This is a genomic window from Hymenobacter monticola, assembly GCF_022811645.1.
In the GTDB taxonomy this organism is placed as follows: domain Bacteria; phylum Bacteroidota; class Bacteroidia; order Cytophagales; family Hymenobacteraceae; genus Hymenobacter; species Hymenobacter monticola.
The window spans coordinates 3,444,058-4,366,803 of sequence record NZ_CP094534.1; the positions used below are offsets into that span (position 1 = coordinate 3,444,058).

The 922,746-nt window shown below is 61.7% G+C and carries 748 protein-coding genes, 7 tRNA genes, 1 other RNA gene, 7 pseudogenes and 1 riboswitch (2 of these 764 cut by a window edge); of the genes and pseudogenes, 352 read left to right on the forward strand and 411 right to left on the reverse strand.

Translation table 11 applies throughout. From position 1 onward, the window contains the following. The 7 genes from MTP16_RS14335 to MTP16_RS14365 all read right to left on the reverse strand — a co-directional run. On the reverse strand, window positions 1-1,227 hold the 5' portion of the coding sequence (locus MTP16_RS14335; RefSeq protein ID WP_243510566.1) for a TolC family protein. 207 nt of this gene lie to the left of the window's left edge; the window shows 1,227 of its 1,434 coding nt (coding positions 1-1,227); its start codon is at window positions 1,225-1,227; the stop codon falls past the left edge of the window. Between the two features lie 204 nt (window positions 1,228-1,431). Further along, entirely contained in the window at window positions 1,432-4,602 is a 3,171-nt protein-coding gene (locus MTP16_RS14340) for an efflux RND transporter permease subunit (protein ID WP_243510571.1), read from the reverse strand. A gap of 111 nt (window positions 4,603-4,713) precedes the next feature. After that, on the reverse strand, window positions 4,714-5,862 hold the full coding sequence (locus tag MTP16_RS14345; RefSeq protein WP_243510574.1) for an efflux RND transporter periplasmic adaptor subunit: 1,149 nt from the start codon (window positions 5,860-5,862) through the stop codon (window positions 4,714-4,716). A gap of 47 nt (window positions 5,863-5,909) precedes the next feature. Then, entirely contained in the window at window positions 5,910-6,194 is a 285-nt protein-coding gene (locus tag MTP16_RS14350; RefSeq protein ID WP_243510577.1) for a hypothetical protein, read from the reverse strand. Between the two features lie 266 nt (window positions 6,195-6,460). Next, window positions 6,461-7,837, reverse strand: a complete 1,377-nt coding sequence (locus MTP16_RS14355) for a HAMP domain-containing sensor histidine kinase (RefSeq protein WP_243510579.1) — start codon at window positions 7,835-7,837, stop codon at window positions 6,461-6,463. A gap of 12 nt (window positions 7,838-7,849) precedes the next feature. Next, a complete protein-coding gene (locus tag MTP16_RS14360) occupies window positions 7,850-8,524 on the reverse strand; it encodes a response regulator transcription factor (RefSeq protein WP_243510583.1) in 675 nt (224 codons plus the stop codon). Window positions 8,525-8,805: 281 nt separating this feature from the next. Beyond that, on the reverse strand, window positions 8,806-9,591 hold the full coding sequence (locus MTP16_RS14365) for a hypothetical protein (RefSeq protein ID WP_243510585.1): 786 nt from the start codon (window positions 9,589-9,591) through the stop codon (window positions 8,806-8,808). 580 nt (window positions 9,592-10,171) lie between these two features. On the opposite strand from MTP16_RS14365, the gene MTP16_RS14370 reads away from it, so the two are divergent. Further along, entirely contained in the window at window positions 10,172-11,041 is an 870-nt protein-coding gene (locus tag MTP16_RS14370; protein WP_243510588.1) for a hypothetical protein, read from the forward strand. A 177-nt stretch (window positions 11,042-11,218) separates the two neighbouring features. On the opposite strand, the gene MTP16_RS14375 is transcribed toward MTP16_RS14370, so the two are convergent. Continuing rightward, window positions 11,219-11,878 (reverse strand): ABC transporter ATP-binding protein, encoded by a 660-nt coding sequence (locus MTP16_RS14375; RefSeq protein WP_243510598.1) that lies wholly within the window; start codon window positions 11,876-11,878, stop codon window positions 11,219-11,221. Window positions 11,879-12,017: 139 nt separating this feature from the next. Between MTP16_RS14375 and MTP16_RS14380 the strand changes: the two genes are divergently transcribed. Then, entirely contained in the window at window positions 12,018-13,181 is a 1,164-nt protein-coding gene (locus MTP16_RS14380; RefSeq protein ID WP_243510601.1) for a glycoside hydrolase family 113, read from the forward strand. 172 nt (window positions 13,182-13,353) lie between these two features. Continuing rightward, complete coding sequence (sucC, locus tag MTP16_RS14385; protein WP_243510604.1) at window positions 13,354-14,550, forward strand: ADP-forming succinate--CoA ligase subunit beta; 1,197 nt, start codon at window positions 13,354-13,356, stop codon at window positions 14,548-14,550. 163 nt (window positions 14,551-14,713) lie between these two features. On the opposite strand, the gene MTP16_RS14390 is transcribed toward sucC, so the two are convergent. Further along, window positions 14,714-15,181, reverse strand: coding sequence for an organic hydroperoxide resistance protein (locus MTP16_RS14390; RefSeq protein WP_243510614.1), 468 nt, complete (start codon window positions 15,179-15,181; stop codon window positions 14,714-14,716). A 165-nt stretch (window positions 15,182-15,346) separates the two neighbouring features. Between MTP16_RS14390 and MTP16_RS14395 the strand changes: the two genes are divergently transcribed. Together MTP16_RS14395 and MTP16_RS14400 are read left to right on the forward strand one after the other, a co-directional pair. Next, window positions 15,347-15,418: transfer RNA gene (locus tag MTP16_RS14395), tRNA-Arg, on the forward strand. 377 nt (window positions 15,419-15,795) lie between these two features. Next, window positions 15,796-16,320, forward strand: a complete 525-nt coding sequence (locus MTP16_RS14400; protein WP_380286638.1) for a fasciclin domain-containing protein — start codon at window positions 15,796-15,798, stop codon at window positions 16,318-16,320. Between the two features lie 71 nt (window positions 16,321-16,391). On the opposite strand, the gene MTP16_RS14405 is transcribed toward MTP16_RS14400, so the two are convergent. The 5 genes from MTP16_RS14405 to MTP16_RS14425 form a co-directional block, all read right to left on the reverse strand. Then, the gene (locus tag MTP16_RS14405; RefSeq protein ID WP_243510617.1) at window positions 16,392-18,335 is read right to left on the reverse strand and encodes a T9SS type A sorting domain-containing protein; all 1,944 of its coding nucleotides are present in this window, start codon (window positions 18,333-18,335) and stop codon (window positions 16,392-16,394) included. A gap of 70 nt (window positions 18,336-18,405) precedes the next feature. Then, entirely contained in the window at window positions 18,406-19,167 is a 762-nt protein-coding gene (locus MTP16_RS14410) for a PASTA domain-containing protein (protein WP_243510621.1), read from the reverse strand. 142 nt (window positions 19,168-19,309) lie between these two features. Further along, the gene (locus MTP16_RS14415) at window positions 19,310-22,009 is read right to left on the reverse strand and encodes a D-alanine--D-alanine ligase family protein (protein ID WP_243510624.1); all 2,700 of its coding nucleotides are present in this window, start codon (window positions 22,007-22,009) and stop codon (window positions 19,310-19,312) included. A 113-nt stretch (window positions 22,010-22,122) separates the two neighbouring features. Then, window positions 22,123-22,842 carry a copper homeostasis protein CutC gene (locus MTP16_RS14420; protein WP_243510627.1) on the reverse strand — a complete coding sequence of 240 codons (720 nt, stop codon included), beginning with the start codon at window positions 22,840-22,842 and terminating at the stop codon, window positions 22,123-22,125. A gap of 109 nt (window positions 22,843-22,951) precedes the next feature. Continuing rightward, a complete protein-coding gene (locus MTP16_RS14425) occupies window positions 22,952-23,968 on the reverse strand; it encodes a N(4)-(beta-N-acetylglucosaminyl)-L-asparaginase (protein ID WP_243510630.1) in 1,017 nt (338 codons plus the stop codon). 140 nt (window positions 23,969-24,108) lie between these two features. Here MTP16_RS14425 and MTP16_RS14430 point away from each other — a divergent pair, with 140 nt between their 5' ends. From MTP16_RS14430 to MTP16_RS14460, 7 genes are all read left to right on the forward strand, one after another. Next, entirely contained in the window at window positions 24,109-24,963 is an 855-nt protein-coding gene (locus MTP16_RS14430) for an N-acetylglucosamine kinase (protein WP_243510633.1), read from the forward strand. A 152-nt stretch (window positions 24,964-25,115) separates the two neighbouring features. Continuing rightward, the gene (locus MTP16_RS14435; RefSeq protein WP_243510635.1) at window positions 25,116-26,306 is read left to right on the forward strand and encodes a phosphoglycerate kinase; all 1,191 of its coding nucleotides are present in this window, start codon (window positions 25,116-25,118) and stop codon (window positions 26,304-26,306) included. Between the two features lie 298 nt (window positions 26,307-26,604). Further along, window positions 26,605-27,330, forward strand: coding sequence for a phage tail protein (locus MTP16_RS14440; protein ID WP_243510637.1), 726 nt, complete (start codon window positions 26,605-26,607; stop codon window positions 27,328-27,330). A gap of 49 nt (window positions 27,331-27,379) precedes the next feature. Further along, window positions 27,380-28,081 (forward strand): phage tail protein, encoded by a 702-nt coding sequence (locus MTP16_RS14445; RefSeq protein ID WP_243510639.1) that lies wholly within the window; start codon window positions 27,380-27,382, stop codon window positions 28,079-28,081. A 42-nt stretch (window positions 28,082-28,123) separates the two neighbouring features. Next, window positions 28,124-28,825 carry a phage tail protein gene (locus MTP16_RS14450; RefSeq protein WP_243510649.1) on the forward strand — a complete coding sequence of 234 codons (702 nt, stop codon included), beginning with the start codon at window positions 28,124-28,126 and terminating at the stop codon, window positions 28,823-28,825. Between the two features lie 70 nt (window positions 28,826-28,895). Beyond that, window positions 28,896-35,171, forward strand: a complete 6,276-nt coding sequence (locus tag MTP16_RS14455; protein WP_243510650.1) for an Ig-like domain-containing protein — start codon at window positions 28,896-28,898, stop codon at window positions 35,169-35,171. A 125-nt stretch (window positions 35,172-35,296) separates the two neighbouring features. After that, window positions 35,297-35,761, forward strand: coding sequence for a hypothetical protein (locus MTP16_RS14460; RefSeq protein WP_243510653.1), 465 nt, complete (start codon window positions 35,297-35,299; stop codon window positions 35,759-35,761). 93 nt (window positions 35,762-35,854) lie between these two features. Here the strand turns inward: MTP16_RS14460 and MTP16_RS14465 are convergent, their stop codons facing one another. From MTP16_RS14465 to MTP16_RS14485, 5 genes are all read right to left on the reverse strand, one after another. Continuing rightward, the gene (locus MTP16_RS14465) at window positions 35,855-36,205 is read right to left on the reverse strand and encodes a hypothetical protein (RefSeq protein ID WP_243510655.1); all 351 of its coding nucleotides are present in this window, start codon (window positions 36,203-36,205) and stop codon (window positions 35,855-35,857) included. A gap of 62 nt (window positions 36,206-36,267) precedes the next feature. Beyond that, a complete protein-coding gene (locus tag MTP16_RS14470) occupies window positions 36,268-37,275 on the reverse strand; it encodes a hypothetical protein (protein WP_243510657.1) in 1,008 nt (335 codons plus the stop codon). Window positions 37,276-37,317: 42 nt separating this feature from the next. Next, window positions 37,318-38,373 carry a cytochrome-c peroxidase gene (locus tag MTP16_RS14475; protein WP_243510658.1) on the reverse strand — a complete coding sequence of 352 codons (1,056 nt, stop codon included), beginning with the start codon at window positions 38,371-38,373 and terminating at the stop codon, window positions 37,318-37,320. 13 nt (window positions 38,374-38,386) lie between these two features. Beyond that, complete coding sequence (locus tag MTP16_RS14480) at window positions 38,387-39,157, reverse strand: MbnP family protein (RefSeq protein ID WP_243510665.1); 771 nt, start codon at window positions 39,155-39,157, stop codon at window positions 38,387-38,389. Between the two features lie 136 nt (window positions 39,158-39,293). Next, window positions 39,294-39,674, reverse strand: coding sequence for a hypothetical protein (locus MTP16_RS14485; RefSeq protein WP_243510673.1), 381 nt, complete (start codon window positions 39,672-39,674; stop codon window positions 39,294-39,296). A gap of 279 nt (window positions 39,675-39,953) precedes the next feature. Here MTP16_RS14485 and MTP16_RS14490 point away from each other — a divergent pair, with 279 nt between their 5' ends. Beyond that, the gene (locus tag MTP16_RS14490) at window positions 39,954-44,660 is read left to right on the forward strand and encodes a M4 family metallopeptidase (protein ID WP_243510676.1); all 4,707 of its coding nucleotides are present in this window, start codon (window positions 39,954-39,956) and stop codon (window positions 44,658-44,660) included. A 207-nt stretch (window positions 44,661-44,867) separates the two neighbouring features. Here MTP16_RS14490 and MTP16_RS14495 read toward each other — a convergent pair whose 3' ends face one another. The 3 genes from MTP16_RS14495 to MTP16_RS14505 all read right to left on the reverse strand — a co-directional run bounded on the left by MTP16_RS14495 (window position 44,868) and on the right by MTP16_RS14505 (window position 47,502). Continuing rightward, window positions 44,868-45,506 carry a hypothetical protein gene (locus MTP16_RS14495; RefSeq protein ID WP_243510686.1) on the reverse strand — a complete coding sequence of 213 codons (639 nt, stop codon included), beginning with the start codon at window positions 45,504-45,506 and terminating at the stop codon, window positions 44,868-44,870. A gap of 99 nt (window positions 45,507-45,605) precedes the next feature. After that, entirely contained in the window at window positions 45,606-46,880 is a 1,275-nt protein-coding gene (locus tag MTP16_RS14500) for a site-2 protease family protein (protein ID WP_243510698.1), read from the reverse strand. Beyond that, on the reverse strand, window positions 46,843-47,502 hold the full coding sequence (locus MTP16_RS14505; protein WP_243510700.1) for an HAD family hydrolase: 660 nt from the start codon (window positions 47,500-47,502) through the stop codon (window positions 46,843-46,845). The genes MTP16_RS14500 and MTP16_RS14505 overlap by 38 nt, the downstream gene beginning before the upstream one ends. Before the next feature lie 100 nt (window positions 47,503-47,602). On the opposite strand from MTP16_RS14505, the gene MTP16_RS14510 reads away from it, so the two are divergent. Further along, window positions 47,603-47,676: transfer RNA gene (locus MTP16_RS14510), tRNA-Ile, on the forward strand. A gap of 78 nt (window positions 47,677-47,754) precedes the next feature. Here MTP16_RS14510 and MTP16_RS14515 read toward each other — a convergent pair. The 3 genes and pseudogenes from MTP16_RS14515 to MTP16_RS14525 form a co-directional block, all read right to left on the reverse strand. Continuing rightward, window positions 47,755-48,147: an IS5 family transposase gene (locus MTP16_RS14515; protein ID WP_243510702.1), complete on the reverse strand. Its 393-nt coding sequence runs from the start codon at window positions 48,145-48,147 to the stop codon at window positions 47,755-47,757. After that, entirely contained in the window at window positions 48,144-48,500 is a 357-nt protein-coding gene (locus MTP16_RS14520) for an IS5 family transposase (protein WP_243510707.1), read from the reverse strand. Before MTP16_RS14520 ends, MTP16_RS14515 begins: the two co-directional genes overlap by 4 nt. 44 nt (window positions 48,501-48,544) lie before the next feature. Then, a pseudogene (locus tag MTP16_RS14525) lies at window positions 48,545-49,294 on the reverse strand (IS5 family transposase). A gap of 263 nt (window positions 49,295-49,557) precedes the next feature. Here MTP16_RS14525 and MTP16_RS14530 point away from each other — a divergent pair. Continuing rightward, window positions 49,558-50,370, forward strand: a pseudogene (locus MTP16_RS14530) (IS5 family transposase). A 744-nt stretch (window positions 50,371-51,114) separates the two neighbouring features. On the opposite strand, the gene MTP16_RS14535 reads toward MTP16_RS14530, so the two are convergent. Continuing rightward, window positions 51,115-52,650: an IS1182 family transposase gene (locus tag MTP16_RS14535; RefSeq protein ID WP_243510710.1), complete on the reverse strand. Its 1,536-nt coding sequence runs from the start codon at window positions 52,648-52,650 to the stop codon at window positions 51,115-51,117. A 647-nt stretch (window positions 52,651-53,297) separates the two neighbouring features. Between MTP16_RS14535 and MTP16_RS14540 the strand changes: the two genes are divergently transcribed. From MTP16_RS14540 to MTP16_RS14570, 7 genes are all read left to right on the forward strand, one after another. Continuing rightward, on the forward strand, window positions 53,298-56,417 hold the full coding sequence (locus MTP16_RS14540; RefSeq protein ID WP_243510720.1) for a SusC/RagA family TonB-linked outer membrane protein: 3,120 nt from the start codon (window positions 53,298-53,300) through the stop codon (window positions 56,415-56,417). A gap of 63 nt (window positions 56,418-56,480) precedes the next feature. Then, complete coding sequence (locus MTP16_RS14545; RefSeq protein WP_243510722.1) at window positions 56,481-57,995, forward strand: RagB/SusD family nutrient uptake outer membrane protein; 1,515 nt, start codon at window positions 56,481-56,483, stop codon at window positions 57,993-57,995. 95 nt (window positions 57,996-58,090) lie between these two features. Beyond that, window positions 58,091-59,161, forward strand: coding sequence for a glycoside hydrolase family 43 protein (locus MTP16_RS14550; RefSeq protein WP_243510724.1), 1,071 nt, complete (start codon window positions 58,091-58,093; stop codon window positions 59,159-59,161). 51 nt (window positions 59,162-59,212) lie between these two features. Further along, complete coding sequence (locus MTP16_RS14555) at window positions 59,213-60,931, forward strand: family 43 glycosylhydrolase (RefSeq protein WP_243510726.1); 1,719 nt, start codon at window positions 59,213-59,215, stop codon at window positions 60,929-60,931. Window positions 60,932-61,216: 285 nt separating this feature from the next. Then, window positions 61,217-62,917: a sodium:solute symporter family transporter gene (locus MTP16_RS14560; protein WP_243510728.1), complete on the forward strand. Its 1,701-nt coding sequence runs from the start codon at window positions 61,217-61,219 to the stop codon at window positions 62,915-62,917. 227 nt (window positions 62,918-63,144) lie between these two features. Then, a complete protein-coding gene (locus MTP16_RS14565; protein ID WP_243510741.1) occupies window positions 63,145-64,926 on the forward strand; it encodes an RICIN domain-containing protein in 1,782 nt (593 codons plus the stop codon). Between the two features lie 111 nt (window positions 64,927-65,037). After that, window positions 65,038-66,018, forward strand: coding sequence for a glycoside hydrolase family 43 protein (locus MTP16_RS14570; RefSeq protein ID WP_243510744.1), 981 nt, complete (start codon window positions 65,038-65,040; stop codon window positions 66,016-66,018). 198 nt (window positions 66,019-66,216) lie between these two features. On the opposite strand, the gene tkt is transcribed toward MTP16_RS14570, so the two are convergent. Both tkt and MTP16_RS14580 read right to left on the reverse strand, forming a co-directional pair. Beyond that, complete coding sequence (tkt, locus tag MTP16_RS14575; protein WP_243510748.1) at window positions 66,217-68,268, reverse strand: transketolase; 2,052 nt, start codon at window positions 68,266-68,268, stop codon at window positions 66,217-66,219. 68 nt (window positions 68,269-68,336) lie between these two features. After that, window positions 68,337-69,317 (reverse strand): arabinan endo-1,5-alpha-L-arabinosidase, encoded by a 981-nt coding sequence (locus MTP16_RS14580; protein ID WP_243510751.1) that lies wholly within the window; start codon window positions 69,315-69,317, stop codon window positions 68,337-68,339. Between the two features lie 493 nt (window positions 69,318-69,810). On the opposite strand from MTP16_RS14580, the gene MTP16_RS14585 reads away from it, so the two are divergent. Further along, window positions 69,811-70,683, forward strand: a complete 873-nt coding sequence (locus MTP16_RS14585; protein WP_243510754.1) for an RICIN domain-containing protein — start codon at window positions 69,811-69,813, stop codon at window positions 70,681-70,683. Between the two features lie 301 nt (window positions 70,684-70,984). Here MTP16_RS14585 and MTP16_RS14590 read toward each other — a convergent pair whose 3' ends face one another. Then, window positions 70,985-71,911, reverse strand: a complete 927-nt coding sequence (locus MTP16_RS14590; protein WP_243510759.1) for a glycoside hydrolase family 43 protein — start codon at window positions 71,909-71,911, stop codon at window positions 70,985-70,987. Window positions 71,912-72,035: 124 nt separating this feature from the next. Next, window positions 72,036-74,123, reverse strand: coding sequence for an alpha-L-arabinofuranosidase C-terminal domain-containing protein (locus MTP16_RS14595; RefSeq protein ID WP_243510765.1), 2,088 nt, complete (start codon window positions 74,121-74,123; stop codon window positions 72,036-72,038). A 386-nt stretch (window positions 74,124-74,509) separates the two neighbouring features. Between MTP16_RS14595 and MTP16_RS14600 the strand changes: the two genes are divergently transcribed. Next, window positions 74,510-75,562: a LacI family DNA-binding transcriptional regulator gene (locus MTP16_RS14600; protein WP_243510768.1), complete on the forward strand. Its 1,053-nt coding sequence runs from the start codon at window positions 74,510-74,512 to the stop codon at window positions 75,560-75,562. A 31-nt stretch (window positions 75,563-75,593) separates the two neighbouring features. Continuing rightward, window positions 75,594-76,691 carry a glycoside hydrolase 5 family protein gene (locus MTP16_RS14605; protein WP_243510773.1) on the forward strand — a complete coding sequence of 366 codons (1,098 nt, stop codon included), beginning with the start codon at window positions 75,594-75,596 and terminating at the stop codon, window positions 76,689-76,691. Between the two features lie 342 nt (window positions 76,692-77,033). On the opposite strand, the gene MTP16_RS14610 is transcribed toward MTP16_RS14605, so the two are convergent. The 6 genes and pseudogenes from MTP16_RS14610 to MTP16_RS14630 form a co-directional block, all read right to left on the reverse strand. Further along, complete coding sequence (locus tag MTP16_RS14610; protein ID WP_243510775.1) at window positions 77,034-77,219, reverse strand: hypothetical protein; 186 nt, start codon at window positions 77,217-77,219, stop codon at window positions 77,034-77,036. Window positions 77,220-77,457: 238 nt separating this feature from the next. Beyond that, on the reverse strand, window positions 77,458-77,796 hold the full coding sequence (locus MTP16_RS14615) for an integrase core domain-containing protein (RefSeq protein WP_380286625.1): 339 nt from the start codon (window positions 77,794-77,796) through the stop codon (window positions 77,458-77,460). After that, window positions 77,688-78,338 (reverse strand): DDE-type integrase/transposase/recombinase, encoded by a 651-nt coding sequence (locus MTP16_RS14620; protein WP_243510789.1) that lies wholly within the window; start codon window positions 78,336-78,338, stop codon window positions 77,688-77,690. Before MTP16_RS14620 ends, MTP16_RS14615 begins: the two co-directional genes overlap by 109 nt. Beyond that, complete coding sequence (locus tag MTP16_RS14625; RefSeq protein WP_243510801.1) at window positions 78,335-78,637, reverse strand: transposase; 303 nt, start codon at window positions 78,635-78,637, stop codon at window positions 78,335-78,337. The genes MTP16_RS14620 and MTP16_RS14625 overlap by 4 nt, the downstream gene beginning before the upstream one ends. Before the next feature lie 120 nt (window positions 78,638-78,757). Further along, window positions 78,758-79,026 (reverse strand): annotated as a pseudogene (locus tag MTP16_RS26100) (DUF6756 family protein). Window positions 79,027-79,298: 272 nt separating this feature from the next. After that, the gene (locus tag MTP16_RS14630) at window positions 79,299-79,673 is read right to left on the reverse strand and encodes a hypothetical protein (protein WP_243510803.1); all 375 of its coding nucleotides are present in this window, start codon (window positions 79,671-79,673) and stop codon (window positions 79,299-79,301) included. Between the two features lie 487 nt (window positions 79,674-80,160). Here MTP16_RS14630 and MTP16_RS14635 point away from each other — a divergent pair, with 487 nt between their 5' ends. Next, the gene (locus MTP16_RS14635) at window positions 80,161-80,664 is read left to right on the forward strand and encodes a hypothetical protein (RefSeq protein ID WP_243510806.1); all 504 of its coding nucleotides are present in this window, start codon (window positions 80,161-80,163) and stop codon (window positions 80,662-80,664) included. A gap of 93 nt (window positions 80,665-80,757) precedes the next feature. On the opposite strand, the gene MTP16_RS14640 is transcribed toward MTP16_RS14635, so the two are convergent. The 4 genes from MTP16_RS14640 to MTP16_RS14655 form a co-directional block, all read right to left on the reverse strand. Next, window positions 80,758-81,690 carry a leucine-rich repeat domain-containing protein gene (locus MTP16_RS14640; protein ID WP_243510808.1) on the reverse strand — a complete coding sequence of 311 codons (933 nt, stop codon included), beginning with the start codon at window positions 81,688-81,690 and terminating at the stop codon, window positions 80,758-80,760. 248 nt (window positions 81,691-81,938) lie between these two features. Then, window positions 81,939-82,121: a hypothetical protein gene (locus MTP16_RS14645; protein WP_243510810.1), complete on the reverse strand. Its 183-nt coding sequence runs from the start codon at window positions 82,119-82,121 to the stop codon at window positions 81,939-81,941. Window positions 82,122-82,167: 46 nt separating this feature from the next. After that, the gene (locus MTP16_RS14650; protein ID WP_243510812.1) at window positions 82,168-86,118 is read right to left on the reverse strand and encodes an alkaline phosphatase PhoX; all 3,951 of its coding nucleotides are present in this window, start codon (window positions 86,116-86,118) and stop codon (window positions 82,168-82,170) included. Between the two features lie 78 nt (window positions 86,119-86,196). Continuing rightward, window positions 86,197-87,942, reverse strand: coding sequence for a hypothetical protein (locus tag MTP16_RS14655; protein ID WP_243510814.1), 1,746 nt, complete (start codon window positions 87,940-87,942; stop codon window positions 86,197-86,199). Between the two features lie 299 nt (window positions 87,943-88,241). On the opposite strand from MTP16_RS14655, the gene MTP16_RS14660 reads away from it, so the two are divergent. Then, window positions 88,242-90,176: a cytochrome-c peroxidase gene (locus tag MTP16_RS14660; RefSeq protein ID WP_243510826.1), complete on the forward strand. Its 1,935-nt coding sequence runs from the start codon at window positions 88,242-88,244 to the stop codon at window positions 90,174-90,176. 504 nt (window positions 90,177-90,680) lie between these two features. On the opposite strand, the gene MTP16_RS14665 is transcribed toward MTP16_RS14660, so the two are convergent. The 7 genes from MTP16_RS14665 to MTP16_RS14695 form a co-directional block, all read right to left on the reverse strand. After that, window positions 90,681-91,172 carry a TlpA family protein disulfide reductase gene (locus MTP16_RS14665; RefSeq protein ID WP_243510828.1) on the reverse strand — a complete coding sequence of 164 codons (492 nt, stop codon included), beginning with the start codon at window positions 91,170-91,172 and terminating at the stop codon, window positions 90,681-90,683. Window positions 91,173-91,559: 387 nt separating this feature from the next. Continuing rightward, the gene (locus MTP16_RS14670; protein ID WP_243510839.1) at window positions 91,560-92,027 is read right to left on the reverse strand and encodes an MBL fold metallo-hydrolase; all 468 of its coding nucleotides are present in this window, start codon (window positions 92,025-92,027) and stop codon (window positions 91,560-91,562) included. Window positions 92,028-92,188: 161 nt separating this feature from the next. Beyond that, window positions 92,189-92,743 (reverse strand): cupin domain-containing protein, encoded by a 555-nt coding sequence (locus tag MTP16_RS14675; RefSeq protein ID WP_243510844.1) that lies wholly within the window; start codon window positions 92,741-92,743, stop codon window positions 92,189-92,191. A 184-nt stretch (window positions 92,744-92,927) separates the two neighbouring features. Further along, on the reverse strand, window positions 92,928-93,311 hold the full coding sequence (locus MTP16_RS14680) for a cytochrome P460 family protein (RefSeq protein ID WP_243510847.1): 384 nt from the start codon (window positions 93,309-93,311) through the stop codon (window positions 92,928-92,930). 4 nt (window positions 93,312-93,315) lie between these two features. Beyond that, window positions 93,316-94,272 carry a heme-binding domain-containing protein gene (locus tag MTP16_RS14685; RefSeq protein WP_243510850.1) on the reverse strand — a complete coding sequence of 319 codons (957 nt, stop codon included), beginning with the start codon at window positions 94,270-94,272 and terminating at the stop codon, window positions 93,316-93,318. A 168-nt stretch (window positions 94,273-94,440) separates the two neighbouring features. Then, complete coding sequence (locus tag MTP16_RS14690; protein WP_243510853.1) at window positions 94,441-95,244, reverse strand: LytR/AlgR family response regulator transcription factor; 804 nt, start codon at window positions 95,242-95,244, stop codon at window positions 94,441-94,443. Beyond that, window positions 95,241-96,347 (reverse strand): sensor histidine kinase, encoded by a 1,107-nt coding sequence (locus MTP16_RS14695; protein ID WP_243510855.1) that lies wholly within the window; start codon window positions 96,345-96,347, stop codon window positions 95,241-95,243. The genes MTP16_RS14690 and MTP16_RS14695 overlap by 4 nt, the downstream gene beginning before the upstream one ends. A 1,190-nt stretch (window positions 96,348-97,537) precedes the next feature. On the opposite strand from MTP16_RS14695, the gene MTP16_RS14700 reads away from it, so the two are divergent. Beyond that, complete coding sequence (locus MTP16_RS14700; protein ID WP_243510857.1) at window positions 97,538-98,008, forward strand: DUF6252 family protein; 471 nt, start codon at window positions 97,538-97,540, stop codon at window positions 98,006-98,008. A gap of 239 nt (window positions 98,009-98,247) precedes the next feature. After that, window positions 98,248-98,631, forward strand: a complete 384-nt coding sequence (locus MTP16_RS14705; protein ID WP_243510859.1) for a hypothetical protein — start codon at window positions 98,248-98,250, stop codon at window positions 98,629-98,631. A gap of 39 nt (window positions 98,632-98,670) precedes the next feature. On the opposite strand, the gene MTP16_RS14710 is transcribed toward MTP16_RS14705, so the two are convergent. After that, entirely contained in the window at window positions 98,671-99,003 is a 333-nt protein-coding gene (locus tag MTP16_RS14710; protein ID WP_243510861.1) for a hypothetical protein, read from the reverse strand. A 146-nt stretch (window positions 99,004-99,149) separates the two neighbouring features. On the opposite strand from MTP16_RS14710, the gene MTP16_RS14715 reads away from it, so the two are divergent. Both MTP16_RS14715 and MTP16_RS14720 read left to right on the forward strand, forming a co-directional pair. Beyond that, window positions 99,150-100,265: a DUF4919 domain-containing protein gene (locus MTP16_RS14715; protein ID WP_243510863.1), complete on the forward strand. Its 1,116-nt coding sequence runs from the start codon at window positions 99,150-99,152 to the stop codon at window positions 100,263-100,265. A 197-nt stretch (window positions 100,266-100,462) separates the two neighbouring features. Further along, window positions 100,463-100,810: a hypothetical protein gene (locus MTP16_RS14720; RefSeq protein WP_243510867.1), complete on the forward strand. Its 348-nt coding sequence runs from the start codon at window positions 100,463-100,465 to the stop codon at window positions 100,808-100,810. A gap of 24 nt (window positions 100,811-100,834) precedes the next feature. On the opposite strand, the gene MTP16_RS14725 is transcribed toward MTP16_RS14720, so the two are convergent. After that, the gene (locus MTP16_RS14725; RefSeq protein WP_243510872.1) at window positions 100,835-100,972 is read right to left on the reverse strand and encodes a hypothetical protein; all 138 of its coding nucleotides are present in this window, start codon (window positions 100,970-100,972) and stop codon (window positions 100,835-100,837) included. Between the two features lie 218 nt (window positions 100,973-101,190). Here MTP16_RS14725 and MTP16_RS14730 point away from each other — a divergent pair, with 218 nt between their 5' ends. The 7 genes from MTP16_RS14730 to MTP16_RS14760 all read left to right on the forward strand — a co-directional run bounded on the left by MTP16_RS14730 (window position 101,191) and on the right by MTP16_RS14760 (window position 107,094). Continuing rightward, on the forward strand, window positions 101,191-101,451 hold the full coding sequence (locus MTP16_RS14730; RefSeq protein WP_243510874.1) for a hypothetical protein: 261 nt from the start codon (window positions 101,191-101,193) through the stop codon (window positions 101,449-101,451). 95 nt (window positions 101,452-101,546) lie between these two features. Beyond that, window positions 101,547-101,750, forward strand: coding sequence for a hypothetical protein (locus tag MTP16_RS14735; RefSeq protein WP_243510876.1), 204 nt, complete (start codon window positions 101,547-101,549; stop codon window positions 101,748-101,750). 36 nt (window positions 101,751-101,786) lie between these two features. Next, on the forward strand, window positions 101,787-102,206 hold the full coding sequence (locus MTP16_RS14740; RefSeq protein ID WP_243510879.1) for a hypothetical protein: 420 nt from the start codon (window positions 101,787-101,789) through the stop codon (window positions 102,204-102,206). Window positions 102,207-102,329: 123 nt separating this feature from the next. Beyond that, the gene (locus tag MTP16_RS14745; RefSeq protein WP_243510882.1) at window positions 102,330-103,841 is read left to right on the forward strand and encodes an SGNH/GDSL hydrolase family protein; all 1,512 of its coding nucleotides are present in this window, start codon (window positions 102,330-102,332) and stop codon (window positions 103,839-103,841) included. A 117-nt stretch (window positions 103,842-103,958) separates the two neighbouring features. Beyond that, complete coding sequence (locus tag MTP16_RS14750) at window positions 103,959-105,212, forward strand: GDSL-type esterase/lipase family protein (RefSeq protein ID WP_243510884.1); 1,254 nt, start codon at window positions 103,959-103,961, stop codon at window positions 105,210-105,212. Beyond that, window positions 105,184-106,680 carry an MBOAT family O-acyltransferase gene (locus MTP16_RS14755; RefSeq protein WP_243510887.1) on the forward strand — a complete coding sequence of 499 codons (1,497 nt, stop codon included), beginning with the start codon at window positions 105,184-105,186 and terminating at the stop codon, window positions 106,678-106,680. Before MTP16_RS14750 ends, MTP16_RS14755 begins: the two co-directional genes overlap by 29 nt. 189 nt (window positions 106,681-106,869) lie before the next feature. Then, window positions 106,870-107,094: a hypothetical protein gene (locus MTP16_RS14760; RefSeq protein WP_243510890.1), complete on the forward strand. Its 225-nt coding sequence runs from the start codon at window positions 106,870-106,872 to the stop codon at window positions 107,092-107,094. Window positions 107,095-107,190: 96 nt separating this feature from the next. Here the strand turns inward: MTP16_RS14760 and MTP16_RS14765 are convergent, their stop codons facing one another. The 9 genes from MTP16_RS14765 to MTP16_RS14805 all read right to left on the reverse strand — a co-directional run bounded on the left by MTP16_RS14765 (window position 107,191) and on the right by MTP16_RS14805 (window position 115,918). Beyond that, window positions 107,191-107,562: a DMT family transporter gene (locus MTP16_RS14765; RefSeq protein ID WP_243510893.1), complete on the reverse strand. Its 372-nt coding sequence runs from the start codon at window positions 107,560-107,562 to the stop codon at window positions 107,191-107,193. Further along, on the reverse strand, window positions 107,559-108,554 hold the full coding sequence (locus tag MTP16_RS14770; protein ID WP_243510894.1) for a sterol desaturase family protein: 996 nt from the start codon (window positions 108,552-108,554) through the stop codon (window positions 107,559-107,561). The genes MTP16_RS14765 and MTP16_RS14770 overlap by 4 nt, the downstream gene beginning before the upstream one ends. Window positions 108,555-108,696: 142 nt before the next feature. Further along, window positions 108,697-109,587 (reverse strand): N-acetylneuraminate synthase family protein, encoded by an 891-nt coding sequence (locus tag MTP16_RS14775; RefSeq protein ID WP_243510895.1) that lies wholly within the window; start codon window positions 109,585-109,587, stop codon window positions 108,697-108,699. A 75-nt stretch (window positions 109,588-109,662) separates the two neighbouring features. Next, on the reverse strand, window positions 109,663-110,469 hold the full coding sequence (locus MTP16_RS14780; protein ID WP_243510899.1) for an SDR family oxidoreductase: 807 nt from the start codon (window positions 110,467-110,469) through the stop codon (window positions 109,663-109,665). Between the two features lie 5 nt (window positions 110,470-110,474). Continuing rightward, window positions 110,475-111,809 (reverse strand): aminotransferase class III-fold pyridoxal phosphate-dependent enzyme, encoded by a 1,335-nt coding sequence (locus MTP16_RS14785; RefSeq protein ID WP_243510903.1) that lies wholly within the window; start codon window positions 111,807-111,809, stop codon window positions 110,475-110,477. A gap of 113 nt (window positions 111,810-111,922) precedes the next feature. After that, entirely contained in the window at window positions 111,923-112,876 is a 954-nt protein-coding gene (locus MTP16_RS14790; protein WP_243510907.1) for a transketolase family protein, read from the reverse strand. A gap of 93 nt (window positions 112,877-112,969) precedes the next feature. After that, a complete protein-coding gene (locus tag MTP16_RS14795; protein ID WP_243510910.1) occupies window positions 112,970-113,827 on the reverse strand; it encodes a transketolase in 858 nt (285 codons plus the stop codon). Window positions 113,828-113,917: 90 nt separating this feature from the next. Continuing rightward, entirely contained in the window at window positions 113,918-114,724 is an 807-nt protein-coding gene (locus MTP16_RS14800; protein ID WP_243510914.1) for a cytidylyltransferase domain-containing protein, read from the reverse strand. Between the two features lie 114 nt (window positions 114,725-114,838). Next, on the reverse strand, window positions 114,839-115,918 hold the full coding sequence (locus MTP16_RS14805; RefSeq protein ID WP_243510917.1) for a hypothetical protein: 1,080 nt from the start codon (window positions 115,916-115,918) through the stop codon (window positions 114,839-114,841). A gap of 478 nt (window positions 115,919-116,396) precedes the next feature. On the opposite strand from MTP16_RS14805, the gene MTP16_RS14810 reads away from it, so the two are divergent. Continuing rightward, on the forward strand, window positions 116,397-116,822 hold the full coding sequence (locus tag MTP16_RS14810) for a hypothetical protein (RefSeq protein WP_243510920.1): 426 nt from the start codon (window positions 116,397-116,399) through the stop codon (window positions 116,820-116,822). Between the two features lie 31 nt (window positions 116,823-116,853). Next, entirely contained in the window at window positions 116,854-117,498 is a 645-nt protein-coding gene (locus MTP16_RS14815; protein ID WP_243510939.1) for a sce7726 family protein, read from the forward strand. Window positions 117,499-117,533: 35 nt separating this feature from the next. On the opposite strand, the gene MTP16_RS14820 is transcribed toward MTP16_RS14815, so the two are convergent. The 14 genes from MTP16_RS14820 to MTP16_RS14885 all read right to left on the reverse strand — a co-directional run bounded on the left by MTP16_RS14820 (window position 117,534) and on the right by MTP16_RS14885 (window position 141,534). After that, window positions 117,534-118,325: a GDSL-type esterase/lipase family protein gene (locus tag MTP16_RS14820; protein WP_243510942.1), complete on the reverse strand. Its 792-nt coding sequence runs from the start codon at window positions 118,323-118,325 to the stop codon at window positions 117,534-117,536. Between the two features lie 28 nt (window positions 118,326-118,353). Continuing rightward, a complete protein-coding gene (locus tag MTP16_RS14825) occupies window positions 118,354-119,412 on the reverse strand; it encodes an alpha/beta hydrolase (protein ID WP_243510952.1) in 1,059 nt (352 codons plus the stop codon). 139 nt (window positions 119,413-119,551) lie between these two features. Further along, window positions 119,552-121,066, reverse strand: a complete 1,515-nt coding sequence (locus tag MTP16_RS14830; RefSeq protein WP_243510956.1) for a glycoside hydrolase family 30 protein — start codon at window positions 121,064-121,066, stop codon at window positions 119,552-119,554. A gap of 251 nt (window positions 121,067-121,317) precedes the next feature. Further along, complete coding sequence (locus tag MTP16_RS14835) at window positions 121,318-122,769, reverse strand: glycoside hydrolase family 30 protein (protein WP_243510958.1); 1,452 nt, start codon at window positions 122,767-122,769, stop codon at window positions 121,318-121,320. 126 nt (window positions 122,770-122,895) lie between these two features. Further along, window positions 122,896-123,987 (reverse strand): T9SS type A sorting domain-containing protein, encoded by a 1,092-nt coding sequence (locus MTP16_RS14840; protein ID WP_243510960.1) that lies wholly within the window; start codon window positions 123,985-123,987, stop codon window positions 122,896-122,898. 70 nt (window positions 123,988-124,057) lie between these two features. Continuing rightward, the gene (locus MTP16_RS14845) at window positions 124,058-125,500 is read right to left on the reverse strand and encodes a glycoside hydrolase family 30 protein (protein ID WP_243510963.1); all 1,443 of its coding nucleotides are present in this window, start codon (window positions 125,498-125,500) and stop codon (window positions 124,058-124,060) included. Between the two features lie 33 nt (window positions 125,501-125,533). After that, window positions 125,534-126,805: a sugar MFS transporter gene (locus MTP16_RS14850; protein ID WP_243510967.1), complete on the reverse strand. Its 1,272-nt coding sequence runs from the start codon at window positions 126,803-126,805 to the stop codon at window positions 125,534-125,536. Between the two features lie 242 nt (window positions 126,806-127,047). Next, entirely contained in the window at window positions 127,048-128,538 is a 1,491-nt protein-coding gene (locus tag MTP16_RS14855; RefSeq protein ID WP_243510970.1) for a RagB/SusD family nutrient uptake outer membrane protein, read from the reverse strand. A 35-nt stretch (window positions 128,539-128,573) separates the two neighbouring features. Next, window positions 128,574-132,023 (reverse strand): SusC/RagA family TonB-linked outer membrane protein, encoded by a 3,450-nt coding sequence (locus MTP16_RS14860; RefSeq protein ID WP_243510972.1) that lies wholly within the window; start codon window positions 132,021-132,023, stop codon window positions 128,574-128,576. A gap of 79 nt (window positions 132,024-132,102) precedes the next feature. Beyond that, the gene (locus MTP16_RS14865) at window positions 132,103-133,089 is read right to left on the reverse strand and encodes a FecR family protein (RefSeq protein ID WP_243510974.1); all 987 of its coding nucleotides are present in this window, start codon (window positions 133,087-133,089) and stop codon (window positions 132,103-132,105) included. 281 nt (window positions 133,090-133,370) lie between these two features. Next, window positions 133,371-133,961, reverse strand: coding sequence for an RNA polymerase sigma-70 factor (locus MTP16_RS14870; RefSeq protein WP_243510976.1), 591 nt, complete (start codon window positions 133,959-133,961; stop codon window positions 133,371-133,373). Between the two features lie 163 nt (window positions 133,962-134,124). Continuing rightward, window positions 134,125-136,770, reverse strand: coding sequence for a GDSL-type esterase/lipase family protein (locus tag MTP16_RS14875; RefSeq protein ID WP_243510978.1), 2,646 nt, complete (start codon window positions 136,768-136,770; stop codon window positions 134,125-134,127). A gap of 94 nt (window positions 136,771-136,864) precedes the next feature. Then, window positions 136,865-140,929, reverse strand: a complete 4,065-nt coding sequence (locus MTP16_RS14880; RefSeq protein ID WP_243510980.1) for a T9SS type A sorting domain-containing protein — start codon at window positions 140,927-140,929, stop codon at window positions 136,865-136,867. Between the two features lie 529 nt (window positions 140,930-141,458). Further along, a tRNA-Asp gene (locus MTP16_RS14885) sits at window positions 141,459-141,534 on the reverse strand. A 210-nt stretch (window positions 141,535-141,744) separates the two neighbouring features. Between MTP16_RS14885 and dinB the strand changes: the two genes are divergently transcribed. Together dinB and MTP16_RS14895 are read left to right on the forward strand one after the other, a co-directional pair. Beyond that, window positions 141,745-142,824, forward strand: coding sequence for a DNA polymerase IV (gene dinB / locus MTP16_RS14890; RefSeq protein ID WP_243510984.1), 1,080 nt, complete (start codon window positions 141,745-141,747; stop codon window positions 142,822-142,824). A gap of 362 nt (window positions 142,825-143,186) precedes the next feature. Further along, entirely contained in the window at window positions 143,187-145,319 is a 2,133-nt protein-coding gene (locus MTP16_RS14895) for a carboxy terminal-processing peptidase (RefSeq protein ID WP_243510988.1), read from the forward strand. A gap of 165 nt (window positions 145,320-145,484) precedes the next feature. On the opposite strand, the gene MTP16_RS14900 is transcribed toward MTP16_RS14895, so the two are convergent. Next, a complete protein-coding gene (locus tag MTP16_RS14900) occupies window positions 145,485-145,856 on the reverse strand; it encodes a hypothetical protein (RefSeq protein ID WP_243510991.1) in 372 nt (123 codons plus the stop codon). A gap of 526 nt (window positions 145,857-146,382) precedes the next feature. On the opposite strand from MTP16_RS14900, the gene MTP16_RS14905 reads away from it, so the two are divergent. Both MTP16_RS14905 and MTP16_RS14910 read left to right on the forward strand, forming a co-directional pair. Then, window positions 146,383-147,090, forward strand: a complete 708-nt coding sequence (locus MTP16_RS14905) for a hypothetical protein (RefSeq protein ID WP_243510995.1) — start codon at window positions 146,383-146,385, stop codon at window positions 147,088-147,090. 92 nt (window positions 147,091-147,182) lie between these two features. Continuing rightward, complete coding sequence (locus MTP16_RS14910; protein WP_243510998.1) at window positions 147,183-147,839, forward strand: HAD family hydrolase; 657 nt, start codon at window positions 147,183-147,185, stop codon at window positions 147,837-147,839. A 159-nt stretch (window positions 147,840-147,998) separates the two neighbouring features. Here MTP16_RS14910 and MTP16_RS14915 read toward each other — a convergent pair whose 3' ends face one another. From MTP16_RS14915 to MTP16_RS14930, 4 genes are all read right to left on the reverse strand, one after another. Then, window positions 147,999-148,283: a hypothetical protein gene (locus MTP16_RS14915; protein ID WP_243511001.1), complete on the reverse strand. Its 285-nt coding sequence runs from the start codon at window positions 148,281-148,283 to the stop codon at window positions 147,999-148,001. 73 nt (window positions 148,284-148,356) lie between these two features. Next, a complete protein-coding gene (locus MTP16_RS14920; protein WP_243511004.1) occupies window positions 148,357-150,264 on the reverse strand; it encodes a CocE/NonD family hydrolase in 1,908 nt (635 codons plus the stop codon). A gap of 143 nt (window positions 150,265-150,407) precedes the next feature. Next, window positions 150,408-153,716 (reverse strand): AsmA family protein, encoded by a 3,309-nt coding sequence (locus MTP16_RS14925; protein ID WP_243511012.1) that lies wholly within the window; start codon window positions 153,714-153,716, stop codon window positions 150,408-150,410. A 395-nt stretch (window positions 153,717-154,111) separates the two neighbouring features. Then, on the reverse strand, window positions 154,112-155,569 hold the full coding sequence (locus MTP16_RS14930) for a HAMP domain-containing sensor histidine kinase (protein ID WP_243511017.1): 1,458 nt from the start codon (window positions 155,567-155,569) through the stop codon (window positions 154,112-154,114). Between the two features lie 351 nt (window positions 155,570-155,920). Here MTP16_RS14930 and MTP16_RS14935 point away from each other — a divergent pair, with 351 nt between their 5' ends. Further along, window positions 155,921-159,466: a PAS domain S-box protein gene (locus MTP16_RS14935; RefSeq protein ID WP_243511018.1), complete on the forward strand. Its 3,546-nt coding sequence runs from the start codon at window positions 155,921-155,923 to the stop codon at window positions 159,464-159,466. A 57-nt stretch (window positions 159,467-159,523) separates the two neighbouring features. Here the strand turns inward: MTP16_RS14935 and MTP16_RS14940 are convergent, their stop codons facing one another. The 4 genes from MTP16_RS14940 to MTP16_RS14955 all read right to left on the reverse strand — a co-directional run bounded on the left by MTP16_RS14940 (window position 159,524) and on the right by MTP16_RS14955 (window position 163,102). After that, window positions 159,524-160,885 carry a sigma-54-dependent transcriptional regulator gene (locus MTP16_RS14940; RefSeq protein WP_243511022.1) on the reverse strand — a complete coding sequence of 454 codons (1,362 nt, stop codon included), beginning with the start codon at window positions 160,883-160,885 and terminating at the stop codon, window positions 159,524-159,526. A gap of 79 nt (window positions 160,886-160,964) precedes the next feature. Continuing rightward, window positions 160,965-161,897, reverse strand: coding sequence for a hypothetical protein (locus tag MTP16_RS14945; protein WP_243511025.1), 933 nt, complete (start codon window positions 161,895-161,897; stop codon window positions 160,965-160,967). 1 nt (window position 161,898) lies between these two features. Continuing rightward, complete coding sequence (locus tag MTP16_RS14950; RefSeq protein ID WP_243511034.1) at window positions 161,899-162,213, reverse strand: hypothetical protein; 315 nt, start codon at window positions 162,211-162,213, stop codon at window positions 161,899-161,901. A 58-nt stretch (window positions 162,214-162,271) separates the two neighbouring features. Next, window positions 162,272-163,102, reverse strand: coding sequence for an ATP-binding cassette domain-containing protein (locus tag MTP16_RS14955; protein ID WP_243511039.1), 831 nt, complete (start codon window positions 163,100-163,102; stop codon window positions 162,272-162,274). A gap of 105 nt (window positions 163,103-163,207) precedes the next feature. On the opposite strand from MTP16_RS14955, the gene MTP16_RS14960 reads away from it, so the two are divergent. Next, the gene (locus tag MTP16_RS14960) at window positions 163,208-163,804 is read left to right on the forward strand and encodes a transposase (protein WP_243511042.1); all 597 of its coding nucleotides are present in this window, start codon (window positions 163,208-163,210) and stop codon (window positions 163,802-163,804) included. 65 nt (window positions 163,805-163,869) lie between these two features. On the opposite strand, the gene MTP16_RS14965 is transcribed toward MTP16_RS14960, so the two are convergent. From MTP16_RS14965 to MTP16_RS14990, 6 genes are all read right to left on the reverse strand, one after another. Continuing rightward, window positions 163,870-164,649 (reverse strand): ABC transporter permease, encoded by a 780-nt coding sequence (locus MTP16_RS14965; RefSeq protein ID WP_243511045.1) that lies wholly within the window; start codon window positions 164,647-164,649, stop codon window positions 163,870-163,872. Window positions 164,650-164,795: 146 nt separating this feature from the next. Then, window positions 164,796-166,574 carry an OmpA family protein gene (locus MTP16_RS14970; RefSeq protein ID WP_243511048.1) on the reverse strand — a complete coding sequence of 593 codons (1,779 nt, stop codon included), beginning with the start codon at window positions 166,572-166,574 and terminating at the stop codon, window positions 164,796-164,798. A gap of 73 nt (window positions 166,575-166,647) precedes the next feature. After that, window positions 166,648-166,842, reverse strand: a complete 195-nt coding sequence (locus tag MTP16_RS14975; RefSeq protein WP_243511050.1) for a hypothetical protein — start codon at window positions 166,840-166,842, stop codon at window positions 166,648-166,650. Then, window positions 166,835-167,830 (reverse strand): PspA/IM30 family protein, encoded by a 996-nt coding sequence (locus MTP16_RS14980; protein ID WP_243511052.1) that lies wholly within the window; start codon window positions 167,828-167,830, stop codon window positions 166,835-166,837. The genes MTP16_RS14975 and MTP16_RS14980 overlap by 8 nt, the downstream gene beginning before the upstream one ends. Window positions 167,831-167,834: 4 nt before the next feature. Continuing rightward, on the reverse strand, window positions 167,835-168,530 hold the full coding sequence (locus MTP16_RS14985) for a hypothetical protein (protein WP_243511054.1): 696 nt from the start codon (window positions 168,528-168,530) through the stop codon (window positions 167,835-167,837). A 406-nt stretch (window positions 168,531-168,936) separates the two neighbouring features. Further along, complete coding sequence (locus MTP16_RS14990) at window positions 168,937-170,115, reverse strand: LacI family DNA-binding transcriptional regulator (RefSeq protein ID WP_380286623.1); 1,179 nt, start codon at window positions 170,113-170,115, stop codon at window positions 168,937-168,939. Window positions 170,116-170,440: 325 nt separating this feature from the next. On the opposite strand from MTP16_RS14990, the gene uxuA reads away from it, so the two are divergent. The 24 genes from uxuA (at window position 170,441) to MTP16_RS15110 (ending at window position 215,350) form a co-directional block, all read left to right on the forward strand. Beyond that, the gene (gene uxuA / locus MTP16_RS14995) at window positions 170,441-171,685 is read left to right on the forward strand and encodes a mannonate dehydratase (RefSeq protein ID WP_243511058.1); all 1,245 of its coding nucleotides are present in this window, start codon (window positions 170,441-170,443) and stop codon (window positions 171,683-171,685) included. A gap of 21 nt (window positions 171,686-171,706) precedes the next feature. Further along, window positions 171,707-173,824: an alpha-glucuronidase family glycosyl hydrolase gene (locus MTP16_RS15000; protein ID WP_243511061.1), complete on the forward strand. Its 2,118-nt coding sequence runs from the start codon at window positions 171,707-171,709 to the stop codon at window positions 173,822-173,824. Window positions 173,825-173,851: 27 nt separating this feature from the next. Continuing rightward, on the forward strand, window positions 173,852-174,682 hold the full coding sequence (locus MTP16_RS15005; RefSeq protein ID WP_243511062.1) for an SDR family NAD(P)-dependent oxidoreductase: 831 nt from the start codon (window positions 173,852-173,854) through the stop codon (window positions 174,680-174,682). A 63-nt stretch (window positions 174,683-174,745) separates the two neighbouring features. Then, window positions 174,746-177,850 carry a SusC/RagA family TonB-linked outer membrane protein gene (locus MTP16_RS15010; RefSeq protein ID WP_243511064.1) on the forward strand — a complete coding sequence of 1,035 codons (3,105 nt, stop codon included), beginning with the start codon at window positions 174,746-174,748 and terminating at the stop codon, window positions 177,848-177,850. Window positions 177,851-177,862: 12 nt separating this feature from the next. Beyond that, on the forward strand, window positions 177,863-179,812 hold the full coding sequence (locus MTP16_RS15015; protein ID WP_243511066.1) for a RagB/SusD family nutrient uptake outer membrane protein: 1,950 nt from the start codon (window positions 177,863-177,865) through the stop codon (window positions 179,810-179,812). A 162-nt stretch (window positions 179,813-179,974) separates the two neighbouring features. Then, window positions 179,975-181,942 carry a sialate O-acetylesterase gene (locus tag MTP16_RS15020; protein ID WP_317244065.1) on the forward strand — a complete coding sequence of 656 codons (1,968 nt, stop codon included), beginning with the start codon at window positions 179,975-179,977 and terminating at the stop codon, window positions 181,940-181,942. Between the two features lie 42 nt (window positions 181,943-181,984). Continuing rightward, window positions 181,985-183,496, forward strand: coding sequence for a xylulokinase (locus MTP16_RS15025; protein WP_243511076.1), 1,512 nt, complete (start codon window positions 181,985-181,987; stop codon window positions 183,494-183,496). After that, complete coding sequence (xylA, locus tag MTP16_RS15030; RefSeq protein WP_243511079.1) at window positions 183,489-184,820, forward strand: xylose isomerase; 1,332 nt, start codon at window positions 183,489-183,491, stop codon at window positions 184,818-184,820. Before MTP16_RS15025 ends, xylA begins: the two co-directional genes overlap by 8 nt. A gap of 654 nt (window positions 184,821-185,474) precedes the next feature. Continuing rightward, complete coding sequence (locus MTP16_RS15035; RefSeq protein WP_243511092.1) at window positions 185,475-186,590, forward strand: endo-1,4-beta-xylanase; 1,116 nt, start codon at window positions 185,475-185,477, stop codon at window positions 186,588-186,590. A 98-nt stretch (window positions 186,591-186,688) separates the two neighbouring features. Then, entirely contained in the window at window positions 186,689-189,280 is a 2,592-nt protein-coding gene (locus MTP16_RS15040) for a glycosyl hydrolase 115 family protein (protein WP_243511095.1), read from the forward strand. 69 nt (window positions 189,281-189,349) lie between these two features. Beyond that, window positions 189,350-191,683 (forward strand): glycoside hydrolase family 127 protein, encoded by a 2,334-nt coding sequence (locus MTP16_RS15045; protein ID WP_243511097.1) that lies wholly within the window; start codon window positions 189,350-189,352, stop codon window positions 191,681-191,683. 81 nt (window positions 191,684-191,764) lie between these two features. Continuing rightward, window positions 191,765-193,447 carry a glycoside hydrolase family 43 protein gene (locus tag MTP16_RS15050; RefSeq protein ID WP_243511099.1) on the forward strand — a complete coding sequence of 561 codons (1,683 nt, stop codon included), beginning with the start codon at window positions 191,765-191,767 and terminating at the stop codon, window positions 193,445-193,447. A gap of 182 nt (window positions 193,448-193,629) precedes the next feature. Continuing rightward, a complete protein-coding gene (locus MTP16_RS15055; protein WP_243511101.1) occupies window positions 193,630-195,558 on the forward strand; it encodes a glycoside hydrolase family 97 protein in 1,929 nt (642 codons plus the stop codon). A gap of 80 nt (window positions 195,559-195,638) precedes the next feature. Continuing rightward, window positions 195,639-197,579, forward strand: coding sequence for an alpha/beta hydrolase-fold protein (locus MTP16_RS15060; RefSeq protein ID WP_380286621.1), 1,941 nt, complete (start codon window positions 195,639-195,641; stop codon window positions 197,577-197,579). Window positions 197,580-197,617: 38 nt separating this feature from the next. After that, the gene (locus tag MTP16_RS15065; RefSeq protein ID WP_243511103.1) at window positions 197,618-198,586 is read left to right on the forward strand and encodes a glycoside hydrolase family 43 protein; all 969 of its coding nucleotides are present in this window, start codon (window positions 197,618-197,620) and stop codon (window positions 198,584-198,586) included. Window positions 198,587-198,652: 66 nt separating this feature from the next. Then, complete coding sequence (locus tag MTP16_RS15070; RefSeq protein ID WP_243511105.1) at window positions 198,653-199,807, forward strand: glycoside hydrolase family 43 protein; 1,155 nt, start codon at window positions 198,653-198,655, stop codon at window positions 199,805-199,807. 78 nt (window positions 199,808-199,885) lie between these two features. Beyond that, on the forward strand, window positions 199,886-202,723 hold the full coding sequence (locus tag MTP16_RS15075) for a glycosyl hydrolase 115 family protein (RefSeq protein WP_243511107.1): 2,838 nt from the start codon (window positions 199,886-199,888) through the stop codon (window positions 202,721-202,723). A gap of 136 nt (window positions 202,724-202,859) precedes the next feature. Further along, a complete protein-coding gene (locus MTP16_RS15080) occupies window positions 202,860-204,173 on the forward strand; it encodes a glycoside hydrolase family 43 protein (protein WP_243511110.1) in 1,314 nt (437 codons plus the stop codon). A 105-nt stretch (window positions 204,174-204,278) separates the two neighbouring features. Beyond that, window positions 204,279-206,363 (forward strand): alpha-glucuronidase, encoded by a 2,085-nt coding sequence (locus tag MTP16_RS15085; protein WP_243511113.1) that lies wholly within the window; start codon window positions 204,279-204,281, stop codon window positions 206,361-206,363. Between the two features lie 66 nt (window positions 206,364-206,429). Then, window positions 206,430-208,094 (forward strand): glycoside hydrolase family 43 protein, encoded by a 1,665-nt coding sequence (locus MTP16_RS15090; RefSeq protein WP_243511116.1) that lies wholly within the window; start codon window positions 206,430-206,432, stop codon window positions 208,092-208,094. A 27-nt stretch (window positions 208,095-208,121) separates the two neighbouring features. Then, window positions 208,122-209,429, forward strand: a complete 1,308-nt coding sequence (locus MTP16_RS15095) for a glycosyl hydrolase family 8 (RefSeq protein WP_243511121.1) — start codon at window positions 208,122-208,124, stop codon at window positions 209,427-209,429. 15 nt (window positions 209,430-209,444) lie between these two features. After that, complete coding sequence (locus MTP16_RS15100) at window positions 209,445-211,013, forward strand: glycoside hydrolase family 43 protein (RefSeq protein ID WP_243511124.1); 1,569 nt, start codon at window positions 209,445-209,447, stop codon at window positions 211,011-211,013. Window positions 211,014-211,183: 170 nt separating this feature from the next. Beyond that, window positions 211,184-212,530 (forward strand): family 43 glycosylhydrolase, encoded by a 1,347-nt coding sequence (locus tag MTP16_RS15105; protein ID WP_243511127.1) that lies wholly within the window; start codon window positions 211,184-211,186, stop codon window positions 212,528-212,530. 150 nt (window positions 212,531-212,680) lie between these two features. Continuing rightward, a complete protein-coding gene (locus MTP16_RS15110) occupies window positions 212,681-215,350 on the forward strand; it encodes a glycoside hydrolase family 3 C-terminal domain-containing protein (protein ID WP_243511132.1) in 2,670 nt (889 codons plus the stop codon). Window positions 215,351-215,474: 124 nt separating this feature from the next. Here MTP16_RS15110 and pulA read toward each other — a convergent pair whose 3' ends face one another. Beyond that, entirely contained in the window at window positions 215,475-217,469 is a 1,995-nt protein-coding gene (gene pulA, locus MTP16_RS15115; RefSeq protein ID WP_243511146.1) for a type I pullulanase, read from the reverse strand. A 369-nt stretch (window positions 217,470-217,838) separates the two neighbouring features. Here pulA and MTP16_RS15120 point away from each other — a divergent pair, with 369 nt between their 5' ends. The 5 genes from MTP16_RS15120 (at window position 217,839) to MTP16_RS15140 (ending at window position 230,472) form a co-directional block, all read left to right on the forward strand. Further along, the gene (locus tag MTP16_RS15120) at window positions 217,839-218,975 is read left to right on the forward strand and encodes a sensor histidine kinase (protein WP_243511148.1); all 1,137 of its coding nucleotides are present in this window, start codon (window positions 217,839-217,841) and stop codon (window positions 218,973-218,975) included. Window positions 218,976-219,027: 52 nt separating this feature from the next. Next, a complete protein-coding gene (locus MTP16_RS15125) occupies window positions 219,028-219,762 on the forward strand; it encodes a LytR/AlgR family response regulator transcription factor (RefSeq protein ID WP_243511150.1) in 735 nt (244 codons plus the stop codon). A gap of 219 nt (window positions 219,763-219,981) precedes the next feature. Further along, entirely contained in the window at window positions 219,982-221,256 is a 1,275-nt protein-coding gene (locus MTP16_RS15130; RefSeq protein ID WP_243511153.1) for a glycosyltransferase family 4 protein, read from the forward strand. 616 nt (window positions 221,257-221,872) lie between these two features. Next, window positions 221,873-225,454 carry a T9SS type A sorting domain-containing protein gene (locus MTP16_RS15135; RefSeq protein ID WP_243511154.1) on the forward strand — a complete coding sequence of 1,194 codons (3,582 nt, stop codon included), beginning with the start codon at window positions 221,873-221,875 and terminating at the stop codon, window positions 225,452-225,454. A gap of 1,157 nt (window positions 225,455-226,611) precedes the next feature. Continuing rightward, entirely contained in the window at window positions 226,612-230,472 is a 3,861-nt protein-coding gene (locus MTP16_RS15140; protein ID WP_243511156.1) for a beta strand repeat-containing protein, read from the forward strand. Window positions 230,473-230,801: 329 nt separating this feature from the next. Here the strand turns inward: MTP16_RS15140 and MTP16_RS15145 are convergent, their stop codons facing one another. The 4 genes from MTP16_RS15145 to MTP16_RS15160 form a co-directional block, all read right to left on the reverse strand. Next, window positions 230,802-231,128 carry a HesB/IscA family protein gene (locus MTP16_RS15145; protein WP_243511158.1) on the reverse strand — a complete coding sequence of 109 codons (327 nt, stop codon included), beginning with the start codon at window positions 231,126-231,128 and terminating at the stop codon, window positions 230,802-230,804. 199 nt (window positions 231,129-231,327) lie between these two features. Beyond that, window positions 231,328-231,720 (reverse strand): hypothetical protein, encoded by a 393-nt coding sequence (locus tag MTP16_RS15150; protein ID WP_243511162.1) that lies wholly within the window; start codon window positions 231,718-231,720, stop codon window positions 231,328-231,330. 121 nt (window positions 231,721-231,841) lie between these two features. Continuing rightward, complete coding sequence (gene iscU / locus MTP16_RS15155) at window positions 231,842-232,252, reverse strand: Fe-S cluster assembly scaffold IscU (RefSeq protein WP_190923982.1); 411 nt, start codon at window positions 232,250-232,252, stop codon at window positions 231,842-231,844. A gap of 114 nt (window positions 232,253-232,366) precedes the next feature. Beyond that, the gene (locus tag MTP16_RS15160) at window positions 232,367-233,581 is read right to left on the reverse strand and encodes an IscS subfamily cysteine desulfurase (protein WP_243511164.1); all 1,215 of its coding nucleotides are present in this window, start codon (window positions 233,579-233,581) and stop codon (window positions 232,367-232,369) included. A gap of 214 nt (window positions 233,582-233,795) precedes the next feature. On the opposite strand from MTP16_RS15160, the gene mce reads away from it, so the two are divergent. From mce to MTP16_RS15175, 3 genes are all read left to right on the forward strand, one after another. Continuing rightward, window positions 233,796-234,200, forward strand: a complete 405-nt coding sequence (gene mce, locus MTP16_RS15165; RefSeq protein ID WP_243511165.1) for a methylmalonyl-CoA epimerase — start codon at window positions 233,796-233,798, stop codon at window positions 234,198-234,200. 95 nt (window positions 234,201-234,295) lie between these two features. Beyond that, complete coding sequence (locus MTP16_RS15170) at window positions 234,296-234,868, forward strand: L-threonylcarbamoyladenylate synthase (RefSeq protein WP_243511167.1); 573 nt, start codon at window positions 234,296-234,298, stop codon at window positions 234,866-234,868. 99 nt (window positions 234,869-234,967) lie between these two features. Continuing rightward, complete coding sequence (locus MTP16_RS15175) at window positions 234,968-236,407, forward strand: CCA tRNA nucleotidyltransferase (protein WP_243511169.1); 1,440 nt, start codon at window positions 234,968-234,970, stop codon at window positions 236,405-236,407. A 207-nt stretch (window positions 236,408-236,614) separates the two neighbouring features. On the opposite strand, the gene MTP16_RS15180 is transcribed toward MTP16_RS15175, so the two are convergent. Together MTP16_RS15180 and MTP16_RS15185 are read right to left on the reverse strand one after the other, a co-directional pair. Beyond that, on the reverse strand, window positions 236,615-239,356 hold the full coding sequence (locus tag MTP16_RS15180; protein WP_243511171.1) for a PspC domain-containing protein: 2,742 nt from the start codon (window positions 239,354-239,356) through the stop codon (window positions 236,615-236,617). A gap of 62 nt (window positions 239,357-239,418) precedes the next feature. Next, window positions 239,419-239,766: a PadR family transcriptional regulator gene (locus MTP16_RS15185; protein WP_243511173.1), complete on the reverse strand. Its 348-nt coding sequence runs from the start codon at window positions 239,764-239,766 to the stop codon at window positions 239,419-239,421. Between the two features lie 376 nt (window positions 239,767-240,142). On the opposite strand from MTP16_RS15185, the gene MTP16_RS15190 reads away from it, so the two are divergent. Together MTP16_RS15190 and porU2 are read left to right on the forward strand one after the other, a co-directional pair. Then, entirely contained in the window at window positions 240,143-241,273 is a 1,131-nt protein-coding gene (locus tag MTP16_RS15190; protein ID WP_243511175.1) for a putative type IX sorting system protein PorV2, read from the forward strand. A 78-nt stretch (window positions 241,274-241,351) separates the two neighbouring features. Beyond that, window positions 241,352-246,589, forward strand: a complete 5,238-nt coding sequence (gene porU2, locus MTP16_RS15195; protein WP_243511176.1) for a putative type IX secretion system sortase PorU2 — start codon at window positions 241,352-241,354, stop codon at window positions 246,587-246,589. Window positions 246,590-246,676: 87 nt separating this feature from the next. Here porU2 and MTP16_RS15200 read toward each other — a convergent pair whose 3' ends face one another. From MTP16_RS15200 to MTP16_RS15210, 3 genes are all read right to left on the reverse strand, one after another. After that, window positions 246,677-247,165 (reverse strand): dihydrofolate reductase, encoded by a 489-nt coding sequence (locus MTP16_RS15200; RefSeq protein ID WP_243511178.1) that lies wholly within the window; start codon window positions 247,163-247,165, stop codon window positions 246,677-246,679. 161 nt (window positions 247,166-247,326) lie between these two features. Beyond that, on the reverse strand, window positions 247,327-248,262 hold the full coding sequence (gene fmt, locus MTP16_RS15205; RefSeq protein WP_243511181.1) for a methionyl-tRNA formyltransferase: 936 nt from the start codon (window positions 248,260-248,262) through the stop codon (window positions 247,327-247,329). A 92-nt stretch (window positions 248,263-248,354) separates the two neighbouring features. Further along, a complete protein-coding gene (locus MTP16_RS15210) occupies window positions 248,355-249,581 on the reverse strand; it encodes an exo-beta-N-acetylmuramidase NamZ family protein (RefSeq protein ID WP_243511183.1) in 1,227 nt (408 codons plus the stop codon). 109 nt (window positions 249,582-249,690) lie between these two features. Between MTP16_RS15210 and MTP16_RS15215 the strand changes: the two genes are divergently transcribed. Further along, window positions 249,691-250,914, forward strand: a complete 1,224-nt coding sequence (locus tag MTP16_RS15215; protein ID WP_243511185.1) for an ABC transporter permease — start codon at window positions 249,691-249,693, stop codon at window positions 250,912-250,914. A gap of 186 nt (window positions 250,915-251,100) precedes the next feature. Here MTP16_RS15215 and MTP16_RS15220 read toward each other — a convergent pair whose 3' ends face one another. Then, window positions 251,101-251,787 carry a peptidoglycan DD-metalloendopeptidase family protein gene (locus MTP16_RS15220; protein ID WP_243511187.1) on the reverse strand — a complete coding sequence of 229 codons (687 nt, stop codon included), beginning with the start codon at window positions 251,785-251,787 and terminating at the stop codon, window positions 251,101-251,103. A 176-nt stretch (window positions 251,788-251,963) separates the two neighbouring features. Here MTP16_RS15220 and MTP16_RS15225 point away from each other — a divergent pair, with 176 nt between their 5' ends. Both MTP16_RS15225 and MTP16_RS15230 read left to right on the forward strand, forming a co-directional pair. Further along, window positions 251,964-253,064 carry a ferredoxin--NADP reductase gene (locus MTP16_RS15225; protein WP_243511191.1) on the forward strand — a complete coding sequence of 367 codons (1,101 nt, stop codon included), beginning with the start codon at window positions 251,964-251,966 and terminating at the stop codon, window positions 253,062-253,064. Between the two features lie 164 nt (window positions 253,065-253,228). Beyond that, window positions 253,229-254,968, forward strand: coding sequence for a M3 family oligoendopeptidase (locus MTP16_RS15230; protein WP_243511192.1), 1,740 nt, complete (start codon window positions 253,229-253,231; stop codon window positions 254,966-254,968). A gap of 73 nt (window positions 254,969-255,041) precedes the next feature. On the opposite strand, the gene MTP16_RS15235 is transcribed toward MTP16_RS15230, so the two are convergent. From MTP16_RS15235 to MTP16_RS15245, 3 genes are all read right to left on the reverse strand, one after another. Further along, window positions 255,042-255,215 (reverse strand): hypothetical protein, encoded by a 174-nt coding sequence (locus MTP16_RS15235; protein ID WP_243511194.1) that lies wholly within the window; start codon window positions 255,213-255,215, stop codon window positions 255,042-255,044. 89 nt (window positions 255,216-255,304) lie between these two features. After that, window positions 255,305-255,925: a hypothetical protein gene (locus MTP16_RS15240; RefSeq protein WP_243511197.1), complete on the reverse strand. Its 621-nt coding sequence runs from the start codon at window positions 255,923-255,925 to the stop codon at window positions 255,305-255,307. Between the two features lie 131 nt (window positions 255,926-256,056). After that, window positions 256,057-256,668, reverse strand: coding sequence for a TetR/AcrR family transcriptional regulator (locus MTP16_RS15245; RefSeq protein WP_243511200.1), 612 nt, complete (start codon window positions 256,666-256,668; stop codon window positions 256,057-256,059). Between the two features lie 192 nt (window positions 256,669-256,860). Here MTP16_RS15245 and MTP16_RS15250 point away from each other — a divergent pair, with 192 nt between their 5' ends. The 4 genes from MTP16_RS15250 (at window position 256,861) to MTP16_RS15265 (ending at window position 260,380) form a co-directional block, all read left to right on the forward strand. Next, the gene (locus MTP16_RS15250; protein ID WP_243511202.1) at window positions 256,861-257,973 is read left to right on the forward strand and encodes a T9SS type A sorting domain-containing protein; all 1,113 of its coding nucleotides are present in this window, start codon (window positions 256,861-256,863) and stop codon (window positions 257,971-257,973) included. 141 nt (window positions 257,974-258,114) lie between these two features. After that, entirely contained in the window at window positions 258,115-259,146 is a 1,032-nt protein-coding gene (thiL, locus tag MTP16_RS15255) for a thiamine-phosphate kinase (protein WP_243511205.1), read from the forward strand. A 152-nt stretch (window positions 259,147-259,298) separates the two neighbouring features. Continuing rightward, on the forward strand, window positions 259,299-259,814 hold the full coding sequence (locus MTP16_RS15260) for a hypothetical protein (RefSeq protein ID WP_243511208.1): 516 nt from the start codon (window positions 259,299-259,301) through the stop codon (window positions 259,812-259,814). Between the two features lie 110 nt (window positions 259,815-259,924). Continuing rightward, window positions 259,925-260,380, forward strand: a complete 456-nt coding sequence (locus MTP16_RS15265; protein WP_243511211.1) for a YybH family protein — start codon at window positions 259,925-259,927, stop codon at window positions 260,378-260,380. A 154-nt stretch (window positions 260,381-260,534) separates the two neighbouring features. Here MTP16_RS15265 and MTP16_RS15270 read toward each other — a convergent pair whose 3' ends face one another. The 5 genes from MTP16_RS15270 to MTP16_RS25905 form a co-directional block, all read right to left on the reverse strand. After that, the gene (locus MTP16_RS15270; protein ID WP_243511213.1) at window positions 260,535-260,909 is read right to left on the reverse strand and encodes a hypothetical protein; all 375 of its coding nucleotides are present in this window, start codon (window positions 260,907-260,909) and stop codon (window positions 260,535-260,537) included. A 12-nt stretch (window positions 260,910-260,921) separates the two neighbouring features. Then, window positions 260,922-261,407 (reverse strand): hypothetical protein, encoded by a 486-nt coding sequence (locus tag MTP16_RS15275; RefSeq protein ID WP_243511215.1) that lies wholly within the window; start codon window positions 261,405-261,407, stop codon window positions 260,922-260,924. 51 nt (window positions 261,408-261,458) lie between these two features. Beyond that, the gene (gene rlmD / locus MTP16_RS15280) at window positions 261,459-262,862 is read right to left on the reverse strand and encodes a 23S rRNA (uracil(1939)-C(5))-methyltransferase RlmD (protein ID WP_380286618.1); all 1,404 of its coding nucleotides are present in this window, start codon (window positions 262,860-262,862) and stop codon (window positions 261,459-261,461) included. Window positions 262,863-263,097: 235 nt separating this feature from the next. After that, the gene (locus tag MTP16_RS15285) at window positions 263,098-269,142 is read right to left on the reverse strand and encodes a T9SS type B sorting domain-containing protein (protein ID WP_243511219.1); all 6,045 of its coding nucleotides are present in this window, start codon (window positions 269,140-269,142) and stop codon (window positions 263,098-263,100) included. 98 nt (window positions 269,143-269,240) lie between these two features. Continuing rightward, entirely contained in the window at window positions 269,241-271,502 is a 2,262-nt protein-coding gene (locus MTP16_RS25905; protein ID WP_262922623.1) for a GEVED domain-containing protein, read from the reverse strand. Between the two features lie 288 nt (window positions 271,503-271,790). Between MTP16_RS25905 and MTP16_RS15310 the strand changes: the two genes are divergently transcribed. Continuing rightward, a complete protein-coding gene (locus tag MTP16_RS15310; protein ID WP_243511221.1) occupies window positions 271,791-272,600 on the forward strand; it encodes an SDR family oxidoreductase in 810 nt (269 codons plus the stop codon). A gap of 227 nt (window positions 272,601-272,827) precedes the next feature. Here MTP16_RS15310 and MTP16_RS15315 read toward each other — a convergent pair whose 3' ends face one another. Together MTP16_RS15315 and MTP16_RS15320 are read right to left on the reverse strand one after the other, a co-directional pair. Then, entirely contained in the window at window positions 272,828-274,555 is a 1,728-nt protein-coding gene (locus MTP16_RS15315) for a S8 family peptidase (RefSeq protein ID WP_243511223.1), read from the reverse strand. Window positions 274,556-274,673: 118 nt separating this feature from the next. Further along, window positions 274,674-275,066, reverse strand: coding sequence for a hypothetical protein (locus MTP16_RS15320; RefSeq protein ID WP_243511224.1), 393 nt, complete (start codon window positions 275,064-275,066; stop codon window positions 274,674-274,676). A 415-nt stretch (window positions 275,067-275,481) separates the two neighbouring features. Between MTP16_RS15320 and MTP16_RS15325 the strand changes: the two genes are divergently transcribed. From MTP16_RS15325 to MTP16_RS15350, 6 genes are all read left to right on the forward strand, one after another. Next, complete coding sequence (locus tag MTP16_RS15325; protein WP_243511227.1) at window positions 275,482-278,166, forward strand: PIG-L family deacetylase; 2,685 nt, start codon at window positions 275,482-275,484, stop codon at window positions 278,164-278,166. Between the two features lie 91 nt (window positions 278,167-278,257). Then, a complete protein-coding gene (locus tag MTP16_RS15330) occupies window positions 278,258-278,869 on the forward strand; it encodes a Uma2 family endonuclease (RefSeq protein ID WP_243511229.1) in 612 nt (203 codons plus the stop codon). Between the two features lie 154 nt (window positions 278,870-279,023). Beyond that, on the forward strand, window positions 279,024-280,400 hold the full coding sequence (locus MTP16_RS15335; RefSeq protein WP_243511231.1) for an aspartate kinase: 1,377 nt from the start codon (window positions 279,024-279,026) through the stop codon (window positions 280,398-280,400). 91 nt (window positions 280,401-280,491) lie between these two features. After that, window positions 280,492-281,142 (forward strand): phosphatase PAP2 family protein, encoded by a 651-nt coding sequence (locus tag MTP16_RS15340; RefSeq protein WP_243511233.1) that lies wholly within the window; start codon window positions 280,492-280,494, stop codon window positions 281,140-281,142. 154 nt (window positions 281,143-281,296) lie between these two features. Then, complete coding sequence (locus MTP16_RS15345; protein WP_243511236.1) at window positions 281,297-282,190, forward strand: glycerophosphodiester phosphodiesterase; 894 nt, start codon at window positions 281,297-281,299, stop codon at window positions 282,188-282,190. Between the two features lie 130 nt (window positions 282,191-282,320). After that, on the forward strand, window positions 282,321-284,291 hold the full coding sequence (locus tag MTP16_RS15350; RefSeq protein WP_243511238.1) for a CocE/NonD family hydrolase: 1,971 nt from the start codon (window positions 282,321-282,323) through the stop codon (window positions 284,289-284,291). A 76-nt stretch (window positions 284,292-284,367) separates the two neighbouring features. Here MTP16_RS15350 and MTP16_RS15355 read toward each other — a convergent pair whose 3' ends face one another. The 8 genes from MTP16_RS15355 to MTP16_RS15390 all read right to left on the reverse strand — a co-directional run bounded on the left by MTP16_RS15355 (window position 284,368) and on the right by MTP16_RS15390 (window position 293,917). Continuing rightward, complete coding sequence (locus tag MTP16_RS15355) at window positions 284,368-285,264, reverse strand: DUF2911 domain-containing protein (protein ID WP_243511240.1); 897 nt, start codon at window positions 285,262-285,264, stop codon at window positions 284,368-284,370. A gap of 85 nt (window positions 285,265-285,349) precedes the next feature. Continuing rightward, a complete protein-coding gene (locus MTP16_RS15360) occupies window positions 285,350-285,874 on the reverse strand; it encodes a hypothetical protein (protein ID WP_243511243.1) in 525 nt (174 codons plus the stop codon). Between the two features lie 23 nt (window positions 285,875-285,897). Beyond that, on the reverse strand, window positions 285,898-287,748 hold the full coding sequence (locus MTP16_RS15365; protein WP_243511245.1) for an ABC transporter ATP-binding protein: 1,851 nt from the start codon (window positions 287,746-287,748) through the stop codon (window positions 285,898-285,900). 195 nt (window positions 287,749-287,943) lie between these two features. Continuing rightward, entirely contained in the window at window positions 287,944-288,459 is a 516-nt protein-coding gene (locus MTP16_RS15370) for an energy transducer TonB (RefSeq protein ID WP_243511246.1), read from the reverse strand. Window positions 288,460-288,465: 6 nt separating this feature from the next. After that, on the reverse strand, window positions 288,466-289,968 hold the full coding sequence (locus MTP16_RS15375; protein WP_243511248.1) for a sodium:solute symporter: 1,503 nt from the start codon (window positions 289,966-289,968) through the stop codon (window positions 288,466-288,468). 119 nt (window positions 289,969-290,087) lie between these two features. After that, window positions 290,088-291,107 carry an MBL fold metallo-hydrolase gene (locus MTP16_RS15380; protein WP_243511250.1) on the reverse strand — a complete coding sequence of 340 codons (1,020 nt, stop codon included), beginning with the start codon at window positions 291,105-291,107 and terminating at the stop codon, window positions 290,088-290,090. 81 nt (window positions 291,108-291,188) lie between these two features. Continuing rightward, window positions 291,189-293,054 (reverse strand): M61 family metallopeptidase, encoded by a 1,866-nt coding sequence (locus MTP16_RS15385; RefSeq protein WP_243511252.1) that lies wholly within the window; start codon window positions 293,052-293,054, stop codon window positions 291,189-291,191. A gap of 155 nt (window positions 293,055-293,209) precedes the next feature. Then, complete coding sequence (locus tag MTP16_RS15390; protein WP_243511254.1) at window positions 293,210-293,917, reverse strand: class I SAM-dependent methyltransferase; 708 nt, start codon at window positions 293,915-293,917, stop codon at window positions 293,210-293,212. Between the two features lie 190 nt (window positions 293,918-294,107). Between MTP16_RS15390 and MTP16_RS15395 the strand changes: the two genes are divergently transcribed. Together MTP16_RS15395 and MTP16_RS15400 are read left to right on the forward strand one after the other, a co-directional pair. Then, a tRNA-Leu gene (locus tag MTP16_RS15395) sits at window positions 294,108-294,189 on the forward strand. An 84-nt stretch (window positions 294,190-294,273) separates the two neighbouring features. Continuing rightward, entirely contained in the window at window positions 294,274-294,948 is a 675-nt protein-coding gene (locus MTP16_RS15400) for a phosphatase PAP2 family protein (RefSeq protein WP_243511258.1), read from the forward strand. A gap of 99 nt (window positions 294,949-295,047) precedes the next feature. Here the strand turns inward: MTP16_RS15400 and MTP16_RS15405 are convergent, their stop codons facing one another. The 4 genes from MTP16_RS15405 to MTP16_RS15420 form a co-directional block, all read right to left on the reverse strand. Next, complete coding sequence (locus MTP16_RS15405; protein ID WP_243511261.1) at window positions 295,048-297,414, reverse strand: GAF domain-containing protein; 2,367 nt, start codon at window positions 297,412-297,414, stop codon at window positions 295,048-295,050. A 78-nt stretch (window positions 297,415-297,492) separates the two neighbouring features. Continuing rightward, entirely contained in the window at window positions 297,493-298,026 is a 534-nt protein-coding gene (locus MTP16_RS15410; RefSeq protein WP_243511265.1) for a hypothetical protein, read from the reverse strand. A 102-nt stretch (window positions 298,027-298,128) separates the two neighbouring features. Beyond that, window positions 298,129-298,788 (reverse strand): hypothetical protein, encoded by a 660-nt coding sequence (locus tag MTP16_RS15415; protein ID WP_243511268.1) that lies wholly within the window; start codon window positions 298,786-298,788, stop codon window positions 298,129-298,131. 202 nt (window positions 298,789-298,990) lie between these two features. Continuing rightward, a complete protein-coding gene (locus MTP16_RS15420; RefSeq protein ID WP_243511271.1) occupies window positions 298,991-300,385 on the reverse strand; it encodes a dicarboxylate/amino acid:cation symporter in 1,395 nt (464 codons plus the stop codon). A gap of 310 nt (window positions 300,386-300,695) precedes the next feature. Here MTP16_RS15420 and MTP16_RS15425 point away from each other — a divergent pair, with 310 nt between their 5' ends. After that, the gene (locus MTP16_RS15425; RefSeq protein WP_243511273.1) at window positions 300,696-301,703 is read left to right on the forward strand and encodes an enolase C-terminal domain-like protein; all 1,008 of its coding nucleotides are present in this window, start codon (window positions 300,696-300,698) and stop codon (window positions 301,701-301,703) included. 84 nt (window positions 301,704-301,787) lie between these two features. Here the strand turns inward: MTP16_RS15425 and MTP16_RS15430 are convergent, their stop codons facing one another. Then, on the reverse strand, window positions 301,788-302,366 hold the full coding sequence (locus tag MTP16_RS15430; RefSeq protein ID WP_243511276.1) for a DUF6799 domain-containing protein: 579 nt from the start codon (window positions 302,364-302,366) through the stop codon (window positions 301,788-301,790). 156 nt (window positions 302,367-302,522) lie between these two features. Here MTP16_RS15430 and MTP16_RS15435 point away from each other — a divergent pair, with 156 nt between their 5' ends. The 3 genes from MTP16_RS15435 (at window position 302,523) to MTP16_RS15445 (ending at window position 304,624) form a co-directional block, all read left to right on the forward strand. Beyond that, the gene (locus tag MTP16_RS15435) at window positions 302,523-303,017 is read left to right on the forward strand and encodes a MarR family winged helix-turn-helix transcriptional regulator (RefSeq protein ID WP_243511278.1); all 495 of its coding nucleotides are present in this window, start codon (window positions 302,523-302,525) and stop codon (window positions 303,015-303,017) included. Window positions 303,018-303,098: 81 nt separating this feature from the next. After that, complete coding sequence (locus MTP16_RS15440; RefSeq protein ID WP_243511281.1) at window positions 303,099-303,746, forward strand: YceI family protein; 648 nt, start codon at window positions 303,099-303,101, stop codon at window positions 303,744-303,746. Between the two features lie 401 nt (window positions 303,747-304,147). Beyond that, window positions 304,148-304,624 carry a YceI family protein gene (locus MTP16_RS15445; protein WP_262922680.1) on the forward strand — a complete coding sequence of 159 codons (477 nt, stop codon included), beginning with the start codon at window positions 304,148-304,150 and terminating at the stop codon, window positions 304,622-304,624. A 5-nt stretch (window positions 304,625-304,629) separates the two neighbouring features. Here the strand turns inward: MTP16_RS15445 and MTP16_RS15450 are convergent, their stop codons facing one another. Further along, complete coding sequence (locus MTP16_RS15450; protein ID WP_243511285.1) at window positions 304,630-305,187, reverse strand: hypothetical protein; 558 nt, start codon at window positions 305,185-305,187, stop codon at window positions 304,630-304,632. Window positions 305,188-305,318: 131 nt separating this feature from the next. On the opposite strand from MTP16_RS15450, the gene MTP16_RS15455 reads away from it, so the two are divergent. From MTP16_RS15455 to MTP16_RS15485, 7 genes are all read left to right on the forward strand, one after another. Next, window positions 305,319-305,600, forward strand: a complete 282-nt coding sequence (locus MTP16_RS15455) for an ATP-dependent Clp protease adaptor ClpS (protein WP_243511287.1) — start codon at window positions 305,319-305,321, stop codon at window positions 305,598-305,600. 102 nt (window positions 305,601-305,702) lie between these two features. Then, a complete protein-coding gene (gene recR / locus MTP16_RS15460) occupies window positions 305,703-306,317 on the forward strand; it encodes a recombination mediator RecR (protein ID WP_243511289.1) in 615 nt (204 codons plus the stop codon). Between the two features lie 192 nt (window positions 306,318-306,509). After that, the gene (locus tag MTP16_RS15465; RefSeq protein ID WP_243511291.1) at window positions 306,510-307,454 is read left to right on the forward strand and encodes a helix-turn-helix domain-containing protein; all 945 of its coding nucleotides are present in this window, start codon (window positions 306,510-306,512) and stop codon (window positions 307,452-307,454) included. Window positions 307,455-307,548: 94 nt separating this feature from the next. Beyond that, entirely contained in the window at window positions 307,549-308,301 is a 753-nt protein-coding gene (locus MTP16_RS15470; RefSeq protein WP_243511293.1) for an SDR family oxidoreductase, read from the forward strand. A gap of 216 nt (window positions 308,302-308,517) precedes the next feature. After that, window positions 308,518-310,530, forward strand: a complete 2,013-nt coding sequence (locus tag MTP16_RS15475; RefSeq protein WP_243511296.1) for a glycosyltransferase family 2 protein — start codon at window positions 308,518-308,520, stop codon at window positions 310,528-310,530. A 123-nt stretch (window positions 310,531-310,653) separates the two neighbouring features. After that, window positions 310,654-311,874 carry a pyridoxal phosphate-dependent aminotransferase gene (locus tag MTP16_RS15480; protein WP_243511299.1) on the forward strand — a complete coding sequence of 407 codons (1,221 nt, stop codon included), beginning with the start codon at window positions 310,654-310,656 and terminating at the stop codon, window positions 311,872-311,874. A gap of 129 nt (window positions 311,875-312,003) precedes the next feature. Next, entirely contained in the window at window positions 312,004-313,008 is a 1,005-nt protein-coding gene (locus MTP16_RS15485; RefSeq protein WP_243511301.1) for a bifunctional heptose 7-phosphate kinase/heptose 1-phosphate adenyltransferase, read from the forward strand. Between the two features lie 96 nt (window positions 313,009-313,104). On the opposite strand, the gene MTP16_RS15490 is transcribed toward MTP16_RS15485, so the two are convergent. The 12 genes from MTP16_RS15490 to MTP16_RS15545 form a co-directional block, all read right to left on the reverse strand. Beyond that, window positions 313,105-313,887 (reverse strand): carboxypeptidase-like regulatory domain-containing protein, encoded by a 783-nt coding sequence (locus MTP16_RS15490; protein WP_243511303.1) that lies wholly within the window; start codon window positions 313,885-313,887, stop codon window positions 313,105-313,107. 278 nt (window positions 313,888-314,165) lie between these two features. Next, on the reverse strand, window positions 314,166-314,372 hold the full coding sequence (locus MTP16_RS15495; protein WP_243511305.1) for a hypothetical protein: 207 nt from the start codon (window positions 314,370-314,372) through the stop codon (window positions 314,166-314,168). Between the two features lie 59 nt (window positions 314,373-314,431). After that, entirely contained in the window at window positions 314,432-314,995 is a 564-nt protein-coding gene (locus tag MTP16_RS15500) for a sugar O-acetyltransferase (RefSeq protein WP_243511307.1), read from the reverse strand. 45 nt (window positions 314,996-315,040) lie between these two features. After that, window positions 315,041-316,294, reverse strand: a complete 1,254-nt coding sequence (locus MTP16_RS15505) for a M1 family aminopeptidase (RefSeq protein ID WP_243511309.1) — start codon at window positions 316,292-316,294, stop codon at window positions 315,041-315,043. Beyond that, window positions 316,294-316,503: a zinc ribbon domain-containing protein YjdM gene (locus MTP16_RS15510; protein WP_243511311.1), complete on the reverse strand. Its 210-nt coding sequence runs from the start codon at window positions 316,501-316,503 to the stop codon at window positions 316,294-316,296. Before MTP16_RS15510 ends, MTP16_RS15505 begins: the two co-directional genes overlap by 1 nt. Before the next feature lie 142 nt (window positions 316,504-316,645). Next, window positions 316,646-316,837: a hypothetical protein gene (locus tag MTP16_RS15515; protein WP_243511314.1), complete on the reverse strand. Its 192-nt coding sequence runs from the start codon at window positions 316,835-316,837 to the stop codon at window positions 316,646-316,648. 4 nt (window positions 316,838-316,841) lie between these two features. Next, on the reverse strand, window positions 316,842-317,123 hold the full coding sequence (locus MTP16_RS15520; protein WP_243511317.1) for a hypothetical protein: 282 nt from the start codon (window positions 317,121-317,123) through the stop codon (window positions 316,842-316,844). Continuing rightward, the gene (gene hemE / locus MTP16_RS15525) at window positions 317,123-318,148 is read right to left on the reverse strand and encodes a uroporphyrinogen decarboxylase (RefSeq protein WP_243511320.1); all 1,026 of its coding nucleotides are present in this window, start codon (window positions 318,146-318,148) and stop codon (window positions 317,123-317,125) included. Before hemE ends, MTP16_RS15520 begins: the two co-directional genes overlap by 1 nt. 639 nt (window positions 318,149-318,787) lie before the next feature. After that, window positions 318,788-321,226, reverse strand: a complete 2,439-nt coding sequence (locus tag MTP16_RS15530) for a TonB-dependent receptor (protein WP_243511323.1) — start codon at window positions 321,224-321,226, stop codon at window positions 318,788-318,790. A 302-nt stretch (window positions 321,227-321,528) separates the two neighbouring features. After that, window positions 321,529-321,963, reverse strand: a complete 435-nt coding sequence (locus MTP16_RS15535; protein WP_243511326.1) for a MarR family winged helix-turn-helix transcriptional regulator — start codon at window positions 321,961-321,963, stop codon at window positions 321,529-321,531. Window positions 321,964-322,140: 177 nt separating this feature from the next. Next, window positions 322,141-324,954: an outer membrane beta-barrel family protein gene (locus MTP16_RS15540; RefSeq protein ID WP_243511328.1), complete on the reverse strand. Its 2,814-nt coding sequence runs from the start codon at window positions 324,952-324,954 to the stop codon at window positions 322,141-322,143. 7 nt (window positions 324,955-324,961) lie between these two features. Next, window positions 324,962-325,783: a GLPGLI family protein gene (locus MTP16_RS15545; RefSeq protein ID WP_243511331.1), complete on the reverse strand. Its 822-nt coding sequence runs from the start codon at window positions 325,781-325,783 to the stop codon at window positions 324,962-324,964. A 151-nt stretch (window positions 325,784-325,934) separates the two neighbouring features. On the opposite strand from MTP16_RS15545, the gene MTP16_RS15550 reads away from it, so the two are divergent. Both MTP16_RS15550 and MTP16_RS15555 read left to right on the forward strand, forming a co-directional pair. Further along, window positions 325,935-327,452: a sensor histidine kinase gene (locus tag MTP16_RS15550; protein ID WP_243511333.1), complete on the forward strand. Its 1,518-nt coding sequence runs from the start codon at window positions 325,935-325,937 to the stop codon at window positions 327,450-327,452. 150 nt (window positions 327,453-327,602) lie between these two features. After that, entirely contained in the window at window positions 327,603-328,280 is a 678-nt protein-coding gene (locus MTP16_RS15555) for a response regulator transcription factor (RefSeq protein WP_243511336.1), read from the forward strand. A 132-nt stretch (window positions 328,281-328,412) separates the two neighbouring features. Here MTP16_RS15555 and MTP16_RS15560 read toward each other — a convergent pair whose 3' ends face one another. Next, window positions 328,413-329,033 carry a MarC family protein gene (locus MTP16_RS15560; RefSeq protein ID WP_243511339.1) on the reverse strand — a complete coding sequence of 207 codons (621 nt, stop codon included), beginning with the start codon at window positions 329,031-329,033 and terminating at the stop codon, window positions 328,413-328,415. Window positions 329,034-329,230: 197 nt separating this feature from the next. On the opposite strand from MTP16_RS15560, the gene purE reads away from it, so the two are divergent. Together purE and MTP16_RS15570 are read left to right on the forward strand one after the other, a co-directional pair. Beyond that, on the forward strand, window positions 329,231-329,716 hold the full coding sequence (gene purE, locus MTP16_RS15565) for a 5-(carboxyamino)imidazole ribonucleotide mutase (RefSeq protein WP_243520066.1): 486 nt from the start codon (window positions 329,231-329,233) through the stop codon (window positions 329,714-329,716). A 162-nt stretch (window positions 329,717-329,878) separates the two neighbouring features. Continuing rightward, window positions 329,879-330,997 carry an endonuclease/exonuclease/phosphatase family protein gene (locus MTP16_RS15570; RefSeq protein ID WP_243511342.1) on the forward strand — a complete coding sequence of 373 codons (1,119 nt, stop codon included), beginning with the start codon at window positions 329,879-329,881 and terminating at the stop codon, window positions 330,995-330,997. Window positions 330,998-331,138: 141 nt separating this feature from the next. Here MTP16_RS15570 and MTP16_RS15575 read toward each other — a convergent pair whose 3' ends face one another. After that, on the reverse strand, window positions 331,139-331,420 hold the full coding sequence (locus MTP16_RS15575; protein ID WP_243511345.1) for a DUF427 domain-containing protein: 282 nt from the start codon (window positions 331,418-331,420) through the stop codon (window positions 331,139-331,141). Window positions 331,421-331,573: 153 nt separating this feature from the next. On the opposite strand from MTP16_RS15575, the gene MTP16_RS15580 reads away from it, so the two are divergent. Next, on the forward strand, window positions 331,574-332,680 hold the full coding sequence (locus tag MTP16_RS15580) for a vWA domain-containing protein (protein ID WP_243511348.1): 1,107 nt from the start codon (window positions 331,574-331,576) through the stop codon (window positions 332,678-332,680). An 88-nt stretch (window positions 332,681-332,768) separates the two neighbouring features. On the opposite strand, the gene MTP16_RS15585 is transcribed toward MTP16_RS15580, so the two are convergent. Then, window positions 332,769-334,418 (reverse strand): S8 family serine peptidase, encoded by a 1,650-nt coding sequence (locus tag MTP16_RS15585; protein ID WP_243511352.1) that lies wholly within the window; start codon window positions 334,416-334,418, stop codon window positions 332,769-332,771. 296 nt (window positions 334,419-334,714) lie between these two features. Between MTP16_RS15585 and MTP16_RS15590 the strand changes: the two genes are divergently transcribed. Beyond that, window positions 334,715-336,238 carry a sigma 54-interacting transcriptional regulator gene (locus MTP16_RS15590; protein WP_243511353.1) on the forward strand — a complete coding sequence of 508 codons (1,524 nt, stop codon included), beginning with the start codon at window positions 334,715-334,717 and terminating at the stop codon, window positions 336,236-336,238. A 100-nt stretch (window positions 336,239-336,338) separates the two neighbouring features. Here MTP16_RS15590 and MTP16_RS15595 read toward each other — a convergent pair whose 3' ends face one another. The 3 genes from MTP16_RS15595 to MTP16_RS15605 form a co-directional block, all read right to left on the reverse strand. Continuing rightward, window positions 336,339-337,865 carry an FAD-dependent monooxygenase gene (locus MTP16_RS15595; RefSeq protein WP_243511356.1) on the reverse strand — a complete coding sequence of 509 codons (1,527 nt, stop codon included), beginning with the start codon at window positions 337,863-337,865 and terminating at the stop codon, window positions 336,339-336,341. A 62-nt stretch (window positions 337,866-337,927) separates the two neighbouring features. After that, window positions 337,928-338,752 carry a helix-turn-helix domain-containing protein gene (locus tag MTP16_RS15600; RefSeq protein WP_243511359.1) on the reverse strand — a complete coding sequence of 275 codons (825 nt, stop codon included), beginning with the start codon at window positions 338,750-338,752 and terminating at the stop codon, window positions 337,928-337,930. Window positions 338,753-338,924: 172 nt separating this feature from the next. After that, window positions 338,925-340,658 carry a tail fiber domain-containing protein gene (locus MTP16_RS15605; RefSeq protein ID WP_243511361.1) on the reverse strand — a complete coding sequence of 578 codons (1,734 nt, stop codon included), beginning with the start codon at window positions 340,656-340,658 and terminating at the stop codon, window positions 338,925-338,927. Between the two features lie 660 nt (window positions 340,659-341,318). Here MTP16_RS15605 and MTP16_RS15610 point away from each other — a divergent pair. Further along, complete coding sequence (locus MTP16_RS15610) at window positions 341,319-341,813, forward strand: DUF4112 domain-containing protein (protein ID WP_243511363.1); 495 nt, start codon at window positions 341,319-341,321, stop codon at window positions 341,811-341,813. Window positions 341,814-341,953: 140 nt separating this feature from the next. Here MTP16_RS15610 and MTP16_RS15615 read toward each other — a convergent pair whose 3' ends face one another. Beyond that, window positions 341,954-343,711 carry a M14 family metallopeptidase gene (locus tag MTP16_RS15615; protein WP_243511365.1) on the reverse strand — a complete coding sequence of 586 codons (1,758 nt, stop codon included), beginning with the start codon at window positions 343,709-343,711 and terminating at the stop codon, window positions 341,954-341,956. A gap of 156 nt (window positions 343,712-343,867) precedes the next feature. Further along, entirely contained in the window at window positions 343,868-344,293 is a 426-nt protein-coding gene (locus tag MTP16_RS15620) for a DoxX family protein (RefSeq protein ID WP_243511367.1), read from the reverse strand. Window positions 344,294-344,414: 121 nt separating this feature from the next. Between MTP16_RS15620 and surE the strand changes: the two genes are divergently transcribed. After that, window positions 344,415-345,275: a 5'/3'-nucleotidase SurE gene (gene surE, locus MTP16_RS15625; protein ID WP_243511369.1), complete on the forward strand. Its 861-nt coding sequence runs from the start codon at window positions 344,415-344,417 to the stop codon at window positions 345,273-345,275. 178 nt (window positions 345,276-345,453) lie between these two features. Here the strand turns inward: surE and MTP16_RS15630 are convergent, their stop codons facing one another. The 3 genes from MTP16_RS15630 to MTP16_RS15640 all read right to left on the reverse strand — a co-directional run bounded on the left by MTP16_RS15630 (window position 345,454) and on the right by MTP16_RS15640 (window position 347,940). Further along, on the reverse strand, window positions 345,454-345,663 hold the full coding sequence (locus MTP16_RS15630; RefSeq protein WP_243511371.1) for a hypothetical protein: 210 nt from the start codon (window positions 345,661-345,663) through the stop codon (window positions 345,454-345,456). Window positions 345,664-345,699: 36 nt separating this feature from the next. Then, a complete protein-coding gene (locus MTP16_RS15635; RefSeq protein WP_243511374.1) occupies window positions 345,700-347,091 on the reverse strand; it encodes a sensor histidine kinase in 1,392 nt (463 codons plus the stop codon). A gap of 168 nt (window positions 347,092-347,259) precedes the next feature. Beyond that, window positions 347,260-347,940 carry a response regulator transcription factor gene (locus MTP16_RS15640; protein ID WP_243511376.1) on the reverse strand — a complete coding sequence of 227 codons (681 nt, stop codon included), beginning with the start codon at window positions 347,938-347,940 and terminating at the stop codon, window positions 347,260-347,262. A 148-nt stretch (window positions 347,941-348,088) separates the two neighbouring features. Here MTP16_RS15640 and MTP16_RS15645 point away from each other — a divergent pair, with 148 nt between their 5' ends. From MTP16_RS15645 to MTP16_RS15685, 9 genes are all read left to right on the forward strand, one after another. Continuing rightward, entirely contained in the window at window positions 348,089-348,718 is a 630-nt protein-coding gene (locus MTP16_RS15645; RefSeq protein WP_243511378.1) for a phosphoglycerate mutase family protein, read from the forward strand. Window positions 348,719-348,723: 5 nt separating this feature from the next. Next, on the forward strand, window positions 348,724-349,971 hold the full coding sequence (locus tag MTP16_RS15650) for an RsiV family protein (protein ID WP_243511381.1): 1,248 nt from the start codon (window positions 348,724-348,726) through the stop codon (window positions 349,969-349,971). A 45-nt stretch (window positions 349,972-350,016) separates the two neighbouring features. After that, window positions 350,017-351,462, forward strand: coding sequence for a M28 family peptidase (locus MTP16_RS15655; protein ID WP_243511385.1), 1,446 nt, complete (start codon window positions 350,017-350,019; stop codon window positions 351,460-351,462). A gap of 6 nt (window positions 351,463-351,468) precedes the next feature. Then, a complete protein-coding gene (locus tag MTP16_RS15660) occupies window positions 351,469-353,301 on the forward strand; it encodes a S8 family serine peptidase (RefSeq protein WP_243511388.1) in 1,833 nt (610 codons plus the stop codon). A 137-nt stretch (window positions 353,302-353,438) separates the two neighbouring features. Then, window positions 353,439-354,179: a hypothetical protein gene (locus MTP16_RS15665; protein WP_243511390.1), complete on the forward strand. Its 741-nt coding sequence runs from the start codon at window positions 353,439-353,441 to the stop codon at window positions 354,177-354,179. Between the two features lie 151 nt (window positions 354,180-354,330). Then, the gene (locus MTP16_RS15670) at window positions 354,331-354,951 is read left to right on the forward strand and encodes a hypothetical protein (RefSeq protein ID WP_243511391.1); all 621 of its coding nucleotides are present in this window, start codon (window positions 354,331-354,333) and stop codon (window positions 354,949-354,951) included. Between the two features lie 73 nt (window positions 354,952-355,024). After that, window positions 355,025-355,633 (forward strand): DUF4920 domain-containing protein, encoded by a 609-nt coding sequence (locus tag MTP16_RS15675; RefSeq protein ID WP_243511393.1) that lies wholly within the window; start codon window positions 355,025-355,027, stop codon window positions 355,631-355,633. Window positions 355,634-355,769: 136 nt separating this feature from the next. Next, complete coding sequence (gene ligA / locus MTP16_RS15680) at window positions 355,770-357,872, forward strand: NAD-dependent DNA ligase LigA (RefSeq protein WP_243511395.1); 2,103 nt, start codon at window positions 355,770-355,772, stop codon at window positions 357,870-357,872. Window positions 357,873-358,149: 277 nt separating this feature from the next. Continuing rightward, window positions 358,150-360,708, forward strand: a complete 2,559-nt coding sequence (locus MTP16_RS15685; RefSeq protein WP_243511397.1) for a T9SS type A sorting domain-containing protein — start codon at window positions 358,150-358,152, stop codon at window positions 360,706-360,708. 170 nt (window positions 360,709-360,878) lie between these two features. Here the strand turns inward: MTP16_RS15685 and MTP16_RS15690 are convergent, their stop codons facing one another. Then, window positions 360,879-361,811, reverse strand: coding sequence for a polysaccharide deacetylase family protein (locus MTP16_RS15690; RefSeq protein ID WP_243511399.1), 933 nt, complete (start codon window positions 361,809-361,811; stop codon window positions 360,879-360,881). A gap of 131 nt (window positions 361,812-361,942) precedes the next feature. Between MTP16_RS15690 and dapA the strand changes: the two genes are divergently transcribed. After that, complete coding sequence (gene dapA / locus MTP16_RS15695) at window positions 361,943-362,827, forward strand: 4-hydroxy-tetrahydrodipicolinate synthase (protein ID WP_243511402.1); 885 nt, start codon at window positions 361,943-361,945, stop codon at window positions 362,825-362,827. Between the two features lie 32 nt (window positions 362,828-362,859). Here dapA and MTP16_RS15700 read toward each other — a convergent pair whose 3' ends face one another. The 3 genes from MTP16_RS15700 to MTP16_RS15710 all read right to left on the reverse strand — a co-directional run bounded on the left by MTP16_RS15700 (window position 362,860) and on the right by MTP16_RS15710 (window position 365,831). Continuing rightward, the gene (locus MTP16_RS15700; protein ID WP_243511404.1) at window positions 362,860-364,131 is read right to left on the reverse strand and encodes an O-antigen ligase family protein; all 1,272 of its coding nucleotides are present in this window, start codon (window positions 364,129-364,131) and stop codon (window positions 362,860-362,862) included. Window positions 364,132-364,206: 75 nt separating this feature from the next. Then, window positions 364,207-364,950: a (Fe-S)-binding protein gene (locus MTP16_RS15705; RefSeq protein WP_243511405.1), complete on the reverse strand. Its 744-nt coding sequence runs from the start codon at window positions 364,948-364,950 to the stop codon at window positions 364,207-364,209. 29 nt (window positions 364,951-364,979) lie between these two features. After that, entirely contained in the window at window positions 364,980-365,831 is an 852-nt protein-coding gene (locus MTP16_RS15710) for a hydroxymethylglutaryl-CoA lyase (protein WP_243511407.1), read from the reverse strand. 181 nt (window positions 365,832-366,012) lie between these two features. On the opposite strand from MTP16_RS15710, the gene MTP16_RS15715 reads away from it, so the two are divergent. The 4 genes from MTP16_RS15715 (at window position 366,013) to MTP16_RS15730 (ending at window position 368,734) form a co-directional block, all read left to right on the forward strand. Continuing rightward, window positions 366,013-367,317: a M23 family metallopeptidase gene (locus tag MTP16_RS15715; protein WP_243511409.1), complete on the forward strand. Its 1,305-nt coding sequence runs from the start codon at window positions 366,013-366,015 to the stop codon at window positions 367,315-367,317. A 108-nt stretch (window positions 367,318-367,425) separates the two neighbouring features. Next, a complete protein-coding gene (locus MTP16_RS15720) occupies window positions 367,426-367,662 on the forward strand; it encodes a hypothetical protein (protein WP_243511410.1) in 237 nt (78 codons plus the stop codon). Continuing rightward, a complete protein-coding gene (locus MTP16_RS15725; RefSeq protein WP_243511412.1) occupies window positions 367,655-367,993 on the forward strand; it encodes a hypothetical protein in 339 nt (112 codons plus the stop codon). Before MTP16_RS15720 ends, MTP16_RS15725 begins: the two co-directional genes overlap by 8 nt. An 87-nt stretch (window positions 367,994-368,080) precedes the next feature. Further along, entirely contained in the window at window positions 368,081-368,734 is a 654-nt protein-coding gene (locus MTP16_RS15730) for a cytochrome c oxidase subunit 3 (protein WP_243511415.1), read from the forward strand. Between the two features lie 107 nt (window positions 368,735-368,841). On the opposite strand, the gene MTP16_RS15735 is transcribed toward MTP16_RS15730, so the two are convergent. Continuing rightward, a complete protein-coding gene (locus MTP16_RS15735; protein ID WP_243511416.1) occupies window positions 368,842-371,106 on the reverse strand; it encodes a gliding motility-associated C-terminal domain-containing protein in 2,265 nt (754 codons plus the stop codon). A gap of 172 nt (window positions 371,107-371,278) precedes the next feature. On the opposite strand from MTP16_RS15735, the gene MTP16_RS15740 reads away from it, so the two are divergent. Further along, a complete protein-coding gene (locus tag MTP16_RS15740; RefSeq protein WP_243511419.1) occupies window positions 371,279-373,348 on the forward strand; it encodes a M1 family metallopeptidase in 2,070 nt (689 codons plus the stop codon). A 73-nt stretch (window positions 373,349-373,421) separates the two neighbouring features. On the opposite strand, the gene MTP16_RS15745 is transcribed toward MTP16_RS15740, so the two are convergent. The 3 genes from MTP16_RS15745 to MTP16_RS15755 all read right to left on the reverse strand — a co-directional run bounded on the left by MTP16_RS15745 (window position 373,422) and on the right by MTP16_RS15755 (window position 376,253). Next, window positions 373,422-374,060, reverse strand: a complete 639-nt coding sequence (locus MTP16_RS15745; protein WP_243511421.1) for a hypothetical protein — start codon at window positions 374,058-374,060, stop codon at window positions 373,422-373,424. A 177-nt stretch (window positions 374,061-374,237) separates the two neighbouring features. Then, a complete protein-coding gene (locus MTP16_RS15750) occupies window positions 374,238-374,675 on the reverse strand; it encodes a DUF2147 domain-containing protein (RefSeq protein ID WP_243511423.1) in 438 nt (145 codons plus the stop codon). 624 nt (window positions 374,676-375,299) lie between these two features. Continuing rightward, a complete protein-coding gene (locus MTP16_RS15755) occupies window positions 375,300-376,253 on the reverse strand; it encodes a C40 family peptidase (RefSeq protein WP_243511426.1) in 954 nt (317 codons plus the stop codon). Between the two features lie 131 nt (window positions 376,254-376,384). Here MTP16_RS15755 and MTP16_RS15760 point away from each other — a divergent pair, with 131 nt between their 5' ends. After that, complete coding sequence (locus tag MTP16_RS15760; RefSeq protein WP_243511428.1) at window positions 376,385-378,202, forward strand: M61 family metallopeptidase; 1,818 nt, start codon at window positions 376,385-376,387, stop codon at window positions 378,200-378,202. Window positions 378,203-378,278: 76 nt separating this feature from the next. On the opposite strand, the gene MTP16_RS15765 is transcribed toward MTP16_RS15760, so the two are convergent. The 4 genes from MTP16_RS15765 to MTP16_RS15780 form a co-directional block, all read right to left on the reverse strand. Beyond that, window positions 378,279-380,237 carry a KUP/HAK/KT family potassium transporter gene (locus MTP16_RS15765; protein ID WP_243511430.1) on the reverse strand — a complete coding sequence of 653 codons (1,959 nt, stop codon included), beginning with the start codon at window positions 380,235-380,237 and terminating at the stop codon, window positions 378,279-378,281. Between the two features lie 110 nt (window positions 380,238-380,347). Continuing rightward, complete coding sequence (locus MTP16_RS15770; protein ID WP_243511432.1) at window positions 380,348-381,106, reverse strand: hypothetical protein; 759 nt, start codon at window positions 381,104-381,106, stop codon at window positions 380,348-380,350. Between the two features lie 9 nt (window positions 381,107-381,115). Then, the gene (locus MTP16_RS15775) at window positions 381,116-381,751 is read right to left on the reverse strand and encodes an FKBP-type peptidyl-prolyl cis-trans isomerase (RefSeq protein ID WP_243511434.1); all 636 of its coding nucleotides are present in this window, start codon (window positions 381,749-381,751) and stop codon (window positions 381,116-381,118) included. A gap of 225 nt (window positions 381,752-381,976) precedes the next feature. Then, entirely contained in the window at window positions 381,977-382,114 is a 138-nt protein-coding gene (locus MTP16_RS15780) for a hypothetical protein (protein WP_243511435.1), read from the reverse strand. A gap of 186 nt (window positions 382,115-382,300) precedes the next feature. On the opposite strand from MTP16_RS15780, the gene MTP16_RS15785 reads away from it, so the two are divergent. Both MTP16_RS15785 and MTP16_RS15790 read left to right on the forward strand, forming a co-directional pair. Further along, the gene (locus tag MTP16_RS15785; RefSeq protein WP_243511437.1) at window positions 382,301-383,191 is read left to right on the forward strand and encodes an ABC transporter ATP-binding protein; all 891 of its coding nucleotides are present in this window, start codon (window positions 382,301-382,303) and stop codon (window positions 383,189-383,191) included. An 18-nt stretch (window positions 383,192-383,209) separates the two neighbouring features. Then, complete coding sequence (locus MTP16_RS15790; RefSeq protein ID WP_243511439.1) at window positions 383,210-386,884, forward strand: M1 family aminopeptidase; 3,675 nt, start codon at window positions 383,210-383,212, stop codon at window positions 386,882-386,884. Window positions 386,885-386,964: 80 nt separating this feature from the next. Here MTP16_RS15790 and MTP16_RS15795 read toward each other — a convergent pair whose 3' ends face one another. The 4 genes from MTP16_RS15795 to MTP16_RS15810 form a co-directional block, all read right to left on the reverse strand. Next, window positions 386,965-387,528 (reverse strand): pseudouridine synthase, encoded by a 564-nt coding sequence (locus tag MTP16_RS15795; protein ID WP_243511441.1) that lies wholly within the window; start codon window positions 387,526-387,528, stop codon window positions 386,965-386,967. Window positions 387,529-387,542: 14 nt separating this feature from the next. After that, a complete protein-coding gene (locus MTP16_RS15800; RefSeq protein WP_243511444.1) occupies window positions 387,543-388,244 on the reverse strand; it encodes a class I SAM-dependent methyltransferase in 702 nt (233 codons plus the stop codon). Window positions 388,245-388,353: 109 nt separating this feature from the next. Next, window positions 388,354-389,172 carry a polysaccharide deacetylase family protein gene (locus MTP16_RS15805; protein ID WP_243511447.1) on the reverse strand — a complete coding sequence of 273 codons (819 nt, stop codon included), beginning with the start codon at window positions 389,170-389,172 and terminating at the stop codon, window positions 388,354-388,356. A 43-nt stretch (window positions 389,173-389,215) separates the two neighbouring features. Continuing rightward, window positions 389,216-390,301 (reverse strand): OmpA family protein, encoded by a 1,086-nt coding sequence (locus MTP16_RS15810; RefSeq protein ID WP_243511450.1) that lies wholly within the window; start codon window positions 390,299-390,301, stop codon window positions 389,216-389,218. A gap of 279 nt (window positions 390,302-390,580) precedes the next feature. Here MTP16_RS15810 and MTP16_RS15815 point away from each other — a divergent pair, with 279 nt between their 5' ends. Further along, a complete protein-coding gene (locus MTP16_RS15815) occupies window positions 390,581-391,669 on the forward strand; it encodes an adenylate/guanylate cyclase domain-containing protein (protein WP_243511452.1) in 1,089 nt (362 codons plus the stop codon). A 73-nt stretch (window positions 391,670-391,742) separates the two neighbouring features. Continuing rightward, complete coding sequence (locus tag MTP16_RS15820) at window positions 391,743-392,168, forward strand: hypothetical protein (RefSeq protein ID WP_243511455.1); 426 nt, start codon at window positions 391,743-391,745, stop codon at window positions 392,166-392,168. A gap of 101 nt (window positions 392,169-392,269) precedes the next feature. Here MTP16_RS15820 and MTP16_RS15825 read toward each other — a convergent pair whose 3' ends face one another. Beyond that, complete coding sequence (locus MTP16_RS15825; protein ID WP_243511459.1) at window positions 392,270-394,204, reverse strand: acyl-CoA synthetase; 1,935 nt, start codon at window positions 394,202-394,204, stop codon at window positions 392,270-392,272. Window positions 394,205-394,569: 365 nt separating this feature from the next. Between MTP16_RS15825 and MTP16_RS15830 the strand changes: the two genes are divergently transcribed. Together MTP16_RS15830 and MTP16_RS15835 are read left to right on the forward strand one after the other, a co-directional pair. Then, complete coding sequence (locus tag MTP16_RS15830; protein WP_243511463.1) at window positions 394,570-395,850, forward strand: MFS transporter; 1,281 nt, start codon at window positions 394,570-394,572, stop codon at window positions 395,848-395,850. A gap of 216 nt (window positions 395,851-396,066) precedes the next feature. Further along, on the forward strand, window positions 396,067-396,966 hold the full coding sequence (locus MTP16_RS15835; RefSeq protein ID WP_243511465.1) for an outer membrane beta-barrel protein: 900 nt from the start codon (window positions 396,067-396,069) through the stop codon (window positions 396,964-396,966). A 120-nt stretch (window positions 396,967-397,086) separates the two neighbouring features. Here MTP16_RS15835 and MTP16_RS15840 read toward each other — a convergent pair whose 3' ends face one another. The 5 genes from MTP16_RS15840 to MTP16_RS15860 form a co-directional block, all read right to left on the reverse strand. After that, entirely contained in the window at window positions 397,087-397,794 is a 708-nt protein-coding gene (locus MTP16_RS15840) for a phosphodiester glycosidase family protein (RefSeq protein ID WP_243511467.1), read from the reverse strand. A gap of 100 nt (window positions 397,795-397,894) precedes the next feature. Continuing rightward, complete coding sequence (locus MTP16_RS15845; RefSeq protein WP_243511469.1) at window positions 397,895-398,497, reverse strand: histidine phosphatase family protein; 603 nt, start codon at window positions 398,495-398,497, stop codon at window positions 397,895-397,897. Between the two features lie 133 nt (window positions 398,498-398,630). Continuing rightward, a complete protein-coding gene (locus MTP16_RS15850) occupies window positions 398,631-399,056 on the reverse strand; it encodes a hypothetical protein (protein WP_243511471.1) in 426 nt (141 codons plus the stop codon). Further along, window positions 399,053-399,217, reverse strand: a complete 165-nt coding sequence (locus MTP16_RS15855; protein WP_243511473.1) for a hypothetical protein — start codon at window positions 399,215-399,217, stop codon at window positions 399,053-399,055. Before MTP16_RS15855 ends, MTP16_RS15850 begins: the two co-directional genes overlap by 4 nt. 207 nt (window positions 399,218-399,424) lie before the next feature. Continuing rightward, the gene (locus tag MTP16_RS15860) at window positions 399,425-400,465 is read right to left on the reverse strand and encodes a Fic family protein (RefSeq protein ID WP_243511475.1); all 1,041 of its coding nucleotides are present in this window, start codon (window positions 400,463-400,465) and stop codon (window positions 399,425-399,427) included. A gap of 372 nt (window positions 400,466-400,837) precedes the next feature. Between MTP16_RS15860 and MTP16_RS25910 the strand changes: the two genes are divergently transcribed. Then, window positions 400,838-400,966 carry a hypothetical protein gene (locus tag MTP16_RS25910; RefSeq protein WP_262895992.1) on the forward strand — a complete coding sequence of 43 codons (129 nt, stop codon included), beginning with the start codon at window positions 400,838-400,840 and terminating at the stop codon, window positions 400,964-400,966. A gap of 229 nt (window positions 400,967-401,195) precedes the next feature. Here the strand turns inward: MTP16_RS25910 and MTP16_RS15865 are convergent, their stop codons facing one another. The 5 genes from MTP16_RS15865 to MTP16_RS15885 all read right to left on the reverse strand — a co-directional run bounded on the left by MTP16_RS15865 (window position 401,196) and on the right by MTP16_RS15885 (window position 407,762). Further along, window positions 401,196-402,374 (reverse strand): hypothetical protein, encoded by a 1,179-nt coding sequence (locus MTP16_RS15865; RefSeq protein ID WP_243511477.1) that lies wholly within the window; start codon window positions 402,372-402,374, stop codon window positions 401,196-401,198. Window positions 402,375-402,459: 85 nt separating this feature from the next. Further along, window positions 402,460-405,879, reverse strand: a complete 3,420-nt coding sequence (locus tag MTP16_RS15870) for a methylmalonyl-CoA mutase family protein (protein ID WP_243511479.1) — start codon at window positions 405,877-405,879, stop codon at window positions 402,460-402,462. Between the two features lie 109 nt (window positions 405,880-405,988). Continuing rightward, window positions 405,989-406,333 (reverse strand): hypothetical protein, encoded by a 345-nt coding sequence (locus MTP16_RS15875; protein WP_243511482.1) that lies wholly within the window; start codon window positions 406,331-406,333, stop codon window positions 405,989-405,991. An 84-nt stretch (window positions 406,334-406,417) separates the two neighbouring features. Further along, the gene (locus MTP16_RS15880; protein WP_243511485.1) at window positions 406,418-406,825 is read right to left on the reverse strand and encodes a GlcG/HbpS family heme-binding protein; all 408 of its coding nucleotides are present in this window, start codon (window positions 406,823-406,825) and stop codon (window positions 406,418-406,420) included. Window positions 406,826-406,904: 79 nt separating this feature from the next. After that, complete coding sequence (locus tag MTP16_RS15885; protein ID WP_243511488.1) at window positions 406,905-407,762, reverse strand: hypothetical protein; 858 nt, start codon at window positions 407,760-407,762, stop codon at window positions 406,905-406,907. Window positions 407,763-407,916: 154 nt separating this feature from the next. On the opposite strand from MTP16_RS15885, the gene lepA reads away from it, so the two are divergent. Continuing rightward, window positions 407,917-409,704, forward strand: a complete 1,788-nt coding sequence (gene lepA / locus MTP16_RS15890) for a translation elongation factor 4 (protein WP_243511491.1) — start codon at window positions 407,917-407,919, stop codon at window positions 409,702-409,704. A gap of 52 nt (window positions 409,705-409,756) precedes the next feature. Here lepA and MTP16_RS15895 read toward each other — a convergent pair whose 3' ends face one another. Continuing rightward, entirely contained in the window at window positions 409,757-410,161 is a 405-nt protein-coding gene (locus MTP16_RS15895; RefSeq protein WP_243511493.1) for a DUF5684 domain-containing protein, read from the reverse strand. 96 nt (window positions 410,162-410,257) lie between these two features. Here MTP16_RS15895 and MTP16_RS15900 point away from each other — a divergent pair, with 96 nt between their 5' ends. The 5 genes from MTP16_RS15900 (at window position 410,258) to MTP16_RS15920 (ending at window position 414,920) form a co-directional block, all read left to right on the forward strand. Next, the gene (locus MTP16_RS15900) at window positions 410,258-411,181 is read left to right on the forward strand and encodes a bifunctional 5,10-methylenetetrahydrofolate dehydrogenase/5,10-methenyltetrahydrofolate cyclohydrolase (RefSeq protein ID WP_243511496.1); all 924 of its coding nucleotides are present in this window, start codon (window positions 410,258-410,260) and stop codon (window positions 411,179-411,181) included. 204 nt (window positions 411,182-411,385) lie between these two features. Next, window positions 411,386-411,967: a 7-carboxy-7-deazaguanine synthase QueE gene (locus MTP16_RS15905; RefSeq protein WP_243520068.1), complete on the forward strand. Its 582-nt coding sequence runs from the start codon at window positions 411,386-411,388 to the stop codon at window positions 411,965-411,967. An 8-nt stretch (window positions 411,968-411,975) separates the two neighbouring features. Further along, window positions 411,976-413,952, forward strand: a complete 1,977-nt coding sequence (locus MTP16_RS15910; protein ID WP_243511499.1) for an OmpA family protein — start codon at window positions 411,976-411,978, stop codon at window positions 413,950-413,952. A gap of 349 nt (window positions 413,953-414,301) precedes the next feature. After that, window positions 414,302-414,676 carry a hypothetical protein gene (locus MTP16_RS15915; protein WP_243511501.1) on the forward strand — a complete coding sequence of 125 codons (375 nt, stop codon included), beginning with the start codon at window positions 414,302-414,304 and terminating at the stop codon, window positions 414,674-414,676. Window positions 414,677-414,731: 55 nt separating this feature from the next. Further along, window positions 414,732-414,920 carry a DUF4177 domain-containing protein gene (locus MTP16_RS15920; protein ID WP_243511503.1) on the forward strand — a complete coding sequence of 63 codons (189 nt, stop codon included), beginning with the start codon at window positions 414,732-414,734 and terminating at the stop codon, window positions 414,918-414,920. A 95-nt stretch (window positions 414,921-415,015) separates the two neighbouring features. Here MTP16_RS15920 and MTP16_RS15925 read toward each other — a convergent pair whose 3' ends face one another. The 7 genes from MTP16_RS15925 to MTP16_RS15955 all read right to left on the reverse strand — a co-directional run bounded on the left by MTP16_RS15925 (window position 415,016) and on the right by MTP16_RS15955 (window position 424,458). Then, complete coding sequence (locus MTP16_RS15925) at window positions 415,016-416,308, reverse strand: citrate synthase (RefSeq protein WP_243511505.1); 1,293 nt, start codon at window positions 416,306-416,308, stop codon at window positions 415,016-415,018. 206 nt (window positions 416,309-416,514) lie between these two features. Then, on the reverse strand, window positions 416,515-417,921 hold the full coding sequence (mnmE, locus tag MTP16_RS15930; RefSeq protein WP_243511507.1) for a tRNA uridine-5-carboxymethylaminomethyl(34) synthesis GTPase MnmE: 1,407 nt from the start codon (window positions 417,919-417,921) through the stop codon (window positions 416,515-416,517). Window positions 417,922-417,979: 58 nt separating this feature from the next. Then, window positions 417,980-418,642: a metal-dependent transcriptional regulator gene (locus tag MTP16_RS15935; protein ID WP_243520070.1), complete on the reverse strand. Its 663-nt coding sequence runs from the start codon at window positions 418,640-418,642 to the stop codon at window positions 417,980-417,982. A gap of 121 nt (window positions 418,643-418,763) precedes the next feature. After that, the gene (locus tag MTP16_RS15940; RefSeq protein WP_243511509.1) at window positions 418,764-419,774 is read right to left on the reverse strand and encodes a 3-oxoacyl-ACP synthase III family protein; all 1,011 of its coding nucleotides are present in this window, start codon (window positions 419,772-419,774) and stop codon (window positions 418,764-418,766) included. 100 nt (window positions 419,775-419,874) lie between these two features. Further along, the gene (locus MTP16_RS15945) at window positions 419,875-421,047 is read right to left on the reverse strand and encodes a glycosyltransferase (protein WP_243511511.1); all 1,173 of its coding nucleotides are present in this window, start codon (window positions 421,045-421,047) and stop codon (window positions 419,875-419,877) included. 120 nt (window positions 421,048-421,167) lie between these two features. Further along, entirely contained in the window at window positions 421,168-422,082 is a 915-nt protein-coding gene (locus tag MTP16_RS15950) for a DUF4249 domain-containing protein (RefSeq protein WP_243511514.1), read from the reverse strand. 3 nt (window positions 422,083-422,085) lie between these two features. After that, window positions 422,086-424,458: a TonB-dependent receptor gene (locus tag MTP16_RS15955; protein ID WP_243511517.1), complete on the reverse strand. Its 2,373-nt coding sequence runs from the start codon at window positions 424,456-424,458 to the stop codon at window positions 422,086-422,088. A gap of 388 nt (window positions 424,459-424,846) precedes the next feature. Between MTP16_RS15955 and MTP16_RS15960 the strand changes: the two genes are divergently transcribed. Next, a complete protein-coding gene (locus MTP16_RS15960) occupies window positions 424,847-425,671 on the forward strand; it encodes a 2,3,4,5-tetrahydropyridine-2,6-dicarboxylate N-succinyltransferase (RefSeq protein WP_243511519.1) in 825 nt (274 codons plus the stop codon). Window positions 425,672-425,726: 55 nt separating this feature from the next. Continuing rightward, on the forward strand, window positions 425,727-426,173 hold the full coding sequence (locus MTP16_RS15965) for a hypothetical protein (RefSeq protein ID WP_243511528.1): 447 nt from the start codon (window positions 425,727-425,729) through the stop codon (window positions 426,171-426,173). A gap of 46 nt (window positions 426,174-426,219) precedes the next feature. Here the strand turns inward: MTP16_RS15965 and msrA are convergent, their stop codons facing one another. Continuing rightward, window positions 426,220-426,756: a peptide-methionine (S)-S-oxide reductase MsrA gene (msrA, locus tag MTP16_RS15970; protein ID WP_243511530.1), complete on the reverse strand. Its 537-nt coding sequence runs from the start codon at window positions 426,754-426,756 to the stop codon at window positions 426,220-426,222. A gap of 169 nt (window positions 426,757-426,925) precedes the next feature. On the opposite strand from msrA, the gene MTP16_RS15975 reads away from it, so the two are divergent. Both MTP16_RS15975 and MTP16_RS15980 read left to right on the forward strand, forming a co-directional pair. Beyond that, the gene (locus MTP16_RS15975) at window positions 426,926-427,789 is read left to right on the forward strand and encodes a helix-turn-helix transcriptional regulator (protein ID WP_243511532.1); all 864 of its coding nucleotides are present in this window, start codon (window positions 426,926-426,928) and stop codon (window positions 427,787-427,789) included. A gap of 156 nt (window positions 427,790-427,945) precedes the next feature. Further along, on the forward strand, window positions 427,946-429,760 hold the full coding sequence (locus MTP16_RS15980) for an alpha/beta fold hydrolase (protein WP_243511534.1): 1,815 nt from the start codon (window positions 427,946-427,948) through the stop codon (window positions 429,758-429,760). Window positions 429,761-429,861: 101 nt separating this feature from the next. Here MTP16_RS15980 and MTP16_RS15985 read toward each other — a convergent pair whose 3' ends face one another. Continuing rightward, window positions 429,862-430,749 carry a 3-hydroxybutyryl-CoA dehydrogenase gene (locus MTP16_RS15985; protein ID WP_243511536.1) on the reverse strand — a complete coding sequence of 296 codons (888 nt, stop codon included), beginning with the start codon at window positions 430,747-430,749 and terminating at the stop codon, window positions 429,862-429,864. A 196-nt stretch (window positions 430,750-430,945) separates the two neighbouring features. On the opposite strand from MTP16_RS15985, the gene MTP16_RS15990 reads away from it, so the two are divergent. After that, on the forward strand, window positions 430,946-431,104 hold the full coding sequence (locus MTP16_RS15990) for a lmo0937 family membrane protein (RefSeq protein WP_243511538.1): 159 nt from the start codon (window positions 430,946-430,948) through the stop codon (window positions 431,102-431,104). Between the two features lie 83 nt (window positions 431,105-431,187). Here the strand turns inward: MTP16_RS15990 and MTP16_RS15995 are convergent, their stop codons facing one another. Next, entirely contained in the window at window positions 431,188-431,979 is a 792-nt protein-coding gene (locus MTP16_RS15995) for a hypothetical protein (protein WP_243511541.1), read from the reverse strand. A 103-nt stretch (window positions 431,980-432,082) separates the two neighbouring features. Continuing rightward, entirely contained in the window at window positions 432,083-433,714 is a 1,632-nt protein-coding gene (locus tag MTP16_RS16000) for an ABC-F family ATP-binding cassette domain-containing protein (RefSeq protein WP_243511544.1), read from the reverse strand. Window positions 433,715-433,962: 248 nt separating this feature from the next. Here MTP16_RS16000 and MTP16_RS16005 point away from each other — a divergent pair, with 248 nt between their 5' ends. Together MTP16_RS16005 and MTP16_RS16010 are read left to right on the forward strand one after the other, a co-directional pair. After that, window positions 433,963-434,475, forward strand: a complete 513-nt coding sequence (locus MTP16_RS16005) for a hypothetical protein (protein ID WP_243511548.1) — start codon at window positions 433,963-433,965, stop codon at window positions 434,473-434,475. Between the two features lie 180 nt (window positions 434,476-434,655). After that, complete coding sequence (locus MTP16_RS16010) at window positions 434,656-435,060, forward strand: hypothetical protein (RefSeq protein ID WP_243511550.1); 405 nt, start codon at window positions 434,656-434,658, stop codon at window positions 435,058-435,060. Between the two features lie 53 nt (window positions 435,061-435,113). Here the strand turns inward: MTP16_RS16010 and MTP16_RS16015 are convergent, their stop codons facing one another. After that, window positions 435,114-435,539 (reverse strand): hypothetical protein, encoded by a 426-nt coding sequence (locus tag MTP16_RS16015; protein ID WP_243511553.1) that lies wholly within the window; start codon window positions 435,537-435,539, stop codon window positions 435,114-435,116. Window positions 435,540-435,663: 124 nt separating this feature from the next. On the opposite strand from MTP16_RS16015, the gene MTP16_RS16020 reads away from it, so the two are divergent. Further along, window positions 435,664-436,452 (forward strand): murein L,D-transpeptidase catalytic domain family protein, encoded by a 789-nt coding sequence (locus MTP16_RS16020; protein ID WP_243511556.1) that lies wholly within the window; start codon window positions 435,664-435,666, stop codon window positions 436,450-436,452. A 97-nt stretch (window positions 436,453-436,549) separates the two neighbouring features. Then, window positions 436,550-437,362 carry a M48 family metalloprotease gene (locus MTP16_RS16025; RefSeq protein ID WP_243511558.1) on the forward strand — a complete coding sequence of 271 codons (813 nt, stop codon included), beginning with the start codon at window positions 436,550-436,552 and terminating at the stop codon, window positions 437,360-437,362. 223 nt (window positions 437,363-437,585) lie between these two features. Here the strand turns inward: MTP16_RS16025 and MTP16_RS16030 are convergent, their stop codons facing one another. Continuing rightward, a complete protein-coding gene (locus tag MTP16_RS16030) occupies window positions 437,586-438,221 on the reverse strand; it encodes an LON peptidase substrate-binding domain-containing protein (protein ID WP_243511560.1) in 636 nt (211 codons plus the stop codon). Between the two features lie 160 nt (window positions 438,222-438,381). Here MTP16_RS16030 and mtgA point away from each other — a divergent pair, with 160 nt between their 5' ends. From mtgA to MTP16_RS16045, 3 genes are all read left to right on the forward strand, one after another. Then, a complete protein-coding gene (gene mtgA, locus MTP16_RS16035; protein ID WP_243511561.1) occupies window positions 438,382-439,155 on the forward strand; it encodes a monofunctional biosynthetic peptidoglycan transglycosylase in 774 nt (257 codons plus the stop codon). Window positions 439,156-439,292: 137 nt separating this feature from the next. After that, window positions 439,293-439,811, forward strand: coding sequence for a YybH family protein (locus tag MTP16_RS16040; RefSeq protein ID WP_243511563.1), 519 nt, complete (start codon window positions 439,293-439,295; stop codon window positions 439,809-439,811). Between the two features lie 122 nt (window positions 439,812-439,933). Then, a complete protein-coding gene (locus MTP16_RS16045) occupies window positions 439,934-441,397 on the forward strand; it encodes an alpha/beta hydrolase (RefSeq protein WP_243511565.1) in 1,464 nt (487 codons plus the stop codon). Window positions 441,398-441,477: 80 nt separating this feature from the next. Here the strand turns inward: MTP16_RS16045 and MTP16_RS25915 are convergent, their stop codons facing one another. Beyond that, on the reverse strand, window positions 441,478-441,600 hold the full coding sequence (locus tag MTP16_RS25915) for a hypothetical protein (RefSeq protein WP_262922626.1): 123 nt from the start codon (window positions 441,598-441,600) through the stop codon (window positions 441,478-441,480). A 709-nt stretch (window positions 441,601-442,309) separates the two neighbouring features. Continuing rightward, the gene (locus tag MTP16_RS16050; RefSeq protein ID WP_243511567.1) at window positions 442,310-442,696 is read right to left on the reverse strand and encodes a hypothetical protein; all 387 of its coding nucleotides are present in this window, start codon (window positions 442,694-442,696) and stop codon (window positions 442,310-442,312) included. Window positions 442,697-442,893: 197 nt separating this feature from the next. Here MTP16_RS16050 and MTP16_RS16055 point away from each other — a divergent pair, with 197 nt between their 5' ends. Both MTP16_RS16055 and MTP16_RS16060 read left to right on the forward strand, forming a co-directional pair. Next, a complete protein-coding gene (locus MTP16_RS16055; RefSeq protein ID WP_243511570.1) occupies window positions 442,894-443,868 on the forward strand; it encodes a helix-turn-helix transcriptional regulator in 975 nt (324 codons plus the stop codon). A 68-nt stretch (window positions 443,869-443,936) separates the two neighbouring features. Further along, window positions 443,937-444,329, forward strand: a complete 393-nt coding sequence (locus tag MTP16_RS16060) for a RidA family protein (protein ID WP_243511573.1) — start codon at window positions 443,937-443,939, stop codon at window positions 444,327-444,329. Between the two features lie 70 nt (window positions 444,330-444,399). Here the strand turns inward: MTP16_RS16060 and MTP16_RS16065 are convergent, their stop codons facing one another. Next, on the reverse strand, window positions 444,400-445,530 hold the full coding sequence (locus tag MTP16_RS16065) for an App1 family protein (protein ID WP_243511576.1): 1,131 nt from the start codon (window positions 445,528-445,530) through the stop codon (window positions 444,400-444,402). A 252-nt stretch (window positions 445,531-445,782) separates the two neighbouring features. Here MTP16_RS16065 and MTP16_RS16070 point away from each other — a divergent pair, with 252 nt between their 5' ends. Beyond that, a complete protein-coding gene (locus MTP16_RS16070) occupies window positions 445,783-446,904 on the forward strand; it encodes a DNA topoisomerase IB (RefSeq protein ID WP_243511579.1) in 1,122 nt (373 codons plus the stop codon). Between the two features lie 104 nt (window positions 446,905-447,008). Here the strand turns inward: MTP16_RS16070 and MTP16_RS16075 are convergent, their stop codons facing one another. Both MTP16_RS16075 and MTP16_RS16080 read right to left on the reverse strand, forming a co-directional pair. Beyond that, entirely contained in the window at window positions 447,009-448,550 is a 1,542-nt protein-coding gene (locus tag MTP16_RS16075) for a hypothetical protein (protein WP_243511582.1), read from the reverse strand. Between the two features lie 73 nt (window positions 448,551-448,623). After that, window positions 448,624-450,252: a hypothetical protein gene (locus MTP16_RS16080; protein ID WP_243511585.1), complete on the reverse strand. Its 1,629-nt coding sequence runs from the start codon at window positions 450,250-450,252 to the stop codon at window positions 448,624-448,626. Window positions 450,253-450,540: 288 nt separating this feature from the next. Between MTP16_RS16080 and MTP16_RS16085 the strand changes: the two genes are divergently transcribed. Beyond that, window positions 450,541-452,166, forward strand: a complete 1,626-nt coding sequence (locus MTP16_RS16085; RefSeq protein WP_243511587.1) for a hypothetical protein — start codon at window positions 450,541-450,543, stop codon at window positions 452,164-452,166. Here the strand turns inward: MTP16_RS16085 and MTP16_RS16090 are convergent. Both MTP16_RS16090 and MTP16_RS16095 read right to left on the reverse strand, forming a co-directional pair. Beyond that, window positions 452,148-452,876 carry a spheroidene monooxygenase gene (locus MTP16_RS16090; RefSeq protein ID WP_243511589.1) on the reverse strand — a complete coding sequence of 243 codons (729 nt, stop codon included), beginning with the start codon at window positions 452,874-452,876 and terminating at the stop codon, window positions 452,148-452,150. The genes MTP16_RS16085 and MTP16_RS16090 overlap by 19 nt on opposite strands. Before the next feature lie 72 nt (window positions 452,877-452,948). Beyond that, window positions 452,949-453,458 (reverse strand): pyridoxamine 5'-phosphate oxidase family protein, encoded by a 510-nt coding sequence (locus tag MTP16_RS16095; RefSeq protein WP_243511591.1) that lies wholly within the window; start codon window positions 453,456-453,458, stop codon window positions 452,949-452,951. A gap of 113 nt (window positions 453,459-453,571) precedes the next feature. On the opposite strand from MTP16_RS16095, the gene MTP16_RS16100 reads away from it, so the two are divergent. Beyond that, window positions 453,572-454,168 (forward strand): acyl carrier protein phosphodiesterase, encoded by a 597-nt coding sequence (locus MTP16_RS16100; RefSeq protein WP_243511593.1) that lies wholly within the window; start codon window positions 453,572-453,574, stop codon window positions 454,166-454,168. On the opposite strand, the gene MTP16_RS16105 is transcribed toward MTP16_RS16100, so the two are convergent. After that, window positions 454,160-454,876: a hypothetical protein gene (locus MTP16_RS16105; protein ID WP_243511595.1), complete on the reverse strand. Its 717-nt coding sequence runs from the start codon at window positions 454,874-454,876 to the stop codon at window positions 454,160-454,162. The genes MTP16_RS16100 and MTP16_RS16105 overlap by 9 nt on opposite strands. A gap of 84 nt (window positions 454,877-454,960) precedes the next feature. Next, complete coding sequence (locus MTP16_RS16110) at window positions 454,961-455,476, reverse strand: FKBP-type peptidyl-prolyl cis-trans isomerase (protein ID WP_243511597.1); 516 nt, start codon at window positions 455,474-455,476, stop codon at window positions 454,961-454,963. A 206-nt stretch (window positions 455,477-455,682) separates the two neighbouring features. Here MTP16_RS16110 and MTP16_RS16115 point away from each other — a divergent pair, with 206 nt between their 5' ends. Together MTP16_RS16115 and MTP16_RS16120 are read left to right on the forward strand one after the other, a co-directional pair. Beyond that, window positions 455,683-456,876 (forward strand): SMP-30/gluconolactonase/LRE family protein, encoded by a 1,194-nt coding sequence (locus MTP16_RS16115; protein ID WP_243511599.1) that lies wholly within the window; start codon window positions 455,683-455,685, stop codon window positions 456,874-456,876. A gap of 275 nt (window positions 456,877-457,151) precedes the next feature. Beyond that, the gene (locus tag MTP16_RS16120; RefSeq protein WP_243511602.1) at window positions 457,152-459,320 is read left to right on the forward strand and encodes a S9 family peptidase; all 2,169 of its coding nucleotides are present in this window, start codon (window positions 457,152-457,154) and stop codon (window positions 459,318-459,320) included. A gap of 187 nt (window positions 459,321-459,507) precedes the next feature. On the opposite strand, the gene MTP16_RS16125 is transcribed toward MTP16_RS16120, so the two are convergent. The 3 genes from MTP16_RS16125 to MTP16_RS16135 form a co-directional block, all read right to left on the reverse strand. Further along, a complete protein-coding gene (locus MTP16_RS16125) occupies window positions 459,508-461,499 on the reverse strand; it encodes an AAA domain-containing protein (RefSeq protein WP_243511605.1) in 1,992 nt (663 codons plus the stop codon). A 63-nt stretch (window positions 461,500-461,562) separates the two neighbouring features. Further along, a complete protein-coding gene (locus MTP16_RS16130; RefSeq protein WP_243511609.1) occupies window positions 461,563-461,934 on the reverse strand; it encodes a hypothetical protein in 372 nt (123 codons plus the stop codon). A 6-nt stretch (window positions 461,935-461,940) separates the two neighbouring features. Next, window positions 461,941-462,402: a helix-turn-helix domain-containing protein gene (locus MTP16_RS16135; RefSeq protein WP_243511611.1), complete on the reverse strand. Its 462-nt coding sequence runs from the start codon at window positions 462,400-462,402 to the stop codon at window positions 461,941-461,943. A 310-nt stretch (window positions 462,403-462,712) separates the two neighbouring features. On the opposite strand from MTP16_RS16135, the gene MTP16_RS16140 reads away from it, so the two are divergent. Then, window positions 462,713-463,960, forward strand: coding sequence for a GNAT family N-acetyltransferase (locus MTP16_RS16140; RefSeq protein ID WP_317244066.1), 1,248 nt, complete (start codon window positions 462,713-462,715; stop codon window positions 463,958-463,960). Window positions 463,961-463,972: 12 nt separating this feature from the next. Next, window positions 463,973-464,245, forward strand: a complete 273-nt coding sequence (locus MTP16_RS26020; protein ID WP_317244067.1) for a carbon-nitrogen hydrolase family protein — start codon at window positions 463,973-463,975, stop codon at window positions 464,243-464,245. A 315-nt stretch (window positions 464,246-464,560) separates the two neighbouring features. On the opposite strand, the gene MTP16_RS16145 is transcribed toward MTP16_RS26020, so the two are convergent. Both MTP16_RS16145 and MTP16_RS16150 read right to left on the reverse strand, forming a co-directional pair. Then, on the reverse strand, window positions 464,561-465,670 hold the full coding sequence (locus tag MTP16_RS16145) for a VWA domain-containing protein (protein WP_243511613.1): 1,110 nt from the start codon (window positions 465,668-465,670) through the stop codon (window positions 464,561-464,563). 152 nt (window positions 465,671-465,822) lie between these two features. Further along, on the reverse strand, window positions 465,823-466,419 hold the full coding sequence (locus tag MTP16_RS16150) for an FMN-dependent NADH-azoreductase (protein ID WP_243511615.1): 597 nt from the start codon (window positions 466,417-466,419) through the stop codon (window positions 465,823-465,825). A 211-nt stretch (window positions 466,420-466,630) separates the two neighbouring features. On the opposite strand from MTP16_RS16150, the gene MTP16_RS16155 reads away from it, so the two are divergent. Both MTP16_RS16155 and nhaA read left to right on the forward strand, forming a co-directional pair. Beyond that, window positions 466,631-467,014 (forward strand): winged helix-turn-helix transcriptional regulator, encoded by a 384-nt coding sequence (locus tag MTP16_RS16155; RefSeq protein WP_243511617.1) that lies wholly within the window; start codon window positions 466,631-466,633, stop codon window positions 467,012-467,014. A 95-nt stretch (window positions 467,015-467,109) separates the two neighbouring features. Beyond that, entirely contained in the window at window positions 467,110-468,450 is a 1,341-nt protein-coding gene (gene nhaA, locus MTP16_RS16160) for a Na+/H+ antiporter NhaA (RefSeq protein ID WP_243511619.1), read from the forward strand. Between the two features lie 140 nt (window positions 468,451-468,590). Here nhaA and MTP16_RS16165 read toward each other — a convergent pair whose 3' ends face one another. The 7 genes from MTP16_RS16165 to MTP16_RS16195 form a co-directional block, all read right to left on the reverse strand. After that, entirely contained in the window at window positions 468,591-470,939 is a 2,349-nt protein-coding gene (locus MTP16_RS16165) for a DUF5682 family protein (RefSeq protein WP_243511621.1), read from the reverse strand. A 63-nt stretch (window positions 470,940-471,002) separates the two neighbouring features. Then, a complete protein-coding gene (locus MTP16_RS16170; protein ID WP_243511623.1) occupies window positions 471,003-471,905 on the reverse strand; it encodes an NAD(P)/FAD-dependent oxidoreductase in 903 nt (300 codons plus the stop codon). A gap of 644 nt (window positions 471,906-472,549) precedes the next feature. Further along, window positions 472,550-473,161 (reverse strand): AlbA family DNA-binding domain-containing protein, encoded by a 612-nt coding sequence (locus MTP16_RS16175; RefSeq protein WP_243511626.1) that lies wholly within the window; start codon window positions 473,159-473,161, stop codon window positions 472,550-472,552. 45 nt (window positions 473,162-473,206) lie between these two features. Then, complete coding sequence (locus MTP16_RS16180; protein ID WP_243511629.1) at window positions 473,207-474,298, reverse strand: ATP-binding protein; 1,092 nt, start codon at window positions 474,296-474,298, stop codon at window positions 473,207-473,209. Window positions 474,299-474,380: 82 nt separating this feature from the next. Then, the gene (locus MTP16_RS16185) at window positions 474,381-477,545 is read right to left on the reverse strand and encodes a DUF5691 domain-containing protein (protein ID WP_243511632.1); all 3,165 of its coding nucleotides are present in this window, start codon (window positions 477,543-477,545) and stop codon (window positions 474,381-474,383) included. A 70-nt stretch (window positions 477,546-477,615) separates the two neighbouring features. Beyond that, complete coding sequence (locus tag MTP16_RS16190; protein ID WP_243511635.1) at window positions 477,616-477,975, reverse strand: hypothetical protein; 360 nt, start codon at window positions 477,973-477,975, stop codon at window positions 477,616-477,618. 17 nt (window positions 477,976-477,992) lie between these two features. Next, window positions 477,993-478,505, reverse strand: a complete 513-nt coding sequence (locus tag MTP16_RS16195) for a hypothetical protein (RefSeq protein WP_243511637.1) — start codon at window positions 478,503-478,505, stop codon at window positions 477,993-477,995. A gap of 106 nt (window positions 478,506-478,611) precedes the next feature. Between MTP16_RS16195 and MTP16_RS16200 the strand changes: the two genes are divergently transcribed. The 3 genes from MTP16_RS16200 (at window position 478,612) to MTP16_RS16210 (ending at window position 483,575) form a co-directional block, all read left to right on the forward strand. Beyond that, on the forward strand, window positions 478,612-479,076 hold the full coding sequence (locus MTP16_RS16200; RefSeq protein ID WP_243511640.1) for a hypothetical protein: 465 nt from the start codon (window positions 478,612-478,614) through the stop codon (window positions 479,074-479,076). A gap of 81 nt (window positions 479,077-479,157) precedes the next feature. Next, entirely contained in the window at window positions 479,158-479,742 is a 585-nt protein-coding gene (locus MTP16_RS16205) for a hypothetical protein (protein ID WP_243511643.1), read from the forward strand. A 173-nt stretch (window positions 479,743-479,915) separates the two neighbouring features. Further along, window positions 479,916-483,575, forward strand: a complete 3,660-nt coding sequence (locus MTP16_RS16210) for an AAA domain-containing protein (protein WP_243511645.1) — start codon at window positions 479,916-479,918, stop codon at window positions 483,573-483,575. A gap of 17 nt (window positions 483,576-483,592) precedes the next feature. Here MTP16_RS16210 and MTP16_RS16215 read toward each other — a convergent pair whose 3' ends face one another. The 4 genes from MTP16_RS16215 to MTP16_RS16230 form a co-directional block, all read right to left on the reverse strand. Beyond that, on the reverse strand, window positions 483,593-484,096 hold the full coding sequence (locus MTP16_RS16215; protein WP_243511647.1) for an FKBP-type peptidyl-prolyl cis-trans isomerase: 504 nt from the start codon (window positions 484,094-484,096) through the stop codon (window positions 483,593-483,595). Between the two features lie 127 nt (window positions 484,097-484,223). Continuing rightward, window positions 484,224-485,141, reverse strand: coding sequence for an FKBP-type peptidyl-prolyl cis-trans isomerase (locus tag MTP16_RS16220; RefSeq protein ID WP_243511649.1), 918 nt, complete (start codon window positions 485,139-485,141; stop codon window positions 484,224-484,226). A gap of 75 nt (window positions 485,142-485,216) precedes the next feature. After that, entirely contained in the window at window positions 485,217-485,582 is a 366-nt protein-coding gene (locus tag MTP16_RS16225) for a ribosomal maturation YjgA family protein (RefSeq protein ID WP_243511651.1), read from the reverse strand. A 52-nt stretch (window positions 485,583-485,634) separates the two neighbouring features. Next, entirely contained in the window at window positions 485,635-486,462 is an 828-nt protein-coding gene (locus MTP16_RS16230; RefSeq protein WP_243511653.1) for an oxygenase MpaB family protein, read from the reverse strand. Between the two features lie 117 nt (window positions 486,463-486,579). On the opposite strand from MTP16_RS16230, the gene MTP16_RS16235 reads away from it, so the two are divergent. From MTP16_RS16235 to MTP16_RS16250, 4 genes are all read left to right on the forward strand, one after another. Beyond that, window positions 486,580-487,482, forward strand: coding sequence for a helix-turn-helix domain-containing protein (locus MTP16_RS16235; protein WP_243511655.1), 903 nt, complete (start codon window positions 486,580-486,582; stop codon window positions 487,480-487,482). Between the two features lie 75 nt (window positions 487,483-487,557). After that, window positions 487,558-488,295 (forward strand): SDR family oxidoreductase, encoded by a 738-nt coding sequence (locus MTP16_RS16240; RefSeq protein ID WP_243511657.1) that lies wholly within the window; start codon window positions 487,558-487,560, stop codon window positions 488,293-488,295. Between the two features lie 63 nt (window positions 488,296-488,358). Beyond that, on the forward strand, window positions 488,359-488,916 hold the full coding sequence (locus MTP16_RS16245) for a prolyl hydroxylase family protein (protein ID WP_243511660.1): 558 nt from the start codon (window positions 488,359-488,361) through the stop codon (window positions 488,914-488,916). Between the two features lie 30 nt (window positions 488,917-488,946). Beyond that, window positions 488,947-489,567, forward strand: coding sequence for a DUF5071 domain-containing protein (locus MTP16_RS16250; protein ID WP_243511662.1), 621 nt, complete (start codon window positions 488,947-488,949; stop codon window positions 489,565-489,567). On the opposite strand, the gene MTP16_RS16255 is transcribed toward MTP16_RS16250, so the two are convergent. Beyond that, window positions 489,521-491,827: an efflux RND transporter permease subunit gene (locus MTP16_RS16255; protein ID WP_243511664.1), complete on the reverse strand. Its 2,307-nt coding sequence runs from the start codon at window positions 491,825-491,827 to the stop codon at window positions 489,521-489,523. The genes MTP16_RS16250 and MTP16_RS16255 overlap by 47 nt on opposite strands. Window positions 491,828-491,940: 113 nt before the next feature. Between MTP16_RS16255 and MTP16_RS16260 the strand changes: the two genes are divergently transcribed. Continuing rightward, window positions 491,941-492,183 carry a hypothetical protein gene (locus tag MTP16_RS16260; protein WP_243511666.1) on the forward strand — a complete coding sequence of 81 codons (243 nt, stop codon included), beginning with the start codon at window positions 491,941-491,943 and terminating at the stop codon, window positions 492,181-492,183. Window positions 492,184-492,442: 259 nt separating this feature from the next. On the opposite strand, the gene MTP16_RS16265 is transcribed toward MTP16_RS16260, so the two are convergent. The 3 genes from MTP16_RS16265 to MTP16_RS16275 form a co-directional block, all read right to left on the reverse strand. Further along, a complete protein-coding gene (locus MTP16_RS16265) occupies window positions 492,443-492,829 on the reverse strand; it encodes a heavy-metal-associated domain-containing protein (protein ID WP_243511668.1) in 387 nt (128 codons plus the stop codon). Window positions 492,830-492,909: 80 nt separating this feature from the next. Continuing rightward, window positions 492,910-495,300, reverse strand: a complete 2,391-nt coding sequence (locus MTP16_RS16270) for a TonB-dependent receptor (RefSeq protein WP_243511670.1) — start codon at window positions 495,298-495,300, stop codon at window positions 492,910-492,912. A gap of 96 nt (window positions 495,301-495,396) precedes the next feature. Then, the gene (locus tag MTP16_RS16275; RefSeq protein WP_243511672.1) at window positions 495,397-495,840 is read right to left on the reverse strand and encodes a hypothetical protein; all 444 of its coding nucleotides are present in this window, start codon (window positions 495,838-495,840) and stop codon (window positions 495,397-495,399) included. Window positions 495,841-496,359: 519 nt separating this feature from the next. On the opposite strand from MTP16_RS16275, the gene mraZ reads away from it, so the two are divergent. The 14 genes from mraZ (at window position 496,360) to MTP16_RS16345 (ending at window position 514,774) form a co-directional block, all read left to right on the forward strand. After that, complete coding sequence (gene mraZ, locus MTP16_RS16280) at window positions 496,360-496,833, forward strand: division/cell wall cluster transcriptional repressor MraZ (protein ID WP_243511677.1); 474 nt, start codon at window positions 496,360-496,362, stop codon at window positions 496,831-496,833. Next, entirely contained in the window at window positions 496,830-497,753 is a 924-nt protein-coding gene (gene rsmH / locus MTP16_RS16285) for a 16S rRNA (cytosine(1402)-N(4))-methyltransferase RsmH (RefSeq protein WP_243511679.1), read from the forward strand. The genes mraZ and rsmH overlap by 4 nt, the downstream gene beginning before the upstream one ends. 9 nt (window positions 497,754-497,762) lie before the next feature. Continuing rightward, a complete protein-coding gene (locus MTP16_RS16290) occupies window positions 497,763-498,680 on the forward strand; it encodes an FtsL-like putative cell division protein (protein WP_243511682.1) in 918 nt (305 codons plus the stop codon). Further along, window positions 498,677-501,130: a penicillin-binding protein gene (locus MTP16_RS16295; RefSeq protein ID WP_317244068.1), complete on the forward strand. Its 2,454-nt coding sequence runs from the start codon at window positions 498,677-498,679 to the stop codon at window positions 501,128-501,130. Before MTP16_RS16290 ends, MTP16_RS16295 begins: the two co-directional genes overlap by 4 nt. An 84-nt stretch (window positions 501,131-501,214) precedes the next feature. Next, a complete protein-coding gene (locus MTP16_RS16300; RefSeq protein ID WP_243511685.1) occupies window positions 501,215-502,687 on the forward strand; it encodes a UDP-N-acetylmuramoyl-L-alanyl-D-glutamate--2,6-diaminopimelate ligase in 1,473 nt (490 codons plus the stop codon). Window positions 502,688-502,812: 125 nt separating this feature from the next. Next, window positions 502,813-504,033, forward strand: coding sequence for a phospho-N-acetylmuramoyl-pentapeptide-transferase (gene mraY, locus MTP16_RS16305; RefSeq protein ID WP_243511688.1), 1,221 nt, complete (start codon window positions 502,813-502,815; stop codon window positions 504,031-504,033). Window positions 504,034-504,131: 98 nt separating this feature from the next. Next, window positions 504,132-505,523: a UDP-N-acetylmuramoyl-L-alanine--D-glutamate ligase gene (murD, locus tag MTP16_RS16310; RefSeq protein WP_243511691.1), complete on the forward strand. Its 1,392-nt coding sequence runs from the start codon at window positions 504,132-504,134 to the stop codon at window positions 505,521-505,523. Between the two features lie 68 nt (window positions 505,524-505,591). Then, entirely contained in the window at window positions 505,592-506,788 is a 1,197-nt protein-coding gene (locus tag MTP16_RS16315) for an FtsW/RodA/SpoVE family cell cycle protein (protein WP_243511694.1), read from the forward strand. An 81-nt stretch (window positions 506,789-506,869) separates the two neighbouring features. Continuing rightward, entirely contained in the window at window positions 506,870-507,967 is a 1,098-nt protein-coding gene (murG, locus tag MTP16_RS16320; RefSeq protein ID WP_243511697.1) for an undecaprenyldiphospho-muramoylpentapeptide beta-N-acetylglucosaminyltransferase, read from the forward strand. Between the two features lie 59 nt (window positions 507,968-508,026). After that, window positions 508,027-509,424, forward strand: a complete 1,398-nt coding sequence (murC, locus tag MTP16_RS16325) for a UDP-N-acetylmuramate--L-alanine ligase (protein WP_262922632.1) — start codon at window positions 508,027-508,029, stop codon at window positions 509,422-509,424. Window positions 509,425-509,485: 61 nt separating this feature from the next. Next, window positions 509,486-510,244, forward strand: a complete 759-nt coding sequence (locus MTP16_RS16330; RefSeq protein ID WP_243511700.1) for a cell division protein FtsQ/DivIB — start codon at window positions 509,486-509,488, stop codon at window positions 510,242-510,244. Between the two features lie 84 nt (window positions 510,245-510,328). Beyond that, window positions 510,329-511,753, forward strand: a complete 1,425-nt coding sequence (ftsA, locus tag MTP16_RS16335) for a cell division protein FtsA (protein ID WP_243511702.1) — start codon at window positions 510,329-510,331, stop codon at window positions 511,751-511,753. A gap of 110 nt (window positions 511,754-511,863) precedes the next feature. Beyond that, window positions 511,864-513,372: a cell division protein FtsZ gene (gene ftsZ / locus MTP16_RS16340; protein WP_243511706.1), complete on the forward strand. Its 1,509-nt coding sequence runs from the start codon at window positions 511,864-511,866 to the stop codon at window positions 513,370-513,372. Window positions 513,373-513,550: 178 nt separating this feature from the next. Further along, a complete protein-coding gene (locus MTP16_RS16345) occupies window positions 513,551-514,774 on the forward strand; it encodes a hypothetical protein (RefSeq protein WP_243511709.1) in 1,224 nt (407 codons plus the stop codon). A gap of 21 nt (window positions 514,775-514,795) precedes the next feature. Here MTP16_RS16345 and MTP16_RS16350 read toward each other — a convergent pair whose 3' ends face one another. The 3 genes from MTP16_RS16350 to MTP16_RS16360 form a co-directional block, all read right to left on the reverse strand. Next, the gene (locus MTP16_RS16350) at window positions 514,796-515,911 is read right to left on the reverse strand and encodes an acyltransferase family protein (RefSeq protein WP_243511712.1); all 1,116 of its coding nucleotides are present in this window, start codon (window positions 515,909-515,911) and stop codon (window positions 514,796-514,798) included. A gap of 127 nt (window positions 515,912-516,038) precedes the next feature. Continuing rightward, a complete protein-coding gene (locus MTP16_RS16355; RefSeq protein ID WP_243511714.1) occupies window positions 516,039-516,773 on the reverse strand; it encodes a YebC/PmpR family DNA-binding transcriptional regulator in 735 nt (244 codons plus the stop codon). Window positions 516,774-516,905: 132 nt separating this feature from the next. Beyond that, window positions 516,906-517,394 (reverse strand): hypothetical protein, encoded by a 489-nt coding sequence (locus MTP16_RS16360; RefSeq protein WP_243511716.1) that lies wholly within the window; start codon window positions 517,392-517,394, stop codon window positions 516,906-516,908. Window positions 517,395-517,749: 355 nt separating this feature from the next. On the opposite strand from MTP16_RS16360, the gene MTP16_RS16365 reads away from it, so the two are divergent. Further along, on the forward strand, window positions 517,750-518,751 hold the full coding sequence (locus tag MTP16_RS16365; RefSeq protein ID WP_243511717.1) for a hypothetical protein: 1,002 nt from the start codon (window positions 517,750-517,752) through the stop codon (window positions 518,749-518,751). A gap of 205 nt (window positions 518,752-518,956) precedes the next feature. Here MTP16_RS16365 and MTP16_RS16370 read toward each other — a convergent pair whose 3' ends face one another. After that, a complete protein-coding gene (locus tag MTP16_RS16370; RefSeq protein WP_243511719.1) occupies window positions 518,957-519,979 on the reverse strand; it encodes an MBL fold metallo-hydrolase in 1,023 nt (340 codons plus the stop codon). 225 nt (window positions 519,980-520,204) lie between these two features. On the opposite strand from MTP16_RS16370, the gene MTP16_RS16375 reads away from it, so the two are divergent. Then, window positions 520,205-521,023 carry a DUF4097 family beta strand repeat-containing protein gene (locus MTP16_RS16375; protein ID WP_243511721.1) on the forward strand — a complete coding sequence of 273 codons (819 nt, stop codon included), beginning with the start codon at window positions 520,205-520,207 and terminating at the stop codon, window positions 521,021-521,023. A 141-nt stretch (window positions 521,024-521,164) separates the two neighbouring features. On the opposite strand, the gene MTP16_RS16380 is transcribed toward MTP16_RS16375, so the two are convergent. After that, window positions 521,165-521,437, reverse strand: coding sequence for a Rho-binding antiterminator (locus tag MTP16_RS16380; protein ID WP_243511723.1), 273 nt, complete (start codon window positions 521,435-521,437; stop codon window positions 521,165-521,167). Window positions 521,438-521,595: 158 nt separating this feature from the next. Here MTP16_RS16380 and hutU point away from each other — a divergent pair, with 158 nt between their 5' ends. The 4 genes from hutU (at window position 521,596) to MTP16_RS16400 (ending at window position 525,664) form a co-directional block, all read left to right on the forward strand. After that, window positions 521,596-523,365: a urocanate hydratase gene (gene hutU, locus MTP16_RS16385; RefSeq protein ID WP_243511725.1), complete on the forward strand. Its 1,770-nt coding sequence runs from the start codon at window positions 521,596-521,598 to the stop codon at window positions 523,363-523,365. 273 nt (window positions 523,366-523,638) lie between these two features. Further along, entirely contained in the window at window positions 523,639-524,115 is a 477-nt protein-coding gene (locus tag MTP16_RS16390; protein WP_243511729.1) for a hypothetical protein, read from the forward strand. 70 nt (window positions 524,116-524,185) lie between these two features. Further along, window positions 524,186-524,776 (forward strand): hypothetical protein, encoded by a 591-nt coding sequence (locus tag MTP16_RS16395; protein ID WP_243511731.1) that lies wholly within the window; start codon window positions 524,186-524,188, stop codon window positions 524,774-524,776. A 162-nt stretch (window positions 524,777-524,938) separates the two neighbouring features. After that, window positions 524,939-525,664, forward strand: a complete 726-nt coding sequence (locus tag MTP16_RS16400) for an NADPH-dependent F420 reductase (RefSeq protein ID WP_243511732.1) — start codon at window positions 524,939-524,941, stop codon at window positions 525,662-525,664. Between the two features lie 258 nt (window positions 525,665-525,922). Here the strand turns inward: MTP16_RS16400 and MTP16_RS16405 are convergent, their stop codons facing one another. Then, window positions 525,923-526,762, reverse strand: a complete 840-nt coding sequence (locus MTP16_RS16405; protein ID WP_243511734.1) for an ion transporter — start codon at window positions 526,760-526,762, stop codon at window positions 525,923-525,925. A 172-nt stretch (window positions 526,763-526,934) separates the two neighbouring features. Further along, entirely contained in the window at window positions 526,935-528,416 is a 1,482-nt protein-coding gene (locus MTP16_RS16410; RefSeq protein ID WP_243511736.1) for a pectate lyase, read from the reverse strand. A 257-nt stretch (window positions 528,417-528,673) separates the two neighbouring features. On the opposite strand from MTP16_RS16410, the gene MTP16_RS16415 reads away from it, so the two are divergent. Next, entirely contained in the window at window positions 528,674-531,307 is a 2,634-nt protein-coding gene (locus MTP16_RS16415) for an MGH1-like glycoside hydrolase domain-containing protein (protein WP_243511738.1), read from the forward strand. Window positions 531,308-531,476: 169 nt separating this feature from the next. On the opposite strand, the gene MTP16_RS16420 is transcribed toward MTP16_RS16415, so the two are convergent. After that, complete coding sequence (locus MTP16_RS16420) at window positions 531,477-532,544, reverse strand: mechanosensitive ion channel family protein (RefSeq protein ID WP_243511739.1); 1,068 nt, start codon at window positions 532,542-532,544, stop codon at window positions 531,477-531,479. Window positions 532,545-532,662: 118 nt separating this feature from the next. Between MTP16_RS16420 and MTP16_RS16425 the strand changes: the two genes are divergently transcribed. Both MTP16_RS16425 and MTP16_RS16430 read left to right on the forward strand, forming a co-directional pair. Continuing rightward, window positions 532,663-533,424: an alpha/beta hydrolase family protein gene (locus tag MTP16_RS16425; RefSeq protein ID WP_243511742.1), complete on the forward strand. Its 762-nt coding sequence runs from the start codon at window positions 532,663-532,665 to the stop codon at window positions 533,422-533,424. A gap of 241 nt (window positions 533,425-533,665) precedes the next feature. Then, window positions 533,666-534,229, forward strand: a complete 564-nt coding sequence (locus tag MTP16_RS16430) for a GrpB family protein (protein ID WP_243511744.1) — start codon at window positions 533,666-533,668, stop codon at window positions 534,227-534,229. A 12-nt stretch (window positions 534,230-534,241) separates the two neighbouring features. On the opposite strand, the gene MTP16_RS16435 is transcribed toward MTP16_RS16430, so the two are convergent. Continuing rightward, window positions 534,242-534,919, reverse strand: a complete 678-nt coding sequence (locus MTP16_RS16435; protein WP_243511746.1) for a TlpA family protein disulfide reductase — start codon at window positions 534,917-534,919, stop codon at window positions 534,242-534,244. A gap of 99 nt (window positions 534,920-535,018) precedes the next feature. Continuing rightward, window positions 535,019-536,296: a zinc dependent phospholipase C family protein gene (locus tag MTP16_RS16440; protein ID WP_243511748.1), complete on the reverse strand. Its 1,278-nt coding sequence runs from the start codon at window positions 536,294-536,296 to the stop codon at window positions 535,019-535,021. A 178-nt stretch (window positions 536,297-536,474) separates the two neighbouring features. Between MTP16_RS16440 and MTP16_RS16445 the strand changes: the two genes are divergently transcribed. The 3 genes from MTP16_RS16445 (at window position 536,475) to MTP16_RS16450 (ending at window position 538,593) form a co-directional block, all read left to right on the forward strand. Next, the gene (locus MTP16_RS16445) at window positions 536,475-537,239 is read left to right on the forward strand and encodes a hypothetical protein (protein WP_243511750.1); all 765 of its coding nucleotides are present in this window, start codon (window positions 536,475-536,477) and stop codon (window positions 537,237-537,239) included. Between the two features lie 157 nt (window positions 537,240-537,396). Beyond that, on the forward strand, window positions 537,397-537,528 hold the full coding sequence (locus MTP16_RS25920) for a hypothetical protein (RefSeq protein ID WP_262922633.1): 132 nt from the start codon (window positions 537,397-537,399) through the stop codon (window positions 537,526-537,528). Window positions 537,529-537,540: 12 nt separating this feature from the next. Then, window positions 537,541-538,593, forward strand: coding sequence for a DUF1624 domain-containing protein (locus MTP16_RS16450; RefSeq protein WP_243511752.1), 1,053 nt, complete (start codon window positions 537,541-537,543; stop codon window positions 538,591-538,593). A gap of 80 nt (window positions 538,594-538,673) precedes the next feature. On the opposite strand, the gene MTP16_RS16455 is transcribed toward MTP16_RS16450, so the two are convergent. Next, window positions 538,674-539,018, reverse strand: coding sequence for a hypothetical protein (locus MTP16_RS16455; RefSeq protein WP_243511754.1), 345 nt, complete (start codon window positions 539,016-539,018; stop codon window positions 538,674-538,676). 193 nt (window positions 539,019-539,211) lie between these two features. On the opposite strand from MTP16_RS16455, the gene MTP16_RS16460 reads away from it, so the two are divergent. Next, window positions 539,212-540,045, forward strand: a complete 834-nt coding sequence (locus MTP16_RS16460) for a phosphatase PAP2 family protein (protein WP_243511756.1) — start codon at window positions 539,212-539,214, stop codon at window positions 540,043-540,045. A 216-nt stretch (window positions 540,046-540,261) separates the two neighbouring features. Here MTP16_RS16460 and MTP16_RS16465 read toward each other — a convergent pair whose 3' ends face one another. Beyond that, window positions 540,262-540,594 (reverse strand): hypothetical protein, encoded by a 333-nt coding sequence (locus tag MTP16_RS16465; protein ID WP_243511758.1) that lies wholly within the window; start codon window positions 540,592-540,594, stop codon window positions 540,262-540,264. A 146-nt stretch (window positions 540,595-540,740) separates the two neighbouring features. Between MTP16_RS16465 and MTP16_RS16470 the strand changes: the two genes are divergently transcribed. Both MTP16_RS16470 and MTP16_RS16475 read left to right on the forward strand, forming a co-directional pair. After that, on the forward strand, window positions 540,741-543,662 hold the full coding sequence (locus MTP16_RS16470; RefSeq protein ID WP_243511762.1) for an endo-beta-N-acetylglucosaminidase: 2,922 nt from the start codon (window positions 540,741-540,743) through the stop codon (window positions 543,660-543,662). A gap of 244 nt (window positions 543,663-543,906) precedes the next feature. Next, complete coding sequence (locus MTP16_RS16475; protein WP_243511764.1) at window positions 543,907-544,935, forward strand: LamG-like jellyroll fold domain-containing protein; 1,029 nt, start codon at window positions 543,907-543,909, stop codon at window positions 544,933-544,935. A gap of 105 nt (window positions 544,936-545,040) precedes the next feature. Here MTP16_RS16475 and MTP16_RS16480 read toward each other — a convergent pair whose 3' ends face one another. Together MTP16_RS16480 and pncA are read right to left on the reverse strand one after the other, a co-directional pair. Continuing rightward, entirely contained in the window at window positions 545,041-545,814 is a 774-nt protein-coding gene (locus tag MTP16_RS16480) for a hypothetical protein (RefSeq protein ID WP_243511768.1), read from the reverse strand. Window positions 545,815-545,844: 30 nt separating this feature from the next. Continuing rightward, the gene (pncA, locus tag MTP16_RS16485; RefSeq protein WP_243511770.1) at window positions 545,845-546,465 is read right to left on the reverse strand and encodes a bifunctional nicotinamidase/pyrazinamidase; all 621 of its coding nucleotides are present in this window, start codon (window positions 546,463-546,465) and stop codon (window positions 545,845-545,847) included. 93 nt (window positions 546,466-546,558) lie between these two features. On the opposite strand from pncA, the gene MTP16_RS16490 reads away from it, so the two are divergent. Further along, complete coding sequence (locus MTP16_RS16490) at window positions 546,559-547,428, forward strand: SDR family oxidoreductase (RefSeq protein ID WP_243511782.1); 870 nt, start codon at window positions 546,559-546,561, stop codon at window positions 547,426-547,428. Window positions 547,429-547,514: 86 nt separating this feature from the next. Here MTP16_RS16490 and MTP16_RS16495 read toward each other — a convergent pair whose 3' ends face one another. Together MTP16_RS16495 and MTP16_RS16500 are read right to left on the reverse strand one after the other, a co-directional pair. Next, window positions 547,515-548,300: a hypothetical protein gene (locus tag MTP16_RS16495; protein WP_243511784.1), complete on the reverse strand. Its 786-nt coding sequence runs from the start codon at window positions 548,298-548,300 to the stop codon at window positions 547,515-547,517. 278 nt (window positions 548,301-548,578) lie between these two features. Further along, on the reverse strand, window positions 548,579-549,133 hold the full coding sequence (locus tag MTP16_RS16500) for a GNAT family N-acetyltransferase (protein WP_243511786.1): 555 nt from the start codon (window positions 549,131-549,133) through the stop codon (window positions 548,579-548,581). A 116-nt stretch (window positions 549,134-549,249) separates the two neighbouring features. Between MTP16_RS16500 and MTP16_RS16505 the strand changes: the two genes are divergently transcribed. After that, window positions 549,250-549,987, forward strand: a complete 738-nt coding sequence (locus tag MTP16_RS16505) for an SDR family oxidoreductase (RefSeq protein WP_243511788.1) — start codon at window positions 549,250-549,252, stop codon at window positions 549,985-549,987. A gap of 141 nt (window positions 549,988-550,128) precedes the next feature. Here the strand turns inward: MTP16_RS16505 and MTP16_RS16510 are convergent, their stop codons facing one another. From MTP16_RS16510 to MTP16_RS16520, 3 genes are all read right to left on the reverse strand, one after another. Next, window positions 550,129-550,560 carry an organic hydroperoxide resistance protein gene (locus tag MTP16_RS16510; RefSeq protein ID WP_243511790.1) on the reverse strand — a complete coding sequence of 144 codons (432 nt, stop codon included), beginning with the start codon at window positions 550,558-550,560 and terminating at the stop codon, window positions 550,129-550,131. Window positions 550,561-550,610: 50 nt separating this feature from the next. Continuing rightward, on the reverse strand, window positions 550,611-551,060 hold the full coding sequence (locus MTP16_RS16515; RefSeq protein WP_317244069.1) for a MarR family winged helix-turn-helix transcriptional regulator: 450 nt from the start codon (window positions 551,058-551,060) through the stop codon (window positions 550,611-550,613). Between the two features lie 225 nt (window positions 551,061-551,285). Next, a complete protein-coding gene (locus tag MTP16_RS16520) occupies window positions 551,286-552,791 on the reverse strand; it encodes a malate:quinone oxidoreductase (protein WP_243511792.1) in 1,506 nt (501 codons plus the stop codon). A gap of 332 nt (window positions 552,792-553,123) precedes the next feature. Between MTP16_RS16520 and MTP16_RS16525 the strand changes: the two genes are divergently transcribed. Next, window positions 553,124-554,212 (forward strand): asparaginase, encoded by a 1,089-nt coding sequence (locus MTP16_RS16525; RefSeq protein ID WP_243511794.1) that lies wholly within the window; start codon window positions 553,124-553,126, stop codon window positions 554,210-554,212. A 116-nt stretch (window positions 554,213-554,328) separates the two neighbouring features. Then, window positions 554,329-554,416: transfer RNA gene (locus MTP16_RS16530), tRNA-Ser, on the forward strand. A 64-nt stretch (window positions 554,417-554,480) separates the two neighbouring features. Here the strand turns inward: MTP16_RS16530 and MTP16_RS16535 are convergent. Beyond that, window positions 554,481-558,020 carry a DUF7948 domain-containing protein gene (locus MTP16_RS16535; RefSeq protein WP_243511796.1) on the reverse strand — a complete coding sequence of 1,180 codons (3,540 nt, stop codon included), beginning with the start codon at window positions 558,018-558,020 and terminating at the stop codon, window positions 554,481-554,483. Between the two features lie 395 nt (window positions 558,021-558,415). On the opposite strand from MTP16_RS16535, the gene MTP16_RS16540 reads away from it, so the two are divergent. Continuing rightward, entirely contained in the window at window positions 558,416-559,855 is a 1,440-nt protein-coding gene (locus tag MTP16_RS16540) for an MFS transporter (RefSeq protein ID WP_243511798.1), read from the forward strand. Between the two features lie 89 nt (window positions 559,856-559,944). Then, complete coding sequence (locus tag MTP16_RS16545) at window positions 559,945-560,454, forward strand: DinB family protein (protein WP_243511800.1); 510 nt, start codon at window positions 559,945-559,947, stop codon at window positions 560,452-560,454. Between the two features lie 189 nt (window positions 560,455-560,643). Here MTP16_RS16545 and MTP16_RS16550 read toward each other — a convergent pair whose 3' ends face one another. Further along, window positions 560,644-562,311, reverse strand: a complete 1,668-nt coding sequence (locus MTP16_RS16550; protein ID WP_243511802.1) for an amidohydrolase — start codon at window positions 562,309-562,311, stop codon at window positions 560,644-560,646. 211 nt (window positions 562,312-562,522) lie between these two features. Continuing rightward, the gene (locus tag MTP16_RS16555) at window positions 562,523-563,293 is read right to left on the reverse strand and encodes an AMP nucleosidase (protein ID WP_243511804.1); all 771 of its coding nucleotides are present in this window, start codon (window positions 563,291-563,293) and stop codon (window positions 562,523-562,525) included. Window positions 563,294-563,459: 166 nt separating this feature from the next. Between MTP16_RS16555 and MTP16_RS16560 the strand changes: the two genes are divergently transcribed. Beyond that, entirely contained in the window at window positions 563,460-563,921 is a 462-nt protein-coding gene (locus MTP16_RS16560) for a type I restriction enzyme HsdR N-terminal domain-containing protein (RefSeq protein ID WP_243511806.1), read from the forward strand. A gap of 148 nt (window positions 563,922-564,069) precedes the next feature. On the opposite strand, the gene MTP16_RS16565 is transcribed toward MTP16_RS16560, so the two are convergent. The 5 genes from MTP16_RS16565 to MTP16_RS16585 form a co-directional block, all read right to left on the reverse strand. Further along, window positions 564,070-564,567: a hypothetical protein gene (locus tag MTP16_RS16565; protein WP_243511808.1), complete on the reverse strand. Its 498-nt coding sequence runs from the start codon at window positions 564,565-564,567 to the stop codon at window positions 564,070-564,072. Window positions 564,568-564,602: 35 nt separating this feature from the next. Next, window positions 564,603-566,564, reverse strand: a complete 1,962-nt coding sequence (locus tag MTP16_RS16570; protein WP_243511811.1) for an LTA synthase family protein — start codon at window positions 566,562-566,564, stop codon at window positions 564,603-564,605. A gap of 90 nt (window positions 566,565-566,654) precedes the next feature. Then, window positions 566,655-567,782, reverse strand: a complete 1,128-nt coding sequence (ald, locus tag MTP16_RS16575; RefSeq protein WP_243511813.1) for an alanine dehydrogenase — start codon at window positions 567,780-567,782, stop codon at window positions 566,655-566,657. 93 nt (window positions 567,783-567,875) lie between these two features. After that, on the reverse strand, window positions 567,876-568,403 hold the full coding sequence (locus tag MTP16_RS16580; RefSeq protein WP_243511815.1) for a VOC family protein: 528 nt from the start codon (window positions 568,401-568,403) through the stop codon (window positions 567,876-567,878). Between the two features lie 143 nt (window positions 568,404-568,546). Then, a complete protein-coding gene (locus MTP16_RS16585; RefSeq protein WP_243511817.1) occupies window positions 568,547-569,317 on the reverse strand; it encodes a DUF1573 domain-containing protein in 771 nt (256 codons plus the stop codon). A 253-nt stretch (window positions 569,318-569,570) separates the two neighbouring features. On the opposite strand from MTP16_RS16585, the gene MTP16_RS16590 reads away from it, so the two are divergent. Then, entirely contained in the window at window positions 569,571-571,991 is a 2,421-nt protein-coding gene (locus MTP16_RS16590; RefSeq protein ID WP_243511819.1) for an alpha-ketoacid dehydrogenase subunit alpha/beta, read from the forward strand. Window positions 571,992-572,087: 96 nt separating this feature from the next. Here MTP16_RS16590 and MTP16_RS16595 read toward each other — a convergent pair whose 3' ends face one another. Further along, window positions 572,088-572,663 (reverse strand): hypothetical protein, encoded by a 576-nt coding sequence (locus tag MTP16_RS16595; RefSeq protein WP_243511821.1) that lies wholly within the window; start codon window positions 572,661-572,663, stop codon window positions 572,088-572,090. Between the two features lie 118 nt (window positions 572,664-572,781). Between MTP16_RS16595 and MTP16_RS16600 the strand changes: the two genes are divergently transcribed. Further along, on the forward strand, window positions 572,782-573,780 hold the full coding sequence (locus tag MTP16_RS16600; protein ID WP_243511824.1) for an acyl-CoA synthetase family protein: 999 nt from the start codon (window positions 572,782-572,784) through the stop codon (window positions 573,778-573,780). A 73-nt stretch (window positions 573,781-573,853) separates the two neighbouring features. Further along, window positions 573,854-574,381: a hypothetical protein gene (locus tag MTP16_RS16605; RefSeq protein ID WP_243511829.1), complete on the forward strand. Its 528-nt coding sequence runs from the start codon at window positions 573,854-573,856 to the stop codon at window positions 574,379-574,381. 79 nt (window positions 574,382-574,460) lie between these two features. Here the strand turns inward: MTP16_RS16605 and MTP16_RS16610 are convergent, their stop codons facing one another. Beyond that, complete coding sequence (locus tag MTP16_RS16610) at window positions 574,461-575,627, reverse strand: sigma-54-dependent transcriptional regulator (protein ID WP_243511832.1); 1,167 nt, start codon at window positions 575,625-575,627, stop codon at window positions 574,461-574,463. 217 nt (window positions 575,628-575,844) lie between these two features. Here MTP16_RS16610 and MTP16_RS16615 point away from each other — a divergent pair, with 217 nt between their 5' ends. Then, window positions 575,845-577,128 (forward strand): PQQ-dependent sugar dehydrogenase, encoded by a 1,284-nt coding sequence (locus tag MTP16_RS16615; RefSeq protein ID WP_243511836.1) that lies wholly within the window; start codon window positions 575,845-575,847, stop codon window positions 577,126-577,128. 9 nt (window positions 577,129-577,137) lie between these two features. After that, the gene (locus MTP16_RS16620; protein WP_243511838.1) at window positions 577,138-577,584 is read left to right on the forward strand and encodes a c-type cytochrome; all 447 of its coding nucleotides are present in this window, start codon (window positions 577,138-577,140) and stop codon (window positions 577,582-577,584) included. Window positions 577,585-577,824: 240 nt separating this feature from the next. Here MTP16_RS16620 and rnpB read toward each other — a convergent pair. The 13 genes from rnpB to MTP16_RS16685 form a co-directional block, all read right to left on the reverse strand. Then, an RNA gene (gene rnpB, locus MTP16_RS16625) (RNase P RNA component class A) lies at window positions 577,825-578,228 on the reverse strand. A 357-nt stretch (window positions 578,229-578,585) separates the two neighbouring features. Then, window positions 578,586-580,448: a M1 family metallopeptidase gene (locus tag MTP16_RS16630; RefSeq protein WP_243511840.1), complete on the reverse strand. Its 1,863-nt coding sequence runs from the start codon at window positions 580,446-580,448 to the stop codon at window positions 578,586-578,588. Between the two features lie 181 nt (window positions 580,449-580,629). Then, on the reverse strand, window positions 580,630-581,550 hold the full coding sequence (locus MTP16_RS16635; RefSeq protein WP_243511843.1) for a metallophosphoesterase: 921 nt from the start codon (window positions 581,548-581,550) through the stop codon (window positions 580,630-580,632). Window positions 581,551-581,753: 203 nt separating this feature from the next. Continuing rightward, on the reverse strand, window positions 581,754-583,727 hold the full coding sequence (locus MTP16_RS16640; RefSeq protein WP_243511845.1) for an ATP-binding protein: 1,974 nt from the start codon (window positions 583,725-583,727) through the stop codon (window positions 581,754-581,756). A gap of 222 nt (window positions 583,728-583,949) precedes the next feature. After that, window positions 583,950-584,582: a hypothetical protein gene (locus MTP16_RS16645; protein ID WP_243511847.1), complete on the reverse strand. Its 633-nt coding sequence runs from the start codon at window positions 584,580-584,582 to the stop codon at window positions 583,950-583,952. Between the two features lie 697 nt (window positions 584,583-585,279). Next, on the reverse strand, window positions 585,280-587,910 hold the full coding sequence (locus tag MTP16_RS16650) for a T9SS type A sorting domain-containing protein (protein WP_243511849.1): 2,631 nt from the start codon (window positions 587,908-587,910) through the stop codon (window positions 585,280-585,282). Continuing rightward, window positions 587,877-588,401 carry a hypothetical protein gene (locus tag MTP16_RS16655; RefSeq protein ID WP_243511852.1) on the reverse strand — a complete coding sequence of 175 codons (525 nt, stop codon included), beginning with the start codon at window positions 588,399-588,401 and terminating at the stop codon, window positions 587,877-587,879. The genes MTP16_RS16650 and MTP16_RS16655 overlap by 34 nt, the downstream gene beginning before the upstream one ends. Further along, window positions 588,301-588,792: a hypothetical protein gene (locus MTP16_RS16660; protein WP_243511854.1), complete on the reverse strand. Its 492-nt coding sequence runs from the start codon at window positions 588,790-588,792 to the stop codon at window positions 588,301-588,303. The genes MTP16_RS16655 and MTP16_RS16660 overlap by 101 nt, the downstream gene beginning before the upstream one ends. 254 nt (window positions 588,793-589,046) lie before the next feature. After that, on the reverse strand, window positions 589,047-589,718 hold the full coding sequence (locus MTP16_RS16665) for a response regulator (RefSeq protein ID WP_243511856.1): 672 nt from the start codon (window positions 589,716-589,718) through the stop codon (window positions 589,047-589,049). Window positions 589,719-589,807: 89 nt separating this feature from the next. Continuing rightward, window positions 589,808-590,227 carry a response regulator gene (locus MTP16_RS16670; RefSeq protein ID WP_243511858.1) on the reverse strand — a complete coding sequence of 140 codons (420 nt, stop codon included), beginning with the start codon at window positions 590,225-590,227 and terminating at the stop codon, window positions 589,808-589,810. Between the two features lie 193 nt (window positions 590,228-590,420). Then, on the reverse strand, window positions 590,421-591,056 hold the full coding sequence (locus tag MTP16_RS16675; protein ID WP_243511860.1) for a hypothetical protein: 636 nt from the start codon (window positions 591,054-591,056) through the stop codon (window positions 590,421-590,423). A 152-nt stretch (window positions 591,057-591,208) separates the two neighbouring features. Next, complete coding sequence (locus MTP16_RS16680) at window positions 591,209-592,435, reverse strand: Smr/MutS family protein (RefSeq protein ID WP_243511862.1); 1,227 nt, start codon at window positions 592,433-592,435, stop codon at window positions 591,209-591,211. Window positions 592,436-592,614: 179 nt separating this feature from the next. Beyond that, window positions 592,615-593,601, reverse strand: coding sequence for a DUF2279 domain-containing protein (locus tag MTP16_RS16685; protein WP_243511864.1), 987 nt, complete (start codon window positions 593,599-593,601; stop codon window positions 592,615-592,617). 126 nt (window positions 593,602-593,727) lie between these two features. On the opposite strand from MTP16_RS16685, the gene MTP16_RS16690 reads away from it, so the two are divergent. Then, on the forward strand, window positions 593,728-596,595 hold the full coding sequence (locus MTP16_RS16690; RefSeq protein WP_243511867.1) for a DUF4961 domain-containing protein: 2,868 nt from the start codon (window positions 593,728-593,730) through the stop codon (window positions 596,593-596,595). Between the two features lie 208 nt (window positions 596,596-596,803). Here MTP16_RS16690 and MTP16_RS16695 read toward each other — a convergent pair whose 3' ends face one another. The 4 genes from MTP16_RS16695 to MTP16_RS16710 all read right to left on the reverse strand — a co-directional run bounded on the left by MTP16_RS16695 (window position 596,804) and on the right by MTP16_RS16710 (window position 603,464). Next, window positions 596,804-597,652, reverse strand: coding sequence for an N-acetylglucosamine kinase (locus MTP16_RS16695; RefSeq protein ID WP_243511869.1), 849 nt, complete (start codon window positions 597,650-597,652; stop codon window positions 596,804-596,806). Window positions 597,653-597,827: 175 nt separating this feature from the next. Next, the gene (locus tag MTP16_RS16700; protein ID WP_243511871.1) at window positions 597,828-598,640 is read right to left on the reverse strand and encodes a SusE domain-containing protein; all 813 of its coding nucleotides are present in this window, start codon (window positions 598,638-598,640) and stop codon (window positions 597,828-597,830) included. Window positions 598,641-598,787: 147 nt separating this feature from the next. Next, on the reverse strand, window positions 598,788-600,443 hold the full coding sequence (locus tag MTP16_RS16705) for a RagB/SusD family nutrient uptake outer membrane protein (protein WP_243511873.1): 1,656 nt from the start codon (window positions 600,441-600,443) through the stop codon (window positions 598,788-598,790). Between the two features lie 12 nt (window positions 600,444-600,455). Beyond that, a complete protein-coding gene (locus MTP16_RS16710; protein ID WP_243511875.1) occupies window positions 600,456-603,464 on the reverse strand; it encodes a SusC/RagA family TonB-linked outer membrane protein in 3,009 nt (1,002 codons plus the stop codon). 681 nt (window positions 603,465-604,145) lie between these two features. Between MTP16_RS16710 and MTP16_RS16715 the strand changes: the two genes are divergently transcribed. The 11 genes from MTP16_RS16715 (at window position 604,146) to MTP16_RS16765 (ending at window position 615,276) form a co-directional block, all read left to right on the forward strand. Continuing rightward, window positions 604,146-604,841: a hypothetical protein gene (locus MTP16_RS16715; protein WP_243511877.1), complete on the forward strand. Its 696-nt coding sequence runs from the start codon at window positions 604,146-604,148 to the stop codon at window positions 604,839-604,841. Further along, window positions 604,838-606,070: an alpha/beta hydrolase-fold protein gene (locus tag MTP16_RS16720; RefSeq protein WP_243511879.1), complete on the forward strand. Its 1,233-nt coding sequence runs from the start codon at window positions 604,838-604,840 to the stop codon at window positions 606,068-606,070. Before MTP16_RS16715 ends, MTP16_RS16720 begins: the two co-directional genes overlap by 4 nt. A 327-nt stretch (window positions 606,071-606,397) precedes the next feature. Beyond that, window positions 606,398-607,822 (forward strand): anthranilate synthase component I family protein, encoded by a 1,425-nt coding sequence (locus MTP16_RS16725; RefSeq protein WP_243511881.1) that lies wholly within the window; start codon window positions 606,398-606,400, stop codon window positions 607,820-607,822. Window positions 607,823-607,831: 9 nt separating this feature from the next. Then, window positions 607,832-608,401 carry an anthranilate synthase component II gene (locus MTP16_RS16730; protein WP_243511883.1) on the forward strand — a complete coding sequence of 190 codons (570 nt, stop codon included), beginning with the start codon at window positions 607,832-607,834 and terminating at the stop codon, window positions 608,399-608,401. 85 nt (window positions 608,402-608,486) lie between these two features. Continuing rightward, a complete protein-coding gene (gene trpD / locus MTP16_RS16735; protein WP_243511886.1) occupies window positions 608,487-609,482 on the forward strand; it encodes an anthranilate phosphoribosyltransferase in 996 nt (331 codons plus the stop codon). Between the two features lie 48 nt (window positions 609,483-609,530). Next, the gene (gene trpC / locus MTP16_RS16740) at window positions 609,531-610,352 is read left to right on the forward strand and encodes an indole-3-glycerol phosphate synthase TrpC (RefSeq protein ID WP_243511888.1); all 822 of its coding nucleotides are present in this window, start codon (window positions 609,531-609,533) and stop codon (window positions 610,350-610,352) included. Between the two features lie 18 nt (window positions 610,353-610,370). Further along, window positions 610,371-611,042 carry a phosphoribosylanthranilate isomerase gene (locus MTP16_RS16745; RefSeq protein WP_243511890.1) on the forward strand — a complete coding sequence of 224 codons (672 nt, stop codon included), beginning with the start codon at window positions 610,371-610,373 and terminating at the stop codon, window positions 611,040-611,042. A 27-nt stretch (window positions 611,043-611,069) separates the two neighbouring features. Then, window positions 611,070-612,263, forward strand: a complete 1,194-nt coding sequence (gene trpB, locus MTP16_RS16750) for a tryptophan synthase subunit beta (protein WP_243511892.1) — start codon at window positions 611,070-611,072, stop codon at window positions 612,261-612,263. Window positions 612,264-612,371: 108 nt separating this feature from the next. Beyond that, window positions 612,372-613,169: a tryptophan synthase subunit alpha gene (gene trpA / locus MTP16_RS16755; protein ID WP_243511895.1), complete on the forward strand. Its 798-nt coding sequence runs from the start codon at window positions 612,372-612,374 to the stop codon at window positions 613,167-613,169. A gap of 121 nt (window positions 613,170-613,290) precedes the next feature. After that, complete coding sequence (aroF, locus tag MTP16_RS16760; protein WP_243511898.1) at window positions 613,291-614,295, forward strand: 3-deoxy-7-phosphoheptulonate synthase; 1,005 nt, start codon at window positions 613,291-613,293, stop codon at window positions 614,293-614,295. A 270-nt stretch (window positions 614,296-614,565) separates the two neighbouring features. Continuing rightward, window positions 614,566-615,276: a phenylalanine-4-hydroxylase gene (locus tag MTP16_RS16765; RefSeq protein ID WP_243511901.1), complete on the forward strand. Its 711-nt coding sequence runs from the start codon at window positions 614,566-614,568 to the stop codon at window positions 615,274-615,276. A 138-nt stretch (window positions 615,277-615,414) separates the two neighbouring features. Here the strand turns inward: MTP16_RS16765 and MTP16_RS16770 are convergent, their stop codons facing one another. The 7 genes from MTP16_RS16770 to MTP16_RS16800 all read right to left on the reverse strand — a co-directional run bounded on the left by MTP16_RS16770 (window position 615,415) and on the right by MTP16_RS16800 (window position 621,727). Continuing rightward, window positions 615,415-615,885 carry an Mpo1 family 2-hydroxy fatty acid dioxygenase gene (locus tag MTP16_RS16770; RefSeq protein ID WP_243511904.1) on the reverse strand — a complete coding sequence of 157 codons (471 nt, stop codon included), beginning with the start codon at window positions 615,883-615,885 and terminating at the stop codon, window positions 615,415-615,417. A gap of 103 nt (window positions 615,886-615,988) precedes the next feature. After that, a complete protein-coding gene (locus MTP16_RS16775) occupies window positions 615,989-616,861 on the reverse strand; it encodes a dienelactone hydrolase family protein (protein ID WP_243511906.1) in 873 nt (290 codons plus the stop codon). A gap of 40 nt (window positions 616,862-616,901) precedes the next feature. Then, window positions 616,902-617,450: a hypothetical protein gene (locus MTP16_RS16780; RefSeq protein ID WP_243511908.1), complete on the reverse strand. Its 549-nt coding sequence runs from the start codon at window positions 617,448-617,450 to the stop codon at window positions 616,902-616,904. A gap of 75 nt (window positions 617,451-617,525) precedes the next feature. Continuing rightward, the gene (locus tag MTP16_RS16785) at window positions 617,526-618,842 is read right to left on the reverse strand and encodes an ABC1 kinase family protein (protein WP_243511910.1); all 1,317 of its coding nucleotides are present in this window, start codon (window positions 618,840-618,842) and stop codon (window positions 617,526-617,528) included. Window positions 618,843-618,941: 99 nt separating this feature from the next. Beyond that, the gene (locus MTP16_RS16790; protein WP_243511912.1) at window positions 618,942-619,571 is read right to left on the reverse strand and encodes a TetR/AcrR family transcriptional regulator; all 630 of its coding nucleotides are present in this window, start codon (window positions 619,569-619,571) and stop codon (window positions 618,942-618,944) included. A 107-nt stretch (window positions 619,572-619,678) separates the two neighbouring features. Beyond that, a complete protein-coding gene (locus tag MTP16_RS16795) occupies window positions 619,679-621,004 on the reverse strand; it encodes a cryptochrome/photolyase family protein (RefSeq protein WP_243511914.1) in 1,326 nt (441 codons plus the stop codon). Window positions 621,005-621,010: 6 nt separating this feature from the next. Then, a complete protein-coding gene (locus MTP16_RS16800; RefSeq protein ID WP_243511916.1) occupies window positions 621,011-621,727 on the reverse strand; it encodes an SDR family NAD(P)-dependent oxidoreductase in 717 nt (238 codons plus the stop codon). Between the two features lie 274 nt (window positions 621,728-622,001). Here MTP16_RS16800 and MTP16_RS16805 point away from each other — a divergent pair, with 274 nt between their 5' ends. Next, the gene (locus MTP16_RS16805) at window positions 622,002-625,442 is read left to right on the forward strand and encodes a pyruvate carboxylase (protein WP_243511918.1); all 3,441 of its coding nucleotides are present in this window, start codon (window positions 622,002-622,004) and stop codon (window positions 625,440-625,442) included. A 110-nt stretch (window positions 625,443-625,552) separates the two neighbouring features. Then, complete coding sequence (locus MTP16_RS16810; protein WP_243511921.1) at window positions 625,553-626,887, forward strand: M20/M25/M40 family metallo-hydrolase; 1,335 nt, start codon at window positions 625,553-625,555, stop codon at window positions 626,885-626,887. 213 nt (window positions 626,888-627,100) lie between these two features. Here MTP16_RS16810 and MTP16_RS16815 read toward each other — a convergent pair whose 3' ends face one another. After that, window positions 627,101-627,556 (reverse strand): META domain-containing protein, encoded by a 456-nt coding sequence (locus MTP16_RS16815; protein ID WP_243511924.1) that lies wholly within the window; start codon window positions 627,554-627,556, stop codon window positions 627,101-627,103. Between the two features lie 84 nt (window positions 627,557-627,640). Further along, on the reverse strand, window positions 627,641-628,462 hold the full coding sequence (locus MTP16_RS16820) for a transporter (protein ID WP_243511928.1): 822 nt from the start codon (window positions 628,460-628,462) through the stop codon (window positions 627,641-627,643). A 135-nt stretch (window positions 628,463-628,597) separates the two neighbouring features. On the opposite strand from MTP16_RS16820, the gene MTP16_RS16825 reads away from it, so the two are divergent. Then, window positions 628,598-629,527 (forward strand): alpha/beta hydrolase, encoded by a 930-nt coding sequence (locus MTP16_RS16825; protein WP_243511933.1) that lies wholly within the window; start codon window positions 628,598-628,600, stop codon window positions 629,525-629,527. 90 nt (window positions 629,528-629,617) lie between these two features. On the opposite strand, the gene MTP16_RS16830 is transcribed toward MTP16_RS16825, so the two are convergent. The 4 genes from MTP16_RS16830 to MTP16_RS16845 all read right to left on the reverse strand — a co-directional run bounded on the left by MTP16_RS16830 (window position 629,618) and on the right by MTP16_RS16845 (window position 636,533). After that, window positions 629,618-630,958, reverse strand: coding sequence for a protein kinase (locus tag MTP16_RS16830; RefSeq protein ID WP_243511940.1), 1,341 nt, complete (start codon window positions 630,956-630,958; stop codon window positions 629,618-629,620). 174 nt (window positions 630,959-631,132) lie between these two features. Beyond that, window positions 631,133-631,864 (reverse strand): hypothetical protein, encoded by a 732-nt coding sequence (locus MTP16_RS16835; RefSeq protein WP_243511947.1) that lies wholly within the window; start codon window positions 631,862-631,864, stop codon window positions 631,133-631,135. Between the two features lie 458 nt (window positions 631,865-632,322). Further along, window positions 632,323-633,081 (reverse strand): hypothetical protein, encoded by a 759-nt coding sequence (locus tag MTP16_RS16840; RefSeq protein WP_243511952.1) that lies wholly within the window; start codon window positions 633,079-633,081, stop codon window positions 632,323-632,325. Window positions 633,082-633,131: 50 nt separating this feature from the next. Then, a complete protein-coding gene (locus MTP16_RS16845; protein WP_243511955.1) occupies window positions 633,132-636,533 on the reverse strand; it encodes a UvrD-helicase domain-containing protein in 3,402 nt (1,133 codons plus the stop codon). A gap of 31 nt (window positions 636,534-636,564) precedes the next feature. Between MTP16_RS16845 and MTP16_RS16850 the strand changes: the two genes are divergently transcribed. After that, window positions 636,565-637,068, forward strand: coding sequence for a YfbM family protein (locus MTP16_RS16850; protein WP_243511959.1), 504 nt, complete (start codon window positions 636,565-636,567; stop codon window positions 637,066-637,068). Here MTP16_RS16850 and MTP16_RS16855 read toward each other — a convergent pair. Further along, on the reverse strand, window positions 637,052-637,474 hold the full coding sequence (locus MTP16_RS16855) for an acyl-CoA thioesterase (protein WP_243511965.1): 423 nt from the start codon (window positions 637,472-637,474) through the stop codon (window positions 637,052-637,054). The genes MTP16_RS16850 and MTP16_RS16855 overlap by 17 nt on opposite strands. Window positions 637,475-637,790: 316 nt before the next feature. Between MTP16_RS16855 and MTP16_RS16860 the strand changes: the two genes are divergently transcribed. Together MTP16_RS16860 and MTP16_RS16865 are read left to right on the forward strand one after the other, a co-directional pair. Next, window positions 637,791-637,985, forward strand: coding sequence for a cold-shock protein (locus MTP16_RS16860; RefSeq protein WP_196284764.1), 195 nt, complete (start codon window positions 637,791-637,793; stop codon window positions 637,983-637,985). 407 nt (window positions 637,986-638,392) lie between these two features. Further along, entirely contained in the window at window positions 638,393-640,399 is a 2,007-nt protein-coding gene (locus MTP16_RS16865; RefSeq protein WP_243511973.1) for a DEAD/DEAH box helicase, read from the forward strand. Window positions 640,400-640,531: 132 nt separating this feature from the next. On the opposite strand, the gene MTP16_RS16870 is transcribed toward MTP16_RS16865, so the two are convergent. The 3 genes from MTP16_RS16870 to MTP16_RS16880 all read right to left on the reverse strand — a co-directional run bounded on the left by MTP16_RS16870 (window position 640,532) and on the right by MTP16_RS16880 (window position 643,103). After that, on the reverse strand, window positions 640,532-640,990 hold the full coding sequence (locus tag MTP16_RS16870; protein WP_243511977.1) for a PA2169 family four-helix-bundle protein: 459 nt from the start codon (window positions 640,988-640,990) through the stop codon (window positions 640,532-640,534). Window positions 640,991-641,051: 61 nt separating this feature from the next. Continuing rightward, on the reverse strand, window positions 641,052-642,320 hold the full coding sequence (locus MTP16_RS16875; protein ID WP_243511981.1) for a BaiN/RdsA family NAD(P)/FAD-dependent oxidoreductase: 1,269 nt from the start codon (window positions 642,318-642,320) through the stop codon (window positions 641,052-641,054). Window positions 642,321-642,353: 33 nt separating this feature from the next. Then, a complete protein-coding gene (locus MTP16_RS16880; protein ID WP_243511988.1) occupies window positions 642,354-643,103 on the reverse strand; it encodes a Rossmann-fold NAD(P)-binding domain-containing protein in 750 nt (249 codons plus the stop codon). 299 nt (window positions 643,104-643,402) lie between these two features. On the opposite strand from MTP16_RS16880, the gene MTP16_RS16885 reads away from it, so the two are divergent. Beyond that, window positions 643,403-644,275: an SDR family oxidoreductase gene (locus MTP16_RS16885; protein ID WP_243511993.1), complete on the forward strand. Its 873-nt coding sequence runs from the start codon at window positions 643,403-643,405 to the stop codon at window positions 644,273-644,275. A 97-nt stretch (window positions 644,276-644,372) separates the two neighbouring features. On the opposite strand, the gene MTP16_RS16890 is transcribed toward MTP16_RS16885, so the two are convergent. From MTP16_RS16890 to MTP16_RS16950, 13 genes and pseudogenes are all read right to left on the reverse strand, one after another. Continuing rightward, window positions 644,373-645,116, reverse strand: coding sequence for a DUF1571 domain-containing protein (locus MTP16_RS16890; RefSeq protein WP_243511997.1), 744 nt, complete (start codon window positions 645,114-645,116; stop codon window positions 644,373-644,375). 167 nt (window positions 645,117-645,283) lie between these two features. Next, window positions 645,284-645,583: a hypothetical protein gene (locus MTP16_RS16895; RefSeq protein WP_243512001.1), complete on the reverse strand. Its 300-nt coding sequence runs from the start codon at window positions 645,581-645,583 to the stop codon at window positions 645,284-645,286. Window positions 645,584-645,777: 194 nt separating this feature from the next. Continuing rightward, window positions 645,778-645,900: pseudogene (locus tag MTP16_RS16900) on the reverse strand (YkvA family protein); the annotation flags it as partial. Between the two features lie 318 nt (window positions 645,901-646,218). Further along, window positions 646,219-647,409, reverse strand: a complete 1,191-nt coding sequence (locus MTP16_RS16905) for an ATP-grasp domain-containing protein (RefSeq protein WP_243512004.1) — start codon at window positions 647,407-647,409, stop codon at window positions 646,219-646,221. 21 nt (window positions 647,410-647,430) lie between these two features. Continuing rightward, window positions 647,431-648,255 carry a type 1 glutamine amidotransferase gene (locus tag MTP16_RS16910; RefSeq protein ID WP_243512007.1) on the reverse strand — a complete coding sequence of 275 codons (825 nt, stop codon included), beginning with the start codon at window positions 648,253-648,255 and terminating at the stop codon, window positions 647,431-647,433. A gap of 120 nt (window positions 648,256-648,375) precedes the next feature. After that, window positions 648,376-649,473 (reverse strand): carboxylate-amine ligase, encoded by a 1,098-nt coding sequence (locus tag MTP16_RS16915; protein ID WP_243512010.1) that lies wholly within the window; start codon window positions 649,471-649,473, stop codon window positions 648,376-648,378. A gap of 96 nt (window positions 649,474-649,569) precedes the next feature. Beyond that, window positions 649,570-650,814: an ATP-grasp domain-containing protein gene (locus MTP16_RS16920; protein ID WP_243512013.1), complete on the reverse strand. Its 1,245-nt coding sequence runs from the start codon at window positions 650,812-650,814 to the stop codon at window positions 649,570-649,572. Between the two features lie 635 nt (window positions 650,815-651,449). After that, complete coding sequence (locus MTP16_RS16925; RefSeq protein ID WP_243512019.1) at window positions 651,450-652,778, reverse strand: hypothetical protein; 1,329 nt, start codon at window positions 652,776-652,778, stop codon at window positions 651,450-651,452. A gap of 25 nt (window positions 652,779-652,803) precedes the next feature. Continuing rightward, window positions 652,804-652,974, reverse strand: coding sequence for a hypothetical protein (locus tag MTP16_RS16930; RefSeq protein WP_243512022.1), 171 nt, complete (start codon window positions 652,972-652,974; stop codon window positions 652,804-652,806). A 23-nt stretch (window positions 652,975-652,997) separates the two neighbouring features. Beyond that, window positions 652,998-653,162, reverse strand: a complete 165-nt coding sequence (locus MTP16_RS16935) for a hypothetical protein (RefSeq protein WP_243512026.1) — start codon at window positions 653,160-653,162, stop codon at window positions 652,998-653,000. A 199-nt stretch (window positions 653,163-653,361) separates the two neighbouring features. Then, a complete protein-coding gene (locus MTP16_RS16940) occupies window positions 653,362-653,604 on the reverse strand; it encodes a hypothetical protein (RefSeq protein WP_243512029.1) in 243 nt (80 codons plus the stop codon). 63 nt (window positions 653,605-653,667) lie between these two features. Beyond that, window positions 653,668-655,059 (reverse strand): tyrosine-type recombinase/integrase, encoded by a 1,392-nt coding sequence (locus MTP16_RS16945; RefSeq protein ID WP_243512033.1) that lies wholly within the window; start codon window positions 655,057-655,059, stop codon window positions 653,668-653,670. A gap of 242 nt (window positions 655,060-655,301) precedes the next feature. Beyond that, window positions 655,302-656,009: an alpha/beta hydrolase-fold protein gene (locus MTP16_RS16950; RefSeq protein WP_243512037.1), complete on the reverse strand. Its 708-nt coding sequence runs from the start codon at window positions 656,007-656,009 to the stop codon at window positions 655,302-655,304. 137 nt (window positions 656,010-656,146) lie between these two features. Between MTP16_RS16950 and MTP16_RS16955 the strand changes: the two genes are divergently transcribed. Together MTP16_RS16955 and MTP16_RS16960 are read left to right on the forward strand one after the other, a co-directional pair. Beyond that, window positions 656,147-657,700, forward strand: coding sequence for an alpha/beta hydrolase-fold protein (locus tag MTP16_RS16955; protein ID WP_243512042.1), 1,554 nt, complete (start codon window positions 656,147-656,149; stop codon window positions 657,698-657,700). Between the two features lie 304 nt (window positions 657,701-658,004). Next, on the forward strand, window positions 658,005-658,250 hold the full coding sequence (locus tag MTP16_RS16960) for a hypothetical protein (RefSeq protein WP_243512045.1): 246 nt from the start codon (window positions 658,005-658,007) through the stop codon (window positions 658,248-658,250). 2 nt (window positions 658,251-658,252) lie between these two features. Here the strand turns inward: MTP16_RS16960 and MTP16_RS16965 are convergent, their stop codons facing one another. Both MTP16_RS16965 and MTP16_RS16970 read right to left on the reverse strand, forming a co-directional pair. After that, window positions 658,253-658,879 carry an AlbA family DNA-binding domain-containing protein gene (locus MTP16_RS16965; protein ID WP_243512048.1) on the reverse strand — a complete coding sequence of 209 codons (627 nt, stop codon included), beginning with the start codon at window positions 658,877-658,879 and terminating at the stop codon, window positions 658,253-658,255. Between the two features lie 81 nt (window positions 658,880-658,960). Beyond that, window positions 658,961-659,377, reverse strand: a complete 417-nt coding sequence (locus MTP16_RS16970) for a DUF3127 domain-containing protein (RefSeq protein ID WP_243512051.1) — start codon at window positions 659,375-659,377, stop codon at window positions 658,961-658,963. A gap of 126 nt (window positions 659,378-659,503) precedes the next feature. Between MTP16_RS16970 and MTP16_RS16975 the strand changes: the two genes are divergently transcribed. Next, window positions 659,504-660,493, forward strand: a complete 990-nt coding sequence (locus tag MTP16_RS16975) for an isoaspartyl peptidase/L-asparaginase family protein (protein WP_243512053.1) — start codon at window positions 659,504-659,506, stop codon at window positions 660,491-660,493. An 84-nt stretch (window positions 660,494-660,577) separates the two neighbouring features. On the opposite strand, the gene MTP16_RS16980 is transcribed toward MTP16_RS16975, so the two are convergent. From MTP16_RS16980 to MTP16_RS16990, 3 genes are all read right to left on the reverse strand, one after another. Continuing rightward, complete coding sequence (locus MTP16_RS16980; protein ID WP_243512056.1) at window positions 660,578-661,564, reverse strand: aldo/keto reductase; 987 nt, start codon at window positions 661,562-661,564, stop codon at window positions 660,578-660,580. A gap of 174 nt (window positions 661,565-661,738) precedes the next feature. Further along, the gene (locus MTP16_RS16985) at window positions 661,739-662,683 is read right to left on the reverse strand and encodes a cyanophycinase (protein ID WP_243512057.1); all 945 of its coding nucleotides are present in this window, start codon (window positions 662,681-662,683) and stop codon (window positions 661,739-661,741) included. A 106-nt stretch (window positions 662,684-662,789) separates the two neighbouring features. Then, on the reverse strand, window positions 662,790-664,616 hold the full coding sequence (locus MTP16_RS16990) for a M1 family metallopeptidase (RefSeq protein ID WP_243512060.1): 1,827 nt from the start codon (window positions 664,614-664,616) through the stop codon (window positions 662,790-662,792). Between the two features lie 276 nt (window positions 664,617-664,892). Here MTP16_RS16990 and MTP16_RS16995 point away from each other — a divergent pair, with 276 nt between their 5' ends. Together MTP16_RS16995 and MTP16_RS17000 are read left to right on the forward strand one after the other, a co-directional pair. Next, on the forward strand, window positions 664,893-666,635 hold the full coding sequence (locus MTP16_RS16995) for a L,D-transpeptidase family protein (protein WP_243512062.1): 1,743 nt from the start codon (window positions 664,893-664,895) through the stop codon (window positions 666,633-666,635). 346 nt (window positions 666,636-666,981) lie between these two features. Continuing rightward, window positions 666,982-667,689, forward strand: coding sequence for a helix-turn-helix domain-containing protein (locus MTP16_RS17000; RefSeq protein ID WP_243512064.1), 708 nt, complete (start codon window positions 666,982-666,984; stop codon window positions 667,687-667,689). A 1,154-nt stretch (window positions 667,690-668,843) separates the two neighbouring features. Here MTP16_RS17000 and MTP16_RS17005 read toward each other — a convergent pair. Beyond that, window positions 668,844-669,386 (reverse strand): HNH endonuclease signature motif containing protein, encoded by a 543-nt coding sequence (locus MTP16_RS17005; RefSeq protein ID WP_243512066.1) that lies wholly within the window; start codon window positions 669,384-669,386, stop codon window positions 668,844-668,846. A gap of 226 nt (window positions 669,387-669,612) precedes the next feature. Between MTP16_RS17005 and MTP16_RS17010 the strand changes: the two genes are divergently transcribed. Continuing rightward, entirely contained in the window at window positions 669,613-669,954 is a 342-nt protein-coding gene (locus MTP16_RS17010) for a hypothetical protein (protein WP_243512068.1), read from the forward strand. A 313-nt stretch (window positions 669,955-670,267) separates the two neighbouring features. Here the strand turns inward: MTP16_RS17010 and MTP16_RS17015 are convergent, their stop codons facing one another. The 3 genes from MTP16_RS17015 to MTP16_RS17025 form a co-directional block, all read right to left on the reverse strand. Next, window positions 670,268-671,056: an HNH endonuclease gene (locus MTP16_RS17015; protein WP_243512070.1), complete on the reverse strand. Its 789-nt coding sequence runs from the start codon at window positions 671,054-671,056 to the stop codon at window positions 670,268-670,270. A 68-nt stretch (window positions 671,057-671,124) separates the two neighbouring features. Next, a complete protein-coding gene (locus MTP16_RS17020; protein ID WP_243512072.1) occupies window positions 671,125-672,555 on the reverse strand; it encodes a hypothetical protein in 1,431 nt (476 codons plus the stop codon). Window positions 672,556-673,014: 459 nt separating this feature from the next. Beyond that, window positions 673,015-673,590 carry a hypothetical protein gene (locus tag MTP16_RS17025; protein ID WP_243512075.1) on the reverse strand — a complete coding sequence of 192 codons (576 nt, stop codon included), beginning with the start codon at window positions 673,588-673,590 and terminating at the stop codon, window positions 673,015-673,017. Window positions 673,591-673,870: 280 nt separating this feature from the next. Here MTP16_RS17025 and MTP16_RS17030 point away from each other — a divergent pair. The 4 genes from MTP16_RS17030 to MTP16_RS17045 all read left to right on the forward strand — a co-directional run bounded on the left by MTP16_RS17030 (window position 673,871) and on the right by MTP16_RS17045 (window position 676,242). Next, window positions 673,871-674,625, forward strand: a protein-coding gene (locus MTP16_RS17030) for an IS5 family transposase (RefSeq protein ID WP_243508759.1) whose coding sequence is annotated in 2 segments (ribosomal slippage) — window positions 673,871-674,204 and window positions 674,204-674,625 — 756 coding nt in all. Because the reading frame shifts where the segments join, the coding sequence is not laid out codon by codon here. A 407-nt stretch (window positions 674,626-675,032) separates the two neighbouring features. Next, window positions 675,033-675,521 carry a hypothetical protein gene (locus MTP16_RS17035; protein ID WP_243512077.1) on the forward strand — a complete coding sequence of 163 codons (489 nt, stop codon included), beginning with the start codon at window positions 675,033-675,035 and terminating at the stop codon, window positions 675,519-675,521. Next, window positions 675,518-675,994 carry a hypothetical protein gene (locus MTP16_RS17040; RefSeq protein WP_243512079.1) on the forward strand — a complete coding sequence of 159 codons (477 nt, stop codon included), beginning with the start codon at window positions 675,518-675,520 and terminating at the stop codon, window positions 675,992-675,994. The genes MTP16_RS17035 and MTP16_RS17040 overlap by 4 nt, the downstream gene beginning before the upstream one ends. A 2-nt stretch (window positions 675,995-675,996) precedes the next feature. Further along, window positions 675,997-676,242, forward strand: a complete 246-nt coding sequence (locus MTP16_RS17045) for a hypothetical protein (protein ID WP_243512082.1) — start codon at window positions 675,997-675,999, stop codon at window positions 676,240-676,242. 459 nt (window positions 676,243-676,701) lie between these two features. Here MTP16_RS17045 and MTP16_RS17050 read toward each other — a convergent pair whose 3' ends face one another. The 9 genes from MTP16_RS17050 to MTP16_RS17090 all read right to left on the reverse strand — a co-directional run bounded on the left by MTP16_RS17050 (window position 676,702) and on the right by MTP16_RS17090 (window position 685,077). Continuing rightward, window positions 676,702-678,024, reverse strand: a complete 1,323-nt coding sequence (locus MTP16_RS17050) for a tyrosine-type recombinase/integrase (RefSeq protein ID WP_243512085.1) — start codon at window positions 678,022-678,024, stop codon at window positions 676,702-676,704. A gap of 178 nt (window positions 678,025-678,202) precedes the next feature. Then, on the reverse strand, window positions 678,203-678,673 hold the full coding sequence (locus MTP16_RS17055; protein WP_243512087.1) for a hypothetical protein: 471 nt from the start codon (window positions 678,671-678,673) through the stop codon (window positions 678,203-678,205). A gap of 24 nt (window positions 678,674-678,697) precedes the next feature. Further along, window positions 678,698-680,896 (reverse strand): hypothetical protein, encoded by a 2,199-nt coding sequence (locus tag MTP16_RS17060; RefSeq protein ID WP_243512089.1) that lies wholly within the window; start codon window positions 680,894-680,896, stop codon window positions 678,698-678,700. Window positions 680,897-681,083: 187 nt separating this feature from the next. Further along, window positions 681,084-681,350 carry a hypothetical protein gene (locus MTP16_RS17065; RefSeq protein ID WP_243512091.1) on the reverse strand — a complete coding sequence of 89 codons (267 nt, stop codon included), beginning with the start codon at window positions 681,348-681,350 and terminating at the stop codon, window positions 681,084-681,086. Then, on the reverse strand, window positions 681,350-681,862 hold the full coding sequence (locus MTP16_RS17070) for a DUF6712 family protein (RefSeq protein ID WP_243512092.1): 513 nt from the start codon (window positions 681,860-681,862) through the stop codon (window positions 681,350-681,352). Before MTP16_RS17070 ends, MTP16_RS17065 begins: the two co-directional genes overlap by 1 nt. Before the next feature lie 216 nt (window positions 681,863-682,078). Further along, window positions 682,079-682,555: a hypothetical protein gene (locus MTP16_RS17075; RefSeq protein WP_243512094.1), complete on the reverse strand. Its 477-nt coding sequence runs from the start codon at window positions 682,553-682,555 to the stop codon at window positions 682,079-682,081. Window positions 682,556-682,607: 52 nt separating this feature from the next. Continuing rightward, a complete protein-coding gene (locus MTP16_RS17080) occupies window positions 682,608-683,864 on the reverse strand; it encodes a phage portal family protein (RefSeq protein ID WP_243512096.1) in 1,257 nt (418 codons plus the stop codon). A gap of 30 nt (window positions 683,865-683,894) precedes the next feature. Then, a complete protein-coding gene (locus MTP16_RS17085; RefSeq protein WP_243512098.1) occupies window positions 683,895-684,809 on the reverse strand; it encodes a hypothetical protein in 915 nt (304 codons plus the stop codon). Then, window positions 684,799-685,077 carry a hypothetical protein gene (locus tag MTP16_RS17090; RefSeq protein ID WP_243512100.1) on the reverse strand — a complete coding sequence of 93 codons (279 nt, stop codon included), beginning with the start codon at window positions 685,075-685,077 and terminating at the stop codon, window positions 684,799-684,801. The genes MTP16_RS17085 and MTP16_RS17090 overlap by 11 nt, the downstream gene beginning before the upstream one ends. A gap of 106 nt (window positions 685,078-685,183) precedes the next feature. On the opposite strand from MTP16_RS17090, the gene MTP16_RS17095 reads away from it, so the two are divergent. Then, entirely contained in the window at window positions 685,184-686,089 is a 906-nt protein-coding gene (locus MTP16_RS17095; protein ID WP_243512103.1) for a hypothetical protein, read from the forward strand. 60 nt (window positions 686,090-686,149) lie between these two features. Here MTP16_RS17095 and MTP16_RS17100 read toward each other — a convergent pair whose 3' ends face one another. From MTP16_RS17100 to MTP16_RS17110, 3 genes are all read right to left on the reverse strand, one after another. Then, the gene (locus MTP16_RS17100) at window positions 686,150-686,695 is read right to left on the reverse strand and encodes a hypothetical protein (protein ID WP_243512105.1); all 546 of its coding nucleotides are present in this window, start codon (window positions 686,693-686,695) and stop codon (window positions 686,150-686,152) included. A 64-nt stretch (window positions 686,696-686,759) separates the two neighbouring features. Further along, window positions 686,760-687,614, reverse strand: coding sequence for a hypothetical protein (locus MTP16_RS17105; RefSeq protein WP_243512108.1), 855 nt, complete (start codon window positions 687,612-687,614; stop codon window positions 686,760-686,762). A 63-nt stretch (window positions 687,615-687,677) separates the two neighbouring features. Further along, on the reverse strand, window positions 687,678-688,187 hold the full coding sequence (locus tag MTP16_RS17110; protein ID WP_243512110.1) for a hypothetical protein: 510 nt from the start codon (window positions 688,185-688,187) through the stop codon (window positions 687,678-687,680). Window positions 688,188-688,260: 73 nt separating this feature from the next. On the opposite strand from MTP16_RS17110, the gene MTP16_RS17115 reads away from it, so the two are divergent. Beyond that, window positions 688,261-688,467 carry a hypothetical protein gene (locus MTP16_RS17115; protein WP_243512114.1) on the forward strand — a complete coding sequence of 69 codons (207 nt, stop codon included), beginning with the start codon at window positions 688,261-688,263 and terminating at the stop codon, window positions 688,465-688,467. 7 nt (window positions 688,468-688,474) lie between these two features. On the opposite strand, the gene MTP16_RS17120 is transcribed toward MTP16_RS17115, so the two are convergent. The 7 genes from MTP16_RS17120 to MTP16_RS17150 form a co-directional block, all read right to left on the reverse strand. After that, entirely contained in the window at window positions 688,475-689,095 is a 621-nt protein-coding gene (locus MTP16_RS17120; RefSeq protein WP_243512117.1) for an XkdF-like putative serine protease domain-containing protein, read from the reverse strand. 13 nt (window positions 689,096-689,108) lie between these two features. Beyond that, complete coding sequence (locus MTP16_RS17125) at window positions 689,109-691,874, reverse strand: coiled-coil domain-containing protein (RefSeq protein WP_243512120.1); 2,766 nt, start codon at window positions 691,872-691,874, stop codon at window positions 689,109-689,111. 67 nt (window positions 691,875-691,941) lie between these two features. After that, a complete protein-coding gene (locus tag MTP16_RS17130) occupies window positions 691,942-694,740 on the reverse strand; it encodes a DUF5977 domain-containing protein (RefSeq protein ID WP_243512123.1) in 2,799 nt (932 codons plus the stop codon). Beyond that, a complete protein-coding gene (locus MTP16_RS17135; protein ID WP_243512125.1) occupies window positions 694,740-695,945 on the reverse strand; it encodes a hypothetical protein in 1,206 nt (401 codons plus the stop codon). Before MTP16_RS17135 ends, MTP16_RS17130 begins: the two co-directional genes overlap by 1 nt. 8 nt (window positions 695,946-695,953) lie before the next feature. Further along, window positions 695,954-696,478: a hypothetical protein gene (locus tag MTP16_RS17140; RefSeq protein ID WP_243512127.1), complete on the reverse strand. Its 525-nt coding sequence runs from the start codon at window positions 696,476-696,478 to the stop codon at window positions 695,954-695,956. After that, a complete protein-coding gene (locus MTP16_RS17145; RefSeq protein ID WP_243512129.1) occupies window positions 696,478-696,954 on the reverse strand; it encodes a hypothetical protein in 477 nt (158 codons plus the stop codon). Before MTP16_RS17145 ends, MTP16_RS17140 begins: the two co-directional genes overlap by 1 nt. A gap of 52 nt (window positions 696,955-697,006) precedes the next feature. Beyond that, complete coding sequence (locus tag MTP16_RS17150; RefSeq protein WP_243512131.1) at window positions 697,007-697,705, reverse strand: hypothetical protein; 699 nt, start codon at window positions 697,703-697,705, stop codon at window positions 697,007-697,009. A 39-nt stretch (window positions 697,706-697,744) separates the two neighbouring features. Between MTP16_RS17150 and MTP16_RS17155 the strand changes: the two genes are divergently transcribed. The 7 genes from MTP16_RS17155 (at window position 697,745) to MTP16_RS17185 (ending at window position 703,218) form a co-directional block, all read left to right on the forward strand. Further along, window positions 697,745-697,915, forward strand: coding sequence for a hypothetical protein (locus MTP16_RS17155; protein ID WP_243512133.1), 171 nt, complete (start codon window positions 697,745-697,747; stop codon window positions 697,913-697,915). A gap of 95 nt (window positions 697,916-698,010) precedes the next feature. Then, a complete protein-coding gene (locus MTP16_RS17160) occupies window positions 698,011-698,313 on the forward strand; it encodes a hypothetical protein (RefSeq protein ID WP_243512136.1) in 303 nt (100 codons plus the stop codon). Window positions 698,314-698,412: 99 nt separating this feature from the next. Beyond that, a complete protein-coding gene (locus MTP16_RS17165; RefSeq protein ID WP_243512140.1) occupies window positions 698,413-699,015 on the forward strand; it encodes a sigma-70 RNA polymerase sigma factor region 4 domain-containing protein in 603 nt (200 codons plus the stop codon). 115 nt (window positions 699,016-699,130) lie between these two features. Next, on the forward strand, window positions 699,131-700,366 hold the full coding sequence (locus MTP16_RS17170; RefSeq protein WP_243512142.1) for a hypothetical protein: 1,236 nt from the start codon (window positions 699,131-699,133) through the stop codon (window positions 700,364-700,366). Window positions 700,367-700,373: 7 nt separating this feature from the next. After that, a complete protein-coding gene (locus MTP16_RS17175; protein ID WP_243512144.1) occupies window positions 700,374-700,811 on the forward strand; it encodes a three component ABC system middle component in 438 nt (145 codons plus the stop codon). Then, window positions 700,808-702,724 carry a DUF3732 domain-containing protein gene (locus tag MTP16_RS17180; RefSeq protein ID WP_243512146.1) on the forward strand — a complete coding sequence of 639 codons (1,917 nt, stop codon included), beginning with the start codon at window positions 700,808-700,810 and terminating at the stop codon, window positions 702,722-702,724. Before MTP16_RS17175 ends, MTP16_RS17180 begins: the two co-directional genes overlap by 4 nt. 44 nt (window positions 702,725-702,768) lie before the next feature. Next, window positions 702,769-703,218 (forward strand): DUF5675 family protein, encoded by a 450-nt coding sequence (locus tag MTP16_RS17185; protein WP_243512148.1) that lies wholly within the window; start codon window positions 702,769-702,771, stop codon window positions 703,216-703,218. Window positions 703,219-703,261: 43 nt separating this feature from the next. Here the strand turns inward: MTP16_RS17185 and MTP16_RS17190 are convergent, their stop codons facing one another. Together MTP16_RS17190 and MTP16_RS17195 are read right to left on the reverse strand one after the other, a co-directional pair. After that, entirely contained in the window at window positions 703,262-703,732 is a 471-nt protein-coding gene (locus MTP16_RS17190; protein ID WP_243512151.1) for a hypothetical protein, read from the reverse strand. A 150-nt stretch (window positions 703,733-703,882) separates the two neighbouring features. Continuing rightward, the gene (locus tag MTP16_RS17195) at window positions 703,883-704,689 is read right to left on the reverse strand and encodes a hypothetical protein (protein WP_243512153.1); all 807 of its coding nucleotides are present in this window, start codon (window positions 704,687-704,689) and stop codon (window positions 703,883-703,885) included. 127 nt (window positions 704,690-704,816) lie between these two features. Here MTP16_RS17195 and MTP16_RS17200 point away from each other — a divergent pair, with 127 nt between their 5' ends. Next, the gene (locus MTP16_RS17200; RefSeq protein ID WP_243512156.1) at window positions 704,817-705,383 is read left to right on the forward strand and encodes a hypothetical protein; all 567 of its coding nucleotides are present in this window, start codon (window positions 704,817-704,819) and stop codon (window positions 705,381-705,383) included. Between the two features lie 7 nt (window positions 705,384-705,390). Here MTP16_RS17200 and terL read toward each other — a convergent pair whose 3' ends face one another. Beyond that, window positions 705,391-706,863, reverse strand: a complete 1,473-nt coding sequence (terL, locus tag MTP16_RS17205) for a phage terminase large subunit (RefSeq protein ID WP_243512157.1) — start codon at window positions 706,861-706,863, stop codon at window positions 705,391-705,393. Window positions 706,864-706,865: 2 nt separating this feature from the next. Beyond that, on the reverse strand, window positions 706,866-707,474 hold the full coding sequence (locus tag MTP16_RS17210; RefSeq protein WP_243512159.1) for a hypothetical protein: 609 nt from the start codon (window positions 707,472-707,474) through the stop codon (window positions 706,866-706,868). A gap of 895 nt (window positions 707,475-708,369) precedes the next feature. On the opposite strand from MTP16_RS17210, the gene MTP16_RS17215 reads away from it, so the two are divergent. Continuing rightward, on the forward strand, window positions 708,370-708,555 hold the full coding sequence (locus tag MTP16_RS17215) for a hypothetical protein (RefSeq protein WP_196284743.1): 186 nt from the start codon (window positions 708,370-708,372) through the stop codon (window positions 708,553-708,555). A 118-nt stretch (window positions 708,556-708,673) separates the two neighbouring features. On the opposite strand, the gene MTP16_RS17220 is transcribed toward MTP16_RS17215, so the two are convergent. Continuing rightward, a complete protein-coding gene (locus MTP16_RS17220) occupies window positions 708,674-709,165 on the reverse strand; it encodes a hypothetical protein (protein WP_243512161.1) in 492 nt (163 codons plus the stop codon). A 158-nt stretch (window positions 709,166-709,323) separates the two neighbouring features. After that, the gene (locus MTP16_RS17225; RefSeq protein WP_243512166.1) at window positions 709,324-710,844 is read right to left on the reverse strand and encodes a DEAD/DEAH box helicase; all 1,521 of its coding nucleotides are present in this window, start codon (window positions 710,842-710,844) and stop codon (window positions 709,324-709,326) included. Window positions 710,845-711,285: 441 nt separating this feature from the next. Between MTP16_RS17225 and MTP16_RS17230 the strand changes: the two genes are divergently transcribed. Next, complete coding sequence (locus MTP16_RS17230; RefSeq protein WP_243512169.1) at window positions 711,286-712,002, forward strand: HAD family hydrolase; 717 nt, start codon at window positions 711,286-711,288, stop codon at window positions 712,000-712,002. Window positions 712,003-712,079: 77 nt separating this feature from the next. Beyond that, window positions 712,080-712,592: an NUDIX domain-containing protein gene (locus tag MTP16_RS17235; RefSeq protein WP_243512172.1), complete on the forward strand. Its 513-nt coding sequence runs from the start codon at window positions 712,080-712,082 to the stop codon at window positions 712,590-712,592. On the opposite strand, the gene MTP16_RS17240 is transcribed toward MTP16_RS17235, so the two are convergent. Both MTP16_RS17240 and MTP16_RS17245 read right to left on the reverse strand, forming a co-directional pair. Continuing rightward, on the reverse strand, window positions 712,510-713,706 hold the full coding sequence (locus tag MTP16_RS17240; RefSeq protein WP_243512174.1) for a hypothetical protein: 1,197 nt from the start codon (window positions 713,704-713,706) through the stop codon (window positions 712,510-712,512). The genes MTP16_RS17235 and MTP16_RS17240 overlap by 83 nt on opposite strands. 106 nt (window positions 713,707-713,812) lie before the next feature. Further along, window positions 713,813-714,403: a hypothetical protein gene (locus MTP16_RS17245; RefSeq protein WP_243512176.1), complete on the reverse strand. Its 591-nt coding sequence runs from the start codon at window positions 714,401-714,403 to the stop codon at window positions 713,813-713,815. Between the two features lie 229 nt (window positions 714,404-714,632). Between MTP16_RS17245 and MTP16_RS17250 the strand changes: the two genes are divergently transcribed. From MTP16_RS17250 to MTP16_RS17265, 4 genes are all read left to right on the forward strand, one after another. Then, window positions 714,633-714,866: a hypothetical protein gene (locus MTP16_RS17250; RefSeq protein ID WP_243512179.1), complete on the forward strand. Its 234-nt coding sequence runs from the start codon at window positions 714,633-714,635 to the stop codon at window positions 714,864-714,866. Further along, entirely contained in the window at window positions 714,863-715,774 is a 912-nt protein-coding gene (locus tag MTP16_RS17255) for a UDP-2,3-diacylglucosamine diphosphatase (protein ID WP_243512181.1), read from the forward strand. Before MTP16_RS17250 ends, MTP16_RS17255 begins: the two co-directional genes overlap by 4 nt. 178 nt (window positions 715,775-715,952) lie before the next feature. Then, window positions 715,953-717,023, forward strand: a complete 1,071-nt coding sequence (locus MTP16_RS17260) for a glycosyltransferase family protein (RefSeq protein ID WP_243512184.1) — start codon at window positions 715,953-715,955, stop codon at window positions 717,021-717,023. 101 nt (window positions 717,024-717,124) lie between these two features. Then, window positions 717,125-718,594 (forward strand): GH1 family beta-glucosidase, encoded by a 1,470-nt coding sequence (locus MTP16_RS17265; protein WP_243512187.1) that lies wholly within the window; start codon window positions 717,125-717,127, stop codon window positions 718,592-718,594. Between the two features lie 70 nt (window positions 718,595-718,664). Here MTP16_RS17265 and MTP16_RS17270 read toward each other — a convergent pair whose 3' ends face one another. Then, window positions 718,665-719,291 carry a hypothetical protein gene (locus MTP16_RS17270; protein WP_243512189.1) on the reverse strand — a complete coding sequence of 209 codons (627 nt, stop codon included), beginning with the start codon at window positions 719,289-719,291 and terminating at the stop codon, window positions 718,665-718,667. 139 nt (window positions 719,292-719,430) lie between these two features. Here MTP16_RS17270 and MTP16_RS17275 point away from each other — a divergent pair, with 139 nt between their 5' ends. Continuing rightward, entirely contained in the window at window positions 719,431-720,918 is a 1,488-nt protein-coding gene (locus MTP16_RS17275; RefSeq protein ID WP_243512192.1) for a 3' terminal RNA ribose 2'-O-methyltransferase Hen1, read from the forward strand. On the opposite strand, the gene MTP16_RS17280 is transcribed toward MTP16_RS17275, so the two are convergent. Beyond that, window positions 720,919-721,242, reverse strand: a complete 324-nt coding sequence (locus MTP16_RS17280; RefSeq protein WP_243512193.1) for a DUF4844 domain-containing protein — start codon at window positions 721,240-721,242, stop codon at window positions 720,919-720,921. 144 nt (window positions 721,243-721,386) lie between these two features. After that, a complete protein-coding gene (locus MTP16_RS17285; RefSeq protein WP_243512195.1) occupies window positions 721,387-721,944 on the reverse strand; it encodes a hypothetical protein in 558 nt (185 codons plus the stop codon). A gap of 69 nt (window positions 721,945-722,013) precedes the next feature. Here MTP16_RS17285 and MTP16_RS17290 point away from each other — a divergent pair, with 69 nt between their 5' ends. Next, window positions 722,014-724,812, forward strand: coding sequence for a polynucleotide kinase-phosphatase (locus tag MTP16_RS17290; protein WP_243512197.1), 2,799 nt, complete (start codon window positions 722,014-722,016; stop codon window positions 724,810-724,812). A 39-nt stretch (window positions 724,813-724,851) separates the two neighbouring features. On the opposite strand, the gene MTP16_RS17295 is transcribed toward MTP16_RS17290, so the two are convergent. Beyond that, a complete protein-coding gene (locus MTP16_RS17295) occupies window positions 724,852-725,346 on the reverse strand; it encodes a hypothetical protein (protein WP_243512200.1) in 495 nt (164 codons plus the stop codon). Between the two features lie 66 nt (window positions 725,347-725,412). Then, entirely contained in the window at window positions 725,413-726,747 is a 1,335-nt protein-coding gene (locus tag MTP16_RS17300) for a hypothetical protein (RefSeq protein WP_243512202.1), read from the reverse strand. A 223-nt stretch (window positions 726,748-726,970) separates the two neighbouring features. Here MTP16_RS17300 and MTP16_RS17305 point away from each other — a divergent pair, with 223 nt between their 5' ends. The 5 genes from MTP16_RS17305 to MTP16_RS17325 all read left to right on the forward strand — a co-directional run bounded on the left by MTP16_RS17305 (window position 726,971) and on the right by MTP16_RS17325 (window position 731,458). Beyond that, window positions 726,971-727,744, forward strand: a complete 774-nt coding sequence (locus tag MTP16_RS17305; protein WP_243512205.1) for a nucleotidyltransferase domain-containing protein — start codon at window positions 726,971-726,973, stop codon at window positions 727,742-727,744. 14 nt (window positions 727,745-727,758) lie between these two features. Continuing rightward, window positions 727,759-728,838: a nucleotidyltransferase domain-containing protein gene (locus MTP16_RS17310; protein WP_243512207.1), complete on the forward strand. Its 1,080-nt coding sequence runs from the start codon at window positions 727,759-727,761 to the stop codon at window positions 728,836-728,838. 154 nt (window positions 728,839-728,992) lie between these two features. Continuing rightward, window positions 728,993-729,916, forward strand: a complete 924-nt coding sequence (locus MTP16_RS17315; protein WP_243512211.1) for a TIGR01777 family oxidoreductase — start codon at window positions 728,993-728,995, stop codon at window positions 729,914-729,916. 6 nt (window positions 729,917-729,922) lie between these two features. Beyond that, window positions 729,923-730,456, forward strand: a complete 534-nt coding sequence (locus tag MTP16_RS17320; protein WP_243512213.1) for a GbsR/MarR family transcriptional regulator — start codon at window positions 729,923-729,925, stop codon at window positions 730,454-730,456. Between the two features lie 21 nt (window positions 730,457-730,477). Then, complete coding sequence (locus tag MTP16_RS17325) at window positions 730,478-731,458, forward strand: ADP-ribosylglycohydrolase family protein (RefSeq protein WP_243512215.1); 981 nt, start codon at window positions 730,478-730,480, stop codon at window positions 731,456-731,458. Window positions 731,459-731,497: 39 nt separating this feature from the next. Here the strand turns inward: MTP16_RS17325 and MTP16_RS17330 are convergent, their stop codons facing one another. From MTP16_RS17330 to MTP16_RS17350, 5 genes are all read right to left on the reverse strand, one after another. Further along, complete coding sequence (locus MTP16_RS17330; protein WP_243512217.1) at window positions 731,498-732,121, reverse strand: ABC transporter ATP-binding protein; 624 nt, start codon at window positions 732,119-732,121, stop codon at window positions 731,498-731,500. A gap of 80 nt (window positions 732,122-732,201) precedes the next feature. Continuing rightward, window positions 732,202-733,008, reverse strand: a complete 807-nt coding sequence (lpxA, locus tag MTP16_RS17335) for an acyl-ACP--UDP-N-acetylglucosamine O-acyltransferase (RefSeq protein WP_243512219.1) — start codon at window positions 733,006-733,008, stop codon at window positions 732,202-732,204. Window positions 733,009-733,107: 99 nt separating this feature from the next. Further along, the gene (locus tag MTP16_RS17340) at window positions 733,108-734,502 is read right to left on the reverse strand and encodes a bifunctional UDP-3-O-[3-hydroxymyristoyl] N-acetylglucosamine deacetylase/3-hydroxyacyl-ACP dehydratase (RefSeq protein ID WP_243512222.1); all 1,395 of its coding nucleotides are present in this window, start codon (window positions 734,500-734,502) and stop codon (window positions 733,108-733,110) included. 116 nt (window positions 734,503-734,618) lie between these two features. Then, window positions 734,619-735,659: a UDP-3-O-(3-hydroxymyristoyl)glucosamine N-acyltransferase gene (lpxD, locus tag MTP16_RS17345; RefSeq protein WP_243512224.1), complete on the reverse strand. Its 1,041-nt coding sequence runs from the start codon at window positions 735,657-735,659 to the stop codon at window positions 734,619-734,621. A 120-nt stretch (window positions 735,660-735,779) separates the two neighbouring features. Continuing rightward, entirely contained in the window at window positions 735,780-737,006 is a 1,227-nt protein-coding gene (locus MTP16_RS17350) for an HD domain-containing protein (protein ID WP_243512226.1), read from the reverse strand. A gap of 243 nt (window positions 737,007-737,249) precedes the next feature. On the opposite strand from MTP16_RS17350, the gene porX reads away from it, so the two are divergent. Beyond that, window positions 737,250-738,818 (forward strand): T9SS response regulator signal transducer PorX, encoded by a 1,569-nt coding sequence (porX, locus tag MTP16_RS17355; protein ID WP_243512227.1) that lies wholly within the window; start codon window positions 737,250-737,252, stop codon window positions 738,816-738,818. Window positions 738,819-738,898: 80 nt separating this feature from the next. Continuing rightward, window positions 738,899-739,468, forward strand: coding sequence for a hypothetical protein (locus tag MTP16_RS17360; RefSeq protein ID WP_243512229.1), 570 nt, complete (start codon window positions 738,899-738,901; stop codon window positions 739,466-739,468). Between the two features lie 15 nt (window positions 739,469-739,483). Here MTP16_RS17360 and MTP16_RS17365 read toward each other — a convergent pair whose 3' ends face one another. The 4 genes from MTP16_RS17365 to MTP16_RS17380 all read right to left on the reverse strand — a co-directional run bounded on the left by MTP16_RS17365 (window position 739,484) and on the right by MTP16_RS17380 (window position 746,608). Continuing rightward, a complete protein-coding gene (locus tag MTP16_RS17365; protein ID WP_243512232.1) occupies window positions 739,484-740,284 on the reverse strand; it encodes a DUF4249 domain-containing protein in 801 nt (266 codons plus the stop codon). A gap of 24 nt (window positions 740,285-740,308) precedes the next feature. Further along, entirely contained in the window at window positions 740,309-742,654 is a 2,346-nt protein-coding gene (locus MTP16_RS17370) for a TonB-dependent receptor (protein WP_243512234.1), read from the reverse strand. A gap of 182 nt (window positions 742,655-742,836) precedes the next feature. Continuing rightward, window positions 742,837-744,093 carry a pyridoxal phosphate-dependent aminotransferase gene (locus MTP16_RS17375; RefSeq protein WP_243512237.1) on the reverse strand — a complete coding sequence of 419 codons (1,257 nt, stop codon included), beginning with the start codon at window positions 744,091-744,093 and terminating at the stop codon, window positions 742,837-742,839. A gap of 142 nt (window positions 744,094-744,235) precedes the next feature. Then, window positions 744,236-746,608, reverse strand: coding sequence for a TonB-dependent receptor (locus tag MTP16_RS17380; protein WP_243512241.1), 2,373 nt, complete (start codon window positions 746,606-746,608; stop codon window positions 744,236-744,238). 270 nt (window positions 746,609-746,878) lie between these two features. Between MTP16_RS17380 and tsaE the strand changes: the two genes are divergently transcribed. Together tsaE and MTP16_RS17390 are read left to right on the forward strand one after the other, a co-directional pair. Continuing rightward, window positions 746,879-747,316: a tRNA (adenosine(37)-N6)-threonylcarbamoyltransferase complex ATPase subunit type 1 TsaE gene (tsaE, locus tag MTP16_RS17385; RefSeq protein ID WP_243512243.1), complete on the forward strand. Its 438-nt coding sequence runs from the start codon at window positions 746,879-746,881 to the stop codon at window positions 747,314-747,316. A gap of 91 nt (window positions 747,317-747,407) precedes the next feature. After that, a complete protein-coding gene (locus MTP16_RS17390) occupies window positions 747,408-748,634 on the forward strand; it encodes an alanine dehydrogenase (RefSeq protein WP_196284706.1) in 1,227 nt (408 codons plus the stop codon). A 93-nt stretch (window positions 748,635-748,727) separates the two neighbouring features. Here MTP16_RS17390 and MTP16_RS17395 read toward each other — a convergent pair whose 3' ends face one another. Together MTP16_RS17395 and MTP16_RS17400 are read right to left on the reverse strand one after the other, a co-directional pair. Next, window positions 748,728-749,306 (reverse strand): hypothetical protein, encoded by a 579-nt coding sequence (locus tag MTP16_RS17395; protein ID WP_243512245.1) that lies wholly within the window; start codon window positions 749,304-749,306, stop codon window positions 748,728-748,730. A gap of 80 nt (window positions 749,307-749,386) precedes the next feature. Further along, a complete protein-coding gene (locus MTP16_RS17400; RefSeq protein ID WP_243512248.1) occupies window positions 749,387-750,307 on the reverse strand; it encodes a flavin reductase family protein in 921 nt (306 codons plus the stop codon). Between the two features lie 56 nt (window positions 750,308-750,363). Here MTP16_RS17400 and MTP16_RS17405 point away from each other — a divergent pair, with 56 nt between their 5' ends. The 3 genes from MTP16_RS17405 (at window position 750,364) to acs (ending at window position 754,982) form a co-directional block, all read left to right on the forward strand. Next, window positions 750,364-751,293 carry a M28 family peptidase gene (locus MTP16_RS17405; protein ID WP_243512250.1) on the forward strand — a complete coding sequence of 310 codons (930 nt, stop codon included), beginning with the start codon at window positions 750,364-750,366 and terminating at the stop codon, window positions 751,291-751,293. A gap of 152 nt (window positions 751,294-751,445) precedes the next feature. Then, window positions 751,446-752,906 (forward strand): MFS transporter, encoded by a 1,461-nt coding sequence (locus MTP16_RS17410; protein WP_243512253.1) that lies wholly within the window; start codon window positions 751,446-751,448, stop codon window positions 752,904-752,906. Between the two features lie 162 nt (window positions 752,907-753,068). Next, window positions 753,069-754,982 (forward strand): acetate--CoA ligase, encoded by a 1,914-nt coding sequence (gene acs, locus MTP16_RS17415; RefSeq protein WP_243512256.1) that lies wholly within the window; start codon window positions 753,069-753,071, stop codon window positions 754,980-754,982. A 70-nt stretch (window positions 754,983-755,052) separates the two neighbouring features. On the opposite strand, the gene MTP16_RS17420 is transcribed toward acs, so the two are convergent. The 6 genes from MTP16_RS17420 to MTP16_RS17445 form a co-directional block, all read right to left on the reverse strand. Beyond that, window positions 755,053-755,589, reverse strand: a complete 537-nt coding sequence (locus MTP16_RS17420) for a hypothetical protein (RefSeq protein ID WP_243512258.1) — start codon at window positions 755,587-755,589, stop codon at window positions 755,053-755,055. An 11-nt stretch (window positions 755,590-755,600) separates the two neighbouring features. After that, on the reverse strand, window positions 755,601-756,758 hold the full coding sequence (locus MTP16_RS17425) for a zinc-dependent alcohol dehydrogenase (RefSeq protein WP_243512260.1): 1,158 nt from the start codon (window positions 756,756-756,758) through the stop codon (window positions 755,601-755,603). Between the two features lie 154 nt (window positions 756,759-756,912). Continuing rightward, a complete protein-coding gene (locus MTP16_RS17430; protein WP_243512263.1) occupies window positions 756,913-758,871 on the reverse strand; it encodes a right-handed parallel beta-helix repeat-containing protein in 1,959 nt (652 codons plus the stop codon). A gap of 68 nt (window positions 758,872-758,939) precedes the next feature. Continuing rightward, window positions 758,940-760,424, reverse strand: coding sequence for an exonuclease domain-containing protein (locus tag MTP16_RS17435; protein ID WP_243512265.1), 1,485 nt, complete (start codon window positions 760,422-760,424; stop codon window positions 758,940-758,942). A gap of 175 nt (window positions 760,425-760,599) precedes the next feature. Then, window positions 760,600-761,064: a PA2169 family four-helix-bundle protein gene (locus MTP16_RS17440; protein WP_243512268.1), complete on the reverse strand. Its 465-nt coding sequence runs from the start codon at window positions 761,062-761,064 to the stop codon at window positions 760,600-760,602. Window positions 761,065-761,156: 92 nt separating this feature from the next. Beyond that, window positions 761,157-762,380, reverse strand: coding sequence for an AI-2E family transporter (locus tag MTP16_RS17445; RefSeq protein WP_243512270.1), 1,224 nt, complete (start codon window positions 762,378-762,380; stop codon window positions 761,157-761,159). A 169-nt stretch (window positions 762,381-762,549) separates the two neighbouring features. On the opposite strand from MTP16_RS17445, the gene MTP16_RS17450 reads away from it, so the two are divergent. From MTP16_RS17450 to thrS, 5 genes are all read left to right on the forward strand, one after another. Beyond that, on the forward strand, window positions 762,550-764,493 hold the full coding sequence (locus MTP16_RS17450) for a DNA topoisomerase IV subunit B (protein ID WP_243512272.1): 1,944 nt from the start codon (window positions 762,550-762,552) through the stop codon (window positions 764,491-764,493). Between the two features lie 749 nt (window positions 764,494-765,242). Further along, the gene (locus tag MTP16_RS17455; protein WP_243520073.1) at window positions 765,243-768,005 is read left to right on the forward strand and encodes a DNA gyrase/topoisomerase IV subunit A; all 2,763 of its coding nucleotides are present in this window, start codon (window positions 765,243-765,245) and stop codon (window positions 768,003-768,005) included. Window positions 768,006-768,298: 293 nt separating this feature from the next. After that, window positions 768,299-769,201, forward strand: coding sequence for a tetratricopeptide repeat protein (locus MTP16_RS17460; RefSeq protein ID WP_243512274.1), 903 nt, complete (start codon window positions 768,299-768,301; stop codon window positions 769,199-769,201). 62 nt (window positions 769,202-769,263) lie between these two features. Then, window positions 769,264-770,421 (forward strand): tetratricopeptide repeat protein, encoded by a 1,158-nt coding sequence (locus MTP16_RS17465; RefSeq protein ID WP_243512276.1) that lies wholly within the window; start codon window positions 769,264-769,266, stop codon window positions 770,419-770,421. 98 nt (window positions 770,422-770,519) lie between these two features. Then, window positions 770,520-772,454 carry a threonine--tRNA ligase gene (gene thrS / locus MTP16_RS17470; protein ID WP_243512280.1) on the forward strand — a complete coding sequence of 645 codons (1,935 nt, stop codon included), beginning with the start codon at window positions 770,520-770,522 and terminating at the stop codon, window positions 772,452-772,454. Between the two features lie 14 nt (window positions 772,455-772,468). Here the strand turns inward: thrS and MTP16_RS17475 are convergent, their stop codons facing one another. Continuing rightward, complete coding sequence (locus tag MTP16_RS17475) at window positions 772,469-772,732, reverse strand: hypothetical protein (protein WP_243520128.1); 264 nt, start codon at window positions 772,730-772,732, stop codon at window positions 772,469-772,471. On the opposite strand from MTP16_RS17475, the pseudogene infC reads away from it, so the two are divergent. From infC to rplT, 3 genes and pseudogenes are all read left to right on the forward strand, one after another. After that, window positions 772,667-773,224 (forward strand): annotated as a pseudogene (gene infC / locus MTP16_RS17480) (translation initiation factor IF-3); the annotation flags it as partial. The gene MTP16_RS17475 and the pseudogene infC sit on opposite strands and share 66 nt — an antisense overlap. Window positions 773,225-773,428: 204 nt before the next feature. Next, window positions 773,429-773,623: a 50S ribosomal protein L35 gene (gene rpmI / locus MTP16_RS17485; RefSeq protein WP_196284689.1), complete on the forward strand. Its 195-nt coding sequence runs from the start codon at window positions 773,429-773,431 to the stop codon at window positions 773,621-773,623. Between the two features lie 164 nt (window positions 773,624-773,787). After that, window positions 773,788-774,132: a 50S ribosomal protein L20 gene (gene rplT, locus MTP16_RS17490; RefSeq protein ID WP_243512281.1), complete on the forward strand. Its 345-nt coding sequence runs from the start codon at window positions 773,788-773,790 to the stop codon at window positions 774,130-774,132. A 200-nt stretch (window positions 774,133-774,332) separates the two neighbouring features. On the opposite strand, the gene MTP16_RS17495 is transcribed toward rplT, so the two are convergent. Next, window positions 774,333-774,406 (reverse strand) — tRNA-Met (locus tag MTP16_RS17495). Between the two features lie 130 nt (window positions 774,407-774,536). Here MTP16_RS17495 and MTP16_RS17500 point away from each other — a divergent pair. The 7 genes from MTP16_RS17500 (at window position 774,537) to MTP16_RS26025 (ending at window position 782,671) form a co-directional block, all read left to right on the forward strand. Beyond that, window positions 774,537-774,950: an START-like domain-containing protein gene (locus MTP16_RS17500; protein ID WP_243512282.1), complete on the forward strand. Its 414-nt coding sequence runs from the start codon at window positions 774,537-774,539 to the stop codon at window positions 774,948-774,950. Window positions 774,951-775,053: 103 nt separating this feature from the next. Next, a complete protein-coding gene (locus MTP16_RS17505) occupies window positions 775,054-776,508 on the forward strand; it encodes an LptF/LptG family permease (protein ID WP_243512283.1) in 1,455 nt (484 codons plus the stop codon). A 139-nt stretch (window positions 776,509-776,647) separates the two neighbouring features. Further along, window positions 776,648-776,923, forward strand: a complete 276-nt coding sequence (rpsO, locus tag MTP16_RS17510) for a 30S ribosomal protein S15 (RefSeq protein WP_243512284.1) — start codon at window positions 776,648-776,650, stop codon at window positions 776,921-776,923. Between the two features lie 201 nt (window positions 776,924-777,124). Next, complete coding sequence (gene pnp, locus MTP16_RS17515) at window positions 777,125-779,296, forward strand: polyribonucleotide nucleotidyltransferase (RefSeq protein WP_243512285.1); 2,172 nt, start codon at window positions 777,125-777,127, stop codon at window positions 779,294-779,296. Window positions 779,297-779,418: 122 nt separating this feature from the next. Next, window positions 779,419-780,282, forward strand: coding sequence for a sigma-70 family RNA polymerase sigma factor (locus MTP16_RS17520; RefSeq protein ID WP_035566352.1), 864 nt, complete (start codon window positions 779,419-779,421; stop codon window positions 780,280-780,282). A gap of 183 nt (window positions 780,283-780,465) precedes the next feature. Continuing rightward, window positions 780,466-781,401 (forward strand): thioredoxin-disulfide reductase, encoded by a 936-nt coding sequence (gene trxB / locus MTP16_RS17525; protein WP_243512286.1) that lies wholly within the window; start codon window positions 780,466-780,468, stop codon window positions 781,399-781,401. A 142-nt stretch (window positions 781,402-781,543) separates the two neighbouring features. Beyond that, on the forward strand, window positions 781,544-782,671 hold the full coding sequence (locus MTP16_RS26025) for a M23 family metallopeptidase (RefSeq protein ID WP_317244070.1): 1,128 nt from the start codon (window positions 781,544-781,546) through the stop codon (window positions 782,669-782,671). A gap of 62 nt (window positions 782,672-782,733) precedes the next feature. Here the strand turns inward: MTP16_RS26025 and MTP16_RS17535 are convergent, their stop codons facing one another. Continuing rightward, a complete protein-coding gene (locus MTP16_RS17535; protein ID WP_243512287.1) occupies window positions 782,734-783,081 on the reverse strand; it encodes a winged helix-turn-helix transcriptional regulator in 348 nt (115 codons plus the stop codon). A gap of 122 nt (window positions 783,082-783,203) precedes the next feature. Between MTP16_RS17535 and MTP16_RS17540 the strand changes: the two genes are divergently transcribed. Together MTP16_RS17540 and bshB1 are read left to right on the forward strand one after the other, a co-directional pair. Continuing rightward, window positions 783,204-784,214, forward strand: a complete 1,011-nt coding sequence (locus MTP16_RS17540; protein WP_243512289.1) for a zinc-dependent alcohol dehydrogenase family protein — start codon at window positions 783,204-783,206, stop codon at window positions 784,212-784,214. 167 nt (window positions 784,215-784,381) lie between these two features. After that, entirely contained in the window at window positions 784,382-785,101 is a 720-nt protein-coding gene (gene bshB1 / locus MTP16_RS17545; RefSeq protein ID WP_243512292.1) for a bacillithiol biosynthesis deacetylase BshB1, read from the forward strand. A 46-nt stretch (window positions 785,102-785,147) separates the two neighbouring features. Here the strand turns inward: bshB1 and MTP16_RS17550 are convergent, their stop codons facing one another. Together MTP16_RS17550 and MTP16_RS17555 are read right to left on the reverse strand one after the other, a co-directional pair. After that, window positions 785,148-785,816, reverse strand: a complete 669-nt coding sequence (locus MTP16_RS17550) for a class I SAM-dependent methyltransferase (RefSeq protein WP_317244110.1) — start codon at window positions 785,814-785,816, stop codon at window positions 785,148-785,150. Window positions 785,817-785,819: 3 nt separating this feature from the next. Next, on the reverse strand, window positions 785,820-786,017 hold the full coding sequence (locus MTP16_RS17555) for a hypothetical protein (RefSeq protein ID WP_243512294.1): 198 nt from the start codon (window positions 786,015-786,017) through the stop codon (window positions 785,820-785,822). A 211-nt stretch (window positions 786,018-786,228) separates the two neighbouring features. Here MTP16_RS17555 and MTP16_RS17560 point away from each other — a divergent pair, with 211 nt between their 5' ends. Together MTP16_RS17560 and MTP16_RS17565 are read left to right on the forward strand one after the other, a co-directional pair. Then, on the forward strand, window positions 786,229-787,050 hold the full coding sequence (locus tag MTP16_RS17560) for a helix-turn-helix domain-containing protein (protein WP_317244071.1): 822 nt from the start codon (window positions 786,229-786,231) through the stop codon (window positions 787,048-787,050). An 89-nt stretch (window positions 787,051-787,139) separates the two neighbouring features. Then, a complete protein-coding gene (locus tag MTP16_RS17565; RefSeq protein WP_243512300.1) occupies window positions 787,140-787,601 on the forward strand; it encodes a nuclear transport factor 2 family protein in 462 nt (153 codons plus the stop codon). 21 nt (window positions 787,602-787,622) lie between these two features. Here MTP16_RS17565 and MTP16_RS17570 read toward each other — a convergent pair whose 3' ends face one another. The 3 genes from MTP16_RS17570 to MTP16_RS17580 form a co-directional block, all read right to left on the reverse strand. Next, a complete protein-coding gene (locus MTP16_RS17570) occupies window positions 787,623-787,976 on the reverse strand; it encodes a DUF4260 domain-containing protein (RefSeq protein WP_243512303.1) in 354 nt (117 codons plus the stop codon). A 234-nt stretch (window positions 787,977-788,210) separates the two neighbouring features. Further along, a complete protein-coding gene (locus MTP16_RS17575) occupies window positions 788,211-788,807 on the reverse strand; it encodes a Crp/Fnr family transcriptional regulator (protein WP_243512306.1) in 597 nt (198 codons plus the stop codon). Between the two features lie 74 nt (window positions 788,808-788,881). After that, the gene (locus MTP16_RS17580; RefSeq protein WP_243512309.1) at window positions 788,882-789,334 is read right to left on the reverse strand and encodes a hypothetical protein; all 453 of its coding nucleotides are present in this window, start codon (window positions 789,332-789,334) and stop codon (window positions 788,882-788,884) included. A 27-nt stretch (window positions 789,335-789,361) separates the two neighbouring features. Between MTP16_RS17580 and parS the strand changes: the two genes are divergently transcribed. From parS to MTP16_RS17595, 3 genes are all read left to right on the forward strand, one after another. Beyond that, window positions 789,362-789,805 carry a type II RES/Xre toxin-antitoxin system antitoxin gene (gene parS / locus MTP16_RS17585; protein WP_243512312.1) on the forward strand — a complete coding sequence of 148 codons (444 nt, stop codon included), beginning with the start codon at window positions 789,362-789,364 and terminating at the stop codon, window positions 789,803-789,805. A gap of 1 nt (window position 789,806) precedes the next feature. Continuing rightward, on the forward strand, window positions 789,807-790,259 hold the full coding sequence (locus tag MTP16_RS17590; protein ID WP_243512315.1) for an RES family NAD+ phosphorylase: 453 nt from the start codon (window positions 789,807-789,809) through the stop codon (window positions 790,257-790,259). A 217-nt stretch (window positions 790,260-790,476) separates the two neighbouring features. Beyond that, a complete protein-coding gene (locus MTP16_RS17595; RefSeq protein WP_243512318.1) occupies window positions 790,477-791,286 on the forward strand; it encodes a DUF6252 family protein in 810 nt (269 codons plus the stop codon). Window positions 791,287-791,369: 83 nt separating this feature from the next. Here MTP16_RS17595 and accC read toward each other — a convergent pair whose 3' ends face one another. After that, window positions 791,370-792,881, reverse strand: coding sequence for an acetyl-CoA carboxylase biotin carboxylase subunit (gene accC, locus MTP16_RS17600; protein ID WP_243512320.1), 1,512 nt, complete (start codon window positions 792,879-792,881; stop codon window positions 791,370-791,372). Window positions 792,882-793,146: 265 nt separating this feature from the next. On the opposite strand from accC, the gene MTP16_RS17605 reads away from it, so the two are divergent. Then, window positions 793,147-794,394, forward strand: coding sequence for an aminotransferase class I/II-fold pyridoxal phosphate-dependent enzyme (locus MTP16_RS17605; protein ID WP_243512322.1), 1,248 nt, complete (start codon window positions 793,147-793,149; stop codon window positions 794,392-794,394). 253 nt (window positions 794,395-794,647) lie between these two features. Further along, a pseudogene (locus tag MTP16_RS26030) lies at window positions 794,648-794,818 on the forward strand (histone H1); the annotation flags it as partial. 225 nt (window positions 794,819-795,043) lie between these two features. Here MTP16_RS26030 and tyrS read toward each other — a convergent pair. Continuing rightward, complete coding sequence (tyrS, locus tag MTP16_RS17615) at window positions 795,044-796,357, reverse strand: tyrosine--tRNA ligase (RefSeq protein ID WP_243512327.1); 1,314 nt, start codon at window positions 796,355-796,357, stop codon at window positions 795,044-795,046. Between the two features lie 160 nt (window positions 796,358-796,517). Here tyrS and holA point away from each other — a divergent pair, with 160 nt between their 5' ends. Both holA and MTP16_RS17625 read left to right on the forward strand, forming a co-directional pair. After that, a complete protein-coding gene (gene holA / locus MTP16_RS17620; protein ID WP_243512329.1) occupies window positions 796,518-797,579 on the forward strand; it encodes a DNA polymerase III subunit delta in 1,062 nt (353 codons plus the stop codon). A gap of 57 nt (window positions 797,580-797,636) precedes the next feature. Then, a complete protein-coding gene (locus MTP16_RS17625) occupies window positions 797,637-797,840 on the forward strand; it encodes a hypothetical protein (RefSeq protein WP_243512331.1) in 204 nt (67 codons plus the stop codon). Window positions 797,841-797,929: 89 nt separating this feature from the next. On the opposite strand, the gene MTP16_RS17630 is transcribed toward MTP16_RS17625, so the two are convergent. Then, window positions 797,930-798,475 (reverse strand): 2'-5' RNA ligase family protein, encoded by a 546-nt coding sequence (locus MTP16_RS17630; protein ID WP_243512333.1) that lies wholly within the window; start codon window positions 798,473-798,475, stop codon window positions 797,930-797,932. Between the two features lie 9 nt (window positions 798,476-798,484). Continuing rightward, a complete protein-coding gene (locus MTP16_RS17635) occupies window positions 798,485-799,024 on the reverse strand; it encodes a DUF4136 domain-containing protein (protein WP_243512335.1) in 540 nt (179 codons plus the stop codon). 240 nt (window positions 799,025-799,264) lie between these two features. Here MTP16_RS17635 and MTP16_RS17640 point away from each other — a divergent pair, with 240 nt between their 5' ends. From MTP16_RS17640 to trmB, 8 genes are all read left to right on the forward strand, one after another. Further along, window positions 799,265-802,507, forward strand: coding sequence for a tetratricopeptide repeat protein (locus MTP16_RS17640; protein ID WP_243512338.1), 3,243 nt, complete (start codon window positions 799,265-799,267; stop codon window positions 802,505-802,507). 36 nt (window positions 802,508-802,543) lie between these two features. Then, window positions 802,544-804,343: a TonB-dependent receptor gene (locus MTP16_RS17645; protein WP_243512340.1), complete on the forward strand. Its 1,800-nt coding sequence runs from the start codon at window positions 802,544-802,546 to the stop codon at window positions 804,341-804,343. 104 nt (window positions 804,344-804,447) lie between these two features. Next, a complete protein-coding gene (locus MTP16_RS17650; protein ID WP_243512342.1) occupies window positions 804,448-805,686 on the forward strand; it encodes an HU domain-containing protein in 1,239 nt (412 codons plus the stop codon). Window positions 805,687-805,694: 8 nt separating this feature from the next. Next, window positions 805,695-806,387 carry a MotA/TolQ/ExbB proton channel family protein gene (locus MTP16_RS17655; RefSeq protein WP_243512344.1) on the forward strand — a complete coding sequence of 231 codons (693 nt, stop codon included), beginning with the start codon at window positions 805,695-805,697 and terminating at the stop codon, window positions 806,385-806,387. A 96-nt stretch (window positions 806,388-806,483) separates the two neighbouring features. After that, the gene (locus MTP16_RS17660; RefSeq protein ID WP_243512346.1) at window positions 806,484-806,903 is read left to right on the forward strand and encodes an ExbD/TolR family protein; all 420 of its coding nucleotides are present in this window, start codon (window positions 806,484-806,486) and stop codon (window positions 806,901-806,903) included. Window positions 806,904-807,032: 129 nt separating this feature from the next. Beyond that, window positions 807,033-807,911 (forward strand): hypothetical protein, encoded by an 879-nt coding sequence (locus tag MTP16_RS17665; protein WP_243512348.1) that lies wholly within the window; start codon window positions 807,033-807,035, stop codon window positions 807,909-807,911. A 125-nt stretch (window positions 807,912-808,036) separates the two neighbouring features. After that, window positions 808,037-809,347 (forward strand): bifunctional folylpolyglutamate synthase/dihydrofolate synthase, encoded by a 1,311-nt coding sequence (locus MTP16_RS17670; RefSeq protein ID WP_243512350.1) that lies wholly within the window; start codon window positions 808,037-808,039, stop codon window positions 809,345-809,347. A gap of 89 nt (window positions 809,348-809,436) precedes the next feature. Further along, entirely contained in the window at window positions 809,437-810,102 is a 666-nt protein-coding gene (trmB, locus tag MTP16_RS17675) for a tRNA (guanosine(46)-N7)-methyltransferase TrmB (RefSeq protein ID WP_243512353.1), read from the forward strand. 67 nt (window positions 810,103-810,169) lie between these two features. Here the strand turns inward: trmB and MTP16_RS17680 are convergent, their stop codons facing one another. Then, window positions 810,170-810,754 (reverse strand): beta/alpha barrel domain-containing protein, encoded by a 585-nt coding sequence (locus tag MTP16_RS17680; RefSeq protein ID WP_243512356.1) that lies wholly within the window; start codon window positions 810,752-810,754, stop codon window positions 810,170-810,172. A gap of 134 nt (window positions 810,755-810,888) precedes the next feature. On the opposite strand from MTP16_RS17680, the gene rpe reads away from it, so the two are divergent. The 9 genes from rpe (at window position 810,889) to hisIE (ending at window position 822,024) form a co-directional block, all read left to right on the forward strand. Continuing rightward, window positions 810,889-811,608, forward strand: coding sequence for a ribulose-phosphate 3-epimerase (rpe, locus tag MTP16_RS17685; protein ID WP_243512358.1), 720 nt, complete (start codon window positions 810,889-810,891; stop codon window positions 811,606-811,608). Window positions 811,609-811,666: 58 nt separating this feature from the next. Beyond that, a complete protein-coding gene (locus MTP16_RS17690; protein WP_243512361.1) occupies window positions 811,667-814,225 on the forward strand; it encodes a TonB-dependent receptor in 2,559 nt (852 codons plus the stop codon). A gap of 494 nt (window positions 814,226-814,719) precedes the next feature. Further along, on the forward strand, window positions 814,720-815,571 hold the full coding sequence (hisG, locus tag MTP16_RS17695) for an ATP phosphoribosyltransferase (RefSeq protein WP_243512365.1): 852 nt from the start codon (window positions 814,720-814,722) through the stop codon (window positions 815,569-815,571). A gap of 7 nt (window positions 815,572-815,578) precedes the next feature. Next, window positions 815,579-817,975, forward strand: coding sequence for a histidinol dehydrogenase (gene hisD / locus MTP16_RS26035; RefSeq protein ID WP_317244072.1), 2,397 nt, complete (start codon window positions 815,579-815,581; stop codon window positions 817,973-817,975). Between the two features lie 41 nt (window positions 817,976-818,016). Then, window positions 818,017-819,117 carry a bifunctional histidinol-phosphatase/imidazoleglycerol-phosphate dehydratase HisB gene (gene hisB, locus MTP16_RS17710; RefSeq protein ID WP_243512369.1) on the forward strand — a complete coding sequence of 367 codons (1,101 nt, stop codon included), beginning with the start codon at window positions 818,017-818,019 and terminating at the stop codon, window positions 819,115-819,117. A gap of 69 nt (window positions 819,118-819,186) precedes the next feature. Next, complete coding sequence (hisH, locus tag MTP16_RS17715) at window positions 819,187-819,774, forward strand: imidazole glycerol phosphate synthase subunit HisH (RefSeq protein ID WP_243512372.1); 588 nt, start codon at window positions 819,187-819,189, stop codon at window positions 819,772-819,774. A gap of 23 nt (window positions 819,775-819,797) precedes the next feature. Further along, window positions 819,798-820,514, forward strand: coding sequence for a 1-(5-phosphoribosyl)-5-[(5-phosphoribosylamino)methylideneamino]imidazole-4-carboxamide isomerase (locus MTP16_RS17720; protein WP_243512375.1), 717 nt, complete (start codon window positions 819,798-819,800; stop codon window positions 820,512-820,514). A 44-nt stretch (window positions 820,515-820,558) separates the two neighbouring features. Beyond that, window positions 820,559-821,314, forward strand: coding sequence for an imidazole glycerol phosphate synthase subunit HisF (gene hisF, locus MTP16_RS17725; protein ID WP_243512379.1), 756 nt, complete (start codon window positions 820,559-820,561; stop codon window positions 821,312-821,314). A gap of 41 nt (window positions 821,315-821,355) precedes the next feature. Further along, window positions 821,356-822,024, forward strand: a complete 669-nt coding sequence (gene hisIE / locus MTP16_RS17730) for a bifunctional phosphoribosyl-AMP cyclohydrolase/phosphoribosyl-ATP diphosphatase HisIE (protein WP_243512381.1) — start codon at window positions 821,356-821,358, stop codon at window positions 822,022-822,024. Window positions 822,025-822,063: 39 nt separating this feature from the next. On the opposite strand, the gene MTP16_RS17735 is transcribed toward hisIE, so the two are convergent. The 5 genes from MTP16_RS17735 to MTP16_RS17755 all read right to left on the reverse strand — a co-directional run bounded on the left by MTP16_RS17735 (window position 822,064) and on the right by MTP16_RS17755 (window position 828,831). Further along, entirely contained in the window at window positions 822,064-823,056 is a 993-nt protein-coding gene (locus tag MTP16_RS17735; RefSeq protein WP_243512383.1) for a hypothetical protein, read from the reverse strand. 691 nt (window positions 823,057-823,747) lie between these two features. Then, window positions 823,748-824,908: a tetratricopeptide repeat protein gene (locus MTP16_RS17740; RefSeq protein ID WP_243512386.1), complete on the reverse strand. Its 1,161-nt coding sequence runs from the start codon at window positions 824,906-824,908 to the stop codon at window positions 823,748-823,750. Between the two features lie 196 nt (window positions 824,909-825,104). Continuing rightward, complete coding sequence (gene gyrA / locus MTP16_RS17745) at window positions 825,105-827,750, reverse strand: DNA gyrase subunit A (protein WP_243512389.1); 2,646 nt, start codon at window positions 827,748-827,750, stop codon at window positions 825,105-825,107. Window positions 827,751-827,896: 146 nt separating this feature from the next. Then, complete coding sequence (locus MTP16_RS17750; RefSeq protein ID WP_243512392.1) at window positions 827,897-828,127, reverse strand: hypothetical protein; 231 nt, start codon at window positions 828,125-828,127, stop codon at window positions 827,897-827,899. Between the two features lie 56 nt (window positions 828,128-828,183). After that, window positions 828,184-828,831: an HD domain-containing protein gene (locus MTP16_RS17755; RefSeq protein ID WP_243512394.1), complete on the reverse strand. Its 648-nt coding sequence runs from the start codon at window positions 828,829-828,831 to the stop codon at window positions 828,184-828,186. A 143-nt stretch (window positions 828,832-828,974) separates the two neighbouring features. Between MTP16_RS17755 and MTP16_RS17760 the strand changes: the two genes are divergently transcribed. After that, window positions 828,975-829,793: a phosphatase PAP2 family protein gene (locus MTP16_RS17760; protein ID WP_243512397.1), complete on the forward strand. Its 819-nt coding sequence runs from the start codon at window positions 828,975-828,977 to the stop codon at window positions 829,791-829,793. Window positions 829,794-830,162: 369 nt separating this feature from the next. Further along, window positions 830,163-830,429, forward strand: coding sequence for a hypothetical protein (locus tag MTP16_RS17765; protein WP_243512400.1), 267 nt, complete (start codon window positions 830,163-830,165; stop codon window positions 830,427-830,429). Window positions 830,430-830,583: 154 nt separating this feature from the next. On the opposite strand, the gene MTP16_RS17770 is transcribed toward MTP16_RS17765, so the two are convergent. The 3 genes from MTP16_RS17770 to MTP16_RS17780 form a co-directional block, all read right to left on the reverse strand. Further along, a tRNA-Thr gene (locus MTP16_RS17770) sits at window positions 830,584-830,656 on the reverse strand. Window positions 830,657-830,785: 129 nt separating this feature from the next. Further along, window positions 830,786-833,233, reverse strand: a complete 2,448-nt coding sequence (locus MTP16_RS17775; RefSeq protein ID WP_243512404.1) for a DUF349 domain-containing protein — start codon at window positions 833,231-833,233, stop codon at window positions 830,786-830,788. Between the two features lie 92 nt (window positions 833,234-833,325). Continuing rightward, window positions 833,326-833,883, reverse strand: a complete 558-nt coding sequence (locus MTP16_RS17780; protein ID WP_243512407.1) for a YqgE/AlgH family protein — start codon at window positions 833,881-833,883, stop codon at window positions 833,326-833,328. A 222-nt stretch (window positions 833,884-834,105) separates the two neighbouring features. On the opposite strand from MTP16_RS17780, the gene pdxH reads away from it, so the two are divergent. The 4 genes from pdxH (at window position 834,106) to MTP16_RS17800 (ending at window position 838,567) form a co-directional block, all read left to right on the forward strand. Beyond that, window positions 834,106-834,756, forward strand: coding sequence for a pyridoxamine 5'-phosphate oxidase (pdxH, locus tag MTP16_RS17785; RefSeq protein WP_243512410.1), 651 nt, complete (start codon window positions 834,106-834,108; stop codon window positions 834,754-834,756). An 84-nt stretch (window positions 834,757-834,840) separates the two neighbouring features. Then, on the forward strand, window positions 834,841-836,175 hold the full coding sequence (locus MTP16_RS17790; RefSeq protein WP_243512413.1) for a DUF1015 domain-containing protein: 1,335 nt from the start codon (window positions 834,841-834,843) through the stop codon (window positions 836,173-836,175). Then, entirely contained in the window at window positions 836,172-836,792 is a 621-nt protein-coding gene (locus tag MTP16_RS17795; RefSeq protein WP_243512416.1) for a Maf family nucleotide pyrophosphatase, read from the forward strand. Before MTP16_RS17790 ends, MTP16_RS17795 begins: the two co-directional genes overlap by 4 nt. Before the next feature lie 203 nt (window positions 836,793-836,995). Next, window positions 836,996-838,567 (forward strand): hypothetical protein, encoded by a 1,572-nt coding sequence (locus tag MTP16_RS17800; RefSeq protein ID WP_243512419.1) that lies wholly within the window; start codon window positions 836,996-836,998, stop codon window positions 838,565-838,567. Window positions 838,568-838,577: 10 nt separating this feature from the next. Here the strand turns inward: MTP16_RS17800 and MTP16_RS17805 are convergent, their stop codons facing one another. The 6 genes from MTP16_RS17805 to sdaAB form a co-directional block, all read right to left on the reverse strand. Beyond that, a complete protein-coding gene (locus tag MTP16_RS17805; RefSeq protein ID WP_243512423.1) occupies window positions 838,578-839,003 on the reverse strand; it encodes an EamA family transporter in 426 nt (141 codons plus the stop codon). Window positions 839,004-839,015: 12 nt separating this feature from the next. Beyond that, complete coding sequence (locus MTP16_RS17810) at window positions 839,016-839,888, reverse strand: glycosyltransferase family protein (protein ID WP_243512425.1); 873 nt, start codon at window positions 839,886-839,888, stop codon at window positions 839,016-839,018. A 334-nt stretch (window positions 839,889-840,222) separates the two neighbouring features. Next, on the reverse strand, window positions 840,223-841,212 hold the full coding sequence (locus MTP16_RS17815; RefSeq protein WP_243512427.1) for an NAD(P)H-dependent glycerol-3-phosphate dehydrogenase: 990 nt from the start codon (window positions 841,210-841,212) through the stop codon (window positions 840,223-840,225). A 104-nt stretch (window positions 841,213-841,316) separates the two neighbouring features. Next, complete coding sequence (locus tag MTP16_RS17820) at window positions 841,317-842,714, reverse strand: efflux RND transporter periplasmic adaptor subunit (RefSeq protein ID WP_243512429.1); 1,398 nt, start codon at window positions 842,712-842,714, stop codon at window positions 841,317-841,319. A gap of 123 nt (window positions 842,715-842,837) precedes the next feature. Next, complete coding sequence (locus tag MTP16_RS17825; protein ID WP_243512431.1) at window positions 842,838-844,379, reverse strand: TolC family protein; 1,542 nt, start codon at window positions 844,377-844,379, stop codon at window positions 842,838-842,840. A gap of 85 nt (window positions 844,380-844,464) precedes the next feature. Beyond that, window positions 844,465-845,145: an L-serine ammonia-lyase, iron-sulfur-dependent subunit beta gene (sdaAB, locus tag MTP16_RS17830; protein ID WP_243512432.1), complete on the reverse strand. Its 681-nt coding sequence runs from the start codon at window positions 845,143-845,145 to the stop codon at window positions 844,465-844,467. 247 nt (window positions 845,146-845,392) lie between these two features. Here sdaAB and MTP16_RS17835 point away from each other — a divergent pair, with 247 nt between their 5' ends. From MTP16_RS17835 to MTP16_RS17845, 3 genes are all read left to right on the forward strand, one after another. Then, complete coding sequence (locus tag MTP16_RS17835) at window positions 845,393-846,385, forward strand: tryptophan 2,3-dioxygenase family protein (RefSeq protein WP_243512435.1); 993 nt, start codon at window positions 845,393-845,395, stop codon at window positions 846,383-846,385. A gap of 76 nt (window positions 846,386-846,461) precedes the next feature. After that, the gene (locus tag MTP16_RS17840; RefSeq protein ID WP_243512439.1) at window positions 846,462-847,172 is read left to right on the forward strand and encodes a DUF2071 domain-containing protein; all 711 of its coding nucleotides are present in this window, start codon (window positions 846,462-846,464) and stop codon (window positions 847,170-847,172) included. 98 nt (window positions 847,173-847,270) lie between these two features. Continuing rightward, complete coding sequence (locus tag MTP16_RS17845; RefSeq protein ID WP_243512440.1) at window positions 847,271-847,561, forward strand: hypothetical protein; 291 nt, start codon at window positions 847,271-847,273, stop codon at window positions 847,559-847,561. Between the two features lie 5 nt (window positions 847,562-847,566). Here MTP16_RS17845 and MTP16_RS17850 read toward each other — a convergent pair whose 3' ends face one another. Further along, entirely contained in the window at window positions 847,567-848,874 is a 1,308-nt protein-coding gene (locus MTP16_RS17850; protein WP_243512442.1) for an MFS transporter, read from the reverse strand. Between the two features lie 199 nt (window positions 848,875-849,073). On the opposite strand from MTP16_RS17850, the gene MTP16_RS17855 reads away from it, so the two are divergent. After that, window positions 849,074-850,642, forward strand: coding sequence for an NAD(P)/FAD-dependent oxidoreductase (locus MTP16_RS17855; RefSeq protein ID WP_243512444.1), 1,569 nt, complete (start codon window positions 849,074-849,076; stop codon window positions 850,640-850,642). 116 nt (window positions 850,643-850,758) lie between these two features. Beyond that, a complete protein-coding gene (locus MTP16_RS17860; RefSeq protein ID WP_243512446.1) occupies window positions 850,759-851,118 on the forward strand; it encodes a CoA-binding protein in 360 nt (119 codons plus the stop codon). A gap of 70 nt (window positions 851,119-851,188) precedes the next feature. Here the strand turns inward: MTP16_RS17860 and MTP16_RS26140 are convergent, their stop codons facing one another. Together MTP16_RS26140 and MTP16_RS26145 are read right to left on the reverse strand one after the other, a co-directional pair. Next, the gene (locus tag MTP16_RS26140) at window positions 851,189-851,560 is read right to left on the reverse strand and encodes a TOBE domain-containing protein (RefSeq protein ID WP_407932740.1); all 372 of its coding nucleotides are present in this window, start codon (window positions 851,558-851,560) and stop codon (window positions 851,189-851,191) included. A 144-nt stretch (window positions 851,561-851,704) separates the two neighbouring features. Next, window positions 851,705-852,166, reverse strand: a pseudogene (locus MTP16_RS26145) (ATP-binding cassette domain-containing protein); the annotation flags it as partial. Window positions 852,167-852,381: 215 nt separating this feature from the next. Between MTP16_RS26145 and MTP16_RS17870 the strand changes: the two are divergent. From MTP16_RS17870 to MTP16_RS17890, 5 genes are all read left to right on the forward strand, one after another. Then, entirely contained in the window at window positions 852,382-854,649 is a 2,268-nt protein-coding gene (locus MTP16_RS17870; RefSeq protein WP_243512450.1) for a heavy metal translocating P-type ATPase, read from the forward strand. A gap of 106 nt (window positions 854,650-854,755) precedes the next feature. After that, window positions 854,756-854,830, forward strand: a riboswitch (Fluoride riboswitch). A 45-nt stretch (window positions 854,831-854,875) separates the two neighbouring features. Next, window positions 854,876-856,171, forward strand: coding sequence for a chloride channel protein (locus MTP16_RS17875; RefSeq protein ID WP_243512453.1), 1,296 nt, complete (start codon window positions 854,876-854,878; stop codon window positions 856,169-856,171). A gap of 147 nt (window positions 856,172-856,318) precedes the next feature. Beyond that, window positions 856,319-856,876, forward strand: a complete 558-nt coding sequence (locus MTP16_RS17880; protein ID WP_243512456.1) for an RNA polymerase sigma factor — start codon at window positions 856,319-856,321, stop codon at window positions 856,874-856,876. A gap of 47 nt (window positions 856,877-856,923) precedes the next feature. Then, a complete protein-coding gene (locus MTP16_RS17885) occupies window positions 856,924-857,991 on the forward strand; it encodes a hypothetical protein (protein WP_243512458.1) in 1,068 nt (355 codons plus the stop codon). Window positions 857,992-858,015: 24 nt separating this feature from the next. Then, window positions 858,016-859,185, forward strand: a complete 1,170-nt coding sequence (locus MTP16_RS17890; protein ID WP_243512464.1) for a PorT family protein — start codon at window positions 858,016-858,018, stop codon at window positions 859,183-859,185. Window positions 859,186-859,259: 74 nt separating this feature from the next. Here the strand turns inward: MTP16_RS17890 and MTP16_RS17895 are convergent, their stop codons facing one another. After that, window positions 859,260-860,018 (reverse strand): RNA methyltransferase, encoded by a 759-nt coding sequence (locus tag MTP16_RS17895; protein ID WP_243512470.1) that lies wholly within the window; start codon window positions 860,016-860,018, stop codon window positions 859,260-859,262. Here MTP16_RS17895 and tamL point away from each other — a divergent pair. The 3 genes from tamL (at window position 860,009) to MTP16_RS17910 (ending at window position 864,262) form a co-directional block, all read left to right on the forward strand. Then, on the forward strand, window positions 860,009-862,666 hold the full coding sequence (tamL, locus tag MTP16_RS17900) for a translocation and assembly module lipoprotein TamL (RefSeq protein WP_243512473.1): 2,658 nt from the start codon (window positions 860,009-860,011) through the stop codon (window positions 862,664-862,666). The genes MTP16_RS17895 and tamL overlap by 10 nt on opposite strands. Before the next feature lie 130 nt (window positions 862,667-862,796). Continuing rightward, complete coding sequence (locus tag MTP16_RS17905) at window positions 862,797-863,642, forward strand: metallophosphoesterase family protein (RefSeq protein WP_243512475.1); 846 nt, start codon at window positions 862,797-862,799, stop codon at window positions 863,640-863,642. A gap of 8 nt (window positions 863,643-863,650) precedes the next feature. Continuing rightward, on the forward strand, window positions 863,651-864,262 hold the full coding sequence (locus tag MTP16_RS17910; RefSeq protein ID WP_243512488.1) for a hypothetical protein: 612 nt from the start codon (window positions 863,651-863,653) through the stop codon (window positions 864,260-864,262). Window positions 864,263-864,352: 90 nt separating this feature from the next. Here the strand turns inward: MTP16_RS17910 and MTP16_RS17915 are convergent, their stop codons facing one another. After that, on the reverse strand, window positions 864,353-866,407 hold the full coding sequence (locus MTP16_RS17915; RefSeq protein WP_380286062.1) for an alpha-ketoacid dehydrogenase subunit alpha/beta: 2,055 nt from the start codon (window positions 866,405-866,407) through the stop codon (window positions 864,353-864,355). Between the two features lie 285 nt (window positions 866,408-866,692). Here MTP16_RS17915 and hemF point away from each other — a divergent pair, with 285 nt between their 5' ends. The 3 genes from hemF to MTP16_RS17930 are packed head-to-tail and all read left to right on the forward strand — an operon-like array spanning window position 866,693 to window position 868,839. Continuing rightward, on the forward strand, window positions 866,693-867,643 hold the full coding sequence (hemF, locus tag MTP16_RS17920; RefSeq protein ID WP_243512494.1) for an oxygen-dependent coproporphyrinogen oxidase: 951 nt from the start codon (window positions 866,693-866,695) through the stop codon (window positions 867,641-867,643). Beyond that, the gene (locus MTP16_RS17925; protein ID WP_243512496.1) at window positions 867,636-868,214 is read left to right on the forward strand and encodes a phosphatase PAP2 family protein; all 579 of its coding nucleotides are present in this window, start codon (window positions 867,636-867,638) and stop codon (window positions 868,212-868,214) included. The genes hemF and MTP16_RS17925 overlap by 8 nt, the downstream gene beginning before the upstream one ends. Before the next feature lie 10 nt (window positions 868,215-868,224). Continuing rightward, complete coding sequence (locus tag MTP16_RS17930; RefSeq protein WP_243512498.1) at window positions 868,225-868,839, forward strand: flavodoxin family protein; 615 nt, start codon at window positions 868,225-868,227, stop codon at window positions 868,837-868,839. 26 nt (window positions 868,840-868,865) lie between these two features. Here the strand turns inward: MTP16_RS17930 and MTP16_RS17935 are convergent, their stop codons facing one another. The 8 genes from MTP16_RS17935 to MTP16_RS17970 all read right to left on the reverse strand — a co-directional run bounded on the left by MTP16_RS17935 (window position 868,866) and on the right by MTP16_RS17970 (window position 877,313). Beyond that, the gene (locus MTP16_RS17935) at window positions 868,866-869,066 is read right to left on the reverse strand and encodes a hypothetical protein (RefSeq protein ID WP_243512500.1); all 201 of its coding nucleotides are present in this window, start codon (window positions 869,064-869,066) and stop codon (window positions 868,866-868,868) included. 58 nt (window positions 869,067-869,124) lie between these two features. Then, window positions 869,125-869,721: a riboflavin synthase gene (locus MTP16_RS17940; RefSeq protein ID WP_243512502.1), complete on the reverse strand. Its 597-nt coding sequence runs from the start codon at window positions 869,719-869,721 to the stop codon at window positions 869,125-869,127. Window positions 869,722-869,874: 153 nt separating this feature from the next. Next, on the reverse strand, window positions 869,875-870,189 hold the full coding sequence (locus MTP16_RS17945) for a hypothetical protein (RefSeq protein WP_243512504.1): 315 nt from the start codon (window positions 870,187-870,189) through the stop codon (window positions 869,875-869,877). Between the two features lie 142 nt (window positions 870,190-870,331). After that, entirely contained in the window at window positions 870,332-872,011 is a 1,680-nt protein-coding gene (locus tag MTP16_RS17950) for a S8 family serine peptidase (protein ID WP_243512506.1), read from the reverse strand. Window positions 872,012-872,066: 55 nt separating this feature from the next. Next, complete coding sequence (locus MTP16_RS17955; RefSeq protein WP_243512508.1) at window positions 872,067-872,891, reverse strand: hypothetical protein; 825 nt, start codon at window positions 872,889-872,891, stop codon at window positions 872,067-872,069. Between the two features lie 33 nt (window positions 872,892-872,924). Next, on the reverse strand, window positions 872,925-874,076 hold the full coding sequence (gene mnmA, locus MTP16_RS17960) for a tRNA 2-thiouridine(34) synthase MnmA (RefSeq protein ID WP_243512509.1): 1,152 nt from the start codon (window positions 874,074-874,076) through the stop codon (window positions 872,925-872,927). 84 nt (window positions 874,077-874,160) lie between these two features. Further along, entirely contained in the window at window positions 874,161-875,804 is a 1,644-nt protein-coding gene (locus MTP16_RS17965) for a S8 family serine peptidase (RefSeq protein ID WP_243512513.1), read from the reverse strand. An 87-nt stretch (window positions 875,805-875,891) separates the two neighbouring features. Continuing rightward, window positions 875,892-877,313 carry a sugar transferase gene (locus MTP16_RS17970; protein WP_243512515.1) on the reverse strand — a complete coding sequence of 474 codons (1,422 nt, stop codon included), beginning with the start codon at window positions 877,311-877,313 and terminating at the stop codon, window positions 875,892-875,894. A gap of 204 nt (window positions 877,314-877,517) precedes the next feature. Between MTP16_RS17970 and MTP16_RS17975 the strand changes: the two genes are divergently transcribed. From MTP16_RS17975 to MTP16_RS18000, 6 genes are all read left to right on the forward strand, one after another. Then, on the forward strand, window positions 877,518-878,132 hold the full coding sequence (locus MTP16_RS17975) for a protein-L-isoaspartate(D-aspartate) O-methyltransferase (RefSeq protein WP_243512518.1): 615 nt from the start codon (window positions 877,518-877,520) through the stop codon (window positions 878,130-878,132). A gap of 134 nt (window positions 878,133-878,266) precedes the next feature. Further along, window positions 878,267-880,480 carry a M43 family zinc metalloprotease gene (locus MTP16_RS17980; protein WP_243512525.1) on the forward strand — a complete coding sequence of 738 codons (2,214 nt, stop codon included), beginning with the start codon at window positions 878,267-878,269 and terminating at the stop codon, window positions 880,478-880,480. A 143-nt stretch (window positions 880,481-880,623) separates the two neighbouring features. After that, on the forward strand, window positions 880,624-882,777 hold the full coding sequence (locus MTP16_RS17985) for a M43 family zinc metalloprotease (RefSeq protein ID WP_243512528.1): 2,154 nt from the start codon (window positions 880,624-880,626) through the stop codon (window positions 882,775-882,777). Between the two features lie 174 nt (window positions 882,778-882,951). Next, on the forward strand, window positions 882,952-885,129 hold the full coding sequence (locus MTP16_RS17990) for a M43 family zinc metalloprotease (RefSeq protein WP_243512531.1): 2,178 nt from the start codon (window positions 882,952-882,954) through the stop codon (window positions 885,127-885,129). Window positions 885,130-885,293: 164 nt separating this feature from the next. Continuing rightward, window positions 885,294-885,812, forward strand: a complete 519-nt coding sequence (locus MTP16_RS17995; RefSeq protein WP_243512535.1) for an acyl-CoA thioesterase — start codon at window positions 885,294-885,296, stop codon at window positions 885,810-885,812. A gap of 53 nt (window positions 885,813-885,865) precedes the next feature. After that, window positions 885,866-886,612, forward strand: coding sequence for a hypothetical protein (locus MTP16_RS18000; protein WP_243512538.1), 747 nt, complete (start codon window positions 885,866-885,868; stop codon window positions 886,610-886,612). A gap of 105 nt (window positions 886,613-886,717) precedes the next feature. On the opposite strand, the gene MTP16_RS18005 is transcribed toward MTP16_RS18000, so the two are convergent. From MTP16_RS18005 to MTP16_RS18070, 14 genes are all read right to left on the reverse strand, one after another. Continuing rightward, window positions 886,718-888,133 carry a phage tail protein gene (locus MTP16_RS18005; RefSeq protein ID WP_243512540.1) on the reverse strand — a complete coding sequence of 472 codons (1,416 nt, stop codon included), beginning with the start codon at window positions 888,131-888,133 and terminating at the stop codon, window positions 886,718-886,720. A 68-nt stretch (window positions 888,134-888,201) separates the two neighbouring features. Beyond that, window positions 888,202-892,698, reverse strand: a complete 4,497-nt coding sequence (locus MTP16_RS18010) for a glycine-rich protein (protein WP_243512544.1) — start codon at window positions 892,696-892,698, stop codon at window positions 888,202-888,204. A 291-nt stretch (window positions 892,699-892,989) separates the two neighbouring features. Further along, entirely contained in the window at window positions 892,990-894,861 is a 1,872-nt protein-coding gene (locus MTP16_RS18015; protein ID WP_243512546.1) for a 7TM diverse intracellular signaling domain-containing protein, read from the reverse strand. A 127-nt stretch (window positions 894,862-894,988) separates the two neighbouring features. Beyond that, on the reverse strand, window positions 894,989-896,119 hold the full coding sequence (locus tag MTP16_RS18020) for a TlpA disulfide reductase family protein (RefSeq protein ID WP_243512548.1): 1,131 nt from the start codon (window positions 896,117-896,119) through the stop codon (window positions 894,989-894,991). A gap of 125 nt (window positions 896,120-896,244) precedes the next feature. Further along, window positions 896,245-897,702 carry an Asp-tRNA(Asn)/Glu-tRNA(Gln) amidotransferase subunit GatB gene (gatB, locus tag MTP16_RS18025; protein WP_243512551.1) on the reverse strand — a complete coding sequence of 486 codons (1,458 nt, stop codon included), beginning with the start codon at window positions 897,700-897,702 and terminating at the stop codon, window positions 896,245-896,247. 139 nt (window positions 897,703-897,841) lie between these two features. Next, window positions 897,842-898,693: an energy transducer TonB gene (locus MTP16_RS18030; RefSeq protein WP_243512553.1), complete on the reverse strand. Its 852-nt coding sequence runs from the start codon at window positions 898,691-898,693 to the stop codon at window positions 897,842-897,844. Window positions 898,694-899,009: 316 nt separating this feature from the next. Then, window positions 899,010-899,825 (reverse strand): energy transducer TonB, encoded by an 816-nt coding sequence (locus tag MTP16_RS18035; protein WP_243512555.1) that lies wholly within the window; start codon window positions 899,823-899,825, stop codon window positions 899,010-899,012. Between the two features lie 9 nt (window positions 899,826-899,834). Next, window positions 899,835-900,611, reverse strand: a complete 777-nt coding sequence (locus tag MTP16_RS18040) for an energy transducer TonB (RefSeq protein ID WP_243512558.1) — start codon at window positions 900,609-900,611, stop codon at window positions 899,835-899,837. Between the two features lie 57 nt (window positions 900,612-900,668). Then, window positions 900,669-901,625 (reverse strand): hypothetical protein, encoded by a 957-nt coding sequence (locus MTP16_RS18045; protein WP_243512561.1) that lies wholly within the window; start codon window positions 901,623-901,625, stop codon window positions 900,669-900,671. A 27-nt stretch (window positions 901,626-901,652) separates the two neighbouring features. Continuing rightward, window positions 901,653-904,328 carry an alanine--tRNA ligase gene (gene alaS / locus MTP16_RS18050; protein ID WP_243512563.1) on the reverse strand — a complete coding sequence of 892 codons (2,676 nt, stop codon included), beginning with the start codon at window positions 904,326-904,328 and terminating at the stop codon, window positions 901,653-901,655. Window positions 904,329-904,498: 170 nt separating this feature from the next. Continuing rightward, window positions 904,499-907,759: an FG-GAP-like repeat-containing protein gene (locus MTP16_RS18055; RefSeq protein WP_243512567.1), complete on the reverse strand. Its 3,261-nt coding sequence runs from the start codon at window positions 907,757-907,759 to the stop codon at window positions 904,499-904,501. Window positions 907,760-908,072: 313 nt separating this feature from the next. After that, the gene (locus MTP16_RS18060) at window positions 908,073-909,908 is read right to left on the reverse strand and encodes a sensor histidine kinase (protein WP_243512570.1); all 1,836 of its coding nucleotides are present in this window, start codon (window positions 909,906-909,908) and stop codon (window positions 908,073-908,075) included. A 72-nt stretch (window positions 909,909-909,980) separates the two neighbouring features. Continuing rightward, on the reverse strand, window positions 909,981-910,493 hold the full coding sequence (locus MTP16_RS18065) for a hypothetical protein (protein ID WP_243512572.1): 513 nt from the start codon (window positions 910,491-910,493) through the stop codon (window positions 909,981-909,983). A 147-nt stretch (window positions 910,494-910,640) separates the two neighbouring features. Continuing rightward, a complete protein-coding gene (locus tag MTP16_RS18070) occupies window positions 910,641-911,444 on the reverse strand; it encodes a LytR/AlgR family response regulator transcription factor (RefSeq protein WP_243512574.1) in 804 nt (267 codons plus the stop codon). Window positions 911,445-911,822: 378 nt separating this feature from the next. Between MTP16_RS18070 and MTP16_RS18075 the strand changes: the two genes are divergently transcribed. The 5 genes from MTP16_RS18075 to MTP16_RS18095 are packed head-to-tail and all read left to right on the forward strand — an operon-like array spanning window position 911,823 to window position 916,004. Next, on the forward strand, window positions 911,823-912,188 hold the full coding sequence (locus MTP16_RS18075; RefSeq protein WP_243520080.1) for a MerR family transcriptional regulator: 366 nt from the start codon (window positions 911,823-911,825) through the stop codon (window positions 912,186-912,188). A gap of 6 nt (window positions 912,189-912,194) precedes the next feature. After that, complete coding sequence (gene dprA, locus MTP16_RS18080; protein ID WP_243512576.1) at window positions 912,195-913,331, forward strand: DNA-processing protein DprA; 1,137 nt, start codon at window positions 912,195-912,197, stop codon at window positions 913,329-913,331. Between the two features lie 31 nt (window positions 913,332-913,362). Further along, on the forward strand, window positions 913,363-914,298 hold the full coding sequence (locus tag MTP16_RS18085) for a hypothetical protein (RefSeq protein ID WP_243512579.1): 936 nt from the start codon (window positions 913,363-913,365) through the stop codon (window positions 914,296-914,298). Then, complete coding sequence (locus tag MTP16_RS18090; RefSeq protein WP_243512581.1) at window positions 914,295-915,197, forward strand: hypothetical protein; 903 nt, start codon at window positions 914,295-914,297, stop codon at window positions 915,195-915,197. The genes MTP16_RS18085 and MTP16_RS18090 overlap by 4 nt, the downstream gene beginning before the upstream one ends. Before the next feature lie 9 nt (window positions 915,198-915,206). Beyond that, complete coding sequence (locus MTP16_RS18095) at window positions 915,207-916,004, forward strand: aminotransferase class IV (RefSeq protein ID WP_243512584.1); 798 nt, start codon at window positions 915,207-915,209, stop codon at window positions 916,002-916,004. Window positions 916,005-916,107: 103 nt separating this feature from the next. On the opposite strand, the gene MTP16_RS18100 is transcribed toward MTP16_RS18095, so the two are convergent. From MTP16_RS18100 to MTP16_RS18135, 8 genes are all read right to left on the reverse strand, one after another. Beyond that, the gene (locus MTP16_RS18100; RefSeq protein WP_243512588.1) at window positions 916,108-916,713 is read right to left on the reverse strand and encodes an energy transducer TonB; all 606 of its coding nucleotides are present in this window, start codon (window positions 916,711-916,713) and stop codon (window positions 916,108-916,110) included. Window positions 916,714-916,949: 236 nt separating this feature from the next. Beyond that, window positions 916,950-917,441 carry an energy transducer TonB gene (locus MTP16_RS18105; protein WP_243512590.1) on the reverse strand — a complete coding sequence of 164 codons (492 nt, stop codon included), beginning with the start codon at window positions 917,439-917,441 and terminating at the stop codon, window positions 916,950-916,952. 28 nt (window positions 917,442-917,469) lie between these two features. Beyond that, on the reverse strand, window positions 917,470-918,264 hold the full coding sequence (locus MTP16_RS18110) for a thymidylate synthase (RefSeq protein WP_243512592.1): 795 nt from the start codon (window positions 918,262-918,264) through the stop codon (window positions 917,470-917,472). Between the two features lie 86 nt (window positions 918,265-918,350). Beyond that, window positions 918,351-919,454, reverse strand: coding sequence for a type I restriction endonuclease (locus tag MTP16_RS18115; RefSeq protein WP_243512594.1), 1,104 nt, complete (start codon window positions 919,452-919,454; stop codon window positions 918,351-918,353). A 123-nt stretch (window positions 919,455-919,577) separates the two neighbouring features. Then, on the reverse strand, window positions 919,578-920,297 hold the full coding sequence (locus MTP16_RS18120; protein ID WP_243520082.1) for a fatty acid desaturase: 720 nt from the start codon (window positions 920,295-920,297) through the stop codon (window positions 919,578-919,580). 16 nt (window positions 920,298-920,313) lie between these two features. Then, complete coding sequence (locus MTP16_RS18125) at window positions 920,314-921,165, reverse strand: 4-hydroxy-3-methylbut-2-enyl diphosphate reductase (RefSeq protein WP_243512596.1); 852 nt, start codon at window positions 921,163-921,165, stop codon at window positions 920,314-920,316. A 103-nt stretch (window positions 921,166-921,268) separates the two neighbouring features. Further along, complete coding sequence (locus tag MTP16_RS18130; protein WP_243512598.1) at window positions 921,269-921,742, reverse strand: hypothetical protein; 474 nt, start codon at window positions 921,740-921,742, stop codon at window positions 921,269-921,271. A gap of 234 nt (window positions 921,743-921,976) precedes the next feature. Continuing rightward, a protein-coding gene (locus MTP16_RS18135) for a phytoene/squalene synthase family protein (RefSeq protein WP_243512600.1) crosses the window boundary here: on the reverse strand, window positions 921,977-922,746 show its 3' portion. Its footprint extends 73 nt past the window's final position; 770 of the gene's 843 nt are visible here — the last part of the coding sequence; the start codon falls outside the window, past its right edge — the gene reads right to left on this strand; the stop codon is at window positions 921,977-921,979.

Consider the following 922,746-nt stretch of genomic DNA (forward strand, 5'->3'; position numbering starts at 1 on the left):
CGCGGCAGCGCGGTAGTTTTCCAGGCCCTGTAAGCCATTCACCACCTCGCGAAAACCGGTTTGCAGGCTTTGTTGGTAGCGGTAGTAGGCCTCGTAGCTGCCGGCTGTGGCCAGGCGGAAGTCGGCCCGGAACTGGGCGCGGTTGAGCAGCGGGCCGGTGAGGCCGGCCAGCGCGCCGTAGGCCAGCGAGGAGGGGTCGAAGAGCGTGCCGGTGCGGTAGGAATTGAAGCCCACGTAGGGCGTGAGGGTGAGCGAGGGCAGGAAGGCGGCGCGGGCGGCGGCCACGTCGGCGCGGGTGGCCTGCAGCTCCAGCTCGGCCTGGCGCACGTCGGGGCGGCGCAGCAGCGCGGAGGCCGGCACGCCGGCACTCAGACGTTCGGGCAGCACCTGCCCGGGCAGCGGCTGGCCGCGGGTGATGGGCTGCTGGTAGCGCCCCAGCAACTGGTTGAGGCCGGTTTCGGCTTCGGTCACGCGCTGGCGGGCTTCGTGCAAGAGGCTTTCGGTGCGGGCCACCTGGGCGGCAAACTGCTGCACGGCCAGCTCGTTGGCCCGGCCGGCCTGCTTCTGGATGCGCATCAGCTTCAGGGCCTCGCGCTGCAGGCTGATGTTGCGGTCGAGCACGGCCAGCTGGTTGTCGGCCGTTAGCAGCTCGTAGTAGAGGCGGGCCACCTCGGCCACCACGTTGGTCGTGACGAGGTGGCGGCCCTGCTCCGAAGCCAGCACGCGCAGGTAGGCGGCCTGCCGGCGCAGCTTCAGCTTGCCCCAGATGTCAATTTCCCAGGAGCTGCGCAGCCCCACGAAAAACTCCGGCGTGACGGGCCCCGGGATGCGCTGCTGCCCGTCGATGTTGGGCGAGAGGTTGGTGTCGAAGTTGCCCACGCCGTTGAGGGTGTAGCGGCCGTAGCGGTCGGCGCCGGCCGAGGCGGCGGCAGCCACGGTGGGCAGCAGGGCGCCGCGCCGGGCCAGGTAGTTGGCGCGGGCGCTTTCCACGCGTTGCAAGGCCACCTGCAAATCCAGGTTCTGGCGCAGGGCCGTGTCGATGAGGGCCGTGAGGGCGGGGTCCTGGAAGAACTGCCGCCAGGGCTGGCGGCCGGTACTGGTAGTGTCGGCCGTGGGCTGGGCGAAGGTGGCGGGCACCGCCGGGGCGCCGGTGGGGTCAGCCGGGGCGGCCACGCGGCATCCGGCGGCGAGGAGAAGGACGGAGAGAAGGGCAGGGAGTAGGCGCATGGGATGGTCGTTCGGGCGTGGGGCCTCACCCCTCGGCCCCCTCTCCCAAAGGAGAGGGGGAGCCGAGGCGGCGCGGTGGGTGTAGCGTGGACTCTGCGAGTCCGCGCATGGGCCGGGTTGTTGGTCAGTCAATGCGCGGACTCGCAGAGTCCACGCTACAAGTCGTCAGGCTCCCCTCTCTTTTGGAGAGGGGCAGGGGTGATGTCAATGCGCCACCAGCTCCCGCTTTTCCTCTTCTATCTCTTCGGCGTCCAGGTTCTTCACTTTTTCAAACGAGGCAAACAGCACGTACAGCCCCGGAATCAGCACCATGCCGAACAGCGTGCCGATGAGCATGCCGCCCGCCGCGGCCGTGCCGATGGAGCGGTTGCCCAAGGCACCGGCGCCGCTGGCCATCACCAGCGGAATCAGGCCGGCGATGAAGGCGAAGGAGGTCATCAAGATGGGGCGCAGGCGCGAGCCGGCCCCTTCCACGGCCGCCGCCAGCACGCTGGCCCCGGCCCGGCGCCGCTGCTCAGCAAACTCGATGATGAGGATGGCGTTTTTGCCCAAGAGGCCCACCAGCATTACCAGCGCCACCTGGGCGTAGATGTTATTTTCGAGGCCCAGGAGCTTGAGGCTGAGAAAGGCGCCGAATATGCCGGTGGGCAAGCTCAGCAGCACGGGCAGCGGCAGCAGCAGGCTTTCGTACTGCGCCGCCAGCAGCAGGTACACGAAAATGAGCACCACACCGAACACGTACAGGGCCTGGTCGCCGCTCAGAATTTGCTCGCGCGTCATGCCGCTCCATTCGTAGGCGTAGCCGCGCGGCAGCTCCTTGGCGGCCACCTTTTCGATGGCCGTGATGGCGTCGCCCGAGGAGAAGCCGGGGGCCGAGTCGCCGTTGAGCATGGCCGAGGTGTACATGTTGTAGCGCGTGAGCTGGTCGGGGCCGAACACGCGCTCCAGCTTGATGAAGGTGGAGAAAGGCACCATCTCGCCCCGGTTGTTTTTCACGTGCAGGGCCAGCAGGTCGTCGGGGCGGCTGCGGTACTCGGGGCCGGCCTGCACCATCACCTTGTACATCTGCCCGAAGCGGATGAAGTTGGAGGCGTAGTAGCTGCCCATCAGCGTTTGCAGCGTGCTCATGGCCGCATCCACGGTCACGCCTTTCTTGGCCGCCATGTCCTGGTCGACGTGGATGAGGTACTGCGGGAAGTTGGGGTCGAAGGAGGTGAAGGCCCCGCCGATGGCCGGGTCCTTCCGCAAGGCGGTGAGAAACGTCTGCGACACGGCCGCCGTTTTCTGCAAGTCGCCGGTGCCCGACTTATCCAGCAGCCGCAGCTCAAAGCCGCTGCTGTTGCCGAAGCCCGGCACCGTGGGCGGCGGCAGAAACTGAATGTCGGCGTCGGCAATGTTTTTGGTTTTCTCCTCCAATTCAGCAATGAACTGGGCCACCGACTGCTCACGCTGGTCCCAGGCCTTGAGGTTAATCATGCCCATGCCGTAGCTGGAGCCGGCCACCTCGTTCACCAAGCTGTAGCCGGCCAGGGTCGATACCGATTCCACCGGCCCGAGCCGACTGGCAATGCGCTGCACCTCATCCAACACGGCCTCGGTGCGCTCCACGGTGGCGCCGGCCGGCGTGGTCACGTTCACATACACCATGCCCTGGTCCTCGGTTGGGATGAAGCCCGAAGGCAAAATCCGGTTCACGCCCCAGGTGGCCGCGCAGAAGCCCGCCAGTACCAGCAGCGTCACCAGGCGCCGGCCGGCCACAGCCCGCAGCAGGCCCTGGTAGCGCCCCGCCAGCGCGTCGTAGCGCCGGTTGAAGCCCGCAAAAAAGCGGTTCATCAGCCCCTTGGGCTGTTCGCCTTCCGCCATCGGCGTGTGCTTGAGCATGAGCGCGCACAGGGCCGGCGTCAAAGTCACGGCGTTCACGCCCGAAATCACAATGGCAATGGCCAGGGTGAGCGAAAACTGCCGGTAGAATACGCCCACCGGCCCGTCCATGAAGGAAACCGGGATGAACACGGCCGACATCACCAGCGTGATGGCAATGAGCGAGGAGCTGATTTCGCCCATGGCCTCGAAGGTGGCGGCGCGGGCGGGTAGGTGCTTTTCCTGCATCTTGGCGTGCACCGCTTCCACCACCACTATGGCGTTATCGACCACAATGCCAATGGCCAGCACCAGCGCAAACAGCGTGAGCAGGTTAATCGAAAAGCCCAGCATCTGCATAAAGGCCAGCGTGCCCACCAGTGCCACCGGCACCGCCAGCGCCGGAATCAGCGTCGAGCGCCAGTCCTGCAAAAACAGGTACACAATCACGAAAACGAGTAAAAAAGCTTCCACCAGCGTCCGCAGCACCTCGTGAATGGATGCGTCGAGGAAGCGCGACACGTCGTAGGCGATGCTGTACTTCATGCCGGGCGGAAAGCTCGTTTCCTGCAGCTCCGCCATGCGATTTTTCACGCCGGCAATCACGTCGGAGGCGTTGGAGCCGGGGCGCTGCTTGAGCATGATGGCCGCCGAAGGCCGGCCGTCGGTCTTGGAAGCCATGCTGTAAGTGAGCGAGCCGAATTCCACGTTGGCCACCTCGCGCAGGCGCAGCACCGAGCCGTCGGCGTTGGCCCGCACCACGATGTTGCGGTACTCCTCGGGCTCGAAAAACTTGCCCGTGTAGCGCAGCACATACTGCATCGACTGCGCCTTGTCGGCCCCCGAGCTTTCGCCCGATTTGCCCGGCGCCGCCTCCACGTTCTGCGCCCGAATGGCCGCCACCACCTCGTCCGTACCCACGTCGTAGGCCGCCATCCGGTCGGGCTTGAGCCACACCCGCATCGAGTACTCGCGCGAGCCCATGATTTCGGCAAAGCCCACGCCGTCAATGCGCTTAAGTTCCTGCAACACGTTGATGTCGGCGAAGTTGTAGATGAACTTCTCGCCCACCGCCTTGTCGTCGCTCGTCACGTTGAGGTAGAGCAGCATGGAGTTTACCTCCTTCTCGGTTGTCACGCCGGCCTTGATAACTTCCTCCGGCAATTCGTCCAGAATGGTCGTCACGCGGTTTTGCACGCCCACGGCGGCCAGGTCCGGGTCGGTGCCCACCTTGAAAAACACGGTGATGAGCGTCACGCCGTTGTTGGAGCTCACCGAGTTCATATAGGTCATGCCCGGCACACCGTTGATGGCGCGCTCCAGCGGCGTGGCCACGGCCTTGGCGCACACCTCGGCGTTGGCGCCGGTGTACTTGGCCGTCACCGTTACCGAAGGCGGCACGATGTCCGGAAACTGCGTGATGGGCAGCGTGAACAGCGCCAAAGCCCCCAGCAACACCAGAAACACTGAGATAACCAGCGAGAGTATCGGCCGGCGAATGAAGATATTGAACATAAGCAAATAGTTGTTTATGAAGCACGTATGCTGTAGCGTGGACTCTGCGAGTCCGCGTCTGAGCGAACGTTCCGGCGATGCGCGGACTCGCAGAGTCCACGCTACAGCGGCCTACCGCGCCGCCAGCAGCGAATCCAGCGTTACCGGGCGGGGGCTGATGCGCTGCCCGTCCTTCAGGCTGGCCGCGCCCTCATACACCACCCGCTCGCCGGGCTTCAGGCCCTGCTTCACCACGTAGAAATCGCCGGTGCGGGCCTGGGGCTGAAAGTTGCGCATGTGCACCATGCCCTGCCCGTCCACCACGTACACGTAGTTTTTGTCCTGAATCTCGAACACCGACTTCTGCGGCAACAGCAGCGCCGCCGGCAGCGTGGTCGTCAGCCGCACGCGGCCCGAAGCGCCGTGTTTGAGCATGCGCTGCGGGTTGGCAAAGCGCGCCCGGAACGCCAGCGAGCCCGTGTTGGGGTTGAACTCGCTCTCGGTGGTTTCGATGCGGCCCGCTAGCGGGTAGGCCGAGCCGTCGGCCAGCGTGAGGCGCACTGAGTCGGAGTGGCGGTCGGGGTGGCGCTCCCGAGCCTTCACGTATTGCAAGTACTCGCCCTCGCCCACGTTGAAATAAGCGTACACCTCGTGCAAATCCGAAACCGTGGTGAGCAGCGTGCCCTCCTCCACCACGCTGCCCCGCTTGAGCGGAATCCGGTCGATGATGCCATCGAACGGCGCCCGCACCAGCGTGTAGCCCAGGCTGAGGCGGGCGGCGGCCGCGCCGGCCCGGGCCTCGGCCACGCGGGCCTCGGCGTCTTTCACCTTGCTGTTGGTCAGGGCCAATTCGGTTTTCGCAATGATGTTTTCCTGCACCAGCAGGCGCACCCGCTCGCGCTCCAGCCGCGCGGCGCTGGCTTGCGCCTGGGCGCCGGCCAGCGCCGCCTGGGCCTGGCTCAGCCGGTTCTGGTGGGCGCTGGCGTTGAGGCGGAACAGGGGCTGGCCCTTTTTCACCGGCCGCCCCTCGTCCACGAAAATCTCCTCCAGAAACCCGGCCACCTGGGCCCGCACCTCCACGTTGCGCACGGCCTGCACATCAGCCACGTAGTCCTGAAATAGCTCCTGCTCCGTGGTTTTGAGCGCCACCACAGGCAGCACTTCCGGGGCGGCGGCCTTGTCCTGGCTTTTGCCATCGGCCTCGCCCGAGCAGGCGCTGAGGCCAGCCGCCAGCAGCACGGCCAACGCGCCGCCCCAGATGCCACATTGGCGCAAAGGCACTGATTTTCGGGGAGTTGAGAACAAGGGCGTTTTCAAAAAGGGGGAGCTCATTGGGCGGAAGAAAAGTCGGGTTGGTGGTCAGCCAGCTCTCCGCTGGCGGTGTGGGTGCGCAGGCTGTCCTGCCGCAGCTGGTGCTGCTGACACTGGGCCAGCAGGCGCTGGGTGAGGTGCAGGTCGGCGGTGGTGGCGGCCAGCGCGTCGTCGTCGTCGGGCCAGGCCTCGGGGCCGGCCGTCAGCAGTACCCCGTTCAAACCCAACGACAGCACCAAAGCCCCGCCGAGTAGCAGGGCCAACAGGTTGGTCGGTGGCGATTTGAAGGGAGTCGTTGGCATAGGCTAAGCCCCAGGTGGAACGTCACAAAGGACCCGCCGCGACATTAGAACGAGATGAGAACGGTATTAGAAAACATGAAAACGGCCCTGCCGGTAGGGCAGGGCCGTTGTTCTGGCGGAGGCCTCATCCCCTCTCCCCTCTCCGGTGGAGAGGGGGAGCCAGATGAGATTTAGCTAAAAGCAATTTATGAATTTAAAGGGGCCCTTCAGTGCTGCCGTGGCTCCCCCTCTCCACCGGAGAGGGGGCCGGGGGGTGAGGCCCCACTTCAGGCAGCCGGCAGTAACACCGTGGCCGTGGTGCCCTCCCCAGGCGCCGAGGTAATCTCCAGCCGGCCGCCGTGGCGTTGCACAACGCGTTGCGTGAGGGGCAGGCCCAGGCCGTAGCCGGGGCGGCCCAGCGCGCCCGAGGCCCGGTACAGCGGCTCGTATATCTGGTGCAGCTCGTCGGGCGAGAGGCCGGGACCGGCATCGGTCACGCGCACGCGTAGGGTGGCAGCGTCGGCATAAGCCAGCTCGGTGCGCACCGGGCCGCTGGAGTACTTGCCGGCATTGTCGAGCAGGTTGAACAGGGCCGTCGCGAGCAGCTCGGCGTTGCCGGGCACCATAAAGGGGTCGGCGTCCGTCTCGGTCGGAAACTCGCCGAAGCTGAGGCGCCACTCGCGGCCGGGGTACTTGGCGCGGGCAAATTGCAGGGCCTGGTTCAGGCACTCGTCCAGCCGCACGGGCACGAAGGCGGGCAGGGCGCCGTCGGCTTTGGCCAGGTTCAGCAGGCCGTTGGTGAGGGCACTCAGGTGGCGGGCCGCGTCGAGGCTCTGGGCCAGGCTTTGGCGGGCATCGGGCAGGGTGGCGTCGTAGGCCAAAGCGGTTTCAAGGGTGCCAGTGAGGGTGGTGAGCGGCGTGCGCAGCTCGTGCGAGGCGTGCGCCAGAAAGCTTTTCTGGCTTTCAAACGCCTGCTCCAGCCCCGCCAGCATGCCGTTGAAGGCCTGCGCCAGCTGGGCCAGCTCGTCGCGCCCGTTGCCTTCCGACAGGCGGCGGCCCAGGTTGGTGGCCGAGATGCGGCCCGCCTGCCGCGTGATGCGCGCCACCGGCCGCAGGGCCGCACCGGCAAAAAACCAACCCGCCAAAATGGTGAGCACCAGCGCGCCTACGTTGCCGAGCACCAGCAGCAGCCGCAACTGCCGCAGCTGTGCCCAGCCCACCCGGTCTTCGGCCGACACAAAAATGCGATAAGGCTCGGCCTCGGTCTCGTGCAGGAACACCAGCCCTATGGTTTCGCGGTGCCCCACCGCCGGGTACGTCACCGTTTTGCCCGGTCGCAGGCCCGCCAGCCGCGCCCGGTTCACCGCTTGGTCGATATTATCGGCGCTGCTGTAGCGCAGCGAGTTATCGGGCCCGTAGATGCTGACTTCCTCGGCGGGCAGCGTCAGCAAATCGCCGCGGCGCAGGCTGCCCAGGATGCCGGTTTCCAGCTTGTGCGTCCGCACCAGCAGGCGGCCCGCCAGCAGGGCGCTGTTGGTGAGGCGGTGCTCGAAGCGCTGCGCCCGCATACCAGCATTGAAGTAGAAGATGAACGCCGAAAAGCCGACCTGGATGCCCAGCACCAGCAGCGTAAAGCGCAGCATCAGCTTGTTGCGAATCAGCATAGGGCCAGCCGGTTATTGCTCGCGCATCACGTAGCCCATGCCCACCACCGTGTGGATGAGCTTGGGCGTAAAGTCGCGGTCAATTTTCTTTCGCAAATAGCTAACGTACACGTCAATAACGTTGGTCGTGGTGTCGAAATCCAGCTCCCACACCCGCTCGGCAATGTCAACCCGCGACACAATGCGCCCCTGGTTCAGCAGCAAATGCTCCAGCAGCGAATATTCCCGCGTCGTCAGGTCGATGCGCTGGCCAGCACGGGTCACGATTTTCGATTCCAGGTTCAGCTCCAAATCGGCCATGCGCAGCACCTGGGCCGCGCCCGTTTCGGAGTAGCGCTTGGTGAGGGCGCGGGCCCGTAGCAGCAGCTCGCGGAAGGCAAAAGGCTTGGCCAGGTAGTCATCGGCGCCGGCTTCGAAACCGGCTTCCTTGTCGGCCAGACTGTCGAGGGCGGTGAGCATGAGCACCGGGACGCGGTTCTGCCCAGCCCGGATGCGGCTGCAAATTTCCACCCCGTTGAGGTAGGGCAGGTTCACGTCCAGAATCACCAAATCGAACGGCTGCTGCTGGTAGAGCGACCAGCCCGAGCGCCCATCATAAGCCACAGTCAGCTCGTAGCCTTCGTGCTCGAAACCTTTCTTGACAAAGGAAGCCAGTTGGGGCTCGTCTTCAACCAGCAAAACTTTCATATCAGTAGCATATCGCAGAGGCTCAAAAGTACGCACCGGCGCGGGGCGCCAACCCTTACGTTAACCTCACCCCCTGACCCCCTCTCCAAAAAAGAGGGGCACCAGACTTGCTCCTAAAGAACTCAACGTCGCAAGAGTCGTCCTCACGCGCCGGTGCCCCCTCTTTTTTGGAGAGGGGGTCAGGGGGCGAGGTTCCGCCGCCCGAACGACGCGGCTCAGCAGACCCACAAAAAAAGCCCGGCACCTTGCGGCGCCGGGCTGGTAGAGATAGAGCGTGATGATTAAGCCGCAGCTTTCTCGCCGTTCTCGCGGTCGTCGATGGCTTTGCGCAGCTTGGCGATGGCCTGCACGGCGCGCTCCTCGTCGAGGCGGTTGATGTTGAGCAGCATCTTGGTCTTCTCCGGACGGGTGATGACCGGATGATTGAGCAAGCGGATGATTTCTTCTTTCTGCGCAGCCGTGGCGTACTGCACGGGGGCAGCGGCTTCAGCGGCGGGGGCCGGGGCTTCGGCGGGCACTACCTGCATGGCCGGCACGGCCTGGGCTACTGCCACAGCAGGAGCAGGAGCCGCAGTGGCCGTGTTGGTGTTGTAGTCCATTTCCTCGGCGGGCGTGGGCTCGTAGCCGGCGGCGCGGATAATCCAGGCCAGGCAGTTGCGGTAGGCTTTGCCAATGGCACGGGTCTGCGCCATGCTCATGATGGCAAACTCCTGGTAGAATTTCTTGCCGCTCTCCTTGTTCGAGCACACGGCGAAGCCAGCGCCCACGGTGGCGTTATGACGCAGGTCAAACAGCGTCACTTTGGCCTGGTACTTCATTTCTTCGGGCGAGCTTACGTTGATAACGTGCTCCACGATGGGCACAATGCCCAGGCGCGAACCCGCGTACTGCCAGCCCTCAACGTTGACAAACTCCTTGCCCTGCACGTTGGTGGTCAGCTTATTGTCCTTGATGAACTTGGCGAGGTCCTTCGCCAAGTCCAGCGTTTCGTCGGAGCGGCTGATGTCAAAGCTCTCGACTTTTACTTTTTTGGTAATGTCCTTGGTGGTTTTGGTGGCCTCGTTCATGGCGGTGTGTTTTAATGTGTCCAACTGATGTTCTTGAGTATAACCCAAAGGTAGAAAGAAACGTGCCAGAAAAGCCAAAAATATTGGTAAATTTTATTGCTGTAAATCAGTTGTTTATCAGCAATAAGAAAAATTATTGTGGCTAATCAGTTTGGGAGAGCGTCGTTAGGGAGTGAAACACCATCCGGTTTGCTAAAATTCCGGCTCATTCGAATATTATCTGCTGATTCAGATGGCCCATAGCGTTGCCGTGCTAACTATTTTGCACTGCCCAGCCAACCCTTTTCCGACTGCTTCCGAGTAGCAGGTAAAGCCCCCGACCCCGGCGCGACTGCCCTCACCCAAGTCCGCGCATGGGGCGCTGGCTGGCCCGTGAACGGGCGGCCGGAAGTCGGCGCCGACTTCCAGTTGTCCGCTCACTTGCCAGCTGGCTGTATGCCTCCTTGTCCTATTGCCCGGCGCTCAGCCCGGCTGCCCATCCCCGCCATGCTTTTGGCCGGGCCCGGCCTCGCTGTGCCCAAGTTTTCAGCCCACCAAATTCTCTGCGCACCGCATTCCAGCTTCTTAACCAACTACTTTCATGGCACACTCGGTAACTTCTATTCTGACCCGTTTCCGCTCCCTCGGGCTGGGCCTGGCCCTTGCAGCCGCCTTGGGCGCCGGCACCACTAGCTGCAAAAAAGACTCCGCGCCCGAAGTCGACCAGGACGCCGTGGCCAACGTGAAGCTGGCCACCTCGGCCACCCTTGGCACCTACATGACCGACGCCAGCGGCAACACGCTCTACATCTTCGCCCGCGACGTGGACGGCACCAACAACTGCACCAGCGCCACCTGCATGCCCCTGTGGCCCGTGTATTATGAGGCCAACATCAAAGTGCCCAAGGCGCTGAAGGCGGAAGACTTTGGCACGAAAACCACCACCGATGGCCGCCAGCAAACTACCTACAGAGGCTGGCCACTCTACTACTACGCCCCGGCCACGGCTGGCGTGTATACCCGTGAGGCGCCCGGCACCACCGGTGGCAACGGCATCGGCGGCATCTGGCACGTGCTCAACCCCGACTACGGCGTGGTGCTGGCCAGCAAAACAGTGGTCGATAAAACTGCTGGCACGTCGTCCACCAAAACCTTTCTGACCGATATCAACGGCCGCACGCTCTACTATTTCGCCAAAGACAACACCAGCCCTGGCACGCTGCCCACTAACTGCACGGGCGGCTGCGCGGCCATCTGGCCGGCACTGTACATGGGCAAGCCGGCCATGCCCTCCACGCTGGTAGCTACTAAGTTCACCACCCTCACCCGCGACGGCAACCGCGAACAGCTCGTCTACAACGGCCACCCGCTTTACTACTACGCCGGCGATGCCGCCACCCGCGGCAGAGTCGAAGGCCACAACCTCAACGATTCCGGCGACTTCTGGTTCGTGGCCGACCCGGCCCGGTAGGAGCCAGGGTACTTGTCTGTCATCCTGAACGCAGTGAAGGGCCTTATCGCGCTTGAATGACTTGTTCAAGCGCGATAAGGTCCTTCACTGCGTTCAGGATGACAGCCGAAGCACGCGAGATGCCTCGGCTGCGCTCGGCATGACGTTCTTTTTATTCCTAAAACTTTTCCTTCAGCCTTACCCGCCTTCCAGAATATGCCCGTCGCGCATTACAATCTTGCGGTCGGCCATTTCGGCGAGCTGGTCGTTGTGCGTCACGATGACGAAGGTTTGGCCTAATTCTTTGCGCAGCAGGAAGAAAATCTGGTGCAGCTCCTGGGCGTTTTTGGTGTCGAGGTTGCCGCTGGGCTCGTCGGCGAAGATGATTTCGGGCGAGTTGATGAGGGCGCGGGCCACGGACACGCGCTGCTGCTCGCCGCCGCTCATTTCGCTGGGCTTGTGCTCGGCGCGGCCTTCGAGGTTGAGCATGCCGAGGAGCTCGCGGGCCCGCACACGCACTTCTTTTTCGGAGCGGCCGGCCAGGTAGGCGGGCAGGCACACGTTTTCGAGGGCCGTGAACTCGGGCAGCAGGTTGTGAAACTGGAAAATGAAGCCGATGTGCCGGTTGCGAAACCGCGCCAAGTCGTTGCGCCCCAGCGAGCTAACCGACTCGCCATCAAACAGCACCTCGCCCGAATCAGGATTATCCAAAGTGCCCAGAATGTGCAGCAGCGTGCTCTTGCCCGCGCCCGAAGAGCCGACGATGCTCACGATTTCCGACTTCTCAATCGTTAAATCGATGCCCTTGAGGACGTTCAGAGCGTTGTAGCTCTTGTGAATGTTGATAGCTTGCAGCAACGGAGCCGGCGATAGACGTGAACGGAATGCGGTAGTGGCAAAGCTACGCACAATCCGGTGGGAGCTAAGCCGGGCTGTATACGTGGTTCGCCGTTTGGCGTCGCTAATCCTTTTCTGAGGTCAGAAAATTTCGCTCAAGATGCCTTTGCAATTTTCGCTGCGCCGCCTCTTGCCCTGGGCCCTGACTGGGCTGGCGTCCTTTTGGATATTGTGGTGGCTATTCAGCCAATGGTTGGCTTACCACAGCGAGAACGGCCCGGCCGCGCGGGAGATGGAGGCCGAATACGCTCCCATTACAACAATAGAAACCCGCCGCTCCGCCACTTTTGCCGATAGCACCCGCCTGCGCGGCGTGAGCTGGGTGGCCGGCGACTCCGTAACCGCTGCCGACCTGGCACCCCTGCTGTGGGACCACATCATCTGGATTGCCCAGATGCCCTTCGGCTGGCAGGCCGGTGCAGCCGAGCCGGGCATCCGCGCCAACACGGGCCGGCCGGTGGGGCGCCGGGGCTTGTGGGGCGAGAGCGACGCGGGCCTTATCTATACCGCGCAACTAGCCCGGCAACACGGCATCCGCACGCTGCTTAAGCCGCACCTGTGGGTGCGGGGCCGCGGCGCCTGGCCCGGCGACATTAATATGCGCAGCAAAGCTGATTGGGACGCCTGGTTTGCCAGCTACTCGGCCTTCATCCTGCACTACGCGGCGCTGGCTGAAAGCGCGCATTTCGACGGCCTCTGCATCGGCACCGAGCTGCTGCACGCCACCGAGCCGGCTCACGAAAAGGCCTGGCGCGGGCTCATCAAGCAGATTCGAAAAGTCTACCACGGCCCGCTCACCTACGCGGCCAACTGGGCCGTGGAGTACCAGCAAATCCGCTTCTGGGACGCGCTCGACTACGTGGGCATTCAGGCCTACTTCCCGCTGAGCACGGCCGCCAATCCGCCGCTCGACACGCTGCTGCGCGGTTGGCAACCACATTTGCGTGCGCTGGCTGCCTGGCAGAAAAAAGTCAAAAAGCCCATTGTCTTCACCGAAGTGGGCTACAAAACCACGCCCGACGCGGCGGCCCGGCCCTGGGAATGGCCCGAGCGCCTGGCCACTACCCCGCCCGACGAGGCCACTCAGGCCCGCTGCTACGAGGCGCTGTTCCGGGCCACCTGGGGCCAGTTGTGGCTGAAAGGCATGTTTATCTGGAAGTGGTACCCGGGGCTGGCGGCCGACGGCCCGACCCGCCGCCATGCCGATTTTACGCCCCAGCACAAGCCGGCGGAAGCGGTTTTGGCGCGTTGGTATGGACAGTGACAGGTAGCGTGGACGCTGCGAGTCCGCGCATTTGCCGGAGGGGGAATGCGCGGACTCGCAGCGTCCACGCTACAATGCTTTCCATCGGGTTGCGACAATCAAATCCGGGCGCCGTACTTTCGCGTCTGCAACCGCAGGGCTGCAAGGCACAACCCACCCCTTTACTGTTTTTATGAACATTCACGAATACCAGGGTAAGGAAATCCTGAAAAAGTACGGCGTTCGCGTGCAAGAAGGCTACACCGCCGACACTCCCGAGGAGGCCGTAGCCGCCGCCGAGAAACTGACCGCCGAAACCGGCACCAGCTGGTACGTCATCAAGGCGCAAATCCACGCCGGTGGCCGGGGCAAAGGGGGCGGGGTGAAGCTCGCCAAAGGCATCGACAAGGTGAGCGGCATTGCCAGCGAAATCATCGGCATGCAGCTCGTGACCAAGCAGACCGGCGCCGAAGGCCGCAAGGTGCACAAGGTGCTGGTGGCCCAGGACGTGTACTACCCCGGTCCCTCGGAAACCAAGGAATTCTACATGAGCGTGCTGCTGGACCGTACCAGCGGCAAGAACGTCATCATCTACACCACCGAGGGTGGCATGGACATCGAGGAAGTGGCCGAGTCGCACCCCGAGAAAATTCAAAAGGAGTTGATTGACCCCGCCGTGGGCCTGCAGGGCTTCCAGGCCCGCAAAATTGCCTTCAATCTCGGCCTCGAAGGCGAGGCACAAAAGGAGATGGTGAAGTTCGTGACGGCCCTCTACAAGGCCTACGACGAGACGGACTCCAGCATGTTCGAAATCAACCCCGTGCTGAAAACCTCGGACAACAAAATCCTGGCCGTGGACGCCAAGGTGACGCTGGACGAAAACGCCCTCTACCGCCACAAGGATTTCGTGGCCCTGCGCGACCTCAACGAGGAAGACCCGCTGGAAGTAGAAGCTTCGAACAACAACCTGAACTACGTGAAGCTCGACGGCAACGTGGGCTGCATGGTGAACGGCGCCGGCCTGGCCATGGCCACCATGGACATCATCAAGCTTTCGGGTGGCGAGCCCGCCAACTTCCTCGACGTAGGCGGTGGAGCCAACGCCCAGACGGTGGAAGCCGGCTTCCGCATCATCCTGAAGGACCCGAACGTGAAGGCCATCCTGATTAACATCTTCGGCGGCATCGTGCGCTGCGACCGGGTGGCCAACGGCGTGGTAGAGGCTTACAAAGCCATCGGCGACATCCGCGTGCCCATCATCGTGCGCCTGCAAGGCACCAACGCCGAAGAAGGCGCCCGCATCATCGACGAAAGCGGCCTGAAAGTGTCGTCGGCCGTGCTGCTGAAAGACGCCGCCGCCCGCGTGAAAGAAGTGCTGGCTAACGCTTAGTTGCTAGTTGCCCATTGCTAGTTGTTAGCAGCAAAAAGGCCCGCCTGATAATTCAGGCGGGCCTTTTCGTTGGAACGAGTACCCCGAAGCTCTGCTTCGGCCTGCGTTTAACGACTTCGTTCGCACGGACCGAAGCAGAGCTTCAGGGTACTCGTTCTCTCAGCTACTCATTGGCGACGCCGGCGTTTTCTTCGGCTTGCACCGGAATGGCTTGGCCCTGTACTTTGAGCTCCACTTCCATGTTGCCACGGGTGCCTACCGAGTAAGGGCAGATTTTGTGGGCCTGACGCACCATGTCGATGGTTTTGTCGCGGTCGAAGGCTTTGAGGTCCACGTCGAGCACGGCGCTCAGGCCGTAGCCTTCGCCCTCCTGAAACAGCGTGACGGAGCACTGCACGGTGGTTTCGGGGTCGAGCTTGTCGCCGCCGCGCTGGGCGATGACGAGCAGCGCCTGCTGGAAGCACGAAGCGTAGCCAGCAGCAAACAGCTCTTCGGGGTTGGTGGCGTTTTTCTTGCCGCCGAGGCCTTCGGGCACCGACATGTCGAGGTCGATGATGCCGGTGGACGAGCGGACGTGGCCGCTGCGGCCACCAACGGCCGAAGCGTCGGCCGTGTACAGGTTCTTTTTCATGGTGTGGGTTGGAAGGTGAAAGCAGATGAATGCGTGAGACGCTTAGGCTTAACTGCATTTACGGCGCTGAGGTTGTGGCAAAGCGCCACGCCGCCAGCAGGAATTTGCTATCATATTTGGTAAGCTTCGCTTTTGCGGCTACTTTTGCAGTCCTATCTAGGACCTGGCCACGTCGTACAACGGATAGTATGAGAGTTTCCGAAGCTCTTGATTTAGGTTCGATTCCTAACGTGGCCACGAAAGCCCCATTTCCAACTGGAAATGGGGCTTTTTGCTTTTCAGACCTTTCAGAATAATGGGGTTCAGCATGGGCATGTAATGGAGCGGGTGAAACCCAAGGCTTTTTACTTATCGTATGGATGAGCATTCTCTCACCCTTATTCCCACAACCCATGAACACGAAACCATTCTTTGCCGCTGCCGCCCTGCTGGCCGCCCTTGCTACTCCGGCTTTTGCGCAGGACATGAAAACCAAGTCGGACGACGAAAAGACCAAAACCAAGGCCGACGGCATGACCACCAAAACCAAGATGGCCGACGATGGCAAGATGAAGGTGAAAGGCAAGTCGGACGCCGGCGATAAAATGAAGGCCAAAACCAAGCCCCGTGAGGGCATGGGTATGGGCACCGGCACCACAACGACCACCACCAGCATGAGCTCCATGAGCACCGAAGGAGGCGTGATGGTGGGCGGCGCCATGATGACGCCCGACAAAGACATCGTGGACAACGCCGTGGGCAGCGCCGACCACACCACCCTGGTAGCCGCCGTGAAAGCCGCCGGCCTGGCCGAAACCCTGAAAAGCGCCGGGCCCTTCACCGTATTTGCGCCCACCAACGCCGCTTTCGACAAGCTGCCCGCCGGCACCGTCAATTCGCTGGTGCAGCCGGATATGAAGCCCAAGCTCACCACCATTCTTACCTACCACGTGGTGCCCGGCCGCTACACCGCCGGCAACCTGACCGCCGGCCAGGTCCTGACCACTGTAGAAGGCGAACAGCTGACCGTGATGAAAAACGGCAACGGCGTTATGATTAAAGATGCCAAGGGCGGCATGGCCCGCGTCACCATCCCCGACGTCATTTCCAGCAACGGCGTCACCCACGTCATCGACACTGTGCTGATGCCCACGAAGTAAGGGGCCCTATCTTAGCCAAAAGGCCCGCCGGAATCGTCCGGCGGGCCTTTTGCATTCAGGAGTACTTCCTGCTACTCCAGCATCAGCCGGCGGCCCACGGTGCGCCCATCGGCCAGCAGCAGGCGCACAGTGTACACGCCGGGCGGCAGGGTGGGCAGCGGCAGCGTGGCCTGGCCGGCTTGGCCGGCGGGCTGCTCCCACACGGTGCGGCCCAGGGCGTCGAGCAAGGTAGCACGGGCAAAGGCCGGGCCTTCGACGCGCACGGTGCCGCGGGTGGGGTTGGGATAGAGGCTGTAGGCAGCGGCTTCGCGGGCCGAGGCGGTGGCCGTGGTCACGTTATTGGTCATCACCGGGCGCATCATGAAGGCGCCGCGCCGCAAGGGCAGAAGCACCAAGCTCCAGACGCCGGTGTTGCTGCGGCCCCATAAATAGCCGGGAGGGAAGGAGTTGTTCAGGTCGCGGCCGTAGCTCAGGCTGCGGCTGGTGGATGGCTGCGAGAAGCCCACGTAAAAGATGCCCGATACAGGCACCGGCTGGTCGAAAGAGATTTCGAAGTAGGGCCGGCCGCCGGCCGTGGCGGCGGTGCCGGGCAGCGTGCCGGTTTTGCTGGCGATGGGCGTGTCGCTGGGGCGGCCCCCGTTGTCGCTCCACACGCTGATGGTGACCGGGCGTGGGTTCGTGTCGGCGGCCGTGTATACCGGATATAGGCGCAATCCCCCCACGTGGTCGGGCTGGTTCAAGTTGAAGCGGTACGCCAGGGCCGCGGGCTGGCCGGTGCTGTACACGGTCATCTCGGTGTAGCCCTCGGCCGTGCCGTCGTCGTAGGCGTAGTAGTTGCTCAGTTCGACATCGCGCGAAATGGTGTCGTTGGGCGTGGCGCGCGGTTGGTCCAGGCCATTGGTGTTGATGACCAGGCTGTAGCGCAAGCGTTTGGGCGTGGGCGTGGCAGGAATGGGCACCGAAGCGGCCGACCCGGTTTGCGGGGAGTTGCGCACGTTCGGGTCGATGAGGCGCGAAACCTGTAGCCAGGTGCCCAGGGTGGTGCCGTCGGTGAGGTTGCGCACCGTGCCGGTCACGTCGATGGGACGGGGCAGGGGCGGGGTGGGCAACTCCAGGTTGGTCAGGTTCACGCCCAGTGCGGGGTTCAGCTCGCTGGTGGTGGCGGCGTTGAACTGCCAGACCGGCATGGCCGTGAAGCGGCGCAGGGGGCTGCGCAGGCCCCCTGAGGGGTTGTCGCCCAGCAGCCCGGCGCCGGTGGCCACGTCTACAAACGTGGTATCGGCCAGGCCGCGCGTCCGGCCGCGGTCCAGCAGCACGTAGTCGATGTTCCAGTTATCCGGGTTTTCGGAGGCGTTGCCGGTGGCCACGAACCTGAACTGGAACGTGCCGTGCAGGTACTGGCTTTGGTCGAGGCGAATGACCTGCTGGCGAAAGCCGGTGGTGGCGCGCTGGCTGTTGTAGCTCCAAACCCGCGTCCAGAGGCTGGAGCTGTTTTTCAGGAACAGTTCCAACCGCACCGGCGTGGCGCCGGAGTTGAGGTTGGGCGTGCCCACAATGCTGCCGGCCTGCCAGGCGAAGCTCAGGTACACGTCGTTGCTGGCGGTGAGGCCGCTCAGGTCGATGGGCTGCGAGGTGAGCGAGTCGAGGGTGCTGTAAAACGACTGGATAATACCGCTGTAGCTCTGTCCGTTGGCCTTGAGGCCGTCGAGGGTGGCGGCGCCGCGGGTGAGGGGCGCCAGGGCCAGGCGGTTGCTCACGAAGGCACCCCCGTTTGGCTCCCACCGCCGCACGTCGGGCGCGCCTTCGAGCGGCGTGGTGAAATCATCAAAAAAAGGCAGCGAAAGCGCTGCGGTGCGCTGCTGCACGGCCCGGTCGACTTTCGGGATATAGGCCGCCCGGCTGGGGTCGGCCGAAAGCGGGCCGGAGCGCAACTCTATCTGGGCCTGGGCGGCACCGGCGCTCAGAAGCAGGGCCGGCAACAGCAGGCGGCAATACGTGCGGAAGCGTGTCATCATACCAATGCGGGAAAGGAGATTCAAGACCCTGGCAACGCCTGGAAGCGGCAAAAAATTGCGGGTCAGTCAGTTATTTCGCTACCCAGATGTCCACCAGCTGGCCCGTGCGAATGGTGGCATCGGGGCCGGCCACGGGGCGCTGGCGCACCACGGTGCCGGGCGTCTGGCCGTCCTCGGCGGGCTGCTCAAACACCTCGCCCTTTTGCAGGCCCTGGCCCGAGAGCAACAGCAGGGCCTCGTCCTGGGGCATGTTGATGAGGTTGGGCACGGCAAACGTCTGGTTGCCCTGGCCGTCGCCCACCACCAAATCGACGGTGGCGCCCTTGGTGATGGGCGCGCCGGCCGCGATTTCCTTGCCGTTCACCAGCTGCTTCAGCACCTGCCCGGGAGCCAGGTCGGGCACCAGCTGAATCTGGCCCACCACCAAGTCGTAGCTTTTGAGAATGAGCGCGGCGGCTTTCGAGGAGTTGCCCACCAGCTTGGGCATCTTGATGACGGGCGGGTTTTTCATGCTCACCTGCACGTAGATTTTGCGCCCTTCCTTCACCTTTTCGCCCGGGGCGGGGTCCTGCACCAGCACCGTGAAGGGCCGCACGTTGGGGTTGTAGCTGGAGTCGTCCACGAAGTAGGCCAGGTTGCGCTCGTCGAGGTAGTTTTCCAGGTCGGCCACGTTCATGCCTGTCACCTTCGGCACGGTGATGGTTTCGCCGTGGTGCGTGCTCATGGGCAGGTACACGTAGAAAAAGCCCAGCACGAGCAACAAGCCCGCGAGGGCAATGAGCACAAAGTGCTTCACAACGTCGAGCGGGGAATTAGCAGAAAAAAACGACATGCGGTAACGGTAACGAAGCTATTTGAAAGAATAAAGAACGTCATGCCGAGCGTAGCCGAGGCATCTCGCGTGCCGAAGTAAACCCTAACGTCTGGATTTACTACCGCAAGCGAGACGCCTCGGCTCCGCTCGGCATGACGTGCTAGCTGGCGGGAACCGCCTTAGCCGTGCGCGCCTTGCCAAACTCCAGAATCCGGTCGATGAACTGGTAGGGCGTGTAGCCGGCCAGCGCCGTTTGGTGGAAGATGCAGGTGGCGGGCGTCATGCCGGGCAGGGAGTTCACTTCGATGATGAGCACCTCCACTTCGCCGCCCGCGCGCACCCGCACGAAGGCATCGATGCGCGCGTAGCCCTGAATGTCGAGCACTTCGGCCACGCGGCGCAGCACGGCCTTTACCTCGTTGGAGATGCGCTGACGCTCGGCCGGGTCCGGGGCGTAGCGGGCGGGCGTGATGTTCTGGCCTTCGCCAGCCAGGAATTTCTCTTCCAGACTCAGGACCTCGCCGGTAGCCAGGGCCTCGCTGGCCTCGAATACCTCGATTTCAAGCTGCCCGTTCTCATCGTAAGAAGTGAGCAGGCCGCCGGTGATTTCGAGGAAGTGCGCGGCCCCGTCGCGGCTGATGAGGGTTTCGACCAGGAAGGCATCCTTGCGCGGAAATTCCTCTTTAAAGCCCAGGTTCAGGACTTCGGCCGGGCCGGCCAGCAGGTCTTCTTCGGTGCGGAAGATGAGCCGGCAGAAGGCTTCAAGCTCCGCACGATTCTTGATTTTCTTCACCGCTGATGAGCAGCCGTCGTCGGCGGGCTTGGCGATGAAGGGGTAGGGGAACTGCGTTTCGAGGCTGCGGTAGAAGCTTTCGGCGTCGGCCCGCCACTCCAGCTTGTTGGCCATGCGGTGCTCGGCGACCCGCAGGCCGGCCTCGCGCAGGCGCTTGTTGGTTTCGAACTTGTTGATGGTGATGCTGCTGCTGGCCACGCCCGAGCCGTTGTAGGGCAGGCCGTATTGCTCCAGCTGCTGCTGCAGAGCGCCGTCCTCGCCGGGGCGGCCGTGCAGGGCAATGAACACCTCATCAGCCAGCTGGGCCAGCTCCTCGAACGAGATGCGGCGCGGCTGGGCCAGCGCCTGCCCGGCGTAGGTGCGGGTGATGTCGCCGGCCTCGCGCCGGATGCGCTCCAGAATGGGGTGCGCGGCCTCGCCGGCCTCGGCGTGCTCAATCTTCTCGCGGATGTCGTCGGCGTTGTCCTTCAGCATCACGTTCACGGGCAGCACGTACAGCTTGTGCTCGTCGCTGGAGCCCGTGAGGAACACCGGAACCGGCGCGTACTTGGCCGAGGAGCTGAGCTTCTCGTAGATGTTGCGCCCGCTTTCCACCGAAATGTGGCGCTCCGAGGAGTAGCCGCCCATTATCACGGCCACCCGAATGCGCTCGGTGGCCTCGTGCTGCCGGCCGGCCACGGCCGTGTCGAGGGTATCTAGTAGTTGCGCCAGCTTCACGGGGCGAAGGCCGGCGCGGCGCCGGGCCGCCAGCGAGGTGCGAATGAGGTAGGTGAGAAACTGGCTGGGGTTGAGCCCGATTTCAGCCGCCTGATGGAAGAAGAACGAAGCCGGTAGCATGCCCGAGGTAGTGTTCGGGTCGTTGAGAAACAGCCGCCCGTCGTGCGCCACAAAGCCATCGAGGCGTGCATAGACCTGGAAGCCAAACGTGCGGAACATCTCCTCGCAAGCCTCCCGGATTTCCTGGATTTTCGCCTCGGGCAAGTCGATGGGCGTGATTTTGCGGGCCAGGCCGGGCAGGTATTTCGAGCGGTAGTCAAACATCTCCTCACCCTTCACAATCTCGGTAGGCGGGAGGGCCAGCGGCAAGCCGTTGGGGTCTTCCACCACAATGCACGAGAACTCGCGGCCGGCCACGAAGCTTTCCACCAGCACCTGGGTCTCGCCGTCCACGTTGGTCAGGAGCACGGCCTCGGCGGTTTCCAGGGCCTCGGTCAGGGCCGTCAGCAGGGCTTCGGGGTGGTAGATGGGCGCTGTTTCATCATTGATGACAACCGGCAGGCCTATGCCTTCGCGGATGTCTGTCAGATGTTGCACCCAGGCAATGCGGTCCTGCTCGCCGAGGCGCTGCCAGTCGGCGCGCGTCACGGTTTTGCGGAACAGGCTCTTGTCGATGGCCGCCTCGAATTTGGCCAAGTCGTCGGTTTTCAGAATGCTCACGCCGATGCTGGAGCCCTGGCGCGGCGCCTTCAGCACCAGCGGCAAACCCAGCTCGCGTACCAGGTAGGCAAGGGTGGCGGCGTGGTCGGTGCTGTCCCATTCCTCGGCCTTGATGACGCGAAAACCGGGCGTGGGACGGCCCAGGGCGTGCAGCAGGTTTTTCTGCGCAATTTTATCAATGCCAAAGGCCGACGGCAGAATGCCCGAGCCCGAGTACGGGATGCCCAACCATTCCAGCAGGCCCTGAATGGCGCCATCCTCGCCCCCAGGCCCGTGCAGGGCCAGGAAGGCGAAATCCATCAATAGCGGCAGCTGCTCGGCCTCAACCTTGCGGCCCACCTGGGCGATGGCCTCGGCGCGCTCCTCGGCGCTGAGCTCACCCAGGCTTTCGATGTAGACCTGCAGGTGGTGCACCGAAGGCGGCAGCGCGCTCACCGGCGGGTAGAAATCCCGGATGGTGCCTTTATAGATGTACTGCCAGTCGAGCAGAATGAACTGCCCGAGGCTATCCACGAAGATGGGCACGGGCTGAAACAGCGCCTTGTCCAGATTATCAAATACGGTGCGGCCGCCCGCGAACGAAATTTCCCGCTCGCGCGAAGTGCCCCCGAAAAAAATGCCGATTTTCATAAGTGTCGCAAAGGTAAGAAGGCCGTACTGCGTCGTAGCGCGAACTTTGTAGTTCGCATGCCTCGCGCCGCTGCAACGTTTATCGTTCAGGTACGCGAACAACAAAGTTCGCGCTACAGCCGGCTCACTAGTTCGGCCACCAAAGCGGCATCCGTTTCAAATTGTTCCGTTTGAAACAAGCCATCGGCCGGGTTGGCCGGCACTCGGCGCTTGGCGCTGCTGTGAAACTCGTGCGCGCCCGTCTGCCGGGCCAGCGTCTGGAGGTTGGCCGCCGAAACGCCCGCACCGGGCATGATGCTGATACGCCCGCCCGCTTGCTGTACCAACGCCGCCAGTCGGTCTTGACCTGCCTCGGCCGTGGCCTGGCCGCCCGAAGTGAGCACCCGCTGGCAGCCCAGCGCAATAACATCTTCCAGCGCCTGCGCTTGGTTAGGGCACACATCGAAGGCCCGGTGGAAGGTGATTTGCATGGCCCCAGCCCGCTCAATAAGGCCTCGGCAAGCTGGTATGGCCACGCGCCCAGCCGTATCGAGCGCGCCCAGCACCACGCCGGCGGCCCCCAATTGGCGACACGCCTCGATGTCAGTCCGCATGATGGCCAGCTCATCGGCCGAGTACACGAAGCCGCAGGGCCGGGGCCGAACGAGCACAAACACCGGGATGCTCAATTGCGCCAGCGTCTCCCGAATCAGGCCGTAGGAGGGCGTGATGCCGCCCTGTTCCAGGTTCTGGCACAACTCGATGCGGTGCGCGCCGCCCGCCTGTGCCGCCAGGGCTGATGGGAGGGAGGCCGCGCAGATTTCGAGGGTGAGGGGCATAGAATTGAACGTCATGCAGAGCGCCGCGAAGCATCTTTATCGCAGCAGTAAACCAATCGATTAAATTGCATTGCGCGGTAAGGATGCTTCGCGGCGCTCTGCACGACCTTGATAGCCTCCAACCCTATTTCAACAGAAACTCGCTGTCGCGCAGCACCGGCGTGTCGGTGGTGCTGACGGTAAAATTGAAGCCTTTTTGCAGAGCGTAGGCTCCGGTCTGACCGGTTTTGCTGAGGGCAATGAAGGCCACTTGAATGTCCTTCGCCTTGGCGCCTTTGATGGCGGCAATGCGCCCAATGGCCTCCTGGCAGGCCTGCTGCGGCGTGCGGCCCTGGCGCATCAGCTCCACAATGAGGTGGGCGCCGGCAATGCGCACCACGTCCTCGCCCTGGCCGGTGGCCGCGGCGGCGCCCACGGCCGGGTCCACGAACAGGCCCGAGCCGATGAGGGGCGAGTCGCCCACGCGGCCGCGCATCTTGAAGGCCATGCCGCTGGTGGTGCAGCTGCCGCTCAGGCGACCCTGGGCATCCAGCGCCAGCATGGCAATTGTGTCGTGGTTTTGGGGGCCGCCCACGGGGCCGGTGGGCTTGCGCCCGCTGTTCTCGACGTTGACGACGGGCTTGTACTGACTGGTTTTCAGCCACTCCTGGTAGGCTTTCTTGGCATCGGCGCTCAGCTGCTGGGGCTCTAGCGGGAAGCCTTGGGCCACGGCAAACTGCTGGGCGCCTTCGCCCACCAGCAGCACGTGCGGGGTGCGCTCCATCACGCGGCGGGCCACGCTGATGGGGTGCTTGATGCGCTCGAGGCCGGCCACGCCGCCGCAGTTGAATTTCTCGTCCATGATGCAGGCGTCCAGCGTCACGATGCCGTCGCGGTCGGGATTGCCGCCCAGGCCCACGCAGCAGCCCTGCTCCGATTCGGTTACCATCACGCCCGCTTCCACGGCGTCGAGGGCGTAGCCCCCGGGACCGATGACCTTCCAGGCGCCCTTGTTGGCGTTCACGCCCGCATCCCAGGTAGAAATGACGACGGGCTTGCCGGCCACCGGAGCGGCGGGCAGCGCCACGGCCGCCAGGGGAGAGGCGGCCAGGCCGGCCAAGCCAGCGGCGGAGTTTTGCAGGAATTTGCGGCGGGAGGCCATAGCAAGGGAAGTGGGAAGACGGTGAAAGCAACCAGCAAGCGCTGCCTGGCACGAGTACCGCAAAAATTTTAGTTCGCGGTGCTCGTGCCAGGTGGCGAAAGATAAGGCCAGCCGCCAACTCCCGCGTATTTTCGCCCCGTATGATACTTATTGCCGACGGTGGCTCGACCACCTGCAGCTGGGCCTTGCTGGCCGGCGGCCCACCCCAATACTTTAATACGGAAGGCTACAACCCCTATTTCTGGGACACGCCGGGCATCGCGGCCTCGCTGGCGCGCCAAGTGCCGGCCGATGTACGGCAGGCGCCCATTCGCTCCATTCATTACTACGGCTCGGGCGTGCTCTCGCCGGCCAAGGCCGAGGTGGTGGCCGGGGCGCTGCGGCTGGTGTGGCCCCAGGCCGGGGAGGTGTACGTGGACGAAGACTTGCTGGCGGCGGCCCGCGCCCTGCTGGGGCGGCAGACGGGTTTCGCGGCCATCCTGGGCACGGGCACCAACTCCTGTTTGTATGACGGCCAGCGCATTACGCAGGTATTTGAGTCGTTGGGTTACTCGCTGGGCGACGAGGGCTCGGGCACGTCCATCGGCCGGCAGGTGCTGCGCGACTACCTGCGCGGCCGGCTGCCCGCCGAACTGGCCGCGCAGCTTCGGGTCGAGTACCAACTGGGCGAAGTGAGTGAGGTGCTCGACCGGCTCTACAATCAGCCCTCGCCCAACCGGTTTCTGGCCAGCTTCGCCCGCTTTGCCGGCCAGCACTACGATGAGCCTTATTGCCAGGAAGTAGTAACGCGGGCGTTTGAAGCCTTTTTCGAGCAAATCGTGACCCACTACCCCGATTACCAGCGCCACGCCTTCAATTGCGTGGGCTCGGTGGGCTACCACTTCCGCGAGGCGCTGGCCGCCGTGGCCCAGCGCCACGGCATGGCCGTGGGCCAGATTTTGCGCGAACCCATCGACGCCCTGGTGCGCTACCACGAAGCAGCATGGACTTTGTAGCCCACTTTTTAGTTGAATTGCCGAACGACATTCACAGCGTGGCTGACGCGGAGTAAAACTCCGCGCTACCGGGCAGCCCGGCCGCCGCGAATGTTGGAAAAGCGCCGCACTTTTGCACCACTGACCAACCACACCCTGTTTCACTTTCCTTCATGAACACCCTCGATTCCTACAACTTCGCCGGCAAGCACGCCGTGATGCGCGTCGATTTCAACGTGCCGCTCGACAAAGACCTGCAAATCACCGACGACACCCGCATCCGCATGGCCACCCGCTCGGTGATGAAAATCCTGAACGACGGCGGCTCGGTGGTGCTGCTCTCGCACCTGGGCCGGCCCAAGGGCGGCTACGAAAAGAAGTTTTCGCTCGAAAACCTGGTGGCGCGCCTCTCGCAGGAGTACGGCCGCGAAGTGCAGTTCGGCGGCGACGTGCTAGGGGAGGAGGCCGCCCAAAAGGCGGCGGCCCTGCAGCCCGGCCAGGTGCTGCTGCTCGACAACGTGCGCTTTCACAAGGAAGAAGAAGGCGGCGACAAGGATTTTGCCGCCAAGCTGGCCAAGCTGGGCGATGTGTACGTGAACGATGCCTTCGGCACGGCCCACCGCGCCCACGCCTCCACGGCCGTGATGGCCGACTCCTTTGCGCCCCAGGACCGGGTGGGCGGCTACCTGCTGCAGTCCGAAATCGACAACGCCAAAAAGGTGCTGGAAGAGGCCGAGCGGCCCTTCACGGCCATCATGGGCGGGGCCAAGATTTCGGACAAGATTCTCATCATCGAGAAGCTGCTCGACAAGGTGGACAACCTGCTCATCGGCGGCGGCATGGCCTACACCTTCGCGGTGGCCGAGGGCGGCCAGGTGGGCAGCTCCCTGCTCGAAGCCGACAAGGTGGACCTGGCCCGCGAGCTGATTCAGCGCGCCAAGGACAAGGGCGTGAAGCTGCTGCTGCCCACCGATTCGCTCATCGCCGACAAGTTTGCCAACGACGCGCAGGTGAAAGTGGCCATCAACCACGACATCCCCGCCGGCTGGATGGGCCTCGACCTGGGCCCGGAAAGCCGCCAGGCCTTCGCCGACGTCATCCGCCAAAGCAAAACCATCCTCTGGAACGGCCCCATGGGCGTGTTCGAGATGCCCAACTTCGCCAAAGGCACCGAGGACGTGGCCCGCGCCATTGCCGAGGCCACCAGCCAGGGTGCCTACTCGCTCATTGGTGGCGGCGACTCGGCGGCGGCCGTGCAGCAGCTGGGCTTCGGCGAGCAGGTGAGCTACATCAGCACCGGCGGCGGCGCCCTGCTCGAATACATGGAAGGGAAGGAGCTGCCCGGCGTGGCGGCGTTGGGTTAAGTTTTGGTGAAGCTCCCGGGCCGCTCGGTTTAGGACGCTTTGCAATGGATGGGGGCCAGTGGCCGCGCAGATGGGGCGTGGCTGCTGGCCCCCTTGGTTTATTGCATAGACACTTTGCTTTGTCTGATGAACATACCAGGGGGCGCCGACTTGCAGCGGGCGGAGTACCCAGCGGCCGAACCCGATGGATAAATTAAAAGTGTATAAATCAGATAAAAAATGATAAGTTTGGGGATTGAAATAGCTGTTCCTTCCGCGCGCACCTGGCGGGGGCAGCCTTTAGTTTATTCCTGCTACTATGGAAATACCTTTTACTCCCGCTAGCTCCGAATTGATGCCCGTGGCCGAAGCGGCCGGGCAGCCAGCCGCACCGGCCCGGCGGGGCTGGCTCAAGGGCTTCGGCGCCCTGCTGAGCGGCCTGTTTTTGAGCCGGGCAGCCAAGGCCGCCCCGGCTTCTGCCAAGCAGGTGATGGGCGGCTCGCCCTACCTGGGCGAAATTCAAATCTTCCCTTTTGATTTTGCGCCCCGGGGCTGGGCCCAGTGCAACGGGCAGCTGCTGCCCATCAACCAGAACGGCGCCCTCTTCTCCCTGCTGGGCACGATGTACGGTGGCGATGGCCGCACTACTTTTGCTCTGCCCGATATGCGCGGCCGGGTGCCCGTGGGCTCCGGCACCAGCCCTACTTCGGGCAGCGGCTACAACGTGGGCCTGCCCGGCGGCAGGGAAGCCGCTACGTTAGTTGTTAACAATCTTCCCGCGCACAACCACGGCTACCAGGTGAGCAACGCCACGGCCACTTCCAATGCTCCCAACGGCACGCTGGCGGCCGTGGTGCCCGCCAGCGTGGACCTGAACGGCGCCCCCGTCAACATTCTGGCCTATGCGCCCAGTCCTTCGGGCCTCGCCGAAGACGGGCGGGCCATACAACCCGCCGGCGGCTCGCAGCCGTTTTCGGTGCTGGCCCCCTACCAGACGCTTAATTTCTGCATAGCCCTGACGGGCGTCTTCCCCTCGCGCAGCTAGCGGGTGGGCAGAGCTGGTTAGGCTCATTTCGGTTTTTTCAACTTTCGCTATGGCTCAAATTCTTACTCCCGGCAGCCCCGAGGCTGCCCCCGCCGCCGCGGCCGAGCCGGCCCGGCGCAGCTGGCTCAAGCGCCTGACGGCCGCCCTGGGCGGGGCGGCCCTGGCCGCGCCCGCCGCCGCCCGTCCCGCCAGCCCCGCACAAGTGCTGGGTGACGATGTGTACGTGGGCGAAATCATGATGTTTGCGGGCAATTATGCGCCGGTGGGCTTTGCGCTCTGCAACGGCCAGTTGCTGTCCATTGCCCAGAACACGGCCTTGTTTTCGTTGCTGGGTACCATGTACGGCGGCGATGGCCGCTCTACTTTTGCCCTGCCCAACCTGCAGGGCTACACGCCCATTGGCCAGGGCAACGGGCCTGGCCTCACGCCCCGCGTCATGGGCAGCCGAATTGGCAGCGAGTCCGTGGCCCTGACAACGGCGATGGCCGGCCACGTGCACAGCACGCTGGTAAGCACCGTTTCCGGTACCAGCAACACGCCCTTGGCCAACCTGCCGGCCGTGCCCGTGGCCACCAACGCCAGTGGCGAGAATGTGCCCGTGCTGAACCGCGCCGACGCGCTCAACACCGGCCTGGCTGCCGCCGCGACCGTGACCCCTACGGGCGGCAGCCAGCCCACCAGCTTGCTGTCGCCCTACCTCACCATCAGCTATTGCATTGCCCTGCAGGGCGTGTTCCCGGCCCGGTCATAGGTCTGGGACTCGGATTTTTCTTGGACTTTACATTTTGAAGCTATGCGATTGAGAGCAACTGCTACCGGAGTGGTGCCCCTGCTGGATTCCCAAGCGGCCCCCGCTGAGCCGGCCCGCCGCAACTGGCTGAAGCGCCTGGGCGCGGTGCTGACGGGCGCCGCCGTGACCGCCCCGGCTCTGGCCGCCCCCCGCAAAGTAGCGGGTTACGAACCCCTGATAGGCGAAATCATGCTGTTTGGGGGTAATTTTGCGCCGCAGGGCTGGGCACTGTGCGATGGCAGGCTGGTAGCCATTTCCGATTATACAGCCCTGTACTCGTTGATTGGCACCACCTACGGCGGTGACGGGCAGAGCACCTTTGGCCTGCCCGACCTGCGCGGCCGGGCCCCGCGGCACCAAGGGCAGGGCCCCGGCTTGTCGATTTACACAGTAGGGCAGGCCGGCGGAAGCGAAACCCGAACGCTAATCAGTACCCAACTGCCCAGCCACGCACACTCCGTGACGGCCAACGCCACGGCCACCACCAACTCGCCCGTGGGCGCGGTGCCCGCAGTGCCGGTGGCCACCGACGTGAACGGCGAAGCGGTGAACGTGCTGGCGTACGGCACCGACGCGCCGCTGCAGGCCGCCCATCCCACTACAATAGTGCCGACGGGCGGCAGCCAGCCGTTCGATGCCATGACGCCGTCGTTGGTGATGTCTTACTGCATTGCCCTGGATGGGATTTACCCCAGCCGCTCGTAGGCGGGCTTGCCTCGGCCGACGGCCGGGGGCCCGGTTCTGCTTTTGAATTCGCTTTTCTATGCTTGTTGCCATGAAACAACGCTACACTTTTGCCCAACGCGGTCGGATGGCAGCCGGGCTTCTTTTACTGTTGCTGCTGCTGGCCGCGCCCGGCGCCTGGGCCCAGAGCCGGCTCTATTACACCCAGGGCAGCGGCACCGCCACCCTGGACGCGGCCAAGGCCGTGAACCCCGACGGCACGGCCGGGGCCACGCTGGCCTCCAATGCCACCAGCTTTGCGCAGCCCACTGATGTGGCCGTGGACCCGGTGGGGGGCTTTCTGTACGTGGCCGACCAGTACGTGGGCACGGGCGGCATCCTGCGTTTTACCACGGCTGGGGGCAGCCGCACCCAGATAGTGGCCCCTATCCCCGGCGCTACCTACAACGGCTTGGCCCTGGACGTGGCCGGCAACCTCTTGTATTTCACCCAGGGCAGCGCCACCGACCCCACGCTGGACGCCCTCAAAGTGGTGAACCTGACGACGCGGGCCGTGACCACGCTGGCCTCGGGCGCCGCCAACTTCGCGCAGCCCGCCGACCTGGCGCTGGATGCGGCCGGAGGCTTTCTGTACGTGGCCGACCAGTACATCAGCACCGGGCGCATTCTCCGCTTCACCACGGCTGGCGCCAACCGCACCAGCATCGTGGCGCCCACCGCCGGGGCCGATTATACGGGGCTGGCGCTGGATGCGGCGGGCAACCGCCTCTACTTCGCCCAGGGTAGCGCCGACCCCACGCTGGACGCGTTGAAGGTGGTGAACTTGACCACGAACGCCGTGAGCGTCCTGGCTTCGGGCGCGACTAATTTCACCCAACCCACCGACTTGGCCGTGGACGCGGCCGGGGGCTTCGTGTACGTGGCCGACCAGTATACGGGCACGGGCGGCATCCTGCGCTTTACCACGGCTGGCGGCAGCCGCACGCAAATTGTGGCCCCCACCGCCAACGCCACCTATAATGGCCTGGCTTTGGCCGGGGCGCCCCCCACGGTGACCACGGCCACACCCACCACCATTACGACAAACAGCGCTGTATTGGGCGGTAACGTAACGGCCGATGGCGGTGCAACCGTAACCGAGCGCGGAGTGGTTTACAGCGTCACCGGCACCAACGGCACCCCTGCCGTCGGCGGGACGGGAGTGACGCAGGTTGCTAATGGCACGGGCACAGGTCCATTTTCAGCTACTATCTCGGGCCTGACGCCGGGCACTAGCTACTCGGTGCGTGCCTACGCTACCAACGCGGCGGGCACCAGCTACGGCAGCATGCAAACCTTCACAACACAGCCAATTGCCGTGGCCACGGCGCAGAACGTGACGGTGCAACTGGCGGCCAACGGCACGGCCACGCTCAACGCCAGTAGCGTCAACAACGGCAGCACAGGCTCGGGCACGCTTACCTACACCATTCAGAAAATCGTGTTTGGCAGGGTGAGTGAGAACCAAGCCCTGCCGCTGACCACGCCCAGCGGCGCCAACTTCACGGCCATCCGCTTCGCCAGCTACGGCACGCCCGTCGACAACGGCAATGGCAACTACAGCCTTGGCAGCTGCAACGCAGCCAACAGCGTGGCCGCGGCCAACGCCGCGTACGTGGGCCGCAGCACCGGCACGATGTACGCCAGCAACACCGACAGCCGCAACAACCCCATCCTGGGCGACCCCTGCGGCGGTACGCCCAAGTTCTTGGCCGTGCAGGCCGCCTACTCGGCCGATGCCGCCAGCTTGGCCTACACTTGCGCCGAAGCCAACCAAACCCAGTACGTGCTGCTGACCGTGACCGACGCCAACGGCAGCACCAGCACGTCGGTAGCCCAGGTGACGGTGAACCCGCCCCCCACGGCCACCCTCACCAACGCGGCCCCCAACCCGGCCACGCCCGGCACCACCGTGACGGTGAGCGGCACCAACCTGAGCGGGGTGAGCGGCGCAACGCTGAACGGCGCTGCCCTCACGCTGAGTAATATCACCGCTACCGGCTTCCAGTTTACGGTATCGGCCACCGCCACTTCGGGCAACCTAGTGGTGAGTCTGCCCTGCAGCCAGACCCTGACCCGCGCCTTCACGGTGCGGACGAGTGCCCCGGTAGTGACGGTACCGGCCAACAACGACCTGTTGAACACGACGACCCCGACTTACTCGGGCACGGCCCCGGCCGGTAGCACGGTGACGGTGTACGCGGACGTGACGGCCCGTGGCACGACCACCGCCACCGGTGCCGGCACCTGGAGCCTGACCCAGCCCACGCCTCTTACCCAGGGCGGCCATACAGTGTACGCCACGGCCCAGCTCAGCGGCCAGTCCGTAAGCGCCAACTCGAACACCAACAACTTCGTCATCGATTCGGTGCCGCCCGCAGTAACCATCAGCTCAACGGCCAGCAATCCGACCTCGACTTCGCCTATTCCCTTCACGGTAACCTTCTCGGAAAGCGTAACGGGCTTCGTGCAGGGCGACGTGAACGTGGGTAATGGCACGCTTACGGGCTTCACCCCCGTGTCGGGCACGACCTACACCTTCAACGTGACGCCGTCCGCCGGTGGCGCGGTGACGGTGGACGTACCGGCCAACGTGGCCCAAGATGCAGCCCTCAACGGCAATACCGCCGCCACCCAGTTCAGCATTACGTACACGGCACCCACCGCGGCGGTGGTTTCGGTGACGGGTCTGACGCCCACGCCCGCGGCCACGGCTCAGGTAAGCTACCAAGTGGTGTTCTCAAGCTCAGTTTCGGGCTTGACCACTGGCAACTTCAACGTGACGACTACAGCGGGCATTAACGGGGCCGCGGTGGCCAGCGTGAGCGGCTCGGGCACGACCTACACGGTGGTGGTGAATACCGGCACCGGCGACGGCACGCTGCGCCTAAACGTGAACAACGGTGCGGGCGTGACGCCTGCCCTCATCAACGTGCCTTACACCAATGGCACCACTTACACCATCACCAAGAGCTTCCCGGCCGCGCCCACGCTGCGCATTCAGGCGGCGGGCAGCGCCTCGGGCAACGGCGACGTGACGGCCTTCGTGGACGTGGTGCAGGTGCTGCAAAGCGGCACCAGCAACGTGGTGGCCAACGGCTTGCAAAACAGCAGCTTTGAAACCAACAACGTGCCGGCCAACGGCTTCAGGAAGGCGTCCGACGCGGTGCCCGTAGTAGCCGCGCCCTGGAGCTTCACCGGCACGGCCGGCGTGGCGCGCTACGGCAGCGCCTTCGACTCCCAAGTCGCGGGCCGGCCCCAGCCCCTGCCGCCCAACGGCGACGCGGTGGCCCTGGTGCAGAGCGCCGGCAACAACAACGCCAGCCTCGCGCAAAACCTGGCCGTGCCCACGGGCAGCTACCAGGTGAACTTCCGGACGGCCCAGCGCTACTACACCGCGGTCGACCAGCGGCTGAACGTGTTCGTCAACGACGTGTTCGTGGGCAGCATCCAGCCCAATCAGACCCCGACGTACGAGACCTTCACCTCGGCTACCTTCAGCGTGACGGCCCCGGACCTGACGGCCACGGTGAGCACCACCTCGGCCAGCCCCACCAGCACCGCGCCCATTCCCTTCGCGGTGAGCTTCTCGCAGAACGTGGGCACCACCTTTGATGCTTCGGACGTGACGGTGACGGGCGGCACGCTGACCAGCGGCAGCTTCTCCGGCAGCGGCAGCGGGCCCTACACCTTCACGGTGACGCCCGCCGGGACGGGCACTGTGGCGGTGAGCGTGGCCGCGGGCGTGGCTCAGGACGCCAACAACACCACCAACTCGGGCAGCAACACGGTGAGCGTGCAGTACAACCAGCCCGTGACGGCGGCCCCGGTGGTGTTGGTGCCCGCCAACGGCGCCTTGCTGAACACGAGCACGCCGACCTACAGCGGCACGGCCCCGGCCAACAGCACGGTGCGGGTGTACGTGGACGGCAACGTCGCGCCCGTCGGCACGACCACGGCCGACGCTGCGGGCAACTGGACCTTCACCCAGCCCACGGCCCTGGCTCAGGGCGCGCACACGGTCTTCGCCACGGCTCAAAGCCCCGGCTCGGTGATGAGTGCCAACTCGAATACGAATAGCTTCACCGTCGACTCGGTGCGGCCCACGGTGGCCATCAGTTCGACGGCCGGCGCGGCGGGGGGCAATACGACCATCACGCCGATTCCCTTCACGGTGACCTTCTCCGAGAACGTGTCGGGCTTCGTGGCCGGCGACGTGACCGTGACCAACGGCACCATCACGGGCGGCGTCGTGACCGGCACCAGCCCCGGCACGGTCTATACCTTCACCGTGACACCCACCACGGCCGGCACCGCCACCACGGTGAGCGTGCCCGCCAACGTGGCCCAGGACGCGGCCGGCAACGGCAACACCGCCGCCCCGGCGCCTTACTCGCTCACGTACATCGCCCCGGTGACGGCCGTGATTTGGAACGGCAGCCTCAGCACCGACTGGTACACGGCCGGCAACTGGACGCCCAACGTAGTGCCCACCATTAGCCTCGACGCCACCGTGCCCAACAACGCCCCGAACCAGCCCGCCATTGGCGCCAGCACGGCCTTTGCCCGCAACCTGACCCTCAACTCCGGGGCCACGCTCACGCAAACCGGCGGCACGCTCGACCTGCGCGCCAACCTGACCAACAACGGCAGCTTCAACGCGACGGGGGGCACGGTGGTGTTGGGCACTACGGCCCAAACCAATGGTCCGAACCTGCTCGGCAGCAGCCGCGTGCGGTTCTGGAACCTGACCGTGAACAGCAACGGGGTGCTGCTGAGCACCTCAGTGGGCGCGGCGGTGCAACGCCTGCTCACCCTCAACGGTGCCTTCGTAACTCAGGGCAACGACTTCGTGCTCGAATCCAATGCAGCGGGCACGGCCTTGGTGGTGAACAACGGCAGCGCCGGCTTCGTCTTCGGCACGGCCACGGTGCAGCGCTACATCGCGCCCGACCTGAACCCGGGCCTGGGCTACCGCCACTACTCGGCCCCGGTGGGCCTGGCCACGGTGGCCAGCTTGGCCACGGCCAGCTTCACGCCGGTAGTGAATCCGGCGTACAACACCTCGGCTACGCCGACGCTGCTGACCACGGCCTTCCCCACGGTGTACGGCTACGACCAAAGCCGCCTGGCTTCGACCAACAACAACCTGAATGCCTTCGACAAAGGCTGGTACTCGCCCAATTCGCTGAGCGACCCGCTGAACGTGGGCCAGGGCTACACCGTGAACCTGGCCGCCAACCAGACGCTGAGTGTGAACGGCCCGCTCAACAACGGCGACCTGACGGTAAACCTGGCCCGCAACAGCGGCGCCACGGCGGCCGATGCAGGCTGGGCCCTGGTGGGCAACCCCTACCCGGCGCCGCTGGACTACACCCAGGTAGCTCCGGCCGACCGGGTGGGCCTCGACGCGGCTATCTACGTGTTCGAGAGCACCAGCCAGTACGGCGGCACCTACCGGGCCAGTGTGAACGGCGTGGGCGGCAACGCCAACAGCCCGAACTCGCTGCTGGCCCAGGGCCAAGGCTTCTTCGTGCGGGTGAGCAACGGCCAGACCAGTGGCTCGCTCACCTTCCGCAACAGCCAACGCCTGAACACCTACGCCAGCCCCGTGTACCACCGCACCACCGAAACCCGCCCGCTGGTGCAGCTCGACCTCGTGTCTACTACGGGCTCCGACCCGGTGTATGTGTACTTTGAGAACGGCGCCACCCCGGGCGTCGACCGCGAACTGGACGCCGTGAAGCTGCCCAACAGCACGGGCCTGAACGTGTCGGCCGAAACCGGCGCCCAGCGCCTGGCCATCGATGCCCTGCCTGCGTTGGGCACAGCCACGGTGGTAGTGCCGCTGACGGTGGGCGTGCCCGCAGTGGGCTCGTTCAGCTTCAGCGCCACGCAACTGCTGAACCTGGGCACCACGCCCGTGTACCTGCGCGACCTGCAGACCGGCGCCGTGGTAGACCTGCGCGCCCAACCCCGTTACCAGTTCACGGTGAGCAACGCCGCGGCGCTCATCACGGGCCGCTTCGAGCTGGTATTCTCGCCGCAGGCCCCGCTGGCTACGGCTTCGGCTGCCCTCACTGCCCAAGTAGTGGTTTACCCCAACCCGGCCAGCAAGGCCGTGTTTGTGGAGCTGCCCACAGCGCTAGGCCGCAAGGCCGTGACGGCCGCGCTGCTCGACGCCGTGGGCCGCACGGTGGTGCAGCGCGTGTTGCCGGCTGGCTTGGCCACCCACACTTTGCCGCTTACCGGCCTGGCCACGGGCGTGTACTCGCTACGCCTGCAAACCGAAGCTGGCGTAGTGGTGAAAAAGCTGGTGGTGGAATAAGCCGCCGAAAATTGCCTTTTGGAAAAAGCCCCGGCTGTCTGCAGCCGGGGCTTTTTTTATACACCATGCAACCGGCAAGGGAAGGGGCCGGTCAAGCGCATATCCATCCTCAAAAGCTCCCGATTATGTATTCAGTACTACGTTCCGCCACGCTGCTTGCCGTGGCCCTGAGCAGCCTCAGCGCCTGCCAGCGTACCACCGACGTGGCCCCCATTACGGTGGAGGGCGAATGGCGCCTCACCGTGGCAGGCGGCGGCATCACGGGCAAAATGGATGCGCTGCCGCCCACCCAGGACCACCGGTTGGTGCTTGGGGCCGACCACCACTATGCCCAGTACTACAATGGCCAGCTGCAGGAAAGCAACACCTACGAGGTGCGCACCGTGAAGCACAGCTACGACAGCGCCGAAGACAAGGTGCTGTTCCTGAAATCGACCAACTCGCCGGACGGGCAGCCCTATGAAAGGCAGGAAATCATCCTTTCGCTCACGGAGAACAAACTGGAACTGAGCACCGGCGGCGGCTGTGCAATCAACAGCGTGTACGAACGGAGCGCAGCATCGGGCCCATTTGTCTGCGGGGTGAGATAGTACTGTGGAGTGCCAGTTGGTTTACGCCTTTTGGCAAATGCAAAAAGCCCCGGCTGCGTGTGCAGTCGGGGCTTTTTGCTTGCGAGCGAAACATTATTTTGCCTCCTTCTCCAGCAGTTCCAGCAGCTCGGCGGCCGCGTTTTCAACGTCGGAGTAGCCCTGCTGGGCGGCGCGTTCCTTGGCGGCAATCAGGCCGTCGCGGTGCACAGTTTTGAAGTCGCCGTAGGGGAAGTGGTAGCGGCCTTTGGTGTCGGCACCCTTGCTCATGTCGAGGCCGAGGTGCCAGTTGGCGTATTCTTCCATCTCGTGCTTTTCGAGGAAGGCATTTTCTTTGGCCGAGTCGGGGTTGTGCTGGCCCCAGTGGCCCTGGTCGTTCTTGAGTTTGCCGTCCTGAATGAGGCGGCGGGCGTAGGCCACGGCCTGGGGATTGAGGGTGATGCTCATAGCTGAAAAAAGGAAAGGTTGAATAACTTCCTACGCGCCCCAACAGCACGGGTTCCCAGCGTTCAGCTTTTGCGGTGGAGCAGGTACTTGGTTTGGTTGAAGCTATAGCCCACGGCCAGCACCAGACGGCCGGCGCTCACGGGGTGGTCGGTGTCGGCATTGTACACGGGCAGCTGGAAGCTGGTGTTCAACGACAGATTTTTGTAGTACACGCCCAGGCCCGGGCCCAGCAGGGCGTTGTTCATGGCGTGCTCGCCGGTGAGGTTGCCGTCGAGCATTTCGCCCGCTGTCTTCTCATAAAAAAACTCAGCCGAGGGGTACACCTGCCAGTTTTCGCCCAGCGGCAGCCGGTAGAACAGGCTGGCAAACGTGGCCGTGCTCGGGGCCAGGCTGTTCTGAAACCGGTTTTCCGTCGAGCGCCGGTAGCTGCTGTTCACGCTCAGCCCGAAGCTGTGGTAGCTGCCGATGTAGTTGGCGTAGATAAACCCATCAGTGGTGCCCGTGCCCAACTGGTTGAGCAGGGGGTAGCGCCGTCCCTGCGCGTTCTGGCGGGTGTATTCACCGGTGGGCAGCTTCAGGCCGCCGCCCACGATGAGGCGGCTCTGCACCCCGGCCGTTTCGATGGCCCGAATGAGGTGGTAGCCGGCAAACAGCGTCACGTCGCCCAGGCCTGAGGAGTTGAGCTGCCGGCCGTTTATCTGCGAGGTGTTCATCACGTAAGGCACAAAAGCATTCAACTCGACGCGTTGCGAGAGAAAGTACTTGCCGCGCAACTCGATGACGCGGAAGGCCTCGAAGTCGTCGGGGTTGCCGTTGTGGCTATGGGCGTAGCCGTTGTCGCCATTCAGGGGCGACGGGAAAAACGGGCGCGCCCCAGTCGGAAAAAACTGCGGCGACTGCCCGTAGGCGCGGTAGCCGTTGAACACGCGGTAGCGGTGCATCAGGCTGAAGCTGCTTTGATTGTCGTAAGGCGTGATGCCCATGAAGCAGCCGCAGATGTCGCAGGCCCGGCCGGGCAAGGCCAGGCCACTCAGCAGCAAGCCGAGCAACAGTATATTTTTCAAGTTCATAGCAGCAAGCAAGAGGAGTGATGGCCCAAGCCCAAACCAGGCTCAGGGCTGCTCGGCCAGCCGGGAGTCGTGGAGGAACTCCTCGTCGGTGAGCGTCTTCAGAAAGGCAATGATGCTGGCCTGCTCGACGGCCGTGAGCGGAATGCCCACCGGGCCGCCCGCCGGCCGCAGCGCAGCATCGAGCGTGGGCGAGGCAATGACGCCGTGGTCGTAGTGCGCCAGCACTTCTTCGAGGGTGTTGAAGCGGCCGTCATGCATGTAGGGCGGCGTGAGGGCCACGTTGCGCAGGCTGGGCACCTTGAAGCGGCCTACGTCGGAAGTACGCCCGGTGATGTGCGCCCGGCCCGAGTCGGCTCCGAACGTGGCATTCAGCCCGTTGTTGCGAAACGACTCGTCGGTAAACAAATCCGTGGCGTGGCAGCTGGCGCACTTCTGCACCACCAGCTGCCGCCCCTGCAGTTCGGCCGGGCTGAGCGTGGCCGTGCCTTCGCCGCGCACGTAGTGGTCGTAGCGCGAATTGGCCGACGTGAGCGCCGCCGTGAACTGCGCCAGCGCCCGCAGAAACTGGTACGAGTCGATGGGTCCGGGGCCGTACACCTGCGCAAAGCGCCGGGTGTAGCCGGCATTGGCGTTCAGCTTGCGCAGCACGTTGGCCAGCGTCTCGTCCATTTCCACCGGGTTGGTGATGGGGGCCAAGGGCATGGTTTCGAGGTGGCTGGCGCCGCCGTCCCAGAGCAGGTTGGGCTTCCAGCGCAGGTTTTGCAGGGCCGGCGCGTTGCGGGTGCCCAGGCGGCTGTCGACGCCGTGGCTCAGGCGGTGGCCCGCGTGGGCAAAGGCCACGAACTGCTGGTGGCAGCTGCCGCACGAAATGGTGCCGTCGCGCGAGAGCAGCGGGTCGTAGAACAGGGAACGGCCCAGGGCAAACGTGGCCGCGTCGGGCGGGTTGTCGGCGGCGGCATACCGCGGGACAGGGAAGTTGGCGGGCACCTCGGTGCCCGGCACCGTGGCATCCGGCGCCGCCGCCACATCGGGCAGTTGGCACCCGGCCAGCAGCCCCGCCAGCCCCAGGGCCAGCGAGGCGCTGAAAAAGCGAGCCATGCGCACAGCGGATTTAATTGGCGTGGATGTGCTCTACCGAGAACATGCCGGCCGTGTAGTTGTTGGCTACCCGCACCGCGTTAGGACCGCCCATAGTGTTCGAGAGCGTGGCAAAACGCACGATGTTGGGGCCCGTGAACATCTTCATCACGTCCACGTTGTAGTGGATTTCGGGATTGTGGTCGTTGCGCACCAGCAGCTTGGTGCCCGAAGGGAAGGCCGGCGATACCGTGCGAATCGTGTTGTTGGGCGACTTGAAGCCCCCGATGTGAAACACCAGCCCGCCGGTGGACGACTGCGGCGAGTACCCCTCCAGCTTGGTGAAGACGTAACCCGAGTTCCAGTCCCAGAACATGTTGTTATTAGGGTCGAGCGCGCCTTTCTGGACCCCCGACACGTTGCGGGCGCTGTCCACGCCAATGGTGAATGTTACCCCGGTGTAGTCGCCCACGGGCACGTCTTTGATGGTCACCTCCTGCGAGCTGCTCACGGCCGCATCCACCAGGTAATAGCTCTCTGGCACGGCATAGGTGGTGCCGTCGGCCTTGTTGAACTTCACGTTGGAGATGTACTGCCGGAACATGCTGACCCTGAACTGGTCGCCAGACGGCGTAGTATAAGTCTGCGTGCTCAGGGTGAGCGGCGCCGTGCCCACGGTTTGCTCAAAAGCGAGGGCTACCGTGCCGGTTTGGCTGGGGGCGGGCTCGTCTTTTTTGCAGCCTGTCAGGGCAAGGGCGGCGAAAACGAGCGGGCAGGCAAAAGCAGAAATGAAAAAACGTTTCATCGGAAAATTCAAGGAGAAATAAGGGGGTACTGATTGCGGGGTGCGGCGACAACGCGCACGCACCTGCCCGAGGCAGAAACCTTCGGGCGAAGGATGAACCACGCTTTCGACCTAGCCGAAAGCAGCGGGCCCAAAATCAGACCAGTAGGAGGGGGGGATGAAACACGCCCAAAGCCGTGCCTGAGGCGCAATGAGCCACCGGCAACGACGCAAAGCGCCGGGCAGGCAGTGGCCAGCGCTGGGGCGCGGCCAGCTCGAAGCCTGCCATCGGCAATACCTCGTATTTCACCTTGGCCTGCGCCTCAGTAGGGGCCTTCTTGTCGCTGCCCTCGGTCTTGCACAGCTGCTTGGCCAGGTGGCATTTACCGTTGCAGTGCAGCTGCGGCCGGGCTTTGTTGACGCAGAACTGGGCGGTGATTTTTGCTTTGTTTAACTGGTAATCCAGCACCAGCACCTCTTGCCCCAGGGTCTGGAGCAGCATGAGGGCGGTGAGGAAAAAAGCCAGAAAGCGCGTCACGGCGGGAAAGGAGTTAGTAGGGCAAAGGTAGGCGGGCGCGTTAAAGTTCGGCTTTGGCTGTACTCGGCAGCAACGAAAAAACGGTTGCCTTCAGCAGGAACAAGTAGAAGATAGCGCGCAAAAACAGTGCCGCGATACGCCAATAAGCAGGCGTCATAAACGAAAGCTTGCCCGGTGATTTGTCTTGAATGTCATTTGGATATAGAATACACAAATCAAAAATTAACGCTGGAAAGCGGTGTATCTTTAGCAATCCCTTAACACCAGTTCATCTTTCGCATGATACAACCTCTACGCGCCGGGCTCCTGGGCGCGCTGCCGCTGCTGGCTGCCGCGGCGGTGTCGGCCCAAACCCTGTCCACCGACGGCACCCCGCAGCTGCGGGTTTTGTCGGATAAATCGGCCGCGGCCCTGCGCCAGCTGCCCACCGACAGCCGCCAGCTGCTGCGCCAAGAGCTGGGCCTGCGCCCCGCCGATGACGTACGCGCCCTGCGCGTGGAAACCGACGAGCTGGGCCAGCGCCACGAGCGGTTTCAGCAATACTTCAACGGGGTGAAGGTGGAGCACGGCGTGTACACCGTGCACCGTGAAGCCGGGGTGCTCAGCGGTGAGCTTAAGCCCGTGCCCGCCGCCCTCAGCACCAAGCCCGTCCTGAGTGCCGCCGTCGCCCTGCAGCGCGGCCTGGCCAGCGTGGGCGCCCGCCGCTACATGTGGGACGATGCCGCCGAGGAGGCCAATATCAAGCGCGAAACTGGCAACTCCGCTGCCACTTACCGCCCCGCCGGCGAGCTGGTGCTGGTGGAAGACTACCGCGTGGCCGACGCCGCCCGGCGCCCGCTGGTGCTGGCCTGGAAATTCAACATCTACGCCCAGCAGCCCGAAAGCCGCGCCTGGGTGTACGTGGATGCTCGCACCGGCGACGTGGTGTTGAAGGACGATATCATCAAGCATGCCAAGGGCTTGGTGCCGGCCGGCACGGCCGTGGCCCACGCTGCCCCGGCGGCCCGGCCCGCCGGGGTGCGCGGCGCCAAGAGCACGGCCACGGGCACGTTTGCCACGCGCTACATTGGCTCGCGGCAGGTGGCCACCGACTTGTTTAACGGCAGCTACCGGCTGCGCGACTACACCCGCGCCGCCGGCATCGAAACCTTCAACCTGCGCAATGGCACCAACCTGGCTGCCGGCACCGATTTCACCGACCTCGACAACAACTGGACGGCGGCCGAATTCAACAACGCGGCCAAGGACAACGCGGCCCTTGATGCCCATTTTGGCTCGACGCAGGTGTACGACTACTGGATGACCGTGCACGGCCGCAATTCCTGGGACGGGGCCGGTGGCAAGCTGACCAACTACGTGCACTTTTCCAGCAACTACGACAACGCCAACTGGAACGGTTCGGCCATGCGCTACGGCGACGGGGCCACCACCTTCTTCCCGCTGACGGCCCTGGACGTGTGCGCCCACGAAACCGGCCACGGCGTGTGCCAGGCCACGGCCGGCCTGGTGTACATGAACGAGTCGGGCGCCTTGAACGAAGGCTTCTCCGACATCTGGGGCGCCACCATTGAAAACTACGTCGACCCCACCAAGCAAACCTGGATTGTGGGCGAGGACATCTGCCGTACGGCCGCCGGCCTGCGCTCGATGATTAACCCGCTGAGCACCGCCGTGCTCTCGCCCTGCCCGGCCAACTACAAGGGCCAGCGCTGGGGCTTCGGCACGGCCGACAACGGCGGCGTGCACACCAACTCGGGCGTGCTCAACCACTGGTACTACATCCTGACCGTGGGCAAAACCGGCGTGAACGAGCAGCAGCAGGCGTATAACGTGACGGGCCTCGGCTTCCTCAAGGCCGCCCGCATTGCCTACCGCGCCGAGCGCCTCTACCTCACGCCGAACTCCGACTACCGCTCGGCCCGCATGTTCACCATTCAGGCGGCGGCCGATTTGTACGGGGCCGGCTCGGCCGAAGTACAGGCCGTGACCGACGCCTGGTTTGCCGTGGGCCTGGGCAACAGTAGCGCGGCCCCGGCCGGCGCACAGGCCCAGTGCCCCACCGATGACGCCGCCGTGCTCACGGCCACCGCCTCGGCCAGCAGCGTGTGCGCCGGCAGCGCCGTGCGCCTCACGGCCACCGCTACCTATCCCAACACCCGCCGCATGCGCAACCCGGCGGTGGTATCCGTGCCTGACGGCAGCACGGCCTACACGTCCATCATCGCCTACAGCACCGTGATAACCAGCGGCGCTACCTACCAGCACGGCCTCGAAAACATCTACCGCAACTACAGCGACCTGAAAGGGGTGCGCGTGCGCCTCAACCACGCCCAGCCCAGCCAGGTAGCGCTGCGCCTGGCCGTGCGCACCAGCGCCGGCACCACCACCTACGTGAACCTGGCGTCGGCCCTCCCCACGGCACCGGCCGGCTCGGCACCCGTGGCCCTCGACCTGACGTTCTCGGATGCGGCCACCGCGGCCCTGCCGGTCACGGTGAGCGGCACCACGCTCACGGGCACGTATACGCCCGCCGCTTCGTTTGCCAGCCTGGCCCCGTCGGGCACCCTCACCACCATCAACCTGGAGGTGATGGACAACCAGGTGGGCAGCGCCGGCACCGTGGAGCTGGTGGAGCTGCTCTTCAACCGCCTGAGCACCGACGTGCCCGCCGTGCGCTGGACCGGTCCCGGCCTGGATGCAACGGGCCTGACGGCCACCGTGCTGCCGACCGTTCCGGCCACGGGCGGCTCGGCCACCTACCGCTACACCGTGCTGGCCTCCGACCCCTACTATGGCTGCACCAGCGCGCAGGATGTGAGCGTGACCGTGAGCCAGCCCGTGCTGCAGGCCGCCGCTACCCAAGCCGACGTGTGCGCCGACCGTGGCCAGGCCTTTGGCGCCGTGGGCCTGCGCGTGACGGCCGACGACAGCGTGGCCAACCAGCTTTACACCTGGACCGGCCCCGCAGGGTACAACGCGGCGGGCAAGCGCGTGAGCGCGACGCCGGCTACAGCCGGTCGCCTGCGCTACACCGTGACCACGGCCACGCCCGGCACGAACTGCGCCAACCAGCAAACCGTGTCGGTGGTGGCCCGCCGCCAAACGGCAGCTGCGCCCGCCGGCATCGACTCGGTGGCCTGCGTGGGGGGCGCCGCCCGGCTGCGCAGCCGCTTGTTTGAAAACCAGCTGGCGGGCCCGTACCAGTTCACGGGAAGCGTGCAGATTCCGGATAACAACCCCACCGGGGTGCGCATTCCGCTGGTGGTGGCCGGCTCGGCCGAAAGCTTTTTCGACCTGCGCGGCATCCGCGTGAGCATTACCCACACCTACACCGGCGACCTGACCCTGTACGTGGAGGCGCCCGACGGCACCCGCGTGCTGCTGAGCAACATGCGCGGTGCCGCCGGCCAGAACTACCAGAACACGCTATTCATCGACTCGGTGGGGGCCCGCAGCCTGGGCGCCGGCGCTGCGCCCTTCACCGGCACCTGGCAGGTAGACGAGCCCACGGGCTTCGCCAAGCTGCGCAACGCGCCGCAGGCCGGCACCTGGAATTTGTTTGTGGTAGATGCCGGGCCGACGGACGTGGGCCCGGTGACGGCCTGGAGCCTTGTCACGCGCGACAACAACGTGACCTGGACCGGCCCCAACGGCATCACCGCCGTTGGCTCCGACGTGCGGGCCGCTGTGCCCGCCACGCCCGGCCGCTACCGCTACATCGGCATCACCACGGCCGGCGGCTGCACCTTCCGCGACACCGTGAGCGTGCGCGTGGCCCCCGGCCCGCAATGGCAGCGCCGCCAGAGCACCGACCTGGCCCTGGCCGCCAACTGGACCTGCCTGCCCACGCCCACCACCGACGCCGAAGTGCGCGGCGCCACCGGCGCCCAGCCCGTGCTCACCACGGGCATGGTGCAGGTGCGCAACCTCACGCTACGTGCCGGCACGGCCCTGGCCCTGAACGGCGGCACGCTGGAAGTGTACGGCACCCTGACCCTGGAAGCCGGTGCCACCATCGGCGGCATCGACGGCACGCTCAGCCTGCGCGGCGCCGCCGTGACCATCAGCGCGCCTAATGCCTCTTCCCTCAACGTGCCGAACCTACTGGTGAACCTGCCTGCCGCTACCGATACCGCGCGATTGGCGCAGTTTCTGACGGTGAACGCAGCGGCTGTGATGCAGCGAGGCATCCTGAAAACCACCCAACTCGCCCTGCTTAGCTTGTCTGGGACTGGGACCGGAATCACGGAAACGGCCGATTCCTACGTGTCCGGCTACGTCGCCACCGCCAGACAGCTGCAGCCAAATTCCAGCCAGAATTTTGGCGGAATAGGAATAACGGCAACGGTTGCGGGAGCTGTGACTCCTGGCACGGTAAACGTGTTGCGCGTTACCGACCGCGCCATTGGCCGCGCCCCGGCCCGCACCAGCATTCGGCGCTACTACTCGCTGTCGTACCCGCAAACCACGCTGGCCAGCGCCACCATGCGCCTGAGCTACCGCGACGCCGAGCTAAATGGCTTGAACGAGGCCGATTTGCAGCCTTTCGCTGCTGCCGCAATTACTTCTGCTCCCATCCAGGCGCCCACTTCCGGCTGGACGCCTTACGCGCGCACTGGTCAAAGCAGCGCCCTGAATTATGTCGATTTTGGTGGACCAGTACAGGCAACCTGGACGCTGAGCACGCCCGCCGCTATGCTGCCTACCCGCAGCGCCGTGGCTACCAATTTCGGCGTGCAGGCCCTGCCGGTGCCCTTCGGCGCCGACGGCTTCTCGCTGGCGCTGCAAGTGACGAAAGCACCGCGGGTGGCCTCGGTGGCCCTATACGACCTCACCGGTCGCCTGCTGGTGCAGCGCCCGCTGGCGGTGGCTTCCGGCCTCAGCGCCGTGGCCCTACCCGAGGCCGGCCGCCTGGCCGCCGGCGTGTACGTGGTGCGCGTGGTGCTCGATGGCGAAATCCAGACCCTGCGCGTGACGCGGGAATAAGCGCCTGTCATTGCGAGCGTAAGCGAATCAATCCGTCCTGTCAAGACCAGACGTGCTCTTTTACCAGAAAGCCCCGGTACCGCAATGGTGCCGGGGCTTTTTGCTGGGATAATATGGTTTAAAGGCTGCTCTGACTTGAGAAGGTCCTTCGCTGCGCTCAGGATGACAGACGTTTTCGTGGTCAAATCCGACTCCACCCAGCCCTGTCTAGTTTAAATAAGGCGCCTCCAGCTCCTGGCCCATGCTTTTGAGCGGGGCGGTGCTGCGGCGGCCGGTGAGGCGGGTGCTCAGCGCCTGGGCTTCCCGGGCGCTGAGCACGTTGAGCTCGTGCAGCCAGGCCACGCGGCGCAGCTGCGGCTCGATGAAGCCAAGGGGATTCACCTGGCCGTATTCGCTACGCAGGTAGGTTTTGGTGCGGCGCTCCAGTTCGGCCACCAGCTGGCGAAACTGCTTGCGCTGCCAGGGCCGGCCCGCCAGCGTCACCACCAAGTGGGCCGTTTGCAGCCGGAAGGTGCACCATTGCTGCTCGAAGCGCACCCAACTGGCCAGGGCGTTTAAACCTAGTATGCCCCACCACAGGTAGAGCGACAGGCTGGCCTGGCCTGTGGCCAGCCATTGGCGCCAGGGCTGGTAGCCCAGAAACGCCAGTAGCAAGCCCGTCAGCAGCAATTGATTGACGGGAATGTGCCGGTGCTCCACGGCCTTCACCGGCAGGATTTCTTCGTAGGGAACCTCGGTTTCGAGGGTCGCAACGCCTTGCGGGTTGCGCTTGCATACGTACAGGCTTTCGGCGCGCAGCACAATGCGCGTAGAGCCTTGGAACAGTTGCTTTTGGTTAAAAATCATGCGAAAAAGCCAGCGAGTACCGGCCAAAAATCAATCAAAAAATACCCGTTTTAAAGAGTTGTGGGATGGTTCGACGGCCTCGTGGCTGAACCCGCCGCGCTACCTGAACGGGCTGGGCGTGAAGCACAGCACAAAAATAGCCACCATCGCCCAGCCCAGCACCTGCCGGCCGGCGCTCAGGGGCCGCTCGTCGGGCGCGGGCGGATGGCCCACCCCCGTGAAGCGCCCCAGCAGCAGCCCGAACACCAGCCAGCCGGGGTTGCCCACTGCGCTTGGCACCGCCGTGGCGAGCGCCACCTGCGCCCCCCAGATGCCGGCCGCCAGCAGCAACCCCAGCCCGGGCCGGGGCAGCACCCGCCAGAAAATAAGCGCCAGGTAGCCCGCATACACCGGCCCGCCATAAAGCCAAGTTTGCCAGTCATCGCGCAGCGAAAAAAGGCCCAGCCCGGCGTAGAAGATGAAGCCGATGAACAGCACCGGCGCCAGCCGGTTGAAAATGCGGCGGCCCAGCAGCCCATACAGGATGTGGCCGCCGTCGAGCTGGCCCATAGGCAGCAGGTTGAGCGCCGTGAAAAACAAGCTCAGCGCCCCCGCCAGCAGCACCGGGTAATGCAGCAGCTCGTTGGGGTGGGGCAGGCGGGCGGGGTCGGCAAAGGCCGTTTCCAGCCACTGGTAGAGCAGCGGCTTGGCCAGGGTGAAGGCCTGCGTGCCGGCCGGGTACACGTGCTGGGCATAGTCGGCGCCAAATCGCGCGTACTCGGGGTGAATGCTGTACAGATAATCGAGCGGCGGCAGGTGCGTGAACCCATAGATGAGCAGCGGCACCGCCGCCAAAAACCCCGCCAGCGGCCCCGCCAGCCCAATATCAAAAAACTCGCGGCGTGAAAAGATGCGCTCCTTGATGCGAATGACGGCCCCGAACGTGCCCAGCCCCATCGGAAACGGCACATAATAGGGCAGCGAAGCCCGCACCCGGTTGTAGCGCGCCGTGAAGTAATGCCCGAACTCGTGCACCGTGAGCACTCCCAAAAACGGCAGCGCAAACGCCAGGCCGCGCGCCCACTCGCCCGGCTGCGGCACCGGCGGAAACTCCCAGAAGCCCAAAGGCAGCAGGCCAATGGTGCCTCGCGTGAGCACCACCCCCGCCAGCGTGGTGGTGAGCAGGGTGATTACAAACAGCCCCAGGTGCAGCGCCACCGTGCGCCACGGTGAGGGCGCCCGCCGCTCAAACCGCCGAAACAGACGGCGCGCTGCCCGCAGCCGGGCCTGAGGCTCGGGGGCATCAAGGGTATTGAAAGAGGAACTTGCGTCGGCGGGCCAGCCAGTCGGGTCGGGTTCAGCGTGGGTTGGGGGCGTATTCTCGGGGAAAGGCACGGAGGGCTTCGGGCAGGGCGGACGTAAGGGTGAGGGGCGGGGCCAAGTGCAGCACCTGGAGCCCCAGCCGCCGGGCCGTGGCCACGTGCTGCGGGCTGTCCTCAATGAACAACACGTCTTCGGGGCGCCAGTTCATTTCCTGCAGCGCGTGCCCGAATATTTCCTCGCCGGGCTTGCGCAGGCCCACTTCCTGCGAGTAAAACACGCGGTCGAGCACGTCGGCAATGCCGTTTTTGAAACCATACTTGGTGGCCAGCCGCTGGTTGATTTCGGCAATGTGCAGCGCGTTGGTGTTCGAGAGCAGGGCCGTTTGGTGGCCCTGCGCCCGCAGCTCGCCAATGAGGGCCAGGCGCTCGGCGGGCACGTCGAGCAGCATGGCGTGCCAGGCGGCATCCAACTCTGCATCGGTGGCGTCGAGGTCGTAGGCGGCGCGCAGGCCGGCCCGGAATTCGGCAGGGGAGAGGTGGCCGGTTTCGAACTTATCGAAGAGCTCGGCCTGCTGGGCCTGCGAGAAGGCAATGGTGCTGCCGGCCCGGCTCAGGCGGCGCATGGCGGCGGGGGTGGCGTCGTAGTCGATGTCGATAATAACACCGCCAAAATCGAAGAGCAGATGAGGTAACATGAAGGCCGCTTGGTTTTCCGTCCGCGAAGGTCGTACTTTTGCAGCGTTGGAGGGCCGGCAACGGCACGGGTTGAGGTGAAAGATGACTGCCTCCGGCACCGGGCCTATAGCTCAATCGGTTAGAGCAACTGACTCATAATCAGTAGGTCCTTGGTTCGATTCCAAGTGGGCCCACGAAAAACCGCTTCTATTCAACGTAGAGGCGGTTTTTTGCTTTTTAGCACCGAGTATAGTACTAAAGTGTGTGGACATCTAGCGTATCCAATCGAGTGCAGCGAGTAGGTGAGCCACGGCTAAAAAAGAGGCAGCAGTCTTTTCGTAACGGGTAGCGAAGGCCCGCGCTTCTTTCAATCGGCCGAAGAAGCGTTCCACTTTGTTGCGGTCAGCGTAGAGATTTATGTCGTAGGCACGTTGCTGCTTGCGCGAAGTTTTGGGTGGAATCACCGGCTCGGCATCGGCCAGGGCTACGGCCGCCAGCACCGCGTTGGTGTCGTAGGCTCTGTCAGCCACGACCGCGCCCGGCGCGGTGGGCAAGGCGGCTAATAAGCCCGGCAATTGCGGGCTGTCCGCATGTTGTCCGGGCGTGAGTGCCAAGCGCAGACCGTTGCCCAACGCATCGACGATGGCGTGCACCTTGGTTGTCAAGACGCCGCGTGAGCGGCCGATGGCTTCGGCGGGGGCAGTGCTTTTTTTTGCCCAGCGGCGGCTTTGTGTGCTTTGACGGCGGTCGAGTCAACGAGCACCCAGGCGTAGTCCGGTTCCTGTACTGCCTCAAACAGGGCCTCCCACACACCCGCCAGTGCCCAGCGGCGGAAGCGCCGCGCCACGGTATTCCATAGCCCCAATCGTTCAGGCAGGTCGCGCCACGCGCAGCCGGTGCGTACCCGGTAGAGTACCGCGTTGATAAACTGCCGGTTGTCGCGACCGCCCCCCAGCCGGCCGCGCGCGTGCGGCTCCACCAGTTGCCATTCTGGTTCGCTTAATTCATGACGACGCATTCAGCAAAACTATTTCCCTTGCTGTCCACAGACTTTAGTAGGTTTTAACAATCGCGCAACCAGAGCACGGTTACTGCCAAGTGAATAAAAGCCAGAAAATGCCTGTCCAATTTGTCGTAACGCGTGGCCACGCGGCGAAACTGCTTGAGGCGGCTGAACAGCCGTTCGATGGGGTGGCACTGGGCGTAGCGGGCCTGGTCGTAAGCCCGCGGGTGGCGGCGCTTGCGCCGGGGCGAAATCACGGCGCAGGTGCCGCGGGCGGCGAGCGCGGCCACCAACGGGTCGGAATCGTAGCCCCGGTCGGCCACCAGATAAGCCGGGGCCAGGCCCTTAAGCAACGGCAAGGCCTGCGGGGCGTGGTGGCGGTGGCCCGCTGTCAGGCGGCAGCGTACCGGCCGGCCGCGGGCATCGGCGGCCATGTGCAGCTTACACGTCAGCCTGCCGCGGCTGCGCCCAAGGGCTTGGGGGCCGATTTTTTTGCGCGCCCCGGAAGCGTGCTGGTGCGCCCGCACGGCGGTGGAGTCGACCAAAAGCGTGTGCAGGGCCTCGTCCTGCTGCACGGCTTCGAACACGCGTTGCCACACGCTCGAGGCGGCCTAGCGCTGGAAGCGGGTGTACGTGGTGTGCCAATTGCCGCGTTCCGGTGGCAGGGCCCGCCACCGGGCCCCGTTGCGGGCCAGCCAGAGCACGGCTTCTACAAACTGGCGGTTGCCGCGGCCGCCGCTCGTGCCTTCCCGGCCCGGCAACAGCGGCGCTAACCGCGCCCATTGCGCGTCGGTAAGCATTGTTTCCATGCCCCAAAGTAGTAATCACTGTTAACACTTCCTAGATTGAAGAAGGAGAGGGCTATAGTACGCCATTAACCCTTGTTTTCGGAAGTGCTGGAAGGAGTTGGTTCTCTATTACTCTGTAATGAGTCGGTACGGGCGGGGGAAATTTTGGCGTAAAGGGGATAAATAACCAGTTCCTCATGTAAGTTACCCTCACCCTGCTGCCAGATTTTATCGCTACACTCATTTCCTAGAGCGTGTTAATGACTAATTGAGGAAATTGGGGGATGAAAAAGCCCCACCCCGGTTATCCGAGCGATGTCAGCGACGAAGAATGGGCCTTTGCTGCACCTTATCTGAGGTTGATGAACGAAGCGGCCCCGCAGCGCGAATATCCCCTGCGGCGCTTATCCGATGCCGTGCGCTACCTGGCCCGCACGGGGGTGCCCTGGCGCTACCTGCCGGGCAACTTTCCCGCTTGGCCGGCCGTGTATCAGCAGTTGCGCCGTTGGCTCGATGCCCGGTGTTTCGAAACGATGGCCGATGATTTGCGCCAGTTGCTACGCACCGCCTAGGGCCGCCCGGCCGAGCCCTCGGCCGTCCTGCTCGACAGCCGCACACTGCAAAGCACACCCGAAAGCGGGCCCCGGGCCGGCTACGACGGGGCCAAGCGGCGCAAAGGCAGCAAGGTGCACGTGACCGTGGATACGCTCGGGCACTTGCTGGCCGCGCTGGTCACGCCGGCCAACGAGCAGGACCGAGCCCAGGTAGCGGCGCTGGCCGAAGAAGTACAGGCTATTACGGGGCAATCGCTCACCCTGGCATACGTCGACCAGGGCTACACGGGACAGGAACCGGCGCAGGCCGCCGCCGAGCAGGGCATCGAATTGCACGTGGTCAAATTGCCCCAAGCCAAAAGAGGCTTTGTGCTGCTGCCCAAGCGCTGGGTCGTGGAACGCTCCTTTGCCTGGGCCGCCCGGTTCCGACGATTGGCCAGAGACTAGGAGCGCCTCACCACGACCCTGGAAGGCATTCACTACCTTGTGTTTGCCTGCCTAATGCTCGTCAAAGCAAATCACATCAACCTCCTAAGTCATTAACACGCTCTAGTTGACGGAGAGCATACGGCGGGAGTTGGCCGCAACGGCATCACCACAGGCCCCACAACGTACGAACGCACTGCTCACGGTGAAGGCCGCTGCTGGCCGGCTCATACTGCATGATAAAACGCTTACTTGTTATGTCAGTGGAGGCCGCATCAATGCCTCAAATCATGGTACTTTGGCTCGACCTCGTTACCGGGTAGCTGAATGGAATTGCGAAGCGTTCTACAAAGCAAAGCGCGCGGTAGCTTTTTAATTGCTTCGCATGTGCATCCTTGTCGACCACTCTGCGCTTTCTCCTGGCAAGCTCATCGTCCACTGGACTCTGTGGGTCGTGGTCTACACGCAGCACCAACCGACCTCCTTTTTACATAGTGTGGTAGTATCCCACTAGCGGGGTATCATACCGACCGGAATACATGTCGGCAAATCCAGGCAAATATTACGCGTGTAAGGAATCAACCCTTGGGGACTCCAGCTACTGTCCTATTAGCCCGGATTTGTCGACACTCGATAATCTAATAATCATCCTGGTAATGTGCAACAGTTGTGAAATGCCGACCACACCAGCTGAAAGGAGGTAAACGAAGCGTATAGGCGCAACCACGCAGTGGTGAGCGCAGAAAGCGAAGAGCAGCTCCGCAAGCACGGGGCCAAACGTGCAGCGGATTTGGAAATCAAGTGAACGTGCCTGCTTTCAGTCAAGTGACCGTGGCTGTTGCAGAAGTCGGGTTAGGTGGTTCACTTTCTCATTAGCGGCTTGGCGAGTGCCCGGGTTGTCGCCTCGATGCGTCGGCTTTGCCGCCCAGCGCGCCGATTGGCCGCTAACAGGGGCTGTGGCAAGGCCACGGCCAGGCTCACTTGCCGGTTGAGGCGGTGCTCGAGCAGCTTTTTGAGATTGAAGGCGATGGCGGCAAGCAGCATGGTTTTGTGGGCGCCCGCATGGCCCCGCACGTTGAGTCGGCGCAAGCCGTAGTGGTGAATTAAGTTGCCGAACACGGGCTCGACGGTACCTTGGCGGACCCGGCGTTTGCGTTGCCCCCGCCGGCTTTGATGCCGCTGCCACGCCCGGCGGTAGGCCGCGTCGTAAATCGTGCGGTTGATTTGCTTGCGCTTGGCGCGTGGGGCGCACAGCGGCTTGCGCGGGCACTGCTGGCACGTGCGGCAGGGCGCCCAGTAAATCTTGTGCCAGGACCCGTCCTGGTTCGTGTCGTACTTCTGAAAGGGCCGCGCCTGGCCTTCGGGGCAAGTAAAGGCGTCGGTGGCGCGGTCGTAGGCAAAGCCATCGATTTCGGGCTTGTACTGGCCGAAGACGGGAATCCAGGCCGTTATTTGCTGGGCTTCGAGCAAGGCGTAGTTCGGGCCGTTTGCGTAGCCGGCGTCGGCCAGCAGTTCGCGCAGGGGCAGCTCGTTGGCGCGCAAGCGCCGCTGCAAGCCGGTGAGCAAGCGGGGCAGGTGCAGGCTGTCGCGCGTATCGGCGAAATCGGCCTGCACGTGGCTAATGACGCCTTTTGCCGTGTCGACGGCCAGACTGCAGAGGTAGTTCAGCGTCCGCGCTTTGCCGGGCTTGACGGAGATGCGCGCGTCGGGGTCGGTCAGACTGTAGTGCGTCTTGTTGCTGAGCAGCCGCGCCTGTTCGTGCCGCGCGCCCAGCGCGTCGATCTGCGCGCCCTGCCGCCGCGCCTGGGACGTGGCCAAGTTGCGCAGCTGGTGGGACGTGGCGCTGAGCAGGGAGGCAGCGGGCGCTGCCGGCGGGGCCTCGCGGCCGGCCACGTGCGGGCCCGGCGCCTCGGCGGCCTGCTTTTCGCGCACGGCTTCCAGCGCCGCGTTGGCCTTGACCGGGGCCGAGTCGACGGCCTGCGTGTCGCCGGCCACTAAGCCCCGGGCCACGCACTGGGCGAAGACGTGGTCAAACAGGTGCTCAAACACCGCGGCCGGCAAGAGCTGGCGGGTGCGGCCAATGGTCGAGTGCCAGGGCAATTCCTCGTCCACTTCGTAGCCCAGGAAGTAGAGAATGTCGAGGCGCAGGGCGCAGTGCTCGACCAGGCGGCGGTCGCTGACCAGGTTTTCCAGCCGGCCTACCAGCACGAGCTTGAAGAACACCACGGGGTTGAGCGAGGACTGGCCCGTGTGGCTATAGAGCGCCTGGGTCTCGTCGTAGAGAAACGTCCAATCGACCAATTCGGCCAGCCGCCGGTACAGGTTATGGGGCGGCACCCGCTCACTTAGCCGAAAGCGGGTCACCTCTTTGTCGAGAAACTCCTTCTTGCCTTGCATCTTCCTGCTACGAACACGACTTCTGCAACATCCACCACCGTTTTTGTGAACGTCTTTCAGGGTTACAGTGTGGCGACTTTGCTACCTGTCCGGGGATGCGAGCGCTGCGCATGACCGGAGCCACAGCTAGACTTACGACAGAGTGGTCAGCCAACGCTGCACCTCTTGTGGGGCCAGGCAGGTGCGTAGCCAGTGTTAACCGTGCTGCTCAAAGAACGCCTTCCAGTCGTCCCAAATCGCGGACGTGACGACCGCACCCGTGATGCAAACAACGGTGGAACCGATAGTGGCTGCACTCATGGAATAAAATTACCCGCGGTTTGCTAATCCACTCGCATACCGCCGAAAGAGGTCTAACCGGCCGCTGCCGCACTGGCGGAGTAGAAGCCGTGGTAGAAAACATAGGCCGGCCGCTCAAAAGAAAGCTCTCAAATTAGCCAAACAGTAAGGGCGCCCGGTGAGGGGACAAGAGCAAAACGGGTGCTATCTTTTATTCTGCAATGAATTTGGCACAAACGATTGTGTGTTGTTTTGGGAAGTTGAGGATTTGCCTTAATAATATTCCCTGATAGGTTTGCTGAATAAAAATTTTTTTTACCATCTTTACACAAACGATTGTGCGATTCCCACCTAAACCCTTACTCCTTATGAAAAAGTCAGTACCCAAAACGCCGGGGCTTGCGCTACCCGCTTTGCTTGGCGGCTTGCTGTTGCTGCCCGGCACGGGCCAGGCCACGATTGCGACTGCGGCGCCCGTCCTTTCGCCGGCGTGGCAAGTAGTCGACGGGCCGGTAACCGGCCGCATCACCGATGAAAAAGGCGCCGGCATCCCGGGCGTGACCGTGCTGGTGAAAGGCACCAGCAACGGCACCCAAACCGACGTCGACGGGCGCTACAGTCTTGTAGCACCCGCCAATGCCACGCTGGTGTTTTCCTTCGTCGGCTATACCTCCCAGGAAATAGCGGTGGGCGGCCGCAGCACCATCGACACCCAGCTAGCCGTGAGTGCGCAGGGCCTGTCGGAGGTGGTGGTGGTGGGCTACCTGGCACAAGACCGCCAGAACGTGACCAGCGCCGTGAGCAGCCTCAACGTGCAGGAGGCCAACAAAGCACCCGTGCCCACGCTGGCCCAATCCATTCAGGGGCGCACACCGGGCGTGCAGGTAGAAGGCTCGGGCGCCCCCGGCGCCGTGCCCAACATTGTGATTCGCGGCATCGGCAGCTTTTCCAACGGCAGCAACCCGCTGTACGTTATCGACGGGCTATGGACCGACAACATTCGCGACGTTAGCCCGAACGACATCGAGTCGGTGACGGTGCTGAAAGACGCGTCGTCGACGGCGGTGTACGGCTCGCGCGGGGCCAACGGCGTTATCGTGGTGACGACCAAGCGCGGGGCCTCTGGAGCGCCCAAGGTGAGCTTCAACGGCTACACCGGTGTGGAAAGCATTTATAAGCAGTACGACCTGACCAACCACAGCGAGTGGGCCGACCGCAGCGCCGTAGCTTACGCCAACGCGGGCCTGCCGCCGCTGGCCGGGGCCAATAAGGCCGGTGGCACGTTTACCAACGCCGTCGACACGGACTGGCAAAAAGAGTTTTTCCAGACCGGCAAAATTGAGGACTACAACCTGACCTTCTCGGGCGGCAGCCGCGAAGGTAAAAATGCCGGCAACTTCCTGATTTCGGGCGGCTACTTCAACCAGCAGGGCGTAGTGAAGGGCCCCTCTTTTGAGCGCTACAGCGTGCGCCTGAACTCGGGCCTGACGCGGGGCCGCCTGAAAGTGGGCCAGAGCGCCCTACTCACGCACATCAACACGCGCTTACTGAACGACATTGCCTTCGTGGATGTGCTGACCATGCTGCCGGGCATTCCGGTGCGCAACCCGGCCACCACCAGCGGCTACGGCTACGGCACCGCGGCCCTGTTCAACTACTCGGTGAACCCGGTGGCGGCGCAGGAAATCCGCAACAACACCCAAACCAACGAGCGGCTGCAGGCCAGCGCCAACGGCGAGTTTTCCTTCACCGACTACCTGTCGTACCGCCTGAACCTGGGCCTGGAGATGCACCTGTTTGCGGACAAGGACTTCCGCAAAGAAGGCCGCATTCGCCTGGGCAATCCCGACACCGGCGAAACTTACCTGTTTGAAGGGCGGGGCACCCAGCGCACGCTGCTGGTGGAAAACACCCTGAATTTCAACAAGCGTTTCGGCGACCACAGCGTGAATGCCCTGGTGGGCTACTCGGAGCAGACCTACAACTTCAACAACGCCACGGCCCGTACCACGGGCTTCAACGCCCTGCCCCAGTACTACCCCATCCTGAACGCGGGCACCAGCACGGCGCCCACCGTGGGCGGCTTCATCGACGAATGGGCCAAACGCTCGTACTTCAGCCAGTTGAACTACGACTACAAAAACCGCTACCTGGTGACGGCCAGCTTCCGGCGCGACGGTTCGTCGCGCTTCGACCCCAGCCGGCAGTACGGCAACTTCGGCGCGGCCTCGGTGGGCTGGCGCGTGAGCGAGGAAGAGTTTTTCAAGAGCGCGGTGCCCTTTGTGAGCAACCTGAAGCTGCGCGCCAGCTACGGCGTGAACGGCAACGACAACGTGCCGGGCTCCTACCTCTACCAAACCTCTGTGAACCAAAACGTGAACTACGTGCTGGGTAGCGGCCAGGTCATCACCAACGGCGCCATCCAGATTGGCTTGGAAAGCAAGAACCTGCACTGGGAGTCGCGCTACACCTCCGACGCGGGCCTCGACCTGGGCTTGCTGGATAACCGCCTGACGCTGTCGGCCGACTACTACGTGTCGACCACGGAAGATGCGCTGGTGAACCCGCCGCTGCCCACATACATCGGCTCGTTCAACGCCGCGCCGTTCACCAATCTGGGCAAAATCCGGAACCAGGGCTTTGAGTTGGGCCTGGGCTACCACGACAACCGCAAGGCCTTCACCTACGGCGCCGACCTCGCGCTGACGACCATCAAGAACGAGGTGCTGGCGCTGTCGGAGCTGCAGCCCAACATTCCCGGGGCCATCAACCTGACGCGTACCACCGTGGGCCAGCCCATCAGCCGCCTCTACCTGATGCAGATGGTGGGCATCTTCCAGACGCAGGACGAAATCAACAACTACAAGAGCGCCAACGGCACGGTCATTCAGCCCAACGCCAAGCCCGGCGACGTGAAGTACGAAGACGTGGACGGCGACGGCACCATCAATACCGACAAGGACCGCAAGTTTGTGGGCAACCCCTTCCCCAAGCTGCAGTTTGGCCTGAACCTGAATGCTGGCTACAAGGGCTTCGACCTCAGCGTGTTCTTCCAGGGCGTGACCGGCAACGACGTGTTCAACTCCACCCGCGCCTCGCTCGACCAGCTCGACGGCCAAACCAACTTCCGCCGCGACGTGGAGCCCTGGACCGAGCAGAACCGCTCGACCACCACGCCCCGCCTCGTGAACGGCGGCAGCAACGGCATGAATACCCTGCGCCAAACCACCCGCTGGGTGGAAGACGGCAGCTACCTGCGCCTGCGCAACATTCAGCTGGGCTACACCCTGCCGGCTTCGCTGAGCAACCGCGTACCCGGCCTGGGCAGCGTGCGCGTGTACGTCACCGGCCGCAACGTCTTCACCCTGACGAAATACACGGGCTACGACCCCGAAACGCCGGGCATTGGCGTGTTTGGTCGCGGCGTCGACGATGGCAGCTACCCGAACATCCGGTCTTACACCGCGGGCCTGCAAGTCAATTTCTAATAGCAAATGACGCCGTGGCCCCCAGGGCCGGCGGCCTCTTTCCCATCCTTTTGCTTTCTTCCCATGAAACGCTATAAAATTTCCACCTTCCTGCTGGCCGGGGCGATGCTGCTGAGCACCGCCGGCTGCAAGAACGACCTGCTGGACAAAGTGAACCCCAACGAGCCCAGCACCGGCCAGTTCTGGAAAACCCAGGACGACGCCGTGCGCTCGGTCACGGCCATGTACTCGGGCCTGCAGTACATCGGCACCTACAGCCAGCGCTGGCACTTCGCCACCGTGCCCCGCTCCGACGAAGCCTTCAGCCAAAGCCCCTACGTGGAGCTGGCCCAGTACACCCGCTTCATCCAGGCCAACACCACGTTCGAGTATTCGCTCTTCATGTGGATTGACTTCTACCGGACCATCTTCCGGTGCAATCAAATTATTGACCGGGTGCCTGGCATCCCGATGGACGACAACCTGAAGAAGCGCCTGGTGGCCGAAGCGCGCTTTGTGCGCGGTCTGTGCTACTACGATATGTCGATGACCTTCGGCAACGTGCCGCTGAACCTGGTGAACGCCGACGCCTCAACCCGCGTGCCCCAGGGCACGGTGCAATCAGTGCAGGAGCAGGTAATCAAGGACCTGCTGGCCGCCAAGCCCGACCTGCCCCTGACCTACGACGCCGCCAACAAGGGCCGCGCCACGCGCGGCGCCGCCGCCGGCCTGCTGGGCCGCGTGTACATGCAGCAGCGCCTCTGGGCTGAGGCCTCGGCCCAGTTTACCGAAGTCATCAGCTCGGGCCAGTACTCACTGGTGCCGAACTACGTCGATAACTTCACCATGGCCAACGAGAACAACAGCGAGTCGCTGTTCGAAGTCCAGTTTTCGGATGCCTCCATCGTGGGCGGGCAGGACTTTGCCGGGGCCGGTGAAGGCAACGAGCGGGCCCAGTTTTTTGCGCCTCCCGGCATTGGCTACACCGACGTGGAAGCCCGCCGCTGGATATTCGACGAGTTCACGGACCGCACCGCCACCAACCAGGTGGACCCGCGCCGGGATGTGACCCTGTTCAGCGCCGTGGGCACGCCCACGGTGTACGGCCAGGCCTTTGGGGTGGGCGGCCTCAACCTGAACCCCTCGCGCTACTTCTGGCGCAAGTACCAGAACGACCGCACCAAACCCACCGAAAACTTCTTCTCCGGCATCAACATCCGCCTGCTGCGCTACGCCGACGTGCTGCTGATGCAAGCCGAGGCGCTGAACGAGCAAAACCGCCCCGCCGATGCCGCCGCCCTGGTGAACCAGGTGCGCCAGCGCCCCTCCGTGAACCTGACGCCCATTTCCACATCCCTCTCGCAGACGGCCATGCGCACCCAGATTCGCCACGAGCGGGTCACCGAACTGTCGGGCGAAGGCATGCGTTGGTACGACATCAACCGCTACGGCCTGCTCGACAACCAGGCCGGCATCGACGAGTTGAAACTCCGCGACTCCGACTTCAACAACTTCACGCTGGGCAAGTCCAAGCTGCTGCCCATTCCGCAGACCGACATCGACATCGACCGCAGCATCGTGCAAAACCCCGGTTACTAAGCTACAAAGCCGCACAACCGCTGTTCCGGAGCAATACCGGAGCGGCGGTTGTTTGGGCTGTGGACCTTTCCGCTTCACCTTTCCTTCCTTTGCCGATGCGTTATTTCCTACCCCTGGCCCGCGCGTTTGCGGTGTCGCTGCTGATGCTGCCGGGCGCGGCCTGCCAGAAAACCAAGCCGGCGCCGTTTGTGCCGGTGGTGCCCACCGTCAACTCGGGCCCCACATTCGTGAACCCGCTGCTGCCCTCCGGCCCCGACCCGTGGGTGTACCAGAAGGACGGGTTTTACTACTACATGCACACGCTGAACGACCGGCTGGCCATCTGGAAAACCCCCAAAATGTCGGACCTAGGCACCACGCCCAGCCAGGTGGTCTGGACGCCGCCGGCCAACAGCCCGGCCGCCGGCAACCTGTGGGCGCCGGAGCTCTACTTCCTCGACGGCAAGTGGTACATCTACTACACGGCCGGGCCCGCCGGCACCAACCTGGGCCTGCAGCGCACCTGGGTGCTCGAAAACTCCTCGGCCGACCCCACCACCGGGAGTTGGGTTGACAAGGGCCGTATCTTCAATGCCGGTGAGGACTACTGGGCCATCGACGGCACGGTGCTGGAGCAAAACGGCAACCGCTACCTTATCTGGTCGGGCCACAACGGCATCGACGGCGTGCAGCGCCTCTACATCTCGCAAATGAGCAACCCCTGGACCCTGACCGGGCCGCGGGTGGAGCTGTCGCGGCCGCAATACGCCTGGGAACTCAACGGCTTCGGCGTGAACGAAGGCCCCGAAATCCTGAAGCGCGGCAACAAAACCCATTTGGTGTACTCGGCCAGCTTTTGCGGCACCGACCAGTACGTGCTGGGCATGATGACGGCCAGCAGCACTGCCGACCCCATGTTGCCGGCCTCGTGGGTGAAGGCGGCCACGCCGGTATTCTCCCAAAACCCCGCCAACCGGGCCTACGCCACCGGCCACAACGCCTTCTTCAAATCCAAGGATGGCAGCGAAGACTGGATTATCTACCACGCCAACTCCAATCCCAATGAGGGCTGCGTGGAAAAGCGCAACCCGCGCATGCAAAAGTTTACCTGGAATGCCGACGACACGCCCAACTTCGGCACGCCCGTGGCCGTTGGCACGGCCGTCACCAAGCCCAGCGGCGAGTAGCCGGCCCGCCTTGTTCTTTCTTCGTTGACCTATTTTAACCCACCCGTTTCTATGTTCTTCCTGCTATCCTCCGCCCTGCCGGCGCTTACGCCGGCCCGGGGCCACCGCTCATGGCTGCGCTGGGTGGCCCTGCTTTTTTTAATGGTTGTCTTGGCGCGCCCGGCCTCGGCGCTGCAGGGCGCCCAGGGTGTGCACGACCCCTCCACCATCGTGAAAGAGGGCAACAAATACTGGATTTTCGCCACCGGCCAGGGCGTCTACAGCATGTATTCCACCGACTTGGTGAACTGGACGGCCGGGCCGCGCCCGGTTTTCGTCAACAACAACTACCCGAGCTGGATTAACACCAAGGTGCCGGGCTTCCAGGGCAACTTCTGGGCGCCGGAGTGCATTTTCATGAACGGCAAGTACTACCTGTACTACTCCTGCTCCACGTTCGGCTCGAAGATTTCGGCCATTGGCCTGGCCACCAACGTGACCCTGGACCCCGCCAACCCCAGCTACAATTGGGTCGACGAAGGCGAAGTGGTGTCGTCCAACGCCGGCAGCAGCGCCAATGCCATCGACCCGGCCATCTTCAAAGACACCAACGGCGATGTGTGGCTCAGCTACGGCTCCTTTTTCGGCGGCCTGCGGGTGCAGCAGTTGAACGCAACCACCGGCAAGCCCCTGGCCGGCAGCACGGCCGTGGCGGTGGGCGCCGGCAATACCGAAGCCGCCTACCTCACCAAGCGCGGCAACTTCTACTACCTGTTCATGAACCGCGGCGCCTGCTGCAACGGCCTTAACAGCACCTACTACATTGTGGTGGGCCGCTCCACGTCGCCCACCGGCCCTTTCCTGGACCAGAACGGCGTGAACCTGAACACCAACACCGGCGGCTCGGTGGTGCTCAACGTGTCGGGCCGCTACGTGGGCCCCGGCCACGCCGGCATCTTTGAAGAAGGCGGCGTCAGCTATTTCTCGCACCACTACTACGACGGCGACGACAACGGCGCACCCAAGCTGGGCCTGGCCAAGCTGACCTGGGACGCGGCCAACTGGCCCGTGGTGAGCCGCGACTGGGTGACCCCGGGCCGGTACGAAATTGCCAGCCAAAACAGCTCCCTGGTGTGGCAGGCGCAGGGCTGCACCGGCGCCGCGGGCGAGGCCATCACGCAAGGCACGCGCACCGGCCAACCCTGCCAGCAGTGGGACGTGGTATCGGCCGGCGACGGCGAATACCGCATCGAAAACGCCGTTAGCAGCATGGCGGCCGGCGTGGTCGGCTGCTCGTCGGCCAACGGCGCCGCGCTGGAACTGGCTACTTCCATCAACAACCCGTGCCGCCTGTTCCGCATCGACCGGGCCAACGACGGCACCCTAGTGTTTGCCTCGGCCAACGGCAACCGGGTGGTGGAAGTTCCCTCGGCCTCCACGGCGCCGGGCACCCGGCTGGCTTTGTTCAACTACAACGGCTGCCTCTGCCAGCGCTGGCGCCTCACCGTGAACGGGGTGCTGGGCACGGCGGCTGCCCAGCCATTGCGCGACGTGAGCATCTACCCGGTACCGGCCGTGCAAGGCCATTTCACGGTTGACCTCGGGGCTGGCAAGGCGGCTGAAGCAACAACTGTGGCGGTGTCCAACCTGACAGGCCAAGTGGTTTTCCGTCAGGTGTTCGGTGCTCAGCAAGCCAGGCTCAGCGTGGAAGCCGGCCTGAAGCCCGGCATCTACTTGGTGCAAGTGGAGCGGGGCGGCCGCTGGCATTCGCAGAAGCTCAGCGTGCAGTAGCGCACCGGCAGGCAACTCAGCGGCACCGTGACGGACCAGCAAGTGCCCAATAAGAACGGCCAGCCGGACGAAGTGGCGTTTGGCGGCCGCTAGCAGGAAACAACCATAGGGCTGGTTAGAAATAAGAACGTCATGCTGAGCGCAGTCGAAGCATCTCTACCGCTTCGTTGCAAAGGCTCAGACAAAGCAGTGGAGATGCTTCGACTGCGCTCAGCATGACGTTCGGGTCTAAAATATACCTCCCGCATCAAGCCGATTTCTCTATCAAATTCCCACTCCCACCCAATGCGGAATAACCTTACTACGCTGGACCTGCTGGTCTTTTTCGTTTACCTGATTGGGGTGTCGGCCTACGGCTTCTACATCTACCAAAGTAAAAAGAAGGCCGAGCAGAGCACCAAAGACTACTTCCTGGCCGAAGGTTCGCTCACGTGGTGGGCCATTGGCGCCAGCATGATTGCGTCGAACATCTCGGCCGAGCAGTTCATTGGCATGTCGGGGTCCGGCTTCAAAGTGGGGGTGGCCGTGGCTGCCTACGAATGGGTGGCGGCCGTGGTGCTCATCATCGTGGCCGTGTTCTTTATGCCGGTGTACCTGAAGAATAAAATCTTCACGATGCCGCAGTTTCTGGAGCAGCGCTACAACTCCACGCTTAGCCTGATAATGAGCATTTTCTGGCTGTTTCTGTACGTACTGGTCAACCTGACTTCCATCCTGTACCTCGGCGCGCTGGCCTTGAGCAACCTAGTGGGCGGCGACTCCTTCCACGTCATCATTGTGCTGCTGGCCCTGTTCTCGCTGCTCATCTCCATTGGGGGTATGAAGGTGGTTGGCTACACCGACGTGGTGCAGGTGGTGGTGCTAGTAGTGGGCGGCCTGGTGACCACCTACATTGCCCTCACGCTGGTCAGCACCAAGTTTGGCCTGGGCGGCGGCGCCCTCTCTGGTTTCAACGCCCTGATGGAAAAGGCCCCCGACCACTTCCATATGATATTCTCCAAGCCTACGGGCGCTACGCCGCAGGTGGAAGTCGATAAGTACCTGGCCCTGCCCGGCATTGCCATGTACCTGGCCGGCCAGTGGATTGTGAACCTGAACTACTGGGGCTGCAACCAATACATCACCCAGCGCGCCCTGGGCGCCGACCTGCACACGGCCCGCACGGGCATCCTGTTCGCCGGCATCCTCAAGCTGATGATGCCCGTGATTGTGATGCTGCCCGGTATTGCCGCCTACGTGCTCTACCGCAACGGCAGCCTGCAGGCCGAGATGGCCTCCACCGGCGCTTTCAACTCCGACAACGCCTACTCGGCCATTCTCACCTTCCTGCCCAACGGCCTGAAGGGCCTGAGCATGGCCGCGCTCACGGCGGCTATTGTGGCTTCGCTGGCCGGCAAGGTCAACTCGATTTCGACCATCTTCACCCTCGACATCTACAAGCGCTACCTCAACCAGGACGCTTCGGAGAAGAAGCAGGTTTGGGTGGGCCGCCTCACCATTCTGGCGGCCGTGGTGCTCAGCGTGGCCATGACGTGGAAAGACCTGCTCGGCATCGGCGGCGAGGGCGGTTTCCAGTTCATTCAGAAGTACACGGGCTTCATTTCGCCCGGCATCCTGGCGGTGTTCCTGCTGGGCATGTTCTGGAAGCGCACCACCGCTACGGCGGGCATCGTGGGCATCTTGGCGGGCTTTGCCATGTCGGTGTTTTTCAACAACTATGCGCCCGCGGTGCTGGGGCCCGAAACCCTTTTGTACACCGCCTTCCGCAACTCGGCCGGCGTATACGAAATCCCCTTCCTGATTTGCATGGGCCTGTCGTTCGTCTTCACCATGGTGCTGATGATAGTGGTAAGCCTGGCCGGCCCGGTACTCAACCCCAAAGCCATTCAGCTTGACTCCAGCATGTTCAAGGTGAGCCGGCAAACCTTGTCGCTCATTGTCATCACCATGCTGTTGCTGACGGCGCTGTACGCCAAGTTCTGGTAGCCAAATAAGCGAGCCCTGCACACGCAGGGCTCACTTATTCGCATTCAACACAAACGATTGTGTTGAATATAGTCGCTGATTTACTTATGGTTAAAACCCCTGCACTCCGAATGAAAGGGTTAACGCTTTCCGCTTAGCATAGCTGCTGAGTGGCTTGCCTGGCGCTCAACGGCGGTAGGTTTTTTTTCTGGTTACAATTTCTCTTTTCACCACCAATTCCCACTTCTATGAAAAGCAGTTTTACGTCCGCCCACCAGCCCCTTGCGGGCTCTTCTATTCATGCCGCGCTCAAGCGCTTGCTGCCCGCTCGGCTGGGCGGCGCGTGGCGACTGGCCGCATTAGTGCTGTTACTTGGCACCTTGAGCCGGCCTGCCCTGGCCCTGCAGGGCAACGACAATTGCCATGACCCGTCGTCCATTGTGAAGGATGGCAACAAGTACTGGATTTTTACTACCGGCACCGACATCTACGCCATGTATTCCTACGACCTAGTGAAGTGGGAATCGGGCCCGCAGTCGGTGTTCAATGGTTTCCGGCCGGCCTGGATAGCGAACCGCGTGCCCGGCTTTACCGGCGAGTACTGGGCCCCCGAGTGCGTGTACCGCAACGGCAAGTACTACCTGTACTACTCCTGCTCCACGTTCGGCTCCAACGTGTCGGCCATTGGCGTGGCCACCAACGTTACCCTGGACCCCGCCAATCCCAACTACCAATGGATTGACCAGGGCGAAGTGGTGGCGAGCGGCAGCAATGGCGCCTGCAACGCCATCGACCCTGCCATCATCACCGACGCCGCCGGCGGCGTCTGGATGACCTACGGCTCGTTCTTCAAAGGGCTGGGCTTAATAAAGCTCGACGCCACCACCGGCAAACGCTCGGGCACCAGCTTCTACTGGCTGGCCGGCAACGTGGCCGCCGACGGCGTGACGCGCAACAGCAGCGGGAGCGAAGCGCCCTACATTGTGCGCAACGGCAGCTACTACTACCTTTTCCTCAACAAAGGCGCCTGCTGCAAAGGCTCCAACAGCACCTACTACATCCAAGTAGGGCGGTCGACGAGCGTTACGGGCCCGTACCTCGATAAAAACGGCGTCGACCTGAACCAGAACGGCGGCACCACGCTCATTGCCACCAGCGGCAAATACGTGGGGCCGGGCCACGTGGGCTTGTTTATCGAAAACGGCGCTAATTACCTTTCCCACCACTACTACGACAACACCCAGAACGGCCGCGCCCGCCTCAGCGTGGGCAACATGGGCTACGACGGCGCCGGCTGGCCCTTCATCACCCGCGACTGGCTGGCCGCGGGCCAGTACACGCTCACCAACCTCAGCAGCGGCAAGCGCTGGGACGATTGGGGCTGCACCGGCGCCCTCTACGAAAGCGTGGCGCAAGGCACCGCCGCCAACCTGACCTGCCAGAAGTGGAACCTGACGCCCGACGGCAACGGCGAGTACCGCATCACCACGGCCATGAGCAGCGGCCTGGCCGCCGAGGTAGTAGGCGGCAGCCCCAACAATGGCGCCCGCCTGCAACTGAACACCTACACCGGCGCCGCCAGCCAGCGCTTCAAAATAGAGCGGGCCAGCAACGGCACCTACGTGCTGGCCTCGGTGAACGGCAACCGCGTGGTGGAAGTACCGGCCTGCTCGGCCACCGCCGGCGTGCAGCTGGCCCTCTACGACTACCTGGCCAACGCCTGCCAGCAATGGACCATTGCCCCAGGCGCCGCCGGCCGCGCATTAGCCGTGCAAGATTCCAAAGGTGCCGCCTTCAGCGTGCTTCCCAACCCGGCGGTGCAGGGCCGCTTCGTGGTGAAGCTGGCGGAGGAGCTGGCCACCGGGCCGGTCACCATGACGCTGGCCGACGTGCAGGGCCGGGTGGTGTACCGCGGCAGCAGCGCGGGGCAGGCCGAGGTGCTGGTGGTGGCCGATGTACCGGCCGGACTGTACCTGCTGCGGGTGACCGGCGCGCAGCGCAGCTACTCAGCGAAAGTTGTCATTCAATAGAGCCGGCCGCGGCGGGGTAGAAACCTAAGAAAAAGCCCTTAATAGCCGAATAAGAACCGTAGCAGGGCGGGCAGCATGAAGCGGCCTGCCAGATACATAATCCCCAGTGCAATGAAAGTTTACCTACCCGCTTTAGTAGCCACCCTGGTCCTGGCCACTGCCTGTACGAAAGACAAACCGGCCCCTTTTGACCCCGGCCCAACGCAGGTATTTCGCAACCCCATTGTGAGCAGCAAATTCACGGCCGACCCCGCCGCGCTGGTGCACAACGGCACGGTGTACGTGTACGCCGGGCACGACGAGGCCGACACGGGGCAAAACCAGTACGTTATGAACGAGTGGCTCTGCTACTCCTCCACCGACATGGTGAACTGGACCGAGCACCCGGTGCCGCTGCGGGTGGGCGCCTTTGCCTGGGCCCGCGCCGATGCCTGGGCCTCGCAGGTGATAGCGCGCAACGGCAAGTTTTACTGGTACGCCACCGTGGACCACCGCACCGTGCCCGGCAAAGCCATCGGCGTGGCGGTGTCCAACAGCCCCACCGGCCCGTTTACGGATGCCTTGGGCACGGCCCTCATCACCAACAACATGACCACGGCCGTGAACAGCTTCTTCGACGACATCGACCCCACGGTGTTCATTGCCAGCAGCGGCCAGGCCTACCTCTACTGGGGCAACACGGCCTGCTACTACGCCAAGCTCAAGCCCAACATGGTGGAGCTGGACGGGCCCATTCGCACCATTCCGCTACCGGCCTACACCGAGGCGCCCTGGATACACCAGCGCGGCAGCTGGTACTACCTGAGCTACGCCAGCGGCTTTCCCGAAAAAATAGCCTACGCCCGGAGCCGCAGCCCCGAAGGCCCCTGGGTGTACCAGGGCGTGCTCAACGAGCTGGCCACCAATTCCGAAACCAACCACCAGGCCATCATCGACTTCAAGGGCAAGTCTTACTTCATCTACCACAACGGCGCCCTGCCCACCGGGGGCAATTTCCGCCGTTCGGTGTGCGTGGACTACCTGCGCTACAACGCCGACAGCACCATGCAAAAAGTGGTGATGACCAACCTCGGCGTAGAGCCGGCCCTCTGAGCTTGCCCCTGCCGTTATTAAAGCCGGCTTGGGAGTCACCCCGCGGGGTGCTATATGCCAATGCGCCGCCTTCGGCGCGGCAAAGCCAGGGTTCGGGTTGCAAAAAAGGCTGGCCATCGGCCAGCCTTTTTTCTTGGAATAGCGGGATGGATGCCGCGGCATAAGGCCAGGGCCGCACGGCCGGGCATTGAGCCTCGGCTACGAGAGTACCTCTTTGGCTTCTTCCTCGGCGGGCTGGCCGGCCAGCACCCATTGGGCCTGCTTCACCACATTCTCCACCGAGAAGCCGAACAGCTCCATCACGGCTTCGCCGGGGCCCGACTCGCCGAAGCGATTCATGGCAATGACGGTGCCTTCGTCGGTGGCGTACTTGTGCCAGCCCATTGGCGAGCCGGCCTCAATGGCCACGCGCTTGCGCACCGCCGGCGGCAGCACCTGCTGGCGGTAGGCCAGCGGCTGCTTTTCGAATAACTCCCACGAAGGCATGCTGACCACGCAGGTAGGCACGCCCTGCGCTTCCAGTTCGGCTTGCGCCTGCATGGCCAGCGCCACCTCCGAGCCCGTGGCCAGCAACAGCAGCTCCGGTGTGCCGCCGGCTGCTTCGCTCAGCACGTAGGCCCCGCGGGCCACGCCCTCGCGCGCCGAGCCGTACCGCTGCTGGTCGAGCACAGGCAGCTTCTGGCGCGACAGGATGAGCACCACCGGCGACTTGGGCAGGGTCAGGGCCACGCGCCAGGCTTCCACGGTTTCGTTGGCATCGGCGGGGCGCAGCACCACCACGTTGGGGATGGTGCGCAGGGCCGCCACGTGCTCCACCGGTTGGTGCGTGGGGCCGTCCTCGCCCAGCCCGATGCTGTCGTGCGTGAACACAAACGTCACCGCCGACTCGGCCAGCGCCGACAGCCGAATGGCGCCGCGCATGTAGTCCGAAAACGTGAGAAACGTGCCGCCGTAAGCCCGCACGCCGCCGTGATGGGCCATGCCGTTGAGGGCCGCGCCCATGGCATGCTCGCGCACCCCAAACCACACGTTGCTGTGCTGGTAGCTGCCGGGCTGGAAGCTCACGGCGCCGCTGGTGGGCATCTCGTTCGAGCTGGCCAAATCGGCCGAGCCGCCAAACAGGTAGGGCACGGTTTGCTTGAGTGCATTCAGCGCTTTGCCCGATGCCTGACGGGTAGCCAGGGCGCCGTCGGCGGGCGTGAAAAGTGGCAGCGAGGCGTCCCAGCCTGCGGGGAGCACCCCCGCAAACGAATCCCGTAGCAAGTCCCACCTTTCTGGGTATTTCTGCTGGAATGCCTCGGTTTTGTGCTGCCATTCGTGTTGAAGGCGCGCGCCGCGCTGCCCGGCCTCGGCCAGGTGCGTGCGCACGTCTTCGGGTACTATGAAACTGGCTTCGGGGTCGAAGCCAAAAAAGGTCTTGGCGGCTTTCAGGTTGGCTTCGCCCAGCGGCGAACCATGCACCTTGCTGGTGCCTTCCTGCGGGCTGCCGTAACCAATAATGGTCTTGATGGAAATCAGCGACGGCCGCTCGGTTTCGGCCTGGGCCGCCCGGATGGCGGCCTCAATGGCGTCAAGGTCGTTGCCATCGGTCACGCGCTGGGTGTGCCAGCCGTAGGCGTCGAAGCGGGCCAAGGCGTCCTCGGTGTAGGAGAGGTTGGTGGGCCCGTCGAGGCAGATGTCGTTGTCGTCGTAGAGGTAAATGAGCTTGCCCAGCTTGAGGTGGCCCGCCAGCGAAGCCGCCTCCGCCGCAATGCCCTCCATTAGGTCGCCGTCGCTCACAATGGCGTAGGTGAAGTGGTCCATCAGCTCGTGGCCGGGCTCGTTGTACACGGCCGCAAGGTGCGCCTCGGCCATGGCCATGCCCACGCCGTTGGCGAAGCCCTGGCCCAGCGGGCCGGTGGTTACCTCCACGCCCGGCGTGATGTTCGACTCGGGGTGGCCGGGCGTGCGCGAGTGCAGCTGCCGAAAGGCCTTGAGGTCATCGAGCGACAAATCGTAGCCATAGAGGTGCAGCAGGCTGTAGAGCAGCGCCGAGCCGTGGCCCGCCGACAGCACAAACCGGTCGCGGTTGGGCCACTTGGGGTCTTGCGGGTTGAAGCGCAGAAACCGCGAAAACAGCACGTACGCCATGGGCGCGGCGCCCAGCGGCAGGCCGGGGTGGCCCGAGTTGGCCGCCTGCACCATGTCGACGGATAGCAGTCGGATAGTGTTGACGCTGTGCTGAGGCAAAGAAGGAAAATGGTCGGACATCGAAAAGGAAATTAAGGCATTTTACACAATCGTTTGTGTGTAGATGCAAATAAAAAAATGGTGAAGCGTTAATTGACCGCGGGCCAGCCTTCGGCGTCCCAGCGCAGGGGCTCGATGCGCAGCTTGGAGCGGCCCTTGTCGGCGGCATCGTAGCCGTGGAACACCAGGTAATCGGCGTTGTCGAAGGTGTAAACCGAATTGTGGCCCACCCCAAACCAGTTCTTATCGCCTTGCAGCACCAGCGTGCCACCGCCCTGGTCCAGGGGCTTGCCGGTGCGGTCGAGGTAGGGGCCGGTAATGCTTTTGGCGCGCCCCACCACCATCTTGTAGGTGCTTTGCGGCCCGCGGCAGCAGTAGTCCCACGACGTGAAGAGGTAGTAGTAATCGCCCTTGCGGAAGAGAAACGGGGCTTCAATGGCGTCGTCACCGGGTTGCGCGTCGTCGTACTTGGGGTCGTGCGGGCGGCGGGCCAGCGTGCGCCACTGCTCGGGTTGGGCCGGGGCGGTGAGGTCGGGCCGGAGCTGCACCAGCTTGATGCCTCCCCAAAACGAACCAAAGGTGAGCCAGGGTTGGCCGGCTTCGTCGCGCATCAGGTTGGGGTCGATGGCGTTCCACTGGTCGCGGCCGGGCACCGATTGCACCACCCGCCCGCGGTCGGTCCAGTTAAAGTCGGGCGAGGCCGGGTTCAGGGTTTTGTTCGTGGCCAGGCCGATGCAGGAGGTGTTTTTGCCGAATGCCGAAATCGAATAAAACAGGTAGTACGTGCCGTTGTGATACGAAATGTCCGGGGCCCAAATGTGGTTGTCGCGGAACCCAGGCACGGCCTGTGTGGCCCACGCGGGCGCCGTGGCAAACACGGGCTTTTCGCGCGTCCAATGCTGCCGGTCGCGCGACGACCACACCGCAATGCCCGGGCCCGTGCAGAACATGTAGTACGCCCCGTCCTGTCGCGCCAGCACCGGGTCGTGAGCCGGGATGAGGGGGACCACCGGCTGTGCCACAGCGGTGAGGCAACACAGAAGCATTCCCAGCAAAAGCAATGGTTTCATAAACGAAGGAGTGCACATAAACGATTGTGCAATTTGGTTACAATATTTCGTATTCCGCTGCAGTGTTGCGCTGGAAATTTTCAAGGGCTTTTGAAATCCCATCCCTAGCCGGCGGTGAAGCAGCCAGTATTGTGTTGGCCTCGCCAGGGGGAGTTTACGGCTCTGTACATGGCCGGCAGAACAACGGCGATTCATCTATTATCTACTGATATGCAGTATATTAATTGCATGAACACGATACTAGTGTTAAACATTCGCATTCGTCCCTGCCTCACTTTGGGCTAAGATGTTACAGACAACATTTCCGACCAAAGCAGCGGCGCTCTTGGCTATCAACCACCCGTACATATAAAATTAGACACACAATCGTTTGTGAAAATAAAGCCAGGCAGCTACATTTGTCGAGCCCACCTTCAGCCACATTCCTGGGGGGCAGCGAGCAGCTCGCCGGCTGGTGTCTGAACCTTTTTATAACCCATTCCCACCAACAACCATGATAAAATCATTACTCTTCGGCGCGCTCATTACCGGTTCGGTACTTGCTGCCGGTTCGGCGCAGGCGCAGGGCGCCATCACCAACGGCGGCGTATACAAGCTCACCCACTACGGGGTGGTGGCCGACGGTTCGGCCGCCCAATTCGGCGTGCCGGCCGGCACCCCCCTGTGCCTGGACGTGGACAACAACCTGTCGACCGCCGGCACCAGCATCGGGCAGTGGGGCGACAACGGCATCGATGCCCAGCGCTTCGTGTTCGTTCTGCAGACCGATGGCTCGTATAAGCTGCGGCACCTGGGCACGGTGATGTACGTGCAAAGCGTGGCCCTGAACAAGGCCCAGGGCACCCAAATCGAGCAAAACGTATTGGCCACGACCAACGACGACGCCCAGCGCTGGCTCATAACCGACCCCAACAACAACGGCCGCTACAAATTCACGCTCAAGAACTCCGCCAATGCCGCGGGAATATCGCAGGTGCTGGAGGTCGGCTTTGGCAGCCCGGTCCCCGGCGCCCGCGTCAACCTGTGGGAAGACAACGGCTTCGAGCCCGCCCAGCGCTGGCAGCTGACCCGCACGGCCGTATCGTCTACCAAGAACGCGGCCGATGTCCTGCTCTGGCTACAAGCCTACCCCAATCCCCTGTCGCAGGGCCAAACCCTCTCGCTGCTAATTGAAGCCCAGCACAGCGGCAAAGCCGAGATTAACGTGCTGGACGTAATGGGCCGCCTGGTGCACCAGGAAGCGGCCGATTTACGGGCCGGTGGCAACCCGCTCACCCTGCACAACAACCCGTTGTCCCCAGGCCTGTACCTCGTGCGCCTCCAGCAAAGCGGCCGCGTGCAGCAAACCCAAGTACTGGTGCGCTAGCCTTCCTGATTCCGCACCCACGCAAAAAGAGCGGGCCCAATCGGGCCCGCTCTTTTTGTTTGTCATTTCGATGCAGTGGGAAAGTACTCAACGCGCTTGTATCAGCTTAGAAACTGCTTGAGTTAGTAAAAAGCATTTGGAACGTCATGCTGAGCGCAGTCGAAGCATCTCGCGTGTTGCAGTAATTCATTTACTACTGCAGTAGAGATGTTTCGACTGCGCTCAGCATGACGTTCAGTTTTACAGGAAAAATAATTTTCAAGCAGGCTTTCGGGCTGGGTTTGGATTTACTCCAGCAACACTATTTCACTGCTTTCACGCCTTCGCTGGTCATGGCCACGCGCTTCATGGTGCCGTCTTTATTGTAATACAGGTAGTCGATGCACACCGAGCGGCGGAAGCTGCCGCCGTCGGTGTTGATGGCGCCGTTGTGGTACACAAAGTAGGTCTGGCCCTTGAAGTCGATGATGGACTGATGGTTGGTGTTGGAGTTGCCGGCCACCTCGTTCAGGAGGCCCTTATACTCCCAGGGGCCCTCGATGCTGCGGCTCATGGCGTAGGCTATTTTTTCGGGGAAGCCGGTGGCGTAGCTCAGGTAGTACCAACCGTTGGCGCGGTGCACCCAGGGCGCTTCGGTGTAGGCCGGCAGGTTGGTCACCTTGTTGATGGGGCCGTCTAGCTCGGTCATGTTGGGCTTGAGCTTGGCCCAGTAGCAGTTCGTATTGCCCCAGTACAGGTAGGCCTGGCCCTTGCCGTCGATGAATACCGTGGGGTCGATGTCGTCCCACGAGATTTTGCTTTCGGTCATGGCGTTGGTAATCAGGGCCGAGCCCCGCGCGTCCTTGAACGGTCCGGTGGGACTGTCCGATACGGCCACGCCAAGGGCCTTGCCCGGTACGCTGCCGTGCTCCACGGCGGCATACCAGTAGAACTTGCCGTTGCGCGCTATCACCTGCGAGGCCCACGCGTCGTCCTTGGCCCAGGCAAAGGCCTTCACGTTGAGCGGCGACGGATGCTCTTTCCAGGTCACCATGTCGGTGGAGGAGTAGCAGAGCCACTCGTGCATTACGTAGCGCTGCTCCGGGGCCGGGGCCTCGTCGTGCCCGGCGTAGAGGTACACCGTGCCGTTGTGCACCAGCGCGGCGGGGTCGGCCGTGTACTTGGCTTTGATAATGGGGTTGCCGCCAGTGGGGGCCGGGGCTGTCTGGGCCGCGGCGGCAGCAGGCAAGAGGGAAGCCACCGTGAGCAAGCCAACGCTCGTAGCCCACCGCCCGAAGCCGGCCCGCCCAGCCGCAATAATCGCCTCCAACGCAAAAGGGAAAGTCCGCATGTTCATACCAGCCAAGAGCTTATTAGCGTTTGCCGGGAATGCGCAGCACCGTGAATGAACGCGGCGCCAGGGTATAGGTCACGTTGGGCGACGACACCTTGAACGTCGTTTCGGCGGGGGCCAGGTTCTGGGGTTGGTCCAGGCTATTCACGGCGTTTAGGTCGTTGCTGGCCAGCGTGATGGCCTTGGCAGTTTTGCCCAGCTTTTTCACCCCCTGCAGGTTCACGGCCACGGGCCGGGCCTCGGCCGAGTAGTTCACCAGCTTCACCACGATGTCGCCGCTGGCGTCGTCGGCCACGGCGCTGGTGAAGAGGTTATCAGCGCCGTTTTTGGCGCCCGCGGCGCGTTGCACCGGCAGCATGGTGGTGCCTTTGTTGGTGGCGTACATTTTCTGCACGTAGTAGTTGGCGGTGCCAAAGGCGCGCAGGTTGTCGAACCAAATCATGTTCGGCGTCCACTGCCAGGCGTCCACGTGGGCCAGCATGGGGGCGTAGGAGGCCATGGCCACTTTGTCGGCGTTGCGCTCCAGGCCGGTCATGAACGCGGCCTCCGAAATGGCGGCGTCCCAACTGTTCTTGTTGTCGGGGCTGCCAATGGCTACGGTTTGGGCCGCGTATTCGCCCGCGAAAATTTTGGGACCCGTGGTGGGGTAGTTGTCGTAGCGGTCGGCGTGCTGGCGGAACCACTCGGGGCTGGCGTAATAGTGCTCGTCGATATACTCGGCGTTCCACTCGCGCAGCTTGGCCGTGGCTTTGTCGAATAAGTCGCCGTCGGGGCTGGGGCCGGCGCTGCTCACCAACTGCATCTGCGGGTACTTCGCCTTCACGGCTTTGGCAAACGGCTCGTAGCGCTCCAGGTACTGCGGGCCCCACTGCTCGTTGCCGATGCCTATCATCTTCAGGTTGAAAGGCGCCGGGTGCCCCATGGCCACGCGCTTGGCGCCCCAGGGGCTGCTGGCGGGGCCGTTGGCAAACTCAATCAAATCCAGCGCGTCCTGAATGAAGGTGTCCAGCGTGGGCTCATCGGCCGCGCCGGCGGCGTTGGGCCCCTTGGCCGCGCTGATGGGGGCCAGCTCGGCCGAGTTGAACTGGCAGGCCATGCCCACGTTCAGAATCGGCAGGGGCTCGGCGCCAATGTCCTCCGAGAGCTGGAAGTACTCAAAAAAGCCCAGGCCGAACGATTGGTAGTAGTCGGGCGTGTAGCGGTGCTTAAACTCCTTGTTCCAGCGGTTTATCATGGGCTTGCGGCTGGCCACGTCGCCGATGGTTTCCTTCCACTGGTAGCGGTTGTCGAGGGTGGTGCCCTCCACGATGCAGCCGCCGGGAAAGCGCAGGAAGCCGGGTTTCATGTCCTTGAGCAGCTGCACGAGGTCGGGCCGCAGGCCGTTTTCGCGCTTGCCCCAGGTGTCTTTCGGAAACAGCGACGCCACATCCAGGTCCACCGTGCCGGTGCCCTCCACCGTCAGCTTGAGGCGGGCCTTGGCGGAAGTGGCTGAGGGCTTGAGCACTACGGAGTACTTCTTCCACTCGCCGGTGAGGCCCGTGAGCTGAGCCTGGGCCAGCGTGTGGCCCGCACCCGGGGCCTCGGGGCCAGCCCCGGCTCCGGGTTCTTCCAGCGTTACGTTTAGCGCGCCGATGCTGCCGGGGCCGCGGCGGGCATAGATGGAAAAGGTGTATTCGGCGCCTTGCTTCACGCCCATGCCCCGAAAGCCCTCGTTCACGAAGCCCGCGTCGGGGCCGGCGGTTTTCACGCTCAGGCGCAGGAAGTGGTTGTTGGCGTTGCTGATGGGCCGGTCCGACGACACGCGGTAGTCGGCCAGGCCGGCCGCGCCCCGGATGGCTTTCCAGCCGATAAGGTGGTCGTCGGTTTCAAACGACTTGTTTTTGACCAGCTCGGGGTACAAGCCGCCGTCGGCCGCAAAGTTGATGTCTTCGAAAAACAGTCCGTACATCTTTTGGCTGACCGGGGCCCCCGGTTTGTTGACTTGTACGGTGAGGGTGTTGGCGGCGGTGGCTTTGGTTTGGGCCAGCGCCGGCGCCAGGCCCAGCAGGTTGCTCAGGGCCAGGCCAGCGGCCATCGTTCCGAAGCAGGTGGGATGGAGTCGGGACATATGAAAAAGGAAAGTGGTAATGCGCAAAAGCGGGGAGAAAAAGCAGGACTCGAAAGCGCCGGACCGGCCACGTTGGACCCAGCCAAGCCGGCTGTTTGTTGCACGTTACAGCATGAAATACACAATCGATTGTGTAAAGTAAGTGGAATAGATTCACATCTTGTGTACCTTTCGCAAAAACAACCGAAAAAAACCTGTTCGTACCCAGGCGCGCAACAGCTCTTTCTCCGCCAATCAGGCCCGATAGCCGGCCAGCACCCACTGCCGCCGGGCCGGACGATTCCTCCACCCTCGCTTCCGCACACGTCGTTGTGCTCCCCATCCTAGCCATGGCTTCTCGCAAAAAAAAAGAACCCGAAGTAGTTCCCCCCTCCAACTCCGTTTCCATGGCGGACCTCGCCCGGGAGCTCGGCGTGTCCACTACCACCATCTCGCGGGCGCTGAGCGACCATTTCAGCATCGGGCCCGCCATGAAGCAGAAGGTGCAGAAACTGGCCCGCAAGTACAACTACCAGCCCAACCGCATGGCGTCGGCGCTGCGCAAAGGCAAAAGCAAGCTGCTCGGCATTGTGGTGCCCTACCTCGAAGGGCGCTTTTTTCCGACGGTGGTGTACGGCATGGAAAAAGCGGCCAGCAAGGCCGGCTACAACGTCATCATCTGCCAGTCGCACGAGGACGTGGTGCTGGAGCGGCGCAACCTCGACACCCTGCTCAGCGCCCAGGTAGCGGGGGTACTGGTATCGATGTCGCGCACCACGCTCGACTACAAGCACTTCGATAAGCTGCGCAGCCGCGGCATGCCGCTGGTGTTTTTCGACCGCGTGGAAGAAGGCGACAACGTGAACGCCGTGGTGCTCGACGACCGCGAAGGCGGCTACATTTCCACGCGCCACCTCATCGGCCAGGGCTGCCGCCGCATTGCCCACCTGGCCGGGCCGCAGCACCTCAACATCTACCGAAACCGCCGCCAGGGCTACCTCGATGCCCTGCGCGAAGCCGGCTTACCAGAAGACGAAAACCTGGTGGTGTACTCCGACATGCTGCACGCGCAGGGCGTGGACAGTTTGCGCCAGCTCATGCTGCTGCCCAACCCGCCCGATGCCGTGTTTTCGGCCGGCGACGACAGCGCGCTGGGGGCCCTGCAGGAAGCCCGCCGCCAGGGCTTGCGCGTGCCCGAAGACGTGGCCATCACCGGTTTCAGCAACGAGACCTTCACGCTGGTCACCGAGCCCAACCTGACCAGCGTAGACCAGCGCTCGGAAGAAATGGGCCAGGCGGCCGTGCGCCTGCTCCTGGAGCTGATAGATGCTGAAGGCGGCCCGTTTTCGCCGCGGAAGGTATCGTTGCGCCCGGAACTGCTGGTGCGGCAGTCGTCGCTGCGGGAGCCCGAACTCTACGCCGAGGCGGCCGAGCCTGCCCTCATCGTGCGGCGGCGCTAATAAAAATCAGACTTCGCTTTCGTCAGTTACCATGAAAAAACTCCTCCTATTGCTGTGGTTGGCATTGCCGGCTGCGGGGGCCCTGGCCCAGCCAGCGAAACCCAAAACGGCCGCCCGTCCGGTAGCGCCCGCCGCCTCCGCCAAGGTGTGGCCCGTAGCCAAGGCTCAGGCCTGGTACCGTGCCCACCCCTGGATGAGCGGCGCCAACTTCATCCCGAGCACGGCCATCAACCAGCTGGAGATGTGGCAGGCCGGCACCTTCGACCCCGCCACCATCGACCGGGAGCTGGGCTGGGCCGAAGGCATTGGCTTCAACACCATGCGCGTGTTTTTGCACAGCCTGGCCTGGCAGCAGGACCCGGTGGGCTTCAAAAAGCGCGTAAACCAATACCTGGCCGTGGCCGATAAGCACCACATCCAGACCATTTTCGTGTTTTTCGACGACTGCTGGAACCCCACGCCGCAGCCCGGCCTGCAGCCCGCGCCCAAAACCGGCGTGCACAACTCGGGCTGGGTACAGGACCCCGGCGAGCCCAACTCGCGCGATTCCCTCACCTTCAGCAAGCTCAAGCCCTACGTGCAGGACGTGCTAAGGACGTTTCGCGCCGACCAGCGCGTGCTGCTGTGGGACCTATACAACGAGCCGGGCAACTCCAAGAAGCTTACGGCCTCGCTGCCGTTGGTGCGCAATGTCTTTGCCTGGGCCCGTGAGGTCAAACCCGAGCAACCGCTCACCTCGGGCATCTGGGCCTGGGATTTCACGGCCCTGAACGCGCTGCAGGTGGGCAATTCTGACATCGTGACCTACCACGACTACGAGGAAGAGCCCTGGCACCTGCGCGTGATTCAGATGCTGAAAACCAGCGGCCGCCCGCTTATCTGCACCGAGTACATGGCCCGCACCCGCAACAGCCGGTTTGCCAACATTATGCCCCTGCTCAAGCGCGAAAACGTGGGCGCCATCAACTGGGGCTTGGTCGACGGCAAAACCAACACCAAGTACGCCTGGGACACGCCCCTGGCCGATGGCAGCGAGCCCAAGGAATGGTTTCACGAAGTATTTCGGCGCGACGGCACCCCCTACAAGCCCGAAGAAGTGGAGTTGATTCGCAAGCTCAACGACCGGTAGTAGGCGCGGCCGCCTACCCTTAATGAGGGTAGCTGCTAACACTCCTGCTTTTGGTATTAGGACCGTTTCCGTGAACTCCAGCGTGGGTGTCATATTCTGGTGTCCTTGGAGTTTTTGTGGGGCGGTACGAGCTGGTTGTGGTGGTAGGTGAAGACCCGAATGACTTGCCCGCATTCATTGTAGTGGACCGTCTGTTTCAGGTCGCCGAACGACCAGCGGCTCATCTGGTAGATGCTGCCCGTGGGATACTAAACACAGTACAACCCGTAGGGTACCAGCCGGCCGTTCCGGCCGCGGGGGAAATGCGCCGCACCACGCCGCGCGCGGAGTACGTCGTCTCCCCTAGGCTTGGTTCCGGTTGTAAACCACCACTTCGGTCACGGTGCTGCCCGCCACGCCGACGCAGGTGACCGTGCTGTAAAAGCGCACGCCGAAGCCGGCGTGAAAGCTGGCATCGGTCGTAAAAGAGAGGGTGCTGTCCCCTGAGCTAATTTCAACGGAAAGACAGCGGCTGTTGTGCGTGCGCAAGCCCACCGCCGCGCAGCAGAATCAACGGTGGTCAGCCGGACAATGCGTCATTTAGGGAACCGGCAGTGGGTACGACATATCTGCCTTTGTTATGACGTACGATGCTGGCAGGTGGCGTAGCAGGGAAGCAACCGGCTGCCCGCGCTGGACACTGGCGCGCCCCTAACGGCACCCGGTACCAGTGCCACGAGCAGCTTCACTTGCAGAAGCCGGCCCTTTGTGGTGTGAGGTGGTCTAGCTAAGCCGGACAGAGTTGGGACGTTGTTTGAAGATGGGTTTCGAAGTAGTTGGGTGCTTGATGGCCAAGCGCCGAATGCCGCCGCTCGGCGTTGTAGTAGGCGATGTGGTGGCTGATTTCGAGTTGGGCTTCGGCCAGCCTGGGGAAGCTGCCGCCGTCGAGTAGTTCGGCTTTGAAGCGGCTCCAAAACGATTCGGCGTGGGCGTTGTCGTAGCAGTTGCCCCGCCGGCTCATGCTTTGCAGCGCGCCGTGTTTAGCGACCAGGTCTTTGAAGCGGGGGGCCGTGTACTGGCTGCCCTGGTCGGAGTGGACGACGAGCCCGGCCGGAGGCCGGCGCACGGCCAGGGCGCGCTGCAGCGCCTCGCTGCCAGGTCTTCGGGCATGGTGTCGCGCACGTCCCAGCCGACGACTTTGCGCGAGCAGCGGTCGAGCCACACGGCCAGGTAGAGCCAGCCGCCGCCTTGGCGAGGCAGACACGTGATGTCGCCGACCCACACCCGGTTGGGGGCGGTGGGGGCCGGCTGGCCGAGCAAGCGGTTGGGCGCGGCGCGCACGGCCGGGTCGGAATCGGTGGTTCGGGGCACAAACGAGCGGGGCTGCTGGGCGAGCAGGCCGTGCGCCTGGAGCACGCGGCGAATGCGCCAGCGGCCCACGGCGTGGCCTTGCGCCTGCACTTCGGCCCGCAGCCGACGCGTACCGTAGCGTTGGCTGTGATGCATAAACGCCTCGCGTACGGCTGCTTGCCAAGTCGGCTCGACTACCGGCTGCTGCCGACGGTGCCGCCAGGCGTAATACGCGGCCGGGGCCACGCGCAGCACCTGGCAGGGCTGACGCACCGGCACCTGGCTGGCCCGCTGGGCGATGTGCTGGTAGGTGCTCACCGGGTCGATTGGCCGAAGATGACCAAGGCTTTTTTTAAAATATCGAGCTCCTGCTCGGCCCGTTTCAGACGGGCCCGCAGGGCGCGCACCCCCGGGTCGCGGGCCACTCCCTCACTGCCGACTTCGGCCACGAGCCGGGCCTGCTGCCAGCGGTAGAGCAACTTGGGACTGATGCCCAGTTGCCGCGCCGCCGCTTGCGTACTGCGGCTCTCACTGGCTAGGCGCAGGGCCTCGGCCTTAAATGCCTCGTCGTATTTACGCCGTTTGTCGGGCGACGACCCGCTGGTTTTTACTGTCATAACAGAAGAAATACACGGCCTGCTTCTGTCCGCCTTGTCTAGAACACTTCATTTGAATGGCCCAAAGCTTGCCATGCCCAAGCTTCAGGTAACGGGTTGCGCTCCGCGAGCCAAGAGTCTTTACTGCATGGGGGACCCAATCCCGTACAGCTCGTCGTGGTTGTTCAGGGACAGCAGCCATGCGTACTTTTTCGACAGCAGGTAAATTTCGTCCAAGTAGAGCACTCGTCCAGCACCCGGCCGATGGCGCGGGGCGTTCCCAGGTTAAACCAGAATTTGTCCCCGCCGTGCACCGTTTCGGTGAGCATTAACCAGACGGCCTCGGCCGGGTCTGCCAAGGAGGTCAAACTGAACGTGGGGCACGTCTTCGCAGGCCAGCCCCACGGCACCCGGCCGGAAGCGTTTCTATAACCACACAGGGCGAGCGATGGGGTGGTCTAAGCGGCAAAACGCGTGGTAGATGCGCTTTTCCAATCCGGCCCAGTCGGTGGGAAAGGGCAAGGGCACAAAGTCCTACACGGAAAGGGGCAGGTATAAGCGGGCCTGTTCAATTGCAGCGCGTAGTTCACTCCACATCGAACGAATGTAATCTGTAGACCGAAAGTATCCGCTTGGCATTCACGAAGAAGGTCCGAATAGCACCTGGAATTGCAAGGAGGCTTTATCGAGCAAGGTGGTTGAATTTCAGGATGAGTTCCTGAGCGTCTTCGGGCGTTACCTCGTAGCCCGTGGCATACCGCTTTTTCACGTCGAGTCGGCTGTCGTAAAAGGCCGTGGCCCGCGCCCACTTCGCTTCAAATACTTCGGGCAGCACCCGGTCCTCTTCGTATTGAAGTTCCAAGGCCAAGGAGGATTCGGTTAAGTAACAGGTGCCTTGCTCCTTCGGAGTCATAACGTCGGGCTGGCTGTAGAACAGAATATTGCCGTAGTCGTCGACTTGGCGAAGCGGTTCGCCGGAGGCCATGTCGTACTCGAGGTAGGTAAGCCCAACGCCCCACAGGGAGTCCTCAGCGCTGTATTTGCAGTAGTATTTCATGGGGCGATTGAAGCTGGAAGAGCAAGTAATGAGCAAGGACGAGGAGAGAAAGTTGCCTTGAGGCTTTATGTCCTCCCTCGTGCTATATTATTAATCGCTGTGCCCTACAAGTTGAGTCTATGTTTGTTGCAGCTCTTAATTAACGATGGCTAGAGCGGGCTGTGGCTGGATGAAATCAACTGGCCACTGGCGGACGCCAAAGTCACCTGTAAAAACTTAACATTGAAAAAGGCCGGTTTAGGGGGCATGCGCGGGCATGCCCTTTCCAAACTTTGTAATCTTGTCGCCTCTTGCCGGCCAGCTCTACTTCCCTAAGGCCTAATACTACCAGACTTTCCAGGGCCAGTGTGGTTTTGTTGGTTGATGTGCGTTCGGCACTGCGTTACCTTCTTCAACTGTCGCGCCGCCCAGCGGCCTGCATTTTCCCATGAGCACTCCCAAAAACCCTCTCCTTTAGCAGCTGACCACGGCCCTTGTGCCCCATCTGGTGGACACTTCCGGTAGCCAGCCTCCCAAAGGCGTTACCAAAACCCTGCGGCAGCTGGCCAAGCAGCTCACCAAAAAGCAAGGCAAGCAAGCCAAGGCCGCTGCCCCCACGCCGCTGACCGCTAAGCGGGCCCGCAAAGCGCTGGCCGGCGAAATGGCCACGGTCTTGCAGCCCTTCCTGAGCACCAGTGAAACACCCGACGCTAAGGCCGCTAAAGGCATCGCGAAAACGGTCAAGCGTCTCGCCGCACAAGTGCTGAAGCAGCGCCGCAAGGAAGCCAAGCAAAATGCCAAACAGGCCAAACAAGAGGCAAAACACGCCAGCAAAGCCGACGGCGCACTTGCTGCTCCGGTAGCACCGGCCTCAGCCGCCAAGAAGGGGCGCCCCAGCGTTGCGCGCGCCGCCACAACTGCTAGCCGCCGGCCAGCTTCGGCGACCAAGCCGACTGCTACCGAGGCAAATGCGCCGGCGCTGTCAGCTGCCGAGCCGGCACCGGCCAAGTAAGAGGGCTCTCTGCCATTCGCATAACATGCCCCGCCAAGCAAGGCGGGGCTGTTTTGCGTTGCCCGCCCGGCACAACGTTTCGGTTCGAGCCGCTCAGAATATCACCGTGGCCCGGGGAAAAGCGGCAGTAATGCGGGCTTTTTCGTCAGCCGGGAAGTGGTTGCCCGTCAGAATCAAGGTGCGCAGGTTAGAGAGTTGAGCCAGGGCAGTAGGCAGGGCGGTTAGTTGGTTGTGGCCCAGGTTCAGCAGTTCCAGCTTCTTTAGCCGGGCCAGCTGGGCAGGCACTGCCACCAGTTGGTTGTGGCCAAGCAGGAGGCTCCGCAACTCGCCGAGCTGGCCCAGCTCAGCGGGCAGTGTGGTAAGTTGGTTGTAGTCGAGCGACAAGATTTGGAGGTTATGCAGCTTGGAAAGGGCCGCTGGAAGCTCGCGCAATTGGTTCTGGCTGAGGGCCAAGTCACGCAGGCGGCGTAGGCGGCCCAGCTCAGAGGGCAGCATTTCCAGCTGGTTGTAGCTCAGGTTGAGCGAGTGCAGGGCTTGCAGGCGACCGATTTCGGGGGAGATGTCCCGAATGAGGTTTTCGCCCAGCTGCAGCACCTGCAGGCGGCGCAGCCGGCCAAAGCCAGCGCTCAGTTCCGCAAATTGGTTGTGCCCGAAATCAATGGACTTCAGGTTTCGCAGGGTGAAGAAAGCAGATGGCAGGGTACGGAGCTTGTTTTCCCGGAAGTTGATTACCTGCAGGTGTTGCAAGCGGCCAATTTCCGGGGCGAGTTCGGCCATATTGTTCATCATGGCGTTGATGAACTGCACGTTGACCAGCGCCCCCAACTCCGGCAGAAAGGTGTAGTAGTTCTGCTGCCGCAGGTTGAGCCGGTACACCCGGGCCGAGTGGGCCAGGGCCTCGCGGGCATCGTAGTAAATCTTGGCCGTATCGAGTTGCGCAGGCGTCAGCAGGTGCCCCTGGCCCCAGACGGGAGCGGCCAGGGCCAGCAGAAGGACAAGGCTCCCCCAGGCTTTATGCTTGCTCATGGTTGTTCAAATAGAGAAGCAGATGCGTAAGCCCGCAAAATTACCGGCGGCATGTTTTGCCAAGATGGTGAGCACATTACCGCTGTGTTTCTTCGGCTGAATGAACCCGGCATTTCCCGACGCATAAGCTTGGCCTCAACGTATGAATGTCAGCGCCTGTACAGCAAGTAAAACCATCAATAAAGGCCCAAAAAAAGCTCCTGCCGAGATTCAGCAGGAGCTTTTTTTGGGCCTTGGCCCGGCGCGATTTAGCGGGTGCGGCGCTGGCGGAGCCTTCGCAGGCCGTAGGCCACGCCACCGTCGAGGGGCACGTCGGTAGGGGTAACGGGCGTGGTGGGCGTGCCCGGGCCGGGACCGCCCGAACCGGGCTGGGCCTGAGACAGTGTAGCGGCCGCAGTCACCAGGGCCGCCGTGAGAAGGAACAATTTCATACGCTTGAAAGAAAAAATGGGCCAGGGCGAACCCTGGCCCAATGAGCTATTGAATAACGACGCGCTTGGCGAGGGTGGTGGCCGCTACCCGCAGGCGCAGGGTGTACACGCCCTTGGCCAAATCCGCCGTTGCTACCGTGAACCGGGCACCGGCAGCAGGCAAGGCCGCCAACTGCGTGCGCACCACTTGGCCCAAGGCGTTGAGCAGGTCGGCCTGCACGGCGGTGGCCCCGGGCACGGCCGGCACCAGCACGGTGAAGGCATCGTGGGCCGGGTTGGGGTATAGCGCCACTTGCGTGGCCGATAGGGCCGCCGCGGTAGCCGTGACCGTGCGCTGAGCGAAATGCAGCGTGAAGCGCCCCGTGATGAGCGCAGCAGCCTGGACCGAAGTCACGGCAAAGGAGTAAGCCACCTGCTGGCGCAGATTCACGGTCTGGCCCGTGGCGGCGTCAGTCAGAAAGACATCGAGCGACGCTGGCAGATTGAGCAACGCGGCGGCCGTGAGGGTGTAGGTGCCGGCGGCGGGCACGCCCACGCGCAGCGGCAGCACAGTGGCGGCGGTGAAGGCCGGGCGGCCATCGATGGCCAGCGCTTCGCCGGAAGCGGCTTCCGAAGCCAGGTTCAGGCCGGTGGAGTTGGCCATTTTTACGGCGTCAAACTGGCTGTCGAGGGCCGGGGTGCTGCCGGTTTCGGCGTAAGCTACCAAGGCATCGGTGGGGCCAGCGTTGCCGCGCAGGTCCAGCTGCACCCGGGGGCGGGTGTCGGCGGCCGTGCGGCGGAAGGGCCCCTGCACGGTGGGGTCGGTTACGCGCTGGCTGTTGCGGAAGGTGAGCGTGCCGTTGGGCTGGCCGTCGCTCACCCGCACGAAGAAGCCCTGGCTGCTGCCAATGAGCGGCGAGCCGGAGTTGGCGTTGCCGCCCACCCCGTTCACGTTGGCCCGGTAGGTGCCCGCGTAGGGGCCGGTGCTTTCGAAAACGTACATAGCCGCGTCGAGGCCAGCGCGGTCCGTCAGGCTCACCAGGCTCCAGTCGAGGGGCGCGGGGTACGGGTTGCCCACGAGGGCCCAGCCGGCATTGGCATTGCCTGCGATGCGGCTCAAGGCCACCGGTATCGTGCCGTTGTTGAGGCTGCCCACAAAATCCACGAGCTGGGTGCCGGCAATGTTCACGGCGTAGCCGCGGCCCACGGCCAGGGGCGTGCTCAGGCTGGCGGGTACCACAAAGCCGCGGTCAAAGGGCAAGGAGCTGTTGGTCAAGCTCACGCGGCTTTGGTCGTAGGCGTACACGGTGGGGAAGGGCGTCACCAAGTTGGGCGTAGCCGAGGTGTTGTAAGTAGCCGCCCGGCTGATTTCGGGCGTGAAGCCACTGGTGGCCAGGTCCGCCACAGTGCTGCCCGTTACCGGCGCGCTATAGTGGCGGTAGCCCAAGCCGGGATTGAGGTTGGGGTCGATGTAACGCTGCACCGTCACGTCGCCCGTCACCACGCCGCCGTTGTTCGTTACCAAGGCCGTGCCCGTAGCATTCGACAACAGCGTGAACGGCTGCCCGGCCGTGTTCAGGTTGCCATTGAGCATCAGGCTGCGCTGCACGGCCACGCGGCCGGCCAGCAGGGCGCCGGGGCTGCCCACGCTCAGGTCGAAGAAGGTGCTGGCGGCGCTGCCGCCGATGGTTTGCTCCGCGGTGCCGCTCAGGCGGAGCATGCCCGCGGTGTTGGTCAGGGTGCCGTTGTTGGCGAAGTTACCTTTCAAATCGAGCATGCCGCCGCTCGCGCCAGACGCCAGCGTCAGGCTGCGGGCAGTGGCCGTGCCGGTGTTTAGAGCCGGGTAGCGCGGGGCACCGGCGCCCACGTAGGCATCGAGCGTGGCAGTGGGCTCGCCGCCAGTCCAGTTGCCGGCCGTAAACCAGTCGGTCGATACCTGACCGGTCCAGACGGTGTTCGGGGCCACGAGGCGGATGGTGTCGGTAGCCGAGCAGCCGCTGGCGTTGGTCACGGTCACGAAGTAAGTGCCGGGGGCGGTGGCCGTGAGGCTGCTGCCCGTCGTGCCATCCGACCACAAGTACGAGGCGAAGCCCGTGCCCGGCGTGAGCGAGAGGCTGCACGCGGCGCACAGGCTCTGGTCAGGGCCGAGGCTGGCCACCAGCGGAGCAGCTATGGTCACGCGCACGCTGTCGGTGTAGGTGCGGCCGGCGTTGGTGGTGGCGGTGGCGTAGTACGTGCCCGAGGTGCGCACGGTCAGCACCGAATCGGTGGCCGAAATGGCGCCGGGGCCGCTGAAGCGAACCACCGCGTCGCGGCCGGTGTAGGCACGCAGGCGCACTGAGTCGCCGGCGCAGAGCGTGCGGTCGGCGCCCAACTCGAAGGCGGGCAGCACGGCCGTGGCGCCCAGGTATTCTTTGCGGGCAAACACCAGGGTGGTGTTGGCGTTGAAGCGCACGGGGTTGCCGGCGGCGTCGGTCTGGGTCAGGGCGTTGGTGCTGTTGGCGTGCTGGAAGGAGAGGAAGCCGTAGCGGAAATCGGGCGAGAAGGTGAGGCCCGTGGGCTCGGAGCCGGCCGGCGTGGTCATGAACAGCTCCACGTGCGGGTTGGCGGGCGTGTGGTCGGGGCGCACCACCCAAAGGTGGTTGCGGCCGCCGTCCTGCAGCGACCACAGGTTGCCCTCGCCGTCGAAGGTCAGGTTGTCGATGCCGGTGCCCCAGCTTTCGTTCTGGGTGCCGCCGTCGTAGGTGATGGGGTAGTTGCGGTTGGTCACCCAAGCTTCAATGTCCGACACGGTGCTGCCGTTGTCCTTGAATCGCCAGATGGTGCCGCTGCCCTTCGAGGTGAAGTACATCTTGCCGTCGGGGCCAAACTCAATGTCTTCGAGCTGGTTCCAGTTGGTGCCGCCCAGGGCGGTGGCCAGGTCTTTGGCGTTGTTGCGGTCGGCCTGCGTGGCGTTGGGCACCCGAATCCAGGTGCCGGTGGTGGCAGTGGCGTTGTCGCGGCGCAGCACGTAGAGCGCACCGGTGTAGAGCTTGGTTTTCTGGTCGGCCACGAACTTGTAGACGCAGCTCGAACCGCCGTCTTCGCACTCGTAGATGGTCACGCTGTCGCGGCTGATGGCAATGTTTTCGTGGCTCATGCGGCCCATGGCCCAGAGCTTGTCGGGGCGGCCGTCGCCGGTGTTCACGGTTTCCTCGGAGGTGATGATGGTGCCCCAGGGCGTGAGGCCGCCCGAGCAGTTGCGGGTCGTTTTCACCAGCGGACCAAAGTCCACCCGGCGCACCGAGTCCACGGCCCAGGTCATGGTCGTTTCGTTGAGGCGCAGGTTGAGCATCGATACCCCGCCGGGGTCGTTTTCGTGGTTGATGCTCAGGTAGCCCAGCTTGCTGCTGCCGCCGCGGGCAATGTAGCCGGTGAAGTCGTGGTTGCCGGGCAACGTCTGGTTGGTGCCGGTGTAGCGCGTCACGCCCGACTTGGCCAGTTCCTGAAACGCGTGCGTGGCGCTCGGAAACACTATGCCCGGCGTCTGGGCCGTGGGCCGCACCGAAGTGAAGCAGCCGATGGTGGTCGACGTGCGCGGGTCGCAGTTCACGATGGCCGTCACGGGCGTGGTCACCTGCGGGGCCACCAGCAGGCGCAGCGCCGCATCAAAGCGCAAGTCGGAGTCCGAGGCGCTGAACTTGTGCACTTCCACCGCCAGGGTATTGCTGCCCTGCGCCAGCAAGCGCTTGTTGATGTAGGCGATAATGGGCGTGGTTTCGTCGGCACCTTCCACCGCCGTCAGGGCCGTCGACTGGTAGCTGAGTGCGCCGGGCGCGAGGTTGGAGCGCAGCACTTCGGTGCCGTTGAGGTACACCACGGCCGCGTCGTCGCGGGTGAGCGACAGCTCCAGGCCTTTAAAACCAGTCGTGTCGGCTACGGCGAAGGTCTTGCGGAAGTAGGTGGTGAGGTGCTTGTTGGCGGCATCGGGCCCGAAGCTCACGCGGGTAGCTTCGTCGCCGTTGCCGTAGCCCAGCACGGCGTTGCCGCTGGCCCAAGCGGCATCGTTGAAAGCGGGAGCTTTCCAGGCCGCGCCCTGGTTGCTGCCGTTGTCGAGTTACTTCCAGGCGCTGCCGGCCGTCAGCACCGGCGTGTCGTTTTTCACCGGAATCAGGCGGCCGCTCACCTCCATATCAAAGGTCACGTCCGACGAGCTGGCGCGGTCCTGGTGCAGCTCCACGGCCAGCACGTTGGCCCCGGTGAGGAGCTGGCGGCTGGGCACTTTGAAGGTGAAATAGGCTGTTTCGTTGGCCCCGTCCACCGTGCCGCTGGCGTAGGTGCTGTAGCCGATGGTGCCGTTGGGCATGTTGGTGCGGAACTGCTCCACGCCGTTCAGGTACACCACGGCGCCATCGTCGCGCCGCACCTGGAAGGTAAGCGAATCATACAGCGCCGCATTGGCCACTTCGAAGTTGTGGCGCAGGTAATAGGTCGGGTACTTGGCCGAGCTGTTGGGGCCAAAGTTGAGCGTGGTCGTCACCGGGTCGCCGTAGCCGAGCACGGCGGGGCCGTAGCTCCAGCTGGCGTCGTTGTAGGCTGGGGCGGTCCAGGCGGTGCCCAGGTTCTGGCCTTGGTCGTTGAATTTCCAGGTGGCGCCGCGGGGCACCGGGAAGGCGCCCACCGCCGGGCCGGGCGTGAAGTATTCAACCACTAGCTGCGGGGCCAGGGCGGCCTGGCCGTTGTAGGCGTGGGCGTTGCGGCGGCCGGTGCCCGTCACCAGCAGCGCCAGCGCGTTGCCGCTCTGCCAGCCCGTGCGGCCGACGATTTCCTGCACAATGCGCTTCAAATCGGGCGTGGCTTGGTCGGGCCCGGCGGCGTTCAGCGTCGGCCACACCACCGGGGCCCAGCTTACGCCGGCCGTCGTCAGTGGACGGCTGCTGATGTTGCGGCTGGTCGAGGTAAACGTAGCCGCGTTGTCGGCGGCTTGGCCCTTGATGAGCAGGCTGGTTGCCCCAACGTGCTGGTTTTCATCCACCGCAAACTGCACGTAGGCGCGGGTGATGGTGGCCGTGGCCGGAATATTCAGGCCTGGAAAGCGCATGCCCACCACTTGGTTGTTGCCGAGGCCGCTGGGGTCGTCCACCAGTTCCAGGTCGGAGCTGGTCAGGTCGATGCTGCCGCTGGTGGCTTCCTCGGCGTCGTCGCTGCTGGCGCCAATGCGCACGCTGGCCGTGCGGATGGTGGGCACGAAGTACTCCACCACCAGCTGCGGGGCCTGAGCGGCCGAGCCCTCGTAGGCTTCGGCGGTGCGCCCGCCCGTGCCGGTGATGACGAAGGCCAGCGCGTTGCCGCTCTGCCAGCCCGCCCGGCCGATGATTTCCTGCACCACGTCCTTCAGGTTGGGCGTGGCTTCGTCGGTCCCGGCGCGGCCTTCGGTAGTCCAGCCCGTCGGGGCCCAGCTCACCGCCGCGGCCGTGCCCGTGCGGCCCGATACGTTGTTGGCCGTCGTGGTAAAGGCCGGCGCGTTGTCGTGGGCCTGGCCCTTGATGGTCAGGTTGATGGTGCCAAACGTTTGCTCATCGCAGGTGAACTGGATGTAGGCGTTGGTGACGTAGGCCCCGGCCGGCAGCGTCACGTTGGGGAAGCGCAGGCCTACCGTCTGAACGTTGCCGCCGTCGTCCACCAGCTCTATGTCCGAGCTGTTGGTGTAGATGCTACCGTCGGCGGCCTGCTCCACGTCGTCGAGGCCGGTGGCAATGCGTCGGGTGAATGTTTGGGGCGCGGTCTGGGCCTGCGCCGCCCCGGCCGACGCCAAACCCGCGGCTACTGCCACCAGCAGGAGTTTTCGATAAAGTTTGCTCATTGAATTAGGGTATTGGTTTTCAACACCCAAAGCAAGCGGCAGCCTTTTGCCGGATTAATAGCTGGAAATTATGAGAATATTACCGTCTTCATCTAAGCTTCATAAATTTGACAGCTTATCCAAGGCTTTGTGAGCCAAAGACTACCTATCTATAATCAGGCGATAATCTGGGAATAACATGCCAAGAGTTGATTTGCAGGGGAGCCGTTGACATGGCTTCGCTGCCTTCAATTTTCGCCTTGCTAATGTTTGTCCGCCTTCCTCTTAGCCTTAAGCAGCCGGCCTTTTTTCTTGCCACGGTGGCCGCAGCCGTCGGCCTGCTGCTGGGGCTGGGTTCCTTCAAACCCGAGGCCTCCGCCCAGCAGCCCACTACGGCCGCTGTGCGCCAGCTCCTGTTGCGCGACGTGGGTGCCCTGCAAGCGCAAAGCACCCGGCTCGTGGCCGTGTTGCAGTTGCTGGAAAAGCGGCAGGCCACGCTGGCCCAGGCCCAGGCCGCATTCCGGGCCACCAAAAGCGCCTACAAGCGCACCGAGTACCTCACCGAATACCTCGACCCGGAGCTGGCCAAGCGCATCAACGGCGCGCCCTTGCCCAAGGTCGTCGTCACGGAAGCCGACTATTTGGCGCTGGGCCGCCGCGACCCACAGTTTGTGACCATGCCGCCTGAGGGCCTGCAGGTGCTGGAGGAAATGCTCTTCGCCCCCGAAGCGCCCAATGCCGCCGAGGCCCTTATCCTCGCCCAAAGAGTGGAGGAAGGGTTCAACCGCTTTGCCGCCAACGTGCAACACCAGCCCTTTACCAACCAGCAGGTGCTGGGCAGCCTGCGAGAGGAAATGCTGCGCGTGATGACCATGGGCATCACCGGTTTCGACGCCCCCGCCGCCGGCTCCGAAATGGCATTCGCGGCGGAGGCACTGGCCCCCGTGCTGGCTGTGACCGAAACCTTCGCCCAGGCCGGTCCCGCGCCGGAAGCTGGGGCGGCCACCGTAGCCGCGCTGCAAAAAACCGTGACCTACCTGCGCCAGCACCCCGATTTTGACTCCTTTGACCGCGTGTATTTCCTGCGCGAGGTGGCCAACCCGGCCTACGGCCGCCTGGTGGCGCTGGCGGCCGCCGTGCTGCCCCCGGCCGATGCCGAAGACTTGCTGGCCAGGCCCGTGAACGAGCAAGCCACCAATCTTTTCGACCCCAATTTTCTGCGACCGGCCTACTACGCCAAGCAGGACCGCCGCGAGCCCTCGCCTGCCCAGATTGAGCTGGGCCGCCTGCTGTTTTTCGACCCGGTGCTGTCGTCCAACAACCAGCGGGCCTGCGCCAGCTGCCACCACCCCGCCAAGGCCTTCAGCGATGGCGTGGCCAAAAGCCCGGCTTTCGCGCCCAACGCCACCGTGGCCCGCAACGCGCCCACGCTGCTCAACGCCATTTTTAGCACCGCTTACTTCTGGGATGGCCGCGCTGGCTTCCTTGAAAACCAGATTCCGGAAGTGGTGAACCGGCCCGAGGAACTGCACTCGTCCTACGCCGAGATTGTGCAGAAGCTGCAAGGCAGCCGCGCCTACCAGCAGCTGTTCCAGCAAGCTTTCGGCACAAAGGGCACGCCAGCCCTCAGCGCCTCCACCCTGAACCGGGCGTTGGCCGCCTACCTGCGCAGCCTGGTGGCCCTCAATTCGCCGTTCGATAAGTACATGCGCCATGAGACCGATGCCCTTAGCGCGTCGGCGGTGCGTGGGGCCAACCTGTTTATGGGCAAAGCCGCGTGCGCTACCTGCCACTTCGCGCCGCTGTTCAACGGCACCGTGCCGCCTCGCTTTACCGATAGCGAAACCGAAGTCATCGGGGTGCCTGCCGGCGCCGACCTGGCGCACGCCCACTCCGACCCTGACGCTGGCCGGGGCGGTATTATTGCCGCCGAGGCCTGGCACGGCGCCTTCAAAACGCCCACCGTGCGCAACGCCGCCCTCACGGCACCCTATATGCACAACGGCGTTTTCGGTACCTTGGCAGAGGTAGTGGAGTTTTACAGCCGGGGCGGAGGTGCCGGCCTGGGCCTGCCCGTGCCTAATCAAACGCTGCCCTTCGACAACCTCGACCTAACGGTTCAGGAAAAAGCGGACCTCGTCGCATTCATGGAAACGCTGACCGATACCACAACTAGCCTTGCTGCCCCGCGCCACCTGCCGGCCTTCCCGGCAAGTGCTCATTTGAATGACCGCCAGATAGGCGGCAAATATTAGGTTCATTGAAGGCTGGAAGAGTGTGCGCCGATGCGTAAACAACGTTGATTAATCGTGAAAGGTCGGGCAGTTCGTAGACCTGACACATTTGCTCTTCAGTCCGCAAAGCTTCCACCGGCAGAAAGGAGCAGTAATTCGCATCTACTTTGTTGTGGCAAAGCCCGGGCGTTCCGTTCGCGACGCGGTACAATTTGACAAAATCAGACCGCAGCAACACGCCGTTGGCCATGGCTACTTGGCGGACGTTCTCCTCCGCTGGTGGACACGCAGCGCCTTACAGCTGCCACGAAGCAATGCGCAAGGGAAGAACTTACGAAAAGGGATTAGCAAGTACTCATTGCAATGCCCTTAAGACGTAACCATCTTCGGGTACTGCTCGCCCCACCGGATTGAATGGGATGTATGAACCAGATTGTCCTAGCCTGTCCAATTAGCGTTTAGCGCATTGGCCAGGCTTTAAGCGAAAGGGGGAGGTTGGTGCTTATGCGCAATCAACGCTTGGCGCTACTTGCCTAGCAATTGCGCCAAGCGTTGTTCTAGGGCCGGCCCGCGCAGGTTTTGCCCCACCACGTGCCCGGATGGGTCAAGCAGGTAGTTCTGGGGTAATGCCTCGATGTGGTAGCTCGCCGCGGCGGCATTGTCCCATCCTTTCAGGTCGGAGACCTGTCGCCAGGTAAGGCCGTCCGACTGCACGGCTTTCAGCCAGGCCGCCCGGTTATGGTCGAGCGACACGCTCAGGATAGTGAATTTCTTGTGTTTATAGCGCTGGTAAGCCTGCACGAGCACGGGATTCTCCTTCCGACAAGGTGGACACCAAGAAGCCCAGAAATCAAGCAGCACGTACTGGCCCCGTAAGGCCGAGAGCTGCACCATGTTGCCTTGCGGGTCAGCTTGGCGAAAGTCGGGGGCCAGGGCTAGCCCAACCCGATTAGCCGTATGGGGCGTGGGGCGAGGGCTAGGGGCGGCGTGGCTGACTGGGCTAACTAGCAACAGCATTACAGCCGCCCGGAGGAAGAAAGAATTTGGCATGGATTATCTAACAGGGGTGGGGCAATTGAAGAAAAGAACTAACAACAAGGTTGTTACCTTCGTTTTTTGTCTCATCTTTAAACCATGAGCTTGTAGTCAATGCCGCGCACGTTCACAATTTACACGTAGGTACCGTCGCGAAAGTAGCAGCATAGGCGCGTGCTGTACACATCGAGGCTACGGGCGTTGAAAAAGTATCATGAAAGTAGGTGCTAGGAACCCAGGCCGGAACCCGGCGTTCGTCTGCTCGGGCCAGCCTATTCTTTCGGCATTTTAGGCGGCGCCCAGGGCTTGGCAGAAAGCACGGCTGTTTAGCACGTTCTCCCCCGTGTTGGCGCTCCCTAAAAATAGCTTCTACCAACGCATCTGCTCGGGCACAAGCCGGAATCCTTCTCCCTGTTTCGCTAGGTGACCTAAACCTGGCCAGGGAAAATGATACCCCAGCCCGCGCGTTCGCGCGTCGGCTAAGGTTGAAAAAACCTTAGTTTGCGGTTCCGCGGCCGTGAAGGGGGCAATGTCGGCCGCAAAATTCAGGAGCGGATTTTCGAGCGACAGCACGGCATGGTGCACTAAGTCCCCCAGCAAGAACAACGATTCAGTGCCCGCGCTAATCTCAAAGCAGATATGTTCGGCTGTGTGCCCCGGCGTGAAGTGCGCCGTCACGCCGGGCAGAAATTCCTCTCCATTCCGGATGAAAATTCGGCGTTCTCGCAGGGGCAACAGCTTGGCGCGCGACGCGAATGGCGGCAGCGGCCCAACTGTCGGGCAGGGCTTCGTCGGTCCAATAGGCAACGTCGTTTTCTGCGAGATAGGTAGACGCATTGGGGAAGGTAGGTTGGCCGTCCGCCTGGCACAATCCGCCACGTGGTCTGGATGCGGACCGTCCGAGATGATACAGCATGGAACATCTCCCACGAAAAAGGAATAAACGGACGTCTGGCGGTGCTTGCTTAAATCTAGCATATTCAAGCACGCTAAGGCGCTTAGTCGGCGCTGAGGTCGTTAGTCGCAATAGTAGACTCGCTGGCGGGGGGAGGAGCGAAGAACATGTTGTACTTCGGCGCCAGCCCGAGGGCACGCTGCAGCTCGGCCATATCGGGCGGGCTGACGGGCAGCCGGTCGGTGGCCAGTGCCGGGCGCGAGGCCTCGTCGAAGAAGGCTTGATGCAGCAGGTTGGCCGTGCTCAGGAGCCGGGCGGGGGCGCCGCTGCGGTTGGCAAAGCCGTGGAAGGCATTGGGCGGTACGATGAGCGTTTCGCCGCGCTCGCAGCCTACCCAGTCCTGCTGGCCATCGGTGAGGCGCATGAAATCGACGCGCCCGTCGAGGATGTAAAATACCTCCGCATAAGGGTGGCTGTGCAGCGGCACGCCCTTGCCCGGGTCGAGCGGCAGCTCGTAAATGGCAAAGGCGTAGCCGGTGTCGGCCGCCCTGGCTTTCCAGGTGAAGCGCGAGTCAGCGACATCGAAATGCTCGCCTTCGCCCACGCCTATTTTGCGAACGCCCTCGGTGGGCGGAATCTGCAATGCCGTATTAGTCATGAGAAGGGGTAAATGAAAAATGAGGGAATCAGGTTGTATAGGCCAAGATATTCTTCACCATAAGGGTGAAGGCTTTGCGGGGAAGCCTCTACGGCATCACGGCCGGTTTTTGCGCCAGCAGGTAGGCAATCCGTTCCTGTTGGTGCAGGGTATCGGCCCGCAGAGTTAGGGTTTTGCCTGTGAATCATTGGTAGGTAACGGCCAGGCGGCCGGCGCTCCCCGGCGCGGTGCGCAGCAGTTCGAGCGATTGCAGCGCACCGGGAATGCGGGCGCCAAACCAGTTGGGGTCGGCTTGCTGCCGCCAGGTAACCAGGGCTAGGACTTCGCCGGGCTGAGCGGCGCTGATGCCCCCTAGAGCCGCCTGGCGGGCCAGGTCGTTGCCGTACAAAGTACCCATGGTGGCCTGCTGACGATTGACCGACGAGGTAAGTACCCGCAAGCCTAGCTTGCTAAAATCAAACGAAGTAGGTAACGAGGCGGCTTCGTTGAGCTGGCCGGTGGGCACCTTGTTTTGGCTACAGGTGCTCAGCGCCAGCAGGGCCCCTAAGGCGATGGTGGTGGCTTTCATGGGGCTATGGGCGCAGGGGCTGCGTGAAGACGAAGTCGTTGTGTTGCTGGGGTTGGTGGCAGCGGATGCACTCAGTGGTGAAGAGTGCGTCCTTGCCGTAGGGCACCAGTTTATCCGTTTTGAAGCGGGCCCAGCCCCAGCCTTTAGTAGCGGCGTATTTCCGGTCGTCCTTCAGCATGTATTCGACCTGCTTGAAGGCGCCGGGGCGCACGTTACCCTGGGCATCAGCCAGTTGGTCCCAGGCTACTTTGGCGAAGGCCGTGCCGCTGGGCCAGGGTTTGATACGCTTTTCTCGAATGGCTTGCATGGCCACGTTATTGCCAAATACCACGCGCATGGTGCCATTGTCGAAGCGCTCGGTGGTGCTGATGGCCTGCCAGTTTTTGTAATCGGGCAGATAGGCGATGCCGTTTGGTGCAACCGGTACGGCGGTGGATGCAGTCTTATTGGACTGCCAGTGCCGGTACTGCCGGTCAGCGGCATTGAGCTTGGCCGTGTCGGCGGGCGGGCTCTTCGCCAGGCTCGCCACGTACTGCTTGAGCACAGCCACGTCCTGGGCCGATACTTTGGCTTCGGGGTGAGCCAGGGTATACTCACTGAGCGGCATGGCGCCCGCCAGTATTTGATTGACTGACTCCCAGAGCTTCGCTTTTTGGTCGGCGGGGGGGAGGCTCTGCCAGGTGGAGAAGTTCAGGCCCGTCCGGCCTTCCTTCACGTGGCCGGCTACCTGCCAGTACACCGGCGCGACTTTGTCGAACCAGCGCAGGTCGGTTTGGTTGGAGTGGCAGTCGTAGCACGCACGCTGCACGATGTTTTTCACGGCCACCGGCGCCTGAAAATCACCCGTCACGGGCGGATTCTCCAGCGGTGGCCGAATAAATTGGATGCCCACGAACGCCGCTCCCAACAGAGCACCAGCGGGCAACAATAATCGACGGAAGGGGGTGGCGGCTGCGCTCATAACAAGGCGTTTTGAGTTGCTCGTACCCGTCGCCCGCCGCTGAGCGGGACGAGACTGACTTCGCAACTGATTGATAGCCAAACTTACGGGCGGCTCTAAGCCGCTGCTAAGGCACTGCGGCCAGTTGGCCTAATCCGGCCCTGAGTTGGCTTTTTTGGCCCGCGGCAGCTAGGCAAAACGCTTCAAGAACTGCTGGATAACCGTGTTGTAGCTGCGCGATGAGGTGACGTGCTGCCCATTGGCCATGCGAAACAGGTACTCGCCGTGGGCCCACGACTTAAACTCCACAATGTGGTCGGTATTGATGACGACCGAGCGGTGGATGCGCAGAAAGTGAGCCGGGTCGAGCCGCTCGGCCAGCTGCGCCAGCGCCGCCCGCACCGGGTGCGCCGCGCTGGCCGTGTGCAGCCGCACACCGCTGCCCGTGGCTTCGAGGTAACACACCTCGGCGGCCGGCACAAAAAACTGCCGCTCGGGCTGCTTCACCACAAACCGGTCTTGGTACTCGGCTGGGAGAGTCGGGGCTAGGCCGGCCGCGGCGGGCCAGGCGCGGAGTAAGGCGGCCAGGTCGGCGCCGAGGGCTTGGCTCTGGTGCTGAGACGCCTGCTGCTGCACCCGGCGCACGCACTCCGCAAACCGGTCGGGGTCGAGCGGCTTTAGTAAATAATCCACTGCGTGCAGGGCGAAGGCAGCTACCGCGTACTGGTCGTAGGCCGTCACGAACACCACTAGCGGCAGCGGCTGGCCGGCAGCTTGCAGGCGTTGCAGCACCTGCACGCCGTCGAGGTCGGGCATTTGCACATCCAAGAACACCACGTCGTAGGCGCCCGTTTGCAGGGCGGCGAGGGCCTCGGTGCCGTTCGGGCACTCGCCCGCGATGGCCAGGTCGGGGAAGTCGGCGAGCAACTCCCGCACCAGGCTGCGGGCCAGCGGCTCATCGTCTACGAGTAGGGTGCGCAGGTTGGGGTTCATGCGGCTAAGGGGGCTGAGCCAGCGGCCTGGAAGGGCAGCGACACCTGCAAGCAGTAGCCTTGGCCGGGCGCGGTTTCGACGTGCACAGCGTAGTCGGTGCCGTAGCGGGTGGCCAGGCGGCTTTCGAGGTTGCGCAGCCCGATGCCCCGCACGGCGGTGTCGGTGGTGCCGCGGCCGTTGTCTTGCACCTGCACAATGAGGCGGTCGGCCTGCTGCCGGGCACTGATGGCCAGCTGGCCTACCCCTGCCTGCGGGGCCAAGCCGTGGCGCACGGCGTTTTCTACCACCGGCTGCAAGAGCAAGCCGGGCAAGATGGCGGCCTCCGTGCCGGGGGCGATGTGATAGGCCACGGCCAGGCGGTCGGGAAAGCGCGTTTGCTCAATTTCGAGGTAGAGGCGGGTTAGGTGCAGCTCCTGGGCCAGCGTGACCTCCTGGGTGTCGCTGCCCTCGAGCACGAGGCGCAAAAACTGGCTGAGCTGGGCCAGCATGCGCCGGGCGGCCTTCACATCGGTGCCCATTAGGGCCGACGCGGCATTCAGCGAATTAAACAAGAAGTGCGGCTGCAACTGCATTTTCAGGGCTTGTAGCTGCGCCTGTACGAGTTGCGTTTCCAACTGCGCCGCCTGCACCTGGCCCTGGCGAAACCGCTCGCGGTATTGCACGGCGTAGGCCATGCACAGCAGCATCCAGTAAATAGGTACCCAGGTATTGGCGTTTACAATGACCGTACCCAGCGAAAAACCGCCGGGCAACGCCCCGAACAGCGCCATCAGCCCGGCGTAGGCCAAGCGGTAAACGAGCGTGAGGCCGTAGCTAGCGGCCGCGTGCACCAGCAGGTTGGCTAGCCGACGGCGGTGCTCCGTGAGGTCGAAGCGCGTGGCCAAGGCAAACACCACCGGCGTGAGCAGCCCCCAGAGCATTCCGTGCAACAGCCGTCCACCCAGGGTTTCGCCCCAGTGCGTAGGCGTGCCCGCCGAGAGGTTCTGGGCAAAAACCAGCAGCACCATAAACCCGCTGAACAGCAGCCAGGCCAGCGCAATAACCGGCCCCGGAACCAGTGGCCGCCGGGGCATCGAAGTTGCAGTGGGATGTGGGGTGTGCATAGCGCCAAAGGTAGCAAATGCGCCCACGGAGTTAAGCAACCAAGCCGGGAGTTGGCCTTTTAAGGCGCTTACCTGGCTTTTTCAGAAATTCGTTTTAGCTGAGCTGGCCAGGCGAGCACCTCTGAGTAGCCGTTAAAAAGGTTTCGTTGAACGAGAACCTGTTGGCGGCGTTCGGCTATTCGCCTACGTAGTTTTTAAAGCATCGCCTGCTAAAGTAACAGGCGGTTCACTTTAACGGTCAGGGTCTTAGGCTGACTAGATTATAAACTTGTGGCGTGCCTCAATAAACCTGGCCAGACTACTCAGCAATAGGTGCTAAACTAAGCAGAGGCAACGCCCTAGATGGTTCATTTAGTGCTGCTCCAGCAGTACCGGTTTCGGCTGGAAAGAAGGCACGCACCATCGCTACCAGCGCCGCCGCAGATGCTGGCCGCCGAGCCGGCACCGGCTGAGTAAGCGGGCTCTTTTCCATTCGTACAGAATGCTCCTCCGCCAAGTAAGGCGCGTCAGCAGAGCTAATTCAGCTCCGCCGCTTGCAGCGCTGCCAGGAGCGCACCACCGACCTGCCCTTGCTCGAAGCGGCCGCGGCTTTGCTGCGGGGGCGACTGAAGGCGTGAGCAGGCAACGGAACGGTGCTAGTGGAGCTGTCGCCTGCGCCGAGTGCTGGGCGGGCGAAGCTTTCAATCGGGCAATGGCCTTGTTGGAATAGAAGAAAAAGCAGTTGCATTGGGACGCCTCTAACAGGTGGATTCTTCGCCTTCAATGGCATCATGCTTGGCGGCGAAACGCGCTACCTGCTGCGCCGGGCGAAGCGCTAACGTATACATTCTTCGGTGCCTTCTCCACAGCCGCCTTTGACAGCGGAACCACCAACGGCTCCGGTATGCCCGGTGCGCGGCCTGCCGCTTCGACGGGAGCGAATTCTTCCAGCGGCTGCGTGCGCGTGTCAGCCACGGGCTCAACGAGGGTGCGATGATGGTTTTCTGCTCGCGGCGCGAGCCAGACTACCCGCGCTTCAAGCCCGCGGCAGCGAGCCCTGTCATGGCCCTGGTATTACGCGTTGGCACAGAGGCGCGAACCGGAAATCCTGCAGAACGTTGGCCCTCGTTGCACAAGTGTTGCCGGGCGGCTTATCTTTGTAGAACTTGGCCCGGTGAGTGCCGGCCGTATTTATTTCCTTTCCCTTTTTTATGATGTTTTCTCTACGTTCCCTGCGGACCGCCACGGCGGCCATGGCGCTGGTTTCCCTGGCGGCTTGCTCGAAAAAAAGCGACGCTACCCCAACTCCTGACCCCAACCCCATGGGGATGAGCTGGACGGTGGACGGCAGCAACGTAACGGCCTCTTCCGCCGTTTCGCAAGCCTCCTCGGGCAACTTGGTCACCTTGGCTGGTGCGACCGGCAGCACGGGTGGGGTTTTCCTGGACGTGCCCAAAACGGTGGGCTCCTACACCATCACCAGCACGAGCGACGCTTCCGCCAGCTACGTGGTAACGCCGGCCTCGGGCGGCAGCCAGTTCTACGACGGCACGACGGGCACCATTGTGGTCAGTGCGGTGTCGGCCACCAACATCACCGGTACCTTCACCTTTACGGGCACGGGCTCGAGTGCCGCTTCCACCAAAACGATAACGAACGGCAAGTTCAACGTGAAGCTGTAAAACGATTGCCCGCTCCAGCCGCGTTTCCTAAATAGCGGTTGTTTGGTAATCCGCAGAAAGCCCCGGCCCATTGGTCGGGGCTTTTTTGCATTAGCAGGGAGTATTCCTTTCTGCCGCCGTCGGCTGTCCGTCTCATCCCTCGCACTTCCGCAGCGACCGCACCCGCGGGCAGGTGGCTGCCTCGCGCCGCCGCGCCCCCGACGCAGGCGCTGGCCACCCGGCGGCGCTATCTTGCGGCCATGTCCACCAATCGCATTCTTGCCTTCGGCGCCGTGGCCCTGCTGCTTTACCTGGGCTTCGCCTACGGGCTGCGGGCCGCCTTTCCCTGCACCGAAGTTGGGTACAACGTGGCCCTCACGGGCCGCATAACCGGGGTCGTTGAAATAAAAGGGCAACGTACTTTTTTCTTAAACGGGCAGCGCGCCCGCCGCTACGACTTCGACGCTTTCGGGCCTGCCGCCGGGCTCCACCGGGCCAACCCTACGCCGGAAGACGGCTCGCTCAGCCGGTACCTGCGCAAAGGCGACCTTATCCGCAAACCAGGCCGGGCCGTCGAACTCACGGTGCAGCGCGGCGACAGCCTCACCCGGTGGGGCTGCGCCCCGGCGCGGGCTTCCCGCTAGCCAATGCGCCCAACCGGGGGCCGCGGCCGGCGGGCTGCGCTAGCGCCGCTTGCGGCCCCCCAAAATGCTGCGGGTGGGCCGGGTCCCGGGCTGGGCCTGATTGGCGCGGGGCTGGTCGGCGCGGCTGGTGCCGTGGTCGAGGCTGCGCTCGGGCAGGCCGTTGGGGAAAGTGGGGCTGGTGGTGCCGCCCAGGTGCTTGTCGGTGTAACCCCTGGGGTAGGCGGGCACGGCCGCCGCGGGCGCGGCGCCGGATTGGGCCGGCAGGCCGGTGGTTTGCGGCACGGGCGGCGGGGTGGTCCGGCGGGGCACCTGGGCCCCGGCGGGAGTGGCGGCCAGGGCAAAGAGGGAAGCGAGCAGCAGAAGGGGGCGCATACAAGGAGCAGATAAGAGCATAAGTGCTTGGACTTGTACGGCGAAAGCGCGAACAAGGCCACGCGTTGTTGCCGCCAGGCCCTTCCTGAGCGGGCCCTGCGCTCATCTTCCCCCTTCTTGCCTACATTGCCTTTTTACGCCATCTTATGCTTTCCCTTTTCAACGTTTCGACCACGCTGCGTTCGCTGGCGCTCGTTTTGCAAATGCTTGTTCTGGCTCCGGGCGCTCTTTTTGCGCAAGTTGATAACCGGGCGAAGAACGGCAAGGTGCTGGATGCGCTGGAAGCCCAGTACCAACAGGCGCTTAAGGCTGACCCCAACGGTGCCGCCCCGCATTGGCACCACGCCAATGCCTTGGCCAAAGTGACCTTTCGGGCTTCACAAACGGCGTGGCAATACTACGAGCTGGCCCTGCGCAAAGACAGCCTAAACGCGAATATTTACCAGGATTACGCAGCTTACTTAGCAGCCAATCAGGCCTACAAACAGGCCTTGGCTCAATACGACAAAGGCCTTGCCTTAGCGCCCACGCAACCGGACCTGCTGGCCGGGCAAGCGCGGGTACAGCAATTGATTCGCCAGCAGGAAGAGTACGCGGCGTTGCACCGGCTGCCGGTGCGGGCCGGTGCCGCAGCGAAGGTGAGCAACTTTGCCGAACTGACCGATTTTGCCAAGCTGCTGCCCCTTACCCAGCAGGCAGAGGGGGCCTACGCCTACCCGGCCCTGGCGGCGAAATTCCGGCAAGACCCCGCGGCGCCTACGCCGCACGAAATGTTGCTCTTGCTCGGCGCCACCGCCCGGCCCGACTACAAGCCCTACAACTACGACGCCGAGCAGGCCCTGCAGCAGCTAGCGGCCGACGGCAAAACGGAGGAGTTGATTCGGCAAGGCGAAGCGCTGCTGGCGCAGGAGCCGGTGAACGTGCTGGCACTGCAGGAACTGCTTTACGGGTATCGAAAGCAAGGCAATAATCTCCAGGTTGCCCGGGTGGAGCAGCGGCTGAGAAGCATTTTTGAAGGGGTGCTCTACGGTGGCGATGGCAGCTGCGAGCAGCCTTACCTCAGCATCAGCCCGCAGGAAGAGTACGTGTTTGTGCAGTACCTGGGGTTGCAGCCCACCCGCAACGTTTCCCAGACGAGCTGTGCGGGTTTTTTCACCGATAAGCTGCTGGTGGTAGACAAGAGCGCCGAAACCTCGGGCCAGCAAAAGCCTGTGTACTTCAACTATACCCCCATCATGCTGAGCATGCGGGGGCGGAAATGAGCCCAGGCTGCAATGGCCCGGCGTAGTGGCTTATCTATCAGCCGCAAACGTATGGTCGGCAAGCACGAATAGTACCCGTTAAAAGGGGACTTGCTGGGGGTGCCCCACCAACCGCTGGGGCCGGCAAGGTGCAGGCTGAGTTGCTATTCTGGTTAGCCGACGATTAATTTAGCTAAAAATTTTACAGCGCTGCCGCCATGCCCACCGCCCCCAAGGTCTATTACGAAGCCGAAGAGCCGGCCACTGATTTCACCCCCGAAGCCCTGCCCGAGCCCGAAGAATCGCAGCCGGAATACGGCGAGGTATTCAGCCAGGACGAAGAAACGGCCCCCGTCATTTTGGTGGCTGCCCCAGCCAGCACGTTTGCCTACGCCGTGGGGCACCGGGTGCAGCCCACGCCCGAGGCCCCGGCGCGCGAAGTCATTTGGCGCGGCCAGCTACGCGAGCGCCGGCCCGAAACCGGCCTCATCCACCGCACCAACGTGTACCGGCTGAACGACGGCTTCTGGGACTGCTACCGCGAAGACGAGCTGCGGGCCGCGTAGCGAAACGATAGGGTAGCGGCGGCCTTACCTGCCCAGCAGGTGGTGCTGCCACAGCGCCCACACCAAGCCCGCGGCGGCGGCCAATCCCATCAGCACGTACACCACCCGCGCCTGCCGGGAGCGGAAGTATTCGATGCGGGGGCGGATGGTGGAGAATCGCATAGCAGGAGGGGGCGTAATGGGAGTACTCCGATGAACCCTAAGAAGTTGTAGTCGTGGCATTACCAAATTGTTGCGGCCGTTGGCAAGCCTGGAGCCCTGTGCGTTTGCGCGCTGGGCTATTAGGGGGCAGCAGCTTGAAAAAGCCGCAATTGCCTGGCTGGGCGCATCAATACATGCGCGTTAGCCTATCTTTGGCCGTACTTCATAATTTGCTGCCCATGGCCTTAAACTTTGATGAATTCCAGAAAGTCGTAGAAACGGCACAACAAGCTGACGCGGTGAAAGCCGATTTGAAACGCGCCCTGCGCAAGGTGACCACCACCCTGGGCGCCCTGCAAGCGGCTCTGGGCGAGATGGAAGCCGTGCTGGCCGAGGACTACGTATCGGCCCCCCGCACACGCAAGCCCCGCACGCCCCGCGCCGAAAACGAAGGCGGTGCCCCGGCCAAAAAGCCCGGCCGCCCCAAGAAGAACGCCTAACGGCATTGCTTTTTGCACCACGCTCAAAGGGCGCTTACCCACCGGTAGGCGCCCTTTGCTGGTGTGGGGCGCCTTTATTGCCGTAATTTTGCCCCATGGAATTTCAGAAGAGAAAATACGTGTTTCGGGGCATGGACGGCTTCGCCGGCTTTCGCAACGGGCAGGAATACGAACTGGAAATTCGGGCCACCGAAGCCACCGACGAGCAACCGAGTGAAATCGTGATTATTAACCCGGTTTCCCGCCTGCACACCTACTGCAGCAAGCAGGAATTCAGCCAGCGCTGGGAAAAACCCTAACCGACCGGCCCTCGCCGGGCTACCTTTGCGGCCGCTATGACGCTTGGTAAACTTCGCGTACACTTTCGAAATGCCGCCGGGCAGGTGCTGGAACAGCCCACCGGCCGCTACATCATCATCCGCTACAGCAGCGGCCCGCGCCGCTTTGCCGACCTGCAAACGCTGCTCGGACACAGCAAGCAACTCTTGGCGCTGCGCCAGTGGCACAAAGTCGTGGGCGACCACCGGCGCATGACGCCTTTCGCCCCCGCTGAATCGGCCTGGGTCACCGACTGCTGGCTGAGCATGCCCCGCACCCGCATGCGCGACTTCTACGGCGCGGTGCTGCTGCCCGCCGAGGTGCTAGCCCGCATTCCGGTCGAGCGGGCCTTGGAAGAAGCCACCGCCAATGCTCTGACCTACCGCCTCTTTGCCGAAGAGCCCGAAGCTGCCGCGTGGCTGGCGCAGCTGCCGTAGCGGGCCGCCGCGGTGGTGGCTCCCGGCGGCGCTGCGGGCCGGGCAGCGGTGGCGTTTATTGGATGCCCCAGGAGCCGGGGCCACAGCCAGCCGCGTTAGCTTTGCAGCGACTTGCGGTATGGTATGAATTCTTTGCGCTCGCAAAATCCGTTTTGGCTGGTTTTGCTCACGGTGGGCTTCCTGGGCTTGCTTTCCTTCTTAAAACCGGGCCTGGAAGTGGGGGGCGTGAAGCTGCGCCCGGTGCGCTTGCTGGCCGACGTGCTGCGCCCCAACCCCGGCGCGGTGGCCGCCCTGGCGCCCCCGCCGCCCAACGGCCCGGTTGCTCCCGCTACCACCGGGGCCGCAGCACCCGGCCCAGCTCCGCTGGCTGCCCCGGGAGCTGCGGCCCCTACGGCCCCCGCCCCGGGTGCGCCCGCCGCGCCTCAGCCGCCGGCCCTGGCCAACCTGCCGGGCCTCGACCAATTTGTGGCCGCCCTGCGCCAAACCAAAGCCACCGGCCGCAAAACCCGCATTGCCTACTTTGGCGATTCCATGATTGAGGGCGACTTGCTCACCGGCGACCTGCGCAACCTGCTGCAAACGCAGTTTGGGGGCTCCGGCGTCGGTTTTGTGCCCATCAACTCGGTGTCGGCCGACTTCCGCGAAACCATTCACCAGACGTTTTCGCCCGACTGGTATGAGTCGAACATGGTGTCGGACCGCCGGCCGGGCACCAGCCCGCTGGGCATTGCAGGCCAGGTGTTTCTGCCCCGCATCGTATCGAACTACGACAGCACGCACATCGTGTCCGATACCAGCTGGGTCGAGTTTCGGGCCGGGCAGCGCTTCGCGCCGCTGCGCCGGTTTGCCCAGGCCCGGCTGTTCTACGGCCCCGGCTCGGCGCGCGACCAAGTGCTGGTGACCACCGACGGGCGCCGCGTGCTCCACGCCTTGCCTGGCACGGCGGCCCTCAACGAACTGGTGCTCACGCCGGCCCGGCCAGCCCGGCAAATGCGGCTGGCCTTTGCCCCGCGCGGCCCGCGTCCGGTGTACGGTGTCAGCTTCGAAAGCCCGCAGGGTGTGACGCTGGACAACTTTTCCTTTCGCGGCAACGGCGGCATGTCGCTCAACCGCATTCCGTTCGAGCAGCTGGCAGCCTTCGGCAAGGCGCTCGATTACCGGCTCATCATCCTGCACTACGGCGTGAACGTGGCCGAAACCGGCCTCACCGACTACCGCTTCTATGAGCAGGCCATGACCCGCGTGGTCGACCGCATGCAACGGGCGTTTCCGCGGGCCAGCATCCTCATCGTAGGCATGAGCGACAAAAGCGCGCGCATCGACGGCGAGTTCGTGACCGACCCCACTGTGCCGGTGCTGCTGGCCGCGCAGCAGCGCTTGGCCCGCCGCAACCACGTGGCCTTCTGGAATCTGTTTGCGGCCATGGGCGGCCAAAACTCGATGACGAGCTGGGTGGAGCAAAGCCCGCCGCTGGCCCGCAACGACTACACCCACATCAACTCGCTGGGCGGGCAGCGCATGGCCCGCCTGCTCTACACCTACCTGATGGGTGAATACGCCCACCCGAGTGCCGCCCCGGCCGCTTCAAACCCCGCCCCGCGCGCCGACAGCACTTTCCGTGCCGAGGCGCGCTAGCGTGGTGATTTGCTTATTACTAAGTAATTGGTAAAAAATGCTGATAACCAGCGAAAAATGTGTCTGCCAAACTCGAAAGTCTTACTACTCGCTACTAAATTCTAGCTACTAATTAACGTGCTTATTCGCCTTTGCCTGCTCGTGGTTTGCTTGACGCTGGGATGCGGGGGGCTGGCGCGCGCACAGGCGTTGGGGCGGCTCGACAGCCTGCAGGCGGCTTATCCCTTTCTAAACACAGCGGCCAACCGTATTGAGAATGCTCAATTAGGCTTGCAGCATTTCTACCAACAGCTGGCCCGGCTGCCGGTTTACCCGCAGGAACTGCCGGGCGCGCGGGTGAGCGTGGTGCACCTCGGCGACTCGCACCTGCAGGCCGACGAGTTTTCGGGGCGGGTGCGGCGCGAACTGCAGCGCACCTACGGCAACGCGGGGCGCGGCTTGGCTTTTCCGTTTGGGGTGGCGAAGATGGACGGCTCGCCCACGTTCCGTTCAAGGGCCACGGCCGGGCGCTGGCGCGCCCGCCGCGTGCTGGCTGCGCCCGATAGCACCCTGCCCATCGGCCTGAGCGGCATCAGCCTGGCCACTTCCGACACTGGCGCCGCCTTCACGCTGCGCATCCCCGCACGAGGCCGGCCCGACTACCGTTTCAGCAAGCTCACACTCCTGCGCGAGCCAGACCCCACGGCGTTTGATTGGCAGGTGCGTAATGCGCAGGGCCGCGTGCTGGCTACGGTGGCCAGCGGTGGGGGCCTGGCGGCCACGGTTGTTTTTGATTCGCTGCGCGATTTCGTGGAGCTGCGCACCGTGCGCCGCCAACCGGACCAAACCGGGGCTCGGCTCTACGGCCTGCTGCTGGATAATGGCCGGGCCGGGGTGGTGTACCACGTCATTGGGGTAAACGGGGCGGCCGTGCGACACTACAACCGCGCCCCGCATTTTTTTGCGCAGCTGCCCGTGCTGCAGCCCGATTTGCTTATTGTCTCGCTCGGCACCAACGATGCCTACGATGCCGGCTTCGACCCCAGGCGCTTCGCCCAGCAGCTCGACACGTTGGTGAGCCGCCTGCGCCGCCGCTGCCCGCAGGCCGACGTGCTGCTCACCGCCCCGGCCGACTCCTACCGCGCCCGCCGCTACCGCAACCCCGACCTGACCCGCCTGCGCGAGGCGCTGCGGGCCTACTGCGCGGCGCACGATTTGGCCTACTGGGACTTGGCCGCCGTGCAGGGCGGCTACGGCTCCATGCGCACCTGGCTGGCCCACGGCCTGGCCCAGCCCGACCTTGTTCACTTCACCACCAAAGGCTACGAACTGCAGGGCCTTTTGCTTTACCTCGCGCTCCAGGATGGATTTTCGCAACCTCCGCCCCGATAACCTCGGCCTTGATGTTAACCGGCTGGTCGACCAGTTCCGGTACCATCCCAAAAGCCCGCTGATTTTCAACACGGGCTTCTTTCTGCTGCTGTTTCTGGCGTTTCTGGGCGGCTATCAGCTACTGCGCGACCGGCACCGGGCGCGGCTGCTCTACGTCACGGCCTTCTCGCTGTTCTTCTACTACAAGTCGAGCGGGATTTACTTCCTGCTGCTCGTCTTTTCGACGATAGTGGAATACAACTTCGCCCGCTGGATTGCCGACTCCGGCAGCCCCGGCCGGCGCAAGCTGCTGCTCACGCTCAGCCTGTTGGTAAATCTGGGCATGCTGTTCTACTTCAAGTACACCAACTTTTTTCTGAGCGGCTACCAGGCGCTCACCGGGCAGCCGGTGCCGGTGCTGCACGTGCTGCTGCCGGTGGGCATCTCGTTCTACACCTTCCAGACCCTGAGCTACACCATCGACGTGTACCGCGGGCAAATCAAGGCCCTGCGCAACATCTGGGACTTCGCGTTTTTCGTCACGTTTTTCCCGCAACTGGTGGCCGGGCCCATCGTGCGGGCCTCCGATTTTATTCCGCAAATTGCCAAAAAGCCCTTCATCTCGCGCGAAGACATGGGCCGGGCCGTGCTGCTCATCGCGGCGGGCCTGTTCAAGAAAGCCGTCATTTCCGACTACATCAGCCTCAACTACGTGGAGCGCATTTTCGGCAACCCCACGCTGTTCAGCGGCATCGAAAACCTGCTGGGCGTGTATGGCTACGCGCTGCAGATTTACTGCGACTTTTCGGGCTATTCCGACATTGCCATCGGCATCGCGCTGCTGCTGGGCTACCGGCTGCCGCCCAACTTCCTCTCGCCCTACCAAAGCACGAGCATCACCGAATTCTGGCGGCGCTGGCACATCTCGCTCTCGTCGTGGCTGCGCGACTACCTCTACATCCCGCTGGGCGGCAACCGCAAAGGCATGGTGCGGCAATACGTGAACCTGTTTCTCACCATGCTGCTCGGCGGCCTCTGGCACGGCGCCTCGCTCACGTTTGTGGCCTGGGGGGCGCTGCACGGCGCCGCGCTGGCCGCCGACAAGCTGTTTCAAAAGGTGTTTCGGCCGGGCGATAATTGGCTTACCAAGTTGTTGGGCTGGTTCATTACCTTCCATTTCGCGTGCTTCTGCTGGATATTTTTCCGGGCCGGCAGCTTCGAGGTGGCCCTGCAGGTTATCCACCAGATTACGCACAGCCTGCGGCCCGACTTGCTGGGCCAGGTGCTGGGCGCCTTCCGGCCGGTATTTGCGCTGGTGGCGCTGGGCTACCTGCTCCATTTTATCCCCGACGGCCTCACCCTGCGCCTCGAAACGGCGCTGGCCCGCCGCTCGGTGGTGGAGCAGGCTTTGCTCCTCACGGTGGTTATTTGGCTGGTAATTCAAATTAAATCGGCCGAAATTCAGCCATTCATTTATTTCCAGTTTTAGAGCCGTTGGGCCGGAAAGCAGTGGGCGCAGCAGAATGGTATTAGCATTAATACTCAGTGCTAATTCAACTGCTGAGCCGGAAAAGTGGATACTGAAACGCCGCGTTGCAAGCCTGCTGGCAGCCAGTACCGGGCATTAAAATCAACTTTTTTCATCGACCAAACATGCGCCTTTGCGTAGTTTGGCGGTATGAACACGCAACTACTGACCAAATACCGCATCTTCAAGCTGCAACACGAAGCCCCGGCGCCGGGCCACAGCACCACCTGGACGTTCAAGTCCCTGGCCGGCGAGGAAAGCCACGAGTTCGACTCCGAAGCCCAGGCCCACGAATGGGTGGCCGAAAACCCGGAAATCATGATTCGGTGCCGGGAGTTCGTCATCGTGCCCGTGTACCACCTGGTGCTGGCCTAAGAACTGGCGGAGCATCAGGTTGTAGCGTGGACTCTGCGAGTCCGCGCCCGGGCGAACGTTCCGGCAACGCGCGGACTCGCAGAGTCCACGCTACACTTATTCTGTCCGCCGCAAGCCCAGTACCCCAATGATAATCAAGCTGGTGAAGAACACGCTTTGCCAGGACAGGGGCTGCTTGAGGTATACCGTATCGACCAGTTTGATGCCCACCACGGCCAGCGCCATCCAGGCCGAGTAGGCGGTGGCGGTGGGAATGTCCTTCATCGCCAGCGACAGAAAGTACACGTTGGCCAGCCCGAAGCCCACGTAGGCCAGCAGCGGCAGCACCGGCAGCAGCAGCGCCGGCTGGCCCAGGCTGTGCGCCCAGGCTATTTCCTTGATGCGCTGCATGCTCAGCGCCTTGAGGCTATACGTCCAGCAAACCTCCATGAAGGAGGCCAAAAACAGCGAAAACCAGGGATTAATCAACGGGACGGAACGGCAGTGGGCGTTTGAGATGAAGCGGCCGGGGCCGGGCTGTGGCCAAAATTACCGCCCGGGCGCTGCGCCGGAATGGTTTCGGCGTAAGGTTCGGGCACGGGCCAGCCGTGCAGCGGTTTCAGGGCCGGCAGCCGGTCCGTTAGCTGGGTGAGAAGGCGCCCGCGGATGCCGTGGTAGGCGCGGAACAGGCGCGAGCGTTGGGCCAGCTCTTCTTCGCTGAACCGGGCCACGGAGAATACGTGCTGGCTGAAATAGTCCTTCGGGAAAACGTAGGGCAGGCCCCATTTCTGCGGCTTGCGGCCGTTGGGCAGGTAGGCCGTGCCGAACATCCAGTCCCAAAAGGCGAATTTGGTGGAGAAGTTGGCGTAGAATACTTCTTCGTGGTCGGCGTGGTGCCAGAGGTGCATCTCGGGGCCGTTGATGAAGTATTGCAGGCGGCCCGAGCGCACGTCGATGTTGCAGTGAATCCAGATGCCCCACACGGCATCAATGCAGGCCTTGATGGGCACCACCATGGGGTCGGCCCCGAGCAGGATGATGGGCGCAAACTCGATGGTTTGATTAATCAGAATCTCGACGGCGTGGGAGCGGGAGCCCGCCAGCCAGTCCACCTGCTTGCCCGAATGGTGCGCCTCATGGGTGCGCCAGAAAAACGGGCTGCTGTGCTGAAACCGGTGAAACCAGTAGATGTAAAAGTCGTGCGTCACCACAAAAAACAGCACCTGCACCCAGATGGGCCAGCCCGTCACAAAATGCAGCTTCGAGAACCCAAAATGCTGGTCGAGTGGCTGAATGATGTAATCGAAGATGATGATTTTCAGCGCGAAGCTCTGCACGAAGGTGTATAGCACCAAATCCGTCCAGAAGCCCTCGCGGAAAAACGGCAGCCCCTTGCGGTAGGGGATGATGCGCTCCAGCGTAATCACAATGGCCACCCAAGCGAGCAGAATGGCCGTGGTGATGAGTTCGACTTTGTGCATGGGGTGAATGGGTTTTGTTGGTCATCCTGAGCGCAGCAAAGGACCTTATCACGTTCGAACAGCAATTGTTCAGCCGTGATAAGGTCCTTTGCTGCGCTCAGGATGACCAACGATTCAACAGCAGCAGTTCAACCCGAACCGCTTACGCGTTGTTCGGCGTCAGCTCGCGGCGCAGGCGGGCGCGGGGCTCCAGCTCGGAGTCGTACACGCGCTTCACGCCGTCGCCAAGGCCCTCTTCCACGTCGCGGATATCGCGCACGAGCTTGGCCATGCCACCGGGCTCAACGGAGGCGGCGTGGTCGGAGCCCCACATGGCGCGGTCCAGCGTGAAGTGGCGCTCCACGAAGGAGGCGCCCAGCGTCACGGCGGCCACGGTGGTGGCCAGGCCCGTTTCGTGGCCTGAGTAGCCGATGGGCGTGTTCGGGAACATGCCTTGCAGCACGGGCACCATGCGCAGGTTCAGCTCGGCCGGCGGGCAGGGATAGGAGGAGGTGGAGTGCGCAATCATGAGCTTATCCAAACCCACCCATTTCACGGCCTGATGAATCTCATCGAGCGTGCTCATGCCGGTGCTCAGCATCAGCGGGCGGCCGGTGGCGCGCACGCGGTCGAGCAGGGGCTTGTCGGTGAGGGAGGCGGAGGCCATCTTGTAGAGCACGGGCGCAAACTGCTCCATAAAATCAACCGACGGCTCGTCCCAGCAGGAGGCAAACCAGTCGATGCCCAGGGCGCGGCAGTAGTCGTCGATGGCTGTGTATTCGGCCTGGCCGAATTCGGTTTTGCGCTTGTAGTCGATGTAGCTCATGCGGCCCCAGGGGGTGTCGCGCTGCTTTTCCCACTGGTCCTTGGGCACGCACAACTCCGGCGTGCGTTTCTGGAACTTCACGGCGTCGCAGCCGGCCTTGGCGGCTTCCGAAATGAGCTGCTTGGCCAGGTCGAGCGAGCCGTTGTGGTTGATGCCGATTTCGGCAATGATGTAGGCCGGGTGGCCCGCGCCAATGAATCGGTTTTTGCGAATTTCAACAGCTTGCATAGGATGAAGCGTTAAGGGATAATCAGTGAAAGAAAACACAAGCAGCTGACTGATTGACAGCTGAAAAGTGTTGGATTAGATAGCCGTCCAACCGCCGTCCACCACCAGGTTGGCCCCGGTCATGTAGGCTGATGCATCAGAAGCCAGGAACACCACCGCGCCCTGATAATCGGTGGGCGTAGCCATGCGGCCCAGCGGCGTTTTGGCGCTGTATTGCTTGATGAAAAACTCGTCCTGGCTGTTTTCCACACCGCCGGGTGAGAGCGTGTTCACGCGCACGCCGTCCTTGCCCCAATAGGCGGCCAGGTAGCGCGTGAAGTTTACCACCGCGCCCTTGGTCATGGGGTAGGAGGGGGATTTGTAGAAGGTTTGCTCGCCGGCCTCGTTGCGGTAGATGCTTTGGTCGGGCCCGACAAGGCCGTAGGTGCTGGCCACGTTGATGATGGAGCCGTGGCCCTGCCGCGCCATGGGCGTGCCGAATACCTGCGCCGCCAGAAACACACCCGTCACGTTCACTTCCAGCACCTGCTGAAAAGTGGCCAGCGGGAAATTCTCAAACTTGCTGAGGTCGGCCGCCAGGGCCGGGTTCTCAAACATGTCGTTGATAGCGGCGTTGTTCACCAGCACGTCGATGTGGCCAAACTGGGCCAGAATCTGGTCGCGTGCGGCGGCCAGCGAGGCGGGGTCGGTCACGTTCACCGCCAGCGGCAGGTGAATACCGCCGGGCAGCTCCGCCGCTACCGCCGCGCAGGCTTCGGCGTTGAGGTCGGCCACCACCACGTTGGCGCCCGCGTTGGCCAGCGCCTCGCAGTGCTTGCGGCCGATGAGCCCGCACGCGCCAGTGACGATGGCCGTCTTACCGGTTAAGTCAAATAAGCTCATGTAATCTACTTGGCTTTAACCGGCGCAGCGTTGGTCACCTTGCGGAACACGGCTTCCACCGGCTCGCCCAGCAGGCGCGAGGCCACGTCGCCGGCCTCAATGGTTTCCTTGAGCAGCGGCAGCACTTCACGGTAGGCGGCCAGGGTGTGGGCAACGTCGGCATCGGTGTGCGAGAAGCACATGTTGTGGAAGCCGCCCCACATGATGCCGCGCTTGAACAGTTCCTGCTGCATGAAAGCCTTAATCTCCATGCCGTTGCCGGCCAAAGGGTCGAAGGTCACGATGGTGCGGCAGTCGTAGCCGTAGCACTTGGTGTATTGGCTGATGCCCAGTTCGGCGGCGATTCCGTTGTAGCCATCCTTCAGCTTTTTGCCCTGCTCGGCCAGGCGAGCGGGTACGTTTTTCTCACGCATCTCCGTGATGGTGGCTACGGCCGCAGCCAGGCTCAGCGCTTCGCCCCCGAAGGTGGTGAAGAAGAATACGTCCTGCTCAAACAGCTGCATCACGTCGCGGCGGCCGGTGAGCAGGGCGATGGGCATACCGTTGGCAAACGCCTTGGAATACACCGCCAAATCGGGGGTGATGCCGAAGTACTCCTGCGCGCCGCCCACGGCCACGCGGAAGCCGGTCCACATCTCGTCGAAGATGAGCAGCGTGCCATTTTCCTGACATAGGCGGGCTACTTCGTGCAGGAAGTTGTCCTTGGGCGCGTCGAAGATAAAGGGCTCCAGAATCACGCAGGCTACATCGTCATCAAGCAGCGCTTTGAGCGAGTCGATGTTGTTGTATTCGAAAGCGGCCACCAAATCCTTGCTTTCCTGCGGGATGCCTTTGTCGCGGCTGGTGGTGCCGATGTACCAGTCGTGCCAGCCGTGGTAGCCGCAGCATAGCACCTTGTTGCGCCCCGTGAAAGCCCGCGACACGCGCACGGCCGCCGAGCACACGTCGGCGCCCGTCTTGCTGATGCGGATGCTTTCGGCATTGGGAATAATCTCGTGAATCAGCTCCGACAGCTCCACTTCCAGCTCGTGCATCATCGAGAAGGTGATGCCGTCTTCGAGCTGGGCGCGAATAGCATCGTCCACTTTCGGGTAAGCGTAGCCAAGGGAGATGGGGCCAATACCCATCTGGAAATCAATGTACTCGTTGCCGTCCACGTCCCAGATGTGGGAGCCTTTGGCGCGCTTCACATATTTCGGGCTCACGCCTTTGGTGTACTGGCCCGGGCCCTTGGCCAGGGTCTGCGTCACGGGCGTCATGATGCGCTGGGCGCGGGCGTACAGCTCGTCCGACTTCGTGATGTCGGGGTAATTCTCGTTAAAGGAAACGGTGTTGGGCATATGTCGGGGAATGTGAAAAGGTGATGGCAGCACGAGTACCCCGAAGCTCCTGCTTCGGCTTGCGTGAGAAGTCGTTCAACGCGAGCCGAAGCAGGAGCTTCGGGGTACTCGTGCTATTCGGCAAACTCGTTTTCAAGCACGGTCGGGCCTTCGGCAATGGCCGCGCCCGACTCGCCCAAATGCTCCGTAATGCGGCGGGCAATGTGGTGGCCAGTGAAGCCCTCGTACTCCAGCACCGCGCTCAGGCGGCCGGGGCGATACCACCGCTCCTCCAGCGCCAGCGGCAACACGCGGGCCGTGAGTTGGTTGCGCAGCAGAATCTCGGCCAGAATGGAATAGAGGCCGCCGGTGATAAAATGGTCTTCCACCGTCACGATGAGGGAGCCACGGCGCACCACGTCCAGCAGGGCCGCTTCGTCTATTGGCTTGAGGCTGCGCAGGTTGATGAGGCCCACCGACTTGCCCTGGGCCTGCAGCAGCTCGCGGGCCACCAACGTTTGCTCGAAGAGCATGCCGTAGGTGAGGATGGTAACGTCAGTGCCCTCGGCCACGATTTCAGCTTTGCCAATTTCGAACGGGGCGTGCTCGTAGGTGCCCGGTCGGGTGTTTACGCGCAGGTAAGCCGGCTGGGGCGAGGCCCAGATGGCGGGCAGCATGGCCACCATATCGGCCTCGTCGGCGGGTGCGAAAACTGTCATGCCGGGGATGCCGCGCATGAGGCTCACGTCCTCGATGGCCTGGTGCGTAGGCCCGTTGCCATCGGAAAGGAAGCCGGGCACGAAGCCGCTGAGCTTCACCGGCAGCTGGCCGATGCCCACGTCGGTGCGGATAAACTCGAACGCCCGCAGCGTGAGGAAGGTGGCCAGCGCGTGCACCACCGGCACCCGGCCGCGCAGGGCCAGGCCAGCAGCGGCCCCGATGAGCGTTTGCTCGGTAATGCCGGTGTCGATGAAGCGCGGGCCGAGCACGGCGGGCAGGTTGCGGATGAGGGCGCGGTTTTCGGCCGTCATCACCACGATGCGCTCATCGGCGAGGGCGGTTTCCTTGATAAGTTCTTCGTAGTTCATAATGTAGCGCGGACTCTGCGAGTCCGCGTATTGATTGGCGGATTAGTTGACCGGTGCGGGGGCGCGGACTCGCAGAGTCCACGCTACAGTTTATTACCGTACCGTCAGCGTTTCACTGGTCAAATTCGTGGCTACTTGGCTGTGCAGCTCGCGCAACAGTTCCTCCACCTCCTCCGAAGAGAAGTTGCAGAACCAACGGTCGGCGCGGGCCTCGATGCTGGGCAGGCCGCGGCCGCGCACCGTGTCGCAGATGATGACCGAAGGCTTGGTGTCGGAGAAGGGGAGGGCCGAGAAGGCGTCTTCCAGTTGCGCGAAATCGTGGCCGTCGATGCGGCGCACTTCACAGCCAAAGGCTTCGAACTTGGGCGCCATGGGCTCCAGCGGAATCAGGTCTTCGGTGGCCACGTTGGCCTGGAAGTGGTTGCGGTCGACCACCAGCGTGAGGTTGTTGACCTTGTGGGCGCTGGCCACCAGCAGGCTTTCCCACACCGTGCCCTCGTTCAGCTCGCCGTCGCCGGTGATGACGATGACCTTGTTGTCCTGGCCGCGCATTTTGCAATCCATCGCCACGCCCAAGGCCACGCTGGGCAGGTGGCCCAGCGAGCCCGAGTGGAATTCCACGCCCGGCACGTTGCGGTTGGGGTGCCAGTAAATGTGGTCGTCGGTGGTGAGGTGCTGGTCGAGGCGGGCTTTGTCGATGAAGCCGAGCTCCACGAAGGTGCCGTAGAGGGCGGGCACGTCGTGGCCTTTGCTCAGGAACAGGTAGTCGCGGTTGGGGTCCTGCAGGTTGTCGGGCCGCACGTTCAGCAGCTCGCTGTATAGGTACACCAGCAAATCGGCGCAGCTCAGCGAAGCACCGGTGAAGCAGCCGCCGTCGGTGCTGAGGCGCACGATGTGCTCGCGCACCTTGAGGGCCATTTTCTCTAGTTTCTGGCGTTTAGGGTCGGTCATAAGTAGGGTGCGGGGCTGGTCCCCGCCCGTCGTGGAACGATATTTAATAAGAATGTTGTGCGGTGAAGCGGGCGGGAGCAGGCCCCGCCCCTACAAGTTTCGGGTTTGCGCCGAATCCACGGTTTTGAGTTCGTCGAGGTGGTTGCGGTACCAGTTCACGCCGGCCAGGTGGGCATTGAGCCGGGCAATGTCGGGCCGCTCGGTGGTCAGGCGGAGTATGTCGTTGATGCCGAAAGCGGGGTTTTGGTGGTACAGCGCGTCATAAACGGCGCTGATGAAATCGTAGTCTTCCCGGTAGTCAATAGTCCAGCGGTGGCTCATCGAAAAATCCTGACCGGCGTCCCAGGCCACGTTGCCGATGGCAAACCGGTCGGGGTTTTCCCAAAAGAAAGGCGTGGTGTGCTCGCGCTCCAGCGGCCGTTTTGCTTCGCGCCAGGCCTTTTCCAACATGGTGAAAGGCATCACCTCCACGTCATTACCATCGGGGAAGGTGGCGGGGTGCAGGTTGCTCACAAAGTCGTAGCGCTCGGCAAAATCGAGGTAAAACCGTACCACTTCATCAATTATAGCCGGGTCGATGAGCGGGCAGTCGGACGGGATTTTCAGCACCACGTCGGCGCCGTAATGGCGGGCGGCCTGGTAGTGGCGGTCCAGCAGGTCTAATGCGTCCCCGCGGAAGCAGTTGAGGCCGTGGGCGGTGCACAATTCAGCAATGGCGTCGTCGGCCGGGTCGGTGGTGGTGGCCACTACCACGGTGCCGGCCAGCGGCGCGCGCTGCACCCGCTCCACCATGCGCACCAGCAGCGGCTGGCCGGCCAGCGGCATGAGCACCTTGCCCGGCAGGCGCGACGACCCCATGCGGGCCTGCACAACGGTCAATATCTTGGGAACGGCCATAGGTTGCGGTTGGCAATATCCGGTAGTCGCTAAACGATGCGGAATACTCTTAAATATTAAGAAAATGCCCTGGGATAAGCGGTATCTCCTTTATAGCGAACAACAAAAAATGCGCTAGTGGACGGCCATCGAACTGCCTGCCGGCTCGGTTTCGGCAAAAGATTCCGGGTCGTACTGCTTCAGGAACGCCGGCCCGCTGCTGCTCGCAAACCGGCTGAAGCCGCGGCACACCGCCGCAATGCGCCGGGCCGAGGTGCCGCCGTTTTGCCAGGGCAGCTTGCGCTTGAGGTCATCTACGTCGAAATAGGAGTGCACCGGCTTGCCCAGCGCCAGGCCCACGTACACCACCGTGGAGTACTGGGTGATGAGCTCCACGCAGTTGGCAATCATGTGGTCGGTGTTGCCTTCGGTGAAAATCAGGGTGTCGGCCGGGGCGTTGGCCTTGATTTCATCGACGGCCCGGGGCAGGGTTTCGTTGGGGTGCAGCTTGAAAGCCAGCGGGCGGCCGTTGGCGATGCGCACACATTCCCGAATGAACTTGGGCCGGTTTTCGGGCGTGAAGGTTTCGCGCAGGTCGGAGGTGGCCACCAATACATAGCCGCGGTGCGGGAAGTCGTTGTGCCGCACCTGCTCGATGTTGTCGAAGTTGGGAATGCCCGTCACCAGCAGCTTGTCGGCATCCACGCCCACGCGGGCGAAGTGCCCGGCGTAGCCCTGGGAGGCCACGCAGTAGATGTCGCAGCAGTTGTTCATACCATTGAGCGCCGTGCCGATGGCCAGGATGGGGTAGCGGGTGAAGCGCTTCACCAGCCGGGCCCAGAAGTTGAGCGGGTCGGTCATGCCCTCCTGCACAAACACGGTTTTGGTGCGGCGCACCAGCGGCCAGGGCACAATCACGTCGGAACAGCACACGATGAGGTCGTAGGTGTTGCCGTACACGCGGGCCTCGAAGTCGTTTTTCAGGTTGTGCTCGGCCAGGTACTTATCCGCTTTTGCCTTGATTTTGCCGGTGACGATGGTTTTGTCGAGCCCGCCGGTCCAGACCAGAAACTCGTAAAATTTGCGCTGCCAGCCGTCGTAGTACAGCTGGCTGAAATACGGCTCGAACTCGTCTTCCAGCAGCTGCGCAATCTGGTGCATCTGCGTGGTTTGGTTGGGCGAGCCGATGAGAAACAAGGCCTTTTTTCGGGACATGCAAAAGCAAAAATGGAAGCAACTGAACCGGGGCGCGTGCCCACCGGTGCCCCACAACCGCGCCGAGGCGCTACTGGTTTTGAGGCGTTGCCCACCGTTGGCGGGCCGGGATGGGAACGGGGCAAGGTACAGCACATCGGGCAAAGTAAGGCGGCTGCGATGACGTGCCGGAGATGCGGCCATTAAGCAATTGCAAAGGTTTTACGGGATTTAGCGCACCTGAGAAAAACCCGGGAAAGCGTCTGTAAGCGCACTTGAAAATGAATCAAGCCGGATGCCATAGGCCCCGACTTGCCCCATATTTGCTGCCCAAATAGGCAACTGCCGGGGCAACTACGTAGTAGCGGTGAGCCAAAATTCAGTATAAAGCAGGAGCTCACGATTAACTCACAAAGTGAGGTATTTCTACTTTTGTTTTGTCTCTGAAAAGGCAACGAAGCGGAGAACATTATTTCCTGCTATAACCTACGGTATTGTTATGTTACTCAGCTCTCTACCCGACGTCGACGGCAGCCGCTGCACCCTCACCTACGAGTCTGAAGGCTGGCTGCGCGCCACCTGGCGCGGCTTTGTCGACATGGCCAAAGCCCTGCGCGGTGCCGATAACTACCTGAAAACACTAGCCGATTTGCGTTGCCCCTACCTGCTGAACGACAACGTGGAACTGCGCGGGCCCTGGTTCGATTCTATTGAGTGGCTGGAGCGCATTTGGGTGCCGCAGGCCGTGGGCATGGGGCTGCACTACGTGGCCCACGTGGTGCAGGCCGATTCTCTGTCCGACACCATCACCACGCACTTTCAGGGGCCGAAAGTGGGCGGGTTGGAGCTGCAAATCTTTCAGCAGGTGGCCGATGCCGAAGCCTGGCTGCGGCACTGCCAGCTGGTGGAGGCGGGGGTAGAATAACCCAGCCGCCGGCCCTACATTTGGGGTTGCCATGAACGACCCGGAAATCCGCGCCCTGCTTTACCCGCTCCTCGCAGGCGGGGTGCACATCAATGAGCTGCCCACCGGCACCACCCGGGCCGACGTGGTGCACATCACCGAGCACTTCATGCACGGCTACGAGGTGAAGGGCGACGGCGACACCCTGCAGCGCGTGGCCAACCAGCTGCGCTGCTACGGCGAGGTGTACGACTTCGTCACTTTCATCGTGACGGAAAAGCACCTGGCCAAACTGCTGCCGCTGCTGCCCGAGTGGGTGGGCGTGCAAGTGGCTTCGGCCGAGGGCCTGCGCCTGCACCGGGCCGCGGCTTACAACGCCACCGTGGCCCTGGCGCCGCTGTCCAGGCTGATTTTGCTGGAAGAAGTGAAGCAGTTTCTGCTGGCGCGGGGCTTGGCAGGGGCCAGCACGCTGCGCAGCGCCGAAATCGGCCGCTTCCTGCGCACCACCAACGTGGTGCCGCTGTCGGCGCTGGCCCAGTACGTGCGCGAGCGCCTCATGGCCCGCCTGCCCGAGCGCCTGCTCCTGCGCGCCGAGCGCAAGGCCGAGCGCGAGCGCCTGCCCCCGCGCCGCAAAAAGGCCCGGCCCAAAGCCAAAAAGAAAAAGCCGGAACCCCGCAAAAAAGCCCGTGCCGTGTAGCGGCGCGGGCTTTTTGCGGGGTTGAACGAGGTTGATTATTTCTGCTTGAGCGCGGCGGCCACGGCCTGGTTCAGCAGGGGCTCCATCACGCGGTAGCCGGCGAGGTTGGGGTGCACGCCGTCTTCGCCGTAAGCTTTGCGCAGGCCGTTTTGCTCGTCTTTCAGGGCCGAGTGCATGTCGTAATAGGCGAAGTGCTGCCGGTTGGCGTAGGCGCGCAGCTGCTGGTTGAGGGCCAGAATTTTGGGGGCTGGATTCAGGCCCTTGCGCCACCAGAAATCGACGGATGGGGCCACCGAGCCCAGCACCACGCGCACGCCGTGCGCCTGCGCCAGCTCGCACATGCTCATGATGTTGTTCAAAGTGGTTTGCGGGTTGTATGGCCCGCTGTTTTCGGCGATGTCGTTGGTGCCGGCCAGGATGACCACTACGGCCGGGTGCAGGTCCAGCACATCGGCGCGGAAGCGCACCAGCGTCTTGCCCGTGGTTTGCCCGCTGATGCCGCGGCCCACGTACTCGTAGGTCTTGCCCCGGAAAAAGGCCGAGTCGGCCTTCACCCAGCCCTCGGTGATGGAATTGCCGATGATGACCACGCGGGGCCGGCCAGGCTGGGGCGCGGGCAGGCGCTGGTTGGCGGCGGTGTAGCGCTCCAAGTAGGCCCAGTCGTTGTGCAGCAGGTACTCGCGTTGCTTATCAGCGGCGGCATCGGCGGCTTTTTTAGCGGCTTCGGCGGGCGTGGGCTGCTGGGCATGGGCCGCCGGGGCTAGCAGCAGCAGAGCCACTGCCAGCAGGGCAGCACGTCGGAAATGGGTGGAGGCAGAGAAAAGCATGGCAAAGCGGGCTATTCAAAAAAGCGGGCTATTCAAATTGGAGGTGCTGGTTGAAGAAAGGTAGCAGCTTCTGGTACATCCGGCCCGTGCGGCCCATGATGCCGTTGCCGTGGTTGCCCTCGTAGCCTTCGGCCGAATGCGGAATACGGTACGCCGCCAGTTCGGTGCTGAAGGTGCGGCACGAAGGCGGAATGTGCCGGAACTGGTCCTGCTCGCCCCAATCGAAGGCCAGGCCGCGCAGCCGGCGAAGGCTGGCCAGGTGGCCCGGCAGCAGCGCCAGCGGCGAAGCCGCGGCCCACTGCGCCAGCACGGCATCGCGGTGGGCCAGGCTGTCGGGGCCGAAGGACTGCGGCAAGTCGGCCCCGAAGGCGCCCCGACCCGGAACGGGCGAGAAAGCCCGCGCGCACGCCACCAGGCGCACCGCGTCGAAGTTTTGCCTGAGTTCAGCGCGTGATTTGGCCCGGCTGGCTACGGCCTGGCCGGGGCGGGCGGCCATCCACTCGGGGTGCGGCGCCACGAAGCCGGGGCTCAGAGCGTAGGCAGCGGCATAGTTTCCGGGGTAGAGCATGGCCAGGCGCAAGGTGCCGTTGCCGCCCATGGAGTGCCCGGCCAGGCCCCGGCTGGCGGGCCGGGCCAGGGTGCGGTAGTTTTTGTCGATGAAGCTGACCAGCTCGCGGGCCGTAAAATCGGCCCAGGGGCCGTTGGTGGCGGAGTTGGTGTAGAAGCTGCCCTGGTAGAGCGTTTGCTCGTTGGGTGCCACCACGATGAGCGGCCGAATCTGGCCATCGGCAATGGCCTGGTCCAGCAGCTCGCCCAGGCCGTCGGCGTGGAAGAGCAGGCTGTCGCTCCAGGTGAAGCCGTGCAGGTAGTACAGCACCGGGTAGCGCCGGGCGGGGTTGGCCTCGTAGCCGGCGGGCAGGTACACGCTCACGCGGCGGCGCGGGCTTTCGCCGCCGGGGTTGCCGCGCAGCAGCTTGGAATCGAGGTAGGTAACCACGACGCGGCCTTTAGCAGTTGGCGCCTGTGCCGCGGTTGGGAAACGGCAGAACAGGCCGATAAGCAATAGAAAAGAGAGGAAAAACCGCATCAACAAAGAGGAATAAAAGAACGTCATGCTGAGCGCGGCCGAAGCATCTCTACGGCGTAAGTAATTTGATTTACTACTTGCGGCGGAGATGCTTCGGCTTCGCTCAGCATGACGTTCCGTTTTTACACAGGATTCAATCTCAGTTCATCACCAGCGTCATGATGGAGTGCGGGGCCGCCGTGGTTTTGGCGCCCTGGCCGGCCAGCCAGAGTTGGAAATCCTGGGGCTTGTCGCCGCTGTTGAGCACCACCACGGCCAGGCTGCCGTCGGGGTTGCGGAAGGCGGTGGTTTGCAGCCAGTCGCGGGTCGAGGCGGTGGCCACGCGCTTGGCACCGGGGCGGATGAACTTCGAGAAGTGGCCGATGTAGTAGTAGGCGTTGGTGTAAATCAGCTTGCCGGCCTTGGTGTCGGCAATGACGGGGGCGAAGCAGAAGTTGCCCACGTGGTTGGGGCCGCCGGTTTCGTCGAGCAGCACGTTCCAGTCGGTCCAGCCCACGGTGCCGGCGTTGAAGTCGCCTATCATCGACATGCCGTATTTCTCGCCCAGGGCCCAGTCGTCCACCTTGGCCAGGTCGAATTTCTCCTTGCAGCCCTCGGTGAAAATCAGGTTGGTGTTGGGGTAAGCCTCGTGCACGCGGCGCACGTTGTCGGTGAGCATGCCGCTGCCGGTCCACGTCTCGTACCAGTGGTAGCCGATGCCCCACACGTACTTAGCGGCGGCGGGGTCGTCGAGCACGGTGCTGGCGCGCTGGTACACCAGGTCGCGGTTGTGGTCCCAGGCAATGAGCTTTTTGGTGCCCAGGCCGCCCTTGGCCAGCGTGGGCCCGAGGAAGCCCTTGATGAAGTCCCGCTCTTCCTCGCCGGTATAGATGCACGACTCCCATTTCTGCGTGGCCATCGGCTCGTTCTGCACCGAGAGGCCCCAGATGGGAACGCCCATCTGCTCGTAGGCCTTGATGAACTTCACGTAGTAATCGGCCCAGGTTTGGCGGTACTTGGGCAGCAGCTTGCCGCCGTGCAGCAGGTCGTTGTTGTCCTTCATCCAGGCCGGCGGGCTCCAGGGAGCCACGTACAGCGTGAGCTTGCCGCCGGCCGCCGCCATCACCTGCTTGATGAACGGAACGCGGAACTGCTCGTCGTGCTTCACGCTGAAGGTTTTCAACGTTTCATCCTTATCGGACACGTAAGTATAGCTGCCGCTCGAAAAGTCGGAACTGTGAATGCTGGTGCGGCCCAGCGTGTAGCCAATGCCCGCTGTGGGGCTGTAGTAAGCCTTCAAAAACTCCTGCTGCTGCGGCTTGGGCAGCTTGGCAAAGGTTTCGGCCGAGGCATCGGTCAGCGCCCCGCCGATGCCCAGCAGGGTCTGGAACGAATGGCCGGGGTCCACAAACACGCAAACCTGGGTTTCGAGTGGCTGCGGGGCCGGCTCAAACTTCAGGGCCTCACCGGCCGCCAGGCGCAAGCTGGTGTTGGCCGCCGTGGTGAAGACGCGCGCGGTTTTGCCGGCGGCCGAATACGGCGCGCCTTTCGGGGCCGACTGAGCCGCTGCCGGCCCGGCCGCCACCAGGTGTAGCCCCAAGCCGGCGAGGAGCAGCAGGCGGGTGCGGTTTTGGGAAACGGCCGTGGGCAACTGGAAGGAAAATGGAAGACGCATGAGCAAAATGGGTGGGAAGGAGAGAAGCCGGAGGCGGTCAAAAGTAGCCGCTGGTCTCATGAAAAAACAGTGCGGAATGCCCCGCCAGGGCTTCTCTAGCGGAATCTGGTACGCCTACAGCACAAGCAACGCCGGGCAAAAACCGGCCGGGCGCCGCCCGCTCCCCGCCCGGTTTGCCCGGCGTCCGCTCGTTTAAAAAACACGCAAAAAAGAACTTTCAGCCCGCCACCAAACGGCGGCGAAAAGCCCGATTACCACACGTAGGTACCGACCGAGCCAGCGGCCAGCGCCGAGGCCACGGTTTTGCCCTTGAACTGGATGTTGAACTGCTGCGGCGACGTGCTGGTGTTCAGCACCACGAGCACCTTTTTGCCGCTGGGGGTGCGGTAGGCCACGTTGGGCAGGTTGTTGGGGGCGTCGGTGTCGATGCGCACCGAGCCGGGGCGCACGAACTTGCTGCTGTGGGCCACCGTGTAGTAGGCCGGGTTGCGGGTCACGCTGTTGCCCGAGATGGTGACGGCGCCCAGGCAGTCGGTGCAGCCGCCAGCGGTGTGCGGGCCGTAGTTCTGGTCGCTGGCCAGGTTCCACTCCAGCACGTTCTTGGCCCAGTTGCGCGGCGCTCCGATTTCCAGCTCCCGCACGTGGTTCGGGAAGTCGGTGAGCAGGTTGCCCGGCGCCTGCGTCCAGAACTCGGTGAAGTACACGCCCTTGTTAGGGTAGGCGTTGTGCACCTGCGCGAGGGCGTTGGCCAGCGAGCCGCCGTAGTTGTGAAAAGCCGAGCCTTCCACGTAGGGCCGGGCCGCCGCGTCGCCCAGCACGGCCAGCGGGTAGCCGGGCTGGTCGGGGTTGTGGTCGTAGGCAATGATTTTGGTGCTGATGCCCGCCGCCGCGAAGGCCGGCCCGATGTTGTTCTTGATGAAGTTGGCCTGCTCGGCGGCGCTCATCAGCATGCTGGGCTCGTTGTAGGGGTTCAGCGGCTCGTTCTGCAGCGTCACGGCGTCGATGGTGATGCCCTCGGCGGCCATTTGCTGCACGTATTTCACGAAGTAGCGGGCGTAGGCGTCGTAGTATTGCGTTTGCAGGCTGCCGCCCTTGGCGTTGTTATTCGTTTTCATCCACAGCGGGGCCGACCACGGCGAGCCCATGATTTTGATGCTGGGGTTGATGGCCAGAATCTGCTTCAGCACCGGAATCAGGGCCGTGCGGTCGGGGGCCAGGCTGAACTGCGCCAGGCCCACATCGCCGGCCGCGTCGTCGTAGCTGAACACCCGGTCGTCGAGGTCGGAGGCGCCAATGCTCACGCGCAGGTAGCTCACGCCCAGCCAGGTGCTGTCGGTGGCAAAGAGCTCGCGCAGCAAATCGGCCCGGCTCGTGGCGCTCATCCGGCTGATGACCGTGGCGCTGCCCCCCGTCAGGGTGTAGCCGAAGCCGTCCATGGTTTGGTAGGTACGCGTGGTATCGACGTTGATGGTCGGGTAGGAATTGGTGGCGGTGCCGAAGTTCAGCACGTTGGTTTGCTTGCGAAACAGCGCCGTGCGGTCGGTATTCGTCAGCCAGAAAGCCACCTGCGAGGGGCTGGTGGGTTGCGGATTCACCACGGGCGGCTGGGGGTCGGGCGTGTCTTCCTTCTTTTTGGAGCAGCTGGCCGCCGCCAGCGTCATTGCCGATAAGCTCACGGCCATCAAGAACTTGCGATTCAGCATAATAATTTACGGTAATAGTAGGGGCGGGGCTTGCCCCCGCCCGGGCGTTGAACAAAATCGTTGAGGCAGCGCGAACGGCGGGCGGGGGCAAGCCCCGCCCCTACGTCAATACCTGTTCGAACCGTCTTACTCCACCACCACGTGGCGGCTGGTGAGCTGGCTGCCCACCTGCAGCTTCACCAGGTAGTGGCCGGGGGCCAGGGCCTTCACGGGGGCCAGAGCGGTTTGGTAGGTGCCGGCTTTTTGCTCGGCATTCAGCAGGCTCAGCACGCGCTGACCCAGGGCGTTGTACACGTCCACGCTCACCGGCTGAGTGCTGCCGGCCACGGTGTAGCGCAGCTGGCTGTCGTGGCTGAGGGGGTTGGGGTAGGCGGTAACGCCGAGGGCGTTGGCCACTTCGGTGCGGCTGGCCAGCGGCCCGCTGCCCACCTGGTAGGTGTAAAACTGCGAGCGCGGGATGAGCGTGAAGTTGGGGTCGGTGCCTAGGTCGGTGGTTTGGCCGGCCACCTGCGGCAGCACGTCGGAGTAGAAGTCGCCGTTGTCGGCCACGTAGGCAGCCATCACGCGGAAAAGGTCGCCGTTGGCGGCCCCTCCCAGGGCGCTCAGCGGAATCTCAAACTCCCAGCCCGTGGCGTTGTTGGCCGCTACGCTGGCGGAGGTGGCAAACGCCGTCCGGGCCATGGCCGGGTCGGCCGCATCGGTCACGGCCACGCCGTTTTTGGGGCCGGTGCCCATGCCCACCTCGGGGTAGGTGGTCCCGGCCACGGTGTAGTTCACGCGGCTCAGGTACATGGCGTTGTTGGAGTTGTTCAGGGGCGACACCGTGATGCGGAAGCCAAAGTCGGCCTGCATGTCGAGCGTGGGCCGGTGGCGCAGCTGCGAAGAAGTATTGCTGCTGCCCGGCAGGCGGGTGCCGGCCGCAATGCCCGTGCGGTTGGGCGCGTCGAGGTAGAGCACCATCGCGCTGTAGGCCGTTTGCTCGGGCGTGGCCACCACCATCACGTTCAGGGTGGTGGCCGTGGTGCCCAGGTAAATGGCTTTCAAACCTCGGTCATTCACGGAGTGGGTGCCGGCGTAGCTGCCCAGCAGCTGGTATTTGCCCGTGCCGGTGCCCACTTCGGCCGCCCCCAGGGTGCCGTCGACGGTGAACTGAGCCTGCGCGCTGAGGGCCCGGAGGGCAAGCGCGGCGAAAACGAGAAGCGTAGAGTGCTTTTTCATGGGAATTTTTAACTTAAGTGATGGGAATGTGACAGATGCGTAAAAGTTGAGACTGGTTTTTTTCAGTGGGCTACCACGCGTAGGTGCCCACGGCGCCCACGGGCAGGGTGGCCGCAACCTGGCGCCCCCCCTGGCGGATGTTGAAGGTTTGGGTTGCCTGGCCGTCGTTCAGCACCACCAGCACGCGCTGGCCGGTGGGCGTGCGGAAGGCCACGTTGGGCAGCCCCTGGGGCAGGGTGGAGGCGATGCGCACCGAGCCGGGGCGGGCAAACTTGCTGGCGTGGGCAATGATGTAATAAGCCTCGTTGCGCGTCACGGCGTTGCCGGCCAGCGTGAGGGCGCCCAGGCACTCGGTGCAGCCGCCGGGCGTGTGCGGGTTCTGCTGCGGGTCGGCGGCCAGGTTCCACTCCAGCACGGTGCGGGCCCAGTTGCGCGTGGCCCCGATTATCAGGGTTTTGACGTGCCAGCGCAGGTTGTCTTCGAATTTGCTTTTCGAGCCCACCCACTGCTCGGTGAAGTACACGTTCTTGGCCGGGTAAGCATCGTGCACCTGGCTCAGCGCCTCAATGGGGCCGGCGTAGAGGTGGAAGGCGGAGCCGTCCACATATTGCGCGGCGTCTTTGTCGGCCAGCACCGTGAGCGGGTAGTCGGGGCGGTCGGCGTTGTGGTCGTAGCAAATGATTTTCGTGTCCAGCCGGGCCGTGCGAAAAGCCGGGCCGAGGTGCTTGCCGATGAATTCGGCCTGCTGCCCGGCCAGCATCAGCAGACTGGGGTTGTTGCCGGGGTGCAGCGGCTCGTTCTGCACCGTGACGGCGTCGATGCGGATGCCGGCCGCCTTCATGCCCTGGATGTACTTCACGAAGTAGCGGGCGTAGGCGTCGTAGAACTCCGGCTTGAGGCTGCCGCCCTTGGAGGCGTCGTTGGTTTTCATCCACGGCGGCGGGCTCCAGGGCGAGCCCAGGATTTTGATGCCGGGATTAATAGCCAGAATCTCTTTCAGCACCGGTATCAGGTGCGGCTGGTCGGCCGCGAGGCTGAACTTGCTCAGCTCCGGGTCGGTCTGCCCGGCGGGCAGGTCGTCGTAGCTGAACACCCGGTTGTCGAGGTCTGACGCGCCGATGCTCAGCCGCAGGTAGCTCACGCCAATGTTGTTGCCATCGGTGGCAAACAGCTCGCGGAGCAGCTTGGCGCGCCCGGCCGGGCTCATTTGGTGTAGCAGTTGGGCGCTGCCGCCCGTCAGGCAATAGCCAAAGCCGTCGATGGTCTGAAAAGTCTTGGACTCGTCAATTTCAATGGTTGGGTTGGCATTGGTGCCGGTGCTAAATGCCAGCCGGCCTTGCTGCGCCTGAAAAAGCACAGACTTGTCCGGTGTCGTCAGCCAGGCCGCTACGCCGGTGTTCTTGGTAGCAATTTGGGCTTTGGATTGCGCCTGAACACCGTGCGGCGCGGCGGCAAGCAGCAACGCCAGCAAAGCGCCGGAAGCAACGGAAAAGCGGCGGGATTTTGGAAGCATAATTGGAAGAAAGGAAGAGTGAAGGCCAGACGCCTAGCTGGCGCGGCGCAGGTGGCCGCGCAGCCCGTACCACACGATGTAGGCGTAGCACAGCACCGGCAGCAGCAGGGCCAGGCGCAGCGAGCTGGCATCGGCCACCAGGCCGAACAGCGGCGGCACCACCGCGCCTCCCACAATGGCCACGTTCAGCAGCCCCGAAGCTTCCTCGGTGTGGCGGCCCAGGCCGGCCACGGCCAGCGTGAAAATGGTGGCGAACATGATGGAGTTCATCAAGCCCACCGCCAGCAGGCTCCACATGGCCACCTCGCCCGAGGTGCTGGCCGAAACCAGTACCAGCGCGATGGCCCCAACAGCGTTGAAGGCCAGCAGCTGGCCGGGCCGGAACTTGTTGAGCAGGTAAGCCCCCAGAAACCGGCCCACCATGGCGCCGCCCCAGTAAAAGGCCACTTTGTCGCCGGCCACTTTGGGGGCCAGGTTCAGCACATCGGGCTGGCCCAGGTAGCTCACGATGTGCGAGCCAATGGCTACTTCGGCGCCCACGTAGGCGAAGATGCCCACCATGCCCAGCACCAGGTGGCGGTAGTGCCAGGCGCGGCGGTTGGCGTCGTCGGCCGGGTCGGGCGCGTGGGTGATGACGGGCAGCTTGAAGAAGCTCAGCAGCCCGCTGATGCCGATGAGCACGGCCCCGATGCAGAGGTAGGGCACCTGCACGGCGCGCACGTCGATGGCATCGGCGGCGCGGGCGGCGTCGAGGTCGGGCAGGTGCGAGAGGATGAGGGCGGCGCCCAGCAGCGGGGCCACCGTGGTGCCCAGCGAGTTAAACGCCTGCGTGAGCGTGAGCCGGGCCGGGGCTGACTTCGCCGGGCCCAGCACCGCCACGTAGGGGTTGCCGGCCACTTGCAGCAGCACCACGCCCGTGGCCAGCACAAACAGCGCCCCCAGAAACAGGCCGTACGAATGGCTATCGGCCGCCGGGTAAAAGAGAAAGCAGCCGGCCGCCGCCACCAAAAAGCCCAGCAGCATGCCGCCCTTGTAGCCCAGGCGGCCCACCACCTTGCCCGCCGGAATGCCCATCACGAAGTAGGCCCCAAAAAAGCACAGGTTGATGAGGTTGGCCTGGGCGTAGCTGAGCTGGAAAATAGCCTTGAGATAGGGAATCAGAATGTCGTTCAGGCAGGTGATGAAGCCGAACGAGAAGAACAGCACCGTGAGGGCCGAAAGGGCCGGGGTGTAGCGCGGGGCTGCACCCGCGCCCGTTGCAGGCGGGGCCACTGGTGGGGCAATAACGGAAACAGGAACAGCCATTGTTTGCGGATAGCAGGAAAGAGGCGGATGGGAGAAGGCAGGAGAAGCCGTAGCCTGTCATGCCGAGCATAGCCAAGCATCTTCACCGCTTCGTTGCAGCGATTGGATGACTCCGGCGGCAGAAACGCTTCGACTACGCTCGGCGTGACGGGCTTTTTAGCTTCAAAAAATCAAAATGTCGCCCCAGGGCAGGTACTCTTTGTCCCACCACTTTTCCCTGCCCCGGAAGCGACGCTGACTAGCTAGTAGCCAGGATTTTGTTGGGCCTGTGGGTTGGTGTTCAGCTCGCTCAGCGGAATGGGGAACAGCAGGTAGTTCACGTCGCGCGAGCCGCGCTTCTGCTGAATCAGGTCGAGGGCCGTGACGGCGTGGCGCGCGGTGCCATCGGCCTGCTCGTGGCGGGTGTAGCGCAGCAGGTCGAACCACCGCTCGCCCTCGAAGGCCAGCTCCAGGCGGCGCTGCTTGTCGATTTCGGCGCGCAGCGTGGCCTTGCTGGCGGCCTCGGGGCTGCCGGGCGTGAGCGGTGCCAGGCCGGCGCGCTGCCGGATGGGGTTCAGGAAGCCAATGACGGTAGCGGCGGGGTCGCCCACTTCGTTGCTGGCTTCGGCGGCGGTCAGGTACACCTCGCCGAAGCGCAGCACGTAGTAGTTGTCGGGCGAGTTGAAATTGCCGCCGTCGCTGCGCCACTTCCACACAAAGGGGCCCCGGTCGTTGGCGCCGCCGCGGCCGTCCACGTAGCTGGCGTGGTTGCGGCCGGCGTTCACGGTGCCCTGGTAGCTCCAGCGCTGGTCGTTGAGGGTGTCCACCACCGAGGTCAGGTCGGTGGCGCGGGCGGCGCTGCCGGTCACAAACAGCGTCGGGATGTTGAACTTGGGAAACGAGTACGTGGCCGGCGGCGTGGGCATCACGATGTCGGGCAGGGTGAAGAACGTGCCCCCGTCGGTGCTGCCCGAAAACTGTACTTCGAACACCGACTCGCCCCGGTTGTTGTTGGCCGGGTAGAGGCTGTTGAAACCCTGCAGCGAGTAGCCGCCGGCGCCGGTCAGCACCCGGTTGGCGGCGTCTTTGGCGGCGGCCCAGTTGCGCTGGGTGAGCTGCACGCGGCCCAGCAGGGCATTGGCCGCACCCTTGGTGGCGCGGGCCACCTGCACCTCGGGCAGCGCCGCAGCGGCCAAGTTCAGGTCGTCCACAATGCGGGCATACACTTGGTCGGCCGGCGTGCGGGGCAGGTTCAGCTGGGCCGGGTCGCCGCTTTCGGTGGGCTCCAGGCGCAGGGGCACGGCCCCGTAGAGGCGCACCAGGTTGAAGTAGCACAGCGCCCGAACGAAGCGCGCCTCGCCCACAATCTGGTCGCGCCGGTTGGCGCTCATGCCGGCCACGCCGGGCACGTACTTAATCACCGCATTGGCCCGGTTGATGGCGCGGTAGTTGTCGTGGTACACGTCGTACACCTGGCCCGAGGCCGAGTTCCAGTTGATGTCGTCGAGCACGCGCACGTCGTTGTTGCTGCTGGTGCAGTCGTCGGAGGGCATGTTGCCCACCAGGTTCAGCACCTCGGCGTAGCAGCCCTTGCTTTGCAGGCCGTCGTACACGGCCGTGAGGGCGGCCTCGGCATCGACGGCCGATTTAAAGAAGTTGGAAGGGGCAATGGAGGTCAGCGGCTCTTTGTCCAGCACGTTGCAGCCGGCCAGCAGCAGCATGGCCGAAGCCACCGGGAGGAAATACTTTTTCATGGGAATTTTTAGGCTAGGCGAGGCAAACAAGCGGCTTAGAAAGAGGCATTCAAGCCCACGGTGTAGGTGCGCGACTGCGGGTACACGCCAAAGTCGCGGCCCTGGCCGGTGGTGGAGAAGGGGTCGGAGCTCACCTCCGGGTCGTAGCCCGAGTAGCGGGTCCAGGTCACCAGGTTCTGGCCGGTCACGTACAGGCGCAGGCTGCTCAGGGCGGCGTGCTTGATGAGGCCGGTGGGCAGGTTGTAGGCCAGCGTCAGGTTTTTGAGGCGCACGTAGGAGCCGTCCTCGATGAAACGGTCCGAGTAGCGGGCGTTGCCGTTGGGGTCGCCGGCAATGGCGCGCGGCACGTCGGTGTTGCGGTTGGTGGGCGTCCAGCGGTTGAGCACGCGGGTGGTCTGGTTCAGCGGGCTCGACATGCTTTCCAGCGTTTCGCGGTTCTGGTTGTAGATGTCGTTGCCGAAGCTGCCCTGAAAGAACACGCTCAGCTCCAGGCCTTTGAAGGTGAACGTGTTGGTCACGCCGGCAATCGATTTCGGGTTGGGGTTGCCGATGATGGTGCGGTCGTCGGGGTTGATGATGCCGTCGCCGTTGAGGTCGCGGAAGCGGATGTCGCCGGGGGCGGTGTTGCCGGGGCTCTGCTTGGCGGCGGCGTCCACTTCGGCCTGGCTCTGGAAGATGCCCTGCACCTGGTAGCCGTAGAACACGCCCAGCGGCTGGCCCGTGAGCACGAAGCCGTTGCCGGACTCGATGCGGCGGTCAGCGACCTTGCCCTTGTCGTCCACGGTCTGGCCCAGGTCCAGCACCTTGTTGCGGTTCATGGTGAAGTTGAAGTTCGTGGTCCAGCCAAAACCATTTAGCGGCTGCACATTATTGGTGGTCAGGCCCAGCTCGATGCCCTGGTTCTGGATGCTGCCCACGTTCTGCAGAATCTGCCGGTTTTCGGCCCCGGTGCTCAGCGGAATGTCCACTTTCAGCAGCAGGTCCTTGGTGTGCTTGCGGTACACATCGGCCGTGAAGGTGAGGCGGTTGTCCAGCAGGCCCAGGTCTAGGCCCGCGTTGTACTGGTAGGTGGTTTCCCACTTCAGGTCGTTGTTGCCGATGTCGCTCTGCGTGGTGCCCGCGGCCACCACGCTCGTGCCGGGGTAGGTGTAGCCCACGCCGTAGCGCGAAAACCGCTCATAGGTGTAGAACTCCTGGTTGCCGTTGGCCCCGAAGCTGCCGCGCAGCTTCAGGTCCGACACCACCTTGTTCTGCGGGAAGAACGACTCCCGCGACACGCGCCAGCCCGCGCTGGCGGCCGGGAAGTAGCCGAACTTGCGGCCGTCGCGGAAGCGGCTCGACCCGTCGGCCCGCAAGCTCAGCGAGAGCAGGTAGCGCTGGTCGTAGTCGTAGGTGGCGCGGCCGAAGAAGCTGAGCAGGCCCCATTGGTCCTGGTAGCTGCTGGGCTTGAAGAACACCGAGGCAGCGTTCAGATAAGGCACGGCGTTGGAGGCGTAGCCCTTGCCGCCGGCGCTCGACGTGAACCGGTCCGATACCTGCATCGACTCGCCGGCCAGCAGCGTCAGGTTGTGCTGCTCGCCCAGGCTGGGGCGGTAGGTGAGGGTGTTTTCCTGCAGCCAGATTACCTGCTGGTTGGTGCCGGTGCGGGCCGAGCCTTTGTCGGCCTCGGCCGTGGTGGGGGCCGACGTGCCGGGGTAGTCGCGGCTGATGAACTCGTTCTCCAGCTGCGTGCGGAAGTCGATGCCGGCCGTCGAGCGCAAAGTCAGGTTTTTCAGCACGTCCAGCTCGCCGTACACGTTGCCGATGACCTGGTAGATAACGGCCTTGTTGCTGCTTTCCAGTAGGTTGCCAATGGGGTTGTCGAAGTTGCGCCCGAAGGGGTTCACCGAATAAGAGCCGTCGGCGGCGCGCACCGGCATGGTCGGAATCGAGGCCAGCGCGCCCAACACCGTGCCCGAGCTGCCCGCGCCGTTTTCGCTGCGCGTGCTGTTGTTGTTGTTGGTGCGGCTCAGGTTGAGGCTGGTGCCGGCCCGGAAGCGGCTGCTCAGCTGCTGGTCGAGGTTGAGCTTGAAGGTGTAGCGGTCGAAGCCCGAGTTCAGGCTGATGCCGTCCTGCTTGAAGTAGCCGCCGGCCAGGTAGTAGCGGGTTTTGTCGGTGCCGCCGCTCACGTTCAGCTGGTAGTTCTGAATGTTGGCCGGGCGGTACACCTCGTCCTGCCAGTCGGTGTTGGTGCGCACCGTGTCCGGGTTGAAGGCCGGCGACAGGCCCCTGTTCACCTGCTGGTCGTTGTAGAGGGCGGCAAATTGCTTGCCGTTCAGCAAATTCAGCTTTTTGCGAATAATCTGGCGGCCGAAGTAGGTGTTAAAGCCCACCGTGGCTTTGCCCACCTTGCCGCGCTTGGTCGTTATCACCACCACGCCGTTGGAAGCGCGCAGGCCGTAGATGGCCGCCGCCGCGCCGTCCTTCAGCACGTCGATGCTTTCGATGTCGTTGGGGTTGATGGCGTTGAGTGGGTTGGGCCGCTGGCCGCCCACCGACAGCTCCTGGTCGTACGTCGGCAGCACCGGAATGCCGTCAATCACGTACAGCGGCGAGGCGTTCAGGCCAATGGTGGCGTTGCCGCGAATGCGCACGTTGATGCCCGCGCCGGGCGCCCCGCTCGGGGCCGTTACCTGCACGCCGGGCGCCTGGCCCTGCAGGGCCTGGTCGAAGCCCGCCACCGGCTGGCGCTCGATGGCCGCCGCGTTCACCGACGTAATGGCCGTGGTCACCGTCTGGCGGCTCTGGGTGCCGTAGCCCACCACCACCACTTCGTTCAGGGCCTGCTGGTCGTCTTTGAGCACAATGGCCAGGTTGCTGGCCGCGCCCGTCACGGCCACTTCCTGCCGCCCGAAGCCCACCGAGCTGAACACCAGCACGCTGCCCTCGGGCACGTTCAGCGAGAAGCTGCCGTCGGGGCCGGTGCTGGTGCCAATGCTGGTGCCCTTCACGAGCACCGTCACGCCGGGCAGGCCTTCGCCGTTGGCCTGCGTCACGCGGCCCGATACGGGCACGTCCTGCACGTTGGTGCCGTTGGCATCCGTGGCGGTCGTCAAATTGGTGGAGCTGCCGGCCGGGGCCGGCTTGCTCACAATCAGGTAGTAGTCCTCGCGCAGCTTTTTGAAGCGCAGGTCGGCCTGGGGCAGCACGGCGGCCAGCTTGCTTTCCAGCGTGGCCACGCCCGGCTGGGGCACCACCCGCTTGCTGCCCACCAGGTTGCTTTCATAGAAAATGGTGACGTGGTGGTCTTTTTCCCACTGGCTGAGCAGGGTTTTCAGGGCCACGGTTTCGCCCGTGGGCGTGGGGGCCGTGGCCTGGGGCTCTTGGTGAAACGCCAGCAGTTGGGCCGCCGCCGGCATGGCATTGGCTTGAAACACCAGCATGCCGGCCGTGAGGCAAGCCGGCAGCGCGTAGTGCCGGCGCAAGTACGTACGAGGTGAATTCATAGGATTGGGGGAATTTTGCAATCGATTGGTGGGGAAATCAGAAGGTTGCCAGGCCGTTGGCCCGGTTTGAAGAATCCGGTTATTTGGTGGGCACAGTATTGTCTGCCAGCACGATGCGGCCCGCCTCGCGCGTGGCGCGGAGGTGGAAGGTTTCCTGCAGGGCTTGCAGCAGCACGTCGAGGTCGCCCACGGGCACGGTGCCGGTCATGCGGCGCTGGGCCAGTTCCGGGTTGCTCACCACCACTTCCACGCCATAGGTGTCTTGCAAGCGGGTGGCCAGCTCGGCCATGGAGGTTTCGTCGAGCACCAGCTGGGCGTCCTTCCAGGCGGCGTAGGGGGCGGTGCGCACGGCCTTGTGCACGGCGGCCAGCGGCTGGGCGTCGCGGGTTTCGAGCAGCTCGCCGGGCTTCAAAATCACGTCGGGCCGCTGCTGGTCGTCGAAATCCACCCGCACCTTGCCCGAGAGCAGCACCACGCGGGCCTGGTCGCGGCGGCGATACACGGTGAACTTGGTGCCCAGCACCTCCACCGCGAAGCCGGCGCGGGTGTGTACCACAAAGCGCTGGTTGTTGGGCTGGTGCTTCACCGAGAAGTAGCCTTCCCCATCCAGCCACACCTCGCGCGGCTGGTTGGCGGCCCAGGCGTTGGCGTAGCGCAGCGTGGAGTGGCCGTTCAGGGTGGCCTCCGAGCCGTCGGGCAGTTTAATGGTATTGACCTGCCCGTAGGCCGTGGCCACCTCCCGTGGGGCCACCGGGCGCTGCGAATACAGCAGCCAGCCGCCCCCGGCCACGGTGCCGGCCAGGGCCGCCGCGGCCGCCCACTGCCGCCAGCGCGGCGCGGCCGGGGCCACGTAGCGCGCCGGCTCGCCTAGGCCCAGCTTCAGGTGCAGGGTGTTCAGCAGGGCGTCGTAGTCGGGCTCTTCCACGGCGGGCTGCTGGGCCTCGGGGGTGGCGGCCAGGCGGTCCCAGTGCCGGCGCATCCAGGCCTGTGCCTGGGCCTGGTTGGCGGGGTCGGCCAGCCAGGCTTGCACGGCGGCCGTTTCGGCCGGCGTGGTGAGCCCGGACACGTGGCGTTGAAAAAGTTCTTCGTTTATCGGGGAGAGCATGCGCGGCTGCGGGGAACGGTGGTGGAAATACTGGGATGGGGTAAAGCCAGTATTTTCAGGGTGATAGGTCACTCACCCGGTGCTTTTTGCCAAACGGAGAGGGTCGCAATGCCCCAATCGTTTGCAGTAATACACCGCTAGCGCGCAACACCCCTACTGGCTTTAGAAAAAAATTTTAGACGTAAACTAGGAGAAGGACAAGGTGTAGCCCCATCCGGCTATTAAACGATTTAGCAATCGTGCTAAGCGCTGGCCAAGGCCAGCCACAGCGCCACGACGAAAATGCTCTCGCCGTGCGACTGAAAGTAGCCGCGTAGGAATTTCAGGGCGTGACCCATCTGCGCTTCCACGGTTTTCACCGAGAGGTTGAGCTGGGCGGCAATCTCGGGGTAGGAGAGGCCCTGCTGCCGGCTGAGCACGAAAATCTCGCGCCGCTTGGGCGGCAGCTGCTCCAGGGCCGCCTGGTAGAGGGTTTCGAGGGCCGCGTAGTCGGCCTCGTTGCCCACCTGGCCGGGCTCCAGGCCCGCCGTGTAGGTCTGGAAGCGCAGGTGCTGCTGGCGGCGGCGCAGCAGGTTGAGGATGGCGTGGTGCGCCGTGGTGAACAAGTAGGCCTTCAGGGGCATGTCGTCGCGCAGCTGCTGGCGGCGCTCCCAGATTTTCAGGAAGCACTCCTGCACAATCTCTTCGGCATCGGGGCGGGCCTTGAGGTAGCCGTAGGCGAAGCGGTACACCAACGCGCTGTAGTGGCCGAACAGGGCATCAAACGCCCGCTCATCGTCTTGTTTGAGTCGATGCAGGCAGTCCAGCTCGGAAAAGTCGCGTGCTATTTTCACCCAAGAGTTAAATTAAGCGGGCATTAAAATTAAGCAGCGGAAGGCAAGAAGAAAGCGGATGCCCGTCTTCTTACCCGTTCAGCTTGCCGTGGCAATAACAAAAAGCAGCGGCTGCCCGGGGAGGGCAGCCGCTGCTTTTTGACGTGGTCAGAAAGGTACTGTGCTATTCCTGTGCACGTACAATGCGCTTGTGGACCAGTCCTTCGCGGGTGTCAAGCACCAGCGAATATACGCCGGGCGCCAGCGCCGCCAGGTTGAGCTGTCCGCCCCGGAGCCGGGCGGTGAGGACGGCCTTGCCCAGCACGTCGTACACCACGGCCGGGCGGCCCTCCAGCGCCGCGGGGCCGGCAATGGTGATGAGGCCGGCCGTGGGGTTGGGGTAGAGGCTGATTTGGGCGGCCGTGGCACTTTCGCGCGCGGCCAGGGGTGTGGCCACGCGGGCCAGGGTGTTCAGGCTCTGGGCCAGGTTGGCGAGGGAGTCTGTAGTCGCCACGCGGCGGCCGTCGAGCGGAGCGTAGATTTCCAGGCTCGATTTCAGCAGCGAGTCGGCGGCCAGGGCCCACACTTCGTCCTGGTTCATGCCCGAGCGGTAGAACAGCCAGTCGCGGAACTGCACGCGGCCGGGCGCGGCCGCCCCGCCGATGTCGAGGCGGGTGGGGCGCAGGCGCTCCTGCACCGTGCCTTCGCGCACGCTGTCTACATAAAGCATGGTGGCGCCGCGGGCGTAGTAGTGCGTGAGCACCAGCTTGTGCCAGCGGTTGTTATTCACGGGCACCGAGCCCGTAATGGTCTGGCCCTTGGCCGATTGGTAGGTCACTACGCCATTGGCGTCGACGCGGATGTTGCCCGCGGCAATGCCCGCGCTGTCGCGGATTTCCACGAGGCGGCCGGCGCCGGTGGTTTTGAACCGGATGGCCGTGGTGAAGGGATGCACCACGGCTTCGGGCACGAAGCGGATGACGTTGGCGGTGGTGCCGGTGGTGGGGCGCACGAAGGTGACGCCGTTGCTGGCGCGGCGGGTGGGCAGGGCCTTGTTGGCGTTCAGGGCATCGAGCAGCGAAGGCACGATGGTGCGGGCCATTTCGGCGTGGCCGAGGTCGTTGGGGTGCAGCGCATCAAACCAGTAGCCGGTGGCCCAGCGGCCGTTGCCGTCGTCCACGGCGCCCAGCAGGTTTACGCTGGGCACGTTCCAGCCGTGAATCAGGGCGTTCATCTGGCGGGTGAAGGTGTATTGCGTGGCCGTGTAGTCGTTGCGGGTGTAGCCGTTGTTGACGATGGGCACCAGCCCGTTGGCCCGGGCGTGGCGGATGAGTTGGACCAGGTTGGTGCGGAACTGGTCGAAGATGGGCTGCCCGCCGGTGAGGATGCCTTCGTTGCCCAGGGCCAGGCCAATCATCACGTACTTGCCGTTCTGGGGCAGCACGTCGTTGTCGAAGCGGTTGGTCACGTCGATGGTGTTGTTGCCGGGCACGCTCACGTTGGCCGTGGCCCAGGGCCCGCCCAGGCCGGCGGTGCTGCGCTGCGTCAGCAGCTCCGAGTACAGCGTGGTGTAGCCCCGGTTGTTGGTAGCGCCCACCCCAAACGGCACCGACGAGCCAATAAACGTGAGCTTAAAGGGATTGATGGCCACGTAAGGCTCCAGCGCCAAATCATCAAAATACACGCTGCCGGCGGCGGTGCCCGCGGCATTGCGCCACACGGCCGCCGCCTTCACGAAGGCCGTGCCCGTCGGCACTGCCCCCACGGCCGACAGCCGAATCCAGGTGCCGGAAGTGGAATTTACCGTCACCGAATCGGATTTGAAGCGGCCCAGCAGCGCCTGGTTCTGGTCATAATAAAGCAATTGTATGTGCGCCGATTGCGCGCCGCGCAGCGCGTCGGCCGCCGCGTGGTAGAAGAAGCCGTTGAGGCGGTAGGTGCTCACGCCCGCCTGGGCGCGGTAGCTGATTTGCTGCTCCAGGCCCAGGCTGCCGCCGGCCAGCCTGGCGGCGTAGGTGCCGCCGTGCTTCTGGGCGGTGGCCACGGTAGCAGTGGCGCCGGCGCCGCGCGCCACGGTGGTCCAGAAGTTCAGGTTGCCCAGCTCGAAGCCGGGGTTCTGGAACGTGTAGTTCGGCGCGGGTACGGCGCGGCCGGGCACAATGTCCATCCGCATCAAATTGAGGTAGGCGTACATGCCCACGGTCTTGCTCAATTCCAGCGTGATGGCCCCGCTGGCATCGGCCGAGAGCGTGTCGGAATGGGCCAGGGTGTTGTTGTTGCCGGCGTAATTGATGGCACCCACGTTGGCGCCGGTGGTGGTCAGGGTCACCGTGCTTTGGTTGGCGCCGGTGAGGCGGTACTGGCTCACCCGCGTTTCGGCCGTGGAGCTACGGCTGCCGAACAGGTGGAACACGTAGCGCTTGCTGGGGTCGAGGCCGCTCAGGCGGAGGGTGCCGAGGCTGGTGCTGCCCGTGCCCTGCACAAAGAAGTAGTCCTGGGTGGCCGTGGCAATGGCGTATTCGCCCAGCAGCGCCGCGCTGGGGGCCAGCAGCCCGCCGGTCACGATGCCGTTGGTGAGGAAGTTGGCCCCCACCTTCAGCTTGATGCCGGTGGGCTGGTTCACCTTGTCCACCAGCCGGAAGGTATCGGTCACGCCGGTGTTGTTCAGGATGTTGTTCCAGTAGTTGCCGTTCACGTCGGGGCTGGGCGTGATGTTGCCGTTGGTACCGTCGTTGGTCCCGAAATCGGCCAGCACCGAGCGCACCGTCTGCGCCCGCGCCGAGCCCAGCGCCAGCCCGCAAAGGGCCAGAAGGATTAGTGGTTTTTTCATGGTATAGGGTGGGTTATTGATTCTGTTTTAGCTGTTAGCTACTCGTTGTTAGTCAGTAGTCAATTAAAATGGCCTGCTAACCAGCAGCTGACAACTAGTTTTTCATGATTCTCAGTTGCTGAGTCTGGCCGGGCAGCGCCACGCGCAGCAGGTACACGCCCGCCGGCAGCGCCGCCAGCTCGCCCAGGTCGAGGCGGTTGGTGTCGGCCGTGGGTGCCACCAGTCGCGTTAGCACCGTGCGGCCCATGGCATCGGTCAGCGTCACCGGCACGGGGCCGTCGAGCGGGGCACTTACTGCCACACTCAGCACCGCACCAAAGGGGTTGGGGTACGCCAGCAGGCCAGCGGTAGTGGCATCACCAAAGCTCACCGCTTGCATCGGTGAATAGCTGGCGGCGCCATCCAAATCGAGCTGGCGCAGGCGGTAGTAGCGCAGGCCGGTTTTGCCCGGCTCCGCGTCTGTAAACTGGTAGAACTGCGGCGTGCTGCTGTTTGGCAGGCTGGCCCGCACAAAGCCCAGCTTGCGGAAATTGTGGCCATCGGTGGCTACCTGAATCTCGTAGCCGGCGCAGTTTTTCTCAGTAGCCGTGGTCCAGTCCACCACCACGTTGGCCTCGCGGCGCACAGCGGCGAAGCGGCTCAGCATCACGGGCAGCGGTGCAGCCTGGTCGCTGATGGCCAGCAGGCCCAGGCGCGTGAGCGAGGCCGGCCCCGTGAGGGTGCGGGCGGCCGCGTCCACCGTCGTGGCCGCGTAGGTTTGGTAGGCGCTGTTGTCGGCCAGGCGCTGGCTGAGGCGCTGCGCTGCTTCGCTGGCCACGGTGCCCAGCAGGGCCGGGTCGTAGGTGAGCGTGGGCTGGTAAGCGTAGCCGCTGCCGTCATTGTTGGCGTCGGCGAAGGTGAAATACGCGTTGGCATAGCGCGCGCCAGCCGCAAACGGCGGGGGCGGGTTGGTGCCCGAGTAGTAGCGGGCCACCACCAGGCTGGGCACTGTGCCGGTGCTGCCATAGGTGAGAGAAGCCAGCGCGCGGCCACCCAGCGAAAACACCTGCGTGCCGCCCAGCACCGGCGCGCCCGAAGCCGTCAGGGCCGGCGGGGTAGCGGTGGGCGTCACCTCGTCGGCGCCAATGTCGGTGCCGCCGGCCGCCACCGTGGTAGCGCGGGCGGCGCCGCCGAAGTCGCCGGCCTGACCGGGCAGCTGCACGCCGTTGCCGTTCACGTACCAGGCCTCCGGGTTGGCGGCGTTGATGTCGAGGTTGCCGGTGGCGAGGTCCACAAACAGGCTGGCGGCCGGCGCATCGGCGGGGCCCACGCGCAGGCTGCTGGCGTCGCCGCCCGAGCCGCCGGGCTGGGCGGCCTTCCAGCCGTCAAAATTTAGCACCACGCCGCCCCAGTTACCCACCGCGGCAGCGTTGGGGCTGACAAATAGGTTGTAGTTGGAAGCCGTGGCGGCCCAGCCGGTGGTGCTGGCCGTGCCAATGGCAAGGGCCGGGGTGCCGGGTGCGGGCGTGCGGCCATTGTAGAGCAGGTTGTTGCGCAACTCCACGGAGGGCGGCGCGCTGGTGGCGCTGCGCCAGAAACCGTAGCTAATGCCCGTGGCCGCGCCGCTGGCCGGGGCCAGGTACACCGAGTTGTAGTAGAAGCTGTTGGCGCCGCCGCTCGACAAGTCCTGGATGCCGTAGGTCTGTTGTGCAATGGACCCGGCCGCCAGGCTAATCTGGTTGTTGGCAAAAGTGCCCGAGTAGACACCCTGCACGGCCAGGCCACGTACCTGGTCGGCATTGGGCCCGGTGCCGGTGCTGCTGCCGTACACGTTCCATACGCGGTTGCGCTCCACCACCGAGCCCGCGGCCGAGGCGCCGCACAGCAGGCCCGTTACCACAAAAGCATTGCTGCGGGTGGGCGGCGTGGTGGCCGAGGTGCCCACGTTGCTGATGCGGTTGTCGCTCACTGTCACGGCCCCCATCACGCCCGAGGTCGGCCCCACAAAAATGCCCGCCGTGTTGGTGCCCGCGCCGCTGGTGGCATTCAGCACGTTCGTCACCGTGTTGCCGCTCACCGTGGCCGCCGCGCCGCTGCCGCCCACGTAGATGCCCCGCGCGTTGGCATTAACTGCCGCCGTGGCCTGCACCGTGATAATGGTGTTGGAACTGATGCTGTGCGAGCCCGTGGCGAAGATGCCGTACACCGTCAGGCCCGCCGAAGTGCCGCTGTAGGTAACGTTGGTAATGGTGTTGCCGGTCACGTTCGAGCCCGCCGCGCTGGTGCACTGGATGCCGTTGAGGTTGGCCGTGGCGCCGCTCTGGCTGAGGTTGGCAATGGTATTGTTGCCAATGACCACCACGCCGCTGCCGGTCGAGTTGATGCCGGCCAGCTGCGCCGGCGTGGCCAGGTTGCTGCTCAGCCCGCTCAGCTGGTTGCCGCTAATGCTGCCACTGCCGCTCCCGCTGCTGTAGATGCCGAACACCGGCGCCCCGCCCGCCGGGGCCGACAAGCCAGAAATCGTGTTGCTCGTCACCGCCACGGCGCCGCTGCCGCTCAGCCACACGCCCGCCAGCGTGATGTTGAGGGCCGTGCCGCCGCCGGCAAAGGTGGAGGTGCTGCTCAGCCCGCTCACGGTGTTGCCCGTGATGGTGGCGGCGCCGCTGCCGCTCACGTACACCCCGGCCACCGGCGAGGCATTGGTGGCGTTCACGGTACTGCTGGCTACGGCGTTGGTGATGGTGCCGCTCAAGTTGCTGAAGGTGTTGCCGCTGATGGTGCTGGCCGAGCTGCTGCTCATGTTCACGCCCGCCAGCGTGCCGGTCTGCGAGGCCACGCCGTTGGCTACGGTGGTGGTAATGCCTGCCACGGTGTTGTTCTGCACCGTGGCGCCCACCGCGTTGCCCAAGTCGATGCCGTAGAAATTGCCCGCGTGCGTGATGCCCTGCCCGCTGCCCGTGCCCCCGATGCTGTTGCCCTGTATTGTTACGATGCCGGCCGTGCCGTTGCGGGCGTGCACCCCGTACATAATGCCCGTCGAGGCCGAGGCGAAGTTGCGTATCACGTTGCCCTGCACCGTGGTAGCGACGGCGCCGGCCGTCGTGCTCAAATCCAGGTAAATGGGGTATTCGTAGCCCGTCGTCGACCCGATGGCAAAGGCCGCGCCGCCCGCGCCCGCCTGCGAGCCGCCGATGCTGTTGCTGCTCACTGCATGCCCGGTGCCGCCCACCATCACCACGCCGTAAAAGGCCGCGCTGAGCGTGCCGCTGGCGTAGTACAGCTGGTTGTTGCTGACCACGTGGTTGTTGCCGCTGCTCAACCGCAGGAAGCGCAGGTCGCCGCTGCGGCTCACGGTTTCGTACACGGCGTTGCCTTCGGCGGCCGTGGCGCCACCCACCGTCCAGTTGTCGCCGCTGTTGGTGGTCACGTTCAGTCCCGCGGCCGTGAAGTTGTAGATGGTGCAGCCGCGCACGGTGTTGTCGCTGTTGGTGGCCCCGGCCGTGCCCTGCGAGTAGATGCCGTTGGCCGGCAGCACGGTGGTGCTGTTGTTGGCCGGCCGCAGGTCGCAGCTGGCCAGCAGGTTGAAGTCGTTGCCGGTGGTGCCGGTGCTGGTGCTAAAAAACACGGTGCCGCTGCTGGTGCCGGTGTTGGCGCTTTCCAGCACCAAGTTGCGCAGGGTGTTGTTGGTAGCATCGTTGCGCAGCAGCACGGCCGGGGCGCTGGCCGTGTTGCGCAGCGTGAGGGTGCGGGCGCTGGTGCTGCCATCGTACCCGCTGATGGTCAGAAAATCCGTCCCGTTCAGGTCAATCAAAGCCGTGGTGCTGCTGCCGGATATCACCGGGCTGACGCCGGCGGCGGGCACGATGCTCACGCCCTGCCCGGCGCCAATTACTACCGCAGGCACTACCAGTGCGTTGGTGCCCAGCGAATAAGAAGCGTCTAGCAGCGTGAAGGTTACGCTGGCACCCGTGCTCACCCCGGCGCCCAGGGCCGTCATGGCGGCGGGCAGGGTGGGGTAGGTGCGGGTGGGGTCGGGCGAGGCGCCGCTGCCCACGTAATAGGTGCCGCTGAGTTGCTGGGCACTCGCCGCGCCAGCCAGCAAGAGCAACGCGGTGAGAAGAAGGCCGCGCTGCCGAGTGGGAGGGCCGGCGTGGCGCATCGTAGCGTAGAGTTTGGGCATAAGGGATTCTTAGAAAATGGTCAGTTTGGGTGGGTTTTCTCAAACGTTTGCGGAAGTTTCTTGCAAACGTTTGGGGTAATACACCAAAGCCCAGCAACACCCTTATTGCTTCAACTGATAAAATCCCGAAATGTGCCCTCAGGCGCTGCAATCCGCGAAAATGCTTGGTTTTTGCCTTTTCGCTTCAGTGACTGGAACAGCATAGGGCCACGCATTAAGTTGGCTTTACAGCAGAGGTATACTTTTGTAATTATTCCTTGTTATTTCAAATAAAATATATTTGTCATAGTATATTAAATATTGAGCGCTGTTTTGAATCCGAGCTAGTGCCGTACGAGGCCTTAAAGGCTGTGAAAAGTGTTTTAAAAAGCCACAAACGATTCCAGAAAAAACTATTGTCAAACCCGTGCCTAATGTCCGGGATGTGGCCAGACCTCTTTATCAGTCAGGTGGTAAATCGCGAGAACGCCCGCGCCTTAGCAGGGCCAAAAGCAAAAAATCCCGGCCGCACGCGCGGCCGGGATTCATGCTGTAGAGAGAGGACTCGAACCTCTAATTTTACTAGCGAGATAGGCTAGCGCGTCTGCCAGTTCCGCCACCCCACATCGTTTGATGAGTCAAATATATGTAAAAGAACTATGAATAAAAAGAGAAATTTTGAAATTTAATTTTTGATGTTTTTTCAAAATCGGTATAAGCTGGCCGTCAGAATTAATCTGCCGGCAATGCCTTGCCTACTTTGGGCACTATTAACTAAGATTTAACACGCCTGGGGAGCCCCGATTTATCTTTGTTGTAATAATTAAGCAAGCTTGGTGGTGCCCGATTCTATCCGCAAAATCATCCATTTGGACATGGATGCATTTTATGCATCCGTCGAGCAGCGCGACAACCCCGAGCTGCGCGGCCGGCCCGTGGCGGTAGGCGGCGCCCGCGAGCGGGGCGTGGTGGCGGCGGCCAGCTACGAGGCCCGCCAGTTTGGGGTGCGGTCGGCTATGCCGTCGGTCACGGCCCTGCGCAAGTGCCCGGAACTGGTGTTCGTACCGCCGCGCTTTGCCGTGTACAAGGAAATATCGCGGCAGATTCGGGCCATTTTTGCTGAGTATACGCCGCTCATTGAGCCGCTGTCGCTCGACGAGGCCTACCTCGACGTGACGCACAACCTGAAGGACATCGTTTCGGCCACCCAGATAGCGCGGGAAATCCGGGCCAAAATCCTGGCTGAAACTGGTCTCACGGCCTCGGCGGGCATTTCCTACAATAAGTTTCTGGCCAAGCTGGCCTCCGACTACCGCAAGCCCAACGGGCAGTTTGTGGTGCGCCCCGAGCAGGGGCTGGCCTTTGTGGAAGGGCTGGCGGTGGGGCAGTTTCACGGCATCGGGCCCGTGACGGCGGCACGCATGAACCAGCTGGGCATCTTCACCGGGGCCGACTTGCGGGCCCAGCCGGTGGAGCTGCTGCACCAGCATTTCGGCAAGGCCGGGCGCTACTACCACGCCATTGCCCGGGCCGAGGACCACCGGCCCGTGGAGGCCGACCGCCTGCGCAAGTCGGTGGGCTCGGAAACCACCTTTGCGCAGGACTTAACGGCCTTTACCGACTTGCTCGACGGCTTGCGGCCGTCCATTGAGGAGGTGTGGGAGTATTGCCAGCGCTCCGGCATCCTGGGCCGCACCGTGACGGTGAAGGTGAAGTATGCCGACTTCCAGCAAATCACGCGCAGCCGCAGCAGCGTGGGGCCCATCCCGAGCCAAGCAGTGCTGGAGCGCCTTTGCCGGGAACTGGTGGAGGGGCTATTTCCGCTGCCCAAGGGCGTGCGCCTGCTGGGCGTTTCGCTTTCCAGCTTAAACAACGAGCAGCCCGCGGCGGGACGACAGCTGACGCTGAGCTTTTGAGTTGCTTTTGTTCTGGCGGGGCGCCTCACCCCCTGGCCCCCTCTCCCAAAGGGAATGCGACCAAGCATTCTTCGGGGGTACCGGTTTTGCTTCTGCTGGAATCGTCAGGCTCCCCCTCTCCTTTGGGAGAGGGGGCCGGGGGGTGAGGCGCCTGCCAGAACCCCCCGGCCCCGGACCTAAAACCTCCGCAAAATTGTAGTATTGAATATCCCACCGCTGGCCCTGCGGATTTCCGCAACCCAACCCGTTACCTTGCCGACTTTAACTTACTTTTTGGCAAGGTTCTGGCCAACCTTCCCACCCGGGGCCGGTATAAATGCCGGTCCGGGCAACCTTTCCTGACTCCTAATCATCTTCTTCGCATGAAATTTTCCCGCTTAAAGCTGGGGGTGACGTCTGCCTCCGTGCTGGCCCTGCTGGGGCTGGCGTCGTTTTCGGTGTACCAGGGCACGCCCCCGCGCGACCAAGTGGTGCTGGGCGTGATGCTGCAAGGCTTGTCGCAGCTGCACTACCAGCCCGAGAAAATCGACGACCAGTTTTCGCAGCGTGTGTACGACCTGTACCTCAAACGCATCGACGTGAACAAGCAGCTGCTGCTGGCGCCCGAAGTGGCTGCCCTGCAGCCGTTCCGTACCAAGATTGACGACGAGCTGCGCGGCGGCACCCACGAGTTTCTGGACGCGACGAACCAGCTGCTGAGCAAGCGCATGCTCGAAATCCAGACCCTCTACCGCCAGATTCTGGCCCAGCCCTTCGACTTCTCGGTGCAGGAAAGCTGGGAAACCGACCCCACCAAGGCCACCTACGCCGCTACGCCGGCCGAGCAGCGCGAGCAGTGGCGCAAGATGTTGAAGTACCAGACGCTGGCCCGCATGTCGGAAATGATGGACGACGAGGCCAAGAAGAAAGACAAGCCGCTGGCCGCGACCAAAGTGGGCGCCTCGCCCGCCACCACGTCGGACGCGTTGCGCACGCCCGCTCAGATTGAGGCCGAGGCCCGCAAGCGCGTGCTCAAGTACTACGACGAGGCTTTTGCTGACCGTCTGAAAATCGACGACAACGACCGGCTGGCCGACTTCGCCAACGCCATTGCCAACAGCTACGACCCGCACACCGACTATTTCGCGCCCATCGTGCGCGAGAATTTCGACATCACCATGTCGGGCCGGCTGGAGGGCACGGGCGCGCAGTTGGTTGAGGACGAAGGCAAGCTGAAAGTGACCGACATCGTGCCCGGCTCGGCTTCCGCCCGGCAGGGCGAGCTGAAAGTGGGCGACGTCATCCTGCGCGTGGCCCAGGGCGCCGGCGAGCCCGTGAGCGTGGAAGGCATGAAGTTCGACAAGGCGGTGAAGCTCATTCGCGGCCCCAAGGGCACGGAGGTGCGCCTGACCGTGCGCAAGCCCGACGGCGCCACGCTGGTGATTCCCATCATCCGCGACGTGGTGGTAATTGAGGAAACCTACGCCCAGTCGGCCGTCATCAAGCAAAACGGCAAGAACTACGGCTACATCCACCTGCCCAGCTTCTACGCCGACTTCAGCGGCAAGGGCGGCCGCAACAGCGGCGCCGACGTGAAAGCCGAGCTGGCCAAGCTAGCCAAGGAAAACGTGGCTGGCGTAGTGCTCGACCTGCGCTACAACGGCGGCGGCTCCCTGCGCGACGCCGTGGACATGGGCGGCTTGTTTGTGCCCAGCGGCCCCATGGTGCAGGTGAAAACCAACCGCGGCAAGCCCCAGCCCGTGGCCGATGAGGACCCCAAGGTGCAGTACGGCGGCCCGCTGGTGGTGCTGGTGAACCGCTACAGCGCCTCGGCCTCCGAGATTCTGGCCGCCGCCATGCAGGACTACGGCCGCGCCGTGGTGATGGGCAGCACCACCTACGGCAAGGGCACGGTGCAGCAGGTATTTGACCTAGACAACGCCGTGTCGCCGGAAGTGGCGGCGCTCAAGCCGCTGGGCTCGGTGAAGCTCACCATCCAGAAGTTTTACCGCGTGAACGGCGGCTCGACGCAGTTCAAAGGCGTAACGCCCGACATAACGCTGCCCGACGCGCTGACCTCCTACGCCAAGGGTGAAAAGGACGCCGACTACCCGCTGCAGTGGGATGAAATTGCGCCCGCTACCTACCAGCCCACCAATTCGGTGCCGGCGCTGCAGCAGCTGCGCGCGGCCAGTGCTGCCCGCGTGGCCGCCAGCCCCGGCTTCCGCCTCATCACCGACGCCGCCCAGCGCGCCACCGAGCAGCGCAAGAAGACCAACCTCTCGCTGAACCTGGCCGCCTACCGCGCCCAGCAACAGCAGGCCCGCGACGTGAACAAGCAGCAAACCACCGCTCAGAACGCGCTGCCCTCGCTCGACGTGGCCACCCTGGCCGCCGACGCCCGCCCGGCCAGCGACTCGACCGCCGCCAAGCGCGTGGCCCGTTTCCTGAAGCCCCTGCGTAAAGACGCCGCCCTGGCCGAAGCCGTGGCCGTGCTCGGCGACGAGGCGAAGTAGAGTTTGGGTTGTTTATAATTGGAAACGCCCCCGTTGCTTGCGCAGCGGGGGCGTTTTCAGTAGCGCGAACTTTGTAGTTCGCGTGGCAGAACGATGCCCGAACGGCGCGAGGCACGCGAACTACACAGTTCGCGCTACAGCAGGCAGCGGGCCAAGTGCTCTTGATTATACCGCTTTAGGGATTGGTTTAAGATTTACTATCATCCAAAAGAACCCCGCAAACGGCATGCTTGCTAGTAAGCCAATCTTACTGGCGGTATTTAAAATGATAGCGCCTTGGGAATTCATAAAAATCCAAAACAATATTATTGGCAGATGTAAAACTATGCCGAGCAATAAAAACGCTGGGACATTGCTCTTGCTATTTTTTGTGAGGGTTTTTTGAATCCATGAAACAAGGCAGAAGTCTATCAATAGTGGAAAAAAAGTAATGTACAGCGACGCCCCTAGCATGTCCATAACTGTCATTCTGGGCGCTGCGGGAAAGCTGCTCATCATGTCACTGGTATAGGTTTCGTTCGTCAGGTTGTATTTCAACAGAATGAAATAGAAAACGAATATGGATAAGTCTTTCGCGACGACAAAGACCAGCGTTGCAAAAAAAGAAGGGTCTCTTAAAACGCATCTTCTACATAGGGGATAGGCCGGGAGCATACGCGCTAAAGAATTAAGACTGGTGCAACGACGGAAAGCACGGCAGGAGGGGTGCTGCGCTTATGCAAGGTATGTTCACCGCCCTGTTTTTCTGCCCAGTCACCTCGTGCTTTTTTCAAAGTCAAAGTTCCGCCCCCAGCAGGGCTTCCCGCCGCCCCCGTCCGACTCCGACCAGCCCAGCAGGGACCCCTGCTGCCCCCGTCCGACTCCGACCAGCCCGGCAGGGAGCCCTGCCGCCTCCGTCCGACTCCCACCGCCCCGGCAGGGCTCCCTGCTGCCCAAAGGCAAGCCGGCGGAGCCCGGCAGGGAGCCCTGCTGCCCAAGCCACCGTAGCAGCGCTAAGAAGCTGAGGAAAAAGCAATACCTTGCCGGGGTACTCATCCATTCAGCTTCCCAAACCCCACCGCGCATGCCCCCATCTGCTACCGGAGCCACGGGCTCTACCCAACCCGAAAAGCCCAAAAAGGGCCAAACCAAGGACGTGCTGCCCGCCGGCGAGTTCGAGCTGGCCACCCTGGGCCTGAAAGCCGCCGACGCCTGGGACGCCTCCCCGCTGCCGGCGCTGCTCTGGTGCAGCAAAACCCAACTGCGGGCCGCCGCCGTGGCCTTCCGGGCCGGTGTGGGCACCGCCGACGCGGCCGACGACGACCTGAGCCCCGCCGCCCAGCGCCTGGCCGAACTGGACAAGCAGGCCGACACCAGCCTCAAATTCGTGAAAAACTACCTCACCGAGCAGCACGGCTCCCGCAAAAAGGGCGAGGCCTACTACGAAACCTTCGGGCTGGTGCGCGAAGGCGGCGACTGGGGCCTGCCCCGCGCCCGCCCCGCCCGCGCCAAAGCCCTCGACAAGCTGGCCAGCGCCCTCAAGGAATCGGACTACGACCAGAGCAAGTACGGCACCGCCTTCTGGCGGAAAGTCGAGCAGGAATACGCCCCGCTGGCCGCCACCTCCAGCACCACCCGCGGCGACAGCGCCCGGGCCGCCGGCACCAAAAACGCCCAGGAAGACAAGCTGCGCCCCATGCTGCGCGCCCTGCGCCAGCACATCAAAACCAACTTTCCCGACACCTACCGGGCCGAATGGCGCGGCTTCGGCTTTCTGAAAGAGAGCTATTAGGGCCGTAGCGCGAACTTTGTGGTTCGCGTGCCCCGCGCCGTTCGCATCGTTCGGCTGTCGTGCAGGCACGCGAACCACAACCTTCGCGCTACATGAAAGCCTTTATTTTCGACCTGAACGGGACCATGATTCACGACATGGACTTCCACACCCGCGCCTGGCGCCACCTGTTCAACCACGACCTGGGCGGCAGCTTTACCCACGAAGAAGTGAAGCCGCAGATGTACGGCAAAAACCAGGAGGTGCTGGTGAGCATGTTCGGCCCCGACCGGTTTACGAGTGAGGAAATGGACCGCCTCTCGCTGGAAAAAGAGCGGCGCTACCAGCAGGAATACCGGCCCAGCCTGGCGCTGCTGCCCGGGCTGCCCGCGTTTTTGGAAGCCGCCCACCGGGCGGGCATTCCCATGGCCATCGGCTCGGCGGCCATTCCGTTCAACATCGATTTCGTGCTCGATAACCTGCACATCCGGCACTATTTCCGCGCCATCGTGAGCGCCGACGACGTGACGCTGAGCAAGCCCCACCCCGAAACCTTCCTCAAAGCCGCCGCCCAGCTCGGCGCGGCCCCGGCCGACTGCCTCGTGTTCGAGGACGTGCCCAAGGGCGCCGAAGCCGCTCTGAATGCCGGCATGAAGGCCGTGGTGCTCACCACCACGCACGAAGCAGTGGAGTTTGCCCACCTGCCCAACGTGCTGCACTTCGCGCCGGACTACACCGATGCGTTTGTGCGCGGGCTGGCGGAGGCGTAGGGGCTGGAAGGATAGCCAGGAATAAAACAGAACGTCATGCAGAGCGCCAGCGAAGCATCTTTACCGCAGTAGTAAAATCAATTACTTGCGCGGTAAAGATGCTTCGCTGGCGCTCTGCATGACGTTATAAGGCAGGTCCGTTGTTCACGGAAGGTCACCTTACATCTTCGATTTCGACTTGCCTTTGGCGGCGCGCTTGGCCTCGCGGTGGGCGCGCTTTTCGGCATCGGAACGGCCCATGACCGGGGTGCCGGTGCCGGGCGAGAGCTTGTCGCGGTTGTTGGCGATGTTGGAGCCGTCCATGGCCGTGCCCACGCGGGGCTGGTTGTTGGAGGGCGCGGTGGGGTTGGTGTTGTTGTCGGCCGGGGCGTTGCTGGCGGGCGTGGTTTGGGCGAAGGCGGCGGTGCTCAGGCCCAGCGCAAGCATCAGGGGAAGGAGTTTCATAAAACGGTGGAAAGGGGGTGGATGATGCCCTTCCTACGTGCTACGGTCGGGCTGGGGTTGCGCGGCCGGCCTGCTACGGCAGCACCGGCACCCGCAGCGCCGAGGGGTGCGCGGCGTCGTGGTAGAGGCGGATGGTGGCCTTCTGGAAGTCCTTGGCATCAGCCGTGGCAATGGGCACGAACGTCTGCGGGTTGCGGTCTACGAGCGGAAACCAGGTGCTTTGCACCTGCACCATGAGGCGGTGGCCTTTCCGGAAGGTGTGCAGCACGTCGGGCAGCTCGTATTTCACCTCGGCGGGCTGGTTGGGCTTGAAGGCTTCAGGCTTGGAAAAGCTGTTGCGGAAGCGGCCGCGCATCACCTCGGCGCGCACCAGGCGCTGGGTGCCGTCGGGCAGCTCGTCGATGACTTTCACGATAAAATCGGCGTCGGTGCCGGAGGTGCTCACCCACAAATCGGCGTTGATGGGGCCGGCCACGGTGAGGTCGTTGGCCAGCGTCTCGGTGCGGAAGCTGAGCACGTCGGGCCGCTTGGCGGCGAAGCGCTGGTCCTCTGTCATGTACTCGTTGTTGCGCCCGCCGTGCACGCCATCGGTGTAGGGCACGGGGTTGGCCGGGTCGCTGAGGTATTGGCTTGGAGGAATCAGTTTATTGACGGTTGGCAACCGGGTGATGTGTGGATTATTTGATTCCTTGAGGGCCTTAGATACTTTGGTTTCAACTGCTGGACCAACCACGGCCAAGTGGCCGTTTTCCTGAATAACTATAGTGCGCGTATCCATCTCCTTCGGTGGCCAAGCGGCATACGTCTTCCACTCGTTCGTGCCGGTGTTGAACACCGTCGCTTCGGCCGGGTTGAAGCTGCCTTTGTCTTTTAGGTAGAAGTTGAAAAACGGTGTTTCCAGCGTCTGGCGGAAGGTTTCGGCGGTATTCGAGCCGAAATTGAGGGGGCCAAACTTGCTCCAGTCGGGGCGGCTCCAGGCGCCGTGGGTCCAGGGGCCCATCACGAGGCGGTTGGTGGCGCCGGGGTTTTGCTTTTCGATGGCCTTGTAGGTGTTCAGGGCCCCGTACAAGTCTTCGGCATCGTACCAGCCGCCCACCACCAGCACGGCCGGCTTCACGCCCGTGAGCGCGGGGCGGATGTTGCGCTGCTGCCAGTAAGCGTCGTAGGTTTCGTGCTGCAGGTACTCGTTCCAGATACGGGCGCGGTTGTTGAAATACTGCGGCTTGTTGGCGTTTTTAATCGGGCCCAGGTCCAGGAAAAACTTATAGGCGTCCTTGGTTTCGAACTTAAAAAGCGACTGGTAGTTGGCCACCGGCCCGGTGCGAGGCACGTCGAAATAATTGGTGAAGCCAAAGTTGTCGAGCAGGAAAAATGCGCCCTTGTGCCGCGCGTCGTCGCCCATGAACTCATCCGTCACCGGCGCCTGGGGCGACACTGCTTTTAGGGCCGGGTGAGCATTGGGCAGCGCCGCCGAGGCGTAGAAACCCGGGTAGCTGATGCCCGACATCCCCACGCGGCCGTTGTTGCCAGGCACGTTTTTCAGCAGCCACTCAATGGTGTCGTAGGTGTCGGTGCTCTCGTCGTGGGCGGTTGCCGTGGCCTTGCCGGCGGGCAATGACGGCGTCATTTCCTCGAACTGGCCCTCGCTCATGTAGCGCCCGCGCACGTCTTGGTGCACAAAAATGTACTTCTCCCGCGACAGCTCCCGGCTGGGCCCGGGCCCGCGCGTCGGGTATTTGTCCTCCCCATACGGCCCGGCCGAGTAGGGCGTGCGCATCATAAAGAAAGGGTAGGGCGTGGCCGCCGAGGCATCTTTGGGTACGTAGATGGTGGTGTAGAGCTTTACCCCGTCGCGCATGGTTATCTGGCGGTCGAGCTTGGTGTAATTCTGCCGCACGAAGGTGGAATCCTGGGCGCGGGTTTGGGCCTGGGCAGCGCCGGTGGCGAACAGGAGGGCGGCGGTGAGGTAGGGGCGCGTCATGTGAAGGATTGGTGTAAACAATAGCCAAAGGAACGGCAGACGGAGCGAGTGGGGAGCCCGACGGTTGTCGCGTGGACGCTGCGAGTCCGCGCATGCGAGGGTGTTCGCCCAGGCGCGGACTCGCAGCGTCCACGCGACAGCCCTCAGCGCAGCAGACGCACCGTGGTATCGAGCCGCTGCGTGGTGAGGTAGTCGCGGTACTGCTGGCGCAGGCGGGCCATGGCTTCGCGCTGCTCGTCGCGCTGGAAAAGGCGGACTTTATACTTCTCCTTCGGCGCAGTGCGGCGCAGGTTCACGTAGGTGAGCTTGCCGTTGTCGGAGTGGCTCACCTGCTCGCCGCGCTGAATGCGCTCGATGCGCTTTTCGTTGTTGCCAAAAAGCGCCTGGAAGGGCTTGAGGCCGATAAAGAGATTGGTGGCGCCCTCCAACCCGTAGTGCCCGCTGATTTCAAGGTTGCTCAGGTTGCTGTCCAGGCGCAGGCCGGGGATGATGAGCTGGCCCTGGGTGAGCAGAAATTCGCCCGTCACGGGCTCGAAGTAAAGGTGGCCGGTGCGCTCGGCTTTCATGAACTTCAGCGCCTCCATCAGGGCATCCACGTTGATGAGCTCCAGGTTGCGGAAGTCTACCTTCAGGTAGCCGTCCGTTTTCATGAAATTGGGCAGATACTTCGGGCCCAGGTCGGTGCGGATGTCGGCCACGCCGCGCAGGCTGCCCCGGATGTTGTCGCTGCCGAGCACGTTCAGGCCCATGCCGCTGGCCCCGGCGAAGAGGGCGGGCAGCTCCACGTCCTGCAGGCGCATTTGCAGCTGGGTGGGGTGGTGGGCGCGGTTGGCCGTGCTGTGCATGGAGCCGCTCAGGCGGACGCTGCCCTGCAGCACGTCCACTGAGCAGTTGTCGAGCTTGGCCTCGCCCTCCAGCAGGTGCGACACCAGCCGGAAGCGGCTGCCCCGCAAGGGTCCGTAGTGCACCTCGTCGGCCTCCACGCGCAGCACGGCGCTCAGCAGGCCGTTCGAGAGCAGTGAGTGGTTGCCGCCGGCTTGCTGGCGCTGGACGCGGCGCGTGGCCTTGCGCTCGATGCGGGCCAGGCTGCGGGCCGTGGGCACGGTGTCGGTGGGGGTGGTGAGGCTCGAAATGAGGCCCAGTAGGCGCGTCACGTCCAGCGTGGCGTAGCGGAGGGTCAGGTCGGCGTCGGCCGCCGTCAGGCGGAAATTTTCTACCTCGGCCGTGGCCTGGGCCTCGCCAAAGCCGCCCTCGGGCGTGCGGAAGCGCAGGTAGGGCAGGCGCAACAGCGAGCCGGTTTTTAGCAGCTGCAACTTCACCTGGCCCATGCTCTCGTCTTCGGGCAGCTGCGCGCGGTCGATGCTGAGCGTGAGGCGGCCGTTGGCGGCCAGCAGCAGGTCGCGCAGGGCGGGCGCGGGCTCGCCGGCGGGGCGTTCCTTCGCCCCGGGTTTTGCTGGGCGCGCGGCCCCGGGCGTGGGCCGGGTGAAGCGCTCCACAAACTGCCGGTAGTTGAGGCTGGCAAAGTGCACGCCCAGGTCGTAGGCCACGGGTGCCACGCGGTTGTCGGGGTCGGTGGGCCAGTGCACGCTGCCGCGCACGTCGCCGCCCCACACGCGGCCGGCCAGGTTCAGCAGCTGCACCTGCCGCCCGTCGTGGCGCACGGTCACGGCCAGGTTTTCGAGCGTGTCGTGGGCCAGCAGCAGGCGCTGGCAGCGCAGGCTGGTGTTCAGCAGCAGGCCGGGCGGAATCAGCTCGCTGCCCAGCGTGGTGGCCAACTGGGCCTTGTCGCGGGCGTTGCGCGCGCGCTTGGGCAGGCTGGTGGGCGAGAAGCCAGGCCCGGCCTCGCGGGGCAGGGGCCGCAGCAGGTGGCGCAGGCTGGCCACCCGCAGCTCGTCCACCGCAAAGTTGCCGCTGATGCGTGCGGTAGGGTGCTGGCCCGTCAGGTAATCGAGCAGGTGCACCGTGGTGGCCGAGGCCCGGAAGTGCATGCCATTGAGCACGCCCGCGGCGTTGGAAAGCCGCCACAGGCTGTCCTGCAGGCCCACTTTCACATCGAGTTCCGAGAGGTCGGCTCCGCGTAGGGGGAGCAGAAAAGAGGCCTGGTGCAGGTTCACGGTGCCATTGAGCGCCAGGTTTTTGCGCGGGCCCAGGTCAGGTCGGTTGGGCGGGGGCGGCAGCAGGCCCCGCACCCGCACGTCGAGGTCGGCCACGCCGCCGCGGGCCCGCCACCGGCCCGGCGACACCACGGCCGCCAGTTCCGCCAGCTCGGCACGGCCCCGCAGCCGGCCGTCCACGAAGGGCCGCTTGAAGTCGCGCAGCGTGAGGGCCGCGTCGAGCCGGCCCGCGGCCGAGTAGATGCGGCAGCGCTTCAGGGTGAGCACGGTGGAGCGGATGTTGTGGCGGGGGCCGTTGTCGTAGGTGCCGGCCAGGTCCCAGCGGGTGATGTGGCGGCCCTGGCCGGGCCATTTCAGGCTGGCCGCGCGCAGGCTAAAGCTCAGCACGTTGTGCGGCGTCACCTTGGGCCCGCTTAGCCCCGTGATGGCGTAGTGAATGTGGGCCTTGCTGGGGCTGGTGGCCCCTTCCAAGTAGGGCTCCAGGCGCGGGGGCAGGGCGGCGTGCAGCACGTCGGTGAGGGGCTGGTTGCCCACGAAGCGCAGGTTCAGCAGCGTGCCGGCGGGCTGGTCAGGGGCCACGGTGTGGGTGCCGCTCACCCGGATGGTGTCGCCGTTGAGGGTGGCGCGGGTGCGGTAGAGCAGCCCCTGGCGGTTGCGGAAGGTGTATTGGTAATGCACCCAGGCCTGCACCGGCTCGTGCTCGAACAAAGTGCCAGCGCGGGTGCGCAGGTAGCTCAGCTGCCCGTTGAGGGTGCCGGCCACCTGCATCACGCCGCCTTTCAGGCGCACCGACAGGCGGGCCGCGTCGGCGTGGGCGCCGAAAGCCGTGCGCAGGTAGCCGTTGTGCGAGCTGAAATTGAAATTGCTCACCAGCAGCTCATCCAGCTTGAGGTTGAGGACGGGGGCGCGGCCGGTGCCGCGCTTGCGCTTGCCCCGCAGCCCCCAGGAGCGGCCCAGCGAGTCGACCCGCTCCCGAAAGTCCACGTCGGTCAGGGCCAGCCGTTTCACCAGCACCTGGCCGCGCAGCAGCGGCAGCATTTCCAGGCGCAGGTCGGCGCGGCGCAGGCTGAGCACCGGCATGCGCCGCCGAAACGAGGTATCGGTGAGGGCAATGTGCTGGATGGACGCCGTGAGGTGCGGAAAATCACTCCACGGCGAAAACTCCACCTCAAACGGCTCCAGCACCAGCTCCGAGTCGTGGGTGAGGGCGCGGCGCACCTTCTGCGCCACCAGGTGCCGCCCGTACTCGCTGCCCACCAGCCACACCACCGCCACGCCCCCCAACACCACCAGCAGAAGCACTGCCGCTAGTATGCGCCGGAAGGAGAATGATTTCATAGGAGCCGTCATTACCGGTTGAGCGGCGGCTTGCCGCGCACAGTTCAGCCAAAGTAGCCCAAATACGTGAAAAAAGGCCTTGTGTCTGGTTGCGCACCGCCTGGCCGCCTCAGAATTAATACTGGGCGGGGAGCAGCCGCACAACTGCTGCGCCCGAAGGGCAGAGGCACCGCCGGCTTTCCATCAGCCACCTGGCTTCCGGAAATAGGCCCCAAGACCCAAAGCCCGCCATGCCGAACGCTAGGTTTCAAGCCAGAAAACGCCTAGCTTTCGGCCCCTAATTGCCCGTCGCTAAGTGCACCCAAACCCGGGCACTTGCCAAGAGTGAAAGCTGCTGCAAAAGCCAGTGCGTTTTTGTGCTTGTTGGTGTGCGGTTAAACTTTTTTTGTGCGGATTTAAGCCGGTATTGGGAGCGTGAAAAGGAAGCGGCTGCCCTTTTCGGGCTGACTCTCAACCCATAGCTGCCCACCCTGCGCGTGGATGAATTCCCGCGAGATGCTGAGTCCTAAACCCGAACTGTTGCCTTTGGCCGTATGGCCCGGCACCCCGGCAAAGCGCTGAAAGATGCGCTTGTGGTACTCGGCCGGAATGCCGGGGCCGCAGTCTTCCACGCTCACGCGCACCATTTCGCCCCAGGGCAGCACGCGCACCACCAGCGGGGCTCCCGCGGGTGAATACCGGATGGCATTGGACAAGAGGTTGATGAGCACCCAGGTGGTTTTTTCCACGTCGCCTTGTACCTCGGGCAGCGTCTCGGGCAACTGAATATCGAGCTGCAGCTGCTTGTCGGCTAGCTGGGGATGCACGGTTCGGGTGGCGTAGCCGATGACCTCGGCCAGGCGCATGCGCTGCACGTCGAGCTTGATGCCGGCGCCCGCGTCGAGGCGGGCCACGTCGATGAGCTGGCCCACCATGCTGAGCAGGCGCTGGGTTTCCTCGCCAATGCCGGCGGCCAGGCGCTGGCGCTCGGCGGCGTCGGTGCGGTCGTTTTGCAGCAGCATGAGGCTGAGCTTGATGCTGGCCAGCGGCGTCTTCAGCTCGTGCGAGATGGTGGCCAGAAAGGTCGATTTTACCTCGTCCAGCTTTTTGAAATCGGACACGTTGCGCAGGCAAAAGATGTGGCCACCGGACGTGGTTTTGCCGGCCGGGCCGCCGCTGTTCATTTCGATGGGGCTGATGCTGAGCTGGTAGTGTGGCGCATCGCCCTTGTGCGGGAAGGTGAACACGGGGTCGGGCACGTCGTCGCCGGCCAGGTTGTGGGCGGCCAGCGGGGCCAGCAAGTCGCGCAGCAGCTCGTTGGTTTCGGCCACGGCGGCGGCGGGCTTGCCTTCCAGCTCGTGCTGACGCAGGCCCAGCAGGTCGCAGGCCACGGGATTGGCCAGCACGATGGTGTTGTGCTCATCAAGCAGCAGCAGGCCCTCGTCCAGACTTCTCACCAGGCTGTCCATGCGGTTGCGCTCGGTGAATAGCTCGGCCAGGGTGGTGCGCAGCTCGGTTTGGGCCTGGCTGAGCACGCGGTTCACGGCGGTGGCCACCGAGCCCACTTCGTCGCGCCGGCCCACGCCCACGCGGGTGGCGGGGCCGGGGCCGGCCACCTTTTCCACGTCCACGGTGAGGCGGCGCAGCGGGCGCACCACCACGCGCGGCAGCCGCACCATCATGGTGACGCCCACGGCCGTGCCCGCCACCAGAAACAGCAGCACCGTGGAACGGGCCAGGTTGAAATCGTGCTGCTCGATGCCGTGGGCGCCGTTTTCGAGGTAGCGGATGGTGAAGAAGGCGTAGCCGCCCAGCCCCAGCAGCAGCAAAAGCAGCAGGAACACACTCAGGCGGATTTTAAGTTTGAGGGACATAATGCGAAGTAAAAGCAACCGCGCGCGGCGGCCTGCGACCCGGCGGGCGCGGCAGGCAAACATGAAAATACAAAGCAACCCACCTGGCAGCGCTGAATCCCGCGCCGCCGAAACGCTGCCCTGCGGGCACGCATAGATGGCTTAAGTAGTAGCAGATTGCGAGGGAGAACGGCTAGGCTAATTCCTAAGAAGTAATGGGTTGAGAAGTCGCTGACTAAACGATTTCTGGCATAAGAAACAGCCCTTGTGCCGTACTTTGTATGGCGGTTAAGCTTTGCATTATTCGCCAGCGGATAAATACCATTACTGTTTGCGGCTGACCAAGTAGGCACTTTCTGCTATCTACCGGCTATGAAAACCGTCTCTGCCTTCTCTGATGCCGACTGGGCCGCGCAGCTGCGCGTGGAGCAGGCCCGCCGCGCGCAAGCCGAAGCGGCACTGGCCGAGGCGCAGGCCCGCCTGGCGGCCCTCGAAAACCAGCTGGCCAGCACCGCCAGCACCGCCCAGCACCAGCACACCCAGCTCACGGCCTTGGTCCAGAACCTGCAGGCCGGCCTGGTGCTGGTCGACCAGGCCGGGCAGATTCAGTTCGTGAGCCAGGGCTTCTGGGAGCTGTTTGGGCTGCCGCCCGTGGCGGGGCCGGCCGAGGGCGGCCCGCCCATCCCGTACGCCGCCGTGCGCATCGACGAGGCCTTTGCCGACCCCGCCGCTTTCACGGCCCGCGCCCGCGCCCTGAACATGGCCGGGCAAACCGTGCTGCAGGAAGCATTTGCCCTGGCCGACGGCCGCGTGGTAGAGCTGGACTACCTGGTGCTGGACACGGCGGGGGCGGGGCGCCTGATTTGCTACCGCGACGTGACCGAGCGCCACCGCCGCGACGAAGAGCTGCGCACCCTGTCGTACATCCCGGCCCAAAGCCCCAACCCCATCCTGCGCCTCACAGCCACCGGGGAGGTGGATTACGCCAACCCGGCGGCCCGGCCGCTGCTCGATGCGCTGGCCGCCGAAGCGCCCGGCACCGTGCCGCAACGCCTGCTGGCGCTGGTGCAGGAGGCACTGCTCGCGCCCCAGGTGCCCCAGCAGGCGCTGGCCGTGGCGGGGCAGCACTACCAGTTTTCGGCGGTGGCCGTGCCCGGCCAGCCCTACGTGTCGCTCTACCTCACCAACGTGACCGAGCGCCACCTGGCCGAACAGCGCCTGGCCGAGCAGCGGGCGTTTTATGAGGGCGTGCTGGAGCAGGTGCCCTCGGCGGTGGCCGTGTTCGACGCCGAGCACCGCTACCTGTTTCTCAACCCGGCCGTGGAGCCCGACCCCGCCGTGCGCGCCTGGATGCTGGGCAAAACCAGCGCCGAAACCGGCCCTCTCCGGCAGAGGCCCGAAGCCATTATGCAGACGCGTAGCGCCGCCTTTGCCGAGGCGGTGCAAACCGAGGAAGAGGTGGTGTGGGAAGAAATGCGCCCTAGTCCCGATGGGCCCATCTACCATTTGCTGCGGTACCGCTCGGCGCGCGATGCCGACGGCGCCCTGCGGGTCATCAGCTCGGGCATCGACATCACGGCGCGCAAGCGGGCCGAAGAAAAGCTCGCCCGGCAGCGCGAGTTCTACGAGTCCATCCTCAACCTGCTGCCCGTCGACGTGGCCGTGTTCGATGCCGAGCACCGGTTTTTGTTTGTGAACCCGTCCTCGATTTCCGACCCGGAAATCCGGCAACAAATCATTGGGCTGACCAGTGCGGAGTACTTCGCCCTGCGCCAGGGCCGGCAGCCGGCCGACATGGCCGCGCAGCGGGAGCAGTACTTCGACCTGGCCGTGCGCACCCGCGCCGACGTGACCTGGGAAGAAATGCGCACCGACCATAAGCAGCGCCCCCAACTCATCATGCGGCACCTGCGGCCCGTGTTCGACGCCGACGACACACTGCGCATGGTGGTGGGTGCCGGCCTCGACATCACGGCGCGCTACACGGCCGAAAAGCTGCAGCACGAAGTGCAGCAGATGCTGCAGGTGCAGCAAAACTTTGTGCGCCAGATTCTCGACGCTCTGCCCAACGTGCTCTACTTGGTGGACCCCAGCGGCGCCGTTTCGTTTGCTAACCCCGCCTACGAGGCCATGATTGGCCACGGCAGCCACTGGCACCTGGAGGGCGCCCCGGAGCCGGTGCGCGAGGAAATGCGGCAGATGCAGGCCCTCAACCAGCTGGTGCGCACCACCCGGCAGCCGCAGGTGCAGGAAATGCCTTTCACGCTGAAATCGGGCGAGGTGCGCTATTTTGAGGTGCACAAGCGGCCGCTGCGGCGCCTCGACGGGCAGTTTGACATCCTGACAATCAGCACCGACGTGACGGCCGTGAAGCAGGCCCGCCTGGCCCTGGAGCGCCGCGAAAAGCAGTACCACGACCTGGTGTACTACTCGCAGGCCCTCATCTGCACCCACGACGAAGCCGGCAACATCCTGTCGGTAAACCCCGCCATTGAGCGCCTCATGGGCCTGCCCGCCGCGCAGCTGGTGGGCAAGCGGCTGCAGCAGGCCATTCCGTCTGAGCACCACGCCGCCGTGCAAGCCTACCTGGACGGCACCCAGCAGGCCCAGGCCGGCGTGGTGCAGGTGCGGGCCGGAGGCGGCGAGCGGCGCTACCTGCAGTACTATTCCTACGAGGTGCGCGAGGAAGGCTACTCCACCTACGTGGTGGCCTCGGGCTACGACGTGACGGAGGGCATCCTGGCTCAGAAAGCCCTGCAACAAGCCAAATGGGAGGCCGATGAAAACGCGCAAGCCAAAGTAGACTTCCTAGCCCGCATGAGCCACGAAATCCGCACGCCCCTCAACGGCGTGCTGGGCATGGCCACGCTGCTGCAAAAAACGCCCCTCACGGCCGACCAGCGCGACTACCTGGCCACCATGCAGCACGCCGGCCAGCACCTGCTGGCCCTGCTCAACGACGTGCTTGACATGACCAAAATCACCACCCAGCACCTGCAGCTCAGCCACGCGCCCTTCGACCTGCGCGTGGCCCTGCAAGGCGCCGGCCAGACCGTGTCGGCCCTGGCCGCCGAGAAAGGCCTGTCGCTGGTAGTGGAGCCGCTGGCCGCCGCCGTGCCCCGCGTGGTGGGCGACGCCTACCGCCTGCACCAAGTGCTGCTCAACCTACTCTCGAACGCCATCAAGTTCACGGAAAAGGGCCACGTCCGGCTCGGGGCCGACGTGATAGACGAAACCGCCGAGGCGCTGACGGTGCATTTCCGCGTCGACGACACCGGCATTGGCATCCCGCTCAAAGAGCAGGCCCACATCTTCGAGGCCTTTGCCCAGGCCACGGCCGAAACCAGCGGCCGCTACGGCGGCACCGGCCTGGGGCTGGCCATCAGCCAGCAACTGGTGGAGCAAATGGGCGGCACCCTGCGCCTGCGCAGCCGGCCCGGCCACGGCACGCTGTTCATGTTTCTGCTCACGCTGCCGCGCGCCGTGGAAGGCATGACGGCTCAGGCGCCTGCGCCGCCCGTGGTGCCCACCGAGCGCCTGCGCGGCCTGCGCGTGCTGCTGGCCGAAGACAATCTTGTGAACCAGCGCATTGCCGTGGCTGTCCTCGAACACTGGGGCGTGCAGGTGACGGCCGTAGGCAATGGCCTCGATGCGCTGGCCGAATTGCTCAAGCAGCGGTTCGACGTGGCCTTGCTCGACATCCGCATGCCTGGCCTGACCGGGGTGCAGGTGACGGAGGCCATTCGCCGCCATCCCGACGCGGCCTGCGCCCAGTTGCCCATTGTGGCCCTCACCGCCAACGCCTTTGCCGCCGACCGCGCCGCCTACCTGGCCGCCGGCATGAACGCCTGCCTCACCAAGCCCTACGAGGAAGCCGCCCTCAGCCAGCTCCTGCTGGAGCTGACGGCGGCCAAGTAGATGGACAAGTGGGCTTTACTGACCGTTATGCTTCACTACGCTCTGCATGACGGTCTTTTATGAAGTGTGAACCAACCCGTATTCTTCCAGCTTGCGGTACAGCGTTGTCAGCCCAATGCCCAGCCTCTTCGCGACTTCCGGCTTGTTGCCGTCCAGCTCGCGCATCAGCCTGGCAATGTGCTGGGCTTCCAGCGCCCGCAGGCTCTCGTCGCCCGCCACGGCCCTGGGCCGGCCCAGGGCGTGAAACTCATCGGGCAGAAAATCGGCCGACAGCAGCTCGCCGGTGGGGGCGAGGATGGCGGCGCGCTCCAGCACGTTTTTCAGTTCGCGCACATTGCCGGGCCAGGGGTATCGCTGCAGCAGGGCCAGGGCCTCGGGCGTGAGGCCGGGCAGGCGCTTGCTGAGCTTGGCAGCGAAATCGCGCAGGAAGTGCTGGGCCAGCGGGGCCACGTCGGCGGGCCGGTCTTTGAGGGGTGGCACCTGGATGGTGAACACCGAGAGGCGGTAGTACAAATCGGGCCGGAAACGGCCTTCGGCGGCTTCCTGCTTGAGGTTGCGGTTGGTGGCAGCCACCATGCGCAGGTTCACGTTGGTGGGCTTGGTGTCGCCGAGCTTCACGAATTGCTGCAGCTCGAGCACCCGTAGAAACTTGGCCTGCACGTTGAGCTCCAGCTCGCCGATTTCGTCCAGGAACAGGGTGCCGCCGTTGGCTTCTTCCAGCAGGCCCTTCTTGTCGGTGAGGGCGCCGGTGAAGGCGCCTTTCCGGTAGCCAAACAGCTCCGATTCGAGCAAGTCTTTGGGGAAGGCGCTGCAGTTCACGGCCACGAAATTCTTAGCCTTGCGGGGGCTGGCCTGGTGAATAGCCTGGGCAAACAGCTCCTTGCCGCTGCCCGTGGGGCCTTCGAGCAGCACGGTGCTGTCGGTGGGGGCTACCTGGCGGGCCAGCTGCTGCACGCGCTGCAGCTCGGGCGAGGCGCCTATCATGGCCTCGAAGGTGTGGCGCTGGCCCATGCGGCGCTCCAGCTCCGTGACGCGCTGGCGGAGGCGGGCTTTTTCGGCGGCGCGGTCGACGACGACCACCAGCTGCTGCTCAAAATCGCCCTTGGTGAGGTAGTCGAAGGCGCCGAGCTTCATGGCCTTCACGCCGTCGGGGATGGTGCCGTAGGCGGTGAGCAGCACTACTTCGGCATCGGGGGCGGCGGCTTTGTAGCGGGGCAGCAGGTCCACGCCGTGGCCGTCGGGTAGCTTCACGTCGGAGAGCACCAGCAGCACCTCGTCGGCGTGTTGCTGGAGCAGCTCCAGGCCGCGGCGGGCGTCGGGGGCTTGCAACACGGTGTAGCCTTCCAGCTCCAGCACCTGGGCCAGCAGCTGGCGCAAGCGCGCTTCGTCGTCGATGATGAGGAGGGTACCGGTGGGCATAAATTTCGAGATTAAAATCAAATGCTGTAAAAAAAGCAAGTGAGACTAATACCCATTTGGTGTGTGAAGCTCGTTTTACTTATTTCTTTGGATTGCGTCCTCTACCAATTGCGCGCTTAATTGTTTTATTTCTTCCTGTCGAGCGCTTGTTAGTGTATTTCAAAGTTATCTCATCGGATAATTGGGTTAGGATGTTAATTTGAGACTTCAGGCTATTTCGCTGCTCATTAAACGATTTAACAATGCGCGTTTTGCTTCGTTTTCTAGTATTTGAAACAGAGGCAGTTTTGTTTTTATTCTCTAAAACGAAACGATTGTCAACTATCTTGATGGATGGGTCAAGATTCACAATAATCTTGTCTATTGACTTTCCGATAAGGCTAGCAACTTTGTGAGCCTCATTATATGAAATTCTCTCAATTTCTCTCGTGAATTTATTACGTTCATTATAAAGCTCCTCTATGTACAAAGGGGTCTTTTCATCTAATACATGTAAGCTTATATTTGAAATTTTTTCAGCAAGAACAGCTAGGCTTTTATTGCGAATAAGTCTGGTGACTTGAGCTTTTTTAAAAGCTAAGTTGTAAGTATTGTTGAAGTTTCTGAGTAGGAGTGCGAAACCCGAATTTTCAACAAAACTTTTAGAAAGTATTATTGTGTCACGTAAAGTAGCTGTGGACAGCTTAAGTGCAATAACAAGTTCAGAAATTTTAGTATCTCTACTATTAGATTCAATGCCTTTGTCCTCAAAGGTATTAGTCCATGCTACGAAGGATGAACGTCTGCGCGTGCTAGATAGCTGTATAATCCGAATTGCTTGCTTAGTGTCTGGAAGGAAAACTGAAAAAATAGGGTTTCCATCCATCATATCATCGCCATTGGCGAAGATATTTGAAACCCATGTTTCTGATTTGCCTTCCACAATACTTTTAAATTCGTTAGCCCATAATTCTTGGACCTCGATATAAGTCTGTGGATTAGTTAGAAAATCTTGGTATTCTCTGGAGTTCATCTTATATAAGGGCTATGCCGGCATGAATTTCTAGGTCTACGCGCTCATGTTCTGTATCATCTACTGGAAAAGACTTTAAAAGTGGTTTTCCTGCATGAGTTACGTTGTAACCGCCATTTTTCTGTATTCGCACAATAGTTTTCATACAGTCGATAAATGACTCTTTTCTAATTCTTCTGTCTTTAGGCTTAAGCTTGCTCTCTAGTGTTTTTAATAGTGTTTGTCCATCTTTTAAGATTAATGGTGTTCCTTGTTCCCAAGGCTCAGATTCTTCAAGTTTCTTTCCTTGGGCTTGAAACCTTCCTCTATGACTCATAATCAATCTTTTTCGTGCAATGTAATACCTTCGTGTACAAACTAAAATATTTTGCTCTCTAACTACCCCGAATCTCCTGCTTGATGTGCTCCACGAACTGGGCGAACTCGGGTTCGGCTTCCACGTTTTCGTGCCAGGCGAGGCCCATTTCGGCCAGGTTGTATTGGTGCTGGGGGCTGATGGTGGCGCCCGGCACGAGGGCCCCGGCCGCGTCGTGCTCGTAGCCGAGCAGCCAGAGGCGGTCGGCCAGGGCGGTGGTGGTCACGATGTCGTGCGAGACGATGATGACGGTGTTCAGCTCGTCCATGGTGGTCACTTCCACGATGATGCTTTTCAGCTCGTCAATCATGGCCACGTCGAGGCCGGAGAAGGGCTCATCGAGCAGGATGAGGTGGTCGGAGCAGAGCAGCTGCTGGGCAATGGCCGCCCGCTGCCGCTGCCCGCCCGAGAGATGGGCCGGGTACTTGCGGGCGTGCGGCGCCAGGCAAAACCGCTCCAGATAGGCGGCCACGTGCTGGCGGGCGGCCTCGGGGGCGTGCTTGCGCTGGGCGGCCACCAGCAGGTTGTCGTGCAGGGTGCGGTGGTCGAACAGCGGGTAGCGCTGCTGCACGAAGCCCACCATGCCGGGCTGCACGGGCTGCTGGGCCTGGCCTACCTCCACAGTGCCGCTGCCGGGCCGGATGAGCCCCGCCATGATGCGGCACAGCACCGACTTGCCGATGCCTGAGCGGCCGTAGAAGCCTACGACCTGGCCCTGCTTCATGTTGGGCCGCGTCACGTCGAGCACCTGGGCGTTGATGTCGCGCAGAATGGGTTCGCCGCGGAAGGCGATGGAGACGTTTTCCAGGGTGAGGATGGGGTCTTTGTAGGCGAAGGTGTGGGCAGTCATGGCGGGTTGTAGCGTGGACTCTGCGAGTCCGCGCGTGTGGGGGTTAAATGGAATAGCTTGTCCGGACGGGGCGCGGACTCTCAGAGTCCACGCTACATTGCGGCCGTGTTGGAATTGATAAATTATGAGCGCAATCTGCCGCACCGGCTGCCGCCGGGCGGGGTGGTGTTTGTGACGTTTCGGCTTGCGGGCTCGTTGCCGCGCATGGTCGTGGAACAGCTTCAGGCGGAGCTTGACCTGGCTTGGCAACGCTTTGAGTCAGAGCCGGCGCAGCTTTACGCAGCGCAAAAGCGTTATTTTGGACGCTTCGATGACCAGCTAAATAAAGGCGGGCATGGTCCGATGTATTTGCGCGAGCCAGCCATTGCGACTTTGGTGGCGGAATCGTTGCGATACTTTGACGGCGCGAACTATGACCTGCGGCGCTATTGCATCATGCCAAACCACGTGCACATGGTCGTGCGGATATTGGAAGAAGCTCCGCCGCTGGTGAAAACCTTGCAGCGATTGAAAAGCTACACCGCCACGCAAGCCAATAAGCTTTTAGGTCGAACGGGCGCTTTTTGGCAAGCCGAGAGCTACGACCATGTGGTGCGCAAAGGAGAGTTGGAACGAGTAATAACGTATGTGTTGGAGAATCCGGTGAAAGCGGGGTTGGTAGATGATTGGGAACTGTGTCCTTACACGTACTGGGCGCTGTAGCGTGGACTCTGCGAGTCCGCGCATTCGTAGTATGTTCGCCCAGGCGCGGACTCGCAGAGTCCACGCTACACTGCGCTACTGCCCAACTGCGAGTAAGGAAAGAACACCCGTCGCAGCAGCACAAACACGTAGTCCTGCGCCGCCCCGGTGGCCAGAATCACCAGTTGAATGGCCAGCACGCCATCGAGGTGCAGGTAGCGGTTCTGCTTGTAGAGCAGCAGGCCGATGCCGCCCTCGGACTGGTAGAGCGTTTCCACCAGCGTAATCATGGTCCAGATAATGGCGAAGTTTTGGCGCACCACTTCCAGCATGTCGTCCAATTTGCCCAGCACCACCACTTCGTAGAAGCTGCGCCACTCGCTCATGCCCAGGGTTCGGGCGTGGTCCATTTCTTCCTGCGTGGTGGTTAGAATCAAGCTCGTCATGCCCGTCACCAGGTACACCGTGGCGCCGAAAATGAGTACCGAAAGCTTCACCTGGTGGCCGGAGCTCACCATCAGGGCCATGAAGAAGGTGAGGCCGGTGAGGGTGAGGTAGCGCATCTTGCTGGCTGCGAAGGCAATGGGCCGGAAGAAGGGCAGCGCCGTGAGGTAGGAAATGGCCAGCGCCAGCACCGTGGCTACGGCCAGGGCTTGCAGGGCCGTGGTCATGCTGGCCCACAGCTCCTGGATGAGGCCCTGCGAGATAACAAGGTCGCCGAGCGCACGAACGACCTCGCCCAGGCTGGGGAAAAGCTGCATGGGATAAAATAGCCACAGCAGCAGCAGAACGGCGGCCTGGCCGATGACCATCGTGGTGAACACAAGGCGGGCCGGCTGGGCGTTGGGGGCGAAAAGGGATTTCATAACTTGTAGCGTGGACTCTGCGAGTCCGCGTCACGAGCGCAGCGAGTATCGTCGGCTGCGCTCGTGGTTGGGAAAGTTTGTGGATATTCAGGCGACGATACTCGCTGGCGCTCGTGGCGCGGACTCGCAGAGTCCACGCTACATTTCTAATTGCCCAGTACCACTTCCACGCGGCGGTTTTTGGCTTTGCCGTCGGGGGTGCTGTTGCTGGCTACCGGCTCGGTGGCACCGTGGGCGTACACCTGCACGCGGCCGTCGGGGAAGGCGCTGTGGCTCTTGGCTTCGAGCCAGTGCTCCACGGCCATGGCGCGGTCTTCGCTGAGCTGCTGGTTGCGGCCGGGGTCGCCGGAGTTGTCGGTGTGGCCGTGCACGGCCACTTTCAGGCGGCCGGCCACCACCAGGTCGTCGAAGAGCTGGTTCAGCTCGCGGGTGGCCTGAGGCGTGAAGCTGCTCTGGCCGCTGTTGAACTCGATGTTCCAGGCGCGCTTGCTCACGCTCTGGCGGATTTCGTCGCCGGCGGCAAACTGCTGGGTTTCTGCCGGGGCCACGGCTTTGCCTTTGTACTGCGCCTGCAGCTGTTGCAGAGGCTTCAGGTCCAGCATCTGGTCGAGGGGCACGTAGTTGGGCAGTTCCTTGGGGTAGAGCTTTTTCTGCACGTCCCCGAAGGTTTTATACACCGAGGCGTAAATGTTAGTGCCGCCTTCGTCGAGGCCGAACAAGGTCAGGTTGTCGCTGAAATTGAAGGCTTTGCTACCGCCCAGCTCCACCACGTCGCCGTTGCGGTCGGTTTCGCTCACGCCCTTGTAGTATTTCAGCCAGTAGGCGCCGGGCTTGTCCTGGTCGCCGTACACGGTGGCCGAAATGTCGGCGGCGCGGGTCAGGGCTTCGGGGTGGGCTTTCACCTGGTCGCCGGCCACGGCGAAGGCCTTCATCAGGCCCAGCACCTCCTTGGGGTGGGCGTCGTACCAGCGCTTGGTCGTCACCATGATGTTGGGCATCTGGTTAGAGTAGTCTTTGGTGCTCACAATGTTGACGAGGCCGCCGCGCTGCTTGGCGATGTTCACGTCGCCGGGCGTCCAGGTGGCCACGGCGTCGGCCACCACGTCCACCTTCACGCCGGTGTTCTTGCCGTTCACCACTTTGGTGCGGCTTTCGGGCTTGCCGAGGATGTATTTCTCGGCAGCCACTAGGAAGTCGCTGGCAGCCATGAAGTTCACGGCTTCGGGGTCGTAGGTGGTTTCGTCGGGGTTCACTTTCAGGCCGTTGTCGGCGCACCACTTCAGGGCAATGTTCTGGTCGCCGTCGCGCAGGTAGCAGGCAATGGTTTTGCCCAGGGCCGTTTTGGGGTTATCGAGCCATTCTTTCGGGCCCATCAGCTTGTCTTCGCCAAAACTTTTGCCCACCGAGTAAGGGATGATTTGCAACTGGGTGCCGGCCTTCTGCAGCTCACCCTGCACAGCCGAGAAGCCCGGCAGGCCGTCACCCATAATGCTAACAATCAGGCCCGGCGTTTCGGGCTTGCTTTGCAGGTCGAGGGCGTTTTTCACCAGGTCCGCCTGCATCTTGCTCACGTCGTCCTGGCGCACAATCTGCATGTCGAGCCCGTTGGCCGCCGCGGCCGAGCCCGTGGTGGTGCGGGGGCCGCCGTTGGCCAGCATGCCGGCCATCTGGCTGTTCCAGGCCATCACCTCCCACACCACGGGCGTGCCCTTGTCGGCGGGCGTGGTGCCGGGCAGCGGGGCCAGCGGCACCACAATGGTAGCCCGGTTGCCGCCCGTGGCCGCGGGCAGCTCGATGGAGTTGAGCAGCACCGATTCGGTATCCGCTTTCTTGAAGACGGCACCGCTGGCTATCAGCTTGTTGATGCCGAAGTAAAGGGCCGCTACGATGAGCAGACCAATTACGAATTTACCACGTGTTGTCATTTTAGTAAAGGCAAAAGAGGGGTGGGGCGCCCGTGTGGGGCGCACTGATATTGAGTTATTTGAAAGGGGGTGATTAGCGGCTGGCCGTAATGCTGTCGGCTACTTTGGCCGTGATGCGGAGCGTGGCGGCGGCCGCGCTTCCTTTGCGTTGGGCCGACTGCATCACGCGGGTGGCCGAAATGCTTGGGCTATGCGCCGCCACATGTTCAGTCGGGGCAACGTGGCCCAGCAGGCTCACCAGGCCGCAGGCCAGCAAAAAGCTAATCAAGCAGGCTAGCGTAGGCATCATCGGAGGCTTTTTTGGTGGCGGAAAAAGATTGGGGGGCTTGCGGCTTTTCGTTGAGCACAGCGTTGAAATCGCCCTTCTGGTACTTGGTGAGCAGGGCCTGGCCCTTCTCGCTCATCACGCCGTTCTGGATATCCATCTCCTTGACGAACTCCTGCGAGTAGCGCATGGCCTGCTTAATCTGGCCGAGCTGCTGGGCCATGTCCTGGGCCACGCGGTCGGTGGCCAGGTCGAAGAAGTACTTCTTGTCGGGGTCGCCGCGCAGGATGTTCATGGCCGCGCGCATGCCGGAACTGGTGCGTTTCACCAGCGCATATTCGTCTTTCAAGAGGTTGACTTTGAACTTGCTGCCGTCAATCTGGCGCAGGGCGGCTTTGAGTATCTGGCGCATCACCACGCTCACGTTGGCCGTGGTGGTGGCCATCGGCTGCAGGCGCTGATTGTAGTCCTGAATCTGGGCTGCGCGGCTGGCGTAGCTCTCAGCCATGTCCTTTTCGCCTTGGCGCGAAGCGGAGTTGGCCAGGGCCAGGTACTCCTTCATCTGGGCATCGTTGGCGGCCAGCTTACGCTTCACCAGCTCGTGGGCGCCCTCGATGTTGGTCACCTCGGCGTCCATCTTGCGGGCCTCCTTCTCAGTGTTGCGGATGTAATCTTCCATCACGCCGATGGGGTCGGTGTTCACAAAAATTCCGGCGGCAGTGCGCAGAATTCGCTGCCCGGCGTACCACAGCCCGGCCTGAATGCGCTTGTTCGTCACCAGCAAAAACAGCACGAACAGCGAACCAAGCCCGATGCCCAGCTTCACGGTGTCAAACACCATATCCACGAGGAAGGGCAGAATTACGCCCCAGTAGTACACGGCCGTCCCGGTCAGGCCCAGGAGCACCACGCGCCCGGCCATTTTCTCCGGCTTTTGCCACTTGGGCAGGCCCGTGTCGGTGTCAGTAGTAGTGTTGAGCAAAGTGTTCATGGCGTTAGTTGGTTGAAGAAGGGGTGGAAGGGGAGGAGTTGAGGAAATTCTGGGCGGCCTGGCGATGGGCCTGTAAGTCGGCCGCGGCAGCCGCGTGGGCCAGCTCGTAGGACGCAAGGGCAGCCTGCGTTTTCTGCTTTTCAGCCTGCGCCTGCTGCTGGATTTCGCGCAGTTGCTGGCTCTTTTGGGCCAGCTGCTCGGTGAGGGACGCCACCTCGGTTTGCAGCTGGGTTTCGCGTTGGTGCAGTAGCGCTAGCGGGCCGGGCGGAGCTTTGGCGTCGGCGGTTTCACCCATCTTTTCGCGGTGGCGTTGCAGCACCCGGGCGCGGTCGTCGGCCAGCTTGGTGACCAACTGCTCGGCCGAGGCCAGCAGCGCCGTCTGGTTGGTGCCGGTGAGGGCGGCGAAGGCGTTGAAAGCCGTTTGGTAGAGCAGCGGGCCGGTGAGGCCGCTGCCGGCCATGCTTTTCACCATCTTGGTGTATGCCCCAAAGTCCTTGCCGTCGCCGGCCAGCAAGCTGGCAATGTGGTCGAGGTGGCGCTGCTCCGCCTGAGTAACAGCGGGCGCCGGGCCGACCGGCAGTGGAGCCGTCTGGCTAGGCTGCGCGGCGATTGGGGCCGGAGCGGAGGCTTCGCGGGCCGCGCCATCGTCTTCGATGAAGAAGTCCTTGGCGGCTTTGGTGAGGTTATTAAGAATGGCCATGGCGGCAGGTGTGGTTGGTGACCTCCACCTAATGCCAAGACCAGTGCCGAATCCGGAAATAATTTTTGCTATTACCGATTAAGTGTTAATAATCAATGTTTTAAATAAAAATGCCCCACCGAACACGAGGCTCGACGGGGCAATATTTTTTCAAAATGGAAAGACTGTTTTTTCAATTCAATAATGAAAAAGCAGTGGTTTCTTGAAATGCAGACCGTCATACCGCGCCCAGCCGAGGCATCTCACTCGGGACAGCAATTAATGGCATTGTAACAAAGCGGCAGAGATGCTTCGACTTTGCTCAGCATGACCGTTCTGGGTCGTCCGAGCGAGATGCCTCGGCTGCGCGTGGCACGATAGCCTTTTTGTTCGTTGCGCTGCCCATCTTGTGCGCTTCACGCATTCATTATATACTCAATCTGAATAATTCCCCCTCTCCCTTCAGCGACGACTGCCGGATTCTTAAATCGCCGGAAATCACGAACGTGCGCGGCTGAAAATGCTCCTTCTGCTGCACCTGCTCCAGAAACAGCCGGGCGGCCTGCTGCCCGATGCGGTAGGGGTGGAGGTCGACGGTGGTGAGGCCGGGCTCAATCATGGCGGCCATGAATTCATCGCCGAAACCCACCACGGCCATTTGCTGGGGCACGCGCACGCCGCGCTTTTTCAGGGCCACCAGCAGGTCGAAGGCATTAACGTAGTTGATGGCGAAAATGGCATCGGGCGGCTCGGGCAGGGCCAGCCAGGCATCAAGGGTCGCTTCGGCCTCTTCCGTTCGAAAATCGATGTGCACTTCGTACTCCGGACGCAGGGGCAGGTGGTTGCGCTTGAGGGCGTGCTGGTAGCCGGCCAAGCGGTTGCGGCTGATGAGCAGCGACTCGGGCCCGGCCAGGATGGCAATGCGCCGCGCGCCCTGCTGAATAAGGTGCTCGGTCACATTATAAGCCCCGTTCCAGTCGTCGAGAATGACCTTGGCGCTGTCCACCTCGTTGCTCACGCGGTCGAAGTGCACCACCGGAATGCCCCGGCAGGCACTGGGCTTTACGTGGTCGAAGTTCTCGGTTTCGCGCGAGTGGCAGATGAGCAGGCCGTCGACCTGGCTGGCCACCAGGGCCTGCACGTTGCTCACCTCGGTGCGGTAAGATTCCTTTGACTGACAAATCATTACCCGGTAGCCCGCCTCCGTGGCCACCTCCTGAATGCCGCTCACGGCGGTGGCAAAAAACGGCCGCTCAAGGTCCGGAATCAGCACGCCCAAGGTGTGGGTTTCGCGGCTTTTGAGGCTCTGGGCCAGCAGGTTGGGCTGGTAGTCGAGCTGGCGGGCGGCGTCGAGGATGGCTTGGCGCGTGACGGGGCTGATGTCGGTGTGTCCGTTCAGCGCCCTCGACACCGTGGAAGACGCCACCCCCACGGCTTTGGCCACGTCGCCGATGGTGGTTTGGGTGCGCCGCCGGTCGGGCACGGCCCCCTTCTTCTCTTCGGTGAAATGGTAGTCGCAAATCTTGCAGAGGTAACGCTGCCGCCCCCGAACGAAGCCTGCCTTCAACACCGAATCCGAAAGCTTACATTTTACGCAGGTTATCATTGCTAATTGGACTGATTTTAGAATTATGCCGTTGCAAGCTGAATCGTGGGCTCGTCATGTGAGTACTCACTCAAATATACCCCACAAAAATATTTTTTCAGCACCGTGCCACGAAGTTAACTATCGGCATCGTTTCCGGAAACGATGCCGATAGTTTTGATTCGATTTCTTTTAAATTTGGGCGTTTTTGCGGGAATCAAAATGGTGAGTGTATCCATACATTCGGTAAATAATCAGCCGAGCTACCTATCTGCCGCTATTACGGTGCTCTTCTGGTCAAAAAGGTCAGGATATAACACAAATTGAATTTTTCCTAACTGCTGCCATGCTTCACACAATGCGCTGGTTTGGGCCCCACGACCCGGTTTCGCTCTTCGACATCCGCCAGGCCGGGTGTGCGGGCGTGGTCACGGCCCTGCACCAGCTGCCCGTGGGGGCGGTGTGGCCGGTAGCCGAAATTCAAGCCCGCCAGCAGCTCATCGCCGCCAACAATGCCACCCATGCGCCCCTGCACTGGGCCGTGGTGGAAAGCCTGCCGGTGCACGAGGCCATTAAGAAAGGCTTGCCCGCGCGCGAGCAATACATAGCCAACTACAAGGTGTCGCTGCGCAACCTGGCGGCCTGCGGCATCCGCACGGTGTGCTACAACTTCATGCCGGTGCTGGACTGGTCGCGCACCAACCTGAGCTACGAGATGCCCGACGGCTCGCGGGCGCTTCGCTTCGTGTGGCAGGACTTCGCCGTGTTCGACCTCTGCATTCTGAAGCGCCCCGGCGCCGCAGCCGACTACGAAGTGGCAGTGGCCGCGGCCGCCCGGCAGCAGTTCGCGGCCATGAGCGCCGAGGAGGTAGCTGCTCTTACTAATACCGTGCTGTTGGGCTTGCCCGGCTCGGAAGAGGCCTTTGAGCTGGCCAATTTCCAAAGCCTGCTGAACGAGTACGCCGAAATCGATGCGGCCACGCTGCGCGCCAACCTGCACTACTTCATTCAGCAAGTGGCGCCGGTGGCCCAGGAACTGGGCATTGGGCTCTGCATTCACCCCGACGACCCGCCCTACCCGCTGCTGGGCCTGCCCCGCGTGGTGAGCACGGCCAACGACCTAGCGGCGCTGTTTGCCGCCTGCGACGTGCCGGCCAACGGCCTCACGTTCTGCACGGGCTCGCTGGGCGTGCGGGCTGATAACGACCTGCCGGCCATTGCCCGGCAGTTTGCTTCCCGCATTCATTTCATCCATCTGCGGGCCACCAAGCGCGAGGACAACCCGCGCAACTTCCACGAGGCCGACCACCTCGAAGGCGACGTGGACATGTACGCCGTGGTGCGCGAGCTGGTACTGGAAGAGCAACGCCGGGCCGCTAGCGGCGAAGGCGTGAGGGCTATTCCCATGCGCCCCGACCACGGCCACCAGATGCTCGACGACCTCAACAAAAAAACCTACCCCGGCTATTCCGCCATTGGCCGCCTGCGCGGGCTGGCCGAACTGAGGGGCCTGGAATACGGCATCCGGCGCGGCCTTGAAGCCGAAGCTCCATCCGCGGCGCACCTCACCGAAACCGCTGCCTACGCTTAACCCTCCCTCCCAATCCCACCCATGCTGCTCCGGTCACTATTGCTTCTGTTGGTACTCGTTGGCGCCGCGCCCCTCTGCCGGGCCGACGACGGCTACCGGCTGTGGCTGAAGTACGACCTGGTGGCCGATGCCGGGCAGCGGGCGCAGTACCGCGCCGCCGCGCAGTTCATCAGCAGCAATGGCGCGGATGCAGTGCTGAAGACAGCGGCCTCAGAGCTGCAGCGTGGTTTGCAGGGCCTTTTGGGCCAGCCGGTGCCGCTGGTGGCAAAAGGGGAGAGCACCAAGCGCGGTATTTTGCTGGCAATTGACCCCTCCGCAAACGTTTTAGGAAATCCTGCCAGCAAGGAAGGCTACCGCATTTCGACGCAGGGGCGCAACCTCGTGGTGACGGGTGGGAGCGGGGCGGGCGTGCTGTACGGCGTATATGCCCTGCTGCGGCAGGTGCAAACCGGGCAGTCGCTGTCCAACCTGAACGTGAGCAGCAGCCCGCGCATTCAGTACCGCCTGCTCAACCATTGGGACAACCCCAACGGCACCGTGGAGCGCGGCTACGCGGGCAGCAGCATCTGGAAATGGTATGAGCTGCCCCAGCTGCTCGACCCGCGCTACACCGACTACGCCCGCGCCAACGCCTCCATCGGCATCAACGGCGTGGCCATCAACAACGTGAACGCCAGCGCCCGCTACCTCACAGCCGAATACATTCAGAAGGTAAAAGCGCTGGCGGGCGTGATGCGTCCCTACGGCATCCGGGTGTACTTGTCGGTATTCTGGGCGGCGCCCAAGGTAATTGGCGGCCTGAAAACCTCCGACCCGCTCGACGCGCAGGTGAAGCAGTGGTGGACGGCCAAGGCCGAGGAAGTGTACAAGGAGATTCCCGATTTCGGCGGCTTCCTGGTGAAGGCCAACTCGGAGGGCGAGCCCGGTCCGCAGGACTACGGCCGCACCCACGCCGACGGCGCCAACATGCTGGCCGCCGCGCTGGGCCAGCACGACGGCATTGTGATGTGGCGCGCTTTCGTGTACAAGGCCGGCAGCGGCGACCGGTTCAAGCAGGCCTACGAGGACTTCAAGCCGCTCGACGGCACGTTTGCCCCCAAGGTGCTGGTGCAGGTGAAAAACGGTCCGATTGACTTTCAGGCCCGCGAGCCCTTCCACCCGCTGTTCGGGGCCATGCCCAAAACGCCGCTGGTGCTCGAAGTGCAGATTACCCAGGAGTACCTCGGATTTGCCTCGCACCTGGTATACCTGGCACCGATGTTCAAGGAGTGCCTCGACGCTGATACGCAAACCAAAGGCCCCGGCTCGACGGTGGCCAAGGTAGTGGACGGCAGCCTCGACCAGCACCGCATCAGCGGCATCGCGGGTGTGGCCAACATCGGCTCCGACCGCAACTGGACCGGCCACCCCATGGGCCAGGCCAACTGGTATGCCTTCGGCCGCTTGGCCTGGGATTATAATCTGACTTCTAAGGCTATTGCCACGGAGTGGACCAAGATGAGCCTGACCCGCGAGCCCCAGGCCGTGGCCACCATCGTGGACGTGATGAACAAGTCGCGCGACATTTACGTGCGCTACACCACGCCGCTGGGCCTGCACCACATCATGGGCCAGAACATTCACTACGGCCCCGAGCCCTGGCTGGCCGACGCCGGCCGCCCCGACTGGACCGCCGTGTACTACCACAAAGCCGACGCCGCGGGCCTGGGTTTCGACCGCACAGCGGCGGGCTCCAATGCCCTGAGCTTGTACTCGCCTGGTGTGCAAAAGCAATGGGGCGACGCCAAGACCTGCCCGCTCAACTACCTGCTCTGGTTCCACCATGTGAGCTGGATGCAGCCGCTGCCCACCGGCCGCACCCTCTGGAACGAGCTGGCCACCCGCTACTACACCGGCGCCGACTCGGTGACGTGGATGCAGCAGCGCTGGGCCAGCGTGAAGCCCCAGGTGGACCCCGCTCTGCACGCCGACGTGACGGCCCGGCTCGAAATTCAGCGGCGCGAGGCGCTATGGTGGCGCGATGCCTGCGTGCTCTACTTCCAAAGCTTCTCTAAGCAACCCATTCCCGCACCCTTCACGCCGCCCACGCGCACCCTGGCCGACATCAAAACGCTGGTCGACCTCTACCAGCTGAAGTAAGCAAGCGCTAACAACCTTTCCTTCGATATGAAAAATATACTTTCCTCCACCGGTCAGCATGGCCACTCCGAAGCAGTCGTCACCGAGGCGCAGCAGCGGCACGCCGACGTGTTTTCGCTGGAGGGCAAGCTGGCCCTGATTACGGGCGGCGGCACGGGCATCGGGCTGGCCATAGCCCAGTGCATGGCCGAAGCCGGGGCCACGGTGGTCATCACGGGGCGGCGCGAGGCGGTGCTGCAGGAGGCGGTGGCGACCATCGGCGAATCGGCTGAGTACGTGGTGAACGACGTGACCGATTTGTCGGCCATCGACGCCCTAGTGGCTGAGGTGGAGGCCTCCTATGGTCCGCTCGACATCCTGGTGAACAATGCCGGCATCAACCTGAAGAAGCCCGCGCTGGAAGTGACAGACGAGGATTTTAGCCGCATTCTGCACACGAACCTGCACTCGGTGTTCGCCCTCACGCGGGCCTGCGCCAGCCGCATGATGGCCCGCCAGCAGGGCGTGATTCTCATGATTTCCTCGATGGCCGCCTACTACGGCATCGACCGGGTGGTGGCCTACGCGGCCTCCAAGTCGGCGGTGGAGGGCATGGTGAAGGTGCTGGCCTCGGAGTTTTCGGGCCAGGGCGTGCGGGTGAATGCCATTGCGCCGGGCTTCATCGAAACGGCCATGAGCCGCACGGCCATGAACTCGGACCCCGACCGCCGCGACCGCGCCATGCGCCGCACGCCCATGGGCAAGTTTGGCCAGCCCAACGACATCGGCCATGCCGCGGTGTTCCTGTCCTCTGATGCGGCCCGCTACATCACCGGCGCCTCGCTGCCCGTGGACGGCGGCAACTCCATTGGTTTTTAATCCCGCCTGAATCTTTCACTCACAAAAACCTTTAAACCAATCATAAACAAAATTCCCACCAACATGAAATCACCCATACAAAAATCGGCCTTGCGACTGAGCTGGCCCTTTCTGCTTGCTACGGGGTTCCCGGTGGCAAGCAGCTTGCTAACGCCGGTGGTGGCCCAGGCCCAGGCCACCCAAACCGTGTCGGGCCGCGTGCTGGGCACCGACGGCACGGGCATTCCCGGCGTCAACGTGGTGGTGAAAGGCACCAACGTGGGCACCGTGACCGACGTGGAAGGCAAGTACTCGCTGCCGGCCGCGCAGGGCACCACGCTGGTGTTCTCCTTCGTGGGCTTCACGGCGCAGGAAGTGCCGGTGGGGCGCGATGCCACCATCAATACAGTGACGCTGACCACCGACACCAAAGCCCTGGATGAAGTGGTGGTGGTGGGCTACGGCACCCAGCGGGCCGAAGCCGTGACGGGTTCGGTGGCGTCCATCAGCGGCGAAGCGCTGCGCGAAGTGCCCGCGGCCAACATCACGCAGGCCCTGCAGGGCCGACTGCCCGGCGTGCAGCTGTCGCAAACCTCCTCCCAGCCCGGCGCGGCCACGCAAATCCGCATCCGCGGCACCCGCTCCCTCACGGCCAGCAACGACCCGCTGATTGTGCTGGACGGCATTCCGTTTCCGGGTTCTATCGGCGACATCAACCCCAACGACATTGCCTCGGTTGACATTCTGAAGGATGCCTCGGCCACGGCCATCTACGGCTCGCGCGGCGCCAACGGCGTGGTGCTCGTGACCACCAAAGGCGGCAAAAAAGGGCAGAAAGCCCAGGTGACCTACGACGGCTTTGTGGGCGCCAAGACGCTGTTCTCGCGCTTCCCCATGATGAACGGGCAGCAATTTGCGCAGCTGCGCAAGGACGCCGGCATCTACAAAAACACCCTCGACGAGTCCGACGACGTCAACACCGATTGGCAGAAGCTGCTGTACCGCACCGGCTTCCAAACCAACCAGAACGTGGGCCTGAACGGCGGCACCGAAAACGGCCGCTACAACTTCAACGCGGGCTACTACCAGGAGCAAGGCGTTATCCCGACCCAGCAGTACACCCGCTACTCGGTGCGGGGCACGCTCGACCAGGGCGTGGGCAAATACGTTCGGTTGGGCTTCACCACCAACAACACCTACAGCCTGACGGAGGGCTCCAACGTGGGCGTGTACAGCTCCCTGACTTCGTCGCCCATCGCCAATCCGTACAACGCGGACGGGTCGCTGAAGCGGGTCATCAAAATGCCGCTGGACGACCAGTGGGTGACCACCAAGGACGTCATCGAGGCCAACAAAGACAAGTGGCTGAGCCAGACGCGGGCCTTTGCCAGCTACAACGCCCTCTTCGGCGAATTCAAGATGCCGGGCGTGGAAGGCCTGAAGTACCGCGTGAACCTGGGCGTGAACTACCGCCAGAGCCAGGGCGGCGGCTTTACGGGGGCGGGCATCAACAGCGCGGTGGCGACCACGCCTTCCTCGGCCTCGGTGAGCTACGGCCTGACCACCGACTACACCGTTGAGAACATCCTGTCTTACGACCGCACCTTCGCCGGGAAGCACAACATCAACGCGTTGGCCTTGTATTCGGCCTCGAGCAACGTCTTCAACCAGACGCGGATTACGGGCCGGGACATTCCTTCCGACGCGTTCCAGTTCTACAACATCGGGCTGGCGGCCACCGACATTGTGGTGAACCCCGGGGAACAGATTTACTCGAAATTCGGGTTGCTGTCCTACATGGGCCGTGTGATGTATTCCTACGACGACCGGTACCTGCTGTCGGCCACGCTGCGTTCGGACGGCTCCTCGCGCCTGGCCCCCGGCCACAAGTGGAACACCTACCCGGCCGTGTCGGTTGGCTGGAACGTGGCCAAAGAAGGCTTCATGCAGGACGTGACGGCCGTGAACATGCTGAAGCTGCGCGCCGGCTACGGCGTCACGTCGAACCAGGCGGTGAACCCTTACTCCACCCTGGGCCGCCTCTCCACCCGCCCCTACAACTTTGGCCCCACCGGCTATCAGACGGGCCTGTTCGTGACCGAACTGCCTAACCCTACGCTGGGCTGGGAGTACTCGAAGACCTGGAACTACGCCCTGGACTTCGCCTTGCTGAAAAACCGTCTGTCGGGTACGGTGGAGTACTACATCACCAACACCGAAAACCTGCTGCTTGGCTTGCCGCTGCCGGCCACTTCGGGCGTGAACAGCTACACGGCCAACATCGGTGCCACCCAGAACAAAGGCATCGAGCTGTCGCTGAACGGCGTGATTCTGGAAAACCTGAACGGCTGGACCTGGGAAGCGGGCGTCAACCTGTACGCCAACCGCAACAAGATTACCTCGCTGGCCGGTGAGCAGCAGCGCGACGAAGGCAACTGGTGGTTTGTGGGCAAGCCCATCAACGTGGTGTACGACTACGAGAAAGTGGGCCTGTGGCAGCAGGAAGACCCCTACCTGAACGTGCTGGAGCCCGGCGGAAACGTGGGCATGATTAAGGTGAAATACACCGGCGGCTACAAGCCCGACGGTACTCCTGAGCGTCCCATTGGCGTGCTCGACCGCCAGATTCTGGACGTGAACCCCAACTTCCTGGGTGGCTTCAACACCCGCGTGGCCTACAAAGGCTTCGACTTGTCGGTAGTGGGTGCCTTCCAAAACGGCGGCCTGCTCAACAGCACCCTCTACGGCTCGTCGGGCTACCTGAACCTGCTGAACGGCCGTCGCGGCAACGTGCAAGTGGACTACTGGACGCCCACCAACACCGGCGCCAAGTACCCCAAGCCGGGCGGCATCACCAGCGGCGACAACCCCAAATACGGCTCGACGCTCGGCTACTTCGATGCTTCCTACCTGAAAGTGCGCACCATTTCGCTGGGCTATAACTTCGACAACATGACGTGGCTGAAGAATGCCGGCGTGAGCCGCCTGCGCCTCTACGCCACGGCCCAGAACCCCTTCGTGTTCTTCTCGCCCTACAAGAAAGAGTCGGGCATGGACCCCGAAACCAATTCCTTCGGCGACGAAAACGCGGCCGTGCCCCTGGCCCAGAACCTGCGCCGCATCCTGACGCTGGGCACCAACGCCCCGGCCACCCGCACCTACATCGTGGGCCTCAACCTCACTTTCTAAGCAACTCAACCGATGAAATCCCTGAATATAAAATTCTTAGCGGGTGCTGCCGTCCTCGCCATGGCTTCCACCAGCTGCTCGAAACTGCTGGATGAAGAGCCCCGCAGCATTTACGAGCCCGGCTTCTTCTCCACCGAACGGGGCGTGAACGGCGGCCTGACCTCGATGTACGCGCACTTGCGCTACATCTACGGCAACGCCTACTACTACAACGCCACCCTGACCGGCACCGACGAAGCCACCTGGGGCCGCGACGCCGACGAGAACTTCCTGGCCATGGACCTCTCGGGCCGTGCCGCGCTGAACGCCAACAACAGCCGGGCGGATGTGCTGTGGGTGAATGCTTTCCCCAACATCAACACGGCCAGCGGCATCATCAAGAACGCCACCGCCGTGGGCATTTCGCCGGCCCTGGTGGCCGAGGCCCGGTTCTTCCGCGCCTTCGACTACTTCATGCTGGTGCAGACCTTTGGCGGTGTGCCCCTGGACCTGGGGGCGGGCGACCTGCAATTCAACACCAACCCCATTCGCACCTCGACGCGCAACACGGTGCCCGAGGTGTACACCAAGGGCGTTTTCCCGGATTTGCTGCAGGCCGTGAATGACCTGCCGGCAACGCCGCGGGTTATCGGCGGCGCCACCAAAACGGCGGCCCGCCTCTACCTGGCCAAGGCCTACCTGACCTACGCCTGGTGGCTCGAAAACCCCAACAACATCCCCACTTACCCGGCGGCGCCGCGCACCGACCCGGCCGGTAAAACCGCTCAGTACTACTACCAGCAGGCCTACGACGTGGCCACGGCCGCCATCAACGACCCGGGCCCGTTCCGCTTGCAGCCCACCTACTACGACGTGAACGTGGCCACCAACGACCGCAACACGGAAATGCTGCTGTTTGCGGACCACACCGAAAGCAGCGAGCTCTACAACGGCGGTAGCCTGACCTTCGGCAGCGGCGGGTCGCCCGACAACTTCGCCGGCTGGATGATGACCTGGAACTACACCAACCTGCGCAGCGCCGCGAACCCCGACGGCACGGGCCCGGTATCGTCCGTGCAGCGGGAAGCTGCCCAGGCGCTGGGCCGCCCCTGGAACCGCATGGCGCCCACCATCGACGTGCTGGAGAACACCTTTGCCGACAAGACGAACGACTCGCGCTACGACGGCACCTTCACGACGACGTACCGCGGCAACTGGCCCAAGGCCGGCGTAGCAAACGCGACGCTGTACAATGCCAACAACCAGGCCGTTACCCCCGGTAGTGCCATCCTGACCTTCCTGGACTCGGAGCCCGCTACTCCCATTACCTACCCCAGCGGCACCGGCGCGAACAACGTAGGCGCCGGCGTACTGCCCGGCCGCCCCGATTACGTGATTTCGCCGCGCGGCATCAGCCGCATCGTGTACCCCGGCCTGTGGAAGCTCGGCCCCTACCGCACCGACAACGGCACGGGCCTCGGCCAGCCCAACGCGGGCAGCACCCGTCCGTTCAACATCGCCAAGTTCTCGGAGCTCTACTTCGTAGCGGCCGAGGCCGCCGTGAAAGGCGCCACGACCAGACCCAACCAAAGCGCCCGCGAGTTGATTAACGTGATTCGCGCCCGCGCCGGCAAGTGGCGTTTCGACAACAACGGCAACGTGGCCAAAGTGCAGGACAACAGCGCGGCCATGATGGCGGCCACCCCGGCCACCATCACCGTCAACTACATCCTGGCCGAGCGTTCGCGCGAGTACTACGCCGAAGGCTACCGCTGGTTCGACCTGGTGCGCACGCAGAAGTGGAACGAACTGGCCTCGACCTACCGCATTGCGGGCACGGCCTACGGCGACCACACGCCTGCTACCGTGACGCGTACCATCCAGCCCTTCCACTACCTGCGCCCCATTCCGCAGGTTCAGCTCGACCGGATGGATGTGTCGCCGGACGTGAAAGCGACCTACCAAAACCCCAGCTATAACTAGCCGGGAAGGAATGAAAAGACTGGCTAGCGCCGTACGATTAGCCAGTCTTTTCAACCTTTTTGCCCTCTCATAAATAAGCCCCGGTTTCGTCCTGAAACCGGGGCTTATTTATGAGAGGGTACTGGTTTTGGCCCTTTTGGCTACCCTTCTGTTGCTATGTCAATGAAATTCAATACGTTTGCTGTCGCACTGCTGCTGAGCGTGCCCCTCGTCCACAAAGCCGCCGGCCAGGTGCGCCTGCCGCGCCTCGTGAGCGACGGCATGGTGCTGCAGCGCGAGGCCGACGTGCGCATCTGGGGCTGGGCCAAGCCCGGCGAGGCCGTGGCGGTAAGCTTCCTAGGCAAAACCCATAAGGCCACTACCGGCGCCGATGGCAAGTGGACCGTGCAGCTGCCGCGCCTGAAAGCGGGTGGGCCGTACGAGATGAATATCAAGGCCAGCAACCAGGTGGCGGTGAAGGACATTCTGGTGGGCGACGTGTGGCTGTGCTCGGGCCAGTCGAACATGGAAACGCCCATGAGCCGCCTGCGCGACAAGTACCCCGACGTGGTGGCCCAGGCCGCCAACCCCAAGATTCGCCAGTACGAAGTGCCCCTGACCTACAACTTCCAGCGCCCCCAACAGGATGTGACCGGGGGCAAATGGATTGCGGCCGACCCGCAAACGGTGCTCAAGTTTTCGGCCGTGGCCTACTTCTTCGCCAAGGAAATCAACGCCAAGTACCAAGTGCCGGTTGGCATCATCAAAGACGCCGTGGGCGGCTCGCCGGCCGAGGCCTGGCTGAGCGCCGAGGGCCTGAAGCAGTTCCCGACCTACGAGCAGCAGCTGGCCAAGTATAAGGACAGCACCGTGGTGCTCGGCATCCGGCAGCGCGAAGGCGCCGCGGTGGCCAACTGGTACCAAACCCTCTACAAAACCGACCAGGGCGAGGCCCGCGGCCAGCAAAAATGGTCGGCACCCGACTACGACGCCAGCAGCTGGCCCACCATGCCGGTGCCCGGCTTCTGGGCCAACCAAACCCCGCTGGGCCCCGTGAACGGCGTGGTGTGGTTCCGCAAGGACGTGGACGTGCCGGCCGCCATGGTGGGCCAGCCTGCCCGCCTGGAGCTCGGCACGCTTGTCGACGCCGACTCCACCTACATCAACGGCCAGCTGGTGGGCGGCACCGGCTACCAGTACCCGCCCCGTAAATACGACGTGAAGCCCGGCGTGCTGAAAGCCGGCAAAAACGTGGTGGTCGTGCGCCTCATCAGCAACGGCGGGCGCGGCGGCTTCACGATGGATAAGAAGTACGAGCTGACCGCCGGCGGCCAGACCATCGACCTGCGCGGGCCCTGGCAGTACAAGCTGGGCGCCACCATGCCGCCCACGCCCGGCACCACCACGTTTCAGTACACACCGGGCGGCTTGTTTAACGGCATGATTGCGCCCGTGCTTCCCTACGCCATCAAGGGCGTGCTGTGGTACCAAGGTGAGAGCAACGCCGGCCGCACCGGCGACTACCAGGCCCTGTTCAACGGCATGATTGCCGACTGGCGCCGGCAGTTCAAGCAGCCCAACCTGCCGTTCCTCTACGCGCAGCTGCCCAACTTCATGGCCGCGAAGAAAGAGCCGTCGGAAAGCGGCTGGGCCCAGGTGCGCGACGTGCAGCGCCGCGGCTTGGCCCTGCCCCACACCGGCATGGCCGTGATTCTGGACGCCGGCGAGTGGAACGACATTCACCCCCTGGACAAGCAGACGCCCGGCCACCGTCTGGCCCTGGCCGCCCAGAAAGTGGCCTACGGCGAAAGCAAGGTGGTTTCTTCGGGCCCCCTCTACCAGTCCATGCAAACCAACGGCAACAAGGTGACGCTGAGCTTCAGCAGCACCGGTAGCGGCCTGGTGGCGAAGGGCGGGGGCGAGCTGAAAGGTTTCGCCATTGCCGGCCCGGACAAGAAATTCGTGTGGGCTCAGGCCAAAATTGAAGGCAGCAAGGTAGTGGTGTGGAGCGACCAGGTGCCCAACCCCGCCGCGGTGCGCTACGCCTGGGCCGACAACCCCGAAGGCGTAAACCTGTACAACAAAGAGGGCCTGCCAGCTTCCACCTTCACTACTGAGCCGGAGGTGCCGGGCGCCACCAGCCGGCTCTAGCGCTGGTTTGAGCCCCGCAACAAGTATTACTTAATTATCCCCATGAAATACCTCCTCGGCTACGACATCGGTAGCTCTTCTATCAAAGTTTCATTGCTCGACATTGCCACCGGGCAAGCCGTGGCGGCCGTCACCTCGCCCAAACAGGAGATGGAAATCAGCGTGCCCCAGGCCGACTGGGCCGAGCAGCGCCCCGAGCGCTGGTGGCAGGAATGCGTGAACGCCACCACCGAGCTCAAAGCGAAATATGGCTTCGATACCTCGCTGGTGGCCGGCATCGGCATCACCTACCAGATGCACGGCCTCGTGCTGGTGGACCAGGCCGGCAAGGTGCTGCGCCCGGCCATCATCTGGTGTGACAGCCGCGCCGTGGACCTCGGCAACCAGGCTTTCGCCGAAATGGGCGAGGAGTATTGCTTGGAAAACTTTCTGAACTCGCCCGGCAACTTCACCGCCTCCAAGCTGAAATGGGTGCGCGAAAACGAGCCGGAGGTGTACGCCCAAATCCATAAGATTCAGCTGCCCGGCGACTACATCGCCTTCAAGATGAGCGGCCAGCTGCAAACCACCGTATCGGGCTTGTCGGAGGGTGTGTTCTGGAATTTCAAGCAGCAAGCCATTGCGCAGGAGCTGCTCGACTACTACGGCATCAGCGCCGACCTGCTGCCTGAGGTGGTGGACACCTTCTCGGTGCAGGGCCAGCTGAGCGCCGGGGCCGCGCAGGAGCTGGGCCTCACGGCCGGCACAGGTATTTGCTACCGGGCCGGCGACCAGCCCAACAACGCCTTCTCCCTCAACGTGCTGAACCCCGGCGAAATCGCGGCCACGGCTGGTACCTCGGGCGTGGTGTACGGCATCACCGATGCCCCGGCCTCCGACCCGGCCTCGCGCGTGAATGCCTTCGTGCACGTCAACCACACGGCCGAGCAGCCCCGCAACGGCGTGCTGATGTGCATGAACGGCACGGGCATCCTGAACAGCTGGCTGCGCAAAATGGTGGGCGAGCTGCCCTACGACGAGATGAACCGCCGCGCCGCCCAGGCGCCGGTAGGAGCGGAGGGCCTGGTGTTCCTGCCCTTCGGCAACGGCGCCGAGCGCATCCTCGAAAACCGCCCCACCGACGCCGAGCTGCGCGGCCTCAACTTCAACGTGCACAGCCAAAACCACCTGCTGCGCGCCGCCCAGGAGGGCATCGTGTTCGCCCTGATTTACGGCATGAACATCATGCGCCAGATGGGGGTGCAGGTGCGCACCGTGCGCGCTGGCAACGCCAACATGTTCCTGAGCCCGGTGTTCCGCGAGGCCTTCGTGAACGCCGGCGACGTGACGCTGGAGCTCTATAACACCGACGCGGCCCAGGGCGCGGCGCGCGGCGCGGGCATCGGCGCCGGCGTGTACGCCAGCGCGGCCGAAGCTTTTGGCGGCCTCGAACGCATCCTCACCGTGGAGCCCACCGACGGGCTTCGCGACCAGTACCAGGCGGCGTACGGCCGCTGGCAAGACGCTTTATCCACTATCATTCCCCAACCAATTTCTTCCCTAGCTCATGTCTAGCATCACCCTCTCGAAAACGGAATTTTTCACGGGCATCGACACCATCCGGTTCGAAGGCCGCGAGTCGGACAACCCGCTGTCCTTTAAGTGGTACGACGAAAACCGCGTGGTGGCCGGCAAGACCATGAAGGAGCACCTGCGCTTCGCCACGGCCTACTGGCACACCTTCACCGGCACGGGCGGCGACCCGTTCGGCCCTGGCACCAAGAACTTTGCCTGGGACTCGCACCACGAAATCATCGGCCGCGCCAAGGACAAGGCTGATGCCGCGTTTGAGTTCTTCACCAAGCTCGGCACGCCCTACTACTGCTTCCACGACATCGACCTGGTGGACGAAGGCAACTCGCTGGCCGAGTACGAGCGCAACCTCGCCACCATCGTGGACTACGTGAAGCAGCACCAGCAGGAAAGCGGCGTGAAGCTGCTGTGGGGTACGGCCAACGTGTTTTCGAACCCGCGTTACATGAACGGCGCCAGCACCAACCCCGACTTCCAGGTGGTGGCCCACGCCGGCACGCAAGTGAAAAACGCCATTGACGCGACCATCGCGCTGGGCGGCGAGAACTACGTGTTCTGGGGCGGCCGCGAGGGCTACATGACCCTGCTGAACACCGACATGAAGCGCGAACAGGCCCACATGGCCCGCTTCCTCACCATGGCCCGCGACTACGCCCGCCAGCAGGGCTTCACCGGCAAGTTTTTCATCGAGCCCAAGCCGGCCGAGCCCACCAAGCACCAGTACGACTTTGATGCCGCCACCGTCATCGGCTTCCTGCGCGAGCACGGCCTGCAGGACGACTTCCAGCTGAACCTGGAGGTGAACCACGCCACGCTGGCCGGCCACACCTTCCAGCACGAGCTGCAGGTGGCCGCCGACGCCGGGATGCTCGGCAGCATGGACGCCAACCGCGGCGACTACCAGAACGGCTGGGACACCGACCAGTTTCCGAACAACCTCAACGAGCTGACCGAGAGCATGCTCATTATTCTGGAAGCCGGTGGCATCACCCAGGGCGGCATCAACTTCGACGCCAAAACCCGCCGCAACTCAACCGACCTCGAAGATATCTTCATCGCCCACATCGCGGGCATGGATGCCTTCGCCCGCTCGCTCGTCATCGCCAACGACATCTTGGAGAAGTCGCCCTACCGCAAGTTCCGGAAGGACCGTTACGCCTCGTTCGATTCGGGCGAAGGCAAAGCTTTCGCCGCCGGCCAACTGACGCTGGAAGACCTGCGCACCATTGCCCACAAACTGGGCGAGCCCACGCCCCGCAGCGGCAAGCAGGAGTGGCTGGAAGCCATTATCAACCAGTACATCTAGTCGATTGACCCCCTCTCCCGCGGAGAGGGGGCACCGGTCATGCCTCATGCGAAAATCGTTCGGCTCCCCCTCTCCGCGGGAGAGGGGGCCGGGGGGTGAGGCGCCCATTAGAACAAAAAACGGAACCGGCCAGCCGCTGAAATGGTGGGAACAGTGAGGCGGCTGGCCGGGGAAGTTTTTGGTTTTGAGTAAGCGGAGGCTTGCAGCCTGCTGCAACAGGCACGCAAGTTTAAGAGGCGTTTTGGTAAGCATGTCGGCCTGAGGTGAGCGGGCCGCCAGTGCGAAATGGATAAGTTATCCGGCTGCCGAAACGCCTCTCCGTTTGCTTGGGTGGCTTTTCATAGGTCGCCTTTGGGTTCTCACGTTGAAATTTTGGTGGGGTTCATTCCCACAAATTCTTGCGGGCTCGATAGAGTTGCTATCAGCCCGCATCGGGCGCAGTGCGCCCGTCGCACAAACACATTTAATGGCCGCTGGCATGGCCCGATGCTTCTTTTTCGGAGCAAAGGACCGTGGGCTGCAGCGGAAAAATATGCCGCTACCTGGCGCCAATGCTGGCGTTGGAAACTACGCAAGTCGGTAGTTGGGCTGGCAATCAATTTAGAAAAAGCGGGGCAGCGCCGGACGCTCGACCCTTTTGCGATACATCCTACTATGAAAGCTCATAAGTTTTTTATTTACAGCGCGCTGGCGGGCATTGGCCTTGGCTTTGTGCAAAAGTCAGAAGTGCCCTTGAAGGACGCCTTCAAGAAAGACTTCTACGTGGGGGCCGCCCTCAGCTACCGCGTGACGAGCGGGCGAGATACCAAGACTGCGGCCCTGGTCAAGGAGCAGTTCAACACCATCAGCCCCGAAAACCTGCTGAAGTGGGAAGCCGTGCACCCGCAGCCCGACCAGTACAACTTCAAGCCCGCCGACGACTACGTGGCCTTCGGGCAGGCAAACAAGATGTTCACCATCGGCCACACGCTGATGTGGCACCAGCAAACCCCGAAATGGGTGTTTGAGGACGGCGCCGGCAAGCCCGCCAGCCGCGAGCTGCTGCTCAAGCGCCTGGAAGAGCACATCAATACCGTGGTGGGCCGCTACAAGGGCAAAATTGCCGGCTGGGACGTGGTGAATGAAGCCATCGACGACCAGCAGGGCGACCTGCGCAAAACCAAATGGCTGGAAATTCTCGGCGAGGACTTCGCCGCCAAAGCCTTTGAGTACGCCCACAAAGCCGACCCGAAAGCCGAACTCTACTACAACGACTACAGCCTATACCGCCCCGAAAAGCGGGAGGGCGTCATCAAGTTGGTGAAGAGCCTGCAGGCCAAGGGCATCAAGGTAACCGCCATCGGGATGCAGGGCCACTACGGCCTCACCAAGCCCAGCCTGGAGCAGGTGGAGGCCAGCATCGTGGCTTTCTCGAAGCTGGGCGTGCACGTCAACTTCACGGAGCTCGACATCGACGTGCTGCCGAACCCGAGCCGCCGCCAGGGCGCCGACATCGCCGAGACCTTCGGGGCCGACCCTAAATACAACGTGTACACCACCGGCCTGCCCGATTCGGTGCAGCAAAAGCTGACCAAGCGCTACGCCGACCTGTTTGCCCTGTTCCACAAGCACCGCGACGTCATCGACCGCATTACCCTCTGGGGCGTGACCGACGCGGATTCCTGGCTGAACGACTGGCCTATCCGGGGCCGCACGAGCTACCCCTTGCTGTTTGACCGCAATTTCCAGCCGAAACCGGCGCTGCAGGCTGTGTTGCAAGCCGCAAAATAGGGGGAGAAGTAGCGTGGACTCTGCGAGTCCGCGCCTAGTCGAACGTCCCGGCCTGCGCGGACTCGCAGAGTCCACGCTACATCATTACGGCATTCTCTATGAAAACCACATCCTTCCGCCTGTTCCTTCTGCCTATAGTAGTACTGTTCGCCACCGTTAGTGCGCAGGCCCAAACTATAGGTAAGGCCACCGCACCGGCCATCAAAAGCAAGGGCGATTTCACGCTGGCCGCGGCTGGCAAAACGGCGCCCATCTATGCCAGTGCGGCCGAGTGGCCGGGCGTGCTCCGGGCTGCCAAAGACCTGCAGGCCGACGTGCAGCGCGTAACCAAAACGGAGCCACGCTTCAGCACCGAAAAGCCGGCCGGGGCGGAAGTCGTCCTCATTGGCACCATCGGCAAAAGCCCGCTGATTGACGGGCTGGTGAAGGCCGGCAAGCTCAGCACGGCCGGCGTGGCGGGCAAGTGGGAAACCTTTGTGCGGCAGGTGGTGATGGACCCGCTGCCCGGCGTGAAGCAAGCGCTGGTGATTGCCGGCAGCGACAAGCGCGGCACGATTTACGGCATCTACGACCTTTCGCAGCAGATTGGAGTGTCGCCCTGGTACTGGTGGGCCGACGTGCCGGTGAAGCCGCAAACGACGCTGCGCATCCCGGCCGCGCGGCACACGCTGGGCGAGCCAGCGGTGAAGTACCGCGGCATCTTTCTGAACGATGAGGCGCCCGCGCTCACGGGCTGGTCCAAGGAGAAATTCGGCGGCATCAACTCCAAGATGTACGTGCACGTGTTTGAGCTGATTCTGCGGCTGAAGGGCAACTACCTGTGGCCCGCCATGTGGGGCAACGCCTTCAACGACGACGACAAGCTGAGCCCGGTGCTGGCCGACGAGTACGGCATCGTGATGGGCACCTCGCACCACGAGCCCATGCAGCGCGCCCAGCAGGAGTGGAAGCGCTACGGCCACGGCCCCTGGAACTACCAAACCAACGACACCACCCTGCGCCGCTTCTGGCGGCAGGGCATCCGCAACATGGGCACCAAGGAGAGCATCGTGACCATGGCCATGCGCGGCGACGGCGACGAGCCCATGAGCGAAGACAGCAATATTGCCCTGCTCGAAAAAATTGTGGCCGACCAGCGGAAAATTCTGGCCGAAGAAACCCACAAGCCCGCCAACCAAACCCCCCAGCTCTGGGCCCTCTACAAGGAGGTGCAGGACTACTACGACAAGGGCATGCGCGTGCCCGACGATATGACCCTGCTGCTCTGCGACGACAACTGGGGCAACCTGCGCAAGCTGCCCAAGCCCGGGGACGCGCCCCGCAAGGGCGGCTACGGCATCTACTACCACTTCGACTACGTGGGCGGCCCGCGCAGCTACCGCTGGCTGAATACCAACCCATTGCCGCGCGTGCGGGAGCAAATGCATCTGGCCTACGAACACGGCGTGAAGCAGATTTGGATTGTGAACGTGGGCGACCTCAAGCCCATGGAACTGCCCATTTCGTTCTTCCTCGACTACGCCTGGAACCCCGATAAAATCAAGGCCGACCAGGTGGCGGCTTACACGCAGCGCTGGGCCAGCCAGCAGTTCGGTCCGAAGTACGCGGCCGACATTGCCGACATCCTGGCCAAGTATGCCAAGTACAACGGCCGCCGCAAGCCTGAGCTAATTGATGCCAACACCTACAGCCTGGCTACCGGTGAGTGGGCCAAAGTAGTAGCCGACTACAACCAGCTGCTGACCCGCGCCGAGGCCATCAACCAGCAGCTGCCCGCCGCCGACCGCGACGCCTTCTACGAGTTGGTGCTGCACCCGGTGCAGGCCTGCGCCAACCTTAATGAAATGTACTACACTGTGGCGCTGAACCGCGAGGCCGCCAAAACAAACCAGCCGAACACCAACGCGCTGGCGGAGAAAGCGAAGGCGCTGTTTGCTAAAGATGCCGAAATCAAAAACCGCTACCACGCCGTGGCCAGTGGTAAATGGAACCACATGATGGACCAGATGCACATCGGCTACACCTCCTGGCACGATGAAAAGGCCGACATCATGCCGCAGGTGGTGACGCTGCCCGCCGGCGCCACGCCCACGCCTGCTGCCACTCCGGCGGAGCCCGCTACCGGCGCTTACGTGTCGCTGGAGGCGGAGCAGTACACCAAGGCCGTGAACGCCGGCCCCGTGAGCTGGCAGCGCCTGCCCGACCTGGGCCGCACGCTGGGAGCCGTGAGCACCTACCCCACCACGGTGGCGCCCACCGAGGCTCCGGGCGGCAACAGCCCGCACCTGGAGTACCGCATCAACCTAACCCAGGCCGGCCCCGTGACGGTGAGCGCCTATCTGGCCCCGACCCTCGACTTCACCAACACCACCGGCCTGCGCTACGCCGTGTCGCTCGATGATGAGGCGCCGCAAATCATTAATCTGCATACGGGCATCAAGCCCGGCGAAAGCAACCTGCCCTGGGAGCGCATTGTGGCCAAAAGTATTAATCTGAAAACCTCGCAGCACAACGTGGCCGCGGCCGGTTGGCACACCCTCAAGTTCTGGCGTGTGGACCCCGGCGTGGTGCTCGAAAAGCTGGTGGTGAGTGCAGGCGAGCTGCCCGCCACCTACCTGGGCCCGCCGGCCAATGCCACAAGCGCTGCCGCTGAGCCTAAAAACGGGAAAGGCAGCCTGGGCCAGCGCTAGGTTTTGGGTAAGCATTTCATGCAAAAGATGTTGACGAACAAAGGGAAATTCCTGCTTTTGACGGTATCAATGCTGCCTGCATTGGCTTCAGGGCAGGCAGTGAAGCTGCAAAGCTTCCCCGTGGCGGATGTGCGCCTGCTGGACAGCCCGTTCCAGCAGGCTCAGCAGACAGATATGGCCTACCTGCTGGCACTCAACCCCGACCGGCTGCTGGCGCCCTACCTGGCCTCGGCGGGCCTGCCGCCCAAGGCCGAGTGCTACGGCAACTGGGAAAACACGGGCCTCGATGGGCACATGGGCGGCCACTACCTCTCGGCGCTGGCCTACATGTACGCCGCCACCGGCGACGCGCAGGTGCAGCAGCACCTCAACTACTTCGTTGACCAGCTGGACGCCTGCCAGCTGAAAAGCGGCAACGGCTACCTGGGCGGTGTGCCCGGCGGCCCGGCCATGTGGGCAGAGGTGAAGGCCGGTAACATCAAAGCCAACAGCTTCGGGCTGAACCAGAAATGGGTGCCGCTCTACAACCTGCACAAAACCTACGCCGGCCTGCGCGACGCCTACGCTGTAGCCGGCAATGCTAAAGCCCGCGGCATGCTCATTAAGCTGACGGACTGGTTTCTGGACCTGACAGCCAACCTCAGCGACGCACAGTTGCAGGAGATGATGCGCAGCGAACACGGCGGCCTGAACGAGATTTTCGCCGACGTGGCCGACCTGACGCACGACCGCAAGTACCTGGCGCTGGCCCAGCGCTTTTCGCACCAGGCCGTGCTACAGCCCCTGCTGGCTGGCAAAGATGTGCTCAACGGCATGCACGCTAACACGCAGATTCCGAAAGTCATTGGTTTCGAGCGGGTGGCGGAAGTAGGCGGCGACCCGGCCTGGGGCGGGGCCGCGGCCTTTTTCTGGAAAACGGTGGTGGAAAACCGGACGGTTTCCATTGGCGGCAACAGCGTGAGCGAGCACTTCAACCCGGCCACCAACTTCACCTCTATGCTGGAAAGCACCGAGGGACCGGAGACGTGCAACACCTACAACATGCTCAAGCTTAGTAAGGAGCTGTACCTGGCCGGCGGCGATACCAAGTACCTGGACTACTACGAGCGGTCAACTTACAACCACATTCTGTCGTCGCAGCACCCGGGGCAGGGGGGCTTTGTGTACTTCACGCCCATGCGGCCCCGCCACTACCGGGTGTATTCGCAGCCGCAGGATGGCTTCTGGTGCTGCGTGGGCTCGGGCCTGGAAAACCACGGCAAATACGGCGAGCTGGTGTACGCGCACCGCGGGCCGCAGGAGCTGCTGGTCAACCTGTTCATCCCATCTCGCCTCAACTGGGCCGAGCAGGGGCTGACCCTGACGCAGGAAACGACTTTTCCCAACGAGGAACGCACGCAGTTGAAGCTCAGCCTGAAAAAGCCGCGCACCTTCGCGCTCAGCATCCGGCAGCCGAAATGGGTACCGGCGGGCCAACTGCAAGTACAGGTGAATGGCCGGCCGGTGGCCACCAGCGCGGGCGCGCCCGGCTACGTGAAGCTGAGCCGCAAGTGGCGCTCGGGCGACGTGGTGAGCGTGGCCCTGCCCATGACTACCACGGCTGAATACATGCCGGACAAGTCCTCTTGGGTGTCGTTTGTGCACGGCCCGGTGGTACTGGCCGCCGTCACGGATACCACCGATTTAAAGGGCTTGCGGGCCGACGGCGCGCGCATGTCGCACGTGCCCAGCGGCAAGCTTTACCCCATTGAGGAAGCGCCGGTGCTGGTTTCGGCCGGCCTCAACGTGGCCGAGGGCATCAAGCCCGTGGCGGGCCAGCCGCTCACCTTCACCGCCGCCGGGCTGATTGATTCGGAGAAATACCGCAACGTGCAACTGGTGCCGTTTTACCAGATTCACGACGCCCGCTACATGGTGTACTGGCCAGTGACGACGCCCGCCGGCCTGCTGGCCCGGAAGGAGGAGTTGCGGCGCAAAGACGAAGAAAAGCGGGCCCTCGAAGCCCGCACCGTGGACCAGGTGACCCCCGGCGAGCAACAGCCCGAGTCCGACCACGGCTTCCAGGGCGAGCAAACCGAAACCGGCACCCACCGCGACCGGCACTGGCGCCACGCCAAAGGCTGGTTCAGCTACAGCCTGCGCAACCCGCAGCGCAACGCCCGCACCCTCCGCGTGACCTACGCGGGCGGCGACAAGAACCGCCAGTTTACTATTCTGGTGAATGGGCAGCTGTTGGCAAAAGTGCAGATGGAAGGCAATCAGACTGGCGATTTTTACGACGTGGAATACGCCCTGCCCGAAGCCCTTCGGCAGCCCAACGCCCCAACGGCGCTCACCGTGAAGTTTCAGGCGGCCGCAGAGTCTACGGCCGGCGGCGTTTACGACGTGCGGCTGCTGAAATAGCGCTGTCCTTGTTGGCTTGGGCGAGTTCGCACTGATTTAAAAACCTAAAAAACACTTACGAAAAGCATTTTTCGCATCAGCATGAAATCCAAACTACTTCAAGCAATTCTGCCTACTGCACTTGCGTTGCTGCCTTTTTCGGGCGCGTTTGCACAATCGATTGAGTTGGTGAATCCCATCCTCAGTGGCTTTTATCCCGACCCCAGCATTGTGAAGGTGGGGGCCGATTATTACCTGGTCAATTCCACGTTTTCCTACTACCCGGGCATTCCGGTGATGCACAGCCGCGACCTCAAAAACTGGAAGCAGGTGGGCAACGTCATCAGCCGGCCGTCGCAGATGAACTTCCTGGGCGACCGCATGACACGGGGCCTGTTTGCGCCCGCCATTGAGTACCACAATGGCACGTACTACGTCACGTGCACGCTCATCGACCACAAGGGCAACTTCGTGGTGACGGCCAAGAACCCCGCCGGGCCGTGGAGCGACCCCACCTTCCTGCCCCAGGTGCGCGGCATCGACCCGTCGTTGTATTTCGAGGGCGACAAGGCCTATGTCATTTACAACAGCGACCCGCCCGACAACAAGCCGCTCTACGACGGGCACCGCTCCATCAAAATCATCGAGATGAACCCGCAGACGCTGCAAACTGTGGGCGAGGCGAAAATCGTGGTGAACGGCGGCGTGGACCTGAGCAAAAAGCCGGTCTGGATAGAGGGCCCGCATCTGATGAAGCGCAATGGCTGGTACTACCTCTACGCGGCCGAGGGCGGCACCTCGGTGAACCACACGGAGGTGGTGTTCCGCAGCAAGGAGCCGCTGGGCCCGTTTGTGCCCTACGAGAAGAATCCCATCCTCTCGCAGCGCGAGCTGCCGAAGGACCGCAAAGACCCCATCACCTCGGCCGGGCACGCGCAATTTGTGGAGGGGCCGGATGGCAAAACTTACGCCATTTTCTTGGCCGTGCGGCCCTACGAGGGCAATTTCTACAACACCGGGCGCGAAACCTTCATCGTGCCCGTGGAGTGGAAAGACGAGTGGCCGGTGATGAACCCAGGCCCCAATGGCGTGCAGTACAGCTACAAGGCCAATTTCCCGGAGGTGAAACAGCCCGGCGCCCGGCCGCAGAGCGGCAACTTCGGCTACACCCTCACCTTTGAAAAGCAACTGGACCCGGCGTTGCTGTTCCTGCGCACCGTGGACAGCACCAGCTTTTCGCTAAGCAAAGCCAAGGGCCTCACCCTGAAACTGAAGCCCGAAACTGTGGCCGAAACCGGTAACCCGGCCTTCATTGGCAAGCGGCAGCAGCACCTGTACTGCACTGCCGAAACCGAGCTGACGTTCGCGCCGAAAGCGGCCAACGAAAAGGCTGGCCTGGCCATCTTCCAGGACGAAAAGCACTTCTACTACCTCTGCAAGTCGGGGGACGGCGGCAAGCCCATGCTGCAACTCTTCAAAAGCACCGCCGATGCGAAGCAGCCGGAGCTGCTGGCCCAGGCGCCGCTGAAGTCAGCCACGGGCAGCGTGCAGTTGCGCATTCAGGCCCAGGCCGATAAGTACAGCTTCCAGTTCTCGGAAAATGGCAAGGCGTGGACCACGCTCAAGGACCAGGTGGATGGCAAGTTCCTGAGCACGCAGGTGGCGGGCGGCTTCATCGGCTGCACGTTTGGGATGTATGCCACGTCCTCTGGCCAGCCCACCACCAACACGGCCTCCTTCAAGTGGCTCAAATACGAGGGCAACGACCCCATGTACAAGAAATAATGCCCGAGTTGATAGCGGCAGCGCGTGTTGCAGCCGGCACTTCCAAGCTGTTTGAGAAGTGGAAAAGTCTGTCATCCTGAGCGGAGCGAAGGACCTTATCACGGTTGAACAATGGCTACGCAGCCGTGAAAAGGTCCTTCGCTCCGCTCAGGATGACAATCAAGCAAAAACCTATAATTCCCATGCGCTTCTCTTTCCTTTTTTGCTCGCTGATGCTGGCCGCTACCTTTTCTCACGCCGCCGGGCCCGTTGTGGTCGGCAGCCCCGACGGGGCCGTGCAGGTGAGCGTGGACGTGGACGGCCAGGGCCGGCCCACCTACGCCGTGCGCTACCGCGCCGCCGAGCTGCTGCGCCCCTCGCGCCTGGGCCTGCAGCTGGCCAGCGCCGACCTCTCGCAGGGCCTCAAGCTGGCCAGCGCCGATAAGGTGACCACCGTGGCCGACGACTACCAGCTGGCCACCGACAAGCGTGCGAACTGCCACTACCGAGCCAACCGCCGCGTGGTGCACTTTGCGGGTAGGGCAGGGGCCCCCACACTGAGCGTGGTGTTTCAGGTGTCGAACGACGGGGTGGCGTTTCAGTACCTCATCGAAGGCAAAAGTGCCGAGGTGCAGCGCATCACGGCGGAGCAAACCAGTTTCCACCTGCCGGCCGACGCCAAGGGCTGGCTGCACCCGCACGCCAAAGCCCAGACTGGCTTTGCCAACACCCAGCCTTCGTACGAGGAAAATTACCAGCGCGGCATCGCGGCGGGCACGCCGTCCACCATCGGGCAGGGGTGGTCGTTTCCAGCCTTGTTTGAGGCTGGGGGCCGTTGGGTGCTGCTGACGGAGGCGGGCATGGGCCGCAGCTACTGCGGCAGCCACCTGGCCCACGAGTCGCCCGATGCCAACTACACGGTGGCCTTTCCGCAGGCGCCGGAGCGGACCATGCCGGACGCGCCCCTGCTGCCCGAAAGCCGCCTGCCCTGGCGCTCGCCCTGGCGCGTGGTGGTGGTGGGCAACTCGCTGGCCCCCATCGTGGAATCGACGCTGACTACTGACTTGAGCGCGCCCGCCACCACGCCCGTGAACCTGGACGCGCCTGGCAAGTCGTCGTGGTCGTGGGTGCTGATGGGCGACAAGAACACGACTTATGACGTGCAGCGCCGCTTCATCGACTACTCGGCCGCCATGGGCTGGCGCTACTGCCTGGTGGATGCGCTCTGGGACACACAAATCGGCTACGAGAAGACGGCCGAGCTGGCGCAGTACGCCCGCACCAAAAACGTGGGCCTGCTGGTGTGGTACAACTCCAACGGCAGCTGGAACCAGGCCCCCCAGACGCCCACCAAGGTGCTGTTCGACGCCGACAGCCGGCGCAAGGAATTTGCCCGCATCAAGCAGATGGGCGTGGCCGGCGTGAAAATCGACTTTTTCGGCGGCGACGGGCAGTCGTTCATGAACTACTACCAGGACCTCATGACCGACGCCGCCCAGGCCGGCCTGCTGGTGAATTTCCACGGCGCCACCCTGCCGCGCGGCTGGAACCGCACCTACCCCAACCTGATGACCATGGAAGCGGTGAAGGGCTTCGAGTTCCTGACCTTCGACCAGCGCAACACCGACCAGGAAGCCACCCACTGCGCCACGCTGCCCTTCACCCGCAACGCCGTGGGCCCCATGGACTTCACCCCCATGGCGTTTTCGGAGATTCGCGGCAAGGAACGCCGCACGTCCAACGCTTTTGAGTTGGCGCTGGCGGTGCTGTTTCAGTCGGGCATTCAGCACTACGCCGAAGTGCCTGAGGGCATGGCTGCGCAGCCCGCCTACGTGCAGGACTTCGTGAAAAAGCTGCCGCCGCGCTGGGCCGATGTCCGGTTTGTGGCGGGCTTTCCGGGCGATTACGCGGTGCTGGCCCGACAGGCGCCCAGCGGCAAGTGGTATCTGGCCGGCATCAACGCTACCGACGCACCCAAAACCCTACAGCTCGACCTCAGCAAGCTCAATCTGGCCGGCGGTACTCTCATCACCGACGGCGCCACCAACCGCAGCTTCAGCACCCGGGCGGCGGGCGGCAAAACACTGAGCCTGAAGCTGCCGGCCCGCGGCGGCTTCGTGGTGCAGCCCTAGTGCCGGACGCCTTCACTACCCAACACTTCATCATTCGCCGCCGCGCATGAGGCCGGCAGTCACATTCTGCTAATCAGCCGATGAACATACCCGTCACCATTCGAAACGCATCCACGCTTTTGCTGACCTTCGCCTTGGCAAGCAGCGCCTTCGCCCAAAAACCGATGATGGAAGCGCCGAAGGGCTTCGACCAGCCCGTTGCGGGCATCGCGGCCGGCCGGATTGACAGCATCAGCTACACCTCAAAAACGGTGGGCACGGTGCGCAAGGCGCTGGTGTACACGCCGCCGGGCTACTCCAAAAAGAAAAAGTACCCGGTGCTCTACCTGCTGCACGGCATCGGCGGCGATGAAAAGGAGTGGCTGAAAGGTGGTCGGCCGCAGGTGATTCTGGATAATCTGTATGCCGCCGGCAAGCTGAAGCCCATGCTGGTGGTGATGCCCAACGGCCGGGCTATGACAGACGAACGCGCCGTAGGCAATATCTACGGCCCGGACAAAGTGGCCGCGTTTGCTAACTTCGAAAAAGACCTGCTTACCGACCTCATTCCTTACATCGAAAAGCACTACCCGGCCCTCACCACCCGTGAGAATCGGGCCCTGGCCGGGCTGTCGATGGGCGGGGGGCAGTCGCTGAACTTTGGGCTGGGCAACCTGGACAAGTTTGCCTGGGTGGGTGGCTTCTCTTCGGCCCCGAACACCAGGCAGCCCGAGCAACTGGTGCCCGACCCGGCCAAAGCCAAAAAGCTGCTGAAGCTGCTCTGGATTTCGTGCGGCGACCAGGACGGCCTGCTGCCCGTCAGCCAGCGCACCCACGACTACCTCTACCAAAACAACGTGCCGCACGTGTACTACCTGGAGCCGGGCGGGCACGACTTCAAGGTCTGGAAAAACGGCCTGTACATGTTTTCGCAGCAGCTATTTAAGCCCGTGGACGTGGCAGCACTGCCCACCTACACCGTGCTGGGCGCGCCGGCCGCCACCAACGTGCGTAACGCCAAGTACCCGCAGATTTTGCCCGACAACCGGGCCGTGTTTCGCCTGAAGGCGCCCGGTCTGCAGAAGGCCCAGCTGGACCTGGGCCGGAAATACGATATGGTGAAGGACAGCGCCGGCACCTGGACCGTGACCACCGACACCCTGAGCCGCGGCCTGCACTACTACTCGCTCATTCTCGATGGCCTGCCCATCGCCGACCCCGCGAGCGACACCTTCTACGGCATGGGGCGCATGGCCAGCGGCATCGAGATTCCCGGCCGTGGCACCAGCTTCTACGCCCTGCGCGACGTGCCCCACGGCGAGGTGCGCGAGCGGCGGTTCTACTCCAAAGTCACGAATTCGTGGCGGCGGTTTTTTGTGTACACCCCGCCGGGCTACGACGCCGACCCCGCCGCCAAGTACCCGGTGCTGTACCTGCTGCACGGCGGCGGCGAAGACGAAACCGGCTGGGCCAAGCAGGGCAAAACCGACCTGATTCTGGACAACCTCCTTGCCGACAAAAAGGCCAAGCCCATGCTCGTGGTGATGCTCGACGGCAACATGGGCGGGCCCGGCGGCCTGGCCGGCTTCGGCGAGCCGACGCTGAAACGCTTCGAAGACGAGTTGAAGCAAACCGTGCTGCCGATGGTGGAAACCAACTACCGCGTAGCCCCCGGCGCCTCGAACCGGGCCTTGGCGGGCCTCTCGATGGGCGGCCTGCAAACGCTCTATGCGGGCATGAAGAACACCGATATGTTCCAGTACCTGGGGGTGTTCAGCTCCGGCTTTTTTGCCAATAACACGGCCTTGTCGGACCCGCAGTATGCCTTTATGAAAGCCAACGCCGGCACCATCAACACCAACCTCAAGCAGCTGTGGCTCTCGATGGGCGGGCCCGAAGACATTGCCTACGCCAACAACAAGACGATGCGGGCCAAAATGGACGAGCTGGGCATCAAATACGTGTACAGCGAATACCCCGGCGGCCACACCTGGCCCGTGTGGCGGCACGATTTGTACCTGTTTGCCCAGAGGCTGTTTTAGGTCGCCCGCACTGACTCTTCCTAACCCTATCCCACCTGATGAAAAACATCTTACTCGTCGCCCTGCTGGCCCTGGGTTCCTTGCTGCCTGCGCAAGCGCAAAACCCCATCATCCGCGACGTATTTACGGCCGACCCGGCGCCGCTGGTGTACCACGACACGCTGTTTCTGTACACCGGCCACGACACGGCCTCGGTGAGCGAAACCAACTACAAGATGCCCGACTGGCGCGTGTACTCCACCACCGATATGAAGCACTGGAAGGACTACGGCACGCGCCTTTCGGTGAAAAGCTTCGCCTGGGCTACCGGCGATGCCTACGCGGCGCAGTGCGTGTACCGCAATGGCAAGTTTTACTGGTTTGTGGCCACGTTTCAGCGCAACGCTGACCCGAATAACAAGGTCGGCAACCGGGGCGCGGCCATTGGCGTGGCGGTGTCGGACCGGCCCACCGGGCCCTTCAAGGATGCCATCGGCAAGCCGCTGATTTCAAATGACATGACCCTGGACCAGAAGCACGGCTGGGACGACATCGACCCGACGGTGTTCATCGACGACGACAAGCAGGCCTACCTGTACTGGGGCAACGGCAGCTGCCGCTGGGTGAAGCTCAAGGACAACATGACCGAGCTGGCCAGCCCCATCACCGTCTTCAAACCCAAAAACTACATCGAAGGTCCTTGGGTGTACAAGCGCAAGAAGCTCTACTACCTGGTGTACGCCAGCGCCGGCACCAAGCCCGAAATGATTGAGTACTGCACGGCCCCCACCGCCACCGGGCCGTGGACCTACCAGGGCATCATCCAGGGCAACGTGCCCAACAGCGGCACCACGCACCCCGGCATCGTCGACTACAAGGGCAAAAGCTACTTCTTCTACCACAACGGCAGCTTGCCTAACGGCGGCAATTTCCGCCGCTCCGTGTGCGTGGACTACATGTACTACAACCCGGACGGCACCATCAAGCCCATCGTGCAAACGACGCAGGGCGTCGCGCCGGTGAAGTAAGCCCATCATCTCCAGCGCTAATCCTTTATAGGAATACTAGCAAGCTCATCCATCCTCATGCTGTTGTTGCGTTTCCTGCTTCTCAAGCCATACGTGGCGCTGGCGGCCCTTTGGGTGAGCCTAGCGGCTTGCTCGCAAGCCAAAAAAACGGCCGCTTCGGTCGATGCGGCGGGGGGGAGGCACACGTTCCGCTATACCAACCCCATCACGCGCGATACGGCCATTTCCATGCGCGACCATTTCATCATCAAGGTGGGGCGGCAGTGGTTTGCCACGGGCACTTCGATGCCGGTGTGGTCGGGACCCAACCCCGGGGTGCGCCTGCTGGTGTCGGATGACCTGATTCACTGGCGGCAGCATTCGTGGCTGATTGACGGCAAGAAGCTGCCCGCCAGCTGCCCTTACAACGGCCGGTTCTGGGCCCCGGAAATTCACTACATCCAGAAGAAGTACTGGCTCACCGTCAACAGCGGCCAGGTAACGGCCGAGGACCCCAAGGGCATGAAGACCCACAGCGTCTGGCTGTTTTCCAGCGACAAGGTCACCGGTCCCTACAAGCTGGTGAACGGGCCGCTGACGCCGCACTACAACAACGACGCGACCCTGTTTGAAGACGAGGATGGCCAGACCTACCTGTATTGCAGCGGCAACGGGCTGTGGCAAGCCAAAATCGACCTGCCCACGGGCAAGCTGGTGGGCGAGATAAAGCAATTTCGCGGCGCCAAGGACGCCAACAACCCCGGCTGGATGGTGGGCGGCATCGAAGGGCCTTTCGTGTTGAAGCGCGACGGTACCTACTTCATGTTCTTCTCAACCTGGACGCGGGGCTACGAGGTGGGGCTGCTGCGCTCGAAAAGCCCCCTAGGCCCCTGGGAATTGGCTGCCCCCGAGCCCATCTTCGGCACCCGCAAGCGGGAGTACCGCGCCGAAATGGCCCGCAACGGGGGGCTACAGCCACCTGCAGTTCACCGATACTCCCGACCCCTACCAGGAAACCGGCCACAACGCCATTTTCGAAGGGCCCGACGGGCAATTGTGGAGCTCCTGCCACTACTTCTTCGACCAGCGCCTTCCGTCGCTGGCCGACTGGCAGAAAGTACCCCAGTTGGGCATCGAGCCCCTGCACTTCCGCAACGGCATTTTCGCAATCGACGGCCCCACCTCGACCGAACAAACCGTGCGCCACTAAGGCAGGTCAGCATGTCCGCCGGCCTGGCCTAGCCGGCGCTTACTCCTTTAACACCCTCCAACCCCGTTATGCTGCGTTTCAGAAAATTGCTACCAAGCCTTTTGCTGCTTGTGCTGTGGAGCGGAACGGCGTGGGCGCAGTCCTACCTCGCGTTTGACGACAAGCCCGCCGGGCTGGTGCTGGCCGCCGATGGCAACGCCATTCCGCTGCTGGTGAGCCCGGAAGACCATAAAGGCGTGCTGCGGGCCGCTACCGACTTGCAGCATGATTTCCAGCTGGCCACGGGCACCCAGCCGAAGCTACTGCAGCAGCGCAAGCAACTGAAGGCTAAGGAAATACTCATCATCGGCACCATCGGCAAGAGTCAACTCATCGACCAGTTGGCGCGCCGCAAGAAGCTGGACGTGAGCCAGGTGCAGGGCAAATGGGAGGCCTCGGTGACGCAGACCATCGACAAGCCGTTTCCGGGCGTGGCGCGGGCGCTGGTGATTGCCGGCAGCGACAAGCGCGGCACCATCTACGGCATTTATGAGCTGTCGAAGCAGTTGGGCGTGTCGCCCTGGTACTGGTGGGCCGACGTGCCGGTGGTACGCCACGCCACGGTGGCCGTGCGGCCGGGCACCTATCTCATCCACGAGCCGGCGGTGAAGTATCGCGGCATCTTCATCAACGACGAGGCGCCCGCTTTTTCGGGCTGGGCCAAGGCCAAGTTTGGCGGGGCCAACCACCAGACCTACGAGCACATGTTCGAGCTGATTTTGCGCCTGCGCGGCAATTACCTGTGGCCGGCCATGTGGGGCAACGCCTTCAACGACGACGACAAGCTCAACCCCGTGAAGGCCGATGAGTACGGTGTGGTGATGGGCACCTCGCACCACGAGCCCATGGTCCGCTCGCAAAAAGAGTGGGAGCGGTACGGCAAAGGCCCCTGGAACTACGAAACCAACCCGGTCGAACTGCAGAAATTCTGGCGGCAGGGCATCGAAAACATGGGCGCCAAGGAAAGCATTATAACCATGGGCATGCGCGGCGACGGTGACGTGCCTATGTCGGCCGGTACCAACATCAAGCTGCTGGAGAGTATCGTGCGCGACCAGCGCACCATCCTGGCTGACGTAACCAAGCGGCCCGTCGAGACCATTCCGCAGCTCTGGGCCCTCTACACCGAGGTGCAGCAGTACTACGACCAGGGTATGCGCGTGCCCGATGATGTGACCCTGCTACTCTGCGATGACAACTACGGCAACATCCGGCGCCTGCCCAAGCCCACCGCCCCCAAGCGCAGCGGCGGCTACGGTCTCTACTACCACTTCGATTTCAACGGCGGCCCTTGGAGCTACAAGTGGATTAATTCCAGTCAATTAACTAAGGTGTGGGAGCAGCTGCACCAGGCCTACGCGCACGGCGTAGACCGCATCTGGATTATGAACGTGGGCGACCTCAAGCCGCTGGAAGTACCCATCAGCTTCTACTTCGAGTATGCCTGGGACCCTAGCCGGTTGCCTGCCGAGCAGCTGCCCGCGTATACCCGGCAATGGGCTGGCCAGCAGTTTGGCCCGGCGCTCGCCCAGCCGATTGGCGACCTACTCACCACCTACAGCAACTACAGCGGCATCCGCAAGCCCGACCTGCTGTCGACCAACACTTTCAGCCTCATCAATTACCAGGAGTTTGAGCAGCTGACCGCCCGCTACCACGCCCTGCGCGACCGGGCGCTGCAAGTGCAAGCTCAGGTGCCCGCGCCCAGCCAGGATGCCTACTTTGAGGTAGTGCAGCACCCCATTCAGGCCCTCACCAACCTGCTCGACCTGCATCTGGCCCTGGCCAAAAACAAATGGTACGCCGCCCAGGGCCGTGCCGCCGCCAACAGCCAGGCCGCCGAGGTAAGACGGTTTTACGTGCAGGATTCGCTGCTCTCGTACTACTATAACCACACGCTGGCTGGCGGCAAATGGGAGCATATGATGGACCAGCCCCACGTGTTTTACCGCGGTTGGCGCGGCCCCGACCGCGAGATGATGCCAGCTACCCTAGGCGTGACCCCGGCCCCCGCCCCCGAAATGGCCGTGTCAGTGGAAGGCAGCACCGTCTGGTGGCCCCAAGCCAAGGAAGCCGCCGTGCTGCCGGAGCTGAACGCCTGGCAGCGCCAGCCGCACTACCTGGAGGTGTTTAACCGCGGCCAGGGCTCCTTCGCCTACACCGCCACCAGCACGGTGCCGTGGCTGAAAATCGACCAGCCGAGCGGCACCGTCGCGGAGCAGGAGCGCCTGTGGCTGAGCGTAGACTGGGCCGTCGCGCCGGCCGGCCAGCGCCGGGTGCCCGTCACGCTCAGCGGGCCCGGCGGCCAGCGCGTGGTGGTGCAGGTGCCCATCGACAACCGCCAGCCGCAGGCGGCGCTGCCGGGCAAGGGCCATGTGGAAGGTAATGGCTACGTGTCCATCAGCGGCCCGCACTACAGCCGGGCCGTGCAGGCGGGCGCCACGTCGTGGCAGGTGCTGGAGAATTACGGACGCACCTCCACGGGCATCACCTTGGTACCGGGCACCGCGCCCCGGCAGGAAGCCACGGCCAGCGCGCCCCATCTCGAATACCAGGTGCAACTGCACCAGGCGGGCCCGGTGAAGCTGCGCGCTTACCTCACGCCCACCATCGACTTCAACAACGCCGGTGGGTTGGTGTACGCCGTGGCTTTTGATGATGAAGCTCCGCAGCTGGTCAACATCAGCGAGCATCGGCCCGGCGAGGCCTGGGTCAACGACAACGCCGAAAAGGCCATGATGGATAATATCCGCACCGGCGAATCTGCCCATCAGTTGGCGGCGCCCGGCGTGCACACCCTGAAGTTTTGGGTTATCACGCCCGGCATCGTGCTGCAAAAATTGGTGCTGGATACGGGCGGACTCAAGGACAGCTACCTGGGCCCGCCAGAGAGCTTCCGCAAGGAATAAGGCGCGGCCTTTTTCGTCTTATGAACAGCAGTCAAACTCTTGACAACCTGTGCATTGAAAAGAATTAGGCCAGCAGATAAGTAGTAATAGACTAAGTAGAAAAGCGCATGACTCCCTCTTTGCTACATCGGACAATATGAAAACAGCCTTCTATTTCTTACTTCTCTCCTTCCTGGTCTCGGCCGCCTTGGTCGGCCAGGCCCAGAATCCCATCATCCAAACCAAGTTCACGGCCGACCCGGCGCCGATGGTGTACCGGGACACTGTGTTTCTGTACACCAGCCACGACGAGGACGATGCCACTGGTTTTAAGATGTACAACTGGCTGCTGTATACCTCCACCGATATGGTGAATTGGACCGACCACGGCCAGGTCGCCTCCACCAAAAGCTTTAGCTGGTCGCCGCAGAATGGTGCGTGGGCGCCGCAGTGCATCGCGCGCAACGGCAAGTTTTACCTGTATTGCCCCATCCACGTCAAGGGCATCGGCGTGCTGGTATCGGATAGCCCCTACGGCCCTTTTACCGACCCGCTAGGGAAGCCACTGATTCAGAATAGTATGGACGATATTGACCCGACCGTCTACATCGACGACGATGGCCAGGCTTACCTGTATTGGGGCAATCCGAACCTGTACTACGTCAAGCTGAACGAGGATATGATTTCCTATTCAGGCAACATTGTCAAATCGCCTACCAAGCCGAAGGATTACCAGGAGGGCCCGTGGTTTTACAAGCGCAAAGACAAGTACTACGTGGCGTATGCCTCGACCTGCTGCCCCGAGGGCATCGGCTACAGCATGAGCAGCAGCCCCACGGGCCCCTGGAACTACACCGGCACGCTCATGGACCACAATCCTAAGTCCAACGGCAATCACCCGGGCATCATCGACTACAAGGGCAATTCCTACCTGTTTGGCTTCAACTACGCCATTTCCAAAGCCCTGTCGCCGACGCACACCGAGCGGCGCTCCGTGTGCGTGGCCAAGCTGACCTACAATCCTGATGGTACCATTCAGCAGCTGCCGTTTTGGTCGGAAGAGGGCGTAGAGCGCGTGGCAACCTTGAACCCCTATAAGCGCACTGAGGCGGAAACCATTGCCTTGAGCCAGGGCCTGAAAACCAGCAAAGGCCCTAACGGCGTGTACGTAACGAGCATAGACAACGGCGATTACATCAAAGTCAAAGGCGTTGATTTTGAGAAGGGAACCAAGGAGTTCACGGCTTCGGTAGCCAGTGCTTCTGCCAATTCAGCCATTGAAATACACCTGGACAGCCCCACGGGAGATTTGCTGGGGACCTTGAAAGTGAAGAACACCGGTACGCTGGGAAGCTGGATGGTGCAGTCGTGCAAAGTCAGCCGGAAGAGTGGTATCCACGACGTGTACTTTGTCTTCAAAGGGGCCGGTAACAACACGCTCCGATTCGACTGGTGGCAGTTTACTCAATAGATAAGCTAGTTACTACGTCAGCAAAGTAGGGTAGTATCTAAAATCGAGGTCATGCTGAGCCTATCAGCAAGTCCTAATACACGCCTGCCTATACAATCCCACCCGATGAAAAAATTACTTCTTAGCATCTGCTTGCTCGGCACCGTGGCGAGGCTGCGCGCCGAAGATGGCCACCAGCTCTGGCTGCGTCCGCACGCCACGACGCCCGTGACGGTGGTGGCGCCCATTACCCCCTCTGCCGTGCTCGCCACGGCCAAGCGCGAGCTACAGCAAAATTGGCAAGGCAAGGCCGGGGCCACCGTGACGCTGACGCTCAAAAAGGATAAAGCCATTAAGTACGATGGGTTTCGGCTGAGTGCGCAGGGCGTGCAGGCCAGTACCGAGCGGGGCCTGCTGTACGGGGCGTTTGAGCTGCTACGGCGGCAGCAAACCGGCCAGCCGGTAGCCGATGAGGTTTCCAACCCTTCGTATGAGCTGCGCCTGCTCAACCACTGGGACAACCCCGACGGGTCGGTGGAGCGCGGCTACGCCGGCAATTCCATCTTCTGGCGCAAAGACAGTGCCCTGGTAGTGACGAAGCGTGACCAGAAACTGTGGCAGGAATACGCTCGCGCCAACGCTTCTATTGGCATTAATAGCAGCGTGCTCAACAACGTGAATGCCTCGCCCATGATACTCTCGCCCGAGTATTTGGGCCGCGTGAAAGCCATTGCCGATGTGCTGCGGCCGTACGGCGTAAAGACGTATCTCTCCATCAAGTTTTCCTCGCCGGTGCTGCTGGGCGGCCTCAAAACCGCTGACCCGCTCGACCCGGCCGTGGCAAAGTGGTGGCGCGGCAAGGTGAAGGAAATCTACCAGCAGGTGCCCGATTTTGGCGGCTTTCTGGTGAAGGCCAGCAGCGAAGGACAGCCCGGCCCCCAGGACTACGGCCGCACCCACGCCGATGGTGCCAACCTGCTGGCCGACATCCTCAAGCCATACGGTGGGCTGGTGATGTGGCGCGCCTTCGTGTACAGTCCCAACGACAAGGACCGCGCCAAGCAGGCCTACAACGAGTTCGTGCCGCTGGACGGCAAATTCCACGACAACGTTATTATTCAAGTGAAGAACGGGCCGGTGGATTTTCAGCCGCGCGAGCCGTTCAGCCCGCTGTTCGGGGCTTTGAAAAAGACGGCTGTGATGCCCGAGTTTCAAATCACGCAGGAATACCTCGGCCACGAAATTGACCTGGCCTACCTAGCGCCCATGTGGGAGGAGTGTTTGCAAAGCGACACCTACCAGACCGGGCCCGGCAGCACGGTGGCCCGTTGCACCAACGGCAGCGTGTACCGCCAGGCGCACTCGGCCATGGCCGGCGTGTCCAACGTGGGCCTCGACACCAACTGGACCGGCCACGACTTCGCCCAGGCCAATTGGTACGCCTTTGGCCGCCTGGCCTGGAACAGCAGCGCCAAAAGCGCCCAAATAGCCGAAGAGTGGCTGAAGCTCACTTTCCATGACGCGGCTGGCACGGCTACCCAGCCGGCCGCTGCCGACTGGAATACCGGATTTTTGGCTCCCGTGGCGCAGCTGATGCTGGCCAGCCGCGAGGCCATCGTGAACTACTCGATGCCGCTGGGCTTGCACCACATTATGTCGGCTACCCACGGGCACTACGGCCCTGGCCCGTGGTGGGCACCGCCCGGCATGCGCGCCGACTGGACGCCGCCCTATTACCACCAAGCTGCTGCCAACGGCGTGGGCTTCGACCGCACTAAAACCGGCAGCGACGCCGTGAGCCAGTACCACGAGCCACTGGCTTCGCAGCTCAACGACCCCACCACCTGCCCCGACGAGTACCTGCTGTGGTTCCACCACCTGCCCTGGGATTTTAAGATGAAAAGCGGCCGCACCCTGTGGGATGAGCTGGCCCTGCACTACGACCACGGCGTGCAGCAAGTGCAGCAGTTTCAGCGCACCTGGGACCAGGCCCGGCCCTACGTGGATGCCGAGCGGTTTGCCGTGGTGCAAAACAAGCTGCGCGCCCAGAGCGGCAACGCCGTGATGTGGAAGGACGCCTGCCTGCTATACTTCCAGCAGTTCAGCCGCCTGCCCATTCCGGCCGCCGTGGAGCCGCCCATGCACACCCTGGAGGCCCTCATTACCTACGACACGCCGCCCCGGCCGCCGCGCCCAGCCCGTCAGCCCTAGCCGCTTCGCTTGCTTCAATGGCCACACTGGCAGGTCGCCTGTTTCCCCTTTCTCCTCTTCGGACTTATGCCTAAATTTCTTTTCGGTGCAGCCCTGCTTGCGGCAGTTGCGCTAGCCGCTCCGGCCCTGCGTAGCTACGGCCAGACCAACCCCAAGCCGGGCGAAAACCCCATCCTGCGCGACGTTTTCACGGCCGACCCGGCCCCGCTGGTGTACAAGGATAGGGTGTACTTGTACGTGGGCCACGACGAGGCCAAGGAAGGGCAGATGTTCAACATGAATGACTGGCGCTGCTATTCGTCTTCCGATATGAAGACCTGGACCGCGCACGGCTCCATCATGAACGTGCGCGACTTCAAGTGGGCCACGAAGGATGCCTGGGCCTCGCAGGTGGTGGCTCGCAACGGCAAATTCTATTTCTACGCAGCGGTGCAGGAGGGCGCGCCGGCCAATGCCAAGGCCATCGGGGTAGCCGTATCCGACAGCCCTACCGGCCCGTTCGTGGATGCCCGCGGCTCGGCCCTGGTTTCGGATAAAACCACGCCCGGCCCCAACGGCTGGGACGACATCGACCCGACAGTCTTCGTGGATGATGACGGCACGGCTTGGCTGGCCTGGGGCAACCCCAACTGCTACCTGGCCAAGCTCAAGCCCAACATGACTGAGCTGGACGGCCCCGTCCAGCGCATCGAGGTGCCCAACTACACCGAAGGCCCGTGGCTGCACAAGCGCGGCAACACCTACTACCTCACCTACGCGGCCTTTGCGCATCAGGGCATGTGGGAGAAGCTCTGCTACGCCACCGCTCCGCGCGTGACGGGCCCCTGGACTTATCAGGGCATTCTCACCGAGCAGGCTAAAAACAGCTACACCATTCACCCCGGCATCGTCGAGTTCCGGAAGCAGTGGTACCTGTTCTACCACAACGCCACGCTCACGCTGCCCACCGGCGAAAGCGGCGCGCTGGGCCGGCGTAGCGTGTGCGCCGAGTACCTCTACTACAACCCGGACGGCACCATTCAACCCATTGCCCACACGGTGGCCGGCCTGAGTGTGCCGCCCCGCCAGGGCGCCCAGCCGGCTCCGCCCAAACGCCCGCCAAGCGCCCCGAAACCGGCCCCGTTGTTGCCGGCCAGCCTGGGCGTCACCCTCACCGAAAACACCCAGCCCCGGCCCGGGCAGTGGCCCGGTAGCCCCGTTTTCAGCACTATGCCCAACCCGGCCACGCTGGCGCTGGATAATCTGAGCTTCAACCACAAGCAGGGAGTTTCCAGCCTTGGCCAGACGTTTGAAGTGCCAACCGATTGCCGCCTGACGCGCCTCGACTTGTTCGGCGGCGACGGTTTCGGTACTGATGCCAGGCAGCCCGTAGCCCTGGCCCTCTACGACCTGGGCCCGGCCGCTGGCCTTGCCGCCGATGCGCCTACCTATTCGACCAGCAACAACTTGCTAGGTTCGGCCAATGGATTGAACATCAGCTACACACCCCAGGCGGCCGGGATTCTGCAGTTTGACTTTGCCACTGCCAACCAAGTAGTGCTGAAGGCCGGGCACCGCTACGCGCTGGAGCTGCAGGGCGTGGCGAAGTCGGCGCCGCTGTTTTGGCGGGTGAGCCGGCAGGACACCTACGCCGGCGGCAGCGCCTACCAAAACCGCCAGCCCGTGCTGCTGAACGACAAGCGTGGCTACGACTTTGCCCTGGCCGTGTACGGGGCACCGCTCAAGAAATAAGCCCATTCCTGCAACGAAAACAGTTTTATGAACAACCGTTCTGCTTTTGTGCGCCGCAGCAAACGGGCTGGCCTGTTGGCCGTTGGCCTGCTCTGCTTGGGGCTGGGTCCCTGCTTCGGGCAGCGCCGGGCCGCGCCCCAGAAGCCTGCACCTAAAGCGGCCTTTTACACCAATGCCTACCCGAACCTGCTGCGGGAGGCGGGCTACGGCCAGGCCGACATCGACCGTAAAGTCGCCCAGGCCTACCACGACGTGTTTGAGGGGCCGAACAAGGTGTACTTCGCGGTGGGCGACTCCCTGGCCTACGTGTCGGACGTGAAGAACGAGGATGCCCGCACCGAAGGTCTTTCCTACGGCATGATGGTGGCCGTGCAACTCAACAAAAAGGAGGTGTTTGACCGGCTGTGGCGCTGGTCGAAGAGGTACCTGCAGCACCAGAGTGGCCCCCTGGAGGGCTACTTTGCCTGGAGCTTCAACCCGGCCACCATGAAGCGCAACGCGGAAGGGCCAGCCTCGGACGGCGAGCTATACTTCGTGACCAGCCTGCTGTTTGCCGCCAACCGCTGGGGCAACGCCACGGGCATTAACTACTACCAAGAAGCCCGCCGCATCCTGGATGCTTCCTGGAAAAAGAACGGCACGGGAGGCGTGTACAACCTCCTCAACACCAAGGCCAAGCAGATAAGCTTCGTGCCGGTGGGCGACATGTACAACTGGACCGACCCCTCGTACCACGTGCCGGCTTTTCTGGAGGTGTGGGCCGAATACGCCCGCGACGGCCACGAACCGTTTTACCGGGCCTGCGCCGACACGGCACGCGCATTTTTGCACCGCGCCTGCGCGGCGCCCACCGGCCTCAACTACGACTACACCGAATTCAGCGGGCAGCCCCGGGCCACCAAGTGGGCCCCGCCGGCCTTTCGCTACGACTCCTGGCGCGTGCCCATGAACCTTGCCATGGATTACGTGTGGTTTGGCAAAGACCGGCGCTGGCAGCAGCAGTACGCGCAACGCTTCCAGGGCTTTCTGCGCAGCAAGGGCGTCAACACGTTTGAAGACCAGTTCAACGTGGACGGCTCGCGGCCCGATTTCATCCTGCCGGCCGGCAAAGTGAAGAAGCTGCGCCACTCGCTGGGTTTGGTGGCCACGTCGGCCACGGCTACCCTCATGCAGCCCACCCCGCCGCAGCTGGATTTCGTGCACGCCCTCTGGAATGCCAAGCTGACGCCCTACGACGACGGCTACTTCGACCCCTACTACGATGGGCTGCTCTACCTCTTCAGCCTCATGCACCTGAGCGGCAAGTACCAGGTGATTAAGCCCCAAACGCATTAAACGCGCAGACCTTTAATGAAAAACTACTTATTGCTGCTAGTCGGGCTCACGCTGTGGGGGCCAGCGGCACACGCCCAGGCCCCGCTTGCCCACAACCCCGTGGTGTATGCCGACGTGCCGGATTTGTCCATCATTCGGGTGGGCAAAACCTACTACATGAGCAGCACCACCATGCATATGAGCCCCGGCGTGCCCATCATGAAATCGACTGATTTGGTGAACTGGAAGCTGGTGAGCTACGCCTACGACACCTTGACCAACGTCGACGCCATGACGCTGGCCAACGGCAAGAGCACCTACGGGCGGGGCTCCTGGGCCAGCAGCCTGCGCTACCACCAGGGCACCTACTACGTGAGCACATTCGCCCAAACCTCGGGCCGTACGCACGTCTATTCCACCAAAAACATCGAAAAAGGCCCCTGGAAAGCCGTTTCCTTCCGGCCCAGCATGCACGACCACTCGCTGTTTTTCGACGATGATGGCCGCGTATACATGCTTTTCGGCGCGGGCAAAATCCAACTGGCCGAGCTCACGGCCGATGTATCGGCGCTGAAGCCGGGCACCAGTTCGCAGGTTATCATCGAGAATGCCAGCGCCCCCGCCGGCCCCAACCTCGGCCTGCCGGCGGAAGGCTCGCAGCTGTTCAAAGTCAACGGCAAGTACTACCTCTTCAACATCACGTGGCCAAAGGGCGGCATGCGCACCGTGGTGGTGCACCGGGCCGATAAGATTACCGGCCCCTACGAAGGCCGCGTGGCCCTGCAGGACCTGGGTGTGGCCCAGGGCGGCCTCATCGACACGCCCGACGGCCGGTGGTATTCCTACTTATTCCGCGATTACGGCGCCGTGGGCCGCATCCCGTACCTGGTGCCGGTGCAGTGGGAGGGGGGCTGGCCGGTGCTGGGCAGCCCCGCCGGCAAAGTCCCCGAAATGCTGCCGCTGCCCGCCAACAAAAGCCTGATTCCGGGCGTCGTGGCTTCCGACGAATTCACGCGCCGCAAGGGCGAGCCGGCCCTGCCGCTGGTGTGGCAGTGGAACCACAACCCCGACAATCAGCGGTGGTCCGTGACCAAGCGCCCCGGCTATTTGCGCCTCACCACCGGCCGGGTCGATACGTCCTTCGTAATGGCCCGCAACACCCTCACGCAGCGCACCATCGGGCCGGTGTGCGCCGGCACCACGGCCCTAGACGTGGCACACCTGCAAGCCGGCGATTTTGCTGGACTGGGGGTGTTGCAGCGGCGTTACGGCCTAGTGGGCGTGCAGGCCAGCAAAGGCGGCAAAGCCATTGTGATGGTCAGCGCCGAGTCGGAGAAGCCAGTGGAGCTGCAGCGCCTGCCGCTAACGCAGGACAAGGTGTATTTCAAAATCGAGTGCGATTTCCGGGACCGTAAGGACGTGGCCACCTTCTTCTACAGCCTCGATGGCAAAGCCTGGCAGCCCGTGGGCAAACCGCTCAAAATGGCCTACACGCTGCCGCACTTCATGGGCTATCGGTTTGCCCTCTTCAACTATGCCACCCAGGCGGCGGGCGGCTACGCCGATTTCGACTACTTCCGCATCACTGATAAGCTGACCAAGTAACCGTTGAGGCGGGGCGCTTCACGGAACTCCTTTGGGGCCGGCCGTTCTCCCCAAAGGAGAGGGGTGCCAGTTGACAAATTGCCCCTAAAGCTACTCGTCTCCCCCTCTCCTTTGGGAGAGGGGGCCGGGGGGTGAGGCCCCATGCCAGAACGAATATATGTGCCCAACCTATGATAAAGAACCTTAAACCTTGGCTACTAGCAGCACTTATCCTCGCTAGTCTTCACCAGGCACACGCCCAAAACCCCTTCATCACCAACCAGTTCACCGCCGACCCCACGGCCCGCGTGTTCGGCGACCGGATATACGTGTACCCCTCGCACGATATCCGGGCCACGCCCGGTCATGGGCGGGCCGGCTGGTTTGTGATGGAGGACTACCACGTGTTTTCCTCGGCCAACCTCACCGACTGGACCGACCACGGCGTGATTGTAACCCAAAACAAGGTGCCCTGGGTGAAGCCCGACAGCTACAGCATGTGGGCGCCCGATTGCATCCAGCGCAACGGCAAGTACTACTTCTACTTCCCCTCCGCGCCCCGCGATACGGCCATCAGCAAGGGCTTCACCATTGGCGTGGCCGTGGCCGACAAACCCACGGGCCCATTCGTGCCGCAGCCGCTGCCTATCAAGGGCGTGCGCGGCATCGACCCCAACGTCTTCATCGACAAGAACGGCCAGGCCTACCTCTACTGGTCGCAAGGCAACATCTACGGGGCCAAGCTGAAGGAGAACATGCTTGAGCTGGCCGAAGAGCCCAAAACCCTGGGCGAGTTGCCCACCAAAGGTCTAAAGGAGGGGCCGTATTTGTTTGAGCGCAAGGGGATTTACTACCTCACGTATCCGCACGTCGCAAACAAGACCGAGCGCCTCGAATATGCCACCAGCACCAGCCCGCTGGGGCCGTTCACGGTGAAGGGCGTCATTATGGACGAGTCGCCAACGGGCTGTTGGACCAACCACCACTCCCTGCTGCAGCTCAAAAACCAGTGGTACTTGTTCTACCACCACAACGACCTGTCGCCGAAATTCGACAAGAACCGTTCGGTTCGCATCGATAGCCTGTCCTTCGCCGCCGATGGCTCCATTCGGAAGGTGACGCCCACCCTGCGCGGCGTGGGCCTGACCGATGCCCGCCAGAAAATCCAGCTCGACCGCTACAGCCGCCTGAGCCAGCAGGGTGCCGCCATCGCCTTTCTCGACACGGCCAACACCTTCCAGGGCTGGAAAACCGTCTTCACCGATGCCAAGGGCTGGGTGCAGTACAATGGCGTCGCGTTTGGCTCGCAAAAGGTGAAAGCCGTGACGCTCCGGGGCGCATCGGCCGCCGGCGCCACCCTGCAAATCCGGTTGGACAACGCGGCAGGGCCCGTGGTGGCCGAAGTGTCCGTGCCCAAAGGCAGCGCCTGGCAGGAAGTGAAAGCGCCGGTCGGCGCTATCCGGCCCGGCCCGCACACGCTATTCGTGGCGCCCAAGTCCGGAGCGGCTGTGGAAGTGGACTGGGTACGCTTCGAGTAGGGGCGGGGCTTGCCCCCGCCCGGACGCTCGCACCGCCACGACGATTTCGTTCAACGACGGGCGGGGGCAAGCCCCGCCCCTACATCGTTCATACTGTCACAAAACCGCAGCAAAAGCCGACTGAATCTTAAATTCCCTTCCTCCTTATATATGAAACTCGCCACTGCCTTACTCGGCCTGGTCCTGCTCACCAGCGGGGCCCAGCCGGCTACTAATCCCACCCATAAGCCGGCCGCCGAATTCCCTTTTCAGAACCCTGACCTGCCCATTGACCAGCGGGTGGACGACCTAGTGGGCCGCCTGACTTTGCCCGAAAAGGTGTCGCAGATGCTGAACGCCTCGCCGGCCATCGACCGGCTGGGCATCCCGGCCTACAACTGGTGGAACGAGGCCCTGCACGGCGTGGCCCGTACCAGCATGAAAACCACGGTTTTTCCGCAGGCCATCGGCATGGCGGCCACGTTCGACAAGGACGCCATGCTCACCATGGCCACCATGACCTCCGACGAGGCCCGGGCCGTGCACCAGGAGTACGTGCGGCGCGGCGAGCGCGGCATCTACCAGGGCCTCACGTTCTGGACGCCCAACATCAACATCTTCCGCGACCCGCGCTGGGGCCGCGGCCAGGAAACCTACGGCGAAGACCCCTACCTGACCGGCCAACTGGGCTCGGCGCTGGTGAAGGGCTTCCAGGGCGACGACCCGAAATATCTGAAAATCACGGCCTGTGCCAAGCACTTCGCGGTGCACAGCGGCCCCGAGCCCTCGCGCCACGAGTTCAATGCCCAAATCAGCGACTATGACCTCTGGGACACCTACCTGCCGGCCTTCCGCGACCTGATAGTGGACGCCAAGGTGGCCGGCGTGATGTGCGCCTACAACGCCTACGCCGGCCAGCCCTGCTGCGGCTCCGACAAGCTGATGAACGACATTCTTTACGGCCAGTGGAAGTTCAAGGGCTACGTAACGTCGGACTGCGACGGCCTGAACGACTTCTGGCAGCACCACAAAACCGACCCCGATGCCGCCACCGCCGCCGCCAACGCCGTGCTGCACGGCACCGACCTGGAGTGCGCCACCGGCAAGCTGTTCACCTACAACTCACTGCTGGAATCGGTGCAGAAAAACCTCATCACCGAGCAGCAGCTCAACACCTCGGTGAAGCGCCTCTACAAAATCCGTTTCCAGCTGGGCATGTTCGACCCGGTGGAGCGCGTGAAGTACGCCCAGATTCCGATGAGCGTGGTGGAAAGTGCCCCGCACCAGGCCCACGCCCTGCGCATGGCCCGCGAATCGGTGGTGTTGCTCAAGAATGAGAAAAACACCCTGCCGCTGCGCAAAAACCTGAAGAAGATTGCCGTGCTCGGCCCCAACGCCGACCGCGAGGACGTGCAGCTCGGCAACTACAACGGCTTCGCCACCAACATTGTGACGCCGCTGGAAGGCATTCGGGCCAAGGCGGGTAAGGGCACCGAAGTGGTGTATGTGCAAGGCGTGGACTACGCCAGCAACACGGTGTACGAGCCGCTCGACCTCAACAAAAACCTGACCTACAACGGGCAGCCGGGCTTCAAAGCCGAATACTTCAAGGGTACCAACCTGGAGGGCGCGGCCGTGGTCACGCGCCAGGAAGCCGGCCTCGACCGCTACCTGGCCAACGTGAAGATGGAAGTGGCACCGGGCCTGCCCGCCGAGAACTTCTCGGCCCGCTACCAGGCCACCTTAACCCCGGCCGCCACCGAGGAGTTGGCCCTGCAAATCAGCGGCGACGACGCCTACCGCCTGTTTGTCGACGACAAGCTGGTGATTGACGCCTGGAAGGGCCGCGGCTTCTCCACCAACCAGCACATCATCAACGTGACCGCCGGCCAGAAGCTGAACCTGCGCCTGGAGTACTACCAGGTTGACCGCCGCACCATCCTCAAGTTCACGGGGGCCAAGGTGGTGCCCATGAATGCGGCCAACATCCTCGCTAAAGTGGGCGATGCCGACGCCATCGTATTTGTGGGCGGCATCTCGCCCAAGCTGGAAGGGGAGGAGATGAACGTGAAGGTGCCCGGCTTCAGCGGCGGCGACCGCACCACCATCGGCCTGCCCCAGGTGCAAACCGACCTGCTGAAGGTGCTGCATGGCTCCGGCAAACCGGTAGTGTTGGCCCTGATGACGGGCAGCGCCCTGGCCACGCCCTGGGAAGCCCAGAACCTGCCGGCCATCCTCAACCTCTGGTACGGCGGCCAGGCCGCTGGCACCGCCTTGGCCGACGTGCTATTTGGCGACTACAACCCCGCCGGCCGCCTGCCCGTGACGTTCTACAAGTCGGAAACCCAGCTACCGGCCTTCGAAAACTACGACATGAAAGGCCGCACCTACCGCTACTTCACCGGCGAGCCGCTGTTCCCCTTCGGCCACGGCCTGAGTTACACAACCTTCAAATACAGCAACCTGAAAGTGCTGAGCAAGCCCGTGACCGGCCAAGCCATCCGGCTGAGCGTGGACGTGCAGAACACCGGTGCCCGCGCCGGCGACGAAGTGGTGCAGCTCTACGTGCGGCATGCCGGGGGCAACACCGGCCGCGTGGCACGCCACGCGCTCGAAGGCTTCCGCCGCATCAACCTGGCGCCGGGCGCCAAGCAAACGGTGGCTTTCACGCTCACGCCGCGCCAGCTTTCGCGCCTCAATGCCCAGGCCAAGCGGGTAGAAATGCCCGGTACGGTACAGGTATTCGTGGGGGGCGGCCAGCCCCTGGCGCCCGCCGTGGCCGCCGGCCGCGTGCAGAAAGCCAACCTGGCCCTGACTGGCGCGCAGGTGGTGATTAATTGACCGGGGTAGAGACGCATATTTGCGTCTCATCGTTGAACGATGGTTAAAATGATTGTCGAACGGCGCGGACGACGAGACGCAAGTATGCGTCTCTACCCCGGTTGGCGCCGCCAGGCTCTGCGGGCTACTGCCGAATCAGAATCATAGCCGAACTACCCGGTACTTGCACGCCGCTCATCACTTCGAGCACGTCGAATCCTTCCTGGTTGATTTGGTCGCCGCGTAGCACCACCGTGTAAGTGCCGCGGGGCAGGGCTACGCTGTCGGCCGAGGTGTTGCCGTTGAAAATGACGACGATATTACCCCAGGCATCGCCACCAGCGTGGTCTTTCAGCTGGTAGGCGATGACGTTGGGGTGCGTGTTGGGGATGAATTCCAGGTGCCGCTGCACCAGCTCGGCGGTGGGCAGGCGGAAGGCGGGGTGGCCGCGGCGCAGGGCAATGAGCTGGCGGTAGAACTCGTACACCGGCCGGTACTTGGCCTTGCGGGCCCAGTCGAGCTGGTTCACGCTGTCGGGCAGGTTGTAGGAGTTGTGGGCGCGGCCCTTGGTGCGCAGAAACTCATCGCCCACCGGCAAAAATGGAATGCCCTGCGAGGTGAACACGATGGTGTTGCTGAGCAAATCCATCTTCAGGCGCTGGGCTTCCGGGGCGTTGGGGTTCGACACGGCCAGCTTGTCCCATAGCACCATATCGTCGTGGCAGGCCACGTAGTTGATGGCTTGCGCGGGCGAATTGGCCCAGGGCGCTTTCGAGTAGTTGACCCTGTTGTAATCGAGCTGCGGGTGCTGGGTGGCGCCCACGATGCCAAATTTCACGCTCTCATCCAGGCCGGGCTGGCCGCTGGCAAAGCCGGGCTCGGTCTGGCGGGCGTAGTGGCCTTTCACGCCGTCGCGCAGCTCGTCGCCGAAGGCCGCAATGCGGTCGAGCTTGGGCATGTTGGCTTTCACGGCGCGGCGGGCTTCGGGCAGGGGCGAGGGGCCGGCGGTCCAGCCCTCGCCGTATAGCAGGATGCTGTGGTCCTGCTGGTCGAGGGCCACCCGTACGGCGCGCATCGTCTCAATATCGAGCACGCCCATGAGGTCGAAGCGGAAGCCGTCGGCGTGGTATTCGCGGGCCCAGTAGGCCACCGATTCCACGATGAGCTTGCGCACCATGGGCCGCTCCGAGGCCACTTCGTTGCCGCAGGCGGTGGCGTTGCTCAGGGTGCCGTCGGGGTTGTGGCGGTAGTAGTAGCCGGGCACCAGCTGCTCGAAGTTGCTGCGCTTGGCGTCGGCGGTGTGGTTGTACACTACGTCGAGCACCACGCGCAGGCCCTGGCCGTGCAGGTTTTCCACCATCTGCTTAAATTCGCTGATACGCGTGCTGGGGTTGGCGGCGTTGGTCGAGTACGAGCCTTCGGGCACGGAGTAGTGCAGCGGGTCGTAGCCCCAGTTGTAGCGGTTGGCGCGGGCGGGTGCAGCTTCGTCGATGCTGGCGAAGTCGTTGGTGGGCAGCAGGTGCACATGGGTCAGGCCCAGTTCTACCAAATGCTCCAGACCGGTGGTCACGTTTTCAGGCCCGCGGGTGCCGAGCTGGGCCATTCCGAGGTACTTGCCCTTGCGGGTGATGCCCGACTGCGGGTGCATGCTGAGGTCGCGTACGTGTACTTCGCCGATAACGGCGTCGGTGGTTTGCTTCAGGGCCGGGCGCAGGTCGTCGGCCCAGCCGGGCGGGCTCACGGCGGCGGGGTTGAGCACGGCCCCGCGCTGGCCGTTGATACCCACGGCGTGGGCGTAGGGGTCGGCCACTTCGGCCATTTTCGTGCCGTCAATGGTGGCCTGCACGGTGTAGAAGCCGGCGGTGCCGGCGGGCAGGGCGTAGGTCCAGGTGCCGTTTTCGGCCTTGGTCATGGCGTAGTCGGCGGTGGGCTGCCCGCCGGTGCCTTCCTTATAAAGCCGCAGGTGCAGGGCCTCGGCGGTGGGGGCCCACACGCGCAGGGTGGCCTGCGTACCACGCCAGGTCAGGCCCAGGTCGGGGCCGTGGTATACGGGGTAGCTGCCGAAATCGGGCAGGGGCGGGGCTGCGGGGGCGTTGAAGGTAGAAAGCAGCACGAGGGATAGGAGCAGCGGGCGAATCATGGGCGCAAAGGTCGGAAGTATGGCCGTCATTACGCGGCACAGCGTGGTTGTCATTGCGAGGGCGAAGCCCGTGGCAATCCGTCCTCTCGATGCGACCAACCCTGAGTTGTGAAAAAGCTTCTTTACAATTGGAAAGCTGCGGTCCTATGAAGTAGCAGGGCTTTTTTGATAAAAGAACGGGTCTGGTTCTGAGAGGACGGATTGCCACGGGCTGCGCCCTCGCAATGACAAAGCATACCTTTCCGTCGCAACGGCCTCCTTCCCGGCCGATGAAACGCCCCCCGCCGTCGATACAATTCCGGTTACGGTCGGTTTGGCCGGGTTTTGGAAATCGGGCCGGGTATGTTTGTTTCGCTTTCCTCCTGTGCTATGGCCGTTCTCACCCCCCGGCGCTACCTCACCCCGCTGATTCATGTGCTGGTGTGGGGTTTGTTCGGGCTCACCTTCCTGTTGTTTCAGCCGCTCACCGGCCGGCTCACCATGCCGCCGCAGTTCTGGCTGAAACAGGGGCTGATGTTTTGCGTGTGGGTGAGCACCTTCTACTTCACGGGCAAGGTGCTGGTGCCGCGGCTGCTGTTTCCGGGGCGCACGGGCTGGTTTATTCTGGCGCTTTTTGGCCTCACGGTGGCTATTCTGGGCTTCAGCAAGTTCCTCGAATCGGCCCTGAACCTGCCCGCGCTCATGGATAAAGCCTTCATTGCCGTGGCGGGCCGGCCGCGCCTCACCCCGCGCGGCCTGCGTTTCGACTCCATGGGCCTGCTCACCACCATGTTTGTGCTGGGCATCAGCACCTGCATTACGGTGGTGCAGAAGTGGCAGAAAGACGCCCAGCTGCGCCAGACGCTGGAGCAGCAGCGCGTGAGTTCGGAGCTCTCCATGCTCAAGGCCCAGATTAACCCGCACTTCTTCTTCAACACCCTCAACAACATCTACGCCCTCACCCTGCTCGACGGCGAGCAGGCCCGCACGGCCATTCACCGCCTCTCGCGCATGATGCGCTACGTGCTGTATGACACGGCCGGCGGCATGACCCTGCTGAGCCAGGAAATCGCCTTCGTGCAGGACTACATCACCCTCATGCAGCTGCGGCTCGACGACCGGGTGACGGTGACATTTGAGCGGCCCGAGCCGGTGCGCGACGTGCCCGTGGCGCCCATGCTGCTGCTGCCCTTCCTCGAAAACGCCTTCAAGCACGGCGTAGCCGCCACCGAGGCCAGCCGCATCTACGTGGCCATCCGCCAGCCGCAGCCCGACGTGGTGGAGCTGGAAGTGCGCAACAGCCGCCTCGCCCTTCCTTCCACCGACCTGGCCGGCAGCAACGGCATTGGCCTGGCCAACACCCGGCGCCGCCTCGATTTGCTTTACCCCGGCCGCTTCCAGTTGGTGGTCGACGACCACACGCCGGCCAACGAGTTCCTGGTTCATCTCACCCTGCAGGTAGGGGAGGAGGGTCTGAGGGTAGGAGGGCAGGAGTTAAATCATGCCGCTTCGCCTCAATTGGCCTGAATCCCTTAATAACCCATGCCCTCCTGCCCCCACACCCCCACACCCTAAACCGATGACCCTGCGCACCATTGCCGTCGACGACGAGCCCCTGGCCCTGGGCCTGGTGGCGTCTTTTATTCAGAAAACGCCTTTTCTGGAGCTGGTGGGCAAGTTCGGCAGTGCCGTGGAGGCCCTTAAGTACCTCCATGAGCACCCCGGCGCCGTCGATTTGGCCTTCCTCGACATCCAGATGCAGGAGCTCAACGGCCTGGAGCTGGCCCGGGTGCTGGGGCCCACCGGCCCGCGCGTCATCTTCACCACCGCTTTCAGCCAATACGCGTTGGAAGGCTACCGCGTCGATGCCCTCGACTACCTCGTGAAGCCCTTCAACTACGAAGAGTTTCTGCGCGCCGCCGGCAAGGCCCGCGCCTACGCCGAGCTCACCTCCCAGCACGCCACCGCCCCCGCCGCCACGGGCCCTGAAGAGGAAGAATACCTTTTTCTGAAAGCCGAGTACCAGCTGGTGCGCGTGGCCCTGAACGACATCCTCTACGTGGAAGGCCTGAAGGACTACGTGAAAGTGCACCTCAAAAGCACGCCCCGCGCCCTGTTGAGCCTCATGAGCCTCAAGGCGATGGAGGAAAAGCTGCCCACCCGCCGCTTCATGCGCATCCACCGCTCATTCATCGTGGCGCTCGACAAGATTGAGGCCGTGCGCCGCCTCACCGTTCAGATTGGCGCCATCACCATCCCGGTGGGCGACCAGTACAAAGACGCCTTCCTGCAGTTCCTCAGCCGCTGGACTTAAACCTCACTCATTTCATCCGCATTACGTGGCGCCTCACCCCCGGCCCCTCTCCAAAGGGGAATGCGACAAAGCATTCTTCGGGGAGCCAGCCGTCTTCTAACAAGAGCATACTCGGCACCCCCTCTCAGGGAGAGGGGGCCGGGGGGTGAGGCGCCACGCTTGAACACTCCGCCGCCCTTCCGCTTTCTACCACCCACACCCTCCCTGTCTTTCTGAGCAATGAAACCTCGTTACACCACCGGGAGCCCCGTTCCCGAACGGGACTCCCGTGCCCGGGAGGTGCAGCCGCAGCTTGCGGTGTTGTGCCTCTCGGGCAGCCTGGGCGGCCTGGAGCTGAACAGCCTGAAATTTGCGGGCTGGATGCAGGAGCGGGGCTGGCGGGTCACGTTTTTTGCCCCGCCGGCCACGCCGCTGGCGCACTGGGCTGAAGAGTGGTTTGTGCCCCTCGAAACCCTGGCCGTGCGCCGCGGCCTGGCCATGCCGCTGGCCGCCTGGGAGCTGAAGCAGCAGCTCGAGCGCCTGCGGGTGGAGGTGCTGGTGGTGACGCAAAATAAGGACCTGGCCCTCGCCACCCTGGCCAAAACCCTCATGGGCGGGCACTTGCGAATCATCTACCAGCAGCACATGCAGCTGGGGCGGCCCAAGCGCAGCCCGGTGCACACCCTGCGCTTTGGGCTGGTGGATGCCTGGCTGACGCCCCTGCCCGGCCTGGCCCGCGAGGTGGCCCGCCACACCCATTTCAATACCCAGAAGCTGCACGTGGTGCCGCTCGGCCTGCCGCTGGAGCAGTTTGCCCCGCCCACCCGCACCCGCACCCAGGCCCGCCAGGAGCTGGACCTGCCGCGCGAAGGCACCTTGCTGGGCATCCTGGGCCGGTTTGATGCGGGCAAAGGGCAGGACTTCGTCATTCAGGCCCTGCACCACCTGCGCCGGGAGTTCGGCCGCGACGCCGGGCTGGTCATCATGGGCGAGCCCACCCGCAACGAAGGCGACGCCTACCTGCGCCAGCTGCAGGCGCTGGTGCAGGAGCTGGGGCTAGAGCAGCAGGTGCATTTCCGGGGCTTCCGGGCCAACCCGGCCGTGTTCTACCAGGCCATCGACGTGTTTGTGCTGGCTTCCGAAAACGAAACCTACGGCATGGTGACCCTCGAAGCCATGGCGGCCGGCGTGCCCGTAGTGGCTGCCGCCACCGGTGGCACCGTGGAGCTGGTGCAGCACAGCCGCACCGGCCTGCTCTACCTGCACCGCGACGTGGCCGCCTGCGCCCGCTCCATCCGCCGCACCCTCGACGACCCCGCCGCCACCCAGCTGCGCGTGGAGCGGGCCCAGCTGGAACGCTGGCATTACTCGCACCACCGCCAGTGCGCCCTCACCGAAGACGTGATTTGGGGCCTGTGCTCCGCACCGGCCGCCCAGGCCCTGGCCATGCGCCCCGGGCGGGTGCTGGCCATCAATTCGGCGTTTGCAGCTGGGATGATGCCCCTGGCCAATTGAAGGGGAATGCCGGCACTTTATCGATACAGTTGGGGTATCGGTCGATGGGAGCGAGGCGGTAGCGGTAAGACCAATACCTTTGCGTATCGCTCAGCTTATAAAAAAGCGGGCTGCTACAGCAACCGCGCGCCTTCGGCTGAGCCACGATTTTAAGTCCTGTCATTCTTACCCGGAGAAGCGGCCTGCGCGTGGCCACCCACCCAGTAGTTTGCCGCTGCTGGCAGCAGCGCCCAGCCCCGCTTCCCGGCCCGGAATGGCAGGCACCATTCGCCCGAGAGGCCCGCTTGCTCAACAAGCGGGCCTTTTTGTGGACTGGGAAATAAAAGTTTCGCTGGGTAGCAACCTATCGGCGCAAAGCCCGGTCTGGCCGCGTAGGCGCGGCCTGCCAAAGCAGGAAGAACCCCTGGTTGGAACACAAAACGTCAGAATACGGCAACCACAACGGGGGAGTTGTGGACACATGCTGGTATAGTTTTTGCGAAAGAGAACTTTTTTTATATTTAATAATCTATAATAAAGCTGAGGTTACGTCGTTGCCATGGCTTGATGTAGTACTTTTGTCATTAATTTTATTGAAAACGTTTCAGAAATCATAAATCTACCTCATTAACATGCTATGAAACACCTTTTTACTGCACCCGCTGGCTTTGGCCACAATTTTCGGAACTGCGTTCTGCCCCTACTAACATTGCTGGCGCCTGCTCTGGCTTACGCGCAAGCCCCTACGCCCGTCATCAGTGAAATTTACGGTGGTGGGGGAGCCACTGGCGCACCCTATCTCAACGATTTTGTTGAGCTGTACAACCCCGGCAATGTCGATATCAACCTGGGCAGCTACTCGCTGCAATACGCTGCTGCAGCCGGAACTTCGCCTTATTCCGTCATCCCGCTGGGCAACCTGAGCATTCCGGCGCACGGTTACTTTCTTATTCAATTAGGCTCGACGACTTCGCCGGGGGCCGGCGCCACTCTGACCGCGCCCGATGTCACGAACTCGCAGAATATTTCCGCCACGGCGGGCCGGCTGGCTTTGGTGAGCAACACCACGGCACTGGTCGCCACTGCGGCCGCCAACGCTCCAGGGGTTGTTGACTTTGTGGGCTATGGCTCCGGCGTTGCCACCTTCGAGGGCGCGAGCCGGGCCACTGCGCCCAGCAACACCACCAGCATCGAGCGCAAAGCCCGCGCCAGCTCAACCAGCACCGACATGGCGGCCGGCAACGTGGACGCCGACCAGGGCAACGGCTACGACAGCGACAACAACAACCTGGATTTCGTGACGCGCAGCGCCCCGGGCCCGCAGAATTCTGCTTCGCCGACGGAGGTGCTCACGCCCATCGTGTATTACAGCACCAAAGTCCCCGGTGGCTTCCTCAACGACCCGAACACGTTCAGCTCGACGCTGGACGGCACGGGCCCGGCCCCGACCAGCTTCAGCAGCAACTTCTTGACCTTCGTGGTGGTGGGCGCCAACCGCACCATTGATGGCGACTGGACGGTGAGCGGCACCAACGCCAAGGTGCTGGTGCAGTCCAACGCCACCTTCGTGGTGCCGGCTTCCTTCAACTACAGCGGCCCGCTCGACCTGAGCAGCGACGCCACCCTGGTGCAGCAGAACGCGGCCCCGGCCGTGACGTTCGGCACCGTGGACGTGGCCAGCACCGTGACCTACGCCCAGGCGTCGGGTTTCACAGTGCCCATTCTGGGCGGTGCGGGCTACGGCAACCTGACCCTGCGCAATGCCAGCAAGTCGCTGAGCACGGGCACCACCGTGGTGCGCGGCAACCTGTTGGTCGACAACGTGAGCACGGCCTTCGGCGGGGCGGCGGCTTCGGCCTCCGTGCTGAACCTGGGCGGCAACCTCACGCTGGCGGGCACGGTGGCTTTCGGCCCAGCCGCCGACAACCTCATCCAACTGAGCCTCACCAACACCACTACGGCCCAGGTGCTCGACGGCGGCGGCAGCCTCATCAAGCTGTTTAAGCTGAGCACGGCGGCCAACCAGGCCGGCTCGCGCCTGGCCGACGGCACCAGCAACTTGGAGCTAGGCAACGATGTAACGGCCGGTGGCGGCTACAACCTGGCCTCGGGCACCGTCCTGGCCGTGGGCAACAACACCCTGAGCTTCGCGAGCGGGGGCAAAGCCGTCATTGGCGGCAGTGTCGGCGTGCTGGCCCTGAGCCCCGGTTCCAACCTGATATTTAGCAAAAACAGCACGACGTCGCTGGGCACGTTGCGCCTGCTGGCCGGCAGCACCCAGCTCAACAACTTCACCCTCGACGCAGTGGGCAACAGCAATACCCTCGCGCTGGGAAACAACCTGACGGTGAACGGCACGCTGGCCGTGAGCAGCACCAGCACGCTCAGCATTGGCGCGGCCCACGTGCTCACGCTGAACGGGCCCGTGAGCATCGCCGGTATCCTGCGCGGCGCGGCCGATGCCGACCTGGTGATTGGCGGCGCGGGCGCCCTCGACCCGCTCGAGATTAGTACCGGGCTCGGCAATTTCACCCTCAACCGAGCCGGCGCGACGGCCCTGCTACTGGAGGACCTGACCGTAAACAGTGCCCTCACTCTGACGGACGGCGTGCTGAGCATTGGTGCTAACGTACTGACGCTGAACGGTGCCGTCACGTCGTCGGCTACGGGCTTGCTCAACGGGACGGTGAGCCCTGCCAACTCGCCCAATTCCAGCCTCACCATTGGCGGGAGCGGCGCTTTGGGCAATGTGAGCTTCACCTCGACGGGCGGCGTGCTCAATAACTTCAATCTCAATCGGCCCGGGGGCACGCTCACCATCACCGGCAACCCCCTGCAAATCGCGAAGCCGACCCTGACCAGCGGCATCCTGGGCCTGGGCGCGGGCGCGGCCCTCACCATCACGGGCGCGCTCGCGGTGGCCGACCCCACCGTGGCCCTGTTTGCGGGCACGCCTACTTCGGTGCTCAACTTCACGGGCAGCGGCGCCATTGGCTCGCTGGCCTTCGTGCCCGGCCAGGACCAGCTGCGGACCCTGAGCCTGGTGCGCCCTACGGGCACCATTCCCACGGTGCAGCTGCTCAGCAACCTCACGGTGAACACCCTGGCGCTGTCGGGCGGGCGCATCTTTGTGCAGGGCACGGCCAAGCTGCAGGTGCTGCCCGGCGGCAGCCTGGTGGGCGGCAGCGCCACCAGCTACACCAACACGCTCACGCTGGGGGCCGTCACCAACAGCACCACGCCCACCGTGTCGCTCTCCTTCCCGCTGGGCGTGAACGGCCAATACCGGCCCCTCGCCTTCACCGTGACCGACCAGGCCATTGGCACCACCAGCTACACGGCCCACCAGTACGAAGCCCCCTCGCCGACTCGCACCCTGCCGGCCACCCTGGCCCGCGTGTCGCAAATTCGCTACTACAACGTGGTGCAGGAAGCCGGCGGCACCAGCACGCTGGGCAGCGCCACCATCCGCCTGAACTACGCGCCCACCAACGACCTGGTGACGCCCGCCAACGTGAGCTTCCTGCGCGTGGCCATGACCGACCCTGCCGATGACACCAAATGGAAGGACATCGGCGGCGCGGGCACGGGCAACGACATCACCTCGGCCTCGTTTGCGCCCGGCCCGCTGGGCGATTTCACGCTGGCCACCGACATCACGACGCCTCCCAACACCAACCCGCTGCCCGTGGAGCTGACCCGCTTTGAGGCCACGCGCCAAACGGCCGGGGTGGCGCTGGCCTGGGCCACGGCCACTGAGCGCAACAGTGCCCGCTTTGAGGTGGAGCGCAGCCTCGACGGCAACACCTTTGCCGCGGTGCTGAGCCAGCCCGCCCAGGGCAACAGCACGCAGGCGCACGAGTACGCCGCCCTCGACGCCAAGGCCCCCGCCGGCCGCCTCTACTACCGCCTGCGCCAGGTAGACCAGGACGGCACCGTGGCCTACTCGAAAGTGGTGACCGTGGCCGGCCCCGAGGGCACCGCCCCGGAGTGGACCGTGTACCCCAACCCGACCACCGACCGCCTCACGGCCTCGCTGGCCCCGGCTGAGGGCCGCACCTACCGCATCCTGAACACGCTGGGCCAAGTGGTGGGCCAGGGCAACGCTGCTACGGCCGACCCCACCGTGGAAGTGCGCCAGCTGCCGGCCGGCACCTATTTCCTGGAACTGCGCGGCGCCAGCGGCCCGCAAACGCGCCGCTTCGTGAAGAACGACTAGGCGTGGCAATAGCCGCCTCTAGCCACCAAAAAAGCCCCCGCCAACGCGGGGGCTTTTTTGTGCGCTTCATTTTTCCTTCACTTTAAACTGGATTATGCCCTTATGATAGTTTGCTGCCAACGGCCAGCACGCAGGTGGGTTTGTACTGGGGGCTTTTATAACGTTTTAGTAACTCCAGACATGAAGTAAGTCCTATAAGGTCGTACTAATTTTACAATCCGTGCGCCTTACCACAGGCATTTTATTAACCCGCTTAACACTCGTTACTTATGCACCCAACCCGTACAGTTTTACCCTCTTCATTGAGCCGCGCCGTGGCGCTGCTGATGATGCTCATGTTACCACTGGTAGGGTGGGGGCAGACTAATCCGACACCTTTTGATTTGAGTACAGCGAATTATTCGTTTACTGGATTTCCTACTGGTACAGTTACTACCTATCAGGCAAGCATGCAAGGTCACCTGTTAAGTGCACTTGCAACAGCTACTACGGTTGCTCCACCAACGGCTGATGCTGTCATTACCGTCAGTACGTCTACTGTTACATCGGGAAGCTTCCGCAACGAAGTTGCCTCTGGACTAAGCATGCTCTACTCAGGTAGCCTAAACGCTGGAGATATAACAGTTGGTTTGAATACTTCAAACCGTACCAATATTACATTGAGTTGGACAGCTCTGGTTGTTGGCTCAGTTGGACGCAATAACGGTTTGCAACTGCAATACCGCGTGGGAACTTCGGGCAATTTTACTACTGTTCCATCCACTGCTTTTACTACTCCCACCGGTGCAACAAGCCAATCTTTTAGTAATGTAATATTGCCGGTAGCCGCTGAAAACGTTGCAAATCTGCAAGTGCGTTGGATTTATTATGAGGTTGGTGGTTCAGGCGGTCGGACACGCATTAGCTTGGATGATGTTACAGTTAGCAGTACTGCCGGCACAGCTACCCCAGCAGTAGTTCCCACCCTAAACACCGATGCTGTAACGGCCATCACCCCTTCCACGGCAACAGCTGGCGGCAACGTAACCTCTGATGGCGGCGCAACACTCTCGGCTCGTGGCGTAGCGTATGCCACCACCGCCACGCCAACTACGTCCAACTCTACTGCAGTGGCTACTGGTACCAGCACGGGGGCCTTCACTGTTTCCCTCACTGGCTTGGCCCCTGCCACTACGTACTACGTGCGGGCCTATGCTACTAACAGCGCAGGTACCGGCTACGGCTCCCAAGAAACGTTTACTACCGCCCCCAACCCTGCCCCGGCCATCAGCAGCATCTCGCCCAGTTCGGTAACGGCTGGCGCGGCTTCGCAAACCCTCACGGTAAACGGCAGCGACTTCCTCAGCAGCTCGGTGGTGAACTTCAACGGCACCCCCCGCACGACTGCTTTCGTTTCAGCCTCCCGGCTGACCATTTTGCTGACGGCAGCCGACCAGGCCACTGCCGGCACCTACGACGTGACCGTTACGAACCCCGCGCCCGGTGGAGGCACTAGCGCTGCTACCACGTTCACGGTAAATGCCCCGGCTCCCAACCCCGTTCCCACCATCAGCAGCCTAACGCCCAGCTCGGTATTTGTCGGCACGGCTTCGCAAACCCTGACGGTAGCGGGCACTAATTTTCTCAGCAGCTCGGTGGTAAGCCTCAACGGCATCACCCGGACCACCGCCTACGTTTCGCCCTCCCAGCTTACCATTACCTTGACGGCTGCCGACCAAGCCACCGTAGGCACCTACGACGTGACGGTAACCAACCCGGCACCGGGTGGGGGCACCTCGGGCACGGCCACGTTCACGGTAGCGCCCAACCCCGTTCCCACCATCAGCGGCTTAGCCCCAAGCACTGCCGTAGCCGGTAGCGCCGGTTTCTCCCTCGTCGTAACGGGGAACAACTTCGTGACGGGCTCGACGGCTACCTTCAACGGCACCACCCGCGCCGTCACCTACAATTCGCCCACGCAACTGACGGTGGCCGTGCTGGCCGGCGATATTGCCACAGCCGGCAGCTACAACCTTGCCATTACCAACCCCGCACCCGGCGGCGGCACCACCACTTCGACGTTCACTGTAACGTCCGCTCCAGCCAATAGCACCCTGTTGCTGTATTCTTTTCCCAACCGTACAGTTGCCGCCGATGCACCGCCCGCTAGCAGCGCGAACGTCTCGGGAAGTAATTTCAGCGGCACCAATGGGAGAACCACTGCCACTAACGTCTACGCCACAAGCAATTACAATAACAATGGCTCATCCACTCGAATATCAACTAATTATGTGAGCTTCAGCGTGACACCCAACGCTAATTACCAAATGTCATTGAGCGAGCTAAGCTTCAAAGACCAGTCTGCTTTGACGTCTGGTGGCGGTTTGCCTCCTACCTCGGTGGACGTGCTATACAGTTCATCGAGCAGTTTTAGTAATCCTCAAGTCGTTGGCACTTATAGCACCAGCACTACGCTCACCCCCCGAAGCTTTTCTTTTAGCAACGTCACTGCTTTGCAAAATGTGACCGGAACCGTCTATTTCCGCATTTTCCCCTACGGAGGTACAAACGGTTCTGCAGTCTATACGGTAGACGATGTTAAACTTGATGGAAATGTGGCGCCCATCCCCGCTCTCGTATTCTACTCTAAGGCCACTGGTAACCTAAACACACTAGCCACTTTCGGTACCAATACTGATGGCACTGGCACCGCGCCTACCAGCTTCACGGCTGCTAACAGCACCTACAATATCACGGGCACTAACCGCACCATTGCCACCAACTGGGTGGTGTCGGGCACGAACTCGAAGGCAGTTCTGACGGCCGGCGCTTCGTTCATCGTGCCAGCGGGCTTCACTTACACTGGCAGACTCGACCAGGCAGCTAATAGCACACTCATCATCGCCAACCCCGCGGCGGCGGCTTACACCAACATCACGCAAACCATCGTGCAGGATGTTACCAGCACCATCGAGTTTGCCCAAGCTAGCGGCACTTACACTGTGCCTGCTTCACTCGCCTACCAGAACCTAAAGCTTACTGGCGGCACAAAGTTGTTTGCGGCCGGCGAAACCGACGTGTTTGGTACCCTAACGCTGGACAACATATCCAACGTGGCCGGGGCCGACAACAACATAGACGGCTCGCTGGTAGTAGTAGATGGCAACGTGACGCTGCTGAATACCGTTACGTTCGACCTCACTTCAGCCACTCGCATCAACCTGTCGCTATCGGGCGGCACTACGCAAACCATTAGCGGCAACGGAAACACGCTACGCCTGCGTCAATTACGCACCATTAGCAGCGGCACTAACGCTGTGCTGGCCGATGCCAATGGCGGCACACCGGTGGAAACCGGCACGGCCGGCCTGAGCGACAACGGCGGGGTAGAACTGACGGCGGGCAGCACGCTGGCCCTGAACAGTAACACACTCAGCTTTATGCCCGGCGGCGCGGCTATTATGAATAACCTCTTGGGGTCTGATGGTACGCTAACCCTGACGCCGGCCTCGTCGCTGAACCTGGAAACTACCGGCGACCCGGGCTACCTGCAATTGACCAACGGCGCCAGCACCCTCAACGACCTGCGCCTGATGAATGGCAGCAGCTACCTGCTCTTTGTCTCGCCGACGGGGGCGGCCACCACGCTTACCGTCAATGGCACGCTTACGCTGGGCAGCAACACCAGCCAGTTCGGCCTGGGGGCCAGCCATACGCTGGTACTCAACGGCACCATTGCGGGCCCGGGTGCCCTGCGCGGGTCTTCTAACAGCAGCCTCAGCATTGGCGGTACAGGTGCACTGGGCACCGTAGCTTTTGCCTCGGGCGCCCAGATGCTACAAAGCTTCATCCTCAACCGTACTGGAAATGGCTCGGTTACGCTGGGTAGCCCGCTCACCTTGAGCACGGCTCTGACGCTGACCAACGGCGTGCTGCAAACCGCGGCCACCAACCTGCCACTATTGGGTAATTCCGTGGCCGTAACGGCTAGCGAAACCGGCTACGTCAACGGGCCGTTGCGGCGGGCCATTGCTGCGGTTAACAGCAGCCGTTCGGTGCTATTCCCCATTGGTAAGGACGGAGCCTATCGCCCTGCTAAGCTCAATATTGCCACCCAATCAGGCAACGCTATTTACCAAGCCGAGCTAATCAACCAGAGCGGCGGTATTAATGTGACGGCTCCAGTGCAGCGCGTCAGCAATTTCCGCTACGTAACTCTGACGTCCTACGATGCGACGGGTGCAGCAGTAATGCAGCCCGGCGGTTTTAGTGGCACTATCACGTTGCGCTTCGGAACCGACGACCAAGTGACCGACTCGACTGCGGCCAGCATAGTGGTAGCCAAGCGTAGTGACAGCGCACAGCCATGGGTTTCCATCGGCCGCTTCACGACCGGTACTGCTACCCCTGCCAGTGGTTCTTTCCAAGCCGGTACACTCACCTCGGGCAACTTCACTAGCTTTTCCGACTTCGCCCTAGCTAGCACCGACGCAGACCGCACTATTAACCCGCTACCGGTGCAGCTGAGCAGCTTCGGCGCCCAGCGCCAGGCCGCCCAGGGCGTGGCCGTGAAGTGGACCACCGCCACCGAGAAAAACGCCGCTTACTTCGAAGTGCAACGCAGCCTCAACACCCGCGACTTCGTGACGGTGGCCACCGCCCAGGCCCAGGGCACCAGCAGCCGCGCCACCGCCTACGCCGTGCTCGATAAAGCGGCCCCCGCAGCCGCCCTCTACTACCGCCTGCGTCAAGTCGACGCCGACGGCACGGTGGCCTTCTCGCCCGTGGTAGCCGTGGCCGGCTCCGGCGAAGCGGCCAAGGTGCTCCTGTACCCCAACCCGACCAGCAGTGCCCTGCACTTCATCGCCGAGACTGCCACGCCCTACCGCGTGCTCAACCAGTTGGGCCAAGCCGTGCTGCAAGGCACCACCGAAATCGGCACCGCCACGGTAGAAATGGGCACGCTGCCCGCCGGCCTCTACTTCCTGGAGCTGCAAACGCCGAACGGCCGCAACGTCCAGAAGTTCGAGAAGCAGTAGCCAGAACCGCAGATTATGCAGATTTAGCGGATTTCACAGATTCTGCAACCTGTAATGTAGCAAAAAGGCCACCTGATTGGGTGGCTTTTTTGTTTGGAATGGTTTGAGCTACTCAGGCTAAATAGCTGCTAAAGGATTAACGCTATTGCGCCCTGATGTGCTACCGGTGTGAGTGTAACCAACGCTGTGCATTAAGCAGGACAAGCCAGCGCCAGCCGTCGGCCAGACAACAAAAGAGGGCCGCCCACTTGGGCGGCCCTCTTTTGTTGTCTGGCCGACGGCCATCGAAGAAAATCTGTGAAATCCGTTAAATCTGCATAATCTGCGGTTCAGACGGAGAAGCTCTCGCCGCAGCCGCACTCGCGCGAGGCGTTGGGGTTGTTGAACTGGAAGCCCTTGCCGTTGAGGCCGTCCGAGAAGTCCAGCTCGGTGCCGGCCAGGTACAGGAAGCTCTTCATATCAACCACCACGCGCACGCCCTTGTCCTCGAACTCCTGGTCCATGGGCCGCACCTCGTTGTCGAAGTCCAGCTTGTAGCTCAGGCCCGAGCAGCCGCCGCCGGCCACCGAGGCGCGCAGGCGGTAAGTATCATCCAAATGCGCGTCGTGCATCAGGCGCGAAACTTTCTCTTTGGCTTTATCCGAAACGGTAATCATGGCAATAGGAGCGGAGCGGGTCCACTCAGCTAGTGGTTAAATGCGGGTGCAATTTAGATAGATTATAAACAAGCCAGCGAAAGCCTTTGTTCACTAGCGCGCTGAAATCTGTCTAAGCTATTAATTAGCAAGCAATAAGAGTCAGCCAGCAAGAAGTATTTATTTCTCTTGCTGGCTGACTCTTATTGCTTGCCACTCATTACGAGCTAGGGTTCAGCACCACGCTGAAAACCGTGATGGCGTTCAGGTCGCGGCCGAAGTAGAGCTTATCCAGCGCCTCGTAGGCGTTGTGGGCCCGGAAGTAAGATGTGTGGAGCTCCCGGTCGCCGGGGCTGCGCCATTGCACGGTGTAGGAGCTTTCGGTGTCGCGGAAGCGCTTCACGTAGTCCAGCATTTTTTGCAGGCATTCCACCTGGTCGCGCCCCGTTTCGTAGCGAAACAGGAAACTTTGCTGGTGCCGCGGATTCACCGTAATCAAGTCCAGCCGCGTCAGGCCATCCAGCTGCCGAAACTCAAACCGCACCTGCTCAGCCGTCAGGCCCAGGTACTGCTGAATCTCGCGCTGCAGCCGGTCAATTTCAAATTCGTCCATCGGGTGACAGAATAAAAAAGTCATCCTGAGCGCAGCGAAGGACCTTATCAAGTTAGAACGGTTTTCGTTCGTCGGTGATAAGGTCCTTCGCTACGCTCAGGATGACAGGGATAAAACCAGATTAGTGGTGCGACAGCTCCAGGGCGGGCAGGCCGTTTTTCACGCGGTAATCCGAGATGGCCGACTTGATGGCATCTTCGGCCAGCACCGAGCAGTGGATTTTCACGGGCGGCAAAGCCAGCTCTTCCACAATCTCCATGTTGTCGATGGCCAGGGCCTCGTCAACCGTCTTGCCCTTCAGCCACTCCGTCGCCAGCGACGACGAGGCGATGGCCGAGCCGCAGCCAAAGGTTTTGAATTTGGCGTCGGTGATGGTGTTGGTGGCTTCGTCCACCTCAATTTGCAGGCGCATCACGTCGCCGCACTCAGGGGCACCCACCAAGCCGGTGCCTACGTTCTTTTTGCTTTTATCCAGCGTGCCCACGTTGCGAGGGTTGCTGTAGTGGTCGATTACCTTATCGGAGTAAGCCATTATTGTAGTGTTGAGTTTTAAATGTTGAGTTTTGAATGTATCGGAACGCTGAGTTTAGAGAACGAATGAGGTGAGGCACATCACTCAAAACTCAACCCTCAACATTCAAAATTTCTAGTGTTCCGCCCACTCAATCTTGCTGAGGTCAACGCCTTCCTTGAACATCTCCCACAGGGGCGACATTTCGCGGAGTTTGGTCACAGCTTCTTTTACGTGGTTGATGGCGTAGTCGATTTGCTCGTCGGTGGTGAAGCGGCTCAGGCCGAAGCGCAGGCTGCTGTGAGCCAGGTCGTCGCTCAGGCCCAGGGCCTTGAGCACGTAGCTGGGCTCCAGGCTGGCGCTGGTGCAGGCCGAGCCGGAGGATACGGCCAGGTCTTTCACGCCCATCATCAGGCCTTCGCCTTCCACGTACTTGAAGCTGATGTTCGTGACATGGGGCAGGCGGTGCTCGCGCGAGCCGTTCACGTAGCTTTCTTCCAGGGTCAGCAGCTCGCGCTCCAGGCGGTCGCGCATGGCCGAGAGGCGGGCGGTGTCGGCTTCCATTTCGAGGCGGGCCAGCTCGCAAGCCTTGCCCAGACCCACGATGCCGGGCACGTTGAGGGTACCCGAGCGCATGCCGCGCTCGTGGCCGCCGCCGTCCATCTGGGCGGTCACTTTCACGCGCGGGTTCTTGCGGCGCACGTAGAGGGCGCCTACGCCTTTCGGACCGTACATTTTGTGGGCCGTGAAGGCCATGATGTCGATGCCATCGGCAATCACATCAACTGGAATTTTGCCTACGGCCTGGGTGGCGTCCGTCATGAACAGGGCGCCGTGGGCGTGGGCAATCCGGGCGATTTCGCGGATGGGCTGGATGGTGCCCGTCTCGTTGTTGCCGTACATGATGGTCACCAGAATGGTCTGGGGCGTCATGGCGGCTTCCAGCTCTTCGAGGCTGATGAGGCCCTGCTCGTTCACGGGCAGGTAGGTCACGCGGCCGCCCAGCTTCTCGATGTGCTTACAGGTGTCGAGCACGGCTTTGTGCTCGGTGGTGGCGGTGATGATGTGGTTGCCCTTCTGGCTGTACATCTCAAACACGCCCTTGATGCCGAGGTTGTCGGACTCGGTAGCGCCCGAGGTGAAGATGATTTCCTTCGAGTCGCAGTTGATGAGCTTGGCAATTTGGTCGCGGGAGTAGTCCACGGCCTCTTCCGCGGCCCAGCCAAAGGGGTGGTTGCGCGAAGCCGCGTTGCCGAATACTTCGGTCAGGTAAGGCATCATGGCCTCCAGCACCCGCGGGTCGAGGGGCGTGGTGGCGTTGTTGTCGAGGTAAATGGGGAGCTTGAGCATGGAGCGCAGCAGTAGTGACAAATAGGAAACCAGCGAATAGCTGATGCCCCTCTAGAACATGGTTCGGGGGCAATCAGTTTTCTTTGGTCCCACAAAAGTAGATACAATCTAAATAAGGAAATGCGCTGACTTTCGGCGCGGGCCCGAATTACTCGGCGAAACCGGGTTTTTTCGGCGTCAGCGGCATCAGCGCATCCCTTTTTCAACTCCCTGCATGCTCACCAACCTCGAACACCTCGGCCTGGCCGTGCACGACCTCGAAGCCGCCACTGCCCTCTACACCTCGTTGCTGGGCGCCGCACCCTATAAGAAGGAGCACGTGGCCAGCGAAGCCGTCGATACCGTTTTCTTCCAGGTGGGCGGCTCCAAGATTGAGCTGCTGGCCGGCACCTCGCCCGATAGCGCCATCACGAAGTTTCTGGCCAAAAAGCCCGAGGGCATTCACCACGTAGCCTTTGAGGTGGATGACATCCGGGCCGAGATGGCACGGCTGCGCGCGGAGGGCTTCGTACTGCTGAATGAGGAGCCCAAGCGCGGGGCCGATAATAAGCTGGTGTGTTTCGTGCACCCGAAAAGCGCTGCCGGCGTATTGGTGGAGCTGTGCCAGACCATCAGGTAGCGTGGACTCTGCGAGTCCGCGCCTCGTCCGGGCACTAGTTTGATATTGGTATTTAACATGCGCGGACTCGCAGAGTCCACGCTACATTTCGCCCCATGAATCGTTTCCAACAAGAAGTAGAGGCCACCGTCGATGCCCTGCTGCTGCAGCAGGTCATTCTTTACCCCACCGATACCGTGTGGGGCCTGGGCTGCGACGCCGAAGCGCCAAAGGCCGTGAAGCAGCTCTACCAGCTCAAGGGCCGCGAGGCCGGCAAGCCCAGCATCGTGCTGGTGGCCGACTGGGCCATGCTGCAGCGCTACACCACCGACGTGCCCGATGAGTTGGAAGCCATGCTGGCGGCCGACACCCGGCCCACCACTTACATCCTGCCCGCCAGCCGCGCCCTTGCGCCCGACCTGGTAGGGCCCGACGGCACCGTAGGCCTGCGGCTGCCGAAAGACGAGTTTTGCCACAAATTGGTGCGGCGGCTGGCCCACGGGCTGGTGTCCACCTCCGCCAATAAAGCCGGTGAACCCACGCCGGCCGTGTATTCGGAAGTAGACCCGGCCATCGTGCGCGGGGTCGACCACGTGGTGACCTGGCGGCAGGACGACGACACGCGGGTGGCGCCCTCGCGGGTGGTGCGCCTGGGCGAAGGCGGCAAGCTGGAAGTGGTGCGGGAGTAGAACGTGTACCCCGAAGCTCCGCTTCGGCCCGGGCGAACGATTCAGGCGCGGGCCGAAGCGGAGCTTCGGGGTACACGTTCTTTTGCGACCTTTGCGCCCATGAACACGCCCCAACTGCCCGAATTGCCTATTTTCCGAACCATCGCCGAAGCTGCGGCTGAGTTGAAGCAGCCCGCTTACGTCATCGGCGGCTACGTGCGTGATTTGGCGCTGGGGCGCGACAGCAAGGACATTGACGTGGTGACCGTGGGCGACGGCATTGCCTTGGCCCAGGCCGTGGGCGCCAAGCTAAAAGGCCGCGGCCGGGTGCAGGTGTTCAAGAACTTCGGCACCGCCATGCTGCCCACCCAGGAGGCCGGCGACATCGAGTTTGTGGGTGCCCGCAAGGAAAGCTACCGCGCCGAAAGCCGCAAGCCCGAGGTGGAAGCCGGCACGCTGGAAGAAGACCTAGCCCGCCGCGACTTCACCATCAACGCCCTCGGCCTCAGCCTCAACCCCGAAAACTTCGGTGAGCTGGTGGACCGCTACGAGGGCATGAAGGACCTGGCCAGCAAAACCATTCGCACGCCGCTGGGGCCCGACGTGACCTTCTCCGACGACCCCTTGCGCATGATGCGCGCCGTGCGCTTCGCCTCGCAGCTCAACTTCGACATCGAGCCCGATACCTTCGACGCCATCATTCGGAACAAGGACCGAATCAAGATTGTGTCGCAGGAGCGCATCACCGTGGAGCTGAACAAGATAATTGAATCGCCCACGCCGAGCTACGGGTTCAAGCTGCTGTTTCAGACGGGGCTCTTGCAGCTCATCTTCCCGAAGATGGCGCTGCTGCACGGCGTGGAAAAAGTGGGCAACCACGCCCATAAAGACAATTTCTACCATACCCTGCAGGTGCTCGACAACGTGGCCAACGCCGGCGGCGACCTGTGGCTGCGCTGGGCCGCCGTGCTGCACGACATTGCCAAGCCCGCCACCAAGCGCTACTTCCCCAAAGTGGGCTGGACCTTCCACGGCCACGAAGACAAGGGCGCGCGCTGGGTGCCCGGCATCTTCACCGATTTGAAACTGCCGCTGGGCGAGGAGATGCGCATGGTGCAGAAGCTGGTGCGCCTGCACCTGCGCCCCATCGCGCTGGTGAAGGAAACCGTGACCGACTCGGCCGTGCGCCGCCTATTGTTTGAGGCCGGCGACGACATCGACCGGCTGATGCTGCTGTGCCGGGCCGACATCACCAGCAAGGACCACACAAAGAAGGAGCGGTACCTGCGCAACTTCACGCAGGTGGAAGAAAAGCTGAAGGAGGTGGAAGAAAAAGACCACCTGCGCAACTTCAAGCCCGTCATCACCGGCGAAATCATCATGCAAACCTTTGGGCTGAAGCCCTCGCGCCAGGTGGGCGAGCTGAAGGAAGCCGTGATGGAAGCCATTCTCGAAGGCACCATTAAAAACGAAATGGAGCCAGCCTTGGCCTTCCTGTTGCAGCAGGGGGCGGCCAAAGGGCTGGCTCCGGAAGGAGGCGTCGTTCACTCACCAAACTAAGCCTGACTTCTTGGTTTCGGGGACATAGATGCAGTTTACGAAAAGAGCGTTGCCTGCGATTAATATATTAATCTAGAAAATTTTGGCTTAAAGCCTTTGCGCTGACAGAACGTGTACCCCGAAGCTCCGCTTCGGTTCAGCCGAACGATTCCGACGCGGGCCGAAGCGGAGCTTCGGGGTACACGTTCTGTCAGCCCAGGCAGCTTTTTACAGCCGCTTCACGCTGGAAGGGCCAGTCGAGTCGAGGTCCACGTTCTTAGGCTTGCCGCTGTAGGCAATTTCGCTGGCGCCCACGGCTTCACCCTTGATGCGGTCCGACACGTTGAGGCGGGCCTTGCACACGCCGGCCACGTCCACGGTGGCGGTGCGGGTGGCGAGGTTGGCGGCGGCCAGCTCGCAGGCGCCGGCGGCGTCGAGGTCGAGCACATCGGCGCGGCCGGTGGCGGTGGTGCGGCAAGCACCGGCTTGCTGCACTTTCAGGGTACCATAGTCGCCGTTGAGGCGCAGGTGGCTGGCGCCGGCCTGCTCCACACGCAGCTCCTCCTGGCGCTCGAAGCCGCCGAGGTCGGCCTGCACCGAGCCGGCCAGCTCAATGCGCTCAATGCTGGGCAGCTCGATGACGATGAGTACCTTCTTGTCGCTGTTGTTCCACTTGCCGCCAAACAGCGACGTGTTATTGCGCGACTTGATTTGCAGCTCGTCGCCGTCGCGCTCCATGCGGATGTCGCTGAGCACGCCCTCGCTGCTGCCAGCGGCCTCCACCTTGTAGTTGTCGCCGCGGCGCACCACCACGCGGTAGCCGCCCACCACGCTCACGCGGTTGAAGCCGCTCTCCTCGAAGCTGCGGCGGCTGCTGCCATAGCTGTTCAGGTCGGTGTCGAAGGAAGGGGCACCGCCGTAGTTGAGCGAGATGCCTTCCTTGTTGTCGCCGTCTTCGTCGTTGCTATCGCCCTCGTCGGAGCTGCTGTCGTCGGTGTTGATGTCGACATTCACGTCGGAGTCAGAATCCTCCGTTTGCAGCTCCACGCCCATGTCTTCGTCGGTGCAGCCAATGCACTCCAGCTTGTTGCCGCGCAGGCGGTAGCGGTGCGTTTCGGGGTCTTCGGGGCGGTGGTTGTTGGCGAAGTCTTCATCGCGGAGCAGGTCGTAGGCGAAGTCGCGGCCCAGGCGGAAGGTGCGGTCGCGGGGCAGGCGCAGGGTCACGGTCAGCTCCTGACGGCGGTACTTGGCGTCGGGCAGGAAGGAGAAATGGTCGTCGAGCACCAGCGAAGAGTCGCCGCTGGTCCGGATGGTGTAGTCGATGGTGGTGAGGGCGTTGCGGCGGGCTGCTTCTTCGCTGGCGCCGTGGGCGCCCATGGTACGCAGCACTTCCACCGTCTTGCCGCTATCCACGCCCACAATGCGCAGTTCCACGTGCTGCTCCCACTGGCGGTCGACGTGGCGGCGGTCCAGCATGATTACCGGCGTCGTGAGCTTGGGGTAGCGCTCCGACTGCTCCACCGTGGTTTCGTACTGAAATTCACGGCTTTGCTGGGCAATGGCGGCCACCAGGCCCACAATGCTCAGCAGCCACAGGCCCAGCAGCGACAGGCTCACCGTGCGCGGCATGAGGGAGCGGCGGAACAGCAGGTTCAGCCCGCCCAGCAGCAGCGACAACGAGGGAATGCCAAGGGCCAGGAATCCGGCCAGAATTCCCCAGGAGGGCACGCCATTCAGCATCACGTGCGCCGGTGCATCGCCCAACACAATGTTTTGCGAATGGGGCAGTAGGCCAATGCCCACGCCCAGTGCGATGGCCAAGCCCACCAGCAGGCTAAATCCGGTAATAGTCAAAACAATGCCGGCAAAAATTCGAATGGCCGAGCCCACGAAGTTCACGGCCGGGCGCAGGTTGCGGGCCGCATCTTCCACGAAGGCGCCCACGGGCCGGTTTGTCGTCACGGGTCCCTCGGCAAACGCGTTGTTGCGGGCGCTGCTGTCGAAGCTTTCCAGCGTGATGTCGTCGCCGCGCATGCGCAGCTTGTCCGAGACCGTTTTGGCCTCGGGCAAGACTATCCAGAGAATGATGTAGAGCATGAGCGTGAAGCCCCCGGCAAACAAGCCGGCCAGCAGTAGCACCCGCACCAGCGTCACGTCGATGTTGAAGTAGGCGCCCAGGCCTGCGGCCACGCCGGCGATTTTAGCCGTGCCGGTGTCGCGGAAGAGCTTGCGGCCGGCCAGCGGGCCTTGGTTCAGCATGGCATCGGTGGGGGCGGGGGCGTCGTAGCGCTTGGGCAGCAAAATCCAGAGGATGACGTAGGCCAGGAACGCCCAGCCGCCGAACTGGAAGTGGAAGTCGCCGTCGTGGAAATTGAGGGCCCCAAACAAGCCGGGCAAGATGAACACCAGGGCCAGCCAGCCCAGGCGCACCCACACCGGGTTCACGGCGAAGTACTGGGCCATGCCCGCGGCCACGCCGGCTATTTTGCGGTGGGCCATGTCGCGGTACAGGCGCTTGGGCTCGGCAGGGGCGGCGTCGGCAGACGTGGCGCCGGGGCCGAAAGCACCTTCGGGGCCAAAAGGACCCTTGCGGCCAAACGTACCCTCGGGGCCGAAGGGCCCTTTGGTGCCAAACGCACCCTCGGGACCAAACGCGCTGGCGCTGCTGGCGGTGGCGGTTTCTTCCACGTCCTCGGCGTCGAGGTCGTCGGTGGCGAAGTCGCTCACGCGGCCCATCTTGGCCACCATGGCGTTCACGTCGTCGAGGGTGATGACCTGCTGCATGGGCGAGAGGCGCACCGAAAACAGCTCGGCAATGCGGCCCTCGATGTCGGTCACGATGTCTTCGTGGCCGCGGTAGTTGGCGAAGTGCGCCTTCACCTCGGCCAGGTAGCGGCTGAGCACCTCAAAACCGTCTTCCTCGATGTGGAAGATGATGCCTTGCAGGTTGATGCTGATGTTCTTTTTCATGATAAATGGCTGAAAAACGGCCGTTTAATGCGGTGAGTGGGGAAGGAAAAAGAAGGTTGAAATCAGGCGGCGGGCTTGGAGGGGGCGCTGTGCCGGATGATGCCGACCGAGGTGGCCATTTCCTCCCAGGTGTCGCGCAGCTCGTCGAGGAACTGGCGGCCGGTGTCGGTTAGGGTGTAGTATTTGCGGGGCGGGCCGCTGGTGCTTTCCTTCCACACATAGTCCAGAAGGGCGGCGTTTTTGAGGCGGGTGAGCAGCGGGTAGAGCGTGCCCTCCACCACTATCATGCGGGCCGAAGTCAGCTCCTCCAGCATGTCGGAGGCGTAGGCTTCGCCGCGGGCGATGATTTCCAGGATGCAGAACTCAAGGATGCCCTTGCGCATCTGAACCTGGGTGTTCTCGAGTTTCATGGGCGTTGCGAATTACTAGTGGGTGAGAAACAGTACAAATGTATGGTAGGTACTTTGTAACGCAAGGTACTGGATGAATAATTCACTACTTGCCCGAATAATATTTTATTAGTGACTGATTGTCAGCAATAAAATTTTTGTTAAATTTTGATGTCGCCATGTTTGCGGCGCTGCCAATAAGCCAAAGTCTTGGGCAAAACCAGCAGGGGAGAAGCCGGGCACCGGCGCTGCGCGGGGGCCAGCCATGGCCTGCGGCGCGCCTTATAGCGGCCCGGCCGGCGCGAACGGCGTATTGGCCCGAAATTCGCGGGCCCTGACGCACTATAATGGAGTAACTTGCGTTGCCACGGCGCCAAACCTTCACTTACCTTCTTATATGTCCCAACTTTCCTCTGCCGCCCGCGGGCTGCTGGCACTCGGAGCTTCGGTGGCGCTGGCGCTGCCCGCCGCCGCCCAAACCAAAACGCCCAAGTACAGCAACGAATTTCTCAACCTGGGCGTGGGGGCCCGCGCCCTGGGCATGGGCAAAGTGCAGGTGAGCCTGGCCAACGACGCCACTGCCGGCTACTGGAACCCCGCCGGCCTCACCAACCAAACCCACAAGTACGACGGCGTGCTGATGCACTCCGAGCTGTTTTCGGGCATCGTGAAGAACGATTACGCGGCCTTCTCCATGCCGCTCGACAGCAAAAGCGCCATCGGCGTGAGCGTGATGCGCCTGGGCGTCGACAACATTGCCGATACCCGCGCCCTGCTTGACGAGTACGGCGGCATCAACTACGACAGAATCACCTATTTCTCGGTGGCCGACTACGCCCTGCTGCTTTCCTACGCCCGCAAGATTGAGAAGGTGGAGGGTTTGAGCGTGGGAGCCAATGCTAAAGTCATTTACCGCAACATCGGCAGCTTTGCCAACGGCTACGGCTTCGGCATCGATGCCGGCGTGCAGTACAACCACAAGGGCTGGAACCTGGGTTTGATGGCGCGCGACATCACCACTACCTTCACGCAGTGGAGCATCAACGCCGCCGAGTACCAGAAGGGCATCAACAACACAACGGCCAACGGCGTGGATGCCATTCCGACCAATAGCGCCGAAATCACGCTGCCGCGCTTCGTGCTGGGCGTGGGCCGCCGCGTAGAACTGCCCAAGCAGTTTTCGGCCCTGCTGGCCGCTGATTTGGAAACCACCACCGACGGCAACCGCGGCACCCTGATTTCGAGTAGCACCGTGAGCGTGGACCCGCGCGCGGGCCTGGAGCTGGGTTACAAAAACCTGGTGTATTTGCGCGGCGGCGTGGGCAACTACCAGAAAATCCAAAGCTTCACCAAAAACGCGGGCGGCGGCTACGACAGCGACTGGAAAGGCCAGTACAGCCTTGGGGCGGGGGCGGCCATCAGCGGCCTGCGCGTCGATTTGGCGCTCTCGCGCCTCGCCGTGGAGAAGCTGGGCAGCACGTCGCAAACCAACTCGCTGATTGTATCGCTGGGCTACGGCTTCAAATAAGCCGGCCCGGGGCTACCAACGCACGGGTTTCGCGTACACGCGCCGTAACTATAAATTCTCTGTCAATTGAATATTATTATGAGTAAAAATTACTTGCAGTCGTTGCAGCAGCTAGCTTTGGCGCTGCTGGTGCTGTGCCTGGGGCTGGGCTGGGGCCCGGCGCGGGCCCAGTCGGGGCCGGTGGGCAATGAATGGATTGTGCGGGGCCAGACCTACTACAAAATCAAAATTGTCAAGGACGGCCTCTACAAGCTCGATTACCAGTACCTGACGCAGGCCGGCATTTCGGGTGTGGCCCCCAACCAGCTGCAAATCTGGCGGCGCGGCAAAGAGGTGGCCACCTACGTGGGCGGCAACCCGACCACCCTGGACCCCACCTCGTTCATTGAGTTCTACGCCCTGCGCAACGACGGCCGCCTCGACACCGAGCTGTATAAGCAGGCCGCGGACCAAACCCACCCTTACTACAGCTTCTACACCGACACGGCCAGCTACTTCCTTACTTGGACGCCCGGCACCACGGCCCGGCACATGGCGCAGCCCGTGGCTGCCGGCGGCACGGTGCACCCGCACCGCTTGCACACCCAGCTGAATGTTAAAACGGAGCGCTACATTGAAACGCCTAAGAATCCGGGGGATTATTTGCCCTGGATAGAGTCAGGCGAAGGCTTTTTCGGGACCGGAACTCAGAGGCCCAACGCCGATTCGCTGGTGCGGGCGGTGGCTACCACCGGGCCCAATCCGACGGTAGAGGTGTGCTTATTCGCCCCGGGCGATGTGACCAATGGTGGAATCCCCTTCCCCCATGCGGTTGAAATCTTGGTGAAGGTGGGGGGAGGTGCCGAACGGACCTTGGGCGTGATGCGCTGGTCCGGGCGCCGCCGGTACCGGCAGACCTTCACCCTGCAACGCTCCGATGTCGTCAACGGAATTGTGGGGATATACCACCACTTGGATGCGTCGGCCGTGGCCGGCGACAACTATTACATGGGCTATATCCGCTACGTGGTGCCCCAGGCCAACCGGTGGTTTCGCAACCGGCACAGCGTGACCTTCCAAAACGATTCGACCCTGGCCGGACCGGCCACTTATGAGTTTGAAACGGATTCGATTCCGGCCACGGCGGTGGGCTTCGACGTGCACGACCTCTACAACGTGCAGCGGGTGGTGAGCACCACCACTGGCACCCGGCGGCGCTTCGTGTTTCCCAACGCCAACACCAGCGCCACGCATACCCTGCTGCTGGCCGAGGAAAGCGCGGCTGCGCGGCCCCCGCTGCCGCCCCAGCGGATAAACTTCCGCGTCATCGACGCGGCCCAGCCCAACTTCATCATCATCACCCACCGGCAATTGATGCGGCCGGGCCCGGGCACGCAGAACGCGGCCCTGTCCTACGCCTCTTACCGCGCCAACCCCCGCACGGCCGGCCTGACGCGCTACGACACGCTCATGGTGACCTCGCACCAGCTCTACGACCAGTTCACCTACGGCGACCGGTCGTGGCTGGCCCTGCGCCACTTCGCGCGCTGGATTTCGGCGGCCAACACCCCAGGCCGCTCCCGTTACCTGTTGTTGCTGGGCAAAGGCCTGCAGCCCTCCGCGGGCGGAACGTCGGGTACCATCCACAACCCGGCGCTGCTGCCGCGGGTGCTGGGCGAGCAAGGGCTGGATTTGGTGCCCACTTCTTCCCGGTCGGTGTCGGACAACATGCTGACGGCCGACTACGCCAACAACAATTTCACGGCCCAGCTCATCACGGGCCGCCTCACGGCCACCACCCCGACCCAGGTCATGAACTATCTGGAAAAGCTGGGGGATTACGAGCGGGCCGGCGACCAACCCTGGCGCAAAAACGTGTTGCACCTGGCAGGCGGAACTCAGCCGCGAGAGTTTACGGATTTCCGTGACTACTTGAACAAATACAAGACGTACGTGGAGCAGCCTTTGTTTGGCGGCAGAGTGGTAGACCTAATTGAGCGGACCACTGTGAACGTTGTGGGCAGCCCTTCGCTGCTGGTGCCGGCTGACATTTCCTCCTATCTCACCACGGGGCTGGGACTGATTAGCTACTTTGGGCACGGCTCGCCCACCGCGTTCAGCCTGGAGTTCGGCACGCCCGATTCGAACCCCAACTACAACAACCCGGGCAAGTACCCGGTCATCATGATTGATGGCTGCGCCTCGGCTAATTTGTTTCAGGGAAATTTCCCCACGTATTTCGAAAGCTGGCTTTTTTCGGCCCGCAAAGGCGCAATCGGGTGCATGGGCACTACGGGTGAAGGGTACGATGGCTACCTCGACATTTCCAAAGACCAGCTCACCCGTCTGCTTTTCAACGACCCTGCTTGGTACGGGAAAGCCGTTCCGGCTGTGTACAACGAAACTGTGCGCCGCCTGCAAGGCCCCGGCGGAACATTCTTAGCCAGCGACCCTATAGCGGTGGAGCAGATGCTGAGCACCATGTGGCACGGCGACCCGGCCGTGTCGCTGTACGCGCCGCCGTTGCCGGACTTGCAGGTGAGCAACGCCACGCTGTCCATCCGGCCGGTGGCGCCGGCCCTCACCGTCACGGCGGCGTCCCCCGCTTTTTCATTGATGATTGGGGTGAGCAACCCGCTCAAAGTCACGACGGACTCGGTCGAAATCCGGGTGACGCGGAAGATAAGCGGTAATACCATCAGCACCACCACCCGCACCTTCCCGCAAGCGCCGCAGGGCAGTGCTACTTACGACTTCCGCCTGACCAACCCCACGGCGACCAACGTATTCGGTGTGAATACTTTCGAGGTAGAAATCGACTACCGCAACCGCGTGACGGAGACGAGCGAGACCAACAACACCGCCCAAATCAGCTACACGTTCCTGCGCGGCGGCGTCACCACCCTCAACCCGGTGGAATTCGCTATTGTGGGCAACAACCGGCCCCGCCTGGTGGCCCAAACCAACGACCCGCTGGGCGCCTCCCGCGGCTACGAGTTCGAAGCCGACACCAGTGCTTCCTTCAACAGCGGCCCCGGCACCAAGCAAGTATCGGGTACGGTGACGGCCACGCTCACGCCCAGCTGGCGCCCCACGCTGCCCAACGTAGCCGGGCGCGACAGCGTGGTGTGGTACTGGCGCGTGCGTTTCCAGACGCCGGCCGGCGACGAAGACGCTAACTGGGTGGTAAGCTCCTTCCGCATCATTCAGGGCCGCACGGCGGGCGGATGGTCGCAAAGTCACTTTGCCCAGTTCCGGCGCGACCAGCGCCAGGGAGTGGAAGTGGCCCCCTCCGGCCGTTGGGATTTCAGCACGCAAAACCAGCCGTTGGTGCTGCGCACGCGTGGCGGCGGCCTGCCAGGCGCGGCGCCCACTTTCTCGAACACCGGCTTCGGCATTCTGACCAACGTGCTCACCCCGCCGCTGGTGTCCAACTGCGGCATTGCCGCCCCCAACCTGCTCATTGCCGTGTACGACCAGCGCACGCTGCAGCCCGTGAGCGGACTGCCGGCACCGGCCACCTGCGGCCAGTCGCCGCAAGGGTTCTACACGTTCGGGGCCAACCCGGTGACCAGCGCGGCCGACACGCTCAACACCTTGAACAGCAGCACTGCCCGCCAGGCACAGCTGGCCACCTTCCTGGCCGCTGTGCCCGATGGGGCCTATGTGGCCGTGGTGAGCATGAACCGCCTGCGCTGGCCCAGCCTGACCACCGTGCGCACGGCGTTCAGCACCCTGCTGGGCTCGCAGCTAGTGAACCAGCTGCAGAACGGCGACCCCTTTGCCCTGCTGGCGCAGAAGCGCACCAACGGCGGCCGCCTCATCCGTGAAACGGGCCCCAGCACCGCCACCGGCGCCGCGCCGCGCTACAGCCAGGCCATCAGCCTCACCGATACGCTGCGCACGCCCACCACGCGGGGCACCATCACGTCGGTGCGCATCGGCCCGGCCCAAAGCTGGCAAAACCTCTACCATTGGATTCAGCGCGGGCCGAATGCCACGAGCAGCTACACGCTCAAAGTGATTGGCATCGACACGCTCAACCGCAGCACTGTGCTGGAAAGCAACGTGCCGGCCGGTTCGCCCAGCCGGGGTGGTCTTTCGCTAAGCCGGTACTCAGCCGCCCAGTATCCCTACATGCAGCTGGAGCTGACCATGCAGGACAGCGTGAACCGCAATGCGCCGCAGCTTAAGGAGTGGTTCATTACGTACCAGGGCGTCCCGGAAGGCGTGGTGCGCCGCGATTTGGCGACGCCCAGCAATGCATATGACCCTGCCACGCTCACCGCGCAGGCCGGCGGCAATGGCGCGCTGACCTTCCCGGTGGTGTTTGAGAACGTGAGCCCCTTCGATTTTGGCACGCCGCTGCGGGCCAAAGTAGAGCTGCGAAACCAGGATACCGGCGTCTCACTGCCGCCCGTGTACGTGACGGCGCCGCGCCAACTCAAGGGCGACTCGACCATTCGCATTCCGGTGACTTTTCCCATGACGGGCCGGTTTGGCAACTTCGTTACCAAGGTGACCGTGAACCCCACGCCGCGCCCCCTGCCCGAGGTCAACCTGTTCAACAACGAACTGAACCTGGCGGCCTTTGGGGTGATTGACAACAACGTGCCGCCCACGCTGGACGTGGCCATCGACGGCCGCCACATCCTCAACGGCGAGTTGGTGTCGTCGCGGCCGGTCATCCAGATTCAACTGAACGACGAAGACAAGCTGCGCCACATCACCGACCGCTCGGCCTTCACGGTCTCGTTGCTGCGCCCCGGGCAGGTGGGCCTGCCCACCCCCGTTGACCTGAACGGCAGCAATGTGGATTTTTCGGTAGATGCAACCAAGGGCAGCGTGGCCAAGCTCACCTTCGAGCCCGGCAAGGCCGCCCCGCTCACCGATGGCATGTACACGCTGCGCGTGCAGGGCCGCGACCCCAGCAACTCCGCCGCGGGCTCGCAGGATTTCCAAGTGAAGTTCGAGGTGGTGAGTACTTCGCAGATTTCCAACGTGTACCCGTATCCGAACCCTGTGGTGGGCAAGGCGCGCTTTATCTTCACGCTGACCGGCGACCAGTTGCCCAACAACATGAAAATCCAGATTATGAGCCTCACCGGCCGGGTGGTGCGCGAGATTTTCATGAGCGAGCTGGGCCCGCTGCACATCGGCAACAACATCTCGGAGTACGCCTGGGACGGCACCGATACCTACGGCGACCGCCTCGCCAACGGTACCTATCTCTATCGCGTGGCCCTCGACGACCCGAATGGCCAGTTCAAGCACCGCGCCACCACCGGCGATAAAGCCTTTAAAAACGACTGGGGCAAGCTGGTGCTCATGCGGTAAAATGGTAAATGAATAAATGAGTAAGGGGGACGTTCGACGGCAAGCAGCCATTGAACGTCCCCCTTACTCATTTATTCATTTACCATTTTACCGCCGCCGCAGCGTTACGAAGCTGAAGGCGTAGGCGTGTTGCTCGTCGGGTTCGTGGCGCTCGCGGGTCTCTTCGCGCCACTCGGTGGGGCTGAGCGTGGGAAAAAAGGCGTCTCCCTCAAAGCTATGGTGCACTTCGGTGAGGTAGATGACGTCGGCGGCGGGCATGGCCTCTTTGTAGATTTCGCCGCCGCCAATGACGCACACTTCCTCGTCCAGCTCGCGGGCCCGGTCTAGGGCGGCCAGTACCGAGGCCGCGGTTTCGCAGCCGGGGGCCGACCAGCCGGCCTGGCGCGTTATCACGATGTTGGGCCGCTTGGGCAGGGCCTTACCCAGGCTATCGAAGGTGCGCCGGCCCATCACCACCGGGTGGCCCAGAGTAAGGCGTTTGAAATGCTGCAAATCGGCAGGCAAGCGGCCCCAGGGCAGTTCGCCCTTCGCGCCAATCACGCCGTTTTCAGCCACGGCGACAACGAATGAAACCATTGGGTTTTCTACGTAAAAATTGAGAAGTACACTGTTAAAAAGAACGGTCATGCTGAGCGCAGCCGAAGGTCTCTCTACTCTGCATGAGTAAGTCAATTGCTATTGCGGTAGAGAGACCTTCGGCTGCGCTCAGCATGACCGTTCTTATATGATTATGCTACTTACGCCGGTAGCTTGAAGCCGCGCAGCAACTCGGCCACCGGCATCCGCTTTTTGCCTTCCAACTGCACGTCCAGCAAGTCCAGCCACGCGTCGGCGGCGGCCACGCGCAGGTAGTGGCGGCCGTCTGAAGCCCAGGTGCCCGGCGCACCAAGTGGCTGCCCGGCCGCGTCGGCAGTAAGGGCCTGGGCACGGAAAATTTTCAACAGGCGGCCGTCGGGCAGCGCAGCGAAGGCCGTGGGAATGGGGGAGAGGCCCCGCACCCAGTTCACCAACTCAGCGGCGGGCTTGCTGAAATCGAGCCGGCCGGTTTCCTTTTGCAGCTTGGGGGCCGGGCGGAGGTCGGGGCGCTGCTCCTGCGGGGTGCTGGGCGCGGTGCCGGCCGCAATGGCTTCGACGGAGCGGCGGGCCAAGCCGGCGCCCACGGTTTTGAGCTTGTCGTAGAGGCTGCCGAAATCGTCGTCGGGCGCGATGGGCACACGCTGCTGCAAAATCAGGTCGCCGGTGTCGATTTCGTGGCGCAGGAAAAACGAGGTAACACCCGTTTCCTGGTCGCCGTGCATCAGAGCCCAGTTGATGGGGGCCGCGCCGCGGTACTGCGGCAGCAGCGAGGCGTGGATGTTGATGGAGCCCAGGCGCGGCATGTTCCAAACGGCCTCGGGCAACATGCGGAAGGCCACCACTACCTGCAAATCGGCCCCGTAGCGTTGAAGCTCGGCCTGAAACTCGGGCGATTTCAGGTTGGTGGGCTGGAGCACGGGCAGGCCGTGGGCTTCGGCGGCCTGCTTCACGGCCGAAGCCTGCAGCTGGCGGCCGCGCCCGGCGGGCCGGTCGGGCGCCGTGACGACGGCTACCACTTGGCCGCCGGGCCAGGCCAGCAGGCTTTCGAGGGTGGGCACGGCAAAATCGGGCGTGCCCATGAAGATGATGTTCAGCATGAAATAGTGCTTGGTTGTTGGTGCATGGTGCTTGGTAGTATTATATGCGCTTAGTGCCAGGCACCATGCACCAACAACCAAGCACCAAAAAATTACCGCTCCGGATACAGCAAATACTTCTTGCGCAGCGCCTTGAACTTCAGGAGACCGGGCTGCCAGGAGGCGCGAATTTCGGCCTCCGACTTCCCTGCCATAACCTGCTCGCGCAAGGTCTTGGTACCAGACAGCTCTTCGAAGTACTTGCCGAAGAAGTGCGCCTTGTCGGTGCTCTGCTGGTAGAAGTCGAGCAGGTATTTTAGCACCAGGCCGCCGCCTTCGCGGGTGGGTGCGTCGGCTAAGTTCAGGCCGTAGCAGAGCTGCCCCTTCATGGGCGGCGTGGGCGAACCCGCATTGGGCGCGGGCGTGAAGGAGTAGGGCCGCGTGGCGGGCTGCGCGGGGCTGCCAATCACCTCAAAGGGCGTGGCCGTACCGCGGCCTACGCTCACGTTGGTGCCTTCAAACAGGCAGATGCTGGGGTACAGCGCCACGGCGTGGTCGGTGGGCAGGTTGGGGGAGGGGCGCACGGGCAGGTGGTAGGCCGTGGCGTGGGTGTAGCCACGGGCCACGGGCACCACCGTGAGCTGGCAGCGCAGGCCGCCGGTCAGCCATTTTTCGCCGTTTATCATCTGGGCCAGCTCGCCTACGGTGAGGCCGTGGGCAATGGGCAGCGGGTCGAGGCCGACGAAGGATTTGTGCGCGGGCTCCAGCATGGGGCCGTCCACGAGGTCGCCGTTGGGGTTGGGGCGGTCGAGCACGACGACGGGCTTTTTCAGCTCGGCGGCGGCCTCCATCACGTAGTGTAGGGTGCTGATGAACGTGTAGAAGCGTGCGCCCACGTCCTGAATATCAAACACCAGCACATCGACATCGGCCAGCATCTCGGGCGTGGGCTTTTTGGTTTTGCCGTACACCGAGCGCACCGGGGCGCCGCTGCGGGCGTCGCGCCCGTCCTTGATGGTAGCCCCGTCGGCCTCCTCGCCCCGGAAGCCGTGCTCGGGCGCGAAAATGGCCGTGATGTTTACCCCGCGCGCTTTCAGGGTATCAACCAGGTAGGTGGCGCCCACGCGGGACGTTTGGTTCACCACCAGGCCCACGCGCTTGCCTTTGAGCTGCGGCAGGTATTTTTCCAGCTGCTCGGCCCCGACGACGGTGCCCGTGGGGGCGGTAGCGGCTGGGGGCGCGGCGGCTGGCGGCGTACCACTCGTGGCCGGGGGCGTGGTGGCGCAGGCCGGCAGGGCCAGCAGGCACGAGAGAACAAATTTTGCGGGTAAGCCTACCATAAAGTCAGCGAAAAAGACTGGGAAAAAGAAGCGTAAAACGACCAGGCTCCGTAATGCGAACGAGAAACGTGGCCGGTACCCGTTCAAAACGTAGCTTTACGGTCGAATAATGAATGTCGCCCGCTACATTTCGCACAAGATTGACGGGGGAGCCGATTCCGGCTCCTTCACTTCGTCGGTCACAAAAATAGCCATCATCAGCATTGCCATGGGCTTGGCGGTGATGGTAGTGTCGTTTGCCATTCTGCAGGGCTTCCGCAACGAGATTCAAAATAAAATATTCTCGTTTGGCGCGCACATGCAGATTTCGCGCTACGACACCAACAACTCGCTCGAAGTGGCACCCATTGCCGGGCCGCGGCTGGTGCAGGAGCTGCACCAGTTTCCGGAGGTGAAATCGACGCAGCCCTACGCCGTGAAAACGGCCATCATCAAAACCAAGGAAGAGGTGCTGGGCGTGGTGCTCAAAGGCATTGCCGAAACCGACGGCCTCTCGCCCATGCGCCAAAACCTGGTGGCCGGTAAGTTCCTCAGCTTCCCCGACACGACGGCCAGCGAAGACGTGCTGATTTCGCGCAAGGTGGCGGACAAGCTGCGCCTAGCCGTGGGCGACAAAGCCCTGTTCTACTTCATTCAGAATCCGCCTCGCATCCGTCAGTTTCGCGTCAGCGGCATCTATTCCACGGGCCTGGATGAGTTTGACGAAGTGTACGTCATCGGCGACATTCGCCAGATTCGCGCGCTGAACTCGCCGGCCTGGCCCGACTCGCTGGTGGGCGGCATGGAGGTAGTGCTCAAGGACTTCAACACCCTGGATAAGACCGAGGAAAAGTTTCTGGAGAGCCTGCCCTACGACCTGAAAATCGACAAAATCACCGACCAGTACGCCCAGCTGTTCGACTGGTTGCAGCTGCTCAACCGCAACGTCATCATCTTTCTGCTGCTCATCATCTTCGTGGCCACGTTCAACATGGTGGCCACGATATTTATCATGATTCTGGAGCGAACCAACATGATTGGCGTCCTCAAAGCCCTGGGAGCAACCGACACCCAGATTCGGCGCATGTTTTTCTTCCGGGGTCTTTCGCTCACGGTGCGGGGCATGCTCATCGGCAACATCATTGCCGTAGGTTTTTGCGCCATCCAGTATTTCTTCCACGTCATCCCGCTCGACCCCGAAAACTACTACATGGACCGGGTGCCCATTTCCTGGGACCCCCGGATGTTGATTATTCTCAACGTGGCCACCTTCGTCGCCTCGCTGCTCGCCGTGCTCATTCCCACGTATCTGATTTCGCGGATTAAGCCGGTGGTGGCCATTAAATTCGACTGACCACGGATTCGCTCGGATTTTTCAGATTCCACGGATTTTGTGGACGGCGTGAACCGCACAGAGATGGTAATTAATCGAACGCAAAAAGGCCGCTCATCGAGCGGCCTTTTCTGTTAAGAATAGCGGCAGATAATCGTCCACAAAATCCGTGGAATCCGAAAAATCCGAGCGAATCCGTGGTCAGGTTTAGACATACCGGCACTGCAGCACCAGATTTGGGTCGGGGCACAGGGCTGCCCACGTTTCCCGCTCGCTGGGGCGGGCCACGCCGGGGAAGTCACCCACGTGGCCCCGCAGGTCGGCCATGAGCTGAAAGTGAAGGTGAGGTGGCCAGTCGCCGTTTTCGGGGAAGGGGCCCACGGTGGCGAAGGCTTCGCCTTGGGCGATGGCCTGACCCGTGCGCAACACCCGCCACTCGGCGCGGCTCAGGTGACCGTAGAGGCTGTAGAAAACGGTTCCTTCCAGTTCGTGCTGCAGGATGACGGTGGGGCCGTAGTCGCCGAAGTTGTCGTTATCGGCCAGGCTGTGCACGGTGGCGGGCAGGGGCGCCAGCACGGGCGTGCCGGCGGGCAGCCACACGTCCACGCCCAGGTGCAGGGAGCGGGGCTCGTCGGCGGCGATGAGGCCGAAATGGGGGCTGCGGCGGTAGATGACGCGGTTTTCGAGGTAGCCGCCAATGCCAATGCTGGCGTTTTGCAGGGCCAGCTCGGCTTCGACCAACTGCTCGAAAGCGGCGGTGTCGCGCAGGTCGGCGGAAGCCAGGCGCGGGTTGTGGGCGGTGAAGTCGAGGCGGGCCACGTGGGGGCCGTTGAGGTCGACGGGCAGGACGGGACCGAAGGTGGCCTGATGACGCAGCAGGAGGGAGGAAAGCACCGGAAAAGCGAGAAGAAGAGGTGAAGTAGCAGCCAAAGCCGCAAGTTACCTTTGCGGCACAAGCTACGGCCGGCTTGTTACCCGACGGCCGTTTTTTCGTACCATCCGAGACCATGCCGGGAAGAGGGAACACCCTGTTTCCGGCGGCCTCGTTTTTTATATCAGTTGCGCCCCGCATGTACCAAACCCTCACCGTTGTTGCCCTCACCCAGGAAACCGCTGATTCCGTCACCATTCACCTGGAGCGGCCCGACCGCCAGCCCATTGCCAGCCGCCCCGGCCAGTTCCTCACCCTCATTTTACCCTGCGGCCCCGGCGGCAAAAAAGAGCGCCGCGCCTACTCGCTCAGCAGCACGCCGCAGGAAGCGCCGCGCTTGTCCGTGACGGTGAAGCGCGTGCCGGGCGGGCTGGTCAGCAATTACCTGCTTGATACCGTGCGTGTGGGCCAGCAGATGGAGGTGATGGAGCCGCTGGGCAACTTCACCCTCAGCCCCAGCCCCAAGGCCGCGCGGTCGTTGGTGCTCATTGGGGCGGGCTCGGGCATCACACCGCTCATGTCCATGCTCAAAGCCGTAGTGCAAGCCGAGCCTCAGAGCCACGTGCTACTGATTTACGGCAACCGCAACGAGGAATCGGTGATATTCCAGAAGCAGCTGGCCGAGCTGGAAGCCCGCTCGAACGGCCACCTGCAGGTGGAGCACGTGTACAGCCAGCCCCTGCAGCCCGGCGGCCCGCACCGCCACACCGGCCGCCTGAATCGCACCATGCTGCTGCGCATTCTGGAGCAGCGCCACCAGTTTCCGGCCGAGCAGGCCGAGTACTTCCTGTGCGGGCCCGAGGGCCTGATGACCGAAGCCCAGGCCGCCCTGGCTTTGCTGGGCGTGCCCGAGGCCCGCGTGCGCCGCGAAAGCTTCGCCGCCAGCGCCGACAACGCCGAACTAATGGCCGCCCAGCCCAGTGGCCACGGAGATGTGTCGACCAACCCGGGCGACGACACCAAGTCTACCCGTACCGTGACGCTGCAATACGAAGGCAGCGAGTACGTTATTGAAGTGCCGGCCGGCAAAACCATTCTCGATACCGCCCTCGACGAAGACATCGACCTGCCGTATTCCTGCCAGGCGGGCGTGTGCACCGCCTGCCGCGGCAAGTGCCTGAGCGGCAAGGTGCATCTGGATGAGCGCGAAGGCTTGTCGGACTCGGAATTGAAGCAAGGCTACATCCTGACCTGCGTGGGCCACCCCATGACCGACGGCGTGGTGATTGAGATTGGCTAGAAAAGGCTGGCTGCCAGACTGGCCGCAGCCAGCGCTGCGGAGGTTGCCGGCTTTATCTTACGAAAACCGGGAAAAACATTCGACCTGCCGGGAGTTTGTTCCGTAAATCGTAGGTTGCGAGTCCGAGCCGTTGACGCCGCTCGCCCTATTAAAAAATATCCCAGATGCTACTAGTTGAACCTACCGCCGAGTCGGCCACCGACACCAGCCGGCCGCCGCGGCACTATTTGCCCGAAGACTTTCTGGTGACCGATTGGGCCACCATTGAGCCTTTTTTTCAGGAGCTGCAAAGCCGGCCGGTGCATACGTCCGCCGAGCTGGAACGCTGGCTCCTCGACCGCTCCGAGCTGGAAGCCGTGCTGAGCGAGGACCTCGCCTGGCGCTACATCCACATGACCTGCGACACGCAGGACCCGGCCCGGGCCGAGGCGTTTCAGTACTTCGTGAACGAGGTGGAGCCGCTGGTGGCCCCCTACGACCACGCCCTGAACGAAAAGATGCTGGCCTCGGAATACCTGGCCGGCCTCGACGAGCGCCGCTACGGCGTGTTTCTGCGCTCGGTGCGCCGGGCCTCGGAAATTTACCGGGCCGAAAACATCCCGCTCAAAACCGACATCAGCACCAAGCAGCAGCAGTATGCCGCCACGGTGGGCGCCATGAACGTGACCCTCGACGGCCAGGAGCTGACCCTGCCCCAGGCCGCCGACCGCCTCAAAAACCCTGACCGCGCAGTGCGCGAAACGGCCTGGCGCGCCATTCAGGCCCGCCGCCTGCAGGACGCCAAGCCGCTCGACGCGCTGTTCACCGAACTCATCGGCCTGCGCCACGAGGTGGCCTTGAACGCTGGTTTTGCCAATTTCCGCGATTACATGTTTGCCGCCCTGGGCCGGTTCGACTACACGCCGCAGGACTGCTTCGACTTCCACGCCGCCATCCGCGAAACGGTGGTGCCGCTGATTGACAACTTCGACCTGGAGCGCCGCCAGGACCTGAACCTGCCCGCCCTGCGCCCCTGGGACCTCGACGTGGACCCCAGCGGCCAGCCGCCTTTGCGCCCCTTCGGCACCGGCGAGGAATTGCTGGAAAAAACCATCACTGTTTTCCAGAACCTTGATTCTTACCTGGGCGACTGCCTGCGCACCATGCGCCAGATGGGCCACCTCGACCTGGAAAGCCGGAAAGGCAAAGCCCCCGGCGGCTACAACTACCCGCTGGACGAAACAGGCGTACCCTTCATCTTCATGAACGCCACCAGCAGCCTGCGCGACGTGGTGACCATGCTGCACGAAGGCGGCCACGCCGTGCACAGCTTCCTCACCCGCGGCCTGCCGCTGGGCGCCGACAAGCACCCGCCGTCCGAAGTGGCCGAGCTGGCCTCGATGAGCATGGAGTTGATGAGCATGGACCAATGGCACGTCTTCTTTCCCGACGCCGACGACCTGCGCCGCGCCAAGAAAACCCACCTCGAAAGCGTGCTCGAAACCTTCCCCTGGGTGGCCACCATCGATAAGTTTCAGCACTGGGTGTACGAGCACCCCACCCACACCGAGGCCGAACGCCACGCCCGCTGGGTTCAGCTGTTCGACGAGTTCAACCAACGCACGGTGGACTGGACGGGCCTCGAAACCTTTAAGCCCTACCTCTGGCAGAAGCAGCTGCACCTCTACGAAGTGCCCTTCTACTACATCGAGTACGCCATGGCCCAGCTCGGCGCCATTGCCGTATGGCGCAACTTCCGCCAGAACCCCACGGAGGGCCTGGCCGCTTACAAGCGTGCCCTGGCCCTGGGCTACACCGCGCCCATCGGCCAGATTTACGCCGCCGCCGGCATCCGCTTCGACTTCAGCACCGAGTACCTGCGCACCCTGGCCGACTTCGTGCGCGAAGAGATGGAGGCGCTTTAGCAGTTCATTGGCACCCAATAAAAAGGCGGCTGGCAAATTTGCCAGCCGCCTTTTTATTGGCTTTCGGTTTCGTTTAGGAAGCGCCGCCGGGCTTGGTGGTCGACGTTGTAGTATTGGTGTCTTTGTCGCACTCTTTCTTGTGCTTGGGACGCGGGTCGCAGTCTTTGCGGCCGCAGGAAGACAAGGCGAGGCCGGTGAGCAGCAGGGCCGGCAGAAAGCGCCGGAAAAGCGTAGCGGTGGTGTGCATGGCGAAAGCGTTAGTGGTGTTAAGTGGCTGAAATATACGCAATAGTTGCGTCGTCTGGCTACTTTAAACCAATTGGCTTTTACGCCGGCTTACTGCGCGCCGATGGTGAAAAAAGACAGCGGCTTGAGCGTGGCGTATTTGCCGCCCAGCGACTGCAGCTCGGCCTGGTGCAGCTTGAGGTAGTCGTTGTATTGGTGCACGGCGTGGTCGTACTGCACGCGCAGGCCCACCACGTTGGCGTCGAGCTGCTGAATGCCTTCCACGAAGTTGCGGGCGTTTTCGGTGGGGGCCGCGCCGTTGGGGGCAGCCACGGGGTACACCGCTTTTAGCAGCGAATCCTGGGCCGCGTCGTATCGGTCAATCAGGTCGGAGCTGGCCATGGTTTCCTGGGTGTAGCGGCGGGCCTTCAGGCGGGTATTGGCCTGGTCGAGGGCCTGCAGCTGGGCGGTGTTGGCGCCGGGCTGGGCTTTCAGCTCGCGCAGCAGCAGGCGTGTCACCCCAATTTTCTGGTCGTCGCTTTCGGTCATGTTGCGCCATTTTGCATTCACCGAATCCTGCAGAATGTTGAACTGGGCCTTCACCTCGGCCACCGCCGCGGGGTTGAGGGAGGCACTTTTGGAGCCGTCGCGCTTGCAGGATGCCGCACAGGCTGCGAGCAGCAGGAGGGCTATAGCCAAGGATTTGACGGGAGAAACGAGAATTTTTGCCATGAGCGAAAAAGGGGTGAGCAAAGCGCGACAACGAACAAAACTACATGGTGCCGCCTGCCGGTGCTCAGAAAAGATTGGGAAGAAAACGACACGGCGTCAACGGCAAGTTCCGCTTCCTATTGTAAAGGAGGCTACCGGGCCGGCTCGCCACTGCCGCGCTGGGGCCAGAGGCCGCTGAGCAGTTGCTCGGCCAGGCGGTGGGCTATTTCGTCGGGTGTGAGCTTACCCTCGGGGCGGTACCAGCTGGGCAGCCAGTTGAGGCTGGCCAGCAGGGTGAGGGCGGCAAAGGCTGGGTCGGGGGTGTGCAGCTCGCCAGCGGCCACGCCCCGCGCAATCAGTTCCCGGAAAGCGCCTTCGTACCGGTCGCGCAAAGCCAGAAACTCGCTGCGGGCCGGCTCGCTCAAGTGCCGCCACTCGTGCAGAAACACGGCCGAGGCGGCGCTGTCATCCGTCAGCACCCGCACGTGGGCCACAATGGCCTGGCGCAGCTGCTCGGCCACGGGTGCCGCCTCCTGGGTAGCGGCCGCAAAGCCGGCAAAGAAGCTGTCGGCCAGCCCGAAGCACACCCGGTGCAGAATTTCTTCCTTCGACTTGATGTGCGAATACAGGCTGCCGGCTTCCAGGCCCAGCGCCGTGGCCAGCTCGCGCATGCTGGTGGCGGCAAAGCCCCGGGCCCGGAACAAGGCCGTGGCGGTGCGGTCAATCTGGGCTTTGCGGGGGCGAAGGGGGGCGGTGGCAGACATAGGCGGGAAAGGTAAAGATAGGGCCTACGAACGCCCGTTAGCAAACGGTTGATGAGACGCGCCTGCTGCCAGGGGCGCTGCTAAGGCATCGACAGGAATTAAGAGAAAGTTAAATCGGGACGCTTCCGTCAACTATCCTGGCGCCGGGACGTATCTTTGCCGTTGCACTGACCTTTTTAACTCTCATTTATTATGAACAAGCATTACTTACTGCTGTCAGCGGGCTTGCTGCTATCGGGCGCTGCCCACGCCCAGGGTACCGAACTCTTTTTCTCTGAATACGACGAGGGAGCGCACCAGTCGGGTGTTAGCTACGGCGGTGCCACCACCTCGACGGGCAACGAGCGGGCCATTGAGATTTACAACCCCACCACCAGCACCGTCAGCCTGAACCCCTACTCGGTGCGCCGCTATTCCAACGGCAGCGCCACCCCCACCGAGGAAGAGCGCCTGGTGAAAAATGTCAGCGCGGGCCAACCCACCACGGGCCTACCCAACACCATGGCCACGCGCAGCACGTTTGTGCTCGTCAACGGTGAGGCCTCGCTGCCGGTACTTCGCAGCCGGGCCAACCAGTTCAGCGCCGGCTACCAGCAGGCTTCCGCATCCACGGTAATCACGGGGGGCGGCATCACCTACTTCAACGGCGACGATGCCGTGGCACTGGTGCGCTACCCCAGCGGCACGGCCGGTTCGGGCACGGGCGTTATCATCGACATCATTGGCGTAATTGGTTCGCAGCCCCCCGCCAGCGGCAGCGGCGGCACCGGCAACTGGAGCGGCACCAACCCGCTCGACGGCACCCCGGCCGTGTACGTATCTTCGGCCAACCAGTCGATTGTGCGCCGCGCCAGCGTGAGCACGGGCGTCCGCAACAACCCCACCCAGGCGACTTATAACATTGCCAACGAGTGGATGATGTACTCCACCGCCTTCAACGGCGCGGGCGGCACTTCTAACCCCGGTGGCCAGCTCTACGACCAGCTGGGCCAGCACAACGACTACGCCGGTCCTTACGGCGCCTACCAAACCACGCTGTCGAACAAGCTGAGCAAGTTCGACGCCAACATCAGTGTGTACCCCAACCCGGCTCACGGCACCGCCACGGTCGAAATCAAGGACGCCAAAGTGGGTAGCGTGACGGTGATGAACAACCTGGGCCAGCGCATTGGCGCTCAGGCCAAAGGCACCGGCCAGGAAAAGCTCACGCTCGACGTGTCGGCCCTGAAGCCCGGCCTGTACTTCGTGCAGGTTTGGAGCGTCGACGGCCAAACCAAAATCTACAAAGAGCTGGTGGTGCAATAAGCGCCCCGGTTTTAAGCTGGAAAAGGAGGGAAGCAATTCCCTCCTTTTTTTATGGGCGTATTTTTGCGGCCCGGCTGCCAGGGTCATCACGTCCTCTTTTCTGAGTTCTGGCTACTCAATACTTAATACTTGCTTTAACACATGCCCGACAACCTCACGCCCCTCAACGCCATCGGCGAATTCGCTTTGATTAACCGTCTGCAAGCCGGCCTCACGCTGCGCCAGCCCGGCTCGGTGCTGGGCATCGGCGACGACGCGGCCATCATCCGGCCCACCGCCGGCATGGAGCAGGTGATGACCACCGACTTGCTGGTGGAGGGCATTCATTTCGACCTCTCGTTCTGTCCCTTGCGGCACCTGGGCTACAAGGCCGTGGCCGTGAACGTGTCGGACGTGGCGGCCATGAACGCCCTGCCCACGCAGCTGGTGGTGGCCCTTTCGGTGGGCCCGCGCTTCACCGTGGAAGCCGTGGAAGAGCTGTATGCCGGCATGCGCCTGGCCTGCGAGGCCTACCACGTGGACCTGGTGGGCGGCGACACCACCGCCAGCCGCGGCGGCCTCACCCTGGCCGTGACGGTGCTGGGCGAAGTGCCCGCCGGCCAGGCGGCGCGCCGCAGCGGCGGCCAGCCCACCGACCTGCTGTGCGTGAGCGGCGACCTGGGCGGCGCCTTCCTGGGCCTGCAGGTGCTGGAGCGCGAAAAGCAAGCCTTCCTGGCCGACCCCGAAACCCAGCCCGAGCTGGCCAACTACGAGTACGTGGTGCAGCGCCAGCTCCGCCCCGAGGCCCGGCTCGACATCGTGCACGAGCTGCGCGAGCTGGGCATCCAACCCACCAGCATGATAGACGTTTCCGACGGGCTGGCCTCGGAGGTGTTGCACTTGTGCGCGGCCAGCGGCACGGGCGCCCGGGTGTTCAGCGAGTTTGTGCCCCTGGCCAACCCCACGCTGGAGGCCGCCGCCGAGTTCAACCTCGACCCCATCACCTGCGCCCTCAACGGCGGCGAGGACTACGAGCTGCTGTTCACGGTGCCCGTTACGGACCACGAGAAAATCAAAAACCACCCCGATATCACCATTCTCGGCCACCTCACCGACAAGGCCGACGGAGCCAATCTGATAACTAAAACCGGCCAGCCCATTCCGCTGAAAGCACAGGGCTGGACCAGCTTCTAGGCTGCTTCCAGGCGGTTTTTGGGGTTTGGGATTAACCTTCTTAAAGCGCTGCCGTTAGGAGGGCAATCAAAAATATTCAGCCGGCTGGCACGCTAATTGTCTTCCAGCTTTCATACCTGGAAATTTTTGCTTCCATTTTACCTTCTTCAGCCATGAAAAAGCTCCCTTATTTCCTCGCTCTGATTATCCTGCTGAGCACCGTATTCGGCTCAGCGCCCGCTAAAGCCCAGTGGAGCCCGCAAGCCAAGGGCGCCGTGATTGGCGGCCTGGGCGGTGCCGCTGCCGGTGCCATCATCAACAAGCGCAACCGGGCCGTGGGCGGCGTGGTGGGCGGCGTGGCCGGCGGTGCCATTGGCTACGGTGTGGGCAAGCACATCGACAATAAAAAGAAGCAGCGCGCTGCTGCCGCTGCCCAGCAACGTGCCGTAGCGGCCCGCGAAGCTGAGTATCGTCGCGAGCTGGCCCTGGCCCGCAACCGCAAAACGACCGTGACCACGACCAGCACCCAGCCTTCGGCCGTGCCGGTGAACAGCCTCACGGCTTCGGCAGCTCCCATGCCGGGCGCTGTGGCTCCGGCAGCGGTATCGAACACCTATCTGCCCAACCCGCACTACGGCGACGCTTCGAAGCCGTACTCAACCGAAGAAATTCGTCGGAAAAGCTGGTAACCCCGGAATCTTATAAAAAACAAACCCCGGGCGCCTGCGCCTGGGGTTTGTTACTTTTAGCCCGTGGGTGATGAGGCCCACTACCTTTTCTTCACCAACACCTTGGACTTATGAAATCCCTCCTTTGCAGCTTGTTTGTGGCCGTCGCGCTGAGCTCTTGTTCGAAAGCCGGCGACGCCGTGAATGTGCAAACCCTCGACCAGGACTTTATCAGCGCCTGGAACAGCCGCGACTCCGGCAAAATCACCGGCATGATGGCCGACGACGTGGCCTTTGTGCAGGGCAACGCCCACTGGAAGGGCAAAGACGAAGTGAGCCAGAAGTGGGTGAGCGCCACCATTGCCACCATCAGCAACCTGAAAACCAGCGTGAGCAGCAGCGGCACCGACGCCAACACAGCCTACGAGGCCGGCACCTTCTCGGTAGACGTGGCCCCCGCCGCACCCGGCGAGCCCGCCGGCTTTGGCGAAGGCAACTACATTTTCCTCTGGAAAAAAGCCGCCGACAATACCTGGAAGCTGAGCTACGCACAACTGGAAGACCTGCCGGTGCAGCGCCGGAATTAGATGGAGTGATGGCGCCAAGCGCCAAAGCAAACGTCATGCTGAGCGAAGCCGAAGCATCTCTACTGCGGATAGTAAATAATTACTTGCGCGGTAGAGATGCTTCGGCTTCGCTCAGCATGACGTTCTTTTTTATTAGGCTCCTACGTGGACTTTCTTAATCCTCTGGGTAGGGCACGAACACAAAGTTGGTGAACTCCTCATCCAGCACAAAGAGGCAGCAGAACTCATTGGGGTCTTTGTAGGTAGCCTGAAACGCCTCGACGCCCTCGGCACTGACGATGCCTTGCTGCACGAACAACTCCAGGTAGCTGGCGAAAACGTGCCACTCCAGCTGCATCTCGTCGGCGTTCACAAGCAGGCCGCCGAGGGGCACTTCCTGCTTGGCAAACACGAAAATGGGGTATTGGCTGATGTCGCGCTTGCGAATCTGGGCCGAGGCTTCGCCCAGCGTGTCGGACACCGTGGCGAAATCCTTGGTGATGGTGCCGAGGTATTTGCCGTTGAGTTCGGGGTCGTTGAAGTAGTCCATTTTATTATAGTGTCAAGCTAGGTTTAATCTTTCGACGGTACGGATGAATAGGGCCGTTTTCTCTCTACTGTCGCTCAAAAAGAAAGGTAGCCGTCCTTTCCCAGTGCTTTGATTCATGGTGTTTATATGTAACTCACCATCTTTTATCAGCACAACGACAACCTGACCAGTTCCTAGCCATTGGCTTGGAATCATAGCTTGAATTACGTGCTTATTATTCTGCTGAATGCTCCAACCCAGATGATTGAAAGCGGACTCGGCTAATTTTCTATTGCTGGCAAGATTCAAACCGGTTTCAAGTGGAGTTACCTCCCGTTCCTTAAGCAGGCAATAGATGCCATAGCCACAGAGTAGGCCGAATATGATAAACGCTGGAATGGCTTGCAGTCGGTTGCTGTCACTTGTCTCGATAAAAACAAACACAGCGCTGACAGCCCATATGGCAATACAGGGAAAAAGTCCGACAAAACCGCCGTACCAGTCAACATTTTTGGGCATTTTCCCCACGCGCATGGCGGTGCGGGCTTCTGCGGGCGTTAGCCAGACCATCTACTTCAACTCCAGCGCCACCACATTCTCCACGTGGTGGGTGTGCGGGAACATGTCCACCGGCTGCACGCGGGTCACTTTGTAGGCGGCATCCAGCAGCTCCAGGTCGCGGGCTTGGGTGGCGGGGTTGCAGCTGATGTACACGATGCGGGGGGCGCGCAGCTCCAGCAGGCGCTTCACCACGTCTTCGTGCATGCCGGCGCGTGGCGGGTCGGTAATGAGGACGTCGGGGCGGCCGTGGTGGGCGGTGAACTCGGCCGTGAGCACGTCCTTCATGTCGCCCGCAAAGAACTCCATGTTGGTGATGTTGTTGATTTCGGCGTTCACGTGGGCGTCGGCCACGGCCTGCTCCACGTACTCGACGCCGATGACCTTGCGGGCCTGCCGGGCCACGAAGCTGGCGATGGTGCCGGCGCCGGTGTAGAGGTCGTACACCAGCTCGTCGCCCTTGAGGTCGGCAAACTCGCGGGCCACTTTGTAGAGCTGGTGGGCGCCTTCGGAGTTGGTTTGGTAGAAGGACTTGGGGCCGATGCGGAAGCGCAGGCCTTCCATTTCCTCCTCGATGTAGGGCTTGCCCTTGTAGTTCACCACCTCCAGGTCGTGGAAGGTTTCGTTGCCCTTGTTGTTGAGGACGTAGTTGAGCGAGGTAATCTGCGGGAATTTCTCGTACACGGCATCCAGCAGCGGCTCGATGCTGTGGTGGGGCAGGTAGCACTGCAAAATCACCATGATTTCGCCGGTGGTCTGGGCCGTGCGGATGATGAGGTTGCGCAGGTTGCCGGTCTGGCGCACGATGTTGCCGAAACGCAGGTCCCGCTCCCGCGCGTAGTCGCGGATGAAGAGGCGGATTTCGTTGCTCGGCTCGGGCTGCAGGTGGCAGTGCTGCACGTCGATTATCTTGTCGAAGCGGGCCGGGGTGTGGAAGCCCAGCACCCGGCGGTCGTAGTGCTGGGTATCGTCGTTGATTTGCTCGTTCGTCAGCCAGCCCATGAAGCTGAAGGTGTACTCCAGCTTGTTGCGGTAGTAGGTGCGCTGGGGCGAGGGCAGAATCTGCTGGATTTCGGGCAGCGCCACTTTGCCGATGCGCTGCAAGGTGTCTTCCACCTGCTGCTGCTTGAAGCGCAGCTGCGAGTCGTAGCCCAGGTGCTGCCACTTGCAGCCCCCGCAGGTGCCGAAGTGCTGGCAAAACGGCGTGGTGCGCAGCTCGGAGTAGGCGTGGAAGTGCGTGGGCACGGCTTCCAGGAAATTCTTCTTGGCTTTGGTGACGCGCAAATCGACCACGTCGCCGGGGGCGACCTGCGACACGAAGATGACCAGATTTTCGATGCGCACCAGGCACTTGCCTTCGGCCACCATGTCCTGGATGGTGACGTTGCGGAGCAGCTCCGCGGGAATGTTTTTCATTCGGCTCATAAGGGTGCAAAACTACTCTCTGAACCACGGATTCGCTCGGATTTTTCGGATGCCACGGATTTTGTGGGCAATTGCAGGTGCCAGAGTTGCCATCGGGCAAACTCAACTTGCTACGCAGATTCCCAACAAAAAAGGCCACCCAAGCGGGTGGCCTTTTTGCTACTTAATTGCTCAGAAGACGTCTACGAAATCCGTGGCATCCGAAAAATCCGAGCGAATCCGTGGTTTATTTCACTACCTCGAACCAGTTTTTGATGCTGGTGCCGTTGGGCAGTTTCAGTAGGTAGAAGTACTGGCCGGCGGCAATGCTTGGGTCGTCGCCCCAGTTGTTCTGGTAGTTGGTGGTGCTGTACACCTCGCGGCCCCAGCGGTTGAACACAGTGAAGGTGTTGCCGGGGTAGAGGGCGATGTTGTCAATCACCAGCACGTCGTTCTGCCCGTCGCGGTTCGGCGTGATGATGTTGTACACCTTGGTGTCGCCGGAGAACTGCACAGTGGTTTCGTTCGAGTTGGAGGTGAAGTTCAGCGGGGTGCCGTTGATGAAGGCAATGACCCGGAATTTCTGCTCAAACCCGAAGCCCGAAGCCGTGGCATTGCCATCGGTATTTGAGATGGTGGCTTGCAGAACATTGCCCGGCACGCGGAGCACTTCGGTCCCGGCGTTGGCATCCAAGCGGCGAACGATGATGTATTCGCTAACCGTGGCTCCTGCATAAGCATTCCAGCTCAGGGCCACGCTGCCTTGGTTGCGGCCGCCCGTGCCGGGCGAGGCCACGGCCACCAGGCGCACCGTCTGCACCACCGAGCTCGAAATGAGGTTGCCGCAGCCGTTGGTCAGGTCGAGGCGGTACTCGTAGGTGTTGGCGTTGGCATCCACGTTGGTGGCATCGGTGTAAGTAATCGACGATACCGGCGTTTGGCCCACGGCCACGAATGCCCCGCTGCCCGCCACGCGGCGCATGATTTGCACCTGGTTGGGGGTGTTGGTGGCGCCCGTAGTGCGCAGCGTCAGCACAATGCGGTTGTTGCTGGCAATGTCGACCGAGCCCAGCGTGAGCGCAATGCCGGGGCTGTCGAACAGCACCGTGCGGGTGGCGGCAGCGCTGGGGCAGGAGGCCGGGCTGGCACTCACTTCCTGCACGCTCACCGAGTACGGGCCCGTGGCATTGAAGCGCACCGTGACGGTGCTGGCCGTGAGCGGCGTGGAGGTGATGGTGCCGCCCACGATGGTCCACTGATAGCTGGCGCCCGGGGTGGGGTTAGCCACGGCGTACTGCTGGGTCTGGGCCACGTTGCACACAAAGCCCGAGCCCGAGATGACGGGCGTGGCCGGCGTGGGGTTCACGGTGAAGGGAGCCGTGTAGAGCGGGCCTGCGCAGCCGGCCGAAGTGGTTTCCTGCACCGTGAGGGTGTAGTTGCCGGGGGCGGGCAGCGTGTTCAGGGTGCGGGTGCTGCCGGTACCGACCAGCGTGGTGCCGCTCAGGATGAAGCTATAGGTCGAGCCCGTGAAGCCGCCCGGCAGGGCAAACGTGACGGGGCCGCTGCCCTGGCACACCCGTGCCGGAGCGGTGATGGTCAGGTTGGTGCGCGGCGAGGGGTTGATGAGCACGCGCAGCGTATCGGACGTGCCCAGGCAGCGCACGCCGCTTGCGGGGTTGCTGGTTTCCGTCACCACAATCTTGCCGATGGTGGGCGTCGTCACCGGGGCCCAGTTCACCGTCACCGTGTTCTGGAAAGTGCTCACCTGCGTGCCGCCGATGATGGTCCAGCCATACGTCGAGCCGTTGGCAAACGAGCCACTGGTGTAGGTGTAGGGGCCATCGGCCTGGCACACCGAGCGGGGCAGCGGCGCCACGGCCACCACGTCGCCGGGGCCGGTGGGGCGCACCGTTTGCAGGCGCGGGTTAATGACGATGGGCAGCGTGGTCGTGTCCGAAGAGCAGCCCTGGGCGTTCAGGCGGAACACCTTCACGTAGCCGCCCGTTTGGGCCGGGCCCCAGTTCACGGTGATGGCCGCTGTGCCCTGACCGGTGGCAATGGTGCCGCCGTTAACCAGCCAGGTATAAGCAGTGCCGGCCGGCGTGGGCACCGAGTAGGCAATGCCCGTCACGGTGGGGCATACCGAAGCCGGGCCCACGATGGACTCCGGTGCCGGGCGCGGGTTGATGGTCACGACCACCGTGCTGGTGCTTACGCAGCCGCTGGCGGTGGTGGCCGTCAGGGTGTAGGTGCGGGTGATGGGGGTGGTTCCGGTGTTCACGCCCAGCAGCACGGGCTGGGCCACGGTGGCACTGCTCAGGTTGGTGGCCGGGCTCCAGCTGTAGGTGTAGCCAGCTACCGGGACCGTACCCAGGGTTACCCGCTTGCCGTCGCACACGGCCACGGCCGGGCCGGCGTTGGCGGTCGAGGCCGGGTTCACGGTCACGGTCACGGTGCCGGTGGCCACGCAGCCATTGGCGGTGGTGGCCGTCAGGGTGAAGGTCGTGACGATGGGCGTGTTGGTCGTGTTGGCCAGCGTGAAGGTAGGGTTGGCAACCGATGCGCTGCTCAGGCCGGTGGCCGGGCTCCAGCTATAGGTGTAGCCAGCCACCGGGGCGGCGCCCAGCGTAACGGCGTTGTTCGAGCAGGTCGTCTGGTTGGCGCCGGTCACGGCCACTGCGGCGGGGTTAACAGTTACAATCACCGTATCGCGCTGGAAGCAGCCGTTGCTCGTCGTCGCCAGCAGAATGTATTGCTGGGTGATGTTGGCGCCCGTCGTGTTGGGCAGGGTCACCGTCGGGTTCAGCACCGAGGCACTGCTCAGGCCCGTGGCGGGGCTCCAGGTGTAAGTCGTGCCCGTCACAGCGGTGCCGGCACCAATGGTCGTGGCCACGTTCGAGCAGGTTGCCTTGTCTGGGCCAGCCTGGGCCACAGCGGCGGGGTTCACCGTCACTACTACCGTGCTAGTGGCCGTGCAGCCGTTGGCCGTGGTGGCCGTCAGGGTATAAGTCTGGGTGATGTTGGCGCCGGTCAGGTTGGGCAACGTCACGGTGGGGTTCAGTACCGAAGCGCTGCTTAGGCCCGTAGTGGGCGTCCAAGCATAGGTGGTGCCGGCCACAGCCGTGCCGGTGCCGATGGCGACGGGCACGTTTGAGCAAGTCGATTTCGCTACGCCGGCTTGGGCCACGGCGGCTGGGTTGACGGTCACGGCTATGGTGCTGGTGGCGATGCAGCCGTTAGGCGTCGTAACTGTCAGGGTGTAGGTGGTGGTGATGGGCGCGCCGGTGGTGTTGGTCAGGGTAACGGTTGGATGCGGGCCCGAAGTATTATTCAAACCCGTAGAGGGACTCCAGGTGTAAGTATTACCGGTTAGGGCTACGCCGCCGCCCAGTATCCGGCTTTCGCCCGAGCAGAAAGCTAACGCTGGTCCCCCCGCATTGGCTACGGCAGCGGGGACTATAGTCACAACCACGGTGCTGGTAGCGGTGCATCCCTGGGCTGTGGTAGCCGTCAGGGTGTAGGTCTGGGTGATATCGCCGCCAGTCAGGTTGGGTAGGGTCACGGTTGGGGTCAACACCGAGGCGCTACTCAAGCCCGTGGTGGGGCTCCAAGCGTAGGTGGTGCCGGCCACAGCCGTGCCGCTGCCGATTGTCACGGGCACATTCGGACAGGTCGACTTAGCCAAGCCAGCGTCGGCCACAGCGGCGGGGTTGATGGTCACTACCACCGTGCCCGTGGCCACGCAGCCGTTGGCCGTGGTGGCCGTCAGCGTGTAGGTGGTGGTGATGGGCGCGCCGGTGGTGTTGGTGCCGGTTGCGGTCGGGTTCAGGATGTTGGGGTTGCTGAGGCCCGTAGTCGGGCTCCAGCTATAAGTAGTGCCCGCTACTGGGGTGGCCGAGCCACCGAGGGGTGCCGAGGTCGTGCCCGAGCAGAAGCTGATGGCCGGGCCGGGCGTGGCCACGGCAGCCGGGTTCACCGTCACCACCACCGAAGACGTGGCCGAGCAGCCCGTCGCATCGGTGGCCGTCACGGTATAAGTCTGGGTGATGGGGGCGCCCGTCGTGTTGGGCAGCGTTACCGTCGGTTGCGCAGCGGTCGCGCTGCTCAGGCCGGTGGCCGGGCTCCAGCTATAGGTGTAGCCAGTGAGGGCCGTCGTGCCAATGGAGGCCGAAGCCACACCCGAGCAGGTGCTCAGGGCCGGGCCGGCGTTGGCGGTGGCGGCGGGGTTCACCGTCACGCGCACCGTGCCCACGCTGGAGCAGTTGCTGCCCACCGTTACGGTCAGGGTATAAATCTGGACGATGGGGGCGTTGGTGGTGTTGGGCAGGGTCACGGTGGGGTTGGCCACGGTGGTGCTGCTCAGGCCAGTGGCCGGGCTCCAGGCATAGGTAGCGCCCGCAATGGGCGTGCCGCCGAGCGGCGTCGAGGCCACACCGGGGCAGATGGTACGGTCGGCGCCGGCGTTGGCCGTGGGCGGAGGCGTCACGGTCACGGTCACGGTGTTCGAGATGTTGCAGGTGCCGTCGGTACCCGTCACGGTGTAGGTCGTCGTGGCCGTGGGGGTCACGGTCACGGTGGTGCTGGTCGAGTTCAAGCCCCCGCCGGTCCACACGTAGGTGAGGCCGGCCTGGCCCGCCACGGTGAGGGTGGTGCTGCCGCCCAGGCAGATGGTGGGCGCGGCGGCCGTCACCGTGAGGGCGGGCAGCGGGCGGATGTCTACCGTTTTCACCACCGAGTCGGTGGGGCAGCCGCGCGAGGAAATGCCCCTCAGCACCAGCGTGCCGGTGGTGTTGGCACTGTTCCAGGTCACGTTCACCGCGTTGGTGCCCTGGCCGCTGCTGATGGTGCCGTTCCGCACGGTCCAGTTGTAGGAGGTGGGCACCGGGCCGGCGGCGGTGTAGGTGCGCACCGTGGCGGGGTCACACACCGTGGCCGGACCGTTGATGGCGTTGGGGCCCGCCGCGCGCGTCACCGTAATGCGGAACACATCGGCGGCAATCTTGCCGCCGCAGCCGTTGTCCTTCACCGTCACGGCAATGTCGTAGGGCGTGGCGCGGGCGTTGCCGCAGGCCGAGTTGAACACGAACGTGCCCGTTACCGTGCCGGTGCCGGAGGCCGTGGCCGTGCCGGTTCCGGTGCCGGCCTGTACCGTGCCCGTGTTGTTGTTGAAAGTGGTGTTAAAGGGCCCGCTCCCGTCCAGCAGCACGCTGTTGGCCGTGAGCACCAGGGGGTGGCCCGGGGTGCTGGCCTGGGTGGCCGTGATGGGGATGCTCAGCGACTGCCCTTCTTCAATGGTGTAGCTGCGGGGGGTGCTGATGGTAGAGGGCAATACGGGCGGCGGCGTGGTCGGGCAGGTCGACACCACGAGTTGCAGGTCGCGTCGGGTGGTGCCAATCAGTACCTCACGGCCGTTGATGTTGCGGTATTCCTGCACGTCCACGGCCACCACGTAGAGGCCGTTGGTGGTGGCGCCGTACTTGGCTACCCCGGTGCTGGCGTTGAGCAACGCAAAGTTGCCCGGGCCTGTGCCGAAAGGCGTGGCCGAACTGTAGCTGGAATTAAAATAGGGGGTGGTAGCAAACGTAGGCGGCGTGGTCGTGATGTTGGTTACGTTGCTGTACGGGGTGCCGAAAGAGTACGCCAGCCGGTCGCCGTCGGCATCCACCGCGTTGTTGAGCGAAATGGTGGTGTCGTTCTGGCAAACAATGGCCACGGCCGTGTCGGAAAAAACCGGCGAGCGGTTCGAGATGAGCGGCGGGGCCATGCTCACGTACAGCGTCATGTTCTGGTTGCCCGAATTGGACAGGTTGGCGATGCCGGCGTTGCGCGCCCCCAACGTGAAGGTGGCGTAGTAGCCATCAAACGACACCGGCAGGTTCACCACCTGGATGTACTTGCACAGGTAGAAGGGCTGGCTGGGGCCCTGCACAGTGCAGCCCGCCGGCACCGCCGGCGAGATGGGCGGCGGCAGGGCGCCTGATGTCGACGGCGTCGTCCTGTTAATATTAAACGGGGGGAGACTAGCGCCGGTGGTCCGGTTGTAAATGGTAACGGTGGCGTTGGGCGGCGGCGGCGCTATACTGCCGGGGTTGGTGCTGTAGAGGCCGTTGCTGTAAACGGTGACCGTGATTTCGTAGCGAAACGGAGCGGTCGTGGGGCCGTTGGCGTCCAGGTAACGGTAGCTCATTTCACCGCCCAGCAAGTGGGTAGCCCGCGCCGGGCCCACGCCCAGCACCAGAAGCGCCAGCAGCAGTATCGACCCGAAAAAACGCCGTGGTAAGGTTTTAAACATATAAAAAAGTAAAGGGAGGGAATGCAGACCACCAATCCGACGGCCCTTGGGCCGTCAGATTGGTTAATGCCGGAAAATCATAAATTGGGAGAGTGGGGCTACTCGCGTACCACGCGGCGCACGGCGGTTTGGCCCTGGGCATCGCGCAGCTGGAGCAGGTACACACCGGGTGCCAGGCGGCTCAGGTCCAACTCGGCATCGGCGTCAGGGCCTAGGCGCAGGGTCGTGCTCAGCAGCGTGGCGCCCAGCAGGTTTTGCACCGCGGCGGTGTAGGTGCCGGCCGCACTCGCGTCAGGCAGGCGCAGGTGCACCCGGCCGTCGGGCGTGGGGGTGGGGTAGAGGCTGAGGCTGGGCAGAGCCTGCTCCTGGCGGCTTGCCAAAGGACCGAACAACAGCTGATAGTCTTCATACTCCGCGTTGAGCAGGTTGACGGTGCACGCAAAGGGCGTGTTGGCATTAGCTACCGTCATCACCCGCATGCGCATATTCGAACCGGCCGCCGGGCTGTTCACCGTGAAGGTGGTGGTGTAGTTTAGCGTAGAAGGTACCGCGCTGGACAGCAGCTCGTTGTTGTCGAATACCCCATTTTGGTTCTGGTCGACCCACACGGCCACGCGGTGGGCCGTGGTCAGGTTCACGCCCACCGACAGGTTCACGGTGCGGCCGGCGCCCATGGTGATGGGGTTGCTGGTAAAGTTGCCGTAGCCGCCCGTCGAGTTGCCGGTGGTGTTGTTGTAGCCGGGCTGGGCATTGGCCACCGCCACCGACGTAATGTAGAACGGGCTGCCCAGCACCGTGCCGTTCGGGCCGGCGCCGCCGGTGCCATTGGCGGCGCAGTAGGTGAAGCACGGAATCTGAATGGTGATGTAGTTGAGGCGTGTGCCGGTGGCCGCGCCGTTGGCGTTGGTGGCCGTCAGGCTCACGGTGAAAGTGCCGGCCGTGGTGTACTGGTGCGTGGGGTTTTGCAGGGTGCTGGTGGTGCCGTCGCCAAAGTTCCAGAGCCAGGAGGTGGGCGCGTTCTGGCTGGCGTCGATGAATTGCACCGGGTTCACGCAGCCGCCCGCCACGTAGTTGCTCGTGAAGAAGCCCACGTTGGTGGGCGGCGAGGTGTTGGGGCGGGCAATGATGGTGTAGTCTTCGGCCTGGCCGCTCACCTGGTTGGAGCAGGGCGAGGTGCTGTTGCCCACGGCATCGGCCACCACGCGCAGGCGCAGGGGCCGGTTCAGCGTCACGGTGCCGGGCAGGGTGATGTTGGTGGTGGCGCCAGGGCTCAGGGTGTTCAGGCTCTGGTAAATCTGCTCGGCGCTGGTGAGCGTGCCGTCGTTGTTGGCGTCGAGGTACACCCGGATGTCGTGCGCATTGGTGCCGCCCGTGGTGATAATCATTTGGGTGCTGAGGCCCACCATCAGCTCGGCGCGCTGCGTGCAGGTGAAGTTCTCGTAGCCCGCGCTGCCGTTGGCCGAGGTATTGTCGATGGTGCCCAGCCGGAAGCGGGTGATGCCGTAGTTGCCGAAGTAGTTGACGGTGGTGGGCGTGCAGGCGGCGGCCACGGGCACCTGCGTATTGTAGGTGATGCTGGTGGCGGCCGTGGTGCTGTTGCCGGCGGCGTTGGTGGCGCGCAGCGTCACGGCGTAGGTGCCGGCCGCGGTGTAGCACTTGTTGGGGTTTTGCACGGTGCTGGTGGTGCCGTCGCCAAACGTCCACAGCCAGGAGGTGGGCACGTTCTGGCTGGCGTCGGTGAACTGCACGCAGCCGGTGCAGGTGGTGGTGGCGCTGGTGGTGAAGGCGGCCACGGGCGGGCTGGCGTTGGCCGAGAGCGTCACGCTGTAGTCCTCGTCCTGCGAGTACACCGGCGTCGAGCAGGAGGTGGGAATCGGACTGTTGGCGTAGTCGGTGGCCACGCGCATGCGCAGACGGGTGCCCAGCGTGGCCGTGGCCGGCACCGTGAAGCTGCCCGAGTGCGTGGTGGCGTTGTCGGAGCTGAACACCAGCTCGTTGTTGCCGGTGAAGGCCCCGTCGTTGTTGTAGTCTATCCACGCGCGCACGTTTTGGGCCGCCGTGGCGGTGGTGCGCACGCTGATGGAGTAGGGCTGGCCCACCACCAGCGCCGCGTTCTGCGTGCAGCTGTAGTCGTGGTAGCCGGCCAGGTAAGCCGTGCGGTTGGCCAGCACGTTGCTGCCCACCGTCACGTTCAGAATCGCCATGCCGTAGAGCGAGGGATTGGTGACGCTTGCCGAACCCGGCGTACAGGCCGCGGCGATGGGGCACTGGGCCTCAGCGGTTGAGGATATTCCCAGCGTCAGCAGGACGGCAGCTACGCCGGAAGCAACGCGGGACCAAGAGCGTAGGAGTGGAAGCATACGGTATGTTGAGAGAAAACAATAGAATTCAATGGATAAATGTAAGGACAAAATGCGGACGGGAAATCCCCAATCGGTTGTTCCCGGGTTTTATTCGCCCGTGCCTCCGGCGAGGCCGCCCAAAGTCCCTTTTTATCCCCCTGGCAAGCGCCGGTTCATTGCCTGACCGCCGCCCCTGCACAGGGTTTAAAGTGCAGCTGGCAAAAATCGCACCATGCGGGCGTAAATTTGGCCGCAACCCTGTTCTTTCGTTCTTCTCGGCCTTTCGCGCCATCCATCTTCATCCCCATGCCTTCTCCTATTGTTCTCATCACCGGCGGCACTTCGGGCATCGGCCGGGCCTGCGCGCTGGCCTTTGGCCGGGCCGGCTACCAGGTGGCCATCACGGGCCGCGACGAAAAAAAACTCGCTGAAACCGCCCAGGTCCTGGCCGCGGCCGGCGTGGCCCACCTCACCGTGCGCGCCGACGTGGGCGATGAGGCCGCCGCCGAGCGCGCCGTGCAGGAAACCGTGGCCCGCTTCGGCGGCCTCGACGTGCTGCTCAACAACGCCGGCATCAGCATGCGCGCCCGCTTTCAGGACGCCGACCTCGACGTCATCAAGCAGCTCATGCAAACCAATTTCTTCGGCACCGTTTTCAGCACCAAGTTCGCCCTGCCACACCTGCTCAGGAGCAAGGGCACGGTGGTGGGCATCAGCAGCATTGCGGGCTACCGGGGCCTTCCCGGCCGCACCGGCTACTCGGCTTCTAAGTTTGCCATGAATGGCTTTCTGGAAGCCCTGCGCACCGAATTGCTCGACCAAGGCGTGAACGTGCTCACGGCCGCGCCCGGTTTCACGGCCTCCAACATCCGCAACACCGCCCTCGCCGCCGACGGCTCGGCCCAAGGCGAGAGCCCGCGCGACGAAGGCGCCATGATGAGCAGCGAAGCCGTGGCCGATGAAATCCTGCGCGCCGTGCAGCAGCGCAAGCGTACGCTGGTACTCACCGGTCAGGGCAAGCTGGTGGTGTTTCTCAATAAATGGTTGCCGGGCCTGAGCGACAAGCTGGTGCTAAACCACTTCCGTAAGGAGGAAAAGGGCGTGGACGTGGGTTAAGGGCTCGTTCGGGCGGGGCGCCTCACCCCCCGGCTCCTTCTCCTAAAGGAGAGGGGGAGACACGCGACGTCTTGCTAATTGTTCGGGTTTGCCTAATAAAAAAGCCTCTGCAATTGCAGAGGCTTTTTGCTGGGAATATTTTACGATTAAATAGCCGCAAGCAGTCGTTTGGCACCCCCCTCTCTTTTGGGAGAAGGGGCCGGGGGTGAGGACCCCCGCCCGAACGACTACATCGCGGCCTTCTGGGCCAGCTTCACGGCTTCGTACATGTCCACCACGCCGCCGGTCACTGACAGCGTGCTGAAATCGGTTTGCTTGTCGGTGCCGGGCACGCGCACCTGGGTGTGGTGCACCTGAGCCGACTGCATGATGATGCGCTTCAAGTCAGCAGCCGTGAGCTTGGGGAAGTACGACTTGAGCACCGCCGCCACGCCGGCCGTGACGGGTGAGGCCATGCTGGTGCCGCTTTCGTTGCCGAAGGTGCTGCCGGGCAGGGTGCTGAAAATGCCCACGCCGGGCGCAAACACGTCGACCGCCTTCTTGCTGTAGTTGGAGAAATCGGCGGGCAGGGCGGCGTTGTCTTTCGGGCCCGAGGCGCCCACGGTGAGCAGGTTGGGCACCGTGGCCTTGTTCATATAGAAGGAGGCTGGGTAGTTGTCGCTCACATCGAGGTTCTGGTTCTCGTTGCCGGCGGCGTGCACCAGCAGCACGTTTTTGGCGGCGGCGTACTTGAAGGCGGCCTCCACGGCGGCGCGCTGGGGCGAGAACTCCTTGCCGAAGCTCATGTTGATGATGCTGGCGCCGTTGTCGACGGCGTAGCGAATGGCGTTGGCAATGTCCTTGTCGCGCTCGTCGCCGTCGGGCACGGCGCGTACCGTCATGATGCGCACCGGGGCGGGGGCCAGGCCCTGCACGCCGAGGTTGTTGTCGCGCACAGCCGCGATGATGCCCGACACGTGGGTGCCGTGCATGGGGTCGGGGCCGTGCAGGTCGTTGTTGCCGTAGTAGCGCTCGGTCACGTCCTCGGGGTTGTCCTTCACGATGTCGGCCCGTGGGTTGAATTTCAGATTCAGCGAGTTGTCGAGCATGTTGCGTTCCTGCTTCACGCCCTCGTTGAGCTGAGCGAGCAACGCGTCGGCGTCGGCGGCGCCGGTCTGGCGCATCATTTCCAGCATGCCCCCGATGGCGCGCTTCAGGTTGGGGTCGTCGGGGTTGGCGTTTTTCAGGGCCACGGTGTCGAGTTTCTCGGTGCCGAGGGCCTGCTTCATGGCCGCCACCATCTGGGTGAGGGGGCCGGCCATGCTTTCCACCTCCTTGTTGCGCTCGGTTTCCTCGGCCAGGCGGTTTTTGTAGGCCTTTTCGGCTTTCTGATACAGGGCGTAGTCGGCCTTTTCGGTGGGCTTCACCGTGGCAGCGGTTTTGCCCTTGAAGCGCACCCGGCCGGCGGCCACAATGCGCGTCATTTCCAGGGTTTCGGCGTTCACATTGCGGCCGTCGGGGCCGCCGAGGAAGTTCCAGCCGTGCACGTCGTCGATGTAGCCGTTCTTGTCGTCGTCGATGCCATTGCCCGGGATTTCCTTGGTATTGGTCCACAAAACCGGCTTCAAATCAACGTGGGCCGTGTCAATGCCCGAGTCGATGACGGCCACCACGATGGGCGTGGGCGTCAGCGTTTTCAGCAGTTCGGCATAGGTGCGGGTGGCGCCCACGCCGGGCACTTTGTCCAGCTCGGGGTCTTTGAGGTACCATTGGGCGGCGCTTTGGTCGCCGATGGGGGCGGGCTTGGCCGGGGCCGGCGTTTCGGGGGCCACGGGGGCGGCCGGCGCCGCGGTGGGCACGCTCACGGCAGCCGAAGCAGCGGTGCTGGCCTGGGGCCGGCGGGCGCACGAAGAAAACAGCGTGGCGGCCAGCAGCAGCGGCACCGATACGCGGGGGAAATTCAAGCTTGGCGTCATACGAAAGGAAAAAGGCCACGCAACCGGGCGGCCGGGAGTTGAAGAACGAAGATATAAGGGACTGAACACGTAATCGGGCTAAAGACGTGCCCACGGGTCCAATGTTGCGCCCAGCAGCTCAACCAACGGCCCCTTGCGGCCCGGCCACCACCAGCAGCAGGGCGTCTTCGGCGGCGGGGGTGAGGCGCCAGTAACGGTACAGGCTGCGGTATTCCCAGGTTGTCAGGTCAAGTTCGCCGAGGCGCACGGCCACGCGGGCGGCGGCCCGGGCGGGCAGGCTGGCCGCCTCGGCTAGTTCGGCGGTGGTGCGCTCGGGATACTGCATCAGAGCCAGCAGCATGAGCCGCAAGCGCAGGCGCCCGCGCTTGTCACGCACCTTATAGGTCTTCAACAGCCAGTCCTCGATGCGGGCCTGCACGGCGGCGGGCTCCATGCTGAGCGGGGGAGGGGGCGGCGGGTTGTCGCGCTCGGCCACGCGGCGAGCAAAGGCGGTGGGGAGGTTGTCGGGCATGTGGTAGGGCCGGGGATGAGTAAGCCGGTAAAATAGCTGGCTAATTTAATGTATCATCAGGCTAATTTATCTAATTATCTGGCTAATTAACTGCAAATCCTGGCTAATTAACCGAAAAATCTGGCTGATTGATAGCAACGTCTGACTAATTAACCGGAAACGCTGACTAACTAATTTCAATACCCGGCTAACTAGTCGCAATATCTGGCTAATTAAGCGGAAGGGCTGGCTAACTTGCCTCTTGCGTGGTGTGGCGCGACCGGGCGCCTCACCCCCCCGGCCCCCTCTCCGAAAAGGAGAGGGGGTGCGTTCTGGCAAAGCAGACGTCTGGCACCCTTCTCCTTTTCGGAGAGGGACCGGGGGTGAGGCGCGCCGTTGAACGGTAACTTCACGCCTCAATTCTGGTTTCCCGCGCATGATTCGTTCCTTACGCCCGCTGCTCGCGGCCCTGCTGCTGCCCCTCACGGCCCTGGCCCAAACGCCCAAAACCTACACCTCCTCCGAAATCCTGCTGGGCCTCAAGAAGCTCAACGTGCTGGGCTCGGTGATGTACCTGGCCGCCCACCCCGACGACGAAAACACCCGCCTCATCGCCTACCTGGCCAACGAGCGCCTGCTCGAAACCAGCTACCTGAGCTGCACCCGCGGCGACGGCGGCCAGAACCTCATCGGCCCCGAGCTGCGCGAAGGCCTCGGCGTGATTCGCACGCAGGAGCTGCTGGCGGCGCGGCGGCTCGATGGCGGCCGGCAGTTCTTCACCCGCGCCAACGACTTCGGCTTCTCGAAAACCTCCGACGAAACCTTCCGCATCTGGGACAAGGAGCAGGTGCTCGCCGACATGGTGTGGGTCATCCGCCAGCGCCGGCCCGACGTGCTCATCACCCGCTTCCCGCCCGATGCCCGCGCCGGCCACGGCCACCACCAAGCCAGCGCCATCCTCGCCGCCGAAGCCTTCGACGCCGCCGGCGACCCCAAGCGCTTCCCCGAACAGCTCCAGTACGTGCAAGCCTGGCAGCCCAAGCGCCTGCTCTGGAACACCGGCAGCTTCTTCGTGAAGCCCGGCGAAAACATGGACGGCTACCTCAAGCTCGACGCCGGCGGCTACAACCCCCTGCTGGGCCAGAGCTACGGCGAAATCGCGGCCCGCAGCCGCAGCAACCACCGCAGCCAGGGCTTCGGCTCGGCCGCCCAGCGGGGCGAGGCGCTGGAGTATTTCCAGCCCGTGAAAGGCGACAAGGCCACCAAAGACCTGTTCGAAGGCGTGGACCAGACCTGGAACCGCGTGCCCGGCGGCGCGGCCGTGGGCAAGCTCATCGAGGAGGTGATTCGCAAGTACGACCCAAGCAACCCCAGCGCCAGCGTGGCGGGGCTGCTGAAGGTGCGGGAAGCGGTAGAAAAGATGGTTTCTTCTTCTTACAACAGCCAAGCAACTCGTGATTCAAATGCGACATTCTGGGCCTTGGAAAAAGAAGCAGAAGTGCAAACACTAATTCAGGCAGCCTCGGGTATTTATGTTGATGCTGTTGCAGATGTTCCCACTGCAGTGGCAGGGCAGAAGCTGATTATTAATCTGGAAGTCGCAAACAGAGCAACAGCACCACTAAAAATCAATTCCATCAGTAGTTTCGGTTTGGTATCTATTGACACAGCCTTTGAAAAACCAATTGTCGTTGATGCCGGCAAAGCTTTACGGATGCCATTGCATGGTACTGTAAGCACATTCTTGTCAAGCGACGGTTTCGCGAAGGGAGCGAAGAAACGTGACATCAAAGAGAAACAATATCCTGCTTTTTCCCAGCCGTATTGGTTGTTAGAAAAAGGCTCAGTTGGAATGTATGCCATCCCCAACCAGTATGTTGTTGGTCGCACAACCTTGTACCCGCCGTTGAGCGCAATTTCATCATCTGGTTCCGGTGGAATGCAAAACGTTGTTACACCAGGTCAACACTTGATTGGAAACGCAGAGAATGGACCAATTGCCAGTATCGCAGTATTTACATCAGCAGGTAATGCATCAATTCTGGGTTCTGCTATTCAATACAAACACACCGACCCGGTGCTGGGCGAATTATACCAGCCGCTGGCCGTGGTGCCGCCCGTGCTGGTGAACCTGCCGCCCGCCCGTTCCTACGTCTTCGCCGATGCCCAGCCCAAGACCGTGCCCGTCACGCTGCGGGCCGGGCGCGCCGGGGTGAGCGGCCGCCTGGCCCTGGCCCTGCCCGCCGGCTGGAAGTGCGAGCCCGCCACCGCCGACTTCGCCCTCGCCGCCAAAGACGAGGAGTTGACCGTGAACTTCCAGGTGCAGCCCCTGGCCGGCGCCGCGCCCGGCCGCGCCGAGCTGCGCGCCACCGCCACCGTGGCCGGCCAGGCCTACGCCCGCGGCATCCAGAAGATTGAGTACCCGCACATCCCCACGCAGTTCCTCTTCCCCGAGGCCGTGGCCCCGCTGGTGAAGCTCGACCTGAAGCGGCGCGGCCAGAACGTGGCCTACCTCATGGGCGCCGGCGACGAAGTGCCCGATGCCCTGCGCCAAATTGGCTACAACGTGACGCTACTGAAACCTGAGGAGCTGAACGCCGCCAACCTGAAAAAATATGATGCCCTGGTGCTGGGCGTCCGCGCCTACAACACCGTGGACCGGCTCAAAACCCAGCAGCCCGAAATCCTCAAATACATCGAGCAGGGCGGCAACGTGGTGGTGCAATACGTGGTGAACCGCGGCACCGTGATGCCCGAAATCGGCCCCTACCCGATGAGCCTCAGCACCGACCGCGTGACCGTGGAAGATGCCCCCGTGACCCTGAAGAAGCACCAACTGCTGGCCGCCCCCAACAAAATCACCGAGCAGGATTTCCGCGGTTGGGTGCAGGAGCAGGGCCTTTACTATCCCTCAAAATGGGACCCGAAATACCAGACCGTCATCTCCAGCAGCGACCCCGGTGAGGCCCCCAAGGAAAGCGCCATTCTGGTGACGGACTACGGCAAGGGGCACTACATCTACACCGGGCTGTCGCTGTTTCGGGAGTTGCCGGCCGGCGTGCCGGGCGCGTACCGGCTGATTACGAACATGATTTCCTACGGGAAGGAAGTGGCGCAGTAGAGATGCAATATGTTGCGTCTCGTCGTTAGCTCCGCTGACCTTCGGTTGAACGACAACTTAGAACGACCAGCACCAAACGTATTTTTGCCCCATGTCCGCACCCATCACATCCATCGACCAACTCGACCCGAACGGCATCTACACCTATGCCGACTACCTCACTTGGCAGTTCACCGAGTTGGTAGAATTGCTGCGCGGCAAAATCATGCGCCGCATGAGTGCACCTACTGACCGGCACCAAGCCTTGCTGGGGGAGTTGTATCTAGCGTTCGGTAACCACTTGCGGCGGCAGCGTTGCCAGGTGCGGATGGCCCCCTATGATGTACGTTTGCCCAAACGCGGCACAACTGCTGATGAGGCCATTTATACCGTGGTGCAGCCGGATTTGTGCGTCATCTGCGACCCGAGCAAAATTGAGCCGCGCGGCTGCCTGGGCGCACCCGACCTGATTATTGAAGTAGCCTCGCCCCGCACGGCCGCCCGCGACTGGAAAGACAAGTTCGACCTCTACGAAGAAGCCGGCGTGCGCGAGTACTGGATTGTGCTGCCGCAGGACAACGACGTTTCCGTGTTCGTCCTCGACGATGTCACCGCCCGCTACCGCTTGGTGGGCGAGTACGCCAGCCCCGGCCTCATCCCATGCCAAGTGCTGCCCGGCCTGAACCTGGATTGGGCCGATGTATTCGCCGAAAATCCGGTTTAGCGCGGTTTTCCTGCCTCCCAATTTTACTTTGCGGGTCGTTTGGGCATTTACTTGCCCGAACGACCCGCTTTCTTATCAAGCTTTTCTCCCAATCTGCGCCGCCGTGGCTCCCCCTCTCCCGGAGGGGAGGGGGCCGGGGGGTGGGGTTCTCCTTATGCTCACAGTTGAAAAAATCGGCGGCACCTCGATGACCGCCTTCGCCCACGTCCTCGACAACATCATCTTCCACAAGCGCGAAGGCGCGGCCCTCTACAACCGCGTGTTCGTGGTGTCGGCCTACGCCAACGTCACCAACTGGCTGCTCGAAAACAAGAAAACCGGCGAGCCCGGCGTGTACCACCGCATCACCCAAGGGCAGGAGTTTCGCTCGGCGCTGCAGCAGGTGGCCGAGCAGCTGAAGGAGCTGAACAAAAATTACGAGCCGCTGGGCCTGAACCTGGCCGTGGCCGACGCCTTCATTCAGCAGCGCGTCGACCAGGCCCAGGTGTACCTGGATAGCCTGGTGAACGTGCTGGCCTCGGGCTACGTGAACAGCGCGAACATCCTGCAGGCGGCCCGCGAAATCCTGGCCTCGATAGGGGAGGCGCACTCGGCCTTCAACTCGGTGAATATTTTGCTCAACAAAGGGGTGCACGCCACGTTGGTCGACCTCAGCGGCTTCGACGACGCCCAGGCCCTGACCATTGATGAGCGCATCCGCCAGGCATTTGGCGACATCGATTTTCTGAAAACCATTTGCATTGCCACCGGCTACACCAAGGGCACAGAGGGCATCATGCGCGAGTTCGACCGGGGCTATTCCGAAGTTACTTTCAGCAAGATAGCCGTGGCCGTGCATCCGCAGGAGGCCATTATTCACAAGGAATACCACCTCAGCTCGGCCGACCCCGGGCTGGTGGGCGTGGACCAGGTGCGGCCCATCGGCTTCACCAACTACGACGTGGCCGACCAGCTGGCCGACGTGGGCATGGAGGCCATTCACCCCAAGGCGTCGAAGCCGCTGGAAATAAACGCCATCAACCTGCGCATCAAAAACACCTTCGAGCCCGACCACCCCGGCACGCTCATCACCCGCGATTTTGTGTCGAAAGACAAGCACATCGAAGTCATCACCGGCACCGAGAAAGTCGTCATCATCGACATCCACGAGCCGCTGATGGTGGGCGCCGCCGGCTTCGACCTGCACCTGATGCAGGTGTTTTTCGACCTCGGCGTGAGCTACATCTTCAAGGCCACCAGCGCCAACAGCATCTCGCTCGTTATCTGGGAGAAAGACCTCAAGCCCCAGCTCATGGCCGCCCTTGAGGCCAAGTACGAAAGCATCACCGTGGAGCCGGCCGCCCTGGTCTGCCTCATTGGCTCCAACATCGACGAGCCCGGCCTGCTGGCCCGCGCCGCCCGCGCCCTGGCCGATGCCGGCATCAACATCCGCAGCGCCGGCTTTGCCCTGCGCAAGGTCAACATCCAGTTCATCGTGGGCCGCGAGGACTACCAAACGGCCATCATCGCGCTGAACCAGGCGCTGGGGTAACATTATGCAAGGGTGGGAGGGTATGGGGGCAGGAGGGCAGGAGGTTCAAAATACGCTGCCACAACTCTTACCCTCATACCCTCTTACCCCCATGCCCTCAACTATGACGCTCCGCCAGTTCCTCCTCTTCACGGCCATCTCGCTGCCGGCTTGCGTGCTGCTCATTTTGTTTCTCGACCAGCCGCTGGCCGGGTTCATTCACGGCCATTTCACGTGGTCGGCCCCGTTCTTCGGCGCCCTCACCGCCGCCGCCGACCGCACCCACGACGCGCTGATGACGCACCTGCTCGGCCTGCCCGTCATCTTTCTGGTGCTGGGGCTGGCCTTCGCCGTGGGGCGCTACGGGCTGAAACGGCGCGGCGCCACGCTGTTTCTCGTGTTGCTGCTCACCCACGAGTTCAGCATGGTGCTGGCCCGGGTGCTGAAAGGTGCTGTGCACCGCCTGCGGCCCGAGGTACAGTTTGGAAGCGGGTATGCGGGCACGGGCCTGTGGGCCACGGGGCCGCACAACGACTCGTTTCCCTCCTACCACACAGCGGTTTATTTCAGCCTGTTTTGGCCGCTGGCGCTGGCATTTCCCCGGTTTCGGGTGCCGCTGCTGGTGCTGCCGTCGCTCATTGGGCTGGGCCGGCTGGTGCTGGGCGCGCACTACCTAAGCGACGTGTGGTTTTCGCTGTGGCTGGTGGTGGCCCTCACGTTCCTCTTTGGCTTGCTAGAAAAGCAGCGCCCGTCTGCGCTGTAGAAACGCGACACTTCGCGTCTCGGCATTGAACCGCAACTTTCGAACGACATCCCAACGGAGCGGGCGCCGAGACGCAAACTATTGCGTCTCTACAACCAGAGAGCGCCGTTGCCGTTCAGCCCCACCACCGGCGCGTGCCGGTTTTTGCTTCTGCATGAAAAATTACCGCTTACGCTTCGCCACTTCGCTGGCGCTAATACTATTGCTGGCCCTGGCCGCCTGCACCGCCACCAAACCGGCCGTCAATCCCAAGCTGGTGGTGCTGGGCCACGCCGGCTCGGGCTTCTACACGCCCATCAGCCCCTTCAATTTCCGGCCGCCGAGCAGCTGGCGCGGCATCCGGCGGGCCCTGCTGCGCGGGGCCGACGGCGTGGAGGTGGACCTGCAGTTGAGCCGCGACAGCGTGGTGATGCTTTATCACGACCAGAAAATGGAGGACGGCAGCACCGGCACCGGCTGCATCAGCCAGCGCACGGCGGCCGAAATTACCCAGGCCCGCTACCGCGGCGGCTTCCCCTACGACCTCATCCAGAAGGAGCGCCCCATCACCTTCGACACCCTTTTGGCTCGGCTCAACCGCCGACCCAGCTTCCCCAGCATCCACCTCGACCTGCACGAGGACGACCGGTGCCTGCCCGCCGGCCACCAGCAAGACCGCACGCCGCTGCTCGTGCGCCAGATAGCCCGCAGCCTGGCCCGCTACCACGTGCCACCCGCCAAAGTTCTGTTTATCACGCAGGAAGGCCCCACCATCCGGCTGGCCCGTGCCGCCATGCCCGGCGTGCGCGTCGGCCTCGAAATTGCCTCCGATGAGTTTGCGGCCGGCCTGCAATTGGCCCGGGCCGAGAAAGTGCCCACCGTGGTGCTCGACGCCGACCGCGTGACGCCCGAGCAAAGCGCTCAGGCCCACGCGGCCGGCTTTACGGTGGTGGTGTTCGGCGGCCGCTCGCCCAAAGACCTGCGCCGCGTGCTCGCCACCCAGCCCGATGAGATTGAAGTCGACAACGTGAAGCGCCTGCTCATCATGCAGGGGCGGGGACCGAAGTAGGAGGAGACACTAAATGGAAAGGCTTTGCAAAGAGCCAAATAGTGTGTCATGCAGCGCGTCGCGAAGCATAAGCGGTTTACGGCAGGTTTCTACCTTTACCACCGCACTCCCATCCCCAACTTTGCCCTGCATGAAACACTCTCTGCTATTAGCTGCCCTGCTTGCCACGGCCGCTGGCTGGCCTGCTTTTGCCCAACAGCCCGGCCCGCCTTACCCCCTATGGTCCGAGGGCGAAAAGGCCCGCTACGCCACCATCATCGCTGATACGAGCTACATCAAGGAGCACTACAAAAAGACCGAGCACCAGGTGGCCATGCGCGACGGCGTGAAGCTCTACACCATCGTGTACGCGCCGAATGATGCCGACAAAGTGCGCTACCCCGTCATGCTCAACCGCACGCCCTACGCCATCGGGCCCTACAAGTCGGCCAAGATGAAGCTGAACCTGGGGCCGAGCAGCGAGATGATGCACGAAGGCTACATCTTTGTGTATCAGGACGTGCGCGGGCGCTACATGAGCGAAGGCACGTTTGTGGACGTGCGCCCGGAGAAGGAAACGCACAAGGGCAAAACCGACGTGGACGAAGGCACCGACACCTTCGACACCATTGAGTGGCTGCTGAAAGGCAAGGGTGCCCCCAAAAACAACGGCCGCGTGGGCCAGTGGGGCATCAGCTACCCCGGCTACTACACTGCCACGGGCCTGCTCGCCCGCCACCCGGCCCTGAAAGCCGCCTCGCCCCAGGCACCCATCGCCGACTGGTTCTGGGACGACTTCCACCACAACGGCGCGTTTTTCCTGCCCCACGCCTTCAATTTCCTGGCCAGCTTTGGCCGGCCCCGCCCGCAGCCCACGCCCACCGGCAACCCCGCCTTCAAGCACGGCACGCCCGACGGCTACGACTTTTTTATGAAGATGGGCCCATTGAAAAACGCTGACGCCCGCTACTACAAGGGCCAGGTGGGATTCTGGAACGACCTGGTGGAGCACCCTAACTACGACAGCTTCTGGCAGGCCCGCGACCTGCGCCCCCACCTCAAAAACCTGCAGCCCGGTACCGCCGTGCTCACCGTGGGCGGCTTCAACGACGCCGAGGACTTGTTCGGCGCCTTGCACATCTACAGCGCTATCGAAAAACAGAACCCCGGCCTGAATAACAAGCTGGTGATGGGCCCCTGGGTGCACGGCGGCTGGGCCCGCGGCTCGGGCGAAATCGTGGGCAACGTGGCCTACGGCGACGCGCCCTCGTTTTATTACCAAAAGGAAATCGAGTCCAAATTCTTTAAATCCTACCTGAAAGACGGCAAGCCCGCCGACCTGCCCGAAGCCACCGTCTTCGAGGGGGGCACCAATAAGTGGCGCACCTTTGACGCCTGGCCGCCCAAAGCCGCGCAGAGCCGCACGCTCTACTTCCGCCAGGCCGGCGGCCTCAGCTTCAGCCCGCCCACCGACGGCACCAACGAGCGTCGCCGGGCCGATGTCAACTTCGAGTTTGACCAGTTTCTGAGCGACCCGGCCCACCCCGTGCCCTTCACCGAGGCCACCGCCACGGGCATGACCCGCGAGTACATGACCGACGACCAGCGCTTCGCCAGCCGCCGCCCCGACGTGCTCACCTACCAAACCGACGTCCTCACCGCCCCGCTCACCCTGGCCGGCCCCATTGAGGCGTTACTTCAAGTGGCCACCACCGGCACCGACGCCGACTGGGTGGTGAAAATCATCGACGTGTACCCCGACAACACCCCCGATAACCCGCGCCTTAACCCCAGCGTGCGCCTCGGCGGCTACCAGCAGATGGTGCGCTCCGAGGTGATGCGCGGCCGTTTCCGTAACAGCTTCTCCAAGCCCGAGCCCTTCACACCCGGCCAGGTCACGGCCGTGCCCTTCACCGTGCAGGACCTCATGCACACCTTCCAGCCCGGCCACCGCCTCATGGTGCAGGTGCAAAGCACCTGGTTCCCGCTCGTCGACCGCAATCCGCAGAAGTACGTTGACAACATTTATAAGGCGGACGAGGCCGATTTTCAAGCCGCCACGCACCGGCTGTACCACGCTCCCAGCCACGCCTCGCAACTGGTGCTGAAAGTGTTGCCGTAGAAAGGACTATAAGAAAAAAGCCCGCTCGGATGACCGAGCGGGCTTTTTTCTTATAACGCTGAGCTTTTGACTAAAGCTATTTGCCCATTTTCTTGGCCTGCGCCATCAGGTCCTCGTTCATTTTCACGTACTCGCCATTCGGCGGCGTGGCTGCCAGCGCGGCTTTCTTCGAGGCTTCGGCGGCTTTGGTGGCGCCGGCGTAGTCCTTCATTTTCAGGCGGATTTTGGCTTCCGTGTTCAGATTCCAGTACTTGGTGGGCTCGGCGGCGTTGGCCTTTTCCATCCAGGTCACGGCCTGTTTCAGGTCCTTGTTATTGTCGTAGTAGTACACGGCGGCAGCGGCCAGGTCGGCCGGGGCGGGGGTGGCGGCTTTAATGACTTTCTCGTCAATCTGGGCCATCACCTTGCTTTCCACGTCGGCCGTGATTTTGAACTTGGCGCCGGTGTTTTCCCACTGCATGTCCACGTTGGCGGTGGCGGGCGTCAGGTCGGTGAAGGCGATGGTGAAGGTTTCCACCTTGCTGCCGCTCACTTTGTAAGGCTTGATGGTGAAGCGGGCCACATCTTGGTCGTCCTTGAAGCCGTCCACGTCGGCGCCCTGCTTGAGGCTTTTGTTCAGTACCACGGTCCACTCGTTGGGGCGCGGTACGGTGTAGATGCCGTACTCGCCGGCCGGAATCTTCTTCCCCTCGATGGTCACGTCATCGGAGAACTTAATGCTAGTAGTGCCGTTGGCGCCGGTGCGCCAGCGTTTGCCATTGGGCACCAGTGAGTTGTCGGAGCCAAAAATGCTGCGCCCCTTGGCGCTGGGGCGCGAGTACACAATGGTGACATCGGTGAGGCCGATGCGCTGCGTAATGGTGCTTTGGGGGCTGGCGGCGGGCGTGCGGATTTGGGCGTGGGCGGCAGGGGCGGCCAGCAGGGTAGCAGCTGCTACAACGGCGACGGAGAAAGATGCGAAGTGCTTGCTCATTGGATTGAGGAAGGGTAAAGAGGGTTGTTGTGGGGTTAAAAGTACGAAACCCGCGCTTGGGGCGCGGGTTTTGGGGTGTGTGTATTTAAATGGGCTTGATACGCTTTCGCTTTAGCAATGCCAACAGTTCTTCACGAGTTGAGGGAGGAAGTACGGCCGCGGTATTCAAGAAACATATTCCATTCAAGGAAGTCGTTGCTTGCCTTAGCAGTATCCATTGGCCCACCTGTTTGGCTGTTCTTTCGACATTGGACCAGAGTATGGGTTCCTGCGAAAGACCCTCAAGTACAATCTCTCGGTCGTTCAGATAATACGCAGCACCATTTTGCAAAGCATCAGATTGATAATACTGTTTTCGCCAACTCTGCCACGTGGCAATCCAGATAAATACCAGCCCGGCCGGAAATATTATTGGGATTGCTAGGGCTTGCAGATTTTTTGCAGTTAGCTCTTCATCGTAAAGCGCTACCCCGACAATCAGCAACATGACAAAAGATAAAAAAGCAAAGCTGATGAGTCGTGGAAGATGCCTTGCTTGTAAATCAGCAAACATCAACTTCTTATATTCAGAATAGGTCAGCGGAGACGCGGCAATAACAATTTGCTGCATAAGTAACGAACGGAAACAATAGCTTACGTCAACTCAAACTGCAGCCGTAGCAGGTTCGCGTACAGCCCGCCTTCCCGCTCGCTCAGTTCCTCATGCGACCCCGCTTCCACAATGCGGCCGCCGTCAATCACCAGGATTTTATCAACCTTGCGAATTGTAGAAAGGCGGTGCGCAATGATGAGGCTCGTGCGGTGCTCCATCAATTCGTCCAGCGCGCCTTGCACCAGCTTTTCGCTTTCGCTGTCGAGCGAGGAGGTGGCTTCGTCCAGAATCAGGATGGCCGGGTTCTTCAGAATGGCGCGGGCAATGGCCACGCGCTGCCGCTGCCCTCCCGAGAGCTTGATGCCCCGGTCTCCCACCACCGTGTCGAGTGCTTCGGGGAAAGCCTGGATGAACTGCCAGGCGTTGGCCCGCTGGGCGGCTTCGATGATTTCGCCGTCGGTGGCGTCGGGCTTGCCGTAGGCGATGTTCTCGCGGATGGTGCCGCCGAAGAGCAGCGTTTCCTGCGGCACAATGCCGATGTGGCGGCGCAGGGCCGTGAGGTCGTAATCCTGCACGTCGTGCCCGTCCACGATGATGCGGCCGCCGCTGAGCGGGTAAAACTGCATCAGCAGGCCCGCAATGGTGCTTTTGCCCGCGCCGCTGGGGCCCACAAGGGCAATTTTCTCGCCCGCCGCAATATGAAAGTCGATGTCGGACAGCACCGGCACGTCGGGCCGGGTGGGGTAGCGGAAGGCCACGTGCTCGTAACGAATGTCGCCGTGCAGGCGGGTCGGTACCAGGCCGACGGGCGGGGTAATGTGCGTGGGCTCAGGCGCTTCGTCCAGAATTTCGAGGATGCGCTCGGAGGCGCCCAACGTGCTTTGCACCTTGCCATAAATCTCACCCAGGCCCGCCACCGAAGCCCCGATAAAGGCCGTGTAGATGATGAAGGCCGTAAGGTCGCCGATTTGCAGGTGGTTGGGGTCCGTGACGGGGGTGTGGACCAGCGTGGCCCCGCGCCACAGCACCAGAATGATGCCGCCAAACAGACCAATAATCACGAACGACACGAAACCGCCGCGGTAGAGGTTGCTTTGCAGCGCGGCCCGCACCACCTTGCCCAGCGAGGCATTGTAGCGGCCTGTTTCAAACTTCTCGTTCGTGAACGCCTTCACCGAATTGATGGCTTGCAGCGTTTCTTCCACGATGGTGTTGGTGTGGGCCAACTCCTGTTGCACAGTCTTGGACAGCGTGCGGATTTTGCGCCCGAACAGACCGGCCGCCAGCACAATGGGCGGAAACGTGAGCAGCATGAACAACGACAGTTTCCACGATACCACCATGATGAATGCGATGCCGCCCACCAGCGTGAACACCTGCCGGAATAGTTCGGCCAGCGTCAGCGAAAATGAGTCCTGAATCTGGCCCACGTCGGAGGTAATGCGCGAGGTGATGGCACCCACGCGGTTTTTCTCAAAGAACGGGATGGGCAGCTGCACAAACTTGGCGTAGAGCGCCTGCCGGATGTCGCGCACCGTGAACTCGCTCACCTGCGTGAAAAACCAGATGCGCCCGAACGAGAAAAACCCCTGCAGCACCGTCACCAGAAACAAGCCCAGGGCCACGCGGTTGATGTCGAGCGCAATGCCGCCGGGCAGCATCAGCGGCTGGCCGGTGGCCACGTTCACCAGCTTGCCCGCAATCCAGGGAAACGACATGGTGCTCAGGCTGCTGAGCACCAGCAATACCATGCCGGTGATGAACTTGGTGCGGTAGGGCAGCACGTAGCGAAATATCCGCAGGCCGCGCCGGAGCGACTCTTTGTTAACTTTCGGTTTGGGCAAATCGGCCGAAACGCCGTTGCCACTGGTATTTAATCCACTTCTAGCCATCAGGCGGGGGTAATATTAGCTAATCGAACACGGCAAATAGCGCCGCCGGGCATGAGGTGCGGGTGAAGCCGCTCAAGGCCCCATGCCCAAGAATGCGCTGGCACGAGTACCCCGAAGCTCCGCTTCGGCACGGGCGAACATCAATCTGTTCAACGGGCCGAAGCGGAGCTTCGGGGTACTCGTTCCGGCAGTGCCTTACTTCACCCCCCGCCGCCCGGCGGGAGAGGGCCGGTTGTTCATTTCAATTTTCATATCGCCCGCGCCACCGAAGGGCACGGGTAATTGAATGAGCACGGGCAGCGGCCGGCCCTTGCGCATGGCCGGCTGCCAACCCGTGAGCATCGGCACCACGCGCAGGGCTTCGGCGTCGCACTCCGGCGAAAGTGACTTGGCCACCACCGGGTTGCTCACGGTGCCGTCCTCGTTCACGGTGGCGTTGACGAGGACGATGCCGCTGAGCTGTTTGACGCGCGCGGCGTCGGGATATTTTAGATTATTCAGAAAAAACAAGCCCAAGGCCTGTTCCCCGCCCGGGTACACCGGGGCGCGGTCGGGGCGGTTGGCGGCCGAGTGGGCCTGCACCTGCATGTTGCCGGGCTTGAGGATGATGGTTTGCTGGGTGGTGGTAGGGGCCGGGGCCGGCGTGGTTTGGGCCAGCGTGGCCGAGGACGAGGCCAGCACCAAGAAGCCAGAGAGGATAGTCTTATTCATGATTCGTTAAACCGCGGTTTGCGGAAGGGGGTTCACCGCGGCGGGGCGGGAAATGAGGAGCAGGCCCAGGTACACCAGCGCGCCGTTGAGCAGCAGGATTTCGAAGCCAAACTTGTAGCCGCCGAGCCACTCCACCGAGTGCGTTACGATGAGCAGGGTGAGGCCCACGGCGGCCGTGCAGGTGGGCAGCACCAGCCGGTCGCGCAGCTGCCGCCGGGTGAAGATGCCAAAGGCAAACAAGCCCAAAAGAGGTCCGTAGGTGAAGCCTGCGGCCTTGTACACGGCATCAATCAGGCTTTGCTCGTTGAGGGCGCGGAAAATCATGATGATGACGATGAGCACCACCGACCAGCCCAGGTGCGTGAGCTGGCGCAGGCGCGTCTGCTGGGCCTCGGGGTATTTCTGAATGTCGAGAAAATCGACGCAAAACGAAGTAGTGAGCGAGGTCAGCGCCGAGTCGGCCGAGGCGTAGGTGACAGCTATGATGCCCAGAATGAAGATGATGCCCGCCGCCAGCGAGAATTGCGTGGTGGCCAGGAAGGGAAACACCTTGTCGGTATCGAGGGTGCCTTTGAGGTTGAGCAGCTGGGGCAGCTCGGTGAGCTGGAGGCCGCGGGCGGCGGCGTATTGGTACATGAGCACGCCCAGCGTGAGGAACAGCACGTTCACGCTCACAATCACCGGCGTAAACCAAAACAGGTTTTTCTGGGCCTCGCCGAGGCTGCGGCAGCTCAGGTTTTTCTGCATCAGGTCCTGGTCGAGGCCGGTCATCACGATGGTGATGAACATGCCCGAGGCGAACTGCTTCCAGAAGAACTTGTCGTCGCGCACATCAGAAAAATAGATTTGCGACATGGGGCTTTCGCGCACCGACTGCACCAGCTTGGCGAAGGAATAATTCAGGGCATCGGCCATGAAGTAGATGCTCAGGGCCACGCAGCTCAGCATGGCCAAGGTCTGGAAGGTATCGGTCCAGAGGATGGTTTTCAGCCCGCCCTTGAAGGTGTAGAGGTAGATGAAGAAGATGCTCACCACCACCGTGACGGCAAAGGGCACGCCCATGGCATCAAACACGGCCAGCTGCAACACGCCCGCCACCAGGTACAGCCGCAGAGCCGAACCCAGTGAGCGCGAAATTAGGAAATACAGCGCCCCGGTTTTGTAGCTCCAGTAGCCAAAGCGCTGGTCCAGATACGAATAGATGCTCACCAGCCGCAGCCGGTAGTAGAGCGGCATGAGCACGGTGCCAATCACCACGTAGCCGGCCACAAAGCCCATGGCCACGGCCAAGTAGCTCCAGCTTTTGCCGTACACGTTGCCCGGCACCGAGATGAACGTGACGCCCGATAGCGAGGTGCCAATCATGGCAAACGCTACCATGTACCAAGGCGCGTTGCGGTTGGCAACAAAGAAGCTTTCGCTGGTGGCCCCGCGCGAGGTGAGCACCGCAATGATGATGAGAACGGCGAAGTAGCCCGCAACCAGGCTCAGTACTAACGTTGGCGACATGTGGGAATTGGGCAGGAGGGTATGGGGGTAGGAGGGTAAGAGTTTGGAAAGGGAATTAGCGACAAAGGTCGTTACAATAACTCCTACCCACCTACCCTCACACCCTCCTGCCCTAAAATCTATTCCCACTCCGGCCAGGGCAGCACCTCGCCCACGGCTGGGGCGTGCAGCTCGCCGCGCAGCATGCCGCCGGCCGCCACTTCCTGCAGCTGCCGCAGCGGCTCAGAAGCGGGCTCGTCGCTCAGCGAAAAGGTGCCGTAATGCATGGGCACCACGTGGCCGGCGCGCAGCACGTTGGCGGCCTTGGCGGCCTCGTGGGGGTTGACGTGGCTTTTGGCCATCATGTAGGCGGGCTTGTAGGCCCCGATGGGCATGAGGGCGATGTCGAGGGGGCCGAAGCGCGCTTCGATGGCCTCGAAATGGTCGGCGTAGGAGGTATCGCCGGCGAAGTAGATGAGCTTGTCGGTGCGTTTATCCCGAATCAGAAAGCTGCCCCAGAGCACCTGGTTCAGGTCGGCCAGGCCACGGCGGTGCCAGTGCGAGGCGGGCAGATAAGTGATTTCGATGGGTGCGTCCGGACCCAGGTCGTATTGCTGCCACCAGCCGGCTTCCTGCACGGGCAGGGCCGAAGCCATGCCGCGCAGCAGCGGCGTCATGCGCAGCGAGGTCAGCACCTGCATCTGCGGGTTTTGCCGGGCCAGCAGCTTGATGGATTTCTCGTCCAGATGGTCGCGGTGGCCGTGCGAGAGCAGCAGGTAATCGATGCTGCGGATGGCCTCGGGCGGGCAGGGGAGGGCGTGGCGGTGGCGCAGGCCCAGCGAGCTGAACAGCACGGGGTCAAAGAGCAGCGTCACGCCGTTCACCCGCAACAGAAAGCTGGCGTGCCCCAGCCACACCAGCAGGTCCTCAGTGGCTGCGAAGGCGGCCGTGCAGTCCACTACCGCCGGAGCCCAGGTATCAGCTTTTTTCTCGGCTTTCTGCGGGTTGGTTTCAAGCTGCCACTTCAGCACCGTGCCGAAACTGGGCTCAAACAACTCCTCGCCGTTGGCAAATTCGCGGCCGAACAGCTTGTTGCCGGGGTAGCCGGGCCGCACGGTGGGCAGGGCCGGGTTGCGGAGGAAAGAAATGCGGGAAGCCATAAAGCGAGCTATAAAAATTGCCCGACCACACCAGGCAGTCGGGCAATTCAACCTATAAAACCAGAACCGGCTAGGCGGCATTTAGTTGCTGGCCTGGCTGGCCAGCCAAGCCTCGCGCAATGCCTTTTGGGCGGGCGAGTACACCATCTTCTCCACCGATTCCACCGGCTTCACGCCCACGTTGGGGTCTTCGGCCAAGATGAGTTGGGTAGTGCGCTCCACGCCGCCGCGGGTTTTCACCTTCACAAACACCACGTCGCTGGGCGAGTGCTTGTGCAGCACGGCGTCGAGGTCGTTGCGGCTTTTGAGCTCCTTGCCGTCGAGTACCAGCAGCTGGTCGCCCCGGTCGATGCCGGCCTTGTAGAGGCCCGAGCCGATGGTGGTATTATAGGCCACAATGCAGCGGCCTTCTTCGTCAAATTCTACCTGGTTGGGCAGGGCTGCGCCCAGCACCCGGGTCGGTATCACGGCCAGGCCGGCCACCAGCAGGTTCTCGCTGAAGCGGGGCGTCTCGCGGCCGTACACGTACTGGCGGAAAAAGCGCCCGGCAAACACCGTGTCCTTGCTCACCTCGCCCAGCACGCGCTGCAGGTCCTTCACCGTGTAGGGCGCGGTGGGCGCGTAGTTGTCCTGCTTCGAACCATACTGCTGCCACATGGCCTGCATAAACTTGTCGAGCGAGGTGCGGTGGAACTGCCGCAGCTGCATGTCGAGCACCAGGGCCAGGCCCGCGCCCTGCGTGTAGTAGGAGAGGGTGGTGTTCACCGCGTTGGTGGGCGCGCTCGTGGCGGCGCCGTCGATGAAGGCCGCCTGCCGGCTCATGTCGATGGCCGAGGCGTAGCGGGCGCCGGGGCTGTTCTGGCGCTGGTTCACCCAGCCGCTGATGTCGTTGAAGAATTCTTCGTCCTCAATCAGCTTGGCCCGGCGCAGGGCCAGCCGGCCATAATATTGCGTGAAGCCTTCGGCAAACCACAGTGCGTCACTCATGTTTGCCCGCTGGAAATCAAACGGCTCCAGGTCGCGGGGGCGCAGGCGTTCCACGTTCCAGGCGTGGAAAAACTCGTGCGCCACCGTGCCCAGGTTGCGGGTGCCGTCCTCGTCCTTGAGCGTGCGCGAACTCGTGACAGAGGTAGAGTTCCGGTGCTCCATGCCGTCGCCAGTGGCTTGGCTCAGGTAGTCGGCCACGAAGGTGTAGCGCCCAAAATCGAACTTTGGCAGCTCGCCAAAAATAGCTTTTTCCTCCTTCACCACCTTCTGCACCTTCTTGGCATAGGCGTCAATCTCACTGTTTGAGCCCTGGTAAAGCATCGACAGCTCAATGGTTTGGTCGCCCTCCTGCCAGCTGCGCAGCTGCTGCGCGCCCAACGACACCGGGCTGTCCATCAAATACTGAAAGTTCGGGGCCGTGTACACCGATTTGTCAGCGCCGGAGCGCAACTGCGTGGCTACCTTCCAGTTGGCCGGCAGGTCAAACTTGATTTCGGCCGCCCGTGCTTCCAGGCCGGTGGCGTAGCACAGCGCGGCGGGCATGTTGAGGTGGGCGTGCTGCTGGTCGATGCCCACGTAGGTGCCGTCGGTCTGGTCGCCGTACAGCGTATAGCTAAAAATGACGGTGCCATCGGCGCCCGGCGTCACGTCCCAGCCGTAGGGGTCGGGCCGGTTGAGCGGCAGGGGGTGGTTGGCGCCGTCGGTGGCCACCACGTAGTACACGTTTTTCGAGAAGTCGTGCACCGAATAGCGGCCGGGCGAGCTGCGGGCCATGCGCACGTGCAGCGGCCCGGCGGGCAGCCCCGAGAACGTGGCCGTCACCTTGGCCTCGTGGTGCACCGCATTGGGAAATGCCATGGTGTAGCGCACCGCCGGTCCCGGGTTGGCCGCGGGTTGAGCCTGGGCATCAAAAGCCTCTAAAGAAATCAGCGCGAATAGAATAGGGACGAGGTTTCTCATAGTAGAAATGATAGGGAAGCAAGGTATAAGCCCGGCAGCACAACGGCCATCTGGTTACAAAGTTGCGGAAAATTTACAATAGAATTCAAGGATGCGCGTAGCAGGCCCTGATTTATAATGATAAAATTATGTTTTAAGGCTATTTAGCCAAATTATTAAATAACAGAGGCCAAAGCAGCTGTAGATTCTACAAAGATGACGCCTTCCATCGCCCGGTCAAAAAATGTGGCCGAGTGCTGCGGCCGCAAGCCCAGCCGGCCCAACTCCGCCCGCAAATCGGGCAGCGCACGGGCGCGCAGCCCGGTGGTAAGCCGAAAAAACCAATACATGGCCGCCAGCAGCCAGTGCCGCCAGCCGCGCCGCGCCGGCCGGAAATCGGCCAGCAGCCAAGGCGCGCCTGCCCGCTGCGCCCGCCGGAGCGTGGCCAACGCCTCCGGCAACTCCGGCGCGGCAATGCAGTCGAGCACGAAGAAGGTAATAATGGCGTCGAACTGCTCTTGGGGTCCCAGCGCTGCCTGCGTGCCGTGCCGAAACTCTACCTGCCCGGCGGCTTGCGGGCACTCCCGCAGCAGGCGGGCGCGGGCCCGGGCCAGCATCTTGGGCGAGGCTTCCAGGTAAAGCACCGTGGCCGGTGGCCGGCGGCGCAGCACTTCCAGCAGCACCCAGCCCGTGCCGCCGCCCAGGATGAGCAAGTGCCGGGCCACCCCGTCCGGCAGGCCCGCCAGCGCCGCCTGCTGGGCCCGCCGCTGCGCCGGCCCAAATACCAGGCCTGCCAGCGCGTCGTAGCACCACGCCACGCGGTCGAAGCCGGTCAGTTTCTCGGCCTCGGCGGGTTGCGGGGCAGGCTTTCGCGGCTCAGACATGCCGAAGATTACCGGAATGTGAAAAAAATATCATGCAGCAAGTAACTGAGAAACAATCGCCGGTGCGCTGCCAAACGCCGGGCAACAGAAAAAATACGCGCAAAAGTTGCGCCGGGGTAAATTGAAGCTATATCTTTGCAGCATCAAAAGGCGCTTCACCCCACGGTGGCGCGGCTTTTTAGCCCCAACTGCGCTTGTGGCGAAATTGGTAGACGCGCTGTCTTCAGGCGGCAGTTCCGCAAGGTGTGAGAGTTCGAGTCTCTCCGAGCGCACGTTTAAAAAGCCAGCCCCCACGGGCTGGCTTTTTTCGTTTTACGTATCACCGTTTTTCACCCTCACCCAACGCGTAGGCCCCCATGAACCGCCTGACTTCCCGCTTGCTTGCGCTGGCCGGCCTGCTCACGGTCGAAATGGCTCTGGGGCTGGCGTTGTTTGTGGCGGCGTTTGCCGGGTTTTTCTACCTCGCGCGGGTGGTGTTCGTGCACCACTCCCAGGCCCTCGACACGTGGGCCTTCGCCACGGTCGATGCCTGGCAAAAGGCCAACCCCGTAGTGGAAGGGCCCGTCAATTTTGTCACATTTTTCGCCTCGCTCTATTTTTTGCTGCCCGCCAGCATCATCGGCCCGTGGCTGATGCGCCGCGCCGGCCACCCCCGTGAGGCCTGGGAATGGATGCTGGCCATGGCCGGTAGCGTGCTGCTCAACCAGCTGCTGAAGCTATATTTCAACCGGCCCCGGCCCGCCAATACCCTGCTGCATACCTATGGCCTGAGCTTTCCCAGCGGGCACGCCATGCTGGGGCTCACGTTCTACGGCTGCCTGGCTTGGCTGCTGGCCCGGCACTTGGGGCAGCGCCGCTGGGCAGTGCCGTTGCTGCTGTGGGCGGGGCTCATCGGGGTCACGCGGGTGTGCCTGCACGCGCACTACGCCACCGATGTGCTGGCGGGCTTTGCCGGCGGCGCGGCCTGGCTGGTGGCCTTCCAGGCCGGCATCAAGCTTTTTTGGAAAGAAGAAAAGGCAACGTTGCAGTGAAAGGTGTTCGGTGTTGGGTTTTAGGTATTAAGCATTAGGTGTCAGGACTGTAGATTCCAAACACCTAAAACCCAATACCCAACACCTAACACCTAACACCTAACCCAAAATCCGCACTTTCACCCGCAGCGCCAGCAGGCCTTTCACGCCCTGCAGCTCTTCCAGCTCCAACTCCTCCACGCCGGGCTCCAGCAGGCCGCGGTCCTGCAGGTAGTCGATGTACTCGTAGTATTCCACGGCCTCGCGGGTTTGGGCGTAAACGAGGGCAATGGTGCCGGGCTGGGTGAGGCGTTCGCCGGTGCCCAGCACGGTGGCTTTGTCTATGCGTTTCTTGATGATTTCGTAGCGGATGTTGTAGGCGCCGTCCACGTCGAACTGCCGTTCGTCCTGCCGGAAGCGGATGCTCAGCGGCTGGCCATGAATGAGAATGAGCTGCGTGGTGTCGAGCGGCACGGGCAGCGTGGCCTTCAGCGCGGCGGTGCGGCGCGTGATTTCCACCATGGTCAGCAGCTGCCACAGGCGCAGGTTTTTCAGGAAAACCAGGTCGAAGGGCTTATTCTCGACCAAGGTACTTCCCACGTAGATGTTGAACTCCACGCCATCGGTCTTGTAGCGCTGGAAGTAGTGCGGAAACATCTGCTGGGCCTTTTCCTCCTCTTCGTCGAGGTAGTCGCTCACAGCGTCGTTGAGCGTGGTCACACTCGTTTCAAAGTCCTGCCGCCGCTTGTAGAGGATGCCCAGCTTGGGGTCGATGTTGCTCCAATACTTGGTAATGACGGGCCGCAGTTCCGGTGTGTGCGCTGCCAGGTATTCAAACAGGGGCTCCACCTCGCGCTTCAGCGAGTCGTAGATGTTGGCCTCGTCGCCGGTGAGCATCCCCTCGTGCAGGCGCTTCAGGTTTTTGGTAACATAAAATTTCAGCTCGTCCAGGATGGGCAGCTCCTGAAACTCCGAAGCCTTTTTCAGCACTTTATTGGCCAGCGTAAGGTGCTCGATGAGGTCGCCCTGAATGGCCTCGTTGCGCACGGTGCTGCTGCTGCGAATGTCGCAGGAGCCGTGCAGCGGGTATACGTCTTCGAACACGATGGGCTCCATCTCGGCCGTGCGGTTGCCGGCGTCGAGCTTGGCCAGCAGGTTGCGGGCCGCGTCCATGAAGCGCCACTCCATGGTGGGGTGAATGGCCGTAAACTTCTCGCGGATAACCGATTGCACGCGTGCCTGCAAGTCCTCGGCGTTGCGCTTCACTGCCACCGCAAACAGCGGCACAAACTGCGCCACCTTGTCCATGTCGAACTCATCGAGCGCGTCGGCCTGCGGCGTGCCCAGCTCCAGCAGGCCCACCGTGTCGTTGCCGTAGGGCAGCAAGGCTAGAATAGCGGAGTTGATACCCAGGCTCATAATCTGCTCCCGCAGGTCGTCAGGCAGGTCCGAGGAAGCTACGTCCTTAAGGACGAGCGGCTCCTTCTCGCGCAGCAGCCGCTCGTATATCTGCCGGAAGCTGCTGTCCGACGACTGGGTCTGTACCTGCTTGGTGAGGAAGCTGTGGTTGATTTTGTGCCCAAAATCCACGAAAGCCCGTTTTTTCTCATCATAAGCCGCGATGCCAAGCTGCAGCGCCGGCTGGGCAAATAGCACCCGCAGCTTCTCCTGAATCTGCTCGAAGCGGGCTGGGGTTTGCAGCACATCGCGCTCCAGCAGGTCGTACTTTAGCTCCGACAGGATTTCCTGGTCGGTCACGTCCACCAGCTGCAGCAGGTTGAAGCCTTCCAGCTCGAAGTGCTCGGGCGGCAGCAGCTCGCGCCACAGCTCAGGCCGGTGGCGGTTGTGCACCAGCATTTCGAGCTGCTCGGGACTAAGGTGCGGCAGCTCACCCACCACCTTCACCGTCACAAAGTCGGAGTTGAAATCAACCCCGTAGTGCCGGTAGAGCCCAATCTTGTAGTCGGGCACTGTGAAGACGATGGTGCCCAGCGGCGGAATTTCAGCCCCGTACACCCGGTTGAGCACCAAGTGGTAAGCCATCAGGCCCATGTGCCGCTCCATGGTGGCCATGTCGATGTTCAGGGGTTGCTTGATGCTGAGGTCCTTGTTGAGCATCACCTCCTCAAACAGCTGGGTGGAGTAGAAGCAATGCCGCTGAAACGGACCCACTACCCCGCTGATATCGGTCGAAAACGAGGCCGGCGGAAACACGGCCAGCATCAGCGTTTCCACAAAGTCGCAGTTGCATTCCAGCGCCGACGCATCCGGCAGCGGGCCGCGGCTCCAGGGCGCGTCGGCCACCTGCTGGCCAATGGCTTCAGCCAGCAGCCGCACGCCCGCGTTGGTCGACTGCTCGCGCTTGTGCCAATAGGCTATCAGCGGCTCAAGGCTGAGCGTGGAGCGAAACGGAAACGACGTGGGGGCGGCGTTGGTGCGCGAGTCGGGCACCCCCAGGGTGAGGGGCAAAGATGTATCAGCAGCCATAGGAACGGGAAACGCCGGCGTCTGCCCAATCGTTGCAGCCCGGTCTTTGCTATACGTGCCGCGCCGCGCGCTCGGCCATTAGGGAATCAGCAGGAAGGGCTTTTCCTTCAGGTCGAGCGTCTTTTTCACTCCGCTGCTATCGTAGTACACTGTCTTCGTCGTGTTGGTGTATTGGGTGCAGCACCCGTCGCCCTCAAAGCTGCCCTGAATGCGGACGCTGTCGATGACGAAGGCCGTGGTTGGCACTCCTTTTCGCACGCCGTTGGGGTGGGCCAGGTACTGCACGTCGTAGCGGTAGTTGCCCAGGGTGGTATTGCCGGTGCGCGTGAAGGGCGTGTTGTTGTTGATGAGAATGGAGTCGCCGCGCAGGGGCACCCTTATGCGCACCAAAGTCACCGTTTCGGGGCGGGTGGTGGTCGTTACTTTTTTGGGATACCGCAGCACAATCAGCGTGTCCAGGTCGTCGGGGGCAAATCGGGGCGAAAATCGCAGCTTCACGGCGTCGGCCAGCGGGTCGTCGGGCTCGCACACGTTGTTGGCACAGCAGCCGCCCCAGAGCACGGGGCCCAGCAGGACAAAGGCGGAAGAACGGAGAAAGCGCAAAAGAGCCATAGCTCGCCAAAGGTAAGGCCCGAGGTGCGCTCCTGTAAGAGCGCGCCTCGGGCCAAGTCAAATTCGGTCAGATTAAAAAAGCCTAAGCAGGCAAGCCAGATACTAGCGGCTGCCGGTGAGGCCCGACGACGACGGCAGGGTGGGGTTTTCCACCGTGCCGCCGGCCATCAGCAGGGGGCGTAGGCGGGCCGTGGCCGTATCGAGCTGGGGCCGAATCTGGGCCATGGCGCCGCGCAGGGCAATGATGTCGGCCAGGCGCGGGGCGGTGGTTTGCGAATAGCCGTGGTACATGGCCACCTTCACCTCCGAGGTGCCGGTGCCCGAGTAGGAGCCCAGCAGGTTGCCGGCGGCGTCGCTCACCTGCACTTCGGCCTGCAGCGTGGTCTTGTACCATTCGAGCGGAATGCCCAGCACGGCCGGCACCATGAAGGTGAGCACCTGCAGGCCCTGCACGGCCCGGCCCGTGCGCAGGGTTTTTACCTTCTTCACCACCAGCTTGGCGTAGCCGTAGGTGGCCGAGTCGGTGGGCTCCGTCAAGTTGATGTGGCACTCCTGTTGGAACAGCTTCAGCGGGTCTTCGGGCAATGCCCCGTCATTCATCGCGAGCGGGCCTTGGTCGGCCAGCACTTCCAGCGGCGGCAGGCGCTTGGCAATCGAGGCCGTGGGCGTGCTGCGCATCTGGTTTTTTACCGAAACGCAAGCCGGAGCCGCCAAAAAGGCCGGCGCCAAAGCCAGCAGCGCGAGTTGACGAGTCAATTTCATAGCACGAGGATTAATTTAATCAAGAAGAGAAAAAATGGAAAGGCAAAAGCTGAAAAGTGCAAAAAAGCTGGGTGGATGAAGCACTCCTCGCTATATGTGGTAGCTAAGTTAACGGATTCAGGTGGCAAGGTGTTCAAAATTCGGCGAATGGCGCAAAAAAGCCAATGACCGCCGGAAAAAAATCCGGTCAGGCACGCGCTGATTAGTGGGTCAATTCGGCTTGCTCGGGCATGGCCGTCGGGTCGGGTCCCACGTAATCGTCCACAAATTCGCCTTCCCAACGGGCCACCACAGCCGAGGCCAGGCAGTTGCCCAGCACGTTCACGGCCGTGCGCGCCATGTCCATCAGCGCATCAATGCCGAGGATGATGAACACCGGCCACGGCGGCAGGTTGAACGACGCCACGGTGGCCAGCAAAATCACGAGCGAGGCGCGGGGCACCCCGGCCACGCCTTTGCTGGTCAGCATCAGGGTGAATACCATGACCAGCTGCTGGCCAAAGGTGAGGTCGACCCCGGCGGCCTGGGCCACAAAGATGGCGGCCAGTGACAGATAGAGAGTGGTGCCGTCCAGGTTAAACGAGTAGCCGGTGGGCATCACGAAGGCCACCACACGCCGGGGCACCCCGATGCTTTCCATGGCTTCCATGGCGCGGGGCAGGGCAGCTTCCGAACTGGTGGTAGCGAAGGCGATGCTCACCGGCTCAGCCACGGCCTGAATGAAGCGCTTCAGCGGAATGCGAGCAATCAGAGCTACCGGCAGCAACACCAGCAGGACGAAGGCAATCAAGGCCGCGTACAACGTCAGCAGCAACTGCACGGCGTTGACGAGCGGGCCAAAGCCCATCTTGCCCACCGTGTAGGCAATGGCGCCGCCCACGCCCAGCGGCGCAAAAAACATCACCACATTGGTGAACTTAAACATCACCTCCGAAAGGCTTTCCGACCACTCCACCATGGGCCGGCGGTGCTTTTCCGACACCATGGCCAGGCCAATGGCGAAGATGATGGCAAACACCACCACCTGCAGCACCTGGCCTTCGGCTATCGATTTGGCGATGTTTTCCGGAAAGATGTGCGTGATGATGTCGGCCGCCGTCTGCTTGGGCGCGGCCGCAATGGTTTCGTTCACGTTGCTGGTGCGCTGGGCGGCGGCCAGCACGGCCGGGTCGAGGCGGCCGGCTTTGGTGAGGTTGATGGCGGCCAGACCGATAAAGAGCGCGAAGGTGGTCACGACTTCGAAGTACACCAGGGCCTTGACGCCCATCCGGCCCACCTTTTTCAAGTCGGCGTGGCCGGCGATGCCCACCACCAGCGTGGCAAATACCAGCGGCGCAATGATGGTTTTCACCAGGCGCAGAAACACGTCGCTGAGCACTTTCAGGTTCTGGGCTTGCTCCGGGAAGTCGGCGCCGGCTTCGGCGCCGGCCAGCATGGCCACCACAATCCAGAGGGTGAGGGAGCGGCGCGGCGCCACGGCCACGGCGAGCACCAGCAGCGCCAGCCAGCGGATGGCCATCAGGGCGACCTCAGGCATGGCCAGCACGTGGTAGGCGCTAAGGGCGGTAAGAATGCCTGCCAGCAGCAGGAAAACCAAGGCAATAGGGAGTAAACGGGATTTCGCCATGCTTTTGAAAAAGGGCAGGGTGGGGGAATGAAGCCCTAAAGAACGGCATTATCCAGCCAGCAAAGCGGCTGCGGCCACCAGTGCCCTGCCTCAAAATGCTGGAACCGGCTGGGCCTAAGCATTTCGGCGAGTTTAACAGCAGGCTCGGCATTAGGTCCAATGCTAAGCGCTGGCTCGTAAACAAAGCCCGTGCGGTTGGCCTTTTTCCCGGGCGGTGCGTAGCTGTGGTGTTTTCGGCCGCAATTTCGCCGCCACATCCCGCCGCCCGCTCCTTTCCTCCATGCCCACCTGGACCCTTACTGCCCACGAACTGCCCCTGCGCTTCGTGTGGAAAATTTCGCGCAACGCTTCGGCCACCAAAACCAACCTGCTGGTGCAAATCGACGGCCACGGGCACCGCGCCCAGGGCGAGGCCGCGCCCAACGTGCGCTACGACGAAACCCCGGAGCTGCTGAGCCAGCAGTTTGCCGCGTTGCAGGCCAGGGGCTTGGGCAACGTAGACAACCTGGCCGATTTGGATGCCCTCCTGGCCGCCCAGCCGGTGGCGCATGCCCTGAGCTTTGCGCTCGAGTCGGCGCTGGTGCAGTGGCTGGCCGCGCGGGCCGGGCAGCCGGTGTGGCAGTGGCTGGGCGTGCCCGCGCCCGCACCGGCCGTGCCCACCGCTTTTTCGCTGCCCATTATGGAGCCGGGCGAGGTGGCCGGCTTTCTGCGCGAGCTGGACATGGCGCGCTTCCAGCTCATCAAAATCAAAGTGAATCAGGCCGGAGGGCTCGACCTGTTGCGTGAAGTGGCCCGCGCCCTGCCCGGCCACGCCCTGCTGGTGGACGGCAACGAGGCATGGCCCGATGCCGACGCCGTGCTGCAGTTTCTGGAGCAAGCCACTGCGTTGCCCGGCCTGAACCTGCGCTTTCTGGAGCAGCCCATGCCCGCCGCTTTTGCCGAGCACTACCGCTACCTGCGGCCCCGCAGCGCCGTGCCGCTGCTGGCCGATGAATCGGTGACGGACACCGCCAATTTCGCCGACATCGCGCAGCAGTTCCACGGCGTGAACGTGAAGCTGATGAAAGCCGGCGGCTACCGGCGCGGCATCGAGCTGCTGCGCCAGACCCGCGAGCACGGCCTCATCCCCATGCTGGGCTGCATGGTCGAAACCTCGGTGGGCATTGCGGCGGCCCTGCAAATCAGCGCTCTGGCCGATGTGCACGACCTCGACGGCTTTCTTATTGTGAAGGATGAGCCCTTCGGATTGGTAACCGAGGCTGCTGGGCAACTGCGGCTGCGGGACTGAAAAGCTCCGTTACTCAAAAGGCAAGGCCAGGCTGCACGCAGCCTGGCCTTGCCTTTTGATGCCGAGTAAGACACAAAAGGACTGTTACTTCGGCGAGTTCAACTGCGAATTGATTTGCGCCATTTGGTCGTCGATGGATTTAGTGTCCGGCATGTCGGTGCGGCCTTGGCTGAGCACCTGCACTTTTTGGGTCAGCAGCTCTACTTTTTTCTGGAGCAGACCCATTTGGATGGAAGGGTCTGAGAAGCCGGGGCCGCGCTGCACGTAGGTGTCGTAGCGGGCGCTGTTGGCGCCGGGCGTGCCGGCCGCGGCCTTGCCCTGGGCCGCGGCGGCGCTGCCGGGCGTGGCAAATACCACGCCGCCATCGGCGCGCACGTAGTCGCCTTCACGCAGGGTAATTTTCTTGCCTTTGGGGTTTATTTTGTCGGCCGGCATTTCCACGATGCCATTTTTGTAGTTGATTTTGACACCGGTGCTCAGCTTAACGTTTTGCGTGAGCGGCGTGGTTTGGCCGTTTTCGTACCGCACCACTTCACCGTTTTGCATCAGGAAGCGAGTGTTGGCGGTGGTTTGCACGGGAAAGCCACCGTCTTGGGCAGCGGCCAGGCGGGGCGCGGTGGCCAGGCAGACGGCCAGGGAAGCAAGAAGCAGGAAACGAAACATAGCTAGGAGGAATAAGGTGAAATGGCCTAGCTTACGAGTATTGCCGCTGCGATGGTTAAGCAGCGGGTCAAAGCATTCTTTTCAAAATATTTTTTGAAACGATGTTGCGACATTAAATGTATGTACATAAATTTGCACCCGATTCCACTGCCTCACATGCGCATCGAAGACGAAATCAAGCAGCCCACTTTCCGCGACGAATACCAGAAGGCCGTCATCAATCTGGTGTACACGACCGGCTGGCTGCAACTGCGCCAGGCCACGGCTTTCAAAGGGTTTGGCCTCACGCTGCCGCAATTCAACATCCTGCGCATTTTGCGGGGGCAGCACCCGCGCCCGGCTACGGTGGCCCTGCTCATCGACCGGATGCTGGACAAAACCAGCAACGCTTCGCGCATCGTGGACCGCCTCGAAGAGAAGAAGCTCGTGACCCGTACCGTGTGCCCCGGCAACCGCCGCGCCGTGGACATCCGCATTACCCCGGCCGGGCTCGACCTGCTGAAAAGCATCGAAGACTCGCAGGTGATGGAAAAGAACGGCACCCAACACCTCACCCCCGACGAAGCCCGCCAGCTCAACCTTTTGCTCGATAAAATTCGGACCGATGAGGGTGAGGGAGGGGCAACCCCTGAGATGCCTTCCTGCGAGTAGCCTTGGCACGCTTTTTATCAAGTGGCCGCCCAGCCACGCTTTCATTTTAAATAGTTACCCTTTTTTACTTTTTTCTTCAAGATGAAAAAATACCTGTTGCCCGCTTTGTTCGCCGTTGCTGTATTGGGCGCCGCCCCCGCCGCTTCGGCCCAAAAAAATAACAGCGCCAAAATGGCCACCAACGCCCCCGCCTACGCCGTGCAGCCGCAGCTGAGCACCCTGGGCTGGGAAGCCAAAGCCGTGACCCACGGCCACAACGGCACCATGAATTTCAGCTCGGGTGAGCTGCTTGTGAAAGGCAACGCCATTGTGGGCGGCACCGTGACCGTGGACATGAAGAGCATGAAAGCCACCGACATCACCGATGCTGGCAAGCACGCCACGTTCGTTAGCCACATGAGCGACGCCCGCTACTTCACCGTGGACAAGTACCCCACGGCCACTTTCACCATCGTGAGCGTGACGCCCATCAAAGGCGCTGCCAAAGACGCCAACAACGCCACCATCACCGGCGACATGAAAATTAAGGACCAGACGCAGCGCATCAGCTTCCCGGCAAAAGTGGGCGTGAAAGACGGCCTGGCCTCTGCCACCGGCAAAGTGACCATCGACCGCACCAAATTCGGCATCACCGAAAACTCGAAGGCAACCTTGGCTGAGTCGATGGCCGACAAGGTCATCTACGACGACATTCAGTTGGCCTTCAACGTCATCGCCAAGAAGTCGTAATGGCGGATTAGCATAAAATTCAAAAAGCCCCGTCGAGGAATCGACGGGGCTTTTTTGTGACTCGCGGGCATTAAACAGGAATTGAGCTTTAGCGTTGCGCCTATATATTTGACGTCATCTATTCTATAGCCTTTACCATTAAAATGAAAAGAACAGTGCTGCTCCTGATGGCCGCCGTTGCCCTCGGGGCAACCCCCGCCGTTCAGAGTTCCTCGCCGGGCGCACCCGGGGCTATTTCCTTCCGCAGCGTTTTTCAAAGTGCAGCCGCAGTTGAGCACGATTGGTTGGGAAGGAAAAACCTTGACGTATAGCCAAAAAGGTGCCATCGGGCTGGCCGATGGCGAACTGCTGACAGAAGCTAGTGCCCTGGTGGGCGGGGCCGTGACCGTGGATATGAGTTCATCAAAGTCGCCAGCGTGGAGGACGCCGATATGCAGAAAAAGTTCGTGAACCATATGGCTTCAGAAGACTTTTTTGATTCCAAAAAATACCCCACTGCCGCGTTCAAGCTGGTAAGCGTAGTTCCCATCAAGGGCGCCGCTGCCGACGCCGACAACGCCACCATCACCGGCGACCTGACCATCAAAGACAAGACGCAGCGCATCAGCTTCCCGGCCAAAGTGGGCGTGAAGGGTGATTTGGCTGCCATTGCGGGTAAAGTGGTGTTCGACCGAACCAAATTTGGAATTAACTACGGTTCCGAATCGTACCAGACCTATCGGCGCAATGATGTGCGCGACCCCCAAAGTCTTTCACACCGCCTGCAACTGGGTTTCGGCAGCACAGTGGAAGAAATCAACCAGATGTACCCGCCCTTAGCCAACCGGGCAATTAGCGACGATATTGCGTTGACATTCAACCTGATTGCCAAATCATAGCCCGTTCACTCCGGTATTTCAAACCTGCGGGGCAGCTCGAAGCTGAGGTGGTGGCTTTTGCTGCGGCTGTGCAGCTCGCGAAGTATCTCGTCGATTTCGCCCTGGTATTCCACCCACAAGTCTTCGTGCAGGCTTTTGAGCACGAGGGCGGGCAGCTTGGCCGCCAGCCGGGCCACGGCGCGGTAAAAGCCGTCGTACACGCTGTCGAACTGCCCGGAATAGTTATCAATGCACTGGCGCAGAATGTACACCAGCAGGTCGACTTCGAGCTGTTTGCTTTTGGTGATGCGGCGGGCGCGGGCAGCTTCCTGCACGCTGGCGCGCACGGCCTTCACCAAGCTCCGGTTGAGCAGGCGGCCCGACACTGCCACGTTGAACAGCTCGTGGATGCGGTCGGCGGTTTCTTCCTGCACCTGGCCCAGCGTCACGTCGGCCAGCAGCTCGAAGCGGAAGGTTTCGTAGAGCTCGGCGTCGCGGCGCACGGCGCGTAGGAGCAGGGATTCTTTTTCGGGCTCGGAGAGGCGCTTGAGGGCTTTTTTGAAGTCGGCGGACGGAACGGGCATGGGAGGGGAGCAGGGTGAGGGCCCGGCCGCGGCAACGCGGGCAAAATCGGGCCGATTTGAGGAAACGAAATTGGGCGGTTTGCAGTTATGAACGGCTGCCCCACGCGGGCTTTCCTGCGTAAATTTGCCTTATGAATACTCGCCCGCAAATTGAGCACGATGAGGACGTCCTGTTGCTCGAAGAAGAACAGGAACTGCGCAACCTCGTGGTGTACAACGACGACATCAACACCTTCGACCACGTCATCAAAACCCTGATGGACGTGTGCGGCCACCAGCCCGAGCAGGCCGAGCAGTGCACTCTGCTCATCCACTACAAGGGCAAGTGCGCCGTGAAGGTGGGCACTTACGAGGAGTTGGAGCCCATGTGCAGCGCCATCCACGACCGCGGCATTTCGGCCGACGTCGTTTAATTTCTGGTGCTTGGTTGTTGGTGCCTGGTGCTTGGCTTTTTTCGGAGCCGCGCTAGTTTAACCAAGCACCAGGCACCAACAACCAAGCACCCAACAGCCTGAATGGAATTTCCCTCCAAACTGATTGAGAACGCCGTGGGCGAGCTGGCCCGCCTGCCCGGCATCGGCCGCAAAACGGCCCTGCGCCTGGCCCTGCACCTGCTCAAAGCCGAGATGGACACCACTGCCTCGCTGGCGGAGGCGCTGGCCAAGATGCGCTTTGAAATCACCTACTGCAACACCTGCCACAGCATTTCCGACACCGAGGAATGCGCTATTTGCGCTAATAAGCTGCGCGACCACAGCCTGGTGTGCGTGGTGTCGGACGTGCGCGACGTCATCGCCATCGAGAACACCGGCCAGTACAAGGGCGTGTACCACGTGCTGGGCGGCGTGATTTCGCCCATCGAAGGCATCGGCCCTTCGGATTTGCACATCGATTCGCTGGTGGCCCGGGCCTCGGGTGAAGAGTCGGAAGTGCGCGAAGTTATTCTGGCCATCTCGCCCACCATGGAGGGCGACACCACGGCCTTCTACCTCTCGCGCCGCCTGCGCGACCTGCCCAACGTGCACATCAGCACCATTGCCCGCGGCATTCCGATGGGCGGCGAGCTGGAGTACGCCGACGAAATCACCCTCGGCCGCAGCATCGTAGAGCGCCTGCGCCAAGCCCGGTAGCAATAATTGTCATTGCGAGGCGCAGCCGAAGCAATCCGTCCTGTAAAAACCAGACACGCCCTTCCCTCAGAAAGCCCCGATGCCCCAAAGGCGTTGGGGCTTTCTGCATCCAGACCAGTTCCCATGCTTTGATAAACCTTCCATGCTGTGGCGGGTTGCTGTGGCTTTGAATCTTACAAGCGGCTTGTGCCCATGACCACCTCTGCCCTCACTACCCTTTACCAGGAATTGGCGCCCTGCACCAGTCTGGACCTGAACACGCTGCTGCCGGGCGGCATTCAGCGCGAAGTGGGTCACTTCAACGTGTTTAACATCGCCGATTTTCTGGCGTCGAGCCAGTTGCGGCCTGATACGTCGTACCCGTGCCGCTCCTTTTACAAAATCAGCCTGCTGCACAGCCGCAGCGCGGCCGAGTACGCCGGCCGAACCGTCGAAATCGAGCCCGATGCCCTGGTATTTTCGAGCCCGAAGGAAGTGTTTCAGTGGCTGCCGACCGAGTTGCAGCGGGGGCACTTCTGTCTTTTCACGCCCGAGTTTCTGCTGCCGGTGCTGGGCGGGCTCACCATCGAGGAACTGCCGCTGTTCCGGGCCGATGGCAACCTCGTGTTTCAGCTGACGCCGGCCGAAACCACGCGGGCTACGGCCATTTTTGCCCGCATGCACGAGGAATTGGCTTCCGACTACGCGCACAAGTACGACCTGCTGCGGGCCTACGTGCTGGAGCTGCTGCACCTGGGGCAGAAGCTCCAGCCCGCCACTGAGCTGCACCCGGCGCACTCGGCCGCAGCCCGGCTGGTGTCGCGCTTCGTGGAGCTGCTGGAGCGGCAGTTTCCGCTCACCACGCCCCAACAGCGCGTGGGGCTGCGCACGGCCAAGGATTTTGCCGACCGCCTGGCCGTGCACGTCAACCACCTTAACAAAGTGCTGAAGGACAGCACCGGCCGCACCACCACCGACCTCATTGGCGGGCGGCTGGCGCAGGAAGCCAAGGTGCTGCTGCGCGAGTCGGAGTGGACGCTCTGGGAAATTGCCGACAGCCTGGGCTTTGTGGACGTGGCGCATTTTTCTCACTTCTTCCGCCGCTACGCCGCCGTGAGCCCGGGTGCCTTTCGCACGCAGAGCGCCGTGCTGGTTTGATTTCTACAAGAAGCGGATTGGCGGTTACAACACCGCCGGCCGTGGGGCAGGGGACCTTTGTCGTGTTCAATCAACACCTCAAAACCCACTCCTCATGAGTACTTCCAAAATCGCCCTCGTCACCGGCGGCAGCCGCGGCCTGGGCAAAGACATGGCCCTGAAACTGGCCCAGCAAGGCATCGACGTGGTGCTGACCTACCGCACCCAGCAGGCCGAAGCCGCGGCTGTGGTGGCCGACATCGAAGCCCTGGGCCAGCGCGCCGCGGCGCTGCCCCTTGATGCCGCTGCGCCCGGCACCTTCGAAGCCTTCTCCGCCCAGCTAACCGAGACGCTGGCCACCACTTTCGGCACCGACCGGTTCGACTTTCTCATCAACAACGCCGGCACCAGCCTCACCGCCCCCATTGCCGACACCACCGAGGCGCAGTTTGACGAGATGCTGAACATCCATTTCAAGGGCGTGTACTTCCTCACGCAGCGGGCGCTGCCGGTGCTGCGCGACGGCGGCCGCGTCATCAATATTTCCTCGGCCACTACGCGCACCTCCTTCGCCGGCGCCTCGGCGTATGCCAGCATGAAAGGCGCCGTCGAAGTTTTCACGCGGTACCTGGCCCTGGAACTGGGCAGCCGGGGCATTGCGGCCAACGTGGTGGCGCCGGGCGCGGTGTTTGGCGGGGGCGCCATGACGGATACGCCCGAAATCCGCGCCTACGTGGCCCAGCTGACGGCCCTCGGCCGCATCGCCGAACCCGACGACATCGGCGGCATCGTGGCCTTCCTCTGCACCGACGCCGCCCGCTGGCTCAACGGCCAGCGCCTGGAGGCCACGGGTGGAGTGATGCTATAAGGCTAATAAATGCGCTGTTTTCGTAAGCCGAGCAAGCAACAGAACGCAGCTGCCGGTAAGCCGGCGGCTGCGTTTTAGCTGTTTTAGGAAGAGGAACCAGCGCCATAACTTGCTCTTTTGGCCTGCAGCACGGCGGGTTCGGGTAGTCATAGATTGGGGCGTACTGGCTTGCGGATTATTTGCAATGGCTGGCACTGCGTAATTTCGTCTGCTGTGGTGAAGCTCTCCGTCATTATTGTTAACTACAACGTCTGCTACTTTCTGGAGCAGGCGCTGCTTTCCGTGCGGCGAGCGGTGGAGAAGCTCGGGCAGCCGGTGGAGGTATTTGTAGTGGACAACAACTCGGCCGATGGCTCGGTGGGCATGGTGCGCGAGCGGTTTCCGGAGGTCATCCTCATTGCCAACCGCGACAACCCCGGCTTCTCGAAGGGCAACAACCAGGCCCTGCGCCAGGCCACGGGCCAGTACCAGCTGCTGCTCAACCCCGACACCGTGGTGGAGGAAGACACCTTCCGGGCCTGCTGCGCCTTCATGGACGAGCACCCCAACTGCGGCGGCCTGGGCGTGAAAATGCTAGACGGCCAGGGCCATTTCCTGCCCGAAAGCAAGCGCGCCCTGCCCACGCCGTCGGTGGCGTTCTACAAGATGTTCGGGCTGGCGAGCGTTTTTCCGAAGTCGCGCACTTTCGGACGCTACCACTTGGGCTTTCTCGATAAGGAAGAAACCCACGAAATTGAAGTGCTCAGCGGGGCCTTTATGCTGCTCCGGAAGGAGGCCCTGGACCAGGTGGGCTTGCTCGACGAGGACTATTTCATGTACGGCGAGGACATCGACCTCTCGTATCGCCTCACCCAAGGGGGCTGGAAAAACTATTATTTCCCCGGCACCCGCATCATTCACTACAAGGGCGAAAGCACCAAGCGCACGAGCGTAAACTACGTGTTTGTGTTCTACCGCGCCATGGTGATTTTTGCGCAAAAGCACTTCGCGCCGGGCCGGGCGGGCCTGTTTTCGCTGCTCATCAACGCTGCCATCTGGCTGCGGGCGGGCGCGGCCGTGCTGGAGCGCCTGGTGGTGCGCATTGCCCCGCTGCTGCTCGATGCCGGGCTGATTTGGAGCGGCATGTATTTCCTGAAAACGTACTGGGAGCGCAACCACAAGTTTGTACCCGGCGCTTATCCGCCGCAGTACATGGAAGTAGCCGTGCCGGTCTACATCCTGATTTGGCTGGTGTCGGTGTACCTGAGCGGGGGCTACGACCCGCCAATTCGCACTTCGCGGGTGGCGCGCGGGGCCTTCGTGGGCACGCTGGTTATTTCGGCGGCCTCGAACTACCTCGATGCCTGGCGCTTCTCGAAAGCCCTGATAATTCTGGGCGGCGTGTGGACGGTGGCTGCGCTGGTGGGCCGCCAGCTGCTGGCTCACTTCCTGCGTTACCGCGACCTACGCTTGGCCGAGCGCCGCCAGAAAAACATTGCCATCGTGGGCTCGGGGCCCGAAAGCCGCCGCGTGCGCCGCCTGCTCGAAGCCGCCGGCGTGCAGGCCCGCGTTATCGGCTATGTTTCCACGGTGCCCGTCGAAACCCTGGTGGCTGCCACCGTGGAAGCCACCTACTCGCACCGCTACGACGCCCCTGAGTCGCCCGAAGAGCCCCTGGGCGAGCTGCGCCAGCTGGCCGACATCATTCGCCTCTACGCGCTGGACGAGCTGATTTTCTGCGGCAAAGACCTGCCCGCCAGCCGCATCATCGCCCTCATGCTCAGCCTGCCGGCCGACCCGCCTGTGGCCTACAAAATCCTGCCCGAAGACAGCCAGTACATCATCGGCAGCAGCAGCAAAGACGCGCCCGGCGACTACTACACCCTCGACATTGCCCTGAACCTTTACCAGCCCCGGCAGGCCCGCGCCAAGCGCCTGCTCGACGTGCTGCTGAGCACCGGGCTGCTGCTGCTGGCCCCGTTGCTGCTGTGGTTTCAGCCGCGCAAAGCAGGGTTCCTGCGCAACTGTGCGGCCGTGCTGTTGGGCCGCCGCACCTGGGTGGGCCTGCGCTACACGCCCGGCCCGGCCAGCGCCGTGCCCGCCGTGTTGTCGCCGGCCGACGCGGCCGTGTCAGCCGCACCACTCAACGACACCACGAAGCGCCGGCTGGAGCTGCTTTACGCCAAAGACTACGAACCCGCCACTGACTTGCGCGTGCTCTGGCGCTGCTGGCGCCGCATGGGACAATAAGAACGTGTACCCCGAAGCTCCGCTTCGGCTCGTTGAACGATTCCAACGCGAGCCGAAGCGGAGCTTCGGGGTACACGTTCTGCTTCGGCCTTACCTTTGCCGCTTCATTCACCGCTGCCGCTTATGCCCGAAACCGTTGCTCCCACCACCTCTCCGCTGTCCGACCGGGTAACGGTCATGCAGGAATCGGCCACCATTGCCATGGCTAAGAAGTGCCGGGAACTGATTGCCCAGGGCCTCGACGTCATCAACCTCAGCTTTGGCGAGCCGGATTTTCAGACGCCGCAGTACATCAAGGATGCAGCCAAGCAAGCGCTGGATGACGGCTTCACGTTTTACACGCCCGTGGCCGGCATCCCGGATTTGCGGCAGGCCATCTGCGACAAGTTCAAGCGCGACAACCAGTTGGACTTTCAGCCCAACCAGATTGTGGTGAGCACCGGCGCTAAGCAGGCCCTGGCCAATGCGGTGATGAGCCTGGTGAATCCAGGCGAGGAAGTCATCGTGTTTTCGCCCTACTGGGTGAGCTACGAGGAAATGGTGAAGCTGGCCGATGGCGTGGCCGTGCCGCTGGTGGGCTCGCTCGAAAACGAGTACAAGGTGACCGCCGCGCAACTCGAAGCGGCTATCACGGAGCGCACCAAGCTCATCATGTATTCGTCGCCCTGCAACCCCACAGGTGCCGTTTTCAGCCGCGAGGAACTGGGCGCCATTGCCGAAGTGCTGGCCCGTCACCCGCAGGTGTACGCCCTGGCCGACGAGATTTACGAGTACATCAATTTCGTGGGCGAGCACGTGAGCCTGGCCCAATTCCCGGAGGTGCGCAACCGGGTGATTACCGTGAACGGCTTCTCGAAAGGCTACGCCATGACCGGCTGGCGCCTGGGCTACCTGGCCGCCCGCCCCGACATTGCCTACGCCTGCGAAAAAATGCAGAGCCAGATTACTTCGGGCACTTCTTCTATCATGCAGCGCGCCGGGCTGGCCGCCTTGCGCGGTGGCCGTGCCTCGGCCGATGAGATGGTGGCCGCTTACCGTCGCCGCCGCGATTTGGTGCTCGACATCGTGAAGGACATTCCCGGTTTCAAAACGCCCACTCCTAGCGGCGCTTTCTACATTTTTCCGGAAGTATCGGCCTATTTCGGCCGCACTGCGCCCGATGGCCGCACCATTGGCAATGCCATGGATTTGGCCCTGTACCTGCTGAACGAGGCGCTAGTATCGGCCGTGTCGGGCGAGGCATTTGGGGCGCCTAACTGCATGCGTTTCAGCACCGCCGCTTCCGATGAAAAGCTGGCGGAGGCTTTCCGGCGGGTGAAGGCCAGCCTGGCGAAGCTGGCGTAATTTTTATCACTTCTGTCATCCTGAGCGCAGCGAAGGACCTTATCACCCAAGAACAGTTTGCAGTAATTATTGCTTCAAACGGGATAAGGTCCTTCGCTGCGCTCAGGATGACAGCCTTTTGCTTTGAGCTTGCCTACATCTGATTCCTCCCTGCAAACGCTGTTCAACGACTTCAACAAGCTGCGCGTCCTCATCATCGGCGACGTGATGGTGGATGCTTACGTGTGGGGCCGCGCCACGCGCCTCTCGCCCGAGGCGCCGGTGCCGGTGGTGCACGTGGCCCGAACCGAAAACCGCCTCGGCGGGGCCGCCAACGTGGCCCTCAACGTGCAGGCCCTCGGCGCCACGCCGCTGCTGTGCGCCGTAATTGGTACCGACGCGGGCGGCGACCAATTGCTGCAGCTGCTGCACGAGAGCGGCCTGCCCGCCGATGGCATCCTGCGCAGCGCCCAGCGGCCCACCACGGTGAAGCAGCGCATCCTGGCCCAGGGCCAGCAGCTGCTGCGCATCGACTCGGAAGTGGAAACCGACCTGAACACCGACGAAAGCGCCCAGCTGCTCTCGGCCTACGACGACCTGCTGGCCCGCGCCGACGTGGTGGTGTTTGAAGATTACGACAAGGGCGTGCTCAGCGAATCCATTATTACCGAGTGCATTGCCCGGGCCCGGCAGCGCGGCATCCCAACGGTGGTCGACCCCAAAAAGAATAACTTCCTGGCCTACCGTCACTGCACCCTGTTCAAGCCCAACCTGAAAGAGCTGCGCGAGGGCCTGAAGCTGGAATTTGGCGACCCGGTGGCCGACCGCCCCGGCTTCGAGGCCGCGGTAGCGCGGTTGCAGGAGGTACTCACGCCGGAAATCGTGCTGGTGACACTGTCGGAATACGGCGTATTTGCGCAGCAGCAAGGGCAGAAAACCTACCTGCCGGCCCACCTACGCACTATTTCTGATGTGTCGGGCGCGGGTGATACCGTCATCAGCATCGCGGCGCTGTGCGTGGCGCTGGGGCGGCCGGCGGCCTTCACGGCGGCGCTGGCCAACCTGGGCGGTGGGCTGGTGTGCGAGCAAGTGGGCGTGGTGCCCGTGCAGAAACAGCGGCTGCTGGAAGAAGCCCGGGAAGCAGGGCTACTGTGACAGCGGCTGGTTGAATTACAGCAAAGGCCCCCGGCAGAACTCTGCCAGGGGCCTTTTACTTGATAAGATTGCGCGAGATGGCGCGGGCCGGGCCGGCTATCGGCCCCAAGTCACGTTGGTATAACCCGTAAAGCCGCCTGCCGATGGGTACGAGCGGGCAAATCGGACGGTCTTCCCGTTCGGGAAGGTGCTGATGAAGGGTGCGATGCAGGAATCCGTCCTGGGGTTGTCATTCAGCACAACCATGGTGACGTACGGGCGGACGTTTTGGGCCGTAAGGACGGAAAAAGGGATGGTGTCGGAAAAGCCGGTCGTCAAGTTGTTGCGGTAAAGCCTGGAGAATTTGAAGCTGGATAGGTCCAGCCCGCCGTCGTAGCCAACCGGCAGGTCGAGAAAAACCCGGTGGTAAAGGGCTCGGGTATCGGTGGTAATGGTTGTTTTGCGCACTCCGCTCACAATTAAGCGCTTGTTTGCGTTGTCGCTGCGGTAGGTGATGTCGTAATAGTTTTGGGGGCCCAGCAGCCTGCGGCCGAGGTGAACGGTTTGGGGCAGGAGGTAGGTAGCCGCTGTGGTCGCGATTTCGTCGGTGTAGTAGGTGCCGTAGCTAACGGTTCCGACCGACTTATAAATCTGCAAACGGTGGGCACCGGCCGCAACATTTGCAAGGGAAAAGCTGCCGTCGGCGTCGGTTGTGGTACTGGTAGCGGGGGCATCGTAGAGGCTGATAACGGTGCCGCTGTGGTCGGGCAGCAAGGCGCCGGCTTCGTCGTGGAGCACTACTTTTCCGGTGAACGTGGTCGTCGGTGCGGCGGCTTCTTCGTGTTTGCCACATCCGACAAGGGCCGCGCTTAAAGCCAGTGCGACGCAGGTGCGGACCATTTGAACGGGTACTTGAGCGAACATTAAGAACGGGCTGAAAAGTGGAAGGGGACCTTGGTTGGCTAAAGTAGGTCGTAGAAAATCAATGCCGGCCCAACGTCGTTGCCGCTGCTGCTATCGTGCGGGTAAGCGCGTCTGCAAAGCACCATCGTGCTCGGTGCGGGGCGGCGGCCTTCACGGCGGCGCTGGCCAACCTGGGCAGCGGGCTGGTGTGCAAGCAGGTGGGCGTGATGCCCGTGCAGAAACAGCGGCGGCTGGCAGAAGCCCGGGAAGCGGAGCTAATTTGATTGTACGTTAAACCGCCAGATTAAAAAGGCTGCTAAAGAGCAGCAAAAAAGGATTTGCCAGACTCTATTCCAGGGTGAATGTTTTTTTGCTGGCTCACCCAAAAAACCTCCACTCATCAGCTCCGCCAACAGCAATACTACTACAAACAGCCCTTTAGCAACCGACAAAACCGAATTAAAAAAACGGTTGAGCTTCATCTTTAGAGGATTTGGATTTTTTGTGTATGTGAGGCTGCTAGGGCTGTGCCTAGCCAAAGTTAATTGTAGTTGGCGATGCTCCTCACCACCCGCGCCGGGTTGCCCACGGCCAGCGAGTAGGGCGGAATGTCCTTCGTGACCACCGAGCCCGCCCCGATGACGCAGCCCGCGCCGATACTCACGCCGGGGCACACAATGGTGCCGCCGCCAAGCCAGCAGTCGTCGCCGATGCTGATGGGAAGGGCCAGCTCCAGGCTGCGGCGCACGGCGGCGTCGAGCGGGTGGGTGGCGGCGTAAAGCTGCACGCCGGGGCCGAACAGCACGTTGGAGCCAATAGTGACGCGCGCAGCGTCGAGCACCACACAATTCACGTTGAAATACACGTTGTCGCCGCAGTAGATGTGGCTGCCGTAGTCGCAGTGGAAGGGTGGCTCCACCCACAGGTTGCGGCCGGTGTGGGGAATGAGCTCGGCCAGAATTTTGCGGGACGCATCCGTGACGAGGTATTCCGTGACGTTGAGGCGGTGCAGGAGGCGCTTGGCGCGGGTGCGCGCCGCCAGTAGCTCGGGGTCGAAGGCGGCGTAGAACTCGCCGGCCAGCATTTTTTCCTGCTCCGTGGGCATGATGATGGGGCGTTGAAGAGGTCAGCCGAAGCGCGGCTTGGGGCGTTAGCGGGTGAGCAGGTCGCGGAGCCAGCGCTGGGTTTCGGGTCCGGCTTCCTGGCCTACTGTAGTGAGGAAGGCTTCGGTGGTGGCGGTTTTTTGTGCGGCGGTGGCGGCCAGGATGCTGGTGAACTTATCGTTGCCCACGCGGGTGTGCAGGGCGTGCAGCACGGCCGTGCCCTTGGCATACACCACGCGGCGGGTAGTGGGGTAGTCGAATTTGCTACGGTCGAAACCGATAATCCCGGGGGCGCCAACGGCCGCTTTGAGCCGGGTGTCTAGTTCCAACCGAAAGCCGGTGGTATCGCCGCTGGCTTGCAGGTAGAGCAGGCTGGAATAAGTGGCAAAAGCCTCGTTAAGCCACTCCTCGTAGCTGCTGACGGAGCCGTAGGCCCACCACTTGTGGCTGATTTCATGCGCCAGAATCAGCAGCTCGTCGCGTTTGCGCACATCGAAGTCCGAGTAGGTGATGTCCACGGCGTTGTCGAGCAGGCCGGCGGCGTTGCGGTTGGTGCCGGGCAGCAGCACCGTGAAGCGCGGAATGGCATCGCGCCGGCCAATGCTCTGGTTGTAGAAAGCCACAATGTCCGTGGCTTTGGTCAGCAGCACGGTATCGGCCGGGAGTAGGGGGCCGGCTTTCACTACCGCGACGGGTGGCCCGGGCGCTGAGGATGCCAGGCGCTGGAAATCGCGGGATATCAGCGCGGTGGGCTCGATGGCGGAGGTGGCGCCCCGAAACGTGAAGCGCCCGCTGCGGTGGGCGGCCGGCGGCCGGGTGCTCACCACGTCGTAGCCGGCGGGCGCCTGCACCTCCAGCTCGTATTTCGTCAGTTCGTCTTCTTTGTAGGGCAAGAAGGGCACCCAAACGGTGTTTCGGCTGAATTCCAGCACGTGCTCGGTGGCATACCGGGCCGTCAGGGTGCCTTCGTAGGTGACGGTGATGCGGTGGGGCTGCTGGTTGCCGGGCGGGTAATGTAGCGTGATGCCCTGCAGCGTATCCTGAAAACCCGCGTACCAGTAGGGCTTCGTGACCACCTGCCGCGCTCGCGGGCTGCGTACCGACAGTACCCGAAAGCTTCGGTTCAAATTCAGCAGCACGGGGGCGGGGGCCGCTCCGGCGGGCAGCCGCAGGGTGTAGCGGCACCAGAAATGCTTGCTGCCGGGCTCCACCTTAAGGAGAATCTGCGCGCGGGGCTGAGCCCACGCCATCGGGGCTAGGCCCAGCAGGCCGAGCAGGAAAACTAGGGGAAGCCTCGGCACTAGGCTTTCTTCAGAAACTCGGTTTTGAGCACCATGGTGCTGCCGCCGGCGCGGCCTTCAATCTCGGCGGGGCTGTTGGTGAGGCGTATATTCTTGACCAGTGTGCCACGCTTGAGGGTAAGCGAGGAGCCTTTTACCTTGAGGTCTTTGATGAGGGTAACGGCGTCGCCTTCGGCGAGCAGGGTGCCGTTGCTGTCTTTTACGTCCATGGAGTGGAAAGGAATATAGTTGAACGATGTAGAGACGCATATTTGCGTCTCGTCGGTCGCGCCATTTGGTTTTGTGCTGCTATCATTGTTCAACGACGAGACGCAAATATGCGTCTCTACATCGTTCTGCGGGGGCTAAGTTTTAGTGCCGGAACAGCATCAGATAAGCCAGAAAAAACAGGGGCGAAAGACTACCCAGCGTCACGAGCACCACCATCACGGTTTCGACGGTCGAGCGCTCGGACCGGCGCAGGTACCAGCGCCACATGAACACCAACAGCGCCAGCAGCAGGGCTAGCGTGAGGTAAAAGACGGGGCTGAAGGTGGTGGCCATAATGTTAGTAATTTTCGGGAGGATGCTTGGGAAACCAAATACCTCGAAAGCTTATAAGCCCAATGTTGGGCAGCACATGGTTCTGCTCAAGCTCATCAAGATTTTGAATTATACGGTATCGAAACGCTGGGATTTGACCGTTCGCGAACAGCATCTTTGAAACAAGGCTTTCAGCATCTTCAATACTATAAGCAGTCACACCTATGCCAAGTCCATGATTTGCAGGCGCAGTGAACTCTAACCAGTATTTGATTAGAAGAGAGTTGCTAGCAACAAGGTCTTTCATTACCCCCGCCAGCCCTTCACCGTGTCCACGAACACGCGGACATTGTCGGGGTCGGTATCCGGATACACGCCGTGGCCGAGGTTGGCGATGTGGGGGCCGCCGGCAAACTGGCGCAGCATGGTTTCGGTAGCCGCTTTCACCTGCTCGCGGGTGCCGTAGAGGGCGCAGGGGTCGAGGTTGCCTTGCAGGGTTTTGTTGCCGGCCTGCTGGCGCACCTGGGCCGGGTCCTGGTTCCAGTCGAGGCCGATGGTGCGGCAGGCGGTGGCGGCAAACTCCGGCACGGCCCACCAGGCGCCTTTGGCAAACACCGTGACGGGCACGAGCGGGGCCAGGGCTTCGGTGATTTCGGCGATGTAGCGGGCCGAAAACTCCGTGTAGTGCGCGGGCGGCAGGGTGCCGGCCCAGGAATCAAAAATCTGCACCACCTGGGCCCCGGCCGCTACCTGGGCTTTCAGGTAGGCAATGGTGGTGGCGGTTATTTTGGCCAGCAGCTGGTGGGCCAGGGCGGGCTCGCGGTAGAGCATGCCGCGGGCTTTGCTGAAGGTTTTGGAGCCGTGGCCTTCCACCATGTAGGCCAGCAGCGTCCAGGGGGCGCCGGCGAAGCCGATGAGGGGCACGCGGCCATTAAGGGCTTTTTTGGTGATGCGCAGGGCTTCGAGCACGTAGCCGAGGCCTTCCTCCGGGTCGGGGATGCGGAGCTTGTCGATGTCGGCGGCAGACTTGATGGTTTCCGGGAACAGGGGGCCGCGGGCTTCCACCATTTCGTAGCGCAGGCCCATGGCGTCGGGCACCACCAGGATGTCGGAGAAGATGATGGCGGCGTCCACGTCCAGCGCGTCGATGGGCTGGATGGTGACTTCGGCGGCCAGCTCGGGCGTTTCCACCAGCTCTTTAAAGCCGGAGAGGCGGGCGCGCAGGGCGCGGTATTCGGGTAGGATGCGGCCGGCCTGGCGCATCAGCCAAACAGGCGTGCGCTCGGTGGCTTCGCCACGGGCAGCACGGAGGAAAAGGTCGTTTTTCAGCATAGAAGGCGCAAAGGTACTTCCGGTACCACGACTGCCCGGAGATGCGCCGCTATGGAATCGAAATTTTGCCAGACATGACTAAGACAGAGAAACGGCTAGGTTCGGAAAACATCTTATAAAGCTCCTGCAGCTCTTCCGGACTGTGAGCACTGCCCCGCAATCGAACGGAATCCTGATGAGTCAATATGTGGCAGTGGTACGAAAGAAACACATGGGTCAGGGTGTCAGTGCTGGTGACTACCGTGTCGAGCCGGACCCCATTGCCTTTGTTGACAATGCTAATGTGTTGACTATCTAAGGTTCGTTTTATATCCCTTTCGTCCCATGAGTCAGGAAGGTTATTGAACGTGACTGGCCCTTCAAAGACAGTGCTGTCAGAACTCCTGATTTTTAAGGTAACTTCTGACTCACTGTCGCTCCCGTTTTGAAAATAGAAGACGGTCCGGTACATCTTATCCTTTGAGGTAGCGGTCGATTCGGAACCACACCCGACGAGTAAAAGCAGGAAGGGCAGAAAAACTGATTTGACGTTCATATGCAATAATGAAGTTAGTGCATTTTCATGCTCCAACTTCATTACTACACGCGAGATACCTCGGCTACGCTCGGCTTGACGGTCAAATCAGCTATTTAACCCTGCTAACCCGCGCGGCGCTTCTCGTCCTCGGCCCCGCCGCTACGGCGCTTCGTGGGCGCCAGCTTCTCGTTACCGAAACGGTAGCCGAAGGTCAGGTTGACGAAGCGCGTGTCGCGCTGCATCACGAAGCGCTCCACGTAGTTGTCATAAGTGGACGTTACGCGGCCAATTCGCGTGAAGAAGATGTCGTTCACGGCCAGTTTCAGGGTGCCTTTGCGGTCCCACAGGCTCTTTTGCACCCCGGCGCTCAGTTCGCCGTTAGGCCGCTGCACAAAGAAGCCTTCCACTTGCCGCGAATCGTAGCTGCCGTTCAGCTCGGCGCCCCAGCCTTTGCCGAAGGTGAAGGTGTGGTTCGAGGTCAGGTTCAGGGTCGCGCCGCCGCGGTCAAGGTTGGTGCCCGCCACGGCGCCCTCGAAGCGGTTGTAATACAGCACGGCGTTGTTATAAGTCTTCCACCATTTGGTAATGTCCACCGGGGCCGTCAGGGTGAGGGCGTAGTAGTGCTGCAGGTCGAGGTTGCGGAAGGTCGAAACCACCGTGCTTTGCGACTCGGGCTCTACCGTGTTGATGATGGGGTCGCTGGTGCGGCTGTAGCTCAGGCCCAGGCTGTACTTCTGCTTGAAGGTGTGGGTCAGCTCCACGTTGTAGCTGGTTTGGGGCAGCAGGTTGGGGTTGCCGCTGCCCGAGGTGGTGCGGTCGATGAGCTGGCGGAAGGGGTTGAGCTGCTGGTAGCCCGGCCGGTCGATGCGCCGGCTCAGCGACATGGCCAGTTCGTGGTTTTCCGTGAGCTGGCGCTTGATGGCGGCGCTCGGAAACAGCTGGAAGTAGTTGCGCTCGAAGTTCTGGTATTCCACCTCGCGGTCCTGCCGGCCCGTGGCGCGGGTTTGCTCACCGCGCAGGCCCACTTGCAGCGTCAGCTTGGGCTGGCTGTAGTTCAGGTTCAGATAGCCTGCGTTGATGTTCTCGTCGTAGCGAAAGCGGTTTGAGCGGTTCAAATCCAGCTGCCCGTTGGTGAAATTCTGAAGGTCATTGTCGGCCGTCACCAGGCTGGCTTTGGCGCCCACGTCGAGCCGCAGCTCCTTGCTGAGCGCCTGCGTATAGTCGGCCTTCACCGATTGAATGGCCAGCCGCCCGTCCTGGTCCAAGCGGTTGGCCAGCGCCGGCTCGCCCACAAAATAGGTTTGCAGCAACTGGTCGCGGGTGCTGCGGTAGCGGGCGTAGTCGGCATCGGCCGTGAGCTCCTGCGGCCCGGCAGCGTTGGCGAAGGTGTGCCGGAAGTTGAGGTTGCCGGCGAAGTTTTCGAGATGATTCTCGCCAGTGTTGGTGGAATTATACCGCTGTACCTGGTTGCGCAGCAGGTCGTACACCACCGATTGGTTGGTGCCCTTGGGGGTATTGCGGTTGCTGAGGCCACTCACCACAGCCCCCACCGTGGTTTTCTCGGAGAGGTTGTAATCGAGCCCGCCGCGCCAGCTGTGCGAGCGCGCCGTCACGGGCTGGCTATTGTCCTGGTCCGAGGTGCTGATGAGCTGGCGGCTGCCCGCGGTCGAGGGGCCGTAGAAGTCTCGGTGAATCGTCAGCAGGTTCAGAAAAGAGCGGTTGGCGTAGTTGTAAGAGCCGAATAGGTTCAGGTTTTTCTCGCGGTGGTTGAGGCTCAGGCCGCCGGTGTAGCGGTTGTATTCGCCCCGGCCGTAGGTCAGGTTCAGGGTACCGTTGGAGCCCAGGCGTTGGTCTTTTTTGAGATTGATGGCGATGATGCCGGCGCCGCCCTGGGCGTCATATTTGGCCGGCGGGTTGGTAATCAGCTCGATGCTTTTGAGCTGCTCGGCGGGCAGGGCGCGCAGGTACTCGGCCAGCTCGGTGCCCGTCATGGGCTGGCGCTTGCCGTCGATGAGCACTAGCACGCCCTGACGGCCGCGTAGGGCCAGGTTGTCGTTGCCGTCCACGGTCACGCCCGGCGACCGGCGCAGCACATCCAGCGAAGTGTTGCCGGCCGCCAGCGTCGAGCCCTCCACGTTCACGATGGTGCGGTCGGCTTCGCGCTCATACAGCGGCTTCTGGCCCACCACTTTCACCTCCTTGAGTTGCGTGGCGGCGCTGGTGGCCAGCGTCAGGGCCGGTAACTCCACGGGTTGCCCATTAGCCTCAAACGGCTGCGACCACCGCCGCTCAAAGCCCACCTGCGCCGCCGATACGAGGTAGCGCCCCGCCGCGGCCCGCTCAAACTGAAAAAGCCCCTTGGCGTCGCTAAACTCGGTTTTCACCACCGTCGAATCCTTGGCCCGGTGCAGAGTCACCGTCGCAAATTCGATGGGGCTGTTGCCGGCACTTTGAACGGCGCCGCGCACGTCGGTGGGCGCTTGGGCTTGCGCCTGATTGGTGTTGGCAAGCAAACTCGTCGCCAGCAGCAGGAGAGAAGCTGAAAAAAGTGAGTTTTTCATATAGAAAAGCAGAAAAAGGTTTGCAGAAAAAAGGTGAGGTTGGAAAGCAGCTTTGCTCAATCGAGCAAAAGATTATGACATATCATTAAGGTTGCTTCGAAACGAAAAATTCTGCCGCATTCCAGTGTTGGCGGTCGGGTTAAAAGATTGTAGCTATTGGGTAAGCAGTCGTTTGCCGGTCCGACGCCCTGGGCGTCCGACCGGTCGCCGCTCGCTCAACTTCGGTCGATGATTTCTGACATCCGACCGGTCGGACGCCTAGGGCGTCGGACCGGCAAACGACCAACTGCGAATCAGCTGTATCAGTTGGTGGCCGGAGCGCAATTCAGGGCGATGCGCTCCAGCAGTTGTCGCAGCACCGCGAGTTCCTCTTCGCTGACGCCGGCCAGGGCCACGGCCCGGTTGTCGAGCACGATGGGCTGCACAGCGTCGAGCATGCGGTGGCCCTGCTCGCTCACCCGGAGTTGGGTGCGGCGGCCGTCGTGGGGCAGCGGAATGGCTGACAGCAACCCGCGCTTGACGAGCAGGGCCAGCATGCGCGCCACCGAAGCCTGGTCCTTGAACACCCGCTCGGCGATGTCCTGTTGGGTGAGGTCGTTGTGCTCCAGCAGCACCCGCAGCACCAGCCACTGGTCCACGGTGATGCCGAGACCGGCCCGGTCGATATTGGCCTGGGCCATGCGCCGGTAGCTGCGAATGGCCTTATCGAGCGAGTAAAAGATGATAGAGCTCAGCATGGAGCGCAAAGGTAAAGCAGTATTTATGATATATCATAAACATTGCTTTCTCACGTGAAGGGTTTTGTTCGGGCGTAGGGCTTCACCCCCCGGCCCCCTCTTTCAAAGGAGAGGAGAGGTAAACGAAGCACGTAATATGACTTTGTTGCGCGCTGATTAAGGCTTTTTTGCCAAATCCTACTTTCCAAACTGCCGCAGATTATAGGTGAAGCTCAGCAGGAAATACCGCTGCAAAATGCGGCTGCGCACGTCCTCCACGTAGGTTTCGGTGGTGTTGCGGACCACGCTGCGGTTTTGGTTGAGCACGTCGTAGGCTTGCAGCTTGAGCTCGCCTTGCTTGTTGGCCAAAAACTGGCGGGCCAGGCCGACGTTCCAGAGCACCACGCGCTGGTTGTAGCCGGCGGCGCGGCCGGTGTTGTTGCTCAGCCATAGGTCGGAGGTGAGCACAAAGCGGGCGGGGAGCTGGTAGAAAATATCGGCCGTGAGCGTCTGGGTGAGGTAGTCGGTGTTTTGCTCAGTGAGGCGGGAGTAGCGGGCGTTTTGGTAGGTGACGTTGGCGCTGAGGCCGAATTCGAGTTGCTCGTTGAAGGCCGAATTGGCGCTGGCACCCTGGCCCAGGCTCCAGGTGCGGCTAGTGTTCAGCGTGCCATTTACGAAGCTGGGCGACTTGGTGAAGCTGGTATTGGTGGTCAGGTTGAGGTTGATTTTGTGGGTGGGCAAGCGCTGGCCGAGCGAGAAAAACCCGTTCACACTGTAGAAGCCGTCGGCGTTTACGGGGCGGGTGGTTTGCACGCCGCGGGGGCTGAAGCTGGTGGCCGACACGATACGGTCGTCGACGCGGCTGGCGCTAAGCACGGCAAACACGCTGCGGTTGGTGGTGGCGTTAAACTGCGAGAAATTGGCCGACAGGGCCTGCACGTATTCGGGCCGCAGGTTGGGGTTGCCGGCCTGGATGCTGAGCGGGTTGGAGTTGTCGCGCACAGGCTGGAGCTGGGCGGCGGTGGGCGCGTTGAGGCGGGTGCGGTAGTTGAGGCGCAGCGAGCGGCTGCGGCTGCCGTTGTAGGTAAACAAGGCATTGGGCAACAGCGTGGTGAAGCGACGGTCCACGGTAGTGTCTGCCGAGAGGTTGCGCACCCGCAAATCGGCCTGTTGGGCGTCGAGGCCCAGGCCCACCGTGTAGCGCAGGCGCTTTTTCTGCAGCGTGAGCCCCGCCCGGTTGGCCTGAAAGCGGCTGGTGAACTCGTTGCTCAGCCCGGGGTTCAGCAAGTCGTACTGCTGGCTGGCTTCATTAAAATCGGTGGTAAGGCGGCGCCCATCGTTGCGCGAGTCGGTGAAGGCGTAATGTGTTTCGAGCCGGGTGCGCAAGCTCAGCGGCTCCACGTACGACAAGCTCAGCACGTTGCTGCGCGTGGGTGTGGCCTGCTCAATCCGCTGGTTGAGCCGCTGCACGGTGGGCAGCCCGCCGGCATCGAAAAACGTGTTGGTGGCTTGGTTGAATGCCGTGGCGTCCTGGTCGCTCAGCGTCGAGGTGAGGTTGGCCGATGCTGAGCGACCAGGCTTGCCGAAGCGGCGCATCAGCAGGAAATTGCCGCCGGCGTTGGGGTTGGTGAAGGCCGACGTGTAGCCGTTCAGGCCCTGGTTGAGCAAGCGCCCGCCGAGGCTGGACTGCTGGCTGTTTTGGCGGGCCAGGTCGTTACCCTGCCACCAGGCGTAGGGCGTGAGGCGCAGCGAGGTGAGCGAATCGAGCACGTAATCAAGCCGCATGTTGAAGCGGTGGCTGCGGGTGGTGCTGCGGTTGAATAGGTTTTGGTTGGTGACGAGGGGCGGGCCGGCTTCGGTTCCGGTCAGGCCGGCCACGTTCTCGCGGCGCAACTGCTGGTCCGTCGTCACGGTGGCGCGGCTGGCGAGGTAGCTGGTGGCTACTTCGGCGCGCTTGCCCCAGGCGTCGCGGTAGTTGAGGCCCACGGCGCCGCTTTCGGTGATGCTGGTGGGCTGGGAGCTGTTGCTGCCAAGGGCATTTTGACGGCCCCCACCGCCCATCCGCATAACAGCGCCCCCGCCGCTGGGCCCGCCGCCCGCAGGCCCAAAGCTGGCGGCGGCCGGGCCGCCTTCGTCGGCAAAGCCTTGCTGATTGAGGTTGTTGGCCTGGGCCAGGGCCGAAATCTGGCGGCCGTTGTTGAAGCGGTTCAGGCCGAGGCGGGCCTGGTAGCGGCCATCGGTGCCGGCGCCGGCGCCGTTGGTGCCGAAGTAGCCCTTGCGCTTATCTCGCTTCGTCACAAGGTTGAGGGTGCGCTGGCGGTTGCCGTCGTCGATGCCCGAAAACGAGGACTGGTCGCTCTGCTGGTCGTAGAGCTGCACCTTGTCGATGATGTCGGCGGGCAGGTTTTTGGTGGCCATTTTGGGGTCGTCGCCGAAGAAGGGCTTGCCATCCACGAGCACGCGGTTCACCGCCTGGCCCTGCGCGCGGATGCTGCCGTCGCGGTCCACTTCCACGCCCGGCAGCTTTTTCAGCAATGATTCCACCGCCGCGTTGGGCTGGGTTTTGAAGGAGTTGGCATTGAAAGCAATGGTGTCGCCGCTCACGCTCACCGGGGCGCGCTCCTGGGTTACCACCACCTCGCCCAGCTTCTGGCTGAGGGCGCCCAGGCGCAGGGTGCCCACAGTGGGAGCAGGGGCCGCAGCCGTGACGGCTACCGGCACGCGCCGCATGCGGTAGCCCAGCGCCGATACCTGCACCACGTAGCGCCCCAGTGCCACATCGCGGAGCACAAAATGCCCGTCGCCATCGGTAATGCCGAACGTGACGTAGCTCGAATCCCGCGCCAGCGTCAGCGACACCGACGCTTCGCGCAGTGGCTTGCCGGTGGCCGAGTCGGCCAGCGTGCCGCTGATGCTCCCCTGGCCCGGGCGGGGCGGGGCGGGCGCAGTTGTTTGGCCCCGGCTGGCGGCGGCCAGCCCGAGCAGCAAACTCAGTAAGAAAAGCAAACGCATGGCCGGCCTAATTGCGGTTGAAACGCATTCCGCCGCCTTCCATCATCTTCTGACGGAAATCGGCCAGGGCTTTTTCACGCAGGTCTTTCAGCTCGGCGGGTGTCACTTTCTGGGCCGTGGCCACGGGCTGCACTTCGGCGGCGGGCACGGGCTTTAGGTCCACTTTGGCGGCGCGGTATTGCTCCTGCTCGCTTTCCAGGGCCAGCACCACGCCTTTATCGGGCGTCAGGTCGCGCACTGGCGAGTAGGTAAAGGGCAGGTCGGTGGTGAACCACACGGTATAGGTTTCTTTTTTGTAGGGCACCGTGGCCTTGCGGCAGGTGTAGCCGGCTATTTTCTTGGTTTGGCTGCTGATGTTCCAGCCGGTGGGTGCCGCCACGGGGGCATCGGCGCGGTAGGCGGTGGGGGCGTTGTCCTTCTTCACGGTGAGCACCGTGGTGGTGGCGCGGTGGGCCAGGTCGAGGTAGGTGACTTCCCCGAAGGGCCGGGCGTAGTTGGTGACCTGGGGCGCGCTGGCCGGGCCGTCGCCGCCGATGCTGTTCATCGTCACGGTGCGCATGGTCATGCCGCCGCCCTCGCGTTCCTCCTTGGCCGCGTCGCCCGCGAAGCTCAGGTTCAAGCCGAAGGAGCGGGTTTCGGGAATGTCGGTGGGAAAGTCGGGGCTGCCGGGCTTGAGCTGCTGGCCGTTCACCATGATGTGCACCTTGCTGAGGTCGACGCGCTGGGTGGCTTCGTAGCTGATGCGGCCGCTGGTCTGGGCCAGAGCGGCGCCGGTGGCCAGCAGGCCGAGCGTGAGGGCGAGGGTCAGGTTTTTTGCAGGGTTTTTCATGGGTGTTAGGCAGGGTTGATTGAACGCTACAAAGCACCGGTATTCTTTTGTAAACTACTGTTATTCTGTGTTAAATAGTGTTAACGGGGCCAGGACAGCGGTTGAAGCATGTACTTTTGTCGGGTCGAAATCTTCCGGTCAATCCTGCTTTATGAAACGCCGCATTCGCTCCATTTTCGGTCTCATGGTGGCGTGCATGCTGGGCATCAACGGCTTTCAGGGCTACTGGCTCTACAACACCTACCAACTCACGGCCAGCCAGTTTGCCCGCACCGCGCGCGAAGCCCTGACTACCGTGGTGCAAAGCCATCAGTTGGGCATGGCCCGGCAATTTGTCGACCGCGAGGGAGGCTCCAAAAGCCGCATCATGGTGTTTCAAAATACCGACGACGAGGGGCATTTCAACCGCATGGTGGTGCGGCAGGGCAAAGGCGATGACACCGCGCGAAATTCTCGTCCCGACGTGCTGGTGCAGCGCGCAGTAGGCACTACTGACATGCCTTCCGATATGGATTTGAGCAACATAAAGGAAATTCGGGTGCAGCGCCTCGGCGTGCCTGGGGCAGCCCGGCCGGGCACTTCCGACACCCTGGTGCGGAAGCTTTCCCGGTTGATTATCAACAACTGGGCCGGTAGCAAACCCGTGAACCTGCGCCAGCTGACCGCCGACTACCACCGCGAACTGCGCCTTCGCGGCGCCGATGCCACGCTCGTGCTCGATACGCTGAGCCTGCCGCTGCGCCGGACCGGTGCAAGCCCGGCCGCGGCCCTCGACCGCATGCCTGCGCGGGCCGGCTACACAGTCAAGACCCCACCCGTTTCCCTTAATCCATTTCAGGAGTTGTACGTGCGCGCCTCGTTCCAGCCGCCCACCTCCTACATCCTGCGGGCAATGGGCGGGCTGCTGACCGGGTCGATGTTGCTGCTGGCCCTCACCACCGGCTGCTTTTGGCTGATGCTGAGCACGATTTTGCGGCAGAAGAAGCTCTCCGACGTCAAAAACGATTTCATCAACAACATGACGCACGAACTGAAAACGCCCCTGGCCACGGTGTCGGCGGCCGTGGAAGCCCTGCAAAACTTCGGCGCCTTGAATGACCCCGCCAAAACCCAAACCTACCTCAGCATCTCGCGCACCGAGCTGCAGCGCCTGTCCGACTTGGTGGAGAAAGTGCTCAACATCGCCGCCGATGAGCGCCAGCCGCTGGCGCTGCGTCCTGAACCCGTGCTGCCCGGCGAGCTGGTGGCTGAAATTGTGGCCCGACACCAGTTGCAAGCCACCAAGCCGGTCACCTTCGACGTGCAGGTGGCCCCCGCCGGCCCGGTGCAGGTAGACCCGCTGCACATGGGCAACGTCGTCAACAACCTCATCGACAACGCCATCAAGTACTCCGGCGCGGCCGTGGCCATCACCATCCGCAGCCGGCAGGACGCTCCCGGCTGGCACCTGAGCGTGGCCGACGACGGCCCCGGCATTGCCCCCGGCTACCAGGCGGCTATTTTCGACCAGTTCTTCCGCGTGCCCACTGGCAACCTGCACAACGTGAAGGGCTTCGGCCTGGGCTTGTACTACGTGCGGCAGGTGGTGGAACGCCACGGGGGCCGTATCTCGGTACAGAGCGAGCCGGGGCGGGGGAGCCGGTTTGAGGTTTGGATTCCGCAGGGGTGAGGCCTAGTGTGGGACCTCACCCCCGGCCCCTCTCCCGCGGAGAGGGGTGCCAGACGAGTTTTAAAGTTTCAAACATGATTTTTTCTGCGCCGCCGTGGCTCCCCTCTCCGCGGGAGAGGGGCCGGGGGTGAGGTTTCCCGCGTTAGCTTTATGCCCAATATCCTCCTCATCGAAGACGAGCCTTCCTTAGGCCTCATCGTCAAAGACAGCCTCGAAAGCCGCGGCTTTAGTGTGCGGCTGGCCGCCGATGGCGAGGCTGGTCTGCGCGAGTTCCGGCAGCAGTGCCCCGACATGGTGGTGGCCGACGTGATGATGCCCAAGCTCGACGGCTTCTCGCTGGCCGAACAGATTCGGCACGAAAACGCCACGGTGCCCATCCTCTTCCTCACCGCCCGCTCCCAAACGGCCGACGTGGTGCGCGGCTTCGAATTGGGCGGCAACGACTACCTGAAAAAGCCCTTCAGTATGGATGAGCTGATTGTGCGCATTCGGGCGCAGCTGGCGCGGCAGCCCGTGGCGGCGCCCGCACCTGCCGGCCCGCTGGCCCTCGGCCGCTACCAGTTCGACTACCCCAAGCAAAGGCTCCGCCTCGATGCCCACGAAGAAACTCTCACCAACCGCGAAGCCGAGCTGCTCAAGCGCCTCTACGACCAGCGCAACCAGGTATTGGAGCGCAACACGGTACTGAAAGAGCTGTGGGGCGACGACTCATTTTTCAACGGCCGCAGCCTCGACGTGTTCATCACCCGCCTCCGCCGCTGCCTTAAAGACGACCCGCAAGTGCAGATTGTGAACATTCGGGGCATTGGGTATAAGCTGATTGTGTAGGCGCTTCGCCCTCCCCGCGGACTTCACCCCTGACCCCCTCTCCAAAAAAGAGAGGTCACCGGTCTTGCCCCTGGTGAAAATCGGCTGGCTCTCCTCTCCCTGAGGAGAGGGGCCGGGGGTGAGGTTGACGTACTACCGCGTAAGCCCTGGAAACAGCGCCGCCACGGCCGAAGCGAGGAAATTGACCCCGATGGCCAGCGTGATAAAGCCCATGATGCGCGCCATGGCCGCCATGCCGGGCTTGCCCAGTACCCGCGTGAGGCGCAACGAAAAAAGCAGGATGAGAAAGGCCGCAAAGGCTACCAGCGCAAAGCCTAACACGGTCAGGGCCTTATCGACGTAGGTGGGGCGGATGAGGCCGATGCAAATGGCCATGGAGCCCGGCCCGGAGAGCATGGGCATGGCCAGCGGCGTGAAGCTGATGTCGTCTTTGTGCTTGCTTTCTTCGAGGGCGTCGGGGCCCACCCGGTCGCGGTTGGCGCCGGGGGTGAGCAGCTCGAAGGCCGAGCGCATGAGCAGAATGCCGCCTGCAATGCGCAGATGCTGGATATTGATGCCGAAGAAGTTAAGGATGTACTGCCCGCCGAAAAACGCCACGCTCAGCACGGCCACCATGTAGATGCAGGCCCGCAGCGCCGTGCGCGCCCGCTCCGAGGCGCGGTCATCAGCCGTGAGGGTGAGGAAAACCGGCATCGCACTGAACGGATTGACGATGGAAAACAGGGTGGTGAATGTGGCGAGCAGAATTTCCATGCGCGCAAAGGTAGGGAATGGGCCGAACCGGCCGGAAATGCCCTATTTTGCCGCTTCAACGGCGCCGCAAAGCGGCCAGGGCCGTACAATGCTGCATTTTTCCGCTTCCCGATTATATGAATCCCGACTCTGCTGCCGCCGCGGGCGGCAATGACACCGACCGTCCGCTTACTGAAAACCCCATTGTGGGCATCATCATGGGTTCGAAGTCGGACCTGAAAATCATGTCGGCCGCCGCCGACCTGCTCCGGCAGTTCAACGTGCCCTACGACATCACCCTCGTCTCGCCCCACCGCACGCCCCACCGCATGGTCGAATACGCCGAAAGCGCCCGCAAGCGCGGCCTGCGCGTGCTCATCTGTGGCGGGGGAGGGGCAGCCCACCTGCCCGGGATGGTGGCGGCCTTCACCACGCTGCCCGTCATCGGGGTGCCCATCAACAGCTCGCTGTCCATTCAGGGGCTCGATTCCATTCTGAGCATGATTCAGATGCCGGCCGGCACGCCCGTGGCCACCGTGGGCCTCGACAACGCCGCGAACGCCGCCATCCTGGCCATTCAGATGCTGGCCCTGAACAACGCCCGCCTGAACGATGCGCTGGAGAAGTACCGCACCACGATGAAAGACCGGGTGATGCGCACCATCGAAGAGTTGCGCAAGGGCGGGTTTCAGGACGATGTATAGGCGGAAAGGCCAACCAAACATAAAAAAGCACGTCATGCCGAGCAGAGCCGAGGCATCTCGCGTGCACAAGTAATTGGGTTTTCGCGGTGAGATGCCTCGGCTGCGCCCGGTAGGTCGGCCCTTAAAAACAACTCCTTTCCCAATCCCACCCAACTGCTTTTCATGCCCGATTTTCTTTCTATACTATTAACCATTGCCCACTGGGCGGTTTGGATACTTGGAGGCGTGGGGCTAATTGCGACGCTGCTGCCCATCCTGCGCCAAACGGCCTGGTGGATTCGGGTCTGCGACTTTCCGCGCCTGCAGATTGTGGCCGGGCTGCTGCTCAGCATCGTTTTGGGGCTGACGCTGCCCGGGATGGGCGGCACGGGCCACACCTGGTTTCTGGTGAGCCTGGGGCTGGCCGTGGTTTACCAGATGGCCCGCATCTGGCCCTACACGCCCCTGCACCGCAAGCAGGTGGCCGACGCCAGCCGCCCCGACGACGACCACGACTACCACCTCAGCCTGATGGTGGCCAACGTGCTGATGTACAACCGCGACGCTTCGCGCTGCCTGGGCCACGTGCGCCATTTGCAGCCCGACATCGTGCTGGCCGTCGAAACCGACGACTGGTGGCTGAGCCAGATGGAGGGCATCACCAAAGACTACCCCTACACCTGCCACGCCCCGCTGCCCAACACCTACGGCATGCTGGTGTTTTCGCGCCTGCCGCTCATCGAGCCGCAGATTCGCTACATCCTCGACCCCGACATTCCGTCGTTTCACGGCTGCGTGCAGCTGCCTAGCGGCGTCACGGCCAACCTGCACTTCCTGCATCCCAAGCCGCCGGCGCCGCAGGAGTCCAAGTCCAGCGCGCGCCGCGACGCCGAACTGCTGGTAGTGGGCAAAGTCATTCAGCACCACGACGGGCCCACCATCGTGGCCGGCGACCTCAACGACGTGGCTTGGTCGCACACGTCCGAGCTGTTTCGGCGCCTCTCGCGCCTGCTCGACCCGCGCGTGGGCCGCGGCCTGCTGCCCACCTTCCACGCCGACCACAAGCTGCTGCGCTGGCCCCTCGACCACGTGTTCCATTCGGCGCACTTCCGCCTGCAGGAAATCAAGCGCCTCACCCACATCGGCTCCGACCATTACCCCATTTACATCCGCCTCAGCTACGAGCCCGAGGGCTGGCGCGAGCAGGAAAATCAACTCGAAGCCGCCGACGCCGACGACCGCGAAGAAGCCGAAGAGAAAATCGAAGAAGGCGTGGAGGACGTGATTGCGGGGGAGGATTAAGTGGCAATTTCTTAACCACATGTCATCCTGAGCGCAGCGAAGGACCTTCTCACGTCAAAACTTTCCAGCGTGAGAAGGTCCTTCGCTGCGCTCAGGATGACAGTAGATTACAAAACGCTCTGCTTTAGGGGTTCAGCAGCCCTACTTCTCCACCCGTACGCCCTTCCAGAATGCCACGCGGCCTTCGATATTCTTCGCCGCGTCTTTGGCTTCCGGATAGTACCAGGCGGCGTCCTTGTTCAGCTCGCCGTTCACGCGTAGCGAGTAGTAGCTGGCACGGCCTTTCCAGGGGCAGGTGGTGTGCGCAATGCTGTCCTCAAAAAACTCTTTTTTGATGGCGTCAGCGGGGAAGTAGTGGTTGTTTTCGACCACGATGGTGTCGTCGCTTTCGGCAATGACGGTGTTGTTCCAGACGGCTTTCATGGGTGGGATGAATGGCCGGCGTGCGCCGGCCGTAGGTTGAGGTGAACAGTTTGAACGGGCTATTCGACAAGCAGAAGCTTACCGCATAGTGCTCAATTGAACATTGCCCGCGCCGTGCTTGTTTTCGCAGTCCTACCCTGAAACAAGAATTATATGGCCGTTGGCTTCCGCTTCCGCGATTTTGTGCCCGAAGACCAGCCCGAAAAGGGCTTTGAGTCGTTGTTTAAGCTGTTTATGCAGCTTGTTACCATCACCTCCGGCGACGTGGGCGAGGCGCTGTCCTGGCTCAATGAGCTTGACAAGCAGTACGGCCTCACCGACGACCAGTACGGCATGGGCAATTTCATCGATGACCTCAAAAAGAAGGGCTACATCGACGAGAACGAGCAGGAAAAGGGCGAATTCAAGATTACGCCCAAAACCGAGCAAGGCATTCGCAAGAGTGCCTTGGAGGAGATTTTCGGCAAGCTGAAGAAAAGCAGCACCGGCAACCACCGCACGCCCCACACCGGGCAGGGCGACGAGCAAAGCACCGACCTGCGCGAATTCCGCTTTGGCGACTCGCTGGAGCAGATTCAGATGTCGGAATCCATCCGCAACGCCCAGCTCAACCACGGCATGGACGGCGACAACTTCATGCTGACCGAGGGCGACCTCGAAGTGCGCGAAAACGAGCACAAGTCGCAGACCAGCACCGTGCTGATGATTGACATCTCGCACTCGATGATACTCTACGGCGAGGACCGCATCACCCCGGCCAAAAAAGTGGCCATGGCCCTGGCCGAGCTGGTGAAGCAGAAATACCCCAAGGATTTCCTCGACGTCATCGTGTTCGGCAACGACGCCTGGCAGATTGAGGTGAAAGACTTGCCTTACCTGCAAGTTGGCCCCTACCACACCAACACCGTGGCCGGCCTGGAACTAGCCATGGACCTGCTGCGCAAGCGCAAAACGCCCAACAAGCAGATATTCATGATTACCGACGGCAAGCCCACCTGCCTGAAAGAAGGCAACGGCTACTACAAAAACGCCTTCGGCCTCGACCGCAAAGTGGTGAACAAGACGCTGAACCTGGCCGCTGCCGCCCGCCGCGTCAAGATTCCCATCACCACCTTCATGATTACCTCCGACCCGTATTTGCAGAAGTTCGTAGAGGAATTCACGGAGGTGAACCAAGGCAAGGCCTACTATTCCGGCCTGAAAGGCCTCGGCCACCTGGTGTTCGAGGACTACAAGAAAAACCGTCGCAAGACGCTGTAGTCGTAACGGTTTCCCAAACGCAAACGCGCCGCTGTAGCCCTGTTGCTACGGCGGCGCGTTTGCGTTTAAGCGGGCCAAAGCAGTGCTATTATTTGCCGCTTCGGTCCTTAGCGCTGACAGTAACCGCGGGAACGGGAGTGAGGCTGGCCAGTCGCACGGCCTCATACAGATTAACAATGCCGCCGGTGCGCGAAAGCGTGGCAAAATCGACTAGCTGCTTGGTGCCGGGCTTGCGCACTTGGGTGTGGACGGGCGCAGCCGAGGCCAGGATGATGCGCTTGAGGTCGGCGTGGGTGAGGTGGGGAAAATTGACCTTGAGCACGGCCGCGATGCCGGCCACCACGGGCGCGGCCATGCTGGTGCCACTGCCCGAATGGTACTGGTTGTTGGGGTAAGTCGATATAATATCGACGCCGGGCGCGAAGACGTCCACGGTTTTGGGGCCGTAGTTGGAGAACGTGGCCACCAGGCGCTCGTCGTTGGTGCGGGCGCTGGCGCCCACCGTAATCAGGTTCGGAATGGTCTGGCCGTTGAGGAAGCGGGTGGAGGGAAACGCCGGAATGGAATCGTAGTTGAGGTGGTCGTTTCCGGCGCCGTGCACCAGCAGCACGCCTTTGGCGTTGGCGTAGCGCATGGCCTCGTCGACGATGTTTTTCTCGGGCGAGAAGTATTTGGCGAAGCTCATGCTGATGATGCTGGCGCCGTTGTCGACGGCGTAGCGGATGGCGTTGGCCACGTCCTTGTCGCGCTCGTCGCCGTTGGGGATGGCCCGCACCCCCAGGATGCGCACCTGCTCGGCCACGCCGCGCACGCCGAGGTTGTTGGTGCGGTCGGCCGCGATGATGCCCGTGCAGTGCGTGCCGTGCTCGGTGCCGTGGTCGCGTGGGTCGGTGCGCAGGTTGTTGTTGCCGTAGTGGCGCTCGGTGAGGTCGTTGGGATGGTCGCCCACCAGCGGCTGCGGGTTGTAGGCCAGGTTGTAGTCGTAATCGAGGCGGCGCTTCAGGCCCGCATTGTAGCGGATGTACTGATTGGCCAGCGTATCGAGGTTGGGGAATTTGCCGCGCACCCAGCGGTAGTACTGAGCGGTCAACTTGGTCAGCGCGGTATCGGCGAGGGTGGGCGGGTGATGCAGCAGGCCCGAGTCGAGCACGGCCACGCCGTAGGCTTTTTTGAGCGCTGCAACCCGGCCCAGGTCTCCGGCTAGCTCCTGGCTGTCTTGCTGGTAGGCCGCTTCTGCCTTGGCGCGGTTGGTGGTGTAGGATTTCTTCGCCTGCTCGTAGAGGCGGAACTCGGCCTGCTTGGCGGGCGGCACCGTGGCTGCGGTTTTGTGCTCGTACAGAGGTTTTAGCCGGGCGTAGAGGCGGGTGTCTTCCTTCTGATTTTCAAAGACATTGCGGCCGTCTGCCCCGCCGGTGAAATTCCAGCCGAACACGTCATCGACGTAGCCGTTGTGGTCGTCGTCGCGGCCGTTGGCGGGAATTTCCTTGGGGTTGTGCCACAGCACGTGGCGCAGGTCGACGTGGGCCGTGTCGATGCCGCCATCAATGACGGCCACGATGATGGGGCGGGCCTTAGGCTTGTTCGGCAGCGTGCGCAGCAGCTCGTAGGCCCGGTCGGTGCTGATGCCCATGGCCTTGTCGGCGGGGTCGAGGTGGTGCCACTGGGGCAGGGGCGCCTGGGCGTAGGTGGTGAGGCCAAGCAGGCAAAGGGCGGGCAGGAGCAGGCGGGGGTGAGGCATTGCAGAAGGATGAATTTTAGTGAATGCAAAACACGCTGGCCGGTAGCGGTTATCCTTTCGCCGGTGTTGCAATTAATTATTGATTTATGCCATTCGGCCGCCTTTGCGGTTAAAACGTCGTAGGGGCGGGGCTTGCCCCCGCCCGGACGCCTGGTTTTTAGTAGAACTCGGTCCGATGACGGGCGGGGGCAAGCCCCGCCCCTACGACGTTCAACGCCCCTCTGCCACGGCCTGAACCTCAGGCCCCCTTTCACGGTTAAAGACCTTGGGAAGCCAGTTTCCCGCCAACGCCCTTTATGAAGCACGAAAACATCCAGACCCTGGGCCAGCTTCGCGCCAGTGGTTATAAGCCCCGCAGCGTGAAGCAAGAGCTCCGGGAAAACCTGATTCAGAAGCTCAAAAACAAAGAAGAAGTATTCCCCGGCATCTTCGGCTACGACGAAACCGTGATTCCGGAACTGCAGCGCGCCATCCTGGCCGGGCACCACATCAACCTGCTGGGCTTGCGCGGCCAGGCCAAAACCCGCATCGCCCGCCTGCTCATCAATTTGCTTGATGAGTATATGCCCGTAGTCGCCGGCTCCGAGCTGAACGACGACCCATTGCAGCCGCTGTCGGTATTCGCCAAAAACCTCATTGAGGAAAAAGGCGACGACACGCCCGTGACCTGGCTGCACCGCAACGAGCGCTACACCGAGAAGCTGGCCACGCCCGACGTGAGCGTGGCCGACCTCATCGGCGACGCCGACCCCATCAAAGCCGCCACCCTCAAGCTGCCCTACAGCGACGAGCGGGTGATTCACTTCGGCCTGATTCCGCGTGCCCACCGGGGCATTTTCGTAATTAACGAATTGCCCGACTTGCAGGCCCGCATTCAGGTGTCGCTGTTCAACATCCTGCAGGAAGGCGACATCCAGATTCGCGGCTTCAAGGTGCGGCTGCCGCTGGACATCCAATTCGTGTTCACGGCCAACCCCGAGGACTATACCAACCGCGGCAGCATCGTGACGCCGCTTAAGGACCGGATTGACGCCCAGATTATCACGCACTACCCCAAGAGCATCGAAATCGGCAAGCGCATCACCAAGCAGGAAGCCCGCATCAAAGACGAGCAGCGCGGCTTGGTGACCAGCAACGAAATCATCCACGACCTGGTGGAGCAGGTGGCCGTGGAAGCCCGCGGCTCTGAGTTCGTGGACGCCAAGTCGGGCGTGTCGGCCCGCCTCACCATCTCGGCCTACGAGCAGGTGATTGCGGGCGCCGAGCGCCGCGCGCTGGTGAACGGCGAAACCAACACCTACGTGCGCCTGGGCGACTTCATTTCGGCCGTGCCCGCCGTGACGGGCAAGGTGGAATTGGTGTACGAGGGCGAGCAGGAGGGCGCCGGCATCGTGGCCGAAAAGCTCATGGGCAAGGCCATCCGCACGCTGTTCCTGAACTACTTCCCCGACCCCGACAAGAGCAAGAAGCTCAAAAACCGTCCCTCGCCCTACAAAACGGTGCAGGAGTGGTTCGGCAACGGCAACACGCTGGATTTGCTACACGATGCCAGCACCGAGGAGTATAAAAAAGCCCTCGACAACGTGCCCGGCCTGCGCGACATCGTGCAGGAACTGCACCCCAACGAAACGCCCGAGCACACCTACTTCCTCATGGAATTCCTGCTCCACGGCCTGGCCGAGCACTCGCTCATCTCGCGCAACCGCCTCACCAGCGGCGCGCAGTTCAAGGACCTGCTGTCGTCGATGTTCACCATGCCGAGCTTCGGCGATGATGACGACGAGGACGAAGAAGAGGAGAAGCCGCGCCGCCGGCGGTAGTCGGCGTTCAGAATAAGAACAGAAACGCCCCGCGTGCCGATTGGTGCGCGGGGCGTTTTCGTAGTCAAGCCGTAGGGCGGGCAAACTCAGCGGCTGAAAACTAGTGCCTCGTCGCCTGTGGCAGTTCGCTGCCGATGCCTTGACGCTCTGAAGCCCAGGCCACAAACCCATCCGGCCGCACGAGCACAGCACGCATGCCCAGCTGTTCTTTCGCCCGGCCTGAAACATACTTGATTTGGCCGCCAAACCTACCTGCCCAGGCTTTGAGCGTTTCATCTGCTTCAAAATCGAGCAGCAGGCCGCGGCCGTCGCGCAGGTGTTCATTCAAGGTGGTGCCATCCTCCAGCGCGAAGTGGGGCGCGCTGTGGCCCACCAGTGGGTGGCCAGCGCCCAGGTCGTAGCGCGTGCGCAGGCCCCAGATGCGCCCGGCGAAGTAGGTGGCCCCGTCGGGCGTGTCCATCAGGTCGCGCACGATGGCGTGCAGCGCCTGGGCCGCCGGGTTGGGGCGCATGATGGCCACCTGGGCACGCGACCAGTCGAGCACCTGGGCGCCCACGGGGTGCCGCTCGGTCTGGTAGCTGTCGAGCAGGCCGGCGGGGGCGTGCCCGTGGATGGTGGCGGCCAGCTTCCAACCCAGGTTCAGGGCATCGCCCAGCCCCAGGTTAATGCCCTGGCCACCCAGCGGCGAGTGAATGTGCGCGGCGTCGCCGGCCAGCAGCACGCGGCCGCGGCGGTAGGCGGTGGTTTGCCGGGCGCGGTCGGTCCAGGTGGTGGCCAGGTGCAGGGCGGTGAGGGTGACGTCGGTACCCGAGATGCGGCGCGTCAGCTCCTGCATGTGTTCGAGGGTAACGGGCTGGCCGGCTTGGTGGAAGGCGCCGCCGTCAAAGTCCTGCAGTATCAGGTAGCCGGGCTGCGACTGCATGTACATGCCGGTGGGCGTCACGTTGCGGCCCGGCCGCAGCTTCTCCGGGTCGAGGATGTCGACCTGAGCCGTGTAGCCAGTGAACTCGGGCTCGGTGCCCACAAAGTCGAACCCGCCCAGCTTGCGCACCACGCTGCGCCCGCCGTCGCAGCCCACCAGCCACCGGCCCAGGAAGCTCTGTTCACCGGCTTGCACCGTCACGCCCTCCGGCGTCGGCCGCAGGGCCGTGATGCCGCGCCCGCGCCGGATGCTGACGCCGAGGGCTTCGGCGCGGCGCGCCAACACCGTTTCCAGCTCTTCCAGCTCCGAAAACAGTTGGGTACTGGTTGAGCTGGGCAGGCGGTACGGCCACTGCGCGAAGTCGATTTTGTCGGCTGGCAGCTGGATGCCGGCAAAGTGGCCGCCCGCTTGCGGCTTCGGGCTGGGGCTGGGGCCGGGCTTTGTGGTGAAGTGGGGCGTTGTCAGGCTTTTGGGAACTGCCAGCTCGGCCAGCAGGCCCCGGCGGTCCAGCGCTTCCACTGACAGCGCATTCAGCCCGCGCAGCCCAAATGGCAGCCTTTTCAGGGGCGAGTGCGGGCTGGGTGCCTTTTCCAGCACTAGCACCGAGCAGCGTGCCAGCGCCAGCTCGCAGGCCAGAAAAAGGCCCACCGGCCCGGCGCCGGCGATGATAACATCGTAAATAGGTTGATTTATTGCAGGTTGCATGGTGTTTTTGCGTCGCTTTTTTAGAGAATGATTGCAACACAAAATTCCGGCAGCCCCCTGCCTCAGGCTTGTAGAAACGCGACAAAATCGGGGCCGGCCGCCAAGCGCAGTTGCTTGGCGTGGCGGGCAAAAGCGGCGGGTGTGGTGCCGCTGTAGCGTCTGAATTCCCGGCTCAGGTGGGCCTGGTCGGCGTAGCCCAAATCGTGCGCCAAGCCGGCCAAAGAGGCATCGGGCTGCAGCCACAGCTGGTTGCGCACCTGCTCGAAGCGTATCAGCCCCGACACGTCTTTCACGGTGTGGCCCGACGACTCCTTAAATTTTCGCTCCAGGGTGCGCACCGTGGCGTGCGCCGCTGCCGCTACCTCACTGACGGGCAAAGTGCCTTTGGCCGCGCGCAGGGCTTTGCCCGCTTTGGTTAGCACGGTGTTGGCCCCAGCCACCGGCAAAGGCAGTTGCTCGAAATATTCGGCTGCTAAAGCCAGGGCCTCGGTCACCCGGCCGGCTTGCAAACAGGCGGCCAGCGGGGCGTGCAGCTGCGCAATGGCATGTTCGAGGTGGCGCACGACGCCCGGCCCCGCCGCCGGCAGTCCCAACAGCTCAAACACAGCCCAGGGAAAGCATTTGATGCCAATAATTTCCACCCGGCCGGCCGCGTGCAGCGTCACCGGCTGTCCCAGCAGGCCCATCAGAAAAGGGGAGGGCAGGGGCTGCAGGCCGTCGAGGGTAGCGACGCTGCAGGCACTGCCAAAATGGAAAATGATTTCGGCGTAGCCGTCCGGCAGCACCTCAAAGCCCATCGGCAGCTCGGCAAATTCGATGTGGTTGTGCCAAAAGCCTTTGATAGCAAAGCGTAACGGTTCGGGAACGTCGAAGGGCTGGTACGGCATGGCGAAAGGTACTACCGGCCCGGCTTCATCGTCGCAGCCCACCATCGGCCAGCCGTTTGCGCCTGCGTTGCGCACCAAGTCCTTGAACCTGCGCCTACGCTTCCCCACTCCCAACTCGCCGTCTTCATCACTGTCGACGCCTATTAGTTAGCGGACGGCCTTATGCAGGCGGCTAATGGCTGACCTGGGCACGTGCGCCGCCCGCTTCCAGCGCCCGCAGGCGCTGCTCAAAGCTGCCGAGACTGGCCTGCTGCTGCTGCACCTGGGTTTCGAGCGTGGCGTTTTTGGCAGCCAACTCTTTCAATGCTTCGAGCAGGACGGGAGTGAGTTGGGCGTAGTTAACGCTTTTGTAGCCGGCTTCGTCGGTATACACCAACTCGGGGTACAACTTCTCCAGCTCCTGGGCTAGGAAGCCAATCTGCTCCTGCCCGGCCGCGCCGCCGTGCTGCACGCCCAGCGCGTTCCAGCGGTAGCGCACGCCGCGCAGTTGTTGCACGGCGGCCAGCGAGCCGGCCAATGGGCGCACCTGCTGCTTGAAGCGGGCGTCCGAGGTCAGGGTTACGCCGTTGGCCGTCACGGTGCCGCGCACCGTGGCCGAACCATTGGCGTTAAGGCGCAGGGCGTCCACCAGGGTGCCGTTGTTGGTGGTGCGAAACTGCAGGGCTAGGCTGGCGGTGGAGGGCGCAGGCACGGTGGCCTGCACGTAGGCAGTGGCGTCGGTGGCGCTGTAGGGGGCCAGCAGCAGGCTGCCGGGCAGGTACAGGTTCTGGGAATTGCCGTTGGCGGGGTTGCCCACCAGGTAGCTGTCACCGGGGCCGGCCACATCGAGGGCGCCGCGCGCCGCGGCCGTGCCAATGCCCACGCGAATGCCCGAGCCACCGGTGAGCAGCACGTTGGCGCCGGTTTGCGTCCAAGGCGGTGTGACGAAGGTGACCTGGCCGTCGGCCTGCTGCGTGAGCACCTGCCCCGGGTTGCCGGCCGTGGCGGGCAGCCCGTAGGCGCCGGCCGCGCGCTGCCCCAGAAACAGCACGGGCACGCCGTTGGTGGCGGAGGTGATGTTTGCGCCACAGGGACTGGCGCCCTGCCCGAACCCGGTCACGAACGGTCCGCCGGGGGTGTAGCCGGTGCTAACCACCAGGTCGACGCCCACGGCGGCGGCGTTGCTCATGCACACGTCCACCAGCAGGTTGCTGGTGCCGTCCCACACAAAGGGCGTCGTGAACGGGTAGGTATTCAGCCCGAGCTGGGTGGTAACGTCGCCGGCGAACACCACCGGACCGGGGCTCGCGCCCTGGTAGGGTACGTCGGAGAGGGGTGTGTTGCCCAGACGAATGGTGAAGCCCGCGAAGGCCCCGGTGCTGTTTTTGGCCGTGACTGTGAAGCCCAGTGAGCTGATGGGGCCGGCCACCAGCCCGCTGGCCTGCATCCGGCTGGCCAACAGGATATACTGGCTGCGCCGGTTGATACCAGTTGCCGTGCTGTTGTAGGGCGTTGTAAAGGTGGTGGAAAGGAGCCGGTCGCCTAGCAGGGTGACGCCCACGGCGGTGCCCACCGGGCCGGTTCCCACCTGCGGGCCCGTGCCGGGCGCATAGGTCAGCGCGGAGCCGCTGTCGGCCAGGCGCAGCCACTTGGGGGCGGCGCCGGTGCCGGCGTTGTAGTAGAAGCCGGGCTGGCTGCCGGCCGCGGCCCCCGTAACGGGCGCATCGATTTGGTACACCAGCAGGCCGGGCGCGGGCGACGGCACTGTGCCCTGGCCCATGTCCAGGCGCTGGGCGGCCGTAAGGCGGGGCAGCAGGGCGCCCTTGTCGCTGCTCACCACGTCGAGGGCCGCGGACGCGTCAGGGGCGGTGGTGCCAATGCCCACACTGCCGGTCTGGGCGCGGGCCACCGGAGAAATTATGAGCATCAGGGCGGCTACTCCGGCCGCCCGGGCCCACTGGCATAAGTAAACAGTTCGCATGAGCTTCTAACACAACACGCGGCCCGGCACCGTACCAGGCAGCGTGTTAAAGATAGATGCAGGGAGGCGGGCCTTCCCGACCCAGAAGGGCCCTGACGGGCCATTCCGGGCTGTTTTGGGGGCTGGCCCACATACCGCCACGCGGCGTTGACTAGCCAGAAAATGACGTTCACTACGGCGGGGCCGTCGTTTGCATACATTCGGGGCGCGGCTGTGGGGCCGGGCAGCCCGCCGGAGCATGCCCCGGTTGGCAGCGGGGGCCATGCCTATACCCCCCCGGCTCCCGGGTAGCAGGAGCGACGGTAGTTGCCTACTCGCGGGCAAAGCTCAGAGCCCAGTGGCAGATTTCAGAAACGTACAGGAGCATAGGCGCGAAGCCAAGAAACGGGCGGGGCACAGCAGCGCGGGCGAACAGGGCGCGCCACGCGCCCTGTTCGCCCGGCGCCTCACCCAGGCCCCGAAGAAACGCTTGAAGCGCATTTTCCCCGGAGAGCAGACCCCGGTGCCATCAGAGGCGAGACCAGTGCCCCTTTCGCAAAGGGGAGTGGGGCGGGGGAGAGGGCATCCACCCACGGCCCGCGCACGTACCACCCCAAACTCCGCGCCATGGCCTTTCCTCCCACCGCTTCCACTTCGGCTGCCCCCGCCTCCTTCGATGCCGACGAGCGCCTGCGCTGGGTCGAGCGCGTGGCCCGGCTCATGGACAGCCAGTTCCGGCTGCCCGGCACCCGCTTCCGCTTCGGCCTCGACCCGGTGCTGGGTTTGCTGCCCATCGTGGGCGACTTGGGCACCACCGCCGTGTCGGCGGCGCTGCTGCTCACCATGTTCCGGCACGGCGCCAGCGGGGCCGTGGTGGTGCGTATGGCCCTCAACATCCTGCTCGATACCGTGGTGGGCGGTATCCCCATTATCGGCAACGTGTTCGACTTCGCCTACAAAAGCAACGAGCGCAACGTGGCCCTGCTGCGCCGCCACTACGCCGAAGGCCGGCACACGGGCAGCGGCAAGGGGCTGTTGCTGCTGTTCACGGCCGGGCTGCTGGCGCTGGTGGGCTGGGGCAGCTACGTGCTGCTGCGTTGGGGCTGGCAGCAGTTCAATTGAGTAGAACGCCAAAGCTCCTGTCATCCTGAGCGCCGCGAAAGACCTTTTCATGGCTGAACAATGGACGTTCAAACGTCAGAAGGTCCTTCGCGGCGCTCAGGATGACAGGCACCCACATTCTTAACGATTAGTTGAATTTCCTATAGTTTGCCCTGTCCCAGCCAGCGCGCCACCGGGTAGCGGTTGTGGCCGGGCTCGTGGTAGGGCGAGTTCAAGTACACCCATTCGAGCTGGGCGCGGCCGTTGGCAGCGAAAGCGGGGTTGTCGTGCTTGAGCTTTTCCAGCCGTTCGCGCAGGGCGGGTTCGCGGCGCAGCAGGTCGGCGGCCAGGTCTTCGAACACGTAGTCGGAGAAATGTTCTTTTTGCTGCAACACGCTGTCGAAGAAGCCCCAGGCGAAAAAGGAATCGGTGGCCTGCGGCTCCAGCGCTTCCATCAGGTAGCGTAGGGGGGCGCCTTCTTTCAGGTACACCACCAAGTCGCCGGCGTGGTAGGCGGCGGTTTCCCGCACCGTGCGCAAACTCACCTGGCTGTGCACGTAGTGACCTTCGAAGGGCTTGGGTGTGGTTTTGTAATCTTCGAAATAATAGCTTTCTACGGGCGCGGTCACCTCGCGCGTCAGCGGTTCCAGGGTGGCGCCGTTGCGGCGCAGGAGGTCGGCCACTTCCACCCAGGCTTTGGGGATGATGTAGGCCGTGGGCCGCGTGGCCGTGGTAGTGGCCTTGAAGGTGTTGAAGTACTTCACGGGCCGGGTGAAGGGCGCGGCGCGGTCGTAGTACAGGCGCGGCTGGCCGCTCACGTCACTGGGCTTCATGCGGCCCTCGTAGCCGCGAAACTGCACGGTTTCGTGCTGGCTCTCATCCAGCGTCCAAGTGAGGGGGAAAGTGGTTTGGGCCACCATGTCGGCGGCGGCCTGGGCCCGGGCGGCGGCCAGGGCGGGCGCCTGCGCGTCCACGGTTTCGAGCACGGTCTTCAGAAAGTCATAGGTCGAGTGCACGCGGGGCGCATAGGCCTTCAGCATGTGCGTTTCGGGCATGAAGCCGATGGTGTTGAACAGCGCCGCGTAGCCCGTGGAGTAGCGCGGAGACTCCAGAAACGCCTGCAGGCCGCTCTCGGGCGTCTGGCCCTCAAAGTCCACGTAGGGCGTCATCGGCCACTTTTTCTGCTCCATGCTCTTGTAGAGCGCCGGCAGCATTTGCCCTTGCAGGTAGCTGCCCAGCGCGGGCGCCAGCTTGCTGTGCTGGGTGGCAATGAGCGTCATGGTGTACTGGTAATCAGCACCGTTGGAAGTATGCGTTTCCACGAATACATCGGGCTGCCACTTCTGAAATAGCTGGGCAAACGAGCGGGCATTGCGCGACTCCTGCTTAATGTAGTCGCGGTTTAAATCGAGGTGGCGCGCGTTGCCCCGGAAGCCGTAGGCGGCTGGCCCGTTCTGGTTCACGCGCGTGGTCGAGTTGCGGTTTAGCATCCCGTCGATGTTATACACCGGCACCAGCACAATGGTGACTTTGTCGAGCAGCTTGAGCAGGACCTTATGTTGCAGAAGGTCGCGGGTCAGCATCATGCTGGCGTCGATGCCCTCGGGTTCGCCGGGGTGGATGCCGTTCTGAATGAACAGGATGCGCCGGTTTTTGCGGCGAGTGCTGGCTGGGTCGGCGTCGCCGTCGGCGCTCAGTACCACTTCGTGCAGGGGCTGGCCGGCATCGGTGGGGCCGGCCTCGGCCAGGTGCAGGTGCGCCGGGTAGGCCGCGGCCAGTTTCCGGTAGTAGGCCACGCACTCGGCGTAGGTGGCCGTGGTGTTGCCGGCCGGGTCGTTTTCGAAAGGCGTGCGCCAGGCGGGGGCCGGGGCAGGAGTGGAGGCGAGGGACATCAGCGAAGCAAGCAGCAGGGTGAACATGATTGCAAAGGAACGACGCACCCGCTTTCGGCCTGCCCAGAGCCGTTTCGGAGCCGCTGCATAGTAGCGCGAACTTTGTAGTTCGCGTGCCCCGCGCCGTTGCAACGATTATCGTTCTGCCACGCGAACTACAAAGTTCGCGCTACTGTGGCCTCGCTACCAGCGGCGTCCGCCAAACAGCTTCTCGTCGAGGCTGTAGCGCCCCGGCCCCACTAGCAGCAGCCCGGCAAAGAGCAGCGCCGATTCCAGCGCGTGGGCGTAGCCGTTGAAGCCGTCGCCGCTGCTCAGGTGCATCACCGTGGCCATTATCATGGTGAAGAGCAGGGCCGGCACGGCCAGGCGCCACAGCAGCCCCAGCGCCAGCAGCGCCCCGCCCCCAAATTCGGCCAGCGCCGCCAAAAAGCCCCAGAACGCGGGCGCGAAGTTCAGCCCTACTTTGGCCATCACGCCGCCCACCCCGGCCCAGGCCTCGGGGCCGCCCGCCAGCTTGGGGTAGCCGTGCGCCATAAACATGAGGCCGATGCCCACGCGAATAATCAGCAGGCCGAGGTCGTGGGCGGGGTAGCGGTTGGAAAGGAACATGAGGCCGAGGGATAAGTGAAGCAAGGCCGCAAATAACGAAGCTCAGCCGTAAACTAAAACCACCCGCCCCGGCCGCCCGTTACCTTCGCAGCCGGTCATTTTCCAACCCTCAACTCTTCTCATGGCAGCATCCCGCCCCCTTATTCTGGTTTCCAACGACGACGGCATCACCGCCCCCGGCATCCGCTGCCTCGTCGAAATTGTGCACGCACTCGGGGCCGAAGTGGTGGTGGTAGCGCCCGATTCGCCGCAGTCGGGCATGGGCCACGCCATCACCATCGGCCACCCCATGCGCCTCACCGAAAACCCCATTTTCGGCCCCGACGTGCAAGCTTACGAGTGCTCCGGCACGCCCGCCGACTGCGTAAAAATCGCCAAGCACTACGTGCTCAAAGACCGCACCCCCGACTTGGTGGTGTCCGGCATTAACCACGGCTCCAACTCGTCGGTGAACGTGCTTTACTCCGGCACCATGTCGGCGGCCATCGAGGCCGCTATTGAAGGGCTGCCCGCCGTAGGCTTCTCGCTGTGCGACTATGGTCCGAAAGCGGATTTCTCGCACGTCACCGAATGGGTGCGCCAGGTGTGCCAGCACGCTTTGGCCCACGGCATTCCCACCGGTACGGCGCTGAACGTCAACATTCCCAAGAAGTCCGACACCCCCATTGCCGGCCTGCGCCTGGCCCGCCAAGCCCGCGCCAAGTGGCAGGAGGAGTTCGACCGCCGCCTCGACCCTTACCAGCGCCCCTATTTCTGGCTGCGCGGCGAATTCGTGAACTTTGACACCGGCACCGACACCGACGAGTGGGCCTTGGCCCACAACTACGTGTCGGTGGTGCCCTGCCAGTTCGACCTCACCGCCGCCCACGGCCTGGCCCACCTCAGCCAGCAATGGCAGTTGCCCCTGCCCGACGCCAGCGACGCCGTGACGCCGCCGCAGCCGATAGCGCCGGAAGACTACGGCGTTGCTAATCAACATTAAAGGTTAAGTAGCGCGACTGTAGTGTGGACTCTGCGAGTCCGCGCTTTGCTAGGATGTTCGCCCAGGCGCGGACTCGCAGCGTCCACGCTACAAACCGTACTTCGCGTCGGCCCGGTCATTTACAAAAAAGCCCTCGCATGCACAATGCGGGGGCTTTTTCGTGGAGAAATTTAGAGGGTCACCGTACCTTGGCCATCCGGTGCCGGGCAGTCGGCCGGGGCAAGGTTCGCACTAGTTTGGGCGGCGGCAAAAGGTCGGGGGCCTTGCGCACGACCACGGGCGCCGCCAGCGGGCCGGCTGCGGGGAGGGCGGCACGGTGCAGCGCCACCACTTCGGCGCCCACCGCGGCTGCCAGCACCAGCAGCAAGCCCGGAACGAGGATTTTCAACAGAATACGCACGGGAGTTTGAATTACTCCCGAAAGTTATTTCTGGGCCAATGAAGGGGGCATGAAACCTGAGGCCGGGCTCACGTTGGGCCCAAAATCCAGCACGAAAGCCGTGCCCTGGCCCACCGTCGATTCGGCCTTTAGTTCGGCGCCGTGGAAGCCGGCAATGGTTTGGGCAATGGGCAGGCCCAGGCCGTAGCCCTCGGGCGAGCCCGGCGCGTTGGAGTTGAAGCGCCGGAACCGGTCGAACAGATAGGGAATGTTTTCGGCCGCGATGCCGGGGCCGCTGTCCTCCACCCGCAGGGTGTAGCAACCGCCCGGCGCGGGCCGGCCCAGCACCCGGATGCGGCCGCCCTCGTGGTTGTACTTGATGGCGTTGCTGAGCAGGTTGCGCAGCAGCGTGTGCATCAGGCTGGCGTTGGCATGGGGGCGCACGTCGTTGCCGGCAATGTCCACTTCCAGGGCGATGTCGCGCTGTTGGCGGCGGTCGTCCAGCTCCTCGGCCACGTCGGCCACTACATCGGAGAGGCGCACCGATTCTTCGCGCAGGTACTGCTCGTTTTCAATGTTGGCGATGAGCAGCAGGGTGCGCACGGTGTTGCGCAGGCGGTGCAGCGTGCGCTGCGATTCCACAATCTGCTGGGCGTTCTGCTCGGGCAGGGTGGGGTCCTGCAGCATGTTTTCGAAGCGCGACTGCAGGATGCTGACCGGCGTAAGCAGCTCGTGGCTCACGTTGCTCATGAACTCCCGCTCCTTGGCAAAGGCCGACTGCACCTGCCGCATCAGCGCATTCAGCCGGTCATCAAGCCGCCGGAAGTCGGTGGTTTGCGTGTCAATGACGTCGAAATTGAAGTCCGACGGCTGACGGATGCCGCGCAGCTTGCGCACCGTCAGCTCGCGCAGCGGCCCCAGCAGGTAGTGGGCCACCGCCGCGTCGCTCACCACCGTGAGCAGCGAGGCCGCCACCAGCACCCACAGCGCCAGCTGCCGCAGCGTGGCCGTGAGCAGTTCCACCGTTTCGAGCGACGACCCGATTTCGAGCCGAAACGCGCGTTGGTGCAGCCCGCCTGCCAGCAGCGCAAAGCTCAAAATCCGGAAGTCCTCCACCTGCTGGTCTACCTGCCGGGGCTCCTCAAATATGCGCTCTGCCGGCAGCGGCGTCCCTTCCGGCAGCGGGGTCAGCGTGATGTATTCCTGCTTGAAAATGTTGTAGTCGGCGTAGGTTTCGGCCCGCTCGCCGCGCTCGAAAGCCTGCAGGCCGTCGCGGGCAATGAGGCCCTGCACCAGCCGCTTCTTCTCGCGCAGGTGCGCATCGGTGTGGGCCACGGCCACCTGCTGCACAATGGGCGGAATGACCAAGGCCCCCAGCAGCACCAGCAGCAGCTTCGACACAGCGTTGGAAATGGCGAGTTTGGCTTCGAGGCGCATGCTGGGTGGGGTGGAGTTTAAGTAAATGCAAAAGGCGTCTGTCGTCCTGAGCGCAGCGAAGGACCTTCTCACGGCTGCAGCTCGCGCTGCAAGTTATTCAAACGTGAAAAGGTCCTTCGCTGCGCTCAGGATGACAGACGACCCCTGGTTTCGCTTTATGCCCCGCTATTACTCCGCCGCCCGGTACCCAATGCCGCGCACCGTCTCCAGGAAGTCGGCCGCGCCGAACTGGGCCAGCTTTTTGCGCACGTTCTTGATGTGCACATCGATGTAGTTCGAGTCGGAATCGTCTTCGAGCACGTTGCCCCACAGGTGCTCGCCCAGTTGCAGGCGCGTGAGCACGCGGCCGCGGTGCAGCAGCAAGTAGTGCAGCAGGTCAAATTCTTTCTTGGTGAGGGGCACTTCCTGGCTGCCGTGGCGCACAATGCGGGCGTTGGGGTCCATGCTAAAGCCTTGGCCGAAGCTGATTTCGGGCCGCTTCAGGTTGAATTTGCGGCGCGTGATGGCCTGCATGCGGCTGGTGAGCTCCAGCAGCGAGAAAGGCTTGGGCAGGTAGTCGTCGGCCCCCAGGTCGAGGCCGCGAATGCGGTCGTCGAGGGCGCCGCGGGCGGTGAGGATAATGAAGGAAGCTTCCTGGTTTTCGTTGAGGCGGGCTTCTTTCAGCAAGTCCAGACCGTCGCCGCCCGGCAGGCCCAGGTCCAGCAGCACGAAGTCGTAGCTGCTCACGTAAAGTTTTTCCGAGGCCTCGGCGTAGGTATAGGCCGAATCGACTAAGTACTGCGCTTGCAGCAGGAATTGCCGCATTTCCTGGTGCAGGCTTTTTTCGTCTTCGATGAGCAGAACGTGCATGGGGCGGGGTTGGTAAGCGGTAATAAAGGTTGGTGTTGCAACATACGGCACGCGCGGCTGAAGGCTGCATGAAGGCAACCCGGGTGCCGGTTCCACGTTTGTGGTGTAATTTGCTCGGGCAACCCCCCTACTTTCCTATATTTCAGTTATGACTGCACGTTTCCCCTTCCGATTTTTCGCGTTGCTGGCTGCTTTTGCCGGATTGACCGCGGGCTCGGCTCAGGCTCAAACCAAAACGGTTTCCAAAGACAAAGTCAAGCCCATCGTGACCACGGTATACATCGTGCGTCACGCTGAAAAAGACTCTACCTCCGACGCCGCCGACCCCACGCTTTCGACCCTGGGGCAGGCCCGCGCCCAAGCCCTGCGCCAAACCCTGGAGAAGCGCCACCCCGCCGCCCTCTTCACCACCGACACCAAGCGCACCCGCGCCACGCTGGAGCCCCTGGCCGGTGCCCTCAAGCTGGAGCCGCAGGTGTATGACGCCCGCCGCGGCCGCGACCTGGCCGACCGCGTGCTCAAAGAATACGCCGGCAAATCGGTGGTCGTGGTGGGCCATTCCAACACCATTTTGTCACTGATTGACGACTTTGGCGCCATTCCGCCCGTCGAGGAAATCGGCGAAAACGAATACGAGTACCTCTTCACGGTGCGCACGGCCGAAGGCATGCAGCCCATCGTGGAAACCCGCGGCTACGGCGCTGAGCGCAAGGTGAAAACCAAAACCAAAACGGCTATGGCACCGGTCGCGCCGGCGCCGGCCGCGCCGCAGAATTAAGCCCCGTGACAGCCTTCGGCGAACGGGCCGTGTGGCGGCTGCTGCTGCTGGCCGGCTTGGCTTCGGCTCCCCTTCATTCCATTACGGCCCAACGGCCCGGTGCCTTCGGTGCCGGGCCGCAGCTTTTTGAGGGCAACCACCGCTACCGCGGCACCCTGGGCGGACAGCGCGTCACCGTCGAGCTATCCATTGGCCAGGAGGGGTACGACCCCGATGCCCCGGTAAGCGCCACCGGCACCTGCCGCTTCGAGGACAACCCGACGCAGCTGCACCGCCTGCGCAGCTGGCAGGTGGTGAGCGCCTCGCGGCCCTTGCAGCTGCTGGAAGCCGACAGCACCGCTTCGGCTACCCGGCTGGGGCACTGGCGGGCCGAGGGGCCGCCCGGCCCGGTGCTGCGCGGCACCTGGGCGGGCCTCACGGGCGAGACCCGGCCATTTGAGCTGCGCGAAGACTACCGCGCCGCAGACGGCTTCCTGGCTGCCGTGCCTTATGAAGTAGTGGGGGAGGAAGTAATAAAAATCGACAGCTTATTCCTGTGGTTTCCGGAGTGGAAGGCCCGCTGCGTGGGCCCCAAAGCCAACCCGAAAGCCCATTGCGACCCGCGGGCTACCCTGGGCCGCCACTTCCTGCATTTCATTGGCCCGGACAGCCTGCGCCCGGCCCTGGCGGCGCTGCAGTGCCCGCCTCCGGCCGAGCGACGGGCCCAAACCATGGCCGCTATGCGCGAAATGGTGGGCGAGCCCGCCGCCGACCGGGAATCCACCTCGTCGACCCCGCTGGAAGATTCCGAATCGATAGGCGTCAGCTTCAACGGCCACGGCCTGCTGAGCTGGGGCTCCTTCAGCTACTACTACAGCGGCGGCGCGCACGGCGGCCATCGCATCGAGCATCAGGTGTACGACCTGAATACCGGCGAATTTCTGTCCATTTCCGACCTGCTGCGGCCGGGGGCCGAGCGGGTGCTGTGCCACCTGCTCACGCGGCACCTGGCCACGGAGCAGAGCTTCCCGGCCGACGCCCTGCGCCAAACCGCCGACTACCCCGGCGTGACTTTTGCGCCCCTGCCCGCAAGCGGATTTGGGTTGGAAGAGAAGGGCTTGGTGTTTCAATACGGCGACTACGAAATTGGGGGCTACGCCGACGCCATCAACCCCATGACCATTCCGTGGGCCGAGCTGCTGCCCCTGCTCAGCCCCGATTCGGTGGTGGCCCGGATGCTGCGCGAGCGGGGCCTGTGGCGGGCCGCCAATTGAGGCCGGGCGCGGCGGGTTCAAGTAAAAGTTGCGTTCTTCGCGTTCATGCGCACCTCCCTATCCATTCTGCTGGCGGCGGGCCTGCTACTGGCGGCCCCCGCCGGCCACGCCCAAGTCCGCAAAAAAGCCAAAGCCAAACCAGCGGCCGCCCGGCCCGCCACGCCAACGCCCGAGGTGGCGTCGGCGCCCGTGTCCGACTCCGTGGCGCTGCGCAAAATCTTCAACGAGGCCCTGCTGCGCGGCGAGAGCTACGACAACCTGCGCTACCTCACCGGCAACATCGGGGCCCGGCTTTCGGGCTCGCCGCAGGCTCAGCTGGCCGTGGAATGGGGCAAGGCCACGATGGAAAAAGCCAAGTTTGACCGTGTGTATCTGCAGGAGGTGATGGTGCCGCACTGGGTGCGGGGCAGCAAGGAGCGCGGCGAAATAGTGGGCAATAAGGACAAAGGCGTGAAAGTGCCGGTGTGCGCGCTGGGCGGCTCGGTGGGCACCGGCGGCAAGCTCAAGGCCGGCGTGGTGGAAGTGCACAGCTTCGACGAGCTGAAGAACCTGCCGGATGCCGCCGTGAAAGGCAAATTCGTGTTCTTCAACCGCCCCTTCGACGACGCCCTCATCGAGCCCGGCGCGGCCTACGGCGGGGCCGTGGAACAGCGCGCCCTGGGGGCAGTCGAGGCGGCCAAGCGCGGTGCCGTGGGCGCCCTGGTGCGCTCCATGACCAGCGCCCGCGACGACAACCCGCACACCGGTACTATGCGGCCCGCGGCCATTCCCGGCGCGGCCCTGAGTACCAACGCCGCCGACCGGCTCAGCCTGCTCCTGAAGGCCAGTCCGGAGCTGCAATTCGAGCTGGAACTGGAATGCATCACGCTGCCCGACGAAAAAAGCTACAACGTGGTGGGCGAAATCCGGGGCAGTAAATACCCCAACGAAATCATCACCGTAGGCGGCCACCTCGACTCCTGGGACCTGGCCCAGGGCGCCCACGACGACGGCACCGGCTGCGTGCAAAGCATCGAGGCCCTACGCCTGCTGCGGGCCGCGGGCTTTAAGCCCGAGCGTACCCTTCGCGCTGTATTGTTCATGAACGAGGAAAACGGCAACCGCGGCGGCACCGAATACGCCCGCCTAGCGGCCGAGAACAAGGAAACCCACGTGGCCGCCATCGAGTCGGACGGCGGAGGCTTCACGCCCCGCGGCTTTGGGCTCGAAGCCGACGCAGCCACCCTGGCCAAAGTCGTGAAATGGGCACCGCTGTTCAAGCCATACAACGCCGACGACATCACCGCCGGCCACGGGGGCACCGACATCGGCCCCCTGAAAGAAGGCGTGCACCCCAAAGCCCTGATTGGCTACAAGTGCGACTCGCAGCGCTACTTCGACATCCACCACACCGCCGCCGATACCTTCGACAAGGTGAACCGCCGCGAGCTGGAGCTGGGCGGCGCCAGCATGGCCGCGCTGATTTACCTATTGAGCAAGTACGGGCTGTAAGTGGTTGTGCACAAATGGATAAGTGAGGCGAGGAGGAGCTGGACGCTCGGTGGCCTGCTGTGGCTGGCGTTGCTGAGCCCAGCGGCGGCGCAGCCACCTCGTTCGGAGTTGCCAGAGCGCTACTGGATTACTTTTCGCGATAAGAACGGCGCCAGGTTCGACCCGCAGCAGTACTTCTCGCCCGAAGCCCGGGCCCGCCGGCAACGCCAGCACCTGCCCGCCTACGAGGCCTCTGACCTGCCCGTGCGCGCCGACTACGTGGCCGCCATTCGGGCGCGGGTCGATACCGTGACGCTGGTCAGCCGTTGGTTTAATGCGGTGGCGTGCCGGGCCACGGCGGTGCAGGCGGCGGCCCTGCGGCACCTGCCCGGCGTGCGCTCCGTGGTGGCGTGGCCCTACAGGGAGGCGCAGGTGGCTGCACATGCACCTACCCGGGAGGCGGGGATAGTACGCCAGTTATCGCCGCGCAAGCCGCTTTCTTCCAATGATTTTCTGTTGGCGCGCCGCCAGACGGCCCACCTCGACGGGCCCGCGCTGCGCGCCGCCGGGCTGGAAGGGCAGGGGATGCGCATTGCCATTTTCGACGTGGGCTTTCGGGGCGTACCCGTCCACCCGGCCTTTCAGGAGTTGGTGGCCAGCAGGCGCATTGTGGCCACACACGACTTTCTGCGCAACACCGACAATGTGTTTCTGGGCGGCAGTCACGGCACCGAGGTGCTGGGCTGCCTGGCAGGCCGCCTGCCTGGCACGCAGGCTGGCATGCTGGGGCCTGCTTTAGGGTTAGCCCCAGCAGCTGAATACCTGCTGGCCCGCACCGAGCAGCTCCACCGCGAGCGGTACGCCGAGGAGGAGGCCTGGCTGGCTGCTGTGGAGTGGGCCGACCGCCTTGGGGCCGACATTATCAATTCTTCGTTGGCCTACACCGAGCAGCGCTACTTTCCGGAGCAGATGGACGGGCGGCGCAGCCTGATAGCGCGCGCCGCTAACCTAGCCGCGCGCAAGGGTTTGCTGGTGGTGAGCGCCGCCGGCAACGACGGCGACGACGACTGGGTGCGCATCGGCACGCCCGCCGACGCCGACTCGGTGCTCGCCATCGGCGGCCTCGACCCCGAAACTGGCCTGCACGTCGATTTCAGCTCCTACGGCCCCACGGCCGACCGCCGGCCCAAGCCCAACCTGGCCGCCTTCGGCATTGTGCTCACCACCACCACCGACGACTACGAGCGGCTGGAAGGCACCTCGTTCTCATCGCCCTTGGTGGCAGGTTTTGCCGCTTGCTTGTGGCAGAAAAACCGGCAGCTCACGGCCATGCAGCTGTTTCGAGCCCTGGAAAAGTCGGGCGAGCTGTATCCTTATTTTGATTACGCCCACGGTTTTGGCCGGCCGCGGCTGGCCGGTTTTGCACCCGTGGCGCCGTTGGGGGCCGCGGCACCCACGTTCGACTTTGTGCCGCACGACAGCCTGGTAGCCGTGGTAATTCGGCCCGAAGCAGCCCTGCGGCCGGCCGAGATGCTGCCTCTGGTGGCCGAGCAAAGCGACGCCGTTTTGCCCAGCCTCACGCCGCCGGAAGATGCCAAGCCCGCCACCGACAACTCGGTGCCGCGTGTGGGCCGCGAGCAGCCCGTGGCGCCCGGCAGCGCCCCGCTCAACCCCTTGCCCGAGCCTAACTATCCCGCCTACCTCTACTGGAACCTGGCCGACCGCCGGGGCGTGCTGCACCGCTACGAGGCCCGAGCCGTGACGCAGCGGCTGGTGGTGCAGGTGCCGCGTCAGCTGCTGCGCGGCGGCGACGTGCTGCGGGTGCATTTTAAAGGCTATACCGGCACGTACTCGGAATGAAGAAAAACGCTTGGCAATTGAGTAATGCGCTTTCGGAGGTAGGGCCGGGGCTTGCCCCCGCCCGGCTATTCGCGTCTTTCCATCGATTCCCTTCTACGACGGGTGGAGGAAAGCCGCGCCCCTACATCGTTCAGCATGTGCCGCAGCTTGCAAACCACGTCAGGAACTGGGTTCTCCAAGGGGCAGCCCTAACGGCCCTGGTGCTGGCCGGGGCGCCGGCAGTATACGCCCAGCAAGTGCTGGTGCAGGCCAATGTGGCCAACGATACCGTAAAAACAACCTTCGGACCCAACCGCCGCTACTTCGGCCACGCGTATTTCGGCTATGCCTTGCTGGCCGGCCCGGCCGGGCGCGGCGCCGAGCTGCGCGGAGGCTTGTCATCGGCCGAGCTGCGGGGCGGGGGGCGCTTTAAGGTGCGCTTCAGCCAAGCCGTGGCGCTGAACCTGGATTTGGGTTATGCCTTTCAGCATTTCGAGTTAGCGCAGACTGACCACAAAGTGGTGCCCTCGGCCACGCGGCACCGCGAAGAGGGGCTGAACCTGCATCAGTTGTACTCGGAAATCAGTCTGCGGCTGAACGCCGGCCGGCGCGGCAATTCCGTGGGCAGCTACCTGGATTTAATAGCCGATGGCGGATGGGCGGCCGCCACCTCCCACAGCACCGAAGACGAGCCCGCCCCGGGCATCGGCTCGGTCGAAACCACGGAGCGGGGCCTGCCGTACCTGCGGCGCTGGAGTGGCAGCGCGGGCGCCCGCCTGGGTTTCGACCGCTACGCGCTGGTGGCGCGCTACCGCCTCACGCCGGCTTTTGGGCCGGCCTACGCGGCCTGGCCGGAACTGCCCCGCTGGGCGCTGGGCTTCGAAATCGGCTTATTCTGATATGTCGCCGCTTGCGCGAAAACCCAACGGTTTGCGTTTTTCGTAAAAATCATGCTGCCGCAAGGTCCCGACCGGCGCGGCAGATGGCTACTGCCTCCTTTTCATACCTTACCTTCGTGCGCCCGGCCACATCCCGTGCCGGGCATTCTCCATGAAAACATTTCCCTTTAAACGAACCGCGGGGTGGGTGCTGGCCGCGGGGCTGACCTTGCAATTGGCTTCGTGCGTGAGCACCGAGCGCGAAGTGAGCAGCTCGACCGTAGACCCGCGCACCACCTACACCCCGCCGGCCGCCGGCTCCCGCGTGCGGGTGGGCAATAAGACCGTGCTCAATACCGTGAGCACCACGCACGCCTTTTCCGACCCCAATACCAAGGACAATTTCATTCTTCAGCTGCGCGGCCCGCGCGTGCTCACGGCCCAGGCCCACCTCATCGTGACGAGCAGCAAGGGCGATACCTTGCGCCACGAAGTGATACCCGCCCGCGCCCTGCTCAGCGAAAAAGCCCTTCTCGACCCCCAGGCGTCGAGCGTGCGCGACCAGGAAATCGCCATTCTGCAGGGCATGAACGCCTTTTTTGCCGACGCCCACTTCATGCAGCCCGCCGTGCCGGCCAGCGCCGAGCAGCCCGCCGAAATGGACACCAACACCTGGGCTGCCCTGCGCGAAGACCCCACCGCCGTGGGCTTCGACTACACGGGCGCCGGTGGCGCCGAGCGCCGCATCACCTACGCCCGCAAGCTGCGCAAGGCCGTCGTCATCAATCAATAGTGGGCCCGGCGCCGGCCCTTCGTCGGGCTGATGGTGCAGGCTGTATACTTCAAAAACCTTTCTCGTTTATCCCATGAAATTCCTGATTTCCTTCGCCGTTGTCCTTGTGCTGATTCTGGCGTATTTCCGCCTGTTTCCTTCGGCTCCCATCAACCCGGTGCTGCCCGTGCCCCAGGGCCAGCAGGAAGTGAACGGCCACAATGCCGACGTGCCCAAAGGCGCCACCGAGGACGAGGAAGCCGGCGAGGAGGGCGAAAACCACTCCAGCAGCAGTATCACCCCGGCCACGCCCGGCCAAACCTACGGCGCCGCCGTCACGCCCGATGGCGCCCTGCCCATGACGGCCCTGCCCACCGCCCTCGGCACCCGCGACTCGGCCCAGGTGAAGCTGACCGGTAAGGCCTCGGCCGTGTGCCAGGCCAAGGGCTGCTGGATGACGCTGCCCACCGCCGACGGCAAGCAGATGCGCGTCCGCTTCAAGGACTACGCGTTTTTTGTGCCCAAGGACCTGAGCGGCCACGAGGTGGTGGTGAGCGGCTGGGCCTACCGCAGCACGGTACCGAAGTCGGAGCTGCAGCACTACGCCAAGGACGCCGGCAAGTCGGACCAGGAAGTGGCCGCCATCACCCAGGATGAGCAGCAGCTGACTTTTATGGCCGACGGCGTGCGCGTCGTGAACTAAGGTTAGCAGTTGAGGTTGAAAGTTGTAGAAAGGCCGCCCGTTGAGGCGGCCTTTTTCTTTGCCTAACCGTTTTGAGATGCTGCCGTAGCTTGCAGCAGAAGTTCACCCGACCCTTTTGCCTTCCGGCGCCCACCCCATGCCCGATACGCCTGCCATCCAGCAACGCATCCTGGCCCTCACCGAGCGGCTGCACCACCTCAACCACCAGTATTATCAAAACGACGTGTCCGAGGTATCGGACCAGGAGTTTGATGCCCTGTTACGCGAGCTGCAGCAACTGGAAACCGAACACCCCGACCTGGCCCAGCCCAACTCGCCCACCCGGCGCGTGGGCGGCACCATCACCAAGCAGTTTCCGACGGCGGTGCACCGCTACCCCATGCTCAGCCTGGGCAACACCTACTCCGAAGACGACCTGCGCGAGTTTGACGAGCGGGTGCAGCGCGGCCTCGAAGGCGCACCCTACAGCTACGTGTGCGAGCTAAAGTTCGACGGCGTGGCCATGAGCCTAAGCTACGAGCACGGCCAGCTCACGCAGGGCGTGACCCGCGGCGACGGCACCCGCGGCGACGTGGTGACGCCCAACGTGCGCACCATCAAAACGCTGCCGCTGGCCCTGCGCCCCGGCCCCGACCAGCCCCAGGATTTTGAGGTGCGCGGCGAGGTATTCATGCCGTTGCCGGTGTTTGACGAGTTGAACGCCGAGCGCGAGCAAAACGGCGAGGCCCTGCTGGCCAACCCGCGCAACGCCGCCAGCGGCACCCTCAAGCTGCAGGATTCGAGCCAGGTGGCGGCGCGCAAGCTGCGCTTCTACGCTTACTCGCTGCTCACGCCCGGCCGCCACTTTCCCACCCACAGCGCCGCCCTCGAAGCCCTGAGTCGCTACGGCCTGCCGGTGTCGGACACCTGGCGCCGGGCGGCCAACATCAACGAGGTGCTGGATTTTGTGCACCACTGGGCCAAAAAGCGCTTCGACTTGCCGGTGGCAACGGATGGCATTGTCATTAAGGTTGACAACCTGCGCCAGCAGGACCAACTGGGCTACACCGCGAAAAGCCCGCGCTGGGCCATTGCCTACAAGTACCCCGCCGAAGCCGCCCGCACCCGCCTCAACGAAGTGATTTACAACGTAGGCCGCACCGGGGCCGTGACGCCGGTGGCCATGCTCACGCCCGTGCCGCTGGCCGGCACCGTGGTGAAGCGCGCCACTCTGCACAACGCCAACCAGATAGAGCTGCTCGACCTGCGCCTCGGCGACACGGTGTACGTGGAGAAGGGCGGCGAAATCATCCCCAAAATCACCGGCGTGGACCTGAGCGCCCGCCCCGCCGAAGCGGTGCCCATTCAGTACCCCACGGCCTGCCCGGCCTGCGGCACGCCGCTGGTGCGACCCGAGGGCGAGGCCCACTTCCGCTGCCCCAATGAGCGCGGCTGCCCGCCCCAGCTCAAGGCCCGATTGGAACATTACGTGTCGCGCAAGGCGCTGAACATCGACGGCCTGGGTGCCGAAACGGTGGGTCGGTTCTTCGATTTGGGCATGGTGAAAACGGTGGCCGACATCTACGACCTGCCCGCCCGCCGGGCCGAGCTGGTGACGTTGGAGCGCCTGGGCGAGAAGAGCATCGACAACCTCATTGCCGGCATCGAAGCCAGCAAGCAGGTGCCGTTTCCGCGCGTGCTATTCGGCCTCGGCATCCGCTACGTGGGCGAAACCGTGGCCCAGAAGCTGGCGGCGCACTACCGCAGCATCGATGCCATGATGGCCGCCTCGGCCGAAGAAATGGCCGCGGTGCCCGAAGTAGGCGGCGTCATTGCCGCGCAGGCGGCGCACTGGTTTCAGCAGCCCGAAAACCGCGAGCTGATTGAGCGCCTGCGCACGGCCGGCGTGCAGCTGGCCGTGACCGGCGAGGCGCCCGTGCCGGCTTCCGACCGCCTGGCGGGCCTCACCTTCGTGATTTCGGGCGTGTTCGAAAACCACAGCCGCGACGAGCTGCAGCAGCTCATCATCTCCAACGGCGGCAAAATCACGGGCTCCATCAGCAAGAAGCTGAGCTACTTGGTGGCCGGCGACAACATGGGCCCGGCCAAGCGCGAAAAGGCGCTGGGCTTCAAAGTGCCCATCATTTCGGAAAGCGAGCTAATGGCCCTGCTGCCCAACCCAGATGAAGCGCCTGCCGATGATGCTGCGATAGATGCGCCGGAAACGTCGGCGCCGGGCGTACAGCGCAGTCTCTTTTAGGACGTGTTGAAACGGCTGGCAGGCGGCAACATCATGCGTTTTTTCCAAGCCGCTGGAAGGACAACGCTTGACCCGCTATTGATAGTGAGCAATCCAGTGACTGCGGTACCATCGCATCGGTAGCCAGGTCAGCCCCGCTGGCCAGGGGCTTTCGCAGTTCCTTATGGCCGGAAAATGATTGATGTTGTGAAAAAGGAATGCCTGATTCTGGGTATTTCCCAGGCGGGGCAGGCCTATATTTGACAGGGTTTTTCCTGACTAAATTCTTCCTTTTTCTATGCATACTACTACCCTTACCAGTTCTTGGCGGAGCCTTTGCAGCCTGCTAAATACCCTGACGCTGGCCCTGCTGCTACTGGCTGGCCCGGCCGGGGCCGCCCCACCGCTCGCTGCCCTGCCGACGGGCCGGCCCCTAGCCGGGGCCCTCAACCCCGATAGCACCCTGCAAGCGGGCCTGTGCGGCACCTTCGACGCCCACGGCTACACGATGGGCACCGACGCGGCCTCCGGCCGGCCCACCTTCCGGCCCGCTAGCACCCGCGGCATTCGGGGCGCGGGCGACGAAAACTGGCAGGACGGCTTCGACTTAGCGGGCACAAATGGTGATGTCTATGCGATGGCTCGGGCCGCCAACGGCGATTTGTACATCGGGGGCAATTTCACCACCGTTGGGGGCATAGCCGCCAACTACTTGGCCCGCTGGAACGGCACGGCCTGGAGCGCGCTGGGCACGGGCCTGGGCGGCAGTGTATATGCGCTGGCCGTGGATGGCAGCGGCAACGTGTATGCGGGGGGCGGCTTCATCACGGCCGGGGGCGTGGCCGCTAACCGCATAGCCCGCTGGAACGGCACGAGTTGGAGCGCGCTGGGCACGGGCATGAGTGCGGTGGGAGTGAATCCTGGCGTGAGTGCGCTGGCCGTGGACGGTAGCGGCAACGTGTACGCGGGGGGCGGCTTCACCTCAGCCGGGGGCGTGGCGGTCAATTACGTGGCCCGCTGGAATGGCACGAGTTGGAGCGCGCTGGGCCAGGGCCTGAGCAGCGGGGTATCGGCGCTGGCCGTGGACGGCAGCGGTAACGTGTACGCGGGGGGCGGCTTTGCCGGGGCCGGGAGCGTGGCGGCCACCAATGTGGCCCGCTGGAACGGCACGAGTTGGAGCGCGCTGGGCACGGGTCTGGGCAGCAGCGTATACGCGCTGGCCGTGGATGGCAGCGGCAACGTGTACGCGGGGGGCTTCTTCACCGGAGCCGGGAGCGTGGCGGCTAACCGCGTGGCCCGCTGGAACGGTACGAGTTGGAACGCCCTGGGCGCGGGCACGAATGGTCCCGTGAGTGCGTTGGCCGTGGATGGCAGCGGCAACCTGTACGCGGGGGGGAGCTTCACGACGGCTGGAGGCGTGGCGGCCAACCACGTAGCGCGCTGGAACGGTACGGCCTGGAGTGCGCTGGGAGTGGGTACGGGCAGCAACTTAATTGCGCTGGCCGTGGACGGCAGCGGGCAAGTGTGTGCCGGGGGCTTCTTCACCGAAGGGGCCAACAACTTGGCCCGTTGGAACGGCACGGCCTGGCGCGCGTTGGGCACGGGCCTGAATGGTCCCCTGTATGCGCTGGCCGTGGATGGCAGTGGGCAGGTGTACGCCGGGGGCAACTTCACCTGGGCTGGGGGCGTGACGGCCAACTACGTGGCCCGCTGGAACGGCACGGCCTGGAACACCTTGGGCGTAGGCACGAATGGTCCCGTGAGTGCGCTGGCCGTGGACGGCAGCGGCAATGTGTACGCGGGGGGAGACTTCACCGTAGCCGGGGGCGTGGCGGCCAACTACGTGGCCCGCTGGAACGGCACGGCTTGGAGCGCGCTAGGCGCGGGCATGGACAATAGTGTGAATGCGCTGGCCACAGACGGCAGTGGGCAAGTATACGCCGGGGGCAACTTCACCACGGCCGGGGTTGTGCCGGCCAATTACGTGGCCCGTTGGAACGGCACGGCCTGGAATGCGCTGGGCACGGGAATGGATGCAACCGTGCGGGCGCTGGCCGTGGATGGCAGCGGGCAGGTGTACGCGGGAGGAGACTTCACCACGGCCGGGGGCGTTACGGCCAACCGCGTGGCCCGCTGGAACGGTACGGGCTGGAGTACGCTGGGCACGGGAATGGATGCAACCGTGCGGGCGTTGGCCGTGGACGGCAGCAACGTGTACGCCGGGGGCAGCTTCATGACGGCTGGGGGTGTTGCGGCCTACAACGTGGCGCGCTGGAATGGCACGGCTTGGAGCACACTCGTGCGGGGCGCGGGGGTGAATGGCACCGTGAATGCGCTGGCCGTGGACGGCACCGGCAACGTATACGTCGGGGGGCTGTTCAGCACGGCCGGCGGAACCGCCCCAGGCTGCGTGGCCCGCTGGAATGGCACGGCCTGGAGCGCGCTGGGCACTGGCCTGAACCGTACGGTGTACGCGCTGTCTGCGCCGGGTACCAGCCGGCTGTATGCTGGGGGAGACTTCACACGGGTCGGCGACGGCTCGAAGGTGACAGCCTACTTCGGCATCTACAACAACGTGGTCCCGACGGGCACGGCCCCGGCCAGCCTGGGCGCTCAGGTGGCGGTATACCCCAACCCAGCGGCCAAGGCCGTATTTGTGGCGTTGCCCGCCACCCTCGGCCACCAGCCGGCGAGCGCTGAGCTGGTCAACGCGCTGGGCCGCGTGGTGCGCGCCTACGCGCTGCCCGTTGGCCGGGCCGCCCATTCCCTGCCGCTGACGGACGTGGCCGCCGGCGTGTACGTGTTGCGCCTGAGCACGGCCGCCGGCTACGTAAGCCGCAAGCTGGTGGTGGAGTAAAGACCTGCCGCAGCTGCCGCGTGGTGGCCACGGCCTTTTCCCAAACGTCAAATGCCCTTCCGGCTACATAGCCGGAAGGGCATTTGACGTTTGGGAAAGTCGAAAGAAGATTTAGGTAAGGACCAGCCTGCACAGGTGGCGCTTTTTAATCGACCTTAGCTGAAACCTGCTTAGAAGCTCTGCACGATGTTGTTGCGCAACGTCTTGGGCGACCAGTAGCCGCTGGCGATGATGCGGCGGATAGTGAACATGGGGTCCTGCTGGTCGCGCTTTTCGGCCAGCGAGAAGGCGGCGACGAAGCCGCGCTTTTTCAGCTCGGGGAAGGCCTGCGGGTTCCAGAGGCCGAAGGGGTAAGCGAAGTACACGATTTTCTTGCCCGTGATTTCCTCCAGCGTCTTGGTGGGCTTGTCGATTTGGGTTTCCCAGTCCTTGCCCTGGTATTTCTTCACGTTGTGGTGGTCCCAGGTGTGCGAGCCGATGACGTTGCCCTCGTCGGACAATTGCTTCACCATGGCCTTGGTCATGTAGTTGGGGCGGCCCAGGCTCACGGTCATCACAAAGTACATGGCCTTGTAGTTGTACTGCGCCAGCGTGGGGCGCGCCACCGTGAACTGGTCGAGGTCGGTGTCATCAAACGTGAGCATGATGGGCTTGCTCGGCAGCTTGGCACCGGTGGTCATGTAGGCGTAGAGCTGGTCGGGCGAGATGGTATGGTAGCCGCTGTCGGCCAGCATCTTAATCTGGGCCTTGAACTGGGCCACAGGAATGATGTAGTCTTTGGCGCCTTTGGAGTCGCGGGCCGTCCAGTCCCGAATCTGGTGGTAGCAAAGGATGGGCACCTGCGGGCGGGCCAGAATGGCGGCGGCATTGCCGGCGCTGCCGGCCGGAATGGTGCTGGGGTCGGGGGCCGGGGTGGCGTTGGCCTCGTCGGCCGCAATGGCTTTGGTGCCGGAGGTTTCGGCAGCGGCCGCGTCGGTGGCGGCGGTGTCGGCTTTTTCGACGGTGGCGGTGCTGGTGCCGGCTTCGCCGGTGGTAGCGGTTTTGGTGTCGCAGGCGGTCAGCGTCAGGCCGGCCAGCAAGAGGGAAGCGGAAAGAACTTTCATGAAATGCGCGAAGCCCAGGCGTCGCAACGAAGAAAAAATGGGGTGAGAAAGCAGCCTAAGCTCCGCAGCGGCACCAAACGGGCCAACCTGCTACTTTTGCAGCCCACAAAACTAACTCTTAAACCCCTGGCATGAACAACTCCGGCACCTCGCTTTCGCGCTTTCACGGCACCGGCGTGGCCCTGATTACGCCCTTCACCGCCAATTTTGCGGTAGACTACTCCGGCTGGCGCCGCTTGCTCGATTTCTGCATTGACGGCGGGGTAGAATACCTCGTGGTGAACGGCACCACCGGCGAGTCGCCCACCACCACGGTGGCCGAAAAAGCCGAGCTGCTGCGCGTGGCCAAGGAGCACGTGGCCGGCCGCGTGCCGCTGGTGTACGGCATCGGCAGCAACAACACGGCCGACGCCGTGGAGCTGTTTCGCAGTACCGACCTGCACGGCGTGGCCGCCGTGCTCTCGGCCAGCCCGGCCTACAACAAGCCCAGCCAGGCCGGCCTGGTGGCCCACTACCAGCGCCTGGCCGACGCCAGCCCCGTGCCCGTCATCCTCTACAACGTGCCCGGCCGCACAGCTTCCAATCTCACCGCCGAAACCACGCTGCGCCTGGCCCACCACCCCAACATCATCGGCATCAAGGAAGCCAGCGGCCTCATGGAACAATGCTTGGCCATTGCCGCTCACAAGCCCAAGGATTTCCTGCTGCTCTCGGGCGACGACATGCTCACGCCCGCCCTCATAGCCTGCGGCGGCGAGGGCGTTATCTCGGTGCTGGCCAACGCCTTCCCCAAGCGTTTTTCCGACATGACCCGCGCCGCCCTGGCCGGCGACTTTGCCGCCGCGCGCGCTGGTCTCTTCCGCCTGCTGCCCCTCAACCCCCTCATGTATGAGGAAAGCAACCCCGTAGGCGTGAAAGCTGCCCTCGAAGCCCTGGGCGTGTGCGGCGCCGCGGCCCGCCTGCCGCTGCTCGAAGCCACCGAGGGCCTGAAGGAGCGGATTCGGAAGGCGCTGTAAGCAGTAGCCGAGGGGCCAAATGGTGCCTGGTTTCAGCCATTAGCCGGGAGCAGCGCCGCTGGCGGTTGCTCCCGGTTTTTCCGCTCGCCGGCCACCATCAGGAAGCCGTAGAGAAACACGAAGAAATTCAAGCCAATCTGCAGGTCCAGCACGGAGTCGACCAGCATGGCGGTGGCTTCGATGACCAGGAATAGGCACACGGCGGCGTCGCGGCGGGCCCAGCCTTGCGTGAGCGGCCAGAATAGCAGCCCCAGCAGCAGGGCCACGCCCAGCACGCCGCCGCCCAGCAGCGACTGCACGTATTGGTTGTGCACCTCGACGCGGTTTTCTTCCCGCAGGCCCAGGCTCTGCCAATCATACTGCGCCATCATGGCGTCGCGCACGTCGGCCGGCCCCACGCCCCGGAACCAGTGGTCGCCCGCGATGTTGCTGGCCGTTTGGAGTGCGGCCAGGCGGCGGGCCACCGAATATTCGTTGATATCGCTTCCGTTGGTGTATTGCTCCAAGTCAAAGAGTGTGCTGTTCACTCGCACCTGCACCGTGGGCAGCAGTTGGTAGGCCAGCCACGGCCCCAGCGCCAGTCCCGCCAGCAGCGCCAGTCCCAGCACCAGGTGCCGACGGACCAGTACGCGCAGGGCCACGGCCAGCAGGCCGGCGTAAAACACCAGCAGGCCGGTGCGGTAGGCCAGCACATGCAGCGCAATGGCCGCTACCGCCGCCGCGGCCAGCAGCGCCGCCCGCAAAGCCCGCCCGGCCCGCTGATGGCCCCGTAGCAGCAGCCCGGCGAAGAAAGTCAAGGCCAGCATTATCCCAAAGGCAATGTGGAAGATGTGCGTGATGGCCGGCACGTTCTGACCCACCCGAATGGCTTCGGCTGCAGCCGCAGGGTCGAGCAGGTAGCGCGCCAGCGTGGCCAGGCCGACGGCGGCCGTGCCCAGCACAAACGTGCTGCCCACCGCCAGCCGCTGCCAGCCTGCCAGCGGCACGGCCACGGCAAAGGCCAGCGGCACGCCCAGCCACACCAGGTCGCGGTACAGCTCGTGGCGCCAGGTGGCCCAGTTGCTGGTATACAGGCCCGTTAGCAGGAGGAAGGCCGGAATGGCGGCCGCGCGCATGGCGGCACCGTTGCGAAAATACCGGGGCAGGGCCCGCACGAAGTCAGGATTGGCCAGGGCCGCCACCACGCCCACAATGGGCGCAATGGCAATGAGGGCCCGCGAAGCCAGCAGCCCCGCAACGCCCGTCACGCAGGCCAGCAGCAATAGGTATTGCGAAAGGCAGCCGGAACGGTAGTGCTGTAGCAAAAGGAGAATAAAGAAAAAACGTTGGCGGGCGCAAGAACGGAACGGCGCCGCCATTCGGTATGCGGCCGCCCGATTTTACCAGCCGCTGGCCAGCACATCGGCCACGTGCAGGCACTTGAGGGGCAGCTTTTCGCGCTTGATGTAGGCGTCCAGGTGCATGAGGCAACTCACGTCGGTGCTCACGAGGTAGTCGGCGCCGGTATCGAGGGCATGTTCTACTTTCTGCTGGGCCATGGCCACCGAAATGGCTTCAAACTTCACCGCAAACGTGCCGCCGAAGCCGCAGCAGGTGGTGGTTTCGGCCATTTCGATGCGTTCCAGGCCCGCCACGCCGTCGAGCAGCTGCCGGGGCTGCGGCCGGATGCCGCACTCGCGCAGGGCCGAGCAGGAGTCGTGGTAGGTGTATTTGCCTGCCAGCCGGGCACCCGGCACAGCGGCCACACCCAGCACATCCACCAGGAATTCGGTCAGCTCATACACGCGGCCCTGCACGCCCTTGCAGGCGGCCAGCTTCGGCGTGCCCGCAAACAGTTCGGAGTAGCTGTTGCGCACCATGCCCACGCAGGAGGCCGATGGGCTCACCACGTAGCGCGGCCCGGCTGCGGCGGGCGGCGCGGCAAAATCAGCCAGAAATTTTTCGGCCACGGCGCGGCTCTGGTCGTGGTAGCCGGCATTGTAGGCGGGCTGGCCGCAACAGGTTTGGGCCGGGTTGTAGTTGACCGCGACGCCCACTTTTTCCAGCACCTTCACCATGTTCAGGGCCGTGGTGGGATAAAGCTGGTCGACGAAGCAGGGAATGAAAATATCGACGATGGGCATTAGGCAGAAGAATTTAAAAAGCAGGCGAATTAGTGCCCGGCAAACACGGGCTGGCTGAGCAGTTGGGCTTCCCGAAAGGCTTCCATATTCAGTCCGGTTGGCACGCTCTGCTCCGCCAAAAACGCCACCAGATTCTCGGTCGCCATGTTGCCCGTCAGTTCATCGGCCGCCATGGGGCAGCCGCCGAAGCCGCCGAGGGCCCCGTCAAAACGGCGGCAGCCGGCCTCGTAGGCGGCGGCCACTTTCTCGCGCCAGGTGCCGGGCGTGGTGTGCAGGTGCGCACCGAACTCAATCTGCGGATAGGCCGGAATCAAGGCCGAGAACAGCGGCGCAATAGTAGCCGCAGATGAAGTGCCCACCGTGTCGGATAAGGCCACAATGCGCACGCCCAGTGCCGCCAGCTGCTGGGTGAAATCCGTCACGATTTCCGGGCTCCAGGCGTCGCCGTAGGGGTTGCCGAAGCCCATCGAGAGGTACACTACCAGCGTTTTGCCGGTGCGCTCGCACAGCGCGTGCATGGCGGCCACGTCGGCCAGGGCCTCGGCGGTGCTTTGGTTGGTGTTGCGCCGCTGGAAAGTTTCCGACACCGACAGCGGGAAACCCAAATAGCTGATTTCGGGGTGCTGGGCGGCGGTTTCGGCCCCGCGCAGGTTGGCCACAATAGCCAGCAGCTTGGTTTTCGTGTTCGCCAAATCGAGCCCGGCCAGCACCTCGGCCGTGTCGCGCAGCTGCGGAATGGCTTTGGGCGACACAAACGAGCCAAAGTCGAGCGTGTCGAAACCGACTTGCATCAGGGCGTTGAGGTAGGCGGTTTTGGTGGCCGTCGGGATAAAGTCGTGCAGGCCCTGCATGGCGTCGCGGGGGCATTCGATGAGCTTCATGGGAGCAAAATAGGGGGTGGGAGGGGCCGTAAAGGTAGCAGCCGAAGGGAGGCGTGGGGAAGCCCGTTCCCGAACTAGCCACCGGCCGCCATTGTTGGGAGGAATGCTTTTTAAAAGGAATGTGAACGCCGCGCGGCCGACTACCCAGCCGCGCGCCCGAGTTTGGTGGACCTTGTTAGCTGTGGCTTTGCTGGCTCTGGGCGGCTGCAGCAAGCAGCAAACCTTGCAGGCCCTGTTTCAAAAATCAACCCCGCACGAGGCCTACGCCCGCCAGCTGCACCAGGCCGGCTTCGACCAGCGCCCCGCCGGCCGCGCCTGGCTGGGGGCCGCCGCCCAGGCCCTGCGCGACTCGCTGGTGGTCGCCCTACCCTTTGCCGAAACCGGCTATTTCCGCCCCGAGCGGCCCGCTGCCGCCAGCTACCGCTACGCCGTGCGCGCCGGCGAGCAGGTACACGTGAGCCTGGCCCTGGCGCCGGGCGTGAATGCGCGCGTGTTCGTCGATGCCTTTGAAGTAGGGCCGGGCCGCCGCCTGCTGCCTCTAGCCAGTGCCGATACCTTGGTGCTCGATTTCCGCTACCGGGCCGAAAACGACGGGCAGCACCTGCTGCGCCTGCAGCCCGAGCTGCTGGCCGCCGGCCGCTACACCCTGCGCCTAACCCGCGAGCCCAGCCTGAGCGTGTTCCCGGTGCAGGGCCGAACCGATGCGGCCGTGGGCAGCTTCTGGGGCGCGGCGCGCGATGCCGGGGCCCGCCAGCACGAGGGCATCGACATTTTTGCCCCGCGCGGCACGCCGGCCGTGGCGGCCGTGGCCGGCTACATCACCCGCACCGGCGAAACCCCACTGGGCGGCCGCGTGGTGTGGCTGGCCGCCGACGGCCGCCCCGACCACCTCTACTACGCCCACCTCGACCGGCAGCTTGTGACACCCGGCCAGCACGTGCAGCCCGGCGACACCCTGGGCCTGGTGGGCAACACCGGCAACGCCCGCACCACCGTGCCGCACCTGCATTTCGGCATCTACCGCGGCGGCCGCGGCGCCCTCGACCCTTTTCCGTTTGTGCAGCGCCCGGCCGCCCCGGCCCCCGCGCAGGCTGGCCCTGACCGCCGGGGCGAGTTTGTGCGGTTGCGAAAAGAAGCCGCTTTGCAAGCCACGGCTGCTTTGAAGAAAAACCGCAAGCCGGAGCTGGCAGCCATTCCGGTTCGCGTGCCGCTGCTGGTGGTGGGGCAGCAGGGCGCGGCTTTACGCGTGCAGCTGCCTTCGGGTGAGCTGGGCTACGTGGCGGCGCAAGGCGTGGTGGCCGCGGCGGCCACGCCGCTGCGCCGCCTCAGCCTCAGTGGGCCTACCGAGTTGCACGTGGGGCCGAGTGCTACGGCGCCGGCTATTGGCGCGCTGGCGGCGGGTACCGCGGTAGCCGTGCTGGGCCAGGCCGAAACCTACAGTCTGGTGCGCGGGCCCAAGGGCGAAACCGGCTGGGCCGTGCTCTAGGCAACTCCGCTGGGCTGGTTTCGTTAGGGAAGCAGGCCGTACTTTGCGGCCGTCCGGCGTGTGGGCCTTGCGCCAGCGTCGGCGCCACCTTTCACCCATTCCAGCATCATGGCTGATAATTCCTCCAATTTCGCCGACATCGCGGCCTCCCTGCTTAACAAACTTTCGGGCGGCGTCGAGCTGAGCTGCGCCTTCGACCAGGTCGAGCTGCAAGTGCCCAACGCCCAGAACCCCAACGCCCCCGCCGCCACTTGGAAGCTCAACGGCTCGGTGCGCATCCGCACGCGCGGCGAGCAGCCCAGCGCCCCCCAACTACCGGCCAGCCCCTCCGAGCCCGGTGCCTAGCGTCCTCGAAATAGATGCCCAGCTGGTCATCACCTGGAATGGCCACCCGTTGCAGTTGGCGGCGGCTGGCACCTACCTCATCCTGAACATTCCCAGCCAGGAGGTCCTCGACCAGCTCACCGCCGGCCCGCCCAAGCCGCCCGGCACGCCCAAAGCCCCCAAGCCGCCGGGGCCCGACCCGCTGCAGCAAATCAACGACCTGGCCCGACAACTGGGCTGGGTGCTCGACCTGCGCGTGGGCGGCAAGACCTACGTCACGTTCGGGGTGCAGCGCACGCCCAAAATCACGCTCAACGCCGTGCTGGGCAAGATTGGCTCGTTCTTCAAATAAGGCAGTGGGTAGAGGGTCAAATTCGGGCTATTTGCAACTAATTTTTACCCAATTAGTTTCGGTACTATACCCCTTGGTGCCCCCCAAATGAACCCCGAAAACAATCCCGATAACCACGTCGGCGCGCGGCAGCGTCCGTCGCCTTTTGCCCGCATCGAGCGCCTGCCGCCGCTGGCGGTGGCGCTGTACTTGGCGCTGCTGGCTATCACGGTCATGTTTTTCGTGTTGATTGTGGCCTACGTGGCGGCCCGGCTGCGGAGCGGCGTGCCCACGGGGCTACACCCGCTGCCGCGCTATTTCTCGCTCAGTACCATTGTGCTGATTGTCAGTAGCTACACCATGGCGCAGGCGCCGCGCCTCTATGCCCAAGACGATTTGGCGAGCCTGGCCCGCGGCTTGGGCGCCACGCTGCTGCTGGGCTGCATTTTTGCCGGCCTGCAGGTGCTGGGCTGGCGTGAGCTGATGATGTATGGCACGCCTTTCAGCGGCCCTGGCAGCCAAAGCAGCGGTCAATTTATCTACCTGATTTCAGCCCTGCACGTGGCGCACTTGCTGGGGGGCATGCTCTTTCTGCTGGCCTTCCTGCTGCGCGTCATTCACAACGAGCGCGACGCCGTTCGGACGCTCGTCTTCATCCGCAACCCTTACTATCGGCGCCAATTACGCTTGCTGAGCACCTACTGGCACTTCGTCGACGTGCTCTGGGTAGTGCTGTTCGCCGTCTTTCTGTTCATGTATTAATGAGAAGCTAGACAATGGGAGGTGAGACCTGGGCAAGCAGAAAAAAGTGTGGTCTTGCCATGTGCTTGCTCAGGTCTCACCTCCCATTGTCTAGCTTCTCTTATTGGCTACAGCACCACCTCCAGCCAGCCACGGAAGCGGCGCCCATCGGTGTAGGTGATGTAGTAGTAGAACATGCCGCCGCTGCCATTGCCTGGCCAGCGGAAATCCCGGTCGTTCGATTCAAAAACCTGCTGGCCCCAGCGCGAGAAGATGCGGATGTTGGTGAACTGCGAGTCGCAGAAATTGGGCGGCAGTTCGGGCAGGCGGAATTCGTCGTTTTGCCCGTCGCGGTTGGGCGTGATGACGTTGTAGAGCTTCACGGCCAGGGTGTCGGGGCTTTTCACCAGCAGGCGCACGCGCTGCACCTGCGGCAGCGGCCGGCAGGTGGCGTCAACCAGCTGAAAAGCTACCACCAGGTCGCGGTGCAGGTTGGCGGCCGCGCAGCTCACGTCCCAGCGGAAGACGCCCGTGGCCACCCCGCTGCCGTTTTGGGCCTCGAAGCGCATGCCGGCACTGCTCAGGTCGAAGCCCTCCTTGCCATCCGACGCAAGGCCGGTGGCCACAAGGGTAAGCCCGTCGCGGTCAGGGTCGACGCCGTTGAACGTGGCCGTGTAAATCTGGCCCAACGGCAGCTTAACCTCGGGCATGTCGTTGCCTGATTTAGTGACAGGCAAGGTAGAAGTGAGGGTGGGGGCGCGGTTGGCGTAGCGCACGACGATGGGCACGCTCACCGTGGCCGCCTGGCGCTCGCTGCACGGCGATGTGGCCGCCGCAAACTGGAAATTGAACACCGAATCGGCGCCCACGGCCCGGCAATCGACGCGCCAAGTGAAGCGCCCGCGCTGCTGGTTGGCCTGCGTGCCCTGCGACAGCGTGGCGCCCAAACTGGTGGGGTTGAAGCCCTGCCCGGTCATTTCCAGTTGTATGGGGTCGTTGTCGGGGTCGGTGCCCGTCACGTCGAAGCTTATCAGGTCGCCCACGTGGGCGCGCAGGGGCAGGACGGGGCCCGCCGTGGTGATGAGCTGCGGCGGCGAGTTGGGCGGCGGCACGGCCGTGAAGGCTACCCGCACCGTGTCGCGCTTGGGCAGGCTGCAGCCGTCGTCGCCCACCACCACATCCAGCAAAAACACCCGCCCGCGCGAGTTGAGGCATTCGGGAAAACACAGCGTGGCGGTGAGCGTATCGGGGGCACCCGGGCTGCGCACGGCGCCAGTAATGGCGGTGGTGAAGTTGGGCAGCAGCCCGGTGAAATTCACCGGGCTCAGGCTCAGGGTGAGGCGTGAGTTGGGGTCGGGGTCGGTGAAGCGCAGGCGCACGCATCGGTTGCCACCGGGCACAAAGCGCAGCGTATCGCGCCCCGGCCGGTACACGCCCGCGCCCGTGGGCGTAGGCTGCAGCACAATCTGAGGCTTGGTATTGGTGGGGCACACCAGCACCATCAGCTGGAAATCGCGGCGGCACTCCCCGATTTTCTCGCCGCGCCGGTATTCCGCGCAGCGCACCCCAAACACAAACAAGCCTTGGCTGGTGGGCCGCACCGTGAGGCGCCCGGTGTGCCGGTCGATGCGCAGGGTGGGGGCGCCCGGAATCTGATTGGTCGTGCCCAGGCCAAAATTCCAGCTGATGTCGGAATAGGGGGCGGCCTGGGCCGTGGCTGGCTTGGGCGTATTGGTGTCGGCGTGCCCGTTGAGGGGCGTCACCAGGTCGTACACCAGCGAGTCGCCGTCGGCATCCTGGCCGCCAAAGTCGTAGTAAAACAGCTCATTGATGCACGCGTAGTCAGCCAGCGGCGGGAAGATGCGGGGCGTGGAATCGTAGAACGAGCTGCCGCGCCGCACCACGGCCGGAAACTCCAGGTAAAACGCTTGGGCGGCATTGCCGGGCGCCGCAATGTTGCTGATGCTGTTGTTGCGGCAGCACCGCTCCACGGCCACGTAGTAGCCCTGGGGGCTGTTGTACGTACTGGCCGAGAGCGTAATATTCTTGCTATACACCAGCTTGCGGGTGCTTAGGGTGGGCTTGGCGCAGGCCGGATTGGTATAGTTGACAAAGGTGTTGCTGGTGAGGGGCAGCACCACGTTGGCCATGCGTGAGTTGGCCCCTTTTTCAAAAATGCTGGCCGTCAGGTCAGCGTCGAGGGCGCTGGCACTGCCGTACACCGCGTCGAAATACAAGTTAAGCTTAAGCGTGTACGACTCGCCGGTGTTGTGCACCAACTCCATTTCGCCGCCCACGATGTGCGTGGCCCACGCCGGCCCGGCCAGCAGCAACCATAGTGCCAGCAACAAAACCGACCGCAACGCGCCAGGCGGATGAAGGCGTAAAGGCATGGGTACCGGGGTAAGCGTCTTAAAATCCTGATTTAAAACCGAAAGATACTCTTGACTTGGCCAACTTCGAGCTGAAACTTGTCGTTTGCCGACAACTACCGCTGCCGTACCTTCGAAGGCCGGCTGGCTGGTAGCTTAACCCGTCTTTCCTTCAATTTGTTACTGCCCTTTTATGCGCTTTCATTTTTACGCTTTCGTGCTAAGTTGCCTGTTCAGCACGCCGGGTAGGCTGGCGGCCCAGGCACCGCAGCCCTTGCCCGCCACGCGCCCGGCTACCCCCGTCGACCTGGATGCCGGCCGGCTGTGCGCGGCGGCGCACGTGCACACGGCCCAGCGCACGGCCACCTCGTCGGTATCGCACCGGCGCAAGATGGACCGCTACGACGTGAAGTACTACAAGCTGGATTTGGCGATGGAAAACAATTCGCTGAACGTGGCCGGCTCGGTGTGGATGCGCGTGCGGGTGGGGGCGCAGGCCCTCGATTCGCTGGCCTTTGAGCTCTACCAGGCCCCGGCGGGCTCGCCCGCCGGCACGGCCACCCTGCTCATCGACTCGGTGGTGGTGAACGGGCGCCGCTCGCCCGGCATCCGCCGCGCCGGGCCCGACGCCACGGCGGCCCTGGCCCAGCCCGCCGCGGCCAACTCGCTTGCCGACGCCCGCATCTACTACCACGGCACCGCCCCCAGCGGCAACTCGGCCGCCATCGGCAACGGCCTGAGCACCCGCAACACCGTGCATCTCGATACCTACCAGGGCGCGCCCGAGTTTGCATATAACCTGACCTGGTCGTTGTCGGAGCCGTTTTCGGCCCACGAGTGGTTCCCCTGCAAGCAAGTGCTCACCGACAAAGCCGACTCGTCGGACGTGTGGGTGACCACCACCTTGCCCAACAAAGTCGGCTCAAACGGCGTGCTGGTGCGCAGCGTGCCGCTGGCCGGCAACAAGATGCGCTACGAGTGGAAATCGCGCCATCCGATTGATTATTACCTGATTTCGGTGTCGGTGGCGCCCTACGTGGAGTACATGACCACGGCCCGCCCGGCGGGAGGGTCCGCGGTGCCCATCGTGAGCTATGTCTACAATCAGAACTATCTGAATTACTGGATGCCGTACATATCGAACACGGCCGACTTTCTCGAAAATTATTCGGCTCTGGTGGGCATGTATCCTTTTGCCAATGAGAAATACGGTCACACCATGGCCCCCATCTTCGGTGGCATGGAGCACCAGACTATGACCACGCAGGATGGCTTCAATTACACCCTGGATGCCCACGAACTGTTCCACCAGTGGTTTGGCGATAACGTGACCTGCGCCAGCTGGGAGGACATCTGGCTGAATGAGGGCTTTGCTTCTTACGGCGAATACCTGTCGCTGCAAACATTCCGACCCAACGACGCCAGGTCTTGGATGGACGACGCCCACTTGTACGCCCTGCAAAACCAGGGCAGCATCTACGTGGCCGATACCACCAACGTGGGCCGCATTTTCGATTATAACCTGTCCTACAAAAAAGGCGCCGGGGTGGTACACATGCTACGCTACCTGCTGAACGACGACACCAAGTTTTTCCGGGCCCTGCGCACCTACCAAACGCAGTATCGCGGCTCCACGGCCCGCACCGCCGACTTGCAGCGCATCTTCGAGGCCGAAGCGGGCCGGCCGCTGGGGTACTTCTTCCAGCAATGGTTCACGGGGCGCGGCTACCCTATCTTCAACGTGACCTGGAACCAGAGCGGCAGCAACCTGGTGCTGCGCGTGAACGAAACCGTGACGCAGCCCGCCACCACGCCCTTCTTTGATACCGATGTGGACTATCGCCTCACTTTCGCCAACGGCACTGCCCAAACCGTGCGCCGCCGGCAAACCACGGCCACCCAAACTTTCGCCCTGACGGTGAACGGCACCGTCACGGCCATCACCGTCGACCCCGACCAGTGGGTGCTCGACGCCCCCGGCCCAGCCCCCGTGCGCGACAACAGCGTGCTGGCTACCCGCGCGGCCGCTTCGGCGCTACTGCCGGTGCATCCCAACCCCTGCCACGACCAGCTGCAGCTGCCCGCCACCCCGGCCGCCGCGGCCGAAGTGCGCGATGCTACCGGGCGCCTGGTGCTGCGCCAGGCCCTGGCCGGCGCCCAGCCGCAACTCGTTACCCACGCCTTGGCGCCCGGGTTGTACCAGTTGCGGCTGGTGGGAGCGCAGGGCGAACCGATGGGCCAGACGCGCTTTGCCAAGGAGTAACGGTTCTGATTGTGAGGTAGTAAAAAAGGGCCGCCAGCACAACTGCTGGCGGCCCTTTTTATGGTTTTCAGGCTCAGAAAGTATCGTGGTATTCAGGGATGCGCGCCTGGGTAGCGGCATCGGGCAGCGGCGCATCCAGCAGGCATTGCAGCAGGTCTTCGAAGGGCCAGGCTGGCGTAAAGCAGGGGTCGAGCACGGCGTTGCTGGCGATGCGAATGAAGAACGGGGTGCCGTCCACGGCCACCAAATCGACGGTGATGAGGCCGAAGCGCTGGTTGCAATGGCCCGTTTTGGGGCAATCGGTGGGGTTGGGCTTGAAGAGCTGCTTGAGCGTGATTTCGGTGTGGCCGGCGTTGCGCCGGGTGCCACGGTCGGCGCAGGCGCGGCGGTAGCCCTGGGCCAGCAGCCGCTCGCCGAGGTGCTCAAAGAAGTGGCGGAAGTTGCCGGGCCCGATGCTGGGGTCGTAGAACAGCAAAGCCCCGCGGCGGCCCTGTTCGGCCAGCAGCTCCACGCGCAGGCCGCGGCTGCCGCCCGCACCGCCTTTGCGCAGGTGGTAGGCTTTGTAATAAGGCCCCAGCCAGTTCAGAAACACCCGCTGCTCTACCCAGCGGGCGTGGCGTTTGGCCTGGCCCGCGGTGAGCTTCACGGCGCGCCAGGGCGCCTGCGCTTTCGCCCGCTGGGGACGAAAAAGTGTCTGGAGGAAATTGAGCAAGGGTGGAACGGTTAGTGAGGTCGAAACACGGCCTGGGGGAAATAGTTTCGGCCTCTGCCGCGAACAAAGCCCCGGTTTGGCCGCTGCCCAGGCCGCCTTGCCGATGCCGTGCCACGAAAAAGGCCGGCCCCCGCAAGGGAGCCGGCCCGGTAAAAACGGCCTGAAGTAGTGCCGAGCTTATTTCACCCGCGTCCAGGTTTGCGACTTGCCGATGAGCGAAAAGCCGATGTAGCCTTTCACTTCCATGGTGTTGGCGTTTTCCATCTTCATGTAGCAGGAGTACGTTTTGCCGCTTTCGGGGTCGTAGATTTTGCCATCGTCCCATTTGTTGTCGCTGTCGTACTTGAAGCCCTGCATGAACACCAGGCCCAGGCGGGGGCGGCTGCGCAGCTTGGGGTCGGGGTTTTGCGAGTCGGTTTTGGGCTTGCCGCTGGCGTCGTTGGGCGTGGTCAGGCTCACGATTTTGCCGCACAGCTTGTCGCCGCACTTATAGATTTCGAACGTGGCTTTCTTCTCCGCATTCGTCCACACCCCCAGCGGAGACATGGATTGGGCCGAAGCCATGCGGGCCGCGCCCAGCACAAGGAGAACAAACAGGAGCAGGGTTTTTTTCATTTCAAAATGAAGATTGGGTGAGGTTTGGGAAGAAAAGGTAAGGGAAAAAAATCCGGAAGCTCAACTACCGGCTTCAACAAGCCATAGGCAAGTTTACGGCCAAGTTTGGAGGTGCAGCAAAAAGGCAAATTTCTTGGCCGGTCAGCTAAAATTAATAGCACTGTAAATCAGGCTTCAAGCCGCGCTGGGGGCCAATAGGCCTAAAAATAGGCCTGTAAATTTTGAACCTTACCCCCCGCTATTAACTTTACCGCTCAGTAGTGAGTGCTACGGCCTCGCTCAAGCAGCCCTAAGGTGCTGGGCCGCGCGAGCGAAGGTTATGTCGAACGTAAAGAAAGGAGGTACAAAATGTCTAGTAGTCCCAAACAAATCCTGCCAAGCCTGTCGAATGTCGTACGCTTCACCGCAGTACGCGCCTAACAACAGCTTCGTGGGGTAGCTCCTAAGGCTGCCCACATTCGGCCAGGTCTTATCTTAAAGACGCCGGAACTGTACCCCAGTTTCGCCGCTTGGTAAGATTTGAAGGATTAGATGCCCGGTTTGCCCAGCCGCCCTTTAGTGGGACGGCAGAGGCAGGCCGGGCATCGCTGCGTTTGCGCCATTGAAGTTTGACGCCAAACCCGCTTAGCGTGCCGTGCGCTTGTGAGTAGCGGCTTTGGGCCTGGGGACCGGCTTACTCACCTTCTTTGTCATGGCTTTTTTCACAGGCGCTTTCTTAGCAACGGTCTTCGTTTTCACTGCTGCCTTCTTTACCGATGCCTTCTTTTTGGTGGGTGCCTTGGCTGCTACCGTCGCTTTGCGTGCCGCTGGCTTTCTAGCAGCGGTGCGCTTGCGCGAAGTAGTTGATGCCGTTGGTCTGGCGGACTTTTTGGTTGGCAGTTTCTGCGGCAGGGCGGGGGCCACCACGGTTTCTGGCGCCTCCACGGGCACGGCCGGTACTGGCAGCGCGGCCACGGCGGCTTTGCGTGGGGTGGTGGGTTCGGGCCGGGGGCGGGCGGTAGCTACCTCATTAGTACCCAGCACGCGCCGCACCTGCATGAAGCGCCGCTCGTAGTCGGAATTTTCTACTTGGTTCACTTTTACGAAGGGCTCGCGGCGCGACGAGGAGGCGTGCACGAAGCGCAAGGGCACCTCGCCCCGCCGGGAAATGACGATGCCCGCGTGCCCTGGCGTGCTGCTGGTGCTAGCCGTGCCGGTAAACACCACAATGTCGCCGGGCTGGGCCTCGGCGCGCGGCACGGGTCGGCCCACGTCGATGAGCAGGGCCGTGGAGTGTGGCACGGCCACCCCAAAACGCGCAAACGTGTACATAATGAACCCCGAGCAGTCGAAACCGGTGAGGGGCGAGGTGCCGGCATACACGTAGGGCGTACCGCGCTGCGCCAGTCCGAAGGCCACCACGCTATCGGCGCGGGCGGCCAAGCCCGGGCGCGGCCCCTCGCGCAGGCTGGCGAAGGTCGAAGTGGTGGCTGGCGGAGCTTGTACGGCCTTTGGTTGGGCCGCGCGGTGGCCGAGGCGCGGGAGCACCAGCACCATCAGGGCCACCAGCCCGGCAAAAGCCATCCATATAAAGCGCATAAACAAGTAAGTATCGGTTGGGGCGGCTCAGTTTAGAACCACCTTGGCTCCTAACGGTGCGGCCGTGCGTTGGGTTGGAGCCGGCGGCGGGGGCGTATTTTGCAGGCTCGAATTATTTCACAACGTTGTCAATGCTCAAAAAAACTCCCGCCTTCCTTTCCGCTGCCCTGCTGGCCACGCAGTTGGCCGGTTCCATTCCGGCCCAGGCCCGCCCCGCGGCGGCCGTGCCTAGCCTGCGCTATTCGTTGTCCATGCCGGCTCCGCAAACACATTATTTTGAAGTAAAAATGGAGCTCGGCGGCTTTCCGGCCGAGTTTACCGACGTGAAAATGCCCGTATGGGCGCCCGGCTCCTACTTGGTGCGCGAGTATTCCAAAAACGTGGAAGGCTTTCAGGCCCGCACGGCCAGCGGCCAGGCCCTGGCCTTTGAGAAAATCAACAAAAACACCTGGCGGGTGAAGCACCCCAAGCAGGCCAATTTTACGGTGAGCTACCGCGTGTATGCCTTCGAGCTAAGCGTGCGGACCTCGTTCGTGGATGCCGACCACGGCTACCTCAACGGCAGCAGCGTGTTCATGTACCCGGCCGACAATAAGATGCTGGGCAGTACCGTGGTGGTGCAGCCCGCCGCCGGCTGGTCGCAGGTGAGCACCGCGCTGCGCCCCGGCACCGGCAAATTCACCTACAAAGCCATGAGCTACGATGAACTGGCCGACTCGCCGATGGAAATCGGTAACCACAAAGTATTGGAATTCACGGTCAACGGCACACCGCACCAGGTGGCCATGTTCGGCACCTACCAGGCCGACGACGCCAAAATCGTAGCCGACATGAAGCGGGTGTGCGAAGAAGCGCACCGCGTGATAGGACAGAACCCGCTGGACCATTACCTATTCATCGTGCACAATTTGGAGCGTGGCGGCGGCGGCCTGGAGCACCTGTACTCGACCACGCTGGAAGTGGGCCGCACTACCTATAGCACCGACGCCGGCATGAAGTCCTTCCTGGGCCTGGTGGCGCACGAGTACTTCCACTTGTGGAACGTGAAGCGCATCCGCCCGATGGCGCTGGGGCCCTTCAACTACGACCAGGAAAACTACACGCACATGCTGTGGGTGAGCGAAGGCATGACGGAGTATTACTCCAAACAGATTCTGGAGCGGGCCGGCGTGCTATCGCAAGCCGAGTACTTGGGCAAGCTGGCCAACGCCATTGGCGAGGTGGAAAACACGCCCGGCAACAAGGTGCAGTCGGCTGCCGAATCCAGCTTCGACGCCTGGATTAAGTATTACCGGCCCAACGAAAACTCCGTGAACACCCAAATTAGCTACTACTCCAAGGGCGACCTGATTGGCACCTGGCTGGATTTGAACATCGCCCAGGCTACCCAGGGCCAGAAGCACCTCGACGACGTGTTCCGCCTGCTTTATGACACCTACTATAAGAAGGCCGGCCGCGGCTTCACCGACAAAGAGTACGAGGATGCCGTGGCCACGGTGGCCGGTCGCCGCTTCGACGAGTTCTTCCAGAACAGCGTGTACGGCACCAAAACCATCGACTACGCTACGGCCCTCGGTTACGCCGGCCTCAGCCTGACCAGCGCTCCGCTCACCACCTCGGGCACGCTGGGTGCCACGTTCTCGAACCGCACCGGCAAGCTACTGGTCACCAGCGTGGTGCGCGACGGCGCCGCCTGGAACACCGGCCTGAACGTGAACGACGAAATCCTGCTCATCAACGGCGTGGCGCCCAGCGAGGAGTCGGTGAAGTCGCTGCTCAGCGGCTCGGTGGGCAACGAAGTGGCCCTACAGGTGCGCCGCGACGGCCTGCCCCGCGAGCTGAAAATCAAGATGGCCGCCAACCCGGACGTGAAATACACCATTCAGCCGGTGGCCAACCCCACGGCCGCTCAGCAGAAGGTGCTAGCCAAGTGGCTGGGCAAAGCCTAAGCAGCTTTTAAATCAGTAAAGCAAAAAGCCCCGTGCAGCTAGCACGGGGCTTTTTTTATTGGCAAGCAGTAGGCATTTATTTGATGCGCTTCAGGGCCACCTCGCGCACGGGGGCAATTACAAGCGGCACCTTTTCTACTTTCACCGACGAGGTGTCGAGGCCGAAATACTGGTCTTCGGAGGCGATGAACTGGCGGATGTAGAAGTAAGCCTGCATCACGAGCTTCTCCAGCGTCGGGAAGTCGTTTTCGACGCTGAGGAATTTCTCCAGCACCACAAAGCGGAAGTCGCCGGTCACGTGCTGCTTGTTCAGCGACTCGTAGCGCGAAGTGATGTCTACTTCCTTGTTGCGCACCAGGTCTTCAATCACCTTCCTGAAATACAGGTTGATGCGCTGCTGCACCCGGAAGCCCAGGCGGAAGTTGATGCGGAACACATCGTCCTTGGCCACTTCGGTCACCTTGTACTCCATGGTGTACGGTTCGTCGGTGGTGTCGACGTGAATAAACCAGTAGATGTCAGCCCGTTTGGGGCGCTTCTGGAAGATGGAGTAGATGATTTTCTGCTCAATCTCGGTGCTGCGCTCGGCCGAGGTGAGGAACACGAGGTGGGTGGAGTATTTCGGGATGGAATCGTCGTCGCTGAGCTGCTTGAGGGCATCGACGTAGGGCTCCAGCCGCACGAACTCGGTGAGGCGGCGCTTGATGTAGTACGACTTGAGCCACACATACATCACGCCCATCAGCGTGCCGCCAATGGCCAGCGACACCCAGCCGCCGTGCGGAAACTTAATCATGTTGGCCAGCAGGAACGAGCCCTCGATGAGGCCATACACCACGGCAAAAAGCACAATCAGCGGCAGGGCCACCCTCTTCATGCGCAGCCACATGCACAGCAAGATGGTGGTCATGAGCATGGTGAGCGTGATGGCCAGGCCGTAGGCCGCTTCCATGTTGGTTGATTCGCGGAAGTAGAGTACCACCCCGATGCAGCCCAGCAGCAGCAGCCGGTTCATGCTGGGCACGAAGAGCTGGCCCTTCACGTCGGTGGGATAGTTGAGCTTTACCTTCGGCCACATATTCAGGCGGATGGCCTCGGCCACCAGCGTGAACGAGCCCGTGATGAGCGCCTGCGAGGCAATAACGGCTGCAATGGTAGCTATGCTGATGCCAATGAGCAGGAACCATTGCGGCATCAGTGCATAGAAGGGGTTTTTACCGTTTAGCATCTGCCCCTGGTGTTGCAGGAGCCAGGCACCCTGGCCCAGGTAATTCAGCAGCAGCGTGGTCTTCACAAAAGTCCAGCTAATACGGATGTTGCCTTTGCCGCAGTGGCCCAGGTCCGAATACAGCGCCTCGGCCCCCGTGGTGCACAGAAACACCGAGCCCAGCAGCCAGAACCCGCCGGGGTAGTGCGCCAGCAAGTCGTAGGCGTAGTAAGGGTTGATGGCCTTGAGAATGACCGGGTTCTGCACTATCCAGACAGTGCCCAGCACGCCCAGCATGGTGAACCACAGAAACATGATGGGCCCGAAGGCTTTGCCTACTATTTGAGTGCCAAAGCTCTGCAGCAGAAACAGGCCCGCGATGATGCCGATGACGATATACACCACCATGTCCTGCGTGAGCGTTGGAAACACGTTCTTGAGCCCCTCTACCGCCGATGATACCGAGATGGGTGGCGTAATCACGCCATCGGCCAATAGGGCCGAGCCGCCAATAATGGCCACGGCCGACAGCCAGGCTCCGCGCCGCCGCACCAGGGCGTAGAGCGAGAAAATGCCGCCTTCGCCGTTGTTGTCCGCGTTTAGGGTGAGCAGCACGTACTTGACGGTGGTTTGCAGCGTCAGCGTCCAGATAACGCAGGAAATGCCGCCGAGCACCAGGTGGGCGTCAATCAAATCGGGCACGCGCCCGCTTTTGAGGATGGACGACATCACGTAGAGCGGCGAGGTGCCAATGTCGCCGTAGATAATGCCAAGCGCAATAAGAAGCCCAGCGCCGGATATAGCGGTGTGCGAATGTTTGGAATCCATAATGGAAAAACGATTGTCTGCAGCGGCTACTGACCAACTGAATTACGGGGCGCGAAGGTAGCAGCCAACCCGCTGCTGTGCGCTTACGAAGCTGACCTTAAAAAGGCGAACTAATTGTTGGTTAATGTATTATTATTTGCAGAAGCTTCGCTTTCGGCTGCGGCCTGGGCCTCGCGGGCGGCTTGCTGCATGGCGGCATCGGCGGCGGCGAGCAGGGCGGCGGCCTCGCGGGCGGCGTGGTCGTGCACCCGGAAGATGCGGCGGTTCACCTCGGCGCTGAGGCTTTGCCAAGGCGCGGGCTCGCCGGGCAGGGCAAAATTGAGGGCCTCGCGGCCCAAGCGGTGCAGGCGCAGGCGGTTGGTGCCGCGGTGCCCGTAGGCCAGCAGCAGCGCCGTGAGGGCCATGCCCGTCATGGCCGGCCCGGTGCGCAGCCAGTTTTGCAGAAAGGCAATCATGACGCCTGCCAGGCCCAGGGCACCCAACAGGTACCACAGTATCCACTTCACCGGCGTGATTTCTGCGCGCTCCAGCTCGCGTAGCGCAAACTCCTGCCCGCGCACCGTGAGCGAGGTGCCTGTGAGCGTGACGCGGCCGTCTTTGCTTTGCACCGTGGGCAGCGGCGGCAGCTCGGCTACTTCTACCGGCGCAGGCGCTGGCTGGTACACCGGGCCGCTCGTAGCAGGCTCGGTGGCGTCCGTCAGCAAAGCGGCCCCGGAAGTTGCTTCCGGGGCCACGGGGGCTGATTCAGCCGGGGGCTGATTTTCAACGTTGTTCATGGGCATGGCTGCCGCCGAAAGGGTGGAGGTGCGCGTCCAGGTGGGCGGCGCGGTGCGCGTGGTGGCCGACGCCCGGGTGGGCGCGGCCGCCACGGCGGTCCCTCAGTTGTTCACTTTCAGCAGCTCCACGTCGAAAATCAGGGCGGTGTCGCCGGGGATGTCGCGGCCGGCGCCACGCTTGCCGTAGGCCAGGTCGGAGGGGATGTAGAGGCGCCACTTCGAGCCTTCGGGCATGAGCTGCAGGGCTTCAGTCCAACCGGCAATCACCTGGTTCACGCCGAAGGTGGCGGGTTGGCCGCGCTGGTAGCTGCTGTCGAACACCTTGCCGTTAATCAAGGTGCCGTGGTAGTGGGTGGTTACCTTGGAGCTGGGGCCGGGCTTGGGGCCGCTGCCTTCCTTGATAACCTCATACTGCAGGCCGCTGGGCAGGGTGGTGACGCCCGACTTCTGGGCGTTTTCGGCGAGGAAGGCTTCGCCTTCGGCTTTGTTGTTGTTCATGGCATTGGGGTCTTGGTTATCATCTTGGTCGTCTTCGGCGCCGCCCATCTGCTCCTGAAGCTGCTGCATGGCGGCTTGCATTTGTTCCTGGGTGAGGCGGCTGGGGAGGCCCTGCAGGCCTTCTTTGAGGGCGCCGGCCAGGGTGTCGATGTCCAGGTCGAGGCCCTGCTGGGCGAAGTTGCGGGCCAGGTCGCGGCCAATGATGTAGCTCACCTGAGCCTGATGGGAATCGAGGTTCATAAGAAACCGGGGGCGTTGGGGCTAGCGGGCGAGGCCGCAGCCGGTGAAAAAATAGCTCAACGGGTTACGCCGTTGCAAGTCGAAAGTTCCAAAAGCCGGGCCGAACCCACGGGGCCCGCCGCATTGGCCGGATTCGGGAACCAGGCGGCAACAAAAAAGCCCGGCCAGAGGGCGGGGCTTTTTCGCAAAAGACGCGGAATCGTAGCCGTAGGGCTACATATCGGCTTAGCAGTAGTGCGAGTGGTCGTCGTCGCCGTCGAAGAAGAACGTCAGGTCCAGGTCGGCCAGTTTGGCAGCCAGGTAGCTCACGCCGCCCAGCAGCAGCAACGAAGAGAAGGAGAGGGCAGTGGTGGACTTTTTCATCGGATAGCGCGAATAGCGTTAGTGGTTGATTTGGATGCAAAGATACGCCGGGAAGTGGCAAAATGTTATGCATGCAGCATAAAATTAACATGAATGGCACAAATGGTAATGAAAAAGAGACAATTTGAAATAGATTTTCTATTGAAAGAGACAACCTTTGAATCAGTCATTTAACCCCTCGTCAACATGGAGCTACGTATTACCAACCTCTCCAAAACCTACCCCAACGGCACGCGGGCCCTGCGCGGCGTCACGCTCACCATCCCGAACGGCATGTTTGGCCTGTTGGGCCCCAACGGCGCGGGCAAGAGCAGCCTCATGCGCACCATCGCCACCCTGCAGGAGCCCGACACGGGCAGCATCATGCTCGGCGACATCGACGTGCTGACCCAGAAAGATGAAGTGCGGAAGGTGCTGGGCTACCTGCCGCAGGAGTTCGGGCTGTACCCCGGCATTTCGGCCGAGGTGCTGCTCGACTACTTTGCCGGCCTCAAGGGCATCCGCGACGCGGCCGAGCGCAAGCTGGCGGTGGAAAGTCTGCTGCAGCAAACCAACCTGTGGGCCGCGCGGAAGAAGGCCGTGGGCGGCTACTCGGGCGGCATGCGGCAGCGCTTCGGCATTGCGGTGGCGCTGCTGGGCGCCCCGCAGCTCATCATCGTGGATGAGCCCACTGCCGGCCTCGACCCCACCGAGCGCAACCGCTTCCTGGATTTGCTGAGCGAGATTGGGGAGAATGTGGTGGTGATTCTGAGCACGCACATTGTGGAGGACGTGACGGAGCTGTGCCCCAACATGGCCATTATTGCCGGGGGCGAGGTGGTGGCCACAGGCTCGCCCAACGACGTGATTGGCGAAATCCGGGGCAAGGTGTACCGCACCAAAACGGAAAAGGCGGCGCTGGCGCAGCTCAAATCCGAGTATGAGGTGATTTCCTCGAAGCTGGTGGCGGGGCAGCCCATCGTGCGGGTGTTCAGCGAGGTGCCCATCAACGGGCAGTTTCAGCCGGCCGAGGCCACGTTGGAAGACGTGTATTTCCATCGGCTGGCGCGGCGGGAGCAACAGGCAGTCACTCTTTAAGCCAGCGCCGCTATGTTTTTGCAAACGCTTCGCTTTGAGCTGCGCTACCGTTTCACGCAGCCCACGACCTACCTCTACTTTGGGGTCTTCGCCCTGTTTGCGTTTCTGTCGCAGACCGTGGACGACTTCGGGTTCAATTCCAGCCCCAAGGTGCACGTGAACTCGCCCGACGCGCTGGCCCAGCTGTTTCTGGTGTCCTCCATTTTCGGCATGTTCATCACCGCGGCGATGCTGGGCACGCCCATCTACCGCGACGACAAGGACCAGATGACCGGGCTGCTTTACACCACGCCGCTGCCCAAGTGGGGCTACCTGGGTGGGCGCTTCGTGGGCTCGGTGCTGGCCATGTGGTTTGTGCAGGCGGGCACGGCGGTGGGGGCGCTGCTGGGCATGTTGATGCCTTGGGTGGAGGCCACCAAGCTGGGGCCGGTGCAGCCGGTGGCGCTGCTGGTGCCCTTGGTGGCCGTGGGCTGGACCAACGCGTTGTTTGCGGGCTGCCTGTTTTTTGCGGCCTACTTGGTTTTTCGCTCGCCTTTGGTGGTGTACCTGGGGGGCATCGTGCTGTTTGTGGGCTACCAGGTGTCGTTGCAGTTCAGCGAGCGGGTGACCAGCGACTTCCTTTTCGCCATGCTCGACCCCTTCGGTATCGTGGCTAAAAACCTGGACGTGAAGTACTGGACCATTGCCGAGCGAAACACACAAATAGCCAACTACCTGGGCGGCTTGATTTTGCCTAACCGGCTGCTGTACATGGGCATCGGGCTGGTGGTGCTGGGGGTGGCCTGCGCCACGTTCCGGCTGGCACTGCCGCGCACCCGCGCCGCTAAGGCCGCGCCAGCCGAGGCACCGCCGGCATTGTTGGCCGGGGCGGGGCTACGGCGCACGGCCCCCGCGTTTGGTTCGGGGCTGAGCCGTTGGCAGCTGGGCCAATTGGTACGGGTGCAGGTGGCTAATGTGATGCAGGCCTGGCCGTTTCGGGTGCTGGCGCTGCTGGGTACGGTGTACGTGCTGTTCAACTTTTACTGGACCTACCACGATATGCGCGGCGTGCAGCTGCCCGTGACCTACCAGATTCTGAACGTCGTTAACTCCAACTTCACCATCTACCTGTTCATCATTATCACCATCTATGCCGGCGAGCTGGTGTGGCGGGAACGGGAAACTCGCCTGCAAGGGGTGTTTGACGCCTTGCCGTTTGCCAGCTGGCTGCCGTTTGCGAGCAAGCTGCTGGCGCTGGCGGTGGTGAGCGCCGTGCTCACGGCGGTGCAGCTGCTGGTGGGCATGGCCGTGCAGGCTTTTCTCGACGCAAGTCTGATTGAGCCGCTGCTGTACCTGAAGAATTTCCTGATTCAGCTGGCCTCCCTCACGGTGCTGTGCACGCTGGCGCTGGTGGTGCAAACGGTGGCCAACAACAAGTACGTGGGCCACGCCCTGATGCTGGTATACTACGCGGTGGTGTTTTTGCTGGCCGATGCGCTGGGGCTGCACCATGCCCTGCTCAAATTCGGGGCGGCCGTGCCTTACACGTATTCCGACATGAACGGCTACGGGCACCTGGCGGCCCCGCTTTTGTTCATCAACCTCTACTACCTGGCCGGGGCGGCCCTGCTGGGGCTGCTGGCCAGCCTGCTGTGGGTGCGCGGCAACGATACCGGCGCCCGCACCCGCCTGCGGCTGGCGGGGCAGCGCCTGCGCACGCCCGGGATGCGGCCCGCCCTACTGTTGGCCGGACTGGCGGTGCTTACGGCTGGCGCCTGGGTGTTCTACAACGCCAACGTAATCAATGAGTTTGTGACGCCCCGCGGCCTGGAGGCCCGGCAGGCCCGCAAGGAACGGCAGTACAAGAAGCTGGAAAACCTGGCCCAACCCAAAATCACGGCTGTGGTGGCGAAGGTGGACCTGTTTCCGACGGCCAGCCCGCGCGGCTACCGCCTGCACCTGAATTACACCCTGCACAACCAGACCGCCCGCCCGCTCGACTCGCTGCTGGTGAACTACGACCCGAGCCGCAGCATCCGGCGCGTGCTGGCCACGCCCGGCCGCCCGGCCCGCGTGCTCTTCGACGACCCCGTGACCGGGCTGCGCATGTTTCGGCTGGCGCAGCCGCTGGCGCCCGGCGACTCGCTCACGCTGGCGTATGAAGAGGACTACCGCGCCCGGGGCTTTAGCTCGCGCCTGACTGGGACGGGCGTGTTCGACTGGTCTACCATCTCACCCGAAGACCGGCTCACCGAAAACGGTACCTTCCTGGACTTGAGCAGCCTGCGCATTGGCTACCAGCCGGGAGAGGAAATAGAAGAGGATGACGCCCGCCGCCGCCAGGGCCTGGGCCCCAAGGAGCGCACGCCCCGCCTCAACGACCCGCGTGGGCGCATGCAAGCCCAGTTTGCCCGCGATGCCGACCGGGTACGCTTCGAGGCCACCCTCAGCACCGACCCCGACCAGCGCGCCGTGACGGCCGGCTACCTCGACCGGGAGTGGACGCAGGGCGGCCGCCGCTACTTCCACTACCGCATGGACCAGCCCATTCAGCCGCTCATCAGCGTGCTCTCGGCCCGGTTCAAGGAGTATAAAACGGAGTGGCAGAGCCCGGCCGGCGGCCCGCCGGTGGCCATCGAAATATATTACGACCCGCACCACCCCGCCAACGTGCGTCGCATGGCGCAGGCGCTGAGCGACGGCCTGGCGTACTACACCAAAGCCTTCGGGCCTTACCAGTACCGCCAAATCCGGCTGCTGGAGTTTCCGCGCTACAAGTCCTTTGCCCAGAGCTACGCCAACACAATTCAGACCTCGGAAAGCGCGGGCTTTATTGATGATTTGCGCGACAAGAACACCCCGGACGTGACCTACTTCATCACCAGCCACGAGCTGGGGCACCAATGGTGGGGCCACCAAACGGTGGGGGCCAACGTGCAGGGCAGCAGCATGCTGGTGGAGTCGCTGGCCGAGTATTCGGCCATCATGAATGCCAAGCACGCCTTCACGCCCAACCAGATGCAGCAGTTCATGCGCCGCGAGCTGATGAATTACCTCACCGGCCGCCGGTCCGAGCGGAAGAAGGAGCTGCCGCTTGTGCTCTGCGAAAACCAACCCTACATCCACTACTACAAGGGCGGCATGGTCTTCTACGCCCTGCAGGACTACATCGGCGAGGAAAAGCTGAACGGGGCACTGCGCGAATTCCTGGCCGCCAACCATCAGAGCAAGCCCCCTTATCCCACTTCAACCGACCTGCTGGCCTACCTGCGGCGGGCCACGCCGGATTCGCTGCAGTACCTGCTGCGCGACCAATTCGAGAAGATAACGCTCTACAAGAACGAGCTGAAGGACGCCACCTACACCCTGCGGTCCGACGGCCGCTACGACGTCGCCCTCACCATCAAAGCCGAAAAGGTGCACGCCGACAGCCTTGGCAACGAAAGTCCTGCTGCACTGGCTGACTATTTCGAAGTAGGCGTATTCGGCCCTGACCAGGCTCCCGGCGAAAGCTGGGACGTGCGTGGCAAGGCGCTGCTGCTGAAGAAAGTGAAACTGACCAAGCCCGAAACCACCCTGCGCTTCGTGGTGAGCGAAAAGCCCGCCAAAGCCGGCGTCGACCCCTACCAGAAGCTGATTGACCGGTTTTACTACGACAACGTGAAGCCGCTGGAAGAGAAGAAAGCGGGCTCGAAGACCGTGGCGGTGAAATGAGCTGTAGCGTGGACTCTGGGAGTCCGCGCTTGGGCGAACGGCCTCATAGTTCCGGTAAGCGCGGACTCGCAGAGTCCACGCTACAGCCCAAAGTCCGTCACCTCACGCACTTCGCCTGCTGCCAGGTCGCCCAGCCGGATATCGGCTACCCGCACCCGCAGCAGGCGCAGGGTGGGAAAGCCCACGGCCGCCGTCATCTTGCGTACCTGCCGGAATTTGCCTTCCGTCACGATGATGCTCACCCAGGACGTGGGCCCGTGCCGGTCGTCGCGGATTTTGCGGGTGCGCGCAGGGAAAGCCGGGGCGGGGTCGAGGCGGCGGGCCTGGCAGGGCGTGGTAAGGTACTTCGTGCCGTGGATGCCGATTTCGACGCCGGTTTGCAGCTGCGCCAGGGCCGCGTCGGCTATCAGGCCATCGACCTGGGCGTAGTATTCCTTTTCTACTTTGCGGCTGCGCACCAGCTCGCTCATCTGCCCGTCGGTGGTGAGCAGGAGCAAGCCTTCGCTGTCTTCGTCGAGCCGGCCGATGGCCATGATGCCTTCGGGAAAGTCGTGGAATTCGCCCAGCTTTTTCTTATTGGCCTCGCCCACAAACTGGCTGAGGTAGCCGTAAGGCTTGTGAATGAGGAAATGGCGGTGCGGCATGGTAGGAGCCGCAGCTAGCGGGCCGGGTTTTCGGTGAGTACCATGAGGGAGTAGCCGCCCAGAATTTTGCTGCAAAGCCGGGGGCTGATGCTGTAGAGTGCCCGGCGCAGCGCGTGCGTGAGGCGCTCTTTCAGGGACCAATGCTTATAGCGCGGCTCGGTGTACATTTTGTCCATCACCCGGAACCCGTAATCGGCCAACACGCTGAGAATGAAATCTTCGGTGAAGTTGTGGATGTGGCCCACGCGGGCCTTCGATTCGATGAGCATCTGCTCGCGCAGCAGTGACCACAGGCTGAGGTCTAGCGGAATGTGAAACACGGTGTAGCGGCTGGCGCTGGCAATGCCTTCCAGAAATTGAAAGTAGTTGGGCAGGTGCTCGATGACGTCGATGACGAGCAGCAAATCATACGGCTCGGTTACGGGCTGTGCCGCGAGGTCGTGTTGCTCGAAGCGAAGGCGAGCGGTTTGTTTGGGCGCGGCCAGCGCTAGCGCGTCCTCCGAAATGTCGAACCCGGTGAACGTGCTGCCGGGCAATTGCGCGGCCAGCTGCACCAGCACCTCGCCGCTGCCGCAGCCCACTTCGCAGACCGTGGCCCGTGGCACGGGGTGGCGGCGCAGCAGCCGCAGGATGCGCTCGGCCTTGAACGGGGCGTCCTCCTCGTGCCAGGTTGGGTTGTTGGCCAGGTAGGTGCGGTCGTTGTAAATGTCCTGCATGCAGCAGCGCGGAAAAAGCCGGTCGGAGAATTCTACAAACTTACGGCCGCCTTATTATTTGCCAGGAGCACGCCGCAGACCCAAGTACTGCGCCGCGCCAGCTCTGCGGCTACTTTTTGCCCACTACGTCTGCCTTTTCGTCCTTAATTCGCTGGGCTACTTCTACCATTGGCGCCACCCAAATTTCCTTTTCGTGCGCCTTGAGGTAGCGCAGCAGCTGCCGGTGCGCGGGCAGCGCCACGTTCAGCGAATGGCCACCGCCCACGCCGTGAAACAGAAACACCAGCAGCGTGTGCGACTGCTGCGCCTGCTTCACCAAGTCAATCAGGTACTGCCCGTCCTGGCCGTTGATGAAGTAGGCGTCCACATTGCTCAAGTCGACCTGGGCGGCGGTCTGCATGCCCGATGTAATGCCCCGGGCGGCCACGAAGTCGTTTTTCAGCTGGTCGTAAAATTTCACGCCGCCAATCTGCAGGTCGCCGCAGGGGTAGGCAAAGGTGCGGGCGGTTTTGCCGTCGATGGCCGAAAGCAGCGTGTTATTCGCCCGGATTTCGTCCACGGCCCGGCCCACGGTGTAGGTGTGCAGGTCGTGGTCGGGCTGCACGAATTCGCGGCCGGGCCGGCTGCCGTCGCAGGGGTGAAAGAGGGCGTGGTTGCCCAGCTCGTGCCCGCGCTTGGCGGCGGCCCGCCACTCGGGCAGGCGCTTCGTGACCACCGGCGAGGAGCCGATGAGGTAGAACGTGCCCCGAAGCTTCACCGAATCCAGCGCCGGCACCACGTTGTCGAGGTCCACGTCGATGGCGTCGTCGTAGGTAAGCACCACGGCGCACTGCTTGTTATTCCATGGGGTGGCAGCGGGCGTGGTTTGGGCCAGGGCCGCGCTGGAAATCAGCAGGCTGGCCGCTAGCGACAGGGTTGGAAATTTCATCGGCGCGAAAACAAGGGAAAGCGCAAAGATGCCCCCGTAGATTCTATTTCACTTCTTCCACCTCCACGCGCCGGTTGCGCACGTCGGGCGAGGGGTGGAGCGGGCGCGTGTCGCCGTAGCCGATGGTGCGGATGCGCTCGGCCGCAATGCCGGCCTTCACCAGATACGTTTTTACTGCTTCGGCGCGCTGCTCGCTCAGCACCTGGTTTTTGTCGGGTTCGCCCACCTTGTCGGCGTGGCCCGACACGCGGATTTGCAGCGTGGGTCGGCTTTTCAGCTCGGCCGCCAGCTGGTCGAGCGCCGGGCTCGATTCGGGCAGCAATTCCGGCTTGCCCACCTTGAACAGCACCGTGGGCAGCACCACGGGCGTGGTCGAAATCAGGGGCGCCGCCGGGGCCGGGCGAACCGTATCGGGCGGGGCCACGGGCGGCGTGGGCGGGGCAGGGGCCGGCGTCGCCGTTTTCGGCGGGTTGCCCGTTACTTTGATGGTAATGGGCACGGCCGAGCTTTCCTTGGTGGGATAGTAGCCCTGCGTGATGTAGAAGGTGGTGGTTTTGTTGAGCTTGGTGCGGAAAGTATTGCCGGTGTTCACGGGTTGCTTCAGCTCGGCATCGGCGTACCACAGCACGTTGCGGCCCGACACGCGCAGGCTGCTTTCGACGCCCGCCGGCACCGTGCCGGCCGATTTCAGCCGGACGCGGTAGAGCGTGAGCGTGCCCACGTTGCAGTCGCCCTGCGGGCGGTAGGTGGCGTGTCCCGTGAGCTTTTCCAGGGCCGGGTCATAGGTGAAGGTGATGGAACCGTCGCACCAGTAGCTGTCTCGCGTCCAGCCGGTTTCGTTCAGCTTGGCCACGTGCTCCAGGCGCAGGCCGGTGGCGGTGCGGGTGCCCTTCATCTGGAAGGTGACCGTGACGTACGGTTTGTCGCCCACTTCTTCGTAGAGAATGCCGAAGGCGTCGGCGCCCTTGCCTTGCTGCAGGCGCAGCAGCGACGGCCAGTATTGGCCGGGTTTGGAAGAATCATTCTCTACGCCCTGCCAGATGCCCGTCAGGGATGAGGCGGAGGTTTGGGCCTGGGCCGGGGCCGCGAGCAGCAGGGCCCCGATACCGTACCAAAAGCTGCTTTTCATAGCGGCAATCAATAAGCTCAGTAGATGGAGAGATGCGCCAATAGACGCACCGCCGAAACCAAGAGTTGCCCCGGAAAGGTCCCGAACAAAGCCGAACCGTGAGGCGGTGGCTGCCGAAGGATTTGGCGAACTACTCCAACGTTGGTGTTGAGCGTGGGCGAAGCAGCTGGCGCGCTACGTGCCTCGGTCACCTGATTCACGCCGGTTCGCAGCAGACCAGGGCCTCTGCTTGGCGCCGCGCCTGCCCCGCATCGCCCCCGCGTGCGAACTTCGCCCTCTATGAAGTCTTATTACTCGCCCTGGCACCGGCCGTTGCAGCGGTTCTACTGGCACTCGGTGCTGGCCCTCACGGTCTTTTTTGTGGTGGGCACGCTGCTGCTCGTGCTGCTGGTGCGCGGCACCTTGTCGGTGGTCGACGTACGGCTGGCGCTGGAGGTGGGCGGCCCGGTGGGCCTGCTGGTGGCCGGCCTGGAAGTGTACGTGTTTCCGCAGCTTTTTGCCCGGGTGCGGCTGGGGGCGCGGCTGCTACTCGGCATGTTGCTCTACTTGGCCGGCTTCTGGCTGCTGTTGTTTCTCATCCGCCGCATCTTCGCCCCGGCCGTCGACAACAGCCTGCTGGCCGCCCTCGACGCCGAAGGCTTTCGGGGCTGGCGCAGCCTGGTCGTGCGTCCCGAAGGCCGGGCCTTTGTGCGGCTGCTCACCGGCTACGGCATCCTCAGTCTGTTCACCTCGCTGTTTTACCAGCTCAGCAACAAAATAGGCCGGCCGGCGCTGCTGCGGCTGTTTCTGGGCCGTTACCACCACCCGGTGGCCGAGCAGCGCATCTTCCTGTTTGTGGATGTGAAGGGCTCAACTACCCTGGCCGAGCAGCTGGGCAACGAGCGATACAGCCAGCTCATCCGCGACTTTTTCTTCGACATGGGCGCGCCCATTGTGGCGCACCGGGGCGAGATTTACCAGTACGTGGGCGATGAGGTGGTGGTGAGTTGGGAGTGGCCCACTGGCATTGCGCAGGCGCGCTGCGTGCGCTGCTTCTTCGCCATGCAGCAGGCCATCGACCTGCGTCGCGACTACTACCTGCGCACCTACGGCACCGTGCCCGCCTTCAAAGCCGGCCTGCACGGCGGCCCGGTGATGGCTACCCAGGTGGGCGCTATCAAAACCGAGCTGGTGTTCCACGGCGATGTGCTCAACACCACCGCCCGCATCGAGGCCCAGTGCAACGCCCTGCACAGCCGCCTGCTCTTGTCAGCGTCGCTCTACGACGCCCTTCCGCACCCGCCCGAATTTCAGTTTCAGGCCCGGGGCGCGTTTCCGCTGAGGGGCAAGGCGGGCACGGTGGCGCTGTACTCGGCTGAAGTCGTGTAAATAATCGGCAGTTGATTATTTGTTATTTTCGTGGTTAGCGCCAGTGAGCGCCAATTCCTTCAAACAGACTTTTATGTCTACCTATTTCGATGATTTTGCGGAGCCCGAGGCGGCGTCGGCCGGCGGGAGCAGGGCCGCTGAAAAGCCGCACCGGCCCAGCCTCACCGGTGCGGTAGCCACCACGGCCACCAAGCTGCTGCCGCTGATGGCCCTGCTCGATTCCATCCAGCCCTCGGTTACGAAAGAGTCGGTGTTCCGCATTCGACGCAAGAAAATTAAGCAGCACTTCACCGAGGTATACGCCGAGCTGCATGCCGAGCGGCCCCGCCGCGAAGCCCTGCTCCACGCCTTCCAGGCGCTGGCCGAGTTGGTGCAGGAAGAAACCCGTGACATCAGCAAAGACGAGCTCAAGCAGGCCGCCAAGGAAGTAGTGCTGGCCACGCTGCAGAACGCCCCAGCGCTCATTAACGTCGCCCACCAGGCCCGCCTGCTGGCGTAGTTTAACGACTTAGAGACGCAATATTCTGCATCTGTCAGCCGCGCCGTTCGTGTGTCGTTCAAAAGTTGTCGTTCAATGTAGAGACGCAAAATATTGCGTCTCTACGCCCGCCGCACGTCATACGGCACGTGCATGCCCAGCAGCGCCTGCGCAATGGCTGCATCGGAAGCGGCACCCGACACCTTGATGTCGGCCACCAGCCCGCGCTGCCGGTCGTCGCGCACGGTTATGGAATCTACTTTCAGGTCCGGTACCGTTGCCAGCTGCTTGGCATACACGCGGCTGATTTCCTGCTTGGCCAGCGCCGGCTTGAAAATTTTGCCGATGGCCGTGAGCGGTAGCTCGGCGGCCGTGTACACTTGCTTGGGCCAGGCGGCGCGCTCGGGAATGTGCGTTTCGGCGAAAGTGCGCAGCTCGGCTTCCGATGCGTTTTGGCCCGGGTGCAGCGTCACGTAGGCCACGGGCAGTTCGCCGGCGTGGGCGTCGGGGCTGCCGATGGCCGCCGCCAGGGCCACGGCGGGGTGGGCCATCAGCGCGTCTTCGATGACTTTCGGGTCGATGTTGTGGCCGCCGCGGATGATGAGCTCCTTTTTGCGGCCCGTGATGTAGAAACCGCCCTGCGCATCCTGTCGGCCCAGGTCGCCGGTGTTGTAGTATGGGCCCTGGCCATCGCCCGTATCCACCCAGATGCCTTTGTTGTGCTCGGGCTGCAGGTAGCCGTGGAAGATGTTGCTGCCCCGCACCACCATCACGCCACTTTCCTCGGACTCCGCGAAGCGCTCAAACTGGCCGGTTTGCTCGTCCAGCACCACAATGCGGACGTCCTGGTAGGGCACGCGCAGGCCGATGCTGCCCGGCATGGGCGCCCCCGCCAGCGGCCCCACCACGCTGATGCAGCTGCCCTCGGTGAAGCCGTAGCCTTCCACCAGCCGCAGCTTGGTGCGCTCCTCAAAAGCTCGCAGCAGCTCCACCGGCAGCGGGGCCGCCCCGCAGATGGCGTAGCGCAACGAGCTCAAGTCGTGGCCCTCCACCGGCAGCGTGAGCAGCTTGCTGAAGATGGTGGGCACGCCGCTAAAGAGCGAAATGCGGTAGTGCGCCACCAATTGCCAGAAATTGTCGAGGATACCCGGCCCGCGGTAGCCCGCCGGGCTGCCCAGCACCACCGTGTGGCCCAGCAACCACGGCACGCTGCCCGTCACCACCACGCCGTTCACATGGAACAGCGGCAGCCCGCAGAAGAAAACTAGCCGCTCCGGCGCGGCCTCGCCGCCCAGCAGCTGCGACGACGCAAAGGTGGTGCTCGTGATGTTGTAATGCGTCAGCGGCGCGATTTTGGGCGTGCCCGTGGTGCCGCCGGTGTGGAAGTAGCAGGCCACATCCGTCGGCGCCAGCTGCCGGCCCGATACCAGCCGGTCGGCGGGCTGGCGGGCGCTGGCTTCGGCAAAATTTACCACTTTAATGCCCGGCAGGGTCAGCTTGGGCTGCGTGAGCCGGAGCGCGCCCACCACCAGCTTTTGCACCGTGGGCAGGTAGCCAAGCAAGTCCACCGCCACCACCGTTTGCAGGGTGGGCACCAAAGGAGCCACGGCTTGCACTTTTTGCCAGATATCGGTTTTCGGGAAAGCTCGCAGCGTGACGAGCACCTTGGTGCCGGCCGCGTTCAGGATGTCGGCAATCTGGGCGGGCTCCAGCAGCGGGTTCAGGGGGTTGACGATGCCGGCCGCCTGCCCGCCCCAGAGCGTGAAGTGCGTTTCGGGCAGGTTGGGCAGCAGGTATGACACCACGTCCGTCGGCCCCACGCCCAACTCGTGCAGCATGTTGGCCGTCTGGTAGCAGCGCTGCACTAGCTGCGCGTAGCTGAAATCGACCGACTCGGTGGGCCGCTCCCCGCTGAACACGAAGCGCAGCGCCAGGGCCGCCGGGTTGCGGTCGCGGCCGCGCTCCAGCAGGGCCAGGGTGTGGGCCGGCACGGGCTGGGCGGCCAGCGGCGTTTGCTCAATGGTTAAAATGTCGTCGAGGTTGCGGTAGCCCGGCATGGAGAAGAATAGAAGCGGCAGTGTGGGCCGTAATGAAGAGGTTTTCCTTCAAAAGTAGGCACGGAGCGGCCGCAAATGGGCCAAAAGCAAGTCCTGACTGGATTTCGCGCAGGTGCCGTAGCTGCTTGGTAGCCGTTAGCCATCCGGTCCGACGAAGTAAGCTCGGGCTAACCTTTCCATGGCGCGGGCAGTTCAATCCACTAAACCTGCCGCATAGTGTGGCTTTGCAGGTGGTGTATAGTTGAACGACGTAGGGGCGGGGCTAGCCCCCGCCTACCATTTGCGCATTTGCAACGATTCCGTTCAACGGCGGGCGGGGGCTAGCCCCGCCCCTACATCTACCTACTCCAAAACCGCCGCTAACAATGGAAGATACTGTCCAGCCGCCGCGCACCAAGCCCTACGTTGTTGCGTGGGTGTTTTCGCTGATTTTCTACTTTCTGGAGTACGCGGTGCGCTCCGGGCCAGCGGTGATGATACCCGAGCTGGCGCGCACCTTCGGCGTCGATGCAGTGGGAGTGGGGGCCATTCTCGGTACCTATTACTATACCTACTCCGTGGCGGGGCTGGTGGCCGGTGTGGCCCTCGACCGCACCGGCGCCAAGTATGCGCTGCCCACGGGCATTGCCATTGTGGCGCTGGGCTGCCTGCTGTTTGCCCTGCCCGGCGCGGCGGCCGGCAACAGCGGCCGGTTGCTGCAAGGCGCGGGCTCGGCGTTTGCCTTCACGGGCTCGGTGTATCTGGCCTCGCGCGGGTTTCAGGCGCGGTCGCTGGCCACGGCCATTGGGGCCACGCAGTGCCTGGGCATGCTGGGCGGGGCGCTGGGGCAGTCGCTGGTGGGCCCGCTCATTCACGGCGGGTTCGATGTGCGCGTGTTCTGGGTGCTGATGGGGCTGGCCAACCTGGCCACCGGCGTGGCGCTTTACTTCATCACCCCCAACGATGCTCAGGCACAGGCCGCGCAGCCCACCGCAAAGGCGGGGTTGCTAGCTCCTTATAAAATTGTGTTCGGCAACCCGCAATCGTACCTGTGCGGGCTGGTGGCGGGCCTGCTGTTTGCGCCGACCACCATTTTTGCCATGAACTGGGGCGTGGCCGCCCTGCAGCGCGACCAGCACCTGAGCTACACCGCCGCCATCTGGGCCTGCTCCATGGTGCCGCTGGGCTGGGTGGTGGGCTGCCCCGCCCTGGGCTGGCTGGCCGACCGCCTGGGCCGGCGCAAGCCCGTCATCTGGCTGGGGGCGGGGTGCATGGTGCTGCTGGGTTTGCAGCAACTGTATCTGCCTGCGCTCATGCCGCTGGCCCTGAGTCTGTTGCTGTTCGGCGTGGCCTCGGGCGCGGCCATGATTCCCTATTCCATCATCAAGGAAGCCAACCCCGACCACGTGAAAGGCAGCGCCACCGGGGCCATGAACTTCCTCACCTTCGGCGTGTCGGCCGTGCTCGGGCCCTTGTTTGCCCGCCTCTACGGCCAAACCCTGGGCCTTGCCGACCCCGCTGCTCACTTCGAAAAAGGGGGACTTTTCTGGATAGCCTGCACCTGCCTGGCGCTGCTAGCCAGCCTGCTACTCCGCGAAACAGGCACGGCGGCGCACCCACCGGCAGCCTACGCGGTAGCGGGCGACAACAAGCCGGCGCTGGTATAGGAAGTCTGTTTAGTAAGGGTTTCGAGCCCCATTTAAGCCCGGATGTTTGGCTAGCGCGTGCTTACTGCGCGCCGTATGTCACAACCCTAGAGCCGCTTGCAGCCGAACCCGGCCACGCCCCTTGGCGGGGACGCCTGCTCCCGCATTTCGAGGAAATAGTAAGCGCCGCTCTACCTTCGTCGCAAATAGCAACCTACCACTCAACCAACCCTCGTAGTGAAACACGGCTTACTTGCTCTTGCCACCTTCGTGGCTGTCGGCGCGGCGCCAGCCGCCCACGCCCAAACGACCATCAGCTTCGGCCTGCGGCTCGGGGCCAACTACGCCTCCCGCTCCGGCGACGACCCCAAGTACTCGCCTGTTACGGGCACCAATAGCGGCACGGCCACCGTGGCGGTCACTTCGCAGCAGGACTACAATCGCAAGGCCATCTTCGCCCCGCAGTTTGGGGCGGTGCTCGACGTGCGCTTTGGCAAACTGGCCTTGCAGCCGGCCGTCTTGTTCTCCCAAAAAGGGGTCGACCAGACGCTCAAGTCAACGGCCACCCAGACCTCTTCCTTCAATGGATTTCCCGGCAGCAAGTTTGTGTACAACGACAGTTTTCACAGCACGAGCCGCGCCAACTACCTGGAAATACCCATCAACGTGGTCTACACTTCGGGTACCGACCACGGCTTCCAGCTTTTTGCCGGTCCGTACGTTGCCTTTGGCGTGGGAGGCCGCACCGAAATTGAAAACGAAGGCAGCGTTGTGAGCACCAACGGCAGCTTTACCAGCACCAACAACTATTACTCCTACGGCAACACGTTTTTCATTTACCGGGATAACTACCCGGGTGCCCCCACCACCAACAGCAGCACCGGTACCGGCGGGCAGTCTACCACCGTCAATGCTTCTTTCGAGGCTACTAGCGGAGCCGTAGTGGCCCGGCGCTTCGATGCGGGCCTCAACGCCGGGATAGGCTACCGGTTCAGCGCCCTGCAGGTGCAGTTGGGCTATGGCCTGGGCCTCGTCAACCAGCAAACGGGCAAGGCGCCCACCTTCCGCGACGACCTGCCCGCCTATTACCAGCGCGTGGCTCACCTCACGGCCACTTATTTCATCAAAGGCATGTAGGGCAAACGCAGCCCGCCGCTTTGGCTCAAGGGCCAGCGGCGGGCTGCGTTTTTTAAAACCAAAAGCGTGCGGCCCCTTGTGGGGCTGCACGCTTTTTCTGTGCTTTGCAAAGCGGCGCCATCAGTCGAGCTGCCCCATCACCAGCCAGTTCGACTGCCGGGCCGTTTCGGTGCGGCGGTGTCCCAGCTTCACCACGCGGCCCCCGGTCTTGTACCAGCCTTCGTCCCAGTCGCCCATGTCCAGGTAGAGGGCGTTGCGGGCGCCCAGCTCCCGCAGGTCGTCGCCGAATTGTTTCAGGGTGAGGTCGTCGCCCACACTTTCCGCCACCACAAACCGGTGGTCGGCCAGCTCCACCAGCGCCCGCCGCTGGAAAGCGCTGCCGCCCGCCGCGTGCACGCTCCGGCCCTCCTGCACCAGCAGCTCCTGGAGCAGGAGCGTCCCGCTCTGCCGTTGCATGCGGGCAGCTGCCGCGCGGAACTGTGACTGTTCGGGAATCCGGGTAATCGCAAGGCTGTCGTTTACCAACATCAGCATCCCGTCCAGAAAACCTACTTTGGGCCGGGGCTGCAACTCGCGGCCGTTGCTCACCAGCAGGTCCAGCGGCTGGTCGGTGTCCAGGTCGGTGTAGGCGGCGGCCACGCTCAGCTGGTAGCGGCTATTGGCTGCATCCGGCCGGGTAGTGGTGATTTGGATGGCCGTGCCTTGCGGATAAAAAAGTGAATACTGGTTGCCCCCGGCCGTGGTTTTGCCTACAATTTGCACCGCTGGGCCCTGGCCGCTACAAGCAAGAAAGGCGGGCAGCAGGCACAGCAGAAGCAGGGTTTTCAAAACGTGCATTGATGCAAAGAAGGGAACAGCGGGCGCACCACGCAAACTTATTTCCTCCCCTGAACATCCTATCCGGCCCCAGCGCACCTGAAGCTTGGGCTTATTCGCCGGAGTAAAATGGCGTTGGCTCAATTCCCTGCCGGCTTTTTCGGAGCACCGGTTGCTTGGCTTTGCCCTTGGCCCGCCCTTTTTTGAAGGTAATGGTCCAGATGCTGTCGTAGTCGTCATCGGGCCAAGCCGGTGGCTCGGCTATGCCCAAGGCTGCGGCAATGCGCACAATGTTGTGGTGCTCCCACACCAGCAGCACGGTGCCACGGTGGCGCCGCAGCTCGCGCACCAGGCCCTGCACCTCATCCGGGGCGTAGTCGCTGTTGATGGTCAGGTTGTGCTGCACAGCGTAGGGCAGCACCGTTTGCATCATGCGCACGCGGGTGGTTTCCTCCTTGTCGGTGCCGATGCACGGCACGTAGGTGAAGTGCGGCGGCCGGGGCAGCAGCCGGTTGAGCACTTCGGGCAAGGCCAGCGCCCGGGCCAGGCCTATGGCCGAAAGGTTGTCGCCCTCGGTCGGCTTTTCGCCGTGCCGGATAATCACAATCCGCAACAGGGGGCCTTTGGGTACCGGCGGCGCCTTGGGTTCCACCGGATTGAGGTGGTACAGCAGCAGCAGTTTGGCGCGGTCCAGTTCGGTAAGGCGGTCAATCATAGGGGCAATGATGCAGAATCGGAGTAGCTGCGGCATACTAGCCCGGCCGGCGAATGGTTGCAATTATGCCCCGCGCCCCCGCCGCCTCTTGAAGTGGCTGGGAGAGGCGAGCGAAGCTGCCTCAGAAGGCCAACTATAAAGTCCGCCTAATGAACGTAAAGGTGTGGCTGGTCTGCTCCACGTCATATTCGCGCAAGTCGAGGTGCTTTCGATAAAGCGCCAGCCGTTGCGTCACGCCATAGGGCGCTTTGATAAAATGCTCCACAATGGCCGGCCGCACTTCGTCCAGAAAGCGCTGCTTGATAGCGAAAATGATTTCCCAAAGTTGCCGCTTGTGCGCCGCCGGATACCTGGCAAAGTCCTCCGGCACCGCCGAGCCTTGCCGGAACAGCGTGAAGTCGCTGGTATAAATCAGTTGCTCCTCATAGCTAATGCCACGCACCTCATAGGTCTGAATGACCACGTCCCAGTCGTCGTGCAGGTGGCTGATGTCGTATTCGAGACTGCCCCCGCTCTCATTCCAATCGCAAAACCGAACGCGCGCTTCGTCCAGCATCAACGGGCTGGGCGGCGCTCGCGCAATTCTTCCACCCGTTCGGCCGCCGTTTTGCCCGTCAACTTGTCGAGGGCCTCATAGCGGCGGCGCAACTGCGCCAGCGCATTTTGGCGCCGGGCCTCGTGCAGTTGGGCTTGGTCGGTGGCGGGCTGGGCATTCTTCATGGTATTCAAAGATAAAGCCTAGGCGGATAGTTTCATGCGCCCGCCGCCCCGCGCCCCCGCCGCCTCTTGAAGTGGCTGAGAGAGGCGAGCGAAGCTGTTGCAGGTACTCTACGCGCGCCCGCCCTAGCGCCCTTAGCGCCTCTCAACGCCGCTGAGGAAGTTGGGAGTATCTGGGGGCTGCGCCCTACAGGCTTGCAGGGCCAGCGCTTAGCTCAAGGTGTAATTAAGCCCAGGGCCGCTGCCGTGCCGCGCTATCAAGCCCCGTTCGACTAAGATTGCCAGTATCTTTTTAACGGTAGGAGCGGGAATGCCCAGTCGGCTGGCAATAATTCCCGACCGGCAGCCGGGGTTGTTTTCGATAAAAAGTAAAATGGACTTTTCGCGAGGCTGCAGCCCGCCTTCGGGCCCATTAGTCGTCAGTTTTTGCAGCAACTGTTGCTGCACATTGCCCAGGGCACTAAAGAAGAAGGTCAACCAAGAGGAAATATTCTCGTCCGGTCGCTGCGACTGGCACCGCTGCAACTCGCGGTAATACTCCGTTTTGCGGCTTTCTATCTCGTGCTCCAGGCTCACGTACTGAATCCAGACGTAGCCCTGCCGCAGCAGGAGCAACGTCGCCAGTAGCCGACTGAGCCGCCCGTTGCCATCCTGAAACGGGTGGATGCTCAGAAACTCGTAGCAGAACAAGGCGCATTTTACCAGTGGGTGCGTGGCCGTGTCCTGCGCATACCAGGCCAGGAGCGCCCGCATGGCATCCTCGGTGGCAATGCCCGGCGCGGTGGTCGCAAACACCAGTCGCTTGGTGCCGTCGGGCAGGTTGGCCTCCACGGAGTTGGGGTGCTGCTTGTAGTTGCCCCGGTGCCATTCGTCTTTGCGGCTGAAGCGCAGCAACTGGCTGTGCAGCCCTTTCAGGCTGTTTTCGGTGATATCGATGTCGGCGTAAGACTCGGCAATCAAATCCAGCGCCTGAAAATAGCCTACCACCTCCTGCGAGTCCCGGTCTTCGAGCTTGGTAATGTCGGTGTTGCGCAGCAGCACGTCCACCTCCGCGTCGCTCATCCGCGAGCCCTCAATGCGCGTCGAAGCGCCCACGCTCCGCACCGTGGCAATGGCTTTGAGCTGCTTCAGCGTCTGCCCTTCGCGCCGCTCTATGGCCGACCAGCTGGCATCAAAACGGTCCAGCTTGCTCACCGCCGCCAACAACCCCCAGTCCAGCGTGACCGCCACCGTGTGCACCTGCGTTTCCATGCCGCAAAAGTACGCGCCGCCCGCCGACTCAGATACGGTACGATACGATAGGAGCTAGTACCGATACGATAGCGGCTCCGCGCCCCCTACCGCTACCGGAGCTTTGTGTCTCTCAGTGCCGCGCCCGCCCACCCCCGTGCCCTTGGCGCCTCTCGAAGCCGCTGGGGAAGCTTGGAGTGTCTCCGGGAACTGCGCTGGGTAGGGGCGAGAGATTGACGTTTCAGCCAATCGAAGTAGCTTTGCCGCACTGTGCGGTAGTCTCCCGCCAACCACGGTGCTCCATTTGGCTTCGGCTAAAACGAGCGAAGCCCGTGGCTGGCACCACGGGCTTCGAGAAGTGGGTGATTTGTCCCCCCCATTATTTTGAAGACGATGGAGAACAAACCAAACAGCGACGGTGATTACGTGGTAATCGTCGTCAGGCTCCCGGTGAAGCTGCTTGCGCAGTTCGGCCGGTGGCTGGTGTTAGCCGCTGCCACTTACGTGGTGCTGCAACACTAACCGTAGCCAGCAGGAGGGACGCAAGTCCTTCCTGCCTTGGGCTGTAACTACGCCCAGCCGCCGGAAGTTGCGCAAAGATGCAAAGATTCCGGGAAAACTGCCGCCGCTGCCGAAGCTTTGCCCGCCCCCGCCCGGCCCCTTGCGCCCGCCCCCGTGCCCTTGGCACCTCTTAGAGCCGCAGGGGAAGCTGGGTGTGTCTTTGGAGTTGGGCGCTGCGGGGGCGCATGTACTACATTACTTTCAATAGTCTCATTCTGTCCAAGTATTTGACTTGGTATTCAAGTAGCTCGTCATATGTTAATAGGTTGATGTGCAAAGCTCCCATTTGCCGCATCCTTTTAGTTAGATTGTACAGGTTGCTGTCTTTATCAGCAGACCTTCCAATGAGAAGGTTGTACTCAACATTTGATGGAATAAACCCAAAAACTGCTTTGAGCTTTTTGTGGTACTCTTCGCTTTCGATATAATCCTTGTAGTCATTAACTTGAAAAATATGACTCATCAATGAGCCATATGGGCCTGGATGAAATTTAGTCTTCTTGATGAATCTTTCATTAGGTAGTTTTACTTCCAATATACTTAAATCTGTGAGTTGACTAAAATTTGGGCTTAACGAATAGTCTGGTTCGTAAAAATTCTTTTTATTGTAGTGAAGTTTGGCTTCGTACCAGTGGTTGTTGTAGTTGTCTCTTTTAATTAAAAAAAGATTTTCGTTGAAAATCTTATGAAATTCTTTTTCTTCTTTATCTTTCTTGTCAAGTCTTGTCGCCCTTTTTAGTTCCTTAATGTACTTGTCGATACCAAGTTCAATTTGCTTTTCATTTAAATTAAGCCAGTCGTAATTCAGCTTGCGAGGAAAGGATTTGAAATTTCTTGACAAAATATTGGTTTCTACTCTAAGCTTGCGGTCAGAGGAAAAGTAGTAGGTATAATCAATCTTTCCGGAGTTGAATTTAACACCAAGATTATCTAGCTCGTCTAGGACATGCCTGCGCCACAGTTTCGCAGAACTGACAAAGTTGTTGAGATGAGTATCAAAATCCTCGATAGCAACTGTTTCTAACACATTCGAAAAATCGTATTTCGAATAAGCATCAGTATGGTCACCTTTATCAATGATTAGAATGACGGGTATATTATAGAAAGTAAAATCTAGATTAGAGTAAACTCTTGAAGTGTCCTTTTTGATGCGTTGGAGAAATTCCGTTGCTTTCTCATTGTTTATATTATCTTCTGTTATTATTAAGTCTAATGGCAGATTATTTCTTATGATGTTGTTAGTTAAGAATTCTTCTGCTTTGTCATAAGCGTAAAAGAATAGTAAGCTGTCTTTCTCACTTAATGTTGAGAGATGATTCCTCACAGCATCTGTATGATAATTATTCTTGAGGATGAAAACAATGTTCATGGTTTGTAGAGTAATTACAAAAAAAACAAAAAAACGTGCTACCTAACAAGGTAGCACGTTTGTTAAAATTACCACATATATACCCCTACATATTGCGCCGGTACTGGCCGCCGACCTCAAACAGCGCGTTGGTAATCTGGCCGAGCGAGCAGTATTTCACCGTTTCCATCAGTTCGGCGAAGAGGTTGCCGTTGGCCACGGCCACTTGCTGGAGCTGCTTGAGGCGCGCCGGGGTCTGGTCGGCGTTGCGCTGGTGCAGCAGCTGGAGCATGTCGATTTGGTACTGCTTTTCCTCCTCCGTGGCCCGGATGACTTCGGCCGGCACCACCGTGGGCGAGCCCTTCGACGAGAGGAAGGTATTCACCCCGATGATGGGGTACTCGCCCGTGTGCTTCAGCATCTCGTAGTGCATGCTTTCCTCCTGGATTTTGCCGCGCTGGTACATGGTTTCCATGGCCCCGAGCACGCCGCCGCGCTCCGTGATGCGGTCGAATTCGAGCAGCACCGCCTCTTCCACCAGGTCGGTCAGCTCCTCAATGATGAAGGAGCCTTGCAGCGGATTCTCGTTTTTGGCCAGCCCCAGCTCGCGGTTGATGATGAGCTGAATGGCCATGGCCCGGCGCACCGATTCCTCGGTGGGCGTGGTGATGGCCTCGTCGTAGGCGTTGGTGTGCAGGGAGTTGCAGTTGTCGTAGATGGCATACAGCGCCTGCAACGTGGTGCGGATGTCGTTGAAGTCTATTTCCTGCGCGTGCAGGCTGCGGCCCGAGGTCTGGATGTGGTACTTCAGCATCTGGCTGCGGGCGTCGGCGCCGTACTTCAGTTTCATGGCCTTGGCCCAGATGCGGCGCGCCACCCGCCCAATCACGGCGTACTCGGGGTCGATGCCGTTGGAGAAGAAGAAGCTCAGGTTCGGCGCGAAGTCGTTCACGCTCATGCCGCGGCTCACGTAGTACTCCACAAACGTGAAGCCGTTGCTCAGCGTCAGGGCCAGCTGCGTAATCGGGTTGGCGCCCGCCTCGGCAATGTGGTAGCCCGAAATCGACACCGAATAGAAATTCCGCACCTTCTGCTGGATGAAGTATTCCTGCACGTCGCCCATCAGGCGCAGCGCAAACTCGGTGCTGAAAATGCAGGTGTTCTGCGCCTGGTCTTCCTTCAGGATGTCGGCCTGCACGGTGCCGCGCACCTGCGTCAGCGTCCGCGCCTTGATGGTCGCGTAAACGTCGGCCGGCAGCACCTGGTCGCCGGTCACGCCGAGCAGCATCAGGCCGAGCCCGTCGTTGCCGGCCGGCAAGTCGCCCTGGTAGCGGGGGCGGGTGAGGTGTTGAGCGGCGTAAAGCTGGTCGATTTTGGCGTCCACCTCCGCTTCCAGTCCCTGCTCCTTAATATACAGCTCGCACTGCTGGTCGATGGCCGCGTTCATGAAAAACGCCGCCAGCGTCGCCGCCGGACCATTAATCGTCATCGAAACCGACGTCGTCGGGTTGGCTAAATTAAAGCCCGAATACAGCTTCTTAGCATCATCGAGGCAGGCAATACTCACGCCCGCGTTGCCGATTTTGCCATAGATGTCGGGCCGCAAATCGGGGTCCTCGCCGTACAGCGTCACCGAGTCGAAGGCCGTGCTCAGGCGCTTGGCGGGCAGGCCCATGCTCACGTAGTGGAAGCGGCGGTTGGTGCGCTCCGGCCCGCCCTCGCCGGCAAACATGCGCGTGGGGTCTTCGCCCTCACGCTTGAAGGGAAATACGCCGGCCGTGTAGGGAAATTCGCCGGGGAAATTCTCCTGCATGGCCCAGCGCAGGCGGTCGCCCCAGCCCGTGTAGCGCGGCGTGGCCACCTTCGGAATCATGTTGCCCGACAGCGACTTGGTGTGCGTCTGCACCCGGATTTCCTTGCCCCGCACCGAGTACACGTACTCCGGATTCCGGTAGTTCTGCAGCGTATTTTCCCAGTTTTCCAGAATGGCCTGGCTGTCGGCATCGAGCCGGCGCAGCTGCGTCTGCTTGTTCTTGCTGAACTCCTCCACCATGCTGTCGGAGCTTTTCTTCTCGTCGCGGTAGTGCTCCTCCAGCTTCGCAAACGCCCCAGCTACTTCCGCAATCTGGGCCTGCTCGCGCACGCGCTGGTCGTAGGCGCGGTTCGTCTCCGCAATTTCGGAGAGGTAGCGCGTGCGGTGCGGCGGGATGATGTAAATCTTCTCCGAATCCTCCACCGTCGTTTCCAGCTTCGAGGCGAAGGTGGCACCGGTCTTGGTTTCCAGCATCTTCAGCACCGCCCGGTACAGCCGGTTCATGCCCGGGTCGTTAAACTGCGAGGCAATGGTACCGAACACTGGCATCAGGTCCGTGGGCGTGTCCCAGAGGCCGTGGTTGCGCTGGTACTGCTTGCGCACGTCGCGCAACGCGTCCAGCGCCCCGCGCTTGTCAAACTTGTTCAGCGCAATGACGTCGGCGAAATCGAGCATGTCGATTTTCTCCAACTGCGTGGCCGCGCCATACTCGGGCGTCATCACGTACAGGCTGGCGTCGGAGTGCTCAATAATCTCCGTATCGGACTGCCCAATACCCGAAGTCTCCAGGATAATCAAATCGTAATTAGCAGCGCGCACCACGTCCACGGCATCCTGCACGTAACGCGACAGCGCCAAATTGCTCTGGCGCGTGGCCAGGCTGCGCATGTACACCCGCGGCGAGTTAATGGCGTTCATCCGAATCCGGTCGCCGAGCAGCGCGCCGCCCGTCTTGCGCTTGCTGGGGTCCACGGAAATAATGGCAATGGTCTTGTCCGGGAAGTCCATCAAAAACCGCCGCACCAACTCATCCACCAGCGAGGACTTGCCCGCGCCACCCGTGCCCGTAATGCCCAGAATGGGAGCGGAGTGGCCCGCGTTTAGGGATTGGTTCTGGCTGTTTTCGCTCAGTTGAAACTCCTGCACCAGCTGGCCTTTCACCCGCTCAAACTCCTCCGGGAAGTTCTCCGCCGCTGAAATCAGACGGCCGATGCTGCGGGCGTCCTTCTCCTTTACGTGGCCGGCCTCGCCGTTCAGGTTCTGCCCGGTCGGGAAGTCCGCACTCTCCAACAAGTCGTTAATCATGCCCTGCAAGCCCATGGCGCGGCCATCATCGGGCGAGTAGATGCGAGTGATGCCGTAGCCCATCAGCTCCTCAATCTCGCTGGGCAGAATCACGCCGCCGCCGCCGCCGAAGATTTTGATGTGGCCCGCGCCGCGCTCCTTCAGCAGGTCGTGCATGTACTTGAAGTACTCGTTGTGCCCGCCCTGGTAGCTGGTAATGGCAATGGCCTGCGCATCTTCCTGAATGGCGCAGTCCACGATTTCCTGCACCGAGCGGTTGTGCCCGAGGTGAATCACCTCCGCGCCGCTGCTCTGAATAATGCGGCGCATGATGTTGATGGCCGCATCGTGGCCATCAAACAAAGCGGCGGCCGTAACAATGCGAACGTGGTTCTGAGGCTTATAGGGCGCGGTGGGAGCGGGGTGCATATAGTAAGGAGTAGCGCGGACTTTCAGTCCGCGACCGTGAGGATAGAAAACGCAGGCGAAGGTACGAAAAACGCCCCGGCGGGGTGGCCGGGGCTGTGTTGGAAACAAGTCAGACGTATTCTGTTTCCAAATATTCCAGAAACTCAGGCCACGTTCTGCCTACTACAATTGGTGTTTCCTCATCGTGCCCGATGAAAGAGGTTATGATGAAATTGCCAGTAGCTTTTTCAATAGCAAATGCCTCGCCGCCACCATCAGAACCGATTAGAAAATAGCCGGGACAAAAATCATCTGCATGGTAATCCTTATTTAATTGAACCAGTTCATCCGCTTCAATTAAATAAGCCCCGCCAAACTCATATGTGCTTTCGGCAGCGAATAAATAGGAGAGATATTCTTCTGGGGGCGTGAAGTCCAGCGTATCTAAAAAATCTTGTTGGTGCTGTGGAATCATAATGAAAGTAAACTAGCAAAAAGCTGCGTACGAAAAACGCCCCGGCGTTTCGGCCGGGGCGCTTCAAAAGCAAAGCACGAAAACCTACTGCCCCTGAATGGCATCCACGCCGGCCTGGGCCACGGCGTGGTCGTCCTCCACGGTGCTACCCGACACGCCGATGGCGCCAATGACCCGGTTGCCCGAGTCCATGATGGGGATGCCGCCGGGGAAGCTGATGAGGCCGCCGTTGGAGTGCTCGATGTTGTAGAGCGGGCCGCCGGGCTGGGCCAGCTTGCCGATTTCGCCGGTGGGCATATCGAAGAAGCGCGCCGTTTTGGCCTTCTTAATCGAGATGTCGAGCGAGCCCAGCCAGGCGTCGTCCATGCGGGCGAAGGCTGTGAGGTTGGCGCCGGCATCGACCACGGCGATGTTCATTTTGACGCCCAGGTCGAGGGCTTTCTGGTGCGCGGCCTTGAGGGCGGCCTGGGCTTGTTCGAGGGTAATACCCATAGAGATAAAGTGGAAACGGGTGAGCAATGACGTATCCCTAACGGCTGAGGTCTGGTTTCGTTTACCGGCCCGCCGTATTTTACCCAAAAGGGTGCGGCGGACTCAGCGCCAGCCGCCAGCCCAGGGCCACCAGCACGGCCAGCACCACAAAGCCCCAGGCCACGTGCGTGGGCTGCGCCCCCTGCACGGTCAGGTCAAAAGGGTCGCTCACGCAGCCCAGGATGAGCGAAAAAAGCAACAGCCCCATCATCAGGAGGTGCAGGAATTCGTGCATGGAAAAATAAGGCAGCTTGGTGAGGGCAATAAAGATGCCCCCCAGCAGCCAGGGCGTCATGAGGGTGCTGAACACCATGCGCCGACGGTTCTGGAACTGCATCAGCGTGTGCGAGTCGTGCGCTTGCAGAAAGGGCACCGTGGCCAGTCGGCCGATGGTAAGTTGAACGGCCCCCGCCAGCAGGGCCACGGCCGTGTTGGCCATGTAGCCAAGGCGCATCACCCAATCGGGCACGTACCAAAAGCCCTCTTGGCGCAACGAGTCGGCCAGCAAGGCCCCGAGGATGGCGTTGCAGGCGTGAAAGGCAATCCAAAGCAGCAGCAGCTTGAAAATACCCGGCCGGGCCCGTTCGCGCTTCCAGTACCATACAAAGGCCACAAAGCCAAACCCCAGGCACAGCAGGGGCCCAATGCCGTACACGGCAATGATGCTGTGCTGCGTCCATTCGTTATCGGCCACGGTGTATAGTATGCGGCTCGGGTCCCAGTTGCCCCGCAGGTGCAAGCGCCTCGACAAGCCAAATTTGGCTGCCTGGTGCACGCCCCACACGAGGTAGTAAGCCAGCACATAGATGGCGGTGCTGTTGAGGGCCGCCATCCGAAACTTTTGGCGGTCGGCGAAGCTGAGCGGGCCCGACTCAATGGCAGAGGCAGTCGGTTGCATGAAGAGATAAGAAAATAGCGCAATCAGGATACAATCGGCAAAACTAACCCGGGCTCCCCGATTCTGACAAGCTGAGCCGTGATTGGGTGCGCGGGCGACGGCTGGCTTTTGCGCCCCGGCCGTCGTACCTTTGGGCTCTGAAAAACCGCCCTCTGTGAAGAATATCCGCAATTTTTGCATCATTGCCCACATCGACCACGGCAAAAGCACCCTGGCCGACCGCCTGCTTGAGTTTACCAGCACCGTGGCCAAGCGCGACATGCAGGCCCAGCTGCTCGACAACATGGACCTGGAGCGCGAGCGGGGCATCACCATCAAGAGCCACGCCATCCAGATGCAGTACCCTTATAAGGGGGAGCTGTACACGCTGAACCTGATTGATACGCCCGGCCACGTCGACTTCAGCTACGAGGTGAGCCGCAGCATCGCCGCCTGCGAAGGCGCCCTGCTGATTGTGGACGCGTCGCAGGGTATTGAGGCCCAGACCATTTCCAACCTGTACCTCGCCATCGGGGCCGACCTGGAAATCATTCCGGTGCTCAACAAAATCGACCTCCCGCACGCCATGCCGGAGGAAGTGACCGACGAAATCGTAGACCTCATTGGCTGCAAGCCCGACGACATCATCCACGCCTCGGGCAAGGCCGGTATCGGCATCGAAGCCATCCTGAACGCCATCTGCGAGCGGGTGCCCGCTCCCAAAGGCGACCCGGAAGGCCCCCTGCAGGCTCTGATTTTCGACTCCGTTTTCAATTCCTACCGCGGCATCGAGGTCCTGTTCCGTATCAAGAACGGCACCATGAAGAAGGGCGACAAGCTCCGCTTCATGGCCACGGGCAAAGAGTACGGCGCCGACGAAATCGGCATCCTGGGCCTCAACCAGGAGCCGCGCCAGGAAATCAGCGCCGGCAACGTGGGCTACCTCATTTCCGGCATCAAGGAAGCCCGCGAGGTGAAGGTGGGCGACACCATCACGCACGTGCACCGGCCCACGCCCGAAGCCATCCAAGGCTTCGCCGACGTGAAGCCGATGGTTTTCGCCGGCATCTACCCCGTCGATACCACCGAGTACGAAGAGCTGCGCTCCAGCATGGAGAAGCTGCAGCTCAACGACGCCTCGCTGGTGTGGGAGCCCGAAACTTCGGTGGCCCTGGGCTTCGGCTTCCGCTGCGGCTTCCTGGGTATGCTGCACATGGAAATCGTACAGGAGCGCCTGGAGCGCGAGTTCAACATGACGGTCATCACCACCGTGCCGAGCGTGCAGTTCCACGCCACCGGCACCAAAGACCAGATGCTGACCATCAACGCGCCGAGCGAAATGCCCGAGCCGAACCTGATTAAGCACATCGAGGAGCCCTACATCAAGGCCCAGATTATCACGGCCTCGGAGTACGTGGGCGCCATCATCACGCTGTGCATGGACAAGCGCGGCATCATCAAAGGCCAGAGCTACCTGACTTCTGAGCGGGTGGAAATGAGCTTTGAGCTACCGCTGTCGGAAATCGTGTTCGACTTTTTCGACAAGCTCAAGTCCATCAGCCGCGGCTACGCCTCGCTCGACTACGAGCTGATTGGTTTCCGCGAGTCCGACATGGTGAAGCTCGACGTGATGCTGAACGGCGAAAAAGTGGACGCCCTGTCGGCCATTGTGCACCGCTCCAAGAGCTACGAGTGGGGCAAGCGCCTCTGCGAGAAGCTGCGCGAGCTGCTGCCCCGCCAGATGTTCGACATCGCCATTCAGGCGTCTATCGGCCAGAAAATCATCGCCCGCGAAACCGTGAAGGCCCTGCGCAAAAACGTAATTGCCAAGTGCTACGGCGGCGACATCAGCCGCAAGCGCAAGCTGCTCGAAAAGCAGAAGGAGGGCAAGAAACGGATGCGTTCCGTGGGCTCCGTCGAAATCCCGCAAGAGGCGTTTTTGGCAGTGCTTAAGATTGATTAATGAAAAAAGGCGGCTCCATTCGGGGCCGCCTTTTTTATTGCTGGTTGTTGACTTAGAAGGTAGTTGCCGGGGCAAGGTTTTGATTGGGCCCTTCTACTGGACCAACGTATTGCACCTCATTGGAGAAGCCCCACAGCGGAATGAAAATGATGCCCAGGAAGATAATTGCCAGGTAATTACCAATGCCATACTTGCCATAAGCTTTGGCGAAACTGACATAGAGCGTGATGCCGAAGTAAATGTTGACGAGCGGAATGAAAAGCAGAATGATTTTCCAGGCCTCCCGGCCTACAATCTCCTGCATCACGATGATGTTGTAGATGGGAATGATGGCTGCCCACCCCGGCTTGCCAGCTTTTACAAAAAGCTTCCAAAGTCCTGCGAAAACAAGAACAAAAATGCCTAGCTCAATGAGTAGAAAAAAGAGAATGCCAGCTACTGAAGGTTGGTTTTCCATGAAAGATGGGTGGATGAAGGTGAAGGTGGAAAAGATGATTGACGCCGCCAATGTATTGACTATTTGCCAAAACCAAACACTTAAATGACGCTTTGTATGAATAATGATTTTTCGGTAACAACCACTTCCAATCTCATCGACGGTAAGCAAACCGCCGAAGACATCAAAGTCGAAATCGCCGCCGAAGTAGCGGCCCTGAAAGCTGCCGGCCAAAAAGTGCCGCACCTCGCCGCCATTCTTGTGGGCCACGACGGCGGCTCCGAAACCTACGTGCGCAACAAGGTGCTGGCCTGCGAGCGGGTGGGCTTCGCTTCCACGCTGTTGCGCTACGAAGACGACATCACCGAAGCCGAACTGTTGGCCAAAGTGAACGAGCTGAACCATGACCCCGAAATCGACGGCTTCATCGTGCAGCTGCCCCTGCCCAAGCACATCGACCCCGAGAAGGTCATCGAAGCCATTCGGCCTGAAAAGGACGTGGACGGCTTTCACCCCATGAACACCGGCCGCATGGTGGCGGGGTTGCCGGCGCTGCTGCCCGCCACCCCGTCGGGCATCGTGGAGCTGCTGGCGCGGCAGGGCATCAAAACCAGTGGCAAGCACGCCGTGGTAATTGGCCGCTCCAATATTGTGGGCACGCCGGTTAGCATCTTGCTGGCTAAGAATTTGGATACGGCCAACTGCACGGTCACTTTATGCCATTCGCGTACCGAGAACCTAGCCGAAATCTGCCGGACGGCCGACATCGTGGTGGCCGCCATTGGCCGGCCCGAGTTCGTGACGGCCGACATGGTGCGGCCCGGCGCCGTGGTGATTGATGTGGGCACCACCCGCGTGGCCGATGCCAGCAAGAAGAACGGTTACGCGCTGAAAGGCGATGTGAATTTTGCCGAGGTGGCCCCCTTGGCATCGGCCATCACGCCGGTGCCTGGCGGGGTGGGCCCGATGACCATTGCCATGCTTTTGCTGAACACTTTGCGGGCCGCGAAGGGCGAAATATACCCTAAGTCGGCGAATTGATTTTTTAGGAATATTTGGTTGTCGGATTCCAAGGCTGTACTTTTAAAGTCCAGCCTTGGAACGGTGCGTCCTATTGCCTGCGTTTGGGCTGCTTGGCCTTGAGCGCTATTTTAGCATATGATAGAAGTGAATTTAATTTCTCCTGAAATAATTGTACCATCCGGTGAAGCTCAGGCTGGCGCCCCCGGCACGCTGCTGCCCGTGATGGAGCAGTTCTACACCATCCAAGGGGAAGGGTACAACACCGGACGGGCGGCGTATTTTATTCGGTTGGGCGGCTGCGATGTGGGCTGCCACTGGTGCGACGTAAAAGAATCGTGGGACGCCGATGCGCACCCGCGGCAGTCGATTGAGCAGCTGGTTGAAAACGTGCTGGCCTTTCCGGGGCGCAACGTGGTCATCACCGGTGGCGAGCCGCTGATGCACGACCTGGGGCCGCTCACGGCGGCGCTGCAAGCCGCCGGCTGCCGCACCTGGATTGAAACTTCGGGGGCGCACCCGCTCTCCGGTACTTGGGATTGGGTGTGCGTGTCGCCCAAGAAATTCAAAGCCCCGTTGCCGGAAGTGCTGGACGCGGCGCATGAGCTGAAAGTCATCGTGTTCAACAAGCACGATTTCGCCTGGGCCGAGGAGCACGCGGCCTTGGTGCCGCCCACCACCCGCTTATACTTGCAACCCGAATGGAGCCGGGCCGCCGCTATGACGCCTGAGCTGGTTGACTACGTGAAGCAGCACCCGCAATGGCAGGTTTCGCTGCAAACCCATAAGTATCTGGACATTCCTTAGCGTACCCTATGCGTCGCAATTCAATGTGGGGGGCGTTGCGCCTCGGAGTGATGAGCTTGCTGTGCCTGACGGCGGCCGAAACGGCCTGGGCCCAGCTAACGCCCAAGGTGCCCGTACCCACCAACACCAAGGCGCGGTCGTTGCTGGAAAAGGCCCAGCAGCAAACCCGGGAGCGCGACTTCGTGAAAGCCGTGGAAACGTTGAACCAGCTCAACGAGAAGTTCCCATCCTTTGGGGATGCGTATCTGTTGAAGGGTTCACTGCTGAAAGCCATGGGCGACAACCGCAATGCCATGGCCGCCTACCGCGACGGCTTGGGCAAGGTGTCCCTCGAAGCCGTGCACGCCTCGGAATACCAGTTGTTGGGCGACCTGGCCCTGAGCTACGGCGACTACCAAACGGCCCTTGACGCCTACAAGAACCTGCTGAAAGTGGCGCCCAAGACGCAGAAGAACCTGGCCAAGTCGCAGCGCCAGCTGCTCACCTGCGAGTTTGCGCTGAACGCAATGAAACACCCCGTGGGCGAGGCGCCGGTGGCCCTGCCTTCGCCGATGAATGCGTTCAAGTTTCAATACTTTCCGGCGCTCACGGCCGACAACCGCTTTCTGCTCTTCACGGGGCGCCCGGCGGCCAGCAGCGGCGAGGACCTGTACGTGAGCCGGCAGAGCAAAGATGGCAGCCTGGGCGCCCCGGTGCCCATCTCGCCGGCCATCAACAGCAGTTACAACGAAGGCGCGGGCTCTATCTCGGGCGACGGTAAAACGCTGGTGTTCGCTTCCTGCGACCGGCCCAAGGCCATTGGCAACTGCGACCTCTACATCTCGCGCCGCACCGGCAACAACTGGAGCACCCCCGTGAACCTGGGCACCAACGTGAACTCCACGGAATGGGATTCGCAGCCCTCGCTCTCGGCCGACGGCCGGACGCTGTACTTCACCTCGACGCGCCGCGGCGGGCAGGGCCAGGAAGACATTTACGTGAGCACCCTGCAGCCCGATGGCACCTGGAGCATGGCCCAAAACGTGGGCACGCCCGTGAACACGGCCGGCAAAGACATGGCCCCGTTCATCCACGCCAGCGGCACCACACTCTATTATGTGACGGACGGGCTGGTGGGCATGGGCGGCCTCGACGTGTTTCGGTGCGAGAAGAATGCCAACGGCAGCTGGAGCGAACCCCGCAACCTGGGCTACCCGCTTAATACCTTCGAGAACGAAGCCTCGCTGTTCATCACTTCCGACAACCAGAAGGGCTTTTGCTCCCGCACCAAGGCCTCGGACGAGCCGCCGGGGGGCTACCGCCTGGCCCGCGAGCGGCCGGTGGAGCTGTTCAGCTTTGCAGTGCCCGCCCCTGTGAAAGCCCGCGAAACCAGCACCTACACCCAGGGCCGCGTGTTCGACGCCAACACCAAAAAGCCGCTCAAGGCCGAGGTGAAGCTCTACGACCTCGACACCGACGTGCTGACCCAGTTCGTGACTTCTGACCCCGAGTACGGCGACTACACCGTGGTGCTCAACGAAGGCCACCACTACGCCATGTACGCCTCGGCGGATAAGTATCTGCTCAAGAGCCTCAGCTTCGACTATTCCAACCAGCACACCTTCGACCCACTCGCGCTGGACATCTATCTGGAGCCTGTGCGCTCGGGCCGGAGCGTGGTGCTGAACAACCTGTTTTTCGACACCAACAAATACGACCTCAAGCCCCAGTCGCGCACCGAGCTCAACCGACTGATTGAGTTCATGCGCCAATACCGCGACGTACAGATTGAGGTGTCGGGCTACACCGACAACGTGGGTTCGCCCGAAGCCAACATCCAGCTGTCGCAGCGCCGGGCCCAGTCCGTGGTCGAGTACCTGTCCAGCCACGGCGTCTCCAGCAATCGCCTCCGTTCGAAGGGCTACGGCGAAGGCCACCCCCTCGTCGCCAATGACACCGAGGCCCACCGCCAGCTAAACCGGCGAATTGAGCTACACATTCTGTAGGCTCACCTGCAATCAAACTACTTCAATGGCCTCCAGTGGAAACTTCCGCTGGGGGCCATTTTACTTAAAGCAAGGCTTTAGGTAAGTGGAAATATTATAGCATTCGCGGTCAAAATAAATATGATTTTACCATTAGAGCGAATTTTTTTGATTTCAGGAAGCTGTTTTTTTGATTTTAAAAATCAATTAATATTCAGTTGGTTATGCAATTTTAGGAAAATCAATTAAATAAAAAAGTACTATAAAAGTTGTTTTTTGTGCAAAATGAAAATATGTGTACGTTTGGACAGGTCAACAGCCCAAGAAATGACCGCCCACAACACGTTTCACCATTAACCCTTTTCATACCATGAAAAACTTGTTCCTGGCCACTTGCCTTGCCACAAGCGTTTGCGCGAGCCCGGCTATGGCCGCCGGCCCTGGCGACGGCTCATACTCGCCGGCCATGATGACGCGGGCTACCACGCTCACACGGGCCCTGGCGCGCCACATCCACTTCAACGAGGCGCAGTACCTCGCCGTGAAGCAGCTGCACCTGAACATGCTCACCGAGCGCCGCGACCTGGAAATCCTGCTTAACGGCGCCAGCGCCGAGGAGCGCGACACCCGCCTGGCCGAAGCCCAGCAGCGCTACGAGTTCGAGCTAGCCAACCTGCTGCAGCCCCAGCAGCTGGTGGCGTACCAGTCGCTGCGCAACAACTTTACCGCGCACCGCCTGAAATAAGCTTTTTGCTGCGGCCCCGGCACATACGGTGGTGGGGCCGCGGTACCGCGCGCCCATGAAACGCTTTGAATATCGATTGCTGGACACCGTGAGTGGGTTTTTCAGCGGCATTGACTACCAGGAGCTGACCAATCACCTGAACGCCCTGGGGCGGGAAGGGTGGGAGGTCGTTTCCGTCGTGGACACCATTTTCACGTCGCATCAAACCCGCGGCCTGCTTATTACCCTCAAGCGCGAATACTAGCTTAGAGTAATCTTCACAGGCCATATCACGCAAAAAAGGGAGGCCCTGAGACGATTTCGTCTCAGGGCCTCCCTTTTTTGCGTAGCCGAAAGCCGTTAGGCGCGGGCGTCGATGGCTACGTAGTCGCGCTCGAGCTCGCCGGTGTAAATCTGGCGGGGACGGCCGATGGGCTCTTTGTTCTCGCGCATCTCTTTCCACTGGGCAATCCAGCCGGGGAGGCGGCCCAGGGCGAACATTACCGTGAACATCTCGGTGGGGATGCCCAGGGCTTTGTAGATAATGCCTGAGTAGAAGTCCACGTTCGGGTAAAGCTTGCGCGAGATGAAGTACTCGTCGGTGAGGGCAGCTTGCTCCAGCTCCTGCGCTATTTTCAGCAAGGGGCTGTCTTGCAGGCCCAGGGCTTGCAGCACCTCGTCGGCGGCCTTTTTGATGATGGTGGCGCGGGGGTCGAAGTTCTTGTACACGCGGTGGCCGAAGCCCATGAGGCGGAACGAGTCGTTCTTGTCCTTGGCCTTGGCGATGAACTTGCTGGTGTCGCCGCCGTCGGCCTCAATGGCTTCCAGCATTTCGATAACCTCTTGGTTGGCACCGCCGTGCAGGGGGCCCCACAGGGCGTTGATGCCGGCCGATACCGAACCGTAGAGGCTGGCGTTGGCCGAGCCCACGAGGCGCACCGTGCTGGTGGAGCAGTTTTGCTCGTGGTCGGCGTGCAGGATGAGGAGCTTGTTGAGCGCGCTTACCACTACCGGGTTGATTTCGTACTTCTCGGTGGGGAAGCTGAACATCATGTAGAGGAAATTCGCGCAATAATCCATGTCGTTGCGCGGGTAGTTCAGCGGGTGACCCATGTTGTTTTTATAGGTCCAGGCCGCGATGGTTGGCATCTTCGCCATCAGGCGGATGACGTTGAGCTCCATCTCCTCGGGGCTCAGGTCGGGCGATACGCTCTGCGGGTAGAAGCCGGTGAGGGCGCAGATGAGCGACGACAGGATGGCCATGGGGTGCGTAGCCGACGGGAAACCGTCGAAAATCTTGCGCATGTCCTCGTGCACCAGCGTGTGCTTGGTGATTTGGCCGCTGAAGTTGTCGAGCTCGGCCTTGGTGGGCAGGGCACCGTAAATCAACAGGTAAGCCACTTCAAGGAAGCTCGACTTCTCAGCCAGCTGCTCGATGGGGTAGCCGCGGTAGCGCAGAATGCCTTCTTCGCCGTCGAGGAAAGTGATGGCGCTTTTGGTGGCGCCGGTGTTTTTGTAGCCCGAATCGAGGGTCACGTAGCCGGTTTGGTCGCGCAGCTTGCCGATGTCGAAAGCTTTTTCGTGTTCGGTGCCTTCAATGACGGGCAAGGTAATAGACTTGCCGTCGAGAATGAGTTCAGCGGTTTCTGCCATGGGCGGGAGGGGTGAGGAAAAATATACGGTGCGAAACTAACGCATAAGCCGTAAGCCGGGAAATTTCCGCGGTCAGGGCTACGCTTACACTACAATTGAATGCCGCCTGGGGTTTCGAAAATGCGCTTAAATCAAGCTTTGGGAGCCCATGGCAACGATTGCGAAGATTTCAGGGGGCGGGCAGTTAAATCGACATTAAAGCCCACTCACTTGCCAATGCAGAACTGGGTGAAAATGCTCGTGAGCAAGTCCTCCGACGAAATTTCGCCCGTAATCTCACCCAGCGCAGCCAGGGCGTGGCGCAGGTCGGCGGCCAGCAGCTCAGTGCCGCGCCCGGTGTCGAGGCCGGTTTGCACGGCCGCCAGGTGGGCCGCCGCCGTTTCCAGGGCCCGGGCGTGGCGCACGTTCGTGACAATGGTAGCCGAAGCCGTGTTTTCCAGGGCCGAGCCGCGTACCTGGGCAACCAAGGCCATTTGCAGCGCCTCTAAGCCCTGGTTTTGGCCGGCAGCCAGCAGCAGCAGCGGCACCTGGCCGGCGCTAAATGCCTGCTCAAATGCTTGGATAGTTTTGGCCGATGCCAGGTCTGTTTTGTTGCCCACCGCCAACACTGGCAGGTCCAAGCCAGAAGTTAGCTCCTGCATTTCAGCTTGAACCTCTGCTGGAGCTATTTCAGATAAGTCGAACAAGTACAGCAGCATAGCGGCCTGGCGCACGCGCTGGCGGGTGCGCTGTACCCCAATCGCCTCGACTTCATCGGCGGGGTTGTCGCGCAGGCCGGCGGTATCGACGAAGCGGAACCGCAGGCCGTCGATGCTTACCTCGTCCTCGATGAAGTCGCGGGTGGTGCCCGGAATGGCCGACACGATGGCGCGCTCCTCGCGCAGCAGGGCGTTGAGCAAAGTGGATTTGCCCGCGTTGGGCCGGCCGGCGATGACGGCCGTGATGCCATTTTTGATGACGTTGCCCAGTTCGAAGGAGCGGAGCAGGCCCAGCACCACGCCGCGCACTTCGGCCAGCAGCCGGGCCAGGCCGGTGCGGTCGGCAAATTCCACGTCTTCTTCGCCAAAGTCCAGCTCCAGCTCCAGCAGCGCGGCAAATTGCACGAGCCGGGCGCGCAGGTCGCGCAACTCCTGCGAGAAGCCGCCGCGCAGCTGGTTCAAAGCCACCTTATGGCTCAGGGCCGAGTCGGCGGCAATGAGGTCGGCCACGGCTTCGGCCTGGGCCAGGTCCATGGCCCCGTTGAGGAAGGCGCGCTTGGTGAATTCGCCGGCTTCGGCCAGGCGGGCGCCGTGGCGCAGCAGCAGGGCCAGCACTTGGCGCACCACGTAGTCGGAGCCGTGGCAGCTGATTTCCACCACGTCTTCGCGCGTGAAGGAGCGGGGCCCCCGGTACAGCGCCACCACCACTTCGTCGATGATTTCGCCGCTGGCCGGGTCGCGCAGGTTGCCGTAGTGCAGGGTGTGACCGGCGGCCTGGGCCAGGCTTTTCTTGGAGAAAACCGCTGCCATGATGGCCACCGCCGCCGGGCCCGACAGGCGTACCACTGCCAGGGCACCCGCGCCGGGCGGGGTCGACAGCGCGACAATGGTATCGGAGAAAATTGTCTGAACCACGGATTCGTCGGATTTTTCGGATGGGTCGTATTTTGTATTCGACGCCTGCTAAACAGGCTTACTCCGTTACAAACAAATTGCGGCTCACTTCAGCTGAAATTAAAGCTGTGCGCTCTTGGTTTATCCTAAGCTCAAATGAGTTATCAAACATCACCTTGTCCAGTACTTCAAATGCGGCGCCTAGCTGCAAGCCCACTTTGTCAAGGTATTGCAGGAAGGGAGCAGAGGTATTTTTCACGGCGCACAAAGTGCCGCGGTCCCCAAGGCAAAGGTCGGCCAGCAGGCGGTGGGCGGGGCGGCGAATGGCGCCGTCCTCGGCCGGAATGGGGTCGCCGTGGGGGTCGAAGGCGGGGTGGCCCAGGAAGGCGTCGAGCCGGCGCATGAGCAGCGGCGACTGCACGTGTTCCAGCTCCTCGGCCACTTCGTGCACCTCGTCCCAGCTAAAGCCCAGCTGCTGCACCAGAAACACTTCCCACAGCCGGTGCTTGCGGATGGTGAGCAGAGCCAGCCGTTGGCCCTCGGCCGTGAGCTGCACGCCGCGGTACCGCTCATAGTTCAGCAGGTTTTTCTCGGCCAGCCGCCGCAGCATGTCCGTCACCGAAGGAGCCCGGGTGGCCAGCGCCGCTGCAATGCGGTTGGTGCTCACCCCTGTGCTTTCAGGCTCCTCTTCGGCCAGCTTAAAAATGGCTTTTAAGTAATTTTCCTCGGTGTGGCTGGGCATGAAGGTCATTTAACAATTAACATTTATCATGTAACACTCCGCAGTAGGCACAAAGCCGATTTGTGGAAAGTCAAATGAAAGCTTGTTAAATGTTAATTGATAAATGTTTAAATGAAAAAGATTACCATTTAATCAATGCCGAGGCCCAGGTAAAGCCGGAGCCAAAGGCGGCCAGGCACACCAGGTCGCCGCGCTTGATTTTGCCTTCCTGCACGGCTTCGCTCAGGGCGATGGGCACGGAGGCGGCGGTGGTGTTGCCGTAGCGCTGGATGTTGCTGAACACCTTGTCGTCGGTCAGGCCCATTTTCTGCTGCACGTACTGGGTGATGCGCAAGTTGGCCTGGTGCGGAATGAGCATGTCGACGTCGCTGGACTGGTAGCCGTTCTGGTCCAGCGCCTCTTTGATGACCTGCGGAAAGCGCACCACGGCGTGCTTGAACACGTTCTGGCCGTTCATGTAGGGGTAGAGCTCCTGCTTGTTAGCTACCACGTATTCAGCGCGGTTATCACGGTTGGAGCCGGGCTCTTTCACGATGAGCTCCTCGGCGTGCTCGCCCTGCGCGTGCAGGTGGGTGCTGAGGATGCCCTGCCCCTCGGCGGTGCTGGGGCGCAACACGACGGCGCCCGCGCCATCGCCGAAGATGACGGAGACGCCACGGCCCTCGGGCGACTTATCGAGGCCGGAGGAGTGAATTTCGGAGCCCACCACCAGCACCGTGTCGTACATGCCGGTGCGCACAAACTGGTCGGCCACCGACAGGGCGTAGATGAAGCCCGAGCACTGGTTACGCACGTCGAGGGCGGGGCAGTTGTTGGTCATGCCCAGCTCGCGCTGCATGATGACGCCGGAACCGGGGAAGAAGTAGTCGGGCGAGAGCGTGGCAAATACTATCATCTGCACGTCGTTGGCTTCGACGCCGGCCATTTCCAGGGCCTTACGGGCGGCGTTGGCACCCATGTTGGCGGTGGTGTCCTTGCCTTCCTCAAACCAGCGGCGCTCCTGAATGCCGGTCCGCTCCTGAATCCAGGCGTCGGAGGTGTTCATGAGGGGTTCGAGCTCGGCGTTTTTGACAACCCGGCTGGGAACGTAGTGGCCGACTCCGGCGATGTAAGAATGACGTAGCGTAGCCATGGGCTGAGGGAAGTGAAGTGGGAATTCTGGGATGATTAGCGCCCATCGGGCGAGTATTCAAGCAGAATGGATGACGCAAAATGGGCGCAAAGGTGGCGGTTTAAAACAGAGAATCCAGCAAAAGCCACAATTTTTTGCCTTCGGAAGTCCAAAGCGCATCCCTTGGAATGCCGCTGGGGTAGAAATGGGAGCCGCGCAACTGGGCTGCCAGCGCCGGCCCGTCAATCGGCTGCGCGAAATCAATTTCCAGCCCGGCGCCGTGCTGGCGGAGTAGCGCGCCCCAGAGCGGATTGGGCGAGGCCAGCACGGGCAGGCCGTGGCCTAGGTATTCGAACAGCTTGGTGGGCCGGCACCGCTCGGTGCTGATGTGGGGCCGGTAGGGCAGCAGGCCGATATGGCTACGACTTATATCGGCCACGATTTGTGCGTGGGGAACCATCGCAGCGCCGCCAATCAGTTTCAGCCAAGCCGATTTTTGAGCCAAGGCATCTTGCAGCCGCCGCAGCAATTCCGGCTGCTGGCAGAAACCGATGATGGTGAGCTGCACCCCGCCGGGCCACGCTGCATGCAGCTGCTCAGCCAAGGTGATGGCTTCCCACACGCCATTTAGCTCCGAGATGGTGCCCGAATAAAGCAGGCGCAATGGCTGGCCGGGCGGCGGCAGGGCGTGTGGCCGAATGGGCTGAATTTCTCCCGGCGCGGGCTGGTATTTGTTTTCGAGCACCAGCACCCGGCCCCCTGGCACAAGGTTCAGAAAAGTCAGCTCGTCGGCGTAGCTGGCTTCGGCTAGCACCACGGCTGCCGCCCGGCGCGCGGCCAAGCCTTCGACCCAACGCAGGCCGGCCGCCAGCAGGCGCCGCACGACACCCTGGTACACCTGCTGCGTCGAAACGTTCAGGGCGTAGTTCTCGCGGATGTCATAGATGAACCGGCGTCCCCGGGCCAGCCGCTGCCAGAGCAGCGTGAGCGGCAGCAGCTCCGGGGCGTGCACGAAAACCACGTCTGGTTTCAACCGGCGCAGGAGCTGCCCGTAGCGCCACTGCGCCGCCAGTCGGCCCAGGCCCAAACGGGAGCCCTCAAAGATGCCGTGCTGGTGCACTCGCGCGCGCTCATCGGAAGCGCTGGCCAGGGGGGCGCGGCCGGCCACGTGCACTTGCGTGAAGGGCCGCTCCAGCAGGGTTTCGGCAAACTTACCCCGCATGCGCGTGTCGTCGACGGGTTTCAGCACCGAGGCCAGCAGAACGACAAGTTTGGAATCTTTTGGAACGGGCACAGCTCAAAGATGCTGGTTTTGGCAGGCGCACGCAAGTTTGGGGGTTGCCACGCCAACTACAACCGAAGGTCAGCGAAGCTAAAGTTCGCGCTGCTTAGCGCGGCAGGCAGTTGCCTGCCGCTACCGCAGCACCACCGTGCGCTGGTCGGCTACGAGCACCGTGAACACGCCCAGGCCGCCCTGCACGGTGCTGCGGATGCGGGCCGGCTGCGCGAAGGGGTTGCCGTTGGCCGAAATGGCCCCGCGCACACTCAACTGGAAGTTGTAGTAGTCGGGCTCCATGTGGAAGAGCGTGGCCGTCATGGTGTCGCCGGGCATGAAGCGGTAGGTGGTGGGGAAGGTGTACGCCTGGCCGTCGAACAACTCGCCGCTCACCAGGTAGTCGCCTTCCGAGTCGTTGAGGTCGCGCTGGTTGGTGAGCAGCAGGCGGTAGTAGTCGGCGGTGCCGCCCGGGTCAGTGAAGCGGGTGACGAAGTTGAAGCGCTGCTCAGGGCCGTTCACGCCGTTGGAGGCGTAGCGCACCGTGTCGATGGGCACGAACGTGGGCACGCCGGTGCTGCCCGTCACGTGACGGCCGCGTCTGTCGCGCACATCAAGCCCGAAGCGCTGGCCCGGCTGCATGGCCAGCGGCGCCGTGCCGATGTGCGTGAACACCTTGCGCGTCAGCGGGTCGATGCCCGGCGCGAACTGCAGCGGCACCGTCTGCCCGCCCGGCAGCGTGAGGCGCACCGTCACATCAACCGGCACCTGGATGGTGATGCCGTTGATGCCGAGCCCCAGCGTGGGCACAGCGGCGGTGGGCAACGTGATGACGGGCTGCCCCGTGCCGTCGGCCTTCGAGGGCAGGTAGGTGCCCGACTCCACCACCGTGAGGCGCGGCACTTCGCCGGCCCGCAGGTAGCACTCCACCACCAGCTCGGGCGTGTAGGCGGGCAGCACCACGTCCACCTCGTTTTCGAGGTTGCAGCCCGCTGCCAGCAGCAGTGCGCCGCCCAGGCTTAGCCGGCTGAATAATTGCTTTGCAGATATTGCCACGGCTTAGAATTTGAAATTGTAAGTGACTGACGGGATGATGGGAAACAGCGACACCTGCTGCGCCGTGAAGCCGTCGATGAGGTCGGTGTTGGGGTTGCGCGAAATCTCGAAGTACACGAAGTAGGCGTTGCGCCGGTCGTAGGCGTTGTAGACGCTGAAGGTGAGGTCGCGCTCGGTGCCGAAGCGCACGGGGCGCAGCTTCCACACCACGCCCAGGTCGAGGCGGTGGTAGGGGATGAGGCGGTAGGTGTTGCGGTCGGGGTACACGGGTACGGCCAGGATGTCGCCGCCCGGCACGTTTTGCAGCGGGAAGCGGCCGGCCGGCAGGGTGGTGGGCGCGCTGCTCGTGTACACGAAGCTGGCCGTCAGGCTCAGCCGGGTGTTGAGCTGGTGCAGTACCACCACGTTCAGATTGTGGCGGCGGTCGTAGCTGGGGTAGTAGTTGCGGCCGTCGTTGATGCCCGGGGTGCCGCGCTGGGGGCCAAACCGGCGCCAGCTCCAAGCCAGCGTGTAGCCTATCCAGCCGGTGGTTTTGCCCTTCTGCTTTTCCAGGTACAACTCGTTGCCGTAGCTCCAGCCCTCGCCGAACAGGAATTCCTGGTCGAGGTTGGGGTTGGCAAAAATCTGGGCGCCGTCGCGAAAATCCACCTGGTTTTGCGCCCACTTGTAATACACCTCATCCGTCAGCAGAAACTTGCCGCCAAACAGCAGCCAGCTGAAGCCCGTGCTCACCTGTTGGGAACGCTGCGGCTTCACGCTCAGCCGCGAGGGGTACCAGATGTCGGTGGGCAGCGAGGCGCCCGTGTTGCTGGCCAGGTGGGCGTACTGGTACATCAGGGCGTAGTTGGCTTTCAGCGAAAGCTTGTCGCTGAAGGCATAGCGCGCGGCCAGGCGCGGCTCCAGCCCGCCGTATACCTGCCCCGCGTCGCTGCTGAAGCCGCTCAGGCGCAGCCCCACTTCGGCCTGCAGCTTGTCGCTCACCTTCCAGTTGTCGCTGGCGTAGAGGCCGCCTTCCAGCGCGGGGTAGCTGATGTTGTCGTCCACGTTCAGCGAGTTGTCGGCCGTTTCGACCTGCAGCCGGCCCACGCCAAAGGTGTGGTGCGTGAAGCTGCCCCCGAAGCGCAGCTTGTGCGCGGGGTTCAGGTCGTAGTCGAAATCGGCGCGGGCGTTGAGGTCGCGAATGGTCGACGTCAGCCCAAACGAAGCCACGTCAACCTGGCTGCCCAGCGAGTAGCGGTAGCTCGTCATACCCACCTGCGTGTTGGCCGTGAGGCGGGGCGAGAACGTGTGCTGCCAGCGCAGCGTGCCCAGCGTGTTGCCCCACGAAAAGTTGGCCTGCAGGTTGCCAAACGAGTTGAAGCCAAACACGTCGCGCCCCAGGTAGCCGGTGGCAAACACCTGGTCTTTCTCACCCAGCGTGTAGTTGGCCTTGGCGTTGAAGTCCTGGAAATAATAATCGGGAATGGGCCGGTAGCCCTCCGTATTGGTATTGGCCCGGTTGATGGCGCGCGTGAACACGTCGAAGTACGTGCGCCGCGCACTCACGATGAACGAGCCCTTGGCCGGCTGACCTTCTGCGCGCTTGCCCAGCGGCCCTTCCAGGCTCAGGCGCGAGGCAATGAGGCCGATGCCGCCGGTCACGGTGAACTTCTCGCGGCTGCCCTCGCGCAGCCGCACGTCAATCACCGACGAGAGCCGCCCGCCAAACTGCGCCGGAAAGCCCGACTTGTACAAGTCCACGCTCTGCACCGCATCAGAGTTGAACACCGAAAACAGCCCGAACAGGTGGTTGGGGTTGTAAATAAGCGCGTTGTCGAGCAGCACCAGGTTCTGGTCGGCCGAGCCGCCGCGCACAAACAGGCCGCTGCTGCCCTCGCCGCCGCTCTGCACGCCGGGCTTGAGCTGCAGCGTCTTCAGAATATCAACCTCGCCAAACAGCGCCGGCAGCAGCTTGGCCTCGCGGATGCTGAGGTGCTCCACACCCATTTGGGTGGTCACAAGCTTCTCCTCCAGCGTTTGCTGCCCCTGTACCACCACTTCGGTCAGCTCGTTGGCATTGGGGGCCAGCGTGAGGTCGCGCTGCTGGTTGCGGGCCAGGTTCACCCGGAAGGTCTGGGGCAGGTAGCCCACGAAGGACACCAGCACCTCCTGCGGCCCGGCCGGCACGTCGAGGCGGTAGCGGCCGTTTTCATCGGTGGCCGTGCCCAGGCCCAGGGCCGGCACGGCCACGGTGGCGCCCGGGAGGGCCGCGCCGTCGGTGCCGCGCACCTGCCCGCTGAGCACGTGCCGCGCCTGCGCCCAACCCAGTTGCGGCGCCAGTAGCCCGATAGCTAATACAGTGGCGGCCCGGTAGCTGGTGCGAGTATTTATTGGCATTTGCTTATCCTTCTGCTAATTATTGATTCCGACGAGTGGCGGACCCCCGTGCCCCATTTTGCCGCCCGCGCCTGCGACAGCCCGCGTCTTCATGCGTTCTTCATGTTGGTAAACGCGCAACCGGCCTGAATGTTAGACAAGGGGCAGTGGTGCTCGTTTGAACGACGTAGGGGCGGGGCTTGCCCTCGCCCGGGCGTTGAACGGATTCGTTGAAATGGCACGGCTGCCCGGGCGGGGGCACGCCCTGCCCCTACGTCTTTTTGGTTGTTCGATGAGCCCCAAGCAGCTTTGATACCCGTCGGGCACCCGCCGCAATGCTAGTTTTGCAGCGTCCAGCGGCGAACGCATCGTCCGGCTGCTGGTTCTTTACCTAATTCCGTTTCGTCAAATGTCCGACTTGCAAACCCTCATCGAAGCTGCTTGGGCCGACCGCGCCCTGCTTCAAACCCCCGAAACCAAAGCCGCCATCGAGCACGTCATCGAGGAACTCGACAAGGGCCGCCTGCGCGTGGCCGAGCCGCCCCAGGACCGCACCAACGAATGGCAGGTGAACGACTGGGTGAAGAAAGCCGTGATTCTCTACTTCCCCATTCGCCAGATGAGCACCCAGGAAGTGGGCCCCTTCGAGTACCACGACAAAATGGCCCTCAAAACCGACTACGCCGGCCAGCAGGTGCGCGTGGTGCCGCCCGCCGTGGCCCGCTACGGCGCCTACCTGGCCCCCGGCGTCATCCTCATGCCCAGCTACACCAACATCGGCGCCTACGTGGGCGAGGGCACGATGGTGGACACCTGGGCCACCGTGGGCTCCTGCGCCCAGATTGGCAAAGGCGTGCACCTGAGCGGCGGCGTGGGCATCGGCGGCGTGCTGGAGCCCGTGCAAGCCGCCCCCGTCATCATCGAGGACGGCGCCTTCATCGGCTCGCGCAGCATCCTCGTGGAAGGCTGCCGCATTGGCACCGAGGCCGTCATTGGCGCAGGCGTTACCATCACCGGCAGCACCAAAATTATCGACGTGACCGGCTCTGAGCCCAAGGAATATAAAGGTTATGTGCCGCCCCGTTCGGTGGTCATCCCCGGCTCCATTGCCAAGCAATTTCCGGCTGGCGAGTACCAGGTGCCCTGCGCCCTCATCATCGGCCAGCGCAAACCCAGCACGGATTTGAAGACGAGTTTGAATGACGCGCTGCGGGACTTTGGGGTGAGTGTTTAACTAGGCTAAAATGGAAAGCAGTGGCTGCTTGGGGTGTGTTGGTGGAGTTATAAAATTGACTCTGCTGCTGTGCATCGCATACGGTTTGTATGCCTGGGTAGCGCCAGCCAGTCCGCCCGACCATAGCTATCTGGTGCATGCCGACGAGCGGACCTACGTAGAGGTGGAAACGGAGCAGCACATCGATTGGGGGGGCTGGGACCGGCAAGGCGAACCTTCTTATTGGACCACCAATATCTATTATACCCAGCTGGGCGGCTGGTTTGGTCGCACCCACCGGATATTACTAGCCAAAATGAATACGGGCGACCGTGAGGACCAACTGGCCGAAGCCGAGTTTCGGCGCTCCAGCGAAGGGGGCTACGTGGCCCCGGTTTATATCAGCGTCGTGAACAACTGGTTTACCCCGCCCCATCGTTTTCCCGACGATACCGTGAAGCAGATTGACTGGAAAGGCCGAGCACGTTCGTTGCAAAGCATGAATTTCAAAGATTTACAATAAAAAAGCCCGCTAACCAGCGGGCTTTTTATGTTCATGGAAAAATGAATTACACCCCCGCCTTCAGCTTCTCGCCGAACAGCGCTTTCACTTTCTCCACCTTAGGGCGGGCCACAAACTGGCAGTAGGGCTCGTGGCCGTGCAGGTTGAAATAGTTTTGGTGGTAATCCTCGGCGGGGTAGAAGGCCGGGGCGGGCAGAATCTCCGTTACCACGGGGTTGGGGAAGGCCTGGTTGTCGTTGAGCTTCTTCTTATACTCCTCGGCAAGTTGCTTTTGCTCGTCGTTGTGGTAGTAGATGCCTGAGCGGTACTGCGTGCCCACGTCGTTGCCCTGGCGGTTGAGGGTGGTGGGGTCGTGGGTTTTCCAGAAGATTTCGAGCAGCTCTTTGTAGCTGATAACGGCCGGGTCGAAGGTGATGTCGATGACTTCGTTGTGGCCCGTGAGGCCGCTGCACACTTCTTTATAGGTAGGGTTGGCAATGCGGCCGCCGGTGTAGCCGGATACCACTTTCTCCACCCCCTTCAGGTTCTGAAAAACGGCCTCGACGCACCAGAAGCAGCCGGCGCCAAATGTTGCATGTTGCATGGGTAGGAAATTAATTCGTTGGTGTTGGTAACAACGCGGTAGACGCGGCCCAGGTTATTTCCTTACACGGCACTGCGGAGCACGACGGGGCAATGAACCCGGACTCGCTGGCAGTTCCGGGGCCAACCTTTTGCCACGGCCGCCGGTTGCCACCGAATACTTTGCACCCATGAGCTACACCTACCACTCCGAAACCTATGGCCGGCCGGCGCTGGAAACCAGTGCCGGGCAGGCCTGGCCCGGCCTGCGGGTAGAGCGCTTTCAGCTGGAGGCTATGGCGCTGCCGGCGCATTACCACGCCCAACACCTGCTCATCATTCATCAGGGCCGCCAGCCGGTTGTGTCCAAACGGCAAAGCGGGAACCGCGTGGAGCAAGACCAGTTTCAGTTCGGCGACGCGGGCCTGTACCCGGCCGGCGAATACGGCCCTATTGCCCTCGACGGCCCCGCCGATGTCATTCACGTGCATCTGGACGCGGAGCAGCTGGAAAACCGGGTTGGCCAAAGCCGACACCTGAGCCACTTTGCGCTGCGCGAGCGGTTTTGCTTCGCCGACGGGCTGCTTACCCAGCTGGGCCGGCAGTTGCTGGCCGCCGCCGGGGCCGAACACGCGCTCGGCCAACTCTACGTCGAGTCGTTGACCAATGCCCTTTGCTACCACCTCATCGAGCACCACACCACCCACGAGCGGCGCGCGGCCGGCCCCGGCCCGCAGCTGCCCGCGGCGGTGCTCGGGCGCATCGACGCCTACCTGGAAGCCCACGCCGAGCAGACCGTAACGTTGGAAGTACTGGCCGGCCTGGCGCATCTGAGCGTGTTTCATTTCGCCCGGCGCTTCAAACTCACCACCGGCCAGTCGCCCTACCAATACGTGCTGGGATGGAAAATCCGGCGGGCCCGGCAGTTGCTGCGCGCCGGCAACCTGCCCTTGGCCCACATTAGCGACGCGCTGGGCTTTGCCTCGCCCGCGCACTTTTCGGCCGCCTTCAGGCGCGCGGTGGGGCAGAGCCCGCGGGAATTTCAGCGAGGGTAGAAGACGCCGCCGCCCGGGGCCAGGCGAGCGAAGGGCAAGAAAGCGAAGAGCAAGAATTCATAAGAAGAGCGCAGGAATTGACCAAGGTGCGGAAGAGCGGGCGGGGACCTTTGCCTCACTCAACAGCAGCACGAAAGCTGCCCCATCTTTTCTCTTATGAACCCTCAAATTTTAGTATCCGGTGGCACCGGCAACCTCGGCGGACGCATCATTGCGGCCTTACTCAAGCGTGGAGCCGCGGTTCGCGCCATCGTGCGAGCCGAAACCGACCCGGCCAAAGTAGAAGCCCTAATCCATCAGGGCGTAGACGTGCGGCGCGTGGACATGGCCGACGTGGCGGCCCTCACCGCGACTTGCGCGGGCATGAGCTGCGTGGTATCGGCCGTGGCGGGCCTGCGCGACGTGATAGTGGAAGGGCAGTCCGCGCTGCTGGCCGCAGCCGTGGCGGCGGGCGTGCCCCGCTTTATTCCGTCCGATTTTTCCAGCGACTACACCCAGCAGCCCGCGGGCGAAAACCGCAATTTCGACCTGCGGCGCGAGTTCCGCGAGCGGCTCGACCAGGCCCCCATTCAGGCCACGTCTATTCTCAACGGCGCCTTTGCCGAGTTGCTGACCTACAACATACCGCTGCTTGATATGAAGCAGCACCAGGTGGGGTATTGGGAAGATACTGACTGGCGCATCGACTTCACCACCATGGACGACACGGCCGCCTTCACCGCTGCCGCTGCCCTGGACCCCGCCGCGCCGCGCTTCCTGCGCATTGCCAGCTTCCAGCCCAGCCCCACCGAGCTGGCCGCCGCGGCTAAGGCGGCCGGCAAAGGCCCGTTTGAGCTGGTGCGCCTGGGGGCACGGGCTGACCTGGCCGCTGCCATTGGGCACGCCCGCGCTGCCAATCCGGCCGGCGAGCAGCAACTGTATGCTAACTGGCAGCAGATGCAGTACCTGCTCAGCATGTTCAGCGTCCAGAGCACGCCGCTCGACAATGCGCGCTATCCGGACCTGCGCTGGACCAGCCTGCCCGAAGTGCTGACCGGCCAGCAGGCCGACCTTGGCAACTCCAAGCCGTTGGACGCTTACGCTGATGAGGAGCTTATCAAGCACTTTCCAGGCTTTACGAACCACTACGCCACTGTGAAAGGCGTGCGCCTGCACTACGTGGAAGGTGGCAGCGGGCAGCCGCTCATCTGCCTGCCCGGCTGGCCCCAAACCTGGTTTTCCTACCACCCCATCGCCGCGCAGCTGGCCCAGCACTACCGCGTCATCATCGTGGATATCCGGGGCATGGGCACCTCCGACAAGCCCGCGTCGGGTTACGATAAGAAGACCATGGCGCAGGATATTCACGCCCTGCTGCAGCACCTGGGCTTGGCCAAAGTAGCATTGCTGGGCCATGACATCGGCGGCATGGTGGCGGCCAGTTTTGCCTGCAATTACCCCGAAGCTACCGACAAGCTCATCCTGGCCGACGGCGGCCACCCCAGCGACGGCATGCGCTACATGTCGCTGCTGCCCGCGCCGGGCGCTTTCGCCGGCAAGATGGACGGCCGGCAGCCCTACGTGTGGTGGATGGCCTTCAACCAGGTGAAGGGCTTGCCCGAAAAGCTCCTCGAGGGTCGCTTCCAGCACCTGCTCGACTACCTTTTTGCCTACGTGATGCTGGACGAGAGCCGCATGTCCGCCTTCGACCGGGCCGTGTACGCCGCCGCCTACAACGACGCGGCCAGCATTCGGGCGGCCAACGCCTGGTACCAGGCCTTCGAGCAGGACATGGCCGACGCCCGCACCTACGCCCCGCTCACTCTGCCCGTGCTGGGCATCGGCAGCTACGTTTCGTTCGAAAACATGAAGATGAGCCTGCCCGCCCTCGCGCCCCAGGCCCAACTTGTCGGCCTCCCCGACAGCGGGCACTATATGTTCGAAGAAAAGCCCGAACGGGTACTGGCCGCCGTGCGGGAGTTTCTGCAATAGCTCAACTTCAAATTACCAGCGAGTACTCGCTTCTCTTTTCCGGTAAAGCGAAAAGCCCGCTGCGAATACTCGCAGCGGGCTTTTATCGGCTGTAACAACCCTTACTTCCGGAACCGTTCGGCCACCACCAGCTCCTTCGAGCCGGCCGTATACTGGTAGAAGCCTTCGCCCGACTTCACGCCCAGGCGGCCGGCCATCACCATGTTCACCAGCAGGGGACAGGGGGCGTATTTGGGGTTGCCCAGGCCCTCGTGGAGCACCCGCAGGATGGCCAGGCACACGTCCAACCCGATAAAGTCGGCCAATTGCAGGGGGCCCATGGGGTGGGCCATGCCCAGCTTCATCACCGTGTCGATTTCCTCTACGCCCGCCACGCCCTCAAACAGCGTGATGATGGCCTCGTTTATCATCGGCATCAAAATGCGGTTGGCCACGAAGCCGGGGTAGTCGTTCACTTCCGTCGGCGTTTTGCCCAGCTGGCGCGACAGGTCCATCACCTTTTGCGTCACGGCGTCGGAGGTGGCGTAGCCGCGAATCACTTCCACCAGCTTCATCACCGGCACGGGGTTCATGAAGTGCATGCCGATAACCTGCGCGGGCCGCTTGGTGACGGCTGCAATCTTGGTAATGGAAATCGACGAAGTGTTAGAAGCCAAGATGGCTTCGGTGGGGGCGTGCTGGTCGAGGTCGCGGAAGATTTGCAGCTTGAGGTCCACGTTTTCGGTGGCGGCTTCTACCACCAGTTCGGCGCCGGCTACGCCTTCGGCCAGCGAGGTGAACGTGCGCAGGCGGCCCAGGGTGGCGGTTTTGTCGTCTTCGCTCAAGGAGGCTTTGGCCACCTGGCGGTCGAGGTTTTTGGTGATGGTGCCGAGGGCGCGGTCCAGGGCCGGCTGGCTGATGTCGATGAGGGCCACGGAAAAGCCGTGCTGCGCAAATACATGGGCAATGCCATTGCCCATGGTGCCGGAGCCAATTACGGCGACGTTCATAAAGAAGAACTTAAAATGTGGGTGGGAATACGAAGGCAGGCCGGTAGCCAGGCCCGGCAAAGCTACGGCGGCGTTGGCAACTGCCCTTTTTGTTTGCGGGCCGCCAACTTTTTTTTCAATAAATATATCCTTTTGAAAACACCCGCGTACAAAGCCGCATAGTCTGTTTCTTTCACCTCCTTCACACACACTAGCCATGGGCAACCTCCTGTATATCATCGCCGTCATCCTCGTCATCATCTGGGCCGTTAGCTACTTCGGTGGCTACTACACGGGCGGCATCGTTCACACCCTGTTGGTGATTGCCATCATCGCTATCCTGCTGCGCGTTATTAGCGGCCGAAGCGCTGTCTAAAGCGCCCCCTGGGTTAACTTAAAAACACAAAAAAGCCGTGCTGACTAATCAGCACGGCTTTTTTGTGTTTGTTGCAATCGGAATCAGCGCCCGATGTTGAACAGAAAATTGAACCGAATAACCGGGTTGGAGTAAATCCGGTTGTAATCGTCCTGGAAGTTGTACAGCAGCAAAATATCGGCGGCAGCGCGCGTGCTGAACTGCTGCCGGTAGCCGAGGCCGGCTAGGGGCGTCTGCACCGTGCGGGTCACCACGCGGCCCGTGACGTAGCCCTGCTGGTCCACTTCAAGCAGTTGGGCCCGAGTATTCTCAAATTCGGCGTGCACCAGAAACTGGTTGATGACCTTAATTTGTCCGAACACCTTGACCCCAATGCTCTTGGTGCTGATGTTGGCCACGTTCTGCCCGGCACTGTTGCTGAAGCCGTAGTTGCTATAGGCATAGCTTAGGCCCGGGCCCACCGCAATGCGGTCGTTGAGGCGGTAGCCCAACGCCGGCGAGATGCTGAAATCAAACTGGCTTTGGCCCCCGTAGGAACTGTAGCCCAGGCCGAAGCCCGAATAAACAAACAAGCGCGTGTTCATTTCCGCTTTTTCCTGGGCGGCTTTCCGCTCTTTCTCGCGGTCTGGCAGCTCCAGCCCCGACGGGCTATCTGCCGAAGGTTGGGGCATGGGGGCCGTGGTAGCCGGCTCGGGCACGGGTTGCGTGGCCGGCACTGGGGCCGGCGCAGGCGTGGGCTCCACGGGGCGGGGCGGGGCAGGCGGCGGGCCGGGAGGGGCCGAATTCAGCACGGGCTTGTCCTGGGCCTGGGCCTTGTGGGCCGGCAGGTAAGCCACGCCCAGCAGCAACACCAGCGGGAGCAAATGACGTTTCATGGGGAGCAAAGCGGAATGAGAAGGAAAGATGGCGATGGATGAGTTAACAGTCGATGAAAGAACGAAAGTTAACCCATCCATCGTTCGGCCATCCGCCGAATACTTAAGCCAACTGGTACATTTTCTGGCGCTGGGCTTTCAGCGTTTCGTCGGCCAGGTATTCTTCGTAGTTCATGCGGCGGTCGATGATGCCGTCCGGGGTCAATTCGATAATGCGGTTGGCCACCGTGTCGATGAACTGCAAGTCGTGCGAGGCAAACAGCAGCGAGCCCGTGAAGTCCTTCAGGCCGTTGTTCAGGGCCTGAATGCTTTCCAGGTCCAGGTGGTTCGTGGGGTCATCAAGCACCAGCACGTTGCCGCTTTCCAGCATCATTTTCGAGAGCATGCAGCGCACTTTCTCGCCCCCGCTCAGCACGTTGGGTTTCTTTTGGCTTTCCTCGCCCGAAAACAGCATCCGGCCCAGCCAGCCGCGCACAAAGCTCTCGTCTTTCTCTACCGAGTACTGGCGCAGCCAGTCCACCAGGTTCATGTTGTCGGCTTGGAAGAAGGCGCTGTTTTCCTTCGGGAAGTAGCTCGGGGTAATGGTGGTGCCCCAGTTGTAGGTGCCCTTATCGGCCTTGGCTTCGCCGAAAATAATGTCGAACAGGAGGGAAGCAGCGCGGTCGTCGCGGCCCACAATGGCCACTTTGTCGCCTTTGTCGAGCGTAAACGACACGTTTTTCAGCACCGACTGGCCGTCTACGGTCTTGCTTACGCCATCTACGCTCAGCAGCTGGTTGCCGGCTTCACGCTCGGGCTTGAAGGCAATGTATGGGTAGCGGCGCGATGACGGCTTAATTTCCTCCAGCGTCAGCTTTTGCAGCAGCTTCTGGCGGCTGGTGGCCTGTTTGCTTTTCGAGGCGTTGGCCGAGAAGCGGCGCACAAACTCTTCGAGCTCTTTGCGCTTGTCCTCGGTTTTCTTGTTCACGTCCTGGCGCTGGCGCAGGGCCAACTGGCTGCTCTCGTACCAAAACGAGTAGTTGCCGGGATACATCGTGATTTTCGAGAAGTCCAGGTCGGCCATGTAGTTGCACACGGCGTCGAGGAAGTGGCGGTCGTGGCTCACCACAATCACGGTGTTCTCGAAGTTATCCAGGAAGTTTTCGAGCCAGAGCACGCTCTCGGCGTCGAGGTTGTTGGTCGGTTCGTCGAGCAGCAGCACGTCAGGGTTGCCAAACAGTGCCTGGGCCAGCAGCACGCGCACCTTCTCGCTGGCGCCGAGGTCGGCCATGAGCGAGTAGTGCTTGTCTTCGGTGATGCCGAGGCCGGAAAGCAGCTCGGCGGCCTTGTATTCGGCGTCCCAGCCTTCCATGTCGGCAAACTCGCTTTCGAGCACGCCCAGGCGCTCGCCGTCGGCATCGGTGGCCGTGCCGGCGTCGTACTTGGCGTAGAGGGCATCCTTCTCGGTCATCACCTCGGCCAGGCGCTGGTGGCCTTTGATGACGGTTTGCAGCACGGCCTGGTCGTCGTAAGCAAACTGGTTCTGCTTGAGCACGGCCAGACGCTGCCCGGCGGGCATTTCCACCGAGCCGGTGTTGGGCTCAATCTCGCCCGAAAGGATTTTCAGGAACGTGGACTTGCCCGCGCCGTTGGCCCCGATGAGGCCGTACACGTTGCCGGGCAGAAATTTAACGGTGACGTCTTCAAACAGCACGCGCTTCCCGTAGCGCAGGCTCACATTGGAGGTGGAAATCATTCAACTAACTAGAAAGAGTAGGTAAAAAGGCGCACGCAACGCCGCCGGCGGTAAAATTACGCACGATGCCGCTGCCGAAGCATTTTATCAAACGGCCGCCGATGCAAATAAGTGCCTGTCAGGGGCATTCCTACACAACCCCGCGCCGGGCGGGGGAGTATAAAGAGAAAGCACCGTGGCTTCACACCACTTTCCTTCCACTCCTACCTAAATCAGCATTCTCAATGGCAACTGCATCCTCTTCCGCATTGAAAGGTTCCACCTCGCGTTCGGCCAGCCGCTTGGCCCGCTTGCGCGCCACCGCCGAAAACAACGGCGTGCGCTACGGCATCTACACGGGTATCGGCCTGGTAGTTTACATGGTAATAGCCGCCGTTACCGGCTTCATGGGCAGCCTGGAAGCCAGCTCGCTCAACGGGGCCATCATCGTTCTGGGCGTGGTGCTGTCTATTCGCCACCTGCGCAATGTAAAAGGCGCGCGCATGGGCTACCTCGAAGGCTACGGCACGGGCATCGTAACGGCCATGGTGGCTTCGGTGATGCTGGGCATTGCTTTCTGGGTAATGGGGGGCATCAGCCCCCAGGCCATCTCGCAAATTCGCACCCGCGACCTGTTTGGCTCCGACCTGGGTGTGCTCATCAGCGGTTTGGGCATCATCCTGATGGGTACGATGACCGGGGTTATCACCGCCCTTGTGGCCATGCAGCACTTCCGTGCCCCCGATGAAGAGCAAACACTTGCTGAACAGAGCAATGACTAAGGCTAACCACCCCACCAGCTTGAAGAAAAGGCCGGCCCTCAGAGCCGGTCTTTTTTGTGCACGTTTAGTTGGGATTTATTGAGATAATAAGATGAAGTAGACTAATTCGGAAACTAAACACTAACTTGCGGTCGTTAAGAACAAATCTCAAACATCTTCCCTGTTAACTATTTGTTTTTTATGTGCAAGTCCAACGCCTTTTTGCTGACGCTGCTGTTGGCCGGCGTCTCCTTCGGCGCACAAGCCCAAATGGCAGACCGGCTGAGCGAACACCCCACGTTCGGCAAAGCCGTGAATGCCGATGCCCAGGCGACCACCCGTGAGATGGTGGCCCGCCTGCACCTCAACGAAGGCCAGTACCTAAAGCTGTTGCCCCTGAACCGCACCAAGCTGGCAGGCCTCAACAGCATCAACCGCGACTATAAGAACGACGAAGCCGCCCGCGCGGCCAAAACCGCCGAACTCGAAGCCCAATACGAGCAGGAGTGCAGCCGCATTCTCACCCCCTCGCAGCTGAGCCAGCTGCAGCAGGCCAACGGCCAGCCAGCCGCCGCGCCCGCCAGCACGGGCAACGGATTGGGATAAATGCCCCTTTTAAGCTGAAAAGCCCCGCCAGTATTTAATTGGCGGGGCTTTTTTTATGGTTGCGCAGTTGGCTTGAGCGGGTCGGCCAGTACCTCCGTGACGGTGCCGAGCGGTCCGAAGCGCAGGCTCAGGCAGGCCGCGCCGGAGCGCGGGTGGCGGGCTTCGCACTGGCTGCCGGGCTCCAAGTAGTAGTAATACACCTTCTCGGTATTGGCGCGGAGTTCTTCCTCGTCGGGCGGGCCGAGCAGGGCCGTCACGTCGTTAGCCCGGGCCTCGTAGAGCTGCTCTTTGGCGCGCACCAAAATGGGCACGGCGGCGCGGCGCTGGTCGCGGCAGGCGAAAGGGTCGGCCCGCCAGGTGGCGGCGTCGAAGCCTTCGACTTTGGGCAGCGCGTGGCCGCAGCCGCTCAAGCTAAGTTCGCCCAAGGCCCAAACGGCGGCACCGAACAAGTATTTGGCAGAAACGAAAGACTTGGGCATGGGCAATTGAGCAGAAAGCGCGCCGGGCAGGGCTTAAAAATTGACGAAACTAAGCACTAAATTTGGCACGATGCTGTATAAAGTCCCTACCGGGGAATTAGAAAATATAATTAGGCTGCATGCAATGAAAATTAAAACCATCATGGCCACGCTGCTGGCGGGCGCTTGGTTGGGGGCGGGCACAGTGGCGGCCCAGTCGGTGCCCGCGGCCGTGGCTGCGCTGCCCGGGCCGGCACGCCAGGCCTATTACCAAGCCGCTTTTGAGCAGCAGGCGGCGCTGCTATATGCCAAAATGAAGCTGGGGGCCACGGGCCTGTCGCTGCCGGTGTTTCGGGAGGGGCTGGTGGGGTACTACAACCTGCGAAAAGGCAGTGGCTCACCGGTGCTCACGCTGATTGATTTCAGCCGCTCGAGCCAGCAGAAGCGCCTGTGGGTGCTGGACGTGGCGCGGGCCAAGGTGTTGTTTCATACGCTGGTGGCGCACGGCAAGGCCAGTGGGGGCGACGTGCCCCTGGCTTTTTCGAACCGCGACGGCTCCGAGATGAGCAGCCTGGGCTTCTACCGCACGGCGCCCACCACCTACACCGGCAAGCACGGCTTGTCGCTGAAAATCCGGGGCCTCGACCCCGGTTTCAACACCAATGCTGAAAGCCGGGCCGTGGTGGTGCACGGCGCCGAGTACGTGTGCGAGGATTTTGTGAAAACCCACGGCCGGCTCGGGCGCAGCCAGGGCTGTCCGGCCCTACCGGTGGCCGAAACGGCGGCCATTGTGAAGGCCATCAAGGGCGGGAGCGTGGTGTACCTGCACGGGCCGGCCACGGCGGGTTACCGCTCGCAGTGGCTCAACCTCGACACGGCCGCGACGACTTACGCCGGCCTGCAGCAGGGCGGCGGTGCGGCCCGCGCCAACTGAGCGGAATAACCAGAACGGAACGGGTGCGTTAAAAGCGCGGGCTGGCCTACGAAGAGGCCGGTTCGCGCTTTTTTCTTCACCCTTTTCTTTCCTAGCTATGCGCCTCAATCTCCGCTTCATCATTGCCCTTATCGTGGCGGCGGTATCCTTATTCGGTTACTTTTTCAACACTTCGAAAAACGAAGTGACCGGCGAAACCCAGCACGTAAACATGAGCACCGACCAGGAAATTGCCCTGGGCGTGCAGGCGGCCCCGGAAATGGCCGCCCAGTACGGTGGCGAAAGCCCCGATGCCCGGGCCACAGCCGCCGTGCAGGCCGTGGGACAAAAAATCATTGCCAGCACCAAAGCCGGGCAGACGCCCTACCGCTTCCAGTTCCACCTGCTGGCCGACGACCAGACCATCAACGCCTTTGCGCTGCCCGGCGGGCAGATATTCATCACGAAAGGTATTCTGAACAAGCTGACTTCGGAGGGCCAGCTGGCGGGGGTGCTGGCCCACGAGATTGGCCACGTGGTGGCCCGGCACTCGGCCGAGCAGGTGGCCAAGTCGAACCTGACGCAGGGCTTGGCCGGTGCTGCCGGCATCGCCTCCTACGACCCCAACAACCCCGGCAGCTCGGTGGCCAAAGCGGCCATAGCGGCGGCCATTGCCAAGGTGGTGAACCTGCGCTTCGGCCGCGAAGACGAGCTGGAGGCCGACCGCCTGGCCGTCGATTTCACGCCCCAGGCCGGCTACGACCCCCGCGCCATGATTCAGGTGATGCAGATGCTGCAGCAGCAGGGCGGCCGCAGTTCTACGCCGGAGTTCCTCAGCACCCACCCCGACCCGGGCAACCGCATCGGGGAGCTGCAAAAGGAAATTGCCGCAGAGTTTCCGCAGGGCGTGCCTGCGGGGTTGAAGCAGTAGTCTGAACCGCAGATTTTCGCAGATTAAACGGATAAGAACGGATTCAGAGGAGCACTTCAAATTGCCTTGCTCTTATTCTTATCTAAACACAAAAGCCGCAGCTGATTAGCCGCGGCTTTTGTGTTTGAATGGTCAACGAAGAAACGTAAAACTGTGGGCGAACAATTTATAATGCGTCCATTCGAATCCGTTCTTATCCGTTTAATCTGCGAAAATCTGCGGTTCAGAAGTTCGGCGGCGTCAGGTTCTTGAAGTGGCCATTGAGCCGCACCCGGTCCTTGAGGCGCTCGGTTTCGAGGACGACGGGGAGGATGGTGTCGAGGTGCTCGCGCACCATTTCCTGGCGTTCCTGCTCGCTGGTGGTGGCCAGGAGCTGGTATTCCTGGTCGGTGCTGAAGCCGATGTGGTGGGCCACATCGAAGATGCAGTAGTCGGGGGCCAGCTCGAGCAGCAGCTTGCGCAGGCCCAGCGCTTCGTAGAGCTGGCGCACCTGGCGGGTGATGATGTCGCGCAGCACGGGGTCGGCCACGTCGTCCTGCACCACGTCTTCGATGAGCCCGCCGGCGTAGAGCTTGCCGGGGGCCTGGCGGTAGAACTTGTTGATGCGGAACACGCCCACGGCCCGGGTGCGGATGTCGAGCTCACCGCTGGCATAGGTTTGCTCCACGCTGATGAGGCGCATTTCGGTGCCCAGCTCGCTGAGGGAATTGTCGAGGTAGGGCGGGATGCCGAAGGTAGTGTTTTGCTCAATGCACTCGCGCACGAGCTGACGGTAGCGGGGCTCGAAAATGTGCAGGTTCAGCTTTTCGCCCGGAAAAACCACCAGATTGAGCGGGAAAAGGGGCAGCAGGCGGGCCATTGGTGCTGGGAAGTGGGAAGTGAGGAGCCGGAAGCGGGAACCGGAGTGCAGATGGGTAACAGCAAAGCCCGGCCTTAGGGTTTGGGTGGCTGCCCTGGCCGAGCGGGCCGAAGGTAGGCGGGAAAGCCGAAACCCCGCGCGCCACGCTACTTTTGCCCCAATGTCCTCGGCCAAACCTACTCCCCTGATTCCTGATTTTTCGCTGTTGCTCAAGCAAGCGGGGCGCCTGCTGCTGCAAGTGGTGGCGGCCCTGTTTCTGACCTCGGTGGCCTGGGTGCTGATGTACCGCTGGGTGGCGCCGCCCGCCACCTGGCTGATGCTGGACCGCCGCGCCCACGCGCCGGTGGGGCTGGGCTACTACGGCATCCAGCCCGACCCGCGCCACATCAACTACCAGTTCCGGACCCTGGACGAGGTGGCACCCTCGGTGCCGCTGGCCCTGGTGGCGGCCGAAGACCAGCGCTTCCTCATTCACCACGGCTTCGATTTCGACGCCCTCACCAAAGCCGCCAAGCGCAACTGGAACCGCGCCGAGGGCAAGCCGGTGGTGGGGGGCAGCACCATTTCGCAGCAGGTGGCCAAAAACGTGTTTTTGTGGCAGGGGCGGAGCTACGTGCGCAAGGCGGCCGAGGCTTATTTCACGGTGCTCATTGAGTTTTTGTGGAACAAGCGCCGCATCATGGAGATGTATCTGAGCGTGGCCGAGATGGGCGACTGCACCTTTGGGGTGGAAGCGGCCAGCCTGCGCTACTTCGGCAAACACGCCAGCGAGGTGAGCCCGGCCGAGGCGGCCCTCCTGGCCGGGGTGCTGCCCAACCCGCTGCGCTTCCGCGCCTCCAATCCCGGGCCGGTGGCGCGGGCCAAGCAGCTGCGGGTGCTGCGCAACATGAAGCGGTTGGGCGGCACGCGCTTCGTGGCGGAGATATTGAAGTAATGGACGTTCGGGCGCTCTTGCGGGTCGTTCAGGCATAGGGCCTCACGGGACCCCTCTGGGGCCGTCCCCCTCTCCAAAGGAGAGGGGGAGCCTGACAACTTAGGTTGATACAACATCTTTTTAGAAATCAGAACCTCATGCAGAGCATAGCAAAGCATCTTTACCTCCGCAGTAAATCGATTGGGTGGACGAAGCGGGCAGGATACTTCGCTGCGCGCTGCATAGCGGCCAGCGTGGCCCTAAGTGGGTGCACCACGGCGCGTCCGGGAGCTACTGCCGACGCCCCGGCCGCCGCCCGCCGGGCCATTGTACAGTTGCTCACCACGCAGACGGCGGCCTGGAACCGGGGCGACATTCCGGGCTTCATGGAGGGCTACTGGAAGTCGGACTCGCTGGTGTTCATCGGGCGCAAGGGGCCTACTTATGGCTGGCAGCCGACGCTGGAAAACTACCGCAAGGGCTACCCCGATGCGGCCGCCATGGGCCAGCTCGATTTCAGCGGGCTGCAGGTGACGCTGCTGGCGCCCACGGCGGCGCAGGTGGTAGGCCGCTGGCACCTAGCGCGGCCAACGGCAGGCGACGTGGGCGGGTATTTCCTGCTGGTATTGCGTCAGGTGGACGGGGAGTGGAAGGTGGTGGCCGACCACACCAACTAGCGCCGCGTGTGCAAAAGGAATCGAACTGAACGAAGAAATTGCACAAAGGCTGAATTTTATGTAATTGCCCCTTACTTTGGGCTTTAATAGCTTTTGCTCACGGTTTTTTTCTTTTGCGAACAATGTATACTAAACTGCGCAGCCAGGGCGCCTGCCTAGCAAATACGCGGTGGCGGTGGCTGGTGCTGGCGGGCCTGCTGGCCATGAGCCAACAGGCCCGGGCCCAGGCCCTGACGCCAATGGCCGCCCAGCCGCTCGATTCGCTGGCGTCGTTGCAGGGCATGGTGATGGATTCGGCGAAAGGACGCCCGATAGCCGGGGCCACGGTGGTGGTGCAAGGGAAGAACATCGGCGTGGCAACTGATTCCAGCGGCAGATTCAGCCTATTGCTGCCGATGGGTACCTACGAGTTGGCCATCAGCTCCCTGGGCTTCGCGACGCGAACGTATCCAATCAGCAAAAAAGACCTTGGCTACAACGTGACCTACGCCCAACTGCCTCTGTTTTACCTGTTATCGGGGGGGAGAAAGCGGGGCATTGCCGAAGTGATTGTAAGAAGCGCCGGGCCGCCGGCGAAGACCAATGCCCTGACGAAGGTGCAGGTGTACTTTGCCACCGACCGCGAGGCGGAGACGCGGAAGGGAGCAATCACCGACTTCGGCCCCATCCGGGGCCGGAAGGTGAGCTACGGGACGGCGCTGGTCACCATTCCGGGCATTCATAAGAAAGGGGCGATGGAGCGGCCGGGCATGCTCAGGGAAGAAGACCAGTACCGCGACGTGGTGCTGCAAAGCAACCAGGTGCTGGCCGACGCGGCGTTTTTTGCGAAGCTAAGCGCGCAGGTGGCCAGCAGTGCCCAACCGGCGGCGTTTGTGTTCGTGCACGGCTACAACGTGTCGTTTGTCGATGCGGCGCGGCGCACGGCCCAGATGCACTTCGACCTTAAGTTTCCGGGGGTGCCGGTGTTTTTCAGCTGGCCCTCGCAGGCGGCGGTGGCGCCCTACGTGGTGGATGAGCAGAACGCCGAATGGGCGCAAGACGACTTCAAGAAGTTTCTGGTCGATTTCCTGACGCGTACCAACGCCAAGCAGGTATACATCATCGCCCATAGCATGGGCAACCGGCTGGTGGCGCGCGCCATGCGCGATGTGATAAAGGAAAGCCCAAATCTGGCGGGGAAGGTGCAGGAACTGATACTGGCCGCACCCGACATCGACGCCGACGTGTTTGACCGAAACATTGCCCCGGTGCTGGAGAAAAGCGGCATTCATACCACGCTGTACGCGTCGAGCGGAGACAAGGCACTCATGGCTTCGCGGCTGGCCCACGGGCGGTATGACCGGCTGGGCCTAGTGCAGGAGCGGGTGCCCTACACGACGCGGGGCCTGGAAACCATTGTGGCCTCGGAGGCAGACGCGGAGGCGCTGGGGCTGGATTTTGGGCTGGGTCATTCGTACATCGCCGACGTGCCGCTGGTGCTCACGGACCTGGCAGGGCTGATAGTGGGCCGGAAGCGACCTGACCAACGCCCGTCGCTGACCAAGGTGACGGTGGGCGGCAAGAGCTACTGGAACTTGAAGCCGTAGGAGTGAGGCGGCACTACCAAACGACAAAAGCCCGCTCTGACTAAGAACGGGCTTTTGTCGTTTTATGAAATTCCCTGACGCTACAACGCGGCGCGGCGAGTGGTGACGGCTGTAACAAACGTATCGAGGGTGGCAATGTCGTTGGAGAGGGTGTCGCGGTCCAGCTCTTTTTCGAGCAGGGCGGGGACGCCGTAGCTCTCCACTTTCCTGGTGAGGTTGTTGGCGCGGGTCTGGTAGCGGTTGAGCTGGGGTACAGTCTAAGCGGCGAGGTGTATCAATGTAATAATTTTGTCTAGCAGAACTCAGGCTTATACGTTCACTTTGAACGTGAGCAGATGCAAGGAATTGGCCGGTAGGTTTAGTTACTTGCGCTTAATGTAGGTTTTATTGCCATTACTATTAATGTAATAGTGACCACCGCGCGGGCCGGTATGTACGTTGTGGCTGCTGCCAGTACTAGACGGCGATTCGTTTTGGTTCGCCTTGGTGCTGGTAATACCAACAGCAGCAGGTTCGGCATCTGGCCGTGGCTTTTCAAAGGGCGCAAGTGCATTGGAGCGCACGTAGTACCATTTTCCATTTTTTACCACTTGTGCCCAGTTGACGTTTGGGTAACTGATTACAAGGAGTTGTTCCTTCGCTTTTAAGATTAGCGGCGGAAAAAGCGGGGGGGGCAGAATCTGCTAAAGCCGTATCTGCCAGAGAAGAGTAAAGGCGCGTACTTTCAACCAGCTTATAGTACACGCCAGTGTAGCGAGCGTCACCTGGTTGAGCGCGGGTAACAACTGAATAAACTAGAAAGACGAGTAATAGTATAGTTTTCTTCATGCGAAGGATGGGAGATAAGCTGGAATGCGGCAGGAAAGCTACAAAAAACCCTTGCGCTTGAGAAGATGGATAACTATTTTACTGCTAGATATTTGCCTTGGTAGGTAAGCGGCCGTCCATGTAAAAATCTATGTAGCTAAAGTCACGGTTTAGCTCGCTGCTCCATACCGCCGCCATTAAATCGCCCCATGACCGAAAGGAGCAGACCATGAAATGTCCACCTGCAACAACAGGTGCCCCGTTGTCGCTGTACTGGTGCCAGTCGCCCCCGGCCCACACACCGCGCTCGATAATAGACTGTCGGATGGCCTCTAAGTACGGGTACCATTCGGATGCATATCCGGCGATGTAATCTGGCCAACGCATGCCCTCTTTAAATGAATAGCTGCCGCCTAGGTTGTCCAAGTTGAAGCCAGGATGGTTTTCGGAGAAGCTGTCATAGCAATGCCAAGTGACAGTTAGGTGACTCATTTCGTAAATTATTTACTCAGTCTTAGCCCAGTGGATGGGGTACTCTTGCGCAGCCAACGTAGCAGCCTTATACAGCGAACAATTCTGCAAGTAACCACCACAAATCTGAAGGGTCTTATAAGCACTTGCTTCGCCGTGCCAGATGCTGCCAAAGGGCACCTGTTGCGTAGCTTGGCCGCGCTCCCTCGCCTCCACACATGAACCGCTTCGACCGCATCACCGCCATTTTTATCCAGCTGCAGAGCAAGCGCGTGGTGAGCGGGCCCGCGCTGGCCGAGCGGTTTGGCGTGAGCTTGCGCACCATCTACCGCGACCTGCGCACGCTGGAGCTGGCGGGCGTGCCGCTGTTTGGCGAGCCGGGCGTGGGGTACTCGCTGGCCGAGGGCTACCGGCTACCGCCCGTCATGTTCACCCGCGAGGAAGCCACGGCCCTGCTCACGGCCGAAAAGCTGGCCGCCCGCCTCACCGACGCGCCCACGGCCCGGCTCAGCGGCGCGGCCATGGACAAGCTGCGCGCCGTGCTGCGCCGCCCCGACCGCGACCACCTCGAAACCCTCGGCCCCCACATCCAGGTGTTCGGGCCCCGCGCCCCGGCCGACCACCCCGAGGCCTACCAGCCGCTGGTGGCGGCCGTGGCCACGCAGCGCGTGGTGCACCTGCGCTACCAGGCCGCCGACAGCCGCGCGCCCACCACCCGCGACGTGGAGCCCATTGGCCTGTACCGCAGCCGGCACTGGCACGTGGTGGCCTATTGCCGGCTGCGGCAGGCCTTCCGGGAGTTCCGCCTCGACCGCATCGAGCACCTGGAGCTGCGGGCCGAAACCTTCGCCGCCCGCCCCGAAACCCTGGCCCACTACTGGGCCACCGAGGCCGCCCGGCGCGGCAAGGAAAAGGTGGTCATCCGCTTCGAGGCCGGGGCCGTGCTGCCGGCCCTGGCCCAGCAGCTACTCGACACCAAGCGCCAGTACGGCTGGACGCACGAGCAGCCGCTGCCCGATGGCCGCCTGGAAATGACCCTGCTCATCGGCTCTTTCGATTACCTGGCCGCGTGGCTGCTGCCCTTCGCGGGCGGCATCACGGTGGTGGAGCCGCCCGCGCTGCGCGAACACCTGCGCGCGCTGGCCCAGCGGGCGCACGACTTTTTTTGCGCGCCCGAAAAGATGCTGACATAGGGCTGTCAGGGGCGGTGGCAAGTTTTGTGGGGTCAAACGACCAACACCCTTTTACCCCCCAAACAAAAATGGAAAAGCGAACCATTGACCCCTGGAAATGGGGCGAACGCACCAATTCGGTGCAAGCCGTCGAAATCAAGCAGCCCGCCGGCACCCTGTACTGCTCCGGGCTGGTGGCCATCGATGCGGAAGGCCGGCCCAGCACCGCCGACATGCGCAGCCAGCTGCTACACACGTTCCAGAACCTGGAGCAGCTCATCGGCGAAGCCGGGTATGAGTGCCGGGGCATTGCGCGACTGAACGTGTACACCACCTCCGTGGCGGAGTTTTTCACCACCTGCACCGATGTGTATCAGGACTGGATTGCCCGGCACGGCGTGAAACAGGCCACCACGCTGCTGGAGGTGCAGGGCCTGTTTGCCAACCTGACCGTGGAGCTGGAAGCCACGGTGGTAAAATAGGCTCCATAACGGGAAACAGAACCAGGGTCCAGCCATGTGCCGGACCTTTTGCGCTTTGGTTCAGTGGTTGTTACGAAGCACTAATCTTAGGCTGGCCTTGCTCCACCAGCCCCAGGCCCGCCGCGTGCGTTGCCGCGTCGGCATAGTCGGCCGACAGCAGCATGGGCACGTCTTCGTGGCCCAATTCCTCGATAATAGGGCCAACCAAGGCGGCGCGCTCGGGCACTTGCACGTCGCGAATGTAGATGGCCTTGATGCGGCCGGGGTGACGGCGCACCACCTCGCGGTAGATGCGGGCGTCTTCCTGGCCGCTGTCGCCGAGCAGCACGAAAGGAAGGGCGGGGTAGGTGTTGAGCACGTCGTCGATTTCGTGCAGCTTGTGGGCAAAGTGGATGGCGGCAGAGCCCGTGACGCCGGCCGGCACAGGAGCCTTGGGCCGGGCAATGCTGAGGTCGCGCAGCAGGAGCGGGCCGGTGGGGATTTCGTGCAGCTTCAGAAACTCAGCCAGCAGGTCGTAGAGGTTCCAGGGGCTGCTGCTCACATAGAAGAAAGGGTTGTTGGGGCGGCCGGTGCGGCCCTGCTGCAGCCGGCGGTAAAACTCGGCCACGCCGGCGAAGGGCTGTTTCGACTGCGCGTTGCTGAATAGCACGCGGCCCAGCATCTTGAAGATGTTGGTGGCCTTGGTTTCAAATACCGTGTCGTCGAGGTCGGAAATCACGCCAAACTCGGCGTCGGGGGGCGGCACCAGCACGTGGGCGGCCGTGGCAATGGCCTTGGCGGGCAGCGGGAGAAAGGAGGGAAGCCGGGCCACCCGCACCGGCACGGGGTACCAGAGGTAGTTGACGGGCGCGGGCAGGGCCTGCGGTTCGATAATGAGGGTGAAGTAGCCCTCGTCGTCGGTGCTGACGAGGTGCTGGCTGCCGTCGGGCAGCTCGGCCATGAGGTCGGCGCCGGCTACTTCGCGGCTGTTGAAGCGGCGCACCATGCTGCGGAAGTTTTGCCAGCGGGTATCGGCGGCAGTGGCCGCGGTCAGGCCGGGGTCGGCCAGCAGGCGGCCCTTGATGTAGAACTTGGCGGCGGTGCCGTAGCTGCGGTAAGCGTCGATTTGCAGGGGGCGCAGCCAGCCTCGCCGGGCCGAAAGACGGGTGAACAGGTGGTCGGTCCACTCCGAGAGGTTGGACAGGGCATTGGGCAGCTTCATGAGGCAAACCTACGGCCGGCGAAGGGGAATGGTCATTTTGATGTAGGGGCGGGGCTTGCCCCCGCCCGTCGTTGAACGGAGTCGTTGGGGCGGCGCATACGGCCGGGCGGGGGCAAGCCCCGCCCCTACATTGTTCAGTTGTGCCCAAAATGCAAGCGTGCTATGGGGGGTGTCGCGGTCGTATCGGGCAGCCGCGCGGCATCCATTTGCGTAGAAGCTGAACCATGAATTCCCGGTTTTCCTCTTAGCCCCATGTCCACCGCCACCGCTGCCCATCCCAAGTCCCGCAAAAAAACGCTGCTGCCGCAAGACGAGGCGCACATTGTGTACAAAGACCCGGCCCGACAGGCCGAGATGGCCGGCCTGCGCTACGCCACCGACCAAGGCAAGGGCATCAGCCGCAAGCCTACGCGGGCCGGGAATTTTACCTACCACGACGCCAAGGGCGAGAAAATAACCGACGAGAAAATCCTGACCCGCATCAACGGCTTCGTGATTCCGCCGGCCTGGACGGACGTGTGGATTTCGCCTTCGCCCAACACCCACCTGCAGGTGACGGGCCACGACACCCTCGGCCGCAAGCAATACCGCTACCACCCGGCCTGGGACGAGATGCGCAGCCTCACCAAGTTTTCGCGCCTGCGCACCTTTGGCGAAAAGCTGGCCCCGCTGCGCGAGCAGCTCCGCAAAGACCTGAAGCGCCCGGCCCTCGACCGCGAGAAAGTGGTGGCCCTCGTGCTCACGCTCATGGACCAGTCGTTCATCCGCGTCGGCAGCAAGGAATACGCCAAGAAGAACGGCAAAACCAAGCCCAGCTACGGCCTGAGCACCCTGCAGGACAAGCACGTGGCTATTGAGGGCGACGACGTACGGTTCAACTTCGTGGGCAAAAAAGGCGTGGCGCACGACGTGACCCTGCACGACGCCCGCCTGGCGCGGCTGGTGCGCAAGTGCAAGGAGATTCCCGGGCAGCACCTGTTTCAGTACTACACGGCCGACGGCCAGCGCCACGCCCTCGAATCGGGCGACGTGAACGAATACCTGCACCGCCACACCGGCTTGCAGCTCTCGGCCAAGGACTTCCGCACCTGGGGTGGCACCGTGAAAATGGTGGGCTGCCTGGAAGCCGTGTTGAACGAAGAGCCCGACTTGGCGCCCGAAAAAGTGGTGAAGAAAGCCGTGAAAGAGGTGGCCACTGGCCTCGGCAACACGCCCACGGTGTGCTCGAAATACTACATCCACCCGCAAGTAGTGGAGCTGTTCAAGTCCGGCCAGCTCATCGAGTACCTGCGCAAACACGACGCCGAGGCAAAAACCGGCGACCTGCTGTCGCCGGTAGAGCGGCTGGTGCTGAAGATGCTGGAACAGGCGTAGCGGGATTGTAGCGTGGACTCTGCGCGTCCGCGCATCGCCGGGCTGCTCGTCCCGGCGCGGACACGCAGCGTCCACGCTACAAATCGCCGGGCTATCTGCTCTCCTTACTCCTCCGGCGGCTTGTCGTATGCCCGTTTGGCCGAGGCGCTTTCCTGAATAAAGCGGATGCCGCTGTGCCCGCCAGGGGCCCGCAGCTCATCCTGACCCGCACCCCCGTAGATGCGAAGTTTAGGCTTGCCGCCACGAGGCGCATGATTCTCAATGATAACCACGTCATCCCCAGCCAAGGCCTCCAGGTCAATACGGCGCGTTTCGGCGGGTAAGAAGGCGCGGCGGTACAGGGGCGCCGCCGTGGCTGCGGCCGAAACGGGCTGCATCGTTACTACCGTCGAATCAGCGTAGCGCTGGATGAAGAATCGCTCAGACTGGGCCGTGCCGGCGATGCGTGGGCGCTTGGCCAGCAGTCGGTAAAAGTCATCGGTCAACGCGGGCAGCTTATCCCGCCGCGTCTGTAGGGCGGCGCTGAGGCGTGGGCCTTCAAGGGCAAAGGCCGCGGGCGGGAGCCGGTGCAGGGCCCGGTCAATGAGCGAATCGGGTAGCTGCTGCTGCATGGCCCGCGCCGTGGCCTGAAACTGGGCCCGGTTGAGTGCATTGAGGCCGCGTTGGTCTACATAATGGCCCGAACTCATGAGGCCCGACGGGTTCTTGTAGCGCGGCGCAAACGTGACCCAGTGCCTCAGAAACAGGTGGCCAATCAGCCAGCCCAGCACCCCATCGTCGAGGCGGTAGAACACCATGTCGCGGTCCTTGGGCAGGGCGGTGAGGGCGATGTGGCCGTCGCGGCCGGGGCGGCTCAGGGCCCAGCTCCACTGGCCGGGGTGCCGGTCCCAGTCGCCCATCCAGCCGTCGAGCAGGCGGGCGCGCAGCAGGGCCGGCTGGTCGATGCGCTGCGCAGGGTTGGCAAAAACCGCCGCAAAGGCCTTGGTGCTGTTGATGACGGCCGCCGGCGAGGGCAGGAGCGGGGCCGCTTTTTCTTCCAGGTAAGCCAGCTGGCCGCGGAAGTGCACTAGCGAATCGGTTTGGAAAGCTGGGTCGTCGGCCCGCACGTAGAACAGGCGCGGGTTGGCGTGGGGCACGCCCACGGCGTCGGCCAGCACCGGCACCGTCAGGCCGGCGTAGGGGTTGGTCGAGGAAATGTTGTCGCGCAGCACATTCACCAAAAACGTACCCCGCAATACCTGCGGCGTCGCCCGAATGGGGTCTTTGTCGACGGTGCGCACCACGTAGCTGCGGCCGTCGGTGGCGGCCATGTTCAGGCTGGTGCTGTTGAAGCCGCCGCCCACCTTGCCGGGGCTGAGGCCGCCGGGCAACACGGTGCCCAGGCGGAGTACCGGCGCCGAAACCGGCGCTGCCCACGTGGGGCGGTGGTGCCGGCCCACCAGCGCGTTGTACAGGCCGCCGTGCCGGGCGTATTGGCGGCCGGCCGTGGCCCCGCGCACGCTGTCGGCCGCGAGGGGTAATGGTTGGGAGGCATCGGGCCGGGCATCGGGCTGAAAAAACTGCCGACGCACGCAGCCCGTGCTCAGAAGAAACGCGGCCAAAACGCCCGCCAGGGAAAAAGAAGTGCGCAAGCGAAGCGGGGGCAAAAGCGAAATAGAAAGTTAGCTGGGCATTGAACGGCGCCGGGCCGAAAAAAGCCACGACGCCGGCGCGGTTTGGTTAATTTTTATCGTCGGTGCTGTCGGCGCTTTTGCCGATGCCCCGCTCAGTGGGCGTGTGACGCCGGCGTGAGAGGTAAGGCTGTCCGCGCTCGGCGGCCGAAAAGTTGGATGATTCCTGCGGGTAGAACCGCAGGCGCCCAGCGCCGCCTTCGGGCAGCAGCTGGTTGCGGCCCTCGCCGCCGTAGAGACGCAGCGGCAGGGGCCGGCCCGCGCTGCTGGTATGCACCTCAAACACGTCGTCGCCCCCCAGGCCGTCCAGAGTCAGCTGGTGCGTTTCGTTGGGAAAATAAGTGCGCTGGAAATGTAGGGTATCGGCCGTGGTGGGCAGGTGGTGCGCGGCGGTGAAAATTTGCACCGTGGTCGAATCGGGGTAGCGGTGCACCACGTAGCGGTCGGCCTGGGCGGTGCCGCCCAGGTTGGGTTCGCGGGCCAGCTTCAGGTAGAATGCGTCGGCGGCTTGGGGCAGGGTCTGGCGGCGGGCCTTGAGGTGGTTGCCCAGGCGCTGGCCTTCGAGGGCAAACACGGCGGGCGGCAGGCGGTGCATGGCGCGTTCAATCACCGAATCGGGCAGGCGCTTTTGCAAGTCGGCGGCCATGCGCTGAAAATCGGCCCGCCGAAGCTGCGCCAGCCCGTGCTGGTCGATGAACTCGGCCTGATACACCAGGCCCGGAATGTAGCCGTAGTGCTCGTGAAAGGTGTGGAACTGCGGGGCAATGAAGCGGCGCGAGGCCAGCCAGGGCACCAGGCCGTCATCGAAGCGGAAATACACCTGGTCGCGGTCCTTGGGGATGCTGCGGTAGCGCACGCGGCCGCCGGCTTCCCGGAATTCGGCCCAGTCCCACTGCCGCTCGTGCCGGTCCCAGTCGCCCAGCCAGATGTCGAGCAGGCGTGCGCGCAGGAAGGCAGGCTGGTCGATGTAGTGGGCGGGGTTGAAGTAGAGCTTTTTGAGCACGTTCTCACCGCCCACGAAGTTGGTGGTGCCCGCCAAGTCGGGTGTGGCCGAGGCCAGTTCCTCGTACTTCTCTTCCAGCAGCGCCAGCTTGCCCCGAAACCGCTCCGACATCGAGCCCAGTCCGGTTTCGTCGGGCCGCACGTACACCAGCCGGGGGCGGGTGTGGGGCACGCCCGCCGCCTGGGCCAGCGGCGGCACCGTGAGGGCACCGTAGGGCATGGCGGCGGAGGTGGCGTCGCGCACCACGCTCAGCACAAAGGTGGGGCGCAGCACCTTAGGCAAGGTTTTTTGCGGGTCTTTGTCGAGCGAGCGCAAGGCATACTCGCGCTCTTGGCGGCCCACCAGCGTGGCGCTGGTGGTTTGAAAGCCGCCGCCAGCCTTGCCAAACTTCAGCCCGCCCGGCGCGGCCGAGGCCAGGCGCAGCACCGGCACCGTGGCCGGCGCGGCCCATACCCGCCGGTAGTGGCGGCCCCAGAAGAAGCAATAGAAACGCGAGTGGCGGTTGTACTGGCGGCCGGCCGTGGCTTGCACCGAGTCGGCCGAGGCGGGCAGGACCGCCGTGCTGCCGAGCCCGATGCGGGCGTCGGGCTGGAAAAAATTGCGGCGCGCGCAGCCGGTAGTGGCCACGAGCCCCAACCCCACTACGGCCAGCAGGCGCCGGCTGGGCGGAGGCAAACAAAAAAGCAAGTGCGGCATTCAGGCAACAGGATAGACGGACACTGGCCTTTAACGGAAGCCGGCGCGAAAGGTCGGCCGTCGGCAGTGGCAGGGGCGGGGCTAGCCCCCGCTCGTCGTCCGCGCCAGCCACAACGGCTCTGTTCAACGGCGGGCGGGGGCAAGCCCCGCCCCTACAAAAGGTGGTCACGGCCACAACCGTAGCGGCTGGTTTTGCGCTATACCCGAAGCGGGTGCTGCTGCCCGGCACCCACGCGTTTGCGGCAGTGCTGCTGTCTACCATTCTCTATGCCCGGGTTTTTAAATTTGCGCACCTGGTTTTTCCGCGGGGCCTGGTGCTTGCTGGCGCAGCAGCTGGCGGCGTGCGGCAACTCTTCGGCACCGGCCCATCGGGCCGCCGTGCAATGGGACGCCGATTCGACCACGGTGCGGGTGGCGGCCGGGCCGCAGTACGCCCGCGGGGCCGTGTGGCGGTTTTTCTGGGGCCAGCACTACCGCGCTATCTGGAACACGCCCGTGACGGCGCCGGTGCTGCGCCTGGCCTCGGCCGAGCGCGACAGCCTGCTGCCCCTGCGCGCCGGCGGCAGCTACCAGAGCCGCACCCTGCGCCTGCGCACGACCAAGGGCTACCAGTTTGTGCTGCGCTCCGTCGACAAGGACATGAGTGCCGCCCTGCCCGTGGGCTGGAAGCGCAACCTGCTGCGCGGCCTGATGAAGGACCAAACCAGCGCCACGCTGCCCTACGGCGCCTACGTGGCCGCCCGGCTGGCGACGGCCGCCGGCGTGTACCACGCCAACCCGCGCTTGGTATACCTGTCCGACGACCCTTTTTTAGGGAAATTTCGAGCCGACTACGCCAATGCCCTCTACTTACTGGAGGAGCGTCCGGAAGGCGACCAGCGGCACGCCCGCAGCTTCGGCTACTCGCCGGCCATCTACAACAGCAGGCACCTGCTCACGGTGCTGCGCAAACGGCCCAATGCGGGCGTCGACCCGCACACGTTTTTGCGGGCCCGCTTGCTGGACATGTGGCTCGGCGACTGGAGCCGGCGCGAGGACCAGTGGCGCTGGGCCAGCTTCCCCGGGCCCGGCGGCACCCGCTTCCGCCCCATCCCGCGCGACCGGGACCAGGCTTTCTTTCGGTTCGACGACGGGGTGTTTACGCGGGTAATTTCCTGGTTTCTGACGAAGTTCCAAAGCTTCCACGCCACCATGCGGCTGAGCAACGTGGACGCCCTCACCACCACCGCCCGTAACCTCGACCGCACCCTGCTGGGCCCGCTGAGCGCCGCTGATTTCAAGGCCGAAGCCGATTCGTTGCAGAAACGCCTGAGCGACGCCGTGATTGATGAGGCCCTGAAAGCCGGCCCCGCCGAAACCCGGGCCGTCATTGCTGTGGAACTGGCGCCGTTGCTGCGTGCCCGTCGGGCCCAGCTGGCGGCGGTGGCGCAGCGCTACTTTGAGATTCTGAACACCGAAGCCTGGGTGGTGGGCACCGACCACGCCGAGCGGTTTGTGGTGAGCGGGGCCGGGCCGGGCCGCCTGCGCGTGCAGCTGCTGGCCATCCGGAAACATCGGGCTGATAGCCTCATATCGGAACGCGTGTACGACCCGCAAACCACCCGGCAGCTAAACCTATACGGGCTGGATGGCAATGACGAATTCCGCATTTCGCCCGATGCGAATGTGGGGTTGAGGGTAGGGATTTACGGCGGCCAGGGCGAGAACCAGCTGACGGTAAGTGGGCCCTCGTCAAAAGCTGAAAGCATCGCCAAGACCTTGCCCGACTTCACTTTGTACACGACGGGAGCCCCCGTTACAGCATCTCCCGGCATCGCCACCCAACCCGACCCGCACCCCGAGCTAACAAACAACGCCCTGGGCTGGGTGAAGCACTACCGATTGGACGATTGAGCTGGCAGGAACAGCCCCGCCAGCGGGTCCTGCCCATCGAGCGTGCCCGTGCTGCCAAGCACCTGGAAGCGGGCAAACAACTCTTCGCCGTACCACTTCTCGCGCCGCGTAAGCTGAATCACCTCGCGGTGCTTTGCGTCCTTATAGGCGTATTCCTGCATGGCCCGGGCCGAATCCCAGACGCTGAACGTGGCCTGCCGCACCAGCGGCAATTCGCCCAGCCCAATGGCCGCCCGCACGCCGACGGCCTGCGCCAGCGCCGCGCTGGTAGGCTCCACAAATTGCCAGAACCGAGGCGCTTTGAGCCAACGGATGCTGGCGCGCGTGAGCACCGCCACCGGGCCGGCTGCATCAGCTGAAACAGTGGGCGTGTAGTCAAAGGGCGCCTGGCCGTCCCACAGGCCGTGGGCCTTAAAGGGCACCAAATGCACCGTCCAGGTTTCGGCGCTGCGTTGCTGGTAGGCCGCCCAAAGCGGGTGCTCAGCAAAAAAAGCCTCGGCTGCCGCCACATCGTCCCACACGGCCATCAGCCCGTAGCGCCGCAGGTTGGGCCAGAAGCCAAAGCCATTGTTGGCCCCGCTGCCCATCAGCTTGAAAAATTGCAGGCCCGGTACCCGCTTGAGTTGGGGCGGGGCGGTGCCCATCTGGGCCAGGGCCCAGCGCGCATGGCCGGGGCGGAAAGTGAAAACGGTGAGCGTGGTGAGCGGCATAGGTCGGGTTTCGAATAACAAAAAAAGGCCGGAATTGCTTCCGGCCTTTTCGCAAACCGCGGTGGGGCGGTTTTACTTCGGGATGACCACCGATTGGCGGTCGGCGCTGGGCTGGTCCCGCTCGCCGGTGATGACGGCTTTGGCGTAGGTGTAGGCCCGCAGCAGGGTGGAATTGGGCGAATCCCAGAACTCGCCTTTCGTGATGGTCACTTTCAGCAGGGCGATGTTCGGGTCGTCGGAGCCGTTGGGGAACCAGCCGCGCAGGCCTTCGCTCCACAGCTCCTTGATTTTGGCGCGGTCCGTCACCACCTGGGCGGTGCCGGTGATGGCCACGTACAGGTTATCATCGGGCTTGGAATAGCCCAGGTTGATGTGGCGGTCCTGGTGCACCTCGTCTACTTTTTGCGAATCCTTTTCGGTGAAAAACCACAATGTGCCGTCTTCCTCGGGCTGGGAGGTGTACATGGGGCGCGAGTGCAGCTCATTGCCATTCTCGATGGTGGTCATCATCGCAATTTTGATGTCCTTGATTTTTTCGACGAGCTTGGTTACGTCGTGGCTTACGGCAACTTGGTCGGCCATGGGAATAGATTTTAAAGGGGAGAATTGGGAAAGTAAGTGTTTGGTTTACGGCCCCGGGCGGCAGTTGTTTCCAATTGGCTAGACTTACGGTCGACTTTCCGGTTGCTACACCCATGAACTTCCTGGCTCACCTCTTCCTCTCCGGCCCGGCCGATGCGCCGACCTATCCCGCCGTGCTGCTCGGCCAGTTCATAGCCGATTCGGTGCCCGGCCGCCAGCTCGAAAACTACCCGCCTTCGGTGCAAGCCGGCATCCGCCTGCACCGCGCCATCGACACCTTCACCGACCAGCACCCCGTGGTGCGGCGCAGTACCCAGCGCCTGCGCGAAGCCGGCTACGGCAAGTACGCCGGCGTGATTTCCGACATGTTTCTGGACCATTTCCTGGCCCGCAACTTCGCCGGGTTCTCCTCTGAAAGTTTAGTCAATTTCACCCGGCGCGTGTATGCGGCCCTGCAGGCCCAGGAGGCAGAAATGCCGGCCCGCGTGCAGCAATTCTTTCCTCACTTGGTGCAGCACAACTGGCTATTGGGCTACGCCGAAACTGCTGGCATCTCCCGCGCCCTCAGTGGCTTGAGTCGCCGGGCCTCGGCCGGTTCGGGCATGGAGACGGCGGTGGGTGAGCTGGAAGCGAACTACGCGGCGTATGAAACCGATTTTTGGGCGTTTTTCCCGGAGCTACAGGCAATGGTAGCCGGTTTTTTAGCGTGAGCCAACCCACGCCAAACGGCCGCGTTGCCAGCGGTACCGCCCGGGCCGGGCAAAGGGCACCCCGCCGGCTTCGGCCAGGTCTTGCGCATCACACTCGCACGGCGCGGTGGAGTGGCTACGCTCGCACGTAGCCCGCACCGGGCCAAAGCAGATGAACCCGTAGCCAGCCGTCACTTGTTGCGTCTGGCCGAAGCTGTACAATTCGCCGTCTTCCCAGGCGTGATACCAGTCGGAACATTCGGTGCGAACCGCCAGCAGCGAATCGAGCGTTGGCCCGGGGCGCAAAACGTATAGCGTTTGAACGGTCCCGTAAGCTGCACTGCCGGAGCGCTTGTATTCTATGGTGAGCAGCAATTCCGGCTCACCCTGCCGGTCCACGTTGGCCGTGTCCAGCTCCACGGAGCGGCCGTACACCTGCGGAATTTCTGCCCACGCACTGTCGGGCGAAGGTTTGTAAAAGACGGATGCGTAGCCCTCGTCATCGTGCGCGATAATGTACTTCCCAAACAGCAGCGTGGTATCCCGATAAAACGAAAACTCCTCGTCCTTTACGGAGGGCCTTTCCGGCTGGGCCTTAAGCGGGTGAGGAGCAGGAGGGGTTGACGAAGCAGAACCGGATTTGCCAGCTGTTTCCTCTTGCCTCGCGGCATGGTTGCAACTGCTCATCACGCAGGCCATGAGCAGAATAAGAAGCCTAGGCGTAAGCATAGTCCCCAACCATTCATAAAAAAGTGTTCCTGCAAATATCCAGAAGGCTTTGCAGGAACACCGTTACGCTACCAATTCAAGGGCTTAGTGGTGGTGGCCGCCTTCGCCGTGCACGTGGCCGTGGGCCAGCTCCTCGGCGGAGGCGTCGCGCACGTCCTGAATTTTGCCGTGGAAGTGCATCACCATGCCGGCCAGCGGGTGGTTGAAGTCCATTTGCACGGCCGTGTCGCCGATGCTCACCACCTTGGCTTGCATGTGGTTGCCTTCGTTGTCGGCCATGGGCAGGAAGTTGCCGGGCTGCAGCATTTCGTCGTCGAGCTTGCCGTCGATGAGGAATACTTCTTTAGGGATTTCCACCAAGGCCTGCTCGTCGTAGTCGCCGTAGGCTTGGTCGGGGGTGAGGCTGAACTGGAATTCGTCGCCGGGGTTTTTGCCATTGAGTTGGGCTTCAAACTCCTCGGGCAGGCCGCTGTGGCCGAATAGGAACACCATCGGCGAGTCGGCTTCGGCCGATTCCACCAATACTTTGTCCTGGTTTTCGTCGGTCACGCTGAGGTCGTAGGTAATGGTAACGACTTTGTTTTCGCTGATTGCAGCCATGAGCAGGAAGGTTGGGCCGGTTGGAACGGCCGCGGAATTTGGAGGGTGGTAAGAAAAATTTTCGGCAAGATAGGTACGCAAGCTTAGCAGAAAAGGCTGGCCGCCGTGCCGGCCAAATCCTGCCGCGCCGGGCCATCAGCGCAACCCTGGGTTCGGGCAGCCGTTAGGAATCAGCCGTTTTGGCCCTTTCAATCTACTTTCTCCTGATGCTATTTTCCCCGAAACCCTTCCGCCAGCTTCTGCCGCTGCTCATGGGCGGCACGCTGCTGGCCGCCTGCCAGTCCGACCCGCCCACCACCGAACGCGAAGCCGTGAACAAAGAGGCTGTGGTGAAAACCGACGCGGACACGGCTAAGACGGCGGCCGAACCGGCCGATACCATGGGTTTGCCGGCTGGCTCCGTGCCCACCATCGGCAGCCCCAAGCTGCTATTCACCCTCGACGACGCCCACAACACGCCCGACGGCCTGGCGCTGGCGCCTAACGGCCACCTCATCCTCTCGGTACCCAACCTGGCCGATAACAGCCAGCCCGCCTCGCTGATGGAGATTGACGGCAACACCCTCAAGCCCTACGCCACCAACCTGCCCGTGGAGCCCACCACCCAAAAGGCCGCGCCCATGGACCTGGCGTTCGGGCCCGATGGCAACTTGTATTACGCCGAAAACCAGTATGAAAACAGCAAAGATTTCAAATCGCGCCTGATGCGGGTGGAAGTGAAAAACGGCAAGCCCGGCGCCATCACCACGGTGGCAGATGGCTTCGCGCTGGCTAATGCGGTGCTCTGGAAAGGGAACACCTTGTACGTGACCGACAGCCAGTGGGACCTGCCCGACAACGACAAAGGCAGCGCCATTCTGAAGTTCTCGCTGGCCGAGCTCGGCAAGGGCACCGTGCACCTGAAGCCCAAAACCAAAGACCCGCACGTGCTGGCCATGTTCTCGACTACCGTGAATGAAACCGGCGTGGACAACGGCGCCGACGGCCTGGATTACGACAGCCAAGGCAACCTCTACACCGGCTCCTTCGGCGACGGCAAGCTCTACCGCGTGTCGTTGAAACCCGACGGCAGCCTGGCCAAGCAGGAAACGCTGACGCTGAGTGGCAAGCAGATTCCCTGCGTCGACGGCCTCATCATCGACCGGGCCACCGACAAAATCTACCTCTGCAACTCGCGCGAAAACGCCATCGAAGTGGTGGACCTGCGCAACGGCAACAAGGTGACCACCCTGGCCCAAAACCCCGACACCGACGGCGCTGGCGGCAAGCTCGACCAGCCCGCCGAGGTGCTGCTCAAGGGCAAGCGCCTCTACATCTCCGACTTCGACCACCCGGTGAAGCACTTCGCCAACACCAAATCGGACGCCCCGCACACCATGTCGGTGATTGATTTGCCGTAGTGTCGGCAGCAAACGGTAAAATAGTGGCTGTTTTGGAAAACTCCGGCTGCCGGTCCGACGCCGTAGGCGTCCGACCGGTTGAAGCGGGAACGATACCCAAAGCTAAACTGGTCCAGACGACCAGGCGGTCGGACGCCTACGGCGTCGGACCGACCAAAGGCAACTTCCCCAACCGTATGTATGAATCCCCACTGGCCCATGCCGGCGGGGATTTTTATTTTCAAACGGGGCTAGCTTTGGGATTCCAAATCTGTGTTTTCAGTTCTTCTTTTCAGATGAAACAATTCCTTGCCTACCGGGCCGCCCTGGTTGGAGCTTTTTCGCTGCTGACAGCGGCGTCTGCTTCGGCCCAAAACGCCGGCACCCAATGGACCAAAGACGGCTACAGCTACCTGCAGGTGCGCCCCGACTCCGTGGTGCAGCTCGACATTCGCCAGCCCGGCCAGACGCGCACGCTGCTCAGCAAACGCCAGCTCACGCCAGCGGGCCAGACCAAGCCGCTCGGGGTGCGCCGCGTGGCGCTGTCCGATGACGGCCGGCTTATCCTACTTAATACCAATACGAAGAAGGTGTGGCGCTACGATACACGCGGCGACTATTGGGTGTACGACACCGGCAGTAAGCAGCTCACGCAGCTGGGCAAGGGCCGGCCGGAGTCGTCGCTGATGTTTGCCAAGTTTTCGCCCGACGGGCGTAAGGTGGCCTACGTGAGCGGCCATAACCTGTTCGTGGAAAACCTGGCTGACCACGCCATCACCCAGCTCACCACCGACGGCACCGACAAGCTCATCAACGGCACCTTCGACTGGGTGTATGAGGAGGAGCTGGACTGCCGCGACGGCTTCCGCTGGAGCCCCGACGGGCAGCACCTGGCCTACTGGCAGCTCGATGCCCGCAAGACGCCCAACTACCTCATGCTGAACACGACGGACGCGCTGTATCCGTTCACCGTGCCGGTAGAATACCCCGTGGTGGGCGAGGACCCCAGCCGCTGCCGCATCGGCGTGGTAGCCGTGGGTGGCGGCGAGACGAAGTGGATGGATGTGCCCGGCGACGCCGTGCAGCATTACATCCCGCGCATGGAATGGGCCGGCGCCAACGAGCTGATTATCCAGCAGCTGAACCGCCGCCAGAATGAGAGCAAGCTCATGCTGTGCACCGCTGCCACCGGCGCCACCAAAACCATCTTCACCGATACCGACAAGGCCTGGGTGGAAGCCAAGGACCAGCCCGTGGGCTGGGACTGGCTGCAGGGCGGCAAAAGTTTTGTGTGGGCCAGCGAAAAAGACGGCTGGCGCCACCTCTACCAGATTGACCGCAGCGGCAAGGCAAAGCTGCTCACGCCCGGCAACTACGACGTGGTGAGCGTGGAAGGCATCAGCGAGGCCACCGGCACCATCTATTTCCTGGCCTCGCCCACCAACGCCACCCAGCGCTACCTATACAAAGTGCCGCTGAAGGGCGGCAAGGCCGAGCGCGTGACGCCCGCCGCCCTCAGCGGCACCAACACCTACGAGGTGTCGCCCAACGGCCGGGTGGCCCTGCACCGCTACGCCAGCGCCAGCAGCTTCCCGGTGTCGGACGTAGTAGACCTGCCGGCGCACAAGCGCCTGAGCGGCGGCGAAGTGCCAGCCCAGGCCAAAGCCATGAAGCTGCCCAAAACCGAGTTTTTCCAGGTGAAAACCGCCGACGGCGTGACCCTGGACGGCTGGATGGTGAAGCCCAGCAACTTCGACCCCGCCAAGAAGTACCCCATCGTGTTCTATGTGTACGGCGAGCCGGCCAGCCAGACGGTGACCGACAACTTCGGCACGGGCTTCAACCGCCTCTACCAGGGCAGCATGGCCGACGACGGCTACATCTACGCCTCCCTCGACAACCGCGGCGCCCCGGCCCCGCGCGGCCGCGAGTTCCGCAAGGCCATCTACCACAACATCGGCGCGCTCAACATCCGCGACCAGGCGATGGGGGCGAAGGAGGTGCTGAAAAACAGCTGGGTTGATACCAGCCGCGTGGCCGTGTGGGGCTGGAGCGGCGGGGGCTCCTCCACGCTCGGCCTGCTGTTCCAATACCCGCAGATTTACAAAACCGGCATCAGCATCGCGGCGGTGGATAACCAGTTGAACTACGACAACATCTACCAGGAGCGCTACATGGGCCTGCTGCCCGAAGACAAGCACTACTTCGTGGACAACTCGGCCCTGGCCCACGCCAAAAACCTGCGCGGCAACCTGCTCCTCATCCACGGCACCGGCGACGACAACGTGCACTACAACAACGCCGAGCAGATGATAAACGAGTTGGTGAAGCACGGCAAAACCTTCCAGCTGATGGCCTACCCCAACCGCACCCACGGCATCTCGGAAGGCGAGGGTACGAGCAAGCATTTGGCGGCTACTTTTACCAAGTTTTTGAAGGAGAATTGCCCGCCCGGCGCGCGGTAAACCGGCACAATGCAAAAGAGAGGCATGGAAATTTCCATGCCTCTCTTTTGTTCCAATACACCGTAAGTGCGATGTAGAGACGCGACACTTCGCGTCTCCTCAGTGGACGACTTGCGCTAAAATTGTCGCACGATTTTGTTCAACGGAGCGACGCGAAGTGTCGCGTGTCTACATCGTTCTGCATCAGCTAATCCTGCAGCTCCCAAGCCGTGCGGTACCCGCCGACTTGCTCCACGTACTCAATCAGCGCTTTGAAGAACGGGTGGGCGCTCAGTGTCGAAGAGTCGCCGACGAGCAGCAGCTTCTTGCGGGCCCGGGTCATGCCCACGTTCATGCGGCGGATGTCGCTCAGGAAGCCGATTTCGCCGTGGTTGTTGCTGCGGGTGAGGGTGATGGCAATAATGTCGCGCTCCTGGCCCTGGAAGGAGTCCACGGTGCCCACGCTGAGCTGGCGGTGCAGCATGAAGCCGCTGAGCTCGTCGTTTTCCTCGATGGCGTCCTTCAGGTAGTTGATTTGGGCGCGGTAGGGGGCAATAACGCCGATGCTGAGCGGGTCGTCTTCGTGGTCGGCAGGGTCGTAGGGTTCCAGGAGTTGGGCGAGGCGCTTGAGGAGCAGGTCGGCTTCTTCGGGGTTGGCGGTGGAGCGGCTTTCGGGAATGGTGATTTCCTGGAAGCCAAAGCCGGCCGTGTCGAGGAATTCCACGGGCAGGTCGGGGGCAAAGCGCAGGTCGTAGGCGTCGAGGCCGGCGTGGGCCACGGTTTCGTAGGCTTCGAGGCGGCCGTCGTAGAACTGGTCGGAGCTGAACTGCATGATTTGCTCGTGCATGCGGTACTGCACCGTGAGCATGCGGGCCGTGGTGGGCTGGCGCTTAATGGCTTTCTCGAACAGCGTTTCGCGCAGGGCGCCGGCTTTTTCGCTCTTCACGGTGGGCGGCAGCTGGTGGTGGTCGCCGGCCAGAATCACGCGGTTGCCCTTGGAAATCGGAATCCAGCAGCCCGGCTCCAGAGCCTGGGCGGCCTCGTCGATGAACACCGTTTCGTAGGTGAGGTGGCGGATGTTGCGGTTGCTGGCGCCCACCAGCGTGCACGTTATCACCTGCACCGATTCCAGCAAGTCCTCGGTGATGTAGCGCTCCAAATCGTCGGCTTGCTGGAACAGCATGCGCGCCTCTTCCTTGAGCTGCCGGCGGTGCTGCTGCTCCTCGTAGCCGAAGTTGCGCACGTACTTGCTGGCTGTTTCGCGGTACTGGTCGGCCGTCTGGCGCATCGAGCGCATCTCGTTGTAGCTCTTGTGGTTCATCACCTGGGCGTCGAGGGTGTGCTCCAGCAGCAGGTCCGACACCCGTGAGGGGTTGCCCATGCGGATGACGTTGACGCCGCGCTCGGCCAGCTTTTCAGTGAGCAAATCGACGGCCGTGTTGCTGGGCGCGCACACCAGCACCCGCCGCTCGCGCCGGATGGTCTCCAGGATGGCCTGCACCAGCGTGGTGGTTTTGCCGGTGCCGGGCGGACCGTGGATGATGGCTACGTCCTTGGCGGCCATCACGTGGCGCACGGCTGCCAGCTGAGACTCGTTGAGCGGGCTGGGGTAGAAGAGGTCGGCTGGTTTCTCCTCGCGGAAGCGGGCTTCCTTGGTACCCAGCAGGATGTCGCGCAGCTCGGCCAGGCGGTCGCCGTAAGCGCCCATCACCTTGCCCAGCGCGTAGTCCATCTCGCGGTAGCTCACCTCGTCGAAGGTGAGGTCGATGCCCATTTTGTGGCCTTCGGTCACCCAGTCGGGCAGGTCTTCCTTGGTGGTGGCAAGCAGCAGCTTGTTGCGCCGCACGCTGGTAATTACCCCGCTGAGGGTGGGGCGGTCGGTGGCCGAGCGGCCGGGCACGTTGCCAAACAGGGAGGCGTTTTTGCCCACCTGAAACAAGTGCAGGCCCTGCTGGCCGGCGGGCCGCTCCAGCTCCAGCACCACCTTGCCGCCGAAGCCAATTTCTTCCTGCGAGATGGTGACGGGGTACCAGGTGAGGCCGCGCTGCTGCCGCTCCTGGATGCTGGCCTTGGCGTTTTTGAGCTTGAATTGCTCCAGGTCTTCCTGCTGCTCCAGCTTCATGAGAGCCTGCACCTGGCGCAGCTCTTTTTCAATGGCGTAGGGGTCGACGGGGGCGAAAGTGGGGGTGGTATCGGACAAAAGAAAGCGGATTGGGTTCGCACGTGAATACGAACAACTAAAACAAGTGACTATTCGGATTTACTATCGCCAGTGTGGTAATACCTGGCAGAGGGTTTCAGCGAATTCCTGCGTGAGTTCAGGTGCGGGCTGAATGGCTTGATGCTCCTTAATCAAACGAACAGCAGCCAAACTGTAACAATTCTTCACGCGAAGGTTTTCGATGTATTTAGCCTTGATAATGGCTTTGATAGGTCGGTTTGACTTTCGATGATGACCAATTACAACTACATCAGAACACGTTCCCGGGAACCAATCGATGATATACACCTTGGCCCCAGGCCGAAAATGCTTGGTTCCAGTGCGTATTTCTTCACCACCGGGCCCATATGGGCGCTCGGCAACAATGTTGCCGATAGCAGTACAGAAGAATTCTTGGGTGGGCTCTGGATTCATTTAAGGTCAGCCAATTTCATCAGGGTCGTAATGGTAGTGCTCCTGACTTGCGGTGGTGAAACGTTGAATAAAGCCAGCCTGGAATTGCTCGGGTTTTTTTGGCTCAAACAGACGCTCCTGAATGGTCCAGTCGTAAACACTTATCCCGACGGGATATTTGGTGAGTACCCCGGTCAGGCGGTATTGAGTGATGAATTGTTCGGCCTGTGTTTGAGAGGTAAATATCCCACTGGCAAGCCGGCCGCCTGACCCATGAAAAACCCAAACTTCCGACAAGGCTAAGCCTGATTCGCCGGGGACGGGTGCTGGTATGGGGAAGTGTTTTGCTTCATAGGCGCCCACAAGCGTGCCCAGAATATCCAACTCGTCAAAATCGGGCGTGCCAGGTGTGGCTTCAAAAATAGCTTCGACCCGGGTCAGGGCTTGGCGATAGTCAGCTTCGGTGCGAATCGGTCCGATGGATTGCATGGTCAGAGGTGTTGGGTAAAAGTCGGCAGCAGCTACGGAATCTGAGTGGCTGACGTGCGCTTTCAGTAGCGCGAACTTTGTAGTTCGCGTGCCAGAACTTCTATTCCTGAAACGGCGCGGGTTGCGCGAACTACAAAGTTCGCGCTACTATCTCTCCGACAACAGCCCCGGCCGCGGCTACCCGCGCGTAAATCGGCTAACGTTCCCTTTCCTGCGTAGGAATATCCAACACACTTCAACTTACATCGGGAGCCAACGACCGGCGCAGGGTTGCGCAAGCTGGCGTCGAACCTGTCTTTTGCTGCTGTTTATGAATGAGATAATTGAAATACGTCACCTCCTTAAAACCGATTACGAAGCTCTGAAAGCCGCCATGCTGCTGGCCTACCCGCGCATGCAGAGCTACTGGCCGCGCAAACAGGTCGAGCTGCTCGTCGACTTGTTTCCGGAAGGCCAGTTTGTGCTCACGGTGAACGATGAGATTGTGGCCGCCGCGCTGGCCCTGATTGTAAAGCACGACCAGTTCGATGCCGCGCACACGTACCAGGATGTGACGGGCAACTACACCTTTCGCACCCACAGCGCCACCGGCGACACCCTTTATGGCATCGAAGTATTCGTGGTGCCGGCCATGCGGGGCCGGCGGCTGGCCCGCCGCCTGTACGATGCCCGCAAGGAGCTTTGCGAGCGGCTCAACCTGCGCGCAATAGCCTTCGGGGCGCGCATTCCGGGCTACCACGCCTACATGGACACCCTCACCCCGAAGCAGTACGTGCAGAAAGTGAAGGACCGCGAAATTGTGGACGCTTCGCTGAACTTTCAGCTGGCCAACGACTTCCACCCGGTGCGGGTGCTGAAAGGCTATCTGCCCGGCGACGCGGCCTCGGGCGACTACGCCCTGCTGATGGAGTGGGACAACATGCTCTACGACACCAGCCCCGTGCCGGCCGTGGCCCAGAAAACCCAGGTGCGCCTGGGCCTGGTGCAGTGGCAGATGCGCCTCTACGAGGGCTTCGACGACATGTTCCGGCAGGTGGAGTACTTCGTGGACGCGCTGGCGGCCTACCGCGCCGACTTTGCCCTGTTTCCCGAGCTCTTCCACGGCCCTCTCATGGCCGAAGCCAATGAGCTGTCCGAAATCGACGCCATTCGCAAGCTGAGCCAGTTTTCGGATGAAATCCTGGCCCGCTTCACGCAGCTGGCCGTGAAGTACCACATCAACATTATCACCGGCTCGATGCCCGTGCTGGAAGCCGACGGCACCCTGCAAAACGTGGGCTACCTCTGCCGCCGCAACGGCTCGACGGAGCGCTACGAGAAAATCCACGTCACGCCCAACGAGGCCAAATACTGGGCTCTGCGCGGCGGCACCCGCCTCCAGACCTTCGACACCGACTGCGGCCCCATCGGCGTGCTGATTTGCTACGACGCCGAATTTCCGGAGCTGGCGCGCCTGCTGGCCAACCAGGGCATGAACATCCTGTTCATTCCCTTCCTCACCGACACCCAGACGGCCTATTCGCGGGTGCGTCACTGCGCCCAGGCCCGCGCCATCTAAAATGAGTGCTACGTGGCCATGGTCGGCTCGGTGGGCAACCTGCCCCGCGTCAAAAACATGGACATTCAGTACGCGCAGTCGGCCGTACTCACGCCCTGCGACTTCGCCTTCCCCAACACCGGCGTGAAAAGCGAAGCCACCCCGAATACCGAAATGATATTAGTGACGGACGTGGACCTGAGCATTCTCGACAAGCTGCGCCACAGCGGCAGCGTGCAAAACCTGCGCAACCGCCGCCACGACGTGTATTCCCTGAGTGCCGCCGAGCTCATGCCCAAGCACTGAATGGCTCGGCGCGAGTGACTGTTTAGCTGGGCCTTAAGCTATATTTTTTGCAAAGTGGATTGAGAAACGTTGCAGCTGTTTAGCAAGTCTATTGGCCGATGTAGAGACGCATACTTGCGTCTCCTCGTTGAACAGTGAGGGTACTTTTCGTTCAACGACGAGACGCAAGTATGCGTCTCTACATCACGCGGCCGATTTCCTGAACAGCTTCGTTGTAGGGTGCGGGGCTTGCCCCCGCCCGTCGTTGAAGGAGTTGCGCGGTATTCGTTCAACGACGGGCGGGGGCAAGCCCCGCACCCTACTGCACTACGGATACTATTCCAGTTTCTGCCCTTGAATGGCATTGGCCATCAGCTCCGGAAACCGGGCCGGCGTGCAGGCAAAGCTGGGAATGTCCAGGGCCGCCAGCTGCTCGGCCACGCGGCGGTCGAAGCTCGGGGCGCCGTCGTCGCTCAGGGCCAGCAGTACCACAATGTTGACACCTGCCGATTTGAGGGCGGCGGCGCGCTTTATCATTTCTTTCTCGTTGCCGCCTTCGTAGAGGTCGGTGATGAGGACGAGGATGGTGTCGGTGGGGCGCGAAATGAGCTGCTGGCAGTAAGTGAGGGCCAGGTTAATATCGGTGCCGCCGCCCAGCTGCACGCCGAAAAGCAGGTCCACCGGGTCGTGCAGGTTTTCGCTCAGGTTCACCACGGCCGTGTCGAACACCACCATGTGCGTTTTTACCGCTTTCAGTGAGGCCAGCACGGCCCCGAACACACCCGCGTACACCACCGAAGAGGCCATTGAGCCGCTTTGGTCTACGCAGAGCACGATTTCCTTTAGGGCCTGCCCACGCCGGCCAAAGCCCACCAGTCGCTCCGGAATCACGGTTTTGTGGGCGGCCTGGTAGTGCTTGAGGTTGGCCCGGATGGTGGCGCCCCAGTCGATTTCGTGGTAACGGGGCCGCGGGTTGCGCACGGCCCGGCTCAGGGCGCCCTGCACGGCCTGGCGCAGCGGGTTGCTGAGTTTCTTTTCCAGCTCGCGCACTACTTTGGTAATGACCTCGCGGGCCGTGGCCTTGGCCTTCTGGGGCATCACCCGGCTCAAGGACATGAGCGTGCCCACCAAATGCACATCGGCCTGCACCGTGCGCAGGATTTCGGGTTCCAGCAGCAGCTGGTTGAGGCCCAGACGCGTCATGGCGTCCTGCTGCATCACGGCCACCACTTCGGTGGGGAAATACTCGCGGATGTCGCCCAGCCAGCGGCTCACGCGCGGGGCCGAGCCACCCAGACCAGCTTTGCGTTCGGATTTGTCGCCGTCGTAAAGGGCGGTGAGCACGTCGTCCATTTTGCCGTAGTCGGGCGGCATTTGCACGGCGTTTTCAGCGTCGGCGGCGCTGCCGAGAACGAGTTTCCAGCGGGTAGGGGTGGAGGAGGACATGGGCGCGGTCATAAGGTTGGCGACCGTAAATATGGCGGCGGACGGCCATTGTGCAGACCGATAGTAGGGGCGGGGCCTGCCCCCGCCCATCGCCGAACGATATCCGTCTGACGATGGGCGGGAGCAAGCCCCGCCCCTACATTTCAAAACAGCTACACCGCCACGCTGTCTACGGCCTTGCTCAGCGCCATAGGCTCCAAATCGGGGATGCTGGTGCCTTCCACCCGCACCACCTCCACGTCGGTGAGGCCGATGAAGCCCAGCACCGGTTTCAGGTAGGGCGCCATGAAATCGTAGGCGGCCATGGGGGAGCCCCCGGAATACACGCCGCCGCTGGCCAGCGCCAGGTACACTTTTTTGCCCGTGAGCAGGCCCTGCGGACCATTCGGGCCGTACTTAAACGTGACCCCGGCCCGCACCACGTGGTCGAGCCAGGCCTTGAGGGATGAGGAAATGCTGAAGTTGTACATGGGCGAGCCGATGACCAGCACGTCGGCCGCCAGCACCTCGTCAATCACCTCATCGGAGTGCTGCACGGCGGCTTGTTGGCTGGGCGTGCGGGCTTCGGCCGGCGTGAAAATGCCTTGCACGAACACCTCTTCCAGGTGGGGCAGCGGGTGGTGGGAAAGGTCGCGCTCGTGCACCGAGCTGCCGGGGTGGGCGGCCAGGAGTTTCTCCACGATTTGGCGGCCCAGCCGGGCGCTGTAAGAGTTGGCGCGGGGGCTGGAGATGATATGCAGAATGTGCATGGCTAAGTGGGGCCAGCCGCAATGGTGTGGGCTGACTGGCCCGGCAAACCTATCGGGCGCCCCAACCCGATTCCTAGCTGATTCTCAAAACAGTACCGGTACTGAAAAGAGTAGCTATTTGGAAATTAAGGCATTGGGAAACAGGCTTCATTCGCTTGGTAAACCTCCAGCCCAATACATTGGTAGTACATGCGCACCAATCCCCGCCGTTATGAGTCCTGAATCTGTCGAACATACTCCTGCCAACTGCCGCAGTGCCCATCAAGCCGTGCGCGACACCCTCGACGTGGTGGGCGGCAAGTGGAAGCTGGTGATTCTGGCGGCGCTGGGCGAGCGCAAGTACCGTTTCAAGGAGCTGAGCCGGACGCTCAACATCTCGCCCAGCATCCTGTCCAAAGAATTGCAGGAGATGGAAATGGACCGGCTGGTGACGCGCACCGTGCTCAACACCACGCCCCAAACCGTGGAGTACGAGGCGACCGAATACAGCCGAACCTTGGGTGAGGTGCTGCAGGCCCTGCGCCGCTGGGGCGAGATGCACCACGAAACCATCGTGGGCAAGAAGCGGGCGCCCGCAGCCGCCCCGCGCGCTTAGCCCGGGCACCCGGCGCTTAATTGGCAAAAATGCGCCAGATTGCCGCCGCCCCGCCGCCCCGGCGCGTAGTATGACGAGGCCATCACCATTAGCCAATGCTTGTTGAAGAAATTATCCGCCCCCTGACGAGACCTTTTGGAGAGTTTTTCCGGCGCGAGGCCGCCGGCAGCATCGTGCTGATGGCCAGCGCCGTGCTGGCCCTGGTGCTGGCCAATACCAATTGGGGCCCGGCGCGCCACTTTCCGGCCGTGTGGGACGAGCACCTGCGCGTGGAACTGCCGGGCCTGTTGTTTGACCACACGCTGCTGCAATGGATAAACGACGGCCTGATGACGATTTTTTTCCTCATCGTGGGCCTGGAAATCAAGCGCGAAGTGCTCGACGGCGAGCTGTCCTCGCCCCGGCAGGCGGCGCTGCCCATTGCCGGCGCGCTGGGCGGCATGCTCATGCCGGCGCTGCTGTTTGCCTGCTTCAACCACGGCACGCCCACGGCCGGCGGTTGGGGCATTCCCATGGCCACCGACATTGCCTTTGCCCTGGCCGCGCTGCAGCTGCTGGGGTCACGCATCCCGCTAGGGCTGAAGGTGTTTTTGACGGCTCTGGCCATTGTCGACGATTTGGGGGCCGTGGTAGTCATCGCCCTGTTCTATACCCGCGAGCTGCACCTGATTTATCTCGGTTTAGCGCTGGGCACCTGGGGCCTCACGCTGAGCTTCAACTGGTTGCGGGTTCGCAGCCTGTGGGCGTATCTGCCTCTGGGCGTGGTGCTGTGGTATTTCATGCTCGAATCGGGCATTCACGCCACCCTGGCCGGGGTGCTGCTGGCGGTGGCCATTCCGTTTCGGGTGCCGTACTCGCGCCAGGAGCTGCTGCGCCGGGTGGATGAGCGACTGGCTCTGCTGCGCATGGAAACGCACGAGCCTGCGGCCGACCCGCGCATCATCAGCGAGGAGCTGGAGGACTTGCACCAGCAAAGCAGCTCGCCGGCGCAGCGGCTCGAAACGCAGCTGCATTCGGTGGTGAGCTTCGGCATCGTGCCCCTGTTTGCGTTTGCCAACACCAGCCTCGTCATCGAGCCGGCGGCGCTGCAAGGTCTGCTTTCGCCGCTGGGCCTGGGCATCATCGTGGGCTTGGTGGTGGGCAAGCCGCTGGGCGTCGGGCTGTTGTCGTGGCTCACGGTGCGCCTGGGCTGGGCCGCGCTGCCGCCCGGGGTGGCGTGGCCGCAGCTGTGGGGCGCCGGGGTGCTGGCCGGCATTGGCTTCACGATGTCCATTTTCGTCACCCTGCTGGCGCTGGGCGAACACTCCGCCGGCACCGATGCCGCCAAGCTGGCCATCCTGACGGCGTCCCTTACCGCTGGGGCGCTGGGCTATGCGCTGCTCCGCAGCACCGCAGCTGCCGGTCCTGAGGCGTCAGGCCCAGATAGAAAGGCGTAGGGGCGGGGCTTGCCCCCGCCCGTCGTTGAACGGCCAACGTGGGTTTCGTTCAACGGCGGGCGGGGGCAAGCCCCGCCCCTACATTGTTCAGGGGGATAATGAGGTTCACAATCAAAGTAATAACCAAGTAAACCCGGAGGCTACGCCCCCAACAGCACCCGCAGCCCCGGCAGCACCCGCGCCCCGCGCTCCCAGTCGAAATCCTCCGATTCCGACGTGCCCGAAACCGCAGCATCGGAGTTGGCGATTTCCAGAATCTGCCGCCGCTCGGGCAGCGAGAAGTCGGTGAAGGCGCGGCGAAGCAGGGGCACGATTTCGCGAAAGGTGTCCTCATTGAGCTCGCCCAGCCAGCGGTCGAGCAGGTCGAACAATTCGCGGTGGTGGATGAGCAACAAGCCCGAGCCGCGCAGGAAGCCCTCCACCCAGGCCGTGGCGTAGTCGGTGGGCTGGGCGGGCGCCAGGGCCAGGCCGAGGGCTGTGGCGGTGGCGTCGGAATCGTTTTGCTGGGCGTCGAAGAGCAGGCGGGTGGCCGCGCCGGCTAGCAGGCCAGCGCTGGCTGCATTGCGCTGCACCGCTCCCAACGCGGCGTACCAGTCGGCTTCGTGCTCGTCGTTTTGTAGCAGGCGGATGGCCTGGTGGGTGGCTTCCAGGCGCGTGAGCAGGGCCTTGGCCGCGTCGTAGTCGAGGCCGGCGCAGGCGGCGGGCAGCCCGATGCACAGGCGCGGCACCAGTTGCTGCACTACCTGGGCCACCTGCGCGGTGTCGGTGCGGCGCACGTTGCCGTAGCGCAGCACCTGGGCCAGCGGCGGCAGGGCGGCCAGCAGGTGTGTCACGTCGCGGGTGTCGGCCCCGATGGTTTCAAGCCGGGCCACCAGCGCCGGAATGGCCGGGCCCAGGTCGGCGCGCAGGGCGTGTTCCAGCAGCGTGCTCACCGCTTCGAGGCTGGTGGCCTCGGCGGCGCGGGCGGCGGCGCGGGCGGCGGCGGCGGCCAGCACGGTATTGCCCCAGCGGCCGGCTTCAATGACGGCCAGGGCCATTTCGGGCTCCCATTCCAAGGTCCACAGCTCGTGGAAGGTGCCGCGGGCGCCCGTCGCTTCTTCGGGCTCGCCCCAGTTGATGTCGAGCAGGCGCAGGCGGTGCAGCAGGTGGCTGCGGTCGAGCTGGGCGGGCTGCCGCAGGTCGAGGTCGAGGTCTTTGGCCATGGCTTCGGGCTTGAGGCGCAGCGACTTTTGCTGCTGAGCCAGGTCCTGCTGCAAGGGCGTGGCGGGCAAGCCGGCGGGCACCTCGCCCAGCTTGTGGCCGATTACCAGTTCCTTCTGCACCAGGGCCAGCGGCTCGGCGTAGCCTCCTCCCAAAATGGCCACGGCCGCTTCCTGCAGCTCATCGATGCCCGGCAAAGCCAGCCCGCGCACGGCAGCCAGCGCCGCCGCCAGCCGCACACCCTCAATGGCGTGAGCCGAGGAGGCGTCCACGTCCTGCCCGCGCAGCAGGCGGGTGGCGCGCACCATCCAGTGCGTCAGCACTTCGGCCCGCGGCTGGCTGAACAGCAGCTCGTACCAGGCCGGCGAGAGCACGCCTGCCCCATAGCCCGAGCTGAACGACAGCCGCTCGTAGGTCCACGGAATCCAGGTGGTTTCGGTCGGCACTTTCTTCAGCCCTTTCAGCCGCGCTTTATCTTCCTTTTTCAGCAAATCAGCTTGCAGCACCGGCGCGTGCCAGGCCCCGCACACCACCGCCACACGCGGGTAGCCCTGGGCCAGGGTGGCGCGCAGGGTTTCGCGCATAAAGGCCTCGCGCAGCAGGGTTTCTTCGGTTTCGGGGCGCTTTAGCTCCTCGCGCAGTGCTGTCATCAGCTCCAGCACCACGGCGAAGGTGTCAGCGTTGCCGGGCGCGTGTTCGAGGTGTGTTTCCCACCACTGCTCCGAATCGGTGTAGCCGGCCAGGCGGGCAATGTAGGCCACGGGGTCGGTGTTGGGGGCGACTTCCGGTGCCTCACCGGCCGCCGGAACCTCACCCCCTGACCCCCTCTCCAAAAGAGAGGGGGCACCGGCTCGTGAGGACGATTCCATAACCGTAATATCTGGGAGCAAGTCCGCTGCCCCCTCTCTTTTGGAGAGGGGGTCAGGGGGTGAGGTTTGCGCGAGGGGAGCCAAAATGGCCTCTCGCATGCCAAACCGCAGGCTCATCGGCAAATCCATGCACCGCACGTGCGCCGCATTTCGTGCCGCCCAATGCACCGCCTGCCACTCCGGCGAAAACTCGGCGAAGGGCAGAAACGAGGCCTGCCCCTGCTGCTTGGGGTTGTACACCAGCAGCGCTACGGGCGGCACCAATTCGGGGTTGGTGGCGGTGGCCAGGGCGGCCTCGGCATCGGCGGGGCATTCGAGCAGAATGATATCGGGCCAGAATTCTTCGAGGGCGGCCACGAGGCTGGCGGCGCTGCCGGGGCCGTGGTGGCGAATGCCGAACAGGCGGAGGTTGGTGGACATGGGGCGGAATGGGGAGGGCAAGGGGTGCAAATGAACAACGCCCCGCCCAACCCGGCCCGCGTTTTAGGTAAAATCCTCGTCTATCAGCTCCTTATTGAGGACAGCCCCGGCCTTGGAGCCTGCCGCTACGGCCGCAGCCAGCGCCCGCATTGGCGTGGTGTTGTCGCCGGCCGCGTACACGCCTTTCATGCTGGTGCGTTGAAAATCATCAACCTGCACATAGCCCATCTCGGTGATGGCGCAGCCCAGCTGCTGGGCCAGGGTGCCGGGCAGTTGAAACGGCACGCGGGCAAACACTGCGTCGAGCGGATAGTCCGGGCCATCGGCCAGCTGCACCGCGCGCAGGTAGCCCTGCTCGTGCGCGAGGCCGCTGATGGGCGTTTCAACTACCGCTACCTGATGGCGGGCCAGGGCCGCCCGCTGGGCCTCGGTGAGGGTGGCCGGGCCGTCGGTGAACAAGGTGAGTTGCCGCGTCCACTGCCGAATCAGGCGGGCAAACTCGAAGCCCACGTCGCCGTTGCCCAGCACGCCCAGGCGCTGGTCGGCCACTTCGTAGCCGTGGCAGTAGGGGCAGTGCAGCACCGAGATGCCCCAGCACTCGGCAAAGCCGGGCAGGGCCGGCAGCAGGTCGGTGATGCCGGTGGCCAGCACCAGCTTGCGCGCCGTGATACGGGTGCCAGCAGCTGTTTCGATGAGGAATCCGCCCTCAACGTTTGCGGCCGTCAGCGCCTCATCAGCCCGCAGCTCTATAGTGGGATACTGCAGCACCTGTTCGATGGCCTGGGCGCGCAGGGCAGCCGGCGTGGCGCCGTCCTGGGTGAGGAAGTTGTGCGAGTGGGGCGTCTGGCGGTTGCAGGGCCGGCCGGTGTCGAGGAGGAGCACCCGGCGGCGGGCGCGGCCCAGGGCCATGGCGGCGGAAAGACCGGCGTAGCTCCCGCCGATAATCAGAACGTCAAATTCTTGCATGAAAAGAAGGGTTGAAAGCAGCCGCGCTACCTGCGTGCCAGCTGGGCGGACGCGGGCAGCTGGCTCTCCTTACAGTTTCTACAGTTGCTACGAAGTTAGAGGCGCTGCTGGGCTGTGGTGTGGTGGCTAATGTCGAACAGGCAAATGTTGGAAGTATGTGAGGGAAATGTTCTTGGGATAGTAGCTAATTAGTCTAGTACACCTTGACGCGTGTCCATCGTGGGGGACAAGCTGAGCCTCGCAGGGAACAACGCCGTTAGCTAGATTAGCTAACCTTTTTGCCGGTATGGCAGCTAGGTGATGTTTGCCTTCCCATAGGGTTATGTCACGATTTACGCTCTCCTAAAGCGCTCTGGATTGAGATTAATGACGAATGCAATGGTGTTTAATGAACATAAATGTCAGCTTTGACCTTTGAGTGCCTCTGTATGAATGTGTTGCAATCCGGATATTAGTTTTTCCTCCAGTTCTGTTGCATTGCGGTATACCGTTGTCCTCCAATTTCTAATATCAAATTGCAGTGCTGTTCCTTTTCTTACAAGTTGAATAAGAGGTTTTTCAAATGCCCGAGCTAGCCCAGCCTCAAAATACACATTGTGAGAGTTAAGCGTGAAATCAGCAATAACAAAATCAGATTTTTTGATTTATTCAATTATTTGCTGAGATATCTCATAATCACCTTCTCTCAAGTCCATTCTAATTAATTGCATTGGCAAATTAGTTTGGGCGACTGCACGAAGCATAGCACGATAATAATCAACCAATGCCGGCTCCTCCTCTTCCCGGAAAGACATTGCTACAAACCCAATTAACTTCTTTGCTGAGGATGTTTTTTGAACTTCTGGTGCTGAAATCGTAATATAGTCATTGCTGACCCTCACGTTTTTATCACCATATCGCACGAAAACGTCCCCAGTACTAGCTGTAATAGGCCCAAAGTGAGAAGGTGCCTTTGTTACATGAATGCAGATGACATGTCTGCCATTAATTTCAAAGTCTGATATTTCAATAGGATAAGGAAAGATTGAATCGCATAAAGCTTGTGATTTTTTTATCTGTTTTGGTAAAGCATCTGCCGTTATTCCGATAATACGTCCTTCATTCGTAATTCCTATGAATAAATAACCTCCTTCGGAATTTGCTAGTGCAATTAATGAGGTAGCGATGTTTTGTTCATTAAAAAAGCCTGCTTTAAATTCTACATTCTGGCTTTCACCCCCCTTGATTAGGTTGGTATAATTCTCAATGGTTTCCATTTGATAAGGGCTGATTAAATGACTTGCATTTTTGAATGGGCTTCATTACTCCACCACCTCCCGGCACGCGCGGTATAAATCCTTCCAGCCGTCGCGCTCCTTCACCACGGTTTCGAGGTATTCGAGCCACACCACGCGGTCGGGGGTGGGGTCTTTGATGACGGCGCCGGTGAGGCCGGCGGCCAGGTCGGGGGCGCGCAGGGTGCCGTCGCCGAAGTAGGCGGCCAGGGCCAGGCCGGCGTTCATCACCGAGATGGCCTCGCCGGTGCTGAGGGTACCGCTGGGGCTCTTGAGCTTGATTTTGCCGTTGTCGGTCACGCCCTGGCGCAGCTCCCGAAACACCGTGACGAGGCGGCTGATTTCGGCCAGGGCGGGGGCCTCCACGGGCAGCTGCAGGGCCTGGCCCTGCTTGGCCACGCGGGTTTGCACGATGTGCACTTCCTCGGCCAGGGTGGCGGGCAGGGGCAGCACCACGGCGTTGAAGCGGCGGCGCAGGGCGCTGCTCAGCTCGTTCACGCCCCGGTCCCGGTCGTTGGCCGTGGCAATGACGTTGAAGCCCTGCCGGGCTTGAATTTCGGTGCTCAGCTCGGAAATGGGCAGCACTTTCTCGGAGAGCATGGTGAGCAGGGTGTCCTGCACGTCGGAGGGGATGCGCGTAAGCTCTTCGATGCGCACGAGCTGGCCGGTTTCCATGCCTTTGTAGAGCGGGCTGGGTACGAGGGCACCCAGGGAGGGGCCTTCGGCCAGCAGGCGGGCGTAGTTCCAGGAGTAGCGCAGGCTGTCTTCGGCGGTGCCGGCGGTGCCTTGCACCAGCAGGTTGGTGTGCCCGCTGATGGCGGCGGTGAGGTGCTCGCTCACCCAGCTTTTGGCCGTGCCGGGCACGCCGAGCAGCAGCAGGGCGCGGTCGGTGGCCAGGGTGGCCACGGCAATTTCCATCAGCCGCCGCTGGCCGATGTACTTGGGCTCAATCTCGAAACCATTATCAAGCTTGCCGCCGAGCAGGTAGGTCACCACAGCCCAGGGCGAGAGCTGCCAGCCCGGCGGCTTGGGGCGGGCCTGGTCGACGGCTTTGAGGGCAGCAAGCTCTTCGGCGTAGAGGTCTTCGGCGTGGGGGCGGAGCAGGGCGGTTGGCGTCATCGGTTTAGGGTGTGAGGGTAAGAGGGTGTGGGGGCAGGAGGTGGAAGGTATAACGTGCTTTTCGTCTGTTTACAGGCGTTTCTTATTCTCTTAGCGACCCCTCCAAATCGGCTTGGAAGCGCAGGGTGTCGATGAATTCGTGAAGTTGGGGTTGAAAGGTTTGGTGCATGTCGGCAATGGCTTCGGCTTGCTGGATGACGGCCACCGCATCGGCCGGGGCCACGTTGGGGGCCACGGTCTGGGACAGCAGCCACGCCAGCTGGCGCAGGTGGTAGGGCGGGGCGTTGACCTGGTACAGCGTGGCCGTGTTCGCCAGTTGGCTGGCAATGGCCCGCACCACCGTCAGGCTAAATGTGCGCGGCCACGGCGCAGGCACAAAGCCGAGGTCCTGCGTCCAATTTGGCACCTGGCGGCGCACCCGCTCCAGAATGGGCTCCAGCAGCTGCTCCTGACGGGCGTCGTCGGAGAGAAGCGCCGCCATCGAAACCCAGTCGATACCCCGGTCGCAGTGGGCTTTTTCCAACGCCGGTCGCTCGTTGAGCCAAATCGTGAGGAAAGCACCAGCGAAGGCGGCATCGTGGTGCAGCAAGGTGCTGCGCGACCAAGCCGTGAGCAGCGGCAAAGCCCATTCCGAAGCCAGGGCAGCAGCCAGTAACTCAGGCGGCGTGAGGCCAAGGTGGGTTAGCCAGCGCTGGGGCGGCAGCAGGGCCAGCAGGTTAGCGAGGCGGGCAGTGGCGGGGCCCACCGGCGTGTGAAACGTGGGCCCGTAGGCCGATAGAAACCGGGCATTCTTCTCCTCGATGCCATCGGCCAGCCAGGATTTGTCCCAGGCCTCGGGAAGGACAACATCGAGCTGGGCTTTGCCCAGGCCCAGCAGCTTGCGACTGGCGGATAGCAGCGGGGCGGCCCGTGCCCACAGCCGCTCGGTGAGGGCGGCGCCGGGCAGCTGAACCAGCAGCTCGGTGGCAAGACGGCGCACCTCCTGGCCGCGCGCTTTCAGCAGCGTTTCCAGCGCGGGCTCGGCGTCGGGGTGCAGGTGCTGGGCCAGGATTTCGAGCAAGGCCTCCTGCACCTTAGCCGGCTCGGTGGGCAGGGCGGCCAGGAGCAGGGCGCGGGCCTCGTCGGGCGCCTGGGCGAAGCGTTCGGCGAGCCAGGCGCGGCGCTGAGGCAGCGTGCCGGTTTCCCAGGTTTCGGGGTCGGCGCCCGGGTCCGATTCGGCAGGAGCAAGGCCTTCAGCCATTTTGGCCCAATCGGGGTTTTGTCGAATCAGCCAGTGGCCGCGCTGCCCCAGCACCAGCCCCAGCGCCGCCCGTGTTTCGGCCGAACGGGTGGCGTGCTGCAGCAGCGGCACCAGCAGGGCCGGGGGCACGCGCAAATCGCGGCCCGCCAGACGGGTGAGGTAGTCGGGCAGCAGCTCCAGGTGCAGGCTGTTGACGAGCATCTGGTGCAGGTGGGCGGTGCCCTTGGGGCCTACTACGGGCAGCAGCTCGGCGGGCGCGGGCGCGAGGGACGGGCCGGCAGCGGGGGCCGGCCGGAGGCCCGCCTTGCGCATCAGGGCCAGGGTACCAGCGGCGAGCAAGAGCTGCTGCTCGGGTGTGTCGGCGGGCGTGGGGAAGGCAGGAATGGCTTCGCCGCTCTGGCGCGTGCCGAGCAGGGCAATGCGCAGGAGCTGGGCGGCTGACGGCGCGGCTGGGAAAACCTCACCTCCTGCCCCCCTCTCCAAGAAAGAGGGGGCACTGGCTCGTGAGGACGATTCCATAACCGTAATATCTGGGAGCAAGTCCGGTGCCCCCTCTTTTTTGGAGAGGGGGGCAGGGGGTGAGGTCCACGCGTGGTCCGTCGCCCAGCTACCCAGCGGCCGAAACGCCTGCCCATCCCATTCGCCAAACAGCGTGACCGGCTGCCCGCCGCTTTCGGCCAGCAGCTGCCAGCCAAAATCCTCATCAATAAAGCGCAACGGCAGCGTGCCGGCCTCCGTGCGGTGGTGCAGTTGCCAGCGGCCATCGGGCAGTGGCATGGGCAGCACCTGCGCCAGCGTAGCGGGCCACTCGCGCAGCCAGGGCTGGCGGGCCAGCGCGTCGGCGTAATCGTGGAGCAGCTGACTGATGGACTGACCCGTCGGCACTGCCCCGGGCGGCACCGTGCCATCGAATTTTACCTGCACCGGAGCGGCCCGCAGCGGCAGCAAGCCGGGGTAAAAAGCCAGTTCGCCCAGGTAACTGCCGTGCGGAATGAACGGCGTACCAAAGGGCTGCCCGCCAAAAGAAAACTCCAGCACCAGCGCGGTGCGGCCGGTGCGACGCCCGTGCAGCCAGGTGCGGCGGGCGGTGAGACGGTCTTCCTCCCAGCGGAACTGGCCCAGCACGCGCCAGGCGTCGGACACGGGCGGGGCGGTGGCCAGGAGGTCTTCTTTTTTGAGGTTGACGCCGACTTGCTGGAGGATTTCCGGGCGGGCATCGGCACTGAGCTGGGGCAGGTTCTGGAAGGCCCGCACCAGCAGGAAAAGCTCGCCCAGGCGGCCCAGCAGGCGGGCGGGCCAGTCGGTGTGGGCGTGGCGCAGGGTGGCCAGCTCGCGCAGGGCAGCGGCCAGGCCGGGCAGCTGGTTGTCGACCAGCCGGGCGGCTTGGCTTTCCCAGAACTTCGCGGGCTGCTGGTCGAGGGTTGCCAGGCCGGCACGCATCAGGTCTTCGAGCCAGGCGGCGAGGTCGTCGGCGCCGGCGGCCATGCGGGCCAGGCGCTTGGGGTCGACGCTGAGGCCGCCGGTCGGGGCTGCTTCAAGAGCATCAGCAGCGGCATCGTTGTCCGGGGCTGAAGCGTCGACTGGGTTGCTTTCGGCAGACAACTCGGTTGCGGCCGTGGCCTTGGGCGTTTTGGCGGCCGGGGGCGCAGCGGCTTTCTCGGTCTTTTTCTCCTGAGTTTGCTGGCGCTTGCTGAGCCACTCTTCCAGCCAGGCGGGCGGGGTGGTGCCCGTCAGCAGTTCGGGCTGGCGGGACATGAGCAGGAGCAGGCCGGCGCCGTGCTTGCAAGGAAACACCCGGCTCGGGCAGCTGCATTTAAAGGCCGGCTCCGTGAGGTCGATGCCGGTAAGGTAGGGCTTGCTGCCGCTGCCGGCGCACTCGCCCCAGGCTGCTGTATCGGTGCGGCCCAGGTTGGCCCATTTGGTGGGCTTTAGCAGCTCCTGGCCCCTTTTTAGGGTGCCGGGGTCGGTGATGAGGGCTTGGGCTTGCGCTTCGGTGAAGGAAATCATGGGAGCGGGGTAGGCGCCAAATGTAGAAGGGAATTCGTTGGCTGGGAATGGCCAATTACACCTGTCAGCCTCACTTAAAAAAATCGGCCGGGTCGGCCTGGCTCAGGTATTGCTGCAGGTGCGGCAATGTATCGAAATGCGGCAGCACGCAGGCCATAAAATCGGCTACGGCCACCGGGCCGCTGGCGTAGGCCACAAACGTGTGCCCGCCCTCGGCAAACTCTAGTTCCTCCAGCAGCCGGGGCTGCTTTTCCTCAATGATGGTTTCGATGTGCTCGGCCCAGGAATCGGCCGTGCCACCGAAGCCATAATGCTGAAACAGTTGGTAATAGGCTTCCAGTCCGCCCACATCGGCAAAGATGAGCAGCTGGTATTCGGGCATCACGGCGGGCGGCGCGTCCGTGACCTGGAAGGGGAAAGTGGCAGACATGGCGGTGAAAATACGCGCTAGTTCCGCCGTCGCCGCACCAGCAATAGGCCCACGCAGGCCACGGCCAGGGCCGCAATCAGGGCATCGCGCACGAAACGGCCTTGCTTGGCTTCCGCTACTTCGGCTTCGAGGTCGCGCTGCTTGGCGAGCTGCTGCTTTTCGCGCTGGCGCAGGTTTTGGGCTTCGTTTTCCAATTCCAGCAGGCGCTGGGCGGTGAGGTTGCGGTCGTCGCGGCTGGTGCTTTCCAGCTTGGTGGTGGTGGCCGTCAGCCGCGCCGAGGTGCTGGTGGCTTTTTGGGCCGTTTCGTTAAGCACATTCACAATTTGCTGGTCCTTGTCCACGATGCCCTGCAGGGCGTCCACCACTTCCTGCAGGTCTTTTTTAGACGGCTTGTTGCCGAACAGGCTGTGGCGCTGGGCGCTGGCTTCGCGGTAGTGGTCGGTGAGGATTTTTCGTTCGGCCAGCAGGCGCGGCAACGGCGAATCGGGCGTCACGGCCGGGGCCTGGGCGGCGGCGAGAACCGGAAGCAACCAAACCAGGGGCAAGAAGAAAAAGCGAAACATTAGCTCCTGTGTAGTTCTTTGCAAGTAGAAAGGCATGTGAGAAAACGGCATTGGCATGAAGAAAATGCAGATAATGAAAAAAGCCACCGTCCTGGTGCTGGGGGCGCTGAGCATGTGGAGCTGCGAAACCAGCCGGCTGAAAACGCCGCCGACGTATGGCGGCACCGTATCCGAAGGGCTGCACGAAAAAGGCGCCAGCGGGGTGCTGCCCTTCCTCGTTCAGGAAATCAGCACCGACGCCACGTACGGCTTTACGGAAACCAACCCCGTGCGAGTTGGCGGCGGGCTGGAAGCGGGCGCCCGCAACCAGCAGCGTTACCTCAACGCCCTGCTCGGCCCCAAAGGTCAGACCATTGAATACCAGCGCGAAGCCAGCTGCTGCGCTTTTAAAATCGAGCAGGGAGGTGTGCTCAACGAAGGTCAGCTTGACGTGTACACCATCACCTGGAAGGGCCAAAAAGAACCGGTAAAATTGTACCTCAACATGTACGAAGAAGGCCAGCTGGCCGCGCCGGTAGGCCTGACGGCGGCTCGTTGAGGGCGACGCGGGAACGGCCCCTCGGGCCCGGCGCCGCCGAGGCTGAGCAGCTTTCTGAGGTTGCCCCGCGTAAAAGGGCACATGAAGAAGCTTCTGTCCGTGCTTGCGCTGTTGACGACGGGCTGCGGTACTTGCGAGCAGGTATGCCTCACGCCTGAGGAGCGGGCCTGGTTTCCGGCGCACCCCAAGGGCACCGCTATTGCCTTTCGCAGCAACCGCGGCAACTCCAACACCATGAGTCTGTTGGAGCAGCGCGAATGGTTCAGCAACACCGACTGCAACAAGCTGGAATCGGGGTCTTACCAGCCCATCCACGTGCAGTTTGGGATGGAATCGGCCACGCAGTACGACGCCAAGCGGCCCCACTTCAGCATCGTGGCCGATAAAATCAGGCCCGACGTGCCGGCCCGGTTGCAGTTTAGCATCTCAGGGCTGGAGTACCCACTGCCGTCCGGCCAGAAAATAGGCCCCACCGACGTGCTGGTGCAGGAGCCCTGCAAACTGAGCACCGGCAAAACCTACCCGGCCGCCTACGTTTTCCGCGACGGCCAGAACGCCAAAAATTACGGCGCCGGCCGCCTGCGCTCCTTCCACTGGGACAAGCAGGCCGACCTGATTCGCTACGAGCTGGCCGACGGCGAAGTGTTTGAGCGAGTGGGGGAATAAGGTTGCATCCAGCGAATGGCACGAGTACCCCGAAGCTCCGCTTCGGCCCGGACGAACGCCAAAACCCTTGTTGGTCATCGTTCAATAGGGCCGAAGCGGAGCTTCGGGGTACTCGTGCCATGCAAAATCCCTCCTTTAGCGGTAATTTTAGTTTTGTTCTACCGCTGAAGCTTATGCCTGCCCGCTATTTCCCACGTCTCGCGGCCCTTGCCACCGACGCCACCGCCACGCCCGCCGACCAGCTTCCGCGCCTGCGCAAGCTGCTCGAAGCCGTGCTGCGCGACGAGTACAAGCGCCGCGGCGTGAGCTTCGGCAACCTCAGCCAGGCCATCGGCTTTGTGGCCTATGAGCACGAGTTCACGGGCCGCCTGCGCCACCAGTTGCAAGCCCTGCGCCTGAGTGCCAACCTGGTGCTGCACGAAAGCTACCCCGGCACCGTGGCCGAAGTGGCCTCCGGCTTCCACGCGGTGGTGGAGCTGATTGAGCAGCTCACCGGCGTGCTCTACGACGGCCCCGCCCTGCAGCTGCCACCCGATGCCGGCCTGGAGGAAAACGAGCAGGCTGCCTTCGAAGCCGCGCTGGCTGCCCAGGCCGCCACCCCGCTGCCGCCCGCCACACCGCAAGTGGCCTGGCGCGTGCACGTGCTGGCCACCAACCTAGCCACCGGCGAGCTGACCGTGGAAATGGACAAGCCCGCCGACGGCCGCCCCGCCGGTCCCTTCGACGTGGTGCTGCCCGAAGCCTACGCCAGCCTGCTGCCCACAGCGGCCGTACTGCACCCCACGCTGCACCTCATCGGCCCGGTGCTGCTCCCCGATGGCCGCGTGCAGCCGCGCCGCGTAGTGCTCGAGCCCGACTACCTCATCAGCGTCACCACCGTGGCCGAGTGCGCCCAAAAGGACGGCACCATTCCCGAGTGGGCCCTCATCAACGCCTTTTTGCCCGATGAAACCTCGCGCTCGTTGGTGCTCGGTAACCTCGTGAACATGTTGTTGGACGAGGAAGTGAGCCACGCCGCCCGCAACGAGGAGCTGAAAAGTCAGCGCAAGGACGCCGACATGCAGGAGCGCATGGCCGCGCTGGCGAGCTTGCTCGAAAAAGGACGGCCCGGCCAGGGGTTCGCCAAAAACACTTTTAACGGAATTGAAAACACGTTCGACTCTGCCACTAGCACGAGTGTGGCCGATGAGCCAAGCACCAAGCACCAGGTACCAGGCACCACCGACTTCGACCTCGAACACTTCCTGCACAAGCGCCTGTTCCGCCTGGCACCGCTGTCGCTGAGTACTTTGCCCGAGTTTCAGACCCGCAACGGCGTGCCGGAGCTGTTCAACGACCTGCGCCGCCACCACCGCACCCTGCGCGACACCCAGCTGCGCGGCTTCGTGGCCGACAGCCGCACCGGCTACCAGCAGCAGCGCCTGCGCGTGGCCGACTGCTTCCTCGAACCCACTTTCCTTTCGGCCACCTACGGCCTGCAGGGCCGCCTCGACCTGCTGCACGAAAGCCCGACCGGCTACGACCTCATCGAGCTGAAAAGTTCGAAATCGGTTCCCGGCGGCCCGCCCTGGACCAATCACACCGCTCAGGCCCAACTCTACCGCCTGCTGCTCGAATCGGTGTTTGGGGCCGATGGCGAAACCGCGGGCCGTGGCCGCACCAGCATCCTATATTCTAATGCCGTGGATGGCCAAAGCGCCGTGCGCCGCGTCGACCAAGACCAGGCCCTGATTGACCGCCTGCTCAACGCCCGCAACCAGTTGGTCGGCGTGGAACTGCAGCTGGCCCGCGCCACCGGCCCGCGCCAGACGCGCCAGCTGCTAGCGCCCGTCATCCATCCCAACCTGGCCGGCCTGCCCAGCTTCGGGCGCGACAAAGCCCAGCACGTGGCCAACGCCTGGGCCGCCGCCGACCGCGTGGAGCGCGCCTACTGCCTGGAGCTGATTCGCTTCTCGGCCCGCGAAATGCGTCTGACCCTGCTCGGCGACGAGGCTCGCCCAGGCGATGCCGGCGGCCAGGCCGGCCTGTGGCTGCTGCCCCAGGCCCGCAAGCACCAGAACTTCAGCCTGCTCGACGAGCTGGAATTGATTGAAGACCACAGCAACGCCGACGATGATGCCCGCGACGGCCTGGGACCGCACCTGGTGTTCCAGCGGCCCGCGGGTGGGCGGGAAGTCAATTTCCGGGCCGGCGACACGCTGATTCTGTACCCGCGCCGCAAAGCCGGGGCTGCGGCCGACCAGGCCACCGCGCCGCTCGGCGTGCTCGATGCCCAGGTAGTGAAGGTGGTGCTGGCCGAAGACCTCGGCACCGACGGCCGCGTGGTGCTGTCCATTCGCAACCGGCGGCTGGCGCCCCGCTACCTGCACGGCCACTCGCATTGGGCCCTGGAGCCCGACACTTACGACACCTTCCGCCGCGAGTGGGCCAGCATCTCGGCCTTCCTCAGCCTGGCGCCGGAGCGGCGGCAGCGCCTGCTGGCCCGCACCGCGCCGCGCCGTCCCGAGCCAGAGTTCTGGACGCCCGCCTCCGAGCCCGCCACCACGGCGCCCGAGGTGGTGGCCCGCGCTCTGGCTGCGCCCGACTGGTTTGTGCTCTGCGGCCCGCCCGGCACCGGCAAAACCCGCGCCGTGCTGCGTGAGCTGGCCGAACGGCTCTATCAGCAGGACAAGCACACGCTACTGGCCGCCTACACCAACCGCGCTGTAGACGAAATCTGCGAGCAGCTGGTGGCGGCCGGGCTGCCGTTTATTCGGGTGGGCTCGCGGCTGGGCACGGCGCCGCACTACCGACCCTATTTGCTCGATAACATGTTGCGCGACTGCCCCACGCGCCAGGCCGTGCGCGACCGGCTCAAGCACTGCCCGTTCTACGTGGGCACCGTGGCCAGCCTGCTCGGAAAGCCCGAGCTGTTCACCCTCAAGCAGTTCGACCTGGCCGTGGTGGACGAGGCCAGCCAGGTGCTGGAAGCGCCCATGCTGAGCTTGCTCTCCAAAGTCAACAAGTTCATTCTCATCGGCGACCACCGCCAGTTACCTGCCGTTGTCACGCAAGAGCCCGAGGCCAGCGCCGTGGCCGAGGAAGTGGCCGACTTGCTGCAGCAGGAGCTGGGCCTCAGCAACATGCGCAACTCCTATTTCGAGCGCCTGTTCAAGAAAGCGGAAGCGCACTGGCCCCACGCCCACGGTACCCTCGCCGACCACTACCGCATGCACACCGAACTGGTGGCGCTGGTGAACGACGACTTCTACAACGGCCTGCTGCGCTGCCCCATGCCCTGGCAGCACGAGCCCCTGAACCGCGCCGCCTGGCCCGCACCCACCGACGCCTTTACCGAGCAACTGCACGCCCGGCGCTTGGTGTTCGTGCCCACCCGCCGCCAGCCCGAGGACTTGTCGATGAAAGAGTCGGCCCAGGAGGCCGACCTGGCGGCCCGCACCGCGGCCTACGTGGTGCAGGGCTACGGCCCCGATTTCAATCCTGAAACCACCCTGGGCATCATCGCCAGCTACCGCAACCAGGCGGCGCTCATTCGGGCGCGGCTGGCGGCGCTGGCGGCGGAACTGGCGCTGCCCGCGCTGGCCCAGGTCAGCGTCGATACCGTGGAGCGCTACCAGGGCTCGCAGCGCGACGTCATCGTGGTGAGTTTCTGCTGCCACCACGAGCACCAGTTAGAGCTGATGGTGTCGCCCAACGAAGACGGCACCGTCGACCGCAAGCTCAATGTGGCACTCACGCGTGCGCGGCAGCAGCTGGTGCTGCTTGGAAATGAGGAGGTTTTGCAACGCGCGCCGCACCATGCTGCGCTGCTGGCGCGCGTTGCAAAACCGTAGGGCCGCCGGCCGGCCGGCTATTGAATATCCAACAGCTCCACCTCGAAGCGCAGCACCGAATTAGGCGGGATGGAGCCGGCCTGCCGGTTCTTATAGCCGAGCGCCGACGGAATCAGCAACACGCTTTTCTCGCCTTTGCGCATGAGCGCAATGCCTTCGTCCCAACCTTTGATGACCTCGCCTGTGCCCAGCGAAAATCGGAAGGGCGCAAATCGGTTATTGTTGGCGTCGAATACTTTGCCGTTGAGCAACGTGCCGGTGTAAAGCACCGATACCGTTTTTCCGGCCACGGCCTGCTGGGCTGCGGGCACGGGCGCCACGGGCACATAGTAGAGGCCCGAGCCTTGGCGCTGGGCGTTGGCAATGTTGTTATCGACGAGGTAATTCTTGATGAGGCCCTCATCGACGGTGGCGTAGTCGACGTCCTCTTCTTTCTTGCAGGCGGTAGTGGCAATGGCGGCCGTGCCCAACAGCACCGGAAATAGAAGCCGGAGAAGGCCGGTTGAAAAAGAGAATTTCATGCGGATTTTTTAGGTGAAAATAGTGTTGGCTTTGGCCTGTTTGGGCCGCGCGTTGGTGCCCTTTAAAAAACCGGCGGCCTCGCGAAACGCGGGCCGCCGGCTTGTGAATCGACGCAATGGCCCGGAATTAGCGCACGTCCGTCACTTCCACTTCAAAGCGCAGCACGGTGTTGGGGGCAATGCTTTTGCCGGCGCCCTGTGGGCCATAAGCCAGGCCCGACGGAATCAGCAGCTCCGCCTTGTCGCCTTTGTGCATCAGGGCAATGCCTTCCTCGAAGCCGGCAATGAGCTGGCCCCGGCCCAGGGTAAACGTGAACGGGGCGGTTGGGGTAGAAGCGTCGAACACCGTACCGGCGGCATCGAGCAAGTGCCCGGTGTATTGCACCACCACCGTGGAGCCAATGGCCGGCCGCACGGCCGCCGCGTTGGTCACGACGGGCAGGAAGTACAGCCCCGAGGTTTGCTTTTGCGCGGTGGTAATGTTTTTGCTGGTCAGGTAGTTGGTAATCAGGCGGTCGTCGACGGCTTTGTAGTCGACCACTTCCACCTCAATGCGCAGCACCGAATTGGCCGGAACGAGGGGATTGGACGTCGAGGCGCCGTAGCCCAGGGCCGAGGGAATCAGCAGCTCGGCTTTATCGCCGATGTGCATCAGAGAAATGCCTTCCTCAAAACCGGGAATCAGCTGGCCCCCCCCCACCACAAAGGTTATGGGCACGTCGTTGTGCTGCGACGAGGCGTCGAACACCGTGCCGGCCGCATCGAGCAGGTGCGCGGTGTAGAGCACCGACGCATAGGAGCCCGCGGTGACCCGCGCGGCATTCGTGTTCGTTTGCACCGGCAGGAAATACAGCCCGGACGCTTGTTCCTGGGCCGTGGTGATGTTTTTGCTGGCCAGGTAGTCCGTAATCAGGCCTTTGTCGCGGGCGCTGTAGTCCGGAATCTCGGGCTCGTCCTTGTTGCAAGAAGTAGCCAGGAGGCCGGTGGAAGCGATGAGCAGGAGAAAAAAGAACCGGAACAGACCGGGCGCAAAAAGTAGTTTCATCGTGATTTTTTGGTAAAAATAGCCCAGTCCGGCCAATGGTCATCTAAGAAATGATGCGGCCTTGCTGGCCTGGGCTTAACCCCCAGAGCCGCGCAATTCGTTCGGGGTTGCACGCGGCGTTTTCGTGAGTTGCTCCGCCAGCAAGGCTAACCCCACGCCACCGGTGTACGCCAGCAGGTCGGCCCACTCAAAGTGGTTGCCTAGCAGCACGGCCACCAAGCGGTAGCGCTGCCAGCCGAGCAAGTTCAGGACATGGAAATACTGCAGGCACTCAATCAGGTACGATACCAGCAAAACCGAAAATGCTGCTCGTTTTACCGGAACACAAAAGAAACTGCGAACTAGGCAGTAGAGGAAAATGGGCGCCAACACGTCTCCCCCATAGGGCCGAACAATTTTGTCGTGTACACAAAGGGCAATGAGTATTTCGAGCGCCAGCAAGCCGCTGGCCAGCAAGAAGTACCGTTTCTCGAAGCGAAGCGGCATGGGCGGGCTAACCATGAAGAAAATGCATGGGGCAGCGCTTGGGCAACGGCTGCGCTGCGGCGGCGGGCGCATGCAGCGGCGGCGCATTCAGCGCCAGGATGCGGTCCTTATATTCGGCCGGCAGCATGGCATTTTTGGCCCATTGGCTCACGGGCCATTGTTTGGTAAGCCGGTAGGCCGTCACGGCTGGGCTTATCAGGCCGCCAGGTGGTAAGTCAAGCATCTCGCGCACACCGGACGGCACCACGAGGCCTTGCACGGCCCGCAGCAAGTGGTAGCGCGGGCCGCCCAAGTGCTTGCGGTACTGCACGTACAGGTCGGCGGTGTAGGAACTGAGCGCGAGGTTCTGGGCCAGGTGCTGCTGCCGCGCCGTCTGCCAGGTGGCGTAGGTGGTGGGCAAATCCGGAATGCCCATGCGCTGGCCTACCCGCGTGAACACGGCCATGATTTCGGCACATTCGGCTTTCGTTAGCGGGCGCTCCAACACCTCATACGCCCGGATGGAATAGCCGATGAGCATGAACAGCACGTCGCGGTAGGCCCAGTCGGGGATGGCCCGGCCGCGCTTGGCTTCCACCGCGCCATGAATGGCGGCAATGGTGTCGATGGCTTTTTCGGCCCCGGCGCGGTCGGCAAACACGATGCGGCGGGCGTAGTCGACGGTGGAGAACAGGCGGTCGAGCGGGTCGGCGGGCAGGCGCCCGGTGAAGTAGAGCCAGTCCACGGCCCTGTTCAAAGCAAACTCGGCCGCCGCGCCAGCGAAGATGAACAGCACCGTATCGGCCGAGCCCCAGATGCGGCGGACAATGGAATCGGGGGCAACAAAATAGCTCATGTTTGAAAAAGAACTTTGAAATACAAAGTTAATGAATTAAAGTTGATTCTTCATTCCCAACGTTGAAGCAGCCAGTTAAATATGATATCAACTATTTGAATGGCATAACTTCGCGTCATGGCCGCAAAAGAGAATATACCGGAATACTACCAGCGCTATAGCGAAAGCAAACCCCCGGCGGGCCAGGTTGCGGTGTATCGGCTGAAGGAGTTTGCCGGCACCGAAACCTACCCGCATGTACGCCGCGACTTTTACAAGATTAAGCTCATGCGCCAGGTGCAGGGCGTCCTCTCGTATGCTGACCAACGCGTGTCGGTGCAGGACAGTACCCTGGTGATGGTCAACCCGCTGATTCCGCATTCCTGGGAGCGGCATGGGGGCAGCCCGACTGGTTATGCCTGCTTGTTCACCGAGGAATTTGTCACGCAGCAGCTGAAAACAGCTAGCGTGGCCGGTTCGCCGTTGTTTCGGGTGGGCGCAGCGCCGGTGCTTTTCCCGCCACCCGAAACGGTAGAAAAAATTGCGGGCGTTTTTGAGGACATGCTGGCCGAAATGCAGTCAGATTACGCCAATAAGTATGATTTGCTGCGCAGCTACGTTCAAATCATTCTGCACGAAGCCCAGAAGCTGGCCCCGGCAGCGCCGCACCATCCGCCGGCCAATTCGGCGGCCCGGCTCAGCGCGGCGTTTCTGGCGTTGCTGGATGGAAGCTTTCCCATTGCCACGCCGCAGCACACGCTGCCCTTGCGTAACGCCAACGAGTTTGCGCGGCAGCTGGCCGTTCACACCAACCACCTGAACAAGGCGCTCAAGGAAACCACAGGCAAAACCACCACCGAGCACATCGCCGAAAAGCTGCTGGCCGAAGCCAAGGCCCTGCTGCGCCATAGCAACTGGAGCATGGCCGAAATCAGCTATTGTTTGGGCTTCGAGCACGCGTCGAATTTCAATAGCTTCTTTCGCAAGCACGCCGGCTGCCCGCCGAGCCAGTACCGCCGCCAGGTGGTTGTGCATTCATAAGTTTTGGATTGAATTGCATAAACCAGCCAGTCGGGTGGCCCTGACCTTTGTGGTGTTCAATCAAACCCAAAAGACATGGAAAACAGCATTGATAAAGTCATTGCCATCACGGGCGCCAGCAGTGGCATTGGCGAGGCCACGGCGCGGCTGCTTGCCAGCCGCGGCGCCAAAGTGGTGTTGGGCGCCCGGCGGCTGGATAGGCTGGAGGCCCTGGCTGCCCGCATCATAGCTGCTGGCGGGGAAGCAGCCTTTGCGCAAACCGACGTGAAAAGCCGCGCCGACTTAACTGCCCTGGTGATGCTGGCCCGGGAGCGGTTTGGCCAGCTCGACGTACTCATCAGCAATGCCGGCATCGGGCCCATTTCGTTGCTCGACGAGCTGCGAATGGACGATTGGGAGGAAATGGTGGACGTCAACATCAAGGGGTTGTTGCACGGCATTGGGGCGGCGCTGCCAGTGTTTCGGCAGCAGGGCTTCGGGCATTTCGTCAACATTGCCTCCACGGCCGGGCTCACCGTTGTGCCCACCATGGCGGTGTATGCGGGCACCAAGTTTGCCGTGCGGGCCATATCAGAAGGCTTGCGGCAGGAGGCCGGCGAGCACCTGCGCGTGACCGTTGTGTCGCCCGGCTTCGTGCACACCGACTTTGCCGATTCCATGACTAACCCGGAGGTGAAGGCCCACATTATCGCAAACCGGGATAAAATAGCCATTTCGCCCGGGGCCATTGCCCGTGCCATTGCTTTCGCCATCGAACAGCCCGCCGATGTAGACGTGGGTGAGGTGGTGGTGCGACCCACGGCGCAGGCGTAAAAAGTGGCCGCGGCAAGCCGTTGCCGCGGCCATTTCGAGCCCGGACGCTTGTTACCTTGCGGCATGAAATTCACCCAGATAACGGATTCTATATTCACGGTTGAGGATTTTCTGACCCGGCAGGAGTGCCTGGAAAACCTCGTGCTCAGCGAAAAAATTGGGTATGAGCTGGCCAAAGTGAACACGGCCGGCGGGGCCAGGGTGCGGACGGACATCCGCAACAACAACCGCGCGTTTTACAAGAGCGAGGAGCTGGCCCAAACGCTGTGGGAGAAGCTCCAACCTTTTGTGCCGCAGCAGCTGGGGCACAGCCACCCCATCGGCCTCAACGAGCTGTTTCGGTTTTACCGCTACCAGCGCGGGCACCAATTCAAGGGCCATTTCGACGAAAGCTACATCCGCAACGAGCGCGAGGCCAGCTACTTCACCTTCATGGTGTACCTGAACGACAATTTCCAGGGCGGCGACACCACGTTTCGGGGGCTGCGCATTCAGCCCCGACAGGGCATGGCGCTCATTTTTTTGCATAGCCTTTTCCACGAAGGCAGCGAGGTGACGCAGGGCGTGAAATACGTGCTGCGCTCGGACGTGATGTACCGGACGGAGGAAGCTGTTATCTAGTTATTTTATTAATTATTAGTGAAACGTCAAATGACAATTATTGAAAGACTTCACAAAGCCATCCAATGGCAATTGCCATTAAATGAGCAGTTGGCCACTATGGCTCAGTTTGACAGTATCACGGATGCAGAAATTGAACAGTTGTTTGATGAGCATAAGTCGTTCGAAGTAGGGTACTTGCTTGAGTACCTAGGACCTGTAAAACTCCAAAAATATCTGCCGCAATTCCTTCAATTCCTTCAGGATATTAATTGGTCTAGTGCGGGTGGGGCAGCAAGAATGCTTCGCGCGGCTGGTGAGATGGCAGTGCCCGAGGTTAGGCGAATATTCAGGGAAGAAGACGATTCCTGGTGGAATTACTGGCTAATTCTGAATGTGGTGGGTTTTTGGAAAACCGAAGTTGTCGCCAGCCTCAAACCAGACCTGTTATATCTTATTGATAATCCTGACAATGTAGGGACTGGTACTTATGCATTTAAGATTGTAAATGAGCACAACCTGCTAGATAAAGAGGGAAGGGATGGGCTCTATCAGCAATTGCGTAAAGATTATGAGTTGATGCCTCCTGATAAGTGGAGCGGTGGTAAATGGCCAACGCATCGGGCTAGCTTGATTGCGGAATTGGATGAGGTGAAGCAAGAAGTGTCTTAGGCTTGTGCCGGTAGAAAAACAGTATCAGCAGTGGCAGCAGCGTCAGCTCGGCCACTACGCCGAAGAGCAGCGTGAGACCGATGAGCAGGCCCACGTAGAATGTGCCGTCGAAAGACGAAAACAGTAGGGTGGAAAAGCCACCCACCAGGATGAGTGAGGTGACGATGACCGCCTTGCCGGCCAGCAGGTAAGTATGCTTCACGGCTTTAAATAAATTAGACTCGTGGGCGAGGGTGAGGCGCAACTTGCTGATGAAGTGAATGGTATCATCGACGGCAATGCCGAAGGCGATGGTGAAGATGATGCTGGTGCTCACCTTCATGCTCACGCCGGACAGGCCCATCACGCCGGCCACGATGAGGATGGGCACGAGGTTGGGAATGAGCACCACCACCGTCATGCGCAACGACCGGAACAGCGCCAGCACGATGAGCGTGACCATCACAATGTCGATGCTCATGCCGGTTATCATGTTCAACGTGAGGTTCTCGTTGTTCTTGTCAATCAGGTTGCTGGAGCCGGTGAGGCGGGTGCGCAGTACCGTGCTGTCGATGCGGGTGCGCAGGTAGCGGCGCAGGTTGTCGTTGAGGGCATCGGCGCGGATGCTGCCCACGTCGGCCATGCGGCCGGTGAGGCGGCCAGCCGTGCCGTCGGGCAGGGCCAGGGCGCTGAACTCGGGCTTTTTGCGGAAGAGCTTGAGCTTGCCGCGCAGACGGGCCAGTTCCACGGAGTCGGCCGGGAGGCGGTACTCGGCCAGGCCGCCGCCGTTCAGGGCCTTGCGCACCGATTTCACCAGCGTGACGGGCGAGGCAGCGAAGCGCAGGCCGTAGGTGCGCTGCAGGTAACCTTCAATCTGCTCGGTCTGGCGCAGCACGTCCAGGTCGTAGATGTCGCGCCCGCCGGCTGGCTTCAGCTCCAGTTCAAAGGGACGCACGCCGGCAAACTTCTGCTCAAAAAAGGCGAAATCGAGCCGCACGGGGTCGTTTTTGGAAAGGTCATCGAGCAGCGAGGAATTGATGCGGACCCGCGTAGCCAGGCCGAAAGACGCGGCAATGACCAGGCCGCTCACCGCAAAAATCAGCCGCCGCCGCACCAGTACCGTGCGAAACAGGCGGCCCAGCACGCCGTCCCAGCTGTGGCCCTGCTGGCGCGGCACCCGCAACTGGGGCTTGCGCAGCAGCAACAGCAGCGCCGGCAGCAGCGTGAAGCTGAGCACGAAGGCCAGCAGCACCGCAATGCCGGTGAAGAGCCCGAAGTTGTAAATCGGCCGGATAGTGCTGGTCATCAGCGTGAAAAAGCCCAGGCTGGTGGTCAGTGCCGACAACCCCGAGCCGAACCCCGATTCCTTGAGCGTAACCCGTAGGGCGTCTTTTTTGCTGGCACCGTAGCCCAGCTCGCTCACGTAGCGCGTGATGATGTGCACGGTATCGGAAGTGCCCACTACGAACATCATCACCGGCAGCAGGGCCGTCATCAGGTCGATGCTCACGTCGCAGGCACCCATCACGCCCAGGCCCCACAAAATGGCCCCCAATACCACCACCAGCGGCAGCACTACGCCCCACCAGGTTCGAAATGTGAACCAAAGCAGGCCCGTGACCAGCAGCACCGAGAGGCTCATGAACACGGCCAGCTCCCATTGCAGCCTATCCACAAACACCGACTGCGCCACGGCGCGGCCGGCGAAGTGATAGTCTTTTTCGGCGAATTTCAGCTGGGCCAGGCTGGCCCGAAGTGAAGCCAGCAGTGAGTCGCCGGGCGGCTTTTTGAGGTCGGGCGTGGTTTGGATGACCAGCGCCACGGCCCGGGCATCGGGGCTGAAAACGTTGCCGACGAGGCCGGGTGTGCGGTATATCAGCGCGGAATCCTGGGCGCGGCGGGCGGGTTCGTCGGGGTGCAGGTAGGGCAGGTTGAAAAAGCCCAGGCCTTCGACGACCGGGTTTGAGATGGTGGTGGGGGAGGTGACGGCCACCACGTGCCGCTCGCGCCGGGCCAGCTGCGTAAGCGAGTCGACGCGTTGAATGAAATCGGGTGCAAACACCGTCTGGCCGGCGGGCGCTTCCAGGCCCAGCAGCAGGTAGTCGTTGTCGTTGCCGAAGCGGCGGGTGTAGCCCTGGTAGTAGTCCAGGTCGGGGTCGCCCGCGGGGTAGAAGTCGTTGAAATTGTAATTGAAGCGCAATTGCGCCACGTAATAGGCGCTGAGGGCGGACAACAGCCCGAGCACAAGCAGGGCCAGATAAGCAGTACGACGAAGGGGCATTAGGGAAACGAAGCAGGCGGCGGGCGTGAGGACTTCCGGCGGAGGTACGCAGCGTGCCGGAATTTGAACGAGCCGTTGTATCTTTCAGCTACGAACTCAACAACCATCCAACCATGAAAAAGTCCCTGCTTGCCCTCGCCCTGTTTGCCGTTGCCGGCACCACCGCCTTCGCCCACGACGGCCACGACAAAGACGGTAAAAAAGGCAAGAAAGCCGTTTGCTCCACCGAAGCGAAAGCCTCTTGCTCCAAAGACATGAAGGGCAGCATGGCCGGCGGCCATTCCTGCTGCATGAAAGGTGGCAAAACGGCCGCCGCCCCGGCTCCCGCCAAGGCGGAAGTAGCCGTGAAGCAATAAGTTGCGTCCGGCTTCGGCCGCGAAACCTGACAAAAGCAAAAAGCCCCGCCAGACGATTCCGGCGGGGCTTTTTGATTGGTTGACGAGGCCGTTGGAGATTCCGGAACGACGTAGGGGCGGGGCTTGCCCCCGCCCGGCTGTTCGCGCCGGCTCAACGATTTTGTTCAACGATGGGCGGGGGCAAGCCCCGCCCCTACGTCGTTCCGGATGCGTCCACAAAATCCGTGGAATCCGTAAAATCCGAGCGAATCCGTGGTCCTTAGTGCACGGCGTTGGTTTTCTTGCAGCAGTCGGGCAGGCGGTTGTAGGCGCGGGCGTCGGCGGTGAGGTCGTCGGCGTCGTAGCCGGTTTTCTGCACGGCCGTGCGCAGGGCGGCGGGCGTGGTTTTGTCAGCCTTATAGGTGACGGTCACGACCTGCGACGGCACATCAAGCACGGCGCTTTGCACGCCTTTCTCGTAGGCCAGGCTTTTCTCAATGCGGGCTTTGCACATGTCACACACAGCCGAGGTTTTAAACTTAGCCGTGGCCAGGCCGTTGGCCGAAGCCTGGGCAACTGCCGGCGCTGTTGTGGCGGGGGCCTGGGCCTGGGCCGAGATGCTGAGCAGCGACAAAAACGAAAGCGACAGCGGGAGGAAGAATTTCATAATCGAAGATTAAAAGCGGGTGACGGCAGCCTAACAAAATTGCTGCCGGAAAAATTTGGAGGAAGCTCTGGCTTGCGGTCTTATTCTATGCGGTAGCGCAGGCCCGCGTAAGTCAGGCGGCCGTACACCGGGCCCCACACCATGGCCGCGTCGAACGTCGGACCAAAGGGGGTGGCGGCTCCTTCAATGGGATTGGGCTGACGATAGTTCGTTAGATTTTCTACCCCAACATAGAGGTCCAGGCGCTTGAAGCCGCGGGTGAGCTGGGCGTTGAGCAGGGCGTAGCGCGGCGTGGTTTCGGGGCGGTACTCCTGAGCCGCGCCGTGGGCGTGCGTGGCCGTGATGTGTGCCACCGGCCGCTGCCCGAACCACTGCACCGTGAAGTCGCCGCGCCACTTGTCGAAGGCGCTGGCGTAGCCCAGGTTCAGGAAGGCGCGGTGGGCAGGGGTGAGGGGCTTGGGCAGCAGCACGTTGTCGTAGGTGGTGCGCACGTCCAAGTACTTGTAGGCGCCTTTCACCTGCAAGCCTTTCAGCGGTTCCAGCTGCAGCTCGGCCTGCAGGCTACGGGCGAAGGAGCGGGCGCCCGGCGCCAGGTTGTCGAGGGTGATGAGGCTGGGCGCGGTGTACATGTCGGCCACCACCTGGTTCTGGAATTCGGTGTGGTAGTAGTCGAGCACGAAGGTGGCCGGGTGGCCCAGTGCGGTGAAGTACTGCGTGGCGCTGCCGCCCAGGTTCCAGGCCTTTTCGGGCTGCAGGTTGGGGGCGATGACGAACTCGCGGGCGCTGGCCAGCACGGCGGCGTTGTCGGCAATGGGGTTGGCCACGCGGAAGCCGCGGCCAGCGGCGGCGCGCAGCACGGTGTTCTTCAGCACGTCGTACTTCAGGTTCAGGCGGGGCGTCACCTGCCAGCCGTAGAGGTTGTGGTGGTCGGCGCGCAGGCCGGCCACCACGGTCAGGTTGCGGCTGTTCTGGTAGGTGTATTCGGCAAAGGCGCCCGGCACCAGCTCGCGGCGGGTGCGGTGCTCGCGGGCCTCCACGTCGGCTGGCGTTTCGATAATGTAGCGGCGGCCGGCGGTCAGGCGCTCGTTGTAGTTGTCGTACAAAAAGCTCAGCCCCGTGCGGTACACGTGCGCCGTATTGCCCAGCGCGCTCTGGAAGAGCAGCGTGGCCTGCCCGGTGCGCTGCCGTCCGTCGTAGCTGCGCGACGACGGGGTGGTCACGTAGTAAAACGGCTCGCTTGGGTCGTGGTCGGTGTGCAGGTTCTGGTAGCCGTAGGAATACCGCGAGGTGAAGTCGTGGTCGGTGCCCGTCAGCAGCAGGCCCAGGCTCTGAAAGGGACGCGACGGCCAGGTATAAGAAGTCTTCGCGTAGCCCGTGTAGCGGGTGGTGGCCTGCGTGGTGCCGTAGCTCTGCGTGAAGGCCTCCGCGCCCGTATCGCGGAAACCGACCTGCCCGCCTTGCCGGGTTTCGCGCAGCGCGCCCAGGCCCACTTCACTCACCCAGCCGTTGCCCGAGAGGTACTTCCACTTGTTGAATGCGTTGAACTGCGTAGCCAGCGGCAAGTCCAGGAAGCCGTCTTTGTTGCGGTCGACGCGGTTGCCGAGGTGGTCGGTGTGCAGCAGCAGCACCGTGCTCCATTTCGCATTCAGGCGGGCCGAGGTGTTGAGGTTGACGTCAAATTTGCCGAGGTCGTTGGCGTAGGCGTTGAACAGCAGCTGGTCGGTTTTCTCCGGCTCTTTCAGCTTCACGTTTATCTGGCCCGAAATGGCCTCGTAGCCGTTCACCACCGAGCCCGTGCCCTTAATGATTTCAATGTTGTCAATCCAGGGCCCGGCCAAATAGCCCAGCCGGTAGGGGGCAGCCAGCCCGCGCAGGGCCGGCTGGTTGTCCACGGTCAGCAGCGAGTAGCTGCCGTCGAGCCCAAGCAGCTGAATCTGCTTGGCCCCGGACACAGCATCCGAGGTCGTGACCTCCACCGAGGCGTTGGTTTCGAAGCTCTCGGCCAGGTTGCAGCAGGCCGATTTGGTGAGGTCGCGGCTGGAAATGACCTGCACGTTGGCCGGCGTCAGCGACGAGTAAGCGGGCGCGCGGTCGGTCACCGTTACCTCGCCCAGCTCCTGGCCGGGGCGCAGCGCCGCCCGCAGGTAGGGGGCGCCGGTGGCCGGCACGGCCAGTGTATCGGCCCGGTACCCCAACGCTTGCACCACCAGCCGCGAGGCCGCGCGCGCCGGCCGGGTCAGCGTGAACCGCCCGGCTTCATCCGAAGTAGTGGTGATGACGGTTGCATTAGCGTCGTCAGCATCAAAGAGCCAGCGCAGCACCGCGCCGGGCAGGGGCGTGCCCTTGCCGGCTTCCGTGACTTCGCCCCGCACCGGGGCAATCGTTTGGGCCTGCGCCGCACCCGGCACCAGCCCGGCAGCTATGGTTGCCGCAAGTACAAAAGGCGGGACAATCCCGCGAATAGGTTTCATAAGGTCTGTAATTTAAGGCTTTCTGAAGCATCGGCAGCATCAGCTGCCATCCAGCCCCGTCGGCAATGAAGCCACCGGGCGCATTATCAGAAAGCCCTAAACCACCAGTGTGCAGGCAAAAGCCAGCAAGCCGCGTCCACCCCACGGGGGCGGCGACGAGTCGGCCGCAAACCAGCGTGGGGCGCTGCCTACGGGCAGGGCAGCCAAATCAGGCTGCGCCCAAGCCGGCGGCGCCAGCAGCAGGGCCGGCCCCGGCAAGGGCACCAATACCTTAGCCGCCAGCTCGTGGGCCGGGGTCGTGAGCTTGTGCAGCTGCTTGCTAAAATCGCAGCAGTTGTCCTTGGCTATGGGCGCGTCGGGCGCCATGCCCGCCGTGCACCCTTGCAGCTCGGCCGCCCGCCCCGCCACCGAAAGCGCCACCGTGCTACGGCCGCTCATGCGGCAGGTCAGGCGCTGCACCGTGAGGCCCACCGAGGCGGTGAGCACCAACACGGCCAGCAACAGGCTGACGAGGCGACGGAGCAACGAAGGGCGCGACATAACTTCTGCAAAGATAAACAGCACTTTCAAGGTTAATCGTGCGAAAATCGGGCGGCCGGAGTGCAACATCCTGGGAAACGTTTCTGAAACCAGCTGTCATTCATACATGCCGGAGTCTCGACCCCGCCAGCCGTGAAGCGGCGCCACTTTGGTAGCTATTGGCACTATGAAACGCTGTAACCGCCTAGTGGCAGCATATTCAGTGAGAGTTAGTCTCGCCGCTTGGCGGCTTCAGTCTTGAGCGAATACAATACTCTGCCTGCGGGGCGCTGTTTCGCAGCCAGTTTGAATTTTGGGCAGAGAGAAATGCCTATAGAATCAACCTGACATAATGTCAAAAAGCTGTATGGGGCTTGAGTACTCTATTACTGAAAGGAAGAGAATAGCATTAAAAACGCGGCTGAAATACCCAAGAAAGCACTTTTTCTTTTGTGGTAGGAAATGGTAAATTGTGGTTGAATTTCGGATGCAGTCCCGTACATTTGCCTATATCGTCTTCTTTTCCGGCGATGGCTGCCCATGAATCTGTTGTCCGGCGAATACGAATGCAAGCTCGACCCCAAGGGGCGGCTTGTGTTGCCGGCCAAAGTGAAAGGCAACCTGCCCGAGCAGTCCGGCAATCAACTCGTGCTTGTGCGCGGCTTCGAGCCCTGCCTGGTGCTCTACCCCCGGGCCGCGTGGCAGGTAATTCACGAAAAGGTGATGGCGCTGGACGAGTTCAACGAGGAATACCGACAATTTCAGCGCAACTTTTTCCGGGGCATGACCGAAGTAGAGCTGGATTCCATCAGCCGGTTTATGCTGCCCCGTACCATGCTGCGCTACGCCGGCATCGAGAAAGAAGCCATTATTGTGGGCCTCGGCAACCGCTGTGAAATCTGGGACCCCGCCCGCTACGACGAGTTCCTGATTAAAGACCAACAAAGCTTTAGTAAGTTGGCCCAGAAGTTTTTGTCGGTTGAAACGCCCGCCACCAGCGGCCCTGCAGCATGAGCGACTACGCCAACGATACCGCCTACCACCGCCCCGTGATGCTGGCCCAGTGCCTGGCCGGGCTCGACCTGCGCCCCGACGGCCGCTACGTCGACGTCACCTTCGGTGGGGGAGGGCATTCGGCCCGCATCCTGGAAAAACTCACCACGGGCCACCTCTACAGCTTCGACCAGGACGCCGACGCCGAAGCCGAAGCACAAAAGTTAATTCGCCCTCAATTTACATTTGTTAAGGCTAACTTTCGGGATTTAACTGCTGAACTACAGGCACATAATGCGTTGCCGGTTGATGGCCTGCTGGCCGACCTGGGCGTGAGCTCGCACCAGTTCGATACGCCCGAGCGGGGCTTTTCGACCCGTTTCGATGGCCCGCTGGATATGCGCATGGACCCCGACGGCCCGCTCACCGCAGCCGACGTGCTGAACGATTACAAAGAAGCCGACCTGCACCGCATCTTCGGCATGTACGGTGAGGTGACCAACGCCCGCACCCTGGCCCAGGCCGTGGCGGCGGGGCGGCGCGGGCGGCGCCTCGAAACCATCGGCGAGTTGAAGCAGGCCATTCAGCCCTGCACGCCGCGCGGCAAGGAGAACAAGTACCTCGCGCAGGTCTTCCAGGCCTTGCGCATCGAGGTGAACCAGGAAATGGAAGCCCTGCAGGAAATGCTGCTGCAAACCGCCGAAGTGCTGCGCCCCGGCGGCCGGCTGGTAGTGATGAGCTACCACTCGCTGGAAGACCGGCTGGTGAAAAATTTCATTGCCAAGGGCAAGTTTTTTGGCGCCGTCGAAAAAGACTTCTTTGGCAATGAAAGCAAGCCCTTTGAGGCCCTCAACCGCAAGCCGGAGGAGGCCGACGCCGACGAAATTGCGCTGAACAGCCGGGCCCGGAGTGCTAAATTGCGGGTTGCAATCAAAAATTAGGAGGTAGCCATGGCCGCCAATACGCTCAGACCCACCGACAGCCCGCGCCGGTCCAACGTGCCCCGCGAGGTCGCCCCGCCGGCCCCCGAAGTGCTGCCCGAGGCGGCCGTGGTGGAGGCGCCGGCCCCCGAACCCGCGCCCGAGCCGGCCCCGGTGCGCGAGAAACGCCCCCGCAAACCCTCGCCCGAGCCCGCCCGGCCCCGTAGCTCGTGGAGTTTGTTCTCGCTGCTCGACCGGCTAACCAGCGTCGACAGCCTGTTTCGGGATGGCCTGCCGGTGCGCTACCTGCCTAAGCTGCTGTTTGTGATGCTGTTGGTGCTGGTTTATATCGGCAACACGCACTACGGTAACCGCATGAACCGCAACATCCTGCGTCTCAAGCAGGAAACTGAAGACCTGCGCGCCGACTACACTACCCTGAAATCGGACTACATGGAGGCCAGCAAGCAGAGCGAGGTGGCCCGCCGAGTGGCCGCCTTCGGGCTGGTGGAAAGCTCCTCGCCACCCTTCCGCATCACGGTGCCCAAGGGCCACCTCGACGCGGCGGAGCTGGAGCTGATGCCCGTGCTCACGGCCGACACGCTGGCCGCCCGCGCCGCCCGCGACTCGGCCGCCGCCGAGCAGGCCGATGTGCAGGCGGGCCGTCGTCGCCGCGAAGCCTTCGAAACCGGCGTGGACAGCGGACCCGAAATCATTGCTCCGCCTCAAGCCCTGGACGGCGACTCGGCCGCCGCCAGTGCGCCGGTGGTGCGGCCAGCGGTGGCCCCCCGGGCTACAACGCCCAAAGCCAAGAGCAAACCCGCTAAGCCGGCCGCGGCCGCCAAGAAAAATACCGCTGGCAGCAAAGCCAAAGCTGCCGCTCCCAAAGCGGCGGCGCGCAAAGCCAAACCCTCCGATAAGCAAGCCGTTAGAAGCCATTCCCGATGAAAGGCAGCGTAAAAAAATCCATCGTCACGCGGGTGCGGCTGGCCTTTTTGGGGGTCGCCGTGTTTTCGTCGGCGATATTCTGGAAAGCCACCAAAATCCAGTTCCAGGAGGGCGCCAAGTGGCGGGCGCTGGAGCAGGAGCGGCGCATCAGCTACCAGTCGGTGCCGGCTACGCGGGGTAACATTTACTCTGACAACGAGAGTATTATGGCCACTTCGCTGCCCTTTTACCGGGTGGCCTGGGACCCGGGCGTGGTCGATGACGAGGTATTTAAGGCTAACGTGGACTCGCTGGCTTACCGGCTGTCGCATTTCTTCGGCGACCGCAGCGTGCAGGAGTACAAGCGGCGCCTGATAAACGCGCGCACCGCCAAAATGCGCTACATCCGTCTCAACTCCCGGCAAATCAACTTTCAGGAGAAGAAGCAGCTGGCTAACTGGCCCATTTTCCGGGCCAAGCGCAACCGCGGCGGGGCCATTTTTGAGAAGGTGGACAAGCGCTTCCGGCCGTTTGGGGGGCTGGCGCAGCGCACCATTGGCTTCGTGAACGAGGACAAGCACGGCGCTGGTCTCGAGTACACCTTCGAGCAAAGCCTGGCCGGCAAGCCAGGCGAGGCCCTGTTTGAACGGGTGCCGGGCGGCGTGAAGCCGGTGTTTGACGGCACCGAAATCAAGCCCCTGCCGGGCTACGACGTGAAAACCACGCTCGACATCAACCTGCAGGACGTGGCCGAAAATGCCCTCTACAAGTCGCTAGTGGACAACAATGCCCAGTATGGCTGCGTGATTCTGATGGAAGTGGCCACCGGCGAAATCAAGGCCGTAGCCAACCTGGGCAAGGCCTCGGACGACACCTATAAAGAGGACTACAACTACGCCTTTGCCGACCAGGGCCGCACCGAGCCGGGCTCCACGTTCAAGCTGGCCTCGATGATGGCCTTGTTCGAGGCCCGGCCTGAAGTGACGCTCGACGACGTGGTGGACACCGGCAACGGCCGCATGTACGTGGGCGGGGCCGTGAAATCGGACTCGCACGGTTACGGCCGCATCACGGTGCAGCAGGTGTTTGAGAAGTCGAGCAACATCGGCGTGGCGAAGCTGGTCGATAAATACTTTTCGGGCAATCCGAACGAGTACACCGACTACCTGAAGAAGTTCGGGCTCGACAAACCCCTGGGCTTCCAGATGGCCGGCGAAGCCCTGCCCTACGTGAAAGACCCCAAGGACCGCAGCTGGAGCCGCACCTCGCTCACCACCATGAGCATTGGCTACGAGCTCAAGCTAGCTCCGCTGCAAACCCTGGCCTTCTACAACGCCGTGGCCAATGGCGGTGTGAAGGTGCAGCCCATGATAGTGCGCGAAATCAAGCAGGCCGACCAAGTGCTGCAGCGCAACGAGCCCAAGGTGCTGAACCAAAAAATCTGCTCCGATGCCACGCTGGCCAAAGTGAAGGCCATGATGGAAGGGGTGGTGCTGGCCGGCACCGCCCGCAGCATCCGGCCCAAGGACTACAGCATTGCCGGCAAAACCGGCACGGCCTGGAAGTTCAAGAACGGCCAGTACACCAAGACGTACTCGACCAGCTTCTGCGGCTACTTCCCGGCCGACAAGCCCAAGTACAGCTGCATTGTGGTGGTCGACTCGCCCCGCAACGGCCGCATCTACGGCGCCGACGTGGCCGCGCCGGTGTTCCGCGAAGTGGCCGACAAATGCATGGCCCGCGACCTGCTCAGCCAGCGCCCCCTGCTGGCCAAGGCCCGCCTAAACAAGAGCCACGTGCCCTTGGTGCGCGCTGGCATGCAGGACGAGCTGGCGCTGGTGTGCCAGAAGCTAGGCTTGGCCGGCAACACCCAGGCCACCGGCGGCGAAGAGTGGGTGCGCGCGGCTTCCGACACGGCCTTCCACGCCCGGACCGTGGCGCTGGTGGTGAACCCTGTGCGCGCCGGCCGCGTGCCGCAGGTGCGCGGGTTGAGCTTGCGCGATGCGCTGTTTCTGCTGGAAAACCGGGGCCTGCACGTGCGGGCCGTGGGCACCGGCCGCGTGCGCGAGCAGTCGCTGCAAGTGGGCGCGCCCATCAAGCGCGGCGACATTATCACGCTGAACCTGGCCGAATCGGGCCCGCGTCTGGCGGCGCCGCAAGCCCTGCCTGAGCCCGAGCACACCGACCTGGAAGAGAACAAGATGCTGGTGCCCGTGGAGATGGAAACTACAGCCAAGGAACGCAAGTCCTTTGCCAACGGCGAAAAAGCCCATGTGCAGGCTGCCGTAGCCGAACGCTCGGCCGGCGTAAAGCCGAACGCCAAAGCCAGGAAGCCCGCTGCTTCGGCAAGCAAACCCGCATCGGCCGCGAAAGCGCCTGCTAAACCCAAAGAAACCCGCCAACCGGCCGCCGGCCAGAACCCCAAAAAGGCCAAGCCGGCCAAGCCCGCCCCGGTCGTGCGCCGCGCCTGATATTAAGTTAAGAGTTAGGAGTTAAGAGTTAAAAACGCCATGTTCCAACTCTTAACTCCTAACTCTTAACTCCTAACTCACCCCATGATTTCGCTGCCGCTCTTTTCTCTGCTTACCGATGTAACTGTGCTCACCCAGCACGGCCCCACCGATGTGCCCATTACCGGCCTCACCCTCGATTCGCGCGAGGCGGCGCCGGGCGTGGCCTTTTTCGCCCTGCGCGGCACGGCCACCGATGGGCACAAGTTCATTGAGGGCGCGGTGGAAAAGGGGCTGGCGGCCGTGGTTTGTGAAGAGCTGCCGGCTGTGCTGAACCCGGCCACGGCCTACGTGCTGGTGAAGGACTCGGCCGAAGCCCTAGGCCATATGGCAGCCGCGTTTCACGGCCACCCCTCGCGACAGTTGAAGCTAGTGGGTGTGACGGGCACCAACGGCAAAACCACCTGCGCCACGCTGCTGCACAAGCTCTTGCGCGAGCTGGGCTACCACGCCGGCCTGCTCAGCACGGTGCAGAACCAGATTGACGAGGAAGTCATTCCGAGCACCCACACCACGCCCGACGCCATCCGCCTGAATGCGCTGCTGGCCCGCATGGTGGCCGCCGGCTGCACCCACGCCTGCATGGAGGTGAGCAGCCACGCCGTGGCCCAGCACCGCATCACGGGCCTGCGCTTCGCGGGCGGCATGTTCACCAACCTCACCCACGACCACCTCGACTACCACGGCACGTTCGACAACTACCTGAAGGCCAAAAAAGCCTTCTTCGACGGCCTGCCCAAAACCGCTTTCGCCCTCACCAACGCCGACGACAAGCGCGGCCCGGTGATGCTGCAAAACACCGCCGCCCGCCGCGAAACTTACTCCCTGCGCGGCGCGGCCACCTTCCGCGCCAAGCTGGTGGCCAATGAAGTGCACGGCCTGCACCTCGAAATCGACGGCCGCGAAATCCTCTTCCGCCTCATCGGCGTGTTCAATGCCTATAACCTGCTGGCCGTGTATGGCGCGGCCGTATTGCTGGGCGAGGACCCCACCGAAGTCCTGACCATCCTCTCGGGCCTGACCACGGCGCCGGGCCGCTTCGAGCCGGTGCTTTCGGGCCAGCAGGCCATCACGGGCATCATCGACTACGCCCACACGCCCGACGCGCTGGAAAACGTGCTGCAAACCCTGCACGAAATCCGCCAGCCCAGCCAGCAAATCATCACGGTAGTGGGCTGCGGCGGCAACCGCGACGCGGCTAAGCGCCCCATCATGGCCAACCTAGCGGCCCGCTTGTCCAACAAGGTCGTCCTGACTTCCGACAACCCGCGCTTCGAAGACCCGCTGGCCATTCTGGCCCAGATGCAGGCCGGCGTAACCGCGCCGGACTCGGCCAAAGTGCAGACCGTGGCCGACCGCCGCGCCGCCATTGAAACCGCCGTGGCGCTGGCCGGCCCGCACGACATTGTGCTGGTGGCCGGCAAAGGCCACGAAAATTATCAGGACATTCGCGGCGTCAAGTCGCATTTCGATGATAAGGAGGTGCTAACCGAAGTCTTTTCTCAACTGAATAAATAGTTCGTCATGCTGAGCGCAGCCGAAGCATCTCGCCCGCTTCGTTGCCATCAATCTTGATTACTGCTGTACGCGAGATGCTTCGGCTGCGCTCAGCATGACGTTCTGGCTTTTAAAAGCCTACCCGAATGCTTTATTACCTCTTCCGTTACCTGCACGAACATTTCCACCTGCCCGGCACCGGGGTGTTTCAGTACACCACGTTCCGGGCCGGGCTGGCGGTGGTCATTTCCCTGCTCATCGCCCAAACGTTCGGCCATCGCCTTATTAAGCTGCTCCAACGCAAGCAGGTGGGCGAAAGCATCCGCGACCTTGGCCTGCAGGGGCAGAACGAGAAAAAAGGCACTCCCACTATGGGCGGCCTCATCATTATCCTGGCTATTCTGGTGCCAGTGATTTTGCTGGCTCGTTTGCGCAACATCTACATCATTCTCATGATACTGAGCACAGTATGGCTGGGCTTGATTGGCTTTCTGGACGACTACATCAAGGTATTTCGTAAGAATAAAGAAGGCCTGAGCGGCCGTTTCAAAGTGCTGGGGCAGGTGGGGCTGGGCATCACGGTGGGCTGGGTGCTGTTTTACAGCAACGAAATCACCGTGCGCGAGTATCTGCTGCCCAACGGTACCTTCTCGGCCATTGAGGCAAGTAAGGTGTTCAAGGACGTGCACTTGATGATTACCACGGTGCCGTTTATGAAAAACAACGAGCTGAACTACGGCGACTTATTCGCCTCGGCCGGCACATTGTTCAACGGCCTCTACGGCCTGCTTTACATCCCCATCGTCATCTTCCTGATTACGGCCGTGAGCAACGGCGCCAACATCACCGACGGCCTCGACGGGCTGGCGGCGGGCACCTCGGCCATCATCGGCATCACGCTGGCCATCTTTGCCTTCGTGAGCGGCAACGCGCTGCTGGCTGATTACCTGGATGTTATGTTCATCCCTGACTCGGGAGAGCTGGTTATTTTCTGCACCGCCTTTGTGGGCGCCTGCATTGGGTTTTTGTGGTACAACAGCTACCCGGCGCAGGTTTTCATGGGCGACACGGGCTCGCTGGCTTTGGGCGGCATTATTGCGGTGCTGGCGCTTATTGTGCGGAAGGAATTGCTCATTCCGGTGCTTTGTGGCGTGTTTCTGATTGAAAACCTGTCGGTTATCGTGCAGGTGAGCTACTTCAAATACACGCGCAAGAAGTACGGGGAGGGCCGCCGCCTGCTGCGGATGTCGCCCCTGCACCACCACTACCAGAAGCTGGGTTACCACGAGTCCAAAATCGTGTCGCGCTTCTGGATTGTGGGCATCATGCTGGCTGTCATTACTTTGGTAACGCTGAAATTGCGCTAAAAAAGCCTGTCATCCTGAGCGGAGCGAAGGACCTTATCACGGTCGCGCCGCCTCGGTAAGTTTAAGTAACCGTGATAAGATGCTACGCTTTGCTCAGCATGACCGACCGGAAGAACATTGTCATTCTAGGAGCCGCCGAAAGCGGAGTAGGAGCTGCGCTGCTAGCGCAAGCCAAGGGGCATTCCGTGTTCGTGTCGGACCGCGGCGCCATCCAGGCCGACTATAAGCAACAGCTCGCCCAAGCCGGCATCGAGTTTGAAGAAAACCAGCACACGCTGGCGCGCATTCTGGCGGCCGATGAAGTGGTGAAAAGTCCCGGCATCCCCGAGAAGGCGCCGGTGATTCAGGCGCTGCGCGAGAAGCAGATTCCCATCATTTCCGAGATTGAGCTGGCTGGGCGCTATACCCGCGCCAAGTGCATCTGCATCACGGGCACCAATGGTAAGACGACCACCACACTGCTCACCTACCACCTGCTAAAGGAGGCAGGCCTGAGCGTGGGCCTGGCCGGCAACGTGGGCTATTCACTGGCCGAGCAGGTCATCGAGGATAAATTCGACTATTACGTGGTGGAGCTGAGCAGCTTCCAGCTCGATGATACCCACGACTTCCAGCCCTGGGTGGCCATCCTGCTCAACATCACCCCCGACCACCTCGACCGCTACGGCTACTCGCTTGAACAGTACGCCCAGGCCAAGCTGCGCATCACCCGCAACCTGGACAGCAGCGGCGCTTTCATTTACAACGCCGATGACGAGGTGACGGGCAAGTATTTCCAATCGGCCTTCCTGCAGACGCGCCTATTGCCCTTCAGCATGCACCGTCGGCGCGACATTCAACTGGCGGGCTACTATATAGCCGAAGACCTGCTGTGCACCAACCTGGCGCCCGGCCTCGATGACGAAGGCGTAGAGCTGAGCACCACCAATTCGCCCCTCATCGGCCAGCACAACCGCCAAAACACGCTGGCCGCCGTACTGGCCGCCCGCTTCGCCGGCCTCGAAACCGAGCAGATTGAAGCCGCCCTGGCCACCTTCCACAACGCCGACCACCGCCTGCAGCTGGTGGGCGAAATCAACGGCGCCCGCTACATCAACGACAGCAAGGCCACCAACGTGGAAGCCGCCTGGTACGCCCTCGATGGCATTCATCAGCCGATAGTTTGGATTGCGGGCGGCACCGACAAGGGCAACGACTACAGCAGCCTGCTGGGCCTAGCCGAGCGCCGCGTGAAAGCCCTCATCTGCCTCGGCATAGACAACGCCAAACTCCGCACCACTTTCGACCCCATCGTGCCGCACGTGGAGGAAACCCAAAGCATGACCGACGCCGTGGCCCGCGCCGTAGCCCTGGCCGCTCCCGGCGACGTGGTGCTGCTTTCGCCCTGCTGCGCCAGCTTCGACCTTTTCAAGAATTACGAAGACCGCGGCCGGCAATTCGCCGCCGCCGTGACAGAATTAGGTAATGAGGGTAGGGGGGTAGGAGGGTAAGAGTTTATTCCTTCGACCTCGCTCATACTTCCTGCCCCCATACCTTCCTACCCTCATACCCTAACGCCATGGAACCCGTAAAAATCTGGCTGCAGCGCAACCTCAAAGGCGACCCCATCTTGTGGGCCATTGTGCTGCTGTTTTCCTTTATCAGCATTGCGGTGGTGTATTCCGCCACCGGCACGCTGGCCTATCGCAACGAGATGCACGGCCGCTCGGGCTCGGCCGTGGAGATGATTGCGCTCAAGCACACGGCCCTGATTGTGGCGGGCCTGGGGCTGATGTGGCTGGCGCACCGCGTCGACTACCGCTATTACTCGCGCCTGGCGCTGTACGCGCTGCTGATTTCGGTGCCGCTGCTGCTGTTCACCTACCTGCTGGGCGGCGAAACCAACGGCGCCTCGCGCTGGATGACCATCCCGGTTATCAACCAAACCTTTCAGCCGTCTGACTTGGCCAAGCTGGCCCTGATTTCGCACCTGGCCAGCATGCTCAGCCGCCGCCAGCAGCACCTCGACGACTTCTGGAGCACGCTGTTTCCGGTGATGCTGTGGGTGGGCATCATCTGCGGCCTCATCGCCCTCACCAACGCTTCCACCGCCTCGCTGCTGTTTGCTACCTGCCTGCTGCTCATGTTCATCGGCCGCGTGCCGCTGCGGCAGATGCTGGTGATGGTGGTGATTGGGGTGACGGTAGGTGGCACGGCCCTGGCCAGCGGGCAACGCTGGAAAACCGTGCAATCGCGCCTCACCAACTTCTCCGACCCCACCAAGAAAACCCCGTTCCAGCTCGAACACAGCTACATCGCCATTGCCACGGGCGGCATTGCGGGCAAAGGCCCCGGCAAAAGCACCGAGCGCAACATCCTGCCGCACCCTTATTCTGACTTCATCTATGCCATCATCATCGAAGAATACGGCCTGATAGGCGGCGCCGTGGTGCTGCTGCTCTACATGGCCTTTCTTTATCGAGGGCTAAAAACGGTGATGAATAGTTACGGAGCTTTCGGCGGGCTACTTTCGGCGGGGCTTAGTTTTAGTCTGGTCATGCAGGCGCTGGTAAATATGGGCGTGGCTGTGGGCTTGGGCCCCATCACCGGCCTGCCGCTGCCGCTGCTGAGCATGGGCGGCACCTCGCTCATTTTCACCGGCATCAGCATTGGCATCATCCTGGCCGTGAGCCGCGGCGAGCCGGAAGTGCGCCCCATGACCGGTGAAGACCCCGACGCGGCCCGCATCCCCAGCCAGCGCACGGCGTATGCGTAGCGTTTTGCCAGTGGTCGTATTTATAACGTCATGCTTCGGCTGCGTTGGGCATGACGTTCATTTTTCGACGTACTATTATAAATGACCAACAAACCCCTTCGTTTCATCATCTCCGGCGGCGGCACGGGCGGGCACATTTTCCCGGCCGTGGCCATTGCCAATGAACTACGCCAGCGTATGCCTGATGCGGAAATTCTGTTTGTGGGCGCCAACGGCCGCATGGAGATGACCCGCGTGCCCGAGGCCGGCTACCGCATTGTGGGCTTGGACATCACCGGCCTGCAACGCCGCCTCACGCCCAAAAACCTGTTGTTTCCGGTGCGCGTGTTCCGCTCGGTGCGCAAGGCGGGCAAACTGATTGAAGAATTTCGACCCGATGCGGTAGTAGGGGTGGGGGGCTATGCCTCGGCGCCGGTGCTGCTGGCCGCCACTTCGCGCGCCATTCCCTCGCTCATTCAGGAGCAAAATTCTTACGCGGGCCTCGTAAACAAGCTGCTGGCCAAGCGCGTGAATAAGATTTGCGTGGCCTACGACGGCATGGAGAAGTTTTTCCCGAAGGACAAGCTCATCCTCACCGGCAACCCCGTGCGCGCCGAAATTGCCAACGGCAGCCGCGCCGAGGCCATCAAGTTCTTCGACCTCGACCCCGGCAAGAAAACGCTGTTGGTGATAGGCGGGAGCCTGGGCGCTCGCACCCTCAACCTGGCCACCGCCGCCGCCATTTCGCGTCTGCGCGAGGCCGGCATTCAACTCCTCTGGCAAACCGGCAAGCTCTACTTCCCGGAAGCCCGCCAGCAGGCCGACCAGCCCCACAACCTGCACGCTCTGGAGTTCATTCAGCGCATGGACTTGGCCTACGCCGCCGCCGATGTCGTCATCAGCCGCGCGGGTGCCCTATCCGTTTCGGAGCTTTGCCTCACCGGCAAGGCCAGCATCCTGGTGCCCTCGCCCAACGTGGCCGAAGACCACCAAACCAAAAACGCCCTCGCCCTGGTGAGCAAAGGCGCCGCCGTCCTCATCACCGATGAGCACGCTCCCACGCGCCTCTACGACGAAGCCCTGCGCCTCCTTGCCGACCCCGAGCGCCAGCAGCAGCTCAGCAGCCGTGTGCGCGAGCTGGCCCGGCCGAACGCCACGGCGACCATTGTGGACGAGTTGCTGAAGCTGGTGCGGAAATAAACGATGAAGAAGAACGTCGCGCGTGCTGACGGTCCGAGAAGCTTAAGCATTCCTCAATTTTGAAGCAGTTCCCCTACGTTTTCTTTCTCGGCATCGGCGGCATCGGCATGTCGGCCCTGGCACGCTGGTTCCGGGCCAACGGCCACCAGGTGAGTGGCTACGACAAAACCGAAACGCCCCTGACCCGAGCGCTGGCCGCCGAAGGCATCGCCGTGCACTACACCGACGAAGTCGAGAACATCCCCGCGGCGGTGCGCGAAAACCGCGACCAAACCCTGGTGGTGCTCACGCCCGCCATTCCGGCCGACAGCGTGGAATGGGCCTGGCTGCGGGAGCAGGGCTACGATATTCGCAAGCGCAGCCAGGTGCTGGGTGTGCTCACGCAAGGCCGCTACACCATTGCGGTGGCCGGCACCCACGGCAAAACCACCACCAGTAGCATGGTGGCCCACCTGCTGCACCACGCCGGCCTCGACGCGGGCGCCTTCCTCGGCGGCATTGCCGTGAACCTAGGCAGCAACCTGCTGCTGCCTGCCACGCCCGAGGCACCCATTGTGGTGGAGGCCGACGAGTACGACCGCAGCTTCCTGACCCTGTTTCCCGATGTAGCCATCGTCACGAGCACCGATGCCGACCACCTCGACATCTACGGCGACCAGTCGCACCTCATTGAGTCCTTTCGCCGGTTTGTGGCCCAAATCAAGCCCGGGGGCACCCTGCTCATCAACCACACCGCCGACTCCAGCGTGGCTGCCGCCGCACCAGTCGGCACCCGCGTCATCCGCTACGGCCTCAGCGTCGAGCAGGGCCCCGAGCTGTTCGCGGCCAACATTTCCGCCGAAGGCCACCAGTTTCACTTCGACCTGCACGGCCCCCAAGGCCCCGTGGCCGACCTGGAGCTGGCCGTGCCCGGCTACCACAACGTGGAAAACATGCTGGCCGCCGCTAGCGTGGCCCAACTGCAAGGCGTGGCACCCGAAAAGCTGCACGCTGCCGTGGCGGCCTATCGGGGCGTGAAGCGCCGGTTCGAATTCGTGGTGACGACCCCGAAAAACGTTTATCTGGATGACTACGCCCACCATCCACGCGAGATTGAAGCCTTTTTGCGCTCGGTGCGCGCCCTGTACCCGGGCCGGCGCCTGCGCGTCATTTTCCAGCCGCACCTGTTCACCCGCACCCGCGACTTCGCCGAGGGCTTTTCCCGGAGCTTAAGCATTGCAGATGAGGTATTTTTGTTAGATATTTACCCTGCCCGCGAGAAGCCGCTGCCGGGTATAACCTCCGAAATCCTTTTGGCCGACATCACCGCTCCCGTTAAAGCCATTCGCACCAAGGAAGAAGTGCTGGCGGCCGCGCAATCTGACACCAGCTTTGACGTTCTGGCCACCGTAGGTGCCGGCGATATCGACACGTTGGTACCGCAATTGAGAACCATTCTCACCGAGCGCTGGAAATAGCGGATACGCTTAACGTACAACTCTCACACCCACATACCCTTACACCCCCATACCCTGGATTTTGGACCGCACCGTTAGAAACCTACTTGTTGCCGCTGCTTGCCTCCTGGTGCTGGGCGGGCTGGGCGTATTTGCCGTGGTGCGCCAAGCCACCCGGCCCGTGAGCGAAGTGCGCGTCAACGTTGCCAACGAATTCGATAACTACTTCATCTCCGAGCGCGGCGTCACGGCCCTGCTCACCAAGGGCGGCAAAGAGCCCGTACTGGGCACCAAGCCCGAGGGGCCTCGCCTGCGTGAGCTGGAGGCCCGCCTCAAGGCCCATCCCTTCGTACGCGAGGCCCAGGTATACCGCGACCTGGGCGGCAACCTGCACGCCGACGTGCGCCAAAACCGCCCCATTGCCCGTCTCACGCACCCCGACACCCGCCTCGATACCTACGTGGACGTCGAGGGCCATACGCTCCCGCTTTCGCCCTTATTTACAGCCCGCGTAGCGACCGTAGCGAGGGCGAACGGCGCTAACCTGCCAAATGGATTTTTCCAGGATAGCACCGGGCGGCGTTACCTGGAATTTTTGCGCTACGTAGACGAGCATGAATTCTGGAAAGCCCAGGTTTCGGAGGTATTCATTGAGCCGAGTGGCAAGCTGTCGTTCACGCAGCAGGTAGGCGACCAACGAATAGAATTCGGGCTGCCCGAAAATATTTCTGAAAAATTTGCGAAGCTGATGGTATTTTACCGTCAAATTCCCTCAGTTTTGGGGTGGGACACCTACCACCGCGTAAACGTAGAATACCAAAATCAAATTATTTGCGAATAGTAATTCGCTGAAACATAGGCTGTAAGGCTGCTGTTTCCCTGTTTCCAACTCACCGCTTCTTCACTGCTCGCCAGCACTGTTCCCATGCAACAAGATAAAATCGTCGTCGGGCTCGACATTGGTACCACAAAAATTTGTGCCCTGGTGGGCCGCAAAAACGAGTTCGGCAAACTCGAAATCCTGGGCATGGGCAAAGCCGTGTCTGAGGGGGTTTCGCGCGGCATCGTGCTCAACATCGACAAGACCGTAGACGCCATCAAACGGGCCATTCGGCAGGCCGAAGAGCAATCCGGAATTAGCATTGGAGTGGTAAACGTCGGCATCGCCGGCCAGCACATCAAGAGCCTCCAGCACAACGGCAGCATCACCCGCAACTCGCACGATACCATCGGCCCGGACGACGTCAATCGTCTCACGCAGGACATGTACCGGCTGGTGACCCAGCCCGGCTCGCAAATCATCCACGTGATGCCGCAGGACTACAAAGTGGACTACGAGGAAGGCATCGCCGACCCCGTGGGCTACGAAGGCGTGCGCCTGGAAGGCAACTTCCACATCATCACGGCCCAGAGCACGGCTATCAACAACATCAACAAGTGCGTGACCAAGGCCGGCCTCGAAATCGCCGACCTGATTCTGGAACCGCTGGCCAGTTCCATGTCCATCCTCTCGGAGGAGGAAAAAGAAGCCGGCGTGGCTCTGATTGACATCGGTGGCGGCACCACCGACCTGGCCGTGTTTAAGGATGGCATCATCCGCCACGCAGCGGTGCTGCCGTTTGGCGGCAACATCATCACGCAGGACATCAAAGCTGGCTGCAACGTGGCCCCCGGCCAGGCCGAGCAGCTGAAGGTGAAGTTCGGCAAAGCCATTGCCCAGGAAGCCAGCGACTACGAAATCGTGAGCATCCCGGGCCTGCCTAACCGCCCGCCCAAAGAAGTTTCGCTGAAAAACCTCGCTTACATCATCGAGGCCCGCATGTCGGAAATCATGGAGCTGGTGTACGCCGAAATCTACCGCATGGGCCTGCACGACAAGCTGTCGGCTGGCATCGTGCTCACCGGCGGCGGCTCGCAGCTCCAGAACCTGGAGCAGCTCACCGAGTACATCACCGGTCTCGACACGCGCATCGGCTACCCCAACCAGCACCTCGGCAAAAGCCGCATTGAGGCAGTGAAATCGCCGATGTATGCCACCACCGTAGGCCTCGTGCTGTCGGGCTACCACTCCCTCGACGAGCGTAACCTCTCGCGCACGCCCTACGACTACGAAGAGCAGCTACACGCCGCGCCGGCATACTACGCCCCGCAGCCGGCCCCGGCCCCCGCGCCTCAGCCTGCGCCGGCAGAAACGCGCGCCGTGGCACCTGCCGCTGCCACGCCCGCACCGGCTCCTGCGCCGCAGCCCGCCAAGCAAAAAGAGCCCGGTGCGGCCAGCCGCTTTTTCCGCGACATTATCAGCCGCACCAAAGGGCTGCTGATTGACGATTACGACGATAAACAGTACTAAATCATTTAACAATTATCATTTATCATTTAACAGTTGACGTTCTTGGTTTTAGATGCGTGCGTCTTTGCTGAAAATGTTAAATGTTAAATGATAAATGTTAAATGAATCTCATGAATTACAAATTCGATATTCCAGCCCAGAATAAGTCCATCATCAAGGTGATTGGCGTGGGGGGCGGGGGCTCCAATGCCGTGAAGCACATGCACAAGCAGGGCATCAAGGACGTGGAGTTCATCATCTGCAATACCGACCACCAGGCGCTGCAAAGCTCCACGGTGCCCAACAAGCTGCAAATTGGCGTGGACCTGACCGAGGGCCTCGGCGCGGGTGCCAAGCCCGAGCGCGGCCGCCAGGCGGCCATCGAGAGCAAGGAGCAGATTCGCGACTTGCTCAACCAGGGCACCAAAATGCTGTTCATCACGGCCGGCATGGGCGGGGGCACGGGCACGGGCGCGGCCCCGGTTATTGCGCAGGTTGCGCAGGAGCTGGGCATCCTGACGGTGGGCATCGTGACGGCGCCGTTCATGTTCGAGGGCAAGAAGAAGCGCCAGCAGGCCGAAGAGGGCATCAAGGCCCTGAGCGAGCACTGCGACACGGTGCTGGTGATTCTCAACGACAAGCTGCCGCAGATTTACGGCAACCTGACGATGGGCGCCGCCTTCGCCAAGGCTGACACCGTGCTGACCACGGCCGCCAAGTCCATTGCCGAAATCATCACGGTGACGGCGGATGTGAACGTCGACTTTGAAGACGTGAAAACGGTGATGAAGGACAGCGGGGCCGCCGTGATGGGGAGCAGCGTGACCGAAGGCGAAAACCGCGCCCGCCGCGCCGCCGAGGAAGCCCTGAACTCGCCGCTGCTCAACAACACCGACATCCATGGCGCGCAACGCATCCTGCTTTCCATTATGTCGGGCGCCGAGCACGAGCTGGAGATGGACGAGCTGACGGAAATCACCGAGTACATCCAGGAGAAGGCGGGGCAGGACGCCGAAATGATTTTCGGCCACGGCATTGACGAGTCGCTGGGCCAAAGCATCCGCGTGACGGTGATTGCCACGGGTTTTGCCCGTGATGCCCATTCCATTACCACACCCGCCATGGGCGGCGCGGCTGCGGCCGAGCCAGTGGCTCCCGCGCCGGTAGCAGAGGCGCCGCGGCCGGAAGCCCAGGCTCCCAGTGCTCCGGCTGCTGCGAGCACGGCACCGTTTGTGCCCAGCTTCGGCGCGCCGGAACCCGCCCGCGTGACGTTTGATTTGAACGGTCCTTCGGCTCATACGGCGCCGCCCCTGGCTGGCATTCCCGCCACGGCGCCCGGCGAGCCCGTGCTGACATCCAGCGCGCCGGCCCCGGCGCCCGAGCCGGCCGCTTCGGCCTCGGGTCGCCCGCGCCCGGCCATGGATGCCCAGGCGCTGGAGCGTCGTCGGCGCCTGCAGGAGCTCAGCAACGGCCTGCCGCCCGAAGCGGTTAGCCAGTACGACACCCCGGCCTACCTGCGTCGGCAGGTGAAGCTGGAGAACGTGGAGCCCAGCTCGGCCCAAAACATTTCGCGCTTCAACCTGTCGGACGACAACGAACTGCTAGGCGACAACCGCTTCCTGCATGACAACGTGGATTAAGTAGCATTTGAATTTGATTATCGATAGTGCCGCCTTTGATACAATCAGAGGCGGCACTCTTTTTTTCGGCGGGGACATAGGGACACGGCGGCATTGACAGGAGCATCTGGCCTCGCAATCCCTACAACTTGCTTTGGGCCAGCACTCAAGTGATTGATGGCTGGATATTCAACGCTGTATGGTTCTCTATTTTCGACGCTGGCCCTGGTTGTTGCCTTTGATTGTCCTGCTGGGGCTTTTTGCCTACATGACGGCCACGGGACTGGGGGGCACTTCAGATTCAATTTATTACCAATGGGCGGCCCATACCTGGCGTGAGAGTGGCCAGCTATTGGCGCCCGACGGACGGCCTTACCGCTATTGGGGGCCTCTGTACCCGCTGCTGCTGGCGTGGTTATACGGCCCAACGGGGGTACGGGTGTTGCACGGCGCAGCACTGGCTATTTACCTGGTGCTGTGGGCCCTGATAGGAAATCGGCTGCTGCCAACGGCCCGGCGCCAGTGGCTGCCGTGGCTGGTGGCGTTGAGTGCAGCCGTGTTGGTACCGGCCAAATACATATGGTCGGAAACCGTTTTTGGGGCCTTGGCGGCCATTTATTGCTATTCGTTGCTGGCTTGGACGCGCCAAAAGCAAACGGGCTGGCTATGGGTAGCAACAATGGCAGGCTTCCTGCTGCCGCTGCAACGAACGGCAGGTTTGTTTCTGTTGGCTGGGGCGTGGGCCGGGCTGTTGCTCGCGGGGCTGGGGCGGGAGAAGTGGCGGGTGCTCTTGTTGCACGGGGCAGCCTGTGTGGTGGGCGGCCTGGCCTGGAACTACTACGCCGAGGTGTTGGCGGGACCCAAGCTTTACCAAAGCACGCGACCTTGGGACGCCTGGGCCTCAGTGGCCGATTATGGCTTTGTGCTGGTGCGGTGGCTGTTGCCGCTGGGCGCTTCCTGGCGCGATGCGGTACCGGCGCTCTGGGTTGTGGCCTTGCCGGGCTTGCTCGCGGCCTTGTTTCCACTTAGGAAAAGCACATCCTTAGCGGTTGCTTCAAAAACTACTGAATCGGCTGATACAGTAGTTCTGCGTGAGTTGCGGCTGTTGTGGTGGGCAGTGCTGGTGAACATTGTGGCCCTGCTGCTGGCCACAGGGGCGTTGCGCGCTGCTACGGGGCCGCACAATGCCGAGCGATACTGCGCGGCGCTGGTAGGGCCCGTGGTGCTGCTGGTACTGGCGCGCTGGCCCGATAAAGGGACGATACCAGCCGATAAGAAAAAACTTGTGCGCTGGGTGGGCGGCGTTTTGCTCGGTGGCTGGCTGGCTTATTCGGCGGTGAGGGCCGGGCACAATGCCCAGCAACTGCGTGCCCGCCCCGCCATGGCTTGGCCGACTGAAGTTCAGTCCCACTCGAAAAAATAGTAACGAAGCTAAGGAAGCGCCCTATGCTTTGGCATAGCTGAAACGATTCTTCCAGCGCTCCAACGGCGCTTCCAACCAAGCCCAGGAGGCCGCTGCCATTGCCAGCAGCAAGGGCGTCAGCACCAGTACCGTGGGCAAGGGACTGAGCCAGAACTCCCGCAGGGCTGGCCCGTCGGGCTGTGAGGCGGGAAAAAGACGGAAGACGGCCCGCTGGTAAAACACCGGCAGTAGCAGGTGGTAGAGGTAGCAGCCGTAGCTGCGGCGCCCCACCCATTGCAGCACCGGGTGCAGCAGAAAGCCATTGCGCGGCTGGTAAGTGGCATCCGGCGTACGCAGCACCCAGGCCAGCGTGAGGAAGCCGGCCACGCTGCCCAGGCTGGTGTAAACCAGCAGCCACAGTTCCTGATTTTCGGGGCCTAACAGGTGCGTGGTCCCCCAAAGGCTCACCCAGACCGCCCAGGCCAGTAGCACCCATTGGCCACGCGCCAGGGCCTGCATCCGCGGCCGGTGCTCCACGATGCGCAGCACAGCGCCCGTGGCAAACATATCGAGGCAGGCGGGCAGCAATACCAGCACAAAGCCCGACGTGAACCAAGCCGTCCAGACCGCCCGAAATAGCAGCCCCGCCGCCGCTAATGCTAGGAAAGGCCCCACCCGGCGCCCCAGGAACCCCAGCAGCAAGGGCCACACCAGGTAAAACTGCTCATCGACGGCCATGGTCCAGTAGTGGCCCACGCCTTCGCCCCAGTGCTGCAGGCGGTAGAACAGCAGGTTGGAAAAGGGCAGCACAAACCAGCCTGGGTACTCATGCAGCGTGGCCAGCGGCAACGCGGCGCCCAGCGCCAGCGCTAGGTAGTAAGGTGGCAGAATGCGCAGCACCCGCCGCGCGTAGAACGTGCGCAGGCGCCGGCCCCAGCCCACGGGCGCCCCCGGGTGCACCTGCTGCTTCCAGATAATGCCCGAAATCAGGTAGCCGCTGAGCACGAAAAAGGTGATGCGCCCCATCTCGCCCACCGGAAACGGCAGGTGCGTCCAATGGCCCAGTATCACCAGCCACACCGCAAGGGCGCGCAGGCCATTGAGCGTGGGGCGGTAGAGCAGGGGCGAAGCAGGCGGCGCGGTACTGGAAGGAGTCAAAATAAAACGTCATGCTGAGCGCGGCCGAAGCATCTCTACCGCGCAACGTAATGATTTACTGCTGCACGCGAGATGCTTCGACTACGCTCAGCATGACGTTCTTCTATATTAAGCATCGGGCAGACCGTTAGCCCATGGTGTGGTAAACGGCCTGTACGTCGTCGTCTTCCTCAAACTTTTCGATGAGCTTTTCGACCTCCTCGGCTTGCTCGTCGGTGAGGCTCACGGTGGTGTTGGGCACGCGCTGCAGGGTGGCGCTCACCACGTTGAGGCCCTTGCCGTCGAGGGCCTTTTGCAGCTGGCCGAAGTCGGTGAAGGCCGACTCGACTACGATGTACTGGTGCTCGGCGCCGTGCTCGTCTTCCTCGGTGGCTTCGTACACGTCTTCGGCTCCGAAGTCAATCAGTTCCAACTCCAGCTCGTCGCGGTCGAGGCCGGCGGCGTCGAGCTTGAACACGCCCTTGCGGGTGAAGGTGTAGTCCGACGAGCCGGCGGTGCCCAGGGCGCCGTTGCCGCGGTTGAAGTACATGCGCACGTTGCTCACGGTGCGGGTGGGGTTGTCGGTGGCGGTTTCCACCACAATGGCTACGCCGTGCGGGCCGTAGCCTTCGTACACCACTTCCTGGTAGTCTTTTTCGTCCTTGCCGGTGGCGCGCTTGATGGCGGCTTCCACCCGGTCCTTGGGCATGTTCACGCCCTTGGCGTTTTGCATGGCCGTGCGCAGGCGGGCGTTGGTGTCGGGGTTGGGGCCGGATTCTTTCACGGCCATCACGATTTCTTTGCCAATGCGGGTGAAGTCTTTCGACATCCGGTCCCACCGCTTCATTTTGCGGCCTTTGCGAAATTCAAACGCGCGTCCCATAGGGGGTCAATTAACAAGTAACAAGGAGCTATTAACGATGCCATTGCGGCTGCCGCGCGAACTGGCGGGCCGAAACGGGCCGCAAGTTAGCCAGAACCAGCGAGGGCCGCCAAATACGAGGTCAACTAAGGGCTATTTGCGCTTGGCCGATGGTTTTGTGCGAGGCTTTGGTTTTTTCACGGGCGGTTGGGGCGGCGTGGGCACCAGTTCGTACTCGCCCCGATTACCGGCCGGATAGCCAAAAATAGTGATGCCGAGCCGCCGCGTGGCCGGCTGGAAGCGGAAGGTGCCGCGCTGCACGTCGGCGCCTTTCAAGTCGCTGAAGGCAAAGCGAATGCTGTCGCCGGCCAGCGTGTAGGTGCCGGTTTGGTTGAAGTAATAAGGCTTGCCCGACGCCACGATGCTGAGGTGCTTCTCGTAACTGCCGTCGGCGCGCAGGGTGAGTGTGCCGCCCACGCCACTCACCCGCGTGGGAGGGCCCGCGGTTGTGCTATCGTACACGGTGTAGGCCGTGTAAGTGTAGGTGGTATAGAAGGTAGGCGGCACCGGGATGGTTTGCGCCGGCAATAATGTGGGCCACAAGATGATGGCCAGTAGATTAATCAAGAGAAATAGGCGCATAGGAAGAGGTAGTGTCGAAATAATTGGCGGCAGCTTTTCAAAGCCTGCAGCATTGCGATGCGAAGGTAAAGCCGACTTGCAGGTGCGCTTCCCGCTGCTGTTTTGGCAAAAACAACGCCGATAACTTTTGTCTGCGCAAATAAATCAGGCTCTTCCTAACCAACTGATGAGCATTAAGCCGTTGGGCAGCCAGCTCTTGGATGCGTTTGCCTGAATGATTCCACCCTCGCATAGCAATGGCTAAAATGAACGCAGTAGTTTGTGCTATACTTTGTTTATATATAAATTTATATTTGAAATTAAAGGAAAAGACGTTTTATTGGGGCTTTCAAAGTACTTATAACGAATGAATAGCATGGCGACGCGCGTTTCTTTTGGGTTCATCATCCTGCCGGCGTTGCTGCTGGCATCGGCGGCTTTGGCGCAGCCGGCTTATAGCGGTGCGCCCGGCGCCGAGGTATTCAAGAAGGCCCAGCAGCTGGAAGCGGCCGGCAATAAGTCAGCTGCCGCCGCTGCCTACCAGCAAGCCTACCAGGCCTATATGAGCGTCGATGATTCGGACGGTATGATTAAGGCCCTGGCCAAAAAGAACGCCCTGGCCGGCGCCGCGGCCCCTGCGGCGCCCTCGCCCCGGCCTGCGTCGGCAGCCCGAGTGCTAGCCGTACCCCGGCCCGTAGCAGGCGGCACTGCCTCGGTGCAGCCCGTGGCTGGCGCCGTGAATGGCGGCCGGCCAGTGGGCCTGTTTTTTATGACCCGCTACTGGATGGCTACTCGCTCGCTGGAAAAATCGACCTATTACTTTGCGCCCAACGGCCAGGTGTACGTGGACCCCAAAGGCTTCTCGGCGTCGGAGCTGGCGGCCCTGCCGGCCAGCTCGCGCGGCAGCTATAGCGTGACCGGCAAAACGCTCGCCGTGCGCTGGGCCAGCGGTCAAACCTCGAGCAGCGAGGTGGAACCGCAGGCCAACACGTTTTCCTGGGACATGGGCATTTTCCTGGCCGGGAAGCCTTTCCAAAGCCCGGGCCAGCTCGCGGGCTCTTTTGAGGGGGGCAACTCCATCAGCACCGGCAGCGGCAGCGCCTCGGCGGTGAGCAGCCTCACGTTTCGGTCCGACGGCACCTACAGCGGCGGCGGGGCGTCCAGCTTTGGGGGGCGCGACGCCGCCGGGGCCAAAACCTACAGCGCGGGCAGCACCAGCAGCAACAGCGGCCGCTGGAGCCTGAGCGGCTGGCTGCTGACGCTGACCGATGCGCAGGGGCGCACCTCCCGCGGCGTGGCTTTCCCGGTAGAAAGAAACGATAAAACCGGCCAGGTAATGCGGTTTTATTTTGATGGCGTGGCCTATAAACGGCTGTAAGAAAAGCACCTGGGCGGTGCCGTGCGGCGGCTAATAATGCATAGCGGCAACACGCTGGTGGCTGGTGGTTAATATAAAACAATGGAGCCGCAAAGCGGCGGCACTTTCAATAAGAAATGCCGCCGCTTGGCGGCTCTGGTATCTAGCCGCTGGAAATGGCTGCCGGTGGGTCGCCGCTTTGCGGCTGATGCCTATTCGGGCTTGATTAGTCGCCCACGCCGCCCCGGTACAGCGGCGGCGGGGTGGGCGATTGGTAGCCTCCGGGCTTTTTCAGCGACGCATTGTAGGCTTTGCGGTAGGTTTTGGCGGCCTTGCGGTGTTGGCGCCGGCCGCCGGTCAGCAGCCAGGCCGCACCGGCCACCAGGAGGCTGCCGCCGATGATAGCCGCTTTTATGGGCAATGTGTCTTTGGGCGCGGGCGGCAGGTGCTCCACGCCGCTGGCATCGGTGCGGGCGGGCTCGTGCACGTAGCGGCCGTGGCTGGGCACGGGGTAATTGTCGGCCAGGGCGCGCAGGCCCGCCGCCGCTTCGGGGCCGGTGATAACCGGGCCATGGCCGCAGCCAATGGCCCGGGGTTCGAGGTCGGCCAGGATTTGCACCGATTTGCGGGCGGCTTCCCAGTCGTAGTTGAACGGCGTGCCGGCGCGGCTGATTTTGGGCTGGCCCAGCAGCACGGCGGGCACCGAGTCGTGGTGGCAGGTAGCGAAAGCGTCGGCCCCAATCAGCACCCGGTCGGCGTCGCGGAAGAAGGCCAGCTGGCCGGGCGCGTGGCCGGGCACGTGCATCCAGCGCCAGTTCATGAGGTAAGGCGTGCTGGGGTCGTCAGAATTGAGGGCCTGCACCCGCTCTTCGAGGTTGGGCAGCTGGGTGGGGAAAAAGCGGCTCATGAAGGCCAGCGAGCCGCCCACGGTGGGGTCGCGCGGCGGGTAGAGGGCTTTGCCGGTCACGTAGGGCAGCTCCAGCGGGTGCACGATGACGGGGACGTTCCAATGGTCGGCCAGCTCCTTGGCCGAGCCCAGGTGGTCGAGGTGGCCGTGGGTGAGGAGGATGGCCTCAGGGTGGGTGCCAGGGTAGAAGAGCTTGTCGGCGGCGGCAATGATGGTTTTGGCGCTGCCGGGCAGGCCCGTGTCGATAAGCACCCACTCGCCGGGGGTGCCGGTTTCGACGAAGTACACATTGACAAAGCGCTGAATGCGGAGCTGGGTGACGCCAGCGGCTAGAGTATCCATAAGGTGGGCAGGGGAGAGGCGTGAATGGAAAGATGTGCTTCCGCATACGGAAAAACCGGCGAAAAGGAGGCGTTAAGCTCAACAGGCGAAAAAAAGTAGGAGGCGTTGTAACGAATCGAGAAGGCTCCGGTACTCCCTTTGCCAACCAACGCAACAGCGGGCAGCCCGCTCCCGGGCCTTGCGACCAAAGCCTTTTAGTTCAACCGTTTTACTTCACGTTTTTCCATGAAAACCCTTTTTTCTGCGCTCGCCCTCAATTGCCTGGCCCTGGCGGCCACCGCCCAAACCACCGCCGAGCCCCAGTTCACCAGCACCTGCCAGGAAGGCCGCGGCTGGCGCAACAATGGCGAGAACCAGCAATTCTGCGAAACCCGCGACCTGACCATGGCTGCGCCCGCCGGCCAGCCCCTTCGCATTGAGGGCGGGGCCAACGGCGGCATCACGGTGCACGGCTGGGACGGGCCCAACGTACGAATTCGCGCAAAAGTGACGAGCTGGGCCGGCACCGAAGCCGAGGCCCAGGCCCGCGTTCAACGCGTGAGCATTGCCACCAGCAATAACCAGCTGCGGGCCACTTCCACGGAGCAAGACGAGCGCTACGCCGTGAGCTACGAGGTATTTGTGCCCCGCGAAACGGCCCTGGCCCTCAACACCCTGAACGGGGATATTAGCCTCGACCACCTGCGGGGCGAGGTGAGATTCCACGCCACCAATGGCGGCGTGATGCTCCAGAGCCTGGGCGGCCAGGTAACGGGCCAAACCGTGAACGGCGGCCTCAATATCAAGCTCAGCGGCAAACAATGGGAAGGCAAGGGCCTCGATGTAGAGACCACCAATGGCGGCATTCACTGGACCCTGCCCTCAGATTATTCCGCGCAGCTGTTCACCAGCACCAACATGGGCAGTATCCGGGCCAACATGCCCGTTACCAAGTCGGGTTTCCTGCGGCGCGAGCTGGCCACCACGCTGGGCAAAGGCGGTGCGCCGGTGAAGGCCGTAACCACCAACGGTGGTGTGACCTTGGAGCAGGTAGCACGGAATTAGTTCTGCCTAAAAGCCTGTCATGCAGAGCACAGCAAAGCATTTTTACCGCAGTCACTAATTCAACAGAAAGAAATAGTGGTGGCAGGCGAGATGCTTCGCTGTGCTCTGCATGACCTTTTTAGGACATCATTGAACCTCGCCTCAGCAGCCGCAGCTGAAATCGGGGTAGTCGGAGTAGAGCGGGGCTTGCTTGTCGTCGAGGCGGATGAGGTGGTCGAGGCGGATTTCCTCGCCCGATTTCAAGCGCATGTATTCCACCTTGTCGCGGATGAACAGGGTTTCAATCACACCGGAGCCCAGGCAAAGCTGGCGCAGGTCGTTGAAATACTGCAGGTCGACGCGGCGGCGCTGGGTGGCGGCGGCTTCGAGGTGGTCGTAGTAGTTGCAGTCGATGGGGGTGTAGTCGGCGCTCATGAGCGAAATGTAGCGTGTGGGCGAAATGTAGCGTGGACTCTGCGAGTCCGCGCGTGGGCGGAGTTATACGGAAAGCCCGCATAAGGCGGGCATACGCGGACTCGCAGAGTCCACGCTACATTTTCCTATCTTCGCCGCACCACCCAAACCACCCGCCCATGATGCCAACCACCGACCAAACCGCTGAGCTCAATCTCGAAGCCAATTCCCTCTCCGCCGCCTCCGCGCCCCAACCCGACGGCAAGCGCCCGATGTTCTACGAGTTCAAGCCCTCGGAAACCATTAGGGCCAAGCACGGCACGGAGTTGCGCTGCAAAACCTGGGAGGCTGAAGCCGCCCTGCGCATGTTGGAAAACAACATCGACCCGGCCGTGAGCCTGGTGTACGACGAGCTGATTGTGTACGGCGGTGCCGGCCGCGCCGCCCGCAACTGGAAGGAGTACCAGACTATCGTTAAAACGCTCAAGGAGTTAGAGGCCGACGAAACCATGTTGGTGCAGAGCGGCAAGGCCGTGGGCGTACTCAAAACCTGGCCCCACGCTCCCCGCGTGCTTATCGCCAACAGCAACATCGTGCCGGCCTGGAGCACCCAGGAATACTTCGACGAGCTCGACAAAATGGGCCTGATGATGTACGGCCAAATGACGGCCGGCTCCTGGATTTACATTGCCACCCAAGGCATCTTGCAAGGCACTTATGAGACCTTCGCCGCCATGGCCGACAAGCACTTCGGCGGCAGCCTGCGCGGCACCATCACCGTGACGGCCGGCCTGGGCGGCATGAGCGGCGCCCAGCCCCTGGCCGTGACCATGAACGATGGTGTGTGCCTGGTCATCGAGCCCATCGACGAACGGGTGAAGCAGAAAGTGCGCGAAGGCTATGTAGACGAGCAGGCCAACGACCTTACCCACGCCCTGGAGCTGTGCGAGCAAGCCAAAGCCGACGGCAAAGGCTGGTCGGTGGGCCTCACCGGCAACGCCGCTACCGTGCTGCCGCGCCTTCTGGAGCTAGGTTTCCAGGCCGACATCGTAACCGACCAGACCTCGGCCCACGACCTGATGGACTACATTCCCGAAGGCGAGATAGGGGAGGTGCTGGCCCTGCGCGCCAGCAACCCCGAGGAGTTCAAACGCCAGGCGCTGGCTTCCATCGTGAAGCACGTGGAAGCCATTCTGGAGATGCAGCGCCGCGGCACCATCGCCGTGGACTATGGCAACAACCTGCGCGGCCAGGCCGAAAAAGGAGGCCTCAACGTGCGCGATGAAGCCGGCCAGTTCCTGTACCCCGGCTTCGTGCCCGGCTACATCCGCCCGCTGTTTTGCGAGGGCAAGGGCCCGTTCCGCTGGGCCGCCCTTTCCGGCGACCCGCAGGACATCCTGCGCATCGACCGTGCCCTGCTCGAAACCTTCCCCGACAACAAGCTCCTGGCCCGCTGGATTGAGAAAGCCCAGGCCAAGGTGCCCTTTATCGGCCTGCCGGCCCGCGTGTGCTGGCTGGGCTACGGCGAGCGCGAGAAGTTCGGCCTCGTCATCAACGACCTCGTGGCGCGGGGCGAAGTGTCGGCACCCATCGTCATCGGCCGCGACCACCTCGACTGCGGCTCGGTGGCCTCGCCCAACCGCGAAACCGAAGGCATGAAAGACGGCTCCGACGCTGTGGCCGACTGGCCCCTGCTCAACGCGCTGGCCAACTGCGCCAGTGGCGCCGACTGGGTGAGCCTGCACAACGGCGGCGGCGTGGGCATCGGCAACAGCACCCACTCCGGCATGGTCATCGTAGCCACCGGCACCCCCGAAAAAGCCGAACGCCTGCGCCGCGTCCTCACCACCGACCCCGGCATGGGCATCTTCCGGCACGCCGACGCCGGCTACGAGCTGGCCCAGGACGTGGCCCGCGAGCGCGGGGCTAAGATTCCGTCGATGAAGTAGCGAGTAAAGAATACCAATAAAAAGCCGGTGGAAGCGAGTTGTTTCCATCGGCTTTTTAATTGAATAAATATGCGCTTCGTAATACTGTTGCTTTTGACAGTGAGCCTGATAGGGTGCTCATCTGAAAACCAGAATGTCCCGGCGGGTTTTGTAAAACGCACGGTGACGTTGGTCAAGAGGCCGTATGTGCCATCGCCGGCCGGCTCTATCGTTCTAAATGTGCCCGCGAAATATGACACGCTTCTGGTATGGCTTGATGCGTCTGATAATTAAATGTCAGACAGACCCAAGTACCGCTTCACCAACTCAAAAGGGTGCCTGTTACAAGAAAGCGGCTTTTTTAAACGGGAAGGCGAATACTGCAAGGATACGCTCGACCGGCTAACGATTGAAACTTCCCTCGGATTCGACGACGAAATGACTTTGGCAAATCTGGATGGAACAATACACTACTGGGAAGAGCACACCAAAGTAATCGGAGGAAATCCCCCTATCTGGAAAGCAAAAAGACTCCAGGTTATCAACGGGCGCACGTTCGGGATACTGGAATCATTTGGCCCTGGAAAATTGATAGACAAGCCTTATGAACAGCTCTCTGCTAAAGTGAAATTCCGACAAGGAGGAAAGCCGTGGGAAGTGGTTTTTAACTTTGAATGCAAGCAAAGAAACTGCCGCGACTTTGTTGAAAATGCCAATAAAATCCTTCGCTCAGTTAGGATAGATACCGTGGCAAATACGACAGACAAGTAACCTAAGGCTCAGAAATTCTTTGTCTTTTGCAGTTTAACCGTTCGCACGACACTTAACTCTCTAAATCTCTATGAAACAACTGCTCCAACTAGTCCCCCTGCTGCTCTGCTTGGGCGCCTGCGAAAGCCACCCCGATACCGCGGCCACTGCCAAGCCCGCGCCGCCCATAGCGGAGCCTGCTAATACTGAGCACATCGAGGCTGATACGCTGACCATCACCGGGCTGCCGACCAAGGAAATATCCACCACGCAGCTCACCAGCCAGTTGGGCCGGCCCGACAGCATTGCCAAAGGCGCCGTGGAGTGCGGCGGCAGCCTCAACCTGCCCATGGATGCCCCCGACGGCGACGTCTGGCATTATGGCAAAACGAGGTATGAAGTGAACGGCTCGCGCGCCATTATGCTCGGTTTCGATGTCAGGTCGGGCAAGTTCAAGGGCAAGCTTGGAAAGCTGGTGCTCGATAAAAAAACCACCCTGGAAGACGTGCGCCGCTTCTACCCCGAATCGGCCAAGGAGGCCGACAAGCCCGCCGGCCACGGCCTGCCGAATGAAATGATGAGCTTGCCCTTCTATGAAAAGGGTGTACCGGTAGAAGGGGCTTTGGAACTGATATTCGAAAAAGGCCGCCTGCAAGTGGTGGAATTCTTCAACCCCTGCTAGGGCCAAGCCTAAAAACTGCCGCGCCGCAAGCCGCTGATTGGCTGCAGGGTTTTATTGGGTGCTCCCGCATTTTCGGGTTGAAAAAAGCAAAACGCCCGCGCCGCTGTTTAACTCCCTGCGGCCGCAAGTCGTGGCCGCGCAAACTGCTCAATCTTTCACACCATGAACATTGGAATTATCGGCGCCGGCCACATCGGCAGCGCCCTCGCCGTGCGGCTCACTAGCCTCGGCCACTCGGTTAAAATCGCCAACTCCCGCGGCCCCGAAACCCTGGGCGACGTAGCCCAGAAAACCGGCGCTACCCCCGTCACGGCCGAAGAAGCCGCCAAGGGCGCCGACCTCATCGTTGTCACCATCCCGCTGAAAAACATCCCCGACCTGCCCAAAGACCTGTTCGCGGGCGTGCCGGCCGAGGTGCCCATCATCGACACCAGCAACTACTACCCCATGCTGCGCGACGGCCAGATTGCGGAGCTCGAAACCGGCGACCTGACCGAGAGCGAGTGGGTGCAGCAGCACCTGGGCCGCCCGGTGGTGAAGGTGTTCAACAACATCTACGCCGACCACCTCCAAAACAAGGGCGTGCCCGCCGGCACGGCCGGCCGCATTGCCCTGCCCGTGGCCTCCGACGATGCCGCCGCCAAGCAAAAAGTAATGGCCCTGGTGGATGAGCTGGGCTTCGACGCCGTGGACGACGGCACCCTGCACGAGTCGTGGCGCCAGCAGCCCGGCACCCCGTCCTACGGCGCCGACCTGCCCGCCGACAAGCTGCGCGAGCACTTTGCCAGCCTCGGCACCAAGCGCACCGAGGCCCAGCACGCCGAGTATAAGGCTAACCACGCCAAAACCGAGCAGGCCATGGCCGACCAGGGCATTAAGTTGAAGTAAACGGCTTCGGTATACAAAAAAGCCCTGCCGTATGGTAGGGCTTTTTTTGTGTCCATAGTACAGCATCAGTCGTTGCCAGTAACGGTGGTTCAAGGTTCCGTCGAGACCTTTCTTGTCCTTTGTTAAGTTTTAGCTGCGCACTTAGCCAAGTCCGAAGTTATCCACAGCGGCCGTGAGTGCTTTCTTTTCGGCTTGTATTTCAGGCGCGAATAGTGAAGGGCGCTTACGCTTTAAGCTAAAACCACCAGCCGTTTGCCCCTACAGCTTCTCGCCGCAACGCCAGCAGAACTCGGCATCGGGCCGGTGGTCGGGGGCCTGGCACACGTGGCACACCACCTGCTTGTAGGCCGGAGGCAGGACGGGCGCCGCGCCCCCGCCCGCCATCTGGGCCGACACGATGCCCGTGGGCACGGCAATGATGGCGTAGCCCATTATCATGAGCAGCGAAGCCAGCGTCTGGCCCAGCACCGAGACGGGTGAAATGTCGCCGTAGCCCACCGTCGTCACCGTTACGATGGCCCAGTAGATGCACTTCGGGATGCTGGTGAAGCCGTGTTGCCCGCCTTCCACCACGTACATCAGCGTGCCCACCACGATGACCAGCGTTAGCACCGCCGCCAGAAACACCAGAATTTTGAAGCGGCTGGCCTTGAGCGCGTTCACGATGAAGTTGCTCTCTCCCACGAAGCGCCCCAGCTTGAAAATGCGAAACACCCGCAGTAGCCGCAGCGTCCGAATCACGAGCAGGTAGCGGCTGCCGGCTAGCACCAGCGCGGCCAGCGTGGGCACGATGGCTAGAAAATCGATGATGCCCAACGGGCTCAGCGCGTAGGTGAGCGGGCGGCGCACCACCGCCAGCCGCAGCAGGTATTCCCCAATAAACAGCACCGTGAAAACCCACTCCACTGCGTGCAGAAACGAGCCATAGCGCAGCGCAATGCCGCGCACGCTTTCCAGCATCACGGCCAACACGCTCAGCACAATGGCCACCAGCAAGCCAATGTCGAACGCCCGCCCGGCCGGTGTGTCCGATTCGAAGATGACGCTGTAAACGGCGCGCTGCCAGGGAGCGGCGTGGGCGCGGGGCGAAGGAGGCATAGGCAGGTAGGGCCGAACCAGAACAACGGCCCCGGCCGGCTTTCCTACGCAAAAAGGTGCCCCGCGTCCATTAAACCCGCATTGCCATCGCCCCCAAAGCGCCAACCGCCCCGCCGGAGTACCAGCGGGGCGGTTGAGGAGTTTCGCAAACGGGGCTGAGGCCCGGGGCGCGCTACTTCAGCTGCGCCTCCGTGATGGGTTGCACCAGGCTGTTGAGGTACACTTCCAGGTTGTCGTAGCCGGTGCTCAGGTCGCGGCGGTTGCCGTTGGCTACTTTGGGGTCGAGGCCCTTGGCGGTTTCCCAGGCGTCGGGCATGCCGTCGCCGTCGGTGTCGGCCGGGGCAGGGGCGGTGGCCAGGGCGGGCCAGCTGCCCACGTCGGTTTGCGAGTCGATGATGCCCAGCTTGCCGGTTTTCGAGCCGCTGAAGGTGTAGGTGCCATTGCGCACCTCGCTCACCACGCGGGTGTCCACGGCGTCGCGGCGCAGGCTGGCGCCGGCGTAGTTCAGCACGTAGTCGTAGGCGGCCACGGCCGAGTGCTGCGTGATGGGCGCGGCGGCGTACTGCGTCGTCACCTTGGCGTTGGCTTGGGTCACGCCGGTGGTCAGGTCCACGCCGCCGTTCCAGTTGTCGGCCGAGATGGCCGTGAAACCGTTTACGAAGTTGCCGTCGATGAAGAACTTGCCGTAGCCAGGGCCATACGTGGCCACGTCGGCTTCCAGCGACACCTGCATGATGCGCCGCCGCACGCTGGTAGGCGTGGCCGGGCCGGCTTTGTAGTAATTGTTTACGAGGTTGTACTGCCCGTTTTCGCCGCCGTAGGCGCTGTTAGAGCCCCAGTTGTAAATCACGTTGTTGCGGTAGTCCACCAGGTCGATGCCGTAGGGGCTGTTGCCGGTGCCGCTGCGCTTGCCGCCGTCGAAGCGGGCGTTGCGGCTGTTGTGGTGGGCCAGCAGGTTGTGGTGGAAGGTGACGTTCGAGCCGCCCCAGATGGCGCCGTAGCCGTGGTCGTCCTTGTTGTGAAACGACTTGTTGAGGCTCTCCGCCAGAATGCAGTACTGCATGGTGAAGTCCTTATTGGCGTAAAACGAGCTGCACTCGTCAATCGACCAGCTCATCGAGCAATGGTCCACTACGATGTTCTGGTGGTAGCGGCCCCACAGCGCGTCCTGCTCGTTGCGGGTAAGGTCGCCCATCCGGAAGCGCATAAAGCGTATGATGACGTTGTTGGCGTCCACGTTCAGCTCGTAGTTCTGAATGCAGATGCCGTCGCCCGGCGCCGACTGCCCGGCAATGGTGATGTCGCCGTTGCGCAGGCGCAGCGGGCTTTGCAGCACAATGTTGCCCGCTACCTCAAACACCACCGTGCGCGCGCCGCTGGCATCGAGGGCCGCCCGCAGACTGCCCGGGCCCGAGTCGTTCAGGTTCGTGACCTTGATGACGCGCCCGCCGCGCCCGCCTGTGGTGGCCTTGCCCGCGCCTTCGGCTCCCGGAAAGGCAAACGCCGTTTCATTAACGGGGTTGGACGTGGGCACCGACGTGGAGCCGCCGCCCGCGTCGTCTGATTTTTTGCCGCAACCGGCCAGGGTGAGACCCACGGCGAGGCAGCCAAACAAGAGGGTGGGACGGGAGGACGCGCGGAGGAAAAGAAGCATGTGGGAACTGAGGTAAAGCAGTTGTTTCTAAAGAGAATTAGCGAAGCACCAATCCCCAATTGATTGCAGAAAGGTCGGCCAATAAGGTCGGGCTTGCCAGTGTTTGGCCCAGTTTATTCGCGCAATCGTTGCCGGCAACGATTGCGCGTAACGGCTTTGGGCGGACATCTGGCGTGTGAACGAAAAGTTCGTGCTACACCAACCATCGCGCCCTCTGCTTGCGTAAGCGTGCGCTTAGGCCCGCCTCAATACCCCCAATGCAAGAACAAACCCGCCTCGCCGAAGCCCGCTCCAACACCGTTGCCTGGAAGCAATTCGGCCCTTACCTTACTGAGCGCCAATGGGGCACCGTGCGCGAAGACTACAGCGCCCACGGCGACGCCTGGAACTACATCAGCCACGACATGGCCCGCGCCTACGCCTACCGCTGGGGCGAGGAAGGCCTCGGCGGAATCTCCGACGACAAGCAGCTGCTCTGTTTTGCCCTGGGCCTCTGGAACGGCCAGGATACCATTCTCAAAGAACGCCTCTTCGGCCTCACCAACCCCGAGGGCAACCACGGCGAAGACGTAAAGGAGCAGTATTACTACCTCGACAGCACCCCCACGCACTCCTACATGCGGATGCTGTACAAGTACCCGCAGCAGGCGTTCCCCTACATCGACGTGCGCGACGAAAACGCCCGCCGCACCCGCCAGGAGCCCGAGTACGAGCTGCTCGACACCGGCATCTTTGCCGAAAACCGGTACTTCGACGTCTTCATCGAATACGCCAAAGCCGGCCCGCAGGACCTGCTCATCCAAATCACGGCCCAAAACCGCGGCCCCGAAGCCGCGCCGCTCACGGTGCTGCCGCAGCTCTGGTTCCGCAACACCTGGACGCTGGGCTACGACGACCACCGCCCCGAAATCCGCCGCGCCGCCCCCGATGCCCTCGAAGCTGAGCACCGCGACCTGGGCCGCTACCAGCTCTACTGCGACCAGCCCGCCGAGCTGCTCTTCTGCGAAAACGAAACCAGCCCCACGCTTTTCGGCAAGAAGCGCAAGAAGAAAAACAAGGCCCACCGCTACTACAAAGACGGCATCAACGAGTACGTGGTGAACAGCCAGGCCACCGCCGTGAACCCCGCCGGGCGCGGCACCAAGGTCGCCGCACACTACCAGCTCACCATCGAGCCCGGCCAGTCCCGCACTGTGCGCCTACGTCTCAGCCAGCCCGCCCACGAGGCTCCGTTTGCTGATTTCGACCAGCTCTTCGCTCAGCGCAAGCACGAGGCCGACGAGTTCTACAACTGTATTCAGGAGAACCTGCCCAGCGCCGATGCCCGCAACGTGCAGCGTCAAGCCTTCGCCGGCATGCTCTGGAGCAAGCAGTTTTATTACTACGATGTGAGCCAGTGGCTAGACGGCGACCCCGCCCGGCCCGCGCCGCCCAAGGAGCGCCTCACCGGCCGCAACCACACCTGGCGCCACCTGCACAACGCCGACATCATTTCGATGCCGGATAAGTGGGAGTACCCTTGGTACGCGGCCTGGGATTTGGCCTTCCACTGCCTGCCGCTGGCGATGGTGGACAGCACCTTCGCCAAGCACCAGCTGCGCCTGCTCTGCCAGGATGGCTACCTGCACCCCAACGGCCAGATGCCGGCCTACGAGTGGCATTTCAGCGACGTGAACGCGCCGGTGCACGCCTGGGCCACTTGGCGCGTGTACCAGATGGACCGCAAGCTGCACGGCCAGCCCGACACCGAATTCCTCGAAGCCGTGTTCCAGAAGCTGGTCATGACCTTCACCTGGTGGGTGAACCGCAAGGACCGCGACGAGCGCAACATCTTCGAAGGCGGCTTCCTGGGCATGGACAACATCGGTGTGTTCGACCGCTCGGCCCCGCTGCCCACCGGCGGCAAAATCGAGCAAAGCGACGGCACCTCCTGGATGGCCATGTTCTCGCTCAACCTCATGCGCATGGCCCTGGAGCTGGCCCGCACCACGCCCGTGTACCAGGAAATGGCCACCAAGTTCTTCGAGCACTTCCTGCACATCGCCGAAGCCATGACGCGCGGCGCCGGCGGCAAATTCAACCTCTGGGACGACGAGGACCAGTTCTACTACGACGTCCTGCACGCTCCCGACGACAGCCGCACCCGCTTGCGCATCCGCAGCATGGTGGGCCTCATCCCGCTCTTCGCCGTCGAAGTCATTGATGACGAACTGCTGGCCACCGTGCCCGAATTCCACGCCCGTGCCCTGGCGCTGCTCCAGCGCCGCCCGCGCCTGGCCGAGCTGGTGAGCCGCTGGCAGGAGCCCGGCCACGGCGCCCGCCACCTCATGGGCCTGATGCGCCGCAGCCGCCTGCGCAACGTGCTCACCCGCATGCTCGACGAAACCGAATTCCTCTCCGACTACGGCATCCGCTCGCTCTCGCGCTACCATTTAGATAATCCCTACCAATACCACATGGGCGAAGCCGACAGCGTTTCGGTACACTATGTGGCTGGCGAGGCCGATTCCGACATGTTCGGCGGCAACAGCAACTGGCGCGGCCCCGTCTGGTTCCCGGTCAATTACCTCATCATTGAGTCGCTGCAGCGCTTCCACAGCTACTACGGCGACGGCTTCACCGTGGAATACCCCACCGGTTCGGGCCAGCAACACACCCTGGCGCAAGTGGCCGATGCCCTCTCGGCCCGCCTGGCCCGCCTGTTTCTCAAGGACGAAAACGGCCGCCGCCCCGCCCTCGGCCAGTCTGAAATCGAGCAAACCGACCCGCATTTCCGCGACTACCTGCTCTTCCACGAGTACTTCCACGGCGACGACGGCCACGGCCTCGGCGCCAGCCACCAAACCGGCTGGACGGGCTTAGTGGTGCGGCTGCTGGAGAAGGCGGTGTAGCGTTTCCTTCCGGCGTGGGGCCTTACCCCATCTAACGCATCGCTCTAGGGTGGGGCCTCACCCCCTGACCCCCTCTCCGAAAAGGAGAGGGGGCACCGGTTTTGCTCCTTCTAAAATCGTCAGGCTCCCCCTCTCCTTTGGGAGAGGGGGCCGGGGGGGGAGGCGCCCGCTAGAACGGCCCCGCCACCTCGGCCCGCGTGCGTGGCAGGCTCTGCGGAAACTCGCGCTGCAAAAACGCCACCAGCCCCTCGCGCACCAGGCAGCGCAGGTCCCAGAGGGCGCTGGCGTTGGCGGCGCTCAACAGGGCGCGTAGTTCCAAGGTGCGCTCTTTGGAGTCCGTTACTTGCAGCGCGCACACGCGCTGGTCCCAAAGCGGGCTGGCTTCCAGCAGGCGGCGCAGCTCGGCGCGCAGGGCATCGATGGGCACGGTGTAGTCGGTTTGGAGGAACACCGCGCCGGTGAGGCGGGCGCTGTTGCGCGTCCAGTTCTGGAAAGGCTTTTCGATGAAGTAGTTGAGCGGCAGCACCAGCCGGCGCTCGTCCCAGATGCTGAGCACCACGTAGGTGAAGGTGATTTCCTCCACGCGGCCCCATTCGCCCTCCACCACCAGCACGTCATCAATGCGGATGGGCTGGGTGAAGGCAATCTGGAACCCCGCCAGCAGGTTGCTGATGGAGCGCTGCGCCGCGAAGCCCACAATCACGCTGGCAATGCCGGCCGAGGTGAGCAGGCCCGTGCCCAGACGCCTCACCGTTTCGAAACTCATGAGTACCAGCCCCACGGCCACAAATGCCACCAGCGAAGCCGCCAGCTTTTTGAGAAACTGCAGCTGCGTGAACAGCTTGCGCACCCGCAGGTTGTCGGGCGAGCCGAGCTGGTAGCGCAGCTGCACCATATCCTGGGCCACGTCCAGCGCCTTTATCAGCCCCCAGGCAAACGTCAGAATCAGCGTAAACTCCACGAAGCGGCGCAACACCTCAAACGGCTTGGGCGGCAACGGCACCAGCGGCAGCAGCAGCGAAAGGGCCAGCACCGGCAGAAACCACGCGCTGGCCGCGCGCAGGTGCCGCGCCACGGAGCGGGCCAAGGCCGAATCTTCGCGCCGGTCGTAGGCCCGCAGCAGCCCGAAGATGACAAAGCGCACCAGCAGCCCAGCCGCCAACCCGCCCAGCAGCACGGCCAAGACGGTTACGATATCAGGAAAATGGGAAAACAGGTGGGTTATTTGTTCGCTCATAACAACCAGCAGACCGGGTGGCCCGAGCCTTCTAGGGTGAGCAAGGTGTACCCCACCCGGGCCTGAAAGGTTAGTGCAACGGCTGCTTGAGGCGTTTGTAACGGGTAATATTTGCCGAGTGAAATCCCTCCTAATCCTCGACTCGACCTTACTGCTAGGCAACTGCGTTACAACCTCTCGGCCAGCTCAGCCAGTGACCACCGCCCCGTTCGAAATGCGGCTGGAGCAGTGGACCCTATTTGATTCAGCCCGCCAGCGAGCCATTCCCGTGGTTCTGTACCGGCCGGCGCATAGCAACGCAAGGAGCCCGCTGAAGCCCGCCATTCTCAGCCACGGCTACGGCGGGCACAACACCGACTACACCTTCCTGGCCCAGACGCTGCTGGCGCACGGCTACCTGGTGGCCAGCATCCAGCACGAACTGCCCACCGATGCCCCCATGCCCACCACGGGCAACGTGCGCGAAGTGCGCCGGCCCTTCTGGGAGCGCGGCGTGCAGAACATCCTGTTTGTGCGGCAGGCACTGCAGCGGAAATATCCCCGGGTCGATTTCAGCGAATTGCTGCTAGTGGGCCATTCCAACGGCGGCGACACGGCCATGCTTTTTGCCGCGGAGCACCCGGCCCTGGTAGCACGGGTGGTTTCGCTCGATAACCGGCGCGTGCCCTTCCCGCGCGCCGCGCGGCCCCGGGTGCTCACGCTCCGTTCGTCCGACCAGGTGGCCGACCCCGGCGTGCTGCCCACGCCCGCCGAGCAAGCACGGTTTGGGACGACCCTGGTGCCGCTCAAAAACACCATTCACAACGATATGTGGGACGGGGCTACGGCGGCGCAGAAAGCGGAAATGAACGCAGCAGTATCGCACTTTCTGGAGAATTGAACAAGAAAACTGCCGCGTACGGAACGTTGAAATGCGTCGCGCAGGCGGAGAATGAGCAGTAGAATCCAACGCTGCGGGCTTGGCGCGGACGGGAGGCAGGAAGTATTAGCCGAGGCATTTGGCTACGTCAGCGAATAGCAGAGCCCGGCATGGGACAATCCATTCAGGTTTCTATATAAATTTGGTGTCCTAATTCAAGCCAATGTTAGCGCAGCAGGTATTTCGGAAATCAAGGCCAGTGGTGCTGTTACCCTACCGCGAATCGTGGGCTGATGAGTTCACCGAAATTGCCCGTCGCATCCGCGCCGCGGCCGGCCCGGCCATTTTGCGTATCGACCACATCGGCTCCACGGCCGTGCCGGGCCTGAGCGCGAAGGACGTCATCGACATTCAGGTGACCGTACCTACCCTCGACGACGTCACGGAGCTAACGCGCCCGCTCTGGCAGGCCGGTTTCCGGCAGGGCGCTTTTGAGTATGACGTGTACCACGCCCTGCCTGAGCAATCGGCAGAGCTGCGCAAGCTCTACCTGCGCGAGCCGCTGGGCGGGCGCCGCACCCACATCCACGTGCGGGAGGCGGGGCGCTTCAACGCGCGGTTTGCGCTGCTGTTCCGCGACTACCTGCGGGCCCACGCGCCGGCCCGCCAGGAGTATGAGCTGCTGAAAACCCGCGCCGCCACGGTTTTCCCCGATAGCATCGAAGGCTATCTGTATTTGAAAGAACCCGTCTTTCACCTCATCTACCAGGCCGCCGAGTGCTGGGCCAGCCAGATGCGCTGGGCGCCGGCGCCGGAAGTCCGCTAAGGGCCCGCCGCCTCATAAGGCCCGCCCAATGGCCTCGCGCAGTCGCGTTAGGTTGTCGGTGTATTCCTGGTCGTAAGTGAAGCGCCCCTGGCGGTCGATGACGGCCGTGGTGGGGTAGCCCAGCACGCCGAACTGCCGGGCCACGTCGCTCGCCTCGGGCAGCACCGCGAAGCCGAAGTCGCCGCGCGTGGCCAGAAACTTGCGGAGCGCCTCAGCCTTGTCGCGTGCCAACGACACAAACACCACGTCCGGGTTGTCTCGGTAGGCGGCCGTGAGCGCCTTCAGGTTCGGCATTTCCTCGATGCAGTAGGGGCAGCGGATGAACCAGAAATTCACCACCACGACCTTGCCGCGCAAATCGGCCAGCGCCACGGGCTGGCCCGTGCGCACGTCCACGCCGCTGAAAGTGGGGGCGGGCTTGCCGAAGGTGCGCGCCGGCGACAGGGCCTGCGAGCGCACGGCGTCGGGCGAGTCAGCTGGGCGCAGCGAAATAGACATGAAGGCGCGGCCCTGGGACTGGTAGTCGTAGACGGCAAACTTGCCGGTGCGCAGCTTGGCCTTGAACTCGTCCTTAAGAATGACCTGGCCGTCAACGTCTTTAAACACCGTGGCTTTGGTGACTTTGGCGCGCTGGGCGGCGGCGGGCAGCGTGGCGAGCAGCAGGGCCGCCCACAGGTAGGGTCGCATCATGCGGGACAAGTTGGATAGAAATCAGGGAACCAACGGTGAAATCGCAAGTCCATTGCTCGGCCGCCAGCCAAAGCAGGCCACCCATGCCGGGCCCTGGGCTTAGCCCGGCAGCGCCCGCAGGGCCGCCAGGGCCTCCTGGGTTTTGCGGCGGTATTTGCGGGCTTCGCGGGCGTTGTCGTCGTCGCGGTCGGTTTCGCGGGTGGGCGTGGGGATGCCGCTGGCGAAATAGCTAAGCAGGGTTTGGCGCAGGGCGGGGGTGAGGTGGCGGAACTTGTGCTGGTGCAGCCGGCGCAGCAGCTCGCCGTAGGTGCGGTCGGCCAGCACGTAGGCAGTGGGCTGGGTGGGCGCGCCGGTATCGAGGTTGGTGTCGGCCAGGGGCCGGGTGCGGGACGTGTCGGCGGGCTGTTCCCGCACCAGGGCGCGAAACCGGGCCTCCGAGTCCTGGTAGCTGCGATGAAACTGCAGGGCCCCCGGCACGTCGGGCAGGGTGAAGGCGTAGGGCTTGAGCGGGCCGATTTTGGGCAGCACGCGCAGCACGTTGGCCATCAGCTTGGCCCCGAAACCCGGCCGCTCGTAGTCGCTCCCAAACTCGCGGCGGTACAGCCGGCGGTTGGCGTGGTAGAGCGAGTCGCCGCGCCGGGCGCGTGGGCTCAGCTCCCGGATTTCGTCGTGCTTGTGGTGCCAGGCGGCACGGGCGGCGGCCGGCAGCAGCTGGTTCACGGCAAAGCGAAACATGACGATGCTGGCGTCCACGCTCAGAAAAATCTGCTTCATCTCAATGCCGTAGGTTTGCCGGAAGGCGCGCTCCATCACCGGCTTGCTCACCCGAAAGCCAATGGCCTTGTGGTATTTCTGGCTTTGGTAGCGCCCGGCGGCCACCTGCACCACGTCGAAGGAAAATTCCATCTCGGTGTGCCGCACGCGCGACTGCTCGTAGGTCACCACGGGCCCGAACTTGGCCTTCAGGTCGGGGTACACCGTCGGGATAATCAGGTTGGTGCCTTCGGGGTGGCCCACGTTGTCGGCTGCGTAGTGGGCCAGCGCGCCCAGCGCAAAGGCGTATTCGTTGCGGTTGCGGGCCTCGCGCAGCAGGTTGCGCACGAAGTCGCCGGAGCGCACGTAGTGCGTCAGGTTGGTGAACAGGCTGGAGCCCAGCGGGTAGTAGCCCATGTCTTGCAGAATGGCGCCGCCGTAGGCGTAGCTTTTGGCCCGGTTCATTTCCTTGGCAGTGCCGCCGGGGTAGTGGCGCTCCAACTGGGGCGCAATGCAGTTGGCCCAGGTGGTGTCGATGATGGCCTGGTGGGTGAGCACCGAGTAGGCCGCGGCCGGCGCGGCGGGCGCGGCCAGCAGCAAAAACAGGAAAAGGCGAAACAGCATGAAAAGCGGGCGCTACAGAAAAATTAACCTCGGCAACGTGGAAACCGGCGGGGGCGTTGTCGGGGATGCGAAAGGGAGGGGCTGGCCGGTATCATTCTGCGCTGGCCACAATAATTGACCGGCGTTTCGCCGTTGTGCGCCCAGGCCGGAACCAGGAACAGCCGGCGCCCCTTCGCGTATGAAAACCAGTGTTCTGGCCCTGCTCTTGCTGGCCGGCTTGCGGGGCTGCTTTGCCCAAAATGCTGCCTCCGACAGCACCGCCGGTTCATCGGAAAAAGCCGCGGCCGAGAAATTCTCGGCGCCCGCCTACCGGGCCACCCTGCGCCGCTTCACCGCGCGGCGCCTGCGGCTGGCGGCCCGCTATCGGCAGGCGCCCACCCGCGTCGCCCGGGCGGCCCGTCTGGTTGAGGCACGGGAGCTGCTGCTCACGGCCCTCGACAGCACCATCTTTCCGGCTTGGGAAGGCACGCCGTGGGCCTTTTACGGCACCACCTGGGAGCCGCGGCGCGGGCGCATTGCCTGCGGCTACTTCGTCACGACTTCGCTGCACGACGCCGGGCTGCGCTTGCAGCGCACCGTGCTGGCCAAGCAGACCTCGGAGTGCATCATCAAAAACCTGACCTCGGAAGCCCACATCACCCGCTACCGGGGCGTGGAGCCCGCCGATTTTGTGCGGCAGGTGCGCGCGCTAGGCCCGGGCCTCTACGTGCTGGGGCTCGATTTCCACGTGGCTTTCCTGCGGGTGCGCGCAGGTGGGGCCGTGCAAATGGTGCATTCGTCCTATGTCGGCCCCGGCACGGTGGTGCGCGAGGCCGCCGAAAGCAGCGCGGCCATCGGCTCGAAATACCGCGTGCTGGGCAAGGTGTCGGACGACGACGTATTTGTGCGGCGCTGGCTGCTGGGCGAAGCACTGGCCGTGCACGGCGCCACGGTGAAGGAGTAGGACGAGGAAAGGAACGTCAGGCCGCGCGTAGCGTGGCCTTTCGCGTGCGCAGCGCAATGCTTTCGACTGAATACGCTTGCCTGCAAGGTGTTTCGCTGCGCGCAACATGATTGTTCTTTTTCTAACTTGGCGGCGTCCTTTCTTCACTGAGCTGCCTATGCCACAAGCTGCTACGCTTACGTCCGTTTCCATTCCCAGCCGCGCGGCCGTCACCCGGGTTCAGGCCATCGACGTGGTGCGCGGGCTGGTGATGGTCGTCATGGCCCTCGACCACATCCGCGAGTTCTAGAGCCCCACCCGGGTGCGGCCCGAGGACGTGTCGCAGGCCTCGGTGCTGCTGTTTTTCACGCGCTGGGTCACGCACTTCTGCGCGCCCACGTTCGTGTTTTTGTCGGGCTGCAGCATCTACCTGCTGGAACAGAAGCTGGGCAGCCGCCTGCGCCTGAGCAGGTTTCTGCTCACGCGGGGCCTGTGGCTGGTGCTGATGGAGGTCATTGTTATCAACTTCATTCTGCAATGGGGCGCTTACAACCTTATTCTGCTGCAGGTTATCTGGGCCATTGGCTGGGGCATGGTGCTGCTGGCGGGGCTGGTGTGGCTGCCGCGCGGGGTGCTGGCGGCGCTTGCCTTGGCCATCATCGCGGGGCACAACCTACTGCCCAATATGCAGTCCGTCACGGCCGATAACGCCATCTGGGCGCTGCTGCACAACAGCCCTTTTTTGCTGCCGCTGCCGGGGCTGCCGCCGCTGCTGGTGCCCTATTCCCTGGGGCCGTGGCTGGGCCTGATGCTGGCCGGCTACGTGGTGGGGCCCTGGTTTGGGCTGCCGCTGGCGGCGCGCAACCGGCGCCTGCGCCTGGCCGGCACGGCGCTGTTGGTGCTGTTTGTGGTGCTACGGGCCACCAATTGGTACGGCGACCCCCAGCCCTGGAGCGGGCAGCCGCGCGGGTCGATTTACACCGTGCTGTCCTTCATCAACATCACCAAATACCCGCCGTCGCTGCTGTTTGTGTGCCTCACGCAGGGAGTGGCGCTGTGGCTGCTGAGCGGGGCCGAAACCGCTTCGGGCCGGCTGAGCCGCTGGCTGCGCACCTTCGGGCAGGTGCCGTTTTTCTACTACCTGCTGCACCTGCTGCTCATCAGTGGGGCCGCCTGGGTGTGGAGCTACCTCGCGTTTGGCCACCCGTTCAACTTCTCCTTTGCCGAGCCCAAAGACTGGCCCGCCGGCTACCAGCCCAGCCTGGCCCGCGCCTACGCGGTGTGGGCGGGCGTGATATTTACCCTGTACTGGCCCTGCCGCTGGTACCGGGGCTACAAGCAGCGGCACAGCCACTGGTGGCTGTCGTACTTGTAGGTTAACCCATCTTCAATAACAAGAAAGCCCTCGCGAATACTTATTCGCGAGGGCTTTGCAATGGCAACAGCAGCAGGCTGTTAGTTGGAAGTGCGGGACTTGGTTTTCCGGGTTTGGCGGTTGTTCATGCCGTTCGAACGCGTGGCGTCCGCGGAATTGCTGGTCGGGTCCACCGGGTTGGCGGTGGTGCCGGCCGTGTGGTTGCCCGAAGTGGTGGGCCGGTCGGGAGCGTTGTGAGAAGAGCTGTTTCGGCCCATTGTGCCGCTCACTTTCTGGCCAACTTTGCTGGTTGGGTCAACGGGGTTGGTGGTGGTGCCGGCCGTGTGGTTGCCGGTGGTCGGCGCACCGGCGGGGGTGGTCTGCGCCTGGGCTGCCGGGCCGAGCAGGCCAGCAACCAGGAATGTGGACAGCAGGGGCTTTATCATGGGGTTGAATTTGAAAGGGGAAAGGCAAGGACTAAGAGCAACCTGTTTACGAAGGGTTTGCGCCAAGGTTTGTTGGGCATCTCCGCTCGTCGGATAAACGACCATGGCCATTCCAGTCCGGTGAGCCAGGATTTGCCCAACCTTCGCCGGGATTGCTCCGTTTCAACCGCTTTTAAGCTTGACGTTAAAGCCGATGAAATTGCTTGCCTCACTGGCCCTCGCGGCCTCCCTGCTCACTGCTGCCGCCCCGGCGGCCCATGCGCAGCCCAAAGTCACTTCGCCCTATCACACGCGCTTTGCCGTCGACGGCCCCATTGTGCTGGGCCTGGGCGCCGTGAGCGCCTTTGGCCTCTACCGCGTGCAGCAGAAAAGCGGCCTGAGCGACGCCCAGCTGGCCGCCTTGCGCAAGGAAGACGTGCCGGCCTTCGACCGGTTTTCGGCCGGCTGGTACAGCGACAACTGGCAGTTGACCAGTGACCTGCTGTGCTACCCCACGCTGGTGATTGCGCCCGGCCTGCTGGCCCTGAACGATGACGTGCGCGGCCGCTACGGCCAGGTGCTGGGCCTCTACCTGCAAACCATGCTGGCTTCCGACGCCCTGTTCACCACCTCGGTGGGCAACATCTACCGCTACCGGCCCTACCTCTACGGTACCGAGGGCGGGGGCGGCCGCTCGGGCAAAATCGCCACCAACTCCTTCTTTGCCGGCCACACGGCCCACACGGCCACGGCCACCTTCTTCGCCGCCAAGGTGTTGCACGATTTCAACCCCGGCTATGAAGGCGAAGGTCTGGTGTGGGGCGCAGCCGCCGTGGTGCCGGCCGCCGTGGCCTACAGCCGCATCAAGGCAGGCAAGCACTTTCTCTCCGATAATATCGTGGGCTATGCCGTGGGCGCTACCATGGGCATCGTGGTGCCGCAGTTGCACAAGGAAGCCGGGCGGGCCGGCGTGTCGTTGGTGCCCATGCAGGGCCTGAACGTGAATGGCTACGCCTACAGTGGCTTCGTGCTGTCGAAGCAACTGTAAAAGGCAGCGAGCGGAGTTACCCGTTGATGCCCAACAGAGGCATATCGGCCGGCAGTAAAACCGGCAGTACTACCAGCAAGCCCCGGCGAAGCAACACTCCTTTGGGAGCCTGTTGCTTCACCGGGGCTTTTGCAATTAGCAGGCAATGAATGCCTTGCCTGAACAGTCCTGCTGGAGCTGTGCTTGCTTACAGGTGAGCTGAAAGGAACAGCAGGCCTATTTCACCATTCCCAAATTCACCTCGCCCGTGGTTTTGTTTACCTCAAAGCGGGCGCTGTTGGGCATGCGGCGGGCCCAGTCGCGGCGGGGCACCAGCACCTGCCAGGTGGCGCCGTTGTCGTTCACGCGGGCCGAATCGACCACGTGGAGCGCCGCGTTGGGCAGGGTCTGGATGTAGGCCGCCGTGAGGGCTTGGGCCTCGGCGGCGGTTTTGGGCGCGGGCGCCGCCTCACTGGGGTTTTGGGCGGCGGTATCGGCTTTGGGGCTCGGCTGGCAGCTGGCCAGGACCAGGGCCGCGCCGAAAGTGAGATAGGGGAGGAGTGTAGACATGGGGCAAAACTAATGCCGCAGCTCGATGGAAATTTTAAAGCGGGGAGCTTTGCTGAAACGGTTTAGGGCGTAAATTGACCCAGAATTAACCACCCGGTTTTCGCCCTGTTTCCACGTCCTTTTTCACCCTTCACCCCCTTTTCTTTATGAGGCCTTTTTACGCACGCCCCTGGCTGCTCTTGCTCACCTTGCTCGGCTTTATGCGGGCCGCGCAGGCCCAGATTGAGCCCGCCGCGCAGTACACCACCCTCACGCCGGCCCAGCTCATGGCCTGGACCAGCACCGGCCCCACGGCCCTGCCGGCCAATGTGAGCACCGTGCCCCTGGCCCCGCGCCAAAACTCCCTGGCGCCCCAGCTCAACCCCAACCAGAGCTTCAGCTCCAAGGTGAACTGGTGCCCCGACGGCATGAACAACTTTGTGGGCTACCTCAACGAGCAGCCCCAGTTCAACCTCTACAACTTCACCCACTGGCAGTACATCGACGTATTCACGTGGTTTGCCAGCCCGGTGGGCGTTCCGTGCCGCCCCTGGGTGGAGGCGGCCCACCGCAACGGCGTGAAGATGATTGGGACGGTATTCACCGACCGGGCCGGCTTCCAGACGCTGCTGCAAAAAGACGCCAGCGGCAACTACATCGGCGCCCAGAAGCTCATCGCCGTGGCCAACTATTACGGCTTCGATGGCTGGTTTTTCAACGCCGAGTCGCCAATGACCGTGGCTGAGGTGGTCGAGCTGCGCAACCTGCTCAAACAGCTGCAGGTGCTCAAGCCGGCCGGCATGGAAATTCATTGGTACGACGCGCTGACGACCGCCGGCAACGTGAGCTACCAGAACACGCTCAATGCCGCCAACGCGCCCTTCGTGCAGGACGGCGCCGACCGGGTGAGCGACGCCATCTTCACCAACTATTTCTGGATTAACGGGGGCACGTTCACGACCGCCGTGGCCCGCGCCAATGCCTTAGGCCGCAGCCAGTTCGACGTGTACACGGGCGCCGACGTCTGGCCCGGCCGCAACCCGCAGCAGCTCTTCCCCTTCTTCACCTACCAGGGTGCTCCCAACAGCGGCTGGATGGACAACTACTACAGCGGCGGCAACCTGGCCGCGCCGCTCACCTCGCTGGCCGTGTTTGCGCCCAACATCACCTACAACGGCGGCCTGAGCAGCTTCAACAGCAATCCAGCCGACTACGTCCGCTTCTATAACGGCGAAGTGAAGCTGTTTTCGGGCGATGACCTCGACATCACCACCCCCGACGCCCCCGGCGCCTGGAAGGGCTTCGGCCACTACCAGCCGGTGCGCTGCGCCATCACGGCGCTGCCCTTCGAAACCAACTTCAGCGTGGGCCAGGGCAAAGTATTCGCCAACAACGGCGTGGTGGCCGTGAAGGGCTGGACCGACATGGCCAAGCAGGCCGTGCTGCCGTCTTGGCAGTGGGCGCGCTCCGGCGCCAGCACCGTGGCCGCGCGCTTCGATTTCAGCCGGGCCTGGTACGGCGGCACCAGCGTGCAGCTGAGCGGCAGCCTGGCCGCCGGTGCCAGCACCACCGTCAAGCTCTACCAAACCAAGCTGCCCATCACGGCCAGCACCAGCCTCGACCTCGTGTACAAAGGCCGCGCCGCCGGGGCCAGCAGCACGCGCCTGGCCCTGTATTTCAGCGACAACCTGGCCACGCCCGAATACCTCGACGTGCCCGCCCTGGCCGACACGCTGTGGGCCAGCAGCACGCTGTCGCTGGCCGCCTACGCCAACCGCGAGCTGGCCATCATCGGCGTGCAGGCCAATTCGGCCGCGGCCGTGGCCGCTTACCGCTTCAACCTGGGCAAGCTCAAGCTCTACAACGGCACGGCGCCGGTGGTAGCGCCGGTGGCCAACTTCTCGGCCACTGCTACCACGGTGCTCACGGGCCAGTCGGTCACCTTCGCCAACTCCTCTACCAACGCCACCAGCTACACCTGGAGCCTGCCCGGCGCTGCCGCCACCAGCAGCACCGCCGTGCATGCCACCGCCACCTACGCCACCGCCGGCACCTACACCGTGACGCTCACGGCCAGCAACGGCACCGCCCAGAACGTGCTCACCCGCACGGCTTACATCACCGTGCTCACGGCCCCGCCGGCGGGCGCCAACACGTCGCTCAACTTCGACGGCGTGAGCAAGTACGTCGATGCCGGCGTCATCAACCTCAGCGGCGCTGCCCTCAGCCTGGAATGCTGGGTGAAGCCCACCACGTTCAAAGCCACCTCGCCCTTCATTTCCAGCCTGCTGGGCATGGAAGACGGCGGCGCCAACACGGCCATGCTGCGCATCGGCGACGCCGGCATCGACCCCAGCCAGGTGCAGTTTGTGGTGCAGATTGGCAGCAGCGCCCGCAAGGTGACTTCCGTGGCACGCCTCACGGCCGGGCAATGGACGCACCTGGCCGGCACCTACGACGGCAGCACCATGCGCCTCTACGTAAACGGTGTGCTCGACAACTCGCTGGCCGCCAGCGGCAGCGTGGTGGCCAACGCGGCCTTTACGCTGGCCCGCAACTACGCCGCCCCGCGCGGCCTCGACGGCCGCCTCGACGAAGCCCGCGCCTGGACTCGTGCCCTCACGGCCGCTGAAATTCAGGCCAATGCCTGCGGGGTAGCGGCGCCCGCCGCTGGCCTGGCCGGCTACTGGAAGCTGAACAACTCGCCCAGCCTGACCACGACCGACGCTTCCGGCAACAACCACACCGGCAACCTCACCAACATGGGCCCCAGCGACTGGTCGACCGACGTGCCCAGCCAATGCCCCACCATCACGGCCCTCACGCCCGGCCGGTCCGCCACGGGCCTGCAGGTGCAGGTGCTCGGCAACCCCGTGCCCGGCAGCCAGGCCGAAATCGAAATCAGCGGCGCCCAGGGCCAGCCCGTGGTGCTGAGCTTGTGCAACCTGCTCGGCGCCGTGGTGTGGCAGCAGCAACTGGCCCCGGCCACCAGCCGCACCAGCATCGCGGTGCCGCGCGCGGCGGGCGTCTACGTGTTGCGCGCCCGCACCGCCACCCAGGAAGCTTCGGTGAAACTGATGCGCCAATAAAGTCCGTGTCCTGGCAAAAGGGGCCAGCCACAATAGGCCGGTTCCTTTTGCCAGGCGGCATCGGGAAGCATTGAAACCGAAAATTGTCATTCATGCGCCGGAAGAATCTGAATGGTCCTTCTATCGGGTTTATCCGATTCCTCCGGCGTTTAAATGACAGATTCCTGCCTGCGGCTAGCATTCTCCCGCTATCCACCTGTTGAACCCCTCACCACTTTTCGTTCACACCATCCATTTCAATAGTATGAAGCAATTGTACTCTTTTTCTCGTTCGGCCCGCCGCTCGGCGTTGGGCCTGGTGCTGGCGCTGGGCGGTTCCCTCAGCGCGCACGCTCAAGCCAACAACGCCTTGCTGTTCAATGGCACCACCAAGTACGTGCAGGCCAACAGCATCACCATGAACGCCAGCGCACTAAGCCTGGAAGGCTGGGTGAAGGTCACGGCGTTCAAGACCGCCTTTCCCTACATTTCCAGCGTGATGGGCATTGAGGACGGCAACGCGGCCGCCATGCTGCGCTTCGGCGACGCCACCGTGCCGGCTAACAAGCTACAGTTCATCCTCACCGTGGGCACCACGCAATACAAGGTGACCTCCTCGGCTACGTTCACCACCAACACCTGGTACCACGTGGCGGGCACCTTCGACGGCACGGCCATGCGGATGTACATCAACGGCGTGCTGGATAATACCACCAACGTGACGGGCGCGGCCGCCGCTACCGGCGTGTTCTACCTGGGCCGCAACTACGAAGCCCTCCGCACCTTAAACGGCTCCCTGGATGAGCTACGCGTGTGGAATCGGGCCCTCACGGCCGCCGAAATTGTGGCCAATAGCTGCCTGGTGAGTCCCACGGCCACGGGCCTGGAGGCCTACTGGCGCCTCGACGAAGGCACTGGCCTCACCGCTGCCGACGCTTCCGGCCACGGCCACACCGGCACCCTCACCGGCATGACGGCCACCGACTGGACGACCAGCACGCCCGCCCTGTGCGCCCGTCCCACCGCTACCACGCCCGGCGCGGGCCTGCCCACGGGCCTGCAGGTGCAAGTGCTCGGCAACCCCGTATCGGGCCGCCAGGCCGAAATAGAAATCAGCGGCGCCCAAGGGCAACCCGTGACGCTCACGCTCAACAACCTGCTGGGGGCCGTGGTGTGGCAGCAGCGCGTGAGCGCCACCCGCACCAGCGTCGACGTTCCGGCGGCAGCAGGTCTTTACGTGCTGCGGGCCAGCACGCCCGGCCAAACCACCTCGGTGAAACTGGTGAAACCTTAGCACCTTTCCGAAAAGAAGAAAGCCCGTCCTGCTCAGCAGGGCGGGCTTTTCTTATGGCGAAAAGAGTGCTTGGATGGGCTTTCAGCCTGTAAATAAAGTGGGCTATCAGGCCGTTTTCACGAAGCGAATCAGCTCCCGAACCTGGTTCAGAAAACGGGCGTCTTCCGAGAGCTTAGCAATTTCCTGGGTGGTTTGGCGGGCCAGGGCTTCGTGGTCGCGGGCGTTTTGGCGGGTCAGCTCCTCCAGCAGCGAATCGAGGCGGTCGAGGTGGCGTTTATCGGCGGCTTGCTGCTGGGCCAAGCCATAAGCCCAGGTGTCGTTTTCGGTGGCGTCGAGCGAGGTGAGGACGGACTGGAGCTGCGATTCCAGCTCGTGCACGCGGGTGCGGAGCTCCAGCACGTCTTCGCGCGGGTAATGCACCTGGTGCTGCATCAGGCGCAGGCGGTCGGCCAGGTGCTCGTAGGCCCGGGCGGCGGGGCGGGCAAAGGTGAGCACCAGCGCCGCCACGGCCGCCGGGTAGCCCAGGGCCGTGACGTGGAAATAGGCCAGCACCGCCAGTACCACCGCCGTGAGCACGTGCAACGCCACCGCTAGCGTGCGAAACCGCGCGGCAATGCGGCGGGCATAGGACACGTGCTCCTCGTTCACGGCAACGCCCCTTTCGCGGGATGCTTCAGCCTCCTGAACCACGCCGAGGGCCGCAAAGTGTGCGTTCCAGGGCAGCGTTGTTACGGTGGCCAGCCACCACACAATGCCGATCCCAATCAGCCAGTCGACCAGACTGCCAACCGCCACCTGCAGCCAGTGCAAGCCAAAAAATACCACCAGCGCCCCGATGGCGAGGAAAAACAGCATGGACGCAAACGCTCGGAACGACATGGCAGGGCAGTAGAAATTCAAAGGCCTAAGCTAAGCGGAAGCGGCAAACAGCTCAGCGCCGGTTTGCAGCTGCCCGCCCCGCGCCTGCAAGTCTTCCTGCGCGGCGGCCCAGCCCTCGGCCGAGATGGCACGGGTGGCATCGGTGATGACGGTGGTGGCAAAACCGGCGCCCAGCGCGTCCAGCGCCGAGTAGTACACGCAGTAGTCGGCGGCCAGGCCGGCCACAAAAACCTCGCGCACGCCCCGGCCGCGCAGGTAGTCGGCCAAGCCGGTGCTTTTGCGGTGACCGTTGTCGAAGAAGGCGCTGTAGCTGTCGATGTCCACCGACGTGCCTTTGCGGAAAATGGCCTCGATGCGCTCGGTGCGCAGGGCAGGGGCCAGCTCGGCGCCGGCGCCGGCCTGGGTGCAGTGGTCGGGCCAGAGCACCTGGGGCAGGCCGTGCAAATCAATCTGGTCGAACGGCTGGCGGCCGGCGTGGCTGCTGGCAAAGCTCTCGTGGCCCGTGGGGTGCCAGTCTTGCGTGGCCACCACCAGCTCGAACCGCTCCTGCAAGTCATTGACCAAGGGGATGATGGCATCGCCCTCGGGCACGGCCAGCCGGCCGCCGGGCAAAAAGTCGTTTTGAATGTCGATAAGCAACAGCGCTTTCATAGGGTCGAAAATCAGATGAGCTGATAAATAAACCAAGCATTTCGCCGGGTGTTACGTCAGTACGTGCATAAACTTATTTTTCCTCGCTCCCACATGCCCGACCTTCAGCAGCACATCATTCTCGTTACCGGCGCCACGTCCGGCATAGGCCAGGTCACGGCCACCGAGCTGGCCCGGATGGGGGCCCACGTCGTCATTCTGGCCCGCAACGAAGCCAAGGCCCGCGCCACGCAGCAGCAAATCCGGGCCGCCGCGGGCCACGACCGGGTGGACGTGCTGCTGGCCGACCTCGCCGACCAGGGCCAGGTGCGCCGGGCCGCCGCCGAATTCAACGCCCGCTACCCCCGCCTCGACGTGCTGGTGAACAACGCCGGCCTCATCTTTGGGGCCCAGCGCCAGCTCTCGCCCGACGGCCACGAGCTGGGCCTGGCCACCAACCACCTCGGTCCCTTCCTGCTCACGGCCTTACTCTTCGACAAGCTGCGCGCCAGCCCGGCCGCCCGCGTGGTCAACCTGGCCTCGATGGCCTACCGCGTGGCCAAGCCCGATTTGACGGATATAGAATCGGAAAAAAGCTACGGCGCCATGCGCGTGTACGGCAACACCAAGCTCTACAACATCATGTTCACGCAGGAGCTGGCCCGCCGCCTGCGCGCCCACGGCATCGCCCACATCACGACCAACGCCGTGCACCCCGGCGTGGTGGCCACCAGCTTTGGCGATAGCGCCGGCGGCTGGCTGGGCAAGCTCACGGCCCTGGCCCGTCCGTTCATGATATCGGTCGAAAAAGGTGCCGAAACCAGCATTTTCCTGGCCTCGGCGCCCGAGGTAGCCGCGGTGAGCGGCGGCTTCTTCGACAAGAAAAAGGCCGTGCCGGTGAAATCCGGATTCAATACGCCGGAACACGCCCGCCAGCTCTGGCAGCTCAGCGAGCAGCTCACGGGCGTGTCGTTTTTAAGCTAAGCATGGAAATGCAAACGGCGACGAGGCGCACACACGCATCTCGTCGCCGTTTAAACACGGCAAAAAACAACCAAGGCGCTTCTACGCTACTTGGCTGCCACCGGGGGGTCGGTGGCGTCGAGCACGCTTGCCCAGCCGGTTTCGGAGTTTGGCCTTTGGGCCGAAATAGCCGTTTTGAGGGCGGCCGCCAGGGGCGGAGCCGCAGCCTGCAGCGATTTGGAAGTGAGCTTAACGGGCGTGAGCGGCCCGTCGGCGGCCTTGAGGAAATATTCCGGCGCATCCTCGATTTCGTCTACCGGGGCCCCGTCGCTGTACATGCCCTGAAAGCTGGGCCGCTTGATGGTTTTGACGTAGTGCTTCAGCAGGGTGTAGCGGCCGGCGTGCAGCACTTCCACGTAATCGAGGTGCTGGCTGCCCGTCGTTGCTTCCGCGAAGCGCCGAAACAACCGCTTCCGCGCCGGCCCGGCATTAGAGGCCGGCTCGTTGAGCACAAACGACGCCACCTGGTGGTCGTCGAGCTCGATGGAATCGTTGGCCGGCGCCGGCCGGTACATAACGAGGCGGTGCGCCAGCACATCGTATTTCATCATGATGGGCTTCAGCGGCAGCTTGTTGGCCAGCGTGACATCCGCCGTCAGCCAGCGGCCATCGGCGTAGGGCGAGCCCAGCGTGCCGGGCTTGGTGCTGCGGGTGAGCAGGCCCGGGGCGCCGTTGGTGATGTCGTTCAGGCTGCCGTACTCGTTGGTGCCGACCTTGCTGTAGTCGCGCTGCATCACCGGGTTGTTCTGAATCCCGGGCGGGTCCTGCGATTGGGCCTGCGCGCGCAGGCTCGCGGCAGCCAGCCCGCAGATAAGGAGTAGTTTGATTTTCATGGAGTGGGACTGAAAACAGATGTGGTTGCGGTTTATTCGCCTGCTGAGCTGCGTACGAGCGGCAGCGCCCTTATTGCTTGGGCGCGGCCGGGTCGGCTGCGCCGAGCACGGCGGCCCTGTCGGCGTCGGTTTAGGGCTTTTGCGCGTCAGCAGCGGTTTTGAGGGCGGCGCCCGGCAAGGGCTTGAAATCGCAGGTCCAATTTATTGGTTTTTTATAAATATGGCCGGGTCCCTGATTTCACCCACCTCCGAAGGCGCCCGAAGCGCCGTGCCACGCACTAGCTCTTGGCAGCACCATCGGCTTGCAGGGCCCGCCACTCGTCTTCCAGAATACCCATTTCCACCAGGCTCCAGTAGTCATCGCCGTGGCGCACCACGTCGCGCAGCACGCCCTCCTGCCGGAAGCCGCACTTGGTGTAGCACTTGATGGCGGCGTGGTTAAAATCGTACACGCCCAGGCTGATGCGGTGCAGCTGCAAGTCCTCGAACCCGATACGCAGCAGGGCCCGCACCATGCCTTGGCAGATGCCGCGGCGGCGCTCGGTGCTCTTGCCCACCAGCACGCGGGTGATGCGCCCGGCCCGGTCGCGCTGGCTGATGCCGCCCAGCGAAATGTGGCCCACGGTGAGGCCGGTTTTGGTTTCCACCGCTTTGTAAATGAACACGTCCGGGTCGTTCACGTCGTTGGCGCCCTCGATGTACCAGCTCAGGCCGGCCTCCGTAAGCGGGAAGGAAAACAGGGAGCCGCTCCATTCCTTCATCAGGCGCTCGTCGTCGACCCATTCCATGAGCTGGGTGAAATCGTCGGAAGTGAAGGGCTGCAATTCAATCATGGCCAAATAAGTAAGCAGAAGAATAAGGCTGCAAGGTAGGCGCCGCGGCGGGCCCGGCCGCCAACAAACGGGCCCAGGGGCTCGTTAGCGGCCTGTTTTTCCTCAACATCCTTTCCATGAACTTAGCTCAAAACACCGTTTTGCTCACCGGCGGCGCGTCCGGCATTGGCCTGGCGCTGGCCGTGCGCTTCCTGCAGGCCGGCAGCACCGTCATCGTGGTGGGCCGCCGGGCCGACAAGCTGGCCGAGGCCCAACAACTGCACCCCGCCCTCATCACCCGCGTGGCCGACGTGGCCGATGCCGCCGAGCGCGCGGAACTGGTCCGCTGGGCCACCGCCACCCATCCCCATCTGAATGTGCTGGTGAATAACGCCGGCATCCAGAACCGCGTGCAGCTCACCGACGAAAACGCCGACTGGGAAGCCCGCCGTCAGGAAATTGTCATCAACGTGGAAGCGCCCATGCACCTGGCCACGCTGCTCATTCCGCACCTGCGGCAGCGGGCCAAGGCGGCCATCGTCAACGTCACCTCGGGCTTGTCGTTCGCGCCGGCCGCCTTTGTGCCCATCTACAGCGCTACCAAAGCGGCGCTACATTCCTTCACGCTCTCGTTGCGCCACCAGCTCAGGTCCACCGGCATTTCCGTGCTCGAAATCGTGCCGCCGGCCGTGAATACCGACCTCGGCGGCCCTGGCCTGCACACCTTTGGCGTCAACGTAGATGAGTTTGCCGACTCGGTGATGGCCCGCCTGGCCGCCGGGGAGGAGGAAGTGGGCTTTGGCACCTCCGAAGAGGCCCGCCTGGCCTCGCGCGCCGAACTGGACGAGCGGTTCCGGCTGATGAATAACCGGTAGCTCAATGATTAATGATTAGTGGTTCGGAACAGCAAAAAAGCCCGCCTGTACAGGCGGGCTTTTTTGTTTGAAATGCTGATTAGCAGAAACGGTGAACGGCTAACTGTCAACCATTCATCACTAATCGTTAAATACTAATTATTAAGCGTTAGTCGTCGTGGTCAGGGTCACCTCGATGTTGCCGCGGGTGGCGCGGGAGTAGGGGCACACCTGGTGGGCTTGGGCTACCAGCTCTTCGGCTTGCTGCTGGTCCATGTTGGGAATGTTCACAATCAGGTCCACGGCCAGGCCGAAGCTCTCGCCGTCTTTGCCGAAGCTCACGTCGGCCTCCACGGTGCTGCCGGTGATGGGGGTTTTGGCCAGGCGGGCCACCAGGTTCAGAGCGCCGTCGAAGCAGGCCGAATAGCCGGCGGCGAACAGCTGCTCGGGGTTGGTGGTGTTGGGTTTGCCGGGGCCGCCCATCTCCTTGGGCGTGCTCAGGGGCAGGTCAATTACGTTGTCGGACGAGATGGCGCGGCCGTCGCGGCCCCCGGTGGTTTTGGCTTTGGCGGTATACAAGCGTTGAATGCTCATTTTGAGAAACTTGGTAAAAGGGGTTGGAGGTAAAAAGTGCCGGAACGGCGTTAGGATAACAAGGTCATAATCTGGCGCAGCTGCGTGCGCAGCCCCGCCATTTCGGGTTCAGTCAGCTGCATCTTCTCGGCAAGCTGCACCGGGATTTGGGCGGCCTGGGCTTGCAGCGCGCGGCCGGCGGGCGTCAGGGCCACCCGCACCGAGCGTTCGTCGCGGGCGTCGCGGCGGCGGCTGAGCCACTGCCGCTGCTCCATGCGCTTGAGCAGCGGCGTGAGCGTGCCCGAGTCGAGCAGCAGGTTTTCGCCCAGCTGCTTCACGCTCAGTTCTTCGTGTTCCCAGAGCAGGAGCAGCACGAGGTACTGCGGGTAGGTCACGTCGAGGCTTTCGAGCAGCGGTTGGTAGGCTTTAGTAATGAGCCGCGACAACGCATACACGGAAAAGCACAGCTGGTTGTCCAGCTTGAGCAAAGGGTTAAAGGCCGAGTCGGGGAGCTTTTTCATGGCTTTCGAGACAACAAGACAAAATTAGTTGTTTAAGTTTAGATTGTGCGCAATTAAAATTTTTATCTGATTGCTTGGCTCTGATTTTCAATAACAAAAAATCTGTCATGCTGAGCGCAGCGAAGCAACTTCTCACGATTAAACATTTCGTTCAGGGGTGATAAGGTGCTTCGCTGCGCTCAGCATGACAGACGAATGGGCGTTAGTAACCCGGCGCTAGCCGTCTCAGGCATCCAGCTTCAGCGCCTCGCGGCTGCGCTCGCGCACGGCGGACGTCAGGGCCGGGTCGTCGGCCAGGTGCTGGCCAAAGGAGGGCACCAACTGCCGGAAGCGGGCCTGCCACTCGGCCGACTTTGCCTGCTCGGGGAAGCATTTCTGCACCAAGTCGAGCATGATGGCCACGGCCGTGCTGGCACCCGGCGAGGCGCCCAGCAAGGCCGCAATGGAGCCGTCGGCCGAAGTCACCATCTCGGTGCCGAATTCCAGCACGCCGCCCTGCTTCTTGTCTTTCTTGATGACCTGCACGCGCTGGCCGGCCACTTCCAACTGCCAGTCGGCGGGGTTGGCGCCGGGGTAGTACTCGCGCAGGGCCGCGGTGCGTTCCTCCGGCGACTGCAGCACCTGGCCGATGAGGTATTTGGTGAGGCCCAGGTTGCGGGCGCCGGCGTAGAGCAGCGGCCGGATGTTGCCCAACTCAATGGAGCGGAACAAATCGGTGTAGGAGCCCCGCTTCAAAAACTTGGTGCTGAAGCCCGCGTACGGCCCAAACAGCAGCTCTTTCTGCCCGTTTATCTGACGCGAGTCGAGGTGGGGCATCGACATGGGGGGCGAGCCTACGGCCGGCTTGCCGTACACCTTGGCTTCGTGGCGGGCAATGACGTCGGGGTTGCGGCACTTCAGCCACTGCCCGCTCACGGGGAAGCCGCCGAAGCCGTTGGCCTCGGGAATGCCCGACTTTTCGAGCAGCGGCAGTGAGCCCCCGCCGGCCCCGATGAACACGAAGCGCGCCCGCACCTTGCGGCTTTCGCCGGTAGCGAGGTTGCGCACTTTCACCCGCCAGATGCCGTCGGGCTTATGCCGGAAATCTTCCACCTCGTGGTTGAGGTTGAAATCGACGCCCGGCAGGGCCTTCACGTAGTTCGACAGGGCCCGGGTGAGGGCGCCAAAATTGACGTCGGTGCCAATGGGCATGCGCGTGGCGGCCACCGGGGTGCCGGGGTCGCGGCCTTCCATCACCAGCGGAATCCACTGGGCAATTTGCTCGGGGTCTTCGCTGAATTCCATGCCCTGGAACAGGGGCGAGTGCAGCAGCGCGGCGTGGCGTTTGCGCAGGTATTCCACGTTGGCCGCGCCCCACACGAAACTCATGTGCGGAATGGTGCGAATGAAGGATTTGGGGTCGGGCAAGATGCCTTCCTGGGCCAGCGAGGCCCAGAATTGCTTGCTCAGCTCAAACTGCTCGGCAATCTTGTCAGCCTTGCTGATGTCGATGGAGCCATCGGGGCGCTCGGGGGTGTAGTTGAGCTCGCAGAAGGCCGAGTGGCCGGTGCCGGCGTTGTTCCAGGCGTCGGAGCTTTCGGCGGCCACGGCGTCGAGGCGCTCGTAGCCGGCAATGGTGATGTGTGGGTCGAGGGCCTTGAGCAGCACGCACAGCGTGGCGCTCATGATGCCCGCGCCGATGACGATGACGTCGGTAACTGGTTTGTCGGGGTTCGGAGAAGTTGGGGTCATAGCAAACGGATGAGGAAGGACCTTTCGCCATACGGCAGATGCCTCCGTCGGGCTGCCCGCGCACGAAAAATGGCGCTACCCTTGCCAGCCAGAACGAACAACTCCCCTCCTCAGATGAGGAGGGGATGTTTTCGCGCCAGCGAAAACGGGGGTGGTTGAGTTTGTTGAACGATGTCGGCACGATGCCAGCACAATGGCCGGTACGAATCCAAGGCAAGTCGTTCGGGTATCGTTCAACGACTTTACCACCCCAGCGTTCGCTTCGCGGCCGCGTCCCCTCCTTAAAAAAGGAGGGGAGTTGCGTTCTTGCGGCTCCATCCCAACCCCCGCCCATGCCCGAAAACCTCGACCTACCCTTGCTGCCCCTGCCCACCCGCGCCGACGCGGCCGACGCCACCGCCCCGCGCCTGCTCATCATTTACACCGGCGGCACGGTGGGCATGGCCGTGAACCGCAGCGGCGGGCTGGTGCCCATGAAATTTGGCCGCCTCGACCGCAAGATGCCCGAGCTTACGCGCCTGCCCTTCCGGCTGGAGCTGCTGAGTTTGCCCGCGCCCATCGACAGCAGCAACGTGACGCCGCAGGACTGGCTGTATCTGGCCCAGCTCATCGGCCGGCACTACGCCGATTTCGACGGCTTCGTGGTGCTGCACGGCACCGATACCATGGCTTACTCGGCGGCGGCGCTGAGCTACATCCTGGAGCACCTGGGCAAGCCGGTGGTGTTTACCGGGGCGCAGGTGCCCGTGGGCGCCAACCGCTCCGACGCCCAGCGCAACCTTATCACGGCCCTGGAAATTGCCGCCACCCGCCACCGCCAGGCCGGGACCGTGCGCGTGCCCGAGGTCTGCGTGTTTTTCAACGACGTACTCATTCGCGGCACGCGGGCCAAAAAGGTGGAAAGCCAGCAGTTTGCTGCCTTTAAAAGCGAAAACCACCCGCCGCTGGCCCGCGCCGGCATCGGCCTGGAGTTCGACGACAAAAGCATTCGGCTGCTGCCCGCCGCCCCGCTCAAGGTGCACGAAAAACTGGAAACCGGCGTGGCCGTGCTGCCCCTGTTTCCGGGCATCACCGAGGCGGTGGTGTCGGCGGTGCTGCACGTGCCGGGCCTGCGCGGCTGCGTGCTCGAAACCTACGGCTCGGGCAATGCGCCCACCGCCGAGTGGTTCCTCCGGTGCCTGGCCGAGGCCCGGCAGCGCGGCGTGTGGCTGCTCAACGTGAGCCAGTGCGAAGAAGGCCGCGTGGTGCAGGGCAAATACGAAACCAGCGCCCGCTTCACGGAGTTGGGCATCGTGGGCGGCGAAGACATCACCACCGAGGCCGCCATCACCAAGCTCATGTTCGTGCTGGGCCTCGGGCTGGGGGAGGAGCGCACCCGCCAACTGTTGATGCAGGATTTGCGGGGTGAGATAACGCTGTGATTTTAGTTGTCAGTTGTTGGTTGTCAGTTAATAGAAAAATGAAGATGCATAAAACACACAACCGACAACCAACAACTGACAACTAGCTTCTATCTTTGCCCCACGAACCACAACCTTGAGAGGTGTCCGAGTGGTCGAAGGAGCACGCCTGGAAAGTGTGTATGGGTCAAAAGCTCATCGTGGGTTCGAATCCCATCCTCTCAGCTCAAGCAAACAAAAAGCCCGTTTCCGGTTTGGAAACGGGCTTTTTGTTTGTCCGGTGGATATGTTACTTCACCACTTCCAGCCAGCCTTTCCAGGTTTGGCCCGAGGCGCTGCGCAGTTGGAAATAATACACGCCGGGGGCCACCTCGGGGGCGCTGCCCCAACCCTGTGTGTAGTTTTCCTGCTCGAACACCTTGCGGCCCCAGCGGGTGAAAATCTGCACCGAAACCGGCTCCCGGGTCACGTAGGGGCGGAAGTCGTCATTCACGTTGTCGCCGTTGGGCGTGATGACGTTGGGCAGCTTGAACTCGCGGGCCGGGCCCACCACCAACGTGAGCGTGGCGGTGATGGGGCAACCGGTGGCTGTCACGTCGGCGCTGAGGCGCACGGTGTAGGTGCCGGGGGCGGCGTAGGTGTGCGTGGGCGTAAGGCCGGTGGCGGTTTGCCCGTCGCCGAAGTCCCAGCGGCGGTTGCTGAGGGGCAGCACGCTCTGCAGGGTATCGGCGAAGGCAACGGGCTGGCCATCTACCGGCAGGCGCGGGGTGGCGCGCAGCATAATCTGTGGCACGCCCAGGCGCGTCACGGTGGTGGTAGTGGTGCCGGAGCAGCCGGTGGCCGTGGTCACGCGCACGGTGTAGGTGGTGGTGGCCGTGGGGTTGGCCGTCACGGTGCGGCCGGTGGTGCTGCTGAGGCCGGTAGCCGGGCTCCAGGTGTAGGTGGCACCGGTGCCGGCGTCGCTGGCCGTGAGGGTGGCCGTGGTGCCGGGGCAGAGGGCCGCAGCGGTCGGGACAGTCACATTGAGGACGCTACGAACATTCACCACGATGGTGTCGCGGGTAATGCAGCCACCGGGAGTGCTGGCCGTCATAATGTAGGTGGTTGTGACCGTCGGCGTGGCCACCACCGAAGGGCCACTAGTGGTGTTGAGGCCGGTGGCGGGGCTCCACTGGTAAGTAGCCGATTGCGCAGGCGTGGCCCCTGCCACGGTGAGCGTGGCCGAGGAGCCGGGGCACACCGTCTGGTCGGGGCCGAGGGAAGCACTGGGCAGGCCAAACACCGTCACGGTGTCGCGGCCGAAAACGGCGGGTTGGCAGCTGGTCGAGTCGTAGGCGGTGAGCGTGACGGGGTAGCGGCCGGGCGCGGTATAGGTCACGGTCACGTTGTTGAGCTGGGTTGAGCTCTGGCCGTTGCCGAAGGTCCAGCCGGTGCCGTTGATGGTGGGGTTGGCGCGGGTGAAGGTGACGGTGAGCGGCGCGCAGCCGCTGCGGGTATTAGGCACATTGTTGGCGGCCGGCGTGAAATTGGCGTCGAGCCGGACAATGTCCATCTTAAACGCGGCCGCATTCGTCCCGGCTCCGTTGCCGATGGCGCGGGCATAGGCGTTGGGCGTGAGCTGAATGGTGGGCGGCGCGCCCCCCGACTGCTGGGCCCGCACGCATATGGCCTGGTAAATAATGCCGCGCTTGTCGAAGCGCGAGGTGCCGCCGTCGACGTGCGTAGTGCCAGTGCCGTAGTAGCTGCCGTACACCAGCCGCCGGGCGTTGGGCGAAAGCTGCATCAGGTAGAGGTAGCCGTAGGTGTTGAGGTTGGCCTCCGAAGCGCTGCCGCTGCTGCTGTTGCTTACGGTGCGCAGCAACGCATCGGTGGTGGTGGGCATGCCCGCGATGCTGCTGGCGCCGTAGCCCGAAAGCAGCACATTGCCGCAGTTGTCAACCAGAAAGGCCGTGGGGGCCAGGTTGGTGGGGTAGGGGTTAGCGCTGGTGGGGTTGCCCGCGCCGTTGCCGAACACGGTGGAGTAGCTGGTGGTCGTCAGCGCCGCGTTCATTTTGTGTATGAACTGCCGGCTGTTGGCGTTGCGATAGGTGCCGGCCGTCACGGGGTAGGGGCCGTTGGTCTGGCCCAGCACGTACACCGCGCCCCGGCGGTCGAGCTGCACGAAGTAGGCCTGGTCGTAGCTGCTGGTGCCCAGGTAGGTGGTCTGTTGCAAGGCGACGCCGGGCGTAATCAGGCTGGGCGCGAGCCGGGCCACGAAGCCGTCGGCAATGCCGCCGCGGTAGCTGGCGTTGAGGCCGTTGGCGGAGTTGGGAAAGTTGGTGCTGGTGGTGCCGCCGGCCACGTACACGGTGGCCACGCTGTCGAGCTGAATGCTGTAGCCGGCGTCGTCGCCGGTGCCGCCCAAGTAAGTGCTCCAGCCCAGGGTGCTCAGGTTGGCGCTGAGCTTCATCACCACGGCCTCGTGCCCACCCCGGTAGGTGAAGCCGCCGGAAGTGGGGAAGTTGTTGGAGCGCGTCACCGACGTGAAGTAGATGTTGTCCTGACGGTCGGTTATCACGTCGCCGCGGAAGTCGTCGCCGAAGTTGGCGTAGAGGTTGCTGCTGGTGGCCATTTGCCCGTCGGCCGCGCTGCCGCCCACGTAGGTGGCGCCCATCAGTTGGCTGCCGTTGGCGTTGAGCTTGGCCAATACCAGGTCGGCGGTGCCGCCGTTGAAGGTGCGGTCGTAGGGCGTGGCGAAGGTCGACATCGGGAAGTTGGTGCTGGCCGTCGAACCCAGAATCACCAGCTCATTGGCCCGGTTCACCACGAGGCTGTGAGCGTAGTCGTCGTCGTTGCCGCCGAGGTAGGTGGCATACAGCAGGCTGCCTGCGCCGGTGGTGGCGGCCGGGTTGTACTTGCTAATCACCATGTCGATGGCCGCGTTGTAGCTCACGTCATACGCGCCGGTCGTGACGGGGTAGCCGGTGCGGAAAATGATGCCGCCGGTGTAGAGGTTGCCCAGCGTGTCGTGCGTGGCGGTGTAGCCCCAGTTCTGGCCCGTCGAGCCCGAATAGGTAGCGTACACCAGCACCGGGTCGATGGTGAGCGGCTTGCTGTGGTCGTAGCCCTTGTGCAGGCCAAAGCTCACCGTGTGCTGCGGCCCCAGCACGTACTCGCACGGCACAGTCACGCGGCGGCCGTCAATGGTTTGGTAGGCGTAGGGCTTCTGTTCGGTGACGTGGCCCACGCTGGTGCCGATTTGCAGGGCGCCTTCCACCACGCGCAGCGATTCCTGGCCTTCGTAGTGGAGCTTGATGCGCGAGGCATCGGCCCCGGCCGCCAACTCGAAATCGTATTCCATCGAGGCGCCGTGGGCGTACAGGTGCAGGTCGGTGCCGGGGTAGAGCTGGCGGTAGCGCACGTCGGCGTAGCCGGGTACATTGGTAGCCCAGCGGGCCGAGTTGCTGCCCAGGAAGAAGTTGGAAGGCGCGCCGGTGGGGTTGGCGCCGCTCACGGCGGCGTCGGGGTTGGCGCCCACAAAGTTCACGGCATAAGCGTGTGCTTTCACGCGGGCGGTGCGGGCGGCGGCGCGGTCGTGGTGCAGGTGGTCAGCCTGGCGGGCGTCGTAGCGGGCCACCAGCAGGCGGGTTTTTTCCAGAAAGAGTTGGCCCGCGGGCACATCGGCCGCAAACAGCACCGGCTGGGCCCACTGCCGCTGGTTGGGCACGAAGCGCAAAGTGGCCGGCGCGCTGGGCGTGGCCACCGGCCCGGGAGCCGAAGCCAGCGCGGCCGAAGAAATGGATAATAAAGCACTGCCGAGGCCGAGCCAACGCGTAAGAATACGACGCATGAAAAGGAAGGAAGGTGGGAAGAAAGAACTATAAATCGGCATAAAAAGGCCCTGCTGGGGGCAGGGCCTAGCTATCCGGCCGCAAAGGTCCGGCTAATTGTCGGATATATTTCCCGACTTCGCGATTTGATAACGAAGGATTTTAAGCCGGACAAGTGCCAACTGATAAGGCATGAGGGTTTCCCCCAAAGCTTCAATTTCTTCCAGGCTGGCCAGTGTCCTAAGCCGCGCCGAATGGTTGCTACGACCGCCTAGTGCGCTTCCGCTCTGAGCCAAGCCGGACACGCCCGGCGCCTGAGCGCCTGACAGCCGCCACCGCGCAGGCACCTGCCCAACCTCAACCCTAAAAACCCGTTACCTTCCCCGGCGCAACCTCCCAACCCCCGCCGCCCCCTATGACCCCAACCGCGACTCCCGCACCCGCTGCCCCCGGCATCGAGAAAGACAACAAGCGTATCACCACCGGCTGGACCTTCTACGACTGGGCCAATTCGGTGTACCCGCTGGTGATTACCAGCTCCATCTTCCCGATTTACTGGTCTAGCGTCATCAAGCAGATTACGCACACCGACAGCGGCCAGAGCCCCGTGAGTTTCCTGGGTATGCAGGTGCCGGGTTCCTCGCTGCTCAACTACGCCATTTCGGTGTCGTTTTTGCTCATTGCCATCGTGAGCCCCTTCCTCACGTCGCTGGCCGACTTTTCGGGGCGCAAGAAGCTGTTTCTGCAAATCTTCTGCTACATCGGGGCCGTCTCGTGCGCGGGGCTGTTCTTCTTCTCGCCGGCCACGCTCACCCTTTCTACCTTCATTTTCGTGGCGGCCACGGTGGGCTTCTCGGGCAGCATTGTGTTCTACAATTCTTACCTGCCCGAAATCAGCTCGGAAGAAAAATTCGATTCGCTCTCGGCCAAAGGCTTTTCGATGGGCTACATCGGCTCGGTGATATTGCTCATCATTTGCTTGGTGATAAACCAATTCCCCGAAAAATTGGGCATCACGGGGGAAAAAGCGCACGAGACGGCGGCCCAGATTTCATTCCTGCTCACCGGCCTGTGGTGGGCCGGCTTCGCTCAGATTCCCTTCGCCACCCTGCCGCCCGACCGGGGCCGTCCCGCCGGAGCGCCCGAAGCCGAAGGCGGCTGGCTGCTCAACGGCTTCCGCGAGCTGGGCAAGGTATGGGACCAGCTCAAGCAGCTGCCCAACGTGAAGAAATTTCTGCTCGCCTACTTCACCTACAACATGGGTGTGCAAACGGTGATGTACGTGGCCACGCTCTTTGGCACCGACGAGCTGCACCTCGAATCGGGCGCGCTCATCCTCACCATTCTGCTGCTGCAGGTGGTGGCCATCGCGGGCGCTTACCTGTTCGCCAAGCTCTCCGAGCGCATCGGCAACACGCGGGCCCTGAGCTGGTCGGTGTTCATCTGGATGCTGATTTGCATCGCCGGCTACTACGTGCAAGCCGGCTGGAGTTTCTACGCCCTGGCCTCAGTCATTGGCCTCACCATGGGGGCCATTCAAAGCCTGAGCCGCAGCACCTACTCCAAGATTATTCCCGAGAATACGCCCAACTCAGCCGCCTTCTTTAGCTTTTTCGATGTGACCGAGAAGCTGAGCATTGTTATTGGCACGGCCACGTTCGGCATCATTAACCAAGTCACCGGCTCGATGCGCAATAGCCTGCTGGCGCTGATTGTGTTTTTCATCCTAGGACTGATATTCCTGCTCCAGTTGCGGGGCAAGAAGCTGCGCGAAGATTCGCTGGGCCCGGTAGCCGTGCCCGGCCCGCCGCCCGCCTCGGCCGGGGCCGAAATGGGAGCCCCGGTGACGCGGTAGGGCGGGCTTCCAGTCCGCGCGAGTTGAATTAAAAGGAATAGCTTTGGCTCGCAGACTAAAAGGTCGCGCTCCATCTCATCCTATTCTTCATGTACACCTCTTCCATCCAAAAAAATATCCTGGCCGAGCTCAACCACGAGCTGACCCAAACCCGCCGCATCCTCGAACGCGTACCCTTCGAGCAGGCCGATTACAAGCCGCACCCCAAGAGCATGAGCCTGTGGCAACTTGCCACCCACGTGGTAAACCTGCTGGCCTTCAAGACCCTGTTCGTAACGCACGATTCGCGCGACTTCCTCGACCCGAACGCGCCCAAGCCCGGCCCCACGCCCACTAGCATGGGGGAACTCCTGGCCCGCTTCGATGAGTACAGCGCCACCCTGAAGCAGGAACTGCAGCAAAGCGACGATGAGAAGCTGAGCCACAACTTCAAGCTCCACCGCGGCGAACACGTGGTATTTGACTACCCAAAAGCCACTGCCATCCGCATCATGGGCCTGAATCACAGCATTCACCACCGCGGCCAGCTCACGGTGTACCTGCGGATGCTCGACATCCCGGTGCCCGGCCTGTATGGCCCGAGTGCAGACGAGAAATAAGAGCAACGCGTCTGCGGTTGCGAGCGAATCGCGGCAATCCTTCCTCTCAACGCGACTACACTTCCAATGTGACAAAGCCCCGGCACTGTGTAGTGCCGGGGCTTTTTATTGGGGTTTTCACATCTCAGGGCAGGGTTGGTCGCATTGAGAGGAAGGTTTGCCGCGCCTCGCTCGCAACCGCAGACTGAGCTATTTCCCCCCGAATACCTTTTCCCCTCCAATCCACGTTTGCAGCACCTTGGCGCCGCGCAGTTGCTCCTTCGGCGCGGTCAGCAAGTCGGTGTCCAACACTACGAAATCGGCCAGCATGCCGGTCTTAATCTGGCCTTTGCGCTTTTCCTCGAAGGCGGCGTGGGCCGCCCAGGTGGTCATGCCGCGCAGGGCGTCGGAGCGCGAAATAGCGTTTTCCATCTGGAAGCCGGCCGCGGGGTAGTTCTTGGCATCCTGCCGCGCCACGGCCGAGTGAAAGCCAAACAGCGGGTTGATGTGTTCCACCGGGAAGTCGGAACCCAGGGCCAGCTGGCCGTATTGCTTCAGCAGCTCCTTATAGGCGTAAGCAGTTTTCAGGCGTTCGGCGCCCAGCCGCTCGCCGGCCCAGTACATATCAGAAGTAGCGTGGGTGGGCTGCACCGAAGGCACGATGCCGAACTGCCCGAACTTGGGCATGTCGGCTGGGGTAATGACCTGGGCGTGCTCAATGCGCCAGCGGCGGTCCTTCTGGCCCTTCAGGGCTTCGCCGTATATGTTAAGGATAATGCGGTTGGCAGAGTCGCCGATGGCGTGGGTGTTCATCTGGAACTTCGACGCGGCCAGTTCTTTGGCCAAATCGCGGAATTGCTTTTCAGTGGACAGCAGGAAACCCGTTTCCTTGGGTTTATCCGCGTAAGGTTTCACCAGGCAGGCCCCACGTGAGCCCAGGGCACCGTCGGCATACACCTTGAAAGAGCTGACGGTAAGCTGGTCGGTGAGCAACGGGCCTTTTTTGAGGTAGTAGGCGCGGTTTTCGGGCGTGGGCGTGAGCATGGCATAAAGCCGCAGCTTAAGCTTCTTTTTCTGCTGCAGAGCGGCCAGTTGGTCGATGTCGGCCTTGTCGAGGCCAGCGTCGGCGAGGCTGGTGAGGCCCACGGCCAGGCAGTTTTGCTGGCCTTGCAGCAGCAGTTCTGTGGCTTCCGCTTCCGTGGGCTCCGCAATTTTATTGCCCACCAGGCGAGTGGCGTTGTCTACCAGCAGGCCCGTGAGGCGGCCCTGGGCATCGCGGGTAATGGTCCCCCCGCTGATGGGTGTGCGGGCCGTCACCCCACCCAGGTCCAGGGCTTTTTGGTTGACAATGGCCGCGTGCCCGTCCACCCGAATCAAAGCCACCGGCACGTTCGGAAACAACTGGTCCAGTTTCTCCTTGGTCGGAAACTGCTTGTCGGGCCAGTCGTTCTGGTCCCAGCCGCGGCCCAGCAGCCAGGCCGCTTGCGGATGCTGCTGGCGATGGTGCTGCAGCTTTTCCAGCACCTCTTCCCAGGACGTGGTGCCCACCAAATCAGCATAGCTCAGGCCGAGGGAGTAGCGATAGAAGTGGCAGTGCGCGTCGTAGAAACCGGGATAAATGAACTTGCCTCCCGCATCCACCTCCTGCGCCGCCTGGTATTTCGCCTTTAGGTCAGCTGCCGGCCCCACGGCCACAAATTTGCCGTCCTTTACCGCAAAAGCCTCAGTCTTGGAAAAGGTTGAATCGACGGTGTAAATAGTAGCATTCGTGACGAGCAAATCCACGGCCTCTCGTTTAGCGCCGCAACTGCTCAGCAGCGCCAAAGACAGGAGCGAAGCGGTGAGTTTTGGAAATAGCTCAGGGGAGATGTGGGCCATGCGGGAGAGGTGGGAAATGAAAATTAGAACCAGGAAAGCGTAAAATAGAACGTCATGCTGAGTGCAGCCGAAGCATCTTGCGTGCAATAGTAAACCCGATGATTGGATTACTACCACAAGCAAGATGCTTCGGCTGCACTCAGCATGACGTGCGGGGAGGATGCACCGTCAGAACCTGCGAACTCCGTTAAATCTGCAGAATCTGCGGTCCTTATTCGAAGCGCATGTGCTTCACCGACTCGCCCGAGAACTGCAGCTCCTGCAGCGACTCGATGCCGATTTGCAGGTGCTGCTTCACGAAGTTGGCCGTCACCTTTGAATCCGATTCCGACGTTTTCACGCCTTCGGGCGTCATCGGGTTGTCGCTCACCAGCAGCAGGGCGCCGTGGGGGATGTCGTTCATGAAGCCGCACACAAAAATGGTGGCCGTTTCCATGTCGACGGCCAGAGCACGCACGCGACGCAGGTATTCCTTGAACTCTTGGTCGTGCTCCCACACGCGGCGGTTGGTGGTGTACACCGTGCCGGTGTAGTAGTCCAGCTCGTGCTTCTTAATCATCGACGACACGGCGCGCTGCAGGCGGAAGGAGGGCAGGGCCGGAATTTCCTTGGGCAGGTAGTCGTCGGAAGTACCGTCGCCGCGAATGGCGGCGATGGGGAGCACCAGGTCGCCGAGCTTGGTTTTTTTCAGGCCACCGCACTTGCCCAGGAAGAGTGCCGCCTTGGGCTTAATGGCCGAAAGCAAATCCATTACCGTGGCGGCCATGGGCGAGCCCATGCCGAAGTTGATGATGGTGATGCCGTTGGCCGTGGCCGTTTGCATGGGCTTGTCGGTGCCGCGCACATCGCAGCCAAACTGCTCGGCAAACATGTACACGTAGTTGCTAAAATTGGTGAGCAGGATGTACTGCCCAAACTCGTTCAGGGGCACGCCCGTGTAGCGCGGCAGCCAGTTATTAACAATTTCTTCTTTGGTCTTCATGGATTGGTGCTTGGTTGTTGGTGCTTAGTGCTTGGCTGTGACGATACAGCAGGCCTCCCGTCTGCCGGTGCCTGGTCGGTAAAAACCCGCTTTTGTGGTCTAAATGGCACAAGGCGAAGAACACCAAGCACCAGGCACAAAGCACCAAGCACTATTTTTGGAGGTGATGCAAGCCCTGGACCTGCCGCCTTTCGAGGCCAAACTTACGCAATCGGCCACAAATCAACCCCTCATCTGGGATATCCTCCGGCGCAAGCACGTCGTGCTCACGCCCGAGGAGTGGGTGCGCCAGCACGTGGTGCACTATTTAATCAACGACTTGGGCTACCCGCGCGGCCTGCTGGCCCTGGAGCGCGGCCTGCGCTACAACCAGCGCCAAAAACGCACCGACCTGCTGGCCCTCAATTCCGAAGGCCAGCCCCTGCTGCTGGTGGAGTGCAAATCACCCAGCGTGGCCATCGACGCGGCCGTGGCCCAGCAAGCGGCCACCTACAACCAAACCATCGGCGCGCCGCTGCTGCTGCTCACCAACGGGCTGGTGCACTACTGCTGGCGCGTCGATTTCGCGAATCGCACAAACGAAAGGCTAGCGGAAATCCCGGCTTATACTGATGCCGTGAAGGTGTAGTTAGGAGTTTAGCAAACTCGTGACTTGGCTGATTTTTTCGAACTTTGATTGCTGAACAAGTTTTTTAAACTGCCGTTGGGAAGATGGCCATGCCCTGCAGCGTGCGTATCGTGACAGGTGAGCAGTTTAAATATTAGAGGGAATAGAACTACCATAACGTCCAAAACGAGTCGATGCTTTGCCCTGCCAACTTTGTGTATGGGCGGTATTCGACGCCTCGGAACACCAGGGTGCGGCCGGTAATGGAAAGGGTATCCGTGCACGCCTCGTACCTCTCGCCTGGGGGGGTGAAGTAATGGGACAGGTTTTTGGACCGGACCACCACCCGGTAGGGCTCGAGGCGGTAGTGGCCGGAATCAACGCTCGGCGACTCGGTCGACACGATAATCGTATCGGCATCGCCCAGGGAGTGGTAGTCGGAAATGAGTAGGCACCGGCCTTGGGGCCGAAAGGAGAGCAGGGTGAAATGGGCGTACTGGATGCTGCTCAACTCCGCGTCGTTGGGGTGGGGACGCACCCACGTAATGGTGTGCGGCACCCAGACGGTATTGGCCAGCGCCAACTCCGCCCGGGCAGCGGGCGGGGCCTCGCAACCGCTCAGAAGGACGCAGGAGAGTACGGGCAGAAAGTAGTGGGTGGCGAACATGATGGAAGTGGCCTTGTGTTCAGGAAAACGGTGATTTACCTATACAGCCGGTTATCCACCAGCCCATTCACGTAGAACTGCACGCATGCGCGCAATTCATCTCCGTACTTTTTTACCAATGTGGGGTCGGGGTGGGCCACTGGTTTATCAGGCATGAAGTGGGTTTGATAAGGATAAAGCCGAATTTCGTTCTTGTTGGTCAGCTCGGTCACGAAATCGGAATGCACCAGAAAGTACGAGTCGCCGTCGCGGAACAGGGCCCGGCCGGGGCTGTTGGTATCAAACACCGATGAGCCGAAGGGCAGCAGCTGCTTCTGCTCCTGCGGCAGCCCCAGCACGTCAAGCACCGAGGCCGGCACGTCGGCCTGCTGGCTGATGCGGCGCGGGTTGGCGGGGGGCAGGGGCTGGCCGGCGCGGTAGAAAAGCAGCGGTGTTTTGTGGTTGCCCAGCAGGTTTTGGTAGCCCGGCTGGTCGGTTTGGGACGTGTGGTCGGCTGTGAGTACAAACAGTGTGCGTGCAAACCACGGCTCGCGGCTGGCCGCCGCAAAAAAGCGTCTCAGCGCCAAATCGGTGTAGGCAATGGTGGGGTGAATGGGCTGCGTGCCCATCGGAAACCGGCCCTTGTACTGCTTGGGAATGGTGAACGGGTCGTGCGCGCTGAGCGTGAACAGTGTAGCGAAAAACGGCTGCTTGGTGGCCGTGAGCTGCCGGTTGAAATACTGCAGGTAAGGCTCGTCAAAGATGCCCCAGTGCCCGTCGTAGTCGGGGCTCTTCTCGCCGCCGGGGTACTCGTTCAGGCCGTAGTAGCGCTGCATGCCCGCAATGCCGCTGAACATGTCGAAGCCCATGGTGCCGTTGGTGCCGGCGTGGTACATGGCCGTGGCATAGCCGTGGCGGCCCAGTATTTCGCCCAGCCCGTGCATCTCGGCCGTCTGGAAGCTGGAGGTGATGAAGGGCTCGTCCATGAGCGAGGGCAGACCCGACAGCACCGCGGGCAGCGCCTCAATGGAGCGGCGGCCGTTGGCGTAGTTGTCGTGCATGAACAGCGCGCCGGGCGCCGTCGCCAGCGAATCGAAAAAGGGCGTGAAGCCGCCCTTCCCGCCGTTTTCCACGCCGGTGTATTCCGAGCCGAAGCTTTCAAGCAGCAGGATGACCACGTTGTCGGGCGCCGAGGGCGTGCTGCGTTGAGGCACCGGCGCATCCGCCAGCGCCGGCCGCAGCGCCGCCTCCGAAGCAAAGTAGTTCACCCGCTCAATGGGCACTTCGTCAAACGATTTCAGCACCGTGAACGTGCTGTTCAGCGCCAGGTGGCCCAGCACCGCGGGCTGCTGCTCGAAAGCCGCCCCGGTGCGCAGGGGTTTCAGCTGCCAGCCGCCGCGCAGGCCCAGCACCACCAGCCCCGCCACCAGCGCAAACTCCAGCGCCCGGCCCAGCCACTGCTGGCCGCGCGGCGGGGGCACCGCCAGCTCGGCCCGGGTGGGCATGGGACACAGCCGCCACAGCAGGTAGCCCAGCCCCAGCAGCGGAATGGCCAGGTACCAGTAGTGCAGCCCAATCTGTCCCGCCTGCCGGGCCAGGTCGTGCCCGATGGTGTGCCACTCGTTGCTCAACCGCCGACCAATAAATTTAAAATACTGCCAATCAATAATATTGAGCAGGAAGCCCAGCAAATTCACCACCACGAAGAGTCCGCGCAGCCATTGCTGTCCCTTGCGGTTGGGCACGGGCATTAGCAGCGAAAACAGCACCAGGGGCAGGTTCAGCCAAAGCAAAGCGGCCACATCAAAGCGCAGCCCGTGCACAAAGGCCAGCAGCACAGCGCCCGCATCAATGCCCCGAAACGTGGCGAAATTAAACGCATAAAAGCCCAGCCGCAGCAGCGTGTACACGCTCATCAGCAAGGCAAAGCGGCGCAGCAGCAGGCGGACGGCAGGCGAGGGAATCAATTCTTTACAAGCAAACTCGGTGAAAGATTGCGCCAGGTGTTCCGGGCGCATTCGCTGCCGTAAAGGCAACAAAAAACCTCCCGCAGTTGCGGGAGGTTTCTGGTAGGCAATGAACAAAAACGGTTCACTGCTTCTAATAAGTTAAACCGCAGCGCCTTCCAGCACCGAGTCCACGCTCACCAGGGGCAGGCCCCAGGCTTCGGCCACGCCTTTGTACACCACTTCGCCGTGCACCACGTTCAGGCCGAGGCGCAGGGCCTCGTCGCGGCGGCAGGCTTCCTGCCAGCCCTGGTTGGCCAGTTTCACGGCGTAGGGCAGGGTGGCGTTGGTCAGGGCCAGGGTGCTGGTGTAGGGCACCGCACCCGGCATGTTGGCCACGCAGTAGTGCACCACGTCATCAATGATGAAGGTAGGGTTTTCGTGCGTGGTGGGGTGGCAGGTTTCGATGCAGCCGCCCTGGTCCACGGCCACGTCCACCACCACGGTGCCGGGACGCATCGTCTTCAGCATGTCGCGGGTGATGAGGTGCGGGGCCTTAGCGCCGGGAATGAGCACCGCGCCCACAATCAGGTCGGCCGTCTTGATGGCTTCGCGGATGTTGTATTCGTTCGAGTACTGCGTGATGACGTTCTTGGGCATGAAGTCGTCGAGCTCGCGCAGGCGGTTCAGGCTGATGTCCATGATGGTTACCTGCGCGCCAAGGCCGGCGGCCACTTTCGCGGCCTGCGTGCCCACAATGCCGCCGCCCAGCACCAGCACGTTGGCGGGCTTCACGCCGGGCACGCCGCCCAGTAGAATGCCGCGGCCTTTCAGGGGCTTCTCCAGGTACTTGGCGCCTTCCTGCGGGGCCATGCGGCCGGCCACCTCGCTCATCGGAATGAGCAGGGGCAGGGCGCGGTTGCTGAGCTCCACCGTTTCGTAGGCCAGGCACACGGCCTTGCGCGCTATCATGGCGTGGGTCAGCTCCTCGCCGCTGGCGAAGTGGAAGTAAGTAAACAGCAGTTGGTTCTCCTTGATGAGGGGGTACTCCTCCGCAATGGGCTCCTTCACCTTGATAATCATCTCGGCCTGTTCGTACACCTCGGCAATGGTGCCGAGAATGGTGGCGCCGGCCGTCTGATATTCCTCGTCGGCAAAGCCCGAGCCTTCGCCGGCGGTGTGCTGCACCAGCAGGGTGTGGCCGTGCTTGCGCAGCTCGGCTACGCCAGCGGGGGTAAGGCCGACGCGGTTTTCGTTGTTTTTAATCTCCTTGGGAACGCCGATTATCATGAGTGGTGGGAAAGTGGAGTGAGAGCTGGGAATAGGTTTTCGAGACGCAAAGATAAGGCCCCCGGTTCCCTCCCGCAGCGCAGGATTCTGGCCTTATTCCGAGGCTTCGGCCAGCAAGGCATTCAAATCAAGCGCGCGGGTGTACATCTGCACCTCGCCCGCGGCCGTCAGGGGCCACTGCTCGCGCGGCCGGTCCCAGTACAGCTCCACGCCGTTGCCGTCGGGGTCGTCGAGGTAAATGGCTTCCGACACGCCGTGGTCGGCCGAGCCGGTGATGGGGTATTTGGCCAGCGCCAGCTGCCGCAGGGCACCTGCCAGCTCGGCCCGCGTGGCGTAAAGAATGGCCGTATGGTACAGCCCCGCGCCGTGCTTCCGGGCGGGCGGGCCGCCCAGGCTGTTCCAGGTATTCAGGCCGATATGATGGTGGTAGCCGCCGGCCGAAATAAACGCTGCCTGATTGCCAAACCGCTGCACTACCTGAAAACCCAGAATGTCGCGGTAAAAGCCCAGCGCTTTCTCGATGTCCGTGACTTGCAAGTGCACGTGGCCGATGCGAGTCTGGGCAGGCACCACATAGGCATTGCCTGTGGCCGGGTTGCTGCTTGAAATTGAATTATCCATGCAACAAAGATACATACATTTAATGTATGTACATCTATTTTGATTACGGCAAAAAAGAAAGCCCCACCTCAATGGCAGGGCTTCTTGGTATAAACGTCCACAAAATCCGTGAAATCCGAAAAATCCGAGCGAATCCGTGGTCCTTACTTGAACGGCACGGCCGTGCCGCTTTCCTTCACCATGCTGTTGCCGCTGAGGTCGCGCACGATGTTGGCTTTCAGCGTAATCTTGGCGTCGCCGCTCACGTCGTTGGAGGCAATGGTCACCACGTCGCTCACCTGGCCGAGCTGGCGCTGGCTGTAAATCAGCTCCACCACTTCGCTTTGGCCGGGGGCAATGGGCTTGGGCGTGGCCTTGTAGCCCACGCAGTAGCAGCCCGAGGTGAGGGCACCGAGCACGAGCTCCGTTTTGCCCGTGTTTTTGATGGTGAAGCGGGCGGCGGGCTGCTGGCCGGCTTCTAGCTTGCCGAAGTCGTGGCTGGTGCGGTCTACCACCAAGTGGGGCGAGGCGGCCAGCTGGGCGGGCGTGAGCGTGGGCTTCAGCTGTTCCTTGGTGAGCACGGAGCCTTTGATGGTGAGGACCTTGCTGGGCTCGGCGGCGTTGCTGGTCACGGTCACCGTTTTGTTGAACACGCCGGGGCGACCGGCGCTGCTGTACATGGCCTTGATGACGCCCATTTTGCCGGGCAGCACGGGCGTTTTGGTCCAGTCGGGGGTGGTGCAGCCGCAGCTGGCCTGCACGTTGGCAATCACCACGGGTTGGTTGCCGGTGTTCTTGAACTTGAACTCGTAGGTAGCCATCGTGCCCTCGGGCACGTTGCCGAAGTCGTGGTTGTCGGTTTCAAACTTCATCACGCCCTGGGCGTGGGCCGAGATGGCGAAAGCCAGCAGGCAGAGGGTAAAAAGACGTTTCATGAGAAAAATTGAAAGTCGTTGGAAATCAAAAAGGCAAGCACCAAAGGCGGCAAAATGGTTTCAGGCGGCCGGCGCAACAATGAACAAACGGCGAGCGTCAATTCTTAATCCGCTTGCGGTGACCTTTCCAGCCCAAATATACGGCCAAACCCCCCGCACCACCTAGCCGGCCCCGATTCCGTATTTTTGCGGCGTGGCTCCGGCCCTTCGTCCTTTCTCCCCCAGAATTCCCACTTCCCCGTTCCCGTATTCTATGTCAGCTGCTGAAACTGCCCAACCCGCGCTAGGCGCGCCCCTCACCAAGGCCGATTTTCTCACCGATTACCGCCTGGCCTGGGAAAGCCGGCACGCCTCGCTGGCGGGCCGCAAGGAAGTGTTCATGGGCAAGGCCAAGTTTGGCATCTTCGGCGATGGCAAGGAAGTGCCGCAGCTGGCCATGGCCCGCGCCTTCCAGAACGGCGACTTCCGCGCCGGCTACTACCGCGACCAGACCTTCATGGTGGCCATCGGCGAGCTCACCTGGCAGCAATACTTCGCCCAGCTCTACGCCAACCCCGACGTGGAGGCCGAGCCCGCCACTGCCGGCCGCGCCATGAACGGCCACTTTGCCACCCGCATGCTCGACGATGACGGCAACCTCAAGCCGCTCGCCCACAGCAAAAACTCCTCGGCCGATATCTCGCCCACCGGCGGCCAGATGCCGCGTCTGCTGGGCCTGGCCTACGCCTCCAAGCTGTTCCGCCAAAACCCTGAGCTACACCCCTTAACCGACTTGTCTACCAACGGCAACGAGGTGGCCTTCGGCACCATCGGCAACGCCAGCACCTCGGAGGGCATGTTTTTCGAGGCCCTGAACGCGGCCGGGGTGCTGCAGGTGCCCATGCTGATGAGCGTGTGGGACGACCACTACGGCATCTCGGTACCCGCCGAGTACCAGACCACCAAGCAGAGTATTTCGGCCATCATGGCCGGCCTGCAGCGCGAGGGCGAAGGCGAGCAGGGCTTTGAAATCTTCGTGGTGCGCGGCTGGGACTACGCCGGCCTGCTCGACACCTACCAGCGCGCCGCCGCCGTGTGCCGCGAGCAGCACGTGCCCGTGCTCATCCACGTCACGGAACTGACACAGCCGCAGGGCCACAGTACGAGCGGCTCGCACGAACGCTACAAGAGCAAGGACCGCCTGAGCTGGGAAGAGGCGCACGACTGCCTGCACAAGCTGCGCGAATGGCTGCTGGCCGAAGGCCACGCCACCGAACTGGAGCTTGACGAGATTGAGAAAACGGCCGCCACCACCATCAAAACCGCCCGCACCGCGGCCTGGATAGCCTTCTTTGACCCCATCAAGGCCGAGCGCGACGAGGCTGTGGGCCTGCTCGAAAAGCTGGTGGCCGACACGGGCACCGAAAACACGCTGCACGAAATGGTGGAGCAACTCAAAGCCAACCCCACGCCCATCCGGGCCGACATTGTGCGAACCATCCGCCGCGTGCTGCGCGCCGTGCGCCACGAGAAGCGCAGCTTCGGCCGCCGCGTGTTGCAGCGCCACCTGGAGCAGCTGCTGGCCGAAAACGCCGACCGCTACAACTCCAACCTGTTCAGCCAGAGCGAATATGCTGTGGGCAATATCGAGGAAGTGGCGCCCGCCTTCGCCACGGATGCCCCGCAAGTAGACGGCCGCGAGGTACTACAGGCCTGCTTCGACGCCAACTTTCAGCGTGACCCGACCATTTTCGCCATTGGCGAAGACGTAGGCAAGATTGGCGACGTGAACCAGGCTTTTGCGGGCCTGCAGGAGAAGTTCGGTGAGCTGCGCATCACCGACACCGGCATTCGGGAGTGCACCATTGTGGGGCAGGGGATAGGGGCCGCGCTGCGCGGCCTGCGCCCCATCACCGAAATTCAGTACCTGGACTACCTGCTCTACGCCATCCAGATTTTGAGCGACGACCTCGCTTGCCTGCAGTACCGCACCAAAGGCGGCCAGAAGGCGCCGCTCATCGTGCGCACCCGCGGGCACCGGCTGGAAGGCATCTGGCACTCGGGCTCGCCCATGCAAATGATTCTGGGCAGCATCCGGGGCATGCACGTGTGCGTGCCGCGCAACATGACGCAGGCCGCTGGCTTCTACAACACGCTGCTACGCAGCGACGAGCCCGCCCTGGTGATTGAGCCCCTGAACGGATACCGCCTCAAGGAAACTACGCCGAGCAACGTGGGCGAGTTCACGCTGCCGCTGGGCCGGCCGGAGGTGCTGAAACAAGGCACCGACGTGACGGTGGTGACCTACGGCTCGATGTGCCGCATTGTGCTGGACGCCGCCAAGCAGTTGGCCGAGGTGGGCATTTCCGTCGAAGTCATCGACGTGCAGACGCTCTTGCCTTTCGACACCGACCAACTCATTGCCGACAGCCTGCAGAAAACCAGCCGCGTGGTATTTGCCGACGAGGACGTTCCCGGCGGCGCCACGGCTTTCATGATGCAGCAGGTGCTCGACGAGCAGGGTGCCTACCGCTTCCTCGATTCGCAGCCCCGCTGCCTGGCCGCGCAGCCCCACCGCCCGGCCTACAGCTCCGACGGCGACTATTTCAGTAAGCCCAACGCCGAAGATGTGTTCGACACCGTGTACGAGCTGATGAGCGAGGTGGCGCCGGAGAAATTCCCCGACATTTACTAAAAAGCCGTTTGTGTGCGCCGCACATTTCCTCCCAGCCCAGCTTCGGGGGAAATATGCGGCGCACGCAAACGGCTTCTAAAGCCAAAAAGGCACGGGCTAGTTGGGGCCTTTCAGCGTCACGTCGCTGGTAGTTACGGTGTTGCTGGCGTGCAGCGCCCGGTCCATAATGGTAATCTCAAACCGGAACGTGTCGCCCGGATTAAACACACTTCCATCGACGCTAACCGGCAAAGCATACGTCAAGGTGCCTTTTAGCGGGGCCGGGCGCGTGTCATCTTTCTCAAGGCGGGGGTAGGTTCCGTCGTACTCGCCTTCCGTGCTGAGCACGAACTTCGTGTAAGTATAATTGCCGTTCGTGCCGCTTCTTTTGAACGGTTGGATGATGTAATTATACTGGGGGGAGCGGCCCTTGAAACCGCCCGTCGTGGCATTATAGGGGGCTACCTTTATGTCATCGTTGGAAAGGCCCAGGTCGCCGTCGCCGTCGTGGAAATCAACCGAAAACTTGAGCGTATCGATGGCGGTGCGAGGCCCGGTGGGCACAACCACCATTTCCACCGATTTAAAATCAATTGCTGGCTCCACCGGATAATCGGGGGCGCTGAGGCAGCTGCTGAGGCCCAGGCCAGCCAGGCCAAAGCCCAGGACGGTGGTGGTACGAAACAGGTTCATAAAAGCAGATAGTGACGAGACAGTCGAACAACGCCGAACAGGGCGCCAAAGTACGTTTTTCTCAACGAATAGCCGCGCAGCTTGGTTCGGCCTGCGTTGCTAACCACTAAGTTTACTCATGAGTTTCCGCGAAGAGTTTCTGCGTCGCCTGCCGACGTTAAATGAGGACGATTTTGAAACGGCGGCCTTGGCGCTGTTTCGGCACCAGGCGGCGCACTGCCCCCCCTATGCCGAATATCTGGCGCAGCTGGGCCGAAACCCCACCGCCGTGGCCCGGCTAACGGATATTCCGTTTCTACCCATCGAATTTTTTAAAACCCACGAGGTGCGCACTGAGCCGGCTGGATGGCAGGCGCAGGAGCTGTTTCTGAGCAGCGGCACCACCTTGCAGCAGCGCAGCCGCCACCTCGTGCGCGCCCCCGCGCTGTACCGCGAAAACGCCGCCCGCATCTTCGAGCAGAGCTACGGCCCGCTCACGGGTTGGACGTTTCTGGCCCTGCTGCCCTCGTACCTGGAGCAGGGCAATTCCTCGCTGGTGGCCATGGTCGACTACTTTGCCCAGCAGTCAGGCCAAACACAACCCACCTTTTTCCTGCACGACCACGCCGCCCTGCGCGCCGCTTTGGCCGAAGCCAAGCAACTGCCGGGTCGTCGCGTCATGCTCATCGGCGTGAGCTACGCGCTGTTGGATTTTGCCGCCGAAGCCGGCCCCGCGCCGGAGCTACAAGGCCTCACCGTGCTCGAAACCGGTGGCATGAAAGGCCGTCGCCGAGAAATGATTCGCGAGGAACTGCACGCCGAACTGCAGCAGGCATTCGGCCCGGCCGGTATTCATTCCGAGTACGGCATGACGGAACTGCTGAGCCAGGCTTATTCACTCGGCGACGGCCGTTTCCACTGCCCCGCGCCGCTGCGTGTGCTCCTGCGCGACCCGTCGGACCCGTTTTCCATCGGTGGTAGGGGGGATGGCGCTATCAATGTGATTGATTTGGCCAACATTGATTCCTGCGCTTTCATCGAAACCAAGGATTTGGCGCGGATGCACGTCGATGGCGGTTTTGAGGTGCTGGGCCGGATGGATAATTCGGACGTGCGCGGGTGCAATCAGCTGGTATAGAATGCCGTTGTCTGCCTACCTTACCATGCTGCTTCGTACGAACTAGAGAAGCCTGACATTCCTAAAGCGAATTATGCGACTTTTATTTTCATTCCTTTTATCAATTCTTTCGCTCTCTTCTGAAGCTCAGTTGAGGAATCCCTTTTCGACCCTCAAATTTGACAAAGTATTATTTTACGATTTTGAAGAGGCTGCTGATAAAATTTACAAAGGCTCTATCCTCACGAAGGACGGTAAACCGATTCAGCGCATCACAAAGCAGGTTGAGCTTAGCGGAGTAATGATAAAAGCATTAAATAGCAAGCTAGGTGACAAAAAATCCTATGGTCAGGGCACCGCCGCCTGCTTTGACCCACACTGCGGATTTGATTACTTCTTGAAAGAGATACCAGTAGCGCAAATCACTATTTGCCTCGGTTGTAATGGACTACATTCTAGTCTTGATATTCCCGCACAAAAGCAGGGTAAGCTAGGTCAAGGAGCGAATACATATTTCTTTCTCAGTGGCATGAGCAAGTCAATGCGGAAATTCATAAACGGGTTGGTTATAGAGAATCAATTTAACTATCAAATTAAACCTGGTTCCGTTTACGACAAGTAAGCCCCCGTAAAGCAGCAAAAAATGATGCCCCAGAACCATGTGATTCTGGGGCATCATTTTTTGCTGTAATTAATTCAATCTACTTCCCAGCAAACGCCTTCGCGTCATCTGCCGAAATAGTGTCGTCGCTCATAATCACCAGCCGCTCCACCACGTTGCGCAGCTCGCGGATGTTGCCGCGCCAATCGAGGGCCTGCAGGTATTCGAGCGCGGCGGGGTCGATTTTTTTGGGCTTGTTGCCGTAATCGGCGGCGATGTCGTTGAGAAATTTCTGCACCAACTCGGGAATGTCTTCGCGACGGTCGTTGAGGGCCGGCACTTTCACGACGATGACCGAGAGGCGGTGGTAGAGGTCTTCGCGGAAATTCTTATCAGCAATTTCCTGCAGCAGGTCCTTGTTGGTGGCGGCAAGCACGCGCACGTTCACCGAAATCTCCTTTTCGCCGCCCACGCGGGTGATTTTGCTTTCTTGCAGGGCGCGCAACACCTTGGCTTGGGCCGAGAGGCTCATGTCACCGATTTCGTCGAGGAACAACGTGCCGCCGTCGGCCTGCTCAAACTTGCCGATGCGCTGCTTCACGGCCGAGGTGAAGGAGCCTTTTTCGTGGCCGAACAGCTCGCTCTCGATGAGCTCCGACGGGATGGCGGCACAGTTTACTTCCACCATGGGGCCCTGGGCGCGGTTGCTGAGCTCGTGCAGCTGGCGGGCCACCATCTCCTTACCGGCGCCGTTGGGGCCGGTGATGAGCACGCGGGCATCGGTGGGGGCCACTTTCTCGATGGCCTTGCGCACGGTGCCGAGGGCGGCCGAGGAGCCTATCATCTCGGAGCCTTTGGAAGTGACGGAGAGCTTCTTTTTTAGCGTCTTGGTCTCGGTGGCCAGCTTGGTGCGGTCCAGGGCGTTGCGCACCGTCACAAGCAGACGGTTGAGGTCGGGGGGCTTGGGCAGGAAGTCGTAGGCGCCTTTTTTGGTGGCTTCCACGGCGGTGTCGATGTTGCCGTGGGCCGACACCATGATGAAGGCGGCGTCGGTGCCCATTTTCTGGGCGCGCTCCAGCACTTCGAGGCCGTCCATCTTGGGCATGCGGATGTCGCAGAGCACCACGTCGTACTTCTGCTGGATGAGCAGGTCGAGGCCGGAGGGGCCGTCTTCGGCCTGGTCTACTTTGTAGTCTTCAAACTCAAGAATCTCCTTCAGCGTGTTGCGGATGGCTTTTTCGTCGTCGATGATGAGGATGCGGGGCATGGGGCGGGAACTGCGTTTGGTGCGATGGGAGCGGCGCGAAGGTAACGAAAAGCGGCGCTAGGAGTTTAAAGCTGGCAATGACTGGAGTAGAGACGCATATTTGCGTCTCCTCGCCTGCGCAATTCGTTTACCGACTTCGGCAGTCAGGTGCTGACCATTCAACGACGAGACGCAACTACGCGGCTCTACTCATTCTTTCTAACCCTACATTTCCCGCATGAAAAACAACCTGACCCGCCCGGCGCTGCTCGCGGCGGCCCTGGCCGGCAGCTTCGGCCTCTATTCCCTCACCAGCCGGCCCACGGCTGTGGTGGCCGACCCCAATAACGCCGGCCTGAAGCTGCCTGCCGGCTTCGGCGCGCTGGTGGTGGCCGAAACCGGCGGCCGCGCCCGGCACCTCACCGTCACGCCCCAGGGCACCATCTACGTGAAGCTGAACCGGGCCAAGGACGGCAAAGGCATCCTGGCGCTGAAGCCCACGACCGGCGGCAAAGCCACCGTGACAAGCGGCTTCGGCAGCTACGGCGGCACGGGCATTTACGCCAAGGACGGCTACCTCTACGCTTCGTCGGACGAGGACGTGTACCGCTACAAGCTGGACGCGAAAGGCGAGGTGACCAACCCCGCGCAGCCCGAAAAGATTGTGCGCGGCCTGCTGAGCCGCGGCGAGCACGAAAGCAAATCTATCGTGCTCGACAACGCCGGCAACCTCTACGTGAACGTGGGCGCCTACTCCAACTCCTGCCAGGTGAAAGACCGGGAAAAGGGCTCGATGGGCCAGCAGAACTGCCCGATTCTGGATTCGGCGGGCGGCATCTGGCAGTTTCGGGCCGACAAGCTGAACCAGCAGTACGGCAACGGCACGCGCTACGCCACCGGCCTGCGCAACGTGGTGGGCCTCGACTGGAACGCGCAGGCCAACCAGCTTTTTGTGATGCAGCACGGCCGCGACCAGCTGCACGACATCTTCCCCACGATGTACACCACCAAGCAGTCGGCCGAGCTGCCTGCCGAGTGCCTCTACGCCCTCACCAAGGGCGCCAACGCCGGCTGGCCCTTCCTGTACTACGACCCCGTGAAGAAACAGAAAATCCTGGCCCCCGAGTACGGCGGCGACGGCCAGAAGCTGGCTGATGCCAAGTACCTGGACCCCGCTGCGGCCTACCCGGCCCACACCGCGCCCAACGGCCTGCTGTTCTATACCGGCACCATGTTTCCGGAGAAGTACCGCAACGGCGCCTTCATCGCCTTCCACGGCTCCTGGAACCGGGCGCCCGAGCCCCAGAAAGGCTATTACGTAGTGTTTCAGCCCTTCAAAAACGGCAAGCCCAGCGGCCCGTGGGAAGTGTTTGCTGACAACTTCGCCGGCTCGGCTGAAAAAGTGGCCAGCGGCCGTGCCGACCATAAGCCCTGCGGCCTGGCCCAGGGACCCGACGGCTCGCTCTACGTGAGCGACGACAAGGCCGGCACCATCTACCGCATTGTCTATAATCAGAAATAAACCCTGTTCGTGAAGAAGCTATTTGTGCTGCTGTTCCCGTTGCTGCTGAGCAGCGGGGCCGCTTTCGCCCAGAAGAAACCAGCTGCTAAGACCCCGGCCAAGAAACCCACGGCCGGGGTTTCGGCCGCGCTGCTGGCGTCGGGCAAATCTGTGTACGTCCAGAACTGCCTCAGCTGCCACCAGGCCGATGGCGGCGGCGTGGAGGGCATGAACCCACCCCTCATCAAGACCGACTACGTGCTCGGCGACAAGCCCCGCCTGATTGGCGTGCTGGTGAACGGCCTGAAAGGCGTGGAAATCAACGGCGAGGAATACCGCAGCGTGATGCCCGCCCAAACCCACCTCAGCGACCAGCAGATGGCCGACGTGCTCACCTACGTGCGCAACAGCTTCGGCAACAAAGCCAGCGCCGTGGCCGTGGCCGAGGTGAAGGCCGTGCGCGCCGCCAAGAAATAGCGCCGGGCGCCGGGGCCGCCCCAATGGGCGGTCGGACGCCCGAGAAACCGTTGGGGCGGCCCCAATGTCCATTCGGGCGTCCGGCAGCCGTTTGGGGCCGCCCCAACGGGCATTCGGGCAGCCGGGAAGCGTTTGGGGCCGCCCCACTGGTCAGTCGGGCGCCCGACTGACCAGTGGGGCGGCCCCCAGCCCGTAAGCTACAAAAAAAGCCTTCCCGGTGCCGGGAAGGCTTTTTTGATGCGAGGTGATGGGTCTGTAAGCCGGGTTCTGTGCGCAGCCGAAGCCGCGTCCCCACCATTTATCTAGGCCAGTCGTTGCCGAAAGGCTCCATCAACCTACCCGCTGGCGCCGGACGAGCCGCCCGGTGCCGAGGCTTCCGAAGAAGCGCCGGCGTACCAGCTTATTTGGTCTTTCAACCCCTGAGGTTTACCCAGCCGGGACGGTCACCCGCCCGCTGGTGCGCTCTTACCGCACCTTTTCACCCTTACCGGCCACCCGAGGGCGACGTAGGCGGTATTTTCTGTGGCACTGGCTGTCCTGGTTTGCATTATACGCGCCAGTCCTTCCCGTTAGGAAGCAGGGTGCTCTGCGTTGCCCGGACTTTCCTCGTCGCCCAAAAGCGCCGCGGTGGGGCGACCCATCACTGCGGGCAAAGGTAGGGCTTGGACGCATTAAAACTGCCGGCCGGGCGGGGACGGCGCATCATTATCCGTTGATTTATTCAGGAAAAGCGGGCGAAGTAAACCGACAAGCTAAGGTGTGCCAGCCCTCCACCGTTTGGTAACTATACTCAGCATACCAATAATGAGGGTCGTCGACGCTGCGAAATTCAACTCCTGGGGCTAGAACGTATGGTTTGTGAAACTTTCGCTCCAGAATGATTAGCAGCACACAATTTGGCGGCCAGGCGGATTCTTCCCTTACTTCATTGCCGTAAAGTAATTCTTCTTGCAAAATCTGGAAAAGCGGCGCGGCTAACTGCTTAGGCATTTGAGATTCTATTATTTCCCCTCCCACACGTTATCCTTAGGAAAACTGTCGGGCACGAGGGTGCTGCCCAGCGTCACGCGCTTCAGTTGCTGCTTGGCCGCGACAGGCACCGTGACGGTGGTGGCGCCGGTTTCCCAGACGCCGATGCTGCGGTGGATTTTCTGGGTCGAGTTGTCGGCGAAGGTGAGGGTGACGTCTACGGGCACGGGCTTACGGCCTTTGGCCGTCACCAGGAGGTCGTAGCCGGTAGCGGTTTTATTGACGGCCGAGATGGCGAGGTCGGGGTAGCCGCCGTCGAAGAACCAGCGCTGCCAGAACCAGTTCAGGTTGCGGCCGGCGCCGGTGTTCATGCTGTTGAAGAAGTCGTAGGGCAGGGGGTGCTTGCCGTTCCAGGTGCGGATGTAGGTGTGCAGGGCCTTGGTGAACAGCTCGTCTCCCAGCAAGTCCTTCACGTAGAGGTAGCCCAGGGCGGGCTTGGGGTAGGAGTTGAGGAAGAAGGCGCTGCCGTTTTGCTGGGTGCTGGGCGTCACGATGGGCAGGTCGCCCTCGGCGCCGGCTTGGTCGGCGTAGGGCTTGATGCCGTAGTTGTCGTCCACCTTCGGGTCAATCATGCTCGAAATCAGCCACTCGCCGATGGTGGCCCAGCCCTCATCCATCCAGCCGTACTTCGTTTCGTTGATGCCCATGTAGAAGGGGAACATCGTGTGGAAGATTTCGTGGTCGGTAAGGGTGATGGCGTCCTCGCGGGTGTCGGTGGGGTTGTCGTTCACCATCATGGGGTACTCCATCTGGTCGAGGCCGTCGAACACCGTTTCGTGGGCGTAGGGAAAGGGCCACTTCGGAAACTGGTAGCTCATGGCCTCCACCGTTTTACGGCTGAAGTCAATGACTTCCTTATAGTCCTGATGTTTGGGGTTATACACGGCGTCGACGCGGGTGCGGCGCTTGGTGGCGGGGTCCACCACCAGGCTGGTGCTCTGCCACACGTAGTGGTCGGCGGTGGCAAACACGAAGTCCGTTACGTTTTTCGCCTCGAACCGCCAGGTGTTCTGGTCGGCCGGCGGGGTGATGTCGCGCCGCTTGGCATCGTCTTCGCTGATGATGCTCACCACGGCGTCCTTCTGCTCGGCTTCGCGCAGGCGCTGGGCGTACTTGGGGGTGAGCACCTGCGTGGGGTTGGTGAGGTCGCCGGTGGCCCACACCACGAAGTTTTTGGGCACGGTAACAGCGGCTTTGAAATTGCAGAAGTCGTTGTAGAATTCCTGGTCGCCGGTGTAGGGCACGCGGTTCCAGCCGTCGAGGTCGTCGTACACGGCGATGCGCGGGAAGAAGTAGGCCACAAAAGCGGCGCCCGGCTCAATCTCGCCGGTGCGCTGGTGCGAGCCTTTATTCAGGATGTAGGAATACGTGGCGCGCACCGTGGCCACCTGGCGCGGCCCCAGCGCCCGCCGCAGCGCCACAGGCATATTGGTGCCGTTGATGGGCAGCTTATTGACGTCGAAATTCTCCCCATTGATGGTCAGGTTGAGGATTTTGACGCCCTCGCCAATGTCCTCCGGCGCGAAGGCTTTGCTGCGGGGCGCGCCCTTTTGGTATAGGTTGGGGTAGAGCTTAAACCAGAGCTGCCGCAACGAGTCGGGACTGTTGTTGAAATACTTAATATCCACGGTGCCAGACACGCGGCGGCCGGCCGGGTCGAAGTTCACGGCCAGGTCGTAGTCGGCCGCGTTTTGCCAGTAGTTGGGGCCAGGCAGGCCGCTGGCGCTGCGGGTACCTTTGGCATAAAGAGGCTCGTAGTTGCGGGGCAGGGGCAGCGTGGGCTGGGCCAGGGTGGCCAGGGGCAGGAGCAGCAAGGCTGCGGGCAGGAAACGCATGAAGCAGGAAAAGCGAAGGAAGCGGCAGCAGCGCCGCCAAAGCCCAAAGAACGGGGAACGGCGCGAAAGGTCGCATGGCCGAACGATGTAGGGGCGGGGCTTGCCCCCGCCCGGGCGCTGCACGATTCCGCCGTAGCGGGGCCGGCTACCGGGCGGGGGTGAGCCCCGCCCCTACATTGTGCTATACGCGCACCAGGCCCGCGGGCGTGAGCTCCCGCTCGCCCTGCCAGCGGTAGGCCACCAGCTCGCCGCCCTTGGCCACGCTGTAGTCGAGGCACACGGAGTGCGGGGTGAGAATACGCGGCTCACCGCGCAGCCAGTAGTGGCCGAAGAAGACGGGCGTCTCGTCCTGGTAGTAGGCCGGACTGGGCAGGGCGGCCACGTCCACGGGCTGGCCGGCCAAGGCCGCGATGGGTTCGAGGTAATAGTCGTCGTAGGTGGCAGCTGCCGGGTCGCGCCACCAGGCGGTGCGCATCTTGGTGCGGCGGTGGCCGTCTTTGTCGAAGAAGTGGTGGTCGCCGGGCAGGTCGGTCTCGTGGCCTTTGAGGGTGATTTCAACGGCGTCCAGCTCGGCCGAGCCCTTGCGGCTGGCGCGCAGCAGAAACTCAGGCGTCAGGCGGTCGGTGGGCAGCCACTGGCGCAGCTGGGCAATGTAGCGGGCGTCCCAGCAGGCGTGCACCACGCGCAGTCCCGGCAACTCCAGGTACAGCGGCAGCTGCATGAACCAGGCCAGGTAGTCGAGCCACTCGGCAAACAGCTCCTTGCCATTAAAGGCGCGAATGGTTTCGAGGTGTTGCAGAATGTGGTGCGGCAGGTGGGGCCGCAGGTGCCCGCCGCTGGGGTCGAAGGTCCAGAAGTTGAGGGCATTGAACTCGTGGTTGCCCATCACGGCCAGGGCCGCGCCGCCGTCCACCATGCCGCGCACAATTTGCAGCGTCTCCCGGATGGCCGGGCCGCGGTCAATGAAATCGCCCAGAAAAATCACCTGCCGGCCGCCGGCGTGGCGGTATACGCCGGCGGCGTCGGGGGCGTAGTCGAGCTTTGTGAGCAGCTGGCGTAGCTCCGCGGCGTGGCCGTGAATGTCGCCGATGAGGTCGTACATGGGGGCAGGGGAATAAGGAAGAGGAAATAGGGAACAGGTAACAAAAGAACGGCCTCTCACGGGTTTAGCTGTCATCCTGAACGCAGCGAAGGACCTTCTCCTGTTTGAACGACTAGCACTAATTCAAACAGCGCCGGCGTGAGAAGGCCCTTCGCTGCGCTCAGGATGACAGCCAAAACAACAGTCGCCCCATCCCCACCTTCCTACCCCGGCAGGCAGGCCACCAAGCCAAACCCCTTGGCTTCGGCCACGAAATGCAACGCCCCGCCGGCGTCCTCGGCGCGGCGGCGCATGTTGGCCAGGCCGTGGCCGCCGGGGCGGGCGGTGGGAGCGGGGCCGGGGGCGTCGTCGCGCACGCGCAGGCAGAGCTGGCCGCCGCTTGCGCTCACCTGCACCGTTACCTGGGTGGCGCCGTGGGCATGCTTCACCACGTTGTGCAAGGCTTCCTTAAAGATGAGGTACAGCGTTTGGCAGGTAACCAGCGAAGGGCGGCGAGCCGCGGCCGCGTCGCTCACGGCAAAGTCCACGGCCAGGCCTTGGGTGGTGAGAACTTCCTGGGCGTGGTCGCGCATGTGGGCCAGCACTTCCGGCAGCTCGGCGGCGCTGGCGTGCAGGCCCCACACCACATCGGCCATCTGGCGGGCGGCGCGGCGGCTGGTGTCGCTCAGGCGTTCGAGGCGGGCCAGGGTTTGGGCGGGGGCGGCGGGGGTTTCGCGCAGCAGGTCGCTTTGCAGGCTGATTTGGGTGAGCAGCGAGCCCACGTCGTCGTGCAGGTCGGCGGCCAGGCGGGCGCGCAGGGCCGCATCCTGCGTTTGCTGCTGTAGCAACTGCCGCCGCCGGTAGCGCCAAAACAGCCAGCCGGCTGCCAGCAGCGTGCCCAGCACCAGCGCGCCGATGCCCACCAGCTGGCGTTGCGTCTGCAGCTGCTCCAATTCCTGCTGCTGGCGGAGCAGGCGCTCGCGCTGGCGGGCCACGTTCAGCTCTACCTGGGTGCGCGAGCGGGTCGCGCGGGCCTGCACGGCGGCCAGGCGGCGGCGGGTGTCTTCGCCCCCGATGCTGTCGGCGTAGGCGCTGGCCAGCAGTTGCGCGCGGTAGGCGGCGTGGCCCTGCCCCAGGCGGTCGTGGGCCTGGGCCAGCACCTGGGCCGCGTCGCGGGCCTGCGGGCGCAGCTGGCCCGGCCCGGCAATGGCCAGCGCGAGGGCGGCGTAGCGGCGGGTGCTGTCGGCCCGGGCCGGCAGCCAGGCGCGGGCCAGCAGCAGGGCCGCCCGCGCCTCCATTTCGGGGCGTCTGGCGGCGTGGGCCTGGCGCAGCAGCCCCCGGCCGGCCGAGCGCGCGGCCGCGTAGTCGCCCAGGCGCTCGGTCATCTCGGCCATGCTGAGCTGCATGTCAATTAGGCCCGGCTTGTTGAACACCACCGCGTAGCTGGTCAGGGCCTGGCGGTACTGGTCGCGGGCGGTGCGCCACTGCTGCTGCTGGCGGCTCAGGTCGCCGGCCACCTGGTGCAGGTAGCCGGTCGAAAGCAGGTCGTGGGCGGCGGGGGCCAGGGGGCGGGCCTCGGCCACGTAGGCGCGGGCGGTGGCGTACTCGCCCAGGGCCAGCTCGATGCGCGCCGCCGTCACCAGCTGAAACAGCAGCACCCGGGGGCTGCCCAGGGCGCGGGCCAGCGCCAGCCCGTCGAGACTGGGCCCGAGGGCGGCGGCGTAGTTGCCCTGCTCCAGGTAAATGCGGGCCAGGTTGTAGTACACTCGCGTCTGGGTGTAGCGGTTGCCGGTGCGCTCGGCCAGGGGCAGCGCCAGCCGGGCCGAGGCAATGGCCGAGTCGTACTGGCTGTGCGCGCGCTGGTAGTAGCTCAGGTTGAACAGTGCCTCCAGTAGCCCGCGCTCGAAGCGCAGCTGCCGGGCCAGCCGCAGCGCCTGCCGCGTGAGCAGGAGTGAGGTGTCGGCCGCGTTCACGCGCAGGGCAAAGGCCAGGGTGTTGAGGCGGCCCACGCGTTGGGTGTCGGGGCGGGTGTCGCGGGCCAGCAGGCGGTTCAGGCTGTCGCGCACCACGGCCAGGCGCTTAAGGGGTAGCGGTGGCCCCTGTGCCCGGCCCTGGCCGGCGGCCAGCAGCAGGCCCAGCAGCAAGCCGAAGTAGAATAGCCGAGGCCCCGGGGCCAGGGGAGTGGGTAGTGCAGGCAAAGAAGGCAACGTAATTTTTGTCATAAAACCGGAGCAGCCGGGGCCGCCCAGTGCGCGGCGGGGCCAACTGGCCGGGCAACGGCAGACCGGCGCGCGCTGCCCCGACGGCCGAACTTCCACTAACGAAATGCAGGCCCGCGCAGCTACTGCACGGACCTGTTCGAAGCCAAAATTACGGGCGAGCGGCTGGTTTTACCCGCTCAACGGAGCCTGCACCTCGGCTTAGGCGTGGCTGCCACCGGGCACCAGCAGGGTGTAGGTGGGGCCCTGGGCGCTGGCCACCTCGTTGCGCTTCAGGTAATAGGCGAAGTAGTCGCGCTGCTCGGCCACGGCGGGCTCCCCGTTGGGGCGGTTGTCGAAATAGGGCAGGTGCGTGACGGTGGCCAGCAAAGAAAAATCCTTCTCGCCAGTGCGGCAGCACCAGATTTGCACGGCATCGAAGCCGCGCTTGACGCACTGAATGCTGGGGTGGATGCCGTCCATCTTCACCTTGAGCACGGGGGCCTCGGCGGCCACGCGCTCGGCAGGCTTGGCTGGGGTGGTGGTCAGCTCCAGCAAGTCGAGAACCTCGGCCGGCACGTTCATCGTGTTTTTAATTTGCTTCACGCCGGCCCGCACGGCCGTCGAGGTCAGCGTTTCCTGCGCGCTCAGGTTGCGCTGGGCTGTGTCGAGGGCCTTTTGCGCGGCGTCGCGCAGGCCTACCAAATCCAGCTCGGCCTGGGCCGCCTCGGCGGCTTCCTTATAGGTGCCGGCGGGCTGCTTGAGCAGGGTGGTGGCGTCGGCAATGGTGTCGACGAAGTTTTGAAGAAACAGCCGACGCTCGGCCTCGCGGCGGGGGTACCAATCAATGGGCATGTGACAGGGGTAAAAAGTGAAGAAAAAAATAACGGTCCCGAAGGATGACTCAAAGCTATACCCGTGCCAAGCCCAACCATGCGCGTATATCTACCTGATTAATAGGAGTAGTTTTACCTGATTTTCGTTGGCTCGGTCCGCAACCGGTGGGCCGGGACCGGATGCGCTGCCTTCGGTGTAGGGTAGCCGGCCTGCGGGCCCCGCCACCCCCGTGCCGGGTAGCCCACCCGGCGCGCCTGCTCCGCTGGCGGCGGGGCCGTTCCCGCCACTGGCAGGGTAGGCCCCTAGTCCGGCGGGGCGGTTTTTGGCGGCGGCCGTGGGGCCCCCACCGGCAGCAGCATGCTCCCCGGCTGCGGCGGTGAACTTCTCGTTGGGCAAGCTGGACTCCCCGTGCCCGGCAGCGCGTTACCCGCCGGCAACGGGGCCCTCCGCACTCACTACGGGGAGGGCCCCGTTGCCGGCAATGCGCTCCCCAATGGATGAAAGGGGCTTGCCCCTGTTTCCGGAAAGCCCGGCAATGTTATAATCAACGGCACAAACAGGTTTCGTGCGGCCGCTTCCATCCGTTACACCCTTTTGGAACGTTTGAAGCGTGCCAAAATGCAGCGCACAAAAAGCCCCTGGCCAATGGCCAGGGGCTTTTTGTGCAGGGCCCACCCTAACATCCTGAACAAACAGGAACCTCAATCAGGCCGCGCTACTCCACCGTGAGGCGCAAGGCGCCGACGCCGGTCCGCGCCAGGTACACACCCACCGGCAGCCCGGCCGGCAGCGCCAGCGCGGCCGTGCCGGTGGCGTCGGCCGTGGCCGCGGCTACGGGGCGACCCAGTGCGTTATACACCGTCACCGCTGCGCCGGGGGCCGCCCCCGTGAGGATGGCCGCGCCGCCCTGGGCAGGGTTGGGAAACAGGCTTAGCCCGGCGGCTGCGCCGGTACGGGCAACGGTGCGCACGGGCGAGTAGCTGAACGTGCCGTCGGCGTCCACTTGCCGCAGGCGGTAGTAGAGGGTAGATGGGTGGGTTGGCGGGTTGGCGTCCAGCAGGGCGTAGGCGCGGGCGCTGCTGCTGTTGCCGGCCGCGGCCACCGTGCCAATGCCGGCAAAGCTTGCGCCGTCGGTGCTGCGCTCCACTTCAAACGCCTGGCTGTTTTGCTCCGAAGCCGTGGCCCAGGCCAAGCGCACGGCGGCCGGGCCGGCGAGGGCGGCGGTGAACTGCGTCAGCTCCACGGGCAGGGGCGCAAGGGCCGGCAGCGCCAAGCGGCCCAGCACGTTGATGACCGTGGCGGCGGGGGTAGTGAGGGTGGTGCTGCCAAACGTGGCCGTGGGCGTAATGGAGCCACCTATGTAGAGGCCGACGCCGCCCGTGGCAATGGCGAACGCCTGGTCGACCGCAGGACCGCCCCCGGCCACCGCCCCGCGGTTGACCAGGCCCCGGCCCCTGTCGGCGTAGCGGGCCACGAAGATATCCCGGGCCCCGGCGCCGGGCAGGGTGGTACCCGCGATGGTCGCGCCCGCGCCGCTGGTGAAGAGCCCGGTCACGTACACGCTGGTGATGCCCGCGGCGCTGCTCACGGCCAGGCCCAGCCCCTGGTCGACGCCTTCGGCGCTGCCGCCTTCCACGGCGCCCCCGTTAGCTAGGCTGGTGCCATTATCGATGTACTTGGCCACGTACATATCCGCATTGCCTTTGCCGGCCAGCGCAGTGCCGGCAATGGTGGCGCCGGTGTTGCTCCCAAAATAGCCCGTGACGTATACGTTCGTAGTGGTGCCCACGCTGGCCAGGGCCAGGCCGATGCTGCCCGAGTCGGAGCCGGTGCCGCCGCCCGAAACCGCCCCGTTGCCCACCAGGCCGGTGCCATTATCGGTGTATTTGGCCACGTACATGTCCGAACCACCGGCCCCTGCCAGGGCGGTGCCGGCGATGCTGGCCCCCGTGTTGCTGGCGAAGAGGCCGGTCACGTACACGCTGGTGATGCCCGCGGCGCTGCTCACGGCCAGGCCCTCCGCCTGGTCGGTGCCGGTGCCGCCGCCGCTCACGGCGCCTGCCCCGACCAATCCCGCGCCGTTGTCGGTGTACTTGGCCACGTACATGTCGCGGCTTCCCGCCCCAGTGAGGGTGGTGCCGGCAATGCTGATGGGGTTCGCGGAGGTGCCGAAGGACCCGGCGATGTATACGCTGGTGGTGCTGCCGGTGCGGCTCAGGGCCAGGCCGTAGCAGTCATCCGCACCGGAGCCGCCGCCCCTCAGGGCCCCGCCGCCGGTAAGGCCGGTGCCCGTATCGGTGTACTTGGCCACGAAGAGGTCAGCATTTGTGCCGGTGCCGGTGAGGGTGCTGCCGGCAATGCCGGCGCTGGCGCTGCTGACCGAGCCCGCGACGTACACGGTGGTGGTGCCCCCGGCGCTGCTCAAGGCGATGCGAATGGCTTGTTCATCGTTGACGCCACCGCCCTGCACGGCGCTGGTCCAGGCGCCGGCGGTGGCGTCCCACTTGGCCACAAACAGGTCGGACAAGCCCGCACTCAGCAGCTGGATGTCGCCGAAGGCCACCTGTCCGTCAAAGTAGCCGGTCAGGTACACGTTGCCGGTGCCGGCTTCCACGGCCAGGTCCCGCACGATGGAGGTGCCGCCGTGCAGCGGGAAGGCAATGGGTTGCCAGGCCAGGGTGCCCGCGTCAAGCGGGGCCAGGATGCCGGAAGTCGGCGGGGTGGCCATGGCCGGGCTGCTGCCAAAGTAGGCCATGTTGCTGAAGGTGCTCGTTGCCAGGTACACGGTGCTCGCCGTGGCGGCCAGGGCCGCCCCTTGCTCAATGCCAGTACCGCCGGCGCGCACGGCCCCGCCGCTGGTAAGGCCCGTGCCGCTGTCGGTGTACTTGGCCACGAAAATGTCGAGTGTATTGACTGGCCCGACCGCGGTCAGGGTCGTCCCGGCCACACCGGCAGGGGCGCCGCTTTCAATGTAGCCCGTCACATACACGCTGGTAGTGCTCCCGGCGCTGGCCACAGCAATGGCATTGCCGCCGTCGGTGCGCGGGCCGCCACCAGTGCGGGCCCCGGCCCCGACCAGGCCCGTGCCGCTGTCGGTGTACTTCGCTACGAAGATGTCAAGGCTACCGGCGCCAACTAGGGTGCTGCCTGCGATGCGGGCGCCGGAGTTCGTGTTGAAGTAGCCCGTGACGTACACACTGTTGGTGTTCCCGCTTTGAGCGACAGCAATGCCGCTGCCTTGGTCAAAGCTGCTGCTGCCGCCGCCCACGGCTCCGCCGCCGCTCAGGCCGGCACCGGTATCGGTGTATTTGGCTACGAAGACGTCGTACGTGCCTTCTCCAACCATGTTGGTGCCCGCAATGGTGTTGCGGTGCTGCTGTCGTAGCGGCCCGTCACGTACACGCTGGTGGTGTTGCCGCCACTGGCCGCGGCCACGGCAAACCCAAGGTCGCTGCCGGCGCCGCCCGCGCGCACAGCGCCGCTGTTAGACAAGCCGGTGCCACTGTCGGTGTACCTGGCCACGTACACATCGTCGTCGCCGGCCCCGGTTAGGGCGGTGCCGGCCACGTTCGCGCTGGTGCCGCTCTTGAAGGAGCCCACGGTGTAAACCCGGCTGACGCCGGCCACGCGGCTCACGGCAATGCCCGTGGCCGCGTCCTCGTCGGTGCCGCCGCCGCTCAGCGCCCCGCCGCCGGTGAGACCGGAGCCGGTATCGGTGTATTTGGCCACAAACGCATCAGTGCCCCCCGCCCCGGCCAGGGCAGCACCGGCAATGCTGGCCCCGGTGCCGCTGGCGAAAGTGCCCGTGACGTACACGCTGGTGGTACCCCCCCACACTGCTTACGGCAATGGCCGTGCAGGCATCGATGCCGGTGCCACCGCCCCGCACCACGCTGGTCCAGGTCTTGGCCGTAGCGTCCCACTTGGCTACGAACGTATCCTGTCCGCCGGCGCTCACTAGTCGGATATTGCCGAATGTTACCTGGCCGGAGAAACTGCCGGCCACGTACACGTTGCCCGCCGCGTCTACGGCCGTGGCGTTCGCATCCGATGTGCCGCTGGTGGGCTGGTTGCTGTTGCCGCTAAACGCATCCTGCCAGGTAGGGGCCTGAGCACGGACTGCGTCGGGCAGCAGCGTGGCCAGCGCCAGCCCGGCGCTCGCCAGGGCCAGGCGGCCAACGGCGGGTATTCGTGCAATTTGGGAATCCGGTAGCGTAAAAAAGGACATAAGCAGGTAGGAAAGGAACCAAAGCAACATTGCCTTCGCGCTCTGCGGAACGGCTAACTGATAGAGGGTTGGCCGCAGGCAATCCGACAAAGATAGGAGCGTGGACGCGCCGGTAGCCGCTTCTCTCCAGCCCAATACCAAAAGGCTCCGCGCCGCGCCGGAAGCCAAAACTGCCGCCCCTGTGCAACGGTGGCTATCCGACCACGCGCTTGATGGCGCGGTGCTGACGCACACTCATCCTCCGCACCGGCGGGCTAGCTGCGCCGGCGCCGGAGGGCGTGAGCCATCAGCTCGCCCTTGGAGTTGACCTGCAGCTTGCGGTACACGCTGCGGATGTGGTTGCGCACGGTGTCGAGGCTGATGTGGTGGCGCTCGGCGATGAGCTTGTAGCTCAGCCCGTCCTCGATGCCGCGCACCACCTCCAGCTCGCGCGAAGTAAGCGGCTCGGGCAGGAGCTGGTCGAGGGAGATGTCGACTGGAGCGTCCGCCGGTTGCTGCCGAAATGCCTGCACCACGAAGCGGGCCACGCCCGGGCTCATGGGCGAGCCGCCGGCTGCGACCTGCAGCAGGTGCTCCTTGAGCTGGGCCAGGGGCGTATTCTTGAGCAGGTAGCCCACGGCCCCGGCCCGCAGGGCCTCAAACACTCGCTCGGCGTCGGCGTACACGCTGAGCATGAGCACCTGGGCTTCTGGCAGCTGCGCCAGAATGTAGGGGATGCCCTCGATGCCGGTCAGGCCGGGCAGGCCGATATCGGAGAGGATGAGCTGGGGGGGCATGGCGGCCGCGGGCAGCAGGGCCAGAAATTCTTCCACCGATTCGGCAATGACCACGCAGCGGAACTCGGGCTGGGCGCAGAGGTACTCGTGCAGGGTTTCGCGGATGGCGGCCTGGTCTTCGATAATGGCCAAGGCGAGGGGGAAGGTCATGGCGTAAAGGTCCGGCCCAAAACCACGCGGCGGTATGACATAAAGATGTTGTTTTTCGGCCCGGCGCTAGCTGAGGGCTTGCCGTCGGCTTAGCCAGCGCTGGCGGCCCGTTTTTGCGCGTGCTGCGCAGCTCGCTCCTGAATGGCCTGCAGTCCGGCTTGGTTGAGGGGCTTTTGCAGCAGGCGCTCCACCAGCGGGTACTGTTGGGCGCGCGCCGCATCGTAGGGGGCAAGGGACGACGTGCAGACGTACACCACGCAGCGCCCCAGCAAGCTTGCTTCCAAGGGCTTAATGGCATCCAGTACATCCCAGCCGCTCATCAGAGGCATGTTCAAATCCAGCAGCACCACCTCGGGCGGCGTGCCGGCCTGCACCTGCTGCTGCAAATAAGCCACGGCTTGGGCCGGCGACTGCAAAACCGTCAGGGCATCGGCCAGGCCGGCCCGCTGAAAAAGGAGTTCGATGAAGAAGACAACAGTGGGGTCGTCGTCGATGAGCAGGGTTTTCATAGGCAGAAGTCAGGGCAAAAGGATGGAAAAGCGCGTACCCTCGTCTACCCGGCCGGACCCGCCAATGTGCCCGCCCAGCACTTCTACATACGGGCCACCCCCGCCTCAGGATTGCCATTTTGCCACGAGCAGAACGGTAGCAAAGGCCCTTGGCTGTCTCTCAGTGGCCTTTTTATCCGGCTCTGCCTTCCTGCTAGCGCAGGTGCTGGCCCGGCTGCGCCTTGGCCAGCCGCCGCACCAGCCGGCGGCGGAACTTCGGCGAAATCGGCTTGCGCCGCCCCGCCATCTTACTCCACGACACCAGCGCCGCCGCGTAGCCGCCCGCCGCCGCCCGCTCCTGCGGGGTGAACACGACCAACTCGTGGAGAACCCGCACGGTCAGGAACCGGTCCAGGTACTGCTGCTTGGTCATGGGCTGGCGGTCCAGAAAAAAACCAAGCTGCTGATTCGTAAAATCGAAATCCGTGTCCGGCAGTATACCAGCAAAGTATTCGGCCTCACTGGCATTCAGACGCGGGCCGGCGGCCCCCAGGTTGGCGCGCAGCGCGGGGACGTACAATGCCTTCACCAGCCCGAGCACATCGGCCCGATGCATAGGCACGTGGTAACCGCTGCACCGGCCCAGCACCAGCGAATCGGAGCGGAAACCAGGGTAGCCGGACAAGATGAACAGGTACTCTTCGCCCGGCTCGAAGTCGGTGCCGCAGCTGCTCTGGTCGGAATAAATGACAACCCGGGCTGCCGCGGCGCCTTTCCAAACCGTGCCCGGCTCCACCTCAAACCGCAGGGGGCCATACGGCTGGCCATGCACCAGCTGCCGGCTCACCACGCGCCCGCTGAAAATTAGGCGAGCGTCGGCCGCTTCCGCGGCAAAAGAAGCGTACCCAGAAACGCACCTGCACGCCCACGCCGTAAGCGGGGCGTGCAGGTGCGTCAGCAGCAATAATCCGAGCAGCCAGGCCCACCGCATAACCTGGCCTCCTACTTCAGCCGCACCAGCGTGGCGCCGAAGCCGAACTTGCCCTTTTGCGCATCCTCGAAGAACTTGATGTCCTTGTTGCGGCTCAGCTGGCGGTGGATTTCCTTGCGGAGCGTGCCATTGCCCAGGCCGTGAATGAACACGATTTCGTGCATGTTGGTGGCAAGAGCACGGCTCAGCGCATCCTCAAACGCATCGAGCTGCAGGCGCAGGATGGCCGTGTTGCTGAGCTCCTCTTTATTATCAGGCCGCAGGGCTTCGAGGTGTAGGTCGAACTCGTGGGGCGGGGCCACCACGGGCGCGGCCGGCTTGGGCGGGGCGGCGGCCGCTACCACCGCAGCGGCCTTGGCGGGGGCGTCGCCGCTGAGCTGGGCCTTGAGGGCAGCGGCATCCACACCGGCCGGTTTGGCCGGGGCAGCTGAGGCCGGCGCTTCTTCGGCCATTTTCTCGGGCGCAATGGCCGCGGCGGCCTTCTCATCCAGTTGGAACAGATAAGCGTCCTTGCCTATCACCGGTGCGGGCTTCTGGCTGCCGTAGAACGTGCTGGCTTTGAAGGCCTGGCGTTTAGTAATCAGCTCGTAGGCAGCGTCGCCATTGAGCTTGGCGGGCAGCAGCTGGAACACGGCCGCCGGCCAGGTTTCAAAATCCTTGAGGTGCAGGAAGGAGAGGGGCTTGCTGCTGGCCTTGGGGCCGAGCTTGTCGGCCGCCAGGGCGCGGTAGGGACGGGTGCTGGTTTCCTCGCCGTAGGTAAACAGCACGTCGGACTCGGTGTTGTTGATGAGCGTGACGGCCAGCAGCTCGGGCGACTGGTGCACCAGGGCCAGAAACAGGCCTTTGGCCGCGGCCGGCTGCTTGGCTCCGGCGGCGCCCGGCCCGCTGCTGCCGGCCGGCTTGGCCACACCTTTCCCGCTGGAGGCCACGGCTGCCAGGGCTTCCTGCAGCGAGGGCTGCGCCGGCTTGGGCGCGGCGGGCGCGGCCGAGGGGCGCTTGGAGTTGTCTTTCTTGCTGGCGTTGGCGTTGCGGCCGGGCACCTGGCCGGGGCCGTAGTCGGGGGCGGCGCGGTCGAAATTCTTGCCTTCTTCCTGGGCCACCACCACCACCTCGCGCCGCAGCACGGGAATGGTAAAATCGTTGTCGATGGCCACTTCCACCAGCTCGCTGTCGAGCAAGCGGGTGACGATGCCTTCTTCGGTGCCGGTCAATAGCCGGACTCTGTCTCCTACGTTCATAATGCTAAAGGTTTGCGCCGGGCGGCGCGGTTCTCAGGAAAATACGGAACTGGGGCCGCGCCCGGACGGATTCGTCAAAAGTAAGGCAACGCGCCGTAGCGCGAACTTTGTAGTTCGCGTGCCGAAACGACGCCCGAATGATGCAAGCGGCGCGGGCTACGCGAACTATAAAGTTCGCGCTACATGTAAAGCCCGTGAAAGCCGAACCCGTCGCGCGGGTTGTATTCCAAAGCAGGGGCGGGGAGGTGGAAGATGCTGAGCGCATAAAATACCTTTTTCAGCACCGGGCTGCGGGTGGGGATGCGGCGCAAGTCCACATCGACCGATAGGTAGAACTGCCGGTAGGGGCGCAGGCCCTGGGCGGCGTTGGTGCCGTCGTCGTTGTACACCATGTCCTGGCCGCCGTAGCCCAGGGCCGGCTGCAGCCAGCGCGGCCAGCGGTTGCCGGGTTTTAGAAAAGCGCCCACGTCGGTGCAAAGCCAGTAGGTCTGGCCGTTGTAGTCCTTCAGCCAGCGCTCTACCACGGTTTTGCCCAGCACGTTGGGGCGCTGCCGAGCATAGCTGGTGAGGTGAAACGACCACTTGGGCATGATGCGCACGTCGTGCCAGGCCAACTGCTGGGCCAGCAGCCCGGCCGAGCCCAGAAAGTTGGCCGCCAAATCGGTGGCCGAGGCGCCGTAGGCCGGGTCGCGGCCGTCGAGCAGCTCGATGGGGCTCTGCACCACGAAGCCCACGAAGGAGCCGTACCAGATGGCCTTTTTCTCGCTCAGGCCGGCCCAACGCAGCATGTCCACGGCGCCGCGGCTTTCCTGGAAAGCGCCCCAGAAGTGCCCGCACTTGTCGAGCTGCTGCCACTCGGGCAGGTCGTTGAACCAGTGCAGCGGCACCCGCTCGCCGGTGTACCAGGAGGTGGTGAGGCCGGTGTAGAGCACGCCGTAGCTCAGGGCCGAGCCGCCCACCACCAGCCGCAAGCGGCGCCGGCGCTGCGCAGCCGAATCGATAAGGGCCGACGAAACCGGCGCCGCCGTTGCCGCGCCAGTCAGGTTGTCGGGCTGCTGGGCAACCTGTGCTTCGGCGGGGGCCGCCAGGCCCAGGGCAAGGCCCGCCAGCAATACCGCCCGGCAGCCGCGCCGCGAGGGAACAAAAAAGCGGACCACAAACTTCATAGCAACACCCATCACCGGCAAAGGTAGGCCGGTATCGGCGCTCACTATGCGGCCGTTTCGTATCTTGCGCTATCGTTTGCACACGCATGCGCCGGTCCTTCATTTTTCCCACCAAAAATTCCCCCAATGCAAACATTTACCCGATTCACAACCCTGCTGCTGAGCCTGCTGGCTTGGGCAGCTCAGGCCCAGGTGGTCACCACCTCGCCGGTATTCTTCACCGATACCACGCCCGTCACCATCACCTATGACGCCTCTCAGGGCAACGGCGCGCTGAACAACTTCACGGGCAACGTCTACATCTGGACGGGCACCGTGACCAACCTCAGCACCAGCAACACCAACTGGCGCAACGTGCACAGTCCCAGCTTCGGCGCGGCCGACCCCACGGCCCTGATGACCCGCGACGCCAGCAACCCCAACCTCTACCGCATCACCATCACGCCCCGGACGTATTATCCGATTCCGGCCAACGAAACGCTGCTGCGCCTGGGCATGATTTTCAAGAATGCCGACGGCACCCTCGTGGGCCGGGCTTCGGGCGGCGGCGACATCTTCGTGGATGCCACCCAGGCGGGCCTGACGGCACGCATCACCAGCCCAGCATCGGGCGCCAACGGCAACCCGCTGTTTGTGAGCCAGAACGCGCAGGTGAGCGTGACGGGCACGGCCTCGGCTGCCGCCAGCCTGGCCTTCACCCTCAACGGCACGCAGGTGGCCGCGCAGGCCAACGCCACCACCCTCACCAGCAACGTGACCATCGCCCAGACGGGCCGCAGCGTGGTGCGCTTCACGGCCACTAGCGGCACTACCACGGCCGTCGATTCCATCGTTTTCGTGGTGCGGCCCACCGTGACGGTGGCGGCCCTGCCGGCCGGCGCTAAGGACGGTGTGACGTACCTGAATGGCGGCACGTCGGTGATTCTGAATCTGACGGCGCCGGGCAAGCAGTTTGCCTACGTCATTGGCGAGTTCAACAACTGGCAGACGCTCAACTCGGCCTTCATGAACCGCACGCCCGACGGCAACAACTGGTGGGTGCAAATCAACGGCCTCACGCCCGGCCGCGAGTACGCTTACCAGTTCCTGGTGGACGGCACGCTGCGCGTAGCCGACCCCTATTCCGAGAAAATCCTCGACCCGAACGACGACCAGTACATCCCAATTGCCACTTACCCCAACCTGAAGCCCTATCCCACGGGCGCTACCACGGGCATCGTGTCGGTGCTGCAAACCAACCAGACTCCCTACACCTGGCAAGTAACCAACTTCCAGCGCCCCAGCCGCGCCGACTTGGTGATTTACGAGCTGCACCTGCGCGACTTCCTCTCCACTAGCCACGACTTCCAGCGCCTGCGCGACACGCTGAACTACATCTCGCGCCTCGGCATCAACGCCATTGAGCTGATGCCCATCAACGAGTTCGACGGCAACGACAACTGGGGCTACAGCCCCGATTTCTTCTTCGCCCCCGATAAGTATTACGGCACCAAGACGGCGCTCAAGCAGCTCATCGACGAGTGCCACCGCCGCGGCATTGCCGTGATTCTGGACGTGGTGCTGAACCACGCCACCGGCCAGAGCCCCATGGTGCAGCTCTACGGCAGCACGGCCGGCCCGTCCGCCAACAACCCTTGGTTCAACGTGACCGCGCCGCACCCCTACAGCGTCTACAACGACTTCAACCACGAAAGCGCCCTCACCAAGTACTTCTCGAAGCAGGTGATGACCTTCTGGCTGCAGGAGTACCACGTCGACGGCTACCGCTTCGACCTGGCCGGCGGCTTCACGCAGCGCCCCAGCACCACCAGCACCTACGGCAACTACGACCAGTCCCGCATCAACATCTGGCTCGACTACTACCAGCACATGATGGGCGTGGACCCCACGATGTACCCCATCCTGGAGCACTTCCCCGAAAACAGCGAGGCCCTGGCCCTGTCCAATGCCGGCTTCATGATTTGGGGCAATGCCACCTACAACTACAACGAGGCCACCATGGGCTACCTGCCCGGCTCCAATTTCAGCTACGGCTACTACGGCAGCACCGCCCAGGGCGGCCGCGGCTGGAACAGCCCCAACCTGATTACCTACATGGAAAGCCACGACGAGGAGCGCCTGATGTACAAGAACCTCACCTTCGGCAACTCTTCGGGCTCTTACACCACCCGCGACCTCAACACCGCCCTGGCGCGCATCGAGCTGGCCTCGGCCTTCTTCTTCACCGTGCCCGGCCCCAAAATGGTGTGGCAGTTCGGCGAGCTGGGCTACGACAAATCCATCTTCATGTGCTCGAACGGTACCGTGCCCACGCCGTACCCCAATGACCAATGCAAGCTCAGCGCCAAGCCCGACGTGTGGCCATACTACCAGAATGCCAACCGCCGCCAGCTCTATGAGGTACAGCGCGCCCTCATCAACCTCAAGAAGAAAGAGCCCGTGTTTGAGAACCCCACCACTTACACGCAGTCGTTGGCCGGGGCCGGCAAAACCATCCACCTGAGCGACGCCAACACCAAAGTGACCATCGTGGGCAACTTCGACGTGGTATCGACCACCGTGGACCCTGCCTTCCAGAACACCGGCAAGTGGTACAACTACCTCACCGGCGACAGCATCAACGTGAGCAATGTGAATGCCCTGCTCACCCTGCAGCCCGGTGCCTACGCCGTGTACACCTCGCGCCGCATCCGCCGGGCCACGCTGCTACCCACCCGCGTGCAGGCCACCACGGCCCTGCGTCTCTCGGCCGCGCCCAACCCGGCCACCGGCACCACGCTGGTGAACTACGAGCTGCCCACGCCGGCCGCTGTCACCCTCACCGTGCAAAACGTGCTGGGCGCCACCGTGCGCACCCTGGCTACTGGCGTGTCGCAGTCGGCCGGCCCGCACAGCCTGAGCCTGCCCGTCGAGGGCCTGGCCGCCGGGGTGTACCTCGTGCGCCTGCAAACGCCGCAGTTCACCCAAACCATCCGCTTGGTGGTGCAGCGTTAGGCTGAGAGATGATTAAATGAAAAGGCCACTCCCGCGCGGGAGTGGCCTTTTTTTATGACTGGTGTCGTCTGGGCGAGTCATTAAAACGTACCCCGAAGCTGTGCTTCGGCCGGACGATACCCGAACGAAGAGTGGAAAAACCTTGCGCGGGCCGAAGCACAGCTTCGGGGTACGCTTCAACGGCATTTAGCCAACGAATATTCGCCCGCTAGCGGTTTTCCTCGTGGTAGCTCACCAGGTCGTCGATGGGGGAGCGGATGATTTTGCCTACTTCCATGCCGTGGCCTTTGGCTACCTGCGTCAGCACGTCGCGGAAATTGTAGCCTACCGAGCCGATGCAGTTGAAGGTGTATTCCTGGTAGCGCGGGTAGTGCAGCACCAGGTTCTGGAAGAAAGCCTCGAAGCCCTCATGCACGATTTCGCGGCAGTAGGGCACGTTGTTGTGGTCGTAGGCAAACTTGGCGAAGCTGGCCAAAAAGCGGTTGGGCAGCGGCTGATTGTAAAGCCGGTCAAGAATCTCGTTGCGCGTGCCCAGCTTGTATTCCTCCTTCAACGCCTCCTGCAGGCCGTCGGGCAGCAGGCCGCGCAGGTAGTCGCGCAGCAGGCGCTTGCCAAAGAACGAGCCCGAGCCCTCATCGCCCAGGAAATACCCCAGCGAATCGACGTTGTAGGTGATTTTGTCGCCGTCGTAGAGGCAGGAGTTGGTGCCCGTGCCCAGAATGGCGGCAAAGCCCGGCTTTCGGCCCAGCAGGGCGCGCGCCGCGGCCAGCAGGTCCTCGGTCACGTGGGCTTTGGTATTCGGAAACAGCTTGCGCAGGGCGGCGGCAATCACCTCCGCCTTCTGGGCCGACGACACCCCGGCGCCGTAGAAATACACGTCAGTCACCTGTTCACGCGGCAGCGTGTCGGGCAGGTTTTTCTCCAGCGAGGCCACGATGCCGGCCGTGTCAATGAAATCGGGGTTGTAGCCTTCGGTGTTGAAGTAAACGCGGTTGTTGGCGTCGTCGAGCTGGCACCAGCTGCACTTGGTGGAGCCGCCATCGGCAATTAGAATCATAGAAAACAGGTTGGGTTGGGAGTAGCTGCGAAAGTACTCAGGAGTTAGGGAAGGGCCGGCGCGAACCTTAGCCTTCTTTAAGCAAAAAGGGGCCGCTAGCATCCTAGCGGCCCCTTCTACACTGAACTACGGCTGAAACAGACTAGCGTTTCGGCGCAGTCATAAAACGACTGGATTAGGGCGTCACCGTCACGTTGCCTGTGGTGCTCGTGCCCGAGCCGGAAACCGTCAGCTTCACTGTGTAAACACCAGTGGTAGCGATGCTCAAGTTGGGGCCGTTATGAGCCAAGGCCACGCCCTGGGTCAGGTTGCCAGCCCCGCCGAGGTTGACAGTCCAGGCCTTGTCTTTACGGAACTTAAACTCACCGGCGTTGAGGGTGGTACGGGCCGTGTAAGCTTGCAGGGCGCAGTTCCAGGTCAGCGGAACGCCGTCTTCGGAAGCACCGCCGCTGGGCCAGCCCAGGCCGGCGGGGCCCACCAGCGCCCAGGTATCGGCGTTGGGAGGCAAGCAAGCCGGGTAAGCCGTGGCCGTGAGGGTCACCGGGGCCGAGGCAAACGTGTAGGTATCGGTGCCCACCACGGCCACTACCCGGGCGTACACCGGCACGGCCGTCTGGGTGGCTATGCCGATGGCGTTAAGGCCCTTGTTCAAATCACTAACCGTGATGGTTTTCGTCAGGTTGGTACCCGCGTCAAACACCGCCGGGTAGCCGAACCCATCAGCCGTTTTGGCAATCTGCACCTGATAGGTTGCAGCCGGGGCTTTGGTGGCATCGGTGCCGCTCATCGCGAAGCTCACCGCGTTCCAGTTGTAGGTAATGGCGTTGTTGGCGTCGTTGAGCTGCGTCAGCACCACCGTGTTGGTCGAGGCCGTGAGCGACAGCGGGGCCGAAGGGGCCACGGTCGCCTTGTTCTCATCCTTGTTGCACGAAGCCAGGCTCGTCAGGGCAAAAGCGACGGCGAAGGCCTGAGTAAGCAAATTTTTCATAAGGAGATTTCAGTTAAGGATTAAAGCAAAAACTAGCCGCCTAACAGGCAAAATTTAGCAAAAGTGTCGGCAGCAGAAAGAATTCTAATCGGCCGAGGTTCAGCTTAGCCGAGGCGGTGCAGGGGGCACCGCCTCGGGCTGTTTGCCTTAGTTGTAGCCGGGGTTTTGCTTCAGGTTGGGGTTGGCGGTCAGGTCCGAGGTGGGCAACGGAAACAGGTTCCGGAAATCGGGCACTGCCCGGCCGGCTGCCACGCCGCCTTTCCAGGGCCAGATGTAGGCGGTAGTGGTGAACTTGCCGTTCCGCACGAGGTCGGTGCGGCGCAGGGCTTCCCAGTGCAGCTCCCGGGCGCGCTCGTCCAGGATGAGGTCCGTGGTCATCTGCGCATCGGTGATGTCGGCGGCCGCGCTGGGGGTGTTGATGTCGAGACCGAAAGCCCGACGGCGAATCTTGTTCACGTATTCGCGGCCGGTGGCCCGGGTGGCCGCGCCGCGGGCAGCTGCTTCGGCGTAGATGAGCATCATGTCGGAGAGGCGCAGCATCGGGAAGTCGACGCTGGAGAAATTCCGCGAGCCCGGGATGACCGAACCGTCCGAGTTGATGTTCCGGTACTTGGTGACGCCCACACCTTGAGTAAACTGGCTCTGGTCGAGGATGTCCAGCGTCTGGCCGCGCGTCCAGAAGCGACCGCGCCGGTCAACCGTGGTGTCGGCACCCAACAGGAAAAACTTGTCGAACAGCGCGCGGGTGGCGCGCATGCCGCCCCAGCCCGTGGTTTGGCCCACGTAGCGCTGCCAGCCGGCCGAGGCGCCGTTGGTTGCACCATTCACCAGGAAGGTGGTGCCGCCGTAGGTGGTGGTGCGGGTGGCATCCAGCAGAATCGACCACACGATTTCGTTGGCCGCCGGAGCCAGGTTGTTGTCGGCCAAAAAGTTGCGGCCATAGGCCGAAGAGGCCGAACTGGCTTGCGTCACCAGCGAATAACCGCCGTTGATGACGTTTTGGGCTTCGGTGGCGGCCTTGGCGTACTGCGGCGTGCCGGTGTACACCTCGGCGTTCAGGTACAGGCGGGCCAGCATGCCGCTGGCGGCGGCTTGGTCTACACGGCCGAACTCGTTGGTGCGGGTCGGCGCCAGGTCCGACTTAAGCGCCAGCAACTCATTTTCGACGAAAGTGTAAAGCTGCTGCCGGGTGTTGTAGGGCGGCGCTGCCACGCCTACTTCGTTGGCTTCGGTCACGAACGGACCCCCGCCGAACAGGTCGATGACGTGCATGTAGGCCACGGCGCGCAGGAAGCGGGCCTCGGCCCGGAAGCGCTTGGCTTCCGCCACGTCGCTGGCCGGCAGGCGGCTGGCCAGCTTGTCATCCGATGATTCGCGGATGAGCTCGTTGCAGATGCTGATTTCGTAGTAAGCCCGGTTGTAGAGGCCGCGCAACAGCGGGTTGTTGGCGTCCCAGCTCATGTTGTGCCAGTCCTGAATGCCGGGGTCGTTCCAAGCTATCACGGCTTCGTCGGTGGTCAGCTCCTGGGCGCTCCACAGCTGGCGCAGGTAGTTGCCAGTGCCGCCGTCGATGCCCTTGATGTCGCTGTCGCCATCGGCCCCGCCCAGGCTGGTGAGGGCAAAACCGCCGTAGAGCTTGCCCAACACGCTTTTGTAAGCGGCCAGGTTCACGTACACCCTGTCGGGCGTGGGCTCATACTTGGGGGTCTGGTCAAGGTCTTTTTGGCAGGACGTAGCAAGCCCGGTCAGGGCCGTGCCCAATGCGAGGGTAATTAACCCACGGGAAAAAGAGTTATTCTTCATGATTGGTGGGAATTAAATGCCGAGAGCAATGCCCAGGGTGTAGGTGCGGGCGACAGGGTAGAAGTTGCGGTCAATGCCACCGTTGATTTCAGGCTCTACGCCTTTGTACTTGGTGATAAGGAAGGCGTTTTGCACGTTGCCGGTGATGCGCAGCGACGAAGCACCGAGTACTTTGCCCACGTTGTAGCCCAGCGAAATGTTCTGGCAGCGCAGGAACGAGGCGTTCTGCACGTAGTAGTCCGAAAACAGCTGCTGGCGGGTGAAGCCCGTGTTGCGCACGTCCGGCGAGATGTTGTTTACAAACAGCGTCGAGCCTTGCGCGTTGGCGTAGGTGCCGCGGTCGGCGGCGTTGGCGTTGTACACGTAGTTGCCCAGGTTGCTGCGCAGCGTGAAGGCGAACACCAGCTTCTTATAGGTCAGGTTCGAGCTGAAGCCCAGCGTTACGAGGGGCGCCGGCTGCTTGTAGCGATACAGGTCGTCTGTGGTCGAGCCGTTGTTGTTGCGGTCCACGTACACGCCTTGCACGGGCCGGCCGTCGGGGCCGTACACCTGCTGGAATACATAGAAAGCATCGGTCGGGTAGCCCACGCTGCGAATCTGAATCTGGTTGCCGGTACCACCGCCAATGTCGCCCACCTGCACGCCGGGGAAACCGGCGTCCTGCAGGCCCAAGCTGGTGATTTTGTTAACATTGTAGGCGCCGTTCAGGTTCACGTCCCAGTTCAGGTTTTCCGAGCGCAGCACGCCGTAGTTCAGGCCCAGTTCGATGCCGCGGTTGCGCAGCGCACCCTGGTTGGCGTTGAGGCGGTTCACGAGGTTGGAGCCGGCCGGCACGTTCACTTCCTGCAGCAGGTCGCTGGCCGTACGCTGGTACACGTCGATGGTCGCGGTGAGGCGGTTGTCGAGGAAGCCCAGGTCCAGGCCGGCGTTGTAGGTGTTGGTGGTTTCCCAGGTCAGCACGGCGTTGTAGCCCAGCGGGCCGATGATGGGGCCCGTCGCGGCGTTGCCGAACAGGTACTGCGATTCCGAGTTGCCCAGCGCATAGCGCGCCTGCGTGTCGTAGGCACCGCCGATGTCCTGCTGGCCCGTGCGGCCGTAGCCAGCGCGCAGCTTCAGTTCCGAGAAGGTGTTGTTGTCCTTCAGGAATTCTTCGCCCTTCACGCGCCAGGCCAGGCCCAGGGCCGGAAACCAGCCGCTGTTGTAGCCATCGCGGAAGCGCGAAGTGCGGTCATTCCGCACGGTCGCCGTCACCAGGTACTTGTCCTGCACGTTCAGGGTAGCGCGGCTGAAGTAGGAAATCAGGACGTAGTTGTTGTAGAAGCCGGGCACCACCAAGCGGGCATCCGGATTCACGAGGGTCGTGCGGTCCGAGCGATAAGCCAAGAAGTTCGGGCCCTGGTCGCTGAAGTTCTGGTAAGCGTAGCCGCCTTGAATGTCAAACTTGGTGCCGCCAAACTGCTTGCTGTAGGCCAGGTAAGCTTCGAGCAACTTCATGTCCTTGTCCTGAGCCGACTGGGTGTAGTTGCCGTTGAGGCCAGGAGTGCTGGGCGCGTTGGCGTTGTAGTTGCCAAAGTCGGCCGGCGAAATGTCTTTGCTGCCCTTGCTGCGGGAAATGTCCAGGCCCAGGTTGAGGTTGGCGCGCAGGCCTTCTACGCCGTGCACCTTGTAGTCGAACTGCACGTTACCGATGAGGCGTTTCACCGTGCTGATGTCGTTCGTGTTATTCAGCGCCGCAATCGGGTTGCCCGGGGCGTTGCCCAGCGGTGCGCCCGTGGGCCCCAGGTACTGGTAATAGCCGCCGTAGCGGCCGTACTGGGCCTCGTTGGAGCGAATCGGCTGCGTGGGGTCGAAGAAGGCCGCGATGCCAATCTGGTCGTAGTTCGCGAAGCGGTTGTCGAGCACGCTGCCCTTGGCGTTCACGTCGATGCGCAGGTGCTCATCAAGCAGGGTGGGGCTCAGGCTGATGGAGCCCGTGTTGCGCTTCAGCTTGTTGGTGATGACGATGCCCTCCTGGTAGAGGTTGCCGTACGATACGCGGAACGGAACCTTGGCCACGCTGCCAATCAGGCTCACGGTGTTGTCGTAGGTGGCGGCAGTGCGGAAAACCTCGTTCTGCCAGTTGGTGTTGGCCGTGCCCAGCGTCGCAATCTGCGCAGGGGCGCCGTTGGCCGTTACCAGGCCGCGGAATTCATCGGCCGACAACGACTCGTAGCGACGGGCAACCGTCGAAACGCCGAGCTGCGAGTTCAACTCCACGCGCAGCTTTTCGCCTTTGAGGCCCCGCTTGGTGGTGATGAGAATAACGCCGCCCGAAGCGCGGTTGCCGTAGATGGCCGTGGCCGAGGCGTCCTTCAGCACGGTGAAGGTTTCAATGTCGCTGGGGTTGATGAGTGTGAGCGGGTTCGAGGCGCCCTTGATATCGCCCTTGTCCACGGGCACGCCGTCGATAACGTAGAGCGGGTCGCTGTTGGCGTTCAGCGAGGAATTGCCGCGGATGCGAACGGTCGAAGGCGCGCCCGGCGCCCCACCGCTGGTGGTGATGCTCACCCCGGCTACTTTGCCCTGAATGAGCTGGTCGGAGTTGGTGACCTGGCCCTGCACAAACTGCCGGGAGTCAACCGTGGCCACGGACCCGGTCACGTCTTGGCGGCGCTGCGTGCCGTAGCCCACCACCACGGCTTCGGAGAGCTGCGTGGTGTTTTCGGTGAGGCCCGCCGACACTTCCGTGTTCTGGCCGGCTACGACCGTGATGGGGCGGCGAACCGAGTTGTAGCCCACAAACGAGATGACCAAAGTTTGGGGACCCACCGGCACGTTTTGGATGCTGTAGGTGCCGTCAACGTTGGACGAGCCGCCCAGCGTGGTGCCGTCGATGAGCACGGTGGCACCGGGGATGCCTTCGTTCTTGCCATCGGTGACGCGGCCGCTGACCGAGCCGGTTTGGGCCTGGGCCGCCAGCGGCAAGCCAAAGGCGGCGAACAGTAGCAGAAACAATAGTTTCGCTAGATAGTGGTGTTTCATGGGAAACGGTTGTTGGTGGGAAAATGGAGTGGTGGAGTGTGGGAGATTCCGGCGGTAGATAAAGAAGAACTTTTGAGGGCTGCAAAGTTACCGTTGAAACGGCATTAGCGCCTATGAATGACGACTTTCGGAGCTAAACCAAGCCCTCAAAAAGGTAGGCATGACTACTATTTCAAAAACCCCGGAATTAGCTGATTTATTAGTGTAATTTATTGATTGTCAGATGAATGATGGTTGTCTTGCCGCAAAGTCGGCTTTCGCCCAATTATTGCGCTAAAGTAGTCATCTGCAAACGATTGCACAAAGGTTTGAAACGATAATTTTTCAGGACGATTTTTTTCTTCTTTTCCAACTTTTTTTTTGCAGGCTTCCCGGCCTTCTTCTCGCTCGGATAAAGCAGACTTCGGAATTCCGGCGGCTCGTTTTTCGAGTACACCTCCGGACAGCCCGTTGGTTCCAGGGCCGATGTGGGTGGCAGCACCTCAACAGTACAGAGCGGTGGCCAGCGCTAATGACGAGTGCCACCGGCCTTAGGTTTCGCCTGGCGCTCCTGTGCCGGCCCTGGCAAGGCTGCCCATGCTGAATATTTCTGATTGGTATAGGACTTGCATGGCGCAAACTGTTCGCCAAATGCATTGCAGAACGAATTGCTGCTAGTTACTTTTGGCTTTTCCCTAGAAAATGAAAAAGCACTTACTGCTCATTGCCTTGCTCGTGGCAACTGCCGGACTGGATGCGGCGGCCCAGTCGCGCCCGGGCACCCGCAAACCCGTTCCCAAGGGCAAAAGCAAAACTGTACCCGGCACCAAAGGCGCTCCCAAGCCTCCGCCCGTGTACTCGCCCATCCAGGCGGGCCGCGCCGACGAGGACGCCCCCCCGCCCATGGTGGTGCTCAAGGTTAAAATCAAAAAGCCCGTGCTGGTGTACTACGAGGAGCCCGCGCCCGGCAAGTCGGTGCAGCAGCTCATCATGGCCGAAGAGCACCTGGGCCTGCTCAAAACCCTCGACCTGGAGCACCTCATGAGCCGCCGCGAGGTGTTTGTGGACGGCCTCGGCAACCTAGCCCTGCCCGGCAGCGACGTGAACAAGTTCCGCCTGCTGGGCACCAGCGCCGTGGCGGAAGATACCCGCCGCCCCGCCGGCGATGGCCGCAGCTTCTACTCCCGCCTGAAAGTGCCGGCCTCGGCCTTCCTATACGTGGTGCGCGAGTCGGCCGAGGAATACCGCCACTTCATCAAGGGGCCGCAGAAGAAGGGCTCGCTGCTCGACTTTCAGGCCAATGGCTTGCCGGGCATCGACTCGGTACGGGCCGTGTATACGCTGCGCAAGATGGACGCCTCCGAGCGCGGCGCCGGCAGCGGCGAAACCATCCGGTGAGCCAGCCAAACCCATGGGTGGGGCAGCGCATGGCCGGTGGCCTGCTGCTGGCGATGCTCAGTGGCCCGGTGGCTGCCCAGAGTATTTTAAAAATCGACCAGGTGCCCGCCATCACCCCAGCGACGGACACGCTGTTTGTCGCGGGCTCCTTTAATGATTGGAACCCGCACTCGCCGAAGTATGCGCTGCGCAAAAGCACCGATGGCACCTACCAGGTGACCTTGCCGGCCGGGCTCGGGGCGGTGGAGTACAAGTTTACCCGCGGCAGTTGGGCTACCGTTGAAATACACGATAAAAACCAGGGCATCGCCAACCGCAAAGCCGATTTGGCAAGCGCCAGGGAAGTGCACCACCGCGTGCTGGCCTGGGCCGACCAAAGGGGCGCGGCGTCCAAGCCGCGTCCGCACACGGCCACGCCGCAGGTGCACACACTGGCCACGGCCTTCACCATGCCGCAGCTGGGCCACCAGCGCCGGGTGCTGGTCTACCTGCCGGCCGATTATGCGAAGCAGCCCGCCCGGCGCTACCCCGTGCTATATCTGCACGACGGCCAGAACGTGTTCGACGAGGCCACCAGCTACGGCGGCGAGTGGGGCGTGGACGAGACCCTGGACCAACTGCGCCAAACCGGGCAGGACGCCACGGGCAGCATAGTGGTGGCCATCGACAACGGTAATGAGTTTCGCTCCGATGAATACATCCCGTGGGTCAGCACCGCGGACGAAATCAAAGACCAGCCGCATCGGGGCGGGCAGGGAGGCGCCTACGTCGATTTCCTGGCCCAAACGCTGAAGCCTTATGTGGACGCCCACTACCGCACCCGGCCCGACGTGGCGCACACCGGCATCGCCGGCTCAAGCCTAGGCGGGCTCATCTCCGTGTACGCGGCCCTGAAATACCCCAAGGTATTTGGCCAGGTGGGCGTGTTTTCGCCGGCGTTTTGGGTGTGCAACGACTCCTTAAAGGCCTACGCCAAAACGCACCGGGCAGCGCCCACGGCCCGCTTCTATTTTGTATGTGGGCCCAAGGAGTCGGAAACCATGCTGCCGCTGATGGCCCAATGGCGCGACGAGCTGCGGGCCGAAGGGGTGCCCGCCGCCAATATTTCCTTTCGCGCGCCAGCCGATGGGCAACACCGCGAGTGGTTTTGGCGGCGCGAATTTCCGGCGGCTTATCGGTTTTTGTTCCGGCCCGCTGCAAAAGCCAATAGTTCAGCTTCTAAACGCTGAAGCAAGCCGCCGTCAGTAGGGTTGGCTTATTGCAATTGTGTTGGCAAATGCAACCAAAGTTTGCCAGGTTCGTAGGGAAATTTCATTGTCATTGCCGGTTCTTTAAAATTGCCGCACTACCTTTGTGCGGCGCTGGAAGCAAAAGCGCATTTACTGAGATGAATTTTCAACATACTTCCCAGGCTTGGTGGTGGCAGTTCCGAAACCTCGGACCGGCCTGCCTGTGCGCTTGGTGAAGTCACGTTTGATTTTGCCTTCCATCACAAAAAGCCCGGCCCCACGCCGGGCTTTTTGCATTTTAACCCTTACCCGCACGAGCTAAAGCTTATGCCCCAACTCACCACCCACCACCGCCGCCTGCTGGCCGACACCGTGACCCCGGTGGGCCTGTACCTGCGCCTGCGCGACCAATATTCCAACTGCCTGCTGCTGGAAAGCGCCGATTACCACGGGCAGCAAAATGCCTTCAGTTACCTTGTGTGCGAGCCGCTGGCCACGTTTGAGCTGCGCCGGGGCGGCGAGCTGCGGCAGCAACTGCCCGGCGGCCCCGCAACCAGTGAGCACCTGGCCAACCCCCGCGAGGCGCTGGGTAAGCTGCGTGCGTTCGCCGCAGCTTTCGCGCCCGATGAAACGGCTGCCCGCCTGCCTTTCATCAGCACCGGGCTGTTTGGCTACATCGGCTACGAGGCGGTGCAAAGCTTTGAGGATGTGCAGTTGGCAGTCGGCAAGGTGCCGGCGGGTGACATTCCGCTCATTCGCTACGGTGTGTACCGCTACGTCATCGCTTTCAACCACTTTCGGCAGGAGCTGCACCTGTTTTCGCACGGCGTAGCGGGCGAGGAAAAAGTGCAGGACGACGGCCTCGACCGGCTGGAGAACCTGGTGCGCAATCCCAGTGTGCCCAGTTTTGGCTTTGCCACGGCGGGGGAGGAGCAAACCAACCAAACCGATGCCGAGTTTCTGGCGCGGCTGGCGCAGGGGCAGGCCCACTGCCGCCGCGGCGATGTGTTTCAGATTGTGCTGTCGCGTCGATTCCAGCAGGGTTTTTCGGGCGATGAATTCAACGTGTACCGCGCCCTGCGCTCCATCAACCCCTCGCCCTACCTGTTCTATTTCGACTACGGCGACTACAAAATCTTCGGCTCTTCGCCCGAGGCGCAGGTACTGGTGCAGGGGCGCGAAGCCAGCCTGTTCCCGATAGCCGGCACCTACCGCCGCACCGGCGACGACGCGGCCGATGCCGCCGCGGCCCAGCGCCTCGCCGCCGACCCCAAGGAAAACGCCGAGCACGTGATGCTGGTAGACCTGGCCCGCAATGACCTGGCCCGCCACGGCACCAACGTGCAGGTGCGCACGCTGCGCGAAATCCAGTTTTACTCGCACGTCATTCACCTGGTCAGCAAAGTCACGGCCGACCTCGACCACGGCTCTGACACCCTGCAGGTGGTGGCCGACACTTTCCCGGCCGGCACGCTGTCGGGCGCGCCCAAGCACCGCGCCATCCAGCTAATCGACGGGCTCGAACCCACCGCCCGGGGCTATTACGGCGGCTGCCTGGGCCACCTGGGCTTCGACGGCAGCTTCAACCACGCCATCATGATACGCTCGTTTCTGAGCACCGGCAACCAGCTGTATTTCCAGGCCGGCGCGGGCGTAGTGGCGGCGTCCAATGTGCAGTCGGAGCTGGAAGAGGTACACCACAAGCTGGGGGCCCTGCGCGCTGCTTTGCGCGCTGCCGAAGAAGTTAAATAGCTCATGGCCATGAAAATCCTCGTTCTCGATAACTACGATTCCTTCACCTACAACCTCGTGCACCTGCAGCGCGAGTTGGGCCATGGTCCGAACCTGACCGTGGTACGCAACGACCAGCTGACGCTCGATGCGGTGGCGGCCTACGATGCCATCTTGCTGTCGCCCGGCCCGGGCGTGCCGGCCGAAGCGGGGCTGATGCCGGCCATCATCCGGCAATACGCGCCCACCAAGCGGATTCTGGGCGTGTGCCTGGGCCACCAGGGCCTGGCCGAGAGCTTTGGGGCCGAGTTGTATAACATTCCCGCTGTGCTGCACGGGGTGGCTAATGAAGCCGAGGTAACCGTAGCGGATGAGCGGCTCTTCGCCGGCTTGCCCGAAAAGTTTCAGGTGGGGCGCTACCACTCCTGGGCGGTGCGGCCCGAGTCGATGCCGTCCACGCTGGAAGTGACGGCCCGCGACACCAACGGCGAGGTGCTGGCCTTCCGCCACCGCGAGTTTGACGTGCGCGGCGTGCAGTTTCACCCCGAAAGCATCCTGACCGAGCACGGCGCCCAGATGCTGGAGAACTGGCTGTCTTAGGCTTCAAGCCACAAGTTATCTGCCATCTGAATCAGTTCCGAAATAAGCGCTTGCAGCCTGTAGCCCGAAGCTTGCAGCTCCAATCATGAAAGAAATTCTCACCAAACTTTTCGACCACCAGCCGCTCACCCACGCCGAGGCCCACGCCGCCATGCGCCAGCTGGGCGAGGGCGGCGCCAACCCGGCTGAAACCGCCGCTTTCCTGGCCGTGTACCGCATGCGGCCCATTACGGTGGCCGAACTGGCGGGCTTCCGGCAGGCGCTGCTCGACCTCAGCCGCGACCCGCAGCTGGGCACCCACGAAGTGCTCGACATTGTGGGCACGGGCGGCGACGGTAAAAACACGCTCAACATCTCCACGCTGGCCTGTTTTGTGGTGGCCGGGGCGGGGGTGAAGGTGGCCAAACACGGCAACTTCGGCGTGTCGTCGGTGTCGGGCGCGTCGAACGTGCTGGCGCATTTCGGCTACGACTTTGAGGCCGGCTCCGACCAGCTGCGGCGGCAGCTTGACCGGGCAGGCATCTGCTTTTTGCACGCGCCGGCCTTTCACCCAGCCATGCGGCACGCCGGGCCGGTGCGGCGCGAGCTGGGGCTGCGCACCTTTTTCAACATCCTCGGCCCGTTGGTGAACCCGGCCCGGCCGGCGGCGCAATTGCTGGGCGTGTTCAGCCTGGAGCTGCAGCGCCTCTACCACTACCTCATGCAGCCCACCGGCACCCGCTACGCCGTGGTGCACGCCCTCGATGGCTACGACGAGCTGGCCCTCACCGGCCCGGCCAAGGTAGTTTCTTCCTTCGAGGGCGAGCGCCTGCTGACGCCCGAAACCCTGGGCCTGACCCTTTGCTCGGCTACCGACCTGGCCGGTGGCAGCACCGTGGAGGCAGCCGCCGAGCTGTTTTTTGACGTACTGTCGGGCCAAAGCACGGCGGCCCAGCGCAACGTCGTCACGGCCAATGCGGGGCTGGCGCTGCAATGCGCCAGCCCCGGCCTCACCTGGGAAGATGCGCTGGGCCGAAGCCGCGAGTCGCTGGACTCGGGCGCCGCAAAAAAGGCATTTGAGACGATGCTTTCCATCAAGTAAAAAGCAGGATGACAAGTTGCTTGTCCATTCCTCAATTCCATTAAAGTAATGTCCACCATCCTCGATACCATCGTAGCCCACAAGCGGAAAGAAGTAGCTGCTCGCCGCGAGCTGGTGCCCGTGAAGCTGCTGGAAAGCAGCCTGTTTTTCAACTCGCAGCCTTTGTCGCTGCGCCACTACCTGACGCGCTCGAACAGCAGCGGCCTCATCGCCGAGTTCAAGCGCAGGTCGCCCTCCAAAGGCTGGATAAACCGCTACGCGCCGGTGGAGCGCACCACGCTGGGCTACATGCAGGCCGGAGCCGCCGCGCTATCCATTCTAACCGATGCCGAGTTTTTTGGCGGGAAGAACGAGGACCTGACCACGGCCCGGCGCTTCAACTTCTGCCCCATTCTGCGCAAAGATTTTGTGGTGGATGAGTACCAGATTCTGGAGGCCAAAAGCATCGGGGCCGATGCCGTGCTGCTGATTGCGGCCGTGCTCACGCCGTCGGAAATCGACTCGCTGGGGCGGCTGGCCCGCTCGCTGGGCCTAGAAGTGCTGCTCGAAGTGCACAACGCCGAAGAATTGGCCCGCTCGGCCAACGCCGACGCCGTGAGCTTGATTGGCGTCAACAACCGCAACCTGCACGACTTCAGCCTGAGCCTGAATACCTCGCTTGAGCTGGCCGCCGCCATTCCCGAAGAATTTGTGAAAGTTTCGGAAAGCGGAATTTCCAGCGCCCAAGCTATTGGCCAGCTACGCGAAGCGGGCTACCGGGGCTTTCTGCTGGGCGAAGTCTTCATGCGAGAGGCCCGGCCCGAGCGGGCCTGCGCCGCGCTGGTGCAGGAGCTGGGAATCTTAGCGCCAAAGGTTTCCGTTGGAGGCTGAACCCCAACGGCCTCAAGTATGAACCCTTCCCCTAAACCCCTGCTCGTGAAAGTGTGCGGCATGCGCGAATCGGCCAACATTGAAGCCGTGGCCGACCTGCGCCCCGACTTTCTTGGGTTCATCTTTCACCCGGGCTCGGCGCGCTACGCGGGCACGGCCTTGCAGCCCGAATTGCTGCGGGCGCTGCCCGAGAGTGTGCGCAAGATTGGGGTGTTCGTGGACGCCGGCACGGTGCCCATCTTGACCACCCTCGCGGCTTTTGGGCTCGATGGCGCACAGCTTCACGGGCAGGAAACGCCCGCCCAGTGCGCCGAGCTGCGCAATGCCGGGGTGCTGGTTATCAAAACGTTTAGCGTAGGCGACTCGCTCGATTTAGAAGCTTTGCGGCCTTATGAAGGCACTTGCGATTATTACTTATTCGATACCAAAGGGCTGGCGCCCGGCGGCAACGGCATCGCCTTCGACTGGAAGCTGCTGCGCGATTACAACTTCAGGACGCCTTATCTACTAGCCGGCGGCATTGGGCCCGAAAACATTGCGACACTCACGGCCCTGCACTTGCCTGGCCTGGTCGGCGTCGACCTCAACAGTCGCTTCGAAACCGCGCCCGGCCGCAAGGACGCCGCCCGGCTGGCTCCGGCGCTGGCCCAGCTGCGGCGCGGAGCAGCGCCCCGCCCGCAGGCCGTTTAACTCACCTTTGCACACCCTCCCCAACGCATGACATCCTATCAGCAACCCACCGCCCGGGGCTATTACGGCGAGTTCGGCGGCGCCTTCGTGCCCGAAATGCTCTACCCCAACGTGGAAGAGCTGCGCACCCGCTACTTCGACATCCTGGCCGACCCCGCCTTCCAGGCCGAGCTGCACCAGCTGCTGCGCGACTACGTGGGCCGGCCCACGCCGCTTTTTGAGGCCAAACGGCTGTCGGCCAAGTACGGTACCCGCGTTTTCCTCAAGCGCGAAGACCTGTGCCACACCGGCGCCCACAAAATCAACAACACCGTGGGCCAGATTCTGCTGGCCAAGCGCCTGGGCAAGCAGCGCATCATTGCCGAAACCGGGGCCGGGCAACACGGCGTGGCCACGGCCACGGTGTGCGCCCTCATGGGCCTGCCCTGCGTGGTGTACATGGGCGCCGTCGACATGGAGCGGCAGGCGCCCAACGTGGCCCGCATGCGCCTGCTCGGGGCCGAGGTGCGCCGCGCCGAAAGCGGCAGCCAAACCCTGAAAGACGCCACCAACGAGGCCATCCGCGACTGGATTGCCAACCCCGTCGACACCCACTACATCATCGGCTCCGTCGTCGGCCCGCACCCATACCCCGACTTGGTGGCCCGCCTGCAGGCCGTCATTAGCGAGGAAATGCGCAAGCAGCTGCTGGAACAAACCGGCACCGAGCTGCCCAACTACGTGGTGGCCTGCGTGGGTGGGGGCTCCAATGCGGCGGGCGCGTTCTACCATTTTCTGGACGAGCCTTCGGTACGACTCGTGGCGGTGGAAGCCGCCGGGCACGGCGTCGACACCGGGCACTCGGCGGCTACATCGGTGCTCGGGAAGCCGGGCATCATCCACGGCAGCCGCACGCTGCTCATGCAGGACGAGCACGGCCAGATTACCGAGCCCTACTCGCTGAGCGCGGGCCTGGACTACCCCGGCATCGGGCCGCTGCACGCGCACCTGGGCACCTCGGGCCGGGCCGAGTTCATTGCCATTACCGACGACGAAGCCCTGGCCGCGGTTTCGGAGCTAAGCCGTTTGGAAGGCATCATCCCCGCTTTGGAAACGGCGCACGCGCTGGCTGCTCTCGGGCAGCTCGGTGCCGGGCCAGAGGAAGTAGTGGTAGTGAATCTGTCCGGCCGCGGCGACAAGGACCTGGAAACCTACCTCAAGAACCTGGAAAAACTCATCTAAAAGTTACCGCAGAGGGCGCAGAAGAGAACGCAGAGGTTCGCAGAAGAACGTCCTCCGCGAACCTCTGCGTTCTCTTCTGCGCCCTCTGCGGTAATTTCCGTCAAAGCAATGAATAGAATAGCCCAAGCCTTTGCCAGCAAGAAAAACCTGCTGAATACCTACTTCACTGCTGGCTATCCCAGTCTGCACGACACCATTCCCTTGGCGAAATCCTTGGTCGAAGCCGGGGCAGATATTCTGGAAATCGGCATGCCGTTCTCCGACCCGTTGGCCGATGGCCCGGTCATTCAGGGCAGCAACTCCGTGGCGCTGGCCAATGGCATGAACCTGCCGGTGCTGTTTGAGCAACTGAAGGAACTGCGCATCGCCGTGCCCACCACGCCCGTGCTGCTGATGGGCTACCTCAACCCGGTGATGCAGTTCGGCATTGAAAACTTCCTCCAACGCGCCGCCGAAGCCGGCATCGATGGCCTCATTCTGCCCGATTTGCCGCTCGATGAATACGAGGAGCAGTACCACGCGCTTTTCCAGCAATACGGGCTGAAAGCCGTTTTTCTCATCACCCCGCAAACCTCGGAGGCCCGCATTCGTCGGCTCGATGCGCTGTCGGACGCTTTTCTATACCTCGTATCCGGCCCCGGCACCACGGGCGGAACCACCTTGCCCGATGCCGAAGCCCAGCAACAGTACTTCGAGCGCCTCGCCGGCATGAACCTCAATTCTCCGCGCCTCATTGGCTTCGGTATTGCCGACAAAGCCGGCTTCGACCGCGCCTGCCAATATGCCGATGGCGCCATTATTGGCTCCGCCCTCATTCGGGCCCTAGACGGGGCAGAGGATGCACCCGCGGCGGCGGCCCGGTTTGTGCAGGGCATCACCTCACCCTCTGACCCTCTTTCCAAATAAGGATAGGACACCGGCCCCGCGCTAACCCTAAAAACCAGAAAAGATAAATCGTCTTCACGGACCGGTGCCCCCTCTTTTTTGGAGAGGGGGTCAGGGGGTGAGGTCAACGCCAGAACAATCCATGATAATTCAACTCGAAAAAAACGCTTCGGTGCCCGCCATCACCGAGCACCTGAAGCAGCAGGGCTACAAGGCCACCGAAGTCACCACCCAGCACGCGCACTACCTGGTGGCCATTGGCAAGCAGGAATTTGACATCCGCACCATCGGCCAGCTGCCCGGCGTGCGCGACGTGCACCGCGTGAGCGACGACTACAAGCTGGTGAGCCGCAAGTGGCGCGTGCAGCCCTCCGTGCTCGACCTCGGCGACGGCGTGACGATAGGCGAGGGCTCGCTGGCATTGTGCGCCGGCCCGTGCAGCATTGAGAGCGAGGCCCAGATGGAAAAGGTGATGGCCCACCTGCTCGAAAACGACGTGCGGCTGATGCGCGGCGGCGTGTTCAAGCCCCGCTCATCGCCCTACGCTTTCCGCGGCCTGGGCATGGATGGGCTGAAGGAGTTCCACCGCATGGCGCGTGAGCGGGGCATCAAAATCGTGACCGAGGTGATGCAAGTGTCGCAGGTGGAGGAAATGCACGACTACGTGGACGTGTTCCAGGTGGGCGCCCGCAACACGCAAAACTTCAACCTGCTCGACGCCCTGGGCGGCGTCGACAAGCCGGTGCTGCTGAAGCGCGGCATCTCGGGCACCATCGAAGAGCTGCTGTCGTCGGCCGAATACGTGTTTTCGGGCGGCAACGAGAAGTTGATTCTCTGCGAGCGTGGCATTCGCACCTTCGAAACAGCCAGCCGCAATACCTTGGATTTGAACGCGGTGCCCATCCTTAAAGCCAAAAGCCACCTGCCGGTCATCGTCGACCCTTCGCACGGCATTGGCATTCGGGAGTTTGTGCCCCAGATGGCGCTGGCCGGCGTGCTGGCCGGGGCCGACGGCATTGTGTACGAAACCCACGAAACCCCCGAAACGGCTGCCTCAGACGGTGCCCAGACGCTGGACTTTGACGAATCGGCCCGGCTGATTCGCAACCTGCGGCGCGTGTACCAGCTGCGCGGCGAACTGGAGTAGCGAAAAATTAATGAAACGGAATGCTTGCATTTCCGAAATCATTTTCTACATTCGTCCCACACATGCGCCACCAGTTCGTCAATTGCTTTAATTACCTGATGACCCCCTGCAAACAGGGCGGACGCGGGCTGCGATTGGCGCTACCAGAAGGAAAGGCATGAAAACCGACTTTCTCTTGTAACCTTCAAAAGCCCGAATCCGAAAGGAAGTCGGGCTTTTTTTTGGCCCGCCTCGTCCTTTCTCACACCCAACTACCTTGTATTACTAGCTATGTTCACCAAACTCACTCCCACCGCCAACGAGGACCAGCGCACCTGGAAAGTGCTGTTCGACCGCCAGACTGCCCTGCTGCACCGCCGGGCGGCCCCGGCGTTCAACCAGGGCCTGGCCCGGCTGGGTTATCGGCGCGAGTTTATCCCCGACATCGCGGAGCTGAGCGCCGTGGTGCAGGAGGAAACCGGCTGGCAGCTGGCCCCGGTGGGCCGGCCGTTCGAGCCCGCCGCCTTTTTCGCCCTGTTGGCCAAGCGTAAGTTTCCGATTGTGACACGCATCCGGTCCATGCACAACTTCGATTTCAGCCCGGAGCCGGACCTGTTCCACGACCTGTTCGGCCACGTGCCCATGCTGCTCGATGAAGGCCTGGCCAACTTCCTGCACGAGCTGGGCCAAGCCTATCAGGCGCAGCCCAAAGGCTCGCCGGCCCGGGAACAATTGTGGGCGCTCTACTTTTTCACGGCCGAGTTTGGCCTGGTGCAGCACGAGGATAAGCCGTTGCTCTACGGCGCGGGCCTGCTGTCGTCGGCCGGCGAAATTCACCACTGCGTGAACGAGAACACCCCCCGCCCGGTGTTCGACCTGGCCACGGTGCTGCGTACGCCCGTGACCGGCGCCCGCTACCAAAACCAATACTTCGTGCTGCCCGCCTGGGAGCAGCTCACCGAGTGCGTGGAAGAGCTGGCCGGCCTATTGGCGGGGCGGTAACTAGAAAACGCCTGTCATCCTGAGCGCAGCGAGGGACCTTTTCACGTCAGGTTTTCTAGCGTGAAAAGGTCCTTCGCTGCGCTCAGGATGACAGGCGTTCTTAGATTCCTTACCCTTCAATTCTCATCAAACGAGGCATTAATACCCCCAACCAAGGCGGCGGTACACGAAGTGCAGCAGCCACAGCGGCCCGATGAGTAGAAATTGCAGGTCTTTGAGGAAGCTGGGTTTCTTGCCCTCCACTTTGTGGCCCCAGAACTGGCCCACCCAGGCCAGCGCGAAAATGATAAGGCAAACGGCCCATAGGGGAAGCGCCGAGTAGCTGACGACCATGCTCAGGGCCCCTGCCATCGCGGCCCATACCAGCAACATGCCCACGGCCAGGCGCGGACTTAAGCAGACGTAGTACCCCAGGGCCAGCAGCATCACCAACGTGCCCCAATTGAAAAGCGGGTCGATGCCGCGCACAAGTATTGGCACGGGTATGGACCACAGCAGTCCGATAAGCGAGAACATAATCAGCGGCACGCACACCCAGTGCACCAGTTTGTTGGTGGGGTTTTGGTGGCTTTCGCCGTATTCGGCGAGGAGGGAGGATAGTGGGGCCATGAGGTGGGTTTTGGAAGCAGGCAGCGGCGTAGCGGACAACAAATTAGCAATAAAAAAGCCTTCCCAAACGGGAAGGCTTTTTTAGCTTTTGGCAGCTTGAAGACTATACTTTCACTTTGAAGCGGCCGCGCAGGTAAGCCAGCGCGTGTTCGTGCGCCTTGCGGGCATCGTCCTTCTTGTACTTGGGGTTCGAGGGGTTGGCAAAGGCGTGGTCGGCGTCGTAGCTTTCCACGGTGAGGCTTTTGCCGGCCGCCGACATGTCCTTTTTGAACTGGGCCACCACTTCGGGGTTAATCCATTGGTCCTGGCTGGCGAAAATGCCCAGCACGTCTGAATTCAGGGTTTTGAGCTTGGCCATGTCCTTTTCCGGCATGCCGTAATACATCACGCAGCCCACCGTTTGCTTGCCGCCGAGCAGGGCCTCCTGTAAGCTCCAGCCGCCGCCGAAGCACCAGCCGATGCTGGCCAGTTGGGCCTTCGGGCCGGCGTACATCTGGGCGCCTTTCAGGATGGCTACGGCGCGCTCGGTTTTCACCTCGCCCATGTACTTGCCGGCGTCTGCGGGCGTGGTGGCCACTTTGCCGTCGTAGAGGTCCACGGCAATGACGTTGACGCCGGGCAGCTCGTTGGCAAAAGCAGCGGCTTCTTTCTTGATGTAGTCGTTCAGGCCCCACCACTCGTGAATTACGAATAGGTACTTGTTGCTCGACTTAGCGCTCTTGATTTCGAAGCCTTTGCCAGTGCTGCCATCCGGGGTTTTAAAGGTGATTTCCTGGCCCGCGCCCTCGTACACGTAGGGCAGGGGCGAGTCGTGCCCGCCCGAAAAATCCTTATCAGCGGCCAGCATGGCGAAGGCTTCGGTGGCCGAGGCCGACAGGTTGGCGGCCGGCCGGGCGCAACAGCTGGCCATTTTTTGGGCCGAAGCCGGGAAAGTAAAACTCAGCAGAGTGGCTCCTAGAGTAAGCAGTTTTTTCATGTTTTTAGTGAAGTTGGAAACGAATGAGCAAGCGCAACAGCTAATCCGGCAAAACCTCCCGCATTACATTGCGAAGTTTGGGCAGCTCTCGTGCCGCCCGGCCGTGCAGGGCCGCTGATTTACTCGTGCTCAAGGCCTGCTCAGCAGTTGCCAGCACCTCCGCTGCCAGCTCCGGGTAGGGCAAGGCCAAGCGGGTGGCCGCACTCAGCGCATAAGCACGAATGGCAACCGGCTCGGCTGGGCGGCTGACCATGCTCAGGCAGATATCAAAAGCCAAGGCCTGCCACTCTTCCGGCACGGCCACAAATTGCAGCACCCGCGCCACGCTCCGTCGCACGGCCGGGTGGGTGCCCGTGCCCGGCTGGGCCGACGCCAGCAGCCCCGGCAGATGCGGCACCAGCCACTTGGGCCGCCGTTCGCCCACCCAGCCCAGCACATCGGCGGCCAGCTGCTGCTCGCGCGGCGCCCCGTACCAAAACAGGTGCAACAGCTCGGCGAAGTGTTTGGGGTGGGCGCAAGCGTAGTCCGTCAGCCGCCGCGTCTGGCGGGCCGAGTGTTCACGCAGTAATTCCTCGCGGAGGTTCATCATACAAATAGCGCAGAAAGTAGTGCAAACATATCGTTCGCGTCCCCGCACCATTTGGCTATCGTTGTGGTACGCGAATTATAAAGTTCGCGCTACTCCGGTTTCGACGGCGGCGCCCAGCTCCGTGAGCAAAGCAAATAGCCCCACGTAGGTTCGATTCAAATAAATGAAGTGCTCGGAGCCGCGCGGCTCGCGCTGCTTGCGCAACTCGGGGTCGGCCATCAGGTCGTCGCTGAGGGCGTAGAGGGCGGCCATGTAGGCGGGGTCGCCGAAGTTGAAGGTGGGCTGGCGGAAGGGGCGGCCCACCAATTCCAGCGACACCTGCAGGGTACGCAGGTAGAGCGCCTGCAGGGCCGGTGCATCGGAGGCACGCAGCACGCCGGCTTGGGTAAGCAGAGCCGTCAGGCGGCCTTCATCAGCAATGGTTTCGGGGGCCAACAGGGCGGTGAACAACTGGTAGACGTCGGCCGGCACTTCCTTCACGCAACCAAAATCAAGCACGCCGAGCGTGCCTCCGTCCTTGGCCTGCATCAGGAAGTTGCCGGGGTGCGGGTCGGCGTGCAGGCGGTGCAGCTCGTTGAACTGGAACTGGTAGAAGTCCCACAGCGCCTGGCCAATCTGGTTGCGCACCTCCTGGCTAGGGTTGGTGGCCAGAAATTCCTTCAGGTGTTGGCCCGAAAGCCAATCCATCGTCAGGATGCGGGCCGTGGAGTACTCCGGGTAGTAGCTGGGGAACTGCAGGTGCTTAAGCCCATGGCATTGGGCCGCTATTTCCTGGCCGCGGCGTAACTCCAGCTTGTAATCAGTTTCTTCGAGCAGGCGCGTTTCCACTTCCTCTAAATAGGGCCGCACCTGGGCTTCATTCAGGCCCATCACGCGCAGGGCAATGGGCTTCACCAACCGGATATCCGACTTAATACTATCGGCCACACCGGGATATTGCACCTTCACCGCCAGCGCTTTGCCATCCTTACGCGCAAAATGCACCTGCCCGATGCTGGCCGCCTGCCGCGCCTCGGGCTCAAACTCGTCGAACAACTGGTATGGCGACTTCCCAAACGCGTCCCGAAACGCCTTCACCACCAGCGGGCCGGAAAGCGGCGGCGTTTGGTACTGGGCCTGGGCAAACTGCTCGGCGTAGGCCGTGGGCAGCATGTTTTTCTCCATGGCCAGCATCTGGGCCACCTTCAGCACGGAGCCTTTCATTTCGCTCAGCGTCCCATACAGCTCCGCGGCATTGGCGGCGTGCAGGTCTTCGGTGGTCGATTCGGCGCCCACGGCCTTCTTAGCGTAGTGCTTGATGTAGTTGGTGCCCACATTGAAGCCGGTTTTGGCGAAGCGGGCGGCGCGGGCCACTTTAGTGGTCGGCAGGGAGGTTTGGGGTTCGTCGGACATGTAGAACGTGTACCCCGAAGCTCCTGCTTCGGTGGGTTGAACGATTAAAAGTTGCTTACTCTAACGCGAGCAGAAGCAGGAGCTTCGGGGCACAAGGGCTTACCGCCGCACCAGAAACCGCACGAAATCCACGGCCGAATCCAGCGAGTTGCGGCCCACGAGGTCAAAGCTCAGCGTCACGGCTTTCTCCACGGCGGCATCGGTGCGCTCAAAATTCACGGTGTCGTCTTTGGCGAAGTAGCCCAGCACAAACAGCGCCTGCTGCCAGAAGAAGCGCGGGTAGCCGTCCTGCACCAGCGGGCGGCTGGCAATTTCGCCGCTCACGCGGCCGCTGCTGAGCAGGTCGCTCACAAAGTTTTCAAAGTCTTGGCGGAAGTCGTCGAGCACGCGGGGTGTAAGGGCCGGCATGCGGTGCAGCGAGCGCCGCAAGCTCATCAGGGCGTAGGAGCGGTTGCTTTTCAGGATTTCGAGCAGCGTGTAGTAGAAGGCCAGCAGCTTTTCGCGGCTGCCGTAGCTTTCCCACACAGGCTCGGCCGCGGCCGTTTCGCGGGCCTGACGGCCAAAATCAGCCCAGATTTCGCGGTCGATGGCGTCGAAATTCGGGTAATGCTGATAAAACTCGGCCTCCGCTAGGCCCAATTGCTGGGTGAGCTTGAACACCGATTGCGGCGAGTGACCTTCGTTGAGCACGAAGTCGAGGTAGGCTTGTTTGATGCGGTCCTTTTCCATGCTGGTATAACCCGTTGGATGGCCCTACGGTTCGGGCTGTAGCGTGGACTCTGCGAGTCCGCGCATTTGCAGGCCATTCGCCCAGGCGCGGAATCGCAGAGTCCACGCTACGACGCCGCAATACGCGCCGCGCGAATGGCCTCCACCGCCCGCTCGCGGGCAAACTTGTGGTCGACGATGGGGGCGGGGTACGCGGCCGTGCCCAGCTCGGGCACCCAGCGCTTCACGTATTTTAATTCTGGGTCGACTTTTTCGAGCTGGCTTTCGGGGCTGTACACCCGAAACCAGGGCGCGGCCACGGCGCCGGTGCCAGCCATCCATTGCCAGTTGCCCACGTTGTTGGCCAACTCATAATCCAGCAGCTTGTCGGCAAAATATTTTTCGCCCCAGCGCCAATCAATGAACAGGTGCTTCACCAAAAAGCCCGCCGTGGCAATGCGCACGCGGTTGGGCAGGTAGCCCGTGGCGTTGAGCTCACGCATTCCGGCGTCGACCAGCGGGTAACCGGTGCGCCCCTCGCACCAGGCCTGAAATTCCTCCTCGTTGTTGCGGTAGGGGATGTGCCGCATTTTGGGGTCGTAGGCCTCGGTGGCGGTGTTGGGGAAGTGCCAGAGCAGCATCATGAAGAAGTCGCGCCAGCTGATTTCGGCCAGCAGCTTCGGGTTCAGGGCCCGGGCCTGGCGCACCACCTGGCGCACGCTCAGCGTGCCGAAGCGCAGCTGCACCGAGATGCGCGTGCTGCCGTTTTGCAGGGCGGGGGTGTTGCGGGTTTTGTGGTAATTGCGCACCACGTCTTCGGCGGGCAGGTCGGCGGTGGGCACGTACTGCTCTTTCCGCTCAAACCCCATGCCTGCAAGCGTGGGGCGCGGACCGGCTTTTTCGGCCGCCCGCGCCGCCAGGTTGGCTTTGGTAAAGGCATCAGCTGAGCCGTAGGGCAGCAGCATTTCGTCGGTCAAGCGCGAGAGGTAGGCTTTGTGGTAGGCCCCGAACACCTTGGGCACCGTGCCCGACTTGGTCATGATTTCATTCTTGGCGAAGATGACCTGGTCTTTATACAGCAAAAAATCCACGCCGTGCCGGCCCAGTATGTCGCCCACCTCGCCGTCGCGCTGGGTAGCGTAGGGCTCGTAGTCTTCATTGGTGTGCACGGCGGCCACCTCAAACTCCTTCACGAGTTGCTCCAGCACTTCCACTGGCTTGCCGTGACGCGCCAGAAAGGTGCCACCCGCCGTTTCAGTCTGCTGCGCCAGGCGCTCCACTTCGTCGTAGATGAAGGTGAGCCGAGCATCGGCCTTGTCCGGCAGGTGGTCAAGAATATCAGAATCGTAGATAAACAGCGGCACCACCGGCACACCGCTGGCCAGGGCGGCGGCCAGGCCCGCGTTATCGTGAATGCGCAAATCGCGCCGGTGCCAGAAGATGCAAATTTTCATTGTTTCCTACTTCAATTTGCCCATCCCGCCATCCACGGCCAGCACCTGCCCGGTCACAAATGAGCTGTGGTCTGACAGCAGGAACGATGCGGTGTAAGCCAAGTCCTGCGGCTGGCCGATGCGCTGCAGGGGGTGGCGCTTGGCGCCGGCTTCTAGCTTCTCGGGCGAGTTGAGCAGGGCAGCGGCCAGGGGGGTGTCGGTGAGCGAGGGCGCGATGCAGTTCACGCGCACACCGCTGGCGGCGTACTCGGCGGCCAGGGCGCGGGTGAGGCCTTCCACGGCGGCCTTGGCGGTGGCAATGCTGGTGTGAAAGCTCATGCCTGTATCGGCCGCCACGGTGCTGAAAAGCACGACCGAAGCTCCGCCCTCGGCCTTTTTCAGGCGCTTGATGGTGGCTTGAATGACGCGCACCGCGCCCAGCACATTGAGGTTGAAATCAGCCGCGAAGTCGGCCACCGGGATGCGCTCGAAGGGCCGCAGCTTGATGCTGCCGGGGCAGTACACCACGCCGTGCAACACCTCCGGCAAGGCGTCGAAGGCCGCGCCACCGTCCTGCGTGGCGTCGTAATCGAAGTGGGTGGTGCCCAGTGCGGCGAGCTCGGGCGAACGGTGCCTTGAGGCCGTAAATAGATTGGCCCCCAGGCCGCTGAGCAGCGTGGCAGTAGCTAGGCCGATGCCCGATGAAGCGCCGATGAGGAGAATGTTCTTGTCGGAAAATTGCATGGAATGAGCAAAAGGTGATGGCGCAGTCCCCTGTGCCGCGCAGGTTATCTATCGAAGTGCGACAAACCGGGCTCTTGGCATACCGAATACCAGCCAAATTGTTCGGCTTTTCGCTGAGGAAACCTCCACCGCTCGTTGGGTAATAATTTGATAACACCTGTTCTTCCAGCTTGGCCGATGGCTTTTTATAATTACCACAAACGTTTGTTGTGAAAATTCAGCCAGCCTTTGACGTAGTTTCGCCGTAAGCGCGCCTATTACCCCACCAGCTTCTATGAACATAACTAAACTCCTGGTCGCCAACCGCGGCGAAATTGCCATTCGCGTGATGCGCGCGGCAAACGAACTCAATATTCCCACCGTGGCCCTCTACACCTACGAGGACCGGTACTCGCAGCACCGCTACAAGGCCGACGAGGCCTATCAGATTGGCCGCGACGACGAGCCGCTGAAGCCGTATTTGGACATTGAGGGCGTCATCCGCATCGCCAAGGAAAACGGCGCCAACGCCATTCACCCCGGCTACGGCTTCCTGAGCGAAAACGCCACCCTCTCGCGCCGTTGCGCCGAGGAGGGCATCATCTTCGTGGGCCCGCGCCCCGAGGTTATGGAAGCCCTCGGCGATAAGGTGCGCGCCAAGGAAGTGGCCCAGCAGTGCCAGGTGCCCCAAATTGAGAGCAGCGAAGCCGACCTGGTCGACTTCGAAACCGCCAAAGCCGAGGCCCAGCGCATCGGCTACCCCGTGATGCTGAAGGCCGCAGCCGGCGGCGGCGGGCGTGGCATGCGCATCATCCGCGACGACGAGCAACTGGAGAAAGGCTTTTTTGAGGCGCGCAACGAGGCCAAGAACGCCTTCGGCGACGACACCGTGTTCCTGGAGAAATTTGTGGAGCGGCCCAAGCACATTGAGATTCAGCTGGTGGGCGACCACCACGGCAACCTCGTGCACCTCTACGAGCGCGACTGCTCGGTGCAGCGCCGCTTTCAGAAAGTGGTGGAAGTGGCCCCGGCCATGAACCTGCCCGACCACCAGCGCCACCTCTTGTACGAGTACGCCCTGCGCATTGGCCGGGCCGTGGGCTACGACAACGTGGGCACTGTGGAATTCCTGGTGAACCCCGAGCAGGACCGCATCTATTTCATCGAGGTGAACCCCCGCATTCAGGTGGAACACACGGTGACCGAGATGATTACGGGTATCGACCTGATTAAAACCCAGATTTACATCGCGTCCGACTACAAGCTCAGCGACTCCGAAATTGGCCTCGGCCCCGACGTGGTGCCGCTGCGCGCCGGCTTCGCCGTGCAGTGCCGCGTGACCACCGAAAACCCCGAAAACGACTTCAAGCCCGACTACGGCACCATCGTGGCCTACCGCTCGGCCGGCGGCTTCGGCATCCGGCTCGACGAAGGCTCGGTGTACCAAGGCGCGGTGGTGTCGCCGTTTTTCGACTCGATGCTGGTCAAGATTTCGGCTCACGCGCCCACGCTGCACGGCGCGGCTCAGAAAATGCTGCGCGCGCTCGATGAATTCCGCATTCGCGGGGTGAAAACCAACATCCCGTTCCTAAAGAACATCGTGGGCAGCGAGGAATTCCAGACCGGCCACGCCAACGTTGATTTCATCAAGGACCGGCCCGAGCTGTTCCAATTTGAAACCCGCAAGGACCGGGCCACGCGCCTGCTCAGCTACATCGGCGAGACGGTGGTGAACGACAACCCCGACGTGCGCAACCTGCTCGACTCACGCGCCAACCCGCGCCGCCCGCACCTGCCGCACTTCGACCACGCCGCGCCCGCCCCCGGCACCAAGCAGAAGCTCGATGAGCTGGGCCCCGAGAAATTCGCCGAGTGGCTGCGCAACGACCCGCTCGTGCACTACACCGACACCACCCTGCGCGACGCCCACCAGAGCCTGCTGGCCACCCGCATGCGCACCTGGGACATGCTCAAAGTAGCCCGTGCCTACGCCCAGCAGCACCCGCAAACGTTCAGCATGGAGGTTTGGGGCGGCGCCACCTTCGATGTGGCCCTGCGTTTCCTGCACGAAGACCCCTGGGAGCGCCTGGCCAAGTTGCGCGAGGCCATCCCGAACATCCTCCTGCAAATGCTCATTCGCGGGGCCAACGGCGTGGGCTACAAGGCCTACCCGGATAACCTGACCGAGCGGTTCGTGCAACAGGCGGCCGAAACCGGGGTCGACGTGTTCCGCATTTTCGACTCGCTGAACTGGATGAAAGGCATGGAAGCCTGCATCGGCTTCGTGCGCAACAAAACCGACCGGCTGGCCGAGGCCAGCATCTGCTACACCGGCGACATCATGGACCCCAGCCGGACCAAGTACACGCTGGAGTATTACCTCAAGCTGGCCAAGCAGCTCGAAGATGCTGGCGCGCACATCCTCTGCATCAAGGACATGGCGGGCCTGCTAAAGCCCTACGCCGCGACAGAGCTGATACAAGGCCTGCGCGATACGGTGAAGCTGCCCATCCACCTGCACACCCACGACACGTCGTCGCTGCAGCCCGCCACCTACGCCAAGGCCGTGGAAGCGGGCGTCAACGTCATCGACGTGGCCATTGGCTCGCTCTCGGGCCTTACGTCGCAGCCCAACTTCAACTCGGTGGTAGAAATGTTCCGGGGCACGCCGCGTCACCGCGAATTCAACCAGCATTCACTCAACGAGTTCAGCGACTATTGGGAGGCCGTGCGCGAGATGTACTACCCCTTCGAGTCGGGCCTGAAAGCGGGCACGTCGGAGGTGTTCCAGCACGAGATACCGGGTGGGCAATACTCCAACCTTCGCCCGCAGGCGGACTCGCTGGGCTTGCTCGATAAGTTTGAGGAAGTGAAGCAGCGCTTCGCCGACGTGAACCAGATGTTCGGCGACATCGTGAAGGTGACGCCCAGCTCGAAAGTGGTGGGCGACATGGCCTTGTTCATGGTTTCGAACAACCTCACCCCGCAGGACGTAATGGACAAAGGCGAAGGCCTGAACTTCCCCGAGTCGGTGCGCGAGCTGTTCCGCGGCGACATCGGCCAGCCCGAGGGAGGCTGGCCCGCTGAGCTGCAAAAGCTCATCCTCAAGAACGAAACGCCCTTCACTGACCGGCCCAACGAGCACCTCGCGCCCATCGATTTCGACAAAGAATGGACGGCGTTCCAGGAGAAATTTTCTGGCGCGAAGTTTACCGATTTGCTGTCGTGGCTGCTCTACCCCAAGGTGTTCGAGGAATACTGGGCCTTCCGGCAGAAGTACGGCAACGTGAGTAAGCTGCCCACTTCTACCTTCTTCTACGGCCTGAAATCGGGCGAGGAAACCATCATCGAAATTGCCCGGGGCAAGTCGGTTATCGTGCGCTTGGAGTCCATTGGCGACATCAACGAGGAAGGCTGCCGCACCATCTTCTTCACCCTCAACGGCCAGACCCGCAACGTGCAGGTGCGCGACCAGTCGGTGGCCGTTACGAAAGTCAGCAACCCCAAAGTTGACAAAAACAACCCGCGCCAAGTGGGCGCGCCGCTGCAAGGCATGCTGAGTAAGGTGCTGGTGAAGCCCGGCCAGGCCGCGCCCAAAAACACCCCGCTCTTCGTCATCGAGGCCATGAAGATGGAAACCACCATCACCGCCCCGCAGGACCTGACCGTGGCCGACATCAACCTGCCCGAAGGCACCCGCGTGAGCGCCGACGACCTGGTGCTGACCCTGAGCTAAAATTGGTTGACGTAGGGGCGGGGCTTGCCCTTGCCCGCCACCACAACGATTTTGTGCAATGTAGGGTGGGGCAACTCCCGCCCTGCATTGCTAAAAGACTCTAACCTCCTATGAAAAATCTCCTTTTCCTCGGCGCCCTGCTGGCGGCCCTGCCCGCTGCCGCCCAGAAAAAAGCCGCCAAGCCCGCCTCCAAAACCACCACCGTATCCGCCGCCACCGTCACCCGAGTAGTCAACGCCCTGGCCTCTGACGACATGCAGGGTCGTGGCACCGGCCAGCCCGGCGGCCTGAAGGCCGCGCAGTTTCTGGCCGCCGAGTTCAAGCGCATTGGCCTGAAGCCATTGCCCGGCAAAACCGGTTTCGAGCAAACCTTCACTGTGTACCAAGGCCTCACCAGCCCGGTTTCGGCTATCATCAATGACCAGACCATGGCCTCCGCGCAGGCCGTAGCCATTTCGGGCGAACCCACGTTGCGCTGGACCAGCCAGGATGCCCAGCCGCCGGCCATCGTCAGCATTGGGCCCGAGCCGAGTGAGCGCGGCAAAATGTTCTCCTACATTCATCCCACGGCCAACACGCTTGTGTTCGTTGATACGGTTCACACCAAAATCTTCCGTCAACTGACCGAGTATATTGCCAAAGGCTCTACCAGCCCCGAGCAGCCAAAGCCCTTTTCGACGGTATTTGTGCTGGGCCCCAAGCCGGCCACGCTTACTTATCGAATCAGCGCCAGCAGCGTGTCGCAGCCGGTGGAGCTGCGCAACGTGGTGGGCATGCTGCCCGCCAAAGACCCCAAACGCGGGAAAGAAAACGTGGTTTTTGCGGGGCATTACGACCACCTGGGTTACCTAAAACCCGTGTCCGGCGACTCCATCGCCAACGGGGCCGACGACGATGCCAGCGGCACCACCGCCGTGGTGGCCTTGGCTGAGTACTTCAAAAAGCGTAATGACAACGCCCGCCCGCTCATTTTCGTGGCCTTCGCGGCCGAGGAGGTGGGCGGTTTCGGCTCCCAGTATTTCTCGAAGCAGCTCGACCCGCAGCAGGTGGCGGCGATGTTCAACATCGAGATGATAGGCAAGGAAGCCAAGTTTGGCCCCAATACCGCCTTCATCACCGGCTACGAGCGGTCCGATTTCGGCAAGCTGCTGCAAGCCAGCCTGGCCGGCAGCAAGTTCCGCTTCGAGCCCGACCCATACCCCGAGCAAAACCTGTTCTACCGCTCCGACAACGCTACCCTGGCCCGCCTCGGCGTGCCGGCCCACACCATCAGCACCGACCAGATTCCGACCGACGGCCTCTACCACAGCGTCGACGACGAAGTGGAAACGCTGAACCTGGCCAACATGACGGCCGTCATCCAGGCCATCGCGCAAAGCGCCAGCGGCATCGTGTCGGGAAAGCAAACGCCCACGCGCATCCCGCCGCTGACGGATGATAAGTAGTGAGCTAGCGTCCTGTCATTGCGAAGCGCAGCCGAAGCAATCCGTCCTGTAAGCACCAGACACTTTCTGAAGCGATAAAGCCCCGGTACCATACGGCACCGGGGCTTTTTATTGGGCTTGGCACGGTTCTAAGCTACTTGCTGAGAACAGGACGAATTGCTCCGGCTGCGCCTCGCAATGACAATTCATCAATCCGCCAATCCACCAACCCGCTTAATGCAGATACACCGCTTCCAGCCGCGCCACAGGCGCGTTGGCGGCGTCAAAAAGCCGGAGGGTGTCGCCGCTAATGCGGTAGGTGCGCGACTGCGCCAGGGCGCGGGTGAAAGCATTTTCGGTTTCAATGGCGGCACAACTCATGCGCGTGCTTATCAGCGGGCTGAAAGTTAGTTCGTCGGCCTTCTCGCTGAAGAAGCTGCCGCGGAAGCGGTTGCAGCTGCCGTTGCCCTCGGCGGTGCCGTCGGTGCGGAGCGTGAGGTAGGGCTCGCGGGTATCGGCCGGCAGGCGCACGGGCTGGCCCGCCAGCTCGCGCGGCACCCAATGGGTTTCGCGCAGGGCAGCGGCCGGGGCTTGGCGGGCGGGCGGTGCAGGGGTAGCGGTGGTTTCCTGGGCAGGATGGGTCTGACAACCAGCGGCCAGTGCGGCCAAAATCAAGAAGGAAAAGCGCATGAAAAGGTAGGTAAGCGGCTCATTTTACGCAAAAAAGCCTGCGTTACTACGCAGGCTTTCTTTAAGTCGTTACCCAAACGGATGCTACCGGCCTACTTTAAACGTAAGGCCCGCGCCTACCGTGGAGGTGCCGGCGGCCAAGCCGCTGATACCCTGCCCGGCGGTTACGTCGACGCGCATCTGCGGGATGGGGCGCCAGTAGAGGCCCGTGGTGGTGCCGGTGCTCAGGCTGGAGCGGCCGCCGCCGTAGGCTTCCACAAAGAAGCCGGTTTTGTCGGTGAGCGGGCCGTTGAGGGCCAGTGTGCCCAGAAACTGACCGTTCGAAACGTCTTTGGCGGTGAGGCCGCGCTGGCTGAAGCCGAAGTTGGCTTCGAGGCCAAACCGCTCGCCGATTTGCTCGCTCACCAGCAAGCGGCCGCCGGGAGCCCAGGTGCTGCTGCGCAGGCCGGCGCTGCCGGTGTTGGGCACGGCTGCCTCTACCAGGATGGCCACCTGGGTGCGGGTGTCGTAGTTGGGCGAGAGCATGAGCTTGGTGCCCACCACCACCGGCGCGTAGCCCTTGGCTACTACATTGCCCGCTTCCGTAAGAACGGTGGGACCGTTGTGCAGGTAGCCCTGCGTCACGCGCAGCTCCATGCTGTTGAAGAAACCGATGCGCAGCGTGCCTGCACTTTGGCTTTGGGCCAGGCTGGTGCCGCCAAACTGGCGTTGGAAGCCCGTTTCGAGCTGCACGCGACCAGGCTGTAGCACTTGGGCGGTCACGGTTTGGCCGGGACGGTCGGCGCGAATATTCCGCACGAAGGGAGCGTCCACATTGGGGTTGTTTTCCTCGGCGGTGTTTTGGGCCAGGGTGAGGCCGGGGACGCTCAGCAGAGCGGCGGCGGCCAGCAGAGTGGTCTTTCGCATGCTAACCAGACCCGTTCGGCTACGGCATGGTTCACTTTTGGTTGCAAATCGAGTAATTTTCACTGAATAGTTCTAAAATAATGGCGCATTATGCCAGTATTTGCCAATAATAAATTACTTCGTACAATTGCGCTGATGATGAAAAAGCCCTTTTTACCCACCCTTCTGGCGCTCGGAGTGCTGGCTTCGCATCCGGTTTTCGCCCAGCAAACCCTATCGCTCTATAACGAAACCATTCCCGATTCGAAGCCCAGCGCGGTGCAGGAAACGAGCGTGACGCTAGCCAATGGCGGCGTGCGCATCTCCAACGTGGTGCAGCCCAACCTCACGGTGTTTCTGCCGCCGACGGGCACGGCCAACGGCACGGCGGTCATTATTTGCCCCGGCGGCGGCTATGCCCGCCTCTCCATCGACCACGAGGGCTACGACGTGGCCAAGCGCCTGAACGAGATGGGCATCACCGCCTTCGTGCTGAAATACCGCCTGCCCAACGACCAAAGCCAGCCCGACAAGTCCATTGCCCCGCTGCTCGATGCCCAGCAGGCGCTGCGCCTCGTGCGCCAGCAAGCCCCTAAATACAGCCTCAACCCCGAGCGCATCGGCCTGATGGGCTTTTCGGCCGGCGGGCACCTGGCGGCGTGGGCGGGCACGCAGTTTGCCCGGCCGGTGGGCGCCAACCCGGGGGCAGAATCGGTGCGGCCCGCGTTTCTGGTGCTGCTTTACCCCGTCATCAGCTTCAGCGACACGCTCAAGCACGGCGGCTCGCGCGACAACCTGCTGGGCAAAACCCCGACGCCCGCGCAAGTGCGGCAGTATTCCAACGAGCTGCAGGTAACGGCCCAGACGCCGCCCACCTTCCTGGTCCACGCACAGGACGACAAAACCGTACCCGTCAACAACAGCATCGTGTTTTACCAGGCCTGCCTGCGCCACGGCGTGCCGGCCGAGATGCACCTCTACCCCAAAGGCGGGCACGGCTTCGGCCTGAACAACAAAACCACCAAGGACCTCTGGACCGACCGCCTGCGCAACTGGATGGATGCCAACGGCTGGCTCACGAAGTAGGGGCGGGGCTTGTCCCCGCCCGGACGTCTGCGCCAAAACAACGATTCCGTTCAACGTCCGGGCGGGGGCAAGCCCTGCCCCTGCGTCGTTCTACTTACAAAATGGCTCCGAACTCGCCACTGCCAACGCCTGCTCAATCTCACCAAACAGGGGCCGGCTGGCTGCTTCGGGCTGCATACAGCGCCGCTGCAGCTCCCGAAGCGCTGCAACTGGAGGAACCTCGGCGGCTTCGGGGCAATGGTCCAGCAATTCCTCCAGCAGGCACCCGAAGGCCCGTACCTCCAGCCGCTGCAGGGCCGCGGCTGTTTCCACCTCCTGAGCATCGAAGAAGCAGGCAGCGCCAAAGTCACCCAGCAGGGCATTGCCCTCGGTCGTGGTGAGAATGTTATGAGCATACAAATCGCCGTGCAGAATGCCTTGCGCGTGCAGGTGCTTGGCCGCAGCGGCAATGCCCTGCGCAATACTGAGAGCCGTTTCGAAGCTGAAAACGGTGCCCGATTTATACACGTCGCGGGTGCAGCTGGCCAGGCTGGGAGGGCCGGCCAAGTTGCCGAAGGCTTCGTCAATCAGCTCCAGTACCAGGCCCTCGGCGCCGGTGGGGTGGCCGGCCACGCGGCCCAGCACAGCAATGAGGTTGGGGTGGGCGCCGGCTTTGATGGTGGCCAGCATTTCGCAGTGGGGCAGGCCGTCGCTGGTCACGGCCCCTTTGAAAAGCTTCACGGCCACTTCGGTGTCCTCCGCGTTGGGCTGCTCCCAAAGGGCGCGGGAGATGACGCCCGATGCGCCTTCGCCCAACTGTTGCTCGATGGTCAGCTGGGTCCAGGCAATATCGCCGATGGTATGCAGCGACTCGGCAGCGGCTTCGCGAGGGCTTGAAAACGGGTTGCCGGCGTAAGCCAGCCATGAGAGGCGCGGCAGGGCCAGCAGCCACGCGGGCAGTTCGGTGAGCTGATTGGCGGCGATGCGCAGCAGTTCTAGTTTGGTGCAGCGGGCCAGCGTTTGGGGTAACTCGCGCAACTGGTTGCCGGCCAGCATCAGCTTTTGCAGCTCCCGGCACTGCCCAATTTCCTCCGGTAGCGCTTCGAGCTGGTTGTCGGTGAGGATGAGCCAGCGCAGGGCAGGAGGGAGGGCCGCCCCGGGCAGCGTGCGGATTTGGTTCGCTTTGAAGCCCACCATGCGCAGGTTGGGGCACTGGCCCAGTACGGCGGGCACCTCGGCAAAAAGATTGTCGGAGCAAAACAACACTTGCAACCGGTGCAGGCGCGGCAAGTCGTCGGGCAAAGCGGAGAGTTGATTACCGGACAGATTGAGGATTTCCAGCGTGTCGGCGAGGGCGAAAATTTCGCGGGGAAACTCGGTGAGCTTGGCCGACAAATCCAGGCGGGTGAGGCCGTGGAGCTGCCCGGCGCGCAGTTGGGCAAGGGTGTGCATGGGGGCAAAGGTCGCAGTAGCACGCCCTACTGAACGAAAAAAAGAACGTCATGCTGAGCAAGGTCGAAGCATCTCTACCGCGTTAGTAAACCCTGGTGATTGGATTACTGCTGCGGTAGAGATGCTTCGCTGCGCGCTGCATGACGTGCTTTCAATGGAATTCTGCGCTAGCCCCTAGTAGCTCTCCTTCCGGAAGCCCCAGGCCCGCAGCTCCGCCTCAAACGTGTCCGGGAAATTGGCCTTCAGCGCGTACACCACGGCTTGCAGCACCTTGCGCAGCTCCAGCTTCGCGGTGTCTTTCTGGCTCACCGACTTGCTCACCTGGCCGGCCAGGCCGCCGGTTTTGCCCAGCAGGTCTTTGTACTCATCAAAGCGGGTTTGCCAGAACTTGCTGCCGTAGTCGCGGCCGGCGAAGGGCGCGGCGGCCACGGCGGGCAGCAGCATCTCGCGCAAGGCCTTGAGGCGCTCGTCGCGGTCGTTGCTCAGGGCAAAGCCGCCGCGCTTGCGGGCCACCAGGCCGAAACCGGGCAGGCGGGCATCGGTTTTTTCTTTGCTGTAGTCGCTGTCTTCGTTGATGTACTTTTTGAGAATGCGCAGGCCCTCGTCAAACTGGTCGTCGAGTTCCTGCAGGCGCTGGCTTTGCGGGGTGCGGGCTGCGGCAGCGCTGCGCTTGTCGGTGATGGCCGCGCCGAAATCGGTGGCCAACTGGGCGAAGGCGGCCTGGGTTTTCCAGCGCAGCAAGAACCAGGTTTCCTTGCCCCAGGCCTCGGCCACGAGCCGGCCCACCTCGGCCAGCGGTCCATCTTTTTTGGGGATGAGGAGCTTGGGGTTCACCACCGCGTCGGCGGGGGCGGGAGTGGGGGTAGAAGCGCCGGCCGCAGCGGGCGTGGAAGACTGGTCTGCCATGTGGTAAATAAGTAAGAATGAGGGTTGAAATGTGCCGTAGCACTACGGCCGGGCTAAGGTGCGCAGGAATTTTGACGAAGCAAAATTTCCCGCCCGGGCTCCGGGTTCGGCGCGCCCGTTGCGGGTGCGGGCCGCAACGGGCGTCGGCCGCCGGTGCTCGAACCCGGTGCGCCCCGCACCGGCCCCCAACCGATGGTGCCACCCTGCCTTGCGGCCCGCAACGGCCCTCGGTACTCCGCGCCGAAGGCCCCTGCGCCCCGCAACTGCTCCCAACTCCCGGTGACAAGGGCCGTTGCGGATTTTTCCGTCCGGCTGGTGCGCCCGCCTATCTTCGCCCCACGCGTAGGTAGTCCCCGGCCAGCGGTTGCCCCTAAAAAGGCGAACCCCCGGCGTGTAGAAGACACCGAGGGTTCTGAAGCGGCGTTCTAGGAAAACCCTCGACTTCAATTAAATTAAACTTATCTATAGGACTGCTGAATCAAATAGCTGCTGTTCCATTCGTACCACTCACCACCAGCGTAGCAGTATTTTTCCTCTCCTAAGTTGATTATCGGAAACGCTCCATTTATTTTTTTCTTGGTCTCATTCTTGATTTTAGCGCCAACGATTATAAAGTCTTGAGAAATATTTTTCTCTGAGCTGCGAAAGACATTTCTGTTTTGGTCAAATGTTAAAACAGTAGTTATGTCGTGTTGATAATCGGGTTTTGGTTTATTAACCAACTTCCTTTCATCGTGAAACTTTATAGCTAACTTATAGGTGCCAATGCTATTTCCCGTCAAGTTCAATGCCGCTTCGTGAATAGTTTTTTTTGCGCTTGCCTTTATTAAAGCAGGTGTTGGTTTGCTCCAGTCCATGAATTCTTCATTGAATGTTGAATTGATGTGCATTGACTCATAGAGGGTTTGATTGCGAACAGATAGAACCAACGTTTTAGCAGCATGCATTCCAGAGCCAGCACGGAAAGAATAAGCAACTAGTAGAAAATTTTTATTAAGAAGATGTACAGTATCAAGGTGATTGATGTTTTCAATATGAATGGCAGTATTTGCGCATTTTATGGTTAATGAGGCTCCGTAATTAAGAGGCATCACCTCAATCAGTTGTTTGCTTCCATCTAACGATTCAATGGTAAACGCTTGACCATGTGATGTGCCGGCGAATAGCCCAATGAGCAGTGCCGTAATCATAAACATGCGTGTCAATTTGGCTTTCATTGTTCTACTGGTTTTTATAAAAGACAAAGCGTAGTAGTTGAGGGCATTCCTCACACCTCCACCACTTCCCCCGTCCCGAAATAATAAATAACCCCGCGCACCTCCGCGTACCCCAATTGCTCAAATAGCGTGGCGTAGTTGCGCAGCAGGCGCTTGTGTTGCTCCTGCGGCGGGGGCAGGCGGAAATCCAGCAGCGTGACGCGCCCGCCGAGGCGGTGGTGCTCTTCGAGGGAGGGTTCGAGCACCACGCGGTCGGGCTTGTAGTCGCGCAGCTTCACGCCGCCCACCAGGATTTCGCGCTCCGTTTCCACGCTCAGGTGCGGGGCAAAGTAGGGGGCCAGGCGCGGGTCGCTCACCAGCGTTTCGAGGCTCTCGACCAGGGCCGGCCGCTCGCGGGCGCTCAGGATGCCCTCGGCCACGAGCTGGCTGGCCACGCGGCCCACGTCGGCGGCCGTGAGCAGGCGGCGCAGGGCGAAATGCAGCTTGCGGTTCCACTCATTCAGGGCCTTTTGCTCGTCAAAATCGAAGAGCGTGGTGGCGTGCCGGCGCAGCTTCAGCCGGTCTTCCCAGGGCGCGGCGGCCAAGTTGGTGAGGTTGTAGTTGGTGCTTGGTGCCGGGTGCTTGGTGCTTGGTTTTTCGGCGGCGGGGGTGCCTTGGGAGAGGACGAAGGACACTTGGTCGTCCTGCCACTGGCCGCGGCTGAGCAGGTAGCCGTGCAGCAAGTCGGCCACGGTGCGGGCGGCGGCCGTAGGCGCGGCGGCTTCCAGCTCGTCGGTTTTGGTGGTTTTCTTGTCGTCGGGCCGCTTGCTGATGACGTAGAGGCGGTGGCGCGGCCGGGTGAAGGCCACGTAGAGCGTGTTCAGCCCTTCGAGGAAGGTTTTCTCGCGCTCCTCGTCGTACTGCGCCCCCAGGGCCGTCTGCTGAATGCCCTTGCTCAAACTCACCACCGCCACGTCGGGCATCTGCTCGATGGGCTTCTGGCCGGCCTCCAGGTGGCCCCAGAGCAGGGTGCCGCGGTGGGGCTCCAGGCTCCAGTCGGCGAAGGGCACGATGACCACCCCGTATGCCAGGCCCTTGGCCTTGTGTACCGTGGTGATGGTGATGGCCTCGCGTCCGCCCGGCGCGTTGATGCTGATGCGCCCCTTGCGCTCCTCCCAGTAGGTGAGGAAGTTGCCCAGGTTGTTGCCGAAGCGCAGGCTGTATTCCAGCGTCAAATCGAGGAAGCGGAACAGGTAGTCGCTCTCCCCGTTGCGCCCCAGCAGCCCGAACAGATTCAGCAGCCGCTCGGCCAGCTCGTAGAGACCCAGGTTGCCGGTTTCCTGCTCCCGCACGTCGTAGCCCAGGTCGCGCAGCTCGTCGAAAAACGAGGTGCCGCCCGCCGCGTTGGCCACTTCGGCAATGTGCCGGGCGCGGGCCGGCGTGGGGGCCAGCCCGCGCACCACCTTGTCCACGAGCAGCAGGGCCTCGGCTCGGGCCAGCGTATCGGCCGGCTGGTGCAGCACCCGCAGGATGCTCACCAGCAAATTCACCACCTCCGCAAATTCCAGCGCCAACGAGTCGGCCGAAATAATGGCGTAGCCCCGTTCTTTCAGGAACTTGGCAATGATTTTACTGGCGTAGCGCGTGCGGCACAGCACCGAAATATCGGCCAGCGCGTAGCCCTCGCGCAGGGCCTGCTCCACTAGTTGCAGGGTGAGGTAGCAGGTGCTTTCGTCGTAGCCCAGCAGCGCCTCGGGCGCGTGGCCGGGCAGGGGCTCGGCGGTGTAGCTGCCGGCCGCGGGGTCGTAGCGCAGGGCCGGAGCATCCTTTTGGGTGAACAACAATTCAACGTGCCCCTGCTGGTCGGCCCGCTGCGACTCGGGCACCTGCTGCCCAAAATGCGCGTCGAAAATCCCGGTCACCAGCCCCAGCGCCTCGTGCCGCTCACTCACCGCCTTAAAGAAAGCGTTGTTGAAATCAATAATTTCCCGCGCCGAGCGGTAGTTCACCTGCAAGGCTTTGGGCTCTAGCTTGCCGCGAAACGCCTCGTAGCGACCCCGCAGCAGCTCGCGCATCTCCGGCTCGCGGGCCCGCGCCGCCAGGGCCTCGGTGTTGCCCTGGTGCAGGCGCAGAATCTGCTCCATCTCGCCCCCGCGCCAGCGGTAAATGGCCTGCTTGGCGTCGCCCACCGCCAGGCTGCTGTGCCCATTGGCCAGCGTGTTTTCCACCAGCGGCAGCAGATTGTTCCACTGCAAAACGGACGTGTCCTGAAACTCGTCAATCAGAATATGCTCGTATTTCTCGCCCAGCCGCTCGTACAAAAATGGCACCGGCTCGGTGAGCACAATGCTGGCAATACGCCGGTTAAATTCCGATATTAAAACAACGTTGCGCTCACGGCTGATTTGCTCGACAATTTTATTTAATTCACTCAGCAGCGAAGCATGAAATAAATACGGCTGCATGGCCGCCAGCAGCACATAATTCGGCAAAAAGTCCGCCCGCAATTTATCCAACGTAGCTACTAATTGGCTCAGCGGCTCCTTCACTGCATCCACCCGTTCGCGGTCGGCGGCGTTTTTTATTTTGCCGCTATACCATTTGTCGTCGGCTAGCGTGGCGCGCACATAGCTGTTCGGCCCGGCCTCCGGCGCCAGCAAATCCACGCCCTTCTGCACGTAGCCAAAAATGCCGCGCTTACCCTGGAAAAAATCGGCTTCCGTAGCGCCCGCCGCGTCCAGCACCGCCAGCGCTACCTCGCGCGTCTGCCCAAACGCCGCCTCAATCTCTGTCCGTCGCGCCCGGATTTCCTTGTCCAGCCGTCGGAAATCGGCCAGACTCAGCTTGTCAAGCTGCGCCACCGCCTCCTGCACCGTCTCATTAAACAGCACCCGCCCGAAGCCCGCCAATTCCTCCGGCAGCCGGCTCCAGCTTTTGCCCTCGTCGGCCTGCCCCAGCGCATACTCCGCCAGCGTCTGCGACAGCAACTTGCTGTTCGGGTCGCGGTTCACCTTGTCGAGAAGCGCCGCCACGGCGCTTTGCAGCACCGCATCGGTATCCAGTTCCACCTCAAACGTGGCCGGCAAGCCCAACTCCCGGGTAAAAGCCGTCACAATCCGCTGCACAAACGAGTCAATCGTGCTCACCCCAAAATCGGCGTAGTGGTACAGCACCAGCCGGAACGTCTCGGCCGCCCGCCGCCGCACCTCCGTTTCCGGCAGCTTCAGCTCGGCCGCAATGTCGGCCAGCAGACCATCGGTTTTCCCACTTTCCGGGTAGGCAAACCGCCGCAGCGCCCCCACAATGCGCTCCTTCATTTCCCCCGCCGCGTCGTTGGTAAACGTAATAGCCAGCACCCGCTTGAAATACGCCGGGTCGTCGGCCCCCAGCGCCAGCAGCAGGTATTCTTTCGTTAATTGGTACGTCTTCCCCGAGCCAGCGGAGGAGGAGTAGATGCGGAAGGAGGGAGGCATAACTTTACAGCTTATAAACAAAAAAACGCAAATGTCCTGTCTCGGAGTCTTATTTTCAGTTGACCAAAAAACAGTCGATTTAATCAAGGAATTGCTTTCTGATGATGAACGAGTCGATTATATTAGAGAGGTATTAGAAGTGGACTACTTTGAGAATAATCCGCAGTGGGTTTATGAGCTGGACAAAGCTTGGGATGGAATGCATCGGACCCTTACAGATGGGGAATTAGAATTCGATAATGACGATTATCCCCTTAGCCACGTAATTCTTGGTGGCGAAATATTGTGCGAGAACGATAACTACATTATTGTTCTCAAGGACAAGGAACAGGTTTTAGAAATAGCGGCTGGCGTTTCAAAAGTGTCAAAAGAAGAATTTGCAAAGAAGTATTTCTTATTGGACCCTGATAATTACGATAGTTCAGTTGATGAAGAAGACTTCGAATATACTTGGGCATATTTTGAAGACAGCATAAGTTTTTGGCAGAAAGCTGCGCAAGAAAATCGAAGCGTACTATTCACAGTCGACCAATAGAAACAGTCAGCCACCCCACCATCTCCGCCGTCACGCGCACCGGCCGGCCGCTCTTGGGGTCGAGCAGCACCCAGGTCGTTTCCGCCTCGCACAGCAGCACGCCATCGGCGGCGCGGGTGAGGCGGGTGTAGCGCAGCGACGTAGCCCCGCTGGTTTCGCCCACCCAGGTGCTGGCCCGCAGCGTCTCGCCCGCGAAGGCCGATTGCAGGTAGCGAATCCGGTGCTCGCGCACCACCCAGATAATCTGCTCACGCAGTTCGGCCGGGCAAATGCTCAACCAGTGCGCGCCGGCCACGTCCTGCACCCAGCGCACGTATTCCACGTTGTTGGCGTGGCCCAGCGCGTCAATGGCACTGGCCGGCACCTGGAATTCGTGGGAGAAAGCGTGGGCGGGCGCGTCGGGCATGGGGGCGGCGGTATGCAGTGTGAAGAAGCAGGCCACAAAAGAACGTCATGCCGAGCGCAGCCGAGGCATCCTGCGTGCGGTAGTAGCTCAATCGTTCGCTAGGCTGACCTTCGGTTCAACGAAGCAAGCGAGATGCCTGGGCTGCGCTCGGCATGACCGACTATGAGGTAGGAAGCATTGCAGCAGCCATTCTAGCCCGCATCGAAAAAAATATCTATCGACTTGGTCATTTGGAAATTCTGCCTATCTTTGACGCAACCTAAGAAACCAAGCCACGGTGGCCCAAAAGCTTAGGGAAATTCCACAACCAACCACCATGCCCACCGGAAAGGTAAAATTCTTTAATGACACCAAAGGCTTCGGTTTCATTAAAAACGACGAAACTGGCGAAGACATCTTCGTTCACATCAGCGACCTGCAGGTTAGCTCGATTCGTGAAAACGACCACGTGCAATACGAAGTAGCTCAGGGCAAAAAAGGCCCGAACGCAGTGAAAGTATCGCTGATTTAATTCAGCTGTAGCTTTGCAATCCTAAGAAAGCCCGCCTTTGGCGGGCTTTTTTTTGTGCCGGTGGGGCAAGGTTTAAAGAAGAACGTCATGCAGAGCGCAGCGAAGCATCTCGCGTGCTTCAACTAATCAGTGCCTGCGAGCGAGATGCTTCGCTGCGCTCTGCATGACGTTCTTTCCATTACTTATTCTCGGAGTATTAGCTTTTCTCGAATAAAAACCTTACCTTTGCACCCGCATTTGAGGACGGCCTAAGTCCGCGCAAGCCCGAGAGTGGCGCTAACGCATTGGTCGCGTAGTTTTTTGGTTGTTTTTTCCCGCCTGATTGTGACAAGGTAGAAGGAGGGGAAACGTCGCTGAGTACGGCTGTTTTCAGAGCTAAGTCTCTTTTTCCCTTATCAACTCCAATCATGGAAGCTGAAAAAATTGTGGTTCGCTTTGACGAACTGAACCTCTCCGAGGAAGTACAACGCGCCATCACCGAGATGGGCTACGAGGAAGCTTCGGCCATTCAGGCCGCCGCCATTCCCGTGCTGCTGTCCGGCAAAGACGTTATCGGCCAGGCCCAGACGGGTACCGGCAAAACCGCTGCCTTCTCCATCCCCGCCATCGACAACATCGATACCGAGAGCAAAGACGTGCAGGTATTGGTGCTCTGCCCCACCCGCGAACTCGCGGTACAGGTGTCGGGCGAAATCCAGAAATTGGGCAAGTATAAGCGCGGCCTGATGGTGGTGCCCATCTACGGTGGCAGCCCCTACGACCGTCAGCTCCGCGCCCTGGAGCGTGGCGTGCAGATTGTGATTGGCACGCCCGGCCGGGTGATGGACCACATCGAGCGCGGCACCCTGCGCCTCGATAAAACCACGAAAATCATCCTCGACGAAGCCGACGAAATGCTCGACATGGGCTTCCGCGAGGACATCGAGTACGTGCTCAGCAAGATGCCCGAAGACCGCCAGACGGTGTTCTTCTCGGCCACGATGAGCAAGCCCATCATGGAGCTCACCAAAAAATATCAGCGCGACCCGCAGATTGTGAAGGTGAACCATAAGACGATGACGGTTACCAACATCGAGCAGAGCTACTACGAGGTGCGCGGCCCCCAGAAAAAGGACGTGCTGACCCGTTTGCTCGACATGTACAACCTGAAGTCGACCATCGTTTTCGCCAATACCAAGCGCATGGTGGACGAAATTGTTGCTGACCTGCAAGCCAAAGGCTACTTCGCCGAAGGCCTGCACGGCGACATGGGCCAGCAGCAGCGCCAGAACACGCTGGACAAATTCCGCAAGTCGACGCTGGAAGTGCTGGTGGCTACCGACGTGGCCGCCCGCGGCATCGACGTTGACAACGTGGAAGCGGTAGTGAACTACGACCTGCCCGCCGACGAAGAATACTACGTTCACCGCATCGGCCGCACGGGCCGCGCCGGCAAGTCGGGCAAAGCCTTCACGTTTGTGAGCGGCCGCGACATCTACAAGCTGCGCGACATCATGCGCTTCACCAAGGCCGACATCAAATTGGCGCAGGTGCCGTCGTTTGCTGATGTGTCGGAGGTGAAAACCACGCTGTTCCTGAACCAGATTAAGGAAATCATCGAGAAAGGCAACCTGGAGAAATATGTGGGCCGCGTGCAGCGCCTGCTCGACCAGGGCGACGAAATTACCTCGCTCGACATCGCCGCAGCCCTGCTGAAGATGACGATGAAGGAGGACAAGAGCGCTCAGCAGAGCCTCGACGCCAGCAAGGCGGCCGGCACGGCCCGCCCCGGCTACACCCGCCTCTTCGTGACCATGGGCAAGAAGGACCGGATTCACCCCCGCGACATCGTGGATTTGATTTCGGAATCGACCAACCTGACCGGCGCCAAAGTGGGCGATATCGCCCTCTACGACAAGTTCAGCTTCGTGGAAGTACCGTCGGAATTTGCCGATGAGATTGTGAGCAAGCTGGGCCGTACCAGCATCCAGGGTTCGCCGGTGAGCTTCAGCATTGCTACTCCGGTGCAGGAGGGCGAGGCCAAGCAGGAAGGCTTCAACCGCGGCGGTGGCCCGGGCGGCTTCGGCGGCGACCGTGAGCGTCGTCCCTTCAACGGCGGCGAGCGCCGTGAGGGCGGCTACGGCGGCGGCTACAAAGGCGGCAACCGCGGCGGTGGCAGCTTCGGCGGCGGTGAGCGCCGCGAAGGTGGCTACGGCGGCGGCTACAAAGGCAACCGCGACGGTGGCAGCGGCTACGGCAACCGCCCCAGCTACGGCGACCGTCGTGAAGGCGGCACTGGCAAGTCGGGCTACGGCAACCGCCCGAGCTACGGCGACCGTCCCAGCTACGGCAACAAGCCGAGCTACGGCACGCCCCGCGAGTACGATACAACCCGTGCCCCGCGTGCTCCCCGCAACGAAAGCTTCGACGAATAGTCTTTTGCTAGATTATCTGGGTTAACCAGTTGTGACGATTTATGTGTTTATAAAAGAAGAAGGTTAGAAGGCAAAAAAGCCGCTCATTGAGCGGCTTTTTTGTTTGTATTCCAGTAAGGTTTTCGTCGGAAGTTATTTCGACGAGTCGCGCAGGGCTTTGATTTTATCGTGGCCTTCCATCACGCCTTGGTACTGCTTTTCGATGACCGATTTCAGTGCGGAAGGCAGGCCTTCAGCTTTCAGGGCAGTTTGGTAGGCTTTCTTGGCGTAGTCCTCGCCGCGCTCGCACTCGGCGAGGATGCTGTGGCGGTCTTTGCCGGTCACGGCCGATTTCAGGTCAATCCAGGTGCGGTGGATGGCCCCGGTGATGGAGCCCTGTGCGCCTTCGTTGGTATCGGGCTTGAGGTCGAGCTTGAACATCTGGTCTTCCAGCTCGGTGAGGTAGCTCGAACGCTGGGCAGCGAAATGCTTAAAGGTGTCTTTCAGGTCGGCGTCCTGCACGTCGGTCATCGCCTCGGCGTAGCCTTTCTGGCCGTCTTTGAGGGTTTCTACCAGTTCGTTGAGCAGGGCTTGGGTGGCTTTGGCTTCCATTGGAAAGGGAAAATTAAGGTGAAAGTTTGTGCTTTCATTTACTCCCTGTCCGTGTGGAAGGTTACACGGCTACGGTTGGCGACACGGCCATGGCGCGACCGGCTAAGAAACCAGTGGTCCAAGCGGCCTGAAAGTTGAAGCCCCCGGTAATGCCATCAATGTCCAGCACTTCGCCGGCAAAGTAGAGGCCCGGTACGCGGCGGCTCTGCATGGTTTTGAGGTCGACTTCATCGAGCGAAACGCCCCCGCAAGTCACAAACTCTTCTTTATAAGTGGTTTTGCCACGCACGGCGAGTGGCGAGCGGAGCAGTAACTCCAGCAAACGGTTTTGCGCCTTGGCTGGCACGTCGCTCCAGCGCAGTTCCGGGCCGATGCCGGCTTGCTCGGTCAGGTTGCGCCAGAGGCGTTGGGGCAGACCGCATTGCGGGTTGGCAGCCACGGTTTTCTTGCCATTTTCCTGCCGAAACTGTTGCAGCCAAGGGCGCAATGTTTCTTCGGTAAAAGTAGGAATCCAGTTAACCAGCGCGGTTCCGACGTAGCCCAATTCGCTCAGCCGCCGGGCGCCCCAGGCCGAAAGCTTCAGCACAGCCGGGCCGCTCACACCCCAGTGCGTGACGAGCAGCGGGCCTTCATACTGCAGCTTTTCGCCGGCCAGCACCACGCGGGCCTGGGGCACGCTCACGCCCATCAGTTCGCTTAGGGGCGAATCGGGCACATTGAAGGTGAAGAGCGACGGGACCGGCTCGGCAATGGTGTGGCTGAGGGCGCGGAGCCAGTCGTAGTTGGCGCTTTTCGGGTTGCCGCCGGTAGCAATGAGCAGGCGTGAGGCGTGCACCGTAGGGCCAAGCTGGGATGCGCCGCTGCCGCTTATATTCAGTTGGAAACCACCATCCGGCAATGGTTGAATCTCATCGGCGCCGACGTTGGTGACGATGCGCACGCCGGCCCGGCGCGCTGCCTCTTCAAGAGCGCGGGCAATGGTTTCACTCGAATCGGTGGTGGGGAACATGCGGCCGTCGGCCTCGGTCTTCAGCGTCACGCCGCGCCGGGCAAACCAGGCAATAGTATCGGCTACGCCGAATTGCTGGAAGGCGGATTTCAGCTGCTTGCTGCCGCGCGGATAATGGGCCACGAGCTGCGCGGCGGTTTCGCAGGCGTGCGTCACGTTGCAGCGCCCGCCACCCGAAATGCGCACTTTGCTCAGCAGCTTGCCCGTTTTCTCGAGCAGAAGTACCTGTAAATCGGGATTGGCCTCAGCGCAGGCAATGGCACCGAAAAAGCCGGCCGCGCCGCCACCCAGCACGGCAACAAGAGGTCGAGACGCATCCATGTTCACCCCGCAAAGGTACGGCCGCCGGCTTGCCTAGCAGTGCGCCAACGCCCCCAGCACATCGTCGTGCTGAAACTGGTAGGGCAGGAGTGAGCGCACCAAGCTGCTGTCGATGGTTTTACCCGTGCAGCCTTCTTCGTCCTTGAAAGTGGGCGGCTCCAGCTTGAGGTGTCGCGCTGCAGCCGAATAAAAATCGCGCCGCAGCGGGTGCTGGTCGGCACATACATTCAAGGTGTGGCCCCAGGCCTTATGCTGGATAATCGCCGATAGCACGCCCACCACATCGGTCAGGTGCACCAGGTTGACGGGGGCATTGCCCTGGGCCAGGTCGCGGCGGCCGGCCAGGAAGCGGCCGGGGGCGCGGTCGGGCCCGATGAGGCCGCCCAGTCGCACCACGGTGCTTTTCCACTGGCCGTAGCGGGGCACAAAGTGGCCTTCGGCGCGCAGCACGTCGGAGGCGGCGTCGCGGGTGCTGATGGCATCGGCTTCGCGCATCACGCGCGACTCGTTGGGGTACACGCTGGTTGAACTCACGAACAGCACGTGGGGCGTGCCCGCCTTGGCTACCGCCCGATGCACCGGCCGCAGCAGGGTGGGATAGGCGCCCGCGGCGGCGGCACGGGGCGGCACGTTCAGTACCAGCACGTCGGCCGCTTTGAGCAGGCGCATGAGTAGGGCTTCGGACGAAGCATTAAAATCGGCTCCCAATTGAAGCAAATGGGGCTGAATACCGTCGGCTTCCATGCCGGCGATGTTTTCGGGAGTGGTGGTGGTGCCCAGCACAACATGGCCCGCTGCAGCCAAGGAGCGTGCCAGCGCCAGCCCGAGCCAGCCACAGCCTAATACTAATACGGTGGGAAATTCCGCTCCCGATGTCGTGCTCGCGGAGCCTCCGGAAATGGAACTTGTCATGTCAACCCAACAAATAAATCGCCTTAATGGCACGAAGGTGCGAAAAAAATAGGGAATACTATATTCGGCAACCAAAATAATCTACTGAGCCCTACAGTTGGGGCTGGCCGGCTTCTAGTACCTTCGGGCGGCGGACTGTGCCGCACTTCCCACCCTCATTCTGCTTCCGCATGAACACTCCCTACACGCAGCCCATGTTGCGCGACAACGCGCTGGCCGGCAAAACCATCATCGTGACCGGCGGCGGCACCGGCCTGGGCCGGGCCATGACCACCTACTTTTTGCAACTCGGCGCCAACGTCACCATCAGCAGCCGCAAGCTCGAGGTGTTGGAAAAAACCGCCGAAGAACTGCGCCAGCAAACCGGCGGCAAGGTGCTGGCCGTGGCCTGCGACGTGCGCAAATACGACGAGGTGGAAGCCATGCTGGAACGGACCATCCAGGAATTCGGCGGTGTCGACGTGTTGCTCAACAACGCGGCCGGCAACTTCATCAGCCCTACCGAGCGTCTGAGCCACAAGGCATTTGATGTGATTGTGGACATCGTGTTGCGCGGCTCCTACAATTGCACCCTGGCCGTGGGCAAGCGCTGGATTGCCGACAAAAAGCCCGGCACCATCTTGAACATCGTTACGACCTACGCCTCCGTGGGCTCGGCTTTTGTGGTGCCCTCGGCCACGGCCAAAGCAGGCGTGCTGGCCATGACCCGCTCCCTGGCCGTCGAATGGGCCAAGTACGGCATCCGCTCCAACGCCATCGCGCCCGGCCCGTTTCCAACCGAAGGCGCCTGGAGCCGCCTCTTCCCCGAGCCGCTGGCCAGCAAGCTCGACCCGGCCGCCAGCGTGCCGCTCAAGCGCGTGGGCCAGTATCAGGAACTTGCCAACCTGGCGGCTTACCTGGTGTCGGATTTCTCGGCTTATGTGAACGGCGAAGTGGTGACCATCGACGGCGGCGAATGGCTGAACGGCGCGGGTGAGTTTAACAAGCTGGAAATGCTGACGCCCGATATGTGGGACCAGATTGAAAAAACAATGAGAAGATAGGCACCCTTGTCTTCCTAAGCAAAGCGAAGGACCTTATCACGCGGGAAAATTCCGACGCGATAAGGTCCTTCGCTTTGTTTAGGAAGACAGATGAGAGCTAGAGCTTATAATCCTTATAGTCTTTGGAAAACTCTTCGAGGGGAATATTCTGGTTAGGAACTACCTCGAGGAATTCAAACTTTTCAAAAAGGCCTTTGTCGTCGTTTACCTGCACCAAGGTGGGCAGATAGGTTTTAGGGTCGACGCAGAGCACGGTGCGGCGGCCGTAGGCGTTGGGGACTTGCAGCACCTTGCCTTCGGGAATTCTCTCGCCAATGGTCAGGTCGTTGCGGGTAATGATGCGGTATTCGCCGCAGCCAAACCGTTCGGCCACCGACTCGATGGTTTCGTTTTTGCCGGCCTTGTAGCTCACGTAGCGAAACTGGGGGAAGTCGGAGCGCAGCACATAATTGGTGCGGCCTTGCAGGGTGGTGTCGCCCACGTAGCGAAACGACTTGCTGTAGGAATTGTCCTGCCGCAAGCCGGTGGTGCGCAGCAAGTCGGAAATGGTACCGAAACCGGCTTCCAGCGCCGTGTGGTGTTGGTTGGCGCGCATGAGCTTGCCGTTGGGGTCGAGGCTGAGCGTGACGTAGGGGAAGCTGGCCGGGTATACCCAGGCATCGCCGCCGTTTTGGCCTTGCAGCCAGAGCACCTCCACGCCTTTCTGGTTTTTGATGTAAATGCGCAGCGGCTTGTAAGTCAGCTTCATGACGCTGCGGGCTTGGTTAATGTTGCCGCCGATACGTTCCTGTGCCTTCACCACGCAGCGCAGAGTTTTCAGGCCCTCAATGGCGGCGCTCATACGGGCCGTCAATTGCTCTGTGGTGATGGAAGGAGGGGGCGGGGTTGTTGCTGCGGCCAAGGTAAAAAGCGTCCCCGCAGCACCAGTAATTACACAGGCAAAGCGCCAATTGAATAATGAAATACCTTTCATTTTGAAAACAGCCAGAGGTGATAATTGCAGAAAAATTAGTTTAAGCTAATGTGCGGAAAGCGGGACGCCGTGCTGTCGAATATAAACAACTCATCTATTTCCACACCTTGCAAATGCGGGTAGAGCGGAAACTGCTCGACCACGGCCTGCACAGCAGCAGCATCGTCGCCGTTTATCGTCACCCAGCCGCGGCTGCGGTCGCTGCTGATGGCGTATACCTCCACGATTTTTTCGTTGAGCAGCTGGTTGATAAATGCCCGGTGTTCTGGTATCAGGGAGATGAATTCTTCATCGAAAGTTTCCGGCAAGCGAATGGAAACGACAAACGTGGGCATAGAAAACGAAATAGTAAAAGCAATTACGAGTGGCCCAATTCAGCCACGCTGGGCTGAGCCAAATCGCCCTCAGCGGGGCGGGTAGCATTGTCGGGGCCAGTTGCAGTAGCTACTGCGGTGTCCTGGCCGCGGGCCGTTTGTTCCCAGTCGCGGAATTTGGTGATTTCGGTCTGGAACTTGACGACAAACCAGCTCACCAAGCTCAGGTCATCGAGAAAGCCCACTACTGGAATGAAATCGGGCACAAGGTCGATGGGAGAGAGAACGTAGAGCAACACTGCCAGCCCCGAAACAATGGTGCTCGTGGAAATGTCGCGGTAGTCGCCGCTGATGTAGCTGCGCACCAGCCGCACCAGGGTGAGGGCGACGTCGAACAGCTGACGAAATTTATTGTCTTTGCTGTCCTTGACGGCCAATTTGTCGGCCACTTCGTTGAGCACGGTTACGACCTTGAAAGGACGGCCCAGTAGCTTGGTGGCACGACCAATGAAGACGTTGAACAGTACGTTTTTGGATAGTTTGAGGCCTTTTTCGGAGAGAGATGACATAGAGGGAAACAAGTGAGTGAGGCTGCCTTTACGCGCAAGCCTTCCCGGGCGTTGTTGGGAGGCTTTCAAACACCGTGCCCGGCCTTGCTACCGCTCGAACAGCGGCGTGGTGCCGCCCACCCAATCCTTGTCTTTGTTGAAGTCTACACCAATCATTTCGCCCCGGCTCAACCGGCTCAGTCCCGTTAATAATTGCGGATGGGTTTCACCTTCGGGCCAGATGTAGAGCAGGCGAATTTCGCATTTCACCAAGCCATCGGGCGACTGCACCACGGGCTCGTAATTGACTTTACGCTGCAACAAATAATGCTGCTTGTCAGTCAGTGCATCCAGGTCTGCAGCGGTGAAGTGCAGCCGTACGCCGGCCCCGGCAAAAGAAAATAGCGGCTTCAAAACGTAATTCTCTAAATCGGCCGGATATTCTTCTAATTCATGCAGAAAATAGCTGGGCGGCACGAACAGGCCCTGCAGGAATGGAAGCGTGTATTTGCTGATGCGGAAAAACCAGTTGGGATGTCCAACCCATTTAACATCAACCTCATCGGTTAGTTTGAATTCGGTATTTAATTCCGGATAGCGTGCTAACTCATCGAATATAATTCGATTATAAATGCGCTTTATTTCTATTTCGCGCCCGTCTTTCTCGTACAATAATTGTTTGCCACGCTTTCTGATTTTGGTGATGCAAACGGCTTCAATTTCCCAGAGCTTGTTGGTTAGCGCGAAATCGATGCGCGTCTTTTGCTTTTCTGGAAACAACTCCAGCAAAATGACGTTTTCGGCCGGCTGGTCACCTAAAATAAAGTCACGCATGCGCGCCTGGTAGGTGTCAAAATCCGAAACCTCAATAAAAGGCGTTACCGAATCCGGAATGGGAAAGTGGCGCGCAAATACGCCCGGCAGCCACGATTGAAACGCGTAGAGCGATGGAAACCCTTGCATCTCAATCAGCTGCGGCTCCAACTCGCCGTTGGCATTGCGGCACACCGCGAAATCGAACGTCAGGAACTCCGGGCGAGCGTCTTCGTTCGGCACGCGCTGATGCGATGGGATGGAAGCCTCGGTTAGTTCTTTAAAATTGGGCTGCCCGATTACCTGTACAATGCTTTCGCCCGCGGCAATTAATTTATCCCGCAGACTTGCCGGAATAAAAACCGGAGTTTCGGCCACCCGGAAATCCAGTTGGCCAGGCAGCTGCTGGTCTATGTCGGCCAGCATTTCTTGGTAGCGGGCAGGGGTGAAGGCGGCGTTATAGGTGTGGCGAGGTTCCGGAATCATGGCGTGTGACGGGAGCGGTGATTACGCAGCGGTGGGTTGGCCGAGCTCGGCGAGGGCGCGGCGCAGGAAGGTGGGCACCACCACCGATTCGGTGTGCTCGATGGTGGTGGGGTCGGCCAGCAGGCGCACCATTTCGTGGTACTTGGCCTCGCCGTAGGCGGTGATGACCTGCTGCTTGCGCTCATCGGTGAGCATGTAGCGCAGCATGCCTTCGCCGTCGGCCTCGGGATGAAACTGGGTGCCAATAACTTCGGGCGTAAAGCGAATGGCCATCACAGCGCGTTCCAGCGGCACATGGGGCCGCTCTTTTTCTAAACACAGCACCCGGGCGCCGAAGGCATTCAGGCGGTCCATGTCAAGGTTGGTGAGCTGGAAGTCGCGCGAGTCGACAATGTAAAAGGGCTCGGGCAGGCCCTGCAGCACGGGTTCGGCCTGGCCGGCGGGGGTGAGGTGCACCGGCAATACCCCGAAGGAGGTGGACTTGCGGCGGCTCACCGTGCCCAGGCCCAAGTGCCGGCTCACGAGCTGGAAGGAGTGGCAGATAAGCAACAGGTGCTTCTTGTTTTCCTGGGTTTGGTTGTGGGCCAGCAGCGCATCAATGAACGCGAAATACGGACGCTCCCAGGGCTCTTCCGATGGCAGCGGGCTGCCGGGGCCACCGCTGGAAATATAAATATCGTATTCCAGGCCGGGCACTACGTTTTCGGCCCGAACATTATAAGTATCAACATCAAAAGTAAGGCCGTTTTCAGCCGCGCTGCGGGCCAGCAGCTGCCGAATGCAGCGCATTCCTTCATTGCGGGCGTTATCGTACATGTCCAGAATGGCAACGCGAATAGCTTCCATAATTTGTTGAATAAACAGGTCGTTTCGACCAAAAAATAGAAATAGGCCAAGCTGACGCCAGGCTGAAAAAGAAACAACGCCAACCGGGCGGCTGGCGTTGCTAAGGCAAAGATAAGAAGGCTAGAGCCCGTGCGTCGTCTCGGCCAGGATGTAGTCAACCACTTTGCTGAGGTCATTGGTTTCGCGGAAGACCTGGAGCTGGCGGTCGGCGCCGGTGCCCATTTCCATCATTTTCAGCACGTACTCCACTTCGTGGCGGCTGCCGAGGTCGTCCACCACATCGTCGATAAAGTCCAGCAGCTCCAGGATGAGCTTCTTGGTGGGCACCTCCTGCTGAATGCCAAAGTCAATCATGTTGCCGTCGAGGCCGTAGCGGGCGGCGCGCCATTTATTTTCCTTGATGAGAGCGCTGCGGTAGATACGGAAGTTGAGGTTTTGGGCCTTCAGCTTGTAGATTTTGGCCACCAGCGCCTGCATCACGGCCGCTACCGCAATGGTTTCGTCGGCGCGCATCATCATGTCGCAGATGCGGTACTCGATGGTGTCGAAGAAGGGGTGCAGGCGCACGTCCCACCAGATTTTCTTGCCGTTGTCGATGCAGCCGGTTTTAATGAGCAACTGCACAAACTCGTCGTAGTCGCTGGCGCTGTGGAAGAAGCCCGGGATGCCCGTGCGCGGAAACCGCTCGAACACCTTGGTCCGAAACGACTTGTAACCCGTTTCGCGCCCTTCCCAAAACGGAGAATTAGTGCTGAGCGCGAACAAGTGCGGCAAAAAATACCGCAGCGTGTTCATCATGTACACGCCCATTTCGCGGTTTTCGATACCCACGTGCACGTGCATGCCGAAAACCAAGTTGGAGCGGGCAGCTTCCTGCAGCTCTTCCACGATTTTGTCGTAGCGGGCATCGGGCGTGATGGGCTGCTCCTGCCAGCGCGAAAACGGGTGCGTGCCGGCCGCGCCAATTTTCAGCCCCTGCCGGTCGGCCAGCTCAATCACCTGGCGGCGCAGGTGCAGCACCTCGGTGCGGGCTTCGCTGATGTTGTGGCAGATGTTGGTGCCCACTTCCACCACGGCCTGGTGCATTTCGGCTTTCACTTGCTCCTGCAGCGTGACGCGGCCGCCCTCTACAATCTGCGACAGGTGGGAGCGGAGCTCCCGGGTTTCGGGGTCAATGGTCTGGAATTCTTCCTCGATGCCGAGGGTAAACGTGGGCATGGCCATGGGGCAGGACGAATACGATAAAGACAAAGACTAGCGCCCTGCCACCCAGTGTGGGAAAGAAACACACCCGGAGGCAGGGCGCCAGCGCGGCTATTCCTTCTTTTTAGGTGCGGCTTTCTTAGCTGCGGGGGCCTTCGGAGCCGCCGGTTTCTTCGCGGCAGCCGCGGTACTGGCCGCCTTGGGCGCGGGCGCTTTCTTCGCGGCCGACTGCTCGCTGGCCGATACTTCGCCGGTGGGCGGTTCGGGCGTGGGGGCGCCGGCGGCTTTCTTCGGCGCGGCTTTTTTGGCGGTGGGCTGGGGGGCACCGGTGGCGCCGAGGTCGTTGGTTTCGCGTACCGACTGGCCCATTTGCACGTTCGAGCCGATGGTGGGCGAGCCCTTGGGGGCAGCGCGCACCGAATCCTGCACGAAAGTGCCCCAGGTGAGGTTGGTGCGGCCGGGGCGGCTGGCTTTGGCCCGCTCGATGGCCAACTGGGCAGCGTGCTCCACCACCCACTCAAAGTTCTCAGCACCAACGGAATTGATGTCGGCATCGGGGGCCGGGTTGCCGAAGTCAATGGCGATGGGCACCCCGTCGCGCACGGCAAATTCTACCGTGTTGAAGTCGTAGCCCAGGCCCTGGCACAGGCGCAGGGTGTAGTCTTTGATGGTATCGAGCAGTTTCTGGCCAGCTTCGCCCTCGGTTTTCATCGTGGTCTGGTACCGCTCGTGGGGGGCGTTGCGGGGCTCGTAGGGCATGATGAGCACGTGCTTGCCACCCAGGCAGTAGCAGCGGAAATAGTCTTCAAACTCGATGGCTTCCTGGTAGAGCATCACCAGCTGGCCGGTTTCGTCGTAGGCGCGCCAGGCTTGCTCGGGGTTGTCTACCTTATAGACGCTCTTCCAGCCGCCGCCGGCGTGGGGCTTCATAAAAGCCGGAAAACCAATGTGGTCGAAAGCTTTTTGCCAGTCGAACAGGGCCAGGTTGCGGAAGGAGTTTTCGGTGGTGTCGTCGGGGCGGTGCTTGCTGGGGAGCAGCAAGGTCTTAGGCACCGGCACGCCAAGCTGCACAGCCAGCGCGTTGTTGAAAAACTTCTCGTCGGCGCTCCACCAGAAGGAGTTGTTGATGATGGCCGTTCCAGTGAGGGCGGCGTTTTTGAGGTAGGCGCGGTAGAAGGGCACGTCCTGCGAAATGCGGTCGATGATGACGTCGTAGCCGCAGGGCACGGCCTGCTCCACCTGCTCGATGTTCACGAACTCGGCCGTGATGCCGTCCACGGCTTTCTGGTTCACGCGGTCGACAAAGGCCTGCGGAAAGGTGTTTTCCTGACCAAAGAGTATTCCTATCTTCTTCATTCGGTGTTTGGTGTTGGTAATGAGTGTGTTATGTTTAATCAATATAGTGTTTTGATAACCCTGTACCCAAATTTGTGTCTTTCTGGGTACATGGTCGTTGTTTCCGGGTACATGGCTTGGGCAAATATAGGAAGCTGAGCCAATGGTACTTTACTGGGTATAGCTGAAACCTGAGAAACTTTTGCCGCTACGGTTTCTTGTGCTCCTCGAAATTTCTTCGCTACGCACGTTCACGGGGCAGCAGCAGGTAGACAGGGTAGAGCCGTAAACGTGTGGCCGGAGGCGCGGAAATGAATGGTTTCGGGTGATTTTTGAAAGGGCGTTCAAAAGATGGGCGTTTTCGCTGGTGCCCGTGGAAAGAAACATGCGAATATGAAGCGTAGAGGGTGTTTTGTACTTTTGGCGTTATGACTTTGTACTTTTCAGGCTACTGTGTAAATGTAGTGCTTTTCCGGTTTCTGGGCGCAATTGCAGGGGTTTTTCAGGGATTTTCTACTGTTGCGTAAAGCGAAACCGGTTACCCCGTTTTTGGAACCTTCCAGAAGAAAAAAGAAAGGCCGACCCCAGCGGAATCGGCTTTTACTGTGATGCTACCGGGATTCGACGCCGGTACTGTTAAATACTCTGCCTGCGGGCTACCAGGGATTTTCTTCTACCAATTGTGCGGTACTGATGTCGAGGGAATCCAGTAGCGCGAAGAATTCGGCGTCTTGCTCAGGGGTTGATGCTGGAAAGGGAGAGGTAGCCATATTTGGCGTGTGTGCAGCTATAGTTATAGCGCGAGCTGTGACGGCAATGGCATCGGCCATATTTGGCGCGAGTGTAGCTATAGTTATAGCGGGAGTAGTAGAGCCTGGGGTAACTTGTGCTACGGCTGTGGCATCGGCTATTGTTGGCGCTGCTGTTTCCGTGGTTGCCGGAGGCGCTGTAGCATCGGCCATATTTGGCGCGTCTTCACCTATAGTTATAGCACCTTTGAGTTCGCGCAGGTTGGCAACGCTGGGGCTGGGGGTTTCGTGGGCAAGGTAGCTTGCCAGTAGCGCCGCGTATTTCTTGCGCTCACGGGTTACGGTGCGCGAGGGCACGTTCAACGCTTTCAGACGGGCATCAATCTTTTCCAGGTCGTAGCCGTGTTTTTCCAGGAAAGAAAACTCAGGAGCGTCTTTGTAGCTCAAGGTATCGGCAAAGGCCAGGGACTTCGCTGCTGCTGGGGCTTCAATAGCTGCGTAAGCCTCTTTTGTGATTTCTGCGAACTGCGTAGCCAGGGGGTTACTTGTGGATTGGAGTAGGTCCGTGAGCATAATAGCGGGGGCAATGTCAGGGAAGTATTGCCGTAGTTTCCGCTTGCCATTGATTTCTGTTTCTATGCGGGTTTTGCCCGCGTAGTAGGCAGCTACGGTCTTGCGTTCAGTTGCAGTCAGGGCGTTGCGGTATGCAGTGTTGGCGGGGCGGGCGTACTCACGGCCCTTATCGTAGATTTTCAGGTACTCCCGTCCCTTGCCCGTAGTTTTCTGTATGTAGGTCACGCTTTCGTCTTTGTATTCTACAAGGAGATAGCCACGGGTGACGTGTAGTTGAGCCAGCGGCGCGGCGTAAACGGCAAAGGGTTGGGATAGCGTGAAATCGTGCGTTTGGTGGGCTTTCAGTACGTGGGCTTCACGTAGCACCTCGGGAACGTCAAAGCTCAGTGGAGCGGCCTCTATAATGTTTCTGAGAGCCTGCTGAATGGTTGCGTTACTCAGTAACCCAGGGTACCGCCCCTTGAGAATCTTCGCGCTGAATTCCACGGCTGTTTCTGTGTCGCCGATGCGAATATTAATGATGCCGGGGGCGGGGGCGGATAGATAGTAATTATTGCGGTCTACGTGCTTGTTACTGGGAAACGCAGTAAAGGCGGTATAATCTACGGTAGTCAGGGAGAGGTTGGGAAATGCTATTTTAAGCGTGTCGAATCGGGGGAGCATCTGGGTTTAAGGTGGACGGAAGGGGTTATGCAGCCTGGGGCTGTTCGGAAGCTGGGGCTTCAAGGAAATGCTGTAGAATGCGGATTTCGCGGGCTGCTACGGCTTGCATGTATTCATGTAGCGTCAGGGAGTGGATTGCGGCAAGCTGCTGTAGCTGCTGGTGTTGCTCAGGAGTAACTTTGATTTCGAGGGTCATGGTTTTGGGAATGCATTGGGTTGTTATTCAGTCTGTTTGACGGGCTGTGAGGAAGCGTAAGCTTCGAGGTAATGGCGTAGCACGGTGGAAAGGGTTTCGCGGCGCTCACGGGCTGTTTCCTGGGCTGCTGTGAGCAACTGCTGGGGCAGGCGAAATCTGGTAATCGCGTCTTTGTTGGTATGTGTCATAGTATTAAATAAGGACTTGTGGTCACAAACATCCACCGTTTTCCACTATGAGGAAAATGATAATTTGTAACTTATTGACCTGCAACAGGTGAAACGTTTTGTCACCTGTAATATTTATATTTAATAATTTTTTAATTATATTTTATAACAGGCGCACGAAAAAGCCCCGGCCTGTATTGGCGCGGGGCTACTGGTTGTGCTATTCGTCACCCTCTATCAAGGTGTACATCATTTGTCCGGTTTCGTCGTCTCCTTTCAATTTGATAACCTGCTTTGTCTCAGGGTTTGTGAAAAACAGGTTCTGGGTGTTTATGTCTCCTTCACGTGAAGGTAATACTCCCTCAAATAGCCCTGTAGGGTCTGTGAACCCGTTTTCGGCCGGGCAATAGGTGCCCCCGCCTTTGAGTGGATAACTGAGGTCTGCTGCTTGTGGTGTGTACATTGATTTGTGATGCTGGTGATAAATAGGTAAGGCTTGGGGGACGCATTTGTTACGCTGCGGGAGCTACAGAATCTTGTGAGCTTCGTTAAGCGCCTGCATGTCGCGCTGGCTGTAATAGTTCTGAATCATTTTTACGTCTGCGTGGCCTACCCACCGCGCTACCGTGCTTTCGCTTACGCCTCGGAGTAGCGCGTTATTGATGAAAGTACGGCGGGCGGCGTGGCTCTGTACAAATTCGCATTTGGGTTTGATTTCTTCGGAACTACGGTTGCCGCTGTAATGGGTCCGCACAAATTCCGCCTGTAAGCTGGGGCAGCGTCGGGCAATGGATTCCAGGGCTTGATTGTAGTTCCTGAGCTTGATGGCTGGGAATTGGTGATTGTTACGGGCCAGGATTTCCAACGCTTCGCTGGTGAGCGGCACAATGATTTGCTTTCCCTTTTTCTGCGTCGCCAAGCGTAGGAGCTTGTGACCTACCAACCGCCCGTCGCCTGCGGGCATTTCTTCGATGCTTGATTGGCGAACCCTGGGCAGGTCGGAATGGCGTAACCCGGTTTCGTGGCAGAATAGGAATTGTTCGCGGACCTCTCGCATTACTTCCCATTTGCTCAAGTCCAATGCCTTCATGTCCGCCAATTCCGGGGCGCTCAGAATGACAATGTTTTCATTGGCTTTGTCCGCTACGGGCTTGAACTTGAGCAGAAAGGACAGGTTAATGTTCAACTCATCGGCGAATTCTTTCAGCACGGCCTTGAACTGGGTAGTATAGGCATTTATCGATTGGTTCTTGCACCGCTTAACCTCTATCAACCAGTTCTGAAATTCGTTCAGGGTTGCGAGGCTCACTTGCGTAATGTCCAAGCGGGGGCGAAACGCTGTAATGAGTTTTTGCAAGCCTCTGTAATTTCTGGCAGTCGTAGGCGTGACCGTTGCGCCCTTGCGGCTCAGGAACTCGTCTATGCGGGCCGTGAAGGAATCGACTGGGGCGGATTGCTCCTCTTCGTTGTTGAGCCAAAGCAGGGTATCAAGCAACTCCCGTTCTGCTGCAAGCTCGGCCTCAAGCTGAGCTATCCGTTTACGGACGCCTTCAATGTCCACGGTAATTTCTTCCCGGATTTCAGGTAGGGCAGCGTCTACGGCGACATCTACGGCGCGGGATGTGTCGAGGTGGTACTTAACCGTCTTCGCATCGTAGGAGCCATTTTTACGGTAGGCCCGCCGCGCTACAAGTTCTACCTCTTTTGTCACTTGGGCAATGCGGGCGTTTCTCTCAGCGGCCAAAGAATCCGATGCTTTGACCTTGCCCGCGCCCGTGTTGAAGTCCTGGGGCTTGCAGCTTACGCCCGTGGCGGTCACGAATTCGCTGGGGCCGTAGCGGTAGACCAGGGACACCGGGGCCTCGCCTGTTTTCTTGTTGGTGGCAGCCTTACGGAGCTTGAACGTGATTTTGTACATTTTGAGGACAGGCGTTTTGTCCCTTGTGGCCTGTGCCTCAAAGGTAAGCGTGTACTTGTTAATGTACCCAATCGTGTACCCATTATTTGTCAGAAAGTGCCTCTATTGGCTGAAAAATGCGTTTTTGCCTCGCTATCCTTTTTCCTGACCAAAGAGGATACCGATTTTTTTCATGGCGAAAGGGTTTTGGCAGCGGTTAGGCTAGCGGGGTTGGTGAAGAAATAGGGGTTGAAAAAGGGGGCTTAGGCAATGGTGCTCAGGTACTGCGGGAACATTTCGCGCCACACCGGCCAGTCGTGGTTGCCAAAGGGCTTCACGTCGAGCGTGTGGTGGATGCCTTTCTGGCTGAGCAGGTGCGACATCTGGAAGTTGGCATCCTTGCAGAAGTCGTGCTCGGCGGTGCCCAAGATGATGTTCATCCACTGAAAATGCTCGCTGTGCGCGCCGGGAATGAACTCGGGCGGGTTGTTGTAGTACACGTTGTCGTCGTGGTAGCCGTTCAGAAACTGGCGAATGTCGAAGGCAGCGCCCATTGTGAAGAGGTGGGCCACCTGGTTGGGGTGACGGAAGGCGAAGTTCAGCGCGTGAAAGCCGCCAAAGCTGCAGCCCGCCACGCCAATCTTATCGACGTGGCACTCGTGCTGCAGCATGGGCACCAGCTCGTCGCTCAGAAATTGGTCGTAGAATACGTGATTTTTCACCCGCACATCGGGGGGCAGGTGCTTGGCATACCACGAATGCGCGTCGATGCTGTCGATGCAAAACAGCTTCACCTTGCCGGCTTCCACCAGCGGGCGGGCTGCCTCGATGAGCTTGAAATCGCGGGCTTCGTTGTCGTGGCCCCCGGAGGTGGGGAAAATCACCACCGGGTAGCCCCAGGTGCCAAAAACCAGCATGTCGATGTCCTGGCCGAGGTGGTGAGAATAGAAGCGGCGGTGTTGTTCTTGCACGGGCGGGGGCTGATGGGGTGAAGCCGCCTGAGTGGTGCGGCGCGGCAAACTAGTCAAGAAATGATGGACCCGCTGCATTTAACCGGTTTAAATTTGCGCGCTGGGCTTAATTCCTGGGGTTGCCGTTACTTTGTCTGATGCTTCCCAACCTCGTTCCCTCCGAATTTTCCTCCCTCGGCGCCCGGCTGTGCCGGGAAGTGCTGGCGTCCCGCTTTCTGGAGCGCGACGTGGAGGTGAGCATTCTGCTGCCGCCAGCCAGCGCCGAAGCCGCCGGGCCTTACCCCGTCCTTTACCTCAACGACGGCCAGGACCTGGAGCGACTGGGCCTGCAAGCCACGCTCGATACCTTATATAATAGCGGCGCCCTGCTCCCCTTTGTGCTGGTGGCGCCCCACGCCAACGAACTGCGCACGCAGGAGTACGGCACCGCCGGGCACGCCGATTTCAACGGCCGCGGCAGCCTGGCCGGCGCTTATACTGATTTTGTGCTGCAAGAGCTATTGCCTTTTGCGCAAGCCAATTACCACGCTTCCGCCGAACCCACTGAGGCCGTCATGGCCGGCTTTTCGCTCGGCGGCTTGTCAGCGTTCGATTTGGTGTGGCACCACCCCAGCCATTTCACGCGGGCAGGCGTGTTCTCGGGCTCGTTTTGGTGGCGGCAGCGGGCGCTGGGGGCCGGCTACACGCCCGCCGACCGCATCATGCACAGCCTGGTGCGCGGCGGACAACTGCACCCGCACCACCGCTTCTGGCTGCAGACCGGCACCCTCGATGAGCGTGGCGACCGCAACGAAAACGGCGTTATCGACTCCATCGAAGACTGCCTCGACCTCATCGAAGAGTTGCGCAAAACCGGCCTCGACTTGTCGCAGTCGCTACGCTACGTACAAGTGGAGGGCGGTCACCACCACCCCGATACCTGGGGCCGCGTAATGCCCGATTTCCTGACTTGGGCCTTCGGAAAGGAGCAAAGCGCGCACGAACTGCCCGCGCCACTGCCCGTTGTGCGGCTGTGCTTCGACCCGAGCCTGGTTCCGTCCATTGTGCCTTCTTCAGCACCTGGGCCCGTAGACATTCTGCCGCTGGTGCTGCCCGCAGAGGCTACTCCGGAGCAACCTGCGGCCGCCTTGGTCAGCCTTTCCGTTCCCGAACCTACTTTTTCTATGCCTTTTACCCGTCCCGCCGAAGGCGACTTCCTGCCTTATGCTGCCGGTTACATCAATCAGATTCCCGCAGACATGAGCCCGCTGGACGCATTGCGCAACCAGCCGGCCGAAATCCATGCCGTATTTGCCAATCTGAGCGAGGCGCAGGCCGAAAAAGCATACGCCGAAGGTAAGTGGACGCTCAAGGAAATGCTGCTGCATCAGATTGATAGCGAGCGGGTGTTTGCCTACCGTGCCCTGCGTTTCGCCCGCGCCGACAGCCAGGACTTGCCCGGTTTCGAGCAGGACGACTACGTGGCCAACAGCGGCGCCAACGCCCGCTCCATTGCCAGCCTGCTGGCCGAGTATGACGCTACCCGCGTCGCCACGCTGGCCCTCTTCGAAAGCTTCACCGAGGAGCAGTTGAACCGGCGCGGCACCGCCAACGGCGGCCCGGCCACGGTGCGGGCGCTGCTCTACATTGTGCCCGGCCACGAGCGGCACCATCTGAATATTATTCGCGAACGGTACCTGTCTATTCTGTAGAGCAGTGGCGGTTTTTCGGTAAATTTTCTACCTTCGCAGCAAACAACACGTTGGCCCTAGCTCACGTTAAGACTGCAGCAAATCCCTTCACCCAAATTTCTTTTCAACCATGGCAAAGGCACAAGACGCTCGCAAAGAGAAAAAGAAAGAACCCGCGAAAACGATGAAAGAGAAAAAAGCGGAAAAAGATGAGAAGAAAGTAGCTCGTGCCCGCAAGCAGGAGTAGCGAATTAGGTATTTGACGGAAACGGACACAACCGGCTATCAAGCCGATTGTGTCCGTTTTGCTTTTTAATGGTATAGAATGACCGTTTTATCTGAAAGCGAAGTTGCGGAGCTTCTCCATTGCCTGTGCGTCAGGCTTGGCTTTTGCTTGCCGCCACCTTTGCAACGACGCCTTATCAAGAACCCGCCTAGGTCAGTGGAAAAATTCACCAATGCAGTTTGGAAGGGCGAAGGATTTGACCTACTATTTATTAGCGACCAAAAACTGTATGATGCGGTGAGAGCAATGGTAGGAGCGGCTTTTCAGCAGCATTTAAGTGAATAAGGTTAAAGGGTGTAGTACACTTCTTTCTCTTTGTCATGATGCCGGATGTAGCCGTGCAAAGTCAGCTTTATCAGCGTCTGATATGCCCGGCGCTTGCCGATATTCACCAGCTTCATGTACTGGGCCAGGGTGATGCGCGGGTGAGTTTTCAGGTAATCGATAACGGCTAGCTCCTGCTTGTTTAGCGGGATTTTCTCGAAGCGGGCCTCGGGTTGCTGACGCTCCAACAGCTTCTCGGTGAGGCCGCTGGTTTGCACGCTGGCATCGCGCACGCGCACGTAGCCGCGCCAGTCGTCGGGGGCCACCTGGGCGCGGTGGGGCTTGTTGAGGCTTTCGGGTACGGTCACGATGATGACGGAGCGCCCGTCCTCCTCCACTTCCTGAAAGCGCAGCGTGGTAAGCGGCGGCTCTACGTAATGCTGGGCTGCCTCGCGGAGCACGAATAATTCCTCTTCTGGGTCGCGCACGCCTAGGATGCGGCCGGCGTCGTCGACCCCCACCAGCACCTGGCCGCCGCGGGTGTTGGCCAGCGACACCAGCGTGCGCGAAATGCGGCTGGGGTGCGTCGTCTTCTGCTTGAATTCCAACTCCTCGCCCTCGCCGCGCGCAATTAATCGGTGTAAATCCATGCCTTATTATACGTGAATTGGGCATAAAAAATGCCGCTCCGGGAAACCGGAGCGGCATTTTTTGTTCTACAACTGGTTGCCTTAGAAAGGCAGGTCGTTGTCGTCGTCGCTGGCGATGGGGGCAGCCGAGGGCTGGGCGCGCAGCGTGGGGTTCTGATTTTGCGCGGCGGGGCGGGGAGCGGCTTGCTGGCCACCGCCACCTCCGCCGTAGCTAGCACCACCAGCAGCCTCAATTTTCCAGGCTTCGAGGTTGGTGAAGTACAGCATCTGGCCGTTTTTGTTGAAGCCGCGGCCGCGGAGGTTGAACGTCACCTTCACTTCGTCGCCCATTTTGAAGGGGTCGATGAGGCTGGTTTTGTCCTGAACCATTTGAAACTTAATATGCTCGGGATACTGGCCGTCCTGGACTTCCAGCACGAACTCGCGCTTGCGAAACTTTTCGCTTACCTGCTGTTCGTCAAAGATTTCGTGCAGCCGGCCGGTTACGTCGTATGCCATAAAACTGGGGGTGTTTTGGTAGTAAAAAACTTGAACATCAAACCTACGAAAAAAAACACTACCGAGCCGCTAGCCGTTCCCTCAACCTACCTTTACAGCCCATTTAAGCCGCTTATTTCTCCCAAAATGTTTGCACTCGCCATCCACGGCGGGGCCGGCACCATTGCCCGCGCCTCCCTATCTCCCGACGCTGAGCGCGACTACCGCGCGGCCCTCGAAACGGCCCTCAATACCGGCTACAACCTGTTGCGCGACGGCGCCGCCGCCCTCGACGCCGTGGAAGCCGCCGTGCGCAGCCTCGAAGACTGCCCGCTCTTCAACGCCGGCCGCGGGGCCGTGTTCACCCACGAAGGCCACCACGAGATGGACGCCGCCCTCATGAGCGGCCACAACCGACTGGCCGGTGCCGTGACCGGCGTGCGCCAGGTGCAAAACCCCATCCGGGCGGCCCGGCTGGTGATGGAAAAAACCGAACACGTACTATTAGGCTACCCCGGCGCCGACGAGCTGGCCCGCGAATACGGGCTGCCTTTGCAGCCGGTGGAGTACTTTTTCACCCAGCACCGCTACAACCAACTGCAGGAAGCCCTGCGCGAAGGCCGTATGCGCCTCGACCACAGCCAGGCCCGTCCGGCGGCGACCACGGCGCCACTCGAAGAGCCCGAGAAATTTACGGAACCCGTCGAACCCGACCCCAACTGGAAAAAAGGCACCGTGGGTGCCGTGGCCCGCGACCAGCACGGCCACCTGGCCGCCGCCACCAGCACGGGCGGCATGACCAACAAGCGCTACTCCCGCATCGGCGACACGCCCCTCATCGGGGCCGGCACCTGGGCCGACGAGCGTTGCGCCATCAGCTGCACCGGCAACGGCGAGTATTTCATTCGGGCCGTGGCGGCTTACGACGTGGCTTGCTTGATGGAATACAAGGGCTTGTCGTTGGCAGAAGCCTGCCGCATTGTGGTGCAAGACAAGCTGGCGCCCGTAGGGGGCGAAGGCGGTCTGATTGCCGTAGACGCGGCGGGGAATGTGACGCTACCTTTTAATTCGGACGGCATGTACCGCGCCAGCCGGGTTGAAGGCGGGGAGGCGCTGGTGGCTATATATAAGGAGTAGTCGTAGCGCGAACTTTGTAGTTAGCGTGCCCCGCGCCATTTGGGCGTCGTTAGGGCACGCGAACTACAAAGTTCGCGCTACATCCTACCAGCTGTAGTGCACCAGCGGCCGAATCCGCCGGTCGTAGATTTCCCGCACGGCCTGCATCTGCTCGGCTGTGAGTGCGGGTAGCTCTGCCGCCTGCAGGTTCGAGAGAATCTGCTCGGGGCGGGAGGCACCGGGGATGACGCAGCTTACTTCGTCGAACATCAGAATCCAGCGCAGGGCTTGGGCGGCCAGCGGCGCTTGTTCGCCGAGGGCCTTTTTCAACTCCTCCACGGCGGCGAGGCCGGTTTCGTAGTCGACGCCGGAGAAGGTTTCGCCCCGGTCGAAGGCTTCGCCGTGGCGGTTGAAGGTGCGGTGGTCGTCGGGCGCGAAGTGCGTGTCGGGCGAAAACTTGCCGGTGAGCAGGCCGCTGGCCAGGGGCACCCGCACAATCAGGCCGATGTCGCGGCGGGCGGCTTCTTTGAAAAACAGCTCCGGCGGGCGCTGGCGGAACATGTTGAAGATAATCTGCACGGTGGTCACGTTCGGGAATTCAATGGCTTTCAAGCCTTCCTCCACTTTCTCGATGCTCACGCCGAGGTGCTGAATTTTGCCTTCCTCGCGCAGCCGGTCAAACAGCTCGAATATTTCGGGCCGGTAGTACACGTCGGTAGGCGGGCAATGCAGTTGAACCAAGTCAATGGTTTCCAGCTGCATGTTGCGCAGGCTGTCTTCCACAAACTGGCGTAGCGCTGCGGGCTGGTAGGCGTCGGCCGTGTGGGGCTGAAAGCGGCGGCCGCACTTGGTGGCCACGTAGAGGCGCTCCGAGCGGGAACGCACGAGACGTCCCACGGCTTTCTCGCTTTCGCCGTCACCGTACACATCGGCCGTGTCGATGAAGTTGATGCCGGCATCCACGGCGGCGTTCAGGATGTGGTCGGCGTTTTCGTGGCTGAACGGGTCACCCCATTTGCCGCCCACCTGCCAGGTGCCGAGGCTGATTTCAGAGATGGAAAATCCGGTTTTGCCGAGTTTGCGGTAGTTCATTTTTTTAGACGCTATATAATAAGGAGTGTTGTGCGGCACTTGGCCAAAGCCGCGTGCTTCCGCTGAGCGGGGGCGCCGGCAAATTAAGCGTACGCAGCTGGTCTGCTTCCTGATGATAAAAAGCCCGCCCGTTGGTGAAACGAGCGGGCTTCTTCTTGTTTTAAAAGCCGAAACTTACTCTGCTGTCGAGGTCGCAGCTTCGGCCTCCGAGGCTACCTTCTCCGCCATGGGTGTGGCAGTATGCAGGGGCAATGCGTCCTTGCTGGCGTAGAATTTCCGTTCGCGGATGTCGTACACGTTGCCTTTGGCCAGCACGTGCATGGTCACATTTTCGATGGAAAGCACCGTGCCCTTCTTGGCGGCAGCGGCGTTGTTGTGCTGAATGTTGTGGCCGTCGAGAATGATAACCAGGTTGGAGCCAATGGTTTCCACCCAATTGCCCTCGGTGATGAGCACGCCGGTATCTTCGCCCAGGCCAATGCCGATGAGCTTGGGGTGCAAGGCTACCGACTCGATGAGGCGACCAAACCGCCCGCGCTTCACGAAGTGCGAATCGACGATGGCGGCGGGCAGCAAGCCCAGCCCGACGCCCATCTTCACGGCGCCTTTCAGCAGCGCATCCGGCACCGAGCCGCCGCGAATCATGTGCTGCGACATGGCCATGGCCCCGGCGCTGGTACCGGCAATCACAAAATTTGGCTCGGCGTAGTAGCGCTGCATCATGCGGTCGAGGAAATCGGTTTCGCCGAACATCTCGCGCAGCCGCGACTGGTTGCCGCCCGAAAACATGATGACATCGGCTGCGAGCATGCGCTCCAGGTACTCGGGTTGGCGGGCGTCCTCGGGAGTACGAATGTCCATGATGCCCACGTTCAGGCAGTTGAGCATAGCGAAGGAGCCGGTGTAGATGGGGCCTACTTCTTCCGGAATCATCGAGGCCGTGGTGACGACTTCGATGCGCGGGTCGGCCTTGCCGGTTTCGAGTACGATGCGCTTGAGAATACCCAGCTCAAAGAAATTGAGGTAGTACTTGCGGCGGGTTTTGGGATTGGGGTAGGTACCCTTGTCCTCGTTGCCGCCAACGGCGATGAGCTTGCCGAGAGGGATGATGCTTTTCAACGGATGCGGGGATAACTGAGAAATGCGTGAATGATGAGCCGCCGAAGCGGCCGGGTAAGCGCGCCGGCCCGGGGCAAAGGTCGGGCCGGGCAACCATATAATAAGGCTACGCCTGTTCGCTTAACAAGGCATCAATCGTGCCGGTTGCGACGGAGTGGTAATTGGGCCGGGCTTTCGCATAAATGGCACGGGCCCGGCTGCGGCCATCGGGCGTGGCCAGCAGCGCCCGGTAGAGCGGCACCAGAAATTTGCGACGGCCCACGTGCAGCAGGAATTTTTCCAGCGCGGGCCCGGCCGCCGCGTAGCCTGCCCGCAGCGTGTGCGGAAACCAGGCTGCCAGAATTTCGGAGTTGCCGGAGGCAGTGAAATGAAACGCCGCATCAAGCGCCGCCAGCTGCTCGGCCGAAAGCGTGGCCGGGAGGCCGTGGAGGAAGTGCACCCATTCATGGCTGCTCCAGTCGGCGGTGCTGGGTAGGAGGGCAGCAGGAGCAGCGCCGCCTTGCAGCTGAATTAGCGATTGGTCTACGGCGTCGAAGCGGCGCGAGCTTACGGGTGGTGCGTTGGAGGGCAGGCCGGGCCCATCGACCCAAGCAGCCAGGTTGAGATTGCCTTCGAGCCCGGGCTCATGGTCCAGGAGCTCGGCGCGGAGGTAGTGCAGGAAGGTGGCAGTATCCATCGCCTGAAAACTGAAGCGGGCGAAGTACTCCTTAATAAAGACATCGAGCCGGGGACGGCCCACCAACGACTCTAGCGTCAGCAGCAGGGCGCAGCCTTTCTCATAGGCTATTTCGGTGAGGCCCTCGTCGGGGTCGCGGCCGGCCAGGGCAAGGTGCAGGTGGGTGTCAGGACTGGCCACGCCGATTTCCTCAATGGTGTGGTGCAGCGCTGCCCGGCCCAGTACCTGCAGCATATCGGCATATTCGGCGCCATACAAATGTTCCATGATACGCCGCTCGAAGTACACTGTAAAGCCTTCATTCAGCCAGAAATCATTCCACGTTGCATTTGTAACCAGGTTGCCCGACCACGAGTGAGCCAGCTCGTGCGCTACCAGACTGGTCAGGCTGCGGTCGCCAGCTAGAATGGTAGGTGTAACAAATGTTAATCGAGGGTTTTCCATGCCGCCGAAGGGGAAGGAGGGAGGCAGCACCAGCAAATCGTAACGCTCCCAGCGGTAGGGCCCGTAAAGTTCCTCGGCCGCTGCCACCATTTTTTCAAGGTCGGCAAACTCGTGAGTAGCCGTCGGCAGGGTGGCCGGCTCGGCGTAGATGCCGGTGCGGTGGCTGAGCGGCTCGAAGGCGAGGTCGCCCACCGCCAGCGCCATGAGGTAGGCTGGGATTGGCTCTGTCATGCGAAAGCGGTACTCGCCGCTGGCGCGGAGCTGTTGCGGGTTCTCGGCGCTCATCAAAGCCAGCAAATGCGCCGGTACGCGCACCGTGGCCTCGTAGGTGAAGCGGATGCCGGGAGAGTCTTGGCACGGCAGCCAGGTGCGCGCCAAAATGGCCTGCGACTGCGTGAAGAGGAAGGGCTGGGTGCCGGCCGTTTGTTCCGGAGCCAGCCACTGCAGCGCGGCCGCCGTCGGGGACGTGCGGTAGTGGATGCGAACGGCCGTCATGGCCGGCGTCAGCGCCACGCTCAGGGCCTGGCCCAGCACTGGGTCGGCCACGCTGTCGAGGGTGAAGTTAGCCGCCGTTGCTGCGCCGTAAGCGTCCAGCGCCTCGACCGATTCAATGGTCAGGTCGCGGGTGTCAAAGACGACTTCAGTGGCCGCACCAGGCTCGGCCAGCTGCCAGGTGGCACTGCCGCTGAGCGTGTGAGAATCGAAGTCGACGGCGAGGGCGAGGGCCAGGTGCTTTGCCCGCACCGGGCTGCGGCTGGCGAAGCTATGTGGGTCGGTGGGCAGGGCAATGGAGGAAGGAGGATATGTACTCATAGGTGGTAATAATACGGACGCACTAAAGCGAAAAGAACGGTGAGCTTGGCAAGAGGGCACCTTACCGAGGTGGTGACTTTAAAAGCGAATTTTTGGGGCAGAGTTACGAAGGTTGGCACGATTCCGGTCATAGCCGTGCTTGGTCACTGCCCGCCAATGGCGTACTTTGTGGCCGGACTGCCGACGGGCGGCCCGGCAACCCCACCTCCGCGTTGGCAGTACACTGCCCCAACGGTCGGGCTCGCCTGGCTTATCCCGTTCACTTTTCCTTTTTCAATGTCCTTCTTGTTTCGTTTCACTTCCTTGGTCTGGGTTCTGTGGGTTGCGGCCTTCAGCAGCATTGCGCTGCAGTCGTGCGGTTCCGACAATTCTTCCCAGTCTGCTGATGGCACCGCCCAACGCTCCGATTCGTCGGAGGTGGCGGCCGGCCATCAGCCCCTCATCGATAGCACGTACGTCATCAAAACTTTCCAGGCCGAGCCTGCTTTCAAAGCGCAGCTGCTTCCCGCCCGTCGCTTCTACCGGGAGCGGGGGTTCCGGATGGGGTGGTTCAAGGACCACCAACCGGTGGAGCGGGCCCAAGATTTGCAAGCCATTATTGCTAAAGCTGAAGAAGAGGGGCTTAACCCTAAAGACTACCAGGTCAAAGATTTTAAGAAGTTATTCGGCGAGCTCAATCAAGCCCGTTCCGATACCGCGCGGCGCAATGCGCTCGAGCAGCAGATTGACGTCGCCCTCACGGGTACCTACATGAAATGGGCCAACGATTACTACCGAGGCATCGCCAATCCGCGCGATACCAAGAGCACGTCGTGGCAAGTAAAACCGAATAAAATCAAGCTGAACAAAGCCTTGGCCACCTTCCTGGGCGACCGCAAAAGTCGTTACAACTACTACGAGTTTGCCCCGCTGCACCCCGAGTACGACCAGCTGAAGAAGGCCCTTGCCACCTACCGCGCCCAGGAGCGGGCGGGCGGCTGGCCCATTCTGCCCACCACCCTCAACCTGAAACCGGGCCAGTCGTCGCCGGCCGTCGCGCTTTTGCGCAAGCGCCTGCTCGATAGCGCCGGCGGAGAGGCCGCTGCGTCGCTACCCGCCGATTCAGCCAAGCACGGTGCCGTACCTGCGGCCTACATCTACGACTCCGAGGTAGTGGCCGCCGTGAAATTATTTCAGCAGGACGCCGGCCTGAAGCAGACGGGCATTGTGAGCGGCGAAACCCTGAAGCAACTCAATGTTCCCATCGGCTCCCGTATCGACCAGCTCATTTTGAACATGGAGCGCTGGCGCTGGCTGCCTAAAAAGTTTGAGCCTGACTACCTCCTGGTGAACATTCCTGAGTACACGCTGCACGTGGTAGAAGGTGGCAAAGAGGCCTTCAACATGGCCGTGATTGTGGGCAAGGTGCTGCACGAAACGCCGGTGTTCAGCGACAAAATGGAGTACGTGGTGCTGGCACCTTATTGGAATGTGCCCTTCAGCATCATCGACAACGAGCTGCGCGGAAAGCTCGTGGCCAACCCCAGTTACCTCGACCGTCTCGACATGGAAGTGGTAAAGGGCTGGGGGCGCAAAGCCACCCCCGTCGACCCCTCGAGCATCGACTGGGCCAACGTGACGCAGAACACCTTCAAGTATACGCTCCGCCGCCGCCCGGGCCCCAAAAACGACCTCGGCGACGTGAAGTTCATCTTCCCCAACTCGCAGGATATTTACCTGCACGATACTCCCCATGACGAGCTGTTTTCGCAGAGCAACCGCAGCTTCAGCCACGGCTGCGTGCGCCTATCCGAGCCCATTAAGCTGGCCACCTACCTGCTGCGCAACCGCCCCGAATGGGACAAGCAAACCATCCTCGACAGCATCGCCACGCGCCGCGAGAAGTACATCACCCTTAAGCAAAAGCTGCCCGTGTACCTGGTGTATTTCACCGCCTGGGCCGATGAAGCAGGCCACCCGCACTTCCGCGACGACATCTATGGCTTGGATAAAAAACTCGCCCGCGAGTATTTCAACTAACCGTCTGACGCCTGACTGAGGTAGCTGCCGATAATTCGAGCGGGTCAAATCACAAAAAAAGGCCCGTCAACGCGTGCGTTGACGGGCCTTTTTTTGTGCACGTGCAATTAGCATAGGAAGTAAAAAGGAAGGACCAAACGTAACAGAAATTTAGGAGAGGATTACGTCCAAACTAAGAGGTTAACAATTGTGTCTTTTCGGTGAATGAGTAGCTGACGAAGGTGATGTTTACAATTGGAATATACGCTAGTTAATGTGTTTGTTTCATTTGTAAACTAATAGGGGGATGCCTGAGGTATAACGGACTTTGCCAGCATGTGCTACATTTGTAATCAAATTGATGACAATGATTGAGCGCATTCGGACACTGCTGGAAACCCGGCAGCTTACCCCCACCCAATTTGCGGACGCAATAGGCGTTGCCCGCCCGATAGTGAGCCATATCCTTTCCGGACGCAACAAGCCCAGCCTGGAGGTAGTGCAGCGTATTTTGGCAGCCATGCCCGACCTGTCGATGCCGTGGCTACTCAATGGCACTGGCCCGATGCAAGCCTCTGCGGCCCCGGCGATGCCCCCCGCTCATTCAGTTGTTAAGGAAGCGCCTGTTCTAACCGCTGCACCGCAACCAAAGCCTTCCGTTGGCAATGAGAATCAAACCGGTTCGCCCGGCCCTACAAAAGCGGTAGTTGCCAGTTCCCCCAAGCCCACGCCGCGCCGTTTCACGGGCCAGGTTAACAAATTCACAGGCGTTTCGGCAAGTGTAGCCCCGGGTAGCGCCCTTTGGGATACGCTTTCTGTTGCCTCCACCGCGCCCGATGTTGCGGTACCGCCTGCGGCGCCATCGCCAGCCGCGCCGTCAGAGGAAATGGCCGTTGAGCCAAATGCCGTTAGTCCAGCCCCTGCATTAGTTCAAGAGCAGCCGGTTTCTCCGGAACATGCACCAACTGCTGCTAATCCTACAGCAGCGGCCTTGTTTGCCGGGGCCGAAAAGCCCATTCGGCGGATTGTAATTTTTTACCGGGACGGCTCCTTTGCCGACTACCAGCCCGAATAGGAATTCTCATTGCCCACGTTTTATAACGAGCCAAGCAGACTTCTGTTTGGCTCGTTTTTTTAGGTGCATATAGTAGTAGCCAGGGTTGAAAACTGATAACGCAGGCAGGAGTTGGCAGCCCTCATGAGCGCAGTAGGGACTTCACTTTGCCGAATCAGGACAGCAATAAATCTATGTTTCAGGTGCCAATTTATCATTCATCAACTTTAGCTTCATTGATAGGGTAGGCATGATTTTATTCAATTTGTCATGCTGTACAGTTGCTGAACAAACGAGCTTGCATCATCGCCTGGCTTGGTAACCGTATTCGAGTTAGTTTGATATATTTCATTATCTCCTATGCTAATGTGCGTGGGTGAGATTGATAAGCCCTGTTGTTGAAGGAATTTTTAAACATAAAACCATTATTTTCAACTATATATAACATGCTAATAAAAGTGCTGGATTGGGTTGTTTTAATGCCTTGATACCAGATAATCACACCTTTTTAAGTGCCACTTGATTCTAAAATTGTGAGCCTTTCCACCAAAAAAATGCCGAATAGGACCGGTGTAAAATGCTAATAGTATTGACTAGGCTGTGGTCTTTGAAAATGCAAATTGCTTGAGAGGTCGTTACTGCAAAATGCTAAACAAGCAAGCGAAACAAGACGGCGCCTACAACCGGCAACTCATTCTTTGTGAGTCGCCAGGGTTTCGGCATAAGCACGCCATCTGCGCGAAGGATTGGCCAGCGGGGCCTGCTTTCACCGGCGCTGGCTCGCAGAGGTGTAATATGTGCGCGTTTTCAAATGTAAATGGCTGAGGTGAGCAAGCCGCAACGACAGGCTTATTGTCTTTTGATGAGATGGAGCGCCCCAACTTGATAGGTGGGAGTGCCTGTGAAGCCACGGCTTCGGTTGCGCGTTTCGCGGCGGTGGGCTACCTTCGCGGCATGAAACTGACTCGCACGAACCTTTGGTTGGCCGGTCGGTTTTAAGGGCAAAGGGATCAATTCGTTACTGATCTTTAGAAGCTCCCTGAGTGTCCATCACCCCTAGTCATGGATACAAGATTGGATACAGACTTGGGCAGCTTGAAGAAGTCGGGGGAGAATCACCATCCATTCCGATAATACAAGAAAGCCACCCCGATGAGAGGTGGCTTTGTCATTGGCTAGAAGAGATGAAGCTCTTGCTTCGCTTTCAGGTATGCTTGGTGCGCTTCCAGTTCGGTTGGAAAGACTCCTAGAGGTGTTCTCTTCCCGCTGAGCTTGATAGCGGCTGAGAAGCCACGGTTCCGATAGGCAGACACTCCCATGTATTGGGAAGAGGTGTTGGCAGCCTTGGTCCGGTTGAAGCAGTTCTGTTGTCTGGTCACCCATCTCAGATTGGTCACCTGGTTGTTCAGCTTCTCTCGATCCTTGTGATCGACTTGGTAGGTGGGGCCAGGGTCTCCGTGGTAGGCAATGGCGACAAGACGGTGGATGCAGATCCTTCTGCTGTGTTCAGCGTTGCTAAGGACCACTGACAGGTAGCCGGTCTTGAGAGTGGGCTTCAGGAATTCCTGGATGTTGGTTGAGAAGACTCTGCCGCAGTCAGTGATGTAGTAGTTGGGATAGTCAGGGACAAGCTTGGCATTCCATGTCAGAAGCTGTTCATCTCTATAGGTGATGATAGTGTAATCGTCTGATTCTAGGGCTGTAATAGTGGGGTTCATATAGTATCTATCTGTGGTTCAGACAGAAACTGCGTGAAATATGAGTTCTTTTGGGGTGTTAGGGTATGTTTTTAGCCTTTGGGAGCCTGTGAAAAGCCTGATGGGTCGTGTTGAGGTCTGTTTACATGGGTCTGAGAAGGGTTTGGCAGGGGTGGTAAGGGTTACACTAGCTGAATAGAAACTACACTTTACCTTACCAATCGATTCACTTAAGTATCTCTCTCCAATGGAAGAATATGAATTTGTTCCAGATCCTCCAGGCTATACCCCTCCAGGATCTGACTCCAAGAAACCCGTGTCAAAAGTTGAAGAAGAGCTAAATATGAGTAGAGGTGATGACGATCCTTATGGTTTTGCGGCTTTTGAAGAATCGTATTCAGGTTTCAGGCCTGAAATGACAGCTGACCCACAAATCACAGAGCCACATTTTATCCCTTCATCGGACTACTGGGGCGATAATTTCTTCAATCCTAGTGAAAGTGAAGGTGAGGGTGACTACAATGACAACTTGGATATGGATCAGCAGAGCCAGGAGTATTGGGATAGCATAGATCCATCAGCTGATTAACAGCGCAGCAGGTTGCCTGACCATTCTTCAGATGCACCTCCAGGCCAGTCTTGTTTGATTCTATAAGGGAGTTGTCTGCTGTAGGAGTGAATAGTGTTATTGATGTTCTCTCCAGAGGAGTAGATGCTATAGTAGGAGTAACTAGTATTATAGGTGTGGTAGTCGGCCTGTCGTGAGGTGGGCGGGAGGGTGGCGAAACTCAGCACCGTCACCGAACCTGGTTAACTCTGGGCATAGGAAAGAGGCTCACCACTGCGCGTGAAATGGTGGGGAGTGTGCTTCTCTGCCGTGGCAGGTCGAGCGCCTCAGATGACTATTCGATGGTAAGTGTTACGGAATAGCTCTTGCCATTCATCATGAACACTACCTTGTCAGCGTCATGGAAGGTGATCTCGGTTTCGCCGTAGTCGAATTCCTTATGGTGATTTGGGCACAGCAGTAGGATGTTATCAGGTGTCTCCCTACCGAACTGGCTCCTGGCTTTGATGTGGGCGGCCTCGATGTAGAATGTTCCATCCCGCTTGAGGATTTTCGTGTTGCAGACCTGACACGCGAAGTCACGAAGCTGCTTGATGACTGCCAGGGTATGATTGTCGCGCTTGTAGGACTTTCCATCGATCATCACATGGTCGTCGTCAGTCTTCTTTAGGTTTTTGAGGTAGGCGATCAGCTTCTCCCTAGGGGTGGACTTAACATCCTCTTCAATATCGTCCTGCTCAAACTCATCTTGGAAGTCTTGTGGCAACCTGGTCACAAACTCACTAAACACCTGCCGCATTCCGGGGTGCTTGCCTCCAGTCTGGTCTTCGATGTAAGAAATGTGCTGCATCAGGGCTGATAGAGCCTTGAAGAGCGTTTGCGAGTCGTAATCAATGGTGAAGCGTTCAAGGAAGTATCTCATCGCAAACAGGTTCAACGTTCTTCTGAACCGCCTTCCATTGAGCATATGCTCGAAGTTCCTGATGAAGGTGTCAACTGAGCTTTGATTTAAGCCATAAGTTTCAACGAGGTGCCGATTGCCTTGAGCTGCTGTCAGCTCGTTGTTGAAGACACGTTGACAGATGAGGTATATGTCGGGAACTACAGAATCAGGGATTTTCATCTTGGCTTTGCGTGGTGCTGAAGCCGCAATATGGGCAAAAAGAAACCCGTCCTTAGACGGGTCTCCAGTTAAGCAGCATGTTTGATTGAGCAGTCGGTCACATCGACCACGCCGTTAATTTTGTAGTCCTTAAGAACAGTCATGATGACCTCTGAAACGAGTGGTTCGTTCTGCTCCTCGACAAGCACAGAGTCGTGCTTCGTGAGCTGCCAGATCTTCTTCTCGACAAGCTTAGGGACGATGTTGTCTATGAAGATCTCGGACTCGACGCGCTGGAGCAGGATGGCAAATTCGTTGTTGCCGTACTTGCGCTTGAAGCCGTCGGTCATCTCGACCAGTTGTGGGAACTTCCCCTTTAGCAGCTTCTTCTTTTCCGAGGGGGATTCAGCTCCGGAGAAGACGCAAGCAAATGCACACTTCTTGGCGGTTGCTCTGGCAGCACTCCCTTTGGTGATGGATTCGATGCCGGCACCGTTGTCTAGGCCGAGCAGCACGGCTAGGGTTTCGTAAAACATGCCGGCGTTGGCAGCAGCCACGAAAGCTTTGGTATCATCGGTGTGCTCGTAGTCTTTGAAGAACATGGCGCGCTCGTCCGAGAACACTTCCGGGTTCTGAAGCAAAGCAGCCAGCAGTACGAACTGTGAATTGCTGAGGTCGATGCTCATAATCTTCTGCCCGCCGCTAACCGTCATGAATCCGAGGAAATCCGACTTCATGTTGGTGATGTCGGTGTCCAACCTGTTGTTCGTGGCGTTGCGATAAGGAGCACGATAGATGCGCTTGTCAATCTTGGTGAGGAAGCGGGTCCATATCCAACGGCAGGTAGCACGTATCTCGGCAACGTACTCATAGGGAAAGGCGATGTGCACTCCACCACTCTCGCCCTTACGACGCATCACGGACATCCCTTTCTTCGTGGCTTCAGCTACCGCTTTGTCAAGGTTGACGAAGTAGTTGGCGTTTCGACCATCGGTTATCACTTGGACAACAGTTTCCTCGATCTCGTGATTGATGTCGAACGAATCAACGGTGATAGCATCGGCCAGGGCGTGGGCGTATTTCATCGCGTCCTTGTAGTTGAGTTCCAACTTGGCAATGTTCTCAAGCACCATTGCTTGGTCCACCTGCGTGAACTCCGGGGTGTGGCAGCTTGCATCGGCAGCTACCGAGTGCTTGTCAAACTCCACCAGATTCATCGAGATCCGGTAACGCTTAGGGTAGGGGTCTCCACCGAGTTCACCTGTATAATAGGAGTCAACCGACTGGATGATGCCATTGGCTACAAGCAGCCTCATCATGTCGTACCCTTTCTTTCCGAAAGCAGCGGTCAGGTAGGTCTTGTTTAGGTAGAGCCAGCCATCACTAGACTCGTAGGAGGCTTTGTTGAACAGGTGCTCGATGATTGCCACAGCGTGGCGGTAGTTGGCTTTGGATAGGTTCAGAGCTTCAAGCGCAGTGGCTATCTTCTCGGAAATGATCACTTTCTTGGTCGGTTTCAATTCAATAGGCGGGACTTATTTAGCGAGCTGTCTTGCAGCTTCTTCTTTGACTAGCAGGGCGAACAGCTCACCGCCGTTCCCTTTGAATCCTTTGCTTTTCATCAGCGATAGAAGCTTGTTGAATCTTGGTTTGTCCTCTTTGAAGACATTGACTTGGGTGTGGGCATACTCTCTTACTCTCATGGTATTTATATACCACAAGTGCCCTCGTTTATAGGTGAGAATGCAGTTATTTTGAAAATAAATTTCGCTGCGAAACAGGGTAGTCCAGGTGCTCTACCTACTCTTCCATCTACATCCTAGCCACCACTACCACGCTATCAACTCCACTACTTACCCGCCACTGCTAAGGCTGGTCAGCTCTTACTATATTGTGGGAACATTTCAGTGTAAGCACTGGACTAGCTGTAAAGCCAGCGAATTGGCAAGCCCCACCGTTGGGCAGGGCTTGCCAAGAGGTTATTCCTCGTCTACATAGTCAGCTTCAAACTTCTTGGTTTGCTGCTTGATGCGCTTGGAATTAGGGTGGGGCGCAGTGTAGGTATAGTTGATGTCCATTATTCCACTTTGCGACAGGTTTGCCATGACTTGGAGGTAAGCATCGGGGATTGGCTGGTCTAACCTCATGAAGTTGACGGTGGCGCTGGAGCCGTTTCTTTCGATGAGCTTCCAATCCACTTGGTGTTTTACAAGTAGCGCCATTAAGTCGTCTTCGGGTTGCTCTGGTTGGCCGAACTGAGCTTCCCACTTGGCATCTTGTAGCAAGTGGCCAAACCGCATGTAGAAGTATTGGAGCACCAGCAACAGGTCTTCAGCTGCATGAAACTCGAGAGTGATCTTATCTGGGATAGTGGTTGGAAGATCCTGTGGCTCTTTTTTGCTAAAGCGTTTGAGCATTTCCGTAAGCTCGGCTTCAGTTTGTTTGTCAAGCATCTCGGCTACCCAATCGCCGTTTGTTCCACGTTCAGCGAGCTTGAGTAAGACGGCTTCCTTGAGAGTGGGCACAGCTCCGCCCGCATGAATTTCTTCTTGCATTTTTTATTGGGTTTAAGTGAGGGTTATGCCCTAGCTAGGGTTGATGATGCAGCAAACCTAGAGTGGTTTTTTTGAAGCAAATCCACTCCACATCAACTGAATAGTATAAACAAAAATATAATATATTGCATCAAGCTTGAACCTTCGGAAGCATGGCTATGTTCGGCCAGCCGAAGGTTGAGTTTCGCCTGGCAACGAACATCTTGTTAGTGTGAGTTACGGCTGCTACTGTTAAGGCAAACTTTTTAGGAAGTGTTAACAGTGATTGGTAGTTTGGGGCATGGAAAGAATGCTCACGGATGCGCAATGGGCGCGGTTGGCGCCCCTCTTGCCGGGTCGGGAAGGCACGAGCGGTGGGCGCGGGCGCGACAACCGCCAGTTCGTGGAAGCCGTGCTCTGGCTGGCGCGCAACGGGGCGCGGTGGCGGGCCCTGCCGCCGGAACGCGGCAACTGGCACACGACGTACACGCGCTTCCAGCGCTGGGCGGCCGCGGGTGTGTGGCAACGCGTGTTCGAGGCCGTGCAGGACGAAACCGCCCTGCACACGCTGCTGGTGGATTCGACCACCGTGCGGGCCCACCAGCACGCGTCCGGGGCGCGCAAAAAAACGGACCGCAGGCCCTCGGCCGCAGCCGCGGCGGGCTGACGTGCAAGCTGCACGCCGTGGCCGACGCCCGCGGCCGGCCCGTGCGCTGCTGCCTCACGGCGGGCCAGCGCCACGACGCCCCGCAAGCCTTGCCCCTGCTCGAGGGCTTGGCCCCGGTCCACCTCATCGCCGACCGGGGCTACGATTCCGACCCGCTGGTGGCCGCTTTGGCTGCCCGCGGCACCCACGCCGTGATTCCGCCCCGGCGCAAGCGCCGGCACCCGCGGGCCTACGACCCGGCCCGCTACGCCCAGCGCCACCCCATCGAGCGACTCTTCAGCCGCCTCAAGCAATTTCGACGCGTGGCCACGCGCTACGACAAGTTGGACCGGCATTTTCTGGCTTTTATTCACTTAGCAGCAACTGTGCTCTGGCTGCGCGATTGTTAACACTTCCTAGTTTGTGTTTGCAGAATCTTTTGTTTATGAGGGAGATAGATAGGGGTGCAAACCTATCAATTCGAGTACATTGGAAAATGGCCCTCTAGCAACATCGTCTATCGGCTGAACCACCGCCAGCGTCACAAGCTGGAAATGGAATACAAGCAGCTCTTCACGACCCTCCTTGGGGAACAGGAGCTTCCTAGCATCAACAAGTTCAGGATCCACCTGGAGTATCGGTCACGTCTTGACGCTGACAATACGGTGCCAGGTCTGAAGGTCTTCGTTGATACCCTGAGAAGCTTGGACATCGTGACTCAGGACACGAGCAAGCACTACTGCGGCTTGTCCATCACGCCGAACCTAAGGCTACCGGTTAACAACACCTACCTAATCAAGCTGGAAGTATTGGGCTAGTGTACCGCATCAAAAGCGGTTCGCACTACTCACGTCTATTCCCCTCGTTCACCTTCAAGCATACCATAAGGTATCGCTGCCGCTTCGAGAATAGCTGCTTATATCAGCTAGAAGGGGAAGACGCTTTCGACATTAACAAGCTCGTCGGCTTCTCGACAAGTTGGAACCACCATCAGCAATCAGCCCGAATCGGTTGGCGCTGCATGGACGGTCAGACCATTGAGCTGCTCACCTACACTTACGCCGATGGCAAGCGAGATGTGGTTGACACGATCCTAGCTGTGGTCAAGCCGGAAGAGGAGTTCGACATCTCCATCACCGACTTCGAAAGCTGCTATGAATACACCGTCCGAGTCGGTGAACTGGAAAGCACAGCTCGAAAGTGGAAAGTGCCTGACCGCTGGCTCTTCCAATGGATACTACATCCTTTTTTCGGCGGACAGACCGCGGCACCCCATGAAATGAAAATACACCTCACCAAAATTTGAAACGCCTATTCCTAACACCACTACTAGCTCTAGCTATTCTCGGAAGCTGCCGAGTTGCCAAACCAATCGAGCGAATCGAGAGAACTGACTCAATCACCACCATCGTCCAGCGTCCTGTTGAGTTGGTGGTGCCTGCCGATTCGATCAAAGCCATCCAAGAGCTTGATGGGTTTGACAGAGCTTTTCACAAGGCTAAGCCTGGGCAAGTGTTCCTCACCAAAACAGGGAAGAGGGTCAGCTACACCATCACCAAGAAGAGTGACACAGACTTTGAGATTAGTGCACACGCGGCTCAGGCTGACACATCGGTTGTGGTCAGTGAAACACACACCAATGTGAGTAAGCGCGTGGCTACGGTCACGGAATCAAAGCCCAATGGAATAATGAGGTTATGGACAGGGGCAAAGAATTACCTGCTTGCCACATTCATTTTTCTGCTTCTCCTACTATTTCTGCTGAGGCGCAATAGATAGGTATGCAAACCCTAAAAAACATCTTCTCAAAGCAGGCTCTCTTTATGGGCGTGATTGTCGGCGTTCCAAAGCCAGTTATCTGGTGGATGATTGCCCTCATTCACTGTGCTTGCTCTGAGCGTCTCAACGGAGCCAATGTGCAGATGGAGTTAGCTGGTGACTGGATACTCGCATCAGCGTCACTATTCGCTCTGCTTGGCTTTATTAGCTTAACAATGAATATAATAACTAAAAATAAAAATGTCTAATAAACATTTTAAATGACAAATCAAAGCATGATGGATTTCATCATCATATTCATGATTTGTTTAATGATATTTTCGGTGAAATGTGGCTTTACACCCGTTTTTAGGCGGTTTGTGGAAAACTAACTTTGCTACAGTTTAATTAAGGTTTGTTTCTCGATTAGTTTGCCTTTTACTTAGTGGGTGAGAGGTGAGAACAACTTCCTCTCGCTTCTCGAATCTGCCCATGGCAGGAAAGAAAAAAGGGGACCAGTGGTATCACCACATAGTCCCCATCCTTAATCTCATGCTCAACGTGTTCCGGCTGTTTCACGACAGGAACTAGTAGAGCGATTCACTCACCAAAACCCGCTTAGTGCGAGGTTTAGAAAGCTCCACTGGCAGGTGGAGCTTTCTTTTTTGGTATGTGAAAGGTAAAGTTTATCCGTTGAATGCCAAATTTTCTTACGTAAAATTTTAAGATTATCCAAACACCTTTACCTTAAATAGCTCATCATCAAGCTTTCTCTTTTTATCGGTATAAAGAGCGAAGGTCTTCCAGTTGGCGTGGCCGGTGATGGCAGTGATCTTGGAGAAGGGGATGCCAGCCTCGATACAGAGGTTGATGAAGGTGCGCCGCCCGGCGTGCGAGCAGATGAATTGCCACTTGGGTTTGGTTTCGCTCACGCGATTCAAACCATTGAAGCTGGTGATAGTCTCTTCATACTGAAGTGAGGGTAGTTGCTTGCAAACCTTCCGAATGGCTTTGCGGAAGTTAACAAGGGTTATTGGCTTTAGCTGGTAGTCGTGGCGCTCCATTATATCCTTGGAGATGGGAGCGAGGGGGATCGTGACATACTGCTTGGTCTTCTGAGTGGTGAGGGAGATCACCCCATCCTTGATGCATTCTTTCCCATTGAAGAAAATGTCCGAGAACCTCAGTCCTGTCGAGCACATCAACACCATCAAGTCTCTTGCTCGGTTCAGGGAAACATTGGTTGATCCGAAATGGATCAACTCCAGCAGTTCGTTCTGCTCGAAGTAGATGATGTTCTCCTCCTTCTTTGGCAGTGTCAGCTTGAACTTCTTCCACGATGGCGAGAGGTTCAACTCTATCTGATAGGTATGCATCACGGTCATCACCTTCAACAGACAGGTCTTGATGCTAGAGTTCTTCATACCTGACCTGACTAAGAAGTTTTGCAGCTCATATAGGGTGTCAGCAGTCACATCATGGATGGAGAGGAGTGGGTTGAACTCATACACTTTCTTGTAGACCCACTGATAGATCTCCCTTGTGGAGGTGGAATGATTCCCACGCTTCTGCTCAATCACAGCATCCAAGCGTGTGAGGAACAGATCATCCTTTGGGACCATGAAAGTTGACCTCATGCGCTTCACCTTCTTCAGACGAGCCTCTAGCTCTTCCTCAAGGATGAGTAGCTTTGAATCATCTAATTCCATGCCTAGGGCTTGCGTGTATACATGAGGCTTCGGAATCGTTCCGTTCCTGCGCTCCTCCGTGACGGCCTGATACTGCTGCCTCATCAGTTTAGAGGTGGGCTCATGCCCGTTTTTCTTGAGCAAGCCCTCTGCCAGCTCCAGATCTGCCTTGATCTGAGTGAGGAGCGAGTTGATGAGTAATGCGCTGTCTCCGAATGCTCTTTCCTTCTTGAATAGGTTAGGGTCAATGAATTGACCAGAGGAGACTACGAACTTCTCACTCTTGGACTGCCAGACGACTGAGATTGGTTGTTCGGCCTTGTTCTTGTTCACCGCTCGGATGAATGCTCGGATTGTGGACATGGGTGTATTATGTTGGTTGATGGGGCCAACCTAATACGAAATCTTGAAAAGTTACAATATATTGTGCGCTGTGCTACTCTCTATAGCCACCTGCGGCTTTTCAGCTACACAACAATGATCCCTATCCCCACCAGGAGGCAGAAGATGAGAATCAGATACGAGGGAAGGACGAAGACCACTAAGCAAACTTGCCCATCTGGTCTGCAGCTAAAATATGTTGACGAATCAAGCCGCCGATGTTGATTTCTTGCGACTCACGTAACATCCAGAAGAAATCACCTTGGTACATCACGTCTTGGTTTTCAGCGATGGCGTCCACAGCGATTTTCCACGCTTGGTTCGGGAAAGGCATTGGGTTGATGCTTACGATTTCACCAGTAGTGGCTCTAACCACGGTATTGTTATCGGCTACCAAGGGAACCGTGCGGTCGTACACACCTTTGTCGTGAAGGTGAATGCCGTTCACGCCGTTATCGTTGGAATATGATTTCACAAGTACGTCCACCAGTGCGGAACAAACCTTGGTTTCAGGGTGCTGCCGATGCTCCAAGCGCGTGAAGATGGCGACTTGCTTGATGATGGTGTCGTTGAATATACGGTCGGATAACTGTACTTCGATTTTTTCAATAGTAGGTTGAATGATAGGCATTTAAATAATAAATATTTTTACATATTAAAATTGATTTTTGTGGTATTGCAAGACACGAAGGTTGCGGTCTGCCATCAATTGGACCATAATCATCGAGCCGGGCAGCAACGATACCGAACTCATGCCGTTGATAGTGCCGTTAGGATTGGAAGAAGAACGGCAGGTCAATACAGTGTTTGCGCTGCGGGTGTAATCCATCAAAAACACGCAAATGTCATTGGTCACTAAGTTGTCGGTATAAATGGCGTAGTTGTCCGAGTTCAAGAAGTTCACCACCGTTTCCTTGGTGCCTTGAAGACCCCCATTTTGACCTGGGGTTACCGGATTGATGGAGTGGTAATTGGTGTAAGCCGAACCTATGCTGTTCGTGATAGTTCTCACCCAACTAGCGTTTACAACCTGTTGACCGAAAGCCGAGGGTGATGGCGTTGGTGTCGTTGGGTTGCCACCGAAAGCCGGTGAAAACAACGGCGCTTTCAAGTCCAATTCGTTGTCTACGTAATCGAACGTGGTCTTATCATTGGTTTTTAGGTCCACGTAACCGAATGAAGCTAGGTCGTAGGTCGCATTGAATAGAGCTTGACCAACGCCATTGACGCTCAGCACTGCGGTCGTGCTGTTGCTGCTCAAGTTTTGTTCGATGGTTACCGAAGTGCCGGGCGTGTACAACTGGTTGCTGATGAATGTGGCATTGCTCGTGTTCTCAGGCACTGTGAAGCCAGTGCAGTTGATGGCAAGCACGTTCGTGCACGAAGCCGGAATCACGCAGTCGTATGAAGCGTGGATGTGGTTGTTCACCCCGTTGACGGTGTTGATGCTGCCACCGACGATACTGGAATCCAAAGCACCTGAATTGATGACGTTGGAGCGCCCACCTAAAATCGCCACGTAATCGGCACCACCTGCAATGGTGTTCAGGTAACCTCCACCGATGATGCTGAATGCGCCACCAGCGGTGTTGTTGCTGCCACCGGGAATGGTTGCGGCGTAGCCGGTGATGGTATTGATTTCGCCACCACCGATGAAGCCACGGTCAGCACTGTTGGTGTTGTAGTATCCACCACCGATGATACCGTAATTTGCAGTGCTGGTTAAGTTGTTTCCATAGCCAGCGCCGATGATGGCATGGCTTCCTTGCGTCTTATTGAAGTAGCCTGTCACCACTGCCGACTTTTCGCCTTCCACGGTGTTGTTGGCTCCGGCACCGACGAACGAGTGGTTTTGTCCAGCGCGGTTGCTGGTGCCACCTACTACGGCACTATAACTGGCACCCGTTCGGTTGCTCACACCGGCACCGATGAAGTTGGCAGCGCCATCGGTCAAGTTGCTATCGCCGCCCACCACCACGGCGTATTGACCAATACCACTGTTGTTGTAGCCACCACCCACAAAAGCGTAAGGGTAACCGGCTTTGTTGCTTCTGCCTCCCGCCACGGCGCTCCAAGGGTCGAAGGATTGGTTGTCGCCACGAAGCGGCACGATGGAATTTGCAGCACTGCCAAGCGTGTACATGATGGTGTTGTAAACGGCGGCTGCCGATGGCACAACGCTCGTGCTGTGCGCGGTCAGGATGTTTTGGATGACGGGTGTATTGGTAAACTCCGACACGTCCACGTCGAAGGTTTGGTCACTGGTCACCAACTCTAAGATTGCCCGATTCACTTCCACGGCGTCGCCAGGCTGCAAAGCAGGAATGACAATGCTCTGAGTCGAAATCGCCGTATTCACCACCTCCAATTTGACGGTGTGGTAATCGGCAGTGTCGAAGACGATGCTTTGGGTGACGAAGGCGACACGATTTTGGTAGGGGACGTAGTAAGGCGCTTCCCCATCTTTCGTCACTTGAAAGCCACCAACGGGTTCGTCGTAGATGGAAACGTTCAGGGTCTTACCGAAGAAGCCGATGGTGAGGGACGAACCAACGTTGGTGAAGCGCACATATCCGCCGTAATCATCAGCACCCACTTTGATGATGCGCGAGTCCATTGCGGTTACGGTATCACCTGGCTTCAAGCCGGTGTAAGAGCTATCAAAGCCAGGAATGAAAGAATCCCGAACCAAGGTGAAGTCTTCTATGGCGTCGGCAGGTGGAGCCGTAGGAGCAAGGGCAAGCTGATCAGTGTTCTCGTCGTAGACTAATGCCAGCTTGTCAGTAGAGTCTACAGCTACGGGGAGGTCAACTCGGACGGTTCTGTTGCTAATTGAGGTTTTTGTTTCCTTCACTTTTAGGCATCATTCTTCTTTTTTTCGCTCAACAAATCCGTGAAGATGAGAGGGACGATCAGCACGGAGAGGGTGCTATAGATTTCCTTATCTATCAATTGAAACTTGAGAAGCACGGTGAAGCCCACCAGCAGGAATAGTGCTAATAGAGTGGATTTAGGGGCTTTATATAGGTTTAGGAATTTCATCACTTATGGTCTTTTATCTCTTTTGACACCTCGATGAAGGTGCTGATTCTAGCCAGATCGACCATCATCTTATGCATGTTTTGATTCAGCTCTTTCAGTTCTTTGGATAGCTCCTTCTGGTCACTGTAGAAGCCAGTCATCTTCTGCCTTAGCTCTTCCTGGGAAGTTTCCAGGCGCGTGATCTTGTTATTGAGCGTGACCCACACGCCGATGAGCCCTCCGAGGAAGGACATGACCTGTAGTGCTAATTCTATGGTGAGTGTCATTAGATGCCGTAGTAGTATTTCGGCGCGTGGTCAAACACGATTGGAAACACTGCTTCAGCCCTCGCCTGATTTGTTTGGGTTGACGGGAAGTAATTGGAAAACTCCTCCTTATTGGTTTTTAAGAATGAGAGGATGCCAGCCTTGAGCTGCTCAGCCTTGCTCAGGACTTCACCGCGTTTCATGCGAACAAGCTCTACAGATGCAGCATTTTGCTCCACAGTGTTCCCTTTATTGCTGATGTCGAACAGGTTGAACAGGACTTCCCACTCAGCCATGAGGGCATAGTAGTACATCACCTTGTCCAGCAGCTCTTGCTCGAATGAAGTGAGAGGTTCAGTATTTGATCCGTTGACATTCCCTTTATAGATCTCATACAGAGGGATGCCAAGCATCTCCTTGATGTAGAATTCTTCGACCGTGGTGAACACCGTCTTGATACTCTGTGGATCAAGTTGCTTGGAGACTGATGTACGAGACTTGAAATATGATTCTGTTATAAGGTAGTTAGCCATCGTTGGTAGTTATAAGTCTGTTGTTCCGTGGTATACTAATTGAGAAACGCTGCGATTCAGCTGCTGCCAGTGTCATTCCATTCTGTTATAATCGATTATTAAGCATTCCATTCACTCTCTAAAGAATCTGAAAGAGTGTGTAAAGGAATAGGAGAGAAGGAAGAGCAGGGCAGGGTGGTGCTTTATCTGGGTATTTTGTACCGTAACTCCACACTATTAAGCATTGAAATCGCTGATTGGACCGAACTTCTGCCTTTCAAATGACCAGACCTCAACCACTATTGTGATCTCACCAGCTCTGAAGCTGCGCCATTGCCCAGGCTGAGGGGAGTTGCCGGTCACCTTTCCATTCAGGCCACCACTAGAGATGCCATTGGCTACCGTAGCTCCAGCTCTAGTCACATCGTAATACCGAATGGATGAAGCATTGGGGTTTCTCCCTCGTGGAAGGTCGTTAGCTGGAACTAGGTCTAGGTTTCTGGTGGCTATCCTGAATCCTGAGAGTCTGCCGACCCTGCCACGCTGTCGGTTGACTTCATTGTTAGCGTAGAAAAACATCATTCTACACCAAGTGATGTTACTCCAAGTGAGGAATTCATCGATTGCTGCCAACTCAAAAGCCTTGATGGCTTTCGCATCTCTCAGGGCATAGTATTCGCGTATCCTTTTGCGGATTAGGTTGTTAATGGGCATAGGTTTGAGGCTCACCACAGCGCGTATATGCCGTGGTGAGTGTGTTTCCATTCTAAGCCGCTAAGGGCATGTCAGGCGCATTATTTTGTGGCTCCTGTGGTCCAGTTAGGTCTTCCTCTTTGAAGCCGTACATGGCCGCCACCACCTTTGGTTGGATGTAATCCTGTAGCACCCAATCAGGGATGTCCTTTGTCATGAGGGCTGAGGAAGCAATCTCGAACTCATATTCTTTGAATCCATTGAAGTCCAATACCTTCTTCATGAATCGGATGAAAGGATTCTGGAGGTTTTTGATCACAGTGTTGTAGTAGATCTCCAGTGAGTCACGGTAGAGCTTCCCATCGGAACCAAGAGTTGAGCCATCGGTCTGGATGGAAGCGATGATTGGATTCCCCTGGTGAGCGGTGCAGATGTTCTTGGTCACCAATTCGTCAAGCGCATTGAGCATTGGGGTATTGTCACCTGCATTCAATGGCTCGATCTTTACAGTATCGACATCCTCAGAAACCACCACCATTAATTTAGAAGCGTTCTCGCTGCCCTGAAATGAATTCTTGACAGCTCTTTGGAAATCACCCTTCTGCTCCTCTGTCATATTCGCCTTGACGCTCATGATGCCAGAAGCGAAAAAGCCATTTAGAACGGAGTTGAGGCTGTATTTTGATAATTCATACCCTAGTTCGATGTATCCGAGGGCTGACAGGTAGCTAACGTCTGGAAGGAACGGCTGACCCAATCCCCGTTTATGGTAGAAGTAGAGCTGAGTGGTCTGCTTCACCTTGCTTGGGTTGAACTTCTCGAAATAGGTAGGGACGTTGATGGTTGTGTTGCTCCAGTCGGCGCACACCCAATAGCCCTGGATCTTGCCAAGCTCATCCAAATTTTTGTCTGGTCTCACCATCGAGGAGTCGATGTAATCCAGATGGATGATGTTCTTCCTCGTGCCATCGTATCGAACGGCCACCGCGAAGGTTTCTAGGATGGATAGGTCTGTCGCAACCTGCTCACATAGCTCATTGATCGTGCATCCATCCTCATCTAAGGCTTCAAGAAATGCAGCCAGATCATCGGAGTATGTCACCCCTTCACCCTTAATGAGGTTCTGTCGGGTGTTGATGAAAGAGGAGTGGATAGGTGACTTCCTAGCGCTCTTGATGAGGTAGTCAGGGAAGTTGTTAGACTCGCCATAAGGCACCCAATCGTTGACCGTGTAGCGTAATTGGGAAGGGCGGATCTCTGGCAGTTTGACCTCTGCTAGGTTGACGTGGGTTATCTGTGGGGCTGTTTTAGGTTTAGAAGTTCTGGCCATTCATAATGTATTCTCTGTTTTCTGGGCTGCTTAGTTGACGAAAGCAGTGGTGTTCCAACCGCCGGCACCGTAGATGAAAGTGAGTGCGCCGAAGTCGGTATTGATGGATGCGGTTGAGTATCCGTCGATGAGCTTTCCGTTTCCATTGACGGTGATCGGCAGGAGTGATGCTCCACCAGAATAGTCCTTGAGTATGTGTTCTTGCCCTTGGACAGGTGATGACGGTAGATTGATGGAGCGACCAGCTCCGACAAGGATTACATGATCGATGCTGCGGATGGTGTAGCCGTTCGGTGGGTTAGTGACGCTGGAGAGGATGTTCAGCTGTTGAGAAGGAGTGCTGCTGCCTCCTGTGATTGGGCCGGTGCTGCCACCGGTATTGAGAACCCATGTGACAGCGCCACCATCGGTTGAATCGACCATATCAGTCACCTCCGTGAGAGTGATGATGTAGATCTGCCCCACCTCCTTCATCATCTTGAGCTGCCTTCCCTCTAGCTTGACGGTGTATTGGTTGACCTCTCCATCGATGGTCTTTCCAAGCTCTGACATGCGGAGTGGCTGTTCATCGCCCAGGAGCCAGAATCGATCATTCTCATCCTGTATCATCACCGTCACGTCTGTATTGAGGAGGTTTTCCAGAAGGGTGTTCTTATCTCTGGTGAGCATGTTGATGGAGAATCCAAGCTCCAAGGAGTAGAGGTCACCGGCTTTGCTGCGGTTGAGCTTTACATCGAACTTGAAGTTGTCCAGCTCATTGAAGATGTTCCACTTGCCGAAAATGGAGATGTCCTCAATCAGGTAGTTGGAGAGACCATTGAGTAACCCAGGGGATTGACCAAGAGCCAATAAGTTCTCTTTCTTGATCATGAACAGGCGCTTCGCACCTGGGATATTGAAGATCGGACGGTTATCGTAGCCGTTGTTCAGATAATTATAGCTCATTGATGGTCACCCCCTCGCTGTATATTAATTGACCGTTCTCCATGATTTCAAGGCGGTTGGAGAGATCCAGGTCTGAGAAGTCCTGTGGCTCGTCTTGCTCGACGATCCAGTAGTTCTTTCCCTCGGTCACAAAGCATATCAACTCCATGGAACGACCTCCAACCTCGCTCACCAGTGTGAAAGAGGCGTGGCTTAGATCAGCGTCTTCAACGAGGTGGGTCTTGAATATTTGGAGCTTGTTGAAGCTCTTGTTTTGTAGGGTTATCATATCCGGCTCTGGTAGTTATAAGCCACCGGCTGCCAGACATTCTTAAGGAGGTCCTTCCACACAGGATGGCCTTTTACTGCGGCTGATTCAACTAATTCTTTCTAGATTGTTGCCTCACACAGGCAGAATAATCATGTCAGGGATAACAATCAGGTACTTCACAAAGCAGATTTTTGATGATTATGCACGAGAGTTTGGTGAGCGAAAAGCCCTCTCATTAGTCAAGAGCTTGAGCGAATCCTCACTTCTGACCAAAGCGTTACAGCTATGGGACTCTCTTGATCATATTCCCACTTACCAAGACCTACAGAAGGTCGTTGGAGCTATTAATTGGTTCGTCATTTCCAGGCGGGAAAGTACAGCGGTTGGTATGTTGATTGCCCTTTCCAGATGGGATGAGCATTCGAACAAGTCGAACCGATTGGCAAGGCCGGATAAGGTTTTACAGGTTGCATTTGATATTCTCTCTTGGTTGAAAGTGTATGAGGAGGAAGTAATGGCTTGTAAGTTGCTCATCTCCGTTGCAGCTTCAAACCGTGTTGAAGCAGTTCCTAGAACTACTTTTTTGGAGCGTGTCTCTAAAGCAGTAAAAATATCTAATATTAGGTCTATTGAATATGAGTGGGAGATAGACAAGGTGAAAAGAAAAAGGGACTTAAGTGCAACAGATTTAATTATTTCGACTGTAGTAGGACAGAAGGTTTGGGGAGGAGTATTTGGAGAATTTCCGTCAGAAATTATCTCATTAATTAAGTCAAGTTGCTCAAAAGCTGATGACTTTGAAATTGCCTACTTGAAATTCAGCGTAGCTGATAAATTCAAAGATTCTGATGATTCTCTTATTTTAGTTTTAGCCGTTGAGGACATGGATAGCTTTGATGAAGAGATGGGCTATCTCAATTTGTTTGAGATGCTATGTCTAATCGATGAAGATGGCATTACATTTCAAAATGCGAAGCAGGGATGGATAGTGTATTTGGGCGTGGACAAATCAGAGTGGAAATTCTTCTAAATGATAAAAGCCCATCCTAAGTGGATGGGCTTTGAGGGATAGTTATAATTGATAGTTAGATTACGCAATTTCATCAATCAGAGCAGCAACGATAGTTTCGTCCACCAACGGAGCGAATCCTTTGTTGTTGCCTTCAAGGGTGAAGGAGAGGGCAGAGTCGTCCTCAGCCTTAGCGCCAGAGTTGGCGTTGGAAGCAGTAGGCTTCAGACCATTGGTGCAGCCGATCAGTCGCCATTCACCAGTAGCACGCAACACGAGGGCCATGTGTTTGCGGGTCAACAGAATCTGGTGAGCTTTCTCGATGCTAGATTCTCCTATTGCATCGATGATCATGTTGAGGGTCTGCTTCATGAATTTCTTCGTGTTCGATACCTGCAGCTCATCAGTGTAGGAGGCTGAACCTTCCACAAATGCAATCTCCTGGAATTTATCAGTAGCGGTGAGGGTGATAGCGGTTACTTCGATCAGGTTGCCGAATGAATCCAGGGTTCCAATCATGGTAGCAACTTTATTGAAGGGAATGAGGGCGACTCTGGAAACGCCACCGAAGCCGAATCCAGCTCCAGTCACGTCAAAGGGGGTGTTGAGATATGTTCCTAAAGGCATGTTCTAGTTGTTATTTGATTTAGAAGTCTCGCCCACTGCTTAGGTGGGCGAGACAACATCTTGATTAGGCCTTGTAGAGCACTTTCTGATTGGTCACGCAGACAGCAGCATCCAGGCTGAATGTTGCTTTCAGGAACATCTGGTCAGAGTTAGCCTGTACCTTGTTCACTTCAAAAGCTCCGAAATCAGACAGCAAGTCGGTTCCGAGGATGAGGTCAGACGAACGACCTGCCACGATGGTGTTAGCTGCCAGAGGAACGAATTCAACGGGCACGCCTAGGTAGGAGATCTGGTCACCTACCACAGTGAAGATGTCGCGGTAAGTCTGGTTGAGGTTGGCAACTTTGATCATCTGCTTCACAGCGTGAGGAGCGTAGATCTTAGCTTCAGTGCCTTCAAGGATCTGGCCTGGCATTGCTGCATATACCTTCTCCATTTCATCGATGACGTTAGCAGCAGTCAGGGTAGCACCTGCTACAGCTATTTCATCAGAAGCTGCATTCAGCTTGGTCACCAACAGGTTCCAGTAGCTGGTTTCGATTGCTTTGCCAACGCGAGGTACTGCATACTCAAGAACTGCCTTCAGGAATTCATTCGATTCCATGTTAGCAGCACCCGATTTCATGTCTGCAGAGAAGCGCGTATTGAGCATCCCTTGCATGTTGAACTCCTCGTAGACATGCTTCTTAACAGGTCTGATAGTTGCGTCTCCGAAGGTGATGTTTCCACCTCCAGTGGTAGGAGTAACAGCGTAATCTTGAACGACTAGGTCGCCAGTGATGCTGGTGACCATCTGCTCATATTTGATGTTGTCGAGGACACGAACCAGTCCTTTGTCGACGGTAGCGTTTGAATAGATGACTTCAGAAAAGATCTCGCCGAAGTGTGTGCCTGTCCATATTTTAGGTGAATAATTCAAGTGAATAAGTGGAGTAATTTATTTTGGTATTCTGGTAGTTATAAGCCTGTTTTATAAAGTGTTCTAGTTTCTGGCTTGGGCTCTTTCAAAGGCGAGTTGAGCCTTGCTCTTCTGACCTTGATTGGCGTTCAGGACTACCTTCTTGTCAGCTGGCCTGCTCTCCACTGCGGATAGCTTTTCTGACAGCTCTGTGTTGGACTTCTCCAGTTCTGTGTTCTTTCCTTCCAGGGCATCCAGGCGAGCGGTCAGTGCATCAATAGCGGCTTGCATCTGAGCCATTGCATCGTCTTCTACCTTCTGATCTTCTGGAGCTTCTTCAGCGGCTTTCTCCTCTTCTTGGGGAGCTTCTTTCACTTCAGCTTTTCCTTCTGATACTACTAGGATTTTGCCATCCTCTAGCTCGTATTCGCCATCAGCAGCAGTTGTAGTCTGATCCTCGTCGTTGACTTCGATCTCGTCACCTGCCTTGGTTTTATAAGCTGTTAGAGCTACTTCTACTTCAGTGGCGTCCTCAGATAGTCCGAGAGCAACAGCAAGGCGGCTTAGTAATGATTTTCTTTTTTCGTCGGTCATAATGAATATTTGTTTAGGTCTGCTGGTAGATATAAGCCGACCTTTAGAAATATTCATTAATCATAAAGACACCATGTCCACGACTGCTTCAGCAATTCAAACAGCTTTGCTCATGTTGGCTAGGGAAGCATTTCCTAAACAAATGGACGTATTGACCTCAAGGCTACTGATTGCCCATTACATTGCTAATACTGATTCGGCAACCATCGATTATCAGTTGGGAAAGAAGTTGAGAAGCCTCGGTTATGAATTGGTTTCAAAACCAAAAGCTCAAGCTTAGTTGGCCGCTACCTCTTTTCTAGAAAGCTCACCAGTTCGTCTAGGACTCTATAGAGATCATCTTCCTTATTGGCTGAGAGCTGCAATTCAACTTCATGAAACATCCCCTCAAGTGAGAACCCGGTGACATTTCCTGTCAGCACCTCATTCTGCCAGAAATCTGCATCAAGGATCTTATAGGTCGCCATCATCGTCCCCTTTGGCAGTCCTGTAAATCCTAGGGCCACTGCCTTATCCATAGTTGGATCTTCGATAATCCAAGATTCGATGAGCATGGTGCTCACGGTGTCGGCAGCATCGTGATTCTTGTTGGAGAGCTTGAGATTGCCAGTGGTCTTGAAGAACTTGTTACGGATGGCTTCCACGTCCTGCTCTGAGAATTGGATGAGGTACTCGCCGCGCTCAGGGTCATTGCGGTAGATGGGCTTGTTCGGGATGATCACCGCAGAAGTGAGGTATTGCTTGTACTCGTCTGTCTTCAGTGTCACCAGCTTTGGAGCTTCAGCTAATTTCACGGCTGACACCTCCATAGCGGGCTTTTCAACGAATGAGATGAGGGAGATGCCAGTCACGTCATCGTTATCATCGATCTTGATGGAATAGGTCTTTAGTTGGGAGAAATCGGTCATAATGGTATCTATTTTATTGGAGGAAATACTCTCTGATTTCCGTGTTTTTGGCTTCGTAATCCCTGTATTCCTGGTGAGCCACGACCACCGGGCGATCAGCTATGCTAGTGGCCAAGGAATTGGTGTCCTGGCGTAGCGTAAGCATCTGTTGCATCAGCACATCAAGCTTTCGGGTGGATGCGTCAGCGTTGATGTTTGACACATCCACGAGTCCACCATCACTGTATCCTCTCACCCTAGCTGATTCCAGCTGGCCGATCATTCCAGAATAGGAGGGGTTCTTGACGATGTGCTGCGGGATGACATACTCGCCGCGGTGGACCACTCCAGCCGCTTCGTACTTGCCGCCATCTCCTGTATAACCACCTTCAGCAAAGCCATCTGAGAGGGATTTAGCAGAGATGACAGCTCCTGTCACGGCCGCCAGAGCAGCCACGATGGCAATGAGGTTACCAGGGAAAGGAACTGAGCTAGCTCCACTCACTGCTTTGATGGCGGCGAATACCGCTTCAGCAGCGGCAGCACTTTGCATGACCAATTGGGCTGCTTTCTGGAGCTGGGTGCTCTTCTTGATCTCATCCTGCTTCTTCTTTTCCAGAGCTAGTTTATCTGCTTCTGCTTTCTTGATTCGTTCGTCTTCACGCTTTCTCTCAAGGGCTAGCTGGGCATGACGAGCACGCTCTGCTTCAAGCTGCTTGATGATCTTATCCCTTGCTGCACCGTTGGCATTGAGGAGCTGCCCTTCCAAGCCATCGATGCGTGATTGGCTCTCATCTACCTGTGACTTGAGAGCATCACTCGCTTCCTTAGCTCCATCAATTGCTGTCTGTACCTCTGCTAATTCAGCTTCGATGGCAGCCTGACGAGCTGCCGAAGCTTGGGTTAATGCCTGATTGACCACATTAGAAACCGCATTGTAGGCGTTTCCAAATGCTTCAGCGGCCTTTTCTGCATCATCGTCACTCAACCTAAACAGCTTCTTGAAGACGCTTGAGGATAGGTCTAGGTCTGCCGGCGTCTTGGCAGAGTCGATCACGATCTGACGACGTTTCTGAGCCCCTTCCGTGACGATGAGGTTTCGTGCCGCTTCGTTGGCTTGGGTGTCATCCAGCTTGCTCAAGGCAAGTGCTTCTTCCGCTCTGGATTGGGCAATCAGGGCATCATAGTATTCCTTCTGACCTTCCTTCAGACCGACCAATTTGATGTTGGCAATGGTCAGCTCGTCCTCAAAAGCTTTGGTCCGCTTTTCCTTCTGATAATCTTCTTCGAGCTTGGCTTCCTGCGCCTGGGTTGTCTTCTTGATCTCTTCTTTCTGAGCCAGTAGAGCAGTTTTCTCCTTGGTTCCTGCCTTCAGAAGCTTGTCATCGATAGCCTGTAGAGCAATCTGCTCATCCAGTTTCAGCTTACGCTTCTGGATTTCCAGGTAAGCAGCACTCCCTTTCTCAGCAGCGGCTAGCTCTCGGTCGAGGGCAGACTTACGAACTGCAAACTCAGCAGCGGTGGCAGCCTGAGTATCAGCTAAACGATCGGCCGCAGCTTTCGCGTCATCGGCTTTCTTCTTGGTTGCGGCAGCGTCATCCTTGGCTTTTGCTTCTGCTTTCAGCCCGTTGATCTTGTTCTGTAGTTCAGTTTGGAGGGTGGCCGAACGCTGACTGAATTCCGAGAGCTTCACCAGCTCCTCGGCCATTTGATCCTTGTCCTCACCTGTCAGTTGACCATTGCGCTGCTTCTGGTCATTCTGCGCCTTGAGGATGTCTACCTTCTGCTTTTGAAGATTGATCTCCCGGATCAGAAACCCATTTTCCAGCTCATTTGCGCGTATGGCGGCTGCCAGTCGCGTTGCATTGCTCTTCGAAGCATCATCACTAAGCTTCTTCAGATTCTCGATCTCAGCGTTTCCCTGCGCGCGTGCCACTTTGAGGTCGCGTTCTGCTCCAACAAGGGCTTGAGAACGCTTCTCAAGGCTCTCAGCCAGGGCAGCGGCTGCTAGGGCATCATCCCCAAGTTGTCGAAGCTGGGAGCCAAATGCCTTGGCTTTGTCGGTGGCATTCTCAATGCCTGTTCCCATCTGGATGATGCCATCACCGACCTTCTTGAAGTCCATGTTGACGATCCCTTCCAAGATGACTGAAAAGCTCTTGATTCGATTCAGTAGGTTGTTTTGTAAAAAATCAACCAGGTCACCTAGCGCCTTCTTTGGGTTCGAGAAAGTCTGGAAGAGGAACTTGCCGAATTCTATCACCTTGCCACTCAACACAGCAAAGACTGCCTGTAGGGCTTTCGTCTTCTGGTTGATGAAGTTCATTCCCTCCTGGGTCTTGGTGAAATAGGAGATTAGCGCTGTGAAAGCAATCACCAGCAATCCGATTCCAGTTGAGGCAATCGCTCCGCGTAGGGTTCCGAATGCTTTGGAAGCAATGTCCAACCCACCTTTCAACCCTCCTAGACCACCTTCCACCTTACCGAGGTCAACCCCTAGCTTGGAGGAGAGGGAGGAGCCAAGTGAGAAAGCATCATCAAACTTTCCTCCGAGTTGCTCCGTGGTGGTGGCCGTGTCAGATACTTGCTTGTTGACCGTCTGAGTGGTCTGCTGAAGCTGTTTCAGCCTGTCTTTTGCTTCGTTGACTTCTGTCTGAAGCTTTTCAAACTTGTCGGACCCAAACTCCGCTTCTGAGAATTGCTTCTCCAGGGTCTTGATAGTGTCTTGAAGCTGGGAGGTGTTCTTTATGGCGGTCTCTACGCCGTCGATGGTAAGGGTGTATACTTTGCTAGTGGCCATGAAAAAGACTGTAAGCATTCGCCTACAGTCTTTATAAGTCGCATCATTAGCTCTGTTTTGTAGCTAGTTAGGGGGTGAAATCACCATCAAAATCATCCGAAGGCATATCCCAATCGTCTTCTTCATCCATTGGTCCGGCTGTTCTAGCGAATGAGTGAGATCCACCAGGATCGTCTCCACCACCTCCGACATAGGTGCAGACCAGCTCTGCTAGTGCTTCTACCTGAGCGGAAGCCAGAGCAAATGAATCAGCATCATCCTGGCTTACGGTGGAGACAAACGTCACTGTCTTGGTGACAGGATTTCCATCATAACCGTCAGGGCAGGAAGCCGTGTAGGTCTGAGTGGACGTGTAAGTACGAAGGCAGAACAAGCCATCTTCTGCTGACTGTTGCGCTCCAGCCAGTGCCTTCGCATCAGCATCAGACTGGGAGATGTTAGAATCAGCTGTGAAGGTTTCCGTGACTGGAGAGCCTGAGAAACCTGTTCCGCAGGACGCTGTGTAGGTCTGAGTGGAAGTGAAGGTGGCTGGAGTACCATCGTCATTGCCATTACCAATCTGGTTGTCCACAGCACCGGCGATGAGCTTGTATATCTTATAACGGGCTCTGTCACCTCCAAGCTCATAGGCTTTGATACTTTCCAACAAGAAGAGATCGGAGTCAATGCGCAGCACCTGACGACCAGTGAGCTGATTGAATAGCACGGGATTCATTCTGCCGACCCCTTCTAGGTAGTTGCTCAGGTTGGCAATGAGCAGGTCGTTCGCATAGAGGTTGAAGAACATCCCCTTTGGATTGATGCTTCCATTTGTGTTGATCGCTAATGAGCTATTATCCAACGAATCCACAGTTTTGGTTGAACGAAGGAAGTTCTGATCATTGAGCTGGTAGATCGTAGGGGCAGAAGCTAGCTCCACCGAGAAAGAACGTCTTTGCACATTTTCGACCACTTTGTATACCGGCTGGTTGACGTAGTTGAAGAAGCCAAGTTTAGGGCGCACCAGGGTCACCCCGTTCGATAGATTGAGGTAGAATAGGTTGTAGTAAAGTAGACTTGGAGGTAATGTGTAGAGATTTGGATCAAAGCTCTTCGAGCCGTGGTAGAGGCAGAGGCGAGGCTCCCAACTACCGGCAGCGGTGAAGCTGTCCTCGCTGGTGAGCACAGACAGATCTTCTGATTCAGTATCAGGCAGGATCGCAGGAAGGAAGTCGTATCCTTCAAAAACGCCACCGCTGCCATCCTGAACTTGATATTTGGTCTGAACAAATGCGAGAGGAGCAAAGGGGAGAACATAGCTTCCATCTTCCTGCTCACCATTGACCAACGTGTTGTAATCGGTCCTATTCAGCAGATAGTCTGATTCATCCTTCTTGTAGCTGTAATAGGTTTCAGCCACCTCCTTTGAGGTTAGAGGGGTTTCTTCCATGTCAGCCAAGCTGATCTGATTGCTCAGATCCACCACGCTGCCCAGGTTGCGACTGAAGAATTCATCCCTTGTGAAGAGATTGATGGTCTTCAGGTCGTCGTTGATTTGGTAGTAGAGGTTGAATATCTTGAAGAGGGCATTCAGAAATTCCGCTTGCTTCATGTCCGGCAGGAAGAGAGCCGGGTTTACCAGAAGAGGGCCATTGCAGGAGACAATGCGGAATCCTCCAGATGTGGAGCTGTAGAAGAGCTTGGTGCCGCCGTTTGAGGTGGATTTAGGAGCGCTCACGTAGCTCTGCACCTCGTACTGCTTGCCAGCTTCCATGTGTACAGTGAATGTGTGGCTGACATTGAGGCCAGTCCAGACCGCCAGCGTACCGGTATCCAGATAAGTCAGGTTTATGGTTGAAAAGCCACTCATTCCTGGAATCATGTTTTCCGGTATGAATTCATCGTCTGTGATGCAACGGAATGAATTAAAGTATGCTGTTGCGGGAGTGGCATTCCCTTGCTGATAGATAAAATCTGTCTTGACTGTCAATTGATAATCGCCAGTGTATTTGCAGGTGTACACGCCATCGCCTCCAATTGAGCCGCACAGATCCCCATCAAAGGTTTGCCAAGGGTATCTAAGCACAGAAACAACGTCACCTTGCCTATCAATGGTAGTTGCTTCAGTGGGTAAGTATATGGCAGAGAGAATTCCAGAGTTTTGTAGCTCCGCACGGCCAGGAGCAAGCTTGCCATAGTTCCACGCCTGTTTGCTCTTATCGGAATAGAGCATGATCAGCTTCCGATAGGTCGCATTGTTGAGCACGTTGCCAATGAGCGAGTACCCAGCATCTTGGATGATCTTCTCCAGGATGGTGCCACAGAAATGGCTGATGCCAATGTCCTCGTAGCTGATGTACTTAGGGAGGCGGGTGGAGCGGAAGGAGTCGAGAACAGGGGCAAAGCACAGTTCACTTCGCTTTGTGCTAGGGTTACCAGATGGTCTGAATTCAAGCTCCCTGCTGATGTAGTCCACGACAGTGTCATTGCCACTGAAATCGAACGGCTCAAATGAGCGGATGTCTCTCAGGGATCTGTCTCCGATGAGGTCACCAATCTTGGGACTGCGAATTCGACTGTTCCCAACGGCCCCTTCAAACCCCTTCGCACTGTTCTTGATGTGGAGGAATTCTCCATCGATGATGAGGTTGTCATCGACCACCAGTAGCGCCGTATAGGTGCGCTTGAACTTGCCTAATATCTGCTTGTCGTCCTCATGAAAAAAGATTCCCTTGTTGTTATTGGTGTAGGGGAGGGTGATTGGCAGGGTATAGGAACCCGTTTTCTTTAACGGATCCTTGAACTCACTTACCACCTTATCAACGGTGATCTTGATGTCTTCTGATAGGTCGGTTAGTTTTCCATTGATGTATAATTCAACGCGCATTAGAATCTGATAGAGTTTTGTTCATACTCCGGCGAAACCGTCAGCTCAAGTGAGAAGACATCCTCCGTGGAGTCATATTTATGAGTGGTGTCTTGTAGCTTGACATACTTTCCATCGAGGAGCACCACTGGCGAGAGCACCAAATCCCGGAGCCAATCGTGGGCTTTGTTAGGTAGCCAGGTCGAGTAGATGGTGATGTTGCTCTTGGCTGACACACCGCTCACTCGTTCTGCGGTGGCGTTGCGGTAACTGATCACATCCGTTTTCATCTCTTCTCTGATGTTGCGTGTGAACTGCAGGCTGTCCCAACCACCTGCGCGATTTAGGAAGGTCACTTCCTGGGGCTCTAGGAGATTATCAGCGACAAGGAAAGTCCTGGAGAAGCTGATTGCACTTTCCGCTCTGTCGTCATCCTCGTAGGTGAGCCAGACGCTGTAGGAGCGGAGGAGAGAGTAGTTGGGTTGAGCCAGGAGGACATCTGGCTTGACGTTGAAGACATATACTCCTCCTGTTGATACAGCTACTTCGCTGACTAACACATTGTAAACGGCTTGGCCGACTGCGTTGCCAGAATGGAAGTTAAGATCGGCCCTGATACGAAGTGTTGGATTGGTGGCAGTGGCGTGACGGGCGAAGAAGAAGGAGAGGAAAGTGGTTTCGTTACGGTGGCGTTCTAATCCATTGGTGATGTTGGTCAGCACGTCCACCGGCTCACTATCGAATTGATAGAGATAATCCATCATGGTCTTGACTCCGTGGAGCGGCAGGGCTGCACGAACCGCAAACAGAACAGATGATTCCTGCACCTCAGTCTTTACTTGGTTATTGAAAACATCAAAGACGATATACCCGATCTTGTAGTAGTAAGGGATGAAGGAGGTATCATCCTTCTGAACCATCGTCGTGGCTTCTGGCGCATTATATCCTGAGAACTGAGAAGCCAGAACATTGCCCAAGTCAAAAGTGCATCTACCGGAAGCATCACCGTTTTTAGTGAGTGTGGTGATGAGCTTAGCTCCAGCTTTCGAGTTGCCACTCATGCGTGCATTGCGCGAGGGCAACGCATACACTTCAACATAAAATAGATCACCTACGCGGTAGGGATATTTAGTGATCTGGACTCTGATTGGATTGTAAGCTGCGCTGAGCAGTTGAGGCTCTATAGTTACTGATACTATTAGTGGATCGGTAGGGGTGGTTATCACTGACATAATTATCGGGTGTTGTTATTGAAGCTTATTTCAACGATGCCCACGATTTGTGGGATGAGCACTTTGTCCACTGCTTGCGAGATGATCTGCTCAGCGTATTCCAGCGTTTCATTGATGAAGGGTTTTGCCCGGATGCCATGCCTGAAAATGGCTTGTTGGATGGCCCAAGCGGCAGAGTTGATAGATTGCTCAGTAGCCCTCCTGAACTTGCCACTGGTGCGGTCCCTTCCAAGGATGCGGTAGCGTCTGAGCCATCTGATGATATTGTCAACCGGTACCCTCCTCAGTCCAGGGCGTCTGCCTTGGTCGATGTAAATGGCTTGTTCAGGCAGACTCAGAACCACACCCGATGTGTTGAAGGTGACTTTGCTCTGACCAACGAAACCGGATTTATCATTGAGCAGCCTTCCTTGGCGCTGTGCTTCGATCTGAGCGATCATGAATCGTTTGATCTCATCGGCAAACGATTGAAGCTCTTTGTCTAGGAATGGAGCAATCTGTTTGGAGTTGAAGACTTGCTTCGCCATTATTTAGCCCCTCCCTCAAGTAGTTGCTTCACATCATGTGGGTTGACAAAGCGTTTCACTGTAATGGTGAACTCTCCCCGGACTGCAACCAAGTCGTCTGAGCTGAGGTGGTCGTAGAAGAGGATGTTGGCATCTGACACATTCACGGCACCTACCAGAAGCTCGATGAGGCGCTTTGCTTCTGAGAAGAGCTGCTTCACCTTGGAGTGTCCTTCCACGCGTTGACGGTGGTTCGGGTCAGCTGCTATCCTGTCGCAGATGTTGAGGGCGATGGAGTAGGTCTCCGTCTTGGTGCTCTCCGTTACCTGACCGATGGTCTCCAAGTAGAGGAGAGGGTAGCTGTAATCAGGTTTGCCAAGCTCTGTGTCGCTGCCACTATCGAAGTGAGCAAAGCCAGGGTGCTGGATGCTTACCTGCTCGATGCTGTCGTAGATGTATTTTATGTCGTGGATACGATTCGTGTATGCGGTACTCACTTGGATTGGGACTCTCTGAATTTGTTTAGCTCTTTGTTATATTGGAGGAAGGTTAAGACCCTTTCGAGTGGGAGATCAAGAACAGCGTCAACTTGCAGAATAGACGGCGCCAGATCGAAGGCGGTTGAGAGCCATCCGTACCGCTCATTGATGTAGCTGCCAAAAGCTCTCTCAGCTTCTGTCGCGCTGCTTCCGCCCTTAAAGAGAATTGGGAAACTGTCCGTGATTCTTGCGCGCTGCTCAAAAAAAAAGCGATGAGCGACATCACCGTTTGTGCATCTAATCCCTTCTCAAAGCGTTTGGCTTGCTCTGTGAGCGCGTTCTTGTCATTGGTGAACACTTCTCCTTTCTTGCGACAGAGGATCGCTAGGATGTATCCAGAAGCGGCAATCATGTCCCCTTTGAAGTGACCGACTACTCGATCATAGGCAGCCAACTCCCCGAACTTCTCAAGCGAGTTGACATAGTAGGTGGCTCCGTTGAAGAGGAAGTGAGCAACCGGCTCTGATGTGACCTCCTCCTTGAGGAAGTTCAGTCGTTCGAATAAGCGGAACATCAGCTCCGCGCCAGCTTCCTCAACATCCGTTAGCGGGGCTTCAGAGAAGATATTTAGGATCTTGCCTGCCTTCTCCAGTTGCCCTAGCTTCGCGTCTTTCTGAGTGGCGTGGTATCGCTGGAATTGTTCGAGCGTAACCTCTTGCCAGGATTCAGGTAGGAAGTAGGTGGTGCTGTTTAACTTGAATGGCTTCACTAGTATCTATAAGCAACTCCACACATCACATTCTAGGTCATGGAAGAGCCTGATGAGAAGCCAAAACCCAATAAAGTGGAAGAGTTGAAGCAGTCTCTTCGCAAGTGGGCGATGGACGAAAATGATAAAGAGCGAGAAGCAGAAATCGACAAGCTGCTAAAAGATGCAGGGGTAAAGCCGCACCCGGATGAACCGGCAAACCCGTCGTAAAAAAGTGTGAAAATAGTTGCGGAAAGATTGTCATGTGTCGGGGGTGGCTAAGAGGTTTGCCTCATCATCAACCACTTAACCCCCAAACAAACACCATGATCAACACCCAACAAATCGCCGACCTCCTGAACAGCGCCGCCAAGAATGAGCTGCTCATCAAGGACATCAAGAAAGCCGCTGACAAGGTAGGGGTAGCCCTTCTGGAGCTTCAGACCCTGCTGGCTCCTGATTACACTCCCGCCCCGAAGGTGCCGTACATCCGCAAAGCCAAGCGTGAGCAGATGGCGGCCGAGGCTGCCGCTGCCGGCGAGACTGTGGAAACGGCTTCGCTGCCTTCGGACATCGTGTTCGGGAAGCCAGCTCGCCGGACCAAGAAGGAGGAGCAGGTGGCCGCGTAGGTAGTCAACCTCTCACATCTGAAAGACCGCTTCTCTCTGAGGGGCGGTCTTTTTTGTGTCCATACTTCTGGTTTTTCACCCTATCGCTGATAGATAGAGGTGAATAATAACATTACATCTGAGGAGTTCTTCAAGGCGTTCGCAGCCTATCGCAGCTCCTTCATCAAAGCAGTCACAGATACGCTCTACAAGCGAGGGAAAAGGTTCAGGAAGGAGGATATTGAGGACATCGTGTCAGAGGCTCTCCTGCAATTCGTATTGCGCTTAGAGACTGGTAAGATTGTGATACCTACCGTCGAGAAGGGGTATGCTTACATGATGCGTAGTTGTCTTTGGAATGGCAGAGATGAGTCAGACCGAGACATCAAGAGAAGCATTGCTCACCACAAAGCTTACAAAGAGTCCTCTCACCTAGACATGGTTGAGTGGAACGACTTTGAATTGGTTGAGGAAAAGACAGAGCAAGACCGACAGGACGAGAAGTACTCTGAACTACACACCGACCTCATGCTCTATCTGGAGCAGCTCATCATCGATGGTGTGTTCAGCTTCAAAGCGGTGAATATGTTCAAGTGCTACTTCTTGAATGGCTTCTCCTTCAATCAACTAGCGGAAGCAACGGGTTACAGCAAGTCCACCTGTTTCAAGTTCGTGGATGATGTGCGAAGGCATACTAGAGCACATGAATGGGTAGTCTCATAAATGGAATCGATGGTAATGCCAGATTTCTTGTAATATTGGGATCGGCTTCCATCACGATGAAGCCGAAAAGTCGTTTGTTATTTAGATGGTAAGGACCTATTGTATCAATAATTAAATGAGTGCACTCGTTAAGACAAGAAGCGATATTACTGCAGCTGACGACAAAGTCATTGGCTTTGAGTATCAGTTCTACTATTTTCTTCTTAGCCTATTGGATATCAATGAAGGTGAATCAGTTGGTTTAGAAGTCAAAGACGATGTTCATATTGATAAACCCAATGGTGTCACTGTTTTATTTCAACTCAAACATACAATAGATCCTGACGCTTCAAAACTTACTGAGTTAGATGACTCATTGTGGAAGACGTTGTACAATTGGGCGCTTGTTATAGATGAAGCAGGTGATACTGCTGCCCAATTTGATTTTTGTTATAAAAATACGTTTACCATCGTAACCAATATGGCAGTGGGAGCGAGGAATGCTTTCCTGGCTGATTTAGAGAAGCTTAAGCGTGAAGAGAAAAGTGTAGAGGACTTAAGGCTGGTAATCGAAGGTTTACATTCAAAAACGACTTCAGACACAATCAAAAGCTACTTGGCAACGGTGCTTAGCTTGGATAATAAAGTGCTGAAAGTATTTCTTAAGAAGCTTGAGATTGAAGACAGCTTTGACGATATCCACAACAAAATAATTGCGAGATTACACAAAATGATGGTCAATCCTGGAAAGATTGAAACCATACTTCGCATTATCGATGGTGGACTAAGAAGGCAGAGCTATGATTTTGTTAAAAATCGTCAAAAGATGATAATGACTTATGAAGAATTTCATAGGCGTTATCAAATTTTCTTCGATATGGGGCGAACCGATGACCTAATTGTTGAGGATTATGAATGTGATATAGAAAATCCCTTAGAGCAAACATTCATTAAACAGCTAATCGACTTAGGTGATATTAGTGTCGTTGATGATGAGAATATTATAGAATACACTGGGTTTAAACTAACTGTTTTTAATAATTTGATAAATTGGCTACAAAATGGTTTGATTGCAGAAATACATGTTGAAAAATTCAACAAGGATGCCGAAAGGCGATGGAAGAATGCATTTACAGCAGCGCATAGATTTTACAAGCCAGAAGAACCTGGGCTATTTGACGAAATAACTATTCCAGTTGAAATGGTCAAATTAGCAAGCCTTTGTCTTGACGAGGTAAGAAAAATAAATCTAGCAGTGAAGGGACAACAGCTAGATATAGAGTGGAGTAATGGGCAATTTTACCTGCTCTCTGATCAGCATAAAATTGGATGGCTCATCGATTGGCACGAAAGGTATGGCGCAGCTAAGTAATAAATATTTGTACAACAATACTGCAATTGGGATGATTGCGGTGCTTGCAACAATGCAGAATATCAATCGAATGGACATAGCAAATGTGCTACTGATTAATCCATTCTTATTGCACTCTGACACCCTTATGTCATTTAAGCCGAATTCAAATCTTCGCAGTATAGAAGAGCTTTTGGCTAAGCATCCTAAAACAGTTGTCAATTTTTCAGATCGTTATGAATCTTTATTAACTATGACAATGAATTGCCTCATAGTTGCAGTTGAGGCTGGGTTTGTCACAGTAGATGATGGATTTGTATACGCTACTAGTAAGCTTGAAACTTACGAATTCACGAATAACATCGGGCATAGGGCTAAAAGAATAATTAAAGCGAGTCCAATGTTAGCTAAAATCCTTCAGGCTGACAGCCTCTCACTCTACTACAACTTGCAGCTGCCCCTATGAATTTTAACATTAACCAAATAACCCTCTGGTTAGAGAGCGGGAAACGACAAGATCTCTACTTTCTGCCTAACAAGATTAATGTAATAACTGGAGGTAGTTCAACAGGTAAATCTACCATTTTAAAGATAATTGATTATTGTCTTTGCAAAAGTACAGGTAACAAGATACCCCAATCTATAATCAATGAGAACGTAAAGTGGTACGGGATTAACTTTACAATCAATGATAGCACGTTCACGATTGCTAGAGGGAAGCCTGTGGGTAGTGCGTCATCGAGTGACTATTTCTTCTCTTCCACAGGTGTTGTTCCCGATCTCCCTACTGCTGATATTGACGAGACTGCATTAAAACAGATTCTCGAAGAGCAATTTTCAATTGATTCGGAATTCACTTTCCCTTACGGTGGTAAGGTGATTCGTGCGGGCTCAAAAATATCCTTTCGGTATTTTCTGCTTTTTAACACTCAATCGGATATTGTTATAAATAATGAAGAGCAGTTTTTTGATAAAATCAATTCTAGCAGATATCGCGAGGCTCTGGACAGGATATTCTGGTTAGCGCTAAATTCGTCTACTCCAAGAAACGTATTGGTTACTGAAGAACTTAGCAAACAGAAGCGTGAACTCTTAGCCATCGCGAAGAAGGAAACTCTGTTCGAAAAACAAAGGCTTGTTTTTCACAACAATATTTTTGAACTTGTAGTAAGGGCACAGCAAGCTGGGCTCATTGAATCGGGCTTGCCTACAATGCAGGATAGCTTAGAGGTTTTGCGGGGCTTAGTGAAGAATTATTTGACAACATATAATCGTGAATCCCTAAAGGAAATTGATGAGCTTCAACAACAGCGCAGAGATTTGTTAAGAAAAATTAGAAACATTGATGTTTTTGAGAATAATTACGAAGAATATAAAAGGCTGATAGCTAATAATGTGGATAGCCTTCAGCCCGTAAGTGTATTAAGAAAAGGTTTGGCTGAATTAATACTCGCTCCTGCTGTTAGTGAAATATTTGAAAATTTAGAGGTCCGACTTGCGAAGCTCAAGTCCGAACTGCTTCGCAAAAAGCCGTTTCTGACTAATCTGAGTCAGGATAGAGCGAAATTAGAAAGTCAGGTGGCTGAGATTGATCAGCAGATAAAGGTTTTGCCAACTAGGTCAACTGATTTTGTAGATGAAGCTCACCGTCTTGTTCTGATTGGTGAAATAAAGGCCAAATTGGAGTTGTATACACAAGTGGCAGATGATCTTGACTTTACGGCTCAGAAGATGGCCATTGAAAGCTTAATCGATCAACTACAAGATGAAGCAAAAGCTACCAGTGAAAGCCAGAAAATCACCATAGATATCCTACAGGATAACATCCAGCGATATGTTTCAAAATCCAAAGCGCTGGGACAATACAGAAGCTATAAAGCTTATTTCAGCGAATCTGAAAAGGTATTGCACTTGAGGAGGCCGAATTCGGTAGACTTAGAGAATGTAGGAAGCAGTTCAAATTATTTGTTCTTGCACCTCTGCCTCTTCCTTGGCTTACACGACTTTGCTTTGCGAAAAAGCAGCCGATACATACCACAGTTTATGGTGTGGGATCAATTAAGTCGGCCCTATTACGAAGAGGTTAAGAAACGCAAACCAAATGTTGAAACGTATGATGATGTTGCTGATGAGGATTTTGTAAACGATGATCGCACTAAATTAAGTGAGGCATTCAAGCTGTTTGACGATTTCATAACGCGTGCTAATGACGAATACAAACAGAACTTTCAGTTTATAATTCTTGAGCATGTATCGCCTGAATTCTTCGATGGAATGGATATGAAAAATTTCCATTTGGTAGCTAATTTCAGAGATGGGAATGCCCTCATTCCTTTGGATGAAATTAAGCTCCCAGATGAAAGCGAGCCAGAAGATTAACCCCGATACATGATACATGACTAACATTAAAAGCCTCCATCATCATGATGGAGGCTTTTTTTATAGGTGGTAGATACCCCATGAAGTTAGAAGTTAAATCCTTAATCCACACTTTAAAGACAACAATCTCAGAACTCTATGTAGATGGCAGGTTTCAGTGTCATATCCTGGAGGATGTCACAAGAAAGACAACCGATAAGAAGGTTTATGGAGCAACTGCCATTCCTTGCGGCACCTACAAGGTGATCATCGACATGAGTAACCGATTTAAGAGGTTGCTGCCGCTGCTGGTTGATGTTCCAGGTTTTGTAGGTGTGAGGATCCACCCAGGCAATAAGGCCGCAGACACCGAGGGATGCCTGCTTCCTGGCACATACGATCCAAGTGTCAAGGATTGGGTCAGCAACAGCCGAGCAGAGTTTGACAAGCTGTTCAAGAGGATGCAGGCAAATACAAAAAAAGGAGAGGCGATCACCATTACTATAGACCGTTAAAACAAAAGCCCCTTACAGAGATTGTAAGGGGCTTTATTTATGATTACATGTAAGCTGGCCTGCCTACTTGAGCAAGGTTAACAATCCTTTGATGTTTGGCCATCTCTAGGCTGTTAATCAGCCCTACAACATATTCTCTCTTCATCCCGGTGGTTGCAAAGCCGATTCGAGCGCCGCCATCAGAAGCGATGCTCACCATATGCTTGCGCGTCATGAAGTAGGCCAAGATTAGAAAAGCGCCAACCAAAGCCCCTGCAAAGCCAATCAAAGATGCTTGTCCACCTTGCGTCAGACCTAATCCACCAGCAAGTGCGATAAGTGTTCCAATCACAAGTAGCATGGGTTGGCTATCATACCGAACTTCACAAGAGCTAACCTTTTCGAGCATCACCGACACGAGGTGTGCCTGCGAAGTGCTAGCCGCATGATAGCGGATTCGATGAGTCGTCAGAACGACAACATTATTGGGAGAGTGCATCACCACTTCTTCCCCTTGCAGTAGAAAGTTTTCCATCCCGGAAATATAAGGGGAATCTGAGCTACTTAATCACTCCAGCGAAGTGCATGATTGCAGCAATGCCATAAAGACCAGCCAGATCTAATAACCAGCCCCGCCAAGGAAGATCACTCATCCAATCTTCGAAGCCCTTGAAGCGCATTCCCGTTATCTCTTCACCCCTTTGACTGTTGCCGGAATTGGCTTTGAGCTAAGTTTTGGTAGTACAGGGTTATTTGCTGCAACAAGAGCCTCTAGATAACCTTTGGTAGTTCTTTTTGCCCACTCTAACTGATCCTTTTCCGCGTAGGAATAGACAAACACTATTTGTCTTTTTATTAATGCAAAAGATAGTGTGCCAGCCTTAATATCAACTATTTGTTTACCTTCAGTGTCATCAACGTTGTATTTAATAAACATACCATATGACAACCAAAGGGGACCTTCATCAAAACCCTTCACTGCTACCATGGATAAGGCCTTAAAATCGGAGTCGTATTCCATAAGCCGTATCAATTCGTCCTCCTTATCTACTAACTGCTTATTGACTTTGTCAACATATTGCGAATAAGATTCAGTGCTCTGTTTCTTTAATTTATCTTTAAATATTCGAATGATTTCCTTGTCTTCTATTGAAGGCGGTAATTCAAAATTTGTAAGGCTTTGCACCCTGATGAATTTAGCAGGATAAAGTAGCGTGTCAGCATTGAGATGCTTTTTCATTGAATCCTGCAAGAAGAACGCATTTAGCTGGCTCCCCTTTGGGGTAAGTAGGCTGGCATAATCATAATAGCGCTTCATCTCTGGCCTAACGCTGACAAATCCTGCTGGAGTAGGAAAATAAATTGACGATTTACCCACTCGCTCCGAATACATCTTTCCATTGGCTACATTAGAAGTGGACTGTGCATAGGCGCTACCAGAAACAAGAAGTGAGATAAAGAGGCTTATGGGAAAGGAGTAGTTGTGATTCATTCTGGAAAGTTACCACATCGCATGTTGCCACACCAAATGAACTAGCCTTCTTCCTAAGCTTTCTGCTCTCCCTAGTGTACTATTCTGATAGCTTGTTCGGAATCTTGCATCACCTTACCTTGCTGCTATGTTAGAGGGAAAAACTTACTTTTTGTTGAATGGCGAGTATGCCACCCGGATCGATTGGCACAACAGTTATGTTATCACTGAATCTGGAAGAGTATGGAGCATTGTAAACGATGAACCTGGGAAAGAGCTGGAAATTAGAAAATTTGAGAAAGGTGGCAAGCTGTATGTCTTGCACCCAAGCTACTATCACACTTGGCTATTTGGGAAACGCACTCCAGTATTGACAATTGATTTAGTTATCGATAGAAGCCCGTATGACGTTAAATTGGCTGTAACTGCGCCTCTTAAACTCAGGATGAAGTCTAGGATGAGGAAGGAGATAGAGTATTGCATACATGAATTGGTTGCTAAATACTTTATTACGAATCCAGAAGGGTATGAATTTGTCGAGCATATAGATCAGAATCGACTTAACAACCACTTCACCAATTTGCGATGGACTCCCTTTGACCCCAGAATGCAAGATCGCTATCAAGGATATTATTATAAAAAGCTGCCTCAACATTTAATTGATTTTGCTGAAGCTCATTATAACTCCGATGAGAAGAGTGGTGACCTAACTTAAAGTTAGGTCACCACGGACTACCATACCAGAAGCTGCTGCTACTCTTAATATGCTTGCACGCGTAGACAAAGGCATCAACTGTATCATCGTGGGCTGCAAGAGGGAAGGAGCAGATCTCTTCCAAGAAGTCTTCAATCCAATCCCCTTCGATCAAGAACACCCTGCCACCCTCCACCATCGGAGTGACTGACTCAGCCCTGACCACCTTGGCGTCACGGCCAGGCTGGACTTCCACGACATTCCAGGAGGTCTCAGCTTTCAGCTGACTGATCAGTGATTTCCCACTGCTCTTCCCTTCGATATGGACCTTGGAAGTGGAGGAAAGGTACTTAGGAAGCCACTCCTTCAGGAATCTGATCAGGTCTGTGAACACCTTTCTCTCTGCTATCACCTCCTTAATGTAGAGGTCTGCTCCAATCGTGGCAGCTAAGACGATGCCTGTCGCATCATTATCCTTCTTGTCGGTTTCTGCTGAGTCGATGAAGACGTTAAAGACTGGAGCCTTTCCATCACATCTGCTCCTGAAGTCTTCAGCTGAGATGTTCTTGAACCAGTCACGCTTGAACATCCCGCCTTCACTCTCTACAGCCCGCTGCATGAGCTGCTGAGAGTATCCTTTGCTTCCTAGAGAAGATTTGAAGTTGAGTAGCTCTGCTCTGGTGAAGCGGTCAGGCCAGAACAAGCCATCTACATACTTCTCCCTCAGCTCAACCGGCTTGATGTTGCGTGGGTCTTCGTCAGTGGCAGGGATGCAGATGTGGCGATACCCTTCAGGATTCTTCTTGAGCAGATGCCCTGATAGGTCGTTCTCATGCAGTCGCTGCATGATGATGATCCTGACACCAGTTCTGAAGTTGTTGAGACGTGAGTAGACTGTCCCGTTGTACCAGTCGTTCGCATTCTTGATCTCAACCTCTGAAGAAGCTCTTCTAGGGTCTATCGGATCATCAATCAGGATGACATCAGCTCCTTTACCTGTGACAGTACCTCCTACAGATGTTGAGACTCTGACACCTGTCTTCGTGTTCTCGAACCCACTCTTGTTGTTGTTATCCTTCTTGAGCTGAACATCTGGGAAGTGCTCTAAGAGCCAATCAGACTGGAGAAGGTCCCTGCTCTTGGTGGCCAGCTCTAGTGACAGGTCATTGGAGTAGGAGGCAGCGATGAACTTCATCGTTGGATACTTGCACCACACCCATGCCGGCCACACGACAGTACAGATCAGAGACTTTGAGCTTCTGAAAGGGATGTTGATGATGATGTCCCGCTGCTTGGTCTCCTTCCTTGCTATCCTCTCTGTCTCCTCTTGAAGCACATCACACAGGTACTTGACATGCCAGTTGTCTTGGTAGTCTGTGTTAGGTTCTAAGACCTTGAAAGCATCCTTGTAGAACTGGTAGAATGACTGCTTATAGATGGCCCTGTTGACTTCTAGTGGTGACGGAGGTAGGAGAGCTTCTTCCTTCTTCTTCCTCGGCACGGTTAGTCATTGCTCTCTTTGTTTTTCTCCAAGAGCTGACGCATCTGGAGCAATTCATCGACTGACCAGTTATCCAAGTTGTTGTGAACTGCAATCTGCTGTTTGGCTTCGATCCTAATAGGGGCATCATACCCTTTCACCTTAGCGATCGTGTTCATCAGCTTGATAGCTGCATCACGGTCACCACCTTTCATGGCATCTCGGTAGAGGAATTCCAGCTGTGTCAGGTAATCTTCTCTGCCATTCTCTTCACGCTCTGCTTTGGTCGCTTTCAGCTCTTCCCTGTACTGCTTCTGAAGAGCCTTGACATACCTCTGAGTGAGGGTGAATTCCTCCATCATCATGGCCACCCGGTCATGGTAGGGCACTCCCTTACCGATCAGATCTCTGATGTAGTTGAAGTAGAGTTGACGCTTCTCTTTATGGGCTGCCTTTGAGACAGCATTCATGGCTGCCACTCCCTTTGTGAGCTGAAGTGCAATTCTTGACTTGATTTGCTCTCTCAGAGCTTGTTCTCTGTTTATATTGCTGTCCATCTGGTAGTTATAAGCCAGGAGAGCAGGGGCATTCACAATAAAAAAACCTACCAACAGAGTCAGTAGGGTTTCCAACTCATGAAGAACATAATACTGTTACAGCTCAACTGCTTTAGTTATTGTGAGTCTAATATGCCTAGTTAGTCAGTAGTCATTTACACCAAAAAAACGCTGCGAAACAGGGTGTATCAGGTGCTCTACCATCTCTTCTACTGCTACTCTACCACACTCCAATCACTCCCATATGCTCTACCAACCTCTACCACTAGCTCACCACTATTCAGGCTGGTCAGCCCTTACTATATTGTGGGAACATTTGCAAGTGGTTAGTCCACTGTAGTAGAGGAACTTAACTATACTAACTGTTGTTGTGCTAGTGACAATCACTGTACTGTTATAACCGTGCTCTATTAGCGTACCCCATCCAAGGCTTTCACACTGGCAACCCTATCGACTCTGTTGGTAGGGTTTCTTTATGGGGCACTACTTTCGAGTCATGCTACTATTCAAGGTGTCGATCGATTATTTCATTCTCCTCATCGATGTTATCATTTTGGTGCTCGTGATAGCGGGGCTCAAATACGCATTTCATTATATTCACAGGCTAATCAAGGGCAGGAAAGGGGAGTAACAATCGTAAACCACTCCATTCAATAGGAAAGAGGCTCGTGGTTGCGCGTAAACACGCTTGGAGTGGATTTATATGGCCCTCACCTGTGCGCGCGGTGGTGAGCGAATAAGCCATTAATACAATTCCACTCCCTGATTCACGGATACAAGATTGATCAAGTGGATACAAGAAACGGATACAAACACGCTTATAAGCTCATCCTTATCACTGAGCTTTCGCACCTTCCCTCATTCAAGGGAGAAACGTAAGTGATTGGGGGAGCATCACTTGTAATCCGATCACCTGATAGAAAGCTTGTTGGAAGTTGCTCCATCACATTCGGGGAGTTACCTTCGCGGCATGAAACTGACTCGCACGAACCTTTGGTTGGCCGCCGCTACGGCCATGCTCCTGACGGCCTCCTGTTCCCAGGCCCCCGACGCCGCTGAAGCGGAGAAAGACCCTTCCGCCGACGCCGCCTACAAGCGCGCTCACCGGGCCGAAGGCTACCGCGAGGCCCAGCGCTCCAACGTCACCCGCAACTAAGTCTGCCGTCGGCCATTTGGGCCGGCCATCCAGTACCCTCGAAAAAGCAAAAGCCCCGACCAACAACTGGTCGGGGCTTTTGCGTGTGGCCGTAGGTGGCCGGTGTCGGGTGGGCGCGTTAGGCCTCCACGGCCGCCAGTGTGGGCGTGAGCACCGGGGCGGTTTCGAAGCTTGGCAGGCTGATGCCGGCCAGCAGGTCGCGCTCCAACAAGTCGGCCCAGGTGCGCAGGTAAAGCACCACGTCGTCGCGCTGGTTGTGGCGGAGGGCGTTGCGGCGCTCGAAGGGGATGGCGGCCCGGATGGTCGGGTCGGAAATGCGTTCGAGGTGGGAAAGGTCGCGGCGGCTGAAGCCGAGGGCCAGCATCTCGTCAATGGTCTGGTCGATGGGCAGGCCGCTGGTGGGGCAGTAGTCCACGAGCTGCCGCTCCCAGTCGCCATAACGCTGCATGGCGCGGGCGTGGATTTCGGCTTTGGTGAGGCGCGTGACGGTTTGGGCGAGGTGTCCGCAGTTGCAGCTGCCCATGTGGCCCCACTGGTAGGGCGCTTGGGTGGCGAGGCGCTGGGCCGTGTCGCGCAGGGCCTGAATGACGGGAAGCGTGGGCTGTGCCATTTTCAGTAGTCAGTAATAGGTATTAAGTATTCAGACCGGTTAGCCAAGACGGCAAGTGCGCGTCGGCAATCAGCATAAAAAGACAAACGGCCCGGAAAAAGTTTTCCGGGCCGTTTGCTATCGAGAAAGGCTGAGCAGAACGCTACAAGGCGCGCCCCCTAGAACGAGCCCCGGCGCGCGCCACCGGCGTCGCCGCGCCGCCGGCCACCGAGGTTCCGGTCGCCACCTTCGCGGTTGCCGCCCACGTTCACGCGGGCGCCGCCGCTGCCGAAGCGGCGGGCGGTATCGGACTGGCCGTTATTGGCCGGAGCAGCGGGCCGGCTGCGCTCGCCGCTGGGGCGGCCGCCGCCGTTGTTGCCGCTGCCGCTGGGACGCTCGCCGCCGCGGCCGCCGCCAGAGCGTGCGCCGCCCTGGCCACCGCCCGAACGACCACCGCCGCCATTGCCCCCCTCGCGGGGGCCGCGGGCCGGGCGCCCGGCCGGGCCCTTGGGCCGGATGATGCGTTCGTTGCCGTGCAGCATCACCGGCTTGATGCGGCCCGAGGCAAAAGGATGCTCGTCGACCTCAATCTGCCGGCTGATGAGCTTCTGGATGTCCTGCAGGTAGGCGCGCTCTTCTTCTTCCACGAAGGAAAACGCGGTGCCGAAGGCGCCGGCCCGGCCAGTGCGGCCGATGCGGTGCACGTAGGTTTCGGGCTCGTTCGGGATTTCGTAGTTGATGACGTGGGTCAGCTCGTCCACGTCGATGCCGCGGGCGGCAATGTCGGTGGCCACCAGCACGCGGGTGCTGCCGGCTTTGAAATTGGCGAGGGCGCGCTGGCGGTGGTTCTGGCTTTTGTTGCCGTGGATGGCTTCGGCCGGAATGGAATTGGCGGCCAGAGTTTTCACCACTTTGTCGGCGCCGTGCTTGGTGCGGGTGAAAACCAGCACGCGCTTGATGTCCTTGTCCTGCAGAATGTGGCGGAGCAGGGCGGGCTTGTCGTTATTTTCCACGAGGTACACAGACTGCGTCACGGTGTCGGCGGTGCTGCTGACGGGCGTCACGGCCACGCGCACCGGGTTGGGACGCAGGATGCTGGCGGCCAGTTCCTGAATCTGGCCGGGCATGGTGGCCGAGAAAAACAGCGTCTGGCGCTTGGCGGGCAGCTTGGGCAGGATGCGCTTGATGTCGTGGATGAAGCCCATGTCGAGCATGCGGTCGGCTTCGTCGAGCACGAACACCTCGATTTGGCGCAGGTCGACGAAGCCCTGATTCATGAGGTCGAGCAGGCGGCCGGGGGTGGCAATGAGCACCTCCACGCCGCGCTTGAGCGCCTGCACCTGCGGGTTCTGGCCCACGCCACCGAAGATAACCGTGTGGCGAATCTGGCTCAGGTGGCGGCCGTAGGCGCCAAAGCTTTCGTTAATCTGGATGGCGAGCTCGCGGGTGGGCGTGAGCACGAGGCAGCGAATGGCGCGGGGCGCGTGGTTGGCCACCTGGGCCGTGCGGTGCAGCACCTGCAGGATGGGCACGGTGAAAGCAGCGGTTTTGCCGGTGCCCGTTTGGGCCACGCCCAGCAGGTCTTTGCCTTCCAGCACGTGCGGAATGGCTTGTTCCTGAATGGGAGTGGGGTTGGTGTAGCCTTCCTCTTTGAGGGCTTTAAGAATGGGGTCAATCAGGTTTAAATCGTCAAACGTCATTCGAGTAGTAAGTAGTTAGCGCGGAGGCGATGATAGGCGCTCCGTCGTCAAAGTGTTGGCGAACAACTGTTCGCAAATGGAGTGGTTCAGCCTACGGAGTGGCGTAGGCCGTCATGGCCACGCCGGACGGGGCCAGGCGTGGGTGGGGTTGGCGGCTCGTCGGAGGCCGTCAGATTCCCGGTCTGAAGAGGAATGGGGTGAGGTGCGCTTACTTGCGGAGGCAGCCGAGGCGCGGGGCTTTGCCCGGCGCGGCCGGGCAGCGGGCTGCTCCGACGGCGGCCCTGGTAAATGCAAAGGTACAACACAGATGCGCCAATGCCGGTTCGGTCTTTAGGCCGCGGCTGTCAGCGGGCTTTTTGGGCGGTAAGTATTCTTGCCATCCGCGTCGCAAGCTGTCATCGGCCAATCGACCATTTAGACATGTCGCCGAAAATCGAAAAATTGTCTGCTCCCTTAACCACCGTCCTGTTCGATTTAGACGACACGCTGTTCGACCACATCGCCACCGCGCGGGCGTCGTTGCGGGCCAGCGCCAGTCCGCTTCCCTTTTTCCAAACCGTCGATTTCGAGGCCTTTTATCAGCGGTATAGTGAATTGTTGGAGGAAAACCACGCCCTGGTCATGGCCGGGCGCTATTCGTACGAAGAGGCCCGACGTCTGCGCTTTAAGCACCTGCTGGCCCCGTACTGGCCCAGCGCCACGGCTGCTGAGATAGAGGCCTTTGTGCAAGCCAATCAAACCCATTATCCCCGGATGCGCCAGCCCATGGCCGGCGCGCGGGCCCTGCTGCACGCCCTGAAGCCGCGCCACCGCATTGGCATCGTGACAAACAACCGCACCGCTGAGCAGGAGGAGAAGCTAACTTTCCTGGGCATGACCGACCTGGTGGATGCGCTCATTACCTCGGAAGATGTAGGGGTGCCCAAGCCCGACCCGCGGATTTTTGAGGTGGCGCTGCAACGCCTGGGGGCGCGGCCAGCGGAAGCCGTTTTGGTGGGCGACAACTGGCGGGCCGACGTGCTGGGTGCGCTGGATGTGGGTATCCGGCCCGTGTGGGTCAACCGGCTGGGCGTGGCGCGGCCTTTGGCCCACGTGGCCGAAATCACCAGTTTCGAGCCGCTGGAAGATGCCCTGCGCATCATTGTTGCCGCCTGTTAATGAAAGCCAAATGACTTTTTCTGTTGTTTTCCGTTCTTTGGGAGCCCGAGCATCCCTTTTTCATCCTTCCGCCCTTTATGCAAATCATTGAGCGCAGCCGCGTTTTCGACGGCCACTACAAAGTCAATCAACTCATTGTGCAGGACGGCGACGTGCAGCTTAAGCGCGAGCAGTTTGCGCCCGGCCGGGCCGTGGCCGCGCTGGTCTACGACACCGCCCGCCAGGTATACGTGCTCACCCGCCAGTTCCGCATCGGTCCCGAAAAGGAGATTCTGGAGCTGGCCGCCGGCATGATTGACAAAGACGAAGCGCCCGAAACGGCGGTGCGCCGCGAGATTCACGAGGAACTGGGCTACGAAATCGACCAGCTCGAAGAAATTGTGCAGATGTGGCCTTCGCCGGGCACCAGCTCGGAGGCCATCACCGTCTACTACGCCGAGGTAAGCCGCAAAACCGGCGAAGGTGGCGGGTTAGCCGAGGAAAATGAGAAAATTGAAATGCTGGATTTCACTTGGGACGCGCTAGTAGCGGAGCCTCTGCAGGATGCCAAGACGGTGATAGCCGTGCAGTGGGTGCGGCTGCGGCGGTAGGCAGCACCCGCCATGGCGTCATCGTTTCGGCGTGGAGAATTAATGCTTCGGCCAGCGGGCTGACGGGTAAGTCCACGAAGCGGACGCCGTAGTGCAGTTCCTGCGGGGTTTTTATTTCGCGGCTCCCGAAACTGATGACGCGGCGTAGGCGCTCGGCGTTGAGCCAGTCGCCTAAGGCCACGGCGTTGCCAAAGGCGAAGGCATTGGCCGGGATGCTGTAGCCGAGAATGAGCGGGCCGCTGTCGACGTCGCCTTCGCTGGTTTCGTAGCTGCCAGCCCGCTCGCGGTAGAGGCGAATGACCCCGAAATTGGTGCTGAACTGTTCTTGGTATCGACGGTACTGTTCAGCCGCGTAGGCCGGGGCAAAGCGGTAGAGGAAGAGAATGCTCCAGCCCAGGTGCGAGCCGCGCGGCTCTTCGGCGGCTTGGTGGCGGGTGGCCGGTTTGGAGAGCAGCAGGCCGGTTTGCGGGTCGGTGAGGTGCTGGCGGGCGTAGGCCACCCACTGCTGGCAAAACGCACGGTAGGAGCTGCCCGTCAGCTCGCTGTTCAGCTGCAGCGAGGCCAGAGCCACGGCATTGTCGGGCACCCACACGCCGCCGGGGTACGATTCGAGGCAATGATTGGGGGCGGCGGCCAGCCGGCGGTGCAGCGTGGACGATAAGGAATCGTGCAGCGCCTGGTAGGGCGAGGCTGGGTCGAGCAGGCGGTGGCAGCCCAACATCAGGTTGAGGTGGCCGAAGTAGAGCACCGACGTGACCGAGTCGGGCGCAACGATGGCATCGGGGTTTTGAAAGGCCTCCTTGATGCTACCGCTGAGCATTTTGGCGATGGCTAGCTGGGTGTACCGCGCGGCTTCGGGCCGGAAGGAACTATCCAGCTGGGCTATGTTTGTGAAGGCATACACCGCGTACGACAGAGAAAACAACGACCATTCGGTATTGCCCAGCGCGTTCAGCTCCGCGGAAGCAGTGTCGGGCGTGCTGATGATGCGCTCCAAATATTGCGCCTTTTGCCGAAGATTGGAAGCCAGCGGGTAGTGGTAGCTGGGTAAGCTAAAGCAGCCCCAAAGCAGCAGAAGCAACAACACGGTGAAAAGCCGCTTTCGATACTTCATGGAATATTATTGCCCGCTTCGCCTCGTTGTTGTAACGGAATCAAAAATAAGGGCGACACTCGCGCTAACGAATGTCGCCCCAATTAATTGACTGCAGCGTTGTGGCTTACTGCGCCGCTGGCAGCGTCAGGGTATAGTCGAAGGTTTGGTACAGTTTGACGTCGCGGATGCTGATGCTGAGCTCCTGCGGGTCCATTTTGGGGAAAGGCAGGACGGTTTTGCCCTGGTAGAGGTCGCGGCCGAAGAAGCGGCCGGTGCCGGCCGGCAGCGTTTGGGCGAAAACTTCCTTGCCGGCTTTGTCGGTGGCGGTGAGGGTCAGGTTGGACATTTCCACGCCTTTGGGGCCTTGGCGGTGCACCGTAACCACCAACGCGCCGCCGGGCGGGATGGCTGCCACGCGACGCTGATAGGTGGTGTCGGCCCAGTCTTTGAGCTTGCGCAGGGCCTCGATTTCCTTGAGCATATCGGCCGCCGAGCGGTAACCGAGGCGGGTAAATGAGCCGTCGACTTCCTGTTCTTCATCGGTGTTCTTGGTTACGTTCTGCACGTAGGGCGACTCCGAATCTTTCTGGGCAAAAGTGTAGCGCTTGCGTCCTTTGGCGGCCTTGCCAGTGGGCTGGGCCAGCACCGAGCCGGCGGCCAGCAGGAACAGGCCCAGGAAGAACAATTGCCGCGCCGCGCGGGGTAGAAACTGCATAATATAAAGGTTGGTCAGGAATGAAATAAGAGGACGAAAACGCATGAATAATTGCGTGGGCAAAGAACGGAAAAGCTGACTGGAATCCGATAACGTTAAGCTTAACTAAAATTGGACTGATGTAGGCTTGATGTAATTGATTTAAGGATAATATGGCCGTAAACAAGGCATCATGCGGAGAAAGGAACTTTGAAAGCAGGATTATTCACTGGTTCTAACCCTTCCTGCTATGTACTTCCCGGCCTTGATTTCGGGGCTGCGCCGCCTGGGGCGCTGGCTCGTGTACGAACTGTTTCAGGTGGCGCTGTGGGTGGCGTTTGTGCTGCATACGCTGGGCAGCCTGCGCTCGGCGTTTGGGGGCGGCGGGGCGCTGGGCCGGCTGCGGTCCGGACCCGCCATTCGGCCGCGCCGGAGCAAAGGTCCGGCGCGGGGCGGCCGTTTCACCCAAGCCGCAGCCGCATGAGGACGGCCACCCTTTCCTTGGACGCCGGCAGCGAAAATACGCTCCGGCCGCGCCGCAAGCGCCGGGTGCAGGTGGCCGTCATCTCCGACGTGCACCTGGGCACCTACGGCTGCCACGCCCGCGAGCTGCTGCGCTACCTCAGGAGCATCCGCCCACAGGTGCTAGTGCTGAATGGCGACATCGTGGACATCTGGCAGTTCAGCAAAAACTACTGGCCGCCGGCCCACATGCGGGTGGTGCGCTACCTGGCCGGGCTGGCTGCCAAAGGCGTGCGAATCCATTACCTCACCGGCAACCACGACGAACTGCTGCGCAAGTTCGCCGGCCTGAAGCTGGGTCATTTCCGGCTCGCCAACAAGCTGGTGCTCGACCTGCCGCACGGCCGTACCTGGCTGTTTCACGGCGACGTGTTCGACGTGACCATGCGGCACTCGCGCTGGCTGGCCAAGCTCGGCGGCCACGGCTACGACCTGCTGATTCTGATTAACCGCCTTGTAAACTACGGTTTGGTCAAGCTGGGCCGGCCCCGCGTGGCCCTGAGCAAGCTGGTGAAGGAGCGGGTGAAAACCGCCGTGGCGGCCGTGAGCAATTTTAAGGAAACGGCCGCCGCCATTGCCGCCGACGAGGGCTACCGCTACGTGGCCTGTGGCCACATTCACCAGCCCGAAATCAAGCCCCTGACCACCGAAAAAGGGGAGGTGACCTACCTGAATTCCGGCGACTGGGTGGAAAACCTGACGGCCCTGGAATACACCGCAACCTCTGGGTGGCAGCTCTATTACTACAACGAGGACCCCGCCATGCAAGCCTCGTCGGAAGCCGAAGCCGCCGAAGCCGCGGACGAGCTGACCGACGCCGACCCGGCCGCGCTGCTGGAAGGGCTGTTGGTGGAATTCAAGATTAAATAGGTGTTGGGTGTCAGTTGTTGGGTTTTAGGTACTGGGTATTAGGTATTGGGCGTCCTAATCAAAGCTAAATGCATTCTTTTATGCTTCGCAATAAATGCTCAGCAACAAACCCCCAACACCTGAAACCTAATACCTAACACCTAAAGCCCAACACCGAACACCGACTACCAACCGATTAATGTCCCGCATCCTCTACGCCATCCAAGGCACCGGCAACGGCCACCTGAGCCGCGCCCTCGACGTGGTGCCGCTGCTGCGCAGCCGCTGCGACCAGCTCGATATTCTGGTGAGCGGCCCGCCGGCCGATTTGCCACTGCTGTTTGACGTGAAGTATCGAGCCCAGGGCATGGGCTTTCTATTCGGCAAAAAGGGCGGCATCAACTTCGTAAAAACCTTCTGGCAATTCAAATCGGCCAGATTCGTGAGCGAAGTCCGCCACCTGCCGGTAGAAAGCTACGACTTGGTCATCAGCGACTTCGAACCGGTGAGCAGCTGGGCCTGTAAGCTGCGCGAAGTGCCCTGCGTAGCCCTCAGCCACCAGAGCGCCGTGCTACACCCCGCCGCCCCGCGCCCCGACCGGGAAGAACCCGCCGGCCGCGCCGTGCTGAAGCATTACGCGCCCAGCACCGCGCAATACGGCTTTCATTTTCAGGAATATGGACCGGGTATTTCTACGCCCGTCATTCGCCAGCAAGTGCGCGAACTCAACCCTACCAACGAGGGCCACTACACGGTGTACCTGCCAGCCTACGAAGAGGAAATACTGGTGGAGCGGCTGCAGTACCTGAGCCGCAGCACGCGCTGGGAGGTGTTCAGCAAGCACAGCCAGGAGCCGGCCGAATACGGCAACGTGCGCGTGTGGCCGGTAAGTGGCGCGGCCTTTCTCGACAGCCTGGCCCGCTCGGCGGGCGTGCTGTGCGGGGCCGGCTTCGAAACCCCTGCCGAGGCACTGTACCTCGGCAAAAAGCTGCTGGTGATGCCCATGAAGCAACAATACGAGCAGCAATGCAACGCGGCGGCGCTGGCCCGGATGGGCGTACCCGTCATCAAAAACTTTAAGGAGAAGCACCTGGACAAAATAGACCAGTGGCTGCACCGCGACGAAACCGTGGCCGTAGACTACCCCGACCACACGGCCGACGTGCTGGATGCACTGCTGCGCGAGCAACTACCGGGCAATGGTGCTAAGGCCGTAAACGCTAAAAAAGAACATCACGCAGCGCGCCGCGAAGCATCTTTACCTCAATAGTAATTTCTTGCGATTGAAATGCGTTGCGTGGTAGGGACGCTTCGCGGCGCGCTGCATTACAGTCCAAGTTCCTTTCTAAATGCTCCTTCCGCGCCCCGCGCATGATGCACCTACCACCCCGCTACGACGAGCCGCTGCCGGCGGCCTTTTTCCCAGCTTCGGCGCCGCTGCCTTTTTCTCGTACCGATTTTGGACCGGATTTTCGGTGGGGGGCCTCGGCGGCGGCCTACCAGACGGAGGGCGCGTGGCAGCACCAGGGCAAGGGGCCCAGCATTTGGGACGATTTTACGCGCCGCAAGGGCGTTATTCGGCGCAACGAGCACGGGCGCGTGGCGGCCGACTTCTACAACCGCTACGAAACCGACCTCGACCTGGCCAGCAGCATGGGCCTGACCGATTTCCGGTTCTCGGCCGCGTGGTCGCGGGTGCTGCCCGAAGGCACGGGCGCCGTGAACCGGCGCGGCCTCGATTTCTACGACCGGCTGGTGGATGCCTGCCTGGAGCGCGACCTGCGCCCCATGCTCACGCTCTACCACTGGGACCTGCCCAGCGCCCTGCAAGCCAAAGGCGGCTGGACCAACCGCAGCATCGTGGGCTGGTTTTCGGAGTATGCCCAGCTCATGGCCCGCCGCCTCGGCGACCGGGTGCCGCACTGGGCCGTGATTAACGAGCCGATGGTGTTTGTGGGGGCCGGCCACCTGCTGGGCATCCACGCACCGGGCCGGCGGCACCTGGGGGCGTTTTTGGCGGCGGCCCACCACGCCACGCTGGCTCAGGCCGAGGGCGGGCGCGCCCTCCGCGCCTTATTGCCTGATGCAGCCGAAATCGGGACCACGTTTTCGTGCTCCTACCTCACGCCGCACCGCCCCGGCAACGGCTCCGACGAAGCCGCCACTCGCCGCGCCGACGCTGTGCTGAACCGCTTTTTTGTGGAGCCCACCCTCGGCCTGGGCTACCCCACGGCCGAGTTGCCGGCCTTGCGCTGGCTGCTGGAACGCTACCAGAAGCCCGGCGACGAGCAGCGCATGGCCTTCAATTTCGACTTCTGGGGCATTCAGAACTACACCCGCGAGGTGGTGAAATTCTCGCCCTGGCTGCCGCTGCAATGGGCCGCACTGGTGCCCGCCAAGCAGCGCGGTGTGCCTTATACTGACATGGGCTGGGAGGTTTACCCAGAGTCTATTTACCAAATGTTGAAACAGTACGGCGCTTACCCAAATGCGCCAAAACTGCTGATAACGGAAAGTGGCTCAGCGTTCCCAGATGCGGCAACGGACGGGCGCGTGCACGACACCGCCCGCCGTGCCTACCTGCAAGCGGCCGTTGGCCAGGTGCTGCGGGCCAAGCGTGAAGGGGTAGACGTTGGCGGCTATTTCGCCTGGAGCCTGACCGATAATTTCGAATGGGCCGAGGGCTACGGCCCGCGCTTTGGGCTGATTCACGTCGACTACGAAACCCAAGAGCGGATTCTGAAGGACTCGGGGCGCTGGTACAAGAAATTCCTGCGCGGCGCGGTGCTGGAGAGCAATGCGGCGCTGGCCGCTCAGGCCGGGACGGTTCAGCCGCGCTGAAGGGGGCATGATGCGCCTAAAAAGCACGTCATGCCGAGCGCAGCCGAGGCATAGCCGGCAGGATAGCAGATTACAGCAGCATGTCGCGGCAGCTGAGAAACTTCTCAATCAGCTGTTCCGGCTGTTGCTCGTCGAACTCCCCAAATCCCAGCACAAAGGCCGGGGCAGGCTGCACGAATTTGATGGCCGCGTTCACCTCTTTCAGGTAGGCGTTGAGGCGGTTCTTGTCGCCATCGGCAAATTCGGCGTCCCAGCGCAGCAATTCCGGGTCTTTGCGCACTAGGAAGGGAATAACGAAGGGGACGAAGCGGCCGAAAATGGGGTTTTCGTCGGTGGTCAGGCGGGTGTCGGGCCAAAGGTGGAACTCGGCAAATGAGGCCGGCGGCACCACCACAAACTGCGCCTTTTCCAGGGTCATCTCCGCGAACATTTGCAGGCGGTTGGGCTGGGCGTAGAACTGCGCATAGGCCGTATACCATACCGTGATGCCGGCTTGGTTCACCAACTGGTAGGGGTGAAACGAGCTGGCAATGCCCAGCCCGCCGTGTTTGCCAATAACGAGGTTGTACAGCTCGCCAAACTTCGTTAAATCAGAAGATTGCTGGTAAGGCTGATTGGTGAGGCCGTAAAGATAGAAGCTGGCGAAATCGTTGAGGGACGGGCCGGTAGGAGCGGCAGGAGGGGTGGTGTCGGACACGGAAAACAGCGCAGGTGGAAGGAGGGAAGCGAGCCAAAAATCGGCCTGATTGACTACAAACCTACTTCGTAGCCGCCAACCCGGCCTGCTGTCGGGCGTGCCCGTGCTACATTCGACCCTCTGAATTTTTCTGCGCTGCATGCTCCTCACCATCTCCACCACCTACCAGCCGGCCACCGACCTCGGCTACTTGCTGCACAAGAACCCCGCGCGCCTGCAAAGCATCGAGGTAGCCGGCGGCCAGGCCCACGTCTTCTATCCCGAAGCCACAGCCGAGCGCTGCACGGCAGCCCTGCTGCTCGACCTCGACCCCGTGGGCCTCGTGCGCGGCCGGGGCGGGGCGTCGGGCGAAGGCTTCGCCCTGGAGCAATACGTGAACGACCGGCCCTACGTGGCCTCGTCCTTTTTGAGCGCGGCCCTGAGCAAAGCCTTCGGCACCGCCATGAACGGCACTTGCAAAGAACGCCCAAACCTGCCCGCCCAGGCCCTGCCGCTGGCCGTGAAAGTGGCCGTGGTGTCGGCGCCCGGCCCCGACTGGCCGCGCCGCCTCTTCGAGCCGCTGGGCTACGAGGTCGAAATCGAAACCACCCCGCTCGACCCCACCGTGCCGGAGTGGGGCGACAGCCGCTACTACACCCTGCACCTGCGCCACGCCGGCCTGCGCCTGCAAGACGTGCTGACGCACCTCTACGTGCTGCTCCCGGTGCTCGACAACGACAAGCACTACTACATCGGCGAGCACGAGGCCGAAAAGCTGTTGCACCGCGGCGGCGACTGGCTGCCCCAGCACCCGGAGCGCGGCTTCATCACGCGCCGGTATTTGCGCTATTTGGCGGCGTATGTGAATCCGACGCTGGAACGGCTGCTGGAGGGGGATGAGGACCTGACGGAAACCTCACCCCCTGACCCCCTCTCCTCGGGGAGAGGGGACACCGGCCATGCTCCAGGCGATGTTGTTGGCGAAGAAAATCGTCCGGCTCCCCCTCTCCCCGAGGAGAGGGGGCCGGGGGGTGAGGTTAAATCGTTGCACGACCAGCGCCTCCAGCAAGTAGCCCACGAAATCTACCAACTGGCCCCCACGCGAGTGCTCGACCTGGGCTGTGGCGAAGGCAAGCTGCTGCGCCTGCTCCTGCGCCAGCCCAAAATTGAGTACATCCTCGGCATGGACGTGTCGCACCAGGCGCTGGCCCGCGCCGCCCAACGGCTGCACCTCGACGAGATGCCCCCGCGCCAGCGCACCCGCATCGACCTCATCCAGGGCTCGCTGCTCTACCGCGACGAGCGCCTCGCCGGCTTCGACGTGGCGGCTCTGGTCGAAGTCATCGAGCACTTGGATGAAAACCGCCTCGCCGCCCTCGAAGCCGTGGTGTTTGGGCAGGCCCGCCCGGCGCACGTCTTCGTCACCAGCCCCAACGCCGACTACAACCAGCTCTTCGAGAAGCTCAACGCCGGCGAATTCCGCCACGACGACCACCGCTTCGAATGGTCCCGCGCCGAGTTTGCCGCCTGGGCCGCCGGCGTGGCCGAGCGGCACGGGTATCAGCTGCGGCTGGTGGGGATGGGAGAGGAGGTGGAAGGCGTGGGCGCGCCCTCGCAGATGGCGGTGTTTGTGAAAAAGGATGCTTGATTAAATCAGCAAATCACTACAATTGACGTTTACCAATTTTGCTAATTCACATTGAACGTCAACAATGTATTCTCGCTCCTCAGTATCAAAATCATAATTGTCTCGCTCGTCGAAATAATCCTGGACTTTCTCTTGTAAATCAGCAGGTTCTGTGATGTCATTAGAAATTTGAGCAATCAAGAAGTCTGCAAATTCAGTTACAGCCAGATTCATCCCTTTGCGGATATCATCATCCGAAGGCATTAGGCCGCGGGTTTCCCAATCTTCTATAGGAAAATTATCACGAGTCTTGTAAGCTTCAATCTGGCTGATAATATCATTCATGAGTCGATTGTCTTTTGTGGTTAAGCAAAGCTAATGGCGCATTTTTAAGTGTCAACGGTCAACTGAAAATATAGGATAGGTTAATCAGGTTGGGTCGAAATGCGCTTTCGTGGGCACCAGTGCAGTATTTACCCATTAGGGAAATTATTCCTCCAAAATTCTGTGATAAACAATTTGCTGCTCGGATTTTCTATCCTGTCTGAAACGCGCAGCTTTTTCTGGCTTAAACCAGTTCCGAGTGTCTGAACTGAAACCCATTCCTCCACTGCTGCCATAATCAGCTAGTACTGAGCCCTGTTTAGTCATAAGCCCCTTCATATAGCAAATTTCTTGGCCACAATCGTGCCTCGAGTATGTGCCAAAATTTCGGTGTTTCAGCTTCTTGCTTTTTAATATTCGCTGCTGGTTTTGTCGAATGTCGTCCCAAGCCTGACTGTCATCGGCTATGGTTAATGTTTCGCCTAACGTATTCACCTTAAAATAGGTCTTGGGGTCTTTCAATTGCAGAAACTCAAACGTATTCGCAAACGCCCCAACTGCTACTCTCCGAAGCTCCAGTTTCTCTTCGAGGCTGAGTTTCGTGGTTTCCACGATGGAACGAAATAGCCCAAGCGTGTTGAAATCCGTGAACTTCTTGTGGTTCTCAATCAGGTGCAGATACTCGCCGAAGGTGAGCGTGTTGAATTGCTTGCCGACTTTCATATTTCTACCTCAATAATGGGTGGTTGTGCCTAATCTTGTATTCAGCAATTTTACGCCGATTCCTTTCCAATGCCCCAAGATACCCTCAAGCTCCCCGAACTCTCCCTTATCCTCCTCATCGGCAGCACGGGCGCAGGCAAGTCCACGTTTGCGCGGCGCTTGTTCAAGCCCACGGAAATCGTGTCCTCCGATGCCTGCCGGGGCCTGGTGGCCGACGATGAAAACGACCAATCGGCCAGCAAGGACGCTTTTGAGCTGCTGCACTACCTGGTGGCCAAGCGCCTGAAGCGCGGACTGCTCACCGTGGTCGATGCCACCAACGTGCAGGCCGAGGGCCGCAAGCCCTTGGTGGCCCTGGCCCGGCAGTACCACGTGCTGCCCGTGGCCATCGTGCTCGACGTGCCGGAAAGCGTGGCCCACGAGCGCAACGCCGGCCGCCCCGACCGGCGCCACATGGGCCCGCACGTGGTGGCCCGCCACCGCCAGGACCTGCGCCGGAGCCTGCGTAGCTTGAAAGAGGAAGGATTTCGGCACATCCACCACCTGCGCAACGTGGGCGAAATTGACGCCATCCAAAGCATCACCCGCGACCGGCTCTACAACAACCGCAAGGAAGAAACCGGCCCCTTCGACATCATCGGCGACATCCACGGCTGCTACACGGAGCTGCGTGCGCTGCTGGAGAAACTGGGTTATCAGATTACGGAAGAGCCGATTACGGACGTGCGGGATTTGGGCGTGCGCGTAACCCCACCCCCCGGCCCCTTCCCCTCCGGGAGAGGGGGAGCCGAGCGTCAGCAGGCCGTTGCTTTTGGACAGGCTGGTTTCGAACAAGAAGAATTACCAACCGCAAGTGACCTAACCAGCGAATCGTCTGGCTCCCCCTCTCCCGGAGGGGAGGGGGCCGGGGGGTGGGGTCACCGCAAAGCCGTTTTCCTCGGCGACCTCGTGGACCGCGGCCCGGCCTCCCCGCAGGTGCTGCGCCTCGTGATGAGCATGGTGCGCGACGGCATCGCCCTCTGCGTGCCCGGCAACCACGACATCAAGCTCCTGCGCCACCTCAACGGCAAGAAAGTCACCGTCAACCACGGCCTGGCCGAAACCCTGGCCCAGCTCGAAACCGAGCCCGAAGCCTTCAAAAGTGAGGTGCGGCGCTTCCTCGACGGCCTGGTGAGCCACTACGTGCTCGACGGCGGCAAGCTGGTGGTAGCCCACGCCGGCCTCACCGAGGAGATGCAGGGGCGCGGCTCGGGCGCCGTGCGGGCCTTCGCGCTGTTTGGCGAAAGTACCGGCGAGATTGACGAATTCGGCCTGCCCGTGCGCTACGAATGGGCCTGCGAGTACCGAGGCCGCGCCATGGTGGCCTTCGGCCACACGCCCGTGCCCGATGCCGAATGGCTCAACAACACCATCGACCTCGACACCGGCTGCGTGTTCGGCGGCCGCCTCACCGCCCTGCGCTACCCCGAGCGCGAACTCGTGGCTGTGCCCGCCGCCCAGGTCTACTGCGAGCCCGTGCGCCCGCTCAACTACCGCGCCCTCCAGCAGCAAGCCGAGCTTGAAAATACTCCAAGCACCGAGCACCAAGCACCAAACACCAACTCGGCCCAGCACGAAAACGACGACCTGCTCGATATACGCGACGTTACCGGCAAGCAGTTCATTGAAACCCGGCTGATGCGCGGCGTCACCATCCGCGAGGAAAACTCCGTGGCCGCCCTGGAGGTGATGTCGCGCTTCGGCCTACACCCCAAGTGGCTGCTGTACCTGCCGCCCACCATGTCGCCCACCGAAACCTCGGCTCTGCCCGACCTGCTCGAACACCCCGCCGAAGCCTTCGACTACTACAAGCGCCTCGGCGTGGAGCGCGTGGTGTGCGAAGAAAAGCACATGGGCAGCCGCGTGGTCGTGGTGCTGGGCCGCGACGAAGCCGCCATCCAGCGCCGCCTCGGCCTCGTGGGCGAGGGCATCGGCAAGGTCTACACCCGCACCGGCCGCAACTTCTTCACCGATGCTGTCCTCGAAACCGCCTTCCTCGCCCGCCTGCGCGACGCCCTGAGCACCGCCGGCTTCTGGGAGAAATTCGACACCGACTGGGTCTGCCTCGATGCCGAGCTGCTGCCCTGGTCAGCCAAAGCCCAGGAGCTGGTGAAAAACCAGTACGCCGCCGTGGCCGCCGCTGCCCTCGCTGCCCTGCCCCAGGTCGAAGCCGCCCTCGCCGAAGCCGCCGCCCGCAACCTCGACGGCGCCGAAGCCCTCCTGGCCCGTACCACCGCCCGCCACCAAGCCGCCGCCCACTACGCCGATGCCTACCGCCGCTACTGCTGGCCCGTCCTCTCGCTCGACGACCTCAAGCTGGCGCCCTTCCACTTGCTCGCCACCGAAGGCCGCACCTACTTCGACCGCGACCACGCCTGGCACATGGAAACCCTGCGCACCCTCGCCCTGGCCGACCCCGGTCTGCTCCGCGCCACGCCCTACCGCGTCGTCCCCCTCCAGGACCCCGCCGAAGTCGAAGCCGCCATCCAGTGGTGGACCGACCTCACCGCCGCCGGGGGCGAAGGCATGGTGGTGAAGCCCTACGACTTCGTGCCCCAGGGCAAAGGCGGCCTGCTCCAGCCCGCCCTCAAATGCCGGGGCCGCGAGTACCTGCGCATCATCTACGGCCCCGACTACCTGCTGCCCGGCCACCTCGACCGCCTCCGCCAGCGCAACGTGAAAGCCAAGCGCAACCTCGCCCTGCGTGAATTCGCCCTCGGCGTCGAAGGCTTGGAACGCTTCGTGGCCGGCCAGCCCTTGCGCCGGGTGCATCAGTGCGTCTTCGGTGTATTGGCGCTGGAAAGCGAGGCCGTGGACCCGCGGCTGTGATTTGTAGCGTGGACTCTGCGAGTCCACGCATAGGTGGTGCTAGTCTTCGTCAGTCTCCTCCAAATCTACCTTATTGATGCTGAGGTAATTGCCAAATATAGTATCTGCTAAATCTGCGGCGATGACTCTTTTCGCAATTTCAAAATTAACTACGGTCACACTCACGTCCATCTTCCCAAAACCATAGCCGTTACCATCAAACGCACCTAATCCAGTATAGCCGACCAAATAGTCAAGATGGTCGCCCAAGCGGTGAAGCTTCTTCAATTTGTTGGCAGTCATATTCTCAGCCTCGTATTCAATGACGAGAATATCTTCTGTTGTAGCTTCTGAAAATCCTTCCTGTCGTGCAGCATTAATTCTCTCTTGAATTAATACTTCAAATTCTGTTTTGTTCTTGGCTCTGATGACTTCTTTCGGGCCTACTTCGCCTACTATTCCTTGGTTAATTACTCCGGCTTTAAGAGTTCTGCTCCATGCTTGCCAGTAGTAAAGGGTGTCATGCTGCTTTTTGTATAGTTTGATTGTTTCCATCAATTTGAATTATTAAATGTATTTGCAGTGGCAGAAGATTGAATTAGCTTACGAAGCAAGCTGAGACTATTCACTTCCTGAATTCGCCGTCAGCAACAGAATCACCGCACTCACCTCTACATCCGTGTAGGCCTGCATTTCCTCCTTGGTGTGCAGTACCTTCATGTTCCGCAGTTTCTGCGGGTCGAGCTGCTTCATCTGCGGCGCGGAAATCGGGACGCCGTTCAGCAAAATCAGGACGTTGTAGTATTTGTCGGCCTTGTTTGTGCGTTCTACCACAGCGTTGACTTTGGCAGCATCCACCTTCGCCGGAGCGGGAAAGGCGGGCTGCGTAGCAGAAACCGCGCCGCTGGCCAACTCCTTTTCAAAATCCGCCACCTGCTGGCTGAACAGCTGCCGCCCGAGCTGCGGCGTTTGCTCGCGGAGCAGCTGCTTTACCTGGGCTTCGGGGGCGTGGGCCAACAGGTATTCGATCAGCGCCCCGCCTACGGCGTACAGTTGCCGTTCGGAATAAGCGTTGGGCTGCTCCCACATGCGCCAGACGTCTATGGGGCTGGCTGCGGCTTGCCGGGCCGTTTGCAGGCGGTTGGCGCCGCTTTGGTCGAAGCACACGGCAATGCCTTCGCTGATGAGGGGGCGTTGCTGGGTGGGGCGCAGGCCGAAATGCATCAACTGGTGGGCAATTTCGTGGCCCCGGGTTTGGTCCCGCATGGCGTGGATGGTGAGGAAATTGGCCTGCGTGAAGCCTAACGGCTGGCCGAGCACCCGCAGGGCGTCGGCGCGGTCGTCCCATACGTAAAAATCGACTTTGCGCGGCAGCGTGGCTTGAAAAAAGCGGTTGTTGGCTTCATAGGCCTGCTCGTGCAGGGCCGCAAAAGCTTCCGGCGACGTGCCCAGGTTTTTGGGCGCCTGGAAGTGGAAGCTGAAATGCGTGGTTTCCAGCGTTTGCCACTTGGTGGCCGCTTCCCGGCCGCGCAGCATGCCCAGGCGCTTGCTGGCGTAGGCCGTGGCGTTTCGGGTGGCATTGGCCGCCACGGCGGCTTCGAGGGCCGTTTTGGCGCGGCCATAGTCCTGCAGGCCATAATAGCAGGTGCCCAGGTAGGCCTGGCCCCAGGCTTTCACGTCGGGCGTGGCATTGGCAGCCGTGGCGCTTTTTAGGAGGTAGGGAATAGCTGCCTCAAAGTCGTCTTTGTCGGCGTGGGCCCGGCCCACCGCTTGGTTCACCAGGGGCTGCTCGCCGCCCCCGCCCGCCTTCAACTCCTGCGCGCCGCGGGCAATGACGGCATCCAACTGCCCGGCTCCGTAGAGTTTGAATAATTCCTGTGCCACCGACTGGCCCGGCGACCTAAAAGCAGTGCCGCAGCACAGTAGCAAGACGAATAGTGAAATGCGGCAGGCCATTTTTGTAGAAAATGCAGGCGTTGAAACCCTGTTAGGAAAGAATTTGCCCGTAAATAAAAGCCGTCTTGGTTTCTTGGCTGGTGCCGGGGCTGTAAGGGAGCCATTGGCCTTTGTCAAATTCATAGCGCAATACATTTATACCGGAGCAACATGCAGCGGCTCCGGCAATTTTCATAGCCTTCCATTGCGCTGCGCAGTCTTATTAAATAACACTTTAACAGTCATGCTCACCCGCATTCAAACTGCCCTCCGCCAGCTGGAAGCCACCCACGGCATCTGTATTCTCTACGCCTGCGAATCGGGCAGCCGCGCCTGGGGCTTTCCCTCCCCCGATTCGGACTTTGATGTGCGCTTTATCTACTGCCACCCGCCGGCCTGGTACCTCACCCTTGACGAAGGCCGTGACACGCTCAATTTTCCGGTCGATGACGAGCTGGACCTCGCCGGTTGGGAATTACGCAAAGCCTTACGCCTGCTGCGCGCCTCCAACGCCGCCCTTTTCGAGTGGCTGCAGTCGCCGGTGGTGTACCACGAGGCGCTGGACTTCCAGGCGCGGCTGGCGGCCCTGCTGCCCGCCGCCTTCAACCTGAAAGCCGGCCTGCACCACTACCTGGGCCAGCTGCGGCGCGGGGTAGAAGAAGACCTGGCCGGGGAAGAAATTCGCCTCAAAAGGTTGTTTTACGCCTTGCGCTCAGCGCTGGCTGCCCGCTGGATTCGGGAACGACATATGCTGCCGCCCATGGAGTTTGCTCCGCTGCGTGCATTATTACCGGCGGCGCGGCAGGGCGATGTGAACGAATTATTGCTTCGCAAGGCCGATGCCAACGAGAAAAGCGTGGTTCCAAATCCGGCCGCGCTGGTGGAATTTCTGCAAGCCGAGCTCGCGGCTGGCCAGGCGGCGCGCGAAACCTTGCCGGTACTGCGGCCAGGCGCCGTGGCCGGAGAATTAGACACCTTGTTTCAAGCGCTGCTTAGCGAGGCATTTGCGGCCTTTTAAATAATAGACAAGCCATGCTGACCATCGCAGATTTACGGGCGCAGAAATTAATTATTTTCGAAGCCATCAGCGGCAGCCGGGCCTACGGCACCAATTTGCCGCACTCCGATACCGATTTAAAAGGCGTATTTATCCTGCCCAAAGACCGGTTTTTTGGGCTCGACTATGTGCCGCAGGTGGCCAATGAAACCAACGACGAGGTATTTTATGAATTGCGCCGCTTTGTAGAGCTGCTATTGAAAAATAACCCAACGGTCTTAGAATTATTGGGCACGCCCGCCGATTGTGTTATTTACAAACACCCGATTTTTGAGCAATTCAACGCGGCCGATTTTCTTTCCAAGCTTTGCCGCCAAAGCTTTGCCGAATACGCCGTGGCGCAAATTCGCAAAGCCAAGGGCCTGAATAAAAAAATCAACCACCCAGAGCCGCCGGCCCGCAAATCGGTGCTGGATTTCTGCTACGTAACCGTCGGGGCGGGGGCGCAGCCGGTGGCCGCCTGGCTGGCGCGCAAGGGCTACGACATGGCGCAGTGCGGCCTGGCCAACGTGCCGCACCTTAGCGATTTGTACGCCATGTTCGTGGATGCCATGCCGGAGCGCCACCACGGCTACCGCGGCCTCGTGCGCGACCCCGAAACCTCGCAGGACGTGCTGCTCTCGGCCGTGCCGAAAGGGGAGGAGCCCGTGGCTTATCTGTCGTTTAACCGCAACGGCTACAGCACCTACTGCCGCGTATTTCGCGAGTATTGGGAGTGGGTGGAAAAGCGCAATGCCGAGCGCTACCAGAACACTGTGCAGCACGGCAAAAACTATGATGCCAAAAATATGCTGCACGTATTCCGGTTGCTGCAAATGGCCGAGGAAATTGCGCAGGATGGAGAGGTGCACGTTCGCCGTCCCAACCGCGAGTTTTTGCTGCAAATTCGACGAGGAGAATTCGACTACGAAGAATTGGTTGCCGAGGCCGAGAAGCTGGTGCAGCGGGTCGAAACGGCATTTGCCAGCTCCCACTTGCCAGCCATGCCTGAAAAGGAAGTGGCCGAGCAGCTTCTGCTGCGGGTGCGCCGCCAGTTCTATGAGGGGGTTCAATAGAAGTCCTGCAGCCCCGGAGTAGGCACAGAGCCTGAAATTATGTATCACAAGTTTCAATAATTATTGAAACTTGTGATACATTTGCCTCGTCTAAAGGCAACGCTCCGGAACGAACTGGCGGGCGGCGTGCCCACCAAGGCCAACGTGCAGCAACATGAAACAACTGAAAATAGTCATCGTCGGCGGCAATGGGTTTTTGGGTCGTCACTTGGGCCTACACTTCCAGCAACGCGGCTACCGCGTGGTAACCATTGGGCGGACGGTGGCGCCGGGTCCCGATTCGGTGCGGTGGGATACCCGGACGCTGGGCCCGTGGGCCGCCGAGCTAGAGGGCGCCGACGTGCTGGTAAACCTGGCCGGCCGCACCGTCGATTGTCGGTACAACGAGGCAAACAAACGCCAAATAATTGCCAGCCGCGTGGAAAGCACCCGCGTGCTGGGCCAGGCAGTGGCCGCCTGCGCCGTGCCGCCCAAAGTGTGGCTGAATTCATCCACGGCCACCATTTATGCCGATACGCAAGGCGCACAGCCCGCCAATACAGAAGCCAGCGGCCGCATCGGAACCGGCTTTTCGGTGGTAGTGGCCACCGCTTGGGAACAGGCTTTCCGGGACTGCCTCACGCCCCGTACCCGCCAGGTGGCCCTGCGCACCTCCATTGTACTGGGCCGCGACGGCGGGGCCTTTCCGGTGATGGCCAGGCTGGCGCGGCTGGGCCTATGCACCCCACAAGGCACCGGGCAGCAGTGGGTGAGCTGGCTGCACATCCAGGACTTTTGCCGCGCCGTCGAGTTTCTGGCCACCGAAACAGAAGAAGCAGGGGCTTTCAATGTGTGCGCGCCGAACCCACTGACAAATCGGGATTTCAATACCTTGCTGTGCCATGAGTTGCGCCCGTTGCTGCGCCTGCCGCAACCCAAATGGCTGCTGGAAATCGGCGCATTTCTTTTGCGCACCGAAACCGAGCTGATTCTGAAAAGCCGCAAAGTGTATCCACAGCGGCTGCTGGAATTGGGGTTCGACTTTACGTTTTCTACTTGCGAAGCGGCGGTGAAGGACTTGCTGCCGCTGCAATCTTAAAATAATATGGCTGTTGATTCTACCGCTTCCACGCCCGCACTGGCCGAAGCCAAAGCTCAATTCATTCACACCTGGGGCGTGACCGGGGCCAGCTGGGGCGTGAGCAAAACGCTGGCCCAGGTGCACGCCCTGCTGCTGGTGAGCCCCACAGCCCTGAGCACCGAGGAGCTGATGGCCCAACTGAAAATATCGCGCGGCAACGCCAGCATGACGGTGCGCGAGCTGCTCGATTGGGGCCTGATTTACAAAGAGCTGCGCCCCGGCGAGCGCCGCGAGTTCTTCGTGGCCGAAAAAGACATGCTGCAAGTCACGCGCTGCATCATCCGGGCTCGCAAGCGCCGCGAGCTCGACCAGATGAAGCGCAGCATCGACCAGCTGGCCGCCCTGCCCGGCGACCCCGCCGATGCCGACTACCGCGCCTTTCACACGGCGCTTGCCGATATCCAGCAGCTGGCCAATGCGTCGGACAAACTGCTTTCCCGGCTCATGCAGGCCGAAAAAAGCTGGTTCTGGAACACGTTCATCAAGCTGTTTATGTAGCCACGCATCTACCTTGCACCCATGCAAGCTTCCCTTCCATCTGCTGCCCGCGCCGCCCTGCTGGGCTTGGCCGTGGGCGACGCCCTGGGCGTGCCCGTCGAATTTGCGCCCCGCACCGCCCGCCAGCAAGACCCCGTGACCGGCATGCGCGCTTACGGGACCCACGGCCAGCCCGCCGGTACCTGGTCCGACGATTCGTCGCTAACTTTTTGCCTGGCCGAAACGCTGGCCCGGCCCGGCGGTCGCACCGGACTGCCCGATTTGAACGACTTTGCCCGTCGCAGCATCAACTGGCTCTATAATTCCTATTGGACAGCTCACGGCGAAACCTTCGATGTGGGCAATGCCACCCGCGTGGCCATCGACCGTCTGCAACGCGGAACAGAGCCCACCAAAGCGGGCCCACGCTCCGAATTCGACAATGGCAACGGCGCGCTAATGCGCATTCTGCCCCTGTCCTTTCACGAAACGTGGCGGGCAGAAAGCCTCGACTTAAATGCCGCCTGGGCACTTACCGAAGCCGTAGCCAGTGTGACGCACGGCCACCCGCGTTCCACGCTGGGCTGTTTTGTGCACTTGCTGGTGGCGCGGGGGCTGTTGCGCGGGCTAAGCCCCGCAGCATCCATCAAACAAGCCAGAACCGAAAGTTACAACTGGCTACATAACCAGGCCAAAGGCCCTGTTTTCTACGAGTGGCCCAAATACAACACATTCTTTGACGGAAGCTTAGCTAATCTTACCGAACAGGAGGTTAAATCGACCGGCTACGTGGTACATACCCTGGAAGCTTCCCTGTGGTGCCTGCTGAAACACGACAGCTACGCCGCCACCGTGCTGGCCGCTGTGAACCTAGGCGACGACACCGACACCACTGGCGCTGTAGCCGGCGGGCTGGCCGGGCTGGCATATAGCGAAGCCGGCATCCCGGCCGAATGGCTGGCCGTGCTGGCCCGTCGGGCCGATATTGAGGTTTTGGCCATGCGGCTCGCAAAGGCTGACTAACGAGGCCGTAACGCGGGCTGCAGACACCGCGCTACAAGCCTACCGCTTCTGAAAATCCGTCACCAGCAGCTCCTCATCACAAAAAGCATACTCGGCCGGGACGTTGGAGCTGAGCAGGAGCGTGCGGCCGGCGCGGGTGGCCTGCACGTGTTCCTGGTACCAGGCCACGCCGGTGGCGTCGAGGTTGGTGGTGGGCTCGTCGAGCAGCAGCAGCGGCGCGGCGGCATAAAGCGCCAGCCCCAGCTTAAGCCGCTGCTTCATGCCCGAGGAAAACTCCCGCACCAGCTGGTGGCGGCCTTTTTCGAGGTACATGATGCCGATAAGCCTATCGAGCGACACGCCGGGCTGCAGGGGCTTGAACCGGGTGTGAAACTGCAGCAGCTCCAGCAGCGTCAGTTCCTCCAGCAGCTCCAGGTAGGGGGCAGCATAGGCCAGGTAATGCGGCACGTCCTCTACTGCCACGGGGTGGCCGGCCAACGTGTAGGTTAACGTACCCTCCGTCGGCAGTAATTGGCCCGAAATCGTGTTCAGCAGCGTGCTTTTGCCCGCGCCGTTGGGGCCCAGCACGGCCGTGGCGCTGCCCGGCCGAAATACCCGCGTAAGGCCCCGGAAAATCCAGTCGCGTTGAAAGCGCTTGCCCAGGTTGGTGGCTTCAATATTCATTTAACATTCATCATTCAACACGCCTGAGCCGGGCGGGCCATTAGCGTATTAAATGTTAATTGATAATTGTTAAATGCGAATTATTCCCCTTCCTCGTCGTCGCGCTTGCGCTTGCTGGGGCCTTTGATGATGCCGCGCGAGGCCGACCGAATAAAATCGATGGCAAAGTCACGCTCGGTTGAGGCGGGTATCTCCAGTTCGATGCGGCCCAGGGCCTCCTGGGTATTCAGTCCGCCCAGGTACAGCAGGCGGTACAGGTTCTGGATGGCGTACACCTGCTCGTCGTCGTAGCCGCGGCGGCGCAGGCCCACCGAGTTGATGCCCGCGTAGGTGAGGGGCTCGCGGGCGGCCTTCACGTAGGGCGGTACGTCTTTGCGCACCAGTGAGCCGCCTCCAATGAAAGCGTGGGCCCCAATGTTGACGAACTGTTGCACCAGCGTGCCACCGCCCACAATGGCCCAGTCGCCGATGGTGACGTGGCCGGCAATCTGGGTGGCGCCCGAAATCACGCAATGGTCACCGATGAGGCAGTCGTGGGCCACGTGCACGTAGGCTTGCAGCAGGCAGTGGGCGCCCACGCGGGTTTCGCCGCGTTCCACGGTGCCGCGGTTCACGGTCACGTACTCGCGCAGCACGGTGTAGTCGCCTACATGGGCCGTGGTCTGCTCGCCGGCAAACTTCAAATCCTGCGGGATGCCCGCCACCACGGCGCCCGGAAATATCTGGCAGTGCGCCCCGATGCGGGCCCCGTTCATGATGGTAACGTTGGGCCCAATCCAAGTGCCTTCTCCAATCTCAACGTCCGCCGCAATGGTCGTAAACGGGTCAACGGTGACGCCTTCCGCCAGGCGGGCATCGGGGTGAATGGAGGCGAGAGGGGAAAGCATTCTGTAGGGTAATGAAGAATGAGAAATGAAGAATGAGGAATTGGACGACCGACAAGTAGAACTAATTCTTCATTCTTCACTCTTCATTAGTAATTCAAATTAGGCATCCTTGCGGACGATGGCGGCACTCATTTCGGCTTCGCACACCACCTTGCCATTCACGAAAGCCTGGCCGCGCATCTTGGCGATGCCGCGCTTGATGGGCGCCAGCAGCTGGCAGCTGTACACGATGGTGTCGCCGGGCAGCACGCGCTTGCGGAAGCGGGCATTCTCAATGCCGAGGAAGTACTGCCAGTAGTTTTCGGGGTCCGACACGGTGTTCATCACCAGGATGCCGCCGGTTTGGGCCAGGCCCTCAATCTGCATCACGCCGGGCATCACCGGGTTGCCGGGGAAGTGGCCTTGGAAGAAGGGCTCGTTCATGGTCACGTTTTTCACGGCCGTCACCACCTGGTCGTCGAGGTGAATCACCTTGTCAATCAGCAGGAAGGGGTAGCGGTGGGGCAGCACCTGCATGATGCGGTTGATGTCCATCACCGGCTCGCGGCTGGGGTCGTAGGCCGGCACCGGATTGCTCCGGGCTTCGAGCATCTTCTTCTTAATTTTCTTGGCGAAGGCCACATTGGCCGCGTGGCCGGGCCGGGCGGCCAGAATCTGGCCTTTCAGCGGGCGGCCCACCAGGGCGAGGTCGCCCACGAGGTCGAGCAGCTTGTGGCGGGCGGGCTCGTTTTTGTGGCGCAGGTCCACGTTGTTAAGAATGCCCTCTTTCTTTACCGACACGCGGGGCTTGCCCAGCATCTTGGCCAGGTCGCTCAGCTCGTCGTCGCTCACCACGCGGTCGACCACCACAATGGCATTCGAGAGGTCGCCGCCGCGAATGAGGTTGTTTTTGTAGAGCATTTCCAGCTCGTGCAAAAAGCAGAACGTGCGCGAGGAGGCGATTTCTTCGCTAAACAAGCCGATGTCGGTGAGCGTGGCGTGTTGCGAGCCCAGCACCGGCGAGTTGTAGTCCACCATCACCGTGAGGCGGTAGTCGGTCAGGGGCAGCGCCGCAATTTCCACGCCGCGGGCGTTATCGACGTAGCGGATGCTTTCCGGAATTTCGTAGTAGTTGCGCAGGGCGTTTTGCTCCTGCAGGCCCACGGTTTGCAGCGCCTTGATGAACTCGGCCGACGACCCGTCCATAATGGGCGGCTCAGGGCCCGACAGCTGAATGAGCACGTTGTCGAGCTGCAGGCCCACCAGGGCGGCCAGCGTGTGCTCCACGGTGTTGACGCGGGCGCCGTTTTGTTCGATGGTGGTGCCGCGGCTCAGGTCCACCACGTTGTCCACGTCGGCGTCCACGGTGGGTTGGCCAGGCAAATCCACGCGTTGAAACTTGAAGCCGTGGCCCACCGGAGCGGGGCAAAACGTCATGGTGGCTTCCACGCCGGTGTGCAGGCCAATGCCGCGCACCGTCACGGGCGCCTGAATGGTGTGTTGCTTGTCGTTCATTCTCGTGAGAAGTGAGAGGTGAGAAGATGAGAGGGGAGACGGAAATGGCCCTGCCCAACGGCGACGGCCCATTTCTCATTTCTCACTTCTCATGGTCTCACTTCTAAGCCACAAAGCTAGGGCTTTTCTGTTGCGTTTTTAGCCTTCTCCAGCTGCGCCACGCGTTGTTCGAGCTCGGGCAGGCGCCGGAACACGATTTGGGCGCGTTGGTTTTGCTTGAAATCGAAGGCCGTGGAGCCCTGCAGGATGGTGCCTTCCTGCTTCACGTTCTTGCCCACGCCCGATTGGGCCGTGACGGTCGTTTTGTTGGCCAGTGTGACGTGGCCAGCCATGCCCACTTGCCCCGCCAGCACGCAATGGTCGCCGATTTTGGCCGAGCCGGCGATGCCGGTTTGGGAGGCAATGACGGTGTGGCGCCCAATTTCCACATTGTGAGCCAGCTGCACGAGGTTATCAATTTTGCTGCCCGTGCGCACGATGGTAGAGCCCAGGGTGGCGCAGTCCACGGTGGCGTTGGCGCCGATGCTCACGTAGTCTTCGAGCACCACGTTGCCGATTTGTGGAATGGCCTTGTAGGAGCCGTCGGGCTGCGGCGCAAAGCCGAAGCCATCGGAGCCCACCACTGCGCCGGCCTTGATGACGCAAAATTTCCCAATCACGGTATCGGGATAGATTTTGGCCCCGGCGTGGATGATGCTGCCCTCGCCGATGGTCACCCGGTCGCCGATGTAGGCGTGCGGGAACACCAGCACGTTGTCGCCCAGCCGGCACTGCTCGCCGATGTAGGAAAAGGCGCCGCGGTAGTGCCCCGCGCCAATTTCCGACGACTTGCCGATGAAAGCAGGCTCTTCGACGCCGCGCTTGCCGGTGCGGGTGGCCTGGGCGTAAAACTCGAGCAGCTGGCTAAATGCGGTGTAAGGATTATCAACCCGAATGAGTGTGGGCTTGATGGCTTGTTTCAGTTCCTGCGCCTGGCCTACGATGACGGCGGAAGCACCGGTTTCATATAGAAACGGCTCGTATTTGGCATTGGAGAGAAAGGTGAGGGAGCCGGCCTGGGCTTCTTCAATCTTGGCCAGGCTGGAAATGCGCTGGGTGGCGTCGCCTTCCACGGTGCCGCCAAGCACCTCGGCAATTTGCTGAACGGTAAATTCCATAGGCGGCAAAAATAGTGCTTGGTGTTTGGTGCTTGGTGCTTGGTCTTGGGCTGATGCTAGGTGCAGCAGTCTGACCTATTGAAAACCAAGCACCAAGCACTGTGCACCAAGCACCAAATTCTACACAATCTCCTTCGGGTAACAGATGTAAAACTTCTCCACCCGCTGGCTGAGGGCGCGGATGTTGGGCAGGTCGGAGGCTTCCATCACGTTCACTACGTCGCCTTTTTTGGTCAGGATTTCGATGGGCTCGCCGCTGGGGTTGTAGGCGCTGTTGCTCAGGCGGCCGGGAATCATGAGCAACTCGGCTTCTTCGGGCGAGAGTTTGAATTTGTCCTCGATAAGCTCGCGGATGCCGAGGCAAAATTCCTCGTCGAAGGGCTCGGGGGCCAGCACAATTTTGAGCAGGTTGCGGTGCAGGATGCTTTTGGCGAGGTAGCTGAGCACCACGTCGGGGTGGCCGGCCCAGGACTTGATGGCCGACCAGATATCGTAGTCGTCAAGCTCCACGAAGTGGCTGAGGATTTTCTCATCCTTCTCAAATTCGGCCAGGCTCACGGCGCGGCCCAGGAAGTAGCCTAGGCAGGTGTTGGCGGGCACTTCCACGCCGCGCCGGGCCAGGTCGCGGGCCCGTTGCACCACCCGGATGACCATTTGCTCGGCCGAGGTCACGGTTTTGTGCAGGTACACCTGCCAGTACATCAGGCGCCGGCTCACCAGAAAATTCTCGACCGAGTAGACGGCTTTTTCTTCCAGCACCAGCCGCTCGTCGTGCACGCGCAGCATCTTGATGAGGCGGTCGGCGCCGGGGCGGCCTTCCTCCACGCCCGTGTAGAAGGAGTCGCGGTTGAGGTAGTCCAGCCGGTCCATGTCGAGCTGGCTGCTCACGAGCTGATGGAAAAACGGCCGGCCGTAGGTGCCGTCAAACATCGAAATGGCCAAGCTCAGCTTGCCGTGAAACTCGGCGTTGAGCCGCTGCATCAAAAACACCGATACCTGTTCGTGCGGCACATCCTGGAAGATGGCGGTTTCGAGGGCGTGGGAGAGGGGGCCGTGGCCCACGTCGTGTAGCAGGATGGCCGCCATGGCTGCCTCGCCCTCGGCCGCCGAAATCTTCACGCCCTTGTCTTTCAGCGTGCGCAGCGCCAGACTCATGAGGTGCATGGCGCCCAGCGCGTGGTGAAAGCGCGTGTGCAGCGCCCCCGGATACACAAACCCCGTGAGCCCCAGCTGCTGGATGCGCCGCAGCCGCTGAAAGTAGCGGTGCTCGATGAGGTCGAACAGGAACTCCGTGGGAATGGTGACGAAGCCGTAGACGGGGTCGTTGAAGATTTTTTTCTTATTCACAGAGGCGGCCAAAAGGGGAGAGAGCGGCAGGCAGAAAACAGAAATGCGGGCAGACGGCCACAAAACAGGCAACATTTGCACCCGCCGCTTGTCCCTGACTGAACGCGAAACTACGGCGCACCGTTTGAGCAAGCTCATCAATCCGTAGTCGAACGCAATGCCGTTTTACTATATCCATTCGGGACGTCTTACGTTACTAACCTAAACCAAGACCCTAAGTCCCCAAGACCCCAAGTCCCCACTATGCAACAAACCACCATTCTCTGGGCCGACGACGAAATCGACTTGCTCAAGCCGCACCTGCTGTTTCTCAAGGAGAAAGGCTACGACGTGACGCCCGTCAACAGCGGCGCCGACGCCATCGAGGAAATCCAGGAAAAGAGCTACGACCTCGTGTTTCTGGATGAAAACATGCCCGGCCTCACCGGCCTCGAAACGCTGAGCGAAATCAAGGCCATCCGGCCCACCGTGCCCGTGGTGATGATTACCAAGAGCGAGGAAGAGCACATCATGGAGTCGGCCATCGGTGCCAAAATCGCCGATTATCTTATTAAGCCGGTGAACCCCAGCCAGATTTTGCTGTCGGTAAAGAAGGTGCTCGATAACAAGCGCCTCGTGAGCGAGGCCACCAACTCGGGCTACCAGCGCGACTTCCGCCAGCTCGGCATGCAGCTCTCCGACCGCCTCTCGCCTTCGGAGTGGGCCGACGTGTATAAAAAGCTGGTATACTGGGAGCTGGAAATCAACGAAACCGAAGGCAAGAGCATGGCCGAAGTCTTCAACATGCAGAAGGACGAGGCCAATACCTATTTCGGCCGCTTCATCACGGAGAGCTACGAGGATTGGGTGAACGGCGACGACAAAGACGCCCCGCTCATGTCGCACCAACTTTTTAAGGAGCGGGTGTTCCCCACGCTGAAGGCCACTGGCGACACGCCCGTGTACTTCGTGCTGATTGACAACCTGCGGTATGACCAGTGGAAAGTGCTGGAACCCATCATCACCGAGTTTTTTACGGTGGACAGCGAGGAGATGTACTACGCCATTCTGCCGACTACCACGGCGTATGCGCGCAACGCCATTTTTTCGGGCATGATGCCGGGCGAGATTCAGAAGAAATACCCCAATCTGTGGGTGACCGACGACGACGACGAGGGCAAGAACCTGCACGAGGCCGAGTTCATGGAAATCAACTTCCAGAAGAACAACCAAAAGCACAAGCACAGCTACAACAAGGTGACCAACCTGCAGGCCGGCAAGGACTTGCTGGGCAAGATGAGCAATCTGCACAACAACTACAAGTGCAACGTCATCGTGTACAACTTCGTGGACATGCTCTCGCACGCCCGCACCGACATGGCCATGATACGCGAGCTGGCGGCCGATGAATCGGCCTACCGCAGCATCACCCGCTCGTGGTTCCTGCACTCGCCGCTCTACGAGATGCTGCAAACCATCGCCGAGAAAAAAGGCAAGCTCATCATCACCACCGACCACGGTACCATCCGCTGCAAGCGCCCCTACAAGATTGTGGGCGACCGCAACACCAACACCAACCTGCGCTACAAGCACGGCAAAAACCTGGGCTTTGACGACTCGCGCGACGTGTACGTGGTGCGCAAGCCGGAAAGCATTTTCCTGCCGCGCGAAAACGTGAGCACGGCGTATGTGTTCACGATTGGTGACTATTTCTTCGCCTACCCGAACAACTACAACTACTACGTGAACTACTACAAGGACACGTTCCAGCACGGCGGAATCTCGCTGGAGGAGTGCATTATTCCTTATGTGACGCTGACTGCGAAGGGTTGATTTGATGCATTAGATTAAGCCAAATAAAACCGGCAGGCCTATCTTAGAGCCTGCCGGTTTTTATTTTGCCATCTTCAAGCATGCTACGACTTCGAACAATAGCCTTGCTGGGCCAAACAGCATTTGGCGCCCTGTGTTTCTCATGTGGTGAGCCGCAAGACGTTGTGAAAACAACAGCAACCAAAGTCGACCTGACTACCGAGTCACAACAGCCGCTACTTGATACAACGATGTTTGTTGTATTGCCATTCGATAAAAATAGTGACCATTACCGGTTTGAAAATGCAACAGGGACTGCGCTTTCAACTGCGGAATTAAGAAGTGTCGAAGTTTTATTAAAACAATGCGTTGCCGAACATAATCTCACTCAAGAAAGAGAGTTTCAAGAAATGGTGAAGGCGCACCCTGAAATTCAGTTCAAAAGAGAAAATTATTTTATTAACGTAGCAAATTATGAGCGGCAGTTAGTGCCATTTTTAAATGCTAAAAATGAAAAGGTAGTTTGGGTTAATTGTTCTTGCGGAAGAAGCAAGAACGGAGTGCCCAAAGAAATAATTGAGGTAATGGACGGCGGCAACTGCTATTTCAACGTCAAAATCAATCTTACCAAACAAACTTGGTATGATATGATGGTAAACGGGTCGGCTTGATATTTCAACCAGCAATTACGGTATCAATAACCGCTTTACCCGCCGCGAGTGGGCGCTGAAGTAACCTAGTGCGCCGCCTGAAAAGTTGGATTTCGGGTTGGCGGGCGTGGTACTGAAGGCGGGGTTGTTCTGCAGAATCTGGTTCAGGGTGCGGAAGTACTCGTACACGTTGGGGTCGATGTTCTGCATTTCCACGCGCAGGCTGTCGCCGGAGGCCAGCTTGTCGAGGTCATCGGCAGTACCGCCGCCGCCCATGTTGCGCAGCGACTGGCTCACACGCTTGCCGTCGGTAAACTTGTCGTTCTGAATGAAGAAGGTTTTGTTAAGGCGCCCGTTGCGGTACTGCCGGAACAGGTAACTGTTGCCTTCGCCCAGCGGGTCGTTGTATTCCACCACGGCCTGAATGCTTTTGGTGTCGAAAATGCCCGGTTGGGTGCGCAGCACATCGAAGGGTACGACAACGGGCAGGGTAGAAACTGCTACGTATGCCGTGCCGCCGGTTTCCACGCGCAGGGTGTAGGCGTGGCCCGCCACGCCGCGAATGCTGGCCCCTACGTACTGGCCGGGGCTGGTTTCGCGCAGTGTTTCGCGGGCGCCGGTGTCATCGGTGAGAGTGACGATAGCGCCACTCACGGCTGGGAAATCGTTAGTTTCGGCGTAGTTCACCGAGCGGTTGAGGCTCACCTGGCAGGGCTGGCCATCGTCGGCCAGCTTGCCTTCGATGACGAGCTGCGAATCGGACGTGTTCAGCTTCAGGTCGATGGTTTTCTCGCAGCCGGTGCCTGCTAGCAGGAGAGCGGCAGCGGCCAAAAGCATCTGTATGTTGGAGCGCGGCATAACTTAGAAGCTGAAATTGTAGGTGGCCGAGGGGATGAACTTGAACAGGGCCGTTTGCACGGCGCGGGTGCGGCTGGGGTCGTTGGGGTCGGCCTCAAAGCGGATGCTGTAGGCATTTTCGCGGCCCAGGGCATTATACACCGAGAACGTCCAGCTGCTGTGGAAGCGGTGGCCTTCCTGGTGGGGCTTCTCATAAGTGGCGCCCAGGTCAAGGCGCTGGTAGTAGGGCATACGGTCGGCGTTGCGTCGGCCGAAGTAACTCACTATCTGGTTGCCAATCTGGTATTTGCCTACCGGGAAGGTCACGGCATTGCCGGTGCTCGTCACGAAGGTGCCCGAGAAGCTCCACTTCGGGTTGAGCTGGTAGATGGCCACCACCGACAGGTCGTGGGTGCGGTCCTGGCGCGAGGGGAAGTAGACGCCCTGGTTGATTTCGGTAAATTTGCGCTCCGAGCGGCTCAATGTGTAGCCCAGCCAGCCGCTGAGGCGGCCCACGTCCTTGCGCACCAAAAACTCGATGCCGTAAGCCCGGCCAGTGCCGTAGAGCAGGCTGGCTTCCACGTCGAAATTACCCTGGAGCTGGGTGCCGTCGCGGTAGTCAAGCTGGTTTTGCAGGTCCTTGTAGTAGGCTTCGACGGTCATTGAATACCCTTTCTTGGCCCCCAGCGTGCGGTAGTAACCGGCCGATACCTGGTCGGCCACTTCAGGCTTCACGTTGAAGCTGGTGGGGATGTAGAGGTCGGTGGGCGAGGAGGCGTTGGCGTTGCTGAGCAGGTGCAGGTTCTGCACGTTGCGGGCGTAGCTGGCCTTCACCGAGCTGGCCTCATTCAGCTGCAGGCTGGCGGCGAAGCGGGGCTCCAGCTTCACATAGGTTTTCAGGAATTTATTGCGGGCGTAGTCGGTGGCGGCCAGCACGTTGCCGGCTGCGTCGTAGCTGGAATAGGTGCCCGGCCCCAGCAAGCTGAACGCCGACAGTCGCAGGCCGGTGGTGAAGTTGAGGCGTGGCGCGGCCTGCCAGTCGTGCGACACGTAGGCCGCCGTTTCCAGTGAGTAGTTCGTTTTGTCCGCCGTGGCGTTGATGCCCGAGGAAGCATCGGCCGTGACGTGGCCCGGCGTGATGGTATGGTAGATGGCCTGCCCGCCAAACCGAAGCGTCTGCGCCGAGCTGGGGTAAAACTCGAAGTCCTGCTTCAAATTCCAGTCCTGAATTTTGGAATCGATGCTGAAATTCCGGTCGTTCGAGGAAATTTTAATCTGATAATCGTACTTGCTGAAAATCAGTGAGGTATTTGAAAAAATACGGTCCGTGAACAGGTGGTTCCAGCGCAGCGTGCCGGTTTGGTTGCCGTAGGTCTGGCCAAAGGTGTTGCTGAAACCCAACGCGTCGCGCCCCAAATAGCCCGAGAAAAATACCCGGTTGCGCTCGTTCAGCACATAGTTGGCCTTGGCGTTGAGGTCGTAGAAATACAGGCTCGACTGGCGCGTGGTGGGGTTAGAGGACAGCTTGAGAAAGATATCGGCGTAGGTGCGCCGGGCCGTCACCAAAAACGAGCCCTTGTCCTTGATGATGGGCCCTTCCAGCGCCAGGCGTGAGGCAATGAGCCCGATGCCGCCGCTGCCGTGCAGCTGCTGGTTGTTGCCGTCCTTCATCTTGATATCCACCACCGAGGACAGCCGCCCACCGTACTGCGCGGGCATGCCGCCCTTGTACACGGTCAGGTCCTTGATGGCGTCGGAGTTGAACGTCGAGAAGAAGCCCAGCAGGTGCGAGGCGTTATATACCGGCGCCTCGTCCAGCAAAATCAGGTTCTGGTCCACGGCCCCGCCGCGCACCGTGAAGCCGCTGCTGCCCTCGCCGGCGCTCTTGATGCCTGGCAGCAGGGTCAGCGTCTTGATGACGTCCTTCTCGCCAAAAAGCACCGGCACCTTGGCAATTTGCTTCAAGTCAATGGTTTCGACGCCCATTTGGGCCTTGCTGATGCCGGCGTCGGTGCTGCGGGCCGTCACCACCACTTCGGTCAGTTCGCTGCCGCCGGGCGCCAGCTTGAAGTCGAGCCGCTGGCTGGCGGTGGCCGTCACGCTGCGCTTTTGGGTACTGAAACCCACAAAGCTGACCTCGACCGTGTAGGTGCCCGCCGGCACCGTGAGCGTAAAAAATCCGTAAGCATTGGCCCCGGTGCCCACGCCGGGCAACTCCACCACCCGAATGGTGGCCCCGCTCAGGTTTTCACCCGAGGAAGCATCTTTCACCGTCCCGCTAAGCGTGACGCGGCCTTGGGCCCGGGCTGGCCCGCTGCCTAAAAGAAGCAGTAGCAGGCACAAGCCCAGCAAAGGAAAACGTAGGTACATAAAACGAGCGCAAAGCGTGAGGAGGCAAAATTACCCCCTGCCAACTGCGCCGGGCCCTTTTTTCGACCAATGCCTTATTTATTTACTGAATGGAGTCATTTCTACCAAAGCAAACGGCTGTCGGGCCGGCACTGCTTCTGCGCAGCACCGGCCCGACAGCCGTTCAGAAAGTCAATTCGGGTCTACTTAAGCTGGTCAAGTGCCGCCTTCAGACGCGGCAGCGCGGCCTGAATGGACGCTACCGTTTCCGCCCCCACCGAGGCGCGGAACCACGGCTCCGTGGCCGGCGAGCCGAAAGCCGAGAAGGGCACCAGGGCCAGTTTGGCTTCTGAAATTAAGTAGGAGGTAAGCTCGGCAGTGGTGCTGAGTACAGTGCCGTCGGGGGCGGTGCGGCCCAGCACGTCAATCTTTGCAGTGAGGTAGATGGCGCCGGCCGGAGCTACGGCATCCACCGGGTAGCCCTGGGCCTGCAGCGCTTTCAAACCGGAGAACAAGGCTTGCAGGGACGTTTGCAGGCGGTTTTTCATGTCGCCCAGAAAGGCGTCGACTGCAGCGGCATCGGGCATGAAGTGGGCCGTGGCCACCTGCTCAGCCTTGGGTGCCCAGGCGCCCACGTGGCCCAGAATGGACTTCATCTTTTCGATGATGGCCGTTGGCCCGAAGCTGTAGCCCACGCGCACACCGGTGGCAGCGAAGCACTTCGAGATGCCGTCGATGTAAATGACGTAGTCGCGCAGCTCGGGGCGCAGCGTCACGGGGTCGTGGTGCTGGGTGTCGCCGAAGGTGAGCAGCCAGTAAATCTGGTCGTACAGGATGTAGAGCGGCTTTTCCTCAGGGCTGCGGCGCTTGTTCTCGGCAATCACCAGGTCGCAGATTTCCTCCAGGCCCTGCTTCGAGAAAACCGTGCCGGTGGGGTTCAGCGGCGAGCACAACGCCAGCAGGGTGGCGCCCGGCACGTGCGGGGCCAGGTCGGCGGCGGTGGGCATGAAGTTATTTTCGGCGCGGGTGGGCACGGCCACGGGCGTGGCCCCGGTGAGGTGGCAGTAGTGGTTGTTGTTCCAGCTTGGCAGCGGGAAAATCACCCGGTCGCCGGCGTCTACCAGGGTGCGGTAGGTGGCGTAGATGAGCGGACGCGAGCCGCCGGCAATCAGGATGTCGTTGGGGCCGTAGGCAAGTCCCTGGCGCGTTTGCAGGAAATCGGAAACCGATTGGCGCAACTCGTTGATGCCGGCGGCGGGCGGGTAGTTGGTGAGGCCCGCTTCGTAAGCCTGGGTGATGCCTTGGTTCAGCCCGGCCGGGATGGGAAAAATTTTGGGGTCGAAATCGCCGATGGTCAGGTTGCAGATGTTGGCGCCCTGGCGCACCTGCTCGCTTACCTGGTTGCCGATGCGAATGATTTCGGAGCCGCTCAGTCCGGCGGCCATCTTTGATACTTGCATAGAAAAGAGGGGCGGGCCGATGGGGCCGCACTGGCCGCGAAGGTACAGGTCGCTTCGCTTAATGAGGAATCAGGAATGAAGAATGCGGCGTCACCGTTTGCTGTTTTTCCTTCCTGATTCCTCATTAATCAAGCCGAAGTCCTCATAGCCCGCCGGCGCGGCGCAGCTCGTCGTCGGCGCCGGCGGCCCGCTTGCGGGCGGCGGCCACCTTGCTGCTGCCAAATCGGTAGGTGAAGGCCACCGTGGCCACGCGCGTGTCCTGGCGCAGCCGAAAGCTTTCGGTGAAGCCGTCGTAAACCGACGTGGACCGGATGGGCGCGGTATAGAGCACGTCGGCCACGTTCAGCCGCAGGGTGGCCTGCTTGGCCCAGAAGCTGCGCTGCACGCCCAGCAGCAGCTGTCCGCGCGCCCGCGCCCGTTCAAAACCCCATATTTCGCCTGACTGAAACGTGCCGCTGAGCTCGCCCGACCAGCTGCGGGGCAGGCTGAAGGTGTTGCTGGCGGTGAGAATGCACGCCGGCTGCTGGCGGTCGAGGGCCGTGCCGGCCAGATAGCCCCGGAACCGCGAGTAGTAGAATACGCCGTTGGCGTATAGCGTCCACCATTTCGCCGGTTCCAGGGGCGCGGTGAGGGTCAGGGCGTAGTAGTTGTGGGTGGTCAGGTTTACGTCGCGGTTCACCACCAGCCGCCCACCATCGGGGGCGGGCTGCACCACCGTCACAATGGGCTTGTCGGTTTGGGCGTAGCTGAGAGTGGTGCTGAACTTCTGGCGGAAGGTGTGCATCAGCTCAACATTGTAGCTTGTCTGGGCCACCAAATCCGGGTTGCCGGAGCGGTACGAGGTGGCGTCGAAGTAGGAGCGCAAGGGGTTTAGCTGGCCGTAGTTGGGCCGGTCGATGCGGCGGCTGGCCGTCAGGGCCAGCGTGTGCTGGGCGTTGAGGGTGCGCTGCACCGAGGCCGAGGGGAAGAATTGCAGGTAGTTCTGCTCCCGGAGCAGCTCGCCGTCCGTCTCGGTGCGGATGGTGGCCTGCTCGGCGCGCAGCCCCGCCTGGAAAGTGGTTTTGGTGGCCGCGCCGCGCAGGCTGGCATACACGGCCTGCACCTTCTCCTGGTAGTTGAAATTGGTAGAAATCGACGAATCGTACACCCCCTCGTTGAGAAAAGCCACGTTGTTTGCTGAATTCACCAGCGTGGTTTTCGCGCCCACATCGAGGCGGGCCCGACGAGGCAGGGGCCGAGTGTAATCAATCTTCACGGCCGCAATTTGCAGCTCGCTGAGCTGGTCGCCCGTGAGCAGGCTGGGTCCTGCCGCCAGGTAGTGGGAAAAGGTGGCAAGGGCGAGCGTACGCCGGGTATTGTAGTGGGCAAAATCCGCGTCGGCCGAGAGTGCCGCGGCCGCAGCCGAGTCGGCAAAGGCGTGGCGAAAATTAACATTGGCGCTGCCGCTGGGCCGCCGGATATCCTGCCGCGTGGTGGAGCTGTTACCACCGATTAGCGCCCCCCCGGCGTCTTCAAATTGGGTTTGGCTGGAGTTTGCCGTGTTGGTCTGGCTGAGAAGGCCGGTCAGCGACAAGCCCAGCAGGGAAGCTTTCGTCAGGTTGATGTCCGCGCCGAGTTTGGCGCTGTGCGATGCCAAATCCAGCACGCGCTTGCCCACAATGCTACCGCGCGCCGCCGGCAGCGCTCCCGCCGCTGCATACTGCCGGTCGAACTCCTGACGAGCAAAATCGCGGCGGTTGGTGTAGGTGTAATTGCCGAAGTAATTTATGTTTTTGCGGCGGTGGTTGAGACTGAGGCCGGCCGTGAGCTTGCCGTATTCGCCCCGGCCGTAGCTGGCGTTGGCGCTGCCGTTGGTGCCCAGGCGCTGGTCCTTTTTGAGATTGATGGCGATGACGCCCGCGCCGCCCTGGGCGTCGTATTGCGCGGGCGGATTGGTGAGCAGCTCCACGCTTTGCACCTGCTCGGCGGGCAGGGCGCGCAGGTAGCTGGCCAAATCCTCGCCCGTCAGCGGCACGCGCTTGCCGTCGACCACCACCAGCAAGCCCTGGCGGCCCCGAAGACTTGGGTTGTTGCTGGCGTCCAGCGTCACGCCCGGCGCGCGGCCCAGCACGTCCAGCGTCGTGGCCCCGGCTGAGAGTGGGCTGTCGGCCACATTCACCACCGTGCGGCCGGCCTGGTGCTCATACAGCGGCTTGCGGGCCGTCACGGTCACTTCTTTCAGGGCCGTGGCCTGGCTGGTGACCAGCCTGATGGGCGGGAGCACCACTCCCGAACGGATGAGCTCAAACGCCTCGCCCCAGTGCCGCGCATAGCCCACCTGACTCACCGATACCAGGTAGCGCCGGCCGGCCAGCGCTTCAAGGCGAAAAGCCCCTTGCTCGTCGCTGAACTCGGTTTTCACGACCACCGAATCGGCCGCTCGGTGCAGCGTTACGGTTGCATACGCAATCAGGGCGCCCGCCGAGGCCTGCACCGTGCCACTCACCGCCGGCAGGCTTTGGGCCGGGAGTGCCACCGGAGCCGCCAGCAGCAAGAGCCCGCATACCACCCAGCGGCCCGGAATGGGGGGTACTGCAGGTAGACAGGGGGGTAGATGGAAAGGCATGCGGGGACTCGGGGTAGAGGCAGGAAGCAGTTGGGGCAGGGCAAGCGCCTGGCAAAATAAGTGCTAGCCGCTTTGGGCTGACCACTTTAGGCCGGGAAGTAAAGTGTAAAGGTGTGGCTTGCGCCCCGATTATCCAAGAACTGAGCGCGGCTTCCGGCCGGCGGCCGGTAAATTTGCGCTATGCTCCCCCAAACTATCGCCGTGGCCACGCTGGCCGACCTGCCCATTGCCGCCCAGGCACTTTCCACTGCCATCACCGAATCCGGCTGCACCGTGGTGGCCTTCGAGGGCGAGATGGGGGCGGGCAAGACCACCCTCATCAGCGCGCTGGCCGCCGCGCTCGGCGTGGCCGACGACGTGAGCAGCCCCACCTTTGCGCTGGTGAACGAGTACCGCGACGGTCGCCAGCAGCCCGTGTACCACTTCGACTTTTACCGCATCAATTCTGTGGCGGAAGCTGAACAGATGGGGGCCGTCGAGTACTTCGATTCGGGGTATCTTTGCCTAGTAGAATGGCCCGCCCGCGTGGCCGATTTATTGCCCATGCCCCGGCTCGAAGTGCGCCTCGAAGTGCGCGAAGACCAAAGCCGGGAAGTAGAATTGAAAATTATTGATTGATATTTAAAAATGCCTGCTTCTTATTTCGATTGAGTCAGCCTTGCTATTTGTAAATTAATGATTAGGAAAACATCGTTTATCATTCTTCAAGATGCCCGAGCAGCTACCTTCCGGTTTTGAGTCCCTGGCCACGAGCCGCGCCTATTTCACCCAGGAATCGATGCTGGCCGTGGAAACGCGCAAGCGCAAGCTCTTCATCGGCCTGCCGCGCGAAACCTCGCTGCAGGAAAACCGCCTCGGCCTCACACCCGAAGCCGTGCAGCACCTCGTGAGCGCCGGCCACGAAGTGGTGATGGAGGCCGGCGCTGGCGAGCCCAGCAAGTACGCCGACCATGCCTACTCCGAGGCCGGCGCCCAGATTGCCTATTCTACCGAAGAGGTATTCAAGGCCGACATTCTGCTGAAAGTGGCGCCGCCCACGCTGGAGGAAATTGAACTGCTGCACGCCGGACAAACCCTGATTTCGGCCCTGCAAATGGGCTCGATGACGCCGGAATACATCGCGGCCCTCTCGCGCAAGAAAATCAACGCCATCGGCTTCGAGCTGATGAAGGACCCCAGCGGCGCCCGCCCCGTGGTGCGCGCCATGAGCGAAATCGCCGGCTCGACGGTGATGCTGATTGCGGCCGAATACCTGGCCCGCTCCAACGAGGGCAAGGGCATTATCCTGGGCGGCATCACGGGCGTGCCGCCGTCGCAGGTGGTTATTCTGGGGGCCGGCACGGTGGCCGAGTACGCCGCCCGCGCCGCCACCGGCCTTGGGGCCGAGGTGAAGGTGTTCGACAACCACCTCTACAAGCTGCGCCGCCTCAAGCACAACCTGGGCATGCAGCTCTACACCAGTACCCTGGATACGTTTGCCCTGAGCCAGCAAATCCGCCGGGCCGACGTGGTAATCGGGGCACTGGCGGTAGAAGACGGCCGCATTCCCTTCATGGTGCCCGAGGAAATGGTGGCCAGCATGTCGCCGGGCTCCATCATCATCGACGTGAGCATCGACCAGGGCGGCTGCTTCGAAACCAGCGAGATGACCAGCCACAGCAACCCGGTGTTCCGCAAGTACGACGTAATTCACTACAGCGTGCCCAACATTGCCTCGCGCGTGCCGCGCACCGCTACCAACGCGCTGAGCAACATCTTCACGCCCATCCTGCAGGAAATCAGCCAGCACGGCGGCATCAACGAAGTGCTGTTTACCAATGAGCATTTCCGCAGCGGCGTCTACATCTACCGCGGCTCGCTCACCAACTCAATGATTGCCAAGAAATTTAACCTGCGGTACAAGGAGTTGGGATTGTTGATTGCAGTGCGTAATTAATTATTGGGTTTGCGTTATTTTAAATTTTGGTAATGCTTTGCAATTACCTGATGCTCCTGGTTGAAACAGTTAGTATATCCTCCTTGGGTTGCCCTACTCATAACGCTTGTACGTGTGACTTATTTGCCATAAATTGTTCAGTGGGGCAAGGTCTTTCTTGAGGGTTTGGAAAAATATTTTCCGGTCTAATGCTTTGGAAACGCTCAACTTGTAGCCGGTTCCCTGGCCTTGTTCTACGAAAAAATGGTTGTTGTGAAGGTCAATAATAGCAACGTCTGTAGTCGCTGCGTTAATTGGGGGAATAAACTTTATCCGGTCTTCTGATTTTCTGATAGCAAGCTTTTCGGCGTGAAGGAGACTTGAAAAGTTATTATTTGGAATCGAAAGGGGTTTGGTAATGGTTGTATCTGTTACTTTGACTGCCTTGGTTATCATACCTTTGAACCAGATTAGGTAGGTTTCCTGCTTGTGCTTATTATTGGTTACAAACACTACAAAAGAATACAGCTTATTATCATGATGCAGACTGTCTTTGTATCGTTGAATTATTTTTTCGTCGAAGTAAAATCTTTCATTGCGAAGGATAATGTCTTGCGCTTTAGAATGAGTTACATTGAAAAATATGCCCGTAATTAAACATAGTATTCCGGTGTAAAAGTTGTAGCTCATCATAACAGTGTAAGTAGTATTGGAAAATTGTTTTAATGCTAATTATAAATTGCCGGGGCACTATGGAATTGGCTGATTTTGAATCATTTAATTAGTAGCACCTTCCACGCTTCCACCAATCGCCCTTCCGCCAGAAACTGCCGCCCCAGGTTTAGCAATTGTTTCTCAAGCTCCGGCGCGTCATCGCGGTATTTATTAATCAGGTAAGCCACCATCGGCTCGGCTTTAAACTCCTCCACCTGCTCCGGCGTGGGCAGGGCGTTGCGCTCGATGTTGGCGAGGCGGCCCAACTCGTTGCCGGTGAGCACGTCGGAGTTGCGTAGGTGCTCGGGCAGCTGGTCGATGCCGATGCCGATGTGGCGGTTGGGCTTGGGCACCTCGAAGAGGCTGGCGCCGCTGGCCCGGCAGTACCAGTCGCCGCCGAGGCGGGCCACGGCGTCGAGCTTGAAGGGGTCGATGCCGGTGGCGTCGGGCAGGAGGATGTCCTGGCGGAAGTGGGCGCGCACCACGCGGCAGATGATGAGGTTGCCGGCGCCGTGGTTCTGGCCCAGCTCGATGATTTGTTCCACCACGCACTCGAAGGCGGCCGGGGCTTCGGCCACGCGGGGCGGGCGCACCTGCTCTGAAGCCAGCTCGGTGAGGCCGGCTTTGGTGAATTCGTTGACGCCCTTTTCGTACTCGGTGCTGGCTAGCGACATCTGCTCCACGAGCGCGAAATCGCAGATGTTGATGACGACTTCGGGCACCTCGCGCACGTTTTGTAGCGTGTGCTTCTGGGTGTTGTCGCGCACGCGGTTGGCGGGCGAGAACACGAGGATGGGCGGGTTGGCGCTGAAGGCGTTGAAGAAGCTGTAGGGGCTCAGGTTCACGCGGCCTTCGGCGTCGACGGTGCTGGCGAAGGCCACCGGGCGCGGGGCCACGGCCCCCACCATAAAGGGGTGCCACTGAGCGGGCGTGAGGTCGGCAGGGGTGAGGGAGTGAAACGACGGAGCGGGAGCGGGCATGAGCGGGAAAATGCGCAGAGAAGAAACGGTTGGTCAAAGCTAAGTAGCTTGGCCGCATGAAACGGACTTTACAGGGGCTGCTGGTGCTGGCCAGCTTGGTTTGGACGGCCCCGTCCCTGGCACAAAACCAAGGCGCCGACACCCTCCGGTTGCGCCAGCACCTGCAGATGCTGACCACCACGCCGCAGCCGCGCAACTACCAGCATCCGGCCGTGCTCGACACGGTGGCCGCTTACATTGCCCGCCAGCTGCGGGCCGCCGGAGCGCACGAAGTAGAGGCGCAGCCCTACGCGGTGCGCGGCCAAACCTACCGGAATGTCCTCGGTTCTTTTGGCCCGAACGACGGCCCGCGCCTCATCATCGGGGCGCATTACGATGTGTGCGGCGACCAGCCCGGCGCCGACGACAACGGCACCGGCGTGGCCGCGCTGCTGGAGCTGGCTCGTCTGTTGGGCCGGCAGCCAACCCTGCCGTACCGCATCGACCTGGTGGCCTACACGCTGGAAGAGCCGCCGTTTTTCCGAACCAGCAACATGGGCAGCTACGTGCACGCCGCTGCGCTGAAGGCTGCAGGGGTACCCGTGCGCGGCATGGTTGCCCTTGAAATGCTGGGTTACTACGACGACCGACGCGGCACCCAGCATTACCCCATCGCCCCGCTGAAATACATCTATGGCAGCCGCGGCAACTACGTGACGGTGGCGCAGAAATTCGGTAACGGCCGCTTCGGGCGGCAGTTTGCCCGCCGCTACCGCGCCGCCGCTACGCTGCCAGTAAAGCGCTTCAAGGCGCCGGCCTGGCTGCCGGGCATCGACTTCTCCGACCACCTCAACTACTGGAAGTTCGGCTACCCGGCCGTGCTGCTCACCGATACCGCGTTCTACCGCAACCGCAGCTACCACGAAACCACCGACACCCTGGCCCGGCTCGACATGCGCCGCTTGGGGCTGGCCGTGGATGCCTTGCTGGCCGTGGTAGCGCCTTGAGGTCGCGTTTGAGTTGAGGATAAGGCGATGCCGGGTGTTGCGAAGCTTGCCTGTATTAATTGCGCTCCACCTATCCATTCTGTTCCGCCCGCCATTGGGTTGTATGTTGCCGCTCGGATACCTCATCTAAATCCAATCACGCCGAGCAGTTCATGGAACAAGGTTTACCCAACGCAACGGACGCACCCGTGGCGCACGATAACAACACGACCACCACCCGTCAAATCTGGCAGGTGATAACGGCCTCATCGGTAGGCACGGTCATCGAGTGGTACGATTTCTACATCTTCGGCTCGCTGGCGGCCATCATCGGGCCGGTACTGTTTGGCTCGAAGGGCAAGCCGGAGGAAACGCTACTGGGGGCGCTGGCCGTGTTTGGCGTTGGCTTTGTGGTGCGGCCGTTTGGGGCCGTGGTGTTTGGCCGTATCGGCGACATGATAGGGCGCAAATACACCTTTCTGGTGACACTGCTCATGATGGGCGGCGCCACCGTGGCCACCGGCCTGGTGCCGAGCTACGACAAAATTGGCTGGGTGGCGCCGGCCATCGTGCTGGTGCTGCGTCTGTTCCAAGGACTGGCGCTGGGCGGCGAATACGGCGGGGCCGCCACCTACGTGGCCGAGTACGCCCCCGACAACCGGCGCGGCTACTTCACCAGCTACATCCAGATTACGGCTACCGCCGGCCTCATCCTGAGCATTCTCGTCATTGTGCTCACCAAAAAAGCCATGCCCGACGCCGACTTCAAGACCTGGGGTTGGCGCATCCCGTTCCTGCTCTCGGGCGTGCTTATTATTGCCTCCTACTACATCCGCAAGCAGCTGCACGAGTCGCCGCTGTTCGCCAAAGCCAAGGCCGAGGGCAAAACCAGCACCAGCCCGCTGCGCGATTCCTTCCTCAACCCGGTGAACCGCCGCCTCGTGCTCATCGCCCTCTTTGGCGCCACTATGGGCCAGGGCGTGGTGTTCTATACCAGCCAGTTCTATGCCTATTCCTTCATGCAAAACGCCCTAAAGCTGGATTTGATTGACGCCAGCATTGTGCTGGTGGTGAGCATGGTGCTGGCCACGCCGCTGTTCATCTACTTTGGGGCTCTTTCCGACCGCATCGGGCGCAAGCGCATTATCATGGCCGGCATGCTGTGCGCTGCCCTGTTCACGGTGCCGCTCTTTTATGGCCTCAAAGCCTTTGCCGGCCCCATCACCGACGTAACTCCCGCCACCGTGGACGCCGCCGGCCAGGCCGTGGCCACCGTGCAGAAAGCCCTCGCGCCCAACCTGCCCATGATGACGCTGCTCACCTTCTTCCTGGTGCTGTTCGTTACGATGGTGTACGGCCCCATCGCCGCCTACCTCGTCGAGCTCTTTCCCACCAAGGTGCGCTACACCTCGCTCTCGGTGCCCTACCACATTGGCAATGGCATCTTCGGTGGCTTCGTGCCGCTCGTGGCCACCTGGATTGCCGTTTGGGCCCAGGCCCAGCCAGCGGGCTCTTTCGCGCAGGAGCACGCCGCCCTCACGGGGCTGGTTTATCCGGTCATCATTGCGGCGGTGTGTTGGGTTATCGGCTCGGCGCTGATGAAGGACACCCGCAACGTGCGGATAATGGATTGAGCGCAGCAGCTGGGTTCTGTTGACGCTGTGGGCGAAGGCTGCAATCCTCTCATTCTTTGCTAGAATCCTCTCAAAACTTATTTAAAAGGTGGTTTTGTCTGCAAAAAGGCTTCTATTTGTTAGTCCAACTCCGTCTTTCTTCGCTTCGTCATTTATTGCTCCATGTCTCCTTTCCGCATTCGCACGCTTGAAGAATACCACGCCGCTTACCAAAAGTCCGTTGAGGACCCCGACGGCTTCTGGGCCGAAGTGGCCGAGCCCTTCACCTGGCGCAAAAAGTGGGACACGGTGCGCAGCGGCGAGTTTTCGCCGGCCGGCGAGAGCAAATGGTTCGAGGGCGCCCGCCTCAACATCACCGAGAATTGCCTCGACCGCCACTTGGCGCAGCGCGGCAACAAGCTGGCCCTCATCTTCGAGCCCAACGACCCCAAAACCCGCCACCTGCGCCTGACCTACCGCGAGCTGTACCAGCAGGTGTGTCAGTTTGCCAATGTGCTGCACGCCAATGGCGTCGAGAAAGGCGACCGGGTCATCATCTACCTGCCCATGATTCCGTCGCTGGCCATTGCCGTACTGGCCTGCGCGCGCATCGGGGCGGTGCATTCGGTGGTGTTTGCCGGCTTCTCGGCCACCGCCATTGCCGACCGCGTGAACGACGCCGATGCCCACTTCGTGCTCACGGCCGATGGCCTGAATCGCGGCCCCAAGCAGATTCCGGTCAAAAGCGTGGTCGATGAGGCCCTGCTGCATTGCCCCGGCGTGCGCCGCGTCATTGTGGTGGAGCACCTGGGCTGGCCCGTGCACATGCAGCCCGGCCGCGACGTGTGGTACCACGAAGAAGCCCAGGGCGTGCCCCTGACCTGCCCGGCCGAAGAAATGAAGGCCGAAGACCCCCTGTTCATCCTCTACACCAGCGGCAGCACCGGCAAGCCCAAGGGCGTGGTGCACACCACCGCCGGCTACATGGTGTGGGCCGACTATACCTTCCGCAACGTGTTTCAGGTGGAGGAAAATGACGTGTACTGGTGCACCGCCGACATCGGCTGGGTGACGGGCCACACGTACTTGCTCTACGGCCCGCTGCTGGCCGGCAGTACCAGCCTGCAGTTCGAGGGCGTGCCCACTTACCCCGACGCCGGCCGTTTCTGGGAGGTGATTGACAAGCACAACGTCACCATTTTCTACACCGCGCCCACGGCCATCCGCAGCCTCATGGCCACCCCGCTGGATAACGTGCTCAGCTACTCGCTCAGCAGCCTGCGCGTGCTCGGCTCGGTGGGCGAGCCCATCAACGAGGAAGCCTGGCACTGGTACCACACGCACATCGGCAAGGGCCGCTGCCCCATCGTCGACACTTGGTGGCAGACCGAAACCGGCGGCATCATGCTCTCGGCCCTGGCCGACATCACGCCCAGCGTGCCCGCCCGCGCCGGCCTGCCGCTACCCGGCGTGCAGCCCGTGCTACTCAACCAGGACGGCACCGAAATCGAGGGCAACGACCAGGAAGGGTACTTGGCCATCAAAGCCAGCTGGCCGTCTGTCATCCGCACCACTTGGGGCGACCACGCCCGCGCTCAGCAAACCTATTTTCAGCCCTACCCGGGCTACTATTTCACCGGCGACGGCGCCCGGCGCGACGAGCAAGGACTTTACCGCATCATCGGGCGCGTCGACGACGTCATCAACGTGAGCGGCCACCGCTTCGGCACCGCCGAAATCGAAAACGCCATCAACCAAAACGAACACGTGGTGGAGTCGGCCGTAGTGGGCTACCCGCACGACGTGAAGGGCCAAGGCATTTATGCCTACATCATCTGCCAGGACGGCCCGCCCAAAAACCCCGCCGAAGCCAAGCAGTGGGAGGCCAGCATTATCGAAACGGTGGTGGCCGAAATCGGCAAAATCGCCAAGCCCGATAAGATTCAGCTTGTGTCGGGCCTGCCTAAAACCCGCTCCGGCAAAATCATGCGCCGCATCTTGCGCAAAGTGGCCGAGGGCGAAACCAGCAACCTGGGCGACGTGACCACGCTGCTCGACCCGGCCGTGGTAGATGAAATTGTTGCGGGGCGGAAATAGTAGAACCCCGCACGACGCAAAAAAGCCGGCCCAAAGAGCCGGCTTTTTGTGCTAGATGCAATCGGGCTGTTTAGCGTTTGCTGCCCGATTTGTAGTTGCCGCGGGCCACGTACTTGTCCGAACGGTCGTTTTTCGGCATCAGCCAGTACACGAGGCCGGCGGTTACGGCCGCGGCCGTGGCAATTTTTACCAGCATGCCGCTACGGTCGTGTTTCCACTGGGCATTGTAGCCCTTCTCGGCCCAGATGTTGGGCACGGTGCCGTGGGCGATGTCGTCGATGATGCCTTCTACCACGTTCACCTTATCGGCCATGAGCAGGGGCAGCCAATGCAGGTACTCGTTTTCGCTGTACTTGAAGGCGAAGCGCCGAATCATGCCGCTCAGGCCGGAGGGCGGTACCGAGTTGCCGACGACGGCCGTATAGTCGGGTCGCTCGATGGAGTGCAGCACCTCCCGGTCGAGCACCTGTTGGGTGGGCCGCACCCAAGAGCGGCCTTCGTGCTCCTCGCCGGTCCGGTGCCGGTTCGGGTAGGTGGGTTCGTTTTTAGGGTCGGCGTCGATGCCCCAGCCGGGGATGTGGGCGAAGTCTTCTGCGGTCTTTTTCATGGTGGGCGGCATTAGGCGTTAGCAGTGGGGGGGATGAGGACCGGCTTGATGCAGTTGTCGAGCTTGGCCGAAAAAATGCGATAGCCGTCGGCCACGTCCTCCAGCGGGATGCGGTGCGTAATCAATTCGCTGGGCTTGAGGATGCCGTTCATGACGTGGTCAATCAGGCGGGGCAGGTGGCGCTTCACCGAGGCCTGGTTGCCGCGCATGGTGATGCCTTTGTTAATCAGGTTGCCAATGGGCACTAGGTTGTCGGTGGGGCCGTACACGCCCACGATGGACACTACGCCGCCTTTGCGCACCGAGTTGATGGCCCAGTGCAGCGCCGTGGCCGAACCGGCCTGTAGCAGCAATTTGCGCCCGGTGATGGTTTGCATGGCGTTGCCAGCGGCCTCGGCCCCTACGGCGTCGATGCAGGCGTCGGCTCCAATCCAATCGGTTTGCTTTTTGATGAACATAACCGGGTCATCCATGTCCTTCTCGAAGTTGTAGGCCTCGCACTTGGCGAAATTCTGGGCGAATTCGAGCCGGTAGTCTTCCTTGTCGATGATGATGACGCGGCCCGCGCCAAACAGCCAGCAGCAGCGCGCCGCCATAATGCCCACCGGACCCGCGCCAAACACCACCACCGTGTCGCCGGGCTGAATGCCGGCCATTTCGGCGGCCTGGTAGCCGGTCGGGGTGATGTCGGTGAGCAGTACGGCATCGTCGAGGCTCATGCCCGCCGGAATGACCGTGGGGCCGAAGTTGGCATAAGGCACCCGTGCGTACTCAGCCTGGCCGCCGTTGTGGCCGCCCCCGGTGTGCGCATAGCCCAGGAAGCCGCCCACTGCCGTAGCCTCGGAGTTAGATTCGTGGCAGTTGCCGAACATGCCCTGCTTGCAGAAAATGCAGCGCCCGCAGGCAATGTTGAAGGGCACCAGCACCCGGTCGCCCACTTTCACGTTGGTTACTTCGGAACCAACTTCGACGATTTCTCCGACGAATTCGTGCCCAAACGTCATGCCGACGCGGGTATCGGGGACGTTCCCGTTGTAGAGGTGCAGGTCGGACCCGCAGATGCACGTGCGCAGCACCTTCACAATGGCATCCTCGGGATGCAAGATGGTGGGCATGGGCTTTTGAACGGCGCGGACCCTCTTGGGGCCCCTAAAATCCATTGCTAACATAGCGAGAAGGGTTAAGTGTGGAAAGTGCGAAATGCCTCAATCCTTACCCCCCTGCTCGCGTTAAGTTGTCCTTTGTGAAGGTTTACTCATTAAATCCGTATTTCCCCAAGTATAAATTGGAAAAGTACGTAGGGTCAAACCCCAAGACCAAACCTTATTGCACCACCCATTGCCGGCTGAGCGCGGCGCCCGTGGCCAACTCGCGCAACCGCACCACATACAGGCCTGGCGTTAGGCCTTTGGGCAAAGCCAGCGCCTCGGCGCCGGCCGCGTGGCGTATGGTTTGAGCCGTCGCTACCGTGCGGCCCAATGCGTCGGTAACGGCCAGAGAAAGCAATTTGGCCGGGCCGCTCAGGTACAGGGCCGGGGCGTCGCCGCGTCCGGTGGGGTTGGGCGCCAACTCGGCAATTAAGTCAACAAGCAGCTCCGCCCGTGCCGCCAGCGGGGTGAAGCTGCCCTCGTCGGCGCCAATATCGGGGCGGGTGGCGTTGCGCGTATCGTTATCAATGTCAGTAGCTACGGGCAGGGCAGTGGCGGCAAGCGGGGTGCCGCCGCCTTCGGCGCGGGTGGGCTGGCCGGCCTGCAGGTGCGGGTCGGTAGTGGCATTCACGAAGGGCGGCAGTTCCGTGAGGGAAGCCTGTTCCACCGCGGGCACGCGGGCTTTGTACTGGGCCAGCGTCTGGTCGAGGCCAGCCGGGGTGGCGCCCACCGCCGCGCCGTAGAAAATGGGTTTTTCGTCCGACGGCGGGCCGGCGTAGTAAATGTTGTTGTTAGTGCCTGTGGCTAGGCTTGTCATCACCGTGTTATTCTTGAAAAAAGCCGCGGCAATGCCGCCGCCACCCGTGGGTAGGCCGCTCACCAGGTTTACAAAAATGTTGTTGCGCAAGTCCACCGTTTGCCCGCCCGACATAAACAGCGCCCCGCTCTTGTTGGCCGGATTAGTAGCCGTGTAACCGATAACCACTGTATTGTGGTAAGCGTAGCTGTTGCCGCCCCGGAAGCTAAAGGCCCGCACCGACGTGCCCGCGCCGCTGGCAGTAGCCCGCACGTCGTAAATCATGTTGTTGGCCAGGTAGTTATTGGTGCCGGCCGTAATGTCAAAGCCTGCCGCGAAGCCGCTGGTGCCCAGCGCCTCAATATCGTAGGCCTTGTTGCGCAGGAAACGGTGGGTGGTGCCGCTGCCCACGTAGTAGCCCATCACAATGCCCGCCGTGCCGCTGCCGCTCAAGGCGTGCACGCGGCAGTCGGTCACGTCCACGCTGTTGGTGGTGCCGGTGGAGTAGATGCCGTACACGCCGCTGGTGCCCGTCACACCATTGACTTCCGTCCGGAACACGCGGGCGTTGGTCTGCCGGCTCAGGTAGATACCGTAAGTGGAAAAGGCGATGCCGCCCGGCGTGCCCGCAGGCGGCACCCCAATGCTGAGCACGCGGCTGGGCACGGGGAAGCCAATACCCGCGCCCGGAAAGGGCCCAATCTCGGTCCCGTCGTCGGGCAGGGCCGCGGTGCCTTCCAGGTCGTAGCCGTAGGAGCAGTTCTGCACCGTGAGGGCGTAAAAGTGGTTGTTATTGTTGCCGCCGTTGAGCATGGCCACGCCGTTCGTGCGGTTGGTATTGGCCCGGTTCAACGTCACGGTGCCTTCCAGGAAGGTGTTGTTGGTGGCGCCGTTTTGCAGCAGTATGCCATTTTCGAGTTGCTGCGCAGCCGTGGTGTTGGCCGCCTTGTCTTCCACGTCGATGCGCAGAAACTGCACGTAGTCGGCCCCGTCCAGGGTTAAGGCCGCGTCGGTCGCGCCCGTGCCCGTGCCCTGGATTTTAGGATTGAGCCCGCTGCCACTTTTCTGAAAAATAAGGGGCCCGGCCGCCGTGCCGCTGGCCGTGAGGGGCGGCACCACCTCATCAAATACCACGCCCGCCGCCACGTTGAACGTGACGCCTGCGGCTGCTACGCCGCCCGTGTTTAGCGCTGTTACTGCTGCGCCAAAGGTGGCGTAGTTGTTAGCTCCGGAGCCGGCAGGATTGATGGTTTTGGTGCCGCCAAGCTGGGCATGAGCTACCGACGCAGAGGTCAGCATCAGCCCGCCAAGAAATAAGAACTGTAGCCGGTATTTCATAGGAGGAGGTGGGAAAGTAATGACATTCACTTGCGTAAATGTAGAAAATTCCCAACTCCTTATTAAAATCAACCAAACACCTTTACTTTCTCTCCCTTGCGCTTGGTGCGCAAGTGGTTACGAATAATCTGCTGAATGTCCTTGTTGTCGGTATAAGGCGTGATGACCTCGCGGAAATCAGCCAGCTTGCGCGCCGAAAAACTCTCATCCACGTAGCCAAAACCGCGGTAGCGCCCGTTCTCTATCAGCACAATGCTCTTTTCCAGCTCCGTACGGCCCGGTCCAATCACCACGAAGCTTTCGTGCTCGTAGCTGATAGAATCGATGGCCTCGTCCACGCGCAGGTTGTAGCTCTCCGGCGATTCTTCGCCCACGCAAGCGCCCTGGCAGCGGTGCACCTGGTAGTCGAAGCAGGGGCCATTGGTTTTGTACAGGCCACACAGCTTCTGACAGAGGTTGTACTTGGCCACCTTGTGATAGAGAAACCCCTGGGCCTTGTACTGGTTGCCCAGCGCAATGATGGGAATTTCGGCGTTGCGCGCGTCAGCGCGGCCGTAGGCCAGGCGCTTATAGCCCTGCTCATCGGTGCGCAAATAGATGCCCGCTGGAAACACGGAGCGCCGCTGCGCGCGGTTGTAAGCCGGCTTCATGTGCTTAATCAGGTGTGACTCGTAGAGCAGCGCCACCAGCTCCGAGCCGGTCAGCTCCCAGGTGATGTCGGCAATGGAATTCTTGAACTCCAAGCTCTTGCGCGACTTCACATCCACCGCAAAGTGCTGCTGAATGCGCTTGTAGATGTTGATGGATTTACCCACGTAAATCACCTCCCCGGCTTCGTTGTGGAAATAGTACACGCCCGTGGCCTGCGGCAGGTTGGCCACCACCGACGCCGGCAGCAGCGGCGGCATCAGCGCCTCCCGGATGGCCGTTTGCACGGCAGCCACGCGCTTAGGGGAGGGCGTTTTGGTGCCATCGGGCCGGCGGCCGGCGGGGGCCAGGGCATCAACGCGGGCCAGGGTGTGGCTGGTGTCCTGGCCGTGGGGCAGGTCCTGGCTTTCGTTGGTGATGGCCAGCAGCTTGCCAAAAAGCAAGGCCGTGGCGTGGGCATCGCCGGCGGCGCGGTGCCGGTCCTGCAGCGGAATACCGATGTTCTTGCACAGTTTGCCTAGGCTGTAGCTCGGCTGCCCAGGAATGAGGCTGCGCGAGAGGCGCACGGTGCACAGCGTTTTGCGCGAATAGTTATAGCCCAAGTCCGCAAATTCCTTTTTCAGAAACGAGTAGTCAAACCGCACGTTGTGGGCCACAAACACGCAGCCTTCGGTCATTTCCACCACTTTGCGGGCCACCTCGTGGAACTTGGGCGCGTCGCTCACCATGTCGTTGGTAATGCCCGTGAGCTGCGTGATGAAGGGCGGAATGGCCCGGCCCGGGTTTAGCAGCGTGGCGTACTCGTCCACGATTTTTTCGCCGTCGTGAATGTAGATAGCGATTTCGGTGATGCGGTCCTGAGTGGGCTGCCCGCCGGTGGTTTCAAGGTCGATAATGGCGTACAATGCGGCGCGGGAAAGTGGTCGGTAGAAAAGCTAACAAACTTAGCCCGGTAGAAGGTTGCAAGAAAAAAGGCAGCCCGTTAGGGGCTGCCTTTTTTCAGTGATTAATGGTTAACGATTAGTGATTAATGATGACGTTGATTTGCGTTTCAACAGGCCATTAATCAACCGTTAATCGTTATTTCGCTTGGCCTTTCAGCTGGGTGATTTTGTTTTTAGCGGCCAGAATCTGGCTGTGCTGCTGCTCCACCACCGAGCGCACGTCGGAGGGTAGGTCCGATTTCAACGCGGCTTCGTAGGTGAGGGCCGTGGCGTCGCCGGTTTCGCACTCGCCCAGGATGGCCGAGTCGCTTTGGCCGGTGATGGCCGATTTCAGGTTAATCCAGCCGCGGTGCACGGCGGCGGCGGCTTCGGTCACAGCGGCTTCTACGCCACCTACCGCATCGCCGGCCACGCCCAGGCGGTTGGCTTGCTGCTGCAGCTGCGACTCAAACTGCGCGCGCTGTTGCGAGAGCTGGCTGAGCTCGGCTTTGATTTGGGGATTGCTGGCGCCTTCGGCGGCTTCTTGATAGCCTTTGGCACCGGTGTGGGCGATGGCGAGCAGTTCGGAGAAGGCGGCGTTGGAATTGTTGGTCGTAGCCATTGGAAAGGAAGGAATTGGTGAATGGAAAGTTGATAGGCTATACTGGCATGCGCACCAAGGGGTTGCAACAAAATACGGCCATCCAACAATGGCTACATTCGCTTAAGCATATGCCAGAACGTGCCCCAGGCTTTGCGCACGCCGCCGGGTTTGTCGTCCGATTTGTCTTTGGGGGTTTCGTCGCCTTCGGCCACGTCGCCGAGCAAAAAACCCCAGGGCTCGGACGTTTTATTGGAGTCGAGCACCACTTTGAGCACGGCCACCAGCGGAATGCTCAGAATCATGCCCGGCGTGCCCCACAGCTCACCGCCCAGAATCAGGGCAATGATGGCGGCCATGGGGTTGATGCTCACCTTCGAGCCCGTTACCATGGGCGTAATGAAATTGCCCTCCAGAAACTGCACCACCAGAAACACGCCGACTACGGCCGCCGCTTTGGCCGGAGAGCCGGTTTCCACCAGCGTAATCAGGGCCGGAATGCTGGCCCCTATCATGATGCCGATGTAAGGAATGACGGCCAGCACCGAGGCGAAAATGGCAAAAAAGATGGCGAATTTCACCCCCAGCAGCAGCAGCCCGATGGCGTTGAGCACCGCCACAATAACGATAACCGTGAACAGCCCCTGAATATAAGCCTGCACCACGGTCTGGATGCCGTCCATGGTGTGCAGCACGGTGGTGCGCTTATCGGGGGCCACAAAGCGGAACATGAACTGCCGCATGTGGTCGCGGTAGTACAGAAAGCAGAAAATGTAGATGGGTACCAGCGTGGTCACGCTCAACACGGCCGCCGTGGTGCTGAGCGTGGAGCCCAGATAGCCGCCCGCCGATTTCTTGATGCTTTTCATGGAAGAATCAATCAGTTCTTCCTTGCTCATGGGGTGGTAGCCAAACTTGACGCTGGCCCACTGCTGCAGCTGGTCGAAGAACATAATGCCCTTTTCCTGCAGCTTGGGCCACTCGTCGCGCAGGCCCGCGAGTTGCGTACCGAATAGGTAAAAAAGCCCCGTCAAACCCCCAATCACCACCACCAGCGCGATGATGATGGCCCAGATGCGCGGCACCTTGCGAGCTTCCAGCCGCGTTACGAGCGGCAACAGCAGCACCGACAGCAGCCCGGCATAGAGGATAGGCAGCAGCACGCCGTCGAGCTTGCGCAGCACAAACACCAGCAGCGACAAGCCGATGAGCAGAAACGTGTAGTACACCACCGGCGCCTGCTTCACCTCGGCCGGCGCGTGGTGCTGCGTGGGCGAAGGGATGTTGCGGGGCAGGTTGAAATTGTTGGCGCGCGGGAGCGTAGAAGGGGGCATCATAAGTTGGGAAGAGGTTAAGGCGAGTGGCGTGAACCCGGGCCGGGGCGCCGGTGTTGGCAACTAAAGAATTTGGCGGGCTTGGCTAAGCTGCTTGGCGGGGTCGGCTTGGCTTGCCGCCGTTTTCTGCGTTATTTTACTGCCAAACTGCCCCGCTTACGTATTTTTTGGAATGAACGACGAACAATTACCGCTCGCGCCCGCCAAGGCCCCTGACCACGGCTACAACGAAGACAGCATCCGCTCGCTCGACTGGCGCGAACACATCCGCCTGCGCCCCGGCATGTACATCGGCAAGCTCGGCGACGGCTCGGCTTCCGACGACGGCATCTATGTGCTGGTGAAAGAGGTAGTCGACAACTGCATCGACGAGCACGTGATGGGCCACGGCCGCACCATCGACATCAAAATATCGGACAGCCGCGTGCAGGTGCGCGACTACGGCCGCGGCATCCCGTTGGGTAAGGTGGTGGACGTGGTAAGCAAAATCAACACCGGCGGCAAGTACGACTCGAAGGTGTTCCAGAAATCCGTGGGCCTCAACGGCGTGGGTACCAAGGCCGTGAACGCGCTGAGCAGCCACTTTCTGGTGCAGAGCGTGCGCGAAGGCGTGATGAAGGCGGCCGAGTTTTCGCAGGGCCAGCTCACCGCCGACCCCAAGCCGCAGAAAACCAGCCAGCGCAACGGCACGCTCATCACCTTCCAGCCCGACGACACGATTTTCCGCAACTACCGCTTCATCCCGGAGTATCTGGAAAGTCAGATTCGCAACTACTGCTACCTCAACGCCGGCCTCACCATTCACTTCAACGGCCAGCGCTACGAGGCCAAGAACGGCCTGCTTGACCTGCTGCTCGACAAAACCGACCCCGAGGCGCGGCGCTACGACATCATCCACCTGAAAGGGGAGGATATTGAAATGGCGATGACGCACGGCAACGACTACGGCGAGGAATACTATTCCTTCGTGAACGGGCAGTACACCACACAGGGCGGTACCCACCTGGCCGCCTTCCGCGAGGCCGTAGTGAAAACCGTGCGCGAGTTCTACAAAAAGGATTACGACGCCTCCGACATCCGCGGCAGCATTGTGGGCGCCATTTCGATTCGGGTGCAGGAGCCCGTGTTCGAAAGCCAGACCAAAACCAAGCTCGGCTCCATCAACATGGAGCCGGAGGGCACCGATGGCCCCGTGCGCCCGGTGCGCACCTTCATTGTCGACTTTGTGAAGGAGCAGCTCGACAACTACCTGCACAAGAATCCCGTTGCCGCCGAGGCCCTCAAGAAGCGCATCGAGCAGAGCGAGAGCGAACGTAAGGACATGGCCGGCGTGAAGAAGCTGGCCAACCAGCGCGCCAAAAAAGCCAACCTGCACAACCGCAAGCTACGCGACTGTCGCTTCCACCTGGGCGAAAATGCCAAGGACGGCGCCGAAAAAGAACCGCTCACCACGCTCTTCATCACCGAGGGCGACTCGGCCAGCGGCAGCATTACCAAAAGCCGCAACGTGGAGCTCGAAGCCGTGTTCAGCCTGCGCGGCAAGCCGCTGAACTGCTTCGGGCTCAAGAAGAAAATCGTGTACGAGAACGAGGAGCTGAACCTGCTGCAGCACGCCCTCAACATCGAAGAAGGCATCGAAGGCCTGCGCTACAACCGCGTGGTGGTGGCCACCGATGCCGACGTCGACGGTATGCACATTCGCCTGCTGCTGCTCACCTTTTTCCTGCAGTTCTTCCCCGACCTCGTGCGCAACGGCCATGTGTTCATCCTCGAAACGCCGCTGTTCCGGGTGCGCAACAAGAAGGAAACCATCTACTGCTACAACGAGCAGGAGAAGCAGGCCGCCATGAAGAAGCTGGGCAAAAATCCCGAAATCACCCGCTTCAAGGGCCTGGGCGAGATTTCACCTGACGAGTTCGGCAAGTTCATCGGCGAGAACATCAAGCTCGAACCCGTGATTCTGCAGTCCGACCGCAGCATTCAGCAGGTGCTGAACTACTACATGGGCAAGAACACGCCCGCCCGCCAGGAATTCATCATCGAAAACCTGCGCCTGGAAAAAGACCTGATTACCTCCGACGTGCTGCCCGCCGCCGAGGTGGTGGAAGTGGATTAATTTTTCGAATGATTATTCCCAAAAAGGCAATTTCAGCCCGCCGCCTGACGCGGGAGGTAACTTCCTAAAGCATATCTATATTCATCATTTTGCTTGCTTCCCAAATTTGGAAAAAAGGCGCAATAGAGGCTGATGAACGTTAAAAATTAATTAAATCAGCCGTAGGGATTTGGGAATACTAAGTTTTTATGCGTACGTTTGAAGCGTCGGACAGGGGTAGACTGTTCGGCAAATTCCACGGAAAAGCCCGAATCTTTGGTTCGGGCTTTTTTCGTGCGCGCTGGTTTGGTTTGGGAGTGTTCAGCTTTAAGGGTGTTAATTGTCTGAGCTTGGCTATTGTATTTAGCTTGCTTGTCAGTATAAAAATGCCTAAATTTGAAACCGTTCCCTGTTTATAATTCCTGAGCCGGCAAAATGGTAAATTGGAATCGCTAATATTTTTGGGAACTTTCCAGCGGCGGATTTAATTGTAAATTGTTGCGCTCCGCGCTGATTCCGGTATTTTTGACGGCACTTCGCCGACCTCATTCGTTTCCCTCGTGGCTACTCTCGATACTCCTGCTTCCGAAGCTCCCGACCAAGATTTTCTGCAACCTGGCGACTCGGTGGATTTTGACCTAAGCGCCTTCTCGCCCGCCGCGGCCGAAGATGCCGTTGAACCGACCGACGCGGCGGATGCCGCCGATGGCCAAGCAGGGGAGGATACCGACGAGACGGCCCCGCAGGCGGCCGTTTTGTTCGCTCAATTCATGCCGGAGGTGGAGGCGCCGCCCGTGACCGGGCCCGAAACCGAGGAGGAGCCCAAATTCGCCCCCGGCGAAACCATTCACGACGTGGCCACGGTGCGCGGCATGTACCAGAACTGGTTCCTGGATTACGCCTCCTACGTGATTCTGGAGCGCGCCGTGCCGGCCATTGAAGACGGCCTCAAGCCCGTGCAGCGGCGCATTCTGCACGCCATGAAGGAGATGGACGACGGCCGCTTCAACAAAGTGGCCAACGTCATCGGTCAAACCATGCAGTACCACCCCCACGGCGACGCCAGCATCGGCGACGCCATGGTGAACCTGGGCCAGAAAGACCTGCTCATCGAAACCCAGGGCAACTGGGGCGACGTGCGCACCGGCGACGGCGCCGCCGCGCCCCGCTACATCGAGGCCCGCCTGAGCAAGTTTGCGCTCGACGTGGTGTTCAACCCCGACACCACCGAGTGGCAGCTCAGCTACGACGGCCGCAAGCGCGAGCCCACCACGCTGCCCGTGAAGTTCCCGCTGCTGCTGGCGCAGGGCGTGGAGGGCATCGCCGTGGGCCTGAGCACCAAGATTATGCCCCACAACTTCCAAGAGTTGTGCCGGGCCAGCATCGATGTGCTGAAAGGGCGCGAGGTGCAGCTGTTCCCGGACTTTTCGACCGGCGGCCTGTGCGACGTGAGCAACTACAACTCGGGGCTGCGCGGGGCCAAAATCCGCCTGCGTGCCACCATCGAGAAGGTTGACAAGACCATGCTGGTCATCCGCGACATTCCCTACGGCACCACCACCACGGCGCTGATGGAAAGCATCGTGAAGGCCAGCGAGGCCAACAAAATCAAGATTAAAAAGGTGGTCGACAACACGGCCGCGAACGTGGAAATTCAGGTGCATTTGCCCACCGGCATCTCGCCAGATTTGACCATGGACGCGCTGTACGCCTTCACCGACTGCGAAATCAGCATCTCGCCCAACACCTGCGTCATCATCGACGAGAAGCCCCGCTTCGTGGGGGTGGAGGATGTGCTGCGCCAAAGCACCAAGGCCACGGTGCGCCTGCTGGAGCGCGAGCTGGAAATTCGCCAGGACGAGCTGTGGGAGAAGTGGCACAACGCCTCGCTGGAGAAGATTTTCATCGAAAACCGCATCTACCGCAAGATTGAGGAGTGCGAAACCTGGGAGGAAATACTCGAAACGATTGACAAGGGCCTGAAGAAGTTCGTGCGCATAGAAGGGGAGAAGGCCCGGGCCGATGACGCCCGCATTGTGCTGCGCCGCCCCATTTCGGAAGACGACCTCACCCGACTGACCGAAATCCGCATCAAGCGCATCTCGAAGTACGACGGTTTCAAGGCCGACGAGTACTTGCAGCGCCTCGAAGCCGAGCTGGCCGAGGTGGCCGACCACCTGGCCAACCTCACGCGCTACGCCATCCGCTACTTCGAAGGGCTGCTGAAAAAGTACGGCGCGGGCCGCGAGCGCAAAACCCAGCTCCGCACCTTCGATGTGGTGACGGCCCAGAAAGTGGCCGTGGCCAACCAGAAGCTCTACGTGAACTACGCCGACGGCTTCGTGGGCTACGGACTGAAAAAGGACGAGCACGCCGTGACCATCTGCGACTGCTCCGACCTGGACGACATCATCGCCATCCGGCGCGACGGCACCTTTACGGTGAGCAAAATCGCGGAGAAGACCTTCGTGGGCAAGGACATCCTGCACGTGGGCGTGTACAACAAGAACGACGACCGGCTGGTGTACAACATGGTGTACCTCGACGGTGCCTCGGGCATCTCGTTCGCCAAACGCTTCCTGGTGTCGGGTATCACGCGCGACAAGGTGTACGACCTCACCAAGGGCACCAAGGGCACCAAAACGCTCTATCTCACGGCTAACCCCAACTCGGAGTCGGAAATCGTAAGCATCCAACTCAGCGACAAGGCCCCGGCGCGGGTGAAGCAGTTTGATTTCGACTTTGCCGACCTCGCCATCAAGGGCAAGGGCTCGATGGGCAACATTGTGACCAAGCAGCCCATCAAAAAAATTACGCAGAAGTCGCTCGGCGACTCCACGCTGGGCGGGCGCGAAATGTTCTTCGACAGCGTGGTAGGCCGCCTCACCACCTCGGCGCACGGCCGCTACCTGGGCGCCTTCGATACCGACGACACCATCCTAGTGGTGTTCAAGGACGGCAGCTACGAGCTGACGCCGCCCGACCCGGCCATTCACTTCGACGTGCCCAACATTCTGCTGCTGCGCAAGTTCGAGCCCGATACTGTCCTCTCGACGGTGTACATGGACGGCGAAACCAAGCTGCACTACGTGAAGCGGTTCAAGATTGAAACCAGCACGCTGAGCAAGCGCTTCACCTTTATTTCGGAAACCAAAGGTTCCAAAATGCTGGCCGTGACGGCCCATCCCGAGCCGCTGGTGGAGCTAAAGGTGCAGAAGGACAAGAAGGCCGACAAGGAAACCGAGAAAATCGGCCTGCACGAGTTCATCGACGTGAAAGGCTGGAAGGCGATGGGCAACAAGCTCAACTACTACAAAATCCACGCCCTCACGCTGCTTACCGACGAAGGCCCCGAGCCCCAGCGCCGTGAGCAGCCCAAGAAGCGCATCGCGCCCAAAGCCACCGAAACCGCCGCTGCCCCCGAAGCGCCCCGCCCCGAGTCCACCGGCCCGGTGGACATAACGGCCGAGGAAGTAGCCCGCGCCCAGGAGCTGCTGAAGCGGCCCAAGGCGCAGCTGGGGCTGTTGTTCTAGCGGGGGCTTGTCGCTGTGAAAATTGTTTAGAAAGCAATGGAAGCGAACTTGAAGCACCATTACTGCGAAACTAAATTCAATTTGGTATCGCAGTAATGGTGCTTCAAATGCTTTGAGGGTTATATCTGCGCTCTGGTATTGCCAAGCCAGTAGCTGCAGCAAGCGAAGACGGCTAACTTTTCCGTACGATGAACATTCCCTCGGTCGTGTGCCGTTCTTTGCCCGGAATTTCACGTTTTTAGTTGTTTTGTTTGGTGAATTGGTTGGCTGTCGGTCGAAGGATACTGTGCTGGATGGCCCTGGTCGGCTGGACGGCGCCGGCTTTTGCCCAGCCGGTCAAGCCCCGGGTGCCCGCCGTGCGCGTGGCCCCGCCACCCGCTTCCGACCCTCCCGCCGTGCGGGTAAAGCTGTTCCAGGCCGCCCGGCTTACCAATCAGTTTAAGGATTCGGAAGCCCTGGCCGTGTACCAGGAAGTGCTCAGCACCGTGCCCAACCATTACATGGCCTTGTGGCAGGCGGCCGTGCTCAGCGTCCGCATCGGCGGTCGCTATTCCGACGAAACCCGCAAAGCAGCTTATTTCGATGCCGCCCGGCAGTACGCCGACCGGGCCCTGCTCCTCCGGCCGGAGGGCGGCGAAAGCAACTACGCCGTCGCCGTGGCCCTGTTCAGCCAAGCCACCCTCTACAGCGCCGGCGCCCGCCTGCAAGCCTTCCGCGACCTGCGCTCGCACGTGTACCTGGCCACCGAAAAGCGTCCGGATATGCCCGAAGCCTGGCAGCTGCTGGGCCGCTGGCAGTACCGCGTGGCGCACTACAACCTGCTCGAACGCATCTACAGCAAGCTGGTGCTGGGCGACGTGCCCGACGGTGGCGACAGCCGCGAGGCCATGGACGACCTGGAAAAAGCCCACCGCCTGGCGCCCAACAACCTGCAGTTCTGCTACGACCTGGCCCGCATGTGCCGTTACCAGGGCCGGCGGCGGCGCGCCATTGAGGTGCTACGCGAGGCCGAGAAAATCCCGCCCATTACCAGCGACGACCTGGTGCTGAGCCGCCTGTGCCGGAAGATGCTCCCGCCGCTGCTGCGCGCCGCCGAACGGCACCAGAAGCGCCAAGCCAGCCAACCGGCCCCGGCACCAGAGTCCGCAAACATTCTGCACCAGCCTACAGAAACCACGAGTGGAAAGCAGAAATGAGCTGAAATTTCAGCTGCCTGGCTCCATAGTTGTTTTCTTTGCTGCAATTTCCAGGGCTTACCATGTCGAAATTTCGGTTTTTCAGCTTGCTTGCCGCCCCGCTGCTGGGTTGGGCAGTTTCGGCCTGCCAAACCGCACCCGACGAGCGGGCCGATACCTTGGTCAACCTTGCCACGGTGCAAAGTGGCCCCCGTGTGCAGGCCGATGAGCTGAACGGGGCCATTGAGCGTGCGCCCCAGAACACCGCTTTACTGGCCAAGCGAGCCACTCTGCGCCTGGCCGCCGGTCAGCCCCGCGCCGCCCTCACCGACGTCGAGGCGGCCTTGGCCATTGATGACACCGACGGCAGTCTCTACTTCCTGCAAGCGCGCACGTTTCGGGCGCTGGGCCAGCTCAAGGAAGCGCTGGCCGCCGCGCGCCAAGCAGCCGCACACGGCTTTGGCGGCCCTGAACTGCCCTTGCTGGTGGGGGAAACCCACCTGGCCGCCCGCAATTACCCCGCCGCCCTCGACAACCTCGACCGCACCCTGCGCCTCGACCCCGACCAGCCGGCGGCGCTCTTTTATAAAGGCCTGGCCTATGCCGCCACGGCCGACACCAGCACCGCCGTGCAGTACCTGCAGGATGCCCTGGCCCGCGACCCCCGCGAGCCGGAAATTCTGCACCAGCTGGCCTTCCTGCTCAATGCCTGGCGCATTCCGGCCGATGCGGCCAAATACGCCGCCCAGGGCATGCGTCTCGACACCACCTCGGGCCTGCTGCGCTACGACTACGGCCGCCAGTTGGAGTTGCAGGGCCGTCCGGACAGCGCCCTGTGGTACTACCGGCGCGCCTTGGCCCTCGATACCACCGTGTACCGGGCCGACTACCGCCTGGGCCTCGCCGCGGCCAAGTCCAAACAGCCGAAAGCTGTCATCCAGCACCTTAGCCGCGCCGTCCGGCGCAACCCCCGCCTGCCCGAAGCCCGTGCCCTGCTCGCCGAAGCCCTCGAAGCCCAGAACCGCCTGCCCGAAGCCCTGGCCCAGTACCGCCGGTTGGTGGCCGAAAACCCGGGCAACCAGCACTGGACTTTCAAAGTCTGGAAAACCAATGGCCTCGTGCAAGCTTCGCTGCCCGATAGCTTGCGCACCACGCCGCGCTACTACTATCGTCGCCCGGTCGCACCGGCCCGGCCGCAACCCATTGCGCCGCTGCCATCCCGTGCCCCCGGCGCCGACTAACGCCCCGTGGCATTTTCTGCTCAGCTAATGGGTTAGCCTTGTTGCGCATTTGCTAACTTGCGCCTGCTTTGCCGCTCTGGCAACCTTTTAGTCTCCGTATGCTCAACATCACGCTCCCCGACGGCTCGCTGCGCCAGCTTGCCGACGGCGCCAGCGGCTATGACCTGGCCGCCAGCATTTCCGAAGGCCTCGCCCGCAACGCCTTGGCCGTTTCGGTCAACGGCGAAGTCCGCGACCTCCACCGCCCGCTGCCTGACAACGCGCAGGTCAGCATCCTTACCTGGAACGACGACTCCGGCAAATCCACCTACTGGCACTCCTCGGCCCACCTCATGGCCGAGGCCCTCGAAGCGCTGTACCCCGGCGTGAAGCTGGCCATCGGCCCGGCCATTGAAAACGGCTTCTACTACGACGTCGACCTCGGCGAAGGCCGTAGCATCAGCAGCGAAGACTTCCCCGAAATCGAGAAGAAAATGCTGGAGCTGGCCAAAAACAAAAGCCAGTACATCCGCAAGGAAGTCTCGAAGGCCGACGCCATTGCCTACTTCACCGAAAAGCAGGACCCCTACAAGCTGGAACTGCTCGAGAACCTCGAAGACGGCAACATCACCTTCTACACGCAGGGCGGCTTCACCGACCTCTGCCGCGGCCCGCACATCCCCGACACCGGCACCATCAAGGCCGCCAAGCTGATGAACGTGGCCGGCGCCTACTGGCGCGGCGACGAGAAAAACAAGCAGCTCACGCGCCTCTATGGCATCACCTTCCCCAAAGCCAAGGACCTGGCCGAGTACCTCGAGCGCCTCGAGGAAGCCAAGCGCCGCGACCACCGCAAGCTCGGCAAAGAGCTGAAGCTGTTTGCTTTCTCCGAGAAAGTAGGAGCGGGGCTGCCCCTGTGGCTGCCCAAAGGCACCGCCCTGCGCGAGCGCCTGGAGCAATTCCTGCGCAAGGCCCAGGTGAAAGCCGGCTATTCGCCCGTCGTGACGCCGCACATTGGCTCCAAAGAACTGTACGTGACCAGCGGCCACTACGAGAAGTACGGCGCCGACTCGTTCCAGCCCATTAAGACGCCCAACCCCGGCGAGGAGTTTTTGCTCAAGCCGATGAACTGCCCGCACCACTGCGAAATCTATAAAACCGAGCCCCGCAGCTACCGCGACCTGCCCGTGCGCCTCGCCGAATTCGGCACCGTGTACCGCTACGAGCAGTCCGGCGAGCTACACGGCCTCACCCGCGTGCGCGGCTTCACGCAGGACGACGCCCACATCTTCTGCCGCCCCGACCAGGTGCTAGAGGAATTCACCAGGGTGATTGACATCGTGCTCTACGTGCTCAAGGCCCTGGATTTTCCCGACTTCACCGCCCAGATTTCGCTGCGCGACCCCGAAAACAAAACCAAGTACATCGGCTCCGACGAAAACTGGGAGAAGGCCGAAGCTGCCATCCAGCAAGCCGCTCTCGAAAAAGGTCTCAACACCGTGACGGAGTACGGCGAAGCCGCTTTCTACGGCCCCAAGCTCGATTTCATGGTGCGCGATGCCATTGGCCGCCGCTGGCAGCTGGGCACCATTCAGGTCGACTACAACCTGCCCGAACGGTTCGACCTCGAATACACCGCCGCCGACAACTCCAAACAGCGTCCGGTGATGATTCACCGCGCGCCGTTCGGCTCGCTCGAGCGCTTCGTGGCCGTGCTCATCGAGCACTGCGGCGGCAACTTCCCGCTCTGGCTCACGCCCGAGCAATTCATCGTGCTGCCCATCTCCGACAAGTACAGCGACTACGCCTACCAGGTGAAAGCGCAACTGGAGCAGCACGACCTGCGCGGCACCGTCGACGGGCGCGACGAGCGCATCGGCCGCAAAATCCGCGACGCCGAAATGGGCAAAATCCCTTACCTGCTGGTAGTAGGCGAGAAGGAAGCCCAGGATAATATCATCTCCGTGCGCAAGCACGGCGAGGGCGACCTCGGCTCTATGCCGCTGGAAGCCTTCGTAAAAAGCGTGCAAAGCCAGATGGTAGACGCCATGTAGTCGGCTCGTTGTATCTATATGAAAAAGAGCGTCATGCCGGGCATAGCCAGGGCATGACGCTCTTTTTTCGCGTTATCCCCAATACAATTGGTTTCTGGCTTGCCTTTGCCAATATAAATACCGATATTTGCCCCCTGATTGCCAAGGCCTACCCGGCCAAAAGCTGTCTGAAACTTATTTCCCGCCACTTTTTTAGCAGGAGGACCCCAGCCATAGCAGCCCCGAACCGTCGGTACGTGCCCCGCCAGCAGGTGGAAGAGCCGTTCAAAATCAATCAAAAAATCACCGCTCGCGAAGTGCGCCTGGTGGGTGAAAACGTCGAGCAGGGCATCTACCCCGTCGACCAGGCCCGGCGCATGGCGCAGGAGCAGAACCTCGACCTCGTTGAGATTTCGCCCACGGCCACACCGCCCGTTTGCCGCGTCATCGACTACTCGAAGTTTAAATACGAGCAGAAGAAGAAGACCCGCGAGCTGAAGGCCAAGCAAACCAAGGTCGTTATCAAGGAAATTCGTTTCGGTCCCAACACCGACGAGCACGACTTTGCCTTCAAGGTGAAGCACGCCCAGGAATTCCTGCGCGAAGGCGCCAAAATCAAGAGCTACGTGCACTTTGTGGGCCGCAGCATCGTGTTCAAGGAGCGGGGCGAAATCCTGCTGCTCAAGTTTGCCCAGGCCCTTGAGGACCTCGCCAAAGTAGAGCAGTTGCCCAAGCTTGAAGGCAAGCGCATGTTCCTCTACCTCGCGCCCAAAGCCGCCGCCGTTGCCAAACCTGCGGCCAAGCCCGCGGCTCCTGCTGCGCCCGATAAGGACAAAAAAGCTGCCAAGCCGGCCGACGCCCAAGAAAAGACCTCCGAAACGGCTCCGGCTACCACCGACGCCGCTGAATAGCATTTACCCGGTTGCGGATGGCTTTCCGACCCTTGGTCGGTGAGCAATCAACAATCAACAACCAACCCTCCAACAACCACTACAATGCCGAAAGTAAAGACGAAATCCGGTGCTAAGAAGCGCTTTGCGCTCACCGGAACGGGCAAGGTGAAGCGGAAGCACGCCTTCAAATCGCACATTCTGACCAAAAAGACGACCAAGCAGAAGCGCGGCCTGACCCACACGGGTCTGGTAAGCAGCGCCGACATGGGCCGCGTGCGTCAGATGCTCAATTTCTAGTGGCGAAATGGTGAGTTAGTGAAATAGTGAGTTTTTTGCTCTATCATTTCGCTACCGAGACTCACCAGTTCACCAATTCACAATTTCACCATAAACCAGGCTTCCGGCCGCAACTTTAAGCTTCAGCAGATGCTGGGCGCCGGCTGCCAAAAACTTTCAAGGTTATGCCAAGAAGTGTCAACCACGTGGCTTCGCGCCACCGTCGGAAAAAAGTAATGCGTTTGGCGAAAGGCTACTACGGCCGTCGCAAAAACGTGTGGACCGTAGCGAAAAACGCCGTTGAAAAAGGCCTCGTTTACGCTTACCGGGACCGCAAAGTAAAGAAGCGTGAATTCCGCGCCCTCTGGATTCAGCGTATCAACGCCGGCGCCCGTGAGCACGGTCTGTCGTACTCGCAGTTGATGGGCGGCCTGAAAAAGGCCGGCATCGAGCTCAACCGCAAGGTGCTGGCCGACCTGGCCCTGAACCACCCCGAAGCCTTCAAAGGCATCGTGGAAAAGGCGAAGTAATTGCCCCTGGCTGTTATTGAAGCAAGAAAACGTTGAGCCCAGGGTTCAGCGTTTTCTTGTTTTGGGCCCATACGACCGGTTTAGGCCTCTTTTATCTGCCGGTATAACATTCCCTGGTCGTAAACTAAGGCGAGGATATCGGCAGAGGGGCCTGAAAGCAAAAAAACCGCTTCAGCACTAGGCCAAAACGGTTTTTGAAGTAGCGGGGACGAGAGTTGAACTCGTGACCTCAGGGTTATGAATCCTGTGCTCTAACCAACTGAGCTACCCCGCCGGGTTTTGTGGGTGCAAAGGTAACGCGCCAATCGGCCCCCACGCAAGGTTTGGGGGCAAAAAACTGTATTTCTCTTGCGCTCCGCCGGCCTTGGGCCGGTCGTTCTTCGGGCGCCTTCGTTTTTCATTCTATGGCTTTGCCTGATATTCAGACCAAAACGCGCTTCGTGGTGGAATACCCCATCAACGCTTCGCCCAAAATTCTTTTTCCGTATTTGGCCACCGCTTCGGGCCTTTCGCAGTGGTTTTGCGACGATGTGCGCTACGTGGAGGGACAGCGGCTCAATTTTATCTGGGATAATGACAACCACTACGCCGAGATTTCGGGCCAGCGCCTGAACAAGGCCGTGCGGTTTGTTTTTCTCGACGAGCAGCGCCAGTCGGTGCCCGACGCGAATTTTCTGGAATTTACCCTCGATTCTTCCCAGGTAACGGATGAAGTATACCTACGCGTGATTGAGTACTCGTCGCCCCACGACCCGCGTGAGCAGCACGAAATGTGGGAAGGCCTGGTGGGCAAGCTGCGCGAGCAAGTAGGCGGCTAAGGCCATTGCTGTGTGCTGCTGAGGATTTATTGCCTTGGCGGTACTTTTTTTGCCCCGCCATCGTTTTGCCCGGAGTTGACACCCACTTCTAGGGTCGCTTTCTATGATTAAGAAGCTAGACAAACTTATTCTGAAGGCCTTTGCCGGGCCGTTTCTGCTCACGTTTGCCGTGGTGCAGTTCATTCTGCTCACGCACACGCTGCTGAAATACCTCGATGATATCATCGGCAAGGACCTGGGCACGGGGGTACTGCTGCAGCTGCTGTTTTATTTCAGCGTGCTGATTGTGCCCATTTCGCTGCCGCTGGCCGTGCTGCTGTCGTCGCTGATGACCTACGGCAACCTGGGCGAGCACCACGAACTCACAGCCATTAAGGCTTCGGGCATTGCCCTCACCCGGATTTTGCGCCCTGTGCTGTTGCTGACGGCGGCGCTGGCCGTGGGCGCTTTCTGGTTTAACGAAACCATTGTGCCCCGGGCCAACCTGAAGGCCTACAGCCTGCTGTGGGACGTGCGCCAGCAGAAGCTGGCGCTGGATATCCGGGAGGGCGTTTTCTACAACGGCATCCCCGGCTACACTATCAAAGTAGATAAGAAAACGGGCGAAAACGGCGACCGGCTGCACGGCGTCATGATTTACGACCACACCCAGAAGTCGGGCAATGCCACGGTGATGCTGGCCGACTCGGGGCGCATGTTTACCCGGTTCAATGGGGGCTACTTGGGTTTGGAGCTATTCCACGGCCACAACTATGTGGAGCAGCCCGATGCGCAGGACCGGGCCGGCGCCAGCTTCATCCGCCAGGCGTTTGACCATAATACGGTCACGTTCTCGCTGGCTTCTTTCGGCATGAACCGCACGAAAGAGGAGCTGTTCAAGCAAAACCGGATGATGCTCAACATCCCGCAGCTGCACTACGCCACCGATTCGGTACAGAAAAAGCTGCACCACGAGGAGAAGACGCTGCCGATGCAGATGAACGCCTACTACACCTTCCTGCGCTTCGATACGACCGGCCGGACGGCCAGCCGCAAAGTGGCCGACTGGCAGGTGCCTGCGGCCCGGCTGGCGGCGCCTTCGTCCACCATCATCGAACAAGCGCTGAGCCGCGCCCGCAACCTGAAAACCTACGCCGACTCAACTACCGAGCGCCTCACGGACCTGGCCAAGAATTCGGCGCTGTTTCGCATCGAGGTGTTTCGCAAGTACTCGCAGTCGGTGGCCGTGTTGCTGATGTTTCTGATTGGGGCGCCTTTGGGTTCCATCATTAAGAAAGGCGGCTTGGGCGTGCCCATTCTGATTTCCATTCTGTTCTTCATCGTTTATTATGTGCTGAGCATCATGGGCGAGAAGTACGGCCGCGAGTTTGTGATGCCGGTGGGCATTGGCATGTGGATGTCGAATCTGGTGCTGCTCCCGGCGGGCCTGTTCTTTCTGTATCAGGCTTACAACGACTCCGGCTTGCTGGAACTGGATTTCTGGCGCCGCTTGCCCCAGCGCGTGGGCATCCCGGCCCTGCGCAAAATCACGGAGCCGGAGGAAGAGCTGGTGGCGTAAGAATTTGCCTGAGTTGCGAATTTTCCGATTGCCGCTTTTATCCTGTTTTTAAATTCCGTACCTTTGCGGCACCCCGATGTACGGGGTTATCATTTTCTTTTTCATCTTAATCCAAAGACGGGGTCACACCTATCAGCCGATGAAACTCACCACCGAAGCAAAGCAGGACATTTTCGAAAAGAACAGCCTGCAAAAAGTTAAAACCGATACTGGCTCGGCCGAGGCGCAGATTGCCCTCTTCACGCACCGCATCAACCACCTGACCGAGCACCTCAAGGTGAACAAGAAGGACCACAGCACCCGCCTGGGCCTGCTGAAGCTGGTAGGTAAGCGCCGCAGCATGCTGGATTACCTGCAGCACCGCGAAATCAACCGCTACCGCGCCATCATCAAGGAGCTGGGCATCCGCAAGTAAGTCCAGATTCTGAGAGTAGGGAGCCTTCCAACGAAGGTTCCCTACTCTTTTTTTGTTCGGGTTGGTTTGGCGCCGAGGCCGCTCCCGAAAAACAGGTTTTCTCGGCGCACGCTGTTGTAATGTACTTGAGTAACGGGAGCCGTTGGCGGCCCTCGTTTTTGGCTGCTCGCCCGCTGTCGCTTTTTCAAGCAAACCCCGCTGATGTCCCAACCCCACGCCATTACCAAATCCCTGGCGCTGCCCGACGGCCGCGTCATCTCCATCGAAACCGGCAAACTGGCCAAATTCGCCGACGGCGCCGTTGTGGTGCGCCTCGGCGACACCATGCTGCTCGCCACGGTGGTTTCGGCCCCGAGCCAGCGCGAAGGCGTTGACTTCCTGCCGCTGTCGGTGGACTACCAAGAGAAATTCGGCTCGGCCGGCAAGATTCCCGGCTCGTTTCAGCGCCGCGAAGGCCGCCTGAGCGACTACGAAATCCTGATTTGCCGCCTCGTCGACCGCATTCTGCGGCCGATGTTCCCCAAAGACTACCACTACGAGGTGCAGGTGATGATTAGCCTCATCTCGGCCGACAAAGAAGTGCAGCCCGACGCATTGGCCGCTTTGGCTGCTTCGGCCGCACTGTCGATTTCCGACATTCCGTTTGCTGGCCCGATTTCGGAAGTGCGCGTGGCGCGCATCGACGGCCAGTTTCAGATTAACCCCCGCACCTCCGACCTGGAGCGCGCCGACATGGACCTGATGGTGGGCGCAACTGCCGACTCGGTGGCCATGGTGGAAGGCGCCATGAAGGAAGTGAGCGAAGAAGAGATGGTGGCCGCCATCGCCTTCGGCCACGAAGCCATCAAGGCCCAGTGCCAGCTGCAGAAGGAACTGGCCGAGGCCGTGGGCCGCACGCCAGAGTCGCAGCCCCGCGAGTATCCGAAGTACGAGGAGAACGAGGCGCTGAAAAAACTCATCCACGACGGCGTTTACCAGGGCGCTTACGACGTGGCGCGTTCGGGCAACACCAAGAAGGCCGGCCGCAAGGAAGGCTTCTCGGGCGTGAAAAAGGCGTTCCTAGACAAGCTCATTGCCGAGCAGCCGGAACTGGACATGAAGATGTTCAGCCGCTACTATGGCTCGGCTGAGAAAAAGGCCATTCGCGACATGATGGTGAAGGAGCGGGTGCGCCTTGATGGCCGTCAGCTCACCGAAATCCGCCCCATCTGGTCGGAAATCAACTACCTGCCCGGCGCCCACGGCTCGGCTATTTTCACGCGTGGCGAAACGCAAAGCCTGACCACGGCCACGCTCGGCACCAAGCTCGACGAGCAAATCATCGACCAGCCGCTGACCAAGGGCTTCTCGAAATTCATGCTGCACTACAACTTCCCCGGTTTCTCGACTGGTGAAGTAAAGCCCAACCGCGGCGCCGGCCGCCGCGAAATTGGCCACGGCAACCTGGCTTTGCGCTCGCTGAAGCAGGTGCTGCCTTCTGAAGAAGAAAACCCCTACACCATCCGCATCGTGTCGGACATTCTGGAGTCGAACGGTTCCAGCTCGATGGCCACGGTATGCGCCGGCTCGCTGGCCCTGATGGATGCCGGTGTGAAGATTTCGGCCGCAGTTGCCGGTATTGCCATGGGTCTGGTGCAGGATAAGGAAACCGGTGAGTACGCCGTGCTGAGCGACATTCTCGGCGACGAGGACCACCTCGGCGACATGGACTTCAAAGTGACTGGCACGGAGAAAGGCATTTGCGCCTGCCAGATGGACATCAAAATCCAAGGACTGAGCAATGAGATTCTGACCGCCGCACTGCACCAGGCTCGTGAGGGCCGCCTGCACATCCTGCGCGAGATGGCCAAGACGATTTCGGCCCCGGCGCCGGAGCTGAAGCCTCACACCCCGCGTTCGCACAAGATGCTCATTGATAAAGAATTTATCGGTGCGGTAATCGGGCCGGGCGGCAAGGTGATTCAGCAGATTCAGAAGGACACCAACGCCACGGTGATTATCGAGGAGAAGGACGAGAAGGGCCACGTGAGCATCTACGCCTCCAACCAGGAGGACATGCAGGGCGCCATCGACCGGATTCGCGCCATCGCGGCCCAGCCCGAAGTGGGCGAGGTGTACAAGGGCAAGGTGCGCAGCATTCAGCCCTACGGTGCTTTCGTGGAGATTATGCCAGGCAAAGACGGCCTGCTGCATATCTCCGAAGTGACGCACGAACGGATTCAAACGCTGGAAGGTTTGTTGGAAGTGGGGCAGGACATTGACGTGAAACTGGTGGAAATCGACAAGAAAACCGGTAAGTACCGGCTCTCGCGCAAGGTGCTCCTGCCCAAGCCTGAGGCCGCGGCCGCCAGCAACGGCGAGGCAAAAGCCTAGCAAACCGGCACCGCCTGAGAACTTAAAGCAGAGGGAGCCTGTTGGCTTCCTCTGACTTAGGGACTGGCCGGGCGGCTTTTTCTTACGTATAACCCCATCAGATATCGTTCTTACCTAGTCCCATGAGACAGCTAAAAATTAGTAAGCAGATTACCAACCGCGAAAGCCAGTCGCTGGACAAATACCTCCAGGAGATTGGCAAGGTTGATTTGCTCACGCCCGACGAGGAGGTGACGCTCGCGCAGCGTATTCGCGACGGGGACCAGCAAGCATTAGAGAAATTGACGAAGGCCAACCTGCGCTTCGTGGTGTCGGTAGCTAAACAATATCAGAACCAAGGCCTTAGCCTCGGTGACCTCATCAACGAGGGCAACCTCGGCCTCATCAAAGCCGCCAAGCGCTTCGATGAAACCCGGGGCTTTAAATTCATTTCCTACGCCGTTTGGTGGATTCGCCAGTCCATTCTGCAGGCCCTGGCCGAGCAGAGCCGCATCGTGCGTCTGCCCCTAAATCGTGTGGGTTCGCTGAACAAAATCAGCAAATCCTTCTCGGAACTGGAGCAGAAGTTCGAGCGCGAGCCTTCGCCGGAGGAAATCGCCGAGGTGTTGGAGCTGACTACTTCCGAAGTGGTGGACACGCTGAAAATCTCGGGTCGCCACGTGTCAGTGGATGCGCCGTTTGTGCAGGGCGAGGAAAACCGTTTGCTCGACGTGCTCGAAAACGAGGACGAGGAGTCGCCGGACATGGCCCTGATGAACGACTCGCTCCGCAAGGAGGTGCAGCGCGCCCTGAGCACACTCACCAAGCGCGAGGCTGACGTTATCACGCTGTACTTCGGCCTGAACGGCGAAGCTGCCTTGACGCTGGAGGAAATTGGCGAGAAGTTCAACCTGACCCGTGAGCGGGTGCGTCAGATTAAAGAGAAGGCTATCCGTCGTTTGCGGCACACGTCGCGCTCGAAAGCGCTGAAGCCTTATCTCGGCTAATCAATTAGTTTTGCAGAATGAAAAACCCCGACCGTTAGGTTGGGGTTTTTTGTACGGTTTTGCGCTTGTCGGCGTCTACCGGGTTGTTGCGCGAGGCCGTTTTGCTTCGCGTGCCGGTTGCTCCGTTAGCTACCTTATTCATCGTTCAACGATACGCGAAGCAGAGCTTCGCGCTACAGTACAATGTCTGAACACATCAAATGCCTGATTATCGGCTCCGGCCCGGCCGGTTATACGGCCGCCATCTACGCCGCCCGCGCTAATATGGCGCCTGTTATGTATATGGGCTTGCAGCCCGGCGGGCAGCTTACCATTACCAATGACGTCGAAAACTTCCCCGGCTACCCCGATGGCATCATGGGCCCGGAGATGATGGAGGACCTCAAAAAGCAGGCCACCCGCTTCGGAACCGATATCCGCTACGGCATTGCTACGGCCGTGGACTTCTCGGTGACGCCGCGCCGCGTGACCATTGACGAGACCACAGAACTGACGGCCGATGCCGTGATTATTGCCACGGGTGCTTCGGCCAAGTGGCTGGGGCTGCCTTCGGAAGCCAAGCTGAACGGCTCGGGTGTGTCGGCCTGCGCGGTATGCGATGGGTTCTTCTACCGCGGGCAGGAGGTGGCCATTGTGGGCGCTGGTGATACCGCCGCCGAGGAAGCTACTTACCTGGCCAACCTGGCGAGCAAGGTGACCATGATAGTGCGCAAGAGCGAGATGAAAGCCTCGAAAATCATGCAGAAGCGCGTGCTGGAAAACCCCAAGATTGAGGTGCTGTTCGACACGGTGACCGATGAGATTCTGGGCGAGCACAGCGTGGAAGGCGTGCGGGTGAAAAACGTGCTGACCCACGAGACGCGCGAAATTCCGCTGACGGGCTTCTTCGTAGCCATCGGGCATGAGCCTAACTCCAAGATTTTCCAGCCCTACCTGCACCACGACGAGCAGGGATACCTGAAGACCATCCCCGGCAGCAGCAAGACCAATATCGACGGCGTGTTTGCCTGCGGCGATGTGCAGGACTACACCTACCGGCAGGCCGTGACGGCCGCCGGCTCCGGCTGCATGGCCGCGCTGGATGCCGAACGGTATCTAGCAGCGCTGGGCATACACTAAATTTTGTGTTATCGTGTTAGTTGATGACGTGTTAGAAAGAGCGAGCTTTGCGGTTCGTTTTTTCTAACCGTTTTGTTTTAGACCAAACAGCGCGTTGGTGATGGCTGAGCAGCCTTTGCCAATGGCCTTTTTCTGCTTGCTTTTGACTTTCCTGAAAACAATATATCGGTGCCCGGCGCTGCTGTTGCTGGCGCTTTTGCTGCTGCTAGCCGGCTTGAGCCCGGCGCAGGCCCAGCGCCGCAAGCCGCCGCGCCCCAAGGCCAAAGCCGGCAGCACTTCCGGCAAGTCGGACTTCTTCCGCATCAAGACGCCCAAGATGCGCTACGTGCGCCCGGATACCACCACGGTGATTGAAACCGAGGAAATCCCGGACGAGAATTCAGATGCGGCGAAGTCCATCTATTTCAACCCGGCCAAGAAGCTCAGCATTGTGAGCGAAGACACTACGACGCTGAACGAGGGCGGCCAGGAAATTGTGGAAATGTCGGAGGAGGTGCTCATTGATTCGTCGTGGGTAAAGGTGGCGGGCTACTATTCCATCTGGGACACGCACCGCGTGAACCCCTACCGCGTGGACGGCCGCAGCTACCGCGACTCGCTGAAGCTGCACCTGACCGACCCGCCGCGGCAGCGCTACGCCAAGATGCCCTTGGTAACGACGCCCATCACGTCGGGTTTCGCCTTCCGGGGCTACCGGTGGCACTACGGCATGGACCTGGATTTGGAAACCGGCGACTCGGTGAAAACCGTGTTTGATGGCGTGGTGCGCATTCAGGCCTGGGACGGCGGCGGCTATGGCAACTACATTCTGGTGCGCCACTACAACGGCCTCGAAACCGTGTACGGCCACCTGAGCAAGGCGCTGGTGACGGTGGGCACCTTCGTGAAAGCGGGGCAACTCATCGGCTACGGCGGCAGCACGGGGCGCAGCACGGGCTCGCACCTGCACTTTGAGGTGCGCTACCAGGGCAACCCCATCAATCCGACGCTGATGTACGATTTCCCCGGCTACAAGCTGCGGAAAGACAACTTCACCATCACTTCGGCGCTGTTCAACTACTACAGTCGCGCCCTGGGGCACCGGAGTAGTGGCGGCAGTAGCCACAGCGGCTCGCCCTCGCGGGCCCGGCAAACGGTGACGCACCGGGTACGCTCGGGCGATACCATGTCGGAAGTGGCGGAGCGGTACGGGGTGCGCGTGAGCACCCTGCGCAAGCTGAATCCGGGGGTGAGGACCTTGCAGCCCGGCAAGAAGCTGCGAATTAAATAACGCTTTTTGTCCTTATTAGCCCGTCATGCAGCGCGAAGCATGACGGGCTTTTTTATGCCTACTCAGGCAACCAGTTCCGGAACGGCTTGCTGCTCCTTAAGCTGACGGCCCCAGGCGCCGATGGCTTTCAGGACGGGCAGCAGCGACAACCCAGTTTGGGTGAGGGTGTATTCGACGCGGGAGGGGACCTCGGCGAATACCTCGCGGTGCAGCAGGCCGTCGCGTTCCAACTCGCGGAGCTGCTGGGTGAGCATGGTTTTGCTGATGGTGGGGATGCACCGCAGCAGGCTGCCGAAGCGCTGGGCCCCGAGGTAGATGTGGTACACCACCAACGGCTTCCACTTGCCGCCAATAACTTCCAGGGCCGGCACGATGGGGCAGTAGGTTAAATCGAAGAGGGGCGGGTTCATTTTTTTGGAATTGAAAATCAGCATCGGTGCGGAATCCGGACCTAAGACCGCAAAGCCGAACTACTTGTTTGGGCTGATGGGCGTTGGTTGTTTTGCGCCACACTTAACGAGGTAATTGTCCCATGAAAAAGTACGAATTGTTGCCCGTGACGGGCCCCGACAGCCCCGCCGGCTGGCAGCTGACCGAAGCCGAGCAGCCGCAGCCCGGCCCCGGTCAGGTACTGGTGCGCGTGCGGGCCGTGTCGCTGAATTACCGCGACCTGGGCGTGGCCAAAAGCCCGAACCGCCAGAAAGCCGTGGTGCCCTGCTCCGACGGGGCCGGCGAAGTGGCTGCCGTGGGCGCGGGCGTGACGCGCGTGCAGCCCGGCGACCGGGTGGCCGGCATCTTCTTCCAAACCTGGCTCGACGGCCCCTTGGCGATAGAAGTGCACGCCCACGCCCTGGGCGGCGCCATCGACGGCATGCTGGCTGAGTACGTGGTGCTGAGCGAGCAGGGCCTAGTGAAGCTGCCCGAGTTCCTGACCTATGAGGAAGGGGCCTGCCTGCCCTGCGCGGGCGTCACGGCCTGGAACAGCCTTTTCGAACAAGGGCAGCTCAAGCCCGGCCAAACGGTGGTGCTGCAGGGCACGGGCGGCGTGTCGATTTTGAGCCTGCAACTGGCCAAGGCGGCCGGCGCCCGCGTCATCATCACCTCGTCGTCGGACGACAAGCTGGCCCGGGCGCGTGAGCTGGGCGCTGACGAAACCATCAACTACCGCACCACGCCCGATTGGGAGAAGGAAGTGCAGCGCCTCACCCACGGCCTGGGGGCCGACCACGTGGTGGAAGTGGGCGGTGCCGGCACGCTCGAAAAGTCGTTTGGGGCCACCCGGGCCAGCGGGCACATTGCCTTTGTGGGCGTGCTTACGGGCGTGTCGGCGCCCATAGCCACCGGCCCGCTGCTCACCAAGAGCCTGCGCCTGACCGGCATTTACGTGGGCAGCCGCGCCATGTTTGAGCGCTACCTGCAAGCCCTGACCCTGCACCAGCTGCGTCCGGTTATCGACCGGGTGTTTGACTTTGCCGAGGCCCCGGCCGCCTTCGCACACCTGCAGAGCGGCGCGCACTTTGGCAAAGTGGTGGTGCGCTTGTAAGCCACCCGCGACCGTTCAGTCCTGCATCAGCGCTTTACCGTGTTTCTTTGCTGGCGTTTCTGCGCTACCCTGGGTGGGCATACCGACCCGGGTTGCGCGGGAACGCCAGCACTCATTCGGCGGCAGACCTATTTGCGCCGCACTGTTTTCCTTTCCAAACGCACTACATGAAACTCGATATCCTGGCCCTGGGTGCCCACCCCGACGACGTAGAAATGTCCTGCACCGGCACGCTGCTGGCCGCCATGGCCGTGGGCAAAAAGGTCGGCATTGTCGATTTCACGCGGGGCGAGCTGGGCACACGCGGCACCCCTGAAACCCGGGCCGAAGAGGCCGCAGCTTCCAATAAAATCCTTGGCATTGAGATTCGCGAGAACCTGGGCATGGCCGATGGCTTCTTCCGCAACGACCGGGAGCACCAGCTGCTGCTCATTGCCGCCATCCGCCGCTACCAGCCCGAGGTGGTGCTGGCCAACGCCATCACCGACCGGCACCCCGACCACGGCAAGGCCGCTCAGCTGGCCATCGACGCCTGTTTCCTCAGCGGCCTGCGCATGATTGAAACGCTGGACGAGAACGGCCAGCCGCAGGAAGCCTGGCGGCCCAAAAACGTGTACCACTACATCCAGGACCGTCAGCTGCCGCCCGCTTTTGTGGTCGACATCACGCCGCACTGGGCGAAGAAGTGGGAAGCCATTCAAGCCTTCAAAACCCAGTTCTTCAACCCCGACCTCGACGCCCCGCAAACCTACCTGTCCAGCCAGGCCTTCGGCCGGTTTATGGAGGCGCGGGCGCGGGAGTTCGGCCACATCATCGGCGTCGAGTTTGGTGAGGGCTTCACCGTGGCGCGCCCGGTGGGCGTGCGCGAGGTGGGGGACTTGCTGTAGGAAATAGCGCAATTGCCTGGTTAGCGACTTGGCGGATTCTGCGCCGTCATACCGCCCGTAGCATCCAGGTGGCCTGCACTTTGGGGGGCGGCTCCTGGCGGTTGCGCGCCTCTTCGGGCAATACCGCCAGCAACTGGGGCAGTACCGTCAGGCTCTTGTAATCCGGCACCGCTTCGGCCACCGCCTCGAAGCCCTGCGCTGCGAAGAATGCGCGGGCAGCCTCGTAGCTGTCAAACTTGTTTTCTTCGATGTGGTGCTGCTCGAAAAAGCGGCGCTCGCCGGCACTTTGGGGCAACTCCATCCGCAAGTCGGCCGGCCGTTTCACGTAGATGTCGGCCGTTATCCAGCAGCCACCCCGCTGCTTAAGTATGGCGTGAATGGTCTGGCACAGGCGCGCTTTTTCTTCGAGGGTTAAGTACATCAGCAAGCCCTCATTGACGATGGTGAGGGGGCCAGCTTCGAATTTTTCAACGACGCTGCGAAAGGCCGCCTCGTCCAGGGCGTTCAGGGGCAACAGCTCGAAATGCTGGTTGGGGGCTGGGCCCAACGGTAGCTGCGTCAGCATGTCGCGCTTGGTGGCCACCACTTCCGGTAGGTCGGTGTCGATGTAATGAAGGCTGGGGTCGTTGGCGCAAAGGGCCAGGCCCCGGAACGAGTAGCCGGACGACAGCTCCAGCAGGTTCTTGTTATTGGCCTGCTGCAGCAGCTGGTCGATGCTCTAGTAGCGCAGCTCAAAATGCACCACCCGCATCCAGAACCAGAAGTCTTTCGCTCCAAAATCCAGGTCGAACACTTCGGAGCCCGGCATCAGCGCGGCCGTTTCCTTGGCGTAGGGGATGCCGGTGTAGCCTTTTAGCAGCAGGAGGGACTTGGCCGAAGGGCTGATGCTGCTGTAATCTTTGGGTTGTGGGTTCATAAGGACTGCGATGGGGCGGGGAGGCAGCCTGAAATTACGCATTCGCTACTTTAATAAAAGCGGCCAGGCTTAGCGCCCGGCGTGCTTTTGCATGCAAGCACCGGCACTTGCCGGCGGAATAGGAGCTGTGGCTTGGCGTGGGCAATTACTGGCCATTTGCTGCGTAGTTTGGTGCAGGAAAGCATCGAATACCGACCACAAGGGTATTGTCATGAAGCCGGCCTTTTATCCTCCCCATCTCGCCTTGCAGCCATTCGTGCGCTACTTCATGGTGGTGGATGTGCGGCTCGATGGCCCGGCCTACGGCCGCGTGGCCCCGTTTCCGCCCACGCCCCAGCACTGCCTCAACTTTTACCCCGCCGATGCCACTCGCAGCCGGCAGGGGCAGCAGGCGTTTCGGGAGCTGCCGGCCTGCACCATTGTGGGCCCCCAAACCACCAAAGTCGACCTGGCCCTGGGCGTGCAGCACCGCTTCGTGTCGGTGGCCTTTCAGCCCGGTGGGCTTTTTCGGCTGTTGCGCCTGCCCCTGCACGAGGTGCTCGACACGCCTCTCAACGGCGCCGACGTGCTAGGGCCGGCGCTGCGCGAGGTCAGTGAAAAGCTGCAGGAGGCCACCCAGCTTCTGGTCATGAAAAACATCGTGGAAGCCTACCTGCTGCGCAAAATGAGCCAGGTGCCCGCCAGCCCCTTCGAGCGCGCCATCCGCTTATTGCTCGGCGGCAACGCTGCGCCTACCCTCGACGAAGTGGCGGCGCTGGCCTGCCTCAGCAACCGGCAATTTGAGCGCAAAGCCAAAGACGTGCTGGGGTATTCGCCCAAGTTCTTTGCCCGCTTGGCGCGCTTCTCCCGGGCCTATCGCCTCAAAGTAAATCAGCCGCAGGCCCGCTGGACCACCATCAGCCACCAGTGCGGCTACTACGACCAGATGCACTTAATCCGGGATTTCAAGGAATTCACCGCCACTACTCCCAGGCTGCTGGCCTTGGAAATGCGCGACTCGCCCCTGAAAATTCAGGGCGACTTTCCGCTGTAGCACCCCGTCGCTGGCGGCCGAAAACACGTCGGATTTATACTGTTTCTCGCTTCCCGCGCCCCGTACTTTTGGCTTGTACCAACGCTGCAATGATGAAAAAAACGATGATGACGGGCCTGCTGCTCCTGGGTAGCGCCGCGGCTTTTGCCCAGATGGACACGGTGAGCTACGCCCAGGAGCGCCGGGAAATAAAGGCGCTGCTGCACACCCCGGGCGCCGCCAACGGCCCGGCCGGCTGCAACGACGTTGTGATGGTGGGCGCCAAGGGCGATATTTCCTTTTCGGCGCAGGAGCACCGGGCCGTACAAACCAAGGAAAAGATTATTTTCAAATCGGTGAAGCCCGTGCCCGGCAACGAAATCATCCGCGTCTACGGCGGCACGTCGGCCGTGGTCAACTGGCTGGCCGATGTGCAGCTGAACGTGGACGGGCGCGACATCGCCCTGAAAGTGCGCCGGCTCGAAGTGTACGTCAGGAAAGCCGCGGGCTGGTGCCGCGTCGCCGGTCAGGGGACCGAAGTTGATGAGAAAATGTTTTCCCTGCGCCCCTGAGCCGGCCCGTTTCCTCAATAATTACGCCCGCCCAACCTGCCCCAGGTGGGTATTCTGAAAACCGCTGCTGTACTTCAGGCCGTAGCCCAGCGCCCGGTCGAAGGCGCTGTGGAAGAGCAGCACGGTGCCCGCCAGCAGCAGCAGCGGCTGCCCCAGTGCCCAACCGGCCAGGCCCACCGCCACGGCCAGTGCCTTGTGGTGCAGCAGGTTGTAGCTGAAGGCGCCCACGCGGGGCCCGGCCAGATAGCCCAGCATGCTCAGGTCGGGCAGCAGGAAGGTGGCGGGCAGCACCCACCAGGCGTAGGGCAGTTGGGTAAATACCACCACGGCCAGCAGCATTTCGGCCAGTTCTTCGGTTTTCAGCAGGTTTTTCATGGGGGCAAAAGGTTGGGTTGATTGATGACCCAAAATTCCGATGGCCGCATGCTGCGTTTCGTTAACAAAAGCTAAGAAATGCGTTCTGACGTGGGGCCTCACCCCCTAACCCCCTCTCCCCAGGGAGAGGGGGCACCGGTTCTGCGTAAGTAGGCCGTCTGGCTCCCCTCTCCCTGGGGAGAGGGGCCGGGGGTGAGGCCCCACGTCAGAACGACGCAACTGAAAGGCAGCCGGCTACTTCCCGCCGCTTCCGCGCGTCACCCGGGCCCGGATGCGGCTCAGCGACACCGGCGTGATGCCCAGGTAATTGGCTACCAAATGCTGCGGCACGCGCTCCAGAATCTTGGTTTTGCCGCTGCTGAGCAGAGCTAGGTACCGCTCTTCGGGCGACAGCAGCAGTTGCTCCACCAGCCGGGCGTCGGTGCCCAGCAGGTGGTATTCGGCCACGAGCCGGCCAAACCGCTCGTACACCGGCCACTCGTCGTAGAGCTGCCGCAGCACGGCGTAGTCGAACACCTCCATTTCGCAGTCGGTCAGGGCCTGAATGCTGAGCTGGCTGGGCTGACCGGTCAGGCATCCGGGGTAGTCGCCCATCAGGTGGTTTTCGAAGAAGAAATAGGTGGTGCGCTCTTCGCCGTCGGGTTGGGGGTAGTAGAGCCGGCAACTCCCTCGCAGCAGCAGCGCTAGCTCTGGACGTCGCTGCCCAGCCTCCACAAAGTGCGCGCCCCGCGCCAGTTGATACGGCCGTAGCGCGGCGGCCAGTGGCGCCCACTCGGCATCGCTAAGCGTGGGCAGGAAGCGTTGGATGTAGGCGCGGAGGGGGTGAAGCATGAGCGGTAAAGGTCGTGCCGAAGCTTGGCAGCATTTATTCTTCAGAATGTGGGTATATAGTCGAGGCAGACCCGTTACAGCACCTCCACCACCTTGCCATACACCTGCTTTGTCCAGCCGTTGATGTGGCCTTTGTTGTTGCCGATTTGGCAGCCTTTATCGGCATTCTTGGCTTTCACCAAATGGGTGAAAAACCGCCCTGATACCTTGCAATACACGATGTCGCCCACCACAACTTCTTCCCAGGTGGTCGGGGCCAGGCGATGCTCCTGGTTCGATTTGATAAGCGGCACCATGGAGTGCCCTTTTTCTTTTGTTACGAATGATTCGCCCTTGACCAAGCGCTCCATTTTAAAGTTTTTCATTCCATAAAAATAGCTAGAAACCGATTTTGAGGCGTCAGGTGGGCATCCGGTCACTCGCGGTGCTGTTACAGTTCTTTCAGAATCGGCAAAGCGGGCATTGCTGACCGCATCGATACGAAACCAAAGGAAAAATTTCCTCGTTGCTACGGAAAATTTTCCCATCTTTGGGAAGGAATTATTCTTTAGCTTATGACTGCCCACGCCACGCCTCCCACCGCTGTGTACTCGCCCGCCCTGCGCGGCCTGCAAGCCACTGTGGCCGATTCCTTCGCCCTCGTGATGGAGGCCCGCACCGGCGTGCCCGCCAAAACGGCCTTCGACGTGGGCACGCTTTTGCAGCTACAGGCTCAGGAACTGGCCGACCTGCTGCACACCACCACCAAAACCCTGCGCGCCTACCGCGACGGTAAAAAGCGCCTGGGCCCCGCTGCCAGCGAGCAAATCCTCAAGCTGCTGGCCCTGGCCGCCCACGGCGAGGAAGTATTCGGCAGCCTGCCCGCCTTCCGCCGCTGGCTCGATAAGCCCGCGTACGGCCTCGACAACCAGCCCCCGCTGGCCCTGCTCGAAACCAGTGGCGGCATCGACCTGGTAGCCGATGAAGTAGCCCGCATTGCCCACGGCGACTTGGCGTAAAGTGGAAATCTACCGCATCTGCCTGGCCAAGTACGCCGGCGAACTCGTCGCCTCCGGCAACCCCGGCCGCTGGAACCTGCGCGGCCAGCTGGTCATTTACGCCGCCGGCAGCCGCGCCCTGGCCTGCCTCGAAAACGTGGTGCACCGCAGCGGCGAAGGCCTCAACAGCCTCTTCAAAGTTATTCGTATTGAAATTCCTGATTCGTTAGCCATCGAAGAACTAACCTTGGAACAAATGCCCCAGGAGTGGCAGCTGCCGCGCCACTACGCCCGCTGCCAGCCACTCGGAGATGATTGGTATCGACGCCAGACGGCGGCCGTGTTGCGCGTGCCTTCCTCCATCATCGCCCACGAGCACAATTATGTGCTCAACACCCGGCACCCAGACTTCGCGCAGATTCGCATTGCGGGATGGGAGGATTTTGAATTTGACCCGCGGATTAAAGAAGCATAAACCGACACAGGAACTCACACTTGAGGCGCTTGGCTGCCCAGCCGACGCACACGTAGCCCACCTCGTTGTAAAACCTCAGGGTGGTATTCAAGACGAGCCCAATTGATTCAGCCGGCCTCTATATTTGCTAATGCCATCGGCTAATTCGGGAGGGCGGGCCCGAATAAAACCGGTCAGTTGCTTGACTCGAAGGGTCCTTTTGCTTTCCTCTTTTTATATGGTTAATCTGCTAACATTGCGCCGTTTTCTTGCCCTAACTATTGTGGGCGCCGCAGGTATGGCCTCCTGCACCAATAAAAACGAAGCCGAACCAATCGGGGGAATAGTGCAAGGAGAACTGAATGTTGCTGGCGCCACCAGCGCCGTCACGCTCATTGGAACCAACGGCAAAACGGCATCGGTAGCGCCCGACGCAACTACCGGCAAGTTCGTTTTTGACAAGGTGGTCCCCGGCACGTACTCTCTCTCCGCCGTGCCGGCCGGGGGGTACCACGGCCCCAGCGCGTTTCCCCTCACCGTGAAAGCCGGCGAAACTGCTGCCGCCAAGCTGGTCTTCAACCGCGACTACTCGATGGTGGGAACGATGAGTTGGGAGCAAAACGGGGTCGCCTACACCGCATCCCAACTCAAGGGCTCGCTTTCCTGGGGTGGGCTGACCATAACCGGCACCACTGCCCCTTTGCCGGGGGGCGGAACCCGGGAAATTGCCCTAATGCTGCCAATGGATGGGATTAACAACGTGGCGCCATTCCAAGGAGTGGGAGCGTACCCGCTCGGTACGGGCAAGCTCCCGCGCGCATGGGGGTTTTATTACTTGAATAACAATTTTGACCAGGCCGCTACCGATTTTTCCAATCAGCAGCTGGGCCAGGTTCAGGTCACCCGTTTCTCCACGAAACCCAATGTTGCCAGAGGAACCACTGCGAGTGGGACTTTCGAATTCACTGCTCCCGTGCTGTTAAACACCACGGGAAGCTCACCCGCCACCATATCCGTTACGAACGGAAAATTCGACGTCACATATTAACCGGTAAGAGTGATTTCGGGCAGATAGCGCCCACAAAAAAGCCCTGCTTCCGGCAGGGCTTTTTTATTAGCTCAGAGCAGGAACTACCGCACACCCAACCGGTTCCGGCGCCAGCCCGAAGCCTCCGCACCGGCTGCTTCAGCAGTCGCAGCAGCAGCTTTGGGTTTCTTGGTTTCGAGCAGCAGGGCGGCCAGCGCGGCGGCTACTTTGGCTGTGGCCTCGTCGGGCGCGGCGGGAACGAGGTTGGCGGGGCTGAAATGGTCCTTGATGAAGTTGGTGTCGAAGTCGCCGCTCACGAAGGCGGGGTGCGTCAGCACGTAGCGGCCGAAGCCCAGCGTGGTTTCGATGCCCGTGATTTGATACTCCTCAATGGCGCGCAGCATGCGGGCAATGGCTTCGGCGCGGTCGGCCCCGAAGGTAACCAGCTTGGCAATCATCGGGTCGTAGTAAATCGGAATGTCCATGCCCTGCTCGAAGCCGTCGTCGACGCGCACGCCGGGGCCCTGGGGGCGCACGTAGGTGCTCAGGGTTCCGATGTCGGGCAGGAAGTTGTTTTGCGGGTCTTCGGCGTACACGCGCAGCTCCAGGGCGTGGCCGGTGATGGTGAGGTCGTCCTGCGCGAAAGGCAGCGGGTAGCCCTCCGCTACGCGAATTTGCTCTTTCACCAGGTCGAGGCCGGTGATTTGCTCAGTCACGGGGTGCTCCACCTGCAGGCGCGTGTTCATCTCCAGGAAGTAGAAGTTGCGCTTGTCGTCGAGCAGGAACTCCACCGTGCCGGCGCCCGCGTAGTTGCAGGCGCGGGCCACGTCCACGGCGCAGCGGCCCATGGCGGCACGCAGCTCGGGCGTGAGCACGGACGAAGGGGCTTCCTCAATCACCTTCTGGTGGCGGCGCTGAATGCTACACTCGCGCTCGAACAGGTGCACGATGTTGCCGTGCTCGTCGCCCAGCACCTGAATCTCGATGTGGCGTGGCCCGGTCACGAACTTCTCAATGAACACCGCCCCGTCGCCAAACGCCGACACGGCCTCGTTGATAGCCAGCTGCATCTGCTCCTCAAACTCGTCGGCCCCGTTCACAATGCGCATGCCCTTGCCGCCGCCGCCGGCCGAGGCTTTAATCAGGATGGGGAAGCCCACCTCCTCGGCAATTTGCTTGGCCGCCGCCACGTCGGAAATGGCCTCCGCCGTGCCCGGCACCAGCGGAATATTGTAGGCTTGCACGGCCTGCTTGGCCGAAAGCTTATCGCCCATGATTTCCATGGCCTCGGGGCTGGGGCCCACGAAAATCAGCCCGGCCTCGCGCACCATGCGGGCAAAGCCGGCATTCTCGCTCAGGAAGCCGTAGCCAGGGTGAATGGCATCAACGCCCAACTCGCGGCAGACTTCAATGATTTTATCGCCGCGCAGGTAGCTGTCTTTGGAGGCGGGGGGGCCCACGCACACGGCCTCGTCGGCGTAGCGCACGTGCAGGGCGTTGCGGTCGGCTTCGGAATAGATAGCCACCGTGGCAATGCCCATTTCTTTGGCCGAACGCAGGACGCGCAGGGCAATTTCGCCGCGGTTGGCCACCAGCAGCTTGGTGATTTTTTTCATGAATGGGGTGGGAGTCGGGAGAACGAATGAGCAAAAGAACGCCATGCTGCGCGCAGCATGACGTTCTGAATTTCTGTAATCAGCCGCAAAGAAACTGCGAAACCGCGCGCCGGCCGCAAACCTGCGGGGTATTACCCGGTTGTTATGCCCTAATTATGTACAACCGCCACGTGGGGAGTACCTTTGTGATTAGGTAGGTATTGGCTAGCGCCAAAAGTTGATTTCCCCGCCCACCACCCATTTTTCACCCTATTCCGTTTTTTCAGTGGATATATTCGACCGGATTTCGGCCAACCGGGGCCCGCTGGGCTCGCACTCGCACTATGCGCACGGCTACTTCACTTTTCCCAAGCTCGAAGGCGAAGCCGGCCCGCACATGGAGTTTCGCGGCCGTCGCATGCTCAACTGGAGCCTCAACAACTACCTGGGCCTGGCCAACCACCCCGAAGTCCGGAAAGTAGACGCCGAAGCGGCCGCCGAGTACGGCATGGCCCTGCCCATGGGCGCCCGCATGATGAGCGGCAACTCCAACCTGCACGAGCAGTTGGAAGACCAGTTGTCGGAATTTGTGCAGAAGCCCGCTACTTGCCTGCTCAATTTCGGCTACCAGGGCGTGGTGTCCATCATCGACTCGCTGGCCAGCCGCCACGACGTGATTGTGTACGACGCCGAGTCGCACGCCTGCATCATCGACGGCGTGCGCCTGCACGCCGGCAAGCGCTTCGTGTACCGCCACAACGACATGGCCAGCCTCGAAAAGCAGCTCACGGCCGCCAAGCGCATCACCGACGAAACCGGCGGCGGCATCCTCGTCATCACCGAGGGCGTGTTCGGCATGTCGGGCAACCAAGGCGACCTGCGCGGCGTGGTGGCCCTGAAGGAGAAGTTCAGCTTCCGTCTGTTCGTCGACGATGCTCACGGTTTTGGCACGATGGGCCCCACCGGGGCCGGTACGGGCGAAGCACAGGGCATTCAGGACGGCATCGACATCTATTTTTCGACCTTCGCCAAGAGCATGGCCAGCATCGGCGCCTTCGTCTCGGGGCCTGAAAGCGTGATTGAATATTTGCGTTACAACATGCGCAGCCAGATTTTCGCCAAATCGCTGCCCATGCCCCTCGTGGTGGGCGCCATCACGCGTTTGGAGCTGATTCGGACGAAGCCGGAGCTGCGCGAAAATCTCTGGACCATCGTGCACGCCATTCAGAACGGCCTGCGCGAAAAAGGCTTCAACATCGGCACCACCACCTCGCCGGTGACGCCGGTATTGCTGGAAGGCGAAATCCCCGATGCCACCCAGATTACGCTGGATTTGCGTGAGAATCACCACATTTTCTGCTCTATCGTGGTGTATCCGGTGGTGCCCAAGGGCGTGATTATGCTGCGCATTATCCCCACGGCGGTGCACACCCTGGAGGATGTAGCGGAAACGATTACGGCGTTTGAGGCCGTGGCCGATAAGCTCAAAAAGGGCCTCTACAGCCGCACCACGGCCGTACCACAAGCCGTATAGTTTTTGGTTTGCTAATCTGACTAGCGCCGGCTTCCCGCAAAGGAGGCCGGCGTTTGTTTTGCACTATAGTTAGAAACCGGCGGGCACGCCAAAACTCAAAAAAGGCCTTTTTAAAACGAAAATCGGCCTCTAAAAGCAGGGGAGGGGGTTTTGAAAAAAAAGTGAAAAACTTGCTTGTATTTGAAACCCCTGTATATTAGGGCCGTCTTAGCACTGCAATAGACTCATTTTTCACCCCAACCCCAAACCCCCAATGAACAATTTCAGCAAACTGAAAGACCTCGTGATGTCGCTCGAAGACGATTTCTCGAAATTCTACGACAAGCAGAACGCTGCCGCCGGCACCCGCGTGCGCAAAGGCATGCAGGAGCTGAAGACGATGGCCCAGGAGTTCCGCACCGAAGTGCAGAACACCAAAAACGCCGCCGCTGGCGCTGGTGCTGGTGGTGCTGCCAAAGCCGCTCCGGCCAAGAAAGCCGCTGGCGCTGCTGGCGGTGCCAAAGCCGCTCCGGCCAAGAAAGCCGCTGCCAAGAAGTAATTCCGGACCACGGATTCGCGCGGATTTTCCGGATTTCGCGGATTTTGTGGACGAAAGAAAAAGGCCCCGCCAACTGGCGGGGCCTTTTTTGTGGCCGTCGGGTTGTGGGGCTTATACCAACTCAACCAGGTAATAGCTCTGTCGGCCTTTCTTCACCACCAGGTACTTGTCGTGCAGCAGGGGCAATTCGGCTACCAGCGTATCCGGCGAGGTGAGCTTGGTGCCATTGGTGCTCAGGCCGTTGGACTGCACGAGCTTGCGGGTTTCGCCGCGGGAAGGCAGAATCTGCTTGTCGGTGGCTTCGCTCAGGAGCACGGCCACGTTCATGCCGGCGGTTTCGGCGCGGGGCACGCGCAGGTGCGGCAGGCCGGCAAAGGCGTCGAGGAGGATAGACTCGCTCAGCGTAGTGAGGTCGCCGCCTTTGCCGAACAGCACTTCGGAAGCGGCCACAGCACCCTCGTAGGCGGCTTCGGAGTGCACCCGGATGGTGACGTCCTTGGCCAGGGCTTTCTGCAGGATGCGCAGGTTGGGGTTCTGGGCGTGCTCGGCTTCGATGGCCTCGATTTCCTCCTTGCTCAGCAGCGTGAACACGCGGATGAGGCGCGGGGCGTCGGCATCGGCCGAATTAAGGAAAAACTGATAAAACTGGTAGGGCGAGGTCATGGTGGCGTCGAGCCACACAGTGCCGGTTTCCGACTTGCCGTACTTGGTGCCGTCGGCCTTGGTGATGAGCTGGCCGGTGAGGGCGTAGGCTTTGGCGTCGGTGCCCTCGGCGTTGGCCACGCGGCGAATGAGCTCGGTGCCGGTGGTGATGTTGCCCCACTGGTCGGAGGCACCCATTTGCAGGGTGCAGCCCAGGGCTTTATTGAGGTGCACGAAGTCGTAGCCCTGCAGCAATTGGTAGCTAAACTCGGTGTAGCTCAAGCCGTCGGCGCCGCTGTCCTCGTTGCCGCTGATGCGGCGCTTTACCGAATCCTTGGCCATCATGTAGTTCACCGTGAGGTGCTTGCCAACTTCGCGCAGGAACTGCAGGAAGCCGAAGCCCTTGAACCAGTCGTAGTTATTTACCACCAGCGCGCCGGTGGGGCCTTCCGAAAAGTCCAGAAACTTCTCCAGCTGGGCCTGGATGCCGGCCTGGTTGCGGCGCAGGGTGGTTTCGTCGAGCAGGTTGCGCTCGGCCGACTTGCCGCTGGGGTCGCCAATCATGCCGGTGGCGCCGCCCACCAGAGCCACGGGGCGGTGGCCGGCGCGCTGCAAATGCACCAGCAGCATAATGGTGGCTAGGTTGCCGATGTGCAGCGAGGCGGCCGTGGGGTCGAAGCCGATATAGCCGGTAATGGGCGCGTTCGTGGCGAGGTGTTCGGCGGTGCCGGGCATGGCGTCGTGGTACATGCCGCGCCAGGTCAGTTCTTCAATGAGGGACATGGGGTCTTGGGAACTTGGAGGGCTGGTTTCGGAACTGCTCATTCAGGCTGCATCCTTAAACCAAGCGGTAATAAAGAATGGCAAAGGTAGGGGTGGGCTCAAGCAAGCGCTAATTTTGCGCCGGAGTAGCCAGGTCAGGTTCCTAATTCCCCAACATCCCATGCCCCAGTTAGAAGCCGACGCCATTCTGAAGCAGCTGCAGCAGCGGCAGTTTCACCCCGTATATTTTTTGCAGGGCGAGGAGCCGTACTACATCGACGTGGTGGCCGATTTGATTGAAAAAACGGCCCTGGCCGAGCACGAGCGCAGCTTCAACCAAGTGGTGGTGTACGGCAAGGACGTGGACGTGACGGCCATTCTGGGCCAGGCCAAGCGGTTTCCAATGATGGCCGAGCGGTCGGTGGTCATCGTGAAGGAGGCCCAGACGGTGGCCGACCTGGAGCAGGAGCGGAGCTGGCCTTTTCTGGAGGCTTACCTGAAAAACCCGCTGCCGAGTACCGTGCTGGTGTTTTGTTACAAGCACAAAACGCTGGACTCGCGCAAAAAGCTGGGCAAGCTGCTTACGGGCAAAGACTCGCCGGCCGTGCTGATGACCAGCAAGAAGCTCTACGACAACCAGGTGCCGCAATGGCTCACGGCCAATGTGCGGGCACGCAACCTGCAAATCACGGGGCAGGCCACGGCCATGCTGGCCGAATACATCGGCGCCGACCTGGGCCGCCTGGCCAATGAGGTCGACAAGCTGGCACTCAACCTCAAGCCCAACCAGCCCATCGACGAAGAACTGGTGCAGCGCATGGTGGGCATCAGCAAGGACTACAACATTTTTGAGCTGCAAAAGGCGCTGGTGCAGCGCGACGTGCTCAAGGCCAACCGCATTCTGGCCTACTTCGCCGCCAACCCCAAAGCCAACCCGCTCATCCCGAACCTGACGCTGCTGTTCAACTTTTTCACTCGGCTGCTGGTGCTGCACCAGGCCGGCCCCAACCCGCCCGATGGCGTGTTCAAAAGCCTGGGCATCACCAACAGCTTTGCCCAGAAGGAAGCCCAGCAGGCCCTGCGTGTGTTTCCACTTGAGCGGGTGGTGAGCCTCATTCACAGCATCCGGCGGGCCGATGCGCAGAGCAAAGGCATTGAGAGTGGTTCGATGGACGACGCCGAGATTCTGCGGGAACTGGTGTGGCTGATTCTGCACCCCGTACCGGCCGGGGTGCTGGGGTAACACTTCCACCGAGGGCGCCGTAGAAGTCAGACTTTCACCTTCAACCTGATTTCACTCATGAGCAATACCCTTGGTGGCATGATTGCCGGCCTGTTTGGCGGCCGCAAAAACGAAGACGGCACCCGCGCCGGTGGTTCTACCTCCGGCAGCTTGGTAAAAGGCGCCCTGGTGGCGGCTGGCGCCGCTTATTTGTATAAGCGGTACAAGAACGGCAACCTGAACATCCCGGGCCTGCCCGGCAGCACGCCCAAGTTCAAGTAAGCCGACGGTTTCGACCATCGTCAAAAACACAAAAGGCCCCGGTAGCAACTGCTGCTGGGGCCTTTTCCTTTGCTCGCATATTACCGGCCTTATCCGTTCAGCTGTAATTGAAAGGTGCCCCGGGGCTGCCACTGCTGGCCGTCGTGCCGGAAAAGGGTGATGTTGTGCACGGTAAAAGTGGCGGCGTAGGAGCGGGCAGCAAACTGCTCGCGCAGCTCCGGCACCTGGGCGGGCGGCAAGTCGCGGGTGGCCAGCGTGAGGTGCGGGGTGAAGGGCCGGTTTTCGGGCTTAACTTCCGGCAAATGGTTTTGGCACCACGCCATCAGCGCGGCGTGAAAGCTTTGCAGCGCCCTGGCCTCGCTCACGTGCACAAACAGCGTGCGGCTGCCAAACCAAGCAAACCCATCCAAGCTCACGGAAAACGGCCGTTGCGTGGCAGCAAATCCAGTTAGCGCGGCCGTGCAGGCGGCTTCAAAATCATCGGGTTGGCGCATGGGCGGCACCAGCGTGATGTGCGGCGGCAGTCGCACAGCGTTGCGGCTGCTGGTGAGGCGGTGCACCTCTTGCTTCAACTCCCAAATTTCGGAAAACACGGGCTCGGGGGGCAGCAGGGCCACCAGGTATAGCGCGTTCATGAGCGGGAGCTATTGCGCGGGTAGCACCGGAAACTTCTCAAACAGGGCTTCTACGGCGTCATCAATGCTCTTGGTGAGCTTGTCGGCCTTGGGGCTGAGCACGCTCTTCACCGAGCCCTGCCAGATGAGTTCCTGGCGGGCGGCATCTACCAGCTCCACGGTGGCGGTGCCTTCCTCATAGCGGCCCACTACCACGTCCTGGCTCTGCCAGTGGTAGTTGCGCTGGCCAAGGTAAATGGGCGCGTCGCGCAGGGTGGTTTCGCGGGTTTGCACCTTGTCCTGCGTCACCACGCCGATGTTTACCAATAGGTCGGGCGAGGCGGCGGGCTGGTAGCCGCGCCGCTGCATTTCCCGGCCAATGGCTTGTTTGAGGGTTTCGATGCCCGTGCCAGGGCCTTGGAAAGCGGCCTCATTGCGGGCCGTCACGTCCATAAAATTATAGGTTTTATAGGCCCGAAAATCAACGTTGGGGGCTTGTTCAGTATGCTGAACTTGCTCAGCGGCACAGCCCGTTAGGGCCAGCAGGAGCAGTAAGAAGTAAGTTTTCATGAGTGGCGGAAAGAAGGTGAGGAGCTTTTCTATACGCTTAAGGTAGGTGAGAGGCTGCGGTGGCGCTTATTGCATATGTGCCCGACAAAGCCATGGTGAAACCATCCAACGCAGGCCCTTGGCAGGCTAAACCGGCAATGAAAGCTGCGTTTCTGCGTTGCCTGGGCAACCTACGGGCTTTTATCGCTACTTTTGGCGAGTTCCCGGGCCCGGTGCGGCCCCTCCACGACAGGTATTTTCATGAAGCTATTTCCCCGGCTGGCGCTGGCCGCCACGCTGAGCGCCGCGGCGCCCTACGCGGCCCAGGCCCAGCAAACCCAGGTTTTTGCCTCCGACGAACGACATTTTCAGGAAGGGTTAGAGCTATTCGACCGCGGGCAGTACGGCGCGGCCCAGGAGGCGTTTCGGCAGTACCTGGCCATTGAGCCGGTGCACAGCAGCATGGCCGGCCCCAATGCCGGCGACCGCACCGCCGACGCCGAGTACTACTACGCCGTGAGCGGCCTCTACCTCTCGCACCCCGACGCCGAGGGCCTGATTCTGGACTTCGCGGCCCGCCACCCGGCGCACCCACGCGCCGCTTCGGCCTATTTCGAATTGGGCAAGTTCTACTTCGACCAGAAAAACTACGAGTCGGCCATCCGCTACTTCGCCAAGGTAGCGCCCGACAACCTGAGCAACGACCAGCGCGCCGAGTCCGACTTCAAGCTGGGCTACAGCTATTTTGAGCAAAAGGACTACGAAAAGGCGCGCCTGCTCTTCGACCGCAACAAGCAGGTGCAGAGCCAGTACAAGTACGCCAGCTCCTACTACGCCGGCTACCTGGGCTACCGCGCCGGCGACTACGCCGCCGCCCGCGCCGACCTGGCCGTGGCCGAGCAAAACGACGCCTACAAGCCCGTGGTGCCGGCCGTGATGACCCAGATTTATTACCGCGAAGGCAACTACGACGGCCTCATCAGCTACGCCACCAAGGCGCTGCAAGACACCCCGCCGCCGCAGAACGCCGACGAGATTCAACTGCTGCTCGGCGATGCCTACTACCAGAAAGGCCAGTACAAGGAAGCCGCCGAGAACTTCGACAAGTACGCCAGCCTGCACAAGGGCAAGATTGAGCCGGCGCTGGAGTACAAGATTGGTTTCGCCAACTATAAGATGGGCGACTTCAAGGGCGCTATCGCCAGTCTGCGCAACGTGGCCGTGCGCCGCGACTCGCTAGGCCAGAATGCCGCCTATCATCTGGGTTTGAGCTACATCCAGACCAATCAGAAGCCCCAGGCCGTGACGGCATTCGACGCCGCCCGCCAAGCCACCTTCGACAAAGGCATTGCCGAAAACGCCACCCTCAAGCTGGGCCAGGTGCAGTACGAATTAGGTAACCTGCCCGAGGTTATTGCCGTGCTGCGCGACTTCCGCAAGAAATTCCCGCGCTCCAAAAACCAGCCGGTAGTGGACGACCTGTTGAGCAACAGCTTCCTGTCTTCGACCGACTACAACCAGGCACTGACCTACCTCGAAAGCATCGACGACCGCAGCGCCAAGCTCGACGCCACCTACCAGCGCGTGGCCTACTCGCAGGCGGCTACGCTTTACAACAACGGCAACTACGCCGAAGCGCTGCCCTTGCTGGACAAGTCGCTGAAGTTCCCGTCTGACGATGCCTTGCGCGCCGCCGCCCAGGTGCTGCGCGGCGAAATTTTCAGCGTCGGCCAGAAGTATCCCGATGCCATCACGGCTTACGTGGCGGCGGCCCGCTCGGCCCGGCAAGGCGGCGTGAGCCCCGAGGAAAAGGACTTCGAGCAGAAGGCCCGCTATGGCCTGGGCTACGCTTACTACAACACCAAGCAGTACGACCGCGCCCGTCCGCAGTTCACTGCCTTTTTGAGCGACGCGGCGGCCAAGCCCGACGACCCTAACTACTACGACGCCACGCTACGCCTGGCCGACACCTACTACGTGTCGAAAAGCTACCAGCAGGCCCTCGACCTCTACGACAAAGTCATCACCGCCAACGCGGCCGACAAGGACTACGCCTACTACCAAAAAGGCCGCACGCTGGGCCTGATGGGCCGTCGCGAGGAAGCCAACAGCACCCTGGCCGCCATGCTCAAAGCCAGCCCCAACTCGCGCTACGCGGAAGAGGCCGTATTCCAGCAGGCGCAGCTCTCGTTCGAGGCCGGCGAGTACCAGCCGGCCGTCACAGGCTTCTCGCGTTTGATTGATAACCGCCCCAACAGCCCGCTCATTCCGCAGGCGCTGCAGAAACGCGGCGTGGCCTACGCCAACCTGCAGCAGCAGGAAAAGGCGGTGGCCGACTTCCAGAAAGTGCTGGCCGACTACCCGCGCAGCGAGGCCGCTTCGCAGGCCATCTACAGCCTGCAGGAAAGCCTCACCGCCCTAGGCCGTACCGAGGAATTTGACGCGGCCCTGGCGTCATTCAAGCTGCAAAACCCCGACAGCAAGGCCACCGAAAGCGTGGAATTCGAAGCGGCCAAGTCGCTGTATCTGGCTGAGAAATACAAGCCGGCCATCCTGCGCCTGGAGTCGTACTTGAAGCAGTACCCGCAGTCGGCCATGGGACCGGATGCCCGCTTTTTCCTGGCCGATTCGTATGTGAAAACCGGCGACCGCCAGCAGGGCCTGACCCGCCTGCGCGATGTAGTGACCGAGGGCAAAAGCGAGTTCGTGAACCGCGCTGTGGGCCGCCTGGCCGACCTCGAATACGAAAACAAGAACTACGCCGAGGCCGCCAAATACTACGAGCGCCTGCGCGGGGCCAGCACCAACCGCCGCGAGGTGGCCAACGCCACGCTGGGCCAGATGCGCAGCCTCTACGAAACCGGCGATTATGCTGGCACCCGCCGCGTGGCCGAGGAGCTACGCACCCAGGCCGGCGCTACCGCCAACGCCACCAACGCCGCCCTGCTCTACCTGGGCAAGGCCAGCTACCGCGCCGAAAACTACGACCAGGCCGCTACCGAGCTGGCTGCCGCCGTGGCCGCCGCCCCCAACGACGTGAACGGCGCCGAGGCCCAGTATTTCCTGGCCCAGACGCTGTTCAAGCAAAAGAAGAACGAGGAAGCCATTGCCGCCGCGCTCAAGGTTAATTCCGCTTTCAGCAGCTACCCCTTGTGGCAGGGCCGCGCTTTCCTGCTGGTGGCTGAGGTATACGCGGCGGAAGGCGACAATTTCCAGGCCCGCGGCACGCTGAACTCGCTTATCGACAACAATTTCCCGGTGGCCGAAGTGGTGGAAGCCGCCAAGCAGCGCCTGAAAACGCTGGGCGCCGACCAGCCCGAAGAAACCGAGCCGGCCAAACCCGCGCCCAAAACGCCCGCTAAAGCCCCGGCCAAAACCCCCGCGCCGACCAAGGCCACCACGCCGGCCACTACGCCGGCCCCGGCCAAGGGCAAAACCGCGGTGCCCCGCACCAACCTGCGCGGCACCACCACGGCCCCGGCCGACACGGCCACCCAGCGCTAAGCCCGGCGTATTTTATCATTGACTAATCATTTGCTGATGAAGCTTTTGTTGACCAACAATAACTTGCCGAAAGCTCCCCGGGGCGCGGGCTGGGCGCTGGCCGCGGCCCTGGTAGCCGGCGCGGCCCCGGCCGCCCTGGCCCAGCCCACCAAGCCCAAAACCTCGGGCAAGATTGAAGAAGCCGAGATTGAAATCGTGAAAGAGCGGGTGAACCTACTGCCCGAAGCCACCCGCAACTTCAGCAAAATTGCCTTGCCCGAACCACCCAGAGTGGAGCGTAAAGTGGCTTATACCTTTCCCGATTTCCGCCTGCCTGCCAACCGCCTCAACCCGTCGGTGAAGGTGCTCACCATTCGGGCCGAGGAGCCCACGCCCCTCACCGGCAACCTCGTGAAGGTGGGCATCGGCAACTACGGCACGTTCTACGGCCGCGGCTACTTCCACAGCACCCGCAACACCGACCACGCCTACGGCCTCGACGTGAAGCACATTAGCTCGATTCAGGGCCCGGTAGACGGGAAGAATTCGCGCATGTCCGAAACCAGTGCCCACCTCATGGGCGAGATTTACCGGGGCACCGCCGCCTTCGGCGCCAACCTCGACCTGGGGCGCGAGCGGTATAACTTCTACGGGTATGAGCGAGCGGCCAACGAGTCCGACCCCCTGAAGCGCCCGCCAACGCCGGAGTCAGGCGACATCAAGCAGGTGTTCAACCGCTTTGCGGCGAAAGCTTACGCCCACAACCGCGACCCCGAGCAGCAATTGCAGTACGACGCCAGCCTGGGCTACCGCTACTGGAGCGACATTTTTTCGGCCAATGAGAATGACGTGCGCCTTAATGCCAAAGTGGGCTACGCGCTGGGCGAGTCGAGCCGCATCACCGTAAACGCGGATGCATCGTTTATTTCGGAGAAGGACCTGCCGGTGGCTACGCGTACCCAACCGACGCCCACGGCGCAGCAAACCCGCTCCCGCACCTTCGTGCAGGCCACGCCGGCTTACGAGTTCCTGCGCAACAACATCGCCTTTTCGGTGGGTGCCACGGTGGGCTACTCGTCCGACACGGCCACCAGCGTAAGCAAGGGCGTAATTTACCCGGCCGTGCGCTTGGGTTACACCATCGAGCCCGAGAAATTTATGGTGTACGCGGGCCTGGGCGGGGCCCTGCAGCGCGTGACGCGCTACGACCTAAGCACCGAAAATCCCTGGCTGAACCGCGGCCTGAACGTGGCCGACACCCACCGCGGCCCCACCATTTACGCCGGTTTCACCTCCACGCCCGCCCGCGGCCTCGAGTTGAACGTAAAGGCTACCTATGCCCGCGACCGCAACCTCTACTTCTACGCCAACAGCCCCGTCGACCCAACCAAGTTCGACCTCGTGTATGACCAGAACGCCACGGGCGTGCTCAACATCCACGGCGAGCTGCTGTACAACGCGGCCGAAAAATTCCGCCTCGGCACGCGCCTCGACTACAATAAGTACGCGCTCAAGAATCTGCCGCAGCCCTTCCACCGGCCCGAGTTTCAGGGTTCGGTGTTCGGCACCTACAACGTATTTGAAAAGCTGATGGTGGGCGTGGAAGGCTATTTCTACTCGGCCGGCTACGGCATCAGCTACCGCCCGGCCGCCACGCCCGGCGCCTTCCGCACGGCAGATTTTTACCGGGCCACCGACCCGATTATCGACCTGAATCTGCGCGCCGATTACCGCATTACGCCAAAAATATCCATCTTTGTGATGGGTAATAACCTCGCAAACCGCCAATACCAGCGCTTCTACGGCTATCCGGTGAAGCGCATCAACGTTATTGGCGGCGCGAGCTACACCTTCTGAGTAATGTTGAGTTTTGAATGTTGAGATTTGAGTTTGCTTTTTAAGCTCTGCTGCTCAGTGAATTTAACTCGAAACTCAATATTAAAAACGCAATATTTATAAATATGCACCTTGCCGACCACATCCGCCCCTTGCTCCGCGACCACGACTGCGTGATTATACCGGATTTTGGGGGCCTCGTGGCCGACGCATCTTCGGCGCGGGCCCAGCCCGGCCGCCAGGCCCTGAGCCCGCCCACCAAGCTGGTGGCCTTCAACCAGGCCCTGACCCGCAACGACGGCTTGCTCGTCGACGCCCTCAGCCAGCACCTGGGCATGCCCATTTCCCAGGCCCGTGAAGCGGTGCGCGCCGCCGTGGTGAGCCTGAAGAGAGAGCTCGACGAAACCAGCCGCACCGAGCTGCCCGGCATCGGCATCTTCCGCCGCGCCGCCGGCCGGGGCCTGGTGTTCGAGTACACGGGCACCGACAACTTGCTGGCGTCTGCCTTTGGCCTGCCCGAGCTGGTTGCCCGGCCCGTGCGCGCGGCCAACGCCCGACCCAAGCATCCGCAGCCGATTTTGCGCGGCGAAGGAGCCCGCCGCTCCCGACTGGCACGCCTGCTGCCCGGCGGTATCATCGCCATCACCGCAACGCTCTTGATTCTGGCCAACTACCAGTTTCTGCAAAACCGTGGTTTGGTGTCGGCTCAGTGGCAAGCTCAATTGCCCAAGGTAGAATGGGGCCAACGTGCCGCGACGCCGGCGTCTGCTATTTCCGAGCCGCAGCTGGCCACGCTGGGCCAGCACAATTTCGGCGGCGATAATGCACAGGCAACGGAGGGAATGACGCCCGTAGAAACCGCACCGGCTACTGCGGCTACGTCCGTCGCTACGCCCGTAACAACGCTGCCGGAAGTGCCTGCTTCAAACACGCCGGCTGCCGTGACGCCCGCAAATGCCACGCCAGCTCCCGCCGAAGCCGTGGCAGCCACCAAGCCCGAAGCACCGGCCACCGCCGAGCCCACCAAAGTGGCTGCCACGCCTGCTGTGGCCGAAACGCCGACGGCAACCGCCACGGCATCGCCAACTGCCAAAGTCCCCGCGGCCCCGGTTTCAACGACAATTAAATACCGCACCGGCCGTTATTACGTCATTGCCGGCGCTTACGGCACCCTGGCCAACGCTGAAAAAGGCCGGAAGGTACTGGCCCGTACCGGGCACAAAACCCGCATCATTCTGCCGTACCCGGGCAGCCGCCTGTTCCGCCTCACGGCCGCCGACTACCCCGACCTGGCTTCGGCCCAGCGCGAAGCCCAGCGCCTGCGCATCAGCACGCGCTGCGATTACAACACCCTGAAATTTTAATTCCCCGCATGTCCGCATTCCTCCTGCAAGTGGCGCCCGCCGCTGTCGATACCGCCACCACTGCCGCCGCCGGCCCCGTTGCCGATACCAGTGTCCCCGTCATCGACCTGTTGCTGCGCGGCGGCTTTATCATGATTCCGCTGGTGGCGTTGTCCATCCTCTCGGTCTACATCATCATCGAGCGCTACTTCACCATCCGCCGGGCCGCTGGCGACCCCGATACCTTCATGAACGGCATCCGCTCGCTCATGGTGAAGGGCGACCTGGCCGGTGCCAAGCTGCTGTGCGCCCAAACGGCCTCGCCGCTGGCCCGCATGGTGGAGAAAGGATTGCGCCGCATCGGCCTGCCGCTGAAGGAAATCGAAACCAGCGTGGAGAACGTGGGCAAGATAGAAATCGCGCGCCTCGAAAAAAACATCAGCATCCTGGGCATCATCGCCGGCATTGCGCCCATGATTGGCTTTGTGGGCACCATCATCGGCGTTATCAAGATTTTCTACTCCATTGCCGCCACCAAGGAGTTCGGCATTCCGCAGGTGGCCGATGGCTTGTATGTGAAGCTGGTGACCTCGGCCACCGGCCTCATCGTCGGCATTATCGCCCACGTGGGCTACCACTGGCTCAGCATTCTGGTCGAGCGCATGGTGTTCCGCATGGAAAACTCGGCCATCGAGTTCATGGACATTCTGCAGGACAACTAATTGAGTTAAGAGTTAGGAGTGAAGAGTTAAAAGTTGGTTATACACGCCAACTTTTAACTCTTCACTCCTAACTCTTAACTCATAACTCATTTAGTTATGAATCTTTCCCGCCGTCATCGCCTTACCTCGCACGTGGAAACGGGGGCCATGAACGACATCATGTTCTTTTTGATGCTGTTCTTCCTGATTGCCTCCACGCTGGTTAACCCCAACGTTATTAAGCTGTTGCTGCCCAATGCTAAATCAAGTAAGCAGGTAATGAAGCAGCCCATCACCATTTCAGTGGATGCGGCGGGCGTGTACTACGTCAACAAAAAGCCGGTGAACCCGGCCATGGTTGAGCCGGAACTGGTGGCTTTGGTAGGAACAGCGCCCACCGAGGAGCAGCCTACGGTGGTGTTGCGAGTCGACAACTCCTTGAATGTTCAGAAGTTGGTCGACATTCTGGAAGTAGGCAACCGCCTCAAGTTGAAAATGGTGATGGCCACGCAGGCCCAGCAGGCCGCCGGCAAATAGTTTTTAGGGCATGAGGGTAAGTAGGTATGGGGGAGGAGTTTGAAGTTCAGCTAACTTTTTTGTGCCTTCGTACTGTTTGGGTCGCAAACTCATGCCCTCATACCCACTTACCCTCATGCCCTAAAGTTCATGGCAATCGATTATCAAGAACCGCACCGCCGCGAAGGCCTGATTGGCACCTTGGTTGTGCACGGGGTGCTGTTGCTGCTGTTTGTGCTCATGGTGTTCAAGGGACCCGACCCACCGTTGGCGCCGCTGGGCGGCGGCGATGGCGTGGAGCTGAACTACGGGCTGGACGAAGCCGGCTCGGGCGATGTGCAGAGCATGGCCACCGCCAATAACTCGCAAAACCGCGAGGACAGCCGCCCGCCCATTGCTAGCCCCGACCCGCAGCCGCGCCCCGTGGCCGCCGCCACGCCCGACCCCACGCCGCCCTCGCAGGAGAAAATCGTCACCAGCGAGGCCGAGGAGAGCCCCGTAGCAGTCGCGCCCGTAGAAACCCCCGCGCCGCCCAAAGAGGAAGTGAAAGTGGCGCCGAAGCCCAAGCGGCAGGTAGCCGTGGCTTTCTCGCCCAAAGGCAATGCGACCGGCGGCGGCAACGGCGTGAACGGCACCAGCAACACGCCCACCGGCAACAACAACGGCGACCGCCCCGGCGCCGTGGGCGACCAGGGCGACCCCAACGGCTCGCTCGACGCCAAGGCCCTATATGGCGCACCCGGGCGCGGCGGCACGGGCAGCAGCCCCGGCAGCGGCGGCCTGGAGATGAGCGGCTGGGCTTTTGAAACCACACCGCGCCCGGAAGCCATCGACGATAATCCCGGGATGGTTCGGTTCAAGATTAAGATTTCGGAGGATGGCGATGTGGAGAGCGTCACCAAGGTTTCGGGCAACGTATCGCCGGCCCAGGAGCGGCTGGTGCGCGATGCACTGCTCAACGCCACATTCCGGCGCACCAATGCGGGTACGAGCGGGGCCACGGGTTTCATTACGTATCGATTCAAATAAAACCAGCTGACTTGTAATCAAAAGCCCCGTCCCCGGAAGGTGACGGGGCTTTTTGGTTGGTGGGCTTCACCTGGCTATTAATTTTACGGCGCTCACCCTGGGCGCCTGCTTACGCCTACCGACAGATGAATTATTCTGAAACCCTTGCTTACCTCTACGAACAGCTCCCGATGTTCCAGCGCGTGGGGGCAGCGGGCTTCAAAAAAGGGCTCGGTAACACGCTGGCTTTGGCCGAAGCGTTGGGGCACCCCGAGCGGAAGTTTCGGAGCGTGCACGTGGCCGGCACCAACGGCAAGGGCAGCAGCTCGCACCTTATAGCCGCTACTCTGCAAGCGGCCGGCTACAAGGTGGGGCTCTACACCTCGCCGCACCTGCGCGAGTTCACGGAGCGCATTCGGGTGAATGGGCAGGAACTGCCGCCGGCCTACCTGGTGGAATGGGTAGCGCGCTGGCGGCCGTTGTTTGAGCAGGTGCAGCCCTCGTTTTTTGAGATGTGCGTGGCGCTGGCCTTTGCGTATTTTGCCGAGCAGCGGGTGGACGTAGCCATCATCGAAGTTGGCTTGGGCGGCCGGTTCGACTCCACGAACATCATCACGCCGCTAGTGTCGCTCATCACCAACATCAGCTTCGACCACCAGGCCTTGCTGGGCAACACGCTGCCCGAAATTGCGGGCGAAAAGGCCGGCATCATCAAGTCCGGCGTGCCCGTCGTCGTCAGCCAAACCCAGCCCGAGGTTTCCGCTGTTTTTGAACGGGAAGCAGCGGAGAAGCTGGCCCACCTGGTTTTTGCCGACCAGATTTACCAGGCCACTTTTGCTGGTGAGCCCGTCCCGGAAACCGGCTTGCGCCCCGTGAGCGTGACGCAGCACGGCCGCCCGTACCTGCCCAACGCCGAGCTGGGCCTGCCCGGCGACTACCAGCAGCACAACCTGCCCGGCGTGCTGGCCACGCTGGATGAGCTGCGGGCTCTGGGCTTCCGCATCACCGAAGCGGCCGTGCGCACAGGCCTGCGGCAGGTCTCGCAACTCACCGGGCTGCGGGGCCGCTGGAGCATCATCGGCCAGCGTCCGCTGGTGGTGTGCGACACGGGGCACAACGCGGCCGGGTTGGGCATGGTGATGCGCCAGCTGCTGCGGGTGCCGCACCAGCGCCTGCACCTCGTCATTGGCACGGTGAACGACAAGGACGTGGCCGGCATGCTGGCGCTGCTGCCGCGGGAGGCCACCTACTATTTTTGTGCGGCCAACATTCCGCGCGCTTTGCCGGTGGCTGAGCTGGCGCAGCAAGCTAAGGAGCTTGGCTTCACCGGGCAGACCTATGTGTCGGTGCGGGACGCAGTGGCCGCCGCCCGAGCCGCTGCCGCGCCCGATGATGTAATTTTTATCGGCGGCAGCACTTTTGTGGTGGCCGAAGTGGAAGAGCTCTACAATAATTAAGAATGAAGAATGAGAAAGAAGGAATCTACGCGATGCGCGGTTCCAACCTTTCCTCATCTTTTATTCCTCATTTTTCATTAATCGATAATTTGCCTCGCGTTAAACTTCAGCGTTTTCAAGACAACGCTTCCCGTCCCGACATCATCGAGCCGGGCAAACCTGAATACGAACAGCTCGGCGGCCGCTGGCGCACCGACTTTTTCCAGGAGCCATATCCGCTGACGCTGGAAGTGGGCTGCGGCAAGGGCGAATACACCGTGGGCTTGGCCCAGCGGCATCCGCAGCGCAATTTTCTGGGCCTCGATATCAAAGGGGAGCGCATCTGGCGGGGCAGCACCCGCGCCGAAGAAATGGGCCTGACCAATGTGGGCTTCGTGCGGATGCGGGCCGAAGCGCTGGCGGCTCAATTTGGCCCCGGCGAGCTGTCGGAAATCTGGATAACCTTTCCTGACCCGCGCCCGCGCGACCGCGACATCAAGCGCCGCCTGACCTCGCCGCGCTTTCTGGCGCTGTACGAGCAGCTGCTGACGCCGGGAGGCCTGCTTCACCTCAAAACCGACAACGAAGGCCTGTTTGAGTATACGCTGGAAACCCTGGCCGCCCGGCCGGGTGCCCGCGTCGAACGTTTTACCCGCGACCTCTACGCTGAAACCGACGCCGAATTCACGGAAGCGCAGGCCATTCAAACCAACTTCGAGGGCAAGTACCGCGCCGTGGGCGTGCCCATCAAGTACGTGCAGTTCCGCTTAACGTAGCCAACTCTTTACAAAAAAAAGAACGGCCATGCTGCATCCAGCATGGCCGTTCTTTTTTAGCTGATTTCTACTCGACTTCCAGCGCTTCAAATACGGCTTCCAGCTGGTCAAAATCGCGCAAGCCGGGCTTCACTTCATCGCCCGACGGGAAGGAGAGCCCCGCAACTGGCAACTGTGTTGCCACCGCGCGAGCCTTGTCGGGGTCGAGACCAGGGCCCAGCCAAAGTGGCCGCTCCAGGCCAAGCTGGTGCAAAACAGAGTTGTCGATGCCAGCAGCCGGCAGTTCCAGTATCCAGCCAACTACGGCAGGTTCCGGGTCTGGAGCACCATCCGCCTCGGAAAGCTCCTGGTACACCGGCGGCGCAATTTCAGCCAGTTCATCGGCCGTGCGGTAGGAGCGGAGCAGCACGGCGTCGAGGCCGCAGTCGGCGGCCATGGCGTTGATTTCGGGGGCACTGAGCCGGTCGAACTCGCCAATCAGCTCCACGCCGGCCACCCAGCCGGCCAGCTCTTTCACTGTTTTGGTATCGAGGTGGCCGGGCAGGGCCGGGTCGAGGACGAAGGTGAGCTTGTCGGCGCCCATGCCGGCGCAGTAGCGGGCATCGGAGAGGTTGTTGATGCCGCGGATGAGGAGGGGAACGAGGTGGGGCACTGGCGAAGGCAAAGGCGCGGCCATCGGGCCGCTGAAAAAACAGGAGGAGCGGCGCTTGCGGCCGGTGCAAAAGTAGGGCCGGCCGGGCGTCCGGGCCGTATCGGGGAGGGGCTGGCGGCTGTATCTTCGCCGCTATGAACGCAACCCGCCGCGCCCCGCTGCTCGCTCCTTCCTTTCTGGCCGCCGATTTGGCCAACCTGCAAGCCGAAACCGAGCGGCTGGCCGACAGCGCCGCCGACTGGCTGCACTTCGACGTGATGGACGGCCGTTTCGTGCCCAACATCTCCTTTGGCCTGCCCGTGCTGCAAGCCGTGGCCAAGTACGCCCGGCAGCCCATCGACGTGCATTTGATGATTGAGGAGCCCCAGCACTACCTGGCGCAGTTCCGCGACGCGGGCGCGGCCAGCATCACGGTGCACTACGAGGCCTGCCCCCACCTGCACCGCGTGGTGCAGCAAATCAAGCAGCTGGGCTGCCGGGCCGGCGTGGCCCTGAACCCGCACACGCCCGTGGCCCTGCTCGAAGACATCGCCGCCGACCTCGACGTGGTGCTGGTGATGTCGGTGAACCCCGGTTTCGGCGGCCAAGCCTTCATTCCGAACACGCTGAAAAAAGTGGCCATGCTGAAGGAATTGCTGGTGGACACGGGCTCGGATGCGCTGATTGAGGTGGACGGCGGCGTGAGCCTGGACAATGCCGGCCCGCTGGTGGAAGCCGGTGCCGATGTGCTGGTAGCCGGCAATTTCGTGTTCAGTGCGCCCGAGGGGCCGGTGGCCACGCTGGCCCGCATGCGCGAATTTCTGTCGGGGCTGGAAACGGCCGAAGTCGACGGAGAAGCGCGCCGCAAGCAATAGTGGCCGGCATCCGGCGTTTCCTGGTCGTGAAAAAACTACTTACCCTTCTCTGCCGCCCATGAGGCCTTTTCTGATTGCCCCGGCCACGGCCTGTTGCCTCGTGCTGTTGCTGGCCGCGCCCGGCGCCCATGCCCAAAACCCGGCGGCCGCGCCCACACAGGCGGGTGTCATCACCATTACGGGTACGCTGCGCGATGCCAATGGGCAGCCCATGGAATTGGCCGCGGTGGGAGTGGAGGGCCAGCCCGGCGGCGCCAATACGACGGCCGAGGGGTTTTTCTCGCTGCCGGTGCGGGTGCCCTCCACCGGGCGCGCGGTGCTGGTGGTGCGCCGGCTGGGGTATTTGTCGCTGCGCATTCCGCTGCGTCTGCCCGCCGACGCCGGCCAGCCCCTGGTGCTGACCATGCGCCTCGACACCAAGGCACTGGACAATGTGAAAGTGACGGCCCGCTCCGACCGGGCCGACACCCGCGAGCAGGTGAGCATCACGCGCATCGACCCGCGCGCCGCCAAGGAAATTCCTTCGCCGTTTGGCGACTTCAACGCCATACTGAAAACGCTGCCTGGCGTGCAGTCGAACAACGAGCTGAGCAGCACCTACAATGTGCGGGGCGGCAACTACGACGAAAACCTGGTGTACGTCAACGGCTTCGAGATTTACCGGCCATTTCTGGTGACCTCGGCGCAGCAGGAGGGCCTGAGCTTCGTGAATGCCGACCTGGTGAAGCAGGTGGAGTTCAGCAGCGGCGGCTGGCAGCCCAAGTACGGCGACAAGCTGGCCTCGGTGCTGAGCGTGGACTACAAAACACCCGAGAAATTCGCGGCCTCGCTCACGGCTAGCCTGGTGGGCGGCGCGGCCCACGCCGAGGCCCGCTCGGCCAACGGCCGGGTGAGCTACCTGGCCGGGGTGCGCTACAAAAACGCGCAGTACGTGCTCAGCTCGCTCCGGCAGCAGCAAGGCGGCTACAACCCCACTTTTTACGACGCGCAGGCCTACGTGAACATCGGCTTAGGGCATCGTGATAAAGACGACCCGAGTAAAAGCGACCTGCAGCGCACCTCGTTGGGCTTGCTGGGCGTGGTGGCCCACAATGACTACCGTTTCTCGCCCGAAACCGGCCAGGCTACCTTCTCCACCAACACCAACCAGTTTACCCGCGTTTTCATTGCCTACGACGGCCGGGAGCGCATGCAGTTCGACACCTATCAGAGCGGTTTCAATCTGAAGCACGACTTCTCGTCGCGCCTGCAGATGGAGCTGCTGGGCTCGGCTCTGATTTCGCGGGAGTTTGAGCTGCGCGACGTGGAGGCCGCCTACACGTTTGCTGACATCAACCGCGACCCGACGTCGCGCGACTTCAACCAGGCGGTGCGGCAGCGCAACATCGGCTCCCAGTTCCGGCACTCGCGCAATTTTCTCACGGCCCGCATTTTCACCGCCGAAACCCGCGGCCGATGGACGCCCGCCGATAACCACAGCGTGCGTTGGGGCGCCAAAGTGGGCCGCGAGAAAATCAGCGACACCCTCGACGAGTACAGCTTCGCCGATTCGGCCGACTTCGTGCCCGACGCGCGCCGGCTACGCCTGCGCTCCGACCTGGGCCTGCTCAGCACCCGCGCCCAGGGCTTCGTGCAGGACACCTGGTCGTTCGATTCGTTGCGCACGCTCACCTACGGCGCCCGGGCCCACTACTGGAGCACCAACGGCCAGCTGGTCATCAGCCCGCGGGTGCAGTACTCGCAAATCAGCCGCCGGCACCCCAACCGTTCGCTCAAGGCGGCCGTGGGCGTGTACTACCAGCCGCCGTTCTACCGCGAGCTGCGCGACCAGACCAGCATCAGCCTGGGTGTGCAGCAGGCGTATCTGAATCCTGAATTGCGCGCTCAAAAGTCCTACCACTTCATCGTGGGCGAGGAAATCAACTTCAAACAGTTTGGCCGGCCCTTCAAGTTTTCGGCCGAGGCCTACTACAAGCACCTCACCGACGTGGTGCCCTACGACGTGGACAACGTGCGCCTGCGCTACTTCGCCAAAAACAACGCCCGCGCCTACGCCGCCGGTTTTGATGCCCGCTTGAGTGGTGAGTTTGTGAAAGGGGCCGAGTCGTGGTTTAGCCTCGGCGTGCTCACCACCCGCGAAAACGTGGCCGATGACTCCATTAACGTGACCGACGGCAAGGGCAACGTAACCGGGCGCGAGCCTAAAGGCTACATCCGCCGTCCGCAGGACCAGCGCCTGAACCTCGGCATTTTCTTTCAGGACCACCTGCCTAACAACCCCTCGGTGCGCGGCTACGTGAACCTGGTGTTCGGCACCGGCCTGCCCTTCAGCCCGCCCAGCGAGCCCGACCTGCGCGGCACCGCTGACCTGGTGCGCAGCTACAAGCGCGTCGATTTGGGCTTTTCAAAAGTCATCGGCCTGAAAAACATTAACGCGCCCAAGCCGCACTTTTATAGCTTCGAAAGCCTGTGGCTGGGCCTGGAAATCCTGAACGTGCTGGCCGCCAACAACGTGGCCGGCTACAGCTACCTGCAGGACGTGAACGGCCGGACCTACGCCGTGCCCAGCTACCTCTCCCAGCGCGTGGTAAACCTGCGTTTGATTGCGCGCTTTTAAGGATTGTTCATTACGCCTGTCATCCTGAGCGCAGCGAATGACCTTATCACGTTGGGGTTTTATAACATGAAAAGGTCCTTCACTGCGCTCAGAATAACAGGCGTTTAATTTACATGGCAGCAATAAATGGCTGGTTAGCTTGCGTAAAAACCAATAAAAAGTTGGTTAAGCTTGCTATTTTGGCAAACGGCCTTACCTTTGCGCCACGAATGAATGCACTCGCCTTCCCATTTTTTACTGTTGCGCTGCCGAATGCGGCAGGCTTGACCGTGCATGGGATTCAGGGCCATCACCACCATCTGTGGGGGGCCGGGCTGTGCGCCGGGTGCTAGCGTAGCACCGGCCGCCCGCGCCTCCACCGCCGCGTCCCGGGGTGCTGTGCGCCGGGTCATTGTTCATTCTTTTTTTGCGGGAAATGCTGCCTTCCGGCCCGATGCGCCGTAGTAGAGCTTTCGCGGACCCCAAGCGGGGTTCGGCCCGTTTCGCTTTCTTTCATGCTCCGTTTAGCCATTCAGAAGTCCGGTCGCCTGAGCGAGGATTCCCTCACGCTCATCCGCGAATGCGGCATCAGCTTCATCAGCAGCTCTTACAAGCTCAAAACCGAAGCCACCAATTTCCCGCTCGAAATCCTGTTTTTGCGCGATGATGACATTCCCGGCTACGTGCAGGACGGCGTGGCCGACCTCGGCATCGTGGGTCAGAACGTGCTGGTCGAGGCCGGTTACCCCGACCTTGAAGTTGAAGCCCTCGGCTTCAGCAAGTGCCGCCTGAGCCTAGCCGTGCCACGGGCCGTGGGCTACGATTCCGTCGAGTCGCTGCAGGGCAAGAACATTGCAACGTCGTACCCCACCATTCTCGGCCGTTACCTGGCCGGGCACGGGGTGCAGGCCAACCTGCACACCATTAGCGGCTCGGTCGAAATTGCGCCGAGCATCGGCCTGGCCGAGGCCATCTGCGACATCGTGAGCAGCGGCTCCACGCTGCTGGGCAACGGCCTGCGCGAAGTCGAAACCGTGTTTCGTTCCGAGGCCGTGCTCATCGCCCAGCCCAACCTCAGCCCCGAGCAAACCGAGCTGCTGGAGCAGCTGCGCTTCCGCATGCAGGCCGTGCGCCGCGCTAAGCGCAGCAAATACATCCTGCTGAATGCCCCCATCACGGCCCTCGACGAGGTGCGGCGCCTGCTGCCGGGCATCAAATCGCCCACCGTTACGCCACTGGCCGAGGCCGGCTGGGTGTCGGTGCAGTCGGTGGTGCAGGAAGACGAGTTCTGGCACATCACCAGCCAGCTTAAGGCTGTGGGAGCCGAAGGCATCCTGGTGCTGCCGATTGAAAAAATGATAGCCTAGCCCGGTCATGCAAGTCTATTCCTATCCCGACCTTAGCACCTGGCCTGCGCTGCTGGAGCGCCCGGCCGCGGCCGAAGTTCCGCAAGTGGCCGCCCGCGTGCGCGACATCTTTGCCCGGGTCCGCGCCGGGGGCGACGAGGCACTGCTCGCGCTCGCCGCGGAGCTCGACAAAGCCAGTTTGGCTAGCCTGCGCGTATCAGAAGCGGAGTTTGCTGCTGCTGCCAGCCAGGTTCCGGCCGGGTTGCAAGCGGCCATTCGACAAGCCAAGGCCAACATTGAGACTTTTCACGCTGCCCAGCGCGAGCCCGAACTGCGCATCGAAACCATGCCGGGTGTGGCTTGCTCCCGGCGCGCCGTGCCGGTGCAGCGCGTGGGCCTGTATGTTCCCGGTGGCTCCGCGCCGCTGTTCAGCACCCTGCTCATGCTGGGCGTGCCGGCCCGTCTGGCCGGCTGCCCCGAAATTGTGGTGTGCACCCCCCCGCAGGCCGACGGCACGGTGAGCCCGGTGATTCTGTTCGTGGCCCAGTTGCTCGGCATCGACCACGTGGTGAAAGCCGGCGGCGCACAGGCCGTCGCGGCTTTGGCGCTGGGCACGGCCAGTGTGCCGGCCGTGGATAAGATTTTTGGGCCCGGCAACCGCTACGTGACGGCGGCCAAGCAGCTGGCTGCGGCCGAATATGGCGTCGCCATCGACATGCCCGCCGGCCCGTCGGAAGTTCTCGTTATTGCCGATGACAGTGCCAACCCGGTTTTCGTAGCGGCCGATTTGCTTTCGCAAGCCGAGCACGGGCCCGATTCGCAGGTCATCCTGCTAAGCACCTCGGAGCAAGTCATTGCCCAAGTGCAAACCGAGCTCGACCGCCAGCTGGCGGAACTGCCACGGCGCGATGTGGCGGCACAGGCGCTGGCCAACAGCCGCGCCATTCTGCTGCCCAATGCCCAGGCCATGCTGGCCTTCTCTAACCAGTACGCCCCGGAACACCTCATTCTGACCACCGACGAAGCCGACACCCTGGCCAGCGGGGTAACCAACGCAGGTTCTGTTTTCCTGGGCCACCTCACGCCCGAAGCTGTGGGCGACTACGCCTCGGGCACCAACCACACCCTGCCCACCGGCGGCTACGCCCGTCAGTACAGCGGCGTGTCGCTCGATTCCTTTTTAAAGAAAATTACCTTTCAGCGGCTTACTGCGGAGGGATTGCAGCGGCTGGCCCCGGTGGTGGAAACCATGGCCGAGGCCGAGGGCCTGGCCGCGCACGCCCGGGCCGTGAGCTTGCGAATGGGCGCCTTGGCCGAAGCACCGGCCTCGAAGGCCGCGTCTCCGGCCAAGGCTTACGCCGGCCTCATCCGGCCCAGTGTGGAGCGCATGCAGCCGTACTCCTCGGCCCGCGACGAGTTCGAAGGCATGGCCCCGGTGATGCTCGACGCCAACGAAAACAGCCTGGGCTCCGTGGGCCCCGGCGATTTCAGCCGCTACCCCGACCCGCACCAGCGCGCCATCAAGGCCGATTTGGCGAAGTTGAAAGGCGTATCGGCGGATAATATCTTCCTGGGCAACGGCTCCGACGAGGCCATCGACCTGCTCGTGCGCCTTACCTGCACGCCGGGGCAGGACCGCATTGTGGTGTGCCCGCCCACCTACGGCATGTACGAGGTAGCCGCCAACCTGAACGACGTGCGCGTGGAGCGCCTGCCGCTTACCCCTGATTTTCAATTGCCCGCCGATGCGGCCGAGCGGCTGGCCCAGTCCACCGCCAAGCTGGTGTTCCTGTGCTCGCCCAACAATCCCACCGGGAACCTGCTGGCACCGGCGGCCATCGAAACCATTCTACGTTCCTTTAAAGGGCTGGTGGTCGTTGATGAAGCGTATGCGGATTTTGCCGAGGCGCCCAGCTGGACCACGCGGCTGGCTGAGTTCCCTCGTTTGGTAGTGCTGCAGACTTTTTCGAAGGCCTGGGGCTTGGCCGGTCTCCGCTTAGGGGTTGCTTACGCGGCGCCGGCGCTCATTGCCTACCTCAACAAAATCAAGCCGCCCTATAACATCTCGGCGGCCACGCAGCAACTCGCCCTGGCGGCCCTGGCGGATGCCTCGCAATTGCCCGAAATGCAGGCGGAATTGTTGCGCGGCCGGGCCATGCTTGCCCAGCAACTACCCACGCTGCCCATCGTGGAGCACGTTTTTCCTTCAGATGCCAACTTTTTGCTGGTGCGCTTCAACGTGGATGCGACCCACGTCTACGACCAATTGCGCGCCCGCGGCATTGTGGTGCGCAACCGAACCAGCCAGCCCGGCTGCGCCGGCTGCCTGCGCCTCACCGTGGGAACAGCCGCCGAAAATGCCCGCTTGCTACAAGCATTAACGGGAATAGGAGCGGAGCAAACCATCGAAAAGGCTGCTAATTGAGCCGACTGCATCATTCCAACTCACCGAAAATACCGACTGATTTGAAAAAAGCCCTGTTCATCGACCGCGACGGCACCATTCTGGTAGAGCCGCAGCCCAGCCAGCAGGTCGACAGCCTCGAGAAATTTGCGTTTTTGCCCGGCTGCATTAGCGCCCTGTCCCGCATTGCGCGCGAAATGCCCGAATACGAGCTGGTGCTTGTGACCAACCAGGACGGCCTGGGCACGGCCAGCTTTCCCGAAGAAACCTTTTGGCCGGCCCACCGGCTGATGCAGGAAATTCTGGCCGGCGAGGGCATTCGTTTTGCTGCCGAGCACATCGACCGCAGCTTCCCGCACGAGAACCTGCCTACGCGTAAGCCTGGCCTCGGCCTGCTGGGCCACTACCTCGACCCCGCCAACGGTTATGACCTGGCAAACTCCTACGTAATAGGCGACCGCCTGACGGACGTAGAGTTGGCCAATAACCTCGGTGCTCAGGCAATTCTCATCGGGGAGGAGCCCGACCCACGTTCCGTTCTAACCACTACGAGTTGGGATGCTATCTACCATTCCCTTCGCTACCCTGCGCGCATTGCCGTTGTCGAGCGCAATACCAACGAAACCCAGATTGCCATTCGCCTGAATTTAGACGGCACGGGCAAAACGGAAATAAAAACCGGACTTGGTTTTTTTGACCACATGCTGGAACAGCTCGGGCGCCATAGTGGTGTTGACTTGTCCATAAGTGTAAAAGGTGATTTGCACATTGATGAGCATCACACCGTGGAAGATACTGCCTTGGCGCTGGGCAGCGCATTTGCCGAAGCACTGGGCGACAAGCGTGGTCTGGCGCGTTACGGGTTCTTGTTGCCAATGGACGAAGCTCTCGCGCAGGCCGCCATCGACTTTTCGGGCCGTCCCTGGCTGGTATGGGATGCCGAGTTTCGGCGCGAGCGGGTAGGGGACTTGCCAACGGAGCTCTTTTTTCATTTCTTCAAGTCGTTCACCGACAATGCCCGCGCCACCCTTAATATCTCCTGCCAAGGCGATAATGAGCACCATAAAATCGAGGCCATCTTCAAAGCGGTAGCAAAAGCCATCAAAATGGCTCTGCAACGCGATGAGTCGGGCAAAATCCCCAGCACTAAGGGTGTTCTCTAAAATATCATTGCACAAATGTTGCAATAGATTGAGCGGTGAATTGATTGCGTAAATGTGTAATGCTGAAGGATGGAAATCGCAGTCGTAGATTATAAAGGGGGTAATGTTCAGTCGGTGCTCTTTGCGCTCGAACGACTGGGGGCCAGTGCTACGCTGACGGCAGACCCAGAAGTGCTGCGCAAGGCCGATAAAGTGTTGTTTCCGGGAGAAGGAGAGGCCGCGTCAGCCATGGCCGCCTTGCGCGCAGCCGGCCTCGACAAAGTGTTGCCTACTCTCACGCAGCCTTTCCTGGGTATCTGCCTGGGCATGCAACTGCTCGGTGAGCACAGCGAAGAAAACGATACCACGATGCTGGGACTGCTGCCGTTTCGGGTGCAGCGTTTCGTAGCTGACCCGACACACAAAGTCCCGCACATGGGCTGGAACAATTTGCAGGCATTGCAAGGACCTTTGTTTGCGGGCCTAACCGAAGCAGACCACGTCTACTTTGTGCACAGCTTTTATGCGCCGGTAGGGCCCTACACCACGGCGCAGGCAGTCCACCCGGCTCCGTTTAGTGCGGCGGTGCAGTTGGGTAATTTTTACGGTGTGCAGTTCCACACCGAGAAAAGTGGCCCCACCGGCACGCGCATATTGGCCAATTTTCTGAATCTATAAATTTTCTTCCAAAGCCTCCTCCGTTGGATATCATTCCTGCCATCGACCTCCTCAACGGCCAATGCGTGCGCCTCAGTGCGGGTGATTTTGCGCGCCAAACCACTTACGACGCCGACCCCGTGGCCGTGGCCCAGCGTTTCGCCGATGCGGGCCTGCGCCGCCTGCACCTCGTCGATTTGGACGGAGCGCGGGCCGGGCGCCCGGTGAACTTAGCGGTTTTGGAAGCCATTGCCCGCCATACGTCGCTGGACATCGACGCCGGTGGCGGCATCCAAACCGATGAAGCCTTGAAGCAGGTGCTGAGCGCCGGCGCTCAGCACGCCACAGCGGGCAGCCTGGCCGTGCGCGAGCCCGCCACGGTGCAGCGCTGGCTTGCCCACTACGGGGCCGAAACCATCTTCTTGGGCGCTGATTTTAAGGGCGACCACATCATGGTGAACGCCTGGGTCGACCGCAGCGAATTCACGCTGCGGGGCTTTATTACCGATTTTCTGGCCGCCGGTGGCACCACATTTATTTGCACCGATGTGAGCAAGGACGGGTTGTTGCAAGGGCCTTCCCTAAATGCGTACCAGGGTTTGATTGCCGAATTTCCGGCGGCTCGGTTTATTGCCAGTGGCGGCGTCACCACCGTCGCCGATTTGGAGCGGTTGGCCGAGGCCGGCCTCCACGGGGCCATCATTGGCAAAGCCCTCTACGAAGGCACCATCGCACTGCCGGACTTGCGCCGTTTTCTCTAAATTTCACCAACCGGCCCGCCCGGGTTGGGTTTGTATTTGCCGCTGTGATTAAAAAGCGTTTGATTCCCTGCCTCGACGTGCGCGATGGCCGCACCGTGAAAGGCATTCAATTTGAAGGCCTGCGCGATGCGGGCGACCCCGTTGCCCTGGCGGCCCGCTATGCCCGGGAAGGAGCCGATGAGCTGGTTTTTCTCGACATTACGGCCACTAACCAGCGCCGCCAGCCGCTCACCGACCTGGTGCGCGAAGTGGCGCGGGTGCTGGACATTCCGTTCACGGTGGGCGGCGGCATTGGTAGCATTGCCGACGTGGAGGCCCTGCTGTTAAGCGGGGCCGATAAAGTGTCCATCAATTCGGCCGCGCTGGCCCGGCCGGCTTTTATTCACGAGCTGGCCCAACGCTTTGGTTCGCAATGCATCGTGGTTGCCGTGGATGCTCGCTTGGTGGATGCCGAGTGGCAGGTGATGACGCGAGCCGGCACGCAGTCCACCGGCCGCCAGGCCGTGGACTGGTGCCGCGAAGCCGCTGATTTGGGCGCTGGGGAGCTGTTGCTGACTTCCATGAGCCACGACGGTACCAAAGCCGGCTTTGCGTTAGGATTGACCCGCGCCGTGAGCGACGCGGTACCTGTGCCGGTTATTGCTTCTGGCGGGGCCGGGAAGCCTGCTGATTTCACGGAAGTGTTCCAGGCAGGCTGTGCAGATGCGGCCTTGGCCGCCAGTATTTTTCACTTCAACGAGACGGCATTGCCGGCGCTCAAGCAGTATTTGCACGCATCCGGCATTCCCGTGCGGTTGTAGCGCCTTGGACGCACTCCCCACGAGCTTTATACCTATTACCAATGGCAAGTCTTTCAAGCAAATCAGGCGAACTGCAATTTGATGCTGCGACGGGGTTGGCCCCCGCCATCATTCAGGACGCCGACACCGGTCAGGTCCTCATGCTGGGCTACGTAAACCAGGAGGCCTGGGCCAAAACCCGGCAGGAGGGAAGGGTCACGTTTTTTTCCCGGTCTAAAAACCGGCTTTGGACCAAAGGCGAAACCAGTGGCAACTTTTTGCAGGTGGTGAGCCATCACGTGGACTGTGATGCGGATACCGTGCTGATTCGGGTGCTGCCGGCGGGGCCAACCTGCCACCGGGGCACAACGAGTTGCTTTGTGCAGCCCCAAGAGGCAGCTGTGCCCGCTGCACCCATCGGCTTTCTGGCCAGTCTTGAGCGGCTTATTTCCGAACGCAAGCAATTTCCCGAACGAGCACCCGCTTCCTATACGGTTTCGCTTTTTAAGAAGGGCATTCCCAAAATAGCGCAAAAAGTTGGCGAGGAAGCGGTTGAAACCGTTATTGATGCCGTGGCAGGGCATCGCGACACGCTCACCGGGGAAGTCGCCGATTTACTCTATCACCTCCTGGTTTTGCTGGCAGCTTCGGAAGTTACGCTCGCTGAAGTCATCGCGGTGCTGCAAGAACGTCACCGTTTACCTAATACCCGCCATCTGACCGAGGAATAATGAGACGCGGCTGAAAACCCAGCCGCGTCCTTTCACCTCCTATAAGTCTTTGGCCCTTAATTGCCTCCTTATCTTTTCCAGGAGGGCTTGGGCAATCAGAAGGTCGTCTTCCACCAAAATGGAAAGGGTGGAATTCAACCCAGGCCCGCTGATTTGCAGTTGATAAACCAACCCTTGTTCCGCCTGAGCAACGTTAAGGTGTGCAGTTGGTTCCGGGTGTCGGGCTGCCGGTGGGGCTTCGTGCGGGGCATTATTGGGGGCCGCACCTGTTGGGTGAGTAGAAACTGCGCCGGTATCTGGTTTTGCGTTGCGCTCAGGTTCTTCGTTTTTGAATAGCCCAAATAGGCTTGCTACCGCATCGTTTGTTGGTTTGCGAACATCTGGTGCCACCGGTGTGTTGTCAGGCATGTTGTCGTAAAACAAGGGATTGCGGGGCGCCTCATCGTCGTCGTCTGCATTGTTGAGGGAATCTTCGCCGCCGTTTGGTGCTGCCGGTTTGAAAGAGCTTTGGACAAGCGGGGTGGCTGATAATTCGCGTCGGGGTTGCTGCGACGCACTTGCGTCAATGTCAGCCATGGTGTTGCGGTCGTCAAGCAGGTTCACCATTCGGCACCCTTCCACAAAGGCCTTGGCTACGCCCTGCGCGTTTATTTCCTCGACGCCGAATTCTCGGATGAGCATCACGTCCAGCATCTGCACCGGCAGTTCCCGTAGCCGAAATTTGCGGCATATTTGAGCGAAAAGGGGAGGTGTCAGGAAAGCTTCTCTGTGGAACAGCAATTCTTCCTTTTTGTCGTAAGCATGCTTTATGCGCTTGAAAAGCGTGGTCGTGCTTAACAATTCGCGCTTGCTGGTCAAGAGTCCAAACTTTACGGCTGAACCGATGATGGCTTTAAAGGAGCCGCTTACTTTTCGGTTGAGTTTTCTTGCGGCAGTTTCAATTTCGCATTTTCCACCCGTGTCGTCTACCACCTCGGCGAGTTCCCAGGCGCCAGCATACGAAGTTCGGGGGTAATCAATCAATTTAGGCATAAGGAGTGAGTGTAGGGATTGACTATTGGTAAAAAAAAGTTTAAAATTTTCAAGTAATATGTACTTGTTTGTACTTATTATGTTAACTGGGATTGATTTATACTTAAATGCCATATGTACGCATTAGTTCCAACTACAGAATACTAGTACATAATACGATTTTTAAACAATAACTATTTCTCAGTCACTGAGACACTGAGTCGCAATTGATAAGCCGGCACACAAGAGAAACCTGTTAAGTAAATAAAAGTACAAAATTTGATTATAATTTTTTACTTTTTATTGCTATTTTTTAAAATAATCTTTGCCCTGCCCTTTATACTTGCACATGAGGACGCAGGTTACTTGCGATGCTTGTACACCCAAAGTTTTTTAAACTTAAAAGGCATGTGAATGTAAAGTAGAAAAAACTAGGCTATTTAGGTAAGCCAACTATAGCATGGCAATGGGTGGTAAAGCTGAGCAGATAGATAGGGAATGAGACATCACAACAAAACCAACAGACCCGAATACTTGAATCTTAACTATTCCAGTTGCACTGCGGCTCACGCGGCAAAGCAGCTACAATATCGACCCACAAAAGATATAAAAAGTTTGTCTTATAATTTATATTATGTTAAATTGAAAATGAATTAAACGAAAAAGAGCCCAGCCTATGGTGGCTGGGCTCTCCTATGTTCACTCACATCCCCTACTTCTTATTCAACTGCTCCAAGCGGGCGTTGAGGCGTTCCGAATCGGCAGTACGCCCCAAACGAAAGTAAACCTTCTGCAAAGAAGCAAGCGAATTGCGGTCCTGCGGCTGAAGTTCAAGCGCTTTCTCGAAGTACGGAACCGAAGCTAGGAAATATTTCTTTCCTTCGGCTTCAACTTTTTTACCCGAGGCTTGATAGGTTTTCAAATCCATCTTGCTGGCCTTGGTATAAGCTTCAGCGGCTTTGTTATAATTGTATACCCCTAGATTATACTGGGCATCGAAGTTGTTCGGGTCCAACTCAACAGCTTTTTTGTAATCGGCCAAAGCCAGGTCTGACTTTTTCTGCTGGTCGTACATCGAGCCCCGCACCGCGTATAAGTTCGAATTAGAAGGGTCGGCAGCAATTGTCTTGCTGATTTTATCTATCGCATCACTACCCTTGCCAGTGGCCAGCGCCAAGTTCAAGTCCTCCAGCATGAAGTTCTTGTTGTTGGGATACGCCGCCAGTGCCTGTTGCAACACCTTTGCAGCTTCAGCATCATCTTTCTGCTGCTTTGCCATTTGGTAAAGGCGCGAGTACAGCGTCGTGGATTTGTAATTCATGCCCAGCAACTGGTTGTAGCTGGCCTTGGCGCCTGCGTAATCCTGCTTGGCTTCAGAAGCATAAGCTGAGTACAACACGGCGGTAGTGTCCTGCGGCTTGATTTTGGAAGCTAGCTTGTAATTTTCGATGGCTTTATCGTAATCTTTGGCATTGTAGCTGTTCACGGCGTCATTGAAGGCGTAGCCGTAAAGGTTGTCCAGCTTGGGTACTGCCTGCTTGCCAAACTCACCGTCCTTGGTGTCCAATTCGATGGTTTTGGCAAACGACTCATAAGCCTTCTGCACACCTTCACCGGGCTGCAACTGCTTGCCATAAATCGGGCTTTCCAACATCCCCAGGTAGATTTCTCCACGGGTGTACCAGGTTTTGGCTTTCCCACTGGTCTTCTCGTTCACGATGGCCTTGTCGATGTCCGTGCGCGCTTTGTCGAGCAGGCCGGAACGCTGATTCAGGATGGCATTGGTAACGGCGGAGGTCTGAGCGGAAACGACTACGGGCGCTCCCGTTGCAAGTGCTACGCCTACGGCAGCCGTCAAAAGGGTCTTCTTCATAAGATTGGGAATGGGCCCGGCGGGTATTTTCTTAGGCTTTTCAGCCCTTGGAGGCAACAAACCGGGCGGGAAGTGTGAACATTAAGGGTGAGTGATGGGCTTCCTCATTCGCGCCTCAAACGCCGAGGTCACGCATTGAGTTCGCCAAAAATAAACGGGGCGGCCCAAATGGACCGCCCCGCTCCTACTTCAGCAATTATGCCAAGTCCTCGTCATCGTCCGATTCGTCCTCGCCGTCGACGTCATCTTCGTCAGAATCATCATCCAACGATTCGTCGTCTTCCAACAAATCATCTTCACTAATTGTCGTCAACGCCTCGGCGGCGTTCGGCGTGCCATCACCGGCAGTGGCTTCCTGCCCGGCTTCGGCCAACGCCGCAGCCGTGATTTCTTCTTTCTCTTCGGCTTCCACTTTTGCCACAGAGGAGATTTCGTCGTTGCCGCTGATTTTGATAAGCCGAACCCCTTGAGTGGCGCGGCCAATGGTCCGCAAGTCGCTCATACGCAAGCGAATGGTGATGCCCGACTTGTTGATAATCATCAAATCGTCGCCGTCGTTCACGTCTTTGATGGCCACCAAGTTACCGGTTTTTTCGGTCAGCTTCATGGCCCGCACGCCTTTGCCCCCGCGCTTGGTGACGCGGTACTCTTCGAGCTGGCTGCGCTTGCCAAAGCCGTTCTCGCTCACCACCAGCAGCTCCTGCGTGGGGTCGGCCACGCATACCATGCCCACCACGCGGTTGCCGGGCACGTCTTCGAGGCGAATGCCCCGCACGCCGGCGGCCGAGCGGCCCATGGAGCGGGCTTCGCTTTCGTTAAAACGTACTGCCCGGCCCGTGCGCGAGGCCAGAATCACCTCCGCATTGGGTGTGAGCAGCTGCACGTCCAGAATCCGGTCGCCTTCGTTGATGGTGATGGCGTTGATACCGGCCGTGCGCGGCCGCGAGTAGGCCTCCAGCGGGGTCTTCTTCACCGTGCCCTGCTCGGTGCAGAACATGAGGTAGGTGTTTTCGAGATAGTCGGGGTCTTTCAGGCCGCGCACGTTGAGCACGGAGCGCACCTTATCTTCGCGCGGAATCTCGATGAGGTTCTGAATGGGCAGCCCTTTGGTGGCCTTCCCTCCTTCCGGTACTTCGTACACCTTCAGCCAGAACACACGGCCGAGCTCCGTGAAGAACAGCAGGTACTCGTGCGTGGTGGCCACGAACAGGTGCTCGGTGAAGTCGTCTTTCTTCGAGAGGGCCCCGCGGGAACCCGCGCCGCCGCGGCCCTGGGCGCGGTACTCGTCCAGGTTGGTGCGCTTGATGTAGCCCTCGCGGCTGATGGTGATGACCATCGCCTCGTCGGCTATCATGTCCTCGGTTGAGAAGTCGCCGCCCTGGTAGTTGATTTCCGTGCGGCGGGCGTCGCCGTACCGCTCGCGAATGTCTTCGAGCTCGGTTTTGATGATGCCGCGCTGCAGCACATCCGAATCCAGCACCGACTTCAAATAGTCGATAAGCTTCATGAGCTCGTTGTACTCCGCCACAATCTTGTCGCGCTCGAGGCCGGTAAGGCGCTGCAGGCGCATGTCGAGAATGGCACGGGCCTGCACTTCGCTCAGGGCGAAACGCTCGATAAGCTGGCCGCGGGCCACCTCGGGGTCGCGCGAGCCGCGGATAAGGGCAATGACTTCGTCGAGGTGGTCGAGGGCGATGAGCAGGCCTTCCAGGATGTGGGCGCGCTTCTGGGCTTCGGCCAGCTCGTACTTGGTGCGGCGCACGATGATTTCGGCGCGGTGCTCCACGAAGTACTGGATGAGCTGCTGCAGGTTCAGCGTCATGGGCCGGCCCTTCACCAGGCACACATTGTTGACGCCGAACGAGCTTTGCAGCTGCGTGTACTTGAACAGGTTGTTCAGGACCACGCTGGGCATGGCGTCGCGCTTGAGGTCGTACACAATGCGCATGCCGTCGCGGTCCGACTCGTCGCGGAGGTCCGCAATGCCCTCGATTTTCTTCTCGTTGATGAGCGCGGCCGTCTTTTCAATCATCGACGCCTTGTTCACCATGTAGGGAATTTCGGTGACGACGATTTGCTCTTTGCCAGTCTTCGAGGTTTCGAAGGTGGCCTTGGCGCGCATGACCACCCGGCCGCGGCCGGTTTCGAAGGCTTGCTTCACGCCCTCGTAGCCGTAGATGATGCCGCCGGTGGGAAAATCCGGCGCCGTCACGTACTGCATGAGCTCGGCCACGGTGATGTCCGGGTTGTCGAGGTAGGCAATGATGCCGTTCACGACCTCCGTCATGTTGTGCGGGGCCATGTTGGTGGCCATGCCCACGGCAATGCCCGAGGTGCCGTTCACCAGCAGGTTCGGGAACTTGGCCGGCATCACGCTGGGCTCTTCGAGCGAGTCGTCGAAGTTGGGCTGAAAGTCCACCGTGTCCTTGTCGAGGTCGCCCAGCATTTCGTCGGCCAAGCGTTTGAGGCGGGCCTCGGTATAACGCATAGCTGCCGGCGAGTCGCCGTCGACGGAGCCAAAGTTGCCCTGTCCGTCCACAAGCGGGTAGCGCAGGCTCCAGTCCTGGGCCATGCGCACCATGGTGTCGTACACGCTGGTGTCGCCGTGCGGGTGGTACTTACCCAGCACCTCGCCCACGATACGGGCCGATTTCTTATAAGATTTGTTGTAGCCTACGCCAAGCTCGCTCATGCCGTAGAGCACGCGGCGGTGCACGGGCTTCAGGCCGTCGCGCACGTCGGGCAGGGCCCGGGAGATGATGACCGACATCGAATAGTCGATGTAGGCGCCCCGCATCTCGTCTTCGATGTTAATCGGAATGATTTTTTCGCCTTCCGCCATTGAGGGGGGTTGATGGGCGGCTCAAAAAATACCCTGAAAAGGTACCTAAAAGCCGCAGGGTGAATGGTTCTTTGTATACGCGCGAAGATACGACAAAAAGGCCACAGCGGCAAGCGCTGTGGCCTTTTTTGCGGGTTTGAGTAGGACTATTTCAACGACTTGCTTTTGTCCTGCGTGTGCGTCCCTCGCTTGGGATTATAGGTCTTGATTTTCTGCCCAATGGCCGGATTTTGCATCTTCCACAAGGGCTGCCCGCGGTACTTCACACCGCTGTGCATGTGCACCTTCCGGGTGTGGCACGACTCGATGGGGCAAGAACGGCAGCCAGCGGCCCCCCACAGCAACAGGCAAATACTCAGTCGCAGACACAGCTTCATGACGCAAAGGTAATAAGCCCAAGATGGGCGCGGGTCGAAACTGACGGCCTCCCCTATCAGGCTTCGCCCTCCCACTCGGCCAAAAAGCGCGCCACAAAGCCTTCCATGTAGGCGTGGCGCTCTTCAGCCACGGCGCGGGCGGCGGGCGTCTGCAGCCGGTCTTTAAGGTGCAGCAGCTTTTCGTAGAAGTGGTTGAGCGTGGGCGCGGTGTTTTTTTGGTAGCTCGCGAAGCTCTCGTGCGCGACGGGCGGCACGGCGGGGTCGTGCAGCGGGCGGCCCTTGTGGCCCCCGTAGGCAAAAGCCCGGCCAATGCCCACGGCCCCGATGGCATCGAGCCGGTCGGCGTCCTGCACCAGCGCGGCCTCCAGCGACGAAACCGGCGTGTCCACGCCCAGCCCTTTGAATGACACCTCCCGAATGATGGTTTCGACCCGGGTAATCACGTCCTCGGGCGCGTGCTGGCTGAGCAGCCAGGCCCGGGCGGCCCGGGGGCCGGCCTCGTAGTCACCGCCATGGAATTTCCAATCGGCAATATCGTGCAGAAGCGCGCCCAGCTCGGTGATTTCCGGGTTGGCTTCGGGCGAATGGGCGGCCAGCCTACGGGCCATCAGCCATACACGGCGGATGTGCGCCCAGTCGTGCCCGCTGCCTTCGTCGGCAAATTTTTGTTCGATAAAGGCAGCGGTGGCGGTAATTAAATCCATAAAATCGGAGTGCGTAAAGGGGCCGAAAAAGCCGCATTGGGGGGCAAGTTAGCACGTGCAGACGGGCGCAAACGACCGCGCGGCGAGACCGGCTGGTAAGCGGTTGAGCCCTTGGGTCGTTTCTTCGCACTTCATTGCCCTATATGAAAGCACTGCTCCGCTCCTTTCTCGCGCTCGCCTTATTGGCCCAACTGACGGTGCTACCGCAACGAGTAGCAGCGCAAACGCCAGTTGCCGCCGATACCACCCACAAATACCAGAACCCAGCCGGAGTGTCGGCCGCGGGCCGGAAGTCTTTTTTCAAAAGCAAAGGTTTTCGCGCCACCATCGTGCCTGCCTTGCTAATTGGGTACGGGGCCAGCACCATCTACGGCAACGGACTCTACAGCTCGTACCAAGCCAAGCACGCCATCCGCAGTGAGTTCGGCACTTACCGCAGTCACATCGACGATTACCTGCAGTGGGCGCCGTATCTTGAGATACCGGCGGTGTTGCTCGGCGGCGTCGAGTCGCGCAACGACCGGCTGAATCTCGCCCTGGTGGTGGCAAAAAGCGAGCTTATTATGCTGGGTTCGGTGTACATTGTGAAAACGCTCAGCCACATTCAACGCCCGGATTCTTCCAACCACCTCTCCTTCCCCTCCGGTCACACGGCGCAGGCCTTTCTGGCGGCCAGCATCGTGCACGCCGAGTTCCGCGACAAAAGCCAGTGGTACGGCGTGGGCGCCTACGCCCTGGCCACCAGCGTGGCCGCGTTTCGGATGATAAACAACAAGCACTGGCAGTCCGACGTGGTGGCCGGCGCGGGCTTTGGCATTCTCTCGGCCCACCTGGCCTACCTCTCCCACCGCAACCGCTGGGGCCGCAAGCCCGGCGGCCGCGGCATCGGCGAAACCAGCCTGGTGCCGGTGTGGACCCCGGCTGGCGGCATGGGGGTGTGTTTTAATTGGCGGCCGAAGTAGGCCCTGCTGAAAGCCGCATAATCAACTACTTGCTGACAAGGCTGTTCTACCCTCCGGTAAATTTAGATACTAAGGCAAGGAGAAAAAACGGAAGAAAGAAGCAATAAGACCACCGCTCCCCGGCCCCGAAGTAAAGCGGAGTTGGGCACACTTGCGCCACTTGCCCCGTTCTGAACGCGGCGGGCCGCGACGCCGTGAAGCAGCGTGCGAAAAGAGACACCAGCTGGAGGTGAAATCTTATGGCAAGGTAGCAACAGGGCCTTTCTCCTGGTGGCGTGGGAGGCAAAAGCCCCCAGAGTGGGCGGAATTAGGGGTAATTTCCCTTGGCACGGGGATTGTAACGCCGCCGCCAAACCATCCCACTAACCCATGCAGGTCACCACTTACGAGCGGTTGCGCATCACGCACCGCACCCTGTTGCAGTCCCCACTCAAGCCAGCTGCCTTCCAGCAGTTGGTGGAGGAATTGCCCGCCCGCTTGGATGACATCGCGGTGCAACGGCCCGGCCTGCGGGAAGAGGTAGCGGGCTGCCGCGACTACGTCAAACGCCTAAGCGCCTATTTGGCTGGGCATGCCGATGCGGACCACGCCCGCCTCCTGGAGGGCCTACATCGCTGCCTGTCCTCCTTGTTTTGAGTTAGCCAATACACCCATGCAGGTATCCTTCAGCACACCCTGCAAAACAAAACGTAATGTCTCATTGAGATGCTTTCAATAAATCAAGCACATCAATGCGCACACTAAAAACCCCATGCAAATACTTGATTTACATGGGGTTTAAATACTACAGAGCCGCCTGTCGGACTCGAACCAACGACCCTCTGATTACAAGTCAGAAGCTCTACCAACTGAGCTAAGGCGGCGGGTTAGTGCTGCAAAAGTAGCCCACTGGCGCCCTTTCGCCAACGCTACGGCTTTAATTATTGAAAAAAAAGCGCCCCGGTGAAATTTTCACCGGGGCGCTTTGCATGTAAGCCAGCAGGTTAGCAACCTTAGCTGCGAATCATTTTCAACTGCTTTTTGAGGGCATCGATGCGCTTCTGGCCTTCGGCGATGCGGCCCTGGTACTCCTCGCGCAACTGGCTCGCATTCTTAGAGCGGGCAAAGAAGTCGAGGTTGGTTTGTAGGGTAGCAGCGTCGTTTTCAAGCTCGTTGATTTCCTTACGCAGCGCCATTTCCTTGCGGGTGAGCTGCTGTTGCGCGTGCGGACGGGCTTTGAGGCGGGCTACTTCGGTTTGGAACAGCAGGTTGGCGCGGTCGTCGTAGCTCAGGCCGGGCACCTGGTCGAGGTACTTGCCCAGCAGCTTGAGCAACTGGTCTTCGCTGGCGTCGCCGGTGCCGCGGTTGGGCTCGGCATCGTTGGCGTCGAAAGCCGTCGACCAGTCGGCCAGGATGGCGCGGAAGCCTTCCAGCGTGCCGGGGTTGTCGGCGTTAAGGGCGCTTACCTGCTCACCAATCTGGGCGAGGTGGGCCGTTTGCTCGGCCGAGGCCTGCTGCACCTTCTCCTCGCGCTGGCGGAACTCCTGCTTGGGCCGCTCAAACACGGCGTCGCAAGCGGCGCGGAAGCGGTGCCACAGCTTGTCGGCGAGCTTGTCGGGCACGCGGCCCACTTCCTTCCACTCCTTCTGCACCCGGATGATGGTTTGGCGGGCGGCGTCCTGGTCAGGGTTGTTTTGGGCTTCCTCGGCCTGGTCGATGAGGGCCTGCTTGGCCTTCACATTGGCTGACTTCTCGTTGTCGAGAGACTTGAAGAAGTCGTTCTTCCGGTTGAAGAAGGCCTTGTAAGCGGCCCAGTACTGCTTGTTCAGGGCATCAGCCTGGGCGCGGGGCACGAGGCCGGCGGCCTCCCATTCAGCTTTGATTTCCTGCAGCTCGTCGGTTTTCGAGCGCCACAGGTTCACGCGGTCGGTGTCGAAGGTGGCGAAGGGCAGCACGCGCTCCAGCAGGGCCTGCTTCACCACGAGGTTGGCTTTCTCCTGCGTCGAGCGCTGGTCCACAAACTCTTTGCGGCGCTGATGCAGCACGTCGGAAGCCGCAATGAAGCGCTGCCACAGCGGCTCACGCTGGTCGTTCGGCACAGGGCCGATGTTCTTCCAATCCTCGTGCAGCTTGGTCAGCTCATCGAGGGCTTTATTGATGCCGGGGGCCTGGGCCAAGGCTTCGGCGCGCTTAATGAGGCCTTCCTTGGCTTCGAGGTTGCGGCGACGGTCCAGGTCCTTCATTTGCAGGAACTGGCCCTGCTTGCTGTAGTAGATGTCGAGCAAGCCGTGATAGGTGTCCCAAATGGACTGGCTGTCTGTCTGCGGCACGGCACCGGTGGCTTTCCACTCGGCTTGCAGGGCTTTTAGCTTGGACGAGCTGTCCTTGGTTTCGGCAGCTTCCACGAGGCCGCGGAGCTGGTCGAGCAGGGCGCGCTTCTTGGTGAGGTTGTCGCCCCGGCTGGCGTCTTCGGCTTTGGCGTCCTTGGCGCGGTTCTCGCGGAACTCCTGCAAAGCCTTGTTCAGCTCTTGCTGGCCCTCGGGCTGCTGGAAAGCAAACGCCTCCGCGCCTTCGCCACCTTCGGCAAATTTCTGGCGGGCGGCGGTGCGGGCCAAGCCCACGTTGGCTTCATACTGGCGGGTAAGGTCCTGAATCTGCTTGCGATTGCGCTGGGCATCAGGCCGGCGCAGCAGGCCTACCAAATACGAGGCCTGGGCCGGCAGGTCGAGGGTAGTGAAATCCGGCGCAGGGGTTTCGGGCACGTAGGTTTCCTCGCCTTCGTTTTGCCCGGTGGGCTCCTCGCCGGCATCGATGGCAGCCACGTTGGCCGGTGCGGCATTCAGGGGCGTTTCTTCCGACGTGGTGATGTGAGCCACACCTTCGGGAGCATTTTCCAATTCCTCGGCCGAACTCAGTGCCACCGTGGGTACGGCCGGCGCGGCTTCTTCAACTGTGGCGGGCTCGCCCGTGCCGCTGAGGCTGGTTTCGGGGTCAGCAATGGGCGCGGGGGCAGCGCTGGCAATCTGCTCCTGGGCAGGCAGTGCCTCAGGCTGGGGCGTTTCGGCCACGTTAGTGGCCATATCGGCGCCGTAGTGCGCCACAGCGCGAGCCTGCGGGGCCGACATGTCGCTGCCGTCCACAGTCACCTCATCGGGCACGTGCTGGGCGGTTTCCCCGGCCGCGGTGGCTTCGGGGGTGCCGGGCGCGGGGGCGCTGGCGGGGGCGGCGGCGGCAGGAGCATCAGCGGGGGCTTCGGCCGTGCCGGCGCCGGCGGGTTGGCTGGCGGGAAGCTCGGGCGTGCCTTGGGCGGGCAGCTCCGTTTGGCTTTCGCCCGGTGAGGCAGAGCCGCCCGAGCGGCCTTGAATCTCAGCCAGGCGGCGTTGCAAAATGGTCATCCGGTCTTCGGCAGACGCGTCGGTGCCGCCGGCTTGCGGGGCAGTGGGGTTTTCTTCAGCAGCCATAAATCTTCGTAAAAGCCAGCCCGGTGCGACAGGCCAGAGGAGCGCGCAAAAAAAGTAGAAACAAAAAGGAAAAAAATATCCGCTTAAGGCACTCAGTTCAGGCGGGGGTCGACGGGGTAGTTGGCCAAAACCTTGAACCGCCCGCCTTTCTCCCGCAGAATGTCGCGCCAGAAAGCATCCGATGCCAAAGTAAACACTTTCCCGGCGCTTGCAGGGTGTCGTATCCAACTCTGGCCCTGCATTTCGCCGGCCAGCTGCCCGGCCGACCAGCCCGAGTAGCCCGCAAAGAGCCGAATTTCATCGGCTGAAACGGCTCCGCTGACCAACAGGTCCAGCAGCAATTCGAAATCGCCGCCCCAGTACACGTCTTGGCCTAGGTCCTGCGCGCCGGGCAAATCGGCGCGGCGATGCAGGTAGTGCAGGGTGTTGGGCTCAACGGGGCCGCCCATGTAAAGCGGCAGTTCGCCGGCCGCGGTAGCCAAGTGCGTGGGCAGGTCGAGCACGTCGCCCAGCGTGAGGTTGGTGAGGCGGTTCAGCACGAGGCCGAAAGTGCCGTCTTCGGGCTCGTCGCGGCACAGGAGCACCACACTGCGTTCAAAATTGGGGTCGCCCAGAAAGGGCTGGGAGATGAGCAAGGTTCCGGGACGCATAATCAGGAAGAATCGGAATGGAAGGATAAACAGGGGGTATTGCGCTTCGGCGAAGGCATCCGAGCCCAGCGCCCTCGGCGATGGTATTAACTTGCGGCGCCAACACCGTTTGGCCATCGCCCGGTAGGGTTAAACAAGACTGAGGGCCGGCCAAAATTGTTCCTTAAGTATACGGTCGATGCTGACGCCGGACCACCGCCCGTGCTCATTTCCTTTGCATTCATGAACGACTCGCAGCTCGCCGATTTACGCAAAACCTACTCGCAGCGCACGCTGGCCGAAACCGATGTGCTGCCCGACGCCGTGCAACAGTTCCGGCAGTGGCTGGACGAAGCCATCGCCGCCAAGCTCGATGAACCCACGGCCCTCACACTCAGCACCGCGGATGCCGCCGGGCAGCCCTCTTCGCGCGTGGTGCTATTGAAAGGGCTGCCCGACGACGCCGGTTTTTTGTTTTACACCAATTACGACTCGCGCAAGGGGCGCGAGCTGGCTGAGCGGCCGCTGGCCGCGCTCAACTTTTTCTGGCCTGGGCTGGAGCGCCAGGTACGCGTGGAGGGCCGCGTGGAGAAAGCACCGGCGGAGGTGTCGACCGAATATTTCCAGAGCCGCCCGCGCGGCAGCCAGCTTGGCGCCTGGGCCTCGCCCCAAAGCCAGGTGATTAGCAGCCGTGAAGAGCTGGAAGCCCGCGAACACGAATTGGCAGAGCGATTTGCCAACCAGGACCCGCTGCCCCGGCCCGAGAACTGGGGCGGCTACATTTTGCGCCCCCACCGGGTGGAGTTCTGGCAGGGCCGCCCCAGCCGCCTGCACGACCGGATTGTGTATGAGCGCGCCGGCCACGGCTGGCAGCGCAGCCGTTTGGCGCCGTGAGGTGACTGAGTAAATGAGCAACATCTCGGTGCTCACCCCTTCATTTACTCACTTGCCCATTTACGCAATTACACTTCGAAACCCTTGGCTGAAATTCAACCGGTGCGCGGCTGGCGCTACAATCCCACGCTCAGCACCAACATCGATGCGCTTGTATCTCCCCTGTTCGATGTGGTTTCGGCCAAACAGCGGGAAATGCTGTACCACAACCCGCTGAACTCCATTCATCTCACCGTGCCCGGCGATGCCGACCCTGCAGCCGCCGCTGCAGTGCGTTTGGCCGAGTGGAAGGCCTCGGGCGTGCTACGCCAGGATGAGCTGCCCGGCATCTATGTGTATTACCAGTATTTCCGGCTGCCAGGGAGTACGCGCGAGTATTGCCGCAAAGGCTTCATGTGCCACATCCGGGCCTACGACTGGGCGGAGAACGTGGTGCTGCGCCACGAGAACACGCTGCCAGCTTCGGTGAACGACCGGGCCGAGTTGCTGGCCCGCACGCAGTTCCAAACCAGTGCCACCCACGGCCTGTACCGCGACGACGCGTTCGAACTGGAAGCTTACCTCGACGAGGCCATGCTCTCGCCGCTCTACGAAACCGAGGAGGACTACCAGGGCGCCCGCGACGTGCTGGCCGTCATTCAGGACGCGGGCATCATTCGCCGTTTTCAGGCGGTGCTGGCGGCCCGGGAAGTGATTCTGGCCGACGGCCACCACCGCTACGAAGGCTCACTGGCCTACCGCCAGGCCCGGGAGTTGGCCGCCAATGGCACCGCTACCGGCCGCGAGCCCTGGAACTACCACCTCATGTACCTCACCAACGCGGCCGCCGACGACCTACGGATTTTGCCTACCCACCGCTTGCTGCTGGAATTGCCCGAGGGCCATACCGTGCCGGATATGCTGCGGGAGCTCGAAACCTACTTCGTTGTCACGCCCAAGGAAGATGCCAACGACCTACCCGAAATCATTGCCGGCAAGCCGTGGGCATTCGGGCTGTACTTGTCGGGCCAGGCCTACAAGCTGCGCCTACGCCCCGAGGCCCACGCGCTGCTGGACTGGCTTACCACCCCGCAGGTAAAGGCCCTGGATTTGACGGTGCTGCATTACTTTGTTTTCCAGCAAGTGCTGGGCGTGATGGGGGCCGATGCCCAGCGGGCCTGGCCTGGGGTGGCCTACGTGCGCAACCTGCTCGACTGCCTGCAGCGGGTGGACCGGGGCGAGGCCGTGGCGGCGTTTATCGTGAACGAGGTGACGATGGCCGAAGTGGAAGCCGTGTGCCACTCCGGCGCCGTGATGCCGCCAAAGTCGACATTTTTTTACCCCAAAACCATCGGCGGCTTCCTCTTCAGCAGCATTGCCGATGACGAAGCCGGCAACGCCTTCGCCGACTATTTTCAAGCCTCTGCCCTACCCGCGTGAAACTCATTCTAGCTTCCAATTCGCCCCGTCGTCGCCAACTGCTGGCCGACCTCGGTTTGCGCTACGAAATCCGCCTGGTGGACGTGGACGAAGACTTCCCGGCTCACCTGCGTCGGGCCGAAGTAGCCGAATACCTGGCCGCCCGCAAAGCCGCGGCCTACGTGGCCACCCTGGCCCCCGATGAGGTGGTGCTCACCGCCGACACCATTGTATGCCTCGACGACGACGTACTAAACAAGCCCGCCGACGTGGCCGAAGCCACCGCCATGCTTACCCGCCTGCAGGGCCGGTCCCACGAGGTTTTCACCGGCGTATGCCTCCGCGCGGGCGACGGGCGCGAAGTCGTATTTTCTGACCAAACCACGGTACATTTCCGCCCGCTAACGCCGGCCGAAATCAGCCATTACATCGAAACGGCCAAGCCGTTCGATAAAGCCGGGGCCTACGGTGCGCAAGACTGGATTGGCATGGTGGGCGTAACGCGCCTGGAAGGGTCTTACTTTAACGTGATGGGCCTGCCGGTGCACCGGGTGTGGGAAGAGCTGGAAAATCTGCTGGGCCCACCCTCAGTTTGGAATGGACTCGGTACTATCAATGCCGGCCACCAAGCGGAATGACGTTTCCCAGAATCTCCTTTTGGTTGCTGCTGGGCACAGCGCTACTTGCTATATGTGCTGGTTATGCTGCTCTCGTGCTCAGCACGGTCAGCTGGGTTGAAGCGCGGGCTTTGGATGTTATTTTTCCTTTTTACCGCTGGCGCACGCGCACATTTTCAGCAGCCCAGTTTCACCACCTGCGCCAACTTCTGGCTCTGGTGGCAATGCTGTACTCACTGGGCGCGGCAGTGACTGTGGGCACCGCAGCGGGCCGCCACGAGCTTCACCACTTGCGCTGCGAAAGCCGCCACGCCTGGCGCCAACTGCGCCAAGGCTTGCAGCTAAGCATCATGGAACGCCGCTGGGCCGGGGGCCTGTTTCTGGCCCTCACTGCCCTGCGGCTGTATTTCAGCCTTACCAATCCGGAATACGATGACGCGGTTTCCTACGAGGTTTTTGTGAACAAGGGCCTGTTTGCGACCAGCGCTTATTACCCCATTCCCAACAACCACGTTTTCTCGAACACCATCAGCTGGCTGTTTTACCAACTTAATCCGGGGTTCTGGTGGAGCATGCGGCTGCCGGTACTGCTCATCAGCACGGTGGCTACCGTGGGCTGGTTTGCCGTGCTGCAGCTGCGGCTGGGGTTTCGGGCGGCCGTGGTGGCCACGGCGGGGTTTGGCTGGCTACAGCTCAGCTTGTACCACGCAGGCGTCGGGCGGGGATACTGGTTGGTTATCGGGCTGGCGGGCGTGGTATTCTACGCCGTTGTGCGCTTGGGTGAGGGCACGACCCGGCCGCGCGCCGCCTGGTTGGCGCTGGCCGTGGCCAGCATCGTGGGCGGCTACACCGTGCCCACGTTTGCCTATGTGCTGGCTTCGGCTTTTACGTGGCTGGCGTTGTGTTCCATCCGCCAGAGCAGCTGGCGGCAGCTGGCGGGCGTAGCTTTGGTGGGAGCCGTAACGGGCGTCGGAATTTTGCTGCTGTACATACCCTTGTTGCTGGTGTCGGGCTTTGATAAGTTCGTAGGCAACGGCTATGTGGCCCCGCTGGAACCGGCGGTTTTCTGGGCGGGCTTTCCGGCTTACATCTGGCACAACGAAGGCTTTCTGGCGGGGCAGCGCACGCTGGGCGCCCTCATCACGCTGCCGGTGCTGGGGCTGGTGGTTTGGCTGTTGTTTCGGGCTCGCAAAGGCCAGCTGCCCACTGAGCAGGCGTCTCGCCTGCACCGGATGGGCCTGCCCGCGCTGTGGTTTATGGCACTACCCTACATTGCCATTGCCTTCCAGCACGTGTTCCCGCCCGAGCGGGTGATGCTGTACAAAGCCTGCTTCTTTTTCATGCTCCTGGGTTTGGTAGTTGATTGGGTCCTCCTGCGCTGGCCTGCGCGGCGTCCCTTGCGCCGCGCTCTGGCCACGCTGGCCATTCTCTTTGCTGCCTACGAGACCTATGCCGTGGTAAGGGTAAACCCGGCGGCGCGCAGCACCAATGGTTCCTATCACGCGGGCTTGCAATGGCTGGCCACCCAGGCTCCCGGCCCAGTGCTCATACCCGAGCCCACCCACAATCTTTTCTTTCGATTTTACGCCCACTCGGAAGAGCGCCAGCGCCCGTGGCATTTCGACAATCTGCAGCAGCCCGGCATTCGCTACCGCTACGTGGTAGCTTTCCCCCAAGACCGCGGCTTTTTCAAGCCCCGGTTTCCGTTCGCGCCGGCCTACCACAATGCCCAAGTCGACATCTATGTGGTACCAGCAAATTTCCCCCTCCAAGCCAACGCCTGGCGGCACGATTAGGCACTTACCGCTAGCCCCGCGCCACCAGCGCAATACCGGCCACAATGAGCACCAACCCGCCCAGTTGAGCCGGCGTAATTGTTTCGCGCAACAGGCCGAGTCCCAACAACGCCGTTAGCAGCACCGAGCCGCCCACAATAACGGGCGTACCCACCGACGAATTAACGCCCCGCTGAAACACCACAAAGGTCAGAATTTCGGCCAGCCCCACTCCTAGCCCGGCCAGCGCCGCCAGTCCCAGCCCGCGCGGGCTGAGGGGCAGCGGCGCTCCTTGCAGCTTCAATCGCAGCAGCCAGACGGCTCCCAGAGCTGCGGCCACCAGCTGAAGTACTACCGCCCCCACCGCCGGCGGCAGGTGGTTGGAAGCCAGCTTGATGAACAAGTTGTAAAGCGCCAGGCAAAAAGCGGTGAGTAGGGCAAGCGGCAGCCAGTTCATGCGCGGCGGATTTTAAACCAGTTTGTAATTGCGATACTCACCAATGCGGTAACCGGAGGCCCGTTCCAGCCAGTGCTTGAACCGGTCCTTGAGGCGGTAGCGGTTACGGGTCATGTCGTGGTCGTACTGCCAGTTTTGCTGCCGGATGCGCGCCGCCAGCACGGCCGGGTGCCTGCCCGTGAAGCGCTGCAGGGAATCAACCTGGCTGTAGTCGAACTCGGCGGCGGGCACCACGTTCTGGGCAACCCAGTCGTCGGAATGCCACAGCTTATTGAAAGTCTCCTGCTTGCGCTGCATGGCGGCAGGCGTTTTCACCCAGCCGTAGTGGTGCACGGTGGCCTCGAGCAGCTTCACCCGCAGCTTCTGGTTTTCGGGCTTGCGGAAGCCCTGCGCGTCGCGGTACGAATACACGCCAATGCCGGGCCGCACAATGCGAATTTCGCGCCGGTACCAGCGGTAGGAGTCGCCCACGTAATCGTAAGAGCCATAAAAGTGGCGGTAGTTCAGCAACAGGCCGTCCACCGTTTTGTCGTTTTTCCAGCGCTCCATACCGGCCCGAATGGCCGGATAATCGGCTTCGTGCAGCACTTCGTCGGCCTGCAGGTAAATGGCCCAGTCGGCATCGGCGGGCACCGCGGCCAAGGCCTTGTCGGTTTCCACGGCCAGCACCCGACCGCCCTCGCGCAGGGTGTCGTCCCACACGGTTTCGATGATGCGAATTTTGGGCGAATTGACGCCTTGAATTAACCCCAAAGTGTCGTCCTCGGAGTTGCCCACGGCCACGACTACTTCGTCACACAGCGGCAGCAATGAGTTGATGCTCTCGATTGCTGGATAATCGAATTTAATGGCATTGCGGACGAAGGTGAAGCCAACTACTTTCATAAGAGCCTGTTGTGGTTACATGCCATTTATTTAGCAGTATTCCATTTGTAATACCGACGAGGAAAACCCTGCTTTTCGGCCCGTGTTTGCAGTAGGTGCTTCAGACCGTAACCATATACCACAAACGTTAGAACTAGGAAGAATTCCGGCAACAGCTTTTGCCAATTTGCATTGCCAACGACTGAAATTCGAAGACAAACAACAGCTAATAGAAGCCAAAGTGCCAACGCTAAAAAAGCCATTACAGGAGCCATTCCACTTACTAAGCTGGTATGAGTTCCGAGCAAGGCCAACATCAACGCCAGCGCTGTAACTACCCCAGCAAGCAACACTCTCACCGCAGCTTCTCCTTCAGTATCTCCATTTCCACCGCCGGCGAAATCCGTTCATACAGCACGTTGAAAGCCGCCTCGGTAATGGGCATGTTCACCTTGAGCTTCTTGTTCAGCTCGTGAATGGACTTCACGGCGTAGTAGCCCTCGGCAATCATATTCATTTCCAGCTGCGCCGATTTCACGGTGTAGCCGCGGCCCACCATGCTGCCGAAGGTACGGTTGCGCGAAAACTGCGAATAGGCCGTCACCAGCAAGTCGCCCAGGTAGGCCGAGGCCGATAGGTCGCGCGGCTGCGGGTTGATGGCTTGCAGGAAGCGGCGTATTTCCTGCACGGCGTTGCTCACCAGCACGGCCAGAAAGTTGTCGCCGTAGCCCAGGCCGTGGGCGATGCCGCCGGTGAGGGCAATGATGTTTTTCATCACGGCGCAGTACTCAATCCCGTCGAGGTCGGCGGCCGGGTGGGCGCTCACGAAGCGGTTGCGCAGCAGCTCGCAAAACTCCAGCGCCAGCCCCGCGTCGGGCGAGCCGATGGTGAGGTAGCTCTGCTTTTCCAGGGCCACTTCCTCGGCGTGGCAGGGCCCGGCAATAACGCCTAGCTGGTGCCGTCCCAGCCGGAACCGCTCGGCCACGTAGTCCGTCACGAGCTGGTTTTTGCCCGGAATCATGCCCTTGATGGCCGACACCACGCGCTTGTGCTTCAGGGAATCGCGGTCCAGCTTATCCAGCACGGGCTGCACGAAGGCGGCGGGCACGGCCAGCACCAGCCAGTCGGCTTCCTCAATGGCGTCCTCCAGGTCGGTGGTAGGGTACACGCGGTTCAAATCGAATTGCACCGCTGAGAGGTAGCGCGGGTTGTGGCGGGTGCGCAGCAGGTGCTGCACGTCGTCCTTGGCGCGCAGCCACCAGTCGACCCGGGCACCGTTTTCGCTGAGGATTTTGGTGAGGGCGGTGGCCCAGGAGCCGCCGCCGAGCATGGCAATTTTTTCCAAGAGGACAGAGTTGGGATGGGATGTCGCCCGCAAAGAAAGCACGAACGTCCTGCCGCGCGGCGCGCAGCAGGACGTTCGGGGCCTTTCGGCTGGTTGGCGCATCCTTATTTCTCTTCCTCGGCGCCTTCTTTCAGGGCTTCCTTGTTCAGGCTCTTTTCGTCTTTGATATCAACCACGGCTTTGTCTTTAAGCGTTTTGGCCACGGCCCGGAACGGCCCGCTTACCACTTGCTCGCCGGCCTGCACGCCGCTCAGGATTTCAATGTTCTGAAAGTCGCTGATGCCCGTTTTCACCGGCGTCATCATTGCCTTGCCATCGCGCACCACAAACACCACTTCCTGAATCTGCGCCTTGGGCGCCGCCGGCTTGTTGTCCACCACGGTCACTTTGCCCTTGCCGCCTTCGTCTTCCTTGGCCGCGTTCTTGAGGTCGGTCGAGTCGGAGCGCGTGGTCACGGCGGCCAGCGGCACGCTCAGCACGCCGTTTTTGCGGTCGGTGATGATGTCGACCGAAGCTGTCATGCCCGGGCGGAAGGGCACGATGGTTTGGCCGCGCACTGTGCGCACGAGGTGCTTATAGCTCTCGGGCAGCAGCCGAATGCGCACCTCAAACTCGGTCACGGCCTCGGCCGTGAGGGCATCCTTGGCCGTATTGGCAATGTTGGTGACGAGGCCGCGGAACTTCTCGTCCTTGCTGCTGTAGGCGTCAACTTCCACTTCCACCGAGTCGCCGAGGTTCACGTTGTTCACGTCGTTTTCGTTCACGTTCACGCGCACCTCCATGTTGTTGAGGTTGGCAATGCGCATGATTTCAGTGCCGGCCATCTGGGTGGTGCCCACCACGCGCTCGCCCTTCTTCACGTTCAGTTTGCTGATGGTGCCGCTCACCGGAGCGTAGATGGTGGTTTTGTTGAGGTTTTTGCGGGCTTCTTCCAGCGATGCAGAGGCGGCGCTCACAGTGCTCTGTGAGGCCCGAATCTGCTGGCGGGCGCTGTTGATTTCTTCCTGCGAAGCATTGTAAGCAGCTTGGCTGGCCTCGTAGTCGGCCTGCGAAATCACCTTCTGCTTGTAGAGCGAAGCGTTGCGGCGATAGGTCAGCTCCGTCTGCTTGGCCGAGGCCAGCAGCTGCTGCAGGCGCGCTTGGGCTTGGCCCACATTGGCGCGCTGGGTGCCCACTTGGGCGCTCTGCATGTTCACCTGGGCCTGATAGTTGTCGGGCCGAATGCGGAGCAGCAGCTGCCCCTTGCGCACGGAGTCGCCCTCCTGCACGTACAGTTCAGTGATTTCACCCGATACGTCGGGCGAGATTTTCACTTCGGTCTCTGGCTGCACTTTGCCCGAAGCACTTACCTTCTCCACAATACTGGCCGGGCCGGCCTTGGCCACCAGCACTTCCACGCCAATGGGTTTGCCCACCCAGCCTTTTTTCTTCGCCACGCTGTAGCCTACCAGCAGCACCAGCACCAAGCCCAGCAAAATATACAGTAAACGGTTGTTTTTCATGAAAAAGTAATCAGTATTGAGTAGTCAGTATTCAGACTTTATTTGCACAAGCGTCGGTACTGGCCGTTGGCAATCAGAATTCACGTCTGATTACCGAATACCCAATACCGACTACCAAAAAAATTACAGCGCCAGCGGCTTGCCCTGGTAAAAGTCGAGCACCTTGCGGCGGAAAATGTAGCTGTACTTGGCCTGAATGCGGTTCGACTCGGCAAACGTTAGGTTGTTCTTGGCGATGTTGAACTCGGTGCCGTTCAGCAAGCCGTTGTTGAAACGGATTTCCGAGTTGCGCTGCGTGAGCGTGAGGGCCGTTACCTGCCGTTTGGCTGCCGCGTACTGCAGCTGGGCCGCGCGGGCATCGGCGTAGGCCTGCTCGATGCTCTGGCGCAGGGTGAGGCGGGCCTGCTCGGCGCGCACGTTCTGGGCCTGCTCGTTGATGATGGCGCGCTGCACGCTGGTGCGCACCTGCAAGCCATTAAAAATGGGGACGTTGAGCGAAAACTGGATTTGCTGGCCCAGGTTCTGGTTCAGCTGGTCCCAGAAGCCCTGCGGCAAGTTGATGATGTTGCGCTGGTAAGTCGTCACGGTCAGCGGGGTTTGTACGCCGCCGTTGTTCACAAAAAACGTGCTGCGGCGGGCCGTCGAGTCGTTGCCTATCTGCGTGACGGTGCGCACCGACGAGTAGCCCGAGAACACCTGCCCCGTCAGGGCCAGGCGCGGGTAGTAGCCGCCGCGGGCCAGGTCGGTGCCGCGGCGCGCGCTTTGCACCCGCAGCTCGGCCGCCCGGATTTCGGGCAGCCGGCCCGCCGCCGTTTGGTAGGTTTGGTTCAAATCCAGCGCAAAGGCGCCTTCCTCGTCGGGGTCGGGCAGTTGAGGCACGGCCACGGCAAAGCCGGCCGCGTTGGCCGGGTCGATGTTCATAAGCTGCAGCAGCGACAGCCGGGCCAAATCCGCCTGGTTCTGTGCAGTCACCACGTTCAGCTCATCCGTGGCCAGCTGCGACTGGCTATCCAGGAGCGTGCTTTCCGGAATGCTGCCGGCCTTGAGCAGAATTTTGGTGCGGGCAATCTGCTCCTGGTCGCTGGCTACGCGGGTTTGGTTGGCGCGCACCAGCTCCTGGGCCAGCACCAGCTGCAAAAACGCGGACGCCACGTTCAGGCTCAGGTCGTTGCGGGCCTTTTCGATGTCGGCCAGGCTGGCTTTGTAGTCCAGGTCGTTGCGCTTGATGGTGTTGCGCAGCTGAAATCCCTGAAACAGTGTGACCTGCGCCACGCCCGCAAAATTGTTGGCCCGCACCGTCTGGCTTTGAAACTCAAACGTGAGCGGGTTCACGCTCGTGCCGTACTGCCAGTTCTGCGAGCCGCTCAGGTTCGCCGATGGCAACAGCGCGGCGCGGCTCTGGCGCAAAATCTGCTGGTTGTTTTGGGCCTGCAACTCGCTCAGGCGCACATTCAGGTTGTGGGCCAGGGCGTAGTCTACAGCTGCCTGCAGGGTCCAGGGGCCAGAGGGCAGCGCCTGGGCCGTGCCGCTAGCGGCTGCGGCGGGCGGCGAGCCCGGCACGGCCGGGGTTTGGGCCAGGGCGGGCGGGGCCAGCGCCAGCGCGCCCGCCAGGCCGGCCAGCAGCCGTCGCTTGAGCAAAGCGGAGGGGGTAGTCCGTTGTTTCATCTTGCAGAAAAGTAGGGTCTTGGAAGTGGCAGTAGCGGGAATAATAACGTTATCGGCAATGCGCAAATTTTATTACTGAACGGCCTTATTCCAACGTGGGAATGTAGGTGATGTGCTGCACCCAGCTCAGCTGGCGCAGGTAGGCCAGGGTGATTTCTTTGATGGGGCTGTCCATCTCGATGAACTGCCGGGCCGCGTCGTTGCGGCCCTTGCGGCTCACAAACATGGTGGCGATGTTGCACTGGTCGTGGGCAATGACCGAAGCAATGAAGGCAATGGAGCCCGGCACGTCGTCGGCGTCGATGATGAGCGTGTGCAACGACCCCGAGAAGTCAGCCGGAAACCCGTCGACTTCCACAATGCGGATGACGCCCCCGCCCCGGCTCTGCCCCACTACTTCTACCCGGCGCCCGGTGGCCCCGTCCAGCAGATTCAGCTTGATGGTGTTGGGGTGCATGGTCGAAGCATTGCCTACGCCCTGAAAGGTGTACTGCAAGCCCGCCTCGGCCGCGTGGTCGAACGCCGTACGGATGCGGGTGTCGTCGGGCGCATAGCCCAGCAGGCCGGCCACGATGGCGCGGTCGGAGCCGTGGCCCTCGTAGGTGCGGGCAAACGAATTGTAGAACGTGATGACCGCCTCGGTGGGCACGGCGCCCAGAATGCGGATGGCCGCGCGGGCAATGCGCACCACGCCGGCGGTGTGCGAGGAGCTTGGTCCAATCATCACGGGACCAATCATATCAAAAATGCTGGATTTCTCGGCCATGCGCGAATGCTCCCGTCTATGGTTGCGGGGTTAAAAGTAGCGGACGAAGGCTGAATCTGAACGGGTCAGGCGGCGGCGGGCCGCTACGGTTCTGGTATTGCAAGGGGCAGAGACGCGGCGGAAGCCCCACAGTTGCAAATTGTTCGGCACGCCGCGCAATGGCGGGTATTGGAACCTCAGTATTTTGACGATATTTGCCGGCGCCGCCACCCACGGCTTTTCCCACCTCATCCCCCTCTTCCCTACTATGTCCGCCCCACCCACCCCGGACGAATTTTCTCCGGCTGTGCTGGCGCAGTTGCGCCGGCTTCAGGAAAAATACGTTCCCGACGGCCAGGACCTGGCCGCTTACCTTGAAGGTCTCTACCACGCCAAGTACATCAATTACTGGGATTATATCGAGTTAGACACTTTACTCTCCCTCCAACGCCCGCTCACCAACCTGCCCGACGAGCGGATTTTCATCATGTACCACCAGATTTCGGAGCTGTATTTCAAGCTCTGCCTCTGCGAGTACGAGCAAATTGGCGACCTGCAAACGCCGACCCTCGGCGAAGTGGTGCTACGCTTGGGCCGCATCAACCGCTACTTCGAAAACCTCATTGATTCGTTCGACGTGATGGTCGACGGCATGGACAAGCAGCAGTTCCTCGATTTCCGCATGGCCCTCATGCCGGCGTCGGGCTTTCAGTCGGTGCAATACCGCATGATTGAAATTGCCAGCACCGCCTTAGAAAACCTCACCGACCAGGTGAAGCGCCAGACCCTGGGCGAGGCCTCGGCCCACGATTTCGACCAACTACTGGGCTGCATTTACTGGAAAGCCGGCGCCACCATCGAAGCCAGCGGCGCCAAAGCCCTCACCCTCATCGAGTTCGAACGCAAGTACACGGCCGACCTCGTGCGCCACGCCGCCGCCTTCCACGACCGCAACGTGTGGGCCGTGGTGCAGCGCCTGCCCGAGGCCGAGCGCAACCACCCGCGCCTGGTGCGGGCCCTGCGCCAGCTCGACGTGAGCGTGAACGTGAACTGGCCCCTGATGCACTTCAAATCGGCGGTGCGCTACCTGCAGCGCAACCCCGTGGACGTGGCCGCCACCGGCGGCACCAACTGGCGCAACTACCTGCCGCCCAAGTTTCAGCGGCGCATTTTCTACCCCCAGCTCTGGAGCGCCCAGGAGCTCGAAGACTGGGGCAAGGGCTGGGTCGAAAGCGTGCTGGAAGAAGGCGTGGGCGTATAAAAAAGAGTGAGGACTTATGAAGTATTTGACGGCGTAGGTCGTCCATACCTATAAGTCCTCACTCTTTTTATAAGCCATGATAAGCCTGCCCCTCACCGGCGTCATCGACCGCCGCCTGCTGCTTAATTTTCGGGCCGACGTAGCGGCTGTCAACGCCTTGCTGCCGGCCCCATTTAGAGCGCAGGTAGTCGAGGGGCACGCCATCGTCGGCATTTGCCTGATACGGCTCAAGCACGAGCGCATTAAAGGCCTGCCGCCGCTGCTCGGCCTGACGTCGGAGAATGGCGCGCACCGCTTTGCGGTGGAATGGGAAGCTGGGGGGCAACGGCAGACAGGCGTATTTATTCCGCGGCGTGATACTTCCTCGCGGCTGAATTATTTCTTTGGCAATCAATTTCTGGGCATTCACCACCACAGCACGTTTCAGGTAGCTGAAGGCGGGGGAAAATACGCCGTTGCCTTTCAAAGCCCAGACCATACGTATTTGGAGGTAGAAGCCAAAGAAACCACAGCCTGGCCGGACACAAGCTTGTTTTCCAGCTTAGATGAAGCATCAAACTTTTTCCGGCTGGGGTCGGCCGGCTACTCGCCCCAAGCGACGGGCTGCGGCTTTGATGGCGTAGCGCTGAGTACGAATGACTGGCAGGTAGCACCAGTGGCCGTGGAACGGATTTCCTCCAGCTACTTTGCCAACGAGGAACTGTTTCCCGCCGGCTCCGTGGAATTTGATAATGCCTTGCTCATGCGGGGCACCAAACACGAATGGCAGCGCCTGCCATCGCTTTAACCCCGCTTTTCTCAAAGAAAGCGAAGCCGGCCGGCAACTAAAACCTGCCGCCGGGGCGTACATGCGGTAAGCTGCCCTTCTGCGCACTAAAACCCGTCATGACCGAAGAAGAACAAAGAATAATCGATACCTCGCTCGAACAGGCTCGCAAGCTGCACGACAACGTGCGCCAGATGTGGGACGGCGACACGCTGGCTACCTTTTACTACGGCGTTATTTCGGGCGCCATTGCCCGTAGCGGACCCGAAGTGGCCAAGGCCCTCACCGCCATGCTTACCGAGGTGTACGCCAACACGGCCAAGTCGCATGTCGACCTGGGCAAGCTGGCCAACGGCTTTGCCAACGGCAGCACCAGTGCGTCCACCGACGCCGGTGGGCCGTTGGCTTAAGCCAGCTAATTGTCGTTCAAGTGCCCTTTTTCGGCCTTGGTTTCGCTCATGCGCCAGTACACCAGCAAAGAAATGAGGGCGCAAGCTGTGACGTACCAGTAAAACCATTCCTCTACCTGCTGCTCTTTGGCGAACAAGGCCACGTACTCGGCGGTGCCCCCGAATATGGCCACCGTGAGGGCAAACGGCAGGCCCACGCCCAGCGCCCGGATTTCGGTGGGGAAAAGCTCGGCCTTCACTACCGCGTTGATGGATGTGTAGCCGCTCACCACAAACAACGCGGCCACCAGCAAGCCAGCGGCCAGCCAGGCGTCGTGCGTCTGGGCCAGCGCGCGCAGCACCGGCACCGTGCCCAGGGTGGCCCCAATACCGAACATGAGCAACACCGGCCGCCGGCCAATTTTATCGGAGATAGCGCCCAGCAGGGGTTGGAAGAACAGCGCCACCGTCATCACCCCAAAGGATATAACCGTTGCAGTTTCCTTGCTGAACCCGGAGGTATTGACCAGGAATTTCTGGGCGTAGGTGGTGAACGTATAGAAAGCCAGCGTACCGCCCAGCGTCAGCCCGACCACGGTTAGCACGGCTTTCGGGTATTGCAACAAGGTCTTTAGTTGACTCGGCCTGCTGCTTGCTGCGGCGGCTTCACCTTGCGCATGTCTTTGCTGCGCGAAGGCGGCCGTTTCGCCCATGTGGGTGCGCAGAAACAGTGCGCCCATGGCCGCCAAAGCGCCAATCACAAAGGGAATGCGCCAGCCCCACTCGCCCAGCTGTGCGGGCGTCAGCAGTTGCTGCAGCGCGAGCAGGACAACCAAGGCCAGCAGCTGCCCGCCCATTAGGGTCAGGTATTGAAAGCTGGACCAGAAGCCGCGGTGCCTCGCGCCGGCCATTTCACTCAAGTAGGTGGCAGAAGTGCCGTATTCGCCGCCCACGCTGAGGCCCTGCACTAGGCGAGCCAGTAGCAGCAGCGCCGGCGCCGCCACCCCAATGGTGGCGTAGCCCGGCGCCACGGCAATGAGCAGCGAGCCGCTGGCCATCAGGCGTACCGACAGCAGCAACGCGGCGCGGCGGCCGTGGCGGTCGGCGTAGGCCCCCAGCAGCCAGGCCCCCAGCGGACGCATCAAAAAACCAACGGCGAAGATGGCCGCGGTGTTGAGGAGCTTGGCGGTGTCATCGCCGCTGGGGAAAAAAATGGGTGCGAAATAAAGGGCAAACCCCGAATAAGCGTACCAGTCGTACCATTCAACCAGGTTGCCAATGGAGCCGCTCACGATGGAGCGAAGGCGAGAAGTGGGAGCAGCGGGAGCAGTCATGCAGCAAATAAAGAAGCTAAGGCATCAGTACTATTGAACGGCTCGGTTCTACGCTGGTCTAGCAGGAACTGTCGTCATTGTTCTGCGCTTGTTTGTTTTCGCTACCTGCCTAGGCGGCACCATTGGGAGCTTCTTAACTTTGTTTGACTTTTTGTAATGATTTCTTTACTGAAGGATAGCCACCTTTCATATTACACAAATGAATAAAGAAGATTTAGAGATTTTCCTGGCCCCTGAAGTAGCATTCGATGAGTTCGAGCGTTACGAGGCAATTTTGCGACAAGCCGGCATACCCCCGGGAAAAGCTGATTATGTGCACATACAGCGCCGCTCCATAGATGCCCGCGGCCGTCAACCACTGATTCGCTTACGCGCTAGCATTTACACAAAAGGCACACCAAAAGAATTGCTTGGCCCGTGGTTTGTTTATCCAAATGTTAACAACCAAAAGCGCCCAGTTTTGATAATAGGTGCTGGACCTGCGGGGCTTTTTGCCGCGCTTCGTTGCATCGAGCTTGGTTTGAAACCCATCGTGCTGGAACGGGGCTTTGACGTGCGCGCCCGTCGCCGTGACTTGGCCGCTATTAACAAAGAGCAAACCGTTAACCCTGATTCAAACTATTGCTTCGGGGAAGGCGGCGCGGGCACATATTCCGACGGCAAGCTTTACACCCGCGCCACCAAGCGCGGCGACGTGGGGCGCGTGCTGCGGCGGCTGGTGCAGCACGGCGCCACCCCCGACATCCTGGTGGACGCCCACCCCCACATCGGTACCAACAAGCTGCCGGCGGTGGTGCAGGCCCTGCGCGAAGCCATCATCGAGGCCGGCGGCGAGGTACGGTTCGACACGCGCGTGACGGATTTGATAATTGAACAGAACCGGCTGCGCGGCGTGGTCACGGCGGCGGGCGAAACCGTGGAGGCCGACGCCACCATTCTGGCCACCGGCCATTCGGCCCGGGATATTTACGAGCTGCTCGACCGCCGGGGCGTGCTCATAGAGGCCAAGCCGTTTGCGATGGGTGTGCGGGTGGAGCACCCGCAGGCGTTGATTGACCAGGCCCAGTACCGCCGCACGGAGCGCGGCTTGCTGCCCGCGGCCTCGTATTCGCTGGTGCACCAAACCGAAGTGCAGGGCCGGCAGCGGGGCGTGTTTTCGTTTTGCATGTGCCCGGGCGGATTCATTGTGCCGGCGGCCACGGCACCCGGTGAGGTGGTGGTGAACGGCATGAGCCCGAGCCGGCGCGACTCGCGCTTTGCCAACTCCGGCATTGTGGCCGCCGTGGAGCTGGAAGACCTGGACGTGCGCCAGCACGGGGCGCTGGCCGGCCTGCGCTTCCAGCAGGCGCTGGAGCAGCGGGCTTGCCTGGCGGCCGGAGGCACCCAACAGGCCCCCGCCCAATTGCTCGGCGACTTTTTAAAAAACAAAGTTTCCAGCCAATTGCTGGAAACTTCCTACCAGCCCGGCCTGGTGTCGGTGCGCATGGACGAGGTGCTGGGCCCGGTGCTCGCCGAACGGCTGCGCCAGGGCTTCCGCGATTTTGGCCGAAAAATTCCGGGTTATGCCACCAACGCGGCCCAGATTGTGGGCGTCGAAAGCCGCACGTCTGCGCCGGTGCGCATCCCGCGCGACAGGGAAACCCTGCAGCATCCGGTAGTGGCAGGGCTGTTTCCGTGCGGCGAGGGCGCGGGCTACGCCGGCGGCATCGTGTCGGCGGCCATGGACGGCGAGCGGTGCGCCGAAGCGGTTTTGGCCGTTTTGTCGTAGAAGGGCAATGAGCAAAACGGGCCGCTTGGCGCACGTACAGGCGGCCCGTTTTGTTGTTCTCTCGTCAAGCCCGGTCCACGGCCCGCGGCCGCTTCCTCCACTTGCAATTCCTTCTCATGAAAAAGACCCTCGTCCTCGGCGCTTCCGATAACCCCGCCCGCTACTCTTTCCGGGCAGCGCACATGCTCAAAAAACACGGCCATGAAGTGGTGCCCGTTGGCATCCGCAAGGGTGAAGTAGCAGGTATGCCCATTCACACCGACCGGCCGCAGGAAACCGATATCGATACGGTGACACTTTATGTGGGGCCGCAAAACCAGCCTGGCTGGTACGACTATATTCTCGACCTCAAGCCCAAGCGCATCCTGTTCAACCCCGGCACTGAAAACCCGGAGCTGGAACGCCTGGCCCAGCAGCGCGGCATCCGAACCGAAGAGGCCTGTACGCTGGTGCTGCTGTCCATTGGGCAGTATTAATCTCGCCGGCTAAGCTTGCAAAGGCGCTGTCAATTTTGATTGGCAGCGCCTTCTTTTTTCTTTCGCGCAATCAAGCCTGCAACAGCCAGCCGCCGTTCGGCACCAGCGACACAAAAACGGTTTGGCCCACCACCCACTGGCCGATGGGTTGACGCACGCGCACCCCATTATTGGGCAAAGCCACTTCTACTTCGTCGTGATTGCCAAAGTAGCGAACCGAGCTGACGGTTCCTTGCAGGCCCGGTTTGGTGGTTGAAAGGCGAAATTCCTCGGGCCGCACGAGCAGGGCTCCGGCAGCGGGCTGGCGAGGCAACAGCCGGCGGCGGGCCGCCCCGCGCACCAGGGAGTAGTCGCCAAACAAAGCCGCGGTGTATTCATCGATGGGCTGCCGGTAAATCTGCGCGGGCGCGCCTTGCTGCACAATGCGGCCCTGGTGCAGCACCAGGATTTCGTCGGCCCAGGGCAGGGTATCGGCCGCGTCGTGCGAAACGAGCAGGCAGGTGATGCCAAGCCGGGTGCCCAGTTCGTCGATGACCGTTTGGAGGATGCGCTTGTGTCCGCGGTCGAGGTTGGAGAACGGCTCGTCGAGCAGCAAGAGGCGCGGGGCCCCCAGCAGCAGCCGGGCCAGCGCCACCCGCTGCTGCTCCCCGCCCGAAAGCTGGTCGGTGCGACGCTGGGCCAGGTGGTCGATGCGGCAGAGGGCGTACAGGGCCTGCGCTTCGGCCGGGGGGCGCTTGTTGGCGTAGCGCAGCACTTGCTCCACGCGCAAGGAGTGCGGCAGGTCCGACTTCTGCGAGAGGTAGGCCACGCCGGGGTGGCCCGGCACGAGGACTTCGGCGGGGCCTCGCAGCCGGTCGCCGCCGATGCGCACCTCGCCCGCGCTGGGCTGAATGAGTCCGGCAATGATTTGCAGCAGCGTGCTTTTGCCCGTGCCCGACTCGCCGGCCAGCGCCAGCTTGCGGTGGGCCGGCTGGCGGAAGCTGATGTTTTGCAGCACCGGGTTGCCGTGCTCTTCCAAACCAATACCCGAAACCGTGAGCAACTCCATGCGCGTCAAACCAATCGGGCAGCAGATATAAACGTCAGCCGTGGCCCTACCCAAAGCCTGGCGCCCGAAAGCCGCCGCAAGCTACGCCGGCCCGCCGGAGCAAGCGGGGACGAAAGTAAAATTTCGCATGTTTTAATCCTGATTCCGTACGGATGGCCGCGCAATTGGCGGGTTCCTTTGTTAAAAGTTTCGCTTGTCTTCCTGACCCGCTTTCCATGTCACCCTCCCCCGCCAATACCACCCTCGAAATTGAAGGCATGAGCTGCGCCGCGTGTGCGAAGGCTGTGGAGAAGTCGTTGGCGCGCACGCCCGGCGTGCAAAACGCCGTAGTGAACTACGCCACCGAAAAAGCGACCGTGCAGTATCTGCCGGAGGTAGCCACCCCAGCCGCCTTGAAAGCCGCCGTCGAAAACGCGGGCTATGGGGTGGTAGAGCGTGCCCCCGCTGCCGACGCGGCCGCGCGCCAGGCCGAAACCGACCAGGAAAAAGCGGCGGCTTACGCCCACCTGAAGCGGCGCTTTTGGGTGGCGGCCGGGCTCGCAGCCCTCATCATGCCGCTGAGCATGCTCATGCTGTGGCCCGCTGCCCTGCGCCATTTGAACATGCAGTGGCTCAACTTGGCCCTGCTCCTGCTCACGCTGCCGGTGCTGCTCTACAGCGGCGCAGGATTTTATCGCTCCGCCTGGAAAAACCTGCGCCACCGCACCGCCAACATGGACACGCTAATTGCCCTCGGCACCGGCGCGGCCTTCCTATGTAGTATAGCCGCCACGCTGGTGCCTGGGTTTTTCACTGAGCGCGGGCTCATACCCGAAGTTTATTACGACACCACCGCCACAATCATTGCCCTGATTTTGCTGGGCAAGGTGCTGGAGCTGCGCGCCAAAACCCAGACATCGGCCGCCATGCGGGCCCTGCTGGGCCTGCAAGCCCGCACGGCCCGCCTCGTGCGCCCCAGCGGCCAGGAAATAGACGTGCCCATTGAGCAGGTGCAGTTGGGCGACATCGTATTGGTGCGGCCGGGCGAGAAAGTCGCCACCGACGGCGTCATCACCGAAGGTCAGTCGGCCCTCGACGAAGCCATGCTCACCGGCGAAAGCCTGCCCGTCACCAAAAAAACCGGCGATGCCGTGTTTGGCGCCACGCTCAACAAAACGGGTTCGTTCCGTTTCCGGGTAACTAAAATCGGGGCCGACACCTTGCTGGCGCAAATTGTGAAGCTGGTGGAAGACGCCCAGGGCAGCCGCGCGCCCATTCAGCGGCTGGCCGACAAAGTGAGCGCCGTGTTTGTGCCCACGGTGGTGGCCATTGCCCTGCTCACTTTTGCGGCGTGGTTTGCCCTGGCCCCGGCCGAACACCGGCTGCCGCTGGCGCTGGTCAATTTTGTAGCCGTGCTCATCATTGCCTGCCCCTGCGCGCTGGGGCTGGCCACGCCCACGGCCATTATGGTGGGCACGGGCAAAGGGGCCGAGCACGGCGTGCTCATCCGCAACGCCGAGGCGCTGGAAAAAGCGTACCAGGTTAACACCGTGCTGCTCGACAAAACGGGCACCATCACCCAAGGCGAGCCCGCCGTGACCGATTTCTGGGCAGCGCCGGGCCAGTCGGTGCCGACCTTGCTATCCCAGGTGGCAGCCGTCGAGCGCCGGTCGGAGCACCCGCTGGCGGCGGCCGTGGTGCGCTACGCCGAGGCACAGCAAGCCACGCCGCTGGCGGCCACCGATTTCCAGGCCCTCGAAGGCCGGGGCGCGGCAGCCTCCGTGGCCGGGGTACCCGTGCGCATCGGCAATGCCCGGGTGCTGGCGGAAGCCGGCATCAGCCTTTCGCCAGAAGTCAGCCGGCAGGCCGAAGCCTTGTTGAAACAAGCCAAAACGGTGCTTTACGTAGCCGTAGCCGGCCAGGCCGTGGCCGTCATCGGCGTGGCCGACACCGTACGGGCCAGTTCGGCCGCGGCCATCCGTCAGCTCCAGGAGCTGGGCCTGGAAGTAATGATGATAACCGGCGACAACCCTGCCACCGCCGCCCAGGTAGCGGCCAAAGTAGGCATCAAGCGCTACGTGGCCGAAGTGCTGCCAGCCGATAAAGCCGCCCAGGTGAAGGCCCTGCAAGCCGAGGGCCGTGTGGTGGCCATGGTGGGCGACGGCATCAACGATGCGCCCGCGCTGGCCCAGGCCGACATCGGCCTGGCCATGGGCGCCGGCACCGACGTGGCCCTCGAAGCCGCCGGCATCACCCTCATGCGCTCCGATTTGCAAAGCGTGGTTACGGCCATCGAGCTGTCGCGCCAAACCATCCGCGTTATCCGCCAGAACCTATTTTTTGCCTTTATATATAATACGCTGGGCATTCCCATCGCGGCCGGGGTGCTTTACCCAGTGTTTGGCCTGCTGCTTTCGCCCATGTTGGCGGCCGGCGCCATGGCCCTGAGCTCGGTATCGGTGCTCACCAATTCGCTACGCTTGCGCCGCTTCCGTCCCCAGTAACTCAGGCCGCTTTGTGCCAGCGGCGGCGCTTCGGCTCGCGGTGAACGATTCCCAACGTGAGCCGATGCGCGCTGTTCATAACGAAACGCCCAGACGCCTATATTTGCTGCCTTACGGTGATGGATTTCCACCGCGAACCGCCGGAGCTTCCCCGCTCCGCGCTGATGATTCCTACCGCCCGGACGGCCACAGGGGCCGCGCCGTCTAGCTCATCACGTTCGCCGCCATGGCCCCTCGCTTCGATTTTGCCCGCCTCCTGCCCACCCATGTTCGCCGTTTAGACACAACGGCCGGCCTCCTGTATTTGCTGCGCTGGCTGCTTATTTGTGCGCTGTTGGGGGCGCTGGCGGGCACGGCCTCGGCTGGTTTTCTGGTGGCACTGGATTGGGTGACGCGCTGGCGCGAAGCCCACCCGTGGGCGCTGGCGCTGCTGCCGGGCGCGGGCTTGCTCATCGGCCTGGCCTACCATTATGTTGGCGGGCGCGCGGTGCGGGGCAATAATCTGATTCTCGACGAAATCCATCAGCCCCGCCAGCTCATCCCCTTGCGGCTGCTGCCGCTGGTGCTGGGCGGCACCTTGGCCACGCACTTGTTCGGGGGCTCGGCGGGCCGCGAGGGCACGGCCGTGCAGATGGCCGGGGCGCTGGCCGACCAATTGACGCGCTGGCTGGGTTTGTGCCCGCGCGACCGGCGCCTGCTGCTCATCGCGGGCATGAGCGCAGGATTTGCGTCGGTGTTTGGTACGCCGCTGGCGGGCGCGGTTTTCGGGTTGGAAGTCTTCCTGTTAGGCTCCATTCGCTACGATGCCCTGGTGCCCAGCTTCCTGGCCGCCGTGCTGGCCGATGCCGTGACACGGGCCTGGGGTGTGGGCCACACTTCCTACCCAGCGCTGCCGACGCTGCCGCTCTCGGCCCTTTCGCTGGGAGGCGCGCTACTGGTGGGCGTGCTCTGCGGGCTGACAGCGCGCGGTTTCGCGGGGCTCACGCATGGGCTCACGCGCTTGTTCAGGCGCATTGCTTATGCCCCGCTCCGGCCGGTGGTGGGCGGGGCGCTACTGGTGCCGTTGCTGTGGGCGCTGGGCCCCAACCGTTTCGATGGCCTCGGCATTTCGGTCATCGTTGAGGCTTTCCAACACCCGCTGCCGCCCACCGACTGGGCCCTGAAACTGGCCCTGACGGCCCTCACCCTGGGCTGCGGCTTCAAGGGCGGCGAGGTGACGCCGCTGTTTTTTATGGGGGCGGCGCTGGGGAGTGCCCTGACCGTGGTGCTGCCGCTGCCGGTGGCTTTGCTGGCGGCGCTCGGCTTTGTGGGCTTGTTTGCCGGCGCGGCCAACACGCCGCTGGCCTGCACGCTGATGGGATTGGAATTATTCGGTAGCCATGCGGGCATTTACCTGGGCATCAGCTGCGTGGTGGCTTACTTGTTTTCCGGACACCGAGGCATTTACAGCTCGCAGGTAATTGGACAGGCCAAGCACTTGCGCGAAGGCCGCCAGCAGGGCAAGCCGCTGGGCGAGCTTTGATGCTGCGCTTGAGAACAAGCGAGAGAAGCGAAACCTGGTGGATTTGCTCAGCACGACCATTCCCTTTTGCTAATTTTTTTTCATACCCAGACAACCCTTAGCTGCTAATCTGCATCTGACGCCTCAACTCACCCGCTTTTCTGCTTTTTGCCCACCCCTACCGTGACCGAAGTCGAACTCATTGCCGCTTGCGTGCGCGGCGAGCACCGGGCCCAGCGCCAGCTCTACGACCGACTGGCCGGGCTCATGCTCACCGTTTGCCGCCGCTACCTCAAGCGCCGCGAAGACGCCGAGGAAGCCATGATTTTAGGTTTTGCCAAGATGTTCCGGGCCCTGCCCAACTACCGCTTCGAAGGCAGCTTTGAGGGCTGGGTGCGGCGCATCATGGTGAACGAGGCGCTGATGCAGCTGCGCCAGCGCGAAATGATGACGGTGTCGTTCGAAGATTTTGCCCAACCCGAAAACCTGGCCACTACCGCCGCCACCGCCGACACCCAACTGCAGGTCGAAGACCTGATGCACCTGCTGGCCACGCTGCCGGCGGGCTACCGCACGGTGTTCAACCTCTACGCCCTGGAAGGCTACGGCCACCAGGAAATTGCCGAGCTGCTGGGCATCAGCGAAGGCACCAGCAAGTCGCAGCTCAGCAAGGCCCGCGCCATGCTGCAGCGCCGCGTCAGCTTCGCCGCCGTGACCACCGAATGACCCGGGGCTCGGCGCTTTTCAACCACGATTTCTAGCTAATAATAAATATGCCTCCCGAAAATATTGATGATTTATTCCGCGAGAAGCTCGACGGCCATGCCTCACCGACCGGCGACGACCTGTGGGCCCGCCTGCAGGCCCACGTGCCCGCCGAGGCGGCCCCCACGCCTGCGCCTGCCCCGGAACGCCTCGACCAGCTTTTCCAAAAAGGCCTGACCCAACACGCTACGCCGCCCCGGCGCGAGCTGTGGGAACGCCTCGAAGACGAACACCTGCGCCCCCGGCAGCGCCGTGCCGCCGCGTGGTGGCCCATGGCCATGGCAGCTGCGGTGGCGCTGTTTCTGCTGGTGGGCAGCGGCCTGTGGCTGGGTTGGCCGAACGGCAAAATGTCGGCGGGTGAGGTGGCGTCGCGGTCGGCCCGAACCACTAACCAGCCTTCTACTGCACCGGTGACTCCGGGTGCCCCCGCCAATGGAGCTGCTGACGCTCAGCCTCAGCAGCAGGTGGCAGCAGTAACCACGGTCACTCCTGAAGCCAAAGCTGCAGCGCAGTCAATTATTTCGGTTCCGCTGCAGAAAAAAGTAATGACTGAGGCAACCCGCCCTGCAATGGTTGCATCTACCGCATCAAAGGCCAGCAAGGCAGCCCGCGAGCAGTCTGCAAGCCACTCGAAAGCAAGCTTCCGGCCGTTGGACGCAACCACCGAAACTGCTCCCCAAGTGGCCCGCACCCCGGCCCAGCCCGCCGCTCACCCGGCCCCCGCTTCCGGCGTTGACGAGCACCGGAAGGCCTTGATAAATACGCCGATGGTTGCCCAGGCACCCCAATCCAATCCGACCGTGGAAAACGTCCCGGCCACAGCCAGCGGGCTCATCACGGTGGATGTGCGGGCCGGCGACGCCGACGCTCGGCCTGCCAAGGCCGCTACCTCGGCCCTGGCTTCGGCCGAAGCCCCGGCTGAGCGCAAGCGCCTGGGCGGGCGCCTGCTCCAACTGGGCGGCCGCCTGGTGCGGGGCGAGCAGGTCAACCTGGCCGAGGTGACCGGCCTGCCCGAAAACGTGACGCTGCGGGCCACCTTGGCCGGCCGCACGGTCACGAAATCCATTCAATTGTAATTCACTTCTTTCTTTTTAGAAATCATGCAACGCGCTTTTCTCCCCTCTTTTCTGTTGCTAACTGCCCTCACGGCCGGGCTGAACGAGGCCCGCGCCACCCGACTCGCGCTGCCCGCCTCGGTGCAAGACACCATTGTGATGCGCCTGCCCAACCGCGCCACTCTCACCCTCACGGTGCGCGACGCGGCCCAGCTGCGCCAGCTCAAAAACTACCACCTCGACTCGCTCACCACCCGCCTGGCCACCTACATCACGCAGGCCGAGGCCGCCGCCAAGGCCGGCACCACCAACCAGGTGACGATGCGCTTCTACCCCGACAAAGACCAGCCCGGCCAGAACCTGCCCGAGGAAATCCGCATCACGGCCCACAAGCCCGGCACCGACGGCACCAAAGGCCCCACCAAAACGCAGGTGTTTCTGAACAAAAAATTCGGCATCAAGACCGATAGCGATATCAATGGCGTAAACTCCATCTCCATCGACACGAACGGCAGCGCCAAAGCTACCGCGAAAGGGGACTCGGCGAAACGCGCCAACCGGAAAGACCGCCACACGGTGGACCTGCACTTGGAGCTCGGCTACAACACGTTCGTCAATTCGTCGACCAACAGCGTGAGTTCGGGTCCTCCCTCCCTTCGCTATTGGTCCCTATTCGGCGGTTCGGGCATGACCGGTATCGGCCTCGACTACGTGCAGCCCCTGGCATACAGCAAGCGCGCCAAGCTGGCCCTCACTTTCGGTCCTGAGTTCGTGAGCAACAGTTTCATGCTGCGCGGCAACGACCAGTGGGTGAAAAGCGGCGGTGTGACGACCGCGGAGCGCGCTCCCGATAGCAAGCAGATTGACGATTCCAAGCTTGTCATCAACTCCCTGAACCTGCCCCTGATGCTGCGCCTCAAGCTGCGCAACAAAGAAGACAAGCGCACCCTGTCGGCGGGCATTGGCGCCTTTGGCGGCTACCGCGTGGGCGGCAACATTACCACAGAGTACAAGCTGGCCGGCAGCGACAACAAGCACGAGGACAAGCTGCGCGGCGACCTCAACGTCAACAATTGGCAGTATGGCCTGCAAGGGGAGCTGGGCTTTCACTTCCTCCGGTTTTATGCCAAGTACAACCTGAACGAAGTATTCAAGGAAAACCAGGGCCCCCAAACCCAGGCCCTCAGCTTCGGCTTCCGCTTTATTGGTTTCTAAAGCAAGTCGAATGATAAAAAAGCGCCCCGGAAAGCCGAGGCGCTTTTTTTATTGTCTTTTGCCATCCGGAGTCTCTATTGCAAGCGAAAAAAATTATCCAGCAGAATGGCCGCCGAAATGGCCACGTTGAGGCTTTCGGCCCGGCCGCCGGCCCCGCGCGGGATGTGCAGGCGCCGCGTGAGGGCCGCCGCCACGCCCGGCGTGAGGCCGTGCGACTCGGAGCCCATCACCAGCACGCCGCGGGGCTGCAGCTGCACGCGGTGCACGTTGTCGCCGGCCAAATCGGCGCCGAAAATGCCGGTGCCGGTGGGCAGCTTGGGCAGCCAGGCGCTGAGGTCGCGCTCCCACACGGGCACGCGGGCGAAGGCACCCATGGTGGCCGACACGGTTTTGGGGGCAAACGCGTCGGCGCAGCCGGGGCTGAGCACCACGCCGGCCAAGCCGTACCAGTCGGCCAGGCGCAGCAGGGTGCCCAGGTTGCCGGGGTCGCGCACTTCGTCGAGGGCCAGCAACAATTGGCTTTCGGGCAGCGTTAGGGGCAGCGGTGCTTCGGCGGGCAGGCGGGCCACGGCCAGGGCGGTGGTATTGTTGGCCAGGGTGCCGAGTTGGGTAAGTTCGGCTTCCGACACGAGGGTGAGGGGCAGCCGGGCCGGCAGTTGGGCCTGATTTTGGGAGGCGAATTCGGCCGTGGCCAGCAGGTGTTCCGTTTCCAGGTCGGAACTTAGCAGCTCCAACACGCTTTTTCCGCCTTCGACCAGAAACGCGCCGTGGCGTTGCCGGTACTTCTTTTGGTGCAGCGACTGCACGTATTTGCCAAGTGCTTTTGAAACCATTGTTATCAACGTATTCTTCAAAGCTACGGCCCTGGCGCCGGCTGGGGCCGGTGCTGGGCCTCACGCTGCTGGCCGCCTGCTCGCCGTTTAAGCTGCTGAGGCCGGGCCAGCGCCTGCTCAGCCGGGTCGAAATTAAGGGCGTGGAGCAGGCCGACAAAGAACGCCTCACCGCGCTGGCCCAGCAAAAACCTAACACCCAATTCCCGCTGCCCAAGCTGGCCATCTACCAGCTGGGCGAGCGTTTCTACGATTCGGCCCGCATCAAAAGCAAGCTGCGCACCATTCAGACCGAGTACGCCGAGAAAATGAAGGCGGCCGGCACCGACTCGGCCCGGCTGGGCAAGCTCATCGGCCAGCGCGAGCGCAAGGTGAACCGCAAGCAGCTGGCCCTCGACAAGGGCAACGCCATCATGCGCCTGGGCGAGGCCCCAGTGGTGTATGACACTGCCATGACGCGCCGCTCGGTGGAGCAGATGACGACGTTTCTGCGCTCGCAGGGTTTCTTCCGGGCCCGCGTCGAGGCCACCGATACGGCCCGCTACCGGCGCGGCTTTCTGGCCCGGACGTTGGGCGCCGTATTTACCGGCAAGGCCGATTCGCTGGACGCCGCCAAGCGCTACCGCCGCGTCACGGTCACGTACTCCATCAAGGAAGGCCAACCGTTCCTTTACCGCCTGCAGACGCCGAGCATCCCCGATTCGGGCGTGGCGGCCGTGGTGCGCCGGGGCCAGGGCGCAACCCTGCTGAAGGAGAACGACCGGTACAACGAGGAGCTCATCGGGCAGGAGCGCACCCGCCTCGAAACTCTGCTTAAAAACGCGGGCTACTTCGATTTCCGCCAGCAGTACATCACGCTCGAAGCCGACACCAGCTACGAGAAATTCACGGTGCGGCTGCGTACCTTCATTGCCAACCCCGGCCCCAACCAGGGCCACCGCGTGTACACGGTGAAGCAGGTGCGCTTCATCACGGATGCCGGCGTGGGGCGCACCCTGCGCAACGCCGCCGGCGACACCCTGCGCCGGGCCGGCACGCCGGGCGCCCTGCGCGTGCGCCCCAGCCTGGGCCTGCGCACCGACACCACCGTGACCGATTCCATCCGCTTCGCGGCCTACGAGCAGAAATTCAGCACCAGCCTGCTGGCCCGCAAGGTGCTGGTGCGCCCCGGCCAGCGCTACAACCTGGCCAACACGCTGCAAACCCAGCGCCTGCTGGCCGACCTCGACATGTTCCGGTTCAATACCGTGAACTACCGCAAGGTGGCCGACCCGCCCGCCGCCGATAGCTCGGGCTTGCACCCGAGCACGGGCGAGCTGGTGGCCGTAATAAACGCCTCGCCGGCGCCCAAATTCTCGGAAACGACAGAAATCGGGGGCACCTTCGTGGCCAACCTCGTGGGGCCCTTCTCCAACGTGCGCCTGAAGACGCGGAACCCCTTTGGCGGGGCCGAGGTGCTGGAAATCGGTCTGCGGGGCGGTTTTGAGGGCCAGCTTACGCGACTGGCCACCACCGACAACAGTCTCACCTCGGTGTATACCACCCAGCTGGGGGCCACGGCGGCGCTGGTGCTGCCGCAGTTTCTGGTGCCGTTCAAAACCAACCATTTCCTGACCAGCTACAACCCGAAAACGCGCTTTTCGCTCTCCGAAACGTTCGTGGACCGGCCCGAATACACCCGCTCCAACTTTGAGTTTGCCTGGGACTACATCTGGCAACGCTCGGTGTTTCACCAGTACGTTTTCTCGCCGGTCGTCATCACGCTGGTCAATACCCTGCGCACCGACCCCGCGTTTGATAGACGGCTGGAATACTACCGCGACACCCAGGGCTCGTCGCTCATCCGCTCCTTCAGCAAGCAGATTGAGCCCAGCTTTAGCTTCACCTCACTCTATAATTCCAACGATTTCACCCAAACCCGCGACGCGCGCTACCTGCGTTTGTTTGCCGAGCTTGGCGGCCTCACCCGCCACCTCTACAAAGATGCGCTGTTTGAACAAACGGGGCTGAATGTGTATGATTTTGCCCGCTTCAGCGCCGACTACCGCCGCTACTACCGCCTCACACCCCGAACCTACTTTGCCTGGCGTCTGAACGGCGGCGTGGTGCACGCCCTCACCCGCACCTACGACCCCGACCCCGAGGTCAAGTACGACGCCTACATCATCCCCTACGACAAGTCGTTTTTTGCCGGCGGCTCCACCAGCCTGCGCGCCTGGGCACCGCGCCGCCTCGGGCCGGGCGGCTACACGCCCCGCCTCGTCACGGGCGAGCGCGACCTTATTTCCGAGCAACCGGGTGAGTTGCTGCTGGAAGGCAGCGCCGAATACCGCTTTCCGATTTACAGCTTCATCAAAGGCGCCGTCTTCACTGATTTTGGCAACGTATGGGGCCTGCAGGAGCGGAAGAACAAAGACGGCGAATACCTGCGGCCCGGCGCCCAGTTTCAGCTCAACACCTTTTACCGGCAGATAGCCGCCGACGCCGGCTTCGGGGTGCGCTTCGACTTCACGTTCCTCATCCTGCGCCTCGACGTGGCCACCAAAATCTACGACCCCACCGCCCCCACCGGGCAGAACTGGGCACTGCGTTATTTCAATTCCACCGCCAACCCCATTGCGTTCAACCTGGGCATCGGGTATCCTTTTTAATCCAGCAATTCGGCAATTTGGTCTGGATGCATAGGCCTTCTGAAGAATTTTTGCAGCAATTCTGAAGTAAATCTGTTGCTCATGCGTAGTTCCTTGGTGAAGTACGGTTCGGGCCCGCCGCCAATTGCGCATGATGAATACTTCTACTTCTTCTGGCCTGCGCTCAGCGCTAAGTCATGCCTTGGCACTGAGCACCGGCCTAGCTTTGCTCGCTGGTTGCGAGCTGATTGAGTTCAGCCCCAACCAAACGTCTTCGCCCGCCGCATACAGCGACCTCACGGCCAAGAACATGACTGCGCTGGCCCGGCAGCCGTTGCCCGCAGGCGATACGCTGCGCTTCGTGTTCACCGGCGATTCGCAGCGGTTTTACGAGGAGGCCGAAGACCTGGTGGCCAGCGTGAATCGGCAGCCCGGCATTTCCCTACTGGTGGTGGCCGGCGACATTTCCGATTTTGGCCTGGGCCGCGAGATGCGGTGGGTGCACGACAAGCTGAAAAAACTGCGCGTGCCCTACCTGACCGTGGTGGGCAACCACGACCACGCGGCCAACGGCCGGCGGGTGTACCAGGAAGTGTTTGGGCCGCTGGACTACGTGTTTACCTACGCCGGCACCCGCTTCATCATGCTGAACACCAACGGCCGGGAATACCGCTTCGATGGCACCGTGCCCAACATCAATTGGCTGCAGCAGCAGCTGGCCGACACTGCGGGCGTGCAACGGCAGGTGGTCATCAACCACGTGCCGCCCATGGACGAAGACTTCGACCCGCAGTTGGAGGAGCCCTACGTGGCGGCGCTGAAAGCCGCACCGCGCCTGTCCCTGGCGCTGAACGGGCACCGGCACGACTTCAGCGTTACGCATCCCTACGGCGGGGGGCTCACGCTCATCAATTCGTACAGCTTCGAGAAGCGTCGTTATGTTATTCTCACGCTGTGGGGCCGCAATCAGTTCAAGCTCAAAACCATTGATTTCTGATGAGCTTAGTGACTTTACTCCTCCTGCCGCTTGCCGCCTGGGGCCCGCACAGCCTGGCGCCGGCCGATACTATTCCGGTGCCCTCCGCGCGGTTGCGCTGGTACGTGCCCTCGCGCCTGCTGGTGCACACGGCCGGCGGCCAGGGCCTGGTGGCTGTGGGCGCCGGCTGGACGGCCAGCCGCAACCGGCTGGCCGTGGAGACGCTGGCGGGCTACCTCCCCAAGAACCTTAGCATTACGCCCATGGGCATTTTCACGGTTAAAGCCAGCTATACGCCCTGGCGCCTTTCCCTCAAGGCCAGCCCGTGGCGCGTGCAGCCCTTCACGGTGGGCGGCGTAGCCAACTATTCGGCCAGCCGGGGCCTCACCACTACCCGGGGCAGCAAGTACGATGGAGACTATTACTGGTGGTCGTCGCACACCCGTTGGGGGGCCTTTGTGGGCAGCAGCGCGGGCTATGCGCTGAAGCCTACCAAGCGCGGCCACCCCCGGTCGGTAATGGCGTATTATGAGCTTGTTACCAACGACTTGTACTTCACGAGCTGGACCAGCGCCAACGGCAGCCTGCCCTTTAGCGACATTCTTACGCTGGGTTTTGGCCTGCGCATGCAGCTGTGGTAGGATGCGGAAAGAAGCCGGTATTTCACCGACAAAAAGGCCCGGGCAGCACATGCTACCCGGGCCTCTTGCATTGTTAACATTCCAACCAGGCTAATACCCCAGCAGCTCGCCCAACGTCGCGGACACCTTGGCCGCGCTGGGTAGCATTTGTTTTTCCAGGTCTACGTTCAAGGCAATGGCTGGCAGGTTGGCCGCGCCCAGGGTGAACACCGGCGCGTCGAGCGCCTCGAAGCAATGGCGCTGGATGCGGCCGGCCAGGCTTTCGGCGAAGCTGTTCATCAGTGGCTCTTCGGTGAGCACCAGCACCTTGCCGTGGCGGCGCGTGGCGGCGGTCACGGCCTCGAAATCCAGCGGATTGAGGGTGCGCAGGTCCAGGATTTCGATTTGGCCGGCGTAGTCGCGGCTTGCGGCTTTGGCCCAGTGCACGCCCATGCCGTAGGTCACGACCAAGGCGGTTTCGCCGCGGCGCAGCTTCTCGGCGTCGGCTTCCTGGGCCACGGCGGCCCGGCCCAGCGGCACCACGTAGCCCGCGGCCGGCTCCACGTTTTTGGCGTCTTCGGTGCCCGGCACCTTGCTCCAGTATAAGCCTTTGTGCTCCAGCATCACCACCGGGTTGGGGTCGAGGAAAGCGGCGCGCATCAGGCCTTTCATATCGGCTGCGTTGCTCGGATACACCACCTTGATGCCCCGAATGGTAAGCAGCGTGCTTTCAATCGAGCCCGAATGGTAGGGGCCGCCGCCGCCATAGGCCCCGATGGGCACGCGGATGAGCGCAGGAATGGGGAACTTGCCCATGGTGAGGTAGCAGGACTTCGACAGTTCCTCCACCAACTGGTTCAGCGCCGGCCAGATGTAGTCGGCAAACTGAATTTCAACGATGGGCCGGGCGCCCACCGCCGCCATGCCGGCCGTGCTGCCCACAATGTAGGCCTCCTGAATGGGCGTGTTGAAAACCCGGGCGTCGCCATACTTTTTGGCCAATAGCGCCGCCTCGCGGAACACGCCGCCCAATTCTCCGCCCACGTCCTGCCCGTAGAACAAGGCCTCGGGAAACTCGCGCAGAATGTCGTCCACGGCGTGCAGGGCGGCGTCTACCATGAGGGCTTTTTCGGCGCCGGCGGGGCTTCGCTCACCCGCTTCGGCCGTCACGGTTGGTGGGGCAAACTCGTGGTCGGCAAAGGTGGCCGGGTCGGGGTTGGGTGCGGCCAGGGCCTCGTTCCAATCCGCCAGCACCGTGGCGCGGGCCTCGGCTTGCAGGCCATTCAACTCTTCTTCCGAAAAACCGCCCGCCAACAGTTGCTGGTGCAGGCGCGGCAGCGGGTCCTGGGTTTGGTGGTTGGCGAGGTCGTGGCGGTACCACTCGCGGCGCACGCCGCTGGTGTGGTGGCCCAGCAGCGGGCACTTGGCGTGCACCAGCACCGGCCCGCGCCGGGCTCGTACGTGCGCAACTGCTTCGGCGAGGCCAGCATAGGAAGAGCCAAAATCGGCTCCATCGACCTGCAGGCGGCGCAGGCCCGGGAAGCCGGCCGCAAACTCGTAGGCGTTCATGGCCCGCATCTCGCGGCCCGTAGCCGAAATTCCCCAGTCGTTGTCCTGCACCAGGTAGATGATGGGCAGCTGGTGCAAAATGGCCATTTGCAGTGCCTCGGCCACTTCGCCTTCGGTCATGGCCCCGTCGCCAATCGAGCACAGCGCGAGCGCGGCATTGCGGGTCAGTCGTTCCCGCGAAGCTTTGAATGCTTCGCTGCTGCCCGCCAGCTGCTCACCGCCCACCGATTCCAGGTATTTGATGGCGTGAGCCATGCCCGTGGCCGGAATGGCCTGCATGCCGGTGGCCGAGCTTTGATGCGGAATCACCGGCACGCCGGCCCGCCGCAGCGAGGGGTGCGAGTAGTACGTGCGGCCGCCGCTGAAGGGGTCGTCGGCTTTGGCCATGAGCTGCAGCATCAGCTCGTAGGGGCGCAGGCCCAGACCGAGCAGCATGGCGTCGTCGCGGTAGTAAGGCGCGGCAAAATCCGTTTCGCGCAGGTGAAAGGCGGCGGCCAGCTGCACGGCTTCGTGGCCGCGGGCGGTGGCGTGCACGTAGCGGGCCGAAATGGCTTTTTGCTCCTCGTAGAGGTCGGCCATGGCGGCGGCGGTGTGCATCAGGCGGTAGGCGCGGCGCAGCAGCTCGGGGCCCAGCGGGGCCGGGCCGGGCGCCGGGCCGGCCGAGAAAGCAGCTGCGGCAGCCGCGGCGGCACTGGCTACGCGGGGGTTGGGCAGGTCGGTGGTTTCGGAAGCGGTGGGAGCAGCAAAATCAGACATCTGGGGCGAAGCGGGTGAGGCTGCAAAAGTACGCCCATTGCGCGGCCGTATCTTTGCCCATGCTTTGCCGGGCAGCCATCGTCGCCCGGCAGCGGCTTTTTTGCCAACTTTTGTGTGCTTTCTGCGGTGAATTCTTCTGTGCTGCCTGCCTCCTCGCCCACCATCCGCCCTGAAATTGAAGCCTGGCTGGCCGACTTTCAGCTGCGCCTCTGCCAACAGCTGGAAACGGCCGACGCCGGCCCGGCCCATTTCCTCACCGACGCCTGGCAGCGCGAAGGCGGCGGCGGCGGCCGCTCCAAGGTGCTGGAACACGGCCGCATTCTGGAGAAGGGCGGCGTGGGCTTTTCCGCCGTGTGGGGCGCCATGAGCGAGGCCGCGGCCCGCCAGCTGCACATGCCCGACCCGCATTTCTACGCCACCGGCGTGAGCGTGGTGCTGCACCCGCGCAGCCCGCGCGTGCCCATCATCCACATGAACGTGCGCTACTTCGAGGCCGGCAACGGCGAAGCCTGGTTCGGCGGCGGCATTGATTTAACGCCCATTTACGTGGACGAAGCGCAGGCCAGCCGCTTCCACCAGCGCCTGCGCGAAGTGTGCGACCGCCACAATCCCGCCTATTACCCGAAGTTCACCCGCTGGGCTGATACCTACTTTTACCTGCCTCACCGGAAAGAAACCCGTGGCGTAGGCGGCATTTTCTACGACCGCCTCACCGTGGGCACCGACGGCACGGCCGAGGAGCTGTTCGCCTTCATGCGCGACGTGGCCGAGCTCTTCGGCCCGGTTTACACCGAACTGATGGCCGAAAACCACGCCCTGCCCTTCGGCGAGCGCGAAGAAGCCTGGCAAACCCTGCGCCGCGCCCGCTACGCCGAGTTCAACCTAGCCTTTGACCGCGGCACACGCTTCGGCCTCGAAACCGGCGGCCGCACCGAATCCATCCTCATGAGCCTGCCGCCCCGCACCGGCTGGGCCTACAACCCTGCGCCGCCCGCACCCGGCACCCCCGAGGCAACTACCCTGGCGTGGCTGCGCCAGGGGGTAGACTGGCTAGCCGATGCTTCTGCTAATGCTTGAGTCCATCAAAGCCCTGGACCGGGCTGCCATATTGGCCGTCAACCGCGCCAATTCTCCAGCGCTCGACACCATTATGGTATTCGCCTCGAACCGCTTGGTGTGGTTTCCGGTGTATGCCGTGCTCATTGGCTGGCTCATCTACCACTACAGGCGGCGGGCTCTGCTGCTGTTGCCGCTGGTTATTGCGGCCGTGGCGCTGGCCGACAGCATCACAAGCCGCCTGTTCAAGCCCTTTTTCGGCCGGCCCCGCCCCTGCCACGACGCCGCGCTGTTTGCCCAGCTGCACTTGCCCGATGGCTGCGGCGGGCAATTCGGCTTTTTGTCGTCGCACGCGGCTAACTCCATGGCACTGGCCGTTTTCCTGGCCGTAGTGTTGCCAACCGGGCGTTTTAAAGCTATAAGAATTGCTTTATTTAGTTGGGCTGTTTTACTATCGTACAGCCGGATGTACCTTGGGGCTCATTATCTCACCGATGTGCTTGGTGGAGCGGCCATCGGGGCACTGCTGGGCTGGGGGGCGGCCCTCCTTTACCAACAGCTAGCGCCCCGGTGGTGGCCCGCTCAACCGTAAGATTTCACCAATGGACACCGCCGCGCGACGCTTCCTCTTCCTGCTTTCCAGCACTCGTCGCATGGGCAACAGCGAACAGCTCGCTTACTGCGCCGCGCATCATTTGCCAGAGCATGCCACCCAACAGTGGCTGCATCTGCAAGACTACCCGCTGCCCTACTTCGTGGACATGCGCCACCACACGCCCTACCCGCCACCCACCGGCAACGCCCAACTCCTGCTCGAAGCTACCCTGGCTGCCACCGACGTGGTGATAGTGGCGCCGCTGTACTGGTACAGCCTGCCCGTGCACGCCAAGCACTACCTCGACTACTGGAGCGCCTGGCTGCGCACGCCCGGCCTCGAATTCCGCGAGCAGATGCGAGGCAAGACCCTGTGGAGCATCGTAGTCAGCAGCGGCGAGCTGGCCGAAGCCGCACCGCTGGAAGCCTCACTCGTCCTCACGGCCAACTACATGCAGATGCCCTGGGGCGGCATGCTCTACGGCACCGGTTCCCGCCCCAACGATATTCAGGACGACGCGCCGGCCCTGGAGCGGGCAAAAAGTTTCTTTCTACAAGCCGAAAGCGACTTGGTGAAAATGCCATCGCCTATGCCTAAGATGCAAATAAGCCCGCAGGATTAGCTGCGGGCTTATTTGTTTCGGCGGGGCTACTTGGCGGGTTTGCGGTTGCCGGTGTGGCCGTCGCCCCGGTCGCCATCGCCGGGTTTGCTGGTCTTTTTAGAATTGTGCTTATCGTCCTGCGACAAGGACTTATGCAATTCTACGGACTGGTTAATCTGGCCGTCTTTGTCGCGGCGGACGTAGCGCTTATCGCCCTCGTGGGGCTCCAATAATTCGCGTTTAGACATGATGCGGAAGGACTTACGTGGAAGATTCAATTCCTACGCAGCCCCGACGCCGAAGTTATCAGGCCCTTTGCCCCAGCAACTTGGCCACGTACTTGCCCACAATGTCAAATTCCAGGTTCACCGTTTCGCCGGCCTGCAGCTGCTGAAAGCTGGTGTGCTCATAGGTGTAGGGAATGATGGCCACCGTGAACCCGTCGTCGGTGCTCTCGAAGCAGGTCAGGCTGGTACCGTTCACGCAAATGGAGCCTTTCTCCACGGTGAGCCGGCTGGGCCCGGGAGCATGCTGAAACCGGAACAGCCAGGAGCCCTGCTGGTCGGTCACGCTGGTGCACGTGGCCGTCGCATCGACGTGGCCCTGCACAATGTGGCCGTCGAAGCGGCCGTTGGCGGCCAGGCAGCGCTCCAGGTTCACGTGGCGGCCGGGCACCCACTGGCTGAGGTTGGTTACGCGCAGCGTTTCGTCAATTGCCGTAACGACGTGGGTACCAGCCGCGGCATCCACCGCTACCACGGTGAGGCACACGCCGTCGTGGGCCACGCTCTGGTCTATTTTCAACTCGGCGGCAAAGGGCGAAGTCACCGTGAAATGGCGGTTGCTGCCTTCATTTTCCACGGCAACGATGGTGCCGAGGGCTTCTATAATTCCGGTAAACATGCGGGATAATGTGACGGTGTGTATGGGCCGGTGGCTAGGCCTGCGCAAAAGCTAGCGCCGACCTCGGCCACCAACCCACTTTATAGGCAAAGAACGGCACCCCGCAGCCGAGATGCCGTTCTTGCTATGTAAACCAGTTTCCTGGCGGCAGGGTTATTTATCGGTCTTTTCGAAAGCGCGCCAGTCCAGCTCGCCGGTTTCTTTGCGGCGCAGGAAGTAGCTCTGGTCGTCGTCTTTGTTCTTGCCAAAGGTCAGGTCGGCGCGGCACGAGAGGCATTTCACCGAAGTGTACTTGTACTTGCCCTGCGCCACGCGGCTGGTCAGGTCGAGGTTATCGGAACCGCAGAGGCCGCAGGCGGCCACGTCGGGGAAGCTAAGCCGGTCGTATTCGGCCACGGTTTCATGTAAATTACTGCCTTCCACGGTGAAGTGAAACTGGCGGCGCCCAATGCGCTTGGTGGTCATCATCTGCAACATTATCCTGCAATCGAACGGGTGAATTGATGCTTTAAAATTACAAATTATAGCCCTCAAAAACAAGTAAATATGCTTGGAAAAGGCACAAAAAAAGCTCCTTGACAGGAGCTTTTTTTGCAGGCTGCTGATGCACCTATTGCTGCACAAATTTCACTGTTTGGCGGGCGGTTCCGGCGCTCACTTCGCAGGTGTAAGCGCCCTTGGCCAGCCGGGGCGTGCGCAGCGGCAGCTCACGGCCGCTGGCGGCCGGCAGCTGCTGTTGCAGCACCACTGCCCCGCGGGCATCCACCACCCGCACCCGCAGCGGCTGGCCCCGCAGCGCAGCGGGCAGCACCAGCGTCAGGGGCCCGTCGCCGCTGGGGTTGGGGTAAAGCCCGAGGGATTCGGCCGGCGCGGCGCTGGCTTTGGCGGCCAGGGGCGCGGTGGGGTGCAGCACATTGTAGGCCGTCACAAAATTCGGAATGCCGTAGCCGAGGGAGTTGTCCGGATTGTTGGCCTGCGAGGCGGTGCTGCGCAGGGCTGCGATGACCTGCTGGGCGGTTAGCGTGGGGTTGGCCTGCCAGAAACCGGCCGCCATGCCCGCCATAATCGGACAGGCAAAGGAAGTGCCGTTGCCCCGGAAGGCAGCGCCGTTGGGGGCCAGTACGGCCGCCGCCAAGCCCATGACCGCCAACGTGGGCTTGATTCGCCCGTCAGCCGTTGGGCCGTAGGAGCTGAAATATGCCCGGTTGCCCAACGAGTCGACGGCCCCCACCGACATGATGGAGTCGGCATCGGCCGGGGCTGAGATGTAGTGCCAGGGGTCGTCGCCTTCGTTGCCGGCGGCGCTCACCACCAGCATGCCCACGCGCGCGGCCATGGTGGCCGCCCGCGTGCTGATGGCCGTGCGCCCATTCATATCGGCGTAGGTGTAGGAACGCGACGGCGCATCGAACGTGGTGTAGCCCAACGAGGAGCTGATAACGTCGACGCCGGCCGAGTCGGCGTACTCAGCGGCGGCCAGCCAGTTGGCTTCTTCCACCGGGTGTTCCGAATAGATGTCTTCGGTGATGCACAGGTGAAAAGTGGCCTTGGGGGCCGTACCAACGTAAAAGCCCGACTGGTTGGCGGCGATGGCCGACATACAGTTGGTGCCGTGGCTGCTGCGCTGGTACACACCGGTGCCCCCGTCCACGAAGTTGCGCGTTCCGGCCAGGCGGTTTTCCAGGTACACAGGTTGGATGGCCGGAATCTGGTCGACGCCGGGGAAGCCCGCGTCGAACACGGCAATGTGCATGCCGTCGCCGCGGAAGCCGGCATCGTGCATGGCCGTGACCCCGATTTGCTGAGCCTGGCGGTAGGCCGGGCCGTACTGGGCGCGGGTGGCCTGCGTGCGGCTCGCCGGGGCCGGCACCTGCACCGATGGCGTGCTAGGCGTCGGCGCCTGGTAAAACCGGTTGAGGGTGGTGGCGCTGCGCACAATGGGCAGCGCGGCAATGCGGCCCAGCGTGGCCGAATCGCAGGATACCAGCACGGCGTTGAACCAGCGCGAGGTGTACACCACCTGCGGACTGCCGCTCACGCTGCGGATTTGGGCTACGTAAGCGGGATTAACCGGAAGGTCGCGCGGGAGCACCGCAATGCCCTGGCGCGTGCGCCGGGCCACCGCCCGCGCCGACAAAAAAGCCTGCGGCTGCGCCACCGAAAACGGCGTGCCGGTTTTGTCGCGCAAGTACACCAGGTGCCGACGCACCCCGCCTTGCGCCTGCGCGGCCGGCGCCGCCAGCCCGGTCAAGCCCGCAGCCAGCATCCCCAGCCACAACCATTTAAGCATCGAAGTCACCATGAGAAATTAAACAGTCCGGTAAACCCTGAACGGTAGCTGCCGCTTACTGCAAGTGGTAGTCAATCAGCGTTTCGCGCCGGGAAGTGGCACTGAAAAAATTGCCGGCCGAGTAGGAAACGCCGCTGCTGCTGTTGATGTAGAAATTAGCAAAGAAAAACCGACGCCGCAGCACCGGGCCCACGCCTTTGGCAAACACCTGTTGGTAGCCCACGCGCTTGAGGGCGCTGTTTTCGGTGGCCGTGCCGGTGTTGTTCACGGTCACCGTCGTTTCGTAGGGTTTGGCCGCTAGGCCGGAGGTGCCGCCGCCCGTGGTAAAGGCCTGCCCCACGCGGCTGTATTGCCGCGTTTCGGCTACGATGGTATCGTTGGAGCTGTTGTTGAAAGCGTTCAGGTTCCAGGACCGGCCTTGCCGCACCGGGAAGATGAGCTCCGCGGTTTTGGCGTTGTTGCGGTTCAGGGCCACGAAGTTGGCGTTGGCCGTGAGCACAAACACGCTGTCGTCGCGGAAAGAGGTGGTCGTCGGGCCCATTTTGGAGCGTACAAGCCGGTAGGCCTGCTGCCCGCTGGCATCGGTGAACACCTCGGTAATGGTTTCCTTAAACTGATAGTTGCTGACCGTGAGCACGCTGGGCCGGGAAATCGTCTGGCCCGACGCCTGGGCCTCGGTCCAGGTGCTGTCGGCCACGGCGTAGGTCCAGGAGTTGCCCACAGCAATGGGGTAATAGCCCGTGCCCGTGTCGGGAATGGCTTCCGATTCGTTTTTGCAGCCCGCCACGCCCGTTGTCAGGGCTAGAGCGAGGGCAGCAAAGGACAGGGCCCGTCGACGAACGGATAGCCCATCAAGCGCGCGTAGGAAAGGTGCCGACATAAGTGGAGAGTTGAAAAAAGGAAATAACGCAGCTTATTGCCCGGCCGTTGCGGCGGCAAAAGGTACGGGGATTTCGCCGATTACGTGGCGCTCAATCCAGCCGCCGCCCAGCACGTCATGCCCGTCGTAGAACACGGCGGCCTGCCCGGGCGTGATGGCGTGCACCGGCTCCTCGAAGTACACCCGAATTTTGCCGTCTGCTTCTTCCAGGAAAGCGGGCGCTCCGTCGTGGTTGTAGCGCACTTTCACGATGGCGGGCACCAGGCCGCGGCCTTCCAGCGTGGCTTCCTTGCCCATGTTGAGCTTGCCCACGATGGTGGCCGTGCTGGCTAACTCGTCGTAGTTGCCCAGCACCACTTCGTTGGTATCGGGCCGGATTTCGAGCACGAATGCCGGGTAGCCCAGCGCCACGCCCAAGCCCTTGCGCTGCCCGATGGTATAGAACGGGTAGCCCTCATGCTTGCCAATGACGCGCCCGTTTTTGGTCACGAAGTTGCCGCCGGCCACGCGCGCCTCCAGACCCGGCACACGGCGGCGCAGGAAGCCGCGGTAGTCGTTGTCGGGGATGAAGCAGATTTCGTAGCTCTCGGGCTTGTTCACCAGTTCGGTGAAGCCGCGCCGACGGGCTTCGTCATAAATCTCGGTTTTGCGCATGCCGCCCAGCGGGAACAGCGTGCGGCTCAGGCTCTCCTGGCTCACGCCCCAGAGGGCATAGCTTTGGTCCTTGTTTTCGTCGAGGCCCTTGCTCACCACGTAGCGACCGTTTTCGTGGCGGATGTTGGCGTAGTGGCCGGTGGCAATGTAATGACAACCCAGCTGGTCGGCCCGGCGCAGCAGGGCGTCCCACTTAATGTGGGTGTTGCAGAGCACGCAGGGGTTGGGCGTGCGGCCGGCCAGGTATTCGTCGGTGAAGTTATCAATCACAAAATCACCGAATTCGTCGCGAATGTCGATGATGTAGTGCGGGAAGCCGAGGGTCACGGCAATGTCACGGGCGTCGTTGATGCTGTCGAGCGAGCAGCAGCCGGTTTCCTTCTTGGAGCCGCCAGCGCTGGCGTAATCCCAGGTTTTCATGGTCATCCCGACCACTTCGTAGCCTTGCTCGTGCAGCAGCACGGCGGCCACGCTGCTGTCAATGCCGCCGCTCATGGCGACGAGTACCCGTCCTTTTGTTTCCGTATTCATATTGGTGGTGCAATTCACCCGGAGCTTGAATGGTTCCGGCCGGCTCCGCAAAGGTACGGCAAGGGCCGGGCCCAGCCGCCGGCGCTATTCCACCACCAGCCGCCGGCCGCCGGCCACGCCCGCCAGCGCCACCCAATAGGTGCCCGCAGCCGTCGGCACCGCTAATTGCTGGCGGAGGCTGCCCAACAACTGCCGGCTGACCACCTGGCCCAAGGCATTAAAAACCTGCACCTCCTGCCGCAGCAAGTGCGCATCGTCAAGCTGCAGGGTTACTTGGCCCCGCGCCGGGTTTGGATACAGGTGAAACCCGGCCGCCGCATTGCCGGCGCGGGTTGCCGTCACAACGGAGGCGAGGGCGCGCGGGGCATTGATGCGCCCGTAGCCGTAGTACGGGTCCCAGCCCACGGCGTCTTCTACGGGGTTGCCCACCCGGTCGTCGGCGGTGTTTTGAATGATGGCCTTCACCTGCGCCGGCGTGAGGCCGGGCCGCAACGTGAGCATCAGCGAAGCGAGGCCCACCACCTGCGGCGTGGCCTGCGACGTACCGCCCCAGTAAACGCCGTAGTTGGTGTTGGACGCATAATCGAGGCCGTAGATGTAGTTGCCGGGCGCTACCACCGAGATGTGCGGCCCGAAATTGCTGCCGCTCGTGGCCGACCACGAAAACGGGTTGGCGCGGGTATCGTTGGGATTGGTGGCCCCCACGCTTATCACGCCCGTCATGCCGGCCGGGTAGTTCACCACGCCGTTGTTGTTGTTCATCATGCAAGCCACCACCACCACGCCGCGCTGGTTGGCGTAGGTAATGGCATCTTGCATGGCCTGGGACGTGCTGGTGCCGCCGAGCGACATATTGATGACGCGCGCCCCGTTGTCGACGGCGTAGTAGATGCCGCTCGTCCACCAGGAGTAAAAACCGGTGTTCTGAGCCGTGAGCCCCTTGCACACCATCAGCTTGCAGGCCCAGTTCACCCCGGCGTAGCCGATGCCGTTGTTGCCATTGGCCCCGATGATGCCGGCTACGTTGGTGCCGTGGCCCATGTCGTCGGCGGGGTTGTTGGTGTTCGAAACGAAATTCCAGCCCCGCACATCGTCCACGAAGCCATTGTTGTCGTCGTCGATGCCGTTCCCCGCAATTTCGCGGCGGTTGCGCCAAATGCGCCCGGCAAACTCGGGGTGGTCGAGCTTGATGCCGCTGTCGATGATGGCCACCGTCACCGACGAATCGCCCTGGCTGATGCTCCAGGCGTCTTCCATCTTAATATCGGCCCCGGCCCGGGCCGGCGACAGCGAAAACGTGCCGTTGTTTTTCAGGTACCACTGCCGGCTGTAGAGCGCATCATTAGGCGTCACCGACTGTACGCCCCCGCCCTGCCCCTCGGCGTCGAGCTCAACGTAGCGGAAGAGCCCGGTTTGCTGATAATCAAGCAGGGCCTGACGGGCATCGGTGCCCGCGGGCAGCGCAATGAGGTACATGGCCGGGGCCGTGGAGGCGTTTTTGCCCGGGTTGAGGGCTTGCACCTGCTCGGCCTTGTGGTTCCGGTTCACCGCCTCAAAAAGCTGCGCGGCCGGCCCGGCCGCGCTTTTCTGCAATAGCTCAGTGCGCAGGTTGTCCTGCAGGCGCACAATCAGCCGGGTTTGGGTGGCGGGCTGGGCCGTGGCAGCCGGTTGGGCGTTGGTCAGGAAAGAGGCCGTCAGCAACGGCAGCAACGGTAGGAGTTTTTTCATCGGAACTGGCAGGAAGGTAAAGGTTTTCTGCCCGGAAGATAGACACGATTCATTGCCTGCCCACGCTAAACCGGCTAGCCAGACCTGCTATTTCCCCCGCCCTTCCACAATAATCTTGAGCGTGTAGAGCAGCACCCGGAAGTCCATGGCCAGGCTCATGTTCTCGATGTAGAGAATGTCGAATTTGAGACGTTCCACCATCTGGGTCACGGTTTCGGCGTAGCCGTACTTCACCTGGCCCAGCGAGGTGAGGCCGGGGCGGACGCGGTGCAGGTGGCGGTAGTGAGGCGCGATTTTGACAATCTGGTCGATGAAAAACTGGCGCTCGGGGCGCGGCCCCACAATGCTCATGTCGCCCTTGAGCACGTTCCAGAACTGGGGCAACTCGTCAAGGCGCACCTTGCGCATGAAGCGGCCCCACTTAGTGATGCGCGGGTCGTGGTCGGAACTCAGGGCCGGGCCCATCTTTTCCGCGTCCACGAACATGGAGCGGAACTTGATGATGCGGAACGGCTGGCCGTTGCGTCCAATCCGTTCCTGCCGGTAGAACACGGGCCCGGGCGACGAAAGCTTCACCATGATGGCCGTGAAAGCATACACCCAGCAGGCCAGTACCAGAAACAGCGACGAGCCCACCACGTCGATGATGCGCTTGAGGATGACCTGCCACACGGGCAGCAGGTCCTGCTTGATTTCGATGAGCGGTGTACCGAATAAGTGGCTGACTTTCACCGAACCCAGCAGCATCTGGTATAAGTCGGGCAGGATGCTGACCCGGGCCGGCGTGCCGTCGAGCAAGGTCAGGATATCCTGGATAAGCCGGTGCTCGCTTGGTTCGATGGCGATGACGATTTGTTCGATTTTGAGGGCGCGCACCAGCGCCGGTAGCCGCTGGTAGGAGCCGCGGGCGGGCAGCTCGGCGGCCAGCGCTGGGTCCACGGTGTCGCCGACGGGCGCGAAGCCCACCAGGCGCAGCCCGAGGTGCTTGCCGGTGCGCGCCAGCTCGTGAAAGGTACTTAGCGCCAATGCGTTGGACCCCACCAGCAGCGTGGGAAAAGAAATGTTGCCCCGCCGCACCAAGCGCTGCACGCTGCTCACGGCCAGGGTGCGCAAAAAGCCCGTGATGAAAAAATGCAGCAGGTAGTAGGCCGAAAACGTCTTGTAGTAGGCCTTGTAGTTCATCACCCCCTCGTCGTCGAGCAGCAGGGTGAAGAAAATGACCACGGCCCCGAGAAGCGACACGCGGGCCAGCCGAATGATTTCGCCCAGGCGCGACTTGCGGTAGATGTCCCGGTATTCGCCCACCAGCGCGTAGAGGAAGGTCCAGAACACGGCGATGAATACGGCCGAGCCCGTGAGGTCGAACAAGGCCCCTTCGGTGAAGCGGTAGCCGGTCAGCTCGTTGAGCAAGTACTTGCGTACGAGGTAGAAACACATCCAGGCCAGAAGCGCCGCCCCAAAGTCGGCGGCCACGAGCTTGACATACTGAAAGCGGCGAATGAGCTGCAAAACGGTTACGGAAGGTGTATTTTCGCGGCCAGAAGACAAAAACCGCGCCGGACAAAGGTAGGACGCGCACGGGCTTGCCCACAGCAACGGGCAAGCTCAGCGGCGGCGCGGCGGCCCGCCCGGCTTAATTTCGGCTTTCATTTTTTCGATTTCGCCATTTCACCGCTTCAGGATTCTTACCGGCACCAGGGCCAGCGGCGCGCATTGGCCCGCGAGCTGCGCCAGCGCGGCATTCACGACGAGCGGGTGCTAGCCGCGCTGCAGGCGGTGCCGCGCCACTTATTTTTTGAGCCTGCGTTCCAGGACCACGCCTACCAGGACAAGGCCTTTCCCATTGGCGAGGGCCAGACCATTTCGCAGCCCTACACGGTAGCGTTTCAAACCCAGCTGCTGAACGTGCAGCCCACCGACCGGGTGCTGGAAGTGGGCACCGGCTCGGGCTACCAATGCGCGGTGCTGCTGCAGCTCACGCCCCACGTCGACAGCATCGAGTTTAACGAGGTGCTGTATGCGCGCACCCGGCAGCGGCTGGCGGCGCTGGGGGCCAGCGGGGCCGCGCTGCACTGCGGCGACGGCTCGGTGGGCCTGCCCGCGCAGGCGCCGTTCGATGGCATTTTGGTGACGGCCGGGGCGCCGGGGCTGCCGCCGGCGTTGCTGCGGCAGCTGCGCGTGGGCGGCCGGCTGGTGATACCGGTGGGCAACAGCCAATCGCAGCGCATGGTGCGCGTGACCCGCGAAGGCCCCGAGGCGTTCGTGCGCGAAGAATTCGAGGAATTTAGGTTTGTGCCCCTGCTGGGCGCCAGCGGCTGGCGCTCCTAAAGGCCGCGCTTCATCATTTAGCCATTTGCGGGGCGTATCTTGCTCACGGATTGCAACGCCGACGGACTACTGCTCCACCCCCCTGGCCCCGCCGCGCTGCTTCTGCCCTTTTCTTTTTTCTCTTTTCAGAATCTATGCTGAAACACTTACGCATGGCCCGGCACTGGCTGCTGGGCATGGGGGCCGCCGCCTTGTGCCAGGTGGCCGTGGCCCAAACCCCGCAAGGCCTAAGCCGCCGTTACCCCGAGCACCGCACCGGCATCCGCTGCGCCTTCGACAGCGCGCAGCAGGCCGCCTTTGCCCGCCAGCCCGGCGCCGAACAAGCCTACCGGGCCTTCCTGCAGCAGGTGGCCCAGATGCCGGCCAGCGCCCAGGCCCGTCTGCTGGCCACGCCCGACGTGACCGTGCCCGTGGTGATGCACATCATTCACACCGGCGGCACCGACAACATCACGGATGCGCAGGTGAACGACGCCATGCGCGTCATCAACGAGGACTTCAGCAAAACCAACCGCGACACGGCCGACGTCATTCCGTTTTTTCAGCCGCGCTACGCCAACATCGGCTTCCGCTTCCGGCTGGCCAAGAAAGACCCCAACGGCAACTGCACCACCGGCATTACCCACACCTACTCCACCGACACCAACATCGGCGACGACCGGGTGAAAAACCTGGTTAAGTGGGACCAGAGCAAATACCTCAACGTGTGGATTTGCACCAGCGCCAACGGCGCGGGTGGCTACGCCTACCTGCCCTGCACCGGCGGCAGCGTCGACGGTATCGTGATTCGCAACGCCCAGCTGGGCAGCATCGGCACTTCGTGCGGAGCTAACCTGTGCATTCGCTCGCTGACCCACGAAATCGGGCATTACTTCGGCCTGCCCCACACCTGGGGCGGCAGCAACACGCCGGGCCTGCCCAGCAACTGCGGCATCGACGACGGCATTGCCGACACGCCGAACACCATCGGCTCGCAGAACGGCTGCAACCTGAACTTTTCGCCCTGCACCGACCCCACCACCAACCTGCCCGTGCTGGCCAACGTGCAGAACTTCATGGACTACGCCACCTGCACGCGCATGTTCACGCTGGGGCAGCGCGCCGTGATGCGGGCTTCGCTGCAGCTGGGCTGCCGGCAGGTGCTCACCAGCGCCGCCAATCTGGTAGCCACCGGCACCAACGACGGCTACAACGCCGTGCCCTGCGCCCCAGTGGTGGCTTTTGAAGCCACGGCCACGGTGGTGTGCGAAGGCGCTACGGTTTCCTTTTCCGACTATTCCTACAATGCCAACCTGGCGGCGCCGGGCGTCACCTACGCCTGGCAGTTTCCGGGCGGCGTGCCCAGCACGTCGTCGTTGCGCAACCCCGACGTGACCTACCCCACCGGCGGCACTTACAACGTGACCCTGACGGTGACGGCCGCCGGGCAGAGCGGCACCCGCACCCGCACGGGCCTGATTCAGGTGCTGGGGGGCAACGTGGGCCTGACCGCGCCGCTGGCCGAGTCGTTTGAGAACCCCAATTTCCCGCTCAACTTCGCTGCGGGCGACCTGCGCAACTGGACCAACACCACCAACTCGACTTCGGGCGCGGCCCGCTGGGTGCGGCAGGTGAGCAACTCCAACGGCCTGCAGCCCAGCGACGGCACGGCTTGCGTGGCCGTGCGCAGCTCGCTGCTGCCGGCCGGCACCCAAACCCGCCTGCAATCGCCCAACATCAACCTGAGCGCCTACTCGGCCGCCAACCCGCCGGTGCTCACCTTTGACCGCGCGTATGCGCTGCGGCCCACCCCCATCAACGAGTACCTGAACGTGCAGTTCAGCGACGACTGCGGCCAGACCTGGATTAACCAGGGCAACATCTTCCCCGCCGCGCTCAACACCCTGGACACGGCCCGGGTCATTGGGTTCATTCCGACCTCGGCGGCGCAGTGGAAGCCGCTGGTGGTGCCCATTCCCGCCTCGTTCATCTCCGGCCATTTCCAGTTCCGCATTCAAATGCTGAGCAACGGCGGCAACTCCATCTACATCGACCGCCTGGCCATTCAGGCAGCCAGCGCGCTGGCCGGCCGCACGGCCGCCAGCACCGGCGCCCTGCGCGTGTTCCCCAACCCGCTCACGGCCGAAACGGCGGTGGAATTCACCTTGGCCGCACCCGGCCCGGTGCAGCTGCGCCTCACCGATTTGCTGGGCCGCGCGGTGGTTGCCCCGGTGCAGGCGGCGGGCCACGCCGGCCGCCAAACGCTGCCGCTGCTGCCGGCCGGCGCGGCCCGACCTGCTTCGGGTGTTTACCTGGTTGAACTGACCACGCAAAACGCGCGTTGGACTTCCAAAGTGGTAATGCCTTGATTTCAGGTTGATTCGGCTCGTCAGACGAGCCGACCGATGAACATTTTTTTGGGTTAGCTGCCACCCTTCTGCTGCTTTTCCGACCTTTGATTTCTTCTCTTCTTTTTTACACCCCTATGCTGAAAAGATTTTTACCCTCGGTAATGGCTGCGGCCCTTGCCTTCGCCGGCCTGGGCGCCCACGCCCAAACCACGCCCGGCAAAAACCCCAACTGGTGCGGCACCGTGGACGAGCAGGAGCGCTACTTCGCCGCCCATCCCGGCGCCCGCGATGCCCAAAGAGCATTTATGCAGCGCATGGCCGCCGATGCCCAGCAGCAGGCCCAGCGCACCAACTACGTGACCGACGTGACGATTCCGGTGGTGGTGCACATCATTCACGTTGGGGGCGCCGACAACATTAGCGACCGGCAGATTAACAGCGCCATTGCCCTGCTGAACGAGGACTACCAGAAGCTGAACGCCGATACGGCGCAGATTATCCCGCAGTTCCGGCCCATTGCTGCTTCGGTGGGCTTCCAGTTTCGGCTGGCCAAGAAAGACCCGAACGGCAACTGCACCACCGGCATTACGCGCCATTACATGCCGAGCCTGTTCAACGACAACCAAAGCGGCGCCATTCAGGCCGTGGGCGTGTGGGACCAGAGCAAGTACATGAACATCTGGGTGGTGAACACCATTGGTGTGGCTTCCGCCGGTGGGTTTGTGGTGGGCTACGTGTCGCCCCCGAACAGCCCCACCAACCCGCGCGACGGCTACGTGATTCGCCACGACTACTTTGGCAACCAAGGCACCAGCAGCCCCGGCAACGCCCTGCTGCGCGGCGCTACCCACGAGATTGGCCACTACTTTGGCCTGTCGCACCCCTGGGGCCAGACCAACAACCCCGGCTCCGGCGACTGCACCGGCACCGACTTCGTGGCCGACACGCCGCCCACCGACGGTACCTTCAACTGCAACCTGAACTACGCGCCCTGCGGTCCCATTGCCAACGTGCAGAACTTCATGGACTACGCTTCGTGCGCGTCGATGTTTACCCAGGGCCAGCGGGCCCTGATGCGCTCGGTGCTGGCGGCCAACCGTCCGAACCTGATTTCGCAGGCCAACCTAGTTGCGACGGGCACCAACGACGGCTACGTGGCCCCGAACTGTGCGCCCATCGCGGCCTTCGGCGTGGCCCCGGGTTCGAGCGCTAACGTGTGCATCAACACGCCCGTGACGCTGCGCGACTACTCGGCCAACTTCACGGCAGCAGGTGGTTCGCTGTCGTACTCCTGGTCGTTTCCCGGCGGCACGCCCGCCACGGCCACGGGCCAGCAGGTGAGCGTGAGCTACCCCACGGCCGGCTTCTACTCGGTGACCGAAACGGTGACCAACTCCATCGGCAGCACCGTTAGCACCCAGACCAACATCATTCGGGTGGAGGGCCCCACCGGTGGGGAAGCGGCCCCGCTCGCGCAATCGTTCGAGGACGCCAATTTCCCCAATATTTACGCCACGCCTACGTTGCGCAATTACGAAACCAGCGGCCTGACCGCAACCAATACCGCCTCCACCAACTTTGTGTGGCGCCGGCAGACGGCCGTGCCCGCCGCCGATGGCTCGGCCTATCTGCAAGTGACCAACCGCACCTATCCGGCCAGCGTCACGGCCACCTTGGTCACGCCCAACATCAACCTGAGCGGCATCAGCAACGCCACGCTGCGCTTTGCCCGCGCCTACGCCCTGCGCACGGCTGCCGATAACGTGCAACTGCGCGTATCCTTCAGCTCGGACTGCGGCACGACCTGGTCGACGCCGACCACCTTCAACGCCGCGGCGCTGAGCACGCAGGGCCTGACCCCGAACGACGGCTTCGTGCCCACCTCCAGCGCCGACTGGCAAACGCTGGCCGTGGCCATCCCGGCCCAGTTCCAGGGCAGCGGCCTCTTCAAAGTGCGCCTGCAAATGGTGAACGGCACGGCGCAAGGCAACACCTTCTTCCTCGACCACCTGCGCATCTCCAACCCCTTGGCCGCCAAGGCTGATGCGGGGGCAGCGAACGGCATCGCCGTGTATCCCAACCCGCTCACCCAGCAAACGGCCGTGCATTTGACCTTGGACAAGGCCGCTTCCGTGCAGGTGACCTTGGCCGACGTGCTGGGCCGCCCCGTGCTGGCCCTGCCGGCCAAGACCTACGCCGCCGGCCCGCAGGTGCTGGCTCTGAACCCGGCCGGACGCCCCCTGCCCGCCGGCGTGTACCTCGTGCGCGTCCGCCTCGACGGACAGACCTTCACCTCCAAGCTCACCGTCGAGTAGGTTTTTTCCAGGATGCATTAACGCTAAAAAGCCCCGTCCGACTCCGGACGGGGCTTTTTTGGCTCTTTACAACTAAGAGTTGAAGTTGTATATTTGCTGACCTACTGAATTTTAATTCCACGCATTGGCGTTGGTCCGATAATAGATAATTTCCCTTACTCACCTTCTCATATGATGAAAAGAGTTTTACCCTCGGCCCTGGCTGCTTTGCTGACCCTCTCGGGTCTAAGTGCCATTGCCCAAACGCCTGCTGGCATCTCGCCCAACTGGTGCGGCACCACGGACGAGCAGAACCGCTATTTTGCCGAGCACCCCGGTGCCCGCGAAGCGCAGAAACAGTTCAGCGAGCGCATGGAGGCGCTGTCGAAGGCGCAAACCCAAGGGGTGCAGCAGCGCAACAACTACGTGACCGACATCACCATTCCGGTGGTGGTGCACGTCATTCACGCGGGTGGCACCGACAACATCAGCGACCGGCAGATTAACAGCGCCATTGCCCAATTGAACCTGGACTACCAGAAGCTGAACCCCGACACAGCCGACATCTCGCCGCTGTTCCGGCCCATCGCGGCGGCGGTGGGCTTCCAGTTCCGGCTGGCCAAGAAAGACCCGAACGGCAACTGCACCACCGGCATCACCCGCCACTACGCGCCCAGCATCTCGGTGGACGACCGCAGCGGCGCCGTGCAGGCCATTTCGAACTGGGACCGGGCCCGCTACATGAACATCTGGGTGGTGACGGGCATTTCGAGCGGGGCCGCCGGCTACGTGTCGCCGCCCAACACGCCCACCAACGTGCGCGACGGCTTCACGGTGCTGAGCACCTACTTCGGCACGCAGGGCACGGGCAGCCTTTACGTGGGCCGCGCCGCCACGCACGAAATCGGCCACTACCTTGGTCTGTCGCACACTTGGGGGCCCACCAACAACCCCGGCACCGGCGACTGCACCGGCACCGACAACATTCCCGACACCCCGCAAACCGACGGCATCTACTCGAACTGCAACCTGAACTATGCGTCCTGCGGCCCCGTCGCCAACGTGCAGAACTTCATGGACTATTCGTATTGCTTCCGGATGTTCACCCAGGGGCAGCGCACGTACATGCGCAACGTATTGGCCGCCAACCGCTCGCTGCTAACCTCGCAGGCCAACCTGGTCTTTACCGGCACCAACGACGGGTATGTGGCCCCCGACTGCGCCCCCATCGCCGACTTTGCCATAGCCCCGGGTTCGAGCGCCAACGTGTGCATCAACACGCCCGTGACGCTGCGCGATTATTCCACCAACTTCACGCCCTCGGGCGGCACGCTGTCCTACTCCTGGTCGTTTCCCGGCGGCACGCCCGCCACGGCCACGGGCCAGCAGGTGAGCGTGAGTTACCCCACGGCCGGCTTCTACTCGGTGACCGAAACGGTGACCAACTCCGTCGGCAGCACCAGCAGCACCAAAACCAACATCATTCGGGTGGAAGGCCCGACCGGCGGCGAAAGCGCTCCGCTCACGCAGTCGTTTGAGGACGCCAACTTCCCTAGTCTCTTTGCGGCGCCCACCTTGCGCAACTACGAAACCAGCGGCGCCACGTCCGCTGGCGTGGCCAGTTCCTCTTTTGTGTGGCGCCGGCAGACGGCCGTGCCCGCCGCCGACGGCTCGGCCTACCTGCAGGTGACCAACCGCACCTACCCGGCCAGCGTCACGGCCACCCTCATTACCCCCAACATCAACCTGAGCGGCATCAGCAACGCCACGCTGCGCTTTGCCCGCGCCTACGCCCTGCGGTCGAGCACCGACAACTCGCAACTGCGCGTGTCCTTCAGCTCGGACTGCGGCACGACCTGGTCGACGCCGACCACCTTCAACGCCGCGGCGCTGAGCACGCAGGGCCTGACCCCGAACGACGGCTTCGTGCCCACCTCCAGCGCCGATTGGCAAACGCTGAGCGTAGCCATTCCGGCCCAGTTCCAGGGCAGCGGCCTCTTCAAAGTGCGCCTGCAGATGGTGAACGGCAACGCCCAGAACAACAGCAACACCTTCTTCCTCGACCACCTGCGCATCTCCAACCCGTTGGCCGCCAAAGCGGACGCCGGCGCCGCCCGCGGCATTGAGGTCTACCCCAACCCGCTCACCCAGCAATCGGCCGTGCATTTGACCTTGGACAAAGCCGCCGCCGTGCAAGTGACCTTGGCCGACGTGCTGGGCCGCCCCGTGCTGGCCCTGCCGGCCAAGACCTACGCCGCCGGCCCGCAGGTGCTGGCTCTGAACCCGGCCGGACGCCCCCTGCCCGCCGGCGTGTACCTCGTGCGCGTCCGCCTCGACGGCCAGACCTTCACCTCCAAGCTCACCGTCGAGTAAGCGAGGCCCCGCTGGTTTAAAACGTTTCAAAGCCCCGTCCGGAGTCGGATGGGGCTTTTTTTGCGGTCGGCGCTTGCGGCTGGGGCGTACCTTTGTGCACGATGCAAGCTTCGGCATTCTTGCCGCCGCCCATTTCATAGCTCCCTGACTTTTATCGCCCGCATATGCGCAAGCAAAAACCGGTGGCCGACTCCTTCGTCATCATGACGGAGCTGGTGCTGCCAAACGACACCAACACCCTGAACAACCTGATGGGTGGCCGCATGATGCACCTCATGGACATTGCCGCCGCCATCTCGGCCCAGAAACACTCCAACCGCATTGTGGTCACGGCCTCGGTCGACAACGTCTCGTTCCGCGACAGCATCCGGCTGGGCAACGTCGTGACCCTGCAGGCGCAGGTGACGCGGGCCTTCAGCTCCAGCATGGAAGTGCACATCGACGTGTGGGCCGAGGACATTCCCAGCGGCACCAAGATTAAAACCAATGAGGCTTTCCTGACCTTTGTGGCCGTCGACCAGTCGGGCCGGCCCATCGACGTGCCCGAGGCCGTGCCCGGCACTCCCGAGGAAATTGCGCTCTACGACGGGGCCTTGCGCCGGCGCCAGCTGCGCCTCGTGCTGGCCGGCCGCATGCAGCCCGGCGAGGCCAGCGAGCTAAAAGCCTTGTTTGCCCTGGAATAACCACCGAAACTTGTTGTATCTTTTGCGCTGTTTCCACAAGCCATTACCTCGCTATGTCTGCTGAACAACTGGCTTTTCTGCAAAATTTCTATACCGACGTGACGTTGTACGTGCCGGCCGAGGCACCAGCGCCCACCTCCACGCCGGTACCCGCCGCGGCCGTTGGCCCGGCTGCGAGCGCGGCGCCTGCCCCGGCCGCCGGCCCCGCTAATGCCGCACCCCCCAACCCGCTGGCTGAGCGCCTGAACCGACCCGACGATGCCCCCGGGCCTCGGCCGGGCCTGCCCAAGTCGATTCCAACTGCCACCCAGGTGAAGCTGACCGACCGGCTGGCGAGCGCACGGGAGGTAGCACCGGCTGGCCCGCCTCCGGCTCCCGCTCCGCCCGGCGTGGCCCCGGTGATGATGACACCGTACACCACCATGGGCAACAACCCACAGGGCGTGGTGCTGCTGTTCCGCCTGCCCGCCGACCAGTTTCAAAAGCTGCACCGCAACATGTTCCTGAACAAGATGCTGCAGGCCCTGAACATGGTGATGGCCGACGTGATGCTGGTAAATGTGGAATCGGAGCTGCCGGTGGCCTTAGCCAACTTGCGCCAACGGCTGGCCGCCACGCAAATCATAGCCTTCGGTAAAAACCTGCTTGACACTACCATCCGCAACACCCAGATTTACGAGCCCGTCCTGTTTCCAAGCTTGAACTTGGCTTACCTGGCCTCGGCCACGGTCGACTTGGTGGAGTACGACGTGAGTTTGAAAAAACGCCTCTGGCCCGGCCTGCAGCGCATGTTCAGCTAGTGAATCCGACCAGATGACAACTAGTGTGTTACGTTATCGAACGAAAAAAAGCCCTCAGCCATTCAGCTGAGGGCTTTTTTGTTCGAAGTGCGGCTTCTGCTAGGCTTATTCTACGGTGAGTCGTAGGGCTTGCGTGCCGGTTCGCACCACGTACACGCCGGTGGCTATGCCTACGGGCAACGCCAGTGCCGCTTTGCCATCGGCATCGGCCGTGACGTCTAGGACATGCCGGCCCACGGCATCGAGCACCACCACCACCGCACCGGGCTGGGCACCGGTGAGTGTGGCCGCGGCGCGGGTGGGGTTCGGGAACAGGGCCAAGCCGGCAGGCTGGGAAGCCCGGTCGACGGCCACGGTGCGGACGGGCGAATAGACGGCCGTACCGTCGGTGTCGACCTGCCGCAGGCGGTAATACACGAGGCTGGTACCGTAATGGGCAATGGCCGGGTCAACCAGCTGATAATGGTGCGCCGTCTGGCTGCTGCCCGCGCCCGCTACCGTGCCGATGCGGCGATAGCTGCGGCCGTCGGCGCTGGCTTCCACCTCAAACCGGTCGTTGTGCAGCTCCGAAGCCGTGGTCCAGCGCAGCAGCGCGTCGGCGCCCTGGGGCGAGGCCGTGAAGGCCACCAGCGTGACGGGCAGCGGCGCAGCCAAGCCGCCCAGCGTGAGTCGGTCGAGGGCCACGGTGGTGAACGAGAAGCTGCGCGAGCTGCCGCTCACGGTGGCGGCGCCGGAATTGCCCGTAGCAGCCCACGTTGCGGAGCCCAGCGGGGCGCGCCAGGCCTGCGTAATGGCGAAGCTGGCAATGCCGTTGTCATCGTCGGCCACCCATTGCAAGGTGACGGGCACGGCGGCGCTGGGCGGCGTGCCCGTTTCCACGGTCCAAATGCGGTCGATGCCTTGGGCGGTGGGCGTGCCCAGGCCCACGGCCCGGCTCAAGTTGTTGGTTTGGAGGCCGGCGGTGCGGGTGATGCTGACCTGGCCCAAGCCGGTGCGGTCGAGCGTAGCGCCATGACCAAAATCGAGCACGCCCGAGCCAGCGGCGCGCACTATGCGCAAGTTTCCCTGCACGTACTGGCCGGGACCTTCGCCGCTGAGTGTGGCCCCGTCGGGCAGGGTGAGCGTGGCGCCAGCGGAAGTGCGCAGCAGCCCGCTTTGCAGGATGAGCGCCGTGCTCAGGGTTAGGTCGGTGGGCAGGGCCAGGGTGCGCTGGCCGGCAGCGCCGGTATTGGCCAGTACAAGGGTGCCCACCGTGGCGGTACCGGGCGTGAGCATCTGGTTGGCGGTGCCGCTGAAGAGCAGCTTGCCAGGCGACGCCAGCGTGCCAGCGTTGGTCAGGTCGCCGGTGAGCTCCACGGTGCCCGTGTTGCTTAAGGTGCCGCCGGCGTTGTTTTGCACCGAGCCGGCCACGTAGAGCGTGGCCCCGGCGCTCACGGTAATGGTGGCGCCGTCGTTGGTGAGGGTTTGCGCAAAGCCGCCCAAGCATGGCAGTAGCAGCGCAAGGGTAAAGCGTGTTTTCATATCGAGGTTTTTCCGCATTTAGACAAAGCTTAGCGGGGCAAAAAGGTTGCCCTGCGAGGCGCCATTGGCTAGCGCTGGGCCTGCCCGCCCGTGGCCGCCTCCAGCCGCCGCAGCCGGGCCTCGAAGGTTTCCAGCGTGGCGGTGGCCTGGGCGGCCTGGGCTTTGGCGCTGCTGGCTTCGGCCTTGGCCGCAGCGGCTTGCTGCTTCAGGGCTTCAATCTGCTGCTGCTCCTTGAGGGCCTCGATGAGCACGGGGGTGAGTTGGGCGTAGTTCACGCTCTTGTAGCCGTCAGCATCGGTGCTCACCAGCTCGGGGTACAGCGGCTCCACTTCCTGGGCAATAACGCCCACCTGCCGGACAGGGCTAAAGTTCATGGCCGGAAACTCGGCCTGCCGCCAGTAGTAGCTCACCCCGCGCAGGGCCAGCACGTTGGCTAGGGCCCCGCTCAGCGGCGTCACGTCGCGCTTGTAGCGCTGGTCGGAAGCGCAGTTGAGCCCGCCCGAGGCGCAGATGTTGCCGGAGACGGTGAGCTTCTGGCCGGGGTTGGTGTTGCCGATGCCTACGTTGCCCGTGGCGTCCTGCACGAAGATGCGCCCGCTGGCCACGCCGCTCTCGCTCAGGTTCAGCCCCCCGCTGGCCAGGCTGAAGTTGTACCGGTCGGCGCCGGCCTGATTGCTGAAGCCCAACAGCGGGCTGTTGACGGCTGCGCCGGCCCGTACCGTGAGCGGGTGGCCGGGCGTAGTGCCGATGCCGAGCTGGCCGTTGCCGTCGAAGCGGGCCCACTCGGTTAAGGTGTTGTTGCCGCTGCTCACCGCATCCGATTTACCAAAGAAGATACCGCCCGAGCCGCCGCCCTGCTGATTAATCAGCCAGGTTTCGCCGAGGCCCCCGCTGCGGTTCCACTGCAGGTGGGCGCCCTGCTGGTTGATGCGGCCGTTGGCGCGGGCCACGATGCCGCCGTCCACGTCGAGGCGGGCGGTAGGCGCAGTGGTGCCGATGCCCACGTTGCCGCCCACCGTGCTGTTGCCGCTCACGTTGGCGTTGCCGCTCACGTCCAGCTTCTGGCCGGGGCTGCTGGTCCCGATGCCCACGTTGCCCTCGGCGCGATACAGGTTGCTGCCGCTCACGCTCCAGGTACCGGGCACGTTCACGAAGTTGGTCCCGTTGAGCACGGGCGCGGCGTACTGCAGGCCCGGCGTGAGTATGATGACCCCGTTGCCGACGCGGGCGTTGGCCGTGAGGGTCACGGCGCTGGTGCCGGTGGGTGTTACCCACGACGAGCCGCCGGCCGCCCCGACCCCGTACCCGCTCCCCGCTCCGCCCCCGTAGTAACCGCCGCCGCCGCCCGCGCCCCGGTAGGTCACGCCGTCGCCGCCCTGGCCCAGCGCCCCCCCGGGGTTGCCGCCCGCGGTCTGGCTGCCGCCCGAGGGCGTGGGAAAATAGAAGTCGGTGTTGCCCGAGGCGCCAGTAGTGGTGCCGCCGAAGCCGCCGAAGCCGGAATCCGCGCCGCCGCCGCCACCGGCCGCCACCAGCAGGCGGTCGGTGAGGGCGGTGCCGCCGCGCCGCACGTCGCTGCCGCCGCCGCCGCCGCCGTGGAGGTTGCCACTATCGGTGGAGCCGTTGCCGCCGCCGTTGTAGCCCCCACCGCCGCTGCCGCCGTACACGGCCGTGCTGCCGGCCCCGCCCACGTACAGGGTCAGCACCTCGCCGGGCGTCACGGCCAGGGTGGCCTGCACCTGCGCCCCTGCGCCGCCGCCGCGGCCGGTGCGGCCGGCCGCGCGCCCCCCCTCAGCCCCGGACACGTCGAGGCGCAGGCTGTACATGCCGGGCGGAACGCGGTAAGTTTGCGGGCCGCCGGTGTACTCAAAGGTGATGGTCGGGTTCTGGAATTGCTGCTCGGTGCTGCTCAGGGCCGCATCCCAGCTCGTGCCGTTCCAGGTATTGAGCTTGCCGGTGGAGGTGTTGTAGATGGTCAGGCCGGCTGCCGGGCTGCCGATGGCGTCGCGCTGGGCGGTGGTCAGGCGCGGGGGCAGCAGGCCCTTGGTGGTGCTGCTCACGTCGAGCGCGGCCGAGGCGGCGGGAGCTGCGGTGCCGATGCCTACCTGGCCGGCGCTGCTCACGGCCAGGCCTGTGGTGCCACCGTTGCCCACCAGCAGCTTGTCGGCCAGGTTCAGGTTCTGGGTGGCGGTGTGGTTGCCCAGGTTGTCGCCGGGCACGTTCACGAAGTTGCTGCCGTCGAGGGCGGGCGCGGCGTAGGCGGTTTCGGGCGCGAAGGTGAGGCTGCCGGCGCCCGCGTTGGCGCCGGCCGTCATGGTGGTGGCCGTGGTGCCGGTGGGCGCTACCCACGACGCCCCCCCCCCACCGCCGCCGCCCTCTCTGGTGTAGGGGTTGCCGCCGCCGCCGCCGCCGTAATAGCCGCCGCCGCCACCGCCCGCGTTGTACCAGGCATTCGACCCGCCCTCGCCCAGCCGGCCCGGGGCGTCGCCGGTGCCGGCGGAATAGCCGCCGCCGGCCTGGGTGCCGCCGCCGCCGCCCGTGTTGCTACCGCCGCCGGTCCCGTTCGGTGCCCCGCCCGCGCCGCCAATCATGTTGGCGTTGTTGCCGGCCCCGCCGCCGCCGGCGGCCACCAGCAGCTTGGTGCTGCCCCGGCGCACGTCGGTGGCCCCGCCGCCGCTGCCGCCGTGCCAGCCACCATCACCCTGCAGGTCGCCGCCGCCGTTCCAGCCGCCCGCCGGCCCGAAGCCGCTCGTTACGCCATTGCGTCCCGCGCCGCCCACGTACACGCCCAGCACCTCGCCGGGCAACACCGTGAGTGTGGTTTGGACCCGCGCCCCGCGTCCGCCCACCGCCGTGGCCTGCCCCCCCGTCTGGGTGACCGAGTTGCCGCCCTGCGCCCCGTTGGCCGTCACCACTACCCGCGTGATGCCGGCCGGCACCACGTAGGACTGCGGCCCCCCCGTGGCCGTGAACGTAGCGGTGCCCGGCTGCACGGCCTGCTCGTTCGTGCTCAGTGCCTCGGTCCAGCTCGTGCCGTTCCAGGTGTTGAGCTTGTTAGAAAGGGTGTTGTAGACGGTCAGGCCGATGGCCGGGGTGGCAATGGCGTTGCGCTGCACGATGGTCATGCGCGGGGGCAGCATGCCCTGGGTGGTGCTGCTCACCTCGAAAGCGGCCGAGGCGGCGGGCGCGAGGGTGCCCACTCCCAGCTGCCCGCCTACGGTGCTGCTGCCGCCCACGGTACTGCTGCCCGTCACGGTGCTGCTGCCGCCTACGGTACTATTGCCACCTACGGCGCTGCTGCCCGTCACGGTACTACTGCCGCCCACGGTGCTGCTGCCCGTCACGGTGCTGCTGCCGCCTACGGTACTGTTGCCGCCCACCGTGGTGTAGCCGCTGATGAGGGCGTTGCCGGTCACGTCGAGCTTCTGGGCCGGAAACTTGTTGCCGATGCCCACGTTGCCCTCGGCGCGATACAGGTTGCTGCCGTCCACACTCCAGGCGCCGGGCACGTTCTGGAAGTTGGCCCCGCTGAGCACGGGCGCCGGCAGCACCGTGGTGGTGCCGAGCGTGCTGATGGTGAGCGAGCCGTCTCCGTGGGAAGGGGCTAGGTCAAACATGTTGGTGCCCGGGACGGCGGTGGCAATGGGTATTACCCACGACGAGCCGCCGCCGCCCGCTACCGAGCCGGCGCCCCCGCCGTAGTAGCCGCCGCCGCCGCCGGCACCGGCGTAGCTAAGGCTGGCGCCCTGGTTATTGGTGCCGCTGCCACCCTGCTGGCCGTTCTGGCCGCCCTGACCGGGGCCGCTTTGGGTGGCGCCCGTCACCTGGAAGTAGCCATCCCCGCCGTTCGGGGTGCCACCGTTGCCGCCCGGGTAATACATGCTGGAGCTGCCGCCCCCGCCGCCCGCCACCACCAGGGCATAGCGGCCAGCCAAGTAGTCGCTGGTCCAGGCCTGGCGCGTGCGGCGCAGGTCGGTGGCCCCGCCACCGCCGGTATTCACGCCGTTGCGGGTGGCGGTGCCGCCGCCGTTGTAGGGCAGAGCCATGCCGCCCACTTCCACTTGCAGCCGCTCGCCGGGAGCCACTGGCAAGTCCACCGTTACCACGGCGCCCCGGCCGCCGACGCTGCCGGTGCCACCGCCGGCCCCGCCCGTGGCCTTCACCCGGATGCTCGTCACGCCGGGGGGCACGGTGTAGTACTGTGGTCTGCCCGTGTATTCGTAGGTAACGGAGGTGGCGGTGTTGATGGTGGTGGTGTTGTCGGCATCGTAGCTCACGCCCAGCAGCCACCGGGTGCCATCCCAGGTGTTGAGGGATTTTGAGTCGGTGTTGTAGATGAGCAGGCCAGCCGCCGTGGGGCCGGGACTCATGGCGTCGCGCTGGGCGTTGGTCAGGCGCGGGGGCAGCAGGCCCTTGCTGGTGCTGCTGATGTCGAGGGCCGCCGCCGCGTTGGGGGCGCTGGTGCCGATGCCTACGGAGCCGGTGGGCGTGGTCTGGGCCTGGGCGAGGCGGGGGGCGGCCAGCAGCGCGAGGGCGGCCAGCGGGGCGAGCAGGTAACGGTTCAGCATAAGCAGTTCAAGAGGAAAACAAGGGATGAAAGCCCGCCCCGCCGTGCGGCGGCGCCGTCCCCGAGGGCTGTCCTCAGGGGCCGGCGCGCCGCCCGCGCGGGGTAGCGCGGTGGCCGAAGGGTTCGGGGCGCCGGGGCGGTGGCCTACCTGCCCCGGCGCTGCAAACCTGCCCCCGCCCCTGTCCGCTTTCCTAAAAAGCAGCGTAGACAAAGTATGGACAACTTTTATAATCCGTCTGATAATTAGCCCGTTATTTTCTCTATCTAATGCCGAGCCGGAGAATTCGCCGGGCTACTCGTCGGCCGCCGGCCCGTCGGGCGGCGCGGCGGCTGGGGTGCGGCCGGCGGCCAGGTCGGCGGCCGCAATCTTCTTGAAGAGACGGGTTTTCGCCCGGCGCACGCTGGCGGGGTCGATGTTGAGCAGGGCCGCAATTTCCTTCGTGGCCAGGTGGATGTGGAAATAGCAGTACAGCCGCTGTTCGTTGCTGGTCAGGGCCGGGTACTTCGCCTGCAGCTCCTCAAAAAACCGTGGGTGCACCTGCTCGAAGTGCAGCTTGAACCGGACCCAGTCCTCATCGAGGTGCAGGCTGCTTTGCAGGATGGACTTGATGCCCGCCAGCTCGTTTTGCTGGCCCGGACGCTGCGCGTTCAGCTCCTGTATCTGCTGCTTGAGCTCGGCCAACAGGGCGTTTTTCTGCTGCACGTAGAGCGTGGTCGACGCCAGCTCGCGCTGGTTGGCTTCGAGCTGCTGGCGCAGGTCATGGTTGGCGGTTTGCTGCTGGTGGTGGTCGGCGCTAAGCTGCTGGGTGTGCGCGGCCTGGGCCTGCTGGCGCTGCTGCAACGCCAGTAGCGCCGTTTGGATGTGGCTGTTCTTGAGTACGATTTCGCGGTGGCGCAGCTCCTGCCGCTCGATGTCGAGGGCCAGGGCGGCGGCTTCGCGCTCGGAGGATAGCAAGGTTTGCTGCAACGCTTGGAAGCGAATGCTGATGGCCGCCGAAAATCCCAGCGCGTGCGAGAGAATGGCTAGGTCGGGCAGCAGCAGGTCGCCGCGGTTGGTAAAGCCGATTACCACGTTGTAGCCCGCCATGAGAAGAATGAACGTCAGGGGCAGCACGTTGGCCAACAGGTAGGGGCGGGCCAAGGGCAGCCGGTGGTGGAAGGCCGTCATCCCAATGACCAGCAGCAGCCCAAATAGTGCCAGCACCCACAGGTTTTCGTAGAGCAGGGTGAACTGATTGAGGTAGAAGCCGCTGAGGTTCACCACCGCCACTGCCCCCGCGAATACGAAGTAGCCCCGCAGCCCGTAGCGCAGGGCGGCATCAAGCCGGGGCAGGCGGGTGCGCGTAAGCAGGTAGGCACGGGTCAGCTGCCCAAAGCCCAGCAGCATGAGCGCCACGCTCAGGTGCATGGCCACGTTGTTGAGGGTGTAGGACAGGCTCACGCCGTCGGGCAGCACACGCTGGCTGAACACCGGCCCCGGAAACAGCACCCGAAAATACCCCCGAAACGCCGTGACGTACAGCGCCGCCCCCACCTGCGAGCACAGGTAATACAGCGTGCTGCGGTCGCGGAAGCGCAGGTAGGTGGGCAGGTTGGTGAGCAGCAACAGCAGCAGCGCCGCCAACGACACGGCCCAGGCCGTGCGGTAGAACGTGTCGGTTTGCCGGACTTCGGCTGCCGGCACCAGCCGCACCCGCAGGCGCACGGCGGGCGGCATGGCGGCGCCAGGGCCCAGACGCAGTAGCACGTAACAGGTGGTGGCTTGGCCCGGCAGGGGCAGCAGCAGGGCGCCTTTCACCCGCTGGCTGTCGGTGGGCACGGCTTGGCCCACACGCCGGGTGCGCCAGGCGCGGGCGTCTTCGTCAAAGTAGTAATAAGTGTTGTCCAGGTTGGGCAATACCGTGAGCTGGCCAGCCGTGGCATAGCGGCTGGGGTTGCGCACGGCGAGCCTCAGCCAGTAGCGCCGGGCCTGTGCCGAGCGCAGGGAGTCGGCCGGCGCGAAAACCAGCGCAGTGTCGGTCCGAATCTGGTCCCAGGTGTAGTTCCGGTCGGGGAGCACGCCCACGCGCCCTAGCTCCGCAACGGGGCGGCCCGGGCCCGGCTGCGCCGCCCCACGCAGCACGCTGGCCAGTAAGAGAAATAAGAGGGTAAAAGTCTTTGTCAATATAGAAGAAGCGTTGGTTAGACCACCCACCTACGGAAAAGCTGAGCCTTCCGCTTCACAACGCACTGCTAATGAAAAAGGCCCTTCCTCTCGGAAAAGCCTCTTTCATTAGCAGTGATTCGTAGGGCTAGTTCAGCGGCTTGGTTTTCAGCACCTCGGCCAGCTTGGCGGCCAGCGCTTCGCCGCGCAGGTTCTTGGCGATGATTTTGCCCTGCGGGTCGAGCAGGAACGACTGCGGGATGGACTTCACTCCGTAGGCCGCGCCGGCAACGCTGCCCCAGCCCGCCAGGTCCGACACGTGGTGCCAGGTGAGGCCGTCGGTGGCAATGGCTTTCTCCCACTTGCCCTTGTCCTGGTCCAGCGACACGGAGTAGATGGTAAAGCCTTTGTCCTTGAACTGGTTATAAGCTTTCACCACGTTGGGGTTTTCCTGGCGGCAGGGGCCGCACCAGCTGGCCCAGAAATCAATCAGCACGTACTTGCCGCGCAGGCTGCTCAGGGCCAGCTTGCTGCCGTCGGGCTGCGCAAGGTTGATTTCGGGAGCCTGGCTGCCCTGGGCCGTGAGGCGCATGGGCTCCAGCCGCGCCGTCAGCTCCTTGGTGAAGGGCGACTCCGGGTTGGCCTTGCGCTGCACGCCGGCCAGCGAGTCGGCGAAGGCAAACTCCTCGTCGGGGTTCAGGAAAGCACCCACTGCGAAGCCCGTGGCCACCGATGTGGCGTTGCGCCGCATGATGCCCTTCATCCGGGCCGAATTGGTGCTTTGAATGGCGTAGTACTGCTTTTCAATGGCCTTCATCTCGTCGGCCTTGCCGGCCTGGCCGGCGGCGTTGTAGCGCTGGCCCAGGCTTTCGAGCTCAGTCTTGGAGCCCTGCATCACCTGCGTGAGCTGGCGCAGCACTTCGGCGTCCTTGCTGCCCTTCACGGTGTAGGAGGTGGGCAGGCTTTTGGCGTCGCCGCTCAGCTGCACGTGCGTCTTGTTGTCGAGCATCAGCAACACCTGGTTGGGTTCGTCCAGTTTGAGCTGGTAGATGCCCGGTGTGGCCGAAGTGCCTTTCAGAGTGAAGTTGCCCGAAGCGTCGGTCTTGGCCTGGGTTTTCTCCACAAACTGGTTGGATGTCAGCTCCGACAGGTGCACCACGGTGCCGGCCGGCGCGTTCTTCAACTGGCCCGAAACCTCGTAGCCGTCGGCAGCAGAGGCCGGCTGGCAAGCATTAGCCAAACCCAGCGCGGTGGCGGCAATGAAAACAGATTTAATCATAGGATGCAGCATAAGCTTATGCGTAAAACTAGCCAACGCAAGGCAGTAAAATTATTGTTCCACAGGCTGGATTGGTGGGTTAGTGGATTGGCGCATAAAAATCCACTAACCCACCAATCCGCCACCTACCCTTCCAGCGCGGTGCGCAGCAGCTGGTTGGCCAGCTTGGGGTCGGCTTTGCCGCCGGTCAGCTTCATCAGCTCGCCCATGAACATGCCGGTGAGCGACTTCTTGCCGGCGCGGTACTCGGCCACTTTGGCGGGGTTGGCGGCCAGCACTTGCTGCACCAAACCTTCCAGCTCGCCGCTGTCGGCTTTTTGGAGCAGGCCGAGGCTTTCGGCGGCACCGGTGGCGTTGGCGGTGGGGTGCTCCAGCAGGTGCGGGAACAATTGCTTGCTGGCCACCGAGTAGTTCAGATTACCGGCGTCAATCAGCTCAATGATGCCGGCCAATTGGGCGGCGTCGAGCGGAAAATCGGCCATGGTGAGGGCGCGCTCGTTGAGGTAGCTCTTCACCGGGCCCATTACCCAGTTGGCGGCGGCTTTGGCGTTGGGCGTGAGGCGGGCCAGCTCATCGAAGAACAGGGCCACGTCTTTCTGGTCGATGAGCACCGAGGCGTCGTAGTCGCTCAGGCCCAGCTCGCCGGTGAAGCGCGCGTAGAGCTGCTGCGGCAGGGCCGGCAGCTCGGCGGCCACGCGGTGCAGCCACTCGTCCGAAATGATGAGCGGCGGCAGGTCGGGCTCGGGGAAGTAGCGGTAGTCGTTGAGGGTTTCCTTGCTGCGCTGGCCGTTGGTGGTGCCGCTGGCGGCGTCGAAGCCGCGCGTTTCGCTGTCCACTTCGCCGCCAGCCTCAATGATGGCCACCTGGCGCTCAATCTCGTAGGCAATGGCGCGCTGCACGTTGCGGAAGGAGTTCATGTTCTTCACTTCCACCTTCATGCCGAACTGCGTGGCACCCTTTTTCATCACCGAGATGTTGGCGTCGCAGCGCAGCGAGCCCTCCTCCATGTTGCCGTCGCAGATGCCGAGGTACTCCACCAGCTTCTTGATTTCGGTGAGGTAGGCGTAGGCTTCCTCGCCGGTGCGGATGTCGGGCTCGCTCACAATCTCGATGAGCGGCACGCCGGCGCGGTTCAGGTCCACCAGGGTTTCAGTTTCGCCGGCCAGGTGCATGCTCTTGCCCGCGTCTTCCTCCATGTGGATGCGGGTGATGCCGATTTGCTTGGTGCTGCCGTCGGCCAGGCGGATGTCGACGTGGCCTTCGGTGCAAATCGGGGTTTTATCCTGCGTAATCTGGTAGCCCTTGGGCAGGTCGGGGTAAAAGTAGTTTTTGCGGGCAAACAGGTTGTCGCGCCGAATCTGGCAGTTGGTAGCCAGGCCCATTTTCATGGCAAACTCCACGGCCGTGCGGTTCACCTTGGGCAAGGTGCCGGGGTGGCCGAGGGTGATAACCGACAAGTTGGTGTTGGGCGCAACGCCGTACTCGTTTTCATCGGCCGAGTACATCTTGCTGTGCGTGAGCAACTGAGCATGTACTTCGAGACCGATAACGGGCTGGTATTGGGCAAGGGTGGCTTCGTCCATAACTAAGAAACGCGGGGTGCTAAAAGCTATTCGGCCTTAAAGGTAACGGCCGGGGGGCAAGCCCGCCACGTTTGGCAGCCAGCGCTGCCGCACGCGCCGCGTGCCCTACCCCACCTGCCGCCGCCCAACTGCGGCGAAATTACCAGCGCCGGCCCCCGCGTGGATAGTAGCTGCCGGGGCCGGCGCCTTGCCGGTAGGGCGTTTCCATGGTGTAGTACACCGGCACGGTGTAGCGGCTGGGCACGGTTTGGCCGTCGCGCCGGGCCGGCACAAACTGCCGCTTGAGCGCCCCCACGGCCCGCAGCGCGGCTGCGTTGAGAAAGGAGGAGCTTGATTTCACCACTTTGGCGTTGGTGATGCGGCCGTCTTCGCCCACCAGCAGCTCAACTTCGACCTCGCGGTTGAAACCGGCGCGGGCCATCCGGTATATCTGGGAGCTTTCCCGGCGCATCTGGCCCAGCTCTTGCGCGTTCAGACGCACGCCTTTGGCCAACTCCTTGGTGAGCTGCGCTTCCCCGCCGGGGTAAAGGGGCAGCTGCTCATAGACAAAATACGGCACCGGTGCCCCGTTGGGTCCGTAGCAATTGCCGATGCCGCAGAGGCCTTTCTCGTAACGGTCGCGGCGCTTCAGGGTGCCGTCGGGGTAGTAGGTGAGCAGGTCGCCGTGGCGCTGGCCGTTGTAGTAGTCCTCTTTGGTGCGCATGCGGCCATCTTCGTACCAGGTGGTGAGGGTGCCGTGCAGGGTTTGGCGGTACACGTTGGCGTAGGGAATGTACTGCCGCAAGGCCCCCGAGGGGTAAAACACCCGCGTGACGCCCGTCAAACTGTCCCGAAACGTGGTTTCGGCGCAGTAAGCCGCGGGGTCAGCCTGGGTGGTAAGTTGGAAATCGGAGGTGTAGAAGGTGGCGGGCGGCTGGGCGACAGCCGGCGCCTGGGCGCGCCCCACCAACGGCAGCGCCAACATTGCGAAGACGGACAGTAAGGGTTTCACCAGCGCAAGCAAACGATAAAGTGAAGCAATGCAACAATCAAAAATAACCAACCGCACCCAGTTTATACGCACCTCCCGGGCTTTGGTGTCATCCCCCTCCGGCCATGGTGCGGGTACGCCCGGCGCGGGGCGTGCGCAGCGGCCGGCGCGTAGTTATCCTCGTTCGCACTCAGTGGAGGTCAGCTTTCCATACCAGGCCTGCTTGCTGGAAACCAGGCGGCCCCGGCTGCCGCGGCTTTCTCCAAGCGGGTCGGGCTTTTTTTGATTGAGGGTTTTATTTTGGAGAGGTGATTCTTTCTTTTCGCTCCTGCCCGCTTTACTGAATGCGGAACGTGACCGGCACGGTAAACGACACGGCCACCGGCTCGCCGTCCTGCCGGCCCGGCGCAAAGGGCTTGAGCTGGCGCACGGCGCTCACGGCCGCGTCTTGCAGCGACTCATAGGCCCGGGCGATGCCCTTGGGCACCTCCCCTGGTTTGATGTCATTGGGTTTGATGTCCTGCACCCGGCCGTCGGCGCCCACCACAAAGCTCACCTTCACAATGCCGTACACTCGCTGCTTGAGGGCGTCCACGGGGTAGCGGGTGTTCAGCATCACGGCGCGCACCACGGCGGCTTTGTCGCCGGCGCCTTCCGAGTACACCGGCATCTGCTCGTAGGGAAAATAGGCGACCGGCTGGCCGTCGGGCCCGAAGCATTCGCCCGCCAGCGGCTGGTCGGGCAGGTGGTGCTCGCGGCGCTTGAGGGTGCCATCCGGGTAGTAGGTCAGCAAGTCGCCCACCACCTTGCCGGCCTGAAATGTGGCCTGGTAGCGCAGCTGGCCGTTTTCGTAGTACTCGCTCACGGTGCCGTGGCGCAGGCTTTTGCGCACGCTGGCCAGCGGCATGAAGGACTTGAGCTTGCCCGAAGGCAGGAAGTACGTGCGCTTGGTGCCGCTCAGCGAGTCGCGGTAGGCGGTTTCCTGGCGCTCCACGGCCCCGGCTTCGGAAGGCAGCCTGTGCCGGTTGGCGTCGAGGTACACGATTTGCGTGGGCCGCGCGGCGGGCGCCGCCGTGGGCAGGTGCTGGGCGTGGCTGGCGGCGGCCAGGCTCAGCAGAACGGCCGTGCATGGAAGGCGGTAGAGTGTTTTCACAGCAAGCAGCTATTCGTTGGCAAAGGTGACAGGAAGAGTGTAGGCCACCGGCATGGGCACGCCGTCGCGCCGGCCGGGCTGGAAGCGCTTGAGCTTGCGCACCGACGCCAGCACGGCCTCGTCGGCCAGCGGGCACAGGCCCTGCTTGAGCTGAACATCGGCCACCTCCCCCGCGGCGTTCACATTGAAGCCAACCACGACTTGGCCTTCGCAGTGGTCTTTGCGGGTGAGCTTGGGGTAAACCATGCCGCGCACCACCGCCTTGATGACGGCCCGGGGTCCGCCGTCGCCCTCCGGGTACACGGGCATTTGCTCAAACGGGAAGAACGGCACAGGCAGGCCGTTTTCGGCAAAGCATTCGCCGCTGGTCTTGAAATCGTTCTTCTGGTTGTATACCTCCCGACGCTTCAGTTGCCCGCTGGGGTAGTAGGTGCGCATTTCGCCCGTTCGCCGGCCGTGCAGGTATTCGGCGTGGCTTTCAAGCTGGCCGCTGGGGTACCACTCCTCCCACACGCCGGAAAGCAAGCCCTTACGCAGGTGGCCGTACATCTGCGAGCTCGTCAGCTTACCGGTGGCCAGGGCATACGTTTTCACCGCGGCCTGCACGCTGTCGGCGTACTCGGTTTCGCGGCGGTAGCGGGCGCCCTGGGCCGTGGGCAGCACCGCGCGGGCCGAGTCCAGGTATTCGGTTTTTAGGTCGGGAATGGCCGGCTGCTGGGCCGAAGCCTCGGCAGCAGCAAGCGCGATAAGAGCTTTTAAGACAGCAAATTGCGAATAGGAACTCACGGGCAGTAGAATGGGCAGAAAGTGGAATAGGTCAATCAGCAAAGACGAGTCAGCACTTTATTTCAAGCCGAATTGCACGGGCAATGTAAAATAGAGTGCGACCGATTCCCCATCAATAATTGCTGAGGTTATTCGCTCGGCTGCATTGGGCGCAAATAAACGACCCGCCGAGAGGGCAATGGAACGCAACTCTCCGTTGAGGGCGCCGCTGGTAATGCCGGTGCCGTGGCTGCCGTTGGTATTTGGCGCCAGCATAAAATTGATGGGTACCTCACCACGCTGTGTCACCAAAGCTACCGACTCCGCACTGATTTGCTGTCGAGGCAACAAGATGAGCAGCTTTCGCAATTCTCCTTGTGTATCGTGCACGAATTGCGCCTTTGAGGCAGTGCTACGGTAAATGTTCGAGTTTTCGGCTCGGCCCACAGCCTGATAAGTAAATGAGTGGTTACTGGTTACTTTTTTTGGCAACGTGGCAGGTATTATCAGCGGGTTTGCGTTGCAGTCAACCAGCCGATTTCGAAAATCAAAACATTGACTTGTTATCCGCTTGCCGAGCCGATAGTTTGCCACTTGCCGCAAGGCCCCATTGCGATAAAACGTTTGCACCTCCCCGTCCAATGCGGCATAAGCCGAGAGCGGCCTGCGCAATGAAGGCACAAAAAAAGCCGTGGGGGCCGGCCCCAACGTATCCTCCAAAAACCCTGCGCGCAACCGCAGTGTCCCGTCGGGATAATGCATGGATAGCACAGCACGGCCGCTTGCATGCCGTACCGATAGCAGGACACGCTTTGCGTTCAGCTCCACCATACGGTCAGTGTAGCCACCCGTCGAATCCGTAATCGTACGAACCGCTACCCGACGAAAAAGAGGTTGATTGGATTTGAAAGCCTCGTATTGGCTATCGTAATCAAAAATTAACACCTGGACCGTATCGGGGTCGTAGTCCCATACTGCACGGGCCTGGGCCCTGGCCGATAATACACCAGCCAGGGCCCAGGCCCAAATCAGCATGCTCGCCCGCCACATGATGGCAACGACTTATCGATTTATCAGCGCTTCGGCCTTGGCAATGGCCGCGCCCAGGCCCGCCACGTTCTTGCCGCCGGCCGTGGCGAAGAACGGCTGCCCGCCGCCGCCGCCCTGGATTTCCTTGGCCAGCTCGCGCACGAGCGTGCTGGCGTTGAGTTTGCCGGCTTTGGCGATTTCGTCGTCCAGCATCACGGCCAACTGGGGCTTGCCGTCGATTTCGGCGCCGAGCACGGCCACCAGGTTCGGCACGGCCTGGCGTAGGTTGAAAGCCAGGGTTTTCAACGATTCGGCCGAGCTGGCCTGTACTTGCGCGGCGAGGAAGCGCACGCCGTTCAGGTCTTTCACCTGGCCCACGAGCTGGTCTTTTTGCTGGTTGATGCTTTGCTGGGCGAATTGCTCGATTTGCTTGCGCAAGCCGGCAATTTCCTCGTTCTGCTTCTCAATGCTCGTGATGAGGTGCTGGGGGTTGCCCAGCGTCTCGCGCACCTGGGCCAGCAGGTCGAGCTGCGCGTCCACGTAGGCTTCGGCCGCGCCGGCCGTCACGGCCTCGATGCGGCGCACGCCCGCGCCCACAGCGCTTTCGGCCGTGATTTTGAAGTAGCCGATGCTGCCGGTGTTCTGCACGTGCAGGCCGCCGCACAGCTCCACCGAGTAGTCCTTATCGAAGGTGATGACGCGCACGAAGTCGCCGTACTTCTCGCCAAACAGGGCCATGGCGCCCAGGTTTTTGGCCTCGGCAATGGGTACGTTGCGGCGTTCGTCGAGCGGGATTTGCTGGCGGATGCGCTCGTTCACGATGGTTTCAATTTCGCGCAGCTGCTCATCGGTCACCTTGGTAAAGTGCGAGAAGTCGAAGCGCAGCAGCTTCTCGTTCACCAGTGAGCCTTTTTGCTGCACGTGGCTGCCCAGCACGGTGCGCAGGGCGGCTTGCAGCAGATGGGTGGCCGTATGGTTGTTGCGAATCTGGGCGCGCCGGGCGGCGTCGGGCCGGGCCAGGAACTCGGCCTCCAAATCCTGCGGCAAATCCAGCGTGGTGTGGATGATGAGGTCGTTTTCCTTCTTCGTGTCAATCACGCGCACCTTGCTCAGGGGCGATTCTAGGTAGCCGGTGTCGCCAATCTGGCCGCCGCTTTCGGCGTAGAACGGGGTCTGGTCGAACACCAGCTGGTACTCGGTTTTGCCCTTCTTGTCGACTTTGCGGTAGCGCAGCAGGCGGGCCGTAGCCTCGTCCTGGTCGTAGCCCACAAACACGTTGGGGGCGTCATGCTCGGTCACGGTCACCCAGTCGCTCTGCTCGGTTTCCTGGGCGTTGCGGCTGCGGTTTTTCTGCTGCTCCAGCTCCTTTTTGAAGCCGTTTTCGTCCACGCTCAGGCCCTTTTCGCGGGCAATGAGGGCGGTAAGGTCGAGCGGGAAGCCGAAGGTGTCGGACAGCTCAAAGGCGGTTTTGCCGTCGATGACGCCGCCGTTGGCGCGGGCGCTTTCCTCCAATGCATCCAGCCGGCGCAGGCCAGTTTCCAGCGTTTTCAGGAAGGCAGTTTCCTCCTCCTCAATCACGCGCTGCACGAAAGCCGTCTGTGCCTTCAGTTCGGGGAAGATGCCGGCCATCTGGTCGGCCAGCACGGGCACCAGCTTATATAGGAAGGGCTGTTTCTGGTTCAAGCTCGAAAACGCGTAGCGGACGGCCCGGCGCAGGATGCGGCGGATGACGTAGCCGGCCTTCACGTTGCTCGGCAGCTGGCCGTCGGCAATGGTGAAGGCGATGGTGCGGATGTGGTCGGCAATCACGCGGATGGCGATGTCCGTCTTCTCGTTTTCGGTGGCCGGCTGGTCGTTCACCGTGGCGGGCGCGGTGCCGTGGTATTCCAGGCCCACTTCCTTGGCGATGAACCGGATGAGCGGCTGGAACACGTCGGTGTCGTAGTTCGACTTCACGCCCGACACGGCCATCATCAGGCGCTCGAAGCCCATGCCGGTGTCCACGCTCTGCTCGGGCAGCTTGATGAGCGACTTGTCGGCCAGGCGCTGGAACTCCATGAACACGTTATTCCAGATTTCCACTACCTGCGGGTGGTCGGCGTTCACCAGCTCGCGGCCGGGCTTGGCGGCGCGCTCCTCCTCGGAGCGCAGGTCGATGTGGATTTCGGTGCAGGGGCCGCAGGGGCCGGTATCGCCCATCTCCCAGAAGTTGTCCTTCTTGTTGCCGGGCAAAATCCGGTCGTCGGTGGTGTATTGGCGCCACAGGTCCTGGGTTTCGGCATCAGCAGCGGTGCCGTCCTTTTCGTCGCCCTCGAAGTAAGTTACGTACAGCCGGTCTTTTTCCAGCTTGAACACCTCCGTCAGCAGCTCCCAGGCCCAGGCAATGGCGTCCTTCTTGAAGTAGTCGCCGAAGCTCCAGTTGCCCAGCATCTCGAACATGGTGTGGTGGTAGGTGTCGTAGCCTACTTCTTCCAGGTCGTTGTGCTTGCCACTCACGCGCAGGCACTTCTGGGTGTCGGCAATGCGCTTGTAGGGCGCGGGCTTGTTGCCCAGGAAATAGTCTTTGAACGGGGCCATGCCGCTGTTGATGAACAGCAGCGTGGGGTCGTCCTTCACCACGATGGGGGCCGAAGGCACAATGTGGTGGCCTTTGCTGGCGAAGAAATCAAGAAACTGCTGGCGAACAGCGGAAGCGGTGGGGAGTGACATAGGAACAAAGCGAAACGGCCCGCGCAGTCGGGGCCACGAATGGCACAAAGGTAGCTTTCCGGGCACGATGCTGTATCTATTTACGCACACCGCGTGCGGCATTAGAAGTAGCATAAAAAAAGGCGAACCACTGGCTCGCCTTTTTACTTTGAATTCTGCTGGCTCTGGGCCTACTCCACCACCAGGCGGCGGGTTTGGGCGCCGCAGCGCACCACATACACGCCCGGGGCCAGCCCGGCCGGTAAGGTGAGCGGGGCCTGCCCGGCGGCGTCAGCCTGGGTGTGCAGCACCGGCCGGCCCAGCGCGTCGAACACTTCCACCGCGGCCCCGGCCGGCAGGCCGCTGGCCAGCGTGCCGGTGCGGGTCGGGTTGGGCGAGAGGGCCAAGACTTCGGCGGCGCCCAGCATCACCGTGCGCACAAGCGAGTAGCTCAGGCTGCCGTCGGCATCGACCTGCCGCAGGCGGTAGTAGAGCTGGCCGACCGGGGCGCCGGCATCGAGGTAGGCGTAAGTGCGAGCTTTGGTGCTGTTGCCGTTGGCCGTCACCTGCCCTACTTTGACGAAAGTTAAGCCGTCTAGGCTGCGCTCAATGCCGAAATAGGCGCTGTTCTTTTCCGAGGCCGTGGCCCAGGCCAGCTTCACAGCACGGCCTTCGGCCTGGGCCGCGAAGCTGTTCAGCTCTACCGGCAACGGGGCGTTGGCGTTGCCCAGGGTCCAGATGCTAAAGTTGCGCACGCCGGCCAGCGTGGCGGTGTTGGCCGTGGCGTCGAAGCTCGCGTTACGCTGGAGGCCCCAGGAGTCGGCTGCGCCGGTTTCGCTCTTGAACAAGGCCAGGTTGGCCTCATTGATGCCGTTGAGTTCGGCCTCGCGGTAGCTCATGGTCAGCGTAATGTCAAGGCCCGTGTTCACGGCTGGCTGAATGTCGAACCAGCGCAGGATGCCCGCGCGGCCGGCCGTGCCCGTGCGGGCCGTGCCCGTGGTGCGCTGCACCAGAGTGCTACCGGGCAAGGGGCTGCCAGCGGCGGGCGTCAGCGTCAGGCCCAACCCGCCGAAGTCGTTGGCCGTGCCGGCCGCGTTCATGTCGCGGGTGGTTTGCACCGTGCCCGTCACGTAGCCGCTCGCACTTTCGCTGAGGATGGCCGTACCCCCCAGCGCGAGCAAGTGGCTGCCGGTGCTCAGCACGCCGCTGGTAAGGGCCAGGCTGCTGGTAACGGTGAGTGGAGCGACCAGCGTGAGGCCGGTGCCATTGTCGAGCGTCAGGGTGTGCACGGTGGCGGGCAAGCCGCTACCCGTAACCTGGGCCACCGTGCCGTTGTAGGTGTAGAGGGCATCGGGGCTGAACGAGCGGGCGCCCGAAACCTGCACGGCCCCGGTGGCCCCACTGCTGCTGATACCGGCCGCGTCGCAGATGCCCAGCGTGGCTCCGGCCTCGAGTGTGAAGCTGCCCGCCCCAGTCAGCGGCTGGCAGGCGGTAAGCAGTTGCCCGCCGCTCTGCACCGCGAGGGCACCCAACACCTGCACAGCCCCGCCCAGCGTGGCCACACCGGTGCTGCTGATTGTCAAATTATTATACAAACCGGCCGCAATAGTTTGGCCCGGTGCGCTGATGGTGAGGCTGGGGTAGCCCACCGTGAAGCTGGCGCTACTGCCCGTGCCCCCGGCGTTGGTGATGCTAACCGGGCCGCTGGTAGCCCCGGCCGGCACAACGGCCGTGAGTTGAGTAGCGGAGTTGAGCACGAAGGTGGCCGCTGTGCCGTTAAACATCACGGTCATGCCCGCCGTGAAGTTCGTGCCCGTAATAACCACGCTCGTGCCAACTGGCCCGCTGGCGGGCATAAGGCTGCCGGCGGTGGGGGCCGGTGGCGGGGAGTTTTGTAAAATCTGGGCACGGCTGCCGACACCAGTCGTCATCATATCCATGTCGCCGTCTCCATCAATATCACCCAGCAATAGCACAGTAGGATTGTTGCCTGCCGTCACGTTGCTGCTACCCACGAAGACGCCGGTGCTACTGCCGGTGGCATCGCCCCCGTTCAAGAGCACGGCCACCGCGCTGCCGTTGGCGGCCACCAGGTCCAAGTCACCGTCGCCGTCCATGTCGCTCAGTGCCACACCGCCAGGGGCGCTGCTCACGCTTACCGTGCTGCCGTTGGTGAAGACGCCGCTGTTGCGGCCGGTGGCATCGGCCCCGTTCAGGAACACGGCCACTGCGTTGCTGGTGGCCGCTACTAGGTCCAGGTCGCCGTCGCCGTCCACGTCGCCCAGCTGGGCGCTGCCGGCCGCCGCGGCCAGCGCCACGTCGCTGCCCCCGGCAAAGGTGCCAGCATTGCTGCCAGTGGCATCGCTCCCGTTCAGGCGCACGGCTACCGTATTGCCCACCGGCACTATCAGGTCCAGGTCGCCGTCGCCGTCCACGTCGCCCAGCTGGGCGCTGCCGGCCGCCGCGGCCAGCGCCACGTCGCTACCGTTGGCGAAGGTGCCAGCATTGCTGCCAGTGGCATCGCCCCCGTTCAGGCGCACGGCTACCGTATTGCCCACCGGCACTATCAGGTCCAGGTCGCCGTCGCCGTCCACGTCGCCGAGTACGATACGGCCGGCGTTTGTTCCGGGCAGCGTCGCTAATCGGGCGCTGGCATCAGTAAACACCCCGGTGTTACTGCCGGAGGCATCGCCGCCATTGGGAAACACAGCTACCACACCGGCGCTGCCAATCACCAGTAGGTCCAGGTCACCGTCACCATCCACATCGCCCAGCTGCGGGTTATTCACTGTACCGTATGCAATACCAGATGTAGGAATCGTGATGGCCAGCCCAATGCCCGAGGTGAAGGCACCCGTACCGTCGTTAACGTACTTTCCAAGGCCGCCTTGGTAGCCTGGCCTTGGTACGTAGCTGCTATGTATCAGGTCTAGGTCGCCGTCGCCGTCAATATCTCCCAGCACCGAGGCACTTAATTGGATGGTTGCGGCTTGCATCATGGCAATAGGTCTATAGGGAGGGGTTGTACTGGCTACAAACCCGCCCCCCCCACCGGTGGTGGCCGTCGTGAACTGGTACACGTGCGGGGCAGCCCCCACGTTGGCGGTGCTCCGCACTGAGCCTGGCACCGTGACGGACACCCTTTCGCCCGGCTTGAAGTCGGCTCTCTGCACGCCGGTGGCCGGCACGGTGGGCGTAAGCGTGACGGTGCTGCCACCGTTGCTGAGCGCGGACGTGGCCGTGCGCTGCCCCCGGTACTGTGTGGCGTTAATCTTGATGTTGCCCGCCGTGGACGGGTCGAGGGCCTGCGAAAAGGGTACCACCACCGTGGTGTTGCGGGCCGCCGCAGGGGCGTTGGCGGCCGGGGCTAGGCCCGCCCGCGTAACGTCAGGGGCTTGGGCTTGGGCGGCGGTGGCAAACAAGCTGACCAGGCAGGTTAGCTTGCCACGCATGGAGTAAGGAGAGGGCATATGGAATTTAAACTGGGTGTAGCAAATTCCACAAAGCTCCTTCACCCCCTCCTGCCGTACCCAAAAATGTTGCGAGTGGTAGCAAAACGGGGCTGAGTGACCGGAATATGTCACTGAATAGCAAAGCCAGTCAATTACCGTCCTCAATAAAATATAATTATTATTTGACAATATTTTACCAAATCTCCCACACAAAGCACCTTTATTGCACTAATATAAGACATTATTTATTTTCTTATCTTACCATTTGGCTGTTAAAGCCACAGCTCTAATGTCGGCTAGGTCTGCTTATTAGCTACCGAACCGGCAGCAGCAGGCAGGCCGTGGTGCCATGCCCCGGCGTGCTCTCGAGACAGAAGCGGCCGCGCTGGCGCTGCGCCAACTGGCGCACCAGGGGCAGGCCCAGCCCGGTGCCGCGCTGTCCGGGCAAGCGCAGGGCCAATCCGGTGGGCGTGTCGTTGGTTTGCAGGGCCGCGAGTTGGGCTGCGCTTAGGCCTGGCCCGGCGTCAGTCACACGCAACTCCAAACAGCCACCGGCCAACTGGGCGGCCAGCGTAATGACCGAGCCGGCCGGGGCCACCTTCAGGGCATTGCCCAACAGGTTGCGCAGTTGGGCGCGCACCATGTTATGGTCGGCCCAAAGGGGCGGCAGGTCGGGGGCCACGGTCACGGTCACCGTTACTTGCTGGGCACGGGCCTCCGCAGCGTATAGGGAAGCCAGCTCGCGGAGCAGGCGGGAGGCGTCCAAGGCCTCGGGCTGGTAGGCCAGCTCGCCGCTCTGGCTGGCGGCCCAGTGCAACAGGTTGTCGACGAGAGACGTGAGCTGGCTGGTGGTCTGGCGCACTTCGGTGGTCACCTCGTCGAGGACGGCGGGGTTGTTTATACCGGCCCGGCGGTAGTAATCAAGCAGTGTGGCCAGCCCGCCCAAAGCGGCCAGTGGGCTGCGCAGGTCGTGGCCGATGACGGAATATAGCCGGTCCTGGGTGGCACGAGCGGCGCGCAGGCGACGGGCCAGCCGACGCATTTCCAGCAAGGCATAGGCCGTGCCCCCCAGCAGCAAGGCCAGCAAAGCCGCCGCCGTCCAGGCCAACTGCTTTTGGCGCTGTTGCTGGGCACTTATGGTCCGCAACTGGTCGATTTGCACCTCCTTCCTTTCGGTCTGGTAGCGCGTTTCCATGTCGGCCAGGGCCGCGTATTGCTGCGTGGCCCGCAGCGAGTCGGTAAGAAGCTCGAGCTGCTCGCGGGCGTGGTAGGCCGGCTGCCAGCGGCCCAGGGCAGCCAGCGCGTCAGCTTTGAGCTGCAACACCTCGCGCAGCTTCACCCGGTTGCGGGCGGCACGGTAGCTGGCTTCCATATCGGGCAGTAGGGCGGTGGCCGAAGCCGGCTCGCCGGCTCGCAAAAGATAGTCGGCCAGCTTGAGGCGTTGCGCGGCGCGGGCGGCCGGCGCGTCGAGCGAGTCGGTGCAGGCCAGGGCTTGCGGCACCCAGGCGGGGTTGGACGGGCGGGAAGTGGCGCGGGCCAGCCAGTGGCGCAGCACCAGTTCTTCGGCTCGCCATTGGTAATACAAAAAATGCCGGCGCAAAGCTGGAGTGGGCGCCCGGCGGGCTACTTCGGCCAGCCCCACGGCGGCGCGGCGCAGGGCCGCCTCGGCCACGGCGGGCTGGCCGGTGCGCAGGCTCACTTCGGCCACGCGCAGGCGCAGGCTGGCCTCAATGCCGGCCAGGCGCCAGTAGGCTGTGTCGCGCTGCCGGGCGCGTTGCGCGTTGGCAATGCCGCCGGCCAACAAGCCCAGCAGCTCGGGGGCCCGGCGCTGCCGCAGCAGCAGGGCGTGGGTGTAGCCGAGGGTTTCGGCCAGGGAGACGGCGGCCATGGTAGGCTCGGTGGCTTGCAGGGCACGCGTAGTGCCACGGGCAGCGGTGTAGTAAAGTTCGGCGCGCTCGTCGTTGCCTTGTTCTTCGTAGGCTTCGCCCAGCAGCTCGTTGAGCCAAATCAGGCCGGCGTAGTTGTCGAGCTGCTGGTAGTAGCGCAGGCCCTGGGCGTAGGCACGCACGGCCCCGGCGTAGCTGCCGCGGCGGCGCAGGGCCAGCCCGGCATTGGCGTAGGCACCGGCCAGGGCCACCCCCACATTCACGCTGTCGCCGAGGGCCAGCGGCTGGCGCTTGCGGGCATTAGGGGGAAAGCCGCTGGCCTTGAGGGCCGTGATTTAGCGCCGGTGGCAGGCCAAGGCGCTATCGGTCGCCTGCTGCGTCCAGTAGTAGCTGCTGAGGCGGTGGTTCAGCTCGGCCGCGTCGAGGGAATAGCCGGGCACCCGGCGGTTGGCGGCCAGCGCCCGGCGCAGGTAGGCCAGGCCGGAGTCGGGCTGCTGCTGCACAGCCGCTGCGGTGGCCAAGCGCGCCCACACCACGAAGGACAGCGGCTCGGGCGCCCACAGGCGGCGCCGGGCCCAAAGCCATTCCCGCTCCCGGCGAAAGGCGGCCATGTTTTCGGCTTCGGTACGGCGCTCGACGTCCTTGGTGGGCTGGGCCGCGGCCCAGCTGGCCGCTTCGCCCGCCGATACCTCGCGCAGCAAGGCCCGCACCCGGGTCAGGCTGGCCTGGTGGGCCGGGCTGCCGGGCTGGGCCCGCACCGACCACCCGCTGAACATCAGTCCCAGTAAAAGCCCCCAGCCGGCCAACCGGCCGAAGTGCCTCGCGCGCAGCCGAGAATAGAAGCCCATTTCCAACGCGCAGCTAGTCATGGAACACCGATACGCCTGGGCACGGGCGGTTGTCCCCCATCCGTTGCCGGCGTGCTTCGCTGGTCCCCCGAGCAATTGTCGCAAATGGCTTTCCCTTTCGGCCCATAAAGTGCAAAGATGGGCCACCTACCCTACTAGCCGCAAGCGGTGCAGCAGGGCATCGCGGTAGCTGCGGCTCAGCGGCAGCTCGGCCCCGGCCACCGTCACCATGGTTTGGCCCTCGTTGAAACTTTCGATGCAGGCCACGTTCACCAAGTAGCCGCGCTGAATTTGCACAAATTGTTGGGCCGGCAGCTCCAGGGCCAATTCGCGCAGCGGCTGCCGGCTCAGGTAGCGGCCAGCGGCCGTGACCAGGGTGCAGTAGCCGTCGCCGGTTTCCACATACTGGATTTCGGCCAGGCACACCTTCACCAGCCGGCCCCGGTCGCGCAGGAAAATGCAGTCGCTCAGCAGCACTTCCGGGCTCCAGGGCAGGTTCAAGGGCTCGTCGGGGCCGTCGGTGCCCCCCGCCAGGGCAGCAGGCAGCGGGGCGGCCTGTCCGGCCGCATGGTTGAGCAGGGCCAGCTCCAGGGCGTGCTGCAGGGCAGCCGCATCGTAAGGCTTGAGCAGGAAGGCAGCCGGGCGCGCCAGCTTGGCACGCCCAAAAGTGGCCTCATCGGCCATGGAGGTAAGAAAGATGATGGGCAACGGCCGCACGGCGCGCAGCTCGTGCGCCAGCGCAATGCCGTCACGGTCACCGTCGAGGCCGATATCGAGCAAGGCCATGTCGACCGGCGGAAGGCTTTCGCGAAACAAGTCGGCCGCTTCATCGGCCGTAGCCACGGGGCCGACTGCCTCGTAGCCCAGCCCGCGCACCAATACCGACAGCAAGCGGGCGGCAAGGGGCTGGTTTTCGGCCAGCAGAAGCCGAACAGGAGTAGAAGCTTGCATAGAGAGCAGGGTGGACAGTACGCTTACGCACTGCTAGTCGCAAAAGTGCAGCCTTCCTCTTGTTCTCGCAATACTGCTGTGCTTAAAAATTGTTATTTTGCTCTGCGCTTTGGTTGGGGCAGGCACGTTGGGTTGTAGCGCATGCTTCCGGCAGGCGCGCAAGCCTCAGCTACTTGGCCGAAAGTGGCCCAGCGAGGTCTTGCGCCTGACACGGCTGGCTTATTCCTCGAAAAGATGCAAACAGCGTCCAGCTGGGGCGAAGGAAGGCCGGCTTGTTCATTTTCAACAAATGAGGCCGGGCGAATGACTTGTTGTTAATTTACGGCAAAATCAGCCCGAAAAACCGGGGTGCGTATTTTCCAGCCGGCCACGCCCACCATGCCCTACAAAGAGCGCAACATCGAAAAACAATACTTCACCATTGGCGAAGTGGCCGCCCAGTTCAAGGTGGCCGAGTCGCTGGTGCGCTTCTGGGAAACCGAGTTTGAGGAGCTGCGCCCGCGCCGCAGCAAGAAGGGCAACCGCCTCTATACCCCGCAGGACATCGAGGTGTTCCGCACCATCTACCACCTGGTGAAGGAGCGCGGCTACACCATCCCCGGCGCCCGCGACATGCTCAAGCAAAAAGGCCCGCAGCTGAAGGAAAAGATTGACGTGGTGCAGAGCCTTGAGAAGGTGCGCGCGTTTCTGGTGAGTTTGAAGAAAGAGGTGGACGCGGCGGGCAAGGCCGAAGCCGCCGAATAAACTTTCATGACTAATTCTACCGACGACACCCTTTTCCACGAGCTCGCCCTCACCCTGCTGCCCGGCATCGGCCCGCAGCTCACGCGGCAACTGATGAGCTACGGCGGCTCGGCCAAAAACGTGCTCATAATGCCGCCCGGCAAGCTGCGCCGCATTCCGGGCGTGGGCGAGGCCACCGTGAAAATGCTGACGGGCCCCGAGCGGGAAGCGGCCTTCCGCAAAGCCGAAGCGGATTTAAAGAAAGCAGAAAAGGAAGGTGTCGAAATCCTATTCTACACCAGCAAGCGTTTCCCCAGCCGCCTCAAGCTGATTCCGGATGCGCCCGTCATTCTTTACTATAAAGGCACGGCCGACCTGAATGCGCCGAAAGTTGTGGCACTGGTGGGCACGCGCAAAAACACCGACTACGGCCGCGAGCAAACCGAGCGCATCGTGCAGGGTCTGGTGCCGCACCGGCCGCTGGTAGTGAGCGGCCTGGCTTATGGCATCGACATCATCGCGCACCGCGCCGCCCTGCAGGAAGGCCTCGAAACCGTGGGCGTGATGGCCACGGGCCTGGACCGCATCTACCCGCCGACACATCGCAAAACGGCGGACAAAATGCTCGAACAGGGCGGCCTGCTCACTGAATTTCCCTTCGGCACGCCGCCCGACCGCTACAACTTCCCGGCCCGCAACCGCATCATCGCCGGCCTTTCGGATGGCACCGTGGTGGTGGAAGCTGCCAGCAAAGGCGGGGCTCTCATCACCGCGGAGCTGGCCCTGAGCTACGACCGCGACGTGCTGGCCGTGCCCGGCAACCTGGGTTCTGAGGCTTCGGCCGGCTGCAATGCGCTTATCAAGAGCAACAAGGCGGCCATGTATACCGAGCCGCTGGACCTGGAGCAGCTGCTGAACTGGGACGCGGCCCTGCACCAGTCGGGCAAGTTCAAGGCCGCCCCCTCCTACTCGGCGGCCGATTTTACGGCCGAGGAATTTGCCATCATCACGGTGCTGGCTGCCGCGCCCGGGCGCGAGCTGCAGATGGACGACATTGCCTGGCAGGCGCAGATTGCCATTTATGCCGTGGCCTCGCTGCTGCTGGGGCTGGAGTTTAGGGGCGTGGTGCGGGCAATGCCGGGGAAGAAGTTTGCGTTGGTGTAGCGTAGCTTATCGCCAAAATCGCATTCTCGGCATGAAAAAAACTTCAGCAACTTTCGTTCTGGCGGTCCTGGCCGGGCTGGGCGCGGCCGCCTGGGCCTTCCATCAAGGCGATGCCCGGCAGCAAGCCCTGCTGCACAAAATCGGGGCGGTGGGTGCCCAGCTGGCGGCGGGCAGCGCGCAGCGCGCCCGGGGCAACACCACTACCCTACGCGGCCTGTCCGTGGCCGTGGCCCGGAACGGCTACCAGCCCCGTGATGTGGCGGTGCTGAAGCAGAGCGAACAAATTCTCGGGCGCAGCCGCAGCCTGGCCGACACCCTGCGCCAATGGCAACGGGCGGTGCGCGCCGACGCCCACGAGTCTGCCAGCGGCGCGCTGCAGCGCCCGCAGGCCGCCACGCCCCTGGCGGCCGCGCGCGCCAAGCAGCTGGCCCAGTCACTGAACCGCTATGCGCGCTTTATTCAAGCCTACGTGCCCGGTGCCCCGATTTTGGCGCCGCCGCAATCGCCACGGCCCGAAACCACCTGGCTCTACCGCGAGGGTGCGCCGCTGGCCGCCGCCCTGGGCAGCCTCGCGCGCCTCGAAGCAGAAACGCACCGGTTAGCCCAGGATGCGCTCACCCAGCAGGCGCAAAAAATAGGGTCTTGCTGCATCTTCTTCGATAAAATTGGGGCGCTGGCGGTGGCTGTTTCCAACACCGTGGCGCCGGGCGGCACCTACGAGGCCCGGCTGTTTATGACCCACAGCGCCTCAAGCCAGATACCCAAAATGAGCGTAGAGGGGCGCCCTGTGCACGTGGGGTATGACGGGCGGGGCACGGTGGAGTTTCGGGTGCCCCCGCTGCGCCCCGGCCAGCCCGACACGGTACGGGCCCACTGGCGCGGCCACATCACCGTTCGCAGCTACCCCACCGACAGCACCATTCAACTCGACGTTCCTTACTACATCGTTAAGCCCCGCAGCCGATGAAACGCCCCGCATTTTATCTGGTGATGGTGCTGGTTTTGGGCGCAGCCATTGGGGCCGTTTTCTATCGCCAGTACCGCGCCCAACGCCAGCTCAACGCGCAGTTGCAGGAAATGAGCGACCTGTTGATGAGCGACAACGCGGCGGCTGACAAGGCCGCCGAAGGCACCGTGAAAGGCATCAACGCCGCCGTGCAAAAAAACCAGAACCAGCCCCGCGAACGCGCCGTGCTCGCGGCCGCCGAAAGCCTGGACCGCCGCGCCGATTCCCTCGTGCACACCTTATGGGCACACGCCGAAAAGCTGCTTCTGGCCACCCAAAACGTGAATGGCCTCCCCACCCTGCGCCACCCCAACGAAACCCGCGCCGTGACCGAGCAGCTGGGCAACGCCAGCCCGGCCCATCAGCACCTGCGCCAGCAGCTGCAAGCTTTTGACGACACGCTGCGCGCGCTGCACCCTAGCGCCGCCGCACACCTGACCACGCCGGCTTTTGAAGGCCAAACGGTGGCCTTGGCGCTGGCTACCTGCGCCGAACTGGAAAGCGCCGTGCGCGCCGCCGAAGCCGACGTCCTGCGCCACTTAGCCACCCAGGTGGGCCCCACCCAGCTCCGTCGCCACCCCATGGCACTGGCAGAGGCCGAATCGAAGGTGGTGGCGCCGGGCGAACTGTATCGGGCCCGCATGCTCTGGCTAGAGGCGCTGGGCCCCAGCCCGGCCCGCCTGCAGATGCGCTGCAACGGACAGCCCGTGCCCGTGGGAGCCGACCTGGTAGGTCAGGTGCGCTTCGTGGCGCCGCAGCGGCCCGGCCCGGCGGTCTGGACAGCTTCCATTCGTTTTCAAACCATGGGCCGCGATACCACTTTTCAGGTGCGGGTGCCCTACCGCGTGGCCCGGCGCTAGCTTCGCACCATGCTTTTGCTGAATAACGACTTGCTTCTCGCCGCCGCCCTGCCCCTGCCCAACCGCGGCCTGGCCTTTGGCGACGGCTTCTTTGAAACCTTGGTTTTCAGCAACGGCCACCTGCGCCTCGCGGCCGACCACCACGCCCGCATGCGGCAAGCCGCCGACGCCCTCTACCTCAAGCTGCCGCAAGCTTTAGCCACGCCCGAAGACCTGGTAAATACCCTGACCCGCCTGGTTGACGCCAATGATTTGCTGGCCGCCCGCCTGCGCTTGCAGCTTTGGCGCACCGGGGGTGGCCGTTACACCCCCACCACCGACGCTGCCGAATGGCTGGCCACCGCCGAAGCTTTCGTGCCCGATGATACGCCCATCGCCAAAGCCGATTTTGCGCTGGAAACCCATTCTATTCATTCCCCGATGAGCTTTTGCAAAGGCCCGCAGGCGTGGCTCTACGTGCGGGCGGCGCACGAGCGGCAGCGGCGCGGGCTTGATGAAATCATTCTCTGCGATGCCGCTGGGTACGTGGCAGAGGCCGGCGCGGCGGCCATTTTCTGGCTGAAAGATGACGTGCTGTTTACGCCTTCGCTGGCCAGCGGCTGCGTGGCCGGTGTGCGCCGGGCGCAGGTGCTGCGGGCGGCGCGGGCAGCCGGCCTGGAGTGCCGAGAGGGATTATACGCCCGAGAGAGCCTGCTTGGCGCGGAAGCCGCCTTCACCGCCAACGTGGCTTCGGTGCGCGTCCTGCACACCGTAGGGCATACAGTCTTTAATCAGCCCAAAGTTGCTTTTTTAGAAGGCCCTTGGTAGCGCGAAGCCCGGCGCAACAGGGCCGGGTGCAGACGGCCTTTGTTTCATAAGCTGCTGGGGTACACCGCTCGCGGCAATGCTTTAGGTGTTGCGCTGAGCTTTTTTACAGCGGTGCAAACCGGTAGGAAATGGTCACGGTATCGACGGGTGCGCCCGGTGCGGCAACGTCCGTGGCATCCGTGACGTCGGTGCTGTCGTCACTTTCTGCGCCTTCGGCTCGGTCGGTGATATCGGTCGTTTCGGCCACACTGGCTGTGGCGGCGGGGGCACTGGCACTGGTGCTGTCGGCGCGCGGAAGGGCGGGTTTAAACTGCAGTTGCCAGGCCACTCGCTGCAGTTCGGCGTCGAGCGCCAGCACGGCTTTAATGGGTGGCGAGCCCGCGCTTAGCTCCCGCCGCGTGATGGAAATGCCGCCCACCCGGCCATCGGGCAGCACCGTGAGCAACGCGTAGATGGCGCCTCCCACCCCTGCCTGCAGCGCCAGCGCGGGATAGGCAATAAATTGCTGCAGGTATTGATTGAACACCTCCGCCGCATCGGCCCGTTCGGCCGAGTCGGCCAACTGCCAGAAGCGCGGCAGCAAGGGCAGCGTACCCACCGGGGCGGCCGGGGCGGCGTTTGGCTTTATGCGACGGGGCGGCACTTTGCGGCCTGCTTGCGCATGGGCCAGCCCAATCTCCAGCACAAACAAAATAAAACAAACAGCCAAGCGGCGCATCACACATTATTTTTTTGGCATTGCCTTTCTCAGCGGCAAATGGCAAGCAGCAGAGCATGCCGCGCACCAGCGGCGCGTTTCCTGCCGGTTGGGGTTCGTCATCTTCTGGCTTGAGCTTTTCAAACACAAACCCGGTAATTTCCTGCATTACGTTGGTTGGCGCCGCAAGAGGCAACAGACACGGTTGCGCCGCTACACTTGCCCAACACCACCATTGGCCTGGCTTTTCATGGCAGGCTGTAAATCAGTGGGATGATAAGCGCTTCCCTTGCTTCTGTGCCGGGCTGAAATTTCATCAGCCGCACCACCCGGAGGGCCTCGGCCTCAAGAGAGTTAGCGGCTTCCTGCTGGGCAATAACAGGCTCGTGGCGGTCAATGATTTCGGTGCTGACCAGCTCGCCAGCAGCATTTATAACGGCCCTGACCGTAACCTTTCCTTCGAACTGAATGGCCAACGCAGGTCCGGGGTACCGGGTATTGTAGCGAACAAAATAGTAGACCTGTGCGAGGCCAGCTGCTTGAGCTTCAGCACCGGGGCCATGCCAAAAACGCGGCAGCAAAGGCTCGGGCGGCGCAAGCACTACCGGCTTTAAATCCTTTGCTCGTCCCTTTGTGGGTAGATGCACCATCATGCCCGGCGCCACGTGCAGGACTCCGGTGTCCTGGGCCCGTGCGGCGGTTGAGGCAACCGTCAGGATTACGAGGAGCATCGTTTTCATATGGGAAGGCCAAGGGAAATCCTTCTCATCAAACGGCTACCGGCGCCTTTATTGCCGGCCAGGGCTCATAATTTTCCAGCTCAAAATCCTCGTATTGGAACCCAAAAATATCCGTCACCGCCGGGTTGATGCGCATCTGCGGCAGCGGGCGCGGCTCGCGCTCCAGCTGCAGACGGGCCTGCTCCAGGTGGTTGGAGTACAAATGGGTGTCGCCGCCCGTCCAGATGAACTCGCCCGGCTGCAGGCCTACCACCTGCGCCACCATGAGGGTGAGCAGCGCGTAGCTGGCAATGTTGAACGGCACGCCCAAAAACACGTCGGCCGAGCGCTGGTAGAGCTGGCACGAAAGCTTGCCATCGGCCACGTAGAACTGGAACAGGGCGTGGCAGGGCTGCAATTTCATCTCGGGAAGCTCCGCCACGTTCCAGGCCGAGACGAGGATGCGGCGTGAGTCGGGCTGCGTCCGGAGCTGCTGGATAATCTGCGCAATCTGGTCGATGTGGCCGCCGCGGCCGTCGGGCCAGGAGCGCCACTGGTGGCCATATACGGGGCCCAGGTCGCCATTCTCGTCGGCCCACTCGTCCCAGATTTTCACGCCGTGCTCCTTGAGGTAGGCAATGTTGGTATCGCCCTGCAGAAACCACAGCAACTCGTGGATGATGCTCTTCAGATGTACCTTCTTGGTCGTCACCAGCGGGAAACCCTCGGCCAGGTTGAACCGCATCTGCGGCCCGAAAATGGACACGGTACCGGTGCCGGTGCGGTCGGTTTTTACGGTGCCGGAATCGAGGATTTGGCGGAGCAGGGCTTGGTATTGGCGCATGAGGAGGGGCGAAACGAGAGCATCAAAAATAGCGAAAGCTGCCCGTTCGGACAGCTTTCGCTATTTATTGAGTCGTTCACTGTTGGCTAAACAGCTACTTTGGTTTCATGTTTCTGTACTGCTGTACGAATACGGGAGGCCATTCCGTACAGGTCATCGAGTGATGCGATGTCTACTCGCTCACCGCCCTCCACATCGAATAACGTCACATATTTTTTACTGCCATTGAAATGCAGACGGCAAATAGGCTTGCGGTTGTTGTCGTCCAACAAGATGCCGCAGTATGACTGCACATCCCGCATCACCACGCGATTCACCGGGACCGTCTTACGCAGAATGGCCCGTACAATCATAAAGCCCTCGGTTTCCTCAACAGTTGTTTCAATGTCTTTATCCTTGCCTTCCGCTTCAGAAGCAACTGACGTTTCGTGAGCCGGAGCGGCTGGCACATCATTCACTAATAAGCTTTGCCCGCTGGTATCAATCATAGCGGAGCGTAAGCGCATGGCTATTTTATCATTCAAGAACTGATGAAACGAGCGATGCACTAAGATGCTAAACTGCTCTTTCAGTTTGGGTGTCAAAACGCCTTCGTAAACTTGCTTCGAAACGAAATTGATGAAATCAGCCGACGGTTGAGCGAATTGCTCTTCAAAATACTTTTTGAAAGCCCGCATGTATTTGAGGTTATATGCAGCAAAGAGCATATCCTCTATATTAAACGCAGCCTTGCTTAATTTCTTGATTTCAGCTACATCATTTTCATTAAAATTAGTAAGGTCAAATTCCAGAAAAGGCCGCTCATCCATCTTGTTTGGCTGTTCTAAGTCGGTAAACAACCGATAGACTAAGCCATTCGTCAGCACGGCAATACGTGCTTCGGTGACGTGAAAATATCTAAACAGCTGGCTGGCGTGGTTGATATTCAGGTCGCTGCCAACGTGCTTACACTCAATCAAAATAATCGGTTTACCATCACGCATGATGGCGTAGTCAATTTTTTCGCCCTTTTTCGTACCTATATCACAAATAAACTCTGGCACTACCTCCGTCGGGTCGAACACATTATAACCGAGAGCATTAATAAACGGCATTACTAAAGCCGTTTTCGTAGCTTCTTCGGTCTGTATATGCGCAATTTGCTTCTGGGCGCGCGATGCCAGATTGGTTATTTGGTCAATAAGCTCCATAGAATTGGGTGTTAATGGGAAACGGGATATACTTATGAATTTCTGGCTAATAAAAAAGCCGACTCAAAAATGAGTCGGCTTTTTTTGTGCTAATCCAAATCAGAGCAAGCAAAAAAATTACAGTTACGCTTTTGCTCGCCACAGCCGCCACCACGGCAGGTAGGGTTGGTCGTGGTGCTCGTAGTGGTAGCCGAAAAAGTAGCAGCTCATAAACGCCCACAGGTGGTGCCGGAATTGGCTGCGCGAGCGGTGCGGGTTGTCGGGGGCGTGCTCGCCGCGGTGGGGCAGGTAGGTGCCGAAGAAAAATAGCTGCAAGGTGCCCAGCACGGCCGGTATCATCCAAAAGGCGATGACGTTGGCCTGCGGGAAAAACAGCTTGAGCACGTTATAGGTCACGGCCATCAGCAGCACCTGCCACCAGGTCACGTAGTTCCAGGCGAAGCGAACGAACCAAGGCAAAAAGCCCGGGTGGCGGCCGTTGTGAAAATCGGGGTCTTCATCGGTGCCCACGTGGCGGTGGTGGGCGTGGTGCTTAGCCAGCATACCGGGAAACCAGTTATAGGCAAACAGGCCAGCGGTGAGCGTGCCCAGCGCGTTGTTCAGGCGCTTGTTGGCGCTCACCACGCCGTGCATGGCGTCGTGCGCGGTGATGAAAAGGCCGGTATAAAGGTGCGTCTGCAGCAGCGCGAGCAGGTAGGGTGCGGGCGAGTGCCAGTCGGGCTGGTAGCGCGCCAGCAAAAAGCCCAGCAGCGCCGCCCACAACACCACAATCAGTCCCCCAATGGCTACGCCGGTGCGGCCGACGGGCGTGGGCGCAATACGCTTGGCTGGGATGGCTGCGATAAAATTCACGCCGAAATTATAGAGACGTTAGCCGGTCGCGAACCTGCTCCATCAGCCACATGGGCGTGCTGGTGGCGCCGCAAATGCCCACCGACTGGCCGGGTTGGAACCAAGCCGCATCAATCTCATTTACGTTTGAGATGAAGTGGGTTTGCGGGTTGGTTTCCTTGCACACTTGGTAAAGCACCTTACCGTTAGAGCTTTTGGTGCCCGATACGAACACAATCTGGTCGAACTGCGCGGCAAAGCGGCGCAAGTCTTTGTCGCGGTTGCTCACCTGCCGGCAGATGGTGTCGTTGGCGTTCACCTGGTAGCCCCGCGTTTCCAGCTCGTTCTTGATGTTGTAGAAGCTGTTGGTGCTCTTGGTGGTCTGGCTGTAGAGGGTGATGTTTTCGGGCAGCTCGTGGCGCAGCAGCTCGTCGAGGTTCTCGAACACCACGGCGTCGCCGCCGGTCTGGCCCAACAGGCCCAGCACCTCGGCGTGGCCGTGCTTGCCGTAGATGAAAATTTTCTCCTTGCGGTCGAAGCTGGCCTTGATGCGGTTTTGCAGCTTGAGCACCACCGGACAGCTGGCGTCGATGAGCGTCAGGTTGTTTTCCATGGCCATCTGGTAGGTGGCCGGTGGCTCGCCGTGGGCCCGAATGAGCACGGCCTCGTTGCGCAGCTCGGCCAGTCGCTCGTGGCAGATAATGCGCAGGCCGCGCGCCTCCAGGCGCTGCACCTCCTCGTCGTTGTGCACGATGTCGCCCAGGCAATAGAGGTAGCCCTGCTCGTCGAGCAGGTCCTCGGCCATTTGAATGGCGTAAATCACGCCAAAGCAAAAGCCGGAATTGGGGTCGATGCGGACGCTGAGGTGTAAGTGGGGCATACGTCAGGACTAACCGCGAAGCCACCGTTAAGGTTACGGAAGCCGGCAACGTTTTCGGGAAGTACCGAAAACTACGTCAGAACCGACCAAAACAGATTTTGGTTTACTCTGCCACGCGGTTCAGGCGCTCGGCCTCGGCTTCGCTCACGTGCCCGCGCCCCACCAGGAAGCCGCGCACCGTACGGAAGGCCTCGGCATCGAGCCCCGAGTTGGGGTGCGCCAGGGCGGCGTTGAGCAGCAGCTCTTTGTCTTCGTCCACGTGCTTGCTCAGGCCCAGGAAGGCCGGCAGGTTGCTTTCCACCGAGAAGCGCAGAAAGCGGATTTCGGGGTTGCGCGGGTCGATGCTCACGGCCTGCTCGAAGGTGCGGGCGGCGTCCTGCACGTAGGTCAGCTTATTGAACATGGACGCGTCGCGGGCCCGAATGGCTTCGGCGGCGCCTTTGTACGCCAGCACCAGGCCATCACGGTCCTTGTAATCGGCCAGCAGATTGTAGAACTTTTCTCCGGCGGCTTTGTCGGAAGCGGCTTGCTCGTAGTGGCGGCGCAGAATAGTGGGGTGGAAAGGCGACGAAGACACGATATCGAAATGAAGAAGTTGAGAGAGGGCAGCCGGGGCATGGGCCGGGGGTAAAACCCGCGCGCAGCCATCGAACGGCTCGGTTTTCGGCCGCAAATCAGCTGCCGAGGCCGATGACCAAATCACGGACAGTACCGCCAGAGAATAAATTTTGGAAACACGCATAGCAGCAAAATTACGGCTTACAATGGCAAACCGCCGGCTGCATACAAAAGCCGGGCCCAAAAGCTCGCCTTAGATGCGCGACAGCCGGTAGCGGAAATACGAACCTAGCAGCAACAGCAGCTTGGTGTTATCCGGTACGCGCACCCGCTCGCCGAGGATACGCGCCGCCGGCAGCTTTTTGATTTTATAGAAGAGCTTGAGGTAGTACACATACGCCAGATACACGCCCAGCTTGGCCGAGCGCGGCAGCTGCTGAATGCCCGCGTAGGCTGCCTCAAAATCGGCCTTGATGTCGGCCTCAATCTCGCTTTTGGTGGCGTCGTTGAAGCGCGAATACACCACGCCGGGAAAGTACACGCGCCCCCGGTCTTCGTAATCAGAACGGATGTCGCGCAGGAAATTCACTTTCTGAAACGCCGCCCCCAGCCGCCGGGCCGGCTCGCGGAGGCGCTCAAACAGCGCATCATCGCCGTCACAGAAAACGCGCAAACACATCAGCCCCACCACCTCGGCCGAGCCGTAGATGTACTCGTTGTACAGGTCGGCATGGTAGCTCTGGTCTTCCAAATCAAGCGCCATGCTGTGCAGAAACGCCTCGATGAACTCGCGGTCGATGTTGTAGCGCCGCACCACATGCTGAAAGGCGTGCAGCACGGGGTTGAAGCTCAGGCCGGCATCCAGGGCCTCGTAGGTCTGGCGTCGGAAGTCGGCCAGCAGGGCGGCCTTGTCATGCTCGTGAAAGGTATCTACAATTTCATCGGCCCAGCGCACGAACCCATACACGGCGTACACCGGCAGGTGCAGTCGCTCGTCAAGCGTGCGGATGCCCAGCGTGAACG

Bases quoted from the DNA above. Each gene is read 5' to 3' on its own strand.
- MTP16_RS18090 (WP_243512581.1), top strand. From the start codon at position 914,295: ATGAAACGCCCCGCATTTTATCTGGTGATGGTGCTGGTTTTGGGCGCA.
- MTP16_RS15880 (WP_243511485.1), bottom strand. From the start codon at position 406,825: ATGGGTATTACCCTCGAACAAGCCCAGGCCGCCCTCAAGGCCGCGCAC.
- MTP16_RS17755 (WP_243512394.1), bottom strand. From the start codon at position 828,831: ATGGATTTAATTACCGCCACCGCTGCCTTTATCGAACAAAAATTTGCC.
- MTP16_RS17540 (WP_243512289.1), top strand. From the start codon at position 783,204: ATGAAAAAGTACGAATTGTTGCCCGTGACGGGCCCCGACAGCCCCGCC.
- MTP16_RS14505 (WP_243510700.1), bottom strand. From the start codon at position 47,502: ATGTTACCTCATCTGCTCTTCGATTTTGGCGGTGTTATTATCGACATC.
- MTP16_RS15180 (WP_243511171.1), bottom strand. From the start codon at position 239,356: ATGAAAAAGAACATCAGCATCAACCTGCAAGGCATCATCTTCCACATC.
- MTP16_RS17185 (WP_243512148.1), top strand. From the start codon at position 702,769: ATGATGGAGGCTTTTTTTATAGGTGGTAGATACCCCATGAAGTTAGAA.
- MTP16_RS15470 (WP_243511293.1), top strand. From the start codon at position 307,549: ATGAGTACTTCCAAAATCGCCCTCGTCACCGGCGGCAGCCGCGGCCTG.
- MTP16_RS16635 (WP_243511843.1), bottom strand. From the start codon at position 581,550: ATGTACGACCTCATCGGCGACATTCACGGCCACGCCGCGGAGCTACGC.
- MTP16_RS17625 (WP_243512331.1), top strand. From the start codon at position 797,637: ATGAGCAATACCCTTGGTGGCATGATTGCCGGCCTGTTTGGCGGCCGC.
- MTP16_RS17965 (WP_243512513.1), bottom strand. From the start codon at position 875,804: ATGAAAAAACTCCTACCGTTGCTGCCGTTGCTGACGGCCTCTTTCCTG.
- MTP16_RS17000 (WP_243512064.1), top strand. From the start codon at position 666,982: ATGATTGAGCGCATTCGGACACTGCTGGAAACCCGGCAGCTTACCCCC.
- MTP16_RS17820 (WP_243512429.1), bottom strand. From the start codon at position 842,714: ATGAAAAACAACCGTTTACTGTATATTTTGCTGGGCTTGGTGCTGGTG.
- MTP16_RS14670 (WP_243510839.1), bottom strand. From the start codon at position 92,027: ATGCGTCTACCTATCTCGCAGAAAACGACGTTGCCTATTGGACCGACG.
- MTP16_RS15465 (WP_243511291.1), top strand. From the start codon at position 306,510: ATGACCACCTCTGCCCTCACTACCCTTTACCAGGAATTGGCGCCCTGC.
- MTP16_RS17245 (WP_243512176.1), bottom strand. From the start codon at position 714,403: ATGCAGTTTCTACCCCGCGCGGCGCGGCAATTGTTCTTCCTGGGCCTG.
- MTP16_RS14425 (WP_243510630.1), bottom strand. From the start codon at position 23,968: ATGGCCTCCCGCCGCAAATTCCTGCAAAACTCCGCCGCTGGCTTGGCC.
- MTP16_RS15895 (WP_243511493.1), bottom strand. From the start codon at position 410,161: ATGGAAAACCAACCTTCAGTAGCTGGCATTCTCTTTTTTCTACTCATT.
- MTP16_RS15385 (WP_243511252.1), bottom strand. From the start codon at position 293,054: ATGAGAAACCTCGTCCCTATTCTATTCGCGCTGATTTCTTTAGAGGCT.
- MTP16_RS16100 (WP_243511593.1), top strand. From the start codon at position 453,572: ATGAACTTCCTGGCTCACCTCTTCCTCTCCGGCCCGGCCGATGCGCCG.
- MTP16_RS15975 (WP_243511532.1), top strand. From the start codon at position 426,926: ATGAGCTACACCTACCACTCCGAAACCTATGGCCGGCCGGCGCTGGAA.
- MTP16_RS16465 (WP_243511758.1), bottom strand. From the start codon at position 540,594: ATGTCTACACTCCTCCCCTATCTCACTTTCGGCGCGGCCCTGGTCCTG.
- rsmH (WP_243511679.1), top strand. From the start codon at position 496,830: ATGAGCGACTACGCCAACGATACCGCCTACCACCGCCCCGTGATGCTG.
- MTP16_RS17655 (WP_243512344.1), top strand. From the start codon at position 805,695: ATGTCCGCATTCCTCCTGCAAGTGGCGCCCGCCGCTGTCGATACCGCC.
- MTP16_RS16315 (WP_243511694.1), top strand. From the start codon at position 505,592: ATGGAACCCGTAAAAATCTGGCTGCAGCGCAACCTCAAAGGCGACCCC.
- hisH (WP_243512372.1), top strand. From the start codon at position 819,187: ATGGAAATCGCAGTCGTAGATTATAAAGGGGGTAATGTTCAGTCGGTG.
- MTP16_RS14440 (WP_243510637.1), top strand. From the start codon at position 26,605: ATGGAAATACCTTTTACTCCCGCTAGCTCCGAATTGATGCCCGTGGCC.
- MTP16_RS14565 (WP_243510741.1), top strand. From the start codon at position 63,145: ATGAAAAGCAGTTTTACGTCCGCCCACCAGCCCCTTGCGGGCTCTTCT.
- MTP16_RS16560 (WP_243511806.1), top strand. From the start codon at position 563,460: ATGCAAGCCCTGGACCTGCCGCCTTTCGAGGCCAAACTTACGCAATCG.
- MTP16_RS15270 (WP_243511213.1), bottom strand. From the start codon at position 260,909: ATGGACTACTTCAACGACCCCGAACTCAACGGCAAATACCTCGGCACC.
- MTP16_RS17240 (WP_243512174.1), bottom strand. From the start codon at position 713,706: ATGAAGTATCGAAAGCGGCTTTTCACCGTGTTGTTGCTTCTGCTGCTT.
- MTP16_RS17080 (WP_243512096.1), bottom strand. From the start codon at position 683,864: ATGGCCAGAACTTCTAAACCTAAAACAGCCCCACAGATAACCCACGTC.
- MTP16_RS16500 (WP_243511786.1), bottom strand. From the start codon at position 549,133: ATGATTGAATTGCAGCCCTTCACTTCCGACGATTTCACCCAGCTCATG.
- MTP16_RS15910 (WP_243511499.1), top strand. From the start codon at position 411,976: ATGCGTCGCAATTCAATGTGGGGGGCGTTGCGCCTCGGAGTGATGAGC.
- surE (WP_243511369.1), top strand. From the start codon at position 344,415: ATGGCAGCATCCCGCCCCCTTATTCTGGTTTCCAACGACGACGGCATC.
- MTP16_RS14990 (WP_380286623.1), bottom strand. From the start codon at position 170,115: ATGATAACCTGCGTAAAATGTAAGCTTTCGGATTCGGTGTTGAAGGCA.
- MTP16_RS17875 (WP_243512453.1), top strand. From the start codon at position 854,876: ATGGCCCCTCGCTTCGATTTTGCCCGCCTCCTGCCCACCCATGTTCGC.
- MTP16_RS14460 (WP_243510653.1), top strand. From the start codon at position 35,297: ATGTATTCAGTACTACGTTCCGCCACGCTGCTTGCCGTGGCCCTGAGC.
- MTP16_RS17200 (WP_243512156.1), top strand. From the start codon at position 704,817: ATGTTAGAGGGAAAAACTTACTTTTTGTTGAATGGCGAGTATGCCACC.
- MTP16_RS17885 (WP_243512458.1), top strand. From the start codon at position 856,924: ATGCCTCCCGAAAATATTGATGATTTATTCCGCGAGAAGCTCGACGGC.
- MTP16_RS15915 (WP_243511501.1), top strand. From the start codon at position 414,302: ATGAAAAACTTGTTCCTGGCCACTTGCCTTGCCACAAGCGTTTGCGCG.
- MTP16_RS15260 (WP_243511208.1), top strand. From the start codon at position 259,299: ATGAAAAAGCTCCCTTATTTCCTCGCTCTGATTATCCTGCTGAGCACC.
- MTP16_RS16570 (WP_243511811.1), bottom strand. From the start codon at position 566,564: ATGCGCCCGGAACACCTGGCGCAATCTTTCACCGAGTTTGCTTGTAAA.
- recR (WP_243511289.1), top strand. From the start codon at position 305,703: ATGGAATTTCCCTCCAAACTGATTGAGAACGCCGTGGGCGAGCTGGCC.
- MTP16_RS17235 (WP_243512172.1), top strand. From the start codon at position 712,080: ATGCAAATCATTGAGCGCAGCCGCGTTTTCGACGGCCACTACAAAGTC.
- MTP16_RS17280 (WP_243512193.1), bottom strand. From the start codon at position 721,242: ATGAATGATATTATCAGCCAGATTGAAGCTTACAAGACTCGTGATAAT.
- MTP16_RS17405 (WP_243512250.1), top strand. From the start codon at position 750,364: ATGAAACGGACTTTACAGGGGCTGCTGGTGCTGGCCAGCTTGGTTTGG.
- MTP16_RS17255 (WP_243512181.1), top strand. From the start codon at position 714,863: ATGAGGACGGCCACCCTTTCCTTGGACGCCGGCAGCGAAAATACGCTC.
- MTP16_RS16955 (WP_243512042.1), top strand. From the start codon at position 656,147: ATGCTTCCCAACCTCGTTCCCTCCGAATTTTCCTCCCTCGGCGCCCGG.
- MTP16_RS15560 (WP_243511339.1), bottom strand. From the start codon at position 329,033: ATGGAAATTCTGCTCGCCACATTCACCACCCTGTTTTCCATCGTCAAT.
- MTP16_RS16725 (WP_243511881.1), top strand. From the start codon at position 606,398: ATGCCCCAACTCACCACCCACCACCGCCGCCTGCTGGCCGACACCGTG.
- MTP16_RS15440 (WP_243511281.1), top strand. From the start codon at position 303,099: ATGAAAAAATACCTGTTGCCCGCTTTGTTCGCCGTTGCTGTATTGGGC.
- accC (WP_243512320.1), bottom strand. From the start codon at position 792,881: ATGAAAAAAATCACCAAGCTGCTGGTGGCCAACCGCGGCGAAATTGCC.
- MTP16_RS17775 (WP_243512404.1), bottom strand. From the start codon at position 833,233: ATGGCTGCTGAAGAAAACCCCACTGCCCCGCAAGCCGGCGGCACCGAC.
- MTP16_RS16645 (WP_243511847.1), bottom strand. From the start codon at position 584,582: ATGCCCATTGATTGGTACCCCCGCCGCGAGGCCGAGCGTCGGCTGTTT.
- MTP16_RS15190 (WP_243511175.1), top strand. From the start codon at position 240,143: ATGTCCCAACTTTCCTCTGCCGCCCGCGGGCTGCTGGCACTCGGAGCT.
- porX (WP_243512227.1), top strand. From the start codon at position 737,250: ATGCAACAAACCACCATTCTCTGGGCCGACGACGAAATCGACTTGCTC.
- MTP16_RS16015 (WP_243511553.1), bottom strand. From the start codon at position 435,539: ATGCCCAAGTCTTTCGTTTCTGCCAAATACTTGTTCGGTGCCGCCGTT.
- MTP16_RS16345 (WP_243511709.1), top strand. From the start codon at position 513,551: ATGGTTCTCTATTTTCGACGCTGGCCCTGGTTGTTGCCTTTGATTGTC.
- fmt (WP_243511181.1), bottom strand. From the start codon at position 248,262: ATGCTGAACATCATCTTCATGGGCACGCCCGATTTTGCCGTGCCCACC.
- MTP16_RS14920 (WP_243511004.1), bottom strand. From the start codon at position 150,264: ATGACGCGCCCCTACCTCACCGCCGCCCTCCTGTTCGCCACCGGCGCT.
- MTP16_RS17120 (WP_243512117.1), bottom strand. From the start codon at position 689,095: ATGACCGATTTCTCCCAACTAAAGACCTATTCCATCAAGATCGATGAT.
- MTP16_RS15010 (WP_243511064.1), top strand. From the start codon at position 174,746: ATGAAATCACCCATACAAAAATCGGCCTTGCGACTGAGCTGGCCCTTT.
- MTP16_RS16265 (WP_243511668.1), bottom strand. From the start codon at position 492,829: ATGAAATTCTTCCTCCCGCTGTCGCTTTCGTTTTTGTCGCTGCTCAGC.
- MTP16_RS15900 (WP_243511496.1), top strand. From the start codon at position 410,258: ATGAATAATGATTTTTCGGTAACAACCACTTCCAATCTCATCGACGGT.
- trpA (WP_243511895.1), top strand. From the start codon at position 612,372: ATGAATAGAATAGCCCAAGCCTTTGCCAGCAAGAAAAACCTGCTGAAT.
- MTP16_RS16970 (WP_243512051.1), bottom strand. From the start codon at position 659,377: ATGGCATACGACGTAACCGGCCGGCTGCACGAAATCTTTGACGAACAG.
- MTP16_RS16875 (WP_243511981.1), bottom strand. From the start codon at position 642,320: ATGGATGCGTCTCGACCTCTTGTTGCCGTGCTGGGTGGCGGCGCGGCC.
- MTP16_RS16030 (WP_243511560.1), bottom strand. From the start codon at position 438,221: ATGGCCCGCCTGCTGCCCCTTTTCCCGCTCAATCTGGTGGTTTTTCCG.
- MTP16_RS15405 (WP_243511261.1), bottom strand. From the start codon at position 297,414: ATGGCTGCTGATACATCTTTGCCCCTCACCCTGGGGGTGCCCGACTCG.
- MTP16_RS17740 (WP_243512386.1), bottom strand. From the start codon at position 824,908: ATGAAGAAGACCCTTTTGACGGCTGCCGTAGGCGTAGCACTTGCAACG.
- MTP16_RS18055 (WP_243512567.1), bottom strand. From the start codon at position 907,759: ATGCGTGGCAAGCTAACCTGCCTGGTCAGCTTGTTTGCCACCGCCGCC.
- MTP16_RS16820 (WP_243511928.1), bottom strand. From the start codon at position 628,462: ATGCGAAAGACCACTCTGCTGGCCGCCGCCGCTCTGCTGAGCGTCCCC.
- MTP16_RS17850 (WP_243512442.1), bottom strand. From the start codon at position 848,874: ATGACTGCTCCCGCTGCTCCCACTTCTCGCCTTCGCTCCATCGTGAGC.
- MTP16_RS15775 (WP_243511434.1), bottom strand. From the start codon at position 381,751: ATGAACCTCGATTCCCATCAGGCTCAGGTGAGCTACATCATTGGCCGC.
- MTP16_RS17890 (WP_243512464.1), top strand. From the start codon at position 858,016: ATGCAACGCGCTTTTCTCCCCTCTTTTCTGTTGCTAACTGCCCTCACG.
- MTP16_RS17440 (WP_243512268.1), bottom strand. From the start codon at position 761,064: ATGGCTACGACCAACAATTCCAACGCCGCCTTCTCCGAACTGCTCGCC.
- MTP16_RS16170 (WP_243511623.1), bottom strand. From the start codon at position 471,905: ATGCAAGAATTTGACGTTCTGATTATCGGCGGGAGCTACGCCGGTCTT.
- MTP16_RS16830 (WP_243511940.1), bottom strand. From the start codon at position 630,958: ATGCACACCCTTGCCCAACTGCGCGCCGGGCAGCTCCACGGCCTCACC.
- MTP16_RS18070 (WP_243512574.1), bottom strand. From the start codon at position 911,444: ATGCAAGCTTCTACTCCTGTTCGGCTTCTGCTGGCCGAAAACCAGCCC.
- MTP16_RS15250 (WP_243511202.1), top strand. From the start codon at position 256,861: ATGAACAAGCATTACTTACTGCTGTCAGCGGGCTTGCTGCTATCGGGC.
- MTP16_RS14825 (WP_243510952.1), bottom strand. From the start codon at position 119,412: ATGCGGTTTTTCCTCTCTTTTCTATTGCTTATCGGCCTGTTCTGCCGT.
- MTP16_RS16140 (WP_317244066.1), top strand. From the start codon at position 462,713: ATGAATGAGATAATTGAAATACGTCACCTCCTTAAAACCGATTACGAA.
- MTP16_RS16930 (WP_243512022.1), bottom strand. From the start codon at position 652,974: ATGACCCTCGAAATCAAAGTTACTCCTGAGCAACACCAGCAGCTACAG.
- MTP16_RS14790 (WP_243510907.1), bottom strand. From the start codon at position 112,876: ATGAACTACGAAGAACTTATCAAGGAAACCGCCCTCGCCGATGAGCGC.
- MTP16_RS18000 (WP_243512538.1), top strand. From the start codon at position 885,866: ATGTCTGCTGAACAACTGGCTTTTCTGCAAAATTTCTATACCGACGTG.
- MTP16_RS15430 (WP_243511276.1), bottom strand. From the start codon at position 302,366: ATGTTTCGTTTCCTGCTTCTTGCTTCCCTGGCCGTCTGCCTGGCCACC.
- MTP16_RS15860 (WP_243511475.1), bottom strand. From the start codon at position 400,465: ATGGAAACGCAGGTGCACACGGTGGCGGTCACGCTGGACTGGGGGTTG.
- MTP16_RS17665 (WP_243512348.1), top strand. From the start codon at position 807,033: ATGGCAATCGATTATCAAGAACCGCACCGCCGCGAAGGCCTGATTGGC.
- MTP16_RS14560 (WP_243510728.1), top strand. From the start codon at position 61,217: ATGCGGAATAACCTTACTACGCTGGACCTGCTGGTCTTTTTCGTTTAC.
- MTP16_RS17050 (WP_243512085.1), bottom strand. From the start codon at position 678,024: ATGTCCACAATCCGAGCATTCATCCGAGCGGTGAACAAGAACAAGGCC.
- MTP16_RS16535 (WP_243511796.1), bottom strand. From the start codon at position 558,020: ATGCGTCGTATTCTTACGCGTTGGCTCGGCCTCGGCAGTGCTTTATTA.
- MTP16_RS17305 (WP_243512205.1), top strand. From the start codon at position 726,971: ATGCTCACCCGCATTCAAACTGCCCTCCGCCAGCTGGAAGCCACCCAC.
- MTP16_RS14405 (WP_243510617.1), bottom strand. From the start codon at position 18,335: ATGATGACACGCTTCCGCACGTATTGCCGCCTGCTGTTGCCGGCCCTG.
- MTP16_RS14665 (WP_243510828.1), bottom strand. From the start codon at position 91,172: ATGCTGTTGCTAGTTAGCCCAGTCAGCCACGCCGCCCCTAGCCCTCGC.
- MTP16_RS15365 (WP_243511245.1), bottom strand. From the start codon at position 287,748: ATGGCTAGAAGTGGATTAAATACCAGTGGCAACGGCGTTTCGGCCGAT.
- lpxD (WP_243512224.1), bottom strand. From the start codon at position 735,659: ATGGAATTTACCGTTCAGCAAATTGCCGAGGTGCTTGGCGGCACCGTG.
- MTP16_RS16595 (WP_243511821.1), bottom strand. From the start codon at position 572,663: ATGAACCTGTTTCGTACCACCACCGTCCTGGGCTTTGGCCTGGCTGGC.
- MTP16_RS17100 (WP_243512105.1), bottom strand. From the start codon at position 686,695: ATGCCTTTAGGAACATATCTCAACACCCCCTTTGACGTGACTGGAGCT.
- MTP16_RS16370 (WP_243511719.1), bottom strand. From the start codon at position 519,979: ATGGATACTCTAGCCGCTGGCGTCACCCAGCTCCGCATTCAGCGCTTT.
- MTP16_RS15935 (WP_243520070.1), bottom strand. From the start codon at position 418,642: ATGCCCAGCCACACCGAGGAAAATTACTTAAAAGCCATTTTTAAGCTG.
- MTP16_RS14710 (WP_243510861.1), bottom strand. From the start codon at position 99,003: ATGCGCCCCCTTCTGCTGCTCGCTTCCCTCTTTGCCCTGGCCGCCACT.
- MTP16_RS15100 (WP_243511124.1), top strand. From the start codon at position 209,445: ATGAAAAACTACTTATTGCTGCTAGTCGGGCTCACGCTGTGGGGGCCA.
- MTP16_RS16250 (WP_243511662.1), top strand. From the start codon at position 488,947: ATGACAATTATTGAAAGACTTCACAAAGCCATCCAATGGCAATTGCCA.
- MTP16_RS16410 (WP_243511736.1), bottom strand. From the start codon at position 528,416: ATGCTTCTTTTCCTCCGCGCGTCCTCCCGTCCCACCCTCTTGTTTGGC.
- MTP16_RS16550 (WP_243511802.1), bottom strand. From the start codon at position 562,311: ATGGCCCACATCTCCCCTGAGCTATTTCCAAAACTCACCGCTTCGCTC.
- MTP16_RS17660 (WP_243512346.1), top strand. From the start codon at position 806,484: ATGAATCTTTCCCGCCGTCATCGCCTTACCTCGCACGTGGAAACGGGG.
- MTP16_RS14985 (WP_243511054.1), bottom strand. From the start codon at position 168,530: ATGGCCATTCTTAATAACCTCACCAAAGCCGCCAAGGACTTCTTCATC.
- MTP16_RS17065 (WP_243512091.1), bottom strand. From the start codon at position 681,350: ATGACACTCACCATAGAATTAGCACTACAGGTCATGTCCTTCCTCGGA.
- MTP16_RS15130 (WP_243511153.1), top strand. From the start codon at position 219,982: ATGAAACCTCGTTACACCACCGGGAGCCCCGTTCCCGAACGGGACTCC.
- MTP16_RS15885 (WP_243511488.1), bottom strand. From the start codon at position 407,762: ATGCAACCGACTGCCTCTGCCATTGAGTCGGGCCCGCTCAGCTTCGCC.
- MTP16_RS16390 (WP_243511729.1), top strand. From the start codon at position 523,639: ATGTCAGACAGACCCAAGTACCGCTTCACCAACTCAAAAGGGTGCCTG.
- MTP16_RS16185 (WP_243511632.1), bottom strand. From the start codon at position 477,545: ATGATTTCCTTCACCGAAGCGCAAGCCCAAGCCCTCATCACCGACCCC.
- MTP16_RS17980 (WP_243512525.1), top strand. From the start codon at position 878,267: ATGCTGAAACACTTACGCATGGCCCGGCACTGGCTGCTGGGCATGGGG.
- MTP16_RS16715 (WP_243511877.1), top strand. From the start codon at position 604,146: ATGAAAAAGCACTTACTGCTCATTGCCTTGCTCGTGGCAACTGCCGGA.
- MTP16_RS17010 (WP_243512068.1), top strand. From the start codon at position 669,613: ATGGAAGAATATGAATTTGTTCCAGATCCTCCAGGCTATACCCCTCCA.
- MTP16_RS17195 (WP_243512153.1), bottom strand. From the start codon at position 704,689: ATGAATCACAACTACTCCTTTCCCATAAGCCTCTTTATCTCACTTCTT.
- MTP16_RS16445 (WP_243511750.1), top strand. From the start codon at position 536,475: ATGAAAACCAGTGTTCTGGCCCTGCTCTTGCTGGCCGGCTTGCGGGGC.
- trpD (WP_243511886.1), top strand. From the start codon at position 608,487: ATGAAAGAAATTCTCACCAAACTTTTCGACCACCAGCCGCTCACCCAC.
- MTP16_RS15580 (WP_243511348.1), top strand. From the start codon at position 331,574: ATGGCCGTTGGCTTCCGCTTCCGCGATTTTGTGCCCGAAGACCAGCCC.
- MTP16_RS16730 (WP_243511883.1), top strand. From the start codon at position 607,832: ATGAAAATCCTCGTTCTCGATAACTACGATTCCTTCACCTACAACCTC.
- MTP16_RS15710 (WP_243511407.1), bottom strand. From the start codon at position 365,831: ATGAAGCTCATCGAATGCCCCCGCGACGCCATGCAGGGCCTGCACGAC.
- MTP16_RS15145 (WP_243511158.1), bottom strand. From the start codon at position 231,128: ATGATTACCGTTTCGGATAAAGCCAAAGAGAAAGTTTCGCGCCTGATG.
- MTP16_RS15235 (WP_243511194.1), bottom strand. From the start codon at position 255,215: ATGCACACCACCGCTACGCTTTTCCGGCGCTTTCTGCCGGCCCTGCTG.
- MTP16_RS14815 (WP_243510939.1), top strand. From the start codon at position 116,854: ATGAACGACCCGGAAATCCGCGCCCTGCTTTACCCGCTCCTCGCAGGC.
- MTP16_RS14925 (WP_243511012.1), bottom strand. From the start codon at position 153,716: ATGAAATCATTCTCCTTCCGGCGCATACTAGCGGCAGTGCTTCTGCTG.
- MTP16_RS16130 (WP_243511609.1), bottom strand. From the start codon at position 461,934: ATGAATCCAGAGCCCACCCAAGAATTCTTCTGTACTGCTATCGGCAAC.
- MTP16_RS16255 (WP_243511664.1), bottom strand. From the start codon at position 491,827: ATGCCCCTTCGTCGTACTGCTTATCTGGCCCTGCTTGTGCTCGGGCTG.
- MTP16_RS14600 (WP_243510768.1), top strand. From the start codon at position 74,510: ATGGCGGACCTCGCCCGGGAGCTCGGCGTGTCCACTACCACCATCTCG.
- nhaA (WP_243511619.1), top strand. From the start codon at position 467,110: ATGCTTGTTGAAGAAATTATCCGCCCCCTGACGAGACCTTTTGGAGAG.
- MTP16_RS17765 (WP_243512400.1), top strand. From the start codon at position 830,163: ATGCAGGTCACCACTTACGAGCGGTTGCGCATCACGCACCGCACCCTG.
- MTP16_RS15585 (WP_243511352.1), bottom strand. From the start codon at position 334,418: ATGCCTCACCCCCGCCTGCTCCTGCCCGCCCTTTGCCTGCTTGGCCTC.
- MTP16_RS17935 (WP_243512500.1), bottom strand. From the start codon at position 869,066: ATGTCTAAACGCGAATTATTGGAGCCCCACGAGGGCGATAAGCGCTAC.
- MTP16_RS14720 (WP_243510867.1), top strand. From the start codon at position 100,463: ATGCCCACCGCCCCCAAGGTCTATTACGAAGCCGAAGAGCCGGCCACT.
- MTP16_RS16945 (WP_243512033.1), bottom strand. From the start codon at position 655,059: ATGTACAAAATCACGTTCAAGCTCCGTAAGGCTGCCACCAACAAGAAA.
- MTP16_RS15550 (WP_243511333.1), top strand. From the start codon at position 325,935: ATGAAACGCCGCATTCGCTCCATTTTCGGTCTCATGGTGGCGTGCATG.
- MTP16_RS16825 (WP_243511933.1), top strand. From the start codon at position 628,598: ATGATGAAAAAGCCCTTTTTACCCACCCTTCTGGCGCTCGGAGTGCTG.
- MTP16_RS16780 (WP_243511908.1), bottom strand. From the start codon at position 617,450: ATGATGAACCTCCGCGAGGAATTACTGCGTGAACACTCGGCCCGCCAG.
- MTP16_RS17260 (WP_243512184.1), top strand. From the start codon at position 715,953: ATGTCCCGCATCCTCTACGCCATCCAAGGCACCGGCAACGGCCACCTG.
- MTP16_RS15200 (WP_243511178.1), bottom strand. From the start codon at position 247,165: ATGGTTTCATTCGTTGTCGCCGTGGCTGAAAACGGCGTGATTGGCGCG.
- MTP16_RS16710 (WP_243511875.1), bottom strand. From the start codon at position 603,464: ATGAAACACCACTATCTAGCGAAACTATTGTTTCTGCTACTGTTCGCC.
- MTP16_RS15095 (WP_243511121.1), top strand. From the start codon at position 208,122: ATGAACAACCGTTCTGCTTTTGTGCGCCGCAGCAAACGGGCTGGCCTG.
- MTP16_RS14965 (WP_243511045.1), bottom strand. From the start codon at position 164,649: ATGAAATCCCTTTTCGCCCCCAACGCCCAGCCGGCCCGCCTTGTGTTC.
- MTP16_RS15535 (WP_243511326.1), bottom strand. From the start codon at position 321,963: ATGCTGAGCTCTATCATCTTTTACTCGCTCGATAAGGCCATTCGCAGC.
- MTP16_RS16840 (WP_243511952.1), bottom strand. From the start codon at position 633,081: ATGAAAGCCAAATTGACACGCATGTTTATGATTACGGCACTGCTCATT.
- MTP16_RS15370 (WP_243511246.1), bottom strand. From the start codon at position 288,459: ATGAATAAGACTATCCTCTCTGGCTTCTTGGTGCTGGCCTCGTCCTCG.
- dprA (WP_243512576.1), top strand. From the start codon at position 912,195: ATGACTAATTCTACCGACGACACCCTTTTCCACGAGCTCGCCCTCACC.
- MTP16_RS16690 (WP_243511867.1), top strand. From the start codon at position 593,728: ATGCAAACATTTACCCGATTCACAACCCTGCTGCTGAGCCTGCTGGCT.
- MTP16_RS25910 (WP_262895992.1), top strand. From the start codon at position 400,838: ATGGAGAACAAACCAAACAGCGACGGTGATTACGTGGTAATCGTCGTC.
- MTP16_RS18045 (WP_243512561.1), bottom strand. From the start codon at position 901,625: ATGCTGATTTGGGCCTGGGCCCTGGCTGGTGTATTATCGGCCAGGGCC.
- MTP16_RS16865 (WP_243511973.1), top strand. From the start codon at position 638,393: ATGGAAGCTGAAAAAATTGTGGTTCGCTTTGACGAACTGAACCTCTCC.
- MTP16_RS14380 (WP_243510601.1), top strand. From the start codon at position 12,018: ATGCCTTTGCAATTTTCGCTGCGCCGCCTCTTGCCCTGGGCCCTGACT.
- tsaE (WP_243512243.1), top strand. From the start codon at position 746,879: ATGCTCCCCCAAACTATCGCCGTGGCCACGCTGGCCGACCTGCCCATT.
- MTP16_RS15495 (WP_243511305.1), bottom strand. From the start codon at position 314,372: ATGAAGCTCAACCGTTTTTTTAATTCGGTTTTGTCGGTTGCTAAAGGG.
- MTP16_RS16490 (WP_243511782.1), top strand. From the start codon at position 546,559: ATGCCCGACCTTCAGCAGCACATCATTCTCGTTACCGGCGCCACGTCC.
- MTP16_RS16510 (WP_243511790.1), bottom strand. From the start codon at position 550,560: ATGAGCATTCAACGCTTGTATACCGCCAAAGCCAAAACCACCGGGGGC.
- MTP16_RS15060 (WP_380286621.1), top strand. From the start codon at position 195,639: ATGAACATACCCGTCACCATTCGAAACGCATCCACGCTTTTGCTGACC.
- MTP16_RS15595 (WP_243511356.1), bottom strand. From the start codon at position 337,865: ATGCAACCTGCAATAAATCAACCTATTTACGATGTTATCATCGCCGGC.
- MTP16_RS16245 (WP_243511660.1), top strand. From the start codon at position 488,359: ATGAAATTCACCCAGATAACGGATTCTATATTCACGGTTGAGGATTTT.
- trpB (WP_243511892.1), top strand. From the start codon at position 611,070: ATGACATCCTATCAGCAACCCACCGCCCGGGGCTATTACGGCGAGTTC.
- MTP16_RS14805 (WP_243510917.1), bottom strand. From the start codon at position 115,918: ATGTCCCGAAAAAAGGCCTTGTTTCTCATCGGCTCGCCCAACCAAACC.
- MTP16_RS16230 (WP_243511653.1), bottom strand. From the start codon at position 486,462: ATGAGCTATTTTGTTGCCCCCGATTCCATTGTCCGCCGCATCTGGGGC.
- MTP16_RS17635 (WP_243512335.1), bottom strand. From the start codon at position 799,024: ATGAAAACTTACTTCTTACTGCTCCTGCTGGCCCTAACGGGCTGTGCC.
- MTP16_RS15035 (WP_243511092.1), top strand. From the start codon at position 185,475: ATGAAAGCTCATAAGTTTTTTATTTACAGCGCGCTGGCGGGCATTGGC.
- MTP16_RS16395 (WP_243511731.1), top strand. From the start codon at position 524,186: ATGAAACAACTGCTCCAACTAGTCCCCCTGCTGCTCTGCTTGGGCGCC.
- MTP16_RS14715 (WP_243510863.1), top strand. From the start codon at position 99,150: ATGCTTTCCCTTTTCAACGTTTCGACCACGCTGCGTTCGCTGGCGCTC.
- MTP16_RS14945 (WP_243511025.1), bottom strand. From the start codon at position 161,897: ATGAACTCCAGAGAATACCAAGATTTTCTAACTAATCCACAGACTTAT.
- MTP16_RS15480 (WP_243511299.1), top strand. From the start codon at position 310,654: ATGCCCGAAACCGTTGCTCCCACCACCTCTCCGCTGTCCGACCGGGTA.
- MTP16_RS16040 (WP_243511563.1), top strand. From the start codon at position 439,293: ATGCAGAGCATAGCAAAGCATCTTTACCTCCGCAGTAAATCGATTGGG.
- MTP16_RS17690 (WP_243512361.1), top strand. From the start codon at position 811,667: ATGAGGCCTTTTCTGATTGCCCCGGCCACGGCCTGTTGCCTCGTGCTG.
- MTP16_RS15350 (WP_243511238.1), top strand. From the start codon at position 282,321: ATGAAACACTCTCTGCTATTAGCTGCCCTGCTTGCCACGGCCGCTGGC.
- MTP16_RS15015 (WP_243511066.1), top strand. From the start codon at position 177,863: ATGAAATCCCTGAATATAAAATTCTTAGCGGGTGCTGCCGTCCTCGCC.
- MTP16_RS14520 (WP_243510707.1), bottom strand. From the start codon at position 48,500: ATGCGTCGTCATGAATTAAGCGAACCAGAATGGCAACTGGTGGAGCCG.
- MTP16_RS17915 (WP_380286062.1), bottom strand. From the start codon at position 866,407: ATGCACACCGCCGCCGCCATGGCCGACCTCTACGAGGAGCAAAAAGCC.
- MTP16_RS16375 (WP_243511721.1), top strand. From the start codon at position 520,205: ATGAAAACCCTTTTTTCTGCGCTCGCCCTCAATTGCCTGGCCCTGGCG.
- MTP16_RS14795 (WP_243510910.1), bottom strand. From the start codon at position 113,827: ATGACCGACCCTAAACGCCAGAAACTAGAGAAAATGGCCCTCAAGGTG.
- MTP16_RS16915 (WP_243512010.1), bottom strand. From the start codon at position 649,473: ATGCCCACGTTTACCCTCGGCATCGAGGAAGAATTCCAGACCATTGAC.
- MTP16_RS17045 (WP_243512082.1), top strand. From the start codon at position 675,997: ATGCAAACCCTAAAAAACATCTTCTCAAAGCAGGCTCTCTTTATGGGC.
- MTP16_RS14845 (WP_243510963.1), bottom strand. From the start codon at position 125,500: ATGCTTCCAAAATCCCGCCGCTTTTCCGTTGCTTCCGGCGCTTTGCTG.
- MTP16_RS17845 (WP_243512440.1), top strand. From the start codon at position 847,271: ATGACCGAAGAAGAACAAAGAATAATCGATACCTCGCTCGAACAGGCT.
- MTP16_RS14645 (WP_243510810.1), bottom strand. From the start codon at position 82,121: ATGAAATTGTTCCTTCTCACGGCGGCCCTGGTGACTGCGGCCGCTACA.
- MTP16_RS16685 (WP_243511864.1), bottom strand. From the start codon at position 593,601: ATGAAGTTTGTGGTCCGCTTTTTTGTTCCCTCGCGGCGCGGCTGCCGG.
- rpe (WP_243512358.1), top strand. From the start codon at position 810,889: ATGAACGCAACCCGCCGCGCCCCGCTGCTCGCTCCTTCCTTTCTGGCC.
- MTP16_RS14980 (WP_243511052.1), bottom strand. From the start codon at position 167,830: ATGAACACTTTGCTCAACACTACTACTGACACCGACACGGGCCTGCCC.
- MTP16_RS14860 (WP_243510972.1), bottom strand. From the start codon at position 132,023: ATGAATTCACCTCGTACGTACTTGCGCCGGCACTACGCGCTGCCGGCT.
- MTP16_RS17390 (WP_196284706.1), top strand. From the start codon at position 747,408: ATGCCCGAGCAGCTACCTTCCGGTTTTGAGTCCCTGGCCACGAGCCGC.
- MTP16_RS17155 (WP_243512133.1), top strand. From the start codon at position 697,745: ATGGAAGAGCCTGATGAGAAGCCAAAACCCAATAAAGTGGAAGAGTTG.
- MTP16_RS16180 (WP_243511629.1), bottom strand. From the start codon at position 474,298: ATGACGCCAACCGCCCTGCTCCGCCCCCACGCCGAAGACCTCTACGCC.
- MTP16_RS15870 (WP_243511479.1), bottom strand. From the start codon at position 405,879: ATGCACCCCGCTCCCACCGCGCCCTATAAGCCTCAGAACCACGTTCGC.
- MTP16_RS15690 (WP_243511399.1), bottom strand. From the start codon at position 361,811: ATGAAAGTTCTTTCCGCTTCCCTCTTGCTGGCCGGCCTGACGCTGACC.
- MTP16_RS17895 (WP_243512470.1), bottom strand. From the start codon at position 860,018: ATGGTTTCAAAAGCACTTGGCAAATACGTGCAGTCGCTGCACCAAAAG.
- MTP16_RS15515 (WP_243511314.1), bottom strand. From the start codon at position 316,837: ATGGCCACCACCTTCAGCCCCGTCTTTTACCTCACGCTAGCCCTGCTG.
- MTP16_RS17300 (WP_243512202.1), bottom strand. From the start codon at position 726,747: ATGGCCTGCCGCATTTCACTATTCGTCTTGCTACTGTGCTGCGGCACT.
- MTP16_RS14540 (WP_243510720.1), top strand. From the start codon at position 53,298: ATGAAAAAGTCAGTACCCAAAACGCCGGGGCTTGCGCTACCCGCTTTG.
- MTP16_RS16295 (WP_317244068.1), top strand. From the start codon at position 498,677: ATGAAAGGCAGCGTAAAAAAATCCATCGTCACGCGGGTGCGGCTGGCC.
- MTP16_RS16200 (WP_243511640.1), top strand. From the start codon at position 478,612: ATGAAAAAAGCCACCGTCCTGGTGCTGGGGGCGCTGAGCATGTGGAGC.
- MTP16_RS16890 (WP_243511997.1), bottom strand. From the start codon at position 645,116: ATGAGCGCCGCCATTGAGGGCCTGAAAACTCTGCGCTGCGTGGTGAAG.
- MTP16_RS16695 (WP_243511869.1), bottom strand. From the start codon at position 597,652: ATGATTCTAATTGCCGATGGCGGCTCCACCAAGTGCAGCTGGTGCCAG.
- MTP16_RS16070 (WP_243511579.1), top strand. From the start codon at position 445,783: ATGTCCACCGCCACCGCTGCCCATCCCAAGTCCCGCAAAAAAACGCTG.
- tyrS (WP_243512327.1), bottom strand. From the start codon at position 796,357: ATGTCCCTCATTGAAGAACTGACCTGGCGCGGCATGTACCACGACGCC.
- MTP16_RS16765 (WP_243511901.1), top strand. From the start codon at position 614,566: ATGTTCACCAAACTCACTCCCACCGCCAACGAGGACCAGCGCACCTGG.
- MTP16_RS15215 (WP_243511185.1), top strand. From the start codon at position 249,691: ATGAATGTCGCCCGCTACATTTCGCACAAGATTGACGGGGGAGCCGAT.
- MTP16_RS16805 (WP_243511918.1), top strand. From the start codon at position 622,002: ATGAACATAACTAAACTCCTGGTCGCCAACCGCGGCGAAATTGCCATT.
- MTP16_RS14390 (WP_243510614.1), bottom strand. From the start codon at position 15,181: ATGAAAAAGAACCTGTACACGGCCGACGCTTCGGCCGTTGGTGGCCGC.
- MTP16_RS15760 (WP_243511428.1), top strand. From the start codon at position 376,385: ATGCTCAAAAAAACTCCCGCCTTCCTTTCCGCTGCCCTGCTGGCCACG.
- MTP16_RS14895 (WP_243510988.1), top strand. From the start codon at position 143,187: ATGAAATTTTCCCGCTTAAAGCTGGGGGTGACGTCTGCCTCCGTGCTG.
- MTP16_RS17535 (WP_243512287.1), bottom strand. From the start codon at position 783,081: ATGAACCCGCCCCTCTTCGATTTAACCTACTGCCCCATCGTGCCGGCC.
- MTP16_RS14455 (WP_243510650.1), top strand. From the start codon at position 28,896: ATGAAACAACGCTACACTTTTGCCCAACGCGGTCGGATGGCAGCCGGG.
- MTP16_RS17640 (WP_243512338.1), top strand. From the start codon at position 799,265: ATGAAGCTATTTCCCCGGCTGGCGCTGGCCGCCACGCTGAGCGCCGCG.
- MTP16_RS17365 (WP_243512232.1), bottom strand. From the start codon at position 740,284: ATGCTTTTGGCCGCTGCCGCTCTCCTGCTAGCAGGCACCGGCTGCGAG.
- MTP16_RS15635 (WP_243511374.1), bottom strand. From the start codon at position 347,091: ATGCGCCTCGAAGCCAAACTCGCCATTTCCAACGCTGTGTCGAAGCTG.
- MTP16_RS16850 (WP_243511959.1), top strand. From the start codon at position 636,565: ATGTCCTGTCTCGGAGTCTTATTTTCAGTTGACCAAAAAACAGTCGAT.
- MTP16_RS15830 (WP_243511463.1), top strand. From the start codon at position 394,570: ATGGAAGATACTGTCCAGCCGCCGCGCACCAAGCCCTACGTTGTTGCG.
- mtgA (WP_243511561.1), top strand. From the start codon at position 438,382: ATGTCCTCGGCCAAACCTACTCCCCTGATTCCTGATTTTTCGCTGTTG.
- thiL (WP_243511205.1), top strand. From the start codon at position 258,115: ATGCCCGACAACCTCACGCCCCTCAACGCCATCGGCGAATTCGCTTTG.
- MTP16_RS16995 (WP_243512062.1), top strand. From the start codon at position 664,893: ATGTCCTTCTTGTTTCGTTTCACTTCCTTGGTCTGGGTTCTGTGGGTT.
- MTP16_RS17015 (WP_243512070.1), bottom strand. From the start codon at position 671,056: ATGAAAATCCCTGATTCTGTAGTTCCCGACATATACCTCATCTGTCAA.
- MTP16_RS25905 (WP_262922623.1), bottom strand. From the start codon at position 271,502: ATGCTTCCACTCCTACGCTCTTGGTCCCGCGTTGCTTCCGGCGTAGCT.
- MTP16_RS14350 (WP_243510577.1), bottom strand. From the start codon at position 6,194: ATGCCAACGACTCCCTTCAAATCGCCACCGACCAACCTGTTGGCCCTG.
- MTP16_RS15845 (WP_243511469.1), bottom strand. From the start codon at position 398,497: ATGATTGACCGCCTTACCGAACTGGACCGCGCCAAACTGCTGCTGCTG.
- MTP16_RS16045 (WP_243511565.1), top strand. From the start codon at position 439,934: ATGTATACTAAACTGCGCAGCCAGGGCGCCTGCCTAGCAAATACGCGG.
- MTP16_RS15640 (WP_243511376.1), bottom strand. From the start codon at position 347,940: ATGCACGTTCTGCTCATCGAAGACGAAAAAAGCCTGCACCAGGAAATG.
- MTP16_RS17445 (WP_243512270.1), bottom strand. From the start codon at position 762,380: ATGATGCCCCCTTCTACGCTCCCGCGCGCCAACAATTTCAACCTGCCC.
- MTP16_RS15645 (WP_243511378.1), top strand. From the start codon at position 348,089: ATGACTGCACGTTTCCCCTTCCGATTTTTCGCGTTGCTGGCTGCTTTT.
- MTP16_RS16055 (WP_243511570.1), top strand. From the start codon at position 442,894: ATGAACCGCTTCGACCGCATCACCGCCATTTTTATCCAGCTGCAGAGC.
- hemE (WP_243511320.1), bottom strand. From the start codon at position 318,148: ATGCTGAAAAACGACCTTTTCCTCCGTGCTGCCCGTGGCGAAGCCACC.
- MTP16_RS15820 (WP_243511455.1), top strand. From the start codon at position 391,743: ATGTCTACCTATTTCGATGATTTTGCGGAGCCCGAGGCGGCGTCGGCC.
- MTP16_RS14950 (WP_243511034.1), bottom strand. From the start codon at position 162,213: ATGAGTCATAGAGGAAGGTTTCAAGCCCAAGGAAAGAAACTTGAAGAA.
- MTP16_RS16885 (WP_243511993.1), top strand. From the start codon at position 643,403: ATGAACACTCCCTACACGCAGCCCATGTTGCGCGACAACGCGCTGGCC.
- MTP16_RS14905 (WP_243510995.1), top strand. From the start codon at position 146,383: ATGCCCCCATCTGCTACCGGAGCCACGGGCTCTACCCAACCCGAAAAG.
- MTP16_RS18095 (WP_243512584.1), top strand. From the start codon at position 915,207: ATGCTTTTGCTGAATAACGACTTGCTTCTCGCCGCCGCCCTGCCCCTG.
- MTP16_RS14355 (WP_243510579.1), bottom strand. From the start codon at position 7,837: ATGCTGATTCGCAACAAGCTGATGCTGCGCTTTACGCTGCTGGTGCTG.
- MTP16_RS18020 (WP_243512548.1), bottom strand. From the start codon at position 896,119: ATGATTAAATCTGTTTTCATTGCCGCCACCGCGCTGGGTTTGGCTAAT.
- acs (WP_243512256.1), top strand. From the start codon at position 753,069: ATGTCTCCTTTCCGCATTCGCACGCTTGAAGAATACCACGCCGCTTAC.
- MTP16_RS16545 (WP_243511800.1), top strand. From the start codon at position 559,945: ATGTACACCTCTTCCATCCAAAAAAATATCCTGGCCGAGCTCAACCAC.
- MTP16_RS17930 (WP_243512498.1), top strand. From the start codon at position 868,225: ATGGACACCGCCGCGCGACGCTTCCTCTTCCTGCTTTCCAGCACTCGT.
- MTP16_RS14685 (WP_243510850.1), bottom strand. From the start codon at position 94,272: ATGAGCGCAGCCGCCACCCCCTTCCGTCGATTATTGTTGCCCGCTGGT.
- MTP16_RS17250 (WP_243512179.1), top strand. From the start codon at position 714,633: ATGTACTTCCCGGCCTTGATTTCGGGGCTGCGCCGCCTGGGGCGCTGG.
- MTP16_RS16515 (WP_317244069.1), bottom strand. From the start codon at position 551,060: ATGAAAAAGCTCCCCGACTCGGCCTTTAACCCTTTGCTCAAGCTGGAC.
- MTP16_RS16235 (WP_243511655.1), top strand. From the start codon at position 486,580: ATGGCCGCAAAAGAGAATATACCGGAATACTACCAGCGCTATAGCGAA.
- MTP16_RS17360 (WP_243512229.1), top strand. From the start codon at position 738,899: ATGCTACGACTTCGAACAATAGCCTTGCTGGGCCAAACAGCATTTGGC.
- MTP16_RS17760 (WP_243512397.1), top strand. From the start codon at position 828,975: ATGAAAGCACTGCTCCGCTCCTTTCTCGCGCTCGCCTTATTGGCCCAA.
- MTP16_RS16145 (WP_243511613.1), bottom strand. From the start codon at position 465,670: ATGTCCTCCTCCACCCCTACCCGCTGGAAACTCGTTCTCGGCAGCGCC.
- MTP16_RS15655 (WP_243511385.1), top strand. From the start codon at position 350,017: ATGCGCACCTCCCTATCCATTCTGCTGGCGGCGGGCCTGCTACTGGCG.
- MTP16_RS14735 (WP_243510876.1), top strand. From the start codon at position 101,547: ATGGAATTTCAGAAGAGAAAATACGTGTTTCGGGGCATGGACGGCTTC.
- MTP16_RS14855 (WP_243510970.1), bottom strand. From the start codon at position 128,538: ATGAAAAAGTATTTCCTCCCGGTGGCTTCGGCCATGCTGCTGCTGGCC.
- mraZ (WP_243511677.1), top strand. From the start codon at position 496,360: ATGAATCTGTTGTCCGGCGAATACGAATGCAAGCTCGACCCCAAGGGG.
- MTP16_RS16240 (WP_243511657.1), top strand. From the start codon at position 487,558: ATGGAAAACAGCATTGATAAAGTCATTGCCATCACGGGCGCCAGCAGT.
- mce (WP_243511165.1), top strand. From the start codon at position 233,796: ATGCTCACCAACCTCGAACACCTCGGCCTGGCCGTGCACGACCTCGAA.
- MTP16_RS16700 (WP_243511871.1), bottom strand. From the start codon at position 598,640: ATGAAAAATTTGCTTACTCAGGCCTTCGCCGTCGCTTTTGCCCTGACG.
- rpmI (WP_196284689.1), top strand. From the start codon at position 773,429: ATGCCGAAAGTAAAGACGAAATCCGGTGCTAAGAAGCGCTTTGCGCTC.
- MTP16_RS16475 (WP_243511764.1), top strand. From the start codon at position 543,907: ATGAAGCAATTGTACTCTTTTTCTCGTTCGGCCCGCCGCTCGGCGTTG.
- MTP16_RS15455 (WP_243511287.1), top strand. From the start codon at position 305,319: ATGAATACTCGCCCGCAAATTGAGCACGATGAGGACGTCCTGTTGCTC.
- MTP16_RS16365 (WP_243511717.1), top strand. From the start codon at position 517,750: ATGGCGACGCGCGTTTCTTTTGGGTTCATCATCCTGCCGGCGTTGCTG.
- MTP16_RS14625 (WP_243510801.1), bottom strand. From the start codon at position 78,637: ATGACAGTAAAAACCAGCGGGTCGTCGCCCGACAAACGGCGTAAATAC.
- MTP16_RS17925 (WP_243512496.1), top strand. From the start codon at position 867,636: ATGCTTGAGTCCATCAAAGCCCTGGACCGGGCTGCCATATTGGCCGTC.
- MTP16_RS16785 (WP_243511910.1), bottom strand. From the start codon at position 618,842: ATGTCCGACGAACCCCAAACCTCCCTGCCGACCACTAAAGTGGCCCGC.
- MTP16_RS16020 (WP_243511556.1), top strand. From the start codon at position 435,664: ATGAAAATTAAAACCATCATGGCCACGCTGCTGGCGGGCGCTTGGTTG.
- MTP16_RS17090 (WP_243512100.1), bottom strand. From the start codon at position 685,077: ATGATAACCCTACAAAACAAGAGCTTCAACAAGCTCCAAATATTCAAG.
- MTP16_RS15315 (WP_243511223.1), bottom strand. From the start codon at position 274,555: ATGACGCCAAGCTTGAATTTCCCCCGCGTATCGGTGCCGCTGCTGCTG.
- sdaAB (WP_243512432.1), bottom strand. From the start codon at position 845,145: ATGGCCGAGAAATCCAGCATTTTTGATATGATTGGTCCCGTGATGATT.
- MTP16_RS15340 (WP_243511233.1), top strand. From the start codon at position 280,492: ATGCCCTCAACTATGACGCTCCGCCAGTTCCTCCTCTTCACGGCCATC.
- MTP16_RS18010 (WP_243512544.1), bottom strand. From the start codon at position 892,698: ATGCTGAACCGTTACCTGCTCGCCCCGCTGGCCGCCCTCGCGCTGCTG.
- MTP16_RS14580 (WP_243510751.1), bottom strand. From the start codon at position 69,317: ATGAAACCATTGCTTTTGCTGGGAATGCTTCTGTGTTGCCTCACCGCT.
- MTP16_RS16290 (WP_243511682.1), top strand. From the start codon at position 497,763: ATGGCCGCCAATACGCTCAGACCCACCGACAGCCCGCGCCGGTCCAAC.
- MTP16_RS16520 (WP_243511792.1), bottom strand. From the start codon at position 552,791: ATGACCCCAACTTCTCCGAACCCCGACAAACCAGTTACCGACGTCATC.
- MTP16_RS16940 (WP_243512029.1), bottom strand. From the start codon at position 653,604: ATGTACACACCACAAGCAGCAGACCTCAGTTATCCACTCAAAGGCGGG.
- MTP16_RS15210 (WP_243511183.1), bottom strand. From the start codon at position 249,581: ATGGTAGGCTTACCCGCAAAATTTGTTCTCTCGTGCCTGCTGGCCCTG.
- MTP16_RS15670 (WP_243511391.1), top strand. From the start codon at position 354,331: ATGAAAACATTTCCCTTTAAACGAACCGCGGGGTGGGTGCTGGCCGCG.
- iscU (WP_190923982.1), bottom strand. From the start codon at position 232,252: ATGGCTTACTCCGATAAGGTAATCGACCACTACAGCAACCCTCGCAAC.
- MTP16_RS14435 (WP_243510635.1), top strand. From the start codon at position 25,116: ATGAACACCCTCGATTCCTACAACTTCGCCGGCAAGCACGCCGTGATG.
- MTP16_RS16275 (WP_243511672.1), bottom strand. From the start codon at position 495,840: ATGTCGCGCCCTTCGTTGCTCCGTCGCCTCGTCAGCCTGTTGCTGGCC.
- murG (WP_243511697.1), top strand. From the start codon at position 506,870: ATGACCAACAAACCCCTTCGTTTCATCATCTCCGGCGGCGGCACGGGC.
- MTP16_RS15500 (WP_243511307.1), bottom strand. From the start codon at position 314,995: ATGCCCACGGAGCAGGAAAAAATGCTGGCCGGCGAGTTCTACGCCGCC.
- MTP16_RS16435 (WP_243511746.1), bottom strand. From the start codon at position 534,919: ATGATGCGACCCTACCTGTGGGCGGCCCTGCTGCTCGCCACGCTGCCC.
- MTP16_RS17055 (WP_243512087.1), bottom strand. From the start codon at position 678,673: ATGCCTATCATTCAACCTACTATTGAAAAAATCGAAGTACAGTTATCC.
- MTP16_RS15105 (WP_243511127.1), top strand. From the start codon at position 211,184: ATGATAAAGAACCTTAAACCTTGGCTACTAGCAGCACTTATCCTCGCT.
- MTP16_RS16120 (WP_243511602.1), top strand. From the start codon at position 457,152: ATGAAACAATTCCTTGCCTACCGGGCCGCCCTGGTTGGAGCTTTTTCG.
- mraY (WP_243511688.1), top strand. From the start codon at position 502,813: ATGCTTTATTACCTCTTCCGTTACCTGCACGAACATTTCCACCTGCCC.
- MTP16_RS15985 (WP_243511536.1), bottom strand. From the start codon at position 430,749: ATGAACGTCGCCGTAATTGGCTCCGGCACCATGGGCAATGGCATTGCC.
- MTP16_RS16050 (WP_243511567.1), bottom strand. From the start codon at position 442,696: ATGAGTCACCTAACTGTCACTTGGCATTGCTATGACAGCTTCTCCGAA.
- MTP16_RS14880 (WP_243510980.1), bottom strand. From the start codon at position 140,929: ATGCCCAAACTCTACGCTACGATGCGCCACGCCGGCCCTCCCACTCGG.
- mnmA (WP_243512509.1), bottom strand. From the start codon at position 874,076: ATGAATACGGAAACAAAAGGACGGGTACTCGTCGCCATGAGCGGCGGC.
- MTP16_RS17955 (WP_243512508.1), bottom strand. From the start codon at position 872,891: ATGTCGGCACCTTTCCTACGCGCGCTTGATGGGCTATCCGTTCGTCGA.
- MTP16_RS15855 (WP_243511473.1), bottom strand. From the start codon at position 399,217: ATGAAGAATGCCCAGCCCGCCACCGACCAAGCCCAACTGCACGAGGCC.
- MTP16_RS14745 (WP_243510882.1), top strand. From the start codon at position 102,330: ATGAATTCTTTGCGCTCGCAAAATCCGTTTTGGCTGGTTTTGCTCACG.
- MTP16_RS15815 (WP_243511452.1), top strand. From the start codon at position 390,581: ATGAAGTCTTATTACTCGCCCTGGCACCGGCCGTTGCAGCGGTTCTAC.
- MTP16_RS15230 (WP_243511192.1), top strand. From the start codon at position 253,229: ATGCTACTAGTTGAACCTACCGCCGAGTCGGCCACCGACACCAGCCGG.
- MTP16_RS14630 (WP_243510803.1), bottom strand. From the start codon at position 79,673: ATGAAATACTACTGCAAATACAGCGCTGAGGACTCCCTGTGGGGCGTT.
- MTP16_RS15045 (WP_243511097.1), top strand. From the start codon at position 189,350: ATGCTGCCTGCATTGGCTTCAGGGCAGGCAGTGAAGCTGCAAAGCTTC.
- MTP16_RS15245 (WP_243511200.1), bottom strand. From the start codon at position 256,668: ATGTCTGCCACCGCCCCCCTTCGCCCCCGCAAAGCCCAGATTGACCGC.
- MTP16_RS16630 (WP_243511840.1), bottom strand. From the start codon at position 580,448: ATGCGTTTCCTGCCCGCAGCCTTGCTGCTCCTGCCCCTGGCCACCCTG.
- MTP16_RS14940 (WP_243511022.1), bottom strand. From the start codon at position 160,885: ATGCCCACCGGTACCCTCCTCATCATCGACGACGAAGCGCGCTTGCGC.
- MTP16_RS18125 (WP_243512596.1), bottom strand. From the start codon at position 921,165: ATGCCCCACTTACACCTCAGCGTCCGCATCGACCCCAATTCCGGCTTT.
- gatB (WP_243512551.1), bottom strand. From the start codon at position 897,702: ATGGACGAAGCCACCCTTGCCCAATACCAGCCCGTTATCGGTCTCGAA.
- MTP16_RS16790 (WP_243511912.1), bottom strand. From the start codon at position 619,571: ATGGAAAAGGACCGCATCAAACAAGCCTACCTCGACTTCGTGCTCAAC.
- MTP16_RS17220 (WP_243512161.1), bottom strand. From the start codon at position 709,165: ATGGCACAGCCCACGCTTCCCGTCATTCAGGCCCTGCGCGACACGGCC.
- MTP16_RS17425 (WP_243512260.1), bottom strand. From the start codon at position 756,758: ATGTTAGCAATGGATTTTAGGGGCCCCAAGAGGGTCCGCGCCGTTCAA.
- MTP16_RS14700 (WP_243510857.1), top strand. From the start codon at position 97,538: ATGATGTTTTCTCTACGTTCCCTGCGGACCGCCACGGCGGCCATGGCG.
- MTP16_RS15750 (WP_243511423.1), bottom strand. From the start codon at position 374,675: ATGAAAAAAACCCTGCTCCTGTTTGTTCTCCTTGTGCTGGGCGCGGCC.
- MTP16_RS14820 (WP_243510942.1), bottom strand. From the start codon at position 118,325: ATGCTTTTCTCTGCCTCCACCCATTTCCGACGTGCTGCCCTGCTGGCA.
- MTP16_RS15375 (WP_243511248.1), bottom strand. From the start codon at position 289,968: ATGTCGCCAACGTTAGTACTGAGCCTGGTTGCGGGCTACTTCGCCGTT.
- MTP16_RS17125 (WP_243512120.1), bottom strand. From the start codon at position 691,874: ATGGCCACTAGCAAAGTATACACCCTTACCATCGACGGCGTAGAGACC.
- MTP16_RS17330 (WP_243512217.1), bottom strand. From the start codon at position 732,121: ATGAATATTGAAGCCACCAACCTGGGCAAGCGCTTTCAACGCGACTGG.
- MTP16_RS14470 (WP_243510657.1), bottom strand. From the start codon at position 37,275: ATGAACTTGAAAAATATACTGTTGCTCGGCTTGCTGCTGAGTGGCCTG.
- MTP16_RS17410 (WP_243512253.1), top strand. From the start codon at position 751,446: ATGGAACAAGGTTTACCCAACGCAACGGACGCACCCGTGGCGCACGAT.
- MTP16_RS16770 (WP_243511904.1), bottom strand. From the start codon at position 615,885: ATGGCCCCACTATCCTCCCTCCTCGCCGAATACGGCGAAAGCCACCAA.
- MTP16_RS16580 (WP_243511815.1), bottom strand. From the start codon at position 568,403: ATGGATAATTCAATTTCAAGCAGCAACCCGGCCACAGGCAATGCCTAT.
- MTP16_RS15575 (WP_243511345.1), bottom strand. From the start codon at position 331,420: ATGAAAGCCGTCTGGAACAACACCGTCATTGCCGAAAGCGACGACACC.
- MTP16_RS17555 (WP_243512294.1), bottom strand. From the start codon at position 786,017: ATGAACCCACAACCCAAAGATTACAGCAGCATCAGCCCTTCGGCCAAG.
- MTP16_RS16060 (WP_243511573.1), top strand. From the start codon at position 443,937: ATGGAAAAGCGAACCATTGACCCCTGGAAATGGGGCGAACGCACCAAT.
- MTP16_RS16215 (WP_243511647.1), bottom strand. From the start codon at position 484,096: ATGAAATTCTCTTTTTCAACCGGCCTTCTCCGGCTTCTATTTCCGGTG.
- MTP16_RS15810 (WP_243511450.1), bottom strand. From the start codon at position 390,301: ATGAAAAGCAGCTTTTGGTACGGTATCGGGGCCCTGCTGCTCGCGGCC.
- MTP16_RS15940 (WP_243511509.1), bottom strand. From the start codon at position 419,774: ATGGCTACGCTACGTCATTCTTACATCGCCGGAGTCGGCCACTACGTT.
- MTP16_RS16870 (WP_243511977.1), bottom strand. From the start codon at position 640,990: ATGGAAGCCAAAGCCACCCAAGCCCTGCTCAACGAACTGGTAGAAACC.
- MTP16_RS15735 (WP_243511416.1), bottom strand. From the start codon at position 371,106: ATGCCTTTACGCCTTCATCCGCCTGGCGCGTTGCGGTCGGTTTTGTTG.
- MTP16_RS16845 (WP_243511955.1), bottom strand. From the start codon at position 636,533: ATGCCTCCCTCCTTCCGCATCTACTCCTCCTCCGCTGGCTCGGGGAAG.
- MTP16_RS16065 (WP_243511576.1), bottom strand. From the start codon at position 445,530: ATGAAGCTGCCCAATGCCCTGTCCAACCTCTCGGAGTGGACCGACCAC.
- MTP16_RS14770 (WP_243510894.1), bottom strand. From the start codon at position 108,554: ATGCACAAAGTCGAACTCATCACCACGGCCATTCTGCTCGCTTGGGTG.
- MTP16_RS15600 (WP_243511359.1), bottom strand. From the start codon at position 338,752: ATGCCGTACCAGCCCTTCGACGTTCCCGAACCGTTACGCTTTGCTATC.
- MTP16_RS14680 (WP_243510847.1), bottom strand. From the start codon at position 93,311: ATGAAAGCCACCACCATCGCCTTAGGGGCCCTGCTGGCGCTGAGCACC.
- MTP16_RS17870 (WP_243512450.1), top strand. From the start codon at position 852,382: ATGTCACCCTCCCCCGCCAATACCACCCTCGAAATTGAAGGCATGAGC.
- MTP16_RS15425 (WP_243511273.1), top strand. From the start codon at position 300,696: ATGCCCACCTGGACCCTTACTGCCCACGAACTGCCCCTGCGCTTCGTG.
- MTP16_RS15175 (WP_243511169.1), top strand. From the start codon at position 234,968: ATGAACACGCCCCAACTGCCCGAATTGCCTATTTTCCGAACCATCGCC.
- MTP16_RS16300 (WP_243511685.1), top strand. From the start codon at position 501,215: ATGATTTCGCTGCCGCTCTTTTCTCTGCTTACCGATGTAACTGTGCTC.
- MTP16_RS16600 (WP_243511824.1), top strand. From the start codon at position 572,782: ATGAGTTTCCGCGAAGAGTTTCTGCGTCGCCTGCCGACGTTAAATGAG.
- MTP16_RS17990 (WP_243512531.1), top strand. From the start codon at position 882,952: ATGAAAAGAGTTTTACCCTCGGCCCTGGCTGCTTTGCTGACCCTCTCG.
- MTP16_RS15125 (WP_243511150.1), top strand. From the start codon at position 219,028: ATGACCCTGCGCACCATTGCCGTCGACGACGAGCCCCTGGCCCTGGGC.
- gyrA (WP_243512389.1), bottom strand. From the start codon at position 827,750: ATGGCGGAAGGCGAAAAAATCATTCCGATTAACATCGAAGACGAGATG.
- MTP16_RS17580 (WP_243512309.1), bottom strand. From the start codon at position 789,334: ATGGGAAAATTTTCCGTAGCAACGAGGAAATTTTTCCTTTGGTTTCGT.
- MTP16_RS16115 (WP_243511599.1), top strand. From the start codon at position 455,683: ATGCTATTTTCCCCGAAACCCTTCCGCCAGCTTCTGCCGCTGCTCATG.
- MTP16_RS16150 (WP_243511615.1), bottom strand. From the start codon at position 466,419: ATGCACATTCTGCATATCATCTCCAGCCCCCGCGCCAACTCTTACAGC.
- MTP16_RS15150 (WP_243511162.1), bottom strand. From the start codon at position 231,720: ATGGACGAATTTGAAATTGACCGGCTGCAGCGCGAGATTCAGCAGTAC.
- MTP16_RS14775 (WP_243510895.1), bottom strand. From the start codon at position 109,587: ATGCAAGCTGTTGAAATTCGCAAAAACCGATTCATTGGCGCGGGCCAC.
- MTP16_RS17455 (WP_243520073.1), top strand. From the start codon at position 765,243: ATGCCGGAGGTGGAGGCGCCGCCCGTGACCGGGCCCGAAACCGAGGAG.
- MTP16_RS16975 (WP_243512053.1), top strand. From the start codon at position 659,504: ATGTTTGCACTCGCCATCCACGGCGGGGCCGGCACCATTGCCCGCGCC.
- MTP16_RS14570 (WP_243510744.1), top strand. From the start codon at position 65,038: ATGAAAGTTTACCTACCCGCTTTAGTAGCCACCCTGGTCCTGGCCACT.
- MTP16_RS17575 (WP_243512306.1), bottom strand. From the start codon at position 788,807: ATGCTTCACCCCCTCCGCGCCTACATCCAACGCTTCCTGCCCACGCTT.
- hisIE (WP_243512381.1), top strand. From the start codon at position 821,356: ATGGCAAGTCTTTCAAGCAAATCAGGCGAACTGCAATTTGATGCTGCG.
- MTP16_RS14935 (WP_243511018.1), top strand. From the start codon at position 155,921: ATGAAAACCGTCTCTGCCTTCTCTGATGCCGACTGGGCCGCGCAGCTG.
- ftsZ (WP_243511706.1), top strand. From the start codon at position 511,864: ATGAATTACAAATTCGATATTCCAGCCCAGAATAAGTCCATCATCAAG.
- MTP16_RS15320 (WP_243511224.1), bottom strand. From the start codon at position 275,066: ATGCCCGACAACCTCCCCACCGCCTTTGCTCGCCGCGTGGCCGAGCGC.
- pncA (WP_243511770.1), bottom strand. From the start codon at position 546,465: ATGAAAGCGCTGTTGCTTATCGACATTCAAAACGACTTTTTGCCCGGC.
- MTP16_RS15380 (WP_243511250.1), bottom strand. From the start codon at position 291,107: ATGGCTTCCCGCATTTCTTTCCTCCGCAACCCGGCCCTGCCCACCGTG.
- MTP16_RS16835 (WP_243511947.1), bottom strand. From the start codon at position 631,864: ATGGCAGACCAGTCTTCCACGCCCGCTGCGGCCGGCGCTTCTACCCCC.
- MTP16_RS14835 (WP_243510958.1), bottom strand. From the start codon at position 122,769: ATGCTGAATCGCAAGTTCTTGATGGCCGTGAGCTTATCGGCAATGACG.
- MTP16_RS16460 (WP_243511756.1), top strand. From the start codon at position 539,212: ATGAAATTGCTTGCCTCACTGGCCCTCGCGGCCTCCCTGCTCACTGCT.
- MTP16_RS17005 (WP_243512066.1), bottom strand. From the start codon at position 669,386: ATGAACCCCACTATTACAGCCCTAGAATCAGACGATTACACTATCATC.
- MTP16_RS16935 (WP_243512026.1), bottom strand. From the start codon at position 653,162: ATGACACATACCAACAAAGACGCGATTACCAGATTTCGCCTGCCCCAG.
- MTP16_RS15055 (WP_243511101.1), top strand. From the start codon at position 193,630: ATGCGCTTCTCTTTCCTTTTTTGCTCGCTGATGCTGGCCGCTACCTTT.
- ftsA (WP_243511702.1), top strand. From the start codon at position 510,329: ATGCAACAAGATAAAATCGTCGTCGGGCTCGACATTGGTACCACAAAA.
- MTP16_RS15285 (WP_243511219.1), bottom strand. From the start codon at position 269,142: ATGTTTAAAACCTTACCACGGCGTTTTTTCGGGTCGATACTGCTGCTG.
- MTP16_RS18110 (WP_243512592.1), bottom strand. From the start codon at position 918,264: ATGCGCCAATACCAAGCCCTGCTCCGCCAAATCCTCGATTCCGGCACC.
- MTP16_RS14850 (WP_243510967.1), bottom strand. From the start codon at position 126,805: ATGGCTGTTCCTGTTTCCGTTATTGCCCCACCAGTGGCCCCGCCTGCA.
- MTP16_RS15065 (WP_243511103.1), top strand. From the start codon at position 197,618: ATGAAAAACATCTTACTCGTCGCCCTGCTGGCCCTGGGTTCCTTGCTG.
- MTP16_RS16455 (WP_243511754.1), bottom strand. From the start codon at position 539,018: ATGATAAAGCCCCTGCTGTCCACATTCCTGGTTGCTGGCCTGCTCGGC.
- MTP16_RS14420 (WP_243510627.1), bottom strand. From the start codon at position 22,842: ATGACGTTCAATTCTATGCCCCTCACCCTCGAAATCTGCGCGGCCTCC.
- MTP16_RS14365 (WP_243510585.1), bottom strand. From the start codon at position 9,591: ATGAACGAGGCCACCAAAACCACCAAGGACATTACCAAAAAAGTAAAA.
- MTP16_RS17805 (WP_243512423.1), bottom strand. From the start codon at position 839,003: ATGAACTGGCTGCCGCTTGCCCTACTCACCGCTTTTTGCCTGGCGCTT.
- MTP16_RS17370 (WP_243512234.1), bottom strand. From the start codon at position 742,654: ATGTACCTACGTTTTCCTTTGCTGGGCTTGTGCCTGCTACTGCTTCTT.
- MTP16_RS17670 (WP_243512350.1), top strand. From the start codon at position 808,037: ATGAATTATTCTGAAACCCTTGCTTACCTCTACGAACAGCTCCCGATG.
- MTP16_RS15610 (WP_243511363.1), top strand. From the start codon at position 341,319: ATGGCCTTTCCTCCCACCGCTTCCACTTCGGCTGCCCCCGCCTCCTTC.
- MTP16_RS15360 (WP_243511243.1), bottom strand. From the start codon at position 285,874: ATGCAGCAAATTGTTATTGCCGCGTCTCCGCTGACCTATTCTGAATAT.
- MTP16_RS16745 (WP_243511890.1), top strand. From the start codon at position 610,371: ATGAACCCTTCCCCTAAACCCCTGCTCGTGAAAGTGTGCGGCATGCGC.
- MTP16_RS16480 (WP_243511768.1), bottom strand. From the start codon at position 545,814: ATGTCGTTCCGAGCGTTTGCGTCCATGCTGTTTTTCCTCGCCATCGGG.
- MTP16_RS17115 (WP_243512114.1), top strand. From the start codon at position 688,261: ATGTCCACGACTGCTTCAGCAATTCAAACAGCTTTGCTCATGTTGGCT.
- MTP16_RS16615 (WP_243511836.1), top strand. From the start codon at position 575,845: ATGAAAAACAACCTGACCCGCCCGGCGCTGCTCGCGGCGGCCCTGGCC.
- MTP16_RS14675 (WP_243510844.1), bottom strand. From the start codon at position 92,743: ATGACTAATACGGCATTGCAGATTCCGCCCACCGAGGGCGTTCGCAAA.
- MTP16_RS14465 (WP_243510655.1), bottom strand. From the start codon at position 36,205: ATGAGCATCACCCTCAATCCCCAGGCCGTGGCCTACGCCCGCCGCCTC.
- MTP16_RS14585 (WP_243510754.1), top strand. From the start codon at position 69,811: ATGATAAAATCATTACTCTTCGGCGCGCTCATTACCGGTTCGGTACTT.
- MTP16_RS16680 (WP_243511862.1), bottom strand. From the start codon at position 592,435: ATGAACGTAGGAGACAGAGTCCGGCTATTGACCGGCACCGAAGAAGGC.
- MTP16_RS17130 (WP_243512123.1), bottom strand. From the start codon at position 694,740: ATGCGCGTTGAATTATACATCAATGGAAAACTAACCGACCTATCAGAA.
- MTP16_RS16610 (WP_243511832.1), bottom strand. From the start codon at position 575,627: ATGCCCCGCATCCTCATCATCGACGACGAAAAAGCCATCCGCAACACG.
- MTP16_RS15400 (WP_243511258.1), top strand. From the start codon at position 294,274: ATGAACCGCCTGACTTCCCGCTTGCTTGCGCTGGCCGGCCTGCTCACG.
- MTP16_RS15110 (WP_243511132.1), top strand. From the start codon at position 212,681: ATGAAACTCGCCACTGCCTTACTCGGCCTGGTCCTGCTCACCAGCGGG.
- rpsO (WP_243512284.1), top strand. From the start codon at position 776,648: ATGAAACTCACCACCGAAGCAAAGCAGGACATTTTCGAAAAGAACAGC.
- MTP16_RS17995 (WP_243512535.1), top strand. From the start codon at position 885,294: ATGCGCAAGCAAAAACCGGTGGCCGACTCCTTCGTCATCATGACGGAG.
- MTP16_RS15545 (WP_243511331.1), bottom strand. From the start codon at position 325,783: ATGAAAAACCCTGCAAAAAACCTGACCCTCGCCCTCACGCTCGGCCTG.
- MTP16_RS14910 (WP_243510998.1), top strand. From the start codon at position 147,183: ATGAAAGCCTTTATTTTCGACCTGAACGGGACCATGATTCACGACATG.
- MTP16_RS16420 (WP_243511739.1), bottom strand. From the start codon at position 532,544: ATGAGCGAACAAATAACCCACCTGTTTTCCCATTTTCCTGATATCGTA.
- MTP16_RS15000 (WP_243511061.1), top strand. From the start codon at position 171,707: ATGCTGCTCCGGTCACTATTGCTTCTGTTGGTACTCGTTGGCGCCGCG.
- MTP16_RS15920 (WP_243511503.1), top strand. From the start codon at position 414,732: ATGAAACGCTTTGAATATCGATTGCTGGACACCGTGAGTGGGTTTTTC.
- MTP16_RS14780 (WP_243510899.1), bottom strand. From the start codon at position 110,469: ATGAGCTTATTTGACTTAACCGGTAAGACGGCCATCGTCACTGGCGCG.
- MTP16_RS16415 (WP_243511738.1), top strand. From the start codon at position 528,674: ATGCAAGAACAAACCCGCCTCGCCGAAGCCCGCTCCAACACCGTTGCC.
- MTP16_RS15865 (WP_243511477.1), bottom strand. From the start codon at position 402,374: ATGAACATTGTTTTCATCCTCAAGAATAATTATCATACAGATGCTGTG.
- MTP16_RS16025 (WP_243511558.1), top strand. From the start codon at position 436,550: ATGCGCCTCAATCTCCGCTTCATCATTGCCCTTATCGTGGCGGCGGTA.
- MTP16_RS17400 (WP_243512248.1), bottom strand. From the start codon at position 750,307: ATGCCCGCTCCCGCTCCGTCGTTTCACTCCCTCACCCCTGCCGACCTC.
- MTP16_RS17630 (WP_243512333.1), bottom strand. From the start codon at position 798,475: ATGAACGCGCTATACCTGGTGGCCCTGCTGCCCCCCGAGCCCGTGTTT.
- MTP16_RS16355 (WP_243511714.1), bottom strand. From the start codon at position 516,773: ATGGGACGCGCGTTTGAATTTCGCAAAGGCCGCAAAATGAAGCGGTGG.
- MTP16_RS16110 (WP_243511597.1), bottom strand. From the start codon at position 455,476: ATGGCTGCAATCAGCGAAAACAAAGTCGTTACCATTACCTACGACCTC.
- MTP16_RS15415 (WP_243511268.1), bottom strand. From the start codon at position 298,788: ATGAAATTGACTCGTCAACTCGCGCTGCTGGCTTTGGCGCCGGCCTTT.
- MTP16_RS16670 (WP_243511858.1), bottom strand. From the start codon at position 590,227: ATGAAAACCCTGCTCATCGACGACGACCCCACTGTTGTCTTCTTCATC.
- MTP16_RS16000 (WP_243511544.1), bottom strand. From the start codon at position 433,714: ATGATTTCCACCTCCAATGTGAGCCTGCGCTACGGGAAGCGCGTGCTG.
- MTP16_RS16440 (WP_243511748.1), bottom strand. From the start codon at position 536,296: ATGCTGTTTCGCCTTTTCCTGTTTTTGCTGCTGGCCGCGCCCGCCGCG.
- MTP16_RS16505 (WP_243511788.1), top strand. From the start codon at position 549,250: ATGAACTTAGCTCAAAACACCGTTTTGCTCACCGGCGGCGCGTCCGGC.
- MTP16_RS15120 (WP_243511148.1), top strand. From the start codon at position 217,839: ATGGCCGTTCTCACCCCCCGGCGCTACCTCACCCCGCTGATTCATGTG.
- pdxH (WP_243512410.1), top strand. From the start codon at position 834,106: ATGAACGACTCGCAGCTCGCCGATTTACGCAAAACCTACTCGCAGCGC.
- MTP16_RS17395 (WP_243512245.1), bottom strand. From the start codon at position 749,306: ATGATGAGCTACAACTTTTACACCGGAATACTATGTTTAATTACGGGC.
- MTP16_RS15540 (WP_243511328.1), bottom strand. From the start codon at position 324,954: ATGCGTTTGCTTTTCTTACTGAGTTTGCTGCTCGGGCTGGCCGCCGCC.
- MTP16_RS15435 (WP_243511278.1), top strand. From the start codon at position 302,523: ATGCGCATCGAAGACGAAATCAAGCAGCCCACTTTCCGCGACGAATAC.
- MTP16_RS16085 (WP_243511587.1), top strand. From the start codon at position 450,541: ATGCCCGGGTTTTTAAATTTGCGCACCTGGTTTTTCCGCGGGGCCTGG.
- MTP16_RS15685 (WP_243511397.1), top strand. From the start codon at position 358,150: ATGCATACTACTACCCTTACCAGTTCTTGGCGGAGCCTTTGCAGCCTG.
- MTP16_RS16380 (WP_243511723.1), bottom strand. From the start codon at position 521,437: ATGAGCGCCGACTACACCCCCATCGACTGCAACTACTACGACCACCTC.
- pnp (WP_243512285.1), top strand. From the start codon at position 777,125: ATGTCCCAACCCCACGCCATTACCAAATCCCTGGCGCTGCCCGACGGC.
- MTP16_RS16855 (WP_243511965.1), bottom strand. From the start codon at position 637,474: ATGCCCGACGCGCCCGCCCACGCTTTCTCCCACGAATTCCAGGTGCCG.
- MTP16_RS16010 (WP_243511550.1), top strand. From the start codon at position 434,656: ATGTGCAAGTCCAACGCCTTTTTGCTGACGCTGCTGTTGGCCGGCGTC.
- MTP16_RS16165 (WP_243511621.1), bottom strand. From the start codon at position 470,939: ATGTCCACCAACCTCCGCCTGTTCGGCATTCGCCACCACGGCCCCGGC.
- MTP16_RS16660 (WP_243511854.1), bottom strand. From the start codon at position 588,792: ATGTCCTTTTTTACGCTACCGGATTCCCAAATTGCACGAATACCCGCC.
- pulA (WP_243511146.1), bottom strand. From the start codon at position 217,469: ATGATTCGCCCGCTGCTCCTATCCCTCGTGCTGCTTTCTACCTTCAAC.
- MTP16_RS14840 (WP_243510960.1), bottom strand. From the start codon at position 123,987: ATGAAAAAGCACTCTACGCTTCTCGTTTTCGCCGCGCTTGCCCTCCGG.
- MTP16_RS14605 (WP_243510773.1), top strand. From the start codon at position 75,594: ATGAAAAAACTCCTCCTATTGCTGTGGTTGGCATTGCCGGCTGCGGGG.
- MTP16_RS16405 (WP_243511734.1), bottom strand. From the start codon at position 526,762: ATGCCTCCTTCGCCCCGCGCCCACGCCGCTCCCTGGCAGCGCGCCGTT.
- MTP16_RS15705 (WP_243511405.1), bottom strand. From the start codon at position 364,950: ATGCCCATCGTCGATATTTTCATTCCCTGCTTCGTCGACCAGCTTTAT.
- MTP16_RS17215 (WP_196284743.1), top strand. From the start codon at position 708,370: ATGAAACTGACTCGCACGAACCTTTGGTTGGCCGCCGCTACGGCCATG.
- MTP16_RS17025 (WP_243512075.1), bottom strand. From the start codon at position 673,590: ATGCAAGAAGAAATTCATGCGGGCGGAGCTGTGCCCACTCTCAAGGAA.
- MTP16_RS17860 (WP_243512446.1), top strand. From the start codon at position 850,759: ATGAAAAAGACCCTCGTCCTCGGCGCTTCCGATAACCCCGCCCGCTAC.
- MTP16_RS16605 (WP_243511829.1), top strand. From the start codon at position 573,854: ATGCGACTTTTATTTTCATTCCTTTTATCAATTCTTTCGCTCTCTTCT.
- MTP16_RS14555 (WP_243510726.1), top strand. From the start codon at position 59,213: ATGTTCTTCCTGCTATCCTCCGCCCTGCCGGCGCTTACGCCGGCCCGG.
- MTP16_RS16650 (WP_243511849.1), bottom strand. From the start codon at position 587,910: ATGGTTGGAGAAGGCACGTACGACGTCTTCGTAGCCAAATACACCGAT.
- MTP16_RS16270 (WP_243511670.1), bottom strand. From the start codon at position 495,300: ATGAAACCTATTCGCGGGATTGTCCCGCCTTTTGTACTTGCGGCAACC.
- MTP16_RS17225 (WP_243512166.1), bottom strand. From the start codon at position 710,844: ATGACGTTTGACGATTTAAACCTGATTGACCCCATTCTTAAAGCCCTC.
- MTP16_RS17750 (WP_243512392.1), bottom strand. From the start codon at position 828,127: ATGAAGCTGTGTCTGCGACTGAGTATTTGCCTGTTGCTGTGGGGGGCC.
- MTP16_RS15615 (WP_243511365.1), bottom strand. From the start codon at position 343,711: ATGTTCACCCTGCTGCTTGCTTCGCTGATGTCCCTCGCCTCCACTCCT.
- MTP16_RS15325 (WP_243511227.1), top strand. From the start codon at position 275,482: ATGATTCGTTCCTTACGCCCGCTGCTCGCGGCCCTGCTGCTGCCCCTC.
- MTP16_RS17505 (WP_243512283.1), top strand. From the start codon at position 775,054: ATGATTAAGAAGCTAGACAAACTTATTCTGAAGGCCTTTGCCGGGCCG.
- MTP16_RS16965 (WP_243512048.1), bottom strand. From the start codon at position 658,879: ATGGATTTACACCGATTAATTGCGCGCGGCGAGGGCGAGGAGTTGGAA.
- MTP16_RS15825 (WP_243511459.1), bottom strand. From the start codon at position 394,204: ATGCCGGGCTACCGCAACCTCGACGACATTTTAACCATTGAGCAAACG.
- MTP16_RS17375 (WP_243512237.1), bottom strand. From the start codon at position 744,093: ATGCAAGTATCAAAGATGGCCGCCGGACTGAGCGGCTCCGAAATCATT.
- hisD (WP_317244072.1), top strand. From the start codon at position 815,579: ATGCAAGTCTATTCCTATCCCGACCTTAGCACCTGGCCTGCGCTGCTG.
- MTP16_RS16105 (WP_243511595.1), bottom strand. From the start codon at position 454,876: ATGCTTACGCCTAGGCTTCTTATTCTGCTCATGGCCTGCGTGATGAGC.
- thrS (WP_243512280.1), top strand. From the start codon at position 770,520: ATGCTCAACATCACGCTCCCCGACGGCTCGCTGCGCCAGCTTGCCGAC.
- porU2 (WP_243511176.1), top strand. From the start codon at position 241,352: ATGAGTAAAAATTACTTGCAGTCGTTGCAGCAGCTAGCTTTGGCGCTG.
- MTP16_RS17290 (WP_243512197.1), top strand. From the start codon at position 722,014: ATGCCCCAAGATACCCTCAAGCTCCCCGAACTCTCCCTTATCCTCCTC.
- trxB (WP_243512286.1), top strand. From the start codon at position 780,466: ATGTCTGAACACATCAAATGCCTGATTATCGGCTCCGGCCCGGCCGGT.
- MTP16_RS16925 (WP_243512019.1), bottom strand. From the start codon at position 652,778: ATGCTCCCCCGATTCGACACGCTTAAAATAGCATTTCCCAACCTCTCC.
- MTP16_RS17140 (WP_243512127.1), bottom strand. From the start codon at position 696,478: ATGGCGAAGCAAGTCTTCAACTCCAAACAGATTGCTCCATTCCTAGAC.
- MTP16_RS15170 (WP_243511167.1), top strand. From the start codon at position 234,296: ATGAATCGTTTCCAACAAGAAGTAGAGGCCACCGTCGATGCCCTGCTG.
- MTP16_RS16910 (WP_243512007.1), bottom strand. From the start codon at position 648,255: ATGGAAGCTATTCGCGTTGCCATTCTGGACATGTACGATAACGCCCGC.
- MTP16_RS16205 (WP_243511643.1), top strand. From the start codon at position 479,158: ATGAAGAAGCTTCTGTCCGTGCTTGCGCTGTTGACGACGGGCTGCGGT.
- MTP16_RS15795 (WP_243511441.1), bottom strand. From the start codon at position 387,528: ATGCCGCACCGCCATTTCCTCATTCACAAGCCTTACGGCTACCTCAGC.
- MTP16_RS15955 (WP_243511517.1), bottom strand. From the start codon at position 424,458: ATGCCAATAAATACTCGCACCAGCTACCGGGCCGCCACTGTATTAGCT.
- MTP16_RS16705 (WP_243511873.1), bottom strand. From the start codon at position 600,443: ATGAAGAATAACTCTTTTTCCCGTGGGTTAATTACCCTCGCATTGGGC.
- MTP16_RS14490 (WP_243510676.1), top strand. From the start codon at position 39,954: ATGATACAACCTCTACGCGCCGGGCTCCTGGGCGCGCTGCCGCTGCTG.
- MTP16_RS17310 (WP_243512207.1), top strand. From the start codon at position 727,759: ATGCTGACCATCGCAGATTTACGGGCGCAGAAATTAATTATTTTCGAA.
- MTP16_RS15960 (WP_243511519.1), top strand. From the start codon at position 424,847: ATGTCCGACTTGCAAACCCTCATCGAAGCTGCTTGGGCCGACCGCGCC.
- MTP16_RS17945 (WP_243512504.1), bottom strand. From the start codon at position 870,189: ATGATGACCACCAAGCGCATTGGGCGCCGCCAGTTTCACTTCACCGTG.
- dapA (WP_243511402.1), top strand. From the start codon at position 361,943: ATGAACAACTCCGGCACCTCGCTTTCGCGCTTTCACGGCACCGGCGTG.
- MTP16_RS15090 (WP_243511116.1), top strand. From the start codon at position 206,430: ATGCCTAAATTTCTTTTCGGTGCAGCCCTGCTTGCGGCAGTTGCGCTA.
- MTP16_RS17170 (WP_243512142.1), top strand. From the start codon at position 699,131: ATGAGTGCACTCGTTAAGACAAGAAGCGATATTACTGCAGCTGACGAC.
- MTP16_RS17465 (WP_243512276.1), top strand. From the start codon at position 769,264: ATGTCGAAATTTCGGTTTTTCAGCTTGCTTGCCGCCCCGCTGCTGGGT.
- MTP16_RS16540 (WP_243511798.1), top strand. From the start codon at position 558,416: ATGACCCCAACCGCGACTCCCGCACCCGCTGCCCCCGGCATCGAGAAA.
- MTP16_RS16585 (WP_243511817.1), bottom strand. From the start codon at position 569,317: ATGAAACGTCTTTTTACCCTCTGCCTGCTGGCTTTCGCCATCTCGGCC.
- MTP16_RS18085 (WP_243512579.1), top strand. From the start codon at position 913,363: ATGAAAAAAACTTCAGCAACTTTCGTTCTGGCGGTCCTGGCCGGGCTG.
- MTP16_RS16775 (WP_243511906.1), bottom strand. From the start codon at position 616,861: ATGAAAAAACTGCTTACTCTAGGAGCCACTCTGCTGAGTTTTACTTTC.
- bshB1 (WP_243512292.1), top strand. From the start codon at position 784,382: ATGAAACTCGATATCCTGGCCCTGGGTGCCCACCCCGACGACGTAGAA.
- MTP16_RS17735 (WP_243512383.1), bottom strand. From the start codon at position 823,056: ATGCCTAAATTGATTGATTACCCCCGAACTTCGTATGCTGGCGCCTGG.
- MTP16_RS14475 (WP_243510658.1), bottom strand. From the start codon at position 38,373: ATGGCTCGCTTTTTCAGCGCCTCGCTGGCCCTGGGGCTGGCGGGGCTG.
- MTP16_RS14535 (WP_243510710.1), bottom strand. From the start codon at position 52,650: ATGCAAGGCAAGAAGGAGTTTCTCGACAAAGAGGTGACCCGCTTTCGG.
- MTP16_RS17160 (WP_243512136.1), top strand. From the start codon at position 698,011: ATGATCAACACCCAACAAATCGCCGACCTCCTGAACAGCGCCGCCAAG.
- MTP16_RS14875 (WP_243510978.1), bottom strand. From the start codon at position 136,770: ATGAAAAAACCACTAATCCTTCTGGCCCTTTGCGGGCTGGCGCTGGGC.
- MTP16_RS15520 (WP_243511317.1), bottom strand. From the start codon at position 317,123: ATGAAAGACCTTGTTGCTAGCAACTCTCTTCTAATCAAATACTGGTTA.
- MTP16_RS17780 (WP_243512407.1), bottom strand. From the start codon at position 833,883: ATGCGTCCCGGAACCTTGCTCATCTCCCAGCCCTTTCTGGGCGACCCC.
- MTP16_RS17180 (WP_243512146.1), top strand. From the start codon at position 700,808: ATGAATTTTAACATTAACCAAATAACCCTCTGGTTAGAGAGCGGGAAA.
- MTP16_RS15450 (WP_243511285.1), bottom strand. From the start codon at position 305,187: ATGCCCGTTCCGTCCGCCGACTTCAAAAAAGCCCTCAAGCGCCTCTCC.
- MTP16_RS15780 (WP_243511435.1), bottom strand. From the start codon at position 382,114: ATGAAAAAGTCCACCACTGCCCTCTCCTTCTCTTCGTTGCTGCTGCTG.
- MTP16_RS17825 (WP_243512431.1), bottom strand. From the start codon at position 844,379: ATGAAACAACGGACTACCCCCTCCGCTTTGCTCAAGCGACGGCTGCTG.
- MTP16_RS14595 (WP_243510765.1), bottom strand. From the start codon at position 74,123: ATGTCCCGACTCCATCCCACCTGCTTCGGAACGATGGCCGCTGGCCTG.
- MTP16_RS16360 (WP_243511716.1), bottom strand. From the start codon at position 517,394: ATGCGCCTATTTCTCTTGATTAATCTACTGGCCATCATCTTGTGGCCC.
- MTP16_RS14655 (WP_243510814.1), bottom strand. From the start codon at position 87,942: ATGAGCAAACTTTATCGAAAACTCCTGCTGGTGGCAGTAGCCGCGGGT.
- sucC (WP_243510604.1), top strand. From the start codon at position 13,354: ATGAACATTCACGAATACCAGGGTAAGGAAATCCTGAAAAAGTACGGC.
- MTP16_RS15265 (WP_243511211.1), top strand. From the start codon at position 259,925: ATGAAATCCCTCCTTTGCAGCTTGTTTGTGGCCGTCGCGCTGAGCTCT.
- MTP16_RS16555 (WP_243511804.1), bottom strand. From the start codon at position 563,293: ATGAAGACCAAAGAAGAAATTGTTAATAACTGGCTGCCGCGCTACACG.
- MTP16_RS15330 (WP_243511229.1), top strand. From the start codon at position 278,258: ATGTCCGCACCCATCACATCCATCGACCAACTCGACCCGAACGGCATC.
- MTP16_RS15555 (WP_243511336.1), top strand. From the start codon at position 327,603: ATGCCCAATATCCTCCTCATCGAAGACGAGCCTTCCTTAGGCCTCATC.
- MTP16_RS14370 (WP_243510588.1), top strand. From the start codon at position 10,172: ATGGCACACTCGGTAACTTCTATTCTGACCCGTTTCCGCTCCCTCGGG.
- MTP16_RS17325 (WP_243512215.1), top strand. From the start codon at position 730,478: ATGCAAGCTTCCCTTCCATCTGCTGCCCGCGCCGCCCTGCTGGGCTTG.
- MTP16_RS14755 (WP_243510887.1), top strand. From the start codon at position 105,184: ATGGATTTTCGCAACCTCCGCCCCGATAACCTCGGCCTTGATGTTAAC.
- MTP16_RS17110 (WP_243512110.1), bottom strand. From the start codon at position 688,187: ATGACCGACGAAAAAAGAAAATCATTACTAAGCCGCCTTGCTGTTGCT.
- MTP16_RS14785 (WP_243510903.1), bottom strand. From the start codon at position 111,809: ATGCCCAACACCGTTTCCTTTAACGAGAATTACCCCGACATCACGAAG.
- MTP16_RS16095 (WP_243511591.1), bottom strand. From the start codon at position 453,458: ATGGCCGACCAAGTTGCCGTAAGCCACGACGTAACCAAGCTCGTCGAA.
- MTP16_RS15530 (WP_243511323.1), bottom strand. From the start codon at position 321,226: ATGAAAAACTCACTTTTTTCAGCTTCTCTCCTGCTGCTGGCGACGAGT.
- alaS (WP_243512563.1), bottom strand. From the start codon at position 904,328: ATGTCACTCCCCACCGCTTCCGCTGTTCGCCAGCAGTTTCTTGATTTC.
- MTP16_RS16190 (WP_243511635.1), bottom strand. From the start codon at position 477,975: ATGTCTGCCACTTTCCCCTTCCAGGTCACGGACGCGCCGCCCGCCGTG.
- MTP16_RS15620 (WP_243511367.1), bottom strand. From the start codon at position 344,293: ATGTTCCTTTCCAACCGCTACCCCGCCCACGACCTCGGCCTGCTGATT.
- MTP16_RS14970 (WP_243511048.1), bottom strand. From the start codon at position 166,574: ATGACAACACGTGGTAAATTCGTAATTGGTCTGCTCATCGTAGCGGCC.
- MTP16_RS15570 (WP_243511342.1), top strand. From the start codon at position 329,879: ATGCCCGATTTTCTTTCTATACTATTAACCATTGCCCACTGGGCGGTT.
- MTP16_RS15160 (WP_243511164.1), bottom strand. From the start codon at position 233,581: ATGCTCAAGCTCCCCATTTACCTCGACAACAACGCCACCACGCCCCTC.
- MTP16_RS17950 (WP_243512506.1), bottom strand. From the start codon at position 872,011: ATGCTTAAATGGTTGTGGCTGGGGATGCTGGCTGCGGGCTTGACCGGG.
- MTP16_RS15765 (WP_243511430.1), bottom strand. From the start codon at position 380,237: ATGGATTCCAAACATTCGCACACCGCTATATCCGGCGCTGGGCTTCTT.
- MTP16_RS15335 (WP_243511231.1), top strand. From the start codon at position 279,024: ATGCTCACAGTTGAAAAAATCGGCGGCACCTCGATGACCGCCTTCGCC.
- MTP16_RS16260 (WP_243511666.1), top strand. From the start codon at position 491,941: ATGAAAAAGTCCCTGCTTGCCCTCGCCCTGTTTGCCGTTGCCGGCACC.
- MTP16_RS16960 (WP_243512045.1), top strand. From the start codon at position 658,005: ATGACCGTTTTATCTGAAAGCGAAGTTGCGGAGCTTCTCCATTGCCTG.
- MTP16_RS16175 (WP_243511626.1), bottom strand. From the start codon at position 473,161: ATGGAAACCATTGAGAATTATACCAACCTAATCAAGGGGGGTGAAAGC.
- MTP16_RS15040 (WP_243511095.1), top strand. From the start codon at position 186,689: ATGAAAACCACATCCTTCCGCCTGTTCCTTCTGCCTATAGTAGTACTG.
- MTP16_RS16220 (WP_243511649.1), bottom strand. From the start codon at position 485,141: ATGAAACTACTTTTTGCGCCCGGTCTGTTCCGGTTCTTTTTTCTCCTG.
- MTP16_RS16090 (WP_243511589.1), bottom strand. From the start codon at position 452,876: ATGCCGCTCACCACGCTCACCGTTTTCACTTTCCGCCCCGGCCATGCG.
- MTP16_RS14445 (WP_243510639.1), top strand. From the start codon at position 27,380: ATGGCTCAAATTCTTACTCCCGGCAGCCCCGAGGCTGCCCCCGCCGCC.
- MTP16_RS17595 (WP_243512318.1), top strand. From the start codon at position 790,477: ATGGTTAATCTGCTAACATTGCGCCGTTTTCTTGCCCTAACTATTGTG.
- MTP16_RS17340 (WP_243512222.1), bottom strand. From the start codon at position 734,502: ATGAACGACAAGCAACACACCATTCAGGCGCCCGTGACGGTGCGCGGC.
- MTP16_RS15800 (WP_243511444.1), bottom strand. From the start codon at position 388,244: ATGCAGGACATTTACAACGACCGCACCTACCTGGCCAACAACCCAACC.
- MTP16_RS14810 (WP_243510920.1), top strand. From the start codon at position 116,397: ATGTTACTCAGCTCTCTACCCGACGTCGACGGCAGCCGCTGCACCCTC.
- MTP16_RS15925 (WP_243511505.1), bottom strand. From the start codon at position 416,308: ATGGCAGAAACCGCTGAACTCATTCTCGACGGCAAGTCTATTACCTTG.
- MTP16_RS15390 (WP_243511254.1), bottom strand. From the start codon at position 293,917: ATGTCTGAGCCGCGAAAGCCTGCCCCGCAACCCGCCGAGGCCGAGAAA.
- MTP16_RS17905 (WP_243512475.1), top strand. From the start codon at position 862,797: ATGATGAATACTTCTACTTCTTCTGGCCTGCGCTCAGCGCTAAGTCAT.
- tkt (WP_243510748.1), bottom strand. From the start codon at position 68,268: ATGTCCGACCATTTTCCTTCTTTGCCTCAGCACAGCGTCAACACTATC.
- MTP16_RS15605 (WP_243511361.1), bottom strand. From the start codon at position 340,658: ATGCTCATAATTTCTCCGGTGGCCCGCGCCCAGACCGGCAGTGTGGGC.
- MTP16_RS17085 (WP_243512098.1), bottom strand. From the start codon at position 684,809: ATGAGCTATAATTATCTGAACAACGGCTACGATAACCGTCCGATCTTC.
- MTP16_RS14340 (WP_243510571.1), bottom strand. From the start codon at position 4,602: ATGTTCAATATCTTCATTCGCCGGCCGATACTCTCGCTGGTTATCTCA.
- MTP16_RS14800 (WP_243510914.1), bottom strand. From the start codon at position 114,724: ATGGCCGTTCCCAAGATATTGACCGTTGTGCAGGCCCGCATGGGGTCG.
- MTP16_RS14410 (WP_243510621.1), bottom strand. From the start codon at position 19,167: ATGTCGTTTTTTTCTGCTAATTCCCCGCTCGACGTTGTGAAGCACTTT.
- MTP16_RS18065 (WP_243512572.1), bottom strand. From the start codon at position 910,493: ATGGGCTTCTATTCTCGGCTGCGCGCGAGGCACTTCGGCCGGTTGGCC.
- MTP16_RS17570 (WP_243512303.1), bottom strand. From the start codon at position 787,976: ATGAAAAACCTGCTGAAAACCGAAGAACTGGCCGAAATGCTGCTGGCC.
- MTP16_RS15050 (WP_243511099.1), top strand. From the start codon at position 191,765: ATGAAATCCAAACTACTTCAAGCAATTCTGCCTACTGCACTTGCGTTG.
- MTP16_RS14740 (WP_243510879.1), top strand. From the start codon at position 101,787: ATGACGCTTGGTAAACTTCGCGTACACTTTCGAAATGCCGCCGGGCAG.
- MTP16_RS17800 (WP_243512419.1), top strand. From the start codon at position 836,996: ATGCTGTACTCACTGGGCGCGGCAGTGACTGTGGGCACCGCAGCGGGC.
- MTP16_RS17075 (WP_243512094.1), bottom strand. From the start codon at position 682,555: ATGCCCATTAACAACCTAATCCGCAAAAGGATACGCGAATACTATGCC.
- MTP16_RS16905 (WP_243512004.1), bottom strand. From the start codon at position 647,409: ATGATTCCGGAACCTCGCCACACCTATAACGCCGCCTTCACCCCTGCC.
- MTP16_RS15805 (WP_243511447.1), bottom strand. From the start codon at position 389,172: ATGAAATTTCCAACCCTGTCGCTAGCGGCCAGCCTGCTGATTTCCAGC.
- MTP16_RS17650 (WP_243512342.1), top strand. From the start codon at position 804,448: ATGCACCTTGCCGACCACATCCGCCCCTTGCTCCGCGACCACGACTGC.
- murD (WP_243511691.1), top strand. From the start codon at position 504,132: ATGACCGACCGGAAGAACATTGTCATTCTAGGAGCCGCCGAAAGCGGA.
- MTP16_RS16470 (WP_243511762.1), top strand. From the start codon at position 540,741: ATGAGGCCTTTTTACGCACGCCCCTGGCTGCTCTTGCTCACCTTGCTC.
- uxuA (WP_243511058.1), top strand. From the start codon at position 170,441: ATGCTTCACACAATGCGCTGGTTTGGGCCCCACGACCCGGTTTCGCTC.
- MTP16_RS15225 (WP_243511191.1), top strand. From the start codon at position 251,964: ATGTACCAAACCCTCACCGTTGTTGCCCTCACCCAGGAAACCGCTGAT.
- MTP16_RS16860 (WP_196284764.1), top strand. From the start codon at position 637,791: ATGCCCACCGGAAAGGTAAAATTCTTTAATGACACCAAAGGCTTCGGT.
- hisG (WP_243512365.1), top strand. From the start codon at position 814,720: ATGCTCCGTTTAGCCATTCAGAAGTCCGGTCGCCTGAGCGAGGATTCC.
- MTP16_RS14450 (WP_243510649.1), top strand. From the start codon at position 28,124: ATGCGATTGAGAGCAACTGCTACCGGAGTGGTGCCCCTGCTGGATTCC.
- MTP16_RS15785 (WP_243511437.1), top strand. From the start codon at position 382,301: ATGGAGCTACGTATTACCAACCTCTCCAAAACCTACCCCAACGGCACG.
- rlmD (WP_380286618.1), bottom strand. From the start codon at position 262,862: ATGAAAAACATTCCCGCGGAGCTGCTCCGCAACGTCACCATCCAGGAC.
- MTP16_RS15510 (WP_243511311.1), bottom strand. From the start codon at position 316,503: ATGGACGTAAAAGACAGCAACGGCACCCTGCTCGCCGAAGGCGACGCC.
- MTP16_RS17520 (WP_035566352.1), top strand. From the start codon at position 779,419: ATGAGACAGCTAAAAATTAGTAAGCAGATTACCAACCGCGAAAGCCAG.
- MTP16_RS16135 (WP_243511611.1), bottom strand. From the start codon at position 462,402: ATGCAATCCATCGGACCGATTCGCACCGAAGCTGACTATCGCCAAGCC.
- MTP16_RS15990 (WP_243511538.1), top strand. From the start codon at position 430,946: ATGGGCAACCTCCTGTATATCATCGCCGTCATCCTCGTCATCATCTGG.
- MTP16_RS15755 (WP_243511426.1), bottom strand. From the start codon at position 376,253: ATGCGCTTTATATGGATGGCTTTTGCCGGGCTGGTGGCCCTGATGGTG.
- MTP16_RS17295 (WP_243512200.1), bottom strand. From the start codon at position 725,346: ATGGAAACAATCAAACTATACAAAAAGCAGCATGACACCCTTTACTAC.
- MTP16_RS17985 (WP_243512528.1), top strand. From the start codon at position 880,624: ATGGCTGCGGCCCTTGCCTTCGCCGGCCTGGGCGCCCACGCCCAAACC.
- MTP16_RS14480 (WP_243510665.1), bottom strand. From the start codon at position 39,157: ATGAAACGTTTTTTCATTTCTGCTTTTGCCTGCCCGCTCGTTTTCGCC.
- MTP16_RS14430 (WP_243510633.1), top strand. From the start codon at position 24,109: ATGATACTTATTGCCGACGGTGGCTCGACCACCTGCAGCTGGGCCTTG.
- MTP16_RS15740 (WP_243511419.1), top strand. From the start codon at position 371,279: ATGCGCTTTCATTTTTACGCTTTCGTGCTAAGTTGCCTGTTCAGCACG.
- MTP16_RS15005 (WP_243511062.1), top strand. From the start codon at position 173,852: ATGAAAAATATACTTTCCTCCACCGGTCAGCATGGCCACTCCGAAGCA.
- MTP16_RS18115 (WP_243512594.1), bottom strand. From the start codon at position 919,454: ATGGAGCTTATTGACCAAATAACCAATCTGGCATCGCGCGCCCAGAAG.
- MTP16_RS14930 (WP_243511017.1), bottom strand. From the start codon at position 155,569: ATGTCCCTCAAACTTAAAATCCGCCTGAGTGTGTTCCTGCTGCTTTTG.
- MTP16_RS16895 (WP_243512001.1), bottom strand. From the start codon at position 645,583: ATGCCCACGTTTGTCGTTTCCATTCGCTTGCCGGAAACTTTCGATGAA.
- MTP16_RS16980 (WP_243512056.1), bottom strand. From the start codon at position 661,564: ATGAACTACCGCAAACTCGGCAAAACCGGATTTTCCATCTCTGAAATC.
- MTP16_RS15085 (WP_243511113.1), top strand. From the start codon at position 204,279: ATGAAAAAATTACTTCTTAGCATCTGCTTGCTCGGCACCGTGGCGAGG.
- MTP16_RS16810 (WP_243511921.1), top strand. From the start codon at position 625,553: ATGAAAAATCTCCTTTTCCTCGGCGCCCTGCTGGCGGCCCTGCCCGCT.
- MTP16_RS17940 (WP_243512502.1), bottom strand. From the start codon at position 869,721: ATGTTTACCGGAATTATAGAAGCCCTCGGCACCATCGTTGCCGTGGAA.
- MTP16_RS14360 (WP_243510583.1), bottom strand. From the start codon at position 8,524: ATGAAAGTTTTGCTGGTTGAAGACGAGCCCCAACTGGCTTCCTTTGTC.
- MTP16_RS15345 (WP_243511236.1), top strand. From the start codon at position 281,297: ATGAAAAATTACCGCTTACGCTTCGCCACTTCGCTGGCGCTAATACTA.
- MTP16_RS14695 (WP_243510855.1), bottom strand. From the start codon at position 96,347: ATGCACACCCCACATCCCACTGCAACTTCGATGCCCCGGCGGCCACTG.
- MTP16_RS16590 (WP_243511819.1), top strand. From the start codon at position 569,571: ATGTCAGCTGCTGAAACTGCCCAACCCGCGCTAGGCGCGCCCCTCACC.
- MTP16_RS17285 (WP_243512195.1), bottom strand. From the start codon at position 721,944: ATGAAAGTCGGCAAGCAATTCAACACGCTCACCTTCGGCGAGTATCTG.
- MTP16_RS16210 (WP_243511645.1), top strand. From the start codon at position 479,916: ATGCCTGCCCGCTATTTCCCACGTCTCGCGGCCCTTGCCACCGACGCC.
- MTP16_RS15875 (WP_243511482.1), bottom strand. From the start codon at position 406,333: ATGATTCCACAGCACCAACAAGATTTTTTAGATACGCTGGACTTCACG.
- MTP16_RS17855 (WP_243512444.1), top strand. From the start codon at position 849,074: ATGAATAAAGAAGATTTAGAGATTTTCCTGGCCCCTGAAGTAGCATTC.
- purE (WP_243520066.1), top strand. From the start codon at position 329,231: ATGGGTTCGAAGTCGGACCTGAAAATCATGTCGGCCGCCGCCGACCTG.
- rplT (WP_243512281.1), top strand. From the start codon at position 773,788: ATGCCAAGAAGTGTCAACCACGTGGCTTCGCGCCACCGTCGGAAAAAA.
- MTP16_RS15995 (WP_243511541.1), bottom strand. From the start codon at position 431,979: ATGAAACGTCATTTGCTCCCGCTGGTGTTGCTGCTGGGCGTGGCTTAC.
- MTP16_RS17420 (WP_243512258.1), bottom strand. From the start codon at position 755,589: ATGAAAAAGACCGCAGAAGACTTCGCCCACATCCCCGGCTGGGGCATC.
- lpxA (WP_243512219.1), bottom strand. From the start codon at position 733,008: ATGCTTTCCCCTCTCGCCTCCATTCACCCCGATGCCCGCCTGGCGGAA.
- MTP16_RS15185 (WP_243511173.1), bottom strand. From the start codon at position 239,766: ATGAAACTCGAGAACACCCAGGTTCAGATGCGCAAGGGCATCCTTGAG.
- MTP16_RS15675 (WP_243511393.1), top strand. From the start codon at position 355,025: ATGAAATTCCTGATTTCCTTCGCCGTTGTCCTTGTGCTGATTCTGGCG.
- MTP16_RS15590 (WP_243511353.1), top strand. From the start codon at position 334,715: ATGAAGCACGAAAACATCCAGACCCTGGGCCAGCTTCGCGCCAGTGGT.
- ald (WP_243511813.1), bottom strand. From the start codon at position 567,782: ATGATAATCGGCGTTCCCAAGGAGATTAAAAACAACGAAAACCGCGTC.
- hutU (WP_243511725.1), top strand. From the start codon at position 521,596: ATGATGCCAACCACCGACCAAACCGCTGAGCTCAATCTCGAAGCCAAT.
- MTP16_RS18005 (WP_243512540.1), bottom strand. From the start codon at position 888,133: ATGAAAACACGCTTTACCCTTGCGCTGCTACTGCCATGCTTGGGCGGC.
- MTP16_RS17460 (WP_243512274.1), top strand. From the start codon at position 768,299: ATGGCCCTGGTCGGCTGGACGGCGCCGGCTTTTGCCCAGCCGGTCAAG.
- MTP16_RS17835 (WP_243512435.1), top strand. From the start codon at position 845,393: ATGTCCGCCCCACCCACCCCGGACGAATTTTCTCCGGCTGTGCTGGCG.
- MTP16_RS17315 (WP_243512211.1), top strand. From the start codon at position 728,993: ATGAAACAACTGAAAATAGTCATCGTCGGCGGCAATGGGTTTTTGGGT.
- MTP16_RS15980 (WP_243511534.1), top strand. From the start codon at position 427,946: ATGAACCCTCAAATTTTAGTATCCGGTGGCACCGGCAACCTCGGCGGA.
- msrA (WP_243511530.1), bottom strand. From the start codon at position 426,756: ATGCAACATGCAACATTTGGCGCCGGCTGCTTCTGGTGCGTCGAGGCC.
- MTP16_RS15905 (WP_243520068.1), top strand. From the start codon at position 411,386: ATGGAGCAGTTCTACACCATCCAAGGGGAAGGGTACAACACCGGACGG.
- MTP16_RS17500 (WP_243512282.1), top strand. From the start codon at position 774,537: ATGGCTTTGCCTGATATTCAGACCAAAACGCGCTTCGTGGTGGAATAC.
- MTP16_RS17645 (WP_243512340.1), top strand. From the start codon at position 802,544: ATGAAGCTTTTGTTGACCAACAATAACTTGCCGAAAGCTCCCCGGGGC.
- MTP16_RS15410 (WP_243511265.1), bottom strand. From the start codon at position 298,026: ATGGCTCTTTTGCGCTTTCTCCGTTCTTCCGCCTTTGTCCTGCTGGGC.
- MTP16_RS14760 (WP_243510890.1), top strand. From the start codon at position 106,870: ATGAACACGCAACTACTGACCAAATACCGCATCTTCAAGCTGCAACAC.
- MTP16_RS15730 (WP_243511415.1), top strand. From the start codon at position 368,081: ATGAACCCCGAAAACAATCCCGATAACCACGTCGGCGCGCGGCAGCGT.
- MTP16_RS16565 (WP_243511808.1), bottom strand. From the start codon at position 564,567: ATGTTCGCCACCCACTACTTTCTGCCCGTACTCTCCTGCGTCCTTCTG.
- MTP16_RS15240 (WP_243511197.1), bottom strand. From the start codon at position 255,925: ATGGCAAAAATTCTCGTTTCTCCCGTCAAATCCTTGGCTATAGCCCTC.
- MTP16_RS15135 (WP_243511154.1), top strand. From the start codon at position 221,873: ATGAAACACCTTTTTACTGCACCCGCTGGCTTTGGCCACAATTTTCGG.
- MTP16_RS16400 (WP_243511732.1), top strand. From the start codon at position 524,939: ATGAACATTGGAATTATCGGCGCCGGCCACATCGGCAGCGCCCTCGCC.
- MTP16_RS14495 (WP_243510686.1), bottom strand. From the start codon at position 45,506: ATGATTTTTAACCAAAAGCAACTGTTCCAAGGCTCTACGCGCATTGTG.
- MTP16_RS17430 (WP_243512263.1), bottom strand. From the start codon at position 758,871: ATGAAATACCGGCTACAGTTCTTATTTCTTGGCGGGCTGATGCTGACC.
- MTP16_RS15310 (WP_243511221.1), top strand. From the start codon at position 271,791: ATGCCTTCTCCTATTGTTCTCATCACCGGCGGCACTTCGGGCATCGGC.
- MTP16_RS15355 (WP_243511240.1), bottom strand. From the start codon at position 285,264: ATGAGCAAGCACTTCGCATCTTTCTCCGTCGCCGTTGTAGCAGCTGCT.
- MTP16_RS17275 (WP_243512192.1), top strand. From the start codon at position 719,431: ATGCTCCTCACCATCTCCACCACCTACCAGCCGGCCACCGACCTCGGC.
- trpC (WP_243511888.1), top strand. From the start codon at position 609,531: ATGTCCACCATCCTCGATACCATCGTAGCCCACAAGCGGAAAGAAGTA.
- MTP16_RS16815 (WP_243511924.1), bottom strand. From the start codon at position 627,556: ATGCGCTTTTCCTTCTTGATTTTGGCCGCACTGGCCGCTGGTTGTCAG.
- MTP16_RS17560 (WP_317244071.1), top strand. From the start codon at position 786,229: ATGAAGCCGGCCTTTTATCCTCCCCATCTCGCCTTGCAGCCATTCGTG.
- MTP16_RS16800 (WP_243511916.1), bottom strand. From the start codon at position 621,727: ATGCAATTTTCCGACAAGAACATTCTCCTCATCGGCGCTTCATCGGGC.
- holA (WP_243512329.1), top strand. From the start codon at position 796,518: ATGCCCCAGTTAGAAGCCGACGCCATTCTGAAGCAGCTGCAGCAGCGG.
- MTP16_RS15275 (WP_243511215.1), bottom strand. From the start codon at position 261,407: ATGCCCAAAAATGTTGACTGGTACGGCGGTTTTGTCGGACTTTTTCCC.
- MTP16_RS17190 (WP_243512151.1), bottom strand. From the start codon at position 703,732: ATGGAAAACTTTCTACTGCAAGGGGAAGAAGTGGTGATGCACTCTCCC.
- MTP16_RS17070 (WP_243512092.1), bottom strand. From the start codon at position 681,862: ATGGCTAACTACCTTATAACAGAATCATATTTCAAGTCTCGTACATCA.
- MTP16_RS15080 (WP_243511110.1), top strand. From the start codon at position 202,860: ATGAAAACAGCCTTCTATTTCTTACTTCTCTCCTTCCTGGTCTCGGCC.
- ligA (WP_243511395.1), top strand. From the start codon at position 355,770: ATGCCCGATACGCCTGCCATCCAGCAACGCATCCTGGCCCTCACCGAG.
- MTP16_RS14730 (WP_243510874.1), top strand. From the start codon at position 101,191: ATGGCCTTAAACTTTGATGAATTCCAGAAAGTCGTAGAAACGGCACAA.
- MTP16_RS14915 (WP_243511001.1), bottom strand. From the start codon at position 148,283: ATGAAACTCCTTCCCCTGATGCTTGCGCTGGGCCTGAGCACCGCCGCC.
- MTP16_RS16795 (WP_243511914.1), bottom strand. From the start codon at position 621,004: ATGAAAATTTGCATCTTCTGGCACCGGCGCGATTTGCGCATTCACGAT.
- MTP16_RS16665 (WP_243511856.1), bottom strand. From the start codon at position 589,718: ATGACCTTCCCCCTCGCCTTGGCCATTATCGAAGACCAGGCCGCCATC.
- xylA (WP_243511079.1), top strand. From the start codon at position 183,489: ATGTCTAGCATCACCCTCTCGAAAACGGAATTTTTCACGGGCATCGAC.
- MTP16_RS17565 (WP_243512300.1), top strand. From the start codon at position 787,140: ATGATGAAAAAAACGATGATGACGGGCCTGCTGCTCCTGGGTAGCGCC.
- MTP16_RS16495 (WP_243511784.1), bottom strand. From the start codon at position 548,300: ATGAAAATCAAACTACTCCTTATCTGCGGGCTGGCTGCCGCGAGCCTG.
- MTP16_RS14725 (WP_243510872.1), bottom strand. From the start codon at position 100,972: ATGCGATTCTCCACCATCCGCCCCCGCATCGAATACTTCCGCTCCCGG.
- MTP16_RS14830 (WP_243510956.1), bottom strand. From the start codon at position 121,066: ATGCGTCTTCCATTTTCCTTCCAGTTGCCCACGGCCGTTTCCCAAAAC.
- MTP16_RS15025 (WP_243511076.1), top strand. From the start codon at position 181,985: ATGAAATACCTCCTCGGCTACGACATCGGTAGCTCTTCTATCAAAGTT.
- MTP16_RS16990 (WP_243512060.1), bottom strand. From the start codon at position 664,616: ATGAGTACATATCCTCCTTCCTCCATTGCCCTGCCCACCGACCCACAT.
- MTP16_RS18075 (WP_243520080.1), top strand. From the start codon at position 911,823: ATGCCCTACAAAGAGCGCAACATCGAAAAACAATACTTCACCATTGGC.
- MTP16_RS15720 (WP_243511410.1), top strand. From the start codon at position 367,426: ATGGCTGATAATTCCTCCAATTTCGCCGACATCGCGGCCTCCCTGCTT.
- MTP16_RS16155 (WP_243511617.1), top strand. From the start codon at position 466,631: ATGAGTCCTGAATCTGTCGAACATACTCCTGCCAACTGCCGCAGTGCC.
- aroF (WP_243511898.1), top strand. From the start codon at position 613,291: ATGATAATTCAACTCGAAAAAAACGCTTCGGTGCCCGCCATCACCGAG.
- MTP16_RS14955 (WP_243511039.1), bottom strand. From the start codon at position 163,102: ATGACTGCCCACACCTTCGCCTACAAAGACCCCATCCTCACCCTGGAA.
- MTP16_RS14400 (WP_380286638.1), top strand. From the start codon at position 15,796: ATGGGTATGGGCACCGGCACCACAACGACCACCACCAGCATGAGCTCC.
- MTP16_RS16920 (WP_243512013.1), bottom strand. From the start codon at position 650,814: ATGAAGAAGATAGGAATACTCTTTGGTCAGGAAAACACCTTTCCGCAG.
- MTP16_RS17320 (WP_243512213.1), top strand. From the start codon at position 729,923: ATGGCTGTTGATTCTACCGCTTCCACGCCCGCACTGGCCGAAGCCAAA.
- MTP16_RS15020 (WP_317244065.1), top strand. From the start codon at position 179,975: ATGAAATTCAATACGTTTGCTGTCGCACTGCTGCTGAGCGTGCCCCTC.
- MTP16_RS17265 (WP_243512187.1), top strand. From the start codon at position 717,125: ATGATGCACCTACCACCCCGCTACGACGAGCCGCTGCCGGCGGCCTTT.
- MTP16_RS14705 (WP_243510859.1), top strand. From the start codon at position 98,248: ATGTCCACCAATCGCATTCTTGCCTTCGGCGCCGTGGCCCTGCTGCTT.
- MTP16_RS14415 (WP_243510624.1), bottom strand. From the start codon at position 22,009: ATGAAAATCGGCATTTTTTTCGGGGGCACTTCGCGCGAGCGGGAAATT.
- MTP16_RS14545 (WP_243510722.1), top strand. From the start codon at position 56,481: ATGAAACGCTATAAAATTTCCACCTTCCTGCTGGCCGGGGCGATGCTG.
- MTP16_RS18105 (WP_243512590.1), bottom strand. From the start codon at position 917,441: ATGAAAACGATGCTCCTCGTAATCCTGACGGTTGCCTCAACCGCCGCA.
- MTP16_RS17450 (WP_243512272.1), top strand. From the start codon at position 762,550: ATGAACGACGAACAATTACCGCTCGCGCCCGCCAAGGCCCCTGACCAC.
- MTP16_RS14640 (WP_243510808.1), bottom strand. From the start codon at position 81,690: ATGAGCAAGCATAAAGCCTGGGGGAGCCTTGTCCTTCTGCTGGCCCTG.
- MTP16_RS14690 (WP_243510853.1), bottom strand. From the start codon at position 95,244: ATGAACCCCAACCTGCGCACCCTACTCGTAGACGATGAGCCGCTGGCC.
- MTP16_RS15490 (WP_243511303.1), bottom strand. From the start codon at position 313,887: ATGGTCCGCACCTGCGTCGCACTGGCTTTAAGCGCGGCCCTTGTCGGA.
- parS (WP_243512312.1), top strand. From the start codon at position 789,362: ATGACTGCCCACGCCACGCCTCCCACCGCTGTGTACTCGCCCGCCCTG.
- MTP16_RS25920 (WP_262922633.1), top strand. From the start codon at position 537,397: ATGCCACAAGCTGCTACGCTTACGTCCGTTTCCATTCCCAGCCGCGCG.
- MTP16_RS16525 (WP_243511794.1), top strand. From the start codon at position 553,124: ATGCCCGAAAACCTCGACCTACCCTTGCTGCCCCTGCCCACCCGCGCC.
- MTP16_RS14550 (WP_243510724.1), top strand. From the start codon at position 58,091: ATGCGTTATTTCCTACCCCTGGCCCGCGCGTTTGCGGTGTCGCTGCTG.
- MTP16_RS17810 (WP_243512425.1), bottom strand. From the start codon at position 839,888: ATGAAAGTAGTTGGCTTCACCTTCGTCCGCAATGCCATTAAATTCGAT.
- MTP16_RS17840 (WP_243512439.1), top strand. From the start codon at position 846,462: ATGATAAGCCTGCCCCTCACCGGCGTCATCGACCGCCGCCTGCTGCTT.